This window comes from Flavobacterium endoglycinae, assembly GCF_017352115.1.
GTDB lineage: Bacteria > Bacteroidota > Bacteroidia > Flavobacteriales > Flavobacteriaceae > Flavobacterium > Flavobacterium endoglycinae.
Map to the genome: position 1 here is coordinate 2,651,445 of NZ_CP071448.1, position 913,556 is coordinate 3,565,000.

838 protein-coding genes, 17 tRNA genes, 4 rRNA genes, 2 pseudogenes and 1 riboswitch (2 of these 862 cut by a window edge) are annotated in these 913,556 nt (G+C 33.7%); of the genes and pseudogenes, 501 read left to right on the forward strand and 360 right to left on the reverse strand.

From position 1 onward, the window contains the following. From J0383_RS11555 to J0383_RS11570, 4 genes are all read left to right on the forward strand, one after another. Window positions 1–128: the 3' portion of a sensor histidine kinase gene (locus tag J0383_RS11555; RefSeq protein ID WP_373921626.1), read on the forward strand. It extends 1,237 nt beyond the left edge of the window; only the last 128 of its 1,365 coding nucleotides appear in the window; the start codon falls outside the window, past its left edge; the stop codon is at window positions 126–128. A gap of 10 nt (window positions 129–138) precedes the next feature. Further along, the gene (locus J0383_RS11560) at window positions 139–921 is read left to right on the forward strand and encodes an enoyl-CoA hydratase/isomerase family protein (protein ID WP_207298530.1); all 783 of its coding nucleotides are present in this window, start codon (window positions 139–141) and stop codon (window positions 919–921) included. Between the two features lie 161 nt (window positions 922–1,082). Then, window positions 1,083–1,481: a hypothetical protein gene (locus tag J0383_RS11565; RefSeq protein WP_207298531.1), complete on the forward strand. Its 399-nt coding sequence runs from the start codon at window positions 1,083–1,085 to the stop codon at window positions 1,479–1,481. Between the two features lie 84 nt (window positions 1,482–1,565). Further along, complete coding sequence (locus J0383_RS11570; RefSeq protein WP_207298532.1) at window positions 1,566–2,027, forward strand: hypothetical protein; 462 nt, start codon at window positions 1,566–1,568, stop codon at window positions 2,025–2,027. 14 nt (window positions 2,028–2,041) lie between these two features. On the opposite strand, the gene J0383_RS11575 is transcribed toward J0383_RS11570, so the two are convergent. The 3 genes from J0383_RS11575 to J0383_RS11585 form a co-directional block, all read right to left on the reverse strand. Further along, window positions 2,042–2,695, reverse strand: a complete 654-nt coding sequence (locus J0383_RS11575; RefSeq protein WP_207298533.1) for a metal-dependent transcriptional regulator — start codon at window positions 2,693–2,695, stop codon at window positions 2,042–2,044. A 114-nt stretch (window positions 2,696–2,809) separates the two neighbouring features. Beyond that, window positions 2,810–4,678: an Nramp family divalent metal transporter gene (locus J0383_RS11580; protein ID WP_207298534.1), complete on the reverse strand. Its 1,869-nt coding sequence runs from the start codon at window positions 4,676–4,678 to the stop codon at window positions 2,810–2,812. A gap of 74 nt (window positions 4,679–4,752) precedes the next feature. Further along, complete coding sequence (locus J0383_RS11585) at window positions 4,753–5,145, reverse strand: Fur family transcriptional regulator (protein ID WP_207298535.1); 393 nt, start codon at window positions 5,143–5,145, stop codon at window positions 4,753–4,755. Between the two features lie 93 nt (window positions 5,146–5,238). Here J0383_RS11585 and J0383_RS11590 point away from each other — a divergent pair, with 93 nt between their 5' ends. From J0383_RS11590 to J0383_RS11640, 11 genes are all read left to right on the forward strand, one after another. Next, complete coding sequence (locus tag J0383_RS11590; protein WP_207298536.1) at window positions 5,239–5,592, forward strand: MerC domain-containing protein; 354 nt, start codon at window positions 5,239–5,241, stop codon at window positions 5,590–5,592. A 10-nt stretch (window positions 5,593–5,602) separates the two neighbouring features. Continuing rightward, window positions 5,603–6,511: an NAD(P)/FAD-dependent oxidoreductase gene (locus tag J0383_RS11595; protein WP_207298537.1), complete on the forward strand. Its 909-nt coding sequence runs from the start codon at window positions 5,603–5,605 to the stop codon at window positions 6,509–6,511. Window positions 6,512–6,879: 368 nt separating this feature from the next. Continuing rightward, window positions 6,880–9,132, forward strand: coding sequence for a TonB-dependent receptor (locus J0383_RS11600; RefSeq protein ID WP_207298538.1), 2,253 nt, complete (start codon window positions 6,880–6,882; stop codon window positions 9,130–9,132). A 161-nt stretch (window positions 9,133–9,293) separates the two neighbouring features. After that, window positions 9,294–9,758, forward strand: coding sequence for a thioredoxin family protein (locus tag J0383_RS11605; protein WP_207298539.1), 465 nt, complete (start codon window positions 9,294–9,296; stop codon window positions 9,756–9,758). A 19-nt stretch (window positions 9,759–9,777) separates the two neighbouring features. Beyond that, a complete protein-coding gene (locus tag J0383_RS11610) occupies window positions 9,778–10,935 on the forward strand; it encodes a lycopene cyclase family protein (RefSeq protein ID WP_207298540.1) in 1,158 nt (385 codons plus the stop codon). 103 nt (window positions 10,936–11,038) lie between these two features. Beyond that, window positions 11,039–11,833 carry a tetratricopeptide repeat protein gene (locus tag J0383_RS11615; protein ID WP_207298541.1) on the forward strand — a complete coding sequence of 265 codons (795 nt, stop codon included), beginning with the start codon at window positions 11,039–11,041 and terminating at the stop codon, window positions 11,831–11,833. Between the two features lie 102 nt (window positions 11,834–11,935). Beyond that, complete coding sequence (locus J0383_RS11620; RefSeq protein ID WP_163396277.1) at window positions 11,936–12,346, forward strand: BrxA/BrxB family bacilliredoxin; 411 nt, start codon at window positions 11,936–11,938, stop codon at window positions 12,344–12,346. A 214-nt stretch (window positions 12,347–12,560) separates the two neighbouring features. Beyond that, window positions 12,561–13,919 carry an oxygen-dependent tRNA uridine(34) hydroxylase TrhO gene (trhO, locus tag J0383_RS11625; protein WP_207298542.1) on the forward strand — a complete coding sequence of 453 codons (1,359 nt, stop codon included), beginning with the start codon at window positions 12,561–12,563 and terminating at the stop codon, window positions 13,917–13,919. Between the two features lie 23 nt (window positions 13,920–13,942). Beyond that, window positions 13,943–14,386: an IS200/IS605 family transposase gene (gene tnpA, locus J0383_RS11630; RefSeq protein WP_207298543.1), complete on the forward strand. Its 444-nt coding sequence runs from the start codon at window positions 13,943–13,945 to the stop codon at window positions 14,384–14,386. Between the two features lie 298 nt (window positions 14,387–14,684). Further along, window positions 14,685–15,926, forward strand: a complete 1,242-nt coding sequence (locus J0383_RS11635) for a peptidase U32 family protein (RefSeq protein WP_207298544.1) — start codon at window positions 14,685–14,687, stop codon at window positions 15,924–15,926. Next, complete coding sequence (locus J0383_RS11640; protein WP_207298545.1) at window positions 15,926–16,156, forward strand: ferredoxin; 231 nt, start codon at window positions 15,926–15,928, stop codon at window positions 16,154–16,156. Before J0383_RS11635 ends, J0383_RS11640 begins: the two co-directional genes overlap by 1 nt. 55 nt (window positions 16,157–16,211) lie before the next feature. Here J0383_RS11640 and J0383_RS11645 read toward each other — a convergent pair whose 3' ends face one another. From J0383_RS11645 to J0383_RS11670, 6 genes are all read right to left on the reverse strand, one after another. Beyond that, the gene (locus J0383_RS11645; RefSeq protein WP_207298546.1) at window positions 16,212–16,964 is read right to left on the reverse strand and encodes a hypothetical protein; all 753 of its coding nucleotides are present in this window, start codon (window positions 16,962–16,964) and stop codon (window positions 16,212–16,214) included. A 10-nt stretch (window positions 16,965–16,974) separates the two neighbouring features. Further along, window positions 16,975–17,526: a hypothetical protein gene (locus J0383_RS11650; RefSeq protein WP_207298547.1), complete on the reverse strand. Its 552-nt coding sequence runs from the start codon at window positions 17,524–17,526 to the stop codon at window positions 16,975–16,977. A 324-nt stretch (window positions 17,527–17,850) separates the two neighbouring features. Beyond that, a complete protein-coding gene (locus J0383_RS11655; protein ID WP_207298548.1) occupies window positions 17,851–18,720 on the reverse strand; it encodes a hypothetical protein in 870 nt (289 codons plus the stop codon). 204 nt (window positions 18,721–18,924) lie between these two features. Continuing rightward, window positions 18,925–19,389 carry a hypothetical protein gene (locus J0383_RS11660; RefSeq protein WP_207298549.1) on the reverse strand — a complete coding sequence of 155 codons (465 nt, stop codon included), beginning with the start codon at window positions 19,387–19,389 and terminating at the stop codon, window positions 18,925–18,927. Window positions 19,390–19,415: 26 nt separating this feature from the next. Beyond that, a complete protein-coding gene (locus tag J0383_RS11665) occupies window positions 19,416–20,768 on the reverse strand; it encodes an ankyrin repeat domain-containing protein (RefSeq protein WP_207298550.1) in 1,353 nt (450 codons plus the stop codon). A 31-nt stretch (window positions 20,769–20,799) separates the two neighbouring features. Beyond that, complete coding sequence (locus J0383_RS11670; RefSeq protein ID WP_207298551.1) at window positions 20,800–21,975, reverse strand: ankyrin repeat domain-containing protein; 1,176 nt, start codon at window positions 21,973–21,975, stop codon at window positions 20,800–20,802. A gap of 534 nt (window positions 21,976–22,509) precedes the next feature. On the opposite strand from J0383_RS11670, the gene J0383_RS11675 reads away from it, so the two are divergent. The 6 genes from J0383_RS11675 (at window position 22,510) to J0383_RS11700 (ending at window position 31,580) form a co-directional block, all read left to right on the forward strand. Beyond that, entirely contained in the window at window positions 22,510–23,889 is a 1,380-nt protein-coding gene (locus J0383_RS11675; RefSeq protein ID WP_207298552.1) for a PSP1 domain-containing protein, read from the forward strand. Next, window positions 23,873–24,352, forward strand: coding sequence for a gliding motility lipoprotein GldH (locus J0383_RS11680; RefSeq protein WP_207298553.1), 480 nt, complete (start codon window positions 23,873–23,875; stop codon window positions 24,350–24,352). Before J0383_RS11675 ends, J0383_RS11680 begins: the two co-directional genes overlap by 17 nt. Before the next feature lie 11 nt (window positions 24,353–24,363). Next, window positions 24,364–26,670, forward strand: coding sequence for a penicillin-binding protein 1A (locus J0383_RS11685; RefSeq protein WP_207298554.1), 2,307 nt, complete (start codon window positions 24,364–24,366; stop codon window positions 26,668–26,670). A gap of 166 nt (window positions 26,671–26,836) precedes the next feature. After that, on the forward strand, window positions 26,837–27,538 hold the full coding sequence (locus J0383_RS11690; RefSeq protein WP_207298555.1) for a CoA transferase subunit A: 702 nt from the start codon (window positions 26,837–26,839) through the stop codon (window positions 27,536–27,538). A 257-nt stretch (window positions 27,539–27,795) separates the two neighbouring features. After that, entirely contained in the window at window positions 27,796–28,452 is a 657-nt protein-coding gene (locus J0383_RS11695) for a CoA transferase subunit B (RefSeq protein WP_207298556.1), read from the forward strand. A 350-nt stretch (window positions 28,453–28,802) separates the two neighbouring features. After that, on the forward strand, window positions 28,803–31,580 hold the full coding sequence (locus J0383_RS11700) for a M4 family metallopeptidase (protein ID WP_207298557.1): 2,778 nt from the start codon (window positions 28,803–28,805) through the stop codon (window positions 31,578–31,580). A 103-nt stretch (window positions 31,581–31,683) separates the two neighbouring features. On the opposite strand, the gene J0383_RS11705 is transcribed toward J0383_RS11700, so the two are convergent. Next, the gene (locus tag J0383_RS11705; RefSeq protein WP_207298558.1) at window positions 31,684–34,338 is read right to left on the reverse strand and encodes a TonB-dependent receptor; all 2,655 of its coding nucleotides are present in this window, start codon (window positions 34,336–34,338) and stop codon (window positions 31,684–31,686) included. A gap of 204 nt (window positions 34,339–34,542) precedes the next feature. Between J0383_RS11705 and J0383_RS11710 the strand changes: the two genes are divergently transcribed. Then, entirely contained in the window at window positions 34,543–35,430 is an 888-nt protein-coding gene (locus tag J0383_RS11710; RefSeq protein WP_207298559.1) for an SAM hydrolase/SAM-dependent halogenase family protein, read from the forward strand. Window positions 35,431–35,502: 72 nt separating this feature from the next. On the opposite strand, the gene J0383_RS11715 is transcribed toward J0383_RS11710, so the two are convergent. Both J0383_RS11715 and J0383_RS11720 read right to left on the reverse strand, forming a co-directional pair. After that, window positions 35,503–36,030, reverse strand: coding sequence for a DUF6646 family protein (locus J0383_RS11715; protein ID WP_207298560.1), 528 nt, complete (start codon window positions 36,028–36,030; stop codon window positions 35,503–35,505). Window positions 36,031–36,076: 46 nt separating this feature from the next. Further along, window positions 36,077–36,811, reverse strand: a complete 735-nt coding sequence (locus tag J0383_RS11720) for a metallophosphoesterase family protein (protein ID WP_207298561.1) — start codon at window positions 36,809–36,811, stop codon at window positions 36,077–36,079. A 141-nt stretch (window positions 36,812–36,952) separates the two neighbouring features. Here J0383_RS11720 and dinB point away from each other — a divergent pair, with 141 nt between their 5' ends. Then, window positions 36,953–38,038, forward strand: a complete 1,086-nt coding sequence (gene dinB / locus J0383_RS11725) for a DNA polymerase IV (RefSeq protein ID WP_207298562.1) — start codon at window positions 36,953–36,955, stop codon at window positions 38,036–38,038. A gap of 93 nt (window positions 38,039–38,131) precedes the next feature. Continuing rightward, a complete protein-coding gene (locus J0383_RS11730; RefSeq protein WP_207298563.1) occupies window positions 38,132–38,641 on the forward strand; it encodes a PAS domain-containing protein in 510 nt (169 codons plus the stop codon). A gap of 138 nt (window positions 38,642–38,779) precedes the next feature. On the opposite strand, the gene J0383_RS11735 is transcribed toward J0383_RS11730, so the two are convergent. The 10 genes from J0383_RS11735 to J0383_RS11780 all read right to left on the reverse strand — a co-directional run bounded on the left by J0383_RS11735 (window position 38,780) and on the right by J0383_RS11780 (window position 49,196). Beyond that, window positions 38,780–40,384 (reverse strand): fumarate hydratase, encoded by a 1,605-nt coding sequence (locus J0383_RS11735; RefSeq protein ID WP_207298564.1) that lies wholly within the window; start codon window positions 40,382–40,384, stop codon window positions 38,780–38,782. Between the two features lie 70 nt (window positions 40,385–40,454). Beyond that, a complete protein-coding gene (locus J0383_RS11740; RefSeq protein WP_207298565.1) occupies window positions 40,455–41,207 on the reverse strand; it encodes a hypothetical protein in 753 nt (250 codons plus the stop codon). Between the two features lie 4 nt (window positions 41,208–41,211). Then, on the reverse strand, window positions 41,212–41,673 hold the full coding sequence (gene tnpA / locus J0383_RS11745) for an IS200/IS605 family transposase (protein ID WP_207298566.1): 462 nt from the start codon (window positions 41,671–41,673) through the stop codon (window positions 41,212–41,214). A gap of 973 nt (window positions 41,674–42,646) precedes the next feature. Beyond that, window positions 42,647–44,086, reverse strand: coding sequence for a nucleoside recognition domain-containing protein (locus tag J0383_RS11750; protein WP_207298567.1), 1,440 nt, complete (start codon window positions 44,084–44,086; stop codon window positions 42,647–42,649). Between the two features lie 94 nt (window positions 44,087–44,180). Beyond that, on the reverse strand, window positions 44,181–45,251 hold the full coding sequence (locus tag J0383_RS11755) for a winged helix DNA-binding domain-containing protein (RefSeq protein ID WP_207298568.1): 1,071 nt from the start codon (window positions 45,249–45,251) through the stop codon (window positions 44,181–44,183). Between the two features lie 91 nt (window positions 45,252–45,342). After that, entirely contained in the window at window positions 45,343–46,056 is a 714-nt protein-coding gene (locus J0383_RS11760) for a 3'-5' exonuclease (RefSeq protein WP_207298569.1), read from the reverse strand. Between the two features lie 189 nt (window positions 46,057–46,245). Beyond that, window positions 46,246–46,722, reverse strand: a complete 477-nt coding sequence (locus tag J0383_RS11765) for a methylated-DNA--[protein]-cysteine S-methyltransferase (RefSeq protein WP_207298570.1) — start codon at window positions 46,720–46,722, stop codon at window positions 46,246–46,248. 123 nt (window positions 46,723–46,845) lie between these two features. Then, on the reverse strand, window positions 46,846–47,682 hold the full coding sequence (locus tag J0383_RS11770) for an NAD-dependent epimerase/dehydratase family protein (protein ID WP_207298571.1): 837 nt from the start codon (window positions 47,680–47,682) through the stop codon (window positions 46,846–46,848). A 177-nt stretch (window positions 47,683–47,859) separates the two neighbouring features. Continuing rightward, the gene (locus tag J0383_RS11775) at window positions 47,860–48,309 is read right to left on the reverse strand and encodes a GNAT family N-acetyltransferase (RefSeq protein ID WP_207298572.1); all 450 of its coding nucleotides are present in this window, start codon (window positions 48,307–48,309) and stop codon (window positions 47,860–47,862) included. Then, window positions 48,294–49,196, reverse strand: coding sequence for a LysR family transcriptional regulator (locus tag J0383_RS11780; protein ID WP_207298573.1), 903 nt, complete (start codon window positions 49,194–49,196; stop codon window positions 48,294–48,296). The genes J0383_RS11775 and J0383_RS11780 overlap by 16 nt, the downstream gene beginning before the upstream one ends. A 146-nt stretch (window positions 49,197–49,342) precedes the next feature. Between J0383_RS11780 and J0383_RS11785 the strand changes: the two genes are divergently transcribed. Then, the gene (locus J0383_RS11785; RefSeq protein ID WP_207298574.1) at window positions 49,343–49,738 is read left to right on the forward strand and encodes a rhodanese-like domain-containing protein; all 396 of its coding nucleotides are present in this window, start codon (window positions 49,343–49,345) and stop codon (window positions 49,736–49,738) included. Window positions 49,739–49,774: 36 nt separating this feature from the next. Here the strand turns inward: J0383_RS11785 and J0383_RS11790 are convergent, their stop codons facing one another. Genes J0383_RS11790 through J0383_RS11800 form a run of 3 tightly spaced genes read right to left on the reverse strand, consistent with a single transcriptional unit; the run spans window position 49,775 to window position 54,050 of the window. Continuing rightward, complete coding sequence (locus J0383_RS11790) at window positions 49,775–52,165, reverse strand: M28 family peptidase (RefSeq protein WP_207298575.1); 2,391 nt, start codon at window positions 52,163–52,165, stop codon at window positions 49,775–49,777. Window positions 52,166–52,176: 11 nt separating this feature from the next. Then, on the reverse strand, window positions 52,177–52,524 hold the full coding sequence (locus J0383_RS11795; RefSeq protein WP_207298576.1) for a hypothetical protein: 348 nt from the start codon (window positions 52,522–52,524) through the stop codon (window positions 52,177–52,179). After that, window positions 52,524–54,050, reverse strand: a complete 1,527-nt coding sequence (locus tag J0383_RS11800) for a carbon-nitrogen hydrolase family protein (protein ID WP_207298577.1) — start codon at window positions 54,048–54,050, stop codon at window positions 52,524–52,526. Before J0383_RS11800 ends, J0383_RS11795 begins: the two co-directional genes overlap by 1 nt. 176 nt (window positions 54,051–54,226) lie before the next feature. Here J0383_RS11800 and J0383_RS11805 point away from each other — a divergent pair, with 176 nt between their 5' ends. Beyond that, entirely contained in the window at window positions 54,227–54,559 is a 333-nt protein-coding gene (locus J0383_RS11805; protein WP_207298578.1) for a single-stranded DNA-binding protein, read from the forward strand. Between the two features lie 93 nt (window positions 54,560–54,652). Here the strand turns inward: J0383_RS11805 and J0383_RS11810 are convergent, their stop codons facing one another. The 10 genes from J0383_RS11810 to metG all read right to left on the reverse strand — a co-directional run bounded on the left by J0383_RS11810 (window position 54,653) and on the right by metG (window position 64,292). After that, complete coding sequence (locus J0383_RS11810; RefSeq protein ID WP_207298579.1) at window positions 54,653–55,345, reverse strand: DUF2461 domain-containing protein; 693 nt, start codon at window positions 55,343–55,345, stop codon at window positions 54,653–54,655. A gap of 88 nt (window positions 55,346–55,433) precedes the next feature. Then, window positions 55,434–55,619, reverse strand: coding sequence for a hypothetical protein (locus tag J0383_RS11815; RefSeq protein ID WP_207298580.1), 186 nt, complete (start codon window positions 55,617–55,619; stop codon window positions 55,434–55,436). Window positions 55,620–55,701: 82 nt separating this feature from the next. After that, complete coding sequence (locus tag J0383_RS11820) at window positions 55,702–56,220, reverse strand: ferritin (protein ID WP_207298581.1); 519 nt, start codon at window positions 56,218–56,220, stop codon at window positions 55,702–55,704. A gap of 82 nt (window positions 56,221–56,302) precedes the next feature. Beyond that, the gene (locus J0383_RS11825; protein ID WP_207298582.1) at window positions 56,303–57,760 is read right to left on the reverse strand and encodes a hypothetical protein; all 1,458 of its coding nucleotides are present in this window, start codon (window positions 57,758–57,760) and stop codon (window positions 56,303–56,305) included. A gap of 139 nt (window positions 57,761–57,899) precedes the next feature. Beyond that, window positions 57,900–59,039 carry an OmpA family protein gene (locus J0383_RS11830; protein ID WP_207298583.1) on the reverse strand — a complete coding sequence of 380 codons (1,140 nt, stop codon included), beginning with the start codon at window positions 59,037–59,039 and terminating at the stop codon, window positions 57,900–57,902. Window positions 59,040–59,145: 106 nt separating this feature from the next. After that, window positions 59,146–59,778 carry a chloramphenicol acetyltransferase gene (locus J0383_RS11835; protein ID WP_207298584.1) on the reverse strand — a complete coding sequence of 211 codons (633 nt, stop codon included), beginning with the start codon at window positions 59,776–59,778 and terminating at the stop codon, window positions 59,146–59,148. Then, complete coding sequence (locus J0383_RS11840) at window positions 59,778–60,485, reverse strand: HAD family hydrolase (RefSeq protein ID WP_207298585.1); 708 nt, start codon at window positions 60,483–60,485, stop codon at window positions 59,778–59,780. Before J0383_RS11840 ends, J0383_RS11835 begins: the two co-directional genes overlap by 1 nt. Window positions 60,486–60,650: 165 nt before the next feature. After that, window positions 60,651–61,538: a DMT family transporter gene (locus tag J0383_RS11845; protein ID WP_207298586.1), complete on the reverse strand. Its 888-nt coding sequence runs from the start codon at window positions 61,536–61,538 to the stop codon at window positions 60,651–60,653. A 177-nt stretch (window positions 61,539–61,715) separates the two neighbouring features. After that, window positions 61,716–61,991 carry a hypothetical protein gene (locus tag J0383_RS11850; protein ID WP_207298587.1) on the reverse strand — a complete coding sequence of 92 codons (276 nt, stop codon included), beginning with the start codon at window positions 61,989–61,991 and terminating at the stop codon, window positions 61,716–61,718. 243 nt (window positions 61,992–62,234) lie between these two features. Then, complete coding sequence (gene metG, locus J0383_RS11855; protein ID WP_207298588.1) at window positions 62,235–64,292, reverse strand: methionine--tRNA ligase; 2,058 nt, start codon at window positions 64,290–64,292, stop codon at window positions 62,235–62,237. A gap of 431 nt (window positions 64,293–64,723) precedes the next feature. Here metG and J0383_RS11860 point away from each other — a divergent pair, with 431 nt between their 5' ends. Further along, window positions 64,724–64,951, forward strand: a complete 228-nt coding sequence (locus J0383_RS11860; protein ID WP_109191044.1) for a CDGSH iron-sulfur domain-containing protein — start codon at window positions 64,724–64,726, stop codon at window positions 64,949–64,951. 158 nt (window positions 64,952–65,109) lie between these two features. On the opposite strand, the gene J0383_RS11865 is transcribed toward J0383_RS11860, so the two are convergent. The 5 genes from J0383_RS11865 to J0383_RS11885 form a co-directional block, all read right to left on the reverse strand. After that, window positions 65,110–65,646, reverse strand: coding sequence for a DUF4304 domain-containing protein (locus J0383_RS11865; protein ID WP_207298589.1), 537 nt, complete (start codon window positions 65,644–65,646; stop codon window positions 65,110–65,112). 18 nt (window positions 65,647–65,664) lie between these two features. Then, window positions 65,665–66,030 carry a DUF7716 domain-containing protein gene (locus J0383_RS11870; protein WP_207298590.1) on the reverse strand — a complete coding sequence of 122 codons (366 nt, stop codon included), beginning with the start codon at window positions 66,028–66,030 and terminating at the stop codon, window positions 65,665–65,667. Between the two features lie 70 nt (window positions 66,031–66,100). After that, window positions 66,101–67,003: a PhzF family phenazine biosynthesis protein gene (locus J0383_RS11875; protein WP_207298591.1), complete on the reverse strand. Its 903-nt coding sequence runs from the start codon at window positions 67,001–67,003 to the stop codon at window positions 66,101–66,103. 101 nt (window positions 67,004–67,104) lie between these two features. Then, window positions 67,105–67,518 (reverse strand): hypothetical protein, encoded by a 414-nt coding sequence (locus J0383_RS11880; RefSeq protein ID WP_207298592.1) that lies wholly within the window; start codon window positions 67,516–67,518, stop codon window positions 67,105–67,107. Window positions 67,519–67,531: 13 nt separating this feature from the next. Then, window positions 67,532–68,089 (reverse strand): YdeI/OmpD-associated family protein, encoded by a 558-nt coding sequence (locus J0383_RS11885; RefSeq protein WP_207298593.1) that lies wholly within the window; start codon window positions 68,087–68,089, stop codon window positions 67,532–67,534. Between the two features lie 216 nt (window positions 68,090–68,305). On the opposite strand from J0383_RS11885, the gene J0383_RS11890 reads away from it, so the two are divergent. The 10 genes from J0383_RS11890 to proC all read left to right on the forward strand — a co-directional run bounded on the left by J0383_RS11890 (window position 68,306) and on the right by proC (window position 79,161). Continuing rightward, window positions 68,306–68,848: a DMP19 family protein gene (locus J0383_RS11890; RefSeq protein ID WP_207298594.1), complete on the forward strand. Its 543-nt coding sequence runs from the start codon at window positions 68,306–68,308 to the stop codon at window positions 68,846–68,848. 163 nt (window positions 68,849–69,011) lie between these two features. Then, window positions 69,012–69,914, forward strand: a complete 903-nt coding sequence (locus tag J0383_RS11895) for a hypothetical protein (RefSeq protein ID WP_207298595.1) — start codon at window positions 69,012–69,014, stop codon at window positions 69,912–69,914. Window positions 69,915–69,947: 33 nt separating this feature from the next. After that, complete coding sequence (locus J0383_RS11900) at window positions 69,948–71,348, forward strand: T9SS type A sorting domain-containing protein (protein WP_207298596.1); 1,401 nt, start codon at window positions 69,948–69,950, stop codon at window positions 71,346–71,348. Window positions 71,349–71,476: 128 nt separating this feature from the next. Further along, complete coding sequence (gene serS, locus J0383_RS11905; RefSeq protein ID WP_207298597.1) at window positions 71,477–72,748, forward strand: serine--tRNA ligase; 1,272 nt, start codon at window positions 71,477–71,479, stop codon at window positions 72,746–72,748. Between the two features lie 89 nt (window positions 72,749–72,837). Next, window positions 72,838–73,668, forward strand: a complete 831-nt coding sequence (gene lgt / locus J0383_RS11910) for a prolipoprotein diacylglyceryl transferase (protein ID WP_207298598.1) — start codon at window positions 72,838–72,840, stop codon at window positions 73,666–73,668. Window positions 73,669–73,811: 143 nt separating this feature from the next. Continuing rightward, complete coding sequence (locus J0383_RS11915) at window positions 73,812–75,593, forward strand: tetratricopeptide repeat protein (RefSeq protein WP_207298599.1); 1,782 nt, start codon at window positions 73,812–73,814, stop codon at window positions 75,591–75,593. Window positions 75,594–75,653: 60 nt separating this feature from the next. Continuing rightward, the gene (locus tag J0383_RS11920; RefSeq protein ID WP_207298600.1) at window positions 75,654–75,965 is read left to right on the forward strand and encodes a DUF4286 family protein; all 312 of its coding nucleotides are present in this window, start codon (window positions 75,654–75,656) and stop codon (window positions 75,963–75,965) included. Window positions 75,966–76,154: 189 nt separating this feature from the next. After that, the gene (gene rsmA, locus J0383_RS11925; RefSeq protein ID WP_207298601.1) at window positions 76,155–76,940 is read left to right on the forward strand and encodes a 16S rRNA (adenine(1518)-N(6)/adenine(1519)-N(6))-dimethyltransferase RsmA; all 786 of its coding nucleotides are present in this window, start codon (window positions 76,155–76,157) and stop codon (window positions 76,938–76,940) included. After that, on the forward strand, window positions 76,924–78,273 hold the full coding sequence (mgtE, locus tag J0383_RS11930; protein ID WP_207298602.1) for a magnesium transporter: 1,350 nt from the start codon (window positions 76,924–76,926) through the stop codon (window positions 78,271–78,273). Before rsmA ends, mgtE begins: the two co-directional genes overlap by 17 nt. 111 nt (window positions 78,274–78,384) lie before the next feature. Beyond that, entirely contained in the window at window positions 78,385–79,161 is a 777-nt protein-coding gene (proC, locus tag J0383_RS11935; protein WP_207298603.1) for a pyrroline-5-carboxylate reductase, read from the forward strand. 69 nt (window positions 79,162–79,230) lie between these two features. Here the strand turns inward: proC and J0383_RS11940 are convergent, their stop codons facing one another. The 3 genes from J0383_RS11940 to nhaA are packed head-to-tail and all read right to left on the reverse strand — an operon-like array spanning window position 79,231 to window position 81,354. Continuing rightward, a complete protein-coding gene (locus J0383_RS11940) occupies window positions 79,231–79,644 on the reverse strand; it encodes a c-type cytochrome (protein WP_239023337.1) in 414 nt (137 codons plus the stop codon). Window positions 79,645–79,684: 40 nt separating this feature from the next. Beyond that, window positions 79,685–80,209 carry a hypothetical protein gene (locus tag J0383_RS11945; protein WP_207298604.1) on the reverse strand — a complete coding sequence of 175 codons (525 nt, stop codon included), beginning with the start codon at window positions 80,207–80,209 and terminating at the stop codon, window positions 79,685–79,687. Between the two features lie 2 nt (window positions 80,210–80,211). Next, entirely contained in the window at window positions 80,212–81,354 is a 1,143-nt protein-coding gene (gene nhaA / locus J0383_RS11950; RefSeq protein ID WP_207298605.1) for a Na+/H+ antiporter NhaA, read from the reverse strand. A gap of 175 nt (window positions 81,355–81,529) precedes the next feature. Between nhaA and J0383_RS11955 the strand changes: the two genes are divergently transcribed. The 5 genes from J0383_RS11955 (at window position 81,530) to J0383_RS11975 (ending at window position 84,311) form a co-directional block, all read left to right on the forward strand. Beyond that, window positions 81,530–82,480: a 2-hydroxyacid dehydrogenase gene (locus J0383_RS11955; RefSeq protein WP_207298606.1), complete on the forward strand. Its 951-nt coding sequence runs from the start codon at window positions 81,530–81,532 to the stop codon at window positions 82,478–82,480. Between the two features lie 193 nt (window positions 82,481–82,673). After that, entirely contained in the window at window positions 82,674–83,099 is a 426-nt protein-coding gene (locus tag J0383_RS11960; protein WP_207298607.1) for a DUF805 domain-containing protein, read from the forward strand. A gap of 22 nt (window positions 83,100–83,121) precedes the next feature. After that, window positions 83,122–83,400 carry a TM2 domain-containing protein gene (locus tag J0383_RS11965; protein WP_207298608.1) on the forward strand — a complete coding sequence of 93 codons (279 nt, stop codon included), beginning with the start codon at window positions 83,122–83,124 and terminating at the stop codon, window positions 83,398–83,400. 87 nt (window positions 83,401–83,487) lie between these two features. After that, window positions 83,488–83,736, forward strand: a complete 249-nt coding sequence (locus tag J0383_RS11970; protein WP_207298609.1) for a TM2 domain-containing protein — start codon at window positions 83,488–83,490, stop codon at window positions 83,734–83,736. Window positions 83,737–83,945: 209 nt separating this feature from the next. Next, window positions 83,946–84,311 (forward strand): DUF805 domain-containing protein, encoded by a 366-nt coding sequence (locus J0383_RS11975; protein ID WP_207298610.1) that lies wholly within the window; start codon window positions 83,946–83,948, stop codon window positions 84,309–84,311. Window positions 84,312–84,387: 76 nt separating this feature from the next. Here J0383_RS11975 and J0383_RS11980 read toward each other — a convergent pair whose 3' ends face one another. After that, a complete protein-coding gene (locus J0383_RS11980; RefSeq protein ID WP_207298611.1) occupies window positions 84,388–86,196 on the reverse strand; it encodes a GNAT family N-acyltransferase in 1,809 nt (602 codons plus the stop codon). Between the two features lie 121 nt (window positions 86,197–86,317). Here J0383_RS11980 and J0383_RS11985 point away from each other — a divergent pair, with 121 nt between their 5' ends. The 3 genes from J0383_RS11985 to J0383_RS11995 all read left to right on the forward strand — a co-directional run bounded on the left by J0383_RS11985 (window position 86,318) and on the right by J0383_RS11995 (window position 89,437). Continuing rightward, window positions 86,318–87,079, forward strand: coding sequence for an exodeoxyribonuclease III (locus tag J0383_RS11985; protein ID WP_207298612.1), 762 nt, complete (start codon window positions 86,318–86,320; stop codon window positions 87,077–87,079). A 111-nt stretch (window positions 87,080–87,190) separates the two neighbouring features. Then, a complete protein-coding gene (locus J0383_RS11990; RefSeq protein ID WP_207298613.1) occupies window positions 87,191–88,135 on the forward strand; it encodes an OmpA/MotB family protein in 945 nt (314 codons plus the stop codon). 264 nt (window positions 88,136–88,399) lie between these two features. Then, window positions 88,400–89,437, forward strand: a complete 1,038-nt coding sequence (locus J0383_RS11995; RefSeq protein ID WP_207298614.1) for an aldo/keto reductase — start codon at window positions 88,400–88,402, stop codon at window positions 89,435–89,437. A gap of 72 nt (window positions 89,438–89,509) precedes the next feature. On the opposite strand, the gene J0383_RS12000 is transcribed toward J0383_RS11995, so the two are convergent. The 4 genes from J0383_RS12000 to J0383_RS12015 form a co-directional block, all read right to left on the reverse strand. Then, window positions 89,510–91,138 (reverse strand): DUF4139 domain-containing protein, encoded by a 1,629-nt coding sequence (locus tag J0383_RS12000; RefSeq protein ID WP_207298615.1) that lies wholly within the window; start codon window positions 91,136–91,138, stop codon window positions 89,510–89,512. Between the two features lie 221 nt (window positions 91,139–91,359). After that, a complete protein-coding gene (locus J0383_RS12005; RefSeq protein ID WP_207298616.1) occupies window positions 91,360–91,983 on the reverse strand; it encodes a murein L,D-transpeptidase catalytic domain-containing protein in 624 nt (207 codons plus the stop codon). An 8-nt stretch (window positions 91,984–91,991) separates the two neighbouring features. After that, the gene (locus J0383_RS12010; protein ID WP_207298617.1) at window positions 91,992–93,152 is read right to left on the reverse strand and encodes a vWA domain-containing protein; all 1,161 of its coding nucleotides are present in this window, start codon (window positions 93,150–93,152) and stop codon (window positions 91,992–91,994) included. Between the two features lie 107 nt (window positions 93,153–93,259). Beyond that, entirely contained in the window at window positions 93,260–94,225 is a 966-nt protein-coding gene (locus J0383_RS12015) for an SIMPL domain-containing protein (RefSeq protein ID WP_207298618.1), read from the reverse strand. Between the two features lie 147 nt (window positions 94,226–94,372). On the opposite strand from J0383_RS12015, the gene J0383_RS12020 reads away from it, so the two are divergent. After that, complete coding sequence (locus J0383_RS12020) at window positions 94,373–96,190, forward strand: tetratricopeptide repeat-containing sensor histidine kinase (protein ID WP_207298619.1); 1,818 nt, start codon at window positions 94,373–94,375, stop codon at window positions 96,188–96,190. Beyond that, on the forward strand, window positions 96,190–96,936 hold the full coding sequence (locus J0383_RS12025; protein WP_207298692.1) for a LytR/AlgR family response regulator transcription factor: 747 nt from the start codon (window positions 96,190–96,192) through the stop codon (window positions 96,934–96,936). Before J0383_RS12020 ends, J0383_RS12025 begins: the two co-directional genes overlap by 1 nt. 148 nt (window positions 96,937–97,084) lie before the next feature. On the opposite strand, the gene J0383_RS12030 is transcribed toward J0383_RS12025, so the two are convergent. From J0383_RS12030 to panC, 5 genes are all read right to left on the reverse strand, one after another. Next, the gene (locus J0383_RS12030) at window positions 97,085–99,046 is read right to left on the reverse strand and encodes a transglycosylase domain-containing protein (RefSeq protein WP_207298620.1); all 1,962 of its coding nucleotides are present in this window, start codon (window positions 99,044–99,046) and stop codon (window positions 97,085–97,087) included. 100 nt (window positions 99,047–99,146) lie between these two features. Further along, complete coding sequence (gene radA, locus J0383_RS12035; RefSeq protein ID WP_207298621.1) at window positions 99,147–100,508, reverse strand: DNA repair protein RadA; 1,362 nt, start codon at window positions 100,506–100,508, stop codon at window positions 99,147–99,149. Beyond that, complete coding sequence (locus J0383_RS12040) at window positions 100,508–101,662, reverse strand: alpha/beta hydrolase (RefSeq protein ID WP_207298622.1); 1,155 nt, start codon at window positions 101,660–101,662, stop codon at window positions 100,508–100,510. The genes radA and J0383_RS12040 overlap by 1 nt, the downstream gene beginning before the upstream one ends. A 195-nt stretch (window positions 101,663–101,857) precedes the next feature. Beyond that, window positions 101,858–102,208, reverse strand: a complete 351-nt coding sequence (gene panD / locus J0383_RS12045) for an aspartate 1-decarboxylase (protein WP_008465481.1) — start codon at window positions 102,206–102,208, stop codon at window positions 101,858–101,860. A 14-nt stretch (window positions 102,209–102,222) separates the two neighbouring features. Next, window positions 102,223–103,101: a pantoate--beta-alanine ligase gene (gene panC, locus J0383_RS12050; RefSeq protein ID WP_207298623.1), complete on the reverse strand. Its 879-nt coding sequence runs from the start codon at window positions 103,099–103,101 to the stop codon at window positions 102,223–102,225. A 78-nt stretch (window positions 103,102–103,179) separates the two neighbouring features. Between panC and J0383_RS12055 the strand changes: the two genes are divergently transcribed. The 15 genes and pseudogenes from J0383_RS12055 (at window position 103,180) to J0383_RS12125 (ending at window position 125,866) form a co-directional block, all read left to right on the forward strand. Beyond that, complete coding sequence (locus J0383_RS12055; RefSeq protein WP_207298624.1) at window positions 103,180–103,986, forward strand: glycogen/starch synthase; 807 nt, start codon at window positions 103,180–103,182, stop codon at window positions 103,984–103,986. 21 nt (window positions 103,987–104,007) lie between these two features. Next, window positions 104,008–105,618, forward strand: a complete 1,611-nt coding sequence (locus J0383_RS12060) for a DUF4270 domain-containing protein (RefSeq protein WP_207298625.1) — start codon at window positions 104,008–104,010, stop codon at window positions 105,616–105,618. A gap of 10 nt (window positions 105,619–105,628) precedes the next feature. Continuing rightward, a complete protein-coding gene (gene glmS / locus J0383_RS12065; RefSeq protein ID WP_207294299.1) occupies window positions 105,629–107,476 on the forward strand; it encodes a glutamine--fructose-6-phosphate transaminase (isomerizing) in 1,848 nt (615 codons plus the stop codon). Between the two features lie 141 nt (window positions 107,477–107,617). Further along, window positions 107,618–108,067: a T9SS type A sorting domain-containing protein gene (locus tag J0383_RS12070; RefSeq protein WP_207294300.1), complete on the forward strand. Its 450-nt coding sequence runs from the start codon at window positions 107,618–107,620 to the stop codon at window positions 108,065–108,067. A 9-nt stretch (window positions 108,068–108,076) separates the two neighbouring features. Further along, entirely contained in the window at window positions 108,077–114,493 is a 6,417-nt protein-coding gene (locus J0383_RS12075) for an RHS repeat-associated core domain-containing protein (protein WP_207294301.1), read from the forward strand. Between the two features lie 6 nt (window positions 114,494–114,499). After that, window positions 114,500–114,943, forward strand: a complete 444-nt coding sequence (locus tag J0383_RS12080; protein ID WP_207294302.1) for a hypothetical protein — start codon at window positions 114,500–114,502, stop codon at window positions 114,941–114,943. 204 nt (window positions 114,944–115,147) lie between these two features. Beyond that, window positions 115,148–115,354: pseudogene (locus J0383_RS12085) on the forward strand (glutamine--fructose-6-phosphate transaminase (isomerizing)); the annotation flags it as partial. A gap of 154 nt (window positions 115,355–115,508) precedes the next feature. Then, on the forward strand, window positions 115,509–116,492 hold the full coding sequence (locus J0383_RS12090) for a hypothetical protein (protein ID WP_207294303.1): 984 nt from the start codon (window positions 115,509–115,511) through the stop codon (window positions 116,490–116,492). A 312-nt stretch (window positions 116,493–116,804) separates the two neighbouring features. After that, on the forward strand, window positions 116,805–119,615 hold the full coding sequence (locus J0383_RS12095; RefSeq protein ID WP_207294304.1) for a TonB-dependent receptor: 2,811 nt from the start codon (window positions 116,805–116,807) through the stop codon (window positions 119,613–119,615). 74 nt (window positions 119,616–119,689) lie between these two features. Continuing rightward, a complete protein-coding gene (locus tag J0383_RS12100; protein WP_207294305.1) occupies window positions 119,690–121,234 on the forward strand; it encodes an SGNH/GDSL hydrolase family protein in 1,545 nt (514 codons plus the stop codon). Between the two features lie 236 nt (window positions 121,235–121,470). Next, window positions 121,471–122,982: a F0F1 ATP synthase subunit beta gene (gene atpD / locus J0383_RS12105; RefSeq protein WP_207294306.1), complete on the forward strand. Its 1,512-nt coding sequence runs from the start codon at window positions 121,471–121,473 to the stop codon at window positions 122,980–122,982. A gap of 83 nt (window positions 122,983–123,065) precedes the next feature. Then, window positions 123,066–123,347 (forward strand): F0F1 ATP synthase subunit epsilon, encoded by a 282-nt coding sequence (locus J0383_RS12110; RefSeq protein ID WP_207294307.1) that lies wholly within the window; start codon window positions 123,066–123,068, stop codon window positions 123,345–123,347. A 59-nt stretch (window positions 123,348–123,406) separates the two neighbouring features. Beyond that, the gene (locus tag J0383_RS12115; protein WP_207294308.1) at window positions 123,407–123,922 is read left to right on the forward strand and encodes a hypothetical protein; all 516 of its coding nucleotides are present in this window, start codon (window positions 123,407–123,409) and stop codon (window positions 123,920–123,922) included. A gap of 167 nt (window positions 123,923–124,089) precedes the next feature. Then, window positions 124,090–124,728: an NAD(P)-dependent oxidoreductase gene (locus J0383_RS12120; protein ID WP_207294309.1), complete on the forward strand. Its 639-nt coding sequence runs from the start codon at window positions 124,090–124,092 to the stop codon at window positions 124,726–124,728. Between the two features lie 271 nt (window positions 124,729–124,999). Further along, entirely contained in the window at window positions 125,000–125,866 is an 867-nt protein-coding gene (locus J0383_RS12125; protein WP_207294310.1) for a TraB/GumN family protein, read from the forward strand. A 123-nt stretch (window positions 125,867–125,989) separates the two neighbouring features. On the opposite strand, the gene J0383_RS12130 is transcribed toward J0383_RS12125, so the two are convergent. Then, window positions 125,990–131,236 (reverse strand): T9SS sorting signal type C domain-containing protein, encoded by a 5,247-nt coding sequence (locus tag J0383_RS12130; protein WP_207294311.1) that lies wholly within the window; start codon window positions 131,234–131,236, stop codon window positions 125,990–125,992. A 383-nt stretch (window positions 131,237–131,619) separates the two neighbouring features. Between J0383_RS12130 and J0383_RS12135 the strand changes: the two genes are divergently transcribed. The 5 genes from J0383_RS12135 (at window position 131,620) to J0383_RS12155 (ending at window position 147,820) form a co-directional block, all read left to right on the forward strand. Next, window positions 131,620–132,096: a regulatory protein RecX gene (locus J0383_RS12135; protein ID WP_207294312.1), complete on the forward strand. Its 477-nt coding sequence runs from the start codon at window positions 131,620–131,622 to the stop codon at window positions 132,094–132,096. Window positions 132,097–132,495: 399 nt separating this feature from the next. Continuing rightward, window positions 132,496–136,560 (forward strand): T9SS sorting signal type C domain-containing protein, encoded by a 4,065-nt coding sequence (locus J0383_RS12140; protein WP_207294313.1) that lies wholly within the window; start codon window positions 132,496–132,498, stop codon window positions 136,558–136,560. A 163-nt stretch (window positions 136,561–136,723) separates the two neighbouring features. Next, window positions 136,724–139,798 carry a DUF7507 domain-containing protein gene (locus J0383_RS12145; protein WP_207294314.1) on the forward strand — a complete coding sequence of 1,025 codons (3,075 nt, stop codon included), beginning with the start codon at window positions 136,724–136,726 and terminating at the stop codon, window positions 139,796–139,798. 150 nt (window positions 139,799–139,948) lie between these two features. Continuing rightward, window positions 139,949–143,773, forward strand: coding sequence for a T9SS sorting signal type C domain-containing protein (locus J0383_RS12150; RefSeq protein ID WP_239023064.1), 3,825 nt, complete (start codon window positions 139,949–139,951; stop codon window positions 143,771–143,773). 501 nt (window positions 143,774–144,274) lie between these two features. Beyond that, entirely contained in the window at window positions 144,275–147,820 is a 3,546-nt protein-coding gene (locus J0383_RS12155) for a T9SS sorting signal type C domain-containing protein (RefSeq protein WP_207294315.1), read from the forward strand. Between the two features lie 65 nt (window positions 147,821–147,885). Here the strand turns inward: J0383_RS12155 and J0383_RS12160 are convergent, their stop codons facing one another. The 4 genes from J0383_RS12160 to J0383_RS12175 form a co-directional block, all read right to left on the reverse strand. Beyond that, window positions 147,886–148,752, reverse strand: a complete 867-nt coding sequence (locus J0383_RS12160) for a cupin-like domain-containing protein (protein WP_207294316.1) — start codon at window positions 148,750–148,752, stop codon at window positions 147,886–147,888. A 78-nt stretch (window positions 148,753–148,830) separates the two neighbouring features. Further along, window positions 148,831–149,919 (reverse strand): biotin synthase BioB, encoded by a 1,089-nt coding sequence (gene bioB / locus J0383_RS12165; RefSeq protein WP_207294317.1) that lies wholly within the window; start codon window positions 149,917–149,919, stop codon window positions 148,831–148,833. 176 nt (window positions 149,920–150,095) lie between these two features. Beyond that, window positions 150,096–150,533, reverse strand: coding sequence for a hypothetical protein (locus tag J0383_RS12170; protein ID WP_207294318.1), 438 nt, complete (start codon window positions 150,531–150,533; stop codon window positions 150,096–150,098). Window positions 150,534–150,649: 116 nt separating this feature from the next. Next, window positions 150,650–151,582: a bifunctional riboflavin kinase/FAD synthetase gene (locus J0383_RS12175; protein WP_207294319.1), complete on the reverse strand. Its 933-nt coding sequence runs from the start codon at window positions 151,580–151,582 to the stop codon at window positions 150,650–150,652. A gap of 202 nt (window positions 151,583–151,784) precedes the next feature. Here J0383_RS12175 and J0383_RS12180 point away from each other — a divergent pair, with 202 nt between their 5' ends. Then, window positions 151,785–154,454, forward strand: a complete 2,670-nt coding sequence (locus J0383_RS12180; protein ID WP_207294320.1) for a zinc-dependent metalloprotease — start codon at window positions 151,785–151,787, stop codon at window positions 154,452–154,454. Window positions 154,455–154,570: 116 nt separating this feature from the next. On the opposite strand, the gene J0383_RS12185 is transcribed toward J0383_RS12180, so the two are convergent. Beyond that, window positions 154,571–155,191, reverse strand: a complete 621-nt coding sequence (locus J0383_RS12185; RefSeq protein WP_207298694.1) for a ComF family protein — start codon at window positions 155,189–155,191, stop codon at window positions 154,571–154,573. A 161-nt stretch (window positions 155,192–155,352) separates the two neighbouring features. On the opposite strand from J0383_RS12185, the gene J0383_RS12190 reads away from it, so the two are divergent. From J0383_RS12190 to J0383_RS12210, 5 genes are all read left to right on the forward strand, one after another. Next, entirely contained in the window at window positions 155,353–156,894 is a 1,542-nt protein-coding gene (locus J0383_RS12190) for a glycine--tRNA ligase (protein ID WP_207294321.1), read from the forward strand. A 284-nt stretch (window positions 156,895–157,178) separates the two neighbouring features. After that, window positions 157,179–157,988: a LytR/AlgR family response regulator transcription factor gene (locus tag J0383_RS12195; RefSeq protein ID WP_207294322.1), complete on the forward strand. Its 810-nt coding sequence runs from the start codon at window positions 157,179–157,181 to the stop codon at window positions 157,986–157,988. A 178-nt stretch (window positions 157,989–158,166) separates the two neighbouring features. Continuing rightward, entirely contained in the window at window positions 158,167–158,409 is a 243-nt protein-coding gene (locus tag J0383_RS12200) for a hypothetical protein (RefSeq protein WP_207294323.1), read from the forward strand. 354 nt (window positions 158,410–158,763) lie between these two features. Next, entirely contained in the window at window positions 158,764–160,563 is a 1,800-nt protein-coding gene (locus J0383_RS12205; RefSeq protein WP_239023066.1) for a tetratricopeptide repeat-containing sensor histidine kinase, read from the forward strand. Window position 160,564: 1 nt separating this feature from the next. Beyond that, window positions 160,565–161,251, forward strand: a complete 687-nt coding sequence (locus tag J0383_RS12210) for a response regulator (protein WP_207294325.1) — start codon at window positions 160,565–160,567, stop codon at window positions 161,249–161,251. Window positions 161,252–161,332: 81 nt separating this feature from the next. Here J0383_RS12210 and thiL read toward each other — a convergent pair whose 3' ends face one another. Next, the gene (gene thiL, locus J0383_RS12215; protein WP_207294326.1) at window positions 161,333–162,379 is read right to left on the reverse strand and encodes a thiamine-phosphate kinase; all 1,047 of its coding nucleotides are present in this window, start codon (window positions 162,377–162,379) and stop codon (window positions 161,333–161,335) included. 259 nt (window positions 162,380–162,638) lie between these two features. Between thiL and J0383_RS12220 the strand changes: the two genes are divergently transcribed. Both J0383_RS12220 and J0383_RS12225 read left to right on the forward strand, forming a co-directional pair. Beyond that, window positions 162,639–163,118: a DinB family protein gene (locus J0383_RS12220; protein WP_207294327.1), complete on the forward strand. Its 480-nt coding sequence runs from the start codon at window positions 162,639–162,641 to the stop codon at window positions 163,116–163,118. A gap of 46 nt (window positions 163,119–163,164) precedes the next feature. Then, window positions 163,165–163,665 (forward strand): DinB family protein, encoded by a 501-nt coding sequence (locus tag J0383_RS12225; protein WP_207294328.1) that lies wholly within the window; start codon window positions 163,165–163,167, stop codon window positions 163,663–163,665. A gap of 44 nt (window positions 163,666–163,709) precedes the next feature. Here J0383_RS12225 and J0383_RS12230 read toward each other — a convergent pair whose 3' ends face one another. The 5 genes from J0383_RS12230 to J0383_RS12250 all read right to left on the reverse strand — a co-directional run bounded on the left by J0383_RS12230 (window position 163,710) and on the right by J0383_RS12250 (window position 169,074). Further along, the gene (locus J0383_RS12230; protein ID WP_207294329.1) at window positions 163,710–164,672 is read right to left on the reverse strand and encodes a helix-turn-helix transcriptional regulator; all 963 of its coding nucleotides are present in this window, start codon (window positions 164,670–164,672) and stop codon (window positions 163,710–163,712) included. A gap of 106 nt (window positions 164,673–164,778) precedes the next feature. Further along, a complete protein-coding gene (locus tag J0383_RS12235) occupies window positions 164,779–165,393 on the reverse strand; it encodes an outer membrane beta-barrel protein (protein ID WP_207294330.1) in 615 nt (204 codons plus the stop codon). Between the two features lie 251 nt (window positions 165,394–165,644). After that, window positions 165,645–167,441: a translation elongation factor 4 gene (gene lepA, locus J0383_RS12240; RefSeq protein ID WP_207294331.1), complete on the reverse strand. Its 1,797-nt coding sequence runs from the start codon at window positions 167,439–167,441 to the stop codon at window positions 165,645–165,647. Between the two features lie 162 nt (window positions 167,442–167,603). After that, window positions 167,604–168,338 (reverse strand): NUDIX hydrolase, encoded by a 735-nt coding sequence (locus J0383_RS12245; RefSeq protein WP_239023067.1) that lies wholly within the window; start codon window positions 168,336–168,338, stop codon window positions 167,604–167,606. A 19-nt stretch (window positions 168,339–168,357) separates the two neighbouring features. After that, window positions 168,358–169,074: an NUDIX hydrolase gene (locus J0383_RS12250; protein ID WP_207294332.1), complete on the reverse strand. Its 717-nt coding sequence runs from the start codon at window positions 169,072–169,074 to the stop codon at window positions 168,358–168,360. Between the two features lie 493 nt (window positions 169,075–169,567). Here J0383_RS12250 and J0383_RS12255 point away from each other — a divergent pair, with 493 nt between their 5' ends. From J0383_RS12255 to J0383_RS12305, 11 genes are all read left to right on the forward strand, one after another. Continuing rightward, window positions 169,568–172,657 (forward strand): SusC/RagA family TonB-linked outer membrane protein, encoded by a 3,090-nt coding sequence (locus tag J0383_RS12255; protein WP_207294333.1) that lies wholly within the window; start codon window positions 169,568–169,570, stop codon window positions 172,655–172,657. A gap of 12 nt (window positions 172,658–172,669) precedes the next feature. Continuing rightward, window positions 172,670–174,250, forward strand: coding sequence for a RagB/SusD family nutrient uptake outer membrane protein (locus J0383_RS12260; protein ID WP_207294334.1), 1,581 nt, complete (start codon window positions 172,670–172,672; stop codon window positions 174,248–174,250). A gap of 18 nt (window positions 174,251–174,268) precedes the next feature. Next, complete coding sequence (locus tag J0383_RS12265; protein WP_207294335.1) at window positions 174,269–175,123, forward strand: hypothetical protein; 855 nt, start codon at window positions 174,269–174,271, stop codon at window positions 175,121–175,123. 138 nt (window positions 175,124–175,261) lie between these two features. Beyond that, on the forward strand, window positions 175,262–177,745 hold the full coding sequence (locus J0383_RS12270) for a glycoside hydrolase family 2 TIM barrel-domain containing protein (RefSeq protein ID WP_207294336.1): 2,484 nt from the start codon (window positions 175,262–175,264) through the stop codon (window positions 177,743–177,745). 119 nt (window positions 177,746–177,864) lie between these two features. Then, window positions 177,865–180,264: a glycoside hydrolase family 31 protein gene (locus J0383_RS12275; protein ID WP_207294337.1), complete on the forward strand. Its 2,400-nt coding sequence runs from the start codon at window positions 177,865–177,867 to the stop codon at window positions 180,262–180,264. A gap of 317 nt (window positions 180,265–180,581) precedes the next feature. Continuing rightward, window positions 180,582–182,588, forward strand: coding sequence for a glycoside hydrolase family 97 protein (locus J0383_RS12280; RefSeq protein ID WP_207294338.1), 2,007 nt, complete (start codon window positions 180,582–180,584; stop codon window positions 182,586–182,588). Between the two features lie 112 nt (window positions 182,589–182,700). Then, complete coding sequence (locus tag J0383_RS12285; protein ID WP_207294339.1) at window positions 182,701–184,263, forward strand: GH39 family glycosyl hydrolase; 1,563 nt, start codon at window positions 182,701–182,703, stop codon at window positions 184,261–184,263. A 296-nt stretch (window positions 184,264–184,559) separates the two neighbouring features. Next, entirely contained in the window at window positions 184,560–186,797 is a 2,238-nt protein-coding gene (locus J0383_RS12290) for a glycoside hydrolase family 3 C-terminal domain-containing protein (protein WP_207294340.1), read from the forward strand. A 145-nt stretch (window positions 186,798–186,942) separates the two neighbouring features. After that, entirely contained in the window at window positions 186,943–188,442 is a 1,500-nt protein-coding gene (locus J0383_RS12295; RefSeq protein WP_207294341.1) for a cellulase family glycosylhydrolase, read from the forward strand. 113 nt (window positions 188,443–188,555) lie between these two features. Further along, entirely contained in the window at window positions 188,556–190,502 is a 1,947-nt protein-coding gene (locus tag J0383_RS12300; protein ID WP_207294342.1) for a sialate O-acetylesterase, read from the forward strand. Between the two features lie 220 nt (window positions 190,503–190,722). After that, the gene (locus J0383_RS12305) at window positions 190,723–193,131 is read left to right on the forward strand and encodes a glycoside hydrolase family 95 protein (RefSeq protein WP_207294343.1); all 2,409 of its coding nucleotides are present in this window, start codon (window positions 190,723–190,725) and stop codon (window positions 193,129–193,131) included. Between the two features lie 253 nt (window positions 193,132–193,384). On the opposite strand, the gene J0383_RS12310 is transcribed toward J0383_RS12305, so the two are convergent. Then, window positions 193,385–193,930 carry a CvpA family protein gene (locus tag J0383_RS12310; protein ID WP_207294344.1) on the reverse strand — a complete coding sequence of 182 codons (546 nt, stop codon included), beginning with the start codon at window positions 193,928–193,930 and terminating at the stop codon, window positions 193,385–193,387. 394 nt (window positions 193,931–194,324) lie between these two features. On the opposite strand from J0383_RS12310, the gene J0383_RS12315 reads away from it, so the two are divergent. The 4 genes from J0383_RS12315 (at window position 194,325) to J0383_RS12330 (ending at window position 196,940) form a co-directional block, all read left to right on the forward strand. Further along, window positions 194,325–194,681: a hypothetical protein gene (locus tag J0383_RS12315; RefSeq protein ID WP_207294345.1), complete on the forward strand. Its 357-nt coding sequence runs from the start codon at window positions 194,325–194,327 to the stop codon at window positions 194,679–194,681. A 153-nt stretch (window positions 194,682–194,834) separates the two neighbouring features. Next, window positions 194,835–195,284, forward strand: coding sequence for a hypothetical protein (locus J0383_RS12320; RefSeq protein WP_239023068.1), 450 nt, complete (start codon window positions 194,835–194,837; stop codon window positions 195,282–195,284). Window positions 195,285–195,422: 138 nt separating this feature from the next. Beyond that, entirely contained in the window at window positions 195,423–196,442 is a 1,020-nt protein-coding gene (pheS, locus tag J0383_RS12325; protein WP_207294347.1) for a phenylalanine--tRNA ligase subunit alpha, read from the forward strand. Between the two features lie 90 nt (window positions 196,443–196,532). Further along, window positions 196,533–196,940 carry a hypothetical protein gene (locus J0383_RS12330; protein WP_207294348.1) on the forward strand — a complete coding sequence of 136 codons (408 nt, stop codon included), beginning with the start codon at window positions 196,533–196,535 and terminating at the stop codon, window positions 196,938–196,940. A gap of 193 nt (window positions 196,941–197,133) precedes the next feature. On the opposite strand, the gene J0383_RS12335 is transcribed toward J0383_RS12330, so the two are convergent. The 3 genes from J0383_RS12335 to J0383_RS12345 all read right to left on the reverse strand — a co-directional run bounded on the left by J0383_RS12335 (window position 197,134) and on the right by J0383_RS12345 (window position 200,588). After that, window positions 197,134–198,129: an NAD(P)H-dependent glycerol-3-phosphate dehydrogenase gene (locus J0383_RS12335; RefSeq protein ID WP_207294349.1), complete on the reverse strand. Its 996-nt coding sequence runs from the start codon at window positions 198,127–198,129 to the stop codon at window positions 197,134–197,136. A 362-nt stretch (window positions 198,130–198,491) separates the two neighbouring features. Further along, window positions 198,492–199,649 carry an iron-containing alcohol dehydrogenase gene (locus tag J0383_RS12340; RefSeq protein WP_207294350.1) on the reverse strand — a complete coding sequence of 386 codons (1,158 nt, stop codon included), beginning with the start codon at window positions 199,647–199,649 and terminating at the stop codon, window positions 198,492–198,494. 177 nt (window positions 199,650–199,826) lie between these two features. Then, a complete protein-coding gene (locus J0383_RS12345) occupies window positions 199,827–200,588 on the reverse strand; it encodes a type 1 glutamine amidotransferase domain-containing protein (protein WP_207294351.1) in 762 nt (253 codons plus the stop codon). Window positions 200,589–200,673: 85 nt separating this feature from the next. Here J0383_RS12345 and J0383_RS12350 point away from each other — a divergent pair, with 85 nt between their 5' ends. From J0383_RS12350 to J0383_RS12415, 14 genes are all read left to right on the forward strand, one after another. After that, window positions 200,674–201,579: a LysR family transcriptional regulator gene (locus J0383_RS12350; protein WP_207294352.1), complete on the forward strand. Its 906-nt coding sequence runs from the start codon at window positions 200,674–200,676 to the stop codon at window positions 201,577–201,579. A 115-nt stretch (window positions 201,580–201,694) separates the two neighbouring features. Next, window positions 201,695–202,057 carry a PKD domain-containing protein gene (locus tag J0383_RS12355; RefSeq protein ID WP_207294353.1) on the forward strand — a complete coding sequence of 121 codons (363 nt, stop codon included), beginning with the start codon at window positions 201,695–201,697 and terminating at the stop codon, window positions 202,055–202,057. 109 nt (window positions 202,058–202,166) lie between these two features. After that, a complete protein-coding gene (locus J0383_RS12360) occupies window positions 202,167–202,859 on the forward strand; it encodes an NUDIX hydrolase (protein WP_207294354.1) in 693 nt (230 codons plus the stop codon). A 74-nt stretch (window positions 202,860–202,933) separates the two neighbouring features. After that, window positions 202,934–203,767: a ribose-phosphate diphosphokinase gene (prs, locus tag J0383_RS12365; RefSeq protein ID WP_207294355.1), complete on the forward strand. Its 834-nt coding sequence runs from the start codon at window positions 202,934–202,936 to the stop codon at window positions 203,765–203,767. 167 nt (window positions 203,768–203,934) lie between these two features. After that, complete coding sequence (locus tag J0383_RS12370; protein WP_095928446.1) at window positions 203,935–204,270, forward strand: hypothetical protein; 336 nt, start codon at window positions 203,935–203,937, stop codon at window positions 204,268–204,270. Window positions 204,271–204,272: 2 nt separating this feature from the next. Next, window positions 204,273–205,142: a hypothetical protein gene (locus tag J0383_RS12375; protein ID WP_207294356.1), complete on the forward strand. Its 870-nt coding sequence runs from the start codon at window positions 204,273–204,275 to the stop codon at window positions 205,140–205,142. Between the two features lie 176 nt (window positions 205,143–205,318). Next, window positions 205,319–206,401, forward strand: coding sequence for an adenylosuccinate synthetase (locus tag J0383_RS12380; protein ID WP_207294357.1), 1,083 nt, complete (start codon window positions 205,319–205,321; stop codon window positions 206,399–206,401). Between the two features lie 10 nt (window positions 206,402–206,411). Beyond that, window positions 206,412–206,939 carry an NADAR family protein gene (locus J0383_RS12385; protein ID WP_207294358.1) on the forward strand — a complete coding sequence of 176 codons (528 nt, stop codon included), beginning with the start codon at window positions 206,412–206,414 and terminating at the stop codon, window positions 206,937–206,939. Window positions 206,940–206,946: 7 nt separating this feature from the next. Beyond that, window positions 206,947–207,360 (forward strand): ADP-ribosylation/crystallin J1, encoded by a 414-nt coding sequence (locus J0383_RS12390; RefSeq protein ID WP_207294359.1) that lies wholly within the window; start codon window positions 206,947–206,949, stop codon window positions 207,358–207,360. Next, window positions 207,357–207,863, forward strand: coding sequence for an O-acetyl-ADP-ribose deacetylase (locus J0383_RS12395; RefSeq protein WP_207294360.1), 507 nt, complete (start codon window positions 207,357–207,359; stop codon window positions 207,861–207,863). The genes J0383_RS12390 and J0383_RS12395 overlap by 4 nt, the downstream gene beginning before the upstream one ends. Before the next feature lie 83 nt (window positions 207,864–207,946). Continuing rightward, window positions 207,947–208,495, forward strand: a complete 549-nt coding sequence (locus J0383_RS12400) for an RNA 2'-phosphotransferase (protein WP_207294361.1) — start codon at window positions 207,947–207,949, stop codon at window positions 208,493–208,495. Window positions 208,496–208,497: 2 nt separating this feature from the next. Next, window positions 208,498–209,229 carry a metallophosphoesterase family protein gene (locus J0383_RS12405; protein ID WP_207294362.1) on the forward strand — a complete coding sequence of 244 codons (732 nt, stop codon included), beginning with the start codon at window positions 208,498–208,500 and terminating at the stop codon, window positions 209,227–209,229. A 1-nt stretch (window position 209,230) separates the two neighbouring features. Continuing rightward, complete coding sequence (locus J0383_RS12410; protein ID WP_207294363.1) at window positions 209,231–210,163, forward strand: ADP-ribosylglycohydrolase family protein; 933 nt, start codon at window positions 209,231–209,233, stop codon at window positions 210,161–210,163. Between the two features lie 11 nt (window positions 210,164–210,174). After that, window positions 210,175–211,644, forward strand: coding sequence for a nicotinate phosphoribosyltransferase (locus J0383_RS12415; RefSeq protein ID WP_207294364.1), 1,470 nt, complete (start codon window positions 210,175–210,177; stop codon window positions 211,642–211,644). 296 nt (window positions 211,645–211,940) lie between these two features. Here the strand turns inward: J0383_RS12415 and nadD are convergent, their stop codons facing one another. From nadD to J0383_RS12435, 4 genes are all read right to left on the reverse strand, one after another. Further along, window positions 211,941–212,522 carry a nicotinate (nicotinamide) nucleotide adenylyltransferase gene (nadD, locus tag J0383_RS12420; RefSeq protein ID WP_207294365.1) on the reverse strand — a complete coding sequence of 194 codons (582 nt, stop codon included), beginning with the start codon at window positions 212,520–212,522 and terminating at the stop codon, window positions 211,941–211,943. 82 nt (window positions 212,523–212,604) lie between these two features. Beyond that, window positions 212,605–213,177 carry a guanylate kinase gene (gmk, locus tag J0383_RS12425; RefSeq protein ID WP_207294366.1) on the reverse strand — a complete coding sequence of 191 codons (573 nt, stop codon included), beginning with the start codon at window positions 213,175–213,177 and terminating at the stop codon, window positions 212,605–212,607. A gap of 55 nt (window positions 213,178–213,232) precedes the next feature. Further along, window positions 213,233–214,093: a YicC/YloC family endoribonuclease gene (locus tag J0383_RS12430; RefSeq protein ID WP_207294367.1), complete on the reverse strand. Its 861-nt coding sequence runs from the start codon at window positions 214,091–214,093 to the stop codon at window positions 213,233–213,235. A gap of 173 nt (window positions 214,094–214,266) precedes the next feature. Beyond that, window positions 214,267–214,614: an arsenate reductase family protein gene (locus J0383_RS12435; protein WP_207294368.1), complete on the reverse strand. Its 348-nt coding sequence runs from the start codon at window positions 214,612–214,614 to the stop codon at window positions 214,267–214,269. Window positions 214,615–214,693: 79 nt separating this feature from the next. Here J0383_RS12435 and J0383_RS12440 point away from each other — a divergent pair, with 79 nt between their 5' ends. After that, the gene (locus J0383_RS12440) at window positions 214,694–215,149 is read left to right on the forward strand and encodes a DinB family protein (protein ID WP_207294369.1); all 456 of its coding nucleotides are present in this window, start codon (window positions 214,694–214,696) and stop codon (window positions 215,147–215,149) included. Window positions 215,150–215,178: 29 nt separating this feature from the next. On the opposite strand, the gene J0383_RS12445 is transcribed toward J0383_RS12440, so the two are convergent. From J0383_RS12445 to uvrC, 14 genes are all read right to left on the reverse strand, one after another. Beyond that, entirely contained in the window at window positions 215,179–215,667 is a 489-nt protein-coding gene (locus J0383_RS12445; protein ID WP_207294370.1) for a septal ring lytic transglycosylase RlpA family protein, read from the reverse strand. A gap of 83 nt (window positions 215,668–215,750) precedes the next feature. Then, entirely contained in the window at window positions 215,751–216,176 is a 426-nt protein-coding gene (locus tag J0383_RS12450; protein WP_207294371.1) for a hypothetical protein, read from the reverse strand. A 108-nt stretch (window positions 216,177–216,284) separates the two neighbouring features. Further along, on the reverse strand, window positions 216,285–219,032 hold the full coding sequence (locus tag J0383_RS12455) for a TonB-dependent receptor (RefSeq protein WP_207294372.1): 2,748 nt from the start codon (window positions 219,030–219,032) through the stop codon (window positions 216,285–216,287). A 313-nt stretch (window positions 219,033–219,345) separates the two neighbouring features. Further along, entirely contained in the window at window positions 219,346–220,989 is a 1,644-nt protein-coding gene (gene pgi / locus J0383_RS12460) for a glucose-6-phosphate isomerase (protein WP_207294373.1), read from the reverse strand. 117 nt (window positions 220,990–221,106) lie between these two features. Beyond that, window positions 221,107–221,448 (reverse strand): hypothetical protein, encoded by a 342-nt coding sequence (locus J0383_RS12465; protein ID WP_239023069.1) that lies wholly within the window; start codon window positions 221,446–221,448, stop codon window positions 221,107–221,109. A 6-nt stretch (window positions 221,449–221,454) separates the two neighbouring features. Further along, window positions 221,455–222,075, reverse strand: coding sequence for a hypothetical protein (locus tag J0383_RS12470; protein WP_207294374.1), 621 nt, complete (start codon window positions 222,073–222,075; stop codon window positions 221,455–221,457). Window positions 222,076–222,213: 138 nt separating this feature from the next. After that, window positions 222,214–223,437, reverse strand: coding sequence for a peptidoglycan DD-metalloendopeptidase family protein (locus J0383_RS12475; protein ID WP_207294375.1), 1,224 nt, complete (start codon window positions 223,435–223,437; stop codon window positions 222,214–222,216). A 33-nt stretch (window positions 223,438–223,470) separates the two neighbouring features. After that, window positions 223,471–224,403 (reverse strand): tryptophan 2,3-dioxygenase family protein, encoded by a 933-nt coding sequence (locus J0383_RS12480; RefSeq protein ID WP_207294376.1) that lies wholly within the window; start codon window positions 224,401–224,403, stop codon window positions 223,471–223,473. Then, window positions 224,400–225,176, reverse strand: coding sequence for a DUF3108 domain-containing protein (locus tag J0383_RS12485; protein ID WP_207294377.1), 777 nt, complete (start codon window positions 225,174–225,176; stop codon window positions 224,400–224,402). The genes J0383_RS12480 and J0383_RS12485 overlap by 4 nt, the downstream gene beginning before the upstream one ends. Window positions 225,177–225,474: 298 nt before the next feature. Continuing rightward, on the reverse strand, window positions 225,475–226,635 hold the full coding sequence (hppD, locus tag J0383_RS12490) for a 4-hydroxyphenylpyruvate dioxygenase (RefSeq protein WP_207294378.1): 1,161 nt from the start codon (window positions 226,633–226,635) through the stop codon (window positions 225,475–225,477). 88 nt (window positions 226,636–226,723) lie between these two features. After that, window positions 226,724–227,083, reverse strand: a complete 360-nt coding sequence (locus J0383_RS12495; protein WP_207294379.1) for a four helix bundle protein — start codon at window positions 227,081–227,083, stop codon at window positions 226,724–226,726. 140 nt (window positions 227,084–227,223) lie between these two features. After that, window positions 227,224–228,381, reverse strand: a complete 1,158-nt coding sequence (locus J0383_RS12500; protein WP_207294380.1) for a homogentisate 1,2-dioxygenase — start codon at window positions 228,379–228,381, stop codon at window positions 227,224–227,226. 258 nt (window positions 228,382–228,639) lie between these two features. Beyond that, entirely contained in the window at window positions 228,640–230,940 is a 2,301-nt protein-coding gene (locus tag J0383_RS12505) for a patatin-like phospholipase family protein (RefSeq protein ID WP_207294381.1), read from the reverse strand. 10 nt (window positions 230,941–230,950) lie between these two features. Beyond that, window positions 230,951–232,744, reverse strand: coding sequence for an excinuclease ABC subunit UvrC (uvrC, locus tag J0383_RS12510; protein ID WP_207294382.1), 1,794 nt, complete (start codon window positions 232,742–232,744; stop codon window positions 230,951–230,953). A gap of 137 nt (window positions 232,745–232,881) precedes the next feature. On the opposite strand from uvrC, the gene J0383_RS12515 reads away from it, so the two are divergent. Together J0383_RS12515 and J0383_RS12520 are read left to right on the forward strand one after the other, a co-directional pair. Next, entirely contained in the window at window positions 232,882–233,862 is a 981-nt protein-coding gene (locus tag J0383_RS12515) for a succinylglutamate desuccinylase/aspartoacylase family protein (RefSeq protein WP_207294383.1), read from the forward strand. Next, window positions 233,849–234,418 carry a 5-formyltetrahydrofolate cyclo-ligase gene (locus J0383_RS12520; protein ID WP_207294384.1) on the forward strand — a complete coding sequence of 190 codons (570 nt, stop codon included), beginning with the start codon at window positions 233,849–233,851 and terminating at the stop codon, window positions 234,416–234,418. The genes J0383_RS12515 and J0383_RS12520 overlap by 14 nt, the downstream gene beginning before the upstream one ends. Before the next feature lie 161 nt (window positions 234,419–234,579). On the opposite strand, the gene J0383_RS12525 is transcribed toward J0383_RS12520, so the two are convergent. The 9 genes from J0383_RS12525 to J0383_RS12565 all read right to left on the reverse strand — a co-directional run bounded on the left by J0383_RS12525 (window position 234,580) and on the right by J0383_RS12565 (window position 244,280). Then, window positions 234,580–235,326: a tetratricopeptide repeat protein gene (locus J0383_RS12525; RefSeq protein ID WP_207294385.1), complete on the reverse strand. Its 747-nt coding sequence runs from the start codon at window positions 235,324–235,326 to the stop codon at window positions 234,580–234,582. Window positions 235,327–235,397: 71 nt separating this feature from the next. Continuing rightward, a complete protein-coding gene (locus J0383_RS12530) occupies window positions 235,398–237,143 on the reverse strand; it encodes a BatD family protein (protein WP_207294386.1) in 1,746 nt (581 codons plus the stop codon). Between the two features lie 95 nt (window positions 237,144–237,238). Continuing rightward, window positions 237,239–238,009 carry a tetratricopeptide repeat protein gene (locus tag J0383_RS12535; RefSeq protein ID WP_207294387.1) on the reverse strand — a complete coding sequence of 257 codons (771 nt, stop codon included), beginning with the start codon at window positions 238,007–238,009 and terminating at the stop codon, window positions 237,239–237,241. A 41-nt stretch (window positions 238,010–238,050) separates the two neighbouring features. Next, window positions 238,051–239,085 (reverse strand): vWA domain-containing protein, encoded by a 1,035-nt coding sequence (locus J0383_RS12540; RefSeq protein ID WP_207294388.1) that lies wholly within the window; start codon window positions 239,083–239,085, stop codon window positions 238,051–238,053. 91 nt (window positions 239,086–239,176) lie between these two features. Continuing rightward, on the reverse strand, window positions 239,177–240,181 hold the full coding sequence (locus tag J0383_RS12545) for a vWA domain-containing protein (RefSeq protein ID WP_207294389.1): 1,005 nt from the start codon (window positions 240,179–240,181) through the stop codon (window positions 239,177–239,179). Next, window positions 240,181–241,815: a hypothetical protein gene (locus tag J0383_RS12550; RefSeq protein ID WP_207294390.1), complete on the reverse strand. Its 1,635-nt coding sequence runs from the start codon at window positions 241,813–241,815 to the stop codon at window positions 240,181–240,183. Before J0383_RS12550 ends, J0383_RS12545 begins: the two co-directional genes overlap by 1 nt. An 87-nt stretch (window positions 241,816–241,902) precedes the next feature. Then, window positions 241,903–242,259 carry a four helix bundle protein gene (locus tag J0383_RS12555; protein ID WP_207294391.1) on the reverse strand — a complete coding sequence of 119 codons (357 nt, stop codon included), beginning with the start codon at window positions 242,257–242,259 and terminating at the stop codon, window positions 241,903–241,905. 74 nt (window positions 242,260–242,333) lie between these two features. After that, on the reverse strand, window positions 242,334–243,197 hold the full coding sequence (locus tag J0383_RS12560) for a DUF58 domain-containing protein (protein WP_207294392.1): 864 nt from the start codon (window positions 243,195–243,197) through the stop codon (window positions 242,334–242,336). A gap of 78 nt (window positions 243,198–243,275) precedes the next feature. Beyond that, window positions 243,276–244,280, reverse strand: a complete 1,005-nt coding sequence (locus J0383_RS12565; RefSeq protein WP_008465328.1) for an AAA family ATPase — start codon at window positions 244,278–244,280, stop codon at window positions 243,276–243,278. Between the two features lie 213 nt (window positions 244,281–244,493). On the opposite strand from J0383_RS12565, the gene J0383_RS12570 reads away from it, so the two are divergent. The 3 genes from J0383_RS12570 (at window position 244,494) to J0383_RS12580 (ending at window position 247,560) form a co-directional block, all read left to right on the forward strand. After that, entirely contained in the window at window positions 244,494–245,369 is an 876-nt protein-coding gene (locus J0383_RS12570; RefSeq protein ID WP_207294393.1) for an aldo/keto reductase, read from the forward strand. A 202-nt stretch (window positions 245,370–245,571) separates the two neighbouring features. Beyond that, complete coding sequence (locus J0383_RS12575) at window positions 245,572–246,327, forward strand: SDR family NAD(P)-dependent oxidoreductase (RefSeq protein ID WP_207294394.1); 756 nt, start codon at window positions 245,572–245,574, stop codon at window positions 246,325–246,327. Window positions 246,328–246,417: 90 nt separating this feature from the next. Then, window positions 246,418–247,560, forward strand: coding sequence for an ATP-binding protein (locus tag J0383_RS12580; RefSeq protein WP_207294395.1), 1,143 nt, complete (start codon window positions 246,418–246,420; stop codon window positions 247,558–247,560). A 212-nt stretch (window positions 247,561–247,772) separates the two neighbouring features. Here J0383_RS12580 and J0383_RS12585 read toward each other — a convergent pair whose 3' ends face one another. The 3 genes from J0383_RS12585 to J0383_RS12595 form a co-directional block, all read right to left on the reverse strand. After that, the gene (locus J0383_RS12585) at window positions 247,773–248,186 is read right to left on the reverse strand and encodes a hypothetical protein (protein WP_207294396.1); all 414 of its coding nucleotides are present in this window, start codon (window positions 248,184–248,186) and stop codon (window positions 247,773–247,775) included. A 90-nt stretch (window positions 248,187–248,276) separates the two neighbouring features. Beyond that, window positions 248,277–248,600: a hypothetical protein gene (locus J0383_RS12590; RefSeq protein ID WP_207294397.1), complete on the reverse strand. Its 324-nt coding sequence runs from the start codon at window positions 248,598–248,600 to the stop codon at window positions 248,277–248,279. Between the two features lie 74 nt (window positions 248,601–248,674). Beyond that, on the reverse strand, window positions 248,675–249,418 hold the full coding sequence (locus tag J0383_RS12595) for a DUF3298 and DUF4163 domain-containing protein (RefSeq protein ID WP_207294398.1): 744 nt from the start codon (window positions 249,416–249,418) through the stop codon (window positions 248,675–248,677). Window positions 249,419–249,522: 104 nt separating this feature from the next. On the opposite strand from J0383_RS12595, the gene J0383_RS12600 reads away from it, so the two are divergent. After that, complete coding sequence (locus J0383_RS12600; protein ID WP_207294399.1) at window positions 249,523–250,665, forward strand: cystathionine gamma-synthase; 1,143 nt, start codon at window positions 249,523–249,525, stop codon at window positions 250,663–250,665. 81 nt (window positions 250,666–250,746) lie between these two features. Here the strand turns inward: J0383_RS12600 and J0383_RS12605 are convergent, their stop codons facing one another. Next, entirely contained in the window at window positions 250,747–251,541 is a 795-nt protein-coding gene (locus tag J0383_RS12605; protein ID WP_207294400.1) for a THC0290_0291 family protein, read from the reverse strand. Between the two features lie 321 nt (window positions 251,542–251,862). Between J0383_RS12605 and gdhA the strand changes: the two genes are divergently transcribed. The 5 genes from gdhA to J0383_RS12630 all read left to right on the forward strand — a co-directional run bounded on the left by gdhA (window position 251,863) and on the right by J0383_RS12630 (window position 260,344). Further along, window positions 251,863–253,206 (forward strand): NADP-specific glutamate dehydrogenase, encoded by a 1,344-nt coding sequence (gene gdhA, locus J0383_RS12610; RefSeq protein ID WP_207294401.1) that lies wholly within the window; start codon window positions 251,863–251,865, stop codon window positions 253,204–253,206. 133 nt (window positions 253,207–253,339) lie between these two features. Next, window positions 253,340–255,619, forward strand: coding sequence for a type IX secretion system anionic LPS delivery protein PorZ (gene porZ, locus J0383_RS12615; RefSeq protein ID WP_207294402.1), 2,280 nt, complete (start codon window positions 253,340–253,342; stop codon window positions 255,617–255,619). 91 nt (window positions 255,620–255,710) lie between these two features. Further along, window positions 255,711–256,424 carry a DNA repair protein RecO gene (gene recO, locus J0383_RS12620; protein ID WP_207294403.1) on the forward strand — a complete coding sequence of 238 codons (714 nt, stop codon included), beginning with the start codon at window positions 255,711–255,713 and terminating at the stop codon, window positions 256,422–256,424. Between the two features lie 130 nt (window positions 256,425–256,554). Then, window positions 256,555–259,956, forward strand: a complete 3,402-nt coding sequence (gene ileS, locus J0383_RS12625; protein ID WP_207294404.1) for an isoleucine--tRNA ligase — start codon at window positions 256,555–256,557, stop codon at window positions 259,954–259,956. A 7-nt stretch (window positions 259,957–259,963) separates the two neighbouring features. After that, window positions 259,964–260,344, forward strand: a complete 381-nt coding sequence (locus J0383_RS12630) for a TraR/DksA family transcriptional regulator (protein ID WP_012022792.1) — start codon at window positions 259,964–259,966, stop codon at window positions 260,342–260,344. Window positions 260,345–260,580: 236 nt separating this feature from the next. On the opposite strand, the gene J0383_RS12635 is transcribed toward J0383_RS12630, so the two are convergent. Continuing rightward, entirely contained in the window at window positions 260,581–260,961 is a 381-nt protein-coding gene (locus tag J0383_RS12635) for a hypothetical protein (RefSeq protein WP_207294405.1), read from the reverse strand. Window positions 260,962–260,991: 30 nt separating this feature from the next. After that, complete coding sequence (locus J0383_RS12640) at window positions 260,992–261,348, reverse strand: roadblock/LC7 domain-containing protein (protein ID WP_207294406.1); 357 nt, start codon at window positions 261,346–261,348, stop codon at window positions 260,992–260,994. Window positions 261,349–261,525: 177 nt separating this feature from the next. On the opposite strand from J0383_RS12640, the gene J0383_RS12645 reads away from it, so the two are divergent. The 6 genes from J0383_RS12645 to J0383_RS12670 all read left to right on the forward strand — a co-directional run bounded on the left by J0383_RS12645 (window position 261,526) and on the right by J0383_RS12670 (window position 271,442). Beyond that, window positions 261,526–261,732 (forward strand): hypothetical protein, encoded by a 207-nt coding sequence (locus J0383_RS12645; protein ID WP_207294407.1) that lies wholly within the window; start codon window positions 261,526–261,528, stop codon window positions 261,730–261,732. 116 nt (window positions 261,733–261,848) lie between these two features. After that, window positions 261,849–262,448, forward strand: coding sequence for a lipoprotein signal peptidase (locus tag J0383_RS12650; RefSeq protein ID WP_207294408.1), 600 nt, complete (start codon window positions 261,849–261,851; stop codon window positions 262,446–262,448). Between the two features lie 156 nt (window positions 262,449–262,604). After that, the gene (locus J0383_RS12655) at window positions 262,605–265,760 is read left to right on the forward strand and encodes a UvrD-helicase domain-containing protein (RefSeq protein WP_207294409.1); all 3,156 of its coding nucleotides are present in this window, start codon (window positions 262,605–262,607) and stop codon (window positions 265,758–265,760) included. Between the two features lie 82 nt (window positions 265,761–265,842). Beyond that, complete coding sequence (kbl, locus tag J0383_RS12660; protein ID WP_207294410.1) at window positions 265,843–267,036, forward strand: glycine C-acetyltransferase; 1,194 nt, start codon at window positions 265,843–265,845, stop codon at window positions 267,034–267,036. Between the two features lie 113 nt (window positions 267,037–267,149). Then, the gene (locus J0383_RS12665) at window positions 267,150–268,616 is read left to right on the forward strand and encodes an OmpA family protein (RefSeq protein WP_207294411.1); all 1,467 of its coding nucleotides are present in this window, start codon (window positions 267,150–267,152) and stop codon (window positions 268,614–268,616) included. 63 nt (window positions 268,617–268,679) lie between these two features. Then, window positions 268,680–271,442: a PD-(D/E)XK nuclease family protein gene (locus tag J0383_RS12670; protein WP_207294412.1), complete on the forward strand. Its 2,763-nt coding sequence runs from the start codon at window positions 268,680–268,682 to the stop codon at window positions 271,440–271,442. Window positions 271,443–271,870: 428 nt separating this feature from the next. Here J0383_RS12670 and J0383_RS12675 read toward each other — a convergent pair whose 3' ends face one another. Next, entirely contained in the window at window positions 271,871–272,014 is a 144-nt protein-coding gene (locus tag J0383_RS12675; protein ID WP_207294413.1) for a hypothetical protein, read from the reverse strand. A 281-nt stretch (window positions 272,015–272,295) separates the two neighbouring features. Here J0383_RS12675 and J0383_RS12680 point away from each other — a divergent pair, with 281 nt between their 5' ends. Both J0383_RS12680 and J0383_RS12685 read left to right on the forward strand, forming a co-directional pair. Beyond that, window positions 272,296–272,616: a roadblock/LC7 domain-containing protein gene (locus J0383_RS12680; protein WP_207294414.1), complete on the forward strand. Its 321-nt coding sequence runs from the start codon at window positions 272,296–272,298 to the stop codon at window positions 272,614–272,616. A 23-nt stretch (window positions 272,617–272,639) separates the two neighbouring features. Continuing rightward, a complete protein-coding gene (locus tag J0383_RS12685; protein ID WP_207294415.1) occupies window positions 272,640–273,014 on the forward strand; it encodes a hypothetical protein in 375 nt (124 codons plus the stop codon). A gap of 66 nt (window positions 273,015–273,080) precedes the next feature. On the opposite strand, the gene J0383_RS12690 is transcribed toward J0383_RS12685, so the two are convergent. Further along, window positions 273,081–273,857, reverse strand: coding sequence for an alpha/beta fold hydrolase (locus tag J0383_RS12690; protein WP_207294416.1), 777 nt, complete (start codon window positions 273,855–273,857; stop codon window positions 273,081–273,083). A 329-nt stretch (window positions 273,858–274,186) separates the two neighbouring features. Between J0383_RS12690 and J0383_RS12695 the strand changes: the two genes are divergently transcribed. Further along, the gene (locus tag J0383_RS12695) at window positions 274,187–274,543 is read left to right on the forward strand and encodes a hypothetical protein (RefSeq protein WP_207294417.1); all 357 of its coding nucleotides are present in this window, start codon (window positions 274,187–274,189) and stop codon (window positions 274,541–274,543) included. Window positions 274,544–274,632: 89 nt separating this feature from the next. Then, on the forward strand, window positions 274,633–275,151 hold the full coding sequence (locus J0383_RS12700; protein ID WP_207294418.1) for a ferritin: 519 nt from the start codon (window positions 274,633–274,635) through the stop codon (window positions 275,149–275,151). A gap of 59 nt (window positions 275,152–275,210) precedes the next feature. On the opposite strand, the gene J0383_RS12705 is transcribed toward J0383_RS12700, so the two are convergent. Continuing rightward, complete coding sequence (locus tag J0383_RS12705) at window positions 275,211–276,503, reverse strand: aminopeptidase P family protein (RefSeq protein ID WP_207294419.1); 1,293 nt, start codon at window positions 276,501–276,503, stop codon at window positions 275,211–275,213. 428 nt (window positions 276,504–276,931) lie between these two features. Here J0383_RS12705 and J0383_RS12710 point away from each other — a divergent pair, with 428 nt between their 5' ends. Next, window positions 276,932–277,486, forward strand: a complete 555-nt coding sequence (locus tag J0383_RS12710) for a hypothetical protein (protein ID WP_207294420.1) — start codon at window positions 276,932–276,934, stop codon at window positions 277,484–277,486. A gap of 50 nt (window positions 277,487–277,536) precedes the next feature. On the opposite strand, the gene J0383_RS12715 is transcribed toward J0383_RS12710, so the two are convergent. Next, complete coding sequence (locus J0383_RS12715) at window positions 277,537–277,944, reverse strand: helix-turn-helix domain-containing protein (protein WP_207294421.1); 408 nt, start codon at window positions 277,942–277,944, stop codon at window positions 277,537–277,539. A gap of 195 nt (window positions 277,945–278,139) precedes the next feature. On the opposite strand from J0383_RS12715, the gene J0383_RS12720 reads away from it, so the two are divergent. The 4 genes from J0383_RS12720 to J0383_RS12735 all read left to right on the forward strand — a co-directional run bounded on the left by J0383_RS12720 (window position 278,140) and on the right by J0383_RS12735 (window position 280,882). Further along, window positions 278,140–278,745, forward strand: coding sequence for a hypothetical protein (locus tag J0383_RS12720; RefSeq protein WP_207294422.1), 606 nt, complete (start codon window positions 278,140–278,142; stop codon window positions 278,743–278,745). A 482-nt stretch (window positions 278,746–279,227) separates the two neighbouring features. Then, window positions 279,228–279,467: a hypothetical protein gene (locus J0383_RS12725; protein ID WP_207294423.1), complete on the forward strand. Its 240-nt coding sequence runs from the start codon at window positions 279,228–279,230 to the stop codon at window positions 279,465–279,467. Window positions 279,468–279,470: 3 nt separating this feature from the next. Continuing rightward, a complete protein-coding gene (locus J0383_RS12730; protein ID WP_207294424.1) occupies window positions 279,471–279,908 on the forward strand; it encodes a GNAT family N-acetyltransferase in 438 nt (145 codons plus the stop codon). A gap of 185 nt (window positions 279,909–280,093) precedes the next feature. Then, complete coding sequence (locus J0383_RS12735; RefSeq protein ID WP_207294425.1) at window positions 280,094–280,882, forward strand: hypothetical protein; 789 nt, start codon at window positions 280,094–280,096, stop codon at window positions 280,880–280,882. A 305-nt stretch (window positions 280,883–281,187) separates the two neighbouring features. On the opposite strand, the gene J0383_RS12740 is transcribed toward J0383_RS12735, so the two are convergent. After that, window positions 281,188–281,544 carry a hypothetical protein gene (locus J0383_RS12740; RefSeq protein ID WP_207294426.1) on the reverse strand — a complete coding sequence of 119 codons (357 nt, stop codon included), beginning with the start codon at window positions 281,542–281,544 and terminating at the stop codon, window positions 281,188–281,190. An 85-nt stretch (window positions 281,545–281,629) separates the two neighbouring features. Here J0383_RS12740 and J0383_RS12745 point away from each other — a divergent pair, with 85 nt between their 5' ends. Continuing rightward, window positions 281,630–281,845: a hypothetical protein gene (locus J0383_RS12745; protein ID WP_207294427.1), complete on the forward strand. Its 216-nt coding sequence runs from the start codon at window positions 281,630–281,632 to the stop codon at window positions 281,843–281,845. A 41-nt stretch (window positions 281,846–281,886) separates the two neighbouring features. Next, window positions 281,887–282,723: a tail fiber domain-containing protein gene (locus tag J0383_RS12750; RefSeq protein WP_207294428.1), complete on the forward strand. Its 837-nt coding sequence runs from the start codon at window positions 281,887–281,889 to the stop codon at window positions 282,721–282,723. Between the two features lie 346 nt (window positions 282,724–283,069). Here J0383_RS12750 and J0383_RS12755 read toward each other — a convergent pair whose 3' ends face one another. Continuing rightward, window positions 283,070–284,431, reverse strand: a complete 1,362-nt coding sequence (locus J0383_RS12755) for a hydroxymethylglutaryl-CoA synthase family protein (protein WP_207294429.1) — start codon at window positions 284,429–284,431, stop codon at window positions 283,070–283,072. Between the two features lie 361 nt (window positions 284,432–284,792). On the opposite strand from J0383_RS12755, the gene J0383_RS12760 reads away from it, so the two are divergent. From J0383_RS12760 to J0383_RS12775, 4 genes are read left to right on the forward strand one after another with little or no spacing between them, the layout of a single operon-like run. Further along, on the forward strand, window positions 284,793–285,458 hold the full coding sequence (locus J0383_RS12760) for a succinate dehydrogenase cytochrome b subunit (protein WP_207294430.1): 666 nt from the start codon (window positions 284,793–284,795) through the stop codon (window positions 285,456–285,458). Between the two features lie 15 nt (window positions 285,459–285,473). After that, window positions 285,474–287,474 carry a fumarate reductase/succinate dehydrogenase flavoprotein subunit gene (locus J0383_RS12765; protein ID WP_207294431.1) on the forward strand — a complete coding sequence of 667 codons (2,001 nt, stop codon included), beginning with the start codon at window positions 285,474–285,476 and terminating at the stop codon, window positions 287,472–287,474. Between the two features lie 23 nt (window positions 287,475–287,497). Beyond that, window positions 287,498–287,872 (forward strand): four helix bundle protein, encoded by a 375-nt coding sequence (locus tag J0383_RS12770; protein WP_207294432.1) that lies wholly within the window; start codon window positions 287,498–287,500, stop codon window positions 287,870–287,872. 46 nt (window positions 287,873–287,918) lie between these two features. Beyond that, entirely contained in the window at window positions 287,919–288,665 is a 747-nt protein-coding gene (locus J0383_RS12775) for a succinate dehydrogenase/fumarate reductase iron-sulfur subunit (RefSeq protein WP_207294433.1), read from the forward strand. Window positions 288,666–288,725: 60 nt separating this feature from the next. Here J0383_RS12775 and J0383_RS12780 read toward each other — a convergent pair whose 3' ends face one another. Beyond that, window positions 288,726–291,026: a family 20 glycosylhydrolase gene (locus J0383_RS12780; protein ID WP_207294434.1), complete on the reverse strand. Its 2,301-nt coding sequence runs from the start codon at window positions 291,024–291,026 to the stop codon at window positions 288,726–288,728. 188 nt (window positions 291,027–291,214) lie between these two features. On the opposite strand from J0383_RS12780, the gene J0383_RS12785 reads away from it, so the two are divergent. Beyond that, a complete protein-coding gene (locus J0383_RS12785; protein ID WP_207294435.1) occupies window positions 291,215–291,991 on the forward strand; it encodes a DeoR/GlpR family DNA-binding transcription regulator in 777 nt (258 codons plus the stop codon). Here J0383_RS12785 and J0383_RS12790 read toward each other — a convergent pair. The 8 genes from J0383_RS12790 to J0383_RS12825 form a co-directional block, all read right to left on the reverse strand. Further along, window positions 291,988–293,058, reverse strand: coding sequence for a dipeptidase (locus J0383_RS12790; protein ID WP_207294436.1), 1,071 nt, complete (start codon window positions 293,056–293,058; stop codon window positions 291,988–291,990). The genes J0383_RS12785 and J0383_RS12790 overlap by 4 nt on opposite strands. Before the next feature lie 17 nt (window positions 293,059–293,075). Next, a complete protein-coding gene (locus J0383_RS12795) occupies window positions 293,076–294,191 on the reverse strand; it encodes a D-TA family PLP-dependent enzyme (RefSeq protein ID WP_207294437.1) in 1,116 nt (371 codons plus the stop codon). Between the two features lie 3 nt (window positions 294,192–294,194). After that, window positions 294,195–294,842, reverse strand: a complete 648-nt coding sequence (locus tag J0383_RS12800) for a bifunctional 4-hydroxy-2-oxoglutarate aldolase/2-dehydro-3-deoxy-phosphogluconate aldolase (protein WP_207294438.1) — start codon at window positions 294,840–294,842, stop codon at window positions 294,195–294,197. Window positions 294,843–294,857: 15 nt separating this feature from the next. Continuing rightward, a complete protein-coding gene (locus J0383_RS12805; RefSeq protein ID WP_207294439.1) occupies window positions 294,858–295,889 on the reverse strand; it encodes a sugar kinase in 1,032 nt (343 codons plus the stop codon). A gap of 198 nt (window positions 295,890–296,087) precedes the next feature. After that, on the reverse strand, window positions 296,088–296,555 hold the full coding sequence (locus J0383_RS12810) for a RidA family protein (RefSeq protein ID WP_053473321.1): 468 nt from the start codon (window positions 296,553–296,555) through the stop codon (window positions 296,088–296,090). A gap of 4 nt (window positions 296,556–296,559) precedes the next feature. Further along, window positions 296,560–297,879 carry a GntP family permease gene (locus J0383_RS12815; protein ID WP_207294440.1) on the reverse strand — a complete coding sequence of 440 codons (1,320 nt, stop codon included), beginning with the start codon at window positions 297,877–297,879 and terminating at the stop codon, window positions 296,560–296,562. A gap of 12 nt (window positions 297,880–297,891) precedes the next feature. Then, complete coding sequence (locus tag J0383_RS12820; protein WP_207294441.1) at window positions 297,892–299,421, reverse strand: SusD/RagB family nutrient-binding outer membrane lipoprotein; 1,530 nt, start codon at window positions 299,419–299,421, stop codon at window positions 297,892–297,894. Between the two features lie 11 nt (window positions 299,422–299,432). Continuing rightward, window positions 299,433–302,588 (reverse strand): SusC/RagA family TonB-linked outer membrane protein, encoded by a 3,156-nt coding sequence (locus J0383_RS12825; protein WP_207294442.1) that lies wholly within the window; start codon window positions 302,586–302,588, stop codon window positions 299,433–299,435. A gap of 233 nt (window positions 302,589–302,821) precedes the next feature. Between J0383_RS12825 and J0383_RS12830 the strand changes: the two genes are divergently transcribed. Further along, window positions 302,822–303,589, forward strand: a complete 768-nt coding sequence (locus J0383_RS12830; RefSeq protein ID WP_207294443.1) for an amidohydrolase — start codon at window positions 302,822–302,824, stop codon at window positions 303,587–303,589. Here the strand turns inward: J0383_RS12830 and J0383_RS12835 are convergent. After that, the gene (locus tag J0383_RS12835; protein WP_207294444.1) at window positions 303,586–305,274 is read right to left on the reverse strand and encodes an Ig-like domain-containing protein; all 1,689 of its coding nucleotides are present in this window, start codon (window positions 305,272–305,274) and stop codon (window positions 303,586–303,588) included. The two genes, J0383_RS12830 and J0383_RS12835, sit on opposite strands and share 4 nt — an antisense overlap. Window positions 305,275–305,426: 152 nt before the next feature. Between J0383_RS12835 and J0383_RS12840 the strand changes: the two genes are divergently transcribed. The 5 genes from J0383_RS12840 to J0383_RS12860 all read left to right on the forward strand — a co-directional run bounded on the left by J0383_RS12840 (window position 305,427) and on the right by J0383_RS12860 (window position 309,953). Then, a complete protein-coding gene (locus tag J0383_RS12840; protein WP_207294445.1) occupies window positions 305,427–306,431 on the forward strand; it encodes a hypothetical protein in 1,005 nt (334 codons plus the stop codon). Next, entirely contained in the window at window positions 306,391–308,751 is a 2,361-nt protein-coding gene (locus J0383_RS12845) for a hypothetical protein (protein WP_207294446.1), read from the forward strand. Before J0383_RS12840 ends, J0383_RS12845 begins: the two co-directional genes overlap by 41 nt. A 6-nt stretch (window positions 308,752–308,757) precedes the next feature. Beyond that, window positions 308,758–309,162, forward strand: coding sequence for a methylmalonyl-CoA epimerase (gene mce / locus J0383_RS12850; protein WP_207294447.1), 405 nt, complete (start codon window positions 308,758–308,760; stop codon window positions 309,160–309,162). A gap of 146 nt (window positions 309,163–309,308) precedes the next feature. Then, window positions 309,309–309,382 (forward strand) — tRNA-Ile (locus J0383_RS12855). 151 nt (window positions 309,383–309,533) lie between these two features. After that, window positions 309,534–309,953 carry a very short patch repair endonuclease gene (locus J0383_RS12860; protein WP_207294448.1) on the forward strand — a complete coding sequence of 140 codons (420 nt, stop codon included), beginning with the start codon at window positions 309,534–309,536 and terminating at the stop codon, window positions 309,951–309,953. Here the strand turns inward: J0383_RS12860 and dcm are convergent. Then, window positions 309,950–310,939: a DNA (cytosine-5-)-methyltransferase gene (gene dcm / locus J0383_RS12865; protein ID WP_207294449.1), complete on the reverse strand. Its 990-nt coding sequence runs from the start codon at window positions 310,937–310,939 to the stop codon at window positions 309,950–309,952. The two genes, J0383_RS12860 and dcm, sit on opposite strands and share 4 nt — an antisense overlap. Before the next feature lie 542 nt (window positions 310,940–311,481). On the opposite strand from dcm, the gene J0383_RS12870 reads away from it, so the two are divergent. Next, a complete protein-coding gene (locus J0383_RS12870; RefSeq protein ID WP_207294450.1) occupies window positions 311,482–311,697 on the forward strand; it encodes a hypothetical protein in 216 nt (71 codons plus the stop codon). A gap of 35 nt (window positions 311,698–311,732) precedes the next feature. Here J0383_RS12870 and J0383_RS12875 read toward each other — a convergent pair whose 3' ends face one another. After that, the gene (locus tag J0383_RS12875) at window positions 311,733–312,323 is read right to left on the reverse strand and encodes a riboflavin synthase (protein ID WP_207294451.1); all 591 of its coding nucleotides are present in this window, start codon (window positions 312,321–312,323) and stop codon (window positions 311,733–311,735) included. A 57-nt stretch (window positions 312,324–312,380) separates the two neighbouring features. Here J0383_RS12875 and pdxA point away from each other — a divergent pair, with 57 nt between their 5' ends. From pdxA to J0383_RS12935, 12 genes are all read left to right on the forward strand, one after another. Further along, complete coding sequence (gene pdxA / locus J0383_RS12880) at window positions 312,381–313,430, forward strand: 4-hydroxythreonine-4-phosphate dehydrogenase PdxA (protein ID WP_207294452.1); 1,050 nt, start codon at window positions 312,381–312,383, stop codon at window positions 313,428–313,430. A 105-nt stretch (window positions 313,431–313,535) separates the two neighbouring features. Continuing rightward, entirely contained in the window at window positions 313,536–314,078 is a 543-nt protein-coding gene (locus J0383_RS12885; RefSeq protein WP_207294453.1) for a YceD family protein, read from the forward strand. A 9-nt stretch (window positions 314,079–314,087) separates the two neighbouring features. Continuing rightward, complete coding sequence (gene rpmF / locus J0383_RS12890) at window positions 314,088–314,282, forward strand: 50S ribosomal protein L32 (protein WP_008465217.1); 195 nt, start codon at window positions 314,088–314,090, stop codon at window positions 314,280–314,282. Between the two features lie 174 nt (window positions 314,283–314,456). After that, the gene (locus tag J0383_RS12895) at window positions 314,457–315,455 is read left to right on the forward strand and encodes a beta-ketoacyl-ACP synthase III (protein ID WP_207294454.1); all 999 of its coding nucleotides are present in this window, start codon (window positions 314,457–314,459) and stop codon (window positions 315,453–315,455) included. 23 nt (window positions 315,456–315,478) lie between these two features. Further along, a complete protein-coding gene (gene accB / locus J0383_RS12900) occupies window positions 315,479–315,964 on the forward strand; it encodes an acetyl-CoA carboxylase biotin carboxyl carrier protein (protein WP_207294455.1) in 486 nt (161 codons plus the stop codon). Window positions 315,965–316,074: 110 nt separating this feature from the next. After that, complete coding sequence (gene accC / locus J0383_RS12905; protein ID WP_207294456.1) at window positions 316,075–317,421, forward strand: acetyl-CoA carboxylase biotin carboxylase subunit; 1,347 nt, start codon at window positions 316,075–316,077, stop codon at window positions 317,419–317,421. 303 nt (window positions 317,422–317,724) lie between these two features. Continuing rightward, window positions 317,725–318,021 (forward strand): hypothetical protein, encoded by a 297-nt coding sequence (locus tag J0383_RS12910; protein ID WP_207294457.1) that lies wholly within the window; start codon window positions 317,725–317,727, stop codon window positions 318,019–318,021. A 109-nt stretch (window positions 318,022–318,130) separates the two neighbouring features. After that, window positions 318,131–318,427: a hypothetical protein gene (locus J0383_RS12915; RefSeq protein WP_207294458.1), complete on the forward strand. Its 297-nt coding sequence runs from the start codon at window positions 318,131–318,133 to the stop codon at window positions 318,425–318,427. Between the two features lie 28 nt (window positions 318,428–318,455). After that, window positions 318,456–318,746 carry a hypothetical protein gene (locus J0383_RS12920; protein ID WP_207294459.1) on the forward strand — a complete coding sequence of 97 codons (291 nt, stop codon included), beginning with the start codon at window positions 318,456–318,458 and terminating at the stop codon, window positions 318,744–318,746. 18 nt (window positions 318,747–318,764) lie between these two features. Further along, complete coding sequence (locus J0383_RS12925; RefSeq protein WP_207294460.1) at window positions 318,765–319,061, forward strand: PepSY-like domain-containing protein; 297 nt, start codon at window positions 318,765–318,767, stop codon at window positions 319,059–319,061. A 15-nt stretch (window positions 319,062–319,076) separates the two neighbouring features. Then, on the forward strand, window positions 319,077–319,373 hold the full coding sequence (locus J0383_RS12930) for a hypothetical protein (RefSeq protein ID WP_207294461.1): 297 nt from the start codon (window positions 319,077–319,079) through the stop codon (window positions 319,371–319,373). 130 nt (window positions 319,374–319,503) lie between these two features. Next, window positions 319,504–320,865 (forward strand): sigma-54-dependent transcriptional regulator, encoded by a 1,362-nt coding sequence (locus J0383_RS12935; RefSeq protein ID WP_207294462.1) that lies wholly within the window; start codon window positions 319,504–319,506, stop codon window positions 320,863–320,865. On the opposite strand, the gene J0383_RS12940 is transcribed toward J0383_RS12935, so the two are convergent. Together J0383_RS12940 and J0383_RS12945 are read right to left on the reverse strand one after the other, a co-directional pair. Then, entirely contained in the window at window positions 320,862–323,303 is a 2,442-nt protein-coding gene (locus tag J0383_RS12940; protein WP_207294463.1) for a hybrid sensor histidine kinase/response regulator, read from the reverse strand. The genes J0383_RS12935 and J0383_RS12940 overlap by 4 nt on opposite strands. Before the next feature lie 181 nt (window positions 323,304–323,484). Further along, a complete protein-coding gene (locus tag J0383_RS12945; protein ID WP_207294464.1) occupies window positions 323,485–325,386 on the reverse strand; it encodes a S9 family peptidase in 1,902 nt (633 codons plus the stop codon). Window positions 325,387–325,760: 374 nt separating this feature from the next. Between J0383_RS12945 and J0383_RS12950 the strand changes: the two genes are divergently transcribed. From J0383_RS12950 to J0383_RS12960, 3 genes are read left to right on the forward strand one after another with little or no spacing between them, the layout of a single operon-like run. Further along, window positions 325,761–326,873: an NAD(P)/FAD-dependent oxidoreductase gene (locus J0383_RS12950; RefSeq protein WP_207294465.1), complete on the forward strand. Its 1,113-nt coding sequence runs from the start codon at window positions 325,761–325,763 to the stop codon at window positions 326,871–326,873. Then, entirely contained in the window at window positions 326,873–327,655 is a 783-nt protein-coding gene (gene mtgA / locus J0383_RS12955; RefSeq protein WP_207294466.1) for a monofunctional biosynthetic peptidoglycan transglycosylase, read from the forward strand. Before J0383_RS12950 ends, mtgA begins: the two co-directional genes overlap by 1 nt. After that, window positions 327,639–328,601: a lipid A deacylase LpxR family protein gene (locus J0383_RS12960; RefSeq protein WP_207294467.1), complete on the forward strand. Its 963-nt coding sequence runs from the start codon at window positions 327,639–327,641 to the stop codon at window positions 328,599–328,601. Before mtgA ends, J0383_RS12960 begins: the two co-directional genes overlap by 17 nt. 73 nt (window positions 328,602–328,674) lie before the next feature. On the opposite strand, the gene J0383_RS12965 is transcribed toward J0383_RS12960, so the two are convergent. From J0383_RS12965 to J0383_RS12980, 4 genes are all read right to left on the reverse strand, one after another. Then, window positions 328,675–329,304: a hypothetical protein gene (locus J0383_RS12965; RefSeq protein ID WP_207294468.1), complete on the reverse strand. Its 630-nt coding sequence runs from the start codon at window positions 329,302–329,304 to the stop codon at window positions 328,675–328,677. A gap of 121 nt (window positions 329,305–329,425) precedes the next feature. After that, window positions 329,426–329,887: a hypothetical protein gene (locus tag J0383_RS12970; RefSeq protein ID WP_207294469.1), complete on the reverse strand. Its 462-nt coding sequence runs from the start codon at window positions 329,885–329,887 to the stop codon at window positions 329,426–329,428. A 32-nt stretch (window positions 329,888–329,919) separates the two neighbouring features. Beyond that, on the reverse strand, window positions 329,920–330,384 hold the full coding sequence (locus J0383_RS12975; protein ID WP_207294470.1) for a hypothetical protein: 465 nt from the start codon (window positions 330,382–330,384) through the stop codon (window positions 329,920–329,922). A 63-nt stretch (window positions 330,385–330,447) separates the two neighbouring features. Next, complete coding sequence (locus J0383_RS12980) at window positions 330,448–330,987, reverse strand: STM3941 family protein (RefSeq protein ID WP_317196706.1); 540 nt, start codon at window positions 330,985–330,987, stop codon at window positions 330,448–330,450. A gap of 485 nt (window positions 330,988–331,472) precedes the next feature. Between J0383_RS12980 and J0383_RS12985 the strand changes: the two genes are divergently transcribed. The 3 genes from J0383_RS12985 (at window position 331,473) to J0383_RS12995 (ending at window position 332,881) form a co-directional block, all read left to right on the forward strand. Continuing rightward, window positions 331,473–331,799, forward strand: coding sequence for an ArsR/SmtB family transcription factor (locus J0383_RS12985; protein WP_207294472.1), 327 nt, complete (start codon window positions 331,473–331,475; stop codon window positions 331,797–331,799). Window positions 331,800–331,857: 58 nt separating this feature from the next. Next, window positions 331,858–332,328 (forward strand): DUF6428 family protein, encoded by a 471-nt coding sequence (locus tag J0383_RS12990; protein ID WP_207294473.1) that lies wholly within the window; start codon window positions 331,858–331,860, stop codon window positions 332,326–332,328. Window positions 332,329–332,461: 133 nt separating this feature from the next. After that, entirely contained in the window at window positions 332,462–332,881 is a 420-nt protein-coding gene (locus J0383_RS12995; RefSeq protein WP_207294474.1) for an arsenate reductase ArsC, read from the forward strand. Window positions 332,882–332,948: 67 nt separating this feature from the next. Here J0383_RS12995 and J0383_RS13000 read toward each other — a convergent pair whose 3' ends face one another. After that, window positions 332,949–333,347, reverse strand: coding sequence for a helix-turn-helix domain-containing protein (locus J0383_RS13000; RefSeq protein ID WP_207294475.1), 399 nt, complete (start codon window positions 333,345–333,347; stop codon window positions 332,949–332,951). 298 nt (window positions 333,348–333,645) lie between these two features. Between J0383_RS13000 and J0383_RS13005 the strand changes: the two genes are divergently transcribed. From J0383_RS13005 to J0383_RS13015, 3 genes are all read left to right on the forward strand, one after another. Continuing rightward, a complete protein-coding gene (locus J0383_RS13005; RefSeq protein ID WP_207294476.1) occupies window positions 333,646–334,197 on the forward strand; it encodes an RNA polymerase sigma factor in 552 nt (183 codons plus the stop codon). Window positions 334,198–334,294: 97 nt separating this feature from the next. Then, window positions 334,295–334,771, forward strand: coding sequence for a hypothetical protein (locus tag J0383_RS13010; protein ID WP_207294477.1), 477 nt, complete (start codon window positions 334,295–334,297; stop codon window positions 334,769–334,771). A gap of 112 nt (window positions 334,772–334,883) precedes the next feature. Next, on the forward strand, window positions 334,884–335,081 hold the full coding sequence (locus J0383_RS13015; RefSeq protein ID WP_207294478.1) for a hypothetical protein: 198 nt from the start codon (window positions 334,884–334,886) through the stop codon (window positions 335,079–335,081). A gap of 83 nt (window positions 335,082–335,164) precedes the next feature. Here the strand turns inward: J0383_RS13015 and J0383_RS13020 are convergent, their stop codons facing one another. The 4 genes from J0383_RS13020 to J0383_RS13035 form a co-directional block, all read right to left on the reverse strand. Next, entirely contained in the window at window positions 335,165–335,734 is a 570-nt protein-coding gene (locus J0383_RS13020) for a hypothetical protein (protein WP_207294479.1), read from the reverse strand. A 70-nt stretch (window positions 335,735–335,804) separates the two neighbouring features. Next, window positions 335,805–336,389: an SMI1/KNR4 family protein gene (locus tag J0383_RS13025; RefSeq protein WP_207294480.1), complete on the reverse strand. Its 585-nt coding sequence runs from the start codon at window positions 336,387–336,389 to the stop codon at window positions 335,805–335,807. Window positions 336,390–336,427: 38 nt separating this feature from the next. After that, window positions 336,428–337,456: an oxidoreductase gene (locus tag J0383_RS13030; protein ID WP_207294481.1), complete on the reverse strand. Its 1,029-nt coding sequence runs from the start codon at window positions 337,454–337,456 to the stop codon at window positions 336,428–336,430. Window positions 337,457–337,460: 4 nt separating this feature from the next. Then, on the reverse strand, window positions 337,461–337,916 hold the full coding sequence (locus J0383_RS13035; protein WP_207294482.1) for a hypothetical protein: 456 nt from the start codon (window positions 337,914–337,916) through the stop codon (window positions 337,461–337,463). Window positions 337,917–338,096: 180 nt separating this feature from the next. On the opposite strand from J0383_RS13035, the gene J0383_RS13040 reads away from it, so the two are divergent. Continuing rightward, entirely contained in the window at window positions 338,097–338,273 is a 177-nt protein-coding gene (locus J0383_RS13040) for a FeoB-associated Cys-rich membrane protein (RefSeq protein WP_207294483.1), read from the forward strand. Between the two features lie 62 nt (window positions 338,274–338,335). Here the strand turns inward: J0383_RS13040 and J0383_RS13045 are convergent. Continuing rightward, window positions 338,336–338,412: transfer RNA gene (locus tag J0383_RS13045), tRNA-Ala, on the reverse strand. A gap of 195 nt (window positions 338,413–338,607) precedes the next feature. On the opposite strand from J0383_RS13045, the gene J0383_RS13050 reads away from it, so the two are divergent. The 4 genes from J0383_RS13050 (at window position 338,608) to J0383_RS13065 (ending at window position 341,004) form a co-directional block, all read left to right on the forward strand. Next, window positions 338,608–339,372 (forward strand): enoyl-CoA hydratase/isomerase family protein, encoded by a 765-nt coding sequence (locus J0383_RS13050; protein ID WP_207294484.1) that lies wholly within the window; start codon window positions 338,608–338,610, stop codon window positions 339,370–339,372. Window positions 339,373–339,495: 123 nt separating this feature from the next. Then, window positions 339,496–339,672: a hypothetical protein gene (locus J0383_RS13055; protein WP_207294485.1), complete on the forward strand. Its 177-nt coding sequence runs from the start codon at window positions 339,496–339,498 to the stop codon at window positions 339,670–339,672. A 33-nt stretch (window positions 339,673–339,705) separates the two neighbouring features. After that, entirely contained in the window at window positions 339,706–340,158 is a 453-nt protein-coding gene (locus tag J0383_RS13060; RefSeq protein ID WP_073415753.1) for a 6-pyruvoyl trahydropterin synthase family protein, read from the forward strand. Between the two features lie 102 nt (window positions 340,159–340,260). Beyond that, window positions 340,261–341,004, forward strand: coding sequence for a UDP-2,3-diacylglucosamine diphosphatase (locus tag J0383_RS13065; protein WP_207294486.1), 744 nt, complete (start codon window positions 340,261–340,263; stop codon window positions 341,002–341,004). On the opposite strand, the gene J0383_RS13070 is transcribed toward J0383_RS13065, so the two are convergent. The 8 genes from J0383_RS13070 to J0383_RS13105 all read right to left on the reverse strand — a co-directional run bounded on the left by J0383_RS13070 (window position 341,005) and on the right by J0383_RS13105 (window position 349,578). Continuing rightward, window positions 341,005–342,216 (reverse strand): cytochrome c3 family protein, encoded by a 1,212-nt coding sequence (locus J0383_RS13070; RefSeq protein WP_207294487.1) that lies wholly within the window; start codon window positions 342,214–342,216, stop codon window positions 341,005–341,007. Between the two features lie 83 nt (window positions 342,217–342,299). After that, entirely contained in the window at window positions 342,300–342,656 is a 357-nt protein-coding gene (locus tag J0383_RS13075) for a hypothetical protein (protein ID WP_207294488.1), read from the reverse strand. A gap of 254 nt (window positions 342,657–342,910) precedes the next feature. Then, on the reverse strand, window positions 342,911–343,825 hold the full coding sequence (locus J0383_RS13080; protein WP_207294489.1) for an alpha/beta fold hydrolase: 915 nt from the start codon (window positions 343,823–343,825) through the stop codon (window positions 342,911–342,913). 242 nt (window positions 343,826–344,067) lie between these two features. After that, window positions 344,068–345,351, reverse strand: a complete 1,284-nt coding sequence (locus tag J0383_RS13085) for an MFS transporter (RefSeq protein ID WP_207294490.1) — start codon at window positions 345,349–345,351, stop codon at window positions 344,068–344,070. Beyond that, window positions 345,338–347,041, reverse strand: coding sequence for a single-stranded-DNA-specific exonuclease RecJ (gene recJ, locus J0383_RS13090; protein ID WP_207294491.1), 1,704 nt, complete (start codon window positions 347,039–347,041; stop codon window positions 345,338–345,340). The genes J0383_RS13085 and recJ overlap by 14 nt, the downstream gene beginning before the upstream one ends. A gap of 116 nt (window positions 347,042–347,157) precedes the next feature. Continuing rightward, a complete protein-coding gene (locus J0383_RS13095) occupies window positions 347,158–347,502 on the reverse strand; it encodes a HopJ type III effector protein (protein WP_207294492.1) in 345 nt (114 codons plus the stop codon). A gap of 116 nt (window positions 347,503–347,618) precedes the next feature. Then, the gene (gene rsmI, locus J0383_RS13100; protein ID WP_207294493.1) at window positions 347,619–348,338 is read right to left on the reverse strand and encodes a 16S rRNA (cytidine(1402)-2'-O)-methyltransferase; all 720 of its coding nucleotides are present in this window, start codon (window positions 348,336–348,338) and stop codon (window positions 347,619–347,621) included. A gap of 112 nt (window positions 348,339–348,450) precedes the next feature. After that, on the reverse strand, window positions 348,451–349,578 hold the full coding sequence (locus J0383_RS13105; protein ID WP_207294494.1) for a hypothetical protein: 1,128 nt from the start codon (window positions 349,576–349,578) through the stop codon (window positions 348,451–348,453). A 232-nt stretch (window positions 349,579–349,810) separates the two neighbouring features. On the opposite strand from J0383_RS13105, the gene J0383_RS13110 reads away from it, so the two are divergent. Further along, window positions 349,811–350,401, forward strand: coding sequence for a thymidine kinase (locus tag J0383_RS13110; protein ID WP_207294495.1), 591 nt, complete (start codon window positions 349,811–349,813; stop codon window positions 350,399–350,401). A 42-nt stretch (window positions 350,402–350,443) separates the two neighbouring features. Beyond that, on the forward strand, window positions 350,444–350,881 hold the full coding sequence (locus tag J0383_RS13115; RefSeq protein WP_207294496.1) for a hypothetical protein: 438 nt from the start codon (window positions 350,444–350,446) through the stop codon (window positions 350,879–350,881). A 401-nt stretch (window positions 350,882–351,282) separates the two neighbouring features. Here J0383_RS13115 and rpoN read toward each other — a convergent pair whose 3' ends face one another. The 4 genes from rpoN to J0383_RS13135 form a co-directional block, all read right to left on the reverse strand. Further along, window positions 351,283–352,743: an RNA polymerase factor sigma-54 gene (gene rpoN, locus J0383_RS13120; RefSeq protein ID WP_207294497.1), complete on the reverse strand. Its 1,461-nt coding sequence runs from the start codon at window positions 352,741–352,743 to the stop codon at window positions 351,283–351,285. Window positions 352,744–352,874: 131 nt separating this feature from the next. Further along, window positions 352,875–354,320: an asparagine--tRNA ligase gene (asnS, locus tag J0383_RS13125; protein ID WP_207294498.1), complete on the reverse strand. Its 1,446-nt coding sequence runs from the start codon at window positions 354,318–354,320 to the stop codon at window positions 352,875–352,877. Between the two features lie 163 nt (window positions 354,321–354,483). Then, a complete protein-coding gene (locus J0383_RS13130; RefSeq protein ID WP_207294499.1) occupies window positions 354,484–354,675 on the reverse strand; it encodes a hypothetical protein in 192 nt (63 codons plus the stop codon). A gap of 237 nt (window positions 354,676–354,912) precedes the next feature. Further along, window positions 354,913–357,279 carry an efflux RND transporter permease subunit gene (locus J0383_RS13135; RefSeq protein WP_207294500.1) on the reverse strand — a complete coding sequence of 789 codons (2,367 nt, stop codon included), beginning with the start codon at window positions 357,277–357,279 and terminating at the stop codon, window positions 354,913–354,915. A gap of 229 nt (window positions 357,280–357,508) precedes the next feature. On the opposite strand from J0383_RS13135, the gene J0383_RS13140 reads away from it, so the two are divergent. The 3 genes from J0383_RS13140 to J0383_RS13150 all read left to right on the forward strand — a co-directional run bounded on the left by J0383_RS13140 (window position 357,509) and on the right by J0383_RS13150 (window position 361,336). Next, complete coding sequence (locus J0383_RS13140; RefSeq protein WP_207294501.1) at window positions 357,509–358,270, forward strand: sensor histidine kinase; 762 nt, start codon at window positions 357,509–357,511, stop codon at window positions 358,268–358,270. After that, on the forward strand, window positions 358,233–358,952 hold the full coding sequence (locus J0383_RS13145; protein WP_207294502.1) for a LytR/AlgR family response regulator transcription factor: 720 nt from the start codon (window positions 358,233–358,235) through the stop codon (window positions 358,950–358,952). Before J0383_RS13140 ends, J0383_RS13145 begins: the two co-directional genes overlap by 38 nt. Before the next feature lie 113 nt (window positions 358,953–359,065). Further along, window positions 359,066–361,336 carry a cation:proton antiporter gene (locus tag J0383_RS13150; protein ID WP_207294503.1) on the forward strand — a complete coding sequence of 757 codons (2,271 nt, stop codon included), beginning with the start codon at window positions 359,066–359,068 and terminating at the stop codon, window positions 361,334–361,336. Window positions 361,337–361,601: 265 nt separating this feature from the next. On the opposite strand, the gene J0383_RS13155 is transcribed toward J0383_RS13150, so the two are convergent. From J0383_RS13155 to pyrH, 3 genes are all read right to left on the reverse strand, one after another. Then, window positions 361,602–364,091 (reverse strand): DUF5686 family protein, encoded by a 2,490-nt coding sequence (locus J0383_RS13155; RefSeq protein WP_207294504.1) that lies wholly within the window; start codon window positions 364,089–364,091, stop codon window positions 361,602–361,604. A gap of 119 nt (window positions 364,092–364,210) precedes the next feature. Next, window positions 364,211–364,774 (reverse strand): ribosome recycling factor, encoded by a 564-nt coding sequence (gene frr, locus J0383_RS13160; protein ID WP_207294505.1) that lies wholly within the window; start codon window positions 364,772–364,774, stop codon window positions 364,211–364,213. 74 nt (window positions 364,775–364,848) lie between these two features. After that, complete coding sequence (pyrH, locus tag J0383_RS13165) at window positions 364,849–365,556, reverse strand: UMP kinase (RefSeq protein ID WP_207298697.1); 708 nt, start codon at window positions 365,554–365,556, stop codon at window positions 364,849–364,851. Window positions 365,557–365,746: 190 nt separating this feature from the next. Here pyrH and J0383_RS13170 point away from each other — a divergent pair, with 190 nt between their 5' ends. Further along, a complete protein-coding gene (locus J0383_RS13170) occupies window positions 365,747–366,364 on the forward strand; it encodes a thioredoxin family protein (protein WP_207294506.1) in 618 nt (205 codons plus the stop codon). A 456-nt stretch (window positions 366,365–366,820) separates the two neighbouring features. Here J0383_RS13170 and truB read toward each other — a convergent pair whose 3' ends face one another. The 4 genes from truB to J0383_RS13190 all read right to left on the reverse strand — a co-directional run bounded on the left by truB (window position 366,821) and on the right by J0383_RS13190 (window position 369,621). Then, entirely contained in the window at window positions 366,821–367,510 is a 690-nt protein-coding gene (gene truB / locus J0383_RS13175) for a tRNA pseudouridine(55) synthase TruB (protein WP_207294507.1), read from the reverse strand. Continuing rightward, window positions 367,510–368,307: an undecaprenyl-diphosphate phosphatase gene (locus tag J0383_RS13180; RefSeq protein WP_207294508.1), complete on the reverse strand. Its 798-nt coding sequence runs from the start codon at window positions 368,305–368,307 to the stop codon at window positions 367,510–367,512. Before J0383_RS13180 ends, truB begins: the two co-directional genes overlap by 1 nt. A gap of 74 nt (window positions 368,308–368,381) precedes the next feature. After that, entirely contained in the window at window positions 368,382–368,633 is a 252-nt protein-coding gene (locus J0383_RS13185; RefSeq protein ID WP_207294509.1) for a DUF3098 domain-containing protein, read from the reverse strand. Window positions 368,634–368,745: 112 nt separating this feature from the next. After that, window positions 368,746–369,621 carry a cell division protein FtsX gene (locus J0383_RS13190; protein WP_207294510.1) on the reverse strand — a complete coding sequence of 292 codons (876 nt, stop codon included), beginning with the start codon at window positions 369,619–369,621 and terminating at the stop codon, window positions 368,746–368,748. A gap of 414 nt (window positions 369,622–370,035) precedes the next feature. Here J0383_RS13190 and leuS point away from each other — a divergent pair, with 414 nt between their 5' ends. From leuS to J0383_RS13210, 4 genes are all read left to right on the forward strand, one after another. Further along, window positions 370,036–372,945, forward strand: coding sequence for a leucine--tRNA ligase (leuS, locus tag J0383_RS13195; protein ID WP_207294511.1), 2,910 nt, complete (start codon window positions 370,036–370,038; stop codon window positions 372,943–372,945). A gap of 326 nt (window positions 372,946–373,271) precedes the next feature. Continuing rightward, entirely contained in the window at window positions 373,272–374,120 is an 849-nt protein-coding gene (locus tag J0383_RS13200; RefSeq protein ID WP_207294512.1) for an alpha/beta fold hydrolase, read from the forward strand. Window positions 374,121–374,122: 2 nt separating this feature from the next. Beyond that, window positions 374,123–374,596 (forward strand): RNA polymerase sigma factor, encoded by a 474-nt coding sequence (locus tag J0383_RS13205; RefSeq protein WP_207294513.1) that lies wholly within the window; start codon window positions 374,123–374,125, stop codon window positions 374,594–374,596. Further along, complete coding sequence (locus tag J0383_RS13210; protein ID WP_207294514.1) at window positions 374,583–375,179, forward strand: hypothetical protein; 597 nt, start codon at window positions 374,583–374,585, stop codon at window positions 375,177–375,179. The genes J0383_RS13205 and J0383_RS13210 overlap by 14 nt, the downstream gene beginning before the upstream one ends. Window positions 375,180–375,256: 77 nt before the next feature. Here J0383_RS13210 and J0383_RS13215 read toward each other — a convergent pair whose 3' ends face one another. Then, window positions 375,257–375,661 (reverse strand): MmpS family transport accessory protein, encoded by a 405-nt coding sequence (locus J0383_RS13215; protein WP_207294515.1) that lies wholly within the window; start codon window positions 375,659–375,661, stop codon window positions 375,257–375,259. A 168-nt stretch (window positions 375,662–375,829) separates the two neighbouring features. Here J0383_RS13215 and J0383_RS13220 point away from each other — a divergent pair, with 168 nt between their 5' ends. The 3 genes from J0383_RS13220 (at window position 375,830) to J0383_RS13230 (ending at window position 379,254) form a co-directional block, all read left to right on the forward strand. Then, window positions 375,830–377,842: an ATP-binding protein gene (locus J0383_RS13220; RefSeq protein ID WP_207294516.1), complete on the forward strand. Its 2,013-nt coding sequence runs from the start codon at window positions 375,830–375,832 to the stop codon at window positions 377,840–377,842. Next, on the forward strand, window positions 377,835–378,470 hold the full coding sequence (locus J0383_RS13225) for a response regulator transcription factor (protein WP_207294517.1): 636 nt from the start codon (window positions 377,835–377,837) through the stop codon (window positions 378,468–378,470). Before J0383_RS13220 ends, J0383_RS13225 begins: the two co-directional genes overlap by 8 nt. A gap of 97 nt (window positions 378,471–378,567) precedes the next feature. Continuing rightward, window positions 378,568–379,254: a zinc metallopeptidase gene (locus tag J0383_RS13230; RefSeq protein ID WP_207294518.1), complete on the forward strand. Its 687-nt coding sequence runs from the start codon at window positions 378,568–378,570 to the stop codon at window positions 379,252–379,254. Between the two features lie 122 nt (window positions 379,255–379,376). On the opposite strand, the gene J0383_RS13235 is transcribed toward J0383_RS13230, so the two are convergent. From J0383_RS13235 to J0383_RS13245, 3 genes are all read right to left on the reverse strand, one after another. Further along, window positions 379,377–379,847 carry an Lrp/AsnC family transcriptional regulator gene (locus J0383_RS13235; RefSeq protein ID WP_012022648.1) on the reverse strand — a complete coding sequence of 157 codons (471 nt, stop codon included), beginning with the start codon at window positions 379,845–379,847 and terminating at the stop codon, window positions 379,377–379,379. A gap of 359 nt (window positions 379,848–380,206) precedes the next feature. Then, window positions 380,207–380,956 carry a uroporphyrinogen-III synthase gene (locus J0383_RS13240; RefSeq protein ID WP_071635369.1) on the reverse strand — a complete coding sequence of 250 codons (750 nt, stop codon included), beginning with the start codon at window positions 380,954–380,956 and terminating at the stop codon, window positions 380,207–380,209. 14 nt (window positions 380,957–380,970) lie between these two features. Further along, a complete protein-coding gene (locus J0383_RS13245; RefSeq protein ID WP_207294519.1) occupies window positions 380,971–381,639 on the reverse strand; it encodes a DUF4271 domain-containing protein in 669 nt (222 codons plus the stop codon). Between the two features lie 106 nt (window positions 381,640–381,745). Here J0383_RS13245 and J0383_RS13250 point away from each other — a divergent pair, with 106 nt between their 5' ends. The 3 genes from J0383_RS13250 to J0383_RS13260 are packed head-to-tail and all read left to right on the forward strand — an operon-like array spanning window position 381,746 to window position 384,310. Beyond that, window positions 381,746–382,471, forward strand: coding sequence for a polyprenol monophosphomannose synthase (locus J0383_RS13250; RefSeq protein ID WP_207294520.1), 726 nt, complete (start codon window positions 381,746–381,748; stop codon window positions 382,469–382,471). Between the two features lie 9 nt (window positions 382,472–382,480). Then, window positions 382,481–383,821 carry a dihydroorotase gene (locus J0383_RS13255; RefSeq protein ID WP_207294521.1) on the forward strand — a complete coding sequence of 447 codons (1,341 nt, stop codon included), beginning with the start codon at window positions 382,481–382,483 and terminating at the stop codon, window positions 383,819–383,821. 9 nt (window positions 383,822–383,830) lie between these two features. Next, entirely contained in the window at window positions 383,831–384,310 is a 480-nt protein-coding gene (locus J0383_RS13260) for a DUF4296 domain-containing protein (protein ID WP_207294522.1), read from the forward strand. Window positions 384,311–384,317: 7 nt separating this feature from the next. Here J0383_RS13260 and J0383_RS13265 read toward each other — a convergent pair whose 3' ends face one another. Further along, window positions 384,318–385,319 (reverse strand): NAD-dependent epimerase/dehydratase family protein, encoded by a 1,002-nt coding sequence (locus J0383_RS13265; RefSeq protein WP_207294523.1) that lies wholly within the window; start codon window positions 385,317–385,319, stop codon window positions 384,318–384,320. 191 nt (window positions 385,320–385,510) lie between these two features. Between J0383_RS13265 and tyrS the strand changes: the two genes are divergently transcribed. Then, window positions 385,511–386,806, forward strand: coding sequence for a tyrosine--tRNA ligase (tyrS, locus tag J0383_RS13270; RefSeq protein WP_207294524.1), 1,296 nt, complete (start codon window positions 385,511–385,513; stop codon window positions 386,804–386,806). A gap of 108 nt (window positions 386,807–386,914) precedes the next feature. Here tyrS and J0383_RS13275 read toward each other — a convergent pair whose 3' ends face one another. The 4 genes from J0383_RS13275 to J0383_RS13290 form a co-directional block, all read right to left on the reverse strand. Further along, the gene (locus tag J0383_RS13275) at window positions 386,915–387,895 is read right to left on the reverse strand and encodes a LuxE/PaaK family acyltransferase (RefSeq protein WP_207298698.1); all 981 of its coding nucleotides are present in this window, start codon (window positions 387,893–387,895) and stop codon (window positions 386,915–386,917) included. A 139-nt stretch (window positions 387,896–388,034) separates the two neighbouring features. Then, window positions 388,035–388,373, reverse strand: coding sequence for a T9SS type A sorting domain-containing protein (locus J0383_RS13280; RefSeq protein ID WP_207294525.1), 339 nt, complete (start codon window positions 388,371–388,373; stop codon window positions 388,035–388,037). Between the two features lie 230 nt (window positions 388,374–388,603). After that, the gene (locus tag J0383_RS13285; protein ID WP_207294526.1) at window positions 388,604–389,734 is read right to left on the reverse strand and encodes a hypothetical protein; all 1,131 of its coding nucleotides are present in this window, start codon (window positions 389,732–389,734) and stop codon (window positions 388,604–388,606) included. Window positions 389,735–389,943: 209 nt separating this feature from the next. Next, entirely contained in the window at window positions 389,944–392,718 is a 2,775-nt protein-coding gene (locus J0383_RS13290; protein WP_207294527.1) for a TonB-dependent receptor, read from the reverse strand. A 234-nt stretch (window positions 392,719–392,952) separates the two neighbouring features. On the opposite strand from J0383_RS13290, the gene J0383_RS13295 reads away from it, so the two are divergent. The 3 genes from J0383_RS13295 (at window position 392,953) to J0383_RS13305 (ending at window position 396,406) form a co-directional block, all read left to right on the forward strand. After that, window positions 392,953–393,636, forward strand: coding sequence for a response regulator transcription factor (locus tag J0383_RS13295; RefSeq protein WP_207294528.1), 684 nt, complete (start codon window positions 392,953–392,955; stop codon window positions 393,634–393,636). A gap of 226 nt (window positions 393,637–393,862) precedes the next feature. Continuing rightward, window positions 393,863–394,948 (forward strand): sensor histidine kinase, encoded by a 1,086-nt coding sequence (locus tag J0383_RS13300; RefSeq protein ID WP_207294529.1) that lies wholly within the window; start codon window positions 393,863–393,865, stop codon window positions 394,946–394,948. 162 nt (window positions 394,949–395,110) lie between these two features. Continuing rightward, a complete protein-coding gene (locus tag J0383_RS13305; RefSeq protein ID WP_207294530.1) occupies window positions 395,111–396,406 on the forward strand; it encodes a porin in 1,296 nt (431 codons plus the stop codon). On the opposite strand, the gene J0383_RS13310 is transcribed toward J0383_RS13305, so the two are convergent. The 3 genes from J0383_RS13310 to J0383_RS13320 all read right to left on the reverse strand — a co-directional run bounded on the left by J0383_RS13310 (window position 396,403) and on the right by J0383_RS13320 (window position 401,726). Then, the gene (locus tag J0383_RS13310) at window positions 396,403–397,479 is read right to left on the reverse strand and encodes a glycosyltransferase (RefSeq protein ID WP_207294531.1); all 1,077 of its coding nucleotides are present in this window, start codon (window positions 397,477–397,479) and stop codon (window positions 396,403–396,405) included. The genes J0383_RS13305 and J0383_RS13310 overlap by 4 nt on opposite strands. Window positions 397,480–397,726: 247 nt before the next feature. Then, a complete protein-coding gene (locus J0383_RS13315; RefSeq protein ID WP_207294532.1) occupies window positions 397,727–398,230 on the reverse strand; it encodes a hypothetical protein in 504 nt (167 codons plus the stop codon). Window positions 398,231–398,294: 64 nt separating this feature from the next. Further along, window positions 398,295–401,726, reverse strand: a complete 3,432-nt coding sequence (locus J0383_RS13320) for a hypothetical protein (protein WP_207294533.1) — start codon at window positions 401,724–401,726, stop codon at window positions 398,295–398,297. Between the two features lie 205 nt (window positions 401,727–401,931). On the opposite strand from J0383_RS13320, the gene J0383_RS13325 reads away from it, so the two are divergent. From J0383_RS13325 to J0383_RS13335, 3 genes are all read left to right on the forward strand, one after another. Continuing rightward, complete coding sequence (locus J0383_RS13325; RefSeq protein ID WP_207294534.1) at window positions 401,932–402,993, forward strand: helix-turn-helix domain-containing protein; 1,062 nt, start codon at window positions 401,932–401,934, stop codon at window positions 402,991–402,993. Next, entirely contained in the window at window positions 402,994–404,046 is a 1,053-nt protein-coding gene (locus J0383_RS13330; protein ID WP_207294535.1) for a helix-turn-helix domain-containing protein, read from the forward strand. It abuts the gene before it with no gap. Between the two features lie 116 nt (window positions 404,047–404,162). Continuing rightward, the gene (locus J0383_RS13335) at window positions 404,163–406,562 is read left to right on the forward strand and encodes a TonB-dependent receptor domain-containing protein (RefSeq protein WP_207294536.1); all 2,400 of its coding nucleotides are present in this window, start codon (window positions 404,163–404,165) and stop codon (window positions 406,560–406,562) included. A 94-nt stretch (window positions 406,563–406,656) separates the two neighbouring features. Here J0383_RS13335 and J0383_RS13340 read toward each other — a convergent pair whose 3' ends face one another. Then, window positions 406,657–407,916, reverse strand: coding sequence for an aspartate kinase (locus J0383_RS13340; RefSeq protein WP_207294537.1), 1,260 nt, complete (start codon window positions 407,914–407,916; stop codon window positions 406,657–406,659). Between the two features lie 99 nt (window positions 407,917–408,015). Next, window positions 408,016–408,504, reverse strand: coding sequence for a GNAT family N-acetyltransferase (locus tag J0383_RS13345; protein WP_207294538.1), 489 nt, complete (start codon window positions 408,502–408,504; stop codon window positions 408,016–408,018). Between the two features lie 171 nt (window positions 408,505–408,675). On the opposite strand from J0383_RS13345, the gene fbp reads away from it, so the two are divergent. After that, complete coding sequence (gene fbp / locus J0383_RS13350) at window positions 408,676–409,677, forward strand: class 1 fructose-bisphosphatase (RefSeq protein ID WP_207294539.1); 1,002 nt, start codon at window positions 408,676–408,678, stop codon at window positions 409,675–409,677. Between the two features lie 450 nt (window positions 409,678–410,127). Continuing rightward, window positions 410,128–410,544 carry a hypothetical protein gene (locus J0383_RS13355; RefSeq protein WP_207294540.1) on the forward strand — a complete coding sequence of 139 codons (417 nt, stop codon included), beginning with the start codon at window positions 410,128–410,130 and terminating at the stop codon, window positions 410,542–410,544. 129 nt (window positions 410,545–410,673) lie between these two features. Here the strand turns inward: J0383_RS13355 and J0383_RS13360 are convergent, their stop codons facing one another. Continuing rightward, the gene (locus J0383_RS13360; RefSeq protein WP_207294541.1) at window positions 410,674–411,105 is read right to left on the reverse strand and encodes a TerB family tellurite resistance protein; all 432 of its coding nucleotides are present in this window, start codon (window positions 411,103–411,105) and stop codon (window positions 410,674–410,676) included. A gap of 169 nt (window positions 411,106–411,274) precedes the next feature. On the opposite strand from J0383_RS13360, the gene J0383_RS13365 reads away from it, so the two are divergent. From J0383_RS13365 to J0383_RS13385, 5 genes are all read left to right on the forward strand, one after another. Further along, window positions 411,275–411,868 (forward strand): HupE/UreJ family protein, encoded by a 594-nt coding sequence (locus J0383_RS13365; RefSeq protein ID WP_207294542.1) that lies wholly within the window; start codon window positions 411,275–411,277, stop codon window positions 411,866–411,868. 6 nt (window positions 411,869–411,874) lie between these two features. Continuing rightward, complete coding sequence (locus tag J0383_RS13370) at window positions 411,875–412,306, forward strand: deoxycytidylate deaminase (protein ID WP_207294543.1); 432 nt, start codon at window positions 411,875–411,877, stop codon at window positions 412,304–412,306. Then, a complete protein-coding gene (locus tag J0383_RS13375; RefSeq protein ID WP_207294544.1) occupies window positions 412,307–413,884 on the forward strand; it encodes a S41 family peptidase in 1,578 nt (525 codons plus the stop codon). It abuts the gene before it with no gap. A gap of 17 nt (window positions 413,885–413,901) precedes the next feature. Continuing rightward, entirely contained in the window at window positions 413,902–414,267 is a 366-nt protein-coding gene (locus J0383_RS13380) for a nuclear transport factor 2 family protein (protein ID WP_207294545.1), read from the forward strand. 89 nt (window positions 414,268–414,356) lie between these two features. Continuing rightward, entirely contained in the window at window positions 414,357–414,674 is a 318-nt protein-coding gene (locus J0383_RS13385; protein ID WP_207294546.1) for a hypothetical protein, read from the forward strand. 171 nt (window positions 414,675–414,845) lie between these two features. Here the strand turns inward: J0383_RS13385 and J0383_RS13390 are convergent, their stop codons facing one another. From J0383_RS13390 to J0383_RS13400, 3 genes are all read right to left on the reverse strand, one after another. Beyond that, window positions 414,846–415,451, reverse strand: a complete 606-nt coding sequence (locus J0383_RS13390) for an FAD-dependent oxidoreductase (RefSeq protein ID WP_207294547.1) — start codon at window positions 415,449–415,451, stop codon at window positions 414,846–414,848. Window positions 415,452–415,454: 3 nt separating this feature from the next. Continuing rightward, the gene (locus tag J0383_RS13395) at window positions 415,455–415,655 is read right to left on the reverse strand and encodes a hypothetical protein (protein ID WP_026728410.1); all 201 of its coding nucleotides are present in this window, start codon (window positions 415,653–415,655) and stop codon (window positions 415,455–415,457) included. A 102-nt stretch (window positions 415,656–415,757) separates the two neighbouring features. After that, window positions 415,758–416,336, reverse strand: coding sequence for a MarC family protein (locus J0383_RS13400; RefSeq protein ID WP_207294548.1), 579 nt, complete (start codon window positions 416,334–416,336; stop codon window positions 415,758–415,760). A 352-nt stretch (window positions 416,337–416,688) separates the two neighbouring features. Here J0383_RS13400 and J0383_RS13405 point away from each other — a divergent pair, with 352 nt between their 5' ends. The 3 genes from J0383_RS13405 (at window position 416,689) to J0383_RS13415 (ending at window position 421,236) form a co-directional block, all read left to right on the forward strand. Then, a complete protein-coding gene (locus J0383_RS13405; protein WP_207294549.1) occupies window positions 416,689–417,258 on the forward strand; it encodes a DUF3109 family protein in 570 nt (189 codons plus the stop codon). Between the two features lie 337 nt (window positions 417,259–417,595). Continuing rightward, the gene (locus J0383_RS13410) at window positions 417,596–418,573 is read left to right on the forward strand and encodes a ribonucleotide-diphosphate reductase subunit beta (RefSeq protein ID WP_207294550.1); all 978 of its coding nucleotides are present in this window, start codon (window positions 417,596–417,598) and stop codon (window positions 418,571–418,573) included. 269 nt (window positions 418,574–418,842) lie between these two features. Beyond that, a complete protein-coding gene (locus J0383_RS13415; RefSeq protein ID WP_207294551.1) occupies window positions 418,843–421,236 on the forward strand; it encodes a ribonucleoside-diphosphate reductase subunit alpha in 2,394 nt (797 codons plus the stop codon). Between the two features lie 145 nt (window positions 421,237–421,381). Here J0383_RS13415 and J0383_RS13420 read toward each other — a convergent pair whose 3' ends face one another. Beyond that, window positions 421,382–421,924: an imm11 family protein gene (locus J0383_RS13420; RefSeq protein WP_207294552.1), complete on the reverse strand. Its 543-nt coding sequence runs from the start codon at window positions 421,922–421,924 to the stop codon at window positions 421,382–421,384. 233 nt (window positions 421,925–422,157) lie between these two features. Here J0383_RS13420 and J0383_RS13425 point away from each other — a divergent pair, with 233 nt between their 5' ends. The 17 genes from J0383_RS13425 (at window position 422,158) to J0383_RS13500 (ending at window position 441,177) form a co-directional block, all read left to right on the forward strand. Beyond that, window positions 422,158–422,427, forward strand: coding sequence for a hypothetical protein (locus J0383_RS13425; protein WP_207294553.1), 270 nt, complete (start codon window positions 422,158–422,160; stop codon window positions 422,425–422,427). A gap of 560 nt (window positions 422,428–422,987) precedes the next feature. Continuing rightward, the gene (locus J0383_RS13430) at window positions 422,988–423,815 is read left to right on the forward strand and encodes a prephenate dehydratase (protein WP_207294554.1); all 828 of its coding nucleotides are present in this window, start codon (window positions 422,988–422,990) and stop codon (window positions 423,813–423,815) included. Between the two features lie 101 nt (window positions 423,816–423,916). Next, a complete protein-coding gene (locus J0383_RS13435) occupies window positions 423,917–425,062 on the forward strand; it encodes a pyridoxal phosphate-dependent aminotransferase (RefSeq protein WP_207294555.1) in 1,146 nt (381 codons plus the stop codon). Window positions 425,063–425,178: 116 nt separating this feature from the next. Further along, on the forward strand, window positions 425,179–426,036 hold the full coding sequence (locus J0383_RS13440; RefSeq protein ID WP_207294556.1) for a prephenate dehydrogenase: 858 nt from the start codon (window positions 425,179–425,181) through the stop codon (window positions 426,034–426,036). 12 nt (window positions 426,037–426,048) lie between these two features. Further along, complete coding sequence (locus J0383_RS13445) at window positions 426,049–427,131, forward strand: bifunctional 3-deoxy-7-phosphoheptulonate synthase/chorismate mutase type II (RefSeq protein ID WP_207294557.1); 1,083 nt, start codon at window positions 426,049–426,051, stop codon at window positions 427,129–427,131. A gap of 309 nt (window positions 427,132–427,440) precedes the next feature. Beyond that, window positions 427,441–428,418, forward strand: a complete 978-nt coding sequence (rsgA, locus tag J0383_RS13450; protein ID WP_207294558.1) for a ribosome small subunit-dependent GTPase A — start codon at window positions 427,441–427,443, stop codon at window positions 428,416–428,418. A 30-nt stretch (window positions 428,419–428,448) separates the two neighbouring features. Beyond that, window positions 428,449–428,808 (forward strand): four helix bundle protein, encoded by a 360-nt coding sequence (locus J0383_RS13455; RefSeq protein WP_207294559.1) that lies wholly within the window; start codon window positions 428,449–428,451, stop codon window positions 428,806–428,808. A 38-nt stretch (window positions 428,809–428,846) separates the two neighbouring features. Further along, the gene (gene dtd / locus J0383_RS13460) at window positions 428,847–429,299 is read left to right on the forward strand and encodes a D-aminoacyl-tRNA deacylase (protein ID WP_207294560.1); all 453 of its coding nucleotides are present in this window, start codon (window positions 428,847–428,849) and stop codon (window positions 429,297–429,299) included. Window positions 429,300–429,365: 66 nt separating this feature from the next. Next, window positions 429,366–431,273 carry a DUF3857 domain-containing protein gene (locus J0383_RS13465; protein WP_207294561.1) on the forward strand — a complete coding sequence of 636 codons (1,908 nt, stop codon included), beginning with the start codon at window positions 429,366–429,368 and terminating at the stop codon, window positions 431,271–431,273. A gap of 18 nt (window positions 431,274–431,291) precedes the next feature. Then, on the forward strand, window positions 431,292–433,316 hold the full coding sequence (locus J0383_RS13470; RefSeq protein WP_207294562.1) for a DUF3857 domain-containing protein: 2,025 nt from the start codon (window positions 431,292–431,294) through the stop codon (window positions 433,314–433,316). Between the two features lie 3 nt (window positions 433,317–433,319). Continuing rightward, window positions 433,320–433,766, forward strand: coding sequence for a hypothetical protein (locus tag J0383_RS23690; protein ID WP_239023070.1), 447 nt, complete (start codon window positions 433,320–433,322; stop codon window positions 433,764–433,766). Window positions 433,767–433,855: 89 nt separating this feature from the next. Then, window positions 433,856–435,310: a hypothetical protein gene (locus tag J0383_RS13475; RefSeq protein WP_239023071.1), complete on the forward strand. Its 1,455-nt coding sequence runs from the start codon at window positions 433,856–433,858 to the stop codon at window positions 435,308–435,310. 2 nt (window positions 435,311–435,312) lie between these two features. Continuing rightward, window positions 435,313–435,639 carry a nucleotide pyrophosphohydrolase gene (locus tag J0383_RS13480; RefSeq protein WP_127340449.1) on the forward strand — a complete coding sequence of 109 codons (327 nt, stop codon included), beginning with the start codon at window positions 435,313–435,315 and terminating at the stop codon, window positions 435,637–435,639. Window positions 435,640–435,751: 112 nt separating this feature from the next. Then, window positions 435,752–436,981, forward strand: coding sequence for a 3-phosphoshikimate 1-carboxyvinyltransferase (gene aroA / locus J0383_RS13485; protein WP_207294563.1), 1,230 nt, complete (start codon window positions 435,752–435,754; stop codon window positions 436,979–436,981). Between the two features lie 425 nt (window positions 436,982–437,406). Continuing rightward, on the forward strand, window positions 437,407–438,456 hold the full coding sequence (gene queA / locus J0383_RS13490) for a tRNA preQ1(34) S-adenosylmethionine ribosyltransferase-isomerase QueA (protein ID WP_207294564.1): 1,050 nt from the start codon (window positions 437,407–437,409) through the stop codon (window positions 438,454–438,456). 494 nt (window positions 438,457–438,950) lie between these two features. Beyond that, window positions 438,951–440,225: a kynureninase gene (gene kynU, locus J0383_RS13495; RefSeq protein WP_207294565.1), complete on the forward strand. Its 1,275-nt coding sequence runs from the start codon at window positions 438,951–438,953 to the stop codon at window positions 440,223–440,225. Between the two features lie 514 nt (window positions 440,226–440,739). Then, a complete protein-coding gene (locus J0383_RS13500; protein ID WP_207294566.1) occupies window positions 440,740–441,177 on the forward strand; it encodes a YMGG-like glycine zipper-containing protein in 438 nt (145 codons plus the stop codon). A gap of 63 nt (window positions 441,178–441,240) precedes the next feature. On the opposite strand, the gene J0383_RS13505 is transcribed toward J0383_RS13500, so the two are convergent. Further along, window positions 441,241–443,052: a hypothetical protein gene (locus J0383_RS13505; protein WP_207294567.1), complete on the reverse strand. Its 1,812-nt coding sequence runs from the start codon at window positions 443,050–443,052 to the stop codon at window positions 441,241–441,243. 225 nt (window positions 443,053–443,277) lie between these two features. Further along, window positions 443,278–444,834 (reverse strand): hypothetical protein, encoded by a 1,557-nt coding sequence (locus J0383_RS13510; RefSeq protein WP_207294568.1) that lies wholly within the window; start codon window positions 444,832–444,834, stop codon window positions 443,278–443,280. A gap of 118 nt (window positions 444,835–444,952) precedes the next feature. On the opposite strand from J0383_RS13510, the gene J0383_RS13515 reads away from it, so the two are divergent. Then, entirely contained in the window at window positions 444,953–447,343 is a 2,391-nt protein-coding gene (locus J0383_RS13515; RefSeq protein WP_207294569.1) for a penicillin acylase family protein, read from the forward strand. Between the two features lie 93 nt (window positions 447,344–447,436). Here J0383_RS13515 and J0383_RS13520 read toward each other — a convergent pair whose 3' ends face one another. From J0383_RS13520 to J0383_RS13545, 6 genes are all read right to left on the reverse strand, one after another. Then, the gene (locus J0383_RS13520; protein WP_207294570.1) at window positions 447,437–447,880 is read right to left on the reverse strand and encodes a hypothetical protein; all 444 of its coding nucleotides are present in this window, start codon (window positions 447,878–447,880) and stop codon (window positions 447,437–447,439) included. Window positions 447,881–448,031: 151 nt separating this feature from the next. Beyond that, complete coding sequence (locus J0383_RS13525; protein ID WP_207294571.1) at window positions 448,032–449,495, reverse strand: serine hydrolase domain-containing protein; 1,464 nt, start codon at window positions 449,493–449,495, stop codon at window positions 448,032–448,034. Between the two features lie 213 nt (window positions 449,496–449,708). Next, window positions 449,709–450,176: a nuclear transport factor 2 family protein gene (locus J0383_RS13530; RefSeq protein WP_239023072.1), complete on the reverse strand. Its 468-nt coding sequence runs from the start codon at window positions 450,174–450,176 to the stop codon at window positions 449,709–449,711. Window positions 450,177–450,198: 22 nt separating this feature from the next. Further along, the gene (locus J0383_RS13535) at window positions 450,199–451,731 is read right to left on the reverse strand and encodes a serine hydrolase (RefSeq protein ID WP_207294573.1); all 1,533 of its coding nucleotides are present in this window, start codon (window positions 451,729–451,731) and stop codon (window positions 450,199–450,201) included. 78 nt (window positions 451,732–451,809) lie between these two features. After that, window positions 451,810–452,610, reverse strand: coding sequence for a helix-turn-helix domain-containing protein (locus J0383_RS13540; RefSeq protein WP_207294574.1), 801 nt, complete (start codon window positions 452,608–452,610; stop codon window positions 451,810–451,812). A gap of 60 nt (window positions 452,611–452,670) precedes the next feature. After that, window positions 452,671–453,264, reverse strand: a complete 594-nt coding sequence (locus J0383_RS13545) for a GNAT family N-acetyltransferase (RefSeq protein ID WP_207294575.1) — start codon at window positions 453,262–453,264, stop codon at window positions 452,671–452,673. Between the two features lie 221 nt (window positions 453,265–453,485). On the opposite strand from J0383_RS13545, the gene J0383_RS13550 reads away from it, so the two are divergent. After that, window positions 453,486–454,829, forward strand: a complete 1,344-nt coding sequence (locus J0383_RS13550; RefSeq protein WP_207294576.1) for an FAD-dependent oxidoreductase — start codon at window positions 453,486–453,488, stop codon at window positions 454,827–454,829. A gap of 89 nt (window positions 454,830–454,918) precedes the next feature. On the opposite strand, the gene J0383_RS13555 is transcribed toward J0383_RS13550, so the two are convergent. Next, window positions 454,919–456,436, reverse strand: coding sequence for a helicase HerA-like domain-containing protein (locus J0383_RS13555; protein WP_207294577.1), 1,518 nt, complete (start codon window positions 456,434–456,436; stop codon window positions 454,919–454,921). A gap of 380 nt (window positions 456,437–456,816) precedes the next feature. Between J0383_RS13555 and J0383_RS13560 the strand changes: the two genes are divergently transcribed. From J0383_RS13560 to J0383_RS13590, 8 genes are all read left to right on the forward strand, one after another. Further along, window positions 456,817–457,641 (forward strand): MotA/TolQ/ExbB proton channel family protein, encoded by an 825-nt coding sequence (locus J0383_RS13560; RefSeq protein ID WP_207294578.1) that lies wholly within the window; start codon window positions 456,817–456,819, stop codon window positions 457,639–457,641. A 56-nt stretch (window positions 457,642–457,697) separates the two neighbouring features. Continuing rightward, the gene (locus J0383_RS13565) at window positions 457,698–458,324 is read left to right on the forward strand and encodes an ExbD/TolR family protein (RefSeq protein WP_207294579.1); all 627 of its coding nucleotides are present in this window, start codon (window positions 457,698–457,700) and stop codon (window positions 458,322–458,324) included. Between the two features lie 19 nt (window positions 458,325–458,343). After that, the gene (locus J0383_RS13570; RefSeq protein ID WP_207294580.1) at window positions 458,344–458,901 is read left to right on the forward strand and encodes an ExbD/TolR family protein; all 558 of its coding nucleotides are present in this window, start codon (window positions 458,344–458,346) and stop codon (window positions 458,899–458,901) included. 38 nt (window positions 458,902–458,939) lie between these two features. Further along, window positions 458,940–459,743 carry an energy transducer TonB gene (locus J0383_RS13575; RefSeq protein WP_207294581.1) on the forward strand — a complete coding sequence of 268 codons (804 nt, stop codon included), beginning with the start codon at window positions 458,940–458,942 and terminating at the stop codon, window positions 459,741–459,743. Next, window positions 459,743–459,973 (forward strand): hypothetical protein, encoded by a 231-nt coding sequence (locus tag J0383_RS23695; RefSeq protein WP_053472547.1) that lies wholly within the window; start codon window positions 459,743–459,745, stop codon window positions 459,971–459,973. The genes J0383_RS13575 and J0383_RS23695 overlap by 1 nt, the downstream gene beginning before the upstream one ends. A gap of 2 nt (window positions 459,974–459,975) precedes the next feature. Next, window positions 459,976–460,899 carry a PstS family phosphate ABC transporter substrate-binding protein gene (locus tag J0383_RS13580; protein ID WP_207294582.1) on the forward strand — a complete coding sequence of 308 codons (924 nt, stop codon included), beginning with the start codon at window positions 459,976–459,978 and terminating at the stop codon, window positions 460,897–460,899. A 16-nt stretch (window positions 460,900–460,915) separates the two neighbouring features. Beyond that, window positions 460,916–462,586, forward strand: coding sequence for a tetratricopeptide repeat protein (locus J0383_RS13585; protein WP_207294583.1), 1,671 nt, complete (start codon window positions 460,916–460,918; stop codon window positions 462,584–462,586). A 102-nt stretch (window positions 462,587–462,688) separates the two neighbouring features. Further along, window positions 462,689–463,321, forward strand: coding sequence for a 7-carboxy-7-deazaguanine synthase QueE (locus tag J0383_RS13590; protein WP_207294584.1), 633 nt, complete (start codon window positions 462,689–462,691; stop codon window positions 463,319–463,321). Between the two features lie 73 nt (window positions 463,322–463,394). Here the strand turns inward: J0383_RS13590 and J0383_RS13595 are convergent, their stop codons facing one another. Together J0383_RS13595 and J0383_RS13600 are read right to left on the reverse strand one after the other, a co-directional pair. Next, window positions 463,395–463,937: a YfiT family bacillithiol transferase gene (locus J0383_RS13595; RefSeq protein ID WP_207294585.1), complete on the reverse strand. Its 543-nt coding sequence runs from the start codon at window positions 463,935–463,937 to the stop codon at window positions 463,395–463,397. Window positions 463,938–463,954: 17 nt separating this feature from the next. Beyond that, on the reverse strand, window positions 463,955–464,662 hold the full coding sequence (locus J0383_RS13600) for a class I SAM-dependent methyltransferase (RefSeq protein ID WP_207294586.1): 708 nt from the start codon (window positions 464,660–464,662) through the stop codon (window positions 463,955–463,957). Window positions 464,663–464,735: 73 nt separating this feature from the next. Between J0383_RS13600 and J0383_RS13605 the strand changes: the two genes are divergently transcribed. The 14 genes from J0383_RS13605 to J0383_RS13670 all read left to right on the forward strand — a co-directional run bounded on the left by J0383_RS13605 (window position 464,736) and on the right by J0383_RS13670 (window position 475,581). Beyond that, on the forward strand, window positions 464,736–465,230 hold the full coding sequence (locus J0383_RS13605) for a YkgJ family cysteine cluster protein (protein WP_207294587.1): 495 nt from the start codon (window positions 464,736–464,738) through the stop codon (window positions 465,228–465,230). 68 nt (window positions 465,231–465,298) lie between these two features. Beyond that, window positions 465,299–466,534, forward strand: coding sequence for an ABC transporter permease (locus J0383_RS13610; protein WP_207294588.1), 1,236 nt, complete (start codon window positions 465,299–465,301; stop codon window positions 466,532–466,534). A 124-nt stretch (window positions 466,535–466,658) separates the two neighbouring features. Further along, window positions 466,659–466,883 (forward strand): hypothetical protein, encoded by a 225-nt coding sequence (locus J0383_RS13615; protein WP_207294589.1) that lies wholly within the window; start codon window positions 466,659–466,661, stop codon window positions 466,881–466,883. 580 nt (window positions 466,884–467,463) lie between these two features. Further along, window positions 467,464–468,977 (forward strand): 16S ribosomal RNA (locus J0383_RS13620). A gap of 126 nt (window positions 468,978–469,103) precedes the next feature. After that, window positions 469,104–469,177, forward strand: a tRNA-Ile gene (locus tag J0383_RS13625). A gap of 144 nt (window positions 469,178–469,321) precedes the next feature. After that, a tRNA-Ala gene (locus J0383_RS13630) sits at window positions 469,322–469,395 on the forward strand. A gap of 136 nt (window positions 469,396–469,531) precedes the next feature. After that, window positions 469,532–472,416 (forward strand): 23S ribosomal RNA (locus J0383_RS13635). Window positions 472,417–472,594: 178 nt separating this feature from the next. Next, window positions 472,595–472,703 (forward strand): 5S ribosomal RNA (rrf, locus tag J0383_RS13640). The 16S, 23S and 5S rRNA genes sit together here with 4 tRNA genes alongside, the layout of an rRNA operon. Window positions 472,704–472,765: 62 nt before the next feature. Then, a tRNA-Phe gene (locus J0383_RS13645) sits at window positions 472,766–472,838 on the forward strand. A 6-nt stretch (window positions 472,839–472,844) separates the two neighbouring features. Next, window positions 472,845–472,930, forward strand: a tRNA-Leu gene (locus J0383_RS13650). A 501-nt stretch (window positions 472,931–473,431) separates the two neighbouring features. Next, entirely contained in the window at window positions 473,432–474,025 is a 594-nt protein-coding gene (locus J0383_RS13655) for a YdeI/OmpD-associated family protein (protein WP_207294590.1), read from the forward strand. Between the two features lie 10 nt (window positions 474,026–474,035). Further along, window positions 474,036–474,482 (forward strand): SRPBCC domain-containing protein, encoded by a 447-nt coding sequence (locus J0383_RS13660; RefSeq protein WP_207294591.1) that lies wholly within the window; start codon window positions 474,036–474,038, stop codon window positions 474,480–474,482. Window positions 474,483–474,494: 12 nt separating this feature from the next. After that, window positions 474,495–475,061, forward strand: a complete 567-nt coding sequence (locus J0383_RS13665; RefSeq protein WP_207294592.1) for a DUF4256 domain-containing protein — start codon at window positions 474,495–474,497, stop codon at window positions 475,059–475,061. Between the two features lie 16 nt (window positions 475,062–475,077). Beyond that, the gene (locus J0383_RS13670; protein ID WP_207294593.1) at window positions 475,078–475,581 is read left to right on the forward strand and encodes an endonuclease V; all 504 of its coding nucleotides are present in this window, start codon (window positions 475,078–475,080) and stop codon (window positions 475,579–475,581) included. 78 nt (window positions 475,582–475,659) lie between these two features. Here J0383_RS13670 and J0383_RS13675 read toward each other — a convergent pair whose 3' ends face one another. From J0383_RS13675 to J0383_RS13690, 4 genes are all read right to left on the reverse strand, one after another. Continuing rightward, complete coding sequence (locus J0383_RS13675; RefSeq protein ID WP_207294594.1) at window positions 475,660–476,067, reverse strand: helix-turn-helix domain-containing protein; 408 nt, start codon at window positions 476,065–476,067, stop codon at window positions 475,660–475,662. Between the two features lie 330 nt (window positions 476,068–476,397). After that, a tRNA-Val gene (locus J0383_RS13680) sits at window positions 476,398–476,472 on the reverse strand. Between the two features lie 155 nt (window positions 476,473–476,627). Continuing rightward, window positions 476,628–476,702: transfer RNA gene (locus tag J0383_RS13685), tRNA-Val, on the reverse strand. Window positions 476,703–476,880: 178 nt separating this feature from the next. Then, entirely contained in the window at window positions 476,881–478,107 is a 1,227-nt protein-coding gene (locus tag J0383_RS13690; protein ID WP_207294595.1) for a bifunctional folylpolyglutamate synthase/dihydrofolate synthase, read from the reverse strand. A 131-nt stretch (window positions 478,108–478,238) separates the two neighbouring features. Here J0383_RS13690 and J0383_RS13695 point away from each other — a divergent pair, with 131 nt between their 5' ends. Together J0383_RS13695 and J0383_RS13700 are read left to right on the forward strand one after the other, a co-directional pair. Next, window positions 478,239–478,931: a MotA/TolQ/ExbB proton channel family protein gene (locus J0383_RS13695; RefSeq protein ID WP_207294596.1), complete on the forward strand. Its 693-nt coding sequence runs from the start codon at window positions 478,239–478,241 to the stop codon at window positions 478,929–478,931. 3 nt (window positions 478,932–478,934) lie between these two features. After that, entirely contained in the window at window positions 478,935–479,330 is a 396-nt protein-coding gene (locus J0383_RS13700) for an ExbD/TolR family protein (RefSeq protein ID WP_125723780.1), read from the forward strand. A 435-nt stretch (window positions 479,331–479,765) separates the two neighbouring features. Here the strand turns inward: J0383_RS13700 and J0383_RS13705 are convergent, their stop codons facing one another. The 3 genes from J0383_RS13705 to J0383_RS13715 all read right to left on the reverse strand — a co-directional run bounded on the left by J0383_RS13705 (window position 479,766) and on the right by J0383_RS13715 (window position 482,917). Next, the gene (locus tag J0383_RS13705; RefSeq protein ID WP_207294597.1) at window positions 479,766–480,671 is read right to left on the reverse strand and encodes an energy transducer TonB; all 906 of its coding nucleotides are present in this window, start codon (window positions 480,669–480,671) and stop codon (window positions 479,766–479,768) included. A gap of 301 nt (window positions 480,672–480,972) precedes the next feature. Next, window positions 480,973–482,199, reverse strand: coding sequence for a Glu/Leu/Phe/Val dehydrogenase (locus J0383_RS13710; RefSeq protein ID WP_207294598.1), 1,227 nt, complete (start codon window positions 482,197–482,199; stop codon window positions 480,973–480,975). A 142-nt stretch (window positions 482,200–482,341) separates the two neighbouring features. Continuing rightward, on the reverse strand, window positions 482,342–482,917 hold the full coding sequence (locus J0383_RS13715; RefSeq protein WP_207294599.1) for a chalcone isomerase family protein: 576 nt from the start codon (window positions 482,915–482,917) through the stop codon (window positions 482,342–482,344). 479 nt (window positions 482,918–483,396) lie between these two features. Here J0383_RS13715 and J0383_RS13720 point away from each other — a divergent pair, with 479 nt between their 5' ends. From J0383_RS13720 to J0383_RS13745, 6 genes are all read left to right on the forward strand, one after another. Continuing rightward, window positions 483,397–484,539, forward strand: coding sequence for an acyl-CoA dehydrogenase (locus J0383_RS13720; protein WP_207294600.1), 1,143 nt, complete (start codon window positions 483,397–483,399; stop codon window positions 484,537–484,539). A 120-nt stretch (window positions 484,540–484,659) separates the two neighbouring features. Further along, entirely contained in the window at window positions 484,660–485,637 is a 978-nt protein-coding gene (locus J0383_RS13725; protein WP_207294601.1) for a M20/M25/M40 family metallo-hydrolase, read from the forward strand. Between the two features lie 35 nt (window positions 485,638–485,672). Further along, entirely contained in the window at window positions 485,673–486,350 is a 678-nt protein-coding gene (locus J0383_RS13730; RefSeq protein WP_207294602.1) for an SDR family NAD(P)-dependent oxidoreductase, read from the forward strand. Between the two features lie 28 nt (window positions 486,351–486,378). Continuing rightward, window positions 486,379–486,747, forward strand: coding sequence for a four helix bundle protein (locus J0383_RS13735; protein ID WP_207294603.1), 369 nt, complete (start codon window positions 486,379–486,381; stop codon window positions 486,745–486,747). 12 nt (window positions 486,748–486,759) lie between these two features. Then, complete coding sequence (locus J0383_RS13740; protein ID WP_207294604.1) at window positions 486,760–487,362, forward strand: SprT-like domain-containing protein; 603 nt, start codon at window positions 486,760–486,762, stop codon at window positions 487,360–487,362. Between the two features lie 11 nt (window positions 487,363–487,373). Further along, a complete protein-coding gene (locus tag J0383_RS13745; RefSeq protein ID WP_207294605.1) occupies window positions 487,374–487,910 on the forward strand; it encodes a hypothetical protein in 537 nt (178 codons plus the stop codon). A gap of 68 nt (window positions 487,911–487,978) precedes the next feature. Here the strand turns inward: J0383_RS13745 and J0383_RS13750 are convergent, their stop codons facing one another. The 7 genes from J0383_RS13750 to gcvP all read right to left on the reverse strand — a co-directional run bounded on the left by J0383_RS13750 (window position 487,979) and on the right by gcvP (window position 498,417). Further along, on the reverse strand, window positions 487,979–488,740 hold the full coding sequence (locus J0383_RS13750; RefSeq protein ID WP_207294606.1) for an ABC transporter ATP-binding protein: 762 nt from the start codon (window positions 488,738–488,740) through the stop codon (window positions 487,979–487,981). Beyond that, the gene (locus J0383_RS13755; RefSeq protein WP_207294607.1) at window positions 488,740–489,486 is read right to left on the reverse strand and encodes an MlaE family ABC transporter permease; all 747 of its coding nucleotides are present in this window, start codon (window positions 489,484–489,486) and stop codon (window positions 488,740–488,742) included. Before J0383_RS13755 ends, J0383_RS13750 begins: the two co-directional genes overlap by 1 nt. A 79-nt stretch (window positions 489,487–489,565) precedes the next feature. Continuing rightward, a complete protein-coding gene (locus J0383_RS13760) occupies window positions 489,566–490,414 on the reverse strand; it encodes a glycosyltransferase (protein ID WP_207294608.1) in 849 nt (282 codons plus the stop codon). Window positions 490,415–490,542: 128 nt separating this feature from the next. Beyond that, window positions 490,543–491,064 (reverse strand): methyltransferase, encoded by a 522-nt coding sequence (locus J0383_RS13765; RefSeq protein ID WP_207294609.1) that lies wholly within the window; start codon window positions 491,062–491,064, stop codon window positions 490,543–490,545. Between the two features lie 170 nt (window positions 491,065–491,234). Beyond that, a complete protein-coding gene (locus J0383_RS13770; RefSeq protein ID WP_207294610.1) occupies window positions 491,235–492,293 on the reverse strand; it encodes a 3-oxoacyl-ACP synthase III family protein in 1,059 nt (352 codons plus the stop codon). Window positions 492,294–492,813: 520 nt separating this feature from the next. Next, complete coding sequence (locus J0383_RS13775; protein WP_207294611.1) at window positions 492,814–495,429, reverse strand: NACHT domain-containing protein; 2,616 nt, start codon at window positions 495,427–495,429, stop codon at window positions 492,814–492,816. Window positions 495,430–495,567: 138 nt separating this feature from the next. After that, the gene (gene gcvP, locus J0383_RS13780) at window positions 495,568–498,417 is read right to left on the reverse strand and encodes an aminomethyl-transferring glycine dehydrogenase (protein WP_207294612.1); all 2,850 of its coding nucleotides are present in this window, start codon (window positions 498,415–498,417) and stop codon (window positions 495,568–495,570) included. 193 nt (window positions 498,418–498,610) lie between these two features. Between gcvP and J0383_RS13785 the strand changes: the two genes are divergently transcribed. Further along, window positions 498,611–499,426 (forward strand): hypothetical protein, encoded by an 816-nt coding sequence (locus J0383_RS13785; protein WP_207294613.1) that lies wholly within the window; start codon window positions 498,611–498,613, stop codon window positions 499,424–499,426. A 473-nt stretch (window positions 499,427–499,899) separates the two neighbouring features. Here the strand turns inward: J0383_RS13785 and J0383_RS13790 are convergent, their stop codons facing one another. The 5 genes and pseudogenes from J0383_RS13790 to J0383_RS13810 all read right to left on the reverse strand — a co-directional run bounded on the left by J0383_RS13790 (window position 499,900) and on the right by J0383_RS13810 (window position 502,932). Next, window positions 499,900–500,355: an SRPBCC family protein gene (locus J0383_RS13790; RefSeq protein WP_207294614.1), complete on the reverse strand. Its 456-nt coding sequence runs from the start codon at window positions 500,353–500,355 to the stop codon at window positions 499,900–499,902. Between the two features lie 203 nt (window positions 500,356–500,558). Next, window positions 500,559–501,467 carry a TIGR01777 family oxidoreductase gene (locus J0383_RS13795; RefSeq protein WP_207294615.1) on the reverse strand — a complete coding sequence of 303 codons (909 nt, stop codon included), beginning with the start codon at window positions 501,465–501,467 and terminating at the stop codon, window positions 500,559–500,561. 108 nt (window positions 501,468–501,575) lie between these two features. Beyond that, a pseudogene (locus J0383_RS13800) lies at window positions 501,576–501,961 on the reverse strand (hypothetical protein). Between the two features lie 18 nt (window positions 501,962–501,979). After that, window positions 501,980–502,327, reverse strand: coding sequence for a hypothetical protein (locus tag J0383_RS13805; RefSeq protein ID WP_207294616.1), 348 nt, complete (start codon window positions 502,325–502,327; stop codon window positions 501,980–501,982). A 101-nt stretch (window positions 502,328–502,428) separates the two neighbouring features. After that, window positions 502,429–502,932 carry a GbsR/MarR family transcriptional regulator gene (locus J0383_RS13810; protein WP_207294617.1) on the reverse strand — a complete coding sequence of 168 codons (504 nt, stop codon included), beginning with the start codon at window positions 502,930–502,932 and terminating at the stop codon, window positions 502,429–502,431. A 309-nt stretch (window positions 502,933–503,241) separates the two neighbouring features. Between J0383_RS13810 and J0383_RS13815 the strand changes: the two genes are divergently transcribed. The 8 genes from J0383_RS13815 (at window position 503,242) to J0383_RS13850 (ending at window position 509,483) form a co-directional block, all read left to right on the forward strand. Further along, complete coding sequence (locus J0383_RS13815) at window positions 503,242–503,757, forward strand: inclusion body family protein (RefSeq protein ID WP_207294618.1); 516 nt, start codon at window positions 503,242–503,244, stop codon at window positions 503,755–503,757. Between the two features lie 63 nt (window positions 503,758–503,820). Further along, the gene (locus J0383_RS13820) at window positions 503,821–504,336 is read left to right on the forward strand and encodes an AidA/PixA family protein (RefSeq protein ID WP_207294619.1); all 516 of its coding nucleotides are present in this window, start codon (window positions 503,821–503,823) and stop codon (window positions 504,334–504,336) included. A 33-nt stretch (window positions 504,337–504,369) separates the two neighbouring features. Next, the gene (locus tag J0383_RS13825) at window positions 504,370–504,861 is read left to right on the forward strand and encodes an AidA/PixA family protein (protein ID WP_207294620.1); all 492 of its coding nucleotides are present in this window, start codon (window positions 504,370–504,372) and stop codon (window positions 504,859–504,861) included. 280 nt (window positions 504,862–505,141) lie between these two features. Beyond that, the gene (locus J0383_RS13830) at window positions 505,142–505,555 is read left to right on the forward strand and encodes a DUF1842 domain-containing protein (RefSeq protein WP_207294621.1); all 414 of its coding nucleotides are present in this window, start codon (window positions 505,142–505,144) and stop codon (window positions 505,553–505,555) included. A 163-nt stretch (window positions 505,556–505,718) separates the two neighbouring features. Beyond that, window positions 505,719–507,194 carry a hypothetical protein gene (locus tag J0383_RS13835; RefSeq protein ID WP_207294622.1) on the forward strand — a complete coding sequence of 492 codons (1,476 nt, stop codon included), beginning with the start codon at window positions 505,719–505,721 and terminating at the stop codon, window positions 507,192–507,194. A gap of 165 nt (window positions 507,195–507,359) precedes the next feature. Continuing rightward, entirely contained in the window at window positions 507,360–508,622 is a 1,263-nt protein-coding gene (locus J0383_RS13840; protein ID WP_207294623.1) for a cation:proton antiporter, read from the forward strand. Window positions 508,623–508,888: 266 nt separating this feature from the next. Next, window positions 508,889–509,131, forward strand: a complete 243-nt coding sequence (locus J0383_RS13845; protein ID WP_207294624.1) for a type II toxin-antitoxin system HicA family toxin — start codon at window positions 508,889–508,891, stop codon at window positions 509,129–509,131. 1 nt (window position 509,132) lies between these two features. Next, window positions 509,133–509,483: a type II toxin-antitoxin system HicB family antitoxin gene (locus tag J0383_RS13850; protein ID WP_207294625.1), complete on the forward strand. Its 351-nt coding sequence runs from the start codon at window positions 509,133–509,135 to the stop codon at window positions 509,481–509,483. A gap of 16 nt (window positions 509,484–509,499) precedes the next feature. Here J0383_RS13850 and J0383_RS13855 read toward each other — a convergent pair whose 3' ends face one another. From J0383_RS13855 to J0383_RS13885, 7 genes are all read right to left on the reverse strand, one after another. Continuing rightward, window positions 509,500–510,159 carry a SanA/YdcF family protein gene (locus J0383_RS13855; RefSeq protein WP_207294626.1) on the reverse strand — a complete coding sequence of 220 codons (660 nt, stop codon included), beginning with the start codon at window positions 510,157–510,159 and terminating at the stop codon, window positions 509,500–509,502. 137 nt (window positions 510,160–510,296) lie between these two features. Continuing rightward, window positions 510,297–512,324, reverse strand: a complete 2,028-nt coding sequence (locus J0383_RS13860) for a M3 family metallopeptidase (protein ID WP_207294627.1) — start codon at window positions 512,322–512,324, stop codon at window positions 510,297–510,299. 123 nt (window positions 512,325–512,447) lie between these two features. Then, window positions 512,448–512,933 (reverse strand): 5-(carboxyamino)imidazole ribonucleotide mutase, encoded by a 486-nt coding sequence (gene purE / locus J0383_RS13865; RefSeq protein WP_207294628.1) that lies wholly within the window; start codon window positions 512,931–512,933, stop codon window positions 512,448–512,450. Between the two features lie 345 nt (window positions 512,934–513,278). Then, complete coding sequence (locus J0383_RS13870; protein WP_207294629.1) at window positions 513,279–514,436, reverse strand: 5-(carboxyamino)imidazole ribonucleotide synthase; 1,158 nt, start codon at window positions 514,434–514,436, stop codon at window positions 513,279–513,281. A 133-nt stretch (window positions 514,437–514,569) separates the two neighbouring features. After that, window positions 514,570–515,151, reverse strand: a complete 582-nt coding sequence (locus tag J0383_RS13875; RefSeq protein ID WP_207294630.1) for a hypothetical protein — start codon at window positions 515,149–515,151, stop codon at window positions 514,570–514,572. Then, window positions 515,152–517,242 carry a TonB-dependent receptor gene (locus J0383_RS13880; RefSeq protein WP_207294631.1) on the reverse strand — a complete coding sequence of 697 codons (2,091 nt, stop codon included), beginning with the start codon at window positions 517,240–517,242 and terminating at the stop codon, window positions 515,152–515,154. 228 nt (window positions 517,243–517,470) lie between these two features. Next, window positions 517,471–518,742 (reverse strand): PQQ-dependent sugar dehydrogenase, encoded by a 1,272-nt coding sequence (locus J0383_RS13885; RefSeq protein WP_207294632.1) that lies wholly within the window; start codon window positions 518,740–518,742, stop codon window positions 517,471–517,473. A gap of 186 nt (window positions 518,743–518,928) precedes the next feature. Here J0383_RS13885 and hpt point away from each other — a divergent pair, with 186 nt between their 5' ends. The 7 genes from hpt (at window position 518,929) to J0383_RS13920 (ending at window position 527,245) form a co-directional block, all read left to right on the forward strand. Further along, entirely contained in the window at window positions 518,929–519,459 is a 531-nt protein-coding gene (gene hpt / locus J0383_RS13890; RefSeq protein WP_207294633.1) for a hypoxanthine phosphoribosyltransferase, read from the forward strand. Between the two features lie 74 nt (window positions 519,460–519,533). Then, the gene (locus J0383_RS13895; protein ID WP_207294634.1) at window positions 519,534–520,106 is read left to right on the forward strand and encodes an adenylate kinase; all 573 of its coding nucleotides are present in this window, start codon (window positions 519,534–519,536) and stop codon (window positions 520,104–520,106) included. Window positions 520,107–520,358: 252 nt separating this feature from the next. Further along, window positions 520,359–521,582, forward strand: a complete 1,224-nt coding sequence (locus J0383_RS13900; RefSeq protein WP_239023073.1) for a hemolysin family protein — start codon at window positions 520,359–520,361, stop codon at window positions 521,580–521,582. Window positions 521,583–521,722: 140 nt separating this feature from the next. Continuing rightward, complete coding sequence (gene obgE, locus J0383_RS13905) at window positions 521,723–522,724, forward strand: GTPase ObgE (protein WP_207294636.1); 1,002 nt, start codon at window positions 521,723–521,725, stop codon at window positions 522,722–522,724. Window positions 522,725–522,913: 189 nt separating this feature from the next. Next, entirely contained in the window at window positions 522,914–525,058 is a 2,145-nt protein-coding gene (locus J0383_RS13910; protein ID WP_207294637.1) for a S46 family peptidase, read from the forward strand. Window positions 525,059–525,140: 82 nt separating this feature from the next. Further along, window positions 525,141–525,827, forward strand: coding sequence for a tetratricopeptide repeat protein (locus tag J0383_RS13915; protein ID WP_207294638.1), 687 nt, complete (start codon window positions 525,141–525,143; stop codon window positions 525,825–525,827). 62 nt (window positions 525,828–525,889) lie between these two features. Further along, window positions 525,890–527,245, forward strand: coding sequence for a UDP-N-acetylmuramate--L-alanine ligase (locus J0383_RS13920; RefSeq protein WP_207294639.1), 1,356 nt, complete (start codon window positions 525,890–525,892; stop codon window positions 527,243–527,245). A 100-nt stretch (window positions 527,246–527,345) separates the two neighbouring features. Here the strand turns inward: J0383_RS13920 and J0383_RS13925 are convergent, their stop codons facing one another. After that, window positions 527,346–527,978 (reverse strand): DUF1287 domain-containing protein, encoded by a 633-nt coding sequence (locus tag J0383_RS13925; protein WP_207294640.1) that lies wholly within the window; start codon window positions 527,976–527,978, stop codon window positions 527,346–527,348. A 100-nt stretch (window positions 527,979–528,078) separates the two neighbouring features. On the opposite strand from J0383_RS13925, the gene radC reads away from it, so the two are divergent. The 3 genes from radC to J0383_RS13940 are packed head-to-tail and all read left to right on the forward strand — an operon-like array spanning window position 528,079 to window position 530,216. Continuing rightward, the gene (radC, locus tag J0383_RS13930; protein WP_207294641.1) at window positions 528,079–528,768 is read left to right on the forward strand and encodes a RadC family protein; all 690 of its coding nucleotides are present in this window, start codon (window positions 528,079–528,081) and stop codon (window positions 528,766–528,768) included. Between the two features lie 3 nt (window positions 528,769–528,771). Then, window positions 528,772–529,458: a YjjG family noncanonical pyrimidine nucleotidase gene (locus tag J0383_RS13935; protein ID WP_207294642.1), complete on the forward strand. Its 687-nt coding sequence runs from the start codon at window positions 528,772–528,774 to the stop codon at window positions 529,456–529,458. Beyond that, window positions 529,458–530,216 carry a hypothetical protein gene (locus J0383_RS13940; RefSeq protein ID WP_317196707.1) on the forward strand — a complete coding sequence of 253 codons (759 nt, stop codon included), beginning with the start codon at window positions 529,458–529,460 and terminating at the stop codon, window positions 530,214–530,216. Before J0383_RS13935 ends, J0383_RS13940 begins: the two co-directional genes overlap by 1 nt. Window positions 530,217–530,260: 44 nt before the next feature. On the opposite strand, the gene J0383_RS13945 is transcribed toward J0383_RS13940, so the two are convergent. After that, window positions 530,261–531,541: a replication-associated recombination protein A gene (locus J0383_RS13945; protein ID WP_207294643.1), complete on the reverse strand. Its 1,281-nt coding sequence runs from the start codon at window positions 531,539–531,541 to the stop codon at window positions 530,261–530,263. Between the two features lie 154 nt (window positions 531,542–531,695). On the opposite strand from J0383_RS13945, the gene J0383_RS13950 reads away from it, so the two are divergent. Next, window positions 531,696–532,466 (forward strand): rhomboid family intramembrane serine protease, encoded by a 771-nt coding sequence (locus tag J0383_RS13950; protein ID WP_207294644.1) that lies wholly within the window; start codon window positions 531,696–531,698, stop codon window positions 532,464–532,466. 57 nt (window positions 532,467–532,523) lie between these two features. Continuing rightward, window positions 532,524–533,024, forward strand: coding sequence for a hypothetical protein (locus J0383_RS13955; RefSeq protein ID WP_207294645.1), 501 nt, complete (start codon window positions 532,524–532,526; stop codon window positions 533,022–533,024). A gap of 3 nt (window positions 533,025–533,027) precedes the next feature. Here J0383_RS13955 and J0383_RS13960 read toward each other — a convergent pair whose 3' ends face one another. The 5 genes from J0383_RS13960 to J0383_RS13980 form a co-directional block, all read right to left on the reverse strand. Then, window positions 533,028–533,828 (reverse strand): DUF2490 domain-containing protein, encoded by an 801-nt coding sequence (locus J0383_RS13960; protein WP_207294646.1) that lies wholly within the window; start codon window positions 533,826–533,828, stop codon window positions 533,028–533,030. 51 nt (window positions 533,829–533,879) lie between these two features. Next, window positions 533,880–534,614 (reverse strand): 23S rRNA (guanosine(2251)-2'-O)-methyltransferase RlmB, encoded by a 735-nt coding sequence (gene rlmB, locus J0383_RS13965; RefSeq protein ID WP_207294647.1) that lies wholly within the window; start codon window positions 534,612–534,614, stop codon window positions 533,880–533,882. Between the two features lie 86 nt (window positions 534,615–534,700). Next, on the reverse strand, window positions 534,701–536,167 hold the full coding sequence (locus tag J0383_RS13970) for a SusD/RagB family nutrient-binding outer membrane lipoprotein (RefSeq protein ID WP_207294648.1): 1,467 nt from the start codon (window positions 536,165–536,167) through the stop codon (window positions 534,701–534,703). A gap of 3 nt (window positions 536,168–536,170) precedes the next feature. Then, the gene (locus J0383_RS13975) at window positions 536,171–539,422 is read right to left on the reverse strand and encodes a SusC/RagA family TonB-linked outer membrane protein (protein ID WP_207294649.1); all 3,252 of its coding nucleotides are present in this window, start codon (window positions 539,420–539,422) and stop codon (window positions 536,171–536,173) included. Between the two features lie 84 nt (window positions 539,423–539,506). Next, window positions 539,507–541,147 (reverse strand): BamA/TamA family outer membrane protein, encoded by a 1,641-nt coding sequence (locus J0383_RS13980; protein ID WP_317196708.1) that lies wholly within the window; start codon window positions 541,145–541,147, stop codon window positions 539,507–539,509. 244 nt (window positions 541,148–541,391) lie between these two features. On the opposite strand from J0383_RS13980, the gene rpsL reads away from it, so the two are divergent. The 37 genes from rpsL to ctlX all read left to right on the forward strand — a co-directional run bounded on the left by rpsL (window position 541,392) and on the right by ctlX (window position 564,978). Continuing rightward, entirely contained in the window at window positions 541,392–541,775 is a 384-nt protein-coding gene (gene rpsL, locus J0383_RS13985; protein ID WP_007136570.1) for a 30S ribosomal protein S12, read from the forward strand. A gap of 24 nt (window positions 541,776–541,799) precedes the next feature. Then, on the forward strand, window positions 541,800–542,276 hold the full coding sequence (rpsG, locus tag J0383_RS13990; protein ID WP_012022493.1) for a 30S ribosomal protein S7: 477 nt from the start codon (window positions 541,800–541,802) through the stop codon (window positions 542,274–542,276). An 11-nt stretch (window positions 542,277–542,287) separates the two neighbouring features. Next, window positions 542,288–544,444, forward strand: a complete 2,157-nt coding sequence (gene fusA / locus J0383_RS13995; RefSeq protein ID WP_073418342.1) for an elongation factor G — start codon at window positions 542,288–542,290, stop codon at window positions 544,442–544,444. Window positions 544,445–544,454: 10 nt separating this feature from the next. Next, window positions 544,455–544,760: a 30S ribosomal protein S10 gene (rpsJ, locus tag J0383_RS14000; protein ID WP_007803605.1), complete on the forward strand. Its 306-nt coding sequence runs from the start codon at window positions 544,455–544,457 to the stop codon at window positions 544,758–544,760. Between the two features lie 403 nt (window positions 544,761–545,163). Continuing rightward, window positions 545,164–545,781 carry a 50S ribosomal protein L3 gene (gene rplC / locus J0383_RS14005; protein WP_207294651.1) on the forward strand — a complete coding sequence of 206 codons (618 nt, stop codon included), beginning with the start codon at window positions 545,164–545,166 and terminating at the stop codon, window positions 545,779–545,781. Beyond that, window positions 545,781–546,410: a 50S ribosomal protein L4 gene (gene rplD, locus J0383_RS14010; protein ID WP_135222813.1), complete on the forward strand. Its 630-nt coding sequence runs from the start codon at window positions 545,781–545,783 to the stop codon at window positions 546,408–546,410. Before rplC ends, rplD begins: the two co-directional genes overlap by 1 nt. Window positions 546,411–546,417: 7 nt before the next feature. Beyond that, window positions 546,418–546,708 carry a 50S ribosomal protein L23 gene (gene rplW, locus J0383_RS14015; RefSeq protein WP_207294652.1) on the forward strand — a complete coding sequence of 97 codons (291 nt, stop codon included), beginning with the start codon at window positions 546,418–546,420 and terminating at the stop codon, window positions 546,706–546,708. A gap of 9 nt (window positions 546,709–546,717) precedes the next feature. Beyond that, on the forward strand, window positions 546,718–547,542 hold the full coding sequence (rplB, locus tag J0383_RS14020; protein WP_091496650.1) for a 50S ribosomal protein L2: 825 nt from the start codon (window positions 546,718–546,720) through the stop codon (window positions 547,540–547,542). A gap of 6 nt (window positions 547,543–547,548) precedes the next feature. Further along, on the forward strand, window positions 547,549–547,827 hold the full coding sequence (rpsS, locus tag J0383_RS14025; protein WP_008464288.1) for a 30S ribosomal protein S19: 279 nt from the start codon (window positions 547,549–547,551) through the stop codon (window positions 547,825–547,827). 8 nt (window positions 547,828–547,835) lie between these two features. Then, window positions 547,836–548,249: a 50S ribosomal protein L22 gene (rplV, locus tag J0383_RS14030; protein ID WP_007803631.1), complete on the forward strand. Its 414-nt coding sequence runs from the start codon at window positions 547,836–547,838 to the stop codon at window positions 548,247–548,249. 5 nt (window positions 548,250–548,254) lie between these two features. Beyond that, complete coding sequence (rpsC, locus tag J0383_RS14035) at window positions 548,255–549,013, forward strand: 30S ribosomal protein S3 (protein WP_121360089.1); 759 nt, start codon at window positions 548,255–548,257, stop codon at window positions 549,011–549,013. A gap of 19 nt (window positions 549,014–549,032) precedes the next feature. Further along, the gene (gene rplP / locus J0383_RS14040) at window positions 549,033–549,458 is read left to right on the forward strand and encodes a 50S ribosomal protein L16 (RefSeq protein ID WP_008464295.1); all 426 of its coding nucleotides are present in this window, start codon (window positions 549,033–549,035) and stop codon (window positions 549,456–549,458) included. A 12-nt stretch (window positions 549,459–549,470) separates the two neighbouring features. After that, a complete protein-coding gene (gene rpmC / locus J0383_RS14045; protein WP_026727874.1) occupies window positions 549,471–549,662 on the forward strand; it encodes a 50S ribosomal protein L29 in 192 nt (63 codons plus the stop codon). Window positions 549,663–549,679: 17 nt separating this feature from the next. Further along, a complete protein-coding gene (gene rpsQ / locus J0383_RS14050; protein ID WP_008464298.1) occupies window positions 549,680–549,940 on the forward strand; it encodes a 30S ribosomal protein S17 in 261 nt (86 codons plus the stop codon). A gap of 2 nt (window positions 549,941–549,942) precedes the next feature. Next, complete coding sequence (rplN, locus tag J0383_RS14055) at window positions 549,943–550,311, forward strand: 50S ribosomal protein L14 (RefSeq protein WP_007803649.1); 369 nt, start codon at window positions 549,943–549,945, stop codon at window positions 550,309–550,311. Between the two features lie 11 nt (window positions 550,312–550,322). Beyond that, a complete protein-coding gene (rplX, locus tag J0383_RS14060; protein WP_207294653.1) occupies window positions 550,323–550,637 on the forward strand; it encodes a 50S ribosomal protein L24 in 315 nt (104 codons plus the stop codon). Window positions 550,638–550,639: 2 nt separating this feature from the next. Further along, the gene (gene rplE, locus J0383_RS14065) at window positions 550,640–551,191 is read left to right on the forward strand and encodes a 50S ribosomal protein L5 (RefSeq protein WP_207294654.1); all 552 of its coding nucleotides are present in this window, start codon (window positions 550,640–550,642) and stop codon (window positions 551,189–551,191) included. Window positions 551,192–551,194: 3 nt separating this feature from the next. Further along, on the forward strand, window positions 551,195–551,464 hold the full coding sequence (rpsN, locus tag J0383_RS14070; protein ID WP_008464305.1) for a 30S ribosomal protein S14: 270 nt from the start codon (window positions 551,195–551,197) through the stop codon (window positions 551,462–551,464). 105 nt (window positions 551,465–551,569) lie between these two features. After that, a complete protein-coding gene (rpsH, locus tag J0383_RS14075) occupies window positions 551,570–551,968 on the forward strand; it encodes a 30S ribosomal protein S8 (protein WP_008464306.1) in 399 nt (132 codons plus the stop codon). 18 nt (window positions 551,969–551,986) lie between these two features. Continuing rightward, entirely contained in the window at window positions 551,987–552,529 is a 543-nt protein-coding gene (gene rplF / locus J0383_RS14080) for a 50S ribosomal protein L6 (RefSeq protein ID WP_012022483.1), read from the forward strand. 11 nt (window positions 552,530–552,540) lie between these two features. Further along, on the forward strand, window positions 552,541–552,891 hold the full coding sequence (gene rplR / locus J0383_RS14085; RefSeq protein ID WP_035650451.1) for a 50S ribosomal protein L18: 351 nt from the start codon (window positions 552,541–552,543) through the stop codon (window positions 552,889–552,891). A 3-nt stretch (window positions 552,892–552,894) separates the two neighbouring features. Then, the gene (gene rpsE / locus J0383_RS14090; protein WP_085949269.1) at window positions 552,895–553,419 is read left to right on the forward strand and encodes a 30S ribosomal protein S5; all 525 of its coding nucleotides are present in this window, start codon (window positions 552,895–552,897) and stop codon (window positions 553,417–553,419) included. An 11-nt stretch (window positions 553,420–553,430) separates the two neighbouring features. Further along, window positions 553,431–553,613, forward strand: a complete 183-nt coding sequence (gene rpmD, locus J0383_RS14095) for a 50S ribosomal protein L30 (protein WP_012022481.1) — start codon at window positions 553,431–553,433, stop codon at window positions 553,611–553,613. 11 nt (window positions 553,614–553,624) lie between these two features. Further along, window positions 553,625–554,077 (forward strand): 50S ribosomal protein L15, encoded by a 453-nt coding sequence (rplO, locus tag J0383_RS14100; RefSeq protein ID WP_012022480.1) that lies wholly within the window; start codon window positions 553,625–553,627, stop codon window positions 554,075–554,077. Between the two features lie 13 nt (window positions 554,078–554,090). Further along, window positions 554,091–555,437 (forward strand): preprotein translocase subunit SecY, encoded by a 1,347-nt coding sequence (gene secY / locus J0383_RS14105; RefSeq protein ID WP_207294655.1) that lies wholly within the window; start codon window positions 554,091–554,093, stop codon window positions 555,435–555,437. A gap of 8 nt (window positions 555,438–555,445) precedes the next feature. Next, window positions 555,446–555,661, forward strand: coding sequence for a translation initiation factor IF-1 (infA, locus tag J0383_RS14110; protein WP_007136545.1), 216 nt, complete (start codon window positions 555,446–555,448; stop codon window positions 555,659–555,661). Between the two features lie 12 nt (window positions 555,662–555,673). Continuing rightward, entirely contained in the window at window positions 555,674–555,790 is a 117-nt protein-coding gene (gene ykgO / locus J0383_RS14115; protein WP_002987490.1) for a type B 50S ribosomal protein L36, read from the forward strand. 2 nt (window positions 555,791–555,792) lie between these two features. Continuing rightward, the gene (rpsM, locus tag J0383_RS14120; protein ID WP_026727867.1) at window positions 555,793–556,167 is read left to right on the forward strand and encodes a 30S ribosomal protein S13; all 375 of its coding nucleotides are present in this window, start codon (window positions 555,793–555,795) and stop codon (window positions 556,165–556,167) included. A gap of 8 nt (window positions 556,168–556,175) precedes the next feature. After that, entirely contained in the window at window positions 556,176–556,559 is a 384-nt protein-coding gene (rpsK, locus tag J0383_RS14125; RefSeq protein WP_012022477.1) for a 30S ribosomal protein S11, read from the forward strand. A gap of 91 nt (window positions 556,560–556,650) precedes the next feature. After that, entirely contained in the window at window positions 556,651–557,256 is a 606-nt protein-coding gene (gene rpsD / locus J0383_RS14130) for a 30S ribosomal protein S4 (RefSeq protein ID WP_111364450.1), read from the forward strand. Window positions 557,257–557,277: 21 nt separating this feature from the next. Continuing rightward, complete coding sequence (locus tag J0383_RS14135; protein WP_008464329.1) at window positions 557,278–558,270, forward strand: DNA-directed RNA polymerase subunit alpha; 993 nt, start codon at window positions 557,278–557,280, stop codon at window positions 558,268–558,270. Between the two features lie 62 nt (window positions 558,271–558,332). After that, the gene (gene rplQ, locus J0383_RS14140; RefSeq protein ID WP_207294656.1) at window positions 558,333–558,824 is read left to right on the forward strand and encodes a 50S ribosomal protein L17; all 492 of its coding nucleotides are present in this window, start codon (window positions 558,333–558,335) and stop codon (window positions 558,822–558,824) included. Window positions 558,825–559,064: 240 nt separating this feature from the next. Beyond that, complete coding sequence (carA, locus tag J0383_RS14145; protein WP_207294657.1) at window positions 559,065–560,183, forward strand: glutamine-hydrolyzing carbamoyl-phosphate synthase small subunit; 1,119 nt, start codon at window positions 559,065–559,067, stop codon at window positions 560,181–560,183. Window positions 560,184–560,285: 102 nt separating this feature from the next. Beyond that, entirely contained in the window at window positions 560,286–561,578 is a 1,293-nt protein-coding gene (eno, locus tag J0383_RS14150) for a phosphopyruvate hydratase (RefSeq protein ID WP_207294658.1), read from the forward strand. Between the two features lie 157 nt (window positions 561,579–561,735). After that, a complete protein-coding gene (locus J0383_RS14155) occupies window positions 561,736–563,010 on the forward strand; it encodes a citrate synthase (RefSeq protein WP_207294659.1) in 1,275 nt (424 codons plus the stop codon). Window positions 563,011–563,075: 65 nt separating this feature from the next. Beyond that, complete coding sequence (locus J0383_RS14160) at window positions 563,076–563,990, forward strand: dimethylarginine dimethylaminohydrolase family protein (RefSeq protein ID WP_207294660.1); 915 nt, start codon at window positions 563,076–563,078, stop codon at window positions 563,988–563,990. Between the two features lie 52 nt (window positions 563,991–564,042). Continuing rightward, a complete protein-coding gene (ctlX, locus tag J0383_RS14165; protein WP_207294661.1) occupies window positions 564,043–564,978 on the forward strand; it encodes a citrulline utilization hydrolase CtlX in 936 nt (311 codons plus the stop codon). Between the two features lie 77 nt (window positions 564,979–565,055). Here the strand turns inward: ctlX and J0383_RS14170 are convergent, their stop codons facing one another. After that, complete coding sequence (locus tag J0383_RS14170; protein ID WP_207294662.1) at window positions 565,056–565,685, reverse strand: MarC family NAAT transporter; 630 nt, start codon at window positions 565,683–565,685, stop codon at window positions 565,056–565,058. A 152-nt stretch (window positions 565,686–565,837) separates the two neighbouring features. Between J0383_RS14170 and J0383_RS14175 the strand changes: the two genes are divergently transcribed. From J0383_RS14175 to J0383_RS14555, 77 genes are all read left to right on the forward strand, one after another. Next, window positions 565,838–566,203: a CoA-binding protein gene (locus J0383_RS14175; protein WP_207294663.1), complete on the forward strand. Its 366-nt coding sequence runs from the start codon at window positions 565,838–565,840 to the stop codon at window positions 566,201–566,203. A gap of 118 nt (window positions 566,204–566,321) precedes the next feature. Further along, window positions 566,322–566,942 (forward strand): recombination mediator RecR, encoded by a 621-nt coding sequence (recR, locus tag J0383_RS14180; protein ID WP_207294664.1) that lies wholly within the window; start codon window positions 566,322–566,324, stop codon window positions 566,940–566,942. Between the two features lie 70 nt (window positions 566,943–567,012). Further along, window positions 567,013–567,804, forward strand: a complete 792-nt coding sequence (locus J0383_RS14185; RefSeq protein ID WP_207294665.1) for a polysaccharide biosynthesis/export family protein — start codon at window positions 567,013–567,015, stop codon at window positions 567,802–567,804. Between the two features lie 15 nt (window positions 567,805–567,819). Continuing rightward, window positions 567,820–570,270, forward strand: a complete 2,451-nt coding sequence (locus J0383_RS14190) for a polysaccharide biosynthesis tyrosine autokinase (protein WP_207294666.1) — start codon at window positions 567,820–567,822, stop codon at window positions 570,268–570,270. A 9-nt stretch (window positions 570,271–570,279) separates the two neighbouring features. Next, entirely contained in the window at window positions 570,280–571,263 is a 984-nt protein-coding gene (locus J0383_RS14195) for an SDR family oxidoreductase (protein ID WP_207294667.1), read from the forward strand. 26 nt (window positions 571,264–571,289) lie between these two features. Beyond that, complete coding sequence (locus J0383_RS14200; protein WP_207294668.1) at window positions 571,290–572,681, forward strand: UDP-glucose 6-dehydrogenase; 1,392 nt, start codon at window positions 571,290–571,292, stop codon at window positions 572,679–572,681. Between the two features lie 79 nt (window positions 572,682–572,760). Further along, window positions 572,761–573,225 (forward strand): UpxY family transcription antiterminator, encoded by a 465-nt coding sequence (locus tag J0383_RS14205; protein ID WP_207294669.1) that lies wholly within the window; start codon window positions 572,761–572,763, stop codon window positions 573,223–573,225. A 299-nt stretch (window positions 573,226–573,524) separates the two neighbouring features. Next, window positions 573,525–574,814 (forward strand): nucleotide sugar dehydrogenase, encoded by a 1,290-nt coding sequence (locus J0383_RS14210; RefSeq protein WP_207294670.1) that lies wholly within the window; start codon window positions 573,525–573,527, stop codon window positions 574,812–574,814. Window positions 574,815–574,844: 30 nt separating this feature from the next. Beyond that, window positions 574,845–575,852: a mannose-1-phosphate guanylyltransferase gene (locus tag J0383_RS14215; RefSeq protein WP_207294671.1), complete on the forward strand. Its 1,008-nt coding sequence runs from the start codon at window positions 574,845–574,847 to the stop codon at window positions 575,850–575,852. A 14-nt stretch (window positions 575,853–575,866) separates the two neighbouring features. Beyond that, window positions 575,867–576,913, forward strand: a complete 1,047-nt coding sequence (rfbB, locus tag J0383_RS14220; RefSeq protein ID WP_207294672.1) for a dTDP-glucose 4,6-dehydratase — start codon at window positions 575,867–575,869, stop codon at window positions 576,911–576,913. Window positions 576,914–576,958: 45 nt separating this feature from the next. After that, window positions 576,959–579,382 (forward strand): SLBB domain-containing protein, encoded by a 2,424-nt coding sequence (locus J0383_RS14225; RefSeq protein ID WP_207294673.1) that lies wholly within the window; start codon window positions 576,959–576,961, stop codon window positions 579,380–579,382. A 12-nt stretch (window positions 579,383–579,394) separates the two neighbouring features. After that, the gene (locus J0383_RS14230; RefSeq protein ID WP_306801552.1) at window positions 579,395–580,453 is read left to right on the forward strand and encodes a Wzz/FepE/Etk N-terminal domain-containing protein; all 1,059 of its coding nucleotides are present in this window, start codon (window positions 579,395–579,397) and stop codon (window positions 580,451–580,453) included. Window positions 580,454–580,487: 34 nt separating this feature from the next. Continuing rightward, a complete protein-coding gene (locus tag J0383_RS14235) occupies window positions 580,488–581,675 on the forward strand; it encodes a UDP-N-acetylglucosamine 4,6-dehydratase (RefSeq protein WP_207294674.1) in 1,188 nt (395 codons plus the stop codon). Between the two features lie 2 nt (window positions 581,676–581,677). Beyond that, window positions 581,678–582,820, forward strand: a complete 1,143-nt coding sequence (locus J0383_RS14240; RefSeq protein ID WP_207294675.1) for a LegC family aminotransferase — start codon at window positions 581,678–581,680, stop codon at window positions 582,818–582,820. After that, entirely contained in the window at window positions 582,810–583,433 is a 624-nt protein-coding gene (locus J0383_RS14245) for an acetyltransferase (protein WP_207294676.1), read from the forward strand. Before J0383_RS14240 ends, J0383_RS14245 begins: the two co-directional genes overlap by 11 nt. Window positions 583,434–583,439: 6 nt before the next feature. Continuing rightward, entirely contained in the window at window positions 583,440–584,462 is a 1,023-nt protein-coding gene (gene neuB, locus J0383_RS14250) for an N-acetylneuraminate synthase (protein ID WP_207294677.1), read from the forward strand. Next, on the forward strand, window positions 584,459–585,613 hold the full coding sequence (gene neuC / locus J0383_RS14255) for a UDP-N-acetylglucosamine 2-epimerase (RefSeq protein WP_207294678.1): 1,155 nt from the start codon (window positions 584,459–584,461) through the stop codon (window positions 585,611–585,613). Before neuB ends, neuC begins: the two co-directional genes overlap by 4 nt. 3 nt (window positions 585,614–585,616) lie before the next feature. Next, a complete protein-coding gene (locus tag J0383_RS14260) occupies window positions 585,617–586,507 on the forward strand; it encodes a formyltransferase family protein (RefSeq protein WP_207294679.1) in 891 nt (296 codons plus the stop codon). 8 nt (window positions 586,508–586,515) lie between these two features. After that, window positions 586,516–587,187 carry a PIG-L deacetylase family protein gene (locus tag J0383_RS14265; protein ID WP_207294680.1) on the forward strand — a complete coding sequence of 224 codons (672 nt, stop codon included), beginning with the start codon at window positions 586,516–586,518 and terminating at the stop codon, window positions 587,185–587,187. Window positions 587,188–587,217: 30 nt separating this feature from the next. Continuing rightward, window positions 587,218–588,264 carry a nucleotidyltransferase family protein gene (locus J0383_RS14270; RefSeq protein WP_207294681.1) on the forward strand — a complete coding sequence of 349 codons (1,047 nt, stop codon included), beginning with the start codon at window positions 587,218–587,220 and terminating at the stop codon, window positions 588,262–588,264. After that, on the forward strand, window positions 588,265–588,957 hold the full coding sequence (locus tag J0383_RS14275) for an acylneuraminate cytidylyltransferase family protein (protein ID WP_207294682.1): 693 nt from the start codon (window positions 588,265–588,267) through the stop codon (window positions 588,955–588,957). A 16-nt stretch (window positions 588,958–588,973) separates the two neighbouring features. Next, the gene (locus J0383_RS14280) at window positions 588,974–590,038 is read left to right on the forward strand and encodes a sialidase family protein (RefSeq protein WP_207294683.1); all 1,065 of its coding nucleotides are present in this window, start codon (window positions 588,974–588,976) and stop codon (window positions 590,036–590,038) included. 31 nt (window positions 590,039–590,069) lie between these two features. Continuing rightward, window positions 590,070–591,476 (forward strand): lipopolysaccharide biosynthesis protein, encoded by a 1,407-nt coding sequence (locus J0383_RS14285; RefSeq protein WP_207294684.1) that lies wholly within the window; start codon window positions 590,070–590,072, stop codon window positions 591,474–591,476. A 47-nt stretch (window positions 591,477–591,523) separates the two neighbouring features. After that, the gene (locus J0383_RS14290; protein WP_207294685.1) at window positions 591,524–592,426 is read left to right on the forward strand and encodes a hypothetical protein; all 903 of its coding nucleotides are present in this window, start codon (window positions 591,524–591,526) and stop codon (window positions 592,424–592,426) included. A gap of 2 nt (window positions 592,427–592,428) precedes the next feature. Continuing rightward, window positions 592,429–593,112 (forward strand): CatB-related O-acetyltransferase, encoded by a 684-nt coding sequence (locus J0383_RS14295; RefSeq protein ID WP_239023074.1) that lies wholly within the window; start codon window positions 592,429–592,431, stop codon window positions 593,110–593,112. Next, window positions 593,100–593,852: a glycosyltransferase family 2 protein gene (locus J0383_RS14300; protein WP_207294686.1), complete on the forward strand. Its 753-nt coding sequence runs from the start codon at window positions 593,100–593,102 to the stop codon at window positions 593,850–593,852. Before J0383_RS14295 ends, J0383_RS14300 begins: the two co-directional genes overlap by 13 nt. A gap of 4 nt (window positions 593,853–593,856) precedes the next feature. Further along, a complete protein-coding gene (locus J0383_RS14305; protein WP_207294687.1) occupies window positions 593,857–595,035 on the forward strand; it encodes a glycosyltransferase family 4 protein in 1,179 nt (392 codons plus the stop codon). A gap of 76 nt (window positions 595,036–595,111) precedes the next feature. Next, window positions 595,112–596,368 carry an O-antigen ligase family protein gene (locus J0383_RS14310; RefSeq protein WP_207294688.1) on the forward strand — a complete coding sequence of 419 codons (1,257 nt, stop codon included), beginning with the start codon at window positions 595,112–595,114 and terminating at the stop codon, window positions 596,366–596,368. A 14-nt stretch (window positions 596,369–596,382) separates the two neighbouring features. Next, window positions 596,383–597,663 (forward strand): glycosyltransferase family protein, encoded by a 1,281-nt coding sequence (locus J0383_RS14315; RefSeq protein WP_207294689.1) that lies wholly within the window; start codon window positions 596,383–596,385, stop codon window positions 597,661–597,663. A 44-nt stretch (window positions 597,664–597,707) separates the two neighbouring features. Further along, window positions 597,708–598,739: a polysaccharide biosynthesis protein gene (locus J0383_RS14320; RefSeq protein ID WP_207294690.1), complete on the forward strand. Its 1,032-nt coding sequence runs from the start codon at window positions 597,708–597,710 to the stop codon at window positions 598,737–598,739. A 107-nt stretch (window positions 598,740–598,846) separates the two neighbouring features. Further along, complete coding sequence (locus tag J0383_RS14325; RefSeq protein WP_207294691.1) at window positions 598,847–599,965, forward strand: polysaccharide biosynthesis C-terminal domain-containing protein; 1,119 nt, start codon at window positions 598,847–598,849, stop codon at window positions 599,963–599,965. A 154-nt stretch (window positions 599,966–600,119) separates the two neighbouring features. After that, on the forward strand, window positions 600,120–601,253 hold the full coding sequence (wecB, locus tag J0383_RS14330) for a non-hydrolyzing UDP-N-acetylglucosamine 2-epimerase (RefSeq protein ID WP_207294692.1): 1,134 nt from the start codon (window positions 600,120–600,122) through the stop codon (window positions 601,251–601,253). Window positions 601,254–601,267: 14 nt separating this feature from the next. Then, the gene (locus J0383_RS14335) at window positions 601,268–602,062 is read left to right on the forward strand and encodes a glycosyltransferase family 2 protein (protein ID WP_207294693.1); all 795 of its coding nucleotides are present in this window, start codon (window positions 601,268–601,270) and stop codon (window positions 602,060–602,062) included. 2 nt (window positions 602,063–602,064) lie between these two features. After that, window positions 602,065–602,640 (forward strand): DapH/DapD/GlmU-related protein, encoded by a 576-nt coding sequence (locus J0383_RS14340; protein WP_207294694.1) that lies wholly within the window; start codon window positions 602,065–602,067, stop codon window positions 602,638–602,640. Window positions 602,641–602,650: 10 nt separating this feature from the next. Beyond that, window positions 602,651–603,784 carry an SDR family NAD(P)-dependent oxidoreductase gene (locus tag J0383_RS14345; protein WP_207294695.1) on the forward strand — a complete coding sequence of 378 codons (1,134 nt, stop codon included), beginning with the start codon at window positions 602,651–602,653 and terminating at the stop codon, window positions 603,782–603,784. Continuing rightward, a complete protein-coding gene (locus J0383_RS14350) occupies window positions 603,781–604,818 on the forward strand; it encodes a CgeB family protein (protein ID WP_207294696.1) in 1,038 nt (345 codons plus the stop codon). The genes J0383_RS14345 and J0383_RS14350 overlap by 4 nt, the downstream gene beginning before the upstream one ends. Next, window positions 604,819–605,718 carry an NAD-dependent epimerase/dehydratase family protein gene (locus tag J0383_RS14355; RefSeq protein ID WP_207294697.1) on the forward strand — a complete coding sequence of 300 codons (900 nt, stop codon included), beginning with the start codon at window positions 604,819–604,821 and terminating at the stop codon, window positions 605,716–605,718. It begins immediately after the preceding gene. A 26-nt stretch (window positions 605,719–605,744) separates the two neighbouring features. Next, window positions 605,745–606,863, forward strand: coding sequence for a GDP-mannose 4,6-dehydratase (gmd, locus tag J0383_RS14360; RefSeq protein ID WP_207294698.1), 1,119 nt, complete (start codon window positions 605,745–605,747; stop codon window positions 606,861–606,863). 33 nt (window positions 606,864–606,896) lie between these two features. Further along, window positions 606,897–607,829, forward strand: a complete 933-nt coding sequence (locus J0383_RS14365; RefSeq protein ID WP_207294699.1) for a GDP-L-fucose synthase family protein — start codon at window positions 606,897–606,899, stop codon at window positions 607,827–607,829. A gap of 18 nt (window positions 607,830–607,847) precedes the next feature. After that, window positions 607,848–608,813, forward strand: coding sequence for an MraY family glycosyltransferase (locus tag J0383_RS14370; RefSeq protein ID WP_207294700.1), 966 nt, complete (start codon window positions 607,848–607,850; stop codon window positions 608,811–608,813). Beyond that, a complete protein-coding gene (locus J0383_RS14375; RefSeq protein WP_207294701.1) occupies window positions 608,810–609,235 on the forward strand; it encodes a WxcM-like domain-containing protein in 426 nt (141 codons plus the stop codon). Before J0383_RS14370 ends, J0383_RS14375 begins: the two co-directional genes overlap by 4 nt. After that, window positions 609,228–610,361 (forward strand): DegT/DnrJ/EryC1/StrS family aminotransferase, encoded by a 1,134-nt coding sequence (locus J0383_RS14380; RefSeq protein ID WP_207294702.1) that lies wholly within the window; start codon window positions 609,228–609,230, stop codon window positions 610,359–610,361. Before J0383_RS14375 ends, J0383_RS14380 begins: the two co-directional genes overlap by 8 nt. A 24-nt stretch (window positions 610,362–610,385) precedes the next feature. Next, window positions 610,386–610,934, forward strand: a complete 549-nt coding sequence (gene rfbC / locus J0383_RS14385) for a dTDP-4-dehydrorhamnose 3,5-epimerase (RefSeq protein WP_207294703.1) — start codon at window positions 610,386–610,388, stop codon at window positions 610,932–610,934. Continuing rightward, complete coding sequence (gene rfbD / locus J0383_RS14390; RefSeq protein WP_207294704.1) at window positions 610,934–611,779, forward strand: dTDP-4-dehydrorhamnose reductase; 846 nt, start codon at window positions 610,934–610,936, stop codon at window positions 611,777–611,779. The genes rfbC and rfbD overlap by 1 nt, the downstream gene beginning before the upstream one ends. Window positions 611,780–611,816: 37 nt before the next feature. Beyond that, window positions 611,817–612,701, forward strand: coding sequence for a glucose-1-phosphate thymidylyltransferase RfbA (gene rfbA / locus J0383_RS14395; RefSeq protein ID WP_207294705.1), 885 nt, complete (start codon window positions 611,817–611,819; stop codon window positions 612,699–612,701). An 83-nt stretch (window positions 612,702–612,784) separates the two neighbouring features. Continuing rightward, a complete protein-coding gene (locus tag J0383_RS14400; RefSeq protein WP_207294706.1) occupies window positions 612,785–614,752 on the forward strand; it encodes a polysaccharide biosynthesis protein in 1,968 nt (655 codons plus the stop codon). Between the two features lie 161 nt (window positions 614,753–614,913). After that, window positions 614,914–615,780 carry an ABC transporter permease gene (locus J0383_RS14405; RefSeq protein ID WP_207294707.1) on the forward strand — a complete coding sequence of 289 codons (867 nt, stop codon included), beginning with the start codon at window positions 614,914–614,916 and terminating at the stop codon, window positions 615,778–615,780. 59 nt (window positions 615,781–615,839) lie between these two features. After that, window positions 615,840–617,108, forward strand: coding sequence for an ABC transporter ATP-binding protein (locus tag J0383_RS14410; RefSeq protein ID WP_207294708.1), 1,269 nt, complete (start codon window positions 615,840–615,842; stop codon window positions 617,106–617,108). 6 nt (window positions 617,109–617,114) lie between these two features. Continuing rightward, the gene (locus J0383_RS14415; protein WP_207294709.1) at window positions 617,115–617,891 is read left to right on the forward strand and encodes an FkbM family methyltransferase; all 777 of its coding nucleotides are present in this window, start codon (window positions 617,115–617,117) and stop codon (window positions 617,889–617,891) included. 17 nt (window positions 617,892–617,908) lie between these two features. Next, the gene (locus J0383_RS14420) at window positions 617,909–618,841 is read left to right on the forward strand and encodes a glycosyltransferase family 2 protein (protein WP_207294710.1); all 933 of its coding nucleotides are present in this window, start codon (window positions 617,909–617,911) and stop codon (window positions 618,839–618,841) included. Beyond that, window positions 618,829–619,665, forward strand: a complete 837-nt coding sequence (locus tag J0383_RS14425) for a glycosyltransferase (protein WP_207294711.1) — start codon at window positions 618,829–618,831, stop codon at window positions 619,663–619,665. Before J0383_RS14420 ends, J0383_RS14425 begins: the two co-directional genes overlap by 13 nt. Continuing rightward, entirely contained in the window at window positions 619,665–620,567 is a 903-nt protein-coding gene (locus J0383_RS14430; protein WP_207294712.1) for a glycosyltransferase family 2 protein, read from the forward strand. The genes J0383_RS14425 and J0383_RS14430 overlap by 1 nt, the downstream gene beginning before the upstream one ends. Window positions 620,568–620,569: 2 nt before the next feature. Beyond that, window positions 620,570–621,520, forward strand: coding sequence for a glycosyltransferase family 2 protein (locus J0383_RS14435; protein ID WP_207294713.1), 951 nt, complete (start codon window positions 620,570–620,572; stop codon window positions 621,518–621,520). A 17-nt stretch (window positions 621,521–621,537) separates the two neighbouring features. After that, window positions 621,538–622,383: a glycosyltransferase family 2 protein gene (locus tag J0383_RS14440; RefSeq protein ID WP_207294714.1), complete on the forward strand. Its 846-nt coding sequence runs from the start codon at window positions 621,538–621,540 to the stop codon at window positions 622,381–622,383. Then, window positions 622,380–623,231, forward strand: coding sequence for a glycosyltransferase family 2 protein (locus J0383_RS14445; protein ID WP_207294715.1), 852 nt, complete (start codon window positions 622,380–622,382; stop codon window positions 623,229–623,231). The genes J0383_RS14440 and J0383_RS14445 overlap by 4 nt, the downstream gene beginning before the upstream one ends. A gap of 5 nt (window positions 623,232–623,236) precedes the next feature. Next, window positions 623,237–624,016: a glycosyltransferase gene (locus J0383_RS14450; RefSeq protein ID WP_207294716.1), complete on the forward strand. Its 780-nt coding sequence runs from the start codon at window positions 623,237–623,239 to the stop codon at window positions 624,014–624,016. A gap of 21 nt (window positions 624,017–624,037) precedes the next feature. Continuing rightward, complete coding sequence (locus J0383_RS14455) at window positions 624,038–625,066, forward strand: acyltransferase family protein (protein WP_207294717.1); 1,029 nt, start codon at window positions 624,038–624,040, stop codon at window positions 625,064–625,066. A 1-nt stretch (window position 625,067) separates the two neighbouring features. Beyond that, window positions 625,068–626,246, forward strand: a complete 1,179-nt coding sequence (locus tag J0383_RS14460) for a glycosyltransferase family 4 protein (protein WP_207294718.1) — start codon at window positions 625,068–625,070, stop codon at window positions 626,244–626,246. A 13-nt stretch (window positions 626,247–626,259) separates the two neighbouring features. Further along, window positions 626,260–627,411 (forward strand): glycosyltransferase family 4 protein, encoded by a 1,152-nt coding sequence (locus tag J0383_RS14465; RefSeq protein ID WP_239023075.1) that lies wholly within the window; start codon window positions 626,260–626,262, stop codon window positions 627,409–627,411. After that, window positions 627,411–628,292, forward strand: a complete 882-nt coding sequence (locus J0383_RS14470; RefSeq protein ID WP_207294720.1) for a glycosyltransferase family 2 protein — start codon at window positions 627,411–627,413, stop codon at window positions 628,290–628,292. The genes J0383_RS14465 and J0383_RS14470 overlap by 1 nt, the downstream gene beginning before the upstream one ends. Before the next feature lie 18 nt (window positions 628,293–628,310). Then, window positions 628,311–629,747, forward strand: coding sequence for an MBOAT family O-acyltransferase (locus J0383_RS14475; protein WP_207294721.1), 1,437 nt, complete (start codon window positions 628,311–628,313; stop codon window positions 629,745–629,747). A 1-nt stretch (window position 629,748) separates the two neighbouring features. Beyond that, window positions 629,749–630,654 carry a hypothetical protein gene (locus tag J0383_RS14480; protein WP_207294722.1) on the forward strand — a complete coding sequence of 302 codons (906 nt, stop codon included), beginning with the start codon at window positions 629,749–629,751 and terminating at the stop codon, window positions 630,652–630,654. A 29-nt stretch (window positions 630,655–630,683) separates the two neighbouring features. Next, window positions 630,684–631,847 carry an acylneuraminate cytidylyltransferase gene (locus J0383_RS14485; protein ID WP_207294723.1) on the forward strand — a complete coding sequence of 388 codons (1,164 nt, stop codon included), beginning with the start codon at window positions 630,684–630,686 and terminating at the stop codon, window positions 631,845–631,847. After that, window positions 631,834–632,709, forward strand: a complete 876-nt coding sequence (locus J0383_RS14490; protein ID WP_207294724.1) for an N-acetylneuraminate synthase family protein — start codon at window positions 631,834–631,836, stop codon at window positions 632,707–632,709. Before J0383_RS14485 ends, J0383_RS14490 begins: the two co-directional genes overlap by 14 nt. Window positions 632,710–632,762: 53 nt before the next feature. Beyond that, window positions 632,763–634,160: a glycosyltransferase family protein gene (locus tag J0383_RS14495; RefSeq protein ID WP_207294725.1), complete on the forward strand. Its 1,398-nt coding sequence runs from the start codon at window positions 632,763–632,765 to the stop codon at window positions 634,158–634,160. 6 nt (window positions 634,161–634,166) lie between these two features. Beyond that, a complete protein-coding gene (locus tag J0383_RS14500; protein WP_207294726.1) occupies window positions 634,167–635,600 on the forward strand; it encodes an MBOAT family O-acyltransferase in 1,434 nt (477 codons plus the stop codon). Beyond that, window positions 635,600–636,481 carry a hypothetical protein gene (locus J0383_RS14505; RefSeq protein ID WP_207294727.1) on the forward strand — a complete coding sequence of 294 codons (882 nt, stop codon included), beginning with the start codon at window positions 635,600–635,602 and terminating at the stop codon, window positions 636,479–636,481. The genes J0383_RS14500 and J0383_RS14505 overlap by 1 nt, the downstream gene beginning before the upstream one ends. A gap of 1 nt (window position 636,482) precedes the next feature. Continuing rightward, complete coding sequence (locus J0383_RS14510) at window positions 636,483–637,640, forward strand: glycosyltransferase family 4 protein (protein WP_207294728.1); 1,158 nt, start codon at window positions 636,483–636,485, stop codon at window positions 637,638–637,640. After that, window positions 637,637–639,169 carry a glycosyltransferase family 2 protein gene (locus J0383_RS14515; protein WP_207294729.1) on the forward strand — a complete coding sequence of 511 codons (1,533 nt, stop codon included), beginning with the start codon at window positions 637,637–637,639 and terminating at the stop codon, window positions 639,167–639,169. The genes J0383_RS14510 and J0383_RS14515 overlap by 4 nt, the downstream gene beginning before the upstream one ends. Before the next feature lie 30 nt (window positions 639,170–639,199). After that, window positions 639,200–640,819, forward strand: coding sequence for a hypothetical protein (locus J0383_RS14520; RefSeq protein WP_207294730.1), 1,620 nt, complete (start codon window positions 639,200–639,202; stop codon window positions 640,817–640,819). Window positions 640,820–640,825: 6 nt separating this feature from the next. After that, window positions 640,826–641,695 carry a class I SAM-dependent methyltransferase gene (locus J0383_RS14525; RefSeq protein WP_207294731.1) on the forward strand — a complete coding sequence of 290 codons (870 nt, stop codon included), beginning with the start codon at window positions 640,826–640,828 and terminating at the stop codon, window positions 641,693–641,695. A 4-nt stretch (window positions 641,696–641,699) separates the two neighbouring features. Continuing rightward, a complete protein-coding gene (locus J0383_RS14530; RefSeq protein ID WP_207294732.1) occupies window positions 641,700–642,728 on the forward strand; it encodes a glycosyltransferase family 2 protein in 1,029 nt (342 codons plus the stop codon). A gap of 33 nt (window positions 642,729–642,761) precedes the next feature. Then, the gene (locus J0383_RS14535; protein ID WP_207294733.1) at window positions 642,762–643,766 is read left to right on the forward strand and encodes a hypothetical protein; all 1,005 of its coding nucleotides are present in this window, start codon (window positions 642,762–642,764) and stop codon (window positions 643,764–643,766) included. 2 nt (window positions 643,767–643,768) lie between these two features. Further along, window positions 643,769–644,893 carry a glycosyltransferase gene (locus tag J0383_RS14540; protein WP_317196709.1) on the forward strand — a complete coding sequence of 375 codons (1,125 nt, stop codon included), beginning with the start codon at window positions 643,769–643,771 and terminating at the stop codon, window positions 644,891–644,893. Beyond that, the gene (locus tag J0383_RS14545; protein WP_207294734.1) at window positions 644,890–645,993 is read left to right on the forward strand and encodes a glycosyltransferase; all 1,104 of its coding nucleotides are present in this window, start codon (window positions 644,890–644,892) and stop codon (window positions 645,991–645,993) included. The genes J0383_RS14540 and J0383_RS14545 overlap by 4 nt, the downstream gene beginning before the upstream one ends. Continuing rightward, window positions 645,990–647,333: an O-antigen ligase family protein gene (locus tag J0383_RS14550; RefSeq protein ID WP_207294735.1), complete on the forward strand. Its 1,344-nt coding sequence runs from the start codon at window positions 645,990–645,992 to the stop codon at window positions 647,331–647,333. Before J0383_RS14545 ends, J0383_RS14550 begins: the two co-directional genes overlap by 4 nt. 61 nt (window positions 647,334–647,394) lie before the next feature. Continuing rightward, window positions 647,395–648,789 (forward strand): sugar transferase, encoded by a 1,395-nt coding sequence (locus J0383_RS14555; protein ID WP_207294736.1) that lies wholly within the window; start codon window positions 647,395–647,397, stop codon window positions 648,787–648,789. Between the two features lies 1 nt (window position 648,790). Here the strand turns inward: J0383_RS14555 and J0383_RS14560 are convergent, their stop codons facing one another. Together J0383_RS14560 and J0383_RS14565 are read right to left on the reverse strand one after the other, a co-directional pair. Next, window positions 648,791–649,927 (reverse strand): lipoprotein N-acyltransferase Lnb domain-containing protein, encoded by a 1,137-nt coding sequence (locus J0383_RS14560; protein WP_207294737.1) that lies wholly within the window; start codon window positions 649,925–649,927, stop codon window positions 648,791–648,793. A gap of 36 nt (window positions 649,928–649,963) precedes the next feature. Then, the gene (locus J0383_RS14565) at window positions 649,964–651,031 is read right to left on the reverse strand and encodes a putative type IX sorting system protein PorV2 (RefSeq protein ID WP_449536194.1); all 1,068 of its coding nucleotides are present in this window, start codon (window positions 651,029–651,031) and stop codon (window positions 649,964–649,966) included. A gap of 241 nt (window positions 651,032–651,272) precedes the next feature. Between J0383_RS14565 and J0383_RS14570 the strand changes: the two genes are divergently transcribed. After that, the gene (locus J0383_RS14570) at window positions 651,273–651,983 is read left to right on the forward strand and encodes a CDP-alcohol phosphatidyltransferase family protein (protein WP_207294738.1); all 711 of its coding nucleotides are present in this window, start codon (window positions 651,273–651,275) and stop codon (window positions 651,981–651,983) included. 12 nt (window positions 651,984–651,995) lie between these two features. Continuing rightward, window positions 651,996–652,850 (forward strand): glycoside hydrolase family 25 protein, encoded by an 855-nt coding sequence (locus J0383_RS14575; RefSeq protein WP_207294739.1) that lies wholly within the window; start codon window positions 651,996–651,998, stop codon window positions 652,848–652,850. An 80-nt stretch (window positions 652,851–652,930) separates the two neighbouring features. On the opposite strand, the gene lptB is transcribed toward J0383_RS14575, so the two are convergent. The 4 genes from lptB to J0383_RS14595 all read right to left on the reverse strand — a co-directional run bounded on the left by lptB (window position 652,931) and on the right by J0383_RS14595 (window position 655,956). Further along, on the reverse strand, window positions 652,931–653,671 hold the full coding sequence (gene lptB / locus J0383_RS14580; RefSeq protein WP_111379889.1) for an LPS export ABC transporter ATP-binding protein: 741 nt from the start codon (window positions 653,669–653,671) through the stop codon (window positions 652,931–652,933). Between the two features lie 158 nt (window positions 653,672–653,829). Beyond that, complete coding sequence (locus J0383_RS14585) at window positions 653,830–654,183, reverse strand: carboxymuconolactone decarboxylase family protein (protein WP_207294740.1); 354 nt, start codon at window positions 654,181–654,183, stop codon at window positions 653,830–653,832. After that, window positions 654,176–654,991 (reverse strand): twin-arginine translocase subunit TatC, encoded by an 816-nt coding sequence (tatC, locus tag J0383_RS14590; RefSeq protein WP_207294741.1) that lies wholly within the window; start codon window positions 654,989–654,991, stop codon window positions 654,176–654,178. Before tatC ends, J0383_RS14585 begins: the two co-directional genes overlap by 8 nt. Further along, window positions 654,991–655,956 carry a KpsF/GutQ family sugar-phosphate isomerase gene (locus J0383_RS14595; RefSeq protein WP_207294742.1) on the reverse strand — a complete coding sequence of 322 codons (966 nt, stop codon included), beginning with the start codon at window positions 655,954–655,956 and terminating at the stop codon, window positions 654,991–654,993. Before J0383_RS14595 ends, tatC begins: the two co-directional genes overlap by 1 nt. An 86-nt stretch (window positions 655,957–656,042) precedes the next feature. On the opposite strand from J0383_RS14595, the gene recQ reads away from it, so the two are divergent. Next, the gene (recQ, locus tag J0383_RS14600; RefSeq protein WP_207294743.1) at window positions 656,043–658,238 is read left to right on the forward strand and encodes a DNA helicase RecQ; all 2,196 of its coding nucleotides are present in this window, start codon (window positions 656,043–656,045) and stop codon (window positions 658,236–658,238) included. A gap of 129 nt (window positions 658,239–658,367) precedes the next feature. On the opposite strand, the gene J0383_RS14605 is transcribed toward recQ, so the two are convergent. After that, window positions 658,368–658,607, reverse strand: coding sequence for a hypothetical protein (locus J0383_RS14605; RefSeq protein WP_207298704.1), 240 nt, complete (start codon window positions 658,605–658,607; stop codon window positions 658,368–658,370). A gap of 301 nt (window positions 658,608–658,908) precedes the next feature. Here J0383_RS14605 and J0383_RS14610 point away from each other — a divergent pair, with 301 nt between their 5' ends. Both J0383_RS14610 and J0383_RS14615 read left to right on the forward strand, forming a co-directional pair. Beyond that, complete coding sequence (locus J0383_RS14610) at window positions 658,909–660,468, forward strand: NAD(P)/FAD-dependent oxidoreductase (RefSeq protein ID WP_207294744.1); 1,560 nt, start codon at window positions 658,909–658,911, stop codon at window positions 660,466–660,468. A gap of 75 nt (window positions 660,469–660,543) precedes the next feature. Beyond that, window positions 660,544–661,632 (forward strand): DUF6630 family protein, encoded by a 1,089-nt coding sequence (locus J0383_RS14615; protein WP_207294745.1) that lies wholly within the window; start codon window positions 660,544–660,546, stop codon window positions 661,630–661,632. 107 nt (window positions 661,633–661,739) lie between these two features. Here J0383_RS14615 and J0383_RS14620 read toward each other — a convergent pair whose 3' ends face one another. Further along, on the reverse strand, window positions 661,740–662,699 hold the full coding sequence (locus J0383_RS14620; RefSeq protein ID WP_207294746.1) for a quinone oxidoreductase family protein: 960 nt from the start codon (window positions 662,697–662,699) through the stop codon (window positions 661,740–661,742). A gap of 214 nt (window positions 662,700–662,913) precedes the next feature. Beyond that, on the reverse strand, window positions 662,914–664,317 hold the full coding sequence (locus J0383_RS14625; protein ID WP_207294747.1) for an aminopeptidase P N-terminal domain-containing protein: 1,404 nt from the start codon (window positions 664,315–664,317) through the stop codon (window positions 662,914–662,916). A 358-nt stretch (window positions 664,318–664,675) separates the two neighbouring features. On the opposite strand from J0383_RS14625, the gene J0383_RS14630 reads away from it, so the two are divergent. Continuing rightward, on the forward strand, window positions 664,676–665,107 hold the full coding sequence (locus tag J0383_RS14630; protein WP_207294748.1) for an META domain-containing protein: 432 nt from the start codon (window positions 664,676–664,678) through the stop codon (window positions 665,105–665,107). A gap of 58 nt (window positions 665,108–665,165) precedes the next feature. On the opposite strand, the gene msrA is transcribed toward J0383_RS14630, so the two are convergent. Together msrA and msrB are read right to left on the reverse strand one after the other, a co-directional pair. Continuing rightward, window positions 665,166–665,771, reverse strand: coding sequence for a peptide-methionine (S)-S-oxide reductase MsrA (gene msrA / locus J0383_RS14635; protein ID WP_207294749.1), 606 nt, complete (start codon window positions 665,769–665,771; stop codon window positions 665,166–665,168). Window positions 665,772–665,777: 6 nt separating this feature from the next. After that, window positions 665,778–666,335 carry a peptide-methionine (R)-S-oxide reductase MsrB gene (gene msrB, locus J0383_RS14640; protein ID WP_207294750.1) on the reverse strand — a complete coding sequence of 186 codons (558 nt, stop codon included), beginning with the start codon at window positions 666,333–666,335 and terminating at the stop codon, window positions 665,778–665,780. Window positions 666,336–666,630: 295 nt separating this feature from the next. On the opposite strand from msrB, the gene idi reads away from it, so the two are divergent. The 8 genes from idi (at window position 666,631) to J0383_RS14680 (ending at window position 670,397) form a co-directional block, all read left to right on the forward strand. Beyond that, on the forward strand, window positions 666,631–667,158 hold the full coding sequence (idi, locus tag J0383_RS14645; protein ID WP_207294751.1) for an isopentenyl-diphosphate Delta-isomerase: 528 nt from the start codon (window positions 666,631–666,633) through the stop codon (window positions 667,156–667,158). A gap of 21 nt (window positions 667,159–667,179) precedes the next feature. Next, on the forward strand, window positions 667,180–667,590 hold the full coding sequence (locus J0383_RS14650; RefSeq protein ID WP_207294752.1) for a 6-pyruvoyl trahydropterin synthase family protein: 411 nt from the start codon (window positions 667,180–667,182) through the stop codon (window positions 667,588–667,590). 5 nt (window positions 667,591–667,595) lie between these two features. After that, window positions 667,596–668,054 carry a peroxiredoxin gene (locus J0383_RS14655; protein ID WP_207294753.1) on the forward strand — a complete coding sequence of 153 codons (459 nt, stop codon included), beginning with the start codon at window positions 667,596–667,598 and terminating at the stop codon, window positions 668,052–668,054. 62 nt (window positions 668,055–668,116) lie between these two features. After that, window positions 668,117–669,088 (forward strand): type I phosphomannose isomerase catalytic subunit, encoded by a 972-nt coding sequence (locus J0383_RS14660; RefSeq protein ID WP_207294754.1) that lies wholly within the window; start codon window positions 668,117–668,119, stop codon window positions 669,086–669,088. A gap of 56 nt (window positions 669,089–669,144) precedes the next feature. Next, window positions 669,145–669,411: a hypothetical protein gene (locus J0383_RS14665; protein WP_207294755.1), complete on the forward strand. Its 267-nt coding sequence runs from the start codon at window positions 669,145–669,147 to the stop codon at window positions 669,409–669,411. A 76-nt stretch (window positions 669,412–669,487) separates the two neighbouring features. Beyond that, window positions 669,488–669,561 (forward strand) — tRNA-Thr (locus tag J0383_RS14670). 113 nt (window positions 669,562–669,674) lie between these two features. Further along, window positions 669,675–669,748, forward strand: a tRNA-Thr gene (locus J0383_RS14675). A 253-nt stretch (window positions 669,749–670,001) separates the two neighbouring features. Next, a complete protein-coding gene (locus J0383_RS14680) occupies window positions 670,002–670,397 on the forward strand; it encodes a helix-turn-helix domain-containing protein (RefSeq protein WP_207294756.1) in 396 nt (131 codons plus the stop codon). A gap of 37 nt (window positions 670,398–670,434) precedes the next feature. On the opposite strand, the gene J0383_RS14685 is transcribed toward J0383_RS14680, so the two are convergent. The 5 genes from J0383_RS14685 to htpG all read right to left on the reverse strand — a co-directional run bounded on the left by J0383_RS14685 (window position 670,435) and on the right by htpG (window position 676,103). Beyond that, a complete protein-coding gene (locus tag J0383_RS14685; protein ID WP_207294757.1) occupies window positions 670,435–671,172 on the reverse strand; it encodes a DUF4369 domain-containing protein in 738 nt (245 codons plus the stop codon). A 136-nt stretch (window positions 671,173–671,308) separates the two neighbouring features. Next, a complete protein-coding gene (locus J0383_RS14690; RefSeq protein ID WP_207294758.1) occupies window positions 671,309–672,118 on the reverse strand; it encodes a hypothetical protein in 810 nt (269 codons plus the stop codon). Window positions 672,119–672,347: 229 nt separating this feature from the next. Next, window positions 672,348–673,655, reverse strand: coding sequence for a hypothetical protein (locus tag J0383_RS14695; RefSeq protein WP_207294759.1), 1,308 nt, complete (start codon window positions 673,653–673,655; stop codon window positions 672,348–672,350). Next, entirely contained in the window at window positions 673,652–674,005 is a 354-nt protein-coding gene (locus tag J0383_RS14700; protein WP_207294760.1) for a hypothetical protein, read from the reverse strand. Before J0383_RS14700 ends, J0383_RS14695 begins: the two co-directional genes overlap by 4 nt. Before the next feature lie 214 nt (window positions 674,006–674,219). After that, window positions 674,220–676,103 (reverse strand): molecular chaperone HtpG, encoded by a 1,884-nt coding sequence (gene htpG / locus J0383_RS14705; protein ID WP_207294761.1) that lies wholly within the window; start codon window positions 676,101–676,103, stop codon window positions 674,220–674,222. A 201-nt stretch (window positions 676,104–676,304) separates the two neighbouring features. On the opposite strand from htpG, the gene J0383_RS14710 reads away from it, so the two are divergent. The 6 genes from J0383_RS14710 to J0383_RS14735 all read left to right on the forward strand — a co-directional run bounded on the left by J0383_RS14710 (window position 676,305) and on the right by J0383_RS14735 (window position 681,142). Then, complete coding sequence (locus J0383_RS14710) at window positions 676,305–676,802, forward strand: lipocalin family protein (protein WP_207294762.1); 498 nt, start codon at window positions 676,305–676,307, stop codon at window positions 676,800–676,802. Window positions 676,803–676,834: 32 nt separating this feature from the next. Continuing rightward, entirely contained in the window at window positions 676,835–677,530 is a 696-nt protein-coding gene (locus J0383_RS14715; protein ID WP_207294763.1) for an OmpA family protein, read from the forward strand. Between the two features lie 103 nt (window positions 677,531–677,633). Continuing rightward, complete coding sequence (locus J0383_RS14720) at window positions 677,634–678,584, forward strand: ABC transporter ATP-binding protein (RefSeq protein ID WP_207294764.1); 951 nt, start codon at window positions 677,634–677,636, stop codon at window positions 678,582–678,584. A gap of 240 nt (window positions 678,585–678,824) precedes the next feature. Further along, window positions 678,825–679,832 (forward strand): 3-oxoacyl-ACP synthase III family protein, encoded by a 1,008-nt coding sequence (locus J0383_RS14725; protein WP_207294765.1) that lies wholly within the window; start codon window positions 678,825–678,827, stop codon window positions 679,830–679,832. 246 nt (window positions 679,833–680,078) lie between these two features. Continuing rightward, a complete protein-coding gene (locus J0383_RS14730) occupies window positions 680,079–680,402 on the forward strand; it encodes a GIY-YIG nuclease family protein (protein WP_207294766.1) in 324 nt (107 codons plus the stop codon). A 68-nt stretch (window positions 680,403–680,470) separates the two neighbouring features. Further along, entirely contained in the window at window positions 680,471–681,142 is a 672-nt protein-coding gene (locus J0383_RS14735) for a copper homeostasis protein CutC (protein ID WP_207294767.1), read from the forward strand. Between the two features lie 99 nt (window positions 681,143–681,241). On the opposite strand, the gene J0383_RS14740 is transcribed toward J0383_RS14735, so the two are convergent. Next, on the reverse strand, window positions 681,242–683,659 hold the full coding sequence (locus tag J0383_RS14740) for a TonB-dependent receptor domain-containing protein (RefSeq protein WP_207294768.1): 2,418 nt from the start codon (window positions 683,657–683,659) through the stop codon (window positions 681,242–681,244). A gap of 326 nt (window positions 683,660–683,985) precedes the next feature. Here J0383_RS14740 and argS point away from each other — a divergent pair, with 326 nt between their 5' ends. The 3 genes from argS (at window position 683,986) to J0383_RS14755 (ending at window position 690,783) form a co-directional block, all read left to right on the forward strand. Next, window positions 683,986–685,764: an arginine--tRNA ligase gene (argS, locus tag J0383_RS14745; RefSeq protein ID WP_207294769.1), complete on the forward strand. Its 1,779-nt coding sequence runs from the start codon at window positions 683,986–683,988 to the stop codon at window positions 685,762–685,764. 379 nt (window positions 685,765–686,143) lie between these two features. Continuing rightward, on the forward strand, window positions 686,144–689,305 hold the full coding sequence (locus J0383_RS14750; RefSeq protein ID WP_207294770.1) for a SusC/RagA family TonB-linked outer membrane protein: 3,162 nt from the start codon (window positions 686,144–686,146) through the stop codon (window positions 689,303–689,305). A gap of 5 nt (window positions 689,306–689,310) precedes the next feature. Beyond that, window positions 689,311–690,783: a RagB/SusD family nutrient uptake outer membrane protein gene (locus J0383_RS14755; protein WP_207294771.1), complete on the forward strand. Its 1,473-nt coding sequence runs from the start codon at window positions 689,311–689,313 to the stop codon at window positions 690,781–690,783. 98 nt (window positions 690,784–690,881) lie between these two features. Here the strand turns inward: J0383_RS14755 and J0383_RS14760 are convergent, their stop codons facing one another. Continuing rightward, complete coding sequence (locus J0383_RS14760; protein ID WP_207294772.1) at window positions 690,882–691,784, reverse strand: DUF6607 family protein; 903 nt, start codon at window positions 691,782–691,784, stop codon at window positions 690,882–690,884. Between the two features lie 103 nt (window positions 691,785–691,887). Between J0383_RS14760 and J0383_RS14765 the strand changes: the two genes are divergently transcribed. From J0383_RS14765 to J0383_RS14830, 14 genes are all read left to right on the forward strand, one after another. After that, a complete protein-coding gene (locus J0383_RS14765) occupies window positions 691,888–693,999 on the forward strand; it encodes a TonB-dependent receptor plug domain-containing protein (protein WP_207294773.1) in 2,112 nt (703 codons plus the stop codon). A 17-nt stretch (window positions 694,000–694,016) separates the two neighbouring features. Then, a complete protein-coding gene (locus J0383_RS14770) occupies window positions 694,017–695,099 on the forward strand; it encodes an HmuY family protein (RefSeq protein WP_207294774.1) in 1,083 nt (360 codons plus the stop codon). A gap of 275 nt (window positions 695,100–695,374) precedes the next feature. Then, the gene (locus tag J0383_RS14775) at window positions 695,375–696,856 is read left to right on the forward strand and encodes an SGNH/GDSL hydrolase family protein (protein ID WP_207294775.1); all 1,482 of its coding nucleotides are present in this window, start codon (window positions 695,375–695,377) and stop codon (window positions 696,854–696,856) included. 82 nt (window positions 696,857–696,938) lie between these two features. Further along, on the forward strand, window positions 696,939–698,270 hold the full coding sequence (locus J0383_RS14780; protein WP_239023076.1) for a GDSL-type esterase/lipase family protein: 1,332 nt from the start codon (window positions 696,939–696,941) through the stop codon (window positions 698,268–698,270). A gap of 1 nt (window position 698,271) precedes the next feature. After that, the gene (locus J0383_RS14785) at window positions 698,272–699,954 is read left to right on the forward strand and encodes an MBOAT family O-acyltransferase (RefSeq protein WP_207294777.1); all 1,683 of its coding nucleotides are present in this window, start codon (window positions 698,272–698,274) and stop codon (window positions 699,952–699,954) included. A gap of 400 nt (window positions 699,955–700,354) precedes the next feature. Beyond that, window positions 700,355–701,707, forward strand: coding sequence for a signal recognition particle protein (gene ffh / locus J0383_RS14790; protein ID WP_207294778.1), 1,353 nt, complete (start codon window positions 700,355–700,357; stop codon window positions 701,705–701,707). 120 nt (window positions 701,708–701,827) lie between these two features. Then, window positions 701,828–702,715: a bifunctional 5,10-methylenetetrahydrofolate dehydrogenase/5,10-methenyltetrahydrofolate cyclohydrolase gene (locus J0383_RS14795; RefSeq protein WP_207294779.1), complete on the forward strand. Its 888-nt coding sequence runs from the start codon at window positions 701,828–701,830 to the stop codon at window positions 702,713–702,715. 406 nt (window positions 702,716–703,121) lie between these two features. Continuing rightward, window positions 703,122–704,048, forward strand: a complete 927-nt coding sequence (locus J0383_RS14800; protein WP_207294780.1) for a magnesium transporter CorA family protein — start codon at window positions 703,122–703,124, stop codon at window positions 704,046–704,048. Between the two features lie 347 nt (window positions 704,049–704,395). Beyond that, window positions 704,396–704,782: a carboxypeptidase-like regulatory domain-containing protein gene (locus tag J0383_RS14805; protein WP_207294781.1), complete on the forward strand. Its 387-nt coding sequence runs from the start codon at window positions 704,396–704,398 to the stop codon at window positions 704,780–704,782. Window positions 704,783–704,840: 58 nt separating this feature from the next. Then, complete coding sequence (locus J0383_RS14810; protein ID WP_207294782.1) at window positions 704,841–706,880, forward strand: outer membrane beta-barrel protein; 2,040 nt, start codon at window positions 704,841–704,843, stop codon at window positions 706,878–706,880. A 95-nt stretch (window positions 706,881–706,975) separates the two neighbouring features. Then, a complete protein-coding gene (locus J0383_RS14815; RefSeq protein ID WP_207294783.1) occupies window positions 706,976–707,590 on the forward strand; it encodes a hypothetical protein in 615 nt (204 codons plus the stop codon). Window positions 707,591–707,594: 4 nt separating this feature from the next. Then, a complete protein-coding gene (locus J0383_RS14820; protein WP_057114812.1) occupies window positions 707,595–707,885 on the forward strand; it encodes a winged helix-turn-helix domain-containing protein in 291 nt (96 codons plus the stop codon). Window positions 707,886–707,945: 60 nt separating this feature from the next. After that, the gene (locus tag J0383_RS14825) at window positions 707,946–709,334 is read left to right on the forward strand and encodes a DUF4153 domain-containing protein (RefSeq protein ID WP_207294784.1); all 1,389 of its coding nucleotides are present in this window, start codon (window positions 707,946–707,948) and stop codon (window positions 709,332–709,334) included. Window positions 709,335–709,391: 57 nt separating this feature from the next. Further along, the gene (locus tag J0383_RS14830; protein WP_207294785.1) at window positions 709,392–710,246 is read left to right on the forward strand and encodes a LamG domain-containing protein; all 855 of its coding nucleotides are present in this window, start codon (window positions 709,392–709,394) and stop codon (window positions 710,244–710,246) included. A 24-nt stretch (window positions 710,247–710,270) separates the two neighbouring features. Here J0383_RS14830 and rluF read toward each other — a convergent pair whose 3' ends face one another. From rluF to J0383_RS14845, 3 genes are all read right to left on the reverse strand, one after another. Then, a complete protein-coding gene (gene rluF / locus J0383_RS14835; protein ID WP_207294786.1) occupies window positions 710,271–711,092 on the reverse strand; it encodes a 23S rRNA pseudouridine(2604) synthase RluF in 822 nt (273 codons plus the stop codon). Window positions 711,093–711,184: 92 nt separating this feature from the next. Further along, window positions 711,185–711,532 (reverse strand): antibiotic biosynthesis monooxygenase family protein, encoded by a 348-nt coding sequence (locus tag J0383_RS14840; RefSeq protein ID WP_207294787.1) that lies wholly within the window; start codon window positions 711,530–711,532, stop codon window positions 711,185–711,187. A gap of 12 nt (window positions 711,533–711,544) precedes the next feature. After that, window positions 711,545–712,693 (reverse strand): cytochrome P450, encoded by a 1,149-nt coding sequence (locus tag J0383_RS14845; RefSeq protein WP_207294788.1) that lies wholly within the window; start codon window positions 712,691–712,693, stop codon window positions 711,545–711,547. A 77-nt stretch (window positions 712,694–712,770) separates the two neighbouring features. On the opposite strand from J0383_RS14845, the gene J0383_RS14850 reads away from it, so the two are divergent. Continuing rightward, complete coding sequence (locus tag J0383_RS14850; RefSeq protein ID WP_207294789.1) at window positions 712,771–713,448, forward strand: ArsR/SmtB family transcription factor; 678 nt, start codon at window positions 712,771–712,773, stop codon at window positions 713,446–713,448. 39 nt (window positions 713,449–713,487) lie between these two features. Here J0383_RS14850 and J0383_RS14855 read toward each other — a convergent pair whose 3' ends face one another. The 3 genes from J0383_RS14855 to J0383_RS14865 all read right to left on the reverse strand — a co-directional run bounded on the left by J0383_RS14855 (window position 713,488) and on the right by J0383_RS14865 (window position 716,386). Continuing rightward, window positions 713,488–714,351, reverse strand: a complete 864-nt coding sequence (locus J0383_RS14855; protein ID WP_207294790.1) for an alpha/beta fold hydrolase — start codon at window positions 714,349–714,351, stop codon at window positions 713,488–713,490. 157 nt (window positions 714,352–714,508) lie between these two features. Then, window positions 714,509–715,288, reverse strand: coding sequence for a zinc ribbon domain-containing protein (locus J0383_RS14860; RefSeq protein ID WP_207294791.1), 780 nt, complete (start codon window positions 715,286–715,288; stop codon window positions 714,509–714,511). Window positions 715,289–715,291: 3 nt separating this feature from the next. Next, window positions 715,292–716,386: a Nif3-like dinuclear metal center hexameric protein gene (locus J0383_RS14865; protein ID WP_207294792.1), complete on the reverse strand. Its 1,095-nt coding sequence runs from the start codon at window positions 716,384–716,386 to the stop codon at window positions 715,292–715,294. 201 nt (window positions 716,387–716,587) lie between these two features. Here J0383_RS14865 and J0383_RS14870 point away from each other — a divergent pair, with 201 nt between their 5' ends. The 3 genes from J0383_RS14870 to lpxK are packed head-to-tail and all read left to right on the forward strand — an operon-like array spanning window position 716,588 to window position 718,120. Then, window positions 716,588–716,836 (forward strand): DUF2683 family protein, encoded by a 249-nt coding sequence (locus J0383_RS14870; protein ID WP_207294793.1) that lies wholly within the window; start codon window positions 716,588–716,590, stop codon window positions 716,834–716,836. Then, a complete protein-coding gene (locus J0383_RS14875) occupies window positions 716,812–717,093 on the forward strand; it encodes a Txe/YoeB family addiction module toxin (protein WP_207294794.1) in 282 nt (93 codons plus the stop codon). The genes J0383_RS14870 and J0383_RS14875 overlap by 25 nt, the downstream gene beginning before the upstream one ends. A 4-nt stretch (window positions 717,094–717,097) precedes the next feature. Continuing rightward, complete coding sequence (lpxK, locus tag J0383_RS14880) at window positions 717,098–718,120, forward strand: tetraacyldisaccharide 4'-kinase (RefSeq protein ID WP_207294795.1); 1,023 nt, start codon at window positions 717,098–717,100, stop codon at window positions 718,118–718,120. A gap of 11 nt (window positions 718,121–718,131) precedes the next feature. Here the strand turns inward: lpxK and J0383_RS14885 are convergent, their stop codons facing one another. From J0383_RS14885 to lipA, 3 genes are all read right to left on the reverse strand, one after another. Continuing rightward, window positions 718,132–720,258 carry a tetratricopeptide repeat-containing hybrid sensor histidine kinase/response regulator gene (locus tag J0383_RS14885; RefSeq protein WP_317196710.1) on the reverse strand — a complete coding sequence of 709 codons (2,127 nt, stop codon included), beginning with the start codon at window positions 720,256–720,258 and terminating at the stop codon, window positions 718,132–718,134. A gap of 71 nt (window positions 720,259–720,329) precedes the next feature. Next, complete coding sequence (gene gap, locus J0383_RS14890) at window positions 720,330–721,328, reverse strand: type I glyceraldehyde-3-phosphate dehydrogenase (protein ID WP_207294797.1); 999 nt, start codon at window positions 721,326–721,328, stop codon at window positions 720,330–720,332. Window positions 721,329–721,414: 86 nt separating this feature from the next. After that, a complete protein-coding gene (gene lipA, locus J0383_RS14895; RefSeq protein ID WP_207294798.1) occupies window positions 721,415–722,281 on the reverse strand; it encodes a lipoyl synthase in 867 nt (288 codons plus the stop codon). 294 nt (window positions 722,282–722,575) lie between these two features. Between lipA and J0383_RS14900 the strand changes: the two genes are divergently transcribed. Together J0383_RS14900 and J0383_RS14905 are read left to right on the forward strand one after the other, a co-directional pair. Next, the gene (locus J0383_RS14900; RefSeq protein WP_207294799.1) at window positions 722,576–723,445 is read left to right on the forward strand and encodes a M48 family metalloprotease; all 870 of its coding nucleotides are present in this window, start codon (window positions 722,576–722,578) and stop codon (window positions 723,443–723,445) included. Window positions 723,446–723,647: 202 nt separating this feature from the next. Continuing rightward, window positions 723,648–724,517 (forward strand): M48 family metalloprotease, encoded by an 870-nt coding sequence (locus J0383_RS14905; RefSeq protein WP_207294800.1) that lies wholly within the window; start codon window positions 723,648–723,650, stop codon window positions 724,515–724,517. Window positions 724,518–724,573: 56 nt separating this feature from the next. Here the strand turns inward: J0383_RS14905 and J0383_RS14910 are convergent, their stop codons facing one another. The 10 genes from J0383_RS14910 to recF form a co-directional block, all read right to left on the reverse strand. Continuing rightward, entirely contained in the window at window positions 724,574–724,954 is a 381-nt protein-coding gene (locus J0383_RS14910) for a PH domain-containing protein (RefSeq protein WP_207294801.1), read from the reverse strand. Window positions 724,955–725,126: 172 nt separating this feature from the next. Then, window positions 725,127–725,948 carry an energy transducer TonB gene (locus tag J0383_RS14915; RefSeq protein ID WP_207294802.1) on the reverse strand — a complete coding sequence of 274 codons (822 nt, stop codon included), beginning with the start codon at window positions 725,946–725,948 and terminating at the stop codon, window positions 725,127–725,129. Window positions 725,949–726,104: 156 nt separating this feature from the next. After that, window positions 726,105–726,656 (reverse strand): RNA polymerase sigma factor, encoded by a 552-nt coding sequence (locus tag J0383_RS14920; protein ID WP_207294803.1) that lies wholly within the window; start codon window positions 726,654–726,656, stop codon window positions 726,105–726,107. Further along, on the reverse strand, window positions 726,647–727,753 hold the full coding sequence (locus J0383_RS14925; RefSeq protein ID WP_207294804.1) for a glycosyltransferase: 1,107 nt from the start codon (window positions 727,751–727,753) through the stop codon (window positions 726,647–726,649). Before J0383_RS14925 ends, J0383_RS14920 begins: the two co-directional genes overlap by 10 nt. Before the next feature lie 84 nt (window positions 727,754–727,837). Continuing rightward, window positions 727,838–728,452 carry an FMN-binding negative transcriptional regulator gene (locus tag J0383_RS14930; RefSeq protein WP_207294805.1) on the reverse strand — a complete coding sequence of 205 codons (615 nt, stop codon included), beginning with the start codon at window positions 728,450–728,452 and terminating at the stop codon, window positions 727,838–727,840. 132 nt (window positions 728,453–728,584) lie between these two features. Next, on the reverse strand, window positions 728,585–729,085 hold the full coding sequence (locus J0383_RS14935; protein WP_207294806.1) for a hypothetical protein: 501 nt from the start codon (window positions 729,083–729,085) through the stop codon (window positions 728,585–728,587). Window positions 729,086–729,120: 35 nt separating this feature from the next. Further along, entirely contained in the window at window positions 729,121–730,134 is a 1,014-nt protein-coding gene (murB, locus tag J0383_RS14940) for a UDP-N-acetylmuramate dehydrogenase (protein WP_207294807.1), read from the reverse strand. A gap of 118 nt (window positions 730,135–730,252) precedes the next feature. Next, window positions 730,253–731,311: a glycosyltransferase gene (locus tag J0383_RS14945; protein WP_207294808.1), complete on the reverse strand. Its 1,059-nt coding sequence runs from the start codon at window positions 731,309–731,311 to the stop codon at window positions 730,253–730,255. 73 nt (window positions 731,312–731,384) lie between these two features. Next, a complete protein-coding gene (locus J0383_RS14950) occupies window positions 731,385–732,062 on the reverse strand; it encodes a DUF2461 domain-containing protein (RefSeq protein ID WP_207294809.1) in 678 nt (225 codons plus the stop codon). A gap of 120 nt (window positions 732,063–732,182) precedes the next feature. Then, on the reverse strand, window positions 732,183–733,262 hold the full coding sequence (gene recF / locus J0383_RS14955; RefSeq protein WP_207294810.1) for a DNA replication/repair protein RecF: 1,080 nt from the start codon (window positions 733,260–733,262) through the stop codon (window positions 732,183–732,185). A 241-nt stretch (window positions 733,263–733,503) separates the two neighbouring features. Here recF and J0383_RS14960 point away from each other — a divergent pair, with 241 nt between their 5' ends. The 6 genes from J0383_RS14960 (at window position 733,504) to J0383_RS14985 (ending at window position 739,779) form a co-directional block, all read left to right on the forward strand. Beyond that, window positions 733,504–734,283, forward strand: a complete 780-nt coding sequence (locus tag J0383_RS14960) for a tetratricopeptide repeat protein (protein WP_207294811.1) — start codon at window positions 733,504–733,506, stop codon at window positions 734,281–734,283. Window positions 734,284–734,367: 84 nt separating this feature from the next. Then, complete coding sequence (gene ribH / locus J0383_RS14965) at window positions 734,368–734,940, forward strand: 6,7-dimethyl-8-ribityllumazine synthase (RefSeq protein WP_207294812.1); 573 nt, start codon at window positions 734,368–734,370, stop codon at window positions 734,938–734,940. Between the two features lie 166 nt (window positions 734,941–735,106). Then, complete coding sequence (gene mutL / locus J0383_RS14970; protein ID WP_207294813.1) at window positions 735,107–737,056, forward strand: DNA mismatch repair endonuclease MutL; 1,950 nt, start codon at window positions 735,107–735,109, stop codon at window positions 737,054–737,056. After that, window positions 737,053–737,802, forward strand: coding sequence for a rhomboid family intramembrane serine protease (locus J0383_RS14975; RefSeq protein WP_207294814.1), 750 nt, complete (start codon window positions 737,053–737,055; stop codon window positions 737,800–737,802). The genes mutL and J0383_RS14975 overlap by 4 nt, the downstream gene beginning before the upstream one ends. A 43-nt stretch (window positions 737,803–737,845) precedes the next feature. Continuing rightward, on the forward strand, window positions 737,846–738,709 hold the full coding sequence (locus J0383_RS14980) for a rhomboid family intramembrane serine protease (protein WP_207294815.1): 864 nt from the start codon (window positions 737,846–737,848) through the stop codon (window positions 738,707–738,709). Between the two features lie 17 nt (window positions 738,710–738,726). Beyond that, window positions 738,727–739,779 (forward strand): endonuclease/exonuclease/phosphatase family protein, encoded by a 1,053-nt coding sequence (locus tag J0383_RS14985; RefSeq protein ID WP_207294816.1) that lies wholly within the window; start codon window positions 738,727–738,729, stop codon window positions 739,777–739,779. Between the two features lie 2 nt (window positions 739,780–739,781). On the opposite strand, the gene J0383_RS14990 is transcribed toward J0383_RS14985, so the two are convergent. From J0383_RS14990 to J0383_RS15020, 7 genes are all read right to left on the reverse strand, one after another. Then, a complete protein-coding gene (locus tag J0383_RS14990) occupies window positions 739,782–740,396 on the reverse strand; it encodes a WbqC family protein (RefSeq protein WP_207294817.1) in 615 nt (204 codons plus the stop codon). A gap of 92 nt (window positions 740,397–740,488) precedes the next feature. Continuing rightward, window positions 740,489–742,045 carry a signal peptidase I gene (gene lepB / locus J0383_RS14995; protein ID WP_207294818.1) on the reverse strand — a complete coding sequence of 519 codons (1,557 nt, stop codon included), beginning with the start codon at window positions 742,043–742,045 and terminating at the stop codon, window positions 740,489–740,491. 56 nt (window positions 742,046–742,101) lie between these two features. Next, a complete protein-coding gene (dapB, locus tag J0383_RS15000; protein WP_207294819.1) occupies window positions 742,102–742,803 on the reverse strand; it encodes a 4-hydroxy-tetrahydrodipicolinate reductase in 702 nt (233 codons plus the stop codon). A gap of 41 nt (window positions 742,804–742,844) precedes the next feature. After that, entirely contained in the window at window positions 742,845–743,405 is a 561-nt protein-coding gene (locus J0383_RS15005) for a DUF5683 domain-containing protein (protein WP_207294820.1), read from the reverse strand. Further along, entirely contained in the window at window positions 743,405–744,307 is a 903-nt protein-coding gene (locus J0383_RS15010; protein WP_207294821.1) for a ParB/RepB/Spo0J family partition protein, read from the reverse strand. The genes J0383_RS15005 and J0383_RS15010 overlap by 1 nt, the downstream gene beginning before the upstream one ends. Window positions 744,308–744,312: 5 nt before the next feature. Next, a complete protein-coding gene (locus J0383_RS15015) occupies window positions 744,313–745,080 on the reverse strand; it encodes a ParA family protein (protein WP_207294822.1) in 768 nt (255 codons plus the stop codon). Between the two features lie 227 nt (window positions 745,081–745,307). Beyond that, window positions 745,308–745,709, reverse strand: coding sequence for a septal ring lytic transglycosylase RlpA family protein (locus tag J0383_RS15020; protein WP_207294823.1), 402 nt, complete (start codon window positions 745,707–745,709; stop codon window positions 745,308–745,310). A gap of 224 nt (window positions 745,710–745,933) precedes the next feature. On the opposite strand from J0383_RS15020, the gene J0383_RS15025 reads away from it, so the two are divergent. Then, window positions 745,934–748,102 (forward strand): hypothetical protein, encoded by a 2,169-nt coding sequence (locus J0383_RS15025; RefSeq protein ID WP_207294824.1) that lies wholly within the window; start codon window positions 745,934–745,936, stop codon window positions 748,100–748,102. 450 nt (window positions 748,103–748,552) lie between these two features. Here J0383_RS15025 and J0383_RS15030 read toward each other — a convergent pair. Then, window positions 748,553–748,627: transfer RNA gene (locus J0383_RS15030), tRNA-Pro, on the reverse strand. Window positions 748,628–748,803: 176 nt separating this feature from the next. Between J0383_RS15030 and trxB the strand changes: the two genes are divergently transcribed. Continuing rightward, on the forward strand, window positions 748,804–749,751 hold the full coding sequence (trxB, locus tag J0383_RS15035; protein WP_207294825.1) for a thioredoxin-disulfide reductase: 948 nt from the start codon (window positions 748,804–748,806) through the stop codon (window positions 749,749–749,751). 160 nt (window positions 749,752–749,911) lie between these two features. On the opposite strand, the gene J0383_RS15040 is transcribed toward trxB, so the two are convergent. From J0383_RS15040 to J0383_RS15060, 5 genes are all read right to left on the reverse strand, one after another. Next, window positions 749,912–750,745 (reverse strand): GIN domain-containing protein, encoded by an 834-nt coding sequence (locus tag J0383_RS15040; protein ID WP_207294826.1) that lies wholly within the window; start codon window positions 750,743–750,745, stop codon window positions 749,912–749,914. Window positions 750,746–750,829: 84 nt separating this feature from the next. Next, window positions 750,830–751,564: a head GIN domain-containing protein gene (locus J0383_RS15045; protein WP_207294827.1), complete on the reverse strand. Its 735-nt coding sequence runs from the start codon at window positions 751,562–751,564 to the stop codon at window positions 750,830–750,832. Between the two features lie 3 nt (window positions 751,565–751,567). Next, window positions 751,568–753,310, reverse strand: a complete 1,743-nt coding sequence (locus tag J0383_RS15050) for a PspC domain-containing protein (protein ID WP_207294828.1) — start codon at window positions 753,308–753,310, stop codon at window positions 751,568–751,570. Window positions 753,311–753,313: 3 nt separating this feature from the next. Next, complete coding sequence (locus tag J0383_RS15055; RefSeq protein ID WP_017498072.1) at window positions 753,314–753,646, reverse strand: PadR family transcriptional regulator; 333 nt, start codon at window positions 753,644–753,646, stop codon at window positions 753,314–753,316. Window positions 753,647–753,780: 134 nt separating this feature from the next. Continuing rightward, the gene (locus tag J0383_RS15060; protein WP_239023077.1) at window positions 753,781–754,260 is read right to left on the reverse strand and encodes a DUF4870 domain-containing protein; all 480 of its coding nucleotides are present in this window, start codon (window positions 754,258–754,260) and stop codon (window positions 753,781–753,783) included. 230 nt (window positions 754,261–754,490) lie between these two features. Here J0383_RS15060 and J0383_RS15065 point away from each other — a divergent pair, with 230 nt between their 5' ends. Beyond that, a complete protein-coding gene (locus J0383_RS15065; protein WP_207294829.1) occupies window positions 754,491–754,943 on the forward strand; it encodes a DUF4442 domain-containing protein in 453 nt (150 codons plus the stop codon). Between the two features lie 304 nt (window positions 754,944–755,247). Further along, window positions 755,248–758,643 (forward strand): polysaccharide deacetylase family protein, encoded by a 3,396-nt coding sequence (locus J0383_RS15070; RefSeq protein ID WP_207294830.1) that lies wholly within the window; start codon window positions 755,248–755,250, stop codon window positions 758,641–758,643. Between the two features lie 143 nt (window positions 758,644–758,786). Here the strand turns inward: J0383_RS15070 and J0383_RS15075 are convergent, their stop codons facing one another. The 8 genes from J0383_RS15075 to J0383_RS15110 form a co-directional block, all read right to left on the reverse strand. After that, window positions 758,787–758,942 carry a hypothetical protein gene (locus J0383_RS15075; protein ID WP_207294831.1) on the reverse strand — a complete coding sequence of 52 codons (156 nt, stop codon included), beginning with the start codon at window positions 758,940–758,942 and terminating at the stop codon, window positions 758,787–758,789. Window positions 758,943–759,017: 75 nt separating this feature from the next. Next, window positions 759,018–759,335, reverse strand: a complete 318-nt coding sequence (locus J0383_RS15080; protein ID WP_207294832.1) for a hypothetical protein — start codon at window positions 759,333–759,335, stop codon at window positions 759,018–759,020. An 80-nt stretch (window positions 759,336–759,415) separates the two neighbouring features. Continuing rightward, a complete protein-coding gene (locus tag J0383_RS15085) occupies window positions 759,416–761,656 on the reverse strand; it encodes a multicopper oxidase family protein (RefSeq protein ID WP_207294833.1) in 2,241 nt (746 codons plus the stop codon). A 196-nt stretch (window positions 761,657–761,852) separates the two neighbouring features. After that, window positions 761,853–764,378, reverse strand: a complete 2,526-nt coding sequence (locus J0383_RS15090) for a heavy metal translocating P-type ATPase (RefSeq protein ID WP_207294834.1) — start codon at window positions 764,376–764,378, stop codon at window positions 761,853–761,855. Window positions 764,379–764,851: 473 nt separating this feature from the next. Continuing rightward, window positions 764,852–765,412 carry a helix-turn-helix domain-containing protein gene (locus J0383_RS15095; protein WP_207294835.1) on the reverse strand — a complete coding sequence of 187 codons (561 nt, stop codon included), beginning with the start codon at window positions 765,410–765,412 and terminating at the stop codon, window positions 764,852–764,854. Window positions 765,413–765,415: 3 nt separating this feature from the next. Next, a complete protein-coding gene (locus tag J0383_RS15100) occupies window positions 765,416–765,946 on the reverse strand; it encodes a DUF3347 domain-containing protein (RefSeq protein WP_207294836.1) in 531 nt (176 codons plus the stop codon). A gap of 109 nt (window positions 765,947–766,055) precedes the next feature. Continuing rightward, the gene (locus tag J0383_RS15105; protein WP_207294837.1) at window positions 766,056–766,436 is read right to left on the reverse strand and encodes a hypothetical protein; all 381 of its coding nucleotides are present in this window, start codon (window positions 766,434–766,436) and stop codon (window positions 766,056–766,058) included. 69 nt (window positions 766,437–766,505) lie between these two features. Beyond that, the gene (locus J0383_RS15110) at window positions 766,506–767,339 is read right to left on the reverse strand and encodes an AraC family transcriptional regulator (protein WP_207294838.1); all 834 of its coding nucleotides are present in this window, start codon (window positions 767,337–767,339) and stop codon (window positions 766,506–766,508) included. Between the two features lie 104 nt (window positions 767,340–767,443). Here J0383_RS15110 and J0383_RS15115 point away from each other — a divergent pair, with 104 nt between their 5' ends. The 4 genes from J0383_RS15115 (at window position 767,444) to J0383_RS15130 (ending at window position 775,853) form a co-directional block, all read left to right on the forward strand. Further along, complete coding sequence (locus tag J0383_RS15115) at window positions 767,444–768,610, forward strand: MFS transporter (protein ID WP_207294839.1); 1,167 nt, start codon at window positions 767,444–767,446, stop codon at window positions 768,608–768,610. Between the two features lie 591 nt (window positions 768,611–769,201). Beyond that, a complete protein-coding gene (locus J0383_RS15120) occupies window positions 769,202–772,432 on the forward strand; it encodes a SusC/RagA family TonB-linked outer membrane protein (RefSeq protein ID WP_207294840.1) in 3,231 nt (1,076 codons plus the stop codon). A gap of 20 nt (window positions 772,433–772,452) precedes the next feature. After that, window positions 772,453–774,243, forward strand: coding sequence for a RagB/SusD family nutrient uptake outer membrane protein (locus J0383_RS15125; protein ID WP_207294841.1), 1,791 nt, complete (start codon window positions 772,453–772,455; stop codon window positions 774,241–774,243). 44 nt (window positions 774,244–774,287) lie between these two features. Next, on the forward strand, window positions 774,288–775,853 hold the full coding sequence (locus tag J0383_RS15130; RefSeq protein WP_207294842.1) for a DUF5123 domain-containing protein: 1,566 nt from the start codon (window positions 774,288–774,290) through the stop codon (window positions 775,851–775,853). A gap of 153 nt (window positions 775,854–776,006) precedes the next feature. On the opposite strand, the gene J0383_RS15135 is transcribed toward J0383_RS15130, so the two are convergent. From J0383_RS15135 to J0383_RS15150, 4 genes are all read right to left on the reverse strand, one after another. Beyond that, window positions 776,007–776,216, reverse strand: coding sequence for a hypothetical protein (locus J0383_RS15135; protein WP_239023078.1), 210 nt, complete (start codon window positions 776,214–776,216; stop codon window positions 776,007–776,009). Between the two features lie 63 nt (window positions 776,217–776,279). Then, window positions 776,280–777,200, reverse strand: a complete 921-nt coding sequence (locus J0383_RS15140; RefSeq protein ID WP_207294843.1) for a helix-turn-helix domain-containing protein — start codon at window positions 777,198–777,200, stop codon at window positions 776,280–776,282. Between the two features lie 2 nt (window positions 777,201–777,202). Continuing rightward, the gene (locus J0383_RS15145) at window positions 777,203–777,766 is read right to left on the reverse strand and encodes a DUF6642 family protein (protein WP_207294844.1); all 564 of its coding nucleotides are present in this window, start codon (window positions 777,764–777,766) and stop codon (window positions 777,203–777,205) included. A 283-nt stretch (window positions 777,767–778,049) separates the two neighbouring features. After that, entirely contained in the window at window positions 778,050–778,292 is a 243-nt protein-coding gene (locus tag J0383_RS15150) for a hypothetical protein (RefSeq protein WP_207294845.1), read from the reverse strand. A 327-nt stretch (window positions 778,293–778,619) separates the two neighbouring features. Between J0383_RS15150 and J0383_RS15155 the strand changes: the two genes are divergently transcribed. After that, on the forward strand, window positions 778,620–779,879 hold the full coding sequence (locus J0383_RS15155; RefSeq protein ID WP_207298707.1) for a putative DNA modification/repair radical SAM protein: 1,260 nt from the start codon (window positions 778,620–778,622) through the stop codon (window positions 779,877–779,879). Between the two features lie 4 nt (window positions 779,880–779,883). Beyond that, window positions 779,884–780,660, forward strand: a complete 777-nt coding sequence (locus J0383_RS15160; protein ID WP_207294846.1) for a TIGR03915 family putative DNA repair protein — start codon at window positions 779,884–779,886, stop codon at window positions 780,658–780,660. 52 nt (window positions 780,661–780,712) lie between these two features. Here the strand turns inward: J0383_RS15160 and J0383_RS15165 are convergent, their stop codons facing one another. Further along, window positions 780,713–781,459: a DUF1349 domain-containing protein gene (locus J0383_RS15165; RefSeq protein WP_207294847.1), complete on the reverse strand. Its 747-nt coding sequence runs from the start codon at window positions 781,457–781,459 to the stop codon at window positions 780,713–780,715. A gap of 104 nt (window positions 781,460–781,563) precedes the next feature. Between J0383_RS15165 and J0383_RS15170 the strand changes: the two genes are divergently transcribed. Further along, a complete protein-coding gene (locus J0383_RS15170; protein ID WP_207294848.1) occupies window positions 781,564–782,334 on the forward strand; it encodes a response regulator transcription factor in 771 nt (256 codons plus the stop codon). Between the two features lie 2 nt (window positions 782,335–782,336). Here J0383_RS15170 and J0383_RS15175 read toward each other — a convergent pair whose 3' ends face one another. Beyond that, entirely contained in the window at window positions 782,337–783,803 is a 1,467-nt protein-coding gene (locus J0383_RS15175; protein ID WP_207294849.1) for a glycoside hydrolase family 130 protein, read from the reverse strand. Between the two features lie 280 nt (window positions 783,804–784,083). On the opposite strand from J0383_RS15175, the gene map reads away from it, so the two are divergent. Genes map through J0383_RS15190 form a run of 3 tightly spaced genes read left to right on the forward strand, consistent with a single transcriptional unit; the run spans window position 784,084 to window position 786,008 of the window. After that, complete coding sequence (map, locus tag J0383_RS15180; protein ID WP_207294850.1) at window positions 784,084–784,848, forward strand: type I methionyl aminopeptidase; 765 nt, start codon at window positions 784,084–784,086, stop codon at window positions 784,846–784,848. Window positions 784,849–784,852: 4 nt separating this feature from the next. Continuing rightward, entirely contained in the window at window positions 784,853–785,455 is a 603-nt protein-coding gene (locus J0383_RS15185) for a 5'-methylthioadenosine/S-adenosylhomocysteine nucleosidase family protein (protein ID WP_207294851.1), read from the forward strand. Window positions 785,456–785,480: 25 nt separating this feature from the next. Then, window positions 785,481–786,008 carry a GNAT family N-acetyltransferase gene (locus J0383_RS15190; RefSeq protein ID WP_207294852.1) on the forward strand — a complete coding sequence of 176 codons (528 nt, stop codon included), beginning with the start codon at window positions 785,481–785,483 and terminating at the stop codon, window positions 786,006–786,008. Between the two features lie 59 nt (window positions 786,009–786,067). Here the strand turns inward: J0383_RS15190 and J0383_RS15195 are convergent, their stop codons facing one another. From J0383_RS15195 to J0383_RS15220, 6 genes are all read right to left on the reverse strand, one after another. Then, on the reverse strand, window positions 786,068–786,907 hold the full coding sequence (locus tag J0383_RS15195; RefSeq protein WP_239023079.1) for a DUF4249 domain-containing protein: 840 nt from the start codon (window positions 786,905–786,907) through the stop codon (window positions 786,068–786,070). Window positions 786,908–786,911: 4 nt separating this feature from the next. Beyond that, complete coding sequence (locus J0383_RS15200) at window positions 786,912–789,530, reverse strand: TonB-dependent receptor (protein WP_207294854.1); 2,619 nt, start codon at window positions 789,528–789,530, stop codon at window positions 786,912–786,914. Window positions 789,531–789,629: 99 nt separating this feature from the next. Then, on the reverse strand, window positions 789,630–790,472 hold the full coding sequence (locus tag J0383_RS15205) for a FecR family protein (protein WP_207294855.1): 843 nt from the start codon (window positions 790,470–790,472) through the stop codon (window positions 789,630–789,632). A gap of 11 nt (window positions 790,473–790,483) precedes the next feature. Continuing rightward, entirely contained in the window at window positions 790,484–790,693 is a 210-nt protein-coding gene (locus tag J0383_RS15210) for a C1 domain-containing protein (RefSeq protein ID WP_207294856.1), read from the reverse strand. A 47-nt stretch (window positions 790,694–790,740) separates the two neighbouring features. Then, the gene (locus J0383_RS15215; protein WP_207294857.1) at window positions 790,741–791,262 is read right to left on the reverse strand and encodes an RNA polymerase sigma factor; all 522 of its coding nucleotides are present in this window, start codon (window positions 791,260–791,262) and stop codon (window positions 790,741–790,743) included. A gap of 254 nt (window positions 791,263–791,516) precedes the next feature. Beyond that, window positions 791,517–792,122, reverse strand: a complete 606-nt coding sequence (locus J0383_RS15220) for an FMN-dependent NADH-azoreductase (RefSeq protein WP_207294858.1) — start codon at window positions 792,120–792,122, stop codon at window positions 791,517–791,519. A gap of 104 nt (window positions 792,123–792,226) precedes the next feature. On the opposite strand from J0383_RS15220, the gene J0383_RS15225 reads away from it, so the two are divergent. Next, window positions 792,227–792,598: a winged helix-turn-helix transcriptional regulator gene (locus J0383_RS15225; RefSeq protein WP_207294859.1), complete on the forward strand. Its 372-nt coding sequence runs from the start codon at window positions 792,227–792,229 to the stop codon at window positions 792,596–792,598. Window positions 792,599–792,605: 7 nt separating this feature from the next. Here the strand turns inward: J0383_RS15225 and J0383_RS15230 are convergent, their stop codons facing one another. The 9 genes from J0383_RS15230 to J0383_RS15270 all read right to left on the reverse strand — a co-directional run bounded on the left by J0383_RS15230 (window position 792,606) and on the right by J0383_RS15270 (window position 798,708). Next, window positions 792,606–793,322, reverse strand: a complete 717-nt coding sequence (locus J0383_RS15230) for a type 1 glutamine amidotransferase (protein WP_207294860.1) — start codon at window positions 793,320–793,322, stop codon at window positions 792,606–792,608. Window positions 793,323–793,406: 84 nt separating this feature from the next. Beyond that, window positions 793,407–794,207, reverse strand: coding sequence for a helix-turn-helix domain-containing protein (locus J0383_RS15235; RefSeq protein WP_207294861.1), 801 nt, complete (start codon window positions 794,205–794,207; stop codon window positions 793,407–793,409). A gap of 12 nt (window positions 794,208–794,219) precedes the next feature. Next, on the reverse strand, window positions 794,220–795,353 hold the full coding sequence (locus J0383_RS15240; protein ID WP_207294862.1) for an MBL fold metallo-hydrolase: 1,134 nt from the start codon (window positions 795,351–795,353) through the stop codon (window positions 794,220–794,222). Further along, window positions 795,350–796,003: an NAD-dependent epimerase/dehydratase family protein gene (locus J0383_RS15245; protein WP_207294863.1), complete on the reverse strand. Its 654-nt coding sequence runs from the start codon at window positions 796,001–796,003 to the stop codon at window positions 795,350–795,352. The genes J0383_RS15240 and J0383_RS15245 overlap by 4 nt, the downstream gene beginning before the upstream one ends. Window positions 796,004–796,006: 3 nt before the next feature. Continuing rightward, window positions 796,007–797,047 carry an SDR family oxidoreductase gene (locus J0383_RS15250; RefSeq protein ID WP_207294864.1) on the reverse strand — a complete coding sequence of 347 codons (1,041 nt, stop codon included), beginning with the start codon at window positions 797,045–797,047 and terminating at the stop codon, window positions 796,007–796,009. A 105-nt stretch (window positions 797,048–797,152) separates the two neighbouring features. Next, on the reverse strand, window positions 797,153–797,752 hold the full coding sequence (locus J0383_RS15255) for a DUF6624 domain-containing protein (protein ID WP_207294865.1): 600 nt from the start codon (window positions 797,750–797,752) through the stop codon (window positions 797,153–797,155). A gap of 45 nt (window positions 797,753–797,797) precedes the next feature. Then, window positions 797,798–798,055 (reverse strand): hypothetical protein, encoded by a 258-nt coding sequence (locus J0383_RS15260; RefSeq protein WP_207294866.1) that lies wholly within the window; start codon window positions 798,053–798,055, stop codon window positions 797,798–797,800. Window positions 798,056–798,142: 87 nt separating this feature from the next. After that, window positions 798,143–798,553, reverse strand: a complete 411-nt coding sequence (locus tag J0383_RS15265) for an ACT domain-containing protein (RefSeq protein ID WP_207294867.1) — start codon at window positions 798,551–798,553, stop codon at window positions 798,143–798,145. Window positions 798,554–798,634: 81 nt separating this feature from the next. Beyond that, window positions 798,635–798,708: transfer RNA gene (locus tag J0383_RS15270), tRNA-Met, on the reverse strand. A gap of 151 nt (window positions 798,709–798,859) precedes the next feature. Here J0383_RS15270 and J0383_RS15275 point away from each other — a divergent pair. After that, the gene (locus J0383_RS15275; protein WP_207294868.1) at window positions 798,860–799,252 is read left to right on the forward strand and encodes an START-like domain-containing protein; all 393 of its coding nucleotides are present in this window, start codon (window positions 798,860–798,862) and stop codon (window positions 799,250–799,252) included. A 54-nt stretch (window positions 799,253–799,306) separates the two neighbouring features. Beyond that, complete coding sequence (locus tag J0383_RS15280) at window positions 799,307–800,143, forward strand: aminotransferase class IV (RefSeq protein ID WP_207294869.1); 837 nt, start codon at window positions 799,307–799,309, stop codon at window positions 800,141–800,143. Here the strand turns inward: J0383_RS15280 and J0383_RS15285 are convergent. The 6 genes from J0383_RS15285 to J0383_RS15310 form a co-directional block, all read right to left on the reverse strand. Next, window positions 800,140–800,700 (reverse strand): YqgE/AlgH family protein, encoded by a 561-nt coding sequence (locus tag J0383_RS15285; protein WP_207294870.1) that lies wholly within the window; start codon window positions 800,698–800,700, stop codon window positions 800,140–800,142. The genes J0383_RS15280 and J0383_RS15285 overlap by 4 nt on opposite strands. 130 nt (window positions 800,701–800,830) lie before the next feature. Continuing rightward, window positions 800,831–801,103, reverse strand: a complete 273-nt coding sequence (locus J0383_RS15290) for an HU family DNA-binding protein (RefSeq protein WP_071635005.1) — start codon at window positions 801,101–801,103, stop codon at window positions 800,831–800,833. Between the two features lie 180 nt (window positions 801,104–801,283). Further along, a complete protein-coding gene (fmt, locus tag J0383_RS15295) occupies window positions 801,284–802,231 on the reverse strand; it encodes a methionyl-tRNA formyltransferase (protein ID WP_207294871.1) in 948 nt (315 codons plus the stop codon). After that, the gene (locus J0383_RS15300; protein WP_207294872.1) at window positions 802,231–804,126 is read right to left on the reverse strand and encodes a RecQ family ATP-dependent DNA helicase; all 1,896 of its coding nucleotides are present in this window, start codon (window positions 804,124–804,126) and stop codon (window positions 802,231–802,233) included. The genes fmt and J0383_RS15300 overlap by 1 nt, the downstream gene beginning before the upstream one ends. A 65-nt stretch (window positions 804,127–804,191) precedes the next feature. Next, window positions 804,192–804,725 (reverse strand): AAA family ATPase, encoded by a 534-nt coding sequence (locus J0383_RS15305; RefSeq protein WP_207294873.1) that lies wholly within the window; start codon window positions 804,723–804,725, stop codon window positions 804,192–804,194. A 375-nt stretch (window positions 804,726–805,100) separates the two neighbouring features. Beyond that, complete coding sequence (locus J0383_RS15310) at window positions 805,101–806,018, reverse strand: alpha/beta hydrolase family protein (RefSeq protein ID WP_207294874.1); 918 nt, start codon at window positions 806,016–806,018, stop codon at window positions 805,101–805,103. A gap of 235 nt (window positions 806,019–806,253) precedes the next feature. On the opposite strand from J0383_RS15310, the gene J0383_RS15315 reads away from it, so the two are divergent. The 4 genes from J0383_RS15315 to J0383_RS15330 all read left to right on the forward strand — a co-directional run bounded on the left by J0383_RS15315 (window position 806,254) and on the right by J0383_RS15330 (window position 809,640). Beyond that, window positions 806,254–806,550 carry a DUF493 family protein gene (locus J0383_RS15315; protein WP_207294875.1) on the forward strand — a complete coding sequence of 99 codons (297 nt, stop codon included), beginning with the start codon at window positions 806,254–806,256 and terminating at the stop codon, window positions 806,548–806,550. A 4-nt stretch (window positions 806,551–806,554) separates the two neighbouring features. Further along, window positions 806,555–807,265 carry a DUF4290 domain-containing protein gene (locus tag J0383_RS15320; protein ID WP_207294876.1) on the forward strand — a complete coding sequence of 237 codons (711 nt, stop codon included), beginning with the start codon at window positions 806,555–806,557 and terminating at the stop codon, window positions 807,263–807,265. 89 nt (window positions 807,266–807,354) lie between these two features. Then, on the forward strand, window positions 807,355–808,668 hold the full coding sequence (gene murA / locus J0383_RS15325; protein ID WP_207294877.1) for a UDP-N-acetylglucosamine 1-carboxyvinyltransferase: 1,314 nt from the start codon (window positions 807,355–807,357) through the stop codon (window positions 808,666–808,668). Window positions 808,669–808,761: 93 nt separating this feature from the next. Next, window positions 808,762–809,640: a cation diffusion facilitator family transporter gene (locus tag J0383_RS15330; protein WP_207294878.1), complete on the forward strand. Its 879-nt coding sequence runs from the start codon at window positions 808,762–808,764 to the stop codon at window positions 809,638–809,640. Between the two features lie 238 nt (window positions 809,641–809,878). Here the strand turns inward: J0383_RS15330 and J0383_RS15335 are convergent, their stop codons facing one another. The 3 genes from J0383_RS15335 to J0383_RS15345 form a co-directional block, all read right to left on the reverse strand. Beyond that, window positions 809,879–812,368 carry a DUF5686 and carboxypeptidase regulatory-like domain-containing protein gene (locus tag J0383_RS15335; RefSeq protein ID WP_207294879.1) on the reverse strand — a complete coding sequence of 830 codons (2,490 nt, stop codon included), beginning with the start codon at window positions 812,366–812,368 and terminating at the stop codon, window positions 809,879–809,881. 69 nt (window positions 812,369–812,437) lie between these two features. After that, the gene (gene aroQ, locus J0383_RS15340; protein ID WP_207294880.1) at window positions 812,438–812,851 is read right to left on the reverse strand and encodes a type II 3-dehydroquinate dehydratase; all 414 of its coding nucleotides are present in this window, start codon (window positions 812,849–812,851) and stop codon (window positions 812,438–812,440) included. 128 nt (window positions 812,852–812,979) lie between these two features. Continuing rightward, on the reverse strand, window positions 812,980–813,540 hold the full coding sequence (locus tag J0383_RS15345) for a porin family protein (protein ID WP_207294881.1): 561 nt from the start codon (window positions 813,538–813,540) through the stop codon (window positions 812,980–812,982). 277 nt (window positions 813,541–813,817) lie between these two features. Here J0383_RS15345 and J0383_RS15350 point away from each other — a divergent pair, with 277 nt between their 5' ends. From J0383_RS15350 to J0383_RS15370, 5 genes are all read left to right on the forward strand, one after another. Then, window positions 813,818–814,378, forward strand: a complete 561-nt coding sequence (locus J0383_RS15350) for an outer membrane beta-barrel protein (RefSeq protein ID WP_207294882.1) — start codon at window positions 813,818–813,820, stop codon at window positions 814,376–814,378. A 196-nt stretch (window positions 814,379–814,574) separates the two neighbouring features. After that, window positions 814,575–815,150, forward strand: a complete 576-nt coding sequence (locus tag J0383_RS15355) for a porin family protein (protein ID WP_207294883.1) — start codon at window positions 814,575–814,577, stop codon at window positions 815,148–815,150. Between the two features lie 115 nt (window positions 815,151–815,265). After that, window positions 815,266–815,889, forward strand: coding sequence for a porin family protein (locus tag J0383_RS15360; RefSeq protein ID WP_207294884.1), 624 nt, complete (start codon window positions 815,266–815,268; stop codon window positions 815,887–815,889). 80 nt (window positions 815,890–815,969) lie between these two features. Then, on the forward strand, window positions 815,970–816,866 hold the full coding sequence (gene xerD, locus J0383_RS15365; protein ID WP_207298708.1) for a site-specific tyrosine recombinase XerD: 897 nt from the start codon (window positions 815,970–815,972) through the stop codon (window positions 816,864–816,866). Between the two features lie 142 nt (window positions 816,867–817,008). Continuing rightward, window positions 817,009–818,529 carry a PAS domain-containing sensor histidine kinase gene (locus tag J0383_RS15370; RefSeq protein WP_207294885.1) on the forward strand — a complete coding sequence of 507 codons (1,521 nt, stop codon included), beginning with the start codon at window positions 817,009–817,011 and terminating at the stop codon, window positions 818,527–818,529. Between the two features lie 69 nt (window positions 818,530–818,598). On the opposite strand, the gene rny is transcribed toward J0383_RS15370, so the two are convergent. The 3 genes from rny to J0383_RS15385 form a co-directional block, all read right to left on the reverse strand. Next, complete coding sequence (rny, locus tag J0383_RS15375; protein WP_207294886.1) at window positions 818,599–820,158, reverse strand: ribonuclease Y; 1,560 nt, start codon at window positions 820,156–820,158, stop codon at window positions 818,599–818,601. 210 nt (window positions 820,159–820,368) lie between these two features. After that, on the reverse strand, window positions 820,369–820,662 hold the full coding sequence (locus J0383_RS15380; RefSeq protein WP_207294887.1) for a cell division protein ZapA: 294 nt from the start codon (window positions 820,660–820,662) through the stop codon (window positions 820,369–820,371). Between the two features lie 4 nt (window positions 820,663–820,666). Next, window positions 820,667–820,957, reverse strand: a complete 291-nt coding sequence (locus J0383_RS15385; RefSeq protein ID WP_057124074.1) for a hypothetical protein — start codon at window positions 820,955–820,957, stop codon at window positions 820,667–820,669. A gap of 181 nt (window positions 820,958–821,138) precedes the next feature. Between J0383_RS15385 and J0383_RS15390 the strand changes: the two genes are divergently transcribed. The 3 genes from J0383_RS15390 to J0383_RS15400 all read left to right on the forward strand — a co-directional run bounded on the left by J0383_RS15390 (window position 821,139) and on the right by J0383_RS15400 (window position 826,199). Next, window positions 821,139–822,821: a M23 family metallopeptidase gene (locus tag J0383_RS15390; RefSeq protein ID WP_207294888.1), complete on the forward strand. Its 1,683-nt coding sequence runs from the start codon at window positions 821,139–821,141 to the stop codon at window positions 822,819–822,821. A gap of 11 nt (window positions 822,822–822,832) precedes the next feature. Continuing rightward, entirely contained in the window at window positions 822,833–825,298 is a 2,466-nt protein-coding gene (locus J0383_RS15395) for a carboxypeptidase-like regulatory domain-containing protein (RefSeq protein ID WP_207294889.1), read from the forward strand. A 181-nt stretch (window positions 825,299–825,479) separates the two neighbouring features. Next, a complete protein-coding gene (locus J0383_RS15400) occupies window positions 825,480–826,199 on the forward strand; it encodes a CREC-EF hand family protein (protein ID WP_207294890.1) in 720 nt (239 codons plus the stop codon). A gap of 193 nt (window positions 826,200–826,392) precedes the next feature. Here J0383_RS15400 and J0383_RS15405 read toward each other — a convergent pair whose 3' ends face one another. From J0383_RS15405 to J0383_RS15425, 5 genes are all read right to left on the reverse strand, one after another. Beyond that, entirely contained in the window at window positions 826,393–827,094 is a 702-nt protein-coding gene (locus tag J0383_RS15405; protein ID WP_207294891.1) for a DUF2971 domain-containing protein, read from the reverse strand. A 129-nt stretch (window positions 827,095–827,223) separates the two neighbouring features. Next, the gene (locus tag J0383_RS15410) at window positions 827,224–829,053 is read right to left on the reverse strand and encodes an ABC transporter ATP-binding protein (RefSeq protein WP_207294892.1); all 1,830 of its coding nucleotides are present in this window, start codon (window positions 829,051–829,053) and stop codon (window positions 827,224–827,226) included. Between the two features lie 76 nt (window positions 829,054–829,129). After that, on the reverse strand, window positions 829,130–830,857 hold the full coding sequence (locus J0383_RS15415) for a phospho-sugar mutase (RefSeq protein WP_207294893.1): 1,728 nt from the start codon (window positions 830,855–830,857) through the stop codon (window positions 829,130–829,132). 97 nt (window positions 830,858–830,954) lie between these two features. Further along, the gene (locus J0383_RS15420; protein ID WP_207294894.1) at window positions 830,955–831,911 is read right to left on the reverse strand and encodes a glycosyltransferase family 2 protein; all 957 of its coding nucleotides are present in this window, start codon (window positions 831,909–831,911) and stop codon (window positions 830,955–830,957) included. 8 nt (window positions 831,912–831,919) lie between these two features. Beyond that, a complete protein-coding gene (locus J0383_RS15425) occupies window positions 831,920–832,450 on the reverse strand; it encodes a DUF4199 domain-containing protein (RefSeq protein ID WP_207294895.1) in 531 nt (176 codons plus the stop codon). A 248-nt stretch (window positions 832,451–832,698) separates the two neighbouring features. Between J0383_RS15425 and J0383_RS15430 the strand changes: the two genes are divergently transcribed. The 5 genes from J0383_RS15430 (at window position 832,699) to J0383_RS15450 (ending at window position 839,085) form a co-directional block, all read left to right on the forward strand. Next, a complete protein-coding gene (locus J0383_RS15430; RefSeq protein WP_011921626.1) occupies window positions 832,699–832,953 on the forward strand; it encodes a type B 50S ribosomal protein L31 in 255 nt (84 codons plus the stop codon). A gap of 236 nt (window positions 832,954–833,189) precedes the next feature. Next, a complete protein-coding gene (locus J0383_RS15435) occupies window positions 833,190–834,365 on the forward strand; it encodes a GlmU family protein (RefSeq protein ID WP_207294896.1) in 1,176 nt (391 codons plus the stop codon). Between the two features lie 288 nt (window positions 834,366–834,653). Further along, complete coding sequence (locus J0383_RS15440; protein ID WP_207294897.1) at window positions 834,654–836,288, forward strand: ABC-F family ATP-binding cassette domain-containing protein; 1,635 nt, start codon at window positions 834,654–834,656, stop codon at window positions 836,286–836,288. Between the two features lie 200 nt (window positions 836,289–836,488). Then, window positions 836,489–837,637, forward strand: coding sequence for a porin (locus J0383_RS15445; RefSeq protein ID WP_207294898.1), 1,149 nt, complete (start codon window positions 836,489–836,491; stop codon window positions 837,635–837,637). 17 nt (window positions 837,638–837,654) lie between these two features. Continuing rightward, window positions 837,655–839,085, forward strand: coding sequence for an anion permease (locus tag J0383_RS15450; RefSeq protein ID WP_207294899.1), 1,431 nt, complete (start codon window positions 837,655–837,657; stop codon window positions 839,083–839,085). On the opposite strand, the gene J0383_RS15455 is transcribed toward J0383_RS15450, so the two are convergent. Next, entirely contained in the window at window positions 839,082–839,393 is a 312-nt protein-coding gene (locus J0383_RS15455; protein ID WP_239023080.1) for a GNAT family N-acetyltransferase, read from the reverse strand. The two genes, J0383_RS15450 and J0383_RS15455, sit on opposite strands and share 4 nt — an antisense overlap. A 292-nt stretch (window positions 839,394–839,685) precedes the next feature. Between J0383_RS15455 and J0383_RS15460 the strand changes: the two genes are divergently transcribed. After that, window positions 839,686–840,345: an alpha/beta hydrolase gene (locus J0383_RS15460; protein ID WP_207294900.1), complete on the forward strand. Its 660-nt coding sequence runs from the start codon at window positions 839,686–839,688 to the stop codon at window positions 840,343–840,345. Between the two features lie 301 nt (window positions 840,346–840,646). Here J0383_RS15460 and J0383_RS15465 read toward each other — a convergent pair whose 3' ends face one another. Then, window positions 840,647–841,162 carry a DUF2892 domain-containing protein gene (locus J0383_RS15465; RefSeq protein WP_207294901.1) on the reverse strand — a complete coding sequence of 172 codons (516 nt, stop codon included), beginning with the start codon at window positions 841,160–841,162 and terminating at the stop codon, window positions 840,647–840,649. Window positions 841,163–841,331: 169 nt separating this feature from the next. On the opposite strand from J0383_RS15465, the gene rpmH reads away from it, so the two are divergent. Together rpmH and carB are read left to right on the forward strand one after the other, a co-directional pair. Then, window positions 841,332–841,493: a 50S ribosomal protein L34 gene (gene rpmH, locus J0383_RS15470; protein WP_008464848.1), complete on the forward strand. Its 162-nt coding sequence runs from the start codon at window positions 841,332–841,334 to the stop codon at window positions 841,491–841,493. A 146-nt stretch (window positions 841,494–841,639) separates the two neighbouring features. Next, the gene (gene carB / locus J0383_RS15475) at window positions 841,640–844,495 is read left to right on the forward strand and encodes a carbamoyl-phosphate synthase large subunit (protein WP_207294902.1); all 2,856 of its coding nucleotides are present in this window, start codon (window positions 841,640–841,642) and stop codon (window positions 844,493–844,495) included. Window positions 844,496–844,571: 76 nt separating this feature from the next. Here the strand turns inward: carB and J0383_RS15480 are convergent, their stop codons facing one another. The 5 genes from J0383_RS15480 to J0383_RS15500 all read right to left on the reverse strand — a co-directional run bounded on the left by J0383_RS15480 (window position 844,572) and on the right by J0383_RS15500 (window position 847,880). Beyond that, on the reverse strand, window positions 844,572–845,657 hold the full coding sequence (locus J0383_RS15480; protein ID WP_207294903.1) for a S41 family peptidase: 1,086 nt from the start codon (window positions 845,655–845,657) through the stop codon (window positions 844,572–844,574). 113 nt (window positions 845,658–845,770) lie between these two features. Continuing rightward, entirely contained in the window at window positions 845,771–846,307 is a 537-nt protein-coding gene (locus J0383_RS15485; protein ID WP_207294904.1) for a DUF4252 domain-containing protein, read from the reverse strand. A 1-nt stretch (window position 846,308) separates the two neighbouring features. Beyond that, the gene (locus J0383_RS15490; protein WP_239023081.1) at window positions 846,309–846,884 is read right to left on the reverse strand and encodes a DUF4252 domain-containing protein; all 576 of its coding nucleotides are present in this window, start codon (window positions 846,882–846,884) and stop codon (window positions 846,309–846,311) included. Between the two features lie 11 nt (window positions 846,885–846,895). Then, window positions 846,896–847,384, reverse strand: a complete 489-nt coding sequence (locus J0383_RS15495; RefSeq protein ID WP_207294905.1) for a hypothetical protein — start codon at window positions 847,382–847,384, stop codon at window positions 846,896–846,898. Continuing rightward, window positions 847,371–847,880: an RNA polymerase sigma factor gene (locus J0383_RS15500; protein WP_207294906.1), complete on the reverse strand. Its 510-nt coding sequence runs from the start codon at window positions 847,878–847,880 to the stop codon at window positions 847,371–847,373. The genes J0383_RS15495 and J0383_RS15500 overlap by 14 nt, the downstream gene beginning before the upstream one ends. Before the next feature lie 171 nt (window positions 847,881–848,051). Between J0383_RS15500 and J0383_RS15505 the strand changes: the two genes are divergently transcribed. Continuing rightward, complete coding sequence (locus J0383_RS15505) at window positions 848,052–849,524, forward strand: S41 family peptidase (protein WP_207294907.1); 1,473 nt, start codon at window positions 848,052–848,054, stop codon at window positions 849,522–849,524. A gap of 66 nt (window positions 849,525–849,590) precedes the next feature. Here J0383_RS15505 and J0383_RS15510 read toward each other — a convergent pair whose 3' ends face one another. From J0383_RS15510 to J0383_RS15540, 7 genes are all read right to left on the reverse strand, one after another. Further along, a complete protein-coding gene (locus J0383_RS15510; RefSeq protein ID WP_207294908.1) occupies window positions 849,591–850,643 on the reverse strand; it encodes a YncE family protein in 1,053 nt (350 codons plus the stop codon). Between the two features lie 5 nt (window positions 850,644–850,648). After that, window positions 850,649–852,502, reverse strand: coding sequence for a TonB-dependent receptor plug domain-containing protein (locus tag J0383_RS15515; protein ID WP_207294909.1), 1,854 nt, complete (start codon window positions 852,500–852,502; stop codon window positions 850,649–850,651). Window positions 852,503–852,530: 28 nt separating this feature from the next. Further along, window positions 852,531–852,729, reverse strand: a riboswitch (cobalamin riboswitch). 66 nt (window positions 852,730–852,795) lie between these two features. Then, the gene (gene cobC / locus J0383_RS15520; RefSeq protein ID WP_207294910.1) at window positions 852,796–853,329 is read right to left on the reverse strand and encodes an alpha-ribazole phosphatase; all 534 of its coding nucleotides are present in this window, start codon (window positions 853,327–853,329) and stop codon (window positions 852,796–852,798) included. Beyond that, complete coding sequence (locus tag J0383_RS15525; RefSeq protein WP_207294911.1) at window positions 853,314–854,099, reverse strand: adenosylcobinamide-GDP ribazoletransferase; 786 nt, start codon at window positions 854,097–854,099, stop codon at window positions 853,314–853,316. Before J0383_RS15525 ends, cobC begins: the two co-directional genes overlap by 16 nt. Window positions 854,100–854,163: 64 nt before the next feature. Further along, window positions 854,164–855,843 (reverse strand): nicotinate-nucleotide--dimethylbenzimidazole phosphoribosyltransferase, encoded by a 1,680-nt coding sequence (cobT, locus tag J0383_RS15530; RefSeq protein ID WP_207294912.1) that lies wholly within the window; start codon window positions 855,841–855,843, stop codon window positions 854,164–854,166. Window positions 855,844–856,022: 179 nt separating this feature from the next. Further along, window positions 856,023–856,532: a bifunctional adenosylcobinamide kinase/adenosylcobinamide-phosphate guanylyltransferase gene (cobU, locus tag J0383_RS15535; protein ID WP_207294913.1), complete on the reverse strand. Its 510-nt coding sequence runs from the start codon at window positions 856,530–856,532 to the stop codon at window positions 856,023–856,025. A 79-nt stretch (window positions 856,533–856,611) separates the two neighbouring features. Beyond that, complete coding sequence (locus J0383_RS15540; RefSeq protein WP_207294914.1) at window positions 856,612–856,974, reverse strand: DUF5522 domain-containing protein; 363 nt, start codon at window positions 856,972–856,974, stop codon at window positions 856,612–856,614. A 95-nt stretch (window positions 856,975–857,069) separates the two neighbouring features. Between J0383_RS15540 and J0383_RS15545 the strand changes: the two genes are divergently transcribed. From J0383_RS15545 to J0383_RS15555, 3 genes are read left to right on the forward strand one after another with little or no spacing between them, the layout of a single operon-like run. After that, the gene (locus J0383_RS15545) at window positions 857,070–858,212 is read left to right on the forward strand and encodes an ABC transporter substrate-binding protein (RefSeq protein ID WP_207294915.1); all 1,143 of its coding nucleotides are present in this window, start codon (window positions 857,070–857,072) and stop codon (window positions 858,210–858,212) included. A gap of 6 nt (window positions 858,213–858,218) precedes the next feature. After that, on the forward strand, window positions 858,219–859,247 hold the full coding sequence (locus tag J0383_RS15550; protein ID WP_207294916.1) for an iron ABC transporter permease: 1,029 nt from the start codon (window positions 858,219–858,221) through the stop codon (window positions 859,245–859,247). Between the two features lie 46 nt (window positions 859,248–859,293). Continuing rightward, window positions 859,294–860,070, forward strand: a complete 777-nt coding sequence (locus tag J0383_RS15555) for an ABC transporter ATP-binding protein (protein WP_207294917.1) — start codon at window positions 859,294–859,296, stop codon at window positions 860,068–860,070. Here J0383_RS15555 and J0383_RS15560 read toward each other — a convergent pair. The 4 genes from J0383_RS15560 to J0383_RS15575 all read right to left on the reverse strand — a co-directional run bounded on the left by J0383_RS15560 (window position 860,067) and on the right by J0383_RS15575 (window position 862,114). Beyond that, window positions 860,067–860,516: a hypothetical protein gene (locus J0383_RS15560; protein ID WP_207294918.1), complete on the reverse strand. Its 450-nt coding sequence runs from the start codon at window positions 860,514–860,516 to the stop codon at window positions 860,067–860,069. The two genes, J0383_RS15555 and J0383_RS15560, sit on opposite strands and share 4 nt — an antisense overlap. Window positions 860,517–860,752: 236 nt before the next feature. Then, window positions 860,753–861,208, reverse strand: a complete 456-nt coding sequence (locus tag J0383_RS15565; RefSeq protein WP_207294919.1) for a tRNA (cytidine(34)-2'-O)-methyltransferase — start codon at window positions 861,206–861,208, stop codon at window positions 860,753–860,755. 77 nt (window positions 861,209–861,285) lie between these two features. Further along, complete coding sequence (locus J0383_RS15570; RefSeq protein WP_207294920.1) at window positions 861,286–861,858, reverse strand: pseudouridine synthase; 573 nt, start codon at window positions 861,856–861,858, stop codon at window positions 861,286–861,288. A 49-nt stretch (window positions 861,859–861,907) separates the two neighbouring features. Next, on the reverse strand, window positions 861,908–862,114 hold the full coding sequence (locus J0383_RS15575; protein WP_207294921.1) for a hypothetical protein: 207 nt from the start codon (window positions 862,112–862,114) through the stop codon (window positions 861,908–861,910). A gap of 71 nt (window positions 862,115–862,185) precedes the next feature. On the opposite strand from J0383_RS15575, the gene J0383_RS15580 reads away from it, so the two are divergent. The 3 genes from J0383_RS15580 to J0383_RS15590 all read left to right on the forward strand — a co-directional run bounded on the left by J0383_RS15580 (window position 862,186) and on the right by J0383_RS15590 (window position 867,266). After that, window positions 862,186–862,629 carry a hypothetical protein gene (locus tag J0383_RS15580; RefSeq protein ID WP_239023082.1) on the forward strand — a complete coding sequence of 148 codons (444 nt, stop codon included), beginning with the start codon at window positions 862,186–862,188 and terminating at the stop codon, window positions 862,627–862,629. Window positions 862,630–862,785: 156 nt separating this feature from the next. Further along, window positions 862,786–863,538, forward strand: coding sequence for an SDR family NAD(P)-dependent oxidoreductase (locus J0383_RS15585; RefSeq protein WP_207294922.1), 753 nt, complete (start codon window positions 862,786–862,788; stop codon window positions 863,536–863,538). Window positions 863,539–863,849: 311 nt separating this feature from the next. Further along, window positions 863,850–867,266 carry a T9SS type A sorting domain-containing protein gene (locus J0383_RS15590; RefSeq protein WP_207294923.1) on the forward strand — a complete coding sequence of 1,139 codons (3,417 nt, stop codon included), beginning with the start codon at window positions 863,850–863,852 and terminating at the stop codon, window positions 867,264–867,266. Window positions 867,267–867,325: 59 nt separating this feature from the next. Here the strand turns inward: J0383_RS15590 and J0383_RS15595 are convergent, their stop codons facing one another. From J0383_RS15595 to J0383_RS15610, 4 genes are all read right to left on the reverse strand, one after another. After that, window positions 867,326–867,835 (reverse strand): MepB family protein, encoded by a 510-nt coding sequence (locus J0383_RS15595; RefSeq protein ID WP_207294924.1) that lies wholly within the window; start codon window positions 867,833–867,835, stop codon window positions 867,326–867,328. Between the two features lie 46 nt (window positions 867,836–867,881). Further along, on the reverse strand, window positions 867,882–869,747 hold the full coding sequence (locus tag J0383_RS15600; RefSeq protein ID WP_207294925.1) for a hypothetical protein: 1,866 nt from the start codon (window positions 869,745–869,747) through the stop codon (window positions 867,882–867,884). Then, complete coding sequence (locus J0383_RS15605) at window positions 869,744–870,295, reverse strand: RNA polymerase sigma factor (protein WP_207294926.1); 552 nt, start codon at window positions 870,293–870,295, stop codon at window positions 869,744–869,746. The genes J0383_RS15600 and J0383_RS15605 overlap by 4 nt, the downstream gene beginning before the upstream one ends. 153 nt (window positions 870,296–870,448) lie before the next feature. After that, window positions 870,449–871,327, reverse strand: coding sequence for a protease complex subunit PrcB family protein (locus J0383_RS15610; protein WP_207294927.1), 879 nt, complete (start codon window positions 871,325–871,327; stop codon window positions 870,449–870,451). 184 nt (window positions 871,328–871,511) lie between these two features. Here J0383_RS15610 and rmuC point away from each other — a divergent pair, with 184 nt between their 5' ends. The 4 genes from rmuC (at window position 871,512) to J0383_RS15630 (ending at window position 874,992) form a co-directional block, all read left to right on the forward strand. Beyond that, complete coding sequence (gene rmuC, locus J0383_RS15615) at window positions 871,512–872,885, forward strand: DNA recombination protein RmuC (RefSeq protein ID WP_207294928.1); 1,374 nt, start codon at window positions 871,512–871,514, stop codon at window positions 872,883–872,885. Window positions 872,886–873,057: 172 nt separating this feature from the next. Further along, the gene (locus tag J0383_RS15620) at window positions 873,058–873,606 is read left to right on the forward strand and encodes an acyl-CoA thioesterase (RefSeq protein WP_207294929.1); all 549 of its coding nucleotides are present in this window, start codon (window positions 873,058–873,060) and stop codon (window positions 873,604–873,606) included. Between the two features lie 43 nt (window positions 873,607–873,649). Then, window positions 873,650–874,045 carry a VOC family protein gene (locus tag J0383_RS15625; protein WP_207294930.1) on the forward strand — a complete coding sequence of 132 codons (396 nt, stop codon included), beginning with the start codon at window positions 873,650–873,652 and terminating at the stop codon, window positions 874,043–874,045. Between the two features lie 380 nt (window positions 874,046–874,425). Continuing rightward, on the forward strand, window positions 874,426–874,992 hold the full coding sequence (locus J0383_RS15630) for a YceI family protein (RefSeq protein ID WP_207294931.1): 567 nt from the start codon (window positions 874,426–874,428) through the stop codon (window positions 874,990–874,992). Window positions 874,993–874,994: 2 nt separating this feature from the next. On the opposite strand, the gene J0383_RS15635 is transcribed toward J0383_RS15630, so the two are convergent. After that, window positions 874,995–875,906: a TIGR01777 family oxidoreductase gene (locus tag J0383_RS15635; protein ID WP_207294932.1), complete on the reverse strand. Its 912-nt coding sequence runs from the start codon at window positions 875,904–875,906 to the stop codon at window positions 874,995–874,997. A gap of 98 nt (window positions 875,907–876,004) precedes the next feature. On the opposite strand from J0383_RS15635, the gene J0383_RS15640 reads away from it, so the two are divergent. After that, window positions 876,005–876,667, forward strand: a complete 663-nt coding sequence (locus J0383_RS15640) for a TetR family transcriptional regulator C-terminal domain-containing protein (protein WP_207294933.1) — start codon at window positions 876,005–876,007, stop codon at window positions 876,665–876,667. Next, window positions 876,664–877,968 (forward strand): ABC1 kinase family protein, encoded by a 1,305-nt coding sequence (locus tag J0383_RS15645; protein WP_207294934.1) that lies wholly within the window; start codon window positions 876,664–876,666, stop codon window positions 877,966–877,968. Before J0383_RS15640 ends, J0383_RS15645 begins: the two co-directional genes overlap by 4 nt. A gap of 475 nt (window positions 877,969–878,443) precedes the next feature. Here J0383_RS15645 and J0383_RS15650 read toward each other — a convergent pair whose 3' ends face one another. The 11 genes from J0383_RS15650 to J0383_RS15700 form a co-directional block, all read right to left on the reverse strand. Continuing rightward, the gene (locus tag J0383_RS15650) at window positions 878,444–879,739 is read right to left on the reverse strand and encodes a cryptochrome/photolyase family protein (RefSeq protein ID WP_207294935.1); all 1,296 of its coding nucleotides are present in this window, start codon (window positions 879,737–879,739) and stop codon (window positions 878,444–878,446) included. A 418-nt stretch (window positions 879,740–880,157) separates the two neighbouring features. Further along, entirely contained in the window at window positions 880,158–880,628 is a 471-nt protein-coding gene (locus J0383_RS15655) for an SRPBCC family protein (RefSeq protein WP_207294936.1), read from the reverse strand. Window positions 880,629–880,689: 61 nt separating this feature from the next. Beyond that, window positions 880,690–881,130, reverse strand: coding sequence for a sterol desaturase family protein (locus J0383_RS15660; RefSeq protein ID WP_207294937.1), 441 nt, complete (start codon window positions 881,128–881,130; stop codon window positions 880,690–880,692). Between the two features lie 208 nt (window positions 881,131–881,338). Further along, window positions 881,339–882,178, reverse strand: a complete 840-nt coding sequence (locus J0383_RS15665; protein ID WP_207294938.1) for a phytoene/squalene synthase family protein — start codon at window positions 882,176–882,178, stop codon at window positions 881,339–881,341. Window positions 882,179–882,181: 3 nt separating this feature from the next. After that, complete coding sequence (locus J0383_RS15670; protein ID WP_207294939.1) at window positions 882,182–883,648, reverse strand: phytoene desaturase family protein; 1,467 nt, start codon at window positions 883,646–883,648, stop codon at window positions 882,182–882,184. Window positions 883,649–883,686: 38 nt separating this feature from the next. Then, on the reverse strand, window positions 883,687–884,586 hold the full coding sequence (locus tag J0383_RS15675) for a MerR family transcriptional regulator (protein ID WP_207294940.1): 900 nt from the start codon (window positions 884,584–884,586) through the stop codon (window positions 883,687–883,689). A gap of 367 nt (window positions 884,587–884,953) precedes the next feature. Continuing rightward, the gene (locus tag J0383_RS15680; protein WP_239023083.1) at window positions 884,954–885,454 is read right to left on the reverse strand and encodes a tetratricopeptide repeat protein; all 501 of its coding nucleotides are present in this window, start codon (window positions 885,452–885,454) and stop codon (window positions 884,954–884,956) included. A gap of 211 nt (window positions 885,455–885,665) precedes the next feature. Continuing rightward, window positions 885,666–885,738 (reverse strand) — tRNA-Lys (locus J0383_RS15685). A 275-nt stretch (window positions 885,739–886,013) separates the two neighbouring features. Continuing rightward, window positions 886,014–886,096, reverse strand: a tRNA-Leu gene (locus J0383_RS15690). Between the two features lie 45 nt (window positions 886,097–886,141). Then, window positions 886,142–886,214, reverse strand: a tRNA-Lys gene (locus tag J0383_RS15695). A gap of 40 nt (window positions 886,215–886,254) precedes the next feature. Further along, window positions 886,255–886,327 (reverse strand) — tRNA-Lys (locus J0383_RS15700). 126 nt (window positions 886,328–886,453) lie between these two features. On the opposite strand from J0383_RS15700, the gene J0383_RS15705 reads away from it, so the two are divergent. Beyond that, on the forward strand, window positions 886,454–886,972 hold the full coding sequence (locus J0383_RS15705; RefSeq protein WP_207294941.1) for a shikimate kinase: 519 nt from the start codon (window positions 886,454–886,456) through the stop codon (window positions 886,970–886,972). On the opposite strand, the gene J0383_RS15710 is transcribed toward J0383_RS15705, so the two are convergent. Together J0383_RS15710 and J0383_RS15715 are read right to left on the reverse strand one after the other, a co-directional pair. Beyond that, complete coding sequence (locus J0383_RS15710; protein ID WP_207294942.1) at window positions 886,964–887,464, reverse strand: phosphoribosyltransferase family protein; 501 nt, start codon at window positions 887,462–887,464, stop codon at window positions 886,964–886,966. The two genes, J0383_RS15705 and J0383_RS15710, sit on opposite strands and share 9 nt — an antisense overlap. A gap of 211 nt (window positions 887,465–887,675) precedes the next feature. Next, window positions 887,676–888,065, reverse strand: coding sequence for an RNA-binding S4 domain-containing protein (locus J0383_RS15715; protein WP_207294943.1), 390 nt, complete (start codon window positions 888,063–888,065; stop codon window positions 887,676–887,678). A 79-nt stretch (window positions 888,066–888,144) separates the two neighbouring features. On the opposite strand from J0383_RS15715, the gene J0383_RS15720 reads away from it, so the two are divergent. Next, window positions 888,145–889,272: an FKBP-type peptidyl-prolyl cis-trans isomerase gene (locus tag J0383_RS15720; protein WP_207294944.1), complete on the forward strand. Its 1,128-nt coding sequence runs from the start codon at window positions 888,145–888,147 to the stop codon at window positions 889,270–889,272. A 176-nt stretch (window positions 889,273–889,448) separates the two neighbouring features. On the opposite strand, the gene J0383_RS15725 is transcribed toward J0383_RS15720, so the two are convergent. The 4 genes from J0383_RS15725 to J0383_RS15740 all read right to left on the reverse strand — a co-directional run bounded on the left by J0383_RS15725 (window position 889,449) and on the right by J0383_RS15740 (window position 892,467). Beyond that, a complete protein-coding gene (locus tag J0383_RS15725) occupies window positions 889,449–890,402 on the reverse strand; it encodes a transketolase family protein (protein WP_207294945.1) in 954 nt (317 codons plus the stop codon). A 79-nt stretch (window positions 890,403–890,481) separates the two neighbouring features. Then, on the reverse strand, window positions 890,482–891,333 hold the full coding sequence (locus J0383_RS15730; RefSeq protein WP_207294946.1) for a transketolase: 852 nt from the start codon (window positions 891,331–891,333) through the stop codon (window positions 890,482–890,484). Between the two features lie 270 nt (window positions 891,334–891,603). Then, window positions 891,604–891,891, reverse strand: a complete 288-nt coding sequence (locus tag J0383_RS15735; protein ID WP_207294947.1) for a hypothetical protein — start codon at window positions 891,889–891,891, stop codon at window positions 891,604–891,606. Between the two features lie 183 nt (window positions 891,892–892,074). Then, complete coding sequence (locus J0383_RS15740; protein WP_207294948.1) at window positions 892,075–892,467, reverse strand: hypothetical protein; 393 nt, start codon at window positions 892,465–892,467, stop codon at window positions 892,075–892,077. 268 nt (window positions 892,468–892,735) lie between these two features. Here J0383_RS15740 and tgt point away from each other — a divergent pair, with 268 nt between their 5' ends. The 10 genes from tgt to J0383_RS15790 all read left to right on the forward strand — a co-directional run bounded on the left by tgt (window position 892,736) and on the right by J0383_RS15790 (window position 903,062). Continuing rightward, complete coding sequence (tgt, locus tag J0383_RS15745; RefSeq protein ID WP_091497473.1) at window positions 892,736–893,866, forward strand: tRNA guanosine(34) transglycosylase Tgt; 1,131 nt, start codon at window positions 892,736–892,738, stop codon at window positions 893,864–893,866. A gap of 85 nt (window positions 893,867–893,951) precedes the next feature. Continuing rightward, a complete protein-coding gene (locus tag J0383_RS15750; RefSeq protein ID WP_207294949.1) occupies window positions 893,952–895,040 on the forward strand; it encodes an LptF/LptG family permease in 1,089 nt (362 codons plus the stop codon). Next, a complete protein-coding gene (locus tag J0383_RS15755; protein WP_207294950.1) occupies window positions 895,027–895,911 on the forward strand; it encodes a DMT family transporter in 885 nt (294 codons plus the stop codon). Before J0383_RS15750 ends, J0383_RS15755 begins: the two co-directional genes overlap by 14 nt. A gap of 115 nt (window positions 895,912–896,026) precedes the next feature. Continuing rightward, window positions 896,027–896,980: an acetyl-CoA carboxylase carboxyltransferase subunit alpha gene (locus J0383_RS15760; protein WP_207294951.1), complete on the forward strand. Its 954-nt coding sequence runs from the start codon at window positions 896,027–896,029 to the stop codon at window positions 896,978–896,980. A 142-nt stretch (window positions 896,981–897,122) separates the two neighbouring features. Continuing rightward, complete coding sequence (gene dnaB, locus J0383_RS15765) at window positions 897,123–898,667, forward strand: replicative DNA helicase (RefSeq protein WP_207294952.1); 1,545 nt, start codon at window positions 897,123–897,125, stop codon at window positions 898,665–898,667. A gap of 181 nt (window positions 898,668–898,848) precedes the next feature. Beyond that, on the forward strand, window positions 898,849–899,217 hold the full coding sequence (locus J0383_RS15770) for a hypothetical protein (RefSeq protein ID WP_207294953.1): 369 nt from the start codon (window positions 898,849–898,851) through the stop codon (window positions 899,215–899,217). A 19-nt stretch (window positions 899,218–899,236) separates the two neighbouring features. Continuing rightward, window positions 899,237–899,869, forward strand: coding sequence for a hypothetical protein (locus J0383_RS15775; RefSeq protein ID WP_207294954.1), 633 nt, complete (start codon window positions 899,237–899,239; stop codon window positions 899,867–899,869). A 20-nt stretch (window positions 899,870–899,889) separates the two neighbouring features. Continuing rightward, window positions 899,890–900,681, forward strand: a complete 792-nt coding sequence (locus J0383_RS15780; RefSeq protein ID WP_207294955.1) for a sensor histidine kinase — start codon at window positions 899,890–899,892, stop codon at window positions 900,679–900,681. Window positions 900,682–900,793: 112 nt separating this feature from the next. Further along, window positions 900,794–901,462, forward strand: coding sequence for a response regulator transcription factor (locus J0383_RS15785; protein WP_207294956.1), 669 nt, complete (start codon window positions 900,794–900,796; stop codon window positions 901,460–901,462). 340 nt (window positions 901,463–901,802) lie between these two features. Next, entirely contained in the window at window positions 901,803–903,062 is a 1,260-nt protein-coding gene (locus tag J0383_RS15790) for an asparagine synthetase B (RefSeq protein WP_207294957.1), read from the forward strand. A gap of 3 nt (window positions 903,063–903,065) precedes the next feature. Here the strand turns inward: J0383_RS15790 and J0383_RS15795 are convergent, their stop codons facing one another. The 9 genes from J0383_RS15795 to thrS form a co-directional block, all read right to left on the reverse strand. After that, window positions 903,066–903,872, reverse strand: a complete 807-nt coding sequence (locus tag J0383_RS15795; protein WP_207294958.1) for an endonuclease/exonuclease/phosphatase family protein — start codon at window positions 903,870–903,872, stop codon at window positions 903,066–903,068. Between the two features lie 362 nt (window positions 903,873–904,234). Next, window positions 904,235–904,903: a response regulator transcription factor gene (locus tag J0383_RS15800; protein WP_207294959.1), complete on the reverse strand. Its 669-nt coding sequence runs from the start codon at window positions 904,901–904,903 to the stop codon at window positions 904,235–904,237. A 123-nt stretch (window positions 904,904–905,026) separates the two neighbouring features. Further along, window positions 905,027–906,118 carry a sensor histidine kinase gene (locus J0383_RS15805; RefSeq protein ID WP_207294960.1) on the reverse strand — a complete coding sequence of 364 codons (1,092 nt, stop codon included), beginning with the start codon at window positions 906,116–906,118 and terminating at the stop codon, window positions 905,027–905,029. 171 nt (window positions 906,119–906,289) lie between these two features. Next, window positions 906,290–906,724, reverse strand: coding sequence for a carboxymuconolactone decarboxylase family protein (locus J0383_RS15810; RefSeq protein ID WP_207294961.1), 435 nt, complete (start codon window positions 906,722–906,724; stop codon window positions 906,290–906,292). 77 nt (window positions 906,725–906,801) lie between these two features. Continuing rightward, a complete protein-coding gene (locus J0383_RS15815; protein WP_207294962.1) occupies window positions 906,802–907,374 on the reverse strand; it encodes a Crp/Fnr family transcriptional regulator in 573 nt (190 codons plus the stop codon). Window positions 907,375–907,495: 121 nt separating this feature from the next. Then, window positions 907,496–907,840: a 50S ribosomal protein L20 gene (rplT, locus tag J0383_RS15820; RefSeq protein ID WP_008464948.1), complete on the reverse strand. Its 345-nt coding sequence runs from the start codon at window positions 907,838–907,840 to the stop codon at window positions 907,496–907,498. A gap of 185 nt (window positions 907,841–908,025) precedes the next feature. After that, the gene (rpmI, locus tag J0383_RS15825; protein WP_011921545.1) at window positions 908,026–908,223 is read right to left on the reverse strand and encodes a 50S ribosomal protein L35; all 198 of its coding nucleotides are present in this window, start codon (window positions 908,221–908,223) and stop codon (window positions 908,026–908,028) included. Window positions 908,224–908,320: 97 nt separating this feature from the next. Then, window positions 908,321–908,815 (reverse strand): translation initiation factor IF-3, encoded by a 495-nt coding sequence (gene infC / locus J0383_RS15830; protein ID WP_217654116.1) that lies wholly within the window; start codon window positions 908,813–908,815, stop codon window positions 908,321–908,323. Between the two features lie 76 nt (window positions 908,816–908,891). Further along, complete coding sequence (thrS, locus tag J0383_RS15835) at window positions 908,892–910,838, reverse strand: threonine--tRNA ligase (RefSeq protein WP_207294963.1); 1,947 nt, start codon at window positions 910,836–910,838, stop codon at window positions 908,892–908,894. A 1,035-nt stretch (window positions 910,839–911,873) separates the two neighbouring features. Between thrS and J0383_RS15840 the strand changes: the two genes are divergently transcribed. Both J0383_RS15840 and J0383_RS15845 read left to right on the forward strand, forming a co-directional pair. Beyond that, window positions 911,874–913,387: ribosomal RNA gene (locus J0383_RS15840) — 16S ribosomal RNA — on the forward strand. A gap of 126 nt (window positions 913,388–913,513) precedes the next feature. Then, a tRNA-Ile gene (locus J0383_RS15845) sits at window positions 913,514–913,556 on the forward strand; it runs 31 nt beyond the window's last position.

Here is a 913,556-nt window from a genome sequence, read left to right on the forward strand (position 1 = left end):
GCGGTATGGGACTTGGACTTGGAATTATTAAAAACATTATCGAAAATTACAAAGGAACAATTACCTTTGAATCAACTTACGGAAAGGGAACCACATTTAGAGTTTCCCTGCCTATCACCAACTCTTAAAATAAGTGTTATGAGCTACGAAAATATTTTAGTTTCTATTGAAGAAAGAATTGCTACCATTACCATTAACAGACCTGCTAAATTAAACGCTTTAAACAAAGCGACAATTAGTGATCTAAGTAAAGCCGTTACTGCTTTAGGAAGCGACGAAAATGTTCGTGTAATTATTATAACCGGAACGGGCGAAAAAGCGTTTGTGGCCGGAGCTGATATTTCGGAATTTGCTAATTATACGGTTGTCGAAGGCGCACAACTGGCTGCCGAAGGGCAAGAAAACTTATTTGATTTTATCGAAAAATTGAGAAAACCAGTTATTGCAGCTGTAAATGGTTTTGCTCTTGGAGGCGGACTGGAACTCGCTATGGCTTGCCATTTCAGAATAGCTTCAGATAATGCTAAAATGGGACTTCCAGAAGTAACCTTAGGGTTGATTCCAGGTTACGGAGGAACACAGCGTCTGCCGCAGTTAGTAGGAAAGGGCCGTGCGATGGAAATGATTATGACAGCTGCTATGATTTCTGCAGAAGAAGCAAAACAATACGGTTTAGTAAATCATGTAGTACCGCAGACGGAACTTTTATCTTTTACAAACGTAATTGCTCAAAAAATCATTAAAAATGCACCCTTTGCGATTGGAAAAGCCATCAAATCGATCAATGCTAATTTCGAAGACGGTAAAAATGGTTTTGATACCGAAATAAAATCATTTGGAGAATGTTTCGGAACAGCCGATTTTAAAGAAGGTACAACTGCATTTTTAGAAAAACGTAAAGCCGAATTTACAGGAAAATAATTTTTTTAACCGCAAAAGCGCTAAGATTTACGCAAAGCACAACGAAATAAAAAACTTTGCGAACCTTGCGTAAATCTTAGCGACCTTTGCGGTTAAATTAAACATACAGAGGATAAAAACTTATCCTCTTAATACCTCAGAACCTTAGCCTCTTAAAAAAAATGTACGAACCAATATTTGCCCTTTTTTGTGAACGTGTTAAAGAAAGCATCCAAAACGGAACTTTCGCAAAACTTACTTTGGCTAAAACAATGGGCGATACAGAACTCAAAAATGTATATTTCCGATTGGTTCTCAATGAAGACAACACTTTCTCAATCTCATTAACCTTCCGATACAAAACAGAAGAAATAGAAAGCATTCATACTTTAGACGAAGCTCTATTGATTTTAGGTTCGCACATTAAAAAACCGTTCTTAACAGCACTTTTGTTTACTACTGATGCTGATGTTACTTTCAAAGTAAACAAGAAAAATGCAGGAAGTATTATTGAACAAGCACCAACTTTTAAAAATGCCTCTCCTGTAATGCTGGAGATGATTGAAAAGGGAATTGTGTGAAATGTTAAAGTTACACGTTTTTTAAATAATGTAGGAAAAACACCTTATTTTTGCTGAAAATTTCTATTTTAAAGATAATTTCAGATGAATGTGTATAGACTATCAAGCCGGTTAAAAGTTTTTATTTTCCTTTTTTCAGTGCTGCAGATATTGGTGTTGAGCAGTTTACTGTTAATTCCGTTTATTGATCTGCCATCTAATTCGCGCGCGTATCAGTTGTATGATTTCTGCTGTTCTTCTGCTTATTTACACGTAATTCTGCTAATATTGATTGTGGCGGCTATTATTGTTGCGTTTCTTTTAGTAATTAATGTTTTTAAAAGAAAAGTAATCTTTACAAGTGATTCCATTATTTCAAAAAGTATCTTTAGTACCCAAAAACTAATATTCAGTGATATAAAAGGATATAAGATTAGACATTCTATCCTTTACATCATTACAAATTCTAACGAAAAACGCCGTCTTGTAATCAATCTTTTTACTTTTGATCGGACAGATAATCTTTTGCGTAATCTAGAAATGCGTTTTACCAATTTAGATTTCTAAAGAAAAGATTTTCCTTAAACCAGTTTCACAAATAGGTTAGAAGCAATTTTATTAGAAAAAGACAATTCATGTTCGTTTACTTTAATTTTTACCGATAAATCGAAAGATTCTTTAGATAAAAATTCAATTTTAGAACCCAGCGCGATTCCCTGTTTGTCTAGATATTTTAGGAATTCAGAAGAAGTATCTTTTACACCCACGCAAATTCCGATTTGGTTTTCTTCCAATTCAGATAAAAGTTGTTTTTCAATCTTAATAATTCGGCCGTTTGCATCTGGAATCGGATCACCGTGTGGATCTTCTGTGGGATTACCCAGAAAATCATCCAAACGGTTAATCAATTGTTCAGATTTAATATGTTCCAGCTGTTCCGCAATTTCATGCACTTCATCCCAGCTAAAATTCAGCTTTTCCACTAAAAATACTTCCCATAAACGATGTTTTCTCACAATCATTTTGGCAGCCAGTTTTCCGTTTTCTGTCAATGAAACACCTTGGTATTTTTTATAATTCACCAAATCTTTCTCTGCCAGTTTTTTTAGCATATCCGTTACAGAGGAAGCTTTTGTTTCCATGATTTCCGCAATAGCATTGGTACTGACTTCAGTTTCTGAAGCAGCCGTCAAGTGATATATCGATTTTAAGTAGTTTTCTTCTGAAAAAGTCATTTATTTGAGGTTCAAAGGTTCAAAGGTTCAAAGGTTCAAAGGTTCAGAGGTTCAGAGGTTCAGAGGTTCAAAGGGAAAACTTTGTCCCTTTGAACCTCTGAGCCTTTGCCCCTTTTATTTAACAATCAACAAAGGTATCGAAATTTTATGTCTCAATTTGTCTACTGTTGTGCCAAAAAGAATATCTTTTAAGCCAGTATGGCCGTGGGTTCCCATTACTAGTATATCAAAAAAACCATTGTTGATGATTTCTGGGATTATCTTAGCTGGTTTTCCAAAACCAAGTTCTGTTTCGATGTTGAAACCTTTCTGCGAAAGCATTTCTTTGTATTCTAATAATAGTTTTTCATCAATAGTAGTTTCATGATCGTGAACGTGAATTCCGTACATCAAAGCGCCAACGGTTTCAACAATATGAATAAGCGTGTATTTCGCCTCTATTCCTCCCAATTCGAAGGCATGATTAAGAGCAGCTTCATCGGCACTTGTAAAATCGACAGAAACCGCAATATTTTTAACTTCCTGAGTTTTCTTTTGTGAGAAATGAAGCTTCAGGTTATGAGGCGAATGATTGATGGTTTTTTCTTTGAATTTGGCAATAAACGGTTTAAAAATGATATACAGCAATAATCCCGCAAATCCAAAAGCCAACGGAATTACGGTAAACCACAACAACGTTGGATTGTTCGAATTTTGAAGCCAAGAAGTGATTTCGTCATAAACCAATTTTGCATTCAACGAAACAATGATTGAAGCAATAATCCACGAAACAACCTGAGTAGTTCGAGAAATATGAAAACCATTCATTTTCGATTTATCGCTTACAAAGTGAATGAGAGGAATAATTGCAAACCCTAACTGCAGACTCAGAATGACCTGACTTAGGATTAATAATTTTCCGGTAACATCTTCGCCATAAATGTAAATCACGATTAAGGCAGGAACAATGGCAATTAAACGTGTAATGATTCTACGAACCCAAGGCTGGATTCTAAAATGCAGATAACCTTCCATTACAATCTGTCCGGCAAGTGTTCCCGTAACTGTCGAACTTTGTCCGGCAGCAATTAAAGCAACGGCAAATAAAATAGGCGCCCATTTGGTTCCTAATAAAGGTTGCAGGAATTGATGTGCATCCTGAATTTCGGCAACTTCAAACATTCCATTTTTATGAAAAGTGGCTGCGGCCAGAATTAAAATGGCAGCATTTACAAAAAAAGCAAGATTTAAAGCAATTGTAGAATCGATCAAATTGTATTTTAAAGCTTGTTTGATTCCTGCTGGCGTTCTGTCAAACTTTCGGGTTTGTACCAAAGAAGAATGTAGGTATAAGTTATGCGGCATTACTGTAGCACCAATAATTCCGATCGCAATATACAAAGCGGCTGAATTTGGAATAGAAGGAACAAGTCCGCCAATGATTTTGTGGATTTCAGGTTCGGCAAAAATCATTTCAAAAATGAAAGAGAAACCAATAATTGCCACCAGAGCAATTATAAAAGCTTCCATTTTGCGGATTCCTTTATTGATAAGAAATAAAAGAATAAAAGTATCCAGAACGGTAATCAAAACGCCTTCAAGAAGAGGAATTCCAAATAAAAGATTAATCCCGATCGCCATTCCTAAAACTTCTGCTAAATCACAGGCTGCAATGGCAATTTCGGCTAAAAAATATAAAATATAGTTGATGTATTTCGAATAGGTCTCTCTAGAAGCCTGAGCCAAATCACGCTGGGTAACAATTCCAAGACGTGCGCTCAAACTCTGTAGAAGCAATGCCATTAAATTACTCATTAATAAAACCCAGACAAGTGTATAACCAAACTGGCTTCCGCCTGCAATATCAGTGGCCCAGTTTCCTGGGTCCATATAGCCAACGCTTACTAAATATGCTGGTCCTAAAAAGGCTAATATTTTTCGGAATCCTGTTTTTTTATGTTGTGTCGAAACGGATTCGTGTACTTCTTCTAATGATTTAGTCATTGTTAAAATATTGATTTCTCAAATATATAGAAAAATTATATTCGCTCAACAATATTTTTAGACTCGTCTAAAACTTAAATGTTAGAATTCAAACATTTTGGACACAATCCCGAAAGTGTAAAGTTTATTTCGTTGACTTTATAATTGTGAGGCATTATATAACTTGGTTTCACGGTTTCAAGACATGTAATCTCATGACATTTCTCACAGCTGAAATGTGCGTGATTATGAATATGAACACGCTGATGAGAATGATTGCATTTTGCATATTTTACTGTTCCGTCAAGATTTGATATTTTATGAATGATATCTTCATTCACCAGACGATCTAAGATTCGGTAGATCGTCACTCGATCACAGATATCGTTTAATAATTTCTGAATTTCGGAATGAGAGAGTGCTGTTTTAGATTTCTCAAAAACCTCTAAAATGGCTGTCTTTGCTGTAGTATTTCGTGTCGTTTTCATTTTTAGCAGAATTAAAAATTTATAGCAACAATGTTGCGTTTTGTAAAATAATGTATATTTGCAACATTATTGCATTAAACAAATGTACACGATATGAAGAAAACAACCACATCTTTTTACGATATTTTAGGAATTTCAAGTGCCACGCTTTGTCTGGTTCATTGTTTGATTTTTCCAATTTTAGCCATCCTGCCTTTGGGCTTTGTACACAATCCAATTATCGATTTGCTGTTTGCTTCACTAGGTCTATTTGCGATTCTCAAAATTATAAAAAATTCGGCTCTTTTGATCTCAGCGATATTAGTAGTATCAATGAGTTTAATTTGGATCAGTATTTTGAGCGAACTTTTTTTCGAGATGCATCTCGATTTAATTTACTATGGTGGAATTGGAATGATTATAGGGCATTTAATTAATTACAAGTTACACAGAAAACAAAATCATTAAAAATAAAAATATGGAAAAGAAACATTTTGAAGTGATTATCGTTGGCGGAAGCTACAGCGGATTATCGGCTGCAATGAGTTTGGGACGTTCTTTGCGTAAAGTTTTGGTTATCGATAGTGGCCTGCCATGTAACAGACAAACACCACATTCTCATAATTTTATTACACAAGACGGCGAAAAGCCAGCTGTTATTTCGGCGAAAGCCAAATTGCAGGTTGACATTTACAAAACCGTTCAATTTTATAATGGACTTGCGGTAAAAGCACTTCAAATAGATAAAGGTTTTGAAATTGAAACCGAATCTGGAGATGTTTTTACTGCAAGAAAAGTATTGTTTGCAACCGGAGTAAAAGATTTGTTTCCGAAAATTGATGGTTTTGCAGATTGCTGGGGGATTTCGGTTTTACATTGTCCGTATTGTCATGGTTATGAAGTCAAAAATGAAAAAACGGCCATTATTGCTAATGGCGAAATGGGATTTGAATATGCAAAACTGATTTCGAACTGGACAAAAGACCTTCGTTTGTGTACCAATGGAAAATCTGAATTGACTTTGGAACAAACGCAAATTCTTAAAAATCATGGTGTTTTGATCTTAGAAAATGAAATTGATTCTTTAGAACATAATGAAGGTTATGTTTCGAATATCATTTTCAAAAACGAAGAAAAAATTTCTGTAAAAGCCATTTATGCTAAAGTTCCTTTTGAACAGCATTGTTCTTTACCAGAAGAGTTAGGCTGTGAAATCAATGAACAGGGCTATTTGAAAGTTGATTTTATGCAGAAAACAACCGTTCCAGGAATTTTCGGAAGTGGCGATGCTACCACTCAAATGCGTTCTGTGGCGTTGGCTGTTTCTTCTGGATCTTTCGCGGGAGCGGTAATTAACAAGGAACTTATCGACGAAGATTTTGTATGATGCTTCACCCGACAGATTTTTAAACCTTTTGGGTTTTAATTCAATAGCCCCTATCTTCAGCTAGGGGGTTATGATTTTGATTAGAAAAGGGCTTTAGCCAAACCTGCATTTTTTGGCTAAAGCCCTTTTCCGCATTATTTATATTTCCATCCAGCTAAAGCTGGACGCTATTCAATTTTTATTAGAAACTTATCTATGTGTGAAAGCAAGCTTTTTCTTTTACCTTTTTTAAAGGAGCGTAATTCTATGCTTCTATGTGTTTGAATGTTTTTTAACGGATTGAAATTGAAATGTTTTAAAAAATTTATTTACGAATAATTATATATCAAATTTAATTTTTAGATTTGTCTAAATTTAATTTTATAATAATGAAATATTTATTTTTGATAATAGTAATAATTTCAACTAAAAGCCTATACTCACAAAATGTCTCCGGAAAAGTAGAAGCATCAATTCCTGATGGTCAGGAAATTAATGTGAGTTTATTAAATACCAACTTTAAAACTCAAACCGATTCTTTGGGGATTTATCGCCTTCAAAATATTCCAAAAGGAACTTACAAAATCCATGTAGTTGCAACTGGATTTAAACCTATAACCCAGAAAATTTTGGTTTTAGAAAATGAAAATTTGAATTTAAATTTTGAATTGGAAGAAGATCAAAATGAATTGAACGAAGTAGTGGTTTCGGGAACTTTAAAACCGGTAAAACGCTTAGAAAGTGCCGTTCCCGTTGAGGTCTATTCGCCGGTTTTCTTCAAGAAAAATCCAACGCCAAGTATTTACGATGCGCTTCAAAACATAAACGGCGTTCGTCCGCAATTGAATTGTGGCGTTTGTAATACAGGCGATATTCATATAAACGGATTAGAAGGTCCGTATACTTTGGTGATGATTGACGGAATGCCTATTGTGAGCAGTCTTTCGACGGTTTATGGTTTATCGGGAATTCCGAATTCTTTGGTCGAAAGAATTGAAATCGTAAAAGGACCTGCGTCATCTCTTTACGGAAGTGAAGCCGTTGGCGGTTTGATTAATATTATTACTAAAAATCCAACCACAGCGCCAACTTTTTCTGCGGATTATTTCACGACTTCTTATTTTGAAAGTAATCTCGATTTGGGAATCAAATTTAATGCAGGGAAAAAAGCGACTTCACTCATCGGAATTAATTATTTTAATTATGATCAGGTTATCGATAAAGACAAAGACAACTTTACGGATGTCACGCTTTCTGAAAGAATCTCAGTATTTAATAAATGGAGTTTCAAACGAAATAACAATCGACTTTTTACGATTGCAGCGCGCGGAATGTACGAAGATCGCTGGGGTGGAGACATTCGTTGGGAAAAGAAATACCGTGGAGGTGACGAAATTTACGGCGAAAGCATTTATACCAAAAGAGCTGAATTAATTGGAAGTTATCAATTGCCATTTGAAGAAAAACTGATGCTTTCGTTCTCTGGAAACGTTCATTATCAAGACAGTCGATATGGAACAACATCGTATATCGCGAATCAGAAAATTGGTTTTTTGCAATTGACTTGGGATAAAAAAATTGGACGAAACGATTTATTGGCGGGAATTGCCAGCCGATATACCTATTATGATGATAATACGCCCGCAACAAAAGATCCAGAAAACACTTGGCTTCCAGGGATTTTTGTGCAGGACGAAATTACGTTTTCTCCAAAAAGCCAGATTTTGCTCGGAATGCGATATGATTACAACTCGATTCACGGTTCTATTTTGACGCCGAGATTTGCGTATCGATTTAAAGCCAACGAAAACACGATTTTTAGATTAAATGCCGGAACTGGATTTCGTGTTGTGAATTTGTTTACCGAAGATCATGCAGCTTTGACAGGTTCGAGAGATGTAATTATTAAAAACGATTTGAAACCTGAAAAGTCGGTAAATGTCAATTTAAATTACATCCAGAAAATCAATTTTGGAAACGGAACTTTTATGGGAATTGAAACGACGGCTTTTTACACGAGATTCAGCAATAAAATCATTTCAGATTACGAAACCAATCCAAACGAAATCATCTATGACAATATTGATGGTTATGCTATAAGTCAAGGAATAAGCACAAATATCGATCTTAATTTTCCGTCGGGATTAAAGTTTATTGTGGGAGCAACGGTTTTAGACAACAAAAATGTCGAAAACGGAATTTCGGAAAAACCTTTTTTGACAGAGAATTTTACGGGAACTTGGAGTGTTTCGTATAAAATCCAGCCTTGGGATTTATCATTGGATTATACCGGAAATGTTTACAGTCCGATGAAATTGCCATTGTTGAGTGAATATGATCCAAGAAGTCCGAAATCGCCTTGGTACAGTATTCAGAATATTCAGTTTACGTATTCAGGTTGGAAAGATTTTGAAGTTTATGGCGGAATTAAAAATCTGCTGAACTTTACACCAAAGCAGAATAATCCGTTTTTGATTTCGAGAACGAATGATCCTTTTGATAAAAATGTGCAGTATGATTCGGCTGGAAAAGTTCTGGTAACGCCTGATAATGCATACGGTTTGACATTTGATACGACTTATGTTTACGGACAAAATCAAACTATTCGAGGATTTTTGGGATTGCGCTATACGTTTAGGTAATTTTATTCGCCACGAATTCACGAATTATTTTAAAAATTGTCTCTAACGCGAAACAGCTAGAAGAAGATACACAAATTACTTTTAATGATTAATCCGTGTAATTTTATGTGGTTGGATCTCTACACAATAATTCGTGAATTCGTGGCTAAAAACAAAAAACAATGAAAAAGCTTCTTCTATTTATTCTTTTCTTCGGAATAACTTCAACAGGATTCTGCCAGTTACAAAGTAGGACTTTTGAGGACGCAGAAAGCTTGCAGCAAATTCAGAAACGAAAAATTATTGTTTTCATTCATACAGATTGGTGCCAATTTTGCCAAAGAATGAAAGCGACAACGTTTAAAAATCAGGAAATTATTCAAAAACTAAACGCTGATTTCTATTTCATTGATTTCAATGCCGAAGAAAAGCGAGATATAAACTTCAATAATCGCATTTTTAAATATCAGCCTTCTGGAAATAATGTAGGCGTTCATGAATTGGCTTTGCAATTAGGAACACAAAATAATCAAATTGTATATCCAATTTTGTGTGTTTTGAATGAGAAAAATGAGATTATCTTTCAGTATTCAAACTATTTATCTCCAAAGGATTTTAAACTGCTTTTAGAAAATCTAGAGAAATAAAATTTTCTTATTTTTGAAAATGAATTCTTCGCAAATCCCACATTTCGATTACATTTTTACCGGTACCGGACTGGCATCTTTAATGACGGTTTATAAAATGGTTTTGTCTGGAAAATTCTCCGATAAATCGATTTTACTGCTTGATCAGGATTCTAAAAAAGCCAATGACAGAACGTGGTGTTTTTGGGAAAAAGAACATTCAATCTGGAATCCAATTATTTCAAAAAAATGGGATTCGGCTTTATTTGCTAATGAAAAGTTTCAACGCGATCTGGATCTCAAACCTTATTCGTACAATAAAATCAACGGATTAGATTTCTATAATTTTGTCTTTGAGGGTATTTCAAATCAAACGAATATTACCTTTCTTAATGAAAAAGTAACCGATATCAACGAACTCGAAACGCACGTTTTTGTTGGAACCGAAGGAAATAGATTTACCTGTAAGTATCTTTTCAACAGCATTTATACAAAGGCTTTCGCCGAAAACCAAAATAAATATCCCGTTTTACAGCAGCATTTTGTGGGCTGGTTTGTAAAAACGAAAGAAGAAATTTTCAATCCGGAAGAAGTTACTTTTATGGATTTTTCGGTTGAACAAAAAGGAAATACAAGGTTTATGTACGTTCTGCCAACTTCTAAAACTGAGGCTTTGGTCGAATATACTTTGTTTTCAGAAAAATTGCTGCCAAAAGAAGAGTACGAAAAAGCCATTGAAAATTATCTTAAGCAATTGGGATCAGATGACTATAAAATTCTCGAAAAAGAGGAGGGAAGTATTCCAATGACGAGTTATCCTTTTTGGGAAAAAAATACCAAACGGGTTTTGAATATTGGTACAGCTGGCGGCTGGACAAAAGCAAGTACGGGTTATACTTTCAAAAATTCAGATAAAAAATCAACTGAACTGGTTAGTTTTATTCAAAATGAAGGATTTAAAATGAAAGACTTCCATAAAAAGAACCGATTTTGGTTGTATGATTTACTGCTTCTGGATATTCTGTATCATCATAACGAATTGGGAAGTTCCATTTTTTCATCTTTATTCCGAAAAGGAAATCCAAAATTGATTTTTAAATTTTTGGATGAAGAAACAAGTTTGGCTGAAGATTTTCAGGTAATTATGAAATGTCCGAAACTGCCTTTTCTAAAAGCATTATTCAGAGTTTTGTTTTAAACGAAATTTTGTTTGCTGTGAAATATTTTTTAATCCATTTCTAAAAAAACCTATTTTAGCTTGATTTTTCTTTCAAAAAAAACAACTCAAAAATAGATAGGATTTGAAAACCATTACTTTAGGATTATTCTTTTTTAGTTTTCTTTCATTCGGACAAGTTTCTACAAACAAAGCACATGATGCCATTATAGAAGAGTTTTTAACCAATTGCGCCGAAAAAAAATACGATTACAATATCGAAATGCAAAAATGGCAAGCCTGTCTTGATGAAGGTTTGAAAAAAGACAGCACCGTTGCTCAATTGTGGCAGCAAAAAGCGATGCCGTATTTTAAATGCAAAAAGTATGAAGTTGGAATGCCTTATCTTGATAAAGCAGTTCTTTATGACAAAGCCGAATGGCTCCCGTACAGAGGTTTTATCAAATGCATCTTTGCCAAAACTTACAAAAGTGCCATAACCGATTTTGAAGAATGCATTAAGCTCTATGGGAATAATTATGTAATGGATCACACGTATGGTTTTTACATTGGATTGTGTTATTTACAATTGAATGAATACGAAAAAGCCGAAAAGTGTTTCGATGATTATGTGAATGAGATTTACAAAAACAGAAGCCAATTGGAACATCCGACTGCGTATTTCTATCAAGCAATTGCTAAGTATGAGCTTCAAAAACTAGATGAAGCAATCACTATTTTTGACAAAGCGCTAAAAATATATCCTGAATTTTCAGATGCAAAGTATTATAAAGCCATCTGCTGGTATAAAAAAGGAAAGCCAAAAGAAGAAATTATGGCTTTGATTAACGAAGGAAAAGAAAATGCCAAGAAAGGATATTCGATTAATGAAGACAATACGGTTTATGAAACCTATCCGTATCAAAAGAAGTTAAGGTAATTACCAATCGAACTATAACAAAACTTTATACTTCAAATTAACGAGTTGCGAGTAAACTTTGTAACTTTGCAGTTCAAAAGTAAAATTTAAAAAATCAAGAATATGTATCCACAAGAAATGGTAAAACCAATGGAGGCTGAATTAACAGCTGCTGGTTTTCAAGATTTACATAGTGCTGAAGCTGTAGAGAATGCAATTAAAGCTGAAGGTACCACATTAGTTGTTGTAAATTCTGTTTGCGGCTGCGCGGCTAGAAATGCACGTCCTGGAGCAAAAATGAGCTTACAAGGAGCTAAAAAACCAGATCATTTAATCACTGTTTTCGCTGGTGTTGACAAAGAAGCTGTTGATGCAGCAAGACAACACATGTTCCCTTTTCCTCCATCATCGCCTTCTATGGCTTTGTTTAAAAACGGAGAATTAGTTCACATGTTAGAGCGTCACCACATCGAAGGGCGCCCAGCTGAAATGATCGCTGAGAATTTACAAGACGCATTTAACGAGTTTTGTTGATTTTTTTAGGTACTGAGGTGCTGAGATACTAAGGTTCTGAGTTTAGGGACAAAGGTTCAAAGTGACAAAGTAATAAAGATTTTAAAAAGCACCAATTGGTGCTTTTTTTATGGACTAAAACTAAAAAACCTTTGTCACTTTGTCACTTTGCAACTTTGAACCTTTTTACCTACTTTTGCAAAAAAATAATTTCTCACTTAAAACTGTTTATAGCATGCAACTGTACAACACTTTGAGCGCAGAAGAAAGAGCCATCATGATCGATGATGCAGGTAAACAACGACTAACGTTGTCTTTCTATGCGTATGCCAAAATTCAAGATCCACAAAAATTTCGTAATGATTTATTCGTAGCCTGGAATGCCCTTGATGCATTAGGCCGAATTTATGTTGCCAGCGAAGGAATAAATGCTCAAATGAGTGTTCCTGCCGAAAATTTTGAAGCTTTTAGAGAAACTCTTGAGGCTTATGATTTCATGAAAGGCATACGATTGAATGTTGCCGTAGAACAAGACGATCATTCCTTTTTAAAATTGACAATCAAAGTGCGTCACAAAATCGTTGCTGACGGTTTAAACGATGACACTTTTGATGTTACTAATATTGGCGTTCACTTGAAAGCCAAAGAATTCAACGAAATCCTTGAAGATCCAAACACAATTGTAGTAGATTTTAGAAATCACTACGAAAGCGAAGTTGGACATTTTAAAGGTGCTATTACTCCAGACGTTGAGACTTTTAGAGAGAGTTTACCAATCATTAACGAACAGCTTAAAGATCATAAAGACGATAAGAATCTGGTAATGTATTGTACGGGAGGAATTCGTTGTGAAAAAGCGAGTGCTTACTTCAAACATCAAGGTTTCAAAAATGTATATCAATTAGAAGGTGGAATCATCAACTATGCGAAACAATTGAAAGAAGAAGGTTTAGAAAGCAAATTCATTGGTAAAAACTTCGTATTCGATAATCGTCTGGGCGAAAGAATCACAGATGATATCATTTCGCAATGCCATCAATGCGGAAAACCTTGCGATAACCACACCAACTGCGAAAATGACGGATGCCATTTATTGTTTATTCAGTGTGACGAATGTAAAGCGGCAATGGAAAACTGCTGTTCTACAGAATGTTTAGAAATCATTCACATGCCTTTAGTTGATCAAGTTCGTTTGAGAACTGGAAAACAGGTTGGAAATAAAGTGTTCAGAAAGGGAAAATCTGAAAACTTGAAATTCAAACACTCAGGAGATTTGCCTGAAACTGCTTTGGCAACTGCACAAAAACAAGCCGATATTCGTCAGAAAGTAAAAGTAAAGAAAGTACTTCTTGGAAAAGCAGAACATTATTACGTAAAAGCACAAGTTGGACAATTTACTGTAGAAAATCACGAATTAAATGTTGGTGATAAAATCCTTATTTCGGGTCCAACGACAGGAGATCAGGAATTGATTATGGATAAAATCATCGTGAATGGTACAGAAACTCAATCTGCTAAAATTGGTGATAAAGTTACTTTTGAAGTTCCATTTCGCATTCGTTTGTCAGATAAAGTTTATAAAATTGTAAATTAGCGGTTTTTAAACCCTAGTTTACAATGTCGCATTCTTTTTCCAAATTATGGATTCATGCCATTTGGGCAACCAAAAATCGTACGGAATTAATTGATTATTCAATTGAAAAAAAGATATACAATTATATCCATGATGAATTAATTGAACTCGGTTGTCCAGTTAGAATCATAAATGGAATGCCTGATCATGTGCATGTTTTGTTTTTACTAAATCCGCAAAAATCTATTTCGGATGTAATTCGTCAAGCTAAAGGCGGTTCTTCTCATTGTATAAATGGAGAAAATCTAATTCCTGAAAAATTCGCCTGGCAAAAGGGCTATGCTGCTTTTGCGGTAAGCGAATCCCAGCTTGATGTTGTTTATAATTATATTAAAAATCAAAAACAGCATCATTTGAAAAAGAATGGCCAGCAGGAATTTGATGAATTTGTAAAACTTCATGGGTTTGAAAATTCAACCAACCTGTAAATAAAAAATCACCATATTTTTTTAGAACATAGCCCACGGTTTCAACCGTGGGAAACGTATTGTTACGCAATGATGATGATTTGCATTGTGTACCCACGGTTGAAACCGTGGGCTATATTTGATAAAGATTAGCGACAATCATGGGCATAGAAAATGGTTTTTCGTGGCCTGCTACGAAATAATTTTTAAAATAAAGACCATGATAAAAATCATAGGAATCCAATCTACACCCACATTATTTTTGTCAATTTTTAGATAACTGAATTCTAAAAACATCATTGGAATAATAAAATCAAAAATGACAATTAACAATACAATCGAACTCATGGCTCCCGCTGGGAACTTTGAGTCGCTTCAGGCTGCTTTAGATAATGGCTGTGATTCTGTATATTTTGGTGTTGAGCAACTCAACATGCGTGCAAGAGCGACAGTGAATTTTACAATCGGAGATTTAAAAGAAATTGCCAATCGCTGCGAAGCCCAAAACGTTCGAAGCTATCTGACTTTAAACACGATTATTTACGATCACGATTTATCAGTTGTAAAAACAGTATTGAATAAAGCAAAAGAGGCCAATATTACCGCAGTAATCGCATCCGATCAAGCTGTAATTGCCATGGCAAGATCGATTGGAATGGAAGTTCATATTTCGACACAACTGAATGTTACCAATATAGAAACCATTAAATTCTATAGTTTATTTGCCGATACCATGGTTTTAAGCCGTGAATTGAGTTTGCGACAAGTAAAGAAAATAACGGAACAAATTGAAAAAGAACAAATCAAAGGACCAAACGGAAATTTAGTAGAAATCGAAATTTTTGGTCACGGCGCTTTATGTATGGCAGTTTCAGGAAAATGTTATTTGAGTTTGCATTCGCATAATTCCTCTGCGAATCGCGGGGCGTGCAAACAAAACTGCCGAAAAAAATATACCGTTATCGATCAGGAAACAGGTTTTGAAATCGAATTGGATAATGAATATATGATGTCACCTAAGGATTTATGTACCATCGACTTTTTAGATCAAGTAATTGATTCTGGAATTAAGGTTTTAAAAATCGAAGGACGCGGACGTGCGCCTGAATATGTAGCAACAGTCATCAAAACTTATCGAGAAGCTATTGATGCGTATTACGACGGTACTTTCTCTAAAGAGAAAACCGCAGTTTGGATGGAAGCTTTAAATACAGTCTACAATCGTGGTTTCTGGTCGGGATATTATTTGGGACAAGAATTAGGAGAGTGGAGCGATATTCCAGGATCTGCAGCGACGCAGAAAAAGGTTTATGTGGGTAAAGGAACACATTATTTCCCAAAAGCCGAAATTGGACAATTCAAAATTGAAGCTTACGATATTAAAGTCGGTGATAAAATTTTGGTAACAGGGCCAAGTACAGGTGCTCAAGAAATGATTATTGACGAAATGTTCGTGAACGATTTCTCAGCAGAAAAAGCAACAAAAGGAGACGATTGTACTTTCAAAGTGCCATTCAGAATCAGAATGTCGGACAAACTCTATAAAATTGTTGAATCGTAATGGTTATTATCACTTTACAGAGAGATAAATGCATTGGCTGTAATTACTGCGTCGAAATGGATCCAGTTCATTTTCAAATGTCGAAAAAAGATGGAAAATCGGTTTTACTTCATTCGCAGCATGCCAAAGGCTTTTTTACTTTAAAATCGCCAAATCATGCGATTGTAGAAAGTTGCGAATTGGCTGCAAAAGCTTGTCCGGTTAAGATTATTACGGTTAAGGAAACTTAGAGGTCATTATAAAAGAAAAGAGTCGCAACTTGCGACTCTTTTTATGTCACTTAAACTAATCTTCTGCAACTTCCAGTTCGTCAAAATCTTTGATTTCAGATAATTTAATCAATTTTGTTCGATTGATTTTTGATTCAGTTTTTTCAAAAATTTCCTCACCATCATAAGTGTTTTCGTTGACATTTTGGTTTACAATCTTTTTTCGGGTTAAGAAATTGATGCTGGTTTGTGTGAGAGTAACAGGACCGTGATTACTGCTGGCATCATAACCAATTAACTCTAAATCATTGTTTTGAAATCTGAAAGTATATTGCCAATAGCCATATCTTCCGTGTGCGTAATTGATAAAGAGTTTGTTGTTTTTTATCTCAACGTATAATTCAGGTGCATAATAAACGCCGCCTTCTTCGTTTTCAGATGAAAAACAATCGTAATTTTTTAAAGCTAGTTCGTAATTGTTGTTTTTGTTTAAAAGCACCAATATTCCTCTTCGGTTGCGATCTAGTTTACCACGGTATTCATCTGTAATGATTTTACTTTTATCAGTGCCTTTAATAATCAGTACACAATCTTCGATATTGTCTTTGTTGAGGTCGCCATAAATAGTATCAAATAAGACATAATTTTTAGGCAGGAAATCAGAAAGTTCTCTTTTGGTTTCAACGGGAGATTCTTCCACTTCAGGGATTTCTTTTAAATCGACAACTTCAGTTTTAGTAGATTCAGTTTTGCTTTTAGAATCTTTACAACTTGTGTTAAGAAATACAGAGACAATGGCAAGTATAAAGAATAAGTATTTTTTTATCATATTGTGAAATTTAGATTTCATTAAACGGAGTGTTTTTATATCGATCAAAATACGAATTTTCATCCATTATTTCTCCTTTTGAAATCTGTTCAACGATCTTTTGCTGAAATTCAATTTCTTCTTTCAACAGATTGTTCCAATATTGAGGATTTTCAGAAAAGTTTTGATAGTAATCGAGAATGTCAATTAACAATAGAAAATTGTATACTGCATGTTCTGGTTTTTCCGCTGAATTGATACAATTTTCAAGGCCGCTGATTATGTTGATTTCCATGATTTCGAGTTCTTCAAAATCATCTGCATACGGATCTATAGAGATAGAATAATTTTTTAAAGCATCTTTGAAATATTGAAGATTGTTATTCTCTACATCATTCAGTAATGTATCTTCTTGAATTTTAATTTTTAAATGATGTTCGATACATTCCGCAGTTTCGGGCAATAGAAAATAGAGCCGAATAAAAGCTTTACCTATACTTTTCCTTTGACTACTATCAAGTTGCTTTAGCTTGTCTTCTAAAAAAGCGGTATGCTTCGAAATTATGGATACAATATCAAACATCGTTTTTATATTTTATATTTTCAATCTATCAATTAAAGTTTCTTTCCATTGAATGCTTGGGCACTTTTTAAGCAGATTTTCATATTTATCAATCAATTTTCTTAAATAGTGATTCCGTCAAATGCAGTAAAGTTCATTCTAGACATTCCGATCGTGTGAATGTATCCTTATAAGTTGTTAGCGCAGATTTGTAATCCGTGCCCGCAACTGCAAGACACACAATGTAACTATCGAATCGAAAACAAAGCAATCTATAGGGGCACGAATTGCAAATCCGCGCGAACGGACTACTTCAGTATTATTCTTTTTACGCTTTTTAAACATTTATTTATCTTTTAATTTATTTAATAAACCTTGTTCTTTCTTTCCTAAAGGTCTTATTTGTTCGGCGTTTTTTAAGCTTTCAATTGCTTTAGTTATACTTGTCAGCTTAGATTTTTCAGTTTTGTCTGTATTTGATTTAGCTATTAACTTATTGGCTTGTTCTATAAACTTTTGATACGTTTTCCAATCTTTTGGTGTAAGATGTGCAAATGGATCATTTTTTTGAGGTCTTGGTTTTATGTAATCTTTGGCAAAATCGATTTCTTCCTGCGTTGCAACTTTAGAATTAAAAGGCTCAAAATTTGCAAAATCATCAGCATTATTTTCAAACCATAGTTTTGCTTTTTCAGAAAAGAAAGCATAACCCGCACCCTCACTATTGAAAATGTCACTTCCTGTCCATGAATTTTCAATAATAAATAGATCTTGCCTGCTAGAAATATTTCTTTCTTTTCGACCTGTTAGTGTTTTGTTGTTTAGTTTTAAACACCAAATTTTTTCCATTTTTTCAGCAGTTTCTGGACTATGTTTTCGGCTAAGAATATAATTTTCTGGTTCGCCACCATTTGGATATATTTTAGGGTCTTCAGTATCTAAATCCCACTTTGTCCAATCTAAATTGACAATTTTATGAAAAACGGTTTCTTGATATTCAAAGCCTTTTAAATCTGACTTCTCTAATTTTTGTTTGAACGTGTCGGAAATTAAAATCATCTTTGCCCAAGTGTAAACCGGTGGTACAAATGGTCCTGTGCGTTCTATTAAAATTTTGGATTCATCTTTTTCGTCAGGATAAGCATAACCGACAAGCAAGGTGTCGCCATAATCTCCCCAAGGCATTTCTTTATTTTTAAAAATGTAAAAGTTCATGTTAATTCTATTATATGATAACTCTTAAATACATAACAACTTTCGGAAACCATCCGATCGTGTGAATATATCCCTATAAGTTGTTAGCGCGGATTTGTAATCCGTGCCCGCAACTGCAAGACACACAATGTAATTATCGAATCGAAAACAAACCAATCTATACGGGCACGGATTGCAAATCCGCGCGAACGGATAAAAATATCATTATAGTAAATGTTCCAAATTTTTATATTCTTCTATGGCATGTTGCTGCTGTGATTTCCTTTTTCTTTGTGAAAATAAAGTATTGCCAATAATCCAATCAGGAATTAGGTTTAAGAATTTTAGTTTAAAACCTACATGGAGCTGATGATGAACTATAGTTGCCTCCTTAGAAATGCTTTCCAAACCAATAGTAAGACATATAGGATAGAAATAAAGCGCCCGCATTTTTACTAATTTGTTTTCGGTTATTTCAATTATTCGCCACTTAAAATTTACAACAGTCTGGTCAACAATTTCTTTGAAATAAAGAATACTACCGATTTCTTGTTCATTTCTTTTAATTACTGTAAAATCTTTATGAGCAGAATGCCATTTACAGTATTTTTCTTTGTCAAGATTAAGCAGAAATTCATAAATAAAATCAGCACTTTTTTTTACTTGTATATTTGTCGTTAATTGAATCATTTTTGTCGTATTAAAAAGCGATAAATTTACCCTTTCAAAACCTTACTTTTCTCAACCTCAAATTCTTCCGAAGTTAAAATACCAGCATCCAAAAGTTCTTTTAAATCCAGTAATGCTTTTTTCTTCGCTTCCATTGAATTCCCTGTATCGGCTTTTGGTGCTTCTGTTTGTGAGGATGTGTGTATTGGATTTACAACTGTTCCAGAAGGAGCATATCTTAAAATTAGTTCTGTAATTTCATTGAAACCTTTTACGTTTGAGTAATCAATCGCTTTTTGTTCTTTTACGTTTACAATTGAAGCATCGGCATTATTGTCTAATAAAAATTTCACCACATCTTTCTTCCCGTTGGCAGCACTGTAATGCAATGGCGTATTTCCAGATTCGTCTTGAATGTTAATGTCTGCTCCAGCTTCGATCAAAAGTTTTACCATACTAAGATTTCCTTTTTTCGTTGCAACGTGCAGCAGACTTTCTCCGCCATAGCTATACGAACTGTTTAATGAAAAACTAGATTCATTGGAAATGTTTGTAGCTGTTACAATCCAATCCAAATAATCATTCATAGATGAAGTGTCTTGAGCGACAGGTTTGCTGTAATTTACATCAACTCCGTTTTCAAGGAACAAAGCGACAATTTCTTTTTGATTATTTGCACATGCATACCAAATAGGAGAATATCCATTGTTGTTTGATGTGAACACATCGGCACCTCTTTCTACCAATAATTTGGCAAGCATTCGGTTGGTTTCGTAGCAAGCAATTAAAAGCGCATTTTCACCAGCATGATTGACATGATTTATGTCGGCGCCATTATCCAAAAGCAAAGTCACCATCGGAATCGATTTGGTATAACAAGCGTATAACAAAGGTGTATTTCCTTGTTTGTCGGTTACATTGATATCGGCACCTTTGTCTAAAAGCAGTTGAATAATTTCTCTATTTAATTTTGCTGAAGCCAATAGTAACGGAGTTTCTCCATTGTTATTCAGTAAATTAACATCGACTCCTGCTTCAAGCAACTTTGTTGCAATTTCTACTTGAGCCGTTTGAACTACCAAATGCAAGAGGCTGTTTCCATATTTATCGTTCTTGGTAATTTCTGCACCTTTTTCTAATAGAAACAAAGCGGTTTGCTTTTGTTTCTGCAGACAAGCAAAGAACAAAGGCGTTTCTCCTTGGTGGTCTTCGTAGTTAATATCAGCTCCGTCTTCGGTTAGGATTTTTACAATATCGAGATAACCGCGGTGTGCCGCATAATGAAGAGCCGTTCTTCCTTGTTCATCTGTATATTTTACATCTACTTCTTTATTTTGAAGCAGTATTTCGGCTATTTTTCTGTTGCCATTTTCGCAGGCAACTATAAATGACATTGACATGTATAGATATTTTTAAAGTAAATAATCGTTTTTATTGTTTCATTAAAAGTTCAACCGTTTTAATCTTCAGGTTGTCGCCAGAAGCAAGCATCAAAGCCGTTTCGTCTTTGTCGTTGGTGATTTCTTTATCAGCGCCGTTTTCAAGAAGTAATTTAACTTTTCGATAAGTCTCTTTTGCGGCTTCAGCATCGTAATTTACATTATACGCACAGACTTTGTGTAAAATAGTGTTTCCTTGATTGTCTTGTTCGTTAACATCAATTGAACCGCTGTCAAGAACCGACTTTAGAATGCCCGATTTTTTCTCTGAAATATAATCTACACCCGATTTCGGATTTCCATAATATTCAGCGCAATGATTTAAATCAGCTCCATCTGATAATAATCTTTGCAACGAATTTAGATCGTATTCAGAATCAGACATCATTCTGATAAACTCTGTAAGTAAAGTTTTTCCGTTTTTATTGATTCTATTAAAAACGGCTGATGATGATTCTGCTAAAAGTTCGTACATCGGAAACGAAAACTGTTCAGCTGTAGCATAATAAAAAGCGCTGTTCTCTTGGTTATCAGTTTCATTAGGATCTGCACCGTTTTCAACTAAAAAAGTTAAAAGATCCTTTCGGGTTCTTTTAACTGCGCACATTAAAGGCGTTGTGCCTACAATATTTTTCTCATTGATATCAACGCCATTATCAATTAGAATGGTAATGTATTCTTTTACTTTTTCTGCATCCAAACCATAAGTGTTTAAGATCGTATATATGAAATTTTCACCTGCATTGTTCTTATACTGCGTGTTAGCTCCAAAATCATCAACTAAAACTTTAACTATTTTTGGCGAAGTTCCTTTTTCAAAAAAATAACCAAGCAACGTTTTGTCGCTTATTTCGTCGTTAATGTTGTCGATTTTTGACATAACTTCTTTGAAAAAAGCAATCGATTCGTCGTCGTCTTTTAAATATAACGTTAACGGTTTAAAAATTGACTGATCAAAATTGTCCAATTCGTAAATATCGGTTTCAATAAAACCCGCTTTTATCAGCTTTTCGATAAAGTCAATTTCTTTCGCTTCAATAATTTTGGCAGCTATCTGCGAAAAATTGTTTTTAAGATATTGTTCGTTAAATTTCTCTCCGTTGTTTAGGCATTCTCTAGCCTCGTCAAATTTTCCCTGAAAAAGGAAACTTTCAATTTGGTTTGTCATTTGAAATATATTTAAAAATGAATGATAATTTTATTGCGGTTTGGTGCGCAATTGCTGCCTTTCCAAACGATGCTGTAAGATAAAACATAAAAATTACAAATATATTTCAGTATAAAAAGTTAAAAAGGCTTTTTACGGCATAAAATGAACAGAATAAGGTATTTTACAAAAAAGATGCTAATTAAGAACCGTATGTTTTGCCTACTTTTTTCATTAAATCCGAACTCATGGTTTGGTAATTTTCGTGATTTTGCACCGAGTTTAAAAAGTGAAGTGATAATAATGTCTTTTCTTGTATGACCTCTATACGTCATAAAACGAGTAGAATAAGTTTTTTTTAAACTCGTTATATTAGAAAAATGAGAAAAATTTAAAGCAGAATTTTTAAATTGTAATTTTTTTGAAATCATTACATTTTTTATTTAACAACCCTTTAGAATTAATCTATAAATAGCCAAATAAAAAAAATACTATCTTTACCGATCAAACGTTTATGAACTTAAGCTGTATTTTGGCAGCACTACATATATAATTATGGCATGTACAAGTTGTTCAACCTCAGATGGTGGCGCACCAAAGGGTTGTAAAAATAATGGGACTTGCGGCACCGATAGCTGCAATAAATTGACGGTTTTTGACTGGCTCGCAAACATGAGTCCGTCTAATGGTGAGGCGATTTTTGATTGTGTTGAGGTACGTTTTAAAAACGGACGTAAGGAATTTTTTAGAAATTCAGAGAAATTAACTTTAAGTATTGGTGACATTGTAGCAACTGTTGCTTCACCAGGACATGATATTGGAATTGTAACTCTTACAGGCGAATTGGTAAAGATTCAAATGAAGAAAAAAGGAGTGAATTACGAAAGTAACGACGTTCCAAAAATTTATAGAAAAGCATCTCAAAAAGATATCGATATCTGGTCTGTAGCGCGCGATCGTGAAGAACCAATGAAAGTTCGTGCACGTGAATTAGCGATTCAGCATAAATTGGAAATGAAAATTTCGGATATTGAATTTCAAGGCGACGGATCTAAAGCGACTTTTTATTACACAGCAAATGACCGTGTCGATTTTAGAATGCTGATTAAAGATTTTGCGAAAGAATTCAGTACCAGAGTCGAAATGAAACAAGTTGGTTTCCGTCAGGAAGCCGCTCGTTTAGGTGGAGTTGGTTCTTGCGGACGTGAACTTTGCTGTTCGACTTGGCTGACCGATTTTAGAAGTGTAAATACTTCTGCAGCACGTTATCAGCAATTATCATTGAATCCGCAGAAATTAGCCGGACAATGCGGAAAGTTAAAATGCTGTCTGAACTATGAGTTAGACACTTACATGGACGCATTGAAAGATTTTCCGGATTACGATACAAAACTAATTACAGAAAAAGGCGATGCAGTTTGCCAGAAACAGGATATTTTTAAAGGATTAATGTGGTTTGCTTATACCAACAATTTTGCAAATTGGCACGTTTTAAAAATCGATCAGGTAAAAGAAATTATTGCCGAGAATAAACAGAAAAATAAAGTTTCTTCTTTAGAAGATTTTGCAATTGAAGTTACTTCAGAACCTGAAAAAGACTTTAACAACGCAATGGGTCAGGAAAGTTTAACTCGTTTTGACCAGCCAAAAAGAAAGAAAAAACCAAACCGCAAACGCAAACAAACTGCTGAAACAGCTGGTGTTGCTACTCCGGCAAAACCACAGCAGGAAAAAAATACAAATACCGCTAAACCAGCAGGAAATAATAATCCGAACAATGGTAATGCGAATAAGCCAAACAATCCAAATAAACAAAATCATAAGAAGAAGCACAATTCGAATAAAAACAATCCGAATAAGCAGAACTCAAATGAAAATAAATCGGCTGAACCTAGAAAACCAATAACGAATACTAAAAATGAGAATAAAAAATAGCGGGATTCTTCTTTTGGCAGCAATACTTCTTTTTTCATGCGATAAAAAAAGAGTATTTGATGAGTACAAATCTGTTGGAAGTGCTTGGCACAAAGACAGTGTGGTAACTTTTAACCTGCCGGTTTTGGATTCTACGAAAAAATACAACCTGTTTGTAAATGTAAGGGACAACAACAATTATCCATTCAATAATTTATTTTTGATTGTTGCCATGGAAACGCCAAGCGGTTTTACCAAAGTCGATACTTTAGAATACCAAATGGCAAATCCCGACGGAACGCTTATGGGAAATGGATTTACGGACATAAAAGAAAGTAAACTTTTCTATAAAGAAGACGTGAAATTTAGAGGAAAATACAAAGTACATATCAAACAAGCTGTTAGAGAATCTGGAAAAATTCCAGGTGTACAAGCTTTGGAAGGTATTACAGACGTAGGTTTTAGAATAGAACAAAAAGATTAGAAATAAGTTATATGGCTGCTAAAAAAAACAATCAAACCAATACCGTTAAGGATATTAATTACTACAAAAAGAAATTCTGGAGAATTTTTGCCTATTCTCTGTTAGGCGTTTTGGCTTTCTTTTTATTTGCCTCTTGGGGACTTTTTGGCTCAATGCCTTCTTTTGAAGACTTAGAAAACCCAGACTCTAATCTGGCGACCGAAATCATTTCGTCTGATGGTGTTGTAATTGGTAAATATTTCAAAACCAACAGATCTCAGCTTAAATACTCGGATCTTCCTAAAAGTTTGGTAGAAGCTTTAGTAGCTACCGAAGATGCTCGTTTCTACGAACACTCAGGAATTGATGGACGTGGAACTTTAAGAGCTGTTTTTAGTTTAGGAACAAATGGTGGAGCAAGTACTTTAACGCAACAGCTAGCAAAACAGTTGTTTCACGGAGAAGGTTCTCGTTTTTTACCTTTCAGAATTCTGCAAAAAGTTAAAGAATGGATTATTGCCATTCGTCTGGAAAGACAATATACCAAAAATGAAATCATTGCCATGTACTGTAATGTCTACGACTTCGGAAACTATTCTGTTGGAGTAAGTTCCGCAGCACAGACCTATTTTTCAAAAGATCCTAAAGACCTAACAATCGACGAATCAGCAATGTTAGTTGGAATGTTCAAAAACTCAGGACTTTACAATCCAGTAAGAAATCCTGAAGGCGTTAAAAATCGTCGTAATGTAGTTCTTGGACAAATGGTAAAAGCAAAAATGATTTCTGAAGCTGAAAAAGAAAGACTGCAGGCTCTACCAATCGCTTTAAAATTTAAATTAGAAAGCCACCGTGAAGGAACGGCTACTTATTTTAGAGAATACCTTCGTGATTACTTGAAAAAATGGGTAACTGAAAACAAAAAACCTGACGGAACGGAATACGATATTTACAAAGATGGTTTAAGAATTTACACAACCATTGATTCAAGAATGCAGAAATACGCAGAAGAAGCTGTTGCTGAACATATGAAAAACCTACAGCAGCAATTTTTTATTGAACAAAAAAACAATAAAAATGCTCCTTTTGTAAATATCACACAAGCAGAAACAGATCGTATCATGACGCAGGCTATGAAAAACTCTGTTCGCTGGGCACAAATGAAAGAAATGGATAAAAGCGAAGATGACATTATCGCTTCGTTTAAGGTGAAAACTAAAATGCGTGTCTTTACCTGGAAAGGAGAACGCGATACTGTAATGACACCGTTTGATTCTATTCGTTACTACAAACACTTCCTACAATCTGGATTAATGGCAATGGAGCCTCAAACAGGTAACATTAAAGCTTGGGTTGGAGGAATCAATTACAAATACTTCCAATACGATCACGTAGGACAAGGAGCAAGACAAGTGGGTTCTACATTTAAACCATTTGTGTACGCAACTGCTATCGAAGAATTGAATATGTCACCTTGCGATTCTATACTCGATGGGCCTTTCATGATTCATAAAGGGCGTCACCACGTAACCGAGGATTGGGAGCCAAGAAACTCAGATTACAGATACAGAGGAATGGTGACTTTAAAACAAGCCTTGGCAAACTCTATTAATACTGTTTCGGCAAAATTGATTGATAGAACAAGTCCAGAAGCGGTAGTTGACTTAACTAGAAAATTAGGTGTAAAAACAGAAATTCCAGTGCAGCCGTCAATTGCATTAGGAGCGGTTGATATTACTGTTGAAGATATGGTGGCTGCGTACAGCACATTTGCCAATCAAGGAGTGTATGTAAAACCTCAGTTTTTAAGCCGTATTGAAAACAAAAGTGGAGAGGTAATTTACGAACCAATTCCAGAATCCCATGATGTTTTAAATAAAGATATCGCATTTGCCGTAATCAAATTATTAGAAGGTGTAACCGAAACAGGTTCAGGAGCACGTTTACGTACGCAAGGCGGAGGAAGCGGAGACAACCGTTGGACAGGATATCCGTATATGTTTAAAAACCCAATTGCAGGTAAAACAGGAACCACACAAAACCAGTCAGATGGTTGGTTTATGGGAATGGTGCCCAACTTAGTAACTGGAGTATGGGTTGGATGTGAAGACCGTTCAGCACGTTTCAAAAGCTTAACATACGGACAAGGAGCAACTGCTGCCTTACCAGTTTGGGCGTATTTCATGAAACTTTGTTATGCCGATAAAGACCTTCAGGTTTCTAATTCAGAATTTGAACGTCCGGCAAACCTTTCAATCAAAGTAGATTGTTACCAAAGACCGGCCGTAGTTAAAGACACTACTCAAACCGAACAAAACACAGACGAGTTCGAGCTGTAGTTAAAAAATATTCAATGAAACAATATCCTTTTGGAACCTTCAATTACAAAGAAGATGACAAAAGGATATTTTTTTACACACCTTTTTTATTTTTTACGAAATCGTTATAATTTGATCAGAAAATAGTATTTTTATCAAAATTAAATGGTAATAAAGACAGTTTGTTATGATAACAAAAAAAGTGAATAACGTTCAGGAAGCAATCAAAGGAATCGAAACTGGAATGACAATTATGTTTGGCGGTTTTGGTTTGTGCGGTATTCCTGAAAATACAATTGCAGCTTTGGTAAATACTTCAATTTCAGATTTAACTTGTATTTCCAATAATGCCGGTGTAGATGATTTTGGTCTGGGATTGCTTCTGCAAAAGAAACAAGTCAAAAAAATGATTTCTTCGTATGTGGGTGAAAATGCTGAATTTGAACGTCAGATGCTTTCGGGTGAATTAGAAGTCGAGTTGACACCGCAAGGAACTTTAGCAGAAAAATGCCGTGCTGCTCAGGCAGGAATTCCTGCTTTTTTTACTCCTGCGGGTTATGGAACTGAAGTAGCGGAAGGAAAAGAAGTCCGCGAATTCAATGGAAAAATGCATATTATGGAAGAAGCTTTCAAAGCTGATTTTTCAATCGTAAAAGCATGGAAAGGTGATGAAGCCGGAAATTTAATCTTCAAAGGAACTGCCAGAAACTTTAATGCCTGCATGGCTGGTGCCGGAAAAATTACCATTGCCGAAGTCGAAGAGCTGGTTCCTGTCGGAACTCTAGATCCAAACCAAATACACATTCCGGGGATTATGGTTCAGAGAATCTTTCAAGGAGAAAAATTCGAAAAAAGAATTGAACAGCGAACAGTGCGCGCTAGAAATTAGATAATAAGAAAATGTGCCAATTAGATAATTTTTCACATTGTGTTTAAATTATCTAATTAACTAATTGGCACATTAAAATAATTGAGGAAATGCGACAATTAGATAATTAATTCAGATTGCGAAAAGAATTATCTCATTATCAAATTGACGAACTGGCACATTAAAATAATTAGAAAATGTGATAATTAGATAATTCATTTAGATTGCGAGATAGGCATTGTCTAATTATCTAATTTCCAAATTGACACATTCAAAATATGTTAAATAAAGAAGATATAGCAAAACGAATTGCAAAAGAAGTAAAAGACCGATATTTCGTTAATCTAGGTATTGGAATTCCAACTTTGGTGGCGAATTATGTACGTGAAGATATTTCGGTAGAATTTCAGAGTGAAAACGGAGTTTTGGGTATGGGACCTTTTCCTTTTGAAGGAGAAGAAGATGCGGATATAATCAATGCGGGAAAACAAACCATAACCACTCTTCCTGGAGCCAGTTTCTTTGATTCGGCTTTTAGTTTTGGAATGATCCGAAGCCAAAAAGTCGATCTGACTATTCTGGGAGCCATGGAAGTTTCTGAAAACGGCGATATCGCCAATTGGAAGATTCCGGGAAAAATGGTAAAAGGAATGGGAGGTGCTATGGATTTGGTTGCTTCTGCAGAAAATATTATCGTAGCCATGATGCACGTTAATAAGGCCGGAGAATCAAAAATATTAAAAAAATGTACTTTACCATTAACAGGTGTAGGATGCGTTAAAAAAGTAGTAACTGAGCTTGCCGTTCTCGAAGTAACCGAAAAAGGTTTTAAGCTCTTAGAACGAGCGCCAGGTATCTCAGTGGAGCACATTATTAATTCTACGGAAGCTGATTTGATAATTGAAGGCGAAATTCCAGAAATGAATATCAATTAAAAAATAGCATTCTTAAAAAATGAAGCCAGTTTGTAATAAGCTGGCTTTTTTTTATGCGATAAAGTTAAAAAAGAACTTCTTTTTTGATAATTTTTTGGCTTTTTGTATTGTTCTTCAATAGTTTAAGTTTAATTACTATACAAATTTTCGCACTTTTCTTTGTGAATTTTTCACATAATGTTATATAAAAGTAAAATTTAAGTAAAAAATGTTGCATTTTATCGATTAACGGCAAATTTCATCGATTATCTAACAAATTTAAAATACTTTTATCACCAAATTTAAGTATTTACTTACTTTATCATTGACAATTTGTAAACATTAACCCAAACTAAAAACCCCAAGAAGTTATGAAAAGAAAATTACCAAAAATTATTACAGCAGCCTTTGTGCTAAGTTTTTCAGTTTCGGCTTTTGCCCAGGTAACCGATAAACAGGTGAAACAAAAAAGCGTTTCAGAAAACGGACAGCCAAGTTTAATTACTTTTAACGAACTGTCAAGTTACAAAGGTTCAGATTACCAAAGAGTGTTTAAAGAACAATTAGGACTAAAAGACACTCAATCTTTCCAAAAAGTCAGAACTGAATCTGACAAACAAGGTTACACTCACGAAAAATTCCAATTGTACGAACAAGGAATTAAAGTAGAGTTTGCCAATTACACCCTGCATTCTAAAGATGGAAAAGTAGTTTCAATGAATGGTGAATACTACAACATCGAAAATGTGAAACTTTCTCCGTCACTTTCTGCAGATCAGGCTTTCAATAAGGCATTGCAGTACACTCATGCATCAGAATATCTTTGGGAAAAACCTCTTGATGCTGCCGAATTGGGTTATGCTAAACCAAAAGGCGAACTGGTTTTGTTACCAAATATGGAACAGCAAGGAGAAAAACGTGCAGGAGATAATATTCGTCTGGCTTATAAATTTGACATTTATGCCACTAAACCATTAAGCCGCGGAGATCTTTACATTGATGCCGAAACAGGAAAAGCATTATTTTATAATGCTACCATAAAACATTTACATGACAATGTTCATGCAAAAAAAGCATCGGCAGGAAGTGCTGTAAAAAACGAAACGGCACTTGCTAAAAAAGCTATCGTAGCGGCCAATGCAGAAACCCGTTACAGTGGAACGCAGACAATCCAGACTAGCTTAAGCGGTTCATCTTATATTCTGCTTGATGGAACTCGCGGAAACGGAATCCAAACTTACAACTCAGCTAGAACAGCAACGTATCCAACCACGAACTTTACGGATGCAGATAACAATTGGACAGCTGCTGAATACAACAATACTAATAAAGACAACGGTGCGCTTGATGCTCATTGGGGCGCTGAAATGACCTATGATTATTGGTCAGCGGTGCATGGCAGAAACAGTTATGACGATGCTGGAGCGAAAATCAAAAGTTATGTGCATTACAATTTAATTGCTGCTGGATATTCTAGCAACAATAATGCTTTCTGGAACGGAAGTGTAATGACTTACGGTGACGGAAGCGGAACGGGAGGTTTTGATATTTTGACATCTCTAGACGTTGCTGGTCACGAAATTGGACACGCTGTTTGTACATACACTGCTAATTTAGCGTATCAAAAAGAATCTGGAGCGATGAACGAAGCTTTCTCTGATATCTGGGCAGCTTGTATTGAATATCGTGCAGCGCCAACAAAATCAACTTGGTTAGTGGGTGAAGATATAGAAAGAAGAAGCGGACACATAGCGCTTCGTTCAATGAGTAATCCAAAAGCTGAAGGCCAGCCGGATACTTATGGAGGAACAAACTGGATTAGTGTAAGCTGTACGCCAACGAGCAGTAATGACTATTGCGGTGTACATACTAACTCTGGAGTTTTTAACCACTGGTTTTATATTTTATCTGTTGGAAAAACAGGAACAAATGATATTGGAAGTTCTTATAGCGTAACAGGTATTGGAATCGACAAAGCAGCCAAAATTGCATTTAGATTGGAAGACGTTTACTTAACTTCAAATTCAACTTTTGCAAATGCTAGAACTTCTGGAATTCAATCAGCTATTGATTTATACGGAGCAGGTTCTGCAGAAGTTATTGCAACAACAAACGCATTTTATGCTATTGGAGTAGGTGCGGCTTATTCTGGATCAACAGATACAACACCACCTTCTGCACCAACTGGTTTAGCAGCTTCTGGTACAACTGGAACAACAACGAATTTATCTTGGACAGCTTCAACAGATAACGCGGCTGTTACAGGTTACGATATTTATCAAGGAACGGCGTTTAAAGGATCATCTACTACTACAACATACACCGTTACGGGTTTAACACCTTCAACAGCGTATACTTTTAGTGTGAAAGCTAAAGATGCGGCTGGAAATGTTTCTGCTTCAAGCAGTAGTGTAAATGTTACAACAACTGCAACTTCTGTAACATATTGTACTTCTCAAGGAAGTAGTGCAGCCGACGAAAGAATTGGTAAAGTTGTTTTCGGAACAATCAATAATACTTCTACTGCAACTACAGGTTACGAGAATTTCACATCAATTTCTACCAATGCGGCTAGGGGAACAGCATATACGATTACCATAACACCAACTTGGACATCGACTATTTATAACGAAGGGTATGCCGTATTTATCGACTACAACCAAGATGGAGATTTTTCAGATTCAGGTGAAACAGTTTGGACGAAAACAGCTTCTAAAACCACTCCGGTTACAGGAACAATTACAATTCCATCGACTGCAACGCTTGGAACCACAAGAATTAGAGTTTCTATGAAATACAATTCTGTACCAACAGCTTGTGAAGGATTCTCTTATGGACAAGTTGAGGATTATACCATCAACATTACAGCTTCTGGTACACTTGACCAAGAAGTAGTAGCAGGTTTAATCGAAACAACGGGAACTGAAAAATTTGCTTTATACCCAAATCCAGCGGAAACAGAATTGAATGTTTCAATTGAAGAAGCTGATGGATATTCGTATAAAATTATCAATACATTAGGACAGCAGCTTGGTTCAGGCAAAATTGCAGGAAATGCTGTAGATGTAAGCAAATTAAGTACAGGAATTTATCTGATCGAATTAACAAGCGGTGATAAAAAAATCGTGAAGAAATTTGCTAAGAAATAGTACTTCATTTTCATAAAAGCAAAAGCCGTCCAGTTTAAACTGAATCTGTGATACACAAAACAGTTAATTTGGACGGCTTTCTATTTTTTAAAAAAGTTGTTTTTTACAAAGAAAAACTAATTCTTCCAAAGTAATAAGCTCCTGTTGTGCCCATTTGAACTGGCGCATATTTAAATACACCATAATAGCTGTTTTCATAGATTTGTTTGTCCGGGAAAACATCAAATAAATTGTTTGCCCCAATGGCAACCTGAACTTTTGGGGTTATTTTGTAAGCAGCAGTTAAATCGGTAACCACTTTTCCGTTGTGTTTTTGAATTCCACCAAAAGGAAAACCATCACGAACGACTTCTCCAAAATACGTATTTCTCAATAAGAAGTTCCATTTGTCTATGCTGTAGTTTACAGCAAATGTTCCTTTATGTTTTGGGGTGTTAGATTCAATTAGGCTTCTTTCCTGCGGACCGTAATATACATCTTCCTGACCTGCGAATATAGCAGGAACATTATGCAGATTATCATCCACTTTGTTGTCGTTGTAATTGTACAATAAAGAAAGATTCATTTTACCGCGTCCCAGATTTAAATCATAATCAATTACGACGTCAACTCCATTTGTAGTCGTGTTAATTGCATTGGTAAAGAAACGTCCTGTTTGTGCGCCATATTGAGCAAACAGATTACGAAGTTCAGGAACCGGTTCTCCAAAAGCATCATTACCTAAATTTCCGGTAAGAATGATTCGGTTATCAATTCTAATATGATAATAATCGGCTGTAATGTGTAATTGCTTTAAAGGCGAGTACACAATACCGAAACTGTAGTTTCTCGAAGTCTCTTCTTTTAATTTCGGAATTCCAAGTTGTTTCGCTACTTCGCTGTCATTTCTAAAAATTCCTGAATTTAAAAGCTGTCCGTCAACAACATCAGTCGCAATATTATTAAAATACTGCTGATGTAATGAAGGCGCTCTAAAACCAGAACTTAAAGCTCCACGAACAGAAAGATTATCCAGAATTTTATATCGTAAAGACAATTTACCGTTGATTGTACTTCCAAAATCAGTATAATCTTCATAACGCCCGGCAATTCCCACTAAGAATTTATCAGTTATATCCGCTTCAATATCCCCATAAACTCCCACACTGTTTCTCTTTTCATCTACTTGATTCAAAGGAGAAAATCCAGGAAACGACTGTGCGCCGCCATCGACATAAGAAGCCTCTTCACCTGGAACGATTTTGTATTTTTCGAAACGGTATTCAGCTCCAAAAGCCACATTTAATCCGCTGAAAACATCTTTGTATAATCTTGTAATATCAGCATTTAGAGTGTTTTGAAGAAATGAATGATTTCCCGCCTTAAATTCTGTTGGACTGTTGTCACCCAAAGAAAAATTGTTGGTATTGGAAACATCGTATACAAATTTGTTTTCGCCAATTGTATTGCTTACATCAAGTTTCCATTCGCCAAATTTAAGTTTGAAACCTACAGAAGAAGAAAGATCTGTGACAACCGAATTTAGTTCAGGTTGAAATCCAAAAGGAAATATTGAAGTTACAACACTTTCGGTTTCGCTTGGCAAACGTCTGAAGCCATAACCAGTTCCTTTTCTGTGGCTGACACCTCCATTTGCATAAAACTCAATCTGATCGTTTAGCGGAATTGAAGCATTAAAGAATCCTTGAATATTCTGTATTTTGGCATCGCCAATCTGGAAATTAAAATCATCACGTTTCAAACCATTTTGTGACAGTAAATTGTCATCAATCTGACGTGATTGCGCCGGATCATCGGCAAAATCATAAGCGAAAAAATTCCCTTGGGCAGATTGGTCAAAAATAATCAGGTTGTGGTTTTGCGAACGGTTTGTTTTCTGACGGTCATTAAATTCAGCCGAAAGATTAATGAAACCGCCTTTGTTTCCAATTTTGCTTCCGTAATTCAAATTCAGATTCGTTGTTTGTCCGTCATTTCTAGATGTACTTCCATAAGTTGCATTTGCTTCAAGTCCGGCATTATCTTTTAAAACCAAGTTGATTACACCTGCAATAGCATCAGAACCATATTGTGCTGCAGCGCCGTCACGCAAAACTTCAATTCGTTTAATGGCAGAAGCCGGAATAGCACTCAAATCTGTACCAACAGATCCGTTACCAACCGTATTTTGATAATTTACTAATGATGTAGTGTGTCTTCTTTTTCCGTTAATCAAAACCAAAACCTGATCTGGTCCTAAGCCTCTTAAGGATGCTGGGTCAATATGCTCAGTTCCGTCAGCAGAAGATTGTCGGTTTGAATTGAAAGAAGGAATTAAATAGGTTAAGATATCGTTTGTAGTAGTCTGTGGCGTTGTATTTCTGATTTTCGCCAGATTCACAACATCAACTGGAACAGCTGTTTCAAGTTTACTCTTTTTAGGATTTCTACTTCCCACGACGACAATCTCATCAAGACTGTTGCTTTCAAACTCCAGCTGAATGTCTACAAAATGATCTCTTGCTACAATTTCTTTGGTTTTGTAACCAAGCAGCGATACGATTAAAGTTGGAGAATTGTGAGCGGCTGAAATTGTAAATTTTCCTAAAGCATCTGTTGTAGTACTGGTTTGTGAGCCTTTTACAAGAATAGTAGCAAATTCCAACGGATTACCGCTTTCACTGGTTACAGTCCCTTTTATCTCATGGTTTTGCGCATAAAATAGCGTACTCGATAAAGTCAGGAAAGCCGTTATGACAAATTTTAATTTTTTTCTCATATGATTGTTTTGGTTTTGACTGATAGGCAAGCTTTTTTCAAAATAGAAAAACAATTACCTAGTATTTATATAGGATAATGAATTAAATGCAAATGTAATCGTAAAAAACGTAATTTGATTTAAAAATCTCTTTTTTTATATCGTATCATTAGCAATTTTTGGCTTTAATGAAATATCTTTGTTCAAATTTAAAAAAGATAAAAAATGAAATTAAGAATATTACTTTTTTTGTGTGTTGTAACATTCAGCAGTTATGCCCAAAATAATGTATTAGTTTTTCAATCTGATTTTGGTTTGAAAGACGGAGCGGTTTCTGCTATGAAAGGTGTGGCAATGGGAGTTTCAACAGATTTGAAAATATTTGACCTAACTCATGAAATCCCAGCTTTTAATATTTGGGAAGCAGCTTATCGTTTATCGCAGACAGCACAATATTATCCTGCAGGAACTGTGTTTGTATCGGTTTGCGATCCTGGAGTAGGTACAGCAAGACATTCAGTTGTTTTACAGACTAAATCAGGTCATTTTTTCGTAACGCCAGATAACGGAACTTTAACTTTGATTGCAGAACAATTAGGGATCCAGGAAATACGTGAAATTGATGAGGTAAAAAACCGCCGTCAGAATTCAAATGAATCATATACGTTTCATGGGCGTGATGTGTATGCTTTTACGGGAGCACGTTTAGCCTCTAAAACTATTACTTTTGAAGAAGTTGGTCCAAAACTGCCAAATGAAGTAGTTAAAATTGATTACCAAAAACCTGTTTTCGAAAATGGCGTAATCAAAGGCGGTATTCCGATTTTGGATATTCAATACGGAAATGTTTGGACAAATATTGATAAAAAGACTTTTGCAAATTTGAATTTAAAAGCGGGTGATTTTGTGAAAATCCAAATTTTAAACGGTACCAAAAAAGTATATGATGGGAAATTAAAACTCGTAAATACTTTTGGTGAAGTTCCTGTAGGGACAGATGTTACGTATTTTAACAGCCTTTTGAATTTTTCACTGGCAGTAAATCAGGGAAGCTTTTCGGCAAAACATAAAATTTACAGCGGATCGGATTGGAGTATTCTGCTAAGCAAATGATTTTGAATAAGATAATATAAAAAAACCGCTCAAGTTGAGCGGTTTTTTATGAATATCGTTGACAGTTTTATATTATAAACTGAATGAAGCTCCTAAACTAAAAGTGGCTTGATTGTTTAAATGATCAAATACATCATTGTTGCTGCTGTATTTTGCGATTGGGAATCCAATTTCTGTGAAAACACCAAATCCGTCAGTAAAAAAATAACGACCTCCAACGTGTCCGCCGAAATTACGTAAACCTAAACTTAAACCTGGATATACATCTAATTGCTCAACTCCAATAACACTGCTTAAATTGGCATTAATTCTTGCTTTTGCATCAAAACGATCTTTAAATTCTGGTTTGTAATCGTAGTATGGAGTTGGATTGTTGTGGTAAATACCATTAAAATTATCTACTCCAAGTAAATAACTAGTCACAAATCCGAAAGAGAAATTTTCTCCTAAACCAAAATCTATCGAACCTTGAATTCCAGAACCGCCATCTTGAAGATTAGCACCAATGTTTACTCTCATATCGCCTTTTCCTTTAAAAGCCTGTTGTGCCTGAGTGAATCCAAATGATACTAAAAACAAAAATGTAATAACTTTTTTCATAACCTTTAAATATTAATATTGGACTGCAAATTTAGTTTTTTACAGATTAATTCCTGCCTTTTTCGTTAGAATACAACTCATTTAAAGGGTCGCTCTGCCAGAACTCCTTGGTATCCACGTTCATAATTGTCAGCGGACCTTTAAAAGCAGCTCCTGTGTCAACATTCCAAACGCAGGCTTTGTTAACCGGAACTGTTTTTCCAATTCTGGTAACAGGAGTATGTCCAATATAAATTTCTTTATAAACCGTAAAACGCTTTGGATAATATAAATCATCTGGTTTTAAATTTGGATCCAAAGCCAGTGCAGATTCCCAAAGGGTTCTGTCCCAATAGAATAATTTCGGGAAATATTCCCAAACAACACCATTCAGATTTGTAAATCCGGCATGAACAAAAAGTCGGTTTTCATCATCCAGATAATAATCTTTCAAAGATTCGAAAAATGCAATATGATCTTTTTTTCTTTCAGGTGAAATCTTGGCATATCCTTCAACAGTAGCTTTTCCGCCATGTTTGTACCACATTTCTTCATCAAAATCTTCATGTCGGTTTTCCAGCCAGTCTAAAGCCAGCTGATCATGATTTCCTCTAATGCAGATGCAGTGTTGTCTGCTTTTCAATTCAATTAAAAAATCAATTACCTCTGCTGATTGGCTCCAGCCATCAACGTAATCGCCTAAAAATATAAGTGTATCTTCTGTAGTAACTTCGGCTTTCTTCAATACCTGTTCAAGTGCGAGTAATCCTCCGTGTATGTCGCCTATAACAAATGTTCGCATTTTTAAATATTTCGGGTAGTAACTACAAAAATAAGTAAAATGATTTGTTTGAATTCAATTAGTTGTTAATCTTTAAAAATTGATACTATTTATAACTATGATCAGCGTTCTTTTTACGGCTTTCCTTTTTAAATTTGCAAAATGTCAGATGATGCTCCTACATACCGCAAAATTATCCATATCGATATGGACGCTTTTTATGCTTCTGTAGAGCAGATGGACAATCCGTCTTTGCGCGGAAAACCACTGGCAGTTGGCGGTTCAGAAAACAGAGGAGTAGTGGCGGCGGCAAGTTATGAAGCCAGAAAGTTTGGTGTAAGAAGTGCTATAAGCGGCGTTTTGGCCAAAAAGTATTGTCCGGATATTATTTTTGTCCGCCCGAGATTTGACCGATACAAAGAAATTTCATCCAAAATTCATAAAATCTTTCATGAATATACAGATTTAGTTGAACCGCTTTCGCTGGATGAAGCGTATTTGGATGTCACCCAAAACAAAAAAGGAAATCCAAGTGCCAGTTTATTGGCGCAGGAAATCAGATCGAGAATTTTAAATGAAGTTGGATTAACGGCTTCTGCTGGAATATCGGTAAATAAGTTTGTGGCCAAAATTGCCAGCGACATTAATAAACCCAATGGACAGAAAACGGTTAATCCTGATGAAATCATATCTTTTCTGGAAGAACTTCCTATCCGAAAGTTTTACGGAGTTGGGAAAGTAACTACCGAAAAAATGTATCAGCTTGGTATTTTTACCGGATTAGATCTAAAAAGTAAATCATTAGAATTTTTAGAAAAACACTTCGGCAAGTCAGGTGCTTTTTATTACAGTGTTGTTCGGGGAATTCATAACAGCGAAGTAAAGCCGCACCGAATAACCAAGTCTGTGGCGGCAGAACATACTTTTGATGTAAACCTTTCTTCTGAAATTTTTATGCTGGAACAGCTTGACAGGATTGCAGTTTCTTTGGAAAAAAGATTGAAAAGACATGATGTTTCGGGAAAAACGGTAACGCTGAAAATAAAGTACAGTGATTTTACACAACAAACACGAAGCAAAACACTGCCTTATTTTATTTCCGATAAAAGTTTGATAATGGAAGTTATAGAAGAACTTTTGTATCAGGAAAAGATGAAGGATTCAGTTCGTTTGCTCGGAATTTCACTGAGTAATTTGAGTAATGAAGAAAAGAAAGCAGTAGTAGTACAGCTTAAGTTTGAATTTTGATTTGCAAAAAAAATATCAAAATAATTTTTTGCGGTTTTTTGAAGCAATTTAAATATTATCTTTGAGTGAAAAGGATGCTTAAAATCCATTTAAATGAAAAAAAATAGTTCTGAAGAAATCGTAAGCCGAACTTTGGTGCCTATTCTGGCTCTAGATTTTCATTATGAATACTTAAATGAATTAAAAGCTTCTTTTGCTGATTTGAAAAAAGTCGGTAAAATTTCCAGCCAGTTTACTTGGAACGAAGAAAACTTAAAAATCGCAGAACGAATCAAAGACGAAGTAGTTCTAATTACCGATTTAAATCTCAAAATTATCTTCGCTTCAAGCGGTATCAAAAGAATGACTGGATATCTAGAAGATGAAGTTCTGGGTAAAACTCCTAAAATGTTTCAAGGTCCGGAAACATGTAAATCTGCTTTACAAGAAATACGGGAATCCATCAACTTAAAAAAGCCGTTTGTAAAAACCATTAAAAACTACAAAAAAAACGGTAAAATATACCAATGTCATGTAGATGCGACTCCGGTATATAATTTAAAAGGAAAACTTTCGCATTTCATTGCTTTTGAAAAGGAAGATAAAGAAGAACTTGTATTTTAACCGGGAAGCACGCTAGATTACACAAAGCACGCCCATTTTAAGTTCGAAAGACAATATAAAGCAAAACCGCCCAAAAGGCGGTTTTTATATTAAAAAAAACTTAGGATCTCAGAACCTTAGTATTTAGCATCTAAAAAATTACAAGTTCTCGAAGAAGTCATTTCCTTTATCATCAGTAATAATAAAAGCAGGGAAATCTTTCACAGTGATTTTACGTACGGCTTCCATTCCTAATTCTTCAAAATCAACTACTTCAACTTTCAGAATGTTGTCTTGAGCTAAAATTGCAGCCGGGCCTCCAATAGAACCTAAGTAGAATCCTCCGTATTTGTTGCAGGCATCCGTTACTTGTTTAGTACGGTTTCCTTTGGCAAGCATCACCATACTTCCGCCATTTTTCTGGAATTCATCTACATACACGTCCATACGGCCAGCGGTTGTTGGTCCAAAACTTCCTGAAGGCATTCCTTCTGGCGTTTTTGCAGGTCCTGCGTAATACACAGGATGGTTTTTGAAATAATCCGGCATTGGTTTTCCGGCGTCTAATAGCTCTTTAATTTTTGCGTGAGCAATATCTCGGGCTACGATAACAGTTCCGTTTAGTTTTAAACGTGTTTTGATAGGATATTGAGACAATTTTGCCAAAATATCGGCCATTGGCTGATCTAAGTCAATTTCAACCGGAGCTTCTAAATGTGGAGCTGTTTCTGGTAAAAACTGTTTTGGATTTACTTCTAACTGCTCAACAAAGATTCCGTCTTTGGTGATTTTTCCTTTAATGTTTCTATCTGCAGAACACGAAACTCCTAATCCAACTGGACAAGAAGCGGCGTGACGAGGCAAACGAATTACACGAACATCGTGTGTAAAGTATTTTCCTCCAAACTGAGCACCGATTTCACTCTCCTGACAGATTTTCTGAACACGTTCTTCCCATTCTAAATCACGAAATGCCTGTCCTGCCATGTTTCCTGATGTGGGAAGATGGTCATAATATCCTGCAGATGCTTTTTTAACAGCGCTTAAATTCGCTTCCGCAGAAGTTCCGCCAATAACCAAAGCTAAGTGGTAAGGAGGACAAGCCGAAGTTCCTAAATCTTTAATTTTCGCACGGATGAAAGCATCCATAGATTTATCATTTAATAATGATTTAGTCTGTTGGTATAAATAGGTTTTATTAGCAGATCCGCCACCTTTTGCCATAAACAAGAACTCATAAGAAGCTCCTTTTTTAGCATAAATATCAATTTGTGCCGGAAGATTTGAACCTGAGTTTTTCTCTTCAAACATTGAAATGGGGACGATTTGAGAATAACGTAAATTACGTTTTTGGTATGTATTGAAGATTCCTTTGCTTAACCATTCAGCATCATCAACACCCGTGAAAATGCTTTCTCCTTTTTTTGCCATTACAATCGCAGTTCCCGTATCCTGACAGCTAGGTAATTGACCTTCGGCAGCAACAGACGCGTTCTGTAATAAATTGTAAGCTACAAAACGATCATTATCAGTTGCTTCTGGATCGTCAAGAATTTTTCTTAATTTTTGTAAATGAGATGTTCTCAGCATAAACGAAACATCTGTCAATGCTTCTTCTGCTAATAATTCTAAACCTTTTGGATCAACGGTTAAAATTTCGCGTTCTCCAAATTTTTCAACTTTTACAAAATCAGAAGTAATTTTGCGGTATTGAGTATCATCCTTCAAAATAGGATAAGGATCTTGGTATATAAAATCAATCATTTCTTTGTTTTTTTACAAAGTTAGAAATTATTTACCTAAGAAAGAATTTGAATTAGATCTCTAAAACAGTTTATTGCTGGTTGTGAAACTCGTTAAAGCTCATCTTTTTTTCGAAATAAGGTTTCTCTTTTGCAGAAAGCAGTTTCTTTTTCCAATGGTTTCCTTGAAGCGAGAACGAAATGGAATCCGAGTATTTTAGAACTCCAGAGTCCTCATTATCATCGTCTCCGGGCTCAAATGCAACAGTTTTGCAATAAAAGATTTTAGGATCTTTTCCAGTATTTGAATCGTTATTCACAAATTCTGTCCACACTCCCCAGCCGCTGTCAGACATCGATTCCCAGTCATGGACAAGTTGTAGAGAATTGTTTTTAAGATAAAATAAATAATTACTAAAAGTATATCCGCAGGCAGGATAACCAGAATCAATTTTTATAAAAGAAGAATTTTTATCAGATGAGTTATTCAAACCTAAAACGCCGCTCCATTCTGAACCTTTTTCATAATGTTTGATCGAAACCTTTGAAGATGCGATTTGATTTTTATTCTGATAGAAATCAAGTCGGAAAGTTGAAGTTACGATGCTGTCTTTGTCTGCTTTTTGATTGACAAGATTCACTAAAATATGGCTGACGTTTGCATTTTTGTCTTCAGAAAGAAGGATAGTATCAATTTGAAGTGATTTTTCTTTTATAGTTTTATCATCGTCAAAAGCTGTAATTTTTGTAGTATCTGTTGAAGTTAAAGAAGCGATCTGATTTTGTTTTTGTCCTTTTTGGCAAGCTGTTAAAAGAATGGCAATGAAGAGGTATTGTATTTTCATAACATCATATTAGTTCTTCAAAAATATATTTTTCTTCGTAGTGAACCTTGAATTTGTTTAGAAAATTTAGATATTCAGCATTAAAGCTTTGCTTTTTATGATGCTCTTTTTGATTCTGAATGTATTTATAAACAGATTCAATTTGCGATTGGCTATATGAAAATACACCATAACCTTCCTGCCATGAAAATTTAGACTTTGTCAATTGGTTTTCGTTTACAAATTTTGAAGATTTGGCTTTTACAGCTTTCATTAATTCTGAAATTGTTATGGTTGGTTTTAATGCTAGCAGACAATGAACATGATCTTCTACGCCATTAACGATAATTGTTTTGCATCCCGTTTCATTAATTAAATGTCCAATTACTGATAATAACTTAGGTCGCCATTTTTCATCAATAACAGCATTTCTGTATTTTACAGCAAATACTATTTGAAGATAAACTTGATGATATGTGTTTGCCATCCTGATTTTTTATTACAAAATAAATGATTCTTGTTTGACTCAAATTAATTTTTGTAATATTTAACTTTCTTTTTTTTGTAAATATATCGGTCGTTCCGATGGAACTTCCATATAGGACGTCCCAAAATGATCAACGGATTAAAATCCGTTGCTACAAGATTGTTCGTTCCTATCGGAACTTTTTTGAACTGTTTATTTTTACATTAATTCGAAGCAAGAGCTATTGTTTTGAAATATATCGTAAGGCCGAATTTCAATATGGTTTAAACAAATATTTAAATATAGGACGTCGCAAAATGATCAACGGATTAAAATCCGTTGCTACAAGATCGTTCGTTCCTATCGGAACTTTTTTGAACTGTTTATTGTTACATTAATTCGAAGTAAGAGCTATGTTTTGAAATATATCGTAATGCCGAATTTCAACATGGTTTAAACAAATATTTAAATATAGGACGTCGTAAATGATCAACGGATTAAAATCCGTTGCTACATATTATTCGTTCCTATCGGAACTTAATGTCGGACATGTCGAATAGTTATTGGGATTTGCTACAATATTGTTCATTCCTATCGGAACTTTTTCGAAATGTTAACTGTTTCAATAATCCGAAGCAAGAGCCATTGGCTAGAAACATATTGTAGAGCCGGATTTCAATCCGGTTTGTAAAATATCAATATAGAAAAGAAGATCCCATAGGATCGATCCATGTTTTAAATTCTGATTTATGTATGAAAAATGTGTTGTTACTATGAAATTTAATATAAATGTGTCGCAAAATAATTAACGGATTAATCCTAAAGAATCTATCGTTCTATAGGAATTTTAATTATCTCGTTTTAATAAAATTCTACAATGAAACTAAGAGCCATTGGCTCGAAACATATTGTAGAGCCGGATTTTAATCCGGTTTAAACAAATATCGATACAGAACAGAAGATCCATAGGATCGGCTGATATTAAATTTGATTTTTAGAAAAACCAAGTTGCCACAAAAATCGCCGTAATAACACAAATTAAATCCACTAGAAGCATCGTTCCTAATGCATAACGCGTGTTTTTGATATTAACCGAACCAAAATAAACCGCAATTACATAAAACGTGCTTTCGGCGCTGCATTGGAAAATACTGCTTAATCTCGCTGTTAAAGAATCGGCACCAAAAGTATTCATCGAATCAATCAAGAAACCACGTGAACCAGCAGAACTAAATGGACGAAGCATAGCTACTGGCAATGCATTGGTAATTTCCTTGCTTACACCTAAATTCGAAAAGACAAATCCGATGGCATCGCTGATAATTTCAAATAAACCGCTGTTTCGGAATAATGAAATCGCAACCAACATTCCTAAAACATAAGGGAAAATTGTAACTCCAGTTTTCACTCCGTTATTCGCACCAACAACAAAGGTGTCAAAAACCGTTGTTTCAGCTTCTCTGAACTTCTTCTCATGTCTGAATGAAAAGATCAAGGTAAATGCGATAATCGCAATTAAAATTAATCCAGATAGGTTAGAAGTAAAGTAATTTTTACCAATTAAATCCAATTGATTTACATACATCAATAAACCAACAATAGCGGCAATTAATCCCATTAAAACAATAAGAAGAGAAGCACTTTTAAAGTTGATTTTTTGTTTGATTCCAACAATTAAGAAAGCCGCAATAGTACCAATGAAAGAGGTTATGATACATGGTAACATGACATCGGCTGGATTACTGGCATTAGCCGCTGCACGATAACCGATAATGGAAGTGGCAATTAACGTTAAACCCGAAGCGTGAAGGCACATGAACATAATTTGCGCATCGCTCGCCTTATCTTTTTCGGGGTTAATTTCCTGTAAACTTTCCATGGCTTTTAATCCAAATGGAGTTGCAGCCGAATCTAATCCTAAAAAATTGGCAGCAAAGTTTAAAGTCATGTATGAAATTGAGGGGTGATTTTTAGGAATACTTGGAAAAACTTTCACAAATACTGGACTCAGAACTTTGGCTAGTTTTCCAGATGCACCAGAAACAATTAAAAGTTCCATTAATCCGCAGAAGAAAGCCAGATAAGCGATAAGAGGCAGAATTAAATCAACCAAAGTACTTTTACAAGTTGGTAAAAGTCCATCAGATTTCTGAAGTCCGCTGTAAATTTTTACTGTTTTATTTTTGTAAACGTAAGTCGTGTCCGCGTTCAGCGTATCACGATTAATAATCATGGTTTGATCCGGCGCTTTTTTAATGCTGTCTTTAATGAAAGCAGGAAGCTGCTCGACGTACTTTTCAGAAACTAAAATAGGATCGTCTTTCTTTCCATTTAAAACAGAATCAATGGTGTAAGTGTTGGCAGTAAATAAACTGACTACAATAAAAAGAATTGAAGATATAAAAATCGCTAACCAGAATCTGCTTAATACCATAATTGTAATTTTTTGTAAATGTAATAAATCAATTGAAATGACAATTACAAAAGTCAATTTCGTGGTTTAAACCGAAATCGATTTGTTACAATTTTTATTCAATCAGAATTTTGGTTTCCAGATACTTCTCAAACGATTTGATTTCACGAAATAAATCCTGTTTTTTATTCGGAGCCGTCTCATTAAAAAACTCCGTTTCAATTTTAACATGATCTTTTTTTATGGTTCTTTTCCAAATTCCAATTACTTTTCCGTTTTCTAAAATTATGGGTTTAAAAATACCATTGTTAGTAAAAACCTTTGTCTGATGTTCGCTTTGGAAAGAAGCATTACGCGTTTTATACGAAATTAATATCTCATCAAAAGCTGGAAGAAAATGGACGCTTTCGCGAAAGTTATCCTGATCTGTTAAATCCTTTTTATACCAATATTGCTGATTATCAATAGTAATATGGTTTAATTGCAACCCTATTGCGTTAATTGCTTTCTTGCAAATTGTAGCCGAAAATCCTGACCACCAAGAGAAATCAGCCAGTGTTGCGGGACCATGACTTTCAAAATAGCGCAGCGCTAATTTTGCTAAAGCTTCTTCTTTGGTTAATTGAGTTTTTGGTTTAGGAACTCGTTCTTCTAGCAGTGCATATGTAATTTGCTTGCCTTTCATTCTTCCATTGCAGACCAAACCGTCTAATTCGGCATTCATCATTACAATAACGGGAGACAAATCGCCAGTTTTTTTCTGAATGTTAAGTTCCTGCATGATTTCCTCTCGGGTTAAATGGTTATTTCCAGAGAGAAGTTTTTCAATAGCCGAATTGACTTGATCTAACTTTTTGTCATCGTAACCGTGCTGTTTGGCTAATGAAGCAAAAAGTTTTTTCACCTGAGATCCCGAAAGATCCAGCATCCAGTAAATATCATCAGCAGAAACAAAATGCCAGGTTGGACGTAAAATATGAGTGCGGATAATTTTTCCAGAATTAATAGCTTCTTCGATTTCTTTTTCTGAAGCATCACAACGCGAACCCACAGCCCATTTTGCCATGGCATAATCCTGAGCCTGCATAGCGCCAAAATGCTTTACAATTTCTTCTGGTGAATTGTGATTGGTTTTATAAAGCTTCTGCGAAACCAAACGATAATGTGAAATCTCCTCGTGTATCATTTTTTAAACCATATAAATTATATAAGATCATTTAATCATCGTACTAAAAGTCTTAGTTCCTCAGAACCTTAGCATCTTAGCGTCTTTAAAGCTATACATGAATAATCTCATCCTCAATCAGTAAATCTTCTCGGCGCAAGCGTAAAAAAATCTGAGCTACGGCAATTGTATCCTTTTCGCAATAGGTAATGATTCTGTCGATGTCTTTCTCAACATAAAAAACATGAGCCACCTGACTTCCGTCGATATCGCCTTTTGGAGATGGTATACCCAGAATTTTGGTCAAAAGTTTTAAAGAGGTAAAGTGTTTATAATCACCAAACTTCCATAATTCTAATGTGTCTAAATGCGGAACTTCCCAAGGTTTTTTTCCAAATAAATTCATTTTGTCTGGAATGGGCATTTGATTGATAATCATTCGCCTTGCAATGAACGGAATATCAAATTCTTTTGAATTATGCCCGCACATTAAATGCTGCGGCTGATTGAAATGATTGTTAATCAGATTCGAAAAGTCTTTTAGGATTTTCTTTTCTTCTCCAAAAAAAGAAGTAACCCTGAAATTTCGAACGTCGCCTTTGATGGTAAAATATCCAACCGAAATACAAATTATCTTTCCGAATTCGGCCCAAATTCCGGCGCGTTCGTAAAATTCTTCTGGAGTGAATTCGTCTTTTCGCTGGTATTGTGTTTTAATATCCCATAAGGACTGCATTTCTGCGTCGAGTGAATTGAAGTTTTCCTCTTCGGGAACTGTTTCAATATCAAGAAATAAGATATTATTGAGATTTATTTTTTCAATCATATTTTTGCTGTGGTTTCTGCTACGAATTCACGAACTTGTATTAACTTCTATTAAATATAAATGTACACAAATTTGCCTTTAGTATTTAATAAATAAAAAAAATGAATGAATTTTCTTTCTAATTATTGAGCTAAATAATAATTGCTTTTAATTGAAAAATAAAATTCGTGAATTCGTGGCGAATAAAAACTAAAACAAACTTTGCTGTGCAGATGGTGATTCATGTTCCAAAAGCCATTTTTTGCGGGAAAGCCCGCCTGCATATCCAGTTAAAGATCCGTTTGTGCCTATAACTCGATGACAGGGAACTACAATCCAAAGCGGATTTTTACCATTTGCCGAGGCTACAGCACGGATTGCTTTTACATCGCCAAGCTTTTTGGTTTGATCCATATAACTGACGGTTTTTCCATACGGAATTTCCAATAGCGCTTTCCATACTTTCTGCTGGAATTCGGTGCCTTGTGGATTTAGTTTTAAATCAAAATCGGTTCTTTTTCCTTCGAAATATTCGTTTAATTGAAGAACAGCATCTTTTAAAACTTCAGGAATTGTTTTTGAAACCTCATTTGTTCCCACATCAGAAACTGAAATTACAGCAATACCATTTTCATCGCCAATGATTTTGGTGATTCCGAGAGGCGAATTGATGTAAACTGTTTCCATAATTTTTAACCGCAAAGGCGCAAAGATTTACGCAAAGTTCGCGATTTTTTTTGAACCATATAAGTTATATAAGTTCATTTAATCAAACGTCGAAACTTAAATTTCTTATATGACTTATATGGTTTAATATTCGTCCAATTGGAACTTATAGCTTAAAACAGTTTCGATTTTTTCGCTTGAAATAATCTTTTTGATATTGGTTTTTTCAGAACTGAATTTTGGTAAAACTAGATTTAAGTCTTTTGCTTTTTGCGTGTAATATGTTTCTCTTGAAGGATGAAAAGGTGCAGCAGCGTTAAAAACTTCATTCCATTTCGATTGGTTTATAATTGCTTCAATAATTCCAATACAGTCTTTTAGATGAATTAAATTTATGGGTGCGTCTGGATTTTCTAGATTTTCTTTTCCAGCTAAAAATTTCACAGGATGGCGATCTTCACCAATCAGCCCGCCGAAACGTACTATTGTGGTCTCGAAGTTTTGATTTTCTCGAAGCAGATTTTCAGCTAAAACTAATTGTTTGCCACTTTCGGTATCAGGATTTGCACTTGTTTCTTCGGTTATAAAATCATTATCATCACCATAAACAGATGTTGAACTTACAAAAAGGACTTTCTTTACAGCTGATTTTTCTATAAACGGAATTAGGTTTTTAATTTTTTCTACAAAAGCTTTTTTCTCAGTACTAGGATCGACTGCTCTCAATTTTGGCGGAATATCGATAATTAAAATTTCGCTTTCCGCTAAAAAATTAATAATGTTTTCAGAAGTACCTTCGCTTTCAAAGTTTCCTTCGACTTCGCTCAGGGTGACAAGAAACGGATTTATTCCAGCATTTTTTAAAATAGAAAGTTTGTTTTCTGAAGTGGTTGACCCGTTTACGGAATTGCCTTTTTCAATTAATCTTTTTGCTAAAGGAAATCCCAACCAGCCACAGCCGAGTATACTTATTTTTGTCATTTTTTTATTTTGAGGTTAAGTAATAATCTCGCAAAGTCGCAGAGTCACAAAGTTTTTTGTTTCACGCAGATTCGGCAGATTTTTACAGATTTATTTGAAATAATTATCTGCGTTTATCAGCTTAAATCTTGTAAAAATCTACGTGAAATAAAATACCAACTTTGTTAGATTATTTTTTTACAAAGTTAAAGTAAATCGGACTTTGTCTTTTCCTTTTGCGCCCATTCTGTTGTAAAATTTAATGGCTCTGGTATTGAATTCCGGCGTTTGCCATTGTATGTTGACACAATTGTTTTGTTTTCCGATTTCTTTTAATTTTTCGATTAAGATTTCACCAATTCCAAATCCTCTGGTTTCTTCTTCCAAAAACAAACAATCCATGTAGAGAAAGTTTTGAGCGTTCCAAGTTGAAAAATCAAAAGTATAAGATGCATATCCTACGATTGTTTCTTTTGTGGCTGCCACTAAGCAGAATAATTTTGGATTTGGACCGAATAACGCATTTTTCAAACCTTCTTCTTTTCCGTCGGGAGAGAATTCGGCTTTTTCAAATTCGGCGTGTTTTTCAATTAAAACGAGTAGTTTAGGCAAATCTGCAATTTCGTAGTTTCTTATTGAATATTCCATTGTAAATTAATTTCGTTTTGTAAAAAGCTGATAAAATGATTGAAATAATCCGGATAGGTTTCATTGGCTCTTACAGCGATGAAATGTTTTCTTTTTAAACCGTTTTTACCAACTTTAATTGCTCTTAACGGACTGTTTTTTAAATAGGGCATTACCGCCCATTTTGCCATAGACATAACGCCCATATCGGCTTTTACCATTTCAAGAGAAGCTTCTGTTAAAGGCATTGGCGTTATTTTTTTCGGATTTACTTTGGCTGGAGCCAAAAGAAACTGATGAATGGTAACGGTTTCCAGTGGAAACGAATGAATAATCAAGTGTTCGTTGATGAAATCTTCGGCAACGACATATTTTTTATCTGCCCAAGCATGATTTTCGGAAACTACCATAACCATTTCGTCCTGAAAAAGTTCTTGATATTTGATGTTATGATCTTTTATCTGATCGCTTACAATGGCAATATCAATCGTGTTTTCGAGCAATTTTTGTAATGGAATATGAGTGGCTTCGGCAACAATTTTCAATTCCACATTCGGATATAAAAGATGAAATTGCTTTAAAACCGATGGAAGCCAGTGGTAACTCGAAAAACATTCAGTACTGATTCTGATTTCTCCATGTTCGCCAAAAACCATCTGCTTGATCTGATTTTCGGTTTCAGTGAGTTTGTTGAGAATTTCATTAGCAAGTTCGTAGATTTTTTCGCCCGCTTTGGTTAATACCAGTTTCTTGTTGGTTCTTAAAAAAATGGCGGTTCCTAATTGATATTCAGCTTCTTTGAGCTGATGACTCAACGCCGATTGTGTCAAATGAAGTTTGTCAATAGCTTTTGTAATGCTTCCTTCTTCAACAATTGCTTTGATCAGTTTTAGATGGCGAATTTCCATTTGTAATGAGTTAGTATACAAAGTAACAAAATTTTGAAATGGCTTTTGTATGAAAAAAAGTAATGTTCTGCATGAATTCTTTTCGTTTTTATGGCATTATAAAGCATTATACTTTTGGAAAAACAAAATCATTAAAACAATACGACATGGAAGCACAAATTAAACATTATGAAAACAAACTTGCATTTGAAATGGATCCTTCCGATTTATTTGATGCCTTGAACGATGGCGAAAAAATAATCGTAATCGATGCCCGAAAAGCTTTCGGCTACGATGAAGAACATATTCCGAACGCTATTAATATTCCGCACCGCGAAATGAATGTCGAAACCACGAAGCATTTAGACAAAGAGGTTTTGTATATTACATATTGCACGGGAATTGGTTGTAATGCCTCTACAAAAGGCGCTTTAAATATGACTAAGCTTGGATTTAAGGTAAAAGAATTAATTGGAGGACTAGAATGGTGGAAAATTGATGGTTTTGCAACTGAAGGCACAAAAGGAGTAAAGCAGGGATTAAAAATCGAATGCGCATGTTAAAATAAAAAAGGCAGACTTTTAAGTCTGCCTTTTTTATTATTCTGGTTTAACAACCGGTTTTATTGTGTCTTTTACAATAACCGCACTGTCTTTGACTGGTGCTGGTTGAATGGGAGGATTTACCGGCGGTGTATATCTTTTAATTTTCTGCTGAATCATAACAGCATCATTCAATACAAATGGTGTTGGCATCATCCAGTCACTTCTTGGTTTTACTTTTAAAAGCGGATTACTCATTAAATCGAAAGAACTTTCGATTAAATCCATATCAAAAATTGACGATTTATTGATGTAGAAATCCATTACAAGAGGTTCATTGCCTACCACATAATAACATATAACGTGCATTCCTTCTCGTTCTAAACGATTAGTTTTAGCTCCAGAAGTTGATACTCCGTTTGCTTTGAAATTATAAAGGTTCATTTTTGGGTTGGCAAAAATATCGTAACGATTTACTTTTCGGTTTGGCGTGATTTTGATTTTTAAATAACGGTTATTACCTACGACACTGTCTTTTAAGAAAGAAATTGTGGGTTTTGGAACATCAACAATTGGTGCAGTTGCGCTATAGGTAAATCCTGAATTGTATTTACTTGCAATTGGCAGACTGTTTAGTCCAACTACTTTTTGAGTTTTCTCTCCTAAATACGATTTAGTCCAGTCATCTAGGTTTACATCATAGCTTGCCCAAACTGCCGAGTTTGTATTTGCATTGTAGATGTAGACTAAACTGTTCGATTTTGCTTTTCCGTGTTCGTAGTCAGAATGATAACCTGCATAGGCGAAGAAACCTATCGAAACGGCGAAGAAAACAATAATCCATGGTCCTTTTCTGAAGGTATTAAATATTGGAAGCAATAATCCGAAAAGAAGAACCGTTAAAATAGCGCTTCCAAAAAGAATCTTCAATCCTAAACCAATGGGAAACATTACAATAAAAGGTGCTATAATTGCCAAAGCTGGAATGCTGAAAAGTAAATTCAATCCCAGGCTGTAATGCTGTGTGAGAACAAAAATTCCGAATAACAGAATTCCGAAATAAACAGGAATAATTAAAAATCCTGCTCCTGCAAGACTATTGGCTATAAATCCGTTAATGATGATCCAAAGCAGCAAAGGCGCTACAAAATGGTTCATCGTTATTTTTGAATCTGAAAAATGATGGTAAAAGGCAAAACAAATAGCAATGCTCAAAGTAACAAATGCACCAATGTAAGCATGGCCATTGTATGTAAATCCGTTTAATAAATCAGAATACTGCGGATAGACTTCCAGCACTATTTTCCAGCCTAAAAAAGTAACCAAACCAGAAATAATAATAGACCCCAAAAGCGGTACAAATCCTTTGAATATTTCTCTTAAAGAAATCATTCGCTTGGCTTTTCCAATAAACATAAACAGAATTAATAATCCTAAAGCGATTATCGTCATTGGGGCAACCCAAGAAAAAGGATAATTTATGAAAGTGAAAGGAGCGTTAAAATAAACATTGTCCTCTGTAGCAGTAGTTTTGGTTAAATCAATATTGGCGAAATACTTTAAAAGAGGCATTAAATAAGAACCTTGGTGTGCCAATGTCGTTTTGCTTAAATGCTGAACATCGTCTTGCTGTGTGTGGTAGTTGAAGTGACTGTCGATAAAAGCGAAATTGAATCCCTGGATATTTCCCTGCTCTCTAAAAACCGTTAAATCAGTATCGTTAGGAAGCATTTTGTAAATGCTGTACATCAAAGAATTGGATACCGGATAAGCCGCTTTTGCATCGCTAAAATCTTTTATAAGCGCTTGATTTCCTTGATTGGTTTCCAATAACATGTAGCTTGGTCCTGAAGTTCCCCTTGCTTCAAAGTTTAAAACCAAACCTACATCTTTTGCCCAAGGATGTTTGTTAACAAAAAGTGCAGCACCGTTTAGACCTAATTCCTCAGCATCTGAAAACAGAATAATAATATCGTTTTTTTGAGGATGTTTGGAATATAAAAAGGCTCTAATTCCTTCCAGAATGGTTGCAACTCCTGATGCATCATCACTTGCTCCTTTTGAAAAGGAATGCGGGGCGCTGTCGTAATGAGAAAGTAATAAAAGTGCTTTTGAATTATTAGTTCCTTTAATTCTTGCAAGAATATTTTTAGATTTTACGAGAAGACCTTTGTTATTAAGCGTAAAACCTTCCTGAGTGCTCGTCTCTAATCCAATTCGGTTTAGCTCAAGTTTAAGATAATTGGCTACTAATTCGTGGTTAGTAGAACCCACATAATGTGGTTTTTGAGCAATTATTTCGACCTGATTCAGAGCTCTTTCGGTCGAAAAATCAGCGAGCGCTTCGTCGTTTTTCGAAAGCCATTGAGGCATGGTCGTAGCATAAATAATGCCTAGAATTGCTAGAATGCAGGCGATTGCGAGAATGGATGTGGGGTTTTTTCTCATAATGAATTAAACTAAATTTCTTTTTTAACGAGCATATAATAATCATTGTCCAAAGAACGATATCCTTGGTCATACAGGAAATAGTAGGTATTGCCTGTTTTGGTCTGCAATATATTAGTAAAGAAATCAAAATCAAAGCCTTTGTTAATCATTTTCTCTTTCGTTGCTTTTGATTTTCCATCCACATTCAACTCGGATAAAATACGGTAATTTTTTCGAAGCTTATTATTTACATTTCGCATGAAATTATTACTGTCTTTATTGATTTTATTGTTGTAAGCATTGCGACAGCTATCTGAACAAAATTTTTTGTCTTCTCTTCCAACCAGCTTCTCCGAGCATTCAAGACATGTTCTCATTATTTTGTTTTATTTATTTGATACAAATCAGTTCTGCGGTCTTTCAAAATTCTAACACTTCCGTGTTCATGAAGATTTTTCAGTAAATTCAGATCAACATCTACGATAAGTGTCATTTCGGTATTTGGAGTAGCTTCTGCTTTAATTCCATTACTTGGGAAAGCAAAATCAGAAGGTGTAAAAACAGATGCCTGCGCATATTGAATATCCATATTGTTTACTTTCGGAAGATTTCCAACACAACCCGCAATCGCAACATAACATTCGTTTTCGATGGCACGCGCTTGTGAACAATGTTTTACACGTGTGTAAGCGTTTTGTGTATCGGTTAAGAATGGCACGAATAAAATATTCATTCCTTCATCTGCCAATAATCTTGAAAGTTCTGGAAATTCGACATCGTAGCAAATTAAAATTCCAATTTTACCACAATCGGTATCATAAGTTTTAAACGAAGATCCGCCTTTCATTCCCCAATGATGCACTTCATTTGGTGTGATGTGGATTTTATAATACATCTCAGAAGTTCCGTCTCTTTTGCATAAAAAGCCCACATTATACAAAATACCGTTTTCGAGATGAGGCATACTTCCAGTTATGATATTGATGTTGTATGAAATGGCAAATTCCTGGAAGCGCTTTCTGATTGGTTCCGAATGACGAGCAAGTTCGCGAATCGCTTCGGCTTCAGATAAATGATTGAAATCAGCCATAAGCGGTGCTGTGAAAAGTTCTGGAAATAAAGCAAAATCACTTCCATAACCCGAAACCACATCAATAAAAAATTCAGCTTGTTCAAAAAGGGCTTCAACATTATTCAGCTGGCGCATCTGCCATTGGATTAATCCTAAACGAATAATACTTTTTTCAGAGTTAATCAGTTTCGGACTTTCATCATAATACACATTGTTCCATTCTAAAAGAACAGCAAATTCTTTTGACTCATCGTCACCTTCCAGATAATTTTTCAGAATTTTAAGAACATGAAAGTCATTACTAAGCTGAAAAGAAAGCACAGGATCGTGAAGTTCTTTGTCTTTTACTTTTTCAATATAATTTCTTGGCGAAAGCTTTTTAGCATACTGATTGTAATTTGGGATTCGGCCTGCAAAAACAATAGCTTTTAAATTCAGTTGCTCGCAAAGTTCTTTTCGTGCATCATATAAACGTCGGCCTAAACGTAAACCGCGATAATTTGGATGAATGAAAACATCGATTCCGTATAAAATTTCACCATCAGGATTATGGGTAGAGAAAGTATAATCTCCAATAATTTGTCTGTAATTATGACGTTTGTCAACCAGTTTTTCGTCTACTATCAACGAAAGTGCCGATCCCACAACGACTCCGTCAACTAAAATCACCAATTGTCCTTCGGGAAAAATCGAAAGTAATTTTTTAATATCATTAGATCTCCAATAGGAGTTGGCCATTTCTGGATACGATTCCACCATTGAATTTTTCAACTGTTTGTAGTCTTCAAATGCAAGGTTTCGTAACTCAACTTTTTTAATTTCTGTCTGCATATATGTACGATTTATCTCAAATATAGCAAAAATAAATTCCATTTACAAACGCTTACAAATAATTACAACCGAAAGTAAATAGTTTGTAACCGAATATTTTAGCGGGATGAGCGCAATTTTGCATCGTTGAATTTGATAAACGAATTCATTATACGAACATTTAAATATTATACGCCATGAATGCAATGAAAAACAGAGTACAATTAATTGGGAATGTAGGAAACGATCCAGAAATCAAAACACTAGAAAGCGGTAAAAAACTCGCACACTTAACCATCGCTACAAATGAGATTTACAGAAATGATAAAGGTGATAAAGTAGAACAAACGGAATGGCACCGAGTGACTGCTTGGGGCAAAACGGCAGAAATTATCGAAAAATTTGTGGTGAAAGGAAAAGAGGTGGCGATAGAAGGGAAGCTGACTCACAGAAGTTATGATGACAAAAACGGAGAGAAAAAATACATAACCGAAGTTGTTGTGAATGAGATTTTATTGCTGAGTAAATAATCTTGACTATACGCCGCAAAAGAAACAATTGTATGTAGCAAACCCGACAGGTTTTTAAAACCTGTCGGGTTTCTTTATTGATATTGAATATAATTATAAAACTGGAGCACCATTTATATCGGTCGAAAGTACTTCGCTCATATAATCAAAGAAAGGTCTCATGTTTTTGAAAGTTTCCAAAGCTTGTTGTAAAAATTGTTGACTCAAAACTTCGTCATCTGTAAAACGTTTTATGATTAAAAACTGTTTGAAACGAAGTAAATCAATAGCTGGATGATCTGCATCAAAACCTTTTGGAGTTGTTTTCAGCTGTTCACCTTGCAGCGTTCCGAAGGTGTTTTTAAAAGTTTTAGAATTTAATATTTCCCTAAATGATTCATAATCGTGAGCAAATTCGCTTCTAATACGTTTCAAATCGGCAGCATTTGGTCCCCAAAAGCCTCCGGCAAGAAAAGTATTTCCTTTTTCAATGTGAAAATAGTAACCGCCGCGTCTTGCACTGGTTGCACGTGTGTAACTACCGCCCCAGAAAGTTTTAAAAGGCGTTTTGTCTTTTGAAAAACGAATGTCACGATAAATGCGGTAAACACTTTTTTTGCCCGAAGTTGTTTCCAGAACATCTGTTTTGGAAAGTTCTTTTAATAAAGCATCTGCAAAGTTTTGAATATGGTCTAATTCTATTAAGTATTTCGGTTTATTTTCGTCAAACCAAGGCTTGTTATTATTCTGTTTAAGCTGAAGTAAAAAATCAAGACTGGATTGAGGTATTGTAATTGGGTTTTCCATATACATTTTAAGTTTTAGAATCTAGAAGAAGATGCAATTTAAAACTAAAAAACCCACCAAAAAAATCTGGTGGGTTTTCTATATGATGTTAAGCAGTCTTTTTGAATAAATCAAACATAGGACAGCGCGAGCAGCGTTTCTTTTCGCTTTTTTTATATTTCTCACAACAAGAAGATTTACAGTTTTCAGCTTTCTTAATCTTGTCAAGGATAACTTTATTCTTTTTTTTCTTTTTATCCTTTTTCTTGTCTTTGTCTTTTTCTTTCTTGCTCACTTTTCCTCTAATTATAAAAACAGAGACAAATATAAATCAAAAAAAGTTATTTTTATGCGTTCTAAATAAACTTTAACTATTTTTATTTAGGATTAATAGCAATCGAACTTGTAACTGTTAATTGCTGAATATCACGGTCGAACAAGTATAGCCCGCCTTTATCTTCACCAATCAAGTTGATTTTATCTAAAATAGACTTTGCAGTAGCTTCTTCTTCAATTTGCTCAGAAACGTACCATTGTAAGAAATTATGTGTTGCATAATCTTTTTCTTCAAAAGTGATGTGTACCAATTCGTTGATCGATTTCGAAACAAAAAGTTCATGATTGTAAAGCTCTTCAAACATTTCTTTAAAAGTAGAATATGCTATTCTAGGTGCTTTTAGATCTGTAATTTGTGCGTGGCCTCCACGTTCGTTTACGTACTTAACTAATTTAAGCATATGTGCACGCTCTTCGTCTGACTGTGTGTACATAAACTGAGCAATTCCCTCCAATCCGTGTACTTCAGCCCAACAAGCCATAGAAAGATACGTTTGCGAAGATTCCGCTTCGATGCGGATTTGCCTGTTTAAAGCTGATTCAATATTTTTTGATAGCATAATTTGTGTCTTTTTTGTAAAATTAGAAAAAATAATTCATTCCTTTTTTTGAAAACTCTAAAATAGAGATTTGGGCGAACTCTCAATAAGATGAATGAGATTTTATAGACTCAAATGTCGCAGGATTCGAAAATACAGACTTGTTCATGATTGGGTTTCCATCGCCTCTAACAAAACCATCTGTGAATTTTCGCATGATAAATTGTTTCGAACTCAAATCATAATAGCTTAAAATATAAAACCCTTTGACCTTTAAAGTGTTTTGTAAAGATATGTTTTTACTGGTATTTAAGAAATAAGACAAATTATCGATCGCCAGTGGTTCTGATTGTTCTGCTTTTATGAAATCTAGATTTTCATTCAGCAGCGCATCAAAATATACCATTTTACTTTGTGTGCGAGGGATCATGTCTGGAACTTCATTAATACTGTACAGATAATCGTAATCAATGTATTCTACAAATCCACCAAAGGTTATGAAATTGTTTTTTTGGTTTTTAACAACAGAAATACCAGCACTAAGATCAGCTAAATTTTTAAGGAATTTGGCAGTTGTTTTTAATACCTGTGGTCGATTGTTATTAATTTGAAGAAACAACGGAGAGTTTTTAAATTGAATAGTATCATTTTTTGATAAGGAAACATTCTTAATCGTATTTCCAGAATCAAAATCTTTTATTTCAAATACAAATTCATCCTTATTGGCGGCTACTTGAAATAGCTTATTACTAGTATAAAACGAGTTAGCGGTTTGAACAGTCTTTTTGGTAACCGGAAGATTGAAAACTTTTTCTTTAATTTCAGAAGTTTCCATGTTGAGGTCATACACTACCGTTTTTTTGGAATTGTAATCCAATGTCAAAATGATATGATTGTCATTTACATACATTTTATTAATTCCTGCCGTTTTATCAATCGGATTAAAATCATTTAAATCCATTTTCTGAATAGGGTAAGCTCGAATAAGCGTTGTGAACGAAAAGCTTCTGCCTGCTCCGTTTTGGAATGTAAAAGCTGAAAGATCAAACATTTTTATTTCACAGTTTCCGTTTTCGAATTTGTACAAAAGAAGATGCTGCTGTGCTTTTTCTTTTGCTAAAACATAAAAAACATTGTCTTTCTGAAATGAGTTTATAATGTAATCATGATTATCAGGAAAATCAAAATTTAACGATCTGGAGGTTTGAACTTCGGGGAAATATTTTATAATTCTAATGTTTCTAAAATTCTCAGAAGCCCAATAGAGCAGAGGATTTTTATCTTCGCCAATGCTGTAACCAATCAAGCGTCTGTCTGCGGCAAATCGTATTGAATCCGTAAACTGTGATGTAAGAAACAGCGATTGATTGTATTTTAAAATATTGATCTTTTTATTGTCTGATGCAAAAACATAAATATCGTGTGTTTTTACATCTTCAACATTTAAAATCTGCCCGTCTTCTAAAGGATTATTCAGATTTAATGGTAATGAATTTAAAACTGTCTGACCAAAAACAATTGGTTTTGAGACTAAAAGGAAGAATAGTAGTAGTTTTTTCATGTGAGTTCCGGCTCAAATATCATTCCAAATTTAATCAAATAAACTACAGCCTGATAACCAGAATTTATAAATTAAACTTAAAAAAAAGTCCAAAAGGATATTTCCTTTTGGACTTAGAATTTAGTACTTTAAAAAAGTGTTATTTTACTCTAAAAGTAACTCTTCTTGCTAATCTTCTTGCTTCTTCTGAATCTTTTTGGATTGATGTATCAGCACCAGCAGCAGTAACATTTAATCTTGAAGATGCAATTCCTGCTTTTTCTAAGATAGTTTTAACGCTATTTGCTCTAGCTTTTGATAATTTCTCGTTGTAATCAGATTTTCCTACCTGGTCAGCATAACCAATAATGTCAAGTGAAGCAGATGGGTTTTTTCTTAAATAATTTAAAACAACATCAATAGCAGCTGTAGAGTTTTCGATTGGAGTCGATTTGTTGAAACCAAAATACACACTGTAATACTCATTGTTGATCATTTCTTTAAGAAGATCTTTGTCGTTAACTACAGTGTTATTAGTAGTAACTGGTCTGTCAACAATTACTTTTTCTGGAGTTTTCTTGATTTGTTCTTCAAGATTAGCCACTTTGTTTTCTAATGCAGAAAGATCAGTGTTTCCTGAATTTTCTGTAACTACCCAGTCAGCATGTTTTGTGTTTTTTCCTAAATACACATTTAAACCTACTGTACCATTAAACAATAATCCAGAAAAACCTCTGTTGTTTGGAAGATAAGCTCCATCAAAAGAACGATCCTGAGATGCATTGAAAATAGTAGAGAAATCTCCAGTTAAAGCAACTCTGTTTGATAATTTTATTTGACCAGTAACACCAGCAATAAAATTAGTCATTTCGTCTGCTCCTTTGTACACATCATTTCTTAGTTGAGCATAACCAAAACCAGCATGTCCTAATAAACCAATTGTATTAGTCCATGTTTCGAAATTCATAATGCGTCCTAAATTAGCAACAGCTTGCAAATCTACTCGATAGTATCTTGAATCAAAATCTAAAGAGTTGCTTTTGTTTGTTAAACTGTTATAACCAAAATCAGCTTTTAAACCGAATTTGTTGTTAAACATATAACGAACTCCAAAATCTCCAACCCACGGGCTAGGCGTACTTGTAAAATAGTTATCCGAAAATGGCTTTTGAGGTTTGTTTACTCCTCCAGCCAATTCAATAGACCATTTATTAAAATTGCTTGGAGTACTGGTTTCTGTTTGTGCATTAGCATTCATTAAACCTAAGGCAAATGCCAGAGTAACAACAATTTTTTTCATTGTAATTGAGTTTTAAAATTTTTCCCAAACCAACGAATTAATAAAAGAGTGTTTGTCCCCTGAAAGTTATAAAAGTATTAAAATAAGACAGAAATATAACACAAAATTAGGATTTGTTCATCTCTTCCTGAAAGCAATCTACAAATTTTCCTAAGTGTAATCCGTCCATTAAACCATGATGGACATGTACAGACATTGCCATGGTACGCTTTCCTGTTTCTGAAGTTATCATTTTTCCAAAGGAAATTTTTGGACAGCTGTCTGGAAACGTAAAACTTCTGGCATGAGAAAGTCCAGTGAAGTTTAACCACGGAATTGCCGAGAAATGAATCAAGTTATCATCATCAAATGATCTTGTAAATAGTCCTTTGGTATTTTGAACTCTTTTGATTTCGGCTAAAGCATTCTCTTCAAAAGTTTTAAAATCAGGATGATATTCAATTAAAGAAAATCCGAAAGTTCCGTCTTCACGACCAATTGTCGATGAAGCATCAATACGATCATTGATATATATTTTGTCTTCGGAAATCCTGTATTTAAAATTTTCGACTGCGTTTACAGCCGTTAGTGTTTTGTGTAAATAGAAAATGAAAAAAGAAGCATTGCTTTTTTTGGCTGTTTGATACGCCTGTGTACAATCAATTTCGACGGTAGCTCCAAAAAAAGGTTCTTCCATTTTTCTGAAATGTTCGAAATGTTCTTTTCTTTTCCAGTTTTCTAGGTCTAAAAGTGTTTTCATTATAGTAAATTGTGGACTACTTCTGTAATCTTTTCGAATGAGCTGAAATGTTTGTGCTCAACTTTATGATTGATTTTTTCGTGTTCCCAAGTGGTATGAAACGGAATATGAACGGCATATCCGCCAATTCCTAAAACCGGAAGCACATCTGATTTTAATGAATTTCCGATCATCAAAAATTCGCTTGCCTGAATGTCCAAACGTCCTAGGAGTTTTTGATAATCGATTTCTTGTTTGTCTGACATGACTTCAATATGGTGAAAATAATGTCCTAAACCAGAACGATGCAGTTTGCTGTGCTGGTCTTTTAAATCGCCTTTTGTAGCCACTACCAATTTGTATTTTCCGTGCAAAGCTTGCAATGTTTCTTCAATTCCATCAAGAAGTTCGATTGGTTTCTCCAGTAATTCTTTTCCGTATTGAATGATTTTTTCAATGATTTCAACAGGAATGGTATTGTTGGAAATATTCATGGCTGCTTCGATCATCGAAAGGATATACCCTTTAATTCCATAGCCATATAAAGGCAGATTGGCAATTTCTATTTTGAATAATTCCTGTGAAATGCCTTGATGCGAAAGATAATCTTCCATCAAAGCACAGAATTTATGTTCGGTTTCCTGGAAATAAGGTTCGTTTACAAACAAAGTATCATCGGCATCAAATGCGATTACTTTTAGGTTTGGTATTTTAGTTTTATGTAACATAAGTTTTTTTGTTTCAAGTTTTATTAGCCACGAATTCACGGATTATAGCTAATTAGATAATTGATTTTTAGAAGTGATGAAGTAATTTCACTAATTTTTTTTACTCGGATTAATTTCTGTTAAGATAAAAACAAATCTGCTCAATCTGCTAGAAACTTTTTAATCTCAATTCTTAGAAAACAATCGTTTTAAAGAAATCGTTTTATCGTAAAACGTAATTCGGATTCCGAAAAGAAGAATAATTCCTCCGAAAACCATCTGCAAAGTTATTTTTTCCTCCAAAAACAACCAAGCCAAAATGGAGGTAATTACGGCTTGACTTAATAAACTCAGAGAAACTCTCGTTGCGCGCATGTGCTGTGTTGCATAACTAATCGAAAGCCAAGCACACAATTGGCAGATTACGGCTTGCAAAACCAATACAAACCAGCCTGCATTTGAAAATCCAGTGAAAGGTTCGTGTAACGAATAACATAAAATTCCCAAGTAAATACTGGAAGCTAGTAAACTAATGGTCATAAACGATAAAACATCGACTTGCGATAAGACATTTTTGCTCACTAAAAGGTAGATCGAATATAAGATTCCTGATAAAACAGCGAACAGAAAAGCTTGATTGAAATTCAAATCGATAAAAAATTCAAATCCAACCAAAGTCACCATTCCGAATAAAGCGACCAGAGTTCCAATCCAGAAATTGACCGCAGGTTTTGATTTTAAAAATAAAAAGGATCCAACGCCTACCCAAACCGGAGATAAATTAGTCAACAAGGAAGCCTGAGTTGCACTTGATTGTTGAATAGCAATATTCCAAACAGCAACATCCGAAGAAAATAAAACGCCGCAAAGTACCGCTAAAAGTGCAAATTTTAATTTTGGGAGTTTAAAATTTCCGCTGAAAAGAACATAAGGCAGTAAAAGCAAAACAGCAAAAAACATTCGGTAAAAAGCCGAGATTAATCCTGGTGTTAAACGTAATTTAACCAATATTGGGAAAATCGATATGCAAAGTATACCGCAGATTAGGGCTAATCTTGGTTTGGTGAGTTTCATTGTGAGTTTTTAGCTAAGGTCTTGTTTTTAATAATGCGAATCAAAAGTAAAAATGTCCGTTAGGGAAAACAAAAGATTTGTAGAAATTAACATAACATAAAAAAACAAAGATGTGCCGTTAGGCACATTTTGATTTATTGTAATAAAAATTAGGATTAAATTTGTTTTTGTGTGGTATTATGCGGCAAGCATTTTTTCGTAGGCATTTTTAATTTCAATGTCCGAAAAAGGTTCAAGTGCTTCTACCAGTTTGCTAACGGTTTTAATGCAGTTGATCATTTTGATGCGGAGATCTTTATAATCTCCAACTTCTGTAACCAGAATTGCTTCAAAAATTTCACACAAATGTTCCGGCTGATCCCTGATTTCGTCTTCAAACCAAATGTCTGATAGAAATTGTGCCATTGCTGTCATTACAGCGGATTCTGTTGGTTTTTGATTTTCTTTAGTCATAATCGAAAATTTAAACGCACGAAACCCTCGCTTTAGGTGTGACTAAATATCCGAAGATAGATTTAGGGCAGTTTCCCGCTCCATCACCATAACAAGGGTTCGCTTATTGTTAACTTTGAATAAGTTTATTTAAAGTCATCAGATATTTAGTCGATACAAACTTACAATTATAAACTTATATAAAAGTAAAAAACATGAGAAATTTCCCATGTTTTTAATATTTCCATTCTTAGAAAGAACTTCTTAGTTTACAGTTGCGCCATTTGGTGCATCGGCATCTGGATTTACAAAAACCAGTTTTCCTTCTGCATTTGTTGTCATTAAGATCATTCCTTGACTTTCAACACCACGCAAAGCTCTTGGCGCTAAGTTTGCTAAAACAGAAACTCGTTTTCCAATGATTTCTTCTGGAGAAAAACTCTCGGCAATTCCCGAAACAATCGTACGAACATCAATTCCTGTATCTACTTTAAGAACTAAAAGTTTGTTTGCTTTTGGCATTTTTTCAGCTTCAAGAATAGTTCCAATACGGATATCCATTTTCGCAAAATCCTCAAACTGAATTAAGTCTTTTTGTGGTTCAGCTTGTTTGTTTTCAGCAAGATTTGCCGTTTTTGTTGCTTCCAATTTATCTATTTGTTTTTGTATTTCTTCGTCTTCAATTTTAGCAAAAAGCAATTCTGCTTCTCCAATTTTGTGTCCAGCTGCAATTAATTCTGAATTATCTGCTACATCAGACCATTTTAAGTTTCCTTCGTTTTTAAGGATTCTCGAAAGTTTAGCTGTTGTAAAAGGTAAAAATGGTTCAGATAAAACACTTAAAGCTGCAGCGATTTGCAAGGCCACATACATTTGAGTTTTTACACGCTCTGGATTGTCTTTCATCACTTTCCAAGGCTCTTCGTCTGCCAGATATTTGTTGCCTAAACGAGCAACATTCATCAATTCTCCTAAAGCTTCACGGAATCTGTAACGTTCCACCGAACTTGCAATTACTGCTGGATATGCTTTTAATTCGGCTAAAGTTGCTTCATCGATTTCTGTAAATTCGTTTGGAGCAGGGATAATACCATCGTAATATTTGTTGGTTAAAACCACCACACGATTTACGAAGTTTCCAAATACGGCAACTAATTCGTTATTATTTCTAGCCTGAAAATCTTTCCAAGTAAAGTCGTTATCTTTTGTTTCCGGCGCGTTTGATGTTAAAGCGTAACGTAGAACATCTTGCTTATCTGGAAACTCTTCTAAATATTCGTGCAACCAAACGGCCCAGTTTTTAGAAGTCGAAAGTTTGTTTCCTTCCAAGTTCAAAAATTCATTTGCGGGAACGTTGTCTGGTAAAATGTAACTTCCTTCTGCTTTAAGCATTGCTGGGAAAATAATACAGTGGAAAACAATATTGTCTTTCCCAATAAAGTGAACCAATTTGGTTTCTTCATCTTTCCAATATGGTTCCCAATCTTTTCCTTCTCGTGCTGCCCATTCTTTTGTAGAAGAAATGTAGCCAATTGGTGCATCAAACCAAACGTATAATTTTTTGCCCTCAGCACCTTCAACCGGAACGTCAATTCCCCAGTCAAGGTCACGCGTTACGGCACGAGGTTCTAAACCTGCATCAATCCAAGATTTTACTTGTCCGTAAACATTGGTTTTCCAGTCATTTTTGTGACCTTCTAAAATCCATTCGCGTAAAAAAGCATCGTAACGATCTAAAGGTAAAAACCAGTGTTTAGTTGATTTTAAAATTGGAGTTTCGCCTGTAATAGTCGATTTCGGATTAATCAAATCAGTTGCGTTCAAAGTAGAACCACAATTTTCGCATTGATCTCCGTAAGCTCCGTCATTCCCACATTTTGGGCAAGTTCCCACCACAAAACGGTCTGCCAAAAACTGGTTTGCTTTTGCATCGTATAATTGTTCGGTAACTTCTTCAATAAAATCGCCTTTATCATATAAAGTTCTGAAAAATTCAGAAGCAGTATCGTGATGTATTTTTGCCGAAGTTCTTGAATAATTGTTGAATGAAATTCCGAAATCAGCAAATGATTTGCGAATAATTCCGTCGTATTTATCGATAACTTCTTGTGGTGTAATTCCTTCTTTTTTAGCTTTCATCGAAATAGCAACACCGTGTTCATCGCTTCCGCATAAAAATGCAACATCATTTCCTTGCAGGCGAAGGTATCTCGAATATATATCAGCAGGCACGTAAACCCCCGCCAAATGTCCAATATGGATTGGTCCATTTGTGTAAGGCAATGCCGCCGTAATGGTATATCTTTTTGGATTCTGTATCATCTTTCAAAATTATTGAGTGCAAAAATAAGCAATAGAATTGAAATTTCGTTATTACGCAGAGATTCACTAAGAAAAAGGGCAGAGATTCGCTAAGATTTTTTTGATTTTAGTTCTCGCAAAGATGCGAAGGCGCAAAGTTTTTTGTTTTAAACTAGTAATAAATCGTTCCTATGGAACTTTTTTTCTGGCGACATTTTACAACGGATTAAAATCCGTTGCTACAATATCTTTCGAGCCAACGGCTCTTTTACAAAAATTCCGTAGGAATGATTTATTTTGTAGCAACGGATTTTAATCCGTTGTAAACGAAACGTTATCAAGATGAGTTCCGTAGGAACGATTCATATAAAATAGAACCAGTTTAAACTAGCCTTTGCAGTAAAATCTTCAGGATTTATTTCGCAATCTTTGCGTTCGAAAAAACAAAATTTATGAGCAAGACTAAATTAATCATCAATAAAAACGGATCAATCAAAATTGAAGGTGATTTTGAAATCATGGATCCAGAAGGAGCGCTTTACGGTTTACAAGGAAGATCTGCACTAGGACTTTGCCGTTGCGGATTATCTAACAACAAACCATTTTGTGATGGCGGACACAGAAACAACTTCGAACATGATTCTGTAGCGTTTGATTTACCTCCAATGAAAACGAACTAATCACATTTGTGATAGATATAAAAAAAGCGACATTTTAAAAATGCCGCTTTTTTATTCGAATTATTTTCCAAAGTATTTAGATAATCGGAGTTGAATTTTATCTTGATTCTCTGGGAATGACGCTTTAGGATGTTTTTTCCAATAATCAATTCCTTGTTCTAATGCCATAATGCTTTTTCATTATTTCCTGCTATTAGGAAAAAATCACAAGCTTTAGAATGAAACCATCCTTCTTCGACTATTTTATATGCGGCATTTTCCCAATTCGAAAGATTATCTAAAAAAGGAATCCCTATATTTAAAATATTATCTTTTAGTGTTTTAAGTACGGTCTCTCTTTCTTTTTGATTTATGATTTGAAAATGAGATTCTTTTTTACCATTAATAATTGGAAACTCCCAATCCTTAATATTCCAATCCATTGCTCCTCCCAAACTATCATTTATGGCACTCTCTCCAAATTCAGTTTGATGCCATTTTGAATATTTTTTAGACGAAACGCCAAATGAAGTCCAAAATTCTGCAGACACATTTTCTTGGTTATGTCTGTTTAATTGAAAATGAATTGTCTGAACAAAGTCATCAACCTTTCTTTTGAAAGTTAAATTGCTTTTTGAAAATTTAAAACCAATTTCTGCTAAAGAAGTAAGTAAAGTTTTTTCAATACTTATAGTTATAAGATCTTTTGGTTTCATAATCAATAAACATCTTTTTTATTTGATATCTAAGAAAGTATCATTCTCATTGTAATAGTTTAGACATTCAATTAACTGCAAAATGCTAACATTTGCATTTTGTTCTGTTGCTAAATCTATAACATCTTGAAAATTATCGCATGAATATTTTAACCAATAATCCATTTCTATAACTTCATCCGGATAAATTTCTTCACCATCATCATCTACTTCAATGGGATCTCCAACGTAAATAATAATGTCAGGCGAAAGCTCCTCGTCATCATCTGAACCATAAACATCGTAATAGTATTCAGGATTATAATTTGTAGAACGATCTTTCTTGGCTTGAACAAATTTTATAAAATCACTTAAAACCCATATTTTATTTTTAAAATCAGACATACAAAACATTTTTTACAAATGTAGTATTTTTATTATAAAAAGTGTTTTTTGGGATTGAAATTATGGTCTTTTATAAATACAATTCTCCTTTCATGGTAATTATTGAAGAACCTCCAACTAAAATATCTTCTTCGCGATTCATGACTTCAATTAGTGAAGGCTGTTTTAACCTTACACCTTGAAGAATTTTATATTCTTTATCAGACTTTGTGAATTTCTTCTGCGTTAAAAAACCAATTAACGGACCAGCTGCTGTACCTGTTGCGGGATCTTCATTTATTCCGATTATGGGATTAAAAAATCTCGTTTCGACTATATGTTCCTGACCTTCATCGGCAATAGTGAAACAATAAAAACCTTCAAAATCATATTCTTTTGAGATTTCAATTAAAAGTCGATTGTCGGGAACAAAGCTATTTAGGAGTTCACTATTTTTTATAGGGACCATTGTGTGTGCAACTTCTGTTTTTACTACTGATGGTACAAAAGCATTTACATCTAAATCCTCGATTTTTAATCCAAGAGCTACTGCAATTTTATACGTTGGGATTTCCTGTTTTATAACTGCCGATTTTTGATGCATTTTAACGACAGGATAAAAAGTAACCGGATCAAAACTCACCGTTACTGGAATTGCCGAATGTTTCATGATTACAAAAGGTTCACTTTCGTTTTGTTCGTCAAATATGGGCATTCTTTTTAGTAATGCACCACATACAGCACCCAGTAAATTATGTCCTGCGCCGTCGATTTCTATTCCCGTTGGAGTAAACGAACGAACGATCAAGGCTCTTTCTCTTGCGGAATAATAAACAAAAGAGGTTTCGGAATAGCGAAATTCTTTAGAAATATCCTGATAGGTTTCTAATCTTAGATTACCATTTGTGAAAACCACTGAAAGCGGATTTCCTTTATAGCTTTCGTTTGAAAACACATCTAAAACGTAATATTCTAATGCCGTTCTTTCACTCATACTTTTCTCTTTTTAGCTGAATTGTTTTTCGAAGGCACTAAAATTACGTTTTATTATTGTATTTTTCTTATAAGATTACTACTGTATAGATTATTTTACTATTATTTTATGATTAAAATTTCGCTACTTGAATCAAACATTTCAGCATGAACAGTTTGTAAAACAAGTATTTCGTTACTCTCGAATGCAATGCTTATTTTACAATTGTTTTGGTCAGGTTCGCACCATATTTTGGAAATTACTTTTTGAGAAAGATCAAAATCAGAGGTTTTATCTATATAATCAAAACTTTCATCATCATCATTATCGATATCGATTATGTTCCAGTTTTCCCAAACTCCAAAGCCTGCATCAAGAAAATATTGATGCCAATTGTGATTTTCAACTTTTAGATATATAAGAATAGGTTCTTTTGTTTCTGGGTTTTCGCAAACTACCAGTTTTTCTAATTTTAAACCGTTAAATTCGGTAAAAATAAAATTATCATCTTGAAAAATTCGTCCCTCTTGATTCATGAAATGGCATTATTTAGAAAACTCTTTTTTGCTCAAAACTAAAGTTTATGGTTTTCTCCAATCTTGAAACTCTAGTTTTTTCTTGTTTGGCAGACATGATCCAGTGAACTACTACTCTTTTATAAGAAGGTGCCTGTTTATCAAAATATTCCCAGGCAGTTTCATTCGCCTTAAATTGGTTTTCTAAATTAGGATCGAAAACATAAGCTTCATTTTCATGTGAATAAATTTTGGATCTTTCTTCAGATCTAAAGCTGAAAGCTTTCAATCCTGCCTCTTTCATAAGTCCGGCTTTGGTCAAAACTTCGACTTTTTTAATATTGATGGCGCTCCAAATACTCGATTTTTTTCTTGGCGTAAATCGGATTGTATAACTTTCTTCGTCAATGGTTCTTCGAATACCGTCGATCCAGCCAAAACAAAGCGCTTGATCTACAGATTCTGACCACGTCATACATGGTTTTTTAGTACTCACTCTATAGTAACCTACCAAAAGTTCGGTTTCTGTTTGGTAATTTTTTTCTAACCATGCTCGGAATTGTTCTTGCGTTGAAAAGAAGGTTGGATTCATTAATAGTTTTACAGTGCTAAGATTATTTATACATCTAATAATCTATAAAATTATGATAATTTACAGAAAAGAAAATTGAATTTTATTGACTTTTTGATTTTCTAATTTTTAATCGATACATCATCAATCTATGCTGAGAAGGTTTTAATAATTTATTCTTGAATTGTGTATTTTTTCTCTCAACTTTGCAAAATCAAAATCTCAAAACAAATTAAAATGGAGGAATTCGGCAGAATACTAGTTTCTGAAACAGCAGCAAACAGCGATAATCCGCAGGATATAATCAATTCGAATATTTCAATTATCAATTTAATGCGCGAAGAAGGTGTAAACGATGATTTAATTCACGAAGATGCGCTGACTAGTTATTATCTTGATTATTACTTTTCGCAATATACACAAGGAAATTTTTCTCAGTTTGTGTACAACTCAGGCTGGAACAAAGAATTGAACGAATTAATTGAAGAAGGACTCGCTTTAATTGGTGCCGAAAAACATCTTGAACTATTTCAGTCACAATCGAAACGAGTAAAATTGTTGAGTACCGTTAAAATTGGTAAATTCTTAAAAGGAAAACTTGAAGGTGTAAATCCAACAAGAGATTTATTAAACAACAATGCTTTTTTTGAATTAGAGGAAGATCTTCCGGCTTTAAACGCCAATTTCTTAAAAACTCATCCTGATTTTGAAGCGCTTCCTGTAGAAGAAATCTTTGCTCTTTTGGAAGAGTTTACCGGACGTAAGATTAAAAGAGAGTAGCTTTTTAAGAAGTTAGAGTTATAGAATTACAAAGCTTCAAAGGTTTTTATTCACATTTCATACATGCATTTATAAAATAATACGTGTAAAATTTCGATTTTATTTAAAAAGCTTAGTCAGAATATTTTATATTTGAAAGCCCCTAATTTTAAAACCGAAACCAATGAAAATTAAAACCTACTTAATTCTCAGTGGCATTTTTCTATTTTTTGCCTCGTGCGGGAAAAATGAAAAACAAAGCTCTGACGAAGCCGCCCCAGCGTTAGCAGTTCAAACCGACAAGCCGCCCCAAGCAGTCGAAAAACTGATTTTTAAAAAAAACGAAGAAATAATTTCTTCAGATCAATTGGATTTAAGTCTGCTTCGAAAAACCGCTGAAAACCTAGACATTAAATTCACAACTTTAAAAATTGAAGACATTAGTTCTATTCGGTTTAATGATAACGTCACTTTTTTTGTGATTTGCACCATTAAAAAAAGCGATAAAAAAACGAAATCAAAAGAAGATGATTTAGGAAATCATTACGAAAGAAAATATGTTTTTGTAAATAATGAAGATGGAAAAATTCTAGCCGAAGAAACAGATCAGAATTTGGATTATTATGAAAACGAAGGTCTTAAAGTTGCTAAAACCCTTATTTTAAAAGATTTATTGCAGTTGAATGAGGAAACAAAAGCAATTGCTTTTACTACAGAAGTATATTCAAACAGCAGAGTTTTAATGTATTCTGAAGAAAAATTTACCATTTTAACTTTGGACGGAAACAAAATCAAAAAGCTTCTATACGAATATCCCATCCGGCTTACTAATGGCGATTCGAACGGAGGCGGAACTTACCAGATTGAAACGTTAGAAACTGGAATCAGTGTTTCGGGAACTCCAACAAATGGTTTTTATGATCTGCTGGTTTCTAAAATTTTCACGTATGAAGAAGCTTCAGAAGAAGATCCTGAAAATAATATTGAACAAAAGAATGATTTAAAAGTCAAAAAAGAATTTCAGAAATTACAATACGACGGAAAATCATATTCTTTTAAAAAAGACGATAGAAGCCGGTTTTTATAATTAAAAACCGGTTTTATAAATTATAAATAAATCATGTTTCGAAAAATAGTTTTCGTTTTACCGTTTCTGCCTGTTTTTCTGCTGGCTCAGGAAAAACAAAAAGAAGAAAATGTTACCCGTTATTTTTATGACGATCATGTCGTTTCGGTAGCAATTTGGTACGGTCAAGACAAAAAGCCAGACAGTTCGAAAACCTATTATTCAAACGGAAAACTCAACGAAGCCTTTTACTTTGATAAAGATGGATTGAAAGATGGCGATTCTTTTCAATTCAACATTCAAGGCGAAAAACTAGTAACCTGGAATTTCCTTCACGGGAAAATGACCGGAAGAACAGATCATAAACTCCCATTTCATAAAGATCGGGAAGAATCAGTTAAGAAAGCATTAAAAATGCTGACCGATATTAATACCAGAACAAATTTCAATCCTACTACAATTAATGATCTTTACAATCGAGGTGTTTTAGGTGTAAGTTTGGGAAATAATACTTTAGCAATTGAAGATTTGAAGAAAGTTGAATTTGCCATTGACAAAGACCCGGAAAATAAAAAAATAGTACTTTCTGATTCTGCACAAAAGAAAACCGCCGCTTTCCGAAGTAAGTTATACGATCGTATGGCAAGTGTGTATGCAGCGCTCGAAATGGAAAGCTTTGCCTTCCATTATTACTACAAAGCAATATCGAATGCGCCTAATGATTATAAGATATTATACAATTTTGCAACATTGTTGCAACGCAGAAAATTATACGATTTAGCGCGTTATTATCTCGAAAAAATCGTAATCGAAAAACCCAATCATGCCTATGCATATTGGGGACTTGCGAGATTATACAGCGATACAGGCGAATACGAAAAAGCACTTGAAAATATTGAAAAAGCTTTTCAATATGAAAAAGTCATTATGGAAAAATCGACCGCTGGAGGAAGAAATTTACGCACAACCCGCGGTTTGATTTATCATAAAATCGGAGAATCTAAAAAGGGAATTGCCGATTTGAAAACAGCATTAGAAATGGATAAAAACAATTCGTATGCGATGAAAAATCTTGGCATTATTTATCTCGACCAGAAAAAATACGACGATGCCTGTTCTTTATTCCAAAAAGCCAGAGAACTCAATTACACTTTAACCTACGAGGAGTTTGATTTGGATGATCTGCTAGAAAGCGCGTGCAATAAACGTCAGCCCGAAAAAACAGCAAAGAATAAACCTTTTGTTTTTCCAAATCCAGCAAAAACCGAAATTTTAGTTGAAAATTTCAGCTCAAAAAACTTCGACTTTGAGTTTTTTAACTTTGAGTCTAAATCGGTTTTAAAAGGAAAAACTACAGACGGAACTATAAATACCATTAGTTTAAACCCAGGATTTTATATTTTGAAGGTTACTTTTGGCCAAACAGTTGAAATTTTTAAAGTGATAAAAGAATAAAGACTGTTATAATTATTCAATCTCTGCGAAATATCTTTCTTCGTGGCTAAACTTTGTCACGATCTTCTAAAACATTTCATTAAATTTGCTTCCGTTATAAAAAATACAATAGTTATAAAAATCAAGCTATGTTACAAATCGCATTTATTAGAGACAATCAAGAGAAAGTAATCAAGGCTTTAGCAAAACGAAATATCGATGCTAAAAGCGTTGTTGAAGAGGTGGTGAAACTAGACGAAAATCGTCGTGCAGCACAAGTGGAGCTGGACAAGACTTTGTCTGAATCTAATAAATTGTCCAAAGATATCGGAGAATTGATGAAAGCGGGTGAAAAAGCCAAAGCCGAAATCTTAAAAGAAAAAACAGCTTCATTAAAAGAAAAAAGTAAAGAACTTGGTGAAAAAGCAGAAGCTTTGGCAGTTGAGTTAACCAATAAATTATACACACTTCCAAATCTTCCAGCTGATATTGTACCTGAAGGAAAAACTCCAGATGACAATTTGAATGTTTTTGAAGAAGGCGAAATTCCAGTTTTACATGAAGGCGCACAGCCTCACTGGGAATTAGTAAAGAAATACGATATTATCGATTTCGAACTTGGTGTAAAAATTACTGGTGCTGGATTTCCTGTTTACAAAGGAAAAGGAGCTCGTTTACAGCGTGCTTTAATCAACTACTTTTTAGATAAAAATACCGCTGCAGGTTACACTGAAGTTCAAGTTCCTCATTTGGTAAACGAAGCTTCGGGTTACGGAACGGGACAATTACCAGACAAAGAAGGCCAGATGTACCATGCAGGTCTTGACGATTTATATTTAATTCCAACGGCTGAAGTTCCAGTTACGAACTTATTCCGTGATGTTATTTTAAATGAAAGTGAACTTCCAGTTCTGCAAACCGCTTATACGCCATGTTTCCGTCGTGAAGCAGGTTCTTACGGGGCGCACGTTCGTGGATTAAATCGTCTGCATCAATTCGATAAGGTAGAAATTGTTCGTATCGAGCATCCAGACAATTCTTATGCAGCATTAGATGGAATGGTAGAACATGTGAAAAACATTCTTCAAGAATTGAAATTACCATATAGAATTTTGCGTCTTTGCGGAGGCGATATGGGATTCACATCTGCATTGACTTATGATTTTGAAGTGTTTTCAACCGCTCAAGATCGTTGGTTAGAAATTAGTTCTGTTTCTAACTTCGAGACTTTCCAGGCAAACCGTTTGAAATTACGTTTCAAAGACAAAGATGGAAAAAACCAATTAGCACACACTTTAAACGGAAGTTCATTAGCGCTTCCACGTGTTTTAGCTGGAATTATTGAAAACTACCAAACTCCAGAAGGAATCGTAATCCCAGAAGTTTTACGTCCTTACTGCGGATTTGATATTATAAACTAATTTTTAGTTTTCAGTCACAATCACAGTTTTCAGTCATGCGCTGGAAACTGTGACTGGAAACTGAAAACTGAGACTGAAAATTGAGAGTAATGAAGAATGGAATAGTATATTGGAACGTTGATCCAGTGATTTATTGGATAACAGATAGTTTTCCTCTCAAGTATTACGGTGCTCTTTTTGCCTCTGGACTTCTTCTTGGGTTTTACATCGTCAGAAATATTTACAAAAAGGAAAATCTTTCCTTAGACAATCTCGACAGCTTACTTATTTATGTCATTGTTGGAACTGTTTTAGGTGCCAGACTCGGACATTGTTTCTTTTACGAACCGGGATATTTTTTTCAGCATCCAATAGAAATACTTTTACCAATTCAAAAAATCAAAGGTTCATACGAATTTGTTGGTTATCAAGGATTGGCAAGCCACGGCGGATCAATTGGTGTTTTAACAGCAATGATTTTATACTGCCGAAAATATAAAGTAAACTTCTTTGCACTTTTGGATAAAATGGCGGTTGCCGTTCCAGTTACAGGTGCTTTTATCAGATTTGGGAATTTTATGAATTCCGAAATTTATGGAAAACCGACTGACGGAAGCTGGGGAGTTGTTTTTCAGAGAGATGATTTAATTCCGAGACATCCCACACAATTGTACGAAGCATTTGCCTATTTACTGATCTTCGGATTATTGTTTTACATGTACAAATCAGAAAGAATTCGTAATGCACATGGATTAATCTTTGGAAGTTTCTTAACTTTATTATTTCTGGCCCGATTTATAATTGAATTTTTCAAAGAAAATCAAGAAGCTTTCGAGAATAATATGCTGATTAATATGGGACAGATTTTGAGTGTTCCTTTCATTTTAATTGGCCTAGGTTTGATTTTTTGGAAAAGTAAAAAGTCAGTGTATAGTAATTGAAAAAGTCACAGTTTACAGTGACAGTTTACAGTTTGCCAGATTGAAAACTAAAAAAGTCCCAGTTTAGAGTTGCAGTTTGCATACTGAAAACCGAGAACTGCGACTGAAAACTGAAAACTGAGAACTAAAAAAAATCTGCAATTATGAAAAACATCTTTATCTATGTCATTTTGTTTTGGTCTGGGATTATATTTTCGCAGAACGAACAATTAGCGAACAATTATTACGATAAAGGCGATTTCGAAAAAGCCAAACTTATATATGAGGATCTTTTAAAAAGTTCACCTTCTAATACGCAATATTTTTTAAGAACGATTGACTGTTATCAGCAGTTGCAGCAATTTGATCTTGCCGAAAAAACAATTCAGGAACGTTACAACCGCTACAAACAAGGTGCTTTTTTGGTAGAATTAGGATATAACTATCAATTACAGAAAAACGAATCCAAAGCCAAAAATTACTACGATCAGGCAATTGAGAAAATCAAAACCAATCCAAATGATGTTTATGGAGTTGGAAATGCTTTTGAAAGAAAAGTGCTTTTAGAATATGCTTTAAAATCGTATCAAACGGGAATGCAGGTGCAGCCGAATTACAACTTCAATTTTCAGATTGGAATGCTATACGGCCAGTTAGGAAAAACCGATTTGATGATTGATCTTTTGCTGACAGAATCATACAATAATCAACAGAATGCCAATTTGATCCAGACGCAATTATCGCGTTTTATGAATGGCGAAACCGATAATACGGCTTTTAAAGACGCCATGCGTAAAGCTTTAATTTTAAGAACGCAGAAAGAACAAGACGTTTTCTGGAACCACTATTTAAGTTGGTTTTATGTACAGCAGAAAGAATTTGGAAAAGCATTTATTCAGGAAAAAGCCATTTACAAACGCGAACCAGAATCGTTAATCAGCATTGTTAATTTAAGTCAGTTTGCACTGAATGAAGACGATACCGAAACGGCTTCTGAAATTTTAAACTTCATTCTTCAAAATACAAAAGACCGCGATTTACTCATTCAAAGTAATGCGAGTTTAATGCAGATTAAGATTGATAAAGCTCAGGAAAAAGATTATCCAGCCATTACAAACGAGTTGCAGCAATTGCTTGTAACTTATGAAGTAAATCCATTTACGTTATCTTTGCAGTTGATTCAAGCGCATTTTCTAGCTTTTAATTTAAAGAAAACAGAAGAAGCGAAAGCAGTAGTCAAAAAAGCATTAGAATTAAACTTAAATGCGTATCAGCAAGCTGACGCTAAAATGGAATTAGCCGATATTCTGCTTTTGGAAGAAAAATACAATCAAGCTTTGATTTACTATTCGCAGATTCAGCTCGATTTAAAGAACGATGTAATGGCGCATGAAGCGAGTTTGAAAGCGGCTAAAACAAGTTATTACAAAGGCGATTTCGAATGGGCTTTAAAACAGTTTAAAGAATTAAAATCGGCTAACACACAATTAATTGCCAACGACGCTCTCGAATATTTCTTACTGATTAACGACAATACTGCAGCTGATTCGACACAAACGGCTTTAAAGCAATTTGCGAAAGGGGATTTTCTATTGTATCAGAATAAGAAACAAGAAGCCATTACTCAGTTTCAAAACATTCTAAAATCCTTTAAAGGACAAGAAATAGAAGCGGTTACATTGTTGCGTTTAGGTAAAATTTATGAAAGTCAGAAAGACTATGCTTCGGCTTTAAGCCAATACCAGCAGATCATTGACAATCATAGCGACGGAATTTATGTAGATGAAGCGTTGTTCTTTTCGGCAGAAATTTACAACGATGAACTGAAAGATATAGAAAAGGCAAAACCCTTATATGAAAAGGTAATTTTTAACCATCAGGATAGTATTTACTTTGTAGATGCCAGAAAAAAATACCGAGAATTGAGAGGAGATAAGAATTTGTAGTTTGGTTTAAGCGGTTAATCTATTAACCGTTTAACCGAATAAACGATTAAACAAGAAAAAATGATTATTTACAACATCACCACTAATATACACGAAAGCGTTCACGACCAATGGTTAAAATGGATGCAGGAAAAGCACATACCCGAAATTCTGGCAACCCAAAAATTCTCTTCGGCAAGAATTGTAAAAGTTCTAATTGAAGAAGAAATGGGAGGTATTACGTATTCGGTTCAATACACAACTGATAGTAAAGATACTTTGGAGAAATATTATCTGGAAGATCAGCCAAAATTTGATAGAGAAGCGTTGGAATTATTTGCAGATAAAATGCTCTCTTTCAGAACAGAATTAGAAGTTATTTCAGAACACTAGTTTTTTAGTTTTCAGTCACAGTCGCAGTTTTTTAGTAAATATTATTACAGAATTCGTTTCAGAAGAAACAAAACTTTGTGCCTTAGTGCCTTTGTGGCAATAAAAAAAATAAAAAAATAATGCTCTGCTTCTTAGCGCCTTCGCAGTAAAAAGAATACTTTTGCAGCCTCGCGGCAAACAAGAAAGAAAATGGAAAAAGTAAAAGCCAAAAAACATTTAGGACAGCACTTCTTGAAAGACGAAAGCATCGCAAAAGCAATTGCCGATACTTTGAGTCTAAAAGGATACGATGAGGTTTTAGAAATAGGACCAGGAATGGGTGTGCTTACTAAATATTTACTTGACAAGCCCATTATCACTCGAGTAATTGAGATTGATACGGAATCTGTTGCGTATTTGGATGCTAATTATCCAAAATTAAAAGACAAAATTATTTCAGAAGACTTTCTGAAATACAATATAAATAAAGTTTACGAAAACAAGCAGTTCGCTATAATTGGTAACTTCCCGTACAATATTTCATCTCAAATTGTATTTCGAACATTAGAATTTAGAGATCAGATTCCAGAATTTTCTGGAATGTTCCAAAAGGAAGTTGCAGAACGAATCTGCGAGAAAAAAGGATCCAAAACATACGGAATTTTGTCTGTTCTGGCACAGGCTTTCTATGATACTGAGTATTTGTTTACTGTAGACGAAAATGTTTTTATTCCTCCGCCCAAGGTTAAATCGGGTGTGATGAAAATGACCCGAAAGGAAGATTACAGTCTTCCTTGTGGTGAAAAGCTATTTTTTACGGTTGTAAAAACCGCTTTTCAGCAGAGACGAAAAACATTACGTAACAGTTTGAAAACATTAAATTTATCTGATAAACTGCGAGAAGACACTATCTTTGATAAACGTCCGGAACAGTTAAGCGTAGAGGAATTTATTGAACTAACTCAAAAAATAGAAGCCGATGGAGTTCAAAGTTAGTAAAGATTTTATACAGCAGTTAGAGGAACTGATCACAAAGAAAAACGACAAAGAACTTGAAGTTTTACTCAACGATCTGCACCATGCTGATATCGCCGAAATCCTAGAAGAATTAGATTTTGACGAAGCCACCTACATTTTTAAGGTTTTAGATAGTGATAAAACCGCCGAAATTCTTCTTGAATTAGAAGAAGATCTGCGTGAAAATATCTTAAGCCGACTTTCACCAAAAGAAATTGCAGAAGAGCTTGATGAGCTTGAAACGAATGATGCTGCCGACATTATCGCTGAACTTTCTCAGGAAATTAAAGCAGAAGTAATCTCGGAATTAGTCGACGTTGAACACGCCAAAGATATCGTTGACCTTTTGCGTTACGACGAAAACACGGCCGGTGGTTTGATGGGAAAAGAGCTTGTAAAAGTGAATGAAAATTGGAATGTACTAACATGCGTAAAAGAAATGCGTATTCAGGCAGAAAACGTTTCAAGAGTACATTCGATTTATGTAGTGGATGACGAAAACCGCTTAAAAGGACGATTATCACTTAAAGATCTTTTGACTTCTTCAACCAAAACACAGATTGGAGATGTATATATCCGAAAATTAAACTTCGTAAAAGTAGATACTGAAGACGTTGAAGTTGCCCGTATCATGCAGAAGTACGATTTAGAGGCAATTCCAGTTGTGGATGAGCTGGGACGTTTGGTGGGAAGAATTACAATTGATGACATCGTAGACGTAATCAAGGAAGAAGCTGACAAAGATTACCAATTGGCGGCCGGTATTACGCAGGACGTTGAATCGAATGACAGCGTTTACGAATTGACAAAAGCACGTTTGCCTTGGCTTCTAATAGGTATGGTAATCGAAATTGTCGCATCTTTTGTATTGAAAGGAAACGAAAGTACATTTCAAAAATATTCAACCTTAATTATTTTTGTGCCGTTGTTATCTGCAACTGCAGGAAATATTGGTGTTCAGGCATCTGCAATCGTTGTGCAAGGTTTGGCAAACGGAACTTTGAAAGATTTCAGCCGTGGATATTTTACGAAAGAAATTACGGTTTCGATGATTTCTGGAAGTATCATTTCTTTGCTTTTATTAGGATATCATTCTATCATGTACCAACAGTATTTGGTAGGTTTTGCCATTTCGATTTCTATGATTGTTGTTATTCTATTTGCAGCAACTTTAGGGACTTTAGTGCCACTCTTCTTAAATAAAAATAAAATTGACCCCGCAATTGCGACTGGTCCATTTATCACAACAACAAATGATGTTTTTGGTATTATGCTCTATTTTGGAGTAGCCAAATTGATTCTTGGATTTTAGATTTTTGCCACAAATTATCCGATTGCAGTGATTTAAAATCTCTAAAATCTGCGTAATTTACAGGCGGAAAATTTACTGTTAATCAGCCATAATAAATTCAAACCAGGAAGAATGAAAGTACACATTATTGGAGGAGGAAACCTTGGAGTTTCTATTGCCTTGGGAATTGCTAAATTCTCTAAAAATAACCAAGTTACCGTTACAAGAAGAAACACCGCAAGCATTGAATATTTATCTGAATACGGAATTACGGTTTCTTCAGATAATAAACATGCTATTCAGGAAGCTGATGTAGTGATTTTAACCATCAAGCCATATCAAGTTGATACTGTTCTGGCAGAAATCCTTCCGGTGATTCAAAATAAAACTATTGCATCTGCCGTAAGTGGATTATCTCTAGATACACTTCAGTCAAAAACAAACAACGATTATCCGGTGGTGCGTATTATGCCGAATATTGCTGCTCAATTTGGTGAATCAGCTACTTGTATTTCTTTCCCTGAAAAATATAAAGAAAACGCCGCGCCAATTGTAGACTTATTTCAAGATTTAGGAACTGCTCCGGTAATTGATGAAAAATTAATGGATGCAGCGACTGTTTTAGGTGCTTGTGGTACTGCGTATGCTTTACGTTATATTCGTGCTTCTATGCAGGCAGGAATTGAAATTGGATTCGATTCTAATACCGCTTTGGCAATTGCGGCACAAACCGTAAAAGGAGCGGCAAAAATGCTTTTAGAAGAACGAGTACACCCAGAGCAATTAATCGATCGCGTAACAACACCGCAAGGCTGTACCATTGTAGGTTTAAATGAAATGGAACATAATGGATTTAGTTCATCTTTAATAAAAGGAATTAAAACTTCTTTGAAACAGATCAAAGGGTAATTTTAAAAGAAATTCCAAAAAAGAAAAATTCCAAATTCCAATTTAAAATAGAGTTTGGAATTTTTTGTTTTAATAACGTATTCCTGAACAGTAATCAATTAAGAAAGGAAGATTTTCTTCATTGATAGTCTTTTTAAACATTGTTCTATGATAATCAATTGCTAATTTTTCAATTTTGGTAGTGTCGATTTTATGCTTTTTTATGAGCATCCATTTTACAAAAACTAAAGAATCTATATTGCGAAGTGCGGGTCCGGTGCTTTTGGCATCTAGTTTATGGCAAGCTGCACAATTTGAATTAAAAATTTCTTTTCCCTTTGCAATGTCTTTCGTTATGAAAGCTTGAGTTCCACAAAAGGGAACGGGTATTTGACAATTCAAATCTGGATTTACGGGATTGTACTTTATTTGATAAAATATTACTCCCATAAGCACTATCATAATGGTTATCGATACAGTAAGTATTTGTCTGATTTTTTTCATGTATTGATTTGACGATGATTAGAATTTATAAAATTGACTTTTATTTCTTAATCAACCGAATATATTTTCGTCCACATTCTGAAATCTTCGTATATGAATTCATAGAATTGCCATAATTCTGAATGGTAAGAGTGTCTTTTACATAACCAGCGCCAATCCCAACAGGAATTTCTATTTCTTTAGCTTCAGAAGTATCTTCATTTTCATCTTCATTGCTAATATCACCTTCGTATTCATCCCATTGTATGTCTTCCAAAAACAATAACTTTTCTCCCGATTTTTCTGTGGTAAAAGTGGCGATTCCTTTCAGCTGTCTTTTTTCTGTTTTTAGAAAATAAGAATAGCCTTTTGAAGTTTTGGTTATTTCTAATGTGATTTTACATTCACCCGAATCAATATCGTCTAATTTGGTTTCGTAAATTCCTTCGATAGGATCATTTTCTGTTTTTTGGAGAACAACTTCTGGCTTCGTATCAGCTTTCTCAACTACCGGTTCTGGCTTTTTGTTTGTACAGGCTGAAACTGTAAAAATGAATAATGCAGATACAATTAAATGGAATTTCATAATTAAGTCGTTTTCTTAGATAAAATAAACTTTAGATAAGCGAATCCTAAAATTCCTGATAACAGTGAAGCGATCAGAATTGAGATTTTAGAATACAGGATAATCTCAGGATCTTTAAAAGCAAGAAGTGTTATAAAAATAGACATTGTAAAACCAATTCCGCCTAGCATTCCAGCGCCCAAAATATGCGACCATTTTAAGGTTTTAGGAAGCGCACACAATCCTGCACTTACTCCAATTGATGAGAAGAGAATAATGCCTAGAGGTTTTCCAATAACCAATCCAAGAATAATTCCGTAGGCATTGGGAGTGTGTAATCCTGAATACCAATCTGCGTCGATGGCAATACAAGTATTAGCAATTGCAAACAAAGGCAGAATAATAAAAGCCACTGGTTCGTGCAGAAAATGCTGTAATCGGTATGAAGAAGTTTTTTTGCCGCCATCGCCAAACGGAATCACAAATGCTAGAATAACTCCAGTAATCGTAGCATGAATACCCGAATTCAGCATAAAATACCACATAATAACCCCGCCAATTAAATAGGGAATCAGGTTGTGAATTTTCATTCGGTTTAAAACAAACAATACAAACCAGATTCCCAAAGCGATTCCAAGATTTAAAAAAGAAATCGAACTGGTATAAAAAACGGCAATCACAATTATTGCCCCCAGATCATCAATAACGGCAAGAGCGGTTAAAAATACTTTTAATGATGCCGGAACTTTATTGCCTAAAAGCGATAGAATTCCTATTGCAAAAGCAATATCTGTTGCCATTGGAATTCCCGCTCCATTTTGGGTTGAAGTTTTAAGGTTTAAAGCTAAAAATGTAGCGGCCGGAATAAGCATTCCGCCAAGCGCGCCCATAATAGGCAGTGATGCATTTTTTATATTCGATAATTCGCCATGGTAAATTTCGCGTTCGAGTTCCAGGCCAATCAGTAAAAAGAAAATGGTCATTAAACCGTCATTAATCCAATGTGTGATCGAATGTCCGCCGAGATCTTTTTCCCAAAAAGCAATATAGGTTGTTCCCTGCGATGAGTTGGCGACATACAATGAAATAAGCGTAACAAATAATAAGAGCAATCCTCCTGATTTTTCGTTTTCAAAAAAGGCTTTAAAAGTCTTGGTTAGTTTCATTGCGGAAGATTTTCTCAAGAATTAGAAATACTAAATTCTTTGTGCTATACTTTCAAAGTTAAAAAAAATCTGAGCAATACAAAACTTTGATCGTTTTGTTGGTGAGTTTTACCTTCTTCCCAGATAAATTATAAAGCTTTACTCGTATTTTTGTCTAACATTAAAAACAATAAAAATGAGTGTAAAAATTCTTCATATCGATAGTAATCATCCAGTTCTCTGGAACCAGTTAGAAGAAGCAGGTTTTGAAAATCACGCCGATTTTAAATCTTCTAAAGAAGAAATCGAAGCTAAAATCCAAGAGTATAACGGAATTGTAATTCGAAGCCGTTTCAAGATTGATAAGACTTTTTTAGATAAAGCCACAAATCTGCAGTTTATTGCTAGGGTAGGTGCTGGTCTGGAAAGTATTGATTGTGAGTATGCTTCATCAAAAGGAATTCATTTAATTGCTGCGCCTGAAGGAAATCGCAACGCTGTTGCAGAACATTCTTTAGGAGTAATATTGTCCCTTTTTAATAATTTAAATCAGGCCGACGCCGAAGTAAAAGCGGGTCAATGGAATCGTGAAAGCAATCGCGGGCATGAATTAGATGGTAAAACAGTCGGAATTATTGGGTATGGAAATATGGGAAAAGCCTTTGCCAAAAAACTTCGTGGTTTTGATGCTGAGGTTTTGTGTTACGATATTTTGGATAATGTAGGTGATGAAAATGCAAAACAGGTTTCTTTAGCAGAATTACAAAAAAGAACCGATGTTTTAAGTCTTCACCTTCCTTGGACACCGCAAACCGACAAAATGGTAAATGCAGATTTTATAAATGCCTTTGCAAAACCATTTTGGATTATTAACACATCTCGTGGTAAAAACATCGTAACGGCTGATTTAGTTGAAGCCATGAAATCAAAAAAGGTTTTAGGTGCTGGTTTAGATGTTTTGGAATATGAAAAGCTTTCATTTGAAACCCTTTTTCAGGATAAAAATACCCCTGAAGCATTTCAATATCTGCTAGAAGCAAAAAATGTTTTATTAACGCCGCATATTGCGGGTTGGACTTTTGAAAGTCACGAACGTTTGGCGCAGGTAATCGTAGATAAAATCAAGGCTGTTTATGCCCAAAGTTAGATTTATTTTTTTTTAATTTTAATAACGAGTCTTTTCCTGTAAATTTTTCGTTACCGATTAGTTTTATTTGTTAATTTTTAATAATATTGTTGCCGATTCTTAAAAGAATGAGTCTAAATAGGCAGAATTCTTTTGAAATAGGAGAAACCGAAAATCCTTAAAGAGTAGGTGTTTAAACTAATTTTAATTGATTATGATTGAATGGTACAAAAAAGTAGTTTTTGAAAACTATGCCAACTTTAAGGGACGTGCGAGAAGAAGTGAATATTGGTATTTTGCACTTGCCAGCAGTTTAATCTGTTTTGCATTAATGATTATAGGTTTAATTATTGGTGGTATTCTGGGTGATGCCCTTACAGGTGTATTTGTTGGATATGGTCTTTTTCTTCTTTATTCTTTGGCTACATTAATTCCGTTATTAGCTGTTACAGTACGAAGAATGCATGATATTGGCAAAAGCGGCTGGTATTATTTTGTATCTTTTATTCCGCTTATTGGAGGAATCTGGGCGTTGATTTTATTATGCACAGAAGGAAACTACGGACCAAACCAATACGGATCTGATCCTAAAAACAATGTTGAAGAAATCAATGAAATTGGAAAAGTTGAATTGCAATAATAATTAACTAACATATAATTAAATGGAAACTACAAAACCAGAAAGTTGGAATACTCCATCACAGCCTACACAAGAAAATAAAAAAGTTGTAGCCGGAATTTTAGGAATCGTATTAGGAGGATTTGGAATACATAAATTCATTTTAGGATACACACAAGAAGGAATCATTCAAATAATACTTACTATCGTTACTTGTGGAGCAGCAAGCTTAATAGGTTTTATTGAAGGAATTATCTATTTAACAAAATCTGATGAAGAATTCTACCAAACTTACCAAGTAGGTAAAAAAGGCTGGTTCTAATATATTTTAATCCCATTTGGCTAGATACAAATGGGATTTTTTTATGAATATTTTTTTGATTTAAATACAAACTTTAAAACAGTAAACATGGAAAATAATTTAAAACCAGAAAACAAAAAAGTTACTGCAGGTGTTTTAGGAATCTTATTAGGAGGATTTGGAATACACAAATTTTATTTAGGTTATCAAAAAGAAGGAATCATTCAATTAATACTTACCATCGTTACTTGTGGTGCAGCAAGTTTAGTTGGTTTCATAGAAGGTATTATCTACTTAACAAAAACGGATGAAGACTTTTATCAAACGTATCAAGTTGGTAGAAAGCCTTGGTTCTAAAAGCATTAAAAATCCCATTTTGAAAAATGGGATTTTTTATTTGATCTTTTTACAGTTTTAACACGCTAAAAAATAACCTTATTCTGTTAGTTTTTAAACGTATAGTTCCACAACATAAAATTTGAAGTGGCTAATATTGCACGTTTTTAAATTACAAATGGAGGAACTGAAAATCCATAAGAGTAGGGAAATTTTTTAAAAGAGTTATTATGTTAGAAATGTACAAGAAAGTAGTTTTTGAAAACTATTTGAATTTTAAAGGAAGAGCAAGGAGAAGAGAATATTGGATGTTCTTTTTAGTGAACGTTATTATTTCTTTTGTTCTTGGGTTTATTGCGGGCTTAATTTCGCCTAGTCTGACTATAATTGGAAACATATATAGTTTAGCAGTCCTTATTCCTGGTATTGCAGTTGGAGTTCGTAGAATGCACGATATTGATAAAGAATGGTGGTATATAATAATACCATTTTATAATATTTATTTACTTACTATCGAAGGCGATAAAGGACCAAATCAATACGGTGCAGATCCTAAAAACCAATTAGAAGATATTAGTGAAATTGGAAAAGAATAATTTTTTCTGGTTTAAGTTAAGTATAAAAAAAAGCCGTTTCTAATTAGAAACGGCTTTCTTATTTATGGTTTTGCGCTTAATCTTCTTTCTCAGATAATTTCTTTTCCAATTCAATCTGAAACTCTTCAATTACAGGTTTCATGGTGCTTTCAGGGATATCTGCAATTCTAATGTACATTAAACCGTCTATAGCATTATTGAACAATGGATCGACGTTAAAAGCTACTACACGCGCATTTTGCTTGATGTACTTTTTGATTAAAACTGGCAAACGTAAATTTCCTGGTTCCAGTTCGTCGATGATTTTGTCAAACTTGTTAAGATCTGATTCTGCTTCATCGAAGATAAAATCTTTGTCAGCGTCTTTTAGTTTTACTTTATAAGCTTTCTTCGGATGAATATATTGTGCAATATACGGATCGTAATAGTTTGATTTCATAAACTCAATCATCAGTGATTTAGAGAAATCAGAGAATTGATTACTGATACTTACACCTCCTACTAAATATTTATGTTCCGGATGACGCAAAGTAGTATGAATAATACCTTTCCACAATAAAAATAAAGGCATTGGTTTCTGCTGGTATTCTTTTACGATAAAGGCACGTCCCATTTCGATCGATTTGTGCATCATATCGTGAAGTTCCGGTTCAAATCTGAAAAGATCGGTTAGATAGAAACCTTCAATTCCGTATTTCGGATAAATCTCAGAACCCAATCCCATACGATATGCTCCGGCAATCTTTTTGGTTTCATCATCCCATAAAAACATATGGTGATAATATTGGTCGTATTCATCTATATCAATAGATTCGTTGGTTCCTTCGCCCACTTCACGAAAAGTAATTTCACGTAAACGTCCAATTTCATGTAAAATATTCGGAATCTCTTTTGCGCTCGCAAAGAAAACTTCATAGTTTTTACTTTGTAGAAATCTACTGTCGCTATTTCTTAAAGCCTGAACTTCATCAATTAATTTTGATTCATTTGCAGGCGTAACAATCTTTTTAGGTGCTTTTGTAATCTTAAGACTTGCGGTTGCGGTATCAATCAATTTGGTATCCTTTTCAAAAGGATTGGCAAGCATATAGGTTTTCTTTCTTAAGAATTCTGAATATTCTTCAAAAGATTCGATTTCATTTTGTTCGTTAACCGAAATTGGTTTTCCAATACGGACTTTAATCACACGATCTTTCTGCGTTAAAAGCTCAGATGGTAATTTGGCAGTACGTAACGTATCATCAATTTTAGAAAGCCAGTAGAATAATTTACTGTTTTTTGCATGAAAGTAAATAGGAACAACTGGTACTTTGGCTTTTCTGATTAGTTTTAAAGCGCCTTCTTCCCAAGGCTTATCGACTACTAATTTTCCATCTTTATAAGTCGAAACTTCCCCGGCAGGGAAAATTCCTAAAGGTTTTCCATCACTTAAATGACGTAACGTTTCCTTAATACCAATTACACTCGATTTAGCATCCTTGTGATTTTCAAAAGGATTAACCGGCATAATGTATTTTTTCATCGGAACAATTCTATGCAATAAGAAATTGGCAATGATTTTGAAATTTGGCTCTCTTTCAAGCATTAATTTCAATAGTAAAATTCCATCAATTCCTCCAAGCGGATGATTAGAAATAGTAATATACGCACCATCTTTCGGCAGACGTTTTAAATCTTCTTCCGGTATTTCAAATTTGATTTCCATCTCATCCAAAATTCCGTTCAAAAACGCAAGATCTTCCAAATGTTTATTGCGATCGTAAATTTTATTAAGGGTAGAGATCTTAAGAACCTTCATAAGAATCCAGCCAGAAAACGTACCGAAAACTCCGTACTTTTCAACATTTATTGCTTTTGCAACTTCTTTCGCGGTAACTAAACCCATGTACTATTTTTAATATTATTAGAGCAGCGAACAAAGATAACAAAAAACTCTACTTTTCGAAGATTCGATTATAAACTTTCCACATTTTTATTACATTTGAAATCCTAAAAATGACTAACTGATGAAAATTATTTCTTATAATGTAAACGGAATCCGTGCTGCAATTACCAAAGGTTTTATCGAATGGCTGAAACAGGCAAGCCCTGATGTAATCTGCCTTCAGGAGATAAAAGCAACTAAAGATCAGATTCCTGTTGCTGATATTACTGCGGCAGGTTATCCGTACCAATATTATTATCCGGCCACCAAAAAAGGATATAGCGGTGTTGCTATTTTATCTAAAATTGAACCCAAAGAAGTAGTGTATGGAACCGGGATTCATCATATGGATTTTGAAGGACGTAACCTTCGTGCTGACTTTGAAGATGTTTCGGTGATGAGTTTGTACCTTCCATCAGGAACAAATATTGAAAGATTAGATCATAAATTTATGTTTATGGATGATTTTCAGGCTTACATAAACGAATTGAAATTGGCTATTCCGAATCTTATTATTTGTGGTGATTATAATATCTGCCATGAAGAAATCGATATTCACGATCCCGTTCGAAATAAGACTGTTTCAGGGTTTTTACCGGCAGAACGTGCTTGGCTGGATGCGTTTATGAAATCAGGTTTCATTGATAGTTTCCGCCATTTTAATAAAGATCCGCACCATTATTCGTGGTGGAGCTATAGAGCAGGAGCAAGAGGCAATAACAAAGGCTGGCGTATCGATTACAATTTGGTGAGCAATGAAATGGAGCATCGATTAAAACGTGCGGTTATTCTTCCAGATGCAGTTCACTCAGATCATTGTCCGGTTTTAGTCGAGATTGAATAAAAGTTTGGTATTGTTCTTGTTGAAAGAATTGCGGTTTGAAGAATATTGAATCTCAATTTCTTCGAACATGATCCAGAGTATTAATACGCCCCTAATAAAACCAAAAAGAACATGATTAAAAAAGCCTCCATCGGATTAGTAGTTTTAGCATTATCAGCTACTTCATGCGTATCCAAAAAGATTTACAATGATCTTGAAACCAAATATTCAGATCTAAAAAAAGAAAACCGTTCTATCGCTGACGAAAATGAAAATTTAAAGAAAGCAAAGAATCAATTAGAAGTCGATCGTGATAAACTGACTAAAGATTTAGCAAGTGCTAATGATGATTTGGCAAAACAAAAAGCAGATTTAGCCGCAGCTCAAAATAAATACAAAGTATTACAGGATTCTTATAATGCATTGGAAAAAAACAGTAACGATGCACTAGAAAAAAACTTGGCTAAAAACCGTGAATTATTAGCGCAATTAGAAGCAAAAGGTAAAGCTCTTGCAGATGAACAAGCTCGTTTAGACAAAACAGCAAGTCGTTTAAAAGAACTTGAGGATATGATCGCTGCCAAAGAAGAAGCCATGCGTAAACTGAAAGAAACTTTATCGAAAGCCTTAACAGGTTTTGAAGGTAAAGGTTTAACAGTTGAACATAAAAACGGAAAAGTATATGTTTCTATGGAAAACAAATTACTTTTCAATTCAGGAAGCTGGGCAGTGGGAACAGAAGGTAGAAAAGCCGTTGTAGAACTTGGAAAAGTTTTAGGTGATAATCCAGATCTTTCTGTTTTAATTGAAGGTCATACAGATGATGATCCATATGCTGGTTCAGGACCAATTGCAAACAACTGGGATTTATCGACTAAAAGAGCAACAGCAATCGTAGCAATTTTAAGTGAAAACCCAAAAATCAACAAACAAAAATTAACAGCAGCAGGACGAAGCGAATTCTCTCCTTTGGCAAGTAACGCAACTCCAGAAGGAAAAGCTAAAAACCGAAGAATCGAAATCATCTTAACTCCAAGATTAGACGAGATTGCTGAGATGTTGAATAGCATAAACTAAGGGACAAAGGTTCTAAGGTGCAAAGGCTCAAAGGTTTTTACTTTTGAGCCTTTTTTACTTTTTCGATTTTTGGAATTTTTATCCTGCAAGGTTTTCAAAACCTTGTAGGTTTAGCTTTTGTTTGAATTTATAAATACCTACAAGGTTTGAGAAACCTTGCAGAAAGGTGTAAAAATCTTGTACTTTTTTTAACCTTTCTCACATTTCGATTTGAAAAATCACTTTGTACCTTTGCTTCTTTGCAACTTTGAACCTAAAGAAAAAATGAAATACACTACATTACCAAACACCGATATAAAAGTTAGTAAAATTTGTCTGGGAACTATGACTTTCGGACAGCAGAATACGGAAGCCGAAGGCCACGAACAAATGGATTATGCTCTTGAAAGAGGCGTAAATTTCTTCGATACAGCCGAAATGTATTCGGTTCCAGCGAGTGAAGCGACTTACGGGAGCACAGAGAAAATTATTGGAACTTGGTTTAAAAAATCAGGAAACAGAGATAAAGTTGTTTTAGCCTCTAAAATTGCAGGACCAAATCCGAATTTTGGTTATATGCGCGAGAAGCTGGATTTTTCTCCTGCAAGTATTAAATATGCAGTTGAAAACAGCTTAAAAAGACTACAGACTGATTATATCGATCTGTATCAAATGCACTGGCCGGAAAGAAAAACGAATAATTTCGGAACGCGCGCATTTCAAGGACACGATGATGTTTGGGAAGATAACTTCAGAGAAATCTTAGAAACTTTCGACGGATTAATCAAAGAAGGTAAAATCAAACATATTGGGGTTTCAAATGAAAATGCTTGGGGAATGATGCGTCTTTTAGAAGAAAGCAAATACAACAATCTGCCAAGAATCAAAACCGTTCAAAATCCGTATTCTTTATTGAACCGTTTGTTTGAAGTGAATTCTGCAGAAGTTTCGAAATACGAAAATGTTGGTTTATTGGGATATTCGCCTTTAGCCTTTGGAGTTCTCACTGGGAAATTCTTAACAGGAGAAAGTCATCCAAAAGCGAGAATTACCCTTTTTCCGCAATACAAACGTTACAATAGCGACCAATGTACCGAAGCAACAAAATTGTATCAGGAAATCTCTAAAAAACACGGTTTGACATTAACGCAATTAGCAATGGGATTTGTATTGCAGCAGCCATTTTTGACAAGCTCAATTATTGGAGCAACCACTTTGGAACAATTAAAAGAAAACATCGACACAATTGATGTTGTACTTTCAAAACAAATCTTAGCAGAAATTGATGCTGTTCAGGCCATAATTCCTGATCCAGCGCCTTAATTTTTTTGCGAATTAAATAAAAATAAAATCCCGATAGCTTTACAACTATCGGGATTTGTTTTTGAGGAGATTTTATAAATTCAAAACCTGATCTTTAGGATATTTTACACGATAACTTATTCTGATCTTTTTGGTTTCATTTGGTTTCAGCTGTAATTGCCAAGTTAGAATTCCAGTTTCAGCATTTACTTTTGCGCTGTCGCTTTGCAGTAATTCCACCTCGATTTCTTTGTTAGTTGTCAACGGATATTGATCTTTTAGTAAAAGCTCAACTGGTTCTTTTTTATTATTTCGAACAGTTATGTCGTAAGTAAAAGTTTGTTCTTTTCTAGAAGACAAAAACTTAGTTCCCGATTTGTCGGCAACTTTCTCGCGTTTAATTGAAACCTTTTTATCACGTCCCATACTTAAATTTAAAGTATCAGAAGTCTGATTTGGCTCTATGAAAGTTTTTCCAACATACATTCCTTCAAAAATGATATTGGCTTCGCCTTGCAATAAATTGTATTTGCTGTAATCGGCAATCTCGGCAAGAAGGAAAGCTTCATTTTCTACTTTCGGAACGGCGTAGTATTTATACGTTGCCGGAAGTTTGATTTCTTTTAAGGAAACACTGTGTACTTTTCCGTTAGAAAGAATATCATACGGAATATCAATATCAAAAGCAATATTTAGTTGGTTTTCTGCAACAGTTGTAAAATCGGAAACAGAAGATTTTTTCATCTTTGGCGCCGCAGATATCACCGCATCTTGAATTGCTTCTTCTTTTATTACTCCCATAGCACTTTGCAATTGGTTGGCAGCAACTCTTTGATTATAACCATAATTAACATTGTTTCTTAAAAACCAAGAACTTAATATCGGAGCTTGATTATTTTGGTTCGGATAACCGCTTGATAAAGTCAGTTTAACTTTTTTCCAGTCAATGCCGCTGTTTTGAACAACCTGTGCTTTATAAACCATATTGATTGGAGCATTTACACTTTCGGTACGCAAATCGTAAAAAGGATTCCAAGAAGCACTTTGTGTTAAATAGGAAATCTCTAGCGGAACAATTCCGGCGGCACTATTCATTACCTGGACAATTAATTTTCCTGATGAAGTTTGTTCTTCTTTGTTGGTATCAAACTCAAGTTTGTTATTGAGTTTCTGAAGTGTTTCATTTAGTTTTTTCTGTTTATCGGTTAATGTATTGATGTTATTGGCAATTTCGATTTGTTTGTTTTTATAATAATCGACCATTTTCATTAATTCGGCTACATTTAATCCAGAATTTACTCCCGAAATTTGTTGATTTCGATCCAGCAGTTGCATGGTTTTGTTTTCAGAATTAATCGTATTGTTTACTTTTTGAAGTTCTTTCTCAATCAAAACAATACTATCATTTACTCTTTTAATTAAAGGTGATTTAGAATCTGTCTCGTATTCTGAAATATAATTATTGGTGAATTGAACCGAAAGCACGGTCACATTTGCCGGAGCGCCAATTTGGACCGAATTTTCATTTAAATATGAAGCCACATTTTTAATGACAATTTCACTTGTTCCAGCAGGCAGTGTAATGCTTGTTGTCTGCGAAATTTCGGCGGCATTAAAATATACTGTTGCGGCTTTCACTTTTGCTGTTGTGAAGATTGGTTTATGTGCTTTCGCGAAAGCGCCAACTAAAAGTACGATGAATAGAATTACTTTTTTATTCATAAGATTGAGTTTAGATTATTGGGAAAGATATTTAATTCGTTGGAATTTTTTTTTAACAGAATGAAATAGAGTCTTTTTAAGATTAAAAAAAGGCGTTTCACTTATTTTAAGTGCAATAGCTTATCTATATGTGGAAACGAGTTTCTTACAGTCTCTTTTTGAACCGAAAATCTATGTTTCTATGTGTTAAAAATGATTTTATTTTAATTACACCCAATGAGTTAATAATACATGACCAGAATGATTTTCTTTTTAGAATGGTCAATTAGTTTTTCGAGAACGCCGAAGAACTTTTCGTTTACCATTGGACATCCCAAGCTGTTGCAAATTGGATAAGGTTGTTCATCAAACGGAATTTCGGAGTATTTGTGAAGCACAATATTGCGATCAAAAGCGTTACTGTTGGTTTTGTCCAAACCGTATAATTTGTAGGCTTTTCCAAATGTTCCTATATAAGAACCGCCAATGGCATATTTGCCTAACGAACTGCAATTTGAATTCTTGATATTACTAAATTTTAGTTCGCCTTGAATTCCTGTTTCTGAACCAGAACCATGTCCAACCAAACCTTTATTAAGTAATTTATTGTGTTTCAAATCATAAACAAAAAACCGATTTCTTCCAGATTCTATCTTCATATCTAAAAACAGCGCCACATCTGAATTGTATTTCGGAGATTTCCCCAAAAAACTCCTGATTTCAGTTATTTCACTTTTTAGTTTCTCTTCATAGGAATAAATCGGTTTTGAAGTTTTAGTTTTTATCGTTTTCTCTTTTTTATTTTCACAGCTCAAACAAACCAACGGAATCACCGTAAAGAGCAGAAATAAAATTCTCGTTTTCATCAGGATTCTTATTTCTCAACCGTATAGCCTTTTACTTTGGCGAAAGCCAGAATAGAAGAATTTATCGTATTTCCCAAATCATCCTGAGTTTTGGTTTTTTTAGCTTCGGTATCAATATACTGCTGACGTTTTTTGGCTAAAACACTAATTTCTTTCTGGATTGTTTCTCTTTCTTTTTTCTTTTCATTTACGATTACTTCAATTTCAGCAGTAGTTTTGTTTTGAAGTTCCGTTGGCAATTCTTCCTTCTTAATTTTACCAATAGCGCCTGCATCATCTTTTACTTTATCAACCAAATCCCAGCTTTCGTTTTTATAAACCGCTTTTGATTTGCTCACCGCACGATCTGTATAATTAGAAGCCGAAACTTTTTTGGCATTCTGATCCTGCATGACTTGGTTTCTTTTTTTCTCGGCTCCTTTAGAACCATAATTGATGTAGGTTTTGTTTATTTTTTCATCGCATTTGGCAATTTCTTCATCGTAAGGCGTTGCAATGTATTGGACTGCTTTGTCGGAATCGATGTTGAAATATTTTCCTTTTCCGCGGTCGGCGCCGTCTTTCCAGAATGTATTTATGCCTTCGGTTTTATTGCCACAGAAAATAGTATTCACATAAATATTATTTTTTAAGGCATCGCTAATAGTTTCTTTATAACTGATTTTTCCCTGATCGAATCCTTCATTTCCTGCAATGTAAATCAGTTTCATGCTGTTGCTTTCTGTAGACCATTTTAGTTCTTTGGTCGCATCCTGAATTACGGCACCGCAATATTCACTTCCGCCGTTGGTTCTCAAAGCAAATAATTTCTCTGAGATCAAATCGAGATCTGTCGATAATGGCGTGACTTGTCTAATGTAATTTGACCTTTCAGATAAACCGTCGTTGCCATATTCGTATAAAGAAATTTCGATATCTGGCGTTTTTCCTTCGTATTTTAAAGTGGTCAATGTGTTTACAATATTCCACAATCTTGATTTCGCCTGATCGATTAGCCCGTCCATACTGTTAGAAGTGTCCAATAAAAGAGCAACCTGAATTTTAGTCGTTTCAGCCGAATTTGGTTTTTCGCTTTCAATATTTTTTATGGGTTTCGCATTCGAAGAATTACAACTTGCAAAAGATATTGACGAAGCCAAAAGTGCTGTTATAAAAAGATTTGATTTCATAATTTTAGTTTTTAATTGGATGATTATAGATCAAACTTAAAAACTAAAAAAGCGCACTTTTTGGACAAATGGTGAAACAGTCTTTCGACTTGGTGAAACTTTATAGATTAATAGGTTTGCTTTGGAGAATTGACATTAATAGGTTTTAAATTGCCATTTGGAGTAATCAGAATAAATTCTTTATCTGCTTTGGCAGCTTGTTTCTTTTCTTTTTCCCTGTTAATGAAAATCTTTACTTCATATTGTACTTGAATAACAGGTTCCAAAACCACTGGATTAATGATAAAATCGAATTCTTTATTAAACACAGGCTGATAATAAAGCGTAGTCGATTTACTGGCTTGATTTACATTTGCTGCTTTTTTTAAATTTAAAGAAGAACTGTTGTACGCTTCATACGATTTGTACATTTCTACGGGTAAATTAACAGCAAAACCATCGGCGATTCTTTTTTCTACGTTTGTAAATGTTTCTCCAAGAAGAAGTTCATAGTTCTTGATTTTTTCCTGAATCAGCAGTTTGGCTTTGTTCATCATTTCCTTTTTGATGTTTTCCAACGCATTGGAGAAATAGTCAACTCGCACTAAATCATATATTTCATGATTGGATAAAATCGAAATAAAATCATTCAGCTGATTGGGATCGGTAAATTTTATGTGAATGTTTTTCTTTAACTCAAATCCCACCGGAACTTCATTATACGTTTTGCGGCTAAACACCTTTTTTTCAACCTCATATTCATACACCGGAACAAACGAAATCATATCGACAAAAGTCTCAACACCTTTTTTAAGCTTTATCTCTTCAAGTGATTTATTGATTCTCTGGTCAAGTAACTCATTGACTTCTTTGGTGGTTTTACCCGTTTGAGTTATGCTGAAAATTGCCATGTATGAATCTGCTTTAACATTCGCAAGTCCTTTTACACTGGCTACAATGCCTTCGCTAGTTGGAAAACCAATATCAATCGTATTGCTAGGAGAATATTGATTTTGATAATTGACATTTCCAGAAACTTGTCCAATAATGAACTGAGAAAAAAGAATAAAAGAAGCGTAAAATAGTTTTTTCATAATGATGGTTTTAAGATTACGAGGTAAAAGTATTGATCGAAAAAACGTATTTTTGAGACAATGGGTCAACAAGCCGTTTGACTTGGTGAATGCGATAGGATAGGAATTTGAAATTAAGTTACTTTACACTTTCTAAATAACTTGTTTGTGAAACGTCATGTATTAATTGTTTTTAGTCTGCTTTTTTTAGCGTTTTTATTTCCTCAAGAAATAACTGCGCAGTCGCTTCCTGAAAAAAGTGTACCGAAGAGTAAAGCCAAAATCAGTAAAACTGCTGAAGAATTATCGAAATCTTTAGATGAAAACGATGAAGCGAAAATTGCGTTTAATTATGAAAAACTAGCCAATGATTTTCTCAGTAAAGGCGATAATGCAAAAGCAGAAGAATATTTTAAAAGAGCTTTAAATTCGTATACCAAATTAAAACTGACCGAAGATAAAACCCGAGTTACCAGAAGCTTGGCGAAAGTTCAGGAAGACCAGAAAAACTTCGATTCGGCTATAAAAAATTATGAAGCGGCGGGTTCGCTGACCAAAGATGCATCTGAAGAGAAAATAAACCAGAACGATGCAAACCGACTCAGAAATCAATCCAATCCGGCAAGCCAGACCACTTATGTAGATTCGAATATTGAATTGCTGAAAAAGGAAAAAAAAGCCGAAGAAGTCAGTAAAGCGTATGTTCAAAAAGCAGAAAATTCATTGCAGTTAAATGACAAAGCGGTAGCAATTGAAAGTTATAAAAAAGCTTTGAAATACGCTAAAGACAAGCCAGAAGAAGTTAAGATCAAAAATGAAATCGCAAAAGTGTATGTGGCCGATAATCAGTTTGATAAAGCGCTTGCCATTAGCGAAAAACTACTTGCAGATGCCAAAACCAATAACGATTTTACGACCGAAATAAAACAGCTGCAATCGCTGGCGTCGCTTTATTTTGAGAAGAAAGAACCAGAAAAAGCCATTTCGTCTCTAAAAGAAGCTTACAATTTATCTTTTCAAAAAGGAAATTCAACCGAAGCGAGAAAGAGTTTGTCATCTTTAATCAAATATTATAAAACAAAAGGAGAAGACAAGGAAAGTATGGCTTTGTACGAACAGTTTTTTAATAATTTCGAAAAATTAATCAAGTCTGATACGACTTTAATTGATGCCAAAACTTTTCAGATTACGGAAGATAAAATCCGACAGCTTGAAAAGGAAAAAGTTTTAAAGGACGAATTGATTTCGAAAAAAAACTCGTTCAATTACTTTCTTTTAGGATCCATTGGTTTGTTGCTGCTTTTGTTTTTCTTCATCGTAAAAGCGTTGTATTCCATCCGAATTAAAAATAAAGAAATCGCTTTGCAGTCATTGCGCCGTGAAATGAATCCGCATTTTATTTTCAATAGTTTGAACAGTGTCAATCAGTTTATTGCCGAAAATAAAGAATTGGAAGCCAATAAATATTTGACTTCTTATTCGAATTTGATGCGAAATATGATGGAAAATTCCAATAAAGATTTTATTTCGCTGGATAAAGAAGTCGAACAATTAAAGAAGTATCTGGATTTAGAACATTTGCGTTTCCTGGATAAATTCGATTTTGAAATTGTGGTTGATGAGTCGCTCGATACCGAAAGAGTTTTTGTTCCGAATATGATTATGCAGCCACATCTGGAAAATGCTATTTGGCACGGATTACGTTATTTGGATAAAAAAGGCTTTTTATCGCTTCGATTTGAGTACAAAAACGGAAAGATTAATGTGATAATTGAAGACAACGGAATTGGTTTAACCAGAAGCCGTGAACTCAAAACAACCAATCAGAAAATTTACGAATCACGCGGTTTGAACAATACGAAAGAACGAATTGACCTTTTGAATGAATTGTATAAAAAGGATATTTCGTTTTCGATTTCAGAAAAAGAAGCACCAGAATCCGGCACGATTGTTCGAATTGTTTTTCCATTAATTGATAAAATATGATGACTTTGCAGAAAATAAAAAGTGTAATTGTCGAAGATGAATTGGCAGCGCGCGAAGTGCTTAAAAATTATTTAAGCAAATATTGTCCGCAAGTTGAGGTTGTTGGAGAAGCGCAGAATATCAAAGAAGCTGTTCCGTTGTTGCATGACATTAAACCACAGTTGGTTTTTCTAGATGTAGAAATGCCTTTTGGAAATGCTTTTGATGTTTTGGAAGCCTGCAAAGATCTTCAGTTTGAAACCATTTTTGTAACTGCTTTTTCTGAATATTCACTTCGTGCTTTAAACCAAAGTGCGGCTTATTACCTTTTAAAACCAATCAGTATCGAAGAACTGATTATTGCAGTTAATAAAGTGCATCATCAGATTTTAAATCATGAAATTTTCAACCGAAATAAAATCATTGTCGAGAATTTTCACGAGCAGAAACCAGAGAAACAGCAAGTTATTCTGCCAACGTTAGAAGGTTTTGAAGTGGTGAAAATGGAAGATATTGTACGCCTTCGCGGAAATGGAAATTTTACCGATTTGTATTTAAATACTGGAGCCAAGAAAATGGTCTGCCGATTTTTGAAGCATTTTTCAGAAATTTTGCCTTTGCCTTTTATTCGCGTTCACAAATCGCATATTATCAATCTCAATTGTGTAAAATCATATAATAAAGGCGGAATCGTCACCTTAAACGACGGAACAGAAATCGAAGTTTCGCCCACTTACAAAGAAGAGTTTCTTAAAAACTTCAAATAAACTGTGTACATTTTACCGCAAAGAGCGCAAAGATTTTATTTTCAGCTGGACTTACTATAAACGCAAAGTTCGCAAAGCTTTCCGAAAAAAACGTTGCGAACTTTGCGTAATCCTTTGCGAACTTTGCGGTTAAATTTGACAGCAATCGTTACAAATCAAATTCGTCTGTAGACAGAGAATCATTTTGAATGGCAGTGGAATCCGGAACTTTGATTCGTAATAACGAACGTGCATTTCCCGAAATATAAACTGGAAGTCGGCCAATAGTATCATCTGGAATAATAAGACCACGGCGTAACATTAAATTGCTTAAGAATTTTTGATTCTTTACCGCATAATCTTTCAAGTTTCCTTGATCGTTAAACTGATACATGAATTTTCTCGGCTTCGGAATAATGGTTGCTAAATACAAACATTCGTCTAAACTTAAAGCCGCTGGACTTTTCTGGAAGTAAAAATGACTTGCTTCGCCAATTCCGTATACGTTTGGTCCCCATTCGATAATGTTGAAATATACCTCCAGCATTCTTTCTTTGCTTACAATTCGGTTGTTTTCTAGAATATAAACAAGAAGTATTTCTTCCAGCTTTCGCGAAAGCGTCTTTTCACGAGTTAAAAAGACATTTTTGATCAACTGCATGCTGATCGTACTGGCACCTCGAGAGAATTTTTTGGTTCTGATGTTTTTCAGAATAGATTGCTTGAAAGCTTCATTAATAAATCCGCGATGTGAGAAGAAAGATGGATCTTCGGTTGTGAGTACACATTTTCTTAAAAAAGGAGACATTTGGTCTAAAGGCGTATAATTCGGATTGGCATTTCCAACCAAAATTGGCCGCTGTAATACATTTTGAATAATGGCACGATAGACAAATTCGCCGTTTAGTTTATTTAAATCGGCTTCGCCATATTTGGTAATTCGTAAATCCTCTTTGTTCAGTTTACTATCAAAAACAAGCGTGTTCGGTTTGTTTTTATTGAATTTGAAGTCCAGTTTATAATTGAAATTTCCAGTCGCCTGCATTCCTTGAAAATGGGTAAATAAACCATCAGGAAGCGAAACGATAAAATCTTGCGCTTTCATTTTCGGAATATCAACTTTCAAAGTATAAACGGTATCTTTTTCCGTATTATAAGAAATGTAAGGACGCAGTTTTATCTTATTTAACTGCATTGTTGAAGTGCTGTCGATCGAAATGAAATCATCTCCTAATAAAAAACGATAATCGAAACGGGCATTTTTGATGATAACATCTTTGCTCGCGATTTTCGGGTGATTGATTTTTAAATTTACGATAGAAGTAAAACCGTCAAGATGAAACTCACTGCCGCTTTTATCAATATTTTGAACATTCAGACGGATGGAGTCAAAACTTGCTTTTAAATTGTAACGTTCATCCAGATATGGAACACGAATGGCTCCAGTATCTAAATTGAAAAAACGAATATCAGCTTTTTGGTTCCTCGGATCTGCAAATCCTTTTAAGTTCCAGCGCTGATCAAAATCTTTTGCAACAACATGAATGCTTGTTTCTAGCTGTTTGTTGCTTAAAACCAATTTATTTACAGCAATAGAAGTCTTTTTTCCATTGTCGTCAATTTTAAACTGGAAGTTTTCCAAATTCATATCAGTGGGAACCAGATTCAGCAATTTAGAAATGATTCTATAAGCAAAAGCACCGTATTTGCGTTTTTCGTTGGTTTCTGAATCATCTCGGTCTCTTTTTAGGAAAGCATCAAAGTTTTTGATTTTTCCTTTTTTCACTAATTGCACATAACCGTTGTTGATTTTTAAAGTTCCAACCTGAACATCTCCAATTAACAAACTGCTTAAACTGACGCTGGTTTCAAGGTTTTTGATTTTTAAAAGAGTATCAGCATTTTTGGGCACTAATACGACATCTGTAAGTTTAATACTGGATAAGCCGTCAAAAGAAGCTTCTTTAATGGAAAAGTCGCTATTGTAACTCACGGCCATTTTGTGTGTTACTTTGGCAATAGCCTGTTTTAAAAGCGAGTTTCTGAAAAAATATAATGCAATGCAAAGCAGAACCAATATTACAGCCAATATTTTTAAAGCTTTGAATATTTTTTGTTTTGGAAAATTCATAATGTTGAATTTACAATATTTAATTTTTTGAGGGTAGTTTTTCTGCCACGAATTCACGAATTATATTATATTAATTTGTGAATTCGTGGCGAAAAAAAAATCAGCCAAAAAGTATGCTTGCAACATCTTCAATTTTTGCCACAAGCTCAATTTTGATTCCCGTATTTTTTAAAGCTATTTTATTGTATTTTGAAACAAAGATAGTGTCGAAACCTAATTTTTCTGCTTCTTGAATACGCTGGTCAACTCGGTTTACGGGACGAATTTCACCAGAAAGTCCGACTTCGCCAGCAAAACAAAAACCTTTTCCAACCGGAATATCTTCATTTGATGATAAAATCGCAGCGACAACAGCAAGATCAATTGCAGGATCGTCAACAGAAATTCCACCTGTTACATTCAGGAAAACATCTTTTGCACCTAAACGGAAACCAGCTCTTTTTTCAAGAACAGCCAGAATCATATTTAGTCTTTTGGCGTTGTAACCTGTAGTGCTTCTTTGTGGTGTTCCGTAAACGGCTGTGCTGACTAAAGATTGAATTTCGATCATTAACGGACGCATGCCTTCAAGTGTTGTGGCAATGGCAGTTCCTGATAATTCTTCGTCTTTGTGAGAAATTAATATTTCCGACGGATTGCTTACTTCGCGTAAACCACTTCCAAGCATTTCGTAAATTCCAAGTTCAGATGTTGACCCGAAACGGTTTTTCAACGAACGAAGAATTCTATAAATATGATTTCTGTCGCCTTCAAACTGAAGAACCGTATCGACCATATGTTCTAGAATTTTCGGTCCAGCGATATTTCCATCTTTGGTAATATGTCCAATTAAAATAACGGGAATGTTGGTTTCTTTGGCAAACTTGATAAGTTCAGCCGTTGTTTCTCTAATTTGGGAAATACTTCCAGCGGTCGATTCAATGTAATCTGTATGCAGTGTTTGAATCGAATCGATAATGACAATTTCAGGCTGAATGGCTTCAATCTGCTTGAAAATATTTTGTGTTTTAGTTTCGGTCAGGATGTAACAGTTGTCGCTGTTTGGTGTGATTCTTTCAGCACGCATTTTGATCTGCTTCTGACTTTCCTCTCCGGAAACATAAAGCGTTTTGTAGGGTAATTTTAAGGAGATTTGAAGTAAAAGTGTACTTTTTCCAATTCCAGGTTCACCGCCCAGAAGAGTTAAAGATCCAGGAACAATTCCGCCGCCAAGAACACGATTTAATTCGCCGTCAGTTGTATCCATTCGAATTTCCTGTGCCGAATCAATTTCGTTTATTTTTAACGGTCTTGGAGCTTTACTGCTTGAAGTGGGTTCGCTTTTCCAAGCCACTTTTTCCTGCTTCTGAATAATTTCTTCAGCAATAGTATTCCATTCTTTACATGCGTTGCACTGTCCCTGCCATTTGGAGTATTGAGTGCCGCAGTTTTGGCAAAAAAAGGAAGTCTTAACTTTTGACATTATTTGGTTTTTTTAGCAAGCGTATTCATTTCGTCAATTTTCTCATACATCAAATCTTTGTTCAAATCCCCAATTGGCTCCATTTGTGAAGCGTTTTGGTATTTTTTTGAAGCATGTTTCGGATCGCCTTGTTTTTCATACATTAATCCTAATTCATATTCTCCCAACATGGCTTTCGGGTAATTTACATTTCCTATTTCAGCCATTTTCCCTAGTTCGCTGTAAGCATTTCTTTTTAAAATAAGATTCTCTACTACTTTAAAATCGCTCATTCGAACAGGAATCTGAACTCCTAAAACTTCAGACATGTCAGTATATTTTTTTTCTAAATATTCTGCATAACCTTCTTGAAGAACGGCAATTTTATCATTGTATTCAGCAGAATTTATTGGTCTGTAAATTTCAAAAATCTGATACAGCGCACTTGGTATAGAGTGTAAAACTTCTGTGTAATGTGTTGCACCTTTGAATACCTCATATTTATAATTCACTAACGGATTATTAGCAATTTTAATATTTCCGTTTAATTTTTCAATCGGTTCTTTTATTTTTTTGATATCACCTTCTCCAGCAGAAAGGTAATAGAATATTGGTTTTTGTATTTTGGCAAACTTTTCGGCAATACGAACTTCCATTTTTGGGGCCAATTCTGGACTTAAACAGATATAGGCATTGAAAAGCGGAATTTCTTTATACAAATAAAAATTAGCAAAACTTGCTGTTACATCGTGTCCCGCAATAATTCTGAAAGGCGTAGTGCGGTATTTTTTTTCTATATATGGAATAAGTTCGGCACCTATAAATTCGAAAAATTTTGCTCCTTTTTCAAAAGGTAATCCTGCATTTTGATCTATAGTTGTATCATCATAACGTTCTTCGTCTTTATTTTGATGAATTCCAATGATGATCATTTCTGGAATATCATCCCAATATGATCCATAACTTACAGCACCCGAAAACGGATCAAATAAATAATCTCCATCCAATAAATATAAAACTGGATATTTTTTATCTGATTTTGCATCATAAGAAGGAGGAAGTCCAATGGTTATTCTTCTTTCTTCTCCCAGTTTTTCAGATTGAATGTTATCAAATTTTTTCTGGGAAAATACAGATGCGGAAATTAAAATAATCAGCAGGTAAACTTTTTTCATGATTTGTGGCATTTCAGTGAATTAAAAAGTATTGAAAATTGTATGGCAATATAATACTTTATTTGCTTTTTGAGATTTTGGGGATGAAAAAAAGCAATGATTTCTTACGCAGATTTATTTCGATTATGGCAAAAGAAAATCTGTTTGTGCAAAAAATATTTTTTGACAAATGAAGAATAAAAGTAAAGAAAAAGGTTATGTTAACGAATTATCGTTTTCATTAGGAAATATGATCCATGGTTTGAAGGTTTTAGCTTCTTCAAAATCCAAAGTAGCATATGAAATGATAATAATAATATCGTCTTTTTGAACTTTTCTGGCAGCCGGACCGTTAAGGGTAATTTCGCCTGAGTTTTTTTCGCCTTTAATAGCGTAAGTTTCAAAACGCTCTCCATTATTAATGTTAACAATAGATACTTTCTCGCCTTCAATAATGTTTGAGGCTTCGAGCAGAGTTTCATCAATAGTAATACTGCCAATATAGTTCAAATCGGCTCCAGTTACTTTAACTCGATGAATTTTTGATTTTATAACTTGAATTTGCATGCAGCAAAGGTAATTTAATTTAATGAAATGGTGTCTATTAACCTTATAGAATTAACAAATACCGCTATAAAGGCGCGGTAGTTTTTGTCTTTTATCTTATGATCGATAGGTAATAATGTAGATTCGTCAGCAATTACAAAATATTCAAGTTCGAATGTTTCGTTGTCTTTAAAAGCATTTTCTACAAATTTGATGGTTTCCTCAGGTGTACTGTTTTGGAATATTTCTTTGGCTTCGGTCAGGGTTTTATAAATGATCGACGCTTCTTTTCTTTCTTCGGGAGTCAAACGTTCGTTTCGAGAACTCATCGCCAGCTGATTATCTTCTCTAAAAATAGGACAGCCTACAATATGTACCGGAAGATTGTTTTTCTCAACTAGTTTTTTAACAATTTGAAGTTGCTGGAAATCTTTTTCTCCAAAATAAGCATTGGTCGGAGTTACGATTTCGAATAATCGTTTTACAATTGTTCCCACACCATTAAAATGTCCTGGTCTAAATTTTCCTTCCATCTGATTTTCCAAACCATCAAAATCAAATGTCTGCGAAACAGTATGTCCTTCATAAATGTCATCGACAGTAGGAGCATAAAGAATCATTTTGTCGCTTAAACCTCTCATTTTCTTTACATCTTCTTCAAGAGTACGAGGGTATTTTTCTAAATCTTCAGGATTATTAAACTGTGTTGGGTTTACGAATATACTTACAACTGTGTCGTCGTTTTCTTTAAGTGATCGCTGCATTAGAGCTAGGTGCCCTTGGTGTAAAGCTCCCATGGTTGGGACAAATCCAATGGTTGAATTTGCGGTTTTGATAGTTTTTAAATACGCTATCAACGCTGCTTTACTGTAGAAAATATGCATGGCGGTATTATTAAAATTTAGTGCAAACATAATATATTAGTTATAAACTGCATAAAATTTTGTAATTTTGCGACGTTTTTATTACCAAAAATTAAGTAAAATACTATTATGAAAGATAAGAGGATATTGTACGTATCATCTGAAGTCGTGCCATATTTGGCTGAAAATGAGGTTTCTTTAATGTCTTATGACGTTCCTAAAATGATTAATGATCAGGGTGGACAAATAAGAATTTTCATGCCAAGATATGGAAATATCAACGAGAGAAGACATCAATTGCATGAGGTGATTAGACTTTCAGGGATGAATTTGGTAGTGAATGACTTAGATATGCCATTGATTATTAAAGTAGCTTCAATTCCTAAAGAAAGAATTCAGGTTTACTTTATTGATAACGATGAATATTTTAAACGCAAAGCTACTTTTGCTGATGAAGAAGGTGTCTTGTATCCTGATAATGACGAACGCGCCATCTTTTTTGCAAAAGGTGTAGTCGAAACTGTAAAAAAATTAAACTGGGTTCCGGATATTATTCACGTTCACGGATGGCTTGCGGCTATGCTTCCAATTTACATGAAGCATTACTACAAAAACGAAGCATTATTTAATGATACTAAAATCATTACTTCAGTTTATGGTCAATCTTTTGATGAAAATTTAGATCTAGAGATGATCAACAAAGTTAAATTTGATGGTGTGCCGCACGAATCTGTGGCGGATCTCGAGGTACCAAATTATGAGAATATTTTAAAAGCGAGTATCCTGCATTCTGATGGTGTAGTAATTGCCTCACCAAATGTTTCTTCAAGTTTAACAAAATTTATAGAATCTTCAGGAAAACCTTTTTTACCTTTCGCCACGAAAGATGCATTCGCTGAAGCGTATACAAATTTCTATAGAACGTTTGGTCTTTAAAATTTAACTTTATTATTAAATATGTATAATACTTCTTTTTTTAAGAAAATTCTATTTGCTGCAACAGTTGTTCTTTTTTGTTCTTGCGATAAAGATTTTAATGCGATTGGTGATGATTTGATTGGTGATGATCATTTTGGTCTTGAGTCTGAAAAGTATGATGTGGTGGCCTATAATCAAGAGGTAACACCAGTTCAGTCAAATTCTCTAACTATAAATAAATTAGGAATTTACGAAGATCCAGTTTTTGGAACCACAACAGCGAATTATAATACACAAGTAACACTTTCTGCTTATGCTCCTTCAATTGGAGAAGAGCCTGTAATTAAGAATGTAATTTTAAGTATTCCATACTTCAGCCATACTATATCTGTGAATGAAAAAGGAGGATATAATTATCAATTAGATTCAATTTATGGTACTCCAGCAGATAAAGGAAGGCTTGATTTGAGTATTTATGAGTCTACTTATCAAATGAGAAGTTCTTATTATGATAACGGAAGTCAGTTGACACAAATGTATTATACGGATCAAACTCCGGATTTTGAAGGTCATTTAGGGGTAAAGCTAAACGATTCTACCGATGTAAAACAAAACACTAAATTCTTTTTTGATGTAGCACAAAAGAAGGATTCTACTTATGATGATTCATCTAAAAAATATACATATACATATTCAGCTCCTGAAATGCGTTTAAATTTGAATAAGGCATTTTTTCAAGATAAAATTTTAAAAGCCGCTGCTTCAAAACTTTCTGCAGCCGATGTTTTTCAGGAATATTTCAGAGGATTATACTTTAAAGTAGCAAAATCTGGAGCAGATCCTGTAAATATGGCTTTGCTAGATTTTTCAAAAGGAAAAATTACCATTAATTATAAAGCTAAAACTGATATCACGACAGATGGTGATACTAAAGAAAACCGTTCAATTGTAATTAATCTAACGGGAAGCAATGTTAACCTTCTTCAGGAAGTTAAAAAAACGGAATACCAAGATGCATTAACAGCAAGAAATAAAACAACAGGTGATTCAAGATTGTACTTAAAAGGAGGGCAAGGTTCGCTTGCAGTTATTGAGCTGAATGATTTTGCTTCTAAATTAAAAGAAATCAGAGATAATGGCTGGAAAGTAAACGAAGCTAATTTAGTTTTTAATATAGATGCCACTAAAATGAATGCTGTTGGTACAGATAATATCAAGGCTAAAGAGCCAAAAAGGGTTTATTTGTACGACCTCACTAATAATGTTCCTATTTTAGATTATACTTCAGATGGAAGCTCGAGTATTACTACCGATTCAAGAATGTCAAAAGTAGTCTACGGAGGTATTATAAATGTTGATGCCACGACTAAAAGAGGAACCAGTTATAAAATCAGACTTACAAATCATATTCGTAATCTAATAAAAACAACAACGGCAACTAATGTAAAATTAGGATTGGTTGTTATGGATGACATCAGTCTTGTAACTTCAAACAAGCTGAAGCTTAAAAATGATGTCATTTCTGAAGTACCGAGAGCATCAGTAGTCAATCCGTCGGGAACCATTTTATTTGGTAATAACATTCCTGCTGGAGACTCTAATTACGATAAGAGACTGAGACTCGAGGTTTACTATACGAAACCAAATTAATAATAAATATATGTGTGGAATTGTTGGGTATATCGGTCATCGAGATGCTTATCCTATTGTAATAAAAGGATTAAAGCGTCTTGAGTACAGAGGATATGATAGTGCCGGCGTTATGTTGTATGACGAAACAGGTATTAAACTCTGTAAAACAAAAGGAAAAGTTTCTGATCTAGAAACTAAAGCAAGTGATAATTTAACAACAAGCGGCAATATTGGAATTGGACATACGCGTTGGGCGACGCACGGTGTACCAAATGATGTGAACTCCCATCCACATCTTTCAAATTCTGGCGACTTAGTAATTATCCACAACGGAATTATCGAAAATTATGCACCTCTTAAAGAAGAATTAATCAAAAGAGGTTACACTTTTAAATCTGATACTGATACAGAGGTTTTAGTTAATTTAATAGAAGAAGTTCAAAAGAAAGAAAATATTAAATTAGGTAAAGCAGTTCAGATTGCTTTAAATCAGGTTGTAGGTGCTTATGCGATTGCGGTATTCGACAAAAAAAATCCAAACGAAATTGTAGCGGCAAGATTAGGAAGCCCATTAGCAATTGGAGTAGGAGAAGGCGAATATTTCATTGCTTCTGATGCATCTCCATTTATCGAATATACTTCGAATGCGGTATATCTTGAAGATGGTGAAATGGCAAATATCAGATTACACAAGCCGCTTAAAATTAGAAAAATTAAAGATGATTCTTTAGTAGATCCTTATATCCAGGAACTTCAAATGAATTTGGAGCAAATCGAAAAAGGAGGTTATGACCACTTTATGCTTAAAGAAATCTATGAGCAGCCAAGTGTAATTAAAGATACTTACAGAGGAAGACTTCATGCCAATGAAGGAATTGTTCAAATGGCAGGTGTTGAAGATAATCTTGAAAAATTCTTAAATGCGCAAAGAATATTAATCGTAGCTTGTGGTACTTCATGGCACGCAGGTTTGGTTGCTGAATATATTTTTGAAGAATTTACGCGTATTCCAGTTGAAGTAGAATATGCTTCTGAATTTAGATACAGAAACCCAATCATTAATAAAAATGATGTAGTTATTGCGATTTCTCAATCTGGGGAAACGGCAGATACTATGGCGGCGATTAAATTAGCAAAAGAAAACGGCGCATTTGTTTTTGGCGTTTGCAACGTAGTAGGTTCATCTATTTCAAGAGAAAGCCATGCAGGTGCTTATACACATGCAGGTCCAGAAATTGGAGTAGCTTCTACTAAAGCTTTCACCACACAGATTACTGTTTTGGCTATGATTGCGCTTCGATTAGGAAAAGCAAAAGGAACGTTATCAAATCCTGATTTCCATGCTTATTTACAGGAATTAGAATTAATTCCAGAAAAAGTAGGCGAGGCTTTAGGGACAAATGACAGAGCAAAAGAAATTGCAGCAGCATTTAAAGATGCGCCAAACTGTTTATATTTAGGTAGAGGATATAATTTTCCAGTTGCTTTAGAAGGTGCTTTAAAATTAAAAGAGATCTCGTATATTCACGCAGAGGGATATCCGGCAGCTGAGATGAAACACGGTCCAATTGCTTTAATTGATGAGCATATGCCAGTTATTGTAATTGCTCCGAAACAAGGGCATTATGATAAAATCGTAAGTAACATTCAGGAAATTAAGTCGCGAAGTGGAAAAATTATTGCTGTTGTTACTAAAGGGGATATTCAAGTTCGTGAATTAGCGGATTATGTAATCGAAATTCCAGAAACTTCAGATGCATTGTCACCACTTATTACGACAATCCCATTGCAATTGCTTTCATATTATATTGCAGTTATGAGAGGATGTAATGTCGATCAGCCTCGTAACTTGGCAAAATCAGTTACCGTAGAATAGTAATTATATAAACTATATATGTTAAAAAAGCGAGATTTAGGTCTCGCTTTTTTTTTTGCTATAATTTTGTTTAACATAAAATTTGTAAGATATAGTATATATTTATATGTTTGTAGGAAATATTTTAAATTTTTATATTTCATGTGCAAATATCTACCAATTGTTTTATTCCTTTTTTGCTTTTCAGTTTCGTCACAATCTAAGCTGAAATTTAATTACGATGCTGCCGGAAATCAGATTCTAAGGGAGTTATGTCTATCTGGTTGCGGGCTTACTGCTAAACAAGAAATTAAAGAAATCGAAGCATTAACCGATGATGATTTACTTAAGTTTTCGCCAGAAGATGTGATTTCATACTACCCAAACCCTGTAAGAGAAGAATTGTTTTTACAATGGGAACTTACTGATAATAGATATGTGTCTTCTATACATATTTATACTATAACAGGTCAATTATTACGCTCATTTCAGCTAACACAAAGCACTAATAACCTCAATATTGCTTTTCAGAATTATGCAGTTGGAATGTATCTGGTTATGCTTTCGTACAATGACGGGGGAGAAAAGTCTATTAAAATAATTAAACAATAAGTTGGTAGTATGAAGAAGTTTTATTTTGTCTTTTTATTTTTATTAGCTGGTTTATGGGTTTCGGGACAATCTACAGAAGTAGGAGTTACTGAAGGAGAGTTGTCTGTTTCGTTAACTGGTGCAGCAAATTATACAATTCCAATTGCAGTTCCTCCAGGGATTAATGGAGTAGTACCACAAATAAACTTAGTATATAATAGTCAGGGAGGGAATGGTGTTGCAGGTTATGGCTGGAATATTTCTGGTATTTCAAGTATTTCAAGAATTCCAGCGACTAAATTTCATGATGGAGTTATTGATCCTGTTGATTTTAATGTTTTAGATCGTTTTGCTTTAGATGGGCAGCGCTTAATAATTAAGAATGGAACAAACGGGGTTTACGGAGCTAATGGAACAGTTTATGAAACTGAAAGTTTTTCTAATATAAAAATAACATCTTTTGGTGTTCATCCAAGTGGAGCAAATTACGGTCCTGCTTATTTTTTGGTTGAGTATCCGGACGGTTCTAAAGCGTATTATGGCAATTCTTCAGATTCTAGATCTGTAACAGAGTGGGCAATTACGTATTGGGAGAATTCTCAACAGGTGAGAATAAGCTATGATTATTCTGCATCAGATAATACATTTAATAATGTATTAAATATAACATCCATAAAATATGGTAGTATTGCAACTGAAACACCTATAAATCTAATTAGATTTAAATATGATGCACGAAAACGTATTGAACAATCTTATGTGGGTGGAATCAGTATTAAAAGTAACACCATATTAAAGGAAATTAATATAATAGGTAATGGAACTGGTTTTCGAAATTATGTGTTAAAGCAAGAAGAAACTTCTTTAAATTATGAGATGTTAAAAAGTATTACAGAAAAATCAGGAGATAATATCAAGAGTTATAATCCAACTATATTTAGCTATGATGATACTGTCAATAGTAGTCCTTTAAAAGCGAGTATTTCTGCCACATTGGGATGGTCAGGATTAAATAATTTGAACACGGACTACATATCTGGTGATTTTAATGATGATGGAAAGACCGATTTTTTATTGTATTCAAAGACAGCTGGACTAAGAGATAAGTATACAATATATTCGAATATTGTTTCAGGAACACTTAATACTGGTAAACAAGATGTTGTTGGTTCTTTTGAAAATATTTTTCCTGCTTCTTTTTTAAGTCAAGATAATAAAATGTTACCTCAAGGATGGATGATTGTAAAGAAAAACGATACTAAATGCACATTTTCTCTATATGGTGTAGGATCAACTTCACCTACTTATAAACATTATGAAAAGGAATTTGATTTTAGTAAAACTGTAACAAAAGAATCTAACTGGTCTTATTGTAATCCTACTGATTATAAAGGCGTAATTACAGAAAACGTTCCTGTTGACTATTATAGCGGCGATTTTAATGGCGATGGTCTTACAGATGTTATTTCAATAGAAAGAAGCTTTTATTATGATATGAAGGTCTGTAATTTTGGAAATCGCACAACAGAATACCAAAGAACTCTTTATCAGGGCGGCACTGTGTATTTTTTTGATCTGGACAGAAGAATTGCCAATAATAAAGCAGATAATATTGGAAGTATAAAATTAAATGGAACGGCAAATACGAAAATTTTTATAGCTGATTTTAATGGTGATGGCAAATCTGACATTTACGTGTTAGATACAAATTTTGTAAAGGTTTATGGTTTTAATAAAGATAACAAACTAGTTCTGTTAAGCGAAAATACAATAGCAGATACAGGTATTGTTTTGGATAGACCAATTTTATTAGGAGATTATAATGGTGATGGAAAGATTGATTTTGTAATTCCAAATGAATTAAATAAAGATAGTTGGAATTTTTATCTTGCGACAGGTGTATCATTTAAAAAAATTAATACTTCTATAGGGATACTTTATGAATATGGAAATTTAAACTATTATGAAGTTAAAGGGAATGATGGTGTTGTAAGGTATCCATATAGTTTAAAAGAGAGTACCTATATTGCAAATGATTATAATGGAGATGGAAAAACTGATATTTTATATCAGCAAAATTTAACCACTGCCCAAGATGGATTTTTTGGAAAAACAGGATCTCCAATAGTAACAAAATTAATTTTGTTTGAAAATATAAAAGTAACTGATAGTGAAGTCATGTTTTCTCCTATTGATGCTCCTGAGGAATTTTCAGGAATAGGAAGAAACTCTATTCCTATATTCACAAATCATAATCAGATAAATCAGAATTTGGAATACAGTGTGATTTACGATAATATGATTAAATCTTTTAAAAGTCCAAAAGACAGTAGGGAAGATGTTTTGTTAAAAGGAATTACCAATGGAAATAAGGTAAAGGAAACAATCACTTACAAACCGTTAAAACAAGATCCTTATGAGCCTGTTTATACACCAACTTCATTAGTAGAAACTTTCCCCAATATAGATGTTATAACTGCACCAGGTTTCAGAATCGTTTCAATGTTAGCGAAGCAGAGTGAAGATGTCGATAAAAAGCAACTTTATTTTTACTCAGGTGCAGTTTCAAATGCCGAGGGGCTTGGTTTTCTTGGCTTTCGCTCCACTTCAAAAACCAATTGGCATCAAGATGATTCTCAAATAATATCAACGATTTTTAAATTTGATACTAATTTAAGAGGAGCTAATGTAGAGAATTACACTGTATTAGGATTGCATATGCCTCTTATATATAATCGAAATGCAATTAATACTCCCAATACCATTGTAAAAGACAATAATTATAACGTATCAGGGATAGAAAACCTATTGGCTACCCAAAGTATAGTTTTAAAACCAAATACTTGGATTAAAGCAGGAAGTACTTTTTCTGCAAAAATTAATGAAGATGCCAATATGGGAACTTCAACAAATACACCAACAAATTTTATAACAAAATCACTTTTGTCGTATGAAAGCGAATTGCTGTCTAATAAAGTGTTCAAAATTAAAAATAATAAAACCAAACAGTTTAATGGTTTAGAAAATACAGGAAGCGAAACGACAACAGAATATGATAATTATAATAATCCTTTAAAGTCTGTCACCTTATTAAAAGAAGGTGGATCTACTATTCAAACCACAGTTTCTAATTTGAGTTATGTTGCTTCTTCATCAACTCCTTATGTTGTAGGAAGACCAGCTGGCAAAAATCAGAGCATAACGATTTCAGGAGATGTAATGACAACGGAAGAATCATACACATTCTCAAACAGTTTGTTAACCCAAGTTAAAAAGAAAGGGACTAATACAGATTATATTACAGAAGATAATGTATATGACACATATGGTAACGTCGTTAAAAAAACTATTACAGCAGTAGGTTTGACGTCTAGAGTTACTAGTTATGATTATGATTCTTCTGGTCGATTTTTGATTAAAAGTACTGATGTAGAAGGATTGTCTACAAGTTATGATTATAATTTGAGCAATGGACTAGTAAAGTCTGATACAAATCCGTTTGGATTAAAAACTACATATGATTACGATTCCTGGTTTAGAAAAACCAAAACGACAGATTATTTAGGAAAAATTCAAAGTTATGTTTATACACGTAATAATGAACGAACCGTTATTACGACAAGTGCTGATGATGGAAGTGCAAGTGAAGAAACTTTTGATGACTTGGGTAGAAAAATAAAATCTGGATCAAAAGATATTAATGGAACATTTTCATATGTCTCGTATTTGTATGATATTTACGATAGAAATTACAAAGTAAGCGAGCCCTATTTTGGTTCATCGCCGACGCAATGGAATGAAGTTAAATTTGATCAGTATGGCAGAAATAGTGAAAGTATATCTTTTACAGGTAAAACTACCAGTATAACGTATTCAGGTCTAACCACAAAAGTGGACGATGGTACAAAAACAAAATCTACCATTAAAAATGCTATTGGCAATGTAGTTTCTATGACAGATACTCCAGGAGGCACTATTAAATATATTTATTTTGCAAACAGGAATTTGAAAGAGTCTGAATATAATGGTGCTAAAACTACTATGTTACAAGATGGTTGGGGCAGAAAAGTAGAATTAAAAGACCCATCTGCGGGAATTTATAGATATGATTATAACAGTTTTGGAGAAATAATAAAAGAAACTACACCAAATGGAATAACAAGTTATACTCTTGACGGAACGGGTAAACTAACTCAAAAAACAATATTAGGTACAAATACTAATTGTAAAACGACGTATACATACGACTCTAATTCGAAATTGCTTTTAAAATCGAAGTTCGAAGATTTAAGTAATGGAACCAATACAATCATAAACGAATACACTTATGATAATTATAAAAGAATTACTAAAACAATAGAAACAACTCCATTTGCCGTTTTTACCAAAGAAGTCACTTATGATGCTTTTGGAAGAGTAGAAACAGAAACTTCAATAGCTTCTGCTGGAGGCAAATCAAACAGTAATACAATAAAAAATGTTTATAAAAATGGTGCGCACTGGCAAATACTAGACAATTCAAATAGCGTCGTTTTATGGCAGGTTAATACTGTAAATGCAAGAGGGCAATTGCTCACAGCACAAAATGGTCCTACAACAATTACAAATAAATATGATAATTACGGACTAGCTTCGCAATTTAAGTATAACAAAACATCTGGATCTACAAATATCCTAACATTGGATTTTGTATTTGATGAAAAATTAGGCAATTTAACAAGTAGAACAAATAGTTTGTTTAACAAAACCGAAAGTTTTAAGTACGATACTCAAGATCGTTTAACCGAATTTACCAATGTAAAGGGGGTTCAAGAAAAACAACTTTATGATGATTTAGGAAGAATAACCCAGAATAATATGGGGACTTATAATTATACAATAAAGGATAAACCCTATCAAAACAACTCAATTAATCCCACAATTGAGGCAGAGACATATTACACAACTAAACCAACACAAAGTATTTCATATAATGCTTTTAAATGCCCTGTGCAAATTGAAGAAAAAGGAATAGACAAAATAAGTTTTAATTATAATGATCTAAACGGTAGAACCGCTATGTTTTATGGTGGCTTGCAAGACGATAAAGTTCAAAGACCATTACATAAATATTATTCTGCCGATGGCACAATGGAAATCAAGCAGAATATAGCAACTGGTGTTTTTGAGTTTGTTACTTATATTGGCGGTGATGGATATACTGCACCAATTGTCATAAAGCATAATGGAACATCTAAAAGTTATTTATACCTGCAAAGAGATTATCAAGGCAGTATTTTATCCATTGCTGATGCAAATGGCGCAGTATTAGAAAAACGATTATTTGATGCTTGGGGCGCTATTGTAAGTGTAAAAGATGGCGCAGGAAATATACTGACAGGTTTAACAGTTTTAGACCGTGGTTATACAGGTCACGAGCACTTGCAGAGTGTTGGGCTTATAAATATGAACGGACGTTTATATGACCCTAAATTACATCGTTTTTTACAGCCCGATAATTTTGTGCAGGATCCATTTAATACACAAAATTATAATAGGTACGGATATGTTTTGAACAACCCACTAAAATTTACAGATTATAGCGGGGAGAAATTTAAACTAAGCTTTAATGATATTTTTGCGGGTATTGAAATAATAGCCGGAACAGCATTGACTATATTTACTGCAGGAACAGGTGCTGTGGTAGGTGCTGGATTAATTGCGGCGGGTGTTGGACATTTTGCAGCAACTTACAATGAGTTTAAACAAACTGGAGATTGGGGCGCCGCTTCTAAAAATTCAGGTGTATTTTTTAATATATCTTTCAAGACAGATTTTGGCTATGGAGATTCTAAAGATAAGCAGAATGGTATTGCTCAAAATATGCCTTTTTCTAATGATGATTATATTGATATAACTGAAAGTAATAAAAAAGGGGGAGGTTTAGAAAACAATACGATTCCGTGTGTAATATGCCATCATACTTTAGATAGAGGAGAAATTTTTCAATCGGAGTTAATGGAATCACAATCAAAATTCGTAAATGGGGCGCTAAATACAACGTTTGGAGTTGTTGGAACAATTGGTGCTGTAGCTGCAATTCCAGAAACTGGCGGAGGATCTGGACTTGCATTAAGTTTGACAATTGGGCAGACCTCAATTGGCATAACTCAAATGGCAGATTCTTTTAATGAAAGACCAAATGAGATTCTTCATAATTATTCAACAGTTCCCGGTTTAATAGCAGGTCAAAGAGGTAGCAAATACGCCACTATGATAGATTTTACTTCTGCATGGATTACTGGAAGTGTAAATTCGCGTTATTTTCTTGGAAATACTTCAGGACTATTAGATTCTGGAAGAGGTCTATACTATGGAAGAAATGTTTTATATAATGGAATCTCAATCTATAGTACCACAAGTACTATTAATAGTGGTTATTTACTTTATGATAATAAGAAAAAATAGTAGATTATGTTAATTAAAAGAAATAAAAAATATTTGCTTTATAGATTTTTTGCCTTACATTTTTTTATAATTATTTTAGGATTATTGGGCAAATTGCAATATGAAAATGTTTTCATAATGTGGATATTAACTGTTGTTTTACCGAATCTAATTTTTCTAGTTTTGAAGAACTTAAGTTCAATTAATATACATGAAGATTTTATTCAATTAAATTTTCATGTATATATATTTAAACAACAAATTGAAGTATATAAATATGATGATTTAATTTTTACTTACAAAAATGAGTTTGAAGGTAAAGCAAGAGATTTTAAATTTAGGATTTATAAAAAGGAATGTGAAAAAAGTATCATTAGTATTGGAGGTCTAGTTGATGGATTTTATGATGACGAAATTAAAAAAATGATAATTGAATTAAATAAAAAAGGCATTGAAGTAAAAACAGAGTAATTGTTTCTCAATATAAGATCGTTTTCTGCGACCAGATATACACAACGTAATCAGTAACCAAGCTACAAACAGTATGGTTATCTTTTTAACAAACCCGATAGCGTGGATTTACAATCCATGCCCAAAGATTGACAACAAAAAGAATGCGAACAGGCAAACTATCTTTGCTCTCCAATAGGGCACGGGTTGCAAATCCGCGCTATCGGGAAAATTATTGCTGTTGTTACGAAAGGCGATACTCAAGTTCGTGAATTAGCCGATTACGTAATCGAAATTCCAGAAACTTTAGATGCATTGTCACCACTTATTACGACAATACCATTGCAATTGCTTTCGTACTACATTGCAGTTATGAGAGGATGTAATGTTGATCAGCCTCGTAACTTAGCAAAATCAGTTACCGTAGAATAGTAATTATATAAACTATATATGTTAAAAAAGGGTGATTTAGGTCTCGCTTTTTTTATTTTAACAATCCATTATTTTTCATAATAAATTCATTAAAAAAAATATCTTTGTTTGTTAAAAAGAGTGTATTTAAAATTTAAAAATAACTAAAAGATAAATGAAAAAGATTGCGGTAATAATTATGATGTTTAGTGTAAAGAGTATTTTTTGTCAAAATACTTATCCTACAAATGGGAATGTTTATTTCGATACCAGTTTAAAAATAGGAAAACAAGAAGCGGCTGCAAATACGGCTGGAGAGATTGTTCGGTTATCTTTACAGCCATATGGACATACCGCTGGGCCATGGAATTTTAAAGCTAGAGATATTTCTGGTTTTGCTTATCTAGATGTTGCCTATGGCTTGGGAAGTCCGATTTTTACAGTAGGAAGTGATAAAAATGTTGGCATTGGAACAATAACACCATCTGCTAATTTAGAAATTAAAAGTACTGCAGTAACAGGTGCCGAAACATTAATGAAATTAACTGTTAGCGACGCTCCACAGGATTATTTAAAAATTTCTAACGGAACAAATACTGGGAATCAATTTCTTCCAACTATTGAAGGCTATAAAATGAGCGATAATAGATCAGTTCTTTATATAACAGGAAGCATTGATGCTAGTAATGATAATGGTACTAACCCACTTATGGTGTTTGATTCAAGAATGGGTACTACATCTGTAGTAACAAGACCTCTTTTTGCATGGGACTCATACGGAGCACGAAAAATGACTCTTAATTCTAATGGAAGTTTAGGTATTGGAACAACTACTACAGGTACACATAAGCTGGCTGTTGAAGGTTCAATCGCTTCAAGAGAAGTGAAAGTATTGGCTACAGGTTGGGCAGACTTCGTCTTTAAAAAGGATTATGATTTGCCTACGTTACAAGAAGTGGAGAAGCATATTCAAGAAAAAGGGCACTTAGCAGATATTCCAAGTGAACAAGAGGTGTTGAAAAATGGGATTAATCTTGGAGAGATGAACGCTAAGCTCTTACAAAAGATTGAAGAATTGACCTTATATGTAATTGATCAAAATAAAGAAATACTAAACTTGAAAAATCGGTTGAATAATTTGGAGTCAAGTAAAAAGTAAAAAAATGAAGAATGTTAAGAAAGCGAGATTTAGGTCTCGCTTTTTTTATTTGTCGAATTTTTTTTTCTAAAGGGTGTATTTTTATTAAATATGTAATAAAATTAGTGAAAATTATATGTATGCATAGTATTGTTGAATATATAACATTGATATTTTGATTTTATTACAAGAAATTTAATTACGAAATAGTTAAGATTGTTTTAAAAAATGTGTTGAATGTTGGTTTTTTTTAACCTTTTTTTAATAATATTAAAAATATTTGTATTTTGGCTATAATAAACTAACAAGTAACTAATCCAAAAACTAACCCTAATGAGAGTCTATTTACTAATTATGTTGTTTTTTAGCGGAATATCCTTTGCGCAGAATACAATTACAGGTTCTGTTACCGATAGTAACAAACAGTCTGTCCCTGGTGCCAATATTAATGTGGTTGGAAGTACCAATGGAACTTCTACCGATTTTGATGGTACATTTAAACTGAATACTTCATCTAAACCGCCGTTTACTATTAAAATATCGGCTGTAGGTTTTGAGGCGAAAACTATAAATGTTACGTCATTAAGCCAAAGTATAGATGTTGTTTTGAAAGATGAAGAAACTAAATTAGATGAAATCGTAGTTTCGGCTTCGAGAACTCCTGAGAGGGTAATTGAGTCACCGGTTACTATTGAGAGAATGGGGATTCAGGAAATAAAAAATACCACTGCTCCAACTTTCTATGATGGTTTAGAAAACTTAAAAGAAGTAAATTTCAATACGAGCAGTATTTCTTTTAAATCAATAAACACTCGTGGTTTTGCTACAGTTGCGAATACGCGTTTTATGCAATTAGTAGATGGTATGGATAACTCTTCTCCAGCTTTGAACTTTGTATTAGGAAACTTAATTGGTATTTCTGATATCGATGTGGCTAGTGTTGAGCTTTTGCCGGGAGCATCATCTGCTCTTTATGGAGCAAATGCTTTCAACGGTATTATGTTTATGAATAGTAAAAGTCCGTTCACAAATGAGGGTATTAGTGTGTATTATAAATACGGACAGACTACTCAAAAAGCAGCAGGAACAAACGATTACAATGATTTTGGAATCAGAGCTGCAAAAGCATTTACCAGACATTTTGCGATGAAAGCAAACTTCACTTATATGGAAGCATCAGAGTGGATTGCTGCTGATACAAGAAGTATGACTGGTGGTTCTGTTGGACATGCAATGAATCAAAATTATGATGGATTAAATATTTACGGTGATGAGGTTACTACTTCTATCCCAAATGTTGGTCAAGTAAGTAGAACTGGATATCGTGAACAAGATTTAACTGATAATAAAGTTAAAAGTATGAAAGCTGACTTTAGCGCTCATATTAAGCCTTGGGCTGATGACACAGAAATTATTTTACAATATAAAATTGGTACGGGAAGTACTATTTATCAAGGAGCAAATAGATATGCGTTGAAAGACTTCTTGATGCAGCAAGGTAAATTTGAAATAAAAGGTAAAAACTTTTTTGGTAGAATTTATTTTACAAGTGAAGATGCGGGAGATTCTTATGACATGAGATTTGCAGGTTGGAACATTAACAGATTGGCTAAATCAGATAAAAACTGGTTTACTGATTATGGAACAGCGTTTCAATTGTCTTCTGCCTTGTTAGGACTTAATGCTAATGATGCTGCGGTTTATGCTAGAAATTTTGCTGATTACAATGTTTCTCCAAACTTGCCATTGGTTCCGAATATTGATCCAGCTAATCCAAGTGCTCCAAGATCAGCAAGATTTGAACCGGGATCAGCACAGTTTAATAATGCGCTTGCAACGGTAACTTCTAATGCCGATTTAACTCAGGGAGCTAAATTTATAGATCATTCAAAATTATATCATTCAGATGTAAATTATAATTTCAGAGACCTTATCAAATTTGCTGAAATCCAAGTTGGAGGATCGTGGAGAAAATATGTAATGGATTCTGAAGGAACAATTTTTACAGATTATGATGGTCCAATCGAATATAAAGAATACGGTGCATATGCCCAAGTACAAAAAAAATGGTTAGACGACAGATTGAAATTTACAGGATCTTTACGTTATGACAAAAGCCAAAACTTCGACGGAAATATTTCGCCTAGAGTATCATTTGTGTATTCTGCAGGAGCTTCTAAAAGACACAACTTCAGAGTTTCCTATCAAACGGGTTTCCGTAATCCTACTACACAGGATCAATATATTGGTTTAGATTTGGGACCATTTGCCTTAATTGGATCAGCTGCTGATAACTTAGATCGTTTTCAAGAAACAGTTAATGTGAGTGCTTCAGGTCAGGCTTTGGCGGGACAGCCTGCGACTATAGGAATGTCTGGTCGTAATGCGTACGAAAATGCATATACATTAGCTTCTGTTCAAGCATTTGCGGTTTCTGCAAATCCAGCAGATCTTAAAGTGGCAAATGTTCAATTAGTGAAACCAGAAGAAGTTCAAGCTTTTGAAGCTGGATATCGTACGGTGGTTCAAAATGATTTGTCAATTGATATTAATGGGTATTATAATATCTACAATGATTTCATGAATACTTCAAGAGTAATTTCTCCTTACTACGGAACGGCAGGAACTAATTCTGCAGATCCTTCTGTTCAGTTAAGTTATGCGGCTTTAGCTTTTGGAGACAGAAGAGTGTATCAAGTTTATACTAATACTACTGCTCAGATTACATCATTGGGTTTTGGAGTTGGATTGTCTAAAAAAGTATATAAAGACTTTGAGCTTGGAGTAAACTATAATTACGCTCAGTTTAATTTTGATCAATCAGATGATCCAAGTTTCGTGGCAGGATTTAACACTCCAAAACATAGAATTAAAGCTTCTCTTGGAAATGCTAAGCTGACTAAAAACTTAGGCTTTAATGTAAATGTGAGATGGAATACAGAATATTTATGGCAGTCTTCTTTTGGAGACGGTATGATTCCTGAAAATACAGTTCTTGATGCTCAGGTTAATTATGGAATTCCAAAACTGAAATCAGTTATTAAAGTTGGAGCAACAAACCTTTTCGGATCAGATTATCTTCAGGTAATTGGAGCGGGAGCAATTGGTAAAATGTGGTTTGCTTCGTGGATCATTAATCCTTAATTGGAAACTATTTGATCAAAAAAGGATTTGCTTTCTTTTAAAAAAGAAAGAGCTAATAATTAAAAAGTAATAACATGAAAAAAAATATAAAATGGCTGTTTTTGGTTGCTTTAACCTTTATGGCATGTAATAGTGATGATGATAATAAAACTCCAGAAGAAGTTCCTGTAACACCAGGTTCGGCGGTTTTTACAAAATATGTAGCACTTGGAGATTCTTTTGCTGCAGGATATAGTGATAATGCACTTTTTAAGAAAGGACAGGAGAATGGATATCCTAATATTTTGGCGCAGCAATTTGTTGCTGCGGGTGGAGGTGCTTTTACAATACCTTATATGAATGATAATAAAGGAGGTCTTCTTTTAGGTGGAAATGTAATAGCCGGCACACGCTTATATTTCACAGCACAAAGAACAGCAGTTCCAGTGCCTGGTCCGCCAACTACAGAAGTTACTACGCATCTTACAGGACCATTTAATAATCTTGGAGTTCCTGGAGCAAAAAGTTTCCATTTAGTGGCAGCTGGATATGGTAATGTTGCAGGTGTAGCTACAGGTGCAGCGAATCCTTATTTTGCAAGATTTTCAAGCTCACCATCCACAACTGTTTTGGCAGATGCATTGGTTCAAGCACCTACATTTTTTTCTTTGTTTATTGGAGGAAATGATGTCTTAAGTTATGCTTTATCTGGAGGGACAGGAAAAGATCAAACGGGTAATATGAATCCTGCGACTTATGGAGGCAATGATATTACGGATCCAACTGTTTTTGCAAGTGTATATTCTTCTTTATTGACAGCTTTAACGGCGAATGGTGCCAAAGGAGTTGTGGCAAATTTGCCATATATTACAACTTTGCCTCATTTTACTACTGTTCCTTATAATCCTCTTACTCCTCAATTGCTGGGAAGCAATCTTGCTGTGCTTAATGCCCAATTATACGGACCATTAAAACAAGTTTTGACAAACTTTAATGCTGGTGAGCGAATCAATTTATTGTCTACAACATCAGCAAATCCATTATTAATTAAAGATGAAAGTCTTCCAAATCTTGCTGCTCAAATAACCGCAGCATTAACTCCATCATTGGGAGCTCAGACTGCGGCTTTTTACGGTGCTGTTTTCGGCCAGGCAAGACAAGCAAAATCAACCGATTTGATTCTTTTAACAACACAATCTGCAATTGGTGCTGCTCCAACAGCTGCTGATTCAGGATTGGGGATTGCTCCGCCAGCTCCGTTAAATGTTTTTGGAATTTCATATCCATTACAAGACAAACATGTTATTATTCCAACAGAAGCGGCAGAAATTAGAAAAGCTACTGATGCTTATAACGTGACAATCAAATCTTTAGCAGAAGAAAAAGGTATAGCATTTGTTGATACAAGAGCTACTATGACACAATTGTCAAGTGGAGGGGTTAAATTTGGAAACTTTACTATGACTTCTTCATTTGCGGTTGGTGGTGCCTTTTCATTAGATGGTGTTCATCCTAGTCCAAGAGGATATGCTTTAATTGCGAATATTTTTATTGATGCGATAAATGCAAAATATGGTTCGACACTTCGTCATGCTGATTTGGCGACTTATCAAATTCAATATCCAGCAACACTTCCATAAAGAAACTTAAATTTTAGATATAAAAAAGTCTCACATTTTAATATGTTGAGGCTTTTTTTGTTTTTAAGAAAAATGCTGTTTTCTATATTTTTTGGCTCAGTTTTATGAATCAAACAAAATCGTGCTATTTTTTATGAAAAAAAAATTGATTTTATATTTTAAAAAATTATCTTTGCGCTCTGAAAAAAGAGGTATTTTCGATAAACCTAAATAGCTATTTAATAAATACATAAGTAATGTCAAAAGTAATAGGAAAAGTTGCTCAAATCATTGGACCAGTAGTTGACGTAGTTTTCAACGGTAAGGATGTTGAACTTCCAAAAATTTATGATTCACTAGAAGTCACTAAAAAAGACGGAACTTTATTAGTTCTAGAAGTACAATCTCACATTGGAGAAAACACTGTTCGTACAATCTCTATGGACTCAACAGACGGTTTGTCTAGAGGATATGAAGTAGTTGGAACAGGAAGTCCAATCCAAATGCCAATCGGTCCAGATGTATATGGAAGATTATTTAATGTTGTTGGAGATGCCATTGATGGTTTAGGTAATTTGCCTAAAACTGGAGAAAACGGTCTGCCAATCCACAGACAAGCTCCAAAATTTGAAGATTTATCAACTTCATCTGAAGTATTATTTACAGGTATCAAAGTAATCGATTTGATCGAGCCTTATGCAAAAGGAGGTAAAATTGGATTGTTTGGTGGTGCTGGTGTAGGTAAAACTGTATTGATTCAGGAGTTGATCAACAATATCGCAAAAGGTCACGGTGGACTTTCAGTATTCGCTGGAGTAGGTGAAAGAACACGTGAAGGAAATGACTTGCTTCGTGAGATGTTGGAGTCAGGAATTATTAAATACGGTGATGATTTCATGCACTCTATGGAAAATGGAGGATGGGATTTATCTAAAGTAGATATGCCAGGAATGAGAGAGTCTAAAGCTACTTTCGTTTTCGGACAAATGAATGAGCCACCTGGAGCTCGTGCACGTGTGGCACTTTCAGGATTATCTATCGCTGAGTATTTCCGTGATGGAGCTGGATCTGATCAAGGTAAAGACGTATTATTTTTCGTTGATAACATCTTCCGTTTTACACAAGCAGGTTCTGAGGTATCGGCACTTTTAGGTCGTATGCCATCTGCAGTAGGTTACCAGCCAACTTTAGCAACTGAAATGGGTGCTATGCAAGAGCGTATTACATCTACAAACAAAGGATCTATTACATCTGTACAAGCGGTTTACGTTCCTGCGGATGACTTAACTGACCCGGCGCCGGCTACAACTTTCGCGCACTTAGATGCAACAACAGTATTGTCTCGTAAAATTGCTGAGTTAGGTATCTACCCTGCGGTTGACCCGTTAGATTCTACTTCAAGAATTTTAACTCCACACATCTTAGGAGATGAGCACTACAACTGTGCGCAAAGAGTAAAAGAAATTCTTCAAAAATACAAACAACTTCAAGATATCATCGCGATCTTAGGTATGGAAGAGTTATCTGAAGAAGATAAATTAGCTGTATCAAGAGCTCGTCGTGTACAACGTTTCTTGTCTCAGCCATTCCACGTAGCAGAGCAATTTACAGGTATCCCGGGAGTATTAGTAGATATTAAAGATACTATCAAAGGTTTTAACATGATTATCGACGGTGAGTTAGATCACCTTCCAGAAGCAGCTTTCAACTTGAAAGGTTCTATTCAAGATGCAATCGAAGCTGGAGAGAAAATGTTAGCTGAAGCATAATAATTTGGTTGTTAGTTGCTAGTTGTCAGTTGTTAGAAAGCAACCATCAACCATCAACCATCAACTATTAACTAAAAAAAAATATGATTTTAGAAATAGTATCACCAGAAGCGAAATTATTTTCAGGAGAAGTTACTTCGGTTACTTTGCCAGGAGTTGACGGAAGCTTCCAGATTTTAAATCATCACGCACCTATTGTTTCTATTTTAGAAAAAGGAACGATTAAAATTGCAGCTCCAAGCTTTAATTTTTCTAAAGAGGTAGCAGATAAATTTACGAAAGTTAATGACCAAACCTATACATTAGAAATTACGTCAGGTACTATCGAAATGAAAGACAATAAAATAATTGTTTTAGTTGACTAAAGCAGTTTAAAATAAATTGAAAAGCCAAACATTTTTGTTTGGCTTTTTTATTTGGATAGATGAAAAAACAAGAATTTAATCAGTTAGTGTATATTTCAAAAAGACCTTTTTGGCATTTTCTAATTGCCTTACCATTATATTGTTTTGCAGTTTCAATGTTTTTGAAAACCATTGATCTTTTTTATTTAGGAAAAGTAATCGATGCTTTGAAATTCGTTTTAGCGACTTTTTTTATACTGGTGTGTGCGGGCGGACTCACTTTTACAAAACGAGTTTACACAAATTCTGATCTCAAAAGAGTTACTTTTAATTTTACTTTATTTAAAATTCCTTTATCTAAAGATTCTGTTTTTGAAAATGTTCAATATGTATCTGTTTATAAAAATTACTCAGATAGAGATTTCGAGATATATGTTTGGTTATCCTCAACAAAGAAAAAATCTATTTCTGTTCATTTAGATTTAGACTCGGCATTTAATTATGCATTAAAAATAGCCGATGGTTTACAGGTTGATTTGCTTGATGCGACAGAAAAAGGGAATTTTAAATGGGTGGAAAAAGAAAAAATACAATAATTTGAAAGTCAAACGTTTTGTTTGGCTTTTTTATTTTTTACTTTTGAGGTATTAGAATCTCTTTATAAAATATTTGATCCTTTTTAAAAGCTCAGTAAGCTTTTATGTTTTCGTTTCATATGTATATGAAGCGCAATTATTTTATGTCAAATTTTATAAGAATATTTATGAAAAATATATCAAAAGTCGCTGTTCTTGGCGGCGCGGGAAGAACTGGGCAATTTCTTGTAAACCAGTTATTGCATCAAGGATTTAGTGTTAAAGCATTAGTAAGAAATCCAGATAATTTTACTGTTCAAAATCCACAGCTCGAAATTATTAAAGGTGATGCCATTTATGAAGAATCTATTTCTTTGCTGTTAAACAATTGTCAGGCTGTATTGAGTACAATTGGTCAAAGACCGGGCGAACCAATGGTAGCAAGTCAGGCGACAAAAAATGTACTACATGCTATGAAGGAATATGGTATTGACCGATATTTGATTTTAGCAGGTCTTAATATCGATACTCCTTTCGATAAAAAAAGTCCTAAAACAATGATGGCTACAGATTGGATGAAAACTAATTTTCCAGAAATCCAGAATGACCGTCAGAAAACCTATGATATTTTAGAAGCAAGTGCTGTCAAGTGGACTCAGGTTCGCGTTCCACTAATTGAATTTACGGATCGCAATTCTGAAATTTCTGTGAATCTAGAAGATTGTCTTGGTGATAAAATTAGTGCTTTCAATATTTCTTCATTTATGATTAAGGAAATGGTTGAAGAAAATTTTATCAGGCAGTCGCCATTTATTAGTGAAGTATAAATTATAAATTCAAAAGTCGGTATGAACTTCATACCGACTTTTTAAATTTAAAATGCAAAAGCTTAATTAAAGCCTAAAATGGAATTAATTTTCTTCTAAGCGGCAAGAAGATGGTTTTAATAATTTTTAAGCTTATATCAAAAGAAAAGATGTTTTTGAGTAGAACTTCATTAATCATAGGGAAGAAATTTTGTAACGTTTTTAAATTTTGATTACTTACACTACATAATTAACTAAATCAATAATTTTTAATTTAATTACTGAGTACAAAATGAAAAATATATTTAATCTATTTGCTGTTTTTTTAATGATGTTTTTGGGTTCAAAAATGATTGCTCAATCAGAACCTATGAAAACTGAAGATTCACTCTTATGGGAAGTTTCTGGAAACGGACTTTCAAAGCCTTCTTATTTGTATGGAACGATACATATGATCTGCTCATCGGATTATTTTCTTTCGGATAAAACAAAAAAAGCTTTCGAAGCATCTGAAAAATTGGTTTTAGAAATTAATGTTGCTGATCCCAAAGAATTTTCTGAAATGCAGCAGCTGGCAATGGGCAAAGAGCCTTTAAGTAAAAAATTAAGTCCAGAGCAATTGAATAAGCTAGAAGCTATTTTGAAGAAAACGACCGGAATGTCTGTAAAACAAGTTGATAGTTTTAATTTGCTGACTGTAATGAGTTTGATTTCTATGAAAACTTTTGGTTGTTTGGATTTGAAATTTTACGAAATGGAATTTACAGAACAAGCTAAGAAGAGAAATATTGAAATTGGTGGATTAGAAACTGTAAAATCTCAATTTGCAATTCTAGAAGGAGCTTATACAAATGATGAAATGATCAATATGCTTGATGAATCGACTTTGGAAGAAACAGATAAATTGGTTTCTGAATATAAATCTGAAAATGTTAAGGGAATGTATGATGTTGCTACTGATATAAAATATACCAGCAATAAAACCAAGAAAATTATTCTCGATGAAAGGAATGTGAACTGGGTAAAAATTATGCCAGATTTAATGAAAAAACAAAGTGTGTTTTTCGCATTTGGATCGGCGCATTTAGCGGGAGAATTTGGGGTTATTAATCTATTGCGCAATTTAGGTTATACTGTTAAACCTGTTCTGAACAAATAGATTTTGAAGATGATCATGAATTTTCAAATGGTCAGATAACAAGACTAAATCATTCATTTGTAAGCATTAAAAAACTCCATTTATCAATTGACAAATGGAGTTTTTCTTTTTTGGAAGTTGGTATTATTTAAAAATAATCTTTCGGGTTATCTGAGCATTGTTTTCAAGTGCGGCTTTTACCACTAATACTTGATCAGCTGCCAGTAGATTTGAAATTGAAAATTCAGCTGCCCCGATTTTCTTTCTGTTATAAAGAAGTTTTCCTGTAACATCGTAAACCGTAATTTCTGTAATGTTTTCTTTTGAAGAAGTTGCTTTAATAACTTTATCTTTTACAGAAATCAACAATCCGTATTCAGCATTTTCGAAATCTCCTGTTCCTAAATTTTTATTGGTGTAACGCAACGTGAAACGATCTGCGAAAGTTCCTGCTGCAGTATTGAATTTATAATCAGAAGCTTTCAGATCATGAATAGCATTGGTTTTTTTATCCTCAAGATAAATAGCCTGATCGTTAAATAATCCGTCAGTATGGTCAATTGCAATCGTAAATTCACCAGCTACAGTAGTTTTATATCCCATTGGAACTACATCGTTGTTTTCAAAAGGAAGTGCACGCGCCTGAATAGTAAGTGATGTATTGTCATTGATACTGTAAAAATCAATATAGGCATTTCCATCCAGTGTAATAGCATCATATTGTAAATCCCAGTTGTTTGTTGCACCGCTTACATAGCCAAGCAGGGTTTGTTTGAAAGCGCCTTCTTTGTTGGAAATATTCAGCCAGATACGATTTTTTTCAATGCTGTTAGTAGTTGCTGGTTTGTAAAACTGGCTATTGTTTCCAGAAACGCGCATATTGTTTGTAAAGGTAATGTTGGTTCCAACTCCAGTGTTGCTAAAGAAAGCTTGTCCAGCAGCAATAAAGCCTGTTGGTGTTTGTGCAGGATTTGAAGTTGTAACCCCACCTGTAGCATTGAAAACAGCGTAATCATTTGCGGTATAATTGTATTTGGCATCTCCTACAACAGAACCATTTGGAGGTGAATTGTGCATCCAGAAATAAAGAGATCCAATATTGCTGTTTGAACTCATAAGTAAATTAGCATCGATAGCGGATGGATACGGATTACCAATTAAATTCCAGCTGTTTGAAGCTGCTGGAATAGTAACATCTCCATTATTAGGAACTCCCACAAAAGATGCCGTGTAAATTGACGAGTTTACAATGTCAAAAGTCTGCGGTGCTCTTACGATATAACCTATTCCTTTTTCCATTGGTAATGTTCCGTTGTAATTTATTACCCATCCTGAACTTGGATTAAAGCTGTAATACTTATCTCCTAATGTTGCTGGTGAAAGATTTGCCAGTGTAAAGGCAGGTGTTGCTGTAACAGGCGAAGACCAATAGGTAAAATCATATCGGCGTACTTGTTGTGTATTTCGTAGATAAGTGATATTCCCTGTGTTAATAGCATTTGTAGTTTGTACTAAACTAGAATTATTATTGAAGGTTAATGAACCATTTGTAGTTACTGCATTTGTAATGGTTAAAGTAACACCTGCAGGAACTACTACATTTACACCCGCATTAATGGTTAAAGAACAGCCTGTTGTGTTTGCAGTAAATGGCTGACTTGCTGCAGAAGTAATGACAATTCGTTTTGTGTTATCTGGAGTTACTCCGCCAACCCATGCAGCACCATTCCATGTTGCCGTTGTGCTGTCCGAGATTACCACAGAAGCAGTTGATGTTGAAGTACAAGTCCCATTTGAAACCGTAAAAGTATAGGTTCCGGCAGCCAAACCAGTCACAGTGTAGGTGTTTCCTGATCCAGAAATTGTTCTTGAGCTAGATCCTGACTGATTGATTGTCCAGCTTCCGGCAGGAAGATTTGATAAAACCACTGAACCTTGCACTGTACAAGTTTCATTTGTTGTGGTTCCTGCTGAAGGAGCAGCTGGTAATGGATTTACCGTTAACATTACAACATTTGATATTGTACTACAAGTTGCACTTGTTACTGTACAGCGAACATAGTATCCTGAATAACCTAACTGAACGCTTGTCAATGCCAAAGTAGCCGTATTATGTCCGCTTACTCCTGCAGCTCCGTTTGTTATAGTCCAAGGACCAGATGCGCTATTTGAATATTCCCATTGATAAGTTGGACTAGACGCTGAAGTTGTAACAGTAAAACTTCCGTTTTGTCCTTCGCAAAGTGCCAAAGCTTGTGGCTGTGTTGTAATAACAGGTAAAGCGTTTACAGTAATTGCATTGGATGAAGTCGCAGCAGTTGCCGTACAACCATTTCCATTTGTATAATTAATAGTTACGGTTTTGCTTCCTGCAGTTAAATATCGTAAAGTAACAGTATTGTCATTTGTTGAACCACCAGAAATAATGCTGTAATTGGTATTTAAAACCCCTGGGAATCCCCAAACATAATTGGTCATGCCAGATTGAGTTGTATAAGTAGCATCTGTTCCCACACAAGTTGGAGAACCGGGTTGTGCTGTAAATGTTGGAGTAGGTAATGCATTTACTGTAAGTGCCACAGCATTTGAAGTTACGCTTGATGAACATGCCCCAGTAACCACAACGCTATAATTACCAGCATTTGCGGCTAATGGATTTGTTATAGTAAGTGTATTTGTAGTTGCTCCGCTAAATACTCCACCATTCGTTATGGGATTTCCATTAAATCTCCAAGAATAAGCTAAACTTGATCCTGTTGCTGTAACTGAAATAGTTCGAACACCATTACCAGAACAAACCGCTGTTGGAGCCGTAGGCTGTGTTGTAATAACAGCGGAAGTCATGTCTACAAAAACTGGCGTTGAATTTATCGAAGAAGCACCACAAGTGACTACTGCACGGTAATACGTTTTTGTGGTTTGCGATGTGGTGAAAGTAGCATTAGAATTTGCAACATCTAAAAACTGAATTCTAACATTGTCAATTACATGTATATCTGTTGATCCTCCATTTCGAGCAGAAAATTTAAATTTCCAGTTCGATTTGTCATCTGTAAGATAACTAGCAGGTAAAGTTAATTTAGAAACAATAACAGTACCTCCAATAGTTACAGTTAATCTGCCATTTGAATCTACAGACATTACAACATTTCGTGCCGTTGAAGTTCTTAAATTAAACGGAACATTTATTGCAGAATTAAATATCGAATAACCATTATAAAGTATTCTTACACGGCTGCCAGTAGCAACGCCTTCATTATCGTAAGTATCAAGTTGTAAAACGATTCCAGAACCTTCACCGCTTTCACCGCCACCTGCATTGTTGGCGATATTTCCAGCATAGCTTAAACTTAATCCGTCAGCTCCACTTCCTCCATATATCTTATAGTCGAAAGAAGCTGAAAAAGCATTTTGATTTGTTCCTGGAGTAGCATTAATTAAAAAACCTCCAAGATAACTTCCATTGTTTTGAGTTAAAAATAATTCGCCTCCTGTTACTGAAGTGTCATTCCCATACAAACTTATATTTCCTACAGTTGTATTGGCAGATTGTGCAGTTGTGAAATCGTTATTAAAAAATGTTGTTGGAGCCGGTGTAGCATTTGTCCAAGCATTGCCATCAGGCGAAGTCTGCCATGTATAGGTAGTATTGTCTGTAAATGTGCTTCCTAAAGAAAGTGTAAAAGGAATATTTGGGCAGACAGAAGTACTTGTCGATAATGTGCTGACACCTGCTGGTAGTGAACATCCTGATTGAAGTGTAATTACATAATCTTCAACCTGCCCAATACCAGTGCTTACAGTGCAGGGTGTTGAGTTATAAGTTCCTGATCCCACAAGTCCAATAATACGCATACTTATATTGGTACCCGTTGCTGTTGATGGAATTTGAATGTATACTGAGGTCGCTTTACTATCTATACCTGAAGAATTGTTTATTGTTCCAATTTGAAATGGTCCTTCTCCGGCATCTGCAAAATCTCCATCTCCATTCCAATCAAAAAAAGCAGTATAATATCCGTTTCTGTCTCCAGTTGTATTTCCTTTTACAGTTAATGCATAATACTGGCCTGTACTTACAGTGGTTGTAGTAGTAGAAGCTGGAAAACTTTCGTAAGAAACCGTGCTTGAAGCAGATGTTGTATTGTCAAGCGTATTAAATTTTACAGAAGTAATAGGTGAAACTGTTGAAAATGAAGTACAAGTACTTGATGATACATTGATCTGGCCTGTTGTTGCGGTGAAATAAGTGTTGTTTTTATAGGTTGCCGGTGAACTTGTACTTCCCCAAGAACCTGGTAAAACTTGAGTACCGCCTAAAGATAAGATGTTAGCGTTGTGTGTTTGAGTACCTAAATTAGCAGTAACCCCAGAATTGATAATTAAACTATTAGCTATTGAAGTCGCACCGCTAGAAGCAAAAGTTTTCGTTCCGCTTCCTGAAAAAGTTAGGTTATTGAAATTAGGTACGTTAAATGATTGATCTGTTCCATTTAAAGTAACTGTGCCTGTTCCTGGAGTAAATGTGCCAGTGCTTGTAAAGTTGCTTCCTATGGTTAAATTATAATTGTTTGTTGCAAATGTTACTCCATTTCCTATAGTTACATTAGATGTAACTGTTATTGCAGTGCTTAAAGTTTTAGTCCCACTTCCTCCTGATATAGTCAGGTTATTATATGTGGTTGAGTACACTGTTTGATTTCCAGCTCTATCGTAATTCACAATCGAATTGCTTCCATTCAATGTTATGGTATTTGTCCCTGTTCCACTTAAACTGAAAGGGGTTGCTGCACTTAATAATAAAGTCCCTGATTGTGCTCCAGTTGCATTTGAAAATGTGGAGTTATTGTTTGCGTGTTCATTGTTAGAGATTATTTGTCCATCAAGATCCAATATGCCACTTTGAAGATTAAATGTTGCATTACAAAGGTTTCCACTATTTCTTCTACTATCGAGTGTTAAATTTCCACTTACATTTAAATTTGAAATAGTTGAGTTAATGGTAGTACCAATAGCAGAATTTGGATTGACATTGCTACCGACGGTTATCGAACTACAATTTATTGTCCCTGCTCCAGCTAAAGTTACTGTTCGAGAGCTTGAAGCTGATGATTCATGTATGATAGCTCCACTTGTAGCTACCGTTAAAATAATTCCAGTATTAACGGTTAATGTATTTGCATTTCCCCTAAATGTTATAGAGCTACAAGCTGCATTCGCAGTTACAACGATTGAATGCCCTTCAATATATACAACATCTCCTGCTACAGGAACACTTGCTCCAGAAGCTCCTCCGGAAGAAATTGACCATGTTGCAGTAGAATTCCAATTTCCGTTTGCAACAGAATATCTATTTGCGGCGTTAGAAAATGAAACAAAAAAGAACATCATTAAGCAAATCAGCTTTAAATGAGGAACAAAAATTTTTTTGCTAATAGATTTGGGGTAAAATAAAAATGAATAAACGAACCAAAGTAGTTTTCTAATCATAGTAGGCATGGTATTTAAGTTTTTGTTTTGGATTTGGGGGGTAAAAAAACTTTAAGTTTTCTGTCTAAAACTTAATATGTAATTTTGGGGTTAAATTCTTATTAATAACTGTTCAATGATTTACACAGTTTAACAAACAGAATTTACCCACAAAATTATTACAATTTGGAATAAAAAACAACTCTTCAAAAAATGGTTTTTAAGAAAAGTGAATATTTTATCTTAAAATTTAACAGTTGTTTGTTTATTTTTATCATTAATAGTTAAAAAGCGAGAAAATACACATGGATTCATTTTTTACACCACAACAAGCCTTACAGAAGTTAGAACGTTTTTGTGCGTATCAAGAACGCTGTCATGATGAAGTTGTGGCTAAGCTATACACGCTTAAAATGACTCCTGATGAGATTGATCTTATTGTAGTTCAATTGATTGAGAATAACTTTTTGAATGAAACAAGATTTGCCTGCAGCTTTGCAAGAGGAAAACATAGAATTAAACATTGGGGTAAAATCAGGATTACAAATGAGCTTAAAATGCGAAATATTTCTTCGACAAATATCACGTTGGCTCTTAAACAAATTTCTGCTGAGGAATATTCAGATACTTTTGAAAATCTTTCTGAAAGATGCTGGAATTCTATTTCGGAAAAAAACAATCTAAAAAAACGCAAAAAATTTTGTGATTATATGCTTCGAAGAGGATATGAAAGCAATTTAGTTTATGAAAAGGTTAAAGAATTAGAAGGAAATAAATCCTGAAATTTTTCAAAAAACAGTTAATGAAATTTATCCTTCTTTTACCATAAATCGAGTCGAAAATATCCTAAATTCCTTACGGAATAAAAAATGACTTTTTGTTGTGAAATATTACTTTTCTGTCACTTTTTCATCAAACTAGACGTTTTTCCGACGATTTTATTTTTTCAAAGCGTAAAAAAACGCTCTTATTACGGATTTTTCCTATTTTTAGTTAAATTTTTTTATAAGAAATTCCATAAAATACCCAGATTTATTATGTAATTCATCGAGTATTTTGTCGGTTTATCGATTATATGGTCATTCTAAAAACCACTTTTAAATCCATCACGTAGATGTGTCTATATTTGCTTGGTTATATTCGTTATGCCAGCATAACAACCTGATAGAAAAACATCTAGTATGAAAAAAACTTTACTTTTATTTTTGTTATTAATACCTTTTTTGGGTGATGCACAAGCTCTTAATGGGGATTATATAATCGGTAGTGGTGGCAATTATCCAACATTGATTAGTGCAGTGGCTGCAATAAAAGCAGGTGGTGTTACTGGACCTGTTAGGTTTTTGTTGAATGAAAATCAAACTGTAACATCAACAATTGTTATTGATCAATTCGCGGGCAGTAGTGCGGTGAATACTTTGACCATTAAACCTAATGCATCAAAGGATATTACGATTACAGCAAATATGCCAAATGGATACACAGGAATTCCAGCTGTATTTATGTTTAATGGAGTCAGTAATGTGATAATCGACGGTAGTAACTCTACAGCAAGTACTAAAAATTTGACGTTGTTAAATAATGATAATTTAAATTATACGGATAGGTCTATTATTTGGATTGCTAATAATGGATCAACAGGTTCTTCAAACATAACAATCAAAAATAGTATTCTTAAATTTTCAACTCGTAATCAAGGAGTAACGCTTTTAACAGGAGTATATTCGGGAAATAATGGTACAGGAGGGAATAATTCAATCGATGTTCAAGTAAATACTGCTGCAAACTCAAATGTGAATATTGTCAATAATGACATGACTAACGTTAAAGATGCAATTTATATTAATGGAAATAGTACAGCCTCAAGATCACCACTTAACTGGAAAATACAGGGAAACAATATTGGTAGTACAGTTGATGCTGAAAAACCAATTAGAGGACTGTATATTTCTAATGCTTTAAATTATGAAATTTCCGGTAATACAATTTCAGGAATTAGAAATACTGTAAATCAATCAAATGATGCAGCAGCAATCATACTTTTAGGAACAAGTTCTGGATCAATTATTGGGAATGTAATTAATGATATTGCAAATATACTTTCCGACAACAGTTATTTTACAGCGGGTATTTTGGTTAAATCAACGAGTACAACTACTATTACTAACAATATTATTAGTAATGTATATAAGACTGTAGCAGATTCAGGTGGAAATTTTTATAATAAAGGGAATAATATTTTTGTAACATCAGGAAGTGCTACAAATATATATTATAATACAATAATTGCTAGTGGTGCGCCGACAAGTACAACATATGCTTCATGTTTATATATAACAGGCGGCTCTGGTATAAATGTTAGAAATAATATTTTAATTAATTCACAATCTAATAGACAATATGCTATTTTTAATAATGGCGGAACTTTATCATCGGTAAGTAATAATGACTATTATGTTACGAATAGTACTAACTCTTTTTCAAACAGAATAGGTGGAACTGAATACATAGGGACTGGTGCATCAGGATTTCCAGCTTGGAATACAGCAGTATCTGATTCAAACTCTGTAATTTTAGCGCCTACTTTTGTTTCTGCTACAAACTTTCATTTACAAAATGTTGCAGCAAATAATACATTGACAGGAACAACAATTGCTGGAATAACAACAGATATTGATGGTGATGCAAGAGTAAAACCATTTATGGGTGCAGATGAAATTGTAACTTGTACTCCTACTGGTGACCAAACAAGTTTTGGTGTAAACTCTTGGATTGGATATGTTTATAATTGGACAGGTGCTACTCCAAATCCAGCTACTCCAACCACTTTACCAATTTCGTCTACATCAACTTATATAGGAACAGTAACAGAAAACCGTATTTTTGACAGAAGTGTTGGAACAGGTCAAGTAAATGGTTTGACCCGAAATATTACTTGTGATACTCCTCCTTCTGATTATTTCTTTGTTCGTTATAAAATGCAGACAACAACAACTGCAGGGACTTACAATTTTACGATTGGTGGAGATGATGGTGTAAGATTGTATATCGATGGAACTTTAGTAAATGTAACTCCAACAACTAATTATAGTATACATAGTTATGTAACTTATGCGGCACAAGTTAATCTTACTGCAGGAACTCATAACTTTATTTTAGAGTATTATGAAAACGACGGTAGTTCAAGAGTTGCATTTTCATATGGTGAAATAAAAGGAGATGTTTCACTTCCTTACGGAGATAACAAATGGAATGCATATGGTTTTTCAGTAGCTAATATAGCGTTACCTTCTTATGCATATGCCGGATTATATGTTGATAACAATGTAAATATCAATACACAAACTTTTTGGACAAGAACTGGATCACCATCTGATGCTTCAAGCTGGCAAGGAGCTCCAATTGGAGTAGATCAATTTACATTAACATTAAAACGTCAAGGGTTCCCTTGTGGTCGCTATCAGATTCAATTAGTAAATTGCGATGATGTTGGAGAAATTTATATTGATGGAACTAAAATCTTTACTCAAAGTTCATATACTGGAACATCAACCATCATAAATGGTGGAACTACTTATCAATTAAATAAAAATTCTAAAGTAGAAGTTCGCCTTAGAGAAGATGGAGGAGATGCTAACATTGCTATAAATTTCATTGATACTCCAACAGTTTATAACGGATCGGGCAGTATTGCAACTGATACTTCTATTAGAATTAGCGCTAATACAACGCTAGGTTCTGACTTACAAGTTTGTTCATGTACCGTTGATACAGGAGTTACCTTCGCAATTCCTGCAAATAGAACTTTAACTGTAGATGAAACAATAACGGTAAACGGAACAGGAAAACTGCAAGTTCAAAACAACGGATCATTATTACAAACCAATACAGCAGCTACAGCATATTCAGGAACTACAACTTCATTTGAATTGCTAAGAAATACAGCGCCAGTACGTCGTTATGATTTTACCTATTGGTCTTCTCCAGTAACATTGGCATCAAACTTTACACTGGCAAAATTATCTCCAGCAACATTAGGTGATAAATATTACAGCTACGATCCAAATACAGGATGGATAATTAATTATAACGGAACGCAGATTATGGCTCCTGGCCAAGGATACATTGTAAGAGCACCACAGACCTATAACATTACTACCCCGGCAGTATATACAGCTTCTTTCATTGGAGTTCCAAATAATGGTGATATTACAGTAACGCCAGCAGGAAATAGATGGAATTTAATGGGTAATCCATATCCATCAGCTCTTGATGCAGATAAACTTATGGCAGCCAACAGCAATGTAGGATCGTTATATTTCTGGACTCACAATTCTGCTCCAAGCAGCGCTGTGGCTGGAGATGCAAAATACAATTATACTGCAAATGATTACGCAGTGTATAATTTAACAGGAGGTACAGGAACAAGTACAGGTTCGCCAGCCCCTACAGGAAAAATTGCATCAGGACAAGCTTTTTTCTTTGTAGCAAGCACCAACAACCCTATCACATTTACAAACAATATGCGTTTGGCAGGAAACAATAATCAGTTCTTTAAAACAGCAGCAACTGCAAAAAACCGTATCTGGTTGAACTTCGCTAACGCTGAAGGAGCATTCAAACAAACTTTGGTAGGTTATATGGATGGGGCTACTAATAATTGGGATACAAATTATGATGCAATGACGATAAGCGGTAATACCTACGTAGATTTCTACAGTATTAACAATAGTACTGAATTGACTATTCAAGGACGTTCTTTACCATTTGAAAATAGTGATTTAGTGCCGCTTGGATATAAAACAACAGTTGCTGGTGAATTTACGATCGCAATTGACCACGTAGATGGATTGTTCAAAGATCAAGGCGTATATCTAGAAGATAAAACAACTAATACTATTTACGATTTAAAAACTGGTGATTATAAATTTAAAACTGAAGCCGGAACTTTTGGAGATCGTTTTGTATTACGATACACTGGTAAAACATTAGGAACTGATGATTTTGAAAATTTTGATAATGAACTTTTAGTTTCTGTAAAAAATAAAGTAATCAAATTAACATCAACCGAAAATATAAAAGATGTTACTATATACGATATCTCTGGTAGGCTTCTATATGGTAAAGATAAAGTTGGAACAACAGAACTACAGATTTCGAATCTGCAGTCAAGCGACCAGATTTTATTAGTGAAGGTAATACTTGAAAATAATCATACCATGACAAAGAAAGTTATATTCAAGTAAATAAAATATAATCAATAGAAAAATCCGACAGTTTTTTACTGCCGGATTTTTCCATGTTATAATAATAGATAAATAATTAAATAGAAGATCAAATTGATGCTGACAAAAAATGTGCAGCAAACCCCGTGAAAAACAACCAAATCAAACCAAAACTACAAATTGTATGTCCCCGAAATTACTTTTGTTTGCCCGTTCTTTAGTTCTTAAAAGTATAGTTTTATTTTTCTTTCTAGTCTCATTTGAAATGGCAGCACAGTCTACCGTTTCAAGAATTATCACTGACTGGAAAGGTTATTGGTCATCTACTACAACAACAGGAGTAGGAAACCGCCCAGATGATGTTAATAACCTGCTGGCTTTTACATGGCATGGTACGACTTATTCAACTGGAGTTAATAACACGATTTTGAATAATAATAGTGTTACTTATAACGCCCAAAGATTTAGAGCTTTAAAAATTCAGACTTTAGGTTCAACATCGAGTATGTATTTTCTACAAGGGTCCATGATAGATGGATCTGCATCTACAGCTACATTAGTGCCGCCAATAGCAGGATCTACTGCAACTGGTGCAGAACTCGCTTCAAGATTAACAGATGGTACAAATGGCTTGACTCTGGGAACTGGAATTGCGAATATAAAAGCAGGAACTGCTGAATTTAAAATTGGAACCAATAACCTAAATCTTTCAGGTCTTGGTGATGGAATTCCCGATTTAATTGTAACTCAGGTTGCAGATCCGGGAGGTAGTACACCAGATACTTTTAAATTTATTGACGCACTAGGAAATACAGTGGGAACAGAATTATCGATAAACTTTAATTCGGTTAATGCAGTTGGAACATACAGCCTTGACTTGTTTAAAATGGATGGAACGGTAGGTTTTCCTGCAGCCTCAACCAGAGATATTCGTGTCTTAGGAATTGAAACCAGCGAATTCGGAATCACATCTGCAAATGCTGCTCAGGTGGATCGCTTTGTAGTTACTTTTTCTGGAAGCTCAGACTGTGCTTTTATTGCATTCAATACAAATTCATTAAAAATTGCAGAATTAAGTTTAATTAAAAAAGCATCAATGGCCTCTTGCGGAAAAGTAGGTGATGTGATCAATTATACTTTTGATATCAAAAATACAGGCGAGGTGCCTATTACCGATATTAATGTTACTGATCCAATGCCAGGATTAGTCATTACAGGAAATCCTATCAGCAGTTTGGCAGTCGGGGCAACTGCTACGGTAACAGGAACCTATACAATCACAGCTGCCGATGTGAACTTAGGAAGAGTTATAAATTCAGCAAAAGTTACCGGAACAGATCCTTCACTAAATATTGTAGAAGATATTTCAGGGCAAACCTATACAGATAATATTGCAACAACAATTGATCTTCTAGCACCACCAACAATTGGCACAATTACCAATACAACTTGTACCGCTTTAGGAACAGTAGTATTAAATAATTTGCCATCAACAGGAACTTGGACAGTAGAAAGAAGTCCAGGTCTTGTTACTACGACTGGAACCGGAACAACAGCAACTATTACAGGTATTCCGGCCGGGACATACACTTTTAGAGTAACCAATTCTACAGGTTGCAAATCACCAGCAAGTGCAAGTGCAGTTATCACGGACCAATCTTCAACAACTTGGAATGGTACAGCTTGGTCAAATGGTACCCCAACTTCAACGAAAGGAGCAGTTTTTACAGGAGCCTATACTATAACAGCTGATTTAACAGCGTGTTCATGCACCATAAATTCTCCAGTAAATATGGTAGTGCCTTCAGGGATTACATTGAATATTGTAAATGGATTAACAGTAAATTCAGGAGCTTCATTAGTATTTAACAATAACTCAAGTTTAGTTCAAACGAATACAGGAACCAATATCAATACAGGAAATATTACATATAGAAGAGATACACAGCCCGTGCGTCGTTATGACTATACCTATTGGTCTTCACCAATTACAGCTGCACCTGCCTTTACACTGGCAAATCTTTCACCTGCTACATTAGGAGATAAATATTACAGCTATAATCCAAGTACAGGATGGGTAATAAATTACAACGGAACATTGACTATGGCAAAAGGAACTGGCTATATTGTAAGAGCACCACAAACTTTTAGTATTGTAACACCGGCGGTTTATTCAGCTTCATTTATTGGAGTTCCTAATAATGGAAACACAACCATCGCTGTATCTCCAAACAGCTGGAATTTAATTGGAAATCCGTATCCATCTGCAATTGATGCGACCTCATTAATTACATCTAACAGTACAATAGGAACACTTTATTTCTGGACACATAATCTGCCTCCAAGCGGATCGGTGCCAGGAGATGCTATTTACAATTATACAGCTTCAGATTATGCAGTGTTTAACTTACTGGGATCTACCGGAACTGCCAGCGGTTCTCCAGCACCAAATGGTTATATCTCTGCAGGACAAGCATTCTTTACCAATACAGGATCTGGAAGCAGTATTACATTTACCAACACTATGCGTGTGGCAGGAAACAATACTCAGTTTTATAAAACAGCCAATACAAATGCTATAGAAAGAAATCGCATCTGGCTGAATTTTACAAATGCTGAAGGGGCTTTCAAACAAGCTTTGGTAGGATATGCAGGAGGCGCAACAAACAATTGGGATTTACAATACGATGCCATTACACTTGATGGTAATACCTATATTGATTTTTACAGTATAAATGATAATACATCACTTACCATTCAGGCGCGCGCACTTCCGTTTGATGATGCCGATGTAGTTCCAATGGGATATAAAGCTACAGTTGCAGGCGAATTTACGATTGCAATTGATCATACTGACGGATTGTTTAACCAGCAAGCAATTTATCTTGAAGATAAAAAAGCAAATATCATTCATGATTTGAAAGCTTCGGATTATAAATTCAATACCGAAACAGGAACTTTTACAGACCGTTTCGTTCTTCGTTATACCAATAAAAATTTAGGAACAGGAGATTTTGAAAATACAGAAGATGCATTATTGATTTCTGTAAAAGACAAAACGATTAAAATTATTTCTTCAAAAGAAACTATTAAAGAAGTAAACATTTATGATATTTCAGGAAAACTTCTTTACAGTAAAAAGAAAATCGGGGCAGCTGAATTTTCAATTTCAAACCTGCAGGCTGCAGATCAAGTGTTAGTGGTAAAAACTGTACTTGAAAACAATGCGCTGTTAACCCGAAAGATTATTTTTAAATAAACCAACTTCCAAACAGAAAAACTCCATTTGTCAATTGATAAATGGAGTTTTTTATTTTCAAAAAATCACCAAAAGTGGGTATTGTGTACATTTTGCAAACCCTATAATTTCGGTTAATTATACAATAAGTATTAACCTTAATTTTTAGTTTTGATTAAAAAAATACTCCTGACTTCTCTAATTGCTCTTTTATTTTATAATAATTGCCTTTACGCCCAGCAGGGAAAAATAGATATAACCTTTAATACACTTGATGACGGATTAAAAGGTGATGGTTTTAATGATGTAGTAAGAGCACTTTATTTACAACCAGACGAAAACTTATTGGTTGGAGGAGATTATCTAAGTCTTAACGGATCGTCAGTTTCCTATTTAACACGATTAAAACCAGACGGCACCATCGATGAAAATTTTAATACAGGAACAGGTTTTAATGGAAAAATATACGCCATAAACGTACAGCCCGACGGAAAAATAATCGCCGCAGGAAACTTTACAGCTTATAACGGAAACAGTGCTGGAAGAATAATTCGATTAAACAATGATGGCACACAGGATTTGTCATTTAATACCTCAATTGGAGCCCCAACAGGAATTATTTACAATATTAGTCTGCAGTCCGATGGTAAAATTATTATTGTGGGCAGTTTCACCAAATACAATACAAAAACCGTTAACAGAATAGCACGCATTTTACCAGACGGTACTTTAGATCCCTTTTTTGATACCGGAACAGGTTCCACTTTAAATATTACCAATTCCAGAATTCTTTCGGATGGGAAAATACTACTAACAGGAAACTTTACTTTATTTAATAAAATAGAAAGTAACCGTATAATTCGTTTAAACACTGATGGAAGCGTTGATACAAACTTTAATATTGGAACGGGCTTTAATGATGATGTAAATGCAATTGTAATTCAGCCTGATGGCAAAATTATTTTAGGAGGAAACTTTACTTCTTATCAAGAAAACACAGCAAATAGAATTATCCGCATAAATCAAGACGGCTCTGTCGATACAGAATTCCTAGGCACAGGCTTTAATAGCGGAAATGTCGAGATTATAAAAACAGATACTCAGGGCAACATTATGGTTGGCGGTAACTTTACAAGTAAGTATAATGGAACTGATGTCAACAGAGTAATATTACTGGATTCAAAAGGACTTTTAAAAACCGATTTTGATATAGGATTAGGTCCTGCATCAGCATCTGTTTTTGCACTTGCTAATGATCAGGAAGGTTCATGGTTTATTGGTGGTTCATTTTCAGTTTTTGATGGGCAGAATCAAGGACGATTGGCTAAAGTAAATTTCGAAGGAGAACAAGATAGTAGTTATTTATCATCAGGTATTGGATTTAATAACTCAGTCTTTAAAATAATTCCGCAAGAAAATAAAAAAACAATTGTAGTGGGAAACTTTATCACTTTTAATAATAACCCAGCTCCTAGAATTGCAAGACTTTTGGAAGATGGTTCTTCCGATCCTGATTTTAACAAAGAACAAACCGGAGCCAATAATTTGATTAAATCGGCAATTTTGCAAGCAGATGGTAAAATCATTATTGGAGGTAACTTTACCAAATACAATGATGTTTTATGTAATCGTTTGGCCAGAATTCTACCTGATGGATCTTTCGATCCTACATTTAATATTGGATCTGGATTTAACAATCAGATTTATGCAATGGCAATTCAGTCAGATGGAAAAATAATCGTAGCAGGAAATTTTACCCGATTTAATAACGATTCTTCCGTAGAACGAATACTAAGATTATTACCAGACGGTTCTCGAGATTTTACTTTTAATGCAAGAATTGAGGCTATTATTGATGATGTCCTAGTTCAACCTGATGGAAAAATTTTAGTAGCAGGAAGATTTAACGGACATTTGGTTCGGTTAAGCAGCGATGGAAGTATAGATCCAGATTTTAATATTGGAGTTTATGGCTTTGATAAAAATGTATATGCAATAGCGCTTCAATCTGATAATAAAATCTTAGTCGGAGGCTTTTTTTTATCTTTTAACGGACAGTCACAAAAAAAAATTTCACGCCTAAACCCAAACGGAAGTTTAGATACCAGTTTTGATTCTGGAACTGGATTTAATAAAGGCGATGTTCGTGCTTTTCTTATACAGCCGGATGGTCGTATTTTAGTTGGAGGTTCTTTTTCGGGAACTTATAAAAATACAAGTGCTTTGCGATTAATCAGATTGATGAAAAATGGTGATCTTGATCCTTCTTTCACAGTAACTCTTAATAATAAATTGTACACTTTTGGTTTAACGTATAACCATCGATTATTAATTGGAGGAGATTTTAATTCTGTTTCAGGTGTTTCTAAACATCGTATAGCAAGATTAAAACTTTGTTTAGACTCAACAACTTGGGATGGTATTTCATGGTCAAATGGATATCCGTCAGGAGGAAAAGAAATATTTTTTAAAGGTGATTTTCCAGCTTTAGTATCTTCAGATGTTTGCAGTTGTAATATCGATTCAGGAAAAGAAGTTACAATTCCAAGTGGTCAAACCTTGAGTATTGAATTTTCATATTCTGGAGAAGGGATTTTAAACCTAGAAGACTCTGCAAGTTTATATCAGTCAGATGATGATATTAAAAATACAGGAATAATACATCTAAAAAGAAACACAAAACCAATTTTAAAATTCGATTACACCTATTGGTCTGCACCCGTGCAAAATCAAAAATTAATTGATGTGTCGCCCAATACATTATATGATAAATACTTTTCCTATAATCCCGTATCAGGATGGCAGTTTGAAAATCCATATTTTGATATGATTTCAGGGAAAGGCTATATAATACGAGGCCCACAGGAATTTTCAACCTCCACAGCTTCAACTTATAAAGCCATTTTTAAGGGAATTCCCAATAATGGTAAAATTGACGTGAATATGGGAGCAGCAGATTCGTTCAATTTAATTGGAAATCCATATGCTTCTGCAATTGACGCTGATGTTTTTCTGAAGAAAAATGAATTTAAAACTAAAGGAACGCTTTATTTCTGGACTCACAACACACCCATAACCAATTACGAATATACAGCTGATGATTATGCCGTTTATAATCTCGTTGGAGGCATTGGAACCAAAGCCAATTCAGATGGAATAAACGAAACAATTCCTAATGGTAAAATTGCGTCGGGACAATCTTTCTTTATCAAAAGTAATGCAGCCGGTACCATTGAATTTAATGACGGTATGCGTATTCCTAATCAAAATAACGCTTTTTTCAAACCATCAGAAAATAAGAATTTGGTAAAAGATGAAATCGAAAAACACCGTTTCTGGCTCAATCTAAGAAATGATAAAGGAGCGTTTAAACAACTTTTGGCCGGTTACGTTACAGGAGCAACAAACAATTATGATATTAATTATGATGGTGAAATTTTAGAAGGAAACCAATTTGTAGATTTTTATAGTATAGTTGAAAACAAAAAACTAGCTATTCAAGGAAGAGGACTTCCGTTTGAAGACACAGATCAGATTATTTTAGGTTATAAAACTACAATTTCAGGAGAATTTACAATTGGAATCGATCATACTGACGGGATTTTTGTCGATCAAGACATTTATCTAGAAGATAAGCTAAATCAAAATTGGCAAAACCTGCAATCTGGAGATTATGCCTTTACCAGTCCAATCGGAACATTTGAAGATCGATTTGTATTACATTATAAATACCAAACCCTTGGAGACAAAAAAATTGAGACTCATAAAAATGATATTTTAGTTTCTTCCAAACATAAAATAATAAATATTAATTCTTTAAATGTAAATCTTAAGGCAGTGGATATTTTTGATACAAGAGGTAGATTAATCTATTCAAAAAAGAAAATTGGAAAGTCAGATTTGGAGATTTCCAATCTCAATGCTGCAGATCAAGTTTTACTGCTGAAAATAACACTAGAAAATGAATATTCAGAAGTTAAAAAAATCATTTTTTAAAGTAAAAACCACTAAATAATAGTTCCATCTTAGATTTTAAGGTGGATTTTTTTTATTTAAAAAAAGCCATAAACATATCGTAGGTTTTTTCTGCCAAGTATTGATTTTACTGCGGTTTTTGGTTTTTAAAGCACTGTAAATGAGTTTCTTAAAATCAGGTTTAAAATGTTAAAATTAGTTTTTTAACAAATCAGATTTATTTCAATTGTAAATAAAATCGTACCTTGTTAGGATCTTATTCGACAAACATAAATAAAAGCCGTCAAAATGCACATTTTGATTTCTTTAAAAAATCGAAAAGGCATTTACAATTTTACCCGCCAGAAATTATTGATTGCAATTTTAAATACCACTAAAAAAAAGTGCATCTACAATATTTTTTTGGTTTTGATTATTGATGTGTCATTAATAATCAAAATTTATTTTTTGAGGTATTTAGAATTATAATTTGATCAGACTTCATCTGATTTTGAATGTTCTTTTAATTAAAAAATAAGTGCGATGAAAAAAAAATTACCTGCCTCGTTTATTTTTCCCCAAAATCTACTTCATTGTTTTTCTTTATCTAGTGTAAATTCTAAAAAATCATTTTTAAAAGTAAAGCTTTCTTTACTGCTCTCCTTTGTCTGTTTTTCTCTTTGGGCACAGCCGCCGCATACCCTTAATGCAAATGGAACAGTTGTCGTTCCGGCTGGTATTACCACTATGGATGTACAAGCTTGGGGAGGAGGAGGTGCCGGAGGAGGTGCTAGTAACTCGGCCGCCCTAACCGGAAGAGGTGGCGGAGGCGGAGGCGGAGGAGCCTTTGCACGCGGTAATATCTCAGTTACTGCTGGTGCAACACTCAACGTTAGAGTTGCCCCAGTTACAACAGGTACAACAGGTAATGGAGGTAATGGAGGAAATTCAACAATTGATAGCTACGAAACAATCTTATTTGCAGCAGGAGGAATTGGAGGTACCGCCAATTCTGCTGGCGGCACACCTGCAGGCGGATCAGGAGGTTTAAGTACATCTTCATTTGGTTCTGTTTCAACTGTTTCTGGAGCAAACGGAGGAACTGGAAATACAGCTTTATTAAGCCTTGGACTATTCTCGGGAGCAGGAGGAACTGCCGGCGGAACTGGTGGTGGTACAGGAGGTGATGCACGTGGAAGCTTACTTTTAGGAAACGGACCAGGTTATGCCGGAAATTCGCCAGGAGGTGGTGGAAGTGGTGGTATGCAGTTGGCAGGATCTGCTGCTCAAGTTGGTGGTGATGGTGCGGCTGGTCGTGTAATTATAACTTATACTTGTCCCACCTACAGCATTACCGGAATTTCAGCAGCAGATGTTTGTAATTCAGCGGGAACAACTTCTCTAGTAACATTAACATCAAGTGCGGCAGGATTACCAACTGGTCCTTATGTAGTGACTTATAATCGTAGTAATCCAAGTGCAACAGGTCTTACAGCAGTAATGACGGTTAGTGCAGCAGGAACTGGAACTTTTACTGCCGTAGGTTTAAACACTATTGGAACAAGTACTATAACCGTTACGAATCTGACATCGGCAGCGTGTTCTTCAAATATCACAACAAATAATGTGGCTTCATTAACTATCAATGCCGCAACTGTAGGAGGTAGTGTTGCGGGAACAACGACTATTTGTTCTGGAGCAACAAGTGGTACTCTAACCTTGAGCGGACAAACTGGATCAATCATAAGATGGGAATCAGCAGTAAGCCCCTTTTCAACTTGGGCTCCAATTGCTAATACTACAACCACTTATACTTCGGGAGCACTTACAGCAACTACTCAATTTAGAGCCGTAATCCAAAACGGTAATTGTTCTGTGGTAAATTCATCGGTTGCGACTATTACAGTAAATCCACTTCCACAAGGAAGTTTAACGGCCAATGGTCCATTTTGTGTAACAGGATCGGGACTATTAACTTTTACAGCAACAGCAGGAACTGGGCCTTATACGATAGTGTACAAAGAAAATGGCGGAGCAGATCGTACAGTAACAAATGTTACAAGTGGTACTCCTTTTGCACCCTTTACAAATCCAGTTACGGCCACTACTATCTATACTTTAGTTTCAGTAACTGGTGCCAACACTTGTTCACGAAGTACAGGATTTACAGTTGATAATGCTACCATTACCGTAAATTCCAGACTCGCTACGCCAACGTATGGAACCATTACACAGCCAACTTGCGTTTCTTCAACGGGAAGCGTTGTTTTAACTGGACTGCCGGCTACAAGCTGGACTATAAATCAAAGCGGCACTGCTTCTCAAACCTATTCTTCTTCAGGAACAACCTATACAGTTACAAATTTAGCGCCCGGTAATTATACCTTTACAGTACAAGATGCTACCAACTGTCCTTCACTGGCAACTTCAAATTTAAATATTATTGCGGCCGTTATAAATATCTGGAACGGAACAAGCTGGTCAAAAGGAAGTCCGCCAATCAGTACCGATGCTGTACGTTTTTCAGGAAATTATTCTACAACAGGAGATTTAAACGGTTGTTCTTTAACGGTTGATTCAGGTGTTACTGTTACCGTAAATTCCAATCATACTTTTACGATTTCAAATGCGGTTACCAATAACGGAGGCCAGTTGATTTTCGAAAATAATTCCAGTCTGGTACAAACCAATAATGTTACCAATACAGGAAATATCACGTATAAAAGGATTACACCTCCAGTAAGACGTTATGATTTAACCTATTGGTCAGCACCTATTACAAGAACGCCAGCTTTTACACTCTATGATTTATCACCTGGGACTTTAGGAGATAAATATTACAGCTATGATCCAAATCTAGGTTGGATAATAAGTTACAATGGTACGCAGGAAATGCTTCCGGGGCGTGGTTATATGGTAAGAGCGCCTCAAGCAAATGATATAAATACAGGAGTAAATTATGCTGCCGCTTTTGTCGGAATTCCAAATAACGGTACTATAAATGTTTCTTTAGGAACAGCCGAGAGATGGCAGCTGCTGGGTAATCCATATCCTTCTGCTATTTATGCTGACCAATTTATATTTGATAATGCGGCGAATGTATACGGAACTTTATATTTCTGGACACATAATAGTCCGCCAAGCAATGCGAATGCAGGAGATGCACAGTACAACTATAATAGTAATGATTATGCCATTTATAATATAACGGGAGCTACAACCGTGGGCGGACTTGTAGGGCAAGGTGCTCCAACTCCCGGAAACCAAGCAGCGCCATTAGGATATATCGCAGCGGGACAAGGCTTTTTTGCTATATCTAAAACTGGAGGAAATGCTGTTTTTACAAATGCCATGAGAGTTTCTGGTAATAATGCCCAATTTTATAAATCTACCGAAAGTAATAAAACGGCAATAGAAAGACATCGTGTATGGCTTAATTTAACCAATACCCAAGGCGCTTTTAAGCAATTACTGATTGGATATGTTGAAGGCGCGACCAATTCATGGGATCAAAATTTTGACGGAGTAACAATTGATGGAAATAAATATTTAGATTTCTATAGCATAAACGAAGGAATGAATTTAGTTATTCAAGGTCGCGCACTCCCTTTCTCTGAAACCGATGTAATACCATTAGGTTACAAATCTACAATTTCAGGAGAATTTTCGATTTCGATAGATCATGCCGATGGAAATTTAGCCACTCATGCTATTTATTTAGAAGATAAAGTGAAAAATGTTATACACAATTTACAGGAAAGTAATTATACATTTACGACTACAACAGGGACATTTTTGGAACGTTTTGCCATCAAATTTACTTCGGGTACTTTAGGAGTTGATCAGTTTGATCTGCCAGACAACAGCGTGATGATTTCTGTAAAAGATAGAACCGTAAAATTACGATCAGAAAGTTTTATTCAAGAAGTTTCTGTTTTTGATATCTCAGGAAAATTAATCTACAACAATAAAAAAATTGAAAATACCGAATTCCAAATCGCAAATCTGAGAACTGGCGAACAGCTTTTAATTGTAAAAGTAACTTTGGATAACGGAAAAACAACCACTAAGAAAATTGGATTTCATTAATTAAAAACGTTGATATAAAAACAAAAACCAGTTATAACTCTATAACTGGTTTTTGTTTTTTTCAATTATGCACTCTTTCGCAGATTTTCATGTGTGTTTTGAATTGCTTTTTCATTCTTATAATCAATCCATTTCTGGCCTTTGAACTTTCGCATCATAATATCAAAATGACGCATTATAAGAATGTTGTACGCTGCTTTTGATAAATTAACGATGTTTTTAGGAAATGCACGTAAACTCATTGAAAATCCTGGAGTTAAATATTTCATATAATGCCAATAACCTTCTGGCATGTATAACATTTCACCGTGTTTCAAATTGGTTATATAACCTTCGGCGTTTTGCAAAGCAGGAAATTTTTCATAATCAGGATTATCAAAATCAATGTCTTCTCTCGAAATTAAAGCGTGCGGTACTTTATACATGTATCTTGATTGATCTGGAGGGAAAATCATACACTGTTTTTCACCGTGAAAATGAAAATGCAGAATGTTTGAATAATCAATATCAAAATGCATAAACACCCTTGCGTTTTCTCCGCCAAAGAAAATCATTGGTAATTGTTTAACCAATCTTAAACCAATATCAGGCCATACAAAATCATTTTTTAGTGCTGGAACTTCTTTCATAATATTGTAAAGAAAGATACGATAATTGGTAGGTTTCGATTGTAATAAATGAATATAATCGCTCATTTTCATTTTGGTATGAGCTTCATTAAAACCCTCTTCATGATTTACAGGTCTGTCATCATATAAAGGAACAGTAATTTCACCGGCAATTTCATTGATGTAGGATAATTTCCATTTTTCATACGCTGGCCAGTCTTCGGTCAGTTCTTCAACAACAACGGGAATTTGTTTTTTTACATATTGGGAAATAAAATCCTTTTTAGAAATTTTTTTTACCCTTTCTATTTCTTTTAGTTTCATTTTGCTAATAAAAAAATTGCTTATAACTGTGTCACAAGCAATTTACTAATTATTAATGATATGGATTAACTCATTTGCTTAAATTTTTGATTTGATCGATGCGTCAACATTTCTTTCAATAGTATGTCCTGGTCTCGACCATTTTGGTTTTTCTCCCAAAGAAGTAAACTTAGAATCAGTAGCTTCAACAGTTTCAGGCTGCATCAACTTGATAAAAGGTTTTTGCGGAATCAAACCTAACATTTCAAACATTTTCATGTCTTCATTCACATCGGGATTTGGAGTAGTCAGCAGTTTGTCTCCGGCAAATATGGAGTTTGCTCCTGCAAAAAAGCACATCGCTTGACCTTCACGGCTCATATTGGTTCTTCCAGCAGATAATCGGACTTGTGTTTCTGGCATAACAATTCTTGTAGTAGCCACCATACGAATCATTTCCCAGATTTCTACTGGCTTTTCTTCTTCCATTGGTGTGCCTTCAACAGCAACCAAGGCATTAATAGGAACAGATTCCGGCTGTGGATTTAAAGTCGAAAGCGCTACAAGCATTCCTGCTCTATCTTCGATACTTTCTCCCATTCCTATAATTCCGCCGCTGCAAACGGTAACATTGGTTTTACGGACATTTTCAATAGTTTGCAAACGATCTTCAAAACCTCGCGTTGATATAACATCTTTATAATATTCTTCAGAAGTATCCAGATTATGGTTGTACGCATATAATCCTGCTTCGGCTAAACGCTGTGCCTGATTTTCGGTAAGCATTCCCAAGGTACAGCACACTTCCATATCCAATTTGTTAATGGTTCGTACCATTTCTAAAACCTGATCAAACTCTTCACCATCTTTTACATTTCGCCACGCAGCACCCATACACACTCGAGATGATCCGCTTGATTTTGCTCTTAAAGCTTGTGCTTTTACCTGACTTACAGTCATTAAATCATTTCCTTTAACTCCTGTGTTGTATCTGGCAGCTTGCGGACAATAGCCACAGTCTTCTGGACATCCGCCGGTTTTAATAGACAAAAGAGTAGAAACCTGAACGACATTTGGGTCGTGCTGTTGTCTGTGAATAGTAGCTGCTTCATAAAGCAGATCCATTAATGGTTTATTATAAATAGCAATAATTTCTTCCTTTGTCCAATTGTGCTTAGTAATACTCATTGTTTTAAATTTGTTTTTTGGAGTATTAAAAGTAGGTAAAATATTATAATCACCTAATTAGGTAACGATAAATATCAATTTGTAATTGTTTTTCAAAAAATAAGCATCCTAAAATCATATAATTAAGATTTATTATGATTTTAGGATGCCTGAAAAGTTATTTTTATTCCGATAAATTAATCGGCTGCATATTTGTTGTTCCAATATAACATCATCATTAAAGTTACAATTACTGATGAAGCAAGTCCTTCAAAAAGAAGACAGATACAATAAGTTGGTACTGAGGGATTTCCTCCAAACATAAAAGTTTCTGATAAAGTTCGTATATACGCATCACCACCTTTTGCATAACTGTAAATCAGTAAAGCCAGTACACTTAGTGATATTCCAACAACCGAAGTTGTCATGGCAGAAACAGCATTCGATACAAAATTAGTTTCGCCTTCATGAAGGTTCATCTGCATGGTCCTGTTTACACCATAAAATATAAAAAATACATTAAGTGTACGCAGGTAAAACAAATCAGCAAGACCCAATAGGTTCATTAGTAAAAAATAAATGCCAATTCCAAGGAATATCAAAAACCCGTTTAGTATTTCTTTCGGTAGTTTCATAATAATTATTTTTAGAGGTTAGTATTATAATTATTTGATAAGCAGGTAGGTATATCAAATTTACTAAAAAAATAACTACGATGGTTTAAAAAACACCAAAAGTAAATGAAGTATTATTACTGTAAGCGGCTCACAAATGTTAGAGAATCCTGCTGATCCTTATTTAATTGTGCTTTTAGAAGATCTAAAGAACCAAATTTCTGCTCCTCACGAAGATATTGCAGCAGCGAAACTTCTATTTTTTTGCCATAAATGTCGGCATCAAAATCAAAAAGATTTACTTCGATGGTTTGCCTTTGTCCGTTTACAGTTGGATTAAAACCAATGTTCATCATTCCGTAAACTTCCAAATCGTCTATGAAAGCCTTAACAACATAAACGCCATTTTTGGGAATCAGTTTGTATTCTTCATCGATTTGAATATTGGCAGTTGGAAAACCAATAGTTCTTCCCAATTGTTTTCCTTTTACAACTTCACCAGTTAAGAAGTAATCATATCCCAAATAATCATTTGCCAGATTCATGTTTCCTTCCTGAAGTGCTTTTCTGATTTTGGTCGAACTTACAGAAACATCTTGAATTTCCTGTGCCGTTATCTGTTCAACTTCAAAACCATATTCGGCTCCAAAAGCAATTAAATTATCAATATTGGCAGTACGGTTTCTTCCAAAACGATGATCGTGTCCAATAATTATTTTATGAATATGAAATTGATCTACTAATATAGAGTGAACGAATTCTTCTGCGGTAAGTCGTGAAAAACTTTCGTCAAATGGATGAATGATTAGATTTTCGATTCCGGTTGCCTCCAGTAATTTTGTTTTTTCAGAAATAGTATTTAAAAGTTTTATTTCTGATTTCTCTTGAAGAACCATTCTCGGATGAGGGAAAAAAGTAAGAACAAGACTTTCATATTTCCCATTTTCAGTGTTTTGAGTAATCCGTTCCAGAATTTTTTTATGACCAATATGTACGCCATCAAAAGTACCAAGAGTCAAAATAGTTTTCTTGGCCGAATGGAAATCGTTTATAGAATGAAAGAGCTTCAAAACAAATTATTTAAGATGCTGCAAATTTATACTATCTATTTTAAATTTAATACTAACAGGAATTGATTTTTTAGTTTGATTTTATTTCTTCTGTCGAAAAAAAATCCAATTCGTCGACTAAAAAACGTAAAATGTCGTTTAGATGTAAGAATTTGATTTAAATCATTTAATTTTGAGTAACCAATAAAAAAATCCTATAAGCATGAAGAAACAATTACTTTTATTTCTGATTATACTTTCGTTTGCAAAAATTCATGCTCAAAGCGATGATTTGTGGCAGAAATCCAGTTCAGTTTCAGGAAAACAAATTCAATCTGCTGATTCACAAAGGAAACTATATTATAAATTAAATACTGATTTCTTAACAGCTAAACTCAGCAATACTGTCAATAAATTATCTTCAGATAACATTACTGAAATTACCATTCCTAACTCTCAGGGCATTTTGGAAAAATTTCAGGTTTGGGAATCATCAAACTTTGATCCAGAACTTCAAGCAAAATATCCTGAAATCAGAGCCTATCAAGGAAAAGGATTAGATGATAAATCAGCCGTAATCCATTTTAGTTTTTCTCCAAGAGGAATTCAGACCATGGTTTTTCGTGCTGATAAAAACACAGAATTCATAGAAGCAAACCCCGAAAATAAAGGAGAATATGTTCTGTTTTCTTCTAAAGATGCTGCTTCAAAAGTAAGGTTGGAGTGTAAAACTTTGGATGTACTATCAGAAACACACCTGACTTCTAAAACAGCAAAAACGGCTTCCAATGATAAAGTATTTAAAACACTTCGCCTGGCATTGTCTTGTACAGGTGAGTACACATCATATTTTGGAGGAACAAAAGCGTTGGCATTGGCCGGAATGAATGCAACGCTGACCCGTGTTAACGGAGTGTTGAATAAAGATTTAGCAATACAATTAGTTTTAATTGCCAACAATGATGCCGTAATTTATACCAACGCTTCTACAGATCCATATTCTAATGCAGCAGCTGGTGCAGACGGAGCATGGAATCAGGAAGTGCAAAGTACACTTACTTCTGTTATTGGGAATGCCAATTATGATATCGGACATTTATTTGGTGCTTCTGGCGGAGGCGGAAATGCGGGATGTATAGGTTGTATTTGTACCAATCCAACTACTGGAAATCCGTTAGGAAAAGGAAGTGCTTTTACGTCACCATCGAATGGACAGCCTGAAGGCGATACTTTTGATATTGATTTTGTCATCCACGAAATCGGACACCAATTAGGAGCCAATCACACTTTTTCATATGATTCAGGAGAAAGAACTTCTGTAAATGTCGAGCCGGGAAGTGGTTCTACTATTATGGGATATGCTGGAGTAACAAATGATTATGATATTCAAAGTAATTCTGATGATTATTTTGCCTATGCTAGTATTTGGCAGATTCAAAATACACTTTCCAATAAAACGTGTCCCGTAAGTACCAGCATAACCAATAATCCTCCTGTAATAAGTGCAGGAATCGATTATACAATTCCTATTTCAACTGCATTTGTTTTAAAAGGAACTGGTTCAGATGCTGAAGGTGATGCAATAACCTATACTTGGGAAGAGTATGATAATGCGATTAACACTGCAGGATCAACCAGTATCGCTTATCCAACAAAACCTGATGGGCCATTGTTTAGATCATTTCCTCCAACAAGTTCACCAATACGTTATATGCCAAGTTTAAGTTCTGTACTGGCCAATCAGCTTACTACCACTTGGGAGTCTGTTGCGTCAATTGACAGAACATTGAATTTTACGTTAACCGGACGCGACAATGCAGCTATGGGTACGGCACAAACCAATACAGATGCAATGGTGGTGAATGTGGTATCTTCAGCAGGGCCTTTTACTGTAACTTCACATAACGGTACCGATTTAAGCTGGCAGCAAAATACCTTACAAACCGTTAGCTGGAGTGTAAATAATACTAATACACTTCAGGGTTCATCAAATGTAAATATTAAATTATCTACAGATGGCGGTTTGACTTTTCCTATAACATTGGTTTCAAATACACCTAATGATGGTTCTGAAGCGATTACACTTCCAGCAAGTGTACCATCTTCTACAAACTGCAGAATTTTAATAGAGCCAACCGCAAATATTTATTATGCGGTTAACAGTAAACCTTTTGCAGTAGGATATACTTCATCTACAAGCTGTAATACTTATAGCTTTGGAAGTGCTTTTAGTATTCCTTATTCAACAAGTTATACCACAAGAACGGTTAGTGTTCCATCATCAACAGGAATTATTTCAGATGTAAATGTTTCGGTTAATGTAACCCATGCAAGATTTTCAGATGTTGAAATTCAAATCGTAAGCCCGCAGGGAACAATCGTTCGATTATTTAATAAATCATGTGGAAGTACCAACTCTACTTTAGCGCTTCAGTTTGATGATTCTGGAAATTCTCTAGACTGTAATGCAACTACAGAACAAATCGTTATTCCTGCAGAAGCTTTAAGTGCGTTTAATGGTCAAACCGCTCAAGGTACTTGGACTTTTAGAGTTCGTGATGCCGTTTCAGGAATGTTTGGAACCATAAATTCGGCTTCGGTAAATATTTGCAATCAAACCTTTACTTTAGGAACAGAAGATTTTGAGACGATCGATTTTGCTTTATATCCAAACCCGAATAAAGGAAGTTTTACGATTCAGTTCCAAAATGAATCTCCTCAGGTTAAAGTTTTTGTACATGATATTTTAGGAAAAACTATTTATTCAAATACATTCCAAAGTTCAGGTACTTTTAATCAAAACATTCAATTGCCAACGATTTCAGCAGGAATTTATTTGGTAACAGTAATTGATGGTCACAAAAGAACCGTGAAAAAAATAATTGTAAACTAAAGGTTTTAAAATTCCAATATTTAAATTCCAAATTCCAACTGTTTCAATTGGAATTTGGATTTTTAGTTATAATAAGTTTTAGATTTTAGTTGCCAAGAAAAATTGGAATTTAAATTTTAGGAATTCGCCATCGCCATACAAACAATACTAATTTTGGCTCCGGGAATCTTTAACAATGCTCTTGAACAAGCTTCGAGTGTCGCGCCTGTTGTAAGCACATCATCGACCAATACAAAATGTTTGTTTCGGTTTTCTTCGGTAGAAACCACATCAAAAATGTTTTCAATGTTTTCAGATCTTCCCAAAAGATTTTTTTTAGATTGGGTTTTAGAATACTTTTTTCGATACAAAACAGAACTATTGAAAGGAATTTTTAAACCTTCGGCAAGAGCTTTTCCAAAAGTCGTCACTTGATTATAACCTCTTTCTTTAAACTTTTTAGGATGAAGCGGAACCGGAATTATCATATCAAAAGGAAATTCTGGTTTTAGTTCCTGCAGGTCTTCTACATACCAATTGCCCAAAACAGTTCCAATTTCTTCATGTCCTTTGTATTTTAAATTATGAATGAGTTCTTGAACGATTCCTTTTTTATTGAAATAAATAAATGCCGAAACATGCTGAATATCGATTTTTCCATAGAACTTTTTAACGGCCTGATTATCGGGATCTAGATGATATTGTGTCAGAGGGAGTTCATGACGGCAATTGGTACATAAAACCACTTCATTTGTCATTAAAACAGAGCGGCATCCAGAGCAAACTTTAGGAAAAAAGAGATCAATAATAAAATTAAACACAAATACAAAGAATTTAGTTACAAAAATAGCAAAATACCCGCTTCAATCTTTTTTATTTTTCTTTTTTTTATAAGTACTTTTTATATTTTTGCAGTACTATGGCAAAACAAGAAGATATATTTAAGAATGTGGTTTCGCACGCAAAAGAGTACGGATTTATATTTCCGTCAAGCGAAGTTTACGACGGTTTAAGTGCAGTTTATGATTACGCACAAAACGGTGTCGAATTAAAAAAGAATATCCGTGAATATTGGTGGAAATCAATGGTTCAGATGAATGAAAATATTGTGGGCCTTGACGCTGCAATATTAATGCATCCAACAACTTGGAAAGCTTCAGGCCACGTTGATGCCTTCAATGATCCATTAATTGATAATAAAGATTCTAAAAAAAGATATAGAGCTGACGTTTTAGTTGAAGATCACGCTGAAAAAATTCATCAAAAAGCGCAAAAAGAAATAGACAAAGCAAAAGCTCGTTTTGGCGATGCATTCAACGAACAGGAATTTGTAACTACAAATGCCCGCGTAATTGAATATTTAGCAAAAGAAAAAGAAATCAGAGAGCGTCTTGGGCGTTCTTTAGGGAATGGCGATTTAGAAGATGTAAAAGCTTTAATAGAAGAGCTTGAAATCGCTGATCCTGAAACGGGTTCTAAAAACTGGACAGACGTAAAACAATTCAACTTGATGTTCGGAACTAAATTAGGAGCTTCTGCAGAAAATGCAATGGATCTGTATTTACGTCCAGAAACTGCACAAGGTATTTTTGTGAACTTCTTAAATGTTCAGAAATCAGGTCGTATGAAAGTTCCTTTTGGGATTGCTCAAACAGGTAAAGCATTTAGAAATGAAATCGTAGCAAGACAATTCATTTTCCGTATGCGTGAGTTCGAACAAATGGAAATGCAGTTTTTCGTGCGTCCTGGAGAAGAAATGAAATGGTACGAGCACTGGAAAACAACTCGTTTAAATTGGCATTTGTCTTTAGGATTAGGAAAAGAAAACTACCGTTTCCACGATCACGAAAAATTAGCGCACTACGCAAATGCAGCTGCTGATATCGAGTTTAATTTCCCTTTTGGTTTCAAAGAATTAGAAGGTATTCACTCTCGTACAGATTTCGATTTAAAAGCTCACGAAGAATATTCAGGAAGAAAACTTCAGTATTTTGATCCTGAATTAAACGAAAACTATGTGCCATACGTAGTAGAAACTTCAGTTGGTTTAGATCGTATGTTCTTAGCCGTTTTTGCTACTTCATTACAAGAAGAAACTTTAGAAGATGGTTCAGAAAGAACAGTTTTAAAACTTCCTGCCGTATTAGCACCAACAAAAGCGGCGGTTTTACCATTGGTGAAAAAAGATGGTTTGCCAGAAGTTTCAAGAAAAATCATCGAAGATTTAAAATGGGATTTCAATGTAGCTTATGATGAGAAAGATGCTGTTGGACGTCGTTACAGAAGACAAGATGCATTAGGAACTCCATTCTGTATCACAGTTGACCATCAAACTCTTGAAGACGAAACAGTAACGATTCGTCATAGAGATACGATGAAACAAGACCGAGTTAAAATCTCTGAATTAAGAGGTATTATTGAAAACGAAGTTTCGATGAAAAACTGGTTAATGAAAATGTAATTTTCGATTATAAATCATATAAATCCCAAACTCAATTTAAAACGAGTTTGGGATTTTTTAGTTTTCAGCAAATTGTATTTCGTCGGATTTTTGTGTATTTCGTCCGTATGTTTTAACTTTTTGAAGTAATGTATTAACAATGAATAAGTTGAAATAATCAAATTCGTAATTTTATTGTGAATAAAGTGCTGAAAAAAATAATATCTTCAAAAAAACAATTTAAAACTGTTTCCTAAATTCACAAAAAATCAAATAGCAGAATTTAAAATTAGTAGTGAATTAATTTGAAAAAGTACTCGTATATAATTATTGATGATGATGCCGAGAGTATTTCGAAAACCAAAAGGATAGCTGAAGGTTTTTCGGAACTATCTTTTTTGGCATCCGCAGTAAATTATCACGAAGGTTTAGATCTGGTTTTAGAACATAGACCTGCTATTGTCTTTTTAGAAATAAACCCAAAAAATCCTTCCAGCTTCTTATCACTTAATTTTATTGATGAACTACACCGATATTTAAGTGTTATACCAAAAATCGTAGTTATTACAAATGAAAAAGACTTAGCTTTTGAAGCGATTAAATATGGTGTTTTTGATTACATTGTACGTCCGGTAGTTTCGTCTGAACTGCTCAAAACAATTTTAAAACTTAATAAAACTTCTGCGGAGATAAATCCGGTCGATTTAAGACCCGAAATTCTCCTTCCTGCACCATTAGTTCCAATTGAACCTCAAGTGGTAAACAAGCCGCTTATTATCTGCATTAAATCCTATGGCGATCACCGTTATTTAAATGCAGATGACATTTGTTACTTTCAAGCCGATAACAATTCAACAGATATTTACTTAAATTCGGGTGAAATGATAACAGCATTTAAAACTTTAAAGCATTTTGAGCATGTTTTGAATTATCCGTTTGTACGAATTCATAACAGCTATATTGTGAATAGAAATTACATTTCGAGAATTCATAGCGGAAACTCAGTTTGTTATATTAAAAACGTCTCGAAAAAGATTCCTTTTTCCAAAACTTACAAATCCAATGTAGATCAGATAATTGCAGATTTTTCTGAAGGAAATTACTTAGAGGTCTAGTAATTAATAAGTTACATCTTATTTCTTAGTCATTGACTATCAATTGGGTATGTTTCACCATAAAGCCATTTTTTCGTATACATTTTTTTTGATTTCGGTAGTAGTTTTACACCATGATTCACAACCCAGTAATCATAAAGCCCCAAAAAAAGTCAAAAATTTAAAAAAACTAAAAGTTATGAAAAAAACAGCTTTAACATTCGGATTATTCTCATTAGTAATGGTTGCAACTTCATTTGTATTACCAGCTTCGACAACTCTTTCTAATGAAAAATTAAGCGTAGTTTCTCCTGTAGATGGTTCTACTGGAGGAGGAAGAAAACAAGATCCACGTATTGCTAATAATAATGTAGTAGTTAAAAACAACGAAGGTTTTGCTAATATCAACCAATCTTTCGGTGATTCTAAAAAAATAGATTAATTAAAAGAAAATATTTACAAAGGTCTTTTAGGCTGTCAATTTTTTGACAGCCTTTTTTTATGTTTGTAGTTTTAGTATTTTTGGTAAAATTCAAAACTTGCATTGAAAAGATATTGTCCAATATTATTGTTTTTATTGTTGATTTTTTCAGGTTGTACCCAAAAGAAAAAATCAAAGGAACTAACTTCAGTGCAGGATAGTCTTCCTGTTTATTTGTCATTGGCAAATGATATTCAGCTAAATTACGACCTTAAGCAAAAATATGCTCAAAAGGCATTTTCTATAGTGGTAAAACAAAAAAATGATTCTATTAATAGAGTTAATTTGTTTAAGATTGCCAATAGGTACTACAATATGAATGATTTTAAATCATATCATGCAATTTCACAATTGGTTTTAGACAGGTCCATAAGCAGTAAAGATTCGGCAAGTATTGCAAAAGCGTATATCTATCTGGGCGATTATTACAGTTCAAAAGTAATTTCTGATAGTGCTTTTAGAAATTATTTTCTAGCACAAAAGATTTATTTGCAGATTAACGATCAATATAATCTCGCAAAAACCTTATTAAGCAAAGCAAGTCTGCAATACAATGAATCTGATTTTTTTGAAAGCGAAATATCTGTCTTCAAAGCTTTAAGCATATTGAAAAATCAAAAAAATGTAAATGACCAGCTTTATGAATGTTATAATTTGTTGGGTATTTTATATAATGAAAGAGAAGAATATGAAAAAGCCCTTGAATATCAGAATAAAGCTTTAAATACTTTGAATGATAAATCGATTCCAGCCGATCTTCAGCTGAAAGCGACTTCTTTAAACAATATCGGATTTGTTTACATGCGTATGAAAAACTACAAACAAGCCATTGTTTATTTTGAAAAAGGACTTCAAGAAAAAAATCTATTCGAAGAAAAAACTATTTTATACGCGATGCTGCTTGATAATCTGGCTTATTCAAAATTGAAATCAGAACGATTGGATGGGCTTCCGGATCAATTTTACCGATCTCTAAAAATCAGAGATAGCCTGGGATTAAAAATGGCCAAAATATCCAATCAAATTCATTTGTCTGAATATTATGCATTTAAAAGGGATACTTTTAGAGCTATACAATTTTCGAAACAAGCTTTGCTTCTCTCGCGTTCTTCAGATAAATTAGCAAATACGTTACTAGCTTTAAAACAAATCGCTGTAGTAGATCCTCGAAATGCTTCAAAATATTCAAGAGAATATATTTTGTTGAATGATAAAATGCTGAAAGCTGAACGTAATATGGGAGAGAAATTCTCCCGAATTGAATACGAAACGAGCGAAATTAAAGATCAAAATTCGAATTTGCAAGAACGAAACCGCACATTAATTTATGTTTTCAGTATCTGTACCTTAATCGGATTGTTTTTTTATGTCTATAAAACACAGCAGGCCAAAAACCGCGAATTGCTTTTTAAACAACAGCAGCAAATTGCCAATGAAGATATATACAACTTAATGATTTCTCAGCAAAACGAAATTGAATCAACCCGAATAAATGAAAAGAAAAGAGTCGCGCAGGAATTACACGACGGCGTATTGGGCAGAATGTTTGGGGTAAGAATAAGTTTGGACAGTCTTGATAAAATTGATGAAACAGAAGCCGCAGATAAAAGAAAGAAATATTTGGCTGAGTTAAAAAATATAGAAGAAGATATACGGGAAATATCGCATGATTTAAATAGAGAAAAATCGGAATTAATTAATAATTTTATTTTAATTTTAAACAAATTATTTGAAAATCAGAGGAATATATATCCGTCTAAGTTAGAAGTTTCTTTTGATAATCAGATTAAATGGGAATCTATAAGCAATATGGTCAAGATTAATTTGTACCGTATTGTTCAGGAAGCACTTCAGAATTGTAACAAATATGCTAAAGCCAATCTTATCAAAATAGAATTTAAAAAACATAAGGAAGATGTAATTCTTTCGATTTTAGATGATGGAGCAGGGTTCAATACAAAACGTACTAAAAATGGTATTGGACTGCATAATATTGAATACAGAGCAAAAGAATGTAACGGAACGGTTATCATAAAATCAGCCAAAGGAGAAGGGACACTTCTTATAATTAAAGTTCCAATCGACCCAAATAATAACCTGCAAAAAACGATTTAATTTGAAAACCCCACTTTCGGATTTAAAGAAACCTAATATTTTAATCGTCGATGATCATCCATTTATCATCGAAGGCTATAAAAATGCCATAACGCGATATAAACCTAAAGAATATGAGTTTATAATTTCGCAAGCTCACGATTGCAGATCGGCTTATGATTTACTCGAAGATCAGGAAACGCCAAAGTTTGAAATCGCATTTCTGGATATCAGCATGCCCGCTTACGAAGAAAAAGATCTTTTTTCGGGCGAAGACCTGGCAAAACTTATCTTGAAAAAAATGCCCGAATGCAAGATTGTTCTTTTAACAATGTATACCGAGCTTCTTAAAATTAAAACCATCATCAGGTCGATAAACCCAAACGGACTAATCATTAAAAACGATCTTACTTTTGATGAACTGCTTCTGGCGTTTGATAAAGTAATGAAAAACGAAAAATATTACAGTCAGTCGGTAATGAAAATGCTGAATCAATCCGCGCATAATTCAATAGAAATTGACGAGTTTGATAAGCAGATTTTGTTTCAACTATCAAAAGGAACCACAGTTCACGAAATGCCAAAATACATCCCGATTTCACTGCATGAAATTGAAAAACGACTAATAAGCCTAAAAGAACTTCTAAAAGTACGATCTGGAGTCGATAGTGATTTGGTGAAAGAAGCCAAGAGTAAAGGACTTTTCTAAATAAATTCAAATAAAAAAATCCAAATTCCAAATGCAAGCCATTGGATTTTGGATTTTTTTTATTTTAAAATTTTAAAAAAATTATTCACTCAAAGCATCCCAGCCTCTTGCTTTCAAAGCGATTTTGGTATTGGCACGAGTTACTAAGTGAATACCTTCGCTTTCTTCGGTCATATGACCAATAATGGAGAAGTTTGGATTCCCTTTTATTTTGTTGAAATCATTAATATCAATAGTAAAAAGAAGCTCATAATCTTCACCTCCGTTAATAGCAACTGTTGTACTGTCGATATTGAATTCTTCGCAAGTCGAAATAAACTGCGGATCTAATGGCAGCTTATCTTCATACAAATTACAGCCTACTTTTGACTGTTTGCAGATATGAATAATTTCAGAAGAAAGTCCATCTGAAATATCAATCATCGAAGTTGGTTTTATTTCAAGGGCGTGCAAAAGTGTGCGAACATCTTTGCGGGCTTCCGGTTTTAATTGTCTTTCGACCAAATACGTGTAAGGATCTAAATCCGGCTGGTTATTTGGGTTTACCTGAAATACCTGTTTCTCACGTTCCAAGACCTGCAATCCCATATAAGCCGCACCAATATCTCCAGTTACGACTAATAAATCGGTTTGTTTAGCGCCGTTTCTATATACAATTTCATCTTCATCGGCTTCACCAATTGCAGTAATGCTGATAATTAATCCTTTTTGTGATGAGGTAGTGTCCCCGCCAATAACGTCAACTTTATATTCTTTTGCGGCATGTGTAATTCCCTCGAATAATTCTTCTAAAGCCTCCAACGGAAAACGATTTGAAACAGCAACCGAAACTGTAATTTGTGTCGGTTTTGCGTTCATAGCGCAAATATCAGATACGTTTACGACAACGGCTTTGTATCCTAAATGCTTCAATGGCATATACGCCAGATCAAAATGAACACCTTCTATTAATAAATCAGTTGATACAACTACTTTTTTATTTTTAAAATCAAGAACAGCTGCATCATCACCAATACTTTTTAAAGTTGATTCCTGAGTAACATCAAAATTTCGGGTTAAGTGGTCAATCAAGCCAAATTCGCCCAATTGAGCTATACTTGTTCTCTGAGGGTTTTTATCTTCGATCATTTCTTTAAGTTCCAAAGTTATTAAGTGGCAAAGGTACAAAGGTTTTTTCTTTTAGAGGTACAAAGGCACAAAGGTTCAAAGCAGTGAAGTTTTTTTTGATTTTTAAATAAAGACATTAATTTTACAGGCGCAGTGCTGTGTATTTCTCTGTTTTTCAGTATGAAAAAAAATATTTTTAAAATTGTTTTTTCCTGCTGACAAACTGTTGTCACCGACCCATTTTAATTTTGGAGTATAGAAATTTAAAAACGTTTACATCATGAAAACATTAGAAGCACAAGTAATTACATCAGAAGATTTACTAAAACACTGGCAAGGTCACCGCGCACTTACGCGTCGTTTAATCGAGTTGTTTCCCGAAAAAGATTTCTTTGAATTTTCAATAGGAGGAATGCGTCCTTTTGCAAAATTGGTTGATGAACTTTTGGCAATTGCAGCTCCAGCATTAAAAGGAATTGTAAACAGAGAAGCTCAGCCTTATACAGAAGGAGCTGAAAAATTGATTTTTAAAGCTCAATATCTTGAAAAATGGGACGAAGCTACAGAAGAGATAAATAAATACTGGGAGCAGTTATCTATTGAAGATTTCAGTGAAACTTTTAACCTTTTCGGACAGTACGAATTTCCAATTATTCAAAATATTTTGTATTTTATTGATAATGAAGTACATCACCGTGGACAAGCTTACGTATATTTGAGAGCCCTAAACATTGAACCACCATTTTTCTGGGAAAGATAATGAGTATTAAATGCCTTTATTCCATTAACAATTAAATCCTAAGACTATGAGTTTAAAAAGAATAATGTCCAATTATGCAGATTATAATTTATGGGTAAACCAGCAATTCGTAAGTTGGCTTTCGCCGAAATCTGATGAACTGCTTTATGCAGAAGCTATTTCGAGTTTTTCCAGTATAATGAAAACACTCGATCACATCTGGAGCACAGAAGAATATTGGTTTTCGGTTATTTCAGAAACTCCAATGAAAGAAAAGAAAGACATCAGCGAATTATCCAGAGATGAGATATTTGCTGGTCTGCTGGACTCGTCTACAAGATTGAGAAACCTTATTCATTCAATGTCTGATGAAGATTTAATTAAAGAAGTTAAAATTATCAATCCGTGGTTTGAATGTGAGGAACCTATTTCCAATTATCTGATTCAGGTCATCAATCATGGCACCTATCACAGAGGTCAGATCGTAACGATTGGACGAAATGTTGGAATCACAGACGCCTCAAATACCGATTATAATTTTTATAATGTCGTAAAGGCAAAACAATAACTAAAAAACTCCCAAAGATGAAATGAATCTCTTTGGGAGTTTTTTTATAAAAGCCTTTTTTTATTGACTTCTAATAATTCTAAGGTTCGTGTTTTTAATATTTCAGGCTCTAGGATTTTGGCATAATCACCAAACATTAAAAACCAGCGCGGAAAAGCATTATTGATATCACTGCTCATAAAAGTCATTTCGATTTCGTCGCCAACTTCTTTCTGAGAAATAAAACCATGATATTTTCTTTCTTGAGCCAGATATCTTGCGATTTTCTTTTCGACCAAAATCCGAACTTTTGTAGTTGGATGAGCTGTTTTGTCTTTAGCCAGATAATTTTCCAATGGTTCATGTTCGATTGTAAAATCGAGTTCTGTTTTTTTAATTCCGTGAATACGGTCAGTTCTAAACTGGCGGTAATCTTTTCGAAGATGACAATATCCTAAAAAATACCAGTTGTTATTATCATGAAAAACACCCACAGGTTCCAGGTTTCGCTGTGTGGTTTCATCTTTTTCAAAAGTTTTATAGGTAAGAAGAATTTGTTTCTTTTCGGCAATTCCTTCAAATAGAATTGCTAAAGTATTGGGAGAATTATCATTGAACATTGGTTCTGCAGTCTGCATCAAAATTCTCGATTCGATGTTCGAAAGATAATCTTTATCGTTGCTTCTTAATACCGATTTCAACTTATACATTGCCGAAGCGTAATGTGTTCCTAAAGTCGGATCAGTAAATTTCTGCATCAATTTTTCGGCGGCGATAAAACTGCTTACTTCCTCGCGGGTAAACATAACGGGCGGAAGTCTGTAACCCTCCATTAAAGCATAACCAACGCCGGCTTCGCTATAAATAGGAACGCCCGAAGCTTCAAGAGTACGAATATCTCTGTAAATAGTCCGGAGACTACAGTCAAAACGATCGGCTAATTCCTGTGCTTTTACAATTTTTTTAGATTGCAATTGAATCAAGATAGCCACAATTCGGTCAAATCGTTTTGGAGTTTCGTCAAGCATTTTTTTATTTTTTGAACTTCAAAGTTACAAAGGTTAAAAGTTTTAAGAAATAAAAAAGCTGTCCCAAATTGAGACAGCTTTCTATTTTGTAAGTTATAAAAATGAATTAAAATCTATACAAAAGCCCAAACTGCGGCTGATCGAAGATGTTTTCAAACAAATTGATGTTCAAATTGAAAGTATCCGATGATGGGCCATCTTCAGGAGAAACGCTGTTGTACGACAATATGTTTGCTAATGTAAAAGTCACAGCGATATTTTTGGTAATAAAATAGTTTAAACCAACATTAATGTCAGCCGTTACACTATTGGTAGTATCGTCTGTTGTAGGACCTTCAACTCTATTTCTTCCGTAACCTACACCAGCTTCGGCAAATGTTTTAAGACGTTTTTGATCTAATTCTAAAAAATAGTAACGAGCGAATGCACCCACTCCAAAAACATTTGTTTTAATATCAGTAGATTCTACTTTGTTACTTCCTACTGTTACTTTTGCTCCAACAGCAAATTTGTCATTTAAAAAATAACCAAATGATGGAGTAACTGCATAATAATCTTCATCGCCGCCAGTGCTGACTTTGATAGCTCCTTCAAGAATCATATCTCCTGATTGAAAAGTTACACCTTTAGCAGAATGCATTTCTGAATCGACTTGATCTTGTTGGGCATTTGCAAAATAAAAAGTGAAAAGTGCTAATAAAACAGAAAATTTGGTTTTCATAATTATATATATTTAAAATTTGTAAGATTAAAGATATATTTTCTGATTTTAATTGACTTTATCTTTGCTTGAATGCGTTAATAAACAATTTTTTAGGTTAATATTTTGATATTTTTGAAGGTTTTTTCCTGTTTATAATGCAGTGTTTTTAGAAGATTTTAAGAAACAAAAAACCCAACAACTTTTGTTATTGGGTTAATCTATATTGTTATTCTTTCTTCTTTCTTCTCTCTTCTTTTTTTATAAAAAGCTTAGTCATTTAATTTCAAAACAGCCATAAACGCTTCTTGAGGAATTTCAACGTTTCCTACTTGTCTCATACGTTTTTTACCTTTTTTCTGTTTTTCAAGAAGTTTACGCTTACGCGAAATATCTCCACCATAACATTTTGCGGTAACGTCTTTACGAAGTGCTTTGATCGTTTCACGAGCAATGATTTTTGCACCAATCGCAGCTTGAATTGGAATATCAAATTGCTGTCTTGGAATCAATTCGCGTAATTTCTCGCACATCTTTTTACCAATGTTATACGCATTGTCTTCGTGAATCAAAGCCGAAAGCGCATCAACAGACTGTGCATTTAATAGAACATCCAGTTTTACTAGTTTTGAAGTTCTCATTCCAATAGGAGAGTAATCAAAAGAAGCATACCCTTTAGAAACAGTTTTTAAACGATCGTAAAAATCAAATACAATTTCTGCAAGCGGCATGTCGAAATTCAGCTCAACACGCTCTGTTGTTAAATAGGTTTGGTTGGTAATTAAACCACGTTTTTCGATACACAAACTCATTACGTTTCCTACGTAATCAGCTTTTGTAATGATGGTTGCTTTAATAAATGGCTCTTCAACACGATCTAATTTTGAAGGTTCTGGTAAATCAGAAGGATTGTTTACCACGATCGCCGTTTCTGGATCTTTTTTCGTGTAAGCAAAATACGAAACGTTAGGAACTGTTGTAATTACAGTCATGTCGAACTCACGTTCTAAACGTTCCTGAATGATTTCCATGTGAAGCATTCCTAAGAATCCGCATCGGAAACCAAAACCTAAAGCGGCAGAACTTTCAGCAGTAAATACTAAAGAAGCATCGTTTAGCTGCAGTTTTTCCATAGAAGCTCTAAGGTCTTCATAATCTTCTGTATCAACTGGATAAATTCCGGCGAATACCATTGGTTTTACATCCTCAAAACCAGTAATCATATTCGTTGTCGGAACTTTTGCATCTGTAATAGTATCACCCACTTTTACCTCACGGGCTTCTTTAATACCAGAAATCAAATAACCAACATCTCCAGCCGAAACCAGATTTTTAGGAACTTGATTTAGTTTTAAGGTTCCAATTTCATCAGCAAAATATTCATTGTCCGTAGCCATGAATTTAATTTTCTGACCTTTTTTAATCTCACCGTTTACCACTCTGAATATTACCTCAATTCCACGGAATGGGTTATAAACCGAGTCAAAAATTAGCGCCTGTAATGGCTCTTCTGGATCTCCTTTTGGAGCTGGGATTTTTTCAATAATAGCTGCTAAAATATTTTCAACACCAAAACCTGTTTTTCCAGAGGCATGAATAATATCTTCTAATTTACATCCCAATAAATCGATAATATCATCGCTTACTTCTTCAGGATTTGCACTTGGTAAATCTACTTTATTTAAAACAGGGATAATTTCTAAATCATTCTCTAAAGCAAGATATAAATTAGAAATAGTCTGCGCCTGAATACTTTGAGCCGCATCTACAATTAAAAGTGCTCCTTCGCAGGCTGCGATAGATCTTGAAACTTCGTACGAGAAATCCACGTGACCGGGAGTATCAATCAAATTCAAGATGTATTCTTCACCTTTATAAGTGTATTCCATCTGAATGGCGTGACTTTTAATAGTAATACCACGCTCACGTTCTAAGTCCATGTTGTCCAGCAGCTGTGCTTTTTCCTCACGGGCAGAAACGGTTTGAGTGGCACTTAGTAATCGGTCAGCCAATGTACTTTTACCGTGGTCAATGTGTGCAATAATGCAAAAATTACGTATCTTCTTCATTGTATTATATCAGTTCTCTAACGAGTTTTAGTATTTTTTGTATATAAATTGCGCTGCTGCAATAGCTTTAGAGCATCTTATTTAAGGGGCAAAGATAGCGCAAAGTTTTGGATTCTGGAATGCTGAACAGCCGATAGTTAAACATGAAATTTAAAAAGCGCCTTAAAATTCGAAATTAAATCCTTTTTCTGTTAATTTTTTATAGATTTCAGGATCAAATTTGAAGAGTTTTGCGGCACGGTGCGAAACATCCTGTTGTTTTTCGTCTAAGGCCACAAGTAATTTCATGTGCAGAATTTTTCGTCGGAAATTCGATTTATCTAATTCAATACCAAGGATTTCTTCATACAAATGCATAAGCTGTAACAACGTAAATTTTTCAGGAAGAAGATTAAAACCAATCGGAGCTTGACGAACTCGGTTTCGAAGCTGCATCAAACTGAATTCTAAAATCTCATTATGGTCAAAAATCAGGTTTGGGATTTCGTTAATTCGGCACCATTTGGCTTCTCGAACTGCGAGACTTGCTTTTACATCGTAATCTTCCTGATTTACTAAGGTATAATAACCAATAGTAACAACACGACGATCGAGTACACGTTTTGGATTGGTAAACGCTTTAAGTTGTTCGAGGTAAATATTATCAAGACTGGTAAGTTCGTATAGAATTCGCTGTGCAGCATCATCGGCACTTTCTTCTCTTTTAAGCCAGCCACCCAATAAACCCCAGCTTCCTTCACTTTCTCCGCCGGCATGTTGTACTAAAAGAACTTCAAGACTTTCTTTTTTAAAACCAAAAATGACACAGTCAATCGAAATACCGTCAATTTCTGGTGTTACAGTATTTTCGGAAATGCATTCGTTTGTTTTTGAAGTTTTTTTAGATGATGCTTTCATTTTGCTTTATAAGCAGTTTTTAAAATTCGAAATTAAACCCTTTTTCGGTTAGTTTTTTGTAGATGTCAGGATCAAACTTATAGAGTTTTGCGGCTCTATGTGAAACATCCTGCTGTTTTTCGTCTAAAGCTACCAGTAACTTCATGTGCAGAATTTTTCGTCGGAAATTCGATTTGTCCATTTCAACACCCAGAATTTCTTCATACAAATGCATGAGCTGCAATAACGTAAATTTTTCTGGCAGAAGATTAAAACCAATAGGTGCCTGACGGACTCTGCTGCGGAGATTTTTCAAGCTATACGCCAGAATTTCGTTGTGGTCATAAATCAAATCAGGAATACTGTTGATTTTATACCATTTTGCATCGGCGGCTGTAAAACCCGCTTTAATATTATAATCTTCTCTTTTGACAAGAGCGTAATATCCTATTGTAATAACACGGCGCAATGGGAAACGATCTGGATCGCCAAAAGCTTTAAGCTGTTCCAGATAAATATTATCAAGTCCGGTAAGTTCATTCAATAAACGATGAGCAGCATCGTCAGTACTTTCCTTTTTGTAAATCCATCCTCCAGGAAGCCCCCATTTTCCTTTGCTAATTCCTTCTGCATGCTGCACCAAAAGTACTTCCAGACTTCCTTCATCAAAACCAAATATTACACAGTCAATTGTGATTGCGTTCATTGCATTTTGTTCATTTTTTGAAACAGATTCGGCATCTACTTTTTTCTCCATGTGCGAATTAATTATGGACAAATTAAGCAAATAAAATGCTAAAGTGCCCTTATTGATGAATTAATATTTTTTTAACAAACCAAAAAATTGATACTCAATTGTTTGAAAATGGGTTTAAAATACAGTTTGAAATTTAAAACTTTTAAATGATTGATTGTCAAAATGCTAGTTTGTGATTTTTTCAACATTTTTTATTTCACTTTTCTCATCTCTGTTGTTAGATTGATAAAAATGACTTCATATAAATCAGAATAGAAAAAAAATAACCTTAATATTTTGCTAAAATAGAAAAAAAGTTTTACACTTGTAGTCAAATTTACCATAAGATATTTTCAAAATGACTATAAGTTTAAATAACTCGTATTTTGGAAGATGAGATCGGCAGAAAATATTTTGAATTATTCGTTTTGGGTAAATCGGCTGCATGAAAACTTACACTTAATCAATATAAAAAAACCGTAACTAACTTAATTTAAATCAACTCTTATTTAGTATGAAAAGCAAATATTGTATTAAAACACTGCTTCCGTTTTGCACGGCTTTGTTTTTTAGCTTATTTATGATACAGTCGGGTTTTGCACAGGCACAATCCCAATCTGTAAGTGGAACTGTAACATCGGCTGTTGACGGAATGGGCGTTCCAGGAGCTACTGTTGCAGTAGAAGGATCAAAAAACGGTGCCGCAACCGATTTTGATGGAAATTATAAAATAGAAGCCAAAACCGGCGACGTGCTTGTGTTTACTTTTATTGGATTTAAAACACAGAGAGTAACTGTAGGAACTCAAAAAACAATCAATGTTACTTTACAAGAAGAAACCGCAGAACTTAAAGAAATTGTAGTAATTGGATATGGAACTCAGAAGAAAAAGGTAAATACAGCTGCCACTTCATTAGTATCTGGAAAAGATATCCAGCAGGTTGCCAGCCTTGATGTTGTCAATGCTTTACAAGGTCAGGCTTCAGGGGTTTCTGTAACTTCTTCTTCAGGACAGCCGGGTGCTAATATGGTGGTAAACATTCGTGGTGCCGGTACAGCAGGAAACAGCGATCCCTTGTATGTAGTCGATGGAGTTGTGGTTGATAACGGTATCGGATATCTTGATCCTTCGATTATTGAAAGGGTTGACGTTTTAAAAGATGCTTCGGCGGCTTCTATTTACGGTGCGAGAGCGGCAAACGGAGTTATTTTGGTAACAACCAAAAAAGGAAAAGACGGAAAAATGAATGTTTCTTTTAATTCCTATACAGGTTTTCAGCAAGTTGCTAAAAAACTGGATTTAATGAATACGCAGGAATATACAACTATTATGAACGAAGCCCGCGTTAATTCAGGATATACTCCATTATATACGAAAGCGCAAATTGCTGCATTTCCTAACCACGACTGGCAGGACGATTTGTTTAATGAAGGTGCGATCAAACAAAATCACTCTCTTTTAATTTCTGGCGGTGATAAAAAATCAACCATTGCAACTGGATTATCGTACTACGGACAAGAAGGTATGATTGGCGGTGTGGCCAATCAATCACAATACGATCGTGTTACTTTTAGTGTGAACTCAACTTCAGAAGTAATTGAAAATCATTTAAAAATTGGTGAAAACTTCACATTCGCAAACACAAAAAGCAGCGGAATTGCCGATGACGGAATTTACAGCAACGGTATAAGAAGCTTCTTGAACGCCGCTCCAATTGATGCTGCGTATGATGCAAACGGAGATTTTGCGCATTCTGTTATTTCAGCAGATATCAGCAATCCAGTGGGATCATTATATTACAACAACTTCAATCAAACGAAAAACAACCGTTATGTAGGGAACATTTTTGCAGAATTAAAATTCTTAAAAGACTTTACCTATAGAACTAGTTTTGGTGTTGATATGACAGATAGTAATTATCGTTCTTTCAGACCGGTTTATTCACTTTCTTCAAATGATAATAATACTGTTTCGAGCGTAACACAAAGCGCAACGAAATCAATGGGATGGATTTTTGAGAATACACTTCAATACAAAGTAACCATCGCCAATTCTCATAATATTGATGTTTTGGTAGGAACATCGGCTAAAAAAAATACAGCTGATTATATGGAAGGTCAAGGAAGAAACTTAATCTTCGACGATTTTAAACACGCTTATTTAGATAACGCAAAAGATCCTACTTCAAATGTGGTAAAAGGAAATCGTAGAGATTACGCAATTCAGTCTTATTTTGGACGTTTGCTTTACGACTACAACAATAAATATTTATTCTCTGCTACAATTCGTCGTGACGGTTCTTCAGAATTTGGTCCGGATAATAAATATGCAATTTTCCCATCGTTCTCTGCAGGATGGAATTTAGACAAAGAAGCTTTCTTTACAGAAAACAAAGTTTTAAATACATTCAAATTAAGAGCAAGCTGGGGACAAAATGGTAACGACCAGTTTGCGAGAAGATTTGCTTATATGTCAACAGTAAACTCTACCGATAAAACATATCATTTTGGTACTGGAGACGAGACACTTTTGGTAGGTTCAAGCCCAGATCAGCTCGCGAATCGTGACTTAAAATGGGAAACTTCAGAACAGTTAGACTTAGGTTTTGATGCTACTTTATTTACCAATTTTACTTTAACTTTTGATTACTACGATAAGAAAACAAAAGACTGGTTAGTGTTGGCTTCGATTCCAGCATATGCCGGAGCAACTGCACCGTATATCAACGGAGGTGACGTAAGCAACAAAGGTTTTGAGATTGGTTTAGGATACCGCACACATTTTGGAAAAGACTGGAATTTTGGTATCAACGCCAACCTTTCACGTAACCAGAATAAAGTACTTAGAATCGCTAACAACGAAGGAATTATTCACGGAGAAAGTAACGTTTTATTTCAAGGTTTAGATGAGATGAACCGTGTTGAGGTTGGAAAACCAATGGGTTATTTCTACGGATTAAAAACCGACGGAATTTTCCAAAATGCTGCCGAAGTTGCTGCAGGAGTTCAGCCAAATGCACAACCTGGAGACGTTCGTTTTGTGGATTTGAATGGTGATGGAAAAATTGACGCTAATGATAAAACGCAGGTTGGTAATCCAAATCCGGATATTAATTACGGGGTTAATTTAGAATTATCGTACAAAGCTTTTGACTTGTCGATTAATACATACGGTATTGCAGGCGGACAAAACGTATTCGGAATCCACGATTACACACGTGCTTACACCAATAACACAACTGATGTTTTAAACAGATGGACATCTGAAGGAACTTCAAACAGAATTCCAAGAGTAACATACGGAACTGATGCCAACGGAAACTACACGAAATTCTCTGATTTATACATTCAGAATTCAGATTTCTTTAGAATTAAAAATGCAACTATCGGATGTGATTTGACAAAACTAACAAACAAGTTAAGCTTCTTCACAAAATTCAGATTGTATGTTGCCGGAAATAACATTTACACATTTACGAAGTACAAAGGAATGGATCCTGAAATTGGTTTCGGAAACGTAAATCAGTCTTGGGCTAAAGGAATCGATGTTGGATATTATCCACAGCCAAGAACCTATATGATGGGGTTAAATGTTAACTTTTAAATTATGAAAACCATGAAAAGATATATAAAATTATTTGCCCTTTCAAGCGTACTTGTTTTAGGTGCTTGTTCGGAGGATTTTTTGGAAAATGAACCATATACAGATAAAGTAACCGAGAATTTTTATAAAACACCATCTGATGCTTTTGAAGGATTGGTAGCAGTTTATGATGTATTACAGCGTGAAGCATATGGCGGGCCTTTGTTAATTAGCGAGCAGGCTTCTGATGACTGTTTTGGAGGTTATGGTATTGCCGATGCCCAGACAGATATTGAATGGGATCGTTTTCTCTATGTGTCCGATAAAGACATGAATAAAGATGTTTGGTCAAATGCCTATTTAGGAATTTACAGAGCCAATGTTTTATTAGAAAATCTTGACCGTGTAAACTGGGGTTCAACTCCTGAATTAAAAACGCGTTACGAAGCAGAAGCTCGTTTTTTACGAGCGCACTTTCATTTTACAGCAGCTAAAATGTTTGGAGATATTATCCCTCTTGATCATACTGTAACTACAAGCGAGTTCGAATTGCCAAGACAATCACCAGAAGTTACCTACGCATTAATTGCAAACGATTTAAAATTTGCAGCTGATAATTTAGGACCAGAGAATTATTCTCAAAACGGAAATGCAAATTATGGTCGTATTACAAAATGGGCAGCAGAAGCATATTTAGCAAGAACATTTTTATTCTATACAGGCGTTTACAACAAAACAGATTTAGCTGGAGTAGTTACAAAACCTCAAGTAATTACTTATATCAATGATGCTGTAAACAACAGTGGTCATGCATTAGTTCCAGATTTTGCAAACCTTTGGCTGGCGGCTTCTTTTGAAACTTTTGCCGGAGAAGACAATACCGAAATGGTTTGGGCTGTACGTTTTAACGGTTCAGGAAAAGGAAACTGGGATTTACACGAAGGAAACCGTTTTCAAGTTAACATCGCACCTCGTGGTGGTGCAATTGGAAAATATGCAACAGGATGGGGAGGAGCAACAGTAAACCCAAAATTGGTTGGAGAATACAGCGCTACCGATACCAGAAAAGCCGCTTCATTTATTGATTATGCAGGTGAAGGTTTAAACTTTAATGCCGAAGCCAGAGAACAACGTCAGTACACCGGATATTCATGGAAAAAATACTGCCCAATTACCAACGCTGCTGGTGTAAGTGTAGTAGAAGCAAACGGAGGGAATTTCCAAATAGACAACTATCAAGATTATGCCATCATTCGTTTTGCAGATGTATTGTTAATGGCAGCCGAATTGAATTTAGAATCAAATCCAGCTTTAGCACAAACCGATTTAAACAGAGTTCGTGACCGTGCATTTAAAAACACAACGAACCGTGTAACTGCAACGCTGGATAACATTATGAAAGAACGTCAATTAGAATTGGCACTTGAAGGGCTGCGTTACTTCGATTTATTGAGACAAGGAATGGCAAAAACAAAAGCCGCAATTGATAACACAACAGGAGGTTCTCAATTTGCAGTAACCTTTAGAACAGAAACGCAAGGATGGTTTCCATTACCGCAGTCTCAAATAATACTTTCAAATGGCTCGATTACTCAAAATCCGGGTTGGAATTAATTTTAAAACAAAATAATTATGAAACGTCTATTATATATATTGATCGCGGCAGTAACAATTGGCTCACTTTTGTTTTCATGCGAACCGGTTGAAGATCGTGAAAGCCTGCCAGCCGTAAACCTTACACCTGAAACGATTAAGTTTTCGGTAACCCAGAATACGGCAAACAAAAACGAAATTATTTTAAAGAATAATGATGCTACCGTAATTCCGTATTGGAAATATGTAGATGCAAGTGGTAATGAATTAGGACATTCTAATAAAAGCGATGATAAAATCACATTTCCGTTTGCTGGAAAATATACCATTTATTATACCGCTTACGTTAGAGGAGGTTCTGTAGATGCTGCGCCTGTAACCGTTGATGTACCCGAAAATGATGAAACATTCTTCAGCGATCCAAGATGGGAAATGCTGACCAATGGCGCCGCAGGAAAAACATGGGTTTTAGATTTTATCGACCCAGTTGGTTGGTCTGGTTTAGACTATCCTGGAACAACAGGCGACAACTGGAACTGGTTTCCAGATTACGCGAGCAACTCTTGGGTTATGCCAAATAAAAACTGGGGAGAAATGCAATTTAACTTAAATGGAGGATACAATACAAAAGTAATTCAGACTGCTCAAACATCGAATGCACAAACCACAAAAGCCGGAACCTTTAGTCTTGATTTGACCAACAACAGACTGATTTTTAACAATGGAGTTGAAATGCAGTATGGAGGAGATTATCACCCTGACTGCAGTAACTGGACAAATGTAAAATTGGTTCAACTTACTTCCACCTCATTACGTTTGGGAGTAAAACGTGATCAGAGTAGAACAGGAGAAGGAGTTTGTCTGATTGTTTTCCATTTCAAACCAAAACCGTAATTAGTTAGTTTTTGAAGTCTCAGTTGTAAAAACATTTTTATAATGTTCTTTATGACTGAGACTTAAATAATTTAGCTCCAGAAATAGAAGCGTTGTTTTTTATTTCTATCTTCAATTTTCCAAATAAAAAAAGTACCAATGCAGATCAAAAACAAATTAATAAGCCGTTATGTATTAGCACTCGCTGGAATCATTTTTTTGAATTCCTGTACTAAAAAGCAAGATGCATTTGTAAACCGAAAAGTTTCTTTTAATGCAGATTGGAGTTTTCATCTTAATGATAGTTTGGTTGATAAAGATACAATCGGAACCTCCACAAAATGGAGAACTTTAGATGTTCCTCACGATTGGAGCATCGAAGGAAAATTTGACGAAAAAAGTCCTGCCGGTTATGGAGGAGGATCTCTTAGCGGAGGTTTAAGCTGGTACAAAAAAACATTTAAAGTCGCTGCAGAAGACAGCACAAAAATAACTTCAATCACTTTTGATGGCGTTTACCGAAATAGCGAAGTCTGGGTAAACGGCCATTATTTAGGAAAACGTCCAAACGGATATATTGGTTTTCAATATCAAATTTCTCCTTACTTACATTACGGAGACAAAAACAACGAAATAATTGTTAAGGTTGACAATTCAAAACAGCCCAATTCACGCTGGTATTCAGGTTCAGGAATTTTTAGAAATGTTTGGATCGAAACAACAGACAAACTTCACGTTGGACAATGGGGAACGTACATTACAACTCCAAAAGTTACGGCTGAAAAAGCTTCGGTAAATATTGAAACGCGAGTTCAGAATGATCATTTAGCTTCAAAAAAAGCAAAAATTGTAACGACTATTTATAAAGAAGATTCAAAAGTAACGTCATCTTCAAGAGAAATAACTCTTACTAAAAAAAGCAGCATATTACTCAATGAAAGGTTAGAAGTTGAAAATCCAATTTTATGGTCAGATGAAAAACCAGAATTGTACACAGCAGTTACCGAAATTTTAGTTGACGATAAAATCATTGATCAATACAAAACCACTTTCGGAATCAGAGATTTTAAATTCGATTTGAATAAAGGTTTTATTTTGAATGGAAAGCAAGTCAAAATAAAAGGCGTTTGTATGCACCACGATTTAGGTCCGTTAGGATCAGCCATCAATACACGAGCCATTGAACGCCAATTGGAAATCCTGAAAGAAATGGGCGTAAACGGAATCAGAACTTCTCACAATCCTCCCGCTCCAGAACTATTGGATCTTTGCGACAAAATGGGCTTCATTGTAATGGATGAAGCTTTTGATATGTGGAAAACAAATAAGACAAAATACGATTATGCTAATGATTGGGACAAATGGCACAAACAAGATTTAATCGATCAATTGCGTCGCGATAGAAATCATCCAAGTATTTTTATTTGGAGTATCGGAAACGAAATTCCAGATCAATGGAGTGAAACCGGAGTAAAAATTGCAAAAGAATTGGCAGCAATAGTACGTTTAAATGACAAAACGCGTCCGCTTACTGCAGCGATGAATCCGCCAGTCAATATGAATATGAACGAGGTAACGTTGCAATTTGAGAAGAAAAATGTTCAAATTAATCCAATTGCCGCTTCTGGAGTTTTAGATTTAATAGGATACAATTATGCGCATCAAACCTATTCGCATCATCAGGAAAATTTCCCTAAAACACCTTTCATCGCAACCGAAACCACTTCAGGTTTGCAGACAAGAGGATATTACGACGCTGTTTCAGACACAATCAAAAAATGGCCAGTAAGATGGGATCTTAAATTTACAGAAGGAAATCCTGGAAACACCGTTTCGTCCTACGATCAAGTGCAGGCGCCTTGGGGATCAACGCACGAAGCTACTTGGAAAGTGGTGAAAAAATACGATTTTCTTTCTGGAATGTACATTTGGACAGGTTTTGATTATATCGGAGAACCAACACCGTACGAATGGCCATCGGTAAGTTCTTATTTCGGAATTGTCGATTTAGCCGGTTTCCCGAAAGATGTGTATTATATGTACCAAAGCGAATGGACAACTAAAGATGTTCTTCACATTTTTCCGAATTGGAACTGGAAAGCGGGACAAACCGTTGACATTTGGGCTTATTACAATAATGCAGATGAGGTTGAACTTTTCGTAAACGGAAAATCAGTTGGAAAAAGAGCTAAAAAAGGAGATGATTTACATGTGATGTGGAGAATTCCTTTTGAGGCAGGAACATTAAAAGTAATTTCTCGCAAAGGCGGAAAAGTGGTTTTAGAAAAAGAAATCAAAACGGCTGGAAATCCTTCACAATTAAAACTAACTGCCGATAGAAGTACCATCAAAGCAGACAAAACTGATTTGTCTTTTGTAACCGTAGATATTTTGGATGCGAACGGAATTTTAGCCCCAAATGCAAACAATGAAATCAACTTCTCATTAAAAGGAAACGGAAAAATTGTAGGTGTTTGCAGCGGCGATCCAGTAAGCCATGAATCTTACAAAGGAACAAAACATACTGCTTTGGCAGGAAAATGTTTGGTGATTGTTCAATCGGGAGATAAATCTGGAAGATTAGAATTGACCGCTAAAGCGAATGGACTAAAACAAGCCACAATCGTAATTACAGCAGAATAATATACCACGTTCCTGCAAGGTTTCCAAAACCTTGTAGGTATAAATAATATTTTGAATAAATAAAAAACAATACCTACGAGGTTTTGAAAACCTCGCAGGAAAACTAACATCTAGAATTAATGAAAAACTCACAACTAACCAAATTGTTTTCAGCTTTTATGCTTGGATTTGTTTTGACGCCAAAAGCTTCAGCACAAATTCAAAACGCAGATGTATTGAACGCACCAATCGATATCAGTAAAGATTTTCAGAACTATCTGAACACTTTTTATTTCGCAGACGAACTAGCTTCTTTTGATCCTGCAACAGGAAAAGGAACGATTAAATATTTGAGATACAATTATAAAACACGTCAGGCTTTCAACAACATGATGATGAAACCGGATGTGGAAAAAGCAAACGAATTCCCAACAACAGAATATGCAGAATCTCCTGTATTGCCATTCGAAATTCAGTTTGTTTCAGACAGAACCCTTCGTATCAAAGCGACTTCTAGACCACAATTTAATCCGCAGGCAACATCTTTAATGTTGGTTGACGGATTGGCGCCGAATCATCCAGAATTATGGAAATATTCAAAAATTGAAGGCGGTCACAGTTATACAAGCAAACACGGAAAAGTTGAAATTTTGACAAAACCTTGGCACGTAAAAATCTACGATGAAAAAGGAAAACTGCTAACAAGCACGCTTCACGATACTGATTTTAAAAACACCTATACGCCAACGCTTCCGTTTTCTTATGTTCGCAGAAACAGCGACTATTCAAGAAGTATGGGCGCTGCGTTCAGTTTAGAACCAGACGAAAAAATATTTGGTTGCGGAGAATCATTCACACAATTCAACAAACGCGGTTCAAAAGTAGTTTTATGGGCAGATGATGCAAACGGAATCCAAAATGAAACCATGTACAAACCAATTCCGTTTTACATGAGCAGTCGTGGATACGGAGTTTTCATACACCATTCAACACCAATTACAGTTGATTTCGGAAAATATTTTTCAAGTGCAAACGAAATGTACATTGGAGACGACGAAGCCGATTTGTTTTTCTTCATCGGAGAACCAAAAGATATTTTAGATCAATACACTAATTTGACTGGAAAAGCTGCAATGCCGCCACTTTGGTCATTTGGTTTCTGGATGAGCCGTATTACGTATTTCTCAGAAAAAGAAGGCCGTGACGTTGCCAGAGATTTGCGTAAATATAAAATCCCAACAGACGTAATTCACTTCGACACAGGTTGGTTTGATGTAGATTGGAGAAACAACTACGAGTTTGCAAAATCTCGTTTCCCAGATGCAACAAAAATGATGTCTGATTTGAAAAAAGACGGTTTCCAAGTTTGTCTTTGGCAATTGCCTTATTTTACTCCAAAGAACACTTTGTTCCCAGAAATTATGGATAAAAACTTGGCAGTAAGAGACAGAAAAGGAAATCTTCCGTATGAAGATGCGGTTTTAGATTTCTCAAATCCAGAAACGATTTCTTGGTACCAAGGAAAATTGAAAAAGTTATTTGACGAAGGAGTTGCCGTTTTCAAAGTAGATTTTGGAGAAGCAGCACCGCCAGACGGAATTTACCATTCAGGAAGAACAGGTTTCTATGAGCACAATTTATATCCTTTAAGATACAACAAAGCAGTTGCCGAAATCACGCAGAAAGAAAAAGGATATACTTTAATCTGGGCAAGAAGCACTTGGGCAGGAAGTCAGCGTTATCCGTTGCATTGGGGTGGAGATTCTGAAACTACAAACGGCGCAATGTCGGCAGAATTGCGCGGCGGACTTTCATTAGGATTAAGCGGATTCAGTTTCTGGAGTCACGATGTTGGAGGATTTGCAACTAAATCTCCTGAGAACATTTACAGAAGATGGACACCATTCGGAATGTTTACATCTCACGTAAGAAGCCACGGAGAGCCACCTCGCGAACCTTGGTTGTACAGCAAAGATTTCTTGGAAGGATTTAGAAAAGCAGATAATATGCGTTACGAATTAATGCCCTATATCTATGCTCAAGCAAAAGAAAGTTCTCAAAAAGGATTGCCAATGATGCGTGCATTATTTGTAGAATATCCAAACGATCCAGGAGCTTGGTTAGTGGATAATCAATATTTATTCGGATCAAGTATGTTGGTTGCACCGCTTTTTGAAGAAGTTGAAGAAAGAGACGTTTACCTTCCAGAAGGAACTTGGATTGATTATCAAACTAAAAAAGTCTACCAATCTGGCTGGCATAAAATCAAAGCGGGCGAAGTGCCAATCGTAGTTTTAGTAAAAGACGGAACGGCATTACCTCACATCGGTTTAGCACAATCGACAAAAGATATGGATTGGAGCAAACTGACCTTAAAAGTATTCGCTAGCGATAAAACAACTTCGGCTTCAGCCAAAGTTTATTTGCCAAACGGAGAGGCTGTACAAGAAATAAAAGTGACCAAAAACGGAAACAATTTTGATGTAACAACAAATCCATTAAACGGAAAAACCACTTTCAAAACCGAGTGGGCAAAATAAAAGATTGGCCACGAATTCACGAATTTAACTTATAATATTTGTGAATTCGTGGCGAAAAAATTACAACCAATTACACAAATTTCCGCCAATTAAAATTTGTGATAATTTGTGCAATTTGTGGCAAAAAAATAAACACATAGAAACATAGGTTTTTGTTGCTAATAAAAGGAATTAGAAAGAAACTAGTTTCTCACACATAGAAGCTATGTGAATTTAAGCAAGTGAAACGCCTTTTTTAAAGATTCCAATAAGCTATGATTCTATGTGTTAAAAAAATATCGCCAGCATTTAGGCAAAAAAACATAATACCCAAAAACATGAAAAACTATCTAATTCTCCCAGCCGTACTGTTTTCAATTGCAGTTGGATACTGTCAGAAAACTAAAAACGCCTACGAACTCGCATCGCCAAACGGACAAAATAAAATCAAATTTGAGTTGGTTAAAAACGCTCCAAAATACGCTGTTTCTCACGGAAAAACCGAAGTGATTTCTCCGTCAGAAATGGGATTTGTATTAAAAGGAAACGAAGACTTAAGCACCAACTTCGAAATCAAAGGAGCAAAAACTTCTACGTTTGATGAAACTTGGGTACAAGTTTGGGGAGAAAAGAAAAATATCAGAAATCATTACAATCAATTAGTAGTCGATTTACAGCAAAAAACAGGAAACAAAAGAAAATTGCAAATTCAGTTTCGTGCTTTTGACGACGGAGTGGCTTTTAGATATGTGTATCCAAAACAAAATGTAAAAGACAGTATTTTCATTATGGATGAAAAAACGACTTTCAACTTAAAAGAAGATGGAAAAGCGTGGTGGATTCCAGCAAACCGAGAAAACCGTGACGAATATTTGTTTAAAGATGCTCCAGTAAGTACGCTTGATACCGTTTTAACTCCCTTAACTATCGAAAGCAAAAGCGGATTGGCTTTAAGTTTCCACGAAGCAAACTTGTACGATTTTGCCAGTATGACTTTGGTCAACACAAAAGGAACAGAATTAAAATCAGATTTAGTGCCTTGGGCTGACGGAGTAAAAGTTCGCGTGAAAGATTCGTTTACTTCTTCTTGGAGAACGATTCAAATCGGAGAAAATCCAGGAGAATTAATTACTTCTTATTTGGTTTTAAACTTGAACGAACCAAACAAATTAAAGAATACAAACAGCTATTTCAAACCCTACAAATATTTAGGAATTTGGTGGGGAATGCACATTGGTAAATATACTTTCTGGGAAAGCGACAAACAAGGTGCAACTACAAAACATGCTGAAGAATATATCGATTTTACAGCAAAAGAAGGTTTTCACCATTTATTGATCGAAGGATGGAATAAAGGTTGGACACCAGGTTGGTACGAAAACCGTATGCACATGTTCAGCTTCACGAAAAGCGCTGACAATTTCGACTTAGAAAAAGTAGTGGAATACGGCAAGAAAAAGAACATCGAATTAATTGGATATCACGAAACAGGTTCCAACTTAATTAACTACTTAAAAGAAGTTGACGAAGGTTTTGCTTTATACAAAAAGCTAGGAATCCATACCGTAAAAATCGGTCACGTAGGTTCTAAATTAAACATGAAACAAATGCACTTTGGACAATTTGGAGTGAATTATTTCAGATACATTTTAGAAAAAACGGCACAATACGATTTAGCAGTTTTATACCACGAATCTATTAAAGATACAGGCGAAAGAAGAACCTATCCAAACATGGTTTCGAGAGAAGCAGCTCGCGGACAAGAGTATAACGCTTGGAGCGAAGGAAATCCGCCAAACCACTTGAGTATTATTCCATTTACAAGATTACTTTCAGGTCCAATGGATTTCACACCAGGAATTTTCGATGTTGAGGTTAAACAAGGTTACCCAGGAAAAAGAATTCAAGGAACAGTGGGGCAGCAGTTGGCATTGTATGTTACGATTTACTCTCCAATTCAAATGTTGGCCGATCTTCCTGAAAACTACGAAGGAAAACCAGCTTTACAATTCTTAAAAGACGTTCCGACCGATTGGGAAGACACAAAAATCTTAGAAGGAAAAATTGGCGAATACATCACAACAGCAAGAAAAGACAGAAACAGCGCCGATTGGTATTTAGGAACTTTGACAAACGAAAATCCTAGAAATGTAAATGTTTCATTGTCATTCTTAGATCCAAACGCAACTTACGAAGCGCAGATTTATGTGGATGCCGAAGGAACAGATCAAAAACACAATTCAGAAGCAGTGGCCATTTCTAAGAAAACAGTAAAATCTACAGATTCTCTAAAATTGAATTTAGGTGGAGCTGGCGGTGGAGCAGTGAGATTCAAGAAATTATAATTTGTAGAGACGCACTGCATTGCGTCTTTTTACGCAAAGTTAAACCCGACAGGTTTTAAAAACCTGTCGGGTTTGGTAACGGAAATAGATAAAGACAAAAAACCATTTTCAGATGAAAAAACTTTTACTACTAGCAGTTTTATTTAGTTCAATCCATTCGTTTGCACAAAATGAAAACCGAACGATAAAAGTCGATTTCAATAAAACGGCTGGCAAACTAAACACCATGTTCAAAGAATGCATTGGTGCAGGAAGAGCAAATGAAGGACTTCGTGCCGATTGGCAGCAGCAGTTGGCATTAGTAAAAAAAGAATGCGATTTTAAATACATTCGTTTTCATGGTTTATTGACAGATGATATGGCAGTTTACCGCGAAGACGAAAAAGGAAATCCAGAATACAATTACCAATACGTTGACGTTTTGTTTGATTTTATTGTAAGTCTGAAAATGAAACCTTTTGTTGAATTAGGTTTTATGCCGAATGCTTTGGCAAGCGGAAAAGAAACTATTTTTTGGTGGAAAGGAAATGTAACGCCTCCAAAAGATTATAAAAAATGGGAAGATTTAATCCGTAATCTGACAGCTCATTTCAAAGAACGCTATGGAGACGAAGAAGTTAAAACATGGTATTTTGAAGTGTGGAACGAGCCAAACTTAACGCCAGGATTTTGGACAGGAACTCAAGAAGAATATTATAAATTATACGATTATGCAGCTCGCGGTATAAAAGCCGTAAACCCAGCTTATAAAGTCGGCGGACCAGCAACGGCTGGAGCGGCTTGGGTTCCAGAAACAATTGCTTTTTGCACTAAAAATAATCTTCCGATCGATTTTATTTCGACACATGCTTACGGAGTAAAACATGGCTATTTGGACGAATTTGGAACTTCGGGAACGATATTGAGCAAAGATGAATTTAGTGTAAGCGGAGAAGTGATCAATTCACGCAAACAGATTGCAGAATCGGCAAAGCCAAATCTGGAACTGCATTATACAGAATGGAGTTCTTCATACACGCCAGCAGATCCCATTCATGACAGTTATCATTCGGCGGCGTATATTTTGCAGAAATTAAAACAAGTTGGGAACGCTGCAAACTCAATGTCGTATTGGGTTTTTACTGATATATTTGAAGAACCGGGGCCAAGATTTACGCCTTTTCACGGTGGTTTCGGATTATTGAATACGCAGGGAATTAAAAAACCAGCCTATTTCTCTTATTATTTACTGAATAAATTGGGAGAAACAGAACTTCAAAATTCTGATAAAACGTCTTGGACTTCAAAAAATGCTAAAGGCGATGTTCAGGTTTTATTGTGGGATTTTATGAATACACATCCGGGCGATAAAGAACTGAATCAGACGTATTACATTAAAGATCTTCCATCAAAAGAAAAAGGAAAAGTCAAAATTGAAGTCGACGGAATGAAGAAAGGAAAGTATTTATTGGAAATCTACAAAGTTGGTTATAAAGTAAACGATGTTTACGCGGATTATTTAGCGATGAACAAACCGAGTCAGCTAACTCGTGAACAGGTAAATAAATTAAAAGAGAAAAACAACGGAGCGCCAATTTCGACAGAAAAAATTACAATTAATGCAAAAGGAACTTTTAGCAGAGAATTCAAAATCAATGAAAATGATGTTGTAATGCTGAATTTGATTAAACAATAATCCATTGGGGAAACAAAATAAAATTTAATTTAAACACATAGAAACATAGATTTTTATTGCTTCTGATTAAGATTACAAAAAAAGCAAGCTTTAACACATAGTACTAATGTATTATATTCTAAGTGAAACGACTTTTGTAAGTTTCTCAAAACTATGTTTCTATGTGTTAAAAATAATTTTACACAATAGATTGAACAATAATTTTAGATAAAACCACAAACATAAAAGAATATTAACTGGGTTTAAAGACCTGCGTGAGGAATCAAATCTTTAAATTCAAAAACACCTAACTATCTATGAAAAACAAAATGATATACCTTTCGGCCGCTTTGGTTTTTGCATTTTTTGCTTCTTGTAAAAATGATGTGAAGACCACAGTTTCAAATTCGGTGCAGACCGAAGAATACGTTGGAAAAGAAATAGGAACAGAACATGATGCCGAAATCGACAAACTCATTTCGCAAATGACATTAGAAGAAAAAGTCGGAATGCTTCATGGTAACAGTATGTTTGCCAATTCAGGCGTAAAACGTTTAGGAATTCCAGAATTAAAAATGGCCGATGGTCCGTTAGGAGTTCGTGAAGAAATTTCGCGTGACAATTGGGCGCCAGCAGGATGGACAAACGATTTTGCAACGTATTATCCAGCGGGAGGTGCGTTGGCAGCAACGTGGAATGCTGAAATGGCACACACTTTCGGAACTAGTTTAGGAGAAGAATTGCGTGCAAGAGATAAAGACATGTTACTTTCACCAGCGATCAATATGGTAAGAACACCGCTTGGAGGAAGAACGTACGAATACATGTCAGAAGATCCATTTTTGAATAAAAAAATCGCAGTGCCATTGGTTGTTGGTTTACAGGAAAAAGATGTAATGGCGTGCGTGAAACATTATGCGGCAAACAATCAGGAAACCAATCGTGATTTTGTAGATGTGCAGATTGACGAGCGTACACTTCGCGAAATTTATCTTCCAGCTTTTGAAGCTACTGTAAAAGAAGCAAAAGCATACAGCATCATGGGAGCGTATAATAAATTTAGAGGTGAATATCTATGTGAAAACGATTATATGCTGAATAAAATTCTTCGTGACGAATGGGGATTTAAAGGTATTGTCGTTTCAGATTGGGCTGCGGTACATTCTACAGCAAAAACTTTGAAAAATGGTTTAGATATTGAAATGGGAACTCCAAAACCTTTCAACGAATTTTTCTTAGCAGATAAATTAATTGCAGCAGTAAAATCGGGTGAAGTTTCAGAAAAAGAAATTGATCTTCACATAAAACGTATTTTAAGAGTTTTATTCCAAGTAAAAGCAATGGGCGGAGGCGAGCGCGCTAAAGGAAGCATCGCAACAGAAGCACATTACCAAGATGCATACAAAATTGCAGCTGAAGCAATTGTATTGTTGAAAAATGAAAACAATGCATTGCCATTAAAATTAGACGGAGTAAAATCTATTGCGGTAATCGGAAACAACGCAACCAAGAAAAATGCTTTGGGCGGATTTGGAGCAGGAGTAAAAACAAAAAGAGAAGTTACGCCTCTTGAAGGGCTTAAAAACAGACTTCCTTCTTCAATCAAAATCAATTATGCAGAAGGATATCTAGAGCGTTATGACAAAAGGAATAGAGGAAATTTAGGAAATATTACGGCAAACGGTCCAGTTACAATCGATCAGTTGGATCCTGCAAAAGTAAAAGAAGCAGTTGAAGCAGCTAAGAATTCAGACGTAGCCATCATTTTTGCAGGTTCAAACCGTGATTACGAAACTGAAGCTTCTGATAGAAGAGATTTACATTTGCCTTTCGGACAAGAAGAATTAATCAAACAAGTTCTCGCGGTTAATCCAAAAACGATTGTAGTGATGGTGGCTGGCGCTCCATTTGATATTAATGAAATAAGCCAAAAGTCTTCAGCTTTAGTTTGGAGCTGGTTTAACGGTTCTGAAGGAGGAAATGCTTTGGCAGATGTGATTTTAGGAAAAGTAAATCCGTCAGGAAAATTGCCTTGGACAATGCCAAAACAGCTTAAAGATTCTCCTGCACACGCTACAAACAGTTTCCCTGGAGACAAAGCAGTAAATTATGCAGAAGGAATCTTAATCGGATACCGTTGGTTTGATACTAAAAATGTTGCGCCGTTATATCCTTTTGGTTACGGATTATCATATACGACTTTTGCTTTAGAAAATGCAAAAGCCAACCAAGATTCATTTGCTCAAAATGAGGTAATCGAAGTTTCGGTTGACGTTAAAAACACAGGAAAAGTTGATGGAAAAGAAGTGGTTCAGTTATATACTTCAAAACCGGATTCTAAAATTACTCGTGCTGCTCAAGAATTAAAAGGATTCAAAAAAGTGGATGTAAAATCTGGAAGTTCAGAAACAGTAACGATTAAAGTTCCTGTAAAAGAACTAGCATATTATGATGTTGCTGCTAAAAAATGGACAGTCGAGCCAGGAAAATATACTATTAAAATAGGAACTTCTTCAAGAGACATCAAAAAAGAAATTTCAGTAACAATTAAGTAGTCTTTTTAACCATATAAGTAATTTAAGTTCATTCAAACTTTGCGTCTAAGCATCTTTGCTATATTAATTTAAAGCTTGATTAAATGAACTTAAATTACTTAATATGGTTATTTTTTAAAAGCCTATTTGGTAAAACTTAAACCAAATGAAAAAAACAATCAAAGATTATCTCCTGAGTTTTATATTATGCTTTGCTTTTTTAGGCGTTTTAGCTTGCAGTTCAGATAAGGACAATACGCCAGTAAGTATAAAAATGCTGAGTGTCAACAAAGATAAAGTCGATTTTGACAGTAAAAAAAATACAATTGAAGTAACTGTTAATTCTAATGGAGTTGTTTGGACTTTGACTAATCCTGTTACTTGGATAAAAGTAAATCAGACTTCTGGACCTTCTGGAAGTACAGTTGTAAAAATAACGGCCTTAGAAAACACAACGAGTTCAGTACGAAATGTGGTGATTACACTATCAGGCAGCGAAGTTCCTTCTGCAACAATTTCAGTTTCTCAGGCTGCGGCTGTAGCGACAAGTTTATATCCGAATTATAATACTAATCCAATTGCAGCAGATGCTTCTGGAATGTCAAGTTCGGCAGTTGAATTGGCAGCAAAAATCAAATTAGGATGGAATATCGGAAATACTTTGGAAGCAACCGGAGGAGAAACCGCTTGGGGAAATCCAAAAGTGACCAAAGCATTAATCGATGCTGTAAAAGCAAACGGATTTAATGCCATTAGAATTCCATGTTCTTGGAATCAGAATTTAGAAAATGCAGCAACAGCAAAAATCAAAACTGATTGGTTAAATCGTGTGAAAGAAGTGGTACAATATTGTGTAGATAACGATATGTACGTTGTAGTAAACATTCACTGGGACGGCGGATGGCTGGAAAACAATATCAATGAAGCCAAAAAAGTAGAAAATAATGCCAAACAAAAAGCTTTTTGGGAACAAATCGCCACGCATTTACGCGGATTCGACGAACATTTGCTTTTTGCGAGTGTCAACGAACCAGCGGTTGAAGATGCAACGCAAATGGCAGTTTTAATGTCTTATCATCAAACTTTTATTGATGCCGTTCGTTCAACAGGAGGAAAAAATGCTAATCGAGTGTTAGTTGTTCAAGGTCCAACGACAGATATTGAAAAAACAAACAAATTAATGACTACATTGCCAACAGATAAGACGGCAAATAAAATGATGGTCGAAGTGCATTATTATTCTCCGTGGAATTTTGCTGGATTAACCAAAGACGAAACTTGGGGTAAAATGTTCTATTATTGGGGTTCAGGATTTCATTCTACAACCGATACCGAACGAAATGCAAATTGGGGCGAAGAAGCCGATTTAGAAAAGAATTTCAAATTGATGAAAACGCAGTTTGTCGATAAAGGAATTCCTGTTTTGTTAGGAGAATTTGGAGCAATCCGAAGAACCACTTTAACGGGAGACGCGCTGACTTTGCATTTAAATTCTAGAGCCTATTATTTAAAAACAGTGGTAAAAACTGCAAAAGCAAACGGTTTATTGCCGTTTTATTGGGACGAAGGAAGCTTAGGAAATAACGGTTTCGGAATCATAAACAGAACCAACAATACCGTCTTCGACACACAAGCTTTAAACGCATTAATCGACGGATTAAAGTAAAAAAATGTTATAAAACCATATAATTGATATAAGTAAATATAAATTCAATGAAAAGGATAATCTTAAATTTACTTATATCAATTATATGGTTCAAAAAAATAAAATTAGAATAAATGAAAAAGTTAATAGTTTTTATTTTATTGATAATTAGTGCAATATCTAGCGCTAATGTACGAATGCCTATACTTTTTTCTGACGGAATGGTGTTGCAAAGAGACAAGCAAATTCCGATTTGGGGTTTTGCCGATGCCAATGAAAGTATAGAAATTCATTTCAACAAACAAATTAAGAAAACAACAGCCGATAAAAACGGAAAATGGACGGTAAATTTAGCTGCCGAAAAAGCCGGCGGACCATTCGAATTGGTTGTAATCGGAAAAAATAAAATTACCATCAAAAATGTTTTGGTTGGAGAAGTTTGGATTTGCAGCGGACAATCGAATATGGAATTTCAAGTTTCCAAAACCATGAATGCTGAAAAAGAAATTGCAGACGCCAATTATTCAATGATTCGTCATTTTGGTATAGCGCAGGATTTAAGCGGAACCCCAAAAGAAGATTTAAAACAAGGGAAATGGGAAGAAGCTACCAAACAAAACGTAGGGAACTTTACAGCTGTCGGCTATTATTTCGCCAGAAAATTATATTCAGAATTAAAAATTCCAATCGGAATCATCAATACTTCTTGGGGCGGAACCAATGTAGAAACTTGGACAAGCCGTGAAGCGTTTCAAAATAGTCCTGATTTTAAATCAATGATTGCCGATGTTCCCGTGATGAACGTGGATTCAATTTCGAAACTGTACGCCCAAAAAATGAAAGAAAGAGTCGAAAAGATTCAAGGAACAGAAGTAAGTACTGCAAACGAAAATACATTTAAAGAACTTTCTTTCGAGGATAAAAATTGGGGCGATTTAAAAACACCGAGTTTATGGGAAAATCAACCGCTTGGCGATTTAGATGGTGTGGTTTGGATGCGTAAAACAATTACCTTAACCGCAGAAGATATTAAAAACAAAGCAATTTTAAGTCTAGCAAAAATCGATGACGAAGATGTTACCTATGTAAACGGAATTGAAGTGGGGCGAAATACACAATATGATTTAAAAAGAGTATACACAGTTCCAGACAATATTTTAAAAGAAGGAAAAAATGTAATTGCCGTTAGAATTGTAGATAACAGTGGAGGCGGAGGTATTTATGGAGAATCCCAAGATTTGAAATTAACAATAGGAACTAAAGTTATTCCGCTTGACGGAAATTGGAAATTTAGAGTTATTGTGGTCAAAACGGCATTATCGCCAAACAGTTATCCGTCGCTATTGTACAATGCCATGTTGAATCCTTTAGTTCCTTATGCGATTCAAGGTGTTCTGTGGTATCAAGGAGAGGCGAATGTTTGGAGAGCAAAACAATACAAAAAAGCTTTTCCATTATTGATTAATGATTGGAGAACCAAATTCAAACAAGGCAATTTTCCATTCTATTTTGTGCAATTATCAACTTTCGACGAATTTGGCGGCAACAGTCAAAAAGGAAGCCGTTGGGCAGAACTTCGCGAAGCACAATCTGAAACTTTGAAATTACCAAACACAGGAATGGCGGTTACAACTGACATTGGAAATGCAAAAGACATTCACCCAACCAACAAACAAGATATTGGTCTGCGTTTGGCAGCGATTGCAATGAACAATATTTACGGTAAAAAACAAGTTCACAGCGGACCAACGTATAAATTTCAGGAAATAAAAGGAAACCAAATTATCCTGACTTTCGATAACATCGGCAGCGGACTATCAACGCCAAATAGCGATGAATTAAAAGGATTTGAGATTGCAGGTGCAGACAAAGTTTTTCATTCCGCGAAAGCGATCATCAAAGACAACAAAATAATCGTTTCAAGTGATCAAGTTCAAAATCCAGTTGCCGTGCATTACGGTTGGGCAGACGACGATACGGCGATCAATCTTTTCAATAAAGAAAAATTCCCTGCATCACCATTCAGAACCGATAATTGGGAAATGATTACGGCAAACGAAATTTATAAAGTGAGTAAGTAGTGAAAAGTAGTTAGCAAATAGCTTTTTAACTAATACCAATATGTTCCGTTAGGAACAATTCGTCGGTAGCAACGGATGAAATCCATTGGTAAAAAAAATCGTGAAAATGTTCCGTTAGGAACATCTGGTCGGTAGCAACGGATGAAATCCGTTGGTTAAATAAACAAATTGCGAGAATGTTCCAGAGGAACATCTGATTATAACATTAAAATAAAACCCAATGCATTCAAGTTTCATCAAAAAAACATTTTTCATCTTACTTCTCACATTTTACGGAACAACCATTTCGGCACAATCCAAAAATGTTTTGTGGTACAAACAGCCCGCAGAATTCTTTGAAGAAAGTTTAGTTTTAGGAAACGGAAAAATGGGAGCAACGGTTTTTGGCGGCGTGAATTCAGATAAAATTTATTTGAATGATATTACACTTTGGTCGGGCGAACCCGTAAACGCCAATATGAGTCCGGAAGCTTATAAAAATATTCCCGCAATTCGCGATGCCTTAAAAAACGAAAATTATAAACTAGCAGAGGAACTGAACAAAAAAGTTCAAGGAAAAAACTCAGAATCGTATGCGCCTTTGGGAACATTAGAAGTCAACAATTCAGAGAAAGGAAAAGCGACCAATTATTACCGAGAATTGGATCTTGCCAACGCAACATCAAAAGTGACATATGAAATGGACGGCGTAAAATACACGCGCGAATATTTTGTTTCTGCTCCAGATCAAATCATGGTTATTAAATTGACAAGTAGTGAGAAAGGTGCTTTAAACTTCGACATTAGTTTAAAAAGTTTATTAAAATCGGAAGTTTCAGTTCGAAACAATGTTTTGGTAATGAACGGCACAGCGCCAATTCATGAAAATGCAGGATATAAAGTCCAAGAAAAATATTTACAGATTCCAGAAAGAGGAACAAGATTTACAACTTTACTGCAAGTCAAAAAAGTAGACGGACAGCTTACCAGTTCAAGAACAGCATTAACCATAAAAAATGCATCTGAAGTTTATATTTATGTTTCGGTGGCAACCAGTTTTAACGGCTTTGACAAAAATCCAGCTACCGAAGGTGTAGACGATGTATCAATTGCTTTGCAAAATCTTAATAAAGCGTATGCTAAACCATTCGACAAACTAAAGGAAAATCACATTGCCGATTATCAAAAATTCTTCAATCGTGTTGATTTGAATCTGGGTAAAACAACCGCTCCAGATTTACCAACAGACGAACGTTTATTGCGTTACGCAGACGGAAAAGAAGATAAAAATCTAGAAATTTTGTATTTCAATTTCGGGCGATATTTACTAATCAGTTCTTCACGAACTTTGGGTGTTCCTGCCAATTTACAAGGACTTTGGAATCCGTATGTGAATCCGCCTTGGAGCAGTAATTATACGATGAATATTAATCTGGAAGAAAATTATTGGCTGGCAGAAAACACCAATCTTTCAGAAATGCATCAGTCTCTTTTGAGTTTTATAAAAAACCTTTCGGTAAACGGAAAAATTACAGCAAAGACTTTTTATGGAGTAAATGAAGGTTGGGCAGCGGCGCATAATTCAGACATTTGGGCGATGACGAATCCCGTTGGACAATTTGGAAAAGAAGATCCAATGTGGGCATGCTGGCCAATGGCACAAGCATGGCTAAGCACACATATTTGGGAGCATTATACTTTTACTCAAGACCTAAATTACTTAAAAAAAGAAGGTTATCCGTTAATGAAAGGCGCGGCAGAATTTTGTTTGGGCTGGCTGGTAACCGATAAAAATGGAAATCTCATTACATCGCCATCCACTTCGCCAGAAAACCAATATAGATTAGCAGATGGTTTTGTTGGTGCAACAATGTATGGAGGAACTGCTGATTTAGCGATGATTCGTGAATGTTTTGATAAAACGATAAAAGCTTCAAAAGTGTTGAATACGGATGCTGCTTTCAGAGATAAATTAGAAAAAGCATTGGCTAAACTTCATCCGTATCAAATTGGCAAAAAAGGAAATCTACAGGAATGGTATTTTGATTGGGACGATAATGATCCAAAGCACCGTCATCAATCACATTTATTTGGGCTTTTTCCTGGCGATCATATCACGCCTTTGAAAACGCCAGATTTGGCAGAAGCTTCTAAGAAAACTTTAGAGATAAAAGGAGATGAAACCACCGGCTGGTCAAAAGGCTGGAGAATCAATCTTTGGGCAAGACTTTGGGACGGAAATCGCGCTTACAAAATGTACCGCGAATTATTGCGTTACGTTGATCCAGACGGAAAAAAAACAGACAAACCAAGAAGAGGTGGAGGAACGTATCCGAATTTATTCGACGCACATCCGCCATTTCAAATTGATGGAAATTTTGGAGGCGCTGCAGCCGTTGCAGAAATGTTAATTCAGTCAAACGAAAACGAAATCCGATTGCTTCCTGCTTTGCCAGATGCTTGGGAAGAAGGTTCTGCAAAAGGAATTTGCGCTAGAGGCGGTTTCGAAATTGAGATGGAATGGAGTAATAAAAAACCACAAAAAGTAATGGTTTCTTCAAAAAATGGAGGAAAAACGATTTTGATTTTCGGTGATAAAAAACAGGAAATCGTTTTGAAAAAAGGAGAGAAGAAAGAGGTTAATTTTTAATAATTATTGTCACCCTGAACGAAGTAAGGGCGCTCCAATTGGGACTGGGCTTCGACTCCGCTCAGCCTGACAAACGATAAAATAAATCCGACAGGTTTTTAAAACCTGTCGGGTTTTGTTTTCAAAATGAGCTCCAGCGGAGCGACATATTAGTTTGTGAATTTATGTCGCTCCGCTGGAGCTCTTTGAATTTAGATGATTTAAATTCTATAGATATTTCGCCTCTTTAAGGCTTTTAAAAAACAAATAATAATTATCCTTTCTCTGAATTTTCTTTTTCTTCAGGTTTCTGAGAATGCTCTTTTTTAAAACTTTCGTACCATTTTTCGATTGACGGATAAACAAAAGCCGCGACTTTTTTCACCGGATTGTAAAAAATAGATTTATCCAAAGTTTCTTGTTTGGCAAAAGTGTTGTTGAAATTGATTTTTTCGAACAAAGCAATAAAAATACTCAGAATCAGAATGGTTTTTAAGACTCTGAAAAATCCGCCACCTAACTTATTCATCCAGCCTAACATGGCAAAATCGGCAATTCCGGTTAGGATTTTGGCCAAGAAATAAACTCCAATGACAACCAGAATAAAAGTTAAGATAAAAGCCGTGATCTGAATATTAGTCGGATTCCAAGAAACATGTTTTGAAATCATTCCCGTCATTAAAGAAGAAAATTTAATCGCAAGATAAATGCCTAATAACAGCGAAATAAAAGAAGCAACTTCTACAAAAAGTCCGTTTTTAATGCCTTTGTATAAACTGTAACACAAAAGCGCACCGACGATAATATCAAAAAAACTCATGTTTTGGGTTTGGTGTTTAATGAGGCGCAAAGATAGATTTTTTTTTGAGGGACAAAGGTTTCAAAGTGGCAAAGGTTCAGAATTATAAAGCGGCAAAGGTTTATTTTGATTTACTTGAATATGTTTTAAACACATAGAATCATAGTTTTTTCTTTGTGAAAAGGCGTTTCACTTATTTTAGCAAATATAGCGATGTGTAAAACTTGTTTTTTTAAATTTTCTCTTCTTCATTTTTTTAAACTATGTTTCTACGTGTTTAAATTTTTTAATGTGTTTGCATTTGAACTATGTATCTTTGCAAATCTAATTTTAGAGTTAGATTGCGATTCTGAGCCTTCAGGATTATATTTTTTAATCCGCAATCTAAAATCTACAATCAAAAATCAAAAATTAAATGTCTAGAGATACACAATTAAAAGAGCGATGGGAAAAGCTCGTTGATATACTTTCCAATCAATTTTCGCAAGGCGAAGATTTAGATTTGGACTCTATAATTTACTTAATCGGAGTTCAGGAATATGGAAAAGTGCACCGTCAATACAAAAAAGATGAAAAACTAAATTTAATGCACATTGCAATCTGCCGATTGCTGGAACCATACGGATTTTACGAATTCGAATATTTTGATGAAGAAGGTTGGCCGCATTATAAAATAAAAGAACAATTGCCTTCGTTAAAAGCAGGTGAACAATCAGTTTTAATGAAAGAAGCGATTGTAAATTATTTTTTAGAAAGAAAACTTATTGAGTAGTTTTTTATAGTTTTCAGTCGCAGTCGCAGTTTGCAGTACTGAGACTGAAAACCGCGACTGAAAACGTGAAAAAATATGTGCAGATACGCAATGACAGCTTATAAACCTCATTACGCTTGTTTTAATTGTCGAAAGACATTTAAAAGAAGATTGATGGGAGATATAAAAAAAGGAGAAAAGTCGGTTTTTGAAGCCAAATGCCCCGAGTGTGGAGAATTAATGGCCAATATGGGATTGGATTTTGAATCGCCAAAAAAGGACGATTTAAAGAAATGGGAACATCTTAAAAGTCTGTATTCTGTTGGCATTACTTTTCATTCTTGCGGTTGCAGCGGACCAGGTTATATTCCGAATTCGAAAGAAAAACTAATTGAATATTTCGAAGAGATAAAAAAAACATATCTCAAGAATATGGAATTCTGGCGCAATAGAGTAGAGCCTTCTACCAAAAAAGAAAAAGAACAGGATTATAATAGAAACTGGTCTAAATTAGGAGAGATTTCTTCAAATTACAAAAAAGAAATAGTTACGAATCAAAAAGGACTGGATTATTGGCATCAAAAAATAAAAGAAATCGAAGAGAAAATAAATCTTATAAAATAATTACAGGTCAGCAAATAATAATCATTTAAAAATTAGCTGTGATTCGTTAAATAGGTTTGCAGAATTCTTAAAACTGTTGCTGTGACTGCGCACTTTAAACTAAAAAGACTAAATTTGTATTTCAATTATTGAAGGAAAATGATAGATAAGATAAAACAACATATAGAGGAAGCTAAAGCCTTTAATGATAAAAACAAAGAATCTTTAGAGCAATTCCGAATTAAATATTTAGGAAGTAAGGGGTTATTAAAGGAACTTTTTGCGGAGTTTAAAAATATTCCAAACGATCAGAAAAAAGATTTTGGACAAGTAATTAATACTCTTAAAGCGGTTGCCGAAGAAAAAGTAAGAGTTATTCAGGAAGAACTTGAAAGTAAAGAAGAAAGTGTAGGTGTTTTTGGTGATTTAACACGTGCAGCAGAACCGGTTCTTATTGGTTCTCGCCATCCTATTTCTATCGTTAAAAATCAGATTATAGATATTTTTGCCAATATCGGATTCAACGTTTCTGAAGGTCCAGAAATCGAAGACGACTGGCATAACTTTACGGCATTGAACTTGCCAGAATATCACCCAGCGCGTGATATGCAGGATACGTTTTTCATTCAAACCAATCCAGATGTCTTGTTGCGTACGCATACATCATCGGTTCAGGTGCGTTATATGGAAAATCACAAACCGCCAATCCGTACGATTTCACCGGGACGTGTTTTCCGTAATGAAGCAATTTCATCTCGTTCGCACTGTATTTTCCATCAAGTGGAAGGATTGTACATTGACAAAGATGTTTCTTTCGCCGATTTGAAACAAACGTTACTTTATTTCACTAAAGAAATGTTCGGAAAATCTAAAATTCGTCTTCGTCCGTCGTATTTCCCATTTACAGAGCCAAGTGCTGAAATTGATATCTATTGGGGATTAAAAACAGAAACCGATTACAGAATTACCAAAGGAACGGGCTGGTTAGAAATTGGAGGCTGCGGAATGGTAGATCCAAATGTTCTTAAAAATTGTGACATCAACCCAGACGAATACAACGGATTTGCTTTCGGAATGGGAGTAGAGCGTATTGCAATGCTTTTATACCAAATTGGAGATATCCGTATGTTCTACGAAAATGATGTTCGTTTCTTAGAGCAATTTAAAGCAAATATATAATTTAAGCCATAAAGTCGTAAAGTCGAAAGTTGAAAGCCTCAGAGTAGGTTTTTGACTTTCGACTTTATGACTTTCAAACTTTCGACTAATATGAAAAAAGATATAATAATTCCAGAAGTTGAAAACGTGTTTCTTGCTGCAGTGCAGGAATGGAGCGACGATTTTATGGAAAAAGTGTGGTACGCTTATTTAGTTAACGACAGCGATTTTAACTTAGACAGCGTAATGGTGGTTTCAAAAGCATTTGGAACAATCGACGGCGAAATGAAAAAGACGTCTATTTTACGTCATGCTTTTGTTGAAGTTCCTTCGGTTTCTGTTGTGAAGATAGAATTAGTAGAAAAAAGCCTTTTGGCGCTTAATAACGAATTTATGGTAACGTTCTTCATCGGAAATACTCTATACGACCAGAAGTTCATTTTTAAAGCCAATTCAATCAATGAAAATAATACTGAAGAAGTACCGATTTTGTTTGTTGAAGGGGTAATGGTGAAATAGATTTTTAAAGAAGAAAGAAGCAAGAGAAAAGACTTCTTTAAGATAGAATAAAAGAGAAAGAGCCAAGACTGTAAATTCAGTTTGGCTCTTTTTTATTTTCTGCACAAAAAGAAAAATCTTTCCTCTTGCTTCTTTCTTCTAATTTTGCAAAAAATCTTCCTCTTGATTCTTTCTTCTATCGAGTCTAGAAAGATTAATCCAAAGACTCCGTTAATTTCTTGAAAACTGTTTTGGCATCTTTTCCATCATATAAAACAGCGTAAACCGCATCGATAATTGGCGTTTTGGCACCGTAGCCTTGATTGAGTTTATAAGCGCTTTTTGTGGCGTAATAACCTTCGGCAACCATGCTCATTTCCATCATAGCGCTTTTTACAGTATATCCTTTTCCTATCATGTTTCCGAACATTCTATTTCTTGAGAAAACCGAATATCCTGTAACCAATAAATCGCCCAAATAAGCTGAATCATTAATGTTACGTTTCATTTTGTGTACTTTTCTAATGAATTTCTTCATCTCACGAATCGCATTACTCATTAAAACCGACTGGAAGTTATCGCCATAACCTAAACCATGTGCAATTCCGGCAGCAATCGAATAAATGTTTTTCAGCATCGCCGCATATTCAGTTCCGATGATATCGTCTGAAATTTTAGCTTTGATATAATTTCCTGAAAGTGACTTAGCCACGATTTTGGCTTTATCAGGATCTCCACACGCAATAGTTAAATAAGAAAGTCTTTCTAATGCTACTTCTTCGGCGTGGCAAGGACCAGTAATTACTCCAATATTGTAATAGGGGATATCGTATTGAATATGGAAATGCTCACCAACAATTAAACTGGTTTCGGGCACAATTCCTTTAATAGCTGAAAATATAATTTTATCAGACAGCGAAACTGTCATATTTTGAAGTTCGGCATCTAAGAAAGCTGAAGGAATAGCAAAAATGATATAATCTGCGTATTCAATAGCCTCATTTATATTGCTTGTTAATTTGAGTTTGTTAATGTCAAATTCAACTGAACTTAAATAGTTTGGATTGTGTTTGTATTTCTGAATATGCTCTATGGCAGACTCATTACGCATATACCACGCAATTTCGGAAAGATTAACGCATAACATTTTTGCAATTGCCGTTGCCCAGCTTCCACCACCAATTACTGCAAATTTTAATTTTTCACTCATTATTTTATTAATTTGAAACAAAAGTACTTAATAATGTAATAATAACATAAAATCTGATTTAAGAAATTTATAAATCACCTTTAAATACAATGGTTTTCAGTTGGTTTTACCTAAAAATAAAAAAAATTACCGCCTTGCACAATAAAGTAAAAAAACTTGCGTTGTAAGTGTTTAGAAATTAGAATTTTAATGAATTTATCAAGATTTGAGTTAGTTAGTTTTGTTTTAGTAATTTGAAAAGGCGTTCCTAAACTTGTTAAGAACGCCTTTTCTATTTCTATCTAAATTATAATTTCTAAATCCTAAATTCCCGAATTTAGAAAACCTTGGAATTTGAAATTTAAAAAAAATTGGAATTTTATTTAATATGAAAGTTCCACAATAGATCTCACTTTGTCTAAAGTCACCAATTGATTTTCGCCTAAACCTTTCCAGCCTCTTTCGTCGAAACGATTTACGATAAAGTCGGCTGTTTTAGAATAATCTTCTGTGTATTGAGAAAGTTTGGTGTCCATTCCCATGGTATGGAAAAATTCTACGGTTTTGTTGATCGCTTCTTTTGCTACTTCTTCATCAGAACCTGTTAAATTAAAGATTCTTCTTCCGTATTGTGCCAGTTTTCCCTTTTTAGTTTCGAACATCACATGATACAAACTTGGACCTATAATGGCCAAAGTTCTGGCATGGTCAATTTCGTAAAGAGCAGTCAATTCGTGACCAATCATATGCGTTGCCCAATCACTTGGAACACCTTTTTGAATTAATCCGTTTAAAGCCATAGTACAGCTCCACATAAAATTCGAAGCCAAAGTATAATCGGTTGGATTTTTTACAATTCCAGGTCCAACTTCAATTAGAGTTTGAAGAACACCTTCGGCAATTCTATCCTGAAGAAAAGCATCCGTTGGATACGTTAAATATTGCTCCATTACGTGTGTGTAAGCATCTACAACACCATTTTCGATTTGCCTTTTTGGTAAAGATGCAATTACCGAAGGATCACAAATAGAGAATTGAGGAAACAAAGCGCTTCCGCCAGAAGATAATTTTTCCTGAGTAGCTTCAATGGTTACTACATATCCAGAATTCATTTCACTTCCCGTTGCTGGTAACGTTAAAACAGTTCCGAATGGCATTGCATTTTCTTTAATCAAGATTCTTTTTTGAAGAATATCAATTGGATTTCCGTCAAAATTAACCGCAGCTGAAATAAATTTCACACCATCAATTACAGATCCGCCGCCAACAGCAAGGATAAAATCGATTTTTTCTGCTTTAATTACATCAACGGCTTTCATCAACGTTTCAAATCTAGGGTTTGGTTCGATTCCGCCAAATTCTACAATATCAAAACCTTTCAGATTGTGGATTACCTGATCGTAAATTCCGTTTTTAAAGATACTTCCGCCACCATAAGCCAAAAGAATTTTAGCATTTTTTGGTACTAAAGTCGAAAGTTTTGAAATCTGCCCTTTCCCGAAAACTAAATTCGTAGGGTTGTATAATTCAAAGTTTAGCATTTTTTTTAAAGGTTCTAAGATGCTAAGGTACTCAGGTTCTAAGTTTTATTGAATTGAACTTAATCAGCAAACTTAGCATCGTTGTTAATTTAATTTTATTGATTAGTGAATAGGATTAAGATTTTAGTTTCTAGGAAAAACACCTCAGAACTTTAGCGTCTAAGTCCCTTAGCACCTTTATTTCAACTCTTGCAGCAATTTTCCAGCTACCAATTTAGACGAAGCTGGGTTTTGACCTGTAATTAAAAGTCCGTCGGCTACTGCGTAAGGCTGCCAGTTTGGTCCTTTAGAAAAAATTCCTCCGTTTGATGCCAATGCATCTTCCAATAAAAATGGAACCACTTTAGTTAAACCAACTGCTTCTTCTTCGGCATTTGTAAAACCAGTTATTTTTTTGCCTTTTACCAGATATTCGCCTTTTACTTTTACATTTTTTAAAACCGCAGGGGCATGACATACAAAGGCTACAGGTTTGTTATGCGTGTAAAAAGCTTCTATTAAAGCAATTGAGCTTTTATCTTCCACTAAATCCCAAAGCGGACCGTGACCACCCGGATAAAATACAGCGTCGTAATCTTTTTGGTTAACGGTTGAAAGTTTCAAAGTGTTTTTTAATTTTTCCTGTAAAACTTGGTCAGCATCAAAACGCTTAGTATCTTCAGTTGCCGATGCTGGATCAGCACTTTTTGGATCAATTGGCGGTTGTCCTCCAAGCGGAGAAGCAATTGTAATTTCTACTCCCTGATCTAGTAATTCATAATAAGGTGCTGCGAATTCTTCAGACCAGAATCCGGTTTTTTCTCCTGTGTTGCCCAGTTTATCATTGCTGGTAACAACAAACAATACTTTTTTCATACCTTTTTTATTTGATTTTTGAGCCAATGCTGAAAAGCTTACGGCTGTAAATGCAGTTATTGCGAATAGTGCTATTTTCTTCATAATATTAAATTTTGAACAAATTTACGGGGAATGTGATATTTGTAAAAATAAAATAAACTATGTTTGTTATAAATAATTTTATGTCATGGTAAATTTAGAATGGTACAGAACCTTTAAGGCAGTGTATAAAAACGGAAACTTTTCAGTAGCCGCAAAAGAATTGTTTATGAGCCAGCCAGCCGTTAGTCAGCAGATTTCAATGTTGGAAGCTCACGTTGGAAATAAATTATTCAATCGGAAATCGAAAGGAGTAGAGCCAACAGAATACGCTAAGTTACTGAATAATTTGATAATAGATGCGCTCGATCGTCTTGAAAGTGTCGAAACTGGTTTTAGAGCCAAAGCAGAAGATGCGACAAGACTAATTTCGGTTGGAATTTCAAAACATCTTTTTGACTGTATTGGAAATCTCTTAATCTCCAAGTTTGATTTAATTGATTTTACTTTCGCAGAAAATGACGAACTTTTTGCATTGGTAGATTCTAAAAAACTCGATTTTGCCATTACTACAAAACGATTCGATACTTTTGATACCACTTATGAAATTGTGGGTAAAATCAAACTGATTTTGGTCGCGCCGTCAAGTTTGGACATAACTGAATTCCGCCAAAAATTAAAAGCAGATAATTTTACGGAAATTGAACAATGGCTTAATGCACAAAAATGGTATAGTCATGATGCGCGAATTCCACATATAAAATTATTCTGGCTTCATGCTTTTAATAAAAAAAGACCATCAATGGTGCCTAATTATATCATTCCATCAGAATCTGAAATGTTGAGATTGTTGGCAAAAAATGATGGAGTTGCCGTGACTTGGAATTGCAATGCAAGAAATTATATAAAAGAAAACAAATTACAGTTGGTGTGGAACAGTTTTCACGTTCCCGAAGAATTTGTGTATTTGCTAACGCCTAAAAATAACAGTGCCAAATCAATTTTCGATGTAATTGAAAAAGAGCTCAAATTATTTTTTGGTAATAGATTATAATACAGTTTAAATAGAATAGGAACATTTTATAAAGTATGCGAAAATTCTTCTTTTTGCTTTGACTTGATCTTTTAAAAGAATATTTTTGATATACAAACCACTAAAATTTTCCAGTATGAAAAAGATCTCAACTATTTTAATGTTTATAATGCTGTTTTTTATAATTAATTCTTGCAGTAAAAGTGATGATGAAGCTATAGTAGATTGTTTAGGAGATTCTATTCTTACTGAATTAAAACATCCTGTAGATGCAGCGGATTCAAAAAAAATTAACTTTTCAATTGAATACGCTGGCAGCGATAGAACGCTGAGTAATGTAAAATGGACTTTTGGAGATGGACAAACAGCAACAGGTCTTTCAGTTTCTCATACCTACAGTACAGCGGGTTCTTATACAGTTAAGGCAGAAGTTACTACAAAAAAAGGTAGTTCTTCAGAATGTACTCATGAGAAAACGAAAACAATTACTGTGAATTAGAAAAACCAAAATAAGATTTTTTTGAGAGTCAGTTTTATAATTTATGCTTCTGCATCAGATTATAAAATTGACTCTCATTCGTTATATTTGTTTGATATGATTTTTGAATATGGAAAAGTTACAAAATATTAGAATAGCAGTTGATGCGATTGTTTTTGGTTATAAAAACAATGATTTATACGTGTTATTAATTGAACAAAAGTTTGGTTCAGCCGATAAATATTGGGCGTTACCAGGAGGTTTGGTACAGAATGAAGAATCTTTGAGCGATGCGGTTATTCGTGAATTGCACGAAGAAACGAATGTGCAGCTTAATTTCATGGAACAGCTTTACACTTTTGGAGATGATATTTTTAGAGATTCCAGAAACCGTGTTATTTCGGTTGCGTATTATGCTTTGGTCGATGCCTCGAATTTAGAAATTAAAGCCAATACTGATGCCGAAAGAGTACAATGGTTTAAGATTGATGAAATTCCGTCTTTGGCATTCGATCATAATTTGATTTTGAAAAAAGCCATTGCAAGATTAAAATCAAAACTGACTTACGAGCCAATCGGTTTCGATTTGCTTCCTAATGAATTTTTATTTTCTGATTTAGAAAACCTGTATTGTACCATTTTGGAAAAGGAAATTGACAGAAGAAATTTCAGAAAAAAAATATTGAGTTACGGTATTTTGGAACAAACCGATAAAATTGCTCCCGTTAAAAACGGAAGACCAGCAAAACTTTTTAAGTTTAATAAACTGAAATACAATTTATTAGTTAAAGAAGGCTTCCACTTCGAAATAAAGTTTGCGTAATTTTTACACAAAATATATTGTTTATTTAAAATTAAATTCTACATTTGCGTATAATTAACGCAAACCTAAAAGCTATGATACTAAATCTCGACCCAAAATTCGCTCCTTTTCAAAATCAGGATCAAATTAAATCTCAAAGTTTTACTTTTTCTGGTGGAGAACCACACATTAAAATTGTTCCCGATTTTGATACCAACAGAAAAGTAACGATTACACACCGATTAAATTCATTCAACGATTTGGGTTTGTTGTGTATTACTGTGGATGCTTTACGCAGAATGGACGTTAAGATTATCGATCTTTTTATTCCTTATTTTCCAGCGGCAAGACAAGATCGTGTTATGATTCCGGGAGAGCCATTGTCTGTAAAAGTATATGCGGATATTATTAATGCGATGCAACTGAACAAAGTATTTGTTTTTGATGCGCATTCTGAAGTTACACCAGCTTTGTTGAATAACTGTACTGTAATCCCAAACTATACTTTTATTAAAGAAGTTTTAAATAGAATTGGAGAGAATGTAAAACTGATTTCTCCAGACGGTGGCGCTTTAAAGAAAATCTACAAAGTATCTGAATTTTTAGGTGGCGTTGAGGTTGTAGAATGCAGTAAAAGCCGTGATGTAAAAACTGGAAAGTTATCTGGTTTCAAAGTGTACAACGATGATTTGGAAGGAACGGATTGTTTAATTGTAGATGACATTTGCGACGGAGGAGGAACTTTCGTAGGATTAGCAGAAGAACTAAAAAAGAAAAATGCCGGAAACTTATACTTAGCAGTAAGCCACGGGATTTTCAATAAAGGGTTTGAAGTTTTAAACTGCTTTGATGGTATTTTCACAACCAATTCTTTTAAAGATTTTGAAGGTGAAAGTGTTCAGGTAATTGGACTAGATCAATTAGTTTAAAAGTTAAAAGTTAAAAGTTTCGGGTTTCAAGTTCCAAGTTGTTTTGGAAACCTTTAAAAAAAATCTATTAACTGTTTCAAGCTTCAAGTTCCAGGTTCCAAGTTGGTGCAAATAACTTGAAACTTGAAACAAAGAAAAACCTGAAACAAAAACAACCAATAAAAATTATGAGCGACGATTTAAAACCAAGATTTATTGAATCTTTAAAAAGAAACAATGATCAAATTAGAGAAGACAGAGCCAAAGTAATTGGTGAAGATTCTGAATTAATTTACAGACGAAGAGTCGAAGACATCGAATTAAAAATCAAAAGACTCGAAAGAGAACAAGAAGGATTAATTGATATTAGTCCGCTGGATAAAAACAGTTTGACTTTCGCCGATTTTCAGCCGGAAGCCTTTGTTCAGAAAGACATGGAACTTTCGCTGACCATTAGGAATTTAAACATTCAGTTTGAGGTTACAAAAAAGAGATTTGAATATTTATTTGGTAAAAAATATTAGTCATGGGAGGTACAAGATATGATTTCGGTGCTCGCGAAAGCAGAGCAAAAAAAGTAGGTTACGCTAGTAAATCAGCTAGCGAGATTTTTACACAAAATGCATTGCGAATGGCTCATGAATCTATGAATCCGAATGGAGTGATTTTTAGAGAAGCGAGAGATTCTGATGTTCATCCAAACACTGTTCCGATTATTTTAGGATTGGACGTTACAGGAAGTATGGGACATATTCCACACGAATTAATAAAAGATGGACTTCCAAAATTAATGGGAGGAATTATTCAAGGTGGCGTTCCAGATCCAGCACTTTTATTCTTAGGAATTGGAGATCATGAATGTGACCGATATCCGCTTCAAGTCGGACAGTTTGAATCTGGTGACGAAGAATTGGATATGTGGTTAACAAGAACGTATATCGAAGGTGGAGGTGGAGGAAATGCTGGCGAAAGTTATCTTTTAGCATGGTATTTTGCAGCGTTTCATACTAAAATCGATGCTTTCGAAAAAAGAGGAGAAAAAGGATTATTGTTTACAGTAGGTGATGAACCAGGTTTAAAAACGCTTCCAGCTTCAGCAATTAAAGAAATTATGGGGCAGGGACAACAGACTTATACGCATCTTGAATTATTAGCAGAAGCGCAAAAAAAATACGATGTATATCACATCAGTGTATTGCACTCAGGACAAGCTATCAATGCCGATGTTGAATGGAAAGAACTACTCGGACAAAATTGTTTATCTATTGAAGATCACAGAGAAATTCCAAACGTAATCAAAAAGATCATCTGCGATAAACATAAAAGTTCTGGTTTAGGAGCAATACCGGTTTCTGATGCAAGCGATAGCAGTTTAGATAATATAGAAATGCTTTAATTTTTTTAAACACATGGAAACATAGATTTCTCTTTTGAATGTCAAAGAATAAAGAAAGAAACTAGTTTCTAGCAGATAGTAGCTATGTGAATTGCGATAAGTGAAACGCCTTTTTTTAAGATTCTAATAAGCTATGATTCTATATGTTAAAAGATAATTGACGAACAATTAACAAAATGAAAACAGCGAAAATAGTTATAGGTTTAGGATTTGGCGATGAAGGAAAAGGCATAACAACAGATTTTCTGGCAGAACAAAATCCTGAATCTATCGTTATTCGCTTTTCGGGAGGACAACAAGCCGCGCATACCGTCATGATCGGCAACAGAAAACACGTCCATTCGAGTTTTGCAAGCGGAGCACTTCGTGGTCTTCCATCTTATTACAGCGAACATTGCACGATTCATCCTCTTTTTTTGTATAACGAAAGAGAAGAATTAAAAGAAAAAAACGCTAATCTGGATTTGTACATTCATCCTTTAGCAAAAGTTACCACTCCTTTTGATGTCTGGCACAACAGAGGAAATGTACGAAACATTGAAAACGGAACCTGCGGAAAAGGCATTGGTTCAACCATGAAAAGAAATGAAGGTCCGTATAAATTGTTTGCCATCGATTTGATTGCGCCTCGCGAAATGCTTTTAGAAAAATTAAACCAAATTGCATATTACTATGGTTTTTTAAATGAAAGCGGAATCGATGAAGAAATCAATCAATATCTGGAAGCAATTGATAAGATACAATGGAATATTGTCGATTATACATTCCTTTCGAAATATGAAAATCTCATTTTTGAAGGCAGTCAGGGCATTCTGCTCGATATGGATCACGGCGTTTTTCCGAATGTGACGTATGCCAATACTACCTCAAAAAATGCCATTGAAATTTGTAATAAACTAAAGATTGAAGATGTAGCCGTTTATTACGTAACCAGAAGTTATTCAACGCGTCACGGACATGGCTGGATGGCGAATGAAGGAGAAATAAAATTAAAAAATAACGAAGAAGAAACCTGTGTTTTTAACGAATACCAAAAACATTTGCGTTTTGGAACCCTGAATTACGAACTTCTAAATTACGCTCTAAAACTCGATGCAGCTTACAGCCCAATGGCAAAACGAAATTTGGTTGTAACTTGTATGGATCAGCTGGAGCAGGATTATGAGTTTGAAAATCTCACAACGGAATTCAGCGAAATCTACGGATCATTTTCACCCGATTCAAAAGATTTTAAAAACATTATTTCTTTGTTTCAATAAAATAGAAAAAATGAAATACAATACAGATACCATAACTCCAGAAAGTAAGTTTATATTTTTCTGGGGGCACCAACCCAGTAAAGACGGAAAAATTCTCAAAACCTGTTTCAGCCAGTGGTGGTTAAGTTCTTTTAAAGTAGATAAAGTAACTTACAAAACTGCTGAACATTGGATGATGGCCAAAAAAGCAGAATTATTCAACGATCAGGAAATTTTAGTAAAAATCCTTAAAGCCGATTCTCCAGCTGAAGCAAAAAAACTCGGTAGAGAAGTCAAAAATTATGTAGATACGGTTTGGTTAGAAAACCGATATGAAATTGTAAAACAAGGAAACTTTCACAAATTCAGTCAAAATGCTGATTTGAAAACGTTCTTATTAAACACTAAAGAACGAGTTATTGTCGAAGCAAGTCCAGTCGATTCAATCTGGGGAATCGGAATGGCAGAAGATCACAAAGATGTTCTAAAACCAGAAGCCTGGAAAGGATTAAATCTTTTAGGTTTCGCTTTGATGGAAGTTAGAGATGAATTGAGATAAATTGATTATGGAAACAACAAGATTATATCGTCCAGTTGGATTAAAAGAAGTGGAATTAATCGCAGAGTTGGATTACAATGCTTTTCCACCAAGGTTAGAATGGCAACCTATTTTTTATCCGGTAACGAATCAGCAATATGCAGATCAAATTGCTTTTGAATGGAATACCGTTGACGAATTTTCCGGATTCATTGGAATTGTAACTGCTTTTGATGTTAACTCAGATTTTTTGAAAAAGTATGAAATTCAAAATGTTGGCGATAAAAATCATAATGAACTTTGGATTCCGTCGGAAGAATTAATTGATTTTAATGCTAACATAGTAAACGGAATTGAAATCGTAAATGTGCATTTTACAGATCGTTCTTTGGTAAGTGAAAACAAAGAACTCAATGAAAAACTAGATAGTTTTAGAAAATGATTTTAGAATTATTAAAGGCAGACATAACAGAAATTCAAGTTGATGCAATAGTAAATGCTGCGAATACTTCTTTGCTTGGAGGCGGTGGTGTTGATGGTGCAATTCATAGAAAAGGAGGAAAAGCAATTCTAGACGAATGTATCCAAATTAGAAATAAGCAAGGAGGATGTAAAACAGGTGAAGCTGTAATCACAACAGCAGGAAATCTTCCTTCTAAATATGTTATTCATACTGTTGGACCAGTTTGGAATGGCGACAAAGAAGAAAAATCAAAATTGCTGGCAGATTGTTATCAAAACAGTTTGGCTCTTGCGGTAGAAAATGGAATCAAAACTATTGCTTTTCCAAATATCAGTACAGGAATTTATCATTTTCCGAAAGATAAAGCAGCTGAAATCGCGGTAAAAGTTGTGAAAGAGTTTGATAGAATTTCTGAAATAGAAAAAGTACTGTTTGTATGTTTTGATGATGAAAATTATCAGATTTATAAAAGTATTCTATAGTTGTTCCGCTAGGAACATCTGGTCGGTAGAAAAAATAGATTAATTGAATTTACGTTCCGTGGGAACGTTTGATTGGTAAAAAAATGAATGAAAAAATAGCAAAAAGTGTCAGCAAGTTTTTAAGTCTGGTGCTTAGACATTCGCCTGAAACTATCGGATTACAATTAGACGAAAATGGATGGGCTGATGTTGAGGAATTAATTATAAAATGTAATAAAAAGGGAAGTCAGAACGAAATGACGGTTGAACTTTTAGATTACGTCGTAGAAAATAACGATAAAAAACGGTTTGCTTACAATGAAGATAAAACCAAAATCCGTGCAAGTCAGGGACATTCGATTTCGGTTGAATTAAATCTGGAAGAAACGGCACCTTTGGAATTTTTGTATCACGGAACGGTTGGAAAATTTATGGAAAGCATTCGTAAAGAAGGTTTGAAAAAAATGAGCCGTCAGCATGTACATTTAAGCAAAGACAAAGAAACTGCGACAAAAGTTGGAAGCAGAAGAGGAGTACCGCAGATTTTAACCGTTAGAAGCGGCGCCATGCATAGAGACGGATATACATTTTATTTATCCGAAAACAATGTCTGGTTGACCGATGAGGTTCCAGCGAAATATATTGAATTTTAAAAATGAAAAGAACACTTGTTTTTGGAGATATTCACGGAGGATTAAAAGCCCTGATTCAGTTATTTAAAAGAATTGATTTATCTGAAAATGACAGACTGATTTTCTTAGGTGATTATGTGGATGGCTGGAACGAATCGGCACAGGTAATTGAGTTTCTTATGGATTTATCTCAAAAACACGAATGCATTTTTATAAAAGGAAATCATGATGCCTGGTGTCAGGAATGGCTGATGAACGATATTGTAAATGATATTTGGTTTTTGCATGGAGGAAAATCGACTATAGAAAGTTATGAAAATATTGATCTTTCCAAAAGACAGAAACATCTGGAATTCTTTAATCAAATGAAGGATTATTTTGTAGATGAAAGCAACAATCTTTTCATTCATGCCGGATTCTCATCGATGCACGGACCAGAAAAAGAACATTATCAAACCAATTTTTCGTGGGACAGAACGTTGTGGGAAATGGCGCTGACTATGGATAAACGAATAAAAAAAGATTCGCTTTTGTATCCGAAAAGATTACTGCTTTATAATGAAATTTATATCGGACATACTCCAACGCTAAATTATGATGTAGAAATTCCAATGCAAGGCTGCAATGTTTGGAATATTGATACAGGTGCCGCTTTTTACGGAAAACTTTCTTGTATCGATACAACCACAAAAGAATTTTGGCAAAGTGATGTAGTTCAGACATTTTATCCAAATGAAAAAGGAAGAAATAAATAAAATGAAAAATACAATAGAATCTGGTTTATTTGGTTTGGCTGTTGGTGATGCTTTGGGAGTTCCAGTTGAATTTAAATCCAGAGCTTATTTAAAACAAAATCCAGTTACTGAAATGTTTGGTTTTGGAACGCATCATCAACCAATAGGGACTTGGAGCGACGATAGTTCACTTGCTTTCTGTCTAGCTGAAAGTTTATGTTCGGGTTATGATTTAAATGATATTGCAAGAAACTTTGTCAAATGGTACAGCGGAAATTTATGGACGCCACATGGAAAAGTTTTTGATATCGGAATCGCAACTAGACATGCTATTCTTAATATTACAAAAGGACATCAACCTGATTTATGTGGCGGATTTTCTGAAGAAGATAACGGAAATGGCTCATTAATGCGTATTTTGCCTTTGGTCTTTTATCTTCAAAATGAAAATGATATTGAAGTTATTTACCAAAAAGTAAAAGAAGTTTCATCAATAACACATGCACATTTCAGATCGGTTTTCGCTTGTTTTATTTACGTGATTTATTGTTTGGAAATTCTAAAAGATAAAGATAAATTCGAAGCTTATACGGATATGAAAAGTATACTTTCAAAGTTTTTGGAAGACAAAAAATATAATCCTGCTGAAGTTCAGTTGTTTGACAGAGTTCTGAAAAATGATATTCTGTATGTGGAAAGTGAAATTCAATCTTCGGGTTATGTGCTACATAGTTTAGAAGCAAGTTTTTGGTGTTTTTTAAATTCGGATTCTTATGAAGAAACGGTTTTAAGGGCAGTAAACTTAGGCGGAGATACCGACACAACCGGAGCAATTGCTGGAGGATTAGCAGGAATTTATTATGGAATCGATAATATTCCGCAAAAGTGGATTGACAATTTAGTAAGAGTAAAAGATATAAAAGATTTAGCAGAACGTCTATCAAATAAAATGTAAAAAACTTATATATGAACCCATTATTATTAACCGACGGTTACAAAGTTGACCACAGAAGACAATACCCAGACGGAACTACAATTGTATATTCTAACTGGACACCAAGAAAATCAAGAATTGAAGGAGTTGATGAAGTGATCTTTTTTGGATTGCAGTATTTCATCAAAAAATATATTATCCACGATTTTGAAGAAGATTTCTTTAAAAAATCAAAAGAAGAAGTCGTTAAAAAATACTCACGAAGAATCAATAATTATTTAGGTGAAAACCAAGTTGGGACTAAACATATTGAAGATTTACACGATTTAGGATATATTCCTATGGTTTTTAAAGCCTTGCCAGAAGGCGCAAGCGTTCCGTTGAGAGTTCCGATGTTTACGATGTATAATACAATTCCAGAATTTTTCTGGCTGACGAATTATTTCGAAACGTTACTTTCTGCGGTAGTTTGGTTGCCTTGTAATTCTGCTACAATTGCAAAAGAATACCGAAAAGTATTAGACAAATATGCTGCAGAAACTTCTTCTGTTCCAGAATTTGTAGATTGGCAAGCACACGATTTCTCAATGAGAGGAATGGGCGGAATCGAAGCAGCCTTGACTTCTGCAGCGGGACATTTATTAAGTTTTACAGGATCTGATACGATTCCAGCAATTGATTTCTTGGAAGAATATTACAATGCCAATTCAGATCAGGAGCTTGTGGCTGGTTCAGTAGCAGCAACAGAACATTCTGTTATGTGTATGGGAACAACTGAGGGCGAGTACGAAACTTTTAAAAGATTAATTACAGGAGTGTATCCAAAAGGAATTGTTTCTATCGTTTCTGATACTTGGGATTTATGGAAAGTTCTAACGGATTATCTTCCAAGATTAAAAGAAGAAATCGTTTCAAGAGAAGGTAAAGTAGTAATTCGTCCTGACAGTGGCGATCCGGTAGATATTATCTGCGGAAATCCAAACGGAAAAACAGAACAAGAGAAAAAAGGGGTTATCGAATTGCTTTGGGATGTTTTTGGCGGGACTACAAATGCTAAAGGATTCAAAGAATTGGTGCCGCAAATTGGAGCGATTTATGGAGATAGTATCACAGTAGCAAGAGCAACTCAAATTTGCGAAAGATTAAAAGAAAAAGGATTTGCTTCTACCAATGTTGTTTTAGGAATCGGTTCTTTCACATATCAATACAATACAAGAGATACTTTCGGATTTGCGATGAAAGCCACTTACGGAGAAGTGAACGGAGAGGGAAGAGCTATCTTCAAAGATCCAATTACTGACGACGGAACTAAAAAATCGGCTAAAGGATTAATGAAAATAGAATTAATCGACGGTAAGTATCATTTAACTGATAATGTTTCTTGGGAAGAAGAAAAACAAGGTGAATTGAAGGAAGTTTTCAGAGATGGAAAGCTTTTGGTTGATCAAACGTTAAGTGAAATCAGAACAAGAGTAAAAAGTAACGTGAGTATCGAAGCTTAATTATGGCAAAAAGCCTGAATTTTAAATTCAGGCTTTTTTTATGATTTGATTTTTTTGTCATTTCGACGAAGGAGAAATCACACTAGAAATTCTTGTGCGGAAATTCTAGTGCGATTTCTCGTTTCTCGGAATGACAAGATTGTGTATGGTTAAATTCAATTGCCTCCAGTTTTAACTGGAGGTCAAAAATATTGATTTCTACATCGGCTTTAGCCAAACATCTTTAATTTTGGCTAAAGCCTTGTACTGCTGAAAATAAAAAACCTCCAGCTAAAGCAGGAGGCAATTCAAATTTTTTACTTCTTATAAAAATTATTATGATCAATATATTCCCAAACTTTCGGAGGAAGTAAAGGTTGAATATTTTTCCCTTCTTTAATATTATTTCGAATAAAAGTCGAAGAGATCTCTACAATCGGTGCATCAATAACATGAATTTTGGGATGCGATTTTAATTCTACATTTTCAGGTTCATCAGAAATTCTAGGATAGACATAAATATCATGATTTTCAAGAATCACTTCATAGTTTTTCCATTTATGAAGCGTTTTCAAATTGTCTTCACCCATAATTAAAGAAAAGTCATGATTTGGATATTTCTCTTGCAGATGTGCGAGCGTTATAACCGTATAACTCGGCTGAGGTAATTTAAACTCGATATCAGATGGTTTTATTTTCGGATAATCTTCTGTTGCCAGAAAGACCATTTGCAAGCGCTGCTGATCGTCTAATAAAGTCGCTTTCTTTTTTAACGGATTATGAGGCGTTACCACCATCCAAATCTGATCTAATCCAGCATACTCTGCCATGTGATTGGCAATGATTAGATGGCCAACATGAATTGGATTATAAGTTCCGAAATAAAGACCTATTTTCATAGTTGAAGTAACTAGTAAAAAGTGATTAGTAAAGAGTGATTGGTGATTAGTTTTTTAGTGTTTTTGAAAAAGTATTCACTAATTACTTGTTTATGAAATCCTTTACCAATTGATGCGCTTCTTCAAGAGCAACCTCTAAATCATAATTTTTGATAATCACATCGAATTGAGGTGCAGTCGCCAATTCTACAGATGCTTTTGCGATACGCATATTGATTTTATCTTCGCTTTCTGTAGAACGCTGTTTTAATCGGCGTTTTAATTCGTCAACACTTGGAGGTTTCACGAAAACCGCTAAAGTTTCTTCTGGAAATTTATGCTTGATACGAAGGCCGCCAACCACGTCAATGTCAAAAATAACATTTTTTCCTAAAGCCCAGATTCTTTCAATTTCCGATTTTAAAGTTCCGTAGAAGTTGTCGCGATATACTTCTTCCCATTCCAGAAAATCTTCGGCTTTAATGTGCTTTTTGAATTCTTCTAACGAAATGAAATAATAATCTTTTCCGTTAACTTCTTCACCACGCGGTGCACGCGATGCCGCCGAAATCGAAAATTCAAGATTTAAATCTTCCTGTCCTAATAAATGTTTTACGATCGTTGTTTTTCCTGATCCCGAAGGTGCCGAAAAAACAATTAATTTTCCTTTGTTCATTGTGTATGCTTTAGGCTTTAAGCTATATGCTCTAAGCTTTAAATTTGTGTAGTATTTATAGAACGTTCAATACTTGTTCTTTAATTTTTTCCAATTCATCTTTCATCATCACAACAAATTTCTGCATTTGAGCATGATTCGATTTAGAACCCATTGTATTGATTTCACGTCCCATTTCTTGAGTGATAAAACCAAGTTTTCGTCCGTTAGCTTCAGAACCGTTTAAAGTCTCTATGAAATAATCTAAATGGCTTGTTAAACGTACTTTTTCTTCCGTTATATCCAGTTTTTCTAAATAATAGATTAATTCTTGCTCAAAACGATTTTCGTCTACATTTACTTCTAATTCTGAAATAGCATTTTGCAAACGGTCTTTTATAGCCTGAACACGTTCTGGATCTAAAGCCAGAGTATCATTCATCAGCTGGCGAATGTTTCCAATTCTTAAATTGAATTCTTTTTCAAGCGATTCGCCTTCGTCTTTTCTGAAATTTAAGATGTTTTGCAATGCTTCATCAATAATAACCTGAATCTGCTCCCAGTCATTTTCGTCAATTTCTTCACGCTCTGTTTTTAATGTATCTGGCATACGAACGGCCATTTTCATTAATTCAGTTTCATCAGCATCAGCATAAACTTCTCTCAATTGAGCGATGTAGTTTTTTACAACAGGTACGTTTACTTTGGTTGAAGTCTGTTCGGCAGTACTTTCTACATAAATTGCAAAATCAATTTTTCCTCTTTCAAGTTTTGTCGAGATTTGAGTTCGCAAACCTAATTCCATTTCGCGATAAACCGATGGCATTCTTACGTTTAGATCTAAACCTTTACTGTTTAGCGATTTTACTTCAACGGTAATTTTTTTTGTAGGCAATTGCAAAGATGCTTTGCCAAACCCTGTCATAGATTGTATCATATAATTGAGTATAAAGGCGCAAAGATAAATAAAAGTTTGCACTGTTGGACTGTAATTCAGTAATCTGTAAAATCTTAGAGAACTTAAGGCTTTTTAGTTTCGATTTTCAATACTGTGTCCTAATTTTTGTTTTAAAAATTTACTCGAAATAAGTAATTGAATTCGGTAAAATATTAACTCAAAGCCTCAATAACTGCGGCCACATTTTTTTGGCTGTTGCCGATGTAAATTTTGCCATCAATAATAAAAACCGGACGACTTAAGAACGTGTAATGTTCCAGAATGTATTTTTTGAAATCGGCTTCCGTCAATGATTTGTCTTTTAATCCCATTGATTTATATAATTGCGCTTTCTTGCTGAATAAAGCTTCGTAACTTCCAGAAAGTGTGTGCATTTCTTCCAGCTGTTCCTCAGTGATTGGATCTTGCTTGATGTCATGAAAAACAAGATTGTTTTCTGGAAGGCTTTTAATGATTTTGCGGCAAGTATCGCATGAAGCTAGGTAATATATTTTATTCATGATGTTGTGAATTTATTAGATTGCAAAGAAAATCCATTTAGAGCTTAAAAATGTCTAATTTTAGAAAAAAAATAAAATTATGAATTCAGTTTTTAATGTACAGAAAACAAGCAGGGAAATTCTGCTGAAACTTTTAACTAGTCATTCGCTAGAACAATTAAATAAAATACCAGATGGATTTAATAATAATATAGTTTGGAATGTGGCTCATTGTATAGCGGCACAACAGTCATTGGTTTATAAATTATCAGGATTACCGGCGATAGTTTCGGAAGATTTTATTTTAAAATACCGAAAAGGCACAAAACCTGAAGGTGATGTTTCGCAGGAAGAAGTTGATGAAATCAGAGAACTGCTTTTTACTACATTAGAGAAAACTGAAAATGATTTTGCAAGCGGTCTTTTTGTCGATTATACCGAATATACCACAAGTATGGGTTTTACACTTCACAATGTGCATGACGCTTTGAATTTTAATAATTATCACGAAGGAATTCATACCGGAATTGTAATGGCAATTAAGAAATTAGTTTAAAACAAAAATCCCGCTTAAAGCGGGATTTTTTATTCTACTATAGTTTCAAGCGTTACTTTCATAGCACCAGCACCTTTACTTTTGGTGATTTCCATAAATGCTCTTTTTGAAAGGTCGATTTCGCGGGTTTTTACAAATGGACCGCGATCGGTGATTTTTACGATTACAAATTTTCCGTTGGCTTCATTAGTAACTTTGACTCTTGTACCAAAGGGAAGTCTTTTGTGTGCTGCAGTGTACTTGTTGTTGTTGAAACGACTTCCGTCAGCAGTTTTTCTTCCATTAAAACGATCTGCGTAGTAGGAGGCGTGAGCGTTTTTTTTATAGGGTTTTAGTTTTAATCCTTTATCTGTGAATACTGAGTCTGTTGGTAAAGCAATAAGGTTTGGTTTTACGTTTTTTACCGTATCCTGTATAATTTTAGGTTCAGTTGTAGGTTTCGTTTGACTTATAACATAAGAAAAACAGCAGATAAATAATAATGTAAAAGAGGCGAGTAAAATATTTTTATTTCTCATAGGTTATTTTTTTTCAGACTTGGGGGAGTTTGTACAAATAATATGCCGAGATAAAAAAAGCCCTATTGTAGGGCTCTAGTTGGTTATTGGAACCATAGGCTCCAAGGAATTCTACTTAAAACAAGTATTAATCCTAATCCGTAAAAAATAGCGAATGTTTTAAACTTTGCTTCGCTGTTTATTAGTTTTTTATGTTTAGACCATCCTATAGTAATTAAAGCAATGGCAATAAGGTTAATTAGTGGATGTTCTAATGAAGTCAATCGTAATGCAGAATTTGACATTTGTCCTAGAACTGGAAGACCTTTTGGAGACACAAAATAAAGGACTAAACCAATCAATAATTGTGTATGAATTCCAATTAGGGCAAATAGGGATATTTTGCGGTCTTTTGCTGTGAATTCTTTTTTTGAAGAAAAACCGATAAGGGCATTTACAACGGCAAACAATAAAAGCAATAATGCTAAATATGCCCAGCCCGAATGTAATTTTTGTATAAAGTTGTACATAAACTGTGTTTTTTTGTTAAAAACAAATATAGCAAAAACAGGTATAAAAAAACGGCATTAAACTTAAAAGTCAATGCCGTTTTTATTATTTATTTAGATTCTAAATTCTTAGAAATCGTAACGTAAGCTAAAGTTCCAAGTTCTACCGAAACCGAAGTATACTTGGTTGTTCGTAGAAATTCCTTTGTATGTTGGCTGAGTAGGGTAATCAGCAGCAAAGTAGTTTGTTTTTGCTTCAGCGATGTAAGTGTAATCAAAAACGTTGTTGACGTTTAATCTGAAACCAACTGAGTTATCTTTGTTTTTACCAACTAACCATTTGTAAGCTAATCCAGCATCTGCTGTACCGTAAGAAGGTAATTGCAATGAACCTCTATTAGTTGCTGATGTGAAGTTTCCTGGAGAAATTGCAGCATATAATTTGTCATTATAGTTATAATTTGCATCAACAGTAAAACGTGGTAAAATCTCATAAATTGCTCCTAAAGCTGCTGTAGTTTGAGCGGCATCTCCAACTTTTACACCATCAAGATATAATGTTGTAGCAGTTCCTCCACCAATAGGATTGTTTCCAGAATCGTAACGATTACTTGTACTTGTTCCGTCATACTTCCAATCTCCTATAGAGAACATTCCAGTAAGGGTAAGTTTGTCCATAACTTTAGCAGTAGCATCAAACTCGATACCTGAGTGAATTTCTGTAATTCCAGCAAAATCATAGTAACCTCCAGGATTGTCAGTAGCTCCGTCATTTTGTCTTTGGTATCTGTCTTTCCATGAAGTACGGTAGAAGTTTAAGTTTGCTGTAAACATCTGTGTACGTAAACCGTAACCAGCTTCAATACCGAAGATTTTCTCATTTGTTAAGTTACCATTTACTAATGAAGCATTATTTGGGTAAACCGCATTAAAGAATGGTTGTTTTGAGTAGTATCCTGAGTTAACAAAAACATTATGATGCTCATTGATGTTGTAGTTAACACCACCTTTTACGTTACCACCTAAGATGTTTTCGTAATCTGTACTAGATAATGGGTTTGAAGATAAATATTTGAAGTAATCAACTCTTTTGAATCCCTGTTGAGAAAGTGCTCCTTGAATGAATGCAGTAAAATTATCTGAAGAGTACTCTAATTGAGTAAATCCACCATACCATCTTACATCACCATCATTGTAGAAGTTAATTTTTTCTTCTTTATCTGTGCTTTTGAATACGTTCCAAGCTGCATATGTAGAATATGTGTTTGTTAAAACTCTGTTTGGATTGTTTGCATCAAAGTTGTCAATATATGAATCAGCTCCTAATAAGTTATTTATGTTTTGGTAGTGAATACCTTTGTATCCTCTTACATCAATTCCTAAATCCCAAGTTAACTTATCAGAGAATTTTTTGTTAAAGTTAACAATTGCACCATACCAGTTATGAGAATTTACAGATGAAATTTGAGAAATACCTGTTGTAGAGTTTGTTAAACTCCCTGTAGCAGAGCTGTTTTGGAATTGTCCACTTGTGCCATTTGTTGTACGTGTGTAATTAGTACCATTGATGTTTACTGTTTGTCCTGAGTTGTAAGCAACAATTTTGTCAAAATCTATTAAACCATCTGCAGTTCTGAATGCATTATTAGCATAGTTAAAACCTCTAATACCACCAGCTCCTCTAGAGCCTCCCCCACGTCCAAAAGAAACGTAAGCTACAGTAGATAATTTTGAAGTTTCGTTGATATTCCAATCATAGTTTAATGAAATAACTGGCTTGTGGTAGTAGTTTCTTACCATATTAAATGATTCACCACCTTTGTAACCCCAATCAGAGTTGTATTTGATATTTGGATCAGACTCTGTACCATATTTTTGGTATTGAGCTATCGTGATAAATGTAGATCTTTGATCGTGCCATTGTGGAGCACCAGTAACCGTAAATTGGAAATCGTGTTTGTTGTTTTTTGTAGTATATCCAAGAGCTACATAGTAGTTGTCTCCGTTAAAAGCTGTTCCGTCGACATAACCATCACCTTGAGTATGGCTGTATAATACAGAAGCAGAGAAACCGTTGTCTAATTTTCCTGTATTGTAAGCAACATTAGATTTAAAGTAATTATCGTTACCAAATGAAGTACCAACAGTACCACCTTGTTTTAAGTCAGAAGCTTTAGTTACGTAGTTCATAGTACCCCCAACAGAAGCAATAGCTAATTTTGAAGATCCTAAACCTCTTTGTACTTGAATGAAAGAAGTTACATCAGATAAACCAGCCCAGTTACTCCAGTAAACAGCTCCGTTTTCCATATCGTTAACTGGCATACCATTTACCATTACAGCAACGTTGTTTTGGCTAAATCCACGAACTGTAATTCTCGAATCTCCAAATCCACCTCCAGATTTTGTTACATAAACAGATGGAGTGCTTTTTAGCATTTCAGGAAGTTCTTGATTTCCTAATTTTGCTTGAATTTCAGCAGCTTTAATTGTAGAAACAGCAACCGGAGTTTTTCTGTCTTTAGCAATATCTACTGTAGTACTTTTAACTACAATTTCTGATAATTCGTTAGAATTTGAAGTTAAAACAATGTTACCTAAGTTTGTAGATCCTGAAACAGTGAATTTAACTGTTTTAGTTTCAAAACCTATGTACGAAATTACCAATTCGCCAGAAGCGTTTGGTGAGTCGATAGTAAATTTACCATCAAAATCTGTTGAAGTTGCCGTAGAAGATCCTTTGATCTGTACGTTTGCTCCTGGTAACGAACCTGCTGTACCGTCGGTAATATTACCAGTAACTTTTCCTTGAGAAAATACGGTTGAAACTATCATAAAAAATAGTCCAGTGAGTAACCAATTTTTCATTTTCTTCATTTTGTTATTGAGTTTATTGTTTTTGGCAAAATTATAACAATAAAATCAGATAATGTTATCAAAATGTTAAGAAAAATCAGTTTTGAAGTTTGTGTTGCGTATTAAAATGATTTTTTGATTTTTTATTAAAGAAAATAATTTTTTATTGAATTTTTATGATGTTATATTGTTAAATCAGCAATGATTGTAATTGCTTTGTAGCTGTAAACTTGCAATATGTGTTAATTTATACTCTTTTTAGAAGGTATTTATACGAAAAAACGCCTTAATTAGAGTTAAATTAAGGCGTTTCAATTCATTATATAATTGTAAACTATTTATTTTTTAAGAAATGATTCAGCAAAAACGATGTTGAACTATCATGATTTTTAACTGTGTTAGAATTAATTTCGTCTAAGATTGAATTAGCAAGCTGCTTACCTAGCTCAACTCCCCATTGATCAAAACTAAAAATATTCCAGATAACACCTTGAACAAAAATCTTATGCTCATAAAGCGCGATTAAAGATCCTAGACTTTTTGGAGTTAATTTTTGAACCAAAATTGTATTGGTAGGTTTGTTTCCTGTAAACACTTTAAAAGGTAATAAATAAGAAGCTTTATCTGCTGCAAGTCCTTGTTTGTCAAATTCTGCCTGAACCTGTTCTGCGGTTTTTCCATTCATTAAAGCCTCAGTCTGTGCAAAGAAATTCGACATTAATTTATTATGGTGATCCTTATTTCCGTAAAGAGGTTTTACAAATCCAATAAAGTCTGTTGGAATTATCTTCGTTCCTTGGTGGATTAACTGGAAGAAAGCATGCTGCGAATTAGTTCCTGGCTCTCCCCAGATAATAGTTCCTGTTTGATAGTTAACCGGTTTTCCATCACGGCCAACACTTTTACCGTTACTTTCCATTGTTGCCTGCTGTAAGTAAGGTGCTAATTTTGATAAATATTGAGTATACGGAATCAAAGCTTCACTCTCTGCACCGTAAAAATTATTATACCAAATGCTTAACAAAGCCAAAATTACAGGAATGTTTTTGTCAAATTCTGCCGATTTGAAATGTTCGTCCATTTCGTTTGCTCCAGTTAACAATTGGTTGTAATTGTCAAAACCAATTGCCAATGCAATGCTTAAACCAACAGCACTCCATAGAGAAAATCTTCCTCCAACCCAGTCCCACATTGGGAAAATATTATCAGGGTTGATTCCGAATTCTGTAACTTTTTGAATGTTGGTTGAAACCGCAACGAAGTGTTTAGCAACATCTTCCTGAGAAGCTGATTTTAAAAACCATTCTCTAATCGTTTCTGAATTTGAAAGTGTTTCCTGAGTAGTAAACGTTTTAGAAACAATTAAAAATAAAGTCGTTTCAGGATTTAGTTTTTTGATGATTTCATTTACATGGTCACCGTCAACATTTGAAACAAAATGTGTATTTAAATGATTTTTGTAAAATTGTAAAGCTTCAACCGCCATAACCGGACCAAGATCTGAACCTCCAATTCCAATGTTTACAATATCGGTAAATGCTTTTCCTGTATATCCTTTTCTTTGTCCAGAAATAACTTCTTCCGTGAAATTTTTGATTTTATTTTTCACTTCATACACTTCAGGAATTACATTTTCTCCATCAACATTAATAACTGCCGATTCAGGAGCACGTAAAGCCGTATGAAGAACTGCACGATTTTCTGTCTGATTGATTAATTCTCCTCCAAAATAATCAGCAATTGCATTTTTTAATCCAATAGAATTTGCTAGTTCTAATAGAAGTGAAACTGTTTCTTGGCTGATGTTGTTTTTAGAATAATCAACTAAAAAGTCATTCCATTGTATGTTGAATTTCTCAGCTCGTGAGTTATCTTGTTTAAATAAATCCTGTATTGTGGTTCCATGAACTGCATCGAAGTGTTTCTGCAGATTTTTCCACGCTTCAGTTCCGGTTGGGTTGGTAGTGTTTAAAGCCATTTGTATTTTATTATTGAATTGTTTTTTTTAGAAACACAAAAATACTGAAATAACTTTTAAAAGGAGAATGGTTGATGATTATATAACAATAAGTTACGAAAACGTTTTATGATTCTGTTAGTTTTTTATTCGTGTTGTTATTAGAATAGCGCCGTCGTTTTCTTTTTCATTATAAATAATTCGACTACTATTTTGATTTAAAAAATTTAAACTATTGATGTCAGATTTTTTTAATGGTAATAAGATGGTATCTTTGATTTTGTCATATTTAAATGGTATTCCGTCTATTACGATTAAAGGAGATTTGCCTATCTGGTTTTCTTCAAAAATATCATTTATGAATTTAGAAACGTAATATCTGTTTTTTCCAGAATCATTTAAGATAAAAGTCTTTGATTTAGTGCATCCGATTATTATCACTGATATAGATATCAATAAAAACTGCTTGATCGTTTTCATTATATTTTACCAAACTTTCCACCAAGGTTTTTTTACTTCTGTTGCTTTTCCTGATTTTGAAATTTCAAGATGTTTTATAGATTCTAGTTTTTGAACTTTAGAATCATCATAGAAAAATTCTCCATTTTCATTCATTCCAATTGGTAATTTGGTTCTTTCTTTCCACGCTTCCGTCTGCAATTCAGGAGTTAAGTCGGCATTGATTTTTTCGCGAAAGCGTTTCTGAGCTTTTTCAATGATTTCCTCTTCAATATTTGAAGTTGAATTTTTAAAAAGTGGAATTGAATTTTCAGGAATGTGCAATAAGAAAATTTGTGTTTTATGGTCGTCTTCCTGAATGTCTAAAACCTTAAAAAAGGTATCAGCCGACAGAAGATAATGTCCAATTTTTGCCGAGTCAGGATTGAAAACGGATAAATCTTTGGCATCAGAACTCGCAATTAAATATCGCAAGTTTCCTGAAAGTCCACCACTCATACGTGTAATATCTGTAAATCCTTTTTCTTTAATAATTTGCCCAATCTGATATTTTGCAATTAAATCCGGCGAAAGTGTAGTATCTCTGTAAAATAGTTTTAATCCTGAAAAAGTTTCATTAAAAATCGTTTCAATTCGTGAGTTTTTCATGGGTGCTATTTTTAAATTGGAACTATTAGTTGATTTTTAATATTGCCATTTTTTTACAAGATCTCTTCCGAATAAATCTTCAACGATTTCTTCAGTCCATTTTTCGGCTTGTTCTTGTTCAACATCTCCAAAAAGATCTTACAAATTTCCAATACTGTCTAATTCTCTTTTCAAAGGTTCCATTTGTTTTAAGAAACGGGTTTTGTCATTTCCAGTTAAAGATTCGCCGGTTGGTAAATTCAATCGAAGCGCATCTACTTGAACTCCATTTTTCCAGAAACGATAACAAACGTGCGGACCAGATGCTAAACCTGTACTTCCAACTAATCCAATTGTTTGTCCTTGTGTAACTCGCTGGCCGCGTTTTACCAAAATTCTAGACATGTGTAAGTATTGTGTAGAGTAGGTTCCGTTGTGTTTTACTTTTACAAAGTTTCCGTTTCCTGCTGTATATCCAGTTGCTTCTACAACTCCAGAAGCGGTTGTCGAAATCGGAGTTCCGGTTGGAGCGGCATAATCTGTTCCTTTATGAGCTTTCCAAGTATGTTGTACTGGGTGAAATCTGTTCATGGTGAATCTTGAAGTGATTCGGCTGAATTTGATTGGTGTTTTTAGGAAGAAATTTTTAAGAGTTTTTCCTTCATCATCATAATATTCTATTTTTCCTGAAAGGGTGTCTTTTTCAAAAGGAAAAGCGTAAACAATTTTTCCTTTGTATTCAAAAAAAGCCGCTTCTAATTCTTCTACACCATCATAGGTTTTTCCATTTATAAAACGTTCTGTAAAAATTAATCCATAGCGGTCTCCTTTTTTTAGTTTAAAGAAGTCAATAGACCATGAGAATACTTTGGTAATTCTGCTGGCCAATGCTGTTTCGACACTTTCATTTCCTAATGTTTCAGATAAAGAACTTTTTAAAACACCACCAATAATTTTTCTTTTTAAAGTTACCGGTTTTACCTTTTTAAAGGCTTTTGCAATGCTGTCTCTTAAATCGATAACATAATAGGTTAAAGCATCTGGCTGATAAATAAAAACCTGAAGATTGTTGGTTTTGTTTTTAGAACGAAGTAAAGTGAAAGGTTTGTTGTAACGAATAGAAGTAACATTAAAAGAATCTTTTACTTGTTCTACGATGTCGTGCACTTTTTTGTCTCCAATATTTTGACTCTGCAGAATAGATCCAAATGAATCTCCTTTTGAGATGGTGTCATTTACAACATTGAAGTCAGCGTAATTAAAACCGAATTCTATTTTTTTGGTTTTTGGTTTAGTAATTTTGTTTTCGACTATTGTTTCTTCTTTTTTATTACATGCGAAAATAGAAAACAAGACAATAATAATTACGGCTGCTTTTTTCAAACTTTTTAAATTTTGTTGGGAAATTAGAGTGATTTATTCATTTCCCCAATTGGACAATTCTTCTTCGGTCCACAATTTAGGAAAAAAGATGCGTCTTTGGTATTTTGGGTGCATATATTTTTGCCAGTCGCTTCCTCCGGTTGCTTCACCGTTTCCTTTTCCGCTTTCTAAAATATATTTAATAGCAGTATTTAAGTGCTGCATTACCCAAGTAATGTTTACCGTGTAATCGTAATGACGCATGGCTTTGATTAATTCAGCATTCTGCTGATCTTCAACAGGTAATTGTGTGAATTTCTGCCAAATGTTTTTCGTTTTAAACGAAGCCATTTGTCGTAAAAATTGATCTTTATATTTGTTTTCGAATTGCTGCAGCAAATATGATTTTTCTCCAGTATGATAATCTTTTCCGGCAGCCTGCCAGTATAAATGTTCGAAGCTGGTTTCTAAATCAGTGTTTTCGTCAAAATTTGCTTTGTATCTTCTGTCGATTAAATTAATAACGTCTGTAGAAGCAAATTCGATCAATCTATATTGTGCGCTTTGAAAACCGCTTGCAGGAGTAAGCGTGTTTCTGAATTTCATGTATTGATCGACTTCCATTCCGTTTTCCATGATGCTGAATGAATTCGTCAGCATATCAAAGTAACGTGTAATTCTTGAAAGTCTTTCGCTGAAAAAATCTACTTGAATGTTTTGTGTGTCGGCAATCTGGTCAATTTCCCACAAAATCATTTTAAAGATTAATTCGTTTACCTGATGGTACATAATAAATACCATTTCATCAGGAAGCGTAGTGCGTTGTATTTGTAAATTTAAAAGAGCATCGGTTTGAATGTAATCCCAATAAGTGATTGGTTTTGACCAAAGTAATCCTTCTAACTGAACATCAGTTTTTTGGTTTATGGCTTGAAATTTAAGGTCAATTTCTTTTAAAATTGATTCTGAATGATCGGTTAGATTCATTTTTTCTTTTTTACTTTAAGTGGATTTTTCAACCCTTTGTATTCATCGAGATCTGCTTTTAGAGATCCAACAGCAAGATCGGCTTTAATTCTAATAGGAACTTTGTTGTCGTCGTCTGTAATCCAGAGCGTTAAACTTTCTTTTTCTTTAAAAACCCTTCCTGTTTGCACAAGTGGTTTAAAAACCATGGTAGAAACTGTTCCAAATTTAGTCGTAATATCTTCACGACCTACATATTTTAACTTAAATTTTGTGATTTCATCGTCAAAAAACATGTCAATTGTAATCGCTTCTCCCGATTTTAATTTGTCAATATTTGGATGATTTCTTAAGAAATAAAAAGAAGAAACAATATCCTGCACATTATCAGTAACTACAATCGTTTTTTCAGTTTTTCTTTTATAGTCTTTTACTAGAACTCTATTGTCGTTTTGATTAAAAAATCCTTCTTGATTTTTGGTGTAACCACCTTCGTCTATTTTTCTAACGAAACGATAAGGACTTCCGTTTTCTTTGTCAAAATAACTTTCATAAAGATCTTCTACTTTAAAGAAAAATTTTGACATTCCTGTTGTATATCCTTTTCCAACAGCGTGGTATACTTTTTTGTTGTTTATAGTGGCATCTTTAACTTCAAGCGTTGCGTATCCGGCATTTACAATTCCGTAATGAATTCTGAATTTAAAAAATTCACCGGTATCGAACGCATCTTCTTTCTGCGAATCGAATCCAAGTGTTGTTAGTGCTAATATGATGAGAATGAGCTTTTTCATAGTACAATTTTTACATTTCATTATAAAGATAGATAAATGCAAATTTTATTCCAAATGTACCTAAACAAAAAAACTCAGCCAATTATGACTGAGTTTTTATGCTATTAACTAACCAAAAAACTATAAATTATGAAATTTATATCAATTCAGAAGGAAACCACCCCTTCTTGATTTGCGAGTGCAAAGATAGATACAAAATCCATAAAAAAAATAGCAAAAAGTAAGTTTAACATAACATTTGCATAAAAATCATCATTTTGCAGGGATTTTTTTTGCATAATGTAAAAATATCGCATTTTTACAAAGTTCCTCTCAATTCTTGTTCTCTCTCAATTGACTCAAACAGAGCCTTAAAGTTTCCTGCACCAAATCCTTTTGCACCCATTCTTTGAATAATTTCGAAAAATAAAGTGGGTCTGTCCTGAACAGGTTTTGTAAATATTTGTAATAAATAGCCATCTTCATCGGCATCTACCATAATGGCAAGCTTTTCAATTTCGTTTAAATCTTCTTTCATCATATCCATGTGAACTCCTAATCTTTCTGGAATTGCTTGATAGTAAGTATGTGGAGGAGCCGATAAAAATTCAACACCGCGTGCTCTTAACTGAGATACGGTTTTAATAATGTCATCTGTAGCAATCGCGATATGCTGGATTCCAGGTCCGCCGTAGAAATCTAAATATTCTTCAATTTGAGATTTTTTCTTTCCTTCTGCCGGTTCGTTGATTGGAAATTTAATTCTTCCGTTTCCATTAGACATTACTTTACTCATCAATGCAGAATATTCGGTAGTAATTTGTTTGTCATCAAAAGAAAGGAAATTTACAAATCCCATCACTTCTTCATAGAATTTTACCCAAGTATTCATTTCATTCCAGCCCACATTTCCAACCATATGATCAATGTATTTTAATCCAGTTGGTTCTGGATTGAAGTCAGATTTCCATTCTTTATAACCTGGCAAGAAAACGCCGTTGTAATTTTTTCTTTCTACAAAAATGTGAACGGTTTCTCCATACGTATAAATTCCAGAACGAACTACTTGACCAAATTCATCTTCTTCAACAGTTGGCTCCATAAAAGAACGTGCGCCACGTTTCATTGTTTCTTCGTACGATTTTGTAGCGTCTTCAACCCAAAGTGCTGCCACTTTTACTCCGTCACCGTGTTTTTTCAAATGTTCGTTTATTGGAGAATCAGCTGTTAAAGGTGTTGTGAGAACAATTCTGATTTTATCTTGTTTCAAAACATACGATGCTCTATCTCGTACTCCTGTTTCTAATCCGGCGTAAGCCAATGACTGATATCCAAATGCAGATTTATAATAATGTGCTGCCTGCTTAGCATTTCCCACATAAAATTCTACATAATCTGTTCCTAATAATGGAAGGAAATCTTGTGCTCCTTCAAATATTTTCTCTAATCCGTATTCTACTGATTTTACTTCTTTGCTCATAATTAGATAATTTGATAATGAGAAAATGAGATAATTTTGAAATGAGGTTAATTAAAATAATTCTCTAATTGACACATTTTCTAATTTTCTAATTCCTCCTAGATGTTGATATTATTTTATTTAAAATTTTTAAAATTTCTGAAAGATCATTTAATAAACGTTTGCAATTTGGATATTCACTATGTGCATCACACAAGAACAACCAATATTCAGTTTCGTCTGCCTCTTTAATTGCTATTTTTAATTTGTGTATAAAATCAGCTTTACTTTCTGCATTTTGAGACTCTTTCGAATTTGCCCCAATTGATGTTCCGCTTTTTAATAATTGATTGGCAATGACAAACTTTTTTTGTTCTTGAAGTTCATTAGTGTAATCAATAATGTTTAAGGCGAAATTGAAAGTCTTAATTAAAAGAGCGTTGTCTTTGTATTTTTCGTTAAAGGTCATTTTGTCCAATTAGATAATTTGTCAATGTGTCAATGAGATAATTTATTTTGTAAGTTTAAAATTACAATAATTATTTTAATTATTTCATTTATACGTTTTCAGGCATTATCTAATTTTCTAATTGCCACATTAACTAATTACTACTCAGTCCAGGATTGGTAATATTTCCCATCATCCAATCCCATTGCTTCTTCAGTAACCATTAATGGACGGAAAGTGTCTACCATAACGGCTAATTCCTGAGTTTCTTTGTGACCAATGCTTCGCTCCATTGCGCCTGGTGCTGGACCGTGAGGAATTCCTTTTGGGTGTAAAGTAATATGACCTTGTTCGATATTATTACGGCTCATGAAATCGCCATCAACGTAATAGAGTACTTCGTCAGAATCTATATTGCTGTGATTATACGGTGCCGGAATCGCTTTTGGATGATAATCGTAAAGTCTTGGGCAGAATGAACAAACTACAAAAGCAGCTGTTTCAAAAGTTTGATGTACCGGTGGCGGTTGGTGAACACGTCCCGTTATAGGTTCAAAATTATGGATTGAGAAACCGTATGGGAAATTGTATCCGTCCCAGCCCACAACGTCAAAAGGATGAGTTGCATAAACCACTTCGTGAATCATGCCTTCTTTTTTAATTTTCATTAAAAAATCACCTTTTTCATCGTGCGTTTCTAATTCATTTGGCAGAATAAAATCACGTTCGCAAAATGGCGAATGTTCTAAATGCTGTCCTGATTGGTTTTTATAACGTTTTGGTGTATAAAAAGGAGTATATGATTCTACATAGAAAAGTCGATTGTCTTCTGTTTCGAATTCTATCTGATAAATAATACCACGCGGAATAATCAAGTAATCACCATATTCAAATGGAATATTTCCTAACATGGTTCTTAATTTTCCTTTTCCTCGATGAATGAAAAGCATTTCATCGGCATCGGCATTTTTATAGAAATAACTTCGCAGCGATTCTTTCGGCGCAGCCAAACCAATAATACAGTCTTTGTTGACTAACATGGCTTTTCGGCTGTCCAGAAAATCATTTTCCGGTTTTAACTCAAAACCTTTAAAAAGAAGTGATTTTATATTTTTGCCAATTGCAATTTTGGGCTCTACAGAATAGGAGTTTAAAATTTCTTTTACCTGAGTTGGTCTGTGAACATGATACGATAAAGAAGAATGTCCGTGAAAACCTTCTGTTCCAAATAACTGTTCGTAGTAAAATCCGCCGTTTGGTTTTTCGAATTGGGTGTGTCGTTTTTGAGGAAAATCCCCAAGTTTGTGATATAGTGGCATGGCTTTTCAATTAGATAATTTGTAAATTAGATAATTCGAAAATTTGAATTGCATTAACCAATAATCAGTTCAATTTTTTCAATTGACTAATTATCTCAATTCGATAGAGCCATTATTCAGGATTTCTCTTCATGAGAAATTGAAGATACTCTAATAAACCTGTCCATTTTGTTTTCATCACAACAAATATCGTAATTTTTTTTAATCAAAATTACACATTGTATTATTTATAACATAAAATATTTCTAAAAAATCAGCTTAGAATAAAAAACCAATACTAAACCATGTAAAGCTTTTTGATATTTCGGGCGACCATGATTGTTTGATTTCAATTGGACCAATTATAGTTTCTAGTCCATAACCCAAAGCATAACCCGTATATTTAGGCATTGAAACCCAATCGACAGAAGTAAAAATATCATCGCCCAAGTTGGCAAAATTGGCAGAGAGATTAATGTGATTTTTTTTCAAAAATTCGTAATCCAGTGTAATATCAGCTTTTATAAAACTATTTCCGGCAATACTTAAGAAATCATATCCGTAGAAATAATTAAAGTTGTTGATCTTGTTATAACCATAACCTCCTAATATAAAATCAAAGTATGGAATGCTGTCGCTTCCTATATTGAAACCTGCATCGGCACCCAATTTTATGGTAGCTCTGTTGAAAACGGTTTTTACAAAACCAAGTTCGGCTTTGGCAATAGAAAATGGTTTGAATTTATTGGTGTAATCCGATGAAGCAAGAAAAGTTTGCAGATCTGTAGAGAAATACAATCCTGAACTTGGATAATATTTGTCATCTAGAGAGTCATATTTCAAATAAGCAAATGCACTAAAATAATTGCTCTTGTCGATTATATTTTCTTCATTGATAAGTGTAGGCGAATTTATTTTCAGGTATTTGTATTCTAAACCGCCGCCCATTAAAAATTTCTGTACAAAAATAGTCTGGAAATACGCTTGATTTGATAAATCCATAAAGTCAACATTGATTAAATTGACGTTTGGATTTTCAGAAACCAGATTGCTTAAACTTGTAGTTACATTTCGGTTGAACTGGTTTAATCGTGAACGGAAACCAAAGCTGATATTGAAACCATTTTCGACATAATAACTAAAATCATATCTGAAATTATCTCCCAAGATAATGTCTAATGAAGTAACATCATTTTTTAGAAATGTCTTTTTGTGAGTTAGATTCAGTAAAACAGCGCTTTTATAAAGTCCGTCATAATGAAGACCCAGTTTTAAAAACGTTTGTGTTGGATTTTCTCTTAGAACCAAATCCAGATCATCCTTTTTACCATCAGGTTGCAGACAGTATGATATGGTGCTGAAGTTTTGTGTGGCATTTAAATTATTAATTCCCGTTTTTAAATCATCATATGTGATTGTACTTCCTGGCTTAAAACGTAATTTACCACGAATATATTCTTTGGTATAATTGTCTAATCGATCGGTGTTTATTTTTTCGATTCGGAGTGTGTCAGTAGCGACTTTTAATTTTGGTTTTTTATAAAAGTTGTCTTCGTTGACCAATGATTTGATTTTTTCATAAACAGCGAAAGCGGCTTCTTCACCTTTTCGAATGATTTCTTCACCTTTGTCAAATGAAATAACACCATAATCACGAATGTCTGGTTTGATATAAACATCTGTGTCTTTGATTTTGTTTTTCATTTTATCAATAGACTGCAGATTGGTAATCTGTACTAGAATTCTAGTAGCGTTTTTGAGGTTTTTTCGTTTCATCAAATCGTCCTGAACATCAACACCAATAATAATATCGGCACCTAGATTGCGAACTTCTTGGATAGGGTAATTGTTTACCACACCGCCGTCAACCAATAAATTGCCATCGATTTCTACAGGTGTAAATAAGGAAGGAAAAGCCGCACTCGCCATCATGGCTTGAACAAGATTTCCTTTATTTAATAAAACTTCTTCGCCGGTTTCAATGTTGGTTCCAATACATAAAAACGGAGTAGGGAGTTTATTGAAATCACGAATATGGCGTACATTTCTAGTTAAACTGCTCAGTAAATTGTAATTGTACATTCCTTTTGAAAGTGCTTCGGGAATACCGACTCTGAAATTACTAAACGGAAGAACAATGGCATACAGTTCGTCATTTTTCTTTCCGTAGAAATTTTTAGAAGAACGCGGAATGTAATCGTTGATTAGTTCGTCGAAATTGGTTTTTTTGAAAATAGAATCAATTTGCGAAGCATTATAACCCGAAGCATAAAGTCCGCCAATAACTGATCCCATGCTGGTTCCGCCAATATAATCGATTTTGATTCCGGCTTCTTCCAGAACTTTTAAAACCCCAATATGAGCAAAACCTTTTGCACCGCCGCCGCTTAATACCAAACCAATTTTAGGTCTTTTAACGCTGTCTTGTTTTGCTTCCTGCGAAAATGATTTTTGAGGAAGAAGAAGAAGTAAGCATATAAAAATTGAAAATACGGTGCACCAAATGTTTCCAATCGTAATTGAAATAGAAGAAATACCTTTAAAATAGGTATTTGATTTGGAAATCTTGGTAAGGCGCATAAAAACTTAACTAGTTGGTTTTGTAAAAGTCGACAATTTTTTTGGCTTTTGATACACCTATAACTGCAGATATTTCTTTTTCTGATGCTAATTTCAATCTTTTAACACTTTTGAAATGTTGTATTAACGTCTGCATGGTTTTTTCACCAATTCCAGGAATACTTTCTACTGATGAATTAAGAGCAGATTTACTTCGTTTGTCACGGTGAAACGTGATTCCAAAACGGTGTGCTTCGTTTCGCAAATGTTGAATTACTTTTAAGGTTTCTGATTTTTTATCCAGATATAACGGAATCGAATCACCTGGATAGAAAAGTTCTTCCAGGCGTTTGGCGATTCCAATAATCGCAACTTTTCCGCGTAATCCTAAATCATCGATACTTTTTAGTGCTGCAGACAATTGTCCTTTTCCACCATCAATAATAATCAATTGCGGTAAAGGCTCATTTTCGTCCAATAATCGTTTGTAACGGCGGTATACAATTTCGGTCATCGAAGCAAAGTCGTTTGGACCCTCAACGGTTTTGACATTAAAATGACGGTAATCTTTTTTGCTTGGTTTTCCATCTTTAAAAACCACACACGCGGCAACGGGATTGGTTCCCTGAATATTCGAGTTATCGAAACATTCGATATGACGTGGTTCAGAAGGCAGACGTAAATCTTTCTGCATCTGTGCCATGATTCTATTAGTATGCCTGTCCGGATCAACAATTTGTAATTGTTTCAATTGTTCGATTCGGTAGAATTTTGCATTTCTGATGGATAAATCTAAAATCTGTTTTTTGTCTCCAAGCTGCGGAACGGTTGTTTTGATGTTTTCTCCCAAATCAATTTCGAAAGGAACAATGATTTCTTTTGATAATAAATGAAAACGCTCCCGAAGTTCCACGATTGCGAGTTCTAATAATTCTTCATCACTTTCATCCAGCTTTTTCTTCATTTCTAAAGTATGAGAACGAATAATCGAACCATGGGAAATTTGTAAAAAGTTGACGTAAGCGGCCGTTTCATCTGAAACAATCGAAAAGACATCAATATTGGTAATCTTCGGATTTACAATGGTTGATCTTGATTGATAATTTTCAAGAACTTCAATTTTTTCTTTGATTTTTTGTGCTTCTTCAAACCGTAATTCTTCGGCGTATTTTACCATTAAGCGCTTGAAACCTTTCATGCTTTCTTTGAAATTTCCTTTCAGGATTTCGCGGATTGCATCGACTTGTTTTTGGTATTCTTCCAGAGGTTCCAAACCTTCGCATGGTCCTTTGCAATTGCCAATATGATATTCAAGACAAACTTTAAATTTTCCTGAATCGATATTGGATTTGTTTAAGTCGAAATTGCAGGTTCTTAGCGGATATAATTCTTTAATTAAATCCAAAATAGTGTGTACCGTTTTGAAACTGGTATACGGGCCAAAATATTCAGAACCGTCTTTGACCATTCTTCGGGTTGAAAATATTCTCGAAAAAGGTTCTCTTTTAATACAAATCCAAGGGTAGCTTTTATCATCACGAAGCAAGACGTTGTATCTTGGCTGTAATGTTTTAATCAGATTGTTTTCCAGTAAAAGCGCATCGTTTTCTGTTGGAACGACGATGTGTTTTATGGTCACGATTTTTTTTACCAGAACATTCGTTTTGGCTGTATCATGAATTTTATTGAAGTAAGAAGAAACCCTTTTCTTTAAATTTTTGGCTTTTCCTACGTATAATATTTTCCCGTCTTTATCGTAATATTGATACACGCCGGGATTGTCCGGTAAGGTGAGAATTTGAAGATCTAAGGACGGTTTTTGCATTCTGTTTTATTTCTGAAGATGGTGTGTAGACTTTTTCAAAAACCATTCCGATTTGAGAAAAAAACCTTAACATTGATTTAGTTTCAAATTTACGAAATCAAAAGAATAATTTCTATATTTAGATTTTATAATTCTGCATGAAAAATAGTAAGCCCTTGGTTATTTTCGGCGAATCGATTCTGCCGGGAGAACATAAAACGATAAATGTCGAAATAGCACGATTACATACTACAACAAAACTTAATATTCCTGTTATTGTCCGTCGTTCAAAGCAGGAAGGTCCGGTGGTTTTATTTTCGGCAGGAATTCACGGAGACGAAATTAATGGTGTAGAAATCGTTCGTCAAATCATCAGCAAAAAAATTAACCGACCTGAAAAGGGAACTATTATTTGTATTCCGATTATCAATATGTACGGTTTTGTGAATAAATCTCGAGAGTTTCCAGACGGTCGTGACTTAAATCGAGTTTTTCCAGGAAGCAAAAAAGGTTCTTTGGCCAGTAGATTTGCCTATCATATTGTCGAAGAAATTCTGCCAATTTTAGATTACGCAGTCGATTTTCATGCAGGCGGAGCAAGTCGTTTCAATGCGCCGCAAATTAGAATTACCGAGAATAATCCCGAATTGAAAGTCTTGGCCGATATTTTTAATGCGCCTTTTACACTTTATTCCAAAAATATAAACGGTTCTTTTAGAAAAACTTCTGAAAGTGCCAATGTAAAAATGCTGCTTTTTGAAGGAGGAAAGTCATTGGATATTAATAATGAAATTGCCAATCAAGGAGTTTTAGGAACAAAACGTTTGCTTCATCATTTAGGAATGCTGGATTCAAAACAAATTGTCGAGCAAGCATTAACACCTTCGATTTATATTAAACATTCGGTTTGGCTTCGTGCAAAATGTTCGGGACTTTTACATGATTTTAATTTGATTGGGAAATTTGTAACCAAAGGCACTATCTTAGCGATTATTACAGATCCGTTTGGAAAGTTTGAGCAGAAAGTAAAAGCGCCGCATGATGGATTTGTGATTAATGCCAATCATTCGCCTATCGTATATGAAGGCGATGCGATTTACCATCTTTCTAAAACTACTCCTGAAAATGCCGACGAATAAAAAAGAATTACGACTTCATTACAAAAACCTTCGAAAAGAACTTTCAACCGAAGATATTGAAGAGAAAAGTCTGGCTATTGCCAATAATTTGATCCAATTACCAATTTGGGATAAAAGTTATTACCATGTTTTTCTTCCTATCATAGAACATAAAGAAGTTGATACGGAATTTATCCTGCATTTGCTTTCGGGAAAAGATAAAGAAATTGTGATTTCAAAAAGTGATTTTGAAACTCGAGAAATGACGCATTTTTTATTGACCGATAATACCAAAATAAAGAAAAACGAATTTAATATTCCCGAACCTGTAAACGGACTTGAAGTTCCAGTTTCAATAATCGATGTTGTTTTTGTACCGCTTTTGGCATTTGATATTTATGGCAATCGTATTGGCTACGGAAAAGGTTTTTATGATAAATTCTTGGCAAAATGCAAACCCGAAACGATAAAAATTGGTCTTTCTTTCTTCAAATCTGTAGAAATGATTGATGACGTTTTTGAATCGGATATAAAATTGGATTATTGCGTTACGCCTTTAAAAATCTACACTTTCTAATTTTAAACCATATAAGTGATATAAATTATTTTAAGCTTGAATATTTTTGAAGTTAAATTTTGTTATAACACTCAATTTGAAATCCAAAGAAAAGAAAAATCCCAAATTCCAATTGTTAACTTTGGAATTTGGGATTTTTTATTTGAAATAATGAATCCGTTTTATTTGACTTCTTTAATGGTAGTTCCATCAATCCAGCCTTCGGTTCCATCTGTCAGTTCGATTTTTTTCCATTTGCCTACGCTTTCCATCACATATACTTTCGCACCTTCGTGAAGCAGAATAATAGCCGAACCTGCTTTTTGAGGTTCGCTTCGTACTTCGCTCATTTCAGAAAAAACAATGGCTGGGCGATCGTTATCGAAGTGGTTTTTTTCAGACATTCCCGCCGAAGCACTTAACCCTAAAGCCACCAGAAGAATAAACATTCCTATAAAGTAAATTCTTTTGGTAATGGTAAGCTGTGAAAAATAATATCCAATAAAACATAGTAAAAAGGCAAAAGCAATTCCAATAGAAATTTTTGCCCACATATTGTAATCAAAAATAGAAGTGAAGTTTTGGATTAGTTTTGCGAATCCTACTTTTGGTACTTCTTTAATTTCATCAATAGTTAACTTTTTGGCAAATTTTAAGTTGTTTAAAGTCTCCGGGTCGTTTGGTTTAAGCACAAGAGCTTTTTCGTAATTATAAATCGAAGGAGCGACCTTATTTAGTTTGTAATAACTATTTGCGAGATTGAAATACAATTCAGCCGATTGAAGTTTATCTTCTTTAATAATGTCTTCATAAACCTGAACAGCTTCCTGATATTGTCCCTTTTGGTACAAAGCATTTCCTTTCTCAAAACTGCTTTGAGCAAAGAAAACCTGTGAGATTAGTAAAAAAAGATATAGTATATTTTTCATTTTAGATATGTAATAAGATTTTAAGCTTTGTGAATTTAATTCACGTAATCTAAATCAACTTTCCTTAAAAATTAAACAATCTGTTTTTCTAATTCGGAAATAATTAAAACTGCTTTGTCATAATCTTGCTGAATCGAAGCACTTGAAGCTGGAGCATAACGTGCAAATTCGCAGTTTTCAGTCAGATTAATGAAATTCTGAACCGTTTCAGGATTTGAATTTCTTGATAAAAGCAATTCACGAATATTGTCTTTACTCATTTCTGAAGTTTCAATATGCAGTTTTGCTTTTAAGAAATTATGCATCGCTTTTTCAAGAGCAATATAAAATGCTTCTTTATTATGAAGCTGTTTTTTAGCCTGCGATAAATACTTTTTCGCCAGCTTATTGTTCATTCTGATTCTGTTTCCGGTTACATCACTGTCAATAGCTTCTTTTTTCTTCTTAACCAATATAATGATTGGGATAATAGCAAATGGGAAGAATAGCAATGCATAATACAAATCAGAACCGTAGAAATCATTTTTAGCAATCGCTGTCAAAGTTGTTTTTGGTTTGATGTATTTGAAATGCTCTACTTTTTCTACTACATTTTTAGATGCCGTTGAAGGATTTGCTTCTGCCAATGTTGGTCCGTCCAGAACATCAATCATCACTTCTTGAGATGTGATCGATTTATAGGAACCTGAACTCAAATCAAAATAAGAGAACGTCATTGGTTTAATGGCATATTTTCCTTTGTACTGCGGAATAATGGTGTATTTGTCTGTGATTTTTCCAGACATTCCCGTTAATGATGTATTTACCTTTTCATCATGAACCGGATCGTACATTTCTAATGCATTTGGTACAACAGGTTTTGGCAGTGTAAATAATTTCATGTTTCCACTTCCGGCTGCGCTGACTACTAAATCTAGGCTTTCACCACTTTTTAAAGTCGTTCTTGATGGTGTAACTGTAAAATTAAACCTTCCAACAGCACCTGTAAAACCTTCTGGTTTTCCTGTTTCCGGAAGCGGTTTTACATTAATAGTTTTTGACCCTGCCGATACTATTTTGTTGTCTTCGGTAATAATCATCTGTCCAAACATATCGCGACGATTCGTTGGCAGCTGTACTCCAATGTCTAATGAAAGAGGTTCAATAGTCAATCTGCCGCTTTTCTGCGGATATAAAATTGTCTTTTTCAAGACTACATAATAGCATCTTTGTCCTTGATAACTTCCTTCTTCTGGAGTAAGTTGTTTTATTTCGATATTCTGATTCCAGAAATCATTGTATTTTGGTTTTGCGAGTTCTTTGAAACCAGTAACACCAATATTACCAAAGTATAATTTGTAGACAACAGTAATAGGTTCATTTAGGTACGGATTTGTTTTAGAAATCTCAGCTACCAATTGTAAAAGTTCATTTGGAGATCCTTGCTGTCTGTCGTTTGGATCTCTTTCTTGCGCAACGGCATTGGTAACGGTTACTTTTATAGGTGCCGTTTTATAAATCTGTCCATTGTATTCGATTGCGGCTTGTTTAATAACAAGAGTACCTTTTTTCTCCGGCTGTAAAATGTAGGAGTATATTTTTTGAAAAGAACTGCGGCCGTTTATCCAGGATTGGCTTATTTGCTGGCTTGGACCTGCAACCATTTTAAACCCCTCAAATGACGGCTGGTCAAAATTGTCCCCGTCAACATTCATAATAAAATCAATACGCAGTCTTTCATTAACTCCAAGTGAGTTTTTGCTTACTCTGGCTTCAAATTGAACCTGAGCCATAAGTCCCTGAAAGGTGAGTAGAAATAAAATTAAATATCTTTTCATTAGTTGTTTTAAATCGTTTTTAATTGTTTAATCGCCTAACCGAGTTTTATTTATGCCTAGTGGATAAATAAATAACGATTAAACGATTGAACTTATTACCAGTCTTTTTCCGGTTTTTTTGGACTTCCTTTTATTTTTTGAGCGTTTACTTTATCCTGAATTTTCTTTTCTTCGTTGTTTACAGCGTCTAACAGATTCTGAACTCGTTCTTTTGAAATTCCTCCAGGCATTGGTTTTGGTTCTCCTTTATTATCAGACTTGTCGTCTTTTTTAGGATCATTTTTACCGTCTTGTTTGTCTTTATCTTTATCGCCTTTGTCGTCTTTTTTATCCTTGTCTTTGTCCTTATTCTGATCCTTGTTATTGTCTTTATCTTTGTTTTTATCCTTGTCTTTGTCCTTATCCTTATTTTTGTCTTTGTTTTGATCGTTTTTAGGAGGATTTTCTTTTAGCTTTTGTTTGGCGTAAGCATAGTTGTAACGCGTTTCTTCATCTGTTGGATCATTTCGGAGCGCTTGTTTGTAAGCTTCAACCGCCTGCGAATAATCTTTCTCTTTCATTAAAACGTTTCCTAAGTTATGATACGCTTTGTGTTTTTCAGGTCTAGTTTTAGCATTTTTTATAGCATTTGCGTAAGCGTACTTGGCTTCAGCAATCTGATTTTGTTTGTAAATCGAGTTTCCTAAATTATATAAAGACGTTGCTTTTTTAGGAAATTTTGATGCTGAAACTCTGTAACCAGCTTCGGCATCTGTAAATTTATTCTGTTTATATTCTTCATTGGCACCAGGCAATACCTTGTCTTTTTCCTGAGCAGAAACAGCAAAAGAAAGCGTTAGTAAAATATAAAGAAGTAAATTTTTCATTCTGATTTTTTTATTTTTTGTTCCGAAATTAAACGGAATCTTTATTTCTTTTCGTTAAATAAATTCAACTCTTTTATCCAGTTTGTTTTTCTTTCTAAAAGGAAAATATCAATAAACAACAGTAAAAATCCAAAGCCTAAGAACCATTGAAATTGCGATTGGTAATCGGCCATTTGAGTCGATTCAAATTCGGTTTTCTGAATATTGTTTAAAGCATTTTTAATGTATTCTAAAACCTCTTTGGTGCTTCCGCCATATACGTAACCACCTTTTGTTGCTTTTGCAATAGTTTTTAATCCTTCTTGGTTTAGTTTTGTAATAACCGTTTGTCCGTCCTGATCTTTTTGATAGCTTCTAACAATACCATTTTCTTTTAACGGAATGGTTCCTCCTTTTTCTGTACCAACACCAATCGTGATAATTTTCATTCCTATTTTGTTGGCTTCTTCGGCAGCAGCTGCAGCGCCTTCAGAATGATCTTCACCATCAGAAATTAAAATCAAAAGTTTGCTGGTTTTGCTTTTTTCATCAAAATAAGTCGATGATAATCTGATTGCTTCATCAAGTGATGTCCCTTGAGATGAAACCATATCTGGACTCATACTTTGCAAAAACATTTTGGCAACACTGTAATCTGATGTTATCGGCAATACTGGGAAAGCACTTCCGGCATAAGCCACAATACCAATTCTATCACTTCCTAATGAATTGATGATTTGCGAAACAAGCTGTTTGCTTTTTTCTAAACGACTTGGTGCCACGTCTTCTGCCAGCATACTTTTGGAAACGTCGACTGCAAAAACAATATCAATACCTTCACGTTTTACGGTTTCCATTTTGGTACCAATCTTCGGATTTACCAATCCGATAATAATTGAGGCAAATGCTAAAAGCAGAATCGATAATTTTAAAACAGGTTTAAAAACAGATCTTTCCGGACTTAGTTTTTTAACCATTTCCAAATCACCAAATTCGCGTTGTTTTTTTCTTTTCCAATACATATTGAAAAGAAAAACGCATACCACAATTGGGATAAGCAGTAAGAGATATAAATATTTTTTTTCGTCTAATTCCATAAATGTTTTAAATTCCAATGTTGAAATTCCAAATTCCAAACTCCAAATCGTTATTTGGAATTTTAAGATTGAAATTTTTTAATTTGAAAAATTAAATAAAGCTTCTATAAACTGTATTTCTTAAACCTACTTCCAATACCAATAAACCTAACGCGAGTAGAACAAAAAATCTGAATTTTTCGTCGTAATCGTAGAATTTCAATTCTTGGATTTCAGTTGTTTCTAACTTGTTGATCGAATTGTATATTTCGGCTAATTTATCGTTGCTGGTTGCTCTAAAATACGTTCCGTCGGTTTTACGTGCAATGCTTTTCATTAACTGCTCGTCGATTTCTACTTTCTGCATTTTGAATAAGAAACCGCCGTTTGGCGCGTATGCATAAGGAGATTCAGCCATTCCATTAGTTCCAAGACCAATCGTATATACTTTTATTCCGTATTGTTTTGCAATATCAGCAGCCGTTTCAGGTTCGATAAATCCGGCATTGTTTACACCATCTGTCAATAAAATGATAACACGGCTTTTTGCTTTACTATCTTTTAAACGATTTACTGCAGTTGCCAATCCCATTCCAATTCCCGTTCCGTCTTGTAAAACGGTATCGTATTTAATGCCTTTTATGGCTTCCAGAATAATAGGTTTGTCGCTTGTAACCGGAGTTTTAGTATAGGCTTCAGATGCATATAAAACCAATCCAATTCTATCGTTTGGTCTTTCTCCTACGAAATCAGCCGCGACTCTTTTTAAAGCTTCCATACGGTTTGGCTTTAAATCTTTTGCGAGCATACTCCCTGAAACGTCAATTGCCATTACAATATCAATTCCTTTTGTGGTTTTGGTTTGATTGCTGATGTCGACTGTTCTAGGCCTTGCCAGCGCTACAATCAAAGAACTTAAAGCGATAATTCTGAAAACATACAGACATGGTTTTGCTTTTGTCCAAAACGATTCGCTGTTTTTGAAACCTGCTGTCGAACTCATTTTTAATGTAGCCGACTGCTGATTTCTTTTCCAGAAGTACCATCCTATTACAATTGGAATTAATAAAAACAACCAAAAGAACTCTGGATTTAAAAAAGTGATCTGATTATTCATTAGTTACTTGCTTTTTTAAGTTCAACAGAATTTAAAATTCGGGTTGTAATATCGTTTGCATAGGTGTCGCCTTCTTCATGGAAAATTATGATCTGCTGCAAGCCTTGATCTTGTTTGAAAAGCAGGATTTCGTAATATCCTTTTGTACTTGTTTTGTTAGCAGGATTTAAAACAGTCATTGTTCCGTATCCTTTTATTCCTTGAATTCCCTGATTTGTCTGGAAATCTTCTTGTTTTACGATTATATTCTGACCTCCTTGAAGTTCAATTACTTTTAAACTTCCTTCTAAAGCTTTTGATAAATCTATTTCTGTTGGATTTTTGAATTTAGTCGTTGAAACAGCAACATAAAAATTGTCGATTAAACTTCCATATCCAAAAAGCTGCATTTCTTTAATCAATGCCATGGTTTCTTTTGGGAGTGCTTTTTCGGTATCTAAACGTTTTAAAACCTTTGGCGTTTCGATTAAAATACCTGGATTTCCGTATTCACTTTTTACCCATTCTCCTTCTAATAATTCTTTAGTTGGATGCCCAATGATATTGTCTTTTACGAAATTAAATCCTTTCGTGATGATGAAGAAAGTAGTAGTTGCCAATATTAAAAACACAACAGAACCTACTGCAATAGCAATTCGTTTGTTTCTTTGTTTCTTTAATTGAAGCTGAATTTGTTTCTGTCTTTGTGCTTCATTCAACAGCTGGTCTTCTTCTTCAGCCGTTACTTCAGTTGGAATGGCATTATCCAGCGTTAAGATTACTCTTTGAATTTTATTTCGGTCTTCGGTGATTTCAAATTCAAGCGGTTTTGATTTTGCGAATTTTACCAAATCGGCCTGACGTAAAACGCGTTCTAAATTTTCAACTGTTTCTGGTGTTAAAACCATTTTCTTTTTAGTAGAAGCTGTTTTGATGGCATTAATCAATTCAGAAGTAGTGCTTTCCATTGCTGGGATATGAATGGCTTCTTCGATATAATTACGCGCAATATCAGTCAGTTCACTATAGTATTCTTTGATTTCACCTTTTTGAACCAGTTCTTTTTGCTCCAGATTGTTTAATAAACTTGTCGCTTTTTCAATAGGAGTCTTGTAAACTTCTTCTTCAATTTTTTTCTTTTGGTGTTTTTTGGTATACCAGTACACAAAACCTCCAATTCCTAAAATTATAATAGCTACGAGAACATATTGCCACCAATCTCCTGTAACATCTTCGGCTGGGGTAATATCCTTGATGTCGTACATTTTCTGTTGCAAAGTGTCTACTTTTACATTCGCCACTTCAACTTTGATAGAATCTGTTAAGTAAGGTTTTTTGTCAATTAAAATCTTAATACTAGGAATAGTGTAACGACCAGAATCAAACTGAGTTAATCCGTACTTTTTGATTAATTCGTAAGTATCATTTTTTTTAACCGTATCAATTGGATAAGACTGTATTACTTCTAAAGCACCAATGTTTTTCAGCTTTGGGAAAACAACTTTTGATTTTGAGCTTACCACTGTTTTAAGAGTCAGTTTAAACTCAGCACCAATTTTGTTTTTTGTGGTGTCAATACTGGTTTCTACAGTTTTCTGCTGTGCAGAAATCATAGTAGAAAAAAGCAATAAAAATATATAAAGTTTAAATTTCATTTGATTAACGATTGAAGATTAACGATTTTTGATTTTTGATTTTTCCAAGGATTGTCAATAGTTCTTTAAAATTGTAATCTTTAATTTTTATGAATTAATTTTTGATGTTTTAATGCTAGATACAAAAATTGAAATTAATTGATTTGCTTCTATTTTTACTTTCATTAAACCTTCTCGGTCTGTTGATAAATTTGCTTTTTCTATTATTTTTAAACAAACAAATGTTTCTCTTAATTCTTTCAGACAAATACCCATTTTATGAATAAAATCTTTTTTACTTTCTGCACTTTGCGCTTCACCGTAATTTAAAGCTGGAGATGTTCCTGATCTAATTATTTGTCCTGACAAATGATTTCCGGCATAATTTTTTTCAAACTTACTTGCTATAATTATAATTGTTGCTGCAAAATCAATCAATCTGTTTTCTAATTCTTGTTTAGTCATTTTTAAATACTTCCTTAATCACAAGTCACACCACATCATAAATTAAAAATCGTTAATCAAAAATCAAAAATTATTTATCGTGATTTGAAATAGCCTAATAGTTTGGTAACATAATTTTCGTCAACTCTGGTGTTGACAATTCCTGCTCCAGATTTACGGAAAGTATCTTTGAAATAATTCACTCTTTCCTGATAATGCTTTTCGTAATTCAATCGCACTGTTTTTGAACTCGTGTCTACCAACTGTGTTTTTCCGGTTTCGGCATCCAGCATTGTTAACATTCCTAAATTCGGAATTCTTTCTTCTCGGATGTCATACACACGAACGCCTGTAAGGTCATGCTTTTTTGAAGCAATTTTCAAACTATGCTCGTAATTATCCGACATAAAATCTGAAATCATAAAAACAATGGCTTTCTTTTTTTGTGTTCCCGATAAGAATTTTAAAGCCTGTCCAACATCTGTTTTGTGGCTTTTTGGTTCAAACTCGATCAATTCGCGGATGATTCTCAAAACGTGCGAACGCCCTTTTTTGGGAGGAATGTATAGTTCAACATTATCCGAAAATAATATCAAACCAATTTTGTCATTATTTTGTGTAGCAGAAAAGGCCATTGTAGCCGCAATTTCGGTTACGATATCTTTTTTGAACTGGCTTTTGGAACCAAAACCTTCAGAACCCGAAATATCAACCATTAAAACCATGGTTAATTCACGTTCTTCTTCAAAAACTTTTACGTGGGCTTCGTTATAACGTGCGGTTACATTCCAATCGATGTTACGAATATCATCTCCGTATTGGTATTGACGTACTTCGCTAAACGTCATTCCTCGTCCTTTAAATGAAGAGTGGTATTCACCCGAAAAGATATGATTGCTCAGTCTTTTGGTTTTGATTTCTATTTTCCGTACTTTTTTTAAAAGCTCTTTTGTATCCATTCTGATTTGGTTTATGGTTTGTGGTTGTTGGTTGATGGCGTATGAACCATCAACAAAAAACTATCAACCATCAACTTTTTAAGGTACTTCAATCTCGTTTACGATTTTGTTGATAATGTCTACAGAAGTAATGTTTTCGGCTTCAGCTTCATACGTGATTCCCACTCTGTGGCGTAAAACATCATGCACAACTGCACGAACATCTTCTGGGATTACATAGCCGCGGCGTTTGATAAAAGCGTAACACTTAGCAGCATTTGCTAAGTTGATACTTCCACGCGGAGATGCTCCAAAGCTGATAAGCGGTTTTAAATCGGCTAATTTGTATTTTTCAGGATAACGTGTAGCAAAAATGATATCCAAAATGTATTTCTCAATTTTTTCATCCATATAAACTTCACGAACCGCTTCCTGCGCACGTAAAATTTGATCTACCGAAACTACAGGATTTACCTTTTCAAAGCTTCCTTTTAGGTTTTGGCGGATTACGAAACGTTCTTCGTCAATTTTTGGATAATCAATAACAGTTTTCAACATAAAACGGTCAACCTGTGCTTCAGGAAGCGCATATGTTCCTTCTTGTTCAACAGGGTTTTGAGTTGCTAAAACTAAAAACGGACGGTCTAATTTGAAAGTTGAATCACCAATTGTAACTTGCTTTTCCTGCATTGCCTCAAGAAGTGCAGATTGTACTTTTGCAGGAGCACGGTTGATCTCATCGGCAAGTACGAAATTGGCAAAAATTGGCCCTTTTTTAATTGAGAATTCGTTTGCTTTAATGTTGTAAATCATGGTTCCGATAACATCGGCAGGTAATAAATCCGGCGTAAACTGGATACGGCTGAAAGAACCCTGAACTGCTTGCGATAAAGTATTAATCGCTAAAGTTTTTGCTAACCCCGGAACACCTTCTAATAAAATGTGACCCTGACCTAATAGACCGATTAATAAACGCTCGACCATGTGTTTCTGGCCCACAATAACTTTGTTCATTTCCATTGTAAGAAGGTCTATAAAAGCACTTTCTCTCTCAATTTTTTCATTTATCGCTCTAATGTCTAAAGTCGTTGTATTTTCTTCCATATAGATATTTTTATAAACCTTGATTTTTACGCCTGTTTTTTGAGAGTGCAAATTGAATATTTTTTGAGAAGTAAGATGTTAAAGAATGGTTAAAACTTCGACCAATAACCTAATTTTAAGGACGAATTGTGATTCTATTTTTATATTTTTAAGAACTTTGATGAATATGCTTTTTCAAAGCATATTTTTTATCAAAAATAACGCATTACAACCATGAGTAAAACAGCATTATCGCCTATTATTTCAGGCACTATGAATTGGGGAATCTGGGATAAAAACCTGACAACTAAAGAAATGGAAAACATGATACAAATTTGTATCGAAAACAAAATTACTACTTTTGATCACGCCGATATTTACGGAGATTATACCACCGAAGCAGATTTTGGAAAAGCTTTTAAAACAAGTAAAATTTCAAGAGAAAAATTACAGTTAATTACCAAATGCGGTATTCAGATGGTAACTGAAAACCGACCTGAAAACAAAATTAAATATTACGATTATTCTAAAGATTACATCATTAAATCTGTTGAAGGATCGTTAAAGAATTTGAAAACAGATTATGTTGATGTGTTTTTACTGCACAGACCAAGTCCCTTAATGCAGGCCGATGAAATTGCGGAAGCTGTTGAAAAATTAAAAGCCGATGGAAAAATCATCGATTTTGGGCTTTCAAATTTCACAAGTTCTCAGACTGAATTGATCCGCCAGAAAACCGAAGTAAGCTACAATCAAGTACAGTTTTCGGCAACGCATTTTGAACCAATGGTTGACGGAAGTTTAGATTATATGCAGACACATGGAATTCGTCCGTTATCATGGAACCCGCTTGGAACTGTTTTTAGAGAAGATACGAAAAAAACACGCCGTTTGAAAAAACTGTTTTCGACCTTATTGGAGAAATATCACTTAGGCGCAGATACTCTTTTATTAGCATGGGTTTTAAAACATCCGGCTGGAGTTATTCCAATTGCTGGAACGGTTAACGTTGCCAGAATTCAATCTCTAGTAAAAGCAGCAGAATTGGAAATGGATAAAGAAGATTGGTTTTCCATCTGGACAGAAAGTATGGGCGAAGATGTGCCTTAATTTCTTTTAGTGTTCAGTGGACAGTTAGTGTTCAGTTTTGTACTGAAAAAAAATAAACACGTAGAAACGTAGATTTTTGATGTTCTTTAAAGAGATTTTTTAGCATTTCACTTTCACATAGCTATGTGAATTGATTTAAAATAAAATGCCTTTCTAGAAAAAGCTCAACTATGTTTCTACGTGTTAAAACAAAATATTTACAATGAAAAAAACAGTTTTAATTACTGGTGCCACAAGCGGAATTGGAAAAGCAACTGCTCAGATTCTGGCAAAAAACAATTATAAAGTAGTGCTTTGCGGAAGACGTAAAGAGCGTTTACAAGAACTGGAAAACGAACTTTCGGCTTTTACCGAAGTATATTCTCTTGATTTTGATGTTCGAGATAAAGATGCCGTTATTGAAAAAATAAACGCATTGCCAGAAGCTTTTTCGGATATTGATATTTTAATTAATAATGCAGGAAATGCACATGGATTAGATCCAATTCAAACAGGAGATTTAGATGATTGGGATGCTATGATCGATATTAATGTAAAAGGACTTTTATACGTTTCGAAAGTGGTGATTCCGAAAATGACGGCTAAAAATTCTGGACACATTATCAATATTGGATCAACGGCTGCGAAAGAAGTATATCCAAACGGAAATGTGTATTGCGGTACAAAACATGCTGTTGATGCGATTACAGCTGGAATGCGAATTGACTTGAATCCATTTGGAATTAGAGTAGGAGCAATTCATCCTGGAATGGTATCGACAGAATTCAGCGAAGTTCGTTTTAAAGGAGATGTTGAAAGAGCTTCAAATGTATATAAAGGATTTGATCCGCTTCAAGCAGAAGATATTGCAGATATTATTCATTTTGTGGTTTCAAGACCGTATCATGTCAATATTGCTGATCTGGTTGTAATGAGTACGGCACAAGCTTCTTCGACAATTGTGAAGAAAAATATTTAAGAAGATTTATTGAAAGAGGCGCACAACAATGCGTCTCTTTTCAGGTTTTAAGATTACATTTTGATTGGTTTTCCATAAATAATAAAAAGTATGATTAATAAGCGCCTTTTAATAAAAAACCTACTAGCTCACAATGACGAGAGCAGTTTTTATGATAAAAAAAGGCAGCTGAATCTGCATTCGAGAGAAGGTAAAGCTAAATTTTTAAAGCACATCTGCGCGCTTTCCAATTCAAATCCTGCAAACAACTCTTATATTGTTGTAGGTGTTGAAGATCAGGATAACGAAATTGTAGGCGACGATTTTTTTGACGACAGCCGAATACAAAATCTCGTTAATGCTTTCCTCGAAAATCCTCCTAAAATTCAATATGAAAACGTTCCATTTCCGAATCTTCCAAAAGATAGAGTAATCGGTCTTGTAACTATAAAACCCAAAAGCCAGGTTTCGTTTTTCAAAAAAGGCATTCATACCATTTTAGCAAACACCGTTTTTATTCGTATTGGCAGTAATTCTGTTCCAGTCGAGGAAGGCACAGAAATCGAGAAGAATTATCAAAATACAGAAACCGTAATCGGAATCGAAAACAGTTCTCGAAACAGTATTCAATATACACTTGACGGCGTAATTGATTTTATGAATTTCAGGCACAAAGACATGGCGCCAAGATACCGTGTTTTTAAAGAACTGTTTGTGATTTGCTGGGCGGGAGTTCCTAAAAAATCCAGAGATAAGACCTTTTTATCACGTGTCGATATTGAGTTGATTAACGAACAGGTTAAGCTTTTTTATTCGGCTCAAGATGTAGTGACTATAGTGTATAATGATGATAGTTTTACGATTACAGAATATGTTCCTTTAGGACTAAATGATAAAACGAGTTATTATCCTTTAGAAGAACAAACCATCCACTTTTTTGATAATGGTTATTATAAAATTGACCGTCAAATACTTTTTCAGCCTCCAGAATTTAATCGAAAAATGCTCTTTCATATTTACAATTCAAATCTGGCTTTGCTTCAAAAATTGGATAAAGGAATCGCTTTATCTGATCGAGAATTAAAAGATCTGGCAAATCTGCCTTCGACTTTTATGATTTGTTATTTAAATGGTTTTGAAGATGCTCGACAAAGATTAATCGATGCCAAATTGCTTTTAAAACCTTTTGGGAATGTGTATTCGTCTTTTAAAGAAGCTTTACGAGTTTTAAGGAAGATGAAATATGATGTTTAATGAAGATGCAAAGGTTCAGAGTTACAAAGTGGCAAAGATGCAAAGGGTTTCTGTATAGACACACTGCAACGTCTAACGCATTTTTGAATTGCCTCCAGCTTTAGCTGGAGATGCAATTTGTAGATATAAAGGCTTTAGCCAAAATTCTATTTTGCAATTTAATTACCCTAGGATGTGACTTCGCGTAAATCGTATTACAAAATAGGGTTATGTCAAATTATATATCCTAATTTCTTGCAGGCAGATAAAAAATCCAATCGAAATGCGATCACATTAAAGCCCTCTAATTTCTTCTGCTTTTCTTCTAAAACCTGAGTTGATTTATACAATAGTTCAAATACATAGGAACAAATTTCTTCTTCTGATGATAGTATTTGCAACTTTACAAAATCGGGCCTAACAGTGTAATGACCCACATTATAGGAGTAAAATTCTGTGAATGAAGAGGGAATTCCTACTCTTTTTTGAAATCTAAATGGATATGTTTTGTGATCTTCAATAAGTTGAAAGTCTATCCATAGATGTTCCATAGAACCGCCATAATCTTTATGTAATTCATTTTCAAGATTGCCAATATGTTTATTGATTATTGTGGCGATTTTACGTGTATAATCGCTATCTGTCATATTTGCATTAAAGGATACTTCCAAAGGTTCTCCAGATGGTCTTATACGATTTTCTGGAAAATTTCTGATGATTCCAGTTTTTAATATTCCTTATGATGAACAAAACATAATTTTTGTGAAAGATTTATCCATTATAGCAAGTTCTTTTTTGTGAAGAATCTTACCAATTTCATCGGCTGCGGTTGATTTTTGAACTAATGAACTATCTTTTGCTGAAATGCATAGGTAGACTCCATCCTCTAAAAAAAAGTTCTTTAGTATATCATTAATTATTTTAGGCTCAAAATCTTCATTAATTCCGTAATTAAACCATTTTATGGAGTCTTCACTTTGGGCTAATTGACCCTTTTCGTCAAGCCAGTTAGATAAATCAAATTTACTATTGTAAAATCTGAATAATTGTTTTGAATCCATTCTAAAATATATTTGTGGGTGTCTTTAATATGCAAAGACAGACAAATATAAGAATTTTCTTTAATTATGTTTTCTTATTGAAATTTCAAATATTTCTTCACTTTATCATACGGAAAAAGGATTTCTTTTGGACCGTCAGCATAAGAAGCGGCTTCGTATGAGTTGTAATATAAAAGAAGACCTCCAGAAGTATAAAAAATGTTTTGCGAGAGTTGGAATTTGTCATTTTCAAACATTAATCCTGTTGCATTTATATTGGCTTTTGCGGGGATTTTATATTTGGCTCTGAATTCTTTTTCGGCGAAAGCCTTAAATGCTTTTTCATCTTTAAACAATTGATCGTTAAAAATGAATTTTCCAGTTTTTTTATCAAATAGTAAAGATCGGAATCCTTGATAACCGTGAGCGCCGCCTGTAAAAGTATAATGGTCAATTTTGATATTTATAATCTGATCTGATTCAAATTCTACATTGCCCGTTATTTTTCCTTCCCAGCCAAAAGTATCATGCGGGAATTTTTTGTGCATTTCTTCATAAGAGGCAATAAACGATTTGGTCAATGATTGGTAATCATTCACTTTTGTTGAGTCCTCTCCAAAATAAACAATTTCTTTTATGACATTAAAAACTTTTTTGTTGATACTGTCAGCAACAACTTTTTTATTTTTGGCAATTGGTACTTCAATTGAGATATTTGGGCAGTCCGTTTTGCACGGAATTGTGGATTTTTCTTCAAATGCTTCATTTTCAAATGAAAGCTCTTTTTTGCAACTTGTAAAAATCAAACACAATAAGATTATAAATATGTAATTTTTCATATCAAAAAGTGTTAATTATCTACAAAGGTAAGAAGTTGTATCTCGATAAAATAAATTAAAAAGTAAATTTGTAAAAGAATTAAGGATTTAAAATTAGTAACTATATGAAATTCAATACAAAAGTAATACACGGCGGTCAGCATCATGATCCAAGTACAGGAGCTGTTATGCCTCCGGTGTATCAAACGTCGACTTTTATTCAGACAAGTCCAGGAAAACCTCTGGCAGATTATGAATACAGCCGCGCATCAAACCCAACTCGTACGGCTTTAGAAAATGCTTTGGCAAGTATTGAAAATGGAACACGCGGACTGGCTTTTTCATCTGGTCTTGCCGCAACCGACTGTATTTTGAGATCGTTTAAAGCAGGCGACGAAGTTATTGCAATGGACGATTTGTATGGAGGAACTTACCGTATGTTCTCGAGAATATATAAGGATTCAGGAATTAAATTTCATTTTGTAGATATGACCGATATTGCCAAACTGAAGTCTTTAATTAATGAAAACACAAAATTAGTCTGGGTTGAAACGCCAACCAACCCATTAATGAAACTGGCTGATATTGCAGAAATTGCTAAAATCACAAAAGAACATAAAATCTGGTTTGCTGTCGATAATACTTTTGCAACACCTTACCTTCAAAAACCTTTAGATTTAGGCGCTGATATTGTAATGCACTCAGCAACGAAATATTTAGGCGGACATTCTGATGTTATTGCCGGAGCTTTAATTGTAAAAGATGAAGCACTTGGAGAGCAGTTGCATTTCCAGCAGTTTGCAACTGGTGCTACTCTAGGGCCAATGGATAGTTTTTTGGTTTTAAGAGGAATCAAAACTTTGGCTTTACGAGTACAGAGACATTGCGAAAACGGAGAAAAAATCGTAGAGTTTTTAAGCAAACATCCCAAAATTAATACGGTTTATTATCCGGGATTGGCGAATCATCCGTTTCATGAAATTGCTAAAAAACAAATGAAAGCGTTTGGCGGAATGGTTTCGTTTACTTTTAAATCAGGTAAAAAAGAAGATGCTGTTGCGTTTTTAGAAAAGCTGAAAGTATTTACTTTGGCTGAATCTTTAGGTGGAGTAGAATCTTTGGCAAATCATCCAGCTTTAATGACTCACGCTTCGATTCCAGCAGATAAAAGAGCCGAAGTTGGAATTACTGATGACTTAGTGAGATTAAGCGTTGGTATTGAAGATGCAGAAGATTTAATTGCAGATTTAGAACAAGCATTATCTTAAATAAACCTCAAATAAAAATCCCAAATTCCGATTTTAATAATCTTGGAATTTGGGATTTTTTATATTGTAATTTTTCTAGATTTAGAATTCTAAATAGTAGATATATCCGAAGTTAAACCATACCTGCCAGTCATTTGACTTGTTTTCTGTATAGATTTGTTTGTTAGGATTTAATCCGTCGATCCAGTCAGAACTGTACATTTGAAAACGTGTTTCAAACATTAAATCACTCATGGTAGTCAATTTGTAATGAACTCCTACACCTGCTGTTGCAGCCACTGCGATTCCTGTTTCATTAGAAAATCCATGTGCACGTCCGTCAGAAGGAGTTAAATATTTACCAGGCGTAACAGTTGGAAGTGTCATATCTCCTAATTTTGAATTCAATTTAGCTGAATAATAAGATACTAAAAATCCAGCACTGAAATAAGGGCTTATTCCGCCAACAGAATTTTCAAAATTGTGAATACTTCTAAAAGGTGAATATTCTAGTTGAGCACCAATTCCAAGCAAAGTTGAAGTTCCTTTCATGTTTCTCAACTGAGTAGCAAATAACTCATTAGGTTTTCTTTCTACCCATTCTCCAAAGTGTCTCAGGTTAGTTCTGCTGAAAGACAATTCAGATCTGATTTTAAAATGCTCAGGAAAATAACGATCTCTGCTATTTGCGGCAGAAAAGTTCAGCCAGTGAACCAGACCAATACCAATACCAGTATTGTTAATATTGGTGTCAGCATTATTTCTTTCTCCAAAATCAGATTGTAAAGTTATGGGACCTGCTATAATTCCGATCTCGTGTGCAAGATCTGATTGAGCATTGGCAATTGTCGAGATGCCAAATAAGGCGAATAATGTGATATATAGGTATTTAAACATTTTCGTGGGCTTAAAATATTGGCAAATATATAAAAAAGCTAGTCCAAACAAAATATTAAATTCGTCTATTAAACAATTAGTAACAAAACACTTAATTTTCTGACTTTAACTCGATGCTTTCGATGTAATTTCGGAAGTGTAAAATTGGTTTTCAGGGTTTGTTTAAAAATAACACAATTCTCTGCGGAAAACAAAAAAAATAACAAAACGTATGCAATTTGATGTATCTTTGTCTGTTGTAACGAAAACGTTTTCTTAAAACGTATTTTCCTGTTATAATTGATTGATTTAAAAACTATTATTTGAATAATTTATTTAAAAATGGAACAAAAAATAAATGAATTTATGGCTCTGGTTGAGTCAAAAAATCCGAACGAGCCAGAATTTCTTCAAGCAGTTAGAGAATTTGCAGAGACGGTAATTCCATTTATCGCCGAAAGAAAAAAATACGATGGTAAAAATTTACTGTTAAGAATAGCTGAACCAGAAAGATCGGTAATTTTTAGAGTTCCGTGGGTTGACGACAAAGGAGAAATCATTGTAAACAGAGGATTTAGAATTCAAATGAACTCTGCAATTGGTCCTTATAAAGGTGGAATCAGATTTCATCACACAGTAAATTTATCTGTTTTGAAATTTTTGGCTTTCGAGCAGGTATTTAAAAATAGTTTGACAACTCTTCCAATGGGTGGAGGAAAAGGAGGATCTGACTTTGATCCTGAAGGAAAATCGGATGGAGAAATCATGCGTTTCTGCCAGTCATTTATGACTGAGTTATGCCGTCATATTGGTCCAGATCTTGACGTTCCTGCTGGAGATATTGGAGTAGGAGCGAGAGAAATCGGATATTTATTTGGCCAGTACAAAAGAATCAGAAATGAGTTTACTGGAGTTTTAACTGGAAAAGGACTTGCATACGGAGGGTCATTAATCAGACCAGAAGCTACAGGTTATGGAGTAGTATATTTTACAGATCAAATGCTTCGTACAATCGGACATGAGATTAAAGGTAAACGAGTGGCGATTTCTGGATTTGGAAACGTAGCTTGGGGAGTTGCTTTAAAAATAAATGAATTAGGCGGAAAAGTAGTAACTATTTCTGGTCCTGATGGATATATTTATGATGAAGAAGGAATCTCTGGAGAAAAAATCGACCACATGCTGGAAATGAGAGCAAGTGGTGATAACAGAGCCGAAAGATATTTAGAGAAATATCCAAATGCTGTTTTCCATAAAGGAAAAAGCCCTTGGGAAGTAAAAGTAGACATTGCTATTCCATGTGCAACTCAAAATGAGTTAAACGGAGACGATGCTAAAAAATTAATTGATAATGGTGTTTTATGTGTAACAGAAGCGGCAAACATGCCTTCTACTTTAGACGCTATTAAACTTTTCTTAGATAATAAAGTCCTTTTTGCCCCAGGAAAGGCCGCTAATGCCGGTGGTGTTGCCGCTTCAGGATTAGAAATGACTCAAAACTCGATCCGCTTAAACTGGACAAGTGAAGAAGTTGATTTGAGATTGAAAGAAATTATGATTGGAATTCACAACCAATGTAAAAAATACGGTGCAGAAGAAGACGGATATGTTAACTACGTAAAAGGAGCCAACATTGCCGGATTTGTAAAAGTTGCCGATGCTATGCTTGCACAAGGTGTAGTTTAAGATTAATTACAATTGAAAAATGCCCTCATTTGTCTTTTTTGATGAATCGAGGGCATTTTTTTGTTTCCTAAAGAACAAAATTCTATTACTTTCGTTTGTAGTATATTTGTCTATCCGAGAATATATTTTTAAGATGAAAAAGAACTTTCTGTCTATCATAAGTTTATTATTGTTTCAATTTGGTTTTGCGCAAGGATTATCTTGGCAGGGCTACTTTTCATTTAATGAAATTAAAGGTATTTCAGAATCTTCAACCTCTGTTTTTGCTGCTTCAGAAAATGCTCTCTTTTCTAAAAATTCAACCTCAAACGCTATAAAAACCATCACCACGGTTGATGGGCTTTCAGGGCAAACCATATCGGCGGTTTATTATAGTCCTTCTTTCAAAAAAACAATTGTCGGCTACGAGAATGGTTTAATGACCTTAATTAATGAAGCTGATGGTAGTATTGTAAAAAAAGTTGATATTATAAGTAAACAGCTGGCGGCAAATCTTAAAAAAATAAATCACATCATGGAACATAACGGATTTCTGTATGTTTCTTGTGATTTCGGTATTGTACAATTTAATTTGACGACATCGCAATTTGGAGATACCTATTTTATTGGTGATAACGGAGCCGAAATTAGTGTCAAACAAACCGCTTTTTATAACGGATTTATTTTTGCAGCTACTTCAAGCGGTATCAGAAGAGCTAATATTACAAATCCTAATTTAAACGATTTTAGCCAGTGGACTCTTGTAAGCGCAGGATCATGGTTAGGTGTTGCAGCTGTAGATGCTGAACTCGCTGTCGTTAATTCTACAGGAAATGTTCAACGTTATAACGGAAATGATTTTACAGCATTTTTACAGCTTCCATCTGCACCAACTGGATTTCATGTTGTCAATCATAATTTATTAGCCACCACTTCTGGAGCTGTTTCTATTTTAAATAATCAATTAGCAATGACTCGTCAAATTTTCAATTCACAACTTCCCGAAGCCAATTTGACTTTTTCCTGTGCTTCAGCAGTTGGCGATATTTTATACATTGGAACAAAAGAAAAAGGGCTGTTTTCCACCTCTCTTTCAAATCCTGGAACTTTTGAAAATTCCACTCCTGAAGGCCCTTTTCGAAATAACATCTTTTCATTAGATGCTACTCCGAATGTGCTTTGGGCGGTTTATGGAGATTACGACACCTATTACAATCCTTACGAACTGGACAGTTATGGCATAAGTAAACTTAATAACTCAAAATGGTTAAATATCACGTATTCAGAAGTTTATGATGCAAAATCAATTACACGGATTATTGTCAATCCAAACAATGAAAAACAGGTTTATGCCAGTTCTTTTTTCTCTGGATTGCTCCGAATTGAAAATGATATTCCGAATCTTTTATATAACGAAAAAAACAGCGGACTCGAATCTTTGACTTTTGCAGGGCCCAATTATATCGATGTTCGTATTAACGGAACTGCCTTCGATAAAACAGGAAATTTATGGGTAACCAACAGCCGAATCAAAAACGGATTGAAAGTTTTAAAAACCAATGGTCAATGGCAGAGTTTTGCCACAAGTTCAATTTTGACCGATGCAGAACAAACCAATTATTCAAACATTGTTATTGATAAAAATAATGTCAAGTGGATTTCAACCAGCAGCGAAGGTGTAATTGCTTTTAATGAAAGCACCAACACGTTCAAAAAAATAACCACTGGAGCTGATGCCGGAAATTTACCAATTGCCGATGTCAGATCGGTAGCATTAGATACTAAAAACCAACTTTGGATTGGAACAACAAAAGGATTGCGTGTTTTGTCTAATGTTGGAAGTTTTCAAGCAGAAGGGCAAATGAAAGCCAATCCGATTATTATTATAGATGATAATCTGGCTCAGGAATTAATGTATGAACAATTTATTACCTCAATTGTAGTCGATGGCGCGAATAATAAATGGATTGGTACAGTAGATTCTGGTATTTTTATGGTTTCTCCAAATGGTCAGGAAACCAAATATCATTTTACGATAAACAATTCGCCGCTGCCAAGTAATGTGATCAACGATATTAAAATCAACAGCACAACGGGAGAAGTATTTATAGCGACCAATAAAGGAATGATATCCTTCAAAGGAATCGCAACAGGTGCTAATGATGATTTGAATAACGTATATGTTTATCCAAACCCGGTTCGTCCTAATTATACAGGAACTGTAAAAGTTGCCGGACTGCTGGATAAAGCAAATGTAAAAATTACCGATATCGAAGGAAATCTAGTATACGAAACAACTTCTGAAGGCGGAACAATAGAATGGGACACAACCGCTTTCGGAAATTATAAAGTTTCTTCAGGTGTTTATATGATTTTTATTTCAGCACAAGACGGCGGAGAAACGAAAGTTAAGAAAGTAATGATTATTCGATAAGTATTCAGTATTCAGTGATCAGTTTTTAGTGATCAGTCGGAATGGTTTCTATAAAAATCTAAAATCTACATTCTAAAATCTAAAATAACCCGTGCTCGTCAAAACCAAAGCCATAGTAATCTCTTCTTTAAAATTTCAGGAAAAAAGCTTGATCGTAAAATGCTTTACGCTTTCAAACGGACTGAAATCTTATTTTGTGCGCGATGCATTTTCAAGTCGGAAAGCAAATCAAAAGATTGCTTATTTTCAGCCGTTTTCGATTTTAGAAATTGAAGCCGTTCATAAAAATAAAGGCACTTTAGAGAATTTTAAAGAAATAAAAAGTGCCGTTCCGTTTCAGAGTATTCATACTGATATTGTGAAAAGTACAATGGTCATGTTTCTTTCAGAAATGCTGCATTATTCCATTCAAGAAGAAGAAAAAAACGAACAGCTTTTCGTGTTTTTAGAAACTGCACTTACTTGGCTGGATCATCATGACGAAATCTCCAATTTTCATTTAATTCTGCTTTTAGAAATCACAAAATACCTCGGGTTTTATCCTGATGTTTCTGAAATCGATTTGCCTTTTTTTGAAATAAATGAAGGCATTTTTACACTTTTTCAAAAAGCAAATGTACTGTCTGAACACGAAACAAATTTGTTTAAAAAATTATTGGAATTAAAATTTGATAACGATCAAAAAGTCTTTCATGTGGCAGAAAGACAAATACTTCTTAAAATCCTGATTGATTATTACAGTTTGCATCTCGAAGGATTCAAAAAACCAAAGTCTTTGGATATTTTAAAAGAAGTTTTCTCTTAGATTGCTTGAAAGTAGCGCTTTTTTTGAGAAATCTACCTCAAATTAATCCAAATCCGTCTTTTTTCCGTCATCTTTTATCTATTTTCCTCAAAATTCCTTACTTTCGCACCTCGTTTAAGAAAAGGATAAAATGAGTACAAAATTTACTGAATACAAAGGACTTGACTTACCAACTGTAGCGTCTGAAGTTCTTGATTTTTGGAAGAAAGAAAATATATTTGAAAAGAGTGTAACAACTCGCGAAGGTGCTGAACCTTTCGTATTTTTTGAAGGTCCGCCTTCAGCAAACGGATTGCCAGGAATTCACCACGTAATGGCACGTGCGATTAAAGATATTTTTTGCAGATATAAAACTCAAAAAGGTTTTCAAGTAAAACGAAAAGCCGGATGGGATACTCACGGTTTGCCTGTTGAATTAGGTACCGAAAAAGAATTAGGAATTACAAAAGAAGATATTGGTAAAACAATTTCAATCGAAGAATATAACGAAGCGTGTAAAAGAACCGTTATGCGTTATACCGACGTATGGAATGATTTGACCGAAAAAATGGGATATTGGGTTGATATGGAAGATCCGTATGTGACTTATAAACCAAAATATATGGAATCTGTTTGGTGGCTTTTAAAACAAATCTACGATAAAGGTTTGTTGTACAAAGGATACACGATTCAGCCATATTCTCCAAAAGCAGGAACTGGATTGTCTTCTCACGAAGTAAACCAGCCTGGAGCGTATCGTGACGTAACTGATACTACAATTGTAGCACAGTTTAAAACACTTCCAGAAACGTTGCCTTCATTCTTGCAGGGTTTTGGAGATATCCACATTTTAGCTTGGACGACAACTCCTTGGACACTTCCTTCAAATACCGCTTTGACAGTGGGTCCAAAAATCGATTATGTTTTAGTTAAAACTTTTAATCAATATACTTTTGAGCCAATCAATGTTATTTTGGCCAAAAACTTAGTTGGAAAACAATTCGGAAAAGGATTTTTCTTAAGTGAAGATGACGCTGATTTTGACAATGTGAAAAACGGCGACAAAAAACTTCCATACAAAATCTTAACCGAAGCAAAAGGAGCCGATTTAGTAGAAATTCGTTACGAGCAATTATTGCCTTACGTATTGCCCTATGAAAATGCTGAAAATGCATTTAGAGTAATCGCAGGTGATTTTGTTACTACTGAAGATGGAACAGGAGTAGTACATACAGCTCCTACTTTTGGTGCAGATGATGCTAAAGTAGCAAAAGAAGCAAAACCAGAAGTGCCGCCAATGTTAGTTTTAGACGAAAATGGAACTGCAGTTCCTTTAGTTGATTTACAAGGAAAATTCACTTCTCATTTGGGTGATTTGGCTGGTAAATACGTTAAAAACGAATATTACGATGCAGGACAAGCTCCAGAGAAATCGGTAGATGTTGAAATTGCTATTCGATTAAAAGAAGAAAATAAAGCCTTTAAGGTTGAAAAATACGTACATAGTTATCCACATAGTTGGAGAACTGATGAGCCGTTGTTATATTATCCACTAGATTCTTGGTTCATTAAAGTAACCGATGTAAAAGATAGAATGTTCGACCTGAACGAAACTATCAATTGGAAACCTAAGTCTACTGGTGAAGGACGTTTTGGGAATTGGCTTAAAAATGCTAATGATTGGAACTTATCTCGTTCTAGATATTGGGGAATTCCGTTGCCAATTTGGAGAACTGAAGATAAAAAAGAAGAAGTTCTTATTGGCTCTGTTGAAGAATTGTACAATGCGATTGAGAAATCTATCGAAGCTGGTTTTCAAAAAGAAAATCCGTTTAAAGGTTTTGAGATCGGAAACATGTCTGAATCAAATTATGATTTAATTGATTTGCACAAAAATGTTGTGGATGAAATTACTTTAGTTTCTGCTTCTGGAAAACCAATGAAGCGCGAAAGTGATCTAATCGACGTTTGGTTTGATTCTGGAGCAATGCCTTATTCGCAATGGCATTATCCATTTGAAAACAAAGACAAAATTGATGAGAATAAAGATTTTCCGGCTAATTTTATTGCAGAAGGAGTAGATCAAACACGTGGATGGTTCTATACCTTACACGCGATCGGAACTTTGGTTTTTGATAAAGTGGCCTACAAAAATGTTGTTTCAAACGGTTTGGTGTTAGACAAAAACGGACAAAAAATGTCTAAACGTCTAGGAAACGCAACAGATCCTTTTGAAACCATTGCAGAATACGGTCCAGATGCAACACGTTGGTACATGATTTCAAACGCTAATCCTTGGGATAACTTGAAATTTGATATCGAAGGAATTGCTGAGGTTCGTCGTAAGTTCTTTGGAACACTTTACAACACCTATTCATTCTTCTCGTTATATGCGAACATCGACGGATTTAAATATGCCGAAGCTGAAATTCCATTAAACGAAAGACCTGAAATCGATCAGTGGATTATTTCTGAATTACATACGTTAATAAAATTTGTTGACGAATGTTATGAAGATTACGAGCCTACAAAAGCAACAAGAGCGATTTCTGATTTCGTTCAGGAGAATTTAAGTAACTGGTACGTTCGTTTATGCCGTCGCCGTTTCTGGAAAGGTGAATATGCAAAAGATAAAATTGCAGCTTACCAAACGCTTTATACTTGTTTGCTTACAATCAGTAAATTAAGCGCTCCGGTTGCGCCGTTCTTTATGGATCAATTGTATCGCGATTTAACAGCTTTGACAGGAACTGAGAATTTTGCCAGCGTTCACTTGGCTGAATTCCCAAAATTTGTCGAAAACTTTGTTAATAAAACGTTGGAAAGCAAAATGCAGAAGGCGCAAACGATCTCATCTTTGGTGTTATCGCTGCGTAAAAAAGAAATGATTAAAGTTCGTCAACCTCTGCAAAAGGTAATGATTCCGGTACTTGACGAGGGTCAGCGTGCTGAAATCGAAGCGATTTCTGACTTGGTAAAAGCGGAGGTAAATGTGAAAGAAATTGAACTTTTAGACGATGCTTCTGGTATCTTGGTGAAACAAATTAAGCCTAATTTTAAAGCATTAGGACCACGTTTTGGTAAGGATATGGGGTTGATTTCTAAGGAGATACAAGGTTTTTCTGCAGAACAGATTAATCAGCTTGACAAGCAGGGAACGTTAGATATTGTTATTGCAGGAAATAGTGTAACTTTATCATTAGAAGACGTCGAAATAACATCGCAGGATATCGAAGGATGGTTAGTGGCAAATTCAAACGGAATTACGGTTGCACTTGACATCACCATATCTGAAGAGTTGAAAAATGAAGGTATCGCGAGAGAATTAGTAAACAGAATTCAGAATATCCGTAAAGATTCAGGATTTGAAGTTACTGATAAGATCAAAGTACAAATAAAAAGAGACAGTATTTTAGAAGAAGCTGTTTCAAAAAATGAAGATTACATAAAATCGGAAACATTAACAGACGAACTGGTTTTTGCTGACGCTTTAGAAAACGGCACAGAAATTGAGTTTGATGACATTAGAACAATGATATTAATTTCAAAATAGTTAGAAAATGATAGATGAAATTACAAGATACTCTGATGCAGATCTAGCAGAGTTCAAAGAAATAATCCAGGCAAAAATTAAAAAAGCACAAGAAGATCTAGATTTGATCAAAAGTGCCTATATGAACGATTTGAATAACGGAACTGATGATACTTCTCCAACATTTAAAGCTTTTGAAGAAGGAAGTGAGACCATGTCAAAAGAAGCAAACTCTCAGTTGGCTATCAGACAAGAGAAATTCATTCGTGACTTAAAAAATGCCTTATTCCGTGTAGAAAATAAAACATACGGTATCTGCAAAGTAACAGGTAAATTAATTAGTAAGGAAAGGCTTAAAATCGTTCCTCATGCAACCATGAGTATCGAAGCTAAAAACTTGCAGCGATAATCAAAAATATACATTCAGTAAGCGCTCCTTTTTAGGGGCGTTTTTTGTTTAATGTTTGTTCCGTTTCTGTTCAAGCGCGAATACGCTTCTTTTGAAAGAATTCGATTATAAAGTGAAATTTTCTTTGGAAACAGAAGGCTTTTGTTTTGTAAGAAAGAAAAAGAGGGAGAAATGAATGAAGAAATATAGTTTTAATTAGAACTGCCAATAAAGACAGTTCTAATTAAAATGAAAAATTAAGCCAGATTTTTTTCTAAATCAGCTTTGTGTTTTCTTAAGACTGCTCTTGTCATTCCCAGATTTGCTTTACTAGCATCTGCAGCAAGATAGATCATGAATTTTTTATTTGGTGAAATGTCAATAATGTGAATTTGGTTTGAAAGAGTAATCAAAATATCTTCAATATCCTGATTTAAACCTAAAGCTTTTACAGCATTCAATTTGGCTTTTACTACTTCTAGATTGTATGCGGCAGCAAGTTCAGGATCAAAAGCAGGATCGATAGTTATATTTCCAAAACTTAATCCTGATTCAATTTCGGTTACAGCTACAGCTATAAAGCCATTTACGTTGGTTTTCATTTCATTCAAAAACACATTTAAAAAGTCGTTGCTCATAGTTTTTGGTGTTTGCGGTTAATAGATATGTTATTTTAATAGGGAATTTTTGCTTAGTTCAGCAGATAATTCATCTGTTGAATGCATTAATAAGCCAAGGTTACTTCCTTCTCTAGAAAAAGCAATCACGAAGTTAGAACCGCTTATTTTGTTTCCAACGACAACACCGTCAGAACTCTTTAAATAAAGTTGTTTTAATGAGCCTTTTTCTAAATCGACAAGAAATTTTTCGCTCATAGATAAAATAGCAGCACTCATAGCCGCAATGCTGTCACCGTAGTCAAGGTTCAGGGAAGTGATTAGTTTTCCTTTTCCATTTAAGATTAAAGCTGCGCTAGCTTTAGTGTCGACCAAAAAAGTGTTTAAAATAGTAGTTATTTCATTCATATTTGTAAGATTAGGGGGAAATGTTAAAATTAGTTCATTTGTATCAGTGTTTATTGGTTTTATTGTGATTTGTCCTAAACAAGTGTTAATTTTTATTAACAAATATAATTTAAATTATGTATCATTGTAGAACCAAATCGTTAAATATTTAATTATTTTACTTAAAAAACTTACACAATGGCTAAAGTATTGAAATTCAAAGATGTTAATTCTGATGTGGAACACAGAATGAAAGATTTCGAAAAACTGCGCACTAAATTCAAAGCTGATGTTAAAAAGGCAGAAGCGAAAAGGGCTGCCGCGGGAAAACCAAGTAAAGGAATATTTAAATCCATTTCAGATTTCTTTTCAGACAGTCCGGCAAATGCCCAAAAAAAGAAATAAAACCTATACTATTCTAGAAGTAACTACGCTTCTTAATTTATTACAAAACAATTAACGCTCTATATGGAGCGTTTTTTTTGATTAAATTGTTACTTTTGCGCATCAAAATTTATCAAATGTCATTAAGAAAAGCATATTTCCTTATATTTTTAGTTTTAATTATCGATCAGCTTTCGAAAATTTATGTAAAAACAAATTTCATCTTAGGAGAAGAAGTTGTTATTGCTGACTGGTTCAGAATTCATTTCATTGAAAATGAAGGAATGGCCTGGGGAACAAAAATACCTGGACAATATGGTAAATTGATTTTGACCGTTTTTAGAATCTTTGCCGTTGTTGGAATTGGATATTGGCTGGCAGATGCAGTTAAAAAACGTCATTCAGCTTATTTGATCGTTTCGATTGCTTTGATTTTTGCAGGAGCTGCCGGTAATATTATTGATTCTGTTTTTTACGGAGTTATTTTCGATGACAGCACACACAATTTAGCAACTATGTTTTCTCCACAGCCGTACGGATCTTGGTTTCATGGTTTAGTAGTTGATATGTTTTACTTTCCTATTTGGGAAGGCGACTTGCCAACATGGGTGCCAATCTTTGGAGGAAAACATTTTATGTTCTTTAATGCGATCTTCAACGTTGCCGATATGGCAATTTCTACAGGAGTTGGAATTTTGTTAGTCTTTAATAAAAGAGCATTTCCAAAACACGCATAATTAATCTCAATATATTAAAATTCCAAATTCCAATGTTTACTGCTTTTATTGCGAAATATTGGAATTTGGAATTTTGTTTTTTTTTGGAATTTGAAATTTCACGTTATTGGGTTTTAATATTTATTGTATTATTTTTACGATACAAAAAATCAAACTATGCAAAGTCCGTCTTTTTCTATTTATGATGCTTCTGCAGGATCAGGAAAGACCTATACTTTGGTGAAGGAATATCTAAAAATTATTCTTTCTTCTCCCAGAAACGATGCTTATCGTAATATCCTCGCAATAACCTTTACCAATAAGGCGGTTCATGAAATGAAAAGCCGTATTGTAGGCAGTTTGTCTGAGTTTGCCAAAGAAACACCTTCTGCGAAAGCAGTTGATTTAATGGAAGATTTGTCACGAGACACTGGACTTTCTATTATTCAATTAAAAGTAAAATCTCAAAATATTATCAAGCACTTAATTCATAATTATGCTGCTTTTGATATTTCTACCATCGATAAATTTACACACAAGGTTATTCGTGCTTTTGCGCATGATCTTAATCTTCCGATGACTTTCGATGTGACTTTGGACACTGAAAATTTATTGGTAGAAGCTGTTGATGCTATCATTGCTCAGGCAGGTCAAGATGAAACATTGACCAAATTGCTGATTGATTTTACGATGGAAAAAACCGACGACGATAAAAGCTGGGACGTTTCGAGAGAAATCTTGGAAACCGGACGTTTGGTTTTGAATGAGAACAATCGAAATGAAATTCTTCATTTTAATGAAAAAACCATTGAAGAATTTGTCGAGATCAAAAAGAAAATGCTCGATTTATGTAAAGATCTAGAATCGCAAAACGAGCAATATGCGATAGAAGCACTTTCTTTGATTGACCAGAACGGAATTGATTTGAAATCTTTTTCGAGAGGAACATTTCCAAATCATTTGGAAAGTATTCGTGATGGTAAATTTAATCCAAGAAACAAAACATTTCATGAGTTTGATGATATTGCGATTAACAAAACTGCAAAAGATAAATCGTTAATCGAAGCCATAATTCCAGATTTGCTTAAGATACTTGAAAAGGCGTATAAAAATTTTGAAAAAAGAGATTTCTATAAAGCTTTTCTAAAAAATATAACGCCGCTTTCGTTATTAAATACAGTCAGCAATGAATTGGCTAAAATTCAATCGGAGCAAAATATCCTTTCCATTTCAGAATTTAATGCAATTATCCATCGCGAAATCCAAAATCAGCCAGCGCCATTTATCTATGAGCGTTTAGGGGAAAAGTACCGTCATTTCTTTATTGATGAATTTCAGGATACTTCCGAAATGCAGTGGCTGAATCTAATTCCGTTGATTGATAACTCACTTTCCGGATTAGACGATTATGGAAACAAAGGAACTTTGATGATTGTGGGCGATCCCAAACAATCTATTTACCGATGGAGAGGCGGAAAAGCAGAGCAATTTATTGAACTGAGTAAAGAGGCAAATCCGTTTAATAATCCTGATAAAGCAATTCGGCATTTAAATACCAATTACAGAAGTTACAGTGAAGTAGTGGAATTTAATAATGCTTTTTTTAAGCTGATTTCATCTGAATTTTCAAATGAAGATTATAAAGATTTGTACGAGAATCATAGTTTTCAGAATATCAATTCAAAAAAAGGAGGTTATGTCAATATATCCTTTCTTCCTATAATTGAAAAAAACGAATCTGATGATGAAGAAGTAATCGAAAAATCAGATTTATATGTTTTAGCAACTTTAAATACAATTCAAAAAGTATTAAAAGAAGGGTTCCAATATAAGGACATTGTAATTCTAACCCGAAAAAGAGATCAAGGAATTGCGATTGCGAATTATTTGACAGAGCAAAATATTCCACTTTTATCATCAGAAACCTTGATGATTCAAAATTCTACGGAAGTTCGTTTGATAATTCACCTTTTGAAATACCTTAATAATAGTGCTGATTTAGAATCGAAAGCTTATTTTCTTCATTTCTTGGCATCAAACATAGAATCAGAAATGCCTGTTCATGATTTTATTGCTATGGGAATGTCTCATCGTGTAGAAGAAGAATTTGAAAAATGGCTGTTGACTTTTGATGTTTCTCTTTCGTTTGAAAATGTCCGCAAAAAATCGCTCTATGAAGCCGTTGAAATAATTATCTCAAAATTTATTCTTCCATCAGAAGGAAATGCATACGTTCAGTTTTTCTTGGATATTGTTTTGGAAAGAGATATGAGAAATCAGGCTGGGATAGCTGATTTTCTAAATTACTGGGAGAAGAACTCTGAGAAATTCAGTATTCCTTCTCCGGAAGGAAACAATGCGGTCCGAATTATGACGATTCATAAGTCTAAAGGATTGGAATTTCCAGTTGTAATAATGCCTTTTGCAGAAGAGGATTACAATCGAAAACCAAAAGATAAATTATGGCTCGATACAGAAGAAGCTGATTTAGGAGTTCCAAAAGCGTTAATCGATAACAGCAGCGCGGTTGAAGGATTTGGAGGAACAGCTTCAATTGTTTTTAATTTGAAAAAACAGGAAGAATTACTGGATAATATAAATGTCTTGTATGTGGCGCTGACCCGTGCAGAAGAACAGTTGTATGTTATTTCGCAATCCTTAAAAGAAAGAAAAGACGGAGAGCTTCCTAATAATATGGCTTCCTATTTTATAAAATTCCTACTGCATAATGGAGTTTACGATCCTGAAAAACTCGAATATGAATTTGGAGATAAAAAGAAACTTTCTGCTCCTACAGAATCTGTCAATTTTGTAAAAACCATTCCGGTCGTAAAAGAAGTTCTTGATCCTAAAAATATAAAAATTGCGCAGCGAGAGGCTTTAATGTGGGGAACACATCAGCAGGAAGCAATTTCGTATGGAAATATCGTTCACGAAATCCTTGCTTTTATAAAAGATAAATCAGATGTGGATCTTGCTGTTGTAAAAGCTTTAGAAAATGGTTTGATTACTATCGATCAATCAGAAATGGTTACAAAGACACTTTTTGAAATTGTAAATCATGATGAATTAAGTATTTGTTTCGATGGGAAACTAAAGGTTTTAAATGAGCAGACCATAGTTCAAAAAGAAGGAAAGATTTTAAAACCAGACCGAATTGTTTTGACAGATACAAAAGAAGCGTATCTGCTGGATTATAAAACTGGCGCTGTTAATCCAAAATATAAACAGCAAATTCAAGAATATCAAGATGCTATTGAAGATTTAGGATACAAAGTGTTAAAAAGGGTTTTGGTGTATGTAGGATCGGAAATTGAAGTGGTAAATTTGTGAAAAAATTAATCAGATGTTAAAGAAATAACGAAGCTTTTGTATGGTTAAGTTGTTAATTTTTAACGTTTTAAATAAATAAAAAATGTACGGTAAAATTAAAGAGCATCTGCAAAGTGAGCTGCAGACTATCGAAGAAAATGGAATTTTCAAAAAAGAGCGCATAATAACCTCTCCACAAGGTGCCGAGATTACGATTTCGACTGGAGAAACGGTTTTGAACTTTTGTGCCAATAATTATTTAGGGCTTTCATCGCATCCAGAAGTGGTACAGGCGGCTAAAGATGCACTGGATACACACGGATTCGGAATGTCATCTGTTCGTTTTATCTGCGGAACTCAGGATATTCATAAAACATTAGAAAAAAAGATTGCTGATTTTTATGGTACAGAAGATACTATATTATATGCAGCGGCTTTTGATGCAAACGGTGGAGTTTTCGAACCTTTGTTAGGAGAAAACGATGCGATTATTTCAGACAGTCTAAATCATGCTTCTATTATTGATGGAGTTCGTTTGTGTAAAGCGGCTCGTTATCGTTATGAAAATAGTAACATGGAAGATCTGGAACAGCAATTAATAAAGGCAAATGAGGCTGGAGCCCGTTTTAAATTAATTGTGACTGATGGTGTTTTCTCAATGGACGGTTTGGTAGCGCCTTTAGATAAAATTTGTGATCTTGCTGATCAATATGATGCAATGGTTATGGTTGACGAATGTCATGCTGCCGGATTTATTGGAGCGACTGGTAAAGGTACTCTTGAAGCAAAAGGTGTTATGGGGCGTGTAGATATTATAACTGGAACACTAGGTAAAGCTTTAGGCGGCGCAATGGGAGGTTATACGACTGCCAAAAAAGAAATCATCGAAATTCTTCGCCAGCGTTCAAGACCTTATTTGTTTTCTAATTCATTAGCACCTTCTATTGTAGGAGCTTCTATAAAAGTTTTTGAACTTTTAGAAAAAGATACAGCGCTTAGAGATAAATTGGAGTGGAACACTAATTACTTTAAGGAAGGAATGAAAAAAGCAGGTTTTGATATCATTGACGGCGATTCAGCAATTGTGCCGGTCATGTTGTATGATGCCAAGTTATCGCAAGTAATGGCAAACGAACTTTTGAAACAAGGGATTTATGTTATTGGATTTTTCTTCCCGGTAGTTCCTAAAGATAAAGCCAGAATTAGAGTACAGCTTTCGGCAGCACATACTAAAGAACATTTAGACAAGGCTATCGAAGCTTTTATATTAACAGGTAAAATGTTAAAAGTTATATAATTACCACATTGAGTGTTTTTTTGTAGGTTTTTTTTAACATTTGATTTTGTATTTAAAAAATTTGGTGTTACTTTTGCTTGTAATTAACTAAATTGTAATTAAAAAAATTAAGTATGAAACATCTTAACAAACTTTTAGTTGCTGTACTGATGGCGATGGGTTTAAGTTCTCACGCACAAGACAGTAACAATCCATGGGCGATCTCTTTTGGGGTTAATGCTGTGGATACAAGGACTAGTGCAAGTCCAGATCACGTTGACTTTTTCCCAGCACACTTTTCTCAGCCATTTGACGTAAAAAGTAACTGGAATATCCTTCCTTCTTTATCTTACATTGGTGTGTCTAGATATGTTGGTAGCGGTTTCTCTGTAGGTTTACAAGGATCTGTGAACAAAATTGACAAATATGTTATTTTCGCTCCAACTGCTGCTGGTCATGATGGAAGAGGTATGATTGTAACTAATCCTGGAGACTTAATGTACTACGGAATTGATGCTACTATTAAATACAGTTTCCAAGAATTAATCAAATCTAAAGTGATTGATCCTTCGTTATCTGTTGGTGGTGGTTACACTTTCTTCGGAGATAGCAGCTACGGAACTGTTAACCCAGGTGCTGGTTTAACTTTCTGGTTTACTGATGCTATTGGTCTTGAGTTAGCTACAAGATACAAATGGTCTGTAAGTGGTGATAGAGAAGATGCTTCTGGAACTCCTGATGCTCCATCTCACTTCCAACACACTGCAGGTTTAGTTTTCAAATTCGGAGGTAAAGATACTGACGGAGACGGAATCTATGACAAAGATGATGCTTGTCCAGATGTTGCTGGTTTAAAACAATTCAACGGATGTCCTGATACTGACGGTGACGGAATCGTTGATGCTTCTGATGCTTGTCCAAACGAATTTGGTTTAGCTGCTTTAAACGGATGTCCTGATAGAGACGGTGACGGTGTTGCTGATAAAGATGACGCTTGTCCAGATACTGCTGGTTTAGCTGCTTTAAAAGGTTGTCCTGATACTGACGGTGACGGAATCGCTGACAAAGACGATAAATGTCCTACAGTTGCTGGTCCTAAAGAAAATGGTGGTTGTCCTTTCTTAGACGCTGATAAAGATGGTGTATTAGATAAAGATGACGATTGTCCTACAGTTCCTGGTCCAGCTAGTAACAGAGGATGTCCTGAAGTAACTTCTCAAGCTTTAGAAGATCTTAAAGTTCAAGCAAGAGCTATCTACTTTAACTCTGGTAAAGCTACTTTCAAAACTGGTGACAAAGAAACTCCAGCTAGATTAGATGCTATTAAAGAAATCCTTAAAAACTACCCTAACGCTAAATTCAGCATTGAAGGTCACACAGATAGTACAGGTTCTGCGAAAGTAAACCAAAAACTTTCTGAAGACAGAGCTAACGCTGTATTAAACGCTTTAGTTGAAAGAGGTGTTAACCCAGAAAACTTAGAAGCTAAAGGATTTGGATCTTCTCAGCCAGTTGCAAGCAACAAAACTGCTGCAGGTAAAGCTCAAAACAGAAGAACTGAAATCAAACACGTAGGTTCTAAATTCCAAGGTAAACTATAATTTACTTTGTAAATAATATAGAAAAGCCATTCTTAATTGAATGGCTTTTTTTATTTTTATACAATGATAAATACTTCTTTCTTAGAAAAAATTGCGGGTGTCGTAATACAAAACTATTCAGAAAGACTTTCTGAAACTACAATCGTACTTCCTAATAAAAGAGCTAAAGTTTTCCTTATTGAAGCTCTTAAAAAAGCAACATCAAAAACGATTCTTTCTCCCGAAATTGTGAGTATAGAAGATTTTGTGCAGGACGTAGCAGCAATTCGTTCTATTGATTCAATCGAACTTTTGTTTGAGTTTTATGAAGTTTATTTATCAATTACAGAAAAGCAACACCAACAGTCTTTTGAGTTGTTTGCAAACTGGGCCAAAACACTCTTACAGGATTTTAATGAAATCGATCGTTATCTTTTAGAACCTTCACATGTTTTATCTTATCTGAAAGATATTGAAGATATTAAACGATGGGGAATAGAAGTCGAAAACAAAACCAAACTTTTAGAAAATTATATTGATTTTTGGAAACTTCTTCCTTTGTACTATGAATCTCTTTATGGTCATTTATTAAATAAATCTATTGGATATCAAGGGTTAATTTACAGAGAAGCAGTTAATAATCTGGATCACTTTTCGAATACTATTCAAGATCGCAATTTTGTGTTTGCAGGATTTAATGCTTTAAATGCCGCTGAAGAAAAAATAGTACAGCATCTTTTAGCACTAGATCAAGCCAAAATTTATTGGGATGCAGATCAGGTTTTTCTAAATGACCCTTTTCACGATGCGGGGCTTTTTCTGCGTCGATTTAAAGAAAAGTGGAAACATTACAAATCACATCCTTTTGAATGGATTGTTGACGATTTTTCGCAGTCAAAAAACATACAGATAATTGGTACTCCAAAAACAATTGGACAGGCAAAATTAGCAGGAAGTATTATTGAAGATATAATTAATCAAAATCCTGTTGCTTCGCTCGATAAAGTTGCGGTGATTTTAGGAGAAGAAAATCTGCTGATTCCGGTTTTGAATTCGCTTCCTGCTTCTGTGGGAGCGCTCAATATTACAATGGGATATTCTGGAAAGAATAATCCGTCGCAGATATTAGTGGCGAAATTTTTCAAAATGCATACTGCAGCATTGTCGCGTACAGGTGGAAGTTATGTGTTTTATTACAAAGATGTACTCGATGTTTTAACCCATCCATTGGTAGAACCGTATGCAAATTGCAGTCATTTAGTCCGTATCATCAAAGAGAACAATTATACTTTTATTACGCTCAACAAACTTTTAGAACTCAATGCCAATCCTTCGAAACTTTTCTTGCTGTTGTTTGAAAAATGGGACAAAGGATCAATTGCTGTTTTGGAAAATATTTCTGCACTTTTGCTTTTAATAAAAGGTAATTTCAATAATGATAATCAGGAAGAGAAAATAGCAAAGACCTTTGTATATGCTGTTTTTAAAGTCATCAATAAACTGATTAATTATTATTCTAAACACAAACACATCGATAATATCGATACGCTGCATGCTATTTACAAGCAGATTATTGATATTGCCGAAGTTTCTTTTGAAGGAGAACCTCTTCGCGGTCTTCAGATCATGGGGGTTTTGGAAAGCCGTGTCCTAGATTTTGAAACCGTGATTGTAACTTCGATGAATGAAGGTAAATTTCCCGCCGGTAAATCGCAGAATTCATTCATTCCGTATGATGTAAAAAAAGAATTAGGCTTGCCGACTTACAAAGAAAAAGACGCTATTTATACCTATCACTTTTATCATTTATTGCAAAGAGCAAAAAATATTTATCTGGTTTATAATACAGAAAATGATGGACTCGATGCGGGAGAAAGAAGCCGTTTTATTACCCAGCTTGAAGTTGAGAAACAAAAACAACATAATCTTACTTTTGATATTTATAATCCTGTTCTTCCAACAACGGCTTATCAGCCGATGGTGATTCCAAAGTCGGAAGCGGTCATGGAACGCTTAAAAGAAATCGCCTTAACAGGATTTTCTCCTTCGGCGCTGACTAGTTATATCCGAAATCCAATTGAATTTTACTTTCAAAAAATCCTTCGTATCCGAGAAGTCGAAGAAGTAGAAGAAAACATTGCTTTAAATACTTTAGGAACTATTATTCACGAAACGCTTAAAGCATTGTACGAGCCCTTTATTGGAAAATTTATTTCGGAAACAGATCTTTTAAATGGTTTTAAATTATTGGATGACGAAGTGTTGAAGCAATTTAAACTGGTTTATAAAGAAGGAGAAATTAAAAAAGGTCGTAATCTTTTAGCATTTGAAGTTGCCAAGAGAAATGTCTCTAATTTTCTTAAAATGGAATTAGAGTCTATTAAAAATGGAGATGCAATTAAAATTATTGCTTTGGAGCAGACTTTTGAGCGCGAGCTGACGCATCCTAAATTGCCATTTCCGGTTTTAATAAAAGGAAATGTTGATAGAATTGAACTTCGTAACGGAAGAATACGAATAATCGATTATAAGACCGGAAAAGTAGAGAAAACTAATGTTGTCCTTAAATCATGGAATGGATTAACAGAAGAGCTTAAAAACGATAAAATTATTCAAGTATTAGCTTATGCCTTTATGTTTGAAAAAGAAGCTGGGGAAACGCCAATCGAAGTGGGGATTGTTTCCTTTAAAAATTTGAAATCTGGATTTCTCCCTTTTGGGTTTAGAGCAGAAAAAGATCTCGATATTACGGTAACCCATAATACACTTCAACATTATTTAGAAGAAATCGTTCTGCTTTTAAATGAAATATTTGATGCCAATCTTCCTTTTGAAGAAAAAGTATAACGATTACGACTATTTAAGTATTTCTAAAACGGATTCAAATTTTAAGTTTTTCAGCGTTTTTCAGTGAAGGCAAAATAGCCTCCGATAAACAAAATCAGTATATTTTGGGATTTTGAATAGATTTAAAAAATGTAATAACCAATCTATCCGGCGTAGATTCTAATAAAAAAAACGTCTTATAAGGACTTTTTTATATCTATTCAATATGTATTAAAACGAACTTTTTGCCCGAAGAGTAATTACAATATTCTCTTTATGAAAAATAGATTTTTGCGGAAGACTGAAGTTTATGATTCGAAAATTGGAATTTTAAAAATGTAATCCCAAAAGTAAACGATGATTGTTTATCTGAAAAAATAAAGTTCAGATTTAAAAGAAAAAACCGCATTTATTATAAATTAATAATTGCGGTTTTTTGTAAGTAGTTTTTAACTAAATATTTTTTTAAAGAAGCCTTTTTTAGCAGGTTCTTCCAAGTTAGGATTGTTGATAGGCCCATTCTCAAAACGAAATCTTCTAAACTTCATTAGTTTTACATTTAAGTCAAAACGCAATTCGTCAACTGTTTTCATTGGAAAAATTTTTCGCAAATTTAAGAAAAACTTCGATTAATCTACGACAAAGCTCAATGTTAAAGGAAGTATTGAGTTTTATCAAATAAATAGTTAGAATTTCGGTAAAATATATTTTTTCTGTTAAATATTTTTAAAGATTTCCTTTTAAAATTTACGTTTAACTAAACGATAAATAAAAGTGTGTCAGTTAGTTGGCTATCGTCTGTTTTTTAACAAGTGTTTAGGGAGCTATTCTTTTTTTTAAAAATAACTTTGATACTTTAACAAAATTAATGTATATGGTTGATTTAAATACACTTGTAGAAGAAACGGGAGCAGAATCTGGAATCACTTTTAATATAGACGGAGTTTTACTGGAGTCTGTAAATTTAGAATACGACGGAAATGTAGCTGCAATGATTGGAATGATTTTGAAAATGTGTCTTGAAATGTCTGAGGATGTTAATAACGGCGATTTAAAACAAGTAATGATTAAAAACAACGATGGAATTGTAGTAGCAAACAAAAGTCAAGATGATAATTGTGTGGCGCTTCTTTCTAAAGACATTAGTAAAATGGGTCTGTTGCTTAGAAAAATGGATACTATTTTCAATAATTAATTTAAACCAATTTATATATACTCATGTCAGATTTTTTACAGAATTTTCAAAATGATTTAAGAGAAAATGTTCACGGATTTATTGCCGTTTCAGTCACTGAGGTTGAGACAGGAATGTCTTACTGCTCACTTTCTGTAAACCCGGATTTTGATCCTGAACTAGCTTCTGCTTACAATCTAGAAGTTGTAAAAGCAAAATTAAACGCCATTAAAGCTCTAGGACTAAGCCAAAAAATCAATGATATTTTAATTACATTGACAGATCAGATTCATATTATAGATGTTTCTGAAGATGGTAATTATTTTATTTACCTTGCTGTTGATGCCAAAAAAGCAAATCTTGGATTAACAAGAGCCACTTTGTCAAAATTTAAAAAAGACATTATCACAAAATTATAATTTTTGCCCCCACAATGAAGAAAAGGCTTTTCTGCTTAGCAGAATGGCCTTTTCTGCGTTTATGAATTAATTGAAGAAATCTACAAGAACTGATTTTAATTCTTCTTTGTTTTCGATATGGCTCATGTGTCCGTCTTCAAATGAAACCAACTGTACATTTGTGCCTTCAATCTGCGAAAGATTTTCTTCGTAATTTAAAACAGGATCTTTTTTCCCTAAAACCAATAAAACCGGGAATTGGTTTTTTCGAAGTAAGTCTTCTCGGTCTTTTCTTATTTTCATTCCTTCTAGTGATGCTACGATTCCCTGCAAAGGCGTTTTTAAAGCTTCGATTTTTGCCTTTTCGATTTCTTCTGCTAAGCGATTTCTGTTGTTTTCGCTGAATAAATTAGCAATCGCAAGACTAACAAAGTTTATGTAATTCTGTTTTACAGCTTTTATAGCGCGGGTTCTGTTTGTTTTTTTCTCTTTGCTGTCTTCTTTAGAAGTAGAATTTTGTAAAACTACTTTCTCGACTTTTTCTGGATACAATTCGGCGAAAGCCAAAGCCACATAACCGCCCATAGAATGTCCAAGAATAATAGCTTTTTCTATTTTCAAACTTTCTAAAACAGCATTTACTACATTGGCATTATCTTCCATTTCATGTACATAACCTAAAGAATCGGTTTCGCCGTGACCTAATAAATCGATGGTAATAACACGGTGTTTTTGGGAGAAAAAAGAGGCGTAATCGGTCCACATTTTTTTGTTTTCCAGAAAACCATGAAGTAAAACAATTGCAGTTCCTTCTCCTGAATCGGTAAAAGATATTTTGGTGTTTTTATATAAAATATTTTTCAAAATGATGTTTTTAAAATGTAAAATGCAAAGTTAGTAATTGAAAAATCATATAAGAAATAGAAGTTCAATTCAGTTAAAAATATACGTTATAGAGTTCAAAAATTAGAAACGATTGTCACTTTTCTGTCAGGTCCAAGTATTTCATTTGTCTACATTATTTCTAAATAGTGTTTTTAAAAATTAGCCAAATGGTTCTTTTGAACGCTGTATTTATGAGTACTCTTAAGATATTTAAAAATATAATTGAAGTTTGTTATTTTAAATTAGTCTTAATTATGTGTTTAATTGCGTTTAATTCTATATTTTTGCAACGTTATAATTTTATCAGAATGGCATTAGTTAGCGATTTGACTACCAGAGTATTATTTGAAACCGAAAAAGGATACAGTTACCAATGTGATTTGACCAATAGTATAATTATCAATTTTGTTGATACAGTGTCAAGTTATAAAATTCATGATTTTTTGATTTTTCAAAGAAAAGTCAATAATGTTGATATTCTTAATATGCTTTATGATTTGTCTGATCAATCTGATGCACAGTTGATTGAAACTACCAAAAGAAACTTTTCTAGAAATCTAACCATCTGTGAAATTGTCCAGCTTAGAGATTTATTAAACGGAACAAAATTTACGCTCAATTTACATTCTATGCTTTGCAGTATGGTAAATGTTGAGCTTATTTAGATTCTTACTTAGATTAAATCCAAATTTTCAAGCAGTTAGGCTTGAGTCCTTTAATTTTTGTAATTTTACGAGTACTAAAATTTAAGGTTATGAAAGATTTACTAAGAACACACACGTCATTAACTGAAGGCGTAGAAAATATATTGAATTTACAAGCAAAAATAGAAAGTGATGCGTCTAACAAATATTTAGCTATGGCTGCATGGTTGGATAGAAACGGTTTTGACAATACAGCTTCGTATTTATATAAACAAGCCGAAGAAGAAAGAGAGCATTTTCTAAAAATATTTAAATTCATTACAGATATGGGAGGGATTGCTATTACGCCATCGGTTCCTGAAGTACAGCAAGAATTCGCTTCTTTTAGAGACGTTTTTGAAATTGCTTTACAAAACGAAATTGCCGTTACTCAAGCAATCAATAAAGTAATCGCAAAATGTAGAGCTGAAAATGATTATGCCACAGAAGATTTTATGATGTGGTATGTAGCGGAGCAAAGAGAAGAAGAGAAAAATGCAAGAAGAGCTTTAGAGCTTTTTGAACTAATTAATGTAAACGAAGCTGATGGTAAATTTCAATTAGATCTTCAGATTTCAAAAATCGGATAATTTAACCGATTTATAAATTAAAAAAGCCCTTAATAATTACTATTAAGGGCTTTGCTTTTTTATTCATTCATAAGGGTTTCAATCTCATCAGCTTCAACTGGAATGTTGCGCATTAAGTTAAAAGGTTCTCCTTTTTCCTGAACCACAACGTTATCTTCCAAGCGAATTCCGAATTTTTCTGCTGGAATGTAAATTCCAGGTTCAACCGTGAAAACCATATTTGGTTTCATTGGCTCATGAAGCAATCCGTAATCATGTGTGTCAAGTCCCATGTGGTGAGAAGTTCCGTGCATGAAATATTTTTTGTAAGCAGGCCATTCTGGGTTTTCGTTCTGAACATCGGCTTTGTCAATTAATCCTAAACCAAGTAATTCCGACGTCATGATTTTACCTACTTCCACATGATATTGTTTCCAAAGAGTTCCTGGAGTCAACATTTTTGTCGCTTCATTTTTAACTCTTAAAACAGCATTGTAAACTGCTTTCTGACGATCTGTAAAACGGCCAGAAACTGGAATCGTTCTCGTCATGTCGCTAGAATAGTTTGCATATTCAGCAGCAACGTCCAATAGTAATAAATCACCTTCTTTACATTGCTGATTGTTTTCAATATAATGCAAAACATTCGCATTGTTTCCAGAAGCGATAATTGGCGTGTAGGCAAAACCTTTAGAGCGGTTACGGATGAATTCGTGTGCTAATTCAGCTTCAACTTCATATTCAGTTACGTTTGGTTTTACAAATCCTAATAATCTGCGGAAACCTTTTTCTGTAATATCACAAGCATGCTGAATCAAATCGATTTCTTCGCTTTCTTTTACAGAACGCAATCTTTGTAGAATTGGGTTACTTTTGGCAACATTGTGAGCTGGATAACGCTCTTTCCACCATTTTACAAAACGAGCTTCACGAGTTTCTGTTTCAACAGTTGCGCGGTAATGTTCGTTAGTGTTGATGTACATCGTATCGGCATACGTCATCATTTCGTTCAAAACTTTATGAAAATCCTGTAACCAATAAACGGTTCTAATTCCAGAAACTTGAAAAGCACGTTCTTTAGTCAGTTTTTCACCTTCCCAAACTGCAATATGATCGTTGGTTTCTCTTAAAAAAAGAATTTCTCTTTGGTGCTCGTAAGGCGCATCTGGAAACAAAAGCAACACACTTTCTTCCTGATCTACACCACTTAGATAAAAGATGTCTCTGTGCTGTGCAAACGGAAGCGTACTGTCGGCACTAATTGGGTAAATGTCATTTGAATTGAACACAGCAACCGAATTAGGTTTCATTTCTGCCATGAACTTTCTGCGGTTTTTTACAAAAAGACCACTGTTTATTTGATGATATTTCATAATTGTTTCGTTTTTGAAATTGCTTCGCCTGTCGCTGTCGCTCGAGTCGAATTTCAAAATTACGTTTTTTAAGCAAACTGCATGAAATTGATTTATTAAAGTTTTCTTATTTGTTGGTTTTTTGCCACGAAGGCGCTAAGACAGAAAGTTTTTTTAACGCAAAGAGCGCAAAGGTTTTTCGCAAAGTACGCAACGATTGTTTTTTTGCTAGCAAAAGTTGAGGAACACAAAGTTTAAGTCTTGTTTTGTCGTCCTGATCAACGTCGAAGGATCTGCGCAATGTTTGTCATTCTGGGGAACGAAGAATCGCATGAGGAACTCCACAAAGAATGGTGATTTCGTTTAACGCAGATTTTACAGATTTAAATTTCATTATCTATAAAACGATTTTGTATATTGGCTAATAATATTCTAAACCTAAAAGCGGAATGAAAAATCTTCTTATTTTTCTATTTATTTCAAATATTTCATTTTCACAGACCACTGTCTTAAAATTGAAATTCCCAAAAGAACCTAAGATTTCTCAGAAGTTTCAAAATGCAATTGATGAAAAAAAAAATGAAGTTTATTGGGTTTATAAAAGCAACAAAGAGGAGATTAAAAATTATACAGTAGAATTTATTTTAGATAAAATTGATAATAATCAGCAGTATTCCTATTTATTTCATGCTGAATATTGGATAGTATTTAATTATCAAAATGTAATTCCGCAATTAATTGAGCGAATAACAAATAAAAAACAAGTTGGTCTTGTGAATAGCGCCGATTTAATGATATTGGAAAGAATAGATAGTGGAGATTTAAAAAGCTACGGACATGGATTTATTGTGGATGATGATTTGTTTACAATTTCTGGAAGAGCAAACAGATTGTTAAAAATTGTTACAGGAGAAAATTTTGGTTCGGTTTCGATGAAATCAACTCCAGAAGATTTAAATGTTCTCCAAAAAAAATGGGTTGATTGGCTAAAAAATCTTCAATAAAAAAACCGAAGCCAATCAAGACTTCGGTTTTTCTTTTTATATCGTAAATTCTATTTTTCCTTCAAGAGCTTTTCTAAATAAGCCGCTTTCTCTCTTTCAACTTGAATCAATCTTTCATAAAGTTGTTCATTCTTTTCAATAGATTCAAGAAGTTTATCTAATGGATTAAAAGTGCAATTGTAATTTTTTATAGTAGAAGCATCATCATTATAAGTGTTTCCGATGATATTAAAAACTGAATCTTCAGAAAAATTTTTAATTGCTTCAGATGAAACTCCTAAGGCTTCAGCAATTGCTTTTAGCCTTTCATCATCAATACTTTCGCTTCCTTCAATGGTTGAAACTGTCTGCTGGCTAACACCAATTGCGTGCGCAAGCGCTTCCTGCTTCATATCTCTCAATTCTCTAATTCGGCTTATGTTTCGACCGATGTGTCTTGGTTTTATTGCTGTGCTCATAATTCAAAGATATTTAAAAATCTTTTACATTTTTAGTTTCGGTACAAAACAAGATTGTGTTTGTGCGATACATTTCTAAAAATATTTCAAGACGTAAAAATACAATTTTTCTGACTATCGAATTGGTTTTGAATTTAGAATTGTGTAATCTTGATACATTAAAATTATTTTAAAAAGATTTTTTTATCCAAATAAATGAAAGAGTTAATTCTAGAAAACAAAGGAATACAAACAGATCAATATTTCATTCCGCCCTTTGAGTTGAGAGAAGGGGAATTAGTTTTGATATATCTTGATAATCATCCTGTTTCGTACGAGGCAGAATCTAGTTTAATAGATATATTCAGTGGAAAAGTAAAGCATAAAGATGTTATAATCTATAAACCTTTAACGTATGCAAAACATTTTAGGGAATCTGAGTTTAGAAGGAGATTTTTTCCTATTACTGTTGGACAATATTTGAAAAGAAATACCAATGAAAAAAGTGAGTATGCTAAGAAAATTTATGAAATTGACTGGATTCATAAAAAAACAAAAGTAAACATATTACCAGGAAATCCTAGAAGATTAATTACATTATATTCAGTATTGTCAAAGACAAAAAATATAATTTTTGATGTTGTTGCGCAAGACTCTCAAGGAATCAAAGAAACTGGTCAGATTGTAAAAAGAGAAGTGGAAAAAGGAGGATCGGCAATATTATTTGACTGGACAGATATTCTTAAAAAAGATTGTACGAAGTATATAAAAATAGAATGGCTAATCGATTTAGAAAAAAATAAACGAGAGTTTAATTTTTAACCTAGTTTGAAACGAAAATGTTTTTGAATAGCCTCCTGCTTTAGCTGGAGGTTAGATAAAGCAAAAAGCAAATCGGCTTTAGCCAAAAAACAATTGATTTCAAAAATAAAATGAATATCGAAAACATAAAAATACTCAGAACCAAAATCTCAATTCCTTTAAACAAGGCCATTGAATTGCTTAAAAATAATAATGACGATATAACGCTTGCCGAACAGGATTTTCATAATTAAAACATTATCGAAATCTGCAAAAAGACAGATTGTGAAGAAGAAACTGCCAGAAAAGAATATCAAATTTGCAATTATGATGTCGCGAAAGCAATTGAAAGAATCAATCAGAAACCAGTTGTAATTTCAACAGGTAATAATGGAGATTCAAAAATCGGGTTTATTTTATGGCCGGAAAATGCAGAAGGAGAATTTTATAAAACCGAAAAAAGAAACGATGTTTTTATTTCAACAGAAGATTTTGAGATTGTTTTGAAAGCATTTCAGTCTGTTTTTCCAATTAAAAATCCATGGAACGGAATTATCGAAGATGAATTTGATAAAATTGGTCATAATTTCTTTGATAATGCAATCTGTAAACTTATTGTTGAAAAGATAAGCAGAATTGAAACTCATAATGAAAAAGAAAGAAGATTTCTGTTCGAAGTAATAAACTGGCTGCATGATAAATTAGCTTATGCAGATTACATCGTGGTTTACGGTAATTTATAAAACATGAATTCAAAAATCAACATCAGAAAAATTGAAAGACAAGATTTAGATTTTGTCTACCAATCAATATGCGAACTCGAAAATGAAGTTTTTGATTTTGAAGTTTTCAGCGAAATATTCAATTCAAATATTTCGAAACCAAACAATGTTTATTTAATTGCAGAAGATGAAAATGAAAGTTTGGGTTTTATAACTTTTCACATTCAAAATTTACTGCATCATTGCGGTTTAGTTGGTGAGATTCAAGAATTTTTTATTGATAAAAACCACCGTGGAAAAGGAGTTGGGAGAAAACTCGTTGATGAAATTCTAAAATATGCTCAAGAAAATAATCTTAAAAGCATAGAAGTAACTACAAACAAAAAACGAATAGAAAACGTGGCCATTTATGAAAATCTAGGTTTTACTTTGAGTCATAATAAGTTTACGATTTCTAGGTAATTTCACGCTTTAGTCAGACTAAATACACACTGAAAATACCAGAATTAAATGAAATCAAAATTATACGGAACAATAAATAAGGATTAATAAAATGTCCTATTCTATTAGTTTAAAAACTTTTACAGGGAAACTTTGAAGTATAAGAAATATACTTTCGTCTGAATTTAATATTAAAAAAAACTAATATGAAGAAGATTGTATGTATTCTTTTATTAATTCAGAGCGGGTTCATAATAGGACAAATTAAAACGGTAGTTAGTCCATATGGTGAAAAATTACAAGTTGACACAAGTCCTCAATGGATACTTGACGGGAATAATAATGGTGCTGTAAAAGCAATTGGAACAAATGACGCTTTTGATTTGCCAATTGAAACTAATAACGTAGAAAGAATGCGTGTTACTTCTACAGGACAGGTTTTGATTAATACTACAACACCTTTGACTGGCGGAACAAATGCAAAAGTACAGATTAGTAGTAGTAATGCCGGAGCTTTGCAAGTAAAAGATGGAACAGAGGCACCAGGAAGGGTGTTGACAAGTAATGCAGATGGTGTAGCTACTTGGCAGGAAGGGCAAAAGTCTAATTTTAAATCTTTTAAGGGTAATCTAACCACTGATTTAAGTTTGCTGGGTAATGTGGCTACTTCGATTCCGGGGATTAATGATTATACAGTGCCAAGTACAGGAAAGTATGAATTGATTTTTCATAGTCTCTTTTACAATCTATCTGCTTCTGAAATGAAGTCTTTTTATGTTATGGTAAGTGTGAACGGAGTATTATATTCAAGTGATGAAACTTATGCTTATGTAACAGCTGGTAATTATTTGAATGTTCACTATCCAACTATTGTTTTGGCTAACCAAGGAGATGTTATAGGGATAAAAATTGTTGCAGCTATCGGAGCTCCGTTTACTATTCCAGCGGCTCTAGCGGGTAGAAATCGTTTAGATGTTATTTTCTTGGGAGTATAAATATGTATTAGGCAAAAATAAAAAAGGGCAGTAGTTAAAACTTGCCGTTTTTTTGTTGCCGAAAATTTGGACTTTTTTTAAAGTAAATGCCTAATCATTAGATAAAACCTTTGTCAAAGTTTAAAACTTTGACAAAGGTTTTTTTAGCATCAATTATGTCTTCCTGAGCGAAGTCGAAGGACTTGTTAGTAGCTCTACAAAGATTGTTGATTTTGCATGTGAAAATACTTGCAATTCCTTCGACTTCGCTCAGGATGACAAAACTGTATGTAAATAAAAAAAACCGAAGCTATTGCTTCGGTTTTTTATTTGCTAGCAATTTTCTCTTCTAAATAAAGAATTTCCTTCTTCATGCTCTCTATAGTTTCTTTGCGAGCTTCTGCTAATTCTTTGTAATTGATGTTTTGTTCAGAAATTATAGTGTCTGATTCGGTTGTATTGTTTTTTCGAATCATTGGTCCTTCATTTTTTATCAACCATTCGCAGTTGTATTGGGGATAATTTTCAATAATTTTCAAAATCCATTTAGCTTGTATGTCACTATTCCTTGCAATTGCTCGTGACAAAACACCTTTACTAGCTCCAATTGTTTGCTCTAATTTAGTTATGCCAATGCCTTCGTTGATAGCGATTTGCTGTATGCTTTTAAGGATACTACTCATTTATGTAGGAAATTATCTTCTATATTTATTTGATTGTTGAGAATTATCTTCTATATTTGTTTCGATTTTTAAAACAAACAAAACAATGGGTAAAAGTAAAACAAAAAATTACAATTCCTATGATGCTGCCGTGTTAGAAGCCTTGTTTTTAAAATATAAGGTTTCAAAATATTATATCCGACAATGCATTAACGGAACTGTGAGCGGTATAAAACCAGATAGTATTAAGAAGGACTATACCATAATGGAAAAGGCAAACCGAGATACCGTTATGAATCTGATGCGAAAAACTATGAAGTAAATTTCGGATAGTTAATAATTTAAAAATAGAATTTAAGAAAAATGAAAAAGATTATTTTATTGCTGATAATGTTTCAAAGTGTATTTGCAATAGCGCAAATTAAAACTGTAGTTAGTCCATATGGTGAAAAAATACAAGTTGACACAAGTCCTCAATGGATACTTAATGGGAATAGTAATGGAAGTATCAAAACAATAGGTACTAATGATAATTTTGATCTTCCTTTTAAGACCAATGGAGTAGAACAAATGCGTATTACAAATACGGGCAATGTTGGAATTGGAGGACAACCTCGCACTAAATTAGATGTATATGGTGCTCTAATGGTAAATGGAGGTAATTCTTTTCCATCTACTACTAACGTCACAGCTATTGGTTGGAACGTAATGAGGGTTGGTTTAGGGGAGACTGACTTTATAAATTATGCTGGAACCGGTACTGGAGGTTTTTCTTTTTATAGCCTCTTTGGCACGAGAGCCCCTTTACTTACAGACAGAGTAGCTTTTATTTCTTCGAACGGAGCCTATACCCAACTTTCAGATAAACGTTTAAAAACAGAAGTGAGCAGTCTTGAATATGGTCTTAATGAAATAATGAAATTAGAGCCTAAAATCTATAACATGCATACAGTGAATGGTATACAAAACGGTAAGGTAGAATTAGGAAAAGTTACAGGTCGTAATATAGGGTTGTTAGCTCAAGATTTGTATCAGGTTATCCCTGAAGCTGTTAATGTGCCAGAGGATGAAAATATGGCATTGTATTCAATATCCTACTCAGAGTTGATTCCTGTGCTTATTAATGCAGTAAAAGAACAACAATCTGAGATTAATGGGTTGAAAGATCGTTTACAAAAAGTTGAAAACAGCAATAAATAAAGGTTGTATAGAAAAATTTTCTCTCACATTTATCAAATAAAAAAAAGCTGTAAAATAATGTTTTACAGCTTTTTGTTTTTAAGATTGCTATTTTTGTTTGCGAGCTGACCTTTGTCAAAGTTTAAAACTTTGACAAAGGTTTTTTTAGCATCAAGTATGTCTTCCTGAGCGAAGTTGAAGGACTTGTTAGTAGCTCTACAAAGATTGTGATTTTGCATGTGGAAATACTTGCGATTCCTTCGACTTCGCTCAGGAGGACAAACTTTATGGTTAGAATAAAAAAACCGAAGCAGTAGCTTCGGTTTTTATTTGTAATTTGGGTTTTCAAAAATTGGAATTTTAAAATTTAATCCACCCATTTATAATATCTCGCTCCAATTAAAACAGGAATTTCTTTTTCGATTCGGTCTAAAACCCATTCGTTTTTCGGGGTTCTTACGCTTTGTTTTTGTTCTTTTTTATGAAGTCTTTCGTAAGTGTTGAAATCAATTTCTACACTTTCGGCTAAGTTTTCGAAAAGCTTCACATTTGCCAAAGCCTGTTGCCATTCTGGCTGAATCGTTCCTTCAAAAACTTTCGATTTTGAGCCGCTTCCGTAAGCTAGGAAACCAAATTTGGTTCCTGCAACTTCTTTCTTTGTGTCATAAAAATGAGCCAAAGTCGACAACAATCCCATGAAAATAGAACCTGTATATAGGTTTCCAATTAATGAAGAAGCCAATTCAGCAGGCTGTAATTTCTCGGTTACAAATGTTTTGTAATCCTCAGATTTTGCTACTTCTTTAATTTTTGTCTGATAATCTGCTGGCGCAATATCATCGGCAATAATTTTTTCGGCACTGTCTAAAGCGTAAATTTCAGACAACATTCGTCGTCCTTGAAAAGAATATGGCAAATGCATGATAATACTTGTCCAAGTATTGTATAAAGTCTCGGTAGTATTTTTTAATTTTTTGAATGAAAAATACGCATTACGCGTACGATCCATATAACATTGGTTTGAATATTGTCCGTCAAAAACCGGCTGATCTTTGTGGATTTCGATTTCAGCTTCTAAGTTATCAAACCAAGAATCGTTGTTGGCGTTTTTGGTTATGTCGTCTTTAGAAATTGTTCTGTATGGTTTGAAGAAATCGAAAACACCTTTTGTGCTTGTCGCCCAATTATCATCAAAAGCAATAATTTTTGGGTTTGCTGTAATCAGCATTGCAACCGCTCCAGCGCCTTGTGTATATTCTCCGCCAGAGTTTAAATCGTATTTTGCAAAATCACTGGTTACCACAATTGCTTTTTTGGTTGGATTTAGTTTTATAAAATCCAAACAGTTTTGCATCGCATCAACACCGCCAATACAAGCAAAAGTAAAGTCAACAACATCGCATTCGGCTAAAGCATCTTCGCCAAATTTCTGCTCCATTAAACTAATTAAATACGAAGCAATTGGTTTTGAGCTGTCAATGCCGCTTTCGGTACCTACGTAAATTCGGCTTATTTCTTTTAGGTTGATTTTATTGTCATTAATCAGTTTGGTTAAGGCGTTTGCTCCAAAAACCACTGCATCTTGGTGAACGTCTGGAAAAGTCATTTTAAGTAATCCAAGACCTTTTTCTAATTTTTCTGGTTCAATATTTCTGGCAGCAGCCAAAGTTTTTATGGGTAAATGTATGTTTGCTACATCAAACGAAATAGCATCAATTCCTGTTTTCATTCTTTATTTTTTGAGGCGCTAAAGGTAAAATTATGTTGTCGAAATGACAATTTTTTACTCTTATAAAATCCTGTTTTAGGACACTTTTGAAGAAAACAAATTAAAACTTTGAATAAAATAATAATTTGATAAACTTTTATGAAATTGTTGTTGGTGAATTATTGTGTTAAAAATGATCGCTAATGTTCAGGTTTGCAAAATTTTATAATAAAATAAATTGGAGGTGCATAATTTTTTATACGTAAAAGTACTTATAAGTTGTGTTTTTTAAAATGATTATAAATAACAACGAAATGGTTGTAGTTCTTTTGTAATTGCGTTATTTTTGTCTAATTTTTTAAAACAAACTACTTAAACACTTATGGCACAATCTGCACTATTGAATGCTTCCATCTTAAAGAAAGTAGCTATGGCTCTTTCGGGAATATTCTTAATCACGTTTTTAGCGCTGCATGTTTCCTTAAATTTTATTTCTATTATTAGTGAAGACGTTTTTAACGAGGCTTCTCACTTTATGGGATACAATCCGCTGATTCAGTATGTAATGCAGCCAATTTTGGCATTTGGGGTAATTTTCCACTTCATCATGGGATTTATTCTTACGGCTCAAAACAGCGCGGCACGACCAATTGCATACGCTAAATACAACGGAGCTGCAAACGCTTCTTGGAGTTCTAGAAATATGATTATTTCTGGATTGGTTATTTTGGCTTTCTTAGGATTGCACTTTTATGATTTCTGGTTTCCTGAAGTTAGCTACAAATATATAGCAGGTACAGCGCCAGATGCTACAAGATATTATGGTGAGTTAGTTCACAAATTTCATGACCCAATCCGTACAGCATTATACTGTATTTCTTTTATCCTTTTAGGATTTCACTTATGGCACGGGTTTGCATCGTCTCTTCAATCAGTAGGGATGTACAACAAATACTCAAGATTTTTAGCAAAAGTAGGTTACTGGTTCGCAGTGGTTGTTCCGGTAGCTTTTGTTATTATCGCTTTATTTCATCATTTCAACCAATAATTAATATCAATTATAATGGCATTAGATTCAAAAATTCCAAATGGTCCTATAGCGGACAAATGGACAAATTATAAAGATCATATTAATTTAGTAAACCCAGCTAACAAACGTAATTTAGATATTATCGTTGTTGGTACAGGTTTAGCTGGAGGTTCGGCTGCGGCTACTCTTGCTGAGTTAGGATATAACGTAAAAGCATTCTGCTTCCAAGATTCTCCGCGTCGTGCGCACTCTATTGCAGCACAAGGAGGTATCAACGCGGCAAAAAACTATAAAGGTGACGGTGACTCAGTTTACAGATTATTCTACGATACTGTAAAAGGAGGTGACTACCGTGCACGTGAGGCAAACGTTCACCGTTTGGCTGAAGTTTCTGCAAACATTATTGACCAATGTGTGGCTCAAGGGGTGCCATTGGCTCGTGAATACGGCGGATTATTAGATAACCGTTCTTTTGGAGGAACTTTGGTTTCTCGTACATTCTACGCACAAGGACAAACAGGACAACAATTATTGTTAGGAGCTTATTCTGCAATGAACCGTCAAATTGGTCGTGGAAAAATTAAAATGTACAACCGTCACGAAATGCTAGATTTAGTAATCGTTGATGGAAAAGCGAGAGGTATTATCGCTCGTAACTTAATTACAGGAGAAATCGAAAGACATTCTGCTCACGCGGTAGTAATTGGTTCTGGAGGATACGGAAACGTATTTTTCCTTTCTACAAATGCTATGGGAAGTAACGCAACAGCAGCTTGGAAAATTCATAAAAAAGGAGCGTTTTTCGCAAATCCTTGCTACACACAAATTCACCCAACCTGTATTCCGGTTTCAGGAGATCACCAGTCTAAATTGACTTTGATGTCTGAATCGTTACGTAATGATGGTCGTATTTGGGTACCAAAAAAATTAGAAGATGCTCAGGCAATTCGCGAAGGAAAGAAAAAAGCAACTGATTTATCTGAAGACGAAAGAGATTATTTCTTAGAAAGAAGATACCCTGCTTTTGGTAACTTAGTACCTCGTGACGTTGCGTCTCGTGCAGCTAAAGAAAGATGTGATGCTGGTTTTGGAGTTAACAAAACAGGTGAAGCAGTTTACTTAGATTTCGCAGCAGCAATCAAACGTTACGGAACTGAAGAAGCTTACGTAAAAGGTTTAGATGCTAACGATGCGGCTTTAGTTACTAAATTAGGAACTGCAATCGTAAAAAGTAAATACGGAAACTTATTTCAAATGTACTTGAAAATCGTTGACGAAGATCCTTATGTAACGCCAATGATGATTTACCCAGCGGTTCACTACACAATGGGTGGAACTTGGGTTGATTATAACTTAATGACTACAATTCCTGGATGTTTCTCAATTGGAGAATCTAACTTCTCTGACCACGGAGCAAACAGACTTGGAGCTTCTGCTTTAATGCAAGGTTTAGCTGATGGATATTTTGTATTGCCATATACTATTGGAGATTATTTAGCTCCGGATATTAAAATGGGTCCAATTTCTACAGATTTACCGGAATTTGTTGAAGCTGAAAAAGCGGTAAAAGATCAAATTGACAAGTTTATCAATAATAATGGTAAACATTCTGTAGATTACTTCCACAAAAAATTAGGAAAAATTATGTGGAATAAAGTAGGTATGGCTCGTAATGCTAAAGGTTTAACTGAAGCTATCGAAGAAATTGCTGCTTTACGTGAAGAGTTTTATAGAGATGTAAAAGTTCCTGGAAGTGCTAACGAATTCAATCAGGAATTAGAAAAAGCGACTCGTGTTGCCGATTTCTTAGAATTAGGAGAATTGTTCGCGAAAGATGCTTTACACCGTAACGAATCTTGTGGAGGTCACTTCCGTGAGGAATACCAAACAGAAGAAGGAGAAGCACTTCGTGACGACGAAAACTTTGCATACGTTGCCGCTTGGGAATATAAAGGAAAACCAAGTGATGCCGTATTACACAAAGAACCTCTGAATTACGAAAACATTAAATTAGTTCAAAGAAGTTATAAATAAAAAGAAGTTAAGAGTTAAGGGTTATGAGTTTGAAGTCGTTCGAAGATTTAGAGTGCTGGAAAGCAGCGCGAGAATTAAGAATCTTTGTTTCTCAAAATATTCTTTCGAAATTTCCAATTGACGAAAAATATGCCTTAACAAGTCAGCTTAAACGATCTTCTAGATCTGTTAGTGATAATATTGCCGAAGGGTTTGGCAGATATCATTATCAAGAAAATATTCAATTCTGCAGAATTGCCAGAGGTTCTCTAACGGAAGCTTTAAATCAGGTAATTACTGCTTTAGATGAGAATTATATTGAAGAAGATTTGTTGCGAAAATTTAGAGAAAGGTTCGAAAGAACCAAAGCAATATTAAACGGATATATAAATTATTTAGCTAGGACTAAAATGGAGTAGTTACCCTATGACGTTTAACTCTTAACTTATAACCCATAACAAAATTATGAAACTTACATTAAAAATATGGCGTCAAAAAAACGCACAAGATAAAGGAGGGATTGTAGAATATCCTATCGATGGAATCGAACCAGATATGTCTTTCCTTGAAATGTTAGACGTTCTTAACGAAGATCTAATTAACAAAGGAGAAGAGCCTGTAGCATTTGACCACGATTGCCGTGAGGGAATCTGCGGAATGTGTTCTTTATTCATTAATGGTGAAGCGCATGGACCAGACAGAGGTGTTACAACTTGTCAGTTACACATGCGTATGTTTAAAGATGGTGATACGATTTTTATCGAACCATTTAGAGCAAAAGCTTTCCCTGTAATTAAAGACTTAGTGGTTGACAGAAGTTCTTTTGACAGAATCCAGCACGCAGGAGGGTTTATCTCTGTAAATACTTCAGGAAATACAATCGACGCGAATACAATTCCAATTAACAAACACGATGCAGATAAATCATTTGATGCTGCAGCTTGTATTGGTTGCGGTGCTTGCGTGGCAACTTGTAAAAACTCTTCAGCAATGTTATTCGTTTCTGCAAAAGTTTCTCAATATGCATTATTACCACAAGGTAAAGTTGAGGCAGTTGACCGTGTATTAAACATGGTTCACCAAATGGATTTAGAAGGTTTCGGAAACTGTACTAATACAGGAGCCTGCGAAATCGAATGTCCAAAAGGAATCTCGCTTGAAAATATCGCGCGTATGAACCGTGAGTATTTAGCAGCGAGCTTAAAAGGATAAAGAGTACAATTTAGTATATTTGAAAAAACGCTTCCGTTACGACGGAAGCGTTTTTTGTTTTTATTCGTAAAATAATTGCGAAGCACTTATTTCTTGTTTTTCTTTGCCTTCCTGTTGCATGAAACAATTTAAAACCGTTCCGCCCACTTGATCAAAATAACTGATGTTGAATTTGTGAAATCCTTTTTCCAGTTTCACTGCTCCATAAGCTTCATTTAGCCAATGTATCCCATCGTTATTTACAACTAGCTCATTATCTATAAAAAGCTTCGATCCGTCATCAGAAAGCGTTGAAAATGTATAATTTCCAGTTTCAGGTATAAAGATATATCCGTCGAATTTTAAACCGATATAGCGCTCTATTTTTGTTTTCCATTTTTCACTACTGATTTTGCCTTCCAAAATTCCTGAGTTGACAGGTTTCGAAAATTCTAAATCTTGAACCTGCTGAAAATTTCCAGTAAAATATTCGTATTTCAAACCGTTCTTTTTGGGTTCAACTGCCAAAGCGGGTTTCAAATCGGGATTGCGGACAATGATTTTATTGATAGAACTTCTTCTGCCGCTTTCACTGATTTGAATCACTTTGATAATCCTGAATTCCCCTTTTGGAATATTTACAATTACTGGTTTGCTGTAAAGTTCAGCCGTTTCATCAGGATTATAGCCGTCAATAGTATAGAAAATCTTTCCATTGTTAATAGTAGGTTTTAAATCTAAAGTATATTTTGATGCAATTAAGGCAGTTTCTTCAGAGCCAAATGGAGTTGGAACTTTATACAATCTTTTTTGCGATTCCAGTTTTTCTAAATGATGCGGAATCTGATGTAAAATAAAATGATTGTAATTTTTATTCTGAGGTTCTGTCCAAGTGATTTCTGCCAAAGCAAATAGGCGGGGATAAAGCATGTAATTTAATTTGGCTGGACTAGTTAAATATTCAGACCAAAGATTGGACTGTGCGCCCATAATGTATTTTTGCTCATCGACCGTTAAGCTGTCAACAGGAGTAGGGTTGTAATTGTATATTTTTTCTACTGTGGTTAATCTTCCAATCGTTAAAGGTTCTTGTGGTGAATATCCCTGATTGTAATCTAAATATAAAACCTGTTCAGGATTCATGATTACAAAATGTTTCTGTTTCGCAGCACTGATTCCTCCCGATTCGCCACGCCAGGACATTACAGCAGCATTTGGTGCCAGTCCGCCTTCCAGCATTTCATCCCAGCCTAGAATTTGTCTGCCGTTTGCGTTTAGGAATTTCTCTATTCGTGTGGTGAGATAACTTTGTAATTCATGTTCATTTTTTAAACCTAAATCTTTGATTCGTTTCTGGCAGTTTGGACATTCTTTCCATCTTGCTTTTGGACATTCGTCACCACCAATATGAATGTATTTACTTGGGAAAAGTGCCATTACTTCTGTCAGCACATCTTCTAGAAAAGTAAAAGTTTCCTCTTTTCCTGCGCAGAAAATATCTTCAAAAACACCCCACGATTCTACAACTTTATAATTTCGGTCAGGAAAACACGATAAATTTGGGTAAGCTGTAACGGCTGCAGTTGCATGACCCGGCATTTCTATTTCAGGAATAATATTTACGTAATGGTCTTCGGCAAATTTTACCACTTCCTTAATTTGTTCCTGAGTATAAAATCCACCATACGGATTTCCATCAAAAAAGTATGGCGATCTTTCGAATTTATTGCCCACTAAAGTCTGTGCTCTTTTCGATCCGATTTCGGTCAGTTTTGGATATTTTTTGATCTCAATTCTCCAGCCTTGATCGTCGGTTAAATGCCAGTGAAAGTTATTTAATTTATAATATGACATTTGTGCTATAAAATCTTTTATAACATCGACAGAGAAAAAATGGCGGCATACATCAAGGTGAAGCCCGCGGTAGCTGTATCTCGGCTCGTCTTCAAGGGTTACGCAAGGCAATTTTATTTCCTGATTTTTGATTTTGTTGGGTAAAAGCTGTACTAAACTTTGAACCGCATAAAATAATCCTTCTTCACTTCCGGTAACGGTTATTTTTTTGGAAGTAATAGTGATTTTATAAGCTTCTTTTTTTGTTGAAGAAGATGGATTTTTGGTAACAAACAAAACTTGAATGTTGCTCTTTTTTGAACTTGTATTTTTATTTATAGCCGACTCGAAAATTTGTGCTGTTTTCAATTCTCTTGGACTGTACTTATTGTTTTCGAAAGAAATTTTTATTTGTCCATTTAAACGAATACTATCTCCAGAAACTTTATAAAAATTTGGCGCTGGAATAATCGAAGTATTGCCTGATGAATTTTGAGCATTTCCTAAGAAACAGCAAAACATTATAAAGAGAAATATGTTTTTATGCATGATGGTTTTCAGGTTGGTTAAACAAATTTACGGTTTGTATATTAAGTCTGCATTTTTTTTGCAATCTTGATTTTTATTTAAATGTCTTTAAAATAGACTTGTTAACTTTTTAATTACTTTGTGTTATATTTTGTTTCGCAATAATATTGCAATATTTGTTTACATTTGTCTATCAAAATTGAGATTACATGAACAATGACAATGAAGTTGTAAATTACACTAAAGAAGAACGTAAAAATCTTATCTTAAAAGAGATTAATCTGCATACAAGGGTAAGTTTTGAAACGCTTTCTTCTAAATTATTTGTTTCAGAAGATACGGTAAGACGTGATATAAACGAACTTGAGTCAGAATCGCTGCTTATTAAAGTAAAAGGCGGTGCGATGACTAAAGCGTATCATCATTCTTCATCTAATCAAACCTATGCGGGCGAATCTAAAAAGATTATTGCGCAAAAAACATTAGGACTTCTTCATGACGGTATGGTTTTATTAATTGGCGGCGGTACCACAATTCGTGAATTTATCCGCTTAATTCCAAATGATTTAAATCTTACTATTTTTACGGTTACCGTTTTATCTGCTGTTGAACTTCTAGACAAACCCAATGTAAAAATCATTATGATTGGCGGCAGTATTTCATCATACAGTCAGATGTGTGTGAGCGGCGATGTTTACAATCAGCTGGCCAATATTAAAGTTGACTTGCTGATTTTAGGAACGAATGCCTTAGATATTGAAGGTGGTTTCTCAGATTCTGACTGGGAAACGGTTCAAGTAAAAAAGGCGATGATTCAAGCTTCTGAAAAAACGGCTATCCTCACTATTTCTGAAAAATTGGATACGGTTCTAAAAATGAAAATTGCCAATTTATCCGAAGTGGATTATGTGGTTACCGAAGTTGATCCGAATGACCCAAAATTACAGTCGTATAAAAAGGCAGTTCCAAGTTTAGTATTTATTTAATCCCAGTTTTTTACTAAAAAATCAATCCAGTTTTGGTGAAAGATTTTCTTTAAATCTTCATCGGTATAACCGTGGTTTTTAAAAATCAAAACCAATTTCTGCAAATCGGCAATATTGTCTAAATCATACGGACATTGTTCTGTGCCAAATGCACCGTCAAGATCTGAACCTATGCCAATATGATTCGCATTTCCAGCCAATTGACAAATGTGATCCATGTGTTTAAAAACGGTTTCGAGATCGCAGTTTGTACCTTTTGGTGTCGAAACACCGCGTTCCCAATTCGGAACCAACATCCAAGCATCTAAAGCGCCGCCAATTACTGCGCCTTTAGAAATCAATGCTTTTATCATTTCGTCACTATATTGTCTGTTATGATCCACCAGACTTCGGCAGTTGTTGTGACTCGCCCAGATTGGACCATTGTAATAATCCATTGCCTGCCAAAAAGCATCATCACACAAATGAGTAGCATCAAGAATAATATTTAAACGCTCCATTTCTTTTAGTAAATCAAAACCATTTTGGTTCATTTTTCCAGTCGCATCTGTTCCGTTGGCGTAACGTCCCGGACCATAATGTGCAGGACCTATAGCGCGTAAACCATAATCGTAAGCTTTTTCTAAATAAGAAATGTCGACAATAGAATCAGCACCTTCGAGACTTAAAATATAGCCAATTGGTTTTTTATCGTTTGGCGTTCCATCGTTCCATAAAGTAAAATGTTTTAAAAGCGATTCTTTATTGGTAATCGCAGTCATTTCGCCGGCTTCTTCCATGCCTTTGTACCACGCCAGCTGACCTTGTGTTTGTGCCCAAGCTTGTTCAGGAGAATTCCAACCCGGAATAATACTGTCTGGTTTTACAAATCGAGCGATTTGGGTGGCTACGACAATTCCAATATTGCCGCGTCGTAGATCCGGAAACGAAACAGTCGCACGTTCACGATCAGGTTTGTCGGTCATTCCTTTTTCTAAATGACGCAGGGTTTTTACATCATTTCTTAGATCTCTGTTCCATTCCATCGCATTCATGCTCAGGTCTAAATGGGCATCTAATATAAACATAGTAACGAATTTTAATTTTAAATAGTAATTTTTCGAGCTCTCGCAGCTACTTTCCATTCATCAAAAATGAGATGGTCTTTTCCAACAACCTGCACCGTATTGTACAATGCACAGGTTGGGCACACATGATAGGGAACAGCATAAATGGTATCGCCAACTTTATACTCATTTTTTCCTTGATTCTCTATTACCAGATGTTCTTCTGAATGCGAAACCGGAATCAGGTTTTCATCATTTAAAATTACGAGTCTTTTATCGATAGGATTTTCTGAAGCTACTGCTTTATAACCAATATCAATACAAAAAGTCGACTGAGTGGGTTTTGAAATTATAGTGCCCACCAATACTGCAGCTGGTCTGAGGTTTTGCTCCGGCAGATTATTCGTGTAATTAATATCCCAGAAAACAAATGTTCCTGGACTTGATTCTACGTTTTCCTGATTGGCATAAAAAGGGAAGGTATTCGAACCGCCCGCTACGATTTTTAATTCATAATCCAGTTTTTGCTGCAGCGTTTCGATTTGTTCACTAACAGCAAAAAAAGGTTCAGAAGCCGCTGCAGATCTTTCTTCAACAGTGCCTTTTAAATGTCCGTCATAAATGTGGACGCCGGAAAAATGAAGGTTTTTTAATTTGAGAATTTTTTCAATTAAAGCAGACCAATCTTCAGAAACTGAGATTCCAGTTCTGTTCATTCCGGTATTTAAGTCCAGATAAACATTCAAGATCAAATTATTTTCTTGAGCAAGTTTATCTAAGGCTTTCGCCGAATCAAGATTATCGACGATCGCAGCAAAAAGACTCTCAGGATATTTCTGCAATAGTGAAACCCATCTTTCGGCTTTAATGCCTACGGGCTGATAAGCAAGGAGAATATCCGGAATATCATACAGTGCGGCAAGTTCTGCTTCGGCAATTGTGGCACACTTTACTTTTTTGATATTGTAAATTTTAAACAATTCGAGTATTTCGCCCATTTTATGGGTTTTAATATGTGGGCGAAGTTTTGTAGTGTCACCTTTTACAGCTCCTATTACACGTTCTATATTGAACCGGATACGATCTTCGTAGACAGCTAAAAATGGAGTGTCGATAAGCGTATCGGGATTAATTTTCCACCAATTTTCTCTCATGATTTAGTTTCTTGTTTTTTCGATAACTTCAATTAAATTTTGAAAAGCTTCAACCGATTTTTCATAGGTTAATTGCGCTAAAAGTTCTTTTGAAAATAAATTCGATCCAATTCCCACACAAACGACGCCTACTTTAAACCACGATTTTAAATTGCTTTCTTCTAAAGTTACACCGCCAGTTGGCATTAATTTCAAATCAGGAAACGGCGCTTTGATTGCTTTTACATATCCCGGGCCGCCAATTTTATCAGCAGGGAAAAGTTTTACTATTTCTGCACCCAGTTTGTTGGCATGAAGTATTTCGTTTAAAGTTGCCGCTCCCGGCATCCAGTACAAATTGTTTTTTAAACAATACTCGCCAATTTCAGGATCAGTATGAGGGCAAACAATACAGTCTGCTCCCAGTTTATGAAAAACAGCTGCATCGGCTACATTTAAAATAGAGCCTACCGCTATTTTTAAGTCTAAATTATTAGCATTTCGAAACGAAATCATATGGTTGAAAACTTCTTTTGCATTAGCGGCTCGTGCGGCAAATTCGATGATTTTAATACCTGTCGCGGCAGCAGATTTCAAAATGATTTCGGCAGTTTGAGTGTCGATTTGTGTTACTAACGGAAGTACGCCTTGTGTTTTTAAAATGCTGTACATATTTGGGGGAATTTATTATCTGTTAATTCTGTTACTTGAGCCGTTTTTAATAAAATGACTTATTTCGGCAGGGTTGGTAATGGCAAAATCACCGGGAATACTTTGTTTGATTACACCGCATGCCACCGCCCAATCAATGCATTCCTGACCTGAAAGCTGATGCGAAAGTCCGTAAAGAAGCCCTGCTGTAAAAGCATCGCCAGAACCAATTTGATCGGTTACCAAATGTATTTTGTTTTCTTTGGTTTGATAAAAATTACCATCGTGCAGTAACATTCCTGAATATAAATGTGCTGGTCCATCTGATTTTCTGAAACTCATGGCTAGTGTTTTCAAGAAAGGCATTTTTCCTTTTAATAATTCGAATGTTTTCTGAAAACGATTCTCTTCAGATTCCTTCGGATCTGTTTTGATTCCGAAATAAATTTCAACCGAATCCAGATCAGCTACCGTTATCGTACTGTAATGCAGCAGTTCGGGCATGATTTCTGACGGATGTTTGCCATATTGCCACAATTTTGATCTGAAATTAAAATCAGAAGAAATTGGAATTCCTTTTTTATGTGCAGCCAGAATTGCTTCTTTGCAAACCAAACCTGCTTCATAAGAAACTCCGGGACTGATTCCTGACCAATGAAAATGGGTGGCATCACTTAAAACTTCTTCCCAGTTAATCTGCTTTTCGCCGATGGTGGCAAAAGAAGAATTGCTTCGGTCATAAATGACTTGCGACTGCCTGATTTGGTTTCCAGCTTCGACAAAATATAAACCTAAACGATCGCCTCCGTATATACAGTTTGTCGTGTTTACTTTGTATTTCTGAAGTTCATTTAAAGCAAGCTGAGCGAGATCATTCTGAGGAAGACGCGTGATATAATCAGTTGAAATTCCTAATTGAGAAAGTAAAACGCAGACATTGGCTTCGGCTCCGCCCACATGAATTTTCATTTCACCGGCCTGGGTAAACCTGTTTCCGTTTGGCACACTCATTCGAAGCAACAATTCTCCAAATGTGGCAATTTTAGTCTGCGGGATATTTGTATTCATTTTTCATTTTTATTTTTTGCCACGAATTACACGAATTCACACAAATTGTGGCGGTGTAATTTTTATTTGTAAAAAATCATTTAATCTGTATAAATCTGCGGCCAATTTTAATAACTAGCCACAGATTTGGGATTAAAAATTTTCTATTAACCATTACAGATTACTCTTTAATCTTTATTTTCTGTGGCGTGTTTTTTATCAGAACAATTCAAAAACGGCTTCTACTTCTACCGGAATATTATCTGGAAGAGAACCCATTCCAACTGCGCTTCTTACTCCAATTCCATTTTCTTGTCCCCATACTTCGGCAAACAATTCACTGCAGCCGTTAATTACGTACGGATGTCTTAAAAAATCGCCGTTGCAGTTTACCATTCCAAGTACTTTTATAACTCTTTTTACTTTGTTAAGACTTCCAAAATTGGTAACGATTGTAGAAAGCATTGTTAATCCTACTTGTCTTGCAGCCAGTTTTCCTTCTTCGATATCCATATCGTCGCCAATTCGCCCGATAATTAATGATTTGTCGTCGCGGACCGGGCCGTGTCCTGACAGATATAAATATTTACCATCGACTAAATACGGTTTGTAAATACCAAGCGGCTGTGGTGCCGGAGGTAAGGATAAACCTAAAGTCTCAAATTTTTCCTGTGGTAATAAATTCATGATGTTAATGTATAATTGAGTTTAAAATAAAAACGAAAATAATTCCTAAAACCGATACTAATGATTCCATGACAGTCCATGATTTAAAAGTGTCTTTTAGGCTGATGTTGAAATATTCCTTAAACATCCAGAAACTGGGGTCGTTTACATGCGAACACATAAGGCTTCCGGCTCCAACGGACAATACTAATAAATTGGAATCGAGTCCGTTAGTTTGTAGTAAAGGTAATAAAACGCTGGCAGTCATTAATCCTGCTGCTGTGGCAGAACCCACACAAACCCGAATGATAGCGGCCATTATCCAAGCCAATAAATAGGGATGAATGTTAGTCATGGTTAAGGTCGAAACAATGGTTTCGTTTACTCCGCTCACAATCATTACTTCTTTCAGACTTCCTGCTCCGCCAACAATTAAAACAATCAGAGCGACGTCTTTAATGGCAATTGCATAATCATCCATAACAGAAGCTAAACTTCTATCCATACGTGTGCCTAATGTGTAAGTACAGATAAGTAAAGAAATCAGCATAATCATACTTGGTTCGCCAACTGTTTTACAAATATTGATGACTGTTTCGTTACTTGAAACTAAAGGTAATAATGAGGTCAAGGTTAAACCAAAAACCGGAAACAATGCCGAAAATAAACTGATAGAGAAACTTGGAAGTTTCCCTTCGTTAGCTATTTCTTCTACATTTAAAATCTCATGGTTCGATTCGGTTTTGATATTTTTAAGCAGGTTTGAAAATAACAGACCTGCTATGAAAATCGTAGGAACAGCAATTATAATTCCGTAGACTAGAACTAGACCAATATCGGCTTTTAGAATACTGCTTAAAGCCATTGGAGACGGATGTGGAGGCAAAAAACCGTGCGCTACCGAAAGCGACGCCAGCATTGGAATTCCCAGATATACTTTTGACAGTTTGAACTGATGGGCTACTGAAAAGATCAGAGGTACTAACAAAACAAATCCAACACTATAAAATAGAGGTATCCCAACAATAAATCCGGTAATCATTAAGCCGAGGCGTACGTATTTTCTGCCCGTCCATCCCATAACGGTTTTGGCAATAACATTAGCTGCGCCGGAAGACACGGTCAGTTTCCCGATGCAGGTTCCAAAAACAATAATCAAAGTAATGGAACCCAGCATTTCTCCCAGACCTTTTTGTACCGTCTGCGATAACGTTTCTATAGGCAGTCCTAAAAATAAACCAGCCAATAAAGCAGTTATGATAAAGGCAATAAACGGGTTGATTTTAAACCAAGCAATTTGCAGGATTAAAAAGGCAATGCACGCAGTTAGTATTAAAATGCTCATGTATTTTCGATATTATTTATCCCACCAGATTTTTGTTGTGAAAGTATCTTCACCTTGGCGTTTTAGTGCTTCAGCTAAGTTACTGGAATTCACTGAATATTCGCTGACTGGATATTTTAAACGTCTTGGAATTGTGCCATTGGTAACATTCCCAGGAAAGTTTACAGGAACCAATACCGGATAACCTGTTCGTCTCCAGTTTGCATACACTTCTTGTTCATCTACAAACAGAGCAATCCAAATTTGAGTGTGAATCTGATTCATTTTTTGGTCGAATGTTCCAGCGGTATTATAAGGGTTCAATGTTAGATACGGAGCAGCATCTGTAATCGCATAAGCAGCGCCGTAAATGCCCATGTTTAGAAACGATGCTTTTACCCCTTTTTCATATAAATCTTTATCGCTTTCTGCTGTGTACCATCCTCTTGCGGCAGCTTCGGCTAAATAGAAATTAGTTTCGGCATTGCTTAAAAGCATTAAAGGAGCATCGTATTTAAAAACAGTACTTTGGTTTGGCTCAGAATAGGTTGCTTGTTGCGCAGGAGTAGGAGCATCTTTAAGTCCGTTTGGAAAACCTTTCTGAACGGCAAGAGCGGTATTTTGAGTGGTTCCTTCCCAAACACCTGCATACACACTTATTCTTGGATCTAACGTATTTTTTAAAACATCAATAAATGTTTTGGCTAATTTTCCGCCTTCTACGTTTTTCTGTCCGTACGAACCAGCGCTGAAATCCCATCTTCTAGAATCGAAACCAACGGGATTTCGGTTAAAATCATTTGGTCCGTCAGTGTATTTCATTACCGCATTGTCGGTTCCGTTTATGATTACACCTCCGGCTGCGGCTTTTGTAACCCAGTTTTTAGCCAGTGCAGCATCGACTTTAGAAAGTCTCAAACCTAAACGAAGCATTAAAGAGTAAGCAAATTTTTTCCATTTGGTTACATCGCCATCATAGATAAAATCAGATTTTCCGAAACTAGCTTTTGCCGCGTCCAGACTTGTAGCTGCTTCATCCAATTCTTTCAGTAAATCTTTATATATAAATTCCTGAGAATCGTATTTCGGTAAAAACACTTGGGTGCTGTTTGCTTTTGCCGCTTCTGAATACGGAATATCTCCATACAAATCGGTAATTCTGTGATATAAATATGCTTTCCAGATTCGGGCAATATTGAGTTTGTTGCTTTCTGCGGGATTATTTTTTACCGCATCAATTACAATTTCGACTTCATTTATAGCAGTTGGATACGCTTGGTTAAAATAAGCCGAAAAATAAACCTCGTTGCTTAAATATTTATCACCCACTCCAGAAGCTTCTTTGTAAGTCGCATAATGCTGCATCATACCGCCGCATTCCAGAATATTGGTAAAAAAGTAATTGTTGTTTAATCCGTCCAGCTGTGATTTGCTGAAAACGAAATTTGGATTTGGTTTTTCAACCGCATTGGGGTTGGTATTGATTTCTTCAAAATCTTTGGTACAAGATGACATACTTCCTAAAAGTATTCCTGCGATATATAAAAAGGTTATCTTTTTCATGTCTTTGTAAATTAGAATTTAACATTTAAGCTTAAACCAAAACTTCTAGTTTTTGGTACTCCAAATTGTTCTACACCTTGAGCGTTTCCAGCACTAAATACAGATTCTGGATCTACGTTTGGCGTTTTCTTGTACAGGATGAACAAGTTTCGGGCTATGAATGAAACCGAAGCGCTTTGAAGGACAGATAAACCTTTTATTTTTTCTATAGGCAGCTGATATCCAAGAACAACTTGTCTTAATTTTACGAAACTGGCATCGTACACAAATGTTGACGAAATGTTTCTTAAACCATCATAGTAGGTTCTAAGGTTTTCTGGGGCAATCACCATATCAACCGGATTTCCGTTGGTGTCAACTCCTTTAATTGGCAGACCGCTTTCACGTCCTTCAAGTGTAAGTTTGGTTAATCCCATACGAGTTCCGTATAAATCGGTTCCTGAATATAAACTTCCGCCGAATTTCCCATCAATCAAAAAGCTGAAATTGAAATTCTTATATCTAAATTCATTTGTAATACCCGCTGACCACGGATGTACACCTTGACCTAATTCTTCAAGAGGTCCTTGTGCAATACTTGCAGAACCGCCGCTTACGTTATACACTGTATTTCCATTAGCATCTTTACGAGGTTTGTATCCTTTTATAATACTGTACGGACGACCCACATCGCTGGTAATTGTTACATATCCGTTTACAGAAGTCGCCATGGTGATAGAGTTTAATTGATCTGTAAGAGCTTCAACTGTATTTTCGTTATACGATCCGTTGATACTCGCATCCCATGAAAAATTATCCGAATTGATGATTTTGCCGCTTAATAACAATTCCACTCCTTTGTTTCTCATTTTTCCAAGATTTAATAAAGCGGTGTTCGCTCCTGAAGCATTTGAAATAGTGGTTTCAACAATATCATTTGTTGTAGCGCGGTTGTACCAAGCAAAGTCAAGATTTAAACGATTGTTGAAAAATCCTAAATCGGTACCTACTTCAAATGTAGTTGAAGTAAGCGGACTCAATGTTGCATTTGGAACTCTTGTACTGGTTGGACCTTGTAACTGCTGTCCGTTGTGTCCGCCTTGAACCATGGTATAAGACTGGTTTAAAGCATAAGGATCTGGTGTTGCGCCTCCAACTTCTGCCCATGAAGTTCTTAGTTTGGTAAACGAGATCCACTCTGGCATTTTTACAATATCAGAAAGGATAACACTTGTTCCTACTGACGGATAAAATACGCTGTTGTTGTCTTTAGAAAGCGTAGAGAACCAATCCTGACGACCTGTAAAGTTTAAGAAAACGATGTTTTTATAATCTAAATCAACTGCTCCGTATACTGAATTTGTTTTCGTTTTTCCATACGGATACGTGTACGTTAAAGTTGAAAGATTGCTTATGGAATAAAAATCATCCAATACAAAATTTGATCCTTCAAATCTAGTTTCGTCTCTTTCAGAAGTTCTAGAGTTCACTCCAACTAAAGCATTTAAAGAGAAATTATTGTAAATGTTTTTCTTAGTGTAATTTAATATGGCTTCGGTATTCAAATTAGATAATTTCATTTTTGAACCCTGCGCATATCCAACCGGATTGTTTAAAGTTGTTTTTGGAATATATCCGAAGAAATCATAATTCGTGTAATCCTGACCAATTCTTCCTTGTAAAAACAAGTCAGGTGTGAAATTTAATTTTACATTCAGCATCCCGATAAAACGATTTTTGGTATCGCTGTTTTTAATTTTATTCACTACAAAATAAGGGTTTGTGGCAACAGCAACAGGATTCCAAGCTTCTTCAATTCCGTTGGCATCATAACCTGGGGCAAGATTTCGAATGTCAACCGTATTGGCGATCATGTAAGTTCCCCAGTTTGGATTGGCTTCGGCATCAGAAACGGTTACTCTGTTGTTAGATTTGTCAATATTGTATTGCGCCACAACATCAAACTTTAACCAATTGGTTAGGTTGACATTTCCTGCCATGTTAACGCTTTTTCTATTAAAATCTGAATTTGGAACCACACTCTGATTGTCCATATTCATAAACGAAAGACGTCCGGCTGCCTTTTCATTTCCTCCAGATAAAGCAATAGAGTTTATGAAAGTTGTTCCTGTTTCATAGAAATTTTTGATATTGTTTTTTTGAGGAGAATACGGTCTTGCAACACCATCAAACTGAATCACATTCGAACCGTCCATTTTGGCTCCCCATGACCAGCGGCCTGCAGCAACAGCTTCTGCCTGCGTGGTTGGTTTTTTTCCAAGAGATCCTGAACCGTATTCGTACTGCCAGTCTGGTATAATTGAAGGTGTTTCAAATGTAAAAGATGAATTGTATTCAACGCCAATTCCTTTTTGCGCAGCGCCTCTTTTGGTTTGAATCAGGATAACACCATTTGCGGCACTCGATCCGTAAAGAGCGGCAGCAGTTCCTCCTTTTAAAACCGTAATACTTTTAATATCATCTGGATTGATAACAGAAGTTCCGTCACCACGATCTACGTTAATTCTTGTCGATCCTGGTCCGTTTCCTATTCCTGGCAGATTCAATTGGGTGTTGTCGATTGGTAGGTCGTTTACAACATACATCGGCTGGTTATTTCCGTTTAATGAACCGTTTCCACGAATTACAACTCTTGTCGATCCATTCGCTCCCGTTGAGGTACTGCTTACGTTAACCCCGGCAATTTTCCCGACTAAAGCGTTTGATATATTGGCTTCTTTTGCTTTTGTAAACTCTGTTCCTTTCAGCTCGGTTACAGCGTATGAAATGGCTTTAGTACTTTTTTTAACTCCCAGTGCGGTTACGACAACCTGATCCAGAACATTTTGAGCTGGTTTTAATCGTATGGTTAAGTTTGTAGATTGAATTAATGGAAAACTTAAAGTTTCATACCCCATGTAAGATACAATAACATGGCTTTCGTGTTCTGGAACATTTAATTTAAACCTTCCATTTTCATCAGATATGGTCGCGATTTTACTATTGCTTTCTGCGTAAATTGTGGCTCCAGCAATTGGCATTCCATCATCCTGACCTAAAATCTGGCCGGAAATTTCAATCTGACTGCTCGTTTGTTCAAAAAGATGCTTTTTAATTGCAATCTCTTTTGCATTTGCTGAGAAGATAATCCCCCCAATAAATACCAATGAAATAAGCTTTGTTTTCATAATTTTTTGGTTTTCACGTTTTTTTTGGTTTTTGTTGGCGATTCAAATATAAATATTAATTTTTCATATTTGCATTTTTTTTGCAAAGAATGCATTTTTTTTGCAATAACTTTTTGCAATGGAATTTAAAAACCGAAAAAAAATGCGGTATCAGGAAGAATTTTGAGAAAAAATTGCAGATATGGTTTTTTTGAAAAATATAAGAATTAGCTTAAATTGTGTATTTTTGAGATATGAAAATAGCACTCATTCAATCAGATCTTAATTGGGAAAATGCTTCTGCCAACCGAAGTAATTTTGAATCGAAAATAAATCAAGTCGATCCAGAAGTTAATTTAATTGTACTTCCAGAGATGTTTTCAACTGGATTTACAATGAATCCGTCTGCTGTTGCCGAAACGATGGAAGGTGAAACAGTAAGCTGGATGAAAGCGGTTTCTAAACAGAAAAATAGTGCAGTTACAGGGAGTGTAGTAATAACCGAAAACGGAAAATATTTCAACCGTATGTTGTTTGTTTTTCCAACGGGCGACATACAGCATTATGACAAACGCCATTTGTTTTCATTAGCAGGAGAAGATAAATTCTATACTGCCGGAAATCAAAAAGTAATTGTGGAGTATTTAGGCTGGAAAATTTGTCTGCAAGTGTGTTACGACTTACGTTTTCCGGTTTTTGTGCGAAATGTCGAAAATTACGATTTGCTTCTATACGTTGCCAACTGGCCAAAAGTCCGCACCAATGCTTGGGATGCTTTGTTGAAAGCTCGCGCTATAGAGAATTTAAGTTATGTGGCTGGAGTGAATAGAGTAGGACTGGATGCTCATGATTATGAACATACAGGCCATTCTCAAGTAGTAGATTTTTTAGGCAATTATATTCTAGAACCACAAGAAACTGAAGGTGTTTTTGTGGTTGATTTAGATCGAAATGAAATGTTGGAAACGCGAAAAAAACTCGATTTTTTAAGCGATAAAGATGTTTTCGAAATTAAGATTTAGAATGCCTTTCGTTTCTTTTCGTCTTCTTTCTTCTTTTTCTCGTCCTGTTTTTTCTCCACTTCTGGATTAAACGGAATACTCAGATCGACAGTTTGGTCAACGTCCCAATTGGCACGGACATCAAATTCCTGCTGACTGTAAAAGACTTCTTCGGCGTATCTTCTTTCTAAAAAGCTTCCGGTGTCGTACATTTTGTTTTTATTGTCGTCGTAAATTACGCGAACAGTAAACGCATCAGGAACAACAAGATTGAATTCAATTCGGGTTTCTTTCTCAGAATAGGCACTTGCCAAAACAGACTCTCCTTTTTTATTGGTAAGTTCCACAATAATCGGGAAACGTTTTACATTTTTTAAATTGATAACAATATTCCCGTAATCAGCGAGTTCTTTCGTGTTTAATTTATACGATAAAGTATCGTTTGTCTTTTCATAAAAATCCGTCAGCGCACCTGGTAAAAAAGTAAAATTGTATTTTTCCTCTGGATCTTTCTTAAAGTCTACATAGAGTTTTTGGTCGAATTCATCATATTCGGTAGTGAAATCAACAGCTGCAGAATCTTTATTGACTAACCTGATTTTTGATTTGTCAAATTTAACCAATGGTGTTTCTGATTCTAATGTAAAACGATCTCTGAAATTAATAATCCCATTTTGAACCGCTTTAATATTCAAAGTGTCTTTTTTCTGGTCTTTTACCTTAAAAGTGAATCTTTTGTTGTAATTCTCTCGGCTCACTTCCAGCGATAAAGAGTCTGCTTTCAAAGGCTTATACCAAACCTGAAGTGAATCTTTTTTCGGGAATTGCGTTACAATAGTTTCTAGAACTTCTGTATTGTTTTTCAGGACAATTTTTGGTTTCGAATTTTTAAAATTCTGTTTTCCTTCATATGGTAACAACAATCGGTTTCCTGATGCCTGAATGGGCTTGAAAGCTTTTAAAGGAAGAACTTCCTTAAACAATTCCAATTCATAAATCGTATCTGAAGGAACAGTCACATATCCTTTTAAAAATCCGATTTTATCATCTTTAGGATTGAATTTATTGTTTGAACTTTTATCTTTTAAAGCTACCAAAAGATATTTTCCAGCTTTTAAATTTTCAAATTTAAAAGTTCGCATGCTGTCTAAAGTATTCGTAATATATCTAGGAAACTCTTTATAGATAGTAGAATCTTTTAGTTTGTCATTTGCTTCATAAAGCATTACCGACACAAAGTTGTCTACGTTTTTGTTGTATGCATCTTTAATTTTTCCACCCAATGTAAGCGAATCGATATAAGGTCCAGTAGAAAAAACGTATTTAAACTGGTTGAGTGCATTTCCTTCATTATTATCGGTAATACTCTGTCCGAAATTAAAACTGTAAGTTGTGTTTGGCTGCAGCGTGTCTTTAATTTCAATTTTGATAAACTTACTCACGTTGGTTGGAGTAATAAGCGGTTCGTATTTCATAGGAGGTGAAATAATAAGCTGCTTATTGGTGTTTTTAAGTTTTACATACTCATCAAAATTTAAAGTAATTACATTTCCTTTAAAATTGGTGTTAAAGTTTTTAGGAACGCTCGATACTAACGTAGGAGCAAGAGTATCTTTTAATCCGCCGGTAATACTGCCCCTTTTGGCGCAGCTCATCATTAATAATACAGATAAAAATGAAATATACTTTAGTTTGCTTTTAAACATAGCAGTTTTAAATTTGATTGCACAAAATAACAATTATATTTGCTTTAATTGAAATTTTTTAGCCATTTATTAGGATTTGCAAATTTTGCTTTTTGCTTGGCATTCTAGATATATTTTCTTACTTTTGATTTCGATTATAAGATTACTCCGTTTTGATAAAAAGGTTTTTTTGGATTTCATTATTTCTTTTGCTGGCTTCCTGCAGTAAAAATGACAAACCTATAATCGCTTTCTATTATTGGAAAACTAATCTGAAATTTTCAAAAACAGAAAAAGAAGTTTTAAAAGACAATGAGGTCAGTAAACTGTATATCCGGTATTTTGATATTGGATTACAACCGCAGACAAAGGTTCCGTTTCCTATAAGCCCAATCCATTTTTATGACAATGTTCAGCACTTTGAAATTGTTCCGATAGTTTTTATTCAGAACAAGGTCATGCTGCAATCGAATCTTGATGTTGAAGATCTGGCTCAGAAAACCATTCATCTCATTGATGAAATTAATGCAGCCAATAGAATCAAATACACCGAAATTCAAATTGATTGCGACTGGAGTTTAGACAGCAAAAACAATTATCTGAAATTTATTGAACAGATTAAGAAACTTTCGCATAAAAAACTTTCGGCTACGATAAGACTGCATCAGGTGAAGTATTTCAAAAAAACGAAAATTCCCAATGTCGATTCGGGAGTTTTAATGTTTTACAATATGGGAAGTATTGCACCAGATTCTTTAAACTCAATTTACAGCCGAGAAATATCTGAAAAATACTTAAAGAGCTTAAAAAAATACCCGCTTTCTCTTGATTTTGCCTTGCCTATATATTCTTGGGCTATTCATATCAGAAATCAAAAAGTTTTAGGACTTCGTTCAAAATTGAATTTTGGCGAACTTAAAAAAGACAAAAAATTTGAACAGATAAGTCCAATTTTTTTCAGGGTAAAACAATCAAATTATAAAAACGGTGTTTATTATGAAGAAAACGATCTGCTGAAAACAGAAACGATTTCTTCAGAAGATTTAAAAGAAATGGCTGACGATTTAAACGATAATACAGCGCAGCCTCCAAAAGAAATTATATTTTACGATTTAGACGAATTCAATTTAAAAAATTATGAAAAGAATATTTTTAAACAAGTTATTTCTTGTTTTTAGTGTTGGTTTACTTTCGGTATACGGAATAATATATGCCTGTGCTGGCGGCGATGACTGGGATTTTTTTGGATATAATTCGAATTTTACGCCAGAAACTTTCGCAGACAAATCGTATTCGCCTTTGTTTTTATCGGGTGGAATTTTCTATGGAATTGGTTTTGATACCGAACATAATTCCCGTTTCAATAAAAACATAAAATCAGATTGGGCTTCTTATTTAAAAGGAAAAGCCGATACGACAACCGTGAATTATTTTTTAATTGGCGATGAACGTGTAAGATATTATTCTGATGATAAAAAACAGATTAAAAATAAAGAAGAAGTGACCCAGCTTCATGTTTTTTATAAGAATAAAAAAGACAATTCGGTTTCTTTGAAATGGGGTAAAAAAATCAATCTGAAAGATGATAAAATCAAAAACTTCATTGAGTTTTTATATTTAGCTCAGAAAATAGAAACAGTTTCTGTTCTAGAAAATTATTGGAGTTACGAGCCTGGTGTTGAAAAAACTTTCAATGATGCCAAAATGATTCAGTCAATAGAAAATGTCTACAATACTTTATCAGATCCGTTTTTGAAAAATAGATATTGGTTCTTGACCATGAAAGCTCGTTTTTATAGTAACAACAAACAAAAAGCAATTGAATTTTTTAATAAAACAGAAAGTTCAGTTCCAAAAAACACGTTGTATTACCGTGCTTTGGCTTATGTTGCCGGAATTAATTATAAGCAGAAAAAATACGCCACAGCAAATTATTTGTACGCACAAGTTTTTGATAAATGCCCAGAACTTCGTGTGGTAACTGCATACAGTTTCAATCCGAAAAATGATTCCGATTGGAACAAAGCTTTGGCAATGGCAAAAAACAATGAGGAAAAAGCGGCGCTTTGGGCGGTTCACGGATATTACAAAGATGAAAAACAAGCGATTGAGAAGATTTACGAGTTAAATCCGAAAAGCGAACATCTAAATTATCTCGCAACGCGATTGGTAAATAAACTGGAACAATCAATAAACAATTCATTTGAGAGAGATGGCGGAGAAAATCAACCTAAAAAAGTTTTAACCATCGCTGAAAATAAAACAGAAAATCAGGCTAAAATTGACAAACAAGCATTTGATTTAATTACCAAAATTTCGGCAGCCGGAAATACAGAAAAACCGTATTTATGGGATTTGTCTTTGGGATATCTTCAGACTTTAAAAGGAGAGTATGCAAATGCTGATAAAAACTTTGACAAAGCAGCTAAAACTCTTCCTAAAACACAATTGGCAAGTTATCAATTGAGAATTCTTCGTTTTGTAAACAACTTGAGTAAAATTGATAAAGTAACAGATTCTAACATAAAAACCGTTCTGTCTGATTTGAACTGGTTGTATACTGAACTTCCAAAAACGTATAAAGGACAGGAATTTCGTTATACAAATGCTTCTGAGTGGAGTAAAAATTATATCGCAGCACTTTACAGAGCAAAAGAAAATCCTGTAATGGTAGAATTATTTAATGAATCTGATAACGGTTACTGGAATGGAGGAAATTCTTTTTACGATAATGAAAAGAATTTGCTGGATATGAAATCATTCTTGGCGAAATCTGACAAAACCGAAATCGAAAAAATCGGTGCTGGAATTTATAGTTTGAAATTAAAAGATATTAATAACTTTCAGGCAGTTCAGTCGACTTTCAAAAATAAAATCCCTGAAGCAATTGCTTTTATGCAGCAGACAGATTCTGTTCAGTACTATAAATTTTTAGGAAATCCATTCAACGGAAGTATTAAAGATTGTCACGATTGCGATCACGCGGCATATCAAAAAAGAAAATACACACAGCTTGAGTTTTTGACTACCATAAAAGAAATGCAGGATAAACTAGCTCAAAAAGAAGATGTTTACACGAATAGTTTACTGCTTGGAAATGCATTTTACAACATTACACATTTTGGAAACGGAAGAACTTTCTATGAAATAAGTATTGTGGGTTATGGATCGAGTCCGTATTCATTTAGAAATCCTATGAAAAAAATGATTACCAATTGCGATCTTCCTAAAATGTATTATCAAAAAGCACTTGAAGCAGCGACAACAAAAGAACAAAAAGCAAAATGTATTTACCTGCTGGCAAAATGTGAAAGAAACGAATATTACAATAAAAAATATAACGACGTAAGAAACTGGTGGGATATTCAAGATGATAAAGTAAACTTTATCGCTTGGGAAGGGTTTAAAACATTGAAGAAATCCTATTCGGATACGCAATACTATAAAGATGTTATAGCAGAATGTGGTTACTTTAATACATATATCAATCAACAATAAAAATATATGGTTAACAAAATTGAACATATTGGAATTGCAGTTAAAGATATGAATGATGCGAATGTATTGTTCGAAAAACTGCTTGGTGTTCCATCTTATAAAGAAGAAATCGTAGAAAGCGAAGGAGTGTTAACCTCTTTTTTTAAAACAGGAACGAATAAAATTGAACTTTTGACGGCGACAAACCCAGAAAGTCCAATTGCAAAGTTTATAGAAAAAAAAGGAGAAGGAATTCATCATATCGCTTTTGATGTCGATGATATCGAAGCTGAAATTTCCCGATTAAAAAACGAAGGTTTTGTGCTGATAAACGAAGTTCCGAAGAAAGGAGCCGATAATAAATTGGTCGTTTTTCTGCATCCGAAGAACACAAATGGTGTTTTAGTGGAGCTTTGCCAAGAAATTAAATAAAAAAATGTTGATTTTGTTTTGAAATAAGCTGTTGAAAATCAATCTTGTTTTTAAGACTTGCGATTTGATTTGAAATTAAATACAAATCATGTCATAAAATATTTGGAGTGAACGAAAAATAGTAGTAATATTGCATCCTCTAAACCGGTCCTATAGCTCAGTTGGTTAGAGCACCTGACTCATAATCAGGTGGTCCCTGGTTCGAGCCCAGGTGGGACCACGTTCTAAATTAAAGCCTTACAGAAATGTAAGGCTTTTTTGTTTTCATCAATTTTAAAATGTGAAAATTGAAATAGTCAAGCTTCAATTTTTAAATTTTATTCTTTGAAATAGCCTTAACTTTATCCTTCCGAAACAAATTTAATCTTCAGATGGATAATTTGACTCCCGAACAAAGGAGCAGAAATATGCAGGCGATTAAAAGTACTGCTACAAAAGATGAAGTAAGGCTTGCCAAAGCTTTATGGAAATTGGGTTACAGATATCGAAAAAACAATAAAAAGATATTTGGACGACCTGACATTACTTTTGCCAAATATAAAATTGCCATTTTTGTCGATAGCGAATTTTTTCATGGAAAAGATTGGGAAACTCAACAATTAAGAATCAAATCGAATAGAGACTATTGGATCCCGAAGATTGAAAGAAATATACAACGTGACGAAGAAGTCAATGCTTTTCTTATTTCTCAAAATTGGACAGTCTTGAGATTTTGGAGTAAAGACATCGAAAAGAATCTCGAAGTTTGTCTGGCAAAAATCGAAGGCACGATAATGCTTTTAAGTATTTAAGCTTTTTCGGTTTTTAGTTTTTTGGCTTCAACTTTTTCAATCACCTTAAAAATTTCGGCTGCCAATCTTTGTATAACAGGCATGCTTACTGAATTTCCGGCTTGTTTGTACAAACTTGAATTGGATATAGCTGGTAATTTATATTCATCGGGAAAACCTTGAAGTCTGAAACATTCTCGTGGGGTTAGTTTTCTGAAACCATGATCGGTTATAATGATCGGAACGTTATGTCCGCCGGTTCCCATATTGGCTGTCAAAGTAGGACATAATCCCGATTTATTCTCTCGAACATACTGCCGTCTGAACTGATAAATGTGATTTTTATTTACAACCGATTCTTTTAGCATATTATACATGTATTTGTCTTCGGTATAATAAAATTTATCAGGAACTTTATCTGTTATAATTAAATCTTGAAGAGATTTTGTTAAGTGCTCTTTTTCAGGAAATTGAAATTTGAACTTTTTGTTGTTCACAAACTCCTTGTCAAAAGCAATCATGAAAAGTCGCTCTCGATTATGAGGTGTATTTCCGAAATCTTTAGTGTTTAAAACAGAACTATCGAAAGTATAATTGCGCTTTTTAATTTCGCTTTGAATGACTTTAAGCGTGTTTCCTTTATCGTGTCCACGAAGGTTTTTTACATTTTCCAGAAACACCACTTTCGGACGCATTTCGTCAATAAAATCCAAGATTTTAAAAAAATGGTTTCCTCTGCTGTCGTTAAAACCTTTTCGGTGTCCGGCAAGAGAGAATGGCTGACAAGGGAAACCAGCCGTTAAAATGTCTACTTTTTCTAGAGAAGTTACGTCTAATTCCATTACATCGCCTTCAATAAGGTTGTGTTTGAAATTATTTCGGTAGGTAATGCAGGCTTTTTTATCAAATTCATTAGCCCATTTTAAAGTAAAGCCAGATTTTTCAAAACCTAAACATATACCGCCAACACCAGCATACAAACTTCCAACTGTGTATTTATTTTCCATTTATAATTTGCTTGGTTTCGGGCTGTTTGAAATTGTTTTTTAATCCTGATTTTATGCAAATATATTTTTTTGCTTTCAAAATCTAAAATCGGCAGGTTTCTTTCATGTAAATGCAATATTAAAAATTACAGTTCTTTCTGACTTATTTGATTTTAATGCATTTTTTTGAAAAAAACTATTTTGTGAGAACTTTTTTTCAAATTCGGCGATTTGTTGTTGTCAAAAGGATTTTAAAGATAAAGCTGGTTTTCTATAGCTCATAATTTAAAGTTCTTATTTAGTGCGGTCTGCAACAGAAAATAGATTTAAAATCTGTTTATTTTAATTGTTTTTGAACAGAAAAAACGCTTACTGAAAAAATCTAAAATATAGTAAAATACGTATGTTAAGTTTAGGTGAGATTTTTGCTCATAAAGTTGTTTTTTTCTAAAAATCGTATACTTTTGCCAAAGAATTTCCCTTAAAGACTTTTTTTTATGAGAAATTTCTAATAAAAAATACTTGCCAGTAATATATTGTATTGATTTTCAGCACTTAAATTTATGAAGATAATAAGAATTGTTTTTTCAGCATTTTTTTTAATTTTATTGAATACATCAAGTGTTTTGGCTCAGTCAACTCCGCCAACACCGGGAGGTCCAGGTATTCCACCTCCAGGATTGCCAATAAATGAAGATCTTCCGTATCTAATCGTGGCGGGATTAATTTTAGGGTTTACAATTATTTATCGAAATAAAACAAAAAAAGCTTCAATTTAAATTGAAGCTTTTTTTATGAAATATCTTTTTCAGATCTATTTGTTGATTGCGTATAGTCGGGAAATGTATTTGCCCACCACATCAAATTCTAAATTGATTTTAGTGCCAACTTTAAAATCTTTGAAGTTCGTGTTTTCAAAAGTATACGGAATTATAGAAACGCTGAATTCGTTTGTTTTAGAATTTACAACCGTCAAACTTACTCCGTTAACCGTAATCGAACCTTTTTCAATTGTAATGTTGTTGAGGTCGCTGTCGTATTCAAAAGTATAATTCCAGCTTCCGTTTGCTTCTTCAATTTTGGTACATACTCCAGTTTGGTCAACATGGCCTTGAACAATATGTCCGTCTAAACGATCGCCAAGCTTCATTCCTCTTTCTAGATTTACAATATCATTTACTTTCCAGTCGCCAATATTGGTTTTTAAAATGGTTTCTTCAATCGCCGTAACAGTGTAGAAAGAATCCTTTATAGCAACAACTGTAAGGCATATTCCGTTATGAGAAACGCTTTGGTCAATTTTTAATTCGTTAGTGATAGAGGAATCTACAGTTACATGCAGATTGTTTTTGTCTTTTTGTATTTCGTGAATCCTTCCAAGGGTTTCGATAATTCCTGTAAACATTGTAGTTTTATTTTACTAAATTTGCACATCAAAATTAGTAATAAATAAGCTGAGCTCATGAATAAAAAAGCAGAAAATATAATTGTTGGAATTTCAGTTGGAGATTTAAACGGTATTGGAAGCGAAGTTATACTAAAAACATTCGAAGATTCAAGAATGTTAGAATTATGTACGCCTGTTATTTTCGCAAATGCTAAAATACTTTCTTTTGTTAGAAAAAGTTTTACATCGACCGTGCAGTTTCATGGTGTAGATAAGTTAGATCAAATCATTCCGGGAAAAGTAAATGTGTATAACCTTTGGAAAGAAGGAGTAGATATTAACTTTGGAACAAATGATGAAAAAATCGGGGAATATGCTATAAAATCTTTTGTAGCAGCAACCAAAGCTTTAAAAGAAGATTTAATTGATGTTCTGGTTACAGCGCCAATAAATAAATACAATATTCAGTCAGAAGATTTTAAATTTCCGGGACATACTGATTATTTGGATCAGGAATTAGAAGGAAATGCTTTAATGATGATGGTTCAGGATAATTTAAGAGTAGGTCTGCTTACGGATCATGTTCCTTTAAACGAAGTATCATCGCATTTGACAGAAGAATTAATTACCAGAAAAATTGAAACAATACGAAAATCATTAATTCAGGATTTTAGTATTGTGAAGCCAAAAATTGCTGTTTTAGGATTAAATCCTCATTGTGGCGATGGCGGTGTAATAGGAAAAGAGGATGATTTGATTTTAAAACCCGTTTTGAAAAAATTATTTTACAGCGGCACGATGGTTTTTGGGCCATTTTCTGCCGATGGTTTTTTTGGAAGTGGTCAATATGAAAAATATGATGCCGTTGTAGCCACATATCATGATCAAGGATTGATTCCGTTTAAAACACTTTCTTTTGGCAAAGGAGTAAATTATACGGCAGGTCTTGATAAAGTTCGTACTTCACCAGATCATGGCACAGGTTACGATATTGCTGGAAAAGACATGGCAGATTTCAATTCGTTTAAAGAAGCAGTTTATCTTGCGCTTGATATTTTTCGCTCGCGTAATCAGTATGAGGAGATTAGCCAAAAACCTCTTAAAATAAAAGAAAAACAGTTATAAACAAAAAAAGGTGAATAAGATTATTGAATTTACAATAATTTTATATCTTTGCACCCCAATTCAGATGTCTGCTTTTAGAACTGAGTTGATCAAATTGATGTTGAAATGAGCAAAACAAAAGAATTTTTAATTCCTTTCGTAGGATTAAAACTAGGAAAACACCATTTTGAGTATCAAATAAATAACACGTTCTTTAAGGACTTTGAGTACGATGAGTTTCAGAGTTCAGATATTAAAGTGAACTTGCTTTTTGATAAAAAGAGCAATATGTTAGAATTAGAATTCAAACACAAAGGAACTGTAAATGTACCTTGTGATCTAACAGGCGAAGATTTTGATTTACCTATAAAAGGAAAAATGAAGTTAATTGTTCGTTTTGGAGAAGAATTTAATGATGATAACGAAGAGTTGTTGATTTTGCCGCATGGAGAACATGAATTAGATGTGTCACAATACATTTATGAAATGATTGCACTTTCGGTGCCTCAAAAAAGAATTCATCCAGGTGTTAAAGACGGAACATTACAAACCGATGCTTTAACCAAATTGAATGAATTAAGTGTAAAAGAACAAAAGGAAGAGAGTAATAAAGAAGAAGATATTGACCCGCGTTGGGAAAAATTAAAGAAACTATTAACGGATAAATAATATAGTAAAATGGCACATCCTAAGAGAAAAACCTCGAAAACAAGAAGAGATAAGAGAAGAACACATTATAAAGCGACTGTAGCTCAAATCGCTACATGTCCTATTACTGGTGAAGCACATTTATACCACAGAGCTTACTGGCACGAAGGTAAAATGTACTACAGAGGGCAAGTTGTTATCGATAAATCTGAAGCGGTTGCTTAATACGTTTTTGTAAATTATACCGGAACTCTCACATAGTGAGAGTTTTTTTTGTTGGTTATAATTTTCGTTTTTTAAGAAAATATAGACAAATTCGCTTCGTTTTTTTTTGTATTTTTCAAGTCTTTTAAAAATTTTTCAAATTACTGTTAATTTGGAAGGAAATAATAGAATATAATGAGTACAATCACAGCCGCAATTACCGCTGTTGGAGCTTACGTTCCAGACTTTGTTCTTTCTAATAAGGTGTTGGAAACCATGGTGGATACCAATGATGAGTGGATTACCACTCGTACCGGAATTAAAGAAAGAAGAATTCTTAAAGATGCTGATAAAGGAACATCGTACCTTGCCATACAAGCAGCAAAGGATTTAATAGCAAAAGCTAACATTGATCCGTTAGAGATTGATATGATTATTATGGCAACTGCAACACCAGATATGATGGTGGCTTCAACTGGAGTTTATGTTGCAACAGAAATTGGCGCTACAAATGCATTCGCTTACGATTTGCAGGCAGCGTGTTCAAGTTTCTTGTACGGAATGTCAACTGCAGCTGCTTACGTGCAGTCTGGAAGATATAAAAAGGTATTGTTAATTGGTGCCGATAAAATGTCATCAATTGTTGATTATACAGATAGAGCAACTTGTATTATTTTTGGTGATGGTGCTGGAGCTGTATTGTTCGAACCAAATTACGAAGGTCTTGGTTTACAAGACGAATATTTAAGAAGTGATGGTGTTGGACGTGATTTTCTTAAAATACCAGCTGGTGGATCTTTGATTCCGCCTAGTGAAGACACTGTAAAAAACAGACAACACAATATCATGCAAGATGGTAAAACGGTATTTAAATACGCAGTTACCAATATGGCAGATGCCAGCGAATTAATTTTGCAGAGAAACAACTTAACTAATCAGGATGTTGACTGGTTAGTGCCGCATCAGGCAAACAAACGCATCATTGATGCTACTGCAGGAAGACTTGAACTTGATGAGTCTAAAGTATTAGTTAATATCGAAAGATATGGTAATACCACTTCAGGAACTTTACCACTAGTATTAGCTGATTTTGAAGATAAGCTTAAAAAAGGAGATAATGTTATCTTTGCTGCATTTGGCGGTGGATTCACTTGGGGATCTATCTATTTAAAATGGGCTTACGATAAGAAATAAATTAAAACTAAAAACGAATCATTATGGATTTAAAAGAAATTCAAAACCTAATCAAATTTGTTGCAAATTCGGGTGTTGCAGAAGTGAAGTTGGAAATGGATGATGTAAAAATCACGATCAGAACAACCTTAGAAACAAATGTAACAGAAGCAACTTATGTACAGCAATTACCAGCTCAGGCTGCTTTACCACAAGCAACAGTTCCGCAGGTTACTGCTCCAACAGTTGTAAGTGTAACTCCAGAAAAACCTGCTTCTGACGATTCTAAATATGTTACTATAAAATCTCCAATTATCGGAACATTCTATAGAAAACCATCTCCAGACAAACCAGTTTTCACTGAAGTAGGAAGCTCAGTATCAAAAGGTGATGTTCTTTGCGTAATCGAAGCAATGAAATTATTCAACGAAATCGAATCAGAAGTTTCAGGAAAAATTGTAAAAATTCTTGTTGACGATATGTCTCCAGTTGAATTTGATCAACCTTTATTCTTAGTAGATCCATCATAAATAAATTTAGATTTTAGATTTTAGGTTTTAGATTGATCTGATAGAATTAATACAACAGACATCTAAAATTATCTAATTATCAAATTGTCTAATTATCTAATTAAAATAAGATGTTTAAAAAAATATTAATTGCGAATAGAGGAGAAATTGCACTTCGTGTAATTCGTACATGTAAGGAAATGGGAATTAAAACTGTTGCAGTTTATTCTACAGCCGATGCAGAAAGTCTGCATGTTAAATTTGCAGATGAAGCGGTTTGTATTGGTCCTCCTCCAAGTAACTTATCGTATTTAAAAATGTCAAATATTATTGCTGCTGCAGAAATTACAAATGCAGACGCAATACACCCAGGATACGGTTTCCTTTCTGAGAATGCTAAATTCTCAAAAATTTGTCAAGAGCATGGTATCAAATTTATCGGTGCAGCTCCTGAAATGATCGACAGAATGGGAGATAAAGCTTCTGCTAAAGCTACAATGAAAGCTGCAGGAGTGCCATGTGTACCAGGTTCAGACGGATTATTAGAATCTTACGAGCATGCACAAAAAACGGCTGCAGAAATTGGTTATCCAGTGATGATGAAAGCTACTGCAGGTGGTGGTGGAAAAGGAATGCGTGCCATCTGGAAAGAAGAAGATCTTTTAAAAGCTTGGGAAAGCGCACGTCAAGAAGCTGCTGCAGCATTTGGAAATGACGGTATGTACATGGAGAAACTTATTGAAGAACCACGTCACATCGAAATTCAAGTTGTAGGAGATTCTTATGGAAAAGCATGTCACCTTTCTGAAAGAGACTGCTCAGTACAACGTCGTCACCAAAAACTTACTGAAGAAACACCTTCACCTTTCATGACAGATGAATTGCGTACAAGAATGGGTGAGGCAGCTGTAAAAGCGGCTGAGTTTATTAAGTATGAAGGAGCTGGAACTGTTGAATTCTTAGTAGACAAACACAGAAACTTCTATTTCATGGAAATGAATACTCGTATTCAGGTGGAGCACCCAATTACAGAACAAGTAATTGATTACGATTTAATTCGTGAGCAAATTATGGTTGCTGCTGGAATTCCAATTTCTGGTAAAAACTACCTTCCTGAATTACATGCTATTGAAGTTCGTATTAATGCTGAAGATCCGTACAACGATTTTCGTCCTTCACCAGGGAAAATTACTACGCTTCATATGCCAGGAGGACACGGAGTACGTTTAGATACTCACGTTTACTCTGGTTACAGCATTCCGCCAAATTACGATTCTATGATTGCTAAGTTAATTACAACTGCACAATCTCGTGAAGAAGCTATCAGTAAAATGAGAAGAGCTCTTGACGAATTCGTAATTGAAGGTGTGAAAACGACAATACCTTTCCACAGACAATTAATGGATGATCCAAAATATATTGCAGGAGATTATACAACTGCATTTATGGAGACTTTCAAAATGAATAGTCCAGAATAATTTAAAAGGCCGTCAATCGACGGCCTTTTTTCTTTATATATATCCTATTTCAGCCCGACAGTTTAAAAAACACTGTTGGGCTTTTTTATTCTGTACAGCAGGTAAACACTATTTGTGTATACTTTTTACACACTTTTTATTCAAGTTACACACTTTTTTACATGCCTATTTTTTGGCATGCATTAGTAAATCCCTTTAAAAACAAGGCTTTACGGGTATTGGAGTGTAGTTACTTTGTTTCGGCATGATAGTTTCTTTACCTAAAGCGTAAAACAAACTATTAACTATTTAATTATACACATTATGAAAAATTTATTTTTATCAGCCGCGATTGTTTTAGGAAGTTTGACATCATTTGCTTCAACTTCTCCAGTTTCAAATTCTATTGTAAAAATTACTTCTATTGAAGACGATTATACAGAAATTAAATTAGAGGAATTGCCAGCTGCCATTACAGAAGCTTTGAAAAAAGCCTATCCTACAGCAGTAATTACAAAAGCATATAAAAACGAAAAGTCAGAATATAAGCTGGACGTTACAGTTGGCGACAAAGTTGGAAATCTTTTCGCTAACGCAGATGGAACTTGGATTCAAAAATAATCCTGGATTCTAAAAAAAATAATAGTAGAAATTTAGTAATTAGTCTTAACCGTGGAAATTCAAATTAAGAATACTAAGATTAAATTAACAACATTAAAATACAATTATCATGAAAAATTTATTTTTATCAGCCGCAATCGTTTTGGGAGGTTTAACATCATTTGCTTCAACTTCGCCAATTTCAAATACAATCGTAAAAGTAGCGTCATTTCAAGATGACTATACAGAAATCAATGTAACAGAAGTACCTGCTGCAGTTACTGACGCACTTAAAAAAGCGTATCCAGATGCAGTTCTAAATAAAGCATACAAAAACAGTGCTTCTCAATATAAATTAGAAGTTACAGTAGGAGACAAAGTAGGAGCTCTTTATGCTAATGCTGACGGATCTTGGGTAAAAAAATAATTAAAAACTAACCTAAAAACTATTAATTATGAAAAAGCTAATCTTATCGACAGCTATTCTATTGGGTAGTTTGTCAATGCAAGCAGAAAATACTGTTTTAACCACCAATGCAGTAAACACAGTTAAATATCAAGATGATTATAAAGAAGTAGATGCTGTACCGGCAGCGATTAAAAAATCTCTAGACGAAGCTTATCCAGGTGTAAAACTTGAAAAAGCATTTGTGAATTCAAATAAAGAATATAAAATTGAAATCACAGTAAGAGGTGAAAAATCGATTGTCTACACAGACGCTACAGGAAACATCCTTAAAAAATAACATAAAAAACTAAGCATTATGAAAAAGTTAATCTTATCAGCAGCTATTGTTTTAGGAGGCTTGTCTCTACAAGCGGCTGCTCCAGCAGAATCAATTTCGATTATTAAATCAGTAAACCTTCAAGATGCATTTACTGAAGTTGGATTAGATGCTGTTCCGGCAGCTGTAAAGTCAACTGTTGAAAAATCTTTTCCAGGTACTAAACTTGAAAAAGCATACAAAAATGACAAAAATGAGTACAAACTTGAGATTTCAAGCGGAGATAAGAAGTATACTGTTTTCACAGACGCTTCAGGAAATATCATTAAAAAATAATAAAAACAGAGCGTTATGAAAAAGTTAGCCATCGCAACAGCCATCATTTTAGGGAGCATGTCAATCTCTGTAACAGCAGAGACTTCTACTAAAAAGGTACAAACTTCGGTTTCTCTGCAAGCAGAATATACTGAGATTACTACAGATGCTGTACCGGCAGCTGTAAAAACCGCCCTGCAGACCGCTTATCCAAATGCTAAATTGGAAAAGGCATTTATTAATGATAAAAAGGAATATAAATTACAAATATCAGTTGGAGACCAAAAGGCTACTGTGTATTCAGATGTCAATGGCAACTGGTTGAAGATATAAATTAGGTGAAATTAGATTTATGTTTTTGGTGAAAAAGAGATTGCATCGTGCAATCTCTTTTTTTTTGCATAATTTTATGAAATTACAATTTTAATAGTGTTATTTTAGCAAAAAACTCCCTTTAGAACAAATGCCCAAGATATTAGTAATAGAAGATGATATTTCGTTTTGTAAATTATTAGAAAAATTTCTCCTAAAAAAATCATTCGAAGTAACAGTCGCTTTCTCTGCTGCCGAAGCACGATCAGCAATCAAAAAAGAATCTTTCGATTTGATTTTGACAGACCTTCGTTTGCCTGATTCTGACGGTATTGGTCTTATGTCTGAGTTTAAAAATGAATATCCGCATATTCCAGTTATCTTAATGACCGGTTATTCTGATGTGAACACTGCCGTAAAAGCCATCAAAAATGGTGCAGCTGATTATATCTCAAAACCCTTTAATCCAGATGAAGTTTTACTTGTAATTACAAATGCCTTAAAAGCATCGCAAGAAGTAGAGGAAGAAAACACAGAAGAAACTCCTAAACCAAAAAAAGCAGCAAAAAAAACGGTTACGGGTGAAAATGAATTTGTAAAAGGAATTTCAGTTGCTTCAAAAAAACTGCAGGATCATATTCAATTGGTAAGTCCTACTGATATGTCAGTTTTAATTATCGGCGAAAGCGGAACCGGAAAAGAAATCATCGCCAAAAGTATTCATCAGCAAAGCAATAGAAAAAACAACAATTTTATCGCGGTTGACTGCGGAGCGATTCCGAAAGAATTGGCAGCAAGTGAATTCTTCGGACACTTAAAAGGTTCTTTCACGGGAGCGATCAACGATAAAATGGGATATTTTGAAGCTGCAAACGGCGGAACTCTTTTTCTGGATGAAATAGGAAACCTTTCTTATGACAATCAAATTCAGTTATTGCGTGCGCTTCAAGAACGAAAAGTAAAACCTGTTGGAAGCAATAAAGAAATAAACGTCGATATACGCATTATTACTGCTACCAATGAAGATTTACGCGAAGCAGTAAAAAACGGCGATTTTAGAGAAGATTTATACCATAGAATCAATGAATTCTCGATTCAGTCTCCATCATTAAAAGATCGTGACGAAGATTTAATGCTTTTTGCCGATTATTTTCTCGAAAAAGCCAATCAGCAGTTAAATAAAGATATTATTGGATTTTCGCCTGAAGTGGTTTCTATTTTTCAAAACTACAACTGGCCGGGAAATCTACGCGAACTTCAAAACTGCGTAAAACGTGCTACATTGTTATCTCAAGGTGATTTTATAGAAAGCGATGTGCTTCCTGTTGAATTTTTTCAGGTTTCAAAACAACAGCAAGGATTTACAGGCGCTTTTTCATTATCAGAAAATGAAAAAGAAGCCATTATTCACGCGCTCAACAGAACGCAGAATAATAAATCGGAAGCGGCAAAACTGCTTAAAATTACCAGAAAAACACTTTACAATAAACTGAAACAATACAATATCGATTAAACGATTTCTTGTTGCAGCGCTTCAAAAAGTTCGCTGGTTTTTACTTTCAAATCAGTATACACATCTTTCAGTTCTGAGATTTCTAGATTTTTCTGTTCCAGCATTTTTAAAATAGTGCCAATTTCCCTTGCTTCAATTTGTTTGAACATTGGAGCAATTCGGTGTGCAATCGAATTAATTTCAGGAATATTTTCATCTGTAATAGCATTTTCCAATAAAACCAGATTTTCTTCACTGCTGGAAATAAACGCTTTTATAACTTCTTTTAAAGCATCATTATCGTTGCCTAAAAAATCTTTCAACGTTTCAAGAGAATACAATTGTGAGGAAACCGTTTCTTCGTCGTCATTTATTTCAGTTTGTGGAAGTACATCATTATCTAAAATATGCTGAATCGTCTCCAATAAAATTTTTGGCGAATACGGTTTTTTAATCACAGTTGTAAAACCAGCTTCGGTATATACAGATGAATCTAGATCAGTTCTTCCGGTAAGGGCAATTACAGGTTGATTTTTATAAATGCCTTTTTCAGAATTTCGGAGTTGTTTTAAAAACATAAAACCGTCCATTTCCGGCATTTGAATATCAGTGATTACAAAATCGAAATGTGTAGCTTCAATTGCTTCAATGGCTTTCACGGCACTTGTAAAAGATAAAACCTGATGTTGTTCTTGTCGTAAAACACCACTCGTTAGATTCAGTAAATTGATGTCGTCATCAATCACAATGAAAGTCTGTTTCTTGGTGTTTTTTGCAATATTTCTTTTCGCTTCCTCAACTGTAATTGGGCTGTAGTCAAAAACCAACGGAATTTTAACTTCAAATGTACTTCCCTTTCCAATAGTACTTTCCAGATTTAAACTTCCGCCTAAAAATGAAATGATCTTTTTGCAGATCGCAAGTCCTAAACCAGTTCCGCCGTATTTTTTCTCAATGCTTTCATTCGCCTGCGTAAACTCTTCAAAAACCAATTTCTGATTGCCTTTTTCAATCCCAATTCCAGTGTCTTCAATTGTAATGACAAAGAAGTTTTCATCTTCTGTTGCAAACGAACTGATTTTGATATGACCTTCTTCGGTAAACTTATAAGCGTTTCCGATAATATTCGTTAATATTTGTTTTAATCGGAAAGGATCCGAAACAATTCGGGTATTTAGTTTTTCATCAACATTAACAATTAGTTCAATGTTCTTTTGTTTGTAAACCGTCTGGATATTTTTAGCCGTATCTTCAATCAATTCAGGAAGATAAAACGGGACTTTTTCTACCGTAATTTTTCCAGCTTCGATTCGGGAGAAATCCAGTAAATCCTGAACAAGCTGTGTAATATATTCCGACGAATTTTTAATATTTTTGATGAAATACGACTGTCTAGTGGTAATGTCGGAATTTCCCAGAAGTTCCGAATATCCCACAATAGTACTCAAAGGCGTTTTTAAGTCGTGGCTTACCGTAGAAATTAACTGTTCACGGCTTTTTAATAAATTCTTGGTTTTAAAATTCGCAATTTCAAGCTGTTTTTTATACAACTGCGATTTTGAATAATCGCTCACAATTAAAACAGAGAAAAACAAAGTCAGAATCAAACCTGCGATTGCCGAAGCGGTTACAATTTCGTTGACTTTTTTAAGTGATTTTTCTTTTAAAGAATTGTTTTTAATAGAATTGTTGATGATTTCGCGTTCGATTATGCGAAGTACTTTTCGAAGCTGTTCCGAAATCGCGATTTCATTTTTCAGTAATTTATTTTCTTCAAAATTCAGCGTTTCTTTTTTCTTCTCCGCTTTCATTTTTACATTGCTGAGCAGTTTTTTAGAATTCGCCAAAATAGAATCAGAAGCTTTTTTACTTAACGTATTAGTGCTGTCATCTGGAATATTCTGATTGAGATAATCGACATATTTCTGAAGTACATTTCGCTGGTAACTTCCTAATTCGTTTGGATTTTTGGTAAAATCCTGAAGTTCGAGTTTTCGGAGATTAAACTCCATTTTAGTAATTTCGTCAATCGCGTTGTTGACAGAAACTTCGTCTTCAGCTTTATTTTTAATGGTTTTTAACTGTCTGATGTTTTCTGTTTTTTCAGACAATAAATAGGTCACACTATCTAAAAGTGTTTTTTGATATTCGGTAGTAACAATTTGTTTTAAAGTATCGATTCTGGCTTTTAAAGAATCGGTTTCGACAAGATAATTTTTAAAATCACTTTCAGAATTGGTCTGAATGGTTTTTCGCGCCAGACTTTCCGTTTTGTACACATTCGAAAATAACTTACTTACTCGTAGAATCTTGGTTTTTTCATGCGCAATTTTATCTTCGAGTTTTTTGTAAACCACATTTTCTGAATATAAAAACCATCCCACCGTAACCACGAGAGCCAATAATGCAACATAGCTGAATAAAACCTTGAGTGCTGTGTAACTTTTTTTGCTCTCCATAATATTTGTCTGGGGTTAAGGACGTTTTTAACAATTGGAATTCCTCGCAATTTATTTAAAAATTCTATTTGAGGAAAGGAAATGTAAATCAAATATTTACATAATTCAAATGTGGCTAAAATAAAATAACCGCAGATTATATAAATAATACTGCGGTTATCGTTTAAAAATTTATTTAGAATTACAGCGTTTCATCTAACCATTTAAAGAATTCACCCTGCCAAACCTGTGCATTTTGCGGTTTTAAAACCCAATGATTTTCATCTGGAAAATACACAAAACGGCTTTTGATTCCTCTTAATTGAGCAGCCTGAAAAGCTTCTTGTCCTTGACCAATTGGCACACGGAAATCTTTTCCTCCTTGGAAAATCAAAATGGGTTTATTCCAGTTCTGAACCAAAGTTGCCGGATTAAAAGTCGTGTATGCTTTTTGTGCTACAGCATTGTCTTTTTCCCAATAAGCACCGCCAAAATCCCAGTTGTTAAAGAAAACTTCTTCAGTTGTTCCTAACATTGAAACCGTATTGAAAACACCATCATGAGCAATAAAAGTTTTGAAACGGTTTTTGTGGATTCCTGCTAAATAAAATACAGAATATCCTCCGTAACTTGCACCCACACATCCTAAACGGCTTTTATCTACATAGCTTTCTTTAGAAACATCATCAATTGCAGAAAGATAATCGTCCATAACTTGTCCGCCCCAATCTTTACTGATTTGTTCGTTCCATTCAACGCCATGTCCTGGCATTCCGCGACGGTTTGGAGCAACTACCACGTAACCTTTAGCTGCCATTAAAGAGAAATTCCAACGGAAAGAATACGATTGTGTCAACGGACTTTGTGGCCCTCCTTGACAGAATAATAAAGTTGGATATTTTTTTGAGGCATCAAAATTTGGAGGAAGGATTACCCAAACCAACATTTTTTTACCATCAGTTGTTGTAACATAACGTTTTTCTGTTTTGCTTAAGGTTAATGTTTTATAGGTTTCGGTATTGATGTTTGAGATTTGTTTCCAAGTGTTTTTCTTCAAGTTATAAGAATAAATCTCACCTGCATGGTTCATGTCAGTTCTGGTAACGATGATATCATCTCCAGAAAAACCAACTAAATCATTTACATCAAAATCTCCGTTTGTCAATTGGCGAACGTTGATCGCAATTTTAGTTAAACCAGGAAAATTAACCGAGAAAAGTTGTTTTGTTCCATCAATTGGAGCTACAAAAAATACCGTTTTTCCGTCTTTGCTCCAGATAAAATTATCTACAGTTCCGTCCCAATTTGCCGTTAAGTTCGTTTTGATTCCTTTAAACTCAACAATAATATCGTTTTTATCAGATTCGTAACCGTCACGTTTCATTTGCAGCCAAGATAAATTTCCTGTTGGAGAAAACTGTGGCGCCGTATCGTACCCTAAATTGTCTTCGGTTTTGTTAGTTGTTTTTTGAGTTTCTAAGTTGTACTCGTAAATATTGGTGTTAGTCGAAATCGCATAATCAGTTCCCGCTTTTTTTTTGCACACATACAAAATGCTTTTGCTGTCTGGCGACCAGATATAATCTTCGTCACCACCAAAAGGTTTTTGCGGAGAATCGAAAGTTTCGCCTTTCATAATGTCAGTTCCTTTTGCACCGTCTTTGTTTTCTTTATAAAAAACGTGGTTAAATTTGCCTTCGTTCCAAGTATCCCAATGGCGGTAATCTAAACCATTATAAATTTGAGCATCCGATTTGTCCAGACTTGGGTAGAAATCTTTTCCTAAAACTTTCTCAATTTTTACCTCCTCATTGTAAACCACAAATTTTCCGTCAGGCGAAATATTTTTGTCTTTTAACACATCTTTCGTGTCTTTAATTTCAGTGGCATTACCTCCGTTTACGGGAATAATGTAAAGTTTAGAAGTCGATTTGTTATCGGCTACAGAAGGCGTTGAAACCTTGTAAACGATATTTTTTTCATCTTTCGAAAGTCCGAGCGGAGTTACTCGTCCTAATTTCCATAACAATTCCGGAGACATTACATTTTGTCCAATAGCATTTAAACTCATCATTATTAAGGTTGTTACTACTACTTTTTTCATAATAAAAATTCTATTTTTTTGTGTGCTAAAAATACAACAATTAAATTCCAATTAGTTAAATTCCAAATTCCAAAAATGTTAAAGTTAATGTAAGTTTTTCCGCCACGAATTCACGAATTTTTATTCTCAAAGATTATCAAAAAATAATTCGTGAATTGCTTCGCCTGTTCGCTATCGCTCGGGTTCAAATTCCAATTGTCACCCTGAGCGAAGTCGAAGGGCACAACCAGAAAGTGGCTTCGACTCCGCTCAGCCTGACAGCGTAAGCAAAATTTTAATTGGAATTTGGAATTTAAAATACTGGAATTTATCTAAAAATTGTAATTTAACCCAAGATTGAATTTGGAATTTAAATATTGGAATTTATCAAAAATATGGAACTAAGCTACTGGGAACTAAAAAACTGGTTCGCAAATATTGATTATACTATTGTAGGCAGCGGAATCGTGGGTCTGCATACCGCATTGCGCTTGCGCGAAAGATTTCCTACTGCTAAAATTCTGGTTTTAGAACGCGGAATGCTGCCACAAGGAGCCAGTACCAAAAATGCTGGTTTTGCCTGTTTTGGGAGTTTGTCTGAAATTATGGATGACCTCAAAACACATTCAGAAGATGATGTTGTGGCATTGATCGAAAAACGCTGGAAAGGACTTCAATTACTTCGAAAAACGCTGGGAGATCAGGCAATTGATTTTAAACCTCACGGCGGATATGAATTATTTTTGAAAGAAGACGAATTTGGGTTTAGCGAATGTGTTTCTAAAATCCCGTTTATCAATGAAATTTTAAAACCGCTTTTTAAAGCCGATGTTTTTTCGAAAGAAGTAGATCGATTTGGATTTTCGAATATTCACGAGTATTTAATTTTTAATCCGTTTGAAGCACAAATTGATACCGGGAATATGATGCAGGAATTGTTGAAGCAGGCAGTTTCAGCAGATATTTTAATCTTAAATCAGCAGACTGTAAAATCGTATGCCGATGCTGGAAATCATGTTGAAGTTGTCGTAAATGATTTTAGCTTTAAAACCCAAAAACTGCTTTTTGCGACCAATGGTTTTGCAGGTGAATTGACAAAAGGAGAGGTGAGGCCAGCACGAGCGCAAGTGCTTATTACAGAGCCAATTCACAATTTAGATATCAAAGGAACGTTTCATTTAGATCGCGGGTATTATTATTTCAGAAATATTAATGATCGTATTTTATTAGGCGGAGGCCGAAATCTTGATTTTGAAGGTGAAACCACAACCGAATTTGGACAGACGAAAATTATTCAAAATAAATTGGAAGATTTACTGAAAAATGTAATTTTACCAAATCAGGATTTTCAGATTGCGCACCGATGGAGCGGTATTATGGGAATTGGAAATAGTAAGAATCCTGTTGTAACGCAACTTTCTGAAAATGTGTTCTGCGGAGTACGTTTGGGTGGAATGGGAGTCGCAATAGGAAGTTTAATAGGAACAGAATTAGCAGATTTAATATAATGGCAGCAACCAAAAAACCAGCACCTAAAAAAACCGCAGCAAGCAAACCTAAACCAAAATCGTCGCCAAAGAAAAGCAATCGATCTTTTGGCGAAAAAGTAAAATGGTTTTTTATCAAAGCCGCTTTGTGGTTTTTTGGCATTTCGATTGCTTCGGTTGTATTCTTTAAATACGTTCCTGTTCCGTTTACACCTTTAATGCTGATTCGCGCCATCGAAAATAAAATGGACGGAAAAGAAGTGTATTTTGACCACGACTGGGAACCAATCGAGAAAATTTCGATGAATCTGCAAAAAGCCGTTATCGCCAGTGAAGATGGAACTTTCTTAACTCACAATGGCTTTGATTTTAAAGCACTTCAAAAAGCTTATAAAAGCAACGAACGCGGACGCCGAATTCGAGGTGGAAGTACCATTTCGCAGCAAACGGCTAAAAATGTCTTTTTATGGCAGGGGAAAAGTTATTTCCGTAAAGGTCTTGAAGCATATTTTACGGTCTTAATCGAATTGATCTGGGGCAAAGAGCGTATCATGGAAGTGTACTTAAACAGTATCGAAATGGGTGACGGAGTGTACGGAGCTTATGCCGCAACAGAACATTGGTACCGCCGAGATGCTTCGAGTTTGACACCTATGCAGGCAGCAGGTATTGCGGCGATTTTGCCCAACCCAAGAAAATTTAAAGCAACTGGTTCATCAAGTTATATCAATAGAAGAAAAGAACGAATTGTACGCGAAATGCGTTACGTTGGAAAAATAAATTACAATGGCAAAGAGAAGTAAAAATGTGATTTTTGCTTTTCTGATATTAACCACAACGTTGACTTTTGGACAAGGAAAAACTACTGAAATAGGTTTTATAACCGATAATGATTTATACACATCGTCTAAAAATGATATGTATTACACGAATGGACTTGAAATTTTTTACCGATTTTTAAGCAAGAACAACAACCAGAAAATAAACAAAGAAATCACCGAATTTAGAATAGGGCAGTATCTTTATAATCCACGATTTATTAATAAAGAAGCTGTTGATATAAACGACCGTCCGTTTGCTGGATATCTTTTTGCCGAAGTTGGAAAAAGCTTTTTCTACCAAAGTGAATCCGTTTTGAAGACTGATTTTCAAATTGGATTTGTAGGTCCGAATTCGCTTGGAGAAGATTTACAGAAAGGTTTTCACAACATGATTGGCTATAAAAAAGTGTACGGCTGGGATAACCAGATTCATAACGCTTTGGGATTGCAGGCGCACGTTGTCTATTCTAAAAAAATGTTTCCATCAAAACATAACGATTTTATAGATCTTCATTTTCAGTCAGAAGCAAATCTGGGAACTATTTTTACAGGAGTTTCTACAGGATTTATGGCAAGATTTGGATTTAAAAAACTGCTTCCCATATACGATTCGAATATGTACGATGCTTCGGTAAATGCCAATGCGCAACCTGATATTCGAGAATTTTATTTCTACGCAGCGCCAAGTGTCAATTATCAATTTTACGATGCTACAATCGAAGGCAGTATGTTTAACGATACAAGTCCGATTACTTTCGACTTAGAACCGCTTCGTTTTAATGCCGAAGCCGGTTTAAAATACCGACACAATAATTTCAATATTTCGTATTCTTTCATCTACCGCGGAAGAGAATTAAATGATCCAGGAATCGATACCAATTCAGGATATTTTTACGGATCAATCCGATTGGGATTTTTGTTGAGATAATTGATTTTCAGTATAAAAAATAAAACCTCTAGTTATGTGACTAGAGGTTTTATTTTTGTTTTAAATCGCAAAGTTATTTTCTTATAATAATATCAAAAGAAAAATTGCCATAACCCTTACCTAATAAACTTCCTTTTTGAGTTAATTGATTATTATTGGCTGCATTTGGATATTCAAAAAAATCAGAACTTTTGATAAAGTGAGATTTACTTAATTTATATTCTGTTGTGCCAAAAGTTGCTTTGTCTTCGAGATCTTCCCAACTTTTTTTGTCAACTCTTGTCATTGATTCATTTGAAGGTACGACGATTAAAGTATCACCGTTTATGCGAACTAATTTTAAAATAACACTTTTCTCAATTTCGATTGGAGTATTTTTCCACTGAGCGAGATATAAGTCATTTACTTTTGGATTATTATGTCGGTCTACTAAATCACTCGCAGTATCTTTTTGAATGTTTGTTCTAAAATAACTCAATAAAGCAACTGCCAAGACTATTATAGAAAATGACCACGGATAAATTAACTGCCAGAGTGTGCGTTTATGATTTCTTTGAAGATTATTAATTTCAATATCAAGATTGGTTAAAGTCTCTTTTGTAGTGAAAATCGAGTGATTTACGATTTTTAGCGTGTGGTTACAAGTTCCACAATGTGCTATCGTTCGTTCTCCCATTCCAAAGACCAGAATCCATGACCTCATATATCGCATATATAAAGTAATCTTTATGTTTCCTGTGGTTTTACACACAGGACATATTTCGTCAGTTAAAGTCTTAGTGATTAAAGGGACTGAATAAGAGATCATTTTTTTAATTTTCCAATTATTTCGTTTCTTTCATGGATATGCCATCTATAAAAACTTGATCAGCCAGCAGAGAAATATCATATAAAAGAGAACTGTTTCCAGATTCATCTGTTGAGTAGCCGCTTTCTGAAAATACTACTACAGATGCATTTTTTAATAGATATTCTCTTTCTTTTTTTCCTGATTTAAAAATGGTGATTTTTAGCGATTTCTTTAAGTTACGATTTGAGAACCATTCCAGTTGTTTCTGATCTGGTGTTCCTGCACAATTTAAAGACATGTCGTAATTGTTAAGTTTGTTGTCTACCACAGATTCATCTCTTTTATAAAAATAAGAATTGTTGCATTCATACGTTTTTGCATTTGCTTCATCTTCAAATTGCATTGTGATTCGAATGCCTTTTATTTTGTTTTGCGCATTGATGCTTAAAGCAAATAATAATGTTAGACCTAGAATAAGCCATTTTATTGTTTTCATTTTTAAATTAGTTTTTTTGAGTTTATTTTTTATTATTTAGCTCCTTTTGCTTGTATGCCATCTATAAAAATTTGATCTGCCATTAAAGCAAGATCGTATATAATTGGACTATTTTCATTAATAGCCGATGAAAAGGCGGTTTCTGAAAATTGTGATACAGATGTGTTTTTTAGTAAATACTCTCTTTCCTTTTTTCCTGATCTAAAAACCGTAATTTTAAGAGATTTCTTTAAATTAGGATTTGTAAACCATTCCAATTGTTTCTGGTCTGGTGTTCCCAAGCAATTTAATGTCATGTCATAATTTACAGTTTTGTTGTTTATAGCAGATTCGTCTATCTTACTAAATACAATACTGCCACACTCGTAAGTTTTTGCATTTGTCTCTCCTTCAAATTGCATTGTAATTTTAAAGCCTTGTGCTGCTTTGGTTTGTGCGTTAATACTTAAAGCGAATAATACAGATAGGCCTAGAAGTAACCATTTTGTTGTTTTCATTTTTGTTGTTTTGTTTTTTAAATTAGATATTTTTTAGAAGGAATAATTGCAAGAGATTCACAACTATTGTTTTTTTATATTTTGAAAAATGGTTTGTTTAAGTTCGATAATGTTACAGTCTAAAATTCTGACTTCTGACCATAATAAGGCACCTCTGTGTGTTTTGATGAGTTTACGAAACTGATCTCGTTTAGCAGAATTGTTTATTTTATTAATGTAGGTTTCGTTATCAGAAACTAGAATGAATAAAGAAGATTCAGTATAACCTCCATAATTGGCATCAAAACATGATGTTATATCTTCCCATTTTACAATTCCAAGTTCTGAAAAATAGGATCCAGAAAAAGAAATGCCTTCATTTGATAAAGTAATAAGAGGTTTTCTTTCTTTTAGTTTCGATATTTCTACTACCATCCATATTATTGTAACTATTAGAAAAAGAGGCATAAAAATTAGCGCTTTCGAATAGTTGTAATTTTCTGTCAAAGACTTATTACATAATTGCCAAGTTCCCCAAGTAAAGAAAAGGATTAATAGTATGTGTAGAAAAAGCCTTTTGTATACTGTCTTTCTATTTAAATAAATTTCTTTCGGAAGTTTCATTTTGTGATAACTAAAAATAACAGGCAAAATTAATTTTGCTTTGTTAAAAGAATGTCCGCTAGAGGTTTAAAGAATATCAGAATAAGGTTAAAATACAATCAGTTAGAAAACTACTTTTATAAAAGTTTTTATGCGGGATATTTGGGATCTGCCAATATTTAATATCTACCGATATTAATTTCCATTGAATTAATTCTTATGTATTCTACCAATATTCAATTTCTACGAATTAATCCACCAGGAGAAATCTGACACTATTTAATATTTGCCAATATCAATTCGATGCATAATTCCCACGAATATCTATGAATATTAATTCTACCGATAATCAATTTCTAAGAAATACTCCGCTAGGAGTTTAATATCGGTAGAATATAAGCAAACCGCTGAAATGCATCCCATAGGGATTATATTGAATTTTTTGAATGAAAATTTTGTATCTCTAATTCTTTTATCGTAATATTGCGATATAAAATTAAAATACGATGGGAGTTACTAAAACAGAGCATTTTACCGAAATACAAAATCAAATTGCTGTAATAGCTAAAGCTTTGGGACATCCTGCAAGAATTGCAATACTTGAATATCTGTTAAAAGTAAATGAATGTATCTGCGGTGATATTGTAAATGAACTTCCACTTGCACAAGCAACAGTTTCTCAGCATTTGAAAGAATTAAAACTAGCAGGTATCATAAAAGGAAATATCTCAGGAAATGCTATTTGTTATTGTATTGATGAGAAAACTATAGAAATATTAAATACTTACTTTTTAAATATCACAGAAACTATTTCGAAATCAAAATGTTGTTAAGACATTTTTTTTGATACGTATTATCGCAATATTGCATTTAACCGATAAAATAGAAAATATGAAATTATCAGAAATAAAACAGATTTTGCCAGAATTACAAAATGTTGAATTTCAATTAGAAAACGGAACTTTTGTACCAGAACATTTTCACGTAACTGAAGTTGGAATTATCAAAAAACACTTCATTGATTGTGGTGGTGTAATTAGAGAAGAACAGGTTGTAAACTTTCAACTTTGGAACGCTAATGATTTTGAACACCGATTAAAACCAGCCAAGTTATTACACATCATTGAGCTTTCTGAATCTAAACTTGGTATTGGAGATTTTGAAATTGAAGTTGAATATCAAAGTTATACAATTGGAAAGTATGATTTGGCTTTTAACGGGAAAATATTTGTTCTTCAAGATAAAACAACAGCGTGTCTGGCTCAAGATTCTTGTGGAATTCCAACAGAAAAAATGAAAGTAAATTTGGGAGATTTAAAAAATGATGTTTCATGCTGTACGCCAAATTCAGGATGCTGTTAAGAAATGAAAACAAAAATCATTACATATAAAAAAGTAATTATAATTACCACTTCGATTATTGTATTGCAGCTCATTTTTGGTTTTGATCCCAAATTCTGTATTATAAATATTGTGTGGTTGTTTGTTTAAAATTATGAAAAAGAAAATACTAATACTTTGTACCGGAAACAGCTGTAGAAGCCAGATTGCAGAAGGTTATATGAGATTTTTTGCAGGTAATAAAGCCGAAATTTACAGTGCTGGAGTAGAAACTCATGGAGTAAATCCGAAAGCTGTTTTAACTATGAAAGAAGATGGAATTGATATATCAAATCATACTTCTAACCATATTGATGAATATAATAATATCGATTTTGATTTTGTTATTACGGTTTGTGATAATGCAAAAGAAAGATGTCCTTTTTTTCCAACAAAAGCAGAAAAATTTCATTACAATTTTCCAGATCCTGCAAAGGCAACAGGAACAGATTTAGAAGTAAAAGAAGAATTTAGAAAAGTGAGGCAATTGATAAAAAAATATTGTCAAGATTTTGTCGAGAAAAATTTGAATTAAATATTTCACCAATAAAAAAGCCATTCCTGAAAAAGAAATGGCTTTTTTGCTATATTAAATTGAAAGACTATTTCTCCTTCAATAATTTCTCTAAATATTCAACTTTATCTTTTTCGGCTTGAACCAAACGCTCGTAAAGTTCTACAACTTTATCAAGTGGGTTAAAAGTACATTGATGATTACTATTATAACCATCACCAAAATTTCCTTGGCTATCATTAAAAGTATTAAAGTAATTGATCATATTTTCTTCTGAAAAACTTTTTATTGCTTCTACCGTTACACCAAGTGCTTTTGCTATTTCGATAAGTTTATCTTCGTCTATAGTTTCGCTGTTTTCTATCGCCGATATAGTTTGCTGGCTTGTACCCATAGCATACGCTAATGCTTCTTGTTTCATGTCGCGAAGTTCACGAATACGGCTTATTTTTCGCCCAATGTGATTTGGTTTTGTTGCTGTGCTCATAATTCAAAGGTATTTAAAATTTGGTTACAAAATAGCCTTTCGTAAAAAACAGCTTTTTTGAAGTAAATTACAATTTTGCTTTATTAGAATGAAACAAAAATACAATTTTTCATACAATTTTAAGATTAATTGATTTTTAAAACACCTAACTTTGCACTAACAAATTGTATATCAGTTATTCATAATTCAATTTATATAAATAGATTCGAAATTTGTGCCACTAAAAAAAAATGAAAATATTTTGAAAACGTGGGTGATAGTGATTTGATTTTTGGTATTAAGGAAATAAAACGTTTATATGGAAACGATATCTGACAATGATTTACTGAAAGAGCTTAAAACGGGAGAAAGCAAATCGTATAGATTGCTGTATAAGTTTTATTTCCCTTCTGTTGCTTCGTATATAAAGCAAAATAACGGTAATATTGAAGATGCCGAAGATATTTTTCAAGAAGCTATAATGGTATTATTTCAAAAAGTGAAAGAACCTCAGTTTGTTTTAACATCATCTTTAAAAACCTATTTGTATGCTATTTCTAAAAATTTATGGCTCAAAAAACTTCGTGATACTAGAATAAAAATTATCGATGATGAACAAAGTCTGTCAGATTATAAAAAAGAAGTAACATTTTTAGAAACAGAATCGGAAAATTTAAGAGAAGAAAAACTGGAAAATTGGCTGCAAAAAATTACAAGTCATTGCCAGAATATAATCCGAGCTTTGTTTTTTTATGAAGTGCCAATGCAGCATTTGATGGTAAAAATGGGCTGGAAAAATCCACATTCGGCAAGCAATCAAAAACATAAATGTATTCAGCAAATAAAAAAAGTAAAAGAAGATGAGGCGTAATAGCCTCTTTTTTTTTGAAAAAAAAATATTTTCTTTTTAAATGGGTGACTTTTTTAAATTATGGGTATCAATACTTATAACTTAAAAATAAAGTACGATGTTAAAATTAATTTCTGCCTATATGATAATGGCGGTAAGTTTTCTGTCATACGGACAGCAAACAAAAGGTAATCAATCCACAGCGGTTGAAACGAAAATAATTGCAGTTGTAAACAAAGCCAACTGGTGTAGCGTTTGCAAAGCAAATGGCGAAAGATTTCAAAACAACATTATGCCTTATACTACAAAAGGTGTAGCGATTGTAATTAACGACATGACTGATAAAAATACTATTGAGCAGTCAAAAGAAAACCTGAAGAAATCTTCTCTTTACAAACAGATTTATAAAACAAACCGAAAAGGAGTAGGCCGAATGCTGCAAAGCTGTGGTCTTGTTGACGGAAAAAATAAATCTATGGTAACTGGTATCGTAACTTTTATAGATGCCAAAACGCTTAAAGTAGTAAACGAAACAAGTATCGCAGCTACAGATGCAGAAATAAAAACCATTATTGATAATCTTTTAAAAGCATAAAAAAATGAAAACTAGAACAAAACTAATTCTTTGTATTATTTCAGTAGCCTTAACAGCAATGTGTATTTATCACTTCTGGGGTTAAATTAATTCATCTTTAAAAGGAAAAAAAATGAAAGAATCACTAAATGTTTGGCGTATTAAGGAGTTTGAAGGCGATGGAATAAGCTGTCCAATAGTACCTGCAAATTTACCTTTTCATAAAAAATTTGTCCTTTTCTTTTTCAGGTTTGGCGTTTGCCCAATGTGTGTAATGATGAGTTTAGGATATAACATTTCGAAACTTTTCAAAAAGAAACTAGCTAATTAAAAGCCTGATAAAATAAAATTCCCCGTAAAGTCACTGATCTTTACGGGGAATTTTTATTTTCTGATATATTGAAGTAATGTGAATTAATCTAGATTATCTAAATCCATTTCTTTCGCCAGCTGATCCCATTTTTTGTTTAGGAAATTTTTGGTTTGTTCTAAAAATTCTGGATTTACATCTTTTAAGAACTGGGCTTTTGGATTTAGTATTGCTTTTCCGTTTTCGAAATAAATATGCGCATGAACAGCATCATCTCCCCAAAAGAAAGGAAAAACAATTGCCATATTTTCTGGACTTTCGGTAACGTATTTTTCCATGCTGATGATTAAAGCAAACATCGGAATCATTTCTGAAAAGTTTTCACTAAAAAACATCATTCCCCAATGCCATTCTTCAGTTGCTTCATCGTAATCAGAAAAAGCCATCGCTTCTGGATAATTAATCCAACCGTCAATAACTTCCTGATTAATGTTGTCATTGTATGTGTAAAGTTTTTCTTGAGTCAATTCTGATTTCGAATACATCTCGCGGCTGTCCCAATAGTCAAGCCAGTTTTTATTTAATTCTGGTTTTTCCAGCGGGCTATTTAAAAATTTTTCTAACTGTGGTTTTGTGATTTTGACTTTGCAGTATAATGAACTTAATTCAGACATGATTTTAGAGTTTTGTTGCTAATTATATTTATTGCAAATAAATTTTTGTTGAAATATTTTTTATATCAATTTAGTCCCAGCGGCTTAAATTTCCTTGGGCTCTTTCAAAAAGTTCTTCAAGAACATTTTCGAGAGATCTTTCAGGAAGACCTGATTCTAAAAGTTTAAGTAATTGATTTTTAGTCTTTACCAAATCATCTTGATGACAATATAAATTCATGAAATGGCCCTTTTTATCAAAAATAAAATACTCTCCGCTTTCATAATTGTCTTCTTCAGACATAATCCAGCCAATACAAGGAAAAGCTTTGTTTATTTTTTCGGTTTCTTCTTCAGTCAGGAGTTCGTATTGCTGAAATTCGGGTCTGTCATTTCCCCAAAAAGCAATAATCATATCAATAATTCCGATCGAGTTGTGTTCAAGTTCCGCTCGTTCCTGAATTTGATTAAAAAGATTTTCAGGAGAAAAAATACGGAAGATTTCATCCGATTCTATTCCGCCTACCGTTTTGTAAAAAGTGATTAATTCTTCGGGAATAGGCTGCGAAAAATAAGGCGTAATCATTTCGATTTCCTCATTTGTGGCAGGAGCTAATTCATGGATTTCATCATATTCAAGTTCACATTCAGTAACACGGTTTTTAATTTCTTCCATTGTATATAGTATAATTTTGTAATTGTAATTCTTATCTCTTAATGACGATTATCGCACTGCAGATAAATTTCTTCATTTGATTTATCGATAATTGAAATTCCCGGACAGCCAAATGATTCATATAAAAAACCGAACACAACTTCTGGTTTATTTTTAAAAAGCTTCCCCGTCCATTGATTAATTGTTTCTGGACTTTCTTCATAATTTAATGGAGAAGGAGAAGTTCCTTCGCTCTGGCTGTATAATTTTTCAATTATAATTTCTTTTGTTTTAGCATCGGTTACCAAAAGACGTCTGCCAAAAAGAATTTTTCGATTGTCTAAATAATCCTGAAGAAAATAATTGTAATTAGCTGTTTTAAAAGCGTAAGTAGTTCCTTTTGAAGTTCCTTTTAACGTTTTTTGATCTTCGCCTTTTAAGGGTTTCGAAGGAAAATCTTTAGCAGTAATTTTTTTCCAGTCAATGGGAACTAATTTTTGTTTTGCAAACGGATTTTCTTTGCCTACATATACGATCGCATCACGATAGTATTCGCTGAAACCTTTTAGGTATTTTATATTGATTTCAAAACCAATCATAAAATCATAATTGTGATACGGCCAATCTTCTTCAGATGAATATCCGTTTAAAAAAGCGGCCGTTTTTAGATTTTTAACCAAAAAAGAAGCGAGTTTATTTTTGGCATAATCATAAACAAATACCGAATCACTTTCGGAAATATTGGTTTTAGATAAAAATCTTTTTCTGTAATTTTTTTCGAACGTAAAATATTGAGCCTTCTGTTTGCCTATTTTTTCAATATTTGGTAAAGCAAGTGTATCATTTTCTTCGCCTACAGGATAAATATCCGAAAGGGAAACAAAAGCAACATCGCTGCTGTCTTTTGGGATAAGGGTAAATAAATTGATGCTTTCTTTTAGTGAACTTTGTTCCTGGTTTTGTAAAGTATCATTTTCAACAACTGCATTTTCTGCCGAAGGTGTTTCAATGGTTTTATTTTCTTCTTTTTTGCAGGAAACTATAAAAAGAAATGAAATGACAATAATGGCGTGGTATTTTAAATTCATAGGACTATAAAGGTTTAGAAATATTTTTGTGAATAGTATGCAAACTAAATTCCGTAACAGCAGATAACACTAAAATAGGTAAAATAGAGTATGAAATTGTATGTTGTATTTCTTCGCTAAATGTATAAGTGCTCCAAGAAGATTCGCGGTCTACAAAAATGACATAATTCCAGAAAAACCAAACTGCAATTAAAAACAGAAGTTGTAGGCTGTTTTTCCAATAGACATTTTTGATCAATGAAAGAATAAGCAATACAATGATTAAAAATACAGTGGTGAAAATAGAAATAAAATTGACATCGCTAGAAAAAGAACAATCAAGACATCCGCTCGATATTTTTTCGGAAAAACTTCTCATTGCCCAATACATTTCTAAGTAAGTAGCTGTAAACAAAAGTATTGCTATTAAAGTGTATTTCTTTAAAAGATGAATGGTTTTATTTGAAAACGGTTGGCTCATTTGAAAATCTTCGGTAATATTTGTTTACAATTCACACAAAAATATAAAACATTTCTTAAAGAAATATCCTTCAAAAATTATAATGGTTTTAAAACGAAATATAATCAGAAAAGATATGCTTAACCTTTTGATAATATGATCTATAGGTTAATTTTTTACTTTTAATAAAAAATATAATTTATGGATATCAATTGGACTATAATAGGGATAGTAGCTGCACTGGTAATTATTTTGGTTGTTCTAACGGTTAGAAAAAATCAGAAAGAAAAAAAGAAACTAACAGACTTGCTGAATAACGATTTCAAAAAAACTGAGGAATATGAGGTGAATGCTGAGGATTCGGCAAATGAGAAATAGCAATCATAATTTCAATAAAAAGATAAACCCTTGTAAATTTTACTTTACAAGGGTTTTTATTTTGGTGGAGAATACCGGATTCGAACCGGTCGCCTCTACGCTGCCAGCGTAGCGCTCTAGCCAAATGAGCTAATCCCCCTGATTTTGTTTTGTTGAGAATACTGGATTTGAACAGTCGCCTTCCCGATTTTTCATCGGGACGCTCTAGCCAAATGAGCTAATCCCCCAAAATGGTCATAACAAATAAAATCAATTAATTGTCAAAAAACAAATTTCGCAGCGTTTCAGGAGAATTATTTTTCAAAAGCGTAACTTTACCTTTAAATCTATTTTTATGAGTTTAGAAAATCTAAATGGAAGTTTAGAAACTTCTTTTCAAAATACAATTGCAACAGTACAATTTGGGCATCCTGCCAGCAATTCTTTTCCACGTCAATTATTGGATAAACTTACGGCAGAGATTAATTCGTTGAGCCGAAATGAAACCGTATCTGTTATTGTTTTAAAGAGCGAAGGAGCTAAGGCTTTTTGTTCTGGCGCTTCGTTTGATGAACTTTTGCAGGTTGAAAATGAAGAAGAGGGAAAAGAGTTTTTTTCTGGTTTTGCTCATTTACTCAATGCAATGCGCAATTGCAGTAAATTAATAATCGGACGTGTTCAAGGAAAAGCCGTTGGAGGAGGAGTAGGGATTATATCGGCCTGTGATTATGTTTTTGCTGCGAAAGAAAGCGATGTAAAATTATCAGAACTCGCCATCGGAATTGGACCTTTTGTAATTGAACCCGCCGTTTCCAGAAAAATTGGCAAAACAGCAATGACCGAAATGACGCTGGCGCCACACCAATGGAAATCTGCAGAATGGGCTTTTCAAAAAGGGCTTTTCTCAGTTTTATGCGAATTGTCTGTTTTAGATGCTGAGGTTGAAAGTTATGCTCAAAAACTAAGTTCATACAATCCCGAAGCTTTACACGAAATGAAAAAGATCATTTGGGAAGGAACTGAAACTTGGGAATCGCTTTTATTCGAACGTGCCGCCATTACAGGAAAATTAGTTTTGTCTGATTTTACAAGAACGGCTTTATTACAATTTAAAAAATAATCTTTGGATAAGATCCTGCAAGGTTTTCAAAACCTTGTAGGTTTTTGATTATTACAATAGAAAATTAAATACATTAATATACCTACAAAGTTTTAAAAACCTTGCAGGATAAAAAAAAATAAAATGAAACTCATTTCCCTATTCCAAAACGTAGACGTTGCGGAAAAAATTAAAAATGCTCCAGACAGCGGTTATCAAATAGGCGTTTTGATTGGATCTTTTATTCCGTTTGTTATTTTAATCGGGATTGCTTACTGGCTGTATAACCGTGCTAAAAAAAGAGATGAAAACGGTTATTAATTTGTAAATTTGCAAGCTTAAAATTAAAAATCGATGAGTAATATCAGAATTACAAAACAATTTAGTTTCGAAACCGGTCACGCGTTGTACGGTTACGACGGAAAATGCAAAAATGTTCACGGGCACAGTTATAAATTATCAGTAACTGTTATTGGTTCTCCAATTACGGATCGATCGAATGTGAAATTCGGAATGGTGATTGATTTTTCGGATCTAAAGAAGATTGTAAAAGAAGAAATCGTCGATCAGTTTGATCACGCAACTGTTTTCAATCAGACTACACCGCATGTTGAACTGGCAAATGAATTAAAAAACCGCGGTCATCATGTCATTTTAGTAGATTATCAGCCAACCAGCGAAAATATGGTGGTTGATTTTGCAGAAAGAATCATGGCACGTTTACCAAAAGGAATTTCTCTTTTCTCACTAAAACTTCAAGAAACCGAATCTTCATTTGCAGAATGGTACGCTTCTGATAATTTATAATTAAGTTAGAAGTTAAATGTTAAAAGTTAAAGGTTATAACCGAAAACGAGTAACACTACACTTCTAACTCATAACTCCCAACGTATAACTTCTAACCCATCTATGAAAAAAATATATTTTGCTTCAGATCAGCATTTTGGTGCGCCAACTCCTGAATTGAGTTTACCCCGTGAAAAGAAATTCGTGGCTTGGCTGGATGAGGTTAAAGAAGATGCCGAAGCCATTTTTTTGTTAGGAGATTTATTTGATTTTTGGTTTGAATATAAAACAGTTGTTCCAAAGGGTTTTGTGCGCATTTTAGGAAAACTGGCTGAAATTCGTGACAGCGGAATTCCGATTTATTTCTTTGTTGGAAATCATGATTTGTGGATGAATGATTATTTCGAAACTGAATTGAATATTCCAGTCTATCATGATAATAAAGAATTTACCTTTAACGGAAAAACGTTTTTAATTGGTCACGGAGATGGAAAAGGACCTGGTGATAAAGGATACAAAAGAATGAAAAAAGTCTTTACCAATCCGTTTTCAAAATGGCTTTTCCGCTGGCTTCATCCTGACGTTGGCGTAAGTTTAGCCCAATATTTATCGGTTAAAAACAAATTGATTTCTGGCGATGAAGACATTAAGTTTTTAGGCGAAGAAAAAGAATGGCTGATTTTGTACGCTAAGCGAAAGCTGGAAACCAAACACTATAATTATTTTGTCTTTGGACATCGACATCTGCCAATGATTCGTCAAGTTGGTGAAAATTCCGAATATGTTAATTTAGGCGATTGGATTGGTTATTTTACGTACGGCGTTTTTGATGGTGAAAAATTTGAAATTAAAGAATACAAAAAATAATTACTTTTTCGCATTTGGATAAATCCCAATTTTATGCGTTCTCAAAATATAATTCGATAATTGTTTGCTGTTTGAAAGCTGAAAACTAATCGCATTTGATGATTTTTTCGGCATGTGGCATTCAATACAATTACTGGCCATTAACTTCTCAGGCATTATTTTTAAAGTCGTTTCGTTGTGTTGTAATCCTTGGTGACAACTCATACAGATTTTTGAATACGAAGCCATACTTTTAGAAGCATTTTCATGTGGATTGTGGCATGTAATACAATCCATTTTTTGACTGTTGGCAAAACATTTACTTTGCGCCATTAATCGAAATTGATTTCCATGCACATCAAATTGAGTGGTATCGTTTATACTTCTTGTTTCACGGAAATAATCAGATAAATGATCTCCGGGTTTAAAATCAAAACGAGATTTTAATTTCATACCATCGTTTCCTGCATGACAAAGCGCACAGGCGTCTAGTTTTTGTTCTCTGCTTAAAGTTTTAAAACTCGTAATGTTATTGGCAACTTTTACGTTTGGATTTTTTAAATGAAATTCAACGTGTTTTTTAGCTGGACCATGGCAGCGCTCACAGTCAATTCCGTACACAATTGTTTTTTTGTCTACAACATCTTCAACTTCCATCGACATAAAATTTCGGTCTGCCGAGCTTTGATTAAGTGCTCTGGAACTAATATTGGAACTATGGCAAGCATAACAATCCTTAACTACCATTCGGTCAAAATAAGGTTTGTCGGCAGGAAAACCTGGACTTGTAGCCCAATTGTTTATAGAATGGTAAAAAGATACTGGAAGTTCGTAGGTATTGTTGTTTTTCCAGTAAACAGAAGTTTGCGCGTGTTTGGTTCCAAAAACGATTTCAAATTTATATCTCGCTGTTTCTTTGCCGTTTTTATATAAAACCTGATACAAACTATCGCCATCTTTTTCCATGACTAGTTTGGTGTCTTTATCGTAAATGAAAGTATGATTTTTCGAATCGAAATCGCCAGAAACATTTCCTAAAATAGCTGGCGCCGTCGCTTTAAAATGCGAACTTTTGAAAGCCATTTCAGATTGCACTTTATGGCATTGAATACAGCTTTCAGATCCTGCATAATCAGTTCCGCGAGGATCAATATATTCTTCAGATTTATTATTGCAGCTGACAAAGAGAATTGCCAGAAGTGCTAAGGTTAGTCGAAATACAGCTTTTTTCATTGCTGTAAATATACTTTTTTTTGAATGGAATCAAAATATATTTCAATAATGAAAAAATGTTGTTAAAATATTTGCAATACTTCTTAATTCATCCCAACGCCATACACATATTCGTCAAGTTCGATTTTAAATAAAGAACCTTCGACCAAATCTTTAATCGATTTTAATTCGGTCATCGAAACAGCTAAATCTATTGAATTACATGGTGTTTTCAATAAAAATTTATGACAAGAATATTTCATTTCGCAGGCTTCACAACATGTGTTTTCAATCATGCTATCTTCTATTAAATCACAAAAATGATTCAATTCTTGAATGGTGAAGTAAAAACCTGTTTCCTTAAAAACCAATTGTACTTTATCGAGAATTGGCTGACTGTTTTGTTTCCAGTAAAAGGCTATTCCAAAATTGTTATGATATATTTGCTCTATTTCTCTCATCGTAAATCCTTTTATTTCAACAAATATAAATATTATTTATATTAATTCTAAATAAAAAAATCATAAAAGTTTGAAAAACTTTTTCACTCGCCAATGCATTATAAGAGCTAAAAAGTTTGGATTTGTTGCGTAAGATGAGGTAGAAATGATTTAGTTCGTCTCTTATTGAGTTTAATTCATTCTAGTGAATTAGAAAAGATTTTAAAAGTCCGCTTTTTGAAATGAATTTATATTTTTTATAGGGTTAAAAAAGATTATTTCAGCCAATTTTTTAGGTTGGAAAGAAATGCTGCCTGTTGGTCAACAAATAGATAATGCGAGCAATTATCAAGGAAAGCAAAGTGTTTTTCGCCCGTTATTGCTTTCATAGAATTAATTTGTGCTGATGAAAAAATGCCATCATCCTTTCCGTAAATTCCATAAATAGGAACTCCAGCAGTTTTGATTTTCTTTAAAAAAGGTCTGCTGTCGATATTGTTTTGTTTTTCGTTTTGATAAAAAATTAATGGAGCATTTTTATTTCGAATGTTGGTCTTGTAAAATTCTCCAGCTTCATAATCCGCGTATAGTTTTTTAGATGCTGCAGTTGGATTTGGCATTTTAAAAAAGCCATTTTCTCCAGCAAGTCCGTAACATCCTTTTCTATATTCGGCAGAATTTTTATTTAGATTCTCTACAATACTGATTTTCTTCAATTGTTCAGAATCGTTACTGTACTTTTTCTTCAATGTATATAAAATATGATCGTAGGTTTCTTGTTGCGAAAACAAAGCACCAGCCAAAACCAAAGCGCTCACATTTTGCGGATATTTATTGGTGTAAAGTGTCGCAACCAAACCGCCAAAACTATGACCTAGAATAATTGCTTTCTTTAAATGATGTGTTGCATAAATCGAATTTAGATCTTGAAAAGCTTCTTCGAAAGTAAATTTCGCATCTGGATCTGCAGATCTTCCTTCACCTCTTCGATCGTAAGCAATTACATAAAAACCTAAATCGGCTAGTTTTTGAGCCGTGGTTCCTTCAAACAAAGTCGCATTGCCGCTTGGTCCGCCGTGAATAAAAATTATGGTTTTATTCTTTTCGTTTCCGTAAGTTTTGATGTAAAGGTTTTGCCCTTTCGCGAAAAGCGAAATAGTAAGAAATAAAGCAGTTGCTAATACTTTCATTTATATAGATTGAAATTCTTTGATAAATTTATATTTAACCTGTTGGATGAAAATTTTTTAACACATAGAAACATAGCCTTTAGAGAATCAATAAAAGTATTTCGCTTAGAATATTGCATATAGAACTATGTGTTAAAGCTTGCTTTTTCTATAATCTTAATCAAAAGCAATAAAAATCTATGTTTCTGTGTGTTTAAATTAAATTTTGTTCCATTCCACCTAAAGGGTTTAATAAAATTAATTTACTCCAATTTATGGTGTTCATCCATATCTCTTTTCAAATCTAAGTTTCTAAAGGTTGGCGATTTTAAAGCAGTAACGATTACTGTTAAAAGCGTAACACTTCCTCCAAAAACAACTGATGTTACAACGCCCATCAACTTAGCCGTTGCACCACTTTCAAAAGCACCTAATTCGTTTGAAGATCCAACAAAAATGGAGTTAACGGCACCAACGCGTCCGCGCATATGATCTGGAGTTTTAAGCTGTAAAATAGTCTGACGGATTACCACAGAAATTCCATCAGCCAATCCGCTTAAAAATAAGGCGAAAACAGAAAGCCAGAAATAAGTCGATAATCCAAATAAGATGATTGATAAACCAAAAACAAAAATGGCAATTAAAAGTTTCTTTCCAGCATTTTCATACAAAGGCACATAGGCCGAAACTAACATCGTAATAAAAGCACCCACAGCAGGAGCAGCTCTTAAAATGCCGAAACCTTCAGGACCTACTTTTAAGATGTCTTGTGCAAAAACGGGCAATAGTGCAACGGCTCCTCCAAAAAGTACCGCAATCATATCTAGTGATAATGCGCCCAAAACAATTTTGTTTTTAAATACAAATGTCAAACCTTCCATAAGACTATCTTTTATAGATTCTCCCATTTTCGGGTTTATAATTGGCTTTTGGCTGATTTGTGATAAGGCAATTAACGAAAGAATCGAAAATCCAAAAACCAAACACATAGACCAATGAACACCAATCCAGTTGATAGAGAATCCGGCCAAAGCTGGTCCCATAACAGCTCCAATCTGCCATACCGAACTGCTCCAAGTTGCAGCATTTGGATATACTTTTTTAGGAATAATTAATGATAAAAGAGAGAAGATCGTTGGTCCCATAAAAGAACGTACGATTCCGCCAAAAAACACAAGAGTATAAATTGAATATAAAATGTAATCTTTAGAGAAATCACCCACTACTTTTGGCCAAGTCAATAAGAAAAGACCAAAACTAATTACTGAGAATCCTAAAATACATTTTACCAATAAGCTTTTCTTTTCTCTTTGGTCTACAATATGTCCTGCAAACAAAGACATTGAAACCGCAGGAATGATTTCCATTAAGCCAATAATTCCTAAAGAAAGTGGGTTTTTGGTTAAACTATACACTTCCCATTCTATAACAATAAACTGCATAGACCAAGCAAAAACCATAGCAAAACGCAATAGTAAAAAAACGTTGAATTCTCGGTAACGAAGTGCCTGATAAGGATCTGGTTTGGCTGATTTAATCTCTTCCATTTGTTCTAATGTCTTTCAGCATAAGCTGTGTTGAAATTGTACCATTCCATTCGTTTTCTGCAATGCAGTAAGCAATTTGAAATGGGTTTTGATTTTGTGCTATATTTAATTTTTTTCCGAGACCAAAGCCAATAGCAGCAATGCCATCAGAGTTGTTTTGTTTGGCATAAAGCCTCAAATGTTCATCTTCTGCTCCTAATGTTTTTGCATATCCAGTATCTTTTACGTTTGCAGTCATAAAAACTGGAGTCATATTCTGCGGGCCAAAAGGTTCAAATTGCTTTAAGATTCGAATTAATTTTGGAGTTATATCAGAGAAATTGATTTCGGCATCAATTTCTATCTCTGGAGTTCGCATTTCGGGCAGAATGGTTTCTTGTACACATTTCTCAAAAGCTTCTTTAAAGAGCAGATAATTTTCGGCTTTTAAAGTCATTCCGGCTGCATACATATGTCCTCCAAATTGTTCCAAATGTTCTGAACACGCATCAAGAGCATTGTAAACATCAAAACCTTTTACAGATCGGGCAGAAGCGGCGTATTTGTCTCCGCTTTTGGTAAAAACTAAAGTTGGACGATAATACGTTTCAATCAATCGTGAAGCTACAATTCCGATTACGCCTTTGTGCCAGTCTTCTTGAAAAACAACAGTTGAAAAACGTTCTTCTTCTTTGTTTTCTAGAATCTGCTGAAAAGCTTCTTTGGTAATTTTTTTATCTAAATCTTTTCGGTCGGCATTGTATTGTTCGATTTCTGAAGCAAACTGTTGGGCTTGTTCTAAATCAAATTCGGTTAAAAGTTCCACCGCATGATTTCCATGTTTGATTCTTCCCGCAGCATTTATTCTTGGGGAAATGATAAAAACGACATCGGTAATATCGAGAACTTTCTTTTTTACCTGATGCGTTAAAGCTTTAATTCCAGGTCTTGGTTCACTGTTGATGACTTTTAATCCGAAGTAAGCTAGAACGCGGTTTTCTCCTGTAATGGGTACAATATCGGCTGCGATTGCAGTAGCAACCAAATCAAGATATGGAAGAAGATCTTCTACCGTTTCATTTCGATTTTGACCTAAGGCCTGAATCAATTTAAAACCGACACCGCAGCCACACAATTCATCATAAGGATAGGAGCAGTCTTCTCTTTTTGGGTCAAGAACTGCCACGGCATCCGGCAGAATGTCTCCAGGTCTATGGTGATCGCAGACAATAAAATCGATGTTTTTTGCTTTTGCGTAAGCGACATGATCGATCGATTTAATACCGCAGTCAAGGGCAATTATTAAGGAAATTCCGTTATCATCTGCATAATCAATTCCCTTGTACGAAACGCCATAACCTTCGTCATAACGATCGGGAATATAAGTGGCAACATGAGGATAATGCGATTTTAAATACGAAGAAACCAGAGAAACAGCAGTTGTTCCGTCAACATCATAATCTCCAAAAACCAGAAAGTTTTCCTGATTTTCTATGGCTTTTTCTATTCGGGCAACGGCTTTATCCATATCTTTCATTAAATACGGATCGTGCAAATGTTCTAAAGACGGACGAAAAAACTTCTTGGCATCTTCAAAGGTTTCAATACCACGCTGAATCAGGAGCGATGCTACAAAATCTTCTACATTTAAAGCTTGTGCCAAATGTTTGATTTTTTCTTCAGAAGGTTTTGGTTTTAATGTCCAACGCATAATTGATTTTAGATTTTAGAGTGTTGATTTTATATTTTTGATTTGCTATAGTAGATCGTAAAGTGCTTGATTTTAAGATCTGAAATCAAAAATCGTTAATCAAAAATCTTAAATAATTATTTTAATTCAAGTGCATTTCCTTCAAACTGAATTCCGTCCCAGCCTAAGTTGATGAAGTTTCTAATGTTTTGGTGATTGGTTCCGTTTGGATCGCCTAAAACTTCTTCAAAATAAAAAGCGCCAAAACAAGCTAAGGTTTCTTCTTTATTTAAATTTTGAAGTTTTGCAAAAGAAAACAATTTACAAGAACCTGAATTTTCGCCTGCTGCGTTATGTTGTGTTCCGTTTTGAAAAGCAGTTGGAGTAAAGTTGTAATTTTCTTCAATTACTGCAATAGTTTCTGGAAATGTGATTTGTGTTGGTGTTTGTTTTACTTTTTCTAAAAAGGCTTGAATGCTCATGATTTATTCTTTGAATTATATTTTATGTTCTCATTGTCAGTTCGAGCGGAGTCGAGAACCAAATGCGCATCTCGACTTCGCTCGATGTGACAAATGGAATTTGAACTAACAACAGTTTATTCTTCTTCATCCTTAGAAAATTTACTTTTCTTAGGTTCTTTTGTTATTGTTTTTCCGGCAACGACCACAACGATTTCTCCTCTTGGTGCGTTTTTTTCAAAATGAGCCAGAACTTCTTTAGCAGTTCCGCGGACGTTTTCTTCATGTAATTTAGATAATTCGCGCGAAACGCAGACTTGTCGGTCTTCTCCAAAATACTGGATAAATTCGCTTAAAGTTTTAATGAGTTTATGCGGAGAAACATATAAAATCATCGTGCGGGTTTCTTCGGCTAAAGCCAAAAAACGAGTCTGACGTCCTTTTTTATCAGGAAGGAAACCTTCAAAAACAAATTTGTCATTTGGCAGTCCGCTGTTTACAAGAGCGGGAACAAAAGCCGTTGCTCCAGGAAGACATTCTACTTCGATATTATTTTCTACACAGGCACGAGTTAGCAAAAATCCAGGATCTGAAATGGCTGGAGTTCCAGCATCTGAAATCAAAGCGATGGTTTCACCAGCTTTCAAACGAGCAATTAGGTTCTCGGTTGTTTTGTGTTCGTTGTGCATATGATGGCTGTGCATGTGCGTGCCAATTTCAAAATGCTTTAAGAGTTTTCCGCTTGTGCGGGTGTCTTCGGCCAAAATCAAATCGACTTCTTTCAAAACCCGAATGGCTCTAAAAGTCATGTCTTCAAGATTGCCAATTGGCGTTGGAACGATATATAATTTGGACATAATTTAGTTTGATAATTTTGACACGAATTGCACGAATTGTCACAAATTCTAAGACTTTAAAAATTGCACAAAGAAAAAATTGGTGCTAATTCGTGAAATGGGTGTTTTATTTTTAAGAGAATTTCTTCTCAATAATTCCAAGAAAACGTTCTGCGTAATCGTCTTTTCCTTCCCAGTTGTTGTAATCCGGTTTTACCATGTTTTCGATAAAATCTTTGACTTCTGCAAAAGAATCAAAAGTCAATAATTGGTTTAAAACTCGGCTGTAATCTTCAGTGCTGTTTCCAAAAAGATTCTTTGTGAAAGCAATTCTGTCGTTTAAATCAATATGAAAACCTCTTGCTAATTTTTCGTTTAAACTTACAGGTTTAACAGGCTCTTTTACGGTTTCAAAAAGAGTTGTTTCTATTGTTTTTTTCTCTTTTGAATCATTCGACGAAATAGGTTCAAAACTGTCTACTTTTACAAATTGTGCATCGGCATAATTAATTCCGAAATCTTCAAACGCGATTGGAATAGGACTTGCTTTTGGTTCTGTTTTTTCTTCCGTTTTGGGTTCTTCTTTTGCCACTTCTTGAATTTCTTCCTGATCCAATTCAAAAGCAGGTTTAAAATCTGGAATAGGTTTTAAATCACTTACAGTAGTAAATGAAAGTTCGTCAGATGTATTTTTGGGTTCTTCTGGTATTTCAATTTCTTTTTGGATTTCTTGTACAGGATCAGGGATCACTGCAGCAGGTTCTTCTATTTTTTCGAAAATAGGCTCTATTATTTCTGGAACCACAAATTCTAATTTTTCTTCAGCAATAGGTTCTTCTGCTTTTTCTAAAACAGGTTCTGTAGTTTCTGGAATAATGGATTCTGTTTTTTCTTCAGCAATCGATTCTTCCGTTTTTTCAGCAACTGGTTCTGTGATTTCCTCTGCGGTAACTTCTTCTGTATTTTCAGCTTCGTAAGATTCTTCAAGAGCAATTACTTCTTCTGCTGGAGTTTCAGATTGAATCTGTACTGGAGTAATTTCTTCTTCTTTGTTGAAAATAGTTTCCAGCTCAGAATTGATTTCGCTTTGTCCAATAGTTGGTTTCTGTGTGTCGAAGTTTTCTTCCACGAATTTTAAAACCGCTAATTTCTCATATAATTTTTGAGTTTCAAGATATAATTGATTGATATCGGATTTGTTTTTAAGTTTTAAAATTCGATGTGCAATGCTGATTAATTCAGCTTCCAATTTTTTTTTCATAACTGTTGAAAATTATAGTGAATACGGTATTTTAGTGTATTTAATGTCTGATTTTTTTCGGAAAGAAATCTTACAGTTGCTTTTTATTTCTGTTAATAAGCGTTTCCCAATTTCCGATTTGATAAAAATTGTCTACTTTTGAAAAAGTCTAAAAACAGCAGTTTTTAACCTCAATTTATTACCAGTACAAAGTAATAAAAACTATTCATTTTTAAAGGCAGAAAAATACAAAATGTTTCTCGAAAATACAGTAAATCACAAAGAACAATTTGGTTGGATTGAAGTTATTTGTGGGTCAATGTTTTCGGGTAAAACCGAGGAGTTAATCCGCAGATTAAAGCGCGCGCAGTTTGCCAAACAAAGAGTTGAAATTTTTAAACCCGCAATCGATACCCGTTATCATGACGAAATGGTGGTGTCTCACGATTCTAATGAAATTCGTTCGACACCAGTTCCGGCTGCTGCCAATATTTCTATTTTGGCGCAGGGATGTGATGTGGTAGGAATTGATGAAGCTCAGTTTTTTGATGATGAAATTGTAACCGTATGCAATGATCTTGCTAATCGCGGTGTTCGTGTAATTGTTGCTGGACTGGATATGGATTTTAAAGGAAATCCTTTCGGGCCAATGCCTGCTCTTATGGCTACAGCCGAATATGTTACGAAAGTTCACGCAGTCTGCACCCGAACTGGAAATCTGGCAAACTATAGTTTTCGTAAAACGGATAATGACAAATTGGTTATGCTTGGAGAAACGGAAGAATACGAGCCGTTAAGCCGCGCAGCATATTTTAATGCAATGAAAAAAAGTCAGGAAAAGTAAGTTCTTTTTAATTTCTAATAAACGATTTAAGCCGAAATAACTATGCAAGAAAAAGAAAGCAAATTTAAAAGAAATATATGGCTGTTCGTAGCCATAGCAATCGCATTGGCTTTGGTCACTTTTTTTCAGTTTTACCTAAGTGAAAATACACAGCACGAACATATTGAAATCACGCAGCTGGTTGATAAATACAATAAAAATTGTCCCTTATTAATTCAGGAAGGAATTCGTTTAGACAGTGTAAATCTGCCGGAAGAAAGAGCTGTTCAATACAATTTAACTTTGGTAAAAGTAGAAAAAGAAACCGCTGAGATTGCTGTTATTCGAGATGAAATCAAAAAAAGCATTTTGAGTACAGCAAAAGCAAATCCAGGATTACAGGTTTTTAGAGAAAATGATTATACATTGATTTACAGTTATTACGACAATAAGAAAAAGTTTTTATTTAAAGTAAATGTACTGCCTGATCAGTATCAATAAATAGAAATTTAATTTACGATAATAAACCCAATACTTTAAAAGCTGTTGGGTTTTGTTTTTTATATTTCACTCCTACGGAGCTTTTATCTTGAGGCTTGATAAAACTCTATACCTATTTAGCCTCGCGGCGGCAATTTAAAAGATGTTATATTGTCGCCTTGTTTATATATAATCGTTTTGATCTTATGAATCTAACCAGTATAACTCTAAAATTTGTTGTATGATAAAATGCTCCATCGGAATAAAATATCTATAGAAAAATGTACGCAAAGAATATAAAGCTCCTTAGGAGCGATATATGAAAATTTCTTCGCAATCTAAATATTCAACCTAATTAAAAAAAAGCCTAACAGATTTTTAAAATCTGTCAGGCTGATATATTAAATTTAGATATAATAAAATTAAATTTTCTTTCTCATTCTTGCTACCGGAATATCAAGCTGTTCACGGTATTTAGCAATGGTTCTTCTCGCAATTGGATATCCTTTTTCTTTTAGGATTTCTGCCAATTGATCGTCTGGAAGCGGTTTTCTCTTGTCTTCTTCCTCAATAGTATTTTGAAGAATCTTTTTGATTTCAAGAGTTGAAACATCTTCACCTTGATCATTTTTCATAGCTTCAGAGAAGAATTCTTTAATCAGTTTGGTTCCGTATGGGGTTTCAACATATTTGCTGTTGGCCACACGTGAGATTGTTGAAATATCCAAACCTACCATATCGGCAATGTCTTTTAGGATCATTGGTTTTAGTTTGGTTTCGTCACCGTCTAAGAAATATTCTTCCTGATAATGCATAATCGCATTCATAGTAACAAAAAGAGTTTCCTGACGCTGTCTAATCGCATCGATAAACCATTTTGCCGAATCCAGTTTTTGTTTGATAAACTGAACCGCATCTTTTTGTGCCGCCGATTTATCTCTGGAATCTTTATAGGTCTGCATCATTTCCTGATAGTCTTTAGAAACGTGCAGGGAAGGAGCATTACGTCCGTTTAAAGTTAATTCCAGTTCACCGTCAATAATTCTGATGGCGAAATCGGGAACTATATTTTCAGTTACTTTATTATTTCCAGTGAAAGAACCGCCCGGTTTTGGATTTAGTCTTTCAATTTCATGAATTGCTTTTTTAAGCTGTTCGTTTGAAACGCCGTATTTTTGAAGGAGTTTGTCGTAATGTTTTTTCGTGAAAGCATCAAACTGATTTTCAATGATGTCAATCGCTAAATCAACATATTCGGTTGGTGTTTTGTGCTTTAACTGAAGCAATAAACATTCCTGCAAATCACGTGCACCAACTCCCGAAGGTTCTAGTTCATGAATTACCGTCATCATTTTTTCGACCATTGCTTCATCAGTATAAATTCCCTGAGTAAAAGCCATATCGTCTACAATATCCGGAATGCTTCTGCGGATGTAACCCATGTCATCAATACTTCCTACTAAGAATTCAGCGATTTCGCGCTCTTCATCATTCAAAATAAAAGTATTCAACTGATTGATTAAATCCTGATGAAAACTAATTGGAGCCGCAAATGGTGTTTCGCGTTCCTCGTCGTCACTATAATTGTTTACCTGAGTTTTATAATCAGGCGTATCGTCGTCGCTTAAGTATTCGTCAATGTTAATATCGTCTGCTTCGATTCTATCAGATTCTGCATCATCATAATCGTCGTAGTCTTCATTAGCATATTCGTCAGCTTCGTATTCATCTTCTTTTCCAGCTTCAAGTGCTGGATTTTCGTTCATTTCTTCTAATAAACGTTGTTCAAAAGCTTGCGTAGGCAATTGAATTAACTTCATCAGCTGAATTTGCTGTGGAGATAATTTTTGGGATAATTTTAAATTTAAAAATTGCTTTAGCATAGTTTGTGTTAAGAGTTAAGGGTTAGGAGTTAAGAATTGTAACGCATAACCAATAACATTTTTTTTTCTATTAAAATATTATGAGCTAAGGTTTTACGCTTAACTCATAACAAATAACTTATAACTTTCTATTAAAACTCTGCGCTACCAGGCGTTCTTGGGAAAGGAATTACGTCTCTAATGTTTGTCATTCCTGTTACAAACAATACCAAACGCTCAAATCCTAAACCGAAACCTGCGTGTGTTGCAGAACCGAATCTTCTGGTATCTAAATACCAATATAATTCTTCTTTGTCAATTCCTAGCGCTTCCATTTTCTGAACCAGAACATCGTAACGCTCTTCTCTTTCAGAACCACCTACGATTTCTCCAATTCCAGGGAAAAGGATGTCCATTGCACGAACCGTTTCTCTTCCTGGTTCTGTGTTGTCGTTCAAACGCATGTAAAACGCTTTAATATTTGCTGGGTAATCGTATAAAATTACCGGACATTTAAAGTGTTTCTCCACCAAATAACGCTCGTGCTCTGATTGTAAATCAGCTCCCCATTCGTTGATTAGGTATTGGAATTTCTTCTTTTTATTTGGAGTTGAATCTCTTAAAATGTCAATAGCTTCCGTGTAAGAAACACGTTTGAAGTTGTTTTCTAAAACGAAGTTTAGTTTTTCTAGCAACGCCATTTCGCTTCTTTCTGCCTGTGGTTTTGATTTTTCTTCTTCAAGAAGTCTTCCTTCTAAGAATTTCAAATCGTCTTTACAGTGGTCTAAAGCATATTTAATTACATACTGAATAAAATCTTCAGCTAAGTCCATGTTATCGTCAAGGTCGTTGAAAGCAACTTCAGGCTCAATCATCCAGAATTCTGCCAAGTGACGAGAAGTGTTTGAGTTTTCTGCTCTAAATGTTGGTCCAAAAGTATAAATCTGACCCAAAGCCATAGCAAAAGTTTCTCCTTCTAATTGTCCAGAAACCGTTAAGTTGGTATGTTTTCCAAAGAAATCTTTTTTGAAATCGATGTTTCCTTCTTCATTTTTAGGAAGATTGTCAAGCGGTAAAGATGTTACTTGGAACATTTCTCCAGCACCTTCAGCATCAGCTCCAGTAATAATTGGTGTGTTTACATATACGAAACCTTTATCCTGAAAATATTTGTGAACTGCGTAAGACAATACCGAACGCACACGCATAATAGCACCAAAAGCATTTGTACGCACGCGTAAGTGAGCATTTTCACGTAAAAATTCTAAAGAGTGTTTTTTAGGCTGCATTGGGAATTTCTCAGCATCAGAATCTCCAAGGATTTCCAATTTAGAAACCTGAATTTCGTATTTCTGACCCGCACCTTTACTTTCAACTAAAGTTCCAATTACAGAAACTGCAGCTCCAGTCGTGATTCTTTTTAAAGTCTCTTCTGGTGTATTTTCAAAATCAACAACACATTGAATATTATTAATTGTAGAACCGTCATTTAAAGCGATGAACTGATTATTTCTAAAAGTTCTCACCCAACCTTTTGCATTCACTTCCTGTAACGTCGTCGTACTGTTTAATAAGTCTCTAACTTTTGTGTGTTTCATTTTTATATATAATTGATATTAAGTAATATTCATTTTGAACAACTGCAAATATAATCGATAATAATTAATTTGAGAAGTTGTTTACTGTCATCCGTGTATCTTTATCTTTTAAACAAAATGATAAAGAGTAAGTTTTTCTGAAAAAACGCTCGGCAGATGTTTGTTATCTTGCAATTGCTTTTTGTAATGCTGGGCTAATAATCATTAGGACTTGAAATAGCGTTAGCATTATTGGCATAACCATCTTTTGTTGAAATTCAACCGATTTATTAAAAGAATCATATCTTTTAGAATTGTTTAAATCTGGATTTTTCTCAACCATTTTTCTAATCAATTTCATTGCATCTTTATTCATAAAATACATTATGATTGGTGATAAACTGAAAAAGATTAACAGAACAAAGCAAAACAGATTTATCATTTCTTTAATGTAAAGATATTTATGAATCAGAATTAAAGGAATGAAACTTCCTGCAAAGTATATTATTTGCTTTCTGTTGCCCATAAAGCTTACATTCAAAAATTTATAAATAGTATAATTTAATGAAATAAAATATGTTAAGTATAAAATTTTAAAAATGAATCCCATTTCTTATTTTTCCAAATTTTCCAAATCCTCTTTCTTAGTTTTTTTCTTCTCAAAAGTCAAAACTAAAGAAGGTAATACCACTAAGTTAGCAAACATCGCAAATGCTAAAGTACAAGAAATCAATCCTCCTAAAGCAATCGTTCCGCTGAAACTTGATAAGGTAAAAGTTGCAAAACCTAAAATCAAAACCACGGAAGTATAAAAAGTACTGATTCCAGTTTCTCTTAAAGCACTGAAAACCGATTTCTTCACTTTTCCGCCGCTTTGTAGCAAGTCATGTCGGTATTTTGCCATAAACTGAATCGCATTATCAACCGAGATTCCGAATGCAATACTGAATACTAAAATTGTTGAGGGTTTTAACGGAATTCCAAAATAACCCATTAATCCAGACGTAATGCAAAGTGGTAAAATATTCGTAATTACCGAAGCCATTACCATTTTGAAAGAACGGAATAAATACAAAATCAGAACAGCAATCGTTAAAATTGCGAAAATTAAGGATTCGATTAAGTTGTCAACCAAATATGAAGTTCCTTTTTGGAATACTAATGCTTTTCCAGTAACGGTAACTTCAAAACGGTCTTTTGGGAAAATTTCATCAATTTTAGAATGTAATTTTTTCTCCACTTTCGCCATTTCATCCGTTCCAATATCTTTCATGAAAGTGGTGATTCGGGCATATTGTCCAGTCGAATCAACATACGATTTCATTAGATTTTCTTTGCTGTTTTTCGTTGCATTTTTAGCATAACTTAAAATGAAAGTCTGCTCTTGCGAAGTTGGCAATTGGTAATATTCTGGATTTCCGTTGTAGAAAGCTTGTTTCGAATATTTAACCAAATTCACTACAGAAACTGGCTTTGCCAATTCTGGAATTTCAGCAATTGTATTTTGCAACTCGTCCATTTTACGAATCGTAGAAGCTTTCATAACGCCTTTTTTCTTTTTGGTATCAATCATGATTTCCAAAGGCATAACTCCGTTGAATTCTTTTTCGTAAAATAAAATATCTTTAAAGAAAGAAGCGCTTTTTGGCATTTCGCCAATTAAACTTCCTGAAACTTTCATTTGCGAAACTCCAATGACACTGAAAACTAAAAGTAAACCGTAAATGATGTAAACGAATCTGCGCTTTGTTTTTACCAAATTTTCAACCACATTTAATAAAGTTGAAATATAAGTTTTCGTTAAATGGTATAAGTGTTTTTCTTTTGGAAGCGGCAGAAAACTGTAAATAATCGGCACGATAAAAAGTGTCAGTAAATAAACAGAAATCACGTTGATTGAAGTCACCATTCCGAATTCGAAAAGCAAATCGTTTCCTGTAATCATGAATGTTGCAAAACCAATTGCCGTTGTTAGATTCGTCATTAAAGTCGAAACTCCAATTTTAGAAATAACACGCTGCAAGGCTTTCGCCTGATTGTTATGCAATTTAATTTCCTGCTGGTATTTATTAATTAAGAAAATACAGTTTGTAATTCCGATTACAATAATCAGCGGTGGAATGATTGCTGTTAAAATCGTGATTTTGTAGCCAAACAATCCAAGTGTTCCGAAGGACCAGATTACGCCGACAATTAAAATACAAATCGAAATAAAAGTGGCTCTGAACGAACGGAAAAAGAAAAAGAAAATCAATGAAACAGTCAATAAAGCCGCACCAATGAAAAGTCCGATTTCGCCTTTCATGTCGTCAGCATTGATGGTTCTGATGTACGGCATTCCGGAAACCTTCAAATCAATTCCGGTTGTTTTTTCGAACTTGTTGATTTTCGGAACTAAATTTTCAAGTATAAAAGTTTTTCTTTCAGGCGTATTTACCAGCGCTTTGTTAATGTAAATAGCAGAACGTACACTTCCACTTTCTTTATTAAATAAAAGTCCTTCGTAAAAAGGCAGGTTATGAAATAAATCATACTGAACACTTTTTAAGTACGCAGGATCTAAGGTTTTGCTTTGATCAATAAATGGCGTTAAGACAAATTTTTCGTTAACGGTGTCTTTTTCCAGTTTTTTTAAATCATTTAAAGAAACCACTAAATCAACTTCTTTTGATTTTTTTAAACCTGTCATTAACTCATTCCAAGCCGCATAATTTTTAGGAGTAAAAAAGTTTTTATCTTGAAAACCAATAACAACAAGATTTCCTTCTTCACCAAATTTGTCTAAGAATTTTTGATATTCTTTATTAGCGATATGATCTTTTGGAAGCAGGTTTGCTTCAGTATAAGTCATAGAAAGGTTTTTCCACTGAAAACCAAGAAAAATGGTTAAAGCAGCAAGGATAATCAGAATTGTTATTCTGTTTTTAAGTATAATTCGGGCTAGTTTTTCCCAAAATCCAACTTGAATAGTGTTTTTCATAAATCTTTAAAAATGGATGCAAATGTAGTGAAAAGTGCTCGAAATCATAAATAATCAACTCTATTTTACTTAATGTTAACACAAATTTCAGTGTCTTTTACAGACGATAATTTCGTAATTTTTGCGATAGAATCATCTGCTTTTCTCATATTTGTATTGAAATTACATCGAAAGAAAAAGAATTCGATTTTTTTAATCTGCAAAATCTACAGCAGTAAAAACAAATACAATGCAGGAAAACAATACGACAACTTTTATTTTTTTAGCAATCCTTTTATTGCTGATTGTCATTATTTGTATCATGATGTACCAGCTCATGCAGGCCAAAAAAGCAAAGGATGATGCCGAAAAAAGTTTCTACGCGCTCGAAGTAAAAGTAAATGATCTTCAGTTAGAAAACTTAGAGTCAAAACTCAATCCGCATTTGTTTAAAAATATTTTAAATTCAATTCAGTCGCATGCTTACCAAACGTATTTTGCACTCGATAAACTCGCAAATGTTCTGGATTATATTTTGTATGAAAGCAAAAATAAATTTGTCACAGCGAGAGAAGAAATTGATTTTGCGTTGAATTTAATTGAAATCAACAAAATTAAAATCAGTCCGCTTTTTGAGTTGAAGGTTAAAACCAATATTAATAAAGAAGATAAATTATACGATCAGCCTTTGATGGCGCCTTTGATTTCAATTGATCTCATAGAAAACGCTTTTAAACACGCCGATCTGCAAAGTCCAGATGCTTTTATTTCGGTTGTGTTTGAGTTTAAAGACAATGCTTTTTTTATGACGGTTTCGAATAAAATTTCAGATAAAAAGGTTTTGAAAAAAGAACGAAGCGGATTAGGTCAAGCCACACTCGAACATCGTTTGCGCATCATTTACAAGAATAATTTTAAACTGGATAAGTTTATAGAAAATGGTGTATATATTGCTCATCTAAAAATAGATTTACTTGAATACAAAACTGAAATGCTTGCTTCTGGACGATGAGATTCCGGGATTGACCTACCTAAAAATGCTTTGCGAACAAATTCCAGAACTGGAAATCGTAAAGACATACAACAATCCTGAGAAACTTTTATCTGATGTTTCTAATCTTGATTTCGATTTATTGATTTCGGATATAGAAATGCCGGGTATTGATGGTCTGCATCTGGCTGAAAAACTACAAGACAAACTGGTGATTTTTTGCACGGCATATAAAGAATATGCGGCAGAAGCTTTTAATATTGATGCGGTCGATTATATTACAAAACCCGTAAAATTAGAACGTCTGCAAAAAGCCATTACAAAAGCTTTTGAACGTTTTGATAAATCAGATTCGGCTAAAAAATTCATTCAGTTAAATACTGATAAAGGAAAGACGCTGTTGTATTTCAATAAAATTCAATACATTAAAACAGCTCTAAGTGACAGCCGTGATAAAACGGTTTTAATGGCTGATGGCAGTTTTCTGAATTTAAAAAATGTAAAATTTGATACGCTTTTAAAAGAACTTCCCGAAACTGATTTCTGCCGTGTCAATAAAAAAGAAATTGTGGCCGTAAAAGCCATTAAGTTTTTTAATCATAACGAAATTGTCCTTCATCATGTTGAAGAAAACCACAAAAACACGACTCTGATTTTAAGCGAAACCTATCGTTCTGATTTTTTGAGAAAGGTAAAAATATAACTTATTACAAAGTTTTTCGGTCTTGTTACATGGTTTGAAAATTAGCTTAAAAATCACTTTTTCACGTAAAGTTCTGTTCTGATATTTGCCGCATAAAATTAAAAGAATGCGTTATGAACAAGTTTAAAAACTCTTTATTCTACGTTACAGTGATTGGTGGTTTTACAGCGCTGATGTATTGGATTATTACAAAAGGAGCGGCTCTCGAAACTGGACGTGAAATTGTAAAAAAGCAAGTAGAAAGCAACCACTGGAATGACTTTTTAAATTCGATGGTGCAAAATCTTCAGCATCCTCTGGCAATTTTACTGGCTCAAATTGTAACGATTATTCTAACGGCACGTTTGTTCGGATGGTTTTTTAGAAAAATTGGACAACCTTCTGTAATTGGTGAAATGATTGCCGGAATTGTTTTAGGGCCTTCTTTAGTTGGAATGTACTTTCCAGAATTTTCAGCGGCTTTATTCCCAAAAGAATCTTTAGGAAATCTCCAGTTTTTAAGCCAGATTGGTTTAATTCTTTTCATGTTTGTGATTGGAATGGAATTAGACTTGAAAGTTTTAAAAAACAAAGCACACGATGCGGTGGTTATCAGCCATGCGAGTATCGTAATTCCGTTTACATTGGGAGTTACATTAGCTTATTTTATTTATGAAACTTTTGCTCCAAAAGGTGTTGAATTTTCTTCTTTTGGTTTGTTTATGGGAATTGCCATGAGTATTACCGCTTTTCCTGTTTTAGCCAGAATTGTTCAAGAAAGAGGCATGCAGAAAACCAAACTTGGAACGATTGCCATTACTTGCGCTGCGGCAGATGATGTTACCGCTTGGTGTATTCTGGCAGTTGTAATCGCGATCGTAAAAGCAGGTTCACTTTCAAGTTCTTTATATGTAATTGGAATGGCGGTTTTATATGTGATTATCATGCTGAAAATCGTTCGCCCGTTCCTAAAAAGAGTAGGAGATTTGAATGCAACGCGCGAAAGTTTAAACAAACCAGTTGTTGCGATTTTCTTTATTACGCTTTTAATTTCGTCTTATGCTTCAGAATTAATCGGAATTCATGCTTTGTTTGGCGCTTTCCTTGCAGGTGCAATTATGCCGGAAAACAATAAATTCAGAAATATATTTATTGAAAAAGTAGAAGATGTTTCGATCATTGTATTATTACCATTATTCTTTGTATTTACAGGTTTGCGAACGCAGATTGGTCTTTTGAATGATCCTGAATTATGGAAAATTACAGGATTGATTATCGCAGTTGCTGTAATTGGTAAATTCTTTGGAAGCGCGTTGGCGGCAAAATTTGTGGGGCAAAATTGGAAAGACAGTCTGGCAATTGGAGCTCTTATGAATACTCGTGGTTTAATGGAACTTGTAGTTTTAAATATTGGTTATGATCTAGGCGTTTTATCTACAGAAGTTTTTACCATGATGGTAATTATGGCTCTTGTGACTACTTTTATGACTGGACCTGCTCTGGATTTTATCGGATTTCTATTTAAAGATAAAATAACAGCTATTCCGCAGGAAATTGGCAATAAAAGCAAATACAAAGTGCTGCTTTCTTTCGCAACACCTGAAAGAGGTAAAAAGCTGTTGAAAATTGCTAATAGTTTAGTGAAAAAACAACAAGACAATTCTATTGTTACTGCCATGCATTTGTCTTTAAGTACCGAAATACATTCGTTTGATGTAAAAGAACACGAACGCAAAATGCTGGTTCCGGTTGTTGATGAATCTCATAAACTGAATCAGAATATGGTAAGTCTATTTAAAGTGTCTAATGATATTGATACCGATATTGTCGATGCTGCGAATCAAGGGGAATATGATTTATTACTGGTTGGTTTGGGACAATCGATTTTTGACGGAACATTGCTTGGAAAGATTCTTGGTTTTACAACCCGAATTGTAAATCCAGATCGTTTGATTGATAAGTTTACTGGAAAAGAAGGTTTGTTTGAAAATAATCCTTTTGATGAAAGAACCCGTCATATTCTTGCGAAAACAAAAATGCCGGTTGGTATTTTCATTGATAAGAATTTAGAAGAAGTTAATCAGGTATTTATTCCCGTTTTTACCAAAGAAGATGCTTTTTTAATTGAATATGCCAAGAAATTAATCAATAATAATGGTTCACAAATTATCGTTCTTGATGCGAGTGGCGAAGTGAAAAATACACGCGAAATTCAGGAAACAATACGTTCTATCGAACAGATTGCTCCAAATCACATTATGATTATGCACGACAGAACGCTTAAAAAAGAATTTTTAGAAAGCCAGGATTTAATGATGATTAGTTTAGAAAGCTGGAAAAAGCTTATAGAATCTCAAAGTACATGGCTGAATAATACGCCTTCGGTTTTGATTCTTAAACCTTAGAAGGGCTAATTTCCCATAAATAAATCCTAAATTCCAAATGCAATGCGATTGGGATTTGGGATTTTTTTTAGCCACGAATTCACGAATTTCATTGCTTTAACCTTTTAAAATTCTAGTTGAATTTCACGAATTACTACTTAATTATTTGTAAAAATTTGTGTAATCTAGTGCTAAACTGCGCAAAGTTAAGAAGTGAAATTCGTGAATTCGTGGCGAAAAAAAAGTTTAAGAAAGTATTGTAATTTGGAATTTTTAAAATTGGAATTTAAAGCCCTAGATCAATAACATAAGAAATCTTAACCGCGATATTATCTTCAAATTTCAATAATTGATTCGGTCCGTAACGATAGAATCCGCCTAGACCAAAACCTTTGTAGATTTTGTTGAGCTCAAGACCAGACTCGAAGAAACCTTTGTCTAAAGTTTTATAAGAAGGACCAACATGTTGTTCCGGATTTTCCATATGTCCCCAAGCCATTCTGGTAACCAAAACCAAAGAAGGACTTACTTTTTTCACGATCTGCATTCGTTTAAATCCGTGTTTGGCCTGAAAAAACACATATTGACTCGAGAAAAACTCATTAAAAAACATCGTTTCAAAACTGTTTCTTCCCGCAAAAGTAATACGCTGTATTACGGTTTCTTTCGTAAGGTTGTTGGGCATTGTGTTGTATAAATGCGTTAACGGGGCATCGCCCATTGCATAACCACCTTGTAAAAGCAGACTTGTTTTTTGTCCGTTTAAATACTTCTTTTCGTATTCGGTTTTGAAATCTATTTTTCCAAAAGTAAAATCATTTCCTAAAACGTTTGGCAGCGTTTGCGTATACTGAAATGTAAATCTTGGAAATCGTTTATCTGATTCATTTCTTCCGGTTGGTGTCTGCATGAAATCGCTAAAAGGCGCCCAAACAATAGAAACCATTGCCGTTGTCATAATATAATTTGAATACAAATGTTCGTTGTAATTAAAAAGATAATCGAACTTAGGTTCAACATACGTTCTGGCTAATTCAACAACCGCTTCTGTTTTCGGAATAATTTTCGTTTGAATATTGGCTTTCCAGCTGTCGTATTTATAGAAAGTACTAATGTTGATTGGTCGTGGATCATAGATTTTAAAAACACGTTTGTCAACCGCAAAAACGGTACTCGCAATCTCTCGAATATCATCAGTATACGATCCGTTTAACCAAGTGTTGGTGTTTTTGTCTAATAAAAATCCAATGCCCAGATTGTATTTTACAACACCATCTTTTGTTCCGTAAGCACTATATCCTTCAATTCTGAAGTTTTTTGAAAATTTCTCATTAGTTATGCCTCCAAGTCCCAAACGGAATCCTTCATAATTATTATAGCTGATTATTTTCTTCAAATCCAGATCAACTGGACCAACTGGAATGTAACCGTTTAATATTTTTCGGCCAAAACCAAGACGTTTTTCAATTCTTCGATTTACAGATAAACTGTCTAGCAATTCATAAGTTTTTTCGCTTTTTTCGTCTAATGTTGCTTTTCGGTAAGTATTCCAGAATTCTTCAGGTTTCTGGCTCGCATCATCTTTAATTTCAATATAAAGTGATGGATTTTTAATAACAGTGGGATTGTTATAATGAATATCGAAATTGTTGCTTTCAGAAAGCAAATAGGTAAAATCCGAAGCAGTTTTTTTTCTCGGCTCAAAATCGTCAGAGATATCGCCGTCAAATTGAATGGTACCTCCTAAAATTTTAATATCATCATCATTTTTTCCCTTTACAATTTTGAAAGTGGTATTGCTCTGAAACCATATCTTTTCGCTCGGCACATATTCAAATTCATGAATACCGCTAATGTCTAAAACGCCTTTAATACGCATAACTGCTTTTGCAATGGCAAAATTTTCTTGGTCGATATACAAAACACCTTCAAGACCAGAGCTTTTTCTTTTATGTTTAAAATAAATCATAAAAGTTTCGCGGCCTTTTATGTTTACGGTGTCAAGAAGTTTGTAATTATACGAAGCAGGAGCGGTATTCGAAATTGGGTTTTCGTATTTGGTTTCAAAAAGTTCATATTTATTATCGTAAATAGAAATCGACTGCAGGTTAAAAGCTATAACTTCATAAATAGGATTTTTAAAACCAGCTATTTTGGTGCCAAGCACTGTTTCCTTAAGCTTATGATCGCCAAATTGGTATTGTGAAACTTTTTCAGTTTGAAATAAATGTTGTTTGGTAATGATTTCTTTGAACTTATAATCAGATGAATCGATGTTGATTTTCTTTTTCTCAAGATCTTTATAAGTGGCAGAAGAATCTATTCTTCCCTGAATTGAATCAGGATTTGCGGTAACAATAAGTTTATTATAAGTTTTATATTCGAAAGTTTTGAGCTTTTTCTGTGGGTTGTTATTGTTCTTATTGGCAATAACTTTTTTGATTATCGTCAAAGCTGGATTTTCATTTGAAACCACCACTTCTTTTAAATCATCTGTTTTTTGCACTAAAGAAATCGGATAAAACTTTTTGTTTTCGTCTATAGCAATTTTTTTAGTTTGAAAACCAATATAAGAAACCGTAAAAAAACTTGATTTTGAACTGAAATTTAAAATGAATTTTCCGTCGACATCTGTAATTGTATTGTTGTTATCTACAGTAGTAATGGTTGCAAACGGAAGAGGTTTGTTGTCTGCATCGGTTACAATTCCGTTTATTTGAAACTGCGCCTGAATACTAAGCGTAAAAAATAAAGTTAAGAAACAAAAAAGCCTCATACAGAATTATATAGTGTCAGAAACGAATAAAATTTGATTTTGGTATGCAAAAGTAATAATAAAAAAATCCGTTTGGCACACTTTGACCAAACGGATTTTTAAATTTCATTTTCAAAAAATTAGACTTTCATGATTTCAGCTTCTTTTAAAGCTAATAATTCGTCAATTTTTTTGATGTATGCATTTGTTAAGTTTTGCACTTCTTCTTCTGCAGATTTACAGATATCTTCTGAAGTTCCTTCTTTTTCTAACTTTTTAATGTCTGTATTAGCATCTTTACGAGAGTTACGAATACCAATTTTTGCATCTTCAGCTTCTGCTTTGGCTTGTTTTGCCAAATCACGACGGCGCTCTTCTGTTAAAGGTGGCACACTGATGATGATTACGTCTCCGTTGTTCATTGGGTTGAAACCAATATTAGCCACCATAATTGCTTTTTCAATTGCAGACAGCATGTTTTTTTCAAACGGCTGTAATGTAATTGTTCTAGCATCAGGAACACTAATTTTTGATACTTGAGAAAGTGGTGTTGCAGATCCGTAGTAATCAACAAAAACACCTCCAAGCATTGCTGGAGAAGCTTTTCCTGCACGAATATTTAGAAATTCTTTTTCTAAGTGTGCAATAGAACCGTTCATAGATTCTTCAGTGCTTTCTAATATAAAATCGATTTCTTCAGTCATTTTTTTTAGTTTTCAGTTTTTTATTCTCAGTTTCAGTTAAAGTCAGCACCTGTGACTGTAAACTTTACTGACGACTATATATTTACTACAGTTCCAATGTTTTCACCTTCGCAGATTTTTAGAAGGTTTCCAATTTTGTTCATATCAAAAACAACAATTGGAAGTTTGTTTTCCTGGCTTAAAGTAAAAGCAGTAGTGTCCATTACATTTAATCCTTTTTTGATTACATCATCAAAAGAAATGAAATCAAATTTTACGGCTGCTGCATTTTTTTCAGGATCTGAATCGTAAACACCATCAACACGGGTTCCTTTTAAAATTACATCAGCATTGATTTCGATACCTCTTAAAACTGCTGCGGTATCAGTTGTAAAGTATGGATTTCCAGTTCCGGCACCAAAAATTACGATTCTGCCTTTTTCAAGGTGGCGATCTGCTCTTCTTTTGATATAAGGTTCTGCGATAGATTCCATTTTTAAAGCAGTCTGCAAACGCGTTTTCATTCCTTTGTCTTCAAGTGCGCCCTGCAAAGCCATTCCGTTAATTACAGTAGCAAGCATTCCCATGTAATCTCCCTGCACTCTGTCCATTCCTGAGCTTGCACCGGCAACGCCTCTAAAAATATTTCCTCCTCCAATAACGATAGCAATTTCTACTCCTTTGTCGTGAATCTGCTTAATTTCATCTGCATATTCGCCTAATCTTTTCGGGTCAATTCCGTATTGTAAATCACCCATTAAGGCCTCTCCGCTAAGTTTTAGAAGAATTCTTTTATATTTCATATTGTGTGTTGCGTTAATTTGTGCAAATATAGACATATTCTGATTTTTAAAAATAATTTACAAAAAATTAATTAGACCTGGGATTGAATTTTTTATAAAGACTTTTTTGATTTTTTTAGATTGAATGTGACAAAAGTCATTCTCAGATCGTTCGAAAATCCGTAATTTTATAGTAGCAAAATAAATATCTATGAAAAGTATTGTAGCCAAAGCATTATTCAATAGTCATTCGTATGTTGAATATCGAAAATTAGTTACTGATCTGCTTTCTGAAGGTAAATCAACCGGAAGCCAACAATCTGAAAGCCTTACCAATTATTCTAAGCTTAACGAAGCAAGAATGAACCGACTGGAAAAAACCATCACCATTTCTGAAGATGTTATTTCAAAACTGCAGCACTTAAATAATCATTATATCTGGCTTGTGATTTCTGAAGGCTGGTGCGGAGATGCAGCGCAGATTTTGCCTATTTTGAATAAGATGGCTTTAGCATCAAATAAAAAAATTGATCTTCGAATCGTACTTCGGGACGAAAACGACGAATTAATGAACCAGTATCTGACCAATGGCGGAAGAGCAATCCCAAAAGTCATTGTTATTTGTAAAGAAGCCGGAATTGTTCGTGCGGATTGGGGACCAAGACCAAAAGGCGCAACAGAATTGATGAACAATCATAAAAGAGATGTTGGAGCCATTGACGAGAAAATAAAAACAGATTTACAATTATGGTATCTGGCCGATAAGGGAATTTCTGTTCAACAAGAGCTTGTGGAGATTATGGAAAATATAAAATATAACCGATTATAATGTTTTTATTTTTGTAATAAATGTCTGAAGTTGTGATATGTTAAAGTATTGATAATAAATGTTGTAATGGTTTTAAAAAAAATCAGAAAATGTTTTTTCTATTATAAAATTTTGTAACTTGCTGTCATGATCCCACTTCTATTATATATTTTTTGATTTACTGCTTGTACTGGTGTCTATTTTAACTCTAACCATTTAAAAATTCACTATTATGAAAAAGTTATTCGAAAGGTTTTATGATTTTTTTTCTGCATACTTATTCGGAGGGAAAAATGTTCCTCACTATTAATTAAAATAAATAAGTATGGGATAACATTATTTTAGAAGTCGGCACATTACTTTTTGGAGTGATGTGCTAATTTCTTTTCTGGGGAGTTCAAAATAATGTGATCTAGCAATAAAAAAAATCTTTTAAAGTCATTGTAAGAGATTACACTTCCTGCATTTTTTATAAATCTATTTCAGGCTTTCTTCAAATAACGTGATGTCAATTGCATTTTTTACGTCGTAATCGCCAATTTTTGTTCGTCGCAAAACTGTTAAATGAGAACCTGAATTCATGGCTTTTCCAAAGTCATAAGCCAATGAACGAATATAAGTTCCTTTACTGCAGACTACTCTAAAATCAATTTCAGGTAAGGCAATTCTAGTTATTTCAAATTCATGAATGGTCGTTTTTCGGCTTTCGATTTCTATAGATTCTCCTGCACGCGCATGCTCGTACAAACGAACACCATCTTTTTTAATAGCCGAGAAGATAGGCGGTTTTTGATCGATTTCGCCTAAAAATTGTTTTACAGTTTCATGAATCAAAGCTTCATCAATATGAGAAGTTGGAAAAGTCTGATCGATTTCAGTTTCTAAATCATACGATGGAGTAGTCGCTCCAATGTAAAATGTTCCTGTATATTCTTTTGCCTGACCTTGCAGCTCGGAGATTTTTTTTGTGAATTTTCCAGTACAAATTAATAAAAGTCCGGTTGCTAAAGGATCTAAAGTTCCTGCATGGCCAATTTTGAACTTTTTTGGAAGTCCAACTTTATTAATCAAAAGGTATTTTAATTTATTGACAGCTTGAAACGAACTCCATTTTAATGGTTTGTCAATCAATAAAACTTGTCCGTTTAAATATTCTTCAGGTGCCATTATATAATCGTAAGCGGGTGAATGAAAAAGTGAATCAATAATAAAATGATTCCGGCAATAATTCGGTAATAGCCAAATACTTTAAAACCATTTTTAGTCAAAAAACTAATAAAAGTTTTAATCGCTAGAAGAGCTACAATAAAAGCAACAATGTTACCGATAATTAAAAGATTTATCTGGTCGTGAGACAATTCAAATCCGGCTTTGTAATAATCATAGCATTTTTTTACTGTTGCACCTAACATGGTAGGTACGGCTAAAAAGAATGAAAATTCGGCAGCAGAAGTTCTGGTCAATTTTTGAGACATTCCACCTACAATACTGGCACCGCTTCGTGAAACTCCAGGAATCATAGCCAGACATTGAAAAAATCCAATTTTCAGTGCTTTTGCATATGTGATTTCAGAAGAAACTTCAGGATCATTTGGTTTGTTGAACCATTCGTCTACTTTTAATAAAATAATACCTCCAATTAAAAGAGAGATCGCAACTGTAACTGGATTTTCTAACAAATCGTCGATAAAATCGCTCAATAATAATCCTAAAACCACAGCAGGGATAAAAGCAACTAAAAGTTTAAAGTAGAAATCAAATGTTTGAAAGAAACGTTTGAAGTATAAAATAACAACCGAAAGTATTGCGCCAAGCTGAATTACAATGGTGAAAAGTTTAGTGAAATCGTCTTTAGCGATTCCAAAAAATGAAGAGGCAATAATCATGTGGCCTGTTGAAGAAACGGGTAAAAATTCAGTAATTCCTTCAATAATAGCAAGAACGATAGCTTGTAATGTGTTCATTTAGAATTTTAGATTTCAGATTTTAGATTTCATACTTCGCTTTGCTTAGCGATGTCCAAAATCTATAAATCTATTTATTTAGTTTTTTTGAAAATAGAATATATCGTGATTCCAAAACCAATTAAAACAGTAGTTGGAGCTAAACGAATACGTCTAAAATTAAAAATATCTTCGTTGAAAACATTTGGATTATCGCTTCCTCCGCCTGACATTAAAATAAATCCTAAAGTAATAACGGCAATTCCGATTAATAAGATTTTGTAGTTAATCCCGTCAAAAAGGAATTCTTGTTTTTGCTGTTGTTCTTTATTATTATCGTTTTTCATTTTTTATTTATTTTTTAGCGTGAGCAAAGTCAGAGGCTATTTTGTCTATGTTTGTCAGCCCGAGCGAAGTCGAAGGCCTTTTCAATCTAAAATTTAAAATCTGCAATCTAAATTAATAAAGATCGTCAGTTCTTAAATTCAAGAAACGTTGTGTTGCAAAATGTGTGCTTACCCATGTAATTAAAACCCCTAATCCAAAAACGGCTACTAACACCAACCCGATTAAAGCTTTATCTTCTAAGATTCCTAAACCAGGAAAATTAGTTTCTACATATCCTAAAAGAGCAATTAAAGCAATTATTGCTAAAGCTGCCCCAAGCATTCCTAATTTTACGCTTCTCATTACAAATGGCTTGCGAATAAAAGATTTTGTCGCGCCAACCATCTGCATGGTTTTAATAATAAAACGGTTTGAGTGTATCGATAAACGCAGTGAACTATTGATTAATAATACTGCGATAACTGTTAAGAAACCACTGATGATCAAAATCCACATACTAACTTTTTTGATGTTGTCGTTTACCAGATTTACCAATTGTTTGTCATAAACAATATCAGAAATCATAGTGTTTTTACGCAGATTGCTTTCAATTTCCAAAATGCTGTCTCTTTCAACATAATCTGCTTTTAAATGAATATCATAAGAATTCAATAATGGATTTTCTCCCAAAAATGTAAGGAAATCTTCGCCGATAATATCAGTGTGTTCTTTCGCTGCTTTTTCTTTTGTGACATAGACAAATGATTTAGCATAAGGTGCTCTTTTCAATTCAGTATTAAAAGCTTTGATAATACTATCGTTTGCTTCATTTTTAAAGAAAACGGTCATTGCAATTTTTTCTTTAAAATCGTCAGCCAGTTTATTAGAATTAATAATAAATAATCCCAGTACTCCTAAAAGGAATAAAACTAGAAAGACACTTAATACTACCGAAAAATAAGAGGAAATTAACCTGCGTTTTTGAAATTTATCAAAGTTAGAACTCATAGTATGCTTAAATTATGTGGTAAAAATAATAAAGAATTTCTTTATTTAAAGTTAATAACAAACTTTTATACTATAAATGTACGATTCGTTATCGAATAAAAAGTCCATTTTAGTGGTAAAAAAGTAATTTAATTATAAAGAGCACAAAATATTTTAATGTTGAGCTATTTAAAATGCAAGCTCCAAATTTTTGTACGTGTATGGTCTGTTTTGATCCATAATTTTGATATAAATAAGTATTTATGATTCAAACAAATGCGCTTTTTTACTAATCTTGAATGCATAATTGTTATTTTATTTTGTTTGTCAATGTAAATAGCTTTGCTACAATGCACAATAAATGTAAATTTGCGGCTTAAATTAATTAGTGAAAAGCTTAGAACCTTAGTAGCTTAGAATCTTAGTCACTTAGAAATGAAATACAATCCAAACGAAATAGACGCCAAATGGCAGAAGTATTGGGCAGAAAATCAAACTTTTGCTGCCAAAAACAATTCTGAAACTCGAGGCGAAGCCGAACAGAGCGAAGCTAAACCGAAGCATTATGTTTTAGACATGTTTCCTTATCCATCAGGAGCAGGACTGCATGTTGGGCATCCGCTGGGATATATTGCTTCAGATGTTTATTCTCGTTTTAAAAGACATCAAGGTTTTAATGTTTTGCATCCGATGGGATACGATAGTTTCGGATTGCCAGCAGAACAATATGCAATTCAAACAGGTCAGCGTCCAGAAGATACAACTCGCGTAAACATTGACGGCGGCGTAGATAAAGAAGGAAAACAAATTGCTGGTTACAGAAAACAATTGGATAAAATTGGTTTTTCTTTTGACTGGGGACGTGAAGTTCGTACCTCAAATCCAGATTATTACAAACATACACAATGGATTTTTATTCAATTGTTCAACTCTTGGTACAATAAAAATTCTGATAAAGCCGAAGATATTGCAACATTAGTTTCTGTTTTTGAAAAAGAAGGAAATGCCAATGTAAATGCAGTTTCTGATGATAATATTGCTGTTTTCTCAGCAGAAGAATGGAATGCGCTTTCATCAGACGAACAAGAAAAAATCCTTTTACAATACAGATTGACTTATTTGGCAGAAACAGAAGTAAACTGGTGTCCTGGTTTAGGAACTGTTTTGGCTAATGACGAAATCGTAAATGGAGTTTCAGAACGTGGAGGATTTCCGGTTATCCGTAAAAAAATGACACAATGGAGCATGCGAATTTCTGCTTATGCAGAGCGTTTGCTTAATGGTTTAAATGATATTGACTGGAGCGAATCGATCAAAGAATCGCAAAGAAACTGGATTGGAAAAAGTGTTGGAGCAATGGTTACTTTCAATGTAATTCCAACAACCAACAACCAACAACCAGAAACTATTTCAGTTTTCACAACAAGACCTGATACTATTTTCGGAGTAACCTTTATGACTTTGGCACCAGAGCATGATTTGGTGGCTAAAATTACAACTCCAGAACAAAAAGCCCAAGTTGAAGCGTATATCGAAAAAACGTCTAAACGTTCTGAACGTGAACGTATGGCTGATGTAAAAACGATTTCAGGTGCATTTACAGGAGCTTATGCGGAACATCCGTTCACAAAAGAACCAATCCCGGTTTGGATTGGGGATTATGTTTTGGCAGGTTACGGAACAGGAGCGGTTATGGCGGTTCCTTGCGGCGACGAAAGAGATTATGCTTTTGCTAATTTCTTTAAAGGCCAAAACGGAATGCAAGAAGTTAAAAACATTTTTGCCAATGTTGATATTTCTGAAGCCGCTTACGGATCTAAAGACAACGTTGAAATCGCAAATTCTGATTTCTTAAACGGATTAAATTATAAAGAGGGAACTAAAAAAGCGATCGAAAAACTGGAAGAAATTGGTCAGGGAACTGGAAAAACCAATTACCGTTTGCGTGATGCTGTTTTCTCTCGTCAGCGTTATTGGGGTGAGCCATTCCCAGTGTATTATGTGAATGGACTTCCAAAAATGATCGATTCTCAACACTTGCCAATTATTTTGCCAGAAGTAGAGAAATATTTACCAACCGAAGACGGATTGCCGCCATTAGGAAATGCTGCAGTTTGGGCTTGGGACAGTGTTCAGAATTCAGTGGTTAGTACTCAGTTGATAGACAATGTCAATATTTTTCCTTTAGAATTGAATACAATGCCAGGTTGGGCGGGAAGTTCATGGTATTGGATGCGTTATATGGATGCGCACAATGAAAATGAATTTGCAAGTAAAGAAGCTTTGGCGTATTGGGAAAGTGTAGATTTGTACATTGGAGGAAGCGAACACGCAACGGGCCACTTATTGTATTCTCGTTTCTGGAACAAATTCTTAAAAGACAAAGGTTTTGCGCCAACCGAAGAGCCATTCAAAAAACTGATTAATCAGGGAATGATTTTAGGGACTAGTGCTTTTGTTTACAGAATCGAAGGAACGAATAGTTTTGTATCTAAAAATAAAATTGGAGATCATAAAGTACAGCCAATCCATGCTGATGTTTCAATGGTGAATTCTTCTGATGAATTAGATGTTGAAAAATTCAAATCTTGGAGAGAAGATTATGCTGATGCGGAATTTATCTTAGATGATAACGGAAAATACATTGTAGGCCGCGAAGTTGAAAAAATGTCAAAATCGAAATACAATGTAGTAACTCCAGATGATATTTGTGCAGAATATGGTGCAGATACATTACGTTTGTATGAAATGTTTTTAGGGCCATTGGAGCAGGCAAAACCTTGGAATACGGCTGGTATTTCAGGTGTTTTTGGGTTTCTTAAAAAATTATGGAGATTGTATTTTGATGACAATGGTCTAATCGTAAACAACGACGAACCAACAAAAGACAACTTGAAATCGTTGCATAAAACCATCAAAAAAGTAGCAGAGGATATTGAGAATTTCTCTTTCAATACTTCAGTTTCTCAGTTTATGATTTGCGTTAATGAATTGTCTTCTCAAAATTGTCATTCAAGAGCGATTTTAGAACCATTAGCCATTTTGGTTTCACCTTATGCGCCGCATATTGCTGAAGAATTATGGTCGCAATTAGGACATACAACTTCAATTTCTGAGGTTGCGTTTCCTGTTTTTGAAGAAAAACATTTGGTTGAAACCAATAAAGAATATCCAGTTTCTTTCAACGGAAAAATGCGTTTCACAATCGAATTACCTTTGGATTTAACCGCAGCGCAAATCGAAGAAATCGTCATGAAAGACGAAAGAACACAAAGACAATTAGATGGTAGAACACCAAATAAAGTAATTATTGTTCCTGGGAAAATCATCAATTTGGTAGGATAACCAAATTAATTTTCAATATAAAAATTCCAAATTCCAATTTTACGATTGGGGTTTGGGATTTTTTTTATGTTTTTTTTCCGCCACGAATTCACGAATTTTTATTCAATTCATTCGTGAATTGCTTTGCCTGTTCGTTATCGCTCGAGTCGTGGCGGAAAATTACCCGAATCATTTTGGAATTTGGGATTTAAATATTGGAATTTCCCTCACAAACATTGGGATTTGGAATTTTTTTATTGAAATTTTAAAAAAATCTGTAACATTTTAATAGTTGCCGTATCAAAAGCACGGATCCGATTTAATTAACAACTTAAAAACTATTAAAAATGAAAAAGTATATCATCTTAATTATCGCATTTTTATTTTCAGCATTATGTTTAAATGTTTTCGGACAAACCAAACAATTTCCGTTTGAAGTTTTAAAAACTGGAAGCGGAGATCAATCTATTATATTTATTCCGGGTTTCGCCTCTTCTGGTGACGTTTGGAATGAAACCAGAGCCACATTCGAAAATCAATTTACTTGTTATACACTTACAATGGCTGGTTTTGCCGGAAGACAGCCACAGCCAAATGCCTCATTTGAAAAATGGAAAACCGGAATCGCTAATTATATTAAAGAAAATAAAATTGACAAACCCATTGTAATTGGTCACAGTATGGGCGGCGGACTGGCACTTGCTCTTGCATCTGATTATCCCGATTTAATTGGTAAAATTGTAGTCGTAGATGCGCTTCCTTGTCTGGCTGCCATGACTGATCCCGCTTTTAAATCAAAAGAGAATAACGATTGTTCGGCCTCGGTAAGTCAAATCACAGGAATGACCAATGATCAATTTTACGATATGCAGAAACAAACCATGCCAAGACTTTTGCAAAATCAAACCAAATTGGATATGGTGGTGGACTGGAGTATGAAATCAGACAGAACGACTTTTGGACAAATGTTTTGTGATTTCTATAATGTCGATTTAAGAAACAGAATCGCACAGATAAAATGTCCAGCTTTAATTCTATTAGAATCTTATTTTATAAATTTAAAACCGACTATTGAAGATCAGTATAAAAATTTAAAAACGGCTAATTTTCAATACGCCACAAATGGGCTGCATTTTATTATGTACGATGATACAGCTTGGTATTTACAGCAATTAAGTACTTTTTTAAAATCGTAAAAATGGAATTTGAACAAATCTACAAAACGTATTGGGATCGAATTTTCAGGCTTTGCATGGGATTTGTCAACGATTACGATGCAGCGCAGGATCTGGCTCAGGAAACCTTTATAATTGTCTGGCAGAAACTCGAAACCTTCAGAAACGAATCAGCAATTGGAACTTGGATTTTTAGAATTGCTTCGAATAATTGCTTGAGGCAGATTGAAAAACAAAAACGTTTTCCAAAATCAGAACTGCCAATTCATCTTTCAGAAGAAAAACAATATTCATTAGAACCACAAATCCAGTTTTTGTATAAATGTATTGCTGAACTTCCAGAAACCGATCGTATCATTATTTCATTAGAATTAGAAGATATCAAACAAAATGAAATTGCTAAAATCGTCGGACTTTCAGAAGCCAATGTTAGAGTGAAAATTCACAGAATAAAAGAAAAACTGACTCAAAAATTTAAAGAAAATGGACAACGATAACACTATAAATTTTAAAGATTTATGGAAAAAACAAACCATAAATCAACCCGATATGCAGGATTTGCTAATGAGAGTGAGTAAGTTTAAAAAAGCAGCTTTGCGCAGTTTATGGATTAGCAATATTCTGCTTGGCTTGACAAGTGCTTTTATAATATTTATTTGGATATATTATCAGCCGCAGTTTATTTCGACTAAAATTGGAATTGTTCTAGTAATTCTTGCCATGGTGATTTATCTGTTTGTGTATAACAAATTACTAAGCAGTTATAAAAATATTGATGCAACGCAAACCAATCAAGAATATCTGCAAAAGCTAATTGCCATTAAAAAGAAACAACAATTTTTGCAAACCAAAATGATGAGTTTCTACTTTGTAATGTTAACCGTAGGCATTTGTTTGTACATGTATGAATACGCCAGCCGAATGAGTGTTTTAGGAGCAGGTTTAACCTACGGAATTACACTATTGTGGATGTTGTTCAACTGGTTCTTCATTCGTCCAAAACAAATTAAGAAGCAGCAGGATAAAATAAACAGCCTGATTGAAAAGTTTGAAGAAGTAAACGATCAATTAGGAGAATAAAAAAAAGAAGCTTCGTAAAAAAATTACGAAGCTTTACTCTTACCAAAAACAAAAAATTAAATTCTAACCTTTAAAATTTATTGAGGAAATACGTGAGCAGTAAGCGCTGCTACAATAATTCCACTGTTATCTGCTGTGGCAGTTAACTCGTTTACTACTTTACCGCCAACTATCATTTTTACAGTAATTGTTTGTCCTGTAACTCCTCCGTTTCCGCTAGCACTTACTGAAGCTCCCATAGATTTAGGTTCAGCTGTAAATTCTTTAGTCCATGGAAGAGAGTTAACGTCCTCATTTAAAGCATTTCCACCTTTTTCAATGTAGGTTGCAGAAAGACTTCCGGTGTAATTTCCTGTAATTTCGTATTTTACATCTCTTGAAGCTCCTGCTGAATTGTCATCTTTATCGTTATCGCTGCTGCAAGAAACTGCTGTAAAAGCAAGTGTTAATACAATAGCAAGTGTTTTTAAAACTGATTTCATAATAAACATTTTTATAATTAATAAATTTGTTTAAACAAAATTAAGCGCTTATTAGAGAGAGGGCAATACCTGATAAAATGCATTTTATATTACCTGTAATCAGGTAAAAAAGTAAAAATCCTTTTTTGTACGGTTTTTAATTTAATAAATTTGGAGAAATCTCATTCTATGAAGAAAAACTACTTTGTAATCCTCTTTTTATTTTTATCCGCCTTTTCATATTCACAGGTTATTCTTTCTCTCGATGATGACTCTGTTTATATTGATAGTATCGCAAAGGTGACTAAAAATACAAAGTCCGACAGCTTAAAAAGTCTTTATAGTTTTAGATTATCGAAATTGTATTTGATGGTTCAGGATGCCGAAAAATCAAAACAATATTTAAAACAAGCGAATACACTCAAAAATAAATTCCCTTTTTTACAAGACGCTTCCATTTATTACAATTCTACCAGCTTTTTAGAAAAAGGCGATGTTGATGGTTTTGAAAAAGAACTTTTAAGAGCAAACGAAAAGCTTAAAAAATATTTTAATACCGAAGCTTTTAGACTTCGTGCCGTAATACTTCAGAATTATGGTATTATGCAGCAGCGAAAAAACAACGAAAAGGCATATATGAAACTGCTGATTAATGAAGCTATCCCAATAGCCAAAAAAAGCAGGGACTATGAACTTATAAGCGGTTTATACAAAGCGGTTGCTATTATTTTTATGAATACCAGCGAACGCGAAAAAGCCAATGAATATTTAAGTGAAGCTCAAAAATACATCGAAAGGGCATTGAGAAAAACGCCTACTTTGGCCGAATCGAAAATGGAAACCTATATTATAAATGCCGAAAACTTAGTCGAGCTGAAGCATTTTTATGATGCCAAAAAAGTTCTCGATAAAGCTTTTTCGACTTTAAAAGATTTCCCAGAATCCAATCTTAACGATTCGTATTATTATTCGGAAGGACTTTATTTTGCCAAACAAAATAAATGTACCGAAGCATTAAAAAGTTACGGAAAAGGAATTAAAGCGGCAGAAAAACATCACAATACAATTGCCTTAAACCGATTAAAGTTTGCTGAATATGAAGTACTTTTTAAATTAAAGAATTACGAGAAAGCCAAAAATAATATTGATTATTTATTAGCCAACACGCCTTTTATTGTAGAAAAAAAAGATTACTACAATGAAATGGCTAAACTTTATAACGCTACAAAAGAATACGATAAAGCCTATTACTATTCTAACAAATACAATGTGATCAATGACAGTTTAAACAATACCAAGTTTAAAACTGAAATTGTAGAACTTGAGGCCAAATACAAAAAAGCCGAAAGCGAAAAGAAAATTACACTGCTGCAGTCAGAAAACGAAAAAGCAGCTTTAATGGTCTATAACAATCACTTGAACTCAATTCTTTTTGCCGTTTTGTCTTTTCTTTTATTTCTTACCGTTTTGTTTCTGTGGATTTTCAATAAAAACCAAAAGAAATTAAGTGCCCAGAAAGAAATCAATTTAAAACAGGAATTAAAAGCCTTTGAAAACCGACATAAATTATCTGTTTCAAAGGCATTGATTCAAGGCGAAGAAGTAGAACGAAAGCGTATTGCCAGAGATTTACACGATGGTTTAGGAAGTATGCTTTCGAGTTTGAAAATTCATTTAAATCTGGCGCAGAAAGAAAAAGGAGAGGCGTTGCCAGGAGTAGGGAATTTATTGGATAATTCAATTAAAGAACTTCGAAATATATCTCAGAATTTAATGCCTGAAACATTATTAGAACTGAGTCTGGAGCATGCTTTGAGAGATTTATGTGCTGCAAATTCAAATGCAGTTACCAAAATCGAATTTCAATATCTGATTAAAAAATCAAAATTATCTAAAACTGACGAAATTATGATTTACAGAATTATTCAGGAACTTTTGAATAATGCTTTGAAATATGCCAATGCCTCTCAGGTTTTAGTTTCCTGTTCGCAGAATAAAGATGTGTTTTTTATAACTGTTGAGGATAACGGACTAGGATTTGATGTTTCGGATTCTAAAAAGAAAAAAGGAATGGGGTTAAAAAACATTATAAATCGCGTGGAATTCCTAAACGGAAAACTCGAAATTGATAGTAAAATAAACGAAGGAACTTCAATTTATATTGAATTGAATGTATTAAACGAAAAACAGGAAAATGAGTAAAAAATATAAAATGGTCGTGGTAGACGATCATCCAATTGTAATATCAGGAATTACAGGATTGCTTTCGGATCTGGATGATGTTGAAATTGTACAGAAAATGCATTCGGGGGTAACGCTCCTGGATTATATTGAAAACAATAAAGTAGATGTAATTCTAGTAGATATTTTTCTGCCGGTTATTACAGGAATTGATTTATGTAAATCTATTAAACAGAAGTTTCCTGAAATTGTAATTATCGGTATGAGCAGTCAGTCTGAAAGAAGTTTAGTAATGCAGTTTATCCGAAACGGCGGAAACGGTTATATTCTTAAAAATGCTTCTTTTGACGAATTCAAAGACTGTATTTACAAAGCTATTGATGGTGAAATCGTATTTAGCGATGAAGTTAAAACAATTGTAAGCCAGCCTTTATCTGAAGATTTGGATGTGGTTCCGAGTTTAAGCAGAAGGGAAAAAGACATTGCAATACTGCTTTCAAAAGGAAAACAAACACAAGAAATTGCCGATGAACTTTTCTTGAGTTTCTTAACCGTACAGACACACCGACGTAATATTCTCCAAAAATACAAGACCAAAAACGTAGCAGAACTAATAACATTGCTTTTAAAGAATAATCTTTTGGACTAAAATGTCCGAAAAAATGCCAAAATGACATTTTGTTAAAATGGTTTATAATTTGCTGTTTCTTTTGTAAATTTAAAATCAATCAAAAAAAGTTAATAAAATGGGAAGTGGATATTTAATTCTTGCCGGAGCTATTATGTTATTTAGCTGGATGGTGAGTTCAAAACTTAAAAGTAAATTCGAATTATATTCAAGGCTGCAATTACGAAATGGAATGAGCGGCCGAGAAATCGCAGAAAAAATGCTTGCTGATAACGGAATCACTGATGTTCGTGTTATTTCAACGCCGGGTCAGTTAACAGATCATTACAATCCGGCAGATAAAACAGTAAACTTAAGCGAGGCGGTTTATAATCATCGAAATGCTGCGGCTGCGGCTGTAGCGGCGCACGAATGCGGACACGCAGTGCAACATGCCATTGGTTACGAATGGCTTACTATGCGTTCTAAATTAGTTCCGATTGTTAGTGTGGCTTCAAACTTTATGCAGTGGATTTTGTTAGCCGGAATTTTAATGATACGAACATTTCCGCAGTTATTATTAGTGGGAATTATCATTTTTGCGGTAACAACATTATTTTCAATTGTTACTTTGCCCGTAGAATACGATGCAAGTAACAGAGCATTAGCTTGGCTTGAAAACAAACACATGCTTACAGCAGAAGAACAAGCAGGAGCAAAAGATGCCTTAAAATGGGCTGCAAGAACGTATGTAGTAGCGGCTTTAGGTTCAATCGCAACGCTGCTGTACTATATATCTATTTATTCTGGAAGCAGGAGGAATTAATTAGTTAATTGAGATAATTAGTCAATTAGATAATTAGTAGCAAACCCGACAGGTTTTAAAACCTGTCGGGTTTTTTGTTTTTTAGGAATTATCTAATTATCAAATTGGCACATTTTCTAATTCTAAAGCTGTATCTGTCTATCAATCTGTTGATCCAGCGAGATAAAAGTTTCCGTTCTGGAAACTCCTTCAATCGCCTGAATTTTAGTGTTTAAAAGTTGCATTAAATGTTCGTTGTCGCGGCAGATAATTTTAATCAAAACCGACCAGTTTCCCGTGGTATAATGACATTCTAAAACTTCAGGAATTTTTCGTAATTCTTTTACAGCTTCAGAGTTTCGAGAAGCTTTGTCTAAGTAAACACCAATAAATGCCATTGTATTATATCCCAACACTTTTGGGTTTACGGTAAATTTAGATCCTGAAATTACGCCAGATTGTTCCAGTTTTTTTAATCGCTGATGAATTGCTGCTCCAGAAATCCCAATTTTGTTAGCGATTTGAAGTATAGGTTTTCGGGCGTCGTCCATAAGATAACGGAGAATCTCTTTGTCGATACCGTCAATTTCAATTAAAAGGGAGTTGATTTTCATAACTTATAATTTGAAACTATTTTTGTGATTTGGGTTTAGAATAGAAATCAAATGTAATTAAAATGCTGTAGAAAAGAAAATTCTAATTTTTTAAATTCCAAATTCCAAAAAAGAGGAAATACCAATATTAAAAATCCAAATTCCAATCACGTTGCGATTAATTGGGATTTGAAATTTAATAATTTTATATTTTAAAGAATATAGCCCAAGGTTTGAACCTTGAGTACGCAGAGTTGTTTAGGTTGGAGTTTGAAATTAAGATTTGGAATTTGATTTGAAATTCCCGTAAAAAGAAAATTCCAAATCCCAAGTGATTAAATTGGAATTTGGAATTTTAAAAATTCTTTATTTTAAGGAACTTATTTTCCTTTGTTTGCCTCAGCAATATATTTTTCTAAAGCCATTGTCATAGAAGGAGTTTCAGGTGTTGGAGCAAGAATGTCAATTCTTAAACCGTGATCTAAAGCCTCTTTTTGAGTTGTACTTCCAAAAACAGCTATTCTGGTATTGTTTTGTTGAAAATCAGGAAAGTTTTTAAACAATGATTTAATTCCGGTTGGACTAAAAAATGCTAAAACATCGTAATAAACATCTGCAAGATCAGATAAGTCACTCATTACAGTTCTGTAAAAAATAGCTTGTGCCCAATCTACTTTAAGGCTGTTTAGTGTAATAGGAGCATCGGCATTTAGCTGGTCAGATGCAGGTAACAAAAATTTCTCGTCTTTGTACTTTTTGATAAGAGGAGATAAGTCTGCAAAATCTTTTGCTCCAACGTAAATTTTACGTTTTCTGTACACAACATACTTTTGAAGGTAAAAAGCTACTGCTTCAGATTGACAGAAATATTTCAATCCTTCAGGAACTTTGTAACGCATTTCATCAGCCACTCTAAAAAAATGATCTACAGCATTTCGACTTGTTAAAATGATCGCAGTGTAATGATTAAGATCGATTTTTTGTAATCGAATCTCTTTTGCGCTAACCCCTTCCACATGAATAAATGGTCTGAAATCAATTTTTATTTTGTGTTTTTGTTGGAGCTCAAAGTAAGGAGAATTCTCCACTTTAGGTTCAGGCTGTGACACCAAAATTGTTTTCACTTTCATATTATAAACATTTTCTAAGCACTCCCTTTTGTAATCCAATAATAGAGAAAATAATAAGGGGCTATTTCAAGAGCGCAAAGATATAAAATAAAATAAAATAACTTGCCGATAATTGCGTTTTGATATGTTTTAATTGAAATAAAATACGAATACAGGCTGATACACAGTGAAATACCAATGATAACAAGGGGTACAATCGTTGGAATATTGTCATAATAAAACAAAATAGCATTGATTGGGAGGATTAAAACACCTATATATGTTCTATAAGTTACTTTTTGTAAGTTAAAAAGCTCTACAAAATCATCAATATTGAATGAAGTAGCAACAATTTTTTCGATTAAATATTTTGCCAAAATAAAATAAAGAAGAAAAGTAGCGATCTGAATAAATAAAATCCAGTCCGTTTTTGCAGCATATCCAAAAATATTCATGCTGAGCTGAATGAAAAATGCAAACGAAATGACCTGAACAAAAAACAATCCAACCGTAAAACTGCTTTTCATGTGGCTGTTGTCACGATAGATTTTAGCATATTTATCTGAAAAAATAAGTTTGCTGAATTCTGAAAATCGAGTTTCATAAGCCGATTTTGTCATGGCAACAACGGCAAAAGTCAGGACAAATAATGCAGTCGCCCAGTCTTTGTTTTCAATTATTCGAGGATGAAGATGTTCAATCATAGTGTCACAAAATTAGTAATTTTTTGTATCAATAGTTTTATTATGTATTTATTATGAAGCGAATGCTATAAAAAGTTTACTTTTGCGGTGAAATTACCGAGAAAAAATGAGTGATAGTATTGTCATAATTCCTACTTATAACGAAATAGAAAACATAGAAAGTATCATTAGAGCTGTACTTTCACAACATAAACCTTTTCATCTTTTAATAATCGATGACAATTCTCCGGATCACACTGCAGATAAAGTTATTGCCTTGCAAGAAGAATTTGCCGGAAGATTATTTTTGGAGAAAAGAGCCAAAAAAGCAGGATTAGGAACTGCATATGTTCACGGTTTTAAATGGGCATTAGAACATAAATACGATTTCATTTTTGAGATGGATGCCGACTTTTCACACAACCCAAACGATCTTGAAAAACTTTATGATGCCTGCCATTTTGGAGGAGCAGATCTGGCTATCGGATCGCGTTATGTAAAAGGAGTAAATGTTGTAAACTGGCCGTTAAGCCGTGTTTTAATGTCTTACTTCGCTTCAGTATATGTAAAATTCATTACTGGAATGAAAATTCACGATGCAACGGCAGGTTTTGTATGTTATAAAAGAGAAGTTTTAGAAAAAATCAATCTCAACAAAATTAAATTTGTAGGTTATGCGTTTCAAATAGAAATGAAATACAGAACTTACTGTGCCAAATTTGCAATAAAAGAAGTTCCAATCATTTTTACAGACCGAACAAAAGGTGTTTCAAAAATGAGTAACGCCATTATTAAAGAAGCAATTCTGGGGGTAATTACACTTCGATTAAAGAAATTAGTCAATTCATTATAAAAAGTAAAGATGAATAGGATTTTAATAAAAAACGCCAAAATAGTAAACGAAGGTTCTATTTTTGAAGGCGACGTTCTGATAGAAAACGACTTAATTGTTGAGGTTTCAGACAGTATAAGTTTAAAAACATCTGATTGTATTGTAATCGATGCCGAAGGAAATTATTTAATGCCGGGAGCAATTGATGATCAAGTGCATTTTAGAGAGCCTGGATTAACTCATAAAGGAGATATTGAATCAGAATCGAGAGCGGCAGTTGCAGGAGGAATCACTTCTTTCATTGAACAGCCCAATACGGTTCCTAATGCGGTTACGCAGGAAATATTAGAAGATAAATATCAAATTGCTTCTCAAAAATCATTTGCGAATTATTCGTTTATGATGGGAGCAACTAATGATAATTTGGAAGAAGTTTTAAAAACCAATCCGAAAAATGTAGCTGGAATTAAAATTTTCTTAGGTTCTTCAACCGGAAATATGCTGGTAGACAATGAAGCAACTTTAGAAAGAATTTTTTCAAGTACACCAATGTTAATTGCGGTACATTGTGAAGACGAAACTACAATTCAGAATAATTTAGCCGAATTCAAAGAAAAGTACGGAGATGATATTCCAGTAACAGCACATAATTTAATTAGAAGTGCAGAAGCGTGTTATATTTCATCTTCAAAAGCAGTGGCGCTGGCTAAAAAAACAGGAGCGAGACTTCATATTTTTCATCTTTCAACGGCTAAAGAAATGGAATTGTTTACCAATAAAATTCCATTAGAAGATAAAAAAATCACAGCTGAAGTATGTGTGCACCATCTTTGGTTTACGGATGAAGATTATAAAACAAAAGGAAATTTCATTAAATGGAATCCGGCTGTAAAAACAGCTGCAGACCGTAAAGCGCTTTGGGAAGCTTTAAATGACGGACGTATTGATGTTATTGCAACCGATCATGCGCCTCATACGAAAGAAGAAAAACAACAATTGTATCTAAAAGCTCCATCTGGAGGTCCGCTTGTACAGCACGCAGTTGTGGCGATGTTTGAAGCACATCATCAAGGGAAAATCAGCGTGGAGAAAATTGTAGAGAAAATGTGCCACAATCCAGCTAAAATTTTCAAAATCGAAAAACGCGGTTTTATCAAAGAAGGGTATTATGCTGATTTAGTAATTGTGAATCCAAGTCTGCCTTGGAGTGTAAACTCTGATAATATTTTATACAAATGCGGCTGGTCTCCATTTGAAGGAACTACTTTTAAATCTAGAATTACACATACTTTTATAAATGGGGAATTGGTTTACAATAACTTTAAGATAAAAGATATTCGCGCCGGAAAACGTTTATTGTTTGACAGATAAAAAACTAAAATGAAGAATTGTTTAGTAATACTATTGGTTTTGTTTCTTTCTGTAAGTTGTAAAAAAAATGTTGTAAAACAACCTGCAAAGCTTATTGAGAAAGAAAAAATGATTGATATTATGTATGATTTGTCTCTTTTGGAAGCTATGAAATACCAGCATCAGGAATTATTAGATTCTACCGAAACAGATCCTACAAAATATATTTTGAAAAAATACAAAGTAGACAGTCTTCAGTTTGCCCAAAACAATAAATATTATGCGGCTGACTACGAGAATTACAAAGATATGTTTGATGAAGTTGGCAAGAGATTAGCTAAACTTCAGAGAGATACAGATTCTATTGTAACGATCGAAGAGAAAAAAGCAGCAAAAGAGGCTAAAAATAAACCAAAAGAAACTCCTAAAGATTCTATCAAAAAGCCGGCAAATGGAATTAATATCGATTCTATTAGACGACAAATGACAAAAAACCGCGCAAAACAGTAAGTGAAAATTATAATTTTGCGACGTCTTTAATATACTGATGCACATCTTGAAAAACCGTTCCTTGAACGGTTTTTATTTTTTCATTTGAATACAAATTCTTCGAATAAGAAGCTTTTGCAGTAGCTTTCGTAATGCTTCTTCGTTGGAAAAACAGGGTAGAAAAAATAAGGTCAGCTATCCACAGGAAATTCATAAAAAATGGTTTGGCGTGAATATGAGGCTTTTTAACTTGTAACGCTTCGGCTATTGTGTCTAATATATCTTTAAAAACAATGTTTTCAGCAATTAAAGTGAAACGTTCGTTTTTGATGTCGCTTTTCATTAATCGATACATTGTTTTTACAACATCATCAATAGAAATAAATCCAGTACTTCCAAGCGTGTAGAAAGAAAGTCCGTTGGCTACTTTAGTATATAATTCAGCACTTCCTTGGGGATTCTTTTTGGTTTTCGGAATTGGACCTAAAATAACACCTGGATTTACAATAATAACCTCTAAACCTTCTTGATGTGCGCGCCAAACTTCCATTTCGGCACCATATTTAGAAATCGCGTAATCGCTGTGTGGTTTTTCAGGATTCCAGTCGGTTTCTTCCGTAATATAAGTTTCATGGGCTGTTAAATCGCCAAGAGCAGCAATGGAACTCACAAAGCAGAATTTTTTTACTTCTTTGGCAATGGCAAAATTTACCATATTTGCTGTTCCTTCGATATTGGTTTTTCGAAGTGCTTCTTCATCTTTTGGATCAAATGAAATTAAAGCAGCGCAATGATATACACAATTAACATCAATAAAAGCAATTTCAAGAGAAGGCACATCTAAAATATCGGCTTCAAGCCATTCGACTTTTTCGAATAATTCTGCTTTTTTGTACAATTCAAAAACCGATTTTGCTTTTTCAACCGTCTTTTGGCTGCGGTAAATTGCCCGAACATTTTCTCCATTTTCAATTAAATGAAGCAATAAATGTGCGCCAACTAAACCAGTTCCTCCTGTTACTAATATCATTTTGTAAAGATAAGTTTTTGGATGAAAGGTGCAAAGTTACAGAGAAGCAAAGTTGTAAAGGTTTTTTGTAAAGGTTCAACGTTTCTAAGTTTTCTTGTTGATTTTTTTCCAATTGCCATTTGACATCATTGAAAATTGTTTTTTTGACATTGCCATTGTCATTGATTATATTTGCGCAAAATATTTTAAAAATGAAGAATCTAGTTGAAGAATTAAAGTGGCGTGGTTTGTACCATGATAGTATGCCGGGAACCGAAGAGCAATTGTTAAAGGAAGCAACAACTGCGTATATCGGGTTTGATCCAACGGCAGATTCACTGCATATCGGAAGCATGGTTCAGATTATTTTATTGGTTCATTTAAAGAATTTCGGACACCAGCCAATTGCTTTGGTAGGAGGTGCAACCGGAATGATTGGTGATCCGTCTGGGAAATCTGATGAAAGAAACCTGCTGAACGAAGAAACTTTAGCTAAAAACGTTGCCGGAATTAAAAGTGTTCTGTCTCGTTTTTTAGACTTTAATTCAAAAGAAGCAAATGCTCCGGTTATGGTAAACAACTATGACTGGATGAAAGAATTCTCGTTTATTGATTTTGCCCGTGAAGTTGGAAAACGTATTACGGTAAATTATATGATGGCAAAGGATTCTGTTAAAAAAAGAATTAACGGTGAAGGTGAAGGAATGTCTTTTACAGAATTCACGTATCAGCTAATTCAGGGATACGATTTTTATCATTTATATAAAAATAACAACTGCCTTTTGCAAATGGGTGGTTCTGATCAATGGGGAAATATCACTACTGGTGCAGAATTAGTCCGCAGAATGGGTGGCGAAAATGCAAAAGCTTTTGCGCTTACAACGCCATTAATTACGAAAGCAGACGGATCTAAATTTGGAAAATCGGAAGGTGGAAATGTTTGGTTGGATGCTGATAAAACTTCGGTTTATAAATTTTACCAATTTTGGGTAAACGCTACCGATGCCGATGCTGAAAAATACATTAAAATCTTTACTTTCTTAGATAAAGAAACGATTGACACGTTAATAGCAGAACATCAAGAAGCACCACATTTAAGAGTTTTACAAAAGAAATTAGCAGAAGAAATTACAATTTTTGTTCACAGTAAAGAAGAATTAGAAAAAGCAATCCAGGCTTCGAATATTTTATTCGGAAATTCAACTGCTGAAGATTTAAAGAAATTAGATGAAGCAACTTTCTTAGAGGTTTTTGATGGAGTTCCACAAGCTGAAATCGCAAAAGCGGATTTAGAAAGCGGATTGGATATTATCACTGTTTTGAACGAAAAAACAGGTTTCTTTAAATCAAATGGAGAGGCAAGACGTGCTTTAACAGCGAATTCGATTTCTGTAAACAGAGAAAAAATAAAAGAAGATTTTATACTAACGGCAAATGATTTAATCAACCATCAGTTTGTGTTATTGCAAAGTGGTAAGAAAAACTATTTTGTGATTCGTGTAGTTTAATCGGTAAATCTTTTAATCGATTAGTACTTTTAAAACGATATATATTAAATCCAATGTTCAAATTGAATATTGGGTTATTTTTTGAAAGTTGTTTTTCGATGAAACAATCTAAAGCACCATCAAATTGCATCCGCGTATATCAGAATTGTCAAAACGTCCCAATACCTCAAAAGAGTTGTTGGGATTTTTTTTGCCTAAATCCTGTGTGGCAATAAAAGAGCAGGAGTTAATGTTAGCCAAATCAATAACGTTGATTCCGCCGGTTTTTCCATCTTGAATATAGGTTAAGGCATCTTCGGGATCGCGAACTAGAATATGCATCCATGATGGACATTCAAAAACGCCTTCTCCTAAAGAATACGCTTGAGCCAGAAGTTCCGTCATTCCATATTCAGAATGAATGGAAGAAACACCAAAACCCTTGCATAAAATTTCGTGTAACTCTTCGCGAATCATTTCTTTGCGTTTCCCTTTCATCCCTCCAGTTTCCATAATAATGGTATTTTGAAGGTTGAATTGATGTTTTTCGATCAAATCCAGTAGCGCATAAGTAACACCAATTAAAATTACATTTTGACCAGATTCGTCTAATTCGGTTAATTTTTTAATCAAGTCGTCGTGATTGTGTAAATAAAACCCGCTTTCCGGCTGATTGGATAGTTTTATAAGGTCTTCTACCATGTAAATGAGTGAAGATCCTTCTCGTTCAAGATAAGACGGCAAAAGGGCTAAAACAACGTAATCTTCTATATTGCCATAAAACTGAGAGAAACCTTTGCGATAACTTTCTTCATAAAGTGAGGCATCCGTAACCAAATGTCGGCTTGTAATCATTCCAGTTGTACCACTGCTGGTAAAAGTCACCTGTGCTGGATCATTATTTGAAACGACATTATGGCTTTTGAAAAACTGAATGGGTAAAAATGGTATCTGCTGTAGAGATTTTACGCGTTGCGGATCTGTTTTTAAGAAATCACAAAACTCACGATATACCACATTATTTGCATATTGATGACGAAACACTTTTAATGCTGTTTTTTCAAATTGTTTGTGGCTTGAGATGGTAAATATATCGGTAGCTGTAATCAAAACTTTCTTTTTGTGCAAAGATATTGTTTTTAGGTTTTCGTCGTGATTTTCAGTAACAGTTTTCAGTCGAAAACCAAATCTGTAAACTAGTTACTGCGACTGTAAACTAAAAAAAGCCCCAACAGGAGCTTTTTTTATATTATCGAATGATAAGTTTTCGGGTTGAAGTGGCGTTTTGTTCACTAATTTTTATAATGTAAACACCTGGAACTAAATCTGAAACGCTAAGTTCCTTAGAAACTAAATGTGCCTGCAGTACTTTTTTTCCTAGAATATCAAAAACAATGACTTCTTTTTCCAAATCATTTTTAGAAGAAATATATACCTTTCCATTTAATACTGGGTTAGGGTACAAGCTTAGCCCCTCAATACCTGCAGTGTCTTGAGGTTTTGGTAATTGCTTACTGTCTTGCGCCGCAACGTTTACAGAAAAGAAAAAAGCCAATATGAATGTAATATAAAAGTAGTTTTTTGCCATCGCGTTTATTTGGATATTGTAAATATACAAAAAAAATGACAAAAATTACGCCAAAAAAAAACATCAATATTATTTGTGATGTTTTTAACATTTTGTTTCCGAAGTTATTAGGGATCGATATAATGATTTCCTTTATGATAAAGGACATAGCCTAATTTTTGCTGAGAGTTCTGGTCATAAAAAAACCGCCTGAATATTCAGACGGTTTCATTTTATTTTTTTATTCTAAATTACTTAGTCCAGTTAGCCCAAGATGGTAACTCAGCACCAGCACCAGCACCAGTTGCACCAGAAGTTTTTCCTGATAATTTAGGACCATCAAAAGTAGTTACAGAAGCTCCAAAAGTATAGTCTGTAATAGTGAAGTTACCAGCAGCGATATTTGCAGTTGCACCAGCATCTGTAGATAATTTAGTTAAAGCAGCAGGCATTCCGTCAGCAACATATAAGTTTGTGTAAGCTTGTTTTCCACCACCTTCTTTGTAGTTGATTGCTTTTTCGTCAGCTAAGAAAGTAGCACCACCTTTAACAATAGAGATGTTAACGATTTTAGCATTAGTCATTGGAACAGCTCCACTTGGATCTTTTGCGTTAGTAGAACCTTCAACACCAGCTTTAGTTACACCTTTAATGTAAACGTTTGTAGCAGTACCTTGCCATCCGTCAGCGAAATCTAATGAATCGTCATAAGAGTTGATGATTGTTAAGTTAGTAGCGTTTACAGCTCCTCCGAAGAATTCGATTCCGTCATCACCACTTTCGAAAGTATAGATATCAGATACTACAGTTCCAGAACCTACTCCGAAGAAAGAAATTCCATTATATTCTTTTTCAGCAGTATATTTAGAACCTGTGTAAGAAATTTTTAAGAAGTTGATGTTTCCAGAAGAATCTGCATTGTTGTTACCTCCATAGCTTAAACCACCTACTTCAGAAGTACCATTGTCTCCAGTATTTACTTTAGCATTACCAGCGATAATTAATCCACCCCAGTCACTTTGAGCTGGATTTGCTTTTCCAGATGTCATAACAACTGGTTTAGCAGCAGTACCATTGATGTTGATTTTTGCATTTCTTTCTACAGCGATATATAAAGAAGTTGCTTCTGCAGTAGCAGAACTTTTGATTACTGTTCCAGCTGGAATAACTAAAGTTGCTCCACCTTTAACTACTAAACCTCCAGTTAAAGTGTAAGTTTGAGTTGGGTCTAAAGTAACAACACCATCATTGATGTTACCTTTTAAATCGTCAACTTTTAAAACGAAACTACTTTTGTTTTCGTCTTTGTTGTTATCGTCAGAACTACAGCTCGTTAAAGCAAGTCCTAATATTGCAGCCATTGCAAAAATACTTTTTTTCATTTTTGTTGTGTTTTATTGTTTTATTTATTCAAGGCAAAGTAAACGAACGTATGTTTTTGCTGAGTTAAGTCGAGATTAATAATACATTAAGTATAAGAAGCAAAATAAAGTTTGACTTAATATAAAATTTACATTGGATGATTCTGCATAAAAAAAGGTGATTAGTATTAGCTAATCACCTTTATTGCATATTGTTAGAAATTTATTTCTTAGAATGTATAGTTCAAAGTAAGTCTAAGATCTGAACCTGCTTTGTATGAAGTAACAGTGATATCACCAATTGCTTCTTTTCCTGGTACTTCTCCTTGCTCTTGAACACGTTTGAAAGTTGGGTTCAAGATGTTATTGTAAATAAGACCAAGTTTAAGATTTTTAGTCAAACTTGTATTGGCAATAAAATCTAATTTATTTACTGCTTTATCAACCATATTTCCAACTCGTGAAGTTCCAATTACAGCTAGTTTATCTGAAAAATAAGAATAAGATACTGTTGCACTGAAATCACGTCCTTCTCTAAATTCATTTATAAATGATACGTTAGCATTGGCAAGGAAATTAGAAGCTCCTGTTAATTTACTATCTGTAAAAGTAAAGTTAGCTCCAAAATCATTTTCATTGTTTACTTTATCATTGCTTAGATCTTGGTTTGTGTATAAATAAGATCCGTTTGCGTCAAAAGAAAGTTTTGTTTTTAGATTGTCATCTTTTTCAATTTCGAAAATGTCTTTTCTAAATTCTACTTCAACTCCAGCTACTGTCGCTTTATCTCCTGTGTTTGCGTAAGAGATATCATTTGAAGAAGAGTTTAAGAACATTTCGTTGATTGGGTTTTGAATAATTTTTCCAAATGCAGTTACCGAAACTAATTCGCCAGCTTTCGGGAAATATTCCCATCCTAAATCGAAGTTATAATTTGTTGAAGCGTATAATCTTGGGTTTCCTTCGTATGCTTGTGCAACATCTTCGTAAATAATTGGCACTTTTTCTTTAAACTGAGGAAGTGTATAGGTTTTACTTGCAGAGAATTTTAAATTCTGTTTGTCAGTCAAAGTATATTTTGAAATTAAACTTGGTAAAATATTAAATTTCGAATCGTTAGAACTATCACCACCAGGAACTGTAGTTGTGATATAGTCAACATTCTGAGTTAATTGCTCAAGTCTAGCACCTAATATTACACTTAATCTGTCAGTTAAAGAATATTGAACATTTGCAAAAGCAGCGTTAATATCTAAATTTCCATTATATAATTGGTGGATTCTATTTGAATAAGATGAACCCCAATGTGCAGGATCTAAATAGTTATCTACATGGTGGATATCTTCTTTAGGGAAAGAAATTGTAGTTCTGTCTGGGAAGAATGAAAACTGCTGCATGTCGTAATTTAGATCTTTGAATTTTCCAGAATAACCAACAGTTACTTTTCCTTTATAAGTATCATCACTACCTTTTTTGAAGTTATAAGAAAGAGCAACATTTGCTGCTATTTCATTTTCTTTTAAGTCTTGAAAAAATCTGTGATTGTTGATGTTTGAGTTGGTAAAGAAAGTATAATCAGTTGCGTTAGGCGCTAATACAAAAGAGTTTTGCATACGATCTGGAACTGCACTGTTAGAAATACTGTATCCAACTCCCCAGTTTAAATTCCACTGATCGTTGAATTTGTTTTTACCTGTTAATTGGTTTACAATTAATTGGGTTCTTTCAAAAGTACCACGTTTAATAAAACCTGTAATTTGTTGAGTAGCATCTCCACCACCATCAAAATTCTGGTTTGTTCCTTCATACTCACTATAATCTTGATCACTAGAATTTAAGAATAATGAAGTAAAGAAAATTGAGTTTTTGTTGTTGATTTTATAATCAGCCGTACCCATAACAGTTGTAGTAGTGCTATGTTTGTAAGCTTTCCTAATGAAATCAGAGAAAATATCTCCATCAGAAGTAATTCCTCCTCTGCTGTAACCTTCAGTATATTTGTTTTTTGCACTAAACGAACCTGTAATAAAAGTCCCAATTGAACTCTCGTCGTTTATTTCGAATTTTTTTCCACCAGAAACAGTATAGAAAGCATTTAATACATTCTTGTTTTCTTTTCTGTCCCAGCTTGTTGCATAGCTGTATGGCTGCAACGGAGCATCAGGAATTCCAACTTTTTTAAATCCTGTGTAAGTTGGTCCGTCTTGTAGGTAAAAATGATCTTGTCCTAAAACATTTGTGTTAGCACCAGATCCAACTGAAACACTAACAAATGGTTTTCCACTGAATTTTTTTGCACTAATATCAATATTTGCTCCACCAAAATCGGCATAGTTTTGAGATTCAAAAGTTTTACTAATTCCGATATTGTCTACAATATTTGTAGAGAAAATCTCTAAAAGAATGTTTTTGTTAGCAGGATTGTTTGATGGTAATGGAAGTCCGTTTAAAGTTGTTACATTGTAACGATCTCCCAAACCTCTTACGAAAACATTTCCTGAATCATCTTGTTTAGATACACCGCTCACTTTAGCTACTGCATTCGCTACGTCGTTAACCCCTTTTCTAGTGATTTCCTCTGCGCCAATAGCCGCTTTAAAAGAAACTGCATTTTTTTGATCTAATAATAAAGCTGATTCTTTTTGTTTGTTAGCAGTAGTTGATTTAACCACTACATCTTTTAATGTGAAACTTCCAGAAGAAAGTGCTTGATTGATAACTACAGTTTCGTTTGCTTTTACGGTAACTGGAGCTTCTACAGATTCATATCCTAAAAAACTAAATATAACAGTGTAGTTTCCAGGATTTACGCTTAACGAATATTTTCCGTCAACGTCAGTATTTACGCTAATGTTTGTACCTTTAATTAAAACATTTGCAAAAGGTAATGGATCGTTGTTCATTTCTTTGTCGGATAGAACTCCAGAAATCGTACCTTTGTTTTGCGCGATCGAAATCGTACAAATAAATAATGCAATAAATAGAAATCTTAAATTGAATTTCATTGAGTGTGTTGTGTTTAATTTATTTTTGTGCAAAGAAAGAACCGCCCTGTAAAGTCCATGTTATGGACTTGTTATGTTTTTGTGTTGTTAAGATTATCAAATTGTTACCAGATTAAATTACCGTTAACACCAATTTTTAAAGGTTTATTTGTTAGTATATTTACCCTGTGAAATACAAAACATCGGATAAATAATTACAATATTTGATGTAAAAAATCTCAATTTTTGCTATTTATGAAAAAAACACAAACTAAGATTTTATTAGTTGACGACGAACCAGATATCTTAGAAATCGTTGGCTATAACCTTGCTCAGGAAGGCTACCAGATTGTTACAGCTTCTAATGGAAAAGATGCTATAGCAAAAGCTCAGAAAGAATTGCCTGAATTAATTATCATGGACGTAATGATGGCAGAAATGGACGGAATGGAAGCATGCGAGCATATTAGAAAAATTCCAGAATTAAATAATGTTATCATAACATTCCTAACGGCAAGAAGTGAGGATTATTCGCAAGTAGCTGGTTTTGACGCCGGTGCCGATGATTATATTACAAAGCCTATAAAACCAAAATTATTAGTGTCTAAAGTAAAGGCTCTGTTAAGAAGGTTAAAAGAACAAGAAATAGTTTCAGATACTATAAATGTGGGCGGAATCGAGATTAACCGCGAAGAATATAAGATCATAAAAGGCAACGTAGAAATTGCTTTACCAAGAAAAGAATTCGAACTATTTTATTTATTAGCTTCAAAACCAGGTAAAGTTTTTAAAAGAGATGAAATCCTAGACAAAGTCTGGGGGAATGAAGTAGTAGTTGGAGGAAGAACAATCGATGTTCACATTAGAAAACTACGTGAGAAAATTGGCGAAGACCTTTTCAAAACCATTAAAGGGGTTGGTTACAAATTTGAAGTTTAGTACCCACTATAAATTTGAACCATTAAGTGATATAGTTCATTTAATTTATAGTATACATATTTCCTTATCAAAGTTGTCTTTGTCAAAGTTTTTAACTTTGACAAAGATTTGCTTTTTTTAGTTCGTATGTGATTTATCCAATTAAAGTTTTACTTTTAAATGAGCTTATATCACTTATATGGTGAAAAATAATCTTTTAATGATTTTTTTCTTTTAAACAATTTCAATGAAAATCAATTTTAAAAAAACATACAAATTTGCTATTAAATCAGCACTGTATATAAGTCTGTTCGCCACAGGATTTGTGCTGATATTAATGTCCCTTTTTTACAAGAATCAATTAAAACATCAAATAGCATTTGGAATAGTTTTCATAATCATCATTTACATATTCTCTTTTCTAGTTTTACAATATCGTGTAGAACGATTTATTTACCGACGTGTCAAGAAAATTTATGATGAGGTTTCTCTTTTAGAATCAACCACTCTTATTAATCAGCCGATTAATACCGACATGGAAACACTTTCAAGAGAAGTGAAAAAATTCGCAACCGATAAAAAACTTGAAATCGAAATGCTCGAAATTCGTGAACAGTACCGAAGAGAGTTTTTAGGCAACGTTTCGCACGAATTAAAAACACCATTATTTACTGTTCAAGGGTATGTTTCAACATTGCTTGACGGTGCTATGGATGACAAACACATTCGAAAAAAATATTTAAAACGTGCCGAAAAAGGAGTAGAACGTTTAATTTATATCGTAGAAGATTTGGACATGATTACCAAACTTGAATCTGGTGATTTAGATTTGGTGATGACTGATTTTGATATCGTGGAATTGATTCAGAATGTTTTTGAATTATTGGAAATGAAAGCCGATAAAAAGAAAATCAAACTCTCGTTTGAAAGCAAAAATGTACAATCGGTTATTGTGCGTGGTGATCAGGATAGAATTCAGCAGGTTTTAGAAAATCTAATTGTGAATTCTATTAAATACGGAAAAGAAGGAGGATTGACCGAAGTTGGTATTGTAAATTTAACCAAGAAAAAAGTCCTAATTCGTGTTAGTGATACAGGAGAAGGGGTTGAAAAACAAAATATCCCAAGACTTTTTGAACGTTTTTACAGAGTAGATAAAAGCGGAACTCGTTCTGAAGGAGGTTCTGGTTTAGGTCTGGCAATTGTAAAACACATTATTGAAGCACACAAAGAAAAAGTATATGTAGAAAGTGAATTCGGAATTGGTTCTGAATTTTCTTTTACACTTGAAAAAGCATATAAAGCACAAAAACCTGAGGTTAAAAAATCGTAACCTCGGGTTTTGTAAAAGCCGTAAAACGAAGGTTTTAACAATAAATCAACATACGGATTTCGGCGATAACATTAAATTTTTATTATAATAACATCTGGTTAATGATTTCTTAACATAGGTGATACATCTTTGCATCCTGAAATTAAGGGATTTAAAGAAATAATGATAAAAAGAAAAATATTAGCAGTTCTATTACTGTTTACTTGGGTTTCGAATGCTCAGGAATTAAACAAACAGGATGTAAAAAACGAAGTAATGCGTATTTTAGATTCTATAAACAAAGCAAAACTGCCAGAAACAAAATCTGGAGGAGGAGTTGAAGAACATTGGTATGACAGAATCTCTCTTAGAGGTTATGCTCAAATTCGATACAATGGTTTGCTTTCTACAAATGATAAAGTTTCCTGCGAACAATGTGATAGATCTTGGGGAACAACTTCTACAGCTCCAGATGCAAAATCCAACAACGGACTTTTTATTCGTCGTGCCCGTTTAGTATTTTCTGGACAAGTACACCCAAATGTACTTTTCTATTTTCAGCCGGATTTTGCGAGTTCGCCAAGTGCAGGAGTTCAAAACTTTGTACAGATTCGTGACTTGTATTTTGATCTTTCTTTTGATAAGAAAAAAGAATACCGAGTTCGTATCGGGCAAAGTAAAATCCCGTACGGATTCGAAAACATGCAGTCAAGTTCACAACGTTTAACATTAGACCGTTCTGATGCGATCAATAGTTCAATTTTAAACGAGCGTGATTTAGGAGTTTTCTTTTACTGGGCTCCAGCCGAAATCAGAGAACGTTTCGCCATGTTGGTAAAAGACGGATACAAAGGTTCTGGCGATTTTGGAGTTTTCGCTTTTGGAGTTTACAACGGGCAAATTGCGAATAAACTTGACGGAAACCGTGATCTAAATGTAGTGACCCGAGTAACCTATCCTTTTGTAATCGGCAGTCAGATTATCGAACCGGGAATTCAGGCATATACCGGAAAATGGGCGTTTACCGGAGAAGTTTCTTCAGGAGTTACCGTTAACGATCCGCAATATGTAAAAGATCAGCGAGTAGGAGCAACATTTGTTTTGTATCCAAGACCTTTCGGAATCCAGACTGAATACAACATAGGAAAAGGGCCTCGTTACAATACTTTAACCAAAACAATTGATGAAACCGACTTAAACGGTGGTTATGTTTTGCTGAATTATAAATGGAATATTAAAAAACAAGTTATCTATCCTTTTGCCAAATTTCAATATTATGACGGAGGAAAGAAATATGAAAAAGACGCCAGAAGTTACGTAGTAAGAGATTACGAATTTGGTATAGAATGGCAGCCACTTAAAGCCTTTGAACTTACCGCAGAATATGTGGTAGCCGACAGAACTTTTGTAGACAGTGCGCTTCCAGTCAACAGGCAACAAGGAAATGTGTTAAGATTGCAAGCGCAGTTTAATTTCTAGACTTTATCTTCAAAAACAGAAAATAACGATTCCCAATCAATATTATTTTCAAATTGGGACAATCCTTTAAACGACTTTACCTTTGATAAATCATCAATCGTAAAGTCGTCTTGCATTGTATAAGGTACAAGATTTTCTTCTTGAAGTTTTACCGCCAGATATTCCTGTTCGTATTGTCCTGGAGTTGGAATAAAAAAGGCTTTTTTACCCAATTTAGCTAAATCCATAACAGTTGTATAACCCGAACGGCAAAGAACAAATTCACTTTCGTTAAAAGTCTGCTCCAGCTGTTTAGAATTCATGAAATTGTAATATGTAACATTTCCTGCCTGCCATTTCTCCTGCGTTTTTTCTACAATTCCTTGTACAAAAACGACTTTTCCATCAAACTTAGCGGCTTCTTTCTGCAGTTTTTCATCTAGAAAAGTACGCTGTGGTTCTGGGCCAGAAAGTATAATCATCAAATCGTATACAATTGGTGTTTCCTTTTTCTTCATTCTGCTCAAAGGACCAATATATTTTAGATTCAGTTCTTTGGTTTCAAGATGTCCTAAATTACCCGTAAGATTTACTTCTCCATCTGTATCGGGAACCCAGCACTCTGTATATTTTTTGATAACCTGTTGGTGACATTTACTGGTAAACCAAGTAGTATTTCCAGTCATCACATTCAATTGATGCGTCATAAATACAGAAGGAACTCTTTTACTGAAAACCCCAAGCCGATTGTCAGAAATTATTCCGTCAATACCATGTTTTCTAATCCATGAATTCACCATTTTTTTCTCGTCTAAAATGGCAGTAATCATTTTCGGAAGATTTTTAATAAGCTTCCATTTAAAGTTTTTACCATTCTTGGCATATTCAATATGATAAGAAGGCAGTTCTAAAGTCTGAATATAAGGGAATTCCTTTCGTAATAAAGCTAGCGCCACACCATCAGAAGCAATAATAGGAATAAAATTGTTTTCTTGAAGCGCCTTGATTATAGGAATACATCTCGTGGCATGCCCTAGTCCCCAATTTAAGGGAGCAACTAAAATAGTTTTATTAGCAGAATAGTCAATGCTCATAATTTTTAACGCTTTTTAAAAAACGAAGATAAAAAAATAAGCTTCTGATGCTATTTCGTAGATATTACTAAATTATTAACTCTACAGACGCGCTGAGACGTGATTTTTCGTTAAAAAGATGGCAAAAAAACTCTTAACTAGACAATAAAGTTACTTATATGTTAAGTAGATTTTGACCTTAAAACTCCTCCAAACAAAAAAAGGAACTACATATATAGTTCCTTTTTAAGTTCTGTACGCAGTTCTATTAGTCCTGAATATAGGTTTTATTTCCGTTTTTGTTAATGTAATATTTACCGCCTTTTGGACCAGTATATACTTTTTTACCATTGTACTCTCCTGTAACTTTGTCTGGTGTTTTCGGAGCCTTTTCGTTTGTTTCTTTTAACGTTTTTGTCGCTGCTTTTTTAGTAGCAGTGGCATCTTTCTTAGCGGCTTTGCTTGCTGCGTCTGCTTTAGCTTCGGTTTTTTTTACTTCAGCTTTTGTGCTTTCAGCTTTTGCATCCTTTTTCGCTTTAGCGGCATCGCTTTTTGCTTTTGTGGCTTTCGCCGATGCATCAGTTGCCTCTTTGGCTGCTTTTTTAGATTTGTCAGCTTCTTTTTTTGCATCTGCCGTAGCTTTATCGGCTTTAGCTTTTGCCTTTTTTGCAGAAGCTTCAGATTTCGCTTTAGCGTCTTTTGCAGTAGTTTCCTGAGCGTAGAAATTAGTAGATAAAACTACTATAAAGCAAAGTAATAATAATTTTTTCATGGTGGTTATAGTTTAAATTTCTTACTAAAAGTAAGAAATTTTTTCGTATCTTTTTCATTTGCCACTAAAAATAAGCACGAAGCTGGACGTTACCTGTATGTATTGTCGATCCAGTCTCACTTTTTCGTCCTTGGTAGTTTAAATTTATATCCAAAAATTGCGTAATATTCTTTTGCAGAAGCAGTTTCCAAACCAGATTTTGTCCCGCCTGAAGACCTTCAAGCATTTGAAAACCAACAGATGAAAATTCATTTCCGTTAAACTTATTTTCATAAAAAGAAAATTCCCCATTTAAAGTTATTTTACTTTCTCCCGAAAACGAAAACGAAGTCCCAAGTCTATTTTGAATCAGAGTTTCTAAGTTCCCAATTTGATTTTCCTTATTCTGAAATTCGTAAAAGAAATCCAGACTCGTATTTTTCGAAAACAAATAACTAATTTTTGGCGCCAGCTGATATCCTTTTAAATCATAATTCTTCTCGGTAAAATCGGCTGAGATTAAATTGGTTTTAATCGTTTTGGTAAAGAAATTAAACAGCCAGCTTTTTTGATACAAATGCGTGTACTGCAATTGATGCGAATTATTTTTTAAATGCTGCGATCCAATCGAAAGCAAACTTTTACCATTATTAATAAGGTACGAATACGTAACCGAATGTTTTTGTTTCCCGCGATTGTAAAATAAACTATTTCTGAAACTTGAATTTAATCCCAGAATATTTTCTTCTGAAGAATAAAACGGATTCAGTTCTAAACGATCGCCTTCGCTTCGTATTTTCCGATCCATAATAAAAGACGTCTGATTGTAGAAATACGACAACATCTTTTTCAAACCGTTTTCATTCTGCCATTGCAGCGGATTTAAAATAACCGATTGCGAAAATTTATTCTGATTGGTTTTAATATAAATCCTGTTCGGTAAAAAGATCCTCACGAATTTTGCCTGATCGGGAAAAGCGGCAATTTCAAATTCTTCCAATTCCTGAATCCCGTTTCCGTTGTAATCGTTCCAAGCATATACACCTTGTCCCGCGGGAACTTCCAAATACGTAAATTCCTGCTGCGCAATAGTTCCAGAACTGGTTTCGTAAACCGTTCCAATCTGCATGAACTGATTGAAGAAACGGTCATTATATAAAATTCTCGAATTTAAAGAAGGTTCATTTTTTCGGGCAGGATCTGTAAAATTCAAATTTCGATAACTCGCATAAACCGCTAAATCAGTTGTTTTGTTCTGAATCAGTTTTGACTTTACATAATAGGTCTGCGAATTGTTTACGTGCTGTAAAAGTCCGTTTTGCAAACTGTCATTTTTTCGCTGTAAAAAACCTAACTCCACAAAAACTTTCGTGCTGTCGCCTCGTCCCACAAAAGCACCGTATTCAGAAAATCGTTGGCTTAAAGCCGAAAATTGATTTGTTGTTTTATCTTTTTCCTGATTGTCTTCTATTTGAAAACTTCCTCCAATCCAATTTTTTCCAAAATGATATTTAGCTCGGGCTTGATTTCGGGTAAATTTTGAAGTAGAAGTGGTAGCATCAGAATTGAGGAAACTGCCTTGATTTTCAATCGTCCACTTTTTTAATTTGAATAAAGCCGATGCCGTGTGTCGTCCTCCCGAATAACTTTCGCTAAAATCTAGTTTTTCAAACTGATACGTAAACAATCCAATATTCGAAGTTTCTTTCTTCGCAAATAAATCAAAATTAAGACCTGTTACAAGCAGACTTTGGTTTCCTAAAAAAGTCGTATTTAAATTCCAATCACGGTTAAACTCAATATTATACAAACGTTCGACTGATCTAAAATCTTTCTGTACAAACTGATAATTGGCAAAACCGTCTAAAGTCCAGTTTCTGCTGAAAAGACATTTTTTGATATTGGTTTTAAAAGCCACACCTTCGTTATCAGAATCATCAATTCCAGAAAAAAGGTTTTTATCATTATTGCTCACCGCAATTTCAAAATCAACAAGTGTTTTTTCATCAGGATTGTATTTTCCAAGAAATGTTGCCACTTGAATTTTCATGGGCGCCACAAGCTGAACGGTTGGTTCGTAATTACCTTGCGGAATTCCGTTTGCAGGCGAAACGTATTCGTAGATTTTTTCGACAGCCGTACTATTTTGAACGACATAATTTCCGAGATTATTTCCAACAAGACTAAATTTTACATTGTACAAAACATCTTCAGAATTATTCGAATATTCATATATCTCAATTCCGTTTACAATTGTTTTTTTGTATAAAATCTTATTTTCAGAATACGTGTCTTCGTATGCTGAAGGTGCTTTCATTAAATTAGGATCATCACCAGCTTGACTTAAAATCTGAACTTGTTCTGTTGAAAGATTCTGTTGTAAAGGCTGGTTTTTTAAATCATTTTCAGAATAAATATAACCGCCAAAACTCCAGCTTTTATTTTCGTGCGTTGCTCCGGCATATGTAACCAATCGATTATAATTTCTTTCCGAATATTGGTATTCAACATTAATTCTCATTTCAGAATTAATGGGGAAAAGTGAGGTAAACACAATTTCTCCTGCATTGTAATCAATAACATAATCGTTGTTTTCGCCTCGTTTCAATAACGTGCCATTTACATACACACGTTCTGAACCCGAAATTACCAAAACATACAATTCGCCGTTTTGCCCTTTTAATTTATAAGGCCCTTGATTTCCTTCCTGTCCCGTAAAAGTGCTTTTGGCATATTGTCCTTTTACAAATGAAACCGAAGCAAAAACATTGGTTTTGCTTTTTTCGGTATCAAAATCGACACTTGCGGCAACTCCTTGTACTTTTTTGTTAAAACTTAGAAACTGCGTTTTCCGATTTTCCAGAAAAACGTCTCCCGCCCGAATGTTCCAGTCATCGCTGAAAAGTTCCATAAATATATTATCAAACTGATCAAGTTTTTGCGAATAACCCCCATCTTGAAGCGGAATATTATTGTCTTGAAGTGACGCCCGCAGACTGACTTTGTCGGATATTTTTCCTGTAATCTGTAAATCAAGATTCGAATTTAAAACCGTATTTTGGTTGTTCCCAACGGTTACGCCTCTGGTAATACTTCCTGTTGTGTTGAGTCCGTCAAACGGAGTTACTTTTTTACCATTGTCGTTGTCGATTTTGTATAACTTATCAGTGCCGACATCGTTGCTCACAACCTGGCTGTTTTTGTAAAGGCTGTATTCTTTTGTCAGGAAATCAGGATAATTGAGGTAATTAATTACTAAAGTATCAGAAACCGAAGTGAATTTTTCGTTTAAAAGAAGTGTTCCTTTTTGAAAATCAACTTTATAAAAAGTCGAATCGATAGGCTGGTTTTTGGTATTTAAAAGTTCGAAGAAATCAGAGTTGATGCTGAAATTTTCCAGCTGGATCGTGTCGCGTGTTGCAATTACTTTTTTGGTTTTGTACAATGATTCAGTATCCTGTGCCTGAAGCCCGGAATACCAAATCAGCACCGCAAAAAACAGTAATTTTTTAAACATAAACATTTTAACTCCGAAAATTCAAAAGTAGTATTTATAATCAAGAAATAATCAGGCATTTATTGACTGGTAAATGACTGAATTTAATGTGCTTTTGCAGACATTCCAAAAAATGTAAAGCACTGATTGTTTATTTTTTGAAGTACAATTCTCATCATAAATCAATCTTTTTTATAGCTTTGTTAGGCAAAAACGAATTCAAACCATGGATACCGGTAAAGAACTTTTATTCTTTTTTAGTGCTTTGGGCGCTTTCAACGGAATTATTCTGGGCGTTTACTTTTTCTTTTTTACCAGAAAAAAATACCTGACGAATTACTTTTTAGGCGCACTTTTATTTGCGCTAAGTATTCGAATTGGAAAATCGGTTTTTGTTTATTTTCATCCTGAGCTGCCAAAAATGTATTTGCAGTTAGGACTTACGGCCTGCTTTTTTATTGGCCCTTGTTTGTATTACTTTCTTAAATCGGCAGTTGAAGAAGTCAATGTAATGCCAAAATCATGGAAACTGATATTGGTTTTCTGGGCAGTTCTAATTGTAGCGTTTGGAATTGCATTTCCGTATGAAGATTACCCCGATTTGTGGAGACAGTATTTTATAAAAGTCATTTATTTTCAATGGTTTGTTTACATTGCTTTTTCAACATTTCTTATTGAAAACGTTCTGAGAAAAATATTCAGCAGTAAAGAAAAAACAACTCCCGCCGAAATGTGGTTTGGAATGCTTTTTCTGGGGAATTTTTTATTGTTCCTTTTTTACTTCCTTTCGATCATGGGCGCTTCGGCAGCAACTTATATAAGCGGTGCAGTCGTTTTTTCATTTATTCTGTATCTAATTATTTCAATTCTTTTATATAGAAAAAAGACCGACGATTTGTTTCTACTGAATGGACCAAAAATCTCAGGCAAAAAAATAGAATCAGAAGAAGCTTTGATTTTATCTGAAAAACTGGAAAACATAATGACTGAAAAATCATTATATAAAAATCCCAATTTATCGCTTCAGGATTTATCGCAAGAAATTAATATCTCAAGTCACCAGCTTTCACAGTTTCTGAACAACAATCTCGGAAAGAATTTTACCAGTTTTGTGAATGAGTTTAGAATAAATGAAGCCTGCCGAATTATTACTTCAAATGATAAACTAACTTTGGAATCGGTTGGTTATGATGTGGGTTTTAATTCGAAATCAACATTCTTTGCTGCGTTTAAAAAACATACCGGAACGACTCCGCTTAATTATCAGTTGCAAGCTTTACAAACCTAAATGAGTATTGGTAAAGAAATATTGTTCTTCTTTGGTGCTTTGGGCGCTTTCAACGGATTTGTTTTAAGTCTGTATTTTTTCTTTTTAACCCAGAAAAAATATTTAAGCAACTACTTTCTCGGCGCCATGTTACTGGCTTTAAGCATCAGAATTACGGTTACGGTTTTTGTTTATTTCAATAATGATCTGCCTAAAACGTATTTGCAGATTGGACTTTCAGCGTGTCTGCTAATCGGTCCGTTTTTATATTTTGTTTTGCAATCAGGAATTCATTCTATTGTAAAAATTCCGTTGCAATGGAAACTGCATATAGCAGTTTGGCTGGTCATCATTATGCTGGCTGGATTTTGGTTTCCGTATCAAAACTATCCCATTTTATGGAATAACTATTTGGTTGCCTTGATTTTCTTTCAGTGGTTTTCGTATAGTCTTTTATCAGGTTTTGAAAATAGAATGCTTCTTCAAAAAATAATCTCAGATTATGCTAACGCTGTTCCAGCAGAAAAATGGTTTGGAACTATATTTCTTGGAAATGCGTTATTATTTCTATCCTATTTTCTAGGATTTTCAAGAGTGCCTTTTGTTTCATGCATAACTGGCGCAATTGCATTTACGTTTATTTTGTATTTGATTATTTTAGTTTTGATGCACAGAAAACGAACCGATGATTTATTTGTGTTCAACATCAAAGAGAAAAAACTGAACCAAGAAGAAGCTTTCGTTTTATCTCAAAAATTGGAAAAATTAATGCTCGAAAAGTCATTATTTAAAAATCCGAATTTGAGTTTAAACGATACGGCAAAAGAACTTGGGATTTCGACGCATCAATTGTCACAGTTTCTGAACAACAATATCGGAAAGAATTTTACCACTTTTGTAAATGAATTTCGAATAAACGAAGCCTGTGAAATTATGCTTTCAAACGAAAAATTGACTTTAGAATCTATAGGTTATGATGTAGGTTTTAATTCGAAATCAACATTTTTTGCGGCATTTAAAAAACATACTGGAACAACACCTTTAAATTACCAGATTCAGGCTTTACAAACCTAAAAACGAGTATCGATTTATAAATCCGTACTCCTGATTTCCCTTTCGATTACCTCATGTCGCGATTTACAGCTGACTTTTGTTCAACAAAAAAGTCAAATCTTAATCGCAAAAAATTTATGAGGTTTTTAATTCTAGTTTTCGTTTACCTGTATGTTTTCCTTTTTAATACTGCAGAAGGAAAAGCACAATCCATTCAAAAAATTTCAGGAAAAGTCGTCAATTCAACTAACGAATTTATGATGGGAACTGCGTCTGTCATCATAGTTCAAGATTCAACAATCATCAAACAGCAAGATTTTTTAGATGGAAGTTTTCAAATATCCGACATCAATCAAAAAGAGGTTTTAGTAAAACTAACTTCGGCTGAATTCGCAGACCGTTTTTTACGAGTTAATTATAACGGAAGTGAAAATGTAGATTTAGGAACTATTATCGTAAAAGAAAACAACAATCAATTGAATGAAGTCGTAGTTACAAGCCAGCCTTCGCTGTTGAAATATGGCGCCAACGGAAATATTGATGTTACTGTAAAAGGAACGGTTCTCGCCACGAGCAGTTCGGTTGATGAATTATTAGGAAGAGTTCCAAATGTAGTAGTTTCCGAAGGACAAATCAGCGTTCTTGGGAAAGGGGAAGCCATTATTTACTTAAATGGCGTATTGATTAATTACGAACGATTTGCTGCTATTCCGGTTTCGCAGATTGCAAAAATTGAAGTGATTTCAAATCCATCATCAAAATACGATGCCGAAGGTAAAGCCGTAATTAATATTGTTACCAAACAAAGTATTGAAAGCGGCATAATGGGAAGTGCGAGCCAGCATGCAGCGGTTTCTAAATTTGGAGGAGCCAGCACCAACACTTTTCTTGATTTTAATTATTCGAAAGGAAAATTCTCTTTTATTACCAATTACAGTTTACAGTTGGGCAGAAACCGCGAACTTTTGTACACCACAAGAACACGATCCAATCCTGATGATTATATGAAATCTGAATTGACAACTGATTGGAAAAGAAGATTCAATAATTATTCGAATTTCGGATTCGGTCTTCAATATAGTTTTTCTGCCGATAATTATCTTTCGCTTGCCTACAGCGGAAATATTAGTGATTTAGGCGGTGTTGTCGAAAGTCGGAATACACTCGATAACTATTCTGGACGCAGTTTTTATGCAACTGATGTTGACCGAAATGATGTTTTGCTCAATCAATTTATCAACTTAAATTATAATTTAAAAACAGATCAAAAAGGTTCAACACTGTTTATTGGTTCACAATATTCGAATTACAATCAGACAATAGGTGATTTAATTGAAGAAAACAGTTTGGTTGATGAAGAAACAGATCGACGATATTTAAAGAATAATGTAGGCAGCAGAATCAATATAATTGCAGTGCAGAGCGATTATATGAAAACGATAAATGAAAAAACGAAAATCGAAATAGGAGCGAAGTTTAGCCACGCCACCATAAAATCGGGAACGGATTTTTTAATTGCTGATGATATGAATACAGATTTCGAACTCGACGATGAACTTTCGAGTGATTTTGAATACAATGAAAAAATCGCTGCTGCTTATTTAAATTTTGGCGGAGCATTAAGCAATAAAGTCAATTTTTCTGTTGGCGCAAGAGCCGAAAAAACGAGCTATAATTTGTTTACAGATGCAAACGGAATCCAGAAATTTGAGAAAAGCTACAGTAACTTTTTTCCGAACTTACTTTTAAATTTCGATTTTTCTGAAGATTGGAAAGGACATTTTTCATACGCGGCCCGAATAACAAGACCGAGATATCAGGCATTAAATCCGTATGTTATTTATCAGGATCCGTTTACCACAATAGAAGGAAATCCAAATTTGCTTCCGGAAAAAACACATTCTTTTGAATTTGGCACGATGTACAAAAAGTTCGATTTTAAAATAGGCTATACGTATAAAATTGATCCTATTGCTGCGGCTGCACTTCGTGGCGACACGCCAAATAGTTATATCTTAAGAGCTTTAAACATCGAAAAGGGACATACTTTTTTTAGTTCGCTTTCTAGATCTTTTAATCTCAAATGGTGGACTTCAACCAATACCATAAGCGTGAACTTAACAAAATCAATTGACAACTTTTATGAATATGCTTTTAGTCCGGTAAAACCTCAAATTTATTTGTATTCGAATAATACTTTTACCATTCCGAAATATTTTAAACTTCAATTGCTGGCTTGGTATTTAGGAAATCGCAGTTACGGATTAGGAAGTGATAACAGTCGTTCGACTGTAACAGTAGGAATTGAAAGAAACTTTTTAAAGGATGCATTAAAGCTCAATTTTTCGGCAAATGATATCTTTCATAAATTTATGGTTTCTGGAGATTATAATGTTGGTCAAACACAGATCTATTACCACAGAACCTACACGAGTAATTATTTTAAATTGACAGCCACTTACAACTTCGGTAATTCCCAAAAGACGACTTATAAAAAATCTGAAATTGAACAATCTGAGAATAATAGAGCGAGATAAAATTATTGTTTTTGAATATCAGTTTAAAAAAAAGACTTCACTTTTTGGGTGAAGTCTTCTATAATGTGAATTGAAATAATTACCTGCTTATAAATTAATTTAATTCCTTAGTAACAATCTGCATTGTTTCACGGCTTACTTGTTTTAGTAAAACCTCTTTGTTGGTTTCCACAATTTGCGCGGCTTCTTCGGTAAAGTGACGAATAGTGTATAAAGTTACATTCTGGCTGTATTCTACTTTGAATTTTTTGGAAAGAATCGCATTCAATTCTGGGAAATTTCCAAATTTATCTTCCACACAAACAGAGAAACTAATCGCCGAATTCTGAATCAAGTTTACTTTGATTTTAAACTCGTGGAATAATCCAAAAATCTCGCTGATGTTTTCTTCCATAATAAAAGAGAAGTCAATAGAGGAAAGGGAGATTAAAAGCTGTTCTCTTTTTACAATAAAACATGGGTATTGTGGTTCTAAATCAACCCCTTTAGAAACGCAAGTTCCTTTTAAAAGCGGATTCACGAATGATTTTACATACAAAGGAATTTCTTTTTTCTGTAAAGGCTGTAACGTTTTTGGGTGAATAACCGTTGCTCCGTAAAATGCCAATTCGATTGCTTCACGATATGAAATTTGATTTAATAAACTTGCATTTTCAAAATAACGCGGGTCAGCATTCATAACTCCAGGAACGTCTTTCCAGATCGTTACGCTTTCGGCATTTAAGCAGTATGCAAAAATTCCGGCAGTATAATCAGAACCTTCACGTCCTAAAGTAGTCGTGAAATTGTTTTCATCAGCACCTAAAAATCCTTGCGTAATATTCAGCATTTTTCTAGGTACATTTTTGCTGATGTTTTCCTGAGTCGTTTCCCAGTCTACTTCTGCATCTCTGTAATTTGCATTTGTTTTAATGAAATTACGAACATCCAGCCATTGCGTCTGAATTCCTCTAAAATTCATATAGTGACTTAAGATATTAGTAGAAATCAATTCACCAAAACTTACCACTTGGTCGTAAACAAAGTTGTAGTTTGGAGATTTATTGTGAGCAAGAAAATATTCAAGTTCGGCAAACTGCGTATCTACAGCTGCGAAAACGGGATTGCTTTCGTCTTCAAATAAATCCAATAAGATTTGATTGTGATATTTTTTAATTTCTTGTACAGAAGAATTTAACTCAGGTGATTTATCAAAATAATTCTTGATAACGACTTCAAGAGCATTTGTTGTTTTTCCCATAGCCGAAACTACCAGAATCACATCTTCGTAACCTACTGTTTGTAAAACGTCGTAAACGTTTTTAATTCCATCGGCATCTTTTACAGATGCTCCTCCAAATTTAAATACTCTCATTTTTTAATTTATAGATTTTATTTTTCCGCCACGAATTCACGAATTATCTTTTTAAATCTTTGCGAATAAAAATTTCGTGAATTCGTGGCGAACAATTTTTTATAGTTTTTCTAAAAATGCATTAACGCCTGCTTCATCCATTTGTACCACTTGCCAATCTTCAAGAATTCTAGCACCGGAATTCTTGTAAAAATTTACTGCCGGTGTATTCCAAGCCAAAACATTCCATTCTACTCTGCGTACATTATCTCTTTTTCCTTGTTTCATAATTTCAGAATAAAGAGCAGAACCCAAACCTGTTCCGCGCATTTTTTCTTTTACAATTAAATCTTCAAGGTGGATTGTTTTTCCTTTCCAAGTAGAATAGCGGTAATAATACAACGCAATTCCAACAATCTCTTTTTGTTTTTCTTCGTTTTCAATCTCTGCTACAAAAACATGAAATAACGGTTTTTCGCCAAACCCATCACGTACCAGATCTTCTTCTGTAATGACAACCGCCTCGGGTTCTTTTTCGAATATTGCCAGCTCCTGAATTAGCTCCAACACCGATTTCATGTCTTCAGGATTTCCCTTTCTAATATTCATAAATTCCTATTATTAATTACTTATTAGCTAAAAAAGCTACATTTTATTTGATGCTTTTTGCTGATAATTAGCAAATATACAATAGTAGCAAACTAACGAAATAATTTTTAAATCATTCTCACAAAATACACGATATTTGTGACTTAAAATTAAAACTACAACGATATAGTAATGGAAGAACGCAATAAAACACTGGGAGAGTTTATTATTGAGAACCAAAAAGCATTTCAATATTCGTCGGGAGAGCTTTCCCGAATTATCAACTCTATACGTTTAGCGGCCAAGGTCGTAAACTATAAAGTAAACAAAGCCGGATTGGTGGATATTATTGGCGCTGCAGGCGAACAAAATATCCAGGGAGAAGATCAGCAAAAATTAGATGTCTATGCCAATGAAGTATTTATCCAGACGTTAATAAACCGTGAGATTGTCTGTGGTATTGCTTCTGAAGAAAACGACGATTTTATTACAGTTCAGGGGAGCGACAACTGTCATAATAATAAGTACGTGATCTTAATGGATCCGCTCGACGGGTCATCTAATATTGATGTCAATGTTTCTGTGGGAACTATTTTTTCTGTTTTTAGAAGAATAACTCCAATAGGAACTCCGGTAACTATTGAAGATTTTTTACAGCCGGGCATAAATCAAGTGGCAGCCGGATATGTAATTTACGGAACATCAACCATGTTGGTGTACACAACCGGTTATGGTGTAAACGGATTTACTTTGAATCCTGCCATTGGTACATTTTACCTTTCACATCCGAATATGAAGTTTCCAGAAAACGGGAATATCTATTCTGTAAACGAAGGAAATTATGTTCATTTTCCGCAGGGCGTAAAAAATTACATTAAATACTGCCAGCGCGAAGAAGAAGACCGACCTTATACTTCTAGATATATAGGAAGTCTCGTGGCCGATTTTCACCGAAACATGATTAAAGGCGGAATCTATATTTATCCAACAAGTTCAAAAGCGCCAAAAGGAAAATTACGTTTATTATACGAATGCAATCCAATGGCTTTTATTGCTGAGCAGGCTGGAGGAAAAGCAACAGATGGTTTCGGACGAATTATGGAAATCCAACCAACCGAACTACACCAAAGAGTTCCGTTTTTCTGCGGAAGCAAAAGCATGGTAGAAAAAGCTGAAGAGTTTATGGCTGAATAGCTTTTAGTCTCAGTTTTTTAGTCACAGTCTCAGTTTGTCAGTCTGAAAACAAACCCGACAATTTTAAAATTGTCGGGTTTAATATTTATATGTATTAATCCATTTTATTTAGGAGATGTACATTCCATAGGAATGTTTCATGGGTAGAATTAAATTTGGAGTTCAGTTATACGTTCCGTAGGAAGGTTTGATGATGATGCAGATGTATTCTTCTATAAAAACAAGTGTCCTGTAAGGACACAAACGCAAAACAATAATTTTTTTTATACCGATCAGATATTCCTACGGAATAATAAAACATTCTTATTTGATACTAGCTGAGCAAAATACTGTAAACTAAAAAACGGCGACTGTAAACTGAAAAATACTAAAAACATACGCAACCATTTTTGTACTTACTCATCTTTATTAAGATAACCACATATTTATTATTCAAAAAAATAAAATATTATGAAAACCAGATTACTATTTACCTTGTTTAGTGCGCTTTCCTTTTTTATAATTTCCTGCAGTACTGATGAAAATAATGGCGGCGGTGTTATAGGCGGCGGTTCTGATCCTATTAAACTTTCTAATAAAAAAATAAGTTTCAGTTCAGAAGCAAATTCAGTTACAATAACTTCTCAATCAAAATGGTGGAAGATAGGTGATATAAGACTGAATGATGAAAAATTCGGTTTTAACAGCGAAATAGCAGCTCAGCAGAGTTTTATTTTAAAGTACAACGAGTTTCAGATCGAAAGAAAAGAAGGAACGACTATCATAATTAATATAAATAAAAACACGACCAATCAGGACAGAAATCTTATTATTACCCTGCAGGAAGGCAATTATTATGATAATATAAATATTTCACAGGCAAAATAAATTCAGTTGTTATAATCGGAACTACAAAATAAAAACCCGACAGATTTTAAAGTCTATCGGGTTTATAATTTAATGTAAGTTTTAAAAATTCGGTATAAGTTATAAACTGCGACCGAAAACTAAACGCTATTATTTGTTCATATTCTCCATTTCAAAAAGGAAAGTATCTAGATCTACCTTTTTGTCAACTAGAGAAAGTGCTTTTGCTACAATGTGGTTTACGTTTCCTGGAGTAAATCCTAAAGCTAATCCCATACGTCTTAGCATTACTTCCTGAAGATCTCCTAAATGATGGTCAACATGTACCATTCTTGCTAAATCATATAAACGCTCTAAACGCTGAGTGTATAAATAAGGTGGGTTTATTGGGTGTTTCCAAGGGTCAGCAAGAATCTCTTTGTATTCCTCGTCTGAAATTTGCAATGTCGACGCAATTTTATCCAAAAACTCTTGTTCCTGTTGGTTGATTCTACCGTCAGCAAAAGCTACACGCACAATTGCAGAGAAATGACCTCTGTTTCTTTGTTTGAATTCGTTATCAAATAATTCTGAAAATGGCATAATTAAATAAGTTTTTATAGAACAAATATAGTCCTATTTTTAAATTATCGATTTTAAATTTCTCATAAAATTTAACTTATTTTTATTGTACGATTTGACAAGGTAAATCCTTAAGTTTGAAAATTAATCGTAAGTTTACAACCCCTAATTATTTAATTTTCGAATACCTATGTCACAATTTTGGATTTATTTTCAAATAGGATTAAAACATGTTTTAGATATCAATGCCTACGACCATGTTCTTTTTTTAATTGCCCTAACAGTGCCTTATACTTTTAAGGATTGGAAACGTATTTTGCTACTGGTATCTGTGTTTACAATCGGGCACACATTGGCGTTAATACTTTCTGTTTTTGGAATAATTGCCATAAAAGTGAATATAGTAGAATTCTTAATTCCGATTACAATTTTAATTACCGCTTTATATCATTTATTTACAGCAGGAAAGACCTCAAAAAATGATAGTATAAATCTGGTATTTTTTATAACTTTATTCTTTGGTATTATTCATGGTTTGGGGTTCTCTAATTATTTCAAAACAATCTTAGGAGGATCTGCCACATCAAAATTATTACCTTTAGGAGAGTTTGCTTTAGGAATAGAAGCGGCACAGCTTGTAGTTGTTTTTGTCGTTTTGGTTATATCATATATAGTGCAGACCGTTTTCCGTTTTTCAAAACGTGACTGGGCACTAGTAATGTCGGCTTTCATTATTGGAGTAGTAATTCCAATGATCATTGATAGTCCGATTTGGAACAGATAAATTTAAATGGAAGTAAAAAAACTAAATAAATACGATAAGGCTTATCTGCGAATCGCCACAGAATGGAGTCTGTTATCGTATTGTAAACGAAAACAAGTTGGAGCCATAATTGTAAAGGACAGAATGATTATTTCTGACGGATACAATGGCACACCATCTGGATTTGAAAATTGCTGCGAAGACGAAAACGGATTAACACGCTGGGACGTTCTGCATGCCGAAGCAAATGCAATATTAAAAGTAGCCAGATCAACACAATCTTGTGAAGGAGCTACTTTATATATTACACTTTCGCCTTGTAAAGAATGCAGTAAATTAATCCATCAATCAGGAATTAAACGTGTAGTGTATCACACTGGTTACCGTGATGATTCTGGGATTCAGTTTTTATTAAAAGCAGGTGTCGAAGTAGAACATATTCCTGTTTTAGAAGAATAAATGAAATTCAATTCTAAATATCTGCCAATTGTAATAGGAGCGACTTTTGCTCTTGGAACCATAGCTGGAAGTTTAATGAACGCTCCTGCTAACGATCAGTTTTTGGCTAAAAATTACTCTAAAACCAAACTGAATAAACTGATTGATTTTATCAATACAGAATATGTTGACAGCATCAACACTGATTCGATCGTAAATCTTACCGTTGATAATATCCTTTCAAAACTCGATCCGCATTCCGTTTATATTCCGCCAAGCGAACAGGCAGAAGTTGCCGAAAGCATGAAAGGTGATTTTGTTGGAATTGGAATTAATTTCTACATGTACAAAGATTCGGTTGCCATCATAAAACCAGTCGAAAACGGGCCTTCTGCGAAAGCGGGACTAAAATCTGGAGACCGAATTTTATTTGCTGGAAAAACCAAATTATACGGTAGAAAATTACCTTCAGATAGTTTATTCTCTAAATTAAAAGGATTAAAAGGTTCTGAGATCGAACTGACGGTTTTTAGAAAATCGGAACAGAAGAAATTAAAATTTAAAATCAAAAGAGATGTTATTCCAATAAAAAGCGTCGATGCTTCTTTATTGATTGGAAATAATGTTGGATATATAAAAATCAATCGTTTTGCCGAAACTACTTTTAATGAATTTAAAACCGGCTTAACGAAACTAAAACAAAAAGGAATTCAGTCGCTTGTGATCGATCTTCGCGATAATGGCGGAGGTTATATGGAAGAAGCGATTGCAATTGCTGATGAATTCTTAAAAGACAAACAGCTCATCGTTTTCACCAAAAGTAAAAACGGAACTACCGAAAAAACATTTGCTACAAAAGCTGGAAGTTTTGAAACTGGAAAAGTATATGTTTTAATTAACGAAAACAGTGCATCTGCCAGTGAAATTTTGGCTGGAGCTATTCAGGATAACGACCGCGGAACTATTGTTGGGCGTCGTTCTTTTGGAAAAGGACTTGTACAGCGCGAAATGGATTTTAACGACGGATCAGCTGTTCGTTTAACCGTAGCAAGATATTACACACCAACCGGACGTTCGATTCAGAAACCGTATAAAAAAGGAAATGAAGAATATTTTAAGGAATCAGAATCAAGAATTGCAACTGGCGAATTGTATGCAAAAGACAGCATAAAAGTAGCGGATTCTTTAAAATTTAAAACACCAAAAGGAAAAATCGTTTACGGCGGGGGCGGAATCGTTCCGGATGTTTTTGTGCCAATGGAAGCCGAACATGGAAATGAAAATGTAGCCTATCTTCTGCAGACTGGAATCGTAGGTCATTTTGTTTTTGAAGAATTAGACAAAGACCGAAATGCTTTTGCAGGACTCAAATTTAATGAGTTTCTGGATAAAATGAAGAATTCGGATTCGTATTTTAAAAAATTCAAAACTTATATTGCTTTAACAGGTTTAGATTTAAAACTGGACAAAACAAAATCTCTGGTAAATCGATATATTACGGCAGAATTTGCCCGACAGTTGTTTGGTGAAAATTATTATTATGATGTTATTTTAAAAGATGACGCCATGATTAAAACCATTTTGAATCCGAAAAAATAACTTTAATCTTTAGTTTAATGGAAAAAGCTGCAATTGTAACCGCTGAAATCGAACTTTTAACAGCTATTAAAACGGCTGATGTTGAGGTTCTGGATAAAATGTTGCATCAAGATTTACTCTTTAATATGCCCGATGGGCAAACGATTACTAAAGAATTTGATCTGCAGTCCTACCGTTCTGGAAAAATGAAAATTGACAGCTTAGAAGCTTTTGACCAAGTTATTAATGTAATTGATGATTCGGCAGTTGTTGCTGTTACGATTTCATTAAAAGGAACTTACGATCAAAATCCTATTAAGGGCGTTTTTAGATACATTAGGATTTGGAAACAATTTAATGAAAACTTAAAAGTAATTGCCGGAAGTTGTACGCAACTGGCATAAATTTTGACCGCAGAAATAACATAACTTAAAATATAAAGCAATCTTTTCAATAGTAGAATTATTATTGAATTTCGGTTAAAATTTGTCCTATGAAAAATCTAAAAAGAATCAGTTTACTTGTCATTTTAATCACCTTTATTATCTCCTGCTCAGGTGTGAAAAACAATAATGCAATTTCAATTTCAGGAAAAGTCGAATCAATTGAAGGTGGAAAAGACGGCTACACGGCAAAAATCATTACTGATAAAAAAGAAGTTTATTTTGCTACCATCAGTATTGTAAATGTAGGCGGACCTCAAAACTACAAACAATTGAAAATTGGCAATCAAGTTTCCTTAAAAGGAGAAGGCTGGAAAACCGAAGATGAAAATCATCTAAAAGTAACTGAAATCGTTTCGGTTAAATAATTAAACATAAATAAAAATAAACCATTAAGAGATTAAGTGTATTAAGCTTTACAGCTTATTTTTTAATCTTTTAATGGTTTTTTTATTGTTAATTCATAATATTGCTTCGACAAAAAGTATTTAAGGAAAGCTTAATCCACTTAATGCCTTAATGGTTCAAAAGAAAAAAAATTATCGAATACTATCGTGAGCGTGAGTTTGCACGCCATTATTCCATAAAGTAAGAATGTCTGTTGCAACAGCAGCACCGCTGCCGGCAGCAATTGCTAACTGGCTTCTCCAGCCTGCCAAAGTTCCAATCACATAAATACCGTCGGCAACCTTGTGGTCTTCGTTTTTCAGCTGAATACGCTGTTTTTCAGGAAGAGCTTTTTTATGCGGTTCAACAAACTGCATCAAGCCTTGGATGTCAAAAGTATTAGCAGAACCAATTCCAACCACGATATTTTTTGATTTATACGAGTTTTTGTTCGTTACTACCGTAAATTCAGGATAAGAACCCTCAATTTGCATTACTTTTTCATTTGGAATCTGCTCAATATGCGGATAAGTCACTGCAAGATCCTGAGTGCTTTCTGTAAGCAATTCACAACCTAATTTGCCTGGAACGATTCCGTAAGCGTTATAAAAGATCGCTTCTTGTAAAGAAGAATTTTTTTGATGTGTAAATATTCCGATTTTTTTGTCGGTAACAAACGATTTGTTTTTTGCTGATCCCAGAACCAGAGCGCAGGACATTCCTGATACTCCACCGCCGATAATTAAAACATCAAACATATATTATCTGCCATTTGTTTTTTCTTCGATTCTTTTAGAAATTCTAAAAATCAGAAGAATCAATACGGCGCAAAAAGAAGCTGCGATTCCAATAAATGCGACCATACTATCACCCTGAAAAGGATTTTTAAAGTCTAATAGCGTTATATTAAAAACAATTAGAGCCAATGCTAAAAGCACTAAAATTGAAGTAAAGATTTTCATATTGGTTGTTGTTGGTCTAAAATACTCAAGTTAAACTTTGTGGTTACTAGCCTTAAAGTTGTGTTTTAGAAATTTTATTGGGTAAAAGTATAAAAATAAATCTTAGACAAACAAACCTTTAACATTAGCAGCGAATAATTTAACAGCAATTGCTAAAAGTATCACTCCAAACGTCTTACGAACTACTCCAAGTCCATTTTCACCCAACAAATCTTCTATCTTTTTAGAAGACTTCAAAACCACATAAACCAGAATAATATTCAGTACAATTGCAATGATTATATTAATGGTGTGAAATTGCGAACGCAATGATAATAAAGTAGTCATAGTTCCGGCTCCGGCAATAAGTGGAAATGCCAATGGAACGATAGAAGCAGAGCCTGGCTCTTCGTCGCGGTAAATTCTTATTCCTAAAATCATTTCCAGAGCAAGAAAGAACAATACAAACGATCCGGCAACGGCAAACGAGTGAACATCGATACCAATTAAATTCAATAATCCTTCTCCAACAAAAAGAAAAACAATCATAATGGCGCCAGCAACGATAGATGCTTTTTCAGATTCGATGTGTCCAACTTTTGCTCTTAAATTCACAATAATCGGAATAGAACCTACAATATCAATTACGGCAAAAAGCACCATACTAACAGTAATGATTTCTTTAAAATCGATTTCTAACATATCGCTTTGATTTTTAGGGTTTAAAAAACTGCTGCAAAAGTAGTTAATAAAGTTAGGTGTTTTTTCGACAGATTGTACTTTTGTTATAAAAACATGTTTTGTTGGTTAAAAAAGTGATATTTGTAACATTTATTGTTTTCTTTTGCATTTAGTAAAAAGTTATCATAGGTTTAACCCCAAAGCACGCAAAGTTGTTTCGCAAGGTTTGTAAGTTTTAATGGCTATTGTCAGTCTTGCAAAAATAATTTTTGCGAACACTGCGTAAATCCCTGCGAACTTTGAGGTTAAATTTTTGACAATGAATATCTGCTTGACTATCTTTGCACTTTATAAATTACAGTATTTTAAAATCATGTTTCAGTTAGGTAAAACGATTATTTCAGAAGACATTCTGGAAAAAGAATTTGTGTGCAACTTGTCTGCTTGCAAAGGGGCTTGTTGTGTTGATGGAGATGCGGGCGCGCCTTTAAATGAGGCTGAAACGAAAATCTTAGAAGAAATTTATCCGAAAGTAAAACCCTTTTTACGGAAAGAAGGAATTGAAGCAATCGAAGCTCAGGGAACTTGGGTAACAGGAACCGATGGCGATCTTGAAACTCCTCTTATAGATAATAAAGATTGTGCGTATGTCATTTTTGATGGTAAAACAGCGCTTTGCGGAATTGAGCAGGCATACAACCAAGGAGTTGTTGACTGGAAAAAACCCGTTTCGTGTCATTTATATCCAATTCGAGTAAAAGACTTCACAGAATTTGCTGCGGTTAATTATGACCGATGGGATATTTGTGATGATGCCTGTTCTTTAGGAAAAGAATTAGAAGTTCCAGTGTATAAATTTGTTAAAGAAGCGCTCATTCGACGCTTTGGAGAAGACTGGTATATGGAACTTGAAAAAGTAGCCGAAGAACTTAAAAATTCGTAAAAAAGTAAGCCTATAATTTAGGCTTTTTTTATGCGCTTTTTTGACTCAAAAAAATATAGTTTTAACTCAAAAAATCTTTTTTAAAAGTATTTAAAAATTCTTGTTTTTTATTTCAAAAATTCTATATTTTACGCGGGTTTTCAGTTGAATTAGTGTTGTTAATACACTCATTTGCAATCCTTTAATTGTTTTCTTGAAAATAGTGCGTTTTTTTGGCGTTGTTAAAAACTCCATCGAATTGTGAATAAGTTTGGCTTTCATTTTTGGCGTTAATTGACAATCTTTGTAGTCTATTGATTTGGATGAAAAATCGGTACAAAAATTAAACAAAATTGTCATGTCGCAAATAGAGCCAATCTTACAAGAAAATAAAAATCGTTTCGTCATTTTTCCTATCAAACATCATGATATTTGGGAATGGTATAAAAAAATGGAAGCTAGTTTCTGGACTGCTGAAGAAATTGATTTGCACCAAGACTTGACTGATTGGAATAACAAACTTAATGACGACGAGAGATATTTTATTAAACACATTTTAGCATTTTTTGCTGCGTCTGACGGAATCGTAAATGAAAACCTTGCCGAGAATTTTGTTAACGAGGTTCAATATGCCGAAGCGAAGTTTTTTTATGGGTTTCAAATCATGATGGAGAATATTCATAGTGAGACGTATTCTTTATTAATCGATACTTATGTAAAAGACGAAGCAGAAAAAACAGAATTGTTTAATGCTTTAGAAGTATTCCCTGCAATTGCTAAAAAAGGAGAATGGGCTTTAAAATGGATCGAGTCAGATTCATTTGCTGAAAGACTTATTGCTTTTGCTGCCGTTGAAGGAATCTTTTTCTCAGGTGCTTTCTGTTCAATTTATTGGTTGAAAAAACGTGGTTTAATGCCAGGTTTAACATTCTCTAATGAATTGATTTCTCGTGACGAAGGCGTACATTGTGATTTTGCAGTTCACCTGCACAATCACCACTTAGTAAACAAAGTGCCAAAAGATAGAATTAAAGAAATCATTGTTGATGCTTTAGATATCGAAAGACAGTTTGTTACAGAATCTCTTCCGGTAAGTTTAATTGGAATGAATGCAGCTTTAATGACACAATATTTAGAATTTGTTGCAGACAGATTGTTAGTAGAATTAGGTTGCGAGCGTGTGTATGGATCAGCGAATCCGTTTGATTTCATGGATATGATTTCTCTTCAAGGAAAAACTAATTTCTTTGAAAAACGTGTTGCAGAGTATCAAAAATCAGGTGTTATGAACACCGACAGCGATGCCCAGAAAATTTCATTTGATGCAGATTTTTAGGTAACAAAAATACTTTTGGCGTCTACTCTTCAAGAGACGCCGAAAAAAGATAACAGAATATTTTTAAGGTTGAATCTCTTTCCCCAAGTCGCAGATTCAATAGCAATTTTTGACGTATTTAAATTCGATTTTCGAATTTGAAACGAGTAACTATTGAGAATTTGGTAATTCTCAAAAAATAAATTTAAAACACGCAATGTTTAAGTACCGGAACTCGTTCTCTAGGTACTTTTACTTTCATTTTTTCAACAAACTAAAAAAGTAAGCTTATGTATGTAGTAAAAAGAGATGGCCACAGAGAGCCCGTAATGTTTGATAAGATTACAGAAAGAATCAAAAAATTGTGTTACGGCTTAAATGAGCTTGTAGATCCTGTTAAGGTAGCCATGAGAGTTATCGAAGGATTGTATGATGGGGTTTCTACTTCTGAATTAGATAATCTTGCGGCAGAAACTGCTGCTTCTATGACTATTGCGCATCCTGATTATGCACAATTAGCAGCTCGTGTGGCAATTTCAAATTTACACTCAAATACTAAAAAATCTTTCTCGGAAACGATGAAAGACATGTATAATTATGTAAATCCAAGAAATGGACAAGAAGCTCCATTAATTGCTGATGATGTATACAAAGTAATTCAGGAAAATGCTGCATTTCTAGATTCTCACATTATTTATACAAGAGATTTTAATTACGATTACTTTGGTTTTAAAACCTTAGAGCGTTCTTATCTTCTTAAAATAAACGGAAAAATCGTAGAGCGTCCGCAGCACATGTTAATGCGTGTTTCTGTTGGTATTCACTTAGATGATTTAAAATCAGTAATTGAAACGTACGATTTAATGTCAAAAAAGTTCTTTACGCACGCAACGCCAACGTTGTTCAATGCAGGAACTCCAAAACCTCAAATGTCTTCTTGTTTCCTTTTGGCAATGCAGGACGATAGTATTGATGGTATTTACGATACATTAAAACAAACAGCAAAAATCTCGCAGTCAGCAGGAGGAATTGGACTTTCTATTCATAACGTTCGTGCAACTGGATCATATATTCGTGGAACGAACGGAACTTCAAACGGAATTGTTCCAATGTTAAGAGTGTTCAACGATACGGCTCGCTATGTAGATCAAGGTGGTGGAAAACGTAAAGGAAGTTTTGCGATTTATATCGAAACTTGGCATGCTGATATCTTTGAATTCTTGGATTTAAAGAAAAACACAGGAAAAGAAGAAATGCGTGCGAGAGATTTATTCTTCGCCATGTGGACTTCAGATTTATTCATGAAACGTGTTCAGGAAGATTCAACTTGGACTTTAATGTGTCCAAACGAATGTCCAGGATTATATGATGTTTACGGAGAAGAATTCGAAGCATTATACACAGATTATGAATTTAGAGGAAAAGGAAGAAAAACAATCCGTGCTCGTGAATTATGGGAGAAAATCCTAGAATCTCAAATCGAGACTGGAACGCCATATATGTTGTACAAAGATGCAGCAAACCGTAAATCGAACCACAAGAATTTAGGAACTATCCGTTCTTCAAACTTGTGTACAGAGATTATGGAGTTTACTTCTAAAGATGAAATTGCAGTTTGTAACTTAGCTTCAATCTCATTGCCAATGTTCATTGAAAACGGACAATTCGATCACCAAGCACTTTACAATGTTACAAAACGCGTAACTCGTAACCTGAACAAAGTAATCGATAGAAACTACTATCCAGTAAAAGAAGCTGAAAACTCAAACATGCGTCACCGTCCGGTTGGATTAGGAGTGCAAGGTTTAGCAGATGCTTTTATCATGTTGCGTATGCCTTTTACAAGTGATGAGGCTAAAAAATTAAACCAAGAAATTTTTGAAACATTATACTTCGCTGCTGTAACTGCCTCTATGGAAATGGCAAAAGAAGAAGGACCATATTCAACTTTCGAAGGTTCTCCAATGTCACAAGGAGAATTTCAGCACAATATGTGGGGAATGAAAGACGAAGAATTATCAGGTCGTTGGGACTGGGCTTCCTTAAGAAAAGAAGTTATGGAGCATGGAGTTCGTAACTCTTTATTAGTGGCACCAATGCCAACAGCTTCAACTTCTCAGATTTTAGGAAACAACGAAGCTTTCGAACCATATACTTCAAACATTTATACGCGTCGTGTATTGTCTGGAGAGTTCATCGTAGTAAACAAACATTTACTGGAAGATTTAGTAAAATTAGGTTTATGGAACGAGTCATTGAAGCAAGAAATTATGCGTCATAATGGATCTGTTCAAAATATTGACATTATTCCGCAAGACTTAAAAGACCTTTACAAAACAGTTTGGGAAATGTCAATGAAAGATATTATCGATATGTCTCGTCAAAGAGGTTACTTCATTGATCAATCTCAGTCATTGAACTTGTTCATGCAAGATGCAAACTATTCTAAACTGACTTCAATGCACTTCTATGCTTGGCAGTCTGGTTTAAAAACAGGAATGTATTACCTAAGAACAAAAGCGGCTGTGGATGCGATTAAATTCACATTAAACAACGATAAAAAAGAAGAAACGGCGCCTTCTTTAGTTCAAGAAAGTGAAGCAATCAGCGTTGAAGATTACAAAGCAATGTTATTAAAAGCACAAGCTGCAGATCCAGAGGATTGCGAAATGTGTGGCTCTTAATCTTTTTTAAAAGACAGAAAATAGAATAAAGAGAAAAATTTTATTCTTATTGATATAGAAAGCAGTTGTCATTTTGATAACTGCTTTTTATTTGGATTTATTTTCTGAACTTTGTTTGAATCAGTATAAGTTTAAAGTTTTTTGTTTAAAAAGCTATACCAGCATTTGTAAATTTCAAACCAGTTATATTGATTTCATTTATTTTGTCGATAAATTTTTGTGTGCAAAAATAAAAAGAGCTGAATCTTTTGTCTCGAAAAATTTCTTTATTGAGAATGTTCTCGAGTTTAAATTTCATCGTACCATTTTTAAATGAATTCATAAAATCTTCGTGCGAAATTCCTTCATATTCTATAGTTTCAACTGATTTGATTATATTGGCTATATAAAAAGAATCATTAAGCTCAGGAGTGTTGATCTTTAAATATTCAATACTTTCTTCAGAGAGTTTAGTGAAAATGTCTTTATAGTTTTCTTCAATCATCAATACTCCTGAATGGTAGCAGCTGGCTTTGAAATCAATTTTCCGTGTGTCAGTTTTCTTTTTAGGATCTTTAAATAAAAAGTAATTGCACGATTTCCAATTCTTAATTAAAGATGTGCCGTCAGTGCTTGTTAATCCATTATCATCAAACGGAATTAAGAACCTATAATTCTCATAGTCAGACCCAATTTTGTAAATATCCATTTCTTGAGTTTTTATAATTTCACATTTCAGGTGTAAATTTCGAATTACTGATGATAAAAAAAAGACATGAAAAGGTTTTAAAATAATAAGTTAGGGTATTTTTATAGTTTCCTATTGCAGGAGCTATTTCCCGCTTTACGTTTCAATCTTTTTATTTTTAAAGAAAAAATAAAAAGGATTTCCACTTCAATCGGGGCTAAAATGTTTAGATTGTATTAATATAATTTGAAAAAATGGGTTTATTAGAAGAAACAATTCAAAATAAAAAAGAGCTTTATGATCTTGCAACACAGTATTTGGAAAAGATCGATCCGCAAGAAATTGAAAATTTAAATTTTGATAATGTTGTTTCGAAATCTATCTCAATTTTAATTAATCATGATTTTATTAAAACTCCTTGTATTGAAATCAATTTAGAACTTCAAAAAGATCAAGTTAAAGCTGGAAATTATTTCTTATATATTGATGAAAATAAACAATTTTTGGATGAATTCTTATTTTAAAAATTTTAAAATTATTAAATATAGCCCAAGGTTTTAACCTTGGGTACATAACGAGAGGGAAAACATCGAAAGCTTGGGCTATGTTTGATTATGAATAAACCAGTTTCTGGACTATTTTGAGTTGTTAGCCACGAATTCACGAATTTTATTTTTGAAAACCTATATGTTTAATAGGTGCAATTTGAATTAATAACCACAAAGATTCGCTTAAATTCGTGAATTCGTGGCGAAAAAAAACCTCAGAACCTCGTTTTAATATTCTCATTTTAAGCCGATTTTTTTATATTATCATACAAAACCTTCTAAATTTGTTAAGAAATCCTTTTTTGTTTCATAAAATGCAATCTTTTTTTTGGTGCAGTAAAAATAATTTATACATTCGCAAAGAATTTACAAAATAACACAAACAAAATGGCAACTAACCGTTTTTATTTTAGCAACAATTTTTATTTCTTCTTTAGTAGAAGTCAGGATTGTGCTATGGTTATTTGAGATCAAATTTTAAGACAAATAAAACTAATATACAATCCTGATGCAAATCAGGATTTTTTTTTGACTATATGACAACGAAAATTGCAATACAAGGTATTAAAGGATCATTTCATCATCAGGTTGTGAAAGAGTATTTCTCTGAAAATGTGGAAATTGATGAATGCTTATCTTTTGAAGAATTGATCGACAGCCTTATTGCCGGAAAATCTGATCAAGCTGTAATGGCGATCGAAAACTCGATTGCTGGCCCGATTATCCCGAATTATGCCTTGATCGACAAGAATAATTTGCACATTATTGGAGAGCATTATTTGAATATTCAGCAGAATTTAATGGCTTTAAAAGGTCAGAAAATTGAAGATATCAGAGAAGTTCATTCGCACCCAATGGCACTTTTACAGTGTATGGATTTCTTGAAACAATATCCAAATATCAAATTGGTTGAGGATAAAGATACAGCAGAAACAGCAAGAAGAATTCAGGAAAACCGATTAACCGGAATTGCTGCCATTGCGAGTGTAACGGCTTCAGAAATGTACGATCTTGATATTATTGCATCATCGATTCAAACGATCAAAAACAATATGACTCGTTTCGTAATCATTAAAAAGCAAAATTCATTTTTGCCAGAAAGCGAAATCAACAGAGCTTCTGTCAAATTTGAATTAGATCATAAAAGAGGAAGCTTAGCAGCAGTTTTGAATGTAATGAGCGACTGCAAACTGAATTTGACAAAAATCCAGTCGCTTCCAAAAATAGAAACACCTTGGAAATATTCATTCTTCGTTGACGTAACATTCGAGAAATACGAAGATTTTGCAAAAGCCAAAGCGTTATTAAACATAATGGCAGAATATTTTAAAGTGTTGGGAGAATATAAAAATACGAGACCTTAAAGAAATTATAAGTTAAGAGTTATAAATTATAAGTTACAAGTTATAAAGCTTAAAGCTTATGGCCTAAAGCCTAAAGCAAAAATTAAAAAGCAAATAAAAAAATGATTACAACAGCAAAACGATTAGACACAGTTGAAGAATACTACTTCTCATCAAAATTAAGAGAAGTGAGACAACTGATGTCTGAAGGAAAATCGATCATCAACATGGGAATTGGAAGCCCTGATTTGAGTCCGTCGAAAGCAGTAATTGAAGCAGTAGCTTCAGCAATTCAGGACGAGAATGGGCATGGTTATCAAAGCTATCAGGGATTACCAGAAATGAGGCAGGCGATGGCAGATTTTTATCAAAATCAGTTTGGTGTTGAAGTGAATCCGAATAATGAGATTTTACCGCTCATGGGTTCAAAAGAAGGAATTATGCATATTTCGCTTGCATTTTTAAATCCGGGCGATCACGTTTTAATTCCGAATCCAGGTTATCCAACTTATACTTCGGTAACCAATTTGGTAGAAGCAGTTCCGGTTTATTATGACTTGAAAGAAGAAAATGCATGGGAACCAGACTTCGAAGCTTTAGAAAAATTGGATCTTTCGAAAGTAAAAATAATGTGGCTGGGTTATCCACACATGCCGACAGGAGCTAGAGGAAGTTTGGCGTTATTTGAAAAATTGGTTGCTTTTGCTAAAAAACACAACATATTATTGATTAACGATAATCCGTATAGTTTTGTTTTGAATGATAATCCGATGAGTTTATTGCAAGTTGAAGGGGCGAAAGAGGTGGCTTTAGAATTAAACTCTTTAAGTAAAACATTCAACATGGCAGGCTGGAGAGTCGGAATGGTTTTAGGAAATCCTGAAGTTATCGATGCGGTTTTAAAAGTAAAAAGCAACATGGACAGCGGAATGTTCTACGGAATCCAAAAAGGGGCAATTGCAGCTTTAAAGTGTGATAAATCTTGGTTTGAAGATCAAAACAAAATTTACAAACGCCGCAGGGAATTGACTGAAAAGCTAGCAGAAAAATTAAACTGCAAAGTGTATAAAGAAGGAGTTGGGCTTTTTGTCTGGGCTAAACTTCCAGAAGGAATCGAATCAGCAGAGAAGTTCATTGACGAAATATTATATGATAAACATATTTTCATTACCCCGGGAACCATTTTTGGAAGCAACGGCGAAGGATATATTAGATTCTCATTGTGTGTAAAAGAAGAAAAAGTACAAGAAGCGATTGATCGATTTTAGGACTAACGTTTCCTGCAAGGTTTTCAAAACCTTGTAGGTATGAATTCGAAAGTCTGAAATTAGAAACCTACAAGGTTTTGAAAACCTTGCAGGAACGGCTTCAAATAAAAAAGAATATGAAAGTATACGTAATAGGAATAGGATTAATAGGAGGTTCAATGGTGTTAGATATCAAAGGACGTTATCCTGATGCGACTATTTTAGGAATCGATAATAACGAAAAACATTTGCAGGAAGCAATTGATCTTGGAGTTATTGATGAAGCGGGAAGCTTTGACGATTTACAAAAAGCCGATTTTGTAATTGTTTCGGTTCCAGTAGATGTATCACTGACCGTTTTACCTAAAGTTTTGGATGCAGTAGGAGATAAAACAATAGTTTTTGAAGTAGGATCGACTAAAAAACCAATTTGTGAAGCAGTAGCCAATCACCCAAAAAGAAGAAATTTTATTGCCACGCACCCAATCGCCGGAACAGAGTTCTCAGGGCCATCAGCAGCAATAAGAGGTTTGTTTCAAGGAAAAACAAACATTATCTGTGAAGTCGAAAAGACAGCTTTTAAATTACAAGAGAAAGCATTAAATCTTTTTACTTCAATTGGAATGAGAATTCGATATATGGATCCCGTTTCGCACGATAAACACATTGCTTATGTTTCGCATTTATCGCACATTAGTTCGTTTATGCTCGGAAAAACTGTAATGGTAAAAGAAAAAGATGAACAAGATATTTTTGATATGGCGGGAAGTGGATTTGAAAGCACCGTTCGTCTGGCAAAAAGTTCACCCGCGATGTGGACACCCATTTTTAAACAAAACAAAGAATACGTTCTGGAAACCTTAGAAGGGTATATTGCAAATTTAACTCAATTTAGAGATTTGCTGGCAGACGATAACTACAACGCCATTTTTGAAGAAATGGAAAGTGTAAATAAAATTAGAGAAATATTAAACGGAATAACTATAAAAAAGTAAACTATAAAAACGATGGAAAATAAAAAAGAAATGAGAAAGTGGTTAGAAGATTTCAATTTAAATCACCCACTTGTGATAGCTGGACCTTGTAGTGCAGAAACTGAAGATCAAGTTTTGAAAATTGCTCACGAATTAAAAGATTCAAAAGTAAGCGTATTCAGAGCGGGAATCTGGAAACCAAGAACGCGTCCGGGAGGATTTGAAGGTGTTGGTGAAATTGGATTAAAATGGTTACAAAAAGCTAAAGCTGAAACTGGTTTATTAATGGGAACTGAAGTAGCAACTGCAGCGCACTGTAAATTAGCTTTAGAACACGATATCGACGTATTATGGGTTGGTGCACGTACAACTGCAAACCCTTTCGCAGTTCAAGAAATTGCTGATACATTAAAAGGAACTGATAAAATTGTTTTGGTGAAAAACCCAGTAAACCCAGATTTAGCTTTATGGTTAGGTGGTGTTGAACGTTTACACATGGCAGGTATCGAGAAATTAGGTGTTATCCACAGAGGTTTCTCTACTTACGAAAAAACAAAATACAGAAACATTCCAGAATGGCAGATTGCTATCGAATTACAAAACAAATTCCCTGATTTACCATTAATCATCGATCCATCTCACATTACAGGAAACCGTAATATGATTTTCGAAGTAACTCAAGAGGCTTTAGACTTGAATTACGATGGTATGATTATCGAAACGCATTTTGATCCAGACAATGCTTGGTCTGATGCAGCTCAACAAGTAACTCCAGATTCTTTAAAACAAATCATCAAAGATTTGACGATCAGAAAAACGGATGATACTACAGATGAGTACAGCCAAAAAATGACAAAACTAAGAGCAAACATCGACGTTTTGGATGCGAACTTATTAGAGTTGTTAGGAAAACGTATGAAAGTGGCTGACGAAATTGGTCAAGTGAAAAAAGACGCAAACGTTGCCATTCTTCAAAACAACCGTTGGAACGAAATCTTAGGAAAAATGATTTTGGAAGGTGAGAAAAAAGGTCTTACAGAAGAGTTTGTTTTGAAATTATTCAAAGCGATTCACCAAGAAAGTATTGGTCACCAAGAGAAAATTTTCAACGCATAATTTTCTTTTAACCACATAAGTGATATAAGTTAATTTAAGTTTCTTTTGAAATTTGTTATTTGATTTAATTATATCATTATTTGAAAATAGATTGTTTTTTAAAATCCTCATCACTTTGTAAAAGAAGTGTTGGGGATTTTTGTTTTTTAAAACATAGCCCAAGTTTTAACCTTAGGAACGCTATCCATATCCCAATCTTTGTCTCCCACGGTTGAAACCGTGGGCTATGTTTAAAAATATTCATTTATCTTTGCAGAGATTTAGGCTAAAATCTAAAATCAGAAATCTAAAATCAACAATTTGAATTGAATGACAGGAACCGTTTATAAATCTACAGGAAGCTGGTATACCGTAAAATCTGAAAATGGAGATTTTGTGGAATGCCGTATGAAAGGGAAATTCAGAATAAAAGGTATTAAAAGTACCAACCCAATTGCTGTAGGCGATATAGTCGATTATGAATTGGAGCAAACTTCGGATGCTGTTACTGGAATGATTCATAATATCCACGAAAGAAAAAATTATATCGTTCGTAAATCGGTTAACTTGTCTAAGCAGATTCACATTATTGCTTCTAATATCGATCAGGTTTTCCTGTTGATTACAATCGATAATCCGCCAACTACTACCAGTTTCATCGATCGTTTTTTAGTTACTGCCGAAGCGTACGGAATTGAAGCTGTTCTTGTTTTCAATAAAATCGATACTTTAACAGATCAGACTCTAGACGATCAGCTTTATCTACAACATATTTATTCTGAAATTGGATATAAATGTCTCCGAATTTCTTCTACAGAAAATAAAGGTGTTGACAAGCTGAAAGAAATGATGATTGGCAAAGTCAGCATGTTTTCCGGCCATTCTGGTGTTGGTAAATCTACTTTAGTAAATGCTTTAGAACCAAGTCTTCATTTAAAAACTTCCGTAATTTCAGAACAAAGCAAACAAGGACAGCATACTACCACTTTTGCCGAAATGTACGATTTGTCTTTTGATGCCCGAATTATCGATACGCCAGGAATTAAAGGTTTCGGAATTGTCGATATGGAACCTTCAGAAATCAGTCATTACTTTCCAGAATTCTTCAGATTGCAAGATCAATGTAAGTTCAATAATTGCCTCCATAAAGAAGAACCACATTGCGCCATCAAAACTGCCTTAGAAAAAGATGAAATTGCTTGGTCACGTTACAATAGTTATCTCAAGATCCTCGAAGGCGACGACGAACATTATCGTACCGATATTTATGGTGAAGATCGCGCTGCTAGTGATGAAACGAGAAAGTAATTGTGAATGCTGAATTGTAAATTGTGAATTATGGCTGACAATGTAATAAAAACAAAATCTTTTAATTTTGCTTTGAGAATTATTAAACTTTTTCAATTTTTAAAAGATGAAAAGAAAGAGTTTGTTTTAAGCAAACAATTACTTCGAAGTGGAACTGCTATTGGAGCCTTAGTCAGAGAATCTGAACAAGCAGAAAGTAAGAAAGACTTTATCCATAAACTTGTAATAGCGCAAAAAGAGGCTAATGAAACTGATTATTGGATTGAATTATTGTTTCAATCAGATTATTTAAATCAAATTCAATTTCAATCTATAAAAAGTGACATAGTTGAATTAAATAAAATCCTAGCTTCAATTATTATTACTTCCAAACAAAAGCTTACAGTTTAATAAAATTTAGCATTCACCATTCACCATTTACAATTATAATGAAAGTAGTAATCCAAAGAGTCTCAGAAGCATCAGTGACCGTAGAAGGTCAAAAAACAGCAGATATTAAAAAAGGGTTATTGGTTTTAGTCGGTATAGAAGATGCCGATACACAAGAAGATATTGACTGGCTTGCTGGCAAAATTGTTAAAATGAGAATTTTTGGCGATGAAAACGATGTTATGAATTGTTCCGTTCAGGATATTGATGGAGATATTATTGTGGTTAGCCAATTTACACTTCATGCATCCACTAAAAAAGGAAACCGTCCTTCTTACATAAAAGCTTCCAAACCTGATTTTGCCATTCCTACTTACGAGAATTTCGTAAAAGCAGTTGAAAAAGAACTTGGTAAAAAGGTACAAACTGGAATTTTTGGTGCCGATATGAAAGTAAATTTGCTAAACGACGGACCTGTAACCATTGTTATAGACAGTAAAAACAGGGAGTAAAAAATAAAGTAAACGACTGTTAAGAAATTCTAAAAATACTTCTATATTTGGCGAAACTATGTATTAATGAAAATGACCCTTTTAAGGCTTTTTCTCGCCTTATTTTCCATTACCTCTTTTGCCCAAAAGAGCGATTATTCCATTCTTAAAATCTCCGACAGTCTTAAAGAAAATGCCAATGCTGTTCTGCGTTTAGATCAAATGGATATTGTAATTTCCTCACAAAGAAATATGAATATCAAGGTACAGAGAATTGTATCTGTTTTAAATGAAAAAGGGCTTAGGAATATTGATGCTTACCAAAATTATGATAAAACAACTTCTATAAAAAATATAGAGGCTGTTGTTTATGATGCATTTGGAAAAGAAATCAAGAAAGTTAAACGTAAAGATTTTAGAGATCAAAGCGCCGTTGATGGCGGAACTCTTTTTTCAGATAACCGTATTCTTTTTTTAGATTATACACCCATAACTTATCCTTTTACAATTGCGTATTTTAGCGAAGTAGAAACTTCAAATACAGCTTTTATACCACAATGGTATTTTTTAGGAGATTATAATTTAAGTGTTGAAAAATGTGCCTTAAACGTTACTTTTCCAAGCGATTTAGGATTCAAAAAGAAAGAATTTCAATTCTCTGATTTCAACATAAAAAAAACAGTTGAGTCCAATACACAATTAAGTTATACCGCAAACAATATTTTAGCCCAAAAAGCCGAAGAACTGAGTCCGTTTTCAAGTGATCTTTTTCCAAAAGTAATGATGGGACTGGAAAAATTTCATTTGGAAGGAGTTGATGGTACGGCGACAACTTGGGAAGCATTCGGTAAATGGTATGGAGATAAGATTCTAACAGGGACAACTATTTTACCAGATGAAACAACAGCAAAGATTAAAGCACTTGTTGGGAATGAAAAGGACCCTGTTAAAAAAGCAAAAATTATATACGATTATGTTCAGAAAAAGTCTAGATATGTAAATATTGCAGTTGGCATAGGAGGATGGAAACCTATGCTGGCATCAGATGTTGATCGTTTAGGATACGGCGATTGTAAAGCATTATCTAATTATACGAAAGCGCTTCTGCAAGCGGTTGATGTACCATCGTATAATACCATTTTATACGGCAGCCGTTATAAATCAAATATTCAGTCTGATTTTGTTTCAATGCAGGGAAACCATATGATACTTGCGGTTCCTAATGGAAAGGATTATATCTGGCTCGAATGTACAAGTCAAGATGATCCGTTTGGTTATCAAGGAACTTTTACAGATGACAGAGATGTTTTGGTTGTAAAACCTGAAGGTGGAGAAATTGTACGAACTAAGATTTACGATGATAAAGGAAATACTCAAAACGGAAAAGGAAGTTACACAATCGATGGAAGCGGAAATTTCTCAGGATCAATTGTGATAGCTTCACAAGGTTCGCAATATAGTTCAAAAGCTAGGTTAGAAAATGAAATTCCTACTGAAAAGGAAAAACATTATAAAAACTACTGGAACAATATCAACAATCTCAAACTCGGAAAAATAACCCTTGATAATAATAAAGAAGAGGTTCGTTTTTCTGAAAATGTACAGATAAGTGCCGATGCTTATGGAGTAGTAAGCGGAAACAAAATGATTTTTGTGGTGGATGCTTTCAATCAAAATTCTGAAAATGTAAAACGAATCAGAAACCGTAAAAACCCATTTCTAATTCAGCGCGGTTATTTAGATACTGATGAAATCGAAATCAATCTGCCGGCTGGTTTTTCGATCGAATTTCTGCCTGCAAACTATGAATTAAAAGGGAAATTTGGAGAATACAAAACCGAAATCATAAAAAAAGATTCTAATAAACTTACCTATAAGCGTTCGATTTTTATCAATCGAGGAAAATATTCAAATAAAGAATACGATGAATACCGTCTTTTTATGGAACAAGTTTCTAAAAATGATAATGCCAAAATCATATTAAATAAAAACTAACCAAAACAAAAATAAAACATGAAAATTACCAGATTATTTGTTTTTATATTTCTGTTATTGTCTGTTTCAAATATAACAGCACAGGAATTTAAACTAGGAAAAGTAACCATTGCTGAGCTTCAACAAAAAGTGCACCCAAAAGATTCATCAGCCTCAGCCGCTATTCTGTATAAAAGAGGAAAAGCAAGAATAGATTACGATCAAAACGATGGATTTATAACAGTTATGGATGTTGAAACCCGTATTAAAATTTATAACAAAGAAGGTTATGATTGGGCAAATCAAGAAGTCTGGTATTACTATGGAACTGGTTTCAAAGAAAAAGTATCAATTAGTGATGCTGTTACATACAATTTAGCAGGCGGCAAAATTGAAAGTACCAAGTTAAAGAGCGATGGGATATTCGATGAAGTAATCAATAAATACCGAAGCAAGAAAAAAATGACGATGCCAAACGTCAAAGAAGGATCTGTTATTGAATTTAAGTATACCATTAAAAGTCCTGATGTTTTAATTCGTGATTGGGATTTTCAAACCAGTATTCCGGTAAATTATTCAGAGTTTAGAACATTTGTTCCTGAATATTTTGTTTTTACACCCGCACAAAAGGGATATGTTTTTCCTAAAGTTACTTCTGAAAAAAGCAGTAAATCATTTATCATAAATTCTAAAGAAAGATATAATACTGGAAATTTTGGAGGTGGAGCCACAAAAACAGAGTTCTATCAGGATAAAATTGATTATATGGAAACCCAAACTATTTACCTTGCCGAGAATTTCCCTGCTATGAAAGACGAAGCTTATGTAAATAATATTGATAATTATACATCATCTGTTGGTCACGAACTGTCAATGACAAAATTCCCAAATAAGCCAATAAAACAACTTTCCACAGATTGGAATTCTGTAGTTAAAACAATTTATGACTACGAAGATTTTGGACCTGAATTAAATAAAACAGGTTATTTTGAAGAGGATGTGAAAAAATTATTGGCAGGAACAAACACGCCAGAAGAAAAAATCTGGGTTATTTTTAACCATGTAAAATCAAATGTAAAATGGAATACCTATAATGGTTACAGCTGTGACAGCGGTGTTAAAAAAGCCTACAAAGAAAAAACAGGTAATATTGCCGATATTAACCTGATGCTTACTGCCATGTTACGTTACGCAGGCTTAACAGCAAATCCGGTTTTAGTTAGTACACGTTCAAATGGTATTGCTTTGTTCCCAAACAGAACTGCATTTAACTATGTTATTGCTGCGGTTGAAACACCAAACGGATATGTTTTATTAGATGCATCTGAAAAATTCTCTACTCCAAATGTTTTGCCTATCAGAGTTTTAAACTGGTACGGAAGATTAATACGAAAAGACGGTACATCTGAAGAAATTAACCTGATGCCAGAAAAAACATCTGGTGATAATGTTTTTTTGACTTACAGTATTGATGCCGAAGGGAAAGTAACCGGAAAAACAAGAAGACAGTGTTTGGATTACAACGCTATGGTTACCAGAAGTAATATAAACAGTCTTAAAGAAGAAGAATATTTAGATAAATTGGAAAATAACAATGGTAAAATAGAAATCAGCGAATATTCTAAAACCAATGAAAAAGATATTCTACTTCCTATAATTGAAACGTATTCTTTTACAGGAAATAATCTATGTGAATTGATTGGAGGAAAAATTTATGTAAGTCCAATGTTATTCTTTACAAATGACAAAAATCCGTTTAAACAGGAAGTGCGTGAATATCCAGTTGATTTTAGTTATCCTTTTGCAGATAAATACAATATTACAATTCAAATTCCAGAAGGTTTCGCTGTGGAAACATTACCAGCTCCAGCAGCTGTAAATATGGAAGATAATTTAGGATATTTTAAATTCAACATTGCGGCTAGTGGCAATACCCTTCAATTAGTTATTTCACATCAAATAAATGAGGCAATTGTTTCTGCTGATAAATATGGAATGCTAAAAGAATATTATAAAAACATGATCGCAAAAGAAACTGAGAAAATAGTTCTGAAAAAGATTTAACTCATGAGATTTTCGGGTTTAATTACAATTGTCATATTCTTTTTAATTGGTATAAAAGCTAATTCTCAAAACTACGAATTAGGCAAAGTGACTATTGCAGAACTACAGGAAAAAGTACATCCAATAGACAGTAGTGCCTCGGCAGCGATTCTATTTAAAAAAGGACGAACATTTTTTACGTATTCAAGAGATGTGGGTTTTACAGCCAATCATGTTTGCGAAATAAAAATTAAAATCTATAAAAAAGAAGGATTAGGCTGGGCCGATCAAAAAGTACGGTATTATATTGGGTATGAAAACTTAAACAAAGAACAATTAGAGTTTTCAAATGCGATTACCTACAATTTAGAAAATGGTGCTATTGTAAAAACAAAACTTGAAAATCAAGGCGAGTTTAAGAAAAAGATAAACAATTACTGGAAAGAAAAATCGATTACTTTCCCAATGTAAAAGTCGGTTCGATAATCGAATACAAATACATTCTTAAATCTGAAAATATTGTAAAGTTCCCGGATTTCGACGTTCAGTACGAAATTCCGGTGAACTACTTTTATTATAAAACAGAACTTCCCGAATATTACATCTACAAACCAATTTTAAATGGAGGAATTCCCCTTGAAACCGATTCGAAATTTAAGAACGCAAGCCAGAATTTTGAAAATGAACACAACCAAACGAATACGCTTTATTACAAACAAATAGAATCTTTTTATTCGGGAAAAAATATTCCTGCTTTAACAGAAGAACCTTATGTTAATAATATTGAAAACTATAAAGGAACTATAAAGCACGAATTGGAAAGAGTACGTATGCCTGACCAACCTGTTAAAGATTATGCCTTAACATGGGAAGGTGTAGCCAAAACGATTTTTAAGGATGAAGATTTTGGAAAACAGCTCAGCGAAAAAAGCTTTTTAGTTGAAGATGTAAAACGTTTAGTTGGGAATGTGGAATCTTTCAATGAAAGACTCAATCTTGTTTTTACCTACGTTCAAAATAGAATGAACTGGGATGAAACAAGAAGTTATTATACAGATAAAGGCGTTATAAAAGCATACAAAGATCAAACAGGAAATGTAGCCGAGATTAATTTTATTTTAATCAGCATGTTGCGCCTTGCGGGTGTAGAAGCAAATCCAGTCTTAGTCAGCACAATCGAAAATGGATTACCGGTTTATCCTACCAGAACAGGATTTAATTATGTCATCGCAGCCGCCGAAATTGATGGTAAGCAAATTTTGTTAGATGCAACACATAAATTTACATCTCCGAATATTCTGCCATTAAATGTTTTGAATTGGAAAGGTAGACTTATAAAAAATGACGGAACTTCTATAGAGATAGATTTAGAACCGTCAATTCCATCAAAGGAGAATTTTAATTTGATGGTTTCCATTGATAACGGAGGAAAAATGAACGGACAAGCGAGAATTCTGCGTACAGATTATGATGCATACCGATTCAGAGTGGAAAATAATGCCAAAAACCAAGAAAATTATTTGGAAAAATTTGAAACCGAACTGGGCGATTTAAACATTTCAAATTATCGTATCGAAAACCAAAAATCAAATTTAAAAGATCCTATCATCGAGACTTTTTCATTTGCATCAAATAATCAGTCGGATATTATTGGAGATAAAATTTTTGTAAATCCATTACTTTTCTTTACCCGAACAAAAAATCCGTTTAATCAGGAAAAAAGAATAATGCCCGTATATTTTGGATATAAAAATCAAGAAAAATATAATATAACACTTGAAATTCCAAACGGTTATACAGTAGAATCACTGCCAGTCCCTATGAAAATTGCTACTGAAGATAAAGGGATTGTATACCTTCTTAACTTTTTTGCCGAAGGAAAGAAAATCCAAATAAACTGTACAAAAGACATTAACAATAGTATTTTTGCAGCTGAGGAGTATCAAACATTGAAAGATGTCTTTCAAAAAGTTACTGCCAGTCAAAATCAAAAAATTGTCCTTAAAAAAATATAATCATGGATTTGAAAAATGCACAGCTTGATGTCGATAACTGGATCAAAGAACACGGAGTTCGTTACTTTAACGAATTAACCAATATGGCACAACTTACTGAAGAAGTGGGAGAAGTTGCTAGAATTATTGCACGTCGTTATGGAGAACAATCTGAAAAAGAAAGTGATAAAAACAAAGATTTAGGGGAAGAATTAGCAGATGTTGTTTTCGTAGTTTTATGTTTAGCCAACCAAACCGGAATCGATTTACAAGCCGCTTTTGATAAAAAAATGGACTTAAAATCAGTTAGAGATAAAGATCGTCACAAAAACAACGATAAATTGAAATAATTGTGAAATTTAAGCGTGAATTTTGATTTACGCATGAGGAGTGGTAAATTGCGGGGCTGAATTATTTTTCTAATCATTCATAATTCATAATTCACAACTTACAATTAAAAAAATGAATTTAAAATTAACGACGAATTCAACATTCACAATTGATGATTCGCAACTAAATATTACAGGTTCAAAAAGCGAAACGAACCGTTTATTATTACTAAAAGCATTATTTCCAAATATTACTTTAGCCAATACTTCAAACTCAGATGACAGCGAAGTAATGCAGAAAGCATTAATTGGAAACGACGAAATTGTAGATATTCATCACGCAGGAACTGCAATGCGTTTTTTAACAGCTTATTTTGCTGTAAACGAAGGAAGAGAAGTGGTAATGACAGGTTCAAGCAGAATGCAAGAGCGTCCTATTAAAATTTTGGTCGATACGTTAAGACAACTTGGAGTTGAGATCTCGTATGAAAAAGAAGAAGGTTATCCGCCAATTCGAATCAAAGGGAAAAAAGTTACCGCTTCTAAAGTAACCTTGGCAGCAAATGTAAGCAGTCAATATATTTCGGCACTTTTATTAGTCGCTTCTAAATTAGAAAATGGTTTAGAACTGACTTTAGAAGGAGAAATTACTTCCATTCCGTATATCAAAATGACTTTGGCTTTGCTTAATGATTTGGATATTCAAACCAGTTTTGAAGGAAATATCATCAAAGTGTATCCTAAAGAAGCAGTTGCATCAAAAGAAATGGTGGTTGAATCTGATTGGAGTTCGGCTTCATATTTCTTTAGTCTCGTAGCTTTGTCTGATGCTGCAAAAATCACGTTGAGCAGTTATAAAGAAAATAGTCTTCAAGGAGATTCTGAGTTAGTTTCTCTCTATGCAAAAATGGGTGTAAAGACGACTTTCCAAAACAATAAAATGACTTTGGAAAAAGTGGCAGGATTCAATTATCAAGATGTAAATTTCGATTTGAACAATACACCAGATATTGCGCAGACAATCGTTGTAACTTGTTTAGGTTTAGGAATTGGATGTCATTTAACAGGCCTTCATACTTTAAAAATTAAAGAAACAGACCGACTCGAAGCTTTAAAAACCGAGCTGACAAAATTAGGAGCAAATATTTCTGTTACTAACGACAGCTTGACTTTAGTGAAATCTAAGAAAATAAACCACGATGTAAAAATTGGAACCTACAATGACCACCGTATGGCAATGGCATTTGCACCATTAGCGATTAAAGTGCCAATTATTATTGAAGATGCTGGAGTAGTTTCGAAATCATATCCAGATTTCTGGAACGATTTAAAAGCTTTGAATTTCCAAATCTCAGAATTGTAAAATAAGATAGCCACGAATTCACGAATTTAATTTTAAAATAATAATTCGTGAATTCATGACGAAAAAATGATAGCCTCTGGTTTCAACCAGAGGTTTTTTTTATGGATAGCCATTTAGTATAATCGTAAAGTTTGTCAGTCTGAGCGAAGTCGAAGACCACGTAAGAAGCTCGACAAAGATTGGCAATATATTTTGTAGAGTTCCTAGTGTGATTTTTCCCTTTAGTTGAAATAACACAAAAAAAGTTAAAATTGACTTAAAGAATTTATTTTTAAATCAATCTGAAAGCTTGGTAAATCAAGGACTTTTGAAAATAAACGCCAAAACACTTGACAACGCCTGTCTCACAATCGTATATTTGCATCCGATTTAAAATTTTAGGTACATAAATCTAAAATCTACACTCTAAAATCAATAATTCAAATATGAAATTATCACACTTCAATTTCAATTTACCAAAAGAACTTTTGGCTGAATTTCCAGCAGAAAATAGAGATGAATCTCGTTTAATGGTAATTGACCGTAAAACTCAAACTATCGAACATAAAATGTTTAAAGACGTTATCAACTATTTTGATGACGGAGACGTTTTAATTCTTAATAATACAAAAGTTTTCCCTGCACGTTTGTACGGAAACAAAGAAAAAACTGGAGCTAGAATTGAAGTTTTCTTATTAAGAGAATTAAATTCTGAGCAAAGACTTTGGGACGTTTTAGTAGATCCGGCTAGAAAAATCCGTATTGGTAACAAACTTTATTTTGGTGACGACGATTCGTTAGTTGCTGAGGTAATCGACAATACAACTTCTCGTGGTAGAACATTACGTTTCTTATATGATGGATCTTACGAAGAATTCAGAAACAAATTAACAGAACTTGGAGAAACTCCAATTCCTAAATACATCAACAGAGACGTTACTCCTGAAGATGCTGAAAGATACCAAACGATCTATGCAAAAGAAGAAGGAGCTGTAGCCGCACCAACTGCCGGTTTACACTTCTCAAAACACCTTTTGAAAAAATTAGAAATCAAAGGAGTGAACTTTGCTGAGGTAACTTTACACGTTGGTTTAGGAACTTTCAACCCAGTTGAGGTAGAAGATTTATCGAAACACAAAATGGATTCTGAGGAATTAATCATTACTCAAAAAGCTTGTGATATTGTAAACGAAGGAAAAGCAAAGAAAAAACGTATTTGCGCAGTTGGAACAACTTCTATGCGTGCAATTGAAAGTTCTGTTTCTTCTGCTAATACTTTAAATCCTTATGAAGGATGGACAAATAAATTTATTTTCCCTCCTCACGATTTCAGTATTGCAAACTGTATGATTACAAACTTCCACACACCAAAATCAACCTTATTAATGATGATTTCTGCTTTCTGTGGACATGATTTAATGAAAAGAGCATACGAAGAAGCAATCAAAGAAGGATACAAATTCTATTCTTACGGAGATGCGATGTTAATTCTTTAATCGGAATTAATTTTCAATATAATAACCCGATAGTTTTTTAGAACTGTCGGGTTTTCTGTTTTTAAATGGTTTAACGTTTCAAGTTTTACATTAGTTGTGAAATTTTTTATCACAAAGTTCGCAAAGATTTCATTTAGCAAGAGATTATGCAGATTACCATAGATTTAAAAAATTCCTTTAATCTGTGGCTAACTTTTTATATATCAATTCGCAATTTATTCAGAACATAGCCCAAGGTTTCAACCTTGGTACACAAAGATTGGGATACGATACGTCTCCAAGGTTGAAATCTTGGCTATGTTTTATCTAGAGCTTGCAAAAATGTTTTTAAGACAAAGCTTTGCGAACTTAGCGTTTGTAAACGTTAACCTTAATAACAAATCTTAGCGAACTTTGCAGTAAATCACGCACAGATTATCAACATGAAACTTGAAACCTGAAACTTCAAACAAAACAAACAAAATTTGTTATTTTAGCAATCAAAACAAAAAACAATGACTTTTCAAAATACACGCGAATTTGCACGAGAGCTAGATTCGAAAGATCCATTAAATCATTATCAAGACCAGTTCATTTTTCCGAAAGTAAACGACAAACGAGTAATTTACTTCACAGGAAATTCTTTAGGCTTACAGCCAAAACGTACCAAAGCATACATAGACGAAGTAATGAATGACTGGGCTGAACTGGCAGTTGAAGGTCATTTTTATGCCGAAAAGCCTTGGTGGGATTATCAAGAAAGATTTGCAGAACCATTGAGTAAAATTGTGGGAGCACTTCCATCAGAAGTTACTGTTATGAATACGTTGACTGTGAATCTTCACTTGTTGATGGTTTCTTTTTATCAGCCAACTAAAACACGTTATAAAATTATCTGCGAAGAAAAAGCTTTTCCATCAGATCAATATATGTTTCAAAGTCAGGTGAATTTTCACGGGTATAAACCTGAAGATGCCATTATAGAAATCAAACGTAGAGAAGGAGAACACAATATTCGCCTGGAAGATGTTTTAGCAAAAATCGAAGAAGTGGGCGATGAACTGGCTTTGGTTTTAATTGGCGGTGTAAACTATTATACCGGACAAGTTTTTGACATTAAAACCATAACGGCAGCCGGACAAAGAGCAGGAGCAAAAGTAGGGTGGGATTTAGCACACGCTGCTGGAAACATCAAGTTAGAACTTCACGATTGGAATGTCGATTTCGCTGCTTGGTGTAGTTACAAATACATGAATTCTGGACCAGGAAATGCTTCGGGATGTTTCGTTCACGAAAAACATCACAATTCTGATCTGCCAAGATTTGCAGGATGGTGGGGACATAATAAAGAACGTCGTTTTAAAATGGAACCAAATTTTGATCCCGTTCATGGTGCAGACGGATGGCAGATTAGCAATCTTCCAGTGCTTTCTTTAGCACCTTATTTAGCTTCAGTTGAAATGTTTGCTGAAGTTGGAATGGATGCTTTAATTACAAAACGAGATCATATTACGTCTTATCTCGAATTTATTCTTCATGAAATTGATAAAGAAGTAAAAGGAAATTTCGAAATAATTACACCTTCAAATCCAGCAGAAAGAGCTTCGCAATTATCCGTCTTTTTACACGGAGAAGGAAGAGCATTATTTGACTATTTGATGAAAAATGGCGTAATTACAGATTGGAGAGAACCAAATGTTATTCGTCTGGCACCAGTTCCTTTGTATTGTTCTTATGAAGATATGTACGATTTTGGACAAATTCTGAAAAAAGGAATTTTAGGGAAATAGATATTACTCTCGCAGAATCGCAAAGTTTTTAAAAAAAATTCCGTTAGGAATGTCTCAATATTGTAGCAACGGATTTTAATCCGTTGAATAAAAAATTGACATCATACATTGAGTTCCGTGGGAACGATGCATAAAAATATGTTTCGATCCTACGGATCTTTAATATTGTAAACGTTATAAAACAACCGGATTGAAATCCGGCCCTACAATATAGATTGAGCCAAAGGCTCTTTTAATTGAATTGCCTCCAGCTTTAGCTGGAGGATTTAAAATTGGCTCAAAAAGGCTTTAGCCCAAATGATAGTTTGGCTAAAGCCTTTCTATTATATTTCAATAATCTCCAGCTAAAGCTGTAGGCAATTCAAAATTTAAAAGCTTTGTATTTACTTCCAGATAACTTTAGGAGCAAAAAAACAATGAGATTTTAATTTTATAAATTTTCTAAAAAATTCTGTAACAACCTATATGCCAGATATGTCGTATTTTGTAGTGTATAATTTAAAATATGATGATCATGAAAGGCTTATATATTTTATTAGCAGCGATACTCTTAACTTCTTGTCAAAATCAAAGTAAAGAGAATATAAGTAAAGCCAAACAAGCCAGTATTGATTCAATGAAAGTTGAGATTAATAAACAGCGTATAATCGATTCAATGAAAACTGAAATGGCTAAGATAAAAGAGCAACAGCAAGTTGAATCTCAAAAAGAAAAAGTAGTTGTTGTACATCAGCAGGCAAATGGAACAACTGCTGCAACTACAACTACGACAAAAAAGAAAGGATGGAGTTCAACGGCTAAAGGTGCTGTAATTGGTGCCGGAGTGGGTGCTGCAACTGGAGCAATTGTCAGTAAGAAAAAAGGCGAAGGAGCCATCATAGGTGGATTAGCCGGAGCTGGAGTAGGTGCCGGAACAGGTGCTATTATTGACAGCAAGAAAAAGAAAGAATAAATTTTTAATTCTAGAAATAAATAAAAAATGCCGATTTAGAAAATCTAAATCGGCATTTTGCTTTTAGGCTACTTCGAGTCTTGGAATCTGAATTGCGTTTAATTCTGATTTATAAAAATTAAATTGCGTTTTGATTTTTTCTTCATCATTCTTAAAATAAAAAGTGGATGAAAATAGATTTTGATAGTATTCAATTCCTTCTAAAATATTAGCTTTAAAAGAATTCCATTTTTTAATTTGATTAGATGTGATTTCTCCAGAAATGTTTTCAATTTCATTTCGGAAATAATCCACATACATTTTCAATTCTTTTACAAATAAGTTTGGACGATCATTGGTTCTTAAAACCGATTTTCCTTGATAAATATGTGCTAACATTTCTTTCAAAGAAACTTCATGATCAAAATACGCGAGATTTGGTCCCGGACAAATCACAACTCCCTGCGCCTGACCTTTTATGGTTATATCGTTTTCAAGATAAGAAGCATTTGCTAGACCAACACACAAACACGATTTCTCAGTGATTTTGATTTTGCCCTTTTCAAATTCTTCTGGAGATAAAGTGTCTTTTTTAGATTCTAAATCTTCCAGTTTTATATCCTGATATTTTTTAGATGCCGTGCAAATTCCGTGTGGATCGTATTCTTTGCTTAATGCTAAGAATTTTTTCGGACAAGAACTTCCGGCTTTATTTTCCTGAATGCGCTTTTGTTTTAAGAATTCATTACTTGTACCTCGTAAAGTGTTAAACGGAACTCCCAATGGCGAAATGTTGCTTAAGTAAAAATCATCTTCTTTGGCATTCATCAATAAATTACGGGTTTCTTGGTCTACAGAAGTCGCTTCCGGAACTAATAAAAATGGAGAACCCCAGCCTACAGAATCTACTTTATATTCATCTAATAAAAACTCATGTTCCTCTGCCGTTCCAACACCGCCTTGAACGGTAATTTTCAATTCAAGAGGGTTTTCTGGGAAATGCTGATTTTTTGCCTCTAAAGCTTTAATCATTAAATCGTGAGCCGATTGTACTAGTTGTTCTTTTTTCTGCTTGAATTCCTCTAAAATAGCGCCTAATAGCAGTCCGTCGGTGGCAAAAGCGTGGCCGCCGCAGTTCAATCCTGATTCAATTCGGTATTCTGAGACCCAAAGCCCTTTTTTGGCTAAGAAATTTCCCTGAATCATTGCCGATCTAAAATCGCTGACTTTTAAAATGATTTTCTTTTTAAGCTCGTTATTTTCGTTTGGAAAAAAATCTTTGAAGTTTTCAAAGTAACCAAACAATCTCGGATTCATTCCGGCCGAAAGGACAACGGAAGATTCTAAATTACTATTGGCAAAACCTCGTAAAGCCGCATGAGCGTCGTTGAATTCGATAGGAAGCGGTTCGTTTTTGACAAAATTATCTTTATCCAATTTTGTCATGATATTTACGTCAATTTCTCCCGGAAAAAGATGCGATTCAATATACTGCTGAATGTTCTCTTTAAAGGCAATTCCGTCATCGAGCAAATTTTGAAATCCTTTTTTAATATCAGAAGTATTTGGTAACATCGCCATAAAATTTTCAACAGCTGTTTTGCTTTCTGCTAATTCTGCTTTAAAGCTTTCGAATTTTTCTTTAACGATTTTATCAACTAAATTTAAATACGAGGTAATTCTTTCGGCACGATAATCATGAAATTTCTGAGTGATTTCTTCGTATGGAAAATTGAATTTAGTGCTGTAGAAATTACGCATCTTCTCAATTAAATCGTCATCTGCAAGAGCAACAACAGACGAAATACCGTACTGCGCCACTCTTATTGGGCTGTCAATGGTATAAGCAAGCCCCATTACAGGGATATGAAAAGTGTGTAAGGGTGTTTTTGTCATTTGTTTTTCAGATTAAAATAAAGACAAATGAAAAAAAATATTTTTGTGCAAAACCTGATAATTGTCAGGTTCGTAAAGGGTTGAGTATAATTTTTTTCAGCCACGAATTCACGAATTAGCTCAAATCTTTGTGATTTTTTAATTCAAATTACATAAATTCTAAAAGTAAAATTCGTGAATTGCTTCGCCATTTCGCTACCGCTCGGGTGGTAGTGGAAAAAAAAATCAAATCAAAATCTTCTTCAAAGATTCGGCGATATTACGCCATAAAAAGTTGTAGAATGATTTTTCCTGAATGCGTTCCAATTCTACATCGGCTGTTTTGGTTTTGTCTTTTGAATCGTCTTTTACAAATAAATTGACAACAGCACTTTTGAGTTTCGCTTCTTTTTCAGGATTTTTCTTTTTGTATAATTTGACTTTAAGATCGTCATAATCCAGAGAAGCATTTCCTTTTGAAACATCATCATTTCCATAAAAATTAAATCGGTATTTATGGAAAGTTCCTGTAAAAGTAGCGTTCATATATGGTTTACTGAATCGTGTCATCGCATTAACATTAAAATTCGAAATCACGCCTTGAATATGAAAACTGTCTTTTTTGTCGAGAACATTAAAATTCCAATCAACATCAAGAGGAGATTCTTTCATGAAAATGCATTTGACTTTGATTTTTACATCGTTCGTTTTTTTCAATCCAAAACCACTTCGAAGATTCGTGGCTTGCAAATTGAATTTATCAAAAGTTAAAACTCCAGGACCTTTCGAAAAATCAACTTCTTCTTCATATACCAATTTCGATTTTAAAACCTGTAACGTATCAATCTGAAGCGGAAATTTCAGGTTTCGTAATAAATGATTGTACAAATATTTTTTGCTTAAATCATCTTTTGGCATTTTTCCACGATAAATATTGGCATCAAAATGATTGATCACTAATGAATTTGCTTTGAAATAAAAGCGGTCATTTTTAAAACCCCAATCCATTTTGGCTACTTGTGCCGAATCAAATTTAAGGGAATAAATATCCTTTTCTTTTTCTAAACGCTTTACAAATTCTGGTCTGGTAAATTGAGGGAGATTTGAAAAACTATTGATTTTTAAGAAATTTTTCTCGGTGCTGATTTTTCCAATATTAATATGATAAAAAGCACTTGGCCTGTAAAACAAGCTGTCAATGACTAAAGCATACGTTTTATATTGAATTGGAATTTTTTCTTTTAAAGTAGCATCGGTAATTAAAATACCTTCCAGTTTTAAAATGATTTTTTTGACACTGAAAATGGGTTTTTGAGTATCAAGTGAAACCACATCAACTGTTCCGTCATTCAGATAAATATTCGAAACGCCCACGATTTTGCGAAATGGTTCCACAATTTCATTTTTGATGCTTTTGCTGTTATTGATCAGTTTTTCCCCTTTTTTATATAAAATAACTCGAGGTCTATTAATGATGATGCTTTCGGCCTGAATAATATCGCGAAAAGCAAGATCCCAAATATTAAAATGTTTGATGGTAATGGATTCTATTTTGGTAAAAAGCCCATTTTTGCTGTCTTTCGGTTCGTTTTTCGGATTAACCAATAAAGTCTGGGCGTAGATATTTCTGGATAAGAGAGAAACTTCAATTTTTTCGTAATTAATATTATATGCCGTTTTGTTTTTTTCGTGAATAATAATCGGAAGCTGTTTTTTGATCCAGTAATTCAAGCCAACATTTGCTAAAATCACTAAAATAAAAAGAGAAATTACTCCGATTGCTATTTTTTTATAGATTGACATTTATAGTATTAATTTTAAATACATAAATTTAGACTTTTAAAAAAGAATGATTTTTACATTATTCTGCGATTTCTTTATATCATTTTAAAAACTTCATTATTTATACTTGCTGCGTAATATGAAAAAGCTTAAAAAAATCCTGCTTGTTTTAGTTATCCTTATTGTTATTGCTGGAATTGGTTTATGTGGTTACATTTTTCATTTGAAACCTAAATACGAAGGAGAACTACAACTGAAAAACCTTCAGGCAGAAACCACCGTTTATTTTGATGATTTTGGTGTTCCTCATATTTATGCCGATTCTGAAAAAGATGCGATGACAGCTTTGGGTTATGTGCATGCGCAGGAAAGATTATGGCAGATGGAATTACTCCGCAGAATTGCACCGGGACGTTTGTCTGAAATCTTCGGATCTGTAGCCCTTAAAAATGATAATTTTTTTGCTGGAATTGGTATTGAAGAAGCTTCGGCGAAAGCCATTGCCCAATTAGATAAAAATGGTCCAAGCTATCAATTAACGCAAGCGTATTTAGACGGAATTAATCAGTATTTAGAAGAAGGAGTTACACCGATTGAATTTACTTTGGTTGGAGTAAAAAAAGAAAAATTTACGATAAAAGACGTTTATAATATTTTTGGGTATATGTCTTTCAGTTTTGCGATGGCTCAAAAAACAGATCCCTTATTGACAGACATCAAAAATAAATACGGAGATGCTTATTTGAAAGATCTTGGAATTGAAAGCGAATTCAATACCACACGAATTAAAATCTCAAAAGAAAATGCAGAGGATTATGCAGCAATTTCAAAATCAGTAGCGGCTTTGTTAGACCAATCACCAATTCCGCCATTTGTGGGAAGTAACAGCTGGGTGGCGGGTCCTCAAAAAACGAAAAGCGGGAAAGTAATTTTTGCTAATGATCCGCATATTGGGTTTTCGCAGCCGGGAACTTGGTACGAAGCACATTTAATTACACCAAAACATGAGTTGTATGGTTGTTATCTGGCGGGAACTCCGTTTCCATTATTGGCACACAATCGTGATTATGCATATGGATTGACAATGTTTGAAAATGATGATATTGATTTTTATCAAGAGAAAAATAAAGCAGGAGATGCAAGCCAATATCAAACTCCGGAAGGTTTTGCAAAATACGAGATTATTAAAAAGACAATAAAAGTTAAAGATACTTCGGATGTTGTTCTGACTATAAAAACAACCCGACACGGTCCAGTGATGAACGATCTCTTGGAACGTTTGGACAGGAAAAATCCGATTGCGATGTCATGGACGTATACTCGAGAGCCAATTCAAATTCTCGATGCGGCTTACGGACTTTCGCATGCTCAAAATAAAGAAGATTTTAAAAAAGCAGTTGCTTTAATTGCTGCGCCGGGATTGAATGTAATGTACGGCGATGCGAAAGGAAATGTGGGCTGGTGGGCAAGCGGAAAATTATACAAACATAATAAAGGCGTGAATTCGCATTTGATTTTAGACGGTGCAAGCGGAAAAGAAGACATTGCCGAATATTTAGATTTTGAAAAAAATCCATCAGCCGAAAATCCGAAATGGGGTTACGTTTATTCTGCCAATAATCAGCCGGAAGCGATTGATAATGGATATTTATATCCGGGATATTATCTGCCTGAAGACCGCGCCAAGAGAATTTCTGGTTTGATGGACGCTAAATCAGATTGGGATAAAGAAGCGATCAGTAAAATGATTTACGATAATACTTCGGATGTTGCAGTTGGGGTTGTAAAAGATTTGATTTCGAATATTGATTTGAATGCTATTTCTGCAAAAGAAAAAGAAGCTGTTTCAGTTTTAAAATCATGGAAAGGAACGTCTAATTTAGAAGATGTTGCGCCAACGATTTATAATAAATGGATTTACTTATATCTGAAAAATACATTTGAAGATGAAATGGGCGAAGATAATTTCAATTTGTTTTTAGGAATTTCTCTTGGGAAACAAGTTATTGCTCGTCAGATTAAAAATGAAAATTCAGTTTGGTGGGATAATATCAAAACAAAAAATGTAAAAGAAACCAGAAAAGAGATTGTTACAAAATCATTTCATGAAACGGTTAAAGCACTTCAGGAACAATTAGGCACCACAATTACTGATTGGAAATGGGGAACTGTTCATACCGTAGAACACGAACATCCGCTAGGAAAAGTGGCCGCGCTTCGTGGTTTATTTAATGTTGGCCCTTTTGAATCTCCGGGATCAAATGAAGTGATTAATAATCTGTTTTTCGGTTTAACGAATGAAGGAAAATATTATGTAAAAGGCGGACCATCGACGAGAAGAATTGTTGATTTCTCAGATATCGAAAACAGCTGGAGCATTTTACCAACGGGACAATCTGGAAATCCATTCAGCAAACATTACCACGATCAAGCGGAAATGTATAACGCTGGCAAATTCAGAAAAATGAAATTGAATAAAGACGAAATCATTAAAACTTCTACAAAATTGGTTTTTAAACCGAAGAAATAATTTTTGTTCAAAGTCATAAAATAAAAAGGTTCAAAGTTTTTAGATAAAAACCTTTGAACCTTTGTTCCTTAGAACCTTAGCATTTTAGCACCTTTACTTAGAAACATATTTCCCCTTTACAATATCATTTGCGAAAATATTCAAGTTATTAATAAGCACTTTATTATTTGTCATAACATTATTGGTTTGATAAGCCGGATCTTTTTCGTAGGCTTTTAACAGCGTTTCCAATTCTACTTCGTCAAATACAACAAAGCTGTTATAAATTGCGTCTCTGAAATTCTTGTAATTAATGCTTTGTGTGATTTCCATTGCTTTTTGTTCGTTCCATTTTTCCTTGGCAGAAGCCTCATTTATTTTAGCCACACAAAAATCAATTACATACGTTTTGTAATGTGCAGCTTCGACAATTTTATCTACAATAATTTTATTTTGCTGTGAAGGCATTGCAGGATGCGTGTTTTGCGATAAAGATTTTGTAGAAACAAAAAGACAGAACAATACAGCAATGAAACTGTAGTTTTTTAGATTTTTCATAGGTTTTTGATTTGTTTTGGGTAGGGCTAAAATACTATTTTTAGAATAAATCAGATGATTTTTACTGTTACAAGTTGTAACAAAAAAAACTCCGATAAAACAGATATGAAATCTATTTTATCGGAGCTGAATTTTAAGCATTTTCTAAAAATTACTTCGCTTTATTTTTTAAAAGTTCATCCAGTACTTTTTTACCGCTTTGGTTGGAAGGATCTAGTTCAACCGATTTTGAATAATTTGCTATGGCTAATTTTTTATCGCCGTCTGCCAAATACGCTTCCCCTAAACTATCGTAAACATTTCCTGATTTTGGGAAAGTTTCTACGTTTATTTTGAAAACTTCGATTGCTTCTTTCTTCTTTCCATTCTGCAGCAATTGATATCCAATTTGGTTGATCTCTCCTTCTTTAATGCCATAAGTCGGATCGTTTTTTAATTTTTTGTAGCTCTCTAAACCTGCTGCTGTTCCTTTTTCTGAAAATACATCAAAAATTTCAAGCGCTAATGACCTTTTAGGCTGGTCAAAAGGTTGATTGTACAAAATGGAACGAATTGCAGCATTCATTTCTCCTAAAACAGTTCCGCCTGTATTGTTTAATAAAACTACCAGATTTTTATCTGCAGGAATGCGTGAAATAATCGTGTTGAATCCGTTTATACCACCGCCATGTTCAATAATTTTTAGTTTCCCCTTATCGCCATTGTTAATATCTTCAACAGACCATCCGTAACCATACGATTCATCTCCCCATGCCTTGATATAAGGTTTAAATAAAGATTCCATGGATTTTTCAGAAAGCAGTTTTTTTGTGTAAAGTGCCTGATCCCATAAATACAAATCTTCTACAGTTGAATATAAAGATCCTGCGGCATACGGAATACTCATATCCAGATAAGCTGCATTCACAATTTTTTTTCCATTTTTTTCATAACCCGCAGCTCGGTTTTTTAAAATCACATCGCTGTGGTCGAAACCGGAATTCACCATTTTTAACGGCGTAAAAATGGTTTCTTGTAAATATTGCTCATACGTTTTTCCTGTGATTTTTTCAATAATATAACCCAATAAAAAATATCCAGAATTACTGTAATTGAATTTTTCGCCTGGTTTAAAATCAAGTGGCAGACTTGAAAATGTTTTTACAAAATCGGCAGGGGTATAAGGATTTCTGGCTTTCTCTTTTAAGAAGTTTGGTGCATTGGTGTAATTTGGAATTCCCGATGTATGCGTCAGTAAGTGATGAATCGTAATTTTATCGCCGTTTTCTTTTGGATAATCCGGTAAGTAAGTGGTCACAGGAGCATCTAGTTTTATTTTTCCTTCTTCGGCTAATTTTACAATTAAAAGTGCCGTGAATTGTTTGGTGATAGAACCCAATCTGAATTTCGTGTCAGGCTGGTTTGGAATATTCCATTCCATATTGGCAGAACCAAAACCTTTTTTAAAAATAACTTTTCCGTTTTCTGCTACAAGAGCCGAACCGTTAAATTGTCCGTACTCGTTGTATTTGCTTAAAAGCTGTTCGATTTTCTGTGCTTTATCCTGTGCAGAAACAGTAAAAGTAAAAAACTGCAGTACGAAACAGAATGCAATTAGTTTGATTGATTTTTTCATAATGATTGATTATTATGGGGTTAAGATTAATGAAATGATCGTTTTTTGATTGATGACTGAAACTTGTTAACATGAAGATATTCAGAATATTAAACCGAAAGTACGATTTTTTTTACTTGAATAAATGAATGCTTACAAATTGTTAGACGATTGATTTTAGATTTGGTTTCACAATCTATTAACTTTTTTCATTTTTTCTTCATTTCATAATAATTATGGCTCAAAAGGTTTGTGTTCATAACTCACAACTCGTTTTAATTTCCAGTCTTTGTTTTTACGTTCCCATATATGTATAAACTTTCCTTTGACTTGCGGAATATCATTCGAATAAAAAGTGTGCTCGCCAAGCTGTACGGCGCCAAAGTCACCTAATTTATCAATTGTGCATGAATTTAGTTTTCGGGTTACTTTTTGTGATCTTGTATGTTTTCCAATCAACGATTTTATTTTATTGTCATTGGAAACATTTAATCCATAACGATCATCGTAGAATTCGACATCCTCACTAATTATTCTTCGAAAAGCTGCGGCATCATATTGATTAAAAGCAACATCAAAAAGCAAAGTGTCCATTTCGATTATTTCAGCATGTAAAAGATTGTTTTTTACATTTTCATGTTTTACGTAAGCAGATGCCTGTCTGCTTAAAAATAACATAAACAGCACTAAAGTATTTATCATCGGTACCATAATTTACAGGTTACTATTTATTCGTTTCGATAGAAATTATTTTGTTTCCATCTTCTCCTAAATAATGCTGAACTGCTTTCTCGTAAACTTTATAGCCATCGTCAACATTCGTAAAAATAACAAGACCTTGTTTGGTTTTTGGTAAAAGGAAAAAAATGGTCTGAACTCCTTTATCGGCGCCGCCGTGTGAAAGTGCATAATTGTTGTTTCCTAAATCATAGATTTCGAAACCTAAACCAAAATATTTATCCTTTTTTGTCTGGACCTGATGCGAAATCATATCATCAAAAACTTTTTTACTTAAGCCTTCGCTGCTCATAACACTGCATAAAAAAGTGCTGTAATCTTCAATTGTAGTTATTAAATCATCGGCAGCATTTGCCGTTTTATTTTTGGTTGGCTCGTAAGCATTTCCATTGTTGTCATAGTTAACAGCATATCTCGAAAGATCAATTTTATCATTCCAGATTAATTGTGTATCGTTCATTTTTAAAGGTTCAAAAATCAATTCTGAAGCCAGTTGGTCCAATGTTTTGTGGAATTTCTTTTCAAGTGCTTTTCGCAGATATTCTAAGCCTTCGCCCGAATATTGATATTGCGTTCCTGGTTTAAATTTAAAATCGAGTTTTCCAGATTCATTAAAATACCTCCAGTTCGGAAAACCAGTCTGATGGCTTAGAATAATTCTTGTCGTTAACAATTTATGATTCGGGTCTTGCGCAATATCGGGATCTGTCCAGTATTTATAAAGTGGTTCATCTAGATTCCATTTTCCTTGACTGACTAATTTTAAAGCTACAATAGCTGTAACGGGTTTGGTTAACGAAGCCACATTCCAAAGTGTATTATAAGGAGCAGGAACTTCTCTTTTTAATTTGCCGAATACTTTAACTTGTTTTAGTTTTCCTTCTGCAATAATGCCAAGACCTAAAGTTGGAACATTGTTTTCTTTGAGCCATTTTTCCGTTTCGGTATCATCGTCAAAAAGTCCCGAACGCGCTTCAGTTGTATTTGTGGCTTCGTGATCATAACTCAAGGATCGTTTTAACTTCCAGACATTATTTTCTAAAATCCACAAATGATTAAACTTGGCTTTGCCGACTAATTTTTCATTTTGTTTTAATAACGGCTGGCCTTTTGCTGTAGTAGTTTCATAAAACAAATGAATTCCTTCTTGTATCGCACCATATAAAACACCTTTATTATATAGCGGATAAATTTTGGTGCTTCCTGCAACTAATTCTCTTCTGGATCTATAAGTGTCCGGAGAACCGCATAATCCGCTTTTAAAAGTCTGTAGAAATTCAGCTTTATTTGATAATCCGCCTTTATCATGATAAAATTCTAGCTGATCGCTGAATAAGTTTTCGAATTGAGAAAAGTCGCAGGTATTAAAACCAATAGTAAACAGCAGGCTGTCGCGCGACATAATCGTTTTATACAATTCTGAATTTTGGGTTTCCTGCGAGAATCCAATTTGTACAAGAAACAATAGAATTCCAGTTAGAACTAATTTTAACTGAAAAATTTGATCGATAATTTTCATTTTGATGATTGATTGATGATTAATGATTTTGCAATAGTAGTACAATCAAAATAATCAAAATAGTACAAAAGCGAAATTTTATCTTTTTTTAGAAAGGAAATACAAATCAGGATCGAACATTTTAGGAGTTGTTTTGGTCACATCTTTAAACTTCTTTATAAAATGCGACTGATCGAAGTATTTGTTGTAAAGAGCAATTTCAGTCAGGCTTAGTTTTTCCAGATCCGCATTTACCATTTGATCGACCGATTTTCTGAATTTTAATATCTGAATGTATTTTTTAATGGTAAGTCCAGTCGAAGCTTTAAATTTTATTTGAAGTAAACGCTGTGAAGCATTCAATTGCTTTCCAATTTCCGAAACCGAAATTTCATCTTTTCCAAACCGGATAATTTCGCAGATTTTTTCAATGGTATTCAAATTCGGGTTTGAATCAGCCAATGTTTCAAAATAAAGATTTATGGTATTCAATAACTTTTCAATAGGAATATTTACAGTTGATTCAATTGAAAAAGGCAGTTCAATAGGATTTATTTTGATAATTGAATCTGTAAAATTGCTTGCATCATATTTAGGAAACATCGAAAGTGTCCAAGCGTGAAACTGAATTATTGTCACCTTTGTTTTGGGCTGTATATTAACGAGAACTTTATTCGTCATCTGTGAGCAAAAATAAATTCCTTCGTTCATCTCATATTTATTTTTACTCGTATGAACTTCGATTGCAGTGCCACTGACAATAGCAAGATTAAAACAGCCGTTTGGGAGCACTAATTTGTTTTCGATCAGGCTTTCGCCGATGCTGTTATCCAGACACCAGATCTTATTGACAAACCTTTCTGATTTTGTACTGACATAATGTTCTGAGTATAACTGCATTTGGGAATAAGTCTACGAATGATTTTAAGTGTTCTCAATCGTAGACTAAAATACTGTTTTTTAAACAAATTCGCCGAAATAATCTTGTTTTGTATTTTCCCATTCTTCTGATATAATGCTAAAATAAACGTCCGTTTTACTTTTTCCCTCAGAATCCACATAGTTATTTCTGAAAAAACCTTCTTTTATAGCTCCTAACTTTTTAATCGCTTTTTGGGATCTTATATTTTCAAAGTCGGCACTGAATTGTATTCTTCTAAATTGAATCTGTTCGAAACCAAAATTCAATAATTCAAATTTGCAGGCTTTGTTTAAACCGGTTCCTTGAAAAGCTTTTCCGTACCAAGTCCAGCCAATTTCACATTTCTGGCTTGCATGATTTAAATAGCCATAACGAGTGCTTCCGGCCACTTTATTGGTTACTTTGTCTATAATTAAAAACGGATAACAAATGCCATCAGTTTTCTGTTTTAAAGTGCTTTGAATATAATTTTCGAAATCCTGATCGTTTCGAATATACATTCCCATAAACTTCCATATTTCATCATCAAAAATAATTTCTTTGAGTTCGATGTTTCTTTCGTTTTCAAATGGAACTAAAAGCACTTTTTCATTTTCTAAAATAATTTTTGATCGCAATATTTCGTTATTCATACATTCTGATTTAAATATTCTAATAATTTTGAAAGCAAAAGTAATTGTTTGATTTCTGTAAATAAATTCGATAAAACAACAATTTGTTATAAAAATTTATCTAAAAAAATAAAACATCAAATTGAATCTATTTTGTTCTGTAGCATTAAATAATTGATTTATTTTAAGACTTATCTATAATTATTACTTATTTTTACGATCTTATATTTAGATTTCCCTTCATGCAAACTTCACTAAAAATTGCTGTCGTAGGTTCTGGACTTGTAGGATCGCTGCTGGCAATTTATCTCAAAAAAGCAGGTCACACCGTTCATGTTTATGATCGAAGCCCTGATATACGCAAAATAAATTTTTCCGGCAGATCTATTAATCTGGCCATGTCAAATCGCGGTTGGAAAGCGCTTGATGCTGTTGGAGTAGGCGATGCCGTTCGTGAAATCGCAATTCCTATGGACAAACGTGCGATTCATTTAGTTGATAAACTCAATTTTCAGAATTACGGACAAGAAGGCGAATCTATTTACTCGATTTCCAGAGGAACTTTAAATAGAAAAATGATCGATCTGGCTGAAAATGCTGGAGCCGAATTTCACTTTGAACAAAAAGTTTGGGACGTTACTTTAAACGATGCTACTTTGCATATTGGTGAAAGCGAAAGAGGCGAGTGGGAGGAACGAAAATTCGATATGGTTTTTGGTGCCGATGGCGCTTTTTCGAGAATTCGTCACAGAATGCAGCGTCAGAGCATGTTTAATTATTCGCAGGAATTTCTAAACATGGGATATAAAGAATTAAACATTCCGGCAAATCCAGACGGAACGCATAAACTCGATAAAAATTCTTTTCATATTTGGCCTCGCGGAGAATACATGTTAATTGCGCTTCCTAATTTAGATGGCAGTTTTACATGTACTTTATTTATGCCTTTTGAAGGAGAAAATTCTTTTGAATCGCTAACAGATCGAAAAATGGTGGAGAATTTCTTTGAGAAAAATTTCCCAGACTCAATTGAAGTAATTCCAGAATTGGCAAATGATTTCTTTAAAAATCCAACAAGTACGCTGGTTACCATGAAATGTTTCCCGTGGACTTTTGAAAATAAAATTGCCCTAATTGGAGATGCTTGTCACGCCATTGTTCCATTTTATGGACAAGGTATGAATGCTGGTTTTGAAGATATCACAGTTTTGAGCGAAATGATTGAAAAGTACCAAGACGATTGGAAAAAAATCTTTAGCGAATATCAGATTTCTCGAAAACCAAATGCAGACGCTATTGCAGAGCTTTCGTACCGTAATTTCGTAGAAATGAGTACCAAAACTGCCGATGAAAAATTCCTGTTGCAAAAGAAAATAGAAAAGGTATTTTCAGATAAACATCCTGATAAATGGATCCCGCTTTACAGTCGTGTAACCTTCAGTGATCGTCCGTATGCCGAAGCTTTGGCAATTGGTGATTATCAAAACGGAATTATGGAAGAAGTACTTCGAATGCAAAATATCGAAAACATTTGGAATACTCCCGAAGTTGAAAATAAAATTCTAGCATTGCTAGAAAAAGCATAATTTCGATATCAATAACAATGTCAATATCAATTTACAATTTTTTAATATTGTAATTTGATATTGATTTTTGACATTGTAATTGTATTTTTTTACTTCTTTAGAAATTTTGATAAAACCCCAAAAACGCCTCTTATAAAGGTAGCACTTGTTACTACTTTCAGAACCGATTTTGTAACTACTTCTGTAGTGCTTGGTTCTGATTTTGAAGATTTTGCTGGCGCCTGTTCTTCCTTCTGAGCTGCTACTTCTGCGGCATCTGCAATTTTTTTGTTTAGAATTTCAAATGCACTTTCGCGGTCAATTTCTTCAGCGTATTTCTTAACGAGTTTCGATTTGTTGTTTATTTCTTCAATTTCTTCAGCAGATAAAATATCCATTCGGCTCATTGGAGCACGCATCATGGTTGCTACTAAAGGCGTTGGAATACCTTTTTCATTTAGAGCTGTTACCAATGCTTCTCCAATTCCTAAATTGGTCAATAATTCATCTGTTTTATAATATTGAGAAGTCGGGTAATTGTCTGCCGTTTTTTTAATTGCCTGACGGTCATTTGCTGTAAAAGCTCTTAAAGCATGCTGAATTTTTAAACCTAATTGCGCCAAAACTCCGCTTGGAACATCCATAGGATTTTGAGTTACAAAATAGATTCCGACACCTTTAGAACGGATCAATTTTACAATAGTTTCAATTTGTTCTAAAAGCGCTTTACTGGCTTCATTAAATATAAGGTGTGCTTCATCAATAAAAATTACCAGTTCAGGTTGGTCAGCATCTCCTTTCTCAGGCATTTTTTGATAAATTTCAGCCAAAAGGCTTAACATGAACGTCGAGAACAATTTAGGTTTGTCCTGAATATCAGTTAGCCGAATAATATTTACATAGCCTTTTCCGTTTTCGTCAATTCGCATTAAATCATCCGTTTCAAAAGATAATTCACCAAAAAATAAATCACCGCCTTGCTGCTCCAATTCGATAATCTTTCTTAAAATCGTTCCAGTTGTAGCAGTTGATATTTTACCATAACTAGCCGTGATTTCATCTTTACCTTCTTCAGTAATATAATTGATTACCTTTTTAATATCTTTTAAATCCAATAAAGGCATTTGCTTGTCGTCGCAGTATTTAAATATAACCGCAACCACTCCGGCCTGTGTATCGTTTAAATCCAGAATTCGAGAAAATAAAACAGGGCCAAACTCAGAAACCGTTGCACGTAAACGAACTCCGTTTTGTTTGGATAGTGACATTAATTCAACAGGGAAAGCTGCTACATGATAAGGTACATTAATTTTAGCGTGTCGCTCTGTAATAAAACCTTCTTCCTTTCCTTCCTTAGCAATACCGCTGAAATCTCCTTTAATATCCATCATTAATACCGGAATTCCCGAGTTTGATAACTGTTCAGAAAAAACCTGAATTGTTTTGGTTTTTCCCGTTCCAGTTGCACCTGCAATAAGTCCGTGGCGGTTTAATGTTTTCAGAGGAATCTGCACGTGAGCTTCTGCAACTGCTTCACCATCTAAAATAGCCCCTCCCAGTACTATTGTTGCGCCTTTAGCAGAATAACCAGTAGTAATGTCCTGAATGAAATTTTCTTTTTTATTCATGTTTTTATTTGTAATTTAGATGATTATCGGGATTTTACTTGATGTTTTAACAATTTGTATGTGTTTTTTTTAGTAAGAAAATGCTTTTTTTGATTGAAAAGTACATAAAAAATAATTTCGCAGCTTTTTAAGAAGATTTCAATGGATTAATTGAATAATTACTAAAACGTTGTAAATTTTTTATTATTCGCCTTTTTTTTTGTTTTATCAAAAAAATCACGCCGGCAAATTAATGAGATATTTTTTAAATTGACGTTAAATTTCCTTCAATAAAATTAAAAAAAGTTTTTTTATTTAAACTAAACGTATAAATTTGCTACCCTACAAGTTAAATATAACTAAAAAATAAAAATTATTTAAAACTATTAAAATTTAAAAAAATGGCAAACGTTAAAGTTAAAAAAGAAAGCACTTCAAATGGGGGAGGAATGATTACAGGAATCATTATTGCTGCGTGTATTTTAGTGGGGGTGTTTATTTGGAAAGTAATCATGGGAGACTCTGCTAACTTCGAAGGTGGTAACCCTGAAACTGGACATCCAATCAATACATTAGGACAAGTTTATAAAGGAGGATTTATTGTACCTGTATTATTAGGTATGTTTTTAATGGTTGTTGTTTTTTCTATTGAAAGATTTATCGTTATTGGTAAAGCTGCTGGTAAAACTAACTTAGATAAATTCATGAAAAGCGTTCAAGGTAGTATTAAAGAAGGAAACATCGAGGCTGCTATCGCTTCATGCGACAAACAACAAGGTTCAGTTGCTAACGCAATTAAATCTGCTTTAATTAAATACCAAGACGTTAAAAAAGAAGGATTCAACAGTGAGGAAGCTTCTGAAGTAATCCACAAAGAAATCGAAGAGGCAACTTCACTAGAAATGCCAATGTTAGAGAAAAACATGACTATCATCTCTACTTTAGTATCTTTAGGTACATTAGGAGGATTATTAGGAACTGTATCTGGTATGATTAAAGCGTTTGGTGCGTTAGCTTCTGCTGGTACTCCTGACCAAGCTGCTCTTGCAACAGGTATCTCTGAAGCACTTATCAACACTGCAACAGGTATCTCTACTTCTATCTTAGCTATCGTTTCTTACAACTTCTTTACTGCTAAAATTGACGATTTAACTTACTCTATCGATGAGGCTGGTACTACAATCGTAAATACTTACAGAAAATTCAGAGGAAGTTTAAAACAATAATTAATTTTTGATATTAATAATTACGATTAATTATATCAAAATAAAAATAAAAGATAATGGCTAAAATAAAAATGAAAAAGAAGTCAACGTCGACAGATATGACTGCGATGTGTGACGTTGCATTCCTTTTGCTTACGTTCTTTATCTTGACCGCAACTGCTAAAGTTCCTGAAGCACTTCCTGTAGATATGCCTTCTTCTACTGTACAAAGTAAATTACCAGATTCTGATTTGGCAATTATTACAATAGGTAAAGGAAAAGACGGGAAAAGCAAAGTGTTTTTTGACATTAAAGGAAGAGAAATCCGTAAAAAAACCCTAGAAGGAATGGGAGCTAAATACGGTGTTAATTTTTCAGAAGATGATAAAACGAAATTCGCTTTAATGGATGATTTTGGTGTACCAGTTTCTGGTTTAAAACAAATCATCGATTTAAAATCAGCTGATAGAGTTAAAGCGGATCAAACTGGAATTCCAATCGATTCTTTAGATAATCAATTAAAAGACTGGCTTTTAGTTTCAAGAAGAGCTGCAATTGACCTTGATGATAAAGAATTGCAGATTGCAATTAAAGGAGACGCGAAAGAACAATATCCACAAATCAAAAAGATTATGGATATCTTACAAGATCAGAAAATCAATTCCTTTAACCTAGTTACTGGAATGAGAGGAAAAGACTTTTAATTAAAAAAGATACACTAAAATGGCTGAATTAAATACCGGCGACGGTGGTGGCGGAAAAGGTGGCAAGGTAAGAAGTAAAAAGCAAAACTCGAAGGTAGATTTAACTGCCATGGTAGATTTGGCATTCTTATTGATCACGTTCTTCATGTTGACCACATCGTTGTCAAAACCTCAATCAATGGATTTGTCATTGCCAGATAAAGACGAAGATCCTACTAAAAACAAGGATATTAAAGTTGATGAGAATCGTACTATGACGGTAATATTGGGAGAGAACAATAAACTTACTTATTATATGGGATTATTAGAGTCTCCTATTGCTGGGCCTAAAGATATCACATATGGTAAAGATGGTATTCGTAGAGAAGTTCTAAAAAGAAAAAAATCAGTTTTAGAATATTCTGCTTCAATAGGGAAACCTAAAAATGGAATTATTGTGATCATTAAACCAACAAAAAAATCAACTTATCGTAATTTAGTTGATATGTTGGATGAAATGGCGATTGCGGGAGTAGATACTTATGCAATTGTTCCGGAGTTTACTCCAGAGGAAGCAAAATTGGCAGATCAAAAATAAGACTAGTCTTGTTTTTAACATCCTAATAATCAAGAATTATGAAATTAGATATTATAAAAAATCAGTGGCTTGATATCGTATTCGAAGGGCGTAATAAGATATATGGCGCATATGAGCTGAGAAAATCAAACGGAAAAACTACGGTAAAAGCACTTATCATAGGTTCTGTGATTTTCAGTTTTGCTGTTGCGGCTCCTCTTATTGCAAGCTTTTTACCAGATTCTGGTGAAGAAGATGCAAATACGGATATTAAGATTGCTACAGTAAAATTACCTCCTAAACCAAAAGAGGAGATAAAACCAAACCAACCACCACCACCACCACCGCCGCCAAAAATTGATCAGGTGAAATTCGTAAAACCGGTGGTTGCAAAGGCAAACGAGGTTACTGAAGATCCTCCAAAAATTGAGGAACTTAAAGACAAAAAAGTTGGTAACGAAACCATTAAAGGAGATCCAGATGCAGTATTAACTGTGGATGAGCCAGTTGGTAAAGGACCAGTTTCTCAGGTTGTAGAAGAAGATAACAGTGTATATAACACAGCTGGTATCGAAGTAAAACCTGACTTCCCTGGAGGAATGGATAAATTCTACAAATTCGTAGGAAATAACTATAAGACTCCTGAAGAAGAAGGTCTAAAAGGTAAAGTTTACGTTACTTTTGTGGTTGAAAAAGACGGTTCATTAACCGACATTAAAGTTTTAAGGGATATCGGATATGGTACAGGAGCAGAAGCAATTCGTGTTCTTAAAAAATGTCCAAAATGGACTCCTGGCGAGCAAAATGGTAAAAAAGTGAGAGTACTTTACTCTTTACCTATTACTATTCAATCTGCAGAATAATGTTAAAAGATATGCTTAATAATATTCAGAAGAAATCGCTCAAAGAGCGATTTCTTCTTGTTTTAGGAATACTGTTTTTTTTAATATATCTTGTACTAGGTTTAATGATTATGTTTTGGGAAAAGCTTCCTTTAAATATGGAACCTAAATACAGATATGCATTTGGTGGATTGCTTATTGTGTATTCGGCAATACGTTTTTTAAGATTAATAAATTCAAATACAGAGTAATTATGCTGAAGAATAGCAGATTTTTAGGTTTAGTTGTTTTTGTCTTTTTGTTTGCGATGTGTAACCAAAAAAGCAAAAATGAATCTGAGAAAGAAACAATTTTAAAAGGAAACTTAGATATTACTGTTGACGAAACAGTAAAGCCTATTGTAGACGATCAGGTTGCTGTTTTTGAAGGAACCTATTATGGGGCTAAAATTGCAGTTAAACCAAAATCTGAAGCTGAACTGATAAATGACTTATTAAACCAGAAAGCAAAAGTTGTTGTAACAGCAAGAAATTTGACTCAGGAAGAATTGAGCAGATTTGAAAAAAGTAAAATAAAACCTCGAGTTACTCCTTTTGCAACAGATGCAATTGCATTTGTTACTAACAAAAGCAATAACGACACATTAATTGCGTTGAAAACAGTACTTGACTTCATACAGGGAAAACCAGATACAGGAATTAAAGGACTTGTGTTTGATAATCCTAATTCAAGTACAGTTCGATACATGAAAGAGCTTGCAAAAGTAAAAGATGTTCCAAAAACGGGAGTCTTTTCTTTTAAAACAAATGATGAAGTGATTAAATTCGTTTCAGAAAATGATGGAATGATTGGTGTGGTTGGCGTAAATTGGTTATCACAGCCATCACCAAATATGATAGATATTATAAAAAAGATAAATGTTTTGAGTGTTAAAGGTCTAAATGATACAAAGTATTATAATCCTACTCAAAATGACTTGGCAGAGGTGAAATACCCTTTGGCACGTGATTTGTTTATTATTAACTGTCAGGGATATTCTGGTTTAGGAATGGGACTTTCTTCATTCATTGCTGGAGATATTGGACAGAGAATAGTTTTAAAATCAGGATTACTTCCAGTAAGAACTCCAGGTAGAAAACTACAAATTAGAAATGGAATTTTAAAAGATAACGAATAAATTAATTACTATAGAGATGAATAAATTTAAAATTTTTAGTCTTGCTTTGGTTGCTGCAGGTTCTGTTGCAAACGCGCAGGATATTAAAGAAGCAAAAAAGGCAATTGATGCTGAACAATTTCAAAAGGCGAAAACATTACTTAAATCAATCATTAAAGCAAAACCATCTGATGGAGAAGCTAATTTTGTTTTAGGTACCGTTTACTTAAATCAAAGTGTTGTTGATTCTGCGAAAATTTACTTTTTAAATGGAGTTGAAGCATCTGATAAGAAGAACCTAAACTATATTGGATTAGGTCAAATTGACCTTGATAACAAAAACACAGCTGCAGCACAAGCTAATTTTGCTTTAGCTACAAAAGATATGAAGCGTAAAGATGTAGATGAATATATCTACATTGGTAAAGCGTATACAAATTCAGACAATCCTGATTACAATAGTGCCATAGCAAGTTTAAAGAAAGCTTTAGCAATTGAGCCTCAAAATGCTAATGCTCTTTTAGCTATTGGTGATGCATATTATGGAGCTAATAATCAAAATGAAGCTTACAAAGCTTACCGTGATGCATTTACTGCTGATCCAACTCTTTTAAGAGCTAAAATGCAATTAGGTGTTTTATTAAAAGGAGCTAAATCTTACGATGAAGCTATTAAATCTTTCAATGAAGTTATTGCTTTAAATGCAAACTATGGTCCTGTTTACAGAGAGTTGGCAGAGACATATTACAAATGGGGAAGAAACAAACCTTCTACTGCGAAAGTTAACTTGCAAAATGCAATTACAAACTATGAGAAATACTTAAGCTTAACAGATTACTCTTTAGATTCAAAAATGCGTCATGCAGATTTCTTAATCTTAGTTAAAGATTATAAGAGTTTAGAAACTGTTGCTAACAAAATGATTGCTGAAGATAAAGTAAATCCTAGAATTTTTAGATATTTAGGATATGCTGCTTATGAAAATGGAAACGTAGATGTAGCTATTAAATCTCTTGAAGATTACATCAAAAATCCTTCTAACAAAGTAATAGGAAGTGATTATATGTATTTAGGACTTGCTAAAATTAAAAAAGGAACAAATGCAGAAGGTCTTGTAGATCAAGCTTCTTTTGATTCAGGTATAGCTAATATTAAAAAAGCAGTTGAATTAGAGCCCTTAGTTGTTGAAGAACTTGGTGATTACGGTAAAGAATTATTTGGTAAAAAGCAATGGGCACAGGCAGCTGCTATTTATGAATTAAGCTCGTCTAATTCAGAATCAAAAAATTATTTGACTGATAATGTGTATTATGGTATCGCTCTTTATTATGCAAACTTAGATAAAAAAGCTACTTCACCAGAAGTTGCTGCTGATTTAGCTAAAGCAGATGCTGCTTTCGACAGAGTTTTAGTAGCTTCTCCTTCTTATGATGAAGCTTATCTTTACAAGGGAAGAATAGGTAATTTATTAGAGAAAGAAGATCAAATCGTTAAAAACTACGAAACGTATGTTGCTAACATTACTGCTAAAGGAGCTGAAGAATCATCTAAACCAGCTACAGTTAAGAAAATAGTTGAAGCATACAACAGTATTGGAGCAAGTTATGCAAATACTGATAAAGTTAAAGCAGTTGAATATTTCAATAAAGCTTTAGCTTTGGATCCAACAAATGCTTACGCTTCTCAATCAGTAAAAGCTTTAAAATAATATAGTTTTAAATTAAAATTATTAAACCTGATAGTTCAAGGGAACTATCAGGTTTTTTTGTTCCGTATTTAATTGACTATCTTTGCACATTAAATTAGAATAATGTTATCAAAAGAAATACAATTAGAAGTAAACAAAGGAGCGATGCTTCCTTTAATGGAAGAGTTTTACACCATACAAGGTGAAGGTTTTCATACTGGTACAGCTGCTTACTTCATTAGAATTGGAGGATGTGATGTAGGATGTCATTGGTGTGATGTAAAAGAAAGCTGGAATGCAGATGTACACCCGCCAACTAATATTGATGTAATTGTAAATAATGCCGCAAGTTATGCAAATACTGTTGTGGTTACAGGTGGTGAACCTCTAACGTGGGACATGACATTGCTGACTCAAGAGTTAAAAAACAAGAATTTAAAAGTACATATCGAAACTTCTGGGGCTTATAGATTAAGTGGAAATTGGGATTGGATTTGCCTTTCGCCTAAAAAAAATAAACTCCCAACAAAAGATGTGTATGACAATGCACACGAATTAAAAGTGATTATTTATAATAAACATGATTTTATTTTTGCAGAAGAGCAGGCAGAATTAGTTAATGACAATGCCATCTTGTTTTTACAGCCGGAATGGAGTAAAAAAGAGGAAATGACTCCATTAATAGTAGAGTATGTTATGAACAATCCAAAATGGAGAGTTTCCTTGCAGACCCATAAATATTTAAATATACCATAAAAAAAACTCTCCAATTTGGAGAGTTTTTTTTATGTAATAAATATACATTGTATAAAAAAGAAACATCTTGTTCTTACCAGTTTTTGCGTTTTTTTAAAGAAGTGATATGTGCTAAATGATGATTTCCATGCCAGGCATATAATCCGATAATTTGTTTTAATCTGATTTCTGAATTACTTTCAGGGTGTACAAAAGATTTTTCTAAATCAGCTTCAGATAAATTTTTCATTATATATGCTAATCTAAAATGTAATCCTTCCAATAAACTTAAAGTGGGAGCTATTGGCATATTTAAACTATCAGGCAATTCAGACCATCGTTTTTCATCGTACGGTTTTATAATAGGATTGTTTTCTGTTAATGCCCATTTTAACCTTATGTAGCAATTCATATGACTTTCGGCGCAGTGATGAATAACTTGTCGTACAGTCCAGCCTTCTGGGCGATAAGGTGTATCCAGTTTTTCATCACTAAAATCAACAATTTCTTTTTTTAATCGTTCTGGAAAAGAAGCGATTTGCTCAATTTTGTCTAAAATAAATTCAGACGTATATTCTTCAGGTGTATGAAATTTTCCAATAGGATACTTTAATTTTTCTAAATCTGATTCAGTCATCGTTCAAAAATTATTTATTATAATGAAAGTTTAGCTAAATAATCATAATGTTCGCCTTCAAGGATTAATTCACATTTTAATCCGTTAGCAATTGCTGCATTTTGTAACGTATTGTAATCAAGATATAACCAGTCGAAAGGTTCTTCTTTTTCCCCTTTATATGAGATGTTGAAAATTAACTCGCCATAATATTCATTATCAGATGGAATCCATTTACCGCCGTCTTCATCTTCATCAAACATATAAATGATGTCTGAGCTGTCAATTAATATCTGTCCTCCTGGATTTAATAGTGATTTTAATTTCGATAAATAACTGTTACAGTTTTTTAATTTCCCAAATATTCCTGTACCGTTCATGAGTAAAAGAATCGTATCAAACTTTTCTCCTTCAAAATCTAGAATATTAGTTTTTTTTGCTTTTTTTAAACCTCTTATTATACAAGTTTCTATTGCTTTTTCTGAAATGTCAATAGAAGTTACATCTAAATTTCGATCATTCTGAAGTGATAAGCTGTGGCTTCCGGCTCCACATCCAACATCAAGTGTTTTTCCTGAAGCTAACTGTAAAGCTTTTTGTTCAATTTTTGGCATTTCATCATAAGAACGGAATAAATAAGCGACACTCATTTCGTCTTCTTCAGAAATCGAAGTTTCGGTTATAATATCTTCAGGTGAATTATGAGTTTGGAAATCGTAAATTGCTTTCCCAAAAAGATCTTTCATTTTATTTAGTTCAAAGTTTAAGGTTTCAAGTTTAAAGTTGTTTAATTTTGCAGATCAACTTTAAAGAGTAAACTTGAAACAAATTTTAAATAACTTACATAAGTTAGCCAAAGATAAGCATATCGAAAATAAAAAGTATTTCGATAAGCTTAAAAAGAAACCGCCTAAAAATTTAGATTATGTAATGCAGGACTTACATGATGCTGAATTTAAAAAAACGGATTGCCTCCAATGTGCTAATTGCTGTAAAACGACAGGACCATTATTTACATTAGCAGATATTGAAAGAATCTCAAAATCGTTCAGGCAGAAACCACAGCAATTCATCGATCAATATTTGCGTATTGACGAAGATAAAGATTATGTTCTGAAAAGCGTGCCCTGTACTTTTTTAGATAATGAAAATTATTGTATGATATACGATGTGCGGCCAAAAGCATGCAGAGAATTTCCTCATACAGATCGCAAAAAGTTTTATCAGATTTCAGATTTGACTTTAAAAAATGTTGCAATTTGTCCAGCAGCCTATAATATTGTGGAAGAAATGAAAAAGAAGTTGCCTCTTTAAAAACAAAGAATTTAGTTTTTAAATGTATTTTTGAATACTATATAAATCATACTAAGAACTTATAAAAATTGAATATAGAATATTTTATAGCAAAAAGACTGATAACTGCAAAAGATTACAAAAGCAGTATTTCGGCTCCTATTATAAAAATTGCAATCTCTGCTATCGCAATTGGTATGATTATGATGATTGTTTCGGTGGCAACAGGAATTGGTCTGCAGCAAAAAATACGAGAAAAAGTATCGGCCTTTAATGGGCAGATTATTATTTCTAATTACGATAATAACAATTCGGAAATTACTTTGATTCCTATTTCAAAGAAACAAGACTTTTATCCAAATTTTAAATCTGTTCCAGAAGTAAGCCATATTCAGGCAATCGCAACTAAAGCGGGAATTATAAGAACCGAAAATGCTTTTGAAGGAATTGTATTCAAAGGAGTAGGTACTGATTACAATTGGAATAATATAAAAGAATATTTAGTAGAAGGGAAATTACCAGATTTTTCTAAAAACCTAAATGAAGATGTAATAATCTCAAGATTTCTTGCCGATAGACTTAATTTAAAGTTAGGAGACAGTTTTAATACTTTTTTTATTAAAGAAGAACAAGGGAAATTGCCGAATAGTCGTAGATTTAAAATAGCAGGAATTTTCAGTTCAGGATTTCAAGATTTTGATGCTACTTATATAATAGGAGATATTAGGCATATCCAGCGTATCAATAAATGGAATTCTGATCAAATTGGAGCTTTTGAAGTTTTTGTAAAAGACTTTTCTGAAATTAAAGAAACAGGAAATCAAATCTACGAACAAATCTTATCTAATCTTGATACAAAAACCATAACAGAAAAATACAGTTATATATTCGACTGGTTACAGCTTTTTGATTTTAATATTATCGTCATTCTAGGAATAATGATCTTGGTAGCGACTATTAATATGGTGGTTGCATTATTGGTTTTAATTTTAGAGCGTACTCAAATGATTGGGATTCTAAAAGCCTTAGGAGCGAATAACTGGAAAGTTCGAAAAGTTTTTCTTTATAATGCATTCTATTTAATTATGCGTGGATTGTTTTGGGGGAATCTCATCGGGATCTCATTGCTATTAATTCAACAGCAATTCGGAATCATTCATCTTAATCCCGAAAACTATTATGTAAATCAAGCTCCAGTATATTTAAATTGGGGATATATAATTTTGCTAAACCTATTAACCGTTACGGTTTGTTTTCTGGTCTTATTAATTCCTTCTTATATAATAACAAAGATATCTCCAGTAAAAGCTATTCGCTTCGATTAATCTCAAAATGCTTTACATACTATAATCCCGGCAGGTTTTTAAAACCTGCCGGGTTTGTTTTTTTATACATAATATAATATATGAGTACAGCTTGTCCGGCTGAGCGCAGCGAAGCGATACAGTTTTGGAATTTAAGAATTTTAATTTCGATAAAGATAAGGATTTTATTCCCGCTGTGCGCAGCAGTCTTTTTGGGGCAGACCCCGCCATAAAAAGGATTTCCGCTGCTGCCGGGGCTGGAGATCCAGTTTTTAGAAGAAAGTTTCCGGAAACAGATGTTTTCAAAACCATACTAAAAGAGCGGAAAACGGCTGTAAAGAATAAAAAATCCTCAGAAATGACAATCTAAACGATGGGTAAAATAAGAAAAACACGTCTGAATTCAGAAAAACCCCACAGGAAATTAAAAATAATCAAAATGTAAAAGCACTTCTGCCAGCGGGTTAAGAAAAACATCGAAAAAAGATGGAAAAAATGTAAAAAAAAGTCTTGTAAATGTAAATAAAGGTTCTACTTTTGCACCCGCATCAGCGAAACGCTCTTAGAAATACCGGCAGGCATTTGAATTGGAAGGAAAAGAGATTTTCTTAAAAAAAGATTCGAAAAAGCTTGCGGGAATTGAAAAAGCTTTTTACATTTGCACCCCGCAAAACACGGAAAGTTCATTGAAATACCGGCAGAGAATTTAGGAATAAGGGACGAAAAAAAAGTTTCAAAATTTTTTTAAATTTTTCTTGCAGGTTTTAAAAAGAAGTTTTAGTTTTGCACCCGCTTTGAGAGACAAGCGGAAAAGAAAAGAAAAACGTTCGTAGACATATTGAATTGACAGCCGTTCTGATGAAAATCAGAACAGATAAAATAAGGGTAATAGAATCGGTAAGATTCGAAAAGAACCGATAGTAAGCATCGAATTATAATATAAAAAATATACGATGAAGAGTTTGATCCTGGCTCAGGATGAACGCTAGCGGCAGGCTTAACACATGCAAGTCGAGGGGTAGGGGCTTTCGGGCCTTGAGACCGGCGCACGGGTGCGTAACGCGTATGCAATCTGCCTTCCACAGAGGGATAGCCCAGAGAAATTTGGATTAATACCTCATAGTATTACAGGATGGCATCATCCGGTAATTAAAGTCACAACGGTGGAAGATGAGCATGCGTCCCATTAGCTTGTTGGTAAGGTAACGGCTTACCAAGGCGACGATGGGTAGGGGTCCTGAGAGGGAGATCCCCCACACTGGTACTGAGACACGGACCAGACTCCTACGGGAGGCAGCAGTGAGGAATATTGGTCAATGGGCGCAAGCCTGAACCAGCCATGCCGCGTGCAGGATGACGGTCCTATGGATTGTAAACTGCTTTTGTACGGGAAGAAACACTGATTCGTGAATCAGCCTGACGGTACCGTAAGAATAAGGATCGGCTAACTCCGTGCCAGCAGCCGCGGTAATACGGAGGATCCAAGCGTTATCCGGAATCATTGGGTTTAAAGGGTCTGTAGGCGGTCTTGTAAGTCAGTGGTGAAAGCCCATCGCTCAACGGTGGAACGGCCATTGATACTGCAGGACTTGAATTACCGGGAAGTAACTAGAATATGTAGTGTAGCGGTGAAATGCTTAGATATTACATGGAATACCAATTGCGAAGGCAGGTTACTACCGGTGGATTGACGCTGATGGACGAAAGCGTGGGGAGCGAACAGGATTAGATACCCTGGTAGTCCACGCCGTAAACGATGGATACTAGCTGCTGGGGGCGACTTCAGTGGCTAAGCGAAAGTGATAAGTATCCCACCTGGGGAGTACGAACGCAAGTTTGAAACTCAAAGGAATTGACGGGGGCCCGCACAAGCGGTGGAGCATGTGGTTTAATTCGATGATACGCGAGGAACCTTACCAAGGCTTAAATGCAGACTGACCGGTTTGGAAACAGATCTTTCGCAAGACAGTCTACAAGGTGCTGCATGGTTGTCGTCAGCTCGTGCCGTGAGGTGTCAGGTTAAGTCCTATAACGAGCGCAACCCCTGTTGTTAGTTGCCAGCGAGTCAGGTCGGGAACTCTAACAAGACTGCCAGTGCAAACTGTGAGGAAGGTGGGGATGACGTCAAATCATCACGGCCCTTACGCCTTGGGCTACACACGTGCTACAATGGCCGGTACAGAGAGCAGCCACTGGGCGACCAGGAGCGAATCTATAAAGCCGGTCACAGTTCGGATCGGAGTCTGCAACTCGACTCCGTGAAGCTGGAATCGCTAGTAATCGGATATCAGCCATGATCCGGTGAATACGTTCCCGGGCCTTGTACACACCGCCCGTCAAGCCATGGAAGCTGGGGGTGCCTGAAGTCGGTGACCGCAAGGAGCTGCCTAGGGTAAAACTGGTAACTAGGGCTAAGTCGTAACAAGGTAGCCGTACCGGAAGGTGCGGCTGGAACACCTCCTTTCTAGAGCCTGGGTGTTAGTCAGAGACACGCCCAGGAAATAAGATGCCCGCTTAAGGTTCTGGATCTTAAGATTGTATTACTCTTGCTGTTAATTTAAAAAAATGATAAAAGAATTAAGTAAAACAGAGTCTCGTAGCTCAGCTGGTTAGAGTACTACACTGATAATGTAGGGGTCGGCAGTTCGAGTCTGCCCGGGACTACTTTTTAAGAATTTCCGGTTAAAAAAACCGGGGATTAAGAATTAAAAAGACTGTTGAATGCTTAAGGAAAAGGAAATTTTAGAGGTTGAGGCCTTATGAGAAATAATTCATAACTCATAACTAATAACTCATCACTAAAGAAATGGGGGATTAGCTCAGCTGGCTAGAGCGCCTGCCTTGCACGCAGGAGGCCAACGGTTCGACTCCGTTATTCTCCACGAAACTATCATGAAATGATAGATTAAAGTTCATTGACATATTGGGATAAGAAAATAATAAGAAAGTAGAAAGCGTTTTTTACAGTTTTATTGTAAAAAACAAAAAAAAACGGATCATATTAAATTATGATTTGGTGCAATAAGCAAAATAAGGGCGTATGGGGGATGCCTAGGCTCTCAGAGGCGATGAAGGACGTGATAAGCTGCGAAAAGCTGCGGGGACTGGCACACACAGATTGATCCGCAGGTATCCGAATGGGGCAACCCGCTATATTGAAGATATAGCACACCGATAGGTGGGCAAACCCGCTGAACTGAAACATCTAAGTAGGCGGAGGAGAAGAAAACAAAAGTGATTCCGTAAGTAGTGGCGAGCGAACGCGGAACAGCCCAAACCAGAATTGTTACGGCCTTTCTGGGGTTGTAGGACCATGAGATTTTATGCACAAGGAACCGGAAGCTGCTGGAAAGCGGCGCCGTAGAGGGTGACGGCCCCGTACGGGCAACGAGTGTAATAGATAATGGTATCCTGAGTAGGGCGGGGCACGTGAAACCCTGTCTGAATTCGGCGGGACCATCCGCTAAGGCTAAATACTCCTGAGAGACCGATAGTGAACCAGTACCGTGAGGGAAAGGTGAAAAGAACCGTGAATAACGGAGTGAAATAGATCCTGAAACCATACGCTTACAAGCGGTCGGAGCCCTTTAGTGGGGTGACGGCGTGCCTTTTGCATAATGAGCCTACGAGTTAACGCTGCTGGCGAGGATAAGTGGTTAAGCCATGGATCCGCAGCGAAAGCGAGTCTGAATAGGGCGCTTTAGTCAGTAGTGTTAGACGCGAAACCGTGTGATCTACCCATGGGCAGGTTGAAGCTGTGGTAACACACAGTGGAGGACCGAACCGGTTGACGTTGAAAAGTCTTCGGATGACCTGTGGGTAGGGGTGAAAGGCCAATCAAACTCGGAAATAGCTCGTACTCCCCGAAATGCATTTAGGTGCAGCGTTAGTTATAAAGTTATACAGAGGTAGAGCTACTGATTGGATGCGGGGGCTTCACCGCCTACCAATTCCTGACAAACTCCGAATGCTGTATAATGTTCACTAACAGTGAGGGCTTGGGTGCTAAGGTCCAAGTCCGAGAGGGAAAGAACCCAGACCATCAGCTAAGGTCCCCAAATATATGCTAAGTTGAAAGAACGAGGTTTGTCTGCCCAGACAGCTAGGATGTTGGCTTGGAAGCAGCCATTCATTTAAAGAGTGCGTAACAGCTCACTAGTCGAGCGGACGAGCATGGATAATAATCGGGCATAAGCATATTACCGAAGCTATGGATTTGCAGGCAACTGCAAGTGGTAGGGGAGCATTCTGACAGGGCAGAAGGTATCTCGTAAGGGGTGCTGGACCGGTCAGAAAAGAAAATGTAGGCATAAGTAACGATAATGCGGGCGAGAAACCCGCACACCGAAAAACTAAGGTTTCCACAGCTATGCTAATCAGCTGTGGGTTAGTCTGGTCCTAAGGCGAACCCGAAAGGGACAGTCGATGGCCGACGGGTTAATATTCCCGTACTACTGATTACTGTGATGGGGTGACGGAGTGATGAAAGCGCCGCGGACTGACGGAATAGTTCGTTGAAGTACCTAGCTATAGGTCCTGCAGTCAAATGCGCAGGAACTGGCGAAATACGATAGTACTCGGAGTCTCCGGACAAAGAGATAGTGCGCCTAAGGGCTTCCAAGAAAAACCTCTAAACTTCAGGTAATCAGTACCAGTACCGTAAACCGACACAGGTAGTTGAGGAGAGAATCCTAAGGTGCTCGAGAGATTCATGGCTAAGGAATTAGGCAAAATAGACCTGTAACTTCGGGAGAAAGGTCGCCCCGAGCAATCGGGGCCGCAGTGAAAAGGTCCAGGCGACTGTTTATCAAAAACACAGGGCTCTGCAAAATCGCAAGATGACGTATAGGGCCTGACACCTGCCCGGTGCTGGAAGGTTAAGAGGAGATGTTATCTTCGGAGAAGCATTGAATTGAAGCCCCAGTAAACGGCGGCCGTAACTATAACGGTCCTAAGGTAGCGAAATTCCTTGTCGGGTAAGTTCCGACCTGCACGAATGGTGTAACGATCTGGACACTGTCTCAGCCATGAGCTCGGTGAAATTGTAGTAACGGTGAAGATGCCGTTTACCCGCAGTGGGACGAAAAGACCCTGTGCACCTTTACTATAGCTTAGTATTGACCTTGGATAAATGATGTGTAGGATAGGTTGGAGACTTTGAAGGGGCGTCGCCAGGCGTTCTGGAGTCATTGTTGAAATACAACCCTTTGTTTATCTGAGGCCTAACCCCGCGGTGCGGGGGACAGTGCTTGGTGGGTAGTTTGACTGGGGTGGTCGCCTCCAAAAGAGTAACGGAGGCTTCTAAAGGTTCCCTCAGTACGCTTGGTAACCGTGCGAAGAGTGCAATGGCATAAGGGAGCTTGACTGAGAGACATACAGGTCGATCAGGTACGAAAGTAGAGCATAGTGATCCGGTGGTTCCGCATGGAAGGGCCATCGCTCAAAGGATAAAAGGTACGCCGGGGATAACAGGCTGATCTCCCCCAAGAGCTCATATCGACGGGGGGGTTTGGCACCTCGATGTCGGCTCGTCACATCCTGGGGCTGGAGAAGGTCCCAAGGGTTGGGCTGTTCGCCCATTAAAGTGGCACGCGAGCTGGGTTCAGAACGTCGTGAGACAGTTCGGTCTCTATCTACTGCGGGCGTTAGAAATTTGAGTGGATCTGATTCTAGTACGAGAGGACCGAATTGGACAAACCGCTGGTGTATCTGTTGTCCCGCCAGGGGCACCGCAGAGTAGCTACGTTTGGAAGGGATAAGCGCTGAAAGCATATAAGCGCGAAACCCACCACAAGATGAGATTTCTTTTAAGGATCGTGGAAGATGACCACGTTGATAGGCTATAGATGTAAAGGCAGTAATGTCATAGTCGAGTAGTACTAATAATCCGTAAGCTTATGCACACCCTTTTCCTCCCGGGCAGCCGGGAGGAGAGAACTTTCTAAAATAAGTCTTATTTGTTTCTTTATCCCAGTATGTTAAAATATCAGCCCGTCGCGGGCAGTCTTTAAATCGAAAGATTAAAGTAAAAAGCCGAAAGACTTTTAAACTTTATGACTTCCGGCTTTAGACTAACAGCCTTAAGGTGGTTATTGCGGCGGGGCTCACCTCTTCCCATCCCGAACAGAGAAGTTAAGCCCGCCTGCGCAGATGGTACTGCATATTGTGGGAGAGTATGTCGCCGCCTTTCTTTTTAAAACCCTGTTTTTGTAAAACGGGGTTTTTTATTCTTTTTTGCTTATATAAGCATAAGGTACCTTAGCTCAGATGGTAGAGCAATGGACTGAAAATCCATGTGTCCCTGGTTCGATCCCTGGAGGTACCACTTAATGCTCGGATGGTGAAATTGGTAGACACGCTGGACTTAAAATCCAGTGAACAGCAATGTTCGTGCGGGTTCAAGTCCCGCTCTGAGTACTAAAACTTCAATTGGCTAAAGCTAATTGGAGTTTTTTTTTGGAGCTTATTAAAAAAAATAATATTTTACAGATTATCTTTATAATCTATCTACAGTAAAATATATTTATTTGATATTTTAAATCCTGAGAATCCCAGTTTGATACAATTCTAGAATAAATTCCCAATCTTACCACTTATAATTGTAATATATTGTATCTGTATTACTTCTTCAATAATTATGCTGCTTGATAGTGTAATAGTTTCCAAATACACATTTTTAGAATAATTACATGTCTGCTTATTTCCCTTACAAAAATAAGTCTATTTAGAAAGCCTTGTTTTATAATAAGAGTAAAAATATAAAAACGTAGTATCGTTAAGAATTAGAGATTAAAATCGCAATAGTCTAAATAGTTTTACTTGAAATAAAATAAAATTTTAAGAAAATTCAGCTTGTATTTTTTAACTTAGCTAGCATTCAAAAAAAATTATTTTGTAATTCATAAAACAGCATAGATTATGAGTGAGAGTACACAAAATCCAAAAGTTGATTTTTATTTTGATAAAGCTGGAAAATGGCAGAAAGAATTAGAGCAATTAAGGGTAATTGCTTTAGATTGCCAGCTTACTGAAGAATTGAAATGGGGAACCCCTTGTTATACTTTAGGTGATCGTAATATTCTTTTAATACATGCTTTTAAAGAATATTGCGCTTTTTTATTTTTTAAAGGCGCTTTGTTGAAAGATACAGATGGAATCTTAATTCAGCAATCAGAAAATGTTCAAGCTGCACGGCAGATACGATTTACTAGTTTAGAAGAAATCGTTGATTTAAAAACGATTTTGAAAACTTATATTTATCAAGCTATAGAAGTCGAGAAAGCTGGTTTGAAAGTTGAATTAAAAAAGACTACTGAATTTGCGGTTTCAGAGGAATTTCAAAATAAACTAAATGAAATGCCAGATCTCAAAAAAGCATTTGATGGACTAACTCCTGGTCGGCAGAGAGCTTATCTTCTGCATTTCTCTCAACCTAAACAATCCAAAACTAGAGAGAGTAGAGTTGAAAAGAATATTCCAAATATTTTAAAAGGAAAAGGTTTGAACGATTAAAAGAATAGTTATGAATGAAGATAATAGAAAATTACAAAGTACAACTTTGCTAAAGTTTCCTATTGATTTGGTTTGGGAAGTTTGGACAAATCCAGAGCATATTGCAAATTGGTGGGGGCCAAATGGTTTTACTAATACCATTCATAAAATGGATTTTTTAGAAGATGGTGAGTGGAATTTAACCATGCACGGATCTGATGGAAAAAACTATCCTAATAAAAGTATTTTTAAAGAAATTATTCCGTTTGAAAAAATTGTGTTTGAGCATTTCAATCCGCATTTTATTACTACTGTTTTATTTCAATCTCAAAATTCGGAAACTGTATTAGACTGGTCGCTTTTATTTGATACCGAAGAAATGTTTGATATTGTGGTCAAAGCTCACAAAGCAGATCAAGGACAGAAAGAGAATTTAGAAAAGCTCGAAAAATATTTATCAGAATTAATTTCAAAATAAAGACATACGATTATGAGTGTTCAAAATAAAAAGCTATCACCAGATCAACAAGAATCATTGCTGAGTGTTTTGGAGAAACGTTTCGAAAATAATATGAATCGTCATAAAAATATCAAATGGGATCAAGTGTTGTCTAAGCTTAAAAATAATCCTAAAAAACTTTGGACTCTTGATGAAATGGAGCGCACAGAAGGAGAGCCTGATGTTGTAGCGTATGATGAAAAAACAAATGAATATATTTTTTTCGATTGTTCTGCAGAAAGTCCGAAAGGAAGAAGAAGTCTTTGTTATGATCACGAAGCATTGGAAAAACGCAAAGAAAATAAACCAAAAGACAGCGTCTTAAATTTAGCCTCAGAAATGGGGTTGAAAATTTTAAATGAGGAAGAATATCGAGAATTGCAAAAACTTGGCAAATTCGATACAAAAACGTCAAGCTGGATAGCGACACCCGATACTATTCGTAAACTAGGAGGTGCTATTTTTGCAGATTTCCGTTACGATACTATTTTTATTTATCACAATGGTGCAGAATCGTATTATGCGGCGAGAGGTTTTCGTGGTTCAGTGAGGGTTTAATTTATTAGAAAAATATATGATATTAGCTTTCGATACCTATTATTTTGATAACAAAGCAAAAACAGTCTGCCTTGAATTTTCTGAATACAATCAAAAAGAAAATTTTAAGGTTCATACCGAAATAATCGAAAATGTAGAAGAATATATTCCAGGAGAATTTTACAAAAGAGAACTGCCATGTATAATGAGTGTGTTAAATCAAATAAATCTGGAGAATATAGAAGTTATAATTGTAGACGGATTTGTGTATTTAGATGATGACAAAAAATATGGTTTGGGCGGACATTTATATGAAAAATTAAACAGACAAATTCCGATTATTGGAGTTGCCAAAACCAATTTTGCAAGTATCGAAAAAAATAAAAAAGCTTTGTATAGAGGAGATAGCATAAAACCGTTATACATAACTTCTATAGGAATTGATTTAGAAGAAGCATTTAAAAATATTGAAAGCATGCACGGAGAATTTCGAATGCCAACTTTACTTAAAGAATTGGATCGATTGACGAAAGAAAATTAATTGGTTGTATTCTGATCAATAATAATAAATACAGAAAACTCCATTATTTCTAATGGAGTTTTCTGTATTTAGGAAAGGTTATTTGCCTTTTACTATTTTTTCAAGATATTCAACTTTTTCTTTTTCGGCCTGAACCAAACGTTCGTAAAGTTTTATTTGTTCTTCGTGAGCTTGAATTAGTTTGTCTAAAGGATTGAAAGTACATCCATAATTTACAGCAGAAGAATTATCTACATTATAAGTATTGCCAATAATATTTAAAACAGCTTCCTCTGAAAAATTCTTAATAGCTTCAACCGTTACGCCAAGTGCTTTTGCAATTTCAGCCAATTTTGAGTCATCTATAGTTTCACTATTTTCAATAGCAGAAATTGTTTGCTGACTAGTACCTAAAGCATATGCCAATGCTTCCTGCTTCATATCACGAAGTTCACGAATACGGCTTATTTTTCGCCCTATATGATTTGGTCTTGTTTGTGTGCTCATAATTCAAAGATAATAATTAAGTATAATAAACCGGAATCGTAAAAAACATAATTTAAAATGTAAGTTACAGTGTTCTTTGGGAGCGGTAAACAAAAATACAATTTTTCTGATAAGTATTTTGAGATTGTAGATTTTGTGCTCGATAAAGTTTGTCATTTCGAGGAATGAGAAATCACACGAGAAATTCCGTAAGTATGTCGTCATTCTTTATCGATCCCGAGTGTGATTTCTCATTCCTCGAAATGACAATACTTTGCAGTTATTTGATTGATGTGAAAATATCGAAAAATGGGCATAAAAAAACTCCTTAATTTCTTAAGGAGTTTTTTGTGGGCGATGAGGGGTTCGAACCCCCGACCCCCTCGGTGTAAACGAGGTGCTCTGAACCAGCTGAGCTAATCGCCCTATTTTATTAGGCTTCTATCGTTTGTGATAGCGTGTGCAAATATACGTTTGTTTTCGAGTTCTGCAAAGAAATTTAAACTTTTGTGAGTTTTTGAATATTCTGTTTAGTCCTCTTATTTAAAAGAAAACTCCTTAATTTCTTAAGGAGTTTTTTGTGGGCGATGAGGGGTTCGAACCCCCGACCCCCTCGGTGTAAACGAGGTGCTCTGAACCAGCTGAGCTAATCGCCCTATTTTACTAGGCTGCTATCGTTTGTGATTGCGAGTGCAAATATACGCTAGTTTTTGAGTTCTGCAAAGAAAAATTAAGAAAAGGTAAAACTTTTTTTAAAATAACTTTTATCTATTTGTTTATGAATTTGTTATTAAAACGGTTTTTTGAAATTTCTTTCTTCATGTAGGGTTTTAATTAATCCAAAGGCAGTTCGGCAACTACAAAAGTGCTTCCGCCAACATAAATAAAATCATTTTCTGACGCATTTTTTTTCGCTTCCGCGAAAGCGCTTTCAACCGAATCGTATTTTTCACCTAATAAGTTGAATTTTTCAGCTGCGTTTTTTAAAGTTTCGGCAGGTAAACCTCTCGAAGAATTCGGACTGCAGAAATAATATTGTGCTTCTTTAAGGAATAAAGGCAGGATAGAATCTAAATCTTTATCATTCACAACGCCTAAGACAATATGAAGTTTCTCAAAATTTTCATTCTTCAACTGATTCATCACGACTGTTAATCCATGTTTATTGTGAGCCGTGTCGCAAATAATTTTTGGGTTTTCTCCCAATTGCTGCCATCTGCCTTGCAAACCAGTATTTTTTACAACATTCAATAAACCTTCTTTTAATTGTTCGACCGAAACTTTAAAATTGGTTTGATTATTCAGAATTGAAATCGTCTGCTGCACCGTTTTTTTATTGTGAAACTGATAATCTCCAATTAAATCCGATAAATAAATTTGATCAATTAGGTCCGATGCAAAAGAAATAGGAGCATTGTTTTCTTCGGCTTTAGCCAAAAACACAGGTTTTGTTTCGTCAGTATATTCGCCAATAACAACAGGAACATTTGGTTTGATGATTCCTGCTTTTTCACCTGCAATTGCTTCCAGAGTATTTCCTAAAAACTGAGTATGATCTAAACCAATATTCGTAATTACCGACACTAAAGGTGTTATAATATTTGTCGCGTCTAATCTTCCGCCAAGACCAACTTCTATAATAGCGATGTCTACTTTTTCGGCAGCAAAATAATCAAATGCCAATCCAACCGACATTTCGAAGAAACTCATATCATTCGATTCAAAAAACGATTTGTGTTTCGCGATGAATTCAATTACAAACTCTTCCGAGATTTCTTTACCGTTGATTTTAATTCTTTCTCTAAAATCTTTTAAATGCGGAGAAGTATACAATCCCACTTTATAACCCGCTTCCTGAAGAACCGAAGACAACATATGCGAAGTAGATCCTTTTCCGTTTGTTCCGGCAACGTGAATGCATTTGAGTTCATTTTGCGGATTGTTAAGATGATCCGCCAATATTCTGATATTGGTTAAATCTTCTTTATAGGCAGAAGCACCCTGCAACTGGTACATTGGGAGCTGATTAAACATCCAATTGGTAGTCTCTTGATAGTTCATTTATTTTGGATAAAATGGTTGCTGATTGAAATAAATTTCGATTTTTGTAGTTTAATATTACAGCGAAAATTATCTTTATTGCAAATTTCAAATATTTTTTAGAATTAATTATTAAAAACCAGAATTAATATATGTTTAGTTTTATTCAGTTACAAACAGATACAATCGCAAATGCTTCAAATGCCGTAGTCGAGAAGATTGCACCAGAAACAGAGATTTCGATGTTTGGGTTTATTATGAAAGGGGGAGTTTTCTTAATTCCAATCGCGATTTTATTGTTTTATACTATTTATGTGATTTTTGAACGTTATATGTACATTAACCGCGCCTCAAAAATCGACAGCAGATTAATGCAGGATGTTAGTGAAAAATTACACTCTGGGAATATTGAATTAGCTAGAACAATTGTAGAAAGAAACGATACAGCTGCTGCCAATATTTTAAAAGAAGGAGTTCTCGTAATTGGAAGGCCAATTGCTGAAATTGAATCAAACATGGATCGTGCTGCCGATATCGAAATTGGAGAAATGGAAAAGCATTTAGGTCATCTTGGACTTATTGCTGGTATTGCGCCAACGTTAGGTTTCATTGGAACAATTTCTGGGGTTATTAAAATTTTCTATAGCATTTCGGTTACCGAAAATATTAGCATCGGAAATATTTCTGGAGGTTTGTACGAAAAAATGATTAGTTCAGGTTCTGGATTAATTGTAGGGATTATTGCCTATAGTGCTTACCACCTATTGAATGCAAAGATTGATAATTTTGCTTTGAAAATCCAAAAACAGATTTTAGAATTTGTCAATATAATTCAAAGAGCATAAGCCATGTCTATTAAAAGAAAAAGAAGATTTCACGCCGAAGTTGCGACTTCATCTTTGAGTGATATTATGTTTTTCCTGCTGTTGTTTTTCTTAATTATTTCAACACTGGCGAATCCGAATGTTATCAAAATGACTTTGCCAAAAGCTAAAGCGAATGAAAAAACCAATAAACAACTGATTAGTTTGTCGGTTACAGAAGATAAAAAGTTCTACATTGACAAAGAACAAGTTGATTTTGAAAACCTGGAAACAAGTTTAATGTCAAAAATAGGAACAGATAAAGAACAAACTGTTGTCGTTCGGATTCCGTTTAATCTGCAAGTTCAAGACTTAGTCGATGTTTTGCAAATAGGAGTGAAGAACAACTTAAAATTTGTAATTGCCACAAGTCCGAAGTAAATTATTATTAGGGCGTGACCACAATAAAAAAATGGGCTAATCAGCAAAACGTTGATGCGCCCATTTTTTTGTTGCGGTCGGGCTATCCGTGCTACTTCGGTAGCCAACTCCTATCCCTCACGCAAAGAAAATCAAAAGAACACATCATTTTGTCGTTTCGACCTAAGGAATACCCGAGCAATAGCGAATAGGCGAAGCAAATCATACACGGATTTGATAAATTATAATTTTTAATATTTCAACATAGCCCAAGGTTTCAACCTTGGGTACGCAATGAAATTAACGTTACGGTTTTGCAAAACGTTTCCCGATGTTGAAACCTTGGGCTATGTAGACAATCGACGGAAAAGATTAGAGACAAAAAAAGGCTTTCAGATTTCTGAAAGCCTTTTTTTATAAGAGAAGATTTTAGTGTAGATCTGTGAAATTAGTTTTTTAATCCAAGCTAAAATTATAAATGATTTTTCCAACTTGTTTGGCAGGAGCATCACTATCAGATTCCCATTTAGTATTCATTGCTGCAATTCTTGCTTGGTCTAGTAAACATTTTGCCGTATTTGTAGTTCCTTTAATTCCGGCTGTTGCACTTATCGTTTTTCCGTTTTGGTCAACGCTTACTTCAACCACAACTTTTCCTTCTTCATTACAAGTGTATTTTGGAGCAGGTTTAGAAAGTGCTTTTCTGTTTCCTAAAGAATATCCAGTTCCTCCACCAGAACCGCCGCCGCTTCCAGCTCCGTAACCGCTTCCGGTACCAATACCATTTCCGGTTCCGTTACCGCCACCAGTTCCTCCGCCAGAACCACCGCTTCCGTAATAACCATTAGAGTTTAAGCTTCCGTTCGATTTTCCTTTATTTCCAGAAACTTTATCATCTCCATCACCACCTTTGTTTGAACCTTTTAAAATGCTCGATAAAGCATCGTTTGTTGAGTTTGAAACTTTTGGTTTTTCAGGCACAGGTTTTTGTATGGGTTTCTCAACAGGTACAGGTTTTTTAGGCTTTTCTTTTGTTGGTATAACCACATCATTATCTGTAGTGGTATTTTCCTGAGTGATGATCGATTCTTCTTCAGGAGTCGATTTTGAAGGTATTTGTTTTACATTGTTTTTTACATCCAGAACTTCACTTTTATAATTAGCTCCAGAACCTAAATCGCTGTCTCCAAAGTTGATCGTTACGCCGCCACCGCCACCACCGCCTTCAGCAAGTGCTACGTTATTTTCAGGATTGTATGGAGGCCAAAAACGTATAAAAAACAGCAATGCAATAATTACCACATATATTGCAGTAGTAAATAATAATGATTTCTTTTTATCTGAAGAAATTGAGGAACTCATCGAATTGCGAATTTTGAAATGTATTATTTTAAAAACGTTTAAAAGTAGTAAAAATTGTTTAGAATGAAAGAGAGAATTTAACCGCTAAGTTCGCAAAGGTTTACGCAAGGTTCGCAAAGCGATTTGTTTTTAAATCTCGCAAAGTCGCGAAGTCGCAGAGAAACTTAAAAAAGAAAAACTTTGCGACTTCGCGACTTTGCGAGAAATAAACCAGCGTTTTTTGCGTAAATCTTTGCGTTCCTTGCGGTTTAAAAAAAACGAGCTAAATAATTAGCCCGTTTTAGAAATAAAGTATAAAAAATTATACCAACTGTTTCAAAGCAATTTCAAAAGCAGTTGCGCTTATGTTTGTTTTTGAAGCGCTTAAAGCATGAGCTTTTACGATTGCATTTTTAATTGTTTCTGATGTGTCGTTAAAAATAGCTTCGTCGGTCATTTGAACTTTTTTCTCCATGAAATAAGCAAAAACCCTTGCCATTCCACAGTTTGAAATAAAATCTGGAATCAAACTCACTTTTTGGTCTACTTGTTCCATGATAGAACCGAAGAAAATTTCTTTGTCGGCAAAAGGAACATTTGCACCACATGAAATTACTTCCAATCCGTTTGCAATTAAATTGTCTATTTGAGCTTGAGTTACCAATCTTGAAGCGGCACAAGGTGTAAAAATTTCAGCACCAATTGTCCATATTTTAGAATTGATTTCTTCAAACGGAATCATATTGTTGGCAACTAATTTGTTCCCGTCTTTATTTAAAAACAACGTTTTGATTTCTTCAAAAGAAAAACCATCCTCTTTAATTAATCCACCATCACGATCGATAATTCCAATTACTTTCGCACCCATTTCGGCTAAATAAAAAGCAGCAGCAGATCCCACATTTCCAAATCCTTGCACGATTGCCTTTTTGCCTTGAATGTCTCCACCATAAGTGGCATAAAAATGACGAACGGCTTCGGCAACGCCAAAACCAGTAATCATATCGGCAACTGTATATTTTCTGGTTACATCTGGTGAGAATTTAGGATTTTCAATTACCTTAATTACACCCTGACGCAATTGTCCAATTCGATTAATTTTATCCGCTTCAGTTGGTTTAAAGTGTCCGTTAAAAACACCTTCCTGCGGATGCCAAACACCACATTCCTCTGTCATTGGGATTACTTCATGAATCTCATCAACATTTAAATCTCCACCAGTTCCGTAGTAACTTTTTAATAGTGGCGAAACGGCTTTGTACCAGCGCTGTAAAACTCCTTTTTTACGCGGGTCGTTTGGGTCAAAATTTATTCCAGATTTAGCTCCGCCAATTGCTGGTCCGGAAACTGAAAATTTAACCTCCATCGTTTTGGCCAAAGACAGAACTTCGTTCATATCTAAGCCTTTTCTCATTCTTGTTCCTCCGCCCGCAGCTCCTCCGCGCAGCGAATTAATGACTGTCCATCCCTCTGCTTCAGTTTCAGAGTCTTTCCAGTTGAAAACAATTTCAGGTTCTTTATTTTCAAATTGTTGTAATAAATCTTTCATTTTGTTGTGATATGTTTATTTTGCGTAAATGTATAAAATAGAATAATGCGAATAATGTATTTCGAATCAAATTTTAAGAAAGATAAAATAAAAGCCGAAAACTTGTGGGTTTTCGGCTTTTGATATTTTGAAATCGGGAAGATTATATTCCTAATAAATGCTTTTTTAAAGTTTCGTCAACTGGTTTGTCTGAAAGCCAGATTCCGAATAATGCTTTTTTGAAATCAAATCCCTGAATTTTTCCTTTCAAAACTTCGTTTTTAGAAACATACACGCTTTGATCCAGCGGATTGTACGCCAGAACGAAAACATCTTTTTCTGTAATGGCATCACTTAAATAGCTTTTTAACTGTTCGATACGCGGACGTAATTGCTCAAGATTACTTCCAGCAGATTTTTCGAAACCAGCATTCATGGCTTTAGTTAACTTATTGGAAGAAACCATAGATGACGTGATTTCAATTCTGATCGCCATTTCTGTGTCGCTGTCAATAATAAATTGCGGATCTTGGCTTAGTTGTGATAAATATAAAGCCTGTACATAAACTTCTAACCACATTTTTGATCTTCCGCCTGCTCCGTTAAGCTGTAAAGCTTTATTTTGAAAGTCTATTTTTCTAGGCACAGTCACTCCGTTAACTTCTAAATGAGTTTGAGCAAAAATGCTAGAAACAGGTAGACTTAGAAGCAAAATAAGTAGTAGTAAAATCTTTCTCATGTTCTATCAATTATTTATTTTTTGGGCAAAAATAATGTTAATTTCTCAATATTTTTGATTCTGCTGCAAAGTTTTTTTCTAAATAAAATACTTTATTTTTTAGCTATTACTTTAATAATCAAATTAGTAAGAGTTGTTTTACGTGGATTTGCCTATTTTAGGTTTTGTTTAATCTTTTGCATGAAAAAATAATCACAAAAATTACTTCAAAAGGGTGTTTTACATGTTTTCGATATCTGGAACTTTTTGAAAAATTGCTGCATGATTATAAGTGGTAGAAGCAAAAATCTAAATATTAACGAAAACGTTATCGTTATTGTTGCTGATCTATTAAATTTATATGCATGCATTGTAAATTAGGTATTTAAAAATTATCTTTGAAAGCCTTTCCTTATAGATTGGTTTTTCAAAAAATAAAATAAAAAACCGCATAAACAGTATTTAATTCTGTTTAGAAAAAACAATAAAATAAAAAAACTATGGATTTTAATCTTACCGAAGAACATTTAATGATTCAGCAGGCAGCAAGAGATTTTGCTCAAAATGAATTATTACCGGGAGTTATTGAGCGCGATGAAAAACAAATTTTTCCAGCGGAACAAGTAAAAAAAATGGGTGAACTAGGATTCATGGGAATGATGGTTGATCCAAAATATGGAGGAAGTGGTCTTGATGCCATTTCATACGTAATTGCAATGGAAGAAATTTCGAAAATCGATGCTTCTGCTTCTGTAGTAATGTCGGTAAATAATTCTTTGGTTTGCTGGGGACTTCAGGAATTTGGTACCGAAGAACAAAAACAAAAATACCTTCCGGGATTGGCTTCTGGTCAAATTCACGGTGCTTTTTGTTTGAGCGAGCCAGAAGCAGGAAGTGATGCTACTTCTCAAAAAACAACTGCGGTTGATATGGGAGATCACTACTTAGTAAACGGGACTAAAAACTGGATTACAAACGGAAACACAGCTTCGGTTTATTTGGTAATTGCGCAGACGCATCCAGAATTAAAGCATAAAGGTATCAATGCTTTGATTATGACCAAAGATATGCCGGGATTTTCTATTGGCCCAAAAGAACAAAAAATGGGAATCCGTGGTTCTGATACGCATTCTTTAATGTTTTCTGATGTAAAAGTTCCAAAAGAAAACAGAATTGGAGAAGATGGTTTCGGATTTAAATTTGCCATGAAAACTTTAGCCGGAGGCCGCATCGGTATTGCTTCTCAAGCATTAGGTATTGCTTCTGGAGCTTACGAACTGGCTTTAAAATATTCTAAAGAGCGTAAAGCTTTTGGAACAGAAATCTGCAATCATCAGGCAATTGCTTTCAAATTGGCCGATATGGCTGTAAATATCGAAGCCGCTCGTCATTTATGCATGAAAGCAGCGTGGGATAAAGATCAGCATAAAAGTTATGATGTAAGTGGCGCGATGGCGAAACTTTTTGCTTCGCAAGTGGCTATGGATACAACAGTTGAAGCCGTTCAGATTCATGGAGGAAATGGTTATGTAAAAGAGTATCATGTTGAACGATTAATGCGTGATGCAAAAATTACCCAGATTTACGAAGGAACTTCAGAAATTCAGAAAATTGTAATTTCAAGATCTGTTATTGCAGGATAATTTTCTTTATAGAATATAAAATAGGAACCCTTTCAGCTTTTTTAGTTTTGAAAGGGTTTTTTGATATTTTTTTGTTACTTTTCGCAAAACTTTATTCTTTTTGAATCAAATATTTATAATATGAAAAAACTTTATTTTCTTCTTCCGTTTCTATTTTTAGCTTGCAAATCGAATACTTCAACCGTAAGTGAAAAGTCATCTCATTCAGATTCAAAACCAGTTGTAGTTAATTATAAAGTCGAAGAATCTGAAGTTTCGGATTTCTTAAAATATTTGTCTTCGGATGAATTAGAAGGCCGTGAGACAGGAACAAAAGGAATTGAAAAAGCAGCTGTTTTTTTAGAAGACTTCTTTAAAAAAAATCATATAAAACCGTATTTCAAAACTTACAGAGATACGCTGACTAATTTTAAATCACCTGCTTATAACATTGTTGGTGTTTTGGAAGGAACTGATCCAGTTCTTAAAAATGAATATGTTGTTTTAAGTGCGCATTACGACCACATTGGAGTTGAAAAGAAACAACAACCAGATCAAATTTATAACGGAGCAAATGATGATGCTTCTGGAGTTACTGCTGTTGCACAAATCGCAAAATATTTCAGTAAAACAAAATCGAATAAACGAAGTATTCTTTTTGTGTTTTTTGCAGGAGAAGAAAAAGGGCTTTTAGGATCAAAAAGTATGGCTCCGAAACTGAAAGCGAAAAACTTCAATTTATACACCCAGCTAAATATCGAAATGATCGGCGTTCCTATGAAACGAGATTATTTGGCTTACATCACCGGTTTTGATAAATCGAATATGGCCGAAAAAATAAATGAATATACTGGTAAAAAGACAATTGGATTTCTGCCAAAAGAAGCAGAATATAAATTGTTCTACCGCTCAGATAATTATTCATTTTTTGAAGCTTTTGGAAAACCGTGCCAATCTTTGAGTACTTTTGATTTTGAAAATTTTGATTTTTACCACCACGTTTCAGATGAATTTAAAGTAATGGATATTCCTCATATTACAGCTTTTGTACAGGAATTGCTTCCAGCTGTGACTCGTATCAGCGAATCGCCAACACAGGAAATTACAATGAATAAATAAGAGGCTGTTTTACAGCATTTGATTATTTTTGTGGCATGAAAAATATTATCGTTACAGGAACAAGCAGAGGAATTGGCTATGAATTAGCTTTGAAATTTGCTGAGGCTGGTCATCAGGTTTTGGCCATTTCCAGAAAAATACCAAAAGCGCTTCTAGAACATCAAAATGTAACTTGTTTATCTGTTGATTTGGCAGATGAAACTACTTTGAGTCAGGTTGAAAGTTTTCTTTCTTCAACTTGGAAAAAAGTAGATGCAGTAGTTCATAATGCTGGTGCTTTACTTTTAAAGCCTTTTACAGAAACTACTCAGGCAGATTTTGAAAGCATTTATAAAGTGAATGTTTTTGCGGTTGCGAATTTAACTCGTATTTGTATTCCGTATTTAGAAAAAGGAAGTCATGTAGTAACTATCAGTTCAATAGGTGGTGTTCGCGGAAGTTTAAAATTCGCTGGATTAGCGGCTTATAGTTCCAGTAAAGGTGCTGTAATTACTTTAACCGAATTATTGGCTGAAGAATATAAAGAAAAAGGCATTTCGTTTAACGTTTTGGCTTTAGGTTCTGTTCAAACTGAAATGCTGAATGAAGCTTTCCCAGGATATCAAGCGCCAATTTCTGCCGAAGGAATGGCAACTTATATTTATGATTTTACCTTAAACGGAAATAAATATTTTAACGGAAAGGTTTTAGAAGTTTCTTCTACTAATCCATAGTTAAATTATTAGTTATGAATTATGAGTTATGAGTGAGAGTATTGTGAAAATCAAAAGTTTTGAATTGGCTGTTAGAGGAGTTAATTTTTATAAATGGTTTGTGTCTGAAAAGAAAGAATTCGTAATTAGTAAGCAATTTTTACGTTCTATTACTTCGGTTGGCGCGAATGTAAAAGAAGCAGTTAATGCACAAAGTAAGCCTGATTTTATACATAAATTGTCAATCGCTCAAAAAGAATGCGATGAATCAATGTATTGGCTTGAAATTTTAAAGGAAACAAATTATATTTCTTTGATTGAATTTGATTCAATTCATCAGCAATGCAAAGAAGTTCTAAAGATCATTAGAAGTATTATAATAACGTCAAAGAGAAAACTTATAACTCATAATTCATAACTCATAATTATTTTGAGCGACACTTTAGCTAAATACATTCCCGAGCACGCGGTGAAACCTGTTTTCGATTTGATTGTGGCCAATCAGGTTCACTTGAAAATTGTAAACGAGCGTCAGACACGTCATGGTGATTACAGACGCGGACCAAGTGGGAAACATGAAATTACAGTTAATGCAAGTTTAAATAAGTATCGGTTTTTGATTACGCTTATTCATGAAATTGCACATTTGGTTGCTTTTGAGAAATTTGGGCGAAATATAAAACCGCACGGTAACGAATGGAAATATTCTTTTCAGCGTTTAATGGTTCCGTTTATAAGACCAGAAATATTTCCAAGTCATATTCTGCCACTTTTGGCAAGGCATTTTAAGAATCCTTCTGCAAGTAGCGATACCGATACTACATTATCTTTGGCTTTAAAACAATATGATAAGGACAACGATAAAAATTACATTTTTGAAATTCCGTATGGAAGTGTTTTCCGTATTTCGAATGGAAAGATTTTTAAAAAATTAGCTGTAAGAACGAAACGTTTTGAATGCATCGAAATCAGTTCTGGAAAAACATATCTTTTTAACCCAAATGCAGAAGTGGAACTGATAAATGTTCAATAAAAAATTAAATAATGAATAAAATAATACTGAAAGACAATTTCGAATTTAAGCAAAAAGCAATACTTCTAGTACCAACATTTTTTTTCTTATACTTTTCGTCTGTGGGTTTACAGACATTTTTAAATCACAAAATAGAAGAGCTAAATATTACCTTCTTTATTATGTTGTTTATTTTTTCAATTATTGGAATTTCTTTATTGGCTTTGACATTTTCTAAAGTTGGATTTAAAGTTCTAGATAATGATCTTTATAAGATATTATCTTTTTTAGATTTCAATTTTTATTCCACAAAGATAAATCCAAAAGACAGCAAAATCTTCTCTATTTTATATAAAAAAGCATTTCAGCGAAATGACTACTTAAGTGCTGGAGGAGCAGATGTGAGTTATAACTTTGCTATTCAGGATTTTGTTTTATTAAGTCAAAACCATTTAGAAAAGGAATCAATAATTAGGTTGAATTCAGAAAAACATTCAGATAAATTAAAAATATTTTTAGAGGAATCGGGTAAATTAAAGTACGAAATTTATTCCCCAAATTTTCAATAAAAAATTCCAAATTCCAAAGGTTACGACAATTGGAATTTGGAATTTTTGATATTTGGAATTTAAAAAGACTAGCCTTTCAAATATGCTTCTCTTACTTTCTTGAATAAGTTAGAAGAATAAACAAACTTCACAATGTCTTTATTGTCAGTTCTAAAAATCTCTTCTTTATTTCCCTGCCAAGCTTTTAATCCTTTTTTTAAGAAAACGATATTTTCTCCAATCTCCATTACCGAGTTCATATCGTGCGTATTAATTACGGTTGTGATATTATATTCTCTTGTAATTTCCTGAATCAAATTATCAATTAAAGTAGAAGTATTGGGATCAAGTCCTGAGTTTGGTTCATCACAAAATAAATACTTCGGATTATTTACAATCGCACGTGCAATTGCCACACGTTTCTGCATACCTCCAGAAATTTCAGACGGCAGTTTTTTATGTGCTTCAACTAAGTTTACTCTTTCTAAAACAAAATCTACGCGTTCTTTAATTTGTGCTTTATTATTATTGGTAAACATTTTTAACGGGAAAGCTACATTTTCTTCAACAGTCATCGAGTCAAATAACGCACTACCTTGAAATACCATTCCAATTTCGGTTCTCAATTCACGTTTTTCATCTTTATCTAAATCAGAATAAACTCTTCCGTCAAATTCAATTGTTCCAGAATCGGGTGTGTGAATTCCTAAAAGTGTTTTTAATAAAACGGTTTTTCCAGATCCACTCTGCCCAATAATTAAGTTGGTTTTTCCAGTTTCAAAAACCGTCGAAACGCCTTTTAAGACTTTGCTGTCACCAAATGATTTTTCTATGTTTTTTACTTCGATCATTATCCTAGCAATAATTGGGTTAATATATAATTTAGAAGAATGATACAAACCGATGTCCACACAAATGAAACCGTACTTGCTTTACCAACTTCTAATGCACCACCTTTCATGTAATACCCATGAAAAGATGGAATTGTGGCTAATAACATTGCAAAAATCAAAGTTTTAATAAAAGCATATGTAATGTGAAAAGGAATAAATTCCATTTGAGCTCCTGCAATGAAATCCTGGCTGGTTGAAAATCCGCCGTAAGCAGAAGCAAGCCATCCTCCAAAAATACCTAAGAACATACTAATACAAATTACAAACGGATACATCAATAAGGCTATTATTTTTGGAAAAATAAGATAGTTTAATGAATTTACACCCATAACTTCTAAGGCATCAATTTGCTCGGTTACACGCATGGTTCCGATACTTGAGGTAATGTATGATCCCATTTTTCCGGCCATAATTACCGAAATAAAAGTAGGAGCAAACTCCAAAATTACAGATTGACGTGTAGCAAAACCAATTAAATATTTTGGGATTAACGGATTGGTAAGGTTCAATGCTGTTTGAATAGCCACAACTCCTCCAATGAAAAAAGAGATGAAACAAACAATTCCAAGAGAGTCTATAATAAGGTCGTCAATTTCTTTTAGAATTAGATTTTTCATAACAGGCCATTTGGTCTGTTTATTGAAAATTTCCTTCAGCATTAAAAAATATTTCCCGATTTGGGATAAATAACGGATTAGCATCATAATTTTTAAATATTGGCTAAGTTAAAAAGAAGTTATGAGTTTTGGGTTATGAGTTCTAGTTTTTCGAGTGTTTTACCAATCAAATTAACTTTTCTTTCATTTTTTTCAAACGATAATTTCTAATAAATTTAGCTTGTTCGCGGGTAACCAATAAAGGGGTTTTGGCTTTTTTAGCTTTCCAAAAACCTCTAATATAGTCTAAAAAAAGAAATGGCTTTTTCTTCATCATAGCCAATTTTGCCGAAGCAATTGCTGTGATCCAGAAACCATATCCTAAAGTATAAAAAGCTTCACCTTGTTTGTAACGAGCTGTTTTGTTGTAATTTGCTCCAGTTGGTTTTAGGTGTTTTACGTGTAGAGATTCGTCGGTAACGATTTTCCAATCGTAATATTTACAAAGTAATTCGTCAACCGTATCCCAGCCCATTGCAGGACGTAAACCTCCAATTTGTTGGTAAGTTTCTTTTCGATATGCTTTTAAGGCGCCGCGGATATGATCTTTATCGGTAAGATTTTCTAAAACCCATTCGCCGTTTTTATCAATATAACAAAATCCTCCTGCCATTCCAATTCTTGGATCTGACTCGAAATGTTTAATTATGGTTTCGAAATAGTTTGGAGGAAAAATTAAATCACCATCTATTTTTACAATGATATCGTAATTAGAATCTAAAGTTTCATAGCCTTTTTGAAAAGCCTGAATTACTTTACTTCCCGGCATATGAATCGCATCTGAGTTTTTATTAACAACAGAAATATATGGATTCTCTTTTGCGAAGCTTAAGACAACTTCTTCTGTTTTATCGGTTGAATTATCATTTACAACCACCACTTTTGTTGGCAAAACAGTTTGAGTTACCAAAGATTGCAAAGTAAGACCAATAAGATCTTGCTCGTTGTGTGCGGGTATAACAATATAGTACTTCATAAATCTTCAATTTAAATTCCAATTTTTAAAATCCAAATTCCAATCAAACTGGGTTCAATTGGAATTTGGAATTTTATTTTTTGAGCTTTCCAAAGTTGGAATTGGAATTTTATTCTTGGAATTTGCCTTTAGGCTCTTTCTGCTACAACAATATAATATCTCGGAGTGAAATATCTTAGTAAAGGTCTCAATCCAAACTTTTTTACAGGATGTGTAAACTGTAAACGGTCGGTGATTTTCCAGCCTGTTTTTTCTAGAAGCCAGTCTAATTGCCAATCTTCAAATTCATGATAATGCCTGTCCCACATATCCGTTTTAGAACGATATGCTGGTGAAAACCATAAACGTAACGGAATTGAAATTAACAATTTGTCACATTTTACATTTTGCAGAATGGTGTATGGGTTTAGTAAATGTTCGAAAATTTCAAAAGCCGTAAAAACAGTATATTCTTCCGTTTGCAAAGCAGTATGATCGTTGTCTAAATCTTCTCCTTTAGTATTTTTTACAGTATAACCATTTTCTTCCATTATTTTAGAAAACGGATTTGGAACTCCAAAATCAAAAATGGTTTCTGATGTGCTAACGTGCTTTTGTAAAAACTCTAAGGTAAGTTTGAATCTTTTATTCGGAAACGTTTTTTCGTACATAGTTAAGGCGAACGAACAATCTCTCGTTCTTGATTTTAATTAGGTCGCAAATATACTAAAAAAGTCCGCACCTTTTGGTACGGACTTTTTTTAGTTTTCAGTTTTCGGTCTCAGTTTTCAGTCCTAAAAAGCTGAATACTGCCAGTGTAAACTGTGACTGTATACTGCGACTAATATCGGTAAACAAAAGCATTAATGTTCATTCCCGCTCCTACTGAAGCAAAAATTATTACATCGCCTTTATTGATTTCCTGATTTTCGATTTTTCCTTGTAAAATCAAATCGAATAGAGTAGGAACGGTTGCAACACTGCTATTTCCTAAATCATGAATACTCATTGGCATAATATCTTTTGGAGGAGTTTTGTCGTAAAGTTTGTAGAACCGTTCGATAATGGCTTCGTCCATTTTTTCGTTTGCCTGGTGAATCAGGATTTTTTTCACTTCATCAATTGCAATTCCGCTTTTATCCAAACAGTTTTTCATCGCGCAAGGAACATTGCTTAAAGCAAATTCGTAAATTTTACGTCCGTACATTTTGATGTATTTAATGTCTGGATCTAAATCTGGATTGTATGATTTTCCGAAGAAAAGATAATTTGCTTCGTCGTTAGCAAAAGTGGCACTTTCGTAAGACAATAATCCTGCTTCGTCAGTTGATGCTTCTAAGATTGAAACTCCTGCTCCATCAGAATAAATCATTGAATCACGATCGTGATCGTCTACAACCCTTGATAAAGTTTCGGCACCAATTACCATTACCCTTTTTGCCATTCCAGATTTAATGAAAGCATTGGCTTGTAAAACGCCTTCAATCCAGCCTGGACAACCAAAAAGAATATCATAAGCCACACATTTAGGATTTCTGATTCCTAATTTGTTTTTAACGCGGGTTGCTAAACTTGGTAAAATATCAGTTTGATGTGTTCCCGTTTTTACATCACCGAAGTTATGAGCGAAAATAATGTAGTCTAAAGTTTCGGCATCTATTCCTGCGTTTTCAATTGCTTTTTGAGCGGCAAAAAAAGCTAAATCAGATGCGGTGTATTGAGGTTCGGCATAGCGACGATTTTGAATTCCGGTAATGCCTTTAAATTTTTTAATTACAACTTCATTAGGATAACCAAAAGGAGTTCCATCCTCATTTAAAAAAACATGTTTATCAAAATCTGTGTTTTTTACTTCTAAATTAGGAATGTAACTCCCAATACCAATAATTTTTATTTTCATTTTGCCCGTTAATTATCCGATAAATATATTGCTAATGTATAAATAATATTATGATAACTATCATAAAAAATAGTATGCGTGCATATAATTATGAAATAACAATTTTTTAGAAGATATATTGTGTTTCTTCTAATGATTTTTTAATATTTCCTAGATTTCAAACGATTGAAGCGAATTTTTTAATCTTGATTTTTTGAAAATTTTTCTACTTCTGAAAAATAATTTCACAAAAATCTAACAAAAAGTTATGTTTTTGTAAACCCGAATCTTCTTTATAGTATTGATCGCTTGAGAGATAGGAGCAAGCTGCCGAAGTTAAAAAAAAGTTTCAGGTTTCAAGTTGTCTACATAACCTGAAACGTGAAACGTGAAACAAAAAACAAAACCCGACAAATTTTTAAAATCTGTCGGGTTCTTAATATTAATAGAAAAACTAATTTTTAGTTTTCCATGTAAGCTTCAATAGGAGCACAGCTACAAAGTAAACTTATTGCTTGTAAATGATTAACGAGTATTTGAATTATTGTTCAAGACATCGAACGTAATATTTTGTTATATTTTTTCCATTATAATTTTTTTCGATAACCTTTTCAATAACATTATTATCTTTTGTAAACTGATCCAACTCGTTTTTTTTCTCTAATTGTATTAGCCAATCAGCCGATGGGACTTCTGCATTGTTAAATTTTACATTTATAAATTTATTATCTCTCAAGTAGTCACTCTTATGAAAAAAGCAATTATTAAAATTCACATTAAACATAGTGTTTTCAATAAAGGAGCATTTTGCAAAACGACAGCCGTGAAAAGCAGAATTTCTTATCTCTGTCTCAATTGCATACTTTAAATCATAAAGTTCATTAAATTCTGTGTTTTCAATGTTAGAATGCAAAAAATAAGTAAAGCCACTTAAGTCTTCTTGAAATATTATATTTTTAATATATCTAAAACGGTATTTGGAAAAAACAAACAAAAGACGATTTATATTATCATTAGTAACTATTCTGTTTTCCAAATTATAATTTGAATAAAATAAGAAATTCCAAAAAAGACTAAAGACTGATACTGCTTTTTCTATTATGCTTAATTGATTTTCTTTTTTTGAATATTCTAGTAAGAAATCATCTTCAGATAACTTATAAAAAATTTTTATTGATTGATTAAAAATTATTTTTTTTACTTCAATATTCTCATTTTCGATGATATAAGAAAGATTTTCATTTATGGCGCCACCAAATTCTTTTTGATCAACTAAATTATTTAGCATTTGGAAATATCTTTCTTTTGAAACATTTTCATATTCATCATCATCATCTTTTCTTAGTAGAAGATTTTTGTTTGCGTCCCACATGTATTCTGCTGTTAGATATTCCCAAAGAGAATTGTGAAAAAATTCAATTGCAGTATCTGTAGATTTATTGTTATTAGATTCTTGAAAATAAAAGCTAATTAATAAATATTTGTTGAGTTCTTTAATATCTTCTTTCGAATTAAAAATGTCTTCATTAAAGCATTTTTTTATAAAATTTTTAGTCGATTGTAAATCGGATAACTTGTCTAAAGTTATGTACAGATTTGGTGATTGATAAATTTCAAAAGCAATATTTTTGATATAAATTCTTAAATGTTTAGCATAAAGATTATAGTTGTCTTTAACAGCAGGCTTTATATAATCTAATTGCCCTCTTTGCTTATCCCAGCTTCTTTTCGCTAATGAATCAAATATTTTGTCATATATATTTGCTTTAGAATCTTTTTCTTCAATATTAATATCTGCCATAGAGATAAAATAGATAAGAACAGCTTGTTGCAATAACTCTTTAATATGACGATAATCGTATTCAGTTAAGATCGTTTCAATATTATTTAAAAATTTGTTTTGAGGATAGAATTTTTTATGCTTAATAGTGTATTCTCTAATCTGATCATCAGTTAATACATTTAATTGACATACTAATGATTTATCTAAACAAGGGTCATTTATTTTTAAATAGTTTAATCTTGAAGTTAAAATAATCTTTAAATTTTTATTTTGTTGTGCTGTTTTGTTAAGTCTGTCATAAAGATTTTTTAGATCATTATCATTTAACCCTCCTGCCATATATGCTTCATCTAAACCATCTAAAATTAATACACAGCTATCTGTTTCAAACGAAATGTTTTGATTTAGATATTTTGTTATAGTATTAAATGTATCATTAATAAAATCCTTAGCGATTAAATCTCTAATTTTTATAAAATAAAGAGGAGTCTCGGGTAGTCCATTATTAGTCTCTAAATAATCGTAAATAAGTTTATAGCAAAATGACGTTTTTCCTTGCCCTGGTTGCCCTAATAAAAATAACATATTATAATTCGTCTTTAGATCGCTATGCTTGTTTCCTTTTAAAAAATATTCATTTAGAAAACTATGAATAGAGATTTTAGATTTCGGTTCTGTAAAATATTCATAATTATCCTCAGTTCTAAAGTCAATATTGTTTTTGTAAATTTTAAAATATGGATCTATGTAGAGGTCTTTTAATGATTCTATGCATTCATCAATATCTGGTTGTAGAGGACTTGTGAAAAAGTTTTTTATATTTTGGTAATGAGATAATTGTAATTGAAATGGTTTGTTTTGTTCAAAAATCGGATTGCTAAAGAAAGTAATTAATTCCTGATAGTATTCAGTTTTTTCTTGAAATTCTTTTTGCAAATTATCTCTAAAAGTAATATAGTATTTATACTCGTAATTTTCAGGCATTTTAATCTTTAACTCGTCTACATTATTTTTGAAAATTTTAAAAGATTTTCTTAGATATGCAGGATTGTATTTTATTATATCTTCAAAAAAATCTTTTGTGAGGGTGACTTCTTGTTCGAAATAATTTTTAAGTGCAATTTCAAATTCAACAGATATAATCGAAAGCCCTGTTATTGTATTTAAAATTTCTTGACCTAACTCTTTTTTTAATTGTGTATTCGTCGTTTTAAATGTGTTGAATAAAAGAGAAAAAGCCTTCATTTCTTTTGAATCAGTTATTCCAACAACTTCGGTTATAGCGGTTCCTATATTGAAATCAAAAACATTTTTTACAGCTTCTTTAAAATTTAACTTTGTTGTGTAATCTGTACATTTTAATTTTATTTCCATTGATTTTTTGTTTTTTGGCTTGGTGTTATAAATGCAATTATACACAAAATAAAGTGTTAGATTAAATTTTTGTAAAAAAAACACCCCAATTCTGAATTTTCAGATTGGGGTATTTTTATATTTAAGAAAACTTATTTCTTAGTTTTCCATGTAAGCTTCAATAGGAGCACAGCTGCAAACTAAATTTCTATCACCGTAAGCATCATCTACACGACGAACAGATGGCCAGAATTTATTGTCAGCGATGTAGTCTAATGGGTAAGCTGCTTTTTCTCTTGAATAAGGGAAATCCCAAGCATCATTCGTTAGCATTGCTAATGTATGAGGTGCATTTTTCAATACATTGTTTTTATCGTCAGCTGTAGCTGTTTCAATTTCTTTTCTGATTGAAATAAGAGCATCGCAAAAACGATCTAATTCTGCTAAATCTTCAGATTCTGTAGGCTCGATCATTAAAGTTCCTGCAACTGGGAAAGAAACCGTTGGAGCGTGGAAACCGTAATCCATTAAACGTTTCGCAATATCACCAACTTCGATTCCGTTTTCTTTGAATGCACGGCAATCTAAAATCATTTCGTGAGCAGCTCTTCCGCATTCTCCAGTGTAAAGAATTGGGTAGTGACCTTCGAAACGGGCTTTCATGTAATTAGCATTTAATATTGCGTGTTCTGTAGCGCTTTTTAATCCTTCTGCTCCCATCATGGTGATGTAACCGTAAGAAATTAAACAAACTAAAGCAGATCCGTAAGGTGCAGATGAAATAGCAGTAATTGCTTGCTCACCACCAACTTTTAAGATTGGGTTTGTTGGTAAAAACGGAACTAATTTTTCGTTTACACAAATTGGTCCAACACCAGGTCCTCCGCCGCCGTGAGGAATAGCGAAAGTTTTGTGTAAGTTTAAGTGACAAACGTCAGCACCAATCGTAGCAGGATTTGTTAATCCAACCTGTGCGTTCATGTTGGCGCCGTCCATATATACTAATCCGCCGTTTTCGTGGATTAATTTTGTGATTTCGATAATTGAAGATTCGAAAACTCCGTGAGTAGAAGGATACGTTACCATTAAACAAGATAAATCATCTTTATGCTCAATTGCTTTCTCTCTTAAATCCTCTACGTCAATATTTCCTTCTGGAGTCGTTTTCGTAACAATGATTTTCATTCCAGCCATCGCTGCAGAAGCAGGGTTTGTTCCGTGAGCCGATGAAGGAATCAAACATACATTACGGTGACCTTCGTTTCTTGACATGTGGTAAGCACGAATTGCCATTAAACCAGCATATTCTCCTTGCGCTCCAGAGTTAGGCTGTAAAGTTGTTCCAGCAAATCCAGTAATTACATTTAATTGCTGCTCTAATTTTTTAAGCATTGTAATGTAACCTTCAGCTTGCTCAACCGGTGCAAACGGGTGAATGCTGTTCCAGTTTGGCATTGATAAAGGCAGCATTTCAGAAGCTGCGTTTAATTTCATTGTACAAGAACCTAATGAAATCATTGAGTGATTTAATGATAAATCTTTGCGTTCTAATTTTTTGATGTAACGCATCAACTGACTTTCTGAATGATGATTGTTGAAAACATCATGCGTTAAGAAAGAAGACGTTCTTTCTAAAGAAGCCGGTAACTGACTTGCCTCAGTTAATACAGAAACAGAAACCGTTTCTTTCCCTAAAGCTTCAGCAAAAATGGCAATAATTTGGTTGATGTCTGCAACAGAAGTTGTTTCGTTAAACGAAATAGAAATTGTATCAGCATCAACATAGAAGAAGTTTACTTCGTTTTTCTCAGCAACAGCTTTTACTTTTTGAGCATCTGCTTTTACTAAAATAGTATCGAAGTAAGCGGTGTTAGTTTGGTAAACTCCAATTTTATTTAAAGCTTCAGCAGTAGTAACCGCTGATGCGTGCACTTTGTTTGCAATGTATTTTAATCCTTTTGGACCGTGGTAAACAGCATACATTCCAGCCATAACTGCCAATAAAACTTGAGCAGTACAAATGTTTGAAGTTGCTTTTTCACGTTTAATGTGTTGTTCACGAGTTCCTAATGCCATACGCAAAGCACGGTTTCCGTTTGCATCAACAGAAACTCCAATGATACGGCCTGGCATAGATCTTTTGTACTCATCTTTAGTTGCAAAGTAAGCAGCGTGAGGACCACCGTAACCCATTGGTACACCAAAACGTTGTGTAGTTCCAACTACAACCGCAGCTCCCATTTCTCCCGGAGAAGTTAAAGTTGCTAGTGATAAAATATCAGCAGCAAAAGCTACTTTAATTTCATTTTCTTTTGCTTTAGCAACAAAATCACTGTAGTCGTTTACCTGCCCATATTTTCCTGGGTATTGTAAAATAGCTCCGAAGAATTCATTTGAAAAATCAAATGTTTGGTGGTTTCCAACCACTAATTCAATTCCGATTGGAGTTGAACGTGTTTGAAGAATAGATAAAGTTTGTGGTAGAATTTCTTCAGAAACGAAGAATTTATGTGTATTGTTTTTCTTTTGATCGCGAGTACGAACGTCAAATAATAAAGCCATAGCTTCAGCAGCTGCAGTTCCTTCATCTAATAATGACGCATTGGCAATTTCCATTCCGGTTAACTCAATAACTGTAGTTTGAAAATTCAAAATAGCTTCTAAACGACCTTGAGCGATTTCTGCTTGGTAAGGTGTGTAAGCGGTGTACCATCCCGGGTTTTCGAAGATATTTCTTTGAATTGGAGCCGGAACGATAGTTGGATGATAACCCAAACCAATATAAGACTTGAATACTTTATTTTTCTTTCCTAATTCCTGAATGTGATTTGCGAATTCATACTCAGTCATCGCAGGATCTAAATTCAAAGGTGCTTTTAAACGAATATCGTCCGGAAGGGTTTCGTAAACAAGTTGTTCAATTGAGTCAACTCCAATAGTTTTCAGCATGTGCTGAAGATCAGTTTCTCTTGGACCAATGTGTCTTAAAGCAAAAGCATCTGTTTTCATGTAGCTATTTAATGTTTAAATTGATGTGATTGTACAATCTCGTATCATACGAATCACATTTAAAAGTAAATGTGTTGTTTTTTGTGGCGCAAAATTAAGTATTATTAATAATTTAATAGGTATTTTTAACTTCAATTTTTATCAAATTTCTAACTAAAGAGTTGATTTGTTACTAATTGATTAGATTTGAGCTATGAAACTTCTAAAACAAATATTTGATTTTTATTTAAACAGCAGTATTCACGTGGCTTTTTCGTGTTATGCTTTGGTACAAATTACGTTTCATGTGTTTCATGTTCAGTATGATGAGTCGATGGCTTTGTTTGTTTTTTTTGGAACAATTGTAGGATATAATTTCGTAAAATATGATGCACTAGTTCGAGTGAAGAAAAAACCAATTGGAACTCAATTGAAAATTATTGCTGCTTTGAGTTTTATTTCTGTTGTTTTAGTCGGTTATTATTTTTTCCATCTTAAAAGAATTACGCAAATAGTTTCGGTTGTAATTTTTGCCATAACCGCACTTTATACATTGCCTTTTTTTCCAAATCGAAGAAATGCCAGAAACTGGGCAGGCGTAAAAATTTATATCGTAGCACTTTGCTGGGTTGGCGCTACTTTGGTTCTTCCGTTAATAAATGCCGAAGTTCCTTTTGCGATAGATTTCTTTATCAAATGTATTCAACGATTTGTTTTGGTTTTTGTACTGATTTTAGTTTTTGAAATTATAGATTTAGCCAATGACGATCCGCATTTGCAGACTGTTCCCCAGACCATAGGAGTTAAGAAAACCAAACTTTTAGGATTTCTATTATTGATTCCTTTTTGGTTTCTGGAAGTTTTTATTTCAACATTCAACATTCATGATGCCATTATCAATTTAATTATGGTAACTATGCTGATGTTGTTTATTGCTTTCGCTAATCCCAATCGTTCCAAATATTATACTTCTTTTTGGGTAGAAAGCGTACCGATTTTTTGGTGGCTGATGATTGCTTTTTTGAGATAAAACTATTTTGGGCGTGCCACCATTTAAAAAAGGCCTTAACAATCTTTGCGCGCATTAGGCCTTTCTTAAATGCTGTCGGGCTTTCGGCTATATCTTTTACTCCGCTCCGCTTCATAAAAGGATACCGCCTCGATCCCTCACGCAAGTGGGAAAGTGAGAAAGTATCATTTTCAAAAGAAATTAAACAGAATATTTAAAGAAACATAGCCAATGGTTTCAACCTTTGGGACGTTTTTGTTTTGTATTTCACAAGAATTTTGATAAGGTTTCCCAAAGATTGAAACCTTGGGCTATTTTTGAAATAGATTGTTTGAAAAATTGAATTTTTATTTGATTTTTTTGAATTGCCTCCAGCTTTAGCTGGAGGAGAAATTTAATCGATGTTTTGGGCTTTTACCAAAACTCAAGTTTGGCTAAAGCCAGATTGGAAGGATCTCTTTAACCTCCAGCTAAAGCTGGAGGCAATTCAAAAATCAATATTGCATTTCAGAAACCTCTTTTAAAACTTTATTTCTTTCCAAAAGAAAACTTGTCAAATGTCTTTTCAAAAACAAAACATCAAATAATTTTCCGAAGATTCCAAACGGAGTTTCATATTGTAATTTATCTTTCATGATTGTGATTCCATTTTCTTCTTCAAAAAAATGTTGATGTTTGAAAGATTCGAATTTGCCTTCTTCCATTTCATCCACAAAATAATCGTAAAGATTCATGGCGGTAATTCTACTTTTATGCGTAAGATAAAATCCAAAATGTTTACCACGCCAAGTCACAGTTTCGTTTAAATTGATTAAACCAGAAGTTATTCCCGCAATTGCTTTTTCTTTTGAAGGACTTGCAGATTTTTGATGAATGTCTATGTTTCTTGAGGCATCGAAAACGGTTTGTTTTGTTGCGTTTATTTTTGTGGTTAGATTTATTGAGGTCACGATTTTAGATTATTTAAGTCCCAGAGGGACGACATATTTATAGCAATAAAATTATGAGTAATTAGAGCCCAGCGGAGTGATATATCTATTTTAAAAAAAACATTTCGCTCCGCTGGAGCTTAACAAACGAATGTTATCGGATTCTATAAATATTTTGCTCCTCTGGAGTACAAAAAAAGCTTTCTAATTTTCCAAAAGTTTTTTTAATGAAGTAAATCTTCAAATGCCTCATCAATATTCCCAAACTTAAACTGAAACCCATTTTCTAAAAGTCGTTTCGGAATCACATTCCTGCTTTTCAAAACCAATTCGGTTTCGGTTCTAATAAAAAATGATCCAATTTCCAACAAAAATTTATTCAACGGAATTCCGAATGGAAAACCAACTGCCTTTCTTAGTTTCTGCATGAAATCTTTGTTTTGAATTGGTTCAGGAGAAACGACATTGATAACGCCGGTCATTTCTTTTTCAATACTAAAATCAACTGCATTGGCAAAATCTTCTTCATGAATCCAGCTCACAAACTGGTTTCCATTTCCTTGTTTTCCTCCAAAACCAATTTTTGCTAAAGTCTTTAATGGAACAAAAGCACCGCCGTTTTTTCCTAAAACAATAGAAGTGCGTAAAGCCGTTTTCAATGTTCTCGGAGTTTCAGTTTTAAAGAAAGCTTTTTCCCAAGACAAGGCCACATTTATAGAAAAATCATTTCCAATTTCTCCGTCAACTTCATCCATTTGTTTGTCTAATGAAAAACGATAAATAGTTGCTGTTGATGAATTCAGCCAATGTTTCGGCGGATTCTGGCAATTTAAAACCGCTTTGTTTAAAACTTTGGTGCTGTCAATTCTGGACCATAAAATTTCTTTTTTGTTTTCTTTGGTGTAACGGCAATCAACAGATTTTCCGGCAAGATTAATTAAAACCGTTGCGTTTTCTAATTCCTTTTCCCAGCCAGAAAATGTTTTGGCATTCCAGTTTACATATTTAATTCCGTTTTCTGTTTTTGATTTCCCTCGAGTGAGAATTACAATTTCATCAAATTTATTCTTGAAATGATTTACTAAAACCTGTCCGAGAAATCCAGTTCCTGCTGCTATAATGAGTTTTTTCATTTGTGTAATTTTTTTTTTCGCATGACCCGAGCGATATAGAACAGGCGAAGCAATTCAAGATTTTTTTTAATTTTCAATTCGTGAATTCGTGACGAATAATTTTAATGATTAAGCTTTAAAAACCAATCTTTCTTCACGTTGACTCTCTTTAGCTTTTCTTTTTCCTCTAAAAAAGAAATACAAATTGAAGAACAACATGATACCAAGATAAATAGAAAATCCTCCAATTTTATAACTTAAGTTTTCGATTAATTGCTGATAACTGTCTCTGCTTAATTGTAATTCTAAATCATTAAAGCAAAACCAATATTTAAAAGATAAAATCCCGTTTCGAAAAGTTTATTCGTAGCCTGAGCAATATCTTCTCTTCCTTTAAAAATGTCCAGCATAAATATTTTTCCATTTTTAAAAAGCGTTTTAGAAACGTAATAAGTTAAAAACAAAGCAACTGGTAAATAAATGCTATAACCGATTAAGATTTTTGTAGTTTCCATGATATTTAATTTTAGTTGTTACTTGATTAATTTTTGAATGTATTTTGTAATAAGTACAATGTTGAGGTAATGCAAAACTGATATAATAAAAATGATAAGAGAAGTTTTAGATCCAATGGTTTCGATTAATTGGGTGATGGAGATTATTTTTTGCCAGGATATTAAAGTCATGGCACAATAGCCAATATTTAAAAGATAATACGCCATCAGTAAAACCTGATTTATTTTTTGACAGATATCTGCATGATTCGGAATTAATTCTGAAACGTAGATGTTTCCATTTTTATAACAGATTTTCCCAACCTTTAGAATTATTAGAATCGTAATAATGAGGTAGATAAAATATCCAATAACGTTGAAGTTCATAATTTCTTTTTTGATTATAAATAATAAATGTCAGGAAGAATACTATAACTATTGTTGTTTTTAAACTTTCAGAAATAATTGAAAGTAAAAATTAAATTTTTTTATTTCATCATTTTGATAACCAGTTTTCCCAACCAGTTATCATTAAACTCAGTCATTTTGTCCAGCATATTGTCGGCTTTTAAAACAAAATCATACAATTTGGAAGTTTGATCTACGAAGTGTTTTTCTTCTGCTGAATCTTTTACTTCTATAGTCGAAACTTCTTTTAAAATTTTAAGAGTCGGTTTGATTTCTCTTTTACTTCTTTCTCGCGAAATTTTTACGGCCAATTCATCTAAATCTTTTTCGGCAGTAAAGAATTCTTTTCTTTCGCCTGCTTTAAATTCTTTATATACAATTCCCCAATCCATTAAAGCTCTTAAGTTCATGCTGGCGTTACCACGGGAAATTTGCAATTCTTCCATAATGTCTTCCATCGAAACAGCTTCGTTGGATACCATTAATAAAGCGTGGATCTGTGCCATCGTTTTATTAATACCCCATTGAGAACCCAATGCTCCCCAAGTTTGAACGAATTTATTTTTTGCTTCTTTGTAATCCATAGTTCAAATGTAATAAAAGTTTTTAAACTTTCAAAAATAATTGAAAGTTTGATTACGGATATTGTTTTTGAAATCAATTCATTGTAAGAATAGTTTTATGTATGTATTTTAAGTATTTCATTCATAATATTTTATGTTTCATGACAATTTTTTTATTCATGTAGGAATTGTAATATAATTTTGAAATAGAAAATATAATAAGCCGGTCCAAATCTATTTTCAACTTAACTTATGTGGAGCAGAACCCACTTTAAAAAACGAGGCGGAATCTGAAAAGCCTTATGAGTAAGAGCCAAAAACAAAATTATCATGTCTAGAAATAAGATTATAAACGTGAATATCATTATCGACTCTAGTCGTTTAATAAATGATTTTCCATCGCCAAGTAAAGATCAGAACAACCCAACAGGGATTGGACATAATTATCAATTTATGGTAGTTTCTGATACAGCAAATATTAGCGGACAAGGAACAGGCGATTTAAGTATCCTTGCTAATCAAGGAGATGTTGTTCGTTTTTATGCAACTTCTGAATACAATAACTATGATAATCCGGTGATTTTATACAAGCTTTTCAAGTTTGGCGGAGACAATGTATTTCAAAATCCAAACTTTGAACTTCAAAATTTTCCAGGTGTAGACATTGTAGTTCCAACTAGTTTTAATCCACTTGTAACAGCACAATCTACTCAAAATTTCTGGTTTGCTCAGAATACTGTAAATGCAAAAGGTACTGAAAATTACGGATTGCAGTTTGCATTGTACGATTCAGATTTAAATCTGTACGGCTATTTTAGCTGGGATCCAGCCATTACGGCTCAGTAATTAATTTAAAAAAAGGTTCTGTCATACGGCAGAACCTTTTTAATCTTAAAACGAAATAGAATTATGTCTAAAAATAAAATTATAAACGTTAACATCATTATTGATACCAGTCGTATAATGAGTGATTACGGAGATCCAAGCACAGATCAGGAAAATCCCACTCTAATTGGGAGTAATTATCAGTTTATGGTAGCTTCTGGTCATGCTGGTTTGAGCGGACAAGGAACGGGAAATCTAAATATTGGTGCGAAACAGGGAGATGTGGTTCGTTTTTATGCGACTTCTGAATATAACAATTTTGATAATCCAGTGGTTTTATATGAATTAGACAATTTTGGTAAAGATCGTATTTTTAAAAACCCCGATTTTACTCTTGAGAATTTCCCCGATGCTGATGTCGTTGTTCCTGATGAATTTAATCCTTTGGAAGTTGAATCATCAACACAGAATTTTTGGTTTGCCCAAAATACAGTTCAAAAAAAAGGAAAGCAAGATTATGGTTTACGATTTGCTTTGTACGATTCCGATCTAAAACTTTTTGGCTTCTTTGGTTGGAAACCTGTTGTTGTTGCTTTTTAAGATTGAATCAACAGAATATAAACAACTTTCAATATGCAAATTTATATTATCATAGAAACTTCTCTTTTATTGAGGGAATATTCCACTCCCAGTCTTGAGAAGAATGAACCTACTTTAATTTCTGAAGAATATGTCTGTATAGTTAAAGCAGGATATTCAGATAGAATAGAGGAACTGAAAAAGAATGTGGTAAAATTCAAAAAAGAAGCTGTAGATGAGATCAATTTTCATTTGGTTTCTGAGAGTGCCAATTTTGATAATACTATATTGGTATATGATTTAAAAGAATATGGAAATAGCAGCATTCTCGAGCAAATTCAAATTTCACATGAATCTGTTGAGACTATTATTCCAACACATTTTGATCCGCTTGAAACGACCAAAGAAAAACGAACTTTTTCAATTCACAGAAATAAAATTTTAAATACTGGTGAAAGCGAATACGGCATTCATTTTGGTGTTTTCAATTATGATTTTACCCCTCAGGGATTTTTTGAACTTCGCCTGAATTTCTCAATAGAGTAAACTTGTTTTTATAGAGAAACAAGTGTTTTTACCTGCCAAAATTTCTAATGTCATTCTTCTCCTTTTTCGTGTCAAAGAATTTCTACTTCATAACATTTTTTTACTAAAGTCTATCTGTAAGATATAGTTTTGAAGTATAAATAAACCCAGAAACTCTTTTTAAATATTCCCTCAAGTATTTAAATAGGAGAACAAATCAAATAAGTGGAGCAGAACCCACAAGAAAAAACGAGGCGGACCCGAAAAGCCTTATGAGTAGGAAACCCAAAAACAAAAAGTTATGTCAGATCTATTAGCAGGTGCTTATTTAGCAAAAGGCACAATTGGAAATGTTGGAACACCAGGTGCTCCAATCGCATCATTTAGTTTAGTTGTTGTACCATCACAAAATTCTGTTTCTGGTACAGTAGTAATTACTCAGGCTATAAGTGGTCCTGATGGTCATATTGTGGTTCCAGTAACTGGAAAAATATATGCAACAGGATTTGGACAATTTACTCAAGTGGTAAGTTTACAAGGACAATATGTTCACACTTTTCCTCCACCAGCAATTGGTGCTTTCTTAGCAAATTTTGATGCTCATCTAGCTATCGACGGTTCATGGAATGGTACAGGTGGTTTTTCATACTACCAGCACGATATCGAAAATGTACCGGTAAAAGCTGCAGCAAATTTACAAGCAGAGTTGGTATAATAAAAAGCCCCCAAATTAAACAACTCCAAAATCGAAACAGTTAGGATTTATTAAGGTTTCCTGATTTGGTTACAGTTTTGATTTAAAGGGCCGTCTTTTTCGACGGCCTTTTTTACTATAACATTCTCTCTGTTTTGTTTCTCCTAAAAACAATCAAAAACAAATGAAAAGAAAACCCATTATCATCAGTTTATTAGTTCTTTTTCTAATAGCTGCTGCAGTTATATTTTTTCTGAACAAAGAAAAAATAATAAACAAATTTGGAACTTCTTCTGGATATGCTTCGGCAGCACCATCTGCACCCTGCGAATGCGAAGACAGCTGGTTTCCTCATGAACAAACTCCTGCACCGAAAGAAGGTGACGGAAGTCCGTTTGATGTTCCAAGTACAACCAATTGTATTTTCCATCAGTGGTCATGGCAGAAATTTTTATGGTTGACAAAACCTGTAAACGGACAACCTTTATTTTTAGATTCACTTGATGTTGTAAGTCCAGAAATGGCACCAGTTGCCCCTCAATTAGGTTTGAAATTAGTTTTAAGTTCAATTAATCAGGCTGGACCGGAAGGAATTTTAGTGTCTAATCCTAAATTTGTTCCTGGCAAAAAAGCAGGAGATACCGTGTATTATTCTATTCATATGAATAAAATATTGTTTGATAAAGCAGTACATGCAGCGTCTGACATTAACAGTGGAAAAACTCCTTATTCTAATTTAGAAACATTTCCAGTTGGTTCACTTGAATTAAAAGTTTCATGGATCAGTACCGATGCAATTCCTCAAAGTAAAATTGCAGATTATTTTGTAACAAAAGCAGCTGTTAAAAACAGCAAAGGTCAATATGTTGCAAAATCGATGGCATTACTTGGAATGCACGTTGTTGGTGTGGTCAAAAATCATCCTGAGTTTATCTGGGCAACTTTTGAACATAAAGGAATGGCACCAGTTTACGATTGGAAAAATAATTCTGTGACTTCTGTTGACGAGACTTTATTTTATGAAAAAGGAACAACTTCAGGATTAAAAGGAATCACTTATAACGACAGTATTCAACAACCATTAACACCAACCAAAGCGTTTGTTTTATATGAATATGGTGTGCCGAAAGTTTTAGGATCTAATGATTTTATGAAAACTAGTCAGTCTGAACCTGTAAATATTGATAATATTGAAACGATCAATAAATGCGTGCAGTCTAAATTAAAAGACGTTTTTAAAAATTATTTCTACAACGGATCTATTTGGCTAGATACAGATGGAATGTCTGCAGAACAGCAGGCTAAAATGATTGTAAAAAGCAAAATTTCGAGTGTACTTCCTGACTCATTAGCAAGAGGTTCTTCCAATTTGGCTAATATTACGATGGAAACTTATACTCAAACCTTTAAGAGCGATGTACATGATATTAATGCTGGAAATTTAGTAAATTGCTTTACCTGTCATCAATCTCAAAACTTTGATAAATCCCGAGGTATCGGAAAATCACCTCTATATTTAAGTCATGTTTTTGAATCTTATTTATACACTACGAAACCTAAAACAACAGCTAAAAATGCTAATACCAAAACGGATCGTATTAAGGAAACAAAAACACTTAAGCTTAAACAATTTAAAGAGTTTGTTCGTGATAATAAATAAATTGTTAATTATAAAAAGTTTATCACAGAAAGGCCGAAGCATCTGCTTCGGCTTTTCAATTATGTAAAGCCCTTAACGATTAAACTAATTATAAAGTTATGTTAATTGAGAGCCTGAATTTTACATTAAGTAATGAGAAGGATATTTTTGTAAAAATCACATTTTATGGAATTATACTACACATTTTCGGTACTAATCGTACTAGCTTCTTTCTTCGCCTATTTAAATTTAAGATTTTTAAAACTTCCAGGAACAATCGGAATCATGATTATTGCCATGTTGGTTTCTGTTGGAATTCGTCTGTTGGGAGATTCTTATTTTCCAGCAACCACCAAACATTTTTTTGATTTAATCAAACAATTTGATTTCAATGAAATTTTAATGGGAGCCATGCTGAACTTTCTTTTGTTTGCGGGAGCTCTTCATGTAAACATATCCGATCTTAAAGAACAAAAAGTACCTATTATGATTTACTCTACCGTTAGTGTAGTGTTATCAGCTATAATTATTTCTTTACTGCTTTATTATATAGCACCGCTTTTAGGTATAAAAATCCCTTATGTATTCTGTTTGGTTTTTGGAACCTTAATTTCTCCAACCGATCCAATCGTGGTTTTGGGAGTTTTAAAAGAAGCAAAAGTTCCGAAAAGAATCGAAACCAAAATTGTTGGGGAATCCTTGTTTAATGATGGAGTAGCAGTAGTAATGTTTGCGGTTGTTTTAAAAATGGCCACCGATCCCACATTTGATGTTAGTTTTGGATCTATTGCCTGGCTTTTCGCCAAAGAAGGAATCGGCGGACTTTTATTAGGAGCCGTTTTCGGATTTACAGCTTCAAGAGTCATGAAGAAAGTTGATGATTATAAAGTTTCTGTTTTAATCACGCTTTCTATCGTAACGGGAGGTTTTTTAGTTGCACAAGCATTACATGTTTCTAGTCCGCTAGCAATGGTTGTTGCTGGATTGATTATTGGAAATTACGGTAAAAAAGTTGCGATGAGCGAAGTGACTAAAGACTATTTAGGAAAGTTTTGGGAACTGATTGATGAGATCTTAAATGCTGTTTTATTTCTTTTTATTGGATTTGAATTGTTGTTACTTCCAGATTTGAACAAGCAATTGCTAACAGGTTTTGTAGCAATTTTTATTGTATTGTTTTCAAGATTAACTTCAATAGTTTTGCCATGGAAATTCTTCGATATCTTTAAGTTCTTCCGAATTAAATCGGCTTACAACAAAGGTTCTTTGATGGTTTTAGTTTGGGGAGGAATCCGTGGTGGAGTTTCTATTGCGTTAGTGCTTTCTATGCCGGAAGGAGAATATAAAAACTTACTTTTAGAGGTGACTTATATTGTTGTTTTATTCTCAATTGTAGTTCAAGGATTGACAGTTGGGAAATTAGCAAAACGAGTTTTGGAGAAAGAGTAAAAGAAAATAGATTAAAGAAAATAGAGAAAAGAGAAAAGAGTAAAGAAAATAGAGAAAAGAGAAAAGAAGAAAGATTTTTTCTTTGTCATTAAATTATTAACTGAAAACCCTGTAATTTTTTTTCAGGGTTTTTTTATATTTTTTTGTGATTGAGTATTTTAAGCTTTTAAGTTTATTTATTTTGAAAGATTTTTCTTAATTTTAGCCAATAAGTTATTTTGTAACTAAATTGTAGTTGCATAATGAGGATTTAATGATAAATTTGTATGAGTAAAATTGATAAACTTATTGAAAGGTTGAAATCAAGACCAAAAGATTTTTCTTGGGATGAAATGCTGAAAGTGCTACATCATTTTGGTTATAATCAGATCTCACAAGGAAAAACAGGTGGATCAAGAAGGAAATTTGTAAATGAAAATAAACAGATTATAAGTCTACACGAACCACATCCACAAAAAGTTTTGAAAGGGTATCAGCTTGATATTATTATTGAATATTTAGAATTGTAATATGAAAAACTATTTAGAATATAACGGATATATTGGTACATTAGAATTTTCTGCAGATGATAAAATATTCTTTGGAAAAATTCATGGGATAACTGATTTAGTAACTTTTGAAGGTTCTTCGGTGACTGAATTGGAAGAGTCTTTTAAAGAAGCTGTTGAAGATTATTTAGGAACTTGTAAATTATTAAATAAAGTTCCAGATAAAACGTATAAAGGATCTTTTAATGTACGTGTATCACAAGAATTGCATCAAAAAATAGCGCTGTTGGCAGTTAAAAAAGGATTAAATTTAAATGAAATTGTAAAAGAAGCAATATCTTATATTGTAAAACATGAAGAGGTTTTAAACTAAAAAAGCTAAAGATTTTTTATCGTTTATCATCTTTCGAATAATTAGATTCTCCATTTATATTAATTTCTCTGCCTAAAAACTTCGGCTCGCGATTTCTTAAAACATCAAAAAAGGATTTACATCTTGAAAGGCATTCTCTAAACTGGACATAATTATAACCTAAATATTCTCCTTTATTTGCAGAATATCCAGCTGATTTTATTCCCAATTTATTTCCTATGTAAATCGCGCGGTTTAAATGGTATTTCTGAGAAATCAAAGTAGCTCTTTTGATTTTAAAAATATGTTTTGCCCGATACATTGTCGAATAGGTATCGAAACCAGCATAATCAATAAAAATTTTTGTAGTGTCAACTCCGTGCGAGTAACAATAATTCTTCATTACAGTCAATTCATCATATTCTTCACGACCATTATCTCCAGAAAGCAGAATTTTATTGATGCGTTTTGTTTTCCAAAGCAGGATTCCGGCATCAAGTCGGTCTTTTAAATATTTGCTTGGCTGATTGCCATTAATTCCAGCGCCAAAAATAATTCCAACATCATTCTTTGGAAACTTTTTAGCGGAATAATAAATCTTAGTTTTAGTTGAAGAAACCACATAATAATTTACAGAAACAACCGTAACCAATCCGATAATGACAAGATAAAGTGCTATTTTAAAATATTTTTTCAAAATGTATTTTGTAAGATTAAGATTTAAAAATACTAATATAGTTAGACAAAATCAAATAAAAAAACCGAAGCAAAAAGCTTCGGTTTAATCTAAATTTATTGGGTAAAGAATCTTAATCTAAATTCAGAAATTTAAAATTATAAAAGTCCTGCTCTCTTCAACAAAGCTTCAGGTTTTGGTTCCTGGCCTCTGAAACGTTTGTATAAAGTCATTGGATGTTCTGTTCCTCCTTTTGAAAGAACATTGTCTTTGAATTTTTTAGCGATTTCTTCATTGAAAATTCCATTTTCATGGAAATATTCAAAAGCATCTGCATCTAGAACTTCTGCCCATTTGTAGCTGTAATATCCAGAAGAATATCCACCTTGGAAAATATGAGAAAAAGCAGTACTCATTGCGTTTTCTTTTACATCTGGATACAATTGCGTGTTGGCAAATTGTTCGGTTTCGAAAGTTTTCAAATCTGTAATATTGGTTGGATCTTGTCCGTGCCAAGCCATATCTAACAATCCGAAACTTAACTGACGCAATGTTGCCAATCCTTCTTGGAAACTTGCACTTTCTTTAATTTTCTGAACATACTCAATCGGAATAATTTCTCCCGTTTCGTAATGGTTTGCGAACAAAGCCAAAGCTTCTGGTTCGTAACACCAGTTCTCCATAATCTGGCTTGGTAATTCTACAAAGTCCCAATAAACAGAAGTTCCAGATAAACTTGGATAAACCGTATCAGCTAACATTCCGTGTAATCCGTGACCAAATTCGTGGAATAAAGTCGTTACCTCGTTAAAAGTCAATAAGGAAGGTTTTGTTTCGGTTGGTTTTGTAAAGTTGCAAACGTTCGAAATATGCGGTCTTTCGTTTACACCATCTTTTACATATTGCGATTTGAATGAAGTCATCCAAGCGCCGTTTCTTTTTCCTTTTCTAGGGAAAAAATCAGCATAGAAAATCGAAACTAAATTATTATCAGCATCACGAACTTCATAAGTTGTTACTTCTTCGTGGTATTTATCGATATCAAAAACTTCGGTAAACGTTAAACCGTACAATTTTTTAGCCACTGTAAAAGCACCTTCTAAAACTTTTTCTAATTGGAAATAAGGTTTTAGTTTTTCATCATCTAAATTAAAAAGCTGTTGTTTTAATTTTTCAGAATAATAAGCGCCGTCCCATTTTTCTAATTTCTCAATTCCGTGCAACTCTTTTGCGAAAGCGGTTAATTCTGCAAATTCTTTTTGAGCAGCAGGTTTTGCTTTTGCCAGTAAATCATTCAAGAAAGAAAATACTTTTTCTGGACTTTCGGCCATTCTTTCTTCCAAAACAAAATGAGCGTGCGTTTTATAACCCAGTAAATTGGCTCTTTCATGACGCAATTTCGCAATCTTTAAAACATTTTCCTCGTTATTGAATTCATTTTTCTGAAAACCTTTTGCGCCAAAAGCAATGGCCATTTTTTTGCGTAATTCACGATTATCAGCATAAGTTAAAAACGGAACGTAGCTTGGATGATCTAAAGTAAAAATCCAGCCTTCTTTTTCTTGGTTTTTGGCTAATAATCTAGCCGCTTCGATTGTGCCTTCTGGCAAACCTGAAAGATCTTTTTCATCTGTTAAATGCAATTCGAAATTGTTGGTTTCTGCCAAAACATTTTCGCCAAACTGTAAACTCAATTTCGATAATTCTTTGTCGATTTCTCTTAACTGATTTTTCTTGTCTTCTGGTAAATTCGCTCCGTTTCTAGAAAAACTTTTGTATTTTTTATCTAATAAAGTCGTTTGCTCTGGGTTGAGGTTCAAACTTTCTTTTTGATCGTAAACTGCTTTTACGCGTGCAAACAATTCCGCATTTAGGCGAATGTCATTTCCAAATTCAGAAAGCCAAGGCGAAACTTCCTGCGCAATTTTCTGCATTTCGTCATTCGTTTCAGCCGAATTTAAATTGAAGAAAATACTAGAAAGACGATCTAAAATGTCGCCCGAATAATCCATTGCGACAATTGTGTTTTCAAAAGTTGGCGCGTCTGGATTATTTACAATCGCATCAATTTCGGCTTTAGCCAAAGCAATCCCTTCCTGAAAAGCAGGAACGTAATCTTCGATTTTAATCTGCGAAAAAGGCGCGGTGTTATGTTTGGTATTGAAATATTGTGTTAATACGCTCATGTTGTAGATTTTTGTCCTGCAAGGTTTTCAAAACCTTGTAGGTATTTTTGAAGTATTCTAATTTTTGATTGCAATAATCAAACCTACAAGGTTTTGAAAACCTTGCAGGAATTTATAGGAGAATTATTTTTTCAATCCTTCAGCCGCTTTATTAACCGCCTCTTTCAATTCTTCTTTATAAGCAATAATCGTGTCCAAAACTTTTTTGTCATGGCTTCCAATGATTTGAGCTGCTAAAATCCCAGCATTTTTTGCTCCGTTTAAAGCTACTGTTGCAACAGGAACGCCACCTGGCATTTGTAAAATAGATAAAACAGAATCCCAACCGTCAATAGAGTTGCTCGATTTTACTGGAACTCCAATTACAGGAAGCGGAGACATTGAAGCTACCATTCCAGGCAAATGCGCTGCACCGCCCGCACCGGCAATAATTACCGAAATCCCGCGATTGTGTGCATTTTTGCTAAAATCGAATAATTTCTCCGGTGTTCTGTGTGCCGAAACTATATCTACTTCAACTTCTACATTAAATTGTTTTAATATGTCGATTGCATCCTGCATAACTGGCATGTCTGAGATGCTTCCCATTATAATAGCTACTTTGCTCATGTTTTTATTTTTGTTTCAAGTTTCAGGTTTCAAGTTTTGCTGAGTCTGAAAATTGCCATTTGTTTTATGTTTTCCTGTTTGCAGGGTATTTTTTTAATCGGGATTTGATTAATTTACTTATAGAATAAATTATAAGTACAACAATTGTAATTATAATGAAATTTATAATCAAAAATTCTGGATAAAAATACTTTGTAATATAACATTCCTCATCAACTTTTCCAAATACGCGAAATGGAAAACCTATTGTAAAACCTCTCCCGTGTTTAGTTATAGGTATTAATTGTGCTGTGATATAAAGTAAGACTATTAATCCAAAGATTTTTAATACTTTTTTCATTTAAATTATGATGCACTAATAACTTTAATAGTATTCTTAACTTCCTCAGCAATGCGTCTCGCTTCCTGCATATCTTCATTTACGATGGTTACGTGACCCATTTTTCTAAAAGGACGTGTTTGTTTTTTACCGTAAATATGTGGTGTAACGCCGTTCCATCCTAAAATGGTTTCGATGTTTTCATACACTACATTTCCAGAATAACCTTCGGCACCTACTAAATTTACCATAATTCCGGCAACTTTACTGTCTGTATTTCCTAACGGAAGATCTAAAATAGCGCGTAAATGATTTTCAAATTGCGAGGTATAACTGGCTTCGATAGAATAATGACCAGAGTTGTGCGGACGCGGTGCTACTTCGTTTACCAAAATTTCGTCGTCCTGAGTTTGGAACATTTCAACTGCTAAAAGTCCAACGTGGTTGAATTTTTCAGAAACATTCAATGCAATTGCTCTTGCTTTTTCAGCGACTTTTTCGTCGATTCTTGCCGGGCAGATTACATATTCAACCTGATTGGCTTCCGGGTGAAACTCCATTTCGACAACTGGATAGGTTTTAATTTCTCCTGATGGATTTCTTACCACAATTACTGCGAGTTCGTTTTTGAACGGAACCATAGTTTCGGCGATACATTCGACATTTGGTAAATCATCCATGTCAGAAATCTGACGAATTACTTTTACGCCATTTCCATCGTAACCAAATTCAGTGCATTTCCATACAAATGGAATTGTTATTTCATTATTTCCAACTGACTTTTGTAAATGTTCAGGGTTTTCAAATCGTAAATACGAAGCCGTCGGAATATTACTTTCTGTATAAAAGTCTTTTTGAGTTCCTTTATTCTGAATTCCTTTTAAGGTTTTTGGAGATGGATATACTTTTAAGCCTTCGTTTTCTAATTGTGTTAAAGCTTCAAGGTTTACCAATTCGATTTCGAAAGTCAAAACATCGACTTGTTTACCAAAGTTGTAAACCGTATCGTAATCCATTAAATCGCCTTGAAAGAATTTATTGCAGGCAATTTTGCTGGGCGCTTCGTCGCTTGGGTCGAGAACGTAAGTTTGTATGTCAAATTTTCTGGTGTCGAACAGAAGCATTTTACCTAATTGTCCGCCGCCTAATATTCCTAATTTAAAATCAGAAGAAAAATAATTCATTTTGAGTTGTGTTTTTGCAAAGATACTTTTTAATCTTTTTTCAGCCAAAATTTAGTTTTTCCCGCCACGAATTCACGAATTTTCTTTTTTGCTTTGTGTAAAAAAAATTCGTGAATTCGTGGCTGTCAATAACCTATTTTATTTTCTTCAAAACTTCCTTTGCGACGGCTTTGTATGCCGCAGAGTGATCTCCGAAATCTTTGTCAATAATCATTTTTAGTTCTGGATGAATCCAATCGTAATGATTTCCTAAAATATATAATGTTCTTATCGAATAAGCTTTTGTAGCCACTTTTACATCATTTATCAGCCAGTCAAAGCTTGCTTCTATACATTCCTGAAGGTTTTCTTCTGATAAATGAATACTGTTTTCGTCTTTTTTATAATGAGACTTGACTAAAAGCTGCATCACTTTTGCAATGGGACGAATGGAACTTTCATCTTTTAGAATTTTCAAATTGGAACAGAAAAAATCAAGATGCGGCTGGAGCCAAAGCAATTCTTCATACGATACAAATTCTAAAATCCAGCAAGCTTTGTGATTGTTCTTGTCTTCGGGCGAGAAACAAATGGAAATTAATTCAGTAAACAAATATGGATTTTCGAGAATAACCTGCGCGCACTTTAAACGGTTTTCCCGGTAGGCGCTTACATAATCCAGTTTTTCCTGTAATTCAGAAAGTATGGTCATTGAATTTAATTTGGTTTCAAGCATCTAAAATAAATAATTTAAAGATACAGTTCCATAATAATTTACAGGAAGTCCGGGATAATAATACCTTGGAGATGAGTTTCCTGTTGGCACCGCATTTGGCAGAATTAGTGAAGCATATTTTTCATTCGTTACATTGTTTACACCAGCGGAGATATGACTGGTTAATCCTCGTAAAATCTCGAATCGATAACCTGTTTTTAAATTTAGAATATCGTATGAATCTGAATAAGCTGTATTGGCATCGTTTAACTGAATTTCGCCTACAAATTGATAATCGGCACTTAAGTAAATGCCAAAATTAGTGTTTACTATTATGCCGGCATTAATTTTTTGTGGTGCAACACCTGTGAGTTTGTTTCCAGAAAAATCATTGCCGTTATCGATAAATTCTTTGAATTTATAATTTCCTATAGATCCTGCGGCGTAAGAGTTCAATGTTAAAAAACGATTAATGGGCCAATTGTGATTTAAAGTAATTTCGATTCCTTCGTGAGATGTTTTTCCAGCATTTGTTCCCAAATATTGATCATCGCCGACTCTTTTGGCAACGAGTAAATCTTTAATTTCCATTCGGTATAAAGAAATTTCGGTGTAAAGCTTTTTATTAAGAAAGTAGAATTTTCCGCCAACTTCAAAATTATAACCGTTTTCGGGTTTTATGTCCGGATTAATTGTGCCTTCGCTTGTTAGAGTTTCTTCTGTTGCTGGAAGTGAAAATCCTCGGCTCACAGAGAAATAAAGTGTTTGTAAAGAATTGGTTTTGTAAAGAAATGAAACTTGAGGCGAGAAAATGCCATCGTAACTATATTCCTGATTGATGTTTTGAGTATAATTAGTAAGATCAAATCTGGTTTTGTTATAATTTAAGCCGGCTTGAATCTCAAATTGTTCCGACAGTAAAGTTCTTAATTGAGAAAATATATTGTAAAAATGTCTTTTTTGATCGGTTTCTGTAAGCTGATTTCCCTGCAGACTTCCTAAACCATTATTTTGCTGATACAGATTTTGGAACGTATTTCCATTATAGGTATCTGTGAAATATTCTACACCAGCAATAAATTGATTTTTAATTTTTCCGATTTTAAAATCCCCCGAAAACTGAGTTCTGGCACCTGTTGCAAATGTATATTGACGGAGAATATCAAACGGACGAGGTTCGTTGCTGTCTTTATAATTAATGAAAACTGAAGTCGAATTGTTCAAGTTATCATTAATTTTAAAATCATAAGCCAATCCGCCTAAAACTGATTTATATTCTTTATATCCTTTTGAAGCCACCCAAGTTGGCGCTCCAGCTTTTGGATTTGTATTAAAAACTTCTTTACTAATTGAACTCGGAATATAGGCTTTCAAATAGGTATAGTTAGAAAAGTAGGTAAGTTTACTGTTTTTTTTTCTAAATAATTCTCCGGCAAGTGTAACGCCTTCGCGATTGTAAGCGCTGTTTTCCCGCCAGCCGTCGGTTTTTAAGTTATGATAACTAATGTTTAAACTTCCTGTTTTTTCATCTATACTATAATTCAAACTGTTCTTCAATAATCCGTAAGAACCAAAAACGGTACTTATGCCGGCAGACTGTCCGTTGTTTTTAGAAAGCTGAGGTGAAATTAAAATTGCACCGCCCAATCCAGCGCCGTAAACGCTCGAAAGCGGACCTTTAATGATTTCGATTTGGTTGAGGTTTTCAAGGTCAATATCATCAATTACAGTTTCGCTGTTTCCAGAAGTCAGCGGTATACTGCCGTAAAAAGCTCTGATTTTATTGGTTCCGTAAGTTGTTCTTGCGCCAATACCACGAATCGAAATTCGGCTTGTAGTAAAATTCGAAGACTGCATGAATACACCCGGAATCGTATTGATAACTGTTGTAATATCTGTGGTATTATTTTGAAGTAAATCTTTTTTGGAAAGAATACCAATTGCAGCAGGTGTATTTAACAAATTGGTATCAATATGAAGCGGACTTATAACAACTTCTTTCAGTTTTTCAGTTTTTGTGGAATCAGTAGTTTTGTTTTGTTTCTTTTGTGCCGAAATATTTTGCAGAATCAATAGTGCAGAAAGAAAAAAACAATATTTTTTTAAAAGCATAAAATGAGATTAAAGGCTTATAATTTTAACACATAGAAACATAGTTTTGATTGAGGCAAAAAAGGCGTTTGACTTATTTAAATTCACATATTGATTATGTGTAAAAACAGTTTATGTAACAACTTCTTTTTAAGCAAAAATCTATGTCTCTATGTGTTTAAAATTTTCTTTTTAGTTCATTCCAATCAGCATTTAGATTGGAATTTGAGTTTTTATAAATTGAAATTTTTATTTAGCCGAAACTTTCCAAATGGTATTTCCGCTGTCATCGTTTACTAAAAGTGATCCGTCATTCATAACGGTTACGGCAACCGGACGTCCGTAAACTTCAGCTTTATTTTCATCAGAAATAAAACCAGTTAAAAAGTCTTCTGGTTTTCCTGAAGGTTTGCCATCTTTAAAAGGAACGAATAATACTTTATAACCTGAAATTTTAGAACGATTCCAAGAACCATGTTGTCCTACAAAAACACCGTTTTTATATTTGGCAGGAAAAGCATCTTTAGTATAAAAAGCCAATCCTAAAGAAGCGGTGTGAGAACCCACAGGCACATCTGGAACAATTGTTTTTTCAACTAAATCTTTTCTTTGGCCTTTCATTCTAGGATCAGGTATGCTTCCAAAATAAGCATACGGCCATCCATAGAACCCTTCTCTTTTTACGCTTGTAATATAATCAGGAACTAGATCGTCGCCCAATTCATCGCGTTCATTAACCGCAGTCCACAATTCTTTATTTACAGGATTCCAATCCATCCCAACAGGATTTCTAAGTCCTGAAGCATAGGTTTTTTCTCCAGTTCCGTCAGGATTAATTTCAAGAATGGCCGCGCGGCGCACTTCTTTGTCAATTCCATGTTCGGCATTATTACTTCCAGAACCTACAGAAACATAGATTTTGCTTCCGTCAGGACTTGCTAATAAATTTCGTGTCCAGTGGTTATTGTAACCTCCGGCAGGAAGTTCCAATATTTTTTCGCCTTTTGTTTCTAATTTCAGCGGATTGTTTTTATAAGGATAGCGGTATAATCCATCTGTATTGGCGATATAGAAAAAGTCTTTTAAAACCAGCATGCCAAAAGGCTTGTTGAGGTCTTTAATAAAAACTTCGCGCGTTTCAAATTTTCCGTCTTTGTCTTTATCACGTAAAACGGTAATTTGATTTTTGCTGGCACGCGTACCGCTTTCTACTACAAAAATATCTTGATTAGGCGCAATATAAGTCCAGCGCGGATTTTCGAAACCATCGGCAAATTTTGTCACTGTAAAACCTTGTGGTGCTATAGGCGTTTTGTCTTTTGGCCAGCCAATAACTTTGCTGTTGTTTGTTTTAGATTCTGTAGCGTATGGAGGAGGGAGTGTAATATCTCCAATAGCAGTTTTTACAACATTGCCAGGTTGTTTGGCAAGCGCTTCTTTTTCTTCTTTTTTTACCTGTCCATTACAGGCAGTCATCAGGGCTAATAGTGGTATTGAAAATAAGGTTAAGGATTTTCTCATCAGTGTCTTGGAGTTAAATATTTATATCACAACAATTTACTGAATTTTAAAATAGTGTCCAGAATTGTTTTGTAAATATTAACTGATATTTAACATTCGTAAAAAATATGTTAGGACAGTCTATTTTGATATAAACTGTTAAGTTCTAATTCTGTATCTTTGTCCATTATTTTAAAATTAAAAATAATGATACAACTTCACGATAAACAATTTGTTCCGTTTATTTCGGCTAAAGAAATTGATTTTGCTTTAACCAAATTAGTGGCACAGGTAGAAGATGATTTTGGAGATGATACGCCAATTTTTATTGGGGTTTTGAACGGAGCTTTTATGGTAGTTTCGGATTTTTTAAAAAAGTATAAAAAACCTTGCGAGGTTTCATTCATAAAAATGGCTTCTTACGAAGGAACTGAAAGTACAAATTCGGTTAAAGAATTAATTGGAATCAATCAGGATTTGTCAGGAAGAAGCGTTGTTATCATTGAAGATATCGTCGATACTGGAAATACAATCGAAGAATTGAAGCATTTGTTTAAAGCGCAAAATGTAAAACATTTTAAAGTGGCAACATTGTTCTTTAAACCAGAAGCGTATAAAAAAGATATGAAGATTGACTATGTTGGAATTAGAATTCCAAATAAATTTATTGTGGGTTACGGGCTTGACTATGATGGTTTAGGACGAAACTTAACAGAAGTTTACAAATTAGCAGAATAAGTAAAAACAAAACACAACTATATATTCATTTAAAACTTCTTGAAAAATAAGAAGTAACAACACTCAAATTCATTATGATTAATATCGTTTTATTTGGAAAGCCTGGTGCAGGAAAAGGAACTCAGGCAGAATTTTTAAAAGAAAAATACAATTTAACACACCTTTCTACTGGAGATATTTTTCGTTTCAATTTAAAAAATGATACTGAACTAGGAAAACAAGCAAGAGTTTATATGGACAATGGAGAATTGGTTCCTTGCGAAGTTACAACTGCAATGTTAATTGACGAAGTTAAAAAACACCCAGATACAGCAGGATTTTTGTTCGATGGTTACCCAAGAACAATTAATCAGGCAGAGGCTTTAGATAAATTTTTACCAACAATTGGCTCTAGCGTAACTGCTACAATCGCTTTAGAAGCTGATGACGAGATTTTGGTAGCGCGTTTGCTGGAAAGAGGAAAAACAAGCGGAAGAGCTGATGATCAGGATGAAGAAAAAATTCGTGTGAGATATCAGGAATACAACGAAAAAACAGCTCCATTAATTGGATATTATAAAGAACAAGGTAAGTTTCACGCTGTAAACGGTATTGGAACTATCGAAGAAATTACAAAACGATTAACGTCAGTTATAGATAATTTGTAGAAGCTTTCCGAGATTTTCGGGACAGCTGACGTTTTTAAAGTCTGGAATGCTAAAGTCTATTTTTCTATTCTGAATTTTTGGAATAAAAAAATAGTTTTTTAGCTCCGGGCTTTTTCGCTCTCCTGACCATGGTGAGAATGATGCAAAAAAGAAGAATACCATACTAAAAAAGAACCAAACTAATAACGAATCTACTAAACATTGGAAATACTAATAATATTTTTTCTAATACTATTAAATGGAGTTTTCTCTATGTCCGAAATTGCCCTTATTTCGGCCAGGAAAAATAGACTGGAAACTGCCGCTAAAAAAGGAAATAAAAGTGCCAAAACAGCACTTGATCTGGCAAACTCGCCAAATAAATTTTTATCGACTGTACAAATTGGAATTACCTTAATTGGAATTTTAACGGGTATTTATTCTGGTGATAAAATTACAGCCGACGTAGAACTTTTTGTGGCAGGTTTTGCTGCTTTAAAACCTTATGCACACTCTATTGCAGTTGGAATAGTGGTTGTGGTTCTTACTTTTTTCTCTTTGGTTTTAGGAGAATTACTTCCAAAACGTATCGGATTAAATTATCCTGAATCGATTGCAAAAATGGTGGCAATGCCAATGAGAATAATTTCGATTATTACAGCACCATTTATTTGGTTGTTAACTTCTTCAACAGAATTTTTACTGAATATTCTGCAGATAAAACCAACCGCTGACGGAAAGGTTACTGAGGAAGAAATTAAAGCGATTATTAAGGAAGGAACTGAAGTAGGAGAGGTACAGGAAATTGAACAAGATATTGTAGAGCGTGTTTTTCATATTGGAGATAGAAAAGTAAGTTCGTTAATGACACACCGTAAATCGGTTGACATGCTTCCGTTAAAAGAAGATAAAGCAAAAATCAAAGAATTAGTTGTTCAGGATCTGCACGCCGTTTATCCGGTTTATAATGAAAATTACGATGATATTGTGGGGGTTGTAACTCTTAAAAATATCTTTGCCAACATAGAAAACGAACAATTTGATTTGTCGGCTATAGTTTCAGATGCACCTTATTTAATGGAGCAGACAACAGCTTATAAAGCGTTGGAAAATTTCAAAAAAACAGGCGTTCACTATGCGTTAGTTTCTGATGAATATGGTGTTTTTCAAGGAATGATTACTTTGAATGATATTTTGGAAGCTTTGGTAGGTGATGCTTCTGAGTTTTATAAAGATGAATTTCAACTTGTTGAAAGAGAAGACGGTTCATGGTTGGTCGACGGGCATTATTCATTGCACGATTTCTTAACCTATTTTGAACTGGACGAGCTAACAAACGATTACGAAGTAAACACGGTAAGCGGTATGATTATGACTGAGCTTTCGCATATTCCAAAAGAAGGTGAAAAATTAGTTTGGCAGAAATTCGTTCTGGAAGTAGTCGATATGGATGGAGTTAAAATTGATAAAGTATTAGTGAAAGCCCTTAAAGAGTAAAGTGAAGTTTTCAGTATGGTTTTCAGTCACATTTGATACTGAAAACTGCGACTGTGACTGAAAAATAAATAAAAATAGAATTTAGAAATAGAAGATAGAGAAATCTAAAATCTAAAGTCTAAAGTCTGAAATTTAGAAAAATGACAGAAGGAAATTTTGTAGATTACGTTAAGATATATGTTTCTTCCGGAAAAGGAGGAAAAGGATCTACGCATTTACATAGAGAGAAATTTATTGAAAAAGGTGGCCCTGACGGAGGTGATGGTGGTCGCGGTGGACATGTGTATTTAGTGGGGAATAAAGGGCTTTGGACATTATTTCATTTAAAATTTGCACGCCACATTAAAGCAGGATATGGAGGTGATGGAGGTTCTGACAGAAGTACCGGAGCTGATGGAGAAGATAAATTTATTGAAGTGCCGCTGGGAACTGTTGTAAAAGACAAAGAAACTGGAGAAACACTTTTTGAAGTTACAGAACATGGCGAGAAAAAGATTCTAGCCAAAGGAGGAAAGGGAGGATTAGGAAACTGGCATTTTAGAAGTTCAACTAATCAAACACCTCGTTATGCACAGCCAGGTTTGCCAGGAGTTGAAATGGATGTTATTCTGGAACTTAAAGTTCTGGCTGATGTTGGATTGGTTGGTTTTCCTAATGCGGGAAAATCTACTTTATTGTCTGTGCTGACTTCGGCAAAACCAAAAATTGCAGATTATCCATTTACCACTTTAAAACCCAATTTAGGAATTGTAGCCTATAGAGATTTTCAATCTTTTGTCATTGCCGACATTCCGGGAATTATTGAAGGTGCTGCAGAAGGAAAAGGTTTAGGACATTATTTTCTTCGTCATATCGAACGAAACTCTACTTTATTGTTTTTAATTCCTGTTGATACAGCAGATATTAAAGCAGAATATGATATTTTGGTAAACGAATTGACCAAATACAATCCAGAAATGCTAGACAAAGAACGTCTTGTTGTGATTTCAAAATGTGATATGCTTGATGACGAATTGAAGGCGGAGCTGAAAGCAGAATTAGATGTTTCTTTTAAAGATGTTCCTTATATGTTTATTTCTTCTGTTGCCCAGCAAGGTTTAACCGATTTAAAAGACAGGCTTTGGAAAATGCTTAATGAATAAGGAGATAATATTCAGTTAAAGATAATATAGTAAAAAAGGTGTTCATAAAATTGAGCACCTTTTTTGTTTTTAGAAATGTTAAATTCGTAATAAAAGGCTAAAAACTTATTGTGATAAGCAATTTTAGAATCGTTTTGGATTAGATAATTATGAAAATGAATTATATTCGCATTACTTAAACAAAATAACATGAAAAAAATAATTTTATTCTTTACCATGTGCCTTATGGCTTTTCCTGTAAGAGCTGATGAAGGAATGTGGTTTTTGATGTTTATCGAAAGACTGAACCATAGAGATATGGAAAAAATGGGCTTGCAATTAACAGCCGAAGAAATCTACAGTATTAACCACCACAGTTTAAAAGATGCGATTGTACAGTTTAACGGAGGTTGTACAGCAGAAATCGTATCAAATAGTGGTTTGGTTCTTACGAATCACCACTGTGGTTACAGCGCGATTGCAGAACTTTCAACTGCAGAACAAAATCATTTGAAAAATGGTTTCTGGGCAAAAAATCGTTCGGAAGAATTGAAGCCAAAATCTTTGTATGTTCGTTTCTTTGTACGTATGGATGATGTTTCTAAAAGAATCTTGTCTAAAGTAAATGATACTATGACAGAAACCGAAAGAAATAAAATCATTCAGCAGGAAATTGCTTTAATTGAAAAAGAAAACAGCGAAAACGGAAAATACACCGTTTCCGTTCGTCCTTTCTTTCAAGGAAATGAGTATTACTATTTCGTTTACCAAGATTACACAGACGTTCGTTTAGTGGGAACTCCGCCGGAAAGTGTGGGTAAATTTGGTGGAGATACTGATAACTGGGAATGGCCTCGCCAAACAGGAGATTTCTCTATGTTTAGAGTATATGCAGATAAAGATGGAAATCCTGCTGCATATTCTAAAGACAATGTGCCATTACAACCAAAACATTATTTACCAGTAAGTTTAAAAGGGGTAAAAGAAAATGATTTTGCTATGATCTTAGGATATCCGGGAAGAACAAATCGTTGGATGCCTGCTGGAGGAATTGAGCAAAACATTAAATATGCTTATCCTGCGTGGGTTGAAGGTGCAAAAACTTCAATGGATGTCATGAAAAAGTATATGGACAAAGATGCAACTGTTCGTTTACAGTATGCTTCTAAATATGCTTCAACAGCAAACTACTGGAAAAATCGTCAAGGTATGATCGATGCTTTAACAAAAGCAGGAACGGTAGACACAAAAACGGAACAAGAAGATAAATTCTATGAGTGGGCAACTAAACCTGCAAATAAAGAAAAATACGAAAATGTAATTCCAACGATTAATGATTATTACAGAGAGACGAATCTAAAAGCGCGTCACGATAATTATTTAATGCAGGTTTTACGTACTTCAAGTTATGCAACAGGTCCTGCAAATTTAGGAAATGCATTAATTGCTTACTTTAACGAAAACGAAGCTAAGAGAGCAGAAATGCTTCCGAAAATCAATACTATGATTGATAACATCTACGGAGATTTCTACGAGCCGTTAGAAAAAGAGGTGTTAATCGCCCAGCTAAATTTATATGCAGCAAAAGCGGCAGAATATGGTTTAGCTCCGCAAATCGCCAAAATGAAAACAACAAATAATGGTGATTTTACTGCTGATGTGAATACAGCGACACAACAAAGTTATTTTACTTCAAAAGAGAAAATAAAGGCATTTATGGCTGATCCAAAACCATTGGCAATTGCACATGATCCGTTGTATATCATTTCTAATGATCTTTTAACCAAATATCGTTCAAAAACAGATGATCAAGCTAAAGCTGATGATGGATTTGCAACGGCTTACCGCGAATTAGTGGAAGGTTTAAGAGAATCAAAATTAAACGCCATTAAATATCCAGATGCTAACTCTACATTGAGATTAACATACGGAAAAGTTCGTGCTTTACCTGCAGATCCTCGTAATGATGCTAAAATCAACAACTATACTACAATGGAAAGTATGGTTAAAAAATACAAAGCAGGAGATCAGGAATTTGACTTACCAGCTCGTTTATTAGAGTTGAACAAGAAAAAAGATTTCGGACAATATGCTGACAAAGCTGGTTACATGCCGGTAAACTTTTTAACAGATAATGATATTACTGGAGGAAATTCTGGTTCACCAGTTCTTAACGGAAAAGGAGAATTAATCGGAATCGCTTTTGATGGAAATATCGAAGCAATGGCAGGTGATGTTATCTTTGATTCAAATTTACAAAGAACGATCAACGTAGATATTCGTTATGTGCTTTGGATTATCGACAAATACGCCGGTGCTAAAAACATTATCGATGAATTGACGATTGTAAAGTAATCCAATCTTCATTTTAAAATACAACCCGACGGTTTCTAAAGCTTGTCGGGTTTTTTATTCTATATTTCGTTATTTTTGAGACATGAAAAATCTTTTACTGTTTCTTTTTATTTTGCCGGTTTTTGGATGGACGCAATCTAATTTTGAGAGGGCAGAGAAATTATTTCATTCTAAAAAGTATAGTGAAGCACAGCCAATTTTTGAAGGGATTTTAAAAAACAATTCTTCCGATGTAAAAACATTAGAGTATTTGGGTGAAATAGCGGGACATCAAAAATCATGGGTAAAAGGAGCTGCATATTTTAAAAAACTAAAAGAACTTAGACCCAATAATGCAGATTATTTTTTTAAATATGGCGGATGTCTGGCCATGCGAGCGACAGAAATAAACCGAATAAAAGCGTTTACAATGGTGGGAGATATGAAAGAAGCTTTTGAAAAGGCCATAGAATTAAATCCAAAACATGTGCAGGCAAGATGGGCTTTAATTGAAATATATTTGCAGCTGCCGGGAATTTTAGGTGGAAGCGAATCGAAAGCAATTGCTTATTCTAATGAACTGGCACAGTTTTCTCCTGTAGACGGCTATTTATCAAGAGGAAGAATTGAAGATTATTTTAAGAGATACAATCTGGCTGAGAAAAATTATAAGAAAGCCCATGAAATTGGCAATTCAAAAGTGACATTTCAAAAATTATATAATCTATATTTGAATAAATTAAAAGACCCAAAAAAGGCTAAAGATTTAAAAGAAAAATTCGAAGAATAAAATACAATCTCAAAGGCAAATTCGAAGAAATTGGAATTTGGAATTTAAAAATTAGAGTTTAAATGAAAACACATTTCATCGCTATTGGCGGAAGCGCAATGCACAATTTAGCATTGGCATTACATAATAAAGGATATCTGGTTACAGGAAGTGACGATGCTATTTTTGAGCCGTCAAAATCAAGATTGGAGAAAAAAGGAATTCTTCCAGCAGAAATGGGTTGGTTTCCAGAAAAAATAACTGCCGATATCAATGCAGTTATTTTAGGAATGCATGCAAAAGCAGATAATCCTGAATTATTAAAAGCGCAGGAATTGGGATTGAAGATTTATTCATATCCTGAATTTTTATACGAACAGTCTAAAAATAAAACTCGTGTGGTAATTGGCGGTTCACATGGTAAAACAACCATTACGTCTATGATTCTGCATGTAATGAACTATCATAATATTGCGGTTGACTACATGGTAGGAGCACAGTTGGAAGGTTTTGATACTATGGTGCATCTTACAGAAGAAAATGATTTTATAGTTTTGGAAGGCGATGAATATTTATCATCACCAATTGACCGTCGCCCTAAGTTTCATTTATACCAGCCAAACATTGCTTTGATTTCTGGAATTGCTTGGGATCATATTAATGTTTTTCCAACGTATGAGAATTATGTAGAGCAGTTTGAAATTTTTATAGAAAAGATTACAAACGGAGGCATTTTGGTATACAACGAAAATGATCCTGAAGTAAAACGTGTTTCTGAAGCTGCAACAAATCCAATTCGTAAACTTCCGTATCATACACCGGAATATACCGTAAATAATGGTGTTACTTTATTAAAAACTCCAGAAGGCAATATGCCGATTGAAGTTTTTGGAGCTCATAATTTAAACAATCTTGCCGGAGCGAAATGGATCTGTCAAAATATGGGTGTAGACGAAGCCGATTTCTACGAAGCGATCGCAAGTTTTAAAGGAGCTTCTAAGCGTTTGGAAAAAATTGTAGAAGGTAAAGGAAAAGTAGCTTACAAAGATTTTGCACATTCGCCAAGTAAAGTAGCGGCAACAACAAAAGCAGTAAAAGAACAATATCCTGATAGAACATTAGTAGCTTGTTTAGAGTTGCATACATACAGCAGTTTAAATGCTGCATTTTTAAAAGAATATGAAGGCGCTTTAGAATATGCAGATGTTGCAGTTGTGTTTTATTCGCCAGATGCCGTAAAAATTAAACAGCTTGAAGAAGTAACTTACGAACAAATAGCAAAAGCTTTTAACCGTGAAGATTTAGTGATTTATACCAATCCGGCTGAATTCAAAGAATATTTATTCAATTTGAACCTTGATAATTCTGCTCTTTTATTAATGAGTTCAGGTAATTATGGTGGTTTGAATTTTGATGAAGTAAAAGGTTTGATTGAGTAATTAATTAGCCAATTAGAAAATTAGATAATGTGTCAATTGCTATGCAGTTGGCACATTTTTTTAATTATCTAATTGACACATTCTCACATTGCTACATTTTCTAATTTGAAGTTCCTTCATATTTAAAATGACCTACAATTTTATAAGCAAATAAACAGTCTTCTAAAACCTGACCGTTTCCAACGTTGTGAACAATAAGATTTCGTTTTCCATCGTGTGATTTTTTATGAGTTACGATTCCGATGTGCGGAAGTTTATCGTTAATCATCCAGGTTACAATTTCACCAGTTTTATAATCATTTGGATTTTTTGTGACCGGAAGTTTAATGCCCTTTCGTTCAAAAAATATTTCTAGGTTTGGAACTCTGCGATGATCAATATTAGTATCGGTTTTAGTCATTCCCCATTTTTTAAGATTTGGATACGCTGTAAAATTTTGAAGCATATCTTCATGTACTTCTTTTTGTAAATCGACACCTAATTTTCGATATGAACGAGTGATAACATCGGTACAAACTCCTTTGTTTTTTGGGACATCACCATTTGGATATTCAATTTTGAAATAAGAAGGATCATAATGAATTGAAGGATCAATGATTGAAATTGCAGCCTGAGATAATTTTTCAGAGTATGTTTTTGGTATAAAATTATCGTTACTTACTGCAACATCTTTATTACTTTGATGGCAAGAAATGAGAATTTGAAAGAATAAAAGGAAACAAAATCTTTTCATTTTAATTATTTAGTTTCTAAAGTTAGCGAATTTTAAAATAGACAAAATAAATTGAAAGATTTTTCTTCTTTTTTATATCTTCGTTTTTTGAAATGTATTTATGGAAGAATCTTATTTCCCTATTAAAAATTGGTCAGAAGATGACAAACCGCGTGAAAAATTAATGTTGAAAGGGAAAGAAGCATTAAGCAACGCCGAATTACTTGCTATTTTAATTGGTTCCGGAAGCCGAAATGAAACAGCTGTTGGATTAAGTAAACGAATTTTAGCAAGTGCAGGTAACTTAAATTCTCTTACAAAATTATCTATTTCCCAATTAATGAACTTTAAAGGAATAGGTGAGGCAAAAGCAATATCAATTATGGCTGCTCTCGAATTAAGTAGACGTTTACGATCTGAGAAAGCAGTTGAAACAGAAAAAATTACTTCTAGTAAAATGGTTTTTGAAATTATGCAACCTATTATTGGGGAACTTTCTCATGAAGAATTTTGGGTGCTTTTTCTTAATAATTCTAATAATGTAATTTCTAAAGCGCAATTAAGTAAAGGAGGAATTGCTGGAACTGTTGTAGATGCACGATTAGTTTTTAAACTTGCCTTAGAATATTTCGCTACAGGCGTGATTTTGTGCCACAATCATCCTTCTGGAAGTCTAATACCAAGTGAGGCTGATAAGCAAGTTACAAAGAAATTAAAAGTAGCGGGGGAGAGTTTAGATGTTAAAGTTTTGGATCATTTGATTATATCTGGAGCAAAATATTATAGTTTTGTAGATGAAGGAATTTTTTAATTTATGAATACCAAAATCACAGATATCTTTTTTGACTTAGACCATACGCTTTGGGATTTCGACAAAAATTCAGAAATGGCATTTGAACGGATCTTTAAAAGTAAATATGCCGAAATACAAACACAGGATTTTATTAAAGAATACGTACCCATTAATCAGGAATGTTGGAGATTGTACCAAAACGATCTCATAACACACGAAGAACTTCGTTATAACCGATTAAAGTTTTCTTTTAATGCTTTAAATTATGTGATTTCTGATGAAAATATTCTAGAGATCGCAAATGATTATATTGAGTTTTTAACTGACAATAATTATCTTTTTGATGGTGCAATTGAAGTATTGGAATATTTAAAACCAAAATACAAATTGCATATCATCACTAATGGTTTTGCAAACGTTCAGGAAAAGAAAATTAGAAACGCTGCTTTAGGCGGTTATTTCACAACTATTACAAATTCTGAATTAGCAGGTGTTAAAAAACCAAATAGTATTATCTTTGATTATGCTCTTAAACTAGCTAATACTTCCAAAGAAAACAGCATTATGATTGGAGACGATCTTGATGCAGATGTCAATGGAGCTTTGAATGCCGGTTTAGATGCTATCTTTTTTAACGATAAAAAAATTGAAATAACTCAGAATTTCAAACAAATAAACCATTTATTAGAACTAAAAAATTATTTATAATGATGAAGATAAAATTTTTATTAACTGCATTAATTTGTTCAGCTGTTGGTTTTGCACAGTCTGTAAATGATTATAAAGCGGTGATTATACCTTTAAAGTATGATTTTATAAAAACAGAAAATCAATACCGTCTGGCGACTTTAACGAAATCTAATTTATTAAAAGCTGGTTTTACGGCATATTATACAAATGAAGAACTTCCTGCTGGTTATGCAGATCGTTGTGATCTTTTGTATATTGATGTGAAAAAGGATAATGCTTTTTTGGTAACTAAACTTTTTGTTGAATTTAAAGATTGTTATGGAAAAGTAATCTACACTTCTGAAACAGGAAAAAGCAGGGAAAAAGAATATGAAGTAGCTTACAGAGAAAGTTTAGACAATGCTTTTGTTTCGATTGCCAATCTTCATTATAAATACAGTGGTAAATCTCCAGTTACACCTTCGAGAGCCGTTACAGCAGAAACACTTCCAGCAGTAAATACTACAGCACCCGTACAAACTGCAGTAGTTTCAACACCTGCAGTTAATGTTTCAGATCCGAATTTGCTTTATGCTCAACCAACGGAAAATGGATATCAGTTAATTGATAAAACACCAAAGGTTGTTATGAAGCTTTTCAAAACTTCTCGCGCAGATTCATTTATTGCTGTTAAAGATGGAATTCAAGGTTCTTTAAATGCTAAAGACAATCAGTGGTATTTCGAGTACTATCAAAATGACAAATTAGTTTCTGAAAAAGTTTCTGTTAAGTTTTAAATTTTAGAATTCAACACTTAGGTTTCTTTTTGTAAAGACAAAAACTAATAACCATATTTATCTTTCCAACGGTTCTTTAAGAATTCACGGGTACTGTTCTCTCTAGAATTGTTTCCAGGATTGTAAAGAACCGTTTCTTTTATAGCATCTGGCAAGAATTCCTGTTCAGCAAAATTATTAGCATAATCGTGTGAATATTTATAATCTTCTCCATAACCAAGTTCTTTCATAAGTTTGGTAGGAGCATTTCTTAAATGAATAGGAACGGGGAGATCACCAGTTTGTTTTACTAATTGCTGTGCATTTCCAATTGCCATATACGAAGCGTTGCTTTTTGGAGAAGTAGCTAAATAAATCGCACATTGGCTTAAAATAATACGACTTTCAGGATATCCAATTGTAGTAACCGCCTGGAAAGTATTATTGGCCATTATAAGTGCTGTTGGGTTGGCATTTCCAATGTCTTCGCTTGCCAGAATCAACATTCTTCGGGCAATAAATTTTACATCTTCACCACCTTCAATCATGCGAGCTAACCAATATACTGCTCCATTAGGGTCGCTTCCTCGCATCGATTTTATAAATGCCGAAACAATGTCATAATGCTGTTCGCCTGTTTTGTCGTATAAAACGGTATTTTGCTGTACCAGTTCTAGAACACGATCATTTGTAATCGTTACTTCATCTCCAGCTGATGCATTAACAACAAGTTCAAATATATTGAGCAGTTTTCTGCCATCTCCGCCGGAAAGTCTTAATAAAGCTTCGGTTTCTTTTAAATTAATGTTTTTGGAAGCCATATAGGTATCTACTTTCATCGCACGATGTAATAGCGCTTCTAAATCATCTTTTGTGAAAGCATTTAAAACATATACCTGACAACGCGATAATAAAGCAGGAATAACTTCAAAACTTGGGTTTTCGGTCGTGGCACCAATAAGTGTAATCCAGCCTTTTTCTACAGCAGCTAAAAGAGAATCCTGTTGTGATTTGCTGAAACGGTGAATCTCATCAATAAACAAAATTGGATTTTTGGCAGTAAAAAGTCCTCCGCTTCTTTGTTTGGCTTTGTCAATAACATCACGAATGTCTTTAACACCAGAATTAATCGCACTCAAAACATAAAAAGGACGTTTTGATTCCTGAGCAATAATTTGTGCCAAAGTTGTTTTTCCAGTTCCCGGAGGTCCCCAAAAAATTAAAGAAGGGATTATTCCTTTTGCAATTTGCTGTGTCAACGATCCGTTAGGTCCAACCAAATGATGCTGACTAACATAATCTTCTAATTTTTGCGGGCGAATTCGTTCTGCTAATGGTGCTTCCATTTTGTAAATTTACTATTTTCAGAATTTATTTTTAGAGGTTTTGAATCTTTTAACTTTATAAAACCAATTATTGAATTTTTGCAGCTGACAAAATATCAGTAATATGCAATTGGAAAGTTTTTTGATATCGTATTATAAATCAAAACCGAAAAAAATGAATGACAACCAATTTAAGTTTTCTACTTCCGTTGTTGGATTACCAGTTCTCTTTGTTTTATTGCTTTGGATAGTCTATTGGATTCAGATTCGTTTCGACTTTGATTTTTACAAAAATGGGATTTATCCGCGTGATTTTTCGGGATTACAAGGCGTGATTTTTAGTCCGTTTATACATGAAAACTTAGATCACCTTTATAATAATTCAATTCCGCTTTTAATCCTTTTAGCGGCGATGCCTTTCTTTTATCCTAAACAAACTTTTGGAGTTATTGTTTATGGAATTTTGTTGTCAGGATTCATTACATGGTTAATTGGTCGTAACAATTTCCATATTGGTGCTAGTGGCTTGATTTACGTTTTGGTCAGTTTTATATTTTTTAAAGGAATTCAAACTAAATACTATCGATTGGTTGCTTTATCACTAACTGTAATTTTGGTTTACGGCGGTATGATTTGGTATGTTTTTCCAGATGTCGATCAGTCGATTTCCTGGGAAGGCCATCTAGGAGGTTTAATTGGTGGATTTCTATTGACACTTTACTACAAGACTCCCGAATATTCTAAACCGATTGTTTACGATTGGCAGAAGCCTGATTTTGATCCGCAAAATGACCCTTTTATGAAGCACTTTGATGAAAACGGAAATTTTGTTAATACTGTTCATGAAGAAGAACTTATACCTGAAGATGGATATTTTATTTCTAGCTATCCAGTAAATTATGTTATAACTAAAACAGAATCAGAAGATAAAGAAAATATGGAGTAGTCATATGAGATTAAAAGACTAAATTTGTGATTACTAACCAATTGAATAATTTAGATTATGAAAAAAATAAGTTATTTAATTTTGCTTTGTTTTTATTTTTCAAGTTTTCAGGCTGTCGGGCAATGTGAAATCAAAAATAAAATCCAGCCTGATGGAACGATGGTATATTTTTTTGATCCAGCTGTTTTCTATTCGACTAAATCTAAATCTTTGAAAATTAATATTCTTACCGACAAAGAACATTATTTCATTGCTCTGCAACCTACACCTTTTCCTGATAGGAAGGAAGGGAAGAAAATCAAAGACGATTTAACAATTATTCTGGCAGATCATAATACCTACACATTGTCACATTTTGATACTCAATATCGAAATAATGATTCAATAATGGAGGTTTTGTATTTAATGGATCAAAAAGATTTAGAAGCATTTTCGAACTACGAGGCAGTAACGGCAAAAATTAATATGAAAGGCACGGAATTCGTTCGAGATTATAATTTTAAACTCCATAAAACTGCCATAATGGAACAGATTAAATGTATTCGAAAAGAAGAATAGAAATTATTCATCATCACTGTCTTTATGAATATTCTCTAGAATTCTCTTTTTGATATTTCGCATAAGATTATTGAAACTCAAATTAAGAGAAAGCGCATTTGTAAATTGGTTTCCACTGTTTCTTGGTAAATATTCATTTGCATAAGTCAATTCGATTTGAATATTATCTGTAAATAAATATCCGGCTCCTATATTAAATCGATTCCTGTCGAAAAAACTCTCTCCTGTAACTTTAGTTCCTGATTTTAGATAAATTTCATCAGATGCAACAGCATAAACAACACCTTCTCTTAGAGCTTTACTGTTTAAGGGTTGAAGATATTTTATCTGCTGGCGGTAACGAATGACATTTTCATAATCATCATCCTGATTTTTCATGTAACGAAATTCAGTACGTGCACGAGTACTCAATGTATAACCTGTTTTGTGAAAATAATAAATTCCCTGTAATGCAAAACGCCATTCTGGAGATTCAAATTGGCCGATTTCGGGAACATCTTTATTGTTATAATACGCTAGAAAAGTGGAAAATTTCAATCTTGGAGAAAAATAATAATGTCCCCATCCTCTTACGGATCTCTGAATAGTGTTTTCAAATAAATTCGAAGATGATTCGGTACTTGAATAAGCTGCTCCGAAATCTATTTCAGTAGACCACTTTTTGCTTATAGTTTGATTGAATTGAATTTCACTCCAAAACTGATTGTAAGTAGTATTTTGTCCGTTGCTTTTTGTAATTGATAACAATACAAACAAGCAGCAGAATAAATTAACTGACGATTTTAGAATAGATTTTGAAAGCATTATTAAGTATTTTAATTACTTATTCGAATTCAAATTCTCAAAAACAGTATTTTATTTTCTCTGGCGTACAGCTTCGTATAAAAATGCTCCGCAGGCAACAGAAACATTTAAAGATCCTATTGATCCAAACATTGGTAATTTGGCTTTTTCATCGACAATTTTAAGAACTGAAGGGTTGATTCCTCTGTCTTCAGACCCCATAATAATTGCCAAAGGCTCATTTAGGGATATGTCGTAAATATTGTGATCTGTTTTTTCGGTAGCGGCAACAGTTTTTATACCTGATCCCTGAAGATAAAAAATAGCATCTTTAATATGTTCAACTTTGCATATTGGCACATTGAATACAGCTCCTGCAGAAGTTTTAACCGTGTCACCGTTTACTGGTGCGGATCCTGCTTTTTGAATGATAATACCATTCACTCCGGTGCATTCTGCAGTTCTAATGATAGCGCCAAAGTTTCGTGCATCAGAAATCTGATCTAATATTAAAAAAAGAGGTTTCGAACCCGAAGCAATAGTTGATTCTACTAAATGTTCTATATCAATAAAACCAATTGGTGAAATTGTAGCAACAGCACCTTGATGGTTATTTGGAGTTAATCGGTTTAGTTTTTCAACTGGTACATATGAAAAATTGATGTTAGCTCGTTTCATCACTTTCATTAGGTCTTTCATTAAGTCTCCTGAAATCTCTTTCTGAATGAATACTTTATCAACTTCCTGACCAGCTTGTATTGCTTCTATAATGGCTCTAATGCCAAATATTTGATGTTCTTTTTCCATGGAACAAATATAGGTATAATGTTTATATAAAAAAAAACCACCCCGAATGAACGGAGTGGTTTATTATTTAAATTTTGGTATAAATATTAGTGTTTATCCCAGAAAAGTTTTGTTGTTACATTGTTGTTACCAAGTTTAGCAACTGCAGCTTGTAAGTTAGCAGCATTTAATGTTTGCTCGATACCTGGGTAAGAGTAACGTTTTGGAACTTCAGTGATATCACCGAAAGTTACTGGAGGAGCTACTAAAGCAGGGAAATCTAATCTTCTGTAAGATGTCCAAGCTTCGAAACCTCTGTTATAATAAGCGATCCAAGCTTGTTCTCCAATTTTTTGTTTCCATGTTCCAGTTGCTGTAGCGTAAGCAACATCAGTTCTTGCTAAGTAAGTTGCAATATCAGCAGCAGCTACTCCCCAATCTTGTAAAGATGCAGTTACAGCGGCAGTGTAGTGAGTTGCAGCAGTACCACCTACAGGAATACCTCTTTCTACAGCTTCAGCTAATAAGAATTCAACTTCAGAGTAAGTAAAGATTACACCTGGATAAACAGGATCTTTAATTGTTTCAGTGATGTGAGAGAAGTCTCCATAAACGTTAACAGTTCCATATACACCACCTTTGTATTGTCCTGAACCTGCTGGATATTCTGTAAAGTATTTAGCTCTTCTTGGATCAGATAAAGCATTCAATTTGTTTACAAAAGTGTTAGCTGGAATAAAGTCATCACGTCCACTAGCTACTAAGTCAAGGTATAACGGGTTGTTATTTGTAGTATTTGTAGCGTATGGCATGTAAGCTCCATCAGCACTGTTAAGGATTAAACCATCAGCTTGTGCAGCTAATGCTTGTGTGCTAGCATAAGCATGATCAACATCGTCCATTGTGATAGCCATTCTGAAACGTAAAGAGTTAGCAAATTTAGCCCATTTAGCAGTGTCTCCACCGTAAATAAGGTCTGCATCACCATAGCTTTCGGCAGATTGATCTAATTTGTGAGATGCAGCAGTTAATACAGTAAGCAAATCTCTGTAGATAGTTTCAGCATCATCGTATTTTGGTTGCGGATGACCGTCAATATCTAATGCTTCAGTGTAAGGTACATCTCCAAAAGTATCAACTAAGATTCCGTAGCAGTAAGAAGATAAAATATCAATAATTGCGATTTTGTTATCAATTACCACTAATCCTTCAGGAGCTCCAGTATAGTTTGCTTTTTGTTGATTCAAAAGAGATTTAGCTTCTTTAAAATCTTTTAATACATCACGATAGTAAGTTGCCCAATGACGATCTGGAATAGTACGTCCAGTTAAGTCATATTGAGTTTCTTGTGGGTATTGTACTTCAGCCCATTGTTGAGCAAATAATCTGAATACGTTAAAGTTTACAGATGTACTTGTCACCTGATCCATCATGAATTTTTCAGCATTTGTGAATAAATATTCTGGAGCAGTGGTAGTAGGGTTTTTTGTGTCTTGGTTCATGTTCCCAAAATCATCAGAGCATGATGAAAATAAGGTTATGAACGATAGTAATATTATTAGTCTATTTTTCATAGCTTAGAATTTTATTGTTAAGTTACAACCGATATTTCTAGTTGTTGGTAGAGAACCGATAGAAAGACCTTGAGATCCTATGTTAGATCCTAATCCACTTTCTGGGTCTGCATCTGGAAGATTTTTATGGATTATCCATAAGTTAGAACCAATAAGAGAGATTTTTGCGTCTACTAATTTGATTTTTTGAACTAATGAAGATGGTAATGTATAAGTAATATTTACCTCTCTTAACTTAACAAAACTTGCATCGTAAACGTACTGGCTTCTTGGACCATTACTATAAGCGTTTGTAATAGCACCACCAGTAGAGTAAGCTGTTCTTGTAGTATTTGGAGTTCCATCTGCATAAACACCAGGGTTGATTACACCACCACCGTTAGCAATAGTATTTCTTTTTGGGTTTCCAAGATCATTGTTTCCAGCTGTTTCATCAGTTAAACCAGTTCCAACACCATACCATTGGTCAGTAGAAAAGATATCTCCACCTTTTTTCATGTCAATTAAGAAACTGAAAGATAAACTTTTGTAAGAGAATTTGTTTCTAATACCTCCAATCCAATCAGGATTGATGTTACCAATAATGTTGTTAGTAGAAGTGTTGATTACATATCTACCTGTTGTTGGGTTAACAATTTTTTGTCCATCAGCAGTATAAGTATAATCTGTTCCTTTTAATACTCCGAATGGTTGTCCAACAACAGCATTTAATGATACTGTACCAGGGAAAGAAGCAACTTGTAAGTTAGTTACACCATCAGCTAAAGCAGTAACTTCGTTGTCATTTTTAGACCAGTTAACATTGATGTCCCAAGCAAAGTTGCTTGTTTTGATTGGAGTAACATTGAATTGAACCTCGATACCTTTGTTTTCAATTGTTGCAGCGTTTACATATTTAGATGTATAACCTGTAGCAGTTGAATAAGGAACTCTTACAGCTTCTCCATCATTTATGTTTTTGTACAAACTCACGTCAAATCCAATTCTTCTATTTAAGAACTGCATCTCAAGACCAACCTCTGTAGTATTTGTTTTGATAGGCTTTAAATCAGGATTGTTTTTGATAGAGTTAACAGAGTACATCTGGTTGTTGTTGAACGGATCATATTTTGTATATGTATCAACTAAAGCTAATGGCGGTGTTCCAAGTGGGCTTTCAGAGTAACCTCCTCTTAATTTACCAAAAGTTAACCAGCTTGCATCAATGTTTTTAGAGAAAACCCAGCTACCAGAAACTGAATAACTTGGAATGTGGTTATCATCAGCAGGTAAGTTTGAGAAAGCATCTCTACGAGCAGTTGCATCGATGAAGTATGTATCCAAATAACCTAAAGAAGCAGAAACGTAATAACTATTTACAGAAGCATTAGTTTCTCTTTCGTAAGGATATGGGCTAGCAGCTTTAGAGTTAGATAAACTGTAGATTCCAGGAATAATTAAACCTCCTTGAGTTGAAGCTGTAATTTGGTTGAAATACGTATTTCTAATTGTTCCCCCAGCTACTCCATTTAAACTAAAATCTTCACCAAATTTTTTGTTGAAAGTCAATAGTAAATCGTAGTTCTGCTCAGAGAAGTTACCATTATAACGTTGGTATCCTGAAGTTTCATCAAGAGCATTAATACCGAAAGTTTTAGAAACAGAACCTTGAGCAACTCTTTCTTCACGGATTTCAGAATACGTATCTGTAGAGATTTTAGCAGTTGCAGAAACCCAGTCAGCAATTTTGTATGTGAAGTTAGCATAACCTATGAAACGGTTTCTGCTATCATTTTGGTAGTTTTTATAACGCTCAAAATAAGGGTTGTTCCAGTATGCTGGAGTTGCATCATCAACAGATTTTCTGTTCCAAGTGATGTTTTGTCCACCTGAATTGTTGTATGCTCTTTCTAATTCTTTGATATCAACGTTTGTTTGCCACCACTGACGGAAACCAGAAATCATGTTGTCGCTATATCCAGTCATGTTTCTACCTATAGTTTCTTGAGCAGAGAAATTAGCAAATGTGCTTAAAGACAATCTGTCTGTAAATTGGTGGTTTAATTTTAAACTGAAGTTGTTTTTTCTTAATTCACTATTTGGTAATACACCTGTTTGTTTAGTGTTAGTATAGTTGAAAACAACGTTTGTTTTTTCATTTCCATCTTCAAATGAGATTGTATTCACTAAAGAAAGTGAATTTTGGAAGAATTTAAAAGGATCATTAGCAGCTGCTTTCCATGGAGTTTTTTGTCCATAATTATTGTTTCCTGGATATGCAGAGAATGCATCCCACTGGTAAACATTTAATGAAGGGTCAAAAGCGTTACCTACAGAAGCATCATCTCCAAAGAAAACTACTCTGTCATTTACACCATCACCATCAATATCTTGTGATGAGAAAGAAGATCCGTAACCAGCACCATATTGTTTTTGGTATTTTACGAAAGTATTTTTATCTGGAGCACCTGTTACAACCTCAGAAGAAACAGTAATTCCTAATCCTTTTTTAGCTTTACCTTTTTTGGTTGTGATCATTAATACCCCGTTACCAGCTAAGTATCCGTATAAAGCAGATGCAGCTGCACCTTTTAATACGTTCACACTTTCGATATCTTCTGGGTTAATATCCATACCGTTGTTACCATAGTCAAATCCACGACCACCAGATGATTGAGCTGTTGTTCCATCGTTAGTGTTATTTCCGTTGTTGATTGGCATACCGTCAATAACAATTAACATTTCGTTTGTTTGACCAATAGCTTTAACTCCTCGTGAAATTGCACTTGTAGAACCTCCAAAGTTAGAGTTTCTAGTGATGTTAACACCGGCAACTTTACCAGAAAGCTCATTTAAGAAGTTACCACTAGAAGTACCATTTCTTAAATCTCCTCCTTTAACCTCTTGTGTAGCATAACCAAGAGATTTTTTCTCTCTTTTAATACCTAAAGCTGTTGTTACAACAACACTTTCAAGTTCTTGTGCATCTCCAGCTAATTTTACGTTAACTGTTGATGAAGTTGCAGCTATTTCTTGAGATTTCATCCCAATGTAGCTAAATACCAATACTTGGCTTGATGATGCTTTGATAGTGTATTTACCATCAAAATCGGTTTGCGTTCCAGCTTTGGTTCCTTTAACTAATACACTAACACCTGGTAGAGGCATTCCTGCATTGTCAGAAACTGTTCCCGAAACAGCTCTTTCTTGCGCAAAAGAAAGTTGCGCAACTAGTACTAATAAAAGCACTAAGAATCCATTGAACTTTAGTTTCATTTTTAAATATTTTGAATTAGTATCGCAAAACTCTTAATAATTTGTTAACTTTCCTAATAAATAAAAATCTTTTTTTGGTAAACTTTAAAATTTAACATTATAACATATGTTTACGATAGTGTTATATAATTGTATTTCCTGTTGATTTTCGTGACCATTCGTGAGAATTATTCGTAAAATTCCGCTTTTTGTTTGTATTCCTGCACCAATTCCAATTCCTATTAATTTCTTAATTTTTTTAGGATTTGAAATATTCGTTAAGTCTTGATATATAGCGTAATCCGTAACAGAATGAATATAAGTGTTTTTTGAAAACATATATCTATATTCTGTAAGAATTGCTGAATAGAAATTTGCTTGAAGACTATTTTCTGAAAATCCCCTAATTGAATTCATTCCGCCAAATCTAAATAATTCGTTCGAAATGTAATTTTTACTGTCTAAATAGAAATTTTGAGAATTTATGTTAATAAAATTTTTGGTATTAAGCTCAAAATTATAAGTTGCATTTAAATTTATGTAAAATTGTTTGCTTGGTTGAGCTGTTTCTGTGTCGTTATTTGTTTCTCGTTTTCCAAATCCAATAATTGAATTTAAAAATGCTTTTTGAGGTAACAGATTGTTGTTCAGATCAATTCTTTTGTATTCATATGTAGATGTGATATATGAATTATCAAAGTCACTTATTGTAGAATTATTTATATTTTGAATATCACTAGATTCTGTTGATTGATATCCTAAGTATAATTTTGAATTGTAATTAATGTAATATCCAAGATCAATAGCTGTTTTTGTGTTTTGAAAAGTGCTGTCTTGCTTGAAAATGTTTAATTGGGCTTTTATTCCAAATGGCGATTTGAATATATATGGTAATTCTAGTTTTGTATTAAATGTTTTTTGTTGATTGCCGTCGCTTTTCCAATATAAAGAAAATTTTTCTCCTGCATGAAGAGTGTTTAATAACGAAATATCTAAATATCCATTTAGGATAGCTTTTTTATTTTCATCATTTGAAAATCCAATGTAGCCGTCAAATGTATTTGCTTTTCTTTTTTCGATATATACAAAAACTTTTGTGGAGTCGTTGGTGAATAAAATTTCAGGATATTTTGTCTGGCTTAAAAATTCGTAACTGTTAATTTCGTTATAAAGCTCTTTGATGATTTCTTGGTTGAATGTTTTGTTGAGATATTTTTTATTGAGTTGTTTTAAATATCCTTTTGGGAAAAAATCTTTTGAATCTTCGTTTTTATAATTTAGAATAATGGAATTTAAACTGCGTTTTTTTTCGGATTTAAAATTTAGATCAGCATAAATTATCGATTTCTCTTTTCTAATATTTTCCAGTTTTATTTTATTTAAGGAGTAGCCATTTTTTTCTGCCTCAATAATTTTGTTGTTTAAGTAGTTTTCGACTTGATCGTAGGGTAGTATTATAGTGTCTTTTTGTTTTTTGTTTGAACTAAAAAATGAATTATTTATACCTATATATATATGTATAGTTTTTATTCTTTCTTTTAGGTTAATGATAGAGTTGTATGTGGTATCATTTATCTTATTGATGCTTAGTGTTTTGTTGTTTATAAAGCCTTTTTTTGACAGGGTTTTAGAGGTTTTTTCTATTTCGTTAAATAGTGATTTTAAATTTGGATGATTAGTAGTGTAATTAATAGAATCAATAATTTGGTTTTCGATATTATTTGTTCCGTTTATTTTAAGATACAAGTTTTGGCTATAAGCTGATAAGCTTATCATTATAAAAAAGAATGTCTGAAAAAAAAGTTTCAAGCGTTTGGTTTTTGTAATTATATGAATTGCAAATATCTATTGTTTGTTTGTAAAAACATAGAAGAGAAATAATGTTATTGAAAATTAATAGATTAACGTTTGTATAGTGAAATTTATTTTATACATTTGCAACCCCGTAAAAAGCGGGAATTTAATATCATATTAATTTTTAGTATTAATTATGCCAACAATTCAACAATTAGTAAGAACAGGAAGAACTCAGATAACTAAGAAGAGTAAATCGGTTGCTTTAGATTCTTGTCCTCAAAGAAGAGGGGTTTGTACGCGTGTTTACACTACTACACCAAAAAAACCAAACTCTGCAATGCGTAAAGTTGCGCGTGTACGTTTGACAAATGGTAATGAGGTGAATGCTTACATCCCTGGAGAAGGACACAATTTACAAGAGCACTCGATAGTATTAGTTAGAGGTGGAAGGGTAAAAGATTTACCAGGTGTTAGATATCATATCGTTCGTGGAGCGCTTGACACGTCAGGTGTTGCAGGAAGAACGCAAAGAAGATCTAAGTACGGTGCTAAACGCCCAAAAGAAGCAAAAAAGTAATTTAAAAACTTTTAAGAAAAAGACATGAGAAAAAGAGCGGCAAAGAAAAGACCACTTTTACCGGATCCGAGGTTTAACGACCAATTAGTAACGCGTTTTGTGAATAACTTAATGTGGGATGGTAAGAAATCTACAGCTTTTAAAGTATTTTATGATGCTATTGATATCATCGAAACTAAAAAGCAAAATGATGAAAAAACTTCATTAGAAATTTGGAAAGATGCTTTAACAAACGTTATGCCTCACGTAGAAGTACGTAGCCGTAGAGTTGGTGGAGCTACATTTCAAATCCCAATGCAGATTCGTCCAGACAGAAAAATTTCTATGGCTATGAAGTGGTTAATACTTTATGCTAGAAGAAGAAACGAAAAATCTATGGCACAACGTTTAGCGTCAGAATGTTTAGCTGCTGCTAAAGAAGAAGGTGCTGCGGTTAAGAAAAGAATGGATACTCACAAAATGGCAGAAGCTAACAAAGCATTCTCTCACTTTAGATTTTAATTCGTAAAGAAATGGCTAGAGATTTAAAATATACAAGAAATATCGGGATCGCTGCTCACATTGATGCTGGTAAAACAACAACTACTGAGCGTATTCTTTTTTATACTGGAAAGTCACACAAGATTGGTGAGGTGCACGATGGTGCTGCAACAATGGACTGGATGGCACAAGAGCAAGAAAGAGGTATTACAATTACTTCTGCTGCTACAACTTGTACTTGGAACTTCCCAACAGAGCAAGGTAAAGTTCTTCCAGAATCATTGCCTTACCACTTTAATATTATTGATACTCCTGGACACGTTGACTTTACTGTAGAGGTAAACCGTTCTTTACGTGTACTTGATGGTTTAGTTTTCTTATTTAGTGCTGTTGATGGTGTTGAGCCACAATCAGAAACTAACTGGAGACTTGCAGATCAATATAGAGTTCCTCGTATGGGATTCGTAAACAAAATGGACCGTCAAGGTGCTAACTTCTTAGCTGTATGCGGACAGGTTAAAGATATGTTGAAATCGAATGCGGTTGCAATTACTTTGCCTATTGGTGATGAGGCAGATTTTAAAGGTATTGTTGACTTAGTGAAAAATCAAGCTATTGTATGGCATGATGAAACACAAGGAGCTACTTTTGATATCGTTGATATCCCTGCGGATATGGTTGATGATGTGAAACACTACCGTTCTATTCTTATCGAAGAGATTGCAACTTATGATGAAAATCTTTTGGATAAATACATGGAGGATGAGAACTCTATTACAGAAGAAGAAATCAATAATGCTTTAAGAGCTGCTACTATTGATATGGCAATCATTCCAATGCTTGCAGGTTCTTCTTTCAAAAATAAAGGAGTTCAATTTATGTTAGATGCTGTTTGTAAGTATTTACCATCTCCATTAGATAAAGAAGGTATTGAAGGAATTCACCCTGATGATGCTGATTTATTAGAAGAAGATCAAAAGAAAATTTTACGTAGACCAGATGTAAAAGAGCCGTTCGCTGCTTTGGCATTTAAAATTGCTACTGATCCATTCGTTGGACGTTTAGCTTTCTTCCGCGCTTACTCTGGACGTTTAGATGCTGGTTCTTATGTTTTAAATACTCGTTCTGGGAACAAAGAGAGAATCTCTCGTATCTACCAAATGCATGCTAACAAACAAAATCCAATCGAATTTATTGAGGCTGGAGATATTGGAGCAGCAGTAGGATTTAAAGATATTAAAACTGGGGATACACTTTCTGATGAAAAGAATCCAATTATTTTGGAATCTATGAAATTCCCAGATCCAGTAATTGGTATCGCTATTGAGCCTAAAACTAAAGCTGACGTAGATAAAATGGGTATGGCTTTGGCTAAATTGGCTGAAGAGGATCCAACATTTACAGTTAGAACTGACGAAGCTTCAGGTCAAACGATCATCTCTGGTATGGGTGAGCTTCACTTAGACATCTTAGTTGATCGTATGAAACGTGAGTTTAAAGTAGAGGTAAATCAAGGTGAGCCTCAAGTTGAATATAAAGAAGCGTTTACAAGATCTGCTCAACATAGAGAGACTTACAAAAAACAATCTGGAGGTCGTGGTAAATTCGGTGATATCGTATTTAGAATCGAGCCTGCTGATGAAGTTGATGGAAAAGTTCCTGTTGGATTACAGTTTGTGAATGAAGTAAAAGGAGGTAACGTTCCTAAGGAGTATATTCCTGCAGTTGAAAAAGGTTTCCGTGAAGCTATGAAAACTGGACCTTTAGCTGGGTATGCTGTGGATAGTTTGAAAGTTACTTTATTAGATGGATCTTTCCACCCTGTGGATTCTGATGCTCTTTCTTTTGAATTAGCTGCAAGAATGGGTTATAAGGAATCTGGTAAAGCTGCTGGAGCTGTTATCTTAGAGCCAATCATGAAAATCGAAGTTATTACTCCGGAAGAAAACATGGGTGATATTGTAGGTGACTTGAACCGTCGTAGAGGTCAGGTAAATGATATGGGTGATAGAAACGGAGCGAAAACTATTAAGGCAGATGTGCCATTGGCTGAGATGTTTGGTTATGTTACTACATTAAGAACATTATCATCTGGTAGAGCGACATCTACAATGGAGTTTTCTCATTATGCAGAAACACCTTCTAACATTTCAGAAGAGGTAATCAAAAAAGCAAAAGGTAACGCTTAATTTTAAGAAAATGAGTCAAAAAATCAGAATAAAACTAAAATCTTACGATCACATGTTGGTAGATAAATCTGCTGAAAAGATCGTAAAAACAGTAAAAACTACTGGAGCGGTTGTAACAGGTCCTATTCCGTTGCCAACTCACAAAAAACTTTTCACTGTATTGCGTTCTCCGCACGTTAACAAAAAAGCGAGAGAGCAATTTGAAGTAATGTCATACAAGAGATTGATTGATATTTATTCATCTTCATCTAAAACTATTGATGCTTTAATGAAACTTGAATTGCCAAGTGGGGTTGAAGTAGAGATTAAAGTATAATTTTTTATTAAATTTTATATACAAAAAGCGAGTCAGAAATGTCTCGCTTTTTTTGTTGTAGAATATTATTATGTATTTAGTTTTTGTAATTGATTTTAAGTTTGTATTAGTGGGGATGGTTTTTAAATCCCTTTGTTTTAAGGCTGTGCGAACGTTTTTGTTTTATTTTGATTAATTAATCATTAAGCAGATAGATTTTTTAGAGTTGAAAATAAAGAGATAAATTTTTAGTACATGAAAGTGCTTTGATGGTTGATTTGAAGCTTGGATTTTGATAATGAGCGATTTAATTTTTGTAACTGTTTGGTATATTCATTTTTAATAACTACTTTTGCACTCCCTGTTTGAAAATTTCTGTTATTTTCAAATTGAAGGGAATTTTAGTAATTAATAATTAATATTTATGTCTGGGTTAATTGGTAAAAAAATCGGCATGACTAGTATTTTCGATGAAAACGGGAAAAACATTCCTTGTACAGTAATCGAAGCTGGGCCGTGTGTTGTTACCCAAGTCAGAACCAACGAGGTTGACGGGTATGAAGCGTTGCAACTTGGTTTCGATGACAAAAACGAGAAACATTCTACTAAAGCGGCTTTAGGTCACTTTAAAAAAGCTGGAACTGTTGCTAAGAAAAAAGTCGTTGAATTCAAAGAATTTGCAACTGAACAAAAATTAGGAGATCTTATCGATGTTTCTATTTTTGAAGAAGGAGAATTTGTAGATGTACAAGGTGTATCTAAAGGTAAAGGTTTCCAAGGTGTTGTTAAGCGTCACGGTTTTGGTGGGGTTGGACAAGCTACTCATGGTCAGCACAACCGTTTAAGAGCGCCAGGTTCTGTAGGAGCTTCTTCTTATCCATCTAGAGTATTCAAAGGAATGCGTATGGCTGGAAGAATGGGAGGAGATAATGTAAAAGTTCAAAACCTTAGAGTTTTAAAAGTAGTTGCTGAAAAGAACTTACTTGTTGTTAAAGGATGTGTTCCTGGTCACAAAAACTCTTACGTAATCATTCAGAAGTAATGGAAGTAAAAGTATTAGATTTCAACGGAAAAGATACTGGTAGAAAAGTTCAACTTTCTGATTCAGTATTCGCAATTGAACCAAACAATCACGCAGTATATCTTGATGTTAAGCAATATCTTGCTAATCAAAGACAAGGTACTCATAAAGCTAAAGAAAGAGCTGAAGTAACTGGAAGTACTCGTAAGATTAAAAAACAAAAAGGTACGGGTACAGCTCGTGCTGGAAGTGTTAAGAATCCTTTGTTTAAAGGTGGAGGAACAGTTTTCGGGCCAAGACCAAGAAGTTATTCATTCAAATTGAATAAAGGTTTAAAAAGATTGGCTAGAAAATCAGCTTTCTCAATCAAAGCAAAAGAGTCAAATATTATCGTTCTTGAAGACTTTAATTTTGATGTGCCAAACACTAAAAATTTCATTAACGTTTTGAAAGCTTTAGGGTTAGAAAATAAAAAATCTCTATTTGTATTGGGTGAGTCAAATAAAAATGTATATTTGTCGTCACGCAATTTAAAGGCTTCTAATGTCGTAACTAGCTCAGAATTAAGCACTTACGCAATATTAAACACTAATAATTTAGTGCTTTTGGAGGGTTCTTTAGAGTTAATTGAAGAAAATTTAAGCAAATAATAGGAGTATGAGTATCATAATTAGACCTATAGTAACTGAAAAAGTAACCAAAGAAAGTGAAGTTTTAAACCGCTTTGGATTCGTTGTTGACAAAAAAGCAAACAAAGTTGAAATTAAGAAAGCTATTGAAGCTGCTTATGGAGTAACTATCGTTTCTGTTAATACAATGAATGTTAGACCGGATAGATCTACTAAATACACTAAAAGTGGTTTAATCAGTGGAAAGACAAATGCAATAAAAAAAGCAATTGTTCAAGTACAAGAAGGAGAAACAATTGATTTTTACAACAATATCTAAGATAGAAAAATGTCAGTAAGAAAATTAAAACCTATTACCCCGGGTCAGCGATTTAGAGTTGTGAATGGTTATGACGCTATTACAACTGATAAGCCGGAACGCTCTTTGATAGCGCCGATAAAAAACTCAGGAGGTAGAAATAGTCAAGGAAAGATGACCATGCGTTATACGGGTGGTGGTCACAAGCAGAGATATCGTATTATTGATTTCAAAAGAACTAAAGATGGAATTCCAGCTACAGTGAAATCAATCGAATATGATCCAAATCGTACTGCATTTATTGCTTTATTAGCTTATGCTGATGGAGAGAAAACTTATATTATCGCTCAAAACGGATTGAAAGTTGGTCAGAAATTAGTTTCTGGACCAGAATCTCAACCAGAGATTGGTAATACTTTACCTTTAAGCAGAATTCCTCTTGGAACTGTTATATCTTGTATTGAGTTACGTCCAGGACAAGGAGCTGTAATCGCTCGTTCAGCTGGAACTTTTGCTCAGTTAATGGCAAGAGACGGGAAATATGCAACAATTAAAATGCCATCTGGTGAGACAAGATTAATCTTGTTAACTTGTTCGGCTACAATTGGAGCTGTTTCTAATTCTGACCACCAATTAGTTGTATCTGGAAAAGCAGGTAGAACAAGATGGTTAGGAAGAAGACCTAGAACTAGACCAGTAGCGATGAACCCAGTTGATCACCCTATGGGAGGTGGTGAAGGACGTTCTTCTGGAGGGCATCCACGTTCAAGAAAAGGATTGCCAGCTAAAGGTTACAGAACTCGTTCTAAGAAAAACCCGAGTAACAAGTATATCGTAGAACGTAGAAAGAAATAATAAGATATGGCACGTTCATTAAAAAAAGGACCTTTTGTTCATTATAAATTAGATAAAAAAGTTCAAGAAAACGTAGAAAGTGGTAAAAATGCAGTTGTAAAGACTTGGTCTAGAGCTTCAATGATTACTCCAGATTTCGTTGGACAAACTATCGCAGTTCATAACGGTCGTCAATTTGTACCAGTTTACGTAACAGAAAACATGGTAGGTCACAAATTAGGAGAGTTTTCACCAACTAGATCTTTTAGAGGTCATGCTGGAGCAAAAAATAAAGGTAAAAAATAAAAGAAGCAATGGGAGTTCGTAAAAGAGAAACAGCAGATGCGAGAAAAGAGGCTAATAAGTCTATCGCTTTCGCAAAATTGAATAACTGCCCTACTTCACCTAGAAAAATGCGCTTAGTAGCGGACTTGGTAAGAGGTCAGAAGGTAGAAAGAGCACTTAACATTTTAAGATTCAGTTCTAAAGAAGCTTCAAGAAAATTAGAAAAACTATTATTATCTGCAATCAACAACTGGGAGCAAAAAAATAGTGAAGGTAATTTAGAAGAAGCTGGATTATTTGTTAAAGAGATCAGAGTAGATGGTGGAATGATGTTAAAAAGACTTCGTCCAGCTCCACAAGGTCGTGCACACAGAATAAGAAAACGTTCTAATCACGTAACAATCGTGCTTGGAGCTATCAATAACACACAAAGCAATTCTTAAGCAGCATGGGACAAAAGACAAATCCAATTGGAAATAGACTTGGTATCATCAGAGGATGGGACTCAAACTGGTATGGTGGAAATGATTATGGCGATAAATTAGCTGAAGATCACAAAATCAGAAAGTATATCCACGCTCGTTTATCAAAAGCTAGTGTATCTAAAGTAATCATCGAGAGAACTTTAAAGCTTGTAACCGTTACTATCACTACTGCTAGACCTGGTATTATTATCGGAAAAGGTGGACAAGAGGTAGACAAGTTAAAAGAGGAACTTAAGAAAGTTACTGATAAAGAGGTTCAAATTAACATCTTTGAAATTAAAAGACCTGAGTTAGATGCTTATCTTGTGGCGACAAGCATCGCTCGTCAAATCGAAAGCCGTATTTCTTACAGACGTGCAATCAAAATGGCTATTGCTGCTTCAATGCGTATGAACGCTGAAGGTATCAAAGTTTTGATTTCTGGCCGTTTGAATGGTGCTGAGATGGCACGTTCTGAAGGTTTCAAAGAAGGTAGAATTCCTCTATCAACTTTCAGAGCTGATATTGATTATGCTTTGGCTGAAGCTCACACTACTTACGGTAGAATGGGTATCAAAGTATGGATCATGAAAGGTGAAGTTTATGGAAAGAGAGATCTTTCTCCGCTAGCTGGAATGGATAAAAAACAATCTGGTACTGGCAGTGGTAAAGGTGGAGATGCCCCTAGAGGTAAATCTAACTTTAATAAAGGTGGAAAACCAGACGCTCGTAAAAGAAAGTAAATTTTTAAACTAAAGAAAAATGTTACAGCCTAAAAGAACAAAATACCGTAAGGTACAAAAAGGTAGAATGAAGGGTAACTCTCAAAGAGGGCATGAACTTTCAAATGGAATGTTTGGTATTAAATCTGTGCATGAAGATGGAATGTTCTTAACTTCACGTCAAATCGAAGCTGCGCGTATTGCCGCAACTCGTTACATGAAGAGAGAAGGACAATTGTGGATTAAAATTTTCCCAGACAAACCTATCACTAAGAAGCCTCTTGAAGTACGTATGGGTAAAGGTAAAGGAGCAGTTGAATATTGGGCTGCTGTTGTTAAACCAGGAAGAATTATGTTTGAAGTTGGAGGGGTTCCATTGTCAGTTGCAAAAGAGGCTTTACGTCTTGCAGCTCAAAAACTTCCAGTAAAAACTAAGTTCGTCGTTGCTAGAGATTTCGAAGCATAATTTATATTTATTATGAAACAATCAGAAATAAAAGATCTTTCTGCAGCGGAGTTGCAAGAAAAGCTTAGTCAAACTAAGAAACTATATGCTGACCTAAAAATGGCTCATGCTATTTCTCCAATTGCTAACCCACTTCAAATTAGAAGTGTTAGAAGAACAGTTGCAAGACTAGCTACAGAGTTAACTAAAAGAGAGTTACAATAATTGTATTCTGCTGAAAGATGGAAGAAAAAAGAAATTTAAGAAAAGAAAGAATAGGTGTTGTTACTTCAAATAAGATGGATAAATCTATCGTTATTTCGGAAGTAAGAAAAGTAAAACACCCATTATACGGTAAGTTCGTGTTGAAAACTAAGAAATATGTTGCACACGACGAAAAAAACGACTGTAACATTGGAGATACTGTAAGAATTAGCGAAACGCGTCCTTTAAGTAAAACAAAATGTTGGAGATTAGTTGAAATCTTAGAAAGAGCTAAATAATTATGGTACAACAAGAATCAAGACTAAAAGTAGCAGATAACACGGGAGCTAAAGAAGTTTTAACTATTCGTGTTTTAGGAGGTACTAAAAGAAGATATGCCTCTGTTGGTGACAAAATTGTAGTTTCTATCAAAGATGCAACTCCAAACGGAAACGTAAAAAAAGGAGCTGTTTCAACTGCAGTTGTTGTGCGTACTAAAAAAGAAGTGAGAAGAGCTGATGGTTCTTATATCCGTTTCGATGACAATGCATGTGTTCTTTTGAATGCTGCAGGAGAAATGAGAGGAACTCGTGTTTTTGGTCCGGTAGCAAGAGAACTTCGTGAAAAACAATTCATGAAAATTGTATCATTAGCACCAGAAGTGCTTTAATTCGTTTTAAGATGATAAAGCTAAAAATAAAATCAGGAGATATCGTAAGAGTTATTGCTGGAGACCATAAAGGTGCTGAAGGTAAAGTTTTACGTGTTTACCGTGAAAAAAACAAAGCGATCGTTGAAGGTGTAAACCTGGTTTCAAAACATACTAAACCAAGTGCTAAAAACCCTCAAGGTGGTATCGTTAAGAAAGAGGCTTCTATTCAAATTTCTAACATTGCTCTAATTGATCCTAAAAGTAAGGAAACAACTAGAGTAGGTATTAGAGTAGAAGGAGATAAGAAAGTAAGATTTTCAAAAAAATCTAATCAAGTACTATAGTAATGGCATATACACCTAGACTAAAAGAAGAATATAAGAGTAGAGTAATCTCTGCTCTTACAGAAGAGTTCGGATATAAAAACGTAATGCAAGTTCCTAAACTTGAAAAAATCGTTTTGAGCCGTGGAGTTGGTGCAGCTGTATCTGATAAAAAACTTATTGACTACGCAGTTGATGAGTTAACAAAGATCACTGGACAAAAAGCAGTAGCTACAATTTCTAAGAAAGACGTTGCGTCTTTTAAATTAAGAAAAGGAATGCCTATTGGAGCAAAAGTTACTTTACGTGGAGAAAGAATGTATGAGTTTTTAGATAGACTTATTACTTCATCTTTACCACGAGTTAGAGATTTTAGTGGTATTAAAGCTACTGGTTTCGACGGAAGAGGTAACTACAATCTTGGAGTTTTAGAGCAAATCATTTTCCCAGAAATTGATATTGACAAAGTAAACAAAATTTCAGGAATGGATATTACTTTTGTTACCACTGCAAAAACAGACAAGGAAGCAAAGTCATTATTGGCTGAATTAGGATTACCTTTTAAAAAGAATTAAGACATGGCTAAAGAATCAATGAAAGCCCGCGAGGTGAAAAGAGAGAAAACGGTAGCTAAGTATGCTGAGAAGAGAAAAGCTTTATTAGAAGCTGGTGACTACGAAGGCTTACAAAGATTGCCTAAAAATGCTTCACCAGTTCGTTTACACAATCGTTGTAAATTAACAGGTAGACCTAGAGGTTACATCCGTCAATTCGGTATTTCACGTGTAACTTTCCGTGAAATGGCTAACAATGGATTAATTCCTGGTGTTAAAAAAGCATCTTGGTAATCTGGCAATAAGTTATTACTTTTGCAATCCAAAAAATAATTTTTAATTGATTAAAGGTTCGGGAGATGAGTATCTCCCGAAAACCATAATCGCAATCAAATACATATGTATACAGATCCTATTGCAGATTATTTGACTAGAGTTCGTAACGCTGTGGCTGCAAACCACAAAGTTGTTGAAATTCCAGCATCTAATCTTAAAAAAGAGATAACTAAGATCTTATTTGATCAAGGTTACATCTTAAGTTACAAATTTGAGCAGAACACAGTTCAAGGTTCTATCAAAATTGCTTTGAAGTATGATAAAGATACTAAAGAGCCTGTAATCAAAGATATCCAAAGAATTAGTAAACCTGGTTTACGTAAGTACGCAGGTGCTGCCAAATTACCAAGAATCCTTAACGGATTAGGAATTGCTATTGTTTCTACATCAAAAGGTTTGATGACAGGAAAACAAGCTAAGCAGTTAAATGTAGGTGGTGAAGTAATTTGTTACGTATACTAATTTTAAACACTAGATAAGATGTCAAGAATAGGTAAAAGCCCAATTGTAATCCCTGCTGGTGTAACTGTTGAAGTTAAAGACGGTATTATTACAGTAAAAGGAAAAAAAGGTCAACTAGTTCAGGAGTTTTCGGACGTAAATGTAACTGTTGAAGGCGATCAAGTTTTAGTTGAAAGATCGTCTGATCATAAAGACCATAGAGCAAAACACGGATTATTTAGATCTTTGATCAGTAATATGGTTGTTGGTGTTTCTGAAGGTTTCACAAAAGAACTAGAATTAGTTGGAGTTGGTTATAGAGCTTCAAACCAAGGTCAAAAATTAGATTTAGCTCTTGGATATTCTCACAATATTGTTTTAGAAATTGCTCCTGAAGTAAGTTTAGAAACAATATCTGAAAAAGGTAAGAACCCAATCGTAAAATTAACATCATTTGATAAACAACTTTTAGGACAAGTTGCTGCGAAAATTAGAGGTTTCCGTAAGCCAGAGCCATACAAAGGAAAAGGTGTTAAATTTGTGGGTGAAGTATTAAGAAGAAAAGCAGGTAAATCAGCTTAAAATATAAGATTATGTCATTAACAAAATCTGAAAGAAGACAGAGAATTAAATTCAGAATTAGAAAATCGGTTAGTGGTTCTGCTGCAAGACCTAGACTTTCTGTTTTTAGAAGTAATAAAGAAATTTACGCTCAAATTATTGATGATGTAAATGGAGTTACTATATTAGCTGCATCTTCAAGAGAAAAAGAAATAGGAAAAGGTACTAACGTTGAAGTAGCTGCTGCTGTTGGAAAATTAGTTGCAGAGAAAGCGTTAAAAGCTGGGATTGATACAATCACTTTTGATAGAGGTGGTTATTTATATCACGGTCGTATTAAATCATTAGCAGAAGGCGCAAGAGCCGCTGGACTTAAATTCTAATATATTATGTCTAAATACAAAAATGTAGAATTGGTAAAACCTAGTGGTCTTGAACTTAAAGATCGTCTGGTTAGTGTAAATCGTGTTACTAAAGTTACAAAAGGAGGTAGAGCTTTTGGTTTTTCTGCTATTGTAGTTGTAGGTGATGAAAATGGAGTAGTTGGTCACGGATTAGGAAAATCTAAAGACGTTTCTGAAGCAATTGCGAAAGCAGTAGAAGATGCTAAGAAAAACTTAGTTAGAATTCCTTTAAATGGTCAATCTGTTCCTCACGAACAAAAAGGAAAATTTGGTGGTGCACGTGTATTCTTAATTCCTGCTTCTCATGGTACAGGAGTTATTGCTGGTGGAGCTGTTCGTTCAGTTCTTGAGTCAGTAGGTATTCACGACGTATTATCTAAATCTCAAGGATCATCAAATCCTCATAACGTAGTTAAAGCAACTTTTGATGCTTTATTACAAATGAGAAGCGCTCACACTGTTGCAAAACAAAGAGGTGTTTCTTTAGAAAAAGTTTTTAAAGGTTAATCAAGGAAATTATGGCTAAATTATTAGTAAAACAAGTAAGAAGCAAGATCAACTGTCCTCTTTCTCAAAAGAGAGGTTTAGAAGCTTTAGGTCTACGTAAATTAGGACAAGTTGTGGAGCATGAGTCAAATCCTGCTATCCTTGGGATGATAAACAAAGTTAAACACTTAGTTTCTGTAGAAGAAGCTAAATAACAAATACTGTTATGAATTTAAGTAACTTACAGCCTGCTGAAGGATCAACGCACAATCAAAATAAAAGAGTAGGTAGAGGAGAAGGTTCTGGAAAAGGTGGTACCGCTGCAAGAGGACACAAAGGAGCAAAATCTCGTTCTGGTTATTCTAAAAAGATTGGTTTTGAGGGTGGACAAATGCCACTTCAAAGACGTGTTCCTAAGTTTGGTTTCAAAAACATCAATCGTAAAGAATACGAAGGTGTTAATTTAGATACGCTTCAATTATTAGTAGACAATGGTGTAATTACTGATTCTGTTTCTATGACAGATTTCGTAGCTAATCGTCTAGCTTCTAAAAATGAAATCGTTAAGATTTTAGGAAGAGGAGAATTGAAAGCAAAATTAAAAGTAACTGCCCACAAATTTACTGCTACTGCAAAAGCGGCTATTGAAGCTGCTGGTGGTGAAGCTGTAACTATATAACTTATCTATTAAGATGAAGAAATTTATTGAATCACTAAGTAATGTTTGGAAAATCGAAGAACTGAAAAACAGAATCTTAATTACATTAGGATTGCTTTTAGTATATCGTTTTGGTGCACACGTTACGCTTCCTGGAATTGACGCAACTCAATTGACAGGTTTAGCGGGACAAACTAAAAATGGTTTAGGATCTATCCTAGACATGTTTACTGGGGGTGCTTTCTCTAAAGCTTCAGTTTTTGCTTTAGGTATTATGCCTTATATTTCTGCATCTATTGTAGTTCAACTAATGGGAATTGCTATTCCTTATTTACAAAAACTTCAAAACGATGGAGAAAGTGGTAGAAAAAAGATTAATCAAATCACTCGTTGGTTGACTATAGCTATTACACTGGTTCAAGGTCCAACTTATATCTATAATTTGTATAGAACATTGCCTAGTAGTGCATTTCTACTGGGCTTTAATTCTCCTGAATTTTTGTTCTCTTCAGTTATCATCTTAGTTACAGGTACAATTTTTGCTATGTGGCTTGGTGAGAAAATTACAGATAAAGGTATTGGAAATGGAATTTCATTATTAATTATGGTTGGTATCCTAGCTCGTTTACCACAAGCTTTTATTCAAGAGTTTACTACGAGAGTTACCAATAACAATGGAGGTCCAATGTTGTTAGTTATTGAAATTATTGTGTGGTTATTAGTTATCATTTCTTGTGTATTGCTTACTATGGCAGTACGTAGAATTCCAGTTCAATACGCTCGTCGTACAACAACTGGTGATTACGAACAAGATTTGGCAGGTGGTAATAGACAATGGATTCCTCTAAAGCTTAATGCTTCTGGAGTTATGCCAATCATTTTTGCTCAGGCAATTATGTTTATTCCGGCTGCTGTAGCTGGATTGTCTAAATCAGATACATCACAATCAATTGTTGGTGCATTTAGTAATATCTTTGGTTTCTGGTATAATTTTGTTTTTGCAACTTTAATTATTGTATTTACATTCTTTTACACTGCGATCACTGTGCCTACTAATAAAATGGCTGATGATTTAAAAAGAAGTGGTGGTTTTATTCCTGGAGTACGTCCTGGAGCTGAAACTTCGGATTTTCTTGATAAAGTGATGTCTTTAATAACTTTCCCAGGATCTTTATTCCTTGCTTTGATTGCTGTGTTCCCAGCTATTGTTGTAAGTATTATGGATGTACAACAATCTTGGGCAATGTTTTTTGGAGGTACCTCATTAATAATTATGGTTGGAGTTGCAATAGATACTATTCAACAAATCAATTCATACTTGTTAAACAAACATTATGATGGTTTAATGAAGACTGGTAAAAATAGAAAAGCAGTAGCTTAATATTATTTATGGCAAAACAATCAGCAATAGAACAAGACGGATCAATCATTGAAGCATTGTCAAATGCGATGTTCCGTGTGGAGTTAGAAAATGGACATATTGTAATTGCTCATATTTCTGGAAAAATGCGAATGCATTACATCAAATTATTACCTGGTGATAAAGTGAAACTAGAAATGAGTCCTTACGATTTGTCAAAAGCAAGAATTACTTATCGATATTAAAGGATATTCAATATGAAAGTTAGAGCATCAGTAAAAAAGAGAAGTGCCGAGTGCATTATCGTGCGTAGAAAAGGAAGATTGTACGTGATAAACAAAAAGAATCCTAGATTTAAACAAAGACAAGGATAATTATGGCAAGAATAGCAGGGGTAGATATCCCAAAAAACAAAAGAGGTGTTATTGCACTTACCTACATCTTCGGATTAGGGAAAAGTAGAGCTATTGAGATTTTAGAGAAAGCTCAAGTTAGCCAAGATAAAAAAGTTCAAGATTGGAATGATGACGAGATCGGAGCAATTCGTGATGCCGTTTCATTTTACAAAATTGAAGGAGAATTACGTTCTGAAATTTCTTTGAACATCAAACGTTTAATGGATATTGGTTGTTATAGAGGAATTCGTCATAGATCTGGTCTTCCATTAAGAGGACAAAGAACTAAAAACAACTCTAGAACAAGAAAAGGAAAAAGAAAAACTGTTGCTAACAAGAAAAAAGCAACTAAATAATAAGTAATATGGCTAAAGCAACTGCAAAAAAACGTAAAGTTATCGTTGAATCAACGGGTGAAGCGCATATTTCTTCGACTTTCAACAATATTATCATTTCTTTGACAAATAAGAAAGGTGAAGTTATTGCTTGGTCTTCAGCTGGTAAAATGGGTTTCAGAGGTTCTAAAAAGAATACTCCGTACGCAGCTCAAATGGCAGCAGAAGATTGTAGTAAAGTAGCTCTTGAGGCAGGACTTAAAAAAGTAAAAGTTTATGTAAAAGGACCAGGTAACGGACGTGAGTCTGCTATCCGTTCTATTCATAACGGTGGAATTGAAGTTACTGAAATTATTGATGTTACTCCAATGCCACACAACGGATGTCGTCCTCCAAAAAGACGTAGAGTTTAATTTTTTATTTTTATAGTATAAACAAGGTAGAACATAGATTATCGGAGGATTAGACCTGAATTCATAATCTCTACCTTAAAATTTTTTTAAAATGGCAAGATATACTGGTCCTAAAACCAAAATCGCTCGTAAATTCGGCGAAGCAATCTTCGGAGATGACAGATCTTTCGAAAAAAGAAATTACCCACCTGGACAACACGGGATGGCTAAAAAAAGAGGAAAAAAATCTGAGTACGCTGTTCAGTTAATGGAAAAGCAAAAAGCTAAATATTCTTATGGAATTTTAGAAAAACAATTCAGAAATTTATTCGAAAAAGCATCAGCTACAAAAGGAGTTACTGGTGAAGTTTTATTACAATTATGCGAAGCAAGATTAGATAATGTTGTTTTTAGAATGGGAATTGCTCCATCTAGAAGAGGTGCGCGTCAAATCGTTTCTCACAGACACATTACTGTAAATGGAGAAGTTGTTAATATTCCTTCTTACCACCTTAAGCCTGGTGATAAAGTTGCAGTTCGTGAAAAATCTAAATCTTTAGAAGCTATCGAGCGTTCTTTATCAAATTCAAGTCATGTTTATGAATGGATTACTTGGAACAATGATCTTAAAGAAGGAACTTTTGTTTCTGTACCTGCAAGATTACAAATTCCAGAAAACATTAAAGAGCAATTAATCGTAGAGTTGTACAACAAATAATAATTGACTTAGTCGAAATTTATGGCAATATTTAATTTTCAAAAGCCCGATAAAGTTATCATGATCGATTCAACCGATTTTGAAGGTAAATTTGAATTTAGACCTTTAGAACCTGGTTACGGATTGACAGTTGGTAATGCACTTAGAAGAGTTTTGCTTTCAGCATTAGAAGGTTATGCAATTACATCTGTTCGTATCGAAGGTGTAGATCATGAGTTTTCTACTATTTCAGGTGTTGTTGAAGATGTTACCGAAATTATCCTTAATCTAAAACAAGTACGTTTCAAACGTCAGATCGAAGATATCGATAATGAATCAGTTACTATTTCTGTTTCTGGTAAAGATCAATTGACAGCTGGTGATTTTCAAAAATTTATCTCAGGTTTTCAAGTGTTGAATCCAGACCTTGTAATCTGTAATTTAGATTCTAAAATCAAACTAAATTTCGATTTAACTATCGAAAAAGGTAGAGGATACGTTCCTGCTGAAGAGAACAAAAAACAGAATGCTGCAATTGGAACAATTTTTACAGATTCTATTTTTACTCCGGTAAAAAATGTAAAATATGCAATCGAAAATTTCCGTGTTGAGCAAAAAACAGATTACGAGAAATTAGTTTTTGAAATCAAAACTGATGGATCTATTAATCCTAAAGATGCTCTTACTGAAGCTGCTAAAGTTTTAATTCACCATTTCATGTTGTTTTCTGATGAAAGAATTACACTTGAGGCTGACGAAATTGCGCAAACAGAATCGTATGATGAAGAGTCATTGCATATGAGACAATTGCTTAAAACTAAGCTTGTTGATATGGATTTATCTGTGAGAGCATTAAATTGCTTGAAAGCGGCTGAAGTTGATACACTTGGTGATTTAGTATCTTTCAATAAAAATGACCTAATGAAGTTCCGTAACTTTGGTAAAAAATCTTTAACTGAGCTTGATGAGCTTGTAGCAGTTAAAAATTTAACTTTCGGAATGGATTTAGCTAAATACAAATTAGATAAAGAATAATTTACTTCATATTTTGCTCTCCATACTGGATTGTAGCAAGATGAAGATAAAAAAAACACGTCATGAGACACGGAAAAAAAATCAACCACTTAAGCAGACAGACTGGACATAGAAAAGCTATGTTAGCTAATATGGCTTGTTCTCTTATTGAGCACAAACGTATTAACACAACTGTTGCTAAAGCTAAAGCGCTTAAACAATTTGTTGAGCCTTTAATCACAAAATCAAAAGAAGATACGACTCATAACCGTCGTGTTGTTTTTGCATACTTACGTAACAAATATGCTGTAACTGATTTGTTCAGAGATGTTGCTGCTAAAGTAGGTGACCGTCCAGGAGGATACACTCGTATCATTAAAGTTGGAAATCGTTTGGGAGATAATGCTGATATGGCTATGATCGAACTTGTAGATTTTAACGAACTTTACAACGGAGGTAAAAAAGAAGTTAAAAAAGCTAAAAGCCGTCGTGGTGGTAAAGCTAAAAAAGCTGAAGGTACTGCTCCTGAAGCTCCAGCTGCTGAATCAGAAACGACTACAGAAGCTTCTGAATAATTATGAAAGTAATGATTCTATAAAAATCAAGGATAAGCTAATTTTTAGTTTATCCTTTTTTTTTGATTTTTTTGAAACATAAAAAAATCTAACTTATTTAAAATGATCGGTTTTATTTTTACGAATGAAAGTTTTAAAAAATCTTGGAAGCGCTCTTTTAAAGAAGTAAATTTGCAAAATATCTAATTACAGTGAAACTGTAAAGTTTCATAAGACGATTAAAAACAATACAATTAAAGAATGAAATACACAACACGACAAAGCGCCATTTTATTACTAAGTGATGGAACTATTTTTCATGGTAAATCTATCGGGATTAGCGGTAAAACTTTTGGTGAAGTTTGTTTTAACACTGGAATGACGGGATATCAGGAGATTTTTACAGATCCTTCTTATTTTGGACAAATCATGGTAACTACTAATCCGCATATTGGTAATTACGGTGTGAATGATCAGGAGGTAGAATCTGAAGATGTAAAAATTGCTGGTTTAGTTTGTAAAAACTTTAGTTTTAATTATTCAAGAGTAGGTGCTTCTGGAAGCTTAGAGGATTATTTTGCAAAACAAAACTTAATTTGTATTTCGGATGTTGATACAAGAGCTCTGGTTAGTTATATTCGTGATAATGGTGCAATGAATGCCGTGATCTGCACAGATGGAACTTCAATTGAAGATTTGAAAAAAGAATTAGCAAATGTTCCAAATATGGAAGGTCTGGAATTAGCTTCGAAAGTTTCAACTAAAGAACCTTATTTTGTTGGTGATGAAAATGCAACGTACAAAATTTCGGCACTTGATCTTGGAATTAAGAAAAATATTTTAAGAAACTTTGCAAAAAGAGATTGCTACATTAAAGTCTTTCCTTATGATGCCTCATACGAGGAATTAAATTCTTTTAATCCAGATGGGTTTTTCTTGTCGAACGGACCTGGAGATCCAGATCCGCTACACGGAGTTATTGAAGTAGCTAAAAAAATTATTGCTGATGACAGACCATTATTCGGAATTTGTTTAGGCCACCAGATTATTGCTTTGGCTAATGGAGTCCAAACTTATAAAATGTTTGGTGGACATAGAGGAATTAATCATCCGGTAAAAAATCTTTTAACAGGTAAAGGTGAAATTACTTCTCAAAATCATGGATTTGCTGTAAAAAGAGAAGCTTTAGAAGGACATCCAGAATTAGAGCTTACACATATTCATTTAAATGATGATACAGTAGCTGGAATGAGAATGAAGAATAAAAATTGTTTTTCAGTACAATATCACCCAGAGGCAAGTCCTGGACCGCATGATTCGTCATATTTATTTGATCAATTTGTTGAGAATATAAAACTAGCTGTGTCTAAAACGATGTAGTTAATAAATAAAGGTGTTTAGTAGAGAAAATCCGTTTTTAATATTAAATATTTTTATAATTTCGAAAAAAAATCTATAATCTATTAATAAAAAACAAAAATAATGAGTATTATAATTAAAGTTCACGCAAGACAAATTTTGGATTCCAGAGGAAATCCTACTATCGAAGTTGATGTAGTAACTGAAAATGGAGTTTTAGGTAGAGCTGCTGTTCCATCTGGAGCTTCAACTGGAGAGCACGAAGCTGTTGAATTACGTGATGGAGGTAAAGCCTACTTAGGAAAAGGAGTTTTAAACGCAGTGAACAATGTAAATACTGTTATTGCTGAAGAATTAGTTGGTACTTCTGTATTTGAGCAAAACACTATCGATCAATTAATGATTGATTTAGATGGAACTCCAAACAAATCTAAATTAGGAGCTAACGCAATTTTAGGTGTTTCATTAGCTGCTGCAAAAGCTGCTGCAAATGAATTAGGATTGCCATTATACAGATATGTAGGTGGTGTTTCTGCAAACACGCTTCCAGTACCAATGATGAATATTATTAATGGAGGTTCTCACTCTGATGCACCTATTGCATTTCAAGAGTTTATGATTTTCCCAGTAAAAGCAACTTCTTTTACACATGCTATGCAAATGGGAACTGAAATTTTCCATAGCTTGAAAAAAGTTTTACACGACAGAGGTTTAAGTACTGCTGTTGGTGATGAAGGTGGTTTCGCTCCAAACTTAGCTGGTGGAACTGAAGATGCTTTGGATACTATTAAATTAGCTGTTGAGAAAGCAGGATATACTTTTGGTGACGAAATTATGATTGCTCTTGACTGTGCTGCTTCTGAGTTTTATGTAAACGGAAAATACGATTACACTAAATTTGAAGGTGAAACAGGAAAAATCAGAACTTCTGAAGAACAAGCTCAATACTTAGCTGAACTTGCTGCTAAATATCCAATTATCTCTATTGAAGATGGTATGTACGAAGATGACTGGGATGGATGGAAAGCTTTAACGGAGAAAATTGGAGATAAAGTTCAATTAGTAGGTGATGATTTATTTGTTACTAACGTTGCTCGTTTATCAACTGGTATTGAGAAAGGAATTGCAAATTCAATCTTAGTAAAAGTAAACCAAATTGGTACTTTAACTGAAACTATTGCTGCTGTAAATATGGCTAAAAACGCTGGATATACTTCAGTAATGTCTCACCGTTCTGGAGAAACAGAAGATAATACAATTGCTGACTTAGCAGTTGCTTTAAACTGTGGACAAATTAAAACTGGTTCTGCTTCTCGTTCTGATCGTATGGCAAAATACAACCAATTATTAAGAATTGAAGAAGAATTAGGAAGTACAGCTTATTTCCCAGGCTTAAAAGCTTTCAAGATTAAATAATTTTTAGAGTTATATATTAAGATTAACCATTCGTTTTTTAACGAATGGTTTTTTTTTGGACTTTTAACAAATTCATAGCAGTATTCTTTTTTAAATTAGTCTTAAATTCCTTAGATTTGAGAAATTATTATTTTATAAGATTTATTTCCGATATATTATGTCAAAAATAGCTACATTAGAAGTAGATGGTAAGAAAATTGAACTTCCAGTAATTACAGGAAGTGAAAATGAATCAGCTATCGATATTAACAAATTACGTGATTTAACTGGTATTATTACAATTGACCCGGGATATAAAAATTCAGGATCTTGTAAAAGTGAAATCACTTTCCTTGACGGAGAATTAGGGATTTTACGTTACAGAGGATATTCAATCGAAGATTTAGCAGAAAAAGCTAGTTTCTTAGAAGTGTCTTATCTTTTGATTTTCGGAGAATTACCAACTGCAGAAGAACTAGAGCAGTTCGAAAATGGTATTAGAAAACATTCTTTGGTAAACGAGGAAATGAAAAATATTATTGACGGTTTTCCAAAAACAGCTCACCCAATGGGAGTATTATCTGCTTTAACAAGTGCTTTAACAGCATTTAATCCTAAAGCAGTAAATGTTGATAACGAAAAAGAAATGTATGAGGCTATTTGCAAAACAATGGCAAAATTCCTTGTAATTGCTACATGGACATATAGAAAATCAATGGGCTATCCTTTGAATTATTATGACAATACAAAAGGTTACGTAGAAAGCTTTATGCAATTGATGTTCCAGTTGCCTACGGGGCCTTACTCTGCAAATCCAGTAATTGTAAATGCTTTAGATAAATTATTTATTCTTCATGCAGATCATGAGCAAAACTGTTCTACTTCAACTGTTAGAATGGTTGGTTCATCTCATGCTGGTTTATTTGCTTCGGTTTCTGCAGGTGTTTCTGCTCTTTGGGGACCTCTTCACGGAGGTGCTAACCAAGCGGTACTTGAGATGCTTGAAGAGATCAACAAAGATGGTGGCGATACAGATAAATTTTTGGCGAAAGCAAAAGACAAAAATGATCCTTTCCGTTTAATGGGCTTTGGACACAGAGTTTATAAAAATTTCGATCCAAGAGCAAAAATCATTAAAAAAGCGGCTCAGGAAGTTTTAGAAACTTTAGGAGTTGAAGATCCAATTTTAGATATCGCAAGAAAATTAGAAACAGCTGCTCTAGAAGACGAATACTTCAAATCAAGAAACTTATATCCAAATGTTGATTTCTACTCTGGAATTATTTACAGAGCATTAGGAATCCCAACAGATATGTTTACAGTAATGTTTGCAATTGGTAGATTACCAGGTTGGATTGCGCAATGGAAAGAAATGCGTGAAAATAAAGAACCAATTGGAAGACCAAGACAAATTTATACAGGACATCCTTTACGTGAGTTTAAACGTAAATAAATAAAAATAGAAAGCTTCACTTACTGTGAAGCTTTTTTTATCTTTGTCCAAAATATAATAAAGTTATGTTGCAATTAAATGTAAAGAACGAAACGTCAAGATTGCGCGCAGTTGTCTTGGGTTCAGCCGTTCATAATGGGCCAACTCCTAGTTTAGAGGAAGCCTATGATCCTAAATCATTGGAACATATTAAAGCAGGAACATATCCAATCGAAAAAGACATGGTTGCTGAAATGGATGCTTTTAATTTCGTTTTTCAGAAATATGATGTTAAAGTATATCGACCTGAAATGATTGAGAATTACAATCAGATTTTCGCCCGAGATATTGGATTTGTAATTGATGATGTTTTTGTAAAATCCAATATTCTTCCTGATCGTGAGCGCGAATTAGACGCAATTCAATACGTAATTGATCAAATGGATCCTCAAAAAGTAGTTCGTCCTCCTGAAGAAGTACATATTGAAGGTGGTGATGTTATGCTTTGGAATGATCACATTTTTATAGGAACTTATAAAGGAAGTGATTATAAAGATTATATTACGGCAAGAACAAATATGCATGGCGTTAATTTCATTAAAGAATTGTTTCCAAATAAAATTGTAAAGGAGTTCGATTTAGTTAAATCCAAATTAGAAGCAAGAGATAACGCATTGCATCTAGATTGCTGTTTTCAGCCAGTTGGAGAAAATAAAGGAATCATTTATAAAAGAGGTTTCCGAGAAGAAGCTGACTATTTGTATTTGGTAAATCTTTTCGGAAAAGAAAACTTATTTCATATTGAAAGAGAAGAAATGTATCACATGTTTTCGAATGTTTTTTCAATCGATAAAAATGTTGTGGTTTCTGAGAAAAACTTTACCCGATTAAATAACTGGCTGCGTGCAAATGGTTTTACAGTCGAAGAAATTCCGTATGCCGAAATTGCAAAGCAAGAAGGGTTGTTGAGATGTTCCACTTTACCATTAATTAGAGACTAAAAAATCAGTAGAGGCGCACTGCAGTGCATCTTCTATATTAAAAAATATACATATGAAACAGACAACAAATGCAATCGTTATGATTCGGCCTGTTGCTTTTAGAATGAACGAACAGACTGCAGTAAATAATTATTACCAAAAAGTATTAGATGGATTATTGCCAAGTACAGTAAATGCAAAAGCGCAGCAAGAATTTGATGCTTTCGTTGAAAAGCTTAGAGCAGTTGGAGTTGATGTTACTGTAATAGAAGATACTTTAGAAACGGATACTCCCGATAGTATTTTTCCAAACAACTGGGTTTCATTTCATGAAAATGGAGATGTAGCTCTTTATCCGATGTTTGCAGAAAATCGTCGTCAGGAGCGTCGTGAAGATATCTTAGATACACTTGAAGAAAAAGGTTTTGAGATTTCTAATATTATGGATTATACGTCTGCAGAAGAAGATGAGATTTTCTTAGAAGGAACAGGAAGTTTATTGTTAGACAGAGCAAATGGAAAAGCGTATTGTGCATTGTCTCCAAGAGCAGACGAAGAGTTGTTTATTGAATTCTGCGAAGATTTTGATTACGCTCCAGTCATTTTTGAAGCATTTCAAACCGTTGATGGAGAACGTAAACTAATTTATCATACCAATGTGATGATGTGTTTAGGTGAAACTTTTGCTGTTATTTGTGCAGATTGTATTGATGATAAAAAAGAACGCAAAATGGTTCTTGATAATTTAAAAGATGATAAAAAAGAAATCATTTTAATTACAGAAGATCAAGTGAATAATTTTGCGGGTAATATGCTCGAAGTACGAGGAACAAATGACAAACGATATATTGTTATGAGTGCGTCTGCACATCAAAGTTTGACTCCTAAACAAATTGAACAATTAGAAAAACATGCCGAAATTTTAAGTTCTAGTTTAGATACAATTGAGGCTTGCGGAGGTGGAAGTGCCAGATGCATGATGGCCGAAGTTTTTTTACCCAGAAATTAAAAATTTATTCGATATAAAAATAAAAAACGGGATAGCCATTTAACTATCCCGTTTTTTGTTACTTTAAAACTTGAAAACTACATTAGATTTCCTTTAATGATATTTATAATCGAACTCACGATATATTGAATTCCGATAGAAATTACAATAAAACCAACAATTCGAGAAATTGCTACAATTCCAGAAGCTCCTAATATCCTTGCGAGATAATGAGCACTTTTTAAAATTACAAAAATTGCAATCCCGATAGCTAGAATAGCAAGAGATGAAATAATGATTTCGTCTATCTCGTGATGTTCCTGATAAAATGCAATTAATAACGAAATAGAACCTGGCCCGGCTAGCATAGGAATTGCGAGCGGTGTTAATGCAATATCATTTCTCTGTTGCGCTTCATTCTCAATTTTTTTATTGATTCCTCGTTTTTTATTAAATTTTCCTGAAAGAAGTGAGAATCCTGAATTTACGATTACAATTCCGCCGGCAATTCTAAGCGCATCGATACTGATTCCGAAAAAAGTTAAAACATACTGACCGATAAAATAAGAAACTAGTAAAATAATAAAAACGTTAATTGCAGTCCAAAGAGAAATTCTCGAACGTTCTTTTTGCGAGTCATGTTGTGTTAATCCTACGAAAATTGGAACAGTTCCAATTGGGTTTAAAACCGAGAAAAGCGCAGCAAATAAGTAAATGAATAAATCCATAAAAGTGATTGGTTAATGAAGTAAAAATAGTCAAATTTTAATTTCTGCATTGAAATTAATAACGTGATATTATTTTTTACAGTCAATATTCTCAATCGATAAGGCAAATTAAGCTTTTACTTTTAATTACTTTTGTACAATATTCTATGATGATGAAAAATAAAAAAACTTTGTTGCTTGGTGCAACGACAAAAACTGATCGATATGCCTTTAGAGCTATTAATGCATTAACGCAAAAGGGACATACCGTTGTTGCAATTGGAATTACTCCCGGAGAAGTTGCAGGAGTAACGATACATACAAAAGCCATTCCTGTAAAAAATATTGATACGGTAACTTTATATTTAAATCCTGTACGCCAGCGTGATTACTATAATTATATTGTTGAATCTCAACCTAAGAGAGTAATTTTTAATCCCGGAACAGAGAATCCTGAATTGTATCAATTGTTAGAATTAAATAATATTGAAGTTGAAGTTGCATGTACGTTAGTTTTATTGGCAACGAATCAATATTAATTTTTTCTAAGATTTTTTGAGATTCAAATAATCCTGAAAAAATATTTATAATCTCATTCCATATTGTTTTTAATTGGTCTAAGCTTCTGATACCATTAAAAAGATTACTTTTGTCATTATGGAATTTTCATCAAAATTAATAGAGAAAGCAGTTAACGAAATGTCACAATTGCCAGGAATTGGTAAGCGTACAGCATTGCGTTTAGTACTGCATCTTCTTAAACAGCCAAAAGAGCAAACTGGATTTCTTTCGCAGGCATTATTGAATATGCGTGAGGATATTAAATTTTGTGAAAATTGCCATAACATTTCAGATACTCAAATCTGTGAAATTTGTGCTAATACTTCAAGAAACCATCAAGTTATATGTGTAGTGGAAGATATCCGTGATGTTATGGCTATCGAAAATACTGGGCAGTATAAAGGAATATATCATGTGCTTGGCGGTAAAATTTCACCTATTGAAGGGGTTGGCCCAAGCCAGTTGAATATTTTTAGTTTAGTTGAAAAAGTAAAATCAGGAAAAGTAACTGAAATTATTTTTGCACTCAGTTCTACTATGGAAGGAGATACAACAAACTTTTATATTTATAAACAAATTGCAGAATCTGAAATTATAATTTCTACAATTGCAAGAGGAATAGCAGTTGGAGATGAATTGGAATATGCGGATGAAGTTACCCTTGGAAGAAGTATTCTGCATCGTGTTCCTTTCGAAAAAACATTCAAAAATAATTAAGCAAGAGTAAATAACGTATAGATTTCCTGAAAATTAAAGGAAAAGCTATATTTGCGGTAAAATTAAACTAATGACAAAAAACAGTTTTTATATACTATTCTTAATAAGTACATTATTTACATCTTGTATTCCTGTTAAAGATCTTGTTTATCTGCAGGATAAAAATAGTTCGGGAGAGCAAAGCAATATCGCAGCTGTGGAATCTAAACCCTATAGACTTCAGGTAAATGATGTTTTAAGTGTGAATATAAAAGCAATCGATCCTAAATTGGTTTCTATATTTGCTCCAACCGAGGATGGTGCAAATTCTGGAAAATCCGAAGCCTCTTTGTATTTTGATGGTTTTACGGTTGATGATCATGGAAATATTAGAATGCCTATTTTGGGAGAAATTAATGTTATTGGTTATACATTAGAAGAAGTTAGATTAATGATTGAAAAAAAGCTTTTAGAAGAATACTTTAAAAGTGAAGCGAATATTTTCGTCACTGTTAAATTAGCAGGTTTCAGATATACAATAAATGGAGAAATTGGAAGCACTGGAACAAAAACCTTATTTCAAGAACGTGTTAATATAATGGAGGCTATCGCAAATGCAGGAGATATTACCACTGTTGGAGATAGAAGAGCTGTTACCATAATTCGTCAGACGCCAACTGGCGTTCAAATGAATAATATAGATTTAACAGATATAAATGTTATGAAATCACCTTATTACTATTTACAGCCTAACGATTATATTTATATAAAACCGTTAAGGCAGAAAACTTGGGGTACAGGACAAACTGGTATACAATCTATTGGTTCAATCATTACATTACTTTCATTAGCAACAACAGTCTATTTGATTATCAAAAATTAAAATTTAATTCAACAAATGTTAGATATAAAAGATTTTTCCATTTTTGAAAATCAATCAAGCTTTGATTTTAAAGGATTTTTGTTGAAAATCGCCAGCTATTGGAAATGGTTTCTGCTTAGTTTAGTAATTGCTTTAACAATAGCATATCAGGTAAATATTCGAAAAGAGAAAATTTACGGAATGCAAACAATGATTGCTATCAAAGAAGAAAGTAATCCCTTTTTTACATCAAATACTAGTCTAGTTTTTAATTGGGGAGGAGTTTCAGATAAAGTCAATGGAATTTCTACGATATTTCAATCAAGATCTCATAATGAGCAAGTGGTTGATAAGCTGCAATTTTATATCGATTATTTAGAGCAAGGGAAATATAATCTAATTGATTCTTATGGAGCTGTCCCATTTTATGTTGATATTGATAAAACAAAAGGACAGCTGGCAAATACTTTAATTGCCGTAAAATTCCTAAGTGAGAACGAATATCAAATTCAAATTCCATTTGAGAGTAATTCGGTTGGATTAATTACATATTCTGATAATACATATAGTAGTACTTCTGTTCAGCCTGCTTTATTTGTAAAAAAATATAAAGTTGGAGAACAAGTCTCTCTGCCTTTTTTAAATTGGAAATTACAAATCACTGATAATCCAGGTTTTTATAAAGGGAAAGAATATTTTGTAAGATTTAATGATTTTAATGGAACGGTTGCTCGTTATAGAGGAATTAGTGTTGAAAGTGATAAAGCGGGCGGTTCTATTTTAACTTTAGGGCTTCAGGGAACTAACAAAGCAAGAATGGTTGAATACTTAAATGCAACTGTTCGAATGCTGATTAAAATCCAACTTGATAGTAAAAATCAATTTGCAACTAATACAATTCGATTTATTGATAGTACGCTTGTTGCAATGGAAGCACAACTAAAGCAAACAGGGAGTGAACTAAAATCTTTTAGTAAAAACAAAAATATATTTGAAATTGAAGGGGGCGGAGCTAAATTCTCTGACAAAATAATGGACTTTGATGTCGAGAAAGATCATATAACCAGAAAAATAGCCTATTATAATTCCTTAAAAGCTTACCTTAATAATAGCGTTGATTATTCAAGGCTTCCTGCTCCGTCAGTTGCAGGTATAGAAGATCCAAATGTGGTTGCAAATGTTTCAAAACTTATTTCGCTTTCTACACAAAGATCAGAAATGGCTTATGCTGTCAAAAGCGATAAGATTTTTAAGGATTTTGATAATCAAATGCAGGCTGTAAAAAACGTATTGCTTGAAAATATTTCATCTGCTAAATCGTCCTTATTGTATGATCTTTCAATGGTGAATGCAAAAATTGGGCAGGCCGAAAGTACAGTTAAAAGACTTCCGGAAGAACAGCAAGAGCTGTTAAAAATTAAAAGGAAATATGATTTAAATGACAATATTTATACTGAATTTCTTCAAAAAAGAAATGAGGCTGAAATTGTAAAAGCATCTAACTTATCGGATATTCATTTTATTGATCCAGCAAAAGATATAGGTGGTGGATTAATAGGACCTAAAACTTCTGTAAATTATATCTTAGCATTATTCCTAGGGGTACTAATTCCTTTAATATTTGTATTTATAATCTTCTTTATAAATAATTCAATTCAAACTGCCGACGATATTACAAAATTGACCGATATACCAATTATAGGTGTAGTAGGTTATAATAAAGAAGCGGTAAGTTTGGCGGTATTTGATAAGCCAAAATCAGCATTATCCGAAGCTTTTAGAGGAATTCGTTCTTCACTTCAGTTTTTATATAAAAAACAACAACTCAATGGCTCAAAAACATTGATGATTACTTCATCAATAAGTGGGGAAGGAAAAACATTTTGTTCTATAAATATTGCTACAGTTTTTGCTTTAAGCGAAAAGAAAACAGTTATTGTTGGTTTAGATTTAAGAAAACCGAGACTAGCAGATGAATTTTGTTTGACCAATCACCAGCTAGGAGTTGTAAATTATTTAATCAGACAAAATACTCTTGAAGAAATTACAAACCCTACTCAAATTGCCAATCTTGATGTGATACTTTCTGGACCTATTCCTCCAAATCCATCAGAATTAATCTTAAGTGATGCGATGGGAGAATTAATAGACGAATTAAAGAAAAAGTATGATTATATTATTCTGGATACACCTCCTGTCGGATTAGTTTCGGATGCGTTAGAATTAGTTCAGTTTGCTGATGTTGTATTGTATATTGTAAGGCAGAATTATACTAAAAAAGATATGATTACGTTGCTTAACAATAGAATTAAAAGAGGCGAATTAAGCAATGCTAGTATTGTATTTAATGGCTTTGAAAATAAAGCTAAATATGGTGCTGTATATGGATATGGCTATGGATACGGAGCATATTCAAACGGATATCATGAAGAAGAAGAGAAAACTAGTTTTTGGAAAGTAATTGTAAGCAAGTTTAAAAGAAAATAATTTAATCTAATGGAGACTTCAGTTCAAAATACAATTTTAATTACAGGAGGTGCCGGTTTTATCGGTTCCAATTTGTCTGAATATTTTTTGAAGTCAGGACATAAAGTGGTTTGTTTGGATAATTTTTCTACTGGACACAGACATAATCTGAAAAGTTTTTTAGAAAATCCAAGCTTTGAATTGATTGAAGGAGATATTAGGAATATCGAAGATTGTAAACTCGCGGTTAAAAATGTCGATTATGTTTTACATCAGGCTGCTTTAGGATCTGTTCCAAGATCAATTAATGATCCCATAACAAGCAACGATGTAAATGTATCAGGGTTTTTAAATATGTTAGTTGTATCTCGTGATGCAAAAGTGAAAAGGTTTATTTACGCAGCAAGCTCCTCGACCTACGGGGATTCGCAAGGGTTGCCTAAAGTTGAAGAAGTAATCGGAAAACCTTTGTCTCCTTATGCGATTACTAAATATGTAAATGAATTGTATGCCGAAATTTTCAGTCGAACGTATGGTTTAGAGACGGTAGGTCTTCGTTATTTTAATGTTTTTGGAAGAAAGCAAGATCCTGACGGAGCATATGCAGCAGTAATTCCAAAATTTGTTAAACAATTAATGAAATTGGAAAGTCCTGTAATTAATGGAGACGGAAACTATTCAAGAGATTTTACATATATAGATAATGTAATTCAAATGAATGAATTAGCAATGATATCACAAAATCCCGAAGCTGTAAATACAGTTTATAACACAGCTTTTGGCGATCGAAATACCTTGAATGATTTAGTAAGGTATTTGAAGGAGTATCTGTCTGAATTTAATCCAAAAATTGCCGATGTTGAAATTGTTTATGGAGAAAACCGAGCGGGAGATATTCCTCATTCATTAGCAAGTATCGAAAAAGCAAAAAAACTATTAGGTTATAATCCTCAATTTTCATTACAGCAAGGATTAAAAGAAGCTGTAAGCTGGTATTGGAATAATTTAAAATAATTAAGAATCAAGATAATATTATATAAATGAAAATTACAAAAATTTGCTGCATAGGTGCTGGTTATGTTGGAGGACCGACAATGGCGGTGATTGCTCAAAAATGCCCAGATATTCAAGTTACTGTTGTTGATTTGAATGAACAGCGAATTAAAGACTGGAACGATCCTAATACTGATAATATTCCTATTTATGAACCAGGACTTTCGGATATTGTATCTGAAGCCAGAGGAAGAAATTTATTCTTTTCTACCGATGTAGAAAAAGCAATTGATGAAGCACAAATAATATTTATTTCAGTTAATACTCCAACAAAAACCTATGGAAAAGGTAAAGGTATGGCCGCTGATTTAAAATATATTGAACTATGTGCCAGACAAATTGCAAAAGTTGCCAAAGAAAATAAAATTGTGGTAGAAAAATCTACTTTACCAGTTCGAACTGCAGAAGCAATTAAAAGTATATTAGACAATACAGGAAACGGTGTGCAGTTTCAAATCCTTTCAAATCCAGAATTTTTAGCAGAAGGAACTGCGGTTAGTGATTTATTGAATCCAGATCGAATTTTAATTGGAGGTGATACTTCTCCAGAAGGAGAAATTGCAATTAACGCATTGGTAGATGTTTATGCAAATTGGGTTAGTAAAGATAGAATTTTAACAACGAATGTATGGTCATCTGAGTTATCTAAATTAACTGCAAATGCATTTTTAGCCCAACGTATTTCTTCTATAAACGCAATGTCTGAGTTGTGTGAAAAGACTGGTGCAGATGTAAATGAAGTTGCAAAAGCTATTGGAATGGATAGCAGAATTGGTCCAAAATTTTTAAAAGCATCAGTAGGTTTTGGAGGTTCTTGTTTTCAAAAAGATATTTTAAACTTGGTTTACATTGCAAAATCTTACGGCTTAAATGAGGTTGCAGATTATTGGGAACAAGTTATTATAATGAATGATCATCAAAAAAGAAGATTTTCAAGTAAAATTGTTCAAACTTTATACAATACTGTAGCTGATAAGAAAATTGCATTTTTAGGATGGGCATTTAAAAAAGATACTAATGATACTAGAGAATCGGCAGCAATATACGTTGCAGATGATTTAATCAATGAACAGGCTAAAATATCAGTTTATGATCCAAAAGTTTCTAAGAGTAAAATGCTTAGTGATTTAGATTATTTAGATACAAGATCACCTCAGGAAAATCTTAATTCATTGAATGTTTTTGAGAATGCTTATGACGCTTGTAAGAATGCACATGCTATTGCTGTTCTTACAGAATGGGATGAGTTTACTACTTATGACTGGCAGAAAATATATGATTCGATGCATAAACCTGCTTTTATTTTTGATGGGCGAAATATTCTAAATGCTAAAGAACTAGAATCAATTGGATTTATATATAATGGGATAGGTTCTTAATGAAGCTATGTTGAGATAAACTTAATATGATAAGTGGTATGGTTGATATAGAAGTTTTATTTCAATATAAATTGCAGTTATGAATTGGTATGTTTTATATACAAAACCTAAGTGGGAAAAAAAAGTTGCTGAAAAATTAACTCAAATGGGAATAGTTTGTTACTGTCCATTAATATCTCAGATAAAACAATGGTCAGATAGAAAAAAGAAAGTGGAAGTTCCGCTTTTTAATTCCTATGTTTTTGTTCAGATGGCAGATTCAGATAGAAATTCCGTTTTTCAAATTGCAGGGGTTGTAAGATATTTGTTTTGGCTAGGTAAACCAGCAATAGTTCGTGATGAAGAAATAGATAAAATTAAAACTAGCCTTCAATCAGATAATATAGCAGATATTTCAGTTACTTCAATACAAGTGGGAGACAAGATTAAATTGGAATCTGGAGCTTTTAGTAATCAAAGTGCAATTGTTAAAGAAGTTTCTAAAAATTATTATGTATTAGTGCTTGAATCTTTGGGTTGTGTGCTAAAAATAAAATATAAATAGGTTATTGTAAAATAAAATAGAGTAATCTAAGTTAAAAACAGAGAATATAATTTCAGTTTATTGAAATTTATTCTCTGTTTTTTTTAATAAATAAATTCCTTAATTATTGATTAGTAATATATTGTGAATTAATACCTTTAATGAATAATTGTTTTTGCTTGTATTATTGAGAACTGTATTGAATAAATTGACTTAATGTGTTATATTTGCCGAAATTGCTTACGTGTGTCTGACCTAAAAAATAATGGGATTCAGAAGGGCGAAGCCGTGAGCTTTAGTGACTGAAATTAATATAAAAGATGAAATTGGAAGAAAATATAAAAATAGCAGTTATTGGTTTAGGCTATGTTGGCTTGCCATTAGCCAGACTTTTTGCTACAAAATATTCTGTTGTCGGTTTTGATATTAATGAAGCAAGAGTTGCAAGTTTAAATACTGGTATTGATAGTACCTTAGAAGTTGATTCCGAAATTCTAAAAAAAGTACTTATTGATAATCCAAATAACAAAACCGGATTATATTGTACAAACCAGCTCGAAGACATTGCTGATTGTAATTATTTTATTGTAACAGTTCCTACTCCAGTAGATAAAAATAATCGTCCGGATCTTACTCCATTATATAAATCTAGCGAATCTGTTGGAAAAGTTCTAAAAAAAGGCGATATTGTGGTTTACGAATCAACAGTTTATCCTGGAGTGACAGAAGAGCAATGTGTACCTGTTTTAGAAAAAGTTTCTGGACTAAAATTTAATGAAGACTTTTTTGCTGGTTATTCGCCAGAAAGAATTAACCCAGGAGATAAGGAACATACGGTTGAAAAGATTTTAAAAGTGACCTCTGGTTCAACACCCGAAATAGGTCAAAAAGTTGATAATTTATATAAATCAGTGATAGTTGCTGGAACGCATCTTGCACCGTCAATTAAAGTAGCAGAAGCGGCAAAAGTAATTGAGAACTCACAAAGAGATATTAATATAGCTTTTGTTAATGAACTTGCTAAAATTTTCAATTTAATGAATATCGATACTCAGGAGGTATTAACAGCAGCAGCTACAAAATGGAATTTCTTGCCCTTTAAACCAGGACTTGTTGGAGGACATTGTATAGGAGTAGACCCTTATTATTTAGCACAAAGAGCGCAGGAATTTGGATATCATCCTGAAATAATTTTAGCTGGAAGACGTTTAAATGACAGCATGGGAGAATATGTAGCTTCACAAATCGTGAAACTAATGATAAAAAAAGGTGTTTCAGTAAATGGAGCTAATCTTTTAATGCTTGGAATCACATTTAAAGAAAACTGCCCAGATGTTAGAAACACAAAGATAGTAGATGTTATAAAAGCATTGAAAGAATACGGAATAGTAGTTACAATTTATGATCCTCTTGCAAATGTAGAAGAGGTTAAAAAAGAGTACAAACTTGAGACTATAAATTTGATGCCAACAGAAAAATTTGATGCTATAGTTTTAGGAGTAGCACACAATGAATTTTTGAAATTAAATTTTTCTGAATTGCAAAAAGAAAATAGTCTTTTATATGATGTAAAAGGAGTTTTAGGCACTTTAGCTGATAATAGGCTTTAGTATTTAAAACCCTTTTTTAATTAAAAAAAAATGGAAAATAACAATTCAATTATACATGTAATTTTAACTGGTGGTGTTGGAAGTAGGTTGTGGCCACTTTCTCGCAAAAGCCAACCAAAGCAATATTTAGAAATTTTTGAAAACAAATCATTATTTGAAATGACTGTAGAGCGTAATAGTCATCTAGCAGATAAAGTAATGGTTGTTGGAAATGTAGATAACCACCATTTAAGTGGTAAAGTAATGGATAAGACTAATACATCTTATCTTAATATTGTTGAAGCAACACCTCGAAATACTGCAGCAGCTATAGCTTTTGCAGCTTTTGCTTCTCAACCGGAAGATATTTTAATTGTAACACCTTCAGACCATATCATTGACAAAATGTCTGATTATAATAATGCAATACAAGAAGCTATTTTAAAGGCTAAAGAAGGATTTATTGTTACTTTCGGAATCATTCCCACAAAGCCTGAAACAGGATATGGTTACATTGAATCTAAAGGGGATAAGGTATTATCTTTTAGAGAAAAGCCTAATGAAACTACTGCTAAAGAATTTATAGCAAAAGGCAATTTTCTATGGAATAGTGGAATGTTCTGCTTTAAAGCTGGAGTTTTACTTGATGAATTGAAACAATTTCAGCCAGATGTGTATGAAGCCTCTAAGACTGTCTGGGAAGCTCATAAAAATGGATTTCTTGATTTAGAATTATCTTTACAAATTCCATCAATAAGTATTGATTATGCTGTAATGGAAAGAAGTAAAAAGATTAAAGTTGTTCCAGCGTCTTTTGCATGGTCAGACTTAGGTTCATTTGAATCTGTCTATGAATACTTAACTACAAAGGGCCATCCAGTTGATGCAAATGGTAATATGGTTATTGGATGTGATAGTCACACGACATTTTTAGGATTAAAAAACACAATATTTGTGCATACAGATTCAGCAAACTTAATTTTGCAAAAAGAAAATTCACAAGATGTAAAAGACATTTATAATGAATTAGAAAAACAAAATTCAGATCTATTAAATTAATAGCAACAATATAAATGAAAAAAATTCTTATAACTGGCGGAGCTGGTTTTATAGGTTCTCATGTGGTAAGACGTTTTGTTACTAAATATTTGGAGTACAAAATTTTTAACCTTGATGCATTGACATATGCTGGGAATTTAGAAAATGTAAAGGATATTGAAGATAAACCGAATTATACTTTTGTAAAAGGAGATATAGTAGATGAAAGTTTTATTAATGAGCTTTTTAAGATACATAATTTTGATGGGATTTTGCATTTAGCAGCTGAATCTCATGTTGATCGATCTATTGAAGATCCTTTGGCTTTTGTTAAGACCAATGTAATTGGTACAATGAATTTATTGAATGCTGCAAAAAATCAATGGAAGACTAACTTTGAAGGTAAAAGATTTTATCATATAAGTACTGATGAGGTATATGGATCACTTGGAATTGATGGACTTTTTACAGAAACAACTCCATATGATCCAAATTCTCCATATTCGGCTTCAAAAGCAAGTTCAGATCATTTTGTGAGAGCTTATGGAGAAACTTATGGACTGCCATATGTTTTGACAAATTGTTCTAATAATTATGGTTCTTACCATTTTCCAGAGAAATTAATTCCTTTGTTTATAAATAATATTATAAATAATAAACCGCTTCCAGTATATGGAGATGGTAATTATACACGTGATTGGTTATTTGTTGAAGATCATGCAGCTGCAATTGATCTTGTTTTTCATGAAGGTAAAAATCATGAAACGTATAATATTGGAGGTTTTAATGAATGGAAGAATATTGATTTAGTTAAACTTTTATGTAATTTAATGGATCAAAAATTAGGTAGAAATGAAGGAACTTCAGAACAATTGATTACATATGTAAAAGATAGACCTGGACATGATTTAAGATACGCTATTGATGCTTCTAAAATTAATAAAGAATTAGGCTGGAAACCTACTGTTACTTTTGAAGAAGGTTTAGAAAAAACTATTAATTGGTATTTGAATAATGCAGAATGGTTACAAAATGTGACTTCAGGAGCTTATATGGATTATTATAAAAAACAGTATTCATAAATAAAAAATTATAAGAAATTTAATTTCTGATCAAATTAAATCGACATGAAAAAAATAACGTATGTTCTTGTTTTGTTTTTTACTCTTTTATTTTCATATTCGGTAAAAGCACAAGATATTCTTAAATCAAAAGATTTAAGTTCTATACAAGTGGATTATCTTTCGGATGATGATTTGGCTAAAATTAGTGCACAGCTAAGAAGTAATAATACTACGATAGAACAGGTGGAACCAATGGCTCTTTCAAAAGGAATGAGTAAGTTGGAATTTGATAAGCTAAAAGCTAGGCTTAACGAATATTCGCAAAAATTAAATCAAGGATTGGATAAACCAAAAATTCAAGAAAATAAAAATGAATCTGGCAGAAAACAAGAAAAATTTTTTAATGAAAAAGTTAAGGACTCTATAAACGCATTGATTTTTGGTTCCGAGCTTTTCGATAATCCTAATTTAAATTTTGAACCAGATTTAAAATTAGCAACACCTGTTAATTATATTTTAGGACCAGGTGATGAACTTCAAATTAGTATATATGGCGTCCAAGAATATAATGCAAGTATGTCCGTCAGTACAGAAGGAAAAATTAGTATTCAGTACGTAGGACAGATTGCGGTGGCTGGAATGCCAATTGAGGCAGCAACACAAAAAATTAAGGCAGCAATTGCAAAAGTTTACAGTACTGTTCGTTCAGGTCAATCACAAGTAAGTGTTAGTTTAAGTCAAATACGAACAATTAAAGTAACTATTGTTGGAGGTAAACAACCGGGAAACTATTCAATCTCTTCACTAGCAACTGTTTATAATGCACTTCATTTAGCAGGTGGTCCAGGTAAAAATGGCAGTTATAGAAATATTGAATTAATACGAAATAATAAAGTTTTCAGAAATATTGACATTTATAGATTTTTAGTAAAAGGAGATCAATCAGATAATGTTAGTTTAAAAGAAAACGATGTAATAAGAATTCCTTCGTATACTAATAGAGTTACTGTAGAAGGCGAAGTAAAACGTCCAGGAATTTTTGAAATGAAAAAAGGAGAGAATTTTTCAGATTTATTAAATTTTGCTTCTGGCTTTAATGAATTTGCTTATACTGCTTCAGTGAATGTCGTACAGAAAACAGGTAAAGAGTTTAAGGTTCACGATATAAAGGAAGAAGAGTATAATTCTTACCAACCTCAATCAGGTGATGTTTTTAGAATTACTAAGATATTAAATCGCTTTCAAAATCGTATCAAAATTGAAGGTGCTGTTTTTAGACCAGATTATTATTCTTTTAATGATGGGATGCGAGTTTCTGACCTTATTACAAGAGCAGAAGGTTTAAAAGAAGACGCTTATAGTAAAAGAGCTAGAATTATTCGCTTAAAAACTGATTTAACTACTGAAATTGTAAATGTAGATTTAAACGCAGCTTTATCAGGTGATTTAAACGCTGATTTAGAGTTAAAAAGAGAAGATATTTTAACGGTATATTCTATTTTAGATTTCAGAGAAGAGTATAAAATTACTATTGATGGAGAAATTAAAAACCCAGGAGTGTTTGATTACTTTGAAAATTTAACTTTAAATGATTTGATTATTCAAGCAGGTGGACTTACAGGATCTGCATCAAAACGTGTAGAAATTGCAAGAATGGTAAAATCAGATGTAATAAATGATTCCGATCCGAAACGTGTTGAATTGCTACAATTTGAAATTTCTTCAGATAGTAATGAACAGGCTAAAAATTTTATTTTAAATCCTTTTGATGTAATCAATATTCGAAGAATAGCGGTTTATGAAAAGCCTCAAATGGTTACGATAAGTGGTGCTGTAGTATATCCTGGAAAATATGTTTTGGAAAATAAAAGAGAAACAGTTTACAATGTGGTAATGAGAGCTGGAGGACTTACTTCTGTAGCTAATATTGAAGGAATGAAAATTCAAAGACCTATTAGACAAGATCAGATTGACAAAATAAAGAGTATCGACTTAAATTTATCAAAAACAGATACATTAAATGATAAATTAGCCAAAAAATTAGAAAATGATTTGAAATTCTCAACTATACCAGTTAATTGGGAAAAAATTGTAAAAAATAAAAATCATTATTCTAATGTTACATTGTTTCCCGGAGATGAAATTATTATTGCGACTTATAACGAAGGTGTAAGAGTCACAGGTAATGTATTGCTTACGTCTGAAATTCCTTATAGAAAAGGTAAAAGCTTTAAATATTATATTAACTCAGTAGGAGGTGTTGATAGTAAAGGATGGAGAAAAAAAGCTTATATAATATATCCTAATGGAAAAGCAGATGTAACTAAATCATTTTTATTTTTTAGATCATATCCTAACGTAGAGCCAGATTCACAAATAGTTGTTCCTGAAAAACCAGAAACAAAGAAGATGACTACTGGAGAATGGGTAAGTATTGGAAGTGTATTAACTAGTTTAGCATTATTAATTATAACAGCCTTTAAATAATTGATGGGGAATATGGCTATTGAGAATGATGAGATATCGTTAAAAGAATTAATTGGAAAAGCAAAAGAATGGATTAAGTACTTATTATCCAGATGGAAACTGATCTTTTTTATTGTGATTTTGGGTTCAGCACTTGGGGTTTTATATTCATTGATTAAAAAGCCAGTTTATACTGCAACTCTCTCTTTTGCTCTTGAAGATGAAAAAGGAACTGGCGGGCTTGGAGGTGCTATTGGATTAGCTAGTTCAATTGGGTTAGATTTAGGAGGAAATGGTGGAGGAATGTTTGCTGGGGCAAATTTGACTGAGCTTTTTAAATCAAGATCTATGGTTGAGAAAACATTACTATCTCCAGTTGTGTTTAATGGTAAGCGAATTTCTTTAGCAGAAATGTATATTCAAAACACAAATTGGAGAAAAAACTGGATGGATGATGATAAATTAAATAAGATTGAATTTCCGCCTGAAGCTAATCGAGATAAATTTACAAGAGTACAAGATAGTATCTTAGGGGTCATGTTTATGAGACTCTCAACGACAAGTTTAGCCGTAGGACAAAAAGATAAAAAGATTTCAATTGTTAATATAGACGTTTCTTCAGGGAATGAATTATTTGCAAAATATTTTTGTGAAAATTTGGCTAGAAAAGTTGGTGAATTTTACATTGAGACGAAAAGTAAAAGAGCAAGAATGAACATGGTTATTTTAGAACGTCAAGTTGATTCTATTCGTAGAGAACTTAATGGTGCCATAACTGGAGTTGCTATTGCAAACGATAATACATTCAATTTAAATCCTGCGTTAAACGTTCGTCGAACCCCATCTGCAAAAAGGCAGGTAGATGTACAAGCAAACACTGCAATATTAGCAGAATTGTTAAGACAAGTAGAATTGGCGAAAGTAACTTTGAGAAAAGAAACACCTTTGATTCAAATAATTGACAAGCCAATTTTGCCATTGACAAAAGAACGTTTTGGAAAAGGCAAAGGAATAATTTTAGGAGGTTTTTTTGCAGGTTTTTTTGGTATAATATTTTTGATAATTCAAAAAATATTAAGATCTATTGTTTAAGGCATCAAATATTATTTATTAATTATAAAAAAAAATGAAAGTTCTCAATTTAATCGGCAGACAAATAGAAATATTTGATAATGATATTTCATCGCATGAAAATGATCTGTATGAGATTATAAAAAAATCTTCTTTTCTTGTAATTGGCGGAGCTGGTTCTATAGGACAAGCAGTGACTAAAGAAATTTTTAAGAGAAATCCGTTGAAGTTACATGTCGTTGACATAAGTGAAAACAATATGGTTGAGCTTGTTAGAGATTTGAGAAGTTCTTATGGGTACATAGATGGAGATTTCCAAACTTTTGCACTGGATATTGGATCTATAGAGTATGATGCGTTTATAAATTCAGATGGCAAATATGATTATGTATTAAATTTATCAGCATTAAAGCATGTTAGAAGTGAAAAGGATCCCTTTACTTTAATGAGAATGATTGATGTAAATATTTTTAATACAGAAAAAACACTTGAGCAATCAATAAAAAAAGGTACAAAGAAATATTTTTGTGTATCAACTGATAAAGCGGCTAATCCAGTAAATATGATGGGGGCTTCTAAAAGAATCATGGAAATGTATTTGATGCGTAAAAGTCAGGAAATTAAGATTTCTACAGCTCGTTTTGCAAATGTTGCATTTTCTGATGGATCTTTATTGCATGGTTTTAATCAAAGAATTATAAAGAAACAACCAATTGTAGCTCCAAATGACATTAAACGTTATTTTGTTACTCCTAAAGAATCTGGAGAACTGTGTTTAATGTCTTGCATTTTTGGCGAAAATAGAGATGTTTTCTTTCCTAAATTGAGTCAAAGTCTTCATTTAATTACGTTTGCAGATATTGCAACGAAGTATTTAGCAGAATTAGGCTATGAAGCTTATCCATGTAAAACCGAACAAGAAGCAAGAGATAATGTTGATAGCTTAATTAAACAAAAAAAATGGCCATGTCTATTTACTATTAGTGATACTACTGGAGAAAAAGATTTTGAAGAATTTTTTACCGATAGTGAAGTTTTAGATATGGAAAGATTTGAAAATTTAGGAGTTATAAAAAACAAGGCCAGTTTTGATAAAAGTAAATTGGATGTTTTTTCAGAAAGAATTGCCAAAATGAAGTCTAATAAATCATGGAATAAAGAAGAAATAGTTGATTTGTTCAATTTTATGATTCCAAACTTTGAACATAAGGAAACTGGTAAATATTTAGACTCAAAAATGTGATTATGAACGCTATAAATGAAACAATTTCTTTTATAAAAGAACAATATAAAACAGAAAACCCTATACCTCTGCATACTCCTTATTTTGGAGGAAATGAAAAAAAATATTTAATTGAAACTATTGATTCTACTTACGTATCTTCAGTTGGAGCATATGTTGATCAGTTTGAATTAATGATGGAGAATATCACTCAGACCTCAAAAACTGTTGCAGTTGTAAATGGTACAGCCGCAATTCAAGTTGCTTTACGTCTTATAGGGGTAAAGACTGGAGATGAGGTGTTGACACAAGCTTTGACATTTGTGGCTACTGCAAATGCTATAGCATATCAAAATGCGACACCTGTTTTTTTAGATGTAGATTTGGATACTATGGGATTATCGCCAAAAGCTGTAGAGATTTTTTTAGATGAATTTGGCGATTTAAGGCAAGATGGTTGCTACAATAAAAAGACTGGAAAAAAAATAAGTGCCTGTTTACCAATGCATACTTTTGGTTTTCCTGTTCATTTAATTGAATTGATTGAAATTTGCAATAAGTGGAAGATTCCTGTAGTTGAAGATGCAGCTGAATCATTGGGAAGTAAATATAAAGGTAAATCGACTGGGAGTTTTGGAAAACTTGGTACTTTTTCGTTTAATGGAAATAAAATTGTGACTTGTGGTGGTGGTGGTGCTATTGTTACTAATGATTTGAAATTAGGACAAAAAGGTAAATATTTAACCACGACAGCGAAAATTCCACATCCTTATGAATTTGTGCATGATGAAATGGGTTATAATTTTAGAATGCCAAACTTAAATGCCGCATTAGCATGTGCACAATTAGAACAGCTAGATGATTTTCTTCAAAACAAAAGAAAATTAGCAAATGAATACAAGACTTTTTTTGAGTCAAATGGTATAATATTTAGAACAGAAACTCCAGATACAGAAGCGAATTATTGGTTAATGTGTATAGAGTTGGAAAATAAATCGGAAAGAGATTTATTTTTAAAAAGCACAAATAAAAATAATGTAATGACTAGACCAATATGGAAACTAATGTATCGTCTGCCTATGTATTCAAATTGTCAAAGGGATGAACAATTAAATGCAGAATTTTTAGAAGATCGAATAGTAAACATACCTAGTAGTGTTAGATAAATCAATAATTCTTGTCGGATATTCCGGACATGGATATGTAGTTGCAGATACTATTTTAGATAATAACTATGAAATTTTGGGTTATTCAGATAAAGAAGAAGCTATATCTAATCCATATAATTTAGTTTATTTAGGTTTTGAAAAAGATAATGATTTTATCGGTTGGTCAAAAGAAATTTCATTTGCGCTAGGAATCGGAGATAATTATCTTAGACAAAAGATAGCAGATTTAATTGAAAGAAAAGGAAAAAAGATTCAGACAATTATACACAAGACTGCTCATGTTTCTAAAACTGCAATTATTGGTCAAGGTACTTTTATTAATAAAAGTGTTGCCATTAATGCATTTGTAGAAGTTGGGAAAAATTCAATTTTAAATACTAGTTGCATAATTGAACATGAATGTATTTTACAAGATGCGGTACATATAGCACCAGGTGCAGTTTTAGCTGGAAATGTCAAGATTGGAGAAAGAAGTTTTGTAGGTGCGAATGCAGTAATAAAACAAGGTGTTATAATTGGTAAAGATGTCATTATAGGTGCAGGAAGTGTTGTAATAAATAATATACCAGATAACGAAGTTTGGTTTGGAAATCCAGCGAAAAAAAAGTAGATATTTATGGAAAAAGTTATAATAATTGCTGAGGCAGGGGTTAATCATAATGGTGATTTTGAAATAGCAAAAAAATTAGTTGATGCTGCTGCTGCTGCTAAAGCAGATTATGTCAAATTTCAGACTTTTAAAGCAGATAAGATTGTTAGCAAAGAAGCAAAAAAAGCTGATTATCAGATCAAAAATATTAATGATAACGATGACTCCCAGTATGCAATGCTTAAAAAACTTGAATTGCCAGATGAATGGCATTATCTTCTGTTAGATTATGCAAAATCTAAAAATATACAATTTTTGTCAACTGGTTTTGATATTGAAAGTATTGACTTTTTAGATAAATTAGGAATAGAAATTTTTAAAATTCCATCTGGTGAATTAACAAATAGACCTTACTTGGAATATATTGCTAGAAAAAATAAAGAAATAATTCTTTCAACAGGGATGGCTAATATTCTTGAAATTAAAGAAGCAATCGAAGTTTTGATACACGCTGGAGCTAAAAGAAACAAAATCTCTATTTTGCATTGTAACACAGAATATCCTACACCAATGAAAGATGTTAATCTTAAGGCAATGAATGAAATTGCTAAAGAATTCGATGTGAGAATTGGCTATTCTGATCATACATTAGGTATCGAAATACCTATTGCTGCAGTTGCAATGGGAGCTAAAGTTATTGAGAAACATTTTACTATTGATAGAACCTTAAATGGTCCAGATCATTTAGCATCCCTCGAACCTTCTGAGCTAAAAGCAATGGTTGATGCTATTCGAAATGTTGAAATGGCAATTTCTGGAAATGGAATTAAGGAAGCTAGTGAATCTGAAAGGAAAAACATTCAAGTAGTTAGGAAAAGTCTTCATTTTAAACATGATTTGAATATTGGTCATATTTTAAAAGAAGATGATATTTTAATTGTAAGACCAGGTACAGGGATAAGTCCAATGAAAATATATAATTTTATTGGTAAAGAACTTTCAGCACCAGCAAAAGCTAATGAGCCACTGTCTGAAAATCACTTTGTATGAGAAAGATTTGCGTAATAACAGGCACAAGGGCAGAGTACGGCTTGTTGTATTGGACAATTAAAGCTTTAAATAATGATAAAGATATTGATTTATCAATCTGTGTAACGGGGATGCATCTGTCTCCTGAATTTGGATTAACTTATAAAAGAATAATTGAAGACGGATTTTATATTAACGAAAAAGTAGAAACACTACTTTCTTCTGATACTCCGGTGGGAATTGCAAAAAGTATTGGGTTAGGAATTATTAGTTTTTCTGAAACTTTTCAAAGACTGCAACCTGATTTAATCGTTGTACTAGGTGATAGATTTGAGATTTTTGCGGCATGTTCTGCAGCTATGGTTTCAAAAATACCAATTGCACACTGTCATGGAGGGGAAGCAACTGAAGGATTAATTGATGAAGCTATAAGACATTCAATTACAAAAATGTCACACATTCATTTTACAAGTACCGAAGAATATAGATCACGTGTTATTCAATTAGGCGAACAGCCACAAAATGTTTTCAATGTTGGAGCCTTGGGAATCGAAAATATAAATAAACTAAAATTATTAAATAGGAAAGAATTTGAACAATCAATTAATTTTCATCTGAAACAGAATAATTTTTTGGTAACATTCCATCCTGTAACGTTAGACAATGCTACAGCAGAAGTGCAGTTTAAGGAGCTTTTAAATGCTCTTGATACATTTGAAAATGTCACAATTATTTTTACAAAACCAAATGCTGATACTGAAGGACGTATTATAATTCAAATGATTGATGAATATGTTCTAAATAATCCACAAAAAGCGATTTCTTTTACCTCTATGGGACAATTGCGATATCTCTCAGCAATTCAATTTATGGATGTTGTGATTGGAAATTCTTCAAGTGGATTAATTGAAGTCCCATCATTTCAAAAACCTACATTAAATATTGGGGATAGGCAGCAAGGACGTGTAAAAGCTCTTTCTGTTATAGATTGTAAAGCTGATAAGGTTGAAATTGAAAAAGCAATACATCTTGCAATGTCTTTAGATTTTAAAGAAAAAATTAAAAAATCAGAAAATCCTTACGGTAAAAGAAATTCATCGGATGAAATTGTAAAGGTTATAAAAAATATGGATATTAAAAATATAATTAAAAAGCAATTTTATAATTTATAAGTTATGAAAATAGTTTATATAGGGTCTGTGATTTTTTCTGCTAAAGCTTTAGATAAATTGATTTCTATTGGAGCCGAAATTGTTGGTGTAATTACCAAAAAAGAATCAAATTTTAATAATGATTTTTTTGACCTAAAACCCATTGCTGAAATTAATAAGATATCATTTCATTATACTTTAGATATAAATTCGGAGGAGACAGTAAATTGGATAAAAAACTTAGCTCCAAACGTAATTTTTTGTTTTGGATGGTCAAATTTGATTAAATCGAATGTTCTTGAAATTGCTCCTCTAGGAGTAATTGGATATCATCCCACATTACTACCAAATAATAAGGGAAGGCATCCGTTAATTTGGGCAAAAATACTAGGCCTAGAAAAATCTGGTTCGACTTTTTTCTTTATGGATGAAGGTGCTGATACTGGAGATATATTGTCTCAAAAAGAGTTTGAAATACTTTTTGAAGATGATGCAACTAGTTTATATGCTAAATTAATTGATATAGCTTTAGGACAAATTGAAGATTTTCATTCTAAATTAAAAGATAACACTTTTATCAGAATCAAACAAACTGAAAGTGAAGGCAATAGTTGGCGTAAAAGAACTGCTAAAGATGGGATAATTGATTTTAGACTAGCAACGAAGACAATTTGCAATTTAGTGAGGGGATTAACTAAGCCTTACATAGGTGCTCACTTAGAATATAAAAATAAAAATATTACTGTTTGGGAAGTAGAAATTAGCGAAGATATTGGAGAACGGGATAATTTAGAACCTGGAAAAGTACTAAATATAAAAGATAATAAAATCAAAGTAAAGACTGGCGATTCTGCTATTTGGTTAGTAAAACATGAATTCATTGACTTACCTGAAGTAGGATCATATATACTTTAATAAAAAAAATGAAAAATATTATAGTTGTTTCAGCTCATCCAGACGATGAAACTTTAGGTGCAGGAGGTACAATCTTAAAGCACGTAAATAATGGAGACCATGTATATTGGCTTATTGTTACAAATGTATTTGAAAACCAAGGTTTTTCAAAAGAAAGAGTAGATAGCAGGCAAGAAGAGATTAAACAAGTTGAAAAATTACTGGGAATAGAGAAGACCTTTTTTCTAGATTATCCAACAATGACTTTATCTTCAAGCAGTTTATTGAAAATGGTTCCTGAAATTTCTGAAATTTTTGGTGAGGTAAAACCAGAAATAATTTATTGTTTAAATCGATCAGATGCACATTCGGATCATAGAGTCATTTTTGATGCAGTAATGGCTTGTACAAAGTCTTTTAGATATCCTTTTATAAAAAAAATTCTCATGTATGAATGTATATCTGAAACTGAATTTGCCCCTGCATTAGCAGAGAAACTTTTTTTACCAAATTACTTTGTTGATATTACTGATTATATTGATCAAAAACTTGAAATTATGAAAGTTTTTGAATCAGAAATTGCAGAGCACCCTTTTCCCAGATCCTTAGAAAATATCAAAGCTTTAGCACACTTTCGTGGAGCAAGTGTTGGTGTTAAATACGCAGAGTCATTTCAATTGTTGAAATATATCGATAAATAATTTAAGGTAAATAGTTTGAATTAAAAAATTATGAGAGTATATAAAGATCATTTGATTCTTTCTGGAAGTAAAATAAAAGAAGCCTTATTGCAATTAAATATACTGGCTCAAGATGCTATATTATTTGTAGTAGATGTTAATGATAAATTAATTGGAGCTCTTACTGATGGAGATGTTAGAAGAGGATTAATCAAAGGATTTACTATCGATAGTTTAATTGACGATATTATACAGGAGAACCCGAGATTCATTGTTAAAGGAGAAAATAATTTAGAAAAAATAATAGAATATCGGAAAGGTGATTTTAGAATTATTCCTGTAGTGGATGAAAATCGGAAGGTTGTAAATATCATTAATTTTAGAATAATTAAATCATACTTACCTATAGACGCTGTAATTATGGCAGGAGGAAGAGGACAAAGATTACAACCCCTTACAAATTATACTCCAAAGCCTCTCTTAAAAGTTGGAGACAAAGCAATTATGGAACATAATCTTGATAGATTAGCTTTATTCGGAATTGATGATTTTTGGATTTCTGTTAAATATTTAGGTGAACAAATTGAAAATTATTTTGGTGATGGTAAAACAAAAAATGTTAAGATTGAATATGTTTGGGAAGATGAACCTTTAGGAACTATAGGGGCAGTTTCTCAAATTAAAAATTTTGAACATGATTTTATATTAGTTACCAATTCTGATTTATTAACGAATATTGATTATGAACAGTTTTTTTTGGAATTTATTAGAGAGGAAGCTGATTTAGCAGTTTTGACAATACCTTACCAAGTAAATATTCCATATGCAGTTTTAGAAACGACTAAAGGTCAAGTAAAAAGTTTTAAAGAAAAGCCTACATATACTTACTATTCGAATGGTGGAATTTATCTGTTTAAAAAAGATATGTTACAATATATACCCAAAAATACTTTTTTTAATGCAACTGATTTAATGGAAGAGCTCATAAATAAAAATTTAAAAGTAATTTCTTTTCCATTTATTGGCTATTGGTTAGATGTAGGTAAACATGAAGATTTTGAAAAAGCGCAAATAGATGTTAAACTCATAAGTTTGTAAATGAGAATACTGTATATAATACCAGCGCGTGCTGGATCAAAAGGACTACCAGGAAAGAATACTAAGATTCTAGGAGATAAACCACTCATCTCTCATACTATTGAATTTGTGTTAAAAAATATTAAAGAGAATGATGAATTATGTATATCAACAGATGATGATATTATTTTTTCAATTGCTAAAGACTTAGGAGTTGAAATTCCTTTTAAGAGACCTGCTGAATTAGCTACAGATACAGCGACTACTTATGATGTCATTATTCATGCCTTAAAGTTTTATGAAGAAAGAGGTCAGTTTTTTGATTGTGTTATGTTACTACAGGTTACTTCTCCATTAAGGGCAAAAACAGATTTGGACAATGTAATTTTATCCTATGATAATGATACGGATATGGTTGTGACTGTAAAAGAGTCTAAGGAGAATCCTTATTTTACACTTTTTGAAGAAGACAAAAATGGACTTTTAGTGAAAAGTAAAATTAGTAATTTTCAACGTAGACAAGATTGCCCTAATGTATTTGCTTTCAATGGCTCAATGTATTTAATGAATGTTTTATCTCTCAAAAAAGGATCGATGAATGAATTCAAGAGAATTAAAAAAGTAATAATGCCAAATGAAAGAAGTGTTGATGTTGATACAATGGCAGATTGGATATTATTAGAGTATTATTTTTCAAACTTTAACACTAATTAGGAGACACATAGATTATATGGAGCTAAAATACTATCACTTTTTCATTCTAGTTTTATTCCTTTCATGTGCTGATGTTGATGATCAGCCAGAACCTAAAGTTTTTGATAAAAAATCAAATGAAGTCATTTTAACAAAAAGAATAACTCCAATAGATAAAAAACATAAAGCTTTTACAGATTTAGTGTTTTTCGATGATAAATGGTTTTTAACTTATAGGGAATCAGATAAACATATTTTTGGAGAAAATGGAATAGTCAGAATAATTTCTAGCTCAAATGCTGATGATTGGGATTTAGCAAAAATATATAAAAGTGATGGTTTTGATTTACGAGATCCAAAATTTTCTATAAATAATAAAAAATTAATGTTAATTACTCATGGCACAAAATATAAAATGCAGAATGTTTCAGACCCATCTGAATTTAAAGACTTTAGAGCAGACTATAACTCTGATTTAGGATGGGAATCTTTCAAAGATATTTACTTAGATAATAATTCTAATTCTATTGATGCAAAAATAAAAGGCAATCAGACCTACCCATGGAGGATAACTTGGTATAAAAATAGAGCATATTCTTTCGGTTATAATTTTCAACAAAATATATTTACCTTTTATTTAAGTGATGATGGATTCAATTTTACTCATATAAATTCAATTTCTCCAATTGAAGGCTACCCTTCCGAAGCAACAATTAGAGTTAATAATGATGGTCTTTTTTATACAATAGTACGTAGAGAATATAAAACTGCTTTGTTAGGAATATCTAAGGATTTAGGGGCTACTTGGAAATGGATAGATACAATACCTATAAATCAATTTGGAGGCCCTAATTTTATCTTTTACAAAGATGGAATATTATTATCTGGTAGAGAGAATAATAAATTAATTTTAGGATATTATGATTTAAATGTAAAAAAATATAAAAAAATAATGACATTCGAAAGTGGTGGGGATTGCTCTTACCCAGGTATGTTTCAAAAAGATGATTTCTTATGGATTAGTTATTATTCTTCTCATGAACAAGCTACAGGAAGTTCTATCTATTTATCAAGAATAAACTTAAATAAACTGGAATTATAATAACCTTTTAAAAATACTACAACTATTTTAGATGTTTAAAAAAGTAATATCACATAGTCTAATTTATGGACTTGGTCCATTTGTGCCTAAAATAATAGGTTTATTAATGTTACCTATTTTTACAAAGGTTCTGACAACAGAAGACTATGGAGTTCAATCTTTAATGAATTCGAGTGTGGCATTAATAGGTGTTTTGGCAATGTTAGGATTGCAATTACCTTTAAGCAATGCATTCTATCATCATACTAATCATTACAAAATTAAATGGGGGCAGTTTTATGGTTTTTTGAATATTTGGATGATTTTTTATTCAATTTTATTAGCATTAGTGATTTATTTTGTGATCCCTGATGAGGCGAGAGATAATTTAGAATGGATTATAATACTTAATATTGTTCCAATAGTTTGCTTTGGTCCTGCTGATGTTTTAGGACAAATGTATTATCAGCTCAATCAAAAACCTAAGCAGGTTGTAATTCGAACAATAGCAATATCTTTTATAACAATTTCTTTAAACTATTATACTATTGTAATTTTAAATTTACATTATATGGGATGGTTTATTGCCAATTGCTTATCAATGTTGTTGTTGCATTTTTCTTATTGGTATCCATTACATTATAAATTGAAAATTAAGCCAATTTATAAATTTAAGAAAAAGACAATTCTCAAAGGGCTGAGTATTTCTATACCTATGATTCCACATTTTTATAGCGGTTTTTTATTAGGATCAGCAGATAGTTTACTTTTAAAATTTTTCTTGATAAGTACAGCACAAATTGGGTATTATGGTTTTGCAGCATCATTTGGAGGATTAATGGCGTTGGTTGTTGGAGCTATAAATACAGCCGCTTCACCTATTATTTCTGAACAAATTAAACAAAAAAAATATAATGACGTACGCAATCTTACTTGGGGGGTTCAGTTCTTTTTATTAGTTATATCTTCAGTTGGATGTATTTGGTTAAAGGAAATTTTTGTATTAATGATAAACAACGATGAATTAAAGACAGCCTATTTCTTATCAGCAGTTTTTATTATGTGTCATAATTATAGACCTATGTATTTCGGCATTTCGACTGTTTTATTTTATAGAGAGAAAACAAAAAATTTATGGAAAGTTACTTTTGGGGCTGGGATTTTTTGTATATTATTAAATATATTATTGATTCCCCATTACGGGATAAAAGTTCCTGCTTTTGTGTTGTTTATTAGCTATTTGATAATGGGCTATGGCACATTTTTTCTAAATGATTATAAAGAAATAGCTATTACAAATTTTAGACCTGTAATATGGTTCTTCTTGACGATTATTTGTCTTATTATAGTTTTATTAGTCATTGATTTAAATGTTTTGTATAAAATTTTTATAACCCTATTGTTTTTATCATCCCTAATTGTTTATTGGTTTAAAATTTTGAAAATAGACAAAATATAAATTAACGACATTAAATTTATATTTTGTAATGCAATGGAATAATAAATATGAAAACTAAGCTTAAACGCATAATAATTCATCTATTAAAAATAATATATAAATTTATTTTTAGCTGTTTTTCCCTATTAAAAGTTGGGGTTTTTAGTAAATATACTGTAAAGCTGCCTTCAATTAATGATTTCGGAACTTGTTATATATTTGGAAACGGACCATCTTTAAAGAATGATTTGGATGGTAATTGTGACTTTTTTATCGATAAAAATATTTTTGTTGTAAATAATTTTGCGACATCTGATTACTTTAATATTATAAAACCTAAATATTATGTTTTTGCTGATCCAGCATATTGGAGTTCTAATGAAAATAGTGAAGTTGTAAGAAATTGTAAAAAGATATTAGAAATTATTAGAGATACCACAAGTTGGAATATGACAATATTTGTTCCTTCTAATGCGTTGAAAAATAATATTCTAACTGATGTTTTAAAAAGCAATAAATTTTTGAAGATAGTGGACTTTAATACAACGGTTATTTCGATGAAAGGATTTGAATATCTAAATTACTTATTATTTAAAAAAGGTTTAGCAGCTCCTCCAATACAGAATGTATTAATATCATCAATCTTCATCTCAATTAATATTGGCTTTTCAGAAATTAATATTTTAGGTTCTGATCACTCTTGGACAAAACAATTATTTGTTAATGAAAAAAATGATGTTTGTACAATAGACTATCATTTTTATGACGCTAAACAAATAAACTATAATGTTTTTACTAGAGTTGATGGTAGTATATATAAAATGCATGAGATTTTACGCGATTACGCTTTGATGTTTGAGGGTTATCATAAGTTAAGAAAATACGCAGACTATTTTAAAGTTAAAATTTGGAATGCTACCGAGAACTCTTTTATTGATGCATTTGAAAGAAAAAACTACATAAATAGCTAATAATGGTATTACGTCTTTTAAAAAAAATAGTTCCTTTTAAGTTTAAATATTACCTTAGGAAAAACCAAATCGAAAGAGCAAATGAAAAGCTGAGGTTAGGGAATATGGTAACAGTCGACAAAACTTATTTCGGAAAATATAACACAATTTATGATAATGTGATCTTAAGTAATGTAACTCTAGGCGACTTTACGTATGTTGCTGCTAATAGCTCAATTATCTATACAAAAATAGGAAATTATTGTTCAATAGCTAGTAATGTAAAATGTGGTTTAGGCTTTCATCCCAGCAAAATTTTTGTGTCAACACACCCTGTATTTTATTCATTATCGCAGCAGTCTCAAATTGCCTTTGTAGATAAATCTTATTTTGAAGAATATAGGAGTATAGAGATTGGTAATGATGTTTGGATTGGAGAGAATGTTACAATAGTTGGTGGAGTAAAAATTGGCGATGGTGCGATAATTGCTGCTGGAGCTGTAGTTACTAAAGATATACCTCCATATGGTGTAGTTGGAGGAGTCCCAGGTAAATTAATTAAATATAGATTCGAGCAAAATGAAATTGATTTTTTGTTAAAATTAAAATGGTGGGATTTTGATTATAAAGTTGTAAAAGAAAACGTTTTATTATTCCATGATATAAAACAATTAATGAATTCAAGTTTTAATAAATGGAATCTATAAGTCCTTTAATTTCTATTGTAACAGTAGTTTTTAATTGTGAAAAAACAATTGAAAATACTATTTTAAGTGTAGTAAATCAAGATTTCGAAAATTACGAATTTATCATTATAGATGGCGGTAGTACTGATAATACAGTTGCTATAGTGGAAAAATATAAAGATAAAATTACTAGATGGATTTCTGAACCAGATAAAGGTATTTATGATGCAATGAATAAAGGAGCCAGAATGGCGAAAGGAGAGTGGATAAATTTCATGAATGCAGGAGATGAGTTCGCAATTCACAATTTTGATTCTTTACAAGAAGTAATGAAAGATGAAAAATGTGGTATTATATATGGGGATGTAATAATTAAAAAGGAAGATGACTCTCTTTTTGTAGATGTGGCTAGACCGTTAGATCAAATAAACTATCTTCTTAATTTTTGTCATCAAAGTTCTTTTGTAAGAACAAAACTTTTAGTTGAAACACCATTTTCTCTTGATTATAAGATTTCATCAGATTATGATTTTTTTCTAAAAATGTTTAAAAAAGGATATAAGTTTGAGTACATTAATGAATCAATTTCCACGTTTGCTCTTGGTGGAATCTCCACAGGAATTAGCAAACAGTATTTAAAGGAAAGAGTTAGTATAATAGTTAATGTACACTTTCCATTATCAGCTAAAATTTTATATTTATTTAAATTTTTAAAAACTTTAGTACCTGTAAATTTCACTAATAGTAAAACTATAAATTAAAAACTTGAAAAATATTCTTATAATTCATCATGGAATAGGTGTAGGGGGAGGGTTAATAGCATTATTAGGTTTAATTGATGAACTTAAATTAAAAAATAATGTCAAGGTTTTTTGTGTTTTTGACAGCGAAGCAGTTACTTATATAAAAAACACAGGAGTTGACGTTTTTCTTCCATATTCGATAAATTATAAGAAATATTATAGTTTGTTTTTACATAGTGAGGCATCATACTTTAACGTTGCTAGTTCTATAAGAATGGTTAAAAATTTAGTTACATTCTTTTTAAATAAATATTATTTTGCTCAGAGAGAGTTAGAAAGGCTAAATTTTGAATATGATATTGTATATTTAAATTCAACCTTTATTTCAGACTGGTCTAGAGCAGCGAAGAATCTGAATAAAAAAGTTATAATTCATATACGCGAACCATTAGCTAAAGGTCTTTTTGGGTTTAGAAAGAATATAATTAAAAGAAATGTTTCTAAATATTGCGACTGGATTATTGCAATTTCTAAGGACAATAGCAAAAGGATTGGACTATTGGAAAAAACAACTGTAATATATGACCCTATTGTATCCAAAAATAGAGCCGACGATAAAGAGATTTTACTTCAGCCTCAGTTTATATATTTTTTGTATTTAGGCGGTAGTCAAAGAATTAAAGGATTTGAGCAATTTGTTAAATCTTTGCCATATCTAAATGAAAATATAAAGATTTTTTTTCTAGGAGGGAATCATAATTATTTAGAAAGTAGATTGGATAAACTTTTTGCTATTTTCGATCCTTTTTACTGGAAAGTAAATTCTTTAGAAAATGAACTAATAAGATCTCAGAGAATTATAAACGTAGGTATGGTTGATGATGTTTTTAGCTACTACAATAATTGTAGAGGAGTTATTTCTCCATTTTCTAAGCCACATGCGGCATTGCCAATTCTGGAAGCTTTTTTTAAAAGTAAACCAGTTATAGTTTCAAACATTGAGGGAATGAATGAGATTGTTAATCACACAAATGGTATTTTTTTTAATAATAAACATCCAAAAAAATTGGCAGACGCAATAAATTATATGTCAATCATGAGTGATTTTGAGTATAGTGAAATGTGTTGTAATGCAAAAAAAACATTTCAAAAATTAATGCAAAAAAATCTATCAGTGCAAGTAATCATTAATAAATTTTAAAAGATAAATTTCATTTGTACTGATATGATTTATAGTTTATTTATGTCATAATTCTGCAAAGTAGTATTACCAAATAATGATAAAAGGATTAAAAGATAAAAGTATAAGTAACTTAAAATTCTCACATTATATTGTTCTTTTTATAATAATATATATATCTGATGATACATTTAATTTTGGAACTAATGAAAATTATGTGTATTTACTAGCTAAATATATAATTTATTTACTTTTAACGGTTTATCTGTTGTCTGTTACCAATTTGAAATTCCTTACTACTTTAACAAAAAGTAGTTTAGTTTTCTATTTGATTGTATTTTTTATAATATTGACCTCTTTTTATAATTTTGATATATCTGGGGGCTATTTATATCAAATATGGTTGTTTTTCTTAGCTTTGCTAGTGGTCAATTTTTATTCAAGTAAACAATTTATTTATGTTTATTTAAAAATAGTTTACACTTTAAGTTTTGTTTCGTTATTAATTTTTATAATTTCAAATATATCTAGCTCTATTTTTCAAATATTTCCCATGCAAACAAATTCAGCTGGTGCAAATGTTTATAATTTAGGTATTTGTATGGTTTCATTCGAGAATACATATATCAGAAATATGAGTATTTTTAGAGAGCCTGGCGTTTTTATGATTTATTTGAATTTTGCAGTAATTTTAGAACTTTTTTTTAAGGAAGAAATAAATAGACGTTATTTATTAGTATTCATTCTTGCCATTGTTTCTACATTTTCGACAGCAGCCTTTATAATATTAGGAACAATCTTATTTGCGTACTTGTTTATTAAAAGCACTAAAAAGGTGGTATTAAAAAATAAAGCAATAATTTTAGGATTAATTATGCTTGCCGTTTTGTTTATTTTATCTTCAGCAGAATTCTACAATATGATCTTTGATAAAATTGGGAAGGATTCTATTGGTGAAGGTAGTTCTTTAGCCAGAGGTGTTTCTGTTTTAGCCAATTTTAATATATTTTTAGAGAACTTTCTTTTTGGAGTAGGTATAAAGATATATCCTTTAACATTTTCGAAGGCTACTTTAGCCTTAATTGGTGTATCATTAGATATTGGAAATAATACCAACACCATAACCACAATTTTAGCAGTGTATGGTATTTTTACAGGATTTTTATTTGTTTATATGTTATTCAGTTTTGCAAAAAAAACATCTAATTCGCTTGTAATAAGAGTTTTAATTTTTTTAGTCTTAATAATGTTTTATAGTAATGAAGATATGCGATATTCTTTAATGTCTGCAGCAATGTTAATGTGGGGATTAAAAAATAAAGAAATAATAGTAATAAATAACATTGCCTCATAGTCACCAATATTGCCATGAAGATCTTAATATTATCGTATGATTTTTATCCAGAAGGAAAACCTAATACTTATCGCTGGTTTAATATAGCCAAAAGTTGGGTTAATAAAGGTGCCGAAGTTTATGTTGTTACTGCCGATAAAAATCAGTATTTAGCATATGAAGAAATAGATGGAGTAAAAATATATAGAACAACAGAATATTTTATTGGTAATTTGAAATATCAATATAGAGAAAGTATCAATAATCCTATAGTAGAATCTAAAATTGATAATAAAGGGGTTAAATTTTTTCTCAAGGGACTCATTCGTAAAATTTATAATGCTACATGGTCGAATATTTATTGGCCAGATCATTCTTTTTTATGGACCTTCTCTGCTGTACCGGTGGCGTCTAAAATTATAGAAGAACATAATATAGATAAACTTATTACAGCTTCATGGACTTTTTCTGCTCATAGGATAGGAGATAAACTTAAAAAGAAATTTCCAAACCTATATTGGCTAGCGGATACAATTGACCCTTTTTGCTTTAATGCGAGAGTTAATAACCTTTTCTTGTATAACAGGTTAAATGTATCATACGAAAACAAAATATTTAAACGTGCAGATTTTAATTCTGTACTCACAGAAAAAATAAAAAAAAAATATGTTTCTCTTTTTCCTGCTTTAGAACATAAGATAGGTGTTAATAATAACATTTTTATTCCTGTAGAATTTGATTACAGTAAAACTATTGAAAATGAAAAAATTCGTTTACTGTTTTTGGGTACTTTGTCTCAGGCCACAAGATCTCCTAAAAACTTACTTGTTTTACTTGATAATTTGCTAAAAAAATATCCTGATATTAAAATAGAAATTGATTTTTATGGCGATTTTACAGATACAAAAGATGAATTTGCTAAATATCCGGAATTACTAAGTAATTATATACATCTTAATAATTTCATAACTAGAGAAGAAGTAAATAAAGTTATAAAAAATGCCGATATTCTTTTAAATATAGGAAATAGTAATGAGTATCAAGAACCTAGTAAACTTATAGAATATATGTATTCAAGTAAGAAGATTCTAAATATTTGTACCATAGAGAATGATACATCTGCAGAATTATTAAAGCAATATCCTTTAAGTCTGAGTATCTATCCAGGTGAAATAAATAATGATATAACTCTAGAAAAATTGATTACCTTTTTTAATGGAAAAGAAATAGTTGATAGAAGTAAATTAAGAGAAATTTTAAAAAATTACTTATTAGAAACGGTAGCAGATAAATATTTAAACTTTTTATCCAGGTGATTTTATAAGGATAATAGTTACAGAATTCAAAATAAAATTTTAATATGTTTAAAAATAAAATATTATTAATAACAGGGGGCACTGGCTCTTTTGGGAATGCAGTATTAAGTAGATTTCTTGAGACAGATCATTTTAAAGAAATCCGTATTTTTTCTCGAGATGAAAAAAAACAAGATGATATGCGTAATCGATTAAAGAATAATAAACTTAAGTTTTACATTGGTGATGTAAGGGATTATAAAAGCATTGAACGTGCTATGCGTGGTGTTGATTATGTTTTTCATGCTGCAGCATTAAAGCAGGTGCCTTCGTGTGAATTCTTTCCCCTTGAAGCAACTAAAACTAATGTAATTGGGACGCAGAATGTTATTGATGCTGCGGAAGAAAATAAAGTACATAAAGTAATTTGTTTGAGTACAGATAAAGCAGCATATCCTATTAATGCAATGGGTATTTCTAAAGCACTTATGGAGAAAGTTGCCGTAGCTGCTTCAAGAAATTTACAGAATACTACAGTTTGTCTTACTAGATATGGAAATGTGATGGCTTCTCGTGGATCTGTAATACCGCTGTTTTTAAGTCAAATTCAGGAAGGAAAAGCAATTACTATTACTGACCCTAAAATGACTCGTTTTTTAATGTCACTTGATGAAGCAGTTGAATTAGTTTTATTCGCTTTTGAACATGGAAACCCGGGTGATCTCTTTGTTAATAAGGCTCCAGCAGGAACTATTGGTGATTTGGCCCAAGCATTGAAAGAACTTTGTAATGCCGATAATGAAATTAAAGTAATAGGGACACGTCATGGAGAAAAACTTTACGAAACATTATGTACTCGTGAAGAGATGCTTAAAGCAGAAGATATGGGAGAATTTTATAGAATTCCAGCTGATAATCGAGATTTAAATTATGCACAGTATTTTTCAGAAGGTGAAGAAGACATTTCTTTAATAGAGGATTATCACTCTCACAATACATATCAACAAAATGTTGAGGGGATGAAAAAATTGTTATCGACTTTACCATTAATAAGAAAAGAAGTTTTTGGAGAAGATGTTCCTCAGATGCCGGGATAATTCTTTGAAAAAATTGCATCGATTAACATTAAAATAAGTATTGTGTAGTTTTGGAGTAATAGATTTTAGGATAATCTATTATTAAATTTTAAAGTTTTAAATATAATATGCTAAAAGTTGGAATAACCGGACAAGCGGGATTTGTTGGTAAACATTTATTTAATGCAATTGGACTTCATCCAAAAGAATTTGTTCTAATAGATTTTAAAAGACATTATTTTGATGACGAATCTAAATTAAATGAGTTTGTGTCAGAATGTGATGTTATTGTCCATCTTGCAGGTATGAATAGACACAACGATCCTCAAACGATTTATAATACAAATATTGATTTAGCAAAAAAAATAATCAAGTCACTGGAATTTACAGATAGTAGAGCTCATGTTATTTTCTCTTCTTCAACTCAGGAAGAAAATGAAAATTTGTATGGTAAATCAAAAAAAGATAGCCGAGAACTATTTGTAAATTGGGCAAAAAGATCAAAAGGAAAATTTACAGGTATGATAATTCCTAATGTTTTTGGACCATTTGGCCATCCGAATTATAATTCTGTTGTCGCTACCTTTAGTCATAAAATAGCTAGAAATGAAATACCTAAAATTGAGGTTGATAATACAATTAAATTAATATATGTAGGAGAACTTGTAGAAGTTATTTTGGAAGAAATTAAGAAAAATGAAGGAAACCATCTGATACAAGTAAAACACACTTCTGAGTGTACTGTCTCTAAATTATTGTCATTACTAAATTCATATAAAGAGCAATATCAAGATAAAGGACAGATACCTGTTTTAGACAATAAGTTTGAGTTAAATTTATTCAATACTTATCGTTGTTATATTGATTTTAAAGAGTATTTTCCAGTAAAATTTACCCAACATGCTGATGAAAGAGGAAGTTTTGTTGAAATTATAAGACTAGGAGTAGGAGGACAAGTTTCTTTTTCGACAACAGTACCTGGAATAACTCGTGGAAACCATTTTCATACAAGAAAAATAGAGAGATTTGCTGTAATAAAAGGAAAAGCATTAATTCAATTACGACGAATTGATAGTGACGAAATTTTAGAATTTTATCTTGATGGGGATAATCCTGCTTATGTAGATATGCCTATATGGTATACTCACAATATTAAAAATATAGGCAGTGATATACTATATACTAATTTTTGGATCAATGAATTTTTTGATCCAAATGATCCTGATACTTATTTATTAGAGGTCTAATAAAAAGATAGATTTTGTAATGGAAGATTGAATTAAATTTGATTCCTTTTTAAAGCTACTAAAAATAAAAAAAGTTATTAAAAAAAATCAATTATAAAATATATTAATTAATGTTTATGAATCTCTTAGGACATATCAGAAGAAAGAATTTATTATGAAGAAATTAAAAGTTATGACGGTTGTTGGAACCCGTCCTGAGATTATAAGACTTTCACGTGTAATGGCGGCATTGGATAAATCAGATGCTATTGATCATATTATTGTACATACTGGTCAAAATTATGATTATGAATTAAACCAAATTTTTTTTGAAGATCTGGGTATAAGAAAGCCAGATCACTTCTTAAATGCTGCGGGAGTTTCTGCTGCAGAAACGGTAGGGCAGATTTTGATTAAAATTGATCCATTACTGGAACTTGAGCAACCTGATGCCTTTTTAGTTTTAGGTGATACTAATAGCTGTTTGTGTGCCATTCCTGCAAAAAAAAGACATATTCCTATTTTTCATATGGAGGCAGGAAATCGTTGCTTTGATCAAAGAGTTCCAGAGGAGACAAATCGAAAAATTGTAGATCATATTTCAGATATTAATCTTACTTATAGTGATATTGCCCGCGAATATTTATTGCGTGAAGGTTTATCTGCTGATAGAATTATAAAAACGGGATCACCAATGTTTGAAGTTTTAAATCATTATATCAATGATATAAAAAGTTCAGATGTGTTGGAAAGACTTGAACTTGAAGAAGGAAAATTTTTTGTAGTATCTTCTCACCGTGAAGAAAATATTAATAGCGAACAAAATTTTGGAGGACTCATTGAGAGTTTAAATTTGATTGCTGAAAAATATAATTTTCCTATAATTGTTAGTACACATCCTCGTACACGCAATATGATTGATAAAAAAGGCATAACCACGCATAAAAATGTTAAATTTTTAAAACCATTAGGATTCAATGATTACAATGCCTTGCAAATGAGAGCATTTGCTGTTTTGTCTGATAGTGGAACAATTTCTGAGGAATCATCAATATTAAATTTTCCAGCACTTAATATACGTGATGCACATGAACGACCAGAGGCTATGGAAGAAGCTTCTGTAATGATGGTTGGATTAAATCCTCAGCGAATCTTGCAAGGTCTTGTTCTGCTTCAAACTCAAAAAACAGGAAGTGAAAGAAATTTTAGACCAGTAGCAGACTATTCTATGCCAAATGTGTCAGAAAAAATGGTGCGAATTATTTTAAGTTATACCGACTATATCAAGAGAGTAGTCTGGAGAGAATAAAAAATACTTAATTGATGGATGTTTCTGTAATAATTCCGATGTACAATTCTGAAGATACGATCGAAAGGTCTATTAAGTCAGTATTGGAGCAAACGTATGAAGGACAATTAGAAATTCTAATTATTAATGATGGATCTGCAGATAATTCTGAAAAAATCGTCAACAAATTAATTAAAGAGAATCACTCAAAAACAATTATCAGAATTATAAATAAAGAAAATGGGGGTGTTTCATCAGCAAGAAATATTGGTTTAAATGAAGCAAAGGGCGATTTAATCGCATTACTGGACAGTGATGATGAATGGTTTAAAAATAAATTAGATATACAAATTCCGTATTTAAAAAATAGAGATTTCGATTTTGTTGCAACGTGTAGGAATAATGAAAAAATAGGCTTTCCCTACAAGTTAATTAATGATGAATATGCAGAAATTAAACTAAAAAAACTTTTAATTAAAGTAGTTGGACAAACTTCCACAGTTTTGTTTAAAAGGAAAATACTATTCAATACTGGGAATTTTGATGAAAATCAAAAGTATTCAGAAGATGCAAATTATTGGATGCGTATTTCATTGAATAATAAAATGATTATTTTGAATAAAAGCCTTGTCTTTACAGGAGGAGGGAAGCCTGCTGTTGGATTTTCAGGTCTTTCTGCTAATTTAGAAGCAATGGAAGAAGGAGTTCATAAAAATATTAAAGAGATGTATAGTCTAGGGAAGATAAATTTTTTAGAATTTCAATTGATTCGTCTTTTCTCTAAAATTAAATATATTCTAAGAAAAATGAAAGTCAAAAGAGCACTATAAATATGTATTTTAAATTTTTTTGGATAATTAGAGCTGTATGTTATAAGCCTTTTTTTGGGAAATTTTTGATGCCTTCATATATTGGAAAGCCAGTTTATTTGCATGGTGTAAAAAACATTTTTATTGAAAAAAATGTTCGATTATTTCCAAATATTCGCATGGAAGTACATGGTAAGGATGCAAGTATAAATATTGGAGAAGATGTCGGCATAGCTCAAAATGTCCATATAACATCTGGATCTAATCTTAATATAGGTAAATCTTCTACAATATTAGCAAATGTATTTATTACTAATATTGATCATGACTACACAACAATAGGAGTGAATATCTTAAAGCAAAAAATGATAATCAAAGACACAGAAATTGGAGAAAATTGTTTTATTGGTATTGGAGCGGCAATTCAAGCAGGCACAATATTGGGGAATCATTGTGTTGTAGGAGCAAATTCGGTCGTCAAAGGGATATTTCCAGATTATTCGATAATAGCAGGTGTACCTGCTAAAATTATAAAAAGATATAATACACAAAGTGGACTATGGGAGAAAACGAATTCTGAAGGAACATTTTTAAATTAAAAATACAATTATGAAAAATATATTAATAACAGGTGGAGCAGGATTTATAGGTAGTAACTTGGCGCTTAAACTAATTGAAAAAGGTTATAAGATTACAGTATTAGATAATCTTTCAAAACAAATACATGGAGACAATCCCGAGATTACATCAACTTTATATAGAAGTATAAAAGATAAAGTTACTTTTATTGAAGGAACTGTTACTTCAAGAGAAGATTGGAAAAAAGCTTTAGAAAACCAAAATATAATAGTGCATTTTGCAGCCGAAACAGGAACTGGGCAATCAATGTATTGTATTGAAAAGTATACAGAGGTGAATATCAAAGGAACTGCAATAATGCTTGATTTGTTAGCAAATAATAAATATTCAGTCGAAAAAGTTATAATTGCCTCTTCAAGATCTATTTACGGAGAAGGGAAGTATGAACATCCTAAATTGGGCATTGTGTATCCTTCGCATAGAAATGAGAAAAATATGCTAGAAGGTGATTTTGAAGTAAGATATAAAGATTCTGAGATTCTAAAATTATTACCAACTGATGAAGAATCAAAGATACATCCATCATCTGTTTATGGCATAACGAAGCAAAATCAAGAACAAATGGTTATGACAGTGTGTCCAACTTTGGGGATTTCTCCTGTGTCATTCAGATATCAAAACGTTTATGGTCCAGGGCAATCTTTATCAAATCCTTATACGGGAATTCTTTCAATATTTTCTACCCAAATTAGAAACAATAATGGGATTCAAATTTTTGAAGATGGTAAAGAAACAAGAGATTTTGTTTTTATTGATGATGTGGTTGATGCTACAGTTAGAGGTATTGAAAAAGAGGAAGCAAATGGTAATATTTTTAATGTTGGAACAGGAGTAGCAACGGATGTATTGACAGTTGCAAATTCTTTAATTTCTGCATACAAAATTGACGTTGCAGTAACAATTACAGGTAAGTTTAGATTGGGAGATATTAGACATAATTACGCTGATTTGACAAAGATTTCGTCATTGCTTGGATTCGAACCTAAAGTCCTTTTCGCTGATGGTATAAAAAAATTTAGTTCGTGGGTACTAGAACAAGAAATTCAAGAAGATAAACTAACTAAATCTCTTGAGGAAATGAAAATGAAGGGATTGCTAAAATGAAACTTAGAGAATATCTGCATAATAAGAATATAATTTTCTTCTCTGTACAAACATTTAATTTAGAGAAAGAGATTATTGGAAAGCTTAAAGAATATGGGGCGTTTGTAGATTACTATGATGAAAGACCATCCAATAATATTTTTGCAAAAGGAATAATAAGGTTAAAAAGAAGCGTCTACCAACATAGGATTGATAAGTATTATAAAAATATACTTCATCAAGTCGCTCATAAAAAATATGACATATTATTTGTAAATAGAGGAGAGGTTGTTCCAGGTTTTTTTCTTGAAGAATTTAAAAAACTTCAGCCAAAATGTGAAATGGTGTTTTATACATGGGATTCTTTTACAAACCATACACACCCAACAACAATATTGAAGTATTTTGACAAAAAATTCACTTTTGATTCTGATGATGCTGTAAAGTATAATATTAATTTTAGGCCTCTTTTTTACTTAGACTCTTACAAATCTATTAAAGAAGAAAAGAATAAATGGGAATATGATTTGCTTTTTTTAGGAACTGCACACTCCGATAGATATGAAATAAGTACAAAAATAATTCAGTGGAGTGAAAATCAAGGATTTAAATGTTTTTCTTATTATTTTATGCATAGTAGACTCGTTTATTTTTATAAAAAGAAATATGATCAGACTTTTAAAAAATTTGATTTTAAAAAGCTAAGTTTTAAAAGTCTGACAAAAAATGAAATTTTGGAATTATACAGAAAAACAAATGTCATTCTAGATATTAATCATCCTGGACAAAAGGGATTAACTATGAGAACATTTGAAGCATTAGGGGCTGGTAAAAAATTAATTACAACTAATAAAGAAATTGAAAAGTACAGTTTTTATAGTCCTAATAATGTTTATATAATTAATAGAGATAATATTATTTTAGATAAAGGTTTCTTTGAAACGGTGTATGAAGATGTAAATCAAGAATTGTATTACAAAGCTTCTATAGAAGGTTGGCTATACTGCGTATTTGTAGAAAAAGATTTGAATTATTGGATAAAAGAAATTGCATAGATGGAGATTTTAATGACAGGTGCTACAGGTTTTGTAGGAAGTTATCTAAGAGTTTATTTGGAAAAAAAACGAAATACTATTAAAACGGCGAGTTTTCGTTATCAAACTAATCAAAGTTTTGATTTTAAAGAAAACGCAATTGTGCATTTGGCAGGAAAAGCTCATGACATCAAGAATGTTTCAAGACCTAGTGACTATTATGAAGCCAATTTCGAATTAACGAAACAAGTTTTTGATTCCTTTTTAAAGTCTGAAGCAACTGTTTTTGTTTATTTAAGTTCTGTAAAAGCTGTAGCAGATAATATTGATGGAGTATTGACTGAAGATATTGCACCAAATCCCCAAACACATTATGGTATTTCAAAAAGGCAGGCAGAAGAATATCTTTTAAGCAAAGAATTGCCCTTGGGCAAAAGATTATATATTCTAAGACCTTGTATGATTCATGGCCCGGGAAATAAAGGAAACTTAAATTTACTGTATAATTTTGTTTCAAAAAACTTGCCTTGGCCTTTAGGGGCTTTTGACAATCGTCGCTCTTTTTTAAGTGTAGAAAATATTTGTTTTGTAATAAATGAATTGTTAGAAACTAAAGAAATTCCTAATGGTATTTATCATGTTGCAGATGATGATTCGTTATCAACAAATGAATTGATTAAAACAATTGGAGCGAACTTAAGTAAAAAAAGTGTCATTTGGAAAGTTTCTCCTTTTGGAATAAAAGCAATTGCAAGAATGGGAGACTATTTGTCACTGCCATTAAATTCAGAAAGACTGAATAAATTAACTGAAAATTACGTTGTAAGTAATTCAAAAATTAAAAAAGCTCTAAAAAAAGAGTTTCCAGTAGCAACAAAAGAAGGATTAGCTATAACGATAAAATCCTTTAATAAAATATAATTAATACACTTTACAATATAAAATATATGAAAGTAGCACTTATAACAGGTATCACTGGACAAGACGGTTCATACTTGGCAGAATTACTATTAGAGAAGGGATATATGGTTCATGGTGTTAAAAGAAGAGCTTCTTCTTTTAATACACAACGTATTGATCACATATATCAGGATCAGCATGAAAGCCATGTCAATTTTAAGTTGCATTATGGAGATTTAACAGATTCTACAAATATTATTAGAATTATTCAAGAAGTACAACCTGATGAGATCTATAACTTAGGCGCAATGAGTCATGTAAAAGTTTCATTTGATTCTCCTGAATATGTTGCAAATGTTGATGGTATTGGTACATTAAGAATTTTAGAAGCAGTTCGTATTCTAGGTTTAGAAAAGAAGACTCGTATTTATCAAGCATCTACATCTGAATTGTACGGAGGATTAGCAGAAAATAAAAATGAAAAAGGATTATATGATGAAAAATCACCATTTTATCCACGTTCTCCATATGGAGTTGCTAAAATTTATGGATTTTGGATTACTAAAAACTATCGCGAAGCATATAATATGTATGCTTGTAATGGAATTTTATTTAATCACGAATCGCCACGTAGAGGAGAAACTTTTGTTACTCGAAAAATTACTATGGCGACAGCGGCTATAGCTTTAGGAGAGCAAGACTGTTTGTATCTAGGAAATTTAGATGCACAACGTGATTGGGGACATGCCAAAGATTATGTAGAAGCAATGTGGAGAATTCTACAGCAGGATGTTGCAGAAGATTATGTTATTGCAATGGGAGAAACTACCTATGTACGTGATTTTGTGAAAATGTCTTTCGCAGAAGTCGGTATAGAAATAGAATTTAGAGGAGAGGGAGTAAACGAAAAAGGGTATGTCGCTTCTTGTAATCATCCTTCTTATCAGATTGAAATTGGTAAACAAATTATCGCTGTTGATCCTCAATATTTCCGCCCAACTGAAGTGGATTTACTTATTGGAGATCCAACAAAATCAAAGACTAAATTAGGTTGGGTTCCTCAATATGATTTAGCAGGTTTAGTAAAAGAAATGATGGCATCTGATATCGCATATGTTCAAAGAGAAAAAATGTTAAACGAAGCAAGATCAATTGCTAAATACTAAGTTTAAAAACATCTTAAATAGAAGAAATTCACTATGAGATTAAATGATAAAATATATGTAGCCGGACATCGTGGAATGGTAGGTTCTGCTATCTTAAGAAAATTAAAAGCTCAAGGATTTACAAATTTTATTTTGAAAACTTCATCTGAACTTGATTTGAAAAATCAACAAGCTGTGGCAGATTTCTTTACACAAGAAAAACCAGATTATGTTTTTTTAGCAGCAGCAAAAGTTGGTGGAATCATTGCAAATAATACTTACAGAGGGGATTTTATATATGAAAACCTAATGATACAGAATAATGTGATTCATCAGGCATATTTAAATAATGTCAAAAAATTAATGTTTTTAGGCTCTTCATGTATTTATCCAAAAATGGCTCCTCAACCATTAAAAGAGGAATATATGCTTACAGGTGAATTGGAACCTACAAATGAGCCTTATGCAATTGCTAAAATTGCAGGGATTAAGATGTGTGACGCTTATAGAGATCAATTTGGATGTAATTTCATCTCAGTTATGCCAACAAATTTATACGGTCCTAATGATAATTATGATCTCAATAATTCACATGTTCTTCCAGCAATGCTTCGAAAATTTATTACTGCAAAACGTAATGGTGATTCATCTGTTACTATATGGGGAACAGGAAGTCCTAAAAGAGAATTTCTGCACGCAGATGATTTAGCTGAAGCTTGTCTGTTTTTAATGGAAAATTATAATGATTCAGGATTGGTGAATATAGGAGTTGGTGAAGATATTTCAATTTTGGACTTGGCAGTTTTAGTGAAGAAAGTTGTAGGATACCAAGGAGATATTGTAACAGATACTTCTAAACCTGACGGTACTCCACGAAAATTAATGGATGTTTCTAAATTAAATAGTTTTGGATGGAAGGCAAAAACAACTTTAGAACAAGGAATCCAAAAAGTTTATGATGAAATAAAAGATGTTGAGTGGAAATAAAATTTAAATAAATAAGGAATGCAGTATACAATATTGGCATTGATTTTAATGATATTGATGCTTCTTTATTTCAAAGTGGCAGATCATTTCAATATTATTGATAAACCCAATCAAAGAAGTTCGCACACAGAAATAACTTTAAGAGGAGGAGGAATCATTTTCTGGTTTTCTTCTTTACTATATTTTGTGCAGCATATTGAAAACAATTATTTCTTTTTTACAGGAATAACATTAGTGAGTTTAGTAAGCTTTTGGGATGACATTCAGAGTTTATCTAATAAAATTCGTATTGCTATACATTTCCTTGCGATAACTTTAATTTTTTATGATTTGGGATTGTTTCTTTCCGTAGAAATATGGGGAGTGGTTGTTGCTTATATTTTGGCTATCGGGCTTATCAATGCGTATAATTTCATGGATGGAATAAATGGAATAACAGGACTTTACACCTTAGCCGTCCTTGGAGCATTACTCTATGTAAATACAAAAGTTCAATTGTTTATTGACGGTTCTTTTATAAAATATGGAATGATTGCTAGCTTAGTTTTCCTATTTTTTAATTATAGAAAAAAGGCTAAATGTTTTGCAGGAGATGTAGGAAGTATTGCAATTGCATTTTGGATTATTTATTTGATTTTAAAGCTTATTCTATCAACAAGTTCTCTAATTTGGCTTTTATTTTTAGCCGTTTACGGAGTTGATGCTGTTTGTACAATCTTGCATCGTTTGTATTTGAAACAAAATATTTTTGAAGCACATCGTCTGCATTTATACCAAATTCTTAGTAACGAATATAAAATACAACATCGATTAGTTTCGCTTTATTATGCGCTGGTACAAGTTGGCGTGTCAATTGTAGTGATATTTCTGTATCACAAAGTAAATGATTTTATACTGTTTCCTATAGTCATTATTCCACTGCTTTTGATATACTCAATAAAATTTTATTTAATCAATAAAAATAATTTAAGAGTAACGGTATGAAACCGAAAGTAATAGAAGGAGGAAATTTTTCTGATCATAGAGGAACTATTTCTTATGTAAATGATTTTAATTTTAAAGATATTGAGAGATTTTATATAATTAGTAATTCTGATGAAAACCCAATACGTGCTTGGCAAGGACATAAATTGGATTCCAAAAATTTTTATTGTGTAAGCGGATCCTTTAAAATCCATTTTATAAAAATCGATAATTGGGAGAAACCTTCAAAAGATTTGACCATTGAAACGGTAATTGTATCTGAATTTGATAGTAAAATCGTTCATGTTCCTGCGGGCTATGCTAATGCCATTGAATCATTAGAAAAAAACTCAAAATTAATATCATTTTCTACTTTGCCATTAGCTAATGTAAAAGAAGATGATGCTCGATATCCATCTGATTATTGGAATTTAAATGAGTAGAATATATTTATCATTATCAAAGCAAAGTGGTTTTGAAATGGAATATGTTGAAAAAGCACTGAGGTCTAGTTGGATTACTTCCGGAGGGCCTAATGTAAATGATTTTGAAGTCGAACTTCAGAACTATTTCGGAAAAGATTCACTGGTTACCGCATTAAATTCTGGAACATCTGCTATTCATTTAGCATTAATATTGTTAGGAGTAAAAGCTGGAGATGAAGTGATTTGTCAAAGTTTAACATTTTCTGCTTGTGCAAATCCTATTTTGTATCAGGGAGCTACACCAATTTTCGTTGATAGTGAAAATGAAACTTGGAATATTTGTCCAGATAATCTTGAAATTGCAATAAAAGACAGATTAAAAAAAGGAAGAAAGCCCAAAGCAATAATAGCAGTTCATTTATATGGAATGCCTTATAAGATAGATGAAATTCATGCTATCGCAGATCGTTATGAAATTCCTGTTATAGAAGATAGTGCAGAGGCATTAGGGAGTAGTTACAAAGGGAAAAAATGCGGAACATTTGGTCATTTTGGAATATTTTCATTTAATGGCAATAAAATAATAACAACATCAAGCGGGGGGGCTCTAGTGTCTAATTCTAATGAATTAAAACAAAAAGCTATTTTTTATGCCACACAATCAAAAGATAATGCGATTCATTATCAACATAGCGAAATAGGTTATAATTACAGAATGAGTAATATTTGTGCAGGTATTGGACTAGGACAAATAAAAACACTCGAAGGAAATATCACAGCAAGAAGAAATAATCATTCTTTTTATAAAAATCTGTTTAAATCCATTCAAGAGGTTGAACTCTTTGAAACTAAAAGTGAAGATTACTTTTCTAATTATTGGTTAACTACAATTGTGGTAAATTCTGATCAAGCTAAATACAGTAATTATAATCTTATGAAAGCTTTTGAAGAAAAAGATATAGAAACAAGACCCATTTGGAAACCCATGCATTTACAACCAGTTTTTGAGAAATATCCCTATTATGGTAATAAAGTATCTGAAAAATTGTTTGAATGTGGTCTTTGCCTTCCTTCAGGATCCAATCTCACAGATGAAGATAAAGATAGAATTGGAAATGTGGTTAAAACCTTTTTTAATAAATAAACAAAAAAGTAGAGTATATTTCATATGAAAATTGAAGAAACATTTATAAAAGATTTAGTAATTATTGAACCTACCGTTTTTGGAGATGAAAGAGGATATTTTTTTGAATCTTATAGTAAAACAAAATTTGAAGATCTAGGAATTAATATTGATTTTGTTCAAGATAATCAATCATTTTCTAAATATGGAACTTTGAGAGGATTACATTATCAAAATCCTCCTTTTGCTCAAACCAAATTAGTACGAGTTTTAGAAGGTGAAATTATTGATGTTGCTGTAGATCTAAGAAAAGATTCACCTACTTACGGAAAATCTTTTAGTATTTTACTTTCATCAGAAAACAAAAAGCAATTATTAGTTCCACAAGGATTTGCCCATGGATTTTCAGTAATAAGTGAGACTGCATCTGTTATGTATAAATGCGATCAATTTTATAACAAAGCTTCAGAAGGTGGAATTAAGTATGATGATCTTTCCTTAAATATTGATTGGGGAATGGATTTGAAAGATGCTATAGTTTCTGAAAAAGACCAAATTCTTCCTTTTATAGAAAACTGTAATAGTCTCTTTTAATGAAAAAAATTCTTGTAACGGGATCAACAGGACAATTAGGCTCTGAATTAGCTGAATTATCCGCACAGTACCCAAAATATCAGTGGATATTTGCAGATAGAACTAAAATCACTTTAGATGATTTAAAACTTCTGAATAATCAATTGAATGAAATTCAACCTGACATTATCTTAAATGGAGGGGCTTATACAGCAGTTGATAAAGCAGAAACAGACAAAGAATTGGCTTTTAAAATTAATCATCTTGCTGTTGAAGTAATAGCACGCTATACAGCAGAAAATAATGTGAAATTAATACATGTTTCAACAGATTATGTTTTTGATGGTTCATCTTCAACTGCTTTAGATGAAAAAGCTGAAACAAATCCCATTAATGTTTATGGCGAAAGTAAATTGGCTGGTGAAATTGCATGTATGCAGCAAAATCCAGATTCAATTATTATAAGAACCTCATGGGTGTACAGTAAATATGGAAACAATTTTGTTAAAACCATGCAAAGATTAATGGACCAAAGAGATGAACTTAATGTAGTAAATGATCAGATTGGATCACCTACATATGCCGCTGATTTAGCACAGGCGATGGTAACTATATTTGAGTCAGCTGAATGGATTCCAGGAATATATAACTTTTCAAATGAAGGAGAAATAAGTTGGTATGAATTTGCGTTGGCAATAAAAGAATTTGGAGGATACAAGTGTAATATTGAAGGAATACCAACTTCAGAATATCCTACACCAGCAAAACGCCCTAAGTTTTCATTACTAAACAAAGAAAAAATAAAATTAATTTATAATTTGGATGTTCCTTATTATAAAGAGAGTTTGAAAAAAATGTTTGTATAAACTGATTTCGAATAATCTTTAAAAATTAAAAAATATTATGAAAGGAATAATTTTAGCAGGAGGTTCTGGCACACGTTTACACCCGTTGACATTAGCTATGAGTAAACAAATGATGCCAGTATATGATAAACCTATGATTTATTATCCATTGTCAACTTTGATGATGTCTGGAATCAATGAAATATTAATCATTTCAACTCCGCATGATTTACCAAATTTTAAAAAATTATTAGGTGACGGTTCTAGTCTAGGATGCAAATTTAGTTATGCAGAACAAGCTGTTCCTAATGGTTTGGCACAAGCCTTTGTAATTGGAGAAGAATTTATTGGAGACGATGATGTTGCACTAATTCTGGGAGATAATATATTTTTCGGATCTAATATGCAGGAATTATTGAAATCAAATACTAAACCTCAAGGAGGAGTAGTTTTTGCCTATCACGTTTCAGATCCAGAACGTTATGGAGTAGTTGAATTTGATGAAAATTTAAACGCCATTTCTATTGAAGAAAAGCCAGAAAATCCTAAATCTCATTTTGCAGTGCCAGGATTGTATTTTTACGATAATTCTGTAGTCGAAATTGCAAAAAACATTAAGCCAAGTGCTCGTGGTGAATATGAAATTACCGATGTAAATAAAATATATTTAGAAAGAAAAAAATTAAAAGTGGGTATATTAAGCCGAGGAACTGCATGGCTTGACACAGGTACATTTAATAGTTTGATGCAGGCTGGACAATTTGTTCAGGTTCTTGAAGAAAGACAAGGATTAAAAGTTGGATGTATTGAAGAAATAGCTTGGAGACAAGGATTTATAAATGATAAACAACTGGAAGATTTAGCATTACCATTGGTAAAATCTGGATATGGATCGTACTTAATTGAATTTTTAAAACAAAAGAAAAATAATATAGGAGTTTAATTTTCCTTGAAAATACTTTTTTGAATTCTTTAATTCGTATTTTTGTTTATTATACAAGTTTTTAAAACTAACACTAAACCAAATTGGATACAGATAAATCAACCAAATTAGCATCTTTGTTGTACAATTCCTTTTCGCCAAGGAATTTAAGGGCTAATATTAATAACCTAAGTTATCTACCTAGATGGATAATTGTTGGTATTGATATAATGGTGCTTATTTTTTCCTTCACCTTTACATATATGTTGTTTGAAGGAACAGCATTGGGTTATATTATTATTTCTCATGACTTTTATTTTGTTGCGAGTTTAATAATTGTCAATGTATTTTTCTTTTGGCTTTTTAGGACTTACTCGGGAATTATCAGGCACTCCTCATATATAGATGCCATAAAACTGTTGTTTTCTCAAATGTCAGTTTTAGTGTTTTTTTTATTTTTCAATTTAGTTTTTGAGTTATATTCTGGACACAAAGCATTTCTTAATACGGCACTTTTTATCAATTTAGTGCTTTCTTTCTGCGGATTGTTTCTGTATCGTGTAATTGTAAAACAAACTTTCGAATTATACTTTTCTGAAAAAACGAATTCAAAACTTATTAGGACAGTTATTTACGGAACTGACGCCAATGCCATTTCTGTAGCTAATGCATTAAAATTTGAAACACCATCACGATTTAAAATTGTTGGTTTCGTAGATAAGAACAATCAAAATGCCTCTAAGCGAATGCTGGATTTGCCTATTTTGATATTACGAAAAAAACTACCAGCTCTAATGCGTTCTGTAGCTGCAGAAGGAGTAATCATAGCCGATAAAAGTTTAACAAAAGATGAGCAATTAATTATAGTTGATCAATGTCTTGAATTTAATTACAGGGTTTACACGGTTCCTTTGATTTCTGACTGGGAAAATCAAAAAGAGATTTCTCAAAAAGTAAAAAATATTCAAATTGAAGATTTACTAGAAAGAAAACCAATTGTATTAGATAGTAAGTCAATTTCGAAACAATTAAAAGATAAAACCATTCTTATTACAGGTGCAGCAGGTTCTATAGGAAGTGAAATCGTAAGACAGGTACTGGGTTTTAATCCAAAAACCGTTATCATTTTAGATCATGCAGAAACTCCTTTGCATAATCTTTGTCTAGAAACTTTGAGTATGAACTCAACAGCTAAAATTGTGGCTGTAATAACTGATATAAAAAGCAAAAAAGCATTAGAAAAAGTATTTAAAAACTACAATCCACATGTAGTTTTTCATGCTGCGGCTTATAAGCATGTTCCTTTGATGGAAGAAAATCCATCACAAGCTATTTTGACTAATATAAAAGGGACAAAAAATTTAGCAGATTTAGCTTGTAAGTATCATGTTAAGAAATTTGTAATGGTTTCGACAGATAAAGCTGTGAATCCTAGTAACGTGATGGGAGCAAGCAAGCGTATAGCCGAAAAGTATGTACAGTCTTTATTCTTAAAAAATCAAAAAGAAAATATACCTGGCGTAACAAAGTTCATTACAACGCGTTTTGGAAATGTACTAGGTTCAAATGGATCTGTTGTTCCTTTATTTACTAAACAAATAGCTGAAGGAGGACCTGTAACCATAACACATCAAGATATTATTCGTTATTTTATGACGATTCCAGAAGCTTGTCAACTGGTTTTAGAAGCAGGTGCAATGGGTAACGGTGGAGAGATTTATATATTTGATATGGGTAAACCAGTTAAGATTATTGATCTTGCCAAGAAAATGATTAAACTGGCTGGTTTTATTCCTGATAAGGAAATCAAAATTAAAATTGTTGGACTCAGACCTGGTGAAAAACTTTATGAAGAATTGTTAAATGATACTTCTAAAACGTTGCCAACTTATCACAATAAAATTATGATTGCTCAGGAAATACAAGATGGATATGAAGATCTGCATACCGATATTGACGAACTGATTGGTATAGCTGATTTTTATGATAATGAAGATATTGTGGCAAAGATGAAAAAAATTGTCCCTGAATTTAAAAGTATGAATTCTGCTTTTGAAGTTTTGGATAAATAATCTTCTCGAGATAAATGATTTAAAATTATAAATGAATAATAAAAAAGGTGTTTTTTCAAAACGCCTTTTTTGCATTTTAAGAAGTATTTGAAAGAGTAAAAATCCTGTTAATTTAGAAGGATAAGGTTTTGGATTTTAAATTCAAACATAATTTAATTAGAATGAACTATACAAATTCGTCAAATGACTGGCTGTTTGAAATAACACCCAAAAATAAATTTTTCTACCTGAATCTTAAAGAGGTTTGGCAATACAGAGATTTATTGTTCCTATTCGTAAAACGTGATGTTATTACAGTTTATAAACAAACCGTTTTAGGACCCCTTTGGTATCTAATCCAACCTTTATTTACTTCAATAACATTTACAATCATTTTTAATAATGTTGCGGGTATTAATACAGGCTCTGTTCCGCCTTTTTTATTCAATTTGGCAGGAATTACAGTTTGGAATTATTTTACCTCTTGTTTAAATGGTACTTCAGATACGTTTAAAGCTAATGCAGGAATATTTGGAAAAGTATATTTTCCAAGACTGATTACACCCATTTCAGTTGTAATTTCTAATCTTATTAAGTTTGGAATCCAATTTTTCATTTTTATTGTATTTTATATTTATTACTATGCTCAAGGTGCAGATTTAAGTTTAAATATTACTCTTCTATTTTTTCCCTTTTTAATTATAGTAATGGGAGTTCTAGGTTTGGGATTAGGGATGTTAATTTCTTCTACAGTAACAAAATATAGAGATCTTGTTTATTTAGTTGGTTTTGGAATTCAGTTGTTAATGTATTTATCTGCTGTAATGTATCCTATGGAATTAATTAAAACAAAACTGCCTAAATACGGCTGGATTGTAGAATATAACCCACTGGCATATATAATTGAAACAACACGCTATATGCTGCTTGGCATAGGACAAATTTCACCTTTAGGATTAATCTATACATTCATTGTAACAGCTGGAGTGTTTTTTGGAGGCATATTAATTTTTAATAAAACCGAAAAAACATTTATTGATACAGTTTAATCAAGACTTATTCTTTAAAGATTTAAAATCTCAAATCACTACTTATAAATAATTCTAAATTGAAAGACATAATTTTAAAGGCTGAAAATATTTCTAAACAATACCGTTTGGGAGAAGTAGGAACCGGTACTTTAAGTCATGATTTAAACAGATTATGGCATAAAATAAGAGGAAAAGAAGATCCTTATTTAAAAATCGGAGATACTAATGATCGATCGGTTAAAGGTATATCTGATTATGTTTGGGCTTTAGAGGATATTAATTTTGAAGTAGAACGTGGCGAAGTTTTAGGTATAATTGGTAAAAACGGAGCAGGAAAATCTACACTTTTAAAAATTCTTTCTAAAGTAACAACGCCTACTACAGGAAGTATAAAATCACGAGGACGCATCGCTTCTCTTTTAGAAGTTGGAACGGGTTTTCATGGCGAAATGACAGGCCGCGAAAATATATATATTAATGGCGCTATTTTGGGGATGACAAAAAAAGAAATTACCTCAAAATTAAAAGAAATTATTGAATTTTCTGGCTGTGAACGTTATATCGACACTCCTGTAAAAAGATATAGCTCTGGAATGACAGTTCGTCTCGCTTTTGCTGTCGCAGCCTTTTTGGAACCTGAAATTTTGGTTATTGATGAAGTTCTAGCTGTTGGAGATGCTGAATTTCAGAAAAAAGCAATAGGTAAAATGCAGGATATTTCGAAGCAGGGTGGTAGAACAGTTTTATTTGTGAGTCATAATATGGCAGCGGTAAAAAGTTTGTGTACCAAAGGTCTAGTTTTAGTTAATGGTAAAGTTGCTATGACAGGGAATGTCGAAAATGCGGTTAACTATTATTTAAGTCAGGATTCTGAAGCTATGAATAGAAAAGTATTCTCTTCTGAATATGATAAAAAAGATTTTACGCTTCATGAAATTAGTTTAAATGCAGTAGACAAATTATTTGAAGAACCATTAGACGAATATCAAGAAATTGAAATAAATACCTTATTTACGTTAAAAGATAGTTCAAAAAAACTGCATTTGACATTTGTTCTGAATAACGATACAGGAGAGCCACTTTTTACCTTTTCTCATATTAACAATGGTTTGACATTAAAAGAAGGATTAAATAAAATAAAGTGCTCCCTCCCAAAAGGATTCTTAAACATTGGAACTTATTACCTAAGTTTTTATGTTATTGAGAATGCAGCGTCTGCACTTTTCATTGAAAAAGATATCATGTCATTTATTATTCAGGAAGGAGAAAGACCAATAGGTTCTTGGATGGGTAGAGAACCTGGTTTTATAAAACCAAAATTTGAATGGTCAATCGAGAACAATTAGTAAAAAATGAAGAAAAAAATTAAAAAAATATTCAAGTCACTATTTAAGAAACTAGGATATAATTTAACGAAAATAAATACTGCTAATAATATTCCTTCATATCATAATGATAAAGATTACTTATTGTTTAATTTTTATGATACTTTAAAGAGATTTAATTTTCAGCCTAAGCATATAGTCGATGTTGGAGCAAATCGAGGAACGTGGACACGTGAAGCTTTGAAACATTTTCCAAAGGCATATTATACACTTTTAGAGCCTCAAGAATGGTTAAAAGAATCTTTTAATGATATTTTAAAAACAAATTCTCAAGTTCAGTTTTATCCTGTGGGCGCAGGTGAAAAAAAAGGCTCTTTTCTTTTTACTATTGTCGATCGAGATGACAGCTGTTCTTTTAGATATACTACAGAAGAAGCTGCCAAATTTGGATTTAAACAAATTGAGATACCAGTAACAACTATAAATGAACTACTTTTTGAAAGCAAATTTCCTGTTCCAGATATTATTAAAATTGATGCAGAAGGATTGGATATAGAAGTTTTAAAAGGTTCTAGCAATTATTTTGGACAAACTGAAATATTCATGGTAGAAGCTGGAGTAGTTAATAAATCATTTGACAATAGTTTTCTAAAACTAATAAATTATATGGATGAAAACGGTTACAGATTATTTGAAATAACCGATTTAAATAGACCTTTTGACTTAAAAGTTTTATGGCTGGTAGAACTCGTTTTTGTTAGAAAGAATGGTTTTATTGATTCTCAGATTATAAATACACAGTAAATAGTAGTTTTTTATTAATGTATACCAATCCACAATATACCGTCTCAGTTGATATGATAACCTATAAACATGAAAGGTTTATCAAACAGGCTATAGAAGGAGTTTTAATGCAGGAAACTAGTTTCGATTATGAATTAATCATATCCGACGACTGTTCTCCAGATAATACTCAAGAAATTATTGAAGAAATAAAAAAAAACCATCCGAAAGGAGATAAAATTAAATATTTCAGACATAAACAAAATATTGGTATGCAGGCAAATGGGACTTTTGCTTTTAATCAATGTTCTGGAAAATATGTTGCACTTTGTGAAGGAGACGATTATTGGACAGATCCGTTAAAACTTCAAAAACAAGTTGATTTCTTGGAAGCAAATCCGGAATATGTTTTGTCTTTTCATCCTATCAGTATTTTAAAAAATGATGGAACTATTGTAGATGATTTTATTACAAATGTGCCAAAAGATTATGAAACAATAGAAACCCTTGCAAGATTAGGTAATTACATACATACTCCTTCGGTAGTTTTTAGAAATGTTATTGCAGAACTTCCTTTTGAATTCCAATTAACTCCAATAGGAGATTATTTTCTTTATATAATTCTTGCTCAATATGGTAAGTTGAAATATTTAGAAGAAAAAATGGCAGTTTACAGATACAATGTTGGTGTAATATCCAAAATGTCAAACATAGATATTGCTAATAACAATGTTAAAATGTACTCCTGTATGATTGGATACATTAAAGATGAAAATGTTAAAAAAATTATTATCGATAAACAGATAAAAGTTGTTACAGAACATTATAAACAGATAGAAGCGAGTTATCATAACGCTTTCGTTTCACGCAATTTCGTTTTTGTAACAATCAAAAAAATCAATTTTTATAGTAAGAACCCGAAATTATTTTTAAAAAGGATAAAAAAGAAATTTAAATTTTGCTTTCCATAATTATTTGCAGTAGAGAAAAAAAAATAAAACATGAGCTGGCCGAAAATATAGATAAAACTATCGGTACAGAATATGAATTAATTATTGTTGACAATTCTCTCAATAGCTATTCAATTTTTGAAGCCTATAATTATGGCATCTCTCAAAGCAATGGAAATTATTTATGCTTTATTCACGACGATATTTTTTTTCATACGCAAAATTGGGGAAATGTAATTGAAAATATTTTCGAATCCGATTCAAAAATTGGACTTGTTGGTGTTGCGGGAGCAAAAATAAAAACCAAAATGCCTTCGGCTTGGTGGGATTGTAATGACGAAAATCTTCAAATAAATATCATTCAACATTTTTCAGATAAAATAGAAGAACATTGGCAGAAAGGATTAACTGAAAATAATACAACTAGTGTAGCTGCAATAGACGGTGTATTTATGGCTGCAAGAAAAGATGCTGAAATAACTTTCAGTACAGAATTAAAAGGCTTTCATAATTACGATTTGAACTTTTCATTTGAATACCAGAAAAAAGGATATAAAGTTGTTACCACAAAAGAAATCCTGTTAGAGCATTATTCATTAGGAACCTTAAATAAAGATTGGTATAGTTCGACTATTCGTCTGCATAAATTATACAAAGAAATACTTCCGATCAATTTTTCAAATACCAACATAAAAAAAATAGAATTTAAAAATGGAAGTAAATTCATTCTTGATTTGTTGAGTCACAAAATGAAAAAAGAAGCATTATCGCTTTGGTTTCAACTAATTTGGCTAAAGCCGAAAAGCAAGTTTCATTTTAAATTTTTAAATCAGTTTTTTAAATAATGCTTGCGATAATAATTCCTTTTTACAAACTTATTTTTTTTGAAGAAACTTTAGAATCTCTGGCTTCTCAAACAGATCAACGTTTTAGAGTTTATATTGGTGACGATGCAAGCCCTGAAGATCCAAAGTATTTATTAGAAAAATACAAGCAAAAATTCGATTTTATTTATCATCGGTTTGAAGCCAATTTTGGAGGTAATTCATTAGTAAAACAATGGCAAAGATGTATTGAACTGATTAATGATGAAAAATATCTAATGATTCTAGGTGACGACGACGTATTGAGTGATAATGTTGTAGAATCATTTTATATACATTTTGAAGCTTTTAATCAAAAGTCGAATGTAATTCGATATGCTTCAAAAATTATTAAACAAGAATTAAATTCGCTGTCAGAAATATATACTCATCCGGTTTGGGAAAAACCAACAGATTCTTATTACAGAAAATACCAATGGCTTAGCCGGAGTTCCTTGTCAGAGTATATCTTTACAAGAGAAGTTTATAATAAATTTGGGTTTAATGACTTTCCGCTCGCTTGGTATTCTGATGACATGGCATGGCTCGAATTTTCAGATAAGAAACCCATTTATACGATAAATGATGCAGTTGTATTTTTTAGATTGTCCTTCAATAATATTTCAGGAAGAGAAGATAATTTAGAAGAAAAAGAAAAATCAGAATTTTTGTTTTATAAAAAGTTCATCAAAAATCATCTTTCAGAATGTACTTTAGAACAAAAAAAAATATTTCTTCTAGAATTAGGAATTGCAGCGAAACAAACAAAACAACTTGATTTTAACACTTGTTTTTTAATTGCCTTAGGCTTGTTAAAAAACGGTTTATTTTATTCTTTTGCAAAATTTATAAGAAGAGTATATCGGGAAAAATTTAATACCTAAACATGAGTTTTCTTTTATCTGTAATTATTCCGGTTTACAACTGTGAGCGTTTTATTGAAAAGGCAGTGCTTTCTGCTACACAACAACCTGAAGTTACTGAAATAGTGATTGTAAACGATGGCAGTACAGACGATTCGCAAAAAGTTTTAGAAGAACTGCAAAAAAAATATCCTATTGTAAAAATATACCATCATCCCAATCGATCCAATCAAGGACGTTCAGCAAGTAGAAATTTAGGAATACAAAAAGCTGAAGGTAATTACATAGCTTTTTTAGATGCAGATGATTTTTATTTGGTTGATCGTTTTGTAAACGATAAAAAAATGTTTGAAGCTGATGGTAATTGCGATGGCGTTTACAATGCTGTAGGATTTCATTTTTATCGAGAAGCAACCGAAGAAGAACTTCAAAGACATCAATTATATACTGTTACAAGAAAAGTTGAACCGGAAGAACTTTTTAAGTCATTATTATATGGTAAATGCGGACATTTCCATATTGATGGATTAACAGTTAAAAAATCAGTTTTTGATCTAACAGGTTTGTTCAACAAAGAATTAGTTGTGGCCGAAGACACAGATATTTTCTGGAAAATGGCTATAAAATCTCGTTTAGAAACCGGTATAATAGATAAACCTTTGGCAATTAGAGGTGTTCATGACAGTAATGTATTCGATCAATCGGATATATATAAAGAATACACAATTAAAATGTTTGAAAGACTAGCCATTTGGTGCAGTCATAATAATGTCGATTTCTACATTATTGATGATTTATTTAAATGGATCTGGCTTATAAAATTCAAGCAAAATAAAACATTGCTTCAGTATATTGGGTATTGGGCAAAGCTGACTTTTCCAAACCCAAAGTTTCTTTTTTCGATCTTAACAATTAAATATTTTCCGATAGTTCGAAAAAGAAAAGAACTTTTTCCATTTCTTTATCAAAATTAAATTTACTCTATAAACAAATGAGCGCAAAAAGTAATGTAACTGTAATAATTCCGTGTTATAATGACGGTTTGTATATTATGCAGGCGCTTAATTCTGTTTTGAATCAAACGGTAAAAGCAGATAAAATTATAATTGTTGATGATGGATCAAATCAGGAAACTAAAAAAGTTCTAGAAAAAATCAAAAATGATGAAGTAACTATTATTTATCAAGAAAATCAAGGAGTTTGTAAAGCAAGAAATAATGCTATTCAATTGGCCGAAACAGATTATATTCTTAATCTTGATGCCGATGATTATTTCGAACCGACTTTTATAGAAAAAGCAATAGATATCTTAAACCATAATCAAGAAATTGCGGTAGTAGGCTGTTTGGTAAAAACGCTAACCAATAATCGAATCGATACGGAAATAAAAAAACCTTTAGGAGGAGTCGTGAAAGATTTTATTGTAAAAAATAATGGTATTGCCAGTTCATTATTTAGAAAACAATGCTGGGAACAGGTTTCGGGTTACGATGAAAATATGAAAAATGGTTATGAAGATTGGGAATTTTGGATTGCCATTTTAAAACATAATTGGAAAATGCATATTATTCAGGAGCCTTTGTTTGTGTACAGAATTAAACCACAATCAAGAGATCAAAAAGCTGCTGCCCAACATGATTTCAATCTGAAAAAATATATATTTTTAAAACATAAAGAACTATTCGAAGAACATTTTGAGTTTTACGCTCTTGAACTTTTAAGACAGAATTCTATTTTTAGAACTAACAAGAATAAACATAAAAACTCTATTGATTTTAAAATTGGAAATGCCATTTTTGAACCGATACGATTTCTAAAAAAAATAATTAAAAAATGAATCCTCTTGTTTCAGTAATTGTTCCATGTTACAAACAGGCGCATTTTCTTAAAGAATCCTTGCAGTCGGTTTTAGACCAGACTTATGCAGAGTGGGAGTGTATCATTGTAAACGACGGCAGTCCTGATAATGTCTCTGAAATTGCTCAGCAATGGACTCAAAAAGATTCACGATTTATTTATCTAGAAAAAGAAAACGGCGGATTAAGCAGTGCTAGAAATTTTGGAATCAAATCAGCGAAAGGAAAATATATTTTGCCCCTTGATGCCGATGATATTTTACATGAGGAATATTTAAGTAAAACAGTTCCTGAATTAGAACAAAATTCAGAATTAGCAATCGTTTCCAGTTACAGTAAGTTTTTTATAAAAGAGAAAACAAATGTCGTTTACGAACTGAAACCTCAAGGAAGTGAATGCACCAATTTGTTATATGTAAACCAATTGGTAGCGACTTCACTATATCGTAAAAAAAACTGGGAAGAAGTTGGCGGTTATGACGAAAGCATGAAAAAAGGCTTTGAAGACTGGGAGTTTTGGATTGCCATAACAAAAACAGGATTAAAATATAAAATAATTCCTGAATTTTTGTTTTACTATCGAAAAGCTAAAAAATCAATGCTAGTCAATACGGTTTCTAATCATGCAGCTGAGGTTAAAGAATATATTTTTAAAAAACACCGCGAATGTTATATAGCTGATTTTGATAATTGCATGACGGTACTCTTTTATGAGCAAAATGCACTTCAAAAAAATCAGAAAAAAATTAAGAAATCTATTGAATACAAAATAGCTAAAGCAATTTGTAAGCCTTACAGAATGCTTAAGAAAATGTGGCGCAAAAAATAAGTATCATGATATCAGTTGTTATTAGAACAAAAAACCAGGCCGACGCACTTAATTTTGCGTTGAAAAATCTAACCGAAAGATATCTAAAAAGTATTTCTGAAATCATAGTAGTCGATAATGAATCTACAGATAACAGTAAAGAAATCGCTGAAAAATACAACGCCCGTTTTGTCACCATTAAAAATTTCAGTTTTGGGGGCAGTGCAAATGTATGCGCCCAAGAAGCAAAATATCCGATTGTGGTTATTTTTAGTTCGCATTCATATCCTGTAAGTCATGATTTTTTTGAATTAATTCAGCACAAATTCAATCAAAATCCTAATTTGGCAGGTTTGCGTTGTCTGCATAATCCGAGCGATTATAAAAATTACATAAATCAAGTATCAGTTCTAACAGATCCTAATAAATCGGGATTGATATTTTCTGGCTCAGCATTTAGTCGTTCCGTTTGGGAAAAATTTCCTTTTAAAGAAGATGTTGCTACCTTTGAAGATAAAGAATGGACAACCAGAGTTATTAAAGAAGGTTACGAAATAGACTTTGTTCCCTCTATATTTTGTTATGATATTAAAAGAACAAAAAAGCAATTGTTTTTTCGATTTAAAAATGATGTAGTAGGTAATTATCAATTATGGCATCAAGATATTACATTGGCTAATGTCATGAAAGGACTATTGGTAGGAATGTATAATTTGCTGAAAAACTTCTTCATAGATTTTTATTACATAATACGTCGCTTTTTTTATTTAATCGGATTTATAACGAACAAGCCTAAAAAGTTTTAATTAGAATTATTCAGCCTTTTAATGACCAAAAATAATAATTTTGACTTTTTACGTTTTTTGTTTGCAATTCTAGTAGTTGTGTCTCACTCTTTTCCATTGTCTGGCAGCAATGAAACCAAACAATGGATTTATGAAATTACCAATGGACAAATTGTTCTAGCCCAAATAGGCTTAAGTGGTTTTTTTATAATCAGCGGTTTTTTTATATTCCAAAGTCTTGAAAGAAGCAGTAATCTGAAAGAATATTTCAAAAAGAGATTTTTAAGACTTTTTCCAGCCTTATTTTTTGTTTTGCTTTTTTCGGTCCTTCTGGCTCCGTTTGTTTATAATGGAAATATTACTTTTCTAAAAAACAAAGAAGTATATACCTATCTGCCTTTCAATCTTACTTTATACGGATTTCAGTCGGGTATAAAAGGAGTTTTCGATCAAAATCCGTATCATGCTATAAATGGTTCTTTATGGACAATTCGGTATGAATTTACATTGTATGTCGTTCTGGCATTTTTATTCTTTTTTAGAAATAATAGAAAAATAAAAATGATAATGCTTTCGGCTGTTTTTATCCTTTTTGTTTTTCTTTACAATTTTTGTTTAAAGAGATTTGGAAATGCCGAATTGTTTGGATTTCAAGGCGTTCATGTTTTAAATTTAGGAACATTTTTTATTGCTGGAAGCGTTTTGGCCTCATTGAAATTACAGAATCTGAAAAATAAACAAGTGATTTTAGGAGTGTTATTACTACTTCTATTATTGTCTTTGTATTTTGGAATTTATGAAAAAACGAAACATTTCATTTTTCCAATAGTAGTTTTATTGGTTGGTTTTATACCATTGAAATTCATAAATAATTTCGGAAAAACAGGAGATGCTTCCTATGGAATTTACATATACAGTTTTCCTATACAGCAGACTTTAATGTATTTTTTTAAGATGGATACCTATACTTTACTGTTTTCATCAGTAGTTCTTTCAATAGTATTTGGCTATCTATCATGGCATTGTATTGAGAAAAAAGCATTGCGATATAAAAGAATCAAAACAGCATAAAATGAAGAAAGCTGTAAAAAAAATAGTTTATTCCCTGCTTGCCGTTTGGAATCTTTTGAAGTTTTTAATCTTTGATCTTAAAAAGATTAAAAACGCAGAAGTAGTATGCTTTTTCCCATTTTATAAAACAGGTGGTGCAGAAAAAGTACATTTAAACATTGTAAAAGCCATTAGTTCCAAAAACGTCTGTGTTATTTTTACAGTGCATTCAGCAACCACTAATTTTTATAAAGAGTTTACAGAAAATGCTGAATGCATAGAAATAAATCCTATTCTAAATAAAAAAAACGATTTGGTCAACAAATGGCTAATGAAAAGTATTTACAAAAACATTAATCAATCTGCTAATTGTAAAACCGTTTTTGGATGCAATTCGATATACTTCTACAAAATAATATCCAAAATAAGTGAGAAAATTTCAAGAAACGATTTATTTCATAGTTTCTCCGAAAATGACGAACGCGAAACAGATTTAATATATTCAGCGAAATACATCGATAATCGAATTGTGATCAATGATGCCGCTAAAAATGATATCATCAATTTTTATATCAAAAATAAAATTGATGCTATTTATGCTGATAAGATAAAAGTGATCCATAACGGAATTGAATTGCCAAATTCTGAATTTAAAACAAAAGATAATCCTAACATTCGCATTGGATTTATCGGCAGATGGTCTGCTGAAAAAAGACCTGAGATTTTCTTAGAAATAGCCAGACAAATCCAGTCAAAATATTCTTTTATATCATTTGTAATGGCTGGAACCGGAATGAAAAGCAATCTGGATTTAATTACAAATGCCGGAGTAGAATTTTTAGGCGAAATCACAAATAAAGAACAGTTAGACGAATTGTATGCCGCTCTTAATTTTATAATCATACCATCTGTTTACGAAGGATTTCCTATGGTAATCATGGAAGGAATGTCACATGGTGTAATACCGGTTTCAACTAATTTAGAAGGAATTAGAGAGCATATCACTTCTGGTTTTAATGGTATTTTGATTCATGAAACTGATGAAAACAAAATGGCTATTGCTTTTTGCGAATCAATTGAAAAGCTTATTGGCAATTCTGAAGAACGGAATTTGCTGTCAAAACAATGTTTTGAATATGCACAAAAACATTTCGGAATAGAAAAATTTAATACATCCTATCAAAAAATCTTGTTGTCGTAAAATGAGAATCCTAATGACAGCAATACCAAATCATCATTTTTTTCAATGGGTAAACCAATTGGAAAATTCTGGTCATGAAGTATGCTGGTTTGATATAACAGATGGAGGCCCAAAAGTAGAGAGAATAAAATGGGTTAATCAGATAAAAGGCTGGAAACTCCGTTTTGATTATCCTTTTCGACATACGATTAAAAATAAATTTCCAAGTCTATATCGCTTTATCCAAAAATATAATGAACGAAATGTTCAGGAAGTTTTTCGAAAAATCTTAAATGAATTTCAGCCCGATATTGTACATTGCTTTGAAATGAAATTAGCCGGTTTGCCTATATTGCCTATTATTGAGCAATATCCAAATATAAAACTGATATATTCATCTTGGGGGAGCGACTTATATTTTTACAATCAGCTTGGATTGACAAAAGACGAAGTGCAGCAATTTTTAACGCGAACGGATTATTTAATTACAGATTGCCGAAGAGATTATGAAATCGCCTTGCAAAACGATTTTAAAAATACTTTTTTAGGAGTTTTTCCGGGAAACGGAGGAATTACTCTCGAAAAAGAATTCATCAAAAATGTAAATGAGAGAGAGAATATTTTAATTAAGGGCTACGATGACGAAATAGGAAAAGCAATAAAAATTATTGAGGCTTTAGAACTAGTTCCGGTAGACGTAATTAAAAAGTTTAAAATAATAGTGTACAGCACAGACACCGTTGTAAAAAAACGAATTGAAGAATCGGAACATTTCAACTCTTTTGAAATAAAAATCATTGATCGTCATGGTTTTATTTCAAATGCAGAACTTCTAAAATTAATGGGAAACAGTATTATTCACATAGCAAATAGTATTTCTGATGGTATGCCCAATGTTTTATTAGAAGCCATGGGAATGGGAGCATTTCCTATACAATCAAATCCTGGAAAAGTTGCCGAAGAAGTTTTGGAAAATGGTATTAACGGTTATTTAATAAACGATCCTTTAGATACGACTGCAATTGCGAAACTAATTGAAAGTGCAGTTAGTAATACAGAATTAAGAAAAACAGCGCAAGAGTACAATACAAAATTCATTGCCGATAAATACAATAGAAAAAAGTTGAAAGAAGAAATACTTCAATTATATACAGATGTTCTTTCATCTAAAAACAATACCAAATAATGAAACTATCGATAGTAATCGTAACAAAAAATAGAGCCAAAGAATTAGAAATAACCCTAAATAAGTTACTAAATGTACTAGATTTGACTCAGCATGAAATATTGGTTTTTATCGATGGATGCCCTCAAACACAAGAATTAATTTCTAAATATGATCAGGTTCAATGGTCATTTACAGAAAAAAGCATTGGAGCTTCTCCAGCACGAAATGCATTGTACCCAAAAGCAAAAGGAGAAATTTTAATTGGATTGGATGACGATGCGCATCTTTTAAATACTGATTTCATTCTTAAAATTGAAAACACCTTTTTAGAAAATCCAAAAGCAGGAATAATTGCATTTCAGGAAATAAAAGGCATATTCTTAAATGATAGAGAAGCTTTGCAGGCTAGAGAACCAGAAAATAAAAAATATATAACCAACGATTTTATTGGTTGTGGTTTTGCTATTAAAAATAAAGTGTATAAAGAAACCAGAGGATTTCCAGTCTGGATTGATATTTACGGAGAAGAATCTTGTCTTACCATTGAAGTTATCGATTTAGGATATGATATTGTATACAATAACGAAATAATAGTAAACCACAGAGTCGACAGAAAACAAAGACTTGCACTGGGACGAAATTATTTTAGATTTGAAAAGCAACTCAAAAATGCCGCTTACTATTATCTGGTTTATTATCCTAATCCATTTTTGAAGATTGCGAAACTAATGTTTCATAATTTCAAAAAATACGCACTTACAGACAAAAAATGCTTTGTTCTGTTCTTAAAATCTAATTTTACTGTTTTTGTAAATCTGCCAAAAATTTTAAAATTCAGAAAACCGGTTTCTCGTGAGACCATATTAAAAATCAAATCATTAAACAGTATTAAATACTAACCCAAAGAGGAAACAAGAATGCTATTTAATTCCTTTAATTTTGCTTTATTTCTACCTGTCGTTTTTATATTGTACTGGTTTGTAACCAATAAAAATTTAAAAATTCAAAATGCTCTCTTACTCATTTCAAGTTATTTCTTTTATTCTTGCTGGGATTGGCGTTTTGTGTTTCTCCTTATTTTTTCTACTTTATTAGATTATTTTTCTGGAATACAAATTGAGAAAAGCAATAATCCCAATGAAAGAAAATTTTGGTTTTGGCTCAGTATTACAATCAATCTCGGATTTTTAGGAGTTTTTAAATATTTCAATTTTTTTGCTGACTCACTAAAAGACTTAATATCTGTTTTTGGGTTTCAAGTCAATATGTGGTCATTAAAAGTGATTTTGCCTATCGGAATTTCTTTTTATACTTTTCACGGTTTATCATATGTAATTGATATCTATAAAAAAAGAATCAATGCCGAGAAAAATTTTATCGATTATGCGGTTTTTGTTTCTTATTTCCCTTTGTTAGTAGCCGGACCTATAGAACGTGCAACACATCTTCTGCCTCAAATAAAAAAGAAAAGAATTTTTAACTATGATCAAGCAGCAGATGGATTAAGACAAATTCTCTGGGGATTATTCAAGAAAATTGTAATAGCAGATAATTGTGCCGTTTATGCCAATATGATTTTTAACGACTCAGCCCATTATTCAGGAAGTACTTTAGTGATGGGAGCTGTGTTTTTTGCTTTTCAGATTTATGGCGATTTTTCTGGATATTCAGATATTGCATTAGGTACATCCCGATTATTTGGAATTGAATTGCTGCAGAATTTCTCATTTCCATATTTCTCAAGAGATATAGCCGAATTTTGGAGACGATGGCACATTTCCTTAACCACATGGTTCAAGGATTATTTATACATTCCGCTTGGAGGAAGCCGTGGAGGAAAATGGGTTCAAATTAGAAATACTTTTATCGTTTTTCTTGTCAGTGGTTTTTGGCATGGGGCAAATTGGACGTTTATAATTTGGGGATTACTCAATGCGATATATTTTTTACCCTTACTCATCTTTAATAAAAACAGAGATCACCTCGAAATAATTGCTTACAAATCGAATTGGCCATCATTTAGAGAAATTTTTCTAGTTCTAATTACTTTTGGGCTAACTGTATTTGCATGGATTTTTTTTAGAGCCAATAACATTCATCATGCATTTCAATATATATCTGGAATCTTTTCTAAATCCTTGTTCTCAATTCCTGATTTAAGACCACGAGATGTTATTTCATTAATAATCATATTCATGATTATGGAATGGCTTGGCCGAAGAAACAAATATGCATTAGAAAAAATGGGGTTTCAATATCACCGTATTTTTAGATGGACGCTTTATAGTGTACTTTTAATTGTCATTTTTCTTTTCGGAACTCAGGAACAAGAATTTATTTATTTCCAATTTTAGTATGAAAAAGTTTTTAATTAGAATTCTAATATTTGGTGTAATCTTCTTTACCGTAGATAAATTATTTTATGTCTTTTTGGTAACAGCTCCAGAGCTGGAAACAGACAAAAGGTTAGAACAGCTTATACAAGGAAAGATCAATAAAGAAATAATTGTAATGGGATCCTCACGAGGAGCTGATAATATTATAGCTGGTCAAATTGAAAAAGAAACGGGTAAAAGCGCTTATAACATTTCTTATATCGGATCGAATATTCAGTTTCATGTGTTTTTGCTCAAAACATTATTAAAATATAATAAGAAGCCTGAAATCATAATATTATCAGTAGATAATCCTTATGAATTTATAGACGAAAAAACACTTACCTTTAGAGTAGACCGACTTCATCCTTTGGTAAAATACAACTATATTAATCAAGAACTTATTAATCAAAATGACAGAAGTCGATTATCATGGTTCTTCTGTTTGGCAAGAATAAATAAAAGCTATTTAACTTTTACAAAAAAGAAACTAGCAAAAGAAAATACATTACTGCCATGTGGTTCAATGCCGTTAAAAGAAGAATTATCTAAAAGAGATTTAATTTTTAATGCCGAAAAAGAATCATATCCAATAGAAAAAGAATTAGAAAGTAAAAGAAAAGAATTTCTCGAATTTCAGGATATTTGCAAGCAAAGTAAAATTAAGATTATTTATTGTTTTGCGCCAAATTTCAGGACTTATGATCCTGCTTTAGAAAATAGAATCAAATCTATGACTCATTCTGATAACGCATTTTTTGTTTACGATACAGCAGACATGAGATACAAAAACAATTCTTATTTCTATGATCAGTCCCATTTAAATATAAAAGGCGCAAAGATATTTACAGCAGAATTGAGCAAATTTATAAATTTGAACAAATAATTAATTCCAAACAAGTTAAGCAGGTTACAATGAAAAAAACAGCTATAATTCCGTTACGAAAAAACTCTAAAGGAATTCCGGGGAAAAACAAAAAGAAAATGCTGGGTCGTCCGCTTTTTTCGTGGGTGCTGACAGCGGCTGTTTTTTCGGAATTGGATGAGGTTTACATATTTACCGATGATCAGGAAATAATTGATTTTGTTAATCGGGAATATCATTGGACGCCAAAAGTGAAAGCATTATTACGAAACGATCACAATGCTTCAGATACGGCATCAACTGAAAGTGCTATGATAGAATTTGCAGAAAGTATAGGTAATTTTGATATTCTGTGTTTATTACAAGCAACTTCGCCTCTAACAACTTCTCAGGATATTAATGCCACTTTAGATGAAGTTCTCAAAAATCAAAAAACTTCTGCCTTAACAGTAGTCAATACACATCGTTTTATTTGGAATGCCGATGGAACTCCACAAAATTATGATGTTTTTAAACGTCCCCGCAGACAAGATTTTGAGGGTCTGTTAATCGAAAACGGAGCTGTTTATGTCACAACCAAAGAAGCATTTAAAACATCACACAATAGAGTTAGCGGTTCGATAGGTTTGGTAAAAATGCCAGAAGAATCGCTTGTAGAAATCGATAGTTTAACCGATTGGGAAATTGTAGAAAACCTGCTTGCTGAACGCCAGAAAAAAACAAAACAACACCAGCGAATTGATTATTTAGTTTTAGACGTCGACGGCGTTTTTACAGACGGTTGTGTATATTACAATGCGGAAGGCGAGATGGCTAAAAAGTTTAATATGCGAGACGGAATGGGACTGGAAATTCTAAGACAAAATAAAGTTGAGGTTATTGTATTGACCTCAGAAAATTCTGAATTAGTCGCCCAGCGAATGAAGAAATTGCAAATAAAACACACTTTTTTAGGGGTAAAAGATAAGTTTTCATTTTTAACGCAATTTCTTTTAGATAGAAATAGTAGTTTTGGCGCCGTTGCGTACGTAGGTGACGATGTAAATGATTTGGCAAATATTTGCAGCGTAGGATGGTCATTTACACCTGCTGATGCTGTAGAAGCTGTAAAAGCAAATGCAGATTACATCTTAACCAATGCTTCTGGAGAAGGAGCAATTAGAGAAACTTGTGAAATTTTATTAAAGTATAATAAACGTTATGAAAGATTATAATAAACCTTATGTGATTGCAGAAATTGGATGTAATCATAAAGGCGAAATGACAATAGCCAAAGAATTGATTAAAATTGCAAAGATCTTTGGAAATGCTGATGCAGTCAAATTTCAAAAACGTAACAATAAAGAACTTCTTACCGAAGAACAGTACCATGCTCCGCATCCAAATTCGGCAAATTCTTATGGAGACACGTATGGTGAGCACAGAGAATTTTTAGAATTCAATGTTGATCAGCACAAAGAGCTAAAAGAATATTGCGAAGAAATCGGAATTGTATATTCAACGTCAGTTTGGGATACAACATCAGCAAAAGAAATTGCTTCCTTAAATCCTGAATTCATAAAAATTCCTTCGGCTTGCAATAACAATTTTGATATGTTAGGATGGCTTTGTGAAAATTATTCTGGAGAAATTCATATTTCAACAGGAATGACAACCAAAGATGAAACCGATATTTTAGTAAACTATTTTACAGAAAAAGGAAGAAATAAAGATCTAGTATTGTACAACTGTACATCTGGATATCCAGTTCCTTTTGAAGATGTTTGTCTTTTAGATATTAATCTGTTAAAACAGAAATACCAAGATAAAGTAAAACATATTGGTTTTTCTGGGCATCATTTAGGAATTGCTGTAGACATTGCAGCTTATACACTGGGAGCACATATTATCGAAAGACATTATACTCTAGACAGAACCTGGAAAGGGACAGACCATGCAGCTTCGCTTGAGCCAATGGGATTGCGAAAGCTAACTCGTGACCTTAATGCAGTATATCAGGCATTGACATTTAAAGCTTCTGAAATCCTGCCAATCGAACAAATCCAAAGAGATAAATTAAAAAATAAAAAAGTATAAAACCTCAAAGTACTGTTGCTGCGGTAATGCATAACATTGTTTGTAATTAAAAGATGAAAAAAAATATATTTATTTTCCTGCCAGATGGTGTCGGACTTCGAAATTTTGCTTTAACAGAATTCAAAAACATTGGAGAAAGCGCAGGATTTGATATTACTTATTGGAATAATACTCCTTTTTCGATAACAGAAAAAATTGGATTTAAAGAAGTTAAAATCCAAAATACATCTTTGCACCCGTTAACGACAGTTTATACACGAGCACGTAAACGCATGGAATTGAATTTTTTCGATAAAAAGTTCAATGAAACGGTTTACAATACCTATAATTTTCCACATTCTTATAAGGGATTAAAAAATGCCTTTAAAAGTCTAATGGTTGATACGCTCACTGCTTTTGGATCTAACGAAAAAGGAATAAAATTCGTTCGTGAAAAAATTAAAAAAGGAGAACGTTCAACCACAAAATATCTAGATTGTAAAAAACAACTTGAACTGCACAGACCCGATTTTGTATTTTGTACAAATCAACGTCCTACACAAGCAATTGCTCCAATTTTAGCAGCTCAAGATTTAGGAATTCCAACAGCAACATTTATTTTTTCATGGGATAATCTGCCCAAAGCAACCACATTAGTCGAAACAGATTATTACTTTGTATGGAGCGAACACATGAAAAAAGAAGTACTGATGTACTGCCCATACGTAAATGAAAATCAAGTTTTTGTAACAGGAACTCCACAATTCGAAAGTCACTTTGATACTACACTTTTAGAAAGTAAAGAAGATTTCTATAAAAAACACAAACTGGATAGCAATGTGCGATACATCTGTTATTCTGGAGACGATATAGTAACTTCGCCCTTAGATCAATATTATTTAGAAGATCTTGCTGTATCTGTACGAGAATTAAATAAACAAGGATATTCATTAGGAATAATTTACAGAAAATGTCCAGTTGATTTCACTGACCGATACGACGCTGTTCTTGAAAAATACAAAGATGTCATTGTAAATATCGATCCGCTTTGGAGTCCTGTTGGACAAAGCTGGAATGAAATAATGCCAACCAAAGAAGATTTTGCACTTCAAGCCAATATCTGCGAACACACCGAATTTGTTGGAAACATTGCATCATCAATGGTTTTTGATTTTGTGGCTCATGACAAATCTTGTCTGTTTTTTGATTACGAACAACCGCAGCTTAAAAAAGGAATCAGAGACATTGGACAGAATTATCACTATATCCATTTTAGATCAATGCCGTCTAAAGAAGCCGCATTATGGGTTAGAAATAAAGCTGACTTAACTCAGATCGTAAAAGATATTATAGACGGAAAAATATCAAATGTTTCCGAAGGTAAAAAATGGTTTGAAACTATCGTTGGACCTAATCCTACGCTTGCCTCTGCAAAAATATGGGAAGGAATAACAGCTATTTTAAAACAATAAAAATCTATGTTTTTTAATTCAATAGCATTTGCTATTTTTTTACCAATCGTTTTTTTCTTGTATTGGTTTGTTTTCAATAAAACCAAAAGCTCTCAAAACGCATTATTAATAATTGCGAGTTATTATTTTTATTCCTGCTGGGACTGGAGATTTTTATTTTTGCTTGTATTTTCTACATTCCTAGATTATTACACCGGAATTCAAATCGAAAAAGGCAAATCCGAAAAAAGCCAGAAATTTTGGTTTTGGCTTAGTATTGGTGCCAATTTAGGATTTCTGGGAGTCTTTAAATATTATAATTTCTTCGCGGCATCATTTGCAGAATTATTCAGTGGATTAGGTTTCAAAGTAAGTCCAATTTTATTAGATGTTATTCTTCCAGTTGGAATCTCCTTTTACACATTTCACGGATTGTCGTATGTGATCGATATCTATTACAAACGCATCAAAGCCGAATATAATTTTATTGATTATTCCTTGTTTGTGAGTTATTTTCCGTTATTGGTTGCCGGTCCAATAGAAAGAGCAACACATTTGCTGCCACAAGTTAAAGTAAAACGAGACTTCGATTTTGAAAAAGCAAAAGAAGGTGTTTGCCTGATTGTTTGGGGATTAGTAAAAAAAGTGGTTATTGCAGATACCTGTGCGGCGTACGCCAATGCTGTTTTTGATCATTATCCGTCAATGAATTCTTTTTCGCTCATATTAGGAGCCATTTATTTTGCTTTTCAAATTTATGGAGACTTCTCAGGATATTCGGATATTGCTTTAGGAACATCCAAATTATTCGGATTGGATTTGTTGAGAAACTTCAACTATCCGTATTTTTCTAGAGATATTGCAGAATTCTGGCGTCGCTGGCATATTTCGCTTTCATCATGGTTTCGTGATTATTTGTACATTCCGTTAGGAGGAAGCAAAGGCGGACTTTGGATGAAAATCAGAAACACCTTTATCATTTTTGTGGTAAGTGGTTTTTGGCACGGAGCGAATTGGACTTACATTGCATGGGGATTTATCAATGCCGTTTATTTTCTTCCGTTACTTTTATCCAACAAAAACAGAAATAACATGGATACCATTGTGCTGAAATGGAATTTCGATTCAATAAAAGTAATTTTCAGCATTCTTACCACTTTTAGTATTACCTGTATTGCCTGGGTATTTTTTAGAGCAAAAACAATAACAGATGCTGTTTTATATTTAAAACGAATTGTTTTAGACCGAGATTTCAGTTTTCAATATCTCGATAACGAAAGATACAATTACGAACTTATTCTTCTAGTCCTTTTATTCACAGTCGTTGAATGGAACAATCGTGCTAAAGTTGAACCTTTATCAGGGAAAAAAAGCATGTTGAAAATAGCATTGGCGATCGCCGCCATAATCGCTTTCGGAACTTTTTCTGATTATAAAGAATTTATATACTTTCAATTTTAATGAAAAGGTTTTTAATTTATATACTCAAAATCCTTGTAATTACGGTTTTGATTGCCGTGGTGCTTGACGGACTTTATACAGCTGTTTTTTTTAAATCTCAAAATAGGGGAAAAATTGAAACAGTCGTAAACTCAAAACCTCAAAATTACGATGTTGTCATTTTAGGATCATCACGTGCAAACAATCATTTTGTCTCTGAAATGTTTGAAGAAAAAGGACTAAAAACCTTTAATTACGGAATGAGCGGTGGACATTTATTTGAAGCCTCGTTGATGCTGAAATTGATGATCGAAAGAAAATACCAAATTAAAAACATCATTTTAGAAGCAGATTTAAATCTTTCAAATGATAAAGAAGCGGATGGAATTTCGGCTAAATTTCTGCCCTATATTCACAATTCAGAAGTTATAAAAGAACATTTTGAACCACAGGCAAATTTCACCGAATTGTATTATGTCCCTTTTTATCGTTATGTGAAATTTGACGGTAAAATTGGTTTCAGGGAAATTTGTAAAATTCTGATGAACGAAAAAACAAATGCTCTCGATAATCAAGGATATTATCCGTTAGTCAAACATAAAAATGGCAATATGAAAAATAATATTGTCAATTTAAATCCGCTGCCACACAACAAATACTACGAAGAAATTAAAGCTATTTGTAAAGCCAATAAAATTAATTTCATAGCCGTAATGACGCCAATGTGCGAAAATGTGAAAGGAATGAATTACTTTGAAAAAGTAAAGAAAAAATATCCCGAAATTTACAATTACGAAAATGTAGTAGTCGAGAATAAATACTTTTCATCCTGCGGACACATGAATGATACGGGAGCTAAAATTTTTACAGCCAGAATTCTAAAAGATTTTTTTAATAAATAAAATGCATATAGCTTTTTTAACACCAGAATTTCCACATGCCAAAGTTGCGTATGCAGCCGGAATTGGTACAAGTGTAAAAAACCTTACGATCGCTTTAGCCAAAGAAGGAATTACGGTTACTGTTTTTGTATACGGTCAAAAAACACAAGAAGTTATGGTTGAAAATGGTATTACGATTCATCTTATAAAAGAAAAAAAATACAAATTTCTGGGTTGGTTCTTTCATAGAAAACATATTGAAAAATATTGCAATTCCATCATTCAAAAAGAAAAGATAGCACTTTTAGAAGCTGCTGATTGGACTGGAATTACCGCTTTTATGAAATTCAAGATTCCGCTTGTCATTCGATTTCATGGAAGTGATACTTATTTCTGTCATTTAGAAAACAGAAAACAAAAGAAAAAAAACTTTTGGTTCGAAAAGAAAGCCATAAATGGAGCAAAAGCATTTATTGCACCCACAACCTTTGCTGGTCAGGTTTCCAAAGAACTTTTGGGAATAAAAAACAAAGAAATAAAAACCATTCACTACGGATTAGAACTGGAAAACTTTACCAATCCATCTCCCGAAATCTATGAAAAAGGCCTGATTTTGTACATTGGAACTTTGATTAGAAAAAAAGGAGTTTTGGAACTGCCTGAAATTTTCGCCAAAGTTCACAAACAGTTTCCTCAAGCAAAACTGTTTTTGATAGGAGGCGATTCTAATGATGTAAAAACAGGAACTTCATCAACATGGCAGTTGTTACAGGAAAGATTTTCAAATGAAGATCTTCAAAACGTTCAATATTTAGGCAAAATCCCATACGAAGAAGTTAGAAATTACATTCAAAAAGCAAATGTATGCGTGTTTCCAACCTTTGCAGAAACCTTAGGAATGGTAACCATAGAATCTATGGCAATGCAAAAAGCTGTTGTAAACAGCAATATTGGCTGGGCACAAGAATTAATGATAAATAAAGAAAGCGGATTTTTGGTGCATCCTGCGAATCATGATTTGTATGCCGAAAGAATAATTCAGTTATTCAACAATCCGGAACTTACTTTAGAAATAGGAAAAAAAGCCCGATTAAGAATAGAAGAGAAATTTGATATCAAAAAGCTGGTAAAAGAGAATATCGATTTTTATACTAAAATCATAAACTCAAGCAACAAATGATTATAATCTATCATCATAATAATAAAGTTGTTGAGGTTTCATTTAACGGAGAAAGCATTCCTTTTTCTAAAAAAAATATTGCCGAAAATGTATTCGATACTGCCGAAAAATATCCTGACCAATTAATCATGTGGTGCCAATTGGATTTAAAATTAAATCTGAATCATGCTGCACTTCCAGATATTTTTCATCATGATAAAATAATGGCTTCCTTTAATGTATCTGCAGATTATTTTTTGCCCAAAACAATTGGTTATGTTGACGAAAGTCCATTTTTAAATGTAAAAAAAGACGTCAGCTATCCTACTTGGCAAATGAGCGCAGATATTGGCGGAGTGCATGCGAAAGTTGTAAATGCATTGCAAAATAAAGTCAGTTTAGATACTGATTTTGACTATTTCCTACATTCATTGGCAAAAGGAGCAATGCCAAACGGACTTTTATGTTATTCAGAGCCATCATTAATTAAAGACCATTCTCAAATTATACAAAAGAAAAAGAGAACGAATTTTTTGGTATTTCGTTTTGTAAAACAACATTACAGAACACGCTGGATTTTTCTTCTTTTCCTTGATTTATTTTTATACGAAAGGAAGTTTGCTCTTTTTCCGCTTCTGGCAAGTCTGTTTTTTAAACGAAGAATTTTCGAAAAAAACCTGCTGGATAAGATTGAAGTTCATTCCGTTAAAAAAGTTATCGATAAAAAAACGATTGATGTCATTATTCCAACAATTGGCAGAAAAGAATGTTTGTATGATGTATTAAAAGATTTGTCAAAACAAACACATCTTCCTGTCAGCGTTATTATTATTGAACAAAATCCCGCTTTAGGCAGTACTTCAGAATTGGATTATCTACAGACTAAAAACTGGCCGTTTACAATCAAACATACTTTTACACATCAGGCAGGAGCGTGCAATGCCAGAAACCTGGCCTTAGTGCAAGTTGAAAGCGAGTGGGTTTTCTTAAATGATGATGACAACAGGTTTGAATCTGATTTAATCGAAAAGACATTCGCCAATATTGAATCTTTCGGATGTTTGGCCGCTTTAACATTTTACCCTATCGCAGGACAAAAATTAGTAGAAAAGAAGATTTGTCAAGCTGCGATATTTGGATCAGGAAACAGCTTTATTAAATCAACTGCTTTAGAAAAAGTCAGTTTCAATAAAAGTCTGGAGTTTGGTTATGGAGAAGATACAGAATTTGGACTTCAGTTGCGCAATGCTGGTTTCGATATTATTTATTTCCCCAATTTGGTTATTAACCACTTAAAAGCGCCAATGGGAGGTTTTCGTACTAAGCCTGTGTTAATTTGGCAGAATGCAGAAGTACAGCCAAAACCATCGCCAACCATAATGTTTTTAAAGCTTAATAATCTTAGCATTCAACAGCTTAATGGTTACAAAACGGTTCTTTGTATAAAGTTCTATAAGGCGCAGCATTTAAGAAATCCAGTTCAATATTTGTTAAATTTTAGTAAACAGTGGAAATCAAGTATATTTTGGGCTCAAAAGTTAAAGGAATAATTCTTACATTAGAGTTCAAATATATGCAAGTTGATCAAGTCTATTTCGGTAAATACCACTTCAGGAAAACAAAACTGTATTTTTGATCCGAATCAGAAATATAAAATAAATATAGATTTCAGTACTATCGATTTACTGAAATTAAATGCTTTTGACATTGAAATTACATTCTCATCGCCTGTTTCTCAGTTTCGTAACCACGATTACACATGGAACAATTGCAATGAAGACAGAATCGCAAATGAATATTGTCCTAAAATTATAAAACTTCAAAACGGACAATTGGTTCAAGCCAATATTAATCTGGGAATTTGGGAAGTAAATAAAAAAAATACAAACGTTTTACTGTGGCGTTTCAATCCCGAATTTTCAAAACCTATCGCTACTTATCTGGAGGACAATAATGAAAAACATATTTTACAAGCTGTAAAAAGATTTGTTTTTCCTGAAAATCCTGCGTTGTTATTTCCAGCTAGCGAAGCATTTGAATTTAGTAAATCTAAAATTCCTTTTACAGCCGTTGCTTGTTTTACAGATCATTGTGATTTTGATACACTCGAAAATTTAATACTGCAAAGAGAATTCTTTAAAGAAAATGACGTAAAAACCACAAAAGGTTTTTTCTTGAATCATTTTTCTAAAAGAAATGACAACGCTTCATTTGAAAATGATAAAGAAGAATTATTAAAATGGGATAACGACGGACACGAGTTGTTTTATCATTCGCTTTCGCAGTCTATAAAAGATTACCAGCAAAGTTTCGTAGATTTTAAAAACTTTGTGCCTCCTCTAGAAAACATAAAAGTTTGGATTGATCATGGATTTCAGCCGTATAATTTTTCACTTATAAAAAATAACATTTTAAGCGAAGATGATTACGCTAATATATTGAAAGAAAAACACATAAATACTTTGTGGAATTACATCGATTCAGGAACTTCAACACAAGGAGTGATCAATCAATTTAATAGTAGTCATTTTACTTTGTCAAGTTTCTTAAAAGGAAATAAGAATTTGAAATTTGTAAAAAGACTACAGTTAATGATAAAAAATATCATTTTCCACTATTATAATGATGAAAACTTAATTCTAAAATACAAAGACACGGCAGGAAATTTTAAAAAATTGGTTTACCAAAAGAAGATAAAATCACTGATTCCGCTTACTAAGAATTCTTTCCATCTCAGTTTGTCCATTCTATCCGTATTTTTATTTTGGAAGAAAGCAAAAAACAAACCTTATAAATTGGCCAAATATTCTCCTGTTTTATTTAAACACAGAATCGCCGAAAAAGAATTTTATGTTTTTCAAACATTAGAAATGCTTGATTTCCAGAAATCTTTGTCTAAGGATAATCTCAATACTTTGATAAATGAAAAAGGAGTTTTTATTGCGCATACTTATTTTTCAGTTCCTTTGGAATACCATAAAGGTAAATTGTTCAGTACTCCTGATACAATTGATCAAAAAGTATCGGAAAATTTTAGATATTTGGGAACGAAAATTAAAAACAAAGAAATCTGGAATCCAACTCTTACCGAGCTGATTGAATATTGGTCTGGTTTTGAAAAAATAGTGTTAGACATACAATCAAACGGAAATTTATTTTTAAAAACAGATACAAACCTAAAAATGCGACAGGTAACCTAAAAATAAATGAATCATAAAATAAAAACAATATTATTCAAAACATTAGCTTCACTGCCTAATAAAATAGATGATTATTGTTATCATAAAATTCAAAGCTTTTTCGATAAATCAACTCTTGAAAACCGATTAAAAAGTGTTGAATCAACCTATTTTAGATTATCTAAGGTTTTACAGGATTTGCGTATTGACCTGAATAATAAAACTATTTTTGAACTTGGTTCAGGATGGTTTCCTGCAATGCCGTATTTTTTTAAGTACAAATTACAGGCAGGAAAAGTAATTACGATTGATATAAATGAACATTTTAAAAAAGCAACCGTTTTAGAGCTGAATGATTGTTTTTCCAAAATCTACCATTCTGAAATAGTTTCTGATCCTCAAAATAAATACAGTCTTCCTAAAGGAATTGAATATCTGCCAAAATACAATGTTGTAGAAAAAGATTTTCCAGACGTTGATTTTGTTTTTTCGCGTTATGTATTGTCACACATGAATGAAAATGATGTTGACGATTTACATAGAAGAATGAAATCTCAATTAAAAAAAGGAACACATATCATTCACTTTATTTCTCCTAGTGATCTCAGACAACATAGCGACAGTAATTTATCTCTTCAGGATTTCTTACAGTACAGTAAAGAAGAATGGAATAAAATCCATACCAAATACGATTATCATAATCGTTTGAGATTGTCGCAGTTTTTAGAAATCTTTAAAAAATACGATTACGAAGTTTTGTATTTAGATTACGAAAGCCTTCAGCCGGGAACTAAAAAATACGATATGTTCAAAGAAGTTAAATTGCATGAGGATTATAGCAAATACTCAGATGAAGAATTAACTGCTGGGAATATTTTAGTTGTTTTAAAATTATAATGCGATGAGTACTTTACGTTTTTCATTAATCATTTGTACTTATATGCGTCCTGAACCTTTGATAAAATTATTAAAATCGGTTCAGGACCAAACTTTATATCCCCACGAAATTTTAATTATCGACGGTTCTACAAATAACGATACAGAACTTGTATTGCAAGAAAATAGTTTTGAAAACCTTCATTATTTTCGTGTAGACGACAAAGACAGAGGATTAACGAGACAACGTAATTTTGGAATTTCCAAAGTAAACTCTCAATCAGATATTGTTTGTTTTTTAGATGATGATGTAATTCTAGAACCCGATTATTTCAAAAATCTATTACATACTTATGAGGTTTTTCCGGAAGCATTAGGAGTAGGAGGCTACATTAATAACGAAGTAAAATGGGAAAAAATCGGAAATAATTATATCCCGTTAAACAAAGATTTTTGTCATGACGGTTGGAAACGTACTGACGGAAGCCGATTCGTATTACGAAAAAAACTAAATCTAGACAGCAATTGTCCGCCGGGATTTTCACCTACTTTTTCACATGGAAGAAGCATTGGCTTTTTACCTCCAAGTAATAAAACATATCAGGTCGAACAATTAATGGGAGGCGTTTCTTCTTTTAAAAAATCTGTTTTTGACACACTTTCATTTTCAACTTATTTTGAAGGTTACGGCCTCTATGAAGATGCCGATTTTACTTTAAGAGTAGCAAAAAAAGGAAAACTATATGTAAATACAGCGGCAAGACTGGCACATTTTCATGCACCTTCTGGAAGACCAAACCAATATTCATATGGAAAAATGGTAGTAAGAAACGGTTGGTATGTATGGAGAGTGAAGAAACCAAAACCAAGTTTTCAGGATCATCTAAAATGGAACTGCATTACTATTTTGCTGACTTTTATCCGCTTTACAAATGCCATAAAAGGAAGTAATAAAAAAGCAGCCTTTACAGAAGCGTTAGGAAGAACCGTTGGCTGGTGGAGTTTGATCTTTAATAAACCTGTTATATCATCTAAAGATAAGACAAATGTTTAGGAACGATTTAAAAGTAAATTTAAGAAAGTAATTATGACAATAGAATTATCAACCTGGACACATCATTTAACCCAGCTTATATATTCGTATTTCTATTTTTGTAAAGAACAAAAAATAGAAGTTAAAATAATTCAGAATGAAACCGTTCAGCATAATGGAGTAATCTTACATGTAAACGGCAAAACGGCTTTTTTTGATTATTCTGATGATCCCGGATTTATAGATTCGGCTGAATTGTATGATTATTATTTTAAAAGATCACTTCGAGAAGAAGACTACACAAAAAATATACATCCTTTAAATTTTAATATTCCAATGGCCTATAAAAGTCATTTGTTAGTACTGAATTTAAAATCCGATCTTCTGTTTCATAAAAAAAGCAGAACAGAAGTAATAAGAGCATTCGACAGACTTTCTTTATTTACCAACTCCTCGCATGCCGTTTTAGATGTAAAACGATATCCTAAAAAAGTACAAGATTTTGGTGGCAATATAATATTTCATACCAGATTATGGAATCCTGATAATCATAATGATGCAGATGAAAAAGAACGCAGAAGAAATCAAAATGATTTTAGAATTAATGCCTGCCGGATCTTAAAAAAAACATATAAAAATGCTTCTGTAGGTTTATTTGCGGATAAACTAGCTGATGAATTGGCACCAGATTTAATATTAGATTCAAAGCATTCTAATAAAAATAATTACTTCAATATGCTGAGTAATTATAATATCTGCATAGCAGATGACGGACTTAAAGATACTCCAGGCTGGAAAATTGGGGAATATTTATTATTTGGAAAAGCAGTAGTCTCAACTCCGCTTAACATCGCTGTAGATCATTTTAAAGAGCATATACATTACGAAAGACTAAGCAGCAGAAATGCTTATCTAGAATTGCCTGAAAAAATTGATTATCTTTTAGAAGATAAAAAATACCTTGAAATGGGCGAAAATAATTTAATCTGGAGCGGAGAATATCTGCACCCTAAAAATTATTTCAAAAGAATTTTATCTATTGTTGAAAATAATAGTTAGCCTTGAAATCGATCAAATTCGCCATAATAACCCATGTTGCTCATGTTCATGATAAAAATGAATATTTAGCGTATGCGCCTTATGTTCAGGAAATGAATATTTGGTTTAAATATGTCGATGAAGTAATTATCGTGGCGCCATTAAAAATCGAATTAACCGAAATAGATATTCCTTATAAACACAGTAAAATTGATTTTAGAAACGTACCGGATTTTAATCTGACGACTTTCGGTAATATTCTGAGTTCCGTTTTTAAATTGCCGTCGATCATCTGGAAAATATTTCGTGCCATGCAAAATGCCGATCATATTCATTTGCGTTGTCCTGGAAATATGGGGTTAATTGGGTGTTTTGTTCAAATTTTCTTTCCCCGAAAAACCAAAACAGCAAAATATGCCGGCAATTGGGATCCGAAAAGTGCACAGCCTTGGACGTACAAACTGCAGAAATATATTTTGAACAATACTTTTTTGACCAGAAATATGCAGGTTTTAGTATATGGTGAATGGAATGGAAATTCAGCTAATATTAAACCTTTTTTTACCGCTACTTATTCAAGTTCAGAGAAAGAAAATATTCAAAAAGATTCTCTTGACTCTGGTGTGAAATTTATTTTTGTGGGAAGTTTAGTTTCAGGTAAAAACCCGATGTACGCTGTAAAATTAATTCAAAAACTTTTAGAAGAAGGAAACAATGTTAGTTTGAATTTGTACGGAGAAGGTTCTGAAAGAAATTCTCTTGAAAATTACATTCAAACTAATAAACTTGAAAATCATATTGTTTTAAAAGGAAACAACAATAAAGAAATCCTGAAAGAAGCCTATAAAAAAAGCCAGTTTGTAATTTTGCCATCTAAAAGCGAAGGCTGGCCAAAAGCAATAGCAGAAGGTATGTTTTGGGGATCTGTCCCATTAGCCACAAAAGTATCCTGCGTTCCTTTTATGCTTGATTATGGAAAAAGAGGAATTTTATTAGAAATGGATCTTGAAAAAGATTTTCAAACCATTCAAGGTTTGTTATCCAATGAAGACGATTTTTCTGCAAAAAGCAATGCAGCATTAAACTGGTCGCAAAAATACACAACAGATATTTTTGAAGCCGAAATAAAAAACTTGCTGTCAAAATGAGAATAGTTCAGATAATAGATTCACTTGAAGCGGGCGGAGCCGAAAAAATGGCGGTTAATTACGCCAATGCACTTGCTAATACAATTGAGTTTTCGGGTCTTGTGACAACAAGAAAAGAGGGACTTCTTTTATCTCAGCTTAATAAAAATGTTTCCTATTTGTTTTTAAATAAAAAAGGGAAAATAGATCTTTCGGCTGTTTTTAGATTGCGTAAATATTTAAAAGAGAATAAAGTAAATGTTATTCATGCCCACAGTTCTTCTTTTTTTACAGCGGTTTTAGTAAAACTGACACTGCTGAAAATTAAAATAATCTGGCATGACCATTACGGAATCAGTCAAGATTTAAAACAAAGAAAAAGTACAAGTTTAAAAATCAGTTCTTTGTTTTTCAGCGGTATAATATCTGTAAACGATGCATTAAAAAACTGGGCAGTTTCTTATTTGTGGAGTTCTAATGTTGTTTACTTTCCCAATTTTATAAGTGATTTTAATGATTCGGAAGAAGAAATAAAGTTAAATGGCATTGACGGAAAAAGAATTGTGTGTGTCGCCAATTTACGTCCACAGAAAAACCACAAATTGCTGATTGAAACAGCATCTATAATTAGAGATAAATTTCCCGATTGGAGTTTTCATTTATTTGGAAAAGATTTTAAAGATTCTTATTCAGCACAATTATTTCAAAAAATAGAAAAACTGAAACTTCAGGATTCTATTTTCTTTTATGGAAGTATCAATAATGTTGGACAAGTTTTAAAACAATGTGATATTGCTGTGCTTCCGTCATTATCAGAAGGACTTCCGTTAGCTGTTTTAGAATATGGGTTATATAAACTTCCGGTTGTGGCAACCCATGTAGGCGAAATAAAGAAAGTCATCACTTCTCATCATCACGGAATAATTACAGAGTCAGATAATCTTTCCGAATTCAGCAGTGCTGTTGAAAGATTAATTACTCATGTTGATGAAAGACAGGCAAAAGGAGTGAATCTCCATAAATTTGTTGAATTAAATTACAGCGAGCAATCTATTATACAAGAATATGTTTTATGGATAAAATCTTTGCCTAATTTTGCCGACAATAATTCTCATAAATGAAGAACGCCAAAATCTCGTATAATTTTCTAATAATTTTTCATGCATTAATTGCCTTGGCAGTTTTTGTATTGCCATTGCTATCTAAATTATATGCGCTGTTAATTGTTGTGGTGGGTTTTTATGTGGTTTACAAAACCAGAAATAAAAACAATGAAGTTTTAATAGTAGCAGCTTATTTAGTGGGAGTTGAGGTTTTTCTTCGAATGACAGGCGGAAATTTGAATAATGAATATGTCAAATTTATGGCTATCTTTTTTATGCTTGTCGGTATGGTGTACAGCAACTTTTCGAGTAATATTTTCATTTACATTGTTTTTTTGATTTTACTTATACCGGGAGTTTTAATGGCAATTGGCCAAGCAGATTTTGTTATAGATTTAAAAAAAGTATTAGTGTTTAATTTATCAGGTCCCGTCTGCCTTGCTTTTTGCTCTATTTATACTTTTAATCGGAGAATCTCATTTTCGCAGCTTCAGAATATCTTTTTAGCAATGGGACTTCCTGTTATTACGACTACTGTATATTTATTTTTATATACGCCAAGTGTAAAAGATGTAGTTACTGGAACACAATCTAATTTTGAAACATCTGGAGGATTTGGACCTAATCAGGTTTCGACCATTTTAGGATTAGGAATGTTTATATTTTTTACACAGCTTATTTTGTTTTCCAAAAACAAAATTGAAATGCTGATAAACGGCGGTTTATTTGTATTTATGAGTTATAGAGGTGTTGTAACATTTTCACGAGGCGGGATTTTAACGGCTATTGTTATGATTCTTTGCCTGCTGGTTATATTGTATCGCTTGTCTAATACAAAAGGGAAAGTCAAATTTAGTTATGTTTTTATTTTAACAGGTTTGATGGTTGTCGGGATATGGACTTATTCGTCTATGCAGACAAACGGACTTATTGAAAAACGTTATGCTAATAAAGACGCGTTAGGTAGAGACAAAAAAGACCGACTAGGGGGAAGGGAGGAAATTATGGATGCAGAAATAAAATTGTTTCTAGAAGAACCTGTTATGGGAGTAGGTGCAGGTTTAAGTAAATACCGAAGAATAAAACTTTTAGGAGAAGAAGTAGCTTCGCACAATGAAATAACCAGAATGCTAAGTGAACATGGAATTTTTGGTCTTTTTGGTCTACTTATACTATTTATAACTCCTTTAATTTTATACATTAATAACCGACAGCATTTGTATTTCTTGTCCTGTTTTGCTTTTTGGCTGTTAACGATAAACCATGCCGCCATGCGAACGGCTGCGCCAGCCTTTGTTTATGCATTATGTCTGTTGTCTGTTCAAATGAAAAATCCCGAAAAAGAGCCAAACCAATAGATTAATTTCTGTTTTTTATAATATTTTTGCTTCTAGTTAAGCCCATTAAATCTAAAAATATATGCGTTCAAAAAATAAAATGCATTTCGAAATCTCAGAACGAAAAGTATTGCTTGTTGCTTTTGATGTTTTCTTTGTGCTGTTGGCATTGTATTTTTTGAATATACTTTTCGAGTACCAATATTTCGCCTTTAACAACGATACAATTTACAGGCCTTTTATATTTGTGGGGTATTTTTGCATTTTTGCTACAATTTTCGAAATGTACAATTTACAGGTGGCTAGTAATCAGCTGCAAATTCTTAAAAGTGTTATCCTTGCTGTCTCAACTACGATACTTATATACCTTCTTACACCTGTTTTATCACCAGAACTTCCTAAACAGCGTTTGACCATTTTAATATTTTATCTGACGATATCGGGAATAATATTATTATGGCGTTTTTTTTATGCTTTCTTTCTGGCTTCGCATCGTTTTTTTCAAAATGTGATTTTAATCTGCGATAAAGATCAAGTAGAAGAATTAGTACTTGGACTTGAAAATGTCGATCCCAATTACAAAATAATAGGTTTTGTTAATTCCGATTCAAATTCTGAAGTAGACGCAGGATTTCATTACGTAAAAGAAATCAAAAAAGAAGATTTAGAGAATTACGTATTTGAAAATAATGTAGCCGAAATTGTAATTGCTTCCAAAAAAACAGATGGTATTACTGCCGATCTATATCAGCAATTATTACATCTATTAGAATCAGGAAATGTAATTCGTGAATATACTCAGGTTTACGAAAGCAAAACACAACGTATTCCAGTTCAATACATCGCAAGAGATTTTTATCGTTTTTTCCCCTTCAGCCGAAGCAACAATAATAAACTGTATTTGTTTTTAATACGTTTTATAGAATTGGTTTTTTCTTTCACGGGACTTTTAATCTGTATTTTGTTTATTCCGTTTATTTTTCTGGGAAATCTTTTAGGAAATAGAGGAAGTTTGTTTTATACACAGGATCGTGTTGGGCAGAATGGTGTAATTTTCAAGATTTATAAATTCAGAACCATGATTAAAGCTTCGGAAACGAACGGGGCTGTTTTTGCTACTTCAGATGACCGGCGCATTACACCATTTGGAAAATTTATGCGTAAATCAAGAATAGACGAACTACCTCAGTTTTTTAATGTTTTAAAAGGCGATATGGCCGTAATTGGACCAAGACCCGAAAGACCATTTTTTGTGGAAGAAATCGCTAGAATAATGCCTTTTTATGAAACGCGTCATGTAATAAAACCAGGACTTACCGGTTGGGCACAAGTTAATTATTCATACGGAGAATCGATTGAAGAAAGTTTGATAAAACTCCAATACGATCTTTACTACATCAAACACCGAAGTGTTTTTCTCGACTTAAGCATTACTTTTAAAACGATTACTACCGTTTTATTTTACAGAGGACAATAAATTATATAATTATTGGAATAGGTTTTTTGTTTCTAATGATAACTCTCACCAAAACAAAACCACTTGTAATAATCATTGGCAGCACAATAAAAAAGTGCGCTTTATTAATCATAAACAAGCTGTACACAATTAAGAACATTAAGTGTAATACGGCGAATCTGTAAGTCCATTTTTTGTTCTTTATAAGAGAAAGAATAATTAAAATCAACAATAACGGACTAAATAAAAGTACGTTGTAATTCATCGCCAGTTCTTGGTGGAAAGAATAAAATCCAACTCCAACAAAAAAGAATCCCATTAAAGATAAAATCAAAAGATAGATTTTATCTACGATTTTGTTATGTGCCAAAACTACAAATCCTAAGATAAAAAGATACGTATAAATATTATTCCAAAATGATGTTGGGGTTTCTTTTTCAAAACTTAATAATGTTTTGCTTTCTCCTGCTAAAAGATGGCCTTGAAAAGTGGTTTCTTCTAAACTTTTCTTCAATTCAAAAGGCAGAAAAATTCGAGTTCCCATTTGGTCAACTTTAGTTCCGAAAATAATACTCGTTCCTAACTGATCGTAAAAATGACCTTTAAAATACGGAAATAAAATAGAGCGATAGGTTTTGTCAGTATCCACAGTTTTTACAATTACATTTCCGTTTAAAGTCGAATTAATCACATCAACAACCATTGAAGTACAATTTTTGTCAATGAATTTATAAGTGTAATAACGTTCTTCAGATAAAAGAACAGCATTTAATTTATCAAAAAGCTTCTGTTTTAAATCTTGGGAAAGAAGCAATTCCTGTTCAAAAACACTTCTTTTTTCAGAAGTATAATCATTTATAAAATCGGCAAAAGAATGAACAACTACAAAATATTGTAAGTCGCCTTTTGCAAATTTGGCAACAAAATTTGGTGTGCTGAAATCAAATGCGCCATAATTATAAACAACGTCAAGATTATTAATAGGATCAGCTACGCGAATAGCAGTGTGTCCAAAATAAGAATACGTTTCATTACCTAATCCGCAGGTTATTACACTGATTTTAGCATATTTTGATAAAGGAATACTTTGACTGAAACCCAGCGTAAAACTTAGTAATAGTAAACAAAAAAGTGTTTTTTGTAAAATGACTTTTTTCATAATTTGAAATTTTGAAGTGTAACGCTTCTGTAATTATTATCTAAAAATACCCAAATCGACTTTTATCGAAAAAATATTCGAATACAAAGCCGCACTTTGGTTTCCTAAATCTGTTAAAGCATAATCAACCTGAATGCCTTTGTATTTAAAACCTAATCCAATATTAGGCTGAAAACTCAATTTCTCGGTATTGTCGAGCTGCATTACATTTTGAAAATTTCCGGCGCCTGCTCTTAAAAATACCAGATCAGTATAGCCAAATTCAAAGCCAATGGCAGGATCTATGCTTACGACTTTAGACGAAATAATATCATTAGTCTGTTCAAAACGCATATTTAAATTGGACGCTGCTAAAAGACTATAATCGTTGTGGAATTCAAATTTTCTAGAAACTCCCAGTTGTGCTTTTGGCAATGTAATTTCGGTGCTTTCAGGTAATTCGTTGTTTTCTACCGGAATAGCATTCGCAATCTTTGCATATTCTTCTTCATCAATATTCCAAACATTATACGTTGTAGTAATATCTCGAAGCATTAATCCGAATTTCCAGTCATTGTGATCGAATTGAAGTCCAACATCAAAACCAAATCCCCATGAATTGGCAAATTTACCAATAACCCTGCGGATAATTTTTGCGTTTACTCCGTATTGAAATCCTTCTATTGGCAGTTTTCTGGCGTATGAAAAAGTAAAACCGTAATCAGCTGTCGAAAACAATCGGATTCGGGTGTAATCAATATTTCCTTGATTGTCGATTAACTGTGTTGTATCCATGATGTCATCGACACCAAAACGAATCATCGAAATTCCCCAAGCGCTTCGATCGTCAATTGGACTTGCATAGCCTATAAAATCATATTGGGCAATATTGGCAAAATAACTGGCATGCATTAACGAAAGCTGATGGTCTTCAAGATTGGTCAAACCAGCGGGATTCCAATAAACAGAATTAACATCGTTTGTAGAAGCAGTAACAGCGCTCGACATTCCTAATGCAGCTGCATCGACACCAATATTCATAAACTCATTCGAGTATTTTCGAACAGTTTGTGCGTACTGTGCAGTAAAAATCAAAAATAACGAAAACGCTAAAAGTTTCTTCAAAAGTTAGTTTTTTGCAGACTAAAGTCTGTTTTTAAAATTCCATCAAAAATATAATATTTTACTCATCTAATTCTTCCTTTTAATAAATATTGCGAAAGTTTAATACTAAAATCAATTAACCAGTAACTTATAATCCAGATGTAAATAATTTATGTGCTAGTGCAAACTATTTATACGATTTGTGTAAATGTCATCATATTTTATGCGAAATTTGTCATTCATAATTTATCAAAATCAAACCATGAATATCAAAAAACACATTCCAAACCTAATTACATTAATCAATCTTTTTTGTGGCTGTGTAGCTATTGTTTTTATTTCAAAAGCCGATTATGAAATGGCTTTTTATATGGTTTGTCTTGGGATTTTCTTTGATTTTTTTGATGGTTTTTTCGCCCGATTATTTAAAGTTTCCAGTCCGCTTGGGCTTCAGTTAGATTCTTTGGCCGATATGGTAACAAGTGGTGTTGCTCCAGGGTATGTAATGTATACCATGTTTACTAACAGTGCACACGAATTAGGAACAAATGATTTTATTCCATTTTTAGGATTCATCGTTACATTGGGATCTTGTTATCGTCTGGCAAATTTTAATATCGATACACGTCAGACCGATTCTTTTATTGGGTTGCCAACACCTGCTAATTCTCTCTTTATATTGAGTCTTCCTTTGGTTTTAAAGTTTTCAGATTCGTTAATGCTTCTGGAAATCTTAACCAATCAATGGATTTTATTAGTAATTACATTATGCAGTGCTTTTGTTTTAAATGCTGAAATTCCGCTTTTTGCATTAAAAATTAAAAAGTTCAATGTGAAAGATAATGTGCTTCAGATTGTGTTTTTAGCCATTTCTTTTGTTTTGCTTTTACTATTTCATTTTGGGGCCGTTCCTCTAATAATTATTTTTTATGTATTGTTGTCTATCATAAACAATATGTTTCTGAAAAAGTAGTTTTTTAATCCAATGGCAAGAAAAACCACAAGACGAACTTCTTATTCCCGAAAACCACAGTCGAGATCTTTTTTCAGTAAAGTGATCCGCTTTATTGTATTTTCATTATTATTAGTGGCTTTCATTGGAACGATTTATCATTATCGCGCCGGACTGGCTTATTATCTCGGATTTAAAACGAATAAAGTTTTAGATGAAAATGAGGTTGATAAACATCTTTCGGATGTTCGAAATATTCGCGTACTTGAAAATCATAAAGGAAAAGTAGTTGGAATTGACGTGTCTGAATTTCAAGGAAAAGTAGATTGGGATGAAGTAGAAATTCTGGACGAAAAATATCCAGTTCAATTTGTCTTTATTCGTGCTACGGCCGGAAATGATCGTGTAGACCGACAATTTAAACGTAATTGGGAAGGAGCGAAGGAAAATAAAATCATACGCGGTGCTTATCATTATTACCGTCCAAACGAAAATTCAATAGAACAAGCCGATCTTTTTATTAAAACGGTAAAACTTAGAAAAGGAGATCTTCCGCCAGTTTTAGATATTGAAAAATTACCCAAAAATCAGTCTTTAGACAGTTTGAAAAAAGGATTAAAACGCTGGCTGACCAAAGTCGAAAAACATTACCAGGTTCGTCCGATTATTTATTCAGGAGAAAGATATTATTCAGATTTCTTAAAAGAAGAATTTGGGGAATATTTATTCTGGATTGCCAATTATAACTTCTACAGAGAAAAAATCGAAGATGATTGGCTTTTTTGGCAGTTTACAGAAAAAGCATCTCTGCCGGGAATTAAACATCGTGTAGATGTGAATATTTATAATGGAGATATAGAACAGCTGCAGTTTATTACTGTAGAGTAGTTTTAAGTCGCAGTCTCAGTGACAGTATTCAGTCTCAGTATTCAGTGCCTACTGCGACTGAAAACTGAGACTGAAATACTTTAAAATTCCAATTTTTTCTTACGAAGCTCAAAGTTTTGACCAAGATACACACGGCGTACCATTTCATCTTCAACCAATTCTTCTGGAACTCCTGCTTTAAGAATCCCGCCTTCGAACATTAAGTATGTTTTATCGGTAATTGCTAATGTTTCCTGAACGTTGTGATCTGTAATTAAGATTCCGATGTTTTTATTTTTTAACTGCGCCACAATTCGCTGAATATCCTCAACCGCAACAGGGTCAACTCCCGCAAAAGGCTCATCTAATAAAATGAATTTTGGGTCGGTTGCTAATGCACGTGCAATTTCAGTACGACGACGTTCACCTCCTGAAAGTAAATCGCCTCGGTTGGTACGAATGTGTTCTAAACTGAATTCTTCAATTAAACTTTCCATTTTTGCAATCTGCTCTTCTTTAGAAAGTTTAGTCAATTGTAAAACACTTAGGATATTATCTTCAATACTTAGTTTTCTAAAAACCGAAGCTTCTTGCGCCAAATAGCCAATTCCTTGCTGTGCACGTTTGTACATTGGATAATCAGTAATATTCAAATCGTCAAGAAAAATATTTCCCTGATTTGGTTTTACCAATCCTACAATCATGTAAAAAGAAGTTGTTTTTCCAGCACCATTTGGACCCAAAAGTCCCACAATTTCGCCTTGATTCACTTCCACGGAAATTCCCTTTACAACACTGCGTCCTTTATATGTTTTGATTAAATTATCGGCTCTTAGCTTCATTTAGTTCAATTAGATAATATCTTAAAATTAGATAATGTGTCAATTTGATAATGAGATAATTGTATCTCGTATGGGCAAAATAAGTGAAAATAAGTCAACAAGATAAATGATTTAACATATTGTCAAGAAATTATCTAATTGACTAATTATTTTATTTTCTAATTACTTCCCTGTTCTTCAAGAGCTTCCCAAAATTCATAAGCTCTTCTTAAATGTGGAATTACAATTGTTCCTCCAACCAGAGTTGCGATTCCCATTGCTTCCATCATTTCTTCTTTAGAAACACCTTCTTTGTAACTTGTTTCTAAATGATATTTTACACAGTCGTCACATCTTAAAACAGTTGATGCAACTAAACCTAAAAGTTCTTTTGTTTTTACGTCAAGAGCGCCTTCTGCGTAAGCATTAGTGTCAAGGTTAAAAATTCGCTTTACAATTTTGTTATTGTCAGCAAGTAGTTTTTCGTTCATTTTAGAACGATAGTCGTTAAATTCTTGAATTATATCAGACATTTTCTTTTAATTTATTTTTATAAACAATCTTCGAAATCAAAATACTGACTTCGTAGATAATTAACATTGGGATTGCTACAATAGTTTGGCTTACAACATCTGGTGGTGTTACAATTGCGGCAATGATTAAAATGATTACAACCGCATATTTCCAGTACTTTCTTAAAAACTCAGGAGTTACTAATCCTAATTTGGTTAAGAAATAAATGGCAATTGGTAGTTCAAAGAAGATAGCACTTCCTAAAATACTTGTTTTTACCATTCCCATGTAGGATTCGAGTGTGAATTGGTTTTTTACGACATCACTCACAGAGAAAGTGGCAACGAAGTTTACCGACATCGGAATTACTACAAAATACCCAAAAATTACTCCTAAAAAGAAAAGCAAAGAAGAAACGAAAATGAATAATTTAGCATTTTTTCTTTCTTTCTCATAAAGTGCCGGACTGATAAATTTCCAGATTTCCCATAAAATATAGGGGAAACTCAAGATGAAACCTGCCAAAAGACACATCCATACGAAAATATTTACCTGACCTTCCATTTCAGTATTCTGAATGATGAAATTCAGTTCGGTAATACAAATGCTGTCAGCAAATCCTAACTGATGTGATAAATCACAAAACCAAACATACGTAAAGAATGTTGGTCGAATAGGACCTAAAATAATTTGATCAAATAAATAATCACTAATAAAATACGTAACAAATGCCATAATGCATGTTGCAAGTGTACTTCTAACCAATAACCATCTTAATTCTTCAAGATGATCCAAAAATGACATCTCGCCAAGGTTTTTCTTTGCCATTATACGATTCCTTCTTTTAAAATGTCATGTAAATGTAAAACTCCTTTATATTCTCCTTCGTCAGCAACAATAAGTTGCGTAATAGAGAAATCTTCTAAAATATTTAAAGCATCAACCGCCATTGTTTCAGATGAAACCACTTTTGGGTTTTTGCTCATAATGTCTTTTGCTGTTAAATCAGCAATAGTATCGCGATCGTTCAGCATTCTTCTAATGTCTCCATCAGTAATAATACCTACGATTTTATTGTCTTCAATTACTGCAGTAACGCCTAATCGTTTTTCTGAAATTTCAAAAATTGCTTTTTTGATAGAAGTTTCAGGTGTTACCATTGGTTTTAATGAATGCTCAATCATGTCTTTTACACGAAGCAATAGTTTTTTTCCTAAAGCGCCTCCCGGATGATAAACGGCAAAATCTTCGGGTTTAAAATCACGCATTTCCATTAGGCAGACTGCAAGTGCATCTCCCATAACAAGTTGAGCGGTAGTACTGTTCGTTGGTGCCAGATTAATGGGACAGGCTTCCATGTCGACAGTAGTATTTAAAACATAATCAGAACCTTTTGCCAGAAACGAAGTAATGTTTCCAGTCATTCCAATTAGAGTATTTCCAAAGCGTTTTAATAACGGAACCAAAACTTTAATTTCGGGACTGTTACCGCTTTTTGAGATGCAGATGATGATGTCTTCGTTTTGAATCATTCCCAAGTCACCATGAATCGCTTCTGAAGCATGAAGAAACATGGATGGAGTTCCGGTTGAATTAAAAGTGGCAACCATTTTTTGAGCAATGATGGCACTTTTTCCTATTCCTGTAACGATTAAACGACCTTTGGTTTCATAAATACGCTGTACGGCTTCGAAGAAATTTTCGTCCAGAAAATCAATTAACTTTGTAATTGCTTCACTTTCAGAGAGTATTGTTTTTTTGGCGATTGCCAGTATATTTTCTTTTGTAATCAAAACAGAATATTTAAAATTTGTATGTATAAAAGAAAGTTGTATCTTTATGTGTTGCAAATTTATACAAAATACCATTAATATAAAGAATGAATTCAAACGAAATTGAAATACACAAAGAATTAAAGAAGTATTTCGGCTTTAGCCAATTTAAAGGCTTGCAGGAGCAGGTCATTACGAGTATTCTAGATAAAAAGAATACTTTCGTAATTATGCCTACGGGTGGTGGTAAGTCTCTTTGTTATCAATTACCCGCTTTAATTCAAGAAGGAACTGCAATAGTTGTTTCTCCTTTGATTGCTTTGATGAAAAATCAGGTAGATGCAATTCGAAGCCTTTCTTCAGAAAACGGAATTGCTCATGTGTTGAACTCCTCTCTTACCAAAACAGAAATTGCACAAGTAAAAAAAGACATTAGTTCTGGTTTAACTAAGCTTTTATATGTAGCTCCAGAATCTTTAACAAAAGAAGAATACGTAGCATTTTTGCAAAGTGTGCCTATTTCTTTTGTTGCAATTGATGAAGCACACTGTATTTCAGAATGGGGACATGATTTTAGACCAGAATATAGGAATCTTAGAAGTATTATTAAGCAGTTAGGAAAAGTGCCTATTATAGGTCTTACTGCAACTGCAACACCAAAAGTACAGGAAGATATTTTGAAGAATCTGGATATGTCTGATGCCAATACTTTTAAAGCATCATTCAACAGACCTAATTTATATTACGAAGTACGTACCAAAACAAAAAGTATCGAATCCGATATTATTCGGTTTATCAAACAACATAAAGGTAAATCAGGAATTATTTATTGCCTGAGCCGTAAAAAAGTAGAATCGATTGCCGAAGTATTACAGGTAAACGGAATCAGCGCTGTTCCATATCACGCAGGTCTAGATGCTAAAACCCGTGCCAAACATCAAGATATGTTTTTGATGGAAGATGTTGATGTGGTAGTAGCTACAATCGCATTCGGAATGGGAATTGATAAACCAGACGTTCGTTTTGTAATTCACCATGATATTCCAAAATCACTTGAAAGCTATTATCAGGAAACGGGTCGTGCCGGACGTGATGGAGGAGAAGGACATTGCTTAGCTTATTACTCCTATAAAGATGTAGAAAAGCTGGAGAAATTCATGTCTGGAAAACCAGTTGCCGAACAAGAAATTGGTTTTGCACTTTTACAGGAAGTAGTGGCTTACGCCGAAACATCAATGTCACGTAGAAAGTTTCTTCTTCACTATTTCGGAGAAGAATTTGATAGCGAAACCGGAGAAGGTGCCGATATGGACGACAATGTTCGCAATCCAAAAAATAAAATCGAAGCCAAAGATCAAGTGGTAAAGCTGCTTGAAATTGTCCGCGATACCAAACACATTTACAAATCAAAAGAAATTGTGTTCACTTTAATTGGTCGTATAAATGCAGTAATTAAAGCGCACAAAACCGATACTCAGCCTTATTTTGGATCGGGTTCAGACCATGACGAAAAATACTGGATGGCTTTGCTTAGACAAGTTCTGGTTACTGGATATTTATCGAAAGACATTGAAACCTACGGAGTAATTAAAATCACTCAAGAAGGATTGGATTTTATCAAAAGTCCAGTTTCGTTTATGATGTCCGAAGATCATGAATACACAGAAGCAGATGATGAAACAGTAGTAACAGGATCTAAAGCATCTGGAACTTCAGATGAAGTTTTAACCGGAATGCTTCGTGAACTTCGTAAAAAAGTAGCCAAAAAGCTGGGAGTACCTCCGTTTGTAGTTTTCCAAGATCCTTCTCTTGAAGACATGGCGCTAAAATATCCTATTACTTTACAGGAATTATACAACATTCATGGTGTTGGTGAAGGAAAAGCTAAAAAATATGGAAGCGAATTTGTTGCCTTAATCAGCCGTTATGTTGAAGACAACGATATTATTCGTCCAGACGATTTAGTTGTAAAATCTACCGGAGTAAATTCTGCCAATAAATTATACATCATTCAAAACATTGATAGAAAGCTGCCTTTAAGTGATATTGCTTCTGCAAAAGGACTAACAATGGATGCATTAATTAAGGAGATGGAACAAATCGTATATTCTGGAACCAAGTTGAACATCAAATATTGGTTGGATGATATTTTAGATGATGACCAGCAGGAAGAAATTCACGATTACTTCATGGAATCAGAATCAGATAAAATCGAAGATGCCTTAAAAGAATTCGATGGTGATTATGATATTGACGAATTGCGTTTAATGCGTATTAAGTTTATCAGTGAAGTTGCTAATTAAAGTTAAATCCCAAAATCAAAAAAAGTTTAAAATATAAATTCCAAATTCCAATTGCTTCATCATTTGGAATTTGGAATTTTTTTATTGAGTTTTCCAAAGGTTGGATTTGGAGTTTAAAATATTGGAATTTTATTCAGTATATAATTCCCCGCGATGCGGTTTCAAAGCATCTCTTACCTGAATCATATTTTCATCAGTTACAACCATAAAAGCTGTGGCGTGCATATCGTTTACAACTTTAAATCCAGTAATGTTTAAAGGGAGTTTTTCGATTGCGATATATTCTTTTAAATGAATTTCGTGATGTTCGGCTGTTTTTGCAGAAGCCGGTCCGCGGAAATCCCAAATTAGTTTTATTTTTCTAGACATTATTTTATAAGGTGCAAAGGTTTTTAGATGCAAAGGTACAAAGTCTTTTTTTAAGGCTCTAAGGTTCTGAGATGCTAAGGTTCTAAGTTTTTCTGTAGAGACGCACTGCAGTGCGTCTAATGTTTTGAAAATGGATTTTTGTCTTTGTTCGATTGTCAGTTCGGGCGGAGTCGAGAACCTTTGTTGCATTTCGACTCCGCTCAATGTGACAAAAAAATGTAGTTGTATATTCTCATTTCAAAATAGTACTTTTGCAACTTCTTTTCATAGAAAGAAAAGCTAATAGAATAAATACGATACAATGCCAAGAGAACTTTTACTTCAGGTAACTCCAGAAATTGCAGCAAACGATGTGTTGCTAAAAGACTATTTGTCGAAACAAATAAAAGTTTCTCCAAACGAAATTCAGCATGTTTCTATTTTAAAACGATCAATTGACGCGCGACAGAAAGCGATTAAAATCAATTTGAAAGTTGTTATTTATTTGAAAGGCGAACCTTTTCAGGAAACCAAATTGGAACTTCCTAATTATAAAGATGTTTCTTCTGCACGGGAAGTTATTGTAGTTGGTGCAGGTCCGGCTGGACTTTTTGCTGCTTTGCAGTTAATCGAATTGGGTTTAAAACCAATTGTACTTGAACGCGGAAAAGATGTTCGAGGACGCCGACGCGATCTTAAAGCCATCAACCGTGAACATATTGTAAACGAAGATTCAAATTATTGTTTTGGCGAAGGCGGAGCAGGAACTTATTCTGATGGGAAATTATATACACGTTCTAAAAAACGTGGAGACGTAACGCGAATTTTAGAACTTCTAGTAGCTTTTGGAGCTTCAGAAGATATTTTGGTGGAAGCGCATCCGCACATTGGAACGAATAAACTGCCAAAGATAATTGAAGATATCCGAAATAAAATTAGAGAATTCGGCGGTCAGGTTTTATTCGAAACTCGAGTAGAGGATATTCTAGTGAAGAATAATGAAGTTGAAGGAATCGTAACGCAGAACGGAGATAAAATTCATGCCAATAAACTCATCTTGGCAACAGGACATTCGGCGCGTGATATCTTTGAATTATTAGATAAAAAGAAAATTTTAATCGAAGCAAAACCCTTTGCTTTGGGAGTTCGTGCAGAACATTCTCAGGAATTAATAGACAGCATTCAATACAGTTGTGATTTTCGTGGCGAACATTTACCGCCAGCGCCATACTCAATTGTAAAACAAGTAAACGGCCGCGGAATGTATTCGTTCTGTATGTGTCCGGGTGGTGTAATTGCGCCATGTGCTACAAGTCCGGGAGAAGTAGTTACAAACGGCTGGTCGCCTTCTAAACGTGATCAGTCAACCGCAAATTCAGGAATTGTGGTCGAATTGAAACTGGAAGATTTCAAACCTTTTGCAAAATTCGGAGCTTTGGCGGGAATGGAATTTCAAAAAAGCATTGAACAAAAAGCTTGGCATCTGGCTGGTGAAACTCAAAAAGTTCCAGCTCAAAGAATGATCGATTTTACCAAAAGTAAGGTTTCGTCAGATATTCCAAAAACATCATATGTGCCGGGAACAACTTCAGTAGAATTAGGACAGGTTTTTCCAGGATTTCTAACACAGATTATGCGTCAGGGATTTCAGGAATTCGGAAAATCAATGCGAGGTTATTTGACCAATGAAGCCATTTTGCACGCACCAGAAAGCCGAACTTCATCGCCTGTTAGAATTCCAAGAGATCCAATGACTTTAGAGCATTTACAAATCAAAGGATTGTATCCTTGCGGAGAAGGTGCGGGTTATGCCGGAGGAATCATTTCTGCAGCAATTGATGGAGAAAAATGCGCATTAATGATTGCAGAATCTTTGAAATAATTTCTAAAAATGAGTTTTTCAGGAATTGAATATTTGTAATATATTTATTGCTTTATTTAATCAATTATATGCCTTATGAAAAACTTCTTCTCAAATTTATTTAACAGAAAAAACGACCCAAAATCGATAATTTCATTTGATGTTATCGATCCTATATATTCGTATTTATATAATCAGCAGGGAAGTCTTGAGTTTAAAGTAAAAGGAATTCAAGATCATGTCTGGGTTAATTTATTTTATTTTCCCGGTTCATTCGATCATGATGAAGCAAAACAAGAAATCAAAAAAGCTGGTTTTTCTAATTCTTATGAAGTTTTAAACGAGCTTTACAAAAAAGCTAATATAGCAACTCTTACTCCTGAGCTGATCGCGGAAGGTTTAGAATACGATTACATTCATATACAGTTTTATTCAGAGCCAACGAAAGAAGCGAAACAATACTTTAAACGTACTATGAATAATTTCGTGATTTTATTCTGTTGTTCTAACAGTCTCGAAATAAACGATTTTAAAATATTGTATTCAAGCGCGCATTTCACAGATTATACGAAAGGAATATTAGATACAGAATTATTGGATTTTAATAATCCGAAAAATGAAACTCAAGAAATAGCTGTTAAAGATTTTAAAATTGTACTGCAGGGAATCTGCCAGTATTTAAATATTGAAATTCCAGAAACAGTTGAACTTCCATCGTCTGAAAATTTAGTCCAAATTGAAGAAGTTACAAAGGAGACTTTTAAAGAATTGATAACTCTAATTTCAAGAGGAAACATTGAAGAAGATAAACTCAAAGAACAATCTGAAAACCTGTTTCAAAATTTCCTAAAACCAGATGAAGATTATTATGAAGTAATTGAAGCGCATTACGAATTTTTTGAACTAATTGATGCATGGAACAGCGACTGGAAATTCGATCCTGAAGATGCAGAATATTTTATTTCCAACTTAATTGGAGCAGATTGGAGTTTTGATTATCCTGAAGAAACCTATAGCCACGATTTGTTTCCTTATATACAAACTGCTTTGCAAGATTTGAATCTAGAATTAATGAGTTATGATACAAAAGGAGATAATTATTTGTTTTTCTTAGCTCATAAAAAAGATGTGGGCAGGATTTTAGAATTATCTGAATTGACTAAAATTGAAGTCCAAAAGATGTAATATTTGCCACGAATTCACGAATTTATTTAAAAACTTTGCGTGTAGATTTTAAATAAATTCGTGAATTGCTTCGCCTGTTCGCTATCGCTCGAGTTGTGGCGAAAAAATTACGGAATCAATATAATTTTTCCGGTGCTTTTTCGGCTTTCTAAGAAATCATGTGCCAATTTTCCTTCTGATAATTTAAAAGAAGTAGGTTCAGAAAGTTTGATTTTTCCATCAATAATCCAATTGAATAATTGAGCTGCCCTTTTGATTCTTTCTTCTTTAGAATTTAAATAACTCCAAAGATCACCTCCGGTTAAAGTTTTAGAACCGTCCATAAGCATTCTTGGGTCTACAGGTTCAGGATCGCCGCCCGCCATTCCGAAGAAAACAACTTGTCCGCATTCTTTGGTAACTTCAAAGCTTTCTTGTAAAGTACTTCCAATACTATCATAAACGACATCAACACCTTTTGGAATGATATTAAAAACCTGAGATTTCCAATCCTCGTTGTAAAGAAAAACGTGATCTGCTCCTTGTTCAAATCCAATTTGTGCTTTTTCAGAAGATGAGGTTAAACCAATAACAGTTGCGCCTAAAAGTTTGCTGATCTGAGTTAATATTTGTCCGACACCGCCTGCAACTGCATGTATTAAAACAGTTTCTCCTTTTGTCGTTTTATGACTGTCTGTTGCAAGATAATGAGCAGTTAAACCTTGAAGTAAAACAGAAGCTGCAATCTCAAAAGAGATATTTTCAGAGAGCGGAATAACATGATTTATATTAACCGCAACCAATTCAGCATTTGCAAAAGGTGCATCGGCGAAAGCCACGCGATCTCCAACTTTATACTCGGGATGATTGTTGGCATCAACCACAATTCCAGCGCCTTCATAACCGGCAATGAATGGCGGATTTCCTTTTAAGTGATAATTTCCTTTACGTCGGTAAACATCGGCAAAATTTAATCCGATGGCTTTCATCTCGATTAAAATTTCATCGTTTTTTAATTCTGGATTAGGGATTTGTATATATTCTAAAACATCTGAATTACCAAATGTAGAAAATGTAAGTGCTTTCATTTTTTAAGTAATTTAACGATGTAAAGTTCGGCAAAAATAGCAGTTGTAATGTTCTAACTTTATAGTTTTAACACATAGAAATATAGATTAAATGTGTGAATAAAGGTGTTTCATTTGCATGAATTCACATTGCTATAGGTGGGAGCTAGCTTCTTCTTGTCTTTTTACAGAAAGAAGAAAATCTACATTTCTATGTTAAAGTAATTTTTTGAAACTATATTTTAGGAAATTTCATCTCATTAAAAGTGCTTTTTTGTTTCGCCAAAGCTTCGATTTCCTGCCATTTTCTTGGAGATTCTGCCGAAAGGTTTTCGTACGAATCTTTTAGCATTAAAATGTCGTCTTCGATACGGACTCCAATATTCCACCATTTTTTATCACAGTTGCTGTTCGCAGGAATGTAGATTCCAGGTTCAACGGTAAGAATCATGTTTTCTTTTAAACTGCCCATGTAATTTCCCTTGTCATGAACGTCTAAACCAAGAAAATGAGAACAACCATGAGGGTAATATTTTCTAGCATCTTCAGGATTCGTAATAATACCTAATTTTATTAATCCTTTTGCGATTACTTCTTTTGCTTTTGCATTTAAATCCTGAATAGGTGTTCCTTCTTTGCAGATTTTAAATACTTCTTCCTGCGCGTCATAAACGATTTGATAAATGGCTTTTTGTTCTTCTGTGAATTTTCCGTTTGCCGGAATAGTACGAGTAACATCGGCAGAATAACCGTGGTATTCAGAACCTACATCCATCAATAATAATTGATTGTCGATTTTGGTGGCATTGTTGTCTCCATAATGCAGAATACAGCCATTTGCTCCCGCACCAACAATTGGCGGATAACCTTCGCCTTCGGCACCATAATGTCTGTGTACATAAGCATGAATCCCGTCGGCTTCGTTTTCACTCATGTCAGGACCAACAGCTTTCATTACTTCATTGTGTGCAATACAGGAAAGTTTAACCGTTTTACGCATTAAAACTAATTCTTCTGGAGTTTTGATTTCACGAAGTGTATTCGTGATTTTTCTAAATAACTCTACAGATTCTTCCTTTTCGGTTGTAATTTCTGCTTTGGATTTAAATGATTTTAGCAAGGCGTATAAATTGTCGGGATTATTGCTTGCTGTAACATTCGTTGATATTTCATCATAAATGACTTTGTCGAATTTTTTAAAATCGATTGCAAAGGCGTTAAAATCTTGCCCGTTATACACGGTTGTAAAACCTAATTTTGATTTTGCTCCTTCAATTCCTAAACGTCTTCCTGTCCACATTTCGCGATTAGCATTTCTTTCACGAACAAAAAGTACTTCGGTATATTTTTCAGTTCCTTGCGGCTCTTTAAAAAGCAGCAAAATGGCATCTGGCTCTTTATATCCAGTTAAATAATACATATCTGGATTCTGGTGGTAATTGTAATTGATATCTTTTGAAAAAACTCTTTCTGGATACGAAAATACCACTGCAACAGAATTAGCAGGCATTAAATTTCTGAAAGCTTCACGGCGTCCTTTATGGAATTCTTTCGAAAGATAATCTGTTGGAAGATTTTCCTGCGAATGTATTTGGAAAGAAAGAAATAGAGAAGCAAACAGCAAAAGAAATGGTTTCATTTTTGATTTTTTATTTGATGATTATTGGCATTTTTTAGATTAGAGCCAAAGTACAAAAAATAACAATCCAAAAATCTGATAATGGTTTTCGATAATTTCAATAAAAATATTAATCTAATGAGATTGCAGTATTAATTTTATCTGTAGTGATTTTATGATAATATAAAATATTGAATTACAGTTTTTTGTTGTTAAATTTTGTATTTTAGATAGCGTAATTGTGTCTATTGATGTTGTGAATTGTAAAATTTAAATGCCATCAATTCTTCGAAAAGGCACGAATATTGAGAACGGAATTCATTATACAATGAATAATCTTTAAAAAACAAATACTATTAATCTTTAAAAATCCACATTTATGAAAAAATATACCATTGCCGCTTTTTCAGCTTTAGTTTTATTAATTACTTCATGCTCGGCATCAAAAGACAAAAGCACTGCAAATATTTATGGTACAACTTGGGAACTGGAATATATTTCTGGGCCAAGAATTGCCTTTGAAGGATTGTATCCAAATAAAAAACCGCAGATTACTTTTGACGAAAAACAGAAAAATGTTTTTGGGAATAATGGATGTAATGGTTACAGTGCTCCTTATACATTAAACGGCAATTCGCTGACTTTTGGCGAGCCGGGACCAACCACAATGATGTTTTGTGAAGGTGGGGGAGAACAGCAGTTTTTACAGCAGATGAAAAAAATTACAAGTTATTCTGTTGATAACGATGGAAAGCTGATTTTGAATGAAGGCGATGTAGCAATGATGCGATTTAAGAAAGTGGCTAAATAATTCTAGTTTCAACGAGTAAAAAAGAGGGAAATGGTTTTGAATCATTTCCCTCTTTTTGTTATTTCTTTTTCAGTTTGTCTTTAAAAACTTTTTCAAATTTCTCTAATTTAGGCTGAATCACCATTTTGCAATACGGCTGGCTTTTGTTGTTGGCATAATAATTTTGATGGTAATCTTCGGCTTTATAAAATACTTTAAAAGGCTCGACTTTTGTCACAATTGGACTGCTGTACACTTTTGCTTTGTTTAATTCCGCAATGATATCTTCTGCTGCTTTTTTCTGTTCAGCATTTTTGTAGAAAATTACAGAACGGTATTGAGTTCCCACATCGGCGCCTTGACGATTTAAAGTAGTAGGATCGTGAACGGTAAAAAAGACTTTGAAGATTTCGTTGATATTGGTTACGTTTTTATCATATGTAATTTGAACCACTTCGGCATGACCAGTTGTTCCTGTGCATACTTCTTCATAACTTGGGTCTACAGTTTTTCCTCCCGAAAATCCTGAAACAACAGATTTTACTCCATCCAGATTTTCATAAACCGCTTCCACGCACCAATAGCAGCCTCCGCCAAGTGTAATAGTTTCGAGATTTGGTTTTTTATTTTGCGAAAATCCGCTTAAAGACAAAGTAAGAAGACAGATTAAAAGTATATTTTTCATAATAGATTATTTATTGTCAGGGATAAAATCAAGAGCAATCGAATTCATGCAGTAACGTTTTCCAGTTGGTTCAGGGCCGTCGTCAAAAATATGGCCTAAATGTCCGCCGCAGCGTCCGCACAAAGTTTCGATTCGTTCCATTCCAAGTGAATTATCTTGTTTAAAAACAATACTTTTTTTATTGTCCTGTTCGAAGAAACTCGGCCATCCGCAGCTGCTTGAAAATTTTGCAGTTGATCTAAAAAGTTTGTTTCCGCATGAAGCACAGTAGTAGGTTCCTTTTTCATCAGAATTCCAATATTTTCCTGTAAAAGGTCTTTCGGTATCGGCTTCACGCATCACGGCATACACATCTGCTGGCAGGACTTTTTTCCATTCGGCATTGCTTACGTTTAATTTTGTGGTATCAGTATTGGAGTAATAAGGATTTCCGGGTTTGCTTATTTTGTTTTCTGTAACAGTTGTGTTTTTAGAAGATTGTTTTTTGGTGTTTTGTCCGCAGGCCTGAAACATGAAAAGCGGTATTAAAAAACACAGGCTGAAAAATAGATTTTTTGTTTTCATAAATTTTGGTGCATTGTTCTGAATTATCAAATATACGGTGAGATTTTGCCTCAAAATGTCGTCTAAATTACAATTCAGATATTTTTAAGTATGTTTTAACTTTTTATTATTTACGCAAAAGAGAGACTTGTAGTTTTTATATCTTATTTTTAAAGGATTTTTGTTTTGTTTAGAAGTGCAGCTTGTTGAAAATCAAAATTTTATAAAAATTGAAAACTAGTTAAACTTTTCACAATGTTTTTGAGGATTTTATAGCCATTTCTTTTTTCGTATTTTTGTTAATTCAATACGCCCTATGACAGAAGAAAACGTAATATTAGTTAATGAAAACGACGAACAGATTGGCTTAATGCCAAAATTAGAAGCACACGAAAAAGCACTTCTGCATCGTGCCTTTTCGGTTTTTATTCTAAATAATAAAAATGAGATAATGCTGCAGCAGCGTGCACATCATAAATATCATTCACCTTTGCTTTGGACAAATACATGCTGCAGTCATCAGCGTGAAGGCGAAAGCAATATCGAAGCAGGAAGCCGAAGATTGTTTGAAGAAATGGGTTTTAAAGCTGAACTGAAAGAGCTTTTTCATTTTATTTATAAAGCTCCTTTCGATAATGGCTTAACAGAGCATGAACTTGACCATGTAATGATTGGCTATTATAATGATGAGCCGGCGATAAATCCAGATGAGGTAGAAGCGTGGAAATGGATGAGTATTGAAGATGTTAAAGCTGATATTAAAAAACAGCCTGAAATTTATACCGTATGGTTTAAGATAATTTTTGATGAATTTGATCATTATCTGGAAGACCACAAATTATAACCAAATTGAACCAAAACCTAAATGAGAGTAACCATATCAAGAAAAGCACATTTTAATGCTGCACATCGATTATACAGGAAGGATTGGACATCTGAAAAAAACAATGCTGTTTTTGGAAAATGCAACAATCCCAATTTTCATGGTCACAATTATGGTTTAACCGTTAGTGTTACAGGACAAATTGACCCCGAAACTGGTTTTGTTTTAGATGTGAAAGTATTAGCGGATATTATACTGCAAGAAGTAGAAATCCCGTTTGATCACAAAAACCTGAATCTGGATGTCCCAGAATTTCGGGATTTGAATCCAACAGCAGAAAACATTGCTGTAGTGATATGGAATAAAATTAGAAGAAGAATTCAGCCCGATTTCGATCTTGAAGTTGTACTGAATGAAACAGACCGCAATTTTGTAACTTATAAAGGAGAGTAATAAAAATGTCATTAAAAATAGGAGACATAGTTCCGAATTTTACTGCAAAAGATAATCACGGAGAGGTTTTTGAAAGCCGAAATTTTTTGGGCATAAAACCATTGGTGATTTATTTTTACCCAAAAGATAATACACCAGGCTGCACTACAGAAGCCTGCAGTTTTAGAGATCAATACGAAGATTTTAAAGATTTAGGGGCAGAAGTTATTGGTATTAGCGCAGACAGCGTTAAATCGCATCATAAATTTGCCAATAAACACAAACTGCCTTTCATTTTACTTTCTGACGAGGACAAGAGATTAAGACATCTTTTTGGTGTTCGTAATAACCTTTTTGGGCTTCTGCCGGGAAGAGTAACGTATATTGTCGACAGAAATGGAGTTGTCATTTATGTTTTTGACAGCATGAATGCCTCAAAACATATTGAGAAATCTCTTGAGATAATAAAAGAATTAGTATTGTAGATTTTAAAAATAGTATTACATCATTGTTTAATTAATATAGATATTAGCCGAAATTTAAAATTATGAAACCAGAAAACGTATATCCGCTTCAGTTTGAACCAATTCTTAAAGAAAGAATCTGGGGTGGTGAGAAATTAAAAACAGTATTAAACAAACCCATTACTTCTAAAATTACTGGTGAAAGCTGGGAATTGTCTACAGTAGAAGGCGATGTAAGTGTGGTTGCCAACGGAGATTTAAAAGGAAAGTCATTAATGGAATTAATTAATGAAACTCCAAATGAAATTCTGGGAACAAGAGTTTACGAACGTTTTGGAAAACAATTTCCATTACTTTTTAAATATTTAGATGCACGTGAAGATCTTTCGATTCAAGTTCATCCAAACGATAAATTAGCAAAAGAACGTCATAATTCTTTTGGTAAAACCGAAATGTGGTATGTAATGCAAGCCGATGCTGATTCAAGAATCATCGTAGGTTTTAAAGAAGATTCAAGCAAAGACGAATACGTAAAGCATTTGAACGATAATACTTTGGTTTCTATTCTTGACGATGTAAAAGCAAAAGCGGGAGATGTTTTCTTTTTAGAGACAGGAACCGTTCATGCAATTGGCGCAGGATTGGTTGTTGCCGAGATTCAGCAAACCTCTGATATTACGTATCGTTTATATGATTTTGACCGTGTAGATGCTCAGGGAAATAAAAGAGAATTACACGTTGATTTAGCACTTGATGCTATTAACTACAATAAAGTAGATACTCAGAAAAAATACGACTCAAAAGCCAATACTTCAAATGTTGTAGTTGATTGTCCTTATTTCACCACTAATTTTATTCCGTTAGAAGATAAAGTTGAGGTTTCGAAATCAGGAGAAACATTTACCGTTTATATGTGTATTGAAGGAAGTTTTGAAATCGAATATAACGGTTTTAAAAATACATATCGTAAAGGAGATACGGTTTTGGTTCCTGCTGCGATAAATGCATTTGTATTGAGCGGAAAGGCTTCAATTTTAGAAATTTACATTTCTTAACGCATATTCTAAAGATAATATGTACTTTTGCGTCGCAAATTAAAATTATAATAAAAATGGCAAACGTTAAAAATTTAAAGAAAGACATCAATTTCGTATTAGGAGATATTATTGAGGCAGTTTACTTGTTTGAGATGTCTACAACAGGAAATCCTACTCCAGAAACGAATGCTTTAATCGATGAAGCTATTGCTGCATTTGATACTTTGATTTCAAAAGTGAACGCTAAAAACGTTGAAAATAAAAAAGCACACTTCAAACAAATCAATCTTGAATTAGAACAAACTGCTAATCAATTGGTTGAAAAAATCAACGCATTATAAGCAAAAAAAAGTGTAAAAAAGTGCAAATTTATTTTGGGAAAACGAAAAACCGCTTTATATTTGCACCCGTAATGAGGCCGATGTAGCTCAGCTGGCTAGAGCAGCTGATTTGTAATCAGCAGGTCGTGGGTTCGAGTCCCTCTATCGGCTCAAACTGAAACCATTCGCCCCGGCGAATGGTTTTTTTGTTTTTATAGAGAGTAGTGTGAAAATATTTTTTTGGAAATATAAAAAACATTTTTATCTTTGCACTCGCAAAATAGGCCGATGTAGCTCAGCTGGCTAGAGCAGCTGATTTGTAATCAGCAGGTCGTGGGTTCGAGTCCCTCTATCGGCTCAACAAAAAACCATCACAATACGTGATGGTTTTTTTATGGCCAAAAAATAAAATTCCAAGTTTTAAATTCTAAAGCTTTGATAATGTGGTAAAGATTTTTCAATAGATGCTTTTGATTTTACTTGTCCGAAAAGTTGTATTTTTGTTTAGCGCTTCAGCGGAATTAAAAACAGAATTAGTGTAATTGTATCATACATTTTAAATCTGTTTTTTACAACTGAGATTTTTTACACCAAATTGTTATCTTTGAATTATGAGCACATTTACTAAACCAAATCATATAGGGCGAAAAATAAGCCGTATTCGTGAACTTCGTGACATGAAACAAGAAGCTTTGGCATATGCTTTAGGCATGAGCCAGCAATCTATTTCGATTATTGAAAACAGTGAGACTGTCGATGAAGAAAAACTGAAAGCAATTGCCGAAGTTTTAGGTGTTTCTGCTGAAGGAATTAAAAATTTCTCCGAAGAAGCAGTTTTAAATATTATTGGGAATACATTGAGCGAAGGCAGCATGATTAATGGCAACGCATACAACTGCAATTTCAATCCTCTTGATAAAGTTGTCGAATTGTATGAACGTTTGGTTTTGGCAGAAAAAGAGAAAGTAGAATATCTTGAAAAGATTATTCAAAAAATAAAATCATAAAAAAACGCCCTGAATTTTCAGGGCGTTTTTTTATGATTTATTCTGCAGCTGCTGGAGCTTTTTGTTCTTCTTTTTTGATTTCAGCAACATACTTTGTCAATTTCTTTCCGTAAAGTGATTTTGCTACTTTTGGAGTCATTGATTTCTGAATAGTGTCTAGAAATTTGATGTTGATATCGTAAATCTCTGCCAAAGCAATATAAGGCGATACTTCGTGATCTTTATTGTTTATAGCAAAGTTGGTAGCGTATAAATATTTTCTTTTAATGTTAGACTGTTGTTTTGCGTCAATGCTGTCAACTGCTTTTTGATCTTGTCTTTTTATAGCTTTAAATCTCGCTTCAACCATTGATAGGTTTTCATCGATAAAACGAGAGTTTACTTTTTTGTATTCTTCGTATAATTCTTGGTTTTTTGAACCTGTGATTTTTGCACTAGAAATGAAATTGTCTAAGTTAGTATCGATATTGATATTGCCCGGTTCAGCAAAAAATAAAATGTTATTATCTAAAGAGTTCGTTACACCACGATCTAGAAATAAGTAAAGCATTTCAGGAGATTCTAATTTAATATCTCTTTCAAAAGTTGGATTTCCGTCGATTTTGATGCTGTCAATAGCAACAAGCGAAGTGTCAACAATTCTTTGGATATATAAAGTTCCGGTTTTTAAACCTTTAATGTTTCCTGTGATGTGTAAGTTATCAGCAGCTGATTCTTTTTTGCTGCAAGATGCTAATACCGCAAGAGTAACAAAAGCAATAATTGATTTTTTCATTAGTTTATTAGATTTTGGTGCAAAATAAAGAAAATAGTTTGAATGTAAATAAGGCATTGTTTAATTTTTGTAAATAAATAAAAATCCCAGTTTATTGCTAAACTGGGATTGCTGTATTTTTCTTAAAATAAACGAATTACATATATAAATTATAAGATACGCCGCTTTCGTGAGTATAGGTATATTTAGTGTCGCAGTCATTATTTCCATAATCGACAACACCATTTATAAATCCGCCTTGAATTTTTAATTTCCCTTTAGAAATGTATTCGCATGAATATTTTTTTACCAAAGTTTCCTGTATTGTCAAAGTTAGAGATCCTTTTTCAGAGATTACGGTGTGAGTTCCTTCTGGCATTTCGTACACATTATCTTCTAAAACATAAGGGGTGTCAACGCCTGCTGTTTGTTTGATAGTAAGTGTGCCAGAATTTGTATAAACACGGTTTTGTAAATCAGTTAATTTGCCATTGGTTACTTTTCGAGTCCATTGCGGAATTGTTGGAGTAGTTGTTGTGTTCGTATACTCGATAGTTCCTTCCAGTTTAAGTCCGTTTATTGAATAATCGATTCTTTCAATCGTCATTTTGCTTCCTGTTGTAATTACAGGTCCAGAAAGTGTGATTTTTAATTTTCCAGCTCTTTTGATTTGGTCTACAGTACATCCGGTTCCATAATCAACTGTAAAAACTTTTGGATAAGTAGATCCGCTTACGGTAATATTCGCGCAGATGGCAGGTCCTGTTTCAGATGGTTTTGCAGTTTGATTTGTGTTAGAAACAGTTAATCCTGTTTTAATGTCAATTTCGTTTACGGCATCAATTAATACAGATGCGCCTACTGTAGTAGTGTCGGTTTGATTTACAATTTCGTCACTGTTTGAACAGGAAACATACATTAATGTTGAAGCACAGATAGCTGTGATGAAAATAATAGTTTTTTTCATAATGGTTTTTGTTTAGATTAGATTAAAAGGCAAATCAAATGTAATAAAAAAAAATATTCATAAAAAAATCCTGAAAATGGTTTTTTCAGGATTTTTTAAATTAACTATTTTGTAATCAACGGGTAATGGTTAACTGTTTTTGTATTATTTGCTTTTTTATGTCTTCCGACTTAATTTATTAATTGGTTTATTCTAACAATATTTGTTTTTAAGAGCTGGTGAAATCACGTTATTTTGAAGTGACATCAGTTTTGTCAGGTCCTCCAAAACCGAAGTTTAATGAAAGTAATGAAACTAATGTTCCGCCAGTTTCAAATACGGGTTTAAAAGCGCTTCCTATTTGATACGATAAAGCGATTTGTTCGGTAAGACGATAACTGAATGTTCCGATGTATTGAAAATCCGAAGCAGTTTCTTTTGTATACAAAGTATTTCCTGCGTTGTCTTTTCCTGCTGCCGAAAGAGAACTGCTTTGTCTTCCGGTTGCTTCAAATTCGATTGTGAATTTTTTAAATTCTCCTGATAACGCAAGTCCATAATCAAAGTTGTTTTTATACACTTTTGCATCAGGGAAATAGTTTTCGAAGTATTTTTTGTTATACCATTCATATCGTAAAACGCCAATTGCTTTTAGAAAATTTATTTTGTCTGAGAATTTATACGATGGATTGATCCAAAATGATTGACGTGGTACTTCTGAATATTCAAAATCATTTGTAGGGAAATTTAAAGAAAGCGCGTACGCAAAATCAATATTTAAACCTTGTCTCTCTAGAATGTATGATTTGAATTCTGCATAACTCCCCGCCATTTTAGATTCGATTAGTTCTGTAAAAGCGGTAAAGAATGCGTCAATATCGTTTTCATCAAAAGCAAGATTTTCGGAACTGTCATATATTTTTTGTGTAATTTCTTCAGCATCTTTCAATGATTTTTTGCCTAAAACTTCATAAATACGTTTGGTTAAAGTATCGTGAACAGCACTTAAATATTCTTCTTTTGTTTTGTAATTGAATTTATTTTGAGCTTCTATTAATTTAGACAGTATTTTTGACCCCACACGCTGGTTGATGCTTAATTCGTTAATATGTTTGGTAATGATTTCTTTGTCTTTGGTATTTCCAAAAAATAACGATGTACGGTATCCGAAAGCTAGACTTTTGGTTTTCGTACTGTCTTGCAGCATGAAATTTTGTGTTGAGGCGACTGAAAAAGATGAGTTTCGGATAATCTGGTCAAAACTCAGCTTTGGATACAAATATTCTTCTATAGTTATGCCATGATCGGTTGCCCAATAAGGAGTAAATTCAAGCCCAAAATCATTTGGAATAATGCTGTTTCCGTTTTCGTCTCTAAAATTGGTAAAAAGAGCCGCTTCTAAGGCACGATAAGATTTTGGTTTTATAATGGCACTTGGCTGCATTCCTAAAAGTGATGAAGCAGGAGAGGAAGGTGTGGTTAGTGCATCAAGCTTTTTTTGAGCAGTTACCGTACCCAAAAAAAGAAGAGTTGTAATGATTAAGATATTCCTTTTCATTTTACTGAAAATTTGATTGTTAGAATAACATACGGACGATCTGTTTCGGTTTTCAAATTCGAATGCGATTTGATAAGTTTCTGATTGATATAATATTCAATAGTAATAGTATCTTCCTGCGGAATTGGATTGGCAATGTCTGAAACCACAAAGGTCTTTTCTGATATAAGAGATTGTATTTTTCCTAAGGAAGCTTTGCCTGAATTTGCAATTTCCGGATCATTGTCTCCGGGTACATTGATTACAGTGTGTCCGATGTTGCCATCAGAAATAAATTTTACTTCAAACTCAATGTCTTCGTCTGATTGACCAGTGTAAGTCAGTTTTTCGTAGCGGTAAATTTTTCTCATGATGTTCTTGATTTGATTGGGGAATTGGTTGTATAAAGATATTTACTTTTTTATAAAAAATATAATGTTAAAATTATAGAAGAGTTTCAATTAAAAAGTACGTATAAATACTCGTTTTTTTATGGCTAATTAAAATTAATGTTGATGTTATGGAATACAAAAAAAGCCCGCAGATATTAATCTGCGGGCTTTTAAGATGAATATATCAAAAACCTTATTTTATCATTTCGAAACTTCTTTTAACAAATGCAGTCAAGGCTTCACCTTTTAAAAGGTTTTGTGACAGCTTCGCTAAATCTAAAGCCTGTTTTACTAAATGCTCTTGATGAGTTTTGTCTTCTGTATTTAAAATACTTGAAGCCAAATCAGAATTTGTATTTACAACCAGGTTATACATTTCTGGCATATTACCCATTCCGAACATTCCGCCTCCACCAGTCTGGCTCATTTCTTTCATTCTTCGCATAAATTCTGGCTGCGTAATAATGAATGGCGCTGCCTGCGAATCCATAGCTTCCAATTGAACACTGTATGCTTTTGGAATATAAGCCTCTAAAGAAGTTTTTAAAGCTGCTTTTTCGTCATCAGATAATTTAGAAATTGTATTTTCTTCTTTTTTAATCAAATTATCGATGTGGTCTGAATCGACACGAACAAAAGTTAATCCGCTGTTATCGTTTTCGATTTTCTGAATCAAGTGTGAAATAATCGGAGAATCTAAAAGCAATACTTCATATCCTTTGTCTTTTGCTGCCTGAATATAAGAGTGCTGTGCATCTTTATTTCCAGCATATAGAATTACTAATTTGCCATCCTTATCTGTTTGGTTTTCTTTTAGTTTTTCTTTTAATTCGTCTAAAGTAAAGTAAGTATAGTCAACCGTTGGGTATAAAACAAACGCACCTGCTTTTTCGTAGAATTTCTCTTCAGAAAGCATTCCATACTCTAAAACGATTTTAATGTCGTTCCATTTTGCTTCAAAATCAGCACGGTTCTCGTTGAATAATGCTTTTAATTTATCAGCTACTTTACGAGTAATGTAGTTTGAAATTTTCTTAACAGCACCATCCGCTTGTAAACCAGAACGAGAAACATTTAACGGAATGTCTGGTGAATCAATAACACCTTTTAACATTGTCAAGAATTCAGGTACAATTCCTTCTACGTTATCTGTAACGTAAACTTGGTTTTGGTACAACTGAATTTTGTCTTTCTGAATCTGCATATCTGTACCCAGTTTAGGGAAGTACAAAATACCAGTTAAGTTGAATGGATAATCAACATTTAAGTGAATGTGGAATAAAGGCTCTTCGAACTGCATTGGATACAATTCTCTGTAGAAGCTTTTATAATCTTCATCAGATAATTCAGAAGGTTGTTTAGTCCAAGCAGGATTTGGGTTATTAATGATGTTGTCAGTTTCAACAGTTTCGTTAACGTAATCTTCTGGTGCATCTTCTGGTTTTGGAAGTGTTTCAGTTCTGGTTCCAAATTTAATTGGAATAGGCATAAATTTGTTGTACTTATTCAATAAACCACTGATTTTAGAATCATCTAAAAATTCAAGAGAATCTTCGGCAATGTGAAGGATGATTTCTGTACCACGTGAAGTTTTGTCAGCAGGCTCTAAAGTGAACTCAGGGCTTCCGTCGCATGTCCAATGCGCAGCCGGTTCATCTTTATATGATTTGGTAATGATTTCAACTTTTTCAGCTACCATAAAAGCAGAGTAGAAACCAAGACCAAAATGTCCGATAATTCCAGAATCTTTTGCAGAATCTTTGTATTTATCTAAAAATTCTTCAGCTCCAGAAAAAGCAACCTGATTGATGTATTTTTCAACTTCATCAGCAGTCATACCGATACCTTGGTCAATAATGTGGATTTTTTTGCCTTCTTTGTCCACTTTAACCTCAATAATTGGATTTCCGTATTCTACTTTAGCTTCGCCAATGCTAATAAGATGTTTTAATTTTAAAGTAGCATCGGTTCCATTAGAAACAAGCTCTCTCAAGAAAATTTCGTGATCGCTGTATAAGAACTTTTTGATTAAAGGAAAAATGTTTTCTACTGAAACATTAATTTTACCTGTTGCCATATTTTTTAATTTTTATTTAATGTGATGATTTTCATTTATTCAAATAAAATACCAATTGTAATTTGGGTGACAAAATGTCGGAAATGTTAATTTTGAAAGAAAATAAATAGATTCTAAAACGAAAAATATCTGAACGAATCGTATATTTGTGGTACAATAATTGTTAAAAAGGCAAGTATTAATCTAAAAAAATTGTACAAAATGAAGAAGAGTATTTTTATATGCATGATTGCCGCTATGTTTTTTGCGTGTAAATCAGCTTCGTCGACAGCTTCAACAGAACCAACGCTTTCTAAAAAACTTGACAGACCTACACAAGTAGCGATTAAAGGGAATTGGGTGCTAACTAATGTATCTTATGCAGGTTCTGATTATATTAAGGTAAACTCATTTGACCTTGCAGATTCTAAATGTTTAATAGGTAGTTCATGGAATTTTATTTCAAATAATAATAAAGGATCTATGACTTTAAACGCTCCTAGTTGTACAGCATTCTCTTCTCCAATTGTTTGGAGTATTAACAACCAAGGTTTGTTTGTACTTAAAATTCTTGATGCAGGTGAAAAAGCTAAAAAAGTAAGAGAAGGATACCTTCTTAAAGTTGCCGGTTTAACTGATAATTCTTTTCAGTTAATTGATAATATCAATGTAGGCGGACAGGTAAAAGATGTTACTTACCAATTTCAAAGAGCTAATTAAAAAGAGCTAATTAATATTTAAAAATGATAAAGATGAAAAAGATAACAGTTTTAGGTTTAAGCAGCTTACTAGTATTAGTTAGTTTATTTGCAAGTTGTGATTCAGTAAAAAATGCAAACAATACACAAAAAGGAGCCGGAATTGGTGCTGTAGCAGGTGGTGTTATTGGCGCTGTTTTAGGTAATAACTTAGGAAAAGGCGGAAACGCTGCCTTAGGAGCTGCAATTGGAGCTGCTGTAGGTGGTGGTACAGGAGCCCTTATTGGAAACAAAATGGATAAACAAGCCCGTGAAATCGATCAGGCTTTACCAGGTGCTTCTGTAGAAAGAGTTGGAGAAGGAATCCACTTAACTTTAAATGAAAATTCAGTACGTTTTGATACTAATAAATCAACACTTACTCCTCAAGCAAAAGCAAACTTAGACAAATTAGTTCCTGTATTTAACGAATATGGAGAAACTAATATTGAAATTTTCGGTTATACTGATAACACAGGAAAACCAGAGTACAACTTAACACTTTCAGGACAAAGAGCTGCATCTGTGCAAGCTTATTTAGTATCTAAAGGATTAAAATCTAGCCGTTTCAAAACTTCAGGTTTAGGAATCGCTGATCCAATCGCTACAAACGATACTCCAGAAGGAAGAGCTCAAAACCGTCGTGTTGAATTTGCAATTACTGCAAACGACAAAATGGTAAATGATGCTAAAGCAGAAGCTGGAAAATAGGTTTCTAATAAAATAAAATAATAAAAAAGCTGTTTCAATTATGAAGCAGCTTTTTTTTGACTTTAGAAATAACATTGTAAATTTGACATTTCAAATACAACTCATGCTTGACATTCAAAATATATCTTTTTCATATACAGATACACCTGTTATAAAAAACATTTCATTTACCATTAATAAAGGTGATAATATTGCCATTATTGGAGAAAGCGGATGCGGGAAAAGTACACTGCTTAAACTGATTTATGGTTTGTTTGATTTAGACGAAGGAAAGATTTTTTACGACAATAAACCTGTACTGGGACCAAAATTTAATTTGATTCCCGGAATGCCCTATATGAAATACTTGGCACAGGATTTTGACTTGTCTCCATACGAAACAGTGGCAGAAAATGTAGGTAAGTTTCTTTCGAATGGTTTTGCAAACATGAAAAAACTTCGTGTTCAGGAATTGTTGGAGATGGTTGAAATGGAGCAATTCTCAAATGTAAAAGCTAAATTTTTGAGTGGAGGACAACAGCAAAGAGTAGCTTTGGTAAGAGTTTTGGCATTGGAACCAGAAGTAATTTTACTTGATGAACCTTTCAGCCAGATCGATGCTTTTCGTAAAAATGCTTTACGTCGAAATCTATTCCGTTATTTAAAACAAAAAGGAATTACCTGTATCATTGCGACGCATGATAGCACAGACGCTTTGTCATTTGCAGATGAAGCTATAGTAATGCGACACGGAGAAATTATTGTAAAAGATAATCCAACCAAAATATACGAAGACCCTCAGATTAAATATGTAGCTTCTTTATTTGGTGAAATAAACGAAGTTCCTACACATTTGTTGGTTCCGTATGAAGATCAAACCCATAAAACATTAGTATATCCACATCAATTTAAAATGGTTGCCGAATCTAATCTTCCGGTAAAAATCAGAAGAACGTATTTTAGAGGAAGCCATTATTTAGTAGAAACCGTTTACAAAAGACAATTAATCTTTTTTGAAAGTGAAATAGATCTTCCTTTAGAACAGGAAATATTCTTAGGTCTTAATTACTTATAAAATTAGAGAATGACAATCCATATAAAACCCGGCAAATTTTAGAATCTGTCGGGTTTGTTTTTTAAGTTTCTTCAGAAAATCAAGCTGAAAACTGGTTTTTCTAAAATCAAATGATTTTAAATAGTCTTATAATTAAAGTATATTAAATTGATAATTACGAAAAAAAGAGTAATTTGTACTCTAATATTTTAAAGTATACTTAAATTTGCATTCTAAATTTTTAATAAATAAAAGTACATTATGTATCATTCAAAAATAGCAGGCTTAGGATATTATGTTCCTTCAAATGTTGTGACAAACGATGATTTGTCCAAGATTATGGATACCAATGATGAATGGATCCAAGAAAGAACAGGGATTCAAGAAAGAAGACATATTATTCGAGGCGAAGATACCACTACTTCAATGGGAGTGAAAGCAGCTAAAATTGCAATCGAACGTTCTGGCGTAGCCAAAGAAGATATTGATTTTGTAGTTTTTGCTACATTAAGCCCAGATTACTATTTTCCTGGACCGGGAGTTTTGGTACAGCGTGATTTAGGATTAAAAACAGTAGGTGCATTAGACGTAAGAAACCAGTGTTCGGGGTTTGTGTATGCCATTTCTGTTGCCGATCAATATATTAAAACCGGAATGTATAAAAATATTTTGGTTATTGGTTCTGAAGTTCATTCAACTGGATTGGATATGACAACACGCGGACGCGGCGTTTCTGTAATTTTCGGAGATGGGGCGGGAGCAGCAGTTCTTAGCCGAGAAGAAGATTTAACAAAAGGAATTTTGTCTACACACTTACATTCTGAAGGACTGCATGCAGAAGAATTAGCATTACAGGCGCCGGGAATGGGAGCGCGCTGGGTAACAGACATTATTGCAGATAATGATCCGAATGACGAAAGTTACTATCCTTACATGAACGGACAATTTGTATTTAAAAATGCAGTAGTACGTTTTGCAGAAGTTATTAATGAAGGTCTGGAAGCAAACGGACTTCAGGTTTCGGATATTGATATGCTGATTCCGCATCAGGCTAATTTGAGAATCTCTCAATTCATTCAGAATAAATTTAAACTGACAGACGATCAAGTGCACAATAATATTCAAAAATACGGAAACACAACAGCCGCTTCTATTCCAATTGCTTTAACTGAAGCTTGGGAAGAAGGTAAAATCAAATCTGGAGATACAGTTGTTCTGGCAGCTTTCGGAAGTGGATTTACATGGGCCAGTGCAATCATCAAATGGTAAATTAATTCATCTTACATTACATATTGACCTGCTTCATTTGAAGCAGGTTTTTTTATATCCCCTTTTGTCAGGCTGAGCGAAGTCGAAGCCCACGTTTCTATTGTTGTGCTCTTCGACTTCGCTAAGGAAACATAAATTTAGTTTGTCAGGCTGAGCGAAGTCGAAGCCCTTCAGTTGTTACGGTTCTCTCTTTTTTTTGAATTAATTTTCTTACTTTTAATTTGGGATTAAAAAGTTTCGAAAATTATGAAGAGATATTATGTATATATTTTGAAATGTTCAGATGGAAGTTATTACACAGGAATGACAAATGATATAAACAGAAGATTAAATGAACATAATTATGGTTTAAATAAAGAAAGCTATACTTATAATAAAAGACCTCTTGAATTGGTTTTTTGTACAGAGTTTAATGATGTGATTCAGGCCATTAAATTTGAAAAGCAAGTAAAAGGCTGGAGTAGAAAAAAGAAAGAAGCAATAATAAGTGATAAGTGGGATGATCTTAAAGAATTTTCAGAATGTTTAAATAAAACAAGTCATAAAAATTTTTATAAAAAGAACCTTTAGTAGTAAATTAGCCTTCGACTTCGCTCAGGATGACACTTGAGTAAAAAGATCTTTTTATATTAAAAAAAATGAAAAAAAATCAATTAGAAATAGCCTGTTTTAATTATGAGTCTGCTATAATCGCTCAACAGAGTGGTGCTCACAGAATCGAGCTGTGCGAGAATATGAATCTGGGCGGTACTACACCTAATTCTATTTTGGTAGTAAAAGTCCGCGAAAGCTTACATATAAAAATGCATGTCATTATTAGACCACGCGGTGGTGATTTTGTGTATTCAGATGAAGAACTGATAGAAATGAAACAAGATATCAAGCAGTACAAAAAACTAGGTGTTGATGGTTTTGTTTTTGGAATTTTGAAAGATAACGGGAAAGTTAATAAAAAACAAAATAAAGAATTGGTGCATTTGGCGCATCCGCTTCCTTGTACATTTCACCGTGCTTTTGATGTAGTTAAGAATCCAGAGAAATCTCTCGAAGATATTATCGAATGTGGTTTTAAAACCATTCTCACTTCAGGTCAGGGAATTAATGTCACCGAAGGAATCTGGGCGCTCGAAAGACTTCAGGAATTAGCAGGAGATCGAATTCAAATTATGCCCGGCGGCGGTTTGAGATCTTCGAATATAAAACTGCTTCAAGAAAAACTCGATTATACGTTTTACCATTCTTCGGCCATTACAGATAATACCGAAATGGCAAATCCAGAAGAAATAAAAGAGCTCCTAAATTTTTTATAGTCATACAAAATGTAAAAAGCCTGAAGTTGGCAAACTTCAGGCTTTTTTCTACAAGAACTTTCTTCAAAAATATTAAAATAGTTCTAATAAAAGCGGAGATTAGAACATTCCGCCGCCGCCTTTATTAGTGTTGTCTTCTCTTTGTTTACGTTGTAAGTTTTTGATTTTACCACTTCCAAAGTTGTATGTTAAACCTAAATAAACGGTTTGGCTTTCCCAAGTAAACTGTCCAGTTTGTGGGTAAGGATAAATACCGTCAAATGAGAATTTCATGGTATTGAAAACATCATTAAAACGCACGCTGATATTCATTTTGTTATCTAATAAAGTGTAGCGTGAACCAATGTCTATTTTGTACATTTCGTTTCTTTTTTGCTGAATTTCATCAACAGGACCTCTGTAAAAACCAAATAATAAGAAACTTAAACGTTTTGTGGGTTTAAAGTTTGAGTTCATACGAGCATTAAATGCAGATGTTGTTACACTGCGTTGAAGAGGCGAACTTGTGTTTGTAGCTGGATCAAACTGAAAAACAACACCTTCTTGTTTTATGCTGGAGAAGTCAATAGCTGGCTGAATATCCCACCATTTAGTAAGTTTATAGTTAAGAGAAAGATCAAAACCATAAGCACTATTATGATCATAGTTAGCAAAACTTAAAATTTGTTTATATCCTGACGGGTCGTTAGGATCTGGACTTAAAGTTCTGCTTATTTGGTCATTAATACTTCTTACAAATACACCCCCTGTAATGCTTCCTTTTTCAAGAGTTTTAGTGTAATTTACTTCAACAGAATTTGTAAACTGAGGTCTCAATTCAGGATTTCCATATGAAGTTACCAATGGAGTAGAAAACTCGCGAATAGGTTTTGTCTGTTCTAAACTTGGACGGTCAACACGACGGCTGTAGCTTAATTGTAAAACATTTTTCTCATTTAAATTATAAGTTAAATAAGCTGATGGATATAAAGTAATATAATCGTCATCAAATTTATTTTGTCCGCTGTTTAAATTAGCGGCTACTTTGTAACTCTCAAAACGAGTCCCTATTTGGTAGCTGAATTTTTTGTATTTCTGACCAAAAGTTACATAAGCAGAATAAATATCAGTATCATATTTATAATTGGAAATCTGGTCTGCAGCAGGAACAGCAGGATTACTTGTATGATAATCATTATCTGTTCTTGTAATTCTTGCTTCAGCACCAGCCTCAAGCGTAGTTTTGTCGTTTAATGGATTAACATAATCTACGTTTAAAGTTCCTAGTTTTCTGTTGTCACGAATATAATCGTTGTATACTACACTGCTTGATGCGTTGGCAGGACTTGTTGTTTTGGTATCGAAACCTGCATTTTGGGTTTCTTTAGTATCACTATAATTTCCTTCGAAATCAAGAGTATGTCCTTCTTTTTTAAATATGTGCTTGTACGCCAAGTTGTAAGTCCCTGTTAAATTCGGTCCTTGGTATCTTGATTTTTGGTACATATTTTTAATGTTTGGATCGCCATTGTTGTAATCAATATCAGTATTTACAATTCCAGTGCCAGAAGATTTATTCTGATTGGTGTAAAAAGATAACGTATTATGGTCGTTAATTAGGTAATCCATACCTACTTTGTATAAGTAGTTATCATTATCGTTTGAGATATCTAATTTTTGAACTACATCCTGATCTAATCTTTGGATGTGACCATCATTAAAGTATGTTCCAAAATTATTACCAGCATTACCAAAAAAGTTAACTTTTCCCGTTTTGTAGTTTAAATCTAAAGACTGATTGTATTTTGCAGTTTTACCAAAAGTAATTCCGCCGCTGTAGCTTCCGTTGAAACCAGTATTGGCGTTTTTGTGTAAAATAATATTGATGATTCCTGACATTCCTTCAGGATTGTATTTTGCACTTGGATTTGTAATCAACTCAATTTTCTTAATAGATGTCGATGGAATTTGTTTTAATAATTGTGCTGGATCAATATTAGAAGGACGTCCGTCAATTAATACACGAACATTGTCATTTCCGCGAAGCGAAAGTTTTCCATCCTGATCTACGTTTACAGAAGGAATATTGTTCATAATATCCGATGCCGAAGCTCCAGCAGTAGTTAAATCTTTTCCAACATTAACGACTTTTCTATCAATTTTTTGCTCAATTGTAGAACGTTCAGCAATTACATTTACGCCTTTTAATTGCGTTGCTTCTTCTTCAAGAGAGACATTGACAACTGCAGATTTTTTGTTTTCGCTTAAAAGTACAGAACCAATATATTTTCTAAATCCAATGTATTGAACCTCGATAGTATAGCTTTTTACAGCAATATTTTTAAATGAGAAATCACCATTATCATCAGTATTTACTCCAGCTACCACTTTTCCATTTTCTTTAAGTGAAACTGTAGCATACGAAATAGGCATGCTGTTAGATTTTTCAATGATTTTTCCAGTGACCGATCCTGAATTTTGACCCTGGACTGTTGCCATTATCCCCAATAATGCAAACAGGAAGAATTTTAATTTCATAGCTTGTTTTTTGATCTTTTTGATTGATTGATGATGAGATTGTTTTTTATTTTTTTCTATTTTGTTTTTCTGCCTCAAATAAAATCTGAAGTCCTTATTAAGACTCTTATGTTAGAATTATGTTACAAGAAAAAGAGAAAAAACTTTTTATTTTTTTGTGATCCCTTGTTTCATAAGGAATTATCATTTTGATTTTTTGATAATTTTAACAATTGAAACCGTTCCTTTTTTAAGAAATTATAATCGTTTTATGTGATTTTATATGTTTTTCATTTTCTCTAATTGACGAATAAGCAGTATCTTTGCTCACTTTAAAATAAGTTTACATGTCATTATCACAAATTCTTACACCTTCTATACAAAAAGCAATACAGGCATTATTTGATGTTTCAGTAGATAAAATCGAGTTTCAGACTACCAGAAAGGAGTTTGAAGGCGATATTACAATGGTGATTTTCCCTTTACTGAAAGTAATTAAAAGTAATCCTGCCGAATTAGGAAATAAAATAGGAACCTATCTGGTTGAAAATGTTTCTGACGTTGCGCGCTTTAATGTGGTATCAGGTTTCCTGAATATTGTAATTTCTGATAGTTATTACCTGAACTTTTTTAATGATATAAAAGACAATCATAAATTTGGTTATGTTTCTCCAGATCCCGCCGATAAAGCTGTTATGGTAGAATACTCATCGCCAAATACAAATAAACCGCTTCACTTAGGACATGTTCGTAACAATTTGTTAGGATATTCTGTTGCGGAAATATTAAAAGCTTCTGGTAAAAAAGTATACAAAACTCAAATCATTAACGACCGCGGAATCCATATATGTAAGTCAATGCTCGCTTGGGAAAAATTTGGAAATGGTGAAACGCCGCAGACATCAAATTTAAAAGGAGATAAATTAGTCGGTAAATATTATGTGGAGTTTGATAAAGCTTACAAAACAGAAATAAACCAATTAATTGAAACGGGTAAAACCGAAGAAGAAGCTAAAAAACAAGCGCCCATTATTATTGAAGCACAAGAAATGCTGAAAAAATGGGAAGCTGGTGATGAAGCTGTGATTGCACTTTGGAAAAAAATGAACCAATGGGTGTATGATGGTTTTGCTACAACTTACACGAACCTTGGAGTTGATTTTGATAAATATTACTACGAAAGTAATACTTACTTATTAGGAAAAGATGTTGTTCAGGTTGGTCTAGATAAAGGTGTTTTCGAAAAAGATCCTGACGGTTCAGTTTGGATTGATTTAACCGATGAAGGTCTTGATCGTAAAATCGTTCTTCGTTCTGATGGTACAGCGGTTTATATGACACAAGATATTGGAACAGCAATTCAGCGTGTGAAAGATATGCCGGATGTTGGAGGAATGGTATACACAGTAGGTAACGAACAAGATTATCACTTTAAAGTATTATTCCTAATCTTGCAAAAACTAGGTTTTGACTGGGCTTCAAGCCTATATCATTTATCATACGGAATGGTTGATTTACCTTCGGGTAAAATGAAAAGCCGTGAAGGAACAGTTGTCGATGCCGATGATTTGATGCAGGACATGACTGATACAGCCAAACAAATCTCAGAAGATTTAGGAAAACTAGACAGTTATTCTGATGATGAAAAGGCAAAATTGTACAAAACGATTGGTCTTGGAGCATTGAAATATTATATCTTAAAAGTAGATCCTAAAAAACGTATTCTTTTCAATCCAGAAGAATCTGTTGATTTTGCTGGAAATACGGGACCATTTATTCAGTATACATATGCGAGAATTCAGTCGATTATTCGTAAAGCCGATTTTGATTTTTCAGCGAAAACAAATATTGAAGAACTTCATGAAAAGGAAAAAGAATTGGTAAAACAAATCGAACTTTTCCCTGAAGTAATTCAAAATGCAGCGCAAAATCACAGTCCAGCATTAATTGCTAATTATACATACGATTTGGTAAAAGAATATAATTCTTTTTATCAATCGGTTCATATTTTAGGTGAAGTCGATTTGACAAAAAAGATTTTCAGAGTACAGCTTTCACAAAAAGTTGCCGAAGTGATTAAGTCAGCTTTCAGTCTATTAGGAATTGAAGTTCCAGAGAGAATGTAAGAATTAAATAAATTCATAATTAAAAGCCAGTAGTTTATAATTACTGGCTTTTTTTATTGTTTTTTTGACTTATTGGGGATGTTTTGTGATTGAGTTCTGTAATATTTTTGTAGGAGAAATTTAAAGGGCACTGTCTCGTTTAAAATACAATACTTGTGTAGTTCATTTTTAACTATTTTGAATTAGTAAGCTAATGGTAATCATGACTATCAATAAGAAGCCATCTTTATAGATGGCTTTTTTATTCTTCTTCTTATTTTTATTCTTTTGTATTTTTGTAGTATAATATTTATATTAATTAGTGTTAAAAATAAATATATCCTTGTTAAAATTATTTTAATTTTTTAAGTTCGCCCACTCTAATTAAAAAAACAAAATAATGAAACAAAAATTAAAAGGACTTATCATGCTCTTTTTTATCTTGGTTTTGCAATCCAGTATTGCTCAAGAGAAAAAAATTACAGGAATGGTTTCGGATGCTAATGGACCAATTCCCGGAGTAAACGTAAATGTAAAAGGAACGAAAACTGGGGTACAATCAGATTTTGATGGAAAGTATGTAATAAATGCTAAGACAGGGGATGTTTTGATTTTTTCTTACATGGGATTCAAAGATATTAACTTAACGGTTGGAACTGGTTCTGTACTTAATGTTAAAATGCAAGAAGATGGAAAGGAATTAGATGAAGTTGTGGTTGTAGCTTATGGAACAGCAAAAAAAGCTTCATATACTGGTTCTGCATCTCAAGTTAAATCTGAACAATTAGAAAATAGACCTTTAACCAATGCTTTGTCATCTTTAGAAGGGGCAACATCAGGAGTTCAGATTCAAAGTTCAGCAGGTCAGCCAGGAGCTGCTCCAGAAATTAGAATACGAGGTTTTAGTTCAATCAATGGATCTAATACACCCTTATACATTGTAGATGGAGTGCCATATGCAGGAGACATCAGCAATTTAAACTCAAGCGATATTGAAAGTTTGACCGTCTTAAAAGATGCATCTTCCACTTCTTTATATGGATCAAAAGCGGCAAATGGAGTGGTTATTATTACAACAAAATCAGGAAAATCATCGAAAGATAAATTTTCTTTAAATGTTAGTACTGGTATGACTTCACGTTCTATTAAAGACTATAAGAGAGTAAATGCTTTCGACTACTACCCTTTAGAATGGGAAGCGATTAGAAATAGCCGTCCAATGGGAACACAGGCACAAGTTGATGCAGCTAATGCATATGCATCTTCAAGAGTACCAGTTGTTTTGGTTACTAATCCATTTAATGTGCCAAACAACAGTATTGTTGGGACTGATGGAAAATTGAATCCAGATGCAAAATTATTATATCCACAAGATCTTGATTGGGCTAAATATTTGGAAAGAGCCGGAGTTCGTAAAAATGTAGATTTTTCATATCAGGGAAAATCAGATAAATCCAATTATTTTGCTTCTCTTGGTTATTTAAATGAAGAAGGATACATTCAAAAATCTGGTTTTGAAAGAACAACAGGTAGATTGAATTTAAATACAAGTTTAAAAGATTGGTTTAGAACTGGTGTAAACATGTCAGGAGCTTTAACTAATTCAAAGCTAGGAACAGATGGAGTAGAAAATACAAGTTCGTTTAAAAATCCATTTAGAACGATTAGAACAATGGGGCCAATTTATCCTGTTTTTGATCATAATGATGATGGATCTTATGTGTTAGATGATAATGGTAATAAAGTATATTCGACGATTCGCGGATCTGGTGCTTCTAACGGAAGAAACGTAGTGTATGAAACTTTAAATGATACCGATGTTGTAAAAGGGCTAGCACTTTCAGCAAGAGCGTTTTTTGAAATTACTTTTTTAAAAGATTTCAAGTTTACTACAAATGCTTCTATTGATAAAACATATTCTAATAGAACATATTCGTATAATACATTAATTGGAGATGGTGCACCAACAGGTCTTATGGCAAAAGAAGATAAAATTCTAACAGGTGTTACATATAATCAGTTACTGAATTATTCAAAAAAAATTGGAAATCATTCATTTAACGCACTGCTTGGACATGAAAGCTTCGATTATGAAAGAAATTGGACAAGCAGCAGTAAAACTGGACAGGTTGCTCCTAGTATAATTGAATTTGTTAATTATGCGACTACTACTGGATTAACTTCTTTTACACGAAATTATGCCACTGAATCCTATTTCTCAAGAGCAGGATATGACTATATGGAAAAATATATTTTTTCAGCATCATTACGCAGAGATGGATCTTCAAAGTTTGCAGAAAAATGGGGTAACTTTTGGTCTTTAGGAGGAGCTTGGGTAATTTCTAAAGAAAAGTTTCTTCATAATACTTCATGGATTGACGACCTAAAATTAAGAGCGTCGATAGGACAAGTTGGTAATGATTCACACATAATTAGTGATACAAATGATGCTGGTTCGAAAATTAATGGGTTGAATTATTATGTTAGTCAGCCAACTTATAGTTTAGGTTACGATAACGGAAGTGAAGGAGGTATTTTAATTTATGCTGCTGCTGCTCCTAATTTGAAATGGGAAGTTAATACTCAGAAAGATATTGCTTTAGAATTTGGATTGTTTAAGAATAGATTGAAAGGAAGTGTTGAGTATTATAATAGAAATACTGATGGTTTAATTTTTTCAGTCCCTAACCCATTATCATCTGGTTTAGACAATAGAATGGAGAATATTGGTTCTATGGTAAATAAAGGAATTGAAATTGCATTAGATGGTACAATTCTTAAAGCAAAAGATTTTTCTTGGAATCTAAATATTAATGCTTCTACAATTAATAATAAAATTACAAAACTCCCACAGGGCGAAATTATAAATGGAACCAAAAAACTTTCAGTGGGTCATTCTATTTATGATTATTGGTTAAGAGATTGGTATGGAGTAGATCCTGCAGATGGATATGCTCTATATGTAGCTGATCCGAAATTTGTGAATACAGGAGATACTACTTTACGAGTTGTAAATGGCGTTAATGTAACTACCGATCAAAATAAAGCTTTGTACCATTATGCAGGATCAGCAATACCTGATTTGTTTGGAAGCTTTGGAAATACATTTAAATATAAAGGACTTCGATTAGATATTATTTGTACTTATCAAATTGGTGGACAAATGTATGATACGAACTATGCTTCATTAATGCATACAGGAAATAATTATGGATCGGCATTAAGTACAGACATTTTTAGAAGATGGCAAAAACCTGGAGATATTACTGATGTGCCACGATTAGATATTAATAGAAATACTCAAGCATCTTCTGCTTCAGATAGATGGTTAACTGGTTCAGACTATTTATCTCTTAGACAAATTAATTTATCTTATAAAATGCCTTCTGAATTCTTGTCAAAAATGGAAATAGATAATGCATCAGTTTATGTAAATGGTGAGAACTTACTATTATTTACAAAACGTCAAGGAATGGATCCTACACAAACTTTTAATGGAACTACTCAAAATAGATATATTCCATCAAGAGTAATAACGCTGGGAGTTAATTTAAACTTTTAAGAAAAATGAAATCAACTTATATTAAAATAGTATTTTTTATACTGACAGTAACTGTTTTTAATTCTTGTTCAGATGATTTTTTAGACAAGAAGCCTACAGAATTTGTCGATAATGAAGGCGCTACCAAAACAACTGAAAATTTAATGATGTTGCTGAATGGAATTCACAGATCACTGTATATTTCTTATGAAGATCAAAGTCAGGCTGGATTAGGAGGCTTAATGCAGCAAACAGATATTGTTGGTGATGATGTTGTTTTTCCAATTACAAATGGATGGTTTTTGCAAATGTATAATTGGAGTTCAGTAAATAATGAAAATTCAGTAGACCTGCGTTTTCCGTATCGAACTTATTATAGAATAATAAGAAATGCAAACACTATTATTAATGCTGCTGATGCTGCCATTGGCTCAACTTCAGACAAAAATATTGTTAAAGGTCAGGCATTATTGTATCGTGCATTTTGTCATTTTCAATTAGTACAACTATTTGGAAAAAGATACGTAAATGGAGTAACTAATAGTCAATTAGGAGTTCCGATAATTTTGACTGTCGGAAATGATAATTTTCCAAGATCAACAGTAGAAGAGGTATATACTCAAATTAATAAGGATCTAGATGAAGCGAATGTTTTGTTGCAAGGATATTTAAAACCAAATAATTCTTATCTAGATTTAAAGGTGGCGCAAGGCTTAAAGGCCAGAGTTGCTTTGACGCAAGGTAATTGGAGTGCTGCAGCTGAATACGCTAATAAAGCACGAAGTGGAAAGACGTTAATGTCAACTGCAGAATATGTAACTGGTTTCAATGATTATAATAACAAAGAGTGGATGTGGGGAAGCCACATAAATGAGGTTCAAACTCAATATTTTGGAAATTTTGGAGCTTATATGTCTAGAAATTTCAGCTCAACGGTAATACGTTCTTGCCCAAAAGCTATTAATAGTAAGCTCTATGACATGATTCCTTCTACTGACATTAGATCTGCAATATTTGATAAGACTGGAAAACATACAGCACTTGCTCTTCCGTCAAATTTTGCAAAATTTCCTTATACCAGCCAAAAATTCTTATCAATAAGTACTGGAGATAGCAGATGTGATGTGCCTTATATGCGTGCTGCTGAAATGTTTCTTATAGAAGCTGAGGCAAAAGCCAGAATGGGAAGTGCAGATGCCGCAAATGTATTGTATGAATTTGAGATAACAAGAAACCCGTCTTATACTTTGTCTACTAATACTGGACAAGCTTTAGTTGACGAAATTTTAATGCAGAGAAGAATAGAGTTGTGGGGTGAAGGATTTAGATTTTTTGATTTGAAACGTACAAATTCTCCATTAGATAGAACTGGTGCAAATCATGATTCAGGGATAGTAAATGGTGTGTTGAATGTTGACCCTACAGATAAAAGATGGCAGTGGCTAATTCCTAAAGATGAAATTAATGCCAATCCTTTAATTAAACAAAATGAATTTTAATAAATAATAAATCAGTTTAGAATAATTAGACATTTTTTCTAAATCAAAAGGCCGGTAATCTTAGATTACCGGCCTTTTTCAATTAAAACAATATTTTGTTATTTTACAAACTTGTCAATAATAGCATCTGATTCAGCTTTTGTAGCAGTTGGTTTTAAATCAAACAAAAGAGAATAAAGAGCTTTTCTGTCAACTTTAGCTTCTAAATTAAGATCTTTATGTCTGTCGAAAAGAGTCTGCCATTTGTCACGAACGTTTTTCCAAAGCACATTATTTTCTTTCCACCATTTTTGAGCTGCGATACATTTAATATCCGGCACCTTAGTATAAACATCAAAACCTTTTTCTTGTGCTAAAAGAACATCTTTCCCAGCATCATCGCGAACTAATTTGTCATTATCCTGCTCATGATTCCATCCTGTAGCAGTAATTTCGTGGATGTTTCTTCTTTTTAAAACATTATAATCGTTACGTTTTGTCTGCTCTCTTCTAGGAAGCGGCGCATCTGCAACATTTGCCCAATAATCCTGCCCATCAACATGTACCCAAGTAGAAGAACCTTCATATCTTGGACTATCATCAACTTGATATACCTTTTGAGTCCACTGACCTTTAACAGCTTTTTTATCTAACTTTTTATATTTCCAAGAATTTCCTTTATCAAATGCATATAAGTCTGTGTTTTCATATAACCAGTCTTGTCTCCAGTGTTTGATAATCATATCATCGCTTACGATTAATAAGTGCTGCATAACGATTTTATTTGGAGTATCTTCTAACAATTCAACCCATTCCAAAGCAGATTCATGTTTGGTTTCGGATGGTTTGTAAGTAAGAGAATCTTTAGGATATGAAAATGTTTCTGTGAAATTGAACTTTACTTCATAACAACCACACATTGATTTAATAGATTTTATGTCTTGTTGTTTTTTGTCCTGACTGAATCCAAGACTACAAGTAAAAGCCATAGCGGCTGAAAAAAAGAGGCTTTTTGAAATCATAACTTACTGTTTTGTTTTTAAATTTTGGCAAATATATTAATTTATTTAGAATAATTAAAAATAGTTATATATTTGCAAAGGTTATTAAGATTGAATAAAAATAATGAAATTTAAAATTACTCTTTTTGCAGTTGTGCTTTTTTATCAGATTTCTTTTTCGCAGCAAAAAGATACTATTAAATCACACGAAAAACTCTCAGAAGTCGTGGTTACAGGACAGTTTGAGCCACAATCTATAAAAAAATCTGTTTTTAATGTTCGTGTTATATCTAATAAGGATATACAAAATTTAGCAGCGAATAATTTATCTGATGTTTTGAATCAATATTTAAATATTACAGTTAGACCCAGTAGTACAAGCGGTCGGTCAACAGTTTCCTTATTTGGGTTAGATGCACAGTATTTTAAAATTTTGGTTGACAATGTTCCTTTAGTTAATGAAGGAGGCGTTGGAAATAATACCGATTTATCTCAAATTAACCTTAATGATGTTGATCATATAGAGATTGTTGAAGGTTCTATGGGAGTAGCTTACGGGGCGAATGCTGTGAGTGGAGTTTTGAACATTATCACCAAAAAATCTTCAAAGTACAAGTGGAATATTACTGCATCTGTTCAGGAAGAAACTGTAGGTGATGAATATTCTTTGTTTGAAAAAGGACGCCACATTCAATCTTTGAGAGTAGCACATACCTTCAATAAAAACTGGTTTGTAAGTGGTGGGATCAATCGAAATGATTTTCAAGGATATTTAGGTGATAGAAATGGAAAAAGTTATGCTGAGAATGATCAAACGCGGGGTTACACCTGGCTTCCAAAAGAGCAATTAAACGGAAATGCTTTAATATCTTATCATAAAGATAGATTTCGTTTTTTTTACAAATTCGAGTTTTTAGATGAAAATGTTGATTATTACAACAGCACAGTTCAGTCTAATTTTAATTCTACATTAGGAACTTATCGTTATAGTGATGATATGAGGTATTTTACCAACAGATATTTTCATAATCTAAATGTTACCGGTGGATTGTTTTCGCAATTGAATTATAATGTTTCTGTCTCACATCAGAAACAGCAGCGCGAAATAGAAAATTTCAGATATTATTTATTTACAAAAAATGAAGATCTAAATAGTACTGAAAAAGATCAGTCAATGGAGGTTCTTTCTTCAACAGGAACTTTAAATAACTTTTTTTCTGATAAAACAGTTGATTTGCAAATTGGATATGATTTTGTAAACAATCAAGGTTTTGCTCTTGTTCAGGAAGCTAATAATAAATTTGTACCTATTCGCAAAAGACTAGAAAATTATGATTTTTTCGTCTCTTCAGAGATTATGGCAACTGATCGATTTTCTATAAAACCTGGATTACGTTTTTCAGTACAATCTAAATTTAAAAACCAATATGCTTCTTCTATAGGTTTAAGATATTTATTTGATAAGGGACTGGAACTTCGTGGCTCTTATGGAAATGGTTTTAGAACTCCAAATTTTGATGAGCTTTATACAAAACAAATTTTTGACGGACATTTCTTTACCGGAAACGAAAATCTTATTCCTGAAACCAGTACTTCTTATGAAGCAAGCATTAAAAAATTCATGACATTTTCTTCAGGCTGGCAATGGTCAGGCACTCTGGCAGGAAGTTTCTTAAATGTGGATGATAGAATTGATATGGCATTTATACGTAAAAATCCAGATACAGGAACTCCCGAATATCAATATATTAATGTTAGTAAATACCAAATGTGGAATTTTTCTACAATGAACCAAATTGTCAAAGATAATTTTACTGTTAATCTTGGTGCAGCGTTAATAGGAATTTCACAGTTGATCAATAATAATCAATTTACTTCAAACGATCAATTTCTCTACTCATTTAATCTGAATGCAAGTCTTTCCTATAATATTACAAAATGGAAAACCATTATTTCGGGGTATTACAAATACAATGGGAAAAGCAGACAATTTATTGAATCTGGTTCTGAATATGTTTTGTCTGAAATTGATCCTAGTAACTGGCTTGATGCATCAATTAGAAAAAATTTCTTCAAAGATCATTTTGAAGCAACGATTGGAGCACGAAATATTCTTAATGTAACTAATGTGAACCAAACTAGAACAACTGAAGGAGCGCATGCATCTGGATCAAATTTAATGCTCGCATACGGACGTTCATATTTCCTAAAATTAGCTTATAACCTTAATCTTTAATATAAAACTAAAATACAATGAAAAAATTATTATTACTATCATTCGCATTCTTATCTCTTACAGCTTGTTCAAGCGATGATGATACGCCAGAAGTTGAAGTTCCTACGGTTGGAGCTATTTTGCAGCCAGCTGTAGGTGGACCAAATGAGCCTAATCAGGTTTATCTTGATTTAAGCACAGAAGAATCTAAATCAGTTAACAGAGCTGCTTGGGATTTTGGATTTTCAAGTGGTACAGATTTTAGAGTTGTAATAAACGGATCCTTAAAAATGGCCGTAAAAAAATTAGAAACTTCAGATATTACCTTAACGCAGACAATTAATACAGATGTCACTGTTGGAGCTGGTACAACTGCTGCATCAAATGGTTATGTTGACAATCCAACAGGAGTTTTAGCTGGCGCTGGTGCAGGAATTGGAACTGCAATCGCTGAAATTTCTGCAAATGATGCCGATAACAAAGTTTACTTAGTGAATTTAGGATATGCTGTTGGAACAGCAGTGCCAAGTGTAGGTTCTGTAACGGTTGATGGTGATCCAAGAGGATGGAAAAAAGTTAGAATTTTAAGAAACGGTGCTGGATATAAAATTCAATACGCTGATTTAGCTTCTGCAACTTTTACTGAGAAAACAATTGCTAAAGATGCTGCTTACAACTTTACATTCTTTAGCTTAACAACTGGAAATACAGTTTCTGTTGAGCCTTTAAAAGACAAATGGGATTTAAATTTCACTGTTTTTACTAATTACTTAAATGCGGGTACTGAGGTAACTTACGGATACTCAGATTTTATCGTAACAAACATGAAAGGTGGTACTAAAGCATATCAAGTTTTAGTGGCTGGAGATGTTACTTACGCAGCGTTTACGAAAGCAAATGTGGTAGAGGCTAACTTTACGGCTTCTGCAACTGATCAAAGAATCATTGGTGCAAACTGGAGAAGCGGTGGTGGGCCATCTACATTACCAAGTATTAGAACAGACCGTTTTTATGTTGTTAAAGATGTAGCTGGAAACTATTATAAAGTTAAATTCCTAGCAATGTCCAATGAGGCAGGAGTTAGAGGATATGTTAGTCTAGAATATGCCCTGTTAAAATAACATTTTGACAACTTTGGATAATTTGTATTATTCAGAGTTGTTTTAAAAAACAACATCAAAAAATTAGTTAATCATTAGCTTTGTTTTTTTTATTTTTTTTTGATTTAGAGGTTAGATTTTTCTAGCCTCTTTTTTTGTTTTTCTTTATTGTTAAAATGAATTAAAAATGAACGATTTAATTTTATCTTTGCGCATCATTTTAAAAAACAGAATTAACAGGAATTTTAAATGGTTTAATTTTTGTTACTCTATCCGTTAAAAATTATAATTAATTAGTGAATACAAAATCATATTTTTTTCAGTCTTTTGCCATAGTCGCATTAGCTTTAGTTGCTTTTATTGGATTCAAACAAATCCTTCCTGATAAGATATTTTCAGATAGCAAAATCGATTCAAAAAATGTTTTGATCGACAGTCTGCTTTTAGAATCGGTTGCTAAAGATTCGTTGTCTTCAGATAGTGACAGTATAGAAGAAGCTGAGCGTAGAATGGGGAAAGAAAAAATCGTTTACGATGCTTCTGAAGGGATTGAATTTCCATCGGAAACATTCGATGATTATAAAGGTTTTCAATACCTTATTTCATTTTACGAAAAACTATATCAGTTAGAAAAGAATCCGCAGAACAAAGTTAGAATTGCATATTATGGAGATTCTATGACCGATGGCGATTTGATCGTTCAAGATGTTCGTGCTAATTATCAGGAACGTTTTGGAGGACACGGAGTTGGTTTTGTACCCATTACTTCAGAATCTGCAGCATCAAGAGGTTCTGTGAAATCAGTATATTCTAAAAACTGGAAAACGCAATCGTATTTAAATGTAAAAAGACCAGCAAGTCCATTTGGAGTAAATGGGCATGTGTTTTTTGCCAATGATAAAGTAAATCCAACCTGGGTTCAATACGAAGCAGGTCTTAATAAAAACTCGACTACTTTAGATAATCCGACTTTGTTTTATGGACGATCTTCTAAAAAAGGGAACGTGAATTTTATTATTGGAAAAGATACGATTCGCAAAAGCTTAAATCCGTCTAATTTGGTAAACAGCCTGAAAGTAACATCAGGAAGTATAAAAGCATTTAAAGCTGATTTCATTCACGCAGATTCTATTCCGATTTACGGATTTAATTTTGATAATGGAAACGGTGTTCATGTAGATAACTTTTCTCAAAGAGGAAATTCAGGTCTGCCAATTTCTATGTTTAATGCCAATGTAATGCAGGCTTTTAATACGCATCTAAATTATGATTTAATCATTCTGCATTATGGAACAAATGTTTTAAATTACGGAACCAAAAATTATTCATGGTATGAAAAAGGAATGACTAAAACCGTCAATAAAATAAAAGAATCATTTCCGGGAGTTTCTATTCTAATCGTTTCAACGGCAGACAAGTCGACTAAATACGATTTAGAAATGAAAACCGATTCAGCTGTTGTGCCTTTGATGAAAGCTCAAAAGCATTATGCATTAGAGACTGAATCAGGATTTGTTAATTTATATACGCTTATGGGTGGTGACGGTTCGATGGTAAAATGGGTAGACGAATCTCCGGCCAGAGCCAATAGAGACTATACACACTTTAACCAGAGAGGAGCAAAAGCAATAGGTAATTTATTATACAGCCAATTAAATAAAGGATACGAACAATATAAAGTTTTACGTGAAAAACGTGATACTGGTGTAAAACCGCAAACAGTTAGAAAACCCAAAGCAGATTCCGTTTCTGTGAAAAACGACAGCGTAAATGGATAAACTAATTATTTTCTTTTGTTGTCTTTTTTTCTCAACAAATGATAATCAGCAAAAAACAGAATCACTTTCAATACCTAAAAAAATGATTAGTAAAATTGATATAACCGAGGGTGAAACCTATACAGGAAATCACATTTATAATTCAAAAGTATTAGAAAGTGTTTTTAAAAAATTGATTCAGAATGAAAGTGAAAAGAATCAGAAAATAAATATCGTACATATTGGTGATTCACATATTCAAGGTGATTTAATGACCAATAAAATCCGAAAGATTTTACAGCAGCAATTTGGAAATGGCGGCCGTGGATTTGTTTTTCCCTATCAGCTAGCCAAAACAAATGGTTCGTACAATGAACGTTTTCGCTGTAATAGAATCTGGGACAGTTACCGAAATATTTATCCAGTAAGAAATTATCCTGTAGGATTAAGTGGTATTGGACTTTGGAGAGATACAGGAGGATTTGTAGTAGAAATGAGTATAAAAGATCCCTCGTATAAATTTAATACGATTCAGATTATTACTCCAAAAAACGAAAGTATGTTTGATTTATCTTCGTCATCTCAAACCAAATTTATTGAGACAACAGAGCGTAAGATCGTCACACACAAAATCAAGAAAGGAGAAGCCATTTCGATTATTGCAGATAAATACAATGTTTCGGTTGCTGATATAAAAAAAGCCAATCAGCTGAAATCAAATAACATTCGTGCGGGAAGAATTTTAAGAATCCCAACCAATGAAATGCAGCCCAAGAATATTAAAACATCAGAATTTGTTCCTTTAAACCTTGAATCAGATGCATTTTGCCATTTTTACAAATCAGAAAAAGCACTCGATAAAATCTATTTAGTTCCTCATAAAGAAGCTAAAGATTATGAATTAAACGGATTAGTTCTCGAAAAAGACGCTCCCGGTTTAATTTACAGCGGAATAGGAGTAAATGGTGCCAAATATTCGGACTATAATAAATATCCGTTATTTTTTGAACAACTTAAAGCATTGCATCCAGATCTTTTAATTTTTTCATTGGGAACAAATGAAAGTTTCGATAAGCTGGAAACCTCAGATTATATCCAGAGATTGCGTCAGTTTATCAAAAATATTAAAGATCAAAATATAAATGTCCCAATAATTGTGATGACACCACCGCCGTCGTTATTTAGAGGAGGAAAACCAAATAATTTTGTGGGCGAATATGCACAGCGAATAAATGATATTGCCGAAAAAGATGGTTTTGCTGTTTGGGATTTATATGATGAATTTGGCGGATTGAAAGGAATAAGACAATTAAAATCGCAGGGATTAATAGGAAAAGATTGGGTTCATTATTCAAAAAAAGGATATGAAAAACAAGGAAGCTTGTTTACAGAAGCATTTTTAAAAGCATACGATAATTTTAAATCAAATAAGTAAATTGACAACAATAGATAGCATTAATAATTGGTTCATTCAAAATTTTGGTGCAGTAACAATACCACAAGTAAAAAATTGGTTTATATACAATCCCGATGAAAAGCTGTTATTTAATACAGGCTTGTTTTTGGGATTGTTCCTAGTTTTTTATTTTATTTACGGATTTTTAAAAAACACATTTTATCTACGATTAACCTATGTTATTATCTTCTCGCTTTTCTTTTATTATAAGTCAAGCGGTATTTACTTTTTACTCTTACTATTATCTTCTGTTGTAGATTACGGCTTAAGCCAGATTATTTACAAAGAATCAAAAGACAGCACCAAGAAAATATATTTGGTGATAAGTGTCATTCTGAATTTAGGATTACTTGGATATTTCAAGTACATGAATTTTATGATTGGTACTTACAATGATATGTTCAATGGAAATTTAAAATTCCATGATATTTTTCTTCCGGTTGGAATCTCATTTTATACATTCCAGTCGATGAGTTATATTATCGAAATTTATCGTGAAGAAATCAAGCCGACAAAAAACTACATTGAATATTTATTTTTCGTGTCGTTCTTCCCGCAATTAGTGGCCGGGCCAATTGTACGAGCAAAAGATTTCTTACCACAGATTTATCAAAAATTAAACCTGACCAAACAAGATGTAAACAATGCCTTGTTTTTAATTATTGGCGGTTTGATTAAGAAAACAGTAATTTCAAATTACATATCAGTAAACTTTGTTGACCGTGTTTTCGATACGCCTTTGAGTTATACTTCGTTTGAAAACTTAATGGCTTCTTACGGATATGCTATTCAGATCTATTGTGATTTTTCTGGATATTCAGATATGGCAATTGGTATTGCATTATTGTTAGGATTTAAACTGCCAGTTAACTTTAGAACTCCATACAAATCGACTTCAATTACAGATTTCTGGAGAAGATGGCATATTTCGCTTTCGACTTGGTTAAAAGACTTTTTATACATTTCGATTGGAGGAAACAGAGAAGGTTCTTTCGCAGGATATTTATTCCCGAGTTTATTCTTCTTCGGATTATTGCTTTGGGGAATGTCTTGTTATAATGAAAGTGTAATTCCGCTTGTTATCGCAGGAATCAGTATTTTGATTTTCGCTTTATCATTTTTGCTTTCAAGTAAAATAAAACAAACATTAGTAACCAATTTCAACCTGTTTACCACAATGCTTTTAGGAGGTTTGTGGCATGGAGCTGGTGCGCAATTTATTATTTGGGGAGCACTTCACGGATTAGCATTGGCAGTTCACAAAATATTCATGGAATTCTTTCCTTCTAAAAAAGATAAAAAACCAAATTTCTTGTGGAGATTTTTCTCAATCGTGATCACATTCCACTTTGTAGTTTTCTGTTGGATTTTCTTCCGCGCACGAGACTTTGAAACAGCATTGCAGGTAATTAATACTATTGGCCAGTTAACATTTGAACCAGAACTTTGGAAAACAATTATTTTAGGTTATAAAAATGTTTTCGGATTAATGTTATTCGGTTACGTTTGGCATTTCTTGCCAGAATCGTTCACAAACGGAATGAAATCTGTTTTCGACAAAACACCTTTACTAATAAAAGCCATAATCTTAGGATTTGTATATTGGATCGTGTACGCAACTGCAGTTGCGGGTTCGCAGCCGTTCATTTACTTTCAATTCTAAAAAAGTTTCAAAGGAACATAGTTACAAAGGCGCAAAGATTTTTTCTTTGCGCTTTTTTGTTTTTAGCCACAGATTAAAAGGATTAAATGATTTTGTTCCACGCAGATTCTGCAGATTTAAGCAGATTCACACAGATTATTATTTAAATTTTAAAATTCTAATCTGCCAAAATCTGCAGAATCTGCGTGAAAAATAAACTTCGCGACTTTGTGAGCAAAAAAAATCTGTGAAATCTGCGTGATCTGCGAGAAAACACACATTTAAGCAATTCGCGAAATTATGGTAATTAGCGACAAAAAACTTTGTGTCTTAGTGACTTTACGGCAAAAAAAGCACTCAAATAAAAATTGCCTGAAATATCTAATTAGATTATCTTTGCACTTCAAATAAAGAAAAAGATATGTTTGATAATTTAAGTGATAAGTTAGATAAAGCGTTCCATATATTAAAAGGACACGGTAAAATTACAGAAGTAAACGTTGCCGATACCTTAAAAGAAGTTCGTCGTGCCTTACTTGATGCCGATGTTAACTTTAAAATTGCCAAAGATTTTACAACCAAAGTAAAAGAAAAAGCGATTGGTCAGGATGTATTAACTACTTTACAGCCGGGACAATTATTGGTTAAATTAGTAAAAGACGAACTTACCGAATTAATGGGTGGAGACGTTGCTGGTGTTAACCTTTCTGGAAATCCAACGGTTATTTTAATGTCAGGACTTCAAGGTTCTGGTAAAACTACTTTCTCAGGAAAATTAGCGAACTACTTAAAAACAAAGAAAAATAAAAAACCACTTTTAGTAGCGTGTGATATCTACCGTCCAGCGGCGATTAACCAGCTACATGTTGTGGGAGATCAAATAGGCGTTGAGGTTTACTCGGAGCCAGAAAATAAAAATCCTGTAGAAATTGCTCAAAACGCAATTAAACATGCTAAATCAAACGGGTTCAATGTTGTAATTGTCGATACAGCAGGACGTTTAGCAGTAGATCAGGAAATGATGGACGAAATTGCACGTGTACACAAAGCAATCCAGCCACAAGAAACATTGTTCGTTGTTGACTCTATGACAGGACAAGATGCTGTAAATACAGCAAAAGCTTTCAACGATATCTTGAATTTTGATGGAGTTATCTTAACGAAATTAGATGGTGATACTCGTGGTGGAGCGGCGCTTTCGATCAAATCGATTGTAAACAAACCAATCAAATTTGTGGGTACTGGAGAGAAAATGGAAGCAATTGATGTTTTCTATCCAGAACGTATGGCTGAGCGTATTTTAGGGATGGGAGACGTTGTGTCTCTTGTCGAAAGAGCTCAAGAACAATTTGACGAAGAAGAAGCTAGAAAACTTCAAAAGAAAATCGCTAAAAACGAATTCGGTTTTGATGATTTCTTAACGCAGATTCAGCAAGTAAAGAAAATGGGTAACATGAAAGATCTTGTTGGGATGATCCCAGGTGCTTCAAAAGCCATGAAAGATGTTGAAATCGAAGACGACGCCTTCAAACATATCGAAGCAATTATTTATTCGATGACACCGGGTGAAAGAAGTAAACCAGCTATTATTGATGTGAAAAGAAAAGCCAGAATCGCAAAAGGTTCGGGAACAAAAATCGAGCAAGTAAATCAGCTGATGAAACAGTTTGACCAAATGAGCAAAATGATGAAGATGATGCAAGGCCCAGGCGGAAAAAATCTGATGAAAATGATGGGAGGCATGAAGGGAATGCCAGGAGGAATGCCGAGATAAAAAATAAAAGTTTAAGGTTTAAAGTTTCACGTTTCAAGTTGGAATTTTAGACCTTAAATTTTAGTATAAGGGAAGATAACTTCTCACTTCTAACTTATAACATTTAACTTAAAAAAAACAATGCAGCTACTAGACGGTAAAAAAACATCTAACGACATTAAAAACGAAATTGCTCTTGAAGTTCAATCTATAAAAGCAGCGGGAGGAAAAGTACCTCATTTAGCAGCCGTTTTGGTAGGGAATAATGGTGCAAGTTTAACTTACGTAGGAAGTAAAGTAAAATCATGCCAAGAGATTGGTTTCGATTCCACTTTAGTTGCTTTACCAGAAACCATTACAGAAGACGAGCTTTTAGCAAAAATCAAAGAATTGAACGAAGATGATAACCTTGACGGATACATCGTTCAGTTGCCTTTACCAAAACACATCGATGAGCAAAAAATCTTATTAGCTATCGATCCTGACAAAGATGTAGACGGATTCCACCCAACTAACTTTGGAAGAATGGCTCTTGAAATGGAAAGCTTTATTCCAGCAACGCCATTCGGAATTATGGAATTGTTGGAACGTTACAAAGTAGAAACTGCAGGAAAACATACAGTTGTTATCGGAAGAAGCCACATCGTAGGACGTCCAATGAGTATCTTAATGAGCCGTAAAGGGAATCCTGGAGACTCAACAGTTACATTAACACACAGTCGAACTAAAGATTTAGCAGAATTCACTAAAAATGCGGATATCATTATTACAGCTTTAGGAGTTCCAGAATTCTTAAAAGCCGATATGGTAAAAGATGGAGTAACCGTTATCGACGTTGGAATTACACGTGTAGATGATGCATCAAACGCAAAAGGATATGTGATCAAAGGTGACGTTGATTTTGATGGAGTAAGTAAAAAAGCATCTTTCATTACACCAGTTCCAGGTGGAGTAGGACCAATGACAATTGCAATGCTGCTTAAAAATACACTTTTAGCAAGAAAAATGAGAAGCGCAAGAAACAAGTAATAATTTGCGTCAAAATAAAATTACAAAGCCTGTTCGATTTGAGCAGGCTTTTTTGTGCATTTAACTTAAAAATTTCTAATACATAGAATGTAAGTTTAAAAAAAAGAATACTAAAGAGAAACAAATTTCTATCATATAGTATAAGACTCTAACTATGTTTATTCAAAAAAGTGAAACGCCTTTACACAGCTACAATCTATGTTTCTATGTGTTTAAAAATCTATGCAAAGTGCCATTTTAATATATAATTAATAGTTTAAAGTTTCTGTTTCTAAAAATAAAGGATACTTTTGCACCACTTAAAAAAAACACACTTCTCCAAATGGACGATTATTATTATTCGTTAGTATTTAATTAAAGCAGCTTTTGACTTTCAAAATGCTGCGATAAAACCCTGTATTTTGAAATGAAAGCCTTTTACACAAACAACAACGGATTGGTAGAAATCCAAAAATGGACTTCAAATTGCTGGATTCACATCGAATCTCCAACAGAAACAGACAAGAATTACTTACTAGAAGAGCTTCAAATTCCCGAAGCATTCTACAATGATATTGAGGATATCGACGAAAGACCTCGTATCGAGATCGAAGACGGCTGGACACTGATTATCATGCGTATTCCGATAAAAAGCGGCGATGTCAAAATTCCCTTTCACACCGTTCCTCTCGGAATTATTTTTAAAGATGATATCTGCGTAACTATTAGTTTTTATGAAACCGAAATCATTGCCGATTTTGTATCGTATTCACAACGCAAAAACATCGAAATCGAAGATAATTTCAACCTAGTGCTGCGATTGCTTTTATCATCAAGCGTTTGGTATTTAAAATATCTGAAACAAATTAATCAGAAAATAAAACTGGCAGAAGATAATTTAGAGAAATCGATCAAAAATGAAGAGTTGCAGGCATTGCTTCAAATTGAAAAATGTTTTGTATTCTTCATCACTTCGTTAAAAGCAAATGACGTTTTATTTCAAAGAATTAAAAACCTAAAAGCACACAAAGCCAATTACGATCCAGAATTATTGGAAGATGTCGAAATCGAATTAAATCAGGCACAAGATACAGCCAATATTTACAATAACATCTTAACGGGAATGATGGACGCCTACGCCTCTGTAATTTCCAATAATATGAACAATATTATGAAACAGATGACTTCGATTTCTATCATTTTAATGATCCCTACATTAATTGCCAGTTTGTACGGAATGAACGTGCCAAACGGCCTAGAAGAAAGCAAATACGGAATCTGGATTCTGCTTCTAATTTCTATAATACTTTCCTCTTTCGGCGTATTTTTATTCAAACGCAGAAGATGGTTCTAAAATAAAGCCCAATACTCAAAAGCCTGTTCGTTAAGAATGGGCTTTTTTGTTTCTATAAATCTTCAAAACCTCCCAAGTATATTTAACTCATAAAAAAACCTCTTTCGATAAATAAAAAACAATTCATATTGGATTTTATTTTAATTCTTGGATTTTTAACTATTAATTATTATTTGTTCTAATTTATAATGTAAGTTTGTCCCTAATAAAACAAATTTAAGCCTTTAGCAAGTATACCAGCTCCCATGATTAAAATGTCACAAATCCGCCTATTTTTTTCTCACTATTTAATTCTTTCAAATAATTTTTTCTCAAAACAAAGCCGAATAAAATCGCTGATTTTTTTGGTGTTTTTCTTGTGTTGTCTTTCTTCTTCTGCACAAAAAAATGCTGTTATCAGCGGTAAAATTGTCAACGACAAAGATTCTCCTATCGAAGTTGCAACAATTTATTTGATGAATTCTAAAGATTCCTCCGTAGAAGCCTATACGATTTCAGATAAAAATGGTCTTTTTAAATTAGAAACCAAATCAGGATTACAAAACGGTATTTTAAAAATTTCGGCAGAAGACTATCTCGAGTTTTCAGATACAATAGAAAAACTCACTCATAATATAGATTTAGGAGTTATTAGACTTATAAAATATGATGTTGAATTGGATGAAGTCATTATAAAAAACGAAGCTCCTATTCGAATAAGAGCTGATACAAAAAGTACAGGTTTCAGACGCTAAAACCAAGGAGCAGGAATTTACTAAACAGGCTTCGACATCAAATAATGTTTCGATCAATTTGACAATAGACAAAAAGAAAAATAAAGGCTTTTTTGGTAAACTATTAGACGGTTATGGAAGCTCCGAAAGATATGAAAGCAGTGCTTTCCTCAGTTATTTTAAAGATAAAAGACGTATCAGTTTTTTGGCTTCTTCAAATAATATTAATGCATCGGGTTTTTCTATGAACGAAGTTTTCGATAGCATGGGAGGCGGAAGAAACGATGGTTTGAGTGCTGCTTCTGGAGGGAGAGGCGGAATAACAAAATCGAATTTGATTGGATTAAGTTATTCTGATGAATGGTTTAAAGAAGAAAGTACTGATTTAAATTATTATTTTAAGAATTCTAATACAGACAATACCAATAGAACATCAGAGCTTACTTTATTGCCAACAGGTTCTTTGTTGTCAAAATCTGCTTCAAAAAGCAATCAGGATTCTGATAGACATAATGTAAATTTAAATTTTGAGTACAAACTTTCCCCTTCAATAAGAGTTTTTTTTGGACCAGCCATTGAAACAAGAAAAGCAATATCTGCAAATACTTTCGACAGAAAAACCTGGGATGAAAATAATCAGTTAATCAATTCTAGTAATTCTTTCAATACAAGTGAAAGTACTAATACGGATTTTAGAAATAATCTTAGATTTTTTTTAAATGCTAAGAAAGAAGGACGATACTTTACAGCCTCTTTTGAAAACGACAATTCGCGAAACGATTTAGATTCAAGAGTAAATTCATTGACAATTTTTGAGCAGGGAACAAGTCCCGACGATTTGCGTAATCAACATGTTACTCAGAAAAATAATAGAGATAAATATACAGGAAGGCTTGAATATTTTGAGCCAGTAACTAATTTGTCAAGACTGAATTTTTCAGTAATCACAAATTATGAAAAAACAAGCGATGATAAAAAAACATTCGACCGCAATGATCAGGATATGGAATATGATGTTTTTAATGAATCACTTAGTAATTTTAATTCTTTTAATAGTTTTGAAGTTAATCCGAAGATAGGCTTTAGTACGAGTATAAACAAACTTGATTTATCGGCATCCACAGGAACTTCTGTCATCAGGAATGAAAATCATGCATTTTACTTAAAAGAAACAACAGATTTAAATAAAAACTATTTTATTCCAAACGGAACAATTAGTGCCAATTACAGCATTTCACAATCTCAGAGTTTATTAATGATGTATGAACGTAAATTTACAGTTCCAACCGGTAATCAGGTTTTAGCAATTGCTAATTTAGATAATCCTTTAGTCGTTGTAACAGGAAATCCTAATTTAAAACCTTCTACTTTTCATTTTTTGCAGACGGGTTTTTCAAGTTATAATTTTCAATCAGGTGCAAATTACTTTATTCATTTTAGTACTACATATTTTGATAGTCAGATTGTGGGATCCTCAGCCTATAACAGTTCAGGAAAACAAATTTCAAGCTTTGATAATGTAGAAGGCACCTACGATATGTTGTTAGCAGGAGAGTGGAGCAAAACCATAAAGAAAGATGTAAATACTTTTGCGCTGCGGTTTTCTATGTATGCTAATTATAATTTAAATAAAGGTTTTACCAATAACCAATTGTATGAGGCAAAAGCATTCAGACTGAATCCCGGTTTTGGATTAACGTATGAATATGGTGAATTATTAAACATCCAGCCGTATTATAATTTTACATACAATGACATTCGATATAATAATACTTCTTTAAGTTCAACTTCAAATACAACTCATAATTTTAATATTCAAATGACAAGCTTCTGGCCTAAGAGTTGGGTTTTTGGCAACGACTTTGGCTACAACTATAATTCGAATATTTCAGGACCGTATAAAAAAGATTTTTATTTATGGAACACTAGTATATCCTATAAACTTGCGAAACAATTTACATGTAAAGTAAAAGTTTATGATTTGCTGAATCAAAATCAGAGCGCTTCCAGAGTGATTACTTCAACAGCTGTTATTGACTCAGAAACCAACGTTTTAAAGCGTTATGTAATGTTTACTTTATTGTATAAATTTAAAAATTTTGAAACCGACAAAGGATAGTTTTTCATTCCAAGATTACTTTTCTGAAAAAATTGCCCATTTTTAATTGTCGTTTCAAAATAAATAATAACTTTGTAACGCAAAGTACTTTAATTATGAATCAAAAGCACCAAGAAGATTTAGCACACATTCGTTCCATGATGGAGCGTTCTTCAAGATTTATATCATTAAGCGGACTTTCAGGAGTTTTCGCGGGTCTTTCGGCTTTAATTGGCGGAATCTATGTTTATCAGCTGTTTAAAGCAAACGGAATGGATTATCTAAATGATGAACATAGATTGTATTCTACCAATCTGGTTTCAGAATTATTCTGGATCGGGATTATAATTATGGTTTTTGCATTAGCATTTGGAACTTTTTTCACCGTTAGAAAAAGCCGAAAGTACAATTTGCCAATTTGGACTTCGGCAACAAAAAAAATGCTGTTTAATCTGGCTGTACCGCTTATAACTGGCGGAATATTTTGCTTGGCTCTTATGTATCATGGATACTTTGGATTAGTAGCGCCTTCAACATTAATTTTTTACGGACTTGCCGTTATAAACGCTGAAAAATATACATTTTCTGATGTAAAATATTTAGGTTTTTCGGAACTGATTTTAGGATGTATTGCACTTTTTAATATAGGATATGGTTTAATTTTCTGGATTTTAGGATTCGGGATTCTACATATCGCATACGGATTAGTGATGTTCAAAAAATACAAATAGCCCAATGGGAATTATTGATAAACTAAATAAAGATTTTGAAAGCCGTGTCAGACTGGGCATTATGTCCGTTCTGATGGTTAACGACTGGGTAGATTTTACCGAGATGAAAACGCTTTTGAATATCACCGATGGTAATTTAGCGAGTCATTCCTCTGCGCTTGAAAAAGCAGGTTATATCGAAGTGAAGAAAGAATTTGTGGGTAAAAAGCCCAAAACCTCTTATCAAGTAACTGATTTAGGGCGTGCAGCCTTTAAAGAACACTTATCGTATCTTGAAAAATTAATGAAATCCTAAATAACTCTATTTTTTTATCTAAAAACTTTGAATTACAAAGTACTTTTAAAATTATCAATCATGAAAAAACATCAAATTATCTTAGCGTGCACAGCAGTTTTTATACTGTTATTTTACAACGAATCAGTTGGAATCAATATTTCTATTTTTGGCGTCTTTCTAACGCTTCTCATTAGTTATTTCTTTCAAGAAAAGTTTGTAGAACGATCTCATCTCACTTTAGTAATCACCTCAATTTTATCTTGTTTTGCTTTTGCTTGGTATGGAGATGCAGCCTCATTTTTTGCTTTAGCCTTATCGATTTTGTTTTTACAATTTAAGACTCAAGATCCCGAACTCAAAACAATTCAAATTTTTCCGCTTATATTTTTAAACGGAATCACTTCTTTAGGGCGAGTATTTATTTTCGATCAATGGCTTCCACAAAGAAAAATCCACAATGATTTTGCTAAAAAACTAGTTGCTTTTGTCATTATTCCACTTGTGTTTTTGGGACTTTTCTTTGTTGTATATTCTTTCGGAAGCGATCACTTTTCGTCATTGTTTACCGATTATGAATTGGATATTAATTTACCGCAATTAATTGGAATCAGTATTTTAGGATTTTATATTTCTTTCAGTTTTTGGAATTATTGGGTTCCAGATGCATGTTATCAATACAATCCAAAATTAAACAATGATTTTACGAATCCTTCTGAAGTTAAAAATGAGAATACATTTTCATTTCTGGATTTGGATTTCGAAAGGAAAAGCGGTGAAATTACTTTATTGTTATTAAATATTATGCTTCTAGTTTTCATTGGAACATATAACTACGAACAGTTTTTTGAAGTGGTCGAAAAAACGAATTTAAGTTCAGATACACACGAACGTGTAAATGCGGTGATTTTCTCAATTTTGATGGCTGTTGGAGTAATTATGTTCTACTTTAAAGGAGGATTTAATTTTGATGAAAAAGCTTCTTCTCTTAAAACGCTAGCTAAAGTTTGGCTTGGACTAAACGTCGTTTTAATAATAAGTGCGATTATTAAAAATTCAGAATACGTTTCTTATTTTGGTTTGACTTATAAAAGGTTAGGAGTATATGCTTTTCTTATTTTAGCTATTATTGGATTAGTAATTTCATTTCAAAAAATAAACAAACAGAAAACAAATGCTTTTCTTTTTAACCAAATGCTTTGGTATTTCTACGGAACGATTATTTTATGCAGTTACGTAAATTGGGGTGGTTTAATTACGAATTACAATATTTCGGTAAATAAAGGTGTAGAGCCAGTTTTCTTAAGTGGATTAAATTTTAATGATGAAGCGCGAAGAGAATATTTTAAGAAGAACAATTTAGACGGAAAATATGCAGAAGCTGTGAGAGAAGAAATGATTTCGAATTATCAAGACGCTAATTTTTTATCTAAAGCGTTGTATTATGAGTTTTTAAATAAAAAGCCGTAATTAAATGATTGCACGAATCATAAAAATTTATAAATTTGTAAAATAAATATTACAATTATGGTACGTGCACTTTACTATGTTTTACTTTTAATAGGAGCTTTAAAACTGCAAGCTCAAAATAACCAAAGCTATAAATCAGATAAAGATTTGATTTTATATTTACCTTTAAACGGAAGTGTAAAGGATGAAAGTTTTCTGCATAATAATTGTATACCTTATTCATTAGAGCCCGCAAAAGATAGATTTAATAATGATAACGGCGCTTTTTTCTTTGGTAATAATGGATGCATACGCATTGAAAATGTAGATAATTTTAATAATTTAACTTCTTTTACATTAAGTGGCTGGGTCTATTTGAACTACTATGGAGAACAGAATAATATCATTTCGAAAGTAAACCCGGGAAGAGATTTTAATCTACAGATTACTCAAGATGGAATCATTAATTTCCATACTTTTAATAATGATTATATCCATTTTTATTCCGAAACGAAGGTTCCACTAAATGAGTGGACACATATTGTTTTTACCTGTAAAAGAAAGTCATTTCAATTGTATGTTAACGGCAAACCAGAAAATTTTACTATTCATTATGAGAATCGTATTGTAACAAAAAAAGAGCTTAAACTTAAATTCTTTTGGACAGGAAAAGACCTTACAATTGGGAATCTTTATTTAGGTGCACATGAAAATTTTAATGGAATTCTTGATGAAATTAGGATTTATAAAAAAGCATTGAAGCCAAAAAATATTGAAAAACTCTTTATAAAAGAAAGTGAAGAAAAGGGTAAGATGTATCAATTTGGAATGTATTCTAATGAAAAGCCACCCTTAAAAGATAGTATCGATTTTCCTCAATCATCAGTTGATGAAAATAAAGAATCTCATTCAGATAAAGAAAATGGGAATTAAAAAATTTTAAAAAAAGAGGAGGACTTATTGTCCTCCTCTTTTTTTAAATCTTGGATCATTTTTCGAAATAAACGTTCTTCTGTTTGAACTCTTGTTTGGAGCTTCAACCTTAGGTAAACTCGCTTCTTCTGTTTTACTTGAAGGTTCGATTAATGTATTTAATTCTTTGATTTCAGCATCTGTTAAATCACGATAACGACCTACTGGAACATCCAAAGAAATATTAATAATCCGGATACGTTTAAGTGCCGTAACTTCGTAACCTAAATATTCAGACATTCTTCTAATCTGGCGGTTTAATCCCTGCGTTAAAATGATTTTGAAGGTATACTTACTGATCTGTTCTACTTTACATTTTTTGGTAACAGTATCTAAAATTGGAACACCATTTCCCATTCTCTGAATAAAACGTTCTGTAATAGGTTTGTTTACCGTAACAGTATATTCTTTTTCGTGATTGTTTCGGGCGCGAAGAATCTTGTTTACAATGTCACCGTCATTGGTCATGAAAATTAATCCTTCACTGGCTTTATCCAATCTCCCAATTGGGAAAATACGTTTAGGATAATTGATATAATCGACAATATTATTTTTAACTTCTAAATTCGTAGTGCATTCGATTCCTACAGGTTTATTAAAAGCTAGATAAACCATTTTTTCGTGTTTCTCCACGATTAACTTTCCGTCTATACGCACTTCATCATCCTGAGAAACTTTAGTTCCCATTTCAGCCACAGCACCATTTACTGTTACACGTTTTTCGTCAATTAGTTTATCTGCCTCACGACGCGAACAATAACCTGTTTCTCCAATAAATTTATTAAGACGCTTTAAATTTTCTTCCATACTGCAAAAATAGGGAAAATTTAAATTTTAGACTTGAGATTTCAGATTTTAGATTATTTCATTTCAGAAAAAGCCTTTGTCCCTCTGTAACTTTATTGGCTGTGAAATTCCCTGCTGTCTTCAGGTGTTTCATTTCTTTCAAACATTCCATAATCGCGAACAACAGTTGCAATTCGTAAATGATAATTTTTAAAAATGCTGTTTCTGCCTTTTTCCTGAGCATGACGATGCATTTCAAGATTTCTCCATTCTTGAATGCTTGCTTCATCTCTCCAAAAAGACAAAGACAAAATTTTTCCAGAATCGCTTAAACTCTGAAATCTTTCGATAGAAATAAATCCATCAATATGGCTTAATTCAGGTTTAAGATTGGCAGCAATATCTAGATATTCTTCTTTTTTTTCTTCGTTTGGAATGACTTCAAAAATTACGGCTATCATTTTCTGTGTTTTTTAATTATAAAGTGAAATCCAAATTGCTTTTGGCAATCTGGCATTAATAAGCGGTTCATATTCTATTTCTTGGTCCAAAATAGCTATATTTTCAAAATTTTGGAATAAGTAAAATAAGACTTCTGTTGCGAGATTGATTGAAAAATGTTTCGCAAGGCACATATGTCCGCCAGTTCCAAAAGTCAAATGGTCGTGATTATTTTTTCTTTCAATATTAAAAAGTTGTGGTTTTTCAAATTGTTTGGAATCCCTATTTGCGGAAGCTAAAACAAGTAAAATTGATTCTTCTTTTTTAATTTTCATTCCGTTCAATTGAATGTCGTTTGCCGCAATTCGTCGCGTGTTATGAATTGGTGGATCAAATCGCAATGTTTCTACAACAAGTTTCTGAATCTGAATTTTGTCGGTTTTGTTAAGGTTCTTTTTTTCAGAAAAATAATGTAGCAATGCATTACTCAACAATCCTCTTCCGGCATCGTAACTTTGAATAAAAAGACCAATTAAATTACTGATTAGTATTGATTTTATTTCTTCATTAGAAATGCTATATTTTGTTGAAATAGATTTCGCTAAATTTTCATAAAAGGAAAATGTACGAATGTGATTTTCGACAATGAAATAAACTTCTTTAGAAACAATATTAATGAATTCGATATCTTCTGATTTTTTAACGGGTTGCATTATTTTTATAAGATGAGAAATGTTTTCTGAAATAAAAAGGGAATCATTGGCATTAAAATCAAAACTTTTTAAAAAAATCAGAACGGGAAGTTTTTTGCAGATCGATTCGACCCAATTTATTTTATTAGCAGTGTTGTTTTGAAATAATTCGGAAAAAATTGAATTTATTCTAACAGATTTCATGTATGAAAAAAGAACAGTTGCGGTTTCTTTGGCAATTATGTGATGAATTTCATTTGAAAGACGAGCCAAATTTCTGCTGATTTTTAAAGCATATTCATTTAGATTGTTTTCAGAAACTGATGGAATATGTACGCTTTTATGGTTTAATATTTCTGTACAATATTCATAAGAATAAACAGCCCATATTTTATTCAATTCATCCCAATAAACAGGATTTTCTTCCATCATTTTTTGATAGAATAAGTAAGGATTTTTGATTTCGGATTGTAAAAATAAAGTTGACATGCGATATATTTTTAAGCAAAGTTATCTACCTTTAAGTTTTGATACTTCAGTTTGTCCTTAACTATGTTTGTTTTGAAATGGAAAATCAATTTGTAAAAATAGCATCACTGCTTGGCGATCCAACACGTGCGATTGTAATGTGGACATTACTCGACGGAAAAGCTTTTACCGCAACAGAATTAGCAATAACAGCAAATACTTCGCCTCAAAATATGAGTATGCATCTGGCAAAACTTCTTGATGCCGGATTGTTGTTTGTTGAAAAACAAGGGCGTCATAAATATTATAGATTTGCGAATAAAGAAACGGCTTATGCAATTGAAGCCATGGCAAGTTTGATTCCGCCTGCAATTCCTCAAAAAAACAAAACAGATCATAATTCACCCATAAAACATTGCCGAACTTGCTATGATCATTTAGCTGGAAAAATTGGTGTGGCTGTAGCCGAAAGCCTGCTTGAACAGGAAATTATTTTGAATACAGCTAGCGAATTTAAAATAAGTACAAAAGGAGAAAAATGGTTTTCTGATTTTGGAATCAATATCGAAGATCTCAAAAAGCAAAGGCGTATTTTTTTAAAACCTTGTTTAGATTGGAGCGAAAGAAAAAATCATATCGCAGGATCAATAGGTTCTTCTTTATTGGATAAAATGATCGCCGAAGATTGGTTACGGAAAACCAAAAATTCGAGAGCAATCCAGATTACAGGAAAAGGTGAAAAAGAATTATTGAGATTTTTTAAAATAGTAGTTTAAGTTTCCAGTTTTGAGAACCTTTGCAACTTTGTCCCTTTGTTACTTTTTCCCTTCAGAAGAAAAAAGAAATTCAATCACTTTGTTGTATAAATCGTCATCGTGCATTCCGTGACCTAAACCTGAAGTTTCAATAAACTGACTGTTTTTCCAATTGCTTGCTATTTTTTGTCCTTCGGCAAAAGCCACAATTTTATCAGAAGTATCATGAGCAATAAATCCTGGAATAGTAAATTCTGAAGCAAATTTCTGTCCTGAAAAATCTTCCAATTTAAAATTGAATCGGTTTAGGAATTTATTTTCTAAAAGTGAAAACATTTTTGTGTTCAAACTCAGCATTGAAACATAATTATCAATCAACGTTTTTAAATCTGAAGGAGCTCCTAAAATTACCATTTTATTAATGCTGGTATTGGGAAATAAGTACTGATGATAAACACAAGCTGCACCGCCAATCGAATGTCCGATAATAATTTCCGGCTGATATTTTTCTACTGCTTTATTGATAAATTCAGCATATAGGGGTACATTAAATTCTTTTCCGCTGCTTTGTCCGTGAGCAGGAGCATCAAGTGCAATAATAGTACTTCCGGATTTTTGAAGATGAGGAAGCGTTTTTTTCCAGCGAGAAGAATTGCTTTCCCAACCATGAACTAATAAAATTTTAGTTTCATTTCCTTTCCATATATAGGTTTGAAAATGATGTTCGTTATGATGAAATATTTCGGTTTCGGTATTTCTTAAGATTTTTGGAAGTTTCTCTTTTTGTAATCGGCCAATTCTGGGCTGGCTGAAAAGAGCATAAGAAAGTTCGACTGCTTTTTGCGGACGCACATAACTCAAAAAGTTAATATAAGATCCAACTGATTTTAATGTAATAAAACGGATTCCTTTTTTAATTCCCAAAACTTAATTTTTTTCTAAAGGTAAAAAAAGGTCAGCCACAAATTACAGAAATTAGCGTGAATTTTTATTTGCATGTATTATAGACAAAACAATAATTAGTCCAAGTCCGTGACAAAAAAGGACAAAAAAAAGTCCCGATTAAATCGGGACTTGATATTTAGAATTTTGAGAACAATTGTTCCATTTTTTCTTTTTCTTCATCTGCTAATTGCGTATCAACTAGGATTCTTCCAGAATGCTCATCAGTGATGATTTTCTTTCTTGAAGCAATTTCAACCTGAGTTTGAGGCGGAATCGTAAAGAATGATCCTGCAGAAGCTCCTCTTTCAATAGAAACCACCGCTAAACCATTACGGACACTGCTTCTGATTCTGTTGTAAGCAGCTAATAATCTGTCTTCAATTTGAGAAGCGAATTCAGCAGATTTTTCTGTTAAGAAAGCTTCTTCTTTCTGAGTTTCAGCCATGATAGCATCTAATTCAGATTTTTTATGTTTTAAATGAGAGCTTTTAGCATCAAGTTTTTCTTTTAAATTAGAAATAACTTCTTTTTTATGCTCGATAGAAGCTTTCATTTCTTTGATTTGCTTTTCAGCTAATTGAATTTCTAATTCTTGAAATTCAACTTCTTTTGTCAAAGAATTAAATTCTCTGTTGTTACGAACTGATTCTTGTTGTTTTGTGTATTTCTTGATAACCTCTTTATGCTCCTCAATAGCAATTTTCTTTGCTTTGATTTGCTCCTCAATCACTTCAAGTTCACCTTTCAGTTTTTCTGAACGAGTGCTCAAACCTGCAACTTCATCTTCTAAATCTTCAACTTCTAAAGGAAGTTCTCCTCTAACGTTTCTGATTTCGTCAATTCTAGAGTCAATAAGCTGTAAATCATATATTGCTCTTAACTTGTCCTCAACACTTAATTCTTTCGTATTCGTCATATTCTATAAGTACTTAACTGGATTTGTATTTTCTTCCGATAAAATGATCGCAAAATTAAGAATTTTTTTTCGAAGATAATCAACAATATAGTTTTTTGTATAGCGTTCACTCTCAAAATGACCAATATCCGCCAAAAGCAACTTGTTTTCTGCTTCATAAAACTGGTGATACTTTAAATCAGCAGTCAAATAAGCATCGGCTCCAGCCTGAATAGCATTTTTTATGGCAAAGCTTCCAGAGCCTCCCAAAACAGCTACTTTCTTTATTTTTTTTCCTGTAAAGGAGGAATGACGAATGCCTCGCGCAATCATAATATCTTTGACATATAAGAGAAATTCCTTTTCGTCCATCTCATTTTCAAGCTCACCAATCATTCCCAAACCAATATTTTGATGAGGATTTTGAAGATCGTATATTTCATAAGCTACTTCTTCGTAAATGTGATTGGCAAAAAGCGCTTTTAAAATTCTTGATTGCAAATGTTTTTCAAAAATAACTTCGATTTTTATTTCAGTTCCCGTGTGTAATTTTCCTTTTTCGCCAATAACTGGATTGCTTTTTTCATTTCCTTTAAAAGTGAAAAAGCCTTCAGAATTAAAACTGCAGTTGTCATAATTTCCAATTGTTCCCGCTCCCGCTTCGAACATTGCATTTCGTACTTTTTCTGAATTGTCAGGAATCGTATAGGTCACTAATTTTTGAAGAAACTGTTGTTTCGGAACTAAGATTTTGGTGTTTACTAAGCCAAGAGCGTTACTGAAAATTTTATTAACGCCTTGCGAATGATTGTCAAGAGCTGTATGGACAGCATAAATAGCAATATCGTTTTTAATGGCTTTTAAAATAGCACGTTCGACGTAATTTTTACCAGTGATTTTTTTAATTCCAGAAAATAAAATCGGATGAAAACATACGATCAAATTGCAGTTTTTAGTTTTCGCTTCTTCAATCACATTTTCCAGTGCATCGTGACATACTAAAACTCCGGTGCTTTCGGTTTCCGGATCTCCGACTAAAAGTCCCACATTGTCAAAATCTTCTGCATAGGCCAAAGGAGCCATTTCTTCAAGTACGGATATGATATCTTTGATTTTCATTTTAGGTTTGTTTCAAGTTTAATGTTTTAGGTTCTTTGGATTTTGGTGAAATTAAAAACCTAAAAAACAAATTAACGAATAAACAGACCAACTTAAAAATATTTAAGCGATATTGTTTGTGTCGAGTAATGGTATTACTGAGTAATACTGGTAATACGGTATTACTGATTTTTGTATCTTTGTAATTCTAAATAAAAAGTCATGACTACAATAAAAATTAATGAAAACACAAAGACAGGAAAAGCATTTATGGCTATGTTCGAGGCTTTCTTTAAGGGTGTAGAAGGTATAGAAGTTGTTGAACCTAATTATGGACAGGTTAATGAAGAACGAAGTATTTATACTTCTGAATTTGCTGATAAGGTGAAAAAAGCAGAAGAGAATATTAAAAAAGGCGAAACAACAACGCTAAATCCAGATGATGTATGGGGAAGTTTAGGGTTGAAGTAACTAAAGTGGCATACCAGGATATTGAAAAACATAAAAAATCAGGAAATAAAATTTCTATTAAAAATATCGCTAAAATTTTAATTGATCTTACAGAAAACCCATATGAAGGTTTTGGAAATCCAGAGCCTTTAAAATATGAATATTCAGGATTATGGTCAAGACGAATTAATCAAAAAGATAGATTAATTTATCGTGTAGATGATGAAGTTGTAACTGTATTTGTGATTTCAGCAATTGGTCATTATTCAGATAAATAATTCTATGAACTTACTTCGAAAAATACTTTTCCCTTTTGCCGTTTTATACGGATTAATTACTTCAATTCGTAATTTTTTGTTTGATAAAGGCATTCTTAAATCAACTTCGTTTGATGTTCCAGTAATCGCTGTTGGAAATTTGAGCGTAGGAGGAACCGGCAAAACGCCTCAAATCGAATATTTAATTCGGTTATTAACTGATAAATATAAAGTAGCGACATTAAGCCGTGGTTATAAACGAAAGTCTGAAGGATTTGTTTTGGCTGGTGAAAATTCGAATGCCGAAATTCTGGGCGATGAACCTTTTCAGTTTTATCAAAAATTCCCAAATGTTAAAGTAGCAGTTGATGCTAATCGTACTAATGGAATCATGCAATTACTTGCTCATCCTGATAAACCAGAGGTGATTCTGCTGGATGATGCTTTTCAGCACCGCAAAGTAAAAGCAGGATTTTATATTTTGCTAACAGCTTTTGATGATTTGTATGCAGATGATTATATGCTGCCAACTGGAAATTTGAGGGAAAGCAGGAGCGGAGCAGAAAGAGCCAATATTGTAATTGTTACCAAATGTCCAAATAATTTATCTGAAGAAAAGCAGACAGAAATTAGATTAAAACTGAAACTGAATTGTTCGCAGCAGATCTTCTTTACGTTTATCGATTATGATACTGTAATTTATAATAAAGACGCAAAAATCGCGGTAAGTGAAATTAAATCAGAGCCAAAACTACTTTTAGCTGGAATTGCAAAACCAAAACCATTTTTTGAATATTTAAAAACAGAAAATGATGAGTGTTTAACGTTTCCTGATCATCACCATTTTTCTGATGCCGATTTAGAATCAATTCAGAAAAAAGCAAATGGAAATAAAATCATTACAACCGAGAAAGATTATGTGAGATTAAAAGATTCTAAGCTGGTTTCGCAATTGTATTACCTTCCAATTAAAAGTACTTTTATAAATCACCAGCAAAATTTTGATGCTTCGATTTTAGATTATATTAAAAATAATTTGAGATCATAGTTTAGAATAAATCAATCGAAAAATTTGGCTATTGTAGAGTAGAAATCGTCTGGTACAAAAGGTTTGGTAATTACATCATTCATTCCAAAAGACAATAACATATCGCGGTTTTCGTCAAGAGAAATCGCAGTTAGCGCAATAATAGGTGTTGTTTTGTCAAAATCACGAATTTGCTGAGTTGCAGTAGTTCCATTAATTCCTGGCAGATGTACATCCATTAAAATTAAATCAAAGTGTTTTACTTTTAAAAGTTCTACAGCATCTTCACCATTGTCTATAATTTCGCAGACTATCGATTTGTTTTCAAGCATTTTTCGCGTAATCATTTGATTGATTTTATTGTCTTCAATCAATAATATAGATTTATGCTCCAATTGTTTGTCGCTGTATGGTTTTTCCTCGGCTGCTGATTCCAATGGTTCGTTATTAATTTTAAAATTTAGTTTGAAAGTAAAAGTAGAACCTTTTCCTACTTCACTTTTTAATTTGATTTCTCCACCTAAAAGTTCGGTGAGTTTTTTAACAATAGTAAGTCCTAATCCTGTCCCTCCATATTTTCTGTTGACTTCAATAGATCCTTGAGAAAAGCTTTCAAAAACAGTCTGCTGTTTGTCTTCGGGAATTCCAATTCCGGTATCCACAATCTCAAAAAAGATAGTTACATATTCATCTTCCTGTTCAAACAATTTTACAATAACATTTACTTGTCCGTTTTGTGTAAATTTTAAAGCGTTATTAATTAAGTTCAGTACAATTTGTGAGAGTTTAGTGGGGTCGCCAATTAAATTTTCAGGAATCGAATCGTCTATTTCTATATTAAAGTGATTATTGTTGCCAGTTGCCAATTCTTTTAAAGAATTTTGAATATTGAAAAGAAGTTCTTTTAAATTAAAACTTATATGTTCAATTTCAACTTTAGTAGAATCAATTTTGTTGATTTCAAGAATTTCGTTGATAAAAGTTGTGAGGTAATTTCCTGAAAATTTTAAGGATTCCAGATATTTTAATTGTGTTTTTTTAGGCTTGTCTTCCAGTAATAAATGCGTAATTCCGTTTATAGCGTTTAGCGGAGTTCTTAGTTCGTGGCTTACAGTTGACAGGAATTCTGATCTGGCTTTTGATGCTTTTTCTGCTTTATTTTTGGCCAGCATCAATTCTTTGTTTTTTTCTCTTAAAAGAATATTATTCTGATTTCTAATAATGTTGTTTTTATATAAGGCTAAACTCAAAAGTGATAAAATCGAAATTAAAGCAATTGCTAAAATGCTTACCAACTTAGAATAACGATAGGTTTTAAGCTGAATTTTTTCTTCACTTTCTCTTTTAATTGTATTATTTAAATTTTGATTTTTTTTTAATTTTTCGAATTCATTAAAATCAATTTTAGCATTTTTTAGTTTTAAAATATAATTCTCCAGCTGATAATGTTCATCTAAATAAGAATAAGCCAAATCAAAATTCCTGTTTTGTTTATAAAAACGGCTGATAGCTAAAGTAATTTTTGATTTCTGCGGAAGATCGTTAGTCTTTTCATTATAACTCAATGCTTTATTAAAATAAGCTAAAGCCGAATCATTTTGTCGAAATTTTGATTCAATTAATCCAAGCTGATAGTAGGAATCGCTTTTAGTTTTATAAAGAGAAGGATTATCAGGTTTGTTAATTATGTTGTGAAAAGTTTTAGCTGCCAGATGCAGGTTTTTGTTGTTTTTAAAGGCAACCGCTTTTTGATATTCTAAAATTTCAGAACTGTCTATAACACCTAATTCTTTTAATAAATTATGTGCTTTTACATAATAAAAGTTTGCAGTTTTATAATCGCCTTTTGCAGTATATGCAGCGCCAATGTAATTGAGAGCCAGAACTTTGGTAGAAGTTGGTTTTACATTGTTGAATGAGTTAATGCTCTTGTGAAAGTTTTCTAAAGCTTCATCGTATTTTTGCTGGTTGTAATAAATTTTTCCAAGCTTAAATGTTTGATTGGCTAAAGTTTCTGGAATATTGTTGTTTTCACAAAAATCAATAGACTTTTGAGTGTAAAAAACAGCTTTGCTATATTCTTTACTATTTAATTTTTTGTTGGCTAGTTTGTTATAATACGCAATGCTATCTGTATTCTGTTTGTACTGAGAATACAAAAAACAATTTAAAAAACAACTAACAACTAAAAGATAGTACTTCATGAATGACAAAGCATTAACAATGAATCTTATTTTTTTCTAACCAGTAAAATCAAATCGATTAATCGCGATGAATAGCCAATTTCGTTGTCATACCAGCCAACTACTTTTACCATTTTGTCAATGACAGAAGTAAGCTGAGCATCAAACAAACACGAATGCGTATTACCTATTATATCAACAGAAACGATTGGATCTTCTGTATAAGCTAATATTCCTTTTAAATTTGTCTTTGAGGCTTTTTGAAATGCTATGTTAATTTCTTCAATACTAACAGCACGTTTAACATTGAACGTGATGTCTGTCAATGAACCATCAGGAACAGGCACACGAATACCGCAGCCCCCGATTTTTTGATGCAATTTAGGGAAAATTTTCGTTAATGCCTTAGCTGCACCTGTTGTTGTTGGAACTATTGACTGACTTGCTCCTCTGGCTCTGCGCAAGTCCTTATGCGGTTGGTCGTGAAGACTTTGGTCAGTCGTAAAAGAATGTATTGTTGTAATGTAAGCCTGTTCAATCCCGCATAATTCTTCAATGATTTTAATCATAGGAGCGGCGTTGTTTGTGGTACAGCTTGCATTTGAAACAATATCTTCTGTTCCGTCTAAAATATTTTCGTTAACACCAAGAACGACTGTCTTAATAGTATCTACTTCTGATGGAGCTGAAAGAATTACTTTTTTTGCCCCAGCTTCAATATGTCCATTTAGTTCTTCATGTGTTTTGTATTTTCCTGTTGATTCAATAACAAAATCAATAGAATGACTTTTCCAGTCTAAATTTGAAATACTTTTTTCATGAAAAAAATAAAAATGTCGGCCGTCAACAATAATTCCGGTTTCATCAAAACCAACTTCAAAAGGAAGAACCCCGTGAATACTGTCATATTTTATTAAATGTGACATGGTTTTGTTATCTGCAATATCATTAATTGCAACGACTTCAATTTCAGGATGGTTTAAAAGAAGACGGAATAAATTTCTTCCAATTCTTCCAAAACCATTAATGGCAATTCTTGTTTTCAATTTTTTGTTTATTTGTTTAATTGTTAACTGGTAAATCGTTCAGTCATTTACGATTAAACAATTACCAATTAAACAGTTAAACCCTTTTATAAAATATGTTTTTGTGCTTTGTACGAAGAACGAACCAGTGGTCCGCTTTCAACATGTCTGAAACCTAATTCAATTCCGAATTGTTCGTAACGTGCAAATTGTTCAGGAGTAATGAATTCCTTTACAGGCAAATGTTTTTTTGTAGGCTGAAGGTATTGTCCAAGAGTAACAACATCAACATTTGCAGCGCGTAAATCTCTCATCGTTTGGAAAACTTCTTCTTCAGTTTCTCCAAGACCAAGCATAATACCAGATTTGGTTCTGTTAATTCCTTTTTCTTTCAAATAACGTAAAACTTCTAAACTACGATCGTATTTTGCCTGAATACGTACTTCGCGTGTTAAACGGCGAACTGTTTCCATATTATGTGAAACTACTTCAGGATTTGCTTCAATAATTCGATCCAAGTTTCTTTCAATTCCTTGAAAATCCGGAATTAAAGTTTCAAGAGTAGTATTAGGATTCATTCTTCGGATTGCTCTTACGGTCTCCATCCAGATAATCGAACCTCCATCTTTTAAATCGTCTCTATCAACACTGGTAATTACGGCATGTTTAATATTCATAATTTTAATAGAACGTGCGACTTTTTCTGGTTCGTCCCAATCAACTGTCTCAGGTCGGCCCGTTTTAACACCGCAGAAACCGCATGAACGAGTACATACGTTTCCTAAAATCATAAAAGTAGCTGTTCCTTCTCCCCAGCATTCTCCCATATTCGGGCAGCTGCCAGAGGTACAGATCGTGTTTAAGCTATATTTGTCTACCAAACCACGTAGTTCAGTATATTTTTGTCCAATTGGAAGTTTAACTTTTAACCATTTTGGTTTTACAGGTGGTATATTTTCAATGACTGTTTCCATATATCATAAATCAGACTACAAAGATACGGAATGTAGTTTATTTGCAGACGTTAATTTGCTTTTCGTTTGCTTTTCTATGTTTCAATTCTTTAACAATTATAAAGTGAAAATCGTAATATCTCATTTTTAAAGGCATTTTAAGATTATTTATAAATTCTTGATTGCTTTTTTTAATTTTTGATGTGCTTTTTTAAATCTCAATTTTACCCTAATCTGTTATAAAATTGACCTATTGAGCCTGTGTAGAATTATGTGTGTAATAATTTTGCTGTTAATTTAATTAGTTTAAAGAACATGAAAAAGAAATTTATTGTATTAGGGATTTTATTGGCATCTTTTGGATTTACTAAAATGAATGCGCAAATACTTTCAGATAAAACAATGGGAGCTTTAAGTAAAGGCGTATCAGGTTTTACTTTTAGTGATGCAGATGCCGCAGCTTTGGCAAAAGAATCAATTGCCGAAATGGATGCAAACAATCCTGTAGCAGGACCAAATGATGGGTATACGTTGAGGTTGAATCGTATTTTTGGAAAACATACTTCAAGTGAAGGAGTTACCTTAAATTATAAAGTTTATTTGGTAAAAGATATAAATGCTTTTGCATGTGCTGATGGTAGTGTTCGTGTATTCGCAGGTTTAATGGATATTATGGATGATAATCAGCTTCTTGCAGTTATTGGGCACGAAATAGGCCACGTTGTCAACCACGATACGAGAGATGCTATTAAAGCAGCCTATAAAAAAGAAGCTTTATTGGATGCGGCATCATCTCAATCAGGAAAAATGGAAACGCTTACAAAATCTCAGCTCGGACAAATTGGAAGCGCCATGATTGATAGTAAACACAGCCGTAAACAAGAATCAGAAGCCGATTTGTATTCGTATAATTTTTTGAAGAAATATGGTTATGATGTTAACGCAGAAGAATCTGCTTTTAGAATTCTTCAAAATTTAAGTCAAGGAGATGAGGCATCATTTATGACTAAAATGATGAGTTCGCATCCTGATTCTGGAAAAAGAGCTGATGATGCTAAGAAAAGAGCAACAAAAGATGGTTTGTATAAAGAATATGTACAACAGAAAATTGTAAACACAGCTTCTGCAACATCGAAAACGACAACAAAAACCACTACTAAAAAAACAAAAGCAAAAAAGAAGTAATCATTATATAATCAAGTAAAACCGGCATTATTCTTTAGAATTGCCGGTTTTTTTGTTTAAAGACGTTAAGTGAATATGTTAAAAGCCTTACTGTAAATTATTTAAAATTTATATCTTTAATTGTTGAAAAAACAAACTTTGTGTGAAATGAAATAGCATTTTGTTGTGCTACATTTGTTGTTAAATTGTAATTATAAAAAATATGAAAAAGAAAATTATAATAGCAGGACTCTTATTGGCAACATTGAGTTTTACTAAAATGAATGCGCAGATTAATTTAGGAGATAAAGCAATTGGAGCATTGCAAAAAGGTGTTGCTAGTTTTACTCTAAGCAATACTGACGCGGCTACTTTGTCTAAAGAAGCAGTGCGTAAATTAGATTCGACGAATCAAGTTGCTGGACCAAATGATGGTTACACTTTGAGGTTAAACCGTGTTTTTGGAAAACATACTTCGGGAGAAGGATTTACACTGAATTACAAAGTTTATAAATTGAAAGAAGTAAATGCTTTTGCAACTGCAGATGGTAGTGTTCGTGTGTATTCTGGTTTAATGGATATCATGGATGATAATGAACTATTGGCAGTAATTGGTCACGAAATTGGACACGTTGCTAACAATGATTCAAGAGATGCTATGCGCGCGGCTTACCAAAAAGAAGCTTTAATAGATGGAGTTTCTTCACAATCTGCTAAAATATCTGCAGTTACAGACAGTCAATTAGGAAAAATTGGAAGTGCACTTATCGATAGTAAACACAGCCGTAAACAAGAAACTGAAGCTGATTTGTATTCATACGACTTCTTAAAGAAAAACGGATACAATGTAAATGCTGAAGAATCTGCTTTTAGAATTTTAGCGAAAATGAGCGAAGGTGCAGAAGCTTCTTTCATTGATAGAATGATGAGTTCTCACCCAGATTCTAAAAAGAGAGCCGACGATGCCAAAGCTAGAGCAGAAAAAGATGGTTTATATAAACCATATGTACAGCAAAAAATCGTGAACACGGTTCCTGCAAAAACAACAACAAAAAAAACTACTACCAAGAAAACAACAACGAAAAAAAAATAGTAGCGTATTCGAAATAAATAAAAACGGCAATCTTTTAGATTGCCGTTTTTTATTTATTATCCTAAAACATGATGAGCTAAAACTTTCTGCACATCATAAACATTTACAGATTTATTGAATTGTTTAACAATACTTGGATTTAATTCGCTCGAAACCCAGATTTTTAATTCAGCATCAAGATCAAAAGTTCCTGCTGTTTCTACACTGAAACGAGTAATGCTTTTGTAAGCGATCGATTTATATTCTGTTTTACTTCCGGTTAAGCCTTGTACGTCAACCAGAATTAATCTTTTGTTGGTAAAAATAAAGGTGTCGCGGATTAATTTAAAACCCATTTCAATTTGTTCGCTATCGGTTAAAAGCTGTCCGTATTTATTAACTAAATCTTCTTGGCTTACGGTACCTGCGTTGCCCATTAAGGCTGAAAATATTCCCATTTTGTAATGTTTTAAAGTTTTGATTGATTTTTAATACCTTGTAAATGTAATTGATTTTCTCAGCTTTTTTGAGTTTTGTTAAAATTTAATAGAAGAGGAGTTACTATTGATGAAATGGGGATTAAACTAAAATCCATAAAAAAAGCAGAACCTAGATTCTGCTTTTTTATTTTTATTCTGTTTGTATCGTTATTGGAAGGTTATAGGCAGTTCGAACAGGTTGTCCGTCTAATATGCCTGGTACCCATTTTGTTTTTAATGATTTTAAAACTCTAATAGCTTCTTTTCCTAGTCCATAACCTGGATCATTTTTCACTACGATGTCTGTCATTGTACCGTCTTTTTCGATTACAAATGAAACGTATACACGTAATGTTCTTTCGGCATCCAATTCTGGTTTTGTAAAATTGTTACCTACATAAGTATAAAACTTTTTCATACCACCTGGAAACTCAGGTAATTTGTCTAGCGCTGCTGTTGGTATTGGCTTGTTTGGCTCCACAACTGTTTCTGGTCCTTCAGTTCCACTTCCTCCAGTTGTTGGAATTGCATTTACAACTAATCCGTTTCCAACAGGATTGTCTGAAGGAGTAACGTTATTAGTATTGGTAGCAATTTCAGGTACTGCTTCATCAGCATGAGAAACAACTGGATTGGTTAGTTGTGTTGCAATAGATGCAGCTGCTGGAGCACTTTGTTGCGCTGGAATAATTGGTTCTGGTTCTTTTTGTTTTGGTTTTACAAGATCTGGAAGCGTTACTGGTGTTATAGGACAAGAAATGATTGCAGGTTCAGATGGTGGATCCTGAATTCTAAGCTTACTAATTAGCATCGAAGCACTTCCAATACCGGCTATTAACAGTAATCCTGTGAATAATGCAGTAACAGATGTTTTTGAATTTTCTTGGCGTAATTGATACGCACCGTACTCTTTGTTTTTGTTTTCGAAAACAATGTTGGTCCAATTGTTTTCATAGATGCTAGATTTAGACATGATTTTTGGGTTTTAAGGTTAAGTAACTTTAAATCATACGCGAATAGGGTTTGGTGTTTTAGCAAACAACGTAGAAGTTGTTGTTTTAGTATGTTAATAGATAATTTTTTAAGATAAAATGTGATTATATTTTAATCTTTTTCTAAAGATAGTAAATTATCTATTGCGTTCGATGATTTCGGCTAATAATTTTTTAGCGCGTAGTAACTTTACTTTTACACTGCTCAGAGGCTCGTTTATCTTATTCGCGATCTCTTGATAAGACATTTCTTGAAAGTAACGAAGCTGGATTACTTCTTGATAGTGTGGTTTTAATTCTTTGATGCATTGAAGGAGACGAGAGAGGTTCTGTTCTTTAATTAATGCATCTTCTGCAGATGGAGTAGGGTCGGCTATATTGTATGCCTGTTGGTCTTCATTGTCGGTAATTTCTATAAAAAGATTAGTTCTCTTTTTACGTAATAAATCAATGTGTACATTTTTGGCAATGGCAATAAGCCAGGTATTGAACTGAAATTCAGGATTGTAAGAGCCTATTTTGTCAAAAGCTTTTGAGAAAGTTTCAATAGTAATGTCTTCAGCAACGGTTTCGTTCTCGGTGCGTTTGAGCATAAAACTGTATACTTCGTTCCAGAAATAATCTAATAAAAAAGTAAAGGCGATCTGATCGCCTTTTTTTGCTTTTTCTATTTTAGAATTTATTTCCAATATACAGGTTTTGAAAAGATATTAGTTATAAAGATATTAATTTGAGTTAATATAAGTGCAATCTCAAGTACAGGAAACCAAATTTTAATATCATTTTCTTTCAGTTTTCCGGCCGAAAATCCAATTACTATCCAGACAATTGTATAGCGTGTTGCTAAAATAGCCACTACAGCAATCCATTGAAATTGAAACGCCAGCAGAAGTATAACTGATAAAAAGAAAAATAATTGTGAAAAGAAGAAAAGTCCCAATTGAAATTTATCAAAAAACTTATAGTATTCTGCTGTCGAAATATGTCTTCTTTTTTGGGTAAACCAATCTTTAAAAGATTCCTTTGGTTTTGAATAAGTAAAACTTTCAGGAATATAAGAAACTGTTGTGTTCAATTTATTAGCCGCTTGATTGATGAAAAGATCATCATCTCCTGAACGAACCTGAATATGATCAATAAAACCGTTAACATTAAAAAATTCTTCTTTTTTATATGCTAAATTTCGTCCAACCCCCATATACGGAAGTCCGGCTTTTGCCCATGAAAAATATTGAACTGCTGTTAGCACCGTTTCAAAACGAATTAATTTATTAAGAAAAGAACGTTCTTTCTTTTCGTAACCTCCATATCCCAGAACAATTGTTTTCTCTTTTGTAAATTGTGAAGTCATAGAAGTAATCCAATCTTTTGATTTTGGATAACAATCAGCATCAGTAAATAACAAATAATCCTTTTTTGCGGCTTTAATTCCCAATGTTAAAGCATATTTTTTATTTCCCCAAAAGGCTTCGTTGTTTTCCACTTTAACCAGACGAATGTTTGAATACTGTTTTTCAAATTCTTCAAAAACTTCAAGAGTTTCATCACTTGATGCGTCATCAATTAAAACTACTTCAAAATCAGGATAATTTTGTTCTGCTAAAAGCGGCACAAATTTCTTTACATTTTCCTCTTCATTTTTTGCGCAGACAATCACTGAAACTGGAACGTTTTTAGGAGAAGATTCCTGCGGTTTAGCAAAAGCAAATTTTCCAAAAATCCCTAAGTAATAAAAAAGCTGTATGAAAACAATAGCAATAAAAAAGTAAAATATGTATATAAGCATCTGGATTTAGTTAACTATTAATTTCTAAATTTTGCGAGAACAAATGTAACTATGAAATACTAATTTTCAATGTTTAAATCCGATTTACTTTCGGCATTTTGACATTTCTTTCGCAACAGCAATAGACTGAGGGTTTTCTGTTTTTTCCAATTCCGAAATAATATTTTTATAATTATGATCGTCACGGTTTTGAGAAAGCTTTTTGGTAGCCTGAATTTCTTCGATTTTAATTTCAAAACCAAAGATTCCTCTTGCTTCACGCATGGTTTTGGCAGATAAATCTTCGACCCTTACTGGATTCGCAGAATTGGCTTCGTATTTGTCAACCAATTTTTTTAATTGTTCTACAGAAGTCTCATAATCAACAATTTTAATTCTGCCATAAACATGTACGGCTATATAATTCCAGGTTGGTACATTTTCGTGATCGTACCATGATGAAGAAATATAACTGTGAGGTCCAGTAAAGACAGCTAAAACCTGATCGTTTTCTTTGAAACCTTCCGCTTGCGGATTTAGTTTTGAAATGTGTCCCTGTAGCATTTCTTTTCCGTCAGCATTTACTTCAAGTTCTATTGGGATGTGGGTTGCACAAAGTTTTCCGTTCGTTTGGTTAATCAGGATGCCAAAGCTGTTTTGTTTTAAAAAAGCTTTGATTTCTTCCTGATTTTCATTTTTGTATAAGTCAGGTGTATACATTTTATTTTGTTTTATTTCCAAATGAAGAATTCTCATGGGAATTCTAAAACGAAGATAAAGATTTGAGAAATAACTTATAGATACGTTCTGTAACTTTTTGAGACTTTGGTGTTGTTAATTAGTAATGAAAGTTCAGTGAAGCTTTTTTGAATTTAAATAAATCTGAATTACACTTAAGTATATAATTGTCACGCCAATAAAAGAAAAAATAATTCCTTCAATCAAACATTGTGTTCCAAAATCATTGGATAAAAACGTTCTCACTGGGCGAAAAAAATGTGATACAACTTCTTTTCTGAAAAATTTAAGTCTCAATAAAACGTATAATACTATCGCAACTATAATAGTATTTAGAGATGATAATTTACTTTTCCAATTTATAAAAGCCAGCATGCAAATACCAATTAAGGAACCTAAAAATATCCATACATACACATTTGGCCAAAAGTTAAAAATGCCTTCTTTTGTTGGCAGAAGTTTGTTCCAATATTCAGAATTTCTATATTGAGAATGTGTTTTCGCCCAGATAATTTTTTCAGAAACCGTATAAAATTTAAGTTGCAAAACACCATTAATAAGGAAAATCATTCCAAGTATTTGGAGTAATATAACTTTGATATTTAATTCTTTCATTAAAGGTTTGGTTGATAAGCTAGTAAAATCAGTGCTTAAATTACATTCACTTCAGCTTCAATTTGAATGCCAAAAGTTTCAAAGACTGTTTTTTGAACCTCTTTTGAAACGGCTAAAATTTCCTGACCTGTTGCGTTTCCATAATTTACCAGAACCAGAGCTTGATTTTTGTGAACTCCGGCATCGCCAAAACGTTTTCCTTTAAAACCAGCTTGTTCAATAAGCCAGCCTGCAGGGACTTTTACTTCAGTTTCTGAAACTTCATAATATTTCATTTCAGGAAACTTCTGATGGATCTTTTCGAAATCAGATTTCAATACAATTGGGTTTTTGAAGAAACTACCGCTGTTTCCTAATTCTTTCGGATCTGGCAGTTTGCTTTGTCTAATTGCAATTACGGCATTACTCACATCTTTTAAGGTTGGTTCGGTAATGTTGTTTTTTGCCAGTTCGGCCAAAATGTCTCCGTATGAAGTATTGATTTTATGATTGCGTTTCGTTAATTTAAAAATAACCGAAGTGATAATATATTGGTCTTTCACTTCGTTTTTAAAAATACTTTCACGATAACCAAAATTACACTCATTGTTCGTGAACGTTTTTATTTCCTGAGTGGCAATGTTTATAGCTTCGCAGGAAACAAAAGTATCTTTGATTTCGGCTCCGTAAGCGCCAATATTCTGAACAGGAGTTGTACCGACGTTTCCAGGAATTAGAGACATGTTTTCTAAACCTCCAAAATTATGGTCGATTGTCCAAAGCACAAAATCATGCCATACTTCGCCGGCCTGACTTTCAACCCAGACAAAATCATCGTCTTCTTTACTTATTTTTTTACCTTTTAAATCAATATGAATAACCAAAGCATCTATGTCTTTCGTTAAAAGCATATTACTTCCGCCTCCTAAAATGAATTTTTTCTCGTTTTTATTTTCCTGTAAAACCGTTTTCAATTCATCAATAGAATGAACGGCAACGAATTGTTTAGCGCTGGCTTCAATGCCAAAAGTATTGTATTTTTTTAAAGAGAAATTGGATTGGATTTCCATAAATAAAAGGCTTTTTAATCTGTGTCAAAAGTATGAATTATAACTTTTGGTTTAACCGCAAAAAAACAAAGTTTGTAAAGCTATGCTTTCATAGCGTAAACCCTTGCGAACTTTGCGGTTAAATCATCCTAGAATTTAGCAACTCATGATACTTCTCTGAAATAACCTTCATATTAATATCATAATTCGCATTCTCTTCCACAAATTTTCTGTTTCGGATAATAGCTTGATTTCGCAATTCCGAATTTTCAAAAGACCAGATTAATTCTTTTGCCAGCATTTCAATATTGTCGATTTCAATTAATTGTCCGTTTTCGCGATGGGTAATCCAGCTTTGATTTCCGGGAATGTCGGAAACTATAGGATAGCAGTTGGAAGCCATCGCTTCAAATAAAGAAGCAGAAACACCTTCTGTAATCGGCATGCTGATGTAAATATTGGACTGCTGTAATAATTTTGGAAGCTCTGTATTTGGAATTCTTGCCGTAAAAATGACTTTATTTTCAATTTGAAGTGCTGCAGCTAAATCTTTTAAAAATTGAAGCCTGGTTCCATCGCCTACAATCGTCAGGGAAAAATCTATCCCTTTTTGATTCAAGATTCCGAAAGCTTTTAAAATAGAATCGTGTCTGTATTCGGGCTGAAGTGAACGTGTTACAATCGCTTCAATTTTATTTGAATTATTGGTTGAAGGTGTAAAAAGCGATAAATCAATTCCCTTTGGAAGAACCAAAACTTTATTCATATCAACACCGATTTCTCGCATTGAAATTGTCATAACGGGACCCCAAGCATGAATTAAATGTGCTTTTTTGAAGGCATATTTCTGAATGATTTTTTTAAAAGGATATAAAACGGAACCTTCTGGCCATAAATCCGTTCGGCCTTGTTGCGCGATGGCAATGGTTTTTGATCCAGATAAAGCTGCTAGGAAACCATAACTTGTGGTTCTTTCGGCAATTACCATGTCTGGTTTTTCTTTTTTAATTATTTTCCGGATGGAAATAGGAGAGAAGAAATACTCTAAAATGCGTTTGAATCTGCTGAATTTGGTTTTGTTAGAAGTTTGAAGTTCCCAAGTGATGATTTCAAAATCACCAAATTCTTTCAGGCCTTTCATCCAAGTTATGGCATCGGCGCGGTACGATTCTCCAAGAAAAAGTATTTTCCTTTTCATTATAAAAGTTTTTTCGCCGCGAATTCACGAAATAATTTTCAATAATTTGTGAATTCGCGGCGATTTTTTATCTCTAAAATTCGTCAGTATCCAAAGCTCGGTTGATGAATTCGTTTAAAGGTTTTAACGCAATCAGTTTCTCGCTTGTTTTTTTAACGAAATCTTTTTTAGTGACTTCAGAAATATCGTAGACTTGAGTTGCAGTGAAACTTTTCAACTTTAAAAATTCAATAGCTGGATGGTCTTTCTCATAACCACGAGGCATGCTTTTTAATGAATTGTTTTCGTTTATATCTAAACTTCCAAACTCTTTTTTGAAGTTTTTATCGTTTAAAATTTCTTGTAAATCATCATAAAAGAACGCAATTTCTTTTCGGACTTTTTTTAAGTCTTCTGCTTCTGGCGAGTAAAATCCGCCGGCAATAAAACTCGCACCTTTTTCAATGTGAACATAATATCCAGAACGATTGGCACCTTTTGCTCCTGCCGACATCCAAACGCCTAAATGTGATTTATAAGGCGATTTGTCTTTAGAAAACCGAATATCGCGATTGATTCTAAAAGTACAGTTTTTAACTTCTAAAAAATCTAGTGAAGGATCCAGCGGTTTCATTACATCCAGAAAATCACTTACCAATTGATGATAATCTTTTTTGAAAACCTCGTATCGTTTTTTATTTTCCTGAAACCATTCACGGTTATTGTTTTTCTTTAAATCGTCTAAAAATTGCAATGATTCTTTCGCTAACATATTCGTTTAAATATTTATTGCAGTTGTTTTTAAGTTTATTTAAGCTAATGTAAGAATTTCTATTTTGGGATTGGTTACGAAAACTGATACAAATTGTATCAAATTTTAAAACATGAAAAACTACAAATTAAAAATTTTATAACTCTGATGGGTTGATTTTACAATCGCTTCAGTGCGTTCTGGATGAGTGTCGGATATAAAAAGCTGGCCAAAAGTTTCGGTATTTACCATCTCGATAATTTTAGACACGCGTGTTTCGTCGAGTTTATCGAAAATATCATCAAAAAGCAGAATAGGTTTTACACCGCTTTGTTTTTTTAAAAACTCAAATTGAGCCAGTTTCAAAGCAATTAAAAAAGATTTCTGCTGTCCCTGAGAACCAAATTTCTTTATAGGATGCGAATCTATTTCAAAAGACAAATCATCTTTATGAATGCCTGAACTTGTGTATTGTAGCGCTCTGTCTTTATTGATGTTTTCTTGAAGAAGCGATAATAGATCTTTTTCAAATAAATGACTTTCGTAAACCAATTGCACACTTTCTTCAGATCCGGTTATGGCTTGATGATGTGTATTGAATATAGGTATGAATTGTTCCAGAAAATCTTTTCGTTTTTCGAAAATCGATTTTCCGTATTCATTCAACTGCTCATTATATATAGATAAGGTGTCGTTGTCGAAAGTATGATTGAGTGCAAAATATTTTAAAAGAGCATTTCGCTGTACAATTACTTTTTGATATTGAATAAGCTGATGCAGATAAACAGGATCTAATTGTGAAATAACGCTGTCCATAAACTTACGGCGTGTTTCGCTTCCTTCCACAATTAAATCACGATCGGCAGGAGAAATAATCACAAGCGGAATAAAACCAATATGATCTGAGAATTTATCGTAAGCTTTTCCGTTTCTTTTTAAAACCTTTTTCTGTCCTTTTTTTAAACTGCATACAATTTGCTCTGTTCTGTCATTTTTGTCCAGTTCTGCATCAATTACAAAAAACTCTTCCCCGTGTTTGATGTTTTGCACAGCAAGCGGATTAAAATAGCTTTTTCCGTATGCCAAATGATAAATGGCATCCAATACATTGGTTTTTCCAATACCATTTTTACCTACAAAACAGTTGATCTTGACGTCAAAATCAAAGCTGGCTTCGGAGAAATTCTTATAATTAAATAAAGAGATTTTGTTTAAATGCATTTTTTAAGAGACTCTAAAAAGAAATTTACTGCGTTGAACAGTAAAATTTGAGAATGTAAAATTATCTAATTTTATCGATATAAAGGGCTTTTCAAGCGTTTCAAGTTGATTTATTTTAGTGCTGATGCGAAAGCAGTTACGAATGCTGAAAATATTTTTTTTAAAATAGTGATAATTTTGATTTTTTTTACCTCAGTTTCAAGAAAAATTTTATTTTTGCCGTTCACTAAATTAATTTTAAATGGCTACTTACAATAAAAGAGGATATAAAGCACCAAAAGAGAAGGAAGTTAAAGAGGTAACTGAAGAACAACAGGTAGTAATTGATGAAAAAGACAGCACAACAGCTGGTGTTTTTTCTAAATTAGACGAAACTGCTTCAAGAACTGAGGATTGGGTTGCTAAAAATCAAAAAATCATTATTGGTTTAGTTGCTGGTATTGCAGTTGCTACTATTGGATATTTAGCTTACCAAAAATTCATCGAAAATCCTAAACAAGATGAGGCTGCAAACGAAATGTTTGTTGCTCAGCAAAACTTTCAAAAAGCGGTTGACGGTGTAGCAAGTGATTCATTATACAAATTAGCGTTAAATGGTTCTGAAGGTAAATTCGGATTTGTGAAAATTGCTGATGAGTATTCTGGAACAGATGCAGGGAATTTAGCAAACTACTATGCTGGTATAGCATATTTAAATACAGGTAAATTTGATGATGCTATTAAATATTTAAGCGAATTCAAATCTGAAGATATGATCTTAGGCGCTTTAGCAAAAGGAGCAATTGGAGATGCTTATTCTCAAAAGAATAATCCAAAAGAAGCTTTAAATTACTACGTAAAAGCAGCTGAATCTAACAAAAACGATTTTACAACGCCTCGTTTCTTATTAAAAGCAGCTAAAACAGCTCTTGCTTTAGGTCAGAAAGAAGATGCTTTAAAATATCTGAACGATATTAAAGATAACTTTGATGCAACGCCAGAGGCAGCTTCTATCGACGTATTGATTGGATTAGCGCAATAATTATTATTGCAGAGTTAAGATTTTAGATTTTAGATTCGTAATTTAGCAATCTTAAATTTATAATCTAATATCTAAAGTATACAGATGGCTACTGAAAATAAAAATTTATCAGAATACGATAAAACAACAATCCCAAATGCGAAAGACTTTCGATTTGGGATTGTTGTTTCTGAGTGGAATGACACTATAACTGAAGGACTTTACAATGGAGCTTTTGAAGCTTTAACGGACTGCGATGTTCCTGCACAACAAATTATCCGCTGGAATGTTCCAGGAAGTTTTGAGTTGATTTACGGAGCAAAAAAAATGCTTCAAACCCAAAATGTAGATGCTGTTATTGTAATTGGATGTGTAATTCAAGGGCAGACAAAACACTTTGATTTCGTATGCGAAGGTGTTACACAAGGAATTAAAGATTTAAATGTTCAGACGGATATTCCGGTTATTTTCTGTGTTTTAACAGATAATAATATCCAGCAGTCAATTGATAGAAGTGGTGGTGTTCATGGAAACAAAGGAACAGAAGCTGCAATCGCTGCAATCAAAATGGCTTATATTCGCCAGCAGGCTTCAATTGCACACACTTTTAATCAACCATTATTATCTTCTGGCGCACTACAAATCGAAGATTCTCCAAGAAAAATAGAAAACGAATAAAACACATTTGTTTTAAAAATATTAAAACCTATACTGTGTAAGAATGGTATAGGTTTTTTTGTTTTTTTTATGATGGCTGTTGTTCTAAAAGCAAACCAAAATTCATTAAATTTGTAATTCTTGGTTTGTAAAAACTTAACCTAAACTTTAAAATTATTTTTGCTTAATGTCGAGTATTATTCAATTACTTCCTGATCACGTTGCTAACCAAATTGCTGCTGGAGAGGTGGTTCAAAGACCCGCTTCAGTTGTAAAAGAATTGTTAGAAAATGCTGTTGATGCCAAAGCAACTGATATTAAATTGATTATAAAAGATGCCGGCAAATCATTGGTGCAAGTTATTGATAATGGATTAGGGATGACTGTAACCGATGCGCGTTTGTGTTTCGCTCGTCATGCAACTTCAAAAATCCGTCAGGCCGAAGATTTATTTTCGCTTGGAACAAAAGGTTTCCGTGGAGAAGCGCTGGCTTCTATCGCTGCTATTGCACACATGGAATTGAAAACGAAGCAAGAACAAGACGAACTGGGAACTCATATTGTTATTGAAGGAAGTAAATTTGTTTCGCAGGAAGTGGCTGTTTTGCCCAAAGGAACTTCGTTTGCCGTTAAAAATTTATTTTTCAATATTCCGGCTCGTCGTAATTTCTTAAAGTCAGATACAGTTGAATTCCGTCATGTAATGGATGAATTTCAACGAGTGGCTATGGCGCATCCTAACATTCATTTTAGTTTTTACCACAACGGAAGCGAATTGTATAATCTTCCAGCTGCCGGATACCGTCAGCGAATTGTGGGGATTATGTCGGGTAAAACCAATGAAAAATTAGTTCCGGTTAATGAAGAGACTGAAATTATCAGCATTCAGGGGTTTGTATGCAAACCTGAGTTTGCTAAAAAAACCAGAGGCGAACAGTTTTTCTTTGTAAACGATCGTTTTATCAAAAGCGGATATCTGCATCACGCTGTTATGGCGGCTTATGATGGTTTGCTGAAAGATGGTTTACAGCCAAGTTATTTCTTGTATCTGCAAGTGCCGCCCAATACAATTGATATTAACATTCATCCCACCAAAACTGAAATTAAGTTTGATGATGAACAAGCTCTATATGCTATTTTAAGAGCGTCTATAAAACATAGTTTAGGACAGTTTAATGTAGCGCCGGTTTTAGATTTTGATCGGGATTCCAATTTAGACACACCCTATCATTATAAAGATTTAGAAGCTGAAACTCCAACAATTCAGGTTGACGGGACTTTTAATCCGTTTACAGATGATAAAACTAACCAGCATTACACCAAAGCTAATTCTGGTTCTAGTTATAGTTCTGGATTGTCTTCGTCATCTTCCTCGTCTTCATCTTCAGGATCTTCGTACTCAGGTTCGTCTTATTCGGGATATTCTAAACGAGTTGAGCCAACAGCAAGCTGGGAAAGTTTGTATGTAGGTTTGGATACCGAAAATCCAGAAACGATTGAAAGTTCTCCTTTTACATTCGAAAATGAAGAAGTAACTTCTTCATTGTTTAATGATAATGAAGTGGAACAAGCGAGTCAGAAAACCTATCAAATTCATAAAAAATATATTGTATCTCCAATCAAATCAGGAATGGTGATTGTAGATCAGCAGCGTGCGCATCAGCGTATTTTATACGAGCAGTTTCTGCTGAATATGACCGTAAATCAAGCGGCAAGCCAGCAATTGCTTTTTCCGTTGGATTTGTTTTATTCTGCTGCCGAAATGGAACTTATCGAAGAACTGAAACCATCTCTTGAAACAACAGGATTTATTTTTGATAATACAAAATCTGATCACGTTGTAATTTCAGGAATCCCGGTAAATATTACCGAAAGTGAAGTTTCGATGGTAATTGATCAATTGCTGAGTGATTTACAGGATGGGATTCCAGCAAACAGTTATAGTCAGAATGATACTATTGCAAAATCAATGGCTAAAAGTTTAGCGGTTAAAACCGGATCGTATTTAACCGAAAAAGAACAGGATAATTTAGTAAACGGTTTGTTTGCTTGTAAAGATCCAAATATTTCACCTTTTCAAAAACCTACTTTCATTACCATGCGTGTGGAAGATATAGATAAAAAGTTTGCCTTATGATGAATATGACTCCAGTTGTAAAACAACTGCTTATAATTAATATTATCTTTTTTATCGGTGCTCAGCTGGTGCCGGTTTCGTATGAATATCTAGCACTTTTCTTTCCAGAAAATCCAGAGTTTCAGGTTTGGCAGCCTCTTACTCATATGTTTATGCATGGCGGATTTGCGCATATTGCTTTCAATATGTTTGCTTTATATTCGTTTGGATCGACATTAGAACATTTTTGGGGCGGCAGAAAATTTCTTTTCTTTTACATTTCATGCGGATTGGGAGCTGCTTTGGTGAATTTTGCTGTTAACTATTATTTCTATCAAGACAGTTTAGCTATTTTACAGGCACACGGATTTCCTAAAGCAAATGTGCTTAGTCTGCTTAATGATGGAAAGATCGATACCAGATGGCAGGAAATCTTAACCGTTTCAGAATTTAAGCATTTTATGAATGCTTATTTAGGAACTGTTGTAGGTGCATCAGGTGCTATTTATGGATTGCTTGTGGCATTTACATTTATGTTTCCTAATGCTGAACTCGGAATTTTGTTTATACCGATTCCAATAAAAGCAAAATATTTTGTACCGATTTATATGCTTTTATTTGATGGTTTTTTTGGAATCTTCGGAAGTTCATTAATGGGAATTGAATCTGGAATTGCGCATTATGCCCACATTGGAGGTGCTTTTTTCGGATTTATGATCATGTGGTACTGGAAAAAAAATCAGTTTAATAACAATCGTTGGAATTAATTTTTAACTTTAATATTAATTTTAAGAACCAAACGAATACTTTATGAACATTCTTGACGATTTAAAAATGCAGTATAGACTAGGTGGTATCGCAATGCGCGTTATTTATTGGAATATTGCCTGTTTTATGATTTCATTAATTTTTTTCTATGGGTTTTCAAACGGTCTGTTTTCTTTCCCAAACTGGTTGGCGCTATCGTCAGATCCGCAGGTTTTTTTATTTAAACCATGGACATTTTTAACCTATGCTTTTTTCCATTTCGGATTCATGCATTTGTTGTTCAATATGCTGGTTTTAAACTTTGCCAGTAATTTATTCCTGACCTTTTTTACTCAGAAACAATACTTAGGATTATATATTTTAGGAGCTATATTTTCAGGTATCGTATTTGCGTTAAGCTTTTATGTTTTAGGAACTGCTGCTTCAATAGTAGGTGCTTCGGCAGCCATTATGGCAATTTTGGTTGCGGCAACAACGTATCAGCCTCTAATGAATGTTCGTTTGTTTTTGTTTGGAAATGTAAAACTCTGGCATATTACGGCAGTAATCTTGGTTTTAGATTTAATGCAGTTCCGCTTAGATAATATGGGCGGACACATTTCGCATTTGGCTGGAGCTTTCTTTGGATTTGTGTATATTAAACTTCTTCAAAACGGAACGGATTTAAGTATTGTTATTTCCAAAACATTAGACTTTTTTGCTAATTTATTTAGAAAATCTCCAACGACACCATTTAAAACCGTTCATAAGAATTATAAAAAACCTGCAGAAAAAACGTCTTCAAGAATTGTTACCAAAGATAAAACACAGCAGCAGATAGATGAGATTTTAGACAAAATTAGCCAGTCTGGTTATGATTGTCTTACCAAAGAAGAAAAAGAGTTTTTGTTTAAAGCTGGAAAATAATCCTTAGGCAGTAAATTATGAAAAACCTTTCGTGGTTTAATAAAATAATGTTCTTCCTGAATATAGTGCTAACGGTGTTTACATTTACAGTCTATATTCTGCCTTTTTTAGCGCCTAAAAGTTTTCCGCTTTTATCGGTGCTTACGCTGTTTATGCCGGCTTTTTTTGTAATGAATGGGTTGTTCTTTATTTATTGGGCAATTCAGTTTAAAAAGCGCCTTATTCTGTCTGGCTTGGTTTTATTGATGGGAATTACCTTTATCAATAAGTTCTATAAATTTTCTGCCAAAGAATATGTCAAAGATGAAAAAGATTTCTCGGTAATGAGTTACAACGTTCGTCTTTTTAATGTTTTCAAATGGCTGGATCGTGATGATATACCAGAAAATATAAAAGCCTTTATTGACGAGAAAGATCCGGATATTTTATGTATTCAGGAATATTCAAATTCGGCACATCTGGATTTAAAAGTGTATCCGCATCGTTATATTTTTATTGATGGAAAACAAATAAAAACGGGACAAGCAATTTTTTCAAAATTCCCAATTATAAACGAAGGAAACATCGTTTTTCCTAAATCGGATAATAATGTGATTTATGCTGATATTAAGCGCGGAAAAGACGTTATACGCGTTTATAACATGCATTTACAATCCATTAAAATCTCGCCTGATGTAACGGAGATTTCGGATGATATTGACAATGTAAATCAGAAGAAATCACAGCTTATTTACGCCCGAATCAGTAAAGGATTCAGACAACAGCAAGAACAGGCGGAAATGTTCAAGGAAAATATAAAAACCTGTAAAAGCCCGATTATTATCTGCGGAGACATGAATAATAGTCCATTTTCGTATGTATATCGAAATATTAAGGGCAAATTGAAAGATGCTTTTGAAGAAGCAGGAGAAGGCTTTGGGGCTACTTATAAATTCAAATACTATCCGGCAAGAATCGATTATATCTTTACCGATACTCGAATGAAAGTAAAACAGTTTGAAAGTTTTCCTGATTTCGAAAACTCAGATCATTATCCAATAATGACCCGTCTTTCGTTAATGGAGCAATAATTTTAGATTACTTTTTGTGATTTAAGATAATCCATTGCAAATTTTCCTTCGTTAAAAAGTAAATCTAAAACACTTAAATTATTGATGAATCCGTGTTTGTCGTCAAAAACCTGTGTGTATTTTTCGAATGAATTCTGGTCTTTTTTTCCGTTTGCCAAATATCTAAAATCTGAAAAATTGGTTACTTCATGAAAGTATTCTTCGGTTTTTTCGAATTCTAATTTCATGCGCAGACATTTGGTTACTGTTTCTAAAACTTCCATGTTTAAATCCATTAGAAAGGTATGTTTCTTTTCGAAAACAGGAACAATATCATCTTCAAAGTATTCGAAGAAAGGAGAGCTTCTGTAGGCGGCTTCCAATGATTTAAAATGCTGTTTCTGCCAGTCAAATTCATTTTCGATCAAAATATCTTTTGTTTTTTGATGCGCTGCTTTTGAATGTTTAACAGGAATATTTAAAAGTTGAATTCCATTCGGACTATAGATATAGGTGCGATTTCTGTTAGTCTGCTTCTGAAAATTATCTTCCATTTCAAAAGTGATAGTGTCAGACTGCGCCATTACAGCAAAGTGACTAATTGATGGAAAATAAGTAGGAAGTAATAAGGAATTCATTTTGTGTTTATGTTTAAAAGTTTCAGGTTTCAAGTTTCAAGTTTGTGTGAACCTGAAACTTGAAACCTGAGATAAAAATAACTTATTTTAATTTATGCTTTGTTTTGTTTTCTTTTTCTCCAGAAGAATTCTCCAACAAAGTAAAGAGCAAGAGCAATTAAGAAATATTTGAAATATGACTGAGGCTGCCCTTCACCATCAACAGTTGTGAATACTCTGTTCCAGCGGATTTTATTAATGCCTTTTCCGTTAGTGTCCCAGCTCATCCAAATGAAAACGGGCTTTCCTACAATATGATTTTCTGGAACATAACCCCAATAACGGCTGTCTTCTGAGTTATGACGGTTGTCTCCCATCATCCAGTAATAGTTCTGTTTGAAGGTGTATGTGTTTGTTTCTTTTCCGTTGATTAAGAATTTAGAACCTTTTAATTCTAGGGTATTTCCTTCGTAGTTAGTTATAATTTCTTTGTAAAAAGGAAGTGATTCGTTGGTTAACGCAACAGTTTTTCCTTCCTGCGGAATATAAATCGGACCAAAATTATCCTGATTCCATTTATTGATATGAGGGAAAATTCTATTGTCGTTCGTTCTGTCGATTATTCTTGTAACAGAACTAACGCCAGGAGTGTTTTTAAAACGTTCTGCGCTGGCTTCTGTTAAAGCTCCTAGTACAAGTGTATCTCTTTTTTGATCGTCTAAAAAATAACCGCCATCTGTAATGTCTAATTCTTTAATTAGAGATTGTAAATCAACTGGTGTTTTTCCGTCAAATGCAATTTTGTATGAATACTGTGGTTTTGCTCTTTCTGGTAAAATTAACTTTGCACCGTTAATGAAAACAAATCCATCTTTTATAGATAAGCTGTCTCCAGGAATACCCACACATCTTTTTACATAGTTTGATTTCTTGTCGATAGGTTTTATTACTCCTGGTCTTCCTTTTGGTTCAAAAAAGTAATGTACCGTATCAACAGGCCAGTTAAACACTACAATATCATTTCGTTTGATATGTTCGAACGCAGGAAGTCTGAAGTATGGCAATTGTGGCCAGCTTAAATATGATTTTCTTTTTGTTAACGGAATAGAATCATGAACCATTGGTAATGCCACTGTAGTCATTGGTACTCTTGGTCCGTAGTTAACTTTACTCACAAATAAGAAATCTCCAATTAATAATGATTTTTCTAATGAAGAAGTTGGAATGGTGTAAGGCTGAATAACATAAGTGTGTACCAAAGTAGCTACGATAATAGCAAAAAGTAAAGAACTTACTGTGTCGGCAGCTTTGTTTTCAGGTTTTAATTCTCGGTTAGCATTGTATTCTAATTTTTGTGTATAGTTTACGTAATAGATGTAAAAACCAAGGGTGAAAATTCCAAGAATAGTATCTAAAGTTGATTTTTTACCAAAAGTTCTAAGTGTTTCAACCCAAACAACTGGAAACATAATCAAGTTAATAATTGGAATGAAAAGCAACAATGTCCACCAAGTTGGACGGCCGATGATTTTCATTAAAACAATTGCATTGTAAACAGGAATTGCGGCTTCCCAGCTTTTTCTTCCTGCTGCCTGATATAGTTTCCAAGTTCCTAAAAAGTGAATTACTTGTACCGCTAGGAAAAATACGAACCAAAGATATAGTGTCATAATATTGTATTTTAAGTTTCAAATTCAAGATTTAATAATCTGGAATTTTAGTCGATTTATTGTAAGTTTAGAACATCTTTCATAGTGAAAATCCCTTGTTTTCCTGCCAGCCATTCTGCAGCGATAACAGCGCCAAGAGCAAATCCCTCACGGTTGTGAGCAGTATGTTTGATTTCGATGCTGTCAATAGGAGAGTCGTAAGTTACCGTGTGAGTGCCTGGAACTTCGCCAATTCTTTTTGCTTCAATATGAATCTGATTGTTTTTTGCTTCTTCTAAAGTCCATTCAGCATAATTGCTATTTTCGATTACACCTTGTGCCAAAGATATAGCCGTGCCGCTTGGAGCATCCAGTTTATGAATGTGGTGAATTTCTTCCATTGAAACTTTATAAGAATCAAATTGGCTCATGATTTTGGCTAAATATTCATTTAATCCAAAGAAAATATTTACTCCTAAACTGAAGTTTGAGCTAGAGATAAAACCTCCTTTTTTCTCGTTGCAAAGAGCAATCATTTCGTCATAATGTTCTAACCATCCAGTTGTTCCTGAAACTACTGGAACATTAGAATTGAAACAAGCAGAAATATTGCTTACTGCTGCAGTAGGAACGCTGAAATCGATGGCAACATCGGCAGTTGAAAGTCCGTCGTAGGTGTTGAATTCATCCTTTTTCAGGACAATTTCATGACCTCTTTCCAGAGCAATTCTTTCGATTACTTTACCCATTTTTCCGTATCCTAAAAGCGCAATTTTCATTTTGTATTATTGTTTGTGAATTTTAAACAGAAAAACTCTGCTTAAAAACGATAGTTAAAAGTTAGTCCAACGTTTGGTTTAAATGTTACATCTGCCGGATAAATTTCCGGACGCATTGATAGTCTTTCGTTTACATTAAATTGAAGTAATGCCGCATCAACATTGGCATCGATAATGTTTAAAACGTAAAAACCAACAACAAATAAGGCAGATAAATCCCTGTTTCTCTGATAAAATTTTTGACCAGCAATTAATCGGCTGTCATCAAGAAACTGATAATTATCGTCGTTATAGCCTTCTAATCTTCGTTTGTAGGCATCGCGATAATCATGGTATTTTTTATTGTTGTCAATGTAGAAATATAAACTGGTTCCGATTGCTCCATACACAAGCGGGATTTTCCAGTATTTTTTATTGTATGCCTGACCTAAACCAGGCAATATAGCAGAATAGAATGCTGCTTTTGCTGGTGTCAGCGGGTCTATCTCCTGCAATGCAGTAGTGTCTTTTACGACCAAAACCGTGTCTTTTTTTACCTGGGCAAAAAGAGATACGGTTCCTATGAGAAAGAACAATAAACTTATGGGGACAATTTTATTCACTATCCGTTAATTAATTTTATAATTCGGTTAAAGTCGGCCTCAGAATTAAATGGAATAGTAATTTTTCCTTTTCCGTTGCCAGCGACTTTAATATCAACTTTCGAACCAAAATAGTCGTTGAAAGTATTTTTTTGAGTTTCTCTCACTACAAATGCAGAATCTGCTTTAGGTTTTCCCTCGGCTTTTGGCTGCTGTCCTTCGTGATAATTTTTAACTAAAGCTTCGGTTTCACGAACAGATAAATTCTGGCTTACGATTTTTTGATAGATATCTGTCTGCACATCTAAATCTTCAATATTGATAATCGCACGACCGTGTCCCATACTGATGAAGCCATCACGAATACCTGTCTGGATAATCGGATCTAGTTTTAAAAGACGTAAGTAGTTAGAAATTGTTGAACGTTTTTTTCCAACGCGCTCGCTCATCTGTTCTTGTGTTAATTGGATTTCGTCAATTAAACGCTGGTAAGAAAGAGCAATCTCGATTGGGTCTAAATCATGACGCTGGATGTTTTCAACCAATGCCATAACCAATGACTCATTGTCATTAGCAATACGAATGTATGCCGGAACATGAGTTAAGCCAATTAAAGTAGAAGCACGTAAACGACGCTCTCCAGAAATTAACTGGTATTTATTAAAGTCTAATTTTCGAACAGTAATAGGTTGAATTACACCAAGTTCTTTAATAGAAGTGGCTAACTCACGTAATGATTCTTCATTAAAATTGCTTCTAGGCTGAAACGGATTTATTTCGATAGCACTTATTTCAAGCTCAATAATATTTCCAACAACCTTATCGGCATTTTTGTCTTCTACCGATTTAATGTCGTTTTCTGGATCTTTTAATAATGCTGATAATCCTCTTCCTAAGGCTTGTTTTTTAATTGCTTTTGTCATAAAAACTATTTACTGTTTTTCTTTATAATTTCCTGAGCTAGATTAATATAGTTTACGGCACCTTTGCTTGTAGCATCATAATTAATGATACTTTCACCAAAACTTGGAGCTTCACTTAATTTTACATTTCGCTGAATTACAGTATCAAAAACCATATCGTTGAAGTGTTTTTGAACCTCTTCAACAACCTGATTAGATAAACGTAATCTTGAATCGTACATTGTTAATAATAAACCTTCAATGTCAAGATCTGGGTTGTGTATTTTTTGAATACTCTTTATAGTGTTCAATAATTTCCCTAATCCTTCAAGTGCAAAATATTCACACTGAATAGGAATTACTACTGAATCTGCAGCTGTTAAAGCATTCAGGGTTAACAAACCAAGAGATGGCGCACAGTCAATAATGATATAATCATATTCTTGTTTTGCTTCTTCTAATGCTTTTTTAAGCATGTACTCGCGGTTTTCTTTGTCAACCAACTCAATTTCGATCGCAACAAGGTCAATGTGAGCAGGGATCACGTCAACATTTGGCGATGTGCATTTTAAAATGGCTTCTTTTGGTGTTACAGTATGTTCAAGAATTTGGTAGGTTCCTGTTTCAACTGTTTCAACGTCAATGCCCAGACCAGATGTAGCATTGGCCTGTGGATCAGCGTCGATCAACAATACTTTTTTTTCTAAAACACCTAATGAGGCAGCAAGATTTACTGATGTAGTAGTCTTTCCAACGCCTCCTTTTTGATTAGCAATAGCAATGATTTTGCCCATTTATTTTCTGAATTTTGAACCGTAAAAATACAATTATTTATGGTTTTTGAAAATCTATTTTGTTAACATTTATGAAACTTCGCTTAATCGTTGTTTCATGGGTCTTCCGCAGAAATTAATTTTAGTAATAAATAGAATAACCTTTCAAAATTTAAGGAAACGAGTTTCTGTTTTTACATAAAAAAGCAATAGAACTCGTTTTGTTTTTGAAAATATGCTTTCTTTTTTTATTTTAAAATTTCGATGGTTACGTACACTAAACCACTTTTTTTATTGGATGCAATTTCCATAAAAGCTCGTTTGCTCAGATCAATTTCTCTTCCTTTTACAAAAGGACCTCTGTCTGTAATTTCAACAATAACAGATTTATTATTTATCTCGTTGGTTACTTTTAATCTGGTTCCGAAAGGAAATTTTTTGTGAGCGGCGGTCAAATCATTGTTATTGAATCTTTTTCCGCTGGCTGTTTTTCTTCCATTAAATTTATCATGGTAATACGAAGCGTGGGCGTCTTTCTTATAAGGTATGACTTTTACAATTGAACTGCAGGAGTCTGCTGGGGTTTCATTTTTTTGCGAAAAACAGGCGGCGGAAAATAATACGGCGATGAATAGTGCAATTTCTTTCATAATTTGAATTCTTTAATCCGCAAAAAAAAGACACCATAAAAAAATAAATGTATTCAAAACGGTTTATTTGTGTTATAAAAAGCCAAAATCATGAGGCTTTGTATAGTTTTTGATAAGAAAATTGAAAATAGAAATCGAGAGGCAGGTTAAAGTTTATTGCTATTTTAGGCTTCCTAAAAAATTACTAGTAATAGAAACTATCAAACCAAAAAATCAAGATTCTTATGAGTAAAAAAGTGATTTCGGTATTTACAGCATTTTTGTTTATGCTGATTCTATGCAGTTTTGTTTCGCCTTTTTCATCCAATGAAAAAATAGAAGGGAATAAAATAGAACGCAAAATTGTTTATAATAAAAAGAAACATGCCATCATATTGTCATGGGGGGCTTTCGGGACTTCTGGAAATTATATAATTACAAGAGGTGGAAGCCGCTTGGCAACCGATTTTGTATCAGTAGGTTCTACTTCTAAACTAAGCTTTACAGATAATAAACCTAATACAGACAAATACGAGAACTATTATAAAGTTACTCGTAACAATATAACGATTGTAATTTCTCTAGAAAATCAGATTTTTGGCGATAATATGTATTTCTATGACAGAAAACATGAAAAAGCAGAAACGGCGAGAAACGATATAAATTCCCAATTTGGAGCAATTGGTTTAGGAGGGGCAAATGGCGAGTGGACTACAAAACGTCAGGCTTATTATTTCAAACCAAATGTTAACGGGCAAACGTATGATGTTGGCGGTTCAGGTTCTGCGTCATCGGCGGAAGCCAATTCAATTGAATTAGGGTTTTATTCTCATATTGGAGGACTGGGAAAAGTGCCTTCAGATGTTAAACTGGGAGCGATATTCACGAGACCTCATCTTTCGGGGGGAGCAAATGCTACTTGTACGTTTTGGCGTTCTGTGGAAAATGTAGAAGTGATGCGTGATTTTTCGTGGACAGTTTCTCAGTCAACAAGTGCACGAAGATTATCAATTGACGGGACTTCAAAATATATTTCGGATATTGGGAGTACTAATTTTTGGGGAAGCGGCGGTTTTATTGCCGATACTCATTATACATCAACGAGACCAAACTGGGGTGGACAACAGCAATGGTATACCAGAAATACTATTTTTCCTTCAGGTTCAGGAACTATGGGAGGTTCGTACAATATGGTTTGGCAGGGTTGTGTAAATCCTCCGCAGGCAGATGATGTAAATTCGCCAGTAGCAACAACTCCAATTATCAAAGAAAAACCGTTTCTTTTTATAGACAGCGATGGAGAATATAAAGTATTTGTTCCGGCTTGGCAGAAAGATAGAATAGGGACATCATGGACATCAAAAGATATGGGGCAGGGAAAAGTTCAGGATTTACTTACTCAATGGTATATAACTAAAGAAGGAGATACCGATGTTGAAATTAATGCGGCGCTTAAAGCGGGCAAAAATATATTTTTTACACCGGGGCATTATGCATTGAATGCACCTATTCAGGTTAACCGAAAAGATGCTATACTTTTAGGAGCTGGTATCGCTTCGGTAACTTTGGAACCAACTGATAAAAATACTTGGGGATGTATTTATGCTGATGATAAAGACGGAATTGTTATCGCTGGACTTTTAATGGATTCGTTTAATAGTACAACCTATCAGGTTAGAATTGGTAATGAAGGAGCAAATGCAGATCATTCTTCAGATCCTATTCTGCTCACAGATATTACTTGCCGAGTAGGTGGAGTTCAGTCGAAAAATATACAGATACAAACAGCGATGCAGATAAATAGTAATAATGTTGTAGGTGATCACTTCTGGTTGTGGCGTGCCGATCATGGTTCGCAGAAAGGCGGCGATTTACGTTGGATAAGAGACAGATGTAAAAACGGACTTATTGTTACAGGAAAAGATGTTACACTTTATGCTTTGTTTGTAGAACACTTTCAAGAATATGAAGTTTTATGGTTAGGGGAACGAGGCAGAACGTTTTTCTTTCAAAACGAACCTCCATACGATGCTCCAAACCAAGCAGCATGGAGTAGTCAAGGAGGGAAAGTGAATGGTTATGCGGCATTTAAAGTAGCCAATTCTGTAAAAGAACATCATACAATAGGAATGGGATCTTATGCGGTTTTTACAGGAACGGACGGAAATGTGAACAAGAAAAACGGTTTTGAAATACCCAATAGTCCGGATGTAAAATTGGAAAAGATGTGTATTACTCGTTTTGCTGGATCTGGTAATATTCAGAATGTTGTAAATGGTGTTGGGGGAAACACAGTGACTGGTGCAAAACGCGTTGCTTTATACAATAATGGAGAAGGAACACAGCCTTTTGATGAGGAATTTACACTGCCAAATCGTGAATCGTATCCTGCTTATATAAGTATGGAGAAATAAGAAGATCATTTTTTTTTTTGCCACGAATTCACGAATTATTTTTTTTAAATCTTTGCTGTTATTTTTTCGAATTAAGTCGAATAATATTAGTAGAAGTATTTAAAAGAAAAATTGAGAATTGCTTCGCCAGTTGGCTATCGCTAGGGTCGTGGCGAATACTATTTGTTTCGTTTCTGCTTTGGTTGGAACATAGTCAATGGTTTCGACCGTTGTGTTGTTAGTTTTTTGCCACGAATTCACGAATTATTTTTTTTAAATCTTTGCTGTTATTTTTTCGAATTAAGTCGAATACTATTAGATGAAGTGTTTAAAAAGAAAATTCGTGAATTTGTGGCTATTTATTTCATTTTGACTTTGTTTGAGAAATAGCTCGCAAAGTCGCGAAGACGCAAAGTTTTACGTTTTAAGTTTAAAACAAAAAAAGTCTTTTCAAAAATGAAAAGACTTTTGTCGGGGTGGCAGGATTCGAACCTGCGGCCTCCTGCTCCCAAAGCAGGCGCGATAACCGGGCTACGCTACACCCCGAAGATGTTTTGTTGTACTGCCCGAAAGCGGATGCAAAGATATAAATAAATTTCGTTTACAAAAGGAAAAAATGAAAATAAATAAAACTTATTTTGAGATAGTTATTTAGGATTTATTTTCGGCGTTATTTTTTATAATAAAGTTTACATTTGCATCTCTTAAAAACAATACACATTATGTCAGATACAATCGAAAAAATTAAATGCCTTATTATCGGTTCTGGACCTGCGGGTTATACTGCAGCTATTTATGCGGCCAGAGCAAATATGAATCCGGTTTTATATCAAGGAATGCAGCCGGGAGGTCAGTTAACTACCACTAATGAAGTAGAAAATTTTCCAGGATACGTTGATGGTGTTACAGGACCAGAAATGATGGTTCAATTACAAGAACAAGCAAAACGTTTTGGTGCTGATATTCGTGATGGATGGGCTACAAAGGTTGATTTCTCTGGAGATATTCATAAAGTTTGGATTAACGATTCAATCGAATTGCACTGTGAAACAGTTATTATTTCTACAGGAGCATCTGCAAAATATTTAGGATTACCATCAGAACAACATTATTTAAATATGGGAGGTGGAGTTTCTGCGTGCGCTGTGTGTGATGGATTCTTCTACAGAAACCAAGATGTTGTAATCGTTGGAGCTGGAGATTCTGCTTGTGAAGAAGCACATTACTTATCTAAACTTTGTAAAAAAGTAACGATGTTAGTAAGAAGCGAAAAATTCAGAGCTTCTAAAATTATGGAAGAACGTGTTCGTAAAACAGAAAACATCGAAATTTTAATGAATCACGATACTGTTGAAGTTCTTGGAGACAACAACGTAGTACACGCTATTAAAGCTTTAAATAAAACTACAGGAGAAGTTGTCGAAATTCCTGCAACAGGTTTCTTCGTAGCAATTGGACACAAACCAAATACTGATATCTTTAAAGATTATATTACTTTAGACGAAACAGGTTATATCGTTAATATTCCAGGGACCTCTAAAACAAATGTTGAAGGTGTTTTCGTAGCAGGAGATGCAGCTGATAATGTATACCGTCAGGCTATTACTGCTGCAGGTACAGGATGTATGGCCGCTTTGGATGCTGAAAGATATTTAGCTTCTAAAGAGTAATTTTTTTTAGTCGCAGTTTTTAGTTTTCAGTCGCAGTATTCAAGTCACAGTGACAGTTTTCAGGTTATATAAAAAAGTCCCAATCAATTAAGATTGGGACTTTTTGTAATATTTTCAGACTGTGACTCAGCACTCAACACTGAATACTAAAACCCGCGACTTATTTAATCTTCTTAAACAACTTAGCCTCTTCAGAAAAGCGAGTTAATTGAATTGCTGCATTTCCGTATAACGAAAGTTCTGCTTTATCTCCCACTGCTATTGAAACTGTTGTATCGGCTAAAATACTTCCCACAGCATTGTTTTCAGCTGTAATATTGGCATCTTTCAATGTGAATTTTACTCCTGTAAAAATTGAGTTATTATCTAAACGAATGGTCGCTTTTTCAGCAATTCCTTCGATAGCAGCAGTTGCTTTTTGGTACAAGTCGCATTTAAATTTAATTGCAGAAACTAGTGTTTTGATAGATGAATATTTGCTCAATTGTAAATTTCCGTCATCTGCTTTCAGGTTTAATTCCGTTTTAGATTTGTCATCACCAATTAAGTTGAATTTTTTAGCGTTTACATTTAAATATAATCGTGAAAAATCAAAACTACTGAATGTGATATCGTCTAACTGAAGTTCTTGAATAGCGTAAATTTTAGCTTCATTTTTTGCAATTACTTTATTAAATGTACCGGTATAAGTAACATGAACAGCTAGTTTTTTGAAAATCGTACTTTCTTTCGAAGTATAAATTCTCAATATATTTTCTCTTAAATCAAAAGCGATGATGTCGTGTAAGTTGTCATCGGCTTCAATTTTAATTTCGTTTTTGTCTCCTTTTACTAAATAAACTTCTAGATTGTCATCTGCTTCAAGTCCATTAAAACTTCCAACATCTTTAATAGATGTGGTTACGATTTTAGATCCCTTTATTTTTTCTCGTTTTTGAGCAAAGGTGAATGTGGTCACTAAAAGTAATAAAAGCAGGGCTGTATTTTTTCTCATTATTCTTAATTTGATTTTAGCAAATATAAAAAAATCATCCACTTTAGATGAATGATTTCTTTTATATTTAGCGCTTTCGGTGTATTAACCTTCGCTGACACTTCCTCCTGAACTTGAGTTTCTGTTAATAGTTTTAGGCACATTATTGTAATTAATGTTTCCACCGCTGCTTGCTTCTGCTTTTAGGCTTAAAATAGGGTGGACTTTAACTACTGAACCACTAGAAGCTTCGGCATCCACATCATTGGCTAATAATTGTCCGGCTTCTATAGAAGAACCACTAGACGCTGATGTTTTAATTTTTAAAGCTTTACCTTTAATATTAATTGAACTTCCACTACTTGTATGACAAGAAATATTATCAGATTCCACTTCTACATTCATCGAAGCAGCGCTTGAAGTTTCTAGTTCAATATCTTCTCCATGAATTGTATTCTGACTTTGAACGCTAGCCGCACTAGAGGCTTCGATTTTACCAATAGTAGGCAATTTTACGGTTACTTTTTTCTTTGTGATGTTGCGGAAAGAAGAGAATTTGCATTTAATAATCAAAGTGCCATTTTCTACTTTTGTAATGATTTCTTTTTGAAGATTATCATCGGCTTCTACTTTAATTTCTACCGAATCAGATTGCTGAACTACTAAGTCTATAGCGTTGCTTACTTCGATATTTTTAAAATCTCCCTGAACAATTCTTTTTTCAGTCGTCACATTGCCGCTTCCTTCAATCGAATTCATGTTGAAGTTACACGATGCAAATAATAATGCGGTAATCGTTGCAATTATAAATTTCGTAATATGAATGATTATTTTTATCATGGTTTAGTTAATTTTAATTATAACTCCGTTTTTATCTGTGGTTAGTTTGCCTTTCGTTTTTTTACCGTTTAGAACTTCTTTTCCGTTTATTTTGATAGAAACTTCTTTTACAGTATCGTTTTCAATTACATTTTCTTCGGTATTGTAGTCTTCATCTTGATCCCCATCATGATTTTCATTCTCATCTGTTGGACAGTTTAGACATTTTACTTTTGATCCGATAACTTTATAGTTGTAATCTCCATTGTAATTCAGATTAAAAAAATCGTCATCATAATTAAAGTAATCTCTAACAGAGCTGTCTGGTTTAAGTAATTGTCCTTCTGGCAGATATAAATAGATGTCAACTTCTTGTCCTCTGAATTTATTTTTAACATCTGTCAGAAAATAATTATCCAAAATTAAATGATTTCCATTAATCTGAAACTTATAAGTAATTTTTTCTGCTCTTTTTTTAGCATTTGTAAAAGAATTTCCTCTTGCACTTTTTTCGATCTGAATGAATGGTGATGCTTCATCTGTATGTAAAACATGTAAGCGAACATCGTTAGAATAAATTAATTCATTGTTGGCAGAATCCTGTACAAATTCAAATTCTCTGTAATGATTTAAGCTTTTAGCGTAGTAATCACTGTATCTAAATTTTACATATAAAGTATCTGTTGGCTTAATGCTGAAAGATCTTTTTTCGATGATTTTATTGTCGTGTGAAATTTCAGTTGCCTGTTTAATTCCGATGCTTACTAAAATAGCAATCGCAATAATCCAAATAGCTAAAAGTGTGTATTTTGTAATGTTTCCAATTGATTTTAAGTTTGGAGATAACAATTTAAAACCTAAAAGTGTTAAGAAGAAAAACGGAATCCCAACCGCAAAAAACATTAACAAACCGAATGACCAAAGAGGATATTCTGTAAAGTTTCCTGCTTCAATAAAATTCTGCCAAGGAAATTCAACAAAAATGTTAGTTCCTAAAGTAAAAACTCCCACTAAGAGCATTATTAAAGTCGAAATCCCTGCGATGATTAATACAACTCCTAAAAATTTAGCAAAGATTTTAAAAACCGTCATGACAAAGTCTCCAAATGAACTACTTATTCTCTCAGCTCCCGACTTTACTTGGTTTCCCATTTTGTCATAATCTGCATTTTTGAATTTTTCAGATAATGAATCAATTTCTTCGCGTACTTTTTTTTCGATATTCGAAATAGTTACCGGTTCTCCTGTCATTTCTAGTTTTTCAGACGTTGTAACGGCTTCAGGTGTTACCACCCAAAGCACGAAGTAAGCCAAAATACCAGTTCCAAATCCTGCGAAAACAAAGATTAAGAATACGATTTTAATCCACACAGCGTCTATTCCGAAATAATGTGCAAGACCCGTTGCAACACCTCCAATCATACCGTTTTCTTTGTCACGGTATAATTTTTTGTGACTTCTTGAATTATAGTTTTTAAAAGACTGATTAGTGTTTTCTTCGTCTTCAAGTCTGTAATCTTCCGGTTGTCCCATAACCGCAATCACTTCATCTACATCTTTTAGTCCAACAACATGTTTGTCGCTTTTTTGTTTTTCTGTTAAAAGTTCAGAAACACGCATTTCGATGTCTTTAATGATTTCGTCTTGTCCAGATGAATTGTTAAGTGATCGTTTTATAGCGTCAAAATAGCGTGACAATTTTAAATATGCATCTTCATCAATGTGAAAAGACATACCGCCTAAGTTAATATTTACTGTTTTGTTCATGACTTATTGATTTTGATTGGTGATTAGTTTTACGGCATCTGATAATTCTGTCCAGGTTCCGCTAAGTTCGTTTAAAAATGTTTGTCCTATTTCGGTTAATCCATAATATTTTCGAGGTGGTCCAGATGTTGATTCTTCCCAGCGATAATTAAGTAAACCGTCGTTTTTCAATCTAGTTAAAAGCGGGTAAACAGTTCCCTCAACAACTAGTAATTTCGCATTTTTTAAAGTGTCTAATATTTCAGATGTGTATGCGTCTTTTTCTTTTAAAACAGATAAGATGCAAAACTCAAGAACACCTTTGCGCATCTGTGCTTTTGTGTTTTCAATGTTCATAATTTCATTTCGTTTTTTTTTGATTGAACAATTCGTTTTTTGATTGATGATGATTTGATTGATGATTGATTGTTGTCGAATTTATTCTGTTAGAATTAGTTCGTATAACATATAACTTTTAACCTTTTTGCTGACTACTTTATAAAAGGAATCGTAAGCGGATATTTGTATAATTCTCCGTTTGAAGCTTTTATAGAAGCATAGATTACTAAAAAGAACTCAACAAATTTTAGAAGTCCGAAAAGTATAACAGCAGTTATTCCAACGCTTAAAAGTCCAATGTTACCTTCAAAATTGAAATTTGTAATTTCAAAATCGTGATCGTTAAAAACAGCTTCGATTGGCAGGTTTTGCAAAAACACAGTAAAGAAAACCGGAACCGCGATTAATGCCAAAATTAAAGTGTAAAGCAATAAGCTTAACTGAAAATTTAAAGCCTGTTTTCCGTGGTGGTTTACAAATTCTGATTTGTCTTTGTAGCTCGACCAGATGATGATTGGAAAAATATAATTTCCAAACGGAATTACATATTGGCTTAATGTACTTAAATGTGTGAATGCCGAAGTATTCTTTTCTGATGTCTTTTCCATGATGAGTGGTGTTGTTGTTTCCATGATTAAAAGTATATAGTATTTTCTTATGCAAATATATGTTCAAAAAACAGTATCTTGTTTTACATAGTACCAAATATTAACAAAAATTTAACAAAATTAGAATTTGAAAAGCAACTGTAAATATTTGAAAATCATTGCTAAGTACTGTGTTTACTGATGGTTTTATAAAGTAGCATCAATTTATTGTGCGTGCATAGTTTTTTTGTATTTTTACATAAAAAATATATCAAATGGCAATTTCTGTATCGAAACTCAACAAATTTGTATTGTTCAAATTACCATCGGCGTACTTTTGTGGTGTACGTGTAAAAGCAATTGATAAAGACAGATGCGTCGTAAGTGTCAAACATAGATGGATTAATCAAAATCCTTTTAATTCTATGTATTTTGCTGTTCAGGCTATGGCTGCCGAATTAACAACTGGTGCTTTGGTTATTTCTCAAATTCAAAAAAGCGGTAAAAAGATATCGATGCTGGTGGCCAACAACAAAGGAAACTTCACGAAAAAAGCAACTGGCAGAATTACATTTGTCTGCAATGACGGACATTTAATTGCCGATGCTATCAAAAAAACAATTGAAACAGGAGAAGGACAAACCTTTTGGATGAAGTCTATCGGAACAAACGAAGAAGGTGTTCAGGTTTCTGAAATGGATTTTGAATGGAGTATTCGTGTGAAATAAATTAAAATTTTAAAATACGTTGAAAGCCTGCTGTAAAAGCAGGCTTTTTTTATGTCTTAATGCTATTTTTTGTTTTAACTAACTGTATTTCAGTTTCTTTTGTTTTGTTGTTTTGCTGGTTGTTACGTTTTCTTTCGTACATTTATTTCAAAATTATTAAGTGAAGATTGTAATCATTCCGTTTTTCATTTCGTCTTCATGTGCCGATATTACTTTTATATTCAAAATAGAATCTATATTTGTAGGAAAAATACTCTTTTGTGTTTTTTGTGTCAAATAATTATTTCATTCAAAAAAAGAATATATGGAGGGAAAAAAACAAATATTTCAAACAGAGACTAAAAAACGTTGGAAAACATTTCAATGGTCCAGCCGACTTATTTTGTTTCTTCTTATTTTAATGGTTCCTATTTTTTATCTCACTTTAAAAAGAGGTTTAAAACCAGAACTACCGCTTTTAGCAAATAAATCAACCACAGGGAAAACCTTGGAAAATCCTATTGTGCCAAAAAAATTAAGCGTAAAAGAACTAAAAAAGTTTAAAGGTTTTGATTACTTTTTAAGATCAAAATCTAAAATAGAAAAGCTTGAAAAGCAGCACGAAATTCCTAAAACAGCAACTCAAATTCGAGCTGCTTTTTATGTTGATTGGGATCCTCAAAGTTTATTTTCGCTTAAAAAAAATATCAATAAACTCAATATGGTAGTTCCAGAATGGTTTTTTATTGATCCAAAAACTGATTTGCTGAAAACCGAAATTGATACCGCAGCGCTCAAGGTGATGAAAAAAGCGAAGGTAAAAATAGTTCCACTAATTAATAATATCAATGAATCACTGGGCGAAGGAGATTTTGATGGCGATTTAATTCATCGAATTCTACATGATAAGTCCAAAAAAGAAAGACTCATTAATGATATTGTAAAGGCTTTGGATCAATACAAATTACAGGGAATCAATATAGATTTTGAAGAATTTAAAGAAAACAGCGACCAGCCTATAATAGATTTTCAGAAAGAATTATATCAAAAACTGCATCCTCTGGGCTATTTGGTCTCTCAGGATATAATGGCCGGCGATGACGATTTTAATATCAAAGAATTGTCAAATTATAATGATTATATGTTTTTAATGGCTTACGATGAGCATTATGCAAGCAGTATTCCAGGTGAAGTGAGCAGCCAAAAATGGATTGAAAGGATTGTAGATAAAACGGCAAAGGAAATCCCATCAGACAAAATTATTCTTTGTTTTGCTGGTTATGGTTATGATTGGCAGGAAAAAGAGGAAGGTGAAACTATTACTTATGATCAAGCAATTGCGATAGCTAAACAGCATAATGCTTTTATAAAATTTGACAACAACAGTTATAATAATTCATTTCATTATACTGACGGCAATGGTAAAAAACATGAAGTGGATTTTGAAGATGCGGCAACTAATTTTAATACTATTCGATTTAGTGATGAATACGGTTTGGCAGGAACTGCTTTGTGGAGATTAGGAAGTGAAGATCAAAGACTTTGGAGTTATTATCAAAGGAGTTTAACCAATGAAAGTCTTAAGAAAAAACCTTTCGATTTTAAAGTAATGAAACGAGTTAATACTCGAATTGAAAGTCCGGCTTATATTGGCGATGGTGAAATATTGAATGTAATTGCCGACCCTGCGCCTGGAAAGATAGAATTGGAAATTGACAGAGATGAAACGATTATCACGGAACAAAAATATGTTGAATTACCCACCAAATACGTGATCAGTAAATTTGGAAATGTTAACAAACAAGTCATTTTAACTTTTGATGACGGACCAGATCCGTTGTACACGCCTCAGATTTTAGACATCTTAAAAAGGGAAAAAGTTCCAGCGGTATTTTTTGTTATTGGGATACAAGGAGAAAGCAATATTCCTTTGCTTCAAAGAATATATAATGAAGGCCACGAAATAGGAAATCATACTTTTACACATCCTAATATTGCTTTGGTAAGTCCAGAAAGAGCATCGGCTGAAATGGAAACCACACGATTGTTAATCGAAGCCGTTACAGGAAAGAGTACCGTTCTTTTTAGAGCACCTTATAATGCAGATTCAGAACCCACAACAGAAGCAGAACTGAAACCAATTGCTTTAAGTAAAGCGCAAAACTATTATACAGTTGGAGAAAGTATCGATCCAAATGACTGGGAAAAAGGTGTCAGTGCCGATTCGATTTACATCAGGACCATACAACAATATGAAGCCAATCCAGATAAAGGAATTATTCTGCTTCACGATGCGGGCGGAAATAGACAAGCAACTGTAGAAGCTCTGCCTCGAATTATTAAATATTTTAAAGACAAGAATATTCAGTTTACAACTGTTTCGCATTTACTGGGTAAACCAAAACAAGACATTATGCCTGAAGCAAAAGGACAGTTTGTTTCATTAGATAACTTAATTTTCGATTTCGGATATTGGTTTGGAAATTTTATTGCAGCAACATTTTGGGTGGCCATTTTTCTAGGTTTTCTGAGAATTACTTTAATGGCAGTAATGGCATTTGTAAAAAAATGGAAAGATCATAAACACCCGCCGGTTTATAAATCATCATTAAATGATTTCCCAAAAGTAAGCATCATTGTTCCAGCTTATAATGAAGAAATTAATGCCGTAAAAACGATTGAAAATTTACTATGTCAAGATTATTCTGATTATGATATTGTTTTTGTGGATGATGGATCGAAAGACAAAACATTTGAAATGATTAGAAATGCTTTTGAAAATAATCCAAAAGTAAAAGTCCACACAAAACCAAATGGAGGAAAAGCTTCGGCATTAAATTATGGAATTGAATTGACCGAAAGCGAATATGTAATTTGCATTGATGCTGATACGCAATTAAAAACCGATGCTGTTTCGCAATTAATGAAAGGATTTAGGATTCAGTTGAAAAATAATGAAGAAGTTGGTGCTGTTGCTGGAAATGTAAAAGTTGGAAACGAAAATACAATGCTTACCAAATGGCAGAGTATTGAATATACCACCGCACAAAATTTTGACAGAAGAGCTTTTGATTTAATCAACGGAATAACTGTCGTTCCAGGTGCAATTGGTGCATTTAAGAAAACAGCCATACAAAAAGCGGGAGGTTTTACAACAGATACTCTTGCAGAAGATTGCGATTTAACAATTCGTATTTTACGAAACGACTACCATATTATAAATTGTATTGAAGCAGTAGCGATAACAGAAGCTCCTGAGAGTTTAAAAGAATTTATGAAACAGCGTTTTCGCTGGAGTTATGGTGTTATGCAGGCTTTCTGGAAAAATAGAGATGCTTGTTTTAATCCGAGGTATAAAGGTTTGGGAATGGTGGCTCTGCCTAATATTTTGATTTTTCAGATTGTACTGCCCATTTTTGCACCTTTAGCGGATTTGGTTCTTATTTTAAGTCTCATCTGGAATCAAAATGATCCCGACAGCCTTCATAAAATTCTAATTTATTATATTGCTTTCATGCTGGTTGATATGCTGGTGAGTGTAATTGCTTTTCTTTTTGAAAAGGAAAAACTAACCAAATTAATATGGCTGATTCCGCAGCGATTTGTGTACCGACAATTAATGTATGTTATTTTATTTAGAGCATTAAGAAGAGCCATTAAAGGCGAAAGTCAAGGCTGGGGCGTACTCAAACGTACAGGAAATGTGGCAACCGTTAAGTGATCTTTTCGTGACAAATTCAAAATATTTTATGAATAAGAACTTTTACAAAGTTTCAAACTCTGTAAATGTTAAGTACGAATTTTTCACCACAAATAAAAAAGACCTCGTTTATGCGAGGTCTTTTTGTTGAAATCGGGTTTCGATTATTTTTTTGTGCAGCAAGATTTTTTATCTTTTTTGTCTGTTTTCTTACAGCAAGATTCTTTTTTTGCTTTTTCTTTTTTAACAGGCTGTGCATCTTGTGCCTGTAAACCAATTGTAAATAGAGCAACTGCGGCGAAGGTGAGTACTTTTGTCATTTTTTCTGTTTTTGAATGTTAATAAATATTTTTGATGAATTAAATAATACGATTTGAATGAATGTTATAATACAGCTATTGTGCTTTTTCATAACGTCTTTTAAGGAAATATTGAACTATAATGATTGTAATTAAGGCTCCAATACATAACAAATCCATAAAAACAACTCCTACAATTGGCATTCCGCAGTGCACTCGACCATTTGCTGCTTCGTTTAATTTTTGAGAAACAATTTCAATTGCTAGATACGAAAAACCGAGCTGCAAAATAAAGCTGATTAAACTAACGGTTAAAAAATGGAATCGTATCGTTTTTCGAATCGCCATTCGGCCCAATACCAACTGAAAAATTAAAGGCAGAATAAGCAATAAAAATGGATTGATGTTGTACATAACTTAATTTAAAAATAGGTACTTATAGTTTTGTTTTCCTTTTCAAAATTGATGCCATTAAAATTTTAATGATTTAAAAATTAATAATTTAAGTTTAACCCAAATCCAATTCCCATATCACTATCATAGTGTGTAGTGATTCCGAAGTTTCTGGCAACAATATATTTTAATCCTGCCATATATTCTTTGTCTGTATTCCACATCAAGTTCATTCTCAATCGTCTGGAAAGCGGAATGTCTTTTCGCTCAAATTGCAAACGGACATTTCCATCAGTGTAAACCTCAGCCTGAGCTTTTATGAGCATTGGCAAAGTATACTCAAGACCAGCGCTAAAAACAGAACGATTGTCTTTGGTGTTTTTTTGTCCGAAAAGATTTTGTTCCTGTTCGTCCATTCCCATTTTTCGGTATCTCCAGTCAAAACCAATAAAAGGCATCAGCCATTGCATTTTACCAATATAGCGGCCAATATGCGTTTCAGTTTCGTAACCATGTTTGTCGTTGTAACCTAATCGCCATTCGGTTCCAATACTCCATCTGGTGTTGCTGTACATGGCTTCACCGTCATTTCCGTTAGAAGCAAAATCATTTTCGCCCATAAAATGAAACATACGATCATCCATTTTCAACATTTTATAAGCCATTTCAGGATGGTGAATCAACGGATTAGGAGCTGAATTTTCATAACTAAAAATACGTCCCATTCCAGCCATCATGTGGTATAAAATATGACAGTGGAAAAACCAGTCGCCATCGGCATTGGCTTCAAACTCGATAGTATCTGTTTCCATTGGCATAATATCGATGACATTTTTCATGGGCGCATAATCGCCTTGATCGTTCAAAAGTCTGAAATCGTGTCCGTGTAAATGCATGGGGTGACGCATCATAGAACCATTGTACAAGGTAATACGAACAATTTCTCCTTTTTTAATTAAGATTTTATCAGTTTCAGAAACCACTTTGTTGTCTAAACTCCAAACATACCGATTCATATTTCCAGAAAGTTCAAAACGTAATTCTTTTACAGGCGCATCTTTTGGAAGATTGGTTTTATCTGGCGATTTCAGCATTCCATAATTTAAAGTAACAATTTCTGGAGTTTCAGTAGTGTCGCTTTCCATTTTCATATCGCCCATATTATGATTAGAATGATCCATTGCTGGTTTTGCATTTTCATCTTCACCAGAAATTTCAGGATACATTACAGCATTCATATCCATTTTATTCCAAGACATATTCATGCCCATATCGTTCATTTCACCATTCATTTTCATCATATCGTTCATCATTTTCATTCCTTCAAAATATTTTAATTTCGAAAGATGATGAACGGGCTGTTTCTCGCCATTGCCCAAAAATAAAGATGCAGATCCTGTTCTATCTTCGGCTGTAGCCAAAAATGCAAAGGATTTTTTATCGTCAGGAATTGTAACCACAACATCATAAGTTTCCGAAACGGCAATAATCAAACGATCCACTTCTATAGGTTCAACGTCGTTTCCGTCGCTGGCTACAACCGTAATTTTTCCGCCGCCGTACGTCAGCCAGAAATAACTCGAAGCACCTCCGTTGGCAATTCGCAAACGGACTTTTGATCCCGGCTTAAATTCAGAAAGCTGTTGTTCGTTTTTTCCGTTAATGAGGAATTTTTCATAATAAACATCACTTACGTCCATGGCATTCATTCGTTTCCATTCGTTGGTTACTTTGGTCGAAAAATGTCCTTGTTTGATGGCTTCGGCATAACTTTGCGTTGTTCCTTTTTTAATAGCAAACCAATCATTGGCATTGTGCAGCATTCGCTGAATATTTTCTGGTTTCAAATCAGACCATTCGCTCAGAATAACTGGAATTGTTGGCAGATCGTCAATTCCTTTTCGAATAGTCGGATCGTCTTTCTTTTTATTGATGATAAAAAGTCCATACAAACCAATTTGTTCCTGCAAACCAGAATGGCTGTGATACCAATACGTTCCATTTTGAATAATGGGGAAAGTATATTTATGTGTAGTTCCTGGTTGAATAGGCATTTGCGTTAAGTAAGGAACGCCATCTTCTTTATTAGGAAGGAACAATCCGTGCCAATGCATGGCTGTATCTTCATTTTTTAATTCGTTGTGGACATAAATTTCGGCAATATCTCCTTCGGTAAAAGTTAAAGTCGGCATCGGAATTTGTCCGTTAACCGCAATCGCACGTTTTTCTTTACCTGAAAAATTGACAATCGTATCGCGAACATATAAATCGTACCGAACAACTTTTTGAGCCTTTAGTTGAAAAGCGATTAAAAATAAAAGAAGAATATATTTGATTTTCATGATGAATTATAATTTTAAATTGTTGGGTTAAATGGAACACAATTTAATTTTAACCCATAGAAACATAGATTTTTTATGTCAAAAAAGAGCGGAAAAGAAACAAGTTTCCACACATAGCTATGTATTAATGCAAGTGAAACGCCTGTACTCACAATACAAAACTATGTTTCTATGTGTTGAAGTAATTTCGCCCAACCTACAGTTTTAAATTTCGCAATCGCAAAGCATTTACAATTACCGAAACAGAACTTAAACTCATTGCCAAAGCAGCCAACATTGGCGAAAGCAGAATTCCGAAAACTGGATATAAAATTCCTGCTGCAATTGGTACTCCTAAGGTATTGTAAATAAATGCAAAAAACAGATTTTGTTTGATGTTTGACATTACAGCGTGGCTTAGATTTTTTGCTTTTACGATACCGTTTAAATCTCCTTTTACCAGCGTAATTTTGGCACTTTCAATGGCAACATCAGTTCCGGTTCCCATTGCAATTCCAATGTTAGATTTTGCAAGGGCAGGAGCATCGTTGATCCCGTCGCCTGCCATTGCTACGATTTTACCTTCTGCTTGTAAACATTCAATTTCTTTTAGTTTATCTTCTGGAAGACAATCGGCTTTAAAAGAACTTAAATGAAGTTGTTCTGCCACCGCTTTTGCAGTATTCGCATTATCTCCTGTAAGCATTATAACTTCTACGCCCTGATTGATCAATTCTTTTATAGCTTGTGCACTGTTTTCTTTAATAGCATCAGTAATAGTTACATAACCTAAAACATTTTGATCGATTGCGATGTATGAAACGGTTTTACCTAAATTTTGTTCGGCTGTAACTTTATTTTCGATTTCTGAAGAAATTGAAGCATTTACTTGAAGCATCAGCTTTTTATTTCCTAATGCTATTCTTTTATTTTCAATCGTTCCTATAACACCTTTTCCTGTGATAGTTTCAAAATCGAGAACTTCAACCACAGAAATATTCTCCGCTTTTGCAAAGTTTACAACGGCTTTCGCCAAAGGATGTTCACTATGCTGATTTAATGAAGCAATATTTTGAAGTAAAAAATTCTCATCATTATTTACCGCATATACTTTCTCTACAGATGGTTTTCCTTCTGTAATCGTTCCCGTTTTATCAGTAATCAAAACATCGATTTTATTCATATTTTCGAGAGCTTCGGCGTTTTTTATCAGAATTCCGAATTGCGCTCCTTTGCCCACACCCACCATAACCGACATTGGTGTTGCTAATCCTAAAGCGCAAGGACAAGCAATAATTAAAACGGCAATCGCATTAATCAAAGCGTAAACATAAGACGGTTCTGGGCCAAATTTCGCCCAGATAATAAAAGTCAGAACTGAAATTAGAACAACGGTGGGTACAAAATATTTAGCGACTTTATCGGCTAATTTTTGGATTGGTGCTCTTGAACGACTGGCATCATTTACCATTTGAATAATCTGCGAAAGCATGGTTTCTGAACCTACTTTTTCGGCTGTCATTACAAATGATTTAGTTCCGTTAATAGTTCCGGAAATTATAGAATCTCCCGCTTTTTTATCAACAGGAATAGGTTCGCCGGTAATCATCGATTCGTCTATATGACTTTCTCCAGTTGTAATTTTTCCGTCTACTGGAATTTTTTCTCCTGGTTTTACACGCAATAAATCTCCTTTTTTAATACTGTGAATGGAAATTACTTTATCAATTCCGTTTTCTACCAAAGTGGCTTCAGTTGGAGCGAGTTTTAATAATTCTTTGATAGCGCCATTTGTCTGGCCGTGGGCCTTAGCTTCTAATAATTGTCCGAGTAGTACTAAAGTGATAATTACCGTTGCGGCTTCAAAATACAAATGAATCGTTCCGTGATGTGATTTAAATTCTGAAGGAAAAATATCTGGAAAAAACATTCCCACAACGCTAAAAAGGAAGGCAACAGAAGTTCCAATTCCTATTAAGGTAAACATGTTTAAATTCCAAGTCACAATTGATTTGTAAGCACGAACGAAAAACATCCATCCAGCATAAAACAATACTGGAATTGAAAATAAGAACTGAACCCAATTCCATTTTTCAATTGGCATTATATCATATAAAGGATTGTTGGGAATCATTTCTGACATTGAAATGATAAAGATGGGAAGCGTAAACAATACGGCAATTTTCATCTTTTTCAATAAATCTGTATAGCTTTTGTTTTCTTCTCCTGAAGCTTGGATCGGAAGGAGATCCATTCCACAAATCGGACAATCTCCGGGTTCATTTGAAATAACTTCCGGATGCATCGGACAGGTAAATTGAGTATGGCTGATAGCAACTTGTGGTACTAAATCCATTCCGCACACTGGACAGTCACCAGGTTTGTCGTAGGTTTTATCGCCTTCGCAATGCATCGGACAATAAAAAACTCCAGTTGCATTATGCGGAATACTTGCTTTTTTTGAGTGATCGTGATGAGAATGTTCTTTTTTGGATGAACAGCATGATTTTACGGCATTTTCTCCTGAGTTTTCTGCCGTTTTCATTTCGATAGTATAATTTCCCGTAGCCGATAGTGCTTCCTGAAGTTTTTCGGTTGCAACATGTTTTTCCATTGTAATGGTAGCTTCTCCGGGATTCAGATTTACTTCAGCATGAATGCCTTCGATTTCATTTAAAGTCTTTTCGACTTTGGTTCGGCATCCGTTGCATGACATTCCTGAAATTATATATTGATGTTTCATTGCTTTGTTTTTTGGTTTACAATGCAAATTTCCGAACTAAGGTTTAGATCGGGTTGTAAAATTTTGAGAATGATTTGTAAGATTTACAAAGTTTTATTTAACCACAAAGTGCGCACGGATTTTTGTATTAGCGTGACTTTGTATAAACGAAAAGTTCGCAAAGCTTTGTCTAAAATAGCTTTGCGAAGTTTATAAACATAGCCCAAGGTTTCAACCTTGGGTACACAAAGATTGGAACACAATGCGCTATTAATGTTTCAACCTTGGGTAACAAAGATTGAAATACGATATGCACCCAAGGTTGAAACCTTGGGCTATGTTCTGAATAAATTGCGAAATGATTATGTAAAAATTAGCCACAGATTAAAAGATTGTGCAGATTTTTAAAATCCTTTTAATTCTTATAATCTGTGGCTAAAAAAACTTTGCGAACCTTGCGTAAATCGTAGCGCTCTTAGCGGTTAAATCAAAAACTATATATTCTCAATCTGAATACGTTTTTTGTCTTTTGACTGCTTGAACGAAGTAGGAGTAAAGCCCGTAATTTTTTTGAATTGATTACTCAAATGTGCGACATTACTATAATTTAATAAATCTGCAATTTCGCTTAAGGATAGCTCATTGTATATCAGCAGTTCTTTTACTTTTTCGATTTTCTGACTGATGAAATATTTCTCTATAGTCGTATTTTCAATTTCAGAAAACAAATTGCTCAATGAGTTATAATCTTGATTTAGATTTTCTACTAAATAATCAGACAAATTGGTTTTTAACTCGTTGTTTTTATGATGAACCAAGTCGACAATCAAATTTTTAATCTTTTCGATTGTTTTACTTTTTTTATCATCTAATAAATCAAAACCTAGATTTTGAAGATTTTTAAGTAAAGTTTCTTTCTGGTTTTCTGTGATTTCGTTTTCTAATTCCACTTCTCCAAGCTCAACAGAAACAGTTGGAAGTCCGAGTTTTTCAAACTCAGACTCCACTGCCATTTTGCATCTGCTGCATACCATATTTTTGATATAGAGCTTCATTCTTTACTTAATGGTTTCAACCACATTTCCGCAAGTCAGCATGGAAGAACCATAATAAGGATTCTTAACGGCTTTTTCTTTGCTTAGCCAATCTGCATCTGCCATTGGACAGTATTGTTTGTAAATTGGCTGATCTGGATTTGAAACCTTAATTAAATCATATGTGTTTTTAGATAGTGATTTGAAAGACTCGCGTTGTTTTTTAATATCCGTATTAGAGGAAATCGCTTTTGCATCGGCGGTTAATTTTTTAACTACTTTCATCCAAACCGTATGTTCGTTACTTTTTAATTTGTCCATTTTTACGGCCCCAATTGCAGTCAGTAAGCTTGCCGCTTTCGCCGAAGTAGATTTGGCATCACTTTTAATAAGGGCATCTTTTACCGCAAAATAATTATCGAAAACAGATTGTAATTCACCAGAAGCCAGAACATCTTCTGTAGTAGTTTGTAATTTTATTTCGTTTGCTGTAATTGTGTTTACAGAAAATACTATCGCGATTGCTGCTAAAACAGCTGTTATTGAATTTTTCATTTTTATATATTTTTTATAAAAGGAAGAAGCTTTCCTTTTGATTATTTTATTGATATTGAAGCACAAATTTCTAAACAAGACCCATTTATGGCTGTACAGAATAGAAATATTATATTTTGGGAGGTAACCAAATAGAGGTGAAACCATCAGAAATGTTGGTTTCATTATAATAAGAAATCGGTTTTTCTACAGAAAAATTAAAATTGTTTTGAAAGCTCAAATCATTTGAAGCCGGAATACTAAATTGTAAAGATGAAGTTGTGCAGTTGGTATGACTGCATTTTCTGTCGCAATCATGTTTTTTCTTTTTTGATTTTGAAGTTTCCTTGCAGCAGCTTTTAGTACAGCAGTCTTTTTCCTTTTTCTCGGAAGTCATTTCTTTTTTAGGCGAAATTTTTCCAGAATGATTCCCACATGCATATCCAGAAACGGGTATCAAAAAGAAACCAGTTAGTAATAAAAGGAATGTTATGTAGACTTTTTTGTTCAAAGGAAATTTTTTGTTCTACAAATTTAGGTAAAAATATTAAGGCAAAATGCTCTTTTAGGATTTCAATAACTAAAGCTTTTTAAAATCAGTAGGCTTCATGTTTCTTTTCTTTTTAAAATAATTCGTCAAATGGCTTTCATCTGTAAAACCAAATTCATAAGCAATCTGTTTAATGGGTAATTGATTATTTTGGAATCTCTTCTCAATCAAAGTGGTTCTTAAATTATGAATATAATCGCGATAACTAATCGCAAAAGTTCTTTTAAAATAAGCACTGAAATACGTTTGAGCTATATTAAAATGTTCAGCGATTGTTTTAATTTGAACCAATTTCGGCTGGTAAATATTCTGATGAATATAATTAGCGATCTGCTCATTATCGATATGAGTTGAGGTCATCTGAAGGTTCATGCATCGAATGGTTTCTTTTATCAAACCAAAAATCGAAAGAATCTGGTAGAAAACAATTGGTGAATTCGTCACATCTATATATTGGTCATACTTTGTAATGTTTTCAATCGTATTTCTGAGGATTGTTTTACAGGGTTCGCCAAATTTCAAAACGGTTTCTTTTAGAATTTTGTCGCGCATGAAATTTTCCGGAGTATGAACCAGAAATTCATCACAGGTAAGATTTTGTTTTGAATTGAAATAATTGTCGGTGAATTTGATAAATATAAAACGTGTACTTTTCTTAATATCAAAATAATGTTCATCATCTGGCGAAATCACAAATAAATCGCCGGCTTTATATGATAATAGATTGTTGTTGATATGATGAATCCCGCTTCCTTTCTTAATATAAATGATTTCATAATAGGTATGAGAATGCGGAGGCAGATGAAATTTTTCTTCTTCAAATTCATCTATAATAAGCGTTTTGAATTGATTTAATTTCGGCATAACATATTTTTACAAATTTATATCGCAAATATACAATTTATTTCTGCTGCATCGGTTTTAAATTTGCACTGTAGAAAGTTTTTCCCTTTCTGTCTTAAATAGTTATGAAAAAAAGTCTTATCGCGTTATCGTTTGGAGGTCTAACAATAGGTATTACCGAATTTGTCATGATGGGTCTTCTCCCTGATATCGCTTCAGATATGAAAGTTACGATTCCGGTTGCCGGATATTTAATTTCATCTTATGCTCTTGGAGTTGTAATTGGTGCTCCTTTATTAGTAATTCTTGGAAGAAATTTTCCACCCAAAAAAATGCTTTTAATTTTAGCAGCAATGCTTACTGTTTTTAACGCGCTGTCTATTATTGCACCATCGTATAATTTTTTATTTGCTTCACGATTTTTATCGGGACTTCCTCACGGAGCCTTTTTCGGAGTGGGAGCTGTTGTGGCCAGCCGATTGGCAGATAAAGGAAAAGAAGCGCAAGCCATTGCCATTATGTTTTCTGGTTTAACATTGGCGAATTTAATTGGAGTTCCCATCGGCACATATATAGGCCACCATTTTATTTGGCGCTATACCTTTGTTTTAATTGCAATTGTGGGACTTTTAACGTTTTTTCTTATTGGGTTGTGGATGCCAAAATTAGAAAAAGGAGAAACGGTGAATATGAAAGAACAATTGCAGTTTTTTAAACGAACCGAAGCTTGGCTGATTATTGGAATTACAGCCATTGGTTTTGGAGGTCTTTTTGCTTGGATTAGTTATATCGCTCCTTTGTTAATTAATGTTTCTAAATTTTCTGAAGGAGATGTTTCTTCTATATTAATTCTGGCTGGGCTTGGTATGGTAGTTGGGAATTTTGTTGGAGGTAAACTAGCCGATAAATATTCACCTGCTCCCACAACATTAGCTCTATTGTTTGTAATGTCAATTGATTTGATTTTGGTTTATTTCTTTTCATCTAATCAATACGTTTCGTTGTTTTTGACTTTCTTAACTGGAGCCATTTCATTCTCGGTTATTGCGCCAATTCAAATGTTAATGATCCGTACTGCAAAAGGAGCCGAAATGATTGCTTCGGCATCATTGCAAGGAAGTTTTAATATAGGGAATGCTTTAGGAGCATTTTTAGGCGGACTTCCTTTGGCTGCTGGATACAGCTTTGCCTCACCCAATTTAATCGGAGTAGGAATGTCGGTTATTGGAATGCTTATCACACTTACTTTAATGAGAGTCCGTAAAAGTGATTTAAAATTACAAAGCGCATAAATCTTTATTCAAAAATACTTGAGAGCCCTTAGAGAAATCTAAGGGCTTTTTTATGTTTTAAAGATTTTGTTTTAACTCAATCTTACAAAACTGCCGTGCTCGCTATTTTGTTTTTGAGTAAAAGCGTGTTAAAATTTAAGTCTTTTCTAATTTTTTTCGAAGAATTTCAAGAGTTTTAAATGTTAGATATACACTTAAAAGATTTCTAAATCGATTTCGTGTAATCGATTGTTTTTTTAATAAAAAGTCAAAAAAACTGATGATTATAATAATATATTTAATATTTATATATCTATAAAATTACACATCTTGTATAAAAAAGCCTCTAAATTCTTGATTTTAGATTTTATTTATGAAATTTTTATGAATTTTAATTTTTTATATAAAAAAAATATCTATGTTTGTGTAATCGATTACAACTTTTTTTGGATGATTAAATTGAATTTTTATTAAGGTCATAATGAATCAGGAAAATCATAAGCACTCTGTTAAGATCAGGCTTTATTAATTCTGACAAAAATCGGGATCGGCAACAAAAAACTAAACCACAAAAAACCACTTAAAACATTTACTAACTTAAACAATCAACCAATGAATTTTAAAGATTTATTAAACAAGGCGGCAATTCGTTGTTCTGCAGTTGTTTTTTTATTGTGTTTGCTGATGAGTAATAAAATGCAGGCTCAGGCAGTGACAATAGAAGGAATCGTTAAAGATGCGGCAGGACTTTCTTTACCAGGAGTTAACGTATTGGAGAAAGGTACCAAAAATGGAACTTCTACAGACTTTGACGGACATTACAAAATTAAACTCACCAACCCAAAAGCAGTATTAAGTTTCTCCTTTATAGGATTTAAAACGGTAGACATTTCTGCCGAAGGAAAAACCAAAGTAAACACAACTTTATCTGAAGATTCAAACAACTTAAATGAGGTTGTTGTCATTGGATACGGAACATCTAAAAAATCAGATTTAACAGGAGCTGTAGCTACATTTTCTGGAAATGAAGTACGTAAAATTCCAGTGCCAAACGTAGCGGAAGCCTTAACCGGACGTATTGCAGGGGTTCAGGTAACGAGTTCTGAAGGTTCACCGGATTCAAATGTTCAGGTTCGAATTCGCGGAAACGGTTCGTTAAGTCAAGATGCTTCACCATTGTACATTGTTGACGGATTTCCCGTAAACAACATTAATGATATTTCTTCTTCAGATATCGAAACGATGACTGTGTTAAAAGATGCATCTTCTACGGCAATCTACGGTTCTAGAGGAGCTTACGGAGTTATCATCATTACCACTAAAAAAGGTAAAGATGGTAAAATAGCCGTAAACTTCAATATGTTCTACGGAATGAAAAAACTGGCTAATACTATTGACGTAACTGCTCCTGAAGATTACGTAAAATGGCAGTATGAATATGCTTTAATGGATCAGACAGATAAAACGATCTTAACCAATCCAAACTCATATACTAAGTATTTCGGAAACTGGCAGGATTACGACATGTACAAAGGCATGAAAGGAAACAACTGGCAGAAACAAATCTTTGGCCGTACAGGAGAAGTTCAAAGCCGTGACCTATCAATTCGTGGCGGTACTGATAAAATGAACTATAACTTCAATTATGCTCATTATGATGAGAAAGCTATCATGCTGGGGTCTGATTTCAACAGAAACAACTTATCTCTTGCCTTAAACAGTAAAGCTTCAGATAAAGTTGACTTATCTTTTACAGTTCGTTACTCAGATACTGAAATTAACGGTGCTGGTATGAACGAGCAAAACGAAGCTTCATCAGCAGATTCACGTTTAAAAAATATCGTTGGATATGCTCCAATTCCAGTTCCTGGTTTAACAAGCGATGATACAGATGAAGCAGTAGCAGAAAATTTAGTGCATCCATTTGTTGCTATTACAGACAATAACCGTCAGCAGTTTAGAAAAAACTTTAACACATTGGGAAGTTTTTCATGGAAAATTACTCCAAATTTAGTGTTCAAAACAGAATTAGGTCTCGATAATTATAACTATCAGGATTACCGTTTTTATGGCCGTACAACGTATTATGTAAAAAACAGTCCAGCGGCAGAAAGACAAGGTATGCCTGCATTGATAATGGGAGACAGAAAAGATACGCGTTTTAGAAATGCCAATACACTTAATTACGATTTGAAAAAATTAGTAGGAGAGAACCATAATTTAAAATTCCTTTTTGGGGAAGAATCAATTCAGTATAAAAGAAACGACGTAGCAAATACGATTCACGGATATCCATTATCTTTTGATTTGGATCAGGCGAAAAAATTAACCACACAAGGAACTCCTGTTTCAGTTGATAATTTTTATTTTCCAGACGATAAACTGCTTTCTTTCTTCGGACGTGTAAATTACGATTACAAAGACCGTTACCTTCTTACAGCAACTTATAGAGCAGACGGATCTAGTAAATTTCTAGGCGATAATAAATGGGGATTTTTCCCAGCAGCTGCGGCAGCTTGGAAAATATCAGGAGAAGAATTTATGAAAAATGCTTCATGGATTAATTTGTTGAAATTAAGAGTAAGTTATGGTGAAGCAGGAAATAACAATATTCCAACAGGACAGATGGTTCAAAGTTTTATTTCATCTACTTCTACCTGGATTAATGGTGTCGATAATTACTGGGCAGCTTCTAAAACAATGGCAAATCCAGATTTAAAATGGGAAACTACTGTTACCCAGAATATCGGTTTAGATTTTGACTTGTTCAAAAACAAAGTAACTGGATCTGTTGAGTTGTATAAAAACAAAACAAAAGACCTGTTAATGAACTTTCCAATTTCTGGAGGAGGTTACGATTTCCAATACAGAAATATGGGTGAAATCCAAAACAGTGGAGTTGAGGCAAGTTTAAATCTTAATCTTATTGAGAGACCTAAATATGGCGTAAGCTTATCTTTCAACGCGGCTTTCAATACCAACAGAATTAACTCTATTGGAGTTATGGATGATTTTAAAGCATCTTCCGGATGGGCATCTACAGCAATTGGAACTGATTATTTAGTAAACGTGGGACAGCCGCTAGGGATTATGTATGGATATAAAAGTGACGGGCGCTACGAAGTATCTGATTTTGATTACAATGCCGGAACATATACTTTAAAAGCAGGTGTGCCAGATGGTACTACAATCGTCGGGAAAATGCAGCCGGGTGCTATGAAATTAAAAGATATCAATGATGATGGTAAAGTAGATGTAAACGATCTTACGATTATTGGAAATGCAAATCCTAAAGCTACAGGAGGTTTTGTTTTAAATGCAAATGCTTATGGTTTTGATCTTTCGGCAGCTTTTAATTATAGTATTGGTAATGATGTTTACAATGCGAATAAAGTTGAATTTTCTACTTCTGTACCAAACGGACAATATAGAAACCTAAGCTCTGAAATGGCTGATGGAAAAAGATGGACGAATCTTGATCCAACAAGCGGACAATTGGTTACAGATCCTGCTCAGTTAGCTGCTTTGAATGCAAATACAACAATGTGGTCTCCTTACATGCCGCGTTATGTGTTCACTGACTGGGCTGTTGAAGACGGTTCTTTCTTAAGACTTAACACATTGAGTTTAGGATATACGACACCAAATGAGCTTACTTCTGCATTAGGAGTTTCTAAATTGAGATTTTACCTTACAGCGAGTAATGTTTTTGTCTGGACTAAATATTCAGGTCCGGATCCTGAATCTTCCACAAGAAGAAACACTCCGTACACGCCAGGAGTTGATTATTCTGCCTATCCAAGAAGCAGACAGTTGATATTTGGTTTAAACCTTAATTTTTAATTCAGTAAAACTTTCACAAGATGAAACATACGATATTAATTGCAGGAATTGCATTGGTAAGCCTTTTTACTTCCTGCTCAGACGATTACTTAGACGCTCCGGCACAATCAACATTAGATGAATCGGTTATTTTCTCTAGTCCAGGATTAGCCGAAGGAGCGATTGACGGGATTAAAATTCCGTTTGCAGAAACCAATTCATACAGAGGACGTTTTCTTCCTTTTTACGGATTAAACACAGATGTAGAATGGTACAACTCTTCACAAACTGTAAGCGACGCTTCAGATTTGTGTACTTACGATGCAAAGCCAAACAATTCACAAATGAATACCACAAACAATGCTTGGGCAATGATGTATTCAGGAATTGAGCGTGCCAACATTTGTATTCGAGGACTGCGTACTTACGGAAATCCTACACCAAATTCACAATTGGGTTACTTGTTAGGAGAAGCTTTAACATTAAGAGCCATTTACTACGCTGATTTGATAAAAGCTTGGGGCGATGTTCCAGCTCGATTTGAACCCGTAAATAATTCTACTTTATACGTTGAAAAAACAAGCCGTGATGTAATCTACAAACAACTTCTTGCTGATTTAGCCGAAGCTGCGACATTAGTTCCGTGGCCGGGAGAAACAGCAGCGACAAGCAGTGTGGAAAGAATTAATAAAGCTTTCGTAAAAGGATTCCGTGCCCGTTTGGCAATGGCTGCCAGCGGTTATCAGCAATATCCTGACGGAATCAGAAGAAGTACAGATCCTGCATTGTCTGTTGGTAATATGTATGCATTGGCATTGGCAGAAACTCGTTCAGTTATTGCCAGCGGATCAGCACATTTAGAATCTTCATTCGAAACTTTCTGGAGAAAATACAATCAGGAAAATATTGCTGCAGGAGGAGAATCTCTTTGGGAAATTCCTTTTTCAGATGGACGCGGACGTATGTTATTTACATTTGCGGTTCGCCACACTACAAATGACCAATTTCACGCCAATGGAGCAAATCGTGGAGGAACTGCAGGACCGCTTCCTTACGTTTTTTACGATTACGATCAGGCAGATACTCGTCGTGACGTTACCTGTGTGCCTTATAAATATGGTACAGCTGTAAATAATATTGCGAAACAAGAATTAGGTGCTCTTAATACTTGGTATTTCGGGAAATATCGTTACGAATGGATGACTCGTTTTGTAACTTCAACCAATGATGATGGTGTAAACAAAATCTATATGCGTTATGCTGAAGTACTTTTAATTGCAGCCGAAGCAGCAAATGAATTAGAAGGGCCAAGCGCAGCAGCTCCCTATTTGAAAGAAATCCGAAGACGCGCATTCCCAGCAGCATCTCAAGCTGTAAAAGTAGATGCTTATGTAAATGCATTAACTTCAAAAGAAGCTATGTTTAAAGCTCTTGTAGAAGAAAATAAATTTGAATTTACAGGAGAAATGGAGCGCAAACAATCACTTATACGCTGGAATCTGTTGAAAGCAAAATTAGATGAAGCGAAAGTAAAAATGACGAACCTTTCACAGCATACAGGCGAATATGCAGATGTTCCAGCTACATTATATTACAAATACAAATCAGACAATGTAAGCTTAGATATTTATGGACTAAACCGAGGTGAAACCGCTAATCCGGGTGCTGACTACACTTCTTTTGCATGGACTTGGACAGGGGCTGCGACAGAAACCAAAATTAACACACTGTACAAAGCAGGCGTTAATCCTGATAGCAGACAATTCTGGCCAATCTGGCAGGTATTTATTGATGCAAGTAATGGAAAATTAGTTAATGATTATAAATACTAAATCCTCTACAGCACTATCATTAATTTATTTAAGACATTATGTGTATGAAAACAAAATATTTATTTAAAGGATTAACAGTTCTTTTTCTGCTAGCAATGGCAGTGACGGGCTGCGAAAGTTATAACGAAGCCGTTATAAATGATTTGAATGTAAGCAGGGAATTTTCTCCAACAGGACTTACAGCAAGAGTTAGGAACCAAACTACAGTTGAATTAAATTGGACTGTAAAAGAAAATGAAGAAACAGATCATTATGTAGTGGAAATTAGTGCTGATGATCCCGAATTTAAAACTATTTATAAAACAGTAAACGTTGCCCCGACTGAATTACCTGTTCAAATAGCTTTAGAAGGGGAAACAGTATATTCTATTAGAGTAAAATCAGTAAGTTCAAAAGGATTAGCGGATTCTAAATGGTCGGTTACTACAGCGACTACATTAACAGAACAACTTTTCTCTGCGGTTCAGGATGCTGATATCGAAGCCAAACAAGTTACTTTAAGATGGACGCCTAATAGTGCAGTAACAGAAATTACAGTGGCGCCTGGAGGGATTACACACACGATTACCCCAGCAGAAAAAGCTGCAGGAGTTGCAGTTGTAACGGGACTAACAGGAGAAACAGCTTATATTGCTACATTATTAAATGGATCAAAGAAAAGAGGAGCCGTAACGTTTACAACAGGAATTGATATTGGAACTGGAATTTTAATAAAACCAGAAGATGATTTAAACGCAAAAATAACCGAAGCCGCTTCAGGATCAGTATTGGTGCTAATGCCGGGAGATTACACAGTTTTTACAGGTGAAATAGCTTTAAACAAATCGATTACATTACGCGGTTTACGTCCGGGTGATAAACCAAAATTACATGTGAAATTTACTTTGAATGCTGGAGCATCAAGTCTTTCTTTGATTGATTTAGATTTAGACGGAACCGGAATGGATAATGCAGCAGTAATCACTGTTTCCGGCGCAAGTACTACTTATGGTGATATTTTAATCAGCAGCAGTAAAGTGCATGATTATACACGTGCATTAATTGCCGCAAATGCAAGCGGTTCAAAAGTAAATTCTTTTACTGTCGATAATACCATTGTAAAAAATGTAAATACAAACGCGGGTGCTGATTTTATTGATTTCAGAAATACACATGCATCAAGTATCCTACTTAAAAACAGCACATTTGATACTTGTTCAACAGGTAGAGATTTTGTGAGAGTTGATGCCGCTTCTGGTTTATCTGGAACAGGTTTAACTACAAATGTTGTAATTGATGCTTGTACATTGTACAACGTATCAAGTACTGCTGCTCCAAAGCGAATTTTGTATATCCGTTTTGTAAATAATACATCAACAGTAAAAAACACTTTGATAGTTTCAACAACAGCAATTTATACAAATCAGGCCGCCACAACTGCGCCAACTTTCCTTAAAAACTACTATTATGATGCACCAAGTTTTATGGATGCAACGATTAATTTAAATAAAATAGATGCATCAGGAACAACAGCAAATCCACAATTTGTGAATGCTGCCGGTGGAGACTTTACTATTAAAAATCAAACTTTGATCGACAATCAAATTGGAGATCCGCGTTGGATTAAATAAAAATCGTGGTTGATTAATAAGAAAAGCGGGATGCATTTTATGGTGTCCCGCTTTTTTAGTTTTCAGTTTTCAGTCCCAGTTCTCGGTATTCAGTTTGCATATTAACTGAGACTGTATACTGAAAACTGCGACTGAATACTAAAAAGAAAAAACTCATTCAAGTTCGATACAATCAAAAACGTTGTTATTCAAAAGCAATGTGGCAACATCGAGTTCGCTGTCAACTCTTAAAATATTATCGCAGTCTTCTAAATCAAAATTCCATAAAGTTTCAGGCAATAATTTATGAAGAAGGGCAGTTGCTGATTCTAATTTTGACGGGCTATCTACGGAAGTTTTAAACACATAAATCATAATTTGCATTTTTTTGAAGGAGCAAATTTCCAAAAAATGTGGTTTTATTTATTAGGATTCTATAATCAATAATTAGGATTTATCAATCATTTTTCGGTATTGGATAGGCGATATTCCTTCGCTCTTTTTAAAAAAACGGCTAAAGTAAGATTGATCTTCAAGTCCTATTTGTGCTGCGATTTCACCTACAGAAAAAGTAGTTTGAAAAAGCAGGTATTTAGCTTCCAGTAAAATGGTTTCTTCAATCCATTTCGCGGCTGTTTTGCCAGTAACGGTTTTCACGCATTTGTTTAAATGGTTGGGACTTACATTTAAAACCGAAGCATAATAATTTACCTGATGCTGTGTTTTAATATTTTGATGAATTAATTCCTTGAACTTGTTTGAAATAATTTCGGCTGCCGAAATCCCTTTAGAAGTTTTAACCGAATTTTTGCTCATTTCATAAAACAAAGCAATCAAATATGATTGTACAATATTCAGATTGGCGCGGGGAGTTTCAGAATATTCCCTTTTCAAACGGTCTAAAATCGTGACAACAGTTTGGATATCTTCTGAAGCCAAACTCACTTTAGGATTTCCAGAAACTTTTAAAAAATCGAAATCATTCAGCATTTCTCGGCTTCCATATTTCCCAATTAAAATATCAGGATGAAATTGGCAGATGTATCCCGTATGCGAACTGTAAATATTATCAATTGAAAAAATCTGTCCGGCTGGAACCATTATAATCTCATTAGTCGTCGTTTGAAACTCTTCATACCCGGTTTTCATAATATGCGTGCCTGATGATACAAAAATTAAGGTATGACAACTATGCTTAGATGGCGGGACTGGATATTGAAGACGCATCATTTCTTCTGTTCTCAAACAAAAAAAATGATCCGAATTGGACTTGAAAAGCAAATGCATCGGATTATCTTCGCCAAGAAATCTCTCCCGAAAACCTTTTGCTTCATACGTTTTTATTTTTTCAGCCGGCTTTGTCTTCATACTTAATAATACAATCTAAAATCAAGTAATTTACAAAGCGCATAATGCTTTTGAAACAATTCTTCAACCACTTCAGTTAGGTCATCATTTTCCTGATACAGACTAAAAAAAGCTTTGTCAATGGTACTGCAGCTGGCAATTTTGTTATAAGTAGAGCCATAACCAGAAATGGCGCGTGCACCCGTAATATCAAGAAAATATTGAGCTTCTTCGTCGTTGAGGTCCAATCTTTTTTTATTGGCAAAATGAATAATCTTTCCTTTCATTTTTCCTTCAAAAAGTTCGGCTATTTCTTCTATGCTGTAATAATAGTCATGAAGGCAGATATTATTTTCCTGTCCCGGCATTACCAAATAAATGATTTCATAATCCTTAAAATTATGATCATCATAAAGAAGCGCAGTTAAACTTTCTTCAAGTCCTTCAATAGTGTCGCAGGTTTTATAAATGCTGGCAATGCCCTGATCAAAAGCAATTTCTTCGAGATTTTTAACCACATCAGTAGTCGTAACGATGTCTATGTCCTGAACGCCTTCCAGGCAGAAAATAAATTTTTCATTATCCATACTCATGTCTTTTCGGTTCTCGGAGAACTGGGTTTAAGACAAATATATTTTTTTAAATGGAAAAACCGGTATGAGATCAGGATTTTAACTTGTTTTTTGTAATCGTTCAAAATATACACCTAATAGATGGTGCATTATAATTCATTACCAAACCATCTTCAGTTGGTGCAGAAACAATCTAACCCCATAAAAGATAATTAGTAAATTTAGTTTTAGAAATAGTCAGTATACGCCACGTAAAGAATTACCACAGTTGGTATATACAATCTTATCGAAAGTCTTTTTACGCAGCTTTTTGCGCAAGTTCTTTTTTCTCCGAAACCCTAAGCTGGTTTTCAGTACAAAGAAGTCTTTCTTTCAGACCATTTTTTTGGACTTCAATTAGATAATGGTACGTCATCTCCTTGATTGCAGATTTTTTGATGAGCCCTTTTTTGAAATCTATTTTTCTTTCTATCACTGTTGCCTTATAAGATCTCCCACTTAATGTCGTGTAGGATACATCTTGTCCTTTTACAAATTTCATTGTTTTAGCTTTTTGTTTTTAAATTATTCGCTAATACTCGTAAGTTTCTTTTTTTGCTGAAGAGAGTGAAAAAATAATTATTAAGGGGACTAAAAATTTTTTCCTTACAGAGGTGCAATGTAAAAAGATTCAAAAATTTGACACTGCGTATTTATACCTGTTTTTGAATATTCTCTAAAATTTTATTTGTGCGAAAAGGCTTTATAATTAAGGCTTTGCGTGCAAAAAATGATACAATTTGGGACAGCCTTTTTAGCCTTTTTCCGAAGTCAATTTCCTAGTTTTGATGTATTAAAATTCATTCCCAATCAATTAAAGAAGAGAAAAATGGTGCACGAAAGAGTAATGGAAAAACTGGCAATTTTAGCCGATGCAGCAAAATATGATGTCTCGTGTTCATCCAGCGGCAGCAAACGGAAAAATACAGGAAAAGGTATTGGTGAAGCTTCGGGAAACGGAATTTGTCATGCTTATACCGAAGACGGACGCTGCGTTTCTCTACTTAAAATTTTACTAACCAATCATTGTATTTTCGACTGCGCCTATTGTGTTAGCAGAAAAAGCAATGATATTAAGCGTGCCGCTTTTACTGTTCAAGAAGTAGTAGATTTGACGATTGGTTTTTACCGAAGAAATTATATTGAAGGTTTGTTTTTGAGTTCGGGAATTTTTGACAATCCTGATTATACCATGGAACGTTTGGTAAGAATTGTAAAGAAACTTCGCTTAGAAGAAAACTTTAACGGTTATATTCATCTCAAAGCCATTCCAGGTGCGAGTGCCGAACTTTTGAAAGAAGCCGGACTATATGCCGATCGTTTGAGTGTAAATGTCGAAATGCCAACAGAACAAAGCCTGAAATTACTGGCTCCAGATAAAAATCATATCGATGTTATTAAACCAATGGAATATTTGAAAAATGAAATCGTTGGGTACAAAGAAGAAAAAAAACAAAACTACAAAGCACCACTTTTTGTGCCAGCGGGACAAAGCACACAGATGGTTATTGGCGCTACAAAAGAGAATGATCTCGAAATTCTGGGAATGGCAAATTATTTCTATGAAAAAATGAATATGCGTCGTGTTTATTATTCAGGTTATGTGCCAATAAGTTACGATAGCAGACTTCCGGCAATTGGAACACCTGTTCCCATGATTCGCGAAAACCGTTTGTATCAGGCCGATTGGTTAATTCGTTTTTACGGATTTAATGTCAATGAAATTGTAGGTTTTGATCAGCCTAATCTTGATTTGGATATTGATCCAAAATTGGGATGGGCTTTGCGAAATTTGGATAAATTTCCTGTTGATATTAATACTGCTGATTTAGAATTGATTCTTAGAATTCCGGGAATTGGCGTTTCTAGTGCAAAAAAAATCGTTGCAGCAAGAAGATTTAAAAGACTTCAGCCTGAAGATCTGCAGAAATTAGGGATCGCTTACAGTCGTTCAAAATACTTTCTGGCTTTTGCTTCACCGTTTCAATTACAGCGGGATTTGACTTCCATTCAAATAAAAGATCATATTTTGAATACGCAGAAAAGCAAATACAAAAATGATTTTTCGAATCAGCTTTCTTTATTTTAAATCAATGACACAAGTAATTTACGATGGCACTTATGAAGGCTGGCTCACGGCAGTATTCGAAATATACGAACTGAAATTCGACGATGTGGTTTTTGCCAAAAGTGAAGTTTCAAACGCTTTGTTTTTTTCAGATCGATATATCGTAATAACAGATTTGCAAAAAGCGAAACGAGTTTTAAAAGGGTTGAAAGACAAACTTTCAAGAGAAGGTTTTGCGAATATTTATAAAGCTTTTTTATCAGACATTGATAAAATTGACGAGACCTTATTTCAATATGTAAAGTATATTTTTTCGAGTGCTGTAAATATTGAAGATGATTTGTCTAATTCTGCCGTTTTGGGAGTGAGAAAAGCAGCTTACGTAACCGGAAGGGAAAGTCATAGAATGAAAGCTTTCGTGAGGTTTAAATTGACAAAAGATAATTTGTATTACGCTGTCGTAGAACCCGACTGCGATGTTTTGCCTCTCATAGAAAAACATTTTAAAATCCGTTATGCAGACCAACGCTGGTTAATTTATGATACTAAACGCAAATACGGAATTTATTACGATCTCGAAAATACTACTTCGGTACAATTAGAATTTAATGCCAATTCTAATTCTTCTCAATTTTTAGCCGAAATAAGTGATGACAACGAAGAGTTTTTCCAGAATCTTTGGCGACAGTTTTTTAAAAGCGTCAATATTGAATCCCGAAAAAACACCAAACTGCATATACAGCACATGCCGAAACGGTATTGGAAAAATCTCATAGAGAAAATTCCAGATATGAAAAAGTAAAGCGGATTAGTTCAAAACTAATCCGCTTTTTGTTTTTTTTGAAGAAATGAATTTAGATTCCTAAACGAAAATCTTTGACGCTTTTTTGTTCCAAAACAACATCTTCAAAATAACTTGTGGTTCCTTTTTCGATTGGACATTGCGCGCTGATTCCTGTCCAAAGTTCTGCCGGATAATTGTTTTTGTACAAACGAACCATCTGCCAGTTTTTATTATCAAGAGAATAATAACTCGCCACAGTCTGCGTATCTGATGAAATTTTCATATAAACCGTTTTTTCTTTTACCACATCGTGATTATTGTCATCAGAAGTTCCCATTGTGCGAACCGTTACAATTCTGTGATTACCGCGTTCATCCTGTTCAAAACAGAATTTCTGGTAAAAATTGTCATTTACGTACAAATATAAAACTCCAGCATTGTACAAACCTTTAAATTCAGGAGTCACTTTTGCAGTAATCGTAAAGGGTTTGGTATTGTCTAATTTCGATAAAAGAATAGGAGCAGAGGTATTGGATAATTTGTTGTTAGGATCAGAGAAATAATCTTTTTTCTCGCCCACATGAAATTCGATATTATTTTTGGAATCTACTTTAGCGAGCGTATCGGCACCGTTAATTGATTTTGTAAAATGAATGTTATTTAGTTTTACATCGCACGGAGTGCCGCGTACCACAGCGGAATCTTCTGATTTTATATTTGTGTTTTCGGCTGTTTTATTTTCTTTCGAAGCAGTATTGCAAGCCGAAAATAAAATGATTCCAAAGATTGCAGAGCAGATTAGAAATTTAGTTTTCATAAAATGTTTTTGTTAGAAGTATAAAAATGATAATTTAGTTTTTCAAATTTACTTTCGCTTTCCAAAAACGACAATACCTAAAATTAACCAATTTCACTAATGCTATGTCAAAAGTTTCGATAGAAGAACAGCTCGCTTCTACATTTTTAAAGCAGACTTTTCTAGATGGGGAAACTCTTAATATAGACGATTATAAAAAATTAGCTTCCGCTTACGTTTCTATAGAACAATGCGTTGCGGTTCTTTCCGATTATCAAGCTGATTGCAGTTATATTTATAATAGCGATTTTGGAAAAATATTCGGACTTCCTTCTGGTGATTTGTTTATTGATTCGGCTTTTGAAGACTGTATTTTCGACAAACTCAATTCTAATGATGTAGTCGAGCGCCATGCGCTTGAACTTCAGTTTTATCAATTTCTTAAAAACTTACCCATCGAAGAGTATAGAAAATACAGCACTTTTACCCGCCTGCGTACTTCAGATCCTGAAAATCTGAGTTACATTAACCATCGGACCATGTACCTCAAAAAATCGCCAAATGGCAGCATCTTGCTTTCACTTTGTTTGTATGCCCCATCCACAGATTCGCAGTCCCGAAATGGAATTGATGGAAAAATTGTTAACATACAAACCGGCGAAACCATCGCTTCGGAAAAATACAAACCTTACAGCGAAACAATTCTTTCTAAAAGAGAATTAGAAATTTTAACCCTTGTGGCAAAAGGGAATAACAGCGATCAGATTGCCGATTTGCTAAATATTTCGGTTTATACTGTTCGCCGTCATAGACAAAATATAATTCAGAAAATGAAAGTTGCTAATACCACAGAAGCACTTAAAACCGCTTTTGTAATGGGATTGATAAACGCTTAATTTTATTTGCTTTTCTTCAAAGCATCCAGCAATTCCGCCAGATCAACCACACCATAAGTTGAAGAATAATCTGAAACTGCATAAGGTAAAATCAAACTGTTGTTGTGAATAATTGCGCCGCAAGAATACACTACATTTGGAACATAACCTTCGCGTTCATCTTCAAGCGGAGAAAGCAAAGGTTCTTTCAATCTTCCAATTTCTTTTGAAGGATCGTCGAGATCAAACAGCGAAGCACCTATACAATAACGTCGCATGGTTCCTACACCGTGTGTAATAACCAGCCAGCCTTCTTCTGTCCAAAGTGGAGAACCACAGTTTCCTATCTGCGTCAATTCCCAAGTATAACGAGGTTCTTGCAGCAAGATTGGATTGTTCCATTGCGTGGCACGTTCCGAAAACATGATGTAATTGTTCACACCGTCAATTCGGGCCAGCATTGCATATTTTCCTTTTATTTTACGAGGAAATAAAGCAAGGTTTTTATTTTGAGCTCCAGTTCCGTGTAAAGGCATAATTCTGAAATTATAAAAATCTTCAGTAGAAATAAGTTTTGGTAAAATCGTGTGTCCGTTATAAGCCGTATAAGTTGCCATAACGCGTACTGAATTGTCATCATCTACAAAACGGACAAAACGCGCATCTTCGATACCACGACTTTCAGAATCTGAAATCGGGAATATAACACGTTCTGTAATATCCGAATCATGATTAAACTGTACATCGTAAAATGAATTTGCCAGCCAGATAATTTCTTCCAGCGCCGTTCTTCTTTCCTGACGTATAGATGGATCGGCTAAAGCGGTATATATTAGATTTTTTAAAACGGCAAATTCAAATTCATTTGGGAGATCGCTCATAATTTGAACAATATATTTATCCTGCGTATGCATTTCGGATAATTTGGTCAAAAAGCGCTCCTTGTTAAGCAGTGTTTTATGTTCGATTTCGGATTTATCAATATGATGACCAATTTTCATCACATGAAGATTATTGTCGCGGTCTAAAATACCTCTTCTAAAAACAATCGAAGAAATATGACCTTCTCCCGTAGCACGAAACGAAATAACGACTCTTTTTTCACCAGCTTCTAATCCAGACTGGTCAAAATCTTCTACAATCGATGGGTTAAAAATTGCCGCTGATTCTATCGCATATTCCATAGTGCAATACGAACCAATTAGCATTTTACGATTTAACGACATGGCTTCGTAATCAATCTGCATGGCTTCGATTAAGTCCTTTATTTTTTCGCAGTGTCTAAAAAATATGGCTGAAATATTTCGGTGTCGTCTGGCAAATTCCCGAAGCGTTTGCTCTAAAGTTTCGGATACTTGTTTTTCGTCAAGCATCATAATACGAATAACCATTTGCTGGGTTCGTTCATAGCCGTTCATGAAATAACGGGCAACAACTCTTCTGGAATCGGGGGTAAATTTTATGTTTTTTCGGGTAACTGATACTCGCATAGTTTTATGTTTTGTTCCAATAAAATAGTGCGTCTTTAATCTTAAGCGAAATGATACTTCAAAAGAAAATTATCTAATCTGTTTGAAATAAGACTGTTACTGGTATTGTTTTTAATTTCTAACAACAAGATAATAATTTTGTTAAAGAAAAACCTTAATTTTTTATTAAAATTAGTTTTCTTCAATTCAATTCATAATTTATTTAAATAGTGAAGTTTGTGCTAGAAAAAGCTAAGTAAAATAGTTTTATCTTAGCCGAATACTTAGTAAAGAAGAGAATATGTCTATTACAACAGAATCAGAATTAATTGGAATGCAGCAGGCAAGTGAAGCCGTTGCGTATACTTTGCGAGAAATGGTAAAATATGCCAAACCAGGAATGACTACAAAAGAACTCGATAATTACGGCGGACAAATCTTAAATGATTTAGGAGCTAAGTCGGCGCCTTATGTAACGTATGGTTTTCCGGGTTGGACTTGTATAAGTGTTAATAATGAATTCTGCCACGGAATTCCATCTGATAAAACTATTTTAGCCGAAGGAGATTTAATCAATATTGATGTTTCGGCTGAATTAAAAGGTTTTTGGTCAGACAACGGAAATTCTTTTGTAATAGGAGAAGACCTCAACCAGCACCAAAAACTGATTGAAGCTTCAAAACAAATTCTGCATAAAGCCATTCATAACATAAAAGGCGGTGTTCGTATTGCTGATATTGGATTTCTAATCGAAACCGAAGCAAAAAAAAGAGGTTATAAAGTCATTAAAAACCTAACTGGACACGGAGTGGGAAGAAACCTTCATGAAGAACCGCACGAAATTGCCAATTATAGAGATAGATTTAATCTGACTCGTTTTAAGAAAAATTCTGTTGTGGCTATCGAAACTTTTATTTCTACAACCTCAACTTATGCCGAAACTTTGCAGGATGGGTGGACCATGGTAGGAAATAAAGGTGGTTTTATGGCACAGCACGAACATACAATCGTTGTGACAGATGGTAAGCCGATTATTTTGACTGAAATGAATGAGATCTGGAATTAAAAAGATGATACAAATTAATCAAACAGCAACATTTGCGATTGAAGATATTTTATTCTCTTTCGCACTTGAATCTGAAGCCGCAGAAGTTTTCCAGAAATGCAATACTTTAATTACCGGAATTGGAAAAGTCAATGCTGCATACGAATTGTCAAAAGCCATTCAACAGAAAAGACCTTCTATAATTATTAACCTTGGATCAGCTGGAAGCAGTTGTTTTCAAAAAGGAGACGTAATCTGTTGTACACAGTTTGTACAAAGAGATATGGATGTCCGTGGATTGGGTTTTGCACAATACGAAACGCCACTTTCGGGTTTACCTCCCGTTTTAAAATATGGTTTGTTAATGGATAATCTTCCAGAAGGAATCTGTGGAACAGGCGATAACTTCGAAATGGGACATTGTTCTGATGCCTATAATGTCGTCGATATGGAAGCGTATGCTTTAGCAATGATTGCCATGAAAGAAGATATTCCGTTTTTATGTCTCAAATATATCTCAGATGGTGCCGACGACAATGCCGCCGAAGATTGGACTGTTCAAGTTCACAAAGCTGCGATTGCTTATGGGAAACTTTTGGGATTGATTGAAGAGGATGTTTTGAGTTAAATTTTAGAATTGAAAAAATAAAACTATGAATTTTAATTTACAACCTGTTTTAGAAAATGATCTTTGTGTTCTTCATCCTTTAGAAGAAAAAGATTTTGATGCGTTATACGAAGTCGCTTCTGATCCTAAAATTTGGGAACAGCATCCAAATAAAGACCGATGGAAAAAAGAAGTTTTTGAAAAGTTCTTTGAAGGTGCAATCCAAAGTAAAGGTGCTTTTAAAATTACCGATAAAGAAACCGGAAAAGTGATAGGAAGTACCCGATTTTACGATTATAGTGCTGAAGACGATTGTGTTTTTATTGGTTACACTTTTTACTCTGTTGCTTGCTGGGGAAAAGGATTTAATTTGAGTGTAAAGAAAACGATGCTTGATTATCTTTTTAATTATGTTTCGAAAGTCCGCTTTCATATTGGTGCCGAAAACGTGCGTTCGCAGATTGCAATTTCAAGATTAGGAGCTCAAAAAATAGCCGAAGAAGAAGTGGCTTACTTTGGCGAAAAACCAAAATTGAATTTTGTTTACGAGATTGAAAAGAAGAATTGGAAGTAATATAAAAACAAAAAGCCCTTAAGAAAATTAAGGGCTTTTCCACATAAAAAAAAGAATCACTACTTCACGACATAAGCGACAACATCGGCTTCGCAAAGTCGGAAATAGCCTAAAGCATAATTATTGGCGTTTGTTGTGTTTACAATATTTCCTCTAATGTTTCCTGGAGGAACAAGAAACGGATTTGAACTTGAAGCTTCTAAAATCAATTTCATGTAATTAAAGAAATTTTTAGAAACTCCGCGGTGTGTAATCGTTACCGTATTTCCGGTTTTCATATCTTCATGAGAGTATCGAGTGCTGATTTCGTTTCCATTATAAAACTCGTCATCTGTTATTTCGTATTCCGGATAAATCAAGAATTCACTTTTATAATCGGTTACATAAAAATTTCTTTGATCTGCAGGATCATTATAATAAAAAGTCAGTTCGATTACATCTTCTCCGCCAAAATCAGGAACCATTTTCTGTTCGATTTTGTTGATTGGAGTTACAGATGTCAGTTTTTCAACAGCAGTAAAACTTTGACCTTCTGCTTGTACAAAAAGTTTGTATTCCATATCGATTACGGGAACAAAATTGGTGCATTTATACACTCCAGCTTCGGTTTCATTAAAGGTAAAAACATCTCCATTGCTGTTTTCAACTCTTACTTGCGCTCCTGAAACTTTTGGAGTAGAACCGCTGTAATAAGGAGCAGTTTTGCTCACTTTTATAGTTTGCTCATTTCCGTTTGTCCCTTTTTTCCAGATAATTTCGGCATCGACAACCAATTTGGTTTCACCAGTTTCCAGATCAAGATTTACAACATCTTCGCAAGAAGTAAAAGAGAATACAAAAAGAAGACTTATTAATGCCAGAGCCTTGTTTATTATGGTATTTTTTTTCAATTTATTCATAGCATTAAAATTTAAAATTATAAGAAATTCCAGGTACAATCCCGAAAATAGAAAGTCTTCTCGTTTCATTTGCTCCAGTATCTTCATTAGTTGTAAAAGTCATAGAAGCTGCATTTTTTCGGTTGTAAATATTGTAAAGACTGAATACCCAGTAGCTTTGCCATCCTTTCTTTTTATCGGGTTTTGGCGTATAAGTGGCCGCAACATCAAGATGGTGGAAAAGCGGTAATCGGTTTTCATTTCTTAAAGAATAATTTGGAACATGAATTCCTCCAAATTCATAATAACCATTTGCATACGTTACAGGCTGACCAGATTGTAAAGTGAAATTACCATTAAAAGACCATTTCGGGTTCAATTCGTAACTTCCTACAATGCTTAAATTATGCATTTTATCATATCCAGATAAATACCAGTCGCCATTTGCAACTCCTGGTTCTTCGGCATTTCTTCCAGGCGTTTTCTGTTCGGCTCTTGAAAGCGTATATGAAACCCATCCGGTGAAAACACCTGTATTTTTTCTGAATAACAATTCCAAACCATACGATCTGGCTTTTCCGTTTAAAATAACCTGCTCAATATTGTTGTTAGCCAAAACATCAGCACCGTCAATATAATCAATACGATTTTGGACATTTTTATAAAATAATTCGGTTTCTAAAGAGTAATCACCATCTTTGAAATTTCTGAAATACCCCATTGCATACTGGTCTAAAAGCTGAGGTTTTGTAAATGGTCCGCTTGGTGTCCAGATACTCATTGGCAATGGTGACTGTGTATTCGATAAAATATGAATATACTGCGCCATTCTGTTGTAACTTGCTTTTAACGAACTATTGTCATTGAAAGCATACGATAAAGCAGCACGTGGTTCGAAATTATTAAAAGTACTAATCGCCTGACCCTTTTTATAATTGATGGTTCCAGTTGGCGTTCCTTCTTCATAAATTTTATATAACGGATTATATACAACTGCCTGACCATTTTCGTAAGTGCTGATTGCTTCTGCACCTAAGCGATAAAATGTACTGTAGCGAAGTCCATAACGGAAATTCAATTTCTTAGTAATTTGATTTTCAAAATCAAGATAAGCCGAAGTTTCTAAAGCATATTTTTTGTCCAGTTGTTTGTAATTAAACTGCGAATCTGAACTTGTAGGTTTTACAACTCCCGGATTAAAATTGTAATACAATCCATCAATACCATAACTGATTTTAAATTTTTCCGACTGCTGATAATTCCAATTGTATTTTAATCCGTAACTCTGAATGTTACTGTCCCATTTGAAGCTTTCAATTGGTATTTCTAGATTGAATCTGTAATCACTGTAGAAAGTAGATAAATTACTGTTTAAACGATCTGAAAATTTATGTTTCCAGCTTAAAATTCCCATTGTGCTGCCATAAGTACTGGCAAAACGATCGTTAATATCAAATACATCATTTCCAAAATAACCTGAAAAAGATAAAGTATTATTGGCATCAAAACGATAGTTTAACTTGGCGTTCAAATCATAGAACATAGCCGAGTTTTTATTGTCGGCCAATTTCATAAACAAATGCGCATACGAAGCACGCCCAGAAAGGATAAAAGAACCTTTTTCTTTTTGTAATGGCCCTTGAACTAAAAGACGGCTCGAAATAATTCCGATTCCTCCATTTACTTTGTATTCTTCAAAATCTCCAGTTTGTTGTGTAACATCTAAAACAGACGAAACACGTCCTCCAAATTTTGATGGGATTCCACCTTTGTATAAATCTAAACCATTTACAATATCGGCATTGAAAATTGAAAAGAAACCAAACATATGCGAATCTGCATAGACAGGAGCTCCATCTAAAAGAATCAAATTTTGATCTGCAGCTCCGCCACGTACATTGAATCCTGAAGAAGCTTCTCCAGCATTGGTAACTCCTGGCAATGTTAAAATCGATTTTAAAGGATCAGGTTCTCCCATCGCAACAGGAATACGTTTAATTTCCTGCATCGAAAGTCGGTTTACACTCATTTGAGTGGTTTTAATATCAACGGCTTTGTTTCCGGTAACTACGACTTGTTCTAATTCCTGACTGTCTGATTCGATATTGATGATAAGCGTTGTATTGTCTGAAACTGTAATGTGTTTTTCTCTGTTTTTAAATCCAATGTAACTAATCGAAACGGTGTAACTTCCATTTGGAATTTCAATACTGAATTTTCCGTTAATATCCGTTACGGCACCAACTTCAAGTTCTTTCACATAAACATTAGCGCCAATAACGGCTTGTCTATCATCATCAAGAACCTGACCTGTCAGCCAGCTTTTTTTTTTCGAAGCTTTGACAGGATGCGATTTTTGTTTTACAAAAATATTGCTGCCTACAATAGAAAATTGAATAGAGGCATTTTTGTTGAGTTCAGTAATAAGTTTCTCGATTTCGATATTCTTATACGTGCTTTTTTTTGTAAAGTATTTTTGATTGGTATCAATTTGATCTGTAAAAGCAAACTTGAAATCAGTTTGATTCTCAATCTGCTTAAAGAATTCTTTTAAGGTTACATTTTGATCTACAGTTACTGTAACGTTCTGAGCAGACATACATAAACTGAATAAAAAAAAGCATGCTGAAATTATATGCTTCATGAAATTTTGTATTTTTGAATATTATTAAATGGAATAACCTCGTGTTATCCTGATTATAAGGAGGATGTGTAGTTTCGCGGCTTACATCCTTTTCTTTTTTTATTGAAAAGTGATCTGTTTCAATTCTTCATTTATTTCATAATTTAGGTTATACATTTCTGATATTAATTGTACAATTGTTTTTAGGTCTTCTTTTTTATTGATTCTGATGGTGATTTTTTGGTTTTGATATCCCTTCGGAAGTATCGCTTTATAACCGTAATTTTCCTCAATATAAGAACTGATAACAGCCAGTTTTTCATTGTCAAAATCAATAAAACGACTGAATTCAGTTACCGAAGCAGTTTGGTTTGCATACGTAAATTTTTCGCCCGGTTTTAAAATCCATTTTTGATCCTGGCCTTTTACATTCATCTGAACACTTCCTTCAAAAAGCTCGACTATAATTTCTTCATTTTCAGATTCCTTAACTGTAAAACAAGTTCCTAAAACAGTAGTGGTTGTTTCATCACAAAAAACCTGAAACGGATGCTGTTTGTCTTTTGTTACTTTGAAATGTGCTTCACCGTCAATTTCAACTTTTCGGTTTAGGGCAAAATTATCGCCAAAGGAAATTTTAGAATTTGGACTCAGTTCTACTTTTGAATTATCGGGTAATACGATGTGTTTTATTGTAGAAGTAGTATTTTCGATTACATTTCCGGCAAGAACAATATTCTCAGACGGCGATTCTCCGTTAAAATAAATGCCCGTTCCAATCAAAACAAAAAGCAATACTGCCGCTGCTGCGTAATAGCGCCACGGTTTAAACTTCTTTTTCTTTGGAGCAAAAGTTTTCGAATGAAATTGTTCCCATGAGGCTTTTTTTTCTGCGTTTGAATGTGAAGCAGGAGTTTCATTCCATAATTTTTCAAACTCTTCGTCTAATTTTTCCTTGTCCATGTTGTTTGGTGTTAGATGATTTGGCACTGAAATCCTTGTTTTGTAAAAACACCATATACCATTTCTTTAACGTCTCTGTTGGTTTCGATTTTCAGGATATTTTCACGTCCCCTACGATCGAAATTGATGATACAGTCAGAAATCACGAACTGTAAAAGTGCAACAAGTAAACTTGCATCTTTCTTTGTTCTAACATTCGTTTTATAAGCTTCGATATGCATTTTTTGTTCTTTGTTTTTTAGTATAACAAACGAGAACAAAAAAGTTCCTAATGGTTTTCGATTTTTTTTCGAATAAATTTACTGGCGAGATAAATGTGATTGGCAATGGTCTTTTCAGAAAGATCTGTAATTTCTGCAATCTCCTTATAGCTAAGGTTTTCCAGTTTGTGTAAAGTGAAGATTTTTTGCTGTTGCTCTGGAAGCTGATTTATGAAATTTTGTAGTTTTTCTTGTCTTTCTTCAAAAATTCCAGAATATGATTCTTCCTGCGGCACGTCAACTTGATTCGGATCAAGTGATATTATTTTGTTTTCTCTGTTAACGTGATTGATAATAATGTTTTTGCAGATAACAAATATCTGTTTGTCAAACAAAACCTCTTCGTTAAGCAGTTCTCTTTTGTTGTATAATCGGATGAAAGTTTCCTGAACAAAATCTTCAGGAGTAAATAATGAAGAATTAAAACGTCTGGCAATGTTTATCAGTTTATCGTAGTAATTGAAATACGCTTCCTTAAACGCAGCTTCATCACCTTTTTTTAGATTTATAATAAACTTTTTATTGTCCATAACGAAAATATCGTGACCAGTATTCTAGTCTAAACTCATTGGTTTCAATATTATTGCATTCATGATTTGACAACTATCAAATCATGAATATAATAAGTTGCAAAGAACCGTAATTTAATTTAAGATTTGACGCTCTTTTTTAAGAAATGTTACAATTAAATTCAAATAAAAACCCTTAACAAAAATGTTTAAGGGTTTTTATTTTGTGAAATTTTTAATCAGCTTAAATGTATAAGTAAGGACAAGTCTATTTTCTAATCTATTACAATACTCTTAATCGCTTTTTCCATTGCTAGCTCTTTTATTCCGGCAACTTTAAGTCCTTCGGCACGGAAAGCAGTTAAATCTGTCATTCCTAGAAAGCCTAAAAAAGCTTGTAAATAAGGAACCACAAAATCGTTAACTTTATCCGGTCCTTCAGAATAAATTCCACCTGAAGCCATAGCAATATAGATTTTTTTTCCTGTAACTAATCCAATTGGACGACCATCTTCACCATATCCAAAAGTGATTCCAGGTCTGGTAATATAATCAATCCAAGATTTTAATTGAGAAGGTATTGTAAAGTTATAAAGAGGAGCTCCAATTACAATAATATCTGCATTTTGTAATTGTTTCAAAAAATCGTCTGCAAAATGAATGGATTGTTTTTTGTCTGAGTTAAATAAATTCGATGGAGTAAATAATTTTCCAAGAAATTCAGCATCCAAATGTGGAATTTCCTTTTCTGTCAAATTTAATTCTTCGACAGTGCTTCCGTCATATTTTTGTTGAATTTTCTCGATAATGGCGTTTCCTAGTTTTTTGCTGTATGATTCGTTACCCTGAATACTGGATATTACATGAAGAATGTGTTTCATAATTTTAAATTTATTAAACAAAACTAGAATTATAAAGTATGTAAAAAACGTTAGTTACCTAAAGGAAATCAGTTACTTTTAGGAAAGTATGTATCTTTGTGAGTATGAAAACAATTGAAAAAGAAATACTTCCAACGAAACAAGAATGTACAGATTCTCTCAAAAATGTAATAGATGCTCTTTATGTTTTGAACGGAAAATGGAAGATTGCTTTAATTCTTTCTTTGGTACAATCTCCAAAACGTTTTAATGAAATTCTAAAGCAGATTGATGGAATATCACCAAAAGTTCTTGCTAAAGAACTTAAAGATTTAGAATTTAACGGTTTTATTAAACGAAATGTTTATGAAACAACTTCGATAAACATTGTTTACGAAGCTACAGATTACAGCTTAACATTAAAAAGTGTAATAGCCGAACTTAGCGCTTGGGGAGAGCAACATAGAGAAAAAATCAAACAAAGTATGAGAAAATAAAAAAATATTAGTTTTTATAAGCCGATACAAGTTTATCCAGAAACTGAAACAGCTTTTGATTCATCTTTGTATAATCATAAGATAAAATAGTTTCGGGACTTTGAACAAATTTATATTTACTGCTTTTTTCTAATAAATCTTCTTCACTGTCAATTAAAAGCGATACAACTTCTGTAGTTAATTCCATGTGGCATTGAAAGCCATAAACCAAATCAGAATATCGAATAATTTGTCTTGGACAGCCTTCACTCGCAGCCAGAATTTTGCTTTCTTTTGTTAAACCGGGCATATCATTGTGCCAATGTCCTACATTTAAGGAACTTCCAAAATGATTTGTTTTTTCGTCTTCAAAACCAGCTTCGGTTAATGTTATTGGAAAAACACCGATTTCTTTTTCAGGACTATGATCAAAGGAAGTTCCTAAAGCTTCTCCAATCAATTGCGATTCTAAACAAACTCCAACAACTGCTTTTCCTGCCGAAATACATTTTCGAATTAAATTCATTTCGGCTTCAGCATTAAAATGCGGACATTCTTCAACTGAAGTGATTGGACTTTGAGGTCCGCCCATAACAATTAGCAGATCTATAAAATCTGCGGTATCTGGCAGAATATCATTTTCATAAACTTTAGAAAAAGAAATTTCATAGTTTCTATTTTCTGCCCATTGAAGATAAGCGCCTGATGCTTCAAATGTTTCGTGCTGTATAAAATGTACTTTCATGTTTTTCAAAAATTACCCCCAAATTTAAGAATGATAATGAAGATAGATACAGTCCACTTTTTTCATAAAATGATAGTCCAGTATTTATATTTTTTTAATCGATTTTAAAATATCAGTTGGTGTAATGCCATATTTCTTTTTGAATGCAAAAGAAAAATGAGAGAGATCTTCAAAACCAAGATCCAGATAAATATCCGAAGGTTTCTTTTGTTTTTTCTCAATTAAGAAATAACCTTCCTGAAGTCTTCTCTGAATTAACCAACGGCTTGGCGTATCTGAAAAAATAGAAGCAAAATCACGTTTAAAAGCCGAAATACTTCTTCCGGTAAGATAAGCGAAACGCTCCATACTGATATTGAATTTGTAATTCCGATTCATGTATGCTTTTAAATCGATCTTTTGTGGCGGAGCAAAATCAAAAAGGATGTCTTTTAATTCTGGGTTTTCTTTTAAGAGAATCAAAAGCAGTTCTTCGCGTTTTAGATCTGCAAAAGTATCGTCAATTTCGCCTCCGTCATTGTAATATGGCATTAATGAAAGAATGAAATTCGGAATCAAATTGGTATTTTTTAATAGAAAAAATGACGCACCATCTTCATAACGCTGTGCTTTTATTTGATGTTTGGTCATAAAAGACTTTAGAAATTCAGTATCCAAAATCATGACTACTTTTTCAAATTCGCCATTTTCTTTTTGTTTATTGTAACGTGCCAAATGATTTTTTCGCACAATACAATATTCGCCACTTTTTAAGCTGTATTTACTAATGCCGTCATAACCCTCGATCGTGCCTTTTGCGAGATACAAAAAGAAATGTTCCGAAATAAATTGTTCAGGAGATATTTCTGGACCTATATAACAACTTTTGATTTCTGTAAGTCTCATAACGCGTATGGTTTAATTGGCAGAGTCATTTTTCCACCATTGTTTGAAAACTTTAGTAGTATCAAAAATAACTATTTCTCCAATAATGGGTGTAATAAGTGGTATCTGATATTTTTCATTCAATCGAGTCAATTCACTTAAAGGTTCGTTCCAAGTATGTCTGGCAAGAGCAAATTTTGAATTGTGAACCGGAACAAGGCTTTTGGCTTTTAAGTCTCGGCCTGCCATTAAAGTTTCTTCGGGAAGCATATGAATATAATGCCAAGCTTTGTTGTATTGGCCGTTTTCCATAATTGCTATATCAATTGGTCCGAATTTTTTTCCAATTTCAGCAAAATGAGTATCATAACCGCCGTCGCCGCTATAAAAAACTTTTAGCGAAGGCGAGTTGATTAAAAATGATGCCCATAAAGTTTGGTTTTGCTTAAAACCACGTCCTGATTTATGTCTGGCTGGAAGTGTATGAATGGTAAAATCTTTTTCAATAGAAACAGAATCATTCCAATCTTGTTCGATAATTTTGTTTTTTGGATATCCCCAACGTTCAAAATGCGCTCCAACTCCCAATCCGCAGAGTACAGTTTTTACTTTTTTCTGTAGAGACAAAACAGTTGGATAATCCAAATGATCATAGTGATCATGTGAAATTAACAGATAATCAATTTCTGGTAAATCTTCAACTTTATAAGTATTGCTTCCATTAAAAACTTTTACGCTATTAGGCAGAGGAGAAGCATTGTCACTAAAAACAGGATCGATCAGGATTTTTTTACCATTGATTTGTAATAGGGAAGAGGAATGTCCGAACCACACCAATAGATTCTCTGCAGGAAGATTTTTTAAATCTCTTTTGACAGACGGAATTGGTTTTGAAGGTTGAGTAGGTACTGATTTATCAAAAAATTGTTTGCTGATTTCGCCCCAGAATCCGTAACCGGGAGCAAATGTAGGTGTGTTATTAATATTTTGGAATTCTCCGTTTTTATAATGAGATGATTTTTCAATTTGTACTAAATTTTGTTCCGAAGGTTTTCCTCCAAATACATCTTTCTGCATATAAAGCCAAATAGAGAAGCTGAGGATTACGATTAGCACAGCAATGACAACAAACATACGCTTGATGATTTTTAAAATTCGTTTTTTCATAATAAAGTGGTTGCATTTTTAATGTCTTTGGCTTCTAGTATTTTTTTAGAAAAACCGAATTTTGTTACGGCAATCATGGCGCGTCCAATTTCTGTGGTTTTACAGCCTGTATAAAACAGTCCCATAATTGGGTAAAGCGACTTAATATATTTATTGAATCCTTTAAGATGAATTTGCGCTTTGTCTGGTTTCATTAATCCTGGACGGAAATTATATTGCTGTTTGAAAGGCAGTTTTTGTAAAGCATTTTCGGTTTTCCCTTTTACACGTGCCCACATTACTTTTCCTTTTTCGGAACTATCAGTATGCGATCCAGAAATAAAATTGAAAGTCAGATATGAGTTTTGACTCAATACTACTTTTGCAAAATGGATTGTGGTGTCGTAAGTAATATGAGTATAGTCGGTTTCGTTCATGCCTACACTGCTTATTCCGGCGCAATAAAAGCAGGCATCATAACCTGCAAGTCTGCTGTTGTTACTTTTTAGCGAAAGAAAATCAGAAACCAAATATTCGGTGAGTTTTGGATGTGATTTCCCGCTTGGTTTTCTTCCCACATACAAAACCGATTCTACTTCTGTATTGTTCAGACATTCTATTAAAACGCCTTCGCCAACCATTCCGGTTGCACCTGTTACAATTACTTTCATCTTTTAAACGTTAAGAGATTTCCATTTAATTAAACTAATAATAGTGGCTGTAATGGCTTCTTCATTACTGCGCGGGTTCCAGCCTAGAGTTGTTTTCGCTTTTTCATTACTGGCATTTCGGTTAATTCCAACTAAAGGTAAAATCGCTTTTGCTTGATCGTTAAATAATGCCGCGAAACGTAATATAAATGTAGGCAAAGCTTTTGAAGGTGCTTTGGTGGTAACGTATGGCATTTTATCTCTAAGCAGATTTACAATTTCCATTAGTGACATTGTTCCGCCAGATAAGGCTAAAAATCGTTCGCCTTTTGCTTTTGGATTTTCCATTGCCAGAATATGTAATTCGGCAGCATCTCTAACATCTACGATTCCTAATCTGATATCTGGAATTGCTTTCATAGAACCGTCTAGTAATTTTTTAAGCATTTCAAAACCGCTCGATAAATCAGCATTTAAAGAAGGCCCAAAAATTCCCATCGGGTTTACAACAGAAAGTTCTAAAGTTCCGCCTTCATTTTTCATAAAATCCCAAGCGGCTCTTTCGGCAAGAACTTTGGATTTGTTATAAGTTGAAAGTCCTTTTTCATTAGGATCTGTCCAGCTTTCTTCGGTTATAAGCGAATTGCTGTCTCTGTGACTGTAACCAACTGCTCCAAAATTAGAAGTCATTACGACACGTTTTACTCCAGCATTTCTTGAAGCTTTTAATACACGCAAAGTTCCATCAACAGCAGGACGAACCATTTCGTCTTCATTTTTGGGTAAACGTATAAAAATTGGAGAAGCAATATGCAGGACAAAATCACAACCGGTTACGGCTTCTGCCCAGTTTTTATCGCTGGTAAGATCAGCTTCAGTAAATTCTAATAAATTGAAATCAGAAATTCCTCCGTTTGTAAGCATTTCATAAACTTTGTCTTTGCTTTTTAAGGAGCGAACTGTGGTTCTAACCTGATAACCCCGATTTAATAATTGCAAAATACTGTGTATTGCCAGAAATCCCGTTCCGCCTGTAACTAATACTTTTTGATTTGAATGTATCATTTCTTGTACTTTTATAGGGCAAAGTTCTGAAGAAAGTCTTCTAAAAGCTTTGTTAAAAAGTCCAAAGTTGTTTTGTTGAAAGGTTCAGAATTTAGACAGTGGAATTTATTTTATCCAGCCGACTTTTTTTCTCCATTCATTCATTTCTTCCTTTTGTTTGTTGAAATCTTTTGGAGGAGTTTGATTTTCGTTCAGAGCACGTTTTTGTATGCTTTCGGTTTGTTCTTCCAAAGTAATAAGTCCAATTGCTTTTCGTCTTTCGTTTACTTTAGCTAAATCGTCGAAAGGATTTGGAATTAATTTTCCGGTTTCGTCCCAGTCAAATTGAGTTCCGTAAAGTTGAGGTTTGTCTTCAAAAACAGCGATACGATCTGTAAGGTAAGCCAAATGAATTGCATCCGCTTTATTTTCGTTGACGGCAGTTTTTAATTCTGCGGCACATTTTCTCATAAAATCTGGCTGCCCAATAGAATGTTGAATGATGAGCCAAGTGGCTTCATTGGCTTCTTTTCCTACTTTATCAATAGTGGGATAACCAATAATTTCTATTATTTCAGCTAATGTTTTCGCATTTTGATTGTGGAGTTTTTCCATTTCTTGATTGTATCCTTCAGAAAGCTGCTTGCTTTTAATGAGCTTTTCTCTGAGATTCAAATCAGCATTTTTTAATTCTAATATTCTTTTCGCAATGATTTGATAATCCATTTACAATTGATTGAATTAATTGGAAAACGTATGGAGCATTTTATTCTATTCTTCCAGCTCTAAATTATCAGCAGCCGAAATCTGGTCCAAGATATTAGTCTGGTTTGGCGAAATGTAGTTTTTGTTTTCAACTTGAGTTTCTTTTTTAAAAAGAAGATCTAAAGCATTGTAAAGTTTTAATAAAACATCTTTGTCTTCTTTTTTAATATCTAAAGCGTTATTAAAATTAAAAACATAATTATTCGAATTGCGTACTTCTACTTTTATCGTTTTTGATGTGATTTTAAATCTGACTACATCCATAGTTATTAGTAATTACTTTAGTTTGCAAAAATGCTATTTTAATGGCACTTCTCAACGCAATTTTGTGTTTTTTTATTTCGGGATTGCTTATATAGAATCTTCGCTTTTTTGTTTGAGTTCTAATAGTACTTCCATAGCTTTTGCGGCATCTTTTTCATCAACAAAAATATGATCATGAAAATAAGCCGCGACTACATTACAACTGATTCCAGCATTTCCTAAAGCTTGAGAAAATGCAGCAGTTAACCCCACAGCTGCCAATGAAGAATGTACTTCTAAAGTAATCCATGATGCAATATAAGAAAAAGAACGATTAAGATCTTCAGCAGTTTGTTTTTCTACGACAACCGTGATTCCTTCTTTTTCTTTAAAAAGGAATAGAATTTTTGAGAAGGGAATGTCTTCTACAGAATCAATTTTTAAATAAACATATTTTCCTTCGTTAAGAACCGGATTAAGGTTTTTTAAGATTGCATTTAAATTTATTTCGCCTTCCATAAGTCGCTGCTTTATTATGTTTTATTTTAAAAATAATAAAAAACCCTTAAACATTTCTGTTTAAGGGTTTTGCCTTTTTCGTAGCGAGGACGGGAGTTGAACCCGTGACCTCAGGGTTATGAATCCTGCGCTCTAACCAACTGAGCTACCTCGCCTGGACTGCTATCATGAATTCCTGATTGCGGGTGCAAAGATAGAAATAATATTAAAGCGCACAAGCATAAAATGAAGAAAAAAAAATATTTTTAAAAATGTGTTGTTTTTGGACATATATTCTTATATTTCCAAAAAAATTAAAAGTAGCACATGGATTCAAAAATACGTTACGAAATAGAGTTTCCGATAAATTCTTCTCCGCAATTGTTGTATCAATATATATCAACTCCGTCAGGTTTACAAGAATGGTTTGCTGACAATGTTAACTCAAGAGGTGAATTTTTCACTTTTATCTGGAATGATTCACAGGAAAAAGCACGTCTTGCTTCTAAAAAATCTGGAGAGAAAGTAAAATTTAAATGGGTAGACGAAAGCAGTAAGGATACTGAATACTTTTTTGAGCTTCATATTTTAGTTGATGAATTAACTAAAGATGTGTCATTAATGGTAGTTGATTTTGCGACAAAAGACGAAATAGGAGAGGCTAAACAATTGTGGGAGAATCAAATCTCAGACTTAAAACATCTTATTGGATCTGTTTAGTAAAAGTCTATTTTATACCTTATATTTGCCCTGAACAAAATTCAGGGTTTTTTTATGATTAATTTTAACGGAAACACAGTACAAGAAGAAAATTTATTAACTCAAAATCGTGCCTTTTTATATGGTGATGGCGTTTTTGAAACCGTAAAAATAATCAACAACAAAATTTTGTTCCTCGAAGATCATTATTTCCGATTAATGGCTTCGATGCGTATCGTAAGAATGGAAATTCCAATGAACTTTACCATGGAATATTTTGAAGAACAGGTTTTAAATCTAGTTCAGGCAAAAGTTATAACGGCATCTGCAAGAGCAAGAATAACTGTTTTTAGAAATGATGGAGGGTTGTATCTGCCAAAAACAAATGAAATCTCATATTTGATTCATGCGACACCTTTAGAAAATACTTCTTACGTTCTAAATACTGATGAATACGAAGTAGATTTATATAAAGATTTCTATGTAGCAAAACAATTATTATCGTCAATTAAAACGACGAATAAAATAATTAACGTTACTGGAAGTATTTTTGCTCGCGAAAACGGTTTGGCAAACTGTCTTTTGATAAACGATTCCAAAAATGTTATCGAAGGATTGCAAGGAAACCTTTTTATGCTTTTAGGTAAAAAACTAATTACTCCACCTGTATCTGAAGGCTGCTTAAATGGGATTATGCGCAAACAGATTTTAGCCTTAGCCAAAAAAGTTGAAGGCATAGAAGTGCTGGAAGAAATAATTTCTCCTTTTGATCTTCAAAAAGCCGATGAATTATTTTTGACGAATGTAATCACGGGAATACAGCCGATAACCAAATATCGAAAAAAAGAATTTACAAGTAATCTGGCTCATTTATTGGTGCAGAAGCTTAATGAATCCATATCTGAAAATTAATTCAGATACGGATTTTCTGGTGCATTTGACCAAATAAGGTAATCTCCGCCAAGTTCAATAATCTGCTCTTTCCAAAAATGAGTAGTCGATTTTCCGATAATTTTATTTTTGTAGCTGTTATCGGCAATGATCCAGGAATTGCCCTGCATTTCATTTTCGAGCTGATTTTCATCCCAACCGGTATAACCTAAGAAAAAACGAATATTGTTCTTATTGATCGATCCGTTGTTAATTAAGTCTTTGGTTGATTCAAAATCACCTCCCCAATAAATTCCGTTAGAGATTTCCACACTATTTGGGATAAGCTCTGGAATATTGTGAATGAAGTACAGGTTATCTTGTTCAACTGGTCCTCCGTTATATATTTTGAAGTTGGCATCAATTTCTGGAATCAAATCATGAATCGTGTATTTCAACGGTTTGTTAATGATAAATCCAATTGATCCTTCTTTGTTATGGTCTGCTAATAAAATTACCGATCTGTTAAAAGATAAATCTCCAATTATCGAAGGCTCGGCAATAAGCAGGTGTCCTTTTTTTAATTTTTCTGAAATCATACGGTTACAATTTTTATTAAATTTAATCATAAAATTTTTAAAATCGCAAAAAAAATCGTTAAACCGCATAAAAAAACCCTCCATAAGGAGGGTTTTAATTATATTATCTTAGTTTAGAGAACTTTCCTACTTAGTTCACTGCACTTTCTAATTCAGCTCCAGCTTTGAATTTTACCACATTTTTAGCAGCAATTTTGATAGTTTTTCCTGTTTGAGGATTTCTACCGTCTCTAGCAGCTCTCGCAGATACTGACCAAGATCCGAAACCTACTAATGAAATTCTTCCACCTTTTTTCAAAGTAGTTCCTACATTTCCTAAAAATGACTCTAAAGCTAATTTTGCCGCAGCTTTTGTGATTCCTGCATCAGCAGCGATAGCATCGATTAATTCTGATTTGTTCATAATAATTAGTTATTAATTGTTGGTTAAAAAAAATTGTTAATACACAAATTTAGTAGGAAATCCGTTGCGTGCAAGTGTTTTCTTTAATTTTAGCAATAATTGTTGATAACTTGCTTTTTTTGTTCATAAAGCATGTTGTTTATCGACCAAAAACAGGTACAAACCCCTGTTTTACTGAGCTTAATACAACTTTGCGTCATCAGAAAAAGTAATGCCATTTAATAATTCTGACACCTGCATTCTCTTCTTTCCTGGTAATTGTAGGCTTAATAACTCGATAAACCCATCTTTTATTGCAATCTTAATCTCTTTTTTACTACTTATTAATTTTCCAATTTCGTAAGAATGCTGGCCAGATACCAGATTGGCTTCGTATATTTTAATATTTAGTTCTTCATTTTTATCCTTTAAAAAACACCATGCGGCAGGATACGGACTTAAACCGCGGATTAAATTATTGATTTCGTTGCCAGATTTTGTCCAATTAATTTTGCAGTTTTCCTTGTTTAATTTGTAAGCTGTTTTAATGTCATCATGATCTTCTTGAATCGTAGTTTTGACATTTCCGTTTTCAATTACTTTTAAAGTGTCGATTACAGTCGTGCTTCCCAAATTCATTAATCGGTCGTGCAGTTGTCCTGCATTTTCCTGCGGTTCAATCGCAATTTCCGAATTTAAAATCATCGCACCCGTATCGATTTTATCGTCGATAAAGAAAGTTGTAACTCCAGTTTTGGTCTCGCCGTTGATAATTGCCCAGTTAATTGGTGCTGCACCACGATAATCAGGAAGAAGTGAAGCGTGAAGGTTGAAAGTTCCCAGACTTGGCATTTCCCAAACTACTTTAGGGAGCATTCTAAAAGCAACTACAATTTGCAGGTTAGCATTCAGGGCTTTTAATTCGGCTAAAAAACTCTCATCTTTTAAATTGGTCGGCTGTAATAAAGGAAGATTATTTGCCAGAGCGTATTCCTTTACGGCAGAATATTTTATTTTTTGTCCGCGTCCTGCAGGTTTATCTGCAGCAGTAATAACGCCCACAACTTCATAATTGTTTTTCAGAATGGTATCCAGAATGCCAACAGCAAACTCTGGAGTTCCCATGAATATAATTCGTAATTTTTCCATTAGGTTTTTAAAGTGTATTTATTATTGGATAAAATAACCACATGATTGTTTTCTAATAATTCCTGAAGAACCGAAAGAACATCTTTAGTATCTAATTTTATCTGATTTTGAATTTCGCGCGAAGTTAAGGCAGTTGCTTTTAATAAATGGAGGATTTTATCAGCAATCGAATCGGCTTCGGTGATTTTTCCTTTCTGGGTAATGCAGTAGGAGCAGACGCCGCAGTTCGAATCGGCTTTTTCTCCAAAATAATCTAAAACCAATCTGTTTTTACAGGTCTTGTCTTCTTTTATATAATAAAGAACAGACGAAAGCTGATCTCTTTTCAGTTTGTTCTGTTTTTCAAGATATTTAGAAACTCGGTTTATGGTCAAGTCATCTTCACGGACTTCATTAAATAAAATAGTCGCGTCATTGTTCTTAGATTTGTATTCGATGATGTCTTTTTCTTTGAGTTTTTCTAGGACTGCTGTGACCTGAGCTTCTGTGTGATTTGATTTTTTTGCGATCAAAGGCAGATTAATAGCCGTTTTCATTTCATGAATTCCTGGATATGTTCTTAAAATCGCCAGAATAATTTCTTCATCATTAGAATTCAAACTCATATATCGAATGACTTCTTTTGATTCGATTAAAAACTGCATCGTTACTTTTTCAGAAAATTCCTGAGACATTGTAATGATTCCCTGCTGGTTCAGAAACTGAAGTGCATTATACGTTTTTAAAGTCGGAAAATCATATTTATTACAAAAATGATTCATTTTAAACGAGTACGATTCGTCTATGCCTTCGCCATAGGCAATCTGAAAATAATTGCAAAGTTTGACGTACATAGTTTTCAGAAATTTTTTATCAGGAAGAACACTTAAAAATTGCTGTTCGGTTTGATTGGCGTCTGAATTATTAAAAAGCAAAATTGAAAAAGATTTTTCTCCATTTCGCCCCGCACGTCCAGATTCCTGATAATAATTTTCTAAGTTTTCAGGTAATTGAGTATGAATAACCGTTTTGACATTGTCTTTGTCAATTCCCATTCCAAATGCATTCGTAGCCACAATAACTTGTGCCTGTTCCGACATCCACAACTGCATGTTTTTGTCTTTTTCCTGAGCCGAAAGTCCGCCGTGATAGTACGTTGCTCTAAAACCCAGCGACTGTAATTGGGTTGACATATTAAGGCAGGATTTTCTATTGCGGACATATATGATAGAAGGCTGTGGGTTTTTCTTCAAAATCTGCTCAACACGGTATAATTTATCTTCGACTTCGAAAACCATGTAAGCAATATTCTTTCTTTCAAAAGACTGCTGAAAAAGTTTGGTGTCTTTTAGTCCGAGTTCTGTTTTAATGTCTTCAACGACTCTTGGAGTTGCTGTCGCAGTTAAAGCTAAAAATGGAATTTTAGGGAAGTATTTTTTTAATTCTGAAATTTTTAAATAAGCCGGTCTGAAATCGTGTCCCCATTGCGAAACGCAGTGCGCCTCATCAATAGCAATTAAATTGATAGGAAGATTTTTGATTCGTTCTAAAATCCAATCCGATTGCAGGCGTTCAGGTGAAAGGTAGAGGAATTTGTAATTCCCGAATTGGCAGTTGTCGAGAAGATTAATAATTTCTTCGGTATGAATTCCTCCAGTAAGAGCGATAGCTTTAATGTCTCTTTTTTGCAGATTTGCTACCTGATCTTTCATCAGCGCAATTAAAGGTGAGATTACAAGGCAGATTCCTTCACGCATCATGGCTGGAACCTGAAAACAAATTGATTTTCCTCCGCCGGTTGGAAGTAGCGCAAAAGTGTCCTGACCTTCTAAAACCGAATCAATAATTTCCTTTTGCAATGGTCGGAAACTTTCGTGTTTCCAGTATTTTAAAAGAATCTCTTGTGCATCCTGCATGGCCAATGTATTAAAGTTAAAAATTTAGAAATCAGTTTCTAGTTTTGCAACTTTAAACCCGGCTGCTAAATTTTGTCTAAGATATAAAGAATTCTGTTTTCAACCGTATCTTTCGGGACTTCAATTAAATCGTAACCGTATTTTTTATAAGTTTCGATTAGATATTTCTGAATTTCCAATGCCTGTTCGAAATTTTCATAACGCTCTTTGTCACTTTGATAAATTTCTTCCCAAGGCGGTAAAATAAAAGTTTTAGAATATTTGTAATCCTCACAAGCTTTTGTGAAATGCTCTGGATATTCATCGCCAATATAATCCATATAAGCGACAACATCTGGGATTCCTCGATCAATAAATACGACATTGTCAGTTTCTTCTTTGGCATTTTTAAACTGCTCAACACGACCTTCAAGCAGCATTTCGCTAAATAATAAAGGCTGTTCCAAGAATAATTGTTCGATACCTCTTTTTTGAGCTTCGAGTGTAACTTCTCTAGAAATTTCTGGGTAGCAGCAATAACCTCGAGCTACTAATTCGTTTATAAGTGTAGATTTTCCTGTACCAGGCCCGCCAAGGAGTACTATGATTTGTTTTTGCACTATTCTAAAAATAAAGCGCAAATTTACCTAAACTTATTTATAATTAAAAAGAATATTTATAAGAAACGAAAGATTTGATATTTTAGTTGGAAGTGCTATCTTCTTTTAAGTCCCTTTAGGGACGACATATTTATAGAAAATATATGTATAAAGCAAAAAAAGCTCCAGCGGAGCGACATATAAATTAACCAAAATATGTCGCTCCGCTGGAGCTTTTTAATGCTGTGAAATTAAATTTGCTACCAATATTCAATCTCTACGAGATATGATTGTAGTTCATTCAGAAGCAACTCGTTTACGAGTTGAATATTGGTAAAAAAATGACGCTACTAAAATATTGTTCCGTAGGAACTATAGCATGATGATTCTAAATATTTATTCACAAAACAAATACTTTCCAGAATCCTTCCCTTTTTTATTAGAAGGAAAAATTAAATGCGATTGAAACTTTTTACCGTTTAAAACATCATTTACAAAATCCAGAACATATTGCTGTCCGTGATGGAAAAGATAGCCAGAGAATTCATGGCCACCTCCGCAGAAAGTAATCAGTTCGACATCTTTATGTAAATCATTCATTTGATTGTAAACGGCATACGAACCGAAAAGAATCAGCCAGCCCGAAGCATTTGTAGGGCACGAACGATGCGAGCCTGCGCTGTATGGAACAGTGTCATCATTATTTCCGTGCGCCAACAACATCGGAATTGCTTTTTCTTTTGTGATTAAATTAATGTCCTGAATCGCTCCTGAACCTCCAATAAGACCTTTGTATCTGAAATTTTCGGGGATATTGCTTTTGTATAAATTCATTAATTTATAATCCCAGAAAGAAGCATGAAAGCCAATTTCGGCGCCAGCGCTGATTCCCGAAATGAATATTTTTGAAGTATCAAGATTGTATTTGTCAGCGTTCTCAATTAGATATCCGGTTGCCTGCCACATATCGCTTACGCCAATTTGAATTGCTTTTATTTTTTCGGTTAAAATTCCTTTACAGCCAAAATCTTTTCCTTTCATGTATAAACTGTATGAAATACTGGCAACGGCATATCCGTTTCTGGCCATGAACAAACCAAACTCTTTTTCGCTTGTGCGTTCTCCACCCGAAAATCCGCCGCCAAAAGCAAACATGATCAACGGAATTTTTTCACCAGCCTTTTTCTTCGGCAGATATAAATCTAAATCTAGCTTTAAAGTGTCGTTTTGGAAGTAAGTTAGGGTTTTGACTTCTTGCGCTTTTGCGGAATTTAATGAAATAATAACGAGAAGTAAAAAAAAGATTTTTTTCATTGTAATGAGGTTTTGATCGCGTCAAGGTTTTCAGCTATGAATTCACGAATTTTATTTTTTTGATTCGCCAAGTTAACTAAAATTCGTGAAATTGAAATTTTAGTCCAAAAAAATAGATGAAAATTCGTGAATTTGTGGCTGAAAAAAGACTCGTTTTTTAGAGTCAAAAAATCTAAAATCTAAAATCATAAATCTGAAATCAAAACCGTATATTTGCGTTTATTTTTAATTACGAATGGAGAACGATAACGAAAAAAATACAGCCGAATTTTACGAAAGATTAAAATTAGAGCTTGATAACGCAAACACCTGGCCAGCAGAATATTTGTATAAATTCATTGTGCCATCTGTTGCCGACAATGTAGAGAGAGTGGAAAAAGCTTTTGACAGAATGGGAGCGGTGATTAAAACAACAAAATCAAAAACCGGTAAATTTACAAGCGTTTCTGTAGATGTTACAATGCACAGCTCAGACGATGTGATTAGCAAATACAAAGAAGTTTCTACTATTGAAGGTATAGTTTCATTATAAACCTATGATCGAAAAATATAAAAGAGAAGCCGCAAGTGACGTTGTTTACAATTTAGAATACAATTCTGAAAGACAACGTTTGATAATTCCTGAATATGGTCGTCATTTACAAAAATTGATCGATCAGGCTACTGTAATTGAAGATGATGAAACGCGCAATAAAGCTGCAAAATACATCATTCAGGTTATGGGAAGCTTAAATCCGCATTTGCGTGACGTTCCAGATTTTCAACATAAATTATGGGATCAGCTTTTTATAATGTCTGATTTTAAATTGAATGTTGAATCTCCATATCCAATTCCGTCAAGAGATGTATTGCAGTTAAAACCAGAGACTTTACAATATCCGCAGAATTTTCCAAAATACAGATTTTATGGTAACAATATCAAATACATGATTGATGTTGCCAATAAATGGGAGGAAGGTGAAATGAAAAATGCATTGGTAATGGTCATTGCCAATCATATGAAAAAATCTTTCCTAAGCTGGAATAAAGACACCGTAAAAGATGATGTGATTTTTGAACACTTATACGAATTGTCTGGAGGAAAAATCAACTTGCTGCACAGTACAGAAGAGCTTTTAAATACGACAGATTTAATGCGTACTAACAAACGTGTGTCAAATAAAACAGCTTCTGGCGGACAAACAAAACCGCAGAATAATAAAAACAATAAAGGCGGCCAAAAAAAGAATTTTCAAAAAAAACAATAATCAAAAGTAAAAAGGAGCTAAGAAGCTAAGGAACTAAGATTTAGCTTAGAACCTTAGAATCTCAGAACCTTAGAACCTAAAAACAATCTATGGGAATTTTTAAAATCGAAGGAGGGACACCTTTAAAAGGAGAAATTACTCCACAAGGAGCAAAAAATGAGGCGTTACAAATTTTATGTGCCGTGCTGCTGACAGGAGAGAAAGTAAAAATTAATAACATTCCTGATATTATAGACATCAATAAATTAATCACTTTATTGGGTAATTTAGGGGTTAAAATTCAACGTAATGAGCCGGGATCAATTACATTTCAGGCAGATGAAGTTAATGTTGGATATTTAGAAACCGAAGCTTTCAAAAAAGAAGGAGGAGCACTTCGCGGTTCTATTATGATTGTTGGACCGCTTTTGGCTCGTTTTGGAAAAGGGTATATCCCAAAACCAGGAGGAGATAAAATTGGACGTCGTAGATTAGATACTCACTTTGAAGGGTTTATTAACCTTGGAGCAAAATTTAGATATAACAGAGAAGATCACTTTTATGGAGTTGAAACTCCTGAGGAAGGTCTTCAAGGAACAGATATGCTTTTAGATGAAGCATCTGTAACTGGAACAGCAAACATTGTAATGGCGGCTGTTTTGGCTAAAGGAAGAACTACCGTTTACAACGCTGCCTGCGAACCATATTTACAACAATTGTGTAAAATGTTAAACTCTATGGGTGCTAAAATTACTGGAGTTGGTTCTAACTTATTGACAATTGAAGGTGTTGAAACTCTTGGAGGATGCGAGCACACGATTCTTCCAGATATGATCGAAATTGGTTCTTGGATTGGTCTTGCGGCTATGACAAAAAGCGAAATTACAATCAAAAATGTTAGCTGGGAGAATTTAGGTTTAATTCCGAACACTTTTAGAAAATTAGGTATTACAATCGAGAAACGTAATGATGATATTTACATTCCAGCTCATAAAGATGGATATGAAGTAAAAACAGATATCGATGGTTCTATCTTAACTATTGCCGATGCGCCTTGGCCAGGATTTACACCTGACTTATTAAGTATTGTTTTGGTTGTGGCAACGCAGGCAAAAGGAGATGTTTTAATTCACCAAAAAATGTTCGAAAGCCGTTTATTCTTCGTGGATAAATTAATCGATATGGGAGCAAAAATTATGTTATGTGACCCGCACAGAGCTGTGGTAATGGGGCATAATTTCGAATCTCAATTAAAAGCAACAACAATGTCTTCTCCTGATATTCGTGCAGGGATTTCATTATTAATTGCCGCGCTTTCTGCAAAAGGAACAAGTACAATCCAAAATATCGAGCAAATCGATCGTGGATACGAGCGTATCGATGAGCGCTTAAGAGCAATTGGCGCTAAAATCGTAAGAGCTTAATTGAAATAGCCACGAATTCACGAATTATTTTTAATAATTTTTGAAAATATAAATTCGTGAATTCGTGGCGAAAAAAAAATTAATGTCCGTTAAATGACAAACGAACAAAAAGCTATAAAAGCTACTATCTTTAGTATAGTTGGAAATACCTGCTTGGCCCTTGTAAAAGGTCTTGCAGGTTTTTTTGGCAATTCATATGCCTTGATTGCAGATGCGATCGAATCAACTACAGATATATTTTCGTCATTTTTGGTTTTATTCGGAATTAAATATTCGAATAAACCGGCAGATGAAAATCATCCTTATGGACACGGACGTGCAGAACCGCTGATTACGTTTTTGGTAGTTGGATTTTTAATTACTTCGGCAACTATTATTGGTTACGAAAGTATTGCGAATATTGGAACTTCACATGAGTTGCCTAAATCTTGGACATTATATGTTTTAGGTGCTATTATTATCTGGAAAGAATATTCGTTCCGATTGGTAATGAAACGAAGCCGACAAACAAACAGTAGTTCTTTAGCTGCTGATGCCTGGCATCATCGCAGCGATGCTATAACTTCGGTAGCCGCATTTATCGGTATTACGGTTGCCTTGGTTATGGGAAAAGGCTATGAATCTGCAGATGACTGGGCAGCGCTTTTTGCGGCATTTTTCATTTTGTATAATAGTTATAAAATTTTCAGACCGGCGCTTGGTGAAATCATGGATGAAAATCTTAATGATGATTTAGTAGAAGAAATTCGTGTTGTTTCTTTGAAAGTTCCGGGAATTCTTGGAACTGAAAAATGTTACATCCGAAAAGCCGGAATGCGTTATCATGTCGATCTTCATGCTATTGTTTCGGCAAAAATTTCTGTAAAAGAAGGGCACGATCTTTCGCATAAACTTCAAGATAAATTAAAAGAAGAAATTCCCCAATTGGGTCATGTTTTGATTCATATTGAACCAGATGATTATCATTGTTAGAGGTTCAAAGGAACAAAGTGACAAAGGTTCTGAGGTGATAAGAAACAAAGTTTTTTTTTCTATTGAAGATCATATTTTTGTCAGGCTTAGCGAAGTCGAAGCACGCACAAAGAGAATCAAAAAAATATCCGCTTAAATCTGTAAAATCTGCGTGAAATCAGACATAAAGATTTAAGCGGATATTTTTTTATAAGGCAGTAATAACTTTGAACCTTTGTGCCTTTGTTACTTTGAACCTCTAATCTAATACATTTAAAATCTTCAATCCAAACACAACGCCATTTTGTTGTACGCCAGCTTGGTAAGAATGCACATAATCAATTCTGAAAAGTTTAAATTTTCCGAAACCTAAATTGTCTAAACCAACTGTAAATTCAGAATAAGGTTTTCTGTCTGGAATAGCCAAAGAATGAAATCCAATATTCATGGTCGATTTTAAAAGGTTCAAAAGCGGAATTTTATTCATGATATAACCCATGTCATTGTGCTCTAAATGCATTTCAAAATAACGGTCATTTGTACTATTAGTATAATAAGGCATTAAATTAAAAACATTCAAATATCGGTCAGTTGTTCCAATATGAGTTTGGTTTCCATTAAAGTGTCGGTAATCTATAAACGAGATATTTTCAGCATTAAAGAATTTACCCGCTTTAAGATTCATTCCTAAAACACCTTTATTGTCTAATTTTAAGTCATACTGAACGGCAGCGCCAATTCTTTCAAATTCATATTTTTTTTCGCTGGCTGCAAATGCTTTTTCAAAAGCCAGAAAGATTGTCGGATATTTTTCGTCTTTAAAATTATACCTTCCGTCAGGTCTTGAAATGTATTTGTTTCCAAAATTAATTCGGGCATTTAAACCAGCCTTTATCAAATGATGAGGATCAAATGCAGGAGTATTGAAATCATTCGGCGCAAGCGGATTATTAGAAGAATAAATGTCGTCTCTTTTAAAGAAAGAATAATCAGTTGTATTAAAAAGCGGTTTTCGCTGTTCATATCCCAATTTTGCATTCAGATTAATTCCGTTTGCGATATCTTGCGTATAACTGATTTGAGTAAATTCAAGGTTGTACAATTTCATATAATTATCTTTAAAAAATAAAGAACTTATAGAATTGACAAATTTTGTAATTGGTTCTGCGCTATTGAATTGAGCTGTTTTTGTTCCGCCCGAAACATAAATTGTTGCGTAGTTGATATTGTTAAAGCGATGACTGAATTCGCCAATAACACGCAAACGCTCATCTGAAAAACCATAATTAAATGTGGTGCTTAAAGATGTTGTTTTTCCGTTTTCTTCATTCCATTTTTTAAAAGAAAAACCAGAATCCAAATTAAAACCCTGAACGGTATTAAAACTCAAAGAGGTCAGATTTAATAATCCGTCGTATTTAAAAGAGTATTTTTTAAAAGTGTTCTTGTAATCATAACCTCGAAGAATGTCCCAAACTTTAAATTTATTGTTTTTAGCATCAATTGAATCTGTATATTTTTTAGATTTTCGAATGATCTGCAGACTATCTTTTTTAGTATAATCTGTACTTTCTTCAAGTGTTAAAGGTATCGGACGGATTTCATTCCAGAAAGCGTTGTCTTTTTTATTGGCATTTAAATCAAAAGCTACGATTTCGTTTCCAAATGTTTTTTTAGAAAATGAATCTGGAAATTCATAATTCGAATACACATAATTAAACTGCCCTGAAAATTTTACACCAAAACCTCCAGCATTAAAAGAAAGTGTCTGTGCATTTTTTGACCAGATTTTGTTTTCGGCATTATAACTGAAGCTTTGTTTTAGGTTCATTACTTCAGTAAATTCATTTTTCACTCGATACCCTTTGATATCTACATCCAAGGCATAAATAGCAAAACTGTCATCGACTATATAAATATAACCTTCAACAACAGGTTCCTTGTCGCGTTTTGGAATAACTTTAATTTTATAAATCTGATGTTTATTATCATCATAAAAACTTCCTTCGAGTTTGTATTTGTAGTAATTAAAAGCATTGCTGGCAATTGGAGAAATTAGATTTACATCAAATTCTAACGTGTTATCGTAAAAATCATAAGTTGATAATGCAGCTGTATTATAGCTGAAGCCATTATTGTTTCCTGATATTTTAGAAGCAATAATTGTTTCTTTTAGTTTATCGGGTTTCTGGAATGAAATTTTTGAAAGGGTTTCGGATAAATATAAAATTCCAGTTCCGGTAGAATCTAAATTGGAAGATAAATCAGGACCGAGATCGATTTTCTGGCCGAGGATTTTTTTAGGTAAATCTTTTACTTTCAAAATTCCTTTTGAATAGAAATCTGCTGTAAACCGCGATGTTTTCTCAGAATTTTCTTTTCTGTTGGCAATGGCACTTTTAATAATGGCATTTGCAGGATTATTTTTGGGATCAATAACAACTTCATTTAATGAAAAGCTTTCTTCCTGCATTTTTATATCCAAAGTCAAGTTTTTTGAATCTGGAGAAACTGTTATTTTTTGAGTTTTGAATCCAAGATATTGAAAAACGATTTTATTCTTTCCTATTTCTTTTACCTGTAATTGATACTGACCTTGTTCATTTGAAGTAGTTCCTCTATAAGTTCCTTCTTCAAAAACAGAAACAAATGGCAGTGGATTTCCTTTCTCATCAGTAATTGTGCCTTTGATTTGAGCAGAACTGAAAACTGAAAAAAGTAATAGGGCAGATAAAATAATGTTTTTCATGTAAGTGGTTTCTCTTACAAAAATAAAACAACTCGAAAATGAGCTTATTAATAATTTGTTAAATAACGCTTATAGGAAAGACTGAATTGCAAGTTCGTAGCTTTTTAATCCGAAACCTAAAATAACGCCTTTTGCATTTCCTGATAAATAAGATTGATGTCTGAAACTTTCGCGTGCGTATGTATTCGAAATATGCACTTCAATAACTGGAGTGGTTACGGCTTTTATAGCATCGCCCAAACCTATAGAAGTGTGTGTGTAAGCACCTGCATTTAAAATAATTCCGTCAAACGTAAAACCGCATTCCTGAACTTTTCCAATCAATTCGCCTTCGATATTACTTTGATAGTAAGAAAGTTCGATGTTTGGGAATTTCTCTTTTAAAATTTCAAAGTAATCTTCAAAAGTCTGGCTTCCATAAACTTCAGGTTCACGTTTTCCTAAAAGATTCAAATTTGGCCCGTTGATAATGCAGATTTTCATGAGTAATTAAGTTTTTAAATTAAGCTGATGTGAATGCATTTTACAATAATCATTTCACAATTAAGTGTAAAAATAAAAAAACCGCTCCAAATAAATAGAGCGGTTTTTGTAAAAGTATGTGATATATTTTAGAACATGTATCCAGCTGAAAGTTGGAATACAGAGTTTTTAAAATCAGCTTCTTTTGAAACTTCAGTCAAACCTATTCCGTAACGAGCTTGAACAAAAAGACCTCCAACAACTTTTAATCCTAGACCTGCATTAAGCGAGAAATCAAATGTTTTTGGATCTGCAGCATCAAATTCTTTTTTATTGCTTACAAGAAATGAGGCTTGTGGACCAAGTTCTAAGCTAAGAGATTTTGTCATGTAGATTTTTGCCATAACAGGAATTGCAATGTATCCTAACTCGTTTTTAAAATCCTGTACAGCACTTTTGTATTCTGCACCTTGTGTAGTGTACAAAAGCTCTGGCTGAATAGAGAATTTTTCTAATAACTTAAGTTCTGCGACTAAACCACCGTGGTAGCTAGTGATACCTTTTTTATCAACAGAGATTCCGTCGAAGCTGGAACCGCCTGTTTGGTTAGCAAAGTTAACCCCGGCTTTTACCCCGATTTGTACAAACTGTGCTTGGATTGTAGCTGTTGTTGCAATGAACAGTACAGCTGCTAAAAGTATTTTTTTCATACAAAAATGTTTTTTAGTGTTTGGTATTAATTATTCTATGATTCAAAACTACATTTTTTAGAATTTATTGTTTTATATAAGACATAATAAAATTATTAAAATTCTCACTTTTTCATGTCTTACAGGGCTTCAGAAGCATGGTTGCTTGTTAAATATTTGAAAATCAACGCTTTTATTGTAGTGCAATTCTGTCTTATTTTAATATTTTCTGCACTTATTGGGGCTGTTTTCTTGTAAGTATAAAACTACTTTTGGCATCGTAATTAAAAATAAAATCATGAAAAAAATTTTTTTAACTGCTATTGCAGTATTTGGTTTTGCATTTGCTAATGCACAAACAACTGGGTTTTCAAAAGGAGATGCATTTATTTCTGGTGCTTTAAATGTACATTCAACAAAAGAGGGAGATGCTAAAGCTAATGGTTTTATAATTGAACCAAGAGTAGGTTACTTTGTGTCTGAAAATATTGCAATTGGAGCAAAATTAGGTTTTGGAACCACAAAAATTGGTGAAGACAAAACCAATAATTTTACAGCTGGGGCATTTGGTAGATACTATTTCACTCCTGCATCTCAGTTCTCTGTGTATGGTCAGGCTGGTATTGATTTTACTACCTTGAAAGAAAAACCAAGCGATTTTAAATCAAACGAGTTTGGAGCGAATGTTGGTTTAGGTTTAAGCTATTTCTTATCAAACCATTTTGCAATCGAAGCTACTTGGCTTGGTTTAGGATATAGTGTTAACAACAACGGAGGTCATGGTGCTGATAAAACTAACAGTTTTAACTTTGGAACTGATTTAAGAGCCGTAACTTTTGGAGTTGTTTACAAATTCTAGGGTTAAAAAAAATTTAGTTAATTAGAAAGGCTCTTTTCGTTTGAAAAGGGCTTTTTTATTTTCTTTTTACATTCATTATCGATCACATTAAGCTTCTTATTACTACTTTTTTTGTTAAATAAAAATAATTTTTTATGAAGAATATTTTTATATTTGATTACTGAATATCAAAATTTAACCCAAAAAAAGAAATGACATGAAGAAAATTATTTTATTAGCAATTGCTATTTTGGCATTTGGTTTTGCAAACGCACAACAAACAAGATTTGGAGTAAAAGGTGGTCTTAACATCACAAGTTTTAGTGGAGATAATGATTCTGAAGCTTTAGTTGGTTTTCAACTAGGAGGTTTTGCTGAAATTAAAATTATAGAGAGATTGGCTATTCAACCTGAACTTTTGTTCTCTACACAAGGAGCAAAATTTAACAGAATTGGAAATAATAATGACATTGATCTTAAAATGAATTACATAAATATTCCAGTATTGGCAAAGTTTTATGTAACTAAAAAATTTACTGTTGAAGCAGGTCCACAGTTAGGATTTCTTGTTTCTGCAAAAAGTGACGGTACCGATGTTAAAGATGCTTACAAATCTGTAGATCTTGGTTTTAATTTTGGTGCTGGATTTAATATTACTGATAATTTTTCTGTTGGGGCAAGATATACAGTAGGTTTGTCAAATGTTGGCGATTATGATACAGATGATGTGGACCAATATTTAGATAGTCCAAAGAATAGCGTATTTGCCATCTATGCAGCTTATAAATTCTAATTTCAATATTTTTAAAATAATTTAAACCTTCCAAATTTGGAAGGTTTTTTTAGTGCCTTTTGTATATTTAGTAAGTTTTTTCTTATATTTGTTTAATAATTTAAAATTAAATAAAATGAAAAAAAATTTTTTTACTGCAATCACAGTTATCATGTTTGGATTTGTTAATGCGCAAGATGTGAAATTTGGTATAAAGGGAGGATTAAATATTTCTAATTTTTCTGGAGATACAGATGGGATAGAGACAAAATCTAGATATGGTTTTAATCTGGGGGGATTTGTAGAAATTAAATTTTCAGAAAAAATTGCATTACAGCCTGAGATATTATATTCTACTCAAGGTGTGAAATTCGAAAATGTGGGAACAGATGTTAACGGTACTTTCCGCACGGGAGATATTAATTTTAATTTAGCTTATATTAATATACCTGTAATGTTTAAATATTATCCAGCAGAAAGGTTTTCGGTGGAGGCTGGACCACAAATTGGATTTTTAACTTCTGCAAAAACTAAAACGAGACTAGACGGCTTTAATAGGACAGTTACACAAGATGCTAAATACCTTTTTGAGTCAATTGATTTCGGATTAAATATAGGAGCAGGATATTATTTTACCGAAAATTTGGCTGTTGGAGCTAGGTATAACATCGGTTTAGCTAATATTGTAAAAACTGAAGTAGGAGATGATTCAAAGCTTCATAATAAAGTTTTTTCATTGTCAGTGGCTTATAAATTCTAATTTCGAAATTTTAGAGTAATTTAAAACCTTCCTGCTTTAGGGAGGTTTTTTTATACTCAAAAATGTTTTACTTTGTAAATATGAAATGGAATAATTATATAAAAGACTATCAGTCGTATCTGCGAATTGAACGCGGCTTGTCTAAAAATACAATCGATAATTATAGTTTTGATATCGAAAGATTATGTCTTTTTTTAGAAACCAATCAAATTGATGTTTCGCCAGTAAAAATTACCGATGAAACCATTCAGCAGTTTATATATTCTGTTTCCAAAGAAGTAAATCCACGTTCGCAGGCTCGAATCATTTCGGGATTAAAAAGCTTTTTTAATTATCTGATTTTTGAAGATTATCGAAACGACAGTCCTTTAGAATTAATTGAAAGTCCAAAAACCGGACGAAAACTTCCTGATACATTATCTGTTAAAGATATTGATGCTTTAATTGATGCTATTGATTTAAGCAGTAACGAAGGCGAACGGAACAGAGCAATGCTCGAAACGTTGTATGGATGCGGTCTTCGAGTTTCGGAATTGGTTGCTCTTAAAATTTCTGATTTGTTTTTTGATGAAGGTTTTATGAAAATTACTGGAAAAGGTAATAAAGAACGTTTCGTTCCAATTGGGAAATTGACACAAAAATATATTGAGATTTATCAAAACCAAGTCAGAGTTCATCTTAATATTAAAAAAGGCTGTGAAGATACTTTGTTCTTAAACCGAAGAGGAAATCAGCTTACACGTGCGATGATTTTTACCATCATAAAAGATCTGGCAGTTAAAATTAACCTTAAAAAAAGCATAAGTCCGCATACTTTGCGGCATTCATTTGCAACACATTTGCTGGAAAATGGCGCAGATTTAAGATCGATCCAATTAATGCTAGGACATGAATCTATCACAACCACAGAAATATACGTGCATTTAGATAGAAGTTTTCTAAAAGAAGTGATGCATTCGTATCATCCGAGGAAATAATTTTCTTACTAAACGGGCAGTTTTTAGATCAAAATTTAATATCTTGTATTGGATTTTTAAAGTAGTAAGGAAATTAAAAACAAAAATTAATCATGTTTTTTCATGGCTTCGTTTTTGATATTATTGACTTAAACTGCAGTATATGGTTTTTGATTTATATAATAATGAGGATTGCCTGGAGGTAAATAAATTTTATAGAAAATTATTTGCTGAAATGCCTGACCTGCTTTTCCAATTTGTGATTGACACTAATAATCACTACACTTTTCCTTTGGTCAGCAAATCTGTTGACGATATTTTTGAGCTTCCGCTAAAAGAATTTACAGACGATATTAAGTTTACTATTTACGATAGAGTTTTTCCTCAAGACAGGGAAAAGTTTTTTCACTCTTTGGTAAAGTCTAAAAAAGAGATTATTCCGTGGGAAATTGAATTTAGAGCTCTTTTGCCTAAAAAAGGACTTCGCTGGTTTAAAGTTTCTGCCAAAACAGAATTGTCGCCGGAAAAAAAAGTAATCTTTTATGGGCATGTTTCGGATATAACGGAATTAAAAGATAAAGAAGAAAAACTGCGTATTTCAGAAGAACGTTTCCAGTTTGCTCTTGATGCTTCAACTGTTGGAATCTGGGATTGGGATATGGTAACGAATAGGGTTTTTTATTCCTCATTATCTTTGAAAATATTAGAATTAGAATCAGCAGATATTTTTGATGAACCAGAACGCTGGGATAAAATCGTGCATCCAGATGATCTTCCCAAATATTATTCGGATATTAAAGAACATTTCGAGAATAAAATTCCGTATTATGAGAATTACCATCGTGTAATGACTTCAAGTGGTAATTACAAATGGATTTTAGATAGAGGAAAAGTTATCAGCAGAGATGAAAAAGGAAAACCATTACGAGTTATTGGAACCCATACCGATGTTTCTCTGCAAAAAGAGAAAGAATTAGAGCTTTTAAAAACCATGAAATTGTATAGCGATCAAAATAGTCGACTGTTGAATTTTTCGCATATTGTTTCTCATAATTTAAATACACAAGCCGGAAATATAAAGTCTATTTTAGATTTTATTGATGCTGATGGCGATAAGGAAACCGTAACAGAAATGCTGGAACATTTACGCACGGTTTCAAATGATTTGAATGATACAATTTCAAATCTGACGCAGATTGTGAAAACGCAGAGCAATATTAATATTGTGGTAATGCCATTAAAGCTTTCTGAGTATATTGAAAAAACCATATCAACCATAAAAGGATATAATAAGCAGAAAAAAGTAACGATTGTAAATAATGTCCCAGAATATGTAGCAATTAACTTTAATCCTGCGTATTTGGAAAGTGTTTTGTTGAACTTTACCACTAATGCCATTAAATATGGACATCCTGATCGTGATCCCGTAATAGTGTTTGATTTTGGAATTGAACCAGAAGGATATAAATCTTTAAAAATTACCGATAATGGTTTAGGAATCGATTTAAAGGTTTATGGCGATTTATTGTTTGGAATGTATAAAACGTTTCATAAACACGACGAAGCACGCGGAATAGGACTGTATATTACCAAAAATCAAATTGAAGCGATGAAAGGAACGGTTTCTGTTGAAAGTGAAGTTGGAGTAGGAACGAGCTTTAAAATTGTTTTTAATGATGCTTAAAGCTGTAAATTGTATAAAATAATAAAGGCTGTCATTTGACAGCCTTTATTATTTTATAGTTTAAAAAGATTACTTCGCAATATTAACTGCTCTGGTTTCTCTAATTACAGTTACTTTAACTTGACCTGGATAAGTCATTTCAGTTTGAATTTTTTGAGAAATTTCAAATGATAAGTTTGCAGCGTTATCATCAGAAACTTTTTCACTCTCTACAATTACACGAAGCTCTCTACCTGCTTGGATGGCGTAAGCATTTTTAACTCCGCTGAATCCGTAAGCTACATCTTCAAGATCTTTCAAACGCTGAATGTATGAGTCTAATACCTGACGTCTTGCCCCAGGTCTTGCTCCTGAAATAGCGTCACAAACCTGAACAATTGGAGAAAGTAATGATTTCATTTCAATCTCGTCATGGTGAGCTCCAATAGCGTTGCATACTTCGTCTTTTTCTCCGTATTTCTCAGCCCATTGCATTCCTAATAAAGCGTGTGGTAAATCACTTTCAGTATCAGGCACTTTTCCAATATCGTGTAGTAAACCTGCTCTTTTTGCCAGTTTTACGTTTAGTCCTAATTCAGCAGCCATGATACCGCAAAGTTTAGAAACTTCTCTCGAGTGCTGCAATAAGTTTTGTCCGTAAGAAGAACGGTATTTCATTCGACCAACTACTTTAATTAATTCTGGGTGTAAACCATGAATTCCTAAGTCGATTACAGTACGTTTACCTACTTCTATAATTTCATCGTCGATTTGTTTTGCTGTTTTAGCAACTACTTCTTCAATACGAGCAGGGTGAATACGTCCGTCAGTCACTAATTTGTGTAAAGACAAACGAGCAATTTCTCTACGAACAGGATCAAAACAAGAAAGTATGATTGCTTCAGGAGTATCGTCTACAATAATTTCAACACCAGTTGCAGCTTCAAGAGCTCTAATGTTACGACCTTCACGACCAATTATACGTCCTTTTACATCGTCAGATTCAATGTTGAAAACAGAAACACAGTTTTCTACTGCTTCTTCAGTTCCTACACGCTGGATGGTATTGATAATGATTTTTTTCGCTTCTTGTTGCGCCGTAAGTTTTGCCTCTTCAATAGTTTCTTGAATATGAGACATTGCTTTGCTTTTAGCTTCAGCTTTTAAACCTTCTACCAGCTGTTCTTTTGCTTCTTCCGCAGATAGGCCCGAAATTACTTCAAGTTGTTGTAATTGGCTTTTATGTAATTTGTCTACTTCTGCTTGTTTTTTGTCTAAAACTTCAATTTTATTGATGTATTCAGCCGTTTTAGCCTCAAATTCGTCATTTACTTTTTTGGCTTTCGAAAGCTCGTTAGAAACTTGAGATTCTTTATCACGCACTCTTTTTTCTACTTCAGCTACTTTTTTATCTCTTGCTAAAATAACTTGTTCGTGCTCTGCTTTTAACTCGATAAAACGCTCTTTTGCCTGAAGAATTTTATCTTTTTTAATATTTTCAGCCTCTAAATTAGCATCTTTCAAGATTGAAGCAGCTTCTTTTTTAGCGTTTTTGATTAGGTTTGAAATATTACTTTTCTCGATAATTTTAGCTATTGCAAAACCAGCTGCAATACCTACAATACCAATAATGATCGTTATGGTGTCCATGTTTATTAGGGTTTATATATAAAAAAAGCCTACATTAATTGCTTGTATAAACTCGTAAAGACAAGTTTTGAGCTAACTCACTGTTCAAGTTTCCCAGCCAGAAGGAGGGCATACTATAGTAGCGACGATTTGCTCATTCTAAATTGTTAGTGTTGAGTTTACCAATTGTGAACTAATGTAGGCAGTATCTTAGTTTCTTGTAAAGAACGTTTATTTTTCGAGATATTGATCTAAAAGCGAATTTAATCTTTTAATTCTTTCGATAGTTTCTTCTCCATCGATTGCGTTATCAATTTGTTTTTGTTCCACCTGCGATGCAAACTGCAGTGCGCACATGGCTAATACATCTTGTTTGTCACGTACCGCGTAATTTTCTTCGAATTGCTTAATCATAGCATCAATTTTTTTTGAGGCGCTTCTAAGTCCTTCTTCCTGTGCCGGTTCAACCGTTAAAGGGTAAACACGGTCGGCAATTGATATTTTAATTCTAAGCTTTCCGTCCATATCTTTAATCTGATAGTTGTGCTATACAGTAATCAATTTCGCGAATTAATGAATTTATTTTAAGCTTTGTCTCTCTCTTGTTATTGTCGCTGCCAAGCAACGAATTGGCTATCTTAAGTGTTTCATATTGCTTTTTCAAAGCTTCCATTTCTTCAGATTGTTTCTGGATAATTTGCACGGCTTTGGCTAATTCTAATCGTAAATCCTGATTGTTTTTCTCCAGGCCTTTTGATTTTTCAAAAAGCTTTTCGACTTTATATTCAAGAGTATCAATTATTTCGGCAATTACACTCATTATAAATCCTATTCATTACTTAATCCTACAAAGTTAATATTCCTTTTTATTAATGCAATTTTTTCTGGATTTTTTTGCATTAAAAATAGGCAAACGAATGAAATTCAATTAATTGTGTTTTTGGTCACTTTATCTTCGGTTTTTACCTGTTAATTTTTTATCTTAGCAAAAATGTTACTTTATGAAATTACCTGTACTTGCCTTTTTTGTTAGCTGTTTTCTATCTGCCCAGACACAATATCCTAAAGATTATTTTCGACCGCCGCTTGATATTCCGATGCAGCTTTCGGGAAATTTTGGCGAATTACGACCAAATCATTTTCATGCCGGTTTTGACTTAAAAACAAATCAGCGTGAAGGATTAAATGTGTATGCAATTGCTGATGGCTATGTGTCTCGTATCAAAATTTCAACTTTTGGAAATGGCAAATGTATTTACATAACGCATCCAAATGGTTATACTTCTGTTTATGGACATTTGTCGGCTACAATAGGGCCTATTCAAGATTATGTAAAAAAAACGCATTACCAAGAGAAGGCCTATGAAATTGAAATGTTTCCAAAACCTGGTGAACTTCCAGTGACAAAAGGCCAATTAATTGCACTTTCAGGAAATACAGGTTCTTCAGAAGGACCGCATCTTCATTTTGAAATCCGAGATACCAAAACCGAATTTGTAATCAATCCGATTTTCTTTGGCTTTGACCAAAATATAAAAGATACTAAAAAACCAACATTGTCAAGTTTATATGTCTATCCGCTGGATAATGCCACGGTCAATCAGTCAAAACAACCTTTGCTGGTAAATATGGCACTTCAAAAAGATGGAACTTATTTGGCTTCAAAAGTAAAAACCAATGGTAAAATAGGTTTTGGAATCAATGCTGTAGATACTGATGATGTTTCGTTTAATAAAAATGGTGTTTTTAACGTTTCGACTTTTTTAAACGGAAATCAAAATTATAACTATCAGTTTAATACCTATTCGTTTGATGAAATGCGTTATATAAATGCTTTTATCGATTATTACCGATACAAAAAAACGGGACAGCGTGTTCAAAAACTTTTTATGAAAACACCTTTTGCGTTAAGTATCATCAAAACAGATTCTTTGCGAGGTATAATTTCTGCTCAGCCTAATCTTACTTCGATGTATAGAATTGAAGTTTCAGATTATTTTGGAAATTTAAATTCGATTACGGTACCAATTGAATACGATACGGCAACACCGCTTGTTCCTGAAGAACCTGTAACCTCAAAATATTTTGTAAAATACAATAGAGATACCAATTTCGAAAAAGACAACATGTCAGTTTTCTTTCCAGCCGGAACTTTCTATGACGATTTTAATATGAATTTTGATGTTCGAAATAACAAAATATATATTCATGATGATACAGTTCCAGTACATTCTAATTTTACCATTACGATAAAAGATTCAATTTATCCGGAATCTTTGCGTGATAAACTTTATATAGGAAAAGGAACGAGTTATAACGGAACAATACGAAAAGGAGATGTTTTTACTGCCAAAGCAAAAATACTGGGTATATACGGTTTAGTTTTAGATACGATTCCGCCAGTTATAAAAATTACAAAACCAGTTGAAGGAAAATGGATCAGCGATCAAAAGAAAATTGAGTTTACAATAGGAGATTCTTTATCGGGAATTAAATCTTATAATGGATATTTAAACGGAAGCTGGGTGCTGTTTGAATATGAAAATAAAACGCGAAAAATTACCCACACTTTTGACGATCAGTATTTGACTGAAGGTGAAAACTTTTTAAAAATGGAAGTGGTTGATAATGTAGGAAATTCTACTATCTTTGAAACTCATTTTTTTAGAAGTCAACAAAAATAAAATCCAAATCCTTGAATAGAAACAGGTTAATATTCGCTGTACTCTTTTTGTGCTTTACTTGTATTTCATTTGCCCAAAGCGCACATGTAAAGGGAATTATTTTAGATAATGACAATCGTCCTGTTTCGAATGTAAACATTACATCGGGTAAAAACAGCACGCAGTCTGATGCAAATGGTTTTTTTCAGATTGACGTGGTTTCTAATAAAAAGGCTTCTATACTCTTTACACACATTTCGCTGAAAATGATTAGTTTGACTGTGAATTTAAAACCTGATGAAGTTTTTGTTTTTAATCCGGTGATGAATAATTCTCAGGAACAAATGGGAGAAGTTTTTGTATCATCTAAAAACAGAAAAAGAGTTCAAGGAATTACGACAGTTGAAACGGCAACGATAAAAAAGATTCCTGGTGCCAATGCCGGAATTGAAAATATTCTTAAAACACTTCCTGGAGTAAATTCAAATAATGAATTGAGTACGCAATATGCGGTGCGAGGCGGAAATTATGATGAAAACTTGGTGTATGTAAACGAAGTTGAAGTGTACCGTCCGTTTTTAATTCGCTCGGGACAGCAGGAAGGTTTGAGTTTTACCAATACGGATTTGGTGCAAAACGTTGATTTTTCGGCTGGAGGATTTCAGGCAAAGTTTGGCGATAAATTATCATCGGTTTTGGATATTACGTATCGAAAGCCAACTCAGTTTGGGGCTTCACTTGAAGCTAGTTTTTTAGGCGGAAGTGCTTCAGTTGATTTGGTTTCTAAAAATAAAAAATGGTCTGCCGTTACAGGAGTTCGTTATCGAAATAACAGTTTGCTCGTGAATAGTCAGGATACGCAGACGAATTATACACCAACTTTTGCCGATATTCAAACAAATGTCAATTACGATATTTCTGAAAAATGGCAGATGAGTTTTTTAGGAAATATTTCTCAAAATAAATATTTATACCAGCCTTTAACACGAGAAACAAAATTTGGAACTGCCGATCAGCCAATGGCGCTTGCAGTATATTATGAAGGTCAGGAAAAAGATCAATACGATACCTATTTTGGAGCTTTTAAAACCACCTATAAAGCTTCTCCGTCGTTAACTTTAAAATTGATTGGTTCGTTATTTCATACAACTGAGAAAGAACATTTTGATATTCTGGCGCAATATCGTTTGGGAAATATTGATACAGAAAATCCAACAAATTCTTCTGGAATTGATTTTAAACGCGGTATTGGTTCTCAGCTTAATCATGCCCGAAACGATCTTGATGCTTTGATTGCAAATATAGAATTGAAAGGGGCAAAAGATTGGAAAGAAAGCCAGCTTGAATTTGGATTAAAATATACCAGAGAATCCATACGAGATAGAGTAGTAGAGTGGGAAGTAATTGACTCGGCAGGATTTTCGATTAATCCTCCATTAGTAATTCTGCCAGAAAATAATCAGCCGTATTCGCCTTATACAGGTCCGCTTTTGCCATATCAAAATATTCGAGCAACAAATTTTAATACCATAAACCGATTTTCGGGATATGCACAATGGAACAAACAATCGGAGTTAGGATCAAGCCAGATTTGGTACCATCTTGGAGCGCGTTTTCAGGGATGGAATGTTGAAGGAGCTTTAGAAGAAGGTAAAACGCAATTTGTGGTAAGTCCGCGTGCGCAGTTTGCGATAAAACCAGATTGGGAAAAAGATATGGTTTTCAGGATTTCGGGAGGATTGTATCATCAGCCGCCATTTTATAGGGAGCTTCGTGATTTAGATGGTGTAGTAAATCCGAATGTAAAAGCACAAGAAGCCATTCATGTGGTTTTGAGTAACGATTACAATTTTAAAATGTGGAATCGTCCTTTTAAATGGGTTACGGAATTGTATTATAAATCGCTTTCGGATGTAAACGTATATTCGATTGATAATGTCAGAATTCGTTATGTAGCCAATAACAATGCAAAAGCATATGCGCAGGGACTTGATTTTAGATTAAATGGAGAATTTGTTCCGGGAACCGAGTCGTGGGTGAGTTTTGGATATTTGAAAACCGAAGAAAATTACGAAAATAAAGGCTATATCGCACGTCCGACAGATCAACGTTTAAAATTTGCGATGCTGTTTCAAGATTATATGCCAAATATTCCAAGTGTAAAAGTATATTTAAATTTGGTTTATAATACTGGTTTGCCAGGCGGTGCGCCAGCATATTCAGATCCGTATTTGTTTCAAAACCGACTAAATGATTACCGTCGGGCAGATATTGGTTTTGCAAAAGTTTTTGTAGACAGCAGTAACCAAAATTTAAAAACAAGCTGGCTTAAGAATTTTAAAGAACTGTCACTTGGTTTAGAAATCTTCAATTTGTTTAATAATCAAAATGCGATAACCAATACCTGGGTTCGCGATGTGTATTCTAAAAATCAATATGCAATTCCAAATTATATGACTTCTAGGGTTTTTAACGTTAAGTTAAATGCTAGATTATGATTTAGGAAAGCTTGAAAAAAAGAATGTGTTTTTCAAGTTCCTTTTGCTTAAAAATAGAAATTAATCCGTTTAGAATATTCAGGACTTCTTCTTCTCAATATCTTTGCCTTAGTAAAATTCAATAAAAACAAAAATTACAATCAAAAATAGTATATTTGATAATCGAATATAACCTATGCAGATGAAAAAGTATTTTAAATATATAGCCTTAGCAATTATCGGAACCTTAATCAGCTGTCGTGAAGAAGTACAGAAACCAAAGGTAAGTTATGATGTTTCAAACAAAGTAAGTATTACAAAGACTGATACGACTCAAATTGAAATCGCTGATTTACCGATTCAGATGGAAGGAACAGATTATTTAATTCATCCTGTTGGAGATTTGAGAGTTTTGGAAAGAGGTTCAAAAGCACGTTACGGATCTTCAAGTGTAAATGATGTAAGTTTTACGATTTCTAATTTAGGCGAATACGAAATCACAGGATATCTGCAGAATTTGAAATTCCAAAAAACAGATTCAGATTCTATTCGTCCTTTATCTGAGAAACCAGTTTTAATTTTAACTGCTACCTACTTAAAAACAGTTGCAGATAAAACTCAGAATAAAGTAATGGTGTATACTTTAACAGATTCTGATACCAACAAAGACGGAAAAATTGATACCAGCGATATTAAAACATTGTATTTAAGTAATATCAGCGGAGAAAACTTTACAAAAGTTTCAGCTGATTTAGAAGAATTAGTAGATTGGAATTTAATCGAATCTAAAAACCGTTTGTATTTTAGAACGATCGAAGACACCAACCAAAACGGACAGTTTGATAAAAACGATGTTTTGCATTATAATTATATAGATTTGGCTTCGAAGAAATGGGAAGTGAAGTCTTATAAGCCTATTTAAAAGGTGCTAAGGTTCTAAGATGCTAAGATTCTAAGATCTGTGTAGATTGAAAATAAAAGGTGCTAAGATACTAATTCTAAGATCTGATGTAAATTGAAAAAATAAAAGCCGCGTAGAATAAAATTCTACGCGGCTTTTATTTAAGTCACAATAAGAAAAACTCAGCACCTTAGAATCTTAGTGCCTCAGAAACTTAGATAAGAATATCACTTTCTAAATCTGATTTTTCGATTTCGAAACCAAAACCTAAACGTTCAACTAATTCGATTACAAGTTTTTTATACCAGTTTTCAGATTTTGGATGAATGTAAATCTTCTCAATTAATTGATTGATATCAACATTAATTTTGAGTCCGTCATTTAATTTGAGTCCGCTTTTTGAAGTGTCAGTCAGAATGCGGACTTCTCTTTCGTATTGAAAACTTTTTCTTTTAAACAGAAAAGGAAAAAATAAATCCTCAAACGGAATGTATTCTTTTTTGTAGTCAATGTAATTTACTTCGCCAATATATTGATCAAAATTGTTTTCGGGTTTTACAGCTTTCTGCAATCTGCTAATGGTAGACTGAATAGCTAATCCTTCGTGGTTTTTGGTGAAAATCTGCCACATGGCAAACGATTCGTATTCATTAATATGCCAGCTGCTTACTGCTACTTGTTCACGATGGGTTTTGTAGTAATTTAAAAAGTCGGGATTGTCAATAGCGAGCTTTTTAATCTCTTCGTAAGTGGGTTCGCTGAAAGTACCTTCATATTGATCCTCAAATTTGTCGGAACGCGACATAAAGAGTTTCTTAGAAAGTAAAAGGTCAAGAAATTTAGATAAATCAAGGTATTTCCAAACGATAGTATCAGGATCTTCCGGCAGTTTGATGTTTGGGTTGGTAAGATACATTTTAAAGGCAATTAAATGACTTATTTTTCTCACCTAAAGTTATAAAATAAAACACAGATTAAAGAAATTAAATTTAGTTTTAATGTTTCCTTAATCTGTGTTGGTAAAATGAACTGGAATATGGGTTTTCTAAGATTCGAAAGACTGCATGGTTACCAGTTTGTTATAAGTTCCGTTGTGGGCAATCAATTCATCGTGAGTTCCTTTTTCGACTATTTTGCCTTTTTGCATTACTACAATTACATCGGCTTTTTGAATAGTTGAAAGTCGGTGGGCAATTACAATTGAAGTTCTATTCTGCATCATATTTTCAAGTGCTACTTGAACGAATTTTTCGCTTTCAGTATCTAGTGCAGAAGTTGCTTCATCCAAAATCATAATTGGAGGATTTTTCAATACGGCGCGCGCAATTGATAAACGCTGTTTTTGTCCGCCTGAAAGCTTATTTCCGCTGTCGCCAATGTTAGTATAAATTCCTTTTGGTAATTCTTTTACAAATTCATACGCATTAGCAATTTTAAGCGCTTCAATAATTTCATCATCTGTAGCATCCAATTTTCCTAATGCAATGTTCGCTTTAATAGTATCATTAAACAAAATACTATCCTGAGTAACCAATCCCATTAAACTACGAAGAGAATGCAGGCTGATGTCTTTTATGTTAGTTCCGTCAATTGAAATAGAACCGTCTTGTACATCATAAAAACGCGTCAATAAGTTGGCAATTGTACTTTTTCCGCTTCCTGATTGTCCAACAAGAGCAATAGTTTGTCCTTTTTTAATTTCAAGAGAAAAGTCTTTTAAAACGGTTTCTTCTTCATATTTAAAGTTGATATTCTGAACGCTGATATTGTAATCAAAAGTGGTTTTTTCAACTGCGTTTTCTTTAGAAACAATGGTATTTTCTTGATCTAAAATTTCAAGAACACGTTCTGCTGCAGCGTTTCCTCTTTTTACTCCGTATGAAGCTTTAGAAATAGCTTTTGCTGGAGTCAGAATGTTATAAGCCAATCCCATATAAGCAATGAAAGAAGCACCTGCAAGTGTTTTGTCAATTAAAACCATTTGTCCGCCGTACCAAAGTAAAATTGCAATAACTGTGATTCCCATAAACTCACTCGCAGGAGAAGCCAAGTTCTGACGGTTCCCGATGCTGTTTGATAATTTAAAGAAACGATCTGTTGAACTCTGGAAAACATTGTTGAAGTAATTTTCGGCATTGTATCCTTTAACTACTTTTAGTCCGCCAATTGTTTCTTCAATTGTAGATAAAAATGTTCCTTGTTCCTGTTGTGCTTTAGTAGATTGTTTTTTAAGCTGTTTTCCAATCAAAGAAATTAAATATCCTGAAATTGGAATAAAAACAAACACAAAAACAGTCAATTTAATGCTGATGGCAAACATCGTAACGATGGTAAAAATAATCGTTAAAGGTTCTTTTACAATAAGCTCTAAAATTGCCAAAAAAGAAGTTTGAACCTCGTTTACATCGGCAGAAATTCTAGAGATAACATCTCCTTTTCTTTTTTCAGAATAAAAAGCCAGTGGAAGTTCAAGTGTTTTTTTATACATAGCGTTACGCATGTCTCTTAAAATTCCGTTTCTTAAGAAATTAATAAAAAACATTGCCATATAATCGCATAAGTTTTTCAATAAAAAGATGCTGATGATTCCGGCAACCATAATTCCAAGAGTATAACCTACTCCGTAACTATCAGTTGTTTTGGTTATGAAATAGCTCAAATAATTCTCGCCATAATCTTTAATATGCATGATGCCTTCATACACAGGTTTTACAGTATTTCTTTTGGTTTGATCGAATAAAACTTGAATCATCGGAATTAATGAAACAAACGAAAGCGTACTGAAAAGCGCATACAAAACATTAAAGAAAATGTTTAAGAATGCATATTTTTTATATGGGTATATAAAAGGAACTATTTTTTTGAAATTACTCATTTTGGTGTTTTTTACCATTAAAACCCGATAGTTTAGAGAAACGTATCGGGTTTTAAAAGAATCTATTTATGTTTTATTAATTCAATTGCATGTCTGCAATGATGTTTTGTATTTTTTGATCTAAGAATTTTTCGGCTTCATCAAATTCTAAAACCGATTCAATTTCAGCATTTACACTGATGTAGAATTTAATCTTAGGTTCAGTTCCGCTTGGTCTTGCACAAATTTTAGAACCGTCTTCTGTGTAATAAATAAGTACATTCGATTTCGGGATGTCCATTGTTGACTCTTCGCCGTTTAATAAATTCAAGGCGATAGATGACTGGTAATCTTCTACCATAATGACACGTTGTCCGTTGATTTCTTTCAAAGGATTTTCACGTAAGTTAATCATCATCTGGTTGATTTCTTCTAAACCTTCCATTCCTTTTTTGGTCAATGAAACTAGATATTCTTTGTAGAAACCATTTTCAACATAAAGTTGTAAAAGTTCTTTGTAAACAGAACTTCCAGCAGCTTTTGCTTGAGCAGCTACCTCGCAGATTAATAAAGTTGCCGCAACAGCATCTTTGTCTCGCACGGCATCGCCAACCATGAACCCAAAACTTTCTTCACCACCTCCAATGAATTCAAGTTCAGGAAAATCTTTAATCATTTTAGCGATCCATTTAAATCCTGTTAATCCAACTTTACATTCAACCCCGTAGCTTGTTGCCAATTCCATCATCATTGGTGTTGAAACAATAGTTGAACCTACGAATTGTTTTCCGTTGATTTTACCAGCTTTTTTCCATTGTTTCAATAAGAAAGAAGTCATTAAAACCATAGTTTGGTTTCCGTTAAGAAGAATCATTTTGCCATCGTTATTACGAACAGCAACTCCTAAACGGTCGCAATCAGGGTCAGTTCCTACTACGATATCTGAATTTGTTTTGTCTGCCAAAGCCAAAGCCATTGTTAATGCTTCTGGTTCTTCAGGATTTGGTGATTTTACAGTTGGGAAATCACCATCTGGAATAGCTTGTTCAGGAACAATATGAACATTTTTGTAGCCTGCCTGAGCTAAAACATCTGGAATTGATTTTATAGAAGTTCCGTGCAATGAAGTAAAAACAATGTGAAGATTGTCTTTGGCTTCAGCCGGAGTGTTAAAACTTGCGTTTTCGATAGATGATTTTATAAACGCTTTGTCAATTTCAGTATCGATATATTGAATTAAACTTTCGTTGGCGTTAAATTTGATTTTATCGTAACTTAAATTTTCGATTACTTTAATGATTGCTGCATCTTGCGGAGGAACAATTTGTCCGCCATCTTGCCAGTATACTTTGTAGCCATTGTATTCTGGTGGATTGTGTGAAGCTGTTAAAACAATTCCGCATTGGCATCCTAAATGTTTAAGAGCAAATGATAATTCTGGAGTAGGTCTTAAGTCTGAAAATAAATAAACCTGGATTCCGTTTGCTGAAAAAACATCAGCAACAACTTTTGCTAAGGTGTTACTGTTATGACGGCAGTCGTAAGCAATAACAACTTTTAAAGCTTCGTTTGGAAAAACTTCATGTAAATAATCCGATAATCCTTGAGTATTTTTCCCAAGGGTGTATTTGTTGATTCGGTTATTTCCAATTCCCATTACACCGCGCATTCCTCCAGTTCCAAACTCTAAGTTTTTGTAAAAACTCTCTTCAAGTTCTTTTGGAGAAGTTGTCATTAATTCTTTGACAGCAGCTTGTGTTTCCTGATCAAATGTTGGTGTTAACCATTCGTTTACAGCGTTTAATATATTAGGTGCTATATTCATGTAATGTTTTTTTAAATGTTTTAATTAAAGATAGGTTTCTTTAAAAAATAATTTTAATCCGATAACTATCGGAACTAACGCAAAAGGATTTTCTTTACTAAAAATTAACCTCTCGAGCTACTTTGTAACGCGCTTCGTTGTTTTTTGTTCTTAAAATAATTTCGCCTAAGAATCCTGCCAAGAAAAGCTGAGTTCCCAGAATCATTGTGGTTAAAGCAATAAAAAACCAAGGATTGTTGGTTACTAAACTGTATTTCATGCCATTGTACATGTGGAATAATTTAGACACTCCAATATAGCCGGCAGATAAAAATCCGATAATAAACATTAGCGAACCCATTGCGCCAAATAAGTGCATAGGTCTTTTTCCGAATCTTGATAAAAACCAAATCGTGATTAAATCCAGGAATCCGTTTATAAAGCGCTCCATTCCAAATTTGGTTTCACCATATTTTCTGGCTTGGTGAATAACTACTTTTTCGCCAATTTTGCCAAATCCGGCATTTTTAGCCAAAACCGGAATGTATCGGTGCATTTCTCCCGAAACTTCAATGTTTTTTACCACAACATTTTTGTAAGCTTTTAATCCGCAGTTAAAATCATTTAACTCAACACCCGATGTTTTTCTAGCCGCCCAGTTAAATAATTTTGAAGGAAGATTTTTTGCTACAACAGAATCGTAACGTTTCTTTTTCCAGCCCGAAACCAAATCGTATTTCTGATTTACAATCATTTCATACAATTCAGGAATTTCATCTGGACTGTCTTGTAAATCGGCATCCATAGTGATAATTACATCACCTTTAGCTTTTGCAAAACCAGCATGTAAAGCTTGAGATTTTCCGAAGTTTTTCATAAAACGAATGCCTTTTACATTCGGATTTTCATTAGAAAAACCTTCTATAATTTTCCACGAATCATCTGTACTTCCATCATCCACAAAAATGATTTCATAAGAATAATTGTTAGACTGCATCACCTTAATAATCCATGTATAGAGTTCTTTTAGTGATTCCTCCTCATTTAGAAGCGGTATAAGTATAGATAAATTCATTTATGTTTTTATTCTTGAGTAGTTTTGCTTTTGAAAAATGCGGCGAAAATTAAGCCAAAGATTGCGCTGAATACCATAGCAAAAATAGATCCTTTTAATAACTCGAAAGTCGAATAAGGATTTGTTTCTTTCATTTTATCAATGGTTTCATTAATTGAAGAAGCAGGAGCACCAAACTTCTGCATCATTCCCACCGTATATTTTATCATGATCTCGCTTAAGGCATCTTTTGCAGCAGGATCAACGAAATTAAATAGGACAATATTAAAACAAGTAGAAATTAAAATACCAATTACGGCAGCTATAAAATAAGTAGTAAACGCATCTTTAAAAGAAAAAACACCGTTTAATTCTTTTTTGGTTTTAGAAAGTAAAATGATGCTTAAAGTAATGCTTATAGCTATACCAATTAATCCCATCCACCACGCGGTGAATAAATTTAAATCAACACTATATATAATAGCAGTAACCAAAGCAGATGCTACTCCAATAATTACACCATACGTAATACCGTTCTTTTTTATAACTTCATTAATCATATTTCTATGTGTTTTAAAATTAATCCACAAATATAGTAATTCCCCATATATTCAATGATAAAAAAAGCTTTTCGAAATAAACTAAAAAAAAGAGAGCTAACTATTTGTTTATTAAAAAAGAATTGTAAATTTGCACACTCAAAAATAATTAAATTTTTAAAACAAAAAGAGTATTGTTTTGTTTACACCTTTTCAAATATGGAAAGCTTCAGAATAAAAATACTCCAAACAATAAATAAAACGAAAAGATGAAAAAAGGAATTCACCCAGAAAATTACAGATTAGTTGCATTTAAAGACATGTCTAATGATGACGTTTTTATCACTAAATCTACTGCAGATACAAAAGAAACAATTGAAGTTGACGGAGTTGAGTATCCAGTTGTAAAAATGGAGATTTCTAGAACATCTCACCCATTTTATACTGGTAAATCTAAACTTATCGATACTGCAGGACGTATTGATAAATTCAAAACTAAATACGCTAAACACGCTAAAAAATAATAGCTGTTTTACATTATACAAAAGCCTTCCAATTCTGGGAGGCTTTTTTTATGCGTTATTTTTTAATAGCTACGAATTCACGAATTTTATTTCCTTCCAGTTTTATTGAAGAATGATTATGAAAAAATAATTCTTGAATTCGTGATTATCAGAAAAAACATATAGAATGAAACGCATAAATATTTGTAACTTTGGTTCCGGTAACCAAACAAATTTTAACACATTAAATTAATTTTATGAATTACATTCTTTTTGACGGTCCCGTCCGGAATGCACTTTTACCTTTTACTTTTACAAGACCTGTCGCTGATATTTTAGTTGGAATCATGACCATTCGTCAAAAATGGGAAGCTCGTTTAGGTTCAACCATAACAACCATTACAGAAGAATATCTTTCTGCCAAATTCCCAATGGTAGAAATGGAAGAAAATGTAATGATTAACGCTGCGTATCTGCCAAATGATACGCTGGCAGAATTGGTTTCTGATTTAAAACCCAATCAAGCTATTTTTAAAGGAGATGATGTAATTGCATTTTTCTCATCAGAAAATCAGGAAGAAGTTGATTTTGATACATACGACATCATTCAATATTCAGATGAATGTCTTACGATTGAACATACTTGGGATATTTTCTCAAAAAATGATGCAGCCATTCGTGCTGATTTTGCTTTCTTGACAGAAGACAGAAAATCACAGCCAATTCCGAAAAGCGTAAATGTTATTGCGCCTGAAAATGTATTTATTGAAGAAGGGGCAAAACTAGAGTTTGTAACTTTAAATGCATCGACTGGACCTATATATATAGGTAAGAATACCGAAATTATGGAAGGAACTGTAATTCGCGGTCCATTTGCACTATGCGAAAATGCAATGGTGAAAATGTCTGCTAAAGTGTACGGAGCAACAACTGTTGGACCTGGATCTAGAATAGGAGGAGAAGTTAAAAACTCCGTTCTTTTTGCAAATTCAAACAAAGGACATGAAGGGTTTTTAGGTGATTCTGTTTTAGGAGAATGGTGTAATATTGGTGCAGATTCTAATAATTCAAACCTGAAGAACAATTATGAAGAAGTAAAATTATGGAGCTACGAAACAGAAGGTTTTGCTAAGACCGGACTTCAGTTTTGTGGTTTAATGATGGGAGATCATAGTAAATGCGGAATCAATACGATGTTTAATACCGGAACTGTTGTTGGTGTAAGTGCTAATATTTTTGGATCTGGTTTTCCTCGTAATTTTGTTCCGAGTTTTTCTTGGGGCGGTGCAGCGGGATTTACAACTTATGTGACTAAAAAGGCTTTTGAAACCGCAAGATTAGTAATGAGCCGTAGAAATATTGAATTCGACGAAACAGAATCGGCAATCTTAGAACACATTTTTGAAGAAACCAAAAAATGGAGAAAGGATTAATTAGATAATTAGTCAATTCGAAAATTAGATAATTTTTTTAAACCCGATAGTTTTACCAAACTATCGGGTTTTCGTTTTTACACAAGCATGAAAATTATCTAATTGACTAATTGACGCATTTTCAAATTATCTAATTGACACATTCTCAAATTATCTAATTGACACATTCTCAAATTTTCTAATTGTCTCATTGGCACATTATCTAAATTAAAATCTATCTTTGCAGCACGAAAAAAAAGGGTAGTCGGTTAAACGATTAACCGGGTACACAAAATCACAAAAAAACAAATGATTACAGTTAACGATATTTCAGTTCAGTTTGGCGGAACTACACTTTTCAGCGATGTTTCTTTCGCGATAAATGAAAACGATAAAATTGCCCTTATGGGTAAAAATGGTGCGGGAAAATCGACACTTTTAAAAATTATTGCAGGCGTTAATAAACCGTCGACTGGAAATATTTCAGCTCCAAAAGAAGCTGTTATTGCTTATCTGCCTCAGCATTTGCTTACTGAAGATGGAGCAACTGTTATGGAAGAAGCTTCAAAAGCATTCAGTGAGATTTTTAAAATGAAAGCCGAAATTGACGAAATCAATGAGCAGTTAACTGTTCGTACAGATTACGAAAGTGATGAATACATGAAATTGATCGAAAGAGTTTCGGACTTAAGCGAGAAATTTTATGCAATCGAAGAAGTAAATTACGAAGCTGAAGTCGAAAAAATATTAGTTGGTTTAGGATTTGAAAGAGAAGATTTTACACGTCAGACTTCTGAATTTTCCGGAGGATGGAGAATGCGAATCGAATTGGCAAAAATCCTTTTACAAAAACCAGATTTGATTTTGCTGGATGAGCCTACCAACCACATGGATATTGAAAGTATTCAATGGTTAGAAGATTTCCTTTTAAATCAAGCAAAAGCAGTTGTCGTAATCTCGCACGATAGAGCATTTGTAGATAATATTACCAATCGTACTATCGAGGTAACAATGGGAAGGATCTACGATTATAAAGCAAAATATTCGCATTATTTAGAATTAAGAAAAGACCGTCGTATTCATCAGCAGAAAGCTTTCGACGAGCAGCAAAAAATGATTGCAGAAAACCGTGCTTTTATCGAGCGTTTTAAAGGAACATTCTCAAAAACAGATGCAGTTCAATCTCGTGTAAAAATGCTTGAAAAATTAGAAATTGTTCAAGTTGATGAAGTAGATACATCGGCATTGCGTTTGAAATTCCCGCCAGCACCACGTTCTGGACAATATCCCGTTATCGTAAAAGAAATGTCTAAATCGTATGGCGATCATGTTGTGTTTAAAGATGCCAATATTGTAATCGAACGCGGACAGAAAGTTGCTTTTGTTGGAAAAAATGGAGAAGGAAAGTCAACTATGATCAAAGCGATTATGAAAGAAATCGGCGTTGATTCTGGAAGCGTTGAAATTGGCCATAATGCACAAATTGGATATTTCGCTCAAAATCAAGCGGCTTTACTAGATGAAAATGCCACCATTTTTGAAACTATCGACAGTATTGCTGTAGGAGACATCAGAACTCAGATTAAAAATATTTTGGGAGCATTCATGTTTCAAGGAGATGATATCACTAAAAAAGTAAAAGTACTTTCAGGAGGAGAAAAAACGCGTTTGGCAATGATTAAATTATTGTTGGAGCCTGTGAATTTGTTGATTCTGGATGAGCCTTCGAATCACTTGGATATGAAAACAAAAGACATTATCAAAGATGCTTTGCGTGATTTCGACGGAACCTTGATTTTAGTTTCTCACGACCGTGATTTCCTTGACGGATTAGCAACTAAAGTTTTTGAATTCGGTAATAAACGAGTAAAAGAACATTTCGAAGATGTTGCAGGATTCCTTGCTCACAAGAAAATGGAGAATTTAAGAGAAATAGAGAAGTGATCGTTATATAAAAAATAACCAAAAGGCATAAGTTGATTCTTATGCCTTTTTTAGTTTATAAAATTTGGCATTGATATTTTACTGTAACTAATTACAATTGTAAGATTTTTTTGTTAATTTGGCTGTATATTTCCAAAAGACATTCTCTAAACTGTTTTAGACAGTTGGAACGAAGTTTAATTTTTTATTTCAGAAAGTGTATGAATAAAACTTTACTAATAAAAATTGCTTTTGTTTTTTTATTACTTCCATTTTTTATGAACGCTCAAGGCAATGTGAATCAAGCTGAAAGTTCTGAAGAAATTGGGAAGTATCCACAGTTTCAATTTAAAGGTCTTTTGCAGGCCAGATATCTTGAAAGTTTTGGAGATAATGTCGATGTTTTGGGAATGCATCATTCTACAGGCGATGTTACACAAAGTTCTTTTGATATTAAAAGAATGCGTGTTGGACTTAATACCAAATTAAGTGAAGCCACCGAAGTAGTGATATTGGTAAACCTCGCCGATTTTAAATCAGATACAAAGGGAAAGGTTCTTGAAAATGCTTACGGAAAATATACCTTTAATAAATACATAGCTTTAACAGGAGGACAATTTCGTCCTGCTTTTGGTATCGAGGAATTAGTTCCGGTTGATATCATAAAATCCTTTGATTTCTCTAATCAATATTACGAATTTGGAAAAAATGGCTGGACCAGTTTTCAAATTGGCGCTTCGGCAACTGGGGCGTTTGATATTGGAAAGATTCCTGTGAATTATGCTCTTTCAGTTTTAAACGGAAATGGGAAGAATCAAGAAATGGATAAAGACAATGGAAAGCAGTATTCTACAAGATGGGTTTTTGAATTATCTAAAACACACAAAATCAATTTAGGCTTAAACGGTGGTTATGGGAAAGTATTTAAAGAAAAAGTCTTTGCGGTTGGAGCCGATATTACCAGTGATTTTAAACTGACAGATCGATTTACTTTTGATCTCCAGATTGAATATAAGCAGGGAACTAATCACAATTTATATTTTTCACTTCCCGCAGAAAGCAGAACGCCAAATGTTGCCGACTATCAAATGCGCGGAATTTATTTTCTTCCGAATCTTCGATATGTCGTAAATTATAAAAAACTAACTTCTCTGGAATTGTCTTGCCGCTATGAAACATTTGATCCGAGTTATAAAGTAGATTCAAATGTGAGACAGACTTACACGCCAATGATAAGTCTTGAATTTGGAAAAGCCTATTTAGGAAGAATCGAAATGGGATTTGAAATTGACCGATTTGATAGAAACATTCCTGATTCGGCATACTATAATGACAATTTATTCCTGATACAATTACAGCTCCGACTTTAATTTAAAAACCTGTTTTTATGAAAGAAGTACAAAATCCTCAAACCCTTATTACGCTTGCTGTTGGAATTGCAATCTGGCTGATTCCTGCTCCAAATGGAGTTGTGGCAGAAGCGTGGCATTTGTTTGCCATTTTTGTGGCAACCATACTCGGAATTATTTTAAAAGCAGCTCCCATGGGAACGATGTGCATGATTGCAATTGCTCTGACGGCTTTTACACAGGTTTTGGCGCCAGAAGATCCCGGAAAATCAATTACACTCGCTTTAAAAGGTTTTGGAGATAAAGTGATCTGGCTTATTGGAATTTCGTTTTTCATTGCCAGAGGATTTATAAAAACAGGTTTAGGAAACCGGATTGCATTTTTATTTATTCGAATATTTGGGAAAAGTTCACTAGGATTGGCGTATGGTCTCGGTTTGGCTGATTTGGTTTTAGCGCCTGCGGTACCAAGTAATACAGCAAGAGGAGGCGGAATTATATATCCAATTATGAAATCAATGTCAATGAGCTTTGGTTCGATGCCCGAACAACCCGAAACACATCGAAAATTAGGTTCCTATCTAACATTGAATTGTTACAACATGAATTTAATAGCATCTTCTATGTTCTTGACCGGAACAGCCAGTAATCCAATGTGTCAGAAGTTTGCCTTAAATTTAGGAATTAAAATTACTTGGATGTCTTGGGCGGCCGCAGCCATTGTTCCGGGTTTGTGTGCATTTTTTGTAATTCCGTTTGTGCTGTACAAAATTTATCCGCCAGAATTAAAGAAAACAGGAGATGCTCCGCAGATCGCAGCTCAAAAATTGAATGAAATGGGACCAATAACCCGTAACGAATGGATGATGTTGTTGACCTTCTTTATTTTATTATTTTTATGGATGACGGGCGATTTATTCTCTATTGATGCTACGACAACAGCTTTTATTGGTTTAGTGATTCTGCTTCTAACTTCAGTTTTAACTTGGGATGATGTAAAAGCCGAAAAAGGAGCTTGGGATACTATTGTTTGGTTTTCGGTTTTGGTAATGATGGCCAGTTCTCTTAATGAGCTGGGTTTTATAGGATGGTTCAGCAACGTTGTAAAAGCCGAAATAGGTGGATTAAGCTGGCAAATGGCTTTTCCTATTATAATATTGGTATATTTTTTCAGCCATTATCTTTTTGCGAGCGCAACGGCTCACGTGGCAGCTATGTATGCAGCACTTTTAGGAGTGGGTATTTCGCTGGGAATTCCGGGACTGTTATTGGCTTTTATGCTGGGATTTATGGGATCGATTTACGGAACTTTAACGCATTACGGACATGGTCCGGCTCCCGTGTTTTTCGGAAGCGGATATGTGGATTTAAAAAGCTGGTGGGTTAAAGGTTTGGTAACCGGACTTGTAATGCTTCTTATATATATGATAATCGGTGGATTATGGCTTTGGGTAATCGGTGATTTTTAAATTCGGATTCCTGGAGGCAATAATTCTTTGTATTTAGGATTTCTTTTGAAAAAAGCTGCGATTTTTGGATGAATCGGCACAACTCTGAATTTTTTCTCTATGCTTAATTCCATTATGTTTTTAAGAAGAGTGTCAATTACAGACTGGTTTTCATAGTTTTCCGGTGTGTTAATTTTGGTTAAGAAAATCTTTTTTTCCTGAAATGAATATTCTACGCTTAATAATCCTTCAGGGACCATGGTTTCAAATTGTCTGGCAAAAGTATTGTCTTTGATTTCCATAGTTTCATTAGGCTCCATATTTGTCATGTTTTTGGGGTGGATAAAAATATTAGAAAAAGAACGTGAAAATAATATCAAATAAAATCCTTAAAAATAAGGCGCTGAATATGAAGTATTCAGATTGCAAAGTTAATTAATTGATTTTCAATATTGAATTGTTTTCTAAAAGATTTAATATATAGAACACATACTATATATTATTGATGCAATTGGTTTAATGTGAATTGTGGTGTAAGATTTGCAGGATATATTGTTTAAAGAAGTATCTTTAACATAAAAAAAACTAAACCAAGTACAATAATCCTTTTTTTTCTGGCAAATGAGTAAAATTCCTGTATACTTTATGCCTGGTCTCGCTGCAAGTCCGGCTATATTTGAAAGAATCAAATTAGATGAATCTATTTTTGAAACGTGCCTTTTGGAGTGGCAGATTCCGCATCCAAAAGAACCATTATCAGATTATGCACTCCGAATTTCGAAAAACATTAAACATGAAAATCCTATTTTGATAGGAGTCTCGTTTGGAGGAATTCTGGTTCAGGAAATCGCAAAACACATCAAAGCACGAAAAGTAATTATTATTTCAAGTGTTAGAAGCAATGTTGAATTTCCGAGAAGAATGAAAATAGGGAAGAAAACAAAAGCCTATAGACTCATTCCGATGAAACTAATTTTGAATATCGAAAGTCTGGCGAAATACTCTTTTGGAGAAAAAGTAAACAAACGAATTAAATTATACGAGAAGTTTTTAGCAGTTCGTGACCTTAATTACCTGCAATGGGCTGTCGAATCGGTAATTTTATGGGACAGAGATAAAGTTGACGAAAATGTGATTCATATTCACGGTGATAAAGATGATGTTTTTCCAATAAAATACATCAACAGCTGTATTGTGGTAAAAGGAGGATCGCATATTATGATTCTGAATAAATACAAATGGCTGAATGAAAATCTGCCTTCTATTATATTGGGAGATTAAAAGGTTTAAATTCTAAATTTTTAAATCCCAAATTCTACGTTTTTGATCTTTATCAAAGTTTTAAACTTTGACAAAGATTTGTATGAAGTAACAATGAAGTTTTGTCTTCCTGAGCGAAGTCGAAAGACAAGCAAAGTAAATACATACTGAATTGGTTAAGTATCCTGTTCTATGACTTCTATATGAGAATATAAAATGAGCATAAATCTAAAATCTAAATTCCACAATCTAAAATAAAAAAAATCCCAAACGCCAGAAAATTGGAATTTGGGATTTTTTAATATTGTAATTTAAAAGAAATTTAGATTTTCTTCATTTGTTCTTTCATCATAGAGATTTGATCTTTCAGCATTCCCTGTTTGTCTAATTTCTTTGCCTCGTTTAATAAATTTGTTGCTTCTAGTTTTCTACGGCGTGACATGGCAACTCCGGCAAGATTCAATTTAGCAACCGCTAAATCCATATCCATTGATAATCCAAGTTCAATTGCTTTTTTGAAATGTTTCTCGGCCTGAATAAGATTGGTCTGCGATAACATGATTCCGTGAAGGTAATTAAAATACCCTTGTTGTTTTCTTACTAAAGCAGTTTCAGGGTTTTTGATGTATGCTAACCATTTTTTAGCGCCTTCAAAGTCTTGTTTTCTTAATTTAAGGAAGGCTAAAAGGATAAATTCGTTTTTAAAATAAAGAAAAATTGGAATAGCAGACAATAATATAAGGAAAATACCATTTCCAGTTTCTTTATCGATAATTTGCCAAATCCCTGCAACTACAAGAAGTCCGGCTAAAATAAGTTTGATAATTTTATTAAACATAATAGATGTATATTTGTGATTGCAAATATAGTAAAAGGAATTAAAAATATTTTTATAAAACTACTTGCCAGAAAAAAAAGTCTTTGTATATTTGCACTCGGTTTTTGAACAACGATATCCAAAACCAAAACAAAGAGTTAATAGATACCATTTTTAAAGATACAAAGCAATGAGCAAAAGAACATTTCAACCATCGAAAAGAAAAAGAAGAAATAAGCACGGATTTATGGACAGAATGGCTTCTGCGAATGGAAGAAAAGTTCTAGCGCGTAGAAGAGCAAAAGGAAGACATAAATTAACTGTTTCTAGCGAACCTAGACACAAAAAATAATGTTTTTATAAACATACATAAGGCGATTACTTTCTTAGTATCGCCTTTTTTTATACCTTGTCGGTAAAAATTTTCTCAACTTTCTAGTTTTTAGCACACTAGAAAAGTTTTTTAAAGCACTTATATAACTACACAATACATAAAAAATGCCTAAAGACACATCAATTAAATCCGTTTTAATAATAGGTTCAGGACCTATCGTTATTGGTCAAGCTTGCGAATTCGACTATGCAGGTTCTCAATCTGCACGTTCTATTCGTGAAGAAGGAATTGAAGTTATCTTGATTAACTCAAATCCAGCGACAATTATGACCGACCCATCTATGGCCGATCATATTTATTTGAAACCATTAACTACAAAATCGATTATTGAAATTCTTAAGGAACATCCACAAATTGATGCTGTTTTACCAACGATGGGAGGGCAAACAGCCTTAAACTTGTGTTTGGAAGCTGAGGAAAAAGGAATCTGGCAAGATTTCGGAGTAAGATTAATTGGTGTTGACGTAAATGCAATTAATATTACTGAAGACAGAGAACAGTTTAAACAGCTTTTAGAAAAAATCAACGTACCAACTGCACCGGCAAAAACAGCTACTTCTTACTTAGAAGGAAAAGAAATTGCTCAAGAATTTGGTTTCCCACTTGTAATTCGTCCTTCGTTTACACTAGGAGGAACTGGAGCAGCTGTGGTTTACAAAAAAGAAGATTTTGATGAGCTTTTAACTCGTGGTTTAGAAGCTTCTCCAATCCATGAAGTTTTAATTGACAAAGCTTTAATGGGATGGAAAGAATACGAATTAGAGCTTTTAAGAGATAAAAATGACAACGTTGTAATTATCTGTTCAATCGAAAACATGGACCCAATGGGAATCCATACAGGAGATTCGATTACAGTAGCGCCAGCAATGACATTATCGGATACCACTTTCCAAAAATTACGTGACTATGCTATCTTAATGATGAGAAGTATCGGAAACTTTGCGGGAGGATGTAACGTACAATTTGCAGTTTCGCCAGACGAAAAAGAAGATATCGTAGCCATCGAAATCAACCCTCGTGTATCTCGTTCTTCTGCTTTAGCGTCAAAAGCAACTGGATATCCAATTGCAAAAATTGCTTCTAAATTAGCTTTAGGATACAACTTAGATGAATTACAAAACCAAATTACAAAATCTACTTCGGCTCTTTTCGAACCAACTTTAGATTACGTAATTGTAAAAATACCACGTTGGAACTTCGATAAATTTGAAGGTTCAGACAGAACTTTAGGTCTTCAGATGAAATCGGTTGGGGAGGTTATGGGAATCGGACGTTCTTTCCAAGAGGCACTTCACAAAGCCACTCAATCTCTTGAAATTAAGAGAAATGGTTTAGGTGCTGACGGAAAAGGATACAAAGATTACGAATTAATCATCGACAAACTGACTCATGCAAGCTGGGATCGTGTTTTTGTGATTTACGATGCAATCGCAATGGGAATTCCGTTGAGTACTATTCATGAAATCACAAGAATCGATATGTGGTTCTTAAAACAATATGAGCAGCTTTATACTTTAGAAAAAGAAATTTCAAACTACAAAGTTTCTAATCTTCCTAAGGAATTATTGCTTGAAGCGAAACAAAAAGGTTTTGCTGACAGACAATTAGCGCACATGATGAATTGTTTGGAAAGTGAAGTGCACACTTTACGTATGGAACAAAAAATCAACCGTGTATTTAAATTGGTAGATACTTGTGCGGCTGAATTTAAAGCGTTGACTCCATATTATTACTCAACTTTTGAGGCTGAAATTGAAAAAGCAAACGGAGAACGTTTTGTGGATAACGAAAGTATTGTAACAGACAGAAAGAAAGTGATCGTTCTAGGTTCTGGACCAAACCGAATTGGACAGGGAATTGAATTTGATTACTCTTGTGTACACGGAGTTTTAGCAGCAAAAGAATGTGGTTATGAAACAATCATGATTAACTGTAATCCTGAAACGGTTTCTACAGACTTTGATACTGCTGATAAATTATACTTCGAACCAGTTTTCTGGGAGCATATTTATGATATCATCCAGCACGAAAAACCAGAAGGTGTAATCGTTCAGTTAGGAGGACAAACAGCTTTGAAATTGGCAGACAAACTTTCTAAATACGGAGTAAAAATTATTGGAACTAGTTTTGACGCACTTGATTTAGCAGAAGATAGAGGACGTTTCTCTGACTTATTGACTGAATTAAACATTCCTTTCCCAAGATTTGGAATCGCTGAAACAGCAGATGAAGCTTCAAAATTAGCAGATACTTTAGATTTCCCGCTTTTAATTCGTCCTTCTTATGTATTAGGAGGTCAGGGAATGAAAATTGTAATCAACAAAAAAGAGCTTGAAGAGCACGTTATCGATTTGTTGAAAGCAATTCCAGGAAACAAATTATTACTGGATCACTACTTGGCTGGAGCAATCGAAGCAGAAGCTGATGCCATTTGTGATGCTGATGGAAATGTTTACATCATCGGGATTATGGAGCACATTGAGCCTTGTGGAGTTCACTCTGGAGATAGTAATGCTACATTGCCTCCTTTTAACTTAGGAGAATTTGTAATGCAGCAAATTAAAGATCATACACATAAAATTGCTAGAGCTTTAAAAACAGTTGGACTAATCAATATCCAGTTTGCGATTAAAGACGATACAGTTTACATTATCGAGGCAAACCCTAGAGCTTCTAGAACAGTTCCGTTCATTGCAAAAGCTTACGGAGAACCTTATGTAAATTACGCTACTAAAGTAATGTTAGGTCATAATAAAGTAACAGATTTTGATTTCAACCCGCAATTAAATGGTTATGCAATCAAACAACCGGTTTTCTCTTTCAGCAAATTCCCGAATGTAAACAAAGCATTAGGACCTGAAATGAAATCAACTGGAGAAAGTATCTTGTTTATTGACGACTTAAAAGACGATCAATTCTACGAATTGTACTCTAGAAGAAAAATGTATTTGAGTAAATAATCTCAAATTCTATTATAAAAAAAAGGCTGTCTTTTTCGGACAGCCTTTTTTGTGTAAAATTTATCTTGTAAATGGGTTATTTTAGAACTTCCAGCGCTTTTAAAATTGCCGGATCATATTGGTTCTCAATATCCTTTTTGGTATTCTTGATTTCGATTTTTACAGGAACACCAACATCTTCAAGTAATTCATTAGTAGTTGAATAATATCGCTGATTCGATAGGGTGAAAGAAATTTTATTCGATAAATCAGCGCCAAACATATCCGACATCATTCCAGAAGTATTGGTTCCTATTGTGGTAACATTTGGCTGCTGATACAATGAAATGGTAAAATCTTCGGCCGAACTTGCAGTTTTGTCGTTCGTTAAAATCACGATAGGTTTTAAATAACGTACTCCTTCATTTGGGCTTATGTAAATTGGTTCGGGATTAGTGAAGTTTTCATAATCTCCTTTTTGTCTAATGCTTTTATAATGCGTTATTCTTTTTTCAGATGCAAATCTGGATGCTAAAAGATCACCGCCATGACCGCCGCCGTTTGATCTCATATCAATTATAATAGCTTTTGTTTCAGCAAAGGAATTTAATATACTATCGAAAAGTGTAAGCATTAATTGAATATCTTCTTTTTCTTTATTATCATCAAAAAGACTTTCAAGATTTCCAAAACATCTTGAAATGCGAATATACCCTATATCATTGCTTTTGGCAGAATTGTACAAATAATTGTTTTTGAATATTGGTCCGCTCCCTTTGATTTTCGAAAAACCATTGTTTTCTAATGTGGTAAAACTGGTTTCCCATAATTTGTTTTCTGTTCCTTTAAATTCGTCAAGAAAAGCCGATTGTTTTTTTACTTTATAAACGACTTCATCTCCTTTTGAAATTGTAATATGACCATCTTTTAGCGGCGTAATCATTTCTTCAAATATTTCAAGAAGTTCTTTTTCTTTCGTTTTTGAGCTTACTAAAGGACGAAACTTTTTATAAGTATCATCCCAGTTTACTTTTTTAAGTTTAAAAAAAGCATAATTATCCTTAAATGTAGTCCAGAAAGTTTCGAAATCTTTTTCGGGTTTGCTGAGTTTTTTTGAGGCTTGGCTGGTGGCAGTAAAGCTAATTATCAGAAGAGTTATTGCTAAAAACGATTTTAATTTCATTTTGATTTTTGATTGATTGGTTTAGTTTTGGCTAATAATTAATACGTTAAATATAAAATTAAAAATAAGAAAAGCTCCGTTGTTGGAGCTTTCTTTATAAATGTAAGATGTATTTATTTTATGAGCTGTTGTAAAGGCTCTAATTGTTTCATGTCGATTTTTGATTTTTGCAAAACCGACATTAATGTCATGATATTATTTGGATTCATATTTTTACCTAGAACACGAACTACGGCAAAACCATTTTCCTTTCTGTTGGCAAAAACTACAAACTCGCTGATATTTTCATCTGAACCTACATAGCTGATTGAAGCACCGTCCTTACCAGAACCAAATTTCATTAGTTCCTGATATTTTGGATTTTTTAAAATGGCAGTCAGTTTTTTACGCTCAGCGTCATATTCAGCCTGATTAGTGCCATTAGCTTTAAAGGCTAGAATGTTCATTTTATCAAATGAATTTATAGCTTCTTTCTGCTCTGCTGACAGCTTGATCTGTTCCAGATTTAAAATGCTCGACGAAACATCAACTGCAATAAAATCTTTTTTCTCTGTATTCTCTACAAAATACTTTTGTAATGTAGGCTCAGAATTACAACTTACAAGAGTTAGTAATGCCAGCAGGACTGAGGTGAAAACACTGACTTTCATATTATTTTTTACCTTTAGAAGCTTTTTTCAAATCAGAACCACCAGGGAGCTGCATTTTATCTGTTAATACAGAAATCTCGTTAAGATCGAAGTTACCTGTAAGAGACAATAAAACCGTATCGTCATTTTTGGCACCGTCAACAAACATCAGTAATTCTTTAATTTGTGTGTCTGTTGCCCCAGATTTTACCATTATTTTTACGTTTTTACCGCTGTCATTTACTCGCATTAATTCTTCTAAACCAGCTGTTTTGATGTATTTATCAGCAGAAGCTTTCATGTCGGCTTCGATTTTAGGATTTTTGGTTGTAAACACTTTTAGGTAATCTAATTTTTTGATAAGCTTAATGTATTGCTGTGTTTCTTTATCAGAAGCATCAACTTTTACTTTACTCATTAAGTCGAACATCTTTTTGTTTACAATTACAGATGTTACGTCGTCTTGACCATCAAATTTGTCAAAAGCACCTTGTGCATAAAATACATTTGTTACAAATGCGAAAACTAAAGTTATGATGAAATTTTTACTCATATTTAGTTTATTATTTTTTCTGTATTCGTGAATCGTTGATTTCATATCTTTTTTAATTACTGTTTAAAAATTTTATTTTTTGTTTGCTCGTATTCTTTAATGTACTGCATACTTTCAATGCCTACATTAACATTGTTCGACAATAATGCCAAAGCTTTTTGTGTTTCTTTTAAAGCTTCTTCAGGATCGTCGTAGGTTCCTAATTCTGATTGCGCTGTAAGAGCAGGAGCTGCACTTTCTTCACTAACCAATAAATAGGTTCCAATTCCTAGTAAAACCACAACTGAAGCTGCAATCGATAGCCACGCCACGTTTCGTTTCTTAGTTTTTAGTGGAATCGTTTCGCTTAAAGCAAGATTTTCCAAATTCTGCGTTGACTGCTGTTGTTTTACCTGAGAGAAATAACCAAACATAGGTTTGTATTGTTCTAGATGCTGCGCAACATCTGATGAAGAAAAATATTCTTTTAATTGATTTTCTTCGGCAATCGTTGTTTCTCCCTGAAAGTATTTTTCTAATATATTTTCTATTTTATTTAATTCCATAACTGTGTGCATTTACCATTGATTCTCTAATTTTTTTTCTCGCTCTTGAAAGCGCAACTCGAATTGCGGTTTCGTTCATATTCACAATTTTTGCAATTTCTTCAAATTCATATTGTTCAACATCCCGAAGCTGAATTAATAATTGCAGCTGTTCTGGTAGTTGGTTTATAATTTTTTCAACCCATTCTAAACTGTTCGAATCTTCGAGTTTTTTGTCTAACTGCGGCTCACGATCGGTGTAATTATTATGAACTAATTGAAGATTTCCTGCTCTTTTTGATTTGAGCTGATCTAAACAATAATTCTTAGTCATCGTCATCGCAAGTGCTTCGACATTATTGTACTCCTCCAGATTTTCTTTTTTATTCCATAATTTAACCATTACTTCCTGAGTAGCATCTTCAGCTTCCTCAGTGCTGGTAAGTAATCGTTTTGCCAGACGAAAAACTTTGTCTTTGAAAGGATTAACTAATTCTATAAACACATTCTGGTTCATAAATTAAAGGTTATTCGTTAGCGTTATATAGTCAAGACGAGCCACTATTATTTTTGTTACAGCCAAAATTGTTTTTTTATAAAAAAAAAGAGAATAAACATAAGACTGTTAAAACTAAAGGTAGTATTTTTACGTTAATACTCTAAAGCACCAAACCAAAATACAGTTTATATGAAAACAATTTTAAAGAGTGTATTACTTTTGTTTCTGTTGGCATTTTCTTTACAGTCCTGCGAAGATCAGGATGATGTAGAATCTCCTGCAGACTTACAGATAAATGATTTTATATGGAAAGGACTGAATCAGTTTTATTTATGGCAACCAGATGTTCCTAATTTAGCTGATGATCGTTTTAGTACACAAAATGACCTTAATTCTTTTTTAAGAGGTTATTCTGATCCAGAAGATTTGTTTCAGAATTTATTATACAAACCTATCAGTAAATTTCCAAAAGGGCAGGCGGTTGACCGTTTTAGCTGGATTGTAGAAGATTACAGCGTTTTGGAACAAGAACTTCAGGGAACTTCTAAAAATGATGGCGTTGATTATAGATTAAGCTATAAACCAAACAGTACAACAGAACTTGTAGGTTTTGTGCGTTACATTCTTCCAAACTCTTATGCTTCAGCCAAAAACATTAAAAGAGGTGATTTGTTTACTGGAGTAAACGGAACACAACTTACGGTTTCAAATTACCAGTCACTTTTAAATGCTGACAGTTATACGCTGAATATGGCAACTTATGACGGAAGTACTATTAAAACAAACGGAGTTACTGTTCCGTTAGTGAAAACTACTTTAGATGAAAATCCAGTATTTATTAATAAAGTGATAGTTTCTGGAAGTCATAAAATTGGTTATTTAATGTATAACGGATTTTATTCTAATTATGATGCACAGCTTAACAGTGCTTTTGCCTCTTTAAAAGGAGAAGGAATTACGGATTTGGTTTTGGATTTACGATACAATGGAGGAGGTTCAATCAATACAGCAGCACGTTTGGCAAGTATGATTACCGGACAATTTAAAGATAAGATTTTTGCTAAAGAAAAGTGGAATCCTAAAGTGAACGAGTTTTACGAAAATGAAGATCCAGAATCGCTAAATGTTAGATTTGTTGATAAAATTGATGGCGCGGCAATCAACAGCTTAAACTTAAATAAAATTTATATTATTACAACTGACGGTACGGCTTCTGCGAGCGAATTGGTAATCAACGGACTTGTGCCTTATATTTCTGTTATTCAAATAGGAGAAACAACAGTAGGGAAAAATGTAGGTTCTGTTACTTTATATGATTCTCCAACTTTTGGAAAAGCAAACCGAAACTTGAACCATAAATATGCGATGCAGCCATTGGTTTTGAAAATTGTGAACGCAAATGATTTTGGTGAATATACAGATGGTTTAAAACCTACTTACGAACAATTAGAATACATAACTAATATGGGGGTTTTGGGTGATGCATCTGAACCATTATTAAATCTTGCAATTTCAAAAATTACAGGTTCAGCTGCAAAAAGAATACAACAAGATCGTAAAGAAGCTTTACAAACCTTTACGAATGTTAAAGCAATGAATGGTATACGCAATCAGATGTATCTTGAAAAAGCTCCGGAAGGACTTTTAAAATCATTAAAATAAAAAAAAAGGCTTTCAGAAATGAAAGCCTTTTTTTTCCAAAAACTAATAAACTAATTCTAAAACAAATTAATCATTAAAATAGAAACCGTTAGTACCAATTCCGGTAGTTAACGTTTTCTGTAAATCTCCATTTAAACTGTAGATGTATGCTTTTCCATCTGCTGTAAAGCTTCCATCAGCCATGTATATACGATTGTTGTTAACTGCAAATCCATATAAGTAACTTACTGGTGAAGTAAGAATTGGAGTTGTAGAAGGTGTTGCGGCTGTTAAGTTCATTACATAAGCAGATTTATTAACTGTATAATAAATTTTGCCATCTTCAATATCCATGAAAGAAGCACCGTCTAAGCTTTCAGGGAAAGTAACATTAGAAACAGATTTGTCTGATAATTTTACTTTTACAATTTCACTTCTAGCGCCATAAGGACCTCTTAAAATATATAAAGTTCCGTTCTCTTCTTCGATGCAATCAGCATTGTAACCTACTTCGATTGGAGCTTCTAATGTCTTTGTTGCAATATTTACAATTAATAATTTGCTGTTGTTATATGGTTCAGTGATGTATAATTTGCCATCTTCTAAAACTAAACGGTTGGCCGTAGCATTTAATTGAATTTTAGACTCAACCGTATTGGATGCTAAATTGATCACGGCCACATAATCATCAGTATTTCCATTTGGATTTTGTTCTGGTTTATCATAGTCAAAGTACGTGTTTGCATTTGTTACATAGGCTTTTCCATCCTTAACAACACCATATCTTGGATTAGCAAGTCCGCTGTCGATTTTAGCGATTAATTTAAAAGTGTAACGGTTTACTACATTAATAACATTTGAACCACCTGCAATGATATAAGCTCTATCTCCGTCGAAAAAGATGTTTTGAGCAAATTTTCCAAGTAAATCAGTTGGGTTTGCTGCTGAGTAAATGTCTTTTACAAAAACATTTAAATCGTTGCTTGCAAATGAAACAGTTCCTTGTCCTGTGCTTCCTTCATTTAAAATAAAAAATCCGTTGTCGTATTCTCCTTTTGATGTATCATTATCGTCATCGCTCGAACAAGAAGCAAAAAAGCTAATGCACATTGCTATTAAAAGTAATTTACTAAGTTTCATAAATATTAAAATTTTAGAGTTAAATACACGTTGAAATTGGTTCCGGGCATAGGTCTGTCTTCCAGACTTTCATAATTCTCATTAAAAAGATTTAGAACTTGAAATCCGAGTTTAAAGGAATCCAAAAATTTAAAATCATAGTCGATCCCGATATTTGAGATCATATAATCTTTTACAATTTCGTTTGGATCATTATCGGCTCTGGTATAAACAAAACCATTGTATAAAAATTGATAGTATGCCGAGATTCTGTTTCTAGAATAAGCAACAGAAGCGGTTGCTTTGTGGAATGGAACGAAAAAAAGCTGTTTTTCGGTTTCTTCATTTTTCGAAACGGTATAAGCATAAGATGCGTTGGCACTTAAATGATTTTTACCATATTGTTTTTTCCAGCTTACCAAAGTTTCGGCTCCATAACTATTTACTTTATCGGTGTTTTGAGGAGACCAAATACCACTTGATCCTGGAATCCATTGCAGTAGATCTTTTATTTTCATGTAATAAAAGGTTTGTGTAAGCGAAATGTTTCTGAATGTAAAAACGTTCCCAATTTCAGCCTGATAAGAACTTTCAGGTTTCAAATCCAAATTTCCTCCTGGTTCCCAATATAAATCATTGTAAGTCGGAATTCTGAAATTTCGAGATACATTTAGTTTCAAATTATATAACGGACTAAATTGATAAGAGGAACCTAATGAAAATAACAGCGGTGATTCATAGTTATTTGTAAATTCTTTTCTAATACCAAATTCATTTTTCCAATTCGCCCCAATATCTTGTTTTACCAGTAAAGATGCAGAACTAATTTCGCGAACATGATCTCCAAAACTTGTTCCGTAGCCTTTGGTTCTATTATAATCTACAATACCATTTATCTGAGTAGTTTTAAAAAGAGTATATCCTAAATCCAGTTTGGTGATTAAACTTTCAGTATTGCCAGAGCTGTAATAGTCTTTCGTATTATCGGCGTAATATTTATAGTTTTCGAATATGTAAGCCGTTTTGAAATTGGTTTTAAATTTTCCGAAATCACCATCGTATTCTAATAAACTTCGATTAAAACCATTCACATATTTGCTTTTAGTTTCACTTTCTGTTACTAAAGATGTATTTCGATCTGTATTTGAAGTCTGACTGTACAATTTTAGAGTGTTTTTATCGTCAATTTTATACCCCACATTAGCACTCATAGTTATAATATCGTATTGGCCGTTTTGGTTCCAGCGCTGTTCGCCACGCCAAGTATAACGGTTTAGATATTTATAATCGTTTGTAGAACTATTTTTGGAAAAACCAACCTGTGCGCTCCATTGCTTATTAGAAATGTTGGTTTTATAATTTATTCCAATTGTATTAAAACTTCCGTAGTCTAGTTTTAGGGTATTCTCAAAACGATTAGAAAACAACAAATCGTTATTTAGGTGTACAGTTCCTCCAATCGCTCCACTTCCATAAATAACACTTCCGCCTCCGGCTTTTACACTCACAGAATTATAATCAGATCCTGAGATCGTATTAAAATCCGTGCTTCCATTCATTTGTGAATTAATGTTGATTCCGTTCCAGATAACTGCAGTTTGCGAAGAAGTCGTTCCGCGAAAAGAAACTGTAGAAAGCATTCCGCGTCCGTATTCTTTGAAATAAAGCGTAGAATTAAAGTTTAGTAAATCAGTCAGTAAAGCTTCATTTTTATTGATGATGGAATCATTCAATTTTAAAACCGACTGCGAATTGGAGTATTTTTTCAGATTAGAATCAGAAACAATAATTTCTTTCAGTTTGGTAATAGAATCGTTCTGCGCCGAAGTTAATTGGCACAACACAAGGAATAAAAAAGCAAAACGTAACCTTAAAATCATAATTTCTACACTCTTTTTCCCGAGAGCTCGATATTTTGTTATAAAGGCAGGTCTCCTGGCTTGCGTTTTGTTGTTTACCTTCCCATTCGCCTGAGCGAGCAGTGGCATCGTAGTTTACAACAAACATTCGTTTAGAACTAAGCTTACAGTTGCGGGTACAGCTCAAGATTTTACTTGATTCCCTTTTAATGTGTTAATAAAACACAACCTTAAATTTGCAGCAAAGATAAAATTAAAAATATTGATTATTCAAATTTCTTTTGCGTTTCGTATAAAATTATAAATTATTAGCGCTAAATTTCAATTTTTATAACTTGTCCAAAATCTACTTTATTCGTAAAAGCATTTTTTAAGGGCAGTGAAGTCTGATGGCAAATGATGCTTCGGATTATTCCGGCATGTGCGACAATTATGACTGGAACATTTGTTTTTGCAATTTTATCAGATAAAAAATCGCCAACTCTTCCGTGTAATTCTACAAAAGATTCTCCATTTGAAACTTTAATGTTTACAAAATCTTCCATCCAAGGATTGAGTTGTTCCGATGGAATTTCATCCCATTTTTTCAATTCCCAATCGCCAAAATTCATTTCTTTTAAACGTTCATCTTCCTGAAAAGAAATCGTTTTGATATTTTCCTGAATATGTTTGGCTAAAATTACACAGCGTTTCAACGGACTTGTAAAAATCACGGCTTCAGATGGCAGTTTAGAAATGATACTGCCGAATATGTTTTCAAAAGGTTCTGCAATATCAACATCAGACTGACCATAACAAATTCCTTTTTCGCAGATCGTTTCGGTATGGCGCACTAGATACATTTCCATATAAAAAGAAAACTTAAGTAATATATGACTTCACAAACTTGCTGTGTAGCGCCTAAACAATCGCCAGTGTAACCGCCAATCCATTTTTGAAAATAACGTGCCAGACAATATCTTGTAATGAAAACAGGAAGTAACGCTAAAAGAATTTTATAATTAAAGTAGGAGAGTGCTGCCAAAGGAATCAATCCAAACAAAGAAGAACCAAGAACTTCTTTCCAAGTATGTTTTTTGGCAATAGGTTTGCTTTTGCTGGAAGCATCTTCACGAGAATATTCATGCGTAAAAATAATGCTGATTGCAGCTAATCGGCTTAAAGAATGAGCAGAAATGAACAACAAATAAATCAGAATATTGTGATTTGTAATGATTGAAATAGATTCTGAAAGCAGTTTAAATTTCGCTAGAAAAAGCAGAACAAGTCCAATTGCGCCATACGCTCCAATAGCACTGTCTTTCATAATCATTAGGATTTTTTCTTTCGTCCAGCCGCCGCCAAATCCATCGCATACATCTGCAAATCCATCTTCATGAAAAGCTCCAGTTGTTAAAATAGAAGCAATTATTGCAAAAATAACCGCAGATTCTATCGAAAGGAAAAAAGAAAAAACATAGAAAAACAAAAATGAAATACTTCCCACAATCCAGCCAATAAAAGGAAAATAGCGTGTGGCCTTATTTAAATAATCAGGATCATGAGTAATGTTTTTTGGACAAGGGATGCGGGTGTAAAACATTAAACAGGTAAAAAAAATGTCAAGTTGTTTTTTCATTTGAAAAATGAGGATTTTATATAATTTTTATTGAATCTGAAAACTAGAAACTGAGACTGGAAACTTATTTTTTACTAATTCCAGCACTTTCAAAACTAGCCATTTCATTCAAAAATGCTTCTGCCGATTTTAAAATAGGAAAAGCAACTGCGCAGCCGGTTCCTTCACCCAGACGCAAATCTAAGTTTAAAATTGGTTTAGCTTCGAGATAATTCAATAATTTTTGATGTGCTTTTTCGGCGGAACAATGACAAAAAACGGCATTTTGTTTAATAGCCGGATTGATTTTATGAGCAATTAAAAAAGCTGTGGTGCAGATAAAACCATCAACAAGAATCAGCATTTTATTTTCGAAAGCACTCAGCATTCCGCCTGCCATTTGAAGAATTTCAAAACCACCAAAATAGGCGAGTTGCGACATTAACTCGGTTTGACCGGAATAATTATCGATGGCTTTTTTGAGTAAATTTTGTTTGTGAAGTAATTTTTCATTTTTTACACCAGTTCCTTTTCCAACACATTCTTCAATAGGAAAACCAGTAATAACGCTCATTAAAACAGAAGCTGTAGAAGTATTTCCAATTCCCATTTCGCCAAAACCAATACAATTAGAGCCTTTTTGTGCAATATTTTCAACAATGCTTTTTCCTTTTTCAAAACACAATTGAACTTCTGTTTCGCTCATGGCAGGTACGTGGAGGAAAGATTGTGTTCCTTTGGCGATTTTGGCATCGATTAATTTTGCATTGGTTGGAAAATCATAATTAACACCCGAATCGACGATAGATAATTGAATATCATTTTGCTTGCAGAAAACATTTATAGCTGCGCCGCCATCAAGAAAATTATTCACCATTTGGCGTGTAACATCTTGCGGATAATCACTTACACCATGATTGGCGATACCATGATCCGCAGCAAAAACAACGATATTGGGTTTTGTTATTTTAGGATTTAAAGTTTCAAAAACGGTCGACATTTGAAAAGCCAGAGTTTCTAAAGTTCCCAGAGAACCAACGGGTTTGGTTTTGGAATCTATTTTTTCCTGTAAAAGTCTGTTGAAATCAGATTGGTTCTCAATGTGGTTTTCTGATTTCAATGCAAGTTCAGGAATATGTATTTGATGAATCTCTTTGATTTCTTTACAATCTGGAGTTTCTGATTTTTGTTTCCAATGTAATTGCTGCAACATAGGCTGATTGCCATAATTGGTAGCCGGTTTTCCTATGCAGAAATATCCAAGTGGTTCTATATGTTCGGGTAAATCTAGGATTTTTTTGAATTGATGATAATTAAGAATCGAAACCCAGCCCATTCCGTAACCTTGTTCAGTAAGTGAAAGCCAAATATTCTGAGCCGCACAAACCGAGCTGAATTTGACAGCTTCGTTACTGCCAATAGTACCAATAGTAAATTGATTGAGAACAGAGCGATCATATGCAATTATCAGTCCAATAGGAGCTTCTTCGATTGCTTCTAATTTTAAAGATCTGTAAAGTTCTTTTTGTTCGGGATTATCGGTAAGTTCTTCTGCTTTTTTATTGTATTCTAAAAATAGGTTTTTAATAGCCGTTTTGACTTCATCAGATTTAATGACATAATATCTCGTAGCATCAGTCAGACCAACAGATGGTGCCCAATGTCCCGCCTGTAAAGCTTTTTGAAGTACTTCATCAGGAACCTCATCGGTTGTAAAATGTCGGGTGTCACGTCGTGATTTTAATATGTCGTCTAGATTGCTCATTTTTAAAAATCAATAAGAATTTCAAAAATCAATGCCAAGAAAGGGAATTGAATCTCAAAACTTTTTAGTTCTAGTAAAATTAAAATATTCGTTTTGGAATCAGAATTAATATTTATACTTTATTCAAGTGATTACATCCAGATTGAAAATATTGTTTTTTGAAATTGCATTGAGTTTTTTTATCCTTTTATTTTGACTGGAATTCCCGAAACCATTAAAACCACTTCATCAGCATTTGAAGCCAGAAACTGATTCATCCAGCCTTGCAGTTCTGTAAATTTTCTTCCAATTTCGGTAGAAGCATGAACGCCCATTCCAATTTCGTTGGTTACAATAATCAGAGTGGCATTTTCCTGATTGGCTATCGAAAGAAATTCTTTTTTAGCTTCTTCCAGACTTAACGCGACATCATTTTTATGGTCAACGAAAAAATTGGTCAGCCAAAGGGTTACGCAATCAATCAAAGCCACTTTTCCAGAGAAGTCAATTTCGTTTAAATATTTTTCTTTTTCAATATTGGTCCAACGTTCATCGCGTTCCTGCTGGTGACGGTCGATTCGGTTTTGAAAATCCGAATCCCATTTTCGTGCCGTAGCCACATATAAAGGAGAGTTAGAAAGTTCTAAAGCCAATTTTTGAGCATAACTGCTTTTTCCAGATCGTTCGCCTCCGGTAATTAAATAAATCATTTTTGAGGAAGTTATGTGTTATAAAGTTATTTGTCAAAGGTATAAAAACTCATAACTTATAACTCATAACTTTCAATTTCTAATATGGACAATGCCTGCATTTATTGCCGCAGCAGCTGCCTCTTTTAAGATGAAACCAGGCTTTGAAAACGTAATTTCCATCTTCTAAATAATAATCAATTCCTTCAATTAATTTTTCTGTTTTGGGTAAATGCTGTGCTTTGTTTTTATGTGCATTTTTTGTGGTAATAGTCTCTACGTAAGCGTCTATTTTATCTTCACAAGCTTCTTGGAAGCATGAAGGACAAAGGCAGTCGCCTCCCTCTGATAGATTGAAAATAGGCGGATAATCATTGCACCAGCATTTATTTTCAACCGAAATATCTCCGCAGCTGAACTCGGAATCACAGCTGGAGCAGATTTTTGTTTTTGTAACATTCATCAAATAAAAATATTATTTGTTTAAAATTGTAGAAATAAAAGTAAACAAAAAAAATAGAAATTCTTTTACCTTTGTTGTCATACAAAATGTAAAATATGAAATATTATTTCTCTAAATTAATGGTCGTTTTTTCGCTTTTTCTCCTTATTGGCTGTAAAAAGAATGAAACGCAGACAGTCGTAAAATCTGATAATCCTAAAAATAGTATTGAATACGCTTCTGGTTTTTCTATTGTGAAATACGAAGGTTATTCTGTTGTAAATGTGATGAACCCTTGGCCAAATGCTAATGAGAAATTTACATATGTTTTAACAGAAAATAATACTGAAATCCCTGATAGTCTTCAAAAATATACTTCAATTAAAGTCCCTTTAGAATCTGTTGTCGTAACCTCAACCACTAATATTCCTTTTTTGGAAATGCTTGAAGTAGAAAATAAATTGGTTGGATTTCCACACACGGATTATATTTCTTCAGAAAAAACAAGAGCTTTAATTGATAAAGGTTCGGTTAAAAATGTTGGACAAAATGAAAAATTGAATATCGAACAATTAATCGAATTATCTCCAGATTTAATTGTGACTTTTGGAGTTGACAACAACAACCCAATGCTGGATAACTTGAAAAAAAGCGGTTTAAAAGTTTTAATTCAAGGCGATTGGATGGAGCAATCTCCGCTTGGAAAAGCAGAATGGATCAAACTTTACGGAGCTTTATTTGGAAAAGAAGACAAAGCAAAAGAATTGTTTGATAAAATTGTTGAAAGTTATAATCAAGCGAAAAAGTTAGTGAATGATAAGCCCGCGACCTCAAAAGTTTTGTACGGCTCTATGTATGAAGATGTTTGGTATGTAGCAAAAGGAAACAGCTGGGTGGCGCAGTTTATGAAAGATGCTAAAGCCAATTATCTCTGGGCAGATTTAAAAGGAACAGGAAGTGAAGGTTTGTCTTTTGAAAAAGTATTAGACAAAGCTAAAACGGCTAATGTTTGGATTGCTTCAGGATCATTCAAAAGTTTGGATGAATTGCAAAAAGCAAATCCGCATTATTCTCAATTTGATGCTTTCACAAATAAAACTATATATACTTTTGAAGGTAAATTTGGAGCGACAGGCGGAACCGTTTATTATGAATTAGCACCAAGCCGTCCGGATTTAGTTTTAAAAGATTATATTAAAATCTTTCATCCTGATTTATTGTCAAGCTACGAATTTACTTTTGCTTCTAAACTTAATTAAGAATAATTGATCAATAGAAAGCAAAATATAATTCTCTTCAGCATACTTGGTTTAGCACTTTTGTTTGTCTTTTTTCTAAACATTAGTCTGGGATCAATTACAATTCCGTTTAAAGAAGTGTATACTAGTATTACCGGAGGTCAGGCAAGTAAATCGACTTGGGAATATATTATAATTAATTACCGATTGCCAAAAGCTATTACAGCTGTTTTAGTTGGCGTTGGATTATCGGTAAGTGGTTTGTTGATGCAGACTTTATTCAGAAATCCTTTGGCAGGTCCTGATGTTTTAGGATTAAGTTCGGGAGCGATATTGGCTGTAGCCATTGTGATTTTAGGAGCAGGTTTTCTGCCGTCCTTCTTAAACTCATTTTTATTATCCTCATACGGAATAGTATTGGCTTCTACCTTAGGAAGTGTTTCAGTTTTATTACTTGTGTTGTTGGTAGCACAGCGAATGCGAAACACCATGGCAATCTTGATTATCGGACTTATGTTTGCCAGTTTTACGAGTGCAATTGTTGGAGTTCTGACGTATTTTAGCTCTGCAGAACAATTGCAGAAATTTACTTTTTGGTCCTTAGGAAGTTTGGGAAATCTTTCTTGGACTTCAATTTCAATTTTGGCGGTTTGTGTTGGTTTTGGTCTGCTTTTAAGCGCGAGCAGTATAAAACCTTTAAATGCATTGCTTTTGGGTGAGAATTACGCCAAAAGTATGGGGCTGAATTATAAAAGAGCACAATTGGTAATTATTTTTGCAACCAGCATTTTAGCAGGAAGTGTTACTGCTTTTGCCGGTCCAGTGGCTTTTATTGGTTTAGCAGTTCCCCACATTGCAAAACTGACTTTTAAGACAAGTAATCATTTGGTTTTATATTGGAGTACTTTTTTTTACGGAGGCACCATCATGCTGTTTTGTGATATTGCATCGCAATTACCAGGATTAGAAACGACTTTGCCAATCAATGCTATAACTTCTATCATTGGTGCACCAATTGTAATATGGCTGTTAATGCGAAAAAGTAATTATCAGTAAAAAAACTTAGAACCTTAGAATCTCAGAACCTCAGAATCTTTAAAAAATGAAAACAATCTTAAAGACTTCAGATTTAAATATTGGATACAAATCCAAGAAAGGCGTTGTACCTATTGCTGAGAAATTGAATTTAAATTTCAACGAAGGAAAACTGATTTCTTTAGTAGGCGCCAACGGAATTGGAAAATCTACTTTGCTGAGAACTATTACTGGAATCCAACATCCATTATCAGGAAATGTCTTTTTGAATGAAAAGAATATTTCAAGCTATAAACCTTTGGAATTAGCCCAAAATTTAAGTGTTGTTTTAACCGAAAAATTACCGCCAAGCAATCTTTCCGTTTTTGAACTTGTAGCTTTAGGACGACAGCCGTATACGAATTGGATTGGGACTTTAACGCCGGAAGATATTACGAAAGTAAATGAAGCTTTAGAACTTACTCAAATCAGTCATCTGGCTCAAAAAAGACATCATCAAATAAGTGATGGGCAATTGCAGAAAGTTTTAATTGCAAGAGCTTTGGCACAAGATACACCATTGATTATTTTGGATGAACCTACAACACATTTGGATTTGCTTCATAAAGTTTCGCTATTCAAATTACTGAAAAAGCTGACTCAGGAAACTCAGAAATGCATTTTGTTTTCAACTCATGATATTGATCTGGCAATACAATTAAGCGACGAAATGATCATTATGACCCCAGAAAGTGTTGTGCAGGACCAACCTTGTAATTTGATTTTAAATGGAAGTTTCAACAGCTTATTCAAAGATGAACATATTATTTTTGATGCTGAAAAAGGAAAATTTATAGTGAGTTAAGAATTATTGTTTTCGAAGCGAACACGATACACATGAAGTAAATTCTCTAAATCATCAAAATGTATATCTAATTCTCCAATTTCAATCTGTTTATTATTGAATCCAAAATAGTTAGCAAAAGAATATCTTCTAAACTTTGTGAAAATTCTGTCGTTTTGAATGTTATTCCAACTGACGAGATTTTCGTCTTTTAATTTTATTCCTTCTGCATTAATAGTAATTTGAGGACTTTTATCACGTAATTTTTTAATTTGGATATAAATGGAATAAATTCCAATCCCTAAAAATAATACTCCAAAATAATTTTTTTCATATATAAAATAAATGCCCAAAAGAATTATTCCCACATACATTATTAATAAAAAAAGTAAAGCCGTTCTTGAATAATAAATTACGGTTTCTTCTGGTACTGAAATATCGTCTTTGTAAGTGTTTTTCTCTTTCATAATAAAAAGAAGGAATGTAATTTCTTATCTGCAAAACAAATTGCAAATATAAGATTAATCTTTCTTTTTTTAATATAGTTTTTTAATTTATTCTACTAGATAGAACTTTAAGGGAAATTTATCGTGAGTTAAGAATTTTTTGTCCTGCAAGGTTTTCAAAACCTTGTAGGTATTTGTGCTTATCAGGATGCTATTCAAACCTACAAGGTTTTGAAAACCTTGCAGGAATTAAATAATTATTTACGTAATCCAATCTGTCTTTTCGCTTCTCCAACAACAAAAGCAACCGAATTGGCGATATTAAAACTACGAATAAGCGGTGACATAGGAATCGTTAAATGATTCTCGAATCTTGCCATAAATTCTGGACTTAAACCAACACTTTCTTTTCCGAAAACCAGCCAGTCACCATCTTGAAATTCGTTTTCTAAATATGATTTTTGAGAATGCGAACTCATTAAAAATACTCGCGAATGGTTAGGGATTTTTGCCATCCATTCCTCTACATTTTGATATTCGGTTACATCAAGATGAACCCAGTAATCCAACCCAGAACGTTTTAGATTTTTATCATTAATTACAAAACCGAAAGGATGAATTAAATGAAGCCTGCTTTCTGTGCCCACGCACAATCTGCCGATATTTCCGGTATTATTTGGTATTTCTGGTTCTACAAGAACTACGTTTAGCATTTTTTGTTTAGTTATGAATTATGAGTTATGAGTTTTCAATAATTGTCTAATTATCACATTATCTAATTGCCACATTTCTAATTATCTAATTGAAAATCAGAAACCTCTTGAACATCTCCAGCTTTTAGGTTTTGCAAATATACATTTCCAATTCGAACACGAACCAGACGCAGCGTAGGAAAACCAACTGCAGCAGTCATTTTTCGAACCTGACGAAATTTCCCTTCATTAATGGTGATAGATGCCCATGAAGTTGGGCCATGACGCTCGTCCCGGATTTTTTTGGCTCTTGGTCCAAAATCAGGAATTTCGGTAACGATAAAGGCAGAACAAGGTTTGGTTTTGTATTTACCTCCGTCAAAACCAATTTCAACACCATTTTGCAATTGTTCAATTGCCTCGGGGGTTATAATGCCATCAACTTGAACATAATATTCTTTGTCGACTTTTTTGCTTCTAATTTGTTCGCTTATTTTTCCGTCAGTTGTCAATAAAAGTAAACCTTCAGAATCTTCATCGAGTCTTCCAATTGCCATTGTTCCTTCAGGAAAATCATATAATTCGCCCAAAAGCTTTTTCTTTCTTTTTAGTTCATAAATAAATTGGCTTAAGTAGCCATAAGGTTTAAAAAGAAGGAAGTGTCTGTGCATTTTTAATTTTTTGCAAAGATACTCGCTTTATCACATTAATTAAAGAAAGTTAAATTCTTTCTGATTTCATCTTTTTTAGCCATTGGTAAACAAACCAAACTGCGGTAACTATAAAGATGATTCCTAAAATTGGATAATAGGCAGAGAAGAAATCGTGAAAATAACTTCCCACAAAGATATAGGCAGAAGCCATGCAAAGTTTTATCAAGATAAATTCGGCATTTGACCAGCTGGTTTTGATTTTAAAAAAGCCCATAATTATGTATTTTAAGATTAGAAATATAAATATTAAAAATAAGAAAATCCTGTAATTATAAACTAAAAGCAATGTTAAACCATTTAGATTTAAAATTTAGAATTCGTAATATTATAATAGAAACTCAAAATAATACAGTTATGGGAACGAATAATTTAGGCTCCAAGAAAATAAATGGAGTACAAAAAGATATAGACGAAACAAAAGGGAAAAATATTTCACACGATGGTAAAGCCGATGATGCCAACCTTAAAAAAGAAGTTGTAACAGACAAAGAAGGGAATAAAAAAGTGGTAGATCGTGCTCGAAATGAAAATGAAGATATTAAGAAAGCGCCTCATCAAATAAATCCTGATAATCCGAATGCCAATCGCGGAGTCGAAACGGAAGAAGAAGCCGAAAAAACGGTAGAGAACAAAGACCGTAATTCTGATATTGCTTCCAATAGATATCCAAATTCTCATCCCGACAATCATGAAGATAGAGGAAACATGAAATTAGATGAAGATAATTAACAGATATTACAATTTTTTTTGGACATAAAAGCGATCTTAACATCAAATAACATATGATTAGCACAATCCGTTAATGTTATGATAAACTCCCGTTTTTAGGGTATTCCGCCGTTTTATCTTCGTAAATTTAGAGAACAAATTTAAATACCTAATAAAATGGCACTTTTAGAAAATAAAGTAGCTTTTGTATCTGGCGGCGGTTCAGGAATTGGACGTGCCGTTGCAGAAGCCTACGCTCGAGAAGGAGCAAAAGTCGTAGTTTCGGATATTAATGTGGAACACGGTGAAGAAACCGTAAAAATTATAAAAGATAGTGGCGGAGAAGCTTTTTTTGTAAAAGGAGATTCGTCGAGTGCAAGTGACAATAAACATATGGTTGAGGTTACCGTTTCAAAATACGGCCGACTTGATATTGCGTGTAATAATGCAGGTATGGGAGGTCCGGCGAAACCAACTGGAGAATATGAGCCAGAAGCTTGGGATCGTGTAATTGCATTAAACTTAAGTGGTGTTTTTTATGCCTGCCGCTATCAATTAGAACAAATGGAGAAAAACGGAGGAGGAAGCATTGTAAATATTGCCTCTATTCATGGTCAGGTTGCAGCTCCGCTTAGTCCTGCTTATACGGCTTCTAAGCATGGTGTTGTAGGATTAACCAAAAATATTGCGGCGGAATATGCTCAGAAAAAAATCCGTTGTAATGCAGTGGGTCCAGGTTATATTGAAACCGCTTTATTAAAAGATAATCTTAATAGTGATGCCATGAATGCCGTGGCAGCAAAAGCACCAATGAATCGTTTAGGAACTTCTGAAGAAATTGCCGAATTGGTTACTTTTTTAAGTTCTGACAAATCTTCCTTTACAACCGGAAGTTATATCATAGCCGATGGCGGATATACAGCAGTGTAAAGAAAAAATAGTATCAAATATGTCGAAAGCCGTCTGATTTTTCAGATGGCTTTTTTGTTTTTAAAGGTGATCTATTATTTGCAATAGTGTTTTTTCCTGTTAATTTAAAATGCTGTTTGTTTTTTTGAAAGAAAATATAAATGCATTCTCAGACAGCATAATTTCTATCATTTATCGCAATTGGAAAAGTGGTGGATTTATTTTTCTGACACTTTTTTATAAAATACCTTACAATTAATTTATGTTTTTACAATATTCTCTTAACTTTAAACGAGATAAATTTGAATTCTAAAAACTCTATTCTACAACGTATGAAAAACAATTACTCTTTTCGTCATTTAATGACTTTTTTAGTTTTTTTTTATTGCTTCTCTTTACATTTAAGTGCGCAGACCATGCCCGCTGCTCAAAATCTGCCTTATGCGCAGAATTTTGACGGATTAGCAGCAAGCTCTACAACTTATCCAGCAGGTTTTCAGGGTTGGACAGCTGCCACCGCTCCAAGCGCTTCTTTTAATACCAATGGAATTTTAGTAGCCGACAGAGCTTTGGTTGCCAATAGTGGTGCAAGTACAAATAGTGGAAATTTCCATAATTATAATGGGAAAATTGGTTTTCTAAACACAGGTTCACTAGACTTAACAATTGCTCTTGCTGTTAATACAACAGGACAATCTGCTATACAAGTTCAGTACGATGCAATGACTATTCGTAATCCTTATGACGGGACAAATAATACTCGTATAAACGAAATGGTTTTACAGTATAGAGTAGGCACTGCTGCGGCATTTACAACTTTAACAGAAACTGTTTATTCTAATAATACTACATTACAAACGGGTTCAGGAGTTACTACGCCGCAAAATCCTCAAACTATATCAATTACACTTCCAGCAGAATGTGAAAATCAGCCTGTAGTGCAGCTTCGATGGATTTCAAGACAAGTTTCTGGAGCAGGATCTCGTCCTTCATTTGCCATAGATAATATTACAATAGGAAGCGATGTTGATGCGCCAGTAAATGTTGCAGGTTATCCAAAAGCCGATAATATTTTATCTGAAAGCTTTGACTTTATTAATAAAATCAACGAAATCGGAAAAACGTATTTTGTATTACTTCTGGGAGGAAGCGCAGCTCCATCTGCAGCTCAGGTAAAAGCGGGGCAAGATGCAACTGGAACAGCAGCGTTGCAATCAGGATTTTTAGATATTACAGATGCTTCTCAAGAATATATAAAAAACTTTGCTGGACTAGCCTTAAACACCACTTACTCTGTTTTTTCTGTTTCAGAAGATGCTCATGGCAATGTACAGTCGGCTGTAGTTAAAGTTGATGCGACTACTTCAAGTGTTGCTATTCCTTCTATCACGACAACTGAAACTTCTTTAGATTTAGGTTTTTCTGAAGTAAATTACGATTCAGAAACTTTAAGTTATCAAATTCAGGCCGCTAACCTTACCAATGATGTTATAGTGACAGCTCCTGCTAATTTCTCAATCTCAAAAGATAATACCACCTTTTCTTCATCATTAACTTTCGCTGTGGCTGATTTTGCTTTAAATGCTTCTCAAACCGTTTACGTGAAATTTATTCCAGATGCACTAACCAGTTTTTCAGGGTCAATTACAAATGAATCTACTGGAGCTGCAACAAAAACAATTGCTTTAACAGGAACAGGAATTAATCCGTATGTTCAAAACTTCAACGATGCAAATGTTTTAACAAACAGTGGATGGACGCAATATAATGCAGCTGGAACTGTAAACAAATGGACTTATACAACTACAGCAAGAAACGTAAACAGCGCTCCAGGTGCAGTTTTAATGAATGGATATTCTGACAATGGACCAAGTAAAGATTGGTTGATCTCACCAAAATTACGTTTGGATAATTTTGGAGCATTTCCATTGTTATCTTTTTATTCACGTAAATTTTATGCAGGACCATCTTTAAAATTAGTGGTTTCTACAGATTACGATGGGAAAAGCAATCCGGAAACAGCAACATGGGTAGAATTAAACGGTAATTTTCCAACGGTAACCGGAACTTACACACCGTCACAATATATAGATTTAAGCGGTTATAAAACCAGTCATACCTATGTGGCTTGGGTTTACGAAACAACAGCTGGTGGGACAAACAATGCATCTGAATGGTCATTTGATGATTATGCGATTACAAATGAAATAGGTTATGTAGATGCTAATCCCGTTTTGGATTTTGGAGACGTAAGTCCAAATGCACTTTCTGCTAGCCAATCTTTTATTTTTAAAGCAGAAGGTTATGGAGATATTACGATTTCTGCTCCAGCAGGATATCAATTATCATTAGATAATACGACTTTCCAATCAAGTGTAGTAGTTGATGCTACAGATGCTGCTAATAATAAAGTGGTTTATGTAAGATTTGCTCCAACAACTAAAGAATTGTCTATTACAGGAAAATTGACGGTTACAGGAACTTCATTAAACAAACAAATTGGTTCTCTAACTGGATCATCTTTACCAAAAGCAGATACTTTTGATGTAGTAACCTATAACCTAGAATTCTTCGGAACAGATGTAAAAGGAACAGACGGAGTAGAATTTGGCCCTGTAGATGATGCATTACAAATTGAAAACGTTGCTAAAGTAATGAATAAACTAAATGCAGACGTTTACGTGGTTCAAGAAGTTTCGGATGATCCTTCAATTGATATTTTAATTCAGAAAATCAATGTAAACGGAAAAACATTCGACAAAACAATATCAACTTCTTGGTCGTATTCATTTCAAGCACCAGATCCTAATTTTCCTCCTCAAAAATTAGTCGTGCTTTACAACACTCAAACCACTACGGTAAAAAATACACGCGTAATGTTCAAAGAATTTTACGATGAATTACGTGCCGGAACCAAAACATTGGCGAATTATCCTGGCGGTAACAGCAGTAGTTTTTTCTCTTCAGGACGTCTTCCATACATGGTAACAATCGAAACAAATATTGCAGGAGTTAAAAAAGAAATCAAATTGATAGACCTTCATGCTCGTGCTAACAGTGGTTCAGATCTTTCTCGTTACAACATGCGTAAATACGATACACAAGTGTTGAAAGATAGTTTAGATGCAAATTATCCAAACGCTAATCTAATTATTTTAGGAGATTATAATGACGATGTAAAAGCTTCTGTAATTGCAGGGCAACCTTCATCTTATGAAAGTTTTGTAACCGATACAAACAACTACAGCGCGCTTACTTTAGGAATCAGCCAAGCTGGTGCTTACAGTTTTTTAAGTTCAGGCGGATTCTTAGATCATATCATGATTTCTAATGAACTTAACGACGAATATATTGCCAATTCGATTGCAGTGTATGATCCGCGAAATGATATTGCTAGTTATACAACAACGACTTCAGACCACGGACCAGTTATTGCGCGTTTCGAATTAAAAGAAGATGTTTTATCAACACCAGATTTTGGGGTTAATAACGGATTCTACGTGGCATCTTTCCCAAATCCAGCGTATGATGTTATAAATGTTGCGGTGAAAACCAATGACAATAAAAATCTTAAATTGAGACTTTACGATATCAACGGACGTTTGTTAGGAAACCCAATCGAGATTAAAAGCAGTCAGGAACTTTCAAATACGGTGCTTTCTGTACGCGACTTATATCCGGGACTTTACGTTTATACGTTATCTGAAAACAATAAAGTGGTTTACAAAAACAAAGTGCTTAAAAAATAATCTTAACAATTTAAATACATAAAAAAGGCAGTTTAAATTTGAACTGCCTTTTTTGTTTTTTATGCGAATATTTTTTTCAATTCTTTTAAATCAATATTGCTTTGATCTGTAAAGAGAAAGAAATAATCTAATTGCCATTTCTGAGTTTTTTGTGCTTGTTTGCTTGTGGTTTCATCCCAAGGCGGATACACTCTTGTCGCTCTGATTCCTTCTTTATTTTGAGTAGAAAAAATGCCTTTTTCTAATAATGCTTTCTTCGGAAAAATAAATTGTCCCCAATTTTGATCTTTTCGAACATTGACAATCACAAAATCAATATCATCAGAATGATCAAAAGGTTCAATACTTCCTTTTTGATTGCGTTTCCATAGAGTAACGAATTGTCCCGTTTTGGTTGGAGTGATTTTCGCTTCTCTGTAACAAATATTTTTATGGTTTAACACAAAACGATATGCACTATATTCTTCGCTTTCAGTTTCTTTTTGCAACGAAGCTGGCTGTAATTCGGCTTTATCAAAAACAATTTCTCTGCTTAATAATAAATCAGATGAAGCAATAGCAAAATTCATAAAAAATCAATTCTAAAATTTTTCTGAAAATTACTACAAATTAACTTTAGAAAGAAACATTTAGACCAAAATTAAATCCCCATTGAAACTGGTTGAAAGACTGGCTGTTTAATGGATTTATGTAATAATTCATTGCAGGTTCTACAAAAACATTTGTTTTTTTGTACACGCGATATTGCAAAGTACTGCTTAATGTAGAACCGTAAACATAATCTTTTGCACTTATATTTTCTCCAATAGAATGTCCGTCTAAAGCCACATTATTCGAAATAAGTTTACCAACAAAACCTCCTGTATTAATATTGATAGTCGCTTTATTTCTGTTGAAAACAGAATACGAAACCTCTAATGGCATTTCGATATAACGAAGACTTTGATCCAGATTACCACTTTGTACATCATCATTTTTAAATGCCTCTTTGGTAGTATTTGAAATAAGTAAATATTCTGAACTGCTTACAATTTGCTTAGGTTGTGCAGGCGAATCATAAACATTGCTTGGTGCAATTAGAGCAAAGTTTCGAGCGCTTAAATACGATACATTAGCCACGCTTTGACCTAATTCATTGACTTTTAAACCAGAACCTACAGCCCACTTTTTGCTGATCTTATAAGTAGTCTTAACTCCGTAGGTATTAGATTGCTTAGAATCGTTTGAACTGCCCAGCGTTTTTTCATTTTTATAATTTTCAGAATTGTTAATTCCGGCAAAAACCGCAACAGCCCATTTATCTGTTTTAGCGGCTAATTTTTCTTCAATATTCTTTTTGTCTTCCGGCGTTAAAATTCCTTTTTCAAGATTATGAAGTTCTGCAAGCTGAATAGAATCTTTGTGGCTTAATACATCTTGCTTTTTATTTATTGAATTTACATTCGGAAAAGAAGAAGTACTTTTTGAGTTTTCTTTTTGAACTACACTAGCCATTTCTCTGCTTTCAATGGCATTTTGAGCAGTTTGCTTTTCGATACTTGATTTTGCTGCATTTTGATTTCCGGTTAAAGGAATAAACGCAAGTGCATCATTATTTTTTGGGTTTGAAGCTTTTTCAAAAACAGAATTTGAAAATTGGTTTTTAGAAGCCTCATTGAATGTTTTCTTTTTTCCAGAAGAAAATGTTTTTTCGGCAAGTACCTTATCTGCATTTCTTTTTTCAAGATCGGCTGATTGAGTTTTTGAATCAAAATTAAAGCTGTCAGATCGATTTGGGACAAAAGATTTAGCAGCAACCTGCTTAGATTTAGCAGTTTTAGAATCGTTGTATTGATTTTTAGAAGTCTGGTCGAAAGCATTTCTTTTAGCCGAAGAAAATGATTTTTCTGCAACGGTTTGATTAGAAACGCCTTTTTTAGAATTCAAAATCTCATTTTTTGAAACCGCATCAGGTTTATTTTCTTGAGCTGAAACAATTGCCTTTTCAGCCGAAATTGAGTTGTTGAAATGGTTTTGTTGTTTTTTTGAATCGAAAGTATTTTTAAGTTTAGAACCAGTTTGAGCATTAACTGATTCCTGTGTTTGGTTTACTTGGTTTTGGTTTGATTGATTACTAGTTTTTTCTGATGATGAAACCTGGCTGTCATTCATAAGCTGTTTTTCCAGTTCTGCCTCTTTAGTTTGAGCATCAGATGCAGCTGGAATAGATCTTTCATGATCTTTTTGATCAAGAACAATAGTATTTTGGTCTAAAACATTCGGAACAGTTGTTTTAGTTTCAGAGTTAGAAGTAAAATGCAGAACAGAAGGAAGTAATAAGCCCAATAACAAGCATGCTGCCGCCGACCACCAAAGAACTGCTCTTCTTTTCTTTTTTGGTTTGTCTAATTTTTCTTCAATTTGGCTCCATAATTCTGGAGGAGGAACACTTGAGAAGTCTTCCATTGATGAAAAAATATCTTCTATTTTTTCCTTCTTCATGCTGTTTTAAAATTTTTTATGCTCAATATTCTCTTTTGCAAAATATGCTTGGCCCGATTTAAATTTGATTTTGATGTTCCTTCAGAGATTTTTAATAAATCGGCTATTTCTTTGTGCTTCATTTTTTCAAAAACGTAGAGGTTAAAAACCGTCCGGTATTGATCGGGTAAATCCCTAATATATTCCAGTAATTTTTCCTGATCTATCGAAATGACTTCGAGTTCTTCCTCCTCTACAAAATCAGTATCGGGATCAAAAACATCCAAAAAGAAACTCTCTTTTTTCTTCTTATTTAAGGTTTCGATAAGTTTGTTGATAAAGATTCGTTTTAACCATCCTTCAAAACTTCCTTCAAACTTATATTGGTTTATTTTTTGAAAAACAATGACAAAGGCTTCTTGAAATACATCTTTGGCATCATCTTCATTTTTCATATATTTTAAGCATATACCATATAAAACAGGAGAGAACAACTGATATATTTTCAGTTGTCCTGCTCTGTCATTTTTCATGCATTGCTTAATATATTTTTCTAAATCGTCTTTCAAAAAATGAATTAATTTTGGTTTTGCAAAAATAGTTTTAATAAGCTTACAAAAGAGGCTTTTGTAAATACTTTTAACAGCATATTTCTTTGTTAGTCTTTGGTTGTCAGTGTTTTGTTTCTTTTTAAACACATAAGACTAATGATTTTTAGACGATTATTTTAAGCTTGTAATTTTATCTTTAACAGCTTTTTTAAACGCTTTTACCTCAGCGCTTTGATCTGCTGTATCGTTGTTGTCAATATAAATTTTTGTTATACTTGTGCCTTGGCGTAGTTCAAAATAAACTCCTCCCTGACCTGCAGAATCTGGTGTTCCGTATGTTTTAGTCTGACCTTTTAAAGCTAAAATCTCAGCAGGAACAGTTTTTAAGAATAAAGTATATTCACTTCTTTTAGTTTTAGCAGTATATTGATATTGCCCAAAATCATACATTCCAGCTTTTACATTTAGAAATTTCAAAATGTTGAAATCATTAATCTGAAAGAAATTTTGGCAATCAGCTCCTGTACAACCAGCATTGAATGTTCCAATTACAATATTATCTGGGCTTTCATTTGTTCTGTTGAAAAGTATTCCTTTACTAGTTTTTGGAATAACAATAAAATCGGATGGGTAGGTTGGCGTTTGCGTTACATTTTCTCCTGTTAATGGTGCTTTTTCATAGAAATTGATTACAATTTCGCAGTTGTTCTCTACGATTGAAGTCATTTTTATAGCATAACCATTTGTTGGTTTTGCTCCTGCGAAAATTCCAATTATAAAATTTTTAGAGAAATCAATGTTAAGATCACCCGAAGCAGGACAAGTACTTTCATGCTTTGTAAAATAGGTTTCCAGTTTTTCCTGAGAGTTTATCACAAGCGCAGTTGGAGTACTTGGCAGTGTTTTTACACTATAAGTGCACAAAAGAGGAATACCAGTAAAAGGAAGTTCAGCATTAGTTCCGCAGTTTACATTTGGCAGATCATCGTTTCCAAGTGAACAAGCAGCAATTCCAAAAGCTACAAATAAGCACAGCATTAATTTTTTCATGATACTATTTTAATAGGTTATACTCATGTAGATGACGACTTATTGAAAAGGTTGCGTAAAAAAAGAAAGAATTATTAAAAAATGTTCGTTTAATTTAAAATCCTATAGTAATTCGTTATTTTTTAATTTTATAAACTTTCAACTCTGTATTATTGTGTACTTTTATTTTAAAATAAACTTAAATATGATAGATTTTCTTCCGGTTTTATTGGCTTTTGTAATCGCTTTACTAATAGGTATATACTTAGGAAAACTGCTGTTTTCGGCTCGATTTCAATCAGAGAAAGTAAGTTTGGAAGAACGATTGCAGGCAAATGCCAATCAAATGCAGTTGCAGAAAGAACAATTTGAAATGGAACGAAATAATTTTCAAAAACAGTTTCAATTAGTCAATTCTGAAAAAGAAAATATCCGTACCGAAAAAGATAGTCTTGCCATTCAGCTTTCGAAAAAAGAAGTAGATTTTGAAAACTTATGGGAACGTCATAAAGAACAAAAAAGTGAGATAAACGAGCTTCAAGCTAAATTTACCAAAGAGTTTGAAAATCTGGCCAACAAAATTCTCGAAGAAAAGTCGGCTAAATTCACTGAACAGAATACCTTGAATATGAAAAGTATTCTGCTTCCGTTGCAGGATAAAATTCAAGGGTTTGAACAAAAGGTGGAACAGACACATAAAGAAAGTATTGATTATCACGCCGCTCTCCGCCAGCAGATTATTGGTTTAAGCGAAATGAATGCTCAAATGAGCAAAGAAACCTTGAACCTGACCAAAGCTTTAAAAGGCGATAGTAAAATGCAGGGAAACTGGGGCGAGTTGGTTTTGGAACGCGTTCTCGAAAAATCAGGTTTAGAAAAAGGACGCGAATACGAAGTACAGCAGAGTTTTGTGAACAGTGAAGGAAATAGGGTTTTCCCGGATGTTGTAATCAATTTGCCAGATGGAAAGAAAATGATTGTCGATTCGAAAGTTTCGCTGGTTGCTTATGAAAAGTGGGTCAATGAAGAATCTGAACTATTAAAAATTGAATTGCTCAAGGAACACGTAATTTCCATAAAAAGACATGTTGAACAATTAGGAAGTAAAAATTACCACGACTTGTATCAAATAGAAAGTCCGGATTTTGTTCTGCTATTCATTCCTATTGAACCTGCTTTTGCCATTGCCTTAAACGAGGATTCAACTTTATACAATAAAGCTTTTGATAGAAATATTGTTATCGTAACGCCAAGTACTTTATTAGCAACTCTGCGAACGATTGACAGTATGTGGACGAATCAGAAACAGCAGGAAAACGCTTTTGAAATTGCGCGTCAGGCCGGAGCACTTTATGATAAATTTGAAGGTTTTGTAGTCGATTTGGTCAGAATTGGAAACAAAATAAAAGACACAAAATCAGAATATGAAAATGCGATGAATAAACTCGTTGATGGAAAAGGAAATTTAATTTCCAGTGTAGAACGATTGAAAAAGATGGGAGCCAAAGCTAAAAAATCACTTCCAGAGAATATTATCAACAGAGCTTTAAACGCAGATGAAACTGAATTATTAAATTAAATTGCAACACATAGGCATATAGAAGTTGAGATTGACTAAAAGGCGTTATTTATTAAAATAGCATAGATAGGTGACAAACTAGTTTCTTTCTTTTTACTCTTTTCACAAAAATCTAATCTATGTTTCTATGTGTTGATGCATATAATTAATCAAAAATACCAAAAACAAAAACATGACATTAGATTACAAACCCGTTTCATCATCAAAAATTAGTATTTCAGAACTAATGCTTCCTTCGCATACCAATTTCAGCGGTAAGATTCACGGAGGTTATATTTTACAATTACTTGACCAGATTGCCTTTGCTTCGGCATCAAAATTTTCAGGTAATTATTGCGTAACCGCTTCTGTAGATACCGTGAACTTCTTAAAACCAATTGAAGTTGGAGAACTGGTAACGATGAAAGCCTCTGTTAATTACGTGGGAAGAAGTTCAATGGTTGTAGGTATTCGTGTTGAAGCAGAAAACATTCAGACAGGTGTAATAAAACATTGTAATTCGTCTTATTTTACAATGGTTGCCAAAGATAAAGATGGTAAAAGTGTACAAGTTCCAGGACTCATTTTATCTAATCTTGAAGAAGTCCGCAGATTTAGAAAAGCGATTAAACATATAGAAGTCCGCAAAGAAATTGAAGAACACGAAAAAGTAACTACAGTAAGTTCAATCGAAGATTTGGCCAGTTTAGATAAATACAATGTTCTTTTAGAAATCAGCTAAGTATTCTTATATTTAGTTTTTAAACTCATTAAATTTAGAAAACATGGTAAAATTTGGATATACAATTTTATACGTTGATAATGTCGAAGAATCGATTTCGTTTTATGAAAATGCTTTTGGTTTTTCGAGAAAATTTGTCTCGCCAGATAACGATTATGGAGAATTAATTACAGGAGAAACCACACTTTCATTTGCTTCAAAAAAATTGGCAGCAACTAATTTAAAAGATGGTTTTATAGAAAGCAGTTTAGAAGACAAACCTTTTGCAATAGAAATTGGTTTTATTACAGATAATGTACCGGAACTTTTGCAAAAAGCAACTTCTTTTGGGGCAGTTATAGTTGCAGAACCGGTAGAAAAACCTTGGGGACAGATTGTAGCATACGCAAGAGATTTAAATGGATTTTTAATTGAGATTTGTACAGAAGTAACTTCTTAAGAATTTCTCTAATAAAGGTATAAATGCAAAACCTATATTTTAAACCTTATTTTCTTCTATAAAATTTAGTTGTAATAATTTAAAATATGGGTTTTTTAAACCAAACGAGATACTTTTCTATTAGTGTTTTATCCTTTTAATAAATAGAAGAATTTAGGTTTTGGATTTTTTTCAAAACATGAAAAATTCACAAACATTTGGCAAAATTCTGGAAACCATTTGGTTAAAAAATCGTAACTTTAAGTATATGTTTAACCAATAAAAATTCACTGAATACTGCCGTTCCATTTTTATAAATTAATCTGATTTTTAGAATAATTTTTTGCTTTCTTTTTAAAGAATAAAAATAGAATGACATAATTGTTTAACTGTAGACGATTATGAAAACAACTACTTTATTATTTTTACTTTTTACTACTTTTTCTGTCATTGCCCAAGATAAGTTTTTTACTAACACAGGGACAATTAACTTTGAAGCGTCTGTTCCTTTGTTTGAGGAAGTCAAAGCTGTAAATAGACAAGTTGCCATACTTTTAGAACCAAAAACAAGTACATTTATCTGTACTGTTGTTATCAAGGATTTTCGTTTTAAATTAGATTTAATGCAAGAGCATTTCAACGATAATTATATGGAAAGCAATCGTTATCCTAAAGCAATATTTAAAGGAAAGATTGAAAAATTTGATTTGAAAGATCTTAGCGAACAAGAAAAAGAATATCTGATAAAAGGCAAACTAAATTTACGCGGAAAATCAAAGGAGATTATTGTGAATGCTTTAATTAAGAGAGTTCCAGAAGGAATTCAAGTTATTTCAGATTTTCCAATTGCGATATCCGATTTTAATATTAGTATTCCAGAAACTATTCTGGGTAAAATCGCAAAAACAGCCAATACAGAGCTAACGGGCGTAATACGAAGCGATGATACAATGTTAACCTTGAAGTAAGCTTACTTTAGGCAATTGATTAACGCTTTTTCTAAATCAGTACATTGAAATTCAAATCCGGTTTTTTGTATTTTTTCAGATGAAACCCTTTGCCCAGTTAAAATAGCTTCACTCATTTCTCCTAAAACAATTTTAAGAATAAAAGAAGGAGCTTTAGGAAGCCAGATTGTATATCCGTACAATGATGCCAGTATTTTGGAGAATCTCGAATTGGTAGTATTGTCTGTTATAGCAGCATTGTACGGGCCATGCAATTGATCGTCAGTAACTGCTTTGCAGTATATCTGACATAAATCTTCAATATAAATCCAAGGGAGATATTGTTTTCCTGTTCCTAAAACAGCGCCAAAACCGGCTTTAAAACTGGGTGCCACCTTTTTCATAAAACCTTCATCTTTTCCTAAAACAATTCCGGTTCTGATTTTAACGGTTCGAATGCCTAAACTTTCAATAGTATCTGCGGCATTTTCCCAAACCTGACAGGTCATGCCTAAAAAGTCATCAGCAGGAGGCGTTTCTTCGGTACATATTTTATGACTTGTAACCGCACCGTAAATTCCAATTCCCGAAGCAGAAATAAAAGCGTTAAGTTTTTTATCATGCCGTTTTAAAACAGAATGAATCAATTCAACTGGTTTTACGCGGCTTTCTGCTAGAACTTTTTTTCGTTTCTTCGTCCATCTTTTTTCTACTATTCCTTCTCCTGCAAGATGAATGATATAATCTGCATTAAGAACGGCATTTTCATCGATATAATCTTTGTTTAAATCCCATTTATAGTACGTTACACGTGGTGTGTTTTCTCTATCAGAACGGCTCAAAACAGATACAGAATATCCCGCTTCGATAAGAACATCAGTTAAATGTTTTCCAATGAAGCCAGTTCCGCCTGTTAATAGAACATTTTGAGTCATAATAGTTTATAATATATTTAACAGTGTCTAAGGTTTTGTTAGTAGTAAAGGTACTTAAACAATGTTTACCTTTATACCAAATTCTAAATTTTAATAAAATGGCATCTAAAAAGAAGGTAATTACCAAAGATGAGATCGTTTCAAAATATATGGAAGAAGTGTTAGAAAAAGGACAAAAACCAAAATCAGTGTATCATTTTGCCAAAGGAAATGATTTTACTGAAGCCGAATTTTACTCTTTTTTTGGAACACTAGAAGGTTTAGAAAAAGAAATATTCCGACTGTTTTTTGAAAATACTGTAAATCTGCTTCACTCCAACGAAGAATATCAACAGTATGATATGAAAAACAAAATGCTGAGCTTCTACTTTACTTTCTTTGAGATTTTAACTGCTAATAGAAGTTATGTGCTTCAATCGCTTAAAATCGACAGAAATCCACTTAAAAACCTAGTTCAGTTAACGACACTGCGAAATAGTTTTAAAGAGTATGTCTCTGAAATTTTAACGGATGATTACAGATTAGAACAAGAAAAATTGCAGAAGTTTCAAGAAAAAGCCATTCAAGAATCGGCTTGGCTGCAATTGATGCTGACAATTAAATTCTGGATGGAAGACGAATCAGCCGCTTTTGAAAAAACAGATATTTTTATTGAGAAATCAGTGAATGCATCATTCGAACTCATGAATGTAGCACCAATGAATCACTTAATTGATTTAGGAAAGTTTCTTTTTAAAGAAAAAATATACAGCAGACCATGAAAACCATCGATTATATTCCAACTTCAAAAATAGAAAGAGCCGGAAAACTAGTTCAAACCGGAGCCAAAATTGGGATAAACTATGTAAAACATTATGCTGAAAAAATAGTAAATCCTGATTTGACCCGTGACAAATTAAATGAAAATAATGCCGAAGATATTTACGACGGCTTAAAAAGCTTGAAAGGAAGTGCTCTGAAAGTGGCTCAAATGCTGAGTATGGATAAGAACTTTCTGCCTCAGGCGTATGTAGAGAAATTTTCACTTTCGCAGTTTTCTGTTCCCCCGCTTTCTGCGCCTTTGGTTTTAAAAACATTCAAAAATAATTTTGGCAAAACACCGACTGAAATTTTTGATGAATTCAATCCAAATTCAGTAAACGCAGCCAGCATTGGCCAAGTGCATTTGGCTAAAAAAGGAGATAAAAAATTAGCGGTTAAAATTCAATATCCTGGAGTTGCCAACAGTATTTCATCCGATTTGGCTTTGGTAAAGCCTATTGCAATCAGAATGTTTAATCTGCAGGGAAAAGATTCGGATAAATATTTTAAAGAAGTTGAAGACAAACTGATTGAAGAAACCAATTATTTGTTAGAATTAAAACAAAGCCAAGAAGTCGTTGATGCCTGCAGTAAAATTGAAAACATCATTTTTCCAAATTATTATCCTGAATTTTCATCAGAGAAAATCATTACAATGGATTGGATGACAGGGATTCACCTTTCTGAATTTACTGCCAAAAATACAAACCAAGAAGTTGGAGATAAAATAGGGCAGGCGCTTTGGGATTTTTATATGTATCAAATTCATGTTTTGAGAAAAGTTCACGCAGATCCGCATCCGGGGAACTTTTTGGTGAATGATGAAAACCAATTAATTGCTTTGGATTTTGGTTGTATGAAACAAATTCCGGATGATTTCTATACTCCGTATTTTGAATTAATCAACAAGGATGTCATTACAGATGAAAAGCTTTTCAACGAAAAATTATTCGAATTAGAAATTCTTCGTAAAGATGACACACCGGCGGAAATTGAATATTTCACCGAAATGTTTCATGAATTATTATCGCTTTTCACCAAACCTTTTCAAAACGAAACTTTCGATTTTGCCGATGAAAAATTCTTCAACGCTATTGCCGAGTTAGGAAAACGTTTCTCAGAAGATACAAACCTTAAAAAAATGAACGGAAACCGTGGTTCTAAACACTTTATTTACATGAATCGTACTTTCTTTGGTTTGTACAATTTAATGTTTGATCTGAAAGCAAAAATTGTCGTTGATAATTATTTGAAATATTAGACTTCGAAAATTCCAAATATTTAAATTCCGAATTCCAATTTTAAAAACATAAGCCTTTGTCAAAGTTTAAACTTTGACAAAGGCTTCAGCATATTTGAACATAGCCCAAGGTTCAACCTTGGGTATACAATGTGTTCCATTCCAAGCGTTCCCAAGGTTGAAACCTTGGACTATGTTTTAGTATTGGGGTTAAAATTTTTGTCGAATTCTTAGTTCGGCCGTCCGTTTATAGCAATGACAAGATTGCGGGTAAATTTTTGGAATTTTGAAATTCATTTAATAATTCTCTTTTTGTAAGAATTTGTTTTTTTTATTTCATTTTGTTTGTATTTCGATTGTCTTCCTGAGCGAAGTCGAAGGATCGCTATGCATTGTCAATACTATATGTCCTCACTTTGTGATCCTTCGACTTCGCTCAGGAAGACAAAAAATTGCGTCTACTAATTGGAATTTGGAATTTTTAAAACTTGGAATTTTACTTAACGATTCCCTTCTTGTAAGTTTCAATCGCACGATCTCTCGCAAAAGCGTGATCGATCATTGGTTCGTTGTAACCTAAATCAAATTCAGGAATCCATTTGCGGATGTATTCTCCTTTAGAATCAAATTTCTGTTGTTGAATTTCGGGATTAAAAACCCTGAAATAAGGCGCCGCATCACAGCCAGTTCCTGCTGCCCACTGCCAATTTCCCACATTAGATGCTAATTCAAAATCTAGAAGTTTTTGCGCAAAATACGCTTCGCCCCATTGCCAGTTGATGAGTAAATGTTTGCAAAGAAAACTCGCCACCACCATACGCACACGATTGTGCATATATCCCGTTTCGTTTAACTGACGCATTCCAGCATCGACCATTGGATAACCAGTTGTTCCCGAACACCAGCGTTTGAAATCTTCTTCGTTGTTTCGCCATTGAATTCCGTCGTAATTGGACTTGAAATTATGATTGACACATTTCGGGAAGCTAAACAGAATTTGAATAAAAAATTCTCTCCAGATTAATTCGCTTAAAAAAGTTTGGTTCTTTCGATCTGCCCAGTTCACCAATTTCCGAATGCTGACAGTGCCAAAACGCAAATGAGGTGAAAGATAAGATGTACTGTCTAAAGCAGGAAAATCTCTGGTTTCTTTGTAATTTCCAATTTGTGTTAAATTGTGAGGCTGTACTTTTATTGAACTTCTTTCAAAACCAATTTCGGACAATTGGGGAAATTTGAAGCTATGTTTTGCAAAATTAGATTGAAGTTTTACAGTGTCATATTCCGAAACAGGCCCAGAAAGCTTATATTTTTCAAGCCATTTGTTTTTATAAGGAGTGTAAACAGTATACGGGCTTCCGTCGGCTTTTGTGATTTCTTTTTCTTCGAAGATTACATGATCTTTAAAAGATAAAGATTTGATGTTATTTTCTTTTAAGATAGATGAAATTGCAGTATCACGTGCAATAGCAAAAGGTTCGTAATCTTTGTTGAAGAAAACGTATTGAATGTCAAATTCTTCAATTAGGGATTTCCAAACGTCTTTCGTCTTTCCTTTTTTGATTAAAATAGAAGAATCAAGCTTATGTAATTCTGAGTTTATTTTTTCAAGCGAATCGTATATAAAAGTTACTCTGGCGTCATTTTTTGGGAGATGTTCTAAAATATCATTATCGAAAATGAAAAGAGGTACAACAGGAAAATCAGATTGCAAAGCATGAAATAATCCAGTATTGTCTTCTAAACGCAAATCACGTCTAAACCAGAATAAAGTAACTTTTTGTTTTGTCATTATTGTTTTGTTTTCTGCAGATTAAATGGATTTATTTATGCTCTAAACTTATTTTTTTTTAACACATAGAGACATAGATTTTCTTTTGATTAAAAGGTAAAAGAAAGAAACCAGTTTCTAACACATAAGCTATTTGGATATTTTAACTATGTTTGTTTATACAAGTGAAACGCCTTTTTCTCCATCTGAATTCTATGTTTCTATGTGTTTAATTTTATTTTTTATAGCAAAGATTAAAAGAATTCCAAATGATTTATTTATTCTCTGACTTGTTTTTTAACACATAGAAACATAGATATTGTTTTTCTTTTAAAGCCTTTAGAAAGAAACTAGTTCCTAACACATAGCTATGTGTATGTATGTGAGTGAAACGCCTTTTTTCTTCCTCTAAATTCTATGTTTCTATGTGTTTAAATTTTTAAGCTTTTTTAGAATTAAACAATTCTTCGATTTTGTTATATCGGTAATCGAAGATGTTTTTTAGTTTGGTTTTTACAACTAATCGATTCACGATCCGTCCTAAAATTCCGAAAGGAAGAGCATAATGAACAATGTCGGTCATTTTGGTGCTGCCGTCTTCTAATCGTTCAAAAAAGTGTTTGTGATGCCAAAGTTTGTAAGGACCAAAACGCTGAATATCTATAAAGTACTCGTTTTCTTTACAAGCTGTAATTTCCGTGACCCACGAAATTTTGATTCCAAAAAGTGGTTTTAAGGTATAGGTTATAATCTGTCCGTGATACATACGTTTGTCGTCGTAATCCTGAATTTGGAAATTCATGTTATCGAGCGTAATAGTCTGCAGGTTTTTCGGGCTTGAGAAAAAATCCCAGCATTCTTCTACACTGGCATTGATATGTTGTACGGTTACTATTTTATATAATTTCATAATCACAAATTATTCTTGAACACGTGAGCTCATCCGCTGCCGCGGAAAACATCTAATAATTTTATATTTTATAATATTTAAAGGGTACGAACAACATCCCGAAGCATTCTCCTTTTTCTTTGTTAAGGTGTTTGTGGTGAATTTTATGTGCTTTTCTTAATCCGATGAGGTATTTGTTTTTGGTGTTTTTAAACCATTTAAAGCGCTGGTGAATCAAAACATCGTGAATTAGAAAATAACACACTCCATAAAGAGTGATTCCGCAGGCAATGAAAAACAAATAGTTGAATCCGCCTTGTACACCAAGATAGAACAAGATTATACTAGGAGTAGCAAAAATGACGAAGAATATATCGTTGCGTTCAAAGGTGTTTTCGTATTTCGGTTGATGATGATCGGAGTGAAAGTACCACATAAAACCGTGCATGATGTACTTGTGCGTAAACCAGGTCACACATTCCATAAACAGAAAAACGCCTAAAAAGATTAAGAAGGAAATCATTTTACAATTATTCAAATATTAAAAGTATCATTTTGTGGATTTTGAGTTTAGCTTTATATTATAAAAGGTTAACTCAAAAGCATTTCGTTTTTTAAACACATAGAGACATATTTTTATTTTTCTTGAAAAGATTGTGGAAAGAAACTAGTTTCTAACATATAGCTATGTTATACAAGTAAAATGCCTTTTATGATTCTATGTGTTTAAATTAAACCAATTTCAATTTATAGGTTACAAAAGACTGCGCTAAAAGTCCAGCTTTTGTGTAATTCGAAACCCTGATTCTGGAATTTCCAATTTCATAATACGGTGTATTCTTCAGCTTTTTCAGCAGTTTTTTATAATATACATAAGCGGTGTAAACCCCAAATTTCGCTTCGATTGGCAGTTTTACAATTCCTTGATAAGCAATTCGGAAATCTTCTTCGATTTCATTGATGATTTGTGTTTTCGAATCTTCGTTGAAATTGTTGAGGTTAACTCCCGGAAAATACGTTCGGTTTAAAATCAGGTTGTCGTCTTTTAAATCTCTTAAGAAATTTACTTTCTGAAAAGCCGATCCCAAACGCATGGCTTCGTTTTTTAATTGTTCGTATTTATGTTCTTTTCCTGAAACAAAAACTTTTAGACACATCAATCCCACTACATCAGCAGATCCGTAGATGTAATCTATATATTCGGTTTGGGTTTGATAATTTGATTTGATAAGATCAAGTTTCATGCTTTTTAGAAAAGCTTGAACCATATCATCGGTAATATTGTATTGTTTTACAGTTTGCTGAAAAGAATTTAGAATCGGATTTAAGCTGATGCCTAATTGCATTGCTTTGTAGTATTCTTTTTCAAAATCATCAATCAGATATTCTTTTTCGTAATCATGAAATGAATCTACGATTTCGTCAGCAAAACGAACAAATCCGTAAATACTGTAAATGGCATCGCGAATACTAGGGGAAAGCATTTTTACCGCAAGCGAAAAAGAAGAACTGTAATTTTTGGTTACGAGTTTGCTGCATTTAAAAGAAACGGCGTCGAATAGTGATTTCATTTTTTAAGATCTTAAAGATTTTTGAATTAATTCAGCGGTCAGTTTTCCTGAAATTAAGGCTGGAGGAACTCCCGGCCCTGGAACGGTTAATTGTCCTGTGAAATATAAATTTCGGACTTTTTTACTTTTTAATTTGGGTCTTAAAAACGCGGTCTGCAATAAAGTATTGGCCATTCCGTAAGCATTTCCTTTGTACGCGTTGTAATCTGTTACAAAGTCATTTTTACAGAATGATTCCTTAAAGATAATGTTATTTTTAATGCTCTGCTGTGTAAGTTGCTCAAAACGAGCGATTATTTTTTCGAAATAGAGAAATCGTAATGCTGGTGTATCTTCAATTCCCGGAGCTAACGGGATCAGAAAAAATCCAGATTCCATTCCGTCGGGTGCAGCAGTTGTATCTGTTTTAGATGGGAAATTGGCGTAGAACAAAGGTTCTTTCGGCCATTTTGGATTGTCGTAAATATCGGCTGCATGCTGATTGAAATCAACATCAAAGAATAAGGCGTGATGCGAAATGTTTTCTATTTTTTTATTAAAACCAACAAAAAATAGGAGTGAAGAAGGAGCAAAAACGCGGCTTTCCCAATATTTTTCAGAATAAGCCCGATGCTCTTTTTCTAGTAACGTTTCGGTATGTTGGTAATCGGCTCCGCTTACAATAATATCTGCTTTTATAATTTCACCATTGATTAAAATTCCTATTGCTGATTTATTTTCAACTATAATTCGTTCAACAGGAGAATTCGTCTTTATGGTAACGCCCAATTCTAAAGCTAGTTTTTCCATTGCTTTTACAACATCGTGCATTCCGGTTTTGGGATGCCAAGTTCCTAAGCCGAAATCGGCGTAATTCATGAAATTGTAAAAAGAAGGTGTTTTAGTGGGTTTTGCACCTAGAAACAAAACAGGAAATTCTAAAATCTGGATCAGTTTTTCGTTTTTGAATTCTTTCCGAATATCAGCGCTTACGGAGCTGAAAAATTGATTAAGTTTTAAAGCTGTCTGTGGTGTAACTAATTCCAGCGGAGAAACTCCGGGACGGTATACCAAATCTTTTATGGCGATATCGTAATTGCTTTTTGCTTGATCAATAAACTTTTGAAGTTTTACGGCACTTCCTTTTTCAATAGCTTCAAAAGCTGATTTTATATCTTCTAAATTATCACAAATGCTAATGAAATCATTAATGCCAAAATAAACCCTGTAAGCAGGATTTAACTTTATGAGTTCGTAATAATCAGAAGGTTTTTTATTAAAATCCTGAAAGAAACGTTCAAAAACATCAGGCATCCAATACCAGCTTGGCCCCATGTCAAATGTAAAACCGTCTTTTTTAAATTGTCGGGCACGGCCGCCAATTGTTGGATTTTTTTCATAAATAGTTACTTGGTTTCCCTGCTGTGCAAGGTAACAAGAAGCGGCTAATGAAGAAAAGCCTGATCCTAATATTGCGATAGTTTTTGTCATTTGTTTAACAAATATAACAAAAACTTTAAACAAAACTTTTAAAAACGTTCCATTGTTTCTTCCATCGAGTCGAAAATATGGATTCTTTCAGGTAAAACCTTTCTGTCAATATGTTCAACCATTTTACCCATAAGCCATATTTCATTGTTATTCTGCAGTAATTTCTGCCCCATAGAACGTACGTATTGGTTGATTACATTTCGATCCGGCTGAATGGTCATGAAGGAAACAAAAGTGATGTTTTCAAAATGTTTGGTCAAATCCTGAAGGTTTTCAATAGGCATACTTTCGCCCAGATAAATGGTTTTATACCCTCTTGATAAAATTTCGTATTGCAGATATAACAAACCAATTTGATGAATTTCATTCAACGGAAGTGAAAGCACAAAAATTCGGTCTGTTTTTGTTGGTTTTTGAATCTGAAGGCTTTCGGTATAAATCAGGATTTTCTGTTTGATCAAATGGCTCATGAAATGTTCATTTGCCGGAGTTATGGTTTCTGACTGCCATAATAATCCTAATTCTTTTAATAATGGTAAAAAATGATCTTTGAAAACTTCTTTAAAAGTTTTCTCAGAAATAAGCCAGTCAAAAGTATTGAAAAACAATTCCTGGTCGAAATTCATCATTGCCATTTTAAACGAAGTAATGGCGTAATTCTGAGAGTTTTTCTTTGATATAATTTCGCGAACCAGCTGCGGAATCTTTTCTTCCGGATAGGTAGCGATCTTAGAAATTTTATAACCGTATTCGTGTAATAAGGTAATATTTAAAAGCTTCTGTAAATTTTGCAGGTTGTATAGCCTTATATTCGTATCTGTACGCATGGGTTCCAGAATGTTATATCTTTTTTCCCAGATACGAATGGTGTGTGCTTTAATACCAGATAAATTTTCGAGATCTTTTATACTGAAAACAGTTTTAATATTGTTTACCATTTTATGTAATTAAGTGAACAAAAGTAAAATAAAATCTTAAAAGCAACATTAAAACAATCTTAAAAAGAAAAGATTGTTAGAGGTTTACGATTTGGAGAATTAAACCTATATACGAATTGTATTGTTTTAAGATTTGTAAGGTATTAAAAAAAATAACAAAATGATATATTATAAAAAAGAAATGTAGTATGTGAAGATATTGAAATCAAATAATAGTCAGGATGTCTTGGAAATATTCTTTTTTACTTCTGAAAAAAAAGAACTTCTGTAGAAAAAATTAAGGAATATATTTAGGTGAAAATTCGATTATGAAAAAAGCGCAAAGTCAAAAACTTTGCGCTTTTTGTTTGAATTATTTTTAAAAATGTTATTTGCATATCGAAGCTTTATTCACAGCGGCACTTTTACTGCCAAGCTCGATTGCTTTAGAAAAATCAGCACAAGCGTTTTTCTTGTCTCCAATTTTATTGTAGGCAAGTCCTCTTAAATTGTAAGCGATATAATCTTTAGGATTTAAGCCAAGTGATGAGGTACAGTCTTCGATTGCTTCATTAAAATTTGAAAGCGTAAAGTTTACATTGGCACGACCCGTATACGCATCGGCATTCATGCTGTCAAGATCGATTGTTTTGCTAAAATCAGCCAAAGCGCCTTTGTAATCTTTTAATTTGAATTTTGCGACACCTCTGTTTTGGTAGGCTTCAACAAATTTCGAATTCATGCTGATGGCTTTGTTGTAATCGGCAATGGCGCCTTTGTGATTTCCAGCTTCGGCTTTTTTGAAAGCTTTGTCAAAATAAGCAGTTGCAGATTGTGCCCAGATCGAGCAGCTGATCATAAGAAATGATACAAGTAGTAGGTTTTTCATAAAACTAATTTGGGATTAGTGATTAATTATTCGAAAACGAATTTAAGAAAGTTCTGCTTTTTTGAAAGAATTATACGTAAAATAATTAGGATTATTTGCTGTTGAATTTCGCTTTGTATGTGGGATGCTTAAACGGGTTACTTAAAGATATTGGTAATAGTTTAGCTTAAAACAAAAAAAGGCTGAGTAAAATAAATTACTCAACCTTTTGTGACCCGACTGGGGCTCGAACCCAGGACCCCATCATTAAAAGTGATGTGCTCTACCGACTGAGCTATCGAGTCTTCATTTCTTCAATGAGGGTGCAAATATAAGGTCTTATTTTAGCTTAACGGTACTTTTTTAAGGCGAATTTTAAATAAATTTTACCTTATGGTTCTAACTGCTTATTTTGCAGTGAAATATATTTTTATTTTTTAAATGCTGATGCAGAGTTGAACTTCCTAATGCTTTTGGAATTATTATTCTCTTTTGAGATTTTTGAAACGTACGATGAAAAGAAATTTAACCTCAAAGAAAAACGGGACAAAGCAGAAAAAATCTTCTTTGTCCCGTTGCGTGACCATGGAGGGATTTGAACCCTCACGCCCTTACGAGCACCACCCCCTCAAGATGGCGAGTCTACCGTTTCTCCACATGGCCTAAAAATGAAAAAGGTCAAGTAAATTAAATTACTCGACCTTTTTGTGACCCGACTGGGGCTCGAACCCAGGACCCCATCATTAAAAGTGATGTGCTCTACCGACTGAGCTATCGAGTCATTGCTTTCAAGAAATTTAATTTGTTTATTACAAAATTTGTGACCCGACTGGGGCTCGAACCCAGGACCCCATCATTAAAAGTGATGTGCTCTACCGACTGAGCTATCGAGTCATTTAATTTCTTGAATGCGGGTGCAAATATACGGAGTTTATTTTATAATTTGCAAGCGTTTTTATTATAATTTTGTCTTTTTTTAATTAACTTTTACAACGCCCTAGTTTATAGGGTTTTATTGAAATGAAAAAAATCGTTTTATTAGGATATATGGGATGCGGAAAGTCAACGATCGCCCAAAATCTGTCAAAAATTACCAATATTCCGTTTTTGGATTTAGATATTTGCATCGAAAAAAGAGCAAATTTGTCCATAAAAGAGATTTTTGAAAAGCATGGAGAGATCTATTTTCGAAAATTAGAGCATGAAATGTTTCTAGAATTGCTTCAATCTTCAGAAAATTACATTATTGGTTTAGGCGGAGGAACCCCATGTTATGCCAATAATCATTTGTTATTGCAACGAGATGATATAATTTCAGTTTATTTAAAAGCTTCGATTGAGACTTTATATAATAGATTAGTGCATAACAAAAGCAAGCGCCCGTTAATTGCTGATATGAATGAAGAGGAAATGAAAGAATTTATCGCGAAGCATTTGTTCGACAGAAGTTTTTATTACAACCATGCACAGCATAAAGTGTCGGTTGATCATAAAACAGTCGAAGATACGGTAAACGATATATTGGCAATATTAGCTTAAGAAGGCGTAATTGTCTCCGTTTTCATCAAAAACAACCTGAACGTGTTCTAATAGTGATGTTGAAAGAGAAATTCCTTTAAAATCAGCTTTTACAGGATATTTTTTATGGTTTCGGTCAACTAGAACTGCAGTCTTGAATTTTTTAAGTGGTACATCTAAGAAATGACGGACTGCATATATTAAGGTAGTTCCAGAATTTAATACATCATCAACCAAAACTAATCCTTTGTTGGCATATTCTTCTTTTGTTAAAGAAGTCTGAATTGGCAGTTGCGGATTCTGTTTGTCGACTTTTACTTCGCAAAGTGAAACTTTTAAAGTAGAAATATCTTTTAAAGCCGAAGCAATTTTTTGAGCAAAAATAGAACCGCTAGAAGCAATTCCGGCAATTACAACTTCTTCTTCGTCAACAAATGTTTCGTAAATCTGATACGCGATACGTTTTATTTTGTGTTCGATTTCCTGATTGGTTAAGATGATATTCTTGCTCATGATGTAATTTTTTGGCTAATGTACAAATAATAAATTCCAAAATTTAAATTCCAAATTCCATTTTTTGGGATTAAAAATCACTGATGAAAATCAATGATGGAATTCCAAATTCCAAGTTTCAAATCCAATCTCGTAGTTTGAAATTGGGATTTCATTATTGAATATGGATTACTTTGGAATTTGAAATTTTTAAAAATTGATAATTAATTTTCTAAATCTCGTCGTCGTCGTCAATAAAATCATTTCCGTAGTCGTCAATATCACGACGATCTTTTTTGGTAGGCCTTCCTGTACCGCTTCTGCGATAATGTTCTTTAGAAAGTTTCAGCATTTCTAAATGTTCGAATGCTTCAGGCGGAGTTTCGTTTTTACGATAAATATCGACAAGTTTTGCTCCAACACGATTTTCTGGAATATCCAGTACAGTTATTATATAGGTAATCTGATCTTTTCTAAAGGTAATTCGGTCGGTAGGAAAAACTTCTTTCGATGGTTTTGCAACCTGCCCATTTACAGTAACCTGATTCTTTTTGCAGGCCTCGGTTACCATATTTCTGGTCTTATAATAACGTACGCACCACAGGTATTTATCTATCCTCATAATTTTTCTAAAATCCAAGTTAAATTCTTTACAAAAATAAATCAATATTGTATCTTGCGCACCTAAAAAAATAACAATAATGAATAAATTTAAATATTACTTTGTTTTATTACTTGCAGGTATTGCAATGGTTTCTTGTAATAAAGATCATGATGATCCTGAAACAGTTCCTTTGAGAGATTATAAGGAGCAGTATAAAGCAGACAAAGACTCTATTGAGGCATATTTAAAAACCCATTATATTGAAGAAGTTACGGCTAATTATGATATTAAAATAACTAAGATTCCTGCGGGTGGGACTCAGGTTTCTATCTGGGATCAAAAAGTTTATCCGTTGCAGACCAGAAAAGTTTACAATCATGATGTTAATTATGATGTATATTATTTGAGTTTAAGAGAAGGAACAGGATTAGCACCTACAAACACAGATCGAATTTCTGCTTCTTATGAAGGAACTTTATTAAATGGAAAAGTTTTTGATTCTTCTTATGGAGTCGCGAGAAGTTTTGAATTGTATATGCATGCTGCTTCATCTGTAATAGATGGATGGGGTGAAATTTTTCCTAAATTTAAAACTGGAACTTCAACAACTGGCGCAGATGGTTCAATTACCTATGATAATTACGGAGCTGGGGTTATGTTCCTGCCTTCAGGATTAGCATATTACGGTGGTGGAGTTGGAGATATACCTTCGTATTCTTGTTTGGTATTTAGTTTTAAATTGTTTAACCTGCAGCGATTGGATCATGATTTTGATGGTGTTTTTGATGTAGATGAAGATATTAATAAAGATGGTTATCTATATGATGTAAGAGATACATCAAGATTCCCAACTCCGCCAGCTGGTTTTACAGATGATACTGATGGCGATGGTATTGCTGATTTTGTAGATACAGATGATGATGGTGATGGATTTTCAACGTATTATGAATTGACAAAACCTGCAGGACAAGTTGGTATTGTTAATGGGTTTAATTACGGTATAAGTACATATTATCCTTGGGATCCGGTTGTAGACAATCCAAATACACCAAATACAGATGAAACTGAACCTAGAGGAATTCCGAGAAGACCAACAGGTGCTCTTACAGATCCTTCTCAGCCAGAATCTATATCAAATCCTAAGAAGTTTGTGGATGAAGATTATACTGCGGCGGGAAGATTAAGAATACATTTAGATAAAACATATCCTTATCAGAAAAAATAGTTTCAAGGATTAATTAGAAATAGAAAACCTCAAAATTCAATTTTGAGGTTTTTTTTGTCTTTATATGAAACTAAAAATTCTATTTCACAATTAAATAATGGATAAGAAAAAAGACCATAAAATAAAAAACCTCGAAATGTGAATTTCGAGGTTTTTTTATGAGATGAGAAAATGAATTATTTTCTTTTGATTACTCTTTCTACAGCTTCAACAATTGCTTGGTTGTTTAACTTGTATTTCTCCATTAATTGCTCAGGAGTTCCAGATTCTCCAAAACTATCTTTAACTGCTACAAATTCTTGTGGCGTTGGATTGTTTAAAGCTAATACTCCAGAAACACTTTCTCCAAGACCTCCAAGGTAGTTGTGTTCTTCTGCCGTAACTACACATTTGGTTTTAGCCACAGATTTTAAAATAGCTTCTTCGTCAAGAGGTTTAATAGTATGGATGTTGATTACTTCAGCAGAAATTCCTTTTGCTTCAAGAGCTTCAGCTGCGATAAGTGCTTCCCAAACTAAATGTCCTGTTGCAATAATAGTAACATCTGTTCCTTCATTTAACATGATTGCTTTTCCAATTACGAAAGGCTCATCAGCAGGTGTGAAGTTAGGTACAACTGGACGCCCGAAACGTAAATAAGCAGGACCGTGGTGATCTGCTAAAGCTAAAGTTGCAGCTTTTGTCTGGTTGTAATCGCAAGTATTGATTACAGTCATACCAGGTAACATTTTCATTAACCCGATATCTTCTAAGATTTGGTGTGTGGCACCGTCTTCACCTAGTGTTAAACCAGCGTGAGAAGCACAAATTTTTACGTTTTTATCTGAATAAGCAACAGACTGACGGATTTGATCGTAAACTCTTCCGGTAGAAAAGTTAGCAAAAGTTCCTGTAAAAGGAATTTTTCCTCCAATTGTTAAACCTGCTGCAATTCCAATCATGTTCGCTTCTGCGATACCAATTTGGAAAAAACGCTCTGGGTGATTCTTTTTGAAATCATCAAATTTTAATGATCCGATTAAGTCAGCACATAATGCTACTACATTTTCGTTTTTTTGACCTAATTCAGTCATTCCCGCTCCAAAACCAGAACGAGTATCTTTACTTCCTGTATTTGTATATTTTTTCATTTTTTATTTTTTGAGATGCTAAGCTTCTAAGTAACTTGGGATTCTAAGCTGAAAACCCAACACTGAAACGGCACACTTTTTAATAGTCAACCTGATCTGCAGAATAGTTTTGAGCAAGAGCGTTTTCTAACTGCTCGTTGTTTGGAGCTTTACCATGCCAAGCATGAGTGTGCATCATAAAATCAACTCCGTTGCCCATTTCTGTATGTAATAGTACACAAACTGGTTTTCCTTTTCCGGTTCTTGATTTAGCATCTGTATATCCTGCGATAATAGCATCGATATTGTTTCCTTCTGCAATTTCTAAAACATCCCAGTCGAAAGCTTCAAATTTAGCACGAAGGCTTCCCATTGCTAAAACTTCATCAGTTGTTCCGTCAATTTGTTTTCCATTAACGTCTACAGTTGCAATAAGGTTGTCTACTTTTTTAGCAGAAGCATACATGATAGCTTCCCAGTTTTGTCCTTCTTGTAACTCTCCATCTCCGTGTAATGTAAAAACTAAATGTTTATCACCATTTAATTTTTTAGCTTGAGCCGCACCAAGAGCAACAGATAAACCTTGTCCTAATGATCCAGAAGCCATACGAACTCCAGGTAATCCTTCGTGAGTTGTAGGGTGTCCTTGTAAACGAGAGTTTAATAATCTAAAGGTTGCAAGTTCTGAAATTGGGAAATAGCCGCTACGAGCTAAAACGCTATAAAATACTGGTGAAATATGTCCGTTTGAAAGGAAGAAGATATCTTCTCCAATTCCGTCCATGTCAAAACCTTCTTTACGTTCCATAATATTTTGGTATAATGTTACCAAAAATTCAGTACAACCTAATGATCCACCTGGGTGACCTGAGTTGACAGCATGTACCATTCTAAGAATATCTCTTCTTACCTGGATCGTTAAATCGCTTAATTGTTGTGTGTTAGGCTTCATTTTATATGTAAAAGTTAAACTGGTAGCAAAAGTAATTTTTATTTTGCGGGAAGACAAATGATTTTCTGCTTTAGTTTTACAGCAATTGTTAAATTTAGCCGATTTTCTTACATTAATTAAAAAAATATAACGACCGTTTCGTCTTTGAGTCCTTAATAAGTGTGGTTTTTACAATTTATTTTCAATCCTGAAAAAAAAAAATTGTTAATAAAAAAGTCCTGCGTTTAGGCAGGACTTTTAAATACAATTTTTTTATAAGTAAAAACAGCATCAGTTGTCACCTTCGCTGTAATAGTTGTTTTCCTCGTCTTCAGAACCAATTTCTTCTTGTTGGTCATCAAGTTCAGAGCCGGGAATGTCTAAATCGTTTCCTAGTTTGTCGCTATTCTGTTTCCATTCATTATTATTTTGAGTGATGGTTTTATCGGTAGAAATTTCATCAGCGTCAATATCTTCTAATTTATCTTCATTGTTGTAAATGTCTTCGCTGGCCGGATAATTCATTTCATCCAGATTGCGTTCGATTTCATTCTCATTCGTTTTTTCAGAATTTTTCATAATCCTACGGTTTTAATAATGGCTAAAGCAAGTCGAAATAACGTAGTTGGTTATCTCTTTATGCTTTGTAAAATTATATAATTCATGTTTTGAGAATGTTATAATATTACGTTTGGGAATTCTACCTTTTACATGTTTTGTGAAAGTTCCAATTTTTTAAAATTCCAAATTCCAAATCAAGAATTATAATTTTCCTTCCACATAACTGGCAATCTGTGAATCAGTAAAAGAACTGAAAGTTGATCCTGCCAGTTGAAAATTTAAGAATAGAGTAGAATCTTTTAATTCCATTTTTACCTCATTGCTGTCGTCAGTGTTTGTTAGTTTGATAATCGACATACTTTCTTTTAAAGCTTCTTTTCCTATTTCATCGCTGCAGATTTTTTTTACAAACGATTCGATATCATCAAATACAATGTCTAATCTTGATAATGGATATTCATCATAAGCTGTAAAAGTTGCCCAGTCAATATCTACCGTAATATTATAGCCTGAGCGTTCGTATAGTTTTTGTTCAAAAGCTGGAAGTTTTTCTGTTTTAATCGATTCTGCTAATCTTTTTTCTGCTAATCCCATATATATTAAAATTAAAAAGTGTGAAGCAAAAATAGATTCATGATTTTTACTCGGCATCACCATTTATAATGATTTTGATAGTTTATTTTTCAAAGGTTAGAGAATTAAAAAATGAAGAGCTATTTAAAAATAATGATTTGAAGTATGAAAAATTGGAATAAATGGAATATCGATTTTTATAATTATCTAATTGACAAATTTTCTACTTAAATTTTCCTCAAATTGGTTTATCTTTGCCGTCCCGAACGATAGGGAGAAAAACGAATTTATGAAGTTTGATTTATTACAGAAAGATCCGCAGTCGAAAGCGAGAGCGGGAAGTATTACTACAGATCACGGAGTTATAGAAACTCCTATTTTTATGCCCGTTGGAACGGTTGCTTCTGTAAAAGGAGTGCATCAGCGAGAACTTAAAGAAGAAATAAATCCTGATATTATTTTAGGAAACACCTACCATTTATATTTACGTCCGCAGACTGAAATTCTTGAAAAAGCAGGAGGATTGCACAAATTCATGAATTGGGATCGCAATATTTTGACTGATTCTGGCGGATATCAAGTATATTCTCTTTCTTCAAATAGAAAAATTAAAGAAGAAGGTGTGAAGTTTAAATCGCATATCGACGGTTCGTACCACTTTTTTACTCCAGAAAATGTAATGGAAATTCAGCGTACCATTGGTGCTGATATTATTATGGCATTTGACGAATGTACCCCTTACCCTTGTGATTACCGTTATGCACAGCGTTCTATGCATATGACGCATCGTTGGTTAGATCGTTGCATTAATCATTTGGAGAAAGTTCCTTATAAATATGGATATGAGCAAACGTTTTTTCCAATTGTTCAAGGAAGTACATATAAAGATCTGCGTCGCCAGTCGGCTGAATATATTGCTAATTCTGGACAACAAGGAAATGCAATTGGCGGACTTTCTGTTGGTGAACCTGCAGAAGAAATGTATGCTATGACAGAAGTAGTGTGCGAAATCCTTCCAGAAGACAAACCACGTTATTTAATGGGAGTGGGAACTCCAATCAATATATTAGAAAATATTGCGTTAGGAATTGATATGTTCGACTGCGTTATGCCAACCCGTAATGCAAGAAATGGTATGTTGTTTACCGCAAACGGAACGATCAATATTAAAAACAAAAAGTGGGAAGCTGATTTTTCTCCAATTGATGAAATGGGACATACTTTTGTTGATACAGAATATTCTAAAGCCTATTTACGTCACTTATTTGCGGCCAACGAATATTTAGGAAAACAAATTGCCACAATTCATAATCTTGGTTTCTATATGTGGTTGGTTCGTGAAGCCAGAAAACATATCTTAGCCGGAGATTTTAGGCCATGGAAAGAAATGATGGTTAAAAATATGAGTCAAAGACTTTAAAAGAGTTATGAATTATGAGTTATGAATTAGCTGTTGGCGCAATTCATTAACTCATAATTTATAATTCATAATTCATAATTTAAATATGCTGTCAATAATAGATAAATACATCTTAAAAAGATATCTCGGAACTTTTTCTGTGATGCTTCTTTTGTTTGCACCAATCGGGATTGTAATCGACGTTTCTGAAAAAGTAAACAAGATGCTCGAAAACAAGATTCCGTTTATGGATATTGCGTTCTATTATTACAATTTTACCATTTACTTTATCAACTCCTTATTCCCGATATTTTTGTTTTTATCGGTAATTTGGTTTACTTCGAAATTGGCTAATAATACCGAAATCATTGCCATTCTAAGCTCAGGTATTTCATTTACACGTTTTCTTCGTCCTTATATTATAGGAGCAACAATTGTTTCGCTTTTTGTATTGTTAATGGGATTTTTTATTGTACCGGCAGCTAGTGAAGGTTACAATAACTTTAGATATACGTATTTAAAAGGTGGCGGTAAAGAACTCATGCGGGGTGAAAACACCAATGTTTACAGACAAATTAACGATCACGATTTTATTTTCGTAAACAGTTTTAATGAAGAGTCTAAAACCGCTTTTAATTTTACATTAGAACATTTCGAAAAAGAAAAATTAACCTATAAAATCACAGCAAGCCGTATTAAATGGGATCCGAAAGCGAAAACCTATATTTTATACGATTATACCAAAAGAACGCTTGGAGAGTTAAATGATGTTATTGAAAAAGTGCCAGAGAAAAAAGAAAAATTTAAATTCGAACTGGCTGATTTAACTCCTGTTGTTTACATCGCTGAAACATTGACTTTAGGTAAGCTGATTGATTTTATCGAAAAAGAAAGAAAAAGAGGTTCCGGAAACATCAATACCTATTTAGTGGTGCTTTATAAAAAATACAGTATTCCAGTTTCGGCTTTTATTTTGACAATTATTGCGGTTTCGGTTTCTTCAATGAAACGTCGTGGCGGAATGGGAATGAACCTTGCGATAGGAATTGCGATTGCGTTTTCATTTGTATTTTTTGATAAAATATTCGGGACACTTGCCGAAAAATCGACTTTCTCACCTTTATTAGCTGTTTGGTTCCCAAATATTGTTTTCGGAATTCTGGCAGTTTACTTATTACGTAATGCGAAACGATAATTTAAAAAGTTATTTAAATCTTCATTTAATTGTTTTTATCTGGGGTTTTACAGCCATTTTAGGTGCTTTGATTACTATTGATGCCGAAAATCTAGTTTGGTACAGAATGCTGATTGCCATGATTTTTTTAGGTGGATTTATCGCCTTTAAAAAACAGTCTTTCCAAGTTCCTGTAAAAGAATTTTTTAAATTAATTTTCGTTGGATTATTAATTGCATTGCATTGGATTTTCTTTTTTAAAGCAATACATGTTTCCAATGTTTCTATTACGCTTTCGATCTTTTCTTTAGGGGCATTTTTTGCTTCTTTGTTAGAACCCTTATTTTACGGACGAAAAGTGCTTTGGTATGAAGTTTTCTTCGGACTTGTTATTATTGCAGGTTTAGGTTTGATACTGCAAGTTGAAATAAAATACCTTACGGGAGTATATTATGCATTGGCAGCCATTATTTTGGGAGTTTTATTTACTTTAATGAACGGAAAATTAATCTCAGATCACGAACCTTCCGTTATTACTTTTTATGAATTTGGAGCGGGCGTTTTCTTTATCACGATTTATTTTTTGATTCAAGGAAAATTCACTGCTGATTTCTTTCAAATGTCTTTAAATAACTGGGTTTTATTATTGATTTTGGCATCGATTTGTACGGCGTACGCATTTACAGCTTCGGTAAAAGTAATGCAGCGATTAACGCCATACACCGTAATGTTAACCACTAATTTAGAGCCAGTTTACGGAATTGTTCTGGCATATTTCATTTTGGGAGGAAAAGAAAAAATGAGCGTCGAATTTTATATAGGGGCAGTAATAATTATTATAACGGTTATTCTAAACGGCGTTTTCAAACATTATCAAAACAAAGAAAAATAGTAATATAAATCTTATTTTTAAATTACATTATTATATTTTAAGTACGAATTAATTATACGAATACTATAATATTTTTATATTTGCGGTTCGATTTAAAAACAAAATTCAAAAATCCATGGAATATTTAGATTTTGAGCTTCCAATAAAAGAACTTGAAGAACAGTTAGAAAAGTGTGTCATAATTGGAAAAGAATCTGATGTTGATGTTACACCTACTTGTAAAGAAATCAACAAGAAATTAGAGCAAACTAAGAAAGATATATATAAAAACCTTACTGCTTGGCAGCGTGTACAATTATCAAGACACCCAAACAGACCGTATACTTTAGATTACATTAAAGCGATCTGTGGAGATACTTTCTTAGAACTTCACGGAGACAGAGGTTTTAAAGATGATAAAGCTATGGTAGGCGGACTTGGAAAAGTAAACGGACAGTCGTTTATGATCGTTGGTCAGCAAAAAGGATATAATACAAAAACACGTCAATACCGTAATTTCGGTATGGCAAATCCAGAAGGATACCGTAAGGCTTTGCGTTTAATGAAAATGGCAGAGAAATTCGGAATTCCAGTTCTTACTTTAGTAGATACTCCAGGTGCATATCCAGGACTTGAAGCAGAAGAAAGAGGGCAGGGAGAAGCAATCGCAAGAAACATCTTCGAAATGGTTCGTCTGCAAGTACCAATCATTACGATTATCGTAGGTGAAGGAGCTTCAGGTGGAGCATTAGGAATTGGTGTTGGAGACAAAGTTTATATGTTAGAAAACACTTGGTATTCTGTAATTTCTCCAGAATCATGTTCGTCAATTTTATGGAAAAGCTGGGAGTACAAAGAACGTGCTGCTGAAGCTTTAAAACTGACTTCATCTGACATGAAAAAGCAAAAATTAGTTGATGACGTAATTCCTGAACCACTTGGTGGAGCACATTATGACAGAGAAACTACTTTTAAAACCGTAGCGGAATATATTACTAAAGGATATAATGAATTAAAAGACTTATCAACAGCCCAGTTAATTGCCCAAAGAATGGACAAATACAGTAATATGGGCGAGTTTAAAGAGTAAATTCATAAGATATGATTAAAAGATCCGAAGCCCTGCGGTTTCGGATTTTTTTTTGGTTATGAACAACCTGAATGAATTTATAAACAATATAATAGTTATAACTAGCTGACATTATTTTTTTAAATTTTGTTACTTTCGCTATATGGAAAATTTCAAAAATGTAAACCCTGTAAAGGTAGATAAAACCACTATTATTAATCTCGAAAAAGGTAAGCTTCCTCCTCAAGTAATTGACTTAGAAGAAGCCGTGCTTGGAGCGATGATGATTGATAAAAAGGGAGTAGATGATGTAATTGATATTTTACAGCCCGATGCTTTTTACAAAGATGCACATAAGCATATTTTTGAAGCAATCTTACAGCTCTTTACCGAAACACAGCCAATTGATATTTTGACTGTTTCGACTCAGTTAAAGAAAAACGGAAAGCTGGATTTGGCTGGAGGTGATTTTTATTTAATTCAGCTTACACAGAAGATCGCTTCTTCTGCACACATTGAGTTTCACTCACGTATTATTCTTCAAAAATTTATTCAAAGAAGTTTGATTCGAATTTCTTCGGAAATTATCGAAGAATCGTATGATGAAACAACAGACGTTTTCGATTTGCTAGATAAAGCTGAATCCAAGTTGTATGAAGTAACACAAGGAAATATCAAGCGTAGTTCTGAAACAGCACAGAGTTTGGTTCTTCAAGCCAAAAAACGTATTGAAGAAATTGCCGGTAAAGAAGGTTTGAGTGGTATTGCCACCGGATTTGAAAAATTAGATGAAGTAACTTCAGGATGGCAGCCTTCGGATTTGATTATTATTGCGGCACGTCCGGGTATGGGTAAAACAGCATTCGTACTTTCGATGGCGCGAAATGTTAGTATTCAGTTTGGACATGCGGTAGCGATTTTTTCTCTTGAGATGGCATCTGTTCAGTTAATTACAAGGCTTATTTCTTCTGAAACTGGATTGTCTTCGGAAAAATTAAGAACTGGTAAATTAGAAAAACACGAATGGGAACAGCTGAGTACTAAAGTAAAAGATTTAGAAAAAGCACCATTATTTATTGATGATACGCCATCGCTTTCAATTTTCGACTTACGTGCAAAATGCCGTCGTTTGGCATCACAGCACGGAATTAAATTAATCATTATTGACTACTTGCAGTTAATGACTGCGGGAGGTAGTGGTAAAGGAGGAGGAAACCGTGAGCAGGAAATCTCGACTATTTCGCGAAACCTAAAAGCATTGGCAAAAGAGTTAAACGTACCAGTAATTGCACTTTCACAGTTATCCCGTGCTGTTGAAACCCGTGGATCTAGTAAACGTCCGCTTCTTTCGGATCTTCGTGAATCTGGAGCGATTGAGCAGGATGCCGATATTGTATCGTTTATTTATCGTCCAGAATATTATAAAATTGAAGAATGGGATGATGATGAACAATCATCAACAACAGGTCAGGCAGAGTTTATTATAGCCAAACACCGTAACGGTGGACTTGAAAATATACGTTTGAAATTCTTAGGTCATTTAGGAAAGTTCGACAACTTAGAAGAATTTACAGGAGGTTATGATGATCTTCCATCTAAAATGAATCACGATGACAATCCGTTTATCACTAAAAATCTGCCTTCTGCAAATGAAGCTTTCGGCAGTAACCTAAATGATGACGACGATGACAGCGATGTTCCGTTTTAATTCCAAATAAAATTAATTTCTAAAAAAGTCTTTGTAAATACGTTCTTACAAAGACTTTTTTTTGTTTAACTTTTATTAGAATATTGGCATAATTTACAGAATAATATTTCTTACATAAAAATTAATTCGGTAGTTTAGCAAGACCATAAACAATTAACTAACTTTTAAATTCTTTAAAACTATGAGTGAAGAAATCTTTCCAGGACCTATTAAAGTTCCATTGTCTATTGCTAAAGAATGGGAAAAAAGATACGACGAAAGTGTCAGTACCATTGAAACTGCCAGAGGGGTTCAAAAAGTAAAAGGATTTCTAATTCCTAGAGAAACTTTAGAAAATGTTTTAAAACTAGAGACCACAGCCGTTCGTGCCTATTTAGGTATAAACGATGAAGGCGAAAAAAACTTATTTTTTGTAGGAGCAGAAAAAGATGACGCAGGTAAATACATTGATGTTTACGGAGTTGGTGCTTCAAACGGTATAAGTGCCAGAGCTGGGGAAGAGGCTGAAGAAGTAGTATATGACGGTACACGCCCTAGTCCGCCATATTGATTTTTTATGTATCTAAAAAATGGATGATTTTTTAATATATTCAGGTTATTTGATTTTATTATTAAATCTAATACTCTATTCATATAGCTTTTTCCGAAAGGAAAAAGCTAATGTTTTTTTTGTGTGTTATTTGGCTTTTTCATTTACAATGCAGTTTTCTATGGAACTGTTATATCATTTGGGAATTAAAAATTTAATAGTTGTAAATCTATTTTTTATTGGACAAATGATATTACTGGGAATGTTTTACAATTCATTAATGCAGATTAAAAGCCAAAAGATATTCGTAAAATCTTGTTTAGCTGTTGGATTATTAGTGTTAACAACACAGCTTATTATAGATTCTGCAGAGTTTTTTAAATTTAATTTGTTCGAAATCACTTTTACATCACTTCTTATTGTGGTTTTTGCCTTGCTTCATTTTTACAATATGCTTACAGAAACTAAAACCTATTATTACGTTACTGTTGGTATTGTGATTTATTTATTGGCAAGCACTGTTTTGTTTATAATAGGAAACCTTTCTTTAGGGCTTAGTGATGATCTAAAGTACTTAAGCTGGAAACTAAATGCTTTTTTAATGGTCATTTATCAACTCTTTATATTATATGATTGGATAAAAAGTTTTTTCAAAAAGACCCTACTAACTTAATACGATCCTCTTATTGCAATATGACTACTCATTCAATTCCAGAAAAAGAACTTGTCGCTATAATTCTCTACATTTCACTGTTTTTAATAATAGTTGCCATCATATTGATTATATTTTTCTATTTCTCAAGAAAAAAAATTATTCAAAAAGAACTTGAAAAGAAAGATTTGATATTACAATACCAAAAGGAACAGCTTCATGCGATTATTGTAACTCAAGAAGAAGAACGTAAACGTATAGCACAAGATTTACATGATGATATTAGTTCAAAATTAAATATCGTTTCGCTAAACACTCATTTGCTTTCTGCTCCAAATTTAACAACCGACGAAACCAATGAAATTACTGAGAACATCATTAATTTAACAGCAAAAGCGTTGGAAAATTCCAGAAAAATTGCCCATAATTTACTTCCGCCTGTTTTTGAAAAATTTGGATTAAATGCTGGAGTTGAAGAATTGTGTGAAGAATTTGAAAGTAGTAAATCAGTAAAAACGCATTATAAAAACGAAATTGATTTTGATCAGAAAGATATAGATCGCCACTTGCATATTTTCAGAATACTGCAAGAATTGATGAATAATTCGCTTCGTCATGGAAAAGCAAGCGAAATATGGATTGCTTTTACAAATGACAATGGAACCAATACCTGTCATTATGAAGATAATGGGATTGGTTTTGACAGCAGTAACCTCGAAAACCAAAAAGGTCTGGGAATGAAAAACATAGACAGCCGAGTATCTTTTTTAAACGGAACCATTAAATTTGACTCACAAATAGGCAAAGGCATTGCGGTAAATTTTACTTTTTAAGATAAAAACAGGAAATAATCGCTCTTTAACATCAATAAAATAAGGTTATTTCATTTTTATTAATTCATATTTTGTACTTTCGGTAAACCAAAACGACCAAAAACAAAAAAAAATGAATGCCCTGATCAAAATTGCTTTAGTCGATGACGAAGTTTTGTTCCGGAAAGGAATAGCTTTTTTATTGCAGAGAGAGGAAAATATTGAGATTATTTTTGAAGCCTCAAACGGAGAAGAACTCATTACCAAATTGGATAATAGCGAGGTAAAACCCGATATTATCATTATGGATTTAAAAATGCCGATTCTTAATGGCGTTGAAGCCACAAAAATTATCAGAAAATCATATCCCGATATAAAAATTATAGCTTTAACGAGTTATGATACTAAATCTTTTATTGCCAATATGATTCAAGTTGGAGCTGTGGCGTATTTAATAAAAAATACTACTCCAAAAGATTTGATCAAAACAATCAATGAAGTCAATAAAAAAGGTTTTTATTACAACGAAAGTGTTTTGAAAACAATTCAGGAAACGATTGTTTCTTCAAAAAATTCAACAAAAGGCAATCTGGAAACCAGTTTTCTTTCTCCACGCGAAATTGAAATTTTACAGCTTATTTGTAAGCAAAAAACAACTTCAGAAATTGCAGAACATCTCTTCTTGAGTCCGCGAACTGTAGAAGGACATCGTAATAATTTATTGCTAAAAACTGAATCCAGAAATATTGCCGGTTTGGTTGTGTATGCTATTCAGAACGAAATTGCAGTTTTAACATTGTAATTTAGCTTGTCAAAAACTGAATTGATAGAACATAATAAAAAACGATTGTAATAATAAGTACCCCAATACCTATTTTTTGCATAATGTTTAATCCTTTTTGCTGGTCTTTACTTTGGTTAAGTTTCATAATTGTGGTTTTTCCTCGATTAGTATTCCGATTCAGGATTTCAAATTTAGGCAGAAAATCTTTCTATAGTTTACGTATTTTTACCTGTTTTTTATAAAATTAACAAGCAAAGTAAGCGTTTTAATCTATTTAACGTTTTGTTTAGTCATAAATCCTCTTATTCTATTGGGTTTTTGGCTCCTTCCTTTATATCTTTACTAAAATAATTTTCTGATGAGAAAAAGTTTAGTCTGCATTTTTATACTGCTGTTATCATTTAATGTTAAAGCATCGTTTCTATTGCTTCCAATGGATGAAACCACACAGCAAAATCACTTAAAAGCATACGGAATTACCTACTGGTGTTTGAGCCGCGATTATAAAGCAAGCTGGCTTCTTAATTACAGAGGCGGTTCATTTTTATTGCCTGATGCAGATGAAATTCGCAGAGAATGCAAAATTCGCGGAGTGAGTTTTGAAGTATTGTCGGATAGTGAAGAAGCATCGATTTTAAATGATATTTCGAGTCCTTCACAAAATATGGAATCTGTAATTCTTGAAAAAGCCCCCAAAATTGCGGTTTATACTCCAAAAGGAAAACAACCATGGGATGATGCTGTAACCTTAGTATTAACGTATGCCGAAATTCCGTTTACACCTATATACGATGAAGAAGTTTTAAGTGATCAATTATTGCTTTATGATTGGCTTCATCTTCATCACGAAGATTTTACAGGACAATATGGAAAATTTTATGCAGCTTACAAAAATACTCCTTGGTACATTGAACAGAAGAAGGATGCTGAAGCTTTGGCCGCAAAATTAGGATATTCAAAAGTTTCAGAAGAAAAAGGTGCTGTTGCAAAAAAAATACGTGATTTTGTTATTGGCGGCGGATTTATGTTTGCTATGTGCTCTGCAACAGATAGTTTTGATATAGCTTTGGCAGCAGATGGTGTCGATATTTGTGAAACGATGTTTGATGGCGATCCGAGTGAATCCAATTATCAATCCAAATTAAACTATTCGAATTCCTTTGCATTTAAAGATTTTATTTTAGAAAGAAGACCTGAAGTTTATGAATTCTCTGATATTGATATGACTGGGAAAAGAAGAGTTCCTATGGAAAAAGACTATTTTACATTGATGGAATATTCTGCAAAATGGGATCCAATTCCAAGTATGTTGTGTCAAAATCATACACAATTGGTAAAAGGATTTATGGGGCAGACTACTTCTTTTAATGAAACACTTGTAAAATCGAATGTTTTAGTGATGGGGACTTGCGAATTAAACGGTGAAGCAAGATATATTCATGGCGAAAAAGGAAAAGGAATGTTTACCTTTTTTGGAGGTCATGATCCTGAAGATTATCAACATCAAGTGGGCGACCCGCCAACAGTTTTAGACTTACATCCTAATTCTCCAGGTTATCGTTTGATTTTAAATAACGTTTTATTTCCAGCAGCGAAAAAGAAAAAGCTAAAAACATAAGATCTAGTTCAAAGAAAATTCAAACCAAATAGGAATATGGTCTGAAATTTTTCTCGCTTCTTGTAAAGATTCGAACTTTTTATAGAATAAAATAGTTCCCGAATTGATGTGTTTTAATGTATTTGGCTTGTAAAATATGTTGTCGAATTCAGAAGCGAGGCAATTATCTTCTTTACATTTTTGTTTTAAAGTCGTTTTTTCTTTTTTCAACATAGAAGAATACCCCATTTTTTTCAATGGATTAAAAACGGTATGCGATTCCGGACAGTTAAAATCTCCTGCAAAAACTAAATTAAGATCTGGATATTCAGCTGGAAGAAATTTGAAATATTTAATTTCAGTTTCAGGTTGTTTACTTTTGGTAATAGCATGAAAATTAACCAAAGTAAAATTCTTTTTATTAGTTTCAAATGTGGCAAAATAAGGTTCACGGTCAATTTCGAGATTGTATTTTTTCTCCAGCCAGGCATCACCTTTAAGTTTTACTTTATTCGTTTTCCAAATAAAAGCATATCGCTCCCTTTTATAACTGTTTCCGCTTGTAGGATCACTAATCCTGTAATCCCATTTAGTTCCTTTCTGATTGAGTAAATTGACAAGTTGTGCCACAGCTTGAGCTCCTCCGTAACCAGCAACAACCTCTTGTATGGCTATTACATCATAATTATTAACGGTATTGGCAATAAAATTTAAAGTAGATTGAGATTTTGACTTTCCAAGATTTTCGACATTCCACGAAATAATTTTGACTTGAGAAAAAGACTGGAATGTGATGAGCAGTAAAAGCAAATAACCTGTAATGTTTTTCATGTAATGGTAAAAGTCAAATATATGAATTCTTGATTTTATCTCAGGAGAAATTATTGTTTTTTTTTAAGATAAAACCGACAAATATTTAAAGGGAATTAGGAGTGCTTTTTTAATGTTTTTTATATCTGTTTTTGAGTGCAGTAGATATAATTATAATTTGTAACACGAGAAGAGTTGGAATAAAAACAATTTTCCACTCAACCTCAAGCCAGCCTGATTTTTCAGAAACAAATGCGAAACTTATGGATAGAAAAAGACAAAGAAATACGGTTTTCAAAATAATCTTATTGTTTGAAGTGTTGATTTTAGAGAAATTAAATTTGTATTTTGGTTTCATAAGCACAATAAATATTTGTTCAGAATTAAACTAAACCAAAGTCTTTGGCGATAGCAATTAAATGTACATTGTTGTTTGCTTTAAAATATATTTTTAGCTTGTTGATTCTTTTTTCGATACTGCTTGTGCCATTGGGTACAATCGAACGTTCTCTAAATTCTTTAGCAATGCTTTCTAAAATATATCCTTTTGCCAAAAGCTGTAAAATATATATATCATATTGCTCAATTTCCAATAAGGATTTATCATTAAAGTTGAAATCTAGATCGGAAGAAAGAATTCTTTCTTCATTGTTAAAAGTTCTTTTTAATGCAACTTTCAGTTCATCAATACTATTTCTTCCTTTTGAAACATAAGCATTAACTCCTAAATCATTAAAAAGATTTTTGATGCGGTATGATTTGTCCTCAATAGAAAAAACCAGTTTTTTAATCTTTGGCTGTACTTCATTAACTGCCTCGATAAGTTGATCGCCATTTAAAAGATTAGTTTTTCGATGATCATTTTTAAAAGATAAATCAGTAATTAGTAAATCATAAGGATCTTTTTCATGTAAAGCCTTTTTTATTTTTAGTATTCCATCGTCACAATATTTTACGTGATCAATTACAGGGATTTCTAATTCTTCCAAAACCTGAACTATTGACAAACTGATACTGTCTAAATCTTCTGCAACTAAAACTTTTTTAAACATAGAATTGTATTATAACCTAAAGTAAAATTTATTTTAAGGGTTTTATTAAATCAAAATTAGCAGTTCCTGTACGCTTTCTTTACGGTTTTCCATATTTTAAGAATTCTGGAATGCTTTAATCTTTTATGAAGGGAATTTAAAAGACAACTTAAATCCATTCCCCGGATTGGTATCGATAATGATTTCTCCCCGTATATTCTGAATACGGTTTTCTACACTCTGAAGACCGTTATTGTATCTTAAATCTTGTATCGCAACACCTTTTCCATTATCCGTATAAGTAATCATGATTTTCTTATTGACTTCCTTGAAATTGATGCCTGCTAACGTTGCCTGACTGTGTTTTTTCATGTTTACCAACAGCTCTTGAAGAACCCTGTAAACCGTAATTTTTTTATTTTTCTCTATACGATTCCAAGAAATAGAATCGAGACCATTTATTAGAAGATTAATATTTGAGGTGTTAAATCCCGAAATCATTTCTTTTAAATAAATCACGAATTTTTCATTGGTTACCACCAAACTGTTTTCTTTAGAAATATCTCTCGTTCTTGTATAAATCGCCTCGAGATTGTTTAAAAGATGTTCCTTGTTTTCTACTTCCGAAAGATTTTTGTTTTCGGCGAAAGCCATAGTGTGGAAAATATCATTGGCCAGTTCATCATGCAGTTTTTTAGCAATTCTGATTTCGCTTTGATAAGCAGCTTCAATTTTTTCCTTATTAGTCCTTGATCTAAAATAAAAGTATAAGGCTAAAACCAAACTAAGCGTAAAGCCAATTATGATATAAGAAGTAATGGTGCGGTTTCTTTGCCTTTCAAGCTGAAGTTCATTTTCCGTTTTATAAGCGGCTAGTTTTAGATTAAATGCTTTCGAATTTGATTTAGCAGCTAATTGGTTGTATTCTTTTAATTGTACTTTATTGATACTGTCATTTAATTTCATATACCTAAGTACGTTCTCTTTAAATTCGTTGTCCTTGCTATTATTTATTAATAGCTTTAATGAAATCAGCTCGTTTTGTAGTTTTATAAAATCTTCTGATCTTGAGTCGGAATTTATAGATTGAGAAGAAACGTTTTCAATGCTGTTTTCAGAAATTGAATACGTTGAAATATCCGGTTTACTTTTTGTAAAAGCGGCTTCCTGACAAGAAAAAACAATTACAAAAATTAGAATTAAATAGAGAAAAAGAAACTGGTATTTCGGAATCATGAACCAAAAATAAAAATTACAGATTCCTGGCATAGCGTATAAATACGGTATTTTCAAAAAGAGCCAAAAAACTTTTTTCCTAATTCTCATTTACAGCTATATACAAAGAAACCCTCTGAAGAGAGGGTTTTTGCTTTAGTAAAATTTCATACAAAAAATCTTTATAAAAAATTATACAGCTCTTAATCCTGTTGTAATGGCAAGTCTGTTCCAAGAGTTAATTGTGATAATGGCAAGTATAATTTCTGCCAGATATTTATCATCAAATAAACTCGCTGCATTTTGATAAACTTCATCACTAACATGATTAGGGATTAAAGTTACTTGTTCAGTTAACGCTAAAATTGCTTTTTCTTCTTCAGTGTAAACATCAGCTTCACGCCATGCGCTAATTAAGTATATTCTTTGTTCGGTAATACCATATTTTCTAGCATCAGCTGTATGCATGTTAATGCAGTAAGCGCAGCCATTAATTTGTGAAGCACGAATTTTGATTAATTCTTTATGTTCTGGAGTTAATGATGTAGAAGAAATATATTTTTCTAAATTTACTAACGCTTGATAAGCTTCTGGAGCTGCTTGCGGAATAACGATTCTCGGTTTCATTTTTATTGTTTTAAAAGTTCATTACAAAGGTCAGTAATGTATACTCTTAAAAACTTGAACTACTTCAAGAAATGTAATCAGACCTTTCCCGCTCTGATTTTACTCATAAATTCTGCAGAAAAATCCAGATAGGAGGCAAGCATATATTGAGGAACACGTTGTACGAAATCTGGTTGTTGGTTTTTAAAATGATTATATCTTTCTTCTGCCGACATCGTAAACAAAAACTTAATACGCATTTGTGCAGCTCCAAATGATTTCTGGGAAACAATACGGAAATACCTTTCCAATTTAGGAATCTGTACTAAAATAGATTCTAGAACATTTTTTTCTAGCACAACGATTTCGCAATTTTCCACTGCCTGGATATAAAAGTGTGAAGGAACATTATTATGATAACTTATATAATCAGTCATCCACCAGTTTTCTATACCAAATTGCAAGGTTTGTTCAATACCTTTTGAATTAATTATATACTGTCTGGCACAACCTTTTGCGATGAAGTACATCGTATGGCAAATCTGGCCTTCTTTTAGCAAATGATCTTTCTTTTTTACTTTTGATGAAAGAATACTCGATTCCAAAAGATCTATTTCTTCAGGTTCTAATGAAACAAACTTTTGTATATGATTTAAAAGTGCAGTAATCATAGATGTTTAAATTATGTTTTAAAGATAAATCAGATTAGCTGTAAAAGCAAAAAACCACTCGTGAGAACGAATGGTTTTTTTATGATAAGTAAGTAAAATCTAAATTGAGTTTATAAAACGTTTATTTTACTTTATTAAGTATTGCTTTGAAAGCTTCTGGGTGGTTCATAGCTAAATCTGCAAGAACTTTACGGTTCAATTCGATTCCGTTAGCTTTAACTTTTCCCATGAATTGAGAATAAGACATTCCTTCTAATCTAGCTCCAGCGTTAATACGTTGAATCCATAATGAACGGAAGTTTCTTTTATTCTGTTTTCTATCACGGTAAGCGTAGCTCATCGCTTTCTCTACCGCGTTCTTAGCAACTGTCCAAACGTTTTTACGTCTTCCAAAGAAACCTTTGGCTTGCTTCATTATTTTTTTTCTTCTTGCTCTTTTAGCAACTGAATTTACCGATCTTGGCATAATTTTAATGTGTTTTTGTAGCAGGCGTCCTGAATTGAATCAAAGGAACTTAATGGCCATACTCCAAGGTTATATAAATAATTTTTTAACCTAAAGAAAATCTTTTAGTCTAATGTCCTAAAGTCAAATGTCTAAAGTCAGTTACTGACTTTTAAACTTTATGACTTTCAACTTTTGACTTATAATTAGATAATTCTTAATTGTTGTTTGATGCTTTTCTCATCAGTTTTGTGAACTAGCGCTGAGTGTGTCAAAGCTAATTTACGTTTTTTAGATTTTTTAGTCAAGATGTGACTTTTAAAAGCATGCTTTCTTTTAATCTTTCCAGAGCCAGTAACTTTAAAACGTTTCTTAGCGCTAGATTTAGTTTTCATTTTAGGCATTTTTCCTAGTGTTTTAATTTATTCTTACTTACTTATATTTTTGTTTCAAGTTTACAGTTTCAGGTTCAAAACTGAATACTGAAACTGCAAACTGAAACTATTTTTTCTTCTTCGGAGCAATGAACATAATCATTCTCTTTCCTTCAAGAACTGGCATAGCCTCAACTTTACCATATTCTTCTAAATCTGTTGCAAGACGTAATAATAAAATCTGCCCTTGATCTTTATAGATGATTGAACGGCCTTTAAAGAAAACGAATGCTTTTAATTTAGCACCTTCTTTTAGGAACTTTTCAGCATTTTTTCTTTTAAATTCATAATCATGTTCATCTGTTTGAGGACCAAAACGAATTTCTTTTACTACAACCTGAGACGATTTAGCTTTTAATGCCTTATCACGCTTCTTTTGTTCGTAAACAAATTTCTTGTAATCCATGATTTTACAAACCGGTGGTTCTGCATTTGGCGAAATTTCAACTAAATCCAATTCAAATTGGTCAGCTAAACGTAACGCATCAGCGATTTTAAAAACCCCAGGTTCAATGTTTTCACCAACAAGACGTACTTCAGGAACACGAATAAGATTGTTTATTCTGTGTGCATCTTTTTTCTCTACTCGAGGTTGAAAACCTCTGTTACTTTTTATTGCTATGACTTTCTAATTTAAGTTAAACTGTAAATACTTTTAATGTCTTTTTTATTTCTTCGTCTACAATCGAAGCGAACTCTTCGATAGAGACTGTTATATTTCCTTTTCCTTCCTGTCCGTGACGACGAATAGAAATCGTACCGTTTTTCTCTTCTTCTTCACCAACGATAAGCATAAATGGAATTTTCTGCATTTCTGCATCTCTAATTTTCTTACCGATAGTTTCATTTCGGTTATCAATTAGGGCGCGAATTTCGTGATTTTCTAGCAAATCTAAAACTTTTTTAGCATAATTTTCGTATTTCTCGCTCAAAGACAAGATAATAGCCTGCTCAGGCATTAGCCAAAGTGGGAAATTTCCTGCTGTATGCTCAAGTAAAATTGCTATAAAACGTTCCATAGATCCAAAAGGAGCTCTGTGAATCATAACAGGGCGATGTAATTCATTATCAGCACCTTTGTAAGTTAATTCAAAGCGCTCAGGTAAGTTGTAATCCACCTGAATAGTTCCTAATTGCCATTGTCTTCCTAAAGCATCTTTAACCATGAAATCAAGTTTCGGACCATAGAAAGCAGCTTCGCCATATTCAACCACAGTATTTAAACCTTTGTCTTTTGCGGCGTTGATAATTGCATTTTCAGCCTTTTCCCAATTTTCATCAGTTCCAATGTATTTTTCTCTGTCTTCCTGATCTCTTAATGAAATTTGAGCCGTGAAGTTTTCAAAACCTAAAGAACCAAATACATATAATACAAGGTCAATTACTTTTTTGAATTCCTCATCCAATTGCTCTGGAGTACAGAAAATGTGTGCATCATCCTGTGTAAACCCTCTAACACGAGTTAAACCATGTAATTCTCCAGATTGCTCATATCTATATACAGTACCAAATTCAGCATAACGCTTTGGTAAATCTTTATATGACCAAGGTCTTACATTATAAATCTCACAGTGGTGAGGACAGTTCATTGGTTTTAATAAAAACTCTTCACCTTCTGCTGGAGTATGAATTGGTTGGAAACTATCTGCTCCATATTTAGCATAGTGACCAGAAGTTACATACAATTCTTTCTGACCAATATGTGGGCTAACAACTTGCTCGTAACCCGCTTTCTTTTGAGCTCTTTTTAGAAATTGCTCTAAGCGATCTCTTAAGGCGGCACCTTTTGGCAGCCACAAAGGCAAACCTTGGCCAACTTTTTGAGAGAAAGCAAACAATTCAAGCTCTTTTCCTAATTTACGGTGATCACGACGTTTTGCTTCTTCAAGAAGTTCAAGGTATTCAGTTAAATCTTTTTGTTTAGGGAAAGAAGTTCCGTAAACACGAGTCAGCTGTTTGTTTTTCTCGTCACCTCTCCAGTAAGCACCAGCCACACTCATGATTTTTACAGCTTTGATAATCCCAGTATTCGGAATATGTCCACCTCGGCATAAATCAGTAAAAGTAGAATGATCGCAGAAAGTAATAGTTCCATCTTCAAGATTAGAAATCAATTCAGTCTTGTAAACATTATCTTTATACATCTCTAAAGCTTCCGCTTTAGTTACAGGGCGCATTTTAAAATCGTGTTTTTCTCTTGAAATTTCTAGAATACGATCCTCAATCTTTTTAAAGTCAGCTTCAGAAATCTTCTGATCTCCAAAATCTACATCATAATAGAAACCATTAGCAATTGCAGGTCCAAGAGTTAATTTAATTCCAGGATACAATTCCTCAAGAGCCTGAGCCATTACGTGCGAAGTTGAGTGCCAGAAAGCTTTTTTGCCTTCCGCATCATTCCAAGTATATAGTATAAGATTACCGTCGGTCGTTAATGGAGTTTCGGTTTCAATAGTTGTACCATTAAAAGATGCTGAAATCACGTTTCTAGCAAAACCTTCGCTAATGTTTTTAGCGACCTCCATTGGAGTTACGCCTGTAGCGAACTCTCTAATTGACCCATCGGGTAAAGTAATCTTGATCATTGTTTATAATTTTGTGAATGCAAATATAGGTGATTACAGAAATACATACAATATATATGTACAAGTTTACTTTATAATATAGGTTACGGTTTTTCTTCTACTATATATAAGAGTAATTTTCATTTCAGACCCGGCAGGTTTTTAAAACCTGCCGGGATTTGTTTTTATACATATATATAATATATAAATAAGTACAGCTTGTCCGGCTGAGCGCAGCGAAGCGATACAGTTTTGGAATTTGGAATTTCTAAAATTGGAATTTAATCATGAGTTTATTCCCGCTGTGCGCAGCAGTCTTTTTAGGGCAGACCCCGCCATAAAAAGGATTCCCGCTGCTGCCGGAGCTGGAAATCCAGTTTCCAGAAGAAAGTTTTTAGAAACAGATGTTTTCAAAACCATAATAAAGAGCGGAAAACGGCTGTAAAGAATAAAAAATCCTCAGAAATGACAATCTAAACGATGGGTAAAATAAGAAAAAGGCAGTCAGGTTCAGAAAAACCCCACAGGAAATTAAAAATAATCAAAATGTAAAAGCACTTCTGCCAGCGGGTTAAGAAAAACATCGAAAAAAGATGGAAAAAATGTAAAAAAAAGTCTTGTAAATGTAAATAAAGGTTCTACTTTTGCACCCGCATCAGCGAAACGCTCTTAGAAATACCGGCAGGCATTTGAATTGGAAGGAAAAGAAATTTTCGAAAAAAGTTCAAAAAAAGCTTGCGGGAATTGAAAAAGCTTTTTACATTTGCACCCCGCAAAACACGGAAAGTTCATTGAAATACCGGCAGAGAATTTAGGAATAAGGGACGAAAAAAAAAGTTTCAAAATTTTTTTAAATTTTTCTTGCAGGTTTTAAAAAGAAGTTTTAGTTTTGCACCCGCTTTGAGAGACAAGCGGAAAAGAAAAGAAAAACGTTCGTAGACATATTGAATTGACAGCCGTTCTGATGAAAATCAGAACAGATAAAATAAGGGTAATAGAATCGGTAAGATTCGAAAAGAACCGATAGTAAGCATCGAATTATAATATAAAAAATATACGATGAAGAGTTTGATCCTGGCTCAGGATGAACGCTAGCGGCAGGCTTAACACATGCAAGTCGAGGGGTAGGGGCTTTCGGGCCTTGAGACCGGCGCACGGGTGCGTAACGCGTATGCAATCTGCCTTCCACAGAGGGATAGCCCAGAGAAATTTGGATTAATACCTCATAGTATTACAGGATGGCATCATCCGGTAATTAAAGTCACAACGGTGGAAGATGAGCATGCGTCCCATTAGCTTGTTGGTAAGGTAACGGCTTACCAAGGCGACGATGGGTAGGGGTCCTGAGAGGGAGATCCCCCACACTGGTACTGAGACACGGACCAGACTCCTACGGGAGGCAGCAGTGAGGAATATTGGTCAATGGGCGCAAGCCTGAACCAGCCATGCCGCGTGCAGGATGACGGTCCTATGGATTGTAAACTGCTTTTGTACGGGAAGAAACACTGATTCGTGAATCAGCCTGACGGTACCGTAAGAATAAGGATCGGCTAACTCCGTGCCAGCAGCCGCGGTAATACGGAGGATCCAAGCGTTATCCGGAATCATTGGGTTTAAAGGGTCTGTAGGCGGTCTTGTAAGTCAGTGGTGAAAGCCCATCGCTCAACGGTGGAACGGCCATTGATACTGCAGGACTTGAATTACCGGGAAGTAACTAGAATATGTAGTGTAGCGGTGAAATGCTTAGATATTACATGGAATACCAATTGCGAAGGCAGGTTACTACCGGTGGATTGACGCTGATGGACGAAAGCGTGGGGAGCGAACAGGATTAGATACCCTGGTAGTCCACGCCGTAAACGATGGATACTAGCTGCTGGGGGCGACTTCAGTGGCTAAGCGAAAGTGATAAGTATCCCACCTGGGGAGTACGAACGCAAGTTTGAAACTCAAAGGAATTGACGGGGGCCCGCACAAGCGGTGGAGCATGTGGTTTAATTCGATGATACGCGAGGAACCTTACCAAGGCTTAAATGCAGACTGACCGGTTTGGAAACAGATCTTTCGCAAGACAGTCTACAAGGTGCTGCATGGTTGTCGTCAGCTCGTGCCGTGAGGTGTCAGGTTAAGTCCTATAACGAGCGCAACCCCTGTTGTTAGTTGCCAGCGAGTCAGGTCGGGAACTCTAACAAGACTGCCAGTGCAAACTGTGAGGAAGGTGGGGATGACGTCAAATCATCACGGCCCTTACGCCTTGGGCTACACACGTGCTACAATGGCCGGTACAGAGAGCAGCCACTGGGCGACCAGGAGCGAATCTATAAAGCCGGTCACAGTTCGGATCGGAGTCTGCAACTCGACTCCGTGAAGCTGGAATCGCTAGTAATCGGATATCAGCCATGATCCGGTGAATACGTTCCCGGGCCTTGTACACACCGCCCGTCAAGCCATGGAAGCTGGGGGTGCCTGAAGTCGGTGACCGCAAGGAGCTGCCTAGGGTAAAACTGGTAACTAGGGCTAAGTCGTAACAAGGTAGCCGTACCGGAAGGTGCGGCTGGAACACCTCCTTTCTAGAGCCTGGGTGTTAGTCAGAGACACGCCCAGGAAATAAGATGCCCGCTTAAGGTTCTGGATCTTAAGATTGTATTACTCTTGCTGTTAATTTAAAAAAATGATAAAAGAATTAAGTAAAACAGAGTCTCGTAGCTCAGCTGGTTAGAGTACTACACTGATAATGTA

Excerpts from the sequence above, each read along its gene's own strand:
- J0383_RS11560 (WP_207298530.1), top strand. The coding sequence starts at position 139 with ATGAGCTACGAAAATATTTTAGTTTCTATTGAAGAAAGAATTGCTACC.
- J0383_RS11565 (WP_207298531.1), top strand. The coding sequence starts at position 1,083 with ATGTACGAACCAATATTTGCCCTTTTTTGTGAACGTGTTAAAGAAAGC.
- J0383_RS11570 (WP_207298532.1), top strand. The coding sequence starts at position 1,566 with ATGAATGTGTATAGACTATCAAGCCGGTTAAAAGTTTTTATTTTCCTT.
- J0383_RS11575 (WP_207298533.1), bottom strand. The coding sequence starts at position 2,695 with ATGACTTTTTCAGAAGAAAACTACTTAAAATCGATATATCACTTGACG.
- J0383_RS11580 (WP_207298534.1), bottom strand. The coding sequence starts at position 4,678 with ATGACTAAATCATTAGAAGAAGTACACGAATCCGTTTCGACACAACAT.
- J0383_RS11585 (WP_207298535.1), bottom strand. The coding sequence starts at position 5,145 with ATGAAAACGACACGAAATACTACAGCAAAGACAGCCATTTTAGAGGTT.
- J0383_RS11590 (WP_207298536.1), top strand. The coding sequence starts at position 5,239 with ATGAAGAAAACAACCACATCTTTTTACGATATTTTAGGAATTTCAAGT.
- J0383_RS11595 (WP_207298537.1), top strand. The coding sequence starts at position 5,603 with ATGGAAAAGAAACATTTTGAAGTGATTATCGTTGGCGGAAGCTACAGC.
- J0383_RS11600 (WP_207298538.1), top strand. The coding sequence starts at position 6,880 with ATGAAATATTTATTTTTGATAATAGTAATAATTTCAACTAAAAGCCTA.
- J0383_RS11605 (WP_207298539.1), top strand. The coding sequence starts at position 9,294 with ATGAAAAAGCTTCTTCTATTTATTCTTTTCTTCGGAATAACTTCAACA.
- J0383_RS11610 (WP_207298540.1), top strand. The coding sequence starts at position 9,778 with ATGAATTCTTCGCAAATCCCACATTTCGATTACATTTTTACCGGTACC.
- J0383_RS11620 (WP_163396277.1), top strand. The coding sequence starts at position 11,936 with ATGTATCCACAAGAAATGGTAAAACCAATGGAGGCTGAATTAACAGCT.
- trhO (WP_207298542.1), top strand. The coding sequence starts at position 12,561 with ATGCAACTGTACAACACTTTGAGCGCAGAAGAAAGAGCCATCATGATC.
- tnpA (WP_207298543.1), top strand. The coding sequence starts at position 13,943 with ATGTCGCATTCTTTTTCCAAATTATGGATTCATGCCATTTGGGCAACC.
- J0383_RS11635 (WP_207298544.1), top strand. The coding sequence starts at position 14,685 with ATGACAATTAACAATACAATCGAACTCATGGCTCCCGCTGGGAACTTT.
- J0383_RS11640 (WP_207298545.1), top strand. The coding sequence starts at position 15,926 with ATGGTTATTATCACTTTACAGAGAGATAAATGCATTGGCTGTAATTAC.
- J0383_RS11645 (WP_207298546.1), bottom strand. The coding sequence starts at position 16,964 with ATGATAAAAAAATACTTATTCTTTATACTTGCCATTGTCTCTGTATTT.
- J0383_RS11650 (WP_207298547.1), bottom strand. The coding sequence starts at position 17,526 with ATGTTTGATATTGTATCCATAATTTCGAAGCATACCGCTTTTTTAGAA.
- J0383_RS11655 (WP_207298548.1), bottom strand. The coding sequence starts at position 18,720 with ATGAACTTTTACATTTTTAAAAATAAAGAAATGCCTTGGGGAGATTAT.
- J0383_RS11660 (WP_207298549.1), bottom strand. The coding sequence starts at position 19,389 with ATGATTCAATTAACGACAAATATACAAGTAAAAAAAAGTGCTGATTTT.
- J0383_RS11665 (WP_207298550.1), bottom strand. The coding sequence starts at position 20,768 with ATGTCAATGTCATTTATAGTTGCCTGCGAAAATGGCAACAGAAAAATA.
- J0383_RS11670 (WP_207298551.1), bottom strand. The coding sequence starts at position 21,975 with ATGACAAACCAAATTGAAAGTTTCCTTTTTCAGGGAAAATTTGACGAG.
- J0383_RS11675 (WP_207298552.1), top strand. The coding sequence starts at position 22,510 with ATGGCATGTACAAGTTGTTCAACCTCAGATGGTGGCGCACCAAAGGGT.
- J0383_RS11680 (WP_207298553.1), top strand. The coding sequence starts at position 23,873 with ATGAGAATAAAAAATAGCGGGATTCTTCTTTTGGCAGCAATACTTCTT.
- J0383_RS11685 (WP_207298554.1), top strand. The coding sequence starts at position 24,364 with ATGGCTGCTAAAAAAAACAATCAAACCAATACCGTTAAGGATATTAAT.
- J0383_RS11690 (WP_207298555.1), top strand. The coding sequence starts at position 26,837 with ATGATAACAAAAAAAGTGAATAACGTTCAGGAAGCAATCAAAGGAATC.
- J0383_RS11695 (WP_207298556.1), top strand. The coding sequence starts at position 27,796 with ATGTTAAATAAAGAAGATATAGCAAAACGAATTGCAAAAGAAGTAAAA.
- J0383_RS11700 (WP_207298557.1), top strand. The coding sequence starts at position 28,803 with ATGAAAAGAAAATTACCAAAAATTATTACAGCAGCCTTTGTGCTAAGT.
- J0383_RS11705 (WP_207298558.1), bottom strand. The coding sequence starts at position 34,338 with ATGAGAAAAAAATTAAAATTTGTCATAACGGCTTTCCTGACTTTATCG.
- J0383_RS11710 (WP_207298559.1), top strand. The coding sequence starts at position 34,543 with ATGAAATTAAGAATATTACTTTTTTTGTGTGTTGTAACATTCAGCAGT.
- J0383_RS11715 (WP_207298560.1), bottom strand. The coding sequence starts at position 36,030 with ATGAAAAAAGTTATTACATTTTTGTTTTTAGTATCATTTGGATTCACT.
- J0383_RS11720 (WP_207298561.1), bottom strand. The coding sequence starts at position 36,811 with ATGCGAACATTTGTTATAGGCGACATACACGGAGGATTACTCGCACTT.
- dinB (WP_207298562.1), top strand. The coding sequence starts at position 36,953 with ATGTCAGATGATGCTCCTACATACCGCAAAATTATCCATATCGATATG.
- J0383_RS11730 (WP_207298563.1), top strand. The coding sequence starts at position 38,132 with ATGAAAAAAAATAGTTCTGAAGAAATCGTAAGCCGAACTTTGGTGCCT.
- J0383_RS11735 (WP_207298564.1), bottom strand. The coding sequence starts at position 40,384 with ATGATTGATTTTATATACCAAGATCCTTATCCTATTTTGAAGGATGAT.
- J0383_RS11740 (WP_207298565.1), bottom strand. The coding sequence starts at position 41,207 with ATGAAAATACAATACCTCTTCATTGCCATTCTTTTAACAGCTTGCCAA.
- tnpA (WP_207298566.1), bottom strand. The coding sequence starts at position 41,673 with ATGGCAAACACATATCATCAAGTTTATCTTCAAATAGTATTTGCTGTA.
- J0383_RS11750 (WP_207298567.1), bottom strand. The coding sequence starts at position 44,086 with ATGGTATTAAGCAGATTCTGGTTAGCGATTTTTATATCTTCAATTCTT.
- J0383_RS11755 (WP_207298568.1), bottom strand. The coding sequence starts at position 45,251 with ATGATACACGAGGAGATTTCACATTATCGTTTGGTTTCGCAGAAGCTT.
- J0383_RS11760 (WP_207298569.1), bottom strand. The coding sequence starts at position 46,056 with ATGATTGAAAAAATAAATCTCAATAATATCTTATTTCTTGATATTGAA.
- J0383_RS11765 (WP_207298570.1), bottom strand. The coding sequence starts at position 46,722 with ATGGAAACAGTTTACATCAATTCGCCTCTCGGAATCACCAAAATCATT.
- J0383_RS11770 (WP_207298571.1), bottom strand. The coding sequence starts at position 47,682 with ATGACAAAAATAAGTATACTCGGCTGTGGCTGGTTGGGATTTCCTTTA.
- J0383_RS11775 (WP_207298572.1), bottom strand. The coding sequence starts at position 48,309 with ATGGAATATTCAATAAGAAACTACGAAATTGCAGATTTGCCTAAACTA.
- J0383_RS11780 (WP_207298573.1), bottom strand. The coding sequence starts at position 49,196 with ATGGAAATTCGCCATCTAAAACTGATCAAAGCAATTGTTGAAGAAGGA.
- J0383_RS11785 (WP_207298574.1), top strand. The coding sequence starts at position 49,343 with ATGGAAGCACAAATTAAACATTATGAAAACAAACTTGCATTTGAAATG.
- J0383_RS11790 (WP_207298575.1), bottom strand. The coding sequence starts at position 52,165 with ATGAGAAAAAACCCCACATCCATTCTCGCAATCGCCTGCATTCTAGCA.
- J0383_RS11795 (WP_207298576.1), bottom strand. The coding sequence starts at position 52,524 with ATGAGAACATGTCTTGAATGCTCGGAGAAGCTGGTTGGAAGAGAAGAC.
- J0383_RS11800 (WP_207298577.1), bottom strand. The coding sequence starts at position 54,050 with ATGCAGACAGAAATTAAAAAAGTTGAGTTACGAAACCTTGCATTTGAA.
- J0383_RS11805 (WP_207298578.1), top strand. The coding sequence starts at position 54,227 with ATGAATGCAATGAAAAACAGAGTACAATTAATTGGGAATGTAGGAAAC.
- J0383_RS11810 (WP_207298579.1), bottom strand. The coding sequence starts at position 55,345 with ATGGAAAACCCAATTACAATACCTCAATCCAGTCTTGATTTTTTACTT.
- J0383_RS11820 (WP_207298581.1), bottom strand. The coding sequence starts at position 56,220 with ATGCTATCAAAAAATATTGAATCAGCTTTAAACAGGCAAATCCGCATC.
- J0383_RS11825 (WP_207298582.1), bottom strand. The coding sequence starts at position 57,760 with ATGAAAAAACTACTACTATTCTTCCTTTTAGTCTCAAAACCAATTGTT.
- J0383_RS11830 (WP_207298583.1), bottom strand. The coding sequence starts at position 59,039 with ATGAAAAAAATTGTTGTTACTCTGGCATTTGCCTTAGGTTTAATGAAT.
- J0383_RS11835 (WP_207298584.1), bottom strand. The coding sequence starts at position 59,778 with ATGAAAACACTTTTAGACCTAGAAAACTGGAAAAGAAAAGAACATTTC.
- J0383_RS11840 (WP_207298585.1), bottom strand. The coding sequence starts at position 60,485 with ATGTTACATAAAACTAAAATACCAAACCTAAAAGTAATCGCATTTGAT.
- J0383_RS11845 (WP_207298586.1), bottom strand. The coding sequence starts at position 61,538 with ATGAAACTCACCAAACCAAGATTAGCCCTAATCTGCGGTATACTTTGC.
- J0383_RS11850 (WP_207298587.1), bottom strand. The coding sequence starts at position 61,991 with ATGACTAAAGAAAATCAAAAACCAACAGAATCCGCTGTAATGACAGCA.
- metG (WP_207298588.1), bottom strand. The coding sequence starts at position 64,292 with ATGATACAGAATCCAAAAAGATATACCATTACGGCGGCATTGCCTTAC.
- J0383_RS11860 (WP_109191044.1), top strand. The coding sequence starts at position 64,724 with ATGAGCAAGACTAAATTAATCATCAATAAAAACGGATCAATCAAAATT.
- J0383_RS11865 (WP_207298589.1), bottom strand. The coding sequence starts at position 65,646 with ATGAAACCAAAAGATCTTATAACTATAAGTATTGAAAAAACTTTACTT.
- J0383_RS11870 (WP_207298590.1), bottom strand. The coding sequence starts at position 66,030 with ATGTCTGATTTTAAAAATAAAATATGGGTTTTAAGTGATTTTATAAAA.
- J0383_RS11875 (WP_207298591.1), bottom strand. The coding sequence starts at position 67,003 with ATGAGTGAAAGAACGGCATTAGAATATTACGTTTTAGATGTGTTTTCA.
- J0383_RS11880 (WP_207298592.1), bottom strand. The coding sequence starts at position 67,518 with ATGAATCAAGAGGGACGAATTTTTCAAGATGATAATTTTATTTTTACC.
- J0383_RS11885 (WP_207298593.1), bottom strand. The coding sequence starts at position 68,089 with ATGAATCCAACCTTCTTTTCAACGCAAGAACAATTCCGAGCATGGTTA.
- J0383_RS11890 (WP_207298594.1), top strand. The coding sequence starts at position 68,306 with ATGGAGGAATTCGGCAGAATACTAGTTTCTGAAACAGCAGCAAACAGC.
- J0383_RS11895 (WP_207298595.1), top strand. The coding sequence starts at position 69,012 with ATGAAAATTAAAACCTACTTAATTCTCAGTGGCATTTTTCTATTTTTT.
- J0383_RS11900 (WP_207298596.1), top strand. The coding sequence starts at position 69,948 with ATGTTTCGAAAAATAGTTTTCGTTTTACCGTTTCTGCCTGTTTTTCTG.
- serS (WP_207298597.1), top strand. The coding sequence starts at position 71,477 with ATGTTACAAATCGCATTTATTAGAGACAATCAAGAGAAAGTAATCAAG.
- lgt (WP_207298598.1), top strand. The coding sequence starts at position 72,838 with ATGAAGAATGGAATAGTATATTGGAACGTTGATCCAGTGATTTATTGG.
- J0383_RS11915 (WP_207298599.1), top strand. The coding sequence starts at position 73,812 with ATGAAAAACATCTTTATCTATGTCATTTTGTTTTGGTCTGGGATTATA.
- J0383_RS11920 (WP_207298600.1), top strand. The coding sequence starts at position 75,654 with ATGATTATTTACAACATCACCACTAATATACACGAAAGCGTTCACGAC.
- rsmA (WP_207298601.1), top strand. The coding sequence starts at position 76,155 with ATGGAAAAAGTAAAAGCCAAAAAACATTTAGGACAGCACTTCTTGAAA.
- mgtE (WP_207298602.1), top strand. The coding sequence starts at position 76,924 with ATGGAGTTCAAAGTTAGTAAAGATTTTATACAGCAGTTAGAGGAACTG.
- proC (WP_207298603.1), top strand. The coding sequence starts at position 78,385 with ATGAAAGTACACATTATTGGAGGAGGAAACCTTGGAGTTTCTATTGCC.
- J0383_RS11940 (WP_239023337.1), bottom strand. The coding sequence starts at position 79,644 with ATGAAAAAAATCAGACAAATACTTACTGTATCGATAACCATTATGATA.
- J0383_RS11945 (WP_207298604.1), bottom strand. The coding sequence starts at position 80,209 with ATGAAATTCCATTTAATTGTATCTGCATTATTCATTTTTACAGTTTCA.
- nhaA (WP_207298605.1), bottom strand. The coding sequence starts at position 81,354 with ATGAAACTAACCAAGACTTTTAAAGCCTTTTTTGAAAACGAAAAATCA.
- J0383_RS11955 (WP_207298606.1), top strand. The coding sequence starts at position 81,530 with ATGAGTGTAAAAATTCTTCATATCGATAGTAATCATCCAGTTCTCTGG.
- J0383_RS11960 (WP_207298607.1), top strand. The coding sequence starts at position 82,674 with ATGATTGAATGGTACAAAAAAGTAGTTTTTGAAAACTATGCCAACTTT.
- J0383_RS11965 (WP_207298608.1), top strand. The coding sequence starts at position 83,122 with ATGGAAACTACAAAACCAGAAAGTTGGAATACTCCATCACAGCCTACA.
- J0383_RS11970 (WP_207298609.1), top strand. The coding sequence starts at position 83,488 with ATGGAAAATAATTTAAAACCAGAAAACAAAAAAGTTACTGCAGGTGTT.
- J0383_RS11975 (WP_207298610.1), top strand. The coding sequence starts at position 83,946 with ATGTTAGAAATGTACAAGAAAGTAGTTTTTGAAAACTATTTGAATTTT.
- J0383_RS11980 (WP_207298611.1), bottom strand. The coding sequence starts at position 86,196 with ATGGGTTTAGTTACCGCGAAAGAAGTTGCAAAAGCAATAAATGTTGAA.
- J0383_RS11985 (WP_207298612.1), top strand. The coding sequence starts at position 86,318 with ATGAAAATTATTTCTTATAATGTAAACGGAATCCGTGCTGCAATTACC.
- J0383_RS11990 (WP_207298613.1), top strand. The coding sequence starts at position 87,191 with ATGATTAAAAAAGCCTCCATCGGATTAGTAGTTTTAGCATTATCAGCT.
- J0383_RS11995 (WP_207298614.1), top strand. The coding sequence starts at position 88,400 with ATGAAATACACTACATTACCAAACACCGATATAAAAGTTAGTAAAATT.
- J0383_RS12000 (WP_207298615.1), bottom strand. The coding sequence starts at position 91,138 with ATGAATAAAAAAGTAATTCTATTCATCGTACTTTTAGTTGGCGCTTTC.
- J0383_RS12005 (WP_207298616.1), bottom strand. The coding sequence starts at position 91,983 with ATGAAAACGAGAATTTTATTTCTGCTCTTTACGGTGATTCCGTTGGTT.
- J0383_RS12010 (WP_207298617.1), bottom strand. The coding sequence starts at position 93,152 with ATGAAATCAAATCTTTTTATAACAGCACTTTTGGCTTCGTCAATATCT.
- J0383_RS12015 (WP_207298618.1), bottom strand. The coding sequence starts at position 94,225 with ATGAAAAAACTATTTTACGCTTCTTTTATTCTTTTTTCTCAGTTCATT.
- J0383_RS12025 (WP_207298692.1), top strand. The coding sequence starts at position 96,190 with ATGACTTTGCAGAAAATAAAAAGTGTAATTGTCGAAGATGAATTGGCA.
- J0383_RS12030 (WP_207298620.1), bottom strand. The coding sequence starts at position 99,046 with ATGAATTTTCCAAAACAAAAAATATTCAAAGCTTTAAAAATATTGGCT.
- radA (WP_207298621.1), bottom strand. The coding sequence starts at position 100,508 with ATGTCAAAAGTTAAGACTTCCTTTTTTTGCCAAAACTGCGGCACTCAA.
- J0383_RS12040 (WP_207298622.1), bottom strand. The coding sequence starts at position 101,662 with ATGAAAAAAGTTTACCTGCTGATTATTTTAATTTCCGCATCTGTATTT.
- panD (WP_008465481.1), bottom strand. The coding sequence starts at position 102,208 with ATGCAAATTCAAGTTATAAAATCAAAAATTCATCGAGTTAAAGTAACT.
- panC (WP_207298623.1), bottom strand. The coding sequence starts at position 103,101 with ATGTTTGCACTAAATTTTAATAATACCGCCATGCATATTTTCTACAGT.
- J0383_RS12055 (WP_207298624.1), top strand. The coding sequence starts at position 103,180 with ATGAAAGATAAGAGGATATTGTACGTATCATCTGAAGTCGTGCCATAT.
- J0383_RS12060 (WP_207298625.1), top strand. The coding sequence starts at position 104,008 with ATGTATAATACTTCTTTTTTTAAGAAAATTCTATTTGCTGCAACAGTT.
- glmS (WP_207294299.1), top strand. The coding sequence starts at position 105,629 with ATGTGTGGAATTGTTGGGTATATCGGTCATCGAGATGCTTATCCTATT.
- J0383_RS12070 (WP_207294300.1), top strand. The coding sequence starts at position 107,618 with ATGTGCAAATATCTACCAATTGTTTTATTCCTTTTTTGCTTTTCAGTT.
- J0383_RS12075 (WP_207294301.1), top strand. The coding sequence starts at position 108,077 with ATGAAGAAGTTTTATTTTGTCTTTTTATTTTTATTAGCTGGTTTATGG.
- J0383_RS12080 (WP_207294302.1), top strand. The coding sequence starts at position 114,500 with ATGTTAATTAAAAGAAATAAAAAATATTTGCTTTATAGATTTTTTGCC.
- J0383_RS12090 (WP_207294303.1), top strand. The coding sequence starts at position 115,509 with ATGAAAAAGATTGCGGTAATAATTATGATGTTTAGTGTAAAGAGTATT.
- J0383_RS12095 (WP_207294304.1), top strand. The coding sequence starts at position 116,805 with ATGAGAGTCTATTTACTAATTATGTTGTTTTTTAGCGGAATATCCTTT.
- J0383_RS12100 (WP_207294305.1), top strand. The coding sequence starts at position 119,690 with ATGAAAAAAAATATAAAATGGCTGTTTTTGGTTGCTTTAACCTTTATG.
- atpD (WP_207294306.1), top strand. The coding sequence starts at position 121,471 with ATGTCAAAAGTAATAGGAAAAGTTGCTCAAATCATTGGACCAGTAGTT.
- J0383_RS12110 (WP_207294307.1), top strand. The coding sequence starts at position 123,066 with ATGATTTTAGAAATAGTATCACCAGAAGCGAAATTATTTTCAGGAGAA.
- J0383_RS12115 (WP_207294308.1), top strand. The coding sequence starts at position 123,407 with ATGAAAAAACAAGAATTTAATCAGTTAGTGTATATTTCAAAAAGACCT.
- J0383_RS12120 (WP_207294309.1), top strand. The coding sequence starts at position 124,090 with ATGAAAAATATATCAAAAGTCGCTGTTCTTGGCGGCGCGGGAAGAACT.
- J0383_RS12125 (WP_207294310.1), top strand. The coding sequence starts at position 125,000 with ATGAAAAATATATTTAATCTATTTGCTGTTTTTTTAATGATGTTTTTG.
- J0383_RS12130 (WP_207294311.1), bottom strand. The coding sequence starts at position 131,236 with ATGATGTTCTTTTTTGTTTCATTTTCTAACGCCGCAAATAGATATTCT.
- J0383_RS12135 (WP_207294312.1), top strand. The coding sequence starts at position 131,620 with ATGGATTCATTTTTTACACCACAACAAGCCTTACAGAAGTTAGAACGT.
- J0383_RS12140 (WP_207294313.1), top strand. The coding sequence starts at position 132,496 with ATGAAAAAAACTTTACTTTTATTTTTGTTATTAATACCTTTTTTGGGT.
- J0383_RS12145 (WP_207294314.1), top strand. The coding sequence starts at position 136,724 with ATGTCCCCGAAATTACTTTTGTTTGCCCGTTCTTTAGTTCTTAAAAGT.
- J0383_RS12155 (WP_207294315.1), top strand. The coding sequence starts at position 144,275 with ATGAAAAAAAAATTACCTGCCTCGTTTATTTTTCCCCAAAATCTACTT.
- J0383_RS12160 (WP_207294316.1), bottom strand. The coding sequence starts at position 148,752 with ATGAAACTAAAAGAAATAGAAAGGGTAAAAAAAATTTCTAAAAAGGAT.
- bioB (WP_207294317.1), bottom strand. The coding sequence starts at position 149,919 with ATGAGTATTACTAAGCACAATTGGACAAAGGAAGAAATTATTGCTATT.
- J0383_RS12170 (WP_207294318.1), bottom strand. The coding sequence starts at position 150,533 with ATGAAACTACCGAAAGAAATACTAAACGGGTTTTTGATATTCCTTGGA.
- J0383_RS12180 (WP_207294320.1), top strand. The coding sequence starts at position 151,785 with ATGAAGAAACAATTACTTTTATTTCTGATTATACTTTCGTTTGCAAAA.
- J0383_RS12185 (WP_207298694.1), bottom strand. The coding sequence starts at position 155,191 with ATGACAAATGAAGTGGTTTTATGTACCAATTGCCGTCATGAACTCCCT.
- J0383_RS12190 (WP_207294321.1), top strand. The coding sequence starts at position 155,353 with ATGGCAAAACAAGAAGATATATTTAAGAATGTGGTTTCGCACGCAAAA.
- J0383_RS12200 (WP_207294323.1), top strand. The coding sequence starts at position 158,167 with ATGAAAAAAACAGCTTTAACATTCGGATTATTCTCATTAGTAATGGTT.
- J0383_RS12205 (WP_239023066.1), top strand. The coding sequence starts at position 158,764 with ATGAATGATTTTAAATCATATCATGCAATTTCACAATTGGTTTTAGAC.
- thiL (WP_207294326.1), bottom strand. The coding sequence starts at position 162,379 with ATGATCGAAGATAAAAACCCTCAGAGAACAAGTATAGCTCAATTGGGC.
- J0383_RS12220 (WP_207294327.1), top strand. The coding sequence starts at position 162,639 with ATGAAAACATTAGAAGCACAAGTAATTACATCAGAAGATTTACTAAAA.
- J0383_RS12225 (WP_207294328.1), top strand. The coding sequence starts at position 163,165 with ATGAGTTTAAAAAGAATAATGTCCAATTATGCAGATTATAATTTATGG.
- J0383_RS12230 (WP_207294329.1), bottom strand. The coding sequence starts at position 164,672 with ATGCTTGACGAAACTCCAAAACGATTTGACCGAATTGTGGCTATCTTG.
- J0383_RS12235 (WP_207294330.1), bottom strand. The coding sequence starts at position 165,393 with ATGAAAACCAAATTTTCTGTTTTATTAGCACTTTTCACTTTTTATTTT.
- lepA (WP_207294331.1), bottom strand. The coding sequence starts at position 167,441 with ATGAAGAAGATACGTAATTTTTGCATTATTGCACACATTGACCACGGT.
- J0383_RS12245 (WP_239023067.1), bottom strand. The coding sequence starts at position 168,338 with ATGAAAGCATCATCTAAAAAAACTTCAAAAACAAACGAATGCATTTCC.
- J0383_RS12250 (WP_207294332.1), bottom strand. The coding sequence starts at position 169,074 with ATGGAGAAAAAAGTAGATGCCGAATCTGTTTCAAAAAATGAACAAAAT.
- J0383_RS12255 (WP_207294333.1), top strand. The coding sequence starts at position 169,568 with ATGAAAAGCAAATATTGTATTAAAACACTGCTTCCGTTTTGCACGGCT.
- J0383_RS12260 (WP_207294334.1), top strand. The coding sequence starts at position 172,670 with ATGAAAAGATATATAAAATTATTTGCCCTTTCAAGCGTACTTGTTTTA.
- J0383_RS12265 (WP_207294335.1), top strand. The coding sequence starts at position 174,269 with ATGAAACGTCTATTATATATATTGATCGCGGCAGTAACAATTGGCTCA.
- J0383_RS12270 (WP_207294336.1), top strand. The coding sequence starts at position 175,262 with ATGCAGATCAAAAACAAATTAATAAGCCGTTATGTATTAGCACTCGCT.
- J0383_RS12275 (WP_207294337.1), top strand. The coding sequence starts at position 177,865 with ATGAAAAACTCACAACTAACCAAATTGTTTTCAGCTTTTATGCTTGGA.
- J0383_RS12280 (WP_207294338.1), top strand. The coding sequence starts at position 180,582 with ATGAAAAACTATCTAATTCTCCCAGCCGTACTGTTTTCAATTGCAGTT.
- J0383_RS12285 (WP_207294339.1), top strand. The coding sequence starts at position 182,701 with ATGAAAAAACTTTTACTACTAGCAGTTTTATTTAGTTCAATCCATTCG.
- J0383_RS12290 (WP_207294340.1), top strand. The coding sequence starts at position 184,560 with ATGAAAAACAAAATGATATACCTTTCGGCCGCTTTGGTTTTTGCATTT.
- J0383_RS12295 (WP_207294341.1), top strand. The coding sequence starts at position 186,943 with ATGAAAAAAACAATCAAAGATTATCTCCTGAGTTTTATATTATGCTTT.
- J0383_RS12300 (WP_207294342.1), top strand. The coding sequence starts at position 188,556 with ATGAAAAAGTTAATAGTTTTTATTTTATTGATAATTAGTGCAATATCT.
- J0383_RS12305 (WP_207294343.1), top strand. The coding sequence starts at position 190,723 with ATGCATTCAAGTTTCATCAAAAAAACATTTTTCATCTTACTTCTCACA.
- J0383_RS12310 (WP_207294344.1), bottom strand. The coding sequence starts at position 193,930 with ATGAGTTTTTTTGATATTATCGTCGGTGCGCTTTTGTGTTACAGTTTA.
- J0383_RS12315 (WP_207294345.1), top strand. The coding sequence starts at position 194,325 with ATGTCTAGAGATACACAATTAAAAGAGCGATGGGAAAAGCTCGTTGAT.
- J0383_RS12320 (WP_239023068.1), top strand. The coding sequence starts at position 194,835 with ATGGGAGATATAAAAAAAGGAGAAAAGTCGGTTTTTGAAGCCAAATGC.
- pheS (WP_207294347.1), top strand. The coding sequence starts at position 195,423 with ATGATAGATAAGATAAAACAACATATAGAGGAAGCTAAAGCCTTTAAT.
- J0383_RS12330 (WP_207294348.1), top strand. The coding sequence starts at position 196,533 with ATGAAAAAAGATATAATAATTCCAGAAGTTGAAAACGTGTTTCTTGCT.
- J0383_RS12335 (WP_207294349.1), bottom strand. The coding sequence starts at position 198,129 with ATGAGTGAAAAATTAAAATTTGCAGTAATTGGTGGTGGAAGCTGGGCA.
- J0383_RS12340 (WP_207294350.1), bottom strand. The coding sequence starts at position 199,649 with ATGCTAAACTTTGAATTATACAACCCTACGAATTTAGTTTTCGGGAAA.
- J0383_RS12345 (WP_207294351.1), bottom strand. The coding sequence starts at position 200,588 with ATGAAGAAAATAGCACTATTCGCAATAACTGCATTTACAGCCGTAAGC.
- J0383_RS12350 (WP_207294352.1), top strand. The coding sequence starts at position 200,674 with ATGGTAAATTTAGAATGGTACAGAACCTTTAAGGCAGTGTATAAAAAC.
- J0383_RS12355 (WP_207294353.1), top strand. The coding sequence starts at position 201,695 with ATGAAAAAGATCTCAACTATTTTAATGTTTATAATGCTGTTTTTTATA.
- J0383_RS12360 (WP_207294354.1), top strand. The coding sequence starts at position 202,167 with ATGGAAAAGTTACAAAATATTAGAATAGCAGTTGATGCGATTGTTTTT.
- prs (WP_207294355.1), top strand. The coding sequence starts at position 202,934 with ATGATACTAAATCTCGACCCAAAATTCGCTCCTTTTCAAAATCAGGAT.
- J0383_RS12370 (WP_095928446.1), top strand. The coding sequence starts at position 203,935 with ATGAGCGACGATTTAAAACCAAGATTTATTGAATCTTTAAAAAGAAAC.
- J0383_RS12375 (WP_207294356.1), top strand. The coding sequence starts at position 204,273 with ATGGGAGGTACAAGATATGATTTCGGTGCTCGCGAAAGCAGAGCAAAA.
- J0383_RS12380 (WP_207294357.1), top strand. The coding sequence starts at position 205,319 with ATGAAAACAGCGAAAATAGTTATAGGTTTAGGATTTGGCGATGAAGGA.
- J0383_RS12385 (WP_207294358.1), top strand. The coding sequence starts at position 206,412 with ATGAAATACAATACAGATACCATAACTCCAGAAAGTAAGTTTATATTT.
- J0383_RS12390 (WP_207294359.1), top strand. The coding sequence starts at position 206,947 with ATGGAAACAACAAGATTATATCGTCCAGTTGGATTAAAAGAAGTGGAA.
- J0383_RS12395 (WP_207294360.1), top strand. The coding sequence starts at position 207,357 with ATGATTTTAGAATTATTAAAGGCAGACATAACAGAAATTCAAGTTGAT.
- J0383_RS12400 (WP_207294361.1), top strand. The coding sequence starts at position 207,947 with ATGAATGAAAAAATAGCAAAAAGTGTCAGCAAGTTTTTAAGTCTGGTG.
- J0383_RS12405 (WP_207294362.1), top strand. The coding sequence starts at position 208,498 with ATGAAAAGAACACTTGTTTTTGGAGATATTCACGGAGGATTAAAAGCC.
- J0383_RS12410 (WP_207294363.1), top strand. The coding sequence starts at position 209,231 with ATGAAAAATACAATAGAATCTGGTTTATTTGGTTTGGCTGTTGGTGAT.
- J0383_RS12415 (WP_207294364.1), top strand. The coding sequence starts at position 210,175 with ATGAACCCATTATTATTAACCGACGGTTACAAAGTTGACCACAGAAGA.
- nadD (WP_207294365.1), bottom strand. The coding sequence starts at position 212,522 with ATGAAAATAGGTCTTTATTTCGGAACTTATAATCCAATTCATGTTGGC.
- gmk (WP_207294366.1), bottom strand. The coding sequence starts at position 213,177 with ATGAACAAAGGAAAATTAATTGTTTTTTCGGCACCTTCGGGATCAGGA.
- J0383_RS12430 (WP_207294367.1), bottom strand. The coding sequence starts at position 214,093 with ATGATACAATCTATGACAGGGTTTGGCAAAGCATCTTTGCAATTGCCT.
- J0383_RS12435 (WP_207294368.1), bottom strand. The coding sequence starts at position 214,614 with ATGAATAAAATATATTACCTAGCTTCATGCGATACTTGCCGCAAAATC.
- J0383_RS12440 (WP_207294369.1), top strand. The coding sequence starts at position 214,694 with ATGAATTCAGTTTTTAATGTACAGAAAACAAGCAGGGAAATTCTGCTG.
- J0383_RS12445 (WP_207294370.1), bottom strand. The coding sequence starts at position 215,667 with ATGAGAAATAAAAATATTTTACTCGCCTCTTTTACATTATTATTTATC.
- J0383_RS12450 (WP_207294371.1), bottom strand. The coding sequence starts at position 216,176 with ATGTACAACTTTATACAAAAATTACATTCGGGCTGGGCATATTTAGCA.
- J0383_RS12455 (WP_207294372.1), bottom strand. The coding sequence starts at position 219,032 with ATGAAGAAAATGAAAAATTGGTTACTCACTGGACTATTTTTTATGATA.
- pgi (WP_207294373.1), bottom strand. The coding sequence starts at position 220,989 with ATGGCTTTAAACACTACCAACCCAACCGGAACTGAAGCGTGGAAAAAT.
- J0383_RS12465 (WP_239023069.1), bottom strand. The coding sequence starts at position 221,448 with ATGAAAACGATCAAGCAGTTTTTATTGATATCTATATCAGTGATAATA.
- J0383_RS12470 (WP_207294374.1), bottom strand. The coding sequence starts at position 222,075 with ATGAAAAACTCACGAATTGAAACGATTTTTAATGAAACTTTTTCAGGA.
- J0383_RS12480 (WP_207294376.1), bottom strand. The coding sequence starts at position 224,403 with ATGAATCTAACCGATCATTCAGAATCAATTTTAAAAGAAATTGACCTT.
- J0383_RS12485 (WP_207294377.1), bottom strand. The coding sequence starts at position 225,176 with ATGAAAAAGCTCATTCTCATCATATTAGCACTAACAACACTTGGATTC.
- hppD (WP_207294378.1), bottom strand. The coding sequence starts at position 226,635 with ATGAGCAAAGAAGTAAAATCAGTAGAATACGGATTAGAGAAAATATTT.
- J0383_RS12495 (WP_207294379.1), bottom strand. The coding sequence starts at position 227,083 with ATGACCTTTAACGAAAAATACAAAGACAACGCTCTTTTAATTAAGACT.
- J0383_RS12500 (WP_207294380.1), bottom strand. The coding sequence starts at position 228,381 with ATGCCACTATATCACAAACTTGGGGATTTTCCTCAAAAACGACACACC.
- J0383_RS12505 (WP_207294381.1), bottom strand. The coding sequence starts at position 230,940 with ATGCGCCTTACCAAGATTTCCAAATCAAATACCTATTTTAAAGGTATT.
- uvrC (WP_207294382.1), bottom strand. The coding sequence starts at position 232,744 with ATGCAAAAACCGTCCTTAGATCTTCAAATTCTCACCTTACCGGACAAT.
- J0383_RS12515 (WP_207294383.1), top strand. The coding sequence starts at position 232,882 with ATGAAAAATAGTAAGCCCTTGGTTATTTTCGGCGAATCGATTCTGCCG.
- J0383_RS12520 (WP_207294384.1), top strand. The coding sequence starts at position 233,849 with ATGCCGACGAATAAAAAAGAATTACGACTTCATTACAAAAACCTTCGA.
- J0383_RS12525 (WP_207294385.1), bottom strand. The coding sequence starts at position 235,326 with ATGAAAAATATACTATATCTTTTTTTACTAATCTCACAGGTTTTCTTT.
- J0383_RS12530 (WP_207294386.1), bottom strand. The coding sequence starts at position 237,143 with ATGAAAAGATATTTAATTTTATTTCTACTCACCTTTCAGGGACTTATG.
- J0383_RS12535 (WP_207294387.1), bottom strand. The coding sequence starts at position 238,009 with ATGAAAAATTTACTTCTTTATATTTTACTAACGCTTTCTTTTGCTGTT.
- J0383_RS12540 (WP_207294388.1), bottom strand. The coding sequence starts at position 239,085 with ATGGAATTAGACGAAAAAAAATATTTATATCTCTTACTGCTTATCCCA.
- J0383_RS12545 (WP_207294389.1), bottom strand. The coding sequence starts at position 240,181 with ATGAATAATCAGATCACTTTTTTAAATCCAGAGTTCTTTTGGTTGTTT.
- J0383_RS12550 (WP_207294390.1), bottom strand. The coding sequence starts at position 241,815 with ATGAAATTTAAACTTTATATATTTTTATTGCTTTTTTCTACTATGATT.
- J0383_RS12555 (WP_207294391.1), bottom strand. The coding sequence starts at position 242,259 with ATGACTAAACAAGAATTAGAAAACAGATTGATTGATTTTGCAGCAACA.
- J0383_RS12560 (WP_207294392.1), bottom strand. The coding sequence starts at position 243,197 with ATGGATACAAAAGAGCTTTTAAAAAAAGTACGGAAAATAGAAATCAAA.
- J0383_RS12565 (WP_008465328.1), bottom strand. The coding sequence starts at position 244,280 with ATGGAAGAAAATACAACGACTTTAGACATTAGAGCGATAAATGAAAAA.
- J0383_RS12570 (WP_207294393.1), top strand. The coding sequence starts at position 244,494 with ATGAGTAAAACAGCATTATCGCCTATTATTTCAGGCACTATGAATTGG.
- J0383_RS12575 (WP_207294394.1), top strand. The coding sequence starts at position 245,572 with ATGAAAAAAACAGTTTTAATTACTGGTGCCACAAGCGGAATTGGAAAA.
- J0383_RS12580 (WP_207294395.1), top strand. The coding sequence starts at position 246,418 with ATGATTAATAAGCGCCTTTTAATAAAAAACCTACTAGCTCACAATGAC.
- J0383_RS12585 (WP_207294396.1), bottom strand. The coding sequence starts at position 248,186 with ATGACAGATAGCGATTATACACGTAAAATCGCCACAATAATCAATAAA.
- J0383_RS12590 (WP_207294397.1), bottom strand. The coding sequence starts at position 248,600 with ATGGATTCAAAACAATTATTCAGATTTTACAATAGTAAATTTGATTTA.
- J0383_RS12595 (WP_207294398.1), bottom strand. The coding sequence starts at position 249,418 with ATGAAAAATTACATATTTATAATCTTATTGTGTTTGATTTTTACAAGT.
- J0383_RS12600 (WP_207294399.1), top strand. The coding sequence starts at position 249,523 with ATGAAATTCAATACAAAAGTAATACACGGCGGTCAGCATCATGATCCA.
- J0383_RS12605 (WP_207294400.1), bottom strand. The coding sequence starts at position 251,541 with ATGTTTAAATACCTATATATCACATTATTCGCCTTATTTGGCATCTCG.
- gdhA (WP_207294401.1), top strand. The coding sequence starts at position 251,863 with ATGGAACAAAAAATAAATGAATTTATGGCTCTGGTTGAGTCAAAAAAT.
- porZ (WP_207294402.1), top strand. The coding sequence starts at position 253,340 with ATGAAAAAGAACTTTCTGTCTATCATAAGTTTATTATTGTTTCAATTT.
- ileS (WP_207294404.1), top strand. The coding sequence starts at position 256,555 with ATGAGTACAAAATTTACTGAATACAAAGGACTTGACTTACCAACTGTA.
- J0383_RS12630 (WP_012022792.1), top strand. The coding sequence starts at position 259,964 with ATGATAGATGAAATTACAAGATACTCTGATGCAGATCTAGCAGAGTTC.
- J0383_RS12635 (WP_207294405.1), bottom strand. The coding sequence starts at position 260,961 with ATGAGCAACGACTTTTTAAATGTGTTTTTGAATGAAATGAAAACCAAC.
- J0383_RS12640 (WP_207294406.1), bottom strand. The coding sequence starts at position 261,348 with ATGAATGAAATAACTACTATTTTAAACACTTTTTTGGTCGACACTAAA.
- J0383_RS12645 (WP_207294407.1), top strand. The coding sequence starts at position 261,526 with ATGGCTAAAGTATTGAAATTCAAAGATGTTAATTCTGATGTGGAACAC.
- J0383_RS12650 (WP_207294408.1), top strand. The coding sequence starts at position 261,849 with ATGTCATTAAGAAAAGCATATTTCCTTATATTTTTAGTTTTAATTATC.
- J0383_RS12655 (WP_207294409.1), top strand. The coding sequence starts at position 262,605 with ATGCAAAGTCCGTCTTTTTCTATTTATGATGCTTCTGCAGGATCAGGA.
- kbl (WP_207294410.1), top strand. The coding sequence starts at position 265,843 with ATGTACGGTAAAATTAAAGAGCATCTGCAAAGTGAGCTGCAGACTATC.
- J0383_RS12665 (WP_207294411.1), top strand. The coding sequence starts at position 267,150 with ATGAAACATCTTAACAAACTTTTAGTTGCTGTACTGATGGCGATGGGT.
- J0383_RS12670 (WP_207294412.1), top strand. The coding sequence starts at position 268,680 with ATGATAAATACTTCTTTCTTAGAAAAAATTGCGGGTGTCGTAATACAA.
- J0383_RS12675 (WP_207294413.1), bottom strand. The coding sequence starts at position 272,014 with ATGAAAACAGTTGACGAATTGCGTTTTGACTTAAATGTAAAACTAATG.
- J0383_RS12680 (WP_207294414.1), top strand. The coding sequence starts at position 272,296 with ATGGTTGATTTAAATACACTTGTAGAAGAAACGGGAGCAGAATCTGGA.
- J0383_RS12685 (WP_207294415.1), top strand. The coding sequence starts at position 272,640 with ATGTCAGATTTTTTACAGAATTTTCAAAATGATTTAAGAGAAAATGTT.
- J0383_RS12695 (WP_207294417.1), top strand. The coding sequence starts at position 274,187 with ATGGCATTAGTTAGCGATTTGACTACCAGAGTATTATTTGAAACCGAA.
- J0383_RS12700 (WP_207294418.1), top strand. The coding sequence starts at position 274,633 with ATGAAAGATTTACTAAGAACACACACGTCATTAACTGAAGGCGTAGAA.
- J0383_RS12705 (WP_207294419.1), bottom strand. The coding sequence starts at position 276,503 with ATGAAATATCATCAAATAAACAGTGGTCTTTTTGTAAAAAACCGCAGA.
- J0383_RS12710 (WP_207294420.1), top strand. The coding sequence starts at position 276,932 with ATGAAAAATCTTCTTATTTTTCTATTTATTTCAAATATTTCATTTTCA.
- J0383_RS12715 (WP_207294421.1), bottom strand. The coding sequence starts at position 277,944 with ATGAGCACAGCAATAAAACCAAGACACATCGGTCGAAACATAAGCCGA.
- J0383_RS12720 (WP_207294422.1), top strand. The coding sequence starts at position 278,140 with ATGAAAGAGTTAATTCTAGAAAACAAAGGAATACAAACAGATCAATAT.
- J0383_RS12730 (WP_207294424.1), top strand. The coding sequence starts at position 279,471 with ATGAATTCAAAAATCAACATCAGAAAAATTGAAAGACAAGATTTAGAT.
- J0383_RS12735 (WP_207294425.1), top strand. The coding sequence starts at position 280,094 with ATGAAGAAGATTGTATGTATTCTTTTATTAATTCAGAGCGGGTTCATA.
- J0383_RS12740 (WP_207294426.1), bottom strand. The coding sequence starts at position 281,544 with ATGAGTAGTATCCTTAAAAGCATACAGCAAATCGCTATCAACGAAGGC.
- J0383_RS12745 (WP_207294427.1), top strand. The coding sequence starts at position 281,630 with ATGGGTAAAAGTAAAACAAAAAATTACAATTCCTATGATGCTGCCGTG.
- J0383_RS12750 (WP_207294428.1), top strand. The coding sequence starts at position 281,887 with ATGAAAAAGATTATTTTATTGCTGATAATGTTTCAAAGTGTATTTGCA.
- J0383_RS12755 (WP_207294429.1), bottom strand. The coding sequence starts at position 284,431 with ATGAAAACAGGAATTGATGCTATTTCGTTTGATGTAGCAAACATACAT.
- J0383_RS12760 (WP_207294430.1), top strand. The coding sequence starts at position 284,793 with ATGGCACAATCTGCACTATTGAATGCTTCCATCTTAAAGAAAGTAGCT.
- J0383_RS12765 (WP_207294431.1), top strand. The coding sequence starts at position 285,474 with ATGGCATTAGATTCAAAAATTCCAAATGGTCCTATAGCGGACAAATGG.
- J0383_RS12770 (WP_207294432.1), top strand. The coding sequence starts at position 287,498 with ATGAGTTTGAAGTCGTTCGAAGATTTAGAGTGCTGGAAAGCAGCGCGA.
- J0383_RS12775 (WP_207294433.1), top strand. The coding sequence starts at position 287,919 with ATGAAACTTACATTAAAAATATGGCGTCAAAAAAACGCACAAGATAAA.
- J0383_RS12780 (WP_207294434.1), bottom strand. The coding sequence starts at position 291,026 with ATGCATAAAAACATATTTCTCTTTATAATGTTTTGCTGTTTCTTAGGA.
- J0383_RS12785 (WP_207294435.1), top strand. The coding sequence starts at position 291,215 with ATGAACAATGACAATGAAGTTGTAAATTACACTAAAGAAGAACGTAAA.
- J0383_RS12790 (WP_207294436.1), bottom strand. The coding sequence starts at position 293,058 with ATGTTTATATTAGATGCCCATTTAGACCTGAGCATGAATGCGATGGAA.
- J0383_RS12795 (WP_207294437.1), bottom strand. The coding sequence starts at position 294,191 with ATGAGAGAAAATTGGTGGAAAATTAATCCCGATACGCTTATCGACACT.
- J0383_RS12800 (WP_207294438.1), bottom strand. The coding sequence starts at position 294,842 with ATGTACAGCATTTTAAAAACACAAGGCGTACTTCCGTTAGTAACACAA.
- J0383_RS12805 (WP_207294439.1), bottom strand. The coding sequence starts at position 295,889 with ATGAATACAAATATCCCGCAGACTAAAATTGCCACATTTGGAGAATTG.
- J0383_RS12810 (WP_053473321.1), bottom strand. The coding sequence starts at position 296,555 with ATGAATTTATTACCACAGGAAAAATTTGAGACTTTAGGTTTATCCTTA.
- J0383_RS12815 (WP_207294440.1), bottom strand. The coding sequence starts at position 297,879 with ATGAGCATTTTAATACTAACTGCGTGCATTGCCTTTTTAATCCTGCAA.
- J0383_RS12820 (WP_207294441.1), bottom strand. The coding sequence starts at position 299,421 with ATGAAAAAGATAACCTTTTTATATATCGCAGGAATACTTTTAGGAAGT.
- J0383_RS12825 (WP_207294442.1), bottom strand. The coding sequence starts at position 302,588 with ATGAAAACAAAGCTTATTTCATTGGTATTTATTGGGGGGATTATCTTC.
- J0383_RS12830 (WP_207294443.1), top strand. The coding sequence starts at position 302,822 with ATGAAAATAGCACTCATTCAATCAGATCTTAATTGGGAAAATGCTTCT.
- J0383_RS12835 (WP_207294444.1), bottom strand. The coding sequence starts at position 305,274 with ATGTTTAAAAGCAAACTAAAGTATATTTCATTTTTATCTGTATTATTA.
- J0383_RS12845 (WP_207294446.1), top strand. The coding sequence starts at position 306,391 with ATGAAAAGAATATTTTTAAACAAGTTATTTCTTGTTTTTAGTGTTGGT.
- mce (WP_207294447.1), top strand. The coding sequence starts at position 308,758 with ATGGTTAACAAAATTGAACATATTGGAATTGCAGTTAAAGATATGAAT.
- J0383_RS12860 (WP_207294448.1), top strand. The coding sequence starts at position 309,534 with ATGGATAATTTGACTCCCGAACAAAGGAGCAGAAATATGCAGGCGATT.
- dcm (WP_207294449.1), bottom strand. The coding sequence starts at position 310,939 with ATGGAAAATAAATACACAGTTGGAAGTTTGTATGCTGGTGTTGGCGGT.
- J0383_RS12870 (WP_207294450.1), top strand. The coding sequence starts at position 311,482 with ATGAAGATAATAAGAATTGTTTTTTCAGCATTTTTTTTAATTTTATTG.
- J0383_RS12875 (WP_207294451.1), bottom strand. The coding sequence starts at position 312,323 with ATGTTTACAGGAATTATCGAAACCCTTGGAAGGATTCACGAAATACAA.
- pdxA (WP_207294452.1), top strand. The coding sequence starts at position 312,381 with ATGAATAAAAAAGCAGAAAATATAATTGTTGGAATTTCAGTTGGAGAT.
- J0383_RS12885 (WP_207294453.1), top strand. The coding sequence starts at position 313,536 with ATGAGCAAAACAAAAGAATTTTTAATTCCTTTCGTAGGATTAAAACTA.
- rpmF (WP_008465217.1), top strand. The coding sequence starts at position 314,088 with ATGGCACATCCTAAGAGAAAAACCTCGAAAACAAGAAGAGATAAGAGA.
- J0383_RS12895 (WP_207294454.1), top strand. The coding sequence starts at position 314,457 with ATGAGTACAATCACAGCCGCAATTACCGCTGTTGGAGCTTACGTTCCA.
- accB (WP_207294455.1), top strand. The coding sequence starts at position 315,479 with ATGGATTTAAAAGAAATTCAAAACCTAATCAAATTTGTTGCAAATTCG.
- accC (WP_207294456.1), top strand. The coding sequence starts at position 316,075 with ATGTTTAAAAAAATATTAATTGCGAATAGAGGAGAAATTGCACTTCGT.
- J0383_RS12910 (WP_207294457.1), top strand. The coding sequence starts at position 317,725 with ATGAAAAATTTATTTTTATCAGCCGCGATTGTTTTAGGAAGTTTGACA.
- J0383_RS12915 (WP_207294458.1), top strand. The coding sequence starts at position 318,131 with ATGAAAAATTTATTTTTATCAGCCGCAATCGTTTTGGGAGGTTTAACA.
- J0383_RS12920 (WP_207294459.1), top strand. The coding sequence starts at position 318,456 with ATGAAAAAGCTAATCTTATCGACAGCTATTCTATTGGGTAGTTTGTCA.
- J0383_RS12925 (WP_207294460.1), top strand. The coding sequence starts at position 318,765 with ATGAAAAAGTTAATCTTATCAGCAGCTATTGTTTTAGGAGGCTTGTCT.
- J0383_RS12930 (WP_207294461.1), top strand. The coding sequence starts at position 319,077 with ATGAAAAAGTTAGCCATCGCAACAGCCATCATTTTAGGGAGCATGTCA.
- J0383_RS12935 (WP_207294462.1), top strand. The coding sequence starts at position 319,504 with ATGCCCAAGATATTAGTAATAGAAGATGATATTTCGTTTTGTAAATTA.
- J0383_RS12940 (WP_207294463.1), bottom strand. The coding sequence starts at position 323,303 with ATGGAGAGCAAAAAAAGTTACACAGCACTCAAGGTTTTATTCAGCTAT.
- J0383_RS12945 (WP_207294464.1), bottom strand. The coding sequence starts at position 325,386 with ATGAAAAAAGTAGTAGTAACAACCTTAATAATGATGAGTTTAAATGCT.
- J0383_RS12950 (WP_207294465.1), top strand. The coding sequence starts at position 325,761 with ATGGAACTAAGCTACTGGGAACTAAAAAACTGGTTCGCAAATATTGAT.
- mtgA (WP_207294466.1), top strand. The coding sequence starts at position 326,873 with ATGGCAGCAACCAAAAAACCAGCACCTAAAAAAACCGCAGCAAGCAAA.
- J0383_RS12960 (WP_207294467.1), top strand. The coding sequence starts at position 327,639 with ATGGCAAAGAGAAGTAAAAATGTGATTTTTGCTTTTCTGATATTAACC.
- J0383_RS12965 (WP_207294468.1), bottom strand. The coding sequence starts at position 329,304 with ATGAGGTCATGGATTCTGGTCTTTGGAATGGGAGAACGAACGATAGCA.
- J0383_RS12970 (WP_207294469.1), bottom strand. The coding sequence starts at position 329,887 with ATGAAAACAATAAAATGGCTTATTCTAGGTCTAACATTATTATTTGCT.
- J0383_RS12975 (WP_207294470.1), bottom strand. The coding sequence starts at position 330,384 with ATGAAAACAACAAAATGGTTACTTCTAGGCCTATCTGTATTATTCGCT.
- J0383_RS12980 (WP_317196706.1), bottom strand. The coding sequence starts at position 330,987 with ATGAAACTTCCGAAAGAAATTTATTTAAATAGAAAGACAGTATACAAA.
- J0383_RS12985 (WP_207294472.1), top strand. The coding sequence starts at position 331,473 with ATGGGAGTTACTAAAACAGAGCATTTTACCGAAATACAAAATCAAATT.
- J0383_RS12990 (WP_207294473.1), top strand. The coding sequence starts at position 331,858 with ATGAAATTATCAGAAATAAAACAGATTTTGCCAGAATTACAAAATGTT.
- J0383_RS12995 (WP_207294474.1), top strand. The coding sequence starts at position 332,462 with ATGAAAAAGAAAATACTAATACTTTGTACCGGAAACAGCTGTAGAAGC.
- J0383_RS13000 (WP_207294475.1), bottom strand. The coding sequence starts at position 333,347 with ATGAGCACAGCAACAAAACCAAATCACATTGGGCGAAAAATAAGCCGT.
- J0383_RS13005 (WP_207294476.1), top strand. The coding sequence starts at position 333,646 with ATGGAAACGATATCTGACAATGATTTACTGAAAGAGCTTAAAACGGGA.
- J0383_RS13010 (WP_207294477.1), top strand. The coding sequence starts at position 334,295 with ATGTTAAAATTAATTTCTGCCTATATGATAATGGCGGTAAGTTTTCTG.
- J0383_RS13015 (WP_207294478.1), top strand. The coding sequence starts at position 334,884 with ATGAAAGAATCACTAAATGTTTGGCGTATTAAGGAGTTTGAAGGCGAT.
- J0383_RS13020 (WP_207294479.1), bottom strand. The coding sequence starts at position 335,734 with ATGTCTGAATTAAGTTCATTATACTGCAAAGTCAAAATCACAAAACCA.
- J0383_RS13025 (WP_207294480.1), bottom strand. The coding sequence starts at position 336,389 with ATGGAAGAAATTAAAAACCGTGTTACTGAATGTGAACTTGAATATGAT.
- J0383_RS13030 (WP_207294481.1), bottom strand. The coding sequence starts at position 337,456 with ATGAATTTAAAATACCACGCCATTATTGTCATTTCATTTCTTTTTATA.
- J0383_RS13035 (WP_207294482.1), bottom strand. The coding sequence starts at position 337,916 with ATGAGCCAACCGTTTTCAAATAAAACCATTCATCTTTTAAAGAAATAC.
- J0383_RS13040 (WP_207294483.1), top strand. The coding sequence starts at position 338,097 with ATGGATATCAATTGGACTATAATAGGGATAGTAGCTGCACTGGTAATT.
- J0383_RS13050 (WP_207294484.1), top strand. The coding sequence starts at position 338,608 with ATGAGTTTAGAAAATCTAAATGGAAGTTTAGAAACTTCTTTTCAAAAT.
- J0383_RS13055 (WP_207294485.1), top strand. The coding sequence starts at position 339,496 with ATGAAACTCATTTCCCTATTCCAAAACGTAGACGTTGCGGAAAAAATT.
- J0383_RS13060 (WP_073415753.1), top strand. The coding sequence starts at position 339,706 with ATGAGTAATATCAGAATTACAAAACAATTTAGTTTCGAAACCGGTCAC.
- J0383_RS13065 (WP_207294486.1), top strand. The coding sequence starts at position 340,261 with ATGAAAAAAATATATTTTGCTTCAGATCAGCATTTTGGTGCGCCAACT.
- J0383_RS13070 (WP_207294487.1), bottom strand. The coding sequence starts at position 342,216 with ATGAAAAAAGCTGTATTTCGACTAACCTTAGCACTTCTGGCAATTCTC.
- J0383_RS13075 (WP_207294488.1), bottom strand. The coding sequence starts at position 342,656 with ATGAGAGAAATAGAGCAAATATATCATAACAATTTTGGAATAGCCTTT.
- J0383_RS13080 (WP_207294489.1), bottom strand. The coding sequence starts at position 343,825 with ATGAAAGTATTAGCAACTGCTTTATTTCTTACTATTTCGCTTTTCGCG.
- J0383_RS13085 (WP_207294490.1), bottom strand. The coding sequence starts at position 345,351 with ATGGAAGAGATTAAATCAGCCAAACCAGATCCTTATCAGGCACTTCGT.
- recJ (WP_207294491.1), bottom strand. The coding sequence starts at position 347,041 with ATGCGTTGGACATTAAAACCAAAACCTTCTGAAGAAAAAATCAAACAT.
- J0383_RS13095 (WP_207294492.1), bottom strand. The coding sequence starts at position 347,502 with ATGAGCATTCAAGCCTTTTTAGAAAAAGTAAAACAAACACCAACACAA.
- rsmI (WP_207294493.1), bottom strand. The coding sequence starts at position 348,338 with ATGTCCAAATTATATATCGTTCCAACGCCAATTGGCAATCTTGAAGAC.
- J0383_RS13105 (WP_207294494.1), bottom strand. The coding sequence starts at position 349,578 with ATGAAAAAAAAATTGGAAGCTGAATTAATCAGCATTGCACATCGAATT.
- J0383_RS13110 (WP_207294495.1), top strand. The coding sequence starts at position 349,811 with ATGTTTCTCGAAAATACAGTAAATCACAAAGAACAATTTGGTTGGATT.
- J0383_RS13115 (WP_207294496.1), top strand. The coding sequence starts at position 350,444 with ATGCAAGAAAAAGAAAGCAAATTTAAAAGAAATATATGGCTGTTCGTA.
- rpoN (WP_207294497.1), bottom strand. The coding sequence starts at position 352,743 with ATGCTAAAGCAATTTTTAAATTTAAAATTATCCCAAAAATTATCTCCA.
- asnS (WP_207294498.1), bottom strand. The coding sequence starts at position 354,320 with ATGAAACACACAAAAGTTAGAGACTTATTAAACAGTACGACGACGTTA.
- J0383_RS13130 (WP_207294499.1), bottom strand. The coding sequence starts at position 354,675 with ATGAATAAAGATGCAATGAAATTGATTAGAAAAATGGTTGAGAAAAAT.
- J0383_RS13135 (WP_207294500.1), bottom strand. The coding sequence starts at position 357,279 with ATGAAAAACACTATTCAAGTTGGATTTTGGGAAAAACTAGCCCGAATT.
- J0383_RS13140 (WP_207294501.1), top strand. The coding sequence starts at position 357,509 with ATGCAGGAAAACAATACGACAACTTTTATTTTTTTAGCAATCCTTTTA.
- J0383_RS13150 (WP_207294503.1), top strand. The coding sequence starts at position 359,066 with ATGAACAAGTTTAAAAACTCTTTATTCTACGTTACAGTGATTGGTGGT.
- J0383_RS13155 (WP_207294504.1), bottom strand. The coding sequence starts at position 364,091 with ATGAGGCTTTTTTGTTTCTTAACTTTATTTTTTACGCTTAGTATTCAG.
- frr (WP_207294505.1), bottom strand. The coding sequence starts at position 364,774 with ATGACTGAAGAAATCGATTTTATATTAGAAAGCACTGAAGAATCTATG.
- pyrH (WP_207298697.1), bottom strand. The coding sequence starts at position 365,556 with ATGAAATATAAAAGAATTCTTCTAAAACTTAGCGGAGAGGCCTTAATG.
- J0383_RS13170 (WP_207294506.1), top strand. The coding sequence starts at position 365,747 with ATGAAAAGTATTGTAGCCAAAGCATTATTCAATAGTCATTCGTATGTT.
- truB (WP_207294507.1), bottom strand. The coding sequence starts at position 367,510 with ATGGCACCTGAAGAATATTTAAACGGACAAGTTTTATTGATTGACAAA.
- J0383_RS13180 (WP_207294508.1), bottom strand. The coding sequence starts at position 368,307 with ATGAACACATTACAAGCTATCGTTCTTGCTATTATTGAAGGAATTACT.
- J0383_RS13185 (WP_207294509.1), bottom strand. The coding sequence starts at position 368,633 with ATGAAAAACGATAATAATAAAGAACAACAGCAAAAACAAGAATTCCTT.
- J0383_RS13190 (WP_207294510.1), bottom strand. The coding sequence starts at position 369,621 with ATGAGTTCTAACTTTGATAAATTTCAAAAACGCAGGTTAATTTCCTCT.
- leuS (WP_207294511.1), top strand. The coding sequence starts at position 370,036 with ATGAAATACAATCCAAACGAAATAGACGCCAAATGGCAGAAGTATTGG.
- J0383_RS13200 (WP_207294512.1), top strand. The coding sequence starts at position 373,272 with ATGAAAAAGTATATCATCTTAATTATCGCATTTTTATTTTCAGCATTA.
- J0383_RS13205 (WP_207294513.1), top strand. The coding sequence starts at position 374,123 with ATGGAATTTGAACAAATCTACAAAACGTATTGGGATCGAATTTTCAGG.
- J0383_RS13210 (WP_207294514.1), top strand. The coding sequence starts at position 374,583 with ATGGACAACGATAACACTATAAATTTTAAAGATTTATGGAAAAAACAA.
- J0383_RS13215 (WP_207294515.1), bottom strand. The coding sequence starts at position 375,661 with ATGAAATCAGTTTTAAAAACACTTGCTATTGTATTAACACTTGCTTTT.
- J0383_RS13220 (WP_207294516.1), top strand. The coding sequence starts at position 375,830 with ATGAAGAAAAACTACTTTGTAATCCTCTTTTTATTTTTATCCGCCTTT.
- J0383_RS13225 (WP_207294517.1), top strand. The coding sequence starts at position 377,835 with ATGAGTAAAAAATATAAAATGGTCGTGGTAGACGATCATCCAATTGTA.
- J0383_RS13230 (WP_207294518.1), top strand. The coding sequence starts at position 378,568 with ATGGGAAGTGGATATTTAATTCTTGCCGGAGCTATTATGTTATTTAGC.
- J0383_RS13235 (WP_012022648.1), bottom strand. The coding sequence starts at position 379,847 with ATGAAAATCAACTCCCTTTTAATTGAAATTGACGGTATCGACAAAGAG.
- J0383_RS13240 (WP_071635369.1), bottom strand. The coding sequence starts at position 380,956 with ATGAAAGTGAAAACAATTTTGGTGTCACAGCCTGAACCTAAAGTGGAG.
- J0383_RS13245 (WP_207294519.1), bottom strand. The coding sequence starts at position 381,639 with ATGATTGAACATCTTCATCCTCGAATAATTGAAAACAAAGACTGGGCG.
- J0383_RS13250 (WP_207294520.1), top strand. The coding sequence starts at position 381,746 with ATGAGTGATAGTATTGTCATAATTCCTACTTATAACGAAATAGAAAAC.
- J0383_RS13255 (WP_207294521.1), top strand. The coding sequence starts at position 382,481 with ATGAATAGGATTTTAATAAAAAACGCCAAAATAGTAAACGAAGGTTCT.
- J0383_RS13260 (WP_207294522.1), top strand. The coding sequence starts at position 383,831 with ATGAAGAATTGTTTAGTAATACTATTGGTTTTGTTTCTTTCTGTAAGT.
- J0383_RS13265 (WP_207294523.1), bottom strand. The coding sequence starts at position 385,319 with ATGATATTAGTAACAGGAGGAACTGGTTTAGTTGGCGCACATTTATTG.
- tyrS (WP_207294524.1), top strand. The coding sequence starts at position 385,511 with ATGAAGAATCTAGTTGAAGAATTAAAGTGGCGTGGTTTGTACCATGAT.
- J0383_RS13280 (WP_207294525.1), bottom strand. The coding sequence starts at position 388,373 with ATGGCAAAAAACTACTTTTATATTACATTCATATTGGCTTTTTTCTTT.
- J0383_RS13285 (WP_207294526.1), bottom strand. The coding sequence starts at position 389,734 with ATGAAAAAAAGTATTTTTGCAATGGCTGCAATATTAGGACTTGCTTTA.
- J0383_RS13290 (WP_207294527.1), bottom strand. The coding sequence starts at position 392,718 with ATGAAATTCAATTTAAGATTTCTATTTATTGCATTATTTATTTGTACG.
- J0383_RS13295 (WP_207294528.1), top strand. The coding sequence starts at position 392,953 with ATGAAAAAAACACAAACTAAGATTTTATTAGTTGACGACGAACCAGAT.
- J0383_RS13300 (WP_207294529.1), top strand. The coding sequence starts at position 393,863 with ATGAAAATCAATTTTAAAAAAACATACAAATTTGCTATTAAATCAGCA.
- J0383_RS13305 (WP_207294530.1), top strand. The coding sequence starts at position 395,111 with ATGATAAAAAGAAAAATATTAGCAGTTCTATTACTGTTTACTTGGGTT.
- J0383_RS13310 (WP_207294531.1), bottom strand. The coding sequence starts at position 397,479 with ATGAGCATTGACTATTCTGCTAATAAAACTATTTTAGTTGCTCCCTTA.
- J0383_RS13315 (WP_207294532.1), bottom strand. The coding sequence starts at position 398,230 with ATGAAAAAATTATTATTACTTTGCTTTATAGTAGTTTTATCTACTAAT.
- J0383_RS13320 (WP_207294533.1), bottom strand. The coding sequence starts at position 401,726 with ATGTTTAAAAAATTACTGTTTTTTGCGGTGCTGATTTGGTATTCCGGG.
- J0383_RS13325 (WP_207294534.1), top strand. The coding sequence starts at position 401,932 with ATGGATACCGGTAAAGAACTTTTATTCTTTTTTAGTGCTTTGGGCGCT.
- J0383_RS13330 (WP_207294535.1), top strand. The coding sequence starts at position 402,994 with ATGAGTATTGGTAAAGAAATATTGTTCTTCTTTGGTGCTTTGGGCGCT.
- J0383_RS13335 (WP_207294536.1), top strand. The coding sequence starts at position 404,163 with ATGAGGTTTTTAATTCTAGTTTTCGTTTACCTGTATGTTTTCCTTTTT.
- J0383_RS13340 (WP_207294537.1), bottom strand. The coding sequence starts at position 407,916 with ATGAGAGTATTTAAATTTGGAGGAGCATCTGTAAAAGATGCCGATGGA.
- J0383_RS13345 (WP_207294538.1), bottom strand. The coding sequence starts at position 408,504 with ATGAATATTAGAAAGGGAAATCCTGAAGACATGAAATCGGTGTTGGAG.
- fbp (WP_207294539.1), top strand. The coding sequence starts at position 408,676 with ATGGAAGAACGCAATAAAACACTGGGAGAGTTTATTATTGAGAACCAA.
- J0383_RS13355 (WP_207294540.1), top strand. The coding sequence starts at position 410,128 with ATGAAAACCAGATTACTATTTACCTTGTTTAGTGCGCTTTCCTTTTTT.
- J0383_RS13360 (WP_207294541.1), bottom strand. The coding sequence starts at position 411,105 with ATGCCATTTTCAGAATTATTTGATAACGAATTCAAACAAAGAAACAGA.
- J0383_RS13365 (WP_207294542.1), top strand. The coding sequence starts at position 411,275 with ATGTCACAATTTTGGATTTATTTTCAAATAGGATTAAAACATGTTTTA.
- J0383_RS13370 (WP_207294543.1), top strand. The coding sequence starts at position 411,875 with ATGGAAGTAAAAAAACTAAATAAATACGATAAGGCTTATCTGCGAATC.
- J0383_RS13375 (WP_207294544.1), top strand. The coding sequence starts at position 412,307 with ATGAAATTCAATTCTAAATATCTGCCAATTGTAATAGGAGCGACTTTT.
- J0383_RS13380 (WP_207294545.1), top strand. The coding sequence starts at position 413,902 with ATGGAAAAAGCTGCAATTGTAACCGCTGAAATCGAACTTTTAACAGCT.
- J0383_RS13385 (WP_207294546.1), top strand. The coding sequence starts at position 414,357 with ATGAAAAATCTAAAAAGAATCAGTTTACTTGTCATTTTAATCACCTTT.
- J0383_RS13390 (WP_207294547.1), bottom strand. The coding sequence starts at position 415,451 with ATGTTTGATGTTTTAATTATCGGCGGTGGAGTATCAGGAATGTCCTGC.
- J0383_RS13395 (WP_026728410.1), bottom strand. The coding sequence starts at position 415,655 with ATGAAAATCTTTACTTCAATTTTAGTGCTTTTAGCATTGGCTCTAATT.
- J0383_RS13400 (WP_207294548.1), bottom strand. The coding sequence starts at position 416,336 with ATGTTAGAAATCGATTTTAAAGAAATCATTACTGTTAGTATGGTGCTT.
- J0383_RS13405 (WP_207294549.1), top strand. The coding sequence starts at position 416,689 with ATGTTTCAGTTAGGTAAAACGATTATTTCAGAAGACATTCTGGAAAAA.
- J0383_RS13410 (WP_207294550.1), top strand. The coding sequence starts at position 417,596 with ATGTCGCAAATAGAGCCAATCTTACAAGAAAATAAAAATCGTTTCGTC.
- J0383_RS13415 (WP_207294551.1), top strand. The coding sequence starts at position 418,843 with ATGTATGTAGTAAAAAGAGATGGCCACAGAGAGCCCGTAATGTTTGAT.
- J0383_RS13420 (WP_207294552.1), bottom strand. The coding sequence starts at position 421,924 with ATGGATATTTACAAAATTGGGTCTGACTATGAGAATTATAGGTTCTTA.
- J0383_RS13425 (WP_207294553.1), top strand. The coding sequence starts at position 422,158 with ATGGGTTTATTAGAAGAAACAATTCAAAATAAAAAAGAGCTTTATGAT.
- J0383_RS13430 (WP_207294554.1), top strand. The coding sequence starts at position 422,988 with ATGACAACGAAAATTGCAATACAAGGTATTAAAGGATCATTTCATCAT.
- J0383_RS13435 (WP_207294555.1), top strand. The coding sequence starts at position 423,917 with ATGATTACAACAGCAAAACGATTAGACACAGTTGAAGAATACTACTTC.
- J0383_RS13440 (WP_207294556.1), top strand. The coding sequence starts at position 425,179 with ATGAAAGTATACGTAATAGGAATAGGATTAATAGGAGGTTCAATGGTG.
- J0383_RS13445 (WP_207294557.1), top strand. The coding sequence starts at position 426,049 with ATGGAAAATAAAAAAGAAATGAGAAAGTGGTTAGAAGATTTCAATTTA.
- rsgA (WP_207294558.1), top strand. The coding sequence starts at position 427,441 with ATGACAGGAACCGTTTATAAATCTACAGGAAGCTGGTATACCGTAAAA.
- J0383_RS13455 (WP_207294559.1), top strand. The coding sequence starts at position 428,449 with ATGGCTGACAATGTAATAAAAACAAAATCTTTTAATTTTGCTTTGAGA.
- dtd (WP_207294560.1), top strand. The coding sequence starts at position 428,847 with ATGAAAGTAGTAATCCAAAGAGTCTCAGAAGCATCAGTGACCGTAGAA.
- J0383_RS13465 (WP_207294561.1), top strand. The coding sequence starts at position 429,366 with ATGAAAATGACCCTTTTAAGGCTTTTTCTCGCCTTATTTTCCATTACC.
- J0383_RS13470 (WP_207294562.1), top strand. The coding sequence starts at position 431,292 with ATGAAAATTACCAGATTATTTGTTTTTATATTTCTGTTATTGTCTGTT.
- J0383_RS23690 (WP_239023070.1), top strand. The coding sequence starts at position 433,320 with ATGAGATTTTCGGGTTTAATTACAATTGTCATATTCTTTTTAATTGGT.
- J0383_RS13480 (WP_127340449.1), top strand. The coding sequence starts at position 435,313 with ATGGATTTGAAAAATGCACAGCTTGATGTCGATAACTGGATCAAAGAA.
- aroA (WP_207294563.1), top strand. The coding sequence starts at position 435,752 with ATGAATTTAAAATTAACGACGAATTCAACATTCACAATTGATGATTCG.
- queA (WP_207294564.1), top strand. The coding sequence starts at position 437,407 with ATGAAATTATCACACTTCAATTTCAATTTACCAAAAGAACTTTTGGCT.
- kynU (WP_207294565.1), top strand. The coding sequence starts at position 438,951 with ATGACTTTTCAAAATACACGCGAATTTGCACGAGAGCTAGATTCGAAA.
- J0383_RS13500 (WP_207294566.1), top strand. The coding sequence starts at position 440,740 with ATGAAAGGCTTATATATTTTATTAGCAGCGATACTCTTAACTTCTTGT.
- J0383_RS13505 (WP_207294567.1), bottom strand. The coding sequence starts at position 443,052 with ATGACAAAAACACCCTTACACACTTTTCATATCCCTGTAATGGGGCTT.
- J0383_RS13510 (WP_207294568.1), bottom strand. The coding sequence starts at position 444,834 with ATGTCAATCTATAAAAAAATAGCAATCGGAGTAATTTCTCTTTTTATT.
- J0383_RS13515 (WP_207294569.1), top strand. The coding sequence starts at position 444,953 with ATGAAAAAGCTTAAAAAAATCCTGCTTGTTTTAGTTATCCTTATTGTT.
- J0383_RS13520 (WP_207294570.1), bottom strand. The coding sequence starts at position 447,880 with ATGAAAAATCTAAAAAACTACAGTTTCATTGCTGTATTGTTCTGTCTT.
- J0383_RS13525 (WP_207294571.1), bottom strand. The coding sequence starts at position 449,495 with ATGAAAAAATCAATCAAACTAATTGCATTCTGTTTCGTACTGCAGTTT.
- J0383_RS13530 (WP_239023072.1), bottom strand. The coding sequence starts at position 450,176 with ATGATAAATACTTTAGTGCTGTTTATGTTATTTTTAAGCAGACAGGCA.
- J0383_RS13535 (WP_207294573.1), bottom strand. The coding sequence starts at position 451,731 with ATGAAAATTATCGATCAAATTTTTCAGTTAAAATTAGTTCTAACTGGA.
- J0383_RS13540 (WP_207294574.1), bottom strand. The coding sequence starts at position 452,610 with ATGCAGTTATACTCAGAACATTATGTCAGTACAAAATCAGAAAGGTTT.
- J0383_RS13545 (WP_207294575.1), bottom strand. The coding sequence starts at position 453,264 with ATGAATAACGAAATATTGCGATCAAAAATTATTTTAGAAAATGAAAAA.
- J0383_RS13550 (WP_207294576.1), top strand. The coding sequence starts at position 453,486 with ATGCAAACTTCACTAAAAATTGCTGTCGTAGGTTCTGGACTTGTAGGA.
- J0383_RS13555 (WP_207294577.1), bottom strand. The coding sequence starts at position 456,436 with ATGAATAAAAAAGAAAATTTCATTCAGGACATTACTACTGGTTATTCT.
- J0383_RS13560 (WP_207294578.1), top strand. The coding sequence starts at position 456,817 with ATGGCAAACGTTAAAGTTAAAAAAGAAAGCACTTCAAATGGGGGAGGA.
- J0383_RS13565 (WP_207294579.1), top strand. The coding sequence starts at position 457,698 with ATGGCTAAAATAAAAATGAAAAAGAAGTCAACGTCGACAGATATGACT.
- J0383_RS13570 (WP_207294580.1), top strand. The coding sequence starts at position 458,344 with ATGGCTGAATTAAATACCGGCGACGGTGGTGGCGGAAAAGGTGGCAAG.
- J0383_RS13575 (WP_207294581.1), top strand. The coding sequence starts at position 458,940 with ATGAAATTAGATATTATAAAAAATCAGTGGCTTGATATCGTATTCGAA.
- J0383_RS23695 (WP_053472547.1), top strand. The coding sequence starts at position 459,743 with ATGTTAAAAGATATGCTTAATAATATTCAGAAGAAATCGCTCAAAGAG.
- J0383_RS13580 (WP_207294582.1), top strand. The coding sequence starts at position 459,976 with ATGCTGAAGAATAGCAGATTTTTAGGTTTAGTTGTTTTTGTCTTTTTG.
- J0383_RS13585 (WP_207294583.1), top strand. The coding sequence starts at position 460,916 with ATGAATAAATTTAAAATTTTTAGTCTTGCTTTGGTTGCTGCAGGTTCT.
- J0383_RS13590 (WP_207294584.1), top strand. The coding sequence starts at position 462,689 with ATGTTATCAAAAGAAATACAATTAGAAGTAAACAAAGGAGCGATGCTT.
- J0383_RS13595 (WP_207294585.1), bottom strand. The coding sequence starts at position 463,937 with ATGACTGAATCAGATTTAGAAAAATTAAAGTATCCTATTGGAAAATTT.
- J0383_RS13600 (WP_207294586.1), bottom strand. The coding sequence starts at position 464,662 with ATGAAAGATCTTTTTGGGAAAGCAATTTACGATTTCCAAACTCATAAT.
- J0383_RS13655 (WP_207294590.1), top strand. The coding sequence starts at position 473,432 with ATGAGTGAGAGTACACAAAATCCAAAAGTTGATTTTTATTTTGATAAA.
- J0383_RS13660 (WP_207294591.1), top strand. The coding sequence starts at position 474,036 with ATGAATGAAGATAATAGAAAATTACAAAGTACAACTTTGCTAAAGTTT.
- J0383_RS13665 (WP_207294592.1), top strand. The coding sequence starts at position 474,495 with ATGAGTGTTCAAAATAAAAAGCTATCACCAGATCAACAAGAATCATTG.
- J0383_RS13670 (WP_207294593.1), top strand. The coding sequence starts at position 475,078 with ATGATATTAGCTTTCGATACCTATTATTTTGATAACAAAGCAAAAACA.
- J0383_RS13675 (WP_207294594.1), bottom strand. The coding sequence starts at position 476,067 with ATGAGCACACAAACAAGACCAAATCATATAGGGCGAAAAATAAGCCGT.
- J0383_RS13690 (WP_207294595.1), bottom strand. The coding sequence starts at position 478,107 with ATGAACTATCAAGAGACTACCAATTGGATGTTTAATCAGCTCCCAATG.
- J0383_RS13695 (WP_207294596.1), top strand. The coding sequence starts at position 478,239 with ATGTTTAGTTTTATTCAGTTACAAACAGATACAATCGCAAATGCTTCA.
- J0383_RS13700 (WP_125723780.1), top strand. The coding sequence starts at position 478,935 with ATGTCTATTAAAAGAAAAAGAAGATTTCACGCCGAAGTTGCGACTTCA.
- J0383_RS13705 (WP_207294597.1), bottom strand. The coding sequence starts at position 480,671 with ATGAGTTCCTCAATTTCTTCAGATAAAAAGAAATCATTATTATTTACT.
- J0383_RS13710 (WP_207294598.1), bottom strand. The coding sequence starts at position 482,199 with ATGAAAGATTTATTACAACAATTTGAAAATAAAGAACCTGAAATTGTT.
- J0383_RS13715 (WP_207294599.1), bottom strand. The coding sequence starts at position 482,917 with ATGAGAAAGATTTTACTACTACTTATTTTGCTTCTAAGTCTACCTGTT.
- J0383_RS13720 (WP_207294600.1), top strand. The coding sequence starts at position 483,397 with ATGGATTTTAATCTTACCGAAGAACATTTAATGATTCAGCAGGCAGCA.
- J0383_RS13725 (WP_207294601.1), top strand. The coding sequence starts at position 484,660 with ATGAAAAAACTTTATTTTCTTCTTCCGTTTCTATTTTTAGCTTGCAAA.
- J0383_RS13730 (WP_207294602.1), top strand. The coding sequence starts at position 485,673 with ATGAAAAATATTATCGTTACAGGAACAAGCAGAGGAATTGGCTATGAA.
- J0383_RS13735 (WP_207294603.1), top strand. The coding sequence starts at position 486,379 with ATGAGTGAGAGTATTGTGAAAATCAAAAGTTTTGAATTGGCTGTTAGA.
- J0383_RS13745 (WP_207294605.1), top strand. The coding sequence starts at position 487,374 with ATGAATAAAATAATACTGAAAGACAATTTCGAATTTAAGCAAAAAGCA.
- J0383_RS13750 (WP_207294606.1), bottom strand. The coding sequence starts at position 488,740 with ATGATCGAAGTAAAAAACATAGAAAAATCATTTGGTGACAGCAAAGTC.
- J0383_RS13755 (WP_207294607.1), bottom strand. The coding sequence starts at position 489,486 with ATGATGCTAATCCGTTATTTATCCCAAATCGGGAAATATTTTTTAATG.
- J0383_RS13760 (WP_207294608.1), bottom strand. The coding sequence starts at position 490,414 with ATGAAGTACTATATTGTTATACCCGCACACAACGAGCAAGATCTTATT.
- J0383_RS13765 (WP_207294609.1), bottom strand. The coding sequence starts at position 491,064 with ATGTACGAAAAAACGTTTCCGAATAAAAGATTCAAACTTACCTTAGAG.
- J0383_RS13770 (WP_207294610.1), bottom strand. The coding sequence starts at position 492,293 with ATGAAAATAAAAATTATTGGTATTGGGAGTTACATTCCTAATTTAGAA.
- J0383_RS13775 (WP_207294611.1), bottom strand. The coding sequence starts at position 495,429 with ATGGAAATAAAATTAAAATGTACAGATTACACAACAAAGTTAAATTTT.
- gcvP (WP_207294612.1), bottom strand. The coding sequence starts at position 498,417 with ATGAAAACAGATGCTTTTGCTTTAAGACACATTGGTCCAAGAGAAACT.
- J0383_RS13785 (WP_207294613.1), top strand. The coding sequence starts at position 498,611 with ATGAAACTTCTAAAACAAATATTTGATTTTTATTTAAACAGCAGTATT.
- J0383_RS13795 (WP_207294615.1), bottom strand. The coding sequence starts at position 501,467 with ATGAAAAAACTCATTATAGCAGCAGGAACTGGATTTCTCGGACAGGTT.
- J0383_RS13805 (WP_207294616.1), bottom strand. The coding sequence starts at position 502,327 with ATGAACTTCAACGTTATTGGATATTTTATCTACCTCATTATTACGATT.
- J0383_RS13810 (WP_207294617.1), bottom strand. The coding sequence starts at position 502,932 with ATGGATTACAAAGAAGCAAAAAATAAATTCGTTCAAACTTGGGGAGCA.
- J0383_RS13815 (WP_207294618.1), top strand. The coding sequence starts at position 503,242 with ATGTCTAGAAATAAGATTATAAACGTGAATATCATTATCGACTCTAGT.
- J0383_RS13820 (WP_207294619.1), top strand. The coding sequence starts at position 503,821 with ATGTCTAAAAATAAAATTATAAACGTTAACATCATTATTGATACCAGT.
- J0383_RS13825 (WP_207294620.1), top strand. The coding sequence starts at position 504,370 with ATGCAAATTTATATTATCATAGAAACTTCTCTTTTATTGAGGGAATAT.
- J0383_RS13830 (WP_207294621.1), top strand. The coding sequence starts at position 505,142 with ATGTCAGATCTATTAGCAGGTGCTTATTTAGCAAAAGGCACAATTGGA.
- J0383_RS13835 (WP_207294622.1), top strand. The coding sequence starts at position 505,719 with ATGAAAAGAAAACCCATTATCATCAGTTTATTAGTTCTTTTTCTAATA.
- J0383_RS13840 (WP_207294623.1), top strand. The coding sequence starts at position 507,360 with ATGGAATTATACTACACATTTTCGGTACTAATCGTACTAGCTTCTTTC.
- J0383_RS13845 (WP_207294624.1), top strand. The coding sequence starts at position 508,889 with ATGAGTAAAATTGATAAACTTATTGAAAGGTTGAAATCAAGACCAAAA.
- J0383_RS13850 (WP_207294625.1), top strand. The coding sequence starts at position 509,133 with ATGAAAAACTATTTAGAATATAACGGATATATTGGTACATTAGAATTT.
- J0383_RS13860 (WP_207294627.1), bottom strand. The coding sequence starts at position 512,324 with ATGAGCGTATTAACACAATATTTCAATACCAAACATAACACCGCGCCT.
- purE (WP_207294628.1), bottom strand. The coding sequence starts at position 512,933 with ATGAGCAAAGTAGCTATTATAATGGGAAGCATCTCAGACATGCCAGTT.
- J0383_RS13870 (WP_207294629.1), bottom strand. The coding sequence starts at position 514,436 with ATGAATTATTTTTCTTCTGATTTTAAATTAGGAATATTAGGCGGCGGA.
- J0383_RS13875 (WP_207294630.1), bottom strand. The coding sequence starts at position 515,151 with ATGCTTGAAACCAAATTAAATTCAATGACCATACTTTCTGAATTACAG.
- J0383_RS13880 (WP_207294631.1), bottom strand. The coding sequence starts at position 517,242 with ATGCTTTTAAAAAAATATTGTTTTTTTCTTTCTGCACTATTGATTCTG.
- J0383_RS13885 (WP_207294632.1), bottom strand. The coding sequence starts at position 518,742 with ATGAGAAAATCCTTAACCTTATTTTCAATACCACTATTAGCCCTGATG.
- hpt (WP_207294633.1), top strand. The coding sequence starts at position 518,929 with ATGATACAACTTCACGATAAACAATTTGTTCCGTTTATTTCGGCTAAA.
- J0383_RS13895 (WP_207294634.1), top strand. The coding sequence starts at position 519,534 with ATGATTAATATCGTTTTATTTGGAAAGCCTGGTGCAGGAAAAGGAACT.
- J0383_RS13900 (WP_239023073.1), top strand. The coding sequence starts at position 520,359 with ATGTCCGAAATTGCCCTTATTTCGGCCAGGAAAAATAGACTGGAAACT.
- obgE (WP_207294636.1), top strand. The coding sequence starts at position 521,723 with ATGACAGAAGGAAATTTTGTAGATTACGTTAAGATATATGTTTCTTCC.
- J0383_RS13910 (WP_207294637.1), top strand. The coding sequence starts at position 522,914 with ATGAAAAAAATAATTTTATTCTTTACCATGTGCCTTATGGCTTTTCCT.
- J0383_RS13915 (WP_207294638.1), top strand. The coding sequence starts at position 525,141 with ATGAAAAATCTTTTACTGTTTCTTTTTATTTTGCCGGTTTTTGGATGG.
- J0383_RS13920 (WP_207294639.1), top strand. The coding sequence starts at position 525,890 with ATGAAAACACATTTCATCGCTATTGGCGGAAGCGCAATGCACAATTTA.
- J0383_RS13925 (WP_207294640.1), bottom strand. The coding sequence starts at position 527,978 with ATGAAAAGATTTTGTTTCCTTTTATTCTTTCAAATTCTCATTTCTTGC.
- radC (WP_207294641.1), top strand. The coding sequence starts at position 528,079 with ATGGAAGAATCTTATTTCCCTATTAAAAATTGGTCAGAAGATGACAAA.
- J0383_RS13935 (WP_207294642.1), top strand. The coding sequence starts at position 528,772 with ATGAATACCAAAATCACAGATATCTTTTTTGACTTAGACCATACGCTT.
- J0383_RS13940 (WP_317196707.1), top strand. The coding sequence starts at position 529,458 with ATGATGAAGATAAAATTTTTATTAACTGCATTAATTTGTTCAGCTGTT.
- J0383_RS13945 (WP_207294643.1), bottom strand. The coding sequence starts at position 531,541 with ATGGAAGCACCATTAGCAGAACGAATTCGCCCGCAAAAATTAGAAGAT.
- J0383_RS13950 (WP_207294644.1), top strand. The coding sequence starts at position 531,696 with ATGAATGACAACCAATTTAAGTTTTCTACTTCCGTTGTTGGATTACCA.
- J0383_RS13955 (WP_207294645.1), top strand. The coding sequence starts at position 532,524 with ATGAAAAAAATAAGTTATTTAATTTTGCTTTGTTTTTATTTTTCAAGT.
- J0383_RS13960 (WP_207294646.1), bottom strand. The coding sequence starts at position 533,828 with ATGCTTTCAAAATCTATTCTAAAATCGTCAGTTAATTTATTCTGCTGC.
- rlmB (WP_207294647.1), bottom strand. The coding sequence starts at position 534,614 with ATGGAAAAAGAACATCAAATATTTGGCATTAGAGCCATTATAGAAGCA.
- J0383_RS13970 (WP_207294648.1), bottom strand. The coding sequence starts at position 536,167 with ATGAAAAATAGACTAATAATATTACTATCGTTCATAACCTTATTTTCA.
- J0383_RS13975 (WP_207294649.1), bottom strand. The coding sequence starts at position 539,422 with ATGAAACTAAAGTTCAATGGATTCTTAGTGCTTTTATTAGTACTAGTT.
- rpsL (WP_007136570.1), top strand. The coding sequence starts at position 541,392 with ATGCCAACAATTCAACAATTAGTAAGAACAGGAAGAACTCAGATAACT.
- rpsG (WP_012022493.1), top strand. The coding sequence starts at position 541,800 with ATGAGAAAAAGAGCGGCAAAGAAAAGACCACTTTTACCGGATCCGAGG.
- fusA (WP_073418342.1), top strand. The coding sequence starts at position 542,288 with ATGGCTAGAGATTTAAAATATACAAGAAATATCGGGATCGCTGCTCAC.
- rpsJ (WP_007803605.1), top strand. The coding sequence starts at position 544,455 with ATGAGTCAAAAAATCAGAATAAAACTAAAATCTTACGATCACATGTTG.
- rplC (WP_207294651.1), top strand. The coding sequence starts at position 545,164 with ATGTCTGGGTTAATTGGTAAAAAAATCGGCATGACTAGTATTTTCGAT.
- rplD (WP_135222813.1), top strand. The coding sequence starts at position 545,781 with ATGGAAGTAAAAGTATTAGATTTCAACGGAAAAGATACTGGTAGAAAA.
- rplW (WP_207294652.1), top strand. The coding sequence starts at position 546,418 with ATGAGTATCATAATTAGACCTATAGTAACTGAAAAAGTAACCAAAGAA.
- rplB (WP_091496650.1), top strand. The coding sequence starts at position 546,718 with ATGTCAGTAAGAAAATTAAAACCTATTACCCCGGGTCAGCGATTTAGA.
- rpsS (WP_008464288.1), top strand. The coding sequence starts at position 547,549 with ATGGCACGTTCATTAAAAAAAGGACCTTTTGTTCATTATAAATTAGAT.
- rplV (WP_007803631.1), top strand. The coding sequence starts at position 547,836 with ATGGGAGTTCGTAAAAGAGAAACAGCAGATGCGAGAAAAGAGGCTAAT.
- rpsC (WP_121360089.1), top strand. The coding sequence starts at position 548,255 with ATGGGACAAAAGACAAATCCAATTGGAAATAGACTTGGTATCATCAGA.
- rplP (WP_008464295.1), top strand. The coding sequence starts at position 549,033 with ATGTTACAGCCTAAAAGAACAAAATACCGTAAGGTACAAAAAGGTAGA.
- rpmC (WP_026727874.1), top strand. The coding sequence starts at position 549,471 with ATGAAACAATCAGAAATAAAAGATCTTTCTGCAGCGGAGTTGCAAGAA.
- rpsQ (WP_008464298.1), top strand. The coding sequence starts at position 549,680 with ATGGAAGAAAAAAGAAATTTAAGAAAAGAAAGAATAGGTGTTGTTACT.
- rplN (WP_007803649.1), top strand. The coding sequence starts at position 549,943 with ATGGTACAACAAGAATCAAGACTAAAAGTAGCAGATAACACGGGAGCT.
- rplX (WP_207294653.1), top strand. The coding sequence starts at position 550,323 with ATGATAAAGCTAAAAATAAAATCAGGAGATATCGTAAGAGTTATTGCT.
- rplE (WP_207294654.1), top strand. The coding sequence starts at position 550,640 with ATGGCATATACACCTAGACTAAAAGAAGAATATAAGAGTAGAGTAATC.
- rpsN (WP_008464305.1), top strand. The coding sequence starts at position 551,195 with ATGGCTAAAGAATCAATGAAAGCCCGCGAGGTGAAAAGAGAGAAAACG.
- rpsH (WP_008464306.1), top strand. The coding sequence starts at position 551,570 with ATGTATACAGATCCTATTGCAGATTATTTGACTAGAGTTCGTAACGCT.
- rplF (WP_012022483.1), top strand. The coding sequence starts at position 551,987 with ATGTCAAGAATAGGTAAAAGCCCAATTGTAATCCCTGCTGGTGTAACT.
- rplR (WP_035650451.1), top strand. The coding sequence starts at position 552,541 with ATGTCATTAACAAAATCTGAAAGAAGACAGAGAATTAAATTCAGAATT.
- rpmD (WP_012022481.1), top strand. The coding sequence starts at position 553,431 with ATGGCTAAATTATTAGTAAAACAAGTAAGAAGCAAGATCAACTGTCCT.
- rplO (WP_012022480.1), top strand. The coding sequence starts at position 553,625 with ATGAATTTAAGTAACTTACAGCCTGCTGAAGGATCAACGCACAATCAA.
- secY (WP_207294655.1), top strand. The coding sequence starts at position 554,091 with ATGAAGAAATTTATTGAATCACTAAGTAATGTTTGGAAAATCGAAGAA.
- infA (WP_007136545.1), top strand. The coding sequence starts at position 555,446 with ATGGCAAAACAATCAGCAATAGAACAAGACGGATCAATCATTGAAGCA.
- ykgO (WP_002987490.1), top strand. The coding sequence starts at position 555,674 with ATGAAAGTTAGAGCATCAGTAAAAAAGAGAAGTGCCGAGTGCATTATC.
- rpsM (WP_026727867.1), top strand. The coding sequence starts at position 555,793 with ATGGCAAGAATAGCAGGGGTAGATATCCCAAAAAACAAAAGAGGTGTT.
- rpsK (WP_012022477.1), top strand. The coding sequence starts at position 556,176 with ATGGCTAAAGCAACTGCAAAAAAACGTAAAGTTATCGTTGAATCAACG.
- rpsD (WP_111364450.1), top strand. The coding sequence starts at position 556,651 with ATGGCAAGATATACTGGTCCTAAAACCAAAATCGCTCGTAAATTCGGC.
- J0383_RS14135 (WP_008464329.1), top strand. The coding sequence starts at position 557,278 with ATGGCAATATTTAATTTTCAAAAGCCCGATAAAGTTATCATGATCGAT.
- rplQ (WP_207294656.1), top strand. The coding sequence starts at position 558,333 with ATGAGACACGGAAAAAAAATCAACCACTTAAGCAGACAGACTGGACAT.
- carA (WP_207294657.1), top strand. The coding sequence starts at position 559,065 with ATGAAATACACAACACGACAAAGCGCCATTTTATTACTAAGTGATGGA.
- eno (WP_207294658.1), top strand. The coding sequence starts at position 560,286 with ATGAGTATTATAATTAAAGTTCACGCAAGACAAATTTTGGATTCCAGA.
- J0383_RS14155 (WP_207294659.1), top strand. The coding sequence starts at position 561,736 with ATGTCAAAAATAGCTACATTAGAAGTAGATGGTAAGAAAATTGAACTT.
- J0383_RS14160 (WP_207294660.1), top strand. The coding sequence starts at position 563,076 with ATGTTGCAATTAAATGTAAAGAACGAAACGTCAAGATTGCGCGCAGTT.
- ctlX (WP_207294661.1), top strand. The coding sequence starts at position 564,043 with ATGAAACAGACAACAAATGCAATCGTTATGATTCGGCCTGTTGCTTTT.
- J0383_RS14170 (WP_207294662.1), bottom strand. The coding sequence starts at position 565,685 with ATGGATTTATTCATTTACTTATTTGCTGCGCTTTTCTCGGTTTTAAAC.
- J0383_RS14175 (WP_207294663.1), top strand. The coding sequence starts at position 565,838 with ATGAAAAATAAAAAAACTTTGTTGCTTGGTGCAACGACAAAAACTGAT.
- recR (WP_207294664.1), top strand. The coding sequence starts at position 566,322 with ATGGAATTTTCATCAAAATTAATAGAGAAAGCAGTTAACGAAATGTCA.
- J0383_RS14185 (WP_207294665.1), top strand. The coding sequence starts at position 567,013 with ATGACAAAAAACAGTTTTTATATACTATTCTTAATAAGTACATTATTT.
- J0383_RS14190 (WP_207294666.1), top strand. The coding sequence starts at position 567,820 with ATGTTAGATATAAAAGATTTTTCCATTTTTGAAAATCAATCAAGCTTT.
- J0383_RS14195 (WP_207294667.1), top strand. The coding sequence starts at position 570,280 with ATGGAGACTTCAGTTCAAAATACAATTTTAATTACAGGAGGTGCCGGT.
- J0383_RS14200 (WP_207294668.1), top strand. The coding sequence starts at position 571,290 with ATGAAAATTACAAAAATTTGCTGCATAGGTGCTGGTTATGTTGGAGGA.
- J0383_RS14205 (WP_207294669.1), top strand. The coding sequence starts at position 572,761 with ATGAATTGGTATGTTTTATATACAAAACCTAAGTGGGAAAAAAAAGTT.
- J0383_RS14210 (WP_207294670.1), top strand. The coding sequence starts at position 573,525 with ATGAAATTGGAAGAAAATATAAAAATAGCAGTTATTGGTTTAGGCTAT.
- J0383_RS14215 (WP_207294671.1), top strand. The coding sequence starts at position 574,845 with ATGGAAAATAACAATTCAATTATACATGTAATTTTAACTGGTGGTGTT.
- rfbB (WP_207294672.1), top strand. The coding sequence starts at position 575,867 with ATGAAAAAAATTCTTATAACTGGCGGAGCTGGTTTTATAGGTTCTCAT.
- J0383_RS14225 (WP_207294673.1), top strand. The coding sequence starts at position 576,959 with ATGAAAAAAATAACGTATGTTCTTGTTTTGTTTTTTACTCTTTTATTT.
- J0383_RS14230 (WP_306801552.1), top strand. The coding sequence starts at position 579,395 with ATGGCTATTGAGAATGATGAGATATCGTTAAAAGAATTAATTGGAAAA.
- J0383_RS14235 (WP_207294674.1), top strand. The coding sequence starts at position 580,488 with ATGAAAGTTCTCAATTTAATCGGCAGACAAATAGAAATATTTGATAAT.
- J0383_RS14240 (WP_207294675.1), top strand. The coding sequence starts at position 581,678 with ATGAACGCTATAAATGAAACAATTTCTTTTATAAAAGAACAATATAAA.
- neuB (WP_207294677.1), top strand. The coding sequence starts at position 583,440 with ATGGAAAAAGTTATAATAATTGCTGAGGCAGGGGTTAATCATAATGGT.
- neuC (WP_207294678.1), top strand. The coding sequence starts at position 584,459 with ATGAGAAAGATTTGCGTAATAACAGGCACAAGGGCAGAGTACGGCTTG.
- J0383_RS14260 (WP_207294679.1), top strand. The coding sequence starts at position 585,617 with ATGAAAATAGTTTATATAGGGTCTGTGATTTTTTCTGCTAAAGCTTTA.
- J0383_RS14265 (WP_207294680.1), top strand. The coding sequence starts at position 586,516 with ATGAAAAATATTATAGTTGTTTCAGCTCATCCAGACGATGAAACTTTA.
- J0383_RS14270 (WP_207294681.1), top strand. The coding sequence starts at position 587,218 with ATGAGAGTATATAAAGATCATTTGATTCTTTCTGGAAGTAAAATAAAA.
- J0383_RS14275 (WP_207294682.1), top strand. The coding sequence starts at position 588,265 with ATGAGAATACTGTATATAATACCAGCGCGTGCTGGATCAAAAGGACTA.
- J0383_RS14280 (WP_207294683.1), top strand. The coding sequence starts at position 588,974 with ATGGAGCTAAAATACTATCACTTTTTCATTCTAGTTTTATTCCTTTCA.
- J0383_RS14285 (WP_207294684.1), top strand. The coding sequence starts at position 590,070 with ATGTTTAAAAAAGTAATATCACATAGTCTAATTTATGGACTTGGTCCA.
- J0383_RS14290 (WP_207294685.1), top strand. The coding sequence starts at position 591,524 with ATGAAAACTAAGCTTAAACGCATAATAATTCATCTATTAAAAATAATA.
- J0383_RS14295 (WP_239023074.1), top strand. The coding sequence starts at position 592,429 with ATGGTATTACGTCTTTTAAAAAAAATAGTTCCTTTTAAGTTTAAATAT.
- J0383_RS14300 (WP_207294686.1), top strand. The coding sequence starts at position 593,100 with ATGGAATCTATAAGTCCTTTAATTTCTATTGTAACAGTAGTTTTTAAT.
- J0383_RS14310 (WP_207294688.1), top strand. The coding sequence starts at position 595,112 with ATGATAAAAGGATTAAAAGATAAAAGTATAAGTAACTTAAAATTCTCA.
- J0383_RS14315 (WP_207294689.1), top strand. The coding sequence starts at position 596,383 with ATGAAGATCTTAATATTATCGTATGATTTTTATCCAGAAGGAAAACCT.
- J0383_RS14320 (WP_207294690.1), top strand. The coding sequence starts at position 597,708 with ATGTTTAAAAATAAAATATTATTAATAACAGGGGGCACTGGCTCTTTT.
- J0383_RS14325 (WP_207294691.1), top strand. The coding sequence starts at position 598,847 with ATGCTAAAAGTTGGAATAACCGGACAAGCGGGATTTGTTGGTAAACAT.
- wecB (WP_207294692.1), top strand. The coding sequence starts at position 600,120 with ATGAAGAAATTAAAAGTTATGACGGTTGTTGGAACCCGTCCTGAGATT.
- J0383_RS14335 (WP_207294693.1), top strand. The coding sequence starts at position 601,268 with ATGGATGTTTCTGTAATAATTCCGATGTACAATTCTGAAGATACGATC.
- J0383_RS14340 (WP_207294694.1), top strand. The coding sequence starts at position 602,065 with ATGTATTTTAAATTTTTTTGGATAATTAGAGCTGTATGTTATAAGCCT.
- J0383_RS14345 (WP_207294695.1), top strand. The coding sequence starts at position 602,651 with ATGAAAAATATATTAATAACAGGTGGAGCAGGATTTATAGGTAGTAAC.
- J0383_RS14350 (WP_207294696.1), top strand. The coding sequence starts at position 603,781 with ATGAAACTTAGAGAATATCTGCATAATAAGAATATAATTTTCTTCTCT.
- J0383_RS14355 (WP_207294697.1), top strand. The coding sequence starts at position 604,819 with ATGGAGATTTTAATGACAGGTGCTACAGGTTTTGTAGGAAGTTATCTA.
- gmd (WP_207294698.1), top strand. The coding sequence starts at position 605,745 with ATGAAAGTAGCACTTATAACAGGTATCACTGGACAAGACGGTTCATAC.
- J0383_RS14365 (WP_207294699.1), top strand. The coding sequence starts at position 606,897 with ATGAGATTAAATGATAAAATATATGTAGCCGGACATCGTGGAATGGTA.
- J0383_RS14370 (WP_207294700.1), top strand. The coding sequence starts at position 607,848 with ATGCAGTATACAATATTGGCATTGATTTTAATGATATTGATGCTTCTT.
- J0383_RS14375 (WP_207294701.1), top strand. The coding sequence starts at position 608,810 with ATGAAACCGAAAGTAATAGAAGGAGGAAATTTTTCTGATCATAGAGGA.
- J0383_RS14380 (WP_207294702.1), top strand. The coding sequence starts at position 609,228 with ATGAGTAGAATATATTTATCATTATCAAAGCAAAGTGGTTTTGAAATG.
- rfbC (WP_207294703.1), top strand. The coding sequence starts at position 610,386 with ATGAAAATTGAAGAAACATTTATAAAAGATTTAGTAATTATTGAACCT.
- rfbD (WP_207294704.1), top strand. The coding sequence starts at position 610,934 with ATGAAAAAAATTCTTGTAACGGGATCAACAGGACAATTAGGCTCTGAA.
- rfbA (WP_207294705.1), top strand. The coding sequence starts at position 611,817 with ATGAAAGGAATAATTTTAGCAGGAGGTTCTGGCACACGTTTACACCCG.
- J0383_RS14405 (WP_207294707.1), top strand. The coding sequence starts at position 614,914 with ATGAACTATACAAATTCGTCAAATGACTGGCTGTTTGAAATAACACCC.
- J0383_RS14415 (WP_207294709.1), top strand. The coding sequence starts at position 617,115 with ATGAAGAAAAAAATTAAAAAAATATTCAAGTCACTATTTAAGAAACTA.
- J0383_RS14420 (WP_207294710.1), top strand. The coding sequence starts at position 617,909 with ATGTATACCAATCCACAATATACCGTCTCAGTTGATATGATAACCTAT.
- J0383_RS14430 (WP_207294712.1), top strand. The coding sequence starts at position 619,665 with ATGCTTGCGATAATAATTCCTTTTTACAAACTTATTTTTTTTGAAGAA.
- J0383_RS14435 (WP_207294713.1), top strand. The coding sequence starts at position 620,570 with ATGAGTTTTCTTTTATCTGTAATTATTCCGGTTTACAACTGTGAGCGT.
- J0383_RS14440 (WP_207294714.1), top strand. The coding sequence starts at position 621,538 with ATGAGCGCAAAAAGTAATGTAACTGTAATAATTCCGTGTTATAATGAC.
- J0383_RS14445 (WP_207294715.1), top strand. The coding sequence starts at position 622,380 with ATGAATCCTCTTGTTTCAGTAATTGTTCCATGTTACAAACAGGCGCAT.
- J0383_RS14450 (WP_207294716.1), top strand. The coding sequence starts at position 623,237 with ATGATATCAGTTGTTATTAGAACAAAAAACCAGGCCGACGCACTTAAT.
- J0383_RS14455 (WP_207294717.1), top strand. The coding sequence starts at position 624,038 with ATGACCAAAAATAATAATTTTGACTTTTTACGTTTTTTGTTTGCAATT.
- J0383_RS14460 (WP_207294718.1), top strand. The coding sequence starts at position 625,068 with ATGAAGAAAGCTGTAAAAAAAATAGTTTATTCCCTGCTTGCCGTTTGG.
- J0383_RS14465 (WP_239023075.1), top strand. The coding sequence starts at position 626,260 with ATGACAGCAATACCAAATCATCATTTTTTTCAATGGGTAAACCAATTG.
- J0383_RS14470 (WP_207294720.1), top strand. The coding sequence starts at position 627,411 with ATGAAACTATCGATAGTAATCGTAACAAAAAATAGAGCCAAAGAATTA.
- J0383_RS14475 (WP_207294721.1), top strand. The coding sequence starts at position 628,311 with ATGCTATTTAATTCCTTTAATTTTGCTTTATTTCTACCTGTCGTTTTT.
- J0383_RS14480 (WP_207294722.1), top strand. The coding sequence starts at position 629,749 with ATGAAAAAGTTTTTAATTAGAATTCTAATATTTGGTGTAATCTTCTTT.
- J0383_RS14485 (WP_207294723.1), top strand. The coding sequence starts at position 630,684 with ATGAAAAAAACAGCTATAATTCCGTTACGAAAAAACTCTAAAGGAATT.
- J0383_RS14490 (WP_207294724.1), top strand. The coding sequence starts at position 631,834 with ATGAAAGATTATAATAAACCTTATGTGATTGCAGAAATTGGATGTAAT.
- J0383_RS14495 (WP_207294725.1), top strand. The coding sequence starts at position 632,763 with ATGAAAAAAAATATATTTATTTTCCTGCCAGATGGTGTCGGACTTCGA.
- J0383_RS14500 (WP_207294726.1), top strand. The coding sequence starts at position 634,167 with ATGTTTTTTAATTCAATAGCATTTGCTATTTTTTTACCAATCGTTTTT.
- J0383_RS14505 (WP_207294727.1), top strand. The coding sequence starts at position 635,600 with ATGAAAAGGTTTTTAATTTATATACTCAAAATCCTTGTAATTACGGTT.
- J0383_RS14510 (WP_207294728.1), top strand. The coding sequence starts at position 636,483 with ATGCATATAGCTTTTTTAACACCAGAATTTCCACATGCCAAAGTTGCG.
- J0383_RS14515 (WP_207294729.1), top strand. The coding sequence starts at position 637,637 with ATGATTATAATCTATCATCATAATAATAAAGTTGTTGAGGTTTCATTT.
- J0383_RS14525 (WP_207294731.1), top strand. The coding sequence starts at position 640,826 with ATGAATCATAAAATAAAAACAATATTATTCAAAACATTAGCTTCACTG.
- J0383_RS14530 (WP_207294732.1), top strand. The coding sequence starts at position 641,700 with ATGAGTACTTTACGTTTTTCATTAATCATTTGTACTTATATGCGTCCT.
- J0383_RS14535 (WP_207294733.1), top strand. The coding sequence starts at position 642,762 with ATGACAATAGAATTATCAACCTGGACACATCATTTAACCCAGCTTATA.
- J0383_RS14545 (WP_207294734.1), top strand. The coding sequence starts at position 644,890 with ATGAGAATAGTTCAGATAATAGATTCACTTGAAGCGGGCGGAGCCGAA.
- J0383_RS14550 (WP_207294735.1), top strand. The coding sequence starts at position 645,990 with ATGAAGAACGCCAAAATCTCGTATAATTTTCTAATAATTTTTCATGCA.
- J0383_RS14555 (WP_207294736.1), top strand. The coding sequence starts at position 647,395 with ATGCGTTCAAAAAATAAAATGCATTTCGAAATCTCAGAACGAAAAGTA.
- J0383_RS14560 (WP_207294737.1), bottom strand. The coding sequence starts at position 649,927 with ATGAAAAAAGTCATTTTACAAAAAACACTTTTTTGTTTACTATTACTA.
- J0383_RS14570 (WP_207294738.1), top strand. The coding sequence starts at position 651,273 with ATGAATATCAAAAAACACATTCCAAACCTAATTACATTAATCAATCTT.
- J0383_RS14575 (WP_207294739.1), top strand. The coding sequence starts at position 651,996 with ATGGCAAGAAAAACCACAAGACGAACTTCTTATTCCCGAAAACCACAG.
- lptB (WP_111379889.1), bottom strand. The coding sequence starts at position 653,671 with ATGAAGCTAAGAGCCGATAATTTAATCAAAACATATAAAGGACGCAGT.
- J0383_RS14585 (WP_207294740.1), bottom strand. The coding sequence starts at position 654,183 with ATGTCTGATATAATTCAAGAATTTAACGACTATCGTTCTAAAATGAAC.
- tatC (WP_207294741.1), bottom strand. The coding sequence starts at position 654,991 with ATGGCAAAGAAAAACCTTGGCGAGATGTCATTTTTGGATCATCTTGAA.
- recQ (WP_207294743.1), top strand. The coding sequence starts at position 656,043 with ATGAATTCAAACGAAATTGAAATACACAAAGAATTAAAGAAGTATTTC.
- J0383_RS14605 (WP_207298704.1), bottom strand. The coding sequence starts at position 658,607 with ATGTCTAGAAAAATAAAACTAATTTGGGATTTCCGCGGACCGGCTTCT.
- J0383_RS14610 (WP_207294744.1), top strand. The coding sequence starts at position 658,909 with ATGCCAAGAGAACTTTTACTTCAGGTAACTCCAGAAATTGCAGCAAAC.
- J0383_RS14615 (WP_207294745.1), top strand. The coding sequence starts at position 660,544 with ATGAAAAACTTCTTCTCAAATTTATTTAACAGAAAAAACGACCCAAAA.
- J0383_RS14620 (WP_207294746.1), bottom strand. The coding sequence starts at position 662,699 with ATGAAAGCACTTACATTTTCTACATTTGGTAATTCAGATGTTTTAGAA.
- J0383_RS14625 (WP_207294747.1), bottom strand. The coding sequence starts at position 664,317 with ATGAAACCATTTCTTTTGCTGTTTGCTTCTCTATTTCTTTCTTTCCAA.
- J0383_RS14630 (WP_207294748.1), top strand. The coding sequence starts at position 664,676 with ATGAAAAAATATACCATTGCCGCTTTTTCAGCTTTAGTTTTATTAATT.
- msrA (WP_207294749.1), bottom strand. The coding sequence starts at position 665,771 with ATGAAAAATATACTTTTAATCTGTCTTCTTACTTTGTCTTTAAGCGGA.
- msrB (WP_207294750.1), bottom strand. The coding sequence starts at position 666,335 with ATGAAAACAAAAAATCTATTTTTCAGCCTGTGTTTTTTAATACCGCTT.
- idi (WP_207294751.1), top strand. The coding sequence starts at position 666,631 with ATGACAGAAGAAAACGTAATATTAGTTAATGAAAACGACGAACAGATT.
- J0383_RS14650 (WP_207294752.1), top strand. The coding sequence starts at position 667,180 with ATGAGAGTAACCATATCAAGAAAAGCACATTTTAATGCTGCACATCGA.
- J0383_RS14655 (WP_207294753.1), top strand. The coding sequence starts at position 667,596 with ATGTCATTAAAAATAGGAGACATAGTTCCGAATTTTACTGCAAAAGAT.
- J0383_RS14660 (WP_207294754.1), top strand. The coding sequence starts at position 668,117 with ATGAAACCAGAAAACGTATATCCGCTTCAGTTTGAACCAATTCTTAAA.
- J0383_RS14665 (WP_207294755.1), top strand. The coding sequence starts at position 669,145 with ATGGCAAACGTTAAAAATTTAAAGAAAGACATCAATTTCGTATTAGGA.
- J0383_RS14680 (WP_207294756.1), top strand. The coding sequence starts at position 670,002 with ATGAGCACATTTACTAAACCAAATCATATAGGGCGAAAAATAAGCCGT.
- J0383_RS14685 (WP_207294757.1), bottom strand. The coding sequence starts at position 671,172 with ATGAAAAAATCAATTATTGCTTTTGTTACTCTTGCGGTATTAGCATCT.
- J0383_RS14690 (WP_207294758.1), bottom strand. The coding sequence starts at position 672,118 with ATGAAAAAAACTATTATTTTCATCACAGCTATCTGTGCTTCAACATTA.
- J0383_RS14695 (WP_207294759.1), bottom strand. The coding sequence starts at position 673,655 with ATGAAAAGGAATATCTTAATCATTACAACTCTTCTTTTTTTGGGTACG.
- J0383_RS14700 (WP_207294760.1), bottom strand. The coding sequence starts at position 674,005 with ATGAGAAAAATTTACCGCTACGAAAAACTGACTTACACTGGTCAATCA.
- htpG (WP_207294761.1), bottom strand. The coding sequence starts at position 676,103 with ATGGCAACAGGTAAAATTAATGTTTCAGTAGAAAACATTTTTCCTTTA.
- J0383_RS14710 (WP_207294762.1), top strand. The coding sequence starts at position 676,305 with ATGAAGAAGAGTATTTTTATATGCATGATTGCCGCTATGTTTTTTGCG.
- J0383_RS14715 (WP_207294763.1), top strand. The coding sequence starts at position 676,835 with ATGAAAAAGATAACAGTTTTAGGTTTAAGCAGCTTACTAGTATTAGTT.
- J0383_RS14720 (WP_207294764.1), top strand. The coding sequence starts at position 677,634 with ATGCTTGACATTCAAAATATATCTTTTTCATATACAGATACACCTGTT.
- J0383_RS14725 (WP_207294765.1), top strand. The coding sequence starts at position 678,825 with ATGTATCATTCAAAAATAGCAGGCTTAGGATATTATGTTCCTTCAAAT.
- J0383_RS14730 (WP_207294766.1), top strand. The coding sequence starts at position 680,079 with ATGAAGAGATATTATGTATATATTTTGAAATGTTCAGATGGAAGTTAT.
- J0383_RS14735 (WP_207294767.1), top strand. The coding sequence starts at position 680,471 with ATGAAAAAAAATCAATTAGAAATAGCCTGTTTTAATTATGAGTCTGCT.
- J0383_RS14740 (WP_207294768.1), bottom strand. The coding sequence starts at position 683,659 with ATGAAATTAAAATTCTTCCTGTTTGCATTATTGGGGATAATGGCAACA.
- argS (WP_207294769.1), top strand. The coding sequence starts at position 683,986 with ATGTCATTATCACAAATTCTTACACCTTCTATACAAAAAGCAATACAG.
- J0383_RS14750 (WP_207294770.1), top strand. The coding sequence starts at position 686,144 with ATGAAACAAAAATTAAAAGGACTTATCATGCTCTTTTTTATCTTGGTT.
- J0383_RS14755 (WP_207294771.1), top strand. The coding sequence starts at position 689,311 with ATGAAATCAACTTATATTAAAATAGTATTTTTTATACTGACAGTAACT.
- J0383_RS14760 (WP_207294772.1), bottom strand. The coding sequence starts at position 691,784 with ATGATTTCAAAAAGCCTCTTTTTTTCAGCCGCTATGGCTTTTACTTGT.
- J0383_RS14765 (WP_207294773.1), top strand. The coding sequence starts at position 691,888 with ATGAAATTTAAAATTACTCTTTTTGCAGTTGTGCTTTTTTATCAGATT.
- J0383_RS14770 (WP_207294774.1), top strand. The coding sequence starts at position 694,017 with ATGAAAAAATTATTATTACTATCATTCGCATTCTTATCTCTTACAGCT.
- J0383_RS14780 (WP_239023076.1), top strand. The coding sequence starts at position 696,939 with ATGATTAGTAAAATTGATATAACCGAGGGTGAAACCTATACAGGAAAT.
- ffh (WP_207294778.1), top strand. The coding sequence starts at position 700,355 with ATGTTTGATAATTTAAGTGATAAGTTAGATAAAGCGTTCCATATATTA.
- J0383_RS14795 (WP_207294779.1), top strand. The coding sequence starts at position 701,828 with ATGCAGCTACTAGACGGTAAAAAAACATCTAACGACATTAAAAACGAA.
- J0383_RS14800 (WP_207294780.1), top strand. The coding sequence starts at position 703,122 with ATGAAAGCCTTTTACACAAACAACAACGGATTGGTAGAAATCCAAAAA.
- J0383_RS14815 (WP_207294783.1), top strand. The coding sequence starts at position 706,976 with ATGAATCAAAAGCACCAAGAAGATTTAGCACACATTCGTTCCATGATG.
- J0383_RS14820 (WP_057114812.1), top strand. The coding sequence starts at position 707,595 with ATGGGAATTATTGATAAACTAAATAAAGATTTTGAAAGCCGTGTCAGA.
- J0383_RS14825 (WP_207294784.1), top strand. The coding sequence starts at position 707,946 with ATGAAAAAACATCAAATTATCTTAGCGTGCACAGCAGTTTTTATACTG.
- J0383_RS14830 (WP_207294785.1), top strand. The coding sequence starts at position 709,392 with ATGGTACGTGCACTTTACTATGTTTTACTTTTAATAGGAGCTTTAAAA.
- rluF (WP_207294786.1), bottom strand. The coding sequence starts at position 711,092 with ATGGAAGAAAATTTAAAGCGTCTTAATAAATTTATTGGAGAAACAGGT.
- J0383_RS14840 (WP_207294787.1), bottom strand. The coding sequence starts at position 711,532 with ATGATAGCCGTAATTTTTGAAGTCATTCCAAACGAAGAAAAAAAAGAA.
- J0383_RS14845 (WP_207294788.1), bottom strand. The coding sequence starts at position 712,693 with ATGTCAACTTTATTTTTACAATCCGAAATCAAAAATCCTTACTTATTC.
- J0383_RS14850 (WP_207294789.1), top strand. The coding sequence starts at position 712,771 with ATGGAAAATCAATTTGTAAAAATAGCATCACTGCTTGGCGATCCAACA.
- J0383_RS14860 (WP_207294791.1), bottom strand. The coding sequence starts at position 715,288 with ATGACGAATACGAAAGAATTAAGTGTTGAGGACAAGTTAAGAGCAATA.
- J0383_RS14865 (WP_207294792.1), bottom strand. The coding sequence starts at position 716,386 with ATGAAAATCAAAGATATCATATCCGTACTTGAAGAAATGGCTCCTTTG.
- J0383_RS14870 (WP_207294793.1), top strand. The coding sequence starts at position 716,588 with ATGACTACAATAAAAATTAATGAAAACACAAAGACAGGAAAAGCATTT.
- J0383_RS14875 (WP_207294794.1), top strand. The coding sequence starts at position 716,812 with ATGGGGAAGTTTAGGGTTGAAGTAACTAAAGTGGCATACCAGGATATT.
- lpxK (WP_207294795.1), top strand. The coding sequence starts at position 717,098 with ATGAACTTACTTCGAAAAATACTTTTCCCTTTTGCCGTTTTATACGGA.
- lipA (WP_207294798.1), bottom strand. The coding sequence starts at position 722,281 with ATGGAAACAGTCATTGAAAATATACCACCTGTAAAACCAAAATGGTTA.
- J0383_RS14900 (WP_207294799.1), top strand. The coding sequence starts at position 722,576 with ATGAAAAAGAAATTTATTGTATTAGGGATTTTATTGGCATCTTTTGGA.
- J0383_RS14905 (WP_207294800.1), top strand. The coding sequence starts at position 723,648 with ATGAAAAAGAAAATTATAATAGCAGGACTCTTATTGGCAACATTGAGT.
- J0383_RS14910 (WP_207294801.1), bottom strand. The coding sequence starts at position 724,954 with ATGGGAATATTTTCAGCCTTAATGGGCAACGCAGGTACCGTAAGCCAA.
- J0383_RS14915 (WP_207294802.1), bottom strand. The coding sequence starts at position 725,948 with ATGTCTAAATCTAGCATCTATGAAAACAATTGGACCAACATTGTTTTC.
- J0383_RS14925 (WP_207294804.1), bottom strand. The coding sequence starts at position 727,753 with ATGCTTATATACATATTTTACTTTTTTATTGCTATTGTTTTCATACAG.
- J0383_RS14930 (WP_207294805.1), bottom strand. The coding sequence starts at position 728,452 with ATGTATACACCTGACTTATACAAAAATGAAAATCAGGAAGAAATCAAA.
- J0383_RS14935 (WP_207294806.1), bottom strand. The coding sequence starts at position 729,085 with ATGAAAGAATTAAATATCAAAGTTATATTACTCCAAATACTTGGAATG.
- murB (WP_207294807.1), bottom strand. The coding sequence starts at position 730,134 with ATGGAAATCCAATCCAATTTCTCTTTAAAAAAATACAATACTTTTGGC.
- J0383_RS14945 (WP_207294808.1), bottom strand. The coding sequence starts at position 731,311 with ATGAAAAGGAAAATACTTTTTCTTGGAGAATCGTACCGCGCCGATGCC.
- J0383_RS14950 (WP_207294809.1), bottom strand. The coding sequence starts at position 732,062 with ATGTTAGCGAAAGAATCATTGCAATTTTTAGACGATTTAAAGAAAAAC.
- recF (WP_207294810.1), bottom strand. The coding sequence starts at position 733,262 with ATGCATTTAAACAAAATCTCTTTATTTAATTATAAGAATTTCTCCGAA.
- J0383_RS14960 (WP_207294811.1), top strand. The coding sequence starts at position 733,504 with ATGGCTACTTACAATAAAAGAGGATATAAAGCACCAAAAGAGAAGGAA.
- ribH (WP_207294812.1), top strand. The coding sequence starts at position 734,368 with ATGGCTACTGAAAATAAAAATTTATCAGAATACGATAAAACAACAATC.
- mutL (WP_207294813.1), top strand. The coding sequence starts at position 735,107 with ATGTCGAGTATTATTCAATTACTTCCTGATCACGTTGCTAACCAAATT.
- J0383_RS14975 (WP_207294814.1), top strand. The coding sequence starts at position 737,053 with ATGATGAATATGACTCCAGTTGTAAAACAACTGCTTATAATTAATATT.
- J0383_RS14980 (WP_207294815.1), top strand. The coding sequence starts at position 737,846 with ATGAACATTCTTGACGATTTAAAAATGCAGTATAGACTAGGTGGTATC.
- J0383_RS14985 (WP_207294816.1), top strand. The coding sequence starts at position 738,727 with ATGAAAAACCTTTCGTGGTTTAATAAAATAATGTTCTTCCTGAATATA.
- J0383_RS14990 (WP_207294817.1), bottom strand. The coding sequence starts at position 740,396 with ATGAATTCCTTATTACTTCCTACTTATTTTCCATCAATTAGTCACTTT.
- lepB (WP_207294818.1), bottom strand. The coding sequence starts at position 742,045 with ATGACACTATATCTTTGGTTCGTATTTTTCCTAGCGGTACAAGTAATT.
- dapB (WP_207294819.1), bottom strand. The coding sequence starts at position 742,803 with ATGAAAATTGCGCTTTTAGGATACGGAAAAATGGGTAAAGTAATCGAA.
- J0383_RS15010 (WP_207294821.1), bottom strand. The coding sequence starts at position 744,307 with ATGACAAAAGCAATTAAAAAACAAGCCTTAGGAAGAGGATTATCAGCA.
- J0383_RS15015 (WP_207294822.1), bottom strand. The coding sequence starts at position 745,080 with ATGGGCAAAATCATTGCTATTGCTAATCAAAAAGGAGGCGTTGGAAAG.
- J0383_RS15020 (WP_207294823.1), bottom strand. The coding sequence starts at position 745,709 with ATGAAAGAAATTGCACTATTCATCGCCGTATTATTTTCCGCCGCCTGT.
- J0383_RS15025 (WP_207294824.1), top strand. The coding sequence starts at position 745,934 with ATGAGTAAAAAAGTGATTTCGGTATTTACAGCATTTTTGTTTATGCTG.
- trxB (WP_207294825.1), top strand. The coding sequence starts at position 748,804 with ATGTCAGATACAATCGAAAAAATTAAATGCCTTATTATCGGTTCTGGA.
- J0383_RS15040 (WP_207294826.1), bottom strand. The coding sequence starts at position 750,745 with ATGAGAAAAAATACAGCCCTGCTTTTATTACTTTTAGTGACCACATTC.
- J0383_RS15045 (WP_207294827.1), bottom strand. The coding sequence starts at position 751,564 with ATGATAAAAATAATCATTCATATTACGAAATTTATAATTGCAACGATT.
- J0383_RS15050 (WP_207294828.1), bottom strand. The coding sequence starts at position 753,310 with ATGAACAAAACAGTAAATATTAACTTAGGCGGTATGTCTTTTCACATT.
- J0383_RS15055 (WP_017498072.1), bottom strand. The coding sequence starts at position 753,646 with ATGAACATTGAAAACACAAAAGCACAGATGCGCAAAGGTGTTCTTGAG.
- J0383_RS15060 (WP_239023077.1), bottom strand. The coding sequence starts at position 754,260 with ATGGAAACAACAACACCACTCATCATGGAAAAGACATCAGAAAAGAAT.
- J0383_RS15065 (WP_207294829.1), top strand. The coding sequence starts at position 754,491 with ATGGCAATTTCTGTATCGAAACTCAACAAATTTGTATTGTTCAAATTA.
- J0383_RS15070 (WP_207294830.1), top strand. The coding sequence starts at position 755,248 with ATGGAGGGAAAAAAACAAATATTTCAAACAGAGACTAAAAAACGTTGG.
- J0383_RS15075 (WP_207294831.1), bottom strand. The coding sequence starts at position 758,942 with ATGACAAAAGTACTCACCTTCGCCGCAGTTGCTCTATTTACAATTGGT.
- J0383_RS15080 (WP_207294832.1), bottom strand. The coding sequence starts at position 759,335 with ATGTACAACATCAATCCATTTTTATTGCTTATTCTGCCTTTAATTTTT.
- J0383_RS15085 (WP_207294833.1), bottom strand. The coding sequence starts at position 761,656 with ATGAAAATCAAATATATTCTTCTTTTATTTTTAATCGCTTTTCAACTA.
- J0383_RS15090 (WP_207294834.1), bottom strand. The coding sequence starts at position 764,378 with ATGAAACATCAATATATAATTTCAGGAATGTCATGCAACGGATGCCGA.
- J0383_RS15095 (WP_207294835.1), bottom strand. The coding sequence starts at position 765,412 with ATGAAGCTCTATATCAAAAATATGGTATGCAGCAGATGCAAAATGGCA.
- J0383_RS15100 (WP_207294836.1), bottom strand. The coding sequence starts at position 765,946 with ATGAAAAATTCAATAACAGCTGTTTTAGCAGCAATCGCGATAGTATTT.
- J0383_RS15110 (WP_207294838.1), bottom strand. The coding sequence starts at position 767,339 with ATGCCGAAATTAAATCAATTCAAAACGCTTATTATAGATGAATTTGAA.
- J0383_RS15115 (WP_207294839.1), top strand. The coding sequence starts at position 767,444 with ATGAAAAAAAGTCTTATCGCGTTATCGTTTGGAGGTCTAACAATAGGT.
- J0383_RS15120 (WP_207294840.1), top strand. The coding sequence starts at position 769,202 with ATGAATTTTAAAGATTTATTAAACAAGGCGGCAATTCGTTGTTCTGCA.
- J0383_RS15125 (WP_207294841.1), top strand. The coding sequence starts at position 772,453 with ATGAAACATACGATATTAATTGCAGGAATTGCATTGGTAAGCCTTTTT.
- J0383_RS15130 (WP_207294842.1), top strand. The coding sequence starts at position 774,288 with ATGAAAACAAAATATTTATTTAAAGGATTAACAGTTCTTTTTCTGCTA.
- J0383_RS15135 (WP_239023078.1), bottom strand. The coding sequence starts at position 776,216 with ATGCAAATTATGATTTATGTGTTTAAAACTTCCGTAGATAGCCCGTCA.
- J0383_RS15140 (WP_207294843.1), bottom strand. The coding sequence starts at position 777,200 with ATGAAGACAAAGCCGGCTGAAAAAATAAAAACGTATGAAGCAAAAGGT.
- J0383_RS15145 (WP_207294844.1), bottom strand. The coding sequence starts at position 777,766 with ATGGATAATGAAAAATTTATTTTCTGCCTGGAAGGCGTTCAGGACATA.
- J0383_RS15150 (WP_207294845.1), bottom strand. The coding sequence starts at position 778,292 with ATGAAATTTGTAAAAGGACAAGATGTATCCTACACGACATTAAGTGGG.
- J0383_RS15155 (WP_207298707.1), top strand. The coding sequence starts at position 778,620 with ATGGTGCACGAAAGAGTAATGGAAAAACTGGCAATTTTAGCCGATGCA.
- J0383_RS15160 (WP_207294846.1), top strand. The coding sequence starts at position 779,884 with ATGACACAAGTAATTTACGATGGCACTTATGAAGGCTGGCTCACGGCA.
- J0383_RS15165 (WP_207294847.1), bottom strand. The coding sequence starts at position 781,459 with ATGAAAACTAAATTTCTAATCTGCTCTGCAATCTTTGGAATCATTTTA.
- J0383_RS15170 (WP_207294848.1), top strand. The coding sequence starts at position 781,564 with ATGTCAAAAGTTTCGATAGAAGAACAGCTCGCTTCTACATTTTTAAAG.
- J0383_RS15175 (WP_207294849.1), bottom strand. The coding sequence starts at position 783,803 with ATGCGAGTATCAGTTACCCGAAAAAACATAAAATTTACCCCCGATTCC.
- map (WP_207294850.1), top strand. The coding sequence starts at position 784,084 with ATGTCTATTACAACAGAATCAGAATTAATTGGAATGCAGCAGGCAAGT.
- J0383_RS15185 (WP_207294851.1), top strand. The coding sequence starts at position 784,853 with ATGATACAAATTAATCAAACAGCAACATTTGCGATTGAAGATATTTTA.
- J0383_RS15190 (WP_207294852.1), top strand. The coding sequence starts at position 785,481 with ATGAATTTTAATTTACAACCTGTTTTAGAAAATGATCTTTGTGTTCTT.
- J0383_RS15195 (WP_239023079.1), bottom strand. The coding sequence starts at position 786,907 with ATGAATAAATTGAAAAAAAATACCATAATAAACAAGGCTCTGGCATTA.
- J0383_RS15200 (WP_207294854.1), bottom strand. The coding sequence starts at position 789,530 with ATGAAGCATATAATTTCAGCATGCTTTTTTTTATTCAGTTTATGTATG.
- J0383_RS15205 (WP_207294855.1), bottom strand. The coding sequence starts at position 790,472 with ATGGACAAGGAAAAATTAGACGAAGAGTTTGAAAAATTATGGAATGAA.
- J0383_RS15210 (WP_207294856.1), bottom strand. The coding sequence starts at position 790,693 with ATGCATATCGAAGCTTATAAAACGAATGTTAGAACAAAGAAAGATGCA.
- J0383_RS15215 (WP_207294857.1), bottom strand. The coding sequence starts at position 791,262 with ATGGACAATAAAAAGTTTATTATAAATCTAAAAAAAGGTGATGAAGCT.
- J0383_RS15220 (WP_207294858.1), bottom strand. The coding sequence starts at position 792,122 with ATGAAACACATTCTTCATGTAATATCCAGTATTCAGGGTAACGAATCA.
- J0383_RS15225 (WP_207294859.1), top strand. The coding sequence starts at position 792,227 with ATGAAAACAATTGAAAAAGAAATACTTCCAACGAAACAAGAATGTACA.
- J0383_RS15230 (WP_207294860.1), bottom strand. The coding sequence starts at position 793,322 with ATGAAAGTACATTTTATACAGCACGAAACATTTGAAGCATCAGGCGCT.
- J0383_RS15235 (WP_207294861.1), bottom strand. The coding sequence starts at position 794,207 with ATGAGACTTACAGAAATCAAAAGTTGTTATATAGGTCCAGAAATATCT.
- J0383_RS15240 (WP_207294862.1), bottom strand. The coding sequence starts at position 795,353 with ATGAAAAAACGAATTTTAAAAATCATCAAGCGTATGTTTGTTGTCATT.
- J0383_RS15245 (WP_207294863.1), bottom strand. The coding sequence starts at position 796,003 with ATGAAAGTAATTGTAACAGGTGCAACCGGAATGGTTGGCGAAGGCGTT.
- J0383_RS15250 (WP_207294864.1), bottom strand. The coding sequence starts at position 797,047 with ATGATACATTCAAATCAAAAAGTATTAGTTACAGGCGGAACGGGATTT.
- J0383_RS15255 (WP_207294865.1), bottom strand. The coding sequence starts at position 797,752 with ATGGATTATCAAATCATTGCGAAAAGAATATTAGAATTAAAAAATGCT.
- J0383_RS15260 (WP_207294866.1), bottom strand. The coding sequence starts at position 798,055 with ATGGATGTAGTCAGATTTAAAATCACATCAAAAACGATAAAAGTAGAA.
- J0383_RS15265 (WP_207294867.1), bottom strand. The coding sequence starts at position 798,553 with ATGGAAGGCGAAATAAATTTAAATGCAATCTTAAAAAACCTTAATCCG.
- J0383_RS15275 (WP_207294868.1), top strand. The coding sequence starts at position 798,860 with ATGGATTCAAAAATACGTTACGAAATAGAGTTTCCGATAAATTCTTCT.
- J0383_RS15280 (WP_207294869.1), top strand. The coding sequence starts at position 799,307 with ATGATTAATTTTAACGGAAACACAGTACAAGAAGAAAATTTATTAACT.
- J0383_RS15285 (WP_207294870.1), bottom strand. The coding sequence starts at position 800,700 with ATGATTTCAGAAAAATTAAAAAAAGGACACCTGCTTATTGCCGAGCCT.
- J0383_RS15290 (WP_071635005.1), bottom strand. The coding sequence starts at position 801,103 with ATGAACAAATCAGAATTAATCGATGCTATCGCTGCTGATGCAGGAATC.
- fmt (WP_207294871.1), bottom strand. The coding sequence starts at position 802,231 with ATGGAAAAATTACGAATTATATTCATGGGAACTCCAGAGTTTGCTGTT.
- J0383_RS15300 (WP_207294872.1), bottom strand. The coding sequence starts at position 804,126 with ATGCAGGATGCACAAGAGATTCTTTTAAAATACTGGAAACACGAAAGT.
- J0383_RS15310 (WP_207294874.1), bottom strand. The coding sequence starts at position 806,018 with ATGAAAAAAATCTTTTTTTTACTTCTCGTTATTATTTCATTAAATTCC.
- J0383_RS15315 (WP_207294875.1), top strand. The coding sequence starts at position 806,254 with ATGGAGAACGATAACGAAAAAAATACAGCCGAATTTTACGAAAGATTA.
- J0383_RS15320 (WP_207294876.1), top strand. The coding sequence starts at position 806,555 with ATGATCGAAAAATATAAAAGAGAAGCCGCAAGTGACGTTGTTTACAAT.
- murA (WP_207294877.1), top strand. The coding sequence starts at position 807,355 with ATGGGAATTTTTAAAATCGAAGGAGGGACACCTTTAAAAGGAGAAATT.
- J0383_RS15330 (WP_207294878.1), top strand. The coding sequence starts at position 808,762 with ATGACAAACGAACAAAAAGCTATAAAAGCTACTATCTTTAGTATAGTT.
- J0383_RS15335 (WP_207294879.1), bottom strand. The coding sequence starts at position 812,368 with ATGAAAAACATTATTTTATCTGCCCTATTACTTTTTTCAGTTTTCAGT.
- aroQ (WP_207294880.1), bottom strand. The coding sequence starts at position 812,851 with ATGAAAATCTGCATTATCAACGGGCCAAATTTGAATCTTTTAGGAAAA.
- J0383_RS15345 (WP_207294881.1), bottom strand. The coding sequence starts at position 813,540 with ATGAAAAAAATACTTTTAGCAGCTGTACTGTTCATTGCAACAACAGCT.
- J0383_RS15350 (WP_207294882.1), top strand. The coding sequence starts at position 813,818 with ATGAAAAAAATTTTTTTAACTGCTATTGCAGTATTTGGTTTTGCATTT.
- J0383_RS15355 (WP_207294883.1), top strand. The coding sequence starts at position 814,575 with ATGAAGAAAATTATTTTATTAGCAATTGCTATTTTGGCATTTGGTTTT.
- J0383_RS15360 (WP_207294884.1), top strand. The coding sequence starts at position 815,266 with ATGAAAAAAAATTTTTTTACTGCAATCACAGTTATCATGTTTGGATTT.
- xerD (WP_207298708.1), top strand. The coding sequence starts at position 815,970 with ATGAAATGGAATAATTATATAAAAGACTATCAGTCGTATCTGCGAATT.
- J0383_RS15370 (WP_207294885.1), top strand. The coding sequence starts at position 817,009 with ATGGTTTTTGATTTATATAATAATGAGGATTGCCTGGAGGTAAATAAA.
- rny (WP_207294886.1), bottom strand. The coding sequence starts at position 820,158 with ATGGACACCATAACGATCATTATTGGTATTGTAGGTATTGCAGCTGGT.
- J0383_RS15380 (WP_207294887.1), bottom strand. The coding sequence starts at position 820,662 with ATGGACGGAAAGCTTAGAATTAAAATATCAATTGCCGACCGTGTTTAC.
- J0383_RS15385 (WP_057124074.1), bottom strand. The coding sequence starts at position 820,957 with ATGAGTGTAATTGCCGAAATAATTGATACTCTTGAATATAAAGTCGAA.
- J0383_RS15390 (WP_207294888.1), top strand. The coding sequence starts at position 821,139 with ATGAAATTACCTGTACTTGCCTTTTTTGTTAGCTGTTTTCTATCTGCC.
- J0383_RS15400 (WP_207294890.1), top strand. The coding sequence starts at position 825,480 with ATGAAAAAGTATTTTAAATATATAGCCTTAGCAATTATCGGAACCTTA.
- J0383_RS15405 (WP_207294891.1), bottom strand. The coding sequence starts at position 827,094 with ATGTATCTTACCAACCCAAACATCAAACTGCCGGAAGATCCTGATACT.
- J0383_RS15410 (WP_207294892.1), bottom strand. The coding sequence starts at position 829,053 with ATGAGTAATTTCAAAAAAATAGTTCCTTTTATATACCCATATAAAAAA.
- J0383_RS15415 (WP_207294893.1), bottom strand. The coding sequence starts at position 830,857 with ATGAATATAGCACCTAATATATTAAACGCTGTAAACGAATGGTTAACA.
- J0383_RS15420 (WP_207294894.1), bottom strand. The coding sequence starts at position 831,911 with ATGAATTTATCTATACTTATACCGCTTCTAAATGAGGAGGAATCACTA.
- J0383_RS15425 (WP_207294895.1), bottom strand. The coding sequence starts at position 832,450 with ATGATTAATGAAGTTATAAAAAAGAACGGTATTACGTATGGTGTAATT.
- J0383_RS15430 (WP_011921626.1), top strand. The coding sequence starts at position 832,699 with ATGAAAAAAGGAATTCACCCAGAAAATTACAGATTAGTTGCATTTAAA.
- J0383_RS15435 (WP_207294896.1), top strand. The coding sequence starts at position 833,190 with ATGAATTACATTCTTTTTGACGGTCCCGTCCGGAATGCACTTTTACCT.
- J0383_RS15440 (WP_207294897.1), top strand. The coding sequence starts at position 834,654 with ATGATTACAGTTAACGATATTTCAGTTCAGTTTGGCGGAACTACACTT.
- J0383_RS15445 (WP_207294898.1), top strand. The coding sequence starts at position 836,489 with ATGAATAAAACTTTACTAATAAAAATTGCTTTTGTTTTTTTATTACTT.
- J0383_RS15450 (WP_207294899.1), top strand. The coding sequence starts at position 837,655 with ATGAAAGAAGTACAAAATCCTCAAACCCTTATTACGCTTGCTGTTGGA.
- J0383_RS15455 (WP_239023080.1), bottom strand. The coding sequence starts at position 839,393 with ATGACAAATATGGAGCCTAATGAAACTATGGAAATCAAAGACAATACT.
- J0383_RS15460 (WP_207294900.1), top strand. The coding sequence starts at position 839,686 with ATGAGTAAAATTCCTGTATACTTTATGCCTGGTCTCGCTGCAAGTCCG.
- J0383_RS15465 (WP_207294901.1), bottom strand. The coding sequence starts at position 841,162 with ATGTTTAATAAAATTATCAAACTTATTTTAGCCGGACTTCTTGTAGTT.
- rpmH (WP_008464848.1), top strand. The coding sequence starts at position 841,332 with ATGAGCAAAAGAACATTTCAACCATCGAAAAGAAAAAGAAGAAATAAG.
- carB (WP_207294902.1), top strand. The coding sequence starts at position 841,640 with ATGCCTAAAGACACATCAATTAAATCCGTTTTAATAATAGGTTCAGGA.
- J0383_RS15480 (WP_207294903.1), bottom strand. The coding sequence starts at position 845,657 with ATGAAATTAAAATCGTTTTTAGCAATAACTCTTCTGATAATTAGCTTT.
- J0383_RS15485 (WP_207294904.1), bottom strand. The coding sequence starts at position 846,307 with ATGAAAGTCAGTGTTTTCACCTCAGTCCTGCTGGCATTACTAACTCTT.
- J0383_RS15490 (WP_239023081.1), bottom strand. The coding sequence starts at position 846,884 with ATGAAATCAACGATTCACGAATACAGAAAAAATAATAAACTAAATATG.
- J0383_RS15495 (WP_207294905.1), bottom strand. The coding sequence starts at position 847,384 with ATGGAATTAAATAAAATAGAAAATATATTAGAAAAATACTTTCAGGGA.
- J0383_RS15500 (WP_207294906.1), bottom strand. The coding sequence starts at position 847,880 with ATGAACCAGAATGTGTTTATAGAATTAGTTAATCCTTTCAAAGACAAA.
- J0383_RS15505 (WP_207294907.1), top strand. The coding sequence starts at position 848,052 with ATGAAAACAATTTTAAAGAGTGTATTACTTTTGTTTCTGTTGGCATTT.
- J0383_RS15510 (WP_207294908.1), bottom strand. The coding sequence starts at position 850,643 with ATGAAACTTAGTAAATTACTTTTAATAGCAATGTGCATTAGCTTTTTT.
- J0383_RS15515 (WP_207294909.1), bottom strand. The coding sequence starts at position 852,502 with ATGATTTTAAGGTTACGTTTTGCTTTTTTATTCCTTGTGTTGTGCCAA.
- cobC (WP_207294910.1), bottom strand. The coding sequence starts at position 853,329 with ATGGAAATGTATCTAGTGCGCCATACCGAAACGATCTGCGAAAAAGGA.
- J0383_RS15525 (WP_207294911.1), bottom strand. The coding sequence starts at position 854,099 with ATGAAAAAACAACTTGACATTTTTTTTACCTGTTTAATGTTTTACACC.
- cobT (WP_207294912.1), bottom strand. The coding sequence starts at position 855,843 with ATGAGCAATCTAGACGACATATTAAAATCACGACGTGACACCCGACAT.
- cobU (WP_207294913.1), bottom strand. The coding sequence starts at position 856,532 with ATGATTTATTTAATTACCGGAGGCGAACGATCTGGAAAAAGCAGTTAT.
- J0383_RS15540 (WP_207294914.1), bottom strand. The coding sequence starts at position 856,974 with ATGAATGTTACAAAAACAAAAATCTGCTCCAGCTGTGATTCCGAGTTC.
- J0383_RS15545 (WP_207294915.1), top strand. The coding sequence starts at position 857,070 with ATGAAATATTATTTCTCTAAATTAATGGTCGTTTTTTCGCTTTTTCTC.
- J0383_RS15555 (WP_207294917.1), top strand. The coding sequence starts at position 859,294 with ATGAAAACAATCTTAAAGACTTCAGATTTAAATATTGGATACAAATCC.
- J0383_RS15560 (WP_207294918.1), bottom strand. The coding sequence starts at position 860,516 with ATGAAAGAGAAAAACACTTACAAAGACGATATTTCAGTACCAGAAGAA.
- J0383_RS15565 (WP_207294919.1), bottom strand. The coding sequence starts at position 861,208 with ATGCTAAACGTAGTTCTTGTAGAACCAGAAATACCAAATAATACCGGA.
- J0383_RS15570 (WP_207294920.1), bottom strand. The coding sequence starts at position 861,858 with ATGCACAGACACTTCCTTCTTTTTAAACCTTATGGCTACTTAAGCCAA.
- J0383_RS15575 (WP_207294921.1), bottom strand. The coding sequence starts at position 862,114 with ATGGGCTTTTTTAAAATCAAAACCAGCTGGTCAAATGCCGAATTTATC.
- J0383_RS15580 (WP_239023082.1), top strand. The coding sequence starts at position 862,186 with ATGTTAAACCATTTAGATTTAAAATTTAGAATTCGTAATATTATAATA.
- J0383_RS15585 (WP_207294922.1), top strand. The coding sequence starts at position 862,786 with ATGGCACTTTTAGAAAATAAAGTAGCTTTTGTATCTGGCGGCGGTTCA.
- J0383_RS15590 (WP_207294923.1), top strand. The coding sequence starts at position 863,850 with ATGAAAAACAATTACTCTTTTCGTCATTTAATGACTTTTTTAGTTTTT.
- J0383_RS15595 (WP_207294924.1), bottom strand. The coding sequence starts at position 867,835 with ATGAATTTTGCTATTGCTTCATCTGATTTATTATTAAGCAGAGAAATT.
- J0383_RS15600 (WP_207294925.1), bottom strand. The coding sequence starts at position 869,747 with ATGAAGAAGGAAAAAATAGAAGATATTTTTTCATCAATGGAAGACTTC.
- J0383_RS15610 (WP_207294927.1), bottom strand. The coding sequence starts at position 871,327 with ATGAAAAAATTAATGCTGTGCTTATTTGTAGCTTTTGGAATTGCTGCT.
- rmuC (WP_207294928.1), top strand. The coding sequence starts at position 871,512 with ATGATAGATTTTCTTCCGGTTTTATTGGCTTTTGTAATCGCTTTACTA.
- J0383_RS15620 (WP_207294929.1), top strand. The coding sequence starts at position 873,058 with ATGACATTAGATTACAAACCCGTTTCATCATCAAAAATTAGTATTTCA.
- J0383_RS15625 (WP_207294930.1), top strand. The coding sequence starts at position 873,650 with ATGGTAAAATTTGGATATACAATTTTATACGTTGATAATGTCGAAGAA.
- J0383_RS15630 (WP_207294931.1), top strand. The coding sequence starts at position 874,426 with ATGAAAACAACTACTTTATTATTTTTACTTTTTACTACTTTTTCTGTC.
- J0383_RS15635 (WP_207294932.1), bottom strand. The coding sequence starts at position 875,906 with ATGACTCAAAATGTTCTATTAACAGGCGGAACTGGCTTCATTGGAAAA.
- J0383_RS15640 (WP_207294933.1), top strand. The coding sequence starts at position 876,005 with ATGGCATCTAAAAAGAAGGTAATTACCAAAGATGAGATCGTTTCAAAA.
- J0383_RS15645 (WP_207294934.1), top strand. The coding sequence starts at position 876,664 with ATGAAAACCATCGATTATATTCCAACTTCAAAAATAGAAAGAGCCGGA.
- J0383_RS15650 (WP_207294935.1), bottom strand. The coding sequence starts at position 879,739 with ATGACAAAACAAAAAGTTACTTTATTCTGGTTTAGACGTGATTTGCGT.
- J0383_RS15655 (WP_207294936.1), bottom strand. The coding sequence starts at position 880,628 with ATGAAATTATATAAAATAGTAACCGTACAACATATCAATGCCAGTGTA.
- J0383_RS15660 (WP_207294937.1), bottom strand. The coding sequence starts at position 881,130 with ATGATTTCCTTCTTAATCTTTTTAGGCGTTTTTCTGTTTATGGAATGT.
- J0383_RS15665 (WP_207294938.1), bottom strand. The coding sequence starts at position 882,178 with ATGAAATCACTATTCGACGCCGTTTCTTTTAAATGCAGCAAACTCGTA.
- J0383_RS15670 (WP_207294939.1), bottom strand. The coding sequence starts at position 883,648 with ATGACAAAAACTATCGCAATATTAGGATCAGGCTTTTCTTCATTAGCC.
- J0383_RS15675 (WP_207294940.1), bottom strand. The coding sequence starts at position 884,586 with ATGGTAAACAATATTAAAACTGTTTTCAGTATAAAAGATCTCGAAAAT.
- J0383_RS15680 (WP_239023083.1), bottom strand. The coding sequence starts at position 885,454 with ATGAAAAACCTACTACTTGTATCATTTCTTATGATCAGCTGCTCGATC.
- J0383_RS15705 (WP_207294941.1), top strand. The coding sequence starts at position 886,454 with ATGAAAAAAATCGTTTTATTAGGATATATGGGATGCGGAAAGTCAACG.
- J0383_RS15710 (WP_207294942.1), bottom strand. The coding sequence starts at position 887,464 with ATGAGCAAGAATATCATCTTAACCAATCAGGAAATCGAACACAAAATA.
- J0383_RS15715 (WP_207294943.1), bottom strand. The coding sequence starts at position 888,065 with ATGAGGATAGATAAATACCTGTGGTGCGTACGTTATTATAAGACCAGA.
- J0383_RS15720 (WP_207294944.1), top strand. The coding sequence starts at position 888,145 with ATGAATAAATTTAAATATTACTTTGTTTTATTACTTGCAGGTATTGCA.
- J0383_RS15725 (WP_207294945.1), bottom strand. The coding sequence starts at position 890,402 with ATGAAAAAATATACAAATACAGGAAGTAAAGATACTCGTTCTGGTTTT.
- J0383_RS15730 (WP_207294946.1), bottom strand. The coding sequence starts at position 891,333 with ATGAAGCCTAACACACAACAATTAAGCGATTTAACGATCCAGGTAAGA.
- J0383_RS15735 (WP_207294947.1), bottom strand. The coding sequence starts at position 891,891 with ATGAAAAATTCTGAAAAAACGAATGAGAATGAAATCGAACGCAATCTG.
- J0383_RS15740 (WP_207294948.1), bottom strand. The coding sequence starts at position 892,467 with ATGGGATTAGCAGAAAAAAGATTAGCAGAATCGATTAAAACAGAAAAA.
- tgt (WP_091497473.1), top strand. The coding sequence starts at position 892,736 with ATGAAGTTTGATTTATTACAGAAAGATCCGCAGTCGAAAGCGAGAGCG.
- J0383_RS15750 (WP_207294949.1), top strand. The coding sequence starts at position 893,952 with ATGCTGTCAATAATAGATAAATACATCTTAAAAAGATATCTCGGAACT.
- J0383_RS15755 (WP_207294950.1), top strand. The coding sequence starts at position 895,027 with ATGCGAAACGATAATTTAAAAAGTTATTTAAATCTTCATTTAATTGTT.
- J0383_RS15760 (WP_207294951.1), top strand. The coding sequence starts at position 896,027 with ATGGAATATTTAGATTTTGAGCTTCCAATAAAAGAACTTGAAGAACAG.
- dnaB (WP_207294952.1), top strand. The coding sequence starts at position 897,123 with ATGGAAAATTTCAAAAATGTAAACCCTGTAAAGGTAGATAAAACCACT.
- J0383_RS15770 (WP_207294953.1), top strand. The coding sequence starts at position 898,849 with ATGAGTGAAGAAATCTTTCCAGGACCTATTAAAGTTCCATTGTCTATT.
- J0383_RS15775 (WP_207294954.1), top strand. The coding sequence starts at position 899,237 with ATGGATGATTTTTTAATATATTCAGGTTATTTGATTTTATTATTAAAT.
- J0383_RS15780 (WP_207294955.1), top strand. The coding sequence starts at position 899,890 with ATGACTACTCATTCAATTCCAGAAAAAGAACTTGTCGCTATAATTCTC.
- J0383_RS15785 (WP_207294956.1), top strand. The coding sequence starts at position 900,794 with ATGAATGCCCTGATCAAAATTGCTTTAGTCGATGACGAAGTTTTGTTC.
- J0383_RS15790 (WP_207294957.1), top strand. The coding sequence starts at position 901,803 with ATGAGAAAAAGTTTAGTCTGCATTTTTATACTGCTGTTATCATTTAAT.
- J0383_RS15795 (WP_207294958.1), bottom strand. The coding sequence starts at position 903,872 with ATGAAAAACATTACAGGTTATTTGCTTTTACTGCTCATCACATTCCAG.
- J0383_RS15800 (WP_207294959.1), bottom strand. The coding sequence starts at position 904,903 with ATGTTTAAAAAAGTTTTAGTTGCAGAAGATTTAGACAGTATCAGTTTG.
- J0383_RS15805 (WP_207294960.1), bottom strand. The coding sequence starts at position 906,118 with ATGATTCCGAAATACCAGTTTCTTTTTCTCTATTTAATTCTAATTTTT.
- J0383_RS15810 (WP_207294961.1), bottom strand. The coding sequence starts at position 906,724 with ATGAAACCGAGAATCGTTATTCCGCAAGCAGCTCCAGAAGCTTATCAA.
- J0383_RS15815 (WP_207294962.1), bottom strand. The coding sequence starts at position 907,374 with ATGATTACTGCACTTTTAAATCATATACAAAAGTTTGTTTCATTAGAA.
- rplT (WP_008464948.1), bottom strand. The coding sequence starts at position 907,840 with ATGCCAAGATCGGTAAATTCAGTTGCTAAAAGAGCAAGAAGAAAAAAA.
- rpmI (WP_011921545.1), bottom strand. The coding sequence starts at position 908,223 with ATGCCTAAAATGAAAACTAAATCTAGCGCTAAGAAACGTTTTAAAGTT.
- thrS (WP_207294963.1), bottom strand. The coding sequence starts at position 910,838 with ATGATCAAGATTACTTTACCCGATGGGTCAATTAGAGAGTTCGCTACA.